This window comes from Halomonas sp. THAF5a, from assembly GCF_009363755.1.
Lineage (GTDB): Bacteria > Pseudomonadota > Gammaproteobacteria > Pseudomonadales > Halomonadaceae > Halomonas.
The window spans coordinates 2,030,226-2,939,202 of the sequence record NZ_CP045417.1; the positions used below are offsets into that span (position 1 = coordinate 2,030,226).

At 68.6% G+C, this 908,977-nt stretch carries 817 protein-coding genes, 14 tRNA genes, 3 rRNA genes, 1 other RNA gene, 3 pseudogenes, 1 CRISPR repeat array and 2 riboswitches (1 of these 841 running past the window's edge); of the genes and pseudogenes, 337 read left to right on the top strand and 501 right to left on the bottom strand.

Annotated features, from left to right (window positions below):
* Both FIU83_RS09190 and FIU83_RS09195 read right to left on the bottom strand, forming a co-directional pair.
* Window positions 1-21: the 5' portion of a Xaa-Pro peptidase family protein gene (locus FIU83_RS09190; protein ID WP_152483777.1), read on the bottom strand. The gene continues 1,263 nt to the left of window position 1, outside the view; the window shows 21 of its 1,284 coding nt (coding positions 1-21); the start codon lies at window positions 19-21; the stop codon falls past the left edge of the window.
* 76 nt (window positions 22-97) lie between these two features.
* Window positions 98-979 carry a hypothetical protein gene (locus tag FIU83_RS09195; protein WP_152483778.1) on the bottom strand — a complete coding sequence of 294 codons (882 nt, stop codon included), beginning with the start codon at window positions 977-979 and terminating at the stop codon, window positions 98-100.
* A 105-nt stretch (window positions 980-1,084) separates the two neighbouring features.
* Between FIU83_RS09195 and FIU83_RS09200 the strand changes: the two genes are divergently transcribed.
* A complete protein-coding gene (locus FIU83_RS09200; RefSeq protein ID WP_152483779.1) occupies window positions 1,085-1,969 on the top strand; it encodes a LysR substrate-binding domain-containing protein in 885 nt (294 codons plus the stop codon).
* 116 nt (window positions 1,970-2,085) lie between these two features.
* On the opposite strand, the gene FIU83_RS09205 is transcribed toward FIU83_RS09200, so the two are convergent.
* The 7 genes from FIU83_RS09205 to FIU83_RS09235 form a co-directional block, all read right to left on the bottom strand.
* On the bottom strand, window positions 2,086-2,454 hold the full coding sequence (locus FIU83_RS09205; RefSeq protein ID WP_172976062.1) for a cupin domain-containing protein: 369 nt from the start codon (window positions 2,452-2,454) through the stop codon (window positions 2,086-2,088).
* A 59-nt stretch (window positions 2,455-2,513) separates the two neighbouring features.
* Complete coding sequence (locus FIU83_RS09210) at window positions 2,514-3,116, bottom strand: helix-turn-helix domain-containing protein (RefSeq protein ID WP_152483781.1); 603 nt, start codon at window positions 3,114-3,116, stop codon at window positions 2,514-2,516.
* A 148-nt stretch (window positions 3,117-3,264) separates the two neighbouring features.
* On the bottom strand, window positions 3,265-3,651 hold the full coding sequence (locus FIU83_RS09215; RefSeq protein WP_152483782.1) for a nuclear transport factor 2 family protein: 387 nt from the start codon (window positions 3,649-3,651) through the stop codon (window positions 3,265-3,267).
* 59 nt (window positions 3,652-3,710) lie between these two features.
* Window positions 3,711-5,096, bottom strand: a complete 1,386-nt coding sequence (locus FIU83_RS09220) for an FAD-binding oxidoreductase (protein WP_152483783.1) — start codon at window positions 5,094-5,096, stop codon at window positions 3,711-3,713.
* Window positions 5,097-5,195: 99 nt separating this feature from the next.
* The gene (locus tag FIU83_RS09225; protein WP_152483784.1) at window positions 5,196-6,833 is read right to left on the bottom strand and encodes a BCCT family transporter; all 1,638 of its coding nucleotides are present in this window, start codon (window positions 6,831-6,833) and stop codon (window positions 5,196-5,198) included.
* Between the two features lie 802 nt (window positions 6,834-7,635).
* A complete protein-coding gene (locus FIU83_RS17460) occupies window positions 7,636-7,929 on the bottom strand; it encodes a hypothetical protein (protein WP_172976063.1) in 294 nt (97 codons plus the stop codon).
* Window positions 7,930-8,083: 154 nt separating this feature from the next.
* The gene (locus FIU83_RS09235) at window positions 8,084-9,070 is read right to left on the bottom strand and encodes a GlxA family transcriptional regulator (protein ID WP_152483786.1); all 987 of its coding nucleotides are present in this window, start codon (window positions 9,068-9,070) and stop codon (window positions 8,084-8,086) included.
* Window positions 9,071-9,247: 177 nt separating this feature from the next.
* On the opposite strand from FIU83_RS09235, the gene FIU83_RS09240 reads away from it, so the two are divergent.
* The 7 genes from FIU83_RS09240 to FIU83_RS09270 all read left to right on the top strand — a co-directional run bounded on the left by FIU83_RS09240 (window position 9,248) and on the right by FIU83_RS09270 (window position 14,016).
* Window positions 9,248-9,496, top strand: coding sequence for a hypothetical protein (locus FIU83_RS09240; RefSeq protein WP_152483787.1), 249 nt, complete (start codon window positions 9,248-9,250; stop codon window positions 9,494-9,496).
* A gap of 158 nt (window positions 9,497-9,654) precedes the next feature.
* Window positions 9,655-9,903, top strand: a complete 249-nt coding sequence (locus FIU83_RS09245; protein WP_152483788.1) for a DUF2188 domain-containing protein — start codon at window positions 9,655-9,657, stop codon at window positions 9,901-9,903.
* 115 nt (window positions 9,904-10,018) lie between these two features.
* Window positions 10,019-10,867, top strand: a complete 849-nt coding sequence (gene nfo / locus FIU83_RS09250) for a deoxyribonuclease IV (RefSeq protein WP_152483789.1) — start codon at window positions 10,019-10,021, stop codon at window positions 10,865-10,867.
* Between the two features lie 131 nt (window positions 10,868-10,998).
* Complete coding sequence (locus FIU83_RS09255; protein WP_152483790.1) at window positions 10,999-11,994, top strand: TRAP transporter substrate-binding protein; 996 nt, start codon at window positions 10,999-11,001, stop codon at window positions 11,992-11,994.
* A complete protein-coding gene (locus tag FIU83_RS09260; protein WP_253939420.1) occupies window positions 11,995-12,543 on the top strand; it encodes a TRAP transporter small permease in 549 nt (182 codons plus the stop codon).
* Window positions 12,540-13,799, top strand: a complete 1,260-nt coding sequence (locus FIU83_RS09265; RefSeq protein WP_152483791.1) for a TRAP transporter large permease — start codon at window positions 12,540-12,542, stop codon at window positions 13,797-13,799. The genes FIU83_RS09260 and FIU83_RS09265 overlap by 4 nt, the downstream gene beginning before the upstream one ends.
* 34 nt (window positions 13,800-13,833) lie before the next feature.
* A complete protein-coding gene (locus FIU83_RS09270) occupies window positions 13,834-14,016 on the top strand; it encodes a hypothetical protein (protein ID WP_152483792.1) in 183 nt (60 codons plus the stop codon).
* A gap of 108 nt (window positions 14,017-14,124) precedes the next feature.
* Here the strand turns inward: FIU83_RS09270 and FIU83_RS09275 are convergent, their stop codons facing one another.
* The 3 genes from FIU83_RS09275 to FIU83_RS09285 all read right to left on the bottom strand — a co-directional run bounded on the left by FIU83_RS09275 (window position 14,125) and on the right by FIU83_RS09285 (window position 16,417).
* Window positions 14,125-14,724, bottom strand: coding sequence for a DUF938 domain-containing protein (locus FIU83_RS09275; protein WP_152483793.1), 600 nt, complete (start codon window positions 14,722-14,724; stop codon window positions 14,125-14,127).
* A gap of 34 nt (window positions 14,725-14,758) precedes the next feature.
* A complete protein-coding gene (gene rluF / locus FIU83_RS09280; protein ID WP_152483794.1) occupies window positions 14,759-15,832 on the bottom strand; it encodes a 23S rRNA pseudouridine(2604) synthase RluF in 1,074 nt (357 codons plus the stop codon).
* Between the two features lie 117 nt (window positions 15,833-15,949).
* Entirely contained in the window at window positions 15,950-16,417 is a 468-nt protein-coding gene (locus tag FIU83_RS09285; RefSeq protein WP_152483795.1) for a YchJ family protein, read from the bottom strand.
* A 158-nt stretch (window positions 16,418-16,575) separates the two neighbouring features.
* On the opposite strand from FIU83_RS09285, the gene FIU83_RS09290 reads away from it, so the two are divergent.
* Window positions 16,576-19,416, top strand: coding sequence for an HAD-IC family P-type ATPase (locus tag FIU83_RS09290; RefSeq protein ID WP_152483796.1), 2,841 nt, complete (start codon window positions 16,576-16,578; stop codon window positions 19,414-19,416).
* A gap of 16 nt (window positions 19,417-19,432) precedes the next feature.
* Here FIU83_RS09290 and hrpB read toward each other — a convergent pair whose 3' ends face one another.
* Window positions 19,433-21,967 carry an ATP-dependent helicase HrpB gene (gene hrpB, locus FIU83_RS09295; protein WP_152483797.1) on the bottom strand — a complete coding sequence of 845 codons (2,535 nt, stop codon included), beginning with the start codon at window positions 21,965-21,967 and terminating at the stop codon, window positions 19,433-19,435.
* 194 nt (window positions 21,968-22,161) lie between these two features.
* Between hrpB and FIU83_RS09300 the strand changes: the two genes are divergently transcribed.
* On the top strand, window positions 22,162-23,532 hold the full coding sequence (locus FIU83_RS09300) for an NCS2 family permease (RefSeq protein ID WP_152483798.1): 1,371 nt from the start codon (window positions 22,162-22,164) through the stop codon (window positions 23,530-23,532).
* Here FIU83_RS09300 and FIU83_RS09305 read toward each other — a convergent pair.
* Window positions 23,519-24,202, bottom strand: a complete 684-nt coding sequence (locus FIU83_RS09305; protein WP_152483799.1) for a TetR/AcrR family transcriptional regulator — start codon at window positions 24,200-24,202, stop codon at window positions 23,519-23,521. The genes FIU83_RS09300 and FIU83_RS09305 overlap by 14 nt on opposite strands.
* A 242-nt stretch (window positions 24,203-24,444) precedes the next feature.
* Between FIU83_RS09305 and xdhA the strand changes: the two genes are divergently transcribed.
* Genes xdhA through guaD form a run of 4 tightly spaced genes read left to right on the top strand, consistent with a single transcriptional unit; the run spans window position 24,445 to window position 30,662 of the window.
* Window positions 24,445-25,935: a xanthine dehydrogenase small subunit gene (gene xdhA / locus FIU83_RS09310; protein ID WP_152483800.1), complete on the top strand. Its 1,491-nt coding sequence runs from the start codon at window positions 24,445-24,447 to the stop codon at window positions 25,933-25,935.
* Window positions 25,919-28,354, top strand: a complete 2,436-nt coding sequence (gene xdhB / locus FIU83_RS09315; RefSeq protein ID WP_152483801.1) for a xanthine dehydrogenase molybdopterin binding subunit — start codon at window positions 25,919-25,921, stop codon at window positions 28,352-28,354. Before xdhA ends, xdhB begins: the two co-directional genes overlap by 17 nt.
* On the top strand, window positions 28,351-29,313 hold the full coding sequence (gene xdhC, locus FIU83_RS09320; RefSeq protein ID WP_152483802.1) for a xanthine dehydrogenase accessory protein XdhC: 963 nt from the start codon (window positions 28,351-28,353) through the stop codon (window positions 29,311-29,313). Before xdhB ends, xdhC begins: the two co-directional genes overlap by 4 nt.
* Before the next feature lie 17 nt (window positions 29,314-29,330).
* Complete coding sequence (gene guaD / locus FIU83_RS09325; protein WP_152485312.1) at window positions 29,331-30,662, top strand: guanine deaminase; 1,332 nt, start codon at window positions 29,331-29,333, stop codon at window positions 30,660-30,662.
* 113 nt (window positions 30,663-30,775) lie between these two features.
* Here guaD and FIU83_RS09330 read toward each other — a convergent pair whose 3' ends face one another.
* The 6 genes from FIU83_RS09330 to FIU83_RS09355 form a co-directional block, all read right to left on the bottom strand.
* Window positions 30,776-31,771 (bottom strand): adenosine deaminase, encoded by a 996-nt coding sequence (locus tag FIU83_RS09330; RefSeq protein WP_152483803.1) that lies wholly within the window; start codon window positions 31,769-31,771, stop codon window positions 30,776-30,778.
* A 27-nt stretch (window positions 31,772-31,798) separates the two neighbouring features.
* Window positions 31,799-33,532, bottom strand: a complete 1,734-nt coding sequence (gene cydC, locus FIU83_RS09335) for a thiol reductant ABC exporter subunit CydC (RefSeq protein ID WP_152483804.1) — start codon at window positions 33,530-33,532, stop codon at window positions 31,799-31,801.
* Complete coding sequence (gene cydD / locus FIU83_RS09340) at window positions 33,525-35,234, bottom strand: thiol reductant ABC exporter subunit CydD (protein WP_152483805.1); 1,710 nt, start codon at window positions 35,232-35,234, stop codon at window positions 33,525-33,527. The genes cydC and cydD overlap by 8 nt, the downstream gene beginning before the upstream one ends.
* A gap of 1 nt (window position 35,235) precedes the next feature.
* A complete protein-coding gene (cydB, locus tag FIU83_RS09345; protein ID WP_152483806.1) occupies window positions 35,236-36,237 on the bottom strand; it encodes a cytochrome d ubiquinol oxidase subunit II in 1,002 nt (333 codons plus the stop codon).
* 3 nt (window positions 36,238-36,240) lie between these two features.
* The gene (locus tag FIU83_RS09350) at window positions 36,241-37,650 is read right to left on the bottom strand and encodes a cytochrome ubiquinol oxidase subunit I (protein ID WP_152483807.1); all 1,410 of its coding nucleotides are present in this window, start codon (window positions 37,648-37,650) and stop codon (window positions 36,241-36,243) included.
* Between the two features lie 262 nt (window positions 37,651-37,912).
* Window positions 37,913-38,896, bottom strand: a complete 984-nt coding sequence (locus FIU83_RS09355; protein WP_152483808.1) for a calcium/sodium antiporter — start codon at window positions 38,894-38,896, stop codon at window positions 37,913-37,915.
* Window positions 38,897-39,003: 107 nt separating this feature from the next.
* Here FIU83_RS09355 and FIU83_RS09360 point away from each other — a divergent pair, with 107 nt between their 5' ends.
* The 12 genes from FIU83_RS09360 (at window position 39,004) to FIU83_RS09415 (ending at window position 52,294) form a co-directional block, all read left to right on the top strand.
* Entirely contained in the window at window positions 39,004-40,353 is a 1,350-nt protein-coding gene (locus FIU83_RS09360; RefSeq protein ID WP_253939422.1) for a paraquat-inducible protein A, read from the top strand.
* On the top strand, window positions 40,350-42,050 hold the full coding sequence (pqiB, locus tag FIU83_RS09365; protein ID WP_152483810.1) for an intermembrane transport protein PqiB: 1,701 nt from the start codon (window positions 40,350-40,352) through the stop codon (window positions 42,048-42,050). The genes FIU83_RS09360 and pqiB overlap by 4 nt, the downstream gene beginning before the upstream one ends.
* The gene (locus FIU83_RS09370; RefSeq protein WP_152483811.1) at window positions 42,047-42,640 is read left to right on the top strand and encodes a membrane integrity-associated transporter subunit PqiC; all 594 of its coding nucleotides are present in this window, start codon (window positions 42,047-42,049) and stop codon (window positions 42,638-42,640) included. Before pqiB ends, FIU83_RS09370 begins: the two co-directional genes overlap by 4 nt.
* A 135-nt stretch (window positions 42,641-42,775) precedes the next feature.
* Window positions 42,776-44,089 (top strand): DEAD/DEAH box helicase, encoded by a 1,314-nt coding sequence (locus FIU83_RS09375; protein WP_152483812.1) that lies wholly within the window; start codon window positions 42,776-42,778, stop codon window positions 44,087-44,089.
* Between the two features lie 111 nt (window positions 44,090-44,200).
* Window positions 44,201-44,701 carry a hypothetical protein gene (locus FIU83_RS09380; protein ID WP_152483813.1) on the top strand — a complete coding sequence of 167 codons (501 nt, stop codon included), beginning with the start codon at window positions 44,201-44,203 and terminating at the stop codon, window positions 44,699-44,701.
* 5 nt (window positions 44,702-44,706) lie between these two features.
* Entirely contained in the window at window positions 44,707-45,234 is a 528-nt protein-coding gene (locus tag FIU83_RS09385; RefSeq protein ID WP_152483814.1) for a hypothetical protein, read from the top strand.
* Between the two features lie 91 nt (window positions 45,235-45,325).
* The gene (locus tag FIU83_RS09390; RefSeq protein ID WP_152485313.1) at window positions 45,326-46,486 is read left to right on the top strand and encodes an MFS transporter; all 1,161 of its coding nucleotides are present in this window, start codon (window positions 45,326-45,328) and stop codon (window positions 46,484-46,486) included.
* 31 nt (window positions 46,487-46,517) lie between these two features.
* Window positions 46,518-47,234, top strand: a complete 717-nt coding sequence (locus FIU83_RS09395; protein WP_152483815.1) for an ABC transporter ATP-binding protein — start codon at window positions 46,518-46,520, stop codon at window positions 47,232-47,234.
* Window positions 47,235-47,238: 4 nt separating this feature from the next.
* Window positions 47,239-49,602, top strand: a complete 2,364-nt coding sequence (locus tag FIU83_RS09400) for an ABC transporter permease (protein ID WP_152483816.1) — start codon at window positions 47,239-47,241, stop codon at window positions 49,600-49,602.
* 31 nt (window positions 49,603-49,633) lie between these two features.
* A complete protein-coding gene (locus FIU83_RS09405; RefSeq protein ID WP_152483817.1) occupies window positions 49,634-50,854 on the top strand; it encodes an efflux RND transporter periplasmic adaptor subunit in 1,221 nt (406 codons plus the stop codon).
* 79 nt (window positions 50,855-50,933) lie between these two features.
* Entirely contained in the window at window positions 50,934-51,986 is a 1,053-nt protein-coding gene (locus tag FIU83_RS09410; protein ID WP_152483818.1) for an asparaginase, read from the top strand.
* Between the two features lie 71 nt (window positions 51,987-52,057).
* Complete coding sequence (locus FIU83_RS09415) at window positions 52,058-52,294, top strand: DUF2789 domain-containing protein (RefSeq protein ID WP_152483819.1); 237 nt, start codon at window positions 52,058-52,060, stop codon at window positions 52,292-52,294.
* A gap of 95 nt (window positions 52,295-52,389) precedes the next feature.
* On the opposite strand, the gene FIU83_RS09420 is transcribed toward FIU83_RS09415, so the two are convergent.
* Together FIU83_RS09420 and yegQ are read right to left on the bottom strand one after the other, a co-directional pair.
* Window positions 52,390-52,800 carry an SRPBCC family protein gene (locus FIU83_RS09420; protein WP_152483820.1) on the bottom strand — a complete coding sequence of 137 codons (411 nt, stop codon included), beginning with the start codon at window positions 52,798-52,800 and terminating at the stop codon, window positions 52,390-52,392.
* Window positions 52,801-52,903: 103 nt separating this feature from the next.
* The gene (gene yegQ, locus FIU83_RS09425) at window positions 52,904-54,331 is read right to left on the bottom strand and encodes a tRNA 5-hydroxyuridine modification protein YegQ (protein ID WP_152483821.1); all 1,428 of its coding nucleotides are present in this window, start codon (window positions 54,329-54,331) and stop codon (window positions 52,904-52,906) included.
* A 221-nt stretch (window positions 54,332-54,552) separates the two neighbouring features.
* On the opposite strand from yegQ, the gene queC reads away from it, so the two are divergent.
* The 4 genes from queC to FIU83_RS09445 are packed head-to-tail and all read left to right on the top strand — an operon-like array spanning window position 54,553 to window position 57,138.
* Window positions 54,553-55,362: a 7-cyano-7-deazaguanine synthase QueC gene (gene queC / locus FIU83_RS09430; protein ID WP_152483822.1), complete on the top strand. Its 810-nt coding sequence runs from the start codon at window positions 54,553-54,555 to the stop codon at window positions 55,360-55,362.
* Complete coding sequence (gene queE / locus FIU83_RS09435; RefSeq protein WP_152483823.1) at window positions 55,362-56,018, top strand: 7-carboxy-7-deazaguanine synthase; 657 nt, start codon at window positions 55,362-55,364, stop codon at window positions 56,016-56,018. Before queC ends, queE begins: the two co-directional genes overlap by 1 nt.
* A complete protein-coding gene (locus tag FIU83_RS09440) occupies window positions 56,018-56,863 on the top strand; it encodes a 6-carboxytetrahydropterin synthase (RefSeq protein ID WP_152483824.1) in 846 nt (281 codons plus the stop codon). Before queE ends, FIU83_RS09440 begins: the two co-directional genes overlap by 1 nt.
* Window positions 56,860-57,138 (top strand): YkgJ family cysteine cluster protein, encoded by a 279-nt coding sequence (locus tag FIU83_RS09445; RefSeq protein ID WP_152483825.1) that lies wholly within the window; start codon window positions 56,860-56,862, stop codon window positions 57,136-57,138. Before FIU83_RS09440 ends, FIU83_RS09445 begins: the two co-directional genes overlap by 4 nt.
* 84 nt (window positions 57,139-57,222) lie before the next feature.
* Here FIU83_RS09445 and FIU83_RS09450 read toward each other — a convergent pair whose 3' ends face one another.
* The 3 genes from FIU83_RS09450 to FIU83_RS09460 are packed head-to-tail and all read right to left on the bottom strand — an operon-like array spanning window position 57,223 to window position 62,261.
* The gene (locus FIU83_RS09450) at window positions 57,223-61,137 is read right to left on the bottom strand and encodes an AAA family ATPase (RefSeq protein ID WP_152483826.1); all 3,915 of its coding nucleotides are present in this window, start codon (window positions 61,135-61,137) and stop codon (window positions 57,223-57,225) included.
* A 33-nt stretch (window positions 61,138-61,170) separates the two neighbouring features.
* Window positions 61,171-61,812, bottom strand: a complete 642-nt coding sequence (locus tag FIU83_RS09455; protein ID WP_152485314.1) for a tRNA-(ms[2]io[6]A)-hydroxylase — start codon at window positions 61,810-61,812, stop codon at window positions 61,171-61,173.
* Window positions 61,812-62,261, bottom strand: coding sequence for a DUF1289 domain-containing protein (locus tag FIU83_RS09460; RefSeq protein WP_152483827.1), 450 nt, complete (start codon window positions 62,259-62,261; stop codon window positions 61,812-61,814). The genes FIU83_RS09455 and FIU83_RS09460 overlap by 1 nt, the downstream gene beginning before the upstream one ends.
* A gap of 290 nt (window positions 62,262-62,551) precedes the next feature.
* Here FIU83_RS09460 and acnB point away from each other — a divergent pair, with 290 nt between their 5' ends.
* Window positions 62,552-65,155: a bifunctional aconitate hydratase 2/2-methylisocitrate dehydratase gene (acnB, locus tag FIU83_RS09465; protein ID WP_152483828.1), complete on the top strand. Its 2,604-nt coding sequence runs from the start codon at window positions 62,552-62,554 to the stop codon at window positions 65,153-65,155.
* A 133-nt stretch (window positions 65,156-65,288) separates the two neighbouring features.
* Here the strand turns inward: acnB and FIU83_RS09470 are convergent, their stop codons facing one another.
* Window positions 65,289-68,858 (bottom strand): peptidoglycan-binding domain-containing protein, encoded by a 3,570-nt coding sequence (locus FIU83_RS09470; RefSeq protein ID WP_172976065.1) that lies wholly within the window; start codon window positions 68,856-68,858, stop codon window positions 65,289-65,291.
* A 50-nt stretch (window positions 68,859-68,908) separates the two neighbouring features.
* Window positions 68,909-69,379, bottom strand: coding sequence for a hypothetical protein (locus FIU83_RS09475; RefSeq protein ID WP_152483830.1), 471 nt, complete (start codon window positions 69,377-69,379; stop codon window positions 68,909-68,911).
* A gap of 800 nt (window positions 69,380-70,179) precedes the next feature.
* Between FIU83_RS09475 and rraA the strand changes: the two genes are divergently transcribed.
* Together rraA and FIU83_RS09485 are read left to right on the top strand one after the other, a co-directional pair.
* On the top strand, window positions 70,180-70,668 hold the full coding sequence (rraA, locus tag FIU83_RS09480; RefSeq protein ID WP_172976066.1) for a ribonuclease E activity regulator RraA: 489 nt from the start codon (window positions 70,180-70,182) through the stop codon (window positions 70,666-70,668).
* A 156-nt stretch (window positions 70,669-70,824) separates the two neighbouring features.
* Window positions 70,825-72,708 carry a glycerophosphodiester phosphodiesterase family protein gene (locus tag FIU83_RS09485; protein WP_152483832.1) on the top strand — a complete coding sequence of 628 codons (1,884 nt, stop codon included), beginning with the start codon at window positions 70,825-70,827 and terminating at the stop codon, window positions 72,706-72,708.
* A gap of 8 nt (window positions 72,709-72,716) precedes the next feature.
* On the opposite strand, the gene FIU83_RS17705 is transcribed toward FIU83_RS09485, so the two are convergent.
* The 5 genes from FIU83_RS17705 to FIU83_RS17765 form a co-directional block, all read right to left on the bottom strand.
* Entirely contained in the window at window positions 72,717-72,845 is a 129-nt protein-coding gene (locus FIU83_RS17705; RefSeq protein WP_301538556.1) for a hypothetical protein, read from the bottom strand.
* 135 nt (window positions 72,846-72,980) lie between these two features.
* Window positions 72,981-73,469 (bottom strand): hypothetical protein, encoded by a 489-nt coding sequence (locus FIU83_RS17465; protein ID WP_172976067.1) that lies wholly within the window; start codon window positions 73,467-73,469, stop codon window positions 72,981-72,983.
* Window positions 73,470-73,545: 76 nt separating this feature from the next.
* Window positions 73,546-74,331 (bottom strand): universal stress protein, encoded by a 786-nt coding sequence (locus FIU83_RS09490; protein ID WP_253939592.1) that lies wholly within the window; start codon window positions 74,329-74,331, stop codon window positions 73,546-73,548.
* Entirely contained in the window at window positions 74,321-76,747 is a 2,427-nt protein-coding gene (locus tag FIU83_RS09495; RefSeq protein WP_152483834.1) for a Lon protease family protein, read from the bottom strand. Before FIU83_RS09495 ends, FIU83_RS09490 begins: the two co-directional genes overlap by 11 nt.
* A gap of 91 nt (window positions 76,748-76,838) precedes the next feature.
* Window positions 76,839-76,982 (bottom strand): RcnB family protein, encoded by a 144-nt coding sequence (locus tag FIU83_RS17765; RefSeq protein ID WP_152485315.1) that lies wholly within the window; start codon window positions 76,980-76,982, stop codon window positions 76,839-76,841.
* A 179-nt stretch (window positions 76,983-77,161) separates the two neighbouring features.
* Between FIU83_RS17765 and FIU83_RS09505 the strand changes: the two genes are divergently transcribed.
* Window positions 77,162-78,028: a glycine betaine ABC transporter substrate-binding protein gene (locus tag FIU83_RS09505; RefSeq protein ID WP_172976068.1), complete on the top strand. Its 867-nt coding sequence runs from the start codon at window positions 77,162-77,164 to the stop codon at window positions 78,026-78,028.
* Between the two features lie 85 nt (window positions 78,029-78,113).
* On the opposite strand, the gene FIU83_RS09510 is transcribed toward FIU83_RS09505, so the two are convergent.
* The 5 genes from FIU83_RS09510 to ppsA all read right to left on the bottom strand — a co-directional run bounded on the left by FIU83_RS09510 (window position 78,114) and on the right by ppsA (window position 85,217).
* Window positions 78,114-78,740, bottom strand: a complete 627-nt coding sequence (locus tag FIU83_RS09510) for an NTP transferase domain-containing protein (RefSeq protein ID WP_253939423.1) — start codon at window positions 78,738-78,740, stop codon at window positions 78,114-78,116.
* Window positions 78,737-79,732 carry an XdhC family protein gene (locus tag FIU83_RS09515; RefSeq protein ID WP_152483836.1) on the bottom strand — a complete coding sequence of 332 codons (996 nt, stop codon included), beginning with the start codon at window positions 79,730-79,732 and terminating at the stop codon, window positions 78,737-78,739. The genes FIU83_RS09510 and FIU83_RS09515 overlap by 4 nt, the downstream gene beginning before the upstream one ends.
* 57 nt (window positions 79,733-79,789) lie before the next feature.
* Window positions 79,790-82,111, bottom strand: a complete 2,322-nt coding sequence (locus FIU83_RS09520; RefSeq protein ID WP_152483837.1) for a molybdopterin cofactor-binding domain-containing protein — start codon at window positions 82,109-82,111, stop codon at window positions 79,790-79,792.
* Window positions 82,098-82,628 (bottom strand): (2Fe-2S)-binding protein, encoded by a 531-nt coding sequence (locus tag FIU83_RS09525; RefSeq protein WP_152483838.1) that lies wholly within the window; start codon window positions 82,626-82,628, stop codon window positions 82,098-82,100. Before FIU83_RS09525 ends, FIU83_RS09520 begins: the two co-directional genes overlap by 14 nt.
* Window positions 82,629-82,844: 216 nt before the next feature.
* Entirely contained in the window at window positions 82,845-85,217 is a 2,373-nt protein-coding gene (gene ppsA / locus FIU83_RS09530; RefSeq protein ID WP_152483839.1) for a phosphoenolpyruvate synthase, read from the bottom strand.
* Between the two features lie 286 nt (window positions 85,218-85,503).
* Between ppsA and FIU83_RS09535 the strand changes: the two genes are divergently transcribed.
* A complete protein-coding gene (locus tag FIU83_RS09535; RefSeq protein WP_152483840.1) occupies window positions 85,504-86,337 on the top strand; it encodes a pyruvate, water dikinase regulatory protein in 834 nt (277 codons plus the stop codon).
* Window positions 86,338-86,403: 66 nt separating this feature from the next.
* A complete protein-coding gene (locus tag FIU83_RS09540; RefSeq protein WP_152483841.1) occupies window positions 86,404-87,228 on the top strand; it encodes a carbon-nitrogen hydrolase family protein in 825 nt (274 codons plus the stop codon).
* A gap of 28 nt (window positions 87,229-87,256) precedes the next feature.
* Here the strand turns inward: FIU83_RS09540 and FIU83_RS09545 are convergent, their stop codons facing one another.
* The 6 genes from FIU83_RS09545 to FIU83_RS09570 all read right to left on the bottom strand — a co-directional run bounded on the left by FIU83_RS09545 (window position 87,257) and on the right by FIU83_RS09570 (window position 94,670).
* Complete coding sequence (locus tag FIU83_RS09545) at window positions 87,257-88,462, bottom strand: CaiB/BaiF CoA-transferase family protein (RefSeq protein WP_152483842.1); 1,206 nt, start codon at window positions 88,460-88,462, stop codon at window positions 87,257-87,259.
* Window positions 88,463-88,573: 111 nt separating this feature from the next.
* On the bottom strand, window positions 88,574-89,755 hold the full coding sequence (locus FIU83_RS09550) for an acyl-CoA dehydrogenase (protein WP_152483843.1): 1,182 nt from the start codon (window positions 89,753-89,755) through the stop codon (window positions 88,574-88,576).
* A gap of 108 nt (window positions 89,756-89,863) precedes the next feature.
* Window positions 89,864-91,255, bottom strand: a complete 1,392-nt coding sequence (locus tag FIU83_RS09555) for an MATE family efflux transporter (RefSeq protein ID WP_152483844.1) — start codon at window positions 91,253-91,255, stop codon at window positions 89,864-89,866.
* Window positions 91,256-91,353: 98 nt separating this feature from the next.
* Window positions 91,354-92,265, bottom strand: a complete 912-nt coding sequence (gene mmsB, locus FIU83_RS09560; RefSeq protein WP_152483845.1) for a 3-hydroxyisobutyrate dehydrogenase — start codon at window positions 92,263-92,265, stop codon at window positions 91,354-91,356.
* Window positions 92,266-92,353: 88 nt separating this feature from the next.
* Entirely contained in the window at window positions 92,354-93,493 is a 1,140-nt protein-coding gene (locus FIU83_RS09565; protein WP_152483846.1) for an enoyl-CoA hydratase/isomerase family protein, read from the bottom strand.
* 10 nt (window positions 93,494-93,503) lie between these two features.
* Window positions 93,504-94,670: an acyl-CoA dehydrogenase family protein gene (locus tag FIU83_RS09570; protein WP_152483847.1), complete on the bottom strand. Its 1,167-nt coding sequence runs from the start codon at window positions 94,668-94,670 to the stop codon at window positions 93,504-93,506.
* A gap of 237 nt (window positions 94,671-94,907) precedes the next feature.
* Here FIU83_RS09570 and FIU83_RS09575 point away from each other — a divergent pair, with 237 nt between their 5' ends.
* Entirely contained in the window at window positions 94,908-95,351 is a 444-nt protein-coding gene (locus FIU83_RS09575; protein ID WP_152483848.1) for a MerR family DNA-binding transcriptional regulator, read from the top strand.
* Between the two features lie 109 nt (window positions 95,352-95,460).
* On the top strand, window positions 95,461-97,152 hold the full coding sequence (locus FIU83_RS09580) for an AMP-binding protein (RefSeq protein WP_152483849.1): 1,692 nt from the start codon (window positions 95,461-95,463) through the stop codon (window positions 97,150-97,152).
* Between the two features lie 263 nt (window positions 97,153-97,415).
* Here the strand turns inward: FIU83_RS09580 and FIU83_RS09585 are convergent, their stop codons facing one another.
* Both FIU83_RS09585 and nagZ read right to left on the bottom strand, forming a co-directional pair.
* A complete protein-coding gene (locus FIU83_RS09585) occupies window positions 97,416-97,994 on the bottom strand; it encodes a hypoxanthine-guanine phosphoribosyltransferase (RefSeq protein ID WP_152483850.1) in 579 nt (192 codons plus the stop codon).
* A gap of 53 nt (window positions 97,995-98,047) precedes the next feature.
* A complete protein-coding gene (gene nagZ / locus FIU83_RS09590) occupies window positions 98,048-99,061 on the bottom strand; it encodes a beta-N-acetylhexosaminidase (protein WP_152483851.1) in 1,014 nt (337 codons plus the stop codon).
* Window positions 99,062-99,207: 146 nt separating this feature from the next.
* On the opposite strand from nagZ, the gene FIU83_RS09595 reads away from it, so the two are divergent.
* From FIU83_RS09595 to FIU83_RS09610, 4 genes are read left to right on the top strand one after another with little or no spacing between them, the layout of a single operon-like run.
* Window positions 99,208-100,059: an A24 family peptidase gene (locus tag FIU83_RS09595; protein WP_253939424.1), complete on the top strand. Its 852-nt coding sequence runs from the start codon at window positions 99,208-99,210 to the stop codon at window positions 100,057-100,059.
* Between the two features lie 36 nt (window positions 100,060-100,095).
* Window positions 100,096-100,710 (top strand): dephospho-CoA kinase, encoded by a 615-nt coding sequence (gene coaE / locus FIU83_RS09600; RefSeq protein WP_152483852.1) that lies wholly within the window; start codon window positions 100,096-100,098, stop codon window positions 100,708-100,710.
* A 41-nt stretch (window positions 100,711-100,751) separates the two neighbouring features.
* Window positions 100,752-100,985, top strand: a complete 234-nt coding sequence (yacG, locus tag FIU83_RS09605) for a DNA gyrase inhibitor YacG (protein WP_152483853.1) — start codon at window positions 100,752-100,754, stop codon at window positions 100,983-100,985.
* Window positions 100,982-101,857, top strand: coding sequence for a DNA replication terminus site-binding protein (locus FIU83_RS09610; protein ID WP_152483854.1), 876 nt, complete (start codon window positions 100,982-100,984; stop codon window positions 101,855-101,857). The genes yacG and FIU83_RS09610 overlap by 4 nt, the downstream gene beginning before the upstream one ends.
* A gap of 15 nt (window positions 101,858-101,872) precedes the next feature.
* Here the strand turns inward: FIU83_RS09610 and FIU83_RS09615 are convergent, their stop codons facing one another.
* From FIU83_RS09615 to FIU83_RS09655, 9 genes are all read right to left on the bottom strand, one after another.
* On the bottom strand, window positions 101,873-102,196 hold the full coding sequence (locus FIU83_RS09615; RefSeq protein ID WP_253939426.1) for a hypothetical protein: 324 nt from the start codon (window positions 102,194-102,196) through the stop codon (window positions 101,873-101,875).
* 209 nt (window positions 102,197-102,405) lie between these two features.
* Window positions 102,406-102,786: a histone-like nucleoid-structuring protein, MvaT/MvaU family gene (locus FIU83_RS09620; RefSeq protein ID WP_152483855.1), complete on the bottom strand. Its 381-nt coding sequence runs from the start codon at window positions 102,784-102,786 to the stop codon at window positions 102,406-102,408.
* Window positions 102,787-103,095: 309 nt separating this feature from the next.
* The gene (gene rpsA, locus FIU83_RS09625; protein WP_152483856.1) at window positions 103,096-104,772 is read right to left on the bottom strand and encodes a 30S ribosomal protein S1; all 1,677 of its coding nucleotides are present in this window, start codon (window positions 104,770-104,772) and stop codon (window positions 103,096-103,098) included.
* Between the two features lie 195 nt (window positions 104,773-104,967).
* On the bottom strand, window positions 104,968-105,654 hold the full coding sequence (gene cmk, locus FIU83_RS09630; RefSeq protein WP_152483857.1) for a (d)CMP kinase: 687 nt from the start codon (window positions 105,652-105,654) through the stop codon (window positions 104,968-104,970).
* The gene (locus FIU83_RS09635) at window positions 105,651-107,984 is read right to left on the bottom strand and encodes a bifunctional prephenate dehydrogenase/3-phosphoshikimate 1-carboxyvinyltransferase (RefSeq protein ID WP_152483858.1); all 2,334 of its coding nucleotides are present in this window, start codon (window positions 107,982-107,984) and stop codon (window positions 105,651-105,653) included. Before FIU83_RS09635 ends, cmk begins: the two co-directional genes overlap by 4 nt.
* Before the next feature lie 2 nt (window positions 107,985-107,986).
* Window positions 107,987-109,078 carry a prephenate dehydratase gene (pheA, locus tag FIU83_RS09640; protein WP_152483859.1) on the bottom strand — a complete coding sequence of 364 codons (1,092 nt, stop codon included), beginning with the start codon at window positions 109,076-109,078 and terminating at the stop codon, window positions 107,987-107,989.
* A 4-nt stretch (window positions 109,079-109,082) separates the two neighbouring features.
* A complete protein-coding gene (serC, locus tag FIU83_RS09645; RefSeq protein ID WP_152483860.1) occupies window positions 109,083-110,186 on the bottom strand; it encodes a 3-phosphoserine/phosphohydroxythreonine transaminase in 1,104 nt (367 codons plus the stop codon).
* 15 nt (window positions 110,187-110,201) lie between these two features.
* Entirely contained in the window at window positions 110,202-112,925 is a 2,724-nt protein-coding gene (gene gyrA / locus FIU83_RS09650) for a DNA gyrase subunit A (protein ID WP_152483861.1), read from the bottom strand.
* Between the two features lie 106 nt (window positions 112,926-113,031).
* On the bottom strand, window positions 113,032-113,451 hold the full coding sequence (locus FIU83_RS09655) for a thioesterase family protein (RefSeq protein ID WP_152483862.1): 420 nt from the start codon (window positions 113,449-113,451) through the stop codon (window positions 113,032-113,034).
* A gap of 177 nt (window positions 113,452-113,628) precedes the next feature.
* On the opposite strand from FIU83_RS09655, the gene FIU83_RS09660 reads away from it, so the two are divergent.
* The 5 genes from FIU83_RS09660 to FIU83_RS09680 all read left to right on the top strand — a co-directional run bounded on the left by FIU83_RS09660 (window position 113,629) and on the right by FIU83_RS09680 (window position 119,731).
* Window positions 113,629-114,561: a recombination-associated protein RdgC gene (locus FIU83_RS09660; RefSeq protein WP_152483863.1), complete on the top strand. Its 933-nt coding sequence runs from the start codon at window positions 113,629-113,631 to the stop codon at window positions 114,559-114,561.
* A gap of 26 nt (window positions 114,562-114,587) precedes the next feature.
* Window positions 114,588-115,754, top strand: a complete 1,167-nt coding sequence (locus FIU83_RS09665) for a 1-acyl-sn-glycerol-3-phosphate acyltransferase (RefSeq protein WP_152483864.1) — start codon at window positions 114,588-114,590, stop codon at window positions 115,752-115,754.
* Between the two features lie 10 nt (window positions 115,755-115,764).
* Window positions 115,765-116,973, top strand: a complete 1,209-nt coding sequence (locus FIU83_RS09670) for a cation diffusion facilitator family transporter (protein WP_152483865.1) — start codon at window positions 115,765-115,767, stop codon at window positions 116,971-116,973.
* A 121-nt stretch (window positions 116,974-117,094) separates the two neighbouring features.
* Window positions 117,095-117,811: a transglutaminase-like cysteine peptidase gene (locus FIU83_RS09675; RefSeq protein WP_152483866.1), complete on the top strand. Its 717-nt coding sequence runs from the start codon at window positions 117,095-117,097 to the stop codon at window positions 117,809-117,811.
* A gap of 3 nt (window positions 117,812-117,814) precedes the next feature.
* A complete protein-coding gene (locus FIU83_RS09680; protein ID WP_152483867.1) occupies window positions 117,815-119,731 on the top strand; it encodes an EAL domain-containing protein in 1,917 nt (638 codons plus the stop codon).
* Window positions 119,732-119,796: 65 nt separating this feature from the next.
* On the opposite strand, the gene FIU83_RS09685 is transcribed toward FIU83_RS09680, so the two are convergent.
* From FIU83_RS09685 to FIU83_RS09710, 6 genes are all read right to left on the bottom strand, one after another.
* Complete coding sequence (locus FIU83_RS09685; protein WP_152483868.1) at window positions 119,797-120,135, bottom strand: tryptophan synthase subunit beta like protein; 339 nt, start codon at window positions 120,133-120,135, stop codon at window positions 119,797-119,799.
* Between the two features lie 103 nt (window positions 120,136-120,238).
* Window positions 120,239-137,038: an Ig-like domain-containing protein gene (locus FIU83_RS09690; RefSeq protein ID WP_152483869.1), complete on the bottom strand. Its 16,800-nt coding sequence runs from the start codon at window positions 137,036-137,038 to the stop codon at window positions 120,239-120,241.
* Window positions 137,039-137,205: 167 nt separating this feature from the next.
* Entirely contained in the window at window positions 137,206-137,811 is a 606-nt protein-coding gene (locus tag FIU83_RS09695) for a response regulator transcription factor (protein ID WP_253939427.1), read from the bottom strand.
* Window positions 137,811-139,238 (bottom strand): HlyD family type I secretion periplasmic adaptor subunit, encoded by a 1,428-nt coding sequence (locus FIU83_RS09700; RefSeq protein ID WP_152483871.1) that lies wholly within the window; start codon window positions 139,236-139,238, stop codon window positions 137,811-137,813. The genes FIU83_RS09695 and FIU83_RS09700 overlap by 1 nt, the downstream gene beginning before the upstream one ends.
* Window positions 139,238-141,379: a type I secretion system permease/ATPase gene (locus FIU83_RS09705; RefSeq protein ID WP_152485319.1), complete on the bottom strand. Its 2,142-nt coding sequence runs from the start codon at window positions 141,377-141,379 to the stop codon at window positions 139,238-139,240. The genes FIU83_RS09700 and FIU83_RS09705 overlap by 1 nt, the downstream gene beginning before the upstream one ends.
* Window positions 141,380-141,496: 117 nt before the next feature.
* The gene (locus FIU83_RS09710) at window positions 141,497-143,620 is read right to left on the bottom strand and encodes a TolC family outer membrane protein (protein ID WP_152483872.1); all 2,124 of its coding nucleotides are present in this window, start codon (window positions 143,618-143,620) and stop codon (window positions 141,497-141,499) included.
* Window positions 143,621-144,052: 432 nt separating this feature from the next.
* On the opposite strand from FIU83_RS09710, the gene FIU83_RS09715 reads away from it, so the two are divergent.
* Both FIU83_RS09715 and thiI read left to right on the top strand, forming a co-directional pair.
* Complete coding sequence (locus FIU83_RS09715; RefSeq protein ID WP_152483873.1) at window positions 144,053-144,334, top strand: hypothetical protein; 282 nt, start codon at window positions 144,053-144,055, stop codon at window positions 144,332-144,334.
* A gap of 137 nt (window positions 144,335-144,471) precedes the next feature.
* Window positions 144,472-145,953 carry a tRNA uracil 4-sulfurtransferase ThiI gene (gene thiI / locus FIU83_RS09720; RefSeq protein ID WP_152483874.1) on the top strand — a complete coding sequence of 494 codons (1,482 nt, stop codon included), beginning with the start codon at window positions 144,472-144,474 and terminating at the stop codon, window positions 145,951-145,953.
* A gap of 80 nt (window positions 145,954-146,033) precedes the next feature.
* Here thiI and FIU83_RS09725 read toward each other — a convergent pair whose 3' ends face one another.
* Both FIU83_RS09725 and FIU83_RS09730 read right to left on the bottom strand, forming a co-directional pair.
* On the bottom strand, window positions 146,034-146,732 hold the full coding sequence (locus FIU83_RS09725; RefSeq protein ID WP_152483875.1) for a TVP38/TMEM64 family protein: 699 nt from the start codon (window positions 146,730-146,732) through the stop codon (window positions 146,034-146,036).
* Window positions 146,733-146,980: 248 nt separating this feature from the next.
* Window positions 146,981-147,250 (bottom strand): hypothetical protein, encoded by a 270-nt coding sequence (locus tag FIU83_RS09730; protein ID WP_152483876.1) that lies wholly within the window; start codon window positions 147,248-147,250, stop codon window positions 146,981-146,983.
* 358 nt (window positions 147,251-147,608) lie between these two features.
* On the opposite strand from FIU83_RS09730, the gene metG reads away from it, so the two are divergent.
* From metG to FIU83_RS09750, 4 genes are all read left to right on the top strand, one after another.
* On the top strand, window positions 147,609-149,645 hold the full coding sequence (gene metG / locus FIU83_RS09735; RefSeq protein WP_152483877.1) for a methionine--tRNA ligase: 2,037 nt from the start codon (window positions 147,609-147,611) through the stop codon (window positions 149,643-149,645).
* 9 nt (window positions 149,646-149,654) lie between these two features.
* Window positions 149,655-150,464, top strand: a complete 810-nt coding sequence (gene rsxB / locus FIU83_RS17770) for an electron transport complex subunit RsxB (RefSeq protein WP_152483878.1) — start codon at window positions 149,655-149,657, stop codon at window positions 150,462-150,464.
* A gap of 76 nt (window positions 150,465-150,540) precedes the next feature.
* Window positions 150,541-151,176, top strand: coding sequence for an endonuclease III (nth, locus tag FIU83_RS09745; RefSeq protein WP_152483879.1), 636 nt, complete (start codon window positions 150,541-150,543; stop codon window positions 151,174-151,176).
* Between the two features lie 56 nt (window positions 151,177-151,232).
* Window positions 151,233-151,991, top strand: a complete 759-nt coding sequence (locus FIU83_RS09750; protein WP_152483880.1) for a YdcF family protein — start codon at window positions 151,233-151,235, stop codon at window positions 151,989-151,991.
* A gap of 81 nt (window positions 151,992-152,072) precedes the next feature.
* Here FIU83_RS09750 and FIU83_RS09755 read toward each other — a convergent pair whose 3' ends face one another.
* A complete protein-coding gene (locus FIU83_RS09755; RefSeq protein ID WP_152483881.1) occupies window positions 152,073-152,996 on the bottom strand; it encodes a sulfurtransferase in 924 nt (307 codons plus the stop codon).
* A gap of 118 nt (window positions 152,997-153,114) precedes the next feature.
* Window positions 153,115-153,792, bottom strand: a complete 678-nt coding sequence (locus FIU83_RS09760) for a glutathione S-transferase family protein (RefSeq protein ID WP_152483882.1) — start codon at window positions 153,790-153,792, stop codon at window positions 153,115-153,117.
* 204 nt (window positions 153,793-153,996) lie between these two features.
* On the opposite strand from FIU83_RS09760, the gene FIU83_RS09765 reads away from it, so the two are divergent.
* Genes FIU83_RS09765 through FIU83_RS09780 form a run of 4 tightly spaced genes read left to right on the top strand, consistent with a single transcriptional unit; the run spans window position 153,997 to window position 159,450 of the window.
* Window positions 153,997-154,368, top strand: coding sequence for a response regulator transcription factor (locus FIU83_RS09765; RefSeq protein WP_152483883.1), 372 nt, complete (start codon window positions 153,997-153,999; stop codon window positions 154,366-154,368).
* Window positions 154,368-156,437: a 3'-5' exonuclease gene (locus FIU83_RS09770; RefSeq protein ID WP_152483884.1), complete on the top strand. Its 2,070-nt coding sequence runs from the start codon at window positions 154,368-154,370 to the stop codon at window positions 156,435-156,437. Before FIU83_RS09765 ends, FIU83_RS09770 begins: the two co-directional genes overlap by 1 nt.
* Window positions 156,434-156,655: a hypothetical protein gene (locus tag FIU83_RS09775; protein ID WP_152483885.1), complete on the top strand. Its 222-nt coding sequence runs from the start codon at window positions 156,434-156,436 to the stop codon at window positions 156,653-156,655. Before FIU83_RS09770 ends, FIU83_RS09775 begins: the two co-directional genes overlap by 4 nt.
* The gene (locus FIU83_RS09780) at window positions 156,652-159,450 is read left to right on the top strand and encodes an ATP-binding protein (protein ID WP_152483886.1); all 2,799 of its coding nucleotides are present in this window, start codon (window positions 156,652-156,654) and stop codon (window positions 159,448-159,450) included. The genes FIU83_RS09775 and FIU83_RS09780 overlap by 4 nt, the downstream gene beginning before the upstream one ends.
* Window positions 159,451-159,463: 13 nt before the next feature.
* On the opposite strand, the gene FIU83_RS09785 is transcribed toward FIU83_RS09780, so the two are convergent.
* The 3 genes from FIU83_RS09785 to FIU83_RS09795 form a co-directional block, all read right to left on the bottom strand.
* Window positions 159,464-160,594 (bottom strand): DUF294 nucleotidyltransferase-like domain-containing protein, encoded by a 1,131-nt coding sequence (locus FIU83_RS09785; protein ID WP_152483887.1) that lies wholly within the window; start codon window positions 160,592-160,594, stop codon window positions 159,464-159,466.
* A 202-nt stretch (window positions 160,595-160,796) separates the two neighbouring features.
* Window positions 160,797-161,111, bottom strand: a complete 315-nt coding sequence (locus tag FIU83_RS09790; RefSeq protein ID WP_152483888.1) for an HlyU family transcriptional regulator — start codon at window positions 161,109-161,111, stop codon at window positions 160,797-160,799.
* 49 nt (window positions 161,112-161,160) lie between these two features.
* Window positions 161,161-162,381: an argininosuccinate synthase gene (locus FIU83_RS09795; RefSeq protein WP_152483889.1), complete on the bottom strand. Its 1,221-nt coding sequence runs from the start codon at window positions 162,379-162,381 to the stop codon at window positions 161,161-161,163.
* Between the two features lie 147 nt (window positions 162,382-162,528).
* Here FIU83_RS09795 and rnt point away from each other — a divergent pair, with 147 nt between their 5' ends.
* Complete coding sequence (gene rnt / locus FIU83_RS09800) at window positions 162,529-163,194, top strand: ribonuclease T (protein ID WP_152483890.1); 666 nt, start codon at window positions 162,529-162,531, stop codon at window positions 163,192-163,194.
* An 87-nt stretch (window positions 163,195-163,281) separates the two neighbouring features.
* Here rnt and grxD read toward each other — a convergent pair whose 3' ends face one another.
* Window positions 163,282-163,632: a Grx4 family monothiol glutaredoxin gene (grxD, locus tag FIU83_RS09805; protein WP_152483891.1), complete on the bottom strand. Its 351-nt coding sequence runs from the start codon at window positions 163,630-163,632 to the stop codon at window positions 163,282-163,284.
* A gap of 170 nt (window positions 163,633-163,802) precedes the next feature.
* Between grxD and argF the strand changes: the two genes are divergently transcribed.
* The 7 genes from argF (at window position 163,803) to FIU83_RS09840 (ending at window position 169,842) form a co-directional block, all read left to right on the top strand.
* Window positions 163,803-164,723, top strand: coding sequence for an ornithine carbamoyltransferase (gene argF / locus FIU83_RS09810; protein ID WP_152483892.1), 921 nt, complete (start codon window positions 163,803-163,805; stop codon window positions 164,721-164,723).
* Window positions 164,724-164,821: 98 nt separating this feature from the next.
* Window positions 164,822-165,127, top strand: a complete 306-nt coding sequence (locus FIU83_RS09815) for a hypothetical protein (RefSeq protein WP_152483893.1) — start codon at window positions 164,822-164,824, stop codon at window positions 165,125-165,127.
* A 91-nt stretch (window positions 165,128-165,218) separates the two neighbouring features.
* A riboswitch (TPP riboswitch) is annotated at window positions 165,219-165,341 on the top strand.
* Window positions 165,342-165,402: 61 nt separating this feature from the next.
* Complete coding sequence (gene thiO, locus FIU83_RS09820) at window positions 165,403-166,503, top strand: glycine oxidase ThiO (RefSeq protein ID WP_216645020.1); 1,101 nt, start codon at window positions 165,403-165,405, stop codon at window positions 166,501-166,503.
* A complete protein-coding gene (gene thiS / locus FIU83_RS09825; protein WP_152483894.1) occupies window positions 166,500-166,709 on the top strand; it encodes a sulfur carrier protein ThiS in 210 nt (69 codons plus the stop codon). Before thiO ends, thiS begins: the two co-directional genes overlap by 4 nt.
* Complete coding sequence (locus FIU83_RS09830; RefSeq protein WP_253939431.1) at window positions 166,709-167,518, top strand: thiazole synthase; 810 nt, start codon at window positions 166,709-166,711, stop codon at window positions 167,516-167,518. The genes thiS and FIU83_RS09830 overlap by 1 nt, the downstream gene beginning before the upstream one ends.
* A gap of 141 nt (window positions 167,519-167,659) precedes the next feature.
* On the top strand, window positions 167,660-168,796 hold the full coding sequence (locus tag FIU83_RS09835; RefSeq protein WP_152485322.1) for a zinc-binding dehydrogenase: 1,137 nt from the start codon (window positions 167,660-167,662) through the stop codon (window positions 168,794-168,796).
* Entirely contained in the window at window positions 168,793-169,842 is a 1,050-nt protein-coding gene (locus FIU83_RS09840; protein WP_152483895.1) for a proline racemase family protein, read from the top strand. The genes FIU83_RS09835 and FIU83_RS09840 overlap by 4 nt, the downstream gene beginning before the upstream one ends.
* Window positions 169,843-169,917: 75 nt before the next feature.
* On the opposite strand, the gene FIU83_RS09845 is transcribed toward FIU83_RS09840, so the two are convergent.
* Window positions 169,918-171,024, bottom strand: a complete 1,107-nt coding sequence (locus FIU83_RS09845; protein ID WP_152483896.1) for a DUF4236 domain-containing protein — start codon at window positions 171,022-171,024, stop codon at window positions 169,918-169,920.
* A gap of 226 nt (window positions 171,025-171,250) precedes the next feature.
* Window positions 171,251-171,326: transfer RNA gene (locus tag FIU83_RS09850), tRNA-Ala, on the bottom strand.
* 226 nt (window positions 171,327-171,552) lie between these two features.
* Here FIU83_RS09850 and uvrY point away from each other — a divergent pair.
* From uvrY to nadB, 8 genes are all read left to right on the top strand, one after another.
* A complete protein-coding gene (uvrY, locus tag FIU83_RS09855) occupies window positions 171,553-172,200 on the top strand; it encodes a UvrY/SirA/GacA family response regulator transcription factor (RefSeq protein WP_152483897.1) in 648 nt (215 codons plus the stop codon).
* 61 nt (window positions 172,201-172,261) lie between these two features.
* Window positions 172,262-174,076: an excinuclease ABC subunit UvrC gene (gene uvrC / locus FIU83_RS09860; RefSeq protein ID WP_152483898.1), complete on the top strand. Its 1,815-nt coding sequence runs from the start codon at window positions 172,262-172,264 to the stop codon at window positions 174,074-174,076.
* A 203-nt stretch (window positions 174,077-174,279) separates the two neighbouring features.
* Window positions 174,280-174,831 carry a CDP-diacylglycerol--glycerol-3-phosphate 3-phosphatidyltransferase gene (pgsA, locus tag FIU83_RS09865; protein ID WP_152483899.1) on the top strand — a complete coding sequence of 184 codons (552 nt, stop codon included), beginning with the start codon at window positions 174,280-174,282 and terminating at the stop codon, window positions 174,829-174,831.
* Window positions 174,832-174,904: 73 nt separating this feature from the next.
* Window positions 174,905-174,979: transfer RNA gene (locus FIU83_RS09870), tRNA-Gly, on the top strand.
* A 126-nt stretch (window positions 174,980-175,105) separates the two neighbouring features.
* Window positions 175,106-175,179, top strand: a tRNA-Cys gene (locus FIU83_RS09875).
* 32 nt (window positions 175,180-175,211) lie between these two features.
* Window positions 175,212-175,298: transfer RNA gene (locus tag FIU83_RS09880), tRNA-Leu, on the top strand.
* Between the two features lie 57 nt (window positions 175,299-175,355).
* Complete coding sequence (locus tag FIU83_RS09885) at window positions 175,356-176,498, top strand: FUSC family protein (RefSeq protein WP_152483900.1); 1,143 nt, start codon at window positions 175,356-175,358, stop codon at window positions 176,496-176,498.
* On the top strand, window positions 176,495-178,075 hold the full coding sequence (nadB, locus tag FIU83_RS09890; RefSeq protein ID WP_152483901.1) for an L-aspartate oxidase: 1,581 nt from the start codon (window positions 176,495-176,497) through the stop codon (window positions 178,073-178,075). Before FIU83_RS09885 ends, nadB begins: the two co-directional genes overlap by 4 nt.
* A gap of 66 nt (window positions 178,076-178,141) precedes the next feature.
* Here the strand turns inward: nadB and FIU83_RS09895 are convergent, their stop codons facing one another.
* Entirely contained in the window at window positions 178,142-178,540 is a 399-nt protein-coding gene (locus FIU83_RS09895; RefSeq protein WP_172976069.1) for a hypothetical protein, read from the bottom strand.
* Entirely contained in the window at window positions 178,500-178,793 is a 294-nt protein-coding gene (locus tag FIU83_RS09900; protein WP_152483903.1) for a succinate dehydrogenase assembly factor 2, read from the bottom strand. The genes FIU83_RS09895 and FIU83_RS09900 overlap by 41 nt, the downstream gene beginning before the upstream one ends.
* 137 nt (window positions 178,794-178,930) lie before the next feature.
* Here FIU83_RS09900 and FIU83_RS09905 point away from each other — a divergent pair, with 137 nt between their 5' ends.
* The 3 genes from FIU83_RS09905 to lapB are packed head-to-tail and all read left to right on the top strand — an operon-like array spanning window position 178,931 to window position 180,830.
* A complete protein-coding gene (locus tag FIU83_RS09905; RefSeq protein WP_275668753.1) occupies window positions 178,931-179,293 on the top strand; it encodes an integration host factor subunit beta in 363 nt (120 codons plus the stop codon).
* A 52-nt stretch (window positions 179,294-179,345) separates the two neighbouring features.
* Window positions 179,346-179,651, top strand: a complete 306-nt coding sequence (locus FIU83_RS09910) for a lipopolysaccharide assembly protein LapA domain-containing protein (RefSeq protein ID WP_152483904.1) — start codon at window positions 179,346-179,348, stop codon at window positions 179,649-179,651.
* On the top strand, window positions 179,652-180,830 hold the full coding sequence (gene lapB / locus FIU83_RS09915) for a lipopolysaccharide assembly protein LapB (protein WP_152483905.1): 1,179 nt from the start codon (window positions 179,652-179,654) through the stop codon (window positions 180,828-180,830).
* A gap of 7 nt (window positions 180,831-180,837) precedes the next feature.
* Here the strand turns inward: lapB and pyrF are convergent, their stop codons facing one another.
* On the bottom strand, window positions 180,838-181,539 hold the full coding sequence (gene pyrF / locus FIU83_RS09920) for an orotidine-5'-phosphate decarboxylase (protein WP_152483906.1): 702 nt from the start codon (window positions 181,537-181,539) through the stop codon (window positions 180,838-180,840).
* A 215-nt stretch (window positions 181,540-181,754) separates the two neighbouring features.
* Here pyrF and FIU83_RS09925 point away from each other — a divergent pair, with 215 nt between their 5' ends.
* Complete coding sequence (locus FIU83_RS09925) at window positions 181,755-182,045, top strand: helix-hairpin-helix domain-containing protein (protein ID WP_152483907.1); 291 nt, start codon at window positions 181,755-181,757, stop codon at window positions 182,043-182,045.
* A gap of 150 nt (window positions 182,046-182,195) precedes the next feature.
* Here FIU83_RS09925 and FIU83_RS09930 read toward each other — a convergent pair whose 3' ends face one another.
* Window positions 182,196-182,957 carry an SDR family oxidoreductase gene (locus FIU83_RS09930; RefSeq protein WP_152483908.1) on the bottom strand — a complete coding sequence of 254 codons (762 nt, stop codon included), beginning with the start codon at window positions 182,955-182,957 and terminating at the stop codon, window positions 182,196-182,198.
* A 212-nt stretch (window positions 182,958-183,169) separates the two neighbouring features.
* Here FIU83_RS09930 and FIU83_RS09935 point away from each other — a divergent pair, with 212 nt between their 5' ends.
* From FIU83_RS09935 to groL, 3 genes are all read left to right on the top strand, one after another.
* Entirely contained in the window at window positions 183,170-183,694 is a 525-nt protein-coding gene (locus FIU83_RS09935; RefSeq protein ID WP_152483909.1) for an FxsA family protein, read from the top strand.
* Between the two features lie 210 nt (window positions 183,695-183,904).
* On the top strand, window positions 183,905-184,198 hold the full coding sequence (locus FIU83_RS09940) for a co-chaperone GroES (RefSeq protein ID WP_035595572.1): 294 nt from the start codon (window positions 183,905-183,907) through the stop codon (window positions 184,196-184,198).
* Between the two features lie 62 nt (window positions 184,199-184,260).
* A complete protein-coding gene (gene groL / locus FIU83_RS09945; RefSeq protein WP_152483910.1) occupies window positions 184,261-185,907 on the top strand; it encodes a chaperonin GroEL in 1,647 nt (548 codons plus the stop codon).
* Window positions 185,908-186,106: 199 nt separating this feature from the next.
* Here the strand turns inward: groL and FIU83_RS09950 are convergent, their stop codons facing one another.
* Window positions 186,107-187,285: an MFS transporter gene (locus FIU83_RS09950; RefSeq protein ID WP_216645021.1), complete on the bottom strand. Its 1,179-nt coding sequence runs from the start codon at window positions 187,283-187,285 to the stop codon at window positions 186,107-186,109.
* A gap of 99 nt (window positions 187,286-187,384) precedes the next feature.
* Window positions 187,385-188,611: an MFS transporter gene (locus FIU83_RS09955; RefSeq protein WP_152483912.1), complete on the bottom strand. Its 1,227-nt coding sequence runs from the start codon at window positions 188,609-188,611 to the stop codon at window positions 187,385-187,387.
* Window positions 188,612-188,738: 127 nt separating this feature from the next.
* Here FIU83_RS09955 and FIU83_RS09960 point away from each other — a divergent pair, with 127 nt between their 5' ends.
* Window positions 188,739-189,653 (top strand): LysR family transcriptional regulator, encoded by a 915-nt coding sequence (locus FIU83_RS09960; protein WP_152483913.1) that lies wholly within the window; start codon window positions 188,739-188,741, stop codon window positions 189,651-189,653.
* A gap of 174 nt (window positions 189,654-189,827) precedes the next feature.
* Window positions 189,828-190,586: an RNA methyltransferase gene (locus FIU83_RS09965; protein WP_152483914.1), complete on the top strand. Its 759-nt coding sequence runs from the start codon at window positions 189,828-189,830 to the stop codon at window positions 190,584-190,586.
* A gap of 83 nt (window positions 190,587-190,669) precedes the next feature.
* Here the strand turns inward: FIU83_RS09965 and FIU83_RS09970 are convergent, their stop codons facing one another.
* The 6 genes and pseudogenes from FIU83_RS09970 to FIU83_RS09990 all read right to left on the bottom strand — a co-directional run bounded on the left by FIU83_RS09970 (window position 190,670) and on the right by FIU83_RS09990 (window position 194,583).
* A complete protein-coding gene (locus tag FIU83_RS09970; protein ID WP_152483915.1) occupies window positions 190,670-192,019 on the bottom strand; it encodes a Na+/H+ antiporter family protein in 1,350 nt (449 codons plus the stop codon).
* 286 nt (window positions 192,020-192,305) lie between these two features.
* The gene (locus tag FIU83_RS09975) at window positions 192,306-193,322 is read right to left on the bottom strand and encodes a DUF4105 domain-containing protein (RefSeq protein ID WP_253939432.1); all 1,017 of its coding nucleotides are present in this window, start codon (window positions 193,320-193,322) and stop codon (window positions 192,306-192,308) included.
* 108 nt (window positions 193,323-193,430) lie between these two features.
* Window positions 193,431-193,622: pseudogene (locus tag FIU83_RS09980) on the bottom strand (hypothetical protein); the annotation flags it as partial.
* Window positions 193,619-193,780 carry a hypothetical protein gene (locus tag FIU83_RS17470; RefSeq protein WP_172976070.1) on the bottom strand — a complete coding sequence of 54 codons (162 nt, stop codon included), beginning with the start codon at window positions 193,778-193,780 and terminating at the stop codon, window positions 193,619-193,621. The gene FIU83_RS17470 and the pseudogene FIU83_RS09980, both read right to left, overlap by 4 nt.
* The gene (locus tag FIU83_RS09985; protein ID WP_152483917.1) at window positions 193,781-194,137 is read right to left on the bottom strand and encodes a RidA family protein; all 357 of its coding nucleotides are present in this window, start codon (window positions 194,135-194,137) and stop codon (window positions 193,781-193,783) included. It lies immediately after the preceding gene.
* Window positions 194,138-194,163: 26 nt separating this feature from the next.
* Window positions 194,164-194,583 (bottom strand): hypothetical protein, encoded by a 420-nt coding sequence (locus FIU83_RS09990; RefSeq protein ID WP_367642277.1) that lies wholly within the window; start codon window positions 194,581-194,583, stop codon window positions 194,164-194,166.
* Between the two features lie 183 nt (window positions 194,584-194,766).
* Between FIU83_RS09990 and FIU83_RS09995 the strand changes: the two genes are divergently transcribed.
* Together FIU83_RS09995 and FIU83_RS10000 are read left to right on the top strand one after the other, a co-directional pair.
* Window positions 194,767-195,873, top strand: a complete 1,107-nt coding sequence (locus FIU83_RS09995; protein ID WP_152483918.1) for a histidinol-phosphate transaminase — start codon at window positions 194,767-194,769, stop codon at window positions 195,871-195,873.
* A 303-nt stretch (window positions 195,874-196,176) separates the two neighbouring features.
* A complete protein-coding gene (locus tag FIU83_RS10000; protein ID WP_152483919.1) occupies window positions 196,177-196,767 on the top strand; it encodes a VOC family protein in 591 nt (196 codons plus the stop codon).
* A 53-nt stretch (window positions 196,768-196,820) separates the two neighbouring features.
* On the opposite strand, the gene FIU83_RS10005 is transcribed toward FIU83_RS10000, so the two are convergent.
* The 7 genes from FIU83_RS10005 to FIU83_RS10035 all read right to left on the bottom strand — a co-directional run bounded on the left by FIU83_RS10005 (window position 196,821) and on the right by FIU83_RS10035 (window position 202,839).
* Window positions 196,821-197,564, bottom strand: a complete 744-nt coding sequence (locus FIU83_RS10005) for a lipoate--protein ligase family protein (protein ID WP_253939434.1) — start codon at window positions 197,562-197,564, stop codon at window positions 196,821-196,823.
* A gap of 35 nt (window positions 197,565-197,599) precedes the next feature.
* Complete coding sequence (locus tag FIU83_RS10010) at window positions 197,600-198,352, bottom strand: 2-oxo acid dehydrogenase subunit E2 (RefSeq protein ID WP_152483920.1); 753 nt, start codon at window positions 198,350-198,352, stop codon at window positions 197,600-197,602.
* Window positions 198,353-198,363: 11 nt separating this feature from the next.
* On the bottom strand, window positions 198,364-198,600 hold the full coding sequence (locus FIU83_RS10015; RefSeq protein ID WP_152483921.1) for a biotin/lipoyl-containing protein: 237 nt from the start codon (window positions 198,598-198,600) through the stop codon (window positions 198,364-198,366).
* A gap of 19 nt (window positions 198,601-198,619) precedes the next feature.
* Window positions 198,620-199,648, bottom strand: coding sequence for an alpha-ketoacid dehydrogenase subunit beta (locus FIU83_RS10020; RefSeq protein ID WP_152483922.1), 1,029 nt, complete (start codon window positions 199,646-199,648; stop codon window positions 198,620-198,622).
* An 18-nt stretch (window positions 199,649-199,666) separates the two neighbouring features.
* Window positions 199,667-200,653 (bottom strand): thiamine pyrophosphate-dependent dehydrogenase E1 component subunit alpha, encoded by a 987-nt coding sequence (locus FIU83_RS10025; protein ID WP_152483923.1) that lies wholly within the window; start codon window positions 200,651-200,653, stop codon window positions 199,667-199,669.
* A gap of 14 nt (window positions 200,654-200,667) precedes the next feature.
* On the bottom strand, window positions 200,668-202,248 hold the full coding sequence (locus tag FIU83_RS10030; protein WP_152483924.1) for a GMC family oxidoreductase: 1,581 nt from the start codon (window positions 202,246-202,248) through the stop codon (window positions 200,668-200,670).
* A 75-nt stretch (window positions 202,249-202,323) separates the two neighbouring features.
* On the bottom strand, window positions 202,324-202,839 hold the full coding sequence (locus tag FIU83_RS10035; RefSeq protein ID WP_152483925.1) for a transcriptional initiation protein Tat: 516 nt from the start codon (window positions 202,837-202,839) through the stop codon (window positions 202,324-202,326).
* 364 nt (window positions 202,840-203,203) lie between these two features.
* Between FIU83_RS10035 and FIU83_RS10040 the strand changes: the two genes are divergently transcribed.
* From FIU83_RS10040 to FIU83_RS10070, 7 genes are all read left to right on the top strand, one after another.
* Entirely contained in the window at window positions 203,204-203,608 is a 405-nt protein-coding gene (locus tag FIU83_RS10040; RefSeq protein WP_253939435.1) for a hypothetical protein, read from the top strand.
* 205 nt (window positions 203,609-203,813) lie between these two features.
* Window positions 203,814-204,470 carry an NAD(P)H-dependent oxidoreductase gene (locus FIU83_RS10045; RefSeq protein ID WP_152483926.1) on the top strand — a complete coding sequence of 219 codons (657 nt, stop codon included), beginning with the start codon at window positions 203,814-203,816 and terminating at the stop codon, window positions 204,468-204,470.
* Between the two features lie 281 nt (window positions 204,471-204,751).
* Complete coding sequence (locus FIU83_RS10050) at window positions 204,752-205,738, top strand: zinc-dependent alcohol dehydrogenase family protein (RefSeq protein ID WP_152483927.1); 987 nt, start codon at window positions 204,752-204,754, stop codon at window positions 205,736-205,738.
* A 27-nt stretch (window positions 205,739-205,765) separates the two neighbouring features.
* Window positions 205,766-206,068 carry a DUF1330 domain-containing protein gene (locus FIU83_RS10055; RefSeq protein WP_152483928.1) on the top strand — a complete coding sequence of 101 codons (303 nt, stop codon included), beginning with the start codon at window positions 205,766-205,768 and terminating at the stop codon, window positions 206,066-206,068.
* An 84-nt stretch (window positions 206,069-206,152) separates the two neighbouring features.
* Window positions 206,153-207,139, top strand: coding sequence for an LLM class oxidoreductase (locus tag FIU83_RS10060; RefSeq protein WP_152483929.1), 987 nt, complete (start codon window positions 206,153-206,155; stop codon window positions 207,137-207,139).
* Window positions 207,136-207,960, top strand: a complete 825-nt coding sequence (locus FIU83_RS10065; protein WP_216645022.1) for an SDR family NAD(P)-dependent oxidoreductase — start codon at window positions 207,136-207,138, stop codon at window positions 207,958-207,960. Before FIU83_RS10060 ends, FIU83_RS10065 begins: the two co-directional genes overlap by 4 nt.
* Before the next feature lie 376 nt (window positions 207,961-208,336).
* A complete protein-coding gene (locus FIU83_RS10070; protein WP_253939437.1) occupies window positions 208,337-210,100 on the top strand; it encodes a sigma-54-dependent Fis family transcriptional regulator in 1,764 nt (587 codons plus the stop codon).
* Between the two features lie 12 nt (window positions 210,101-210,112).
* Here the strand turns inward: FIU83_RS10070 and FIU83_RS10075 are convergent, their stop codons facing one another.
* Window positions 210,113-210,310, bottom strand: coding sequence for a hypothetical protein (locus FIU83_RS10075; protein ID WP_152483930.1), 198 nt, complete (start codon window positions 210,308-210,310; stop codon window positions 210,113-210,115).
* Window positions 210,311-210,625: 315 nt separating this feature from the next.
* Here FIU83_RS10075 and FIU83_RS10080 point away from each other — a divergent pair, with 315 nt between their 5' ends.
* The 7 genes from FIU83_RS10080 (at window position 210,626) to FIU83_RS10110 (ending at window position 216,870) form a co-directional block, all read left to right on the top strand.
* Window positions 210,626-213,418, top strand: a complete 2,793-nt coding sequence (locus FIU83_RS10080) for a monovalent cation/H+ antiporter subunit A (RefSeq protein ID WP_152483931.1) — start codon at window positions 210,626-210,628, stop codon at window positions 213,416-213,418.
* Window positions 213,418-213,756 (top strand): Na+/H+ antiporter subunit C, encoded by a 339-nt coding sequence (locus tag FIU83_RS10085; protein ID WP_152483932.1) that lies wholly within the window; start codon window positions 213,418-213,420, stop codon window positions 213,754-213,756. Before FIU83_RS10080 ends, FIU83_RS10085 begins: the two co-directional genes overlap by 1 nt.
* Window positions 213,753-215,276 carry a monovalent cation/H+ antiporter subunit D gene (locus tag FIU83_RS10090; RefSeq protein ID WP_152483933.1) on the top strand — a complete coding sequence of 508 codons (1,524 nt, stop codon included), beginning with the start codon at window positions 213,753-213,755 and terminating at the stop codon, window positions 215,274-215,276. Before FIU83_RS10085 ends, FIU83_RS10090 begins: the two co-directional genes overlap by 4 nt.
* Window positions 215,273-215,779, top strand: a complete 507-nt coding sequence (locus FIU83_RS10095) for a Na+/H+ antiporter subunit E (RefSeq protein ID WP_152483934.1) — start codon at window positions 215,273-215,275, stop codon at window positions 215,777-215,779. Before FIU83_RS10090 ends, FIU83_RS10095 begins: the two co-directional genes overlap by 4 nt.
* Window positions 215,776-216,045: a K+/H+ antiporter subunit F gene (locus FIU83_RS10100; protein WP_152483935.1), complete on the top strand. Its 270-nt coding sequence runs from the start codon at window positions 215,776-215,778 to the stop codon at window positions 216,043-216,045. The genes FIU83_RS10095 and FIU83_RS10100 overlap by 4 nt, the downstream gene beginning before the upstream one ends.
* Window positions 216,042-216,386, top strand: coding sequence for a Na+/H+ antiporter subunit G (locus FIU83_RS10105; protein WP_253939439.1), 345 nt, complete (start codon window positions 216,042-216,044; stop codon window positions 216,384-216,386). The genes FIU83_RS10100 and FIU83_RS10105 overlap by 4 nt, the downstream gene beginning before the upstream one ends.
* A gap of 79 nt (window positions 216,387-216,465) precedes the next feature.
* Window positions 216,466-216,870 carry a hypothetical protein gene (locus FIU83_RS10110; RefSeq protein WP_152483936.1) on the top strand — a complete coding sequence of 135 codons (405 nt, stop codon included), beginning with the start codon at window positions 216,466-216,468 and terminating at the stop codon, window positions 216,868-216,870.
* Window positions 216,871-216,880: 10 nt separating this feature from the next.
* On the opposite strand, the gene FIU83_RS10115 is transcribed toward FIU83_RS10110, so the two are convergent.
* Complete coding sequence (locus FIU83_RS10115) at window positions 216,881-217,774, bottom strand: helix-turn-helix transcriptional regulator (RefSeq protein WP_152483937.1); 894 nt, start codon at window positions 217,772-217,774, stop codon at window positions 216,881-216,883.
* A gap of 126 nt (window positions 217,775-217,900) precedes the next feature.
* Between FIU83_RS10115 and FIU83_RS10120 the strand changes: the two genes are divergently transcribed.
* The 3 genes from FIU83_RS10120 (at window position 217,901) to FIU83_RS10130 (ending at window position 220,220) form a co-directional block, all read left to right on the top strand.
* On the top strand, window positions 217,901-218,605 hold the full coding sequence (locus tag FIU83_RS10120; RefSeq protein WP_152483938.1) for an ABC transporter permease: 705 nt from the start codon (window positions 217,901-217,903) through the stop codon (window positions 218,603-218,605).
* The gene (locus FIU83_RS10125) at window positions 218,602-219,327 is read left to right on the top strand and encodes an energy-coupling factor ABC transporter ATP-binding protein (RefSeq protein ID WP_152483939.1); all 726 of its coding nucleotides are present in this window, start codon (window positions 218,602-218,604) and stop codon (window positions 219,325-219,327) included. The genes FIU83_RS10120 and FIU83_RS10125 overlap by 4 nt, the downstream gene beginning before the upstream one ends.
* Window positions 219,328-219,440: 113 nt before the next feature.
* Window positions 219,441-220,220, top strand: coding sequence for a substrate-binding domain-containing protein (locus FIU83_RS10130; protein ID WP_253939593.1), 780 nt, complete (start codon window positions 219,441-219,443; stop codon window positions 220,218-220,220).
* Window positions 220,221-220,352: 132 nt separating this feature from the next.
* On the opposite strand, the gene idi is transcribed toward FIU83_RS10130, so the two are convergent.
* Both idi and FIU83_RS10140 read right to left on the bottom strand, forming a co-directional pair.
* Window positions 220,353-220,937 carry an isopentenyl-diphosphate Delta-isomerase gene (idi, locus tag FIU83_RS10135; RefSeq protein ID WP_216645023.1) on the bottom strand — a complete coding sequence of 195 codons (585 nt, stop codon included), beginning with the start codon at window positions 220,935-220,937 and terminating at the stop codon, window positions 220,353-220,355.
* A gap of 28 nt (window positions 220,938-220,965) precedes the next feature.
* Window positions 220,966-222,114, bottom strand: coding sequence for a phytoene/squalene synthase family protein (locus FIU83_RS10140; protein ID WP_152483942.1), 1,149 nt, complete (start codon window positions 222,112-222,114; stop codon window positions 220,966-220,968).
* 358 nt (window positions 222,115-222,472) lie between these two features.
* Between FIU83_RS10140 and FIU83_RS10145 the strand changes: the two genes are divergently transcribed.
* From FIU83_RS10145 to FIU83_RS10165, 5 genes are all read left to right on the top strand, one after another.
* Complete coding sequence (locus tag FIU83_RS10145; protein ID WP_152483943.1) at window positions 222,473-223,642, top strand: isovaleryl-CoA dehydrogenase; 1,170 nt, start codon at window positions 222,473-222,475, stop codon at window positions 223,640-223,642.
* Window positions 223,643-223,654: 12 nt separating this feature from the next.
* Entirely contained in the window at window positions 223,655-225,262 is a 1,608-nt protein-coding gene (locus tag FIU83_RS10150; protein WP_152483944.1) for a carboxyl transferase domain-containing protein, read from the top strand.
* Window positions 225,263-225,269: 7 nt separating this feature from the next.
* On the top strand, window positions 225,270-226,112 hold the full coding sequence (locus tag FIU83_RS10155; RefSeq protein WP_152483945.1) for an enoyl-CoA hydratase/isomerase family protein: 843 nt from the start codon (window positions 225,270-225,272) through the stop codon (window positions 226,110-226,112).
* Window positions 226,109-228,160, top strand: a complete 2,052-nt coding sequence (locus tag FIU83_RS10160; protein ID WP_152483946.1) for an acetyl/propionyl/methylcrotonyl-CoA carboxylase subunit alpha — start codon at window positions 226,109-226,111, stop codon at window positions 228,158-228,160. Before FIU83_RS10155 ends, FIU83_RS10160 begins: the two co-directional genes overlap by 4 nt.
* A 247-nt stretch (window positions 228,161-228,407) precedes the next feature.
* A complete protein-coding gene (locus FIU83_RS10165) occupies window positions 228,408-229,307 on the top strand; it encodes a hydroxymethylglutaryl-CoA lyase (RefSeq protein WP_152483947.1) in 900 nt (299 codons plus the stop codon).
* 65 nt (window positions 229,308-229,372) lie between these two features.
* Here FIU83_RS10165 and FIU83_RS10170 read toward each other — a convergent pair whose 3' ends face one another.
* The 11 genes from FIU83_RS10170 to FIU83_RS10220 all read right to left on the bottom strand — a co-directional run bounded on the left by FIU83_RS10170 (window position 229,373) and on the right by FIU83_RS10220 (window position 242,132).
* Window positions 229,373-230,065 (bottom strand): NAD(P)-dependent oxidoreductase, encoded by a 693-nt coding sequence (locus FIU83_RS10170; protein WP_172976071.1) that lies wholly within the window; start codon window positions 230,063-230,065, stop codon window positions 229,373-229,375.
* A gap of 71 nt (window positions 230,066-230,136) precedes the next feature.
* The gene (locus FIU83_RS10175; protein WP_152483949.1) at window positions 230,137-230,775 is read right to left on the bottom strand and encodes a Vat family streptogramin A O-acetyltransferase; all 639 of its coding nucleotides are present in this window, start codon (window positions 230,773-230,775) and stop codon (window positions 230,137-230,139) included.
* Window positions 230,776-230,907: 132 nt separating this feature from the next.
* On the bottom strand, window positions 230,908-231,318 hold the full coding sequence (locus FIU83_RS10180; protein WP_253939441.1) for an antibiotic biosynthesis monooxygenase: 411 nt from the start codon (window positions 231,316-231,318) through the stop codon (window positions 230,908-230,910).
* 10 nt (window positions 231,319-231,328) lie between these two features.
* Window positions 231,329-232,234, bottom strand: a complete 906-nt coding sequence (locus FIU83_RS10185; protein WP_152483950.1) for an EamA family transporter — start codon at window positions 232,232-232,234, stop codon at window positions 231,329-231,331.
* Between the two features lie 63 nt (window positions 232,235-232,297).
* Window positions 232,298-232,966 (bottom strand): DsbA family protein, encoded by a 669-nt coding sequence (locus FIU83_RS10190; protein ID WP_152483951.1) that lies wholly within the window; start codon window positions 232,964-232,966, stop codon window positions 232,298-232,300.
* Window positions 232,966-233,616, bottom strand: coding sequence for an NAD(P)H:quinone oxidoreductase (gene wrbA, locus FIU83_RS10195; protein ID WP_152483952.1), 651 nt, complete (start codon window positions 233,614-233,616; stop codon window positions 232,966-232,968). The genes FIU83_RS10190 and wrbA overlap by 1 nt, the downstream gene beginning before the upstream one ends.
* Window positions 233,617-233,750: 134 nt before the next feature.
* A complete protein-coding gene (locus FIU83_RS10200; RefSeq protein WP_152485328.1) occupies window positions 233,751-234,620 on the bottom strand; it encodes a LysR family transcriptional regulator in 870 nt (289 codons plus the stop codon).
* Between the two features lie 245 nt (window positions 234,621-234,865).
* Window positions 234,866-236,779, bottom strand: a complete 1,914-nt coding sequence (locus FIU83_RS10205) for an ABC transporter ATP-binding protein (RefSeq protein ID WP_152483953.1) — start codon at window positions 236,777-236,779, stop codon at window positions 234,866-234,868.
* Window positions 236,780-236,923: 144 nt separating this feature from the next.
* Complete coding sequence (locus FIU83_RS10210; RefSeq protein WP_152483954.1) at window positions 236,924-237,832, bottom strand: bestrophin family protein; 909 nt, start codon at window positions 237,830-237,832, stop codon at window positions 236,924-236,926.
* Between the two features lie 218 nt (window positions 237,833-238,050).
* Window positions 238,051-240,546 carry a YbcC family protein gene (locus FIU83_RS10215; RefSeq protein ID WP_152483955.1) on the bottom strand — a complete coding sequence of 832 codons (2,496 nt, stop codon included), beginning with the start codon at window positions 240,544-240,546 and terminating at the stop codon, window positions 238,051-238,053.
* On the bottom strand, window positions 240,543-242,132 hold the full coding sequence (locus FIU83_RS10220) for an NADH-quinone oxidoreductase subunit L (protein WP_152483956.1): 1,590 nt from the start codon (window positions 242,130-242,132) through the stop codon (window positions 240,543-240,545). The genes FIU83_RS10215 and FIU83_RS10220 overlap by 4 nt, the downstream gene beginning before the upstream one ends.
* Window positions 242,133-242,231: 99 nt before the next feature.
* Between FIU83_RS10220 and FIU83_RS10225 the strand changes: the two genes are divergently transcribed.
* Window positions 242,232-243,131, top strand: coding sequence for a LysR family transcriptional regulator (locus FIU83_RS10225; RefSeq protein ID WP_152483957.1), 900 nt, complete (start codon window positions 242,232-242,234; stop codon window positions 243,129-243,131).
* 93 nt (window positions 243,132-243,224) lie between these two features.
* On the opposite strand, the gene FIU83_RS10230 is transcribed toward FIU83_RS10225, so the two are convergent.
* Window positions 243,225-245,423, bottom strand: coding sequence for an OsmC domain/YcaO domain-containing protein (locus FIU83_RS10230; protein ID WP_152483958.1), 2,199 nt, complete (start codon window positions 245,421-245,423; stop codon window positions 243,225-243,227).
* A 215-nt stretch (window positions 245,424-245,638) separates the two neighbouring features.
* Here FIU83_RS10230 and FIU83_RS10235 point away from each other — a divergent pair, with 215 nt between their 5' ends.
* Both FIU83_RS10235 and FIU83_RS10240 read left to right on the top strand, forming a co-directional pair.
* Window positions 245,639-247,234, top strand: coding sequence for a BCCT family transporter (locus tag FIU83_RS10235; RefSeq protein WP_152483959.1), 1,596 nt, complete (start codon window positions 245,639-245,641; stop codon window positions 247,232-247,234).
* A gap of 227 nt (window positions 247,235-247,461) precedes the next feature.
* Complete coding sequence (locus FIU83_RS10240; RefSeq protein WP_152483960.1) at window positions 247,462-247,893, top strand: secondary thiamine-phosphate synthase enzyme YjbQ; 432 nt, start codon at window positions 247,462-247,464, stop codon at window positions 247,891-247,893.
* Window positions 247,894-247,911: 18 nt separating this feature from the next.
* Here FIU83_RS10240 and FIU83_RS10245 read toward each other — a convergent pair whose 3' ends face one another.
* Entirely contained in the window at window positions 247,912-248,265 is a 354-nt protein-coding gene (locus FIU83_RS10245; protein ID WP_152483961.1) for a hypothetical protein, read from the bottom strand.
* A gap of 27 nt (window positions 248,266-248,292) precedes the next feature.
* The gene (locus tag FIU83_RS10250; RefSeq protein WP_253939442.1) at window positions 248,293-250,038 is read right to left on the bottom strand and encodes a mechanosensitive ion channel family protein; all 1,746 of its coding nucleotides are present in this window, start codon (window positions 250,036-250,038) and stop codon (window positions 248,293-248,295) included.
* Window positions 250,039-250,173: 135 nt separating this feature from the next.
* Here FIU83_RS10250 and FIU83_RS10255 point away from each other — a divergent pair, with 135 nt between their 5' ends.
* The 4 genes from FIU83_RS10255 to FIU83_RS10270 all read left to right on the top strand — a co-directional run bounded on the left by FIU83_RS10255 (window position 250,174) and on the right by FIU83_RS10270 (window position 254,951).
* Complete coding sequence (locus FIU83_RS10255; RefSeq protein ID WP_253939443.1) at window positions 250,174-251,361, top strand: ChaN family lipoprotein; 1,188 nt, start codon at window positions 250,174-250,176, stop codon at window positions 251,359-251,361.
* Window positions 251,362-251,507: 146 nt separating this feature from the next.
* On the top strand, window positions 251,508-251,978 hold the full coding sequence (locus FIU83_RS10260; RefSeq protein WP_152483963.1) for an aminoacyl-tRNA deacylase: 471 nt from the start codon (window positions 251,508-251,510) through the stop codon (window positions 251,976-251,978).
* A gap of 101 nt (window positions 251,979-252,079) precedes the next feature.
* Window positions 252,080-253,783 carry a chloride channel protein gene (locus tag FIU83_RS10265; RefSeq protein WP_152483964.1) on the top strand — a complete coding sequence of 568 codons (1,704 nt, stop codon included), beginning with the start codon at window positions 252,080-252,082 and terminating at the stop codon, window positions 253,781-253,783.
* Window positions 253,770-254,951 (top strand): extracellular solute-binding protein, encoded by a 1,182-nt coding sequence (locus tag FIU83_RS10270; protein ID WP_152483965.1) that lies wholly within the window; start codon window positions 253,770-253,772, stop codon window positions 254,949-254,951. The genes FIU83_RS10265 and FIU83_RS10270 overlap by 14 nt, the downstream gene beginning before the upstream one ends.
* Window positions 254,952-254,973: 22 nt before the next feature.
* On the opposite strand, the gene FIU83_RS10275 is transcribed toward FIU83_RS10270, so the two are convergent.
* A complete protein-coding gene (locus tag FIU83_RS10275; RefSeq protein ID WP_152483966.1) occupies window positions 254,974-255,615 on the bottom strand; it encodes a hypothetical protein in 642 nt (213 codons plus the stop codon).
* Window positions 255,606-256,862 (bottom strand): methyltransferase, encoded by a 1,257-nt coding sequence (locus tag FIU83_RS10280; protein ID WP_152483967.1) that lies wholly within the window; start codon window positions 256,860-256,862, stop codon window positions 255,606-255,608. The genes FIU83_RS10275 and FIU83_RS10280 overlap by 10 nt, the downstream gene beginning before the upstream one ends.
* 124 nt (window positions 256,863-256,986) lie before the next feature.
* Here FIU83_RS10280 and FIU83_RS10285 point away from each other — a divergent pair, with 124 nt between their 5' ends.
* On the top strand, window positions 256,987-257,853 hold the full coding sequence (locus FIU83_RS10285; protein ID WP_152483968.1) for an SDR family NAD(P)-dependent oxidoreductase: 867 nt from the start codon (window positions 256,987-256,989) through the stop codon (window positions 257,851-257,853).
* A 15-nt stretch (window positions 257,854-257,868) separates the two neighbouring features.
* Here FIU83_RS10285 and FIU83_RS10290 read toward each other — a convergent pair whose 3' ends face one another.
* Window positions 257,869-258,837: a DUF523 and DUF1722 domain-containing protein gene (locus FIU83_RS10290; RefSeq protein ID WP_152483969.1), complete on the bottom strand. Its 969-nt coding sequence runs from the start codon at window positions 258,835-258,837 to the stop codon at window positions 257,869-257,871.
* A 109-nt stretch (window positions 258,838-258,946) separates the two neighbouring features.
* Window positions 258,947-259,423 carry a GFA family protein gene (locus FIU83_RS10295; protein WP_152483970.1) on the bottom strand — a complete coding sequence of 159 codons (477 nt, stop codon included), beginning with the start codon at window positions 259,421-259,423 and terminating at the stop codon, window positions 258,947-258,949.
* 130 nt (window positions 259,424-259,553) lie between these two features.
* Between FIU83_RS10295 and FIU83_RS10300 the strand changes: the two are divergent.
* Window positions 259,554-259,676: pseudogene (locus tag FIU83_RS10300) on the top strand (antibiotic biosynthesis monooxygenase); the annotation flags it as partial.
* Between the two features lie 13 nt (window positions 259,677-259,689).
* Here FIU83_RS10300 and FIU83_RS10305 read toward each other — a convergent pair.
* Both FIU83_RS10305 and FIU83_RS17710 read right to left on the bottom strand, forming a co-directional pair.
* Window positions 259,690-260,418, bottom strand: coding sequence for a maleate cis-trans isomerase (locus FIU83_RS10305; protein WP_152483971.1), 729 nt, complete (start codon window positions 260,416-260,418; stop codon window positions 259,690-259,692).
* A complete protein-coding gene (locus tag FIU83_RS17710) occupies window positions 260,415-260,546 on the bottom strand; it encodes a hypothetical protein (RefSeq protein ID WP_301538557.1) in 132 nt (43 codons plus the stop codon). Before FIU83_RS17710 ends, FIU83_RS10305 begins: the two co-directional genes overlap by 4 nt.
* A 101-nt stretch (window positions 260,547-260,647) precedes the next feature.
* Between FIU83_RS17710 and FIU83_RS10310 the strand changes: the two genes are divergently transcribed.
* The 6 genes from FIU83_RS10310 (at window position 260,648) to FIU83_RS10335 (ending at window position 263,860) form a co-directional block, all read left to right on the top strand.
* Window positions 260,648-261,037, top strand: coding sequence for a gamma-glutamylcyclotransferase (locus FIU83_RS10310; RefSeq protein ID WP_152483972.1), 390 nt, complete (start codon window positions 260,648-260,650; stop codon window positions 261,035-261,037).
* A 98-nt stretch (window positions 261,038-261,135) separates the two neighbouring features.
* Window positions 261,136-261,459 carry a hypothetical protein gene (locus FIU83_RS10315; RefSeq protein WP_152483973.1) on the top strand — a complete coding sequence of 108 codons (324 nt, stop codon included), beginning with the start codon at window positions 261,136-261,138 and terminating at the stop codon, window positions 261,457-261,459.
* A 36-nt stretch (window positions 261,460-261,495) separates the two neighbouring features.
* Complete coding sequence (locus tag FIU83_RS10320; protein ID WP_301538558.1) at window positions 261,496-261,831, top strand: peptidylprolyl isomerase; 336 nt, start codon at window positions 261,496-261,498, stop codon at window positions 261,829-261,831.
* Between the two features lie 118 nt (window positions 261,832-261,949).
* Complete coding sequence (locus FIU83_RS10325; RefSeq protein ID WP_152483975.1) at window positions 261,950-262,156, top strand: DUF6494 family protein; 207 nt, start codon at window positions 261,950-261,952, stop codon at window positions 262,154-262,156.
* Between the two features lie 7 nt (window positions 262,157-262,163).
* Window positions 262,164-263,093, top strand: coding sequence for an ABC transporter ATP-binding protein (locus FIU83_RS10330; RefSeq protein ID WP_152485330.1), 930 nt, complete (start codon window positions 262,164-262,166; stop codon window positions 263,091-263,093).
* A 5-nt stretch (window positions 263,094-263,098) separates the two neighbouring features.
* Window positions 263,099-263,860 carry an ABC transporter permease gene (locus FIU83_RS10335; protein ID WP_152485331.1) on the top strand — a complete coding sequence of 254 codons (762 nt, stop codon included), beginning with the start codon at window positions 263,099-263,101 and terminating at the stop codon, window positions 263,858-263,860.
* A gap of 22 nt (window positions 263,861-263,882) precedes the next feature.
* Here the strand turns inward: FIU83_RS10335 and FIU83_RS10340 are convergent, their stop codons facing one another.
* Window positions 263,883-264,791 (bottom strand): carbamate kinase, encoded by a 909-nt coding sequence (locus tag FIU83_RS10340; protein WP_152483976.1) that lies wholly within the window; start codon window positions 264,789-264,791, stop codon window positions 263,883-263,885.
* A 204-nt stretch (window positions 264,792-264,995) separates the two neighbouring features.
* Between FIU83_RS10340 and yejK the strand changes: the two genes are divergently transcribed.
* Both yejK and FIU83_RS10350 read left to right on the top strand, forming a co-directional pair.
* Window positions 264,996-266,003, top strand: a complete 1,008-nt coding sequence (gene yejK / locus FIU83_RS10345) for a nucleoid-associated protein YejK (protein ID WP_152483977.1) — start codon at window positions 264,996-264,998, stop codon at window positions 266,001-266,003.
* A gap of 109 nt (window positions 266,004-266,112) precedes the next feature.
* Complete coding sequence (locus FIU83_RS10350) at window positions 266,113-266,697, top strand: NAD(P)H-dependent oxidoreductase (RefSeq protein WP_216645024.1); 585 nt, start codon at window positions 266,113-266,115, stop codon at window positions 266,695-266,697.
* An 11-nt stretch (window positions 266,698-266,708) separates the two neighbouring features.
* Here FIU83_RS10350 and trxC read toward each other — a convergent pair whose 3' ends face one another.
* Window positions 266,709-267,149 (bottom strand): thioredoxin TrxC, encoded by a 441-nt coding sequence (trxC, locus tag FIU83_RS10355; RefSeq protein WP_152483979.1) that lies wholly within the window; start codon window positions 267,147-267,149, stop codon window positions 266,709-266,711.
* Window positions 267,150-267,319: 170 nt separating this feature from the next.
* Between trxC and FIU83_RS10360 the strand changes: the two genes are divergently transcribed.
* The gene (locus tag FIU83_RS10360) at window positions 267,320-269,110 is read left to right on the top strand and encodes an ABC transporter transmembrane domain-containing protein (protein ID WP_152483980.1); all 1,791 of its coding nucleotides are present in this window, start codon (window positions 267,320-267,322) and stop codon (window positions 269,108-269,110) included.
* A gap of 118 nt (window positions 269,111-269,228) precedes the next feature.
* Here FIU83_RS10360 and amt read toward each other — a convergent pair whose 3' ends face one another.
* The 8 genes from amt to glnT form a co-directional block, all read right to left on the bottom strand.
* Window positions 269,229-270,560: an ammonium transporter gene (gene amt, locus FIU83_RS10365; RefSeq protein WP_152483981.1), complete on the bottom strand. Its 1,332-nt coding sequence runs from the start codon at window positions 270,558-270,560 to the stop codon at window positions 269,229-269,231.
* Window positions 270,561-270,591: 31 nt separating this feature from the next.
* Entirely contained in the window at window positions 270,592-271,623 is a 1,032-nt protein-coding gene (locus FIU83_RS10370) for a DUF3445 domain-containing protein (protein ID WP_152483982.1), read from the bottom strand.
* Between the two features lie 9 nt (window positions 271,624-271,632).
* Window positions 271,633-272,571 (bottom strand): PDR/VanB family oxidoreductase, encoded by a 939-nt coding sequence (locus FIU83_RS10375; RefSeq protein WP_152483983.1) that lies wholly within the window; start codon window positions 272,569-272,571, stop codon window positions 271,633-271,635.
* Window positions 272,571-273,170 carry a dimethylamine monooxygenase subunit DmmA family protein gene (locus tag FIU83_RS10380; protein WP_152483984.1) on the bottom strand — a complete coding sequence of 200 codons (600 nt, stop codon included), beginning with the start codon at window positions 273,168-273,170 and terminating at the stop codon, window positions 272,571-272,573. Before FIU83_RS10380 ends, FIU83_RS10375 begins: the two co-directional genes overlap by 1 nt.
* Before the next feature lie 477 nt (window positions 273,171-273,647).
* Window positions 273,648-274,973, bottom strand: a complete 1,326-nt coding sequence (locus FIU83_RS10385; RefSeq protein WP_152483985.1) for an FMN-binding glutamate synthase family protein — start codon at window positions 274,971-274,973, stop codon at window positions 273,648-273,650.
* Between the two features lie 13 nt (window positions 274,974-274,986).
* On the bottom strand, window positions 274,987-275,670 hold the full coding sequence (locus FIU83_RS10390) for a protein glxC (protein WP_152483986.1): 684 nt from the start codon (window positions 275,668-275,670) through the stop codon (window positions 274,987-274,989).
* A 2-nt stretch (window positions 275,671-275,672) separates the two neighbouring features.
* Window positions 275,673-276,590 (bottom strand): glutamine amidotransferase family protein, encoded by a 918-nt coding sequence (locus FIU83_RS10395; RefSeq protein WP_152483987.1) that lies wholly within the window; start codon window positions 276,588-276,590, stop codon window positions 275,673-275,675.
* Window positions 276,591-276,653: 63 nt separating this feature from the next.
* Entirely contained in the window at window positions 276,654-277,988 is a 1,335-nt protein-coding gene (gene glnT, locus FIU83_RS10400) for a type III glutamate--ammonia ligase (protein WP_152483988.1), read from the bottom strand.
* A 612-nt stretch (window positions 277,989-278,600) separates the two neighbouring features.
* Between glnT and FIU83_RS10405 the strand changes: the two genes are divergently transcribed.
* The 8 genes from FIU83_RS10405 (at window position 278,601) to FIU83_RS10440 (ending at window position 287,690) form a co-directional block, all read left to right on the top strand.
* Window positions 278,601-279,731 (top strand): aminomethyltransferase family protein, encoded by a 1,131-nt coding sequence (locus FIU83_RS10405; protein ID WP_152483989.1) that lies wholly within the window; start codon window positions 278,601-278,603, stop codon window positions 279,729-279,731.
* A 70-nt stretch (window positions 279,732-279,801) separates the two neighbouring features.
* Window positions 279,802-280,665, top strand: coding sequence for a formyltetrahydrofolate deformylase (purU, locus tag FIU83_RS10410; RefSeq protein WP_152483990.1), 864 nt, complete (start codon window positions 279,802-279,804; stop codon window positions 280,663-280,665).
* Window positions 280,665-281,585: a bifunctional methylenetetrahydrofolate dehydrogenase/methenyltetrahydrofolate cyclohydrolase FolD gene (gene folD, locus FIU83_RS10415; protein ID WP_152483991.1), complete on the top strand. Its 921-nt coding sequence runs from the start codon at window positions 280,665-280,667 to the stop codon at window positions 281,583-281,585. Before purU ends, folD begins: the two co-directional genes overlap by 1 nt.
* A gap of 21 nt (window positions 281,586-281,606) precedes the next feature.
* The gene (locus FIU83_RS10420; protein WP_152483992.1) at window positions 281,607-282,848 is read left to right on the top strand and encodes an FAD-dependent oxidoreductase; all 1,242 of its coding nucleotides are present in this window, start codon (window positions 281,607-281,609) and stop codon (window positions 282,846-282,848) included.
* 33 nt (window positions 282,849-282,881) lie between these two features.
* A complete protein-coding gene (locus tag FIU83_RS10425) occupies window positions 282,882-283,178 on the top strand; it encodes a sarcosine oxidase subunit delta (protein WP_152483993.1) in 297 nt (98 codons plus the stop codon).
* Complete coding sequence (locus tag FIU83_RS10430) at window positions 283,175-286,129, top strand: 2Fe-2S iron-sulfur cluster-binding protein (protein WP_152483994.1); 2,955 nt, start codon at window positions 283,175-283,177, stop codon at window positions 286,127-286,129. The genes FIU83_RS10425 and FIU83_RS10430 overlap by 4 nt, the downstream gene beginning before the upstream one ends.
* Before the next feature lies 1 nt (window position 286,130).
* The gene (locus FIU83_RS10435) at window positions 286,131-286,826 is read left to right on the top strand and encodes a sarcosine oxidase (protein ID WP_152483995.1); all 696 of its coding nucleotides are present in this window, start codon (window positions 286,131-286,133) and stop codon (window positions 286,824-286,826) included.
* A 246-nt stretch (window positions 286,827-287,072) separates the two neighbouring features.
* Window positions 287,073-287,690: a helix-turn-helix domain-containing protein gene (locus FIU83_RS10440; protein WP_152483996.1), complete on the top strand. Its 618-nt coding sequence runs from the start codon at window positions 287,073-287,075 to the stop codon at window positions 287,688-287,690.
* Window positions 287,691-287,794: 104 nt separating this feature from the next.
* Here the strand turns inward: FIU83_RS10440 and FIU83_RS10445 are convergent, their stop codons facing one another.
* The 3 genes from FIU83_RS10445 to gcvT all read right to left on the bottom strand — a co-directional run bounded on the left by FIU83_RS10445 (window position 287,795) and on the right by gcvT (window position 292,840).
* Window positions 287,795-290,170, bottom strand: coding sequence for a DNA polymerase II (locus tag FIU83_RS10445; RefSeq protein WP_152483997.1), 2,376 nt, complete (start codon window positions 290,168-290,170; stop codon window positions 287,795-287,797).
* A gap of 198 nt (window positions 290,171-290,368) precedes the next feature.
* Window positions 290,369-291,631 (bottom strand): serine hydroxymethyltransferase, encoded by a 1,263-nt coding sequence (gene glyA, locus FIU83_RS10450; RefSeq protein WP_152483998.1) that lies wholly within the window; start codon window positions 291,629-291,631, stop codon window positions 290,369-290,371.
* Window positions 291,632-291,724: 93 nt separating this feature from the next.
* A complete protein-coding gene (gene gcvT, locus FIU83_RS10455; protein ID WP_152483999.1) occupies window positions 291,725-292,840 on the bottom strand; it encodes a glycine cleavage system aminomethyltransferase GcvT in 1,116 nt (371 codons plus the stop codon).
* Between the two features lie 358 nt (window positions 292,841-293,198).
* Here gcvT and gcvH point away from each other — a divergent pair, with 358 nt between their 5' ends.
* Together gcvH and gcvP are read left to right on the top strand one after the other, a co-directional pair.
* The gene (gene gcvH, locus FIU83_RS10460) at window positions 293,199-293,588 is read left to right on the top strand and encodes a glycine cleavage system protein GcvH (RefSeq protein ID WP_152484000.1); all 390 of its coding nucleotides are present in this window, start codon (window positions 293,199-293,201) and stop codon (window positions 293,586-293,588) included.
* A 122-nt stretch (window positions 293,589-293,710) separates the two neighbouring features.
* A complete protein-coding gene (gcvP, locus tag FIU83_RS10465) occupies window positions 293,711-296,605 on the top strand; it encodes an aminomethyl-transferring glycine dehydrogenase (RefSeq protein ID WP_152484001.1) in 2,895 nt (964 codons plus the stop codon).
* 96 nt (window positions 296,606-296,701) lie between these two features.
* Here gcvP and FIU83_RS10470 read toward each other — a convergent pair whose 3' ends face one another.
* Window positions 296,702-297,625, bottom strand: coding sequence for a LysR family transcriptional regulator (locus FIU83_RS10470; RefSeq protein ID WP_152484002.1), 924 nt, complete (start codon window positions 297,623-297,625; stop codon window positions 296,702-296,704).
* 166 nt (window positions 297,626-297,791) lie between these two features.
* Here FIU83_RS10470 and FIU83_RS10475 point away from each other — a divergent pair, with 166 nt between their 5' ends.
* A complete protein-coding gene (locus FIU83_RS10475; RefSeq protein WP_152484003.1) occupies window positions 297,792-298,277 on the top strand; it encodes a DoxX family protein in 486 nt (161 codons plus the stop codon).
* Between the two features lie 45 nt (window positions 298,278-298,322).
* Window positions 298,323-299,129 (top strand): class III extradiol ring-cleavage dioxygenase, encoded by an 807-nt coding sequence (locus FIU83_RS10480; RefSeq protein WP_152484004.1) that lies wholly within the window; start codon window positions 298,323-298,325, stop codon window positions 299,127-299,129.
* Between the two features lie 7 nt (window positions 299,130-299,136).
* Here the strand turns inward: FIU83_RS10480 and FIU83_RS10485 are convergent, their stop codons facing one another.
* The 7 genes from FIU83_RS10485 to FIU83_RS10515 all read right to left on the bottom strand — a co-directional run bounded on the left by FIU83_RS10485 (window position 299,137) and on the right by FIU83_RS10515 (window position 307,654).
* On the bottom strand, window positions 299,137-299,898 hold the full coding sequence (locus FIU83_RS10485) for a metallophosphoesterase (RefSeq protein WP_152484005.1): 762 nt from the start codon (window positions 299,896-299,898) through the stop codon (window positions 299,137-299,139).
* Between the two features lie 729 nt (window positions 299,899-300,627).
* A complete protein-coding gene (cas6f, locus tag FIU83_RS10490) occupies window positions 300,628-301,251 on the bottom strand; it encodes a type I-F CRISPR-associated endoribonuclease Cas6/Csy4 (RefSeq protein WP_152484006.1) in 624 nt (207 codons plus the stop codon).
* Window positions 301,252-301,257: 6 nt separating this feature from the next.
* On the bottom strand, window positions 301,258-302,295 hold the full coding sequence (gene csy3, locus FIU83_RS10495; protein WP_152484007.1) for a type I-F CRISPR-associated protein Csy3: 1,038 nt from the start codon (window positions 302,293-302,295) through the stop codon (window positions 301,258-301,260).
* Window positions 302,296-302,311: 16 nt separating this feature from the next.
* On the bottom strand, window positions 302,312-304,387 hold the full coding sequence (locus FIU83_RS10500; RefSeq protein WP_152484008.1) for a type I-F CRISPR-associated protein Csy2: 2,076 nt from the start codon (window positions 304,385-304,387) through the stop codon (window positions 302,312-302,314).
* 5 nt (window positions 304,388-304,392) lie between these two features.
* Complete coding sequence (locus FIU83_RS10505) at window positions 304,393-305,628, bottom strand: TniQ family protein (RefSeq protein WP_152484009.1); 1,236 nt, start codon at window positions 305,626-305,628, stop codon at window positions 304,393-304,395.
* Window positions 305,629-305,684: 56 nt separating this feature from the next.
* The gene (locus FIU83_RS10510) at window positions 305,685-307,067 is read right to left on the bottom strand and encodes a DEAD/DEAH box helicase (protein ID WP_152484010.1); all 1,383 of its coding nucleotides are present in this window, start codon (window positions 307,065-307,067) and stop codon (window positions 305,685-305,687) included.
* Entirely contained in the window at window positions 307,064-307,654 is a 591-nt protein-coding gene (locus FIU83_RS10515) for a hypothetical protein (protein WP_152484011.1), read from the bottom strand. Before FIU83_RS10515 ends, FIU83_RS10510 begins: the two co-directional genes overlap by 4 nt.
* Before the next feature lie 110 nt (window positions 307,655-307,764).
* Between FIU83_RS10515 and FIU83_RS10520 the strand changes: the two genes are divergently transcribed.
* Window positions 307,765-307,989, top strand: coding sequence for a helix-turn-helix domain-containing protein (locus FIU83_RS10520; RefSeq protein WP_152484012.1), 225 nt, complete (start codon window positions 307,765-307,767; stop codon window positions 307,987-307,989).
* A gap of 93 nt (window positions 307,990-308,082) precedes the next feature.
* Here the strand turns inward: FIU83_RS10520 and FIU83_RS10525 are convergent, their stop codons facing one another.
* Genes FIU83_RS10525 through FIU83_RS10540 form a run of 4 tightly spaced genes read right to left on the bottom strand, consistent with a single transcriptional unit; the run spans window position 308,083 to window position 314,695 of the window.
* Window positions 308,083-308,964: a DUF2399 domain-containing protein gene (locus FIU83_RS10525; RefSeq protein WP_152484013.1), complete on the bottom strand. Its 882-nt coding sequence runs from the start codon at window positions 308,962-308,964 to the stop codon at window positions 308,083-308,085.
* Window positions 308,952-310,220, bottom strand: a complete 1,269-nt coding sequence (locus FIU83_RS10530) for a hypothetical protein (RefSeq protein ID WP_152484014.1) — start codon at window positions 310,218-310,220, stop codon at window positions 308,952-308,954. Before FIU83_RS10530 ends, FIU83_RS10525 begins: the two co-directional genes overlap by 13 nt.
* Window positions 310,207-310,872 carry a hypothetical protein gene (locus FIU83_RS10535; protein ID WP_152484015.1) on the bottom strand — a complete coding sequence of 222 codons (666 nt, stop codon included), beginning with the start codon at window positions 310,870-310,872 and terminating at the stop codon, window positions 310,207-310,209. Before FIU83_RS10535 ends, FIU83_RS10530 begins: the two co-directional genes overlap by 14 nt.
* Window positions 310,862-314,695 (bottom strand): ATP-binding protein, encoded by a 3,834-nt coding sequence (locus tag FIU83_RS10540; protein ID WP_152484016.1) that lies wholly within the window; start codon window positions 314,693-314,695, stop codon window positions 310,862-310,864. The genes FIU83_RS10535 and FIU83_RS10540 overlap by 11 nt, the downstream gene beginning before the upstream one ends.
* A 215-nt stretch (window positions 314,696-314,910) precedes the next feature.
* Between FIU83_RS10540 and FIU83_RS10545 the strand changes: the two genes are divergently transcribed.
* Window positions 314,911-315,282, top strand: coding sequence for a histone-like nucleoid-structuring protein, MvaT/MvaU family (locus FIU83_RS10545; RefSeq protein WP_152484017.1), 372 nt, complete (start codon window positions 314,911-314,913; stop codon window positions 315,280-315,282).
* Between the two features lie 708 nt (window positions 315,283-315,990).
* On the opposite strand, the gene FIU83_RS10550 is transcribed toward FIU83_RS10545, so the two are convergent.
* From FIU83_RS10550 to FIU83_RS10560, 3 genes are all read right to left on the bottom strand, one after another.
* The gene (locus tag FIU83_RS10550) at window positions 315,991-316,518 is read right to left on the bottom strand and encodes a hypothetical protein (protein ID WP_152484018.1); all 528 of its coding nucleotides are present in this window, start codon (window positions 316,516-316,518) and stop codon (window positions 315,991-315,993) included.
* A 78-nt stretch (window positions 316,519-316,596) separates the two neighbouring features.
* Window positions 316,597-317,187, bottom strand: coding sequence for a hypothetical protein (locus FIU83_RS10555; protein WP_152484019.1), 591 nt, complete (start codon window positions 317,185-317,187; stop codon window positions 316,597-316,599).
* A gap of 88 nt (window positions 317,188-317,275) precedes the next feature.
* Complete coding sequence (locus FIU83_RS10560) at window positions 317,276-317,560, bottom strand: hypothetical protein (protein ID WP_172976072.1); 285 nt, start codon at window positions 317,558-317,560, stop codon at window positions 317,276-317,278.
* 508 nt (window positions 317,561-318,068) lie between these two features.
* Here FIU83_RS10560 and FIU83_RS10565 point away from each other — a divergent pair.
* Window positions 318,069-318,488 (top strand): hypothetical protein, encoded by a 420-nt coding sequence (locus FIU83_RS10565; protein ID WP_152484021.1) that lies wholly within the window; start codon window positions 318,069-318,071, stop codon window positions 318,486-318,488.
* 50 nt (window positions 318,489-318,538) lie between these two features.
* Here FIU83_RS10565 and FIU83_RS10570 read toward each other — a convergent pair whose 3' ends face one another.
* The 3 genes from FIU83_RS10570 to FIU83_RS17640 form a co-directional block, all read right to left on the bottom strand.
* Window positions 318,539-319,051 carry an antitoxin Xre/MbcA/ParS toxin-binding domain-containing protein gene (locus FIU83_RS10570; RefSeq protein WP_216645026.1) on the bottom strand — a complete coding sequence of 171 codons (513 nt, stop codon included), beginning with the start codon at window positions 319,049-319,051 and terminating at the stop codon, window positions 318,539-318,541.
* Between the two features lie 196 nt (window positions 319,052-319,247).
* Window positions 319,248-319,790 carry a hypothetical protein gene (locus tag FIU83_RS10575; RefSeq protein ID WP_253939445.1) on the bottom strand — a complete coding sequence of 181 codons (543 nt, stop codon included), beginning with the start codon at window positions 319,788-319,790 and terminating at the stop codon, window positions 319,248-319,250.
* 38 nt (window positions 319,791-319,828) lie between these two features.
* Window positions 319,829-320,128 (bottom strand): hypothetical protein, encoded by a 300-nt coding sequence (locus FIU83_RS17640; protein ID WP_253939446.1) that lies wholly within the window; start codon window positions 320,126-320,128, stop codon window positions 319,829-319,831.
* Between the two features lie 681 nt (window positions 320,129-320,809).
* Here FIU83_RS17640 and FIU83_RS10580 point away from each other — a divergent pair.
* Window positions 320,810-321,199 (top strand): hypothetical protein, encoded by a 390-nt coding sequence (locus FIU83_RS10580; RefSeq protein WP_152484023.1) that lies wholly within the window; start codon window positions 320,810-320,812, stop codon window positions 321,197-321,199.
* A gap of 296 nt (window positions 321,200-321,495) precedes the next feature.
* Here the strand turns inward: FIU83_RS10580 and FIU83_RS10585 are convergent, their stop codons facing one another.
* Window positions 321,496-321,909: a cytochrome c gene (locus FIU83_RS10585; protein ID WP_253939447.1), complete on the bottom strand. Its 414-nt coding sequence runs from the start codon at window positions 321,907-321,909 to the stop codon at window positions 321,496-321,498.
* Window positions 321,910-322,752: 843 nt separating this feature from the next.
* On the opposite strand from FIU83_RS10585, the gene FIU83_RS10590 reads away from it, so the two are divergent.
* The 4 genes from FIU83_RS10590 (at window position 322,753) to FIU83_RS10605 (ending at window position 326,442) form a co-directional block, all read left to right on the top strand.
* A complete protein-coding gene (locus FIU83_RS10590; protein WP_216645027.1) occupies window positions 322,753-323,499 on the top strand; it encodes a TVP38/TMEM64 family protein in 747 nt (248 codons plus the stop codon).
* Between the two features lie 486 nt (window positions 323,500-323,985).
* Window positions 323,986-324,324 (top strand): cation transporter, encoded by a 339-nt coding sequence (locus tag FIU83_RS10595; RefSeq protein WP_152484025.1) that lies wholly within the window; start codon window positions 323,986-323,988, stop codon window positions 324,322-324,324.
* 211 nt (window positions 324,325-324,535) lie between these two features.
* A complete protein-coding gene (locus FIU83_RS10600) occupies window positions 324,536-325,627 on the top strand; it encodes a YncE family protein (RefSeq protein ID WP_152484026.1) in 1,092 nt (363 codons plus the stop codon).
* Between the two features lie 92 nt (window positions 325,628-325,719).
* A complete protein-coding gene (locus tag FIU83_RS10605; RefSeq protein WP_152484027.1) occupies window positions 325,720-326,442 on the top strand; it encodes a cytochrome c biogenesis CcdA family protein in 723 nt (240 codons plus the stop codon).
* A gap of 148 nt (window positions 326,443-326,590) precedes the next feature.
* Here FIU83_RS10605 and FIU83_RS10610 read toward each other — a convergent pair whose 3' ends face one another.
* Window positions 326,591-327,607: a L,D-transpeptidase family protein gene (locus tag FIU83_RS10610; RefSeq protein WP_253939594.1), complete on the bottom strand. Its 1,017-nt coding sequence runs from the start codon at window positions 327,605-327,607 to the stop codon at window positions 326,591-326,593.
* Between the two features lie 80 nt (window positions 327,608-327,687).
* Window positions 327,688-327,867: pseudogene (locus tag FIU83_RS17645) on the bottom strand (hypothetical protein); the annotation flags it as partial.
* 959 nt (window positions 327,868-328,826) lie between these two features.
* Here FIU83_RS17645 and FIU83_RS10620 point away from each other — a divergent pair.
* From FIU83_RS10620 to FIU83_RS17565, 22 genes are all read left to right on the top strand, one after another.
* Complete coding sequence (locus FIU83_RS10620) at window positions 328,827-329,180, top strand: YHS domain-containing protein (RefSeq protein ID WP_152484029.1); 354 nt, start codon at window positions 328,827-328,829, stop codon at window positions 329,178-329,180.
* Window positions 329,173-329,511: a DUF5676 family membrane protein gene (locus FIU83_RS10625; RefSeq protein WP_253939448.1), complete on the top strand. Its 339-nt coding sequence runs from the start codon at window positions 329,173-329,175 to the stop codon at window positions 329,509-329,511. The genes FIU83_RS10620 and FIU83_RS10625 overlap by 8 nt, the downstream gene beginning before the upstream one ends.
* Before the next feature lie 3 nt (window positions 329,512-329,514).
* Window positions 329,515-330,186, top strand: a complete 672-nt coding sequence (locus FIU83_RS10630; protein ID WP_152484030.1) for an isoprenylcysteine carboxylmethyltransferase family protein — start codon at window positions 329,515-329,517, stop codon at window positions 330,184-330,186.
* A 184-nt stretch (window positions 330,187-330,370) separates the two neighbouring features.
* On the top strand, window positions 330,371-330,625 hold the full coding sequence (locus FIU83_RS10635) for an SHOCT domain-containing protein (protein WP_152484031.1): 255 nt from the start codon (window positions 330,371-330,373) through the stop codon (window positions 330,623-330,625).
* A gap of 99 nt (window positions 330,626-330,724) precedes the next feature.
* Window positions 330,725-333,160 carry a copper-translocating P-type ATPase gene (locus tag FIU83_RS10640; protein ID WP_253939449.1) on the top strand — a complete coding sequence of 812 codons (2,436 nt, stop codon included), beginning with the start codon at window positions 330,725-330,727 and terminating at the stop codon, window positions 333,158-333,160.
* A 59-nt stretch (window positions 333,161-333,219) separates the two neighbouring features.
* On the top strand, window positions 333,220-333,417 hold the full coding sequence (locus tag FIU83_RS10645; RefSeq protein WP_367642288.1) for a DUF2933 domain-containing protein: 198 nt from the start codon (window positions 333,220-333,222) through the stop codon (window positions 333,415-333,417).
* Entirely contained in the window at window positions 333,410-334,069 is a 660-nt protein-coding gene (locus FIU83_RS10650) for an isoprenylcysteine carboxylmethyltransferase family protein (protein WP_152484033.1), read from the top strand. Before FIU83_RS10645 ends, FIU83_RS10650 begins: the two co-directional genes overlap by 8 nt.
* A 28-nt stretch (window positions 334,070-334,097) precedes the next feature.
* Window positions 334,098-335,288 carry a Na+/H+ antiporter NhaA gene (nhaA, locus tag FIU83_RS10655; RefSeq protein ID WP_152484034.1) on the top strand — a complete coding sequence of 397 codons (1,191 nt, stop codon included), beginning with the start codon at window positions 334,098-334,100 and terminating at the stop codon, window positions 335,286-335,288.
* Window positions 335,285-335,866 (top strand): ubiquinol-cytochrome c reductase iron-sulfur subunit, encoded by a 582-nt coding sequence (gene petA, locus FIU83_RS10660; protein ID WP_152484035.1) that lies wholly within the window; start codon window positions 335,285-335,287, stop codon window positions 335,864-335,866. The genes nhaA and petA (FIU83_RS10660) overlap by 4 nt, the downstream gene beginning before the upstream one ends.
* 19 nt (window positions 335,867-335,885) lie before the next feature.
* On the top strand, window positions 335,886-337,679 hold the full coding sequence (locus tag FIU83_RS10665) for a DUF3141 domain-containing protein (RefSeq protein WP_216645028.1): 1,794 nt from the start codon (window positions 335,886-335,888) through the stop codon (window positions 337,677-337,679).
* A gap of 66 nt (window positions 337,680-337,745) precedes the next feature.
* Window positions 337,746-338,204, top strand: a complete 459-nt coding sequence (locus FIU83_RS10670; protein WP_152484036.1) for an ATPase — start codon at window positions 337,746-337,748, stop codon at window positions 338,202-338,204.
* A gap of 52 nt (window positions 338,205-338,256) precedes the next feature.
* The gene (locus tag FIU83_RS10675) at window positions 338,257-339,459 is read left to right on the top strand and encodes an acetate/propionate family kinase (RefSeq protein ID WP_152484037.1); all 1,203 of its coding nucleotides are present in this window, start codon (window positions 338,257-338,259) and stop codon (window positions 339,457-339,459) included.
* Window positions 339,456-340,475: a bifunctional enoyl-CoA hydratase/phosphate acetyltransferase gene (locus tag FIU83_RS10680; protein WP_152484038.1), complete on the top strand. Its 1,020-nt coding sequence runs from the start codon at window positions 339,456-339,458 to the stop codon at window positions 340,473-340,475. Before FIU83_RS10675 ends, FIU83_RS10680 begins: the two co-directional genes overlap by 4 nt.
* Window positions 340,475-342,229 (top strand): alpha/beta hydrolase, encoded by a 1,755-nt coding sequence (locus tag FIU83_RS10685; RefSeq protein ID WP_152484039.1) that lies wholly within the window; start codon window positions 340,475-340,477, stop codon window positions 342,227-342,229. Before FIU83_RS10680 ends, FIU83_RS10685 begins: the two co-directional genes overlap by 1 nt.
* 110 nt (window positions 342,230-342,339) lie before the next feature.
* Window positions 342,340-343,371, top strand: coding sequence for a zinc-dependent alcohol dehydrogenase family protein (locus FIU83_RS10690; RefSeq protein ID WP_095622783.1), 1,032 nt, complete (start codon window positions 342,340-342,342; stop codon window positions 343,369-343,371).
* A 115-nt stretch (window positions 343,372-343,486) separates the two neighbouring features.
* Entirely contained in the window at window positions 343,487-343,678 is a 192-nt protein-coding gene (locus FIU83_RS10695) for a YHS domain-containing protein (RefSeq protein ID WP_095622784.1), read from the top strand.
* A 30-nt stretch (window positions 343,679-343,708) separates the two neighbouring features.
* The gene (locus tag FIU83_RS10700; RefSeq protein WP_095622785.1) at window positions 343,709-344,884 is read left to right on the top strand and encodes an NAD(P)/FAD-dependent oxidoreductase; all 1,176 of its coding nucleotides are present in this window, start codon (window positions 343,709-343,711) and stop codon (window positions 344,882-344,884) included.
* 42 nt (window positions 344,885-344,926) lie between these two features.
* A complete protein-coding gene (gene fabI / locus FIU83_RS10705; protein ID WP_095622786.1) occupies window positions 344,927-345,709 on the top strand; it encodes an enoyl-ACP reductase FabI in 783 nt (260 codons plus the stop codon).
* The gene (locus tag FIU83_RS10710; protein WP_152484040.1) at window positions 345,709-346,956 is read left to right on the top strand and encodes an MFS transporter; all 1,248 of its coding nucleotides are present in this window, start codon (window positions 345,709-345,711) and stop codon (window positions 346,954-346,956) included. Before fabI ends, FIU83_RS10710 begins: the two co-directional genes overlap by 1 nt.
* 682 nt (window positions 346,957-347,638) lie before the next feature.
* Complete coding sequence (locus FIU83_RS10715; protein ID WP_152484041.1) at window positions 347,639-348,274, top strand: Spy/CpxP family protein refolding chaperone; 636 nt, start codon at window positions 347,639-347,641, stop codon at window positions 348,272-348,274.
* A 78-nt stretch (window positions 348,275-348,352) separates the two neighbouring features.
* The gene (locus FIU83_RS10720; protein ID WP_152484042.1) at window positions 348,353-350,899 is read left to right on the top strand and encodes a heavy metal translocating P-type ATPase; all 2,547 of its coding nucleotides are present in this window, start codon (window positions 348,353-348,355) and stop codon (window positions 350,897-350,899) included.
* Window positions 350,896-351,156 (top strand): DUF2933 domain-containing protein, encoded by a 261-nt coding sequence (locus FIU83_RS17565; protein WP_058577548.1) that lies wholly within the window; start codon window positions 350,896-350,898, stop codon window positions 351,154-351,156. The genes FIU83_RS10720 and FIU83_RS17565 overlap by 4 nt, the downstream gene beginning before the upstream one ends.
* A gap of 69 nt (window positions 351,157-351,225) precedes the next feature.
* Here FIU83_RS17565 and FIU83_RS10735 read toward each other — a convergent pair whose 3' ends face one another.
* From FIU83_RS10735 to FIU83_RS10745, 3 genes are read right to left on the bottom strand one after another with little or no spacing between them, the layout of a single operon-like run.
* Window positions 351,226-352,515: an ISL3-like element ISPpu12 family transposase gene (locus FIU83_RS10735; RefSeq protein WP_004574636.1), complete on the bottom strand. Its 1,290-nt coding sequence runs from the start codon at window positions 352,513-352,515 to the stop codon at window positions 351,226-351,228.
* Window positions 352,516-352,536: 21 nt separating this feature from the next.
* Window positions 352,537-353,049 (bottom strand): signal peptidase II, encoded by a 513-nt coding sequence (gene lspA / locus FIU83_RS10740; protein WP_004863699.1) that lies wholly within the window; start codon window positions 353,047-353,049, stop codon window positions 352,537-352,539.
* Window positions 353,050-353,052: 3 nt separating this feature from the next.
* Window positions 353,053-353,949: a cation transporter gene (locus FIU83_RS10745; protein ID WP_004574643.1), complete on the bottom strand. Its 897-nt coding sequence runs from the start codon at window positions 353,947-353,949 to the stop codon at window positions 353,053-353,055.
* 95 nt (window positions 353,950-354,044) lie between these two features.
* Between FIU83_RS10745 and cadR the strand changes: the two genes are divergently transcribed.
* Entirely contained in the window at window positions 354,045-354,452 is a 408-nt protein-coding gene (gene cadR / locus FIU83_RS10750; RefSeq protein WP_004364961.1) for a Cd(II)/Pb(II)-responsive transcriptional regulator, read from the top strand.
* 229 nt (window positions 354,453-354,681) lie between these two features.
* On the opposite strand, the gene FIU83_RS10755 is transcribed toward cadR, so the two are convergent.
* From FIU83_RS10755 to FIU83_RS10830, 15 genes are all read right to left on the bottom strand, one after another.
* A complete protein-coding gene (locus tag FIU83_RS10755; protein ID WP_023007325.1) occupies window positions 354,682-355,140 on the bottom strand; it encodes a hypothetical protein in 459 nt (152 codons plus the stop codon).
* Window positions 355,141-355,158: 18 nt separating this feature from the next.
* Window positions 355,159-356,499, bottom strand: coding sequence for an APC family permease (locus tag FIU83_RS10760; RefSeq protein WP_152484043.1), 1,341 nt, complete (start codon window positions 356,497-356,499; stop codon window positions 355,159-355,161).
* A gap of 650 nt (window positions 356,500-357,149) precedes the next feature.
* Window positions 357,150-357,488, bottom strand: a complete 339-nt coding sequence (locus FIU83_RS10770) for a cation transporter (RefSeq protein ID WP_152484044.1) — start codon at window positions 357,486-357,488, stop codon at window positions 357,150-357,152.
* A 78-nt stretch (window positions 357,489-357,566) separates the two neighbouring features.
* Window positions 357,567-358,376, bottom strand: a complete 810-nt coding sequence (gene lgt, locus FIU83_RS10775) for a prolipoprotein diacylglyceryl transferase (RefSeq protein WP_152484045.1) — start codon at window positions 358,374-358,376, stop codon at window positions 357,567-357,569.
* Window positions 358,377-358,657: 281 nt separating this feature from the next.
* Window positions 358,658-361,783, bottom strand: coding sequence for an efflux RND transporter permease subunit (locus tag FIU83_RS10780; RefSeq protein WP_152484046.1), 3,126 nt, complete (start codon window positions 361,781-361,783; stop codon window positions 358,658-358,660).
* A complete protein-coding gene (locus FIU83_RS10785; RefSeq protein WP_253939450.1) occupies window positions 361,783-363,411 on the bottom strand; it encodes an efflux RND transporter periplasmic adaptor subunit in 1,629 nt (542 codons plus the stop codon). Before FIU83_RS10785 ends, FIU83_RS10780 begins: the two co-directional genes overlap by 1 nt.
* Before the next feature lie 35 nt (window positions 363,412-363,446).
* On the bottom strand, window positions 363,447-364,751 hold the full coding sequence (locus FIU83_RS10790; RefSeq protein ID WP_253939451.1) for a TolC family protein: 1,305 nt from the start codon (window positions 364,749-364,751) through the stop codon (window positions 363,447-363,449).
* A gap of 157 nt (window positions 364,752-364,908) precedes the next feature.
* Window positions 364,909-365,418 (bottom strand): hypothetical protein, encoded by a 510-nt coding sequence (locus FIU83_RS10795; protein WP_152484047.1) that lies wholly within the window; start codon window positions 365,416-365,418, stop codon window positions 364,909-364,911.
* A gap of 160 nt (window positions 365,419-365,578) precedes the next feature.
* Complete coding sequence (locus tag FIU83_RS10800; protein WP_152484048.1) at window positions 365,579-366,619, bottom strand: DcaP family trimeric outer membrane transporter; 1,041 nt, start codon at window positions 366,617-366,619, stop codon at window positions 365,579-365,581.
* A gap of 323 nt (window positions 366,620-366,942) precedes the next feature.
* A complete protein-coding gene (locus FIU83_RS10805; protein ID WP_152484049.1) occupies window positions 366,943-367,356 on the bottom strand; it encodes a hypothetical protein in 414 nt (137 codons plus the stop codon).
* A 131-nt stretch (window positions 367,357-367,487) separates the two neighbouring features.
* Window positions 367,488-368,258 (bottom strand): copper resistance protein B, encoded by a 771-nt coding sequence (locus FIU83_RS10810; protein ID WP_253939452.1) that lies wholly within the window; start codon window positions 368,256-368,258, stop codon window positions 367,488-367,490.
* 9 nt (window positions 368,259-368,267) lie between these two features.
* The gene (locus tag FIU83_RS10815; RefSeq protein ID WP_152484050.1) at window positions 368,268-370,103 is read right to left on the bottom strand and encodes a copper resistance system multicopper oxidase; all 1,836 of its coding nucleotides are present in this window, start codon (window positions 370,101-370,103) and stop codon (window positions 368,268-368,270) included.
* Window positions 370,104-370,175: 72 nt separating this feature from the next.
* On the bottom strand, window positions 370,176-371,510 hold the full coding sequence (locus FIU83_RS10820) for an ATP-binding protein (protein ID WP_152484051.1): 1,335 nt from the start codon (window positions 371,508-371,510) through the stop codon (window positions 370,176-370,178).
* Window positions 371,491-372,156, bottom strand: coding sequence for a response regulator transcription factor (locus tag FIU83_RS10825; RefSeq protein WP_152484052.1), 666 nt, complete (start codon window positions 372,154-372,156; stop codon window positions 371,491-371,493). The genes FIU83_RS10820 and FIU83_RS10825 overlap by 20 nt, the downstream gene beginning before the upstream one ends.
* A 9-nt stretch (window positions 372,157-372,165) precedes the next feature.
* Entirely contained in the window at window positions 372,166-372,678 is a 513-nt protein-coding gene (locus tag FIU83_RS10830; RefSeq protein ID WP_152484053.1) for a plastocyanin/azurin family copper-binding protein, read from the bottom strand.
* A 209-nt stretch (window positions 372,679-372,887) separates the two neighbouring features.
* Between FIU83_RS10830 and FIU83_RS10835 the strand changes: the two genes are divergently transcribed.
* From FIU83_RS10835 to FIU83_RS10845, 4 genes are all read left to right on the top strand, one after another.
* Window positions 372,888-373,508, top strand: coding sequence for a hypothetical protein (locus tag FIU83_RS10835; protein WP_152484054.1), 621 nt, complete (start codon window positions 372,888-372,890; stop codon window positions 373,506-373,508).
* A 119-nt stretch (window positions 373,509-373,627) separates the two neighbouring features.
* The gene (locus tag FIU83_RS10840) at window positions 373,628-373,930 is read left to right on the top strand and encodes a hypothetical protein (RefSeq protein ID WP_143004404.1); all 303 of its coding nucleotides are present in this window, start codon (window positions 373,628-373,630) and stop codon (window positions 373,928-373,930) included.
* A 78-nt stretch (window positions 373,931-374,008) separates the two neighbouring features.
* The gene (locus FIU83_RS17475) at window positions 374,009-374,161 is read left to right on the top strand and encodes a hypothetical protein (RefSeq protein WP_023007307.1); all 153 of its coding nucleotides are present in this window, start codon (window positions 374,009-374,011) and stop codon (window positions 374,159-374,161) included.
* A complete protein-coding gene (locus FIU83_RS10845) occupies window positions 374,158-374,598 on the top strand; it encodes a DUF411 domain-containing protein (RefSeq protein WP_152484055.1) in 441 nt (146 codons plus the stop codon). The genes FIU83_RS17475 and FIU83_RS10845 overlap by 4 nt, the downstream gene beginning before the upstream one ends.
* A 177-nt stretch (window positions 374,599-374,775) precedes the next feature.
* Here the strand turns inward: FIU83_RS10845 and FIU83_RS10850 are convergent, their stop codons facing one another.
* From FIU83_RS10850 to FIU83_RS10860, 3 genes are read right to left on the bottom strand one after another with little or no spacing between them, the layout of a single operon-like run.
* The gene (locus FIU83_RS10850) at window positions 374,776-375,786 is read right to left on the bottom strand and encodes a TniB family NTP-binding protein (RefSeq protein ID WP_152484056.1); all 1,011 of its coding nucleotides are present in this window, start codon (window positions 375,784-375,786) and stop codon (window positions 374,776-374,778) included.
* The gene (locus FIU83_RS10855; protein WP_152484057.1) at window positions 375,786-377,738 is read right to left on the bottom strand and encodes a Mu transposase C-terminal domain-containing protein; all 1,953 of its coding nucleotides are present in this window, start codon (window positions 377,736-377,738) and stop codon (window positions 375,786-375,788) included. The genes FIU83_RS10850 and FIU83_RS10855 overlap by 1 nt, the downstream gene beginning before the upstream one ends.
* Window positions 377,739-377,742: 4 nt before the next feature.
* Window positions 377,743-378,288: a TnsA endonuclease N-terminal domain-containing protein gene (locus FIU83_RS10860; protein WP_172976073.1), complete on the bottom strand. Its 546-nt coding sequence runs from the start codon at window positions 378,286-378,288 to the stop codon at window positions 377,743-377,745.
* A gap of 167 nt (window positions 378,289-378,455) precedes the next feature.
* Here FIU83_RS10860 and FIU83_RS10865 point away from each other — a divergent pair, with 167 nt between their 5' ends.
* The 8 genes from FIU83_RS10865 (at window position 378,456) to FIU83_RS10900 (ending at window position 386,573) form a co-directional block, all read left to right on the top strand.
* Window positions 378,456-379,400 (top strand): NAD(P)-dependent oxidoreductase, encoded by a 945-nt coding sequence (locus FIU83_RS10865; RefSeq protein WP_301538559.1) that lies wholly within the window; start codon window positions 378,456-378,458, stop codon window positions 379,398-379,400.
* A 99-nt stretch (window positions 379,401-379,499) separates the two neighbouring features.
* Window positions 379,500-380,345 (top strand): MoxR family ATPase, encoded by an 846-nt coding sequence (locus tag FIU83_RS10870; protein WP_152484060.1) that lies wholly within the window; start codon window positions 379,500-379,502, stop codon window positions 380,343-380,345.
* A 3-nt stretch (window positions 380,346-380,348) separates the two neighbouring features.
* Window positions 380,349-381,524 carry a VWA domain-containing protein gene (locus FIU83_RS10875; protein ID WP_152484061.1) on the top strand — a complete coding sequence of 392 codons (1,176 nt, stop codon included), beginning with the start codon at window positions 380,349-380,351 and terminating at the stop codon, window positions 381,522-381,524.
* Between the two features lie 140 nt (window positions 381,525-381,664).
* Window positions 381,665-382,327 (top strand): hypothetical protein, encoded by a 663-nt coding sequence (locus FIU83_RS10880; protein WP_152484062.1) that lies wholly within the window; start codon window positions 381,665-381,667, stop codon window positions 382,325-382,327.
* Window positions 382,324-383,079: a DUF3307 domain-containing protein gene (locus tag FIU83_RS10885; protein ID WP_152484063.1), complete on the top strand. Its 756-nt coding sequence runs from the start codon at window positions 382,324-382,326 to the stop codon at window positions 383,077-383,079. Before FIU83_RS10880 ends, FIU83_RS10885 begins: the two co-directional genes overlap by 4 nt.
* A 3-nt stretch (window positions 383,080-383,082) precedes the next feature.
* Complete coding sequence (locus FIU83_RS10890) at window positions 383,083-383,973, top strand: N-acetylmuramoyl-L-alanine amidase (protein ID WP_152484064.1); 891 nt, start codon at window positions 383,083-383,085, stop codon at window positions 383,971-383,973.
* 223 nt (window positions 383,974-384,196) lie between these two features.
* A complete protein-coding gene (locus FIU83_RS10895) occupies window positions 384,197-385,906 on the top strand; it encodes a proline--tRNA ligase (RefSeq protein ID WP_152484065.1) in 1,710 nt (569 codons plus the stop codon).
* 25 nt (window positions 385,907-385,931) lie between these two features.
* Complete coding sequence (locus tag FIU83_RS10900) at window positions 385,932-386,573, top strand: lytic transglycosylase domain-containing protein (RefSeq protein WP_367642278.1); 642 nt, start codon at window positions 385,932-385,934, stop codon at window positions 386,571-386,573.
* A gap of 129 nt (window positions 386,574-386,702) precedes the next feature.
* Here the strand turns inward: FIU83_RS10900 and ccoM are convergent, their stop codons facing one another.
* The 5 genes from ccoM to rfaH all read right to left on the bottom strand — a co-directional run bounded on the left by ccoM (window position 386,703) and on the right by rfaH (window position 389,788).
* Window positions 386,703-386,819, bottom strand: a complete 117-nt coding sequence (gene ccoM, locus FIU83_RS17715; protein ID WP_281380741.1) for a cytochrome c oxidase subunit CcoM — start codon at window positions 386,817-386,819, stop codon at window positions 386,703-386,705.
* Between the two features lie 168 nt (window positions 386,820-386,987).
* The gene (locus tag FIU83_RS10905) at window positions 386,988-388,253 is read right to left on the bottom strand and encodes a PqqD family peptide modification chaperone (protein WP_152484066.1); all 1,266 of its coding nucleotides are present in this window, start codon (window positions 388,251-388,253) and stop codon (window positions 386,988-386,990) included.
* A complete protein-coding gene (locus FIU83_RS10910) occupies window positions 388,250-388,567 on the bottom strand; it encodes a hypothetical protein (RefSeq protein ID WP_152484067.1) in 318 nt (105 codons plus the stop codon). Before FIU83_RS10910 ends, FIU83_RS10905 begins: the two co-directional genes overlap by 4 nt.
* Before the next feature lie 129 nt (window positions 388,568-388,696).
* Window positions 388,697-389,203, bottom strand: a complete 507-nt coding sequence (locus tag FIU83_RS10915; RefSeq protein WP_152484068.1) for a peptidylprolyl isomerase — start codon at window positions 389,201-389,203, stop codon at window positions 388,697-388,699.
* 42 nt (window positions 389,204-389,245) lie between these two features.
* Window positions 389,246-389,788 carry a transcription/translation regulatory transformer protein RfaH gene (gene rfaH / locus FIU83_RS10920; protein ID WP_152484069.1) on the bottom strand — a complete coding sequence of 181 codons (543 nt, stop codon included), beginning with the start codon at window positions 389,786-389,788 and terminating at the stop codon, window positions 389,246-389,248.
* 205 nt (window positions 389,789-389,993) lie between these two features.
* Between rfaH and FIU83_RS10925 the strand changes: the two genes are divergently transcribed.
* Window positions 389,994-391,355, top strand: coding sequence for an MFS transporter (locus tag FIU83_RS10925; RefSeq protein ID WP_152484070.1), 1,362 nt, complete (start codon window positions 389,994-389,996; stop codon window positions 391,353-391,355).
* Between the two features lie 22 nt (window positions 391,356-391,377).
* Here the strand turns inward: FIU83_RS10925 and FIU83_RS10930 are convergent, their stop codons facing one another.
* Together FIU83_RS10930 and FIU83_RS10935 are read right to left on the bottom strand one after the other, a co-directional pair.
* Complete coding sequence (locus FIU83_RS10930) at window positions 391,378-393,213, bottom strand: SEC-C metal-binding domain-containing protein (RefSeq protein ID WP_152484071.1); 1,836 nt, start codon at window positions 393,211-393,213, stop codon at window positions 391,378-391,380.
* Between the two features lie 63 nt (window positions 393,214-393,276).
* A complete protein-coding gene (locus FIU83_RS10935) occupies window positions 393,277-394,521 on the bottom strand; it encodes an AarF/ABC1/UbiB kinase family protein (RefSeq protein ID WP_152484072.1) in 1,245 nt (414 codons plus the stop codon).
* Window positions 394,522-394,639: 118 nt separating this feature from the next.
* Here FIU83_RS10935 and FIU83_RS10940 point away from each other — a divergent pair, with 118 nt between their 5' ends.
* From FIU83_RS10940 to FIU83_RS10950, 3 genes are read left to right on the top strand one after another with little or no spacing between them, the layout of a single operon-like run.
* Window positions 394,640-396,571 (top strand): DNA topoisomerase III, encoded by a 1,932-nt coding sequence (locus FIU83_RS10940; RefSeq protein WP_152484073.1) that lies wholly within the window; start codon window positions 394,640-394,642, stop codon window positions 396,569-396,571.
* Between the two features lie 49 nt (window positions 396,572-396,620).
* Complete coding sequence (locus tag FIU83_RS10945; RefSeq protein WP_152484074.1) at window positions 396,621-397,553, top strand: ketopantoate reductase family protein; 933 nt, start codon at window positions 396,621-396,623, stop codon at window positions 397,551-397,553.
* A 54-nt stretch (window positions 397,554-397,607) separates the two neighbouring features.
* The gene (locus tag FIU83_RS10950) at window positions 397,608-398,216 is read left to right on the top strand and encodes a hypothetical protein (RefSeq protein WP_152484075.1); all 609 of its coding nucleotides are present in this window, start codon (window positions 397,608-397,610) and stop codon (window positions 398,214-398,216) included.
* Window positions 398,217-398,369: 153 nt separating this feature from the next.
* On the opposite strand, the gene ppc is transcribed toward FIU83_RS10950, so the two are convergent.
* Genes ppc through cysM form a run of 5 tightly spaced genes read right to left on the bottom strand, consistent with a single transcriptional unit; the run spans window position 398,370 to window position 406,504 of the window.
* Entirely contained in the window at window positions 398,370-401,018 is a 2,649-nt protein-coding gene (gene ppc / locus FIU83_RS10955) for a phosphoenolpyruvate carboxylase (protein ID WP_152484076.1), read from the bottom strand.
* Window positions 401,019-401,055: 37 nt separating this feature from the next.
* On the bottom strand, window positions 401,056-401,898 hold the full coding sequence (mazG, locus tag FIU83_RS10960) for a nucleoside triphosphate pyrophosphohydrolase (protein WP_152484077.1): 843 nt from the start codon (window positions 401,896-401,898) through the stop codon (window positions 401,056-401,058).
* Window positions 401,895-404,171, bottom strand: coding sequence for a GTP diphosphokinase (gene relA, locus FIU83_RS10965; protein WP_152484078.1), 2,277 nt, complete (start codon window positions 404,169-404,171; stop codon window positions 401,895-401,897). The genes mazG and relA overlap by 4 nt, the downstream gene beginning before the upstream one ends.
* On the bottom strand, window positions 404,164-405,606 hold the full coding sequence (locus FIU83_RS10970) for a TRAM domain-containing protein (protein ID WP_152484079.1): 1,443 nt from the start codon (window positions 405,604-405,606) through the stop codon (window positions 404,164-404,166). Before FIU83_RS10970 ends, relA begins: the two co-directional genes overlap by 8 nt.
* Before the next feature lies 1 nt (window position 405,607).
* Window positions 405,608-406,504: a cysteine synthase CysM gene (cysM, locus tag FIU83_RS10975; protein WP_152484080.1), complete on the bottom strand. Its 897-nt coding sequence runs from the start codon at window positions 406,502-406,504 to the stop codon at window positions 405,608-405,610.
* Between the two features lie 117 nt (window positions 406,505-406,621).
* Between cysM and FIU83_RS10980 the strand changes: the two genes are divergently transcribed.
* Window positions 406,622-409,330 (top strand): ATP-binding protein, encoded by a 2,709-nt coding sequence (locus tag FIU83_RS10980; protein WP_152484081.1) that lies wholly within the window; start codon window positions 406,622-406,624, stop codon window positions 409,328-409,330.
* Here FIU83_RS10980 and FIU83_RS10985 read toward each other — a convergent pair.
* The 11 genes from FIU83_RS10985 to rpoE all read right to left on the bottom strand — a co-directional run bounded on the left by FIU83_RS10985 (window position 409,270) and on the right by rpoE (window position 419,943).
* Entirely contained in the window at window positions 409,270-409,647 is a 378-nt protein-coding gene (locus FIU83_RS10985) for a holo-ACP synthase (RefSeq protein WP_152484082.1), read from the bottom strand. The genes FIU83_RS10980 and FIU83_RS10985 overlap by 61 nt on opposite strands.
* The gene (gene pdxJ / locus FIU83_RS10990) at window positions 409,644-410,450 is read right to left on the bottom strand and encodes a pyridoxine 5'-phosphate synthase (protein ID WP_152484083.1); all 807 of its coding nucleotides are present in this window, start codon (window positions 410,448-410,450) and stop codon (window positions 409,644-409,646) included. Before pdxJ ends, FIU83_RS10985 begins: the two co-directional genes overlap by 4 nt.
* Before the next feature lie 162 nt (window positions 410,451-410,612).
* Window positions 410,613-411,314 carry a DNA repair protein RecO gene (gene recO, locus FIU83_RS10995; RefSeq protein ID WP_152484084.1) on the bottom strand — a complete coding sequence of 234 codons (702 nt, stop codon included), beginning with the start codon at window positions 411,312-411,314 and terminating at the stop codon, window positions 410,613-410,615.
* 7 nt (window positions 411,315-411,321) lie between these two features.
* Window positions 411,322-412,221, bottom strand: coding sequence for a GTPase Era (era, locus tag FIU83_RS11000; protein WP_152484085.1), 900 nt, complete (start codon window positions 412,219-412,221; stop codon window positions 411,322-411,324).
* Complete coding sequence (gene rnc / locus FIU83_RS11005) at window positions 412,218-412,922, bottom strand: ribonuclease III (protein WP_152484086.1); 705 nt, start codon at window positions 412,920-412,922, stop codon at window positions 412,218-412,220. The genes era and rnc overlap by 4 nt, the downstream gene beginning before the upstream one ends.
* Before the next feature lie 81 nt (window positions 412,923-413,003).
* Complete coding sequence (gene lepB, locus FIU83_RS11010) at window positions 413,004-413,807, bottom strand: signal peptidase I (RefSeq protein ID WP_152484087.1); 804 nt, start codon at window positions 413,805-413,807, stop codon at window positions 413,004-413,006.
* 14 nt (window positions 413,808-413,821) lie between these two features.
* Window positions 413,822-415,639 carry a translation elongation factor 4 gene (lepA, locus tag FIU83_RS11015; protein ID WP_152484088.1) on the bottom strand — a complete coding sequence of 606 codons (1,818 nt, stop codon included), beginning with the start codon at window positions 415,637-415,639 and terminating at the stop codon, window positions 413,822-413,824.
* Between the two features lie 211 nt (window positions 415,640-415,850).
* Window positions 415,851-417,281 carry a DegQ family serine endoprotease gene (locus tag FIU83_RS11020; protein WP_152484089.1) on the bottom strand — a complete coding sequence of 477 codons (1,431 nt, stop codon included), beginning with the start codon at window positions 417,279-417,281 and terminating at the stop codon, window positions 415,851-415,853.
* A 76-nt stretch (window positions 417,282-417,357) separates the two neighbouring features.
* Complete coding sequence (locus tag FIU83_RS11025) at window positions 417,358-418,359, bottom strand: MucB/RseB C-terminal domain-containing protein (RefSeq protein WP_253939453.1); 1,002 nt, start codon at window positions 418,357-418,359, stop codon at window positions 417,358-417,360.
* A 53-nt stretch (window positions 418,360-418,412) separates the two neighbouring features.
* On the bottom strand, window positions 418,413-419,138 hold the full coding sequence (locus FIU83_RS11030) for a sigma-E factor negative regulatory protein (protein ID WP_152484091.1): 726 nt from the start codon (window positions 419,136-419,138) through the stop codon (window positions 418,413-418,415).
* A gap of 199 nt (window positions 419,139-419,337) precedes the next feature.
* Window positions 419,338-419,943 (bottom strand): RNA polymerase sigma factor RpoE, encoded by a 606-nt coding sequence (rpoE, locus tag FIU83_RS11035; RefSeq protein ID WP_108446890.1) that lies wholly within the window; start codon window positions 419,941-419,943, stop codon window positions 419,338-419,340.
* A 294-nt stretch (window positions 419,944-420,237) separates the two neighbouring features.
* On the opposite strand from rpoE, the gene FIU83_RS11040 reads away from it, so the two are divergent.
* Window positions 420,238-421,317 (top strand): 3-deoxy-7-phosphoheptulonate synthase, encoded by a 1,080-nt coding sequence (locus FIU83_RS11040; protein ID WP_152484092.1) that lies wholly within the window; start codon window positions 420,238-420,240, stop codon window positions 421,315-421,317.
* Between the two features lie 114 nt (window positions 421,318-421,431).
* On the opposite strand, the gene FIU83_RS11045 is transcribed toward FIU83_RS11040, so the two are convergent.
* From FIU83_RS11045 to rhlB, 3 genes are read right to left on the bottom strand one after another with little or no spacing between them, the layout of a single operon-like run.
* Complete coding sequence (locus FIU83_RS11045; RefSeq protein ID WP_152484093.1) at window positions 421,432-422,307, bottom strand: hypothetical protein; 876 nt, start codon at window positions 422,305-422,307, stop codon at window positions 421,432-421,434.
* Complete coding sequence (dinG, locus tag FIU83_RS11050) at window positions 422,304-424,451, bottom strand: ATP-dependent DNA helicase DinG (protein WP_152484094.1); 2,148 nt, start codon at window positions 424,449-424,451, stop codon at window positions 422,304-422,306. Before dinG ends, FIU83_RS11045 begins: the two co-directional genes overlap by 4 nt.
* Before the next feature lie 6 nt (window positions 424,452-424,457).
* Complete coding sequence (rhlB, locus tag FIU83_RS11055; protein ID WP_152484095.1) at window positions 424,458-425,732, bottom strand: ATP-dependent RNA helicase RhlB; 1,275 nt, start codon at window positions 425,730-425,732, stop codon at window positions 424,458-424,460.
* 167 nt (window positions 425,733-425,899) lie between these two features.
* Here rhlB and FIU83_RS11060 point away from each other — a divergent pair, with 167 nt between their 5' ends.
* On the top strand, window positions 425,900-426,136 hold the full coding sequence (locus FIU83_RS11060) for a hypothetical protein (protein ID WP_152484096.1): 237 nt from the start codon (window positions 425,900-425,902) through the stop codon (window positions 426,134-426,136).
* 3 nt (window positions 426,137-426,139) lie between these two features.
* The gene (xthA, locus tag FIU83_RS11065; RefSeq protein WP_152484097.1) at window positions 426,140-426,967 is read left to right on the top strand and encodes an exodeoxyribonuclease III; all 828 of its coding nucleotides are present in this window, start codon (window positions 426,140-426,142) and stop codon (window positions 426,965-426,967) included.
* Here xthA and FIU83_RS11070 read toward each other — a convergent pair.
* Genes FIU83_RS11070 through FIU83_RS11095 form a run of 6 tightly spaced genes read right to left on the bottom strand, consistent with a single transcriptional unit; the run spans window position 426,934 to window position 432,031 of the window.
* Window positions 426,934-428,100, bottom strand: coding sequence for a hypothetical protein (locus FIU83_RS11070; RefSeq protein ID WP_152484098.1), 1,167 nt, complete (start codon window positions 428,098-428,100; stop codon window positions 426,934-426,936). The two genes, xthA and FIU83_RS11070, sit on opposite strands and share 34 nt — an antisense overlap.
* A gap of 4 nt (window positions 428,101-428,104) precedes the next feature.
* Window positions 428,105-428,893: an energy transducer TonB gene (locus FIU83_RS11075; protein WP_152484099.1), complete on the bottom strand. Its 789-nt coding sequence runs from the start codon at window positions 428,891-428,893 to the stop codon at window positions 428,105-428,107.
* A complete protein-coding gene (locus tag FIU83_RS11080; RefSeq protein ID WP_152484100.1) occupies window positions 428,890-429,297 on the bottom strand; it encodes a biopolymer transporter ExbD in 408 nt (135 codons plus the stop codon). The genes FIU83_RS11075 and FIU83_RS11080 overlap by 4 nt, the downstream gene beginning before the upstream one ends.
* On the bottom strand, window positions 429,290-429,823 hold the full coding sequence (locus FIU83_RS11085; protein WP_152485340.1) for a MotA/TolQ/ExbB proton channel family protein: 534 nt from the start codon (window positions 429,821-429,823) through the stop codon (window positions 429,290-429,292). The genes FIU83_RS11080 and FIU83_RS11085 overlap by 8 nt, the downstream gene beginning before the upstream one ends.
* Window positions 429,824-429,827: 4 nt before the next feature.
* On the bottom strand, window positions 429,828-431,240 hold the full coding sequence (locus FIU83_RS11090) for a MotA/TolQ/ExbB proton channel family protein (protein ID WP_152484101.1): 1,413 nt from the start codon (window positions 431,238-431,240) through the stop codon (window positions 429,828-429,830).
* Window positions 431,237-432,031, bottom strand: coding sequence for a DUF3450 domain-containing protein (locus FIU83_RS11095; protein WP_253939454.1), 795 nt, complete (start codon window positions 432,029-432,031; stop codon window positions 431,237-431,239). Before FIU83_RS11095 ends, FIU83_RS11090 begins: the two co-directional genes overlap by 4 nt.
* 205 nt (window positions 432,032-432,236) lie before the next feature.
* Between FIU83_RS11095 and FIU83_RS11100 the strand changes: the two genes are divergently transcribed.
* The 8 genes from FIU83_RS11100 to FIU83_RS11135 all read left to right on the top strand — a co-directional run bounded on the left by FIU83_RS11100 (window position 432,237) and on the right by FIU83_RS11135 (window position 443,360).
* Window positions 432,237-433,778: an aspartate aminotransferase family protein gene (locus FIU83_RS11100; RefSeq protein ID WP_253939455.1), complete on the top strand. Its 1,542-nt coding sequence runs from the start codon at window positions 432,237-432,239 to the stop codon at window positions 433,776-433,778.
* Window positions 433,779-433,795: 17 nt separating this feature from the next.
* Window positions 433,796-435,124, top strand: a complete 1,329-nt coding sequence (locus FIU83_RS11105) for a lysine N(6)-hydroxylase/L-ornithine N(5)-oxygenase family protein (protein ID WP_152484102.1) — start codon at window positions 433,796-433,798, stop codon at window positions 435,122-435,124.
* Complete coding sequence (locus FIU83_RS11110; RefSeq protein ID WP_152484103.1) at window positions 435,121-436,293, top strand: MFS transporter; 1,173 nt, start codon at window positions 435,121-435,123, stop codon at window positions 436,291-436,293. The genes FIU83_RS11105 and FIU83_RS11110 overlap by 4 nt, the downstream gene beginning before the upstream one ends.
* Before the next feature lie 3 nt (window positions 436,294-436,296).
* A complete protein-coding gene (locus FIU83_RS11115; protein WP_152484104.1) occupies window positions 436,297-438,753 on the top strand; it encodes a GNAT family N-acetyltransferase in 2,457 nt (818 codons plus the stop codon).
* 112 nt (window positions 438,754-438,865) lie between these two features.
* Complete coding sequence (locus FIU83_RS11120) at window positions 438,866-439,372, top strand: RNA polymerase sigma factor (protein WP_152484105.1); 507 nt, start codon at window positions 438,866-438,868, stop codon at window positions 439,370-439,372.
* 72 nt (window positions 439,373-439,444) lie between these two features.
* Window positions 439,445-440,212, top strand: a complete 768-nt coding sequence (gene fhuF / locus FIU83_RS11125; RefSeq protein ID WP_152484106.1) for a siderophore-iron reductase FhuF — start codon at window positions 439,445-439,447, stop codon at window positions 440,210-440,212.
* Between the two features lie 114 nt (window positions 440,213-440,326).
* Window positions 440,327-441,148, top strand: a complete 822-nt coding sequence (locus tag FIU83_RS11130) for a helix-turn-helix transcriptional regulator (protein WP_253939456.1) — start codon at window positions 440,327-440,329, stop codon at window positions 441,146-441,148.
* A gap of 103 nt (window positions 441,149-441,251) precedes the next feature.
* Window positions 441,252-443,360, top strand: coding sequence for a TonB-dependent siderophore receptor (locus FIU83_RS11135; RefSeq protein WP_152484108.1), 2,109 nt, complete (start codon window positions 441,252-441,254; stop codon window positions 443,358-443,360).
* Between the two features lie 253 nt (window positions 443,361-443,613).
* On the opposite strand, the gene FIU83_RS11140 is transcribed toward FIU83_RS11135, so the two are convergent.
* Window positions 443,614-445,809, bottom strand: a complete 2,196-nt coding sequence (locus FIU83_RS11140) for a TonB-dependent siderophore receptor (RefSeq protein ID WP_152484109.1) — start codon at window positions 445,807-445,809, stop codon at window positions 443,614-443,616.
* A gap of 166 nt (window positions 445,810-445,975) precedes the next feature.
* Complete coding sequence (locus FIU83_RS11145; protein ID WP_152484110.1) at window positions 445,976-447,778, bottom strand: ABC transporter ATP-binding protein; 1,803 nt, start codon at window positions 447,776-447,778, stop codon at window positions 445,976-445,978.
* 150 nt (window positions 447,779-447,928) lie between these two features.
* On the opposite strand from FIU83_RS11145, the gene FIU83_RS11150 reads away from it, so the two are divergent.
* The 5 genes from FIU83_RS11150 to FIU83_RS11170 all read left to right on the top strand — a co-directional run bounded on the left by FIU83_RS11150 (window position 447,929) and on the right by FIU83_RS11170 (window position 453,409).
* A complete protein-coding gene (locus FIU83_RS11150; RefSeq protein ID WP_152484111.1) occupies window positions 447,929-448,696 on the top strand; it encodes an ATP-binding cassette domain-containing protein in 768 nt (255 codons plus the stop codon).
* Window positions 448,697-448,750: 54 nt separating this feature from the next.
* Window positions 448,751-449,620 (top strand): ABC transporter substrate-binding protein, encoded by an 870-nt coding sequence (locus tag FIU83_RS11155; RefSeq protein WP_152484112.1) that lies wholly within the window; start codon window positions 448,751-448,753, stop codon window positions 449,618-449,620.
* On the top strand, window positions 449,610-451,622 hold the full coding sequence (gene fhuB, locus FIU83_RS11160; protein WP_152484113.1) for a Fe(3+)-hydroxamate ABC transporter permease FhuB: 2,013 nt from the start codon (window positions 449,610-449,612) through the stop codon (window positions 451,620-451,622). Before FIU83_RS11155 ends, fhuB begins: the two co-directional genes overlap by 11 nt.
* A 66-nt stretch (window positions 451,623-451,688) precedes the next feature.
* Complete coding sequence (locus FIU83_RS11165) at window positions 451,689-452,378, top strand: DUF1007 family protein (RefSeq protein WP_152484114.1); 690 nt, start codon at window positions 451,689-451,691, stop codon at window positions 452,376-452,378.
* A complete protein-coding gene (locus FIU83_RS11170) occupies window positions 452,363-453,409 on the top strand; it encodes a nickel/cobalt transporter (protein WP_152484115.1) in 1,047 nt (348 codons plus the stop codon). The genes FIU83_RS11165 and FIU83_RS11170 overlap by 16 nt, the downstream gene beginning before the upstream one ends.
* A 134-nt stretch (window positions 453,410-453,543) precedes the next feature.
* Here FIU83_RS11170 and FIU83_RS11175 read toward each other — a convergent pair whose 3' ends face one another.
* The 8 genes from FIU83_RS11175 to FIU83_RS11210 form a co-directional block, all read right to left on the bottom strand.
* Entirely contained in the window at window positions 453,544-454,332 is a 789-nt protein-coding gene (locus FIU83_RS11175; RefSeq protein WP_152484116.1) for an ABC transporter ATP-binding protein, read from the bottom strand.
* On the bottom strand, window positions 454,329-455,432 hold the full coding sequence (locus FIU83_RS11180) for an iron chelate uptake ABC transporter family permease subunit (RefSeq protein ID WP_152484117.1): 1,104 nt from the start codon (window positions 455,430-455,432) through the stop codon (window positions 454,329-454,331). Before FIU83_RS11180 ends, FIU83_RS11175 begins: the two co-directional genes overlap by 4 nt.
* A 13-nt stretch (window positions 455,433-455,445) precedes the next feature.
* Window positions 455,446-456,414: an iron ABC transporter permease gene (locus FIU83_RS11185; protein ID WP_152484118.1), complete on the bottom strand. Its 969-nt coding sequence runs from the start codon at window positions 456,412-456,414 to the stop codon at window positions 455,446-455,448.
* Window positions 456,415-456,473: 59 nt separating this feature from the next.
* Window positions 456,474-457,412, bottom strand: coding sequence for an ABC transporter substrate-binding protein (locus tag FIU83_RS11190; protein ID WP_152484119.1), 939 nt, complete (start codon window positions 457,410-457,412; stop codon window positions 456,474-456,476).
* Window positions 457,413-457,487: 75 nt separating this feature from the next.
* The gene (locus FIU83_RS11195; protein WP_152484120.1) at window positions 457,488-457,688 is read right to left on the bottom strand and encodes a hypothetical protein; all 201 of its coding nucleotides are present in this window, start codon (window positions 457,686-457,688) and stop codon (window positions 457,488-457,490) included.
* A 180-nt stretch (window positions 457,689-457,868) separates the two neighbouring features.
* Window positions 457,869-458,480 (bottom strand): superoxide dismutase, encoded by a 612-nt coding sequence (locus tag FIU83_RS11200; protein WP_152484121.1) that lies wholly within the window; start codon window positions 458,478-458,480, stop codon window positions 457,869-457,871.
* A 212-nt stretch (window positions 458,481-458,692) separates the two neighbouring features.
* Window positions 458,693-459,619 (bottom strand): electron transfer flavoprotein subunit alpha/FixB family protein, encoded by a 927-nt coding sequence (locus FIU83_RS11205; RefSeq protein WP_152484122.1) that lies wholly within the window; start codon window positions 459,617-459,619, stop codon window positions 458,693-458,695.
* Window positions 459,616-460,368 (bottom strand): electron transfer flavoprotein subunit beta/FixA family protein, encoded by a 753-nt coding sequence (locus FIU83_RS11210; RefSeq protein ID WP_152484123.1) that lies wholly within the window; start codon window positions 460,366-460,368, stop codon window positions 459,616-459,618. The genes FIU83_RS11205 and FIU83_RS11210 overlap by 4 nt, the downstream gene beginning before the upstream one ends.
* Window positions 460,369-460,773: 405 nt before the next feature.
* Here FIU83_RS11210 and FIU83_RS11215 point away from each other — a divergent pair, with 405 nt between their 5' ends.
* Complete coding sequence (locus FIU83_RS11215; protein WP_152485342.1) at window positions 460,774-462,429, top strand: electron transfer flavoprotein-ubiquinone oxidoreductase; 1,656 nt, start codon at window positions 460,774-460,776, stop codon at window positions 462,427-462,429.
* An 87-nt stretch (window positions 462,430-462,516) separates the two neighbouring features.
* On the opposite strand, the gene FIU83_RS11220 is transcribed toward FIU83_RS11215, so the two are convergent.
* The 16 genes from FIU83_RS11220 to FIU83_RS11295 all read right to left on the bottom strand — a co-directional run bounded on the left by FIU83_RS11220 (window position 462,517) and on the right by FIU83_RS11295 (window position 476,445).
* On the bottom strand, window positions 462,517-463,347 hold the full coding sequence (locus FIU83_RS11220) for a sulfurtransferase (RefSeq protein WP_152484124.1): 831 nt from the start codon (window positions 463,345-463,347) through the stop codon (window positions 462,517-462,519).
* The gene (locus FIU83_RS11225) at window positions 463,344-465,575 is read right to left on the bottom strand and encodes an ATP-dependent helicase (protein ID WP_152484125.1); all 2,232 of its coding nucleotides are present in this window, start codon (window positions 465,573-465,575) and stop codon (window positions 463,344-463,346) included. The genes FIU83_RS11220 and FIU83_RS11225 overlap by 4 nt, the downstream gene beginning before the upstream one ends.
* On the bottom strand, window positions 465,572-466,144 hold the full coding sequence (locus tag FIU83_RS11230) for a DUF1285 domain-containing protein (RefSeq protein ID WP_152484126.1): 573 nt from the start codon (window positions 466,142-466,144) through the stop codon (window positions 465,572-465,574). The genes FIU83_RS11225 and FIU83_RS11230 overlap by 4 nt, the downstream gene beginning before the upstream one ends.
* A gap of 30 nt (window positions 466,145-466,174) precedes the next feature.
* Entirely contained in the window at window positions 466,175-467,020 is an 846-nt protein-coding gene (locus tag FIU83_RS11235) for a TatD family hydrolase (RefSeq protein WP_152484127.1), read from the bottom strand.
* 69 nt (window positions 467,021-467,089) lie between these two features.
* The gene (locus FIU83_RS11240) at window positions 467,090-467,425 is read right to left on the bottom strand and encodes a PilZ domain-containing protein (RefSeq protein ID WP_108446859.1); all 336 of its coding nucleotides are present in this window, start codon (window positions 467,423-467,425) and stop codon (window positions 467,090-467,092) included.
* Between the two features lie 39 nt (window positions 467,426-467,464).
* Window positions 467,465-468,466, bottom strand: coding sequence for a DNA polymerase III subunit delta' (locus FIU83_RS11245; protein ID WP_152484128.1), 1,002 nt, complete (start codon window positions 468,464-468,466; stop codon window positions 467,465-467,467).
* The gene (gene tmk, locus FIU83_RS11250; RefSeq protein WP_152484129.1) at window positions 468,457-469,110 is read right to left on the bottom strand and encodes a dTMP kinase; all 654 of its coding nucleotides are present in this window, start codon (window positions 469,108-469,110) and stop codon (window positions 468,457-468,459) included. Before tmk ends, FIU83_RS11245 begins: the two co-directional genes overlap by 10 nt.
* 19 nt (window positions 469,111-469,129) lie before the next feature.
* The gene (gene mltG / locus FIU83_RS11255) at window positions 469,130-470,134 is read right to left on the bottom strand and encodes an endolytic transglycosylase MltG (RefSeq protein WP_152484130.1); all 1,005 of its coding nucleotides are present in this window, start codon (window positions 470,132-470,134) and stop codon (window positions 469,130-469,132) included.
* A 33-nt stretch (window positions 470,135-470,167) separates the two neighbouring features.
* A complete protein-coding gene (pabC, locus tag FIU83_RS11260; RefSeq protein ID WP_253939457.1) occupies window positions 470,168-470,986 on the bottom strand; it encodes an aminodeoxychorismate lyase in 819 nt (272 codons plus the stop codon).
* Between the two features lie 16 nt (window positions 470,987-471,002).
* Window positions 471,003-472,241, bottom strand: a complete 1,239-nt coding sequence (gene fabF, locus FIU83_RS11265) for a beta-ketoacyl-ACP synthase II (RefSeq protein ID WP_152484131.1) — start codon at window positions 472,239-472,241, stop codon at window positions 471,003-471,005.
* A 198-nt stretch (window positions 472,242-472,439) separates the two neighbouring features.
* Window positions 472,440-472,673, bottom strand: a complete 234-nt coding sequence (acpP, locus tag FIU83_RS11270) for an acyl carrier protein (RefSeq protein WP_008956801.1) — start codon at window positions 472,671-472,673, stop codon at window positions 472,440-472,442.
* Window positions 472,674-472,803: 130 nt separating this feature from the next.
* Entirely contained in the window at window positions 472,804-473,547 is a 744-nt protein-coding gene (gene fabG / locus FIU83_RS11275; RefSeq protein ID WP_152484132.1) for a 3-oxoacyl-ACP reductase FabG, read from the bottom strand.
* A 30-nt stretch (window positions 473,548-473,577) separates the two neighbouring features.
* Window positions 473,578-474,549, bottom strand: coding sequence for an ACP S-malonyltransferase (gene fabD / locus FIU83_RS11280; protein ID WP_152484133.1), 972 nt, complete (start codon window positions 474,547-474,549; stop codon window positions 473,578-473,580).
* Window positions 474,550-474,554: 5 nt separating this feature from the next.
* Window positions 474,555-475,676: a phosphate acyltransferase PlsX gene (gene plsX / locus FIU83_RS11285; RefSeq protein ID WP_152484134.1), complete on the bottom strand. Its 1,122-nt coding sequence runs from the start codon at window positions 475,674-475,676 to the stop codon at window positions 474,555-474,557.
* 38 nt (window positions 475,677-475,714) lie between these two features.
* Window positions 475,715-475,885 carry a 50S ribosomal protein L32 gene (gene rpmF / locus FIU83_RS11290; protein WP_108446852.1) on the bottom strand — a complete coding sequence of 57 codons (171 nt, stop codon included), beginning with the start codon at window positions 475,883-475,885 and terminating at the stop codon, window positions 475,715-475,717.
* 32 nt (window positions 475,886-475,917) lie between these two features.
* A complete protein-coding gene (locus FIU83_RS11295; RefSeq protein ID WP_152484135.1) occupies window positions 475,918-476,445 on the bottom strand; it encodes a YceD family protein in 528 nt (175 codons plus the stop codon).
* 129 nt (window positions 476,446-476,574) lie between these two features.
* Here FIU83_RS11295 and FIU83_RS11300 point away from each other — a divergent pair, with 129 nt between their 5' ends.
* A complete protein-coding gene (locus FIU83_RS11300) occupies window positions 476,575-477,162 on the top strand; it encodes a nucleoside triphosphate pyrophosphatase (RefSeq protein WP_152484136.1) in 588 nt (195 codons plus the stop codon).
* Window positions 477,163-477,257: 95 nt separating this feature from the next.
* On the opposite strand, the gene sppA is transcribed toward FIU83_RS11300, so the two are convergent.
* The 3 genes from sppA to FIU83_RS11315 form a co-directional block, all read right to left on the bottom strand.
* Window positions 477,258-478,352 (bottom strand): signal peptide peptidase SppA, encoded by a 1,095-nt coding sequence (gene sppA / locus FIU83_RS11305; RefSeq protein WP_152484137.1) that lies wholly within the window; start codon window positions 478,350-478,352, stop codon window positions 477,258-477,260.
* 67 nt (window positions 478,353-478,419) lie between these two features.
* Window positions 478,420-479,070, bottom strand: coding sequence for an HAD-IA family hydrolase (locus FIU83_RS11310; RefSeq protein ID WP_152484138.1), 651 nt, complete (start codon window positions 479,068-479,070; stop codon window positions 478,420-478,422).
* A gap of 11 nt (window positions 479,071-479,081) precedes the next feature.
* The gene (locus FIU83_RS11315; RefSeq protein ID WP_152484139.1) at window positions 479,082-480,029 is read right to left on the bottom strand and encodes an RluA family pseudouridine synthase; all 948 of its coding nucleotides are present in this window, start codon (window positions 480,027-480,029) and stop codon (window positions 479,082-479,084) included.
* Window positions 480,030-480,592: 563 nt separating this feature from the next.
* Between FIU83_RS11315 and rne the strand changes: the two genes are divergently transcribed.
* A complete protein-coding gene (gene rne, locus FIU83_RS11320) occupies window positions 480,593-483,862 on the top strand; it encodes a ribonuclease E (RefSeq protein WP_152484140.1) in 3,270 nt (1,089 codons plus the stop codon).
* 100 nt (window positions 483,863-483,962) lie between these two features.
* Here rne and murB read toward each other — a convergent pair whose 3' ends face one another.
* From murB to FIU83_RS11365, 9 genes are read right to left on the bottom strand one after another with little or no spacing between them, the layout of a single operon-like run.
* A complete protein-coding gene (gene murB, locus FIU83_RS11325; protein WP_172976123.1) occupies window positions 483,963-484,964 on the bottom strand; it encodes a UDP-N-acetylmuramate dehydrogenase in 1,002 nt (333 codons plus the stop codon).
* A gap of 5 nt (window positions 484,965-484,969) precedes the next feature.
* Window positions 484,970-485,446, bottom strand: a complete 477-nt coding sequence (locus tag FIU83_RS11330; protein WP_152484142.1) for a low molecular weight protein-tyrosine-phosphatase — start codon at window positions 485,444-485,446, stop codon at window positions 484,970-484,972.
* A complete protein-coding gene (gene kdsB, locus FIU83_RS11335) occupies window positions 485,446-486,234 on the bottom strand; it encodes a 3-deoxy-manno-octulosonate cytidylyltransferase (protein WP_152484143.1) in 789 nt (262 codons plus the stop codon). Before kdsB ends, FIU83_RS11330 begins: the two co-directional genes overlap by 1 nt.
* Window positions 486,234-486,443: a Trm112 family protein gene (locus FIU83_RS11340; protein WP_152484144.1), complete on the bottom strand. Its 210-nt coding sequence runs from the start codon at window positions 486,441-486,443 to the stop codon at window positions 486,234-486,236. Before FIU83_RS11340 ends, kdsB begins: the two co-directional genes overlap by 1 nt.
* A 20-nt stretch (window positions 486,444-486,463) precedes the next feature.
* Entirely contained in the window at window positions 486,464-487,501 is a 1,038-nt protein-coding gene (lpxK, locus tag FIU83_RS11345) for a tetraacyldisaccharide 4'-kinase (protein WP_152484145.1), read from the bottom strand.
* On the bottom strand, window positions 487,498-489,240 hold the full coding sequence (gene msbA / locus FIU83_RS11350) for a lipid A export permease/ATP-binding protein MsbA (RefSeq protein ID WP_152485344.1): 1,743 nt from the start codon (window positions 489,238-489,240) through the stop codon (window positions 487,498-487,500). The genes lpxK and msbA overlap by 4 nt, the downstream gene beginning before the upstream one ends.
* On the bottom strand, window positions 489,240-489,662 hold the full coding sequence (locus FIU83_RS11355) for a biopolymer transporter ExbD (protein ID WP_152484146.1): 423 nt from the start codon (window positions 489,660-489,662) through the stop codon (window positions 489,240-489,242). The genes msbA and FIU83_RS11355 overlap by 1 nt, the downstream gene beginning before the upstream one ends.
* Entirely contained in the window at window positions 489,659-490,372 is a 714-nt protein-coding gene (locus tag FIU83_RS11360) for a MotA/TolQ/ExbB proton channel family protein (protein WP_152484147.1), read from the bottom strand. Before FIU83_RS11360 ends, FIU83_RS11355 begins: the two co-directional genes overlap by 4 nt.
* A gap of 38 nt (window positions 490,373-490,410) precedes the next feature.
* Window positions 490,411-492,708, bottom strand: coding sequence for a DNA internalization-related competence protein ComEC/Rec2 (locus FIU83_RS11365; protein ID WP_152484148.1), 2,298 nt, complete (start codon window positions 492,706-492,708; stop codon window positions 490,411-490,413).
* A gap of 122 nt (window positions 492,709-492,830) precedes the next feature.
* On the opposite strand from FIU83_RS11365, the gene FIU83_RS11370 reads away from it, so the two are divergent.
* Window positions 492,831-493,373 carry a DUF2062 domain-containing protein gene (locus tag FIU83_RS11370; protein WP_152484149.1) on the top strand — a complete coding sequence of 181 codons (543 nt, stop codon included), beginning with the start codon at window positions 492,831-492,833 and terminating at the stop codon, window positions 493,371-493,373.
* Between the two features lie 63 nt (window positions 493,374-493,436).
* On the opposite strand, the gene FIU83_RS11375 is transcribed toward FIU83_RS11370, so the two are convergent.
* A complete protein-coding gene (locus FIU83_RS11375) occupies window positions 493,437-494,159 on the bottom strand; it encodes an ABC transporter ATP-binding protein (protein WP_253939458.1) in 723 nt (240 codons plus the stop codon).
* Window positions 494,160-494,166: 7 nt separating this feature from the next.
* Window positions 494,167-495,408 (bottom strand): lipoprotein-releasing ABC transporter permease subunit, encoded by a 1,242-nt coding sequence (locus FIU83_RS11380; RefSeq protein ID WP_152484151.1) that lies wholly within the window; start codon window positions 495,406-495,408, stop codon window positions 494,167-494,169.
* 143 nt (window positions 495,409-495,551) lie between these two features.
* On the opposite strand from FIU83_RS11380, the gene FIU83_RS11385 reads away from it, so the two are divergent.
* Together FIU83_RS11385 and FIU83_RS11390 are read left to right on the top strand one after the other, a co-directional pair.
* On the top strand, window positions 495,552-496,607 hold the full coding sequence (locus tag FIU83_RS11385) for an agmatine/peptidylarginine deiminase (protein ID WP_152484152.1): 1,056 nt from the start codon (window positions 495,552-495,554) through the stop codon (window positions 496,605-496,607).
* Window positions 496,608-496,749: 142 nt separating this feature from the next.
* Window positions 496,750-497,652: a carbon-nitrogen hydrolase gene (locus FIU83_RS11390; protein ID WP_152484153.1), complete on the top strand. Its 903-nt coding sequence runs from the start codon at window positions 496,750-496,752 to the stop codon at window positions 497,650-497,652.
* Window positions 497,653-497,737: 85 nt separating this feature from the next.
* Here FIU83_RS11390 and FIU83_RS11395 read toward each other — a convergent pair whose 3' ends face one another.
* The 4 genes from FIU83_RS11395 to FIU83_RS11410 form a co-directional block, all read right to left on the bottom strand.
* On the bottom strand, window positions 497,738-498,685 hold the full coding sequence (locus tag FIU83_RS11395) for a Nudix family hydrolase (protein WP_152484154.1): 948 nt from the start codon (window positions 498,683-498,685) through the stop codon (window positions 497,738-497,740).
* Between the two features lie 83 nt (window positions 498,686-498,768).
* Window positions 498,769-499,998, bottom strand: a complete 1,230-nt coding sequence (gene argJ, locus FIU83_RS11400) for a bifunctional glutamate N-acetyltransferase/amino-acid acetyltransferase ArgJ (RefSeq protein ID WP_152484155.1) — start codon at window positions 499,996-499,998, stop codon at window positions 498,769-498,771.
* 51 nt (window positions 499,999-500,049) lie between these two features.
* Complete coding sequence (gene secA / locus FIU83_RS11405) at window positions 500,050-502,785, bottom strand: preprotein translocase subunit SecA (protein WP_152484156.1); 2,736 nt, start codon at window positions 502,783-502,785, stop codon at window positions 500,050-500,052.
* A gap of 69 nt (window positions 502,786-502,854) precedes the next feature.
* Window positions 502,855-503,208, bottom strand: a complete 354-nt coding sequence (locus FIU83_RS11410) for a hypothetical protein (protein ID WP_152484157.1) — start codon at window positions 503,206-503,208, stop codon at window positions 502,855-502,857.
* 141 nt (window positions 503,209-503,349) lie between these two features.
* On the opposite strand from FIU83_RS11410, the gene FIU83_RS11415 reads away from it, so the two are divergent.
* A complete protein-coding gene (locus FIU83_RS11415) occupies window positions 503,350-503,772 on the top strand; it encodes a DUF721 domain-containing protein (RefSeq protein ID WP_152484158.1) in 423 nt (140 codons plus the stop codon).
* Between the two features lie 84 nt (window positions 503,773-503,856).
* On the opposite strand, the gene lpxC is transcribed toward FIU83_RS11415, so the two are convergent.
* The 17 genes from lpxC to rsmI form a co-directional block, all read right to left on the bottom strand.
* Complete coding sequence (lpxC, locus tag FIU83_RS11420; protein ID WP_152484159.1) at window positions 503,857-504,768, bottom strand: UDP-3-O-acyl-N-acetylglucosamine deacetylase; 912 nt, start codon at window positions 504,766-504,768, stop codon at window positions 503,857-503,859.
* Between the two features lie 113 nt (window positions 504,769-504,881).
* Window positions 504,882-506,066 carry a cell division protein FtsZ gene (gene ftsZ, locus FIU83_RS11425; RefSeq protein ID WP_152484160.1) on the bottom strand — a complete coding sequence of 395 codons (1,185 nt, stop codon included), beginning with the start codon at window positions 506,064-506,066 and terminating at the stop codon, window positions 504,882-504,884.
* Window positions 506,067-506,100: 34 nt separating this feature from the next.
* Window positions 506,101-507,390, bottom strand: a complete 1,290-nt coding sequence (gene ftsA / locus FIU83_RS11430) for a cell division protein FtsA (protein ID WP_152484161.1) — start codon at window positions 507,388-507,390, stop codon at window positions 506,101-506,103.
* Window positions 507,391-507,583: 193 nt separating this feature from the next.
* Window positions 507,584-508,309 carry a cell division protein FtsQ/DivIB gene (locus FIU83_RS11435; protein ID WP_152484162.1) on the bottom strand — a complete coding sequence of 242 codons (726 nt, stop codon included), beginning with the start codon at window positions 508,307-508,309 and terminating at the stop codon, window positions 507,584-507,586.
* A gap of 3 nt (window positions 508,310-508,312) precedes the next feature.
* On the bottom strand, window positions 508,313-509,230 hold the full coding sequence (locus FIU83_RS11440) for a D-alanine--D-alanine ligase (protein ID WP_152484163.1): 918 nt from the start codon (window positions 509,228-509,230) through the stop codon (window positions 508,313-508,315).
* Entirely contained in the window at window positions 509,227-510,639 is a 1,413-nt protein-coding gene (gene murC, locus FIU83_RS11445; protein WP_152485345.1) for a UDP-N-acetylmuramate--L-alanine ligase, read from the bottom strand. The genes FIU83_RS11440 and murC overlap by 4 nt, the downstream gene beginning before the upstream one ends.
* A gap of 61 nt (window positions 510,640-510,700) precedes the next feature.
* The gene (gene murG / locus FIU83_RS11450) at window positions 510,701-511,786 is read right to left on the bottom strand and encodes an undecaprenyldiphospho-muramoylpentapeptide beta-N-acetylglucosaminyltransferase (RefSeq protein ID WP_152484164.1); all 1,086 of its coding nucleotides are present in this window, start codon (window positions 511,784-511,786) and stop codon (window positions 510,701-510,703) included.
* Window positions 511,783-513,006 carry a putative lipid II flippase FtsW gene (ftsW, locus tag FIU83_RS11455; protein WP_152484165.1) on the bottom strand — a complete coding sequence of 408 codons (1,224 nt, stop codon included), beginning with the start codon at window positions 513,004-513,006 and terminating at the stop codon, window positions 511,783-511,785. The genes murG and ftsW overlap by 4 nt, the downstream gene beginning before the upstream one ends.
* Window positions 513,003-514,379 (bottom strand): UDP-N-acetylmuramoyl-L-alanine--D-glutamate ligase, encoded by a 1,377-nt coding sequence (gene murD, locus FIU83_RS11460; RefSeq protein ID WP_152484166.1) that lies wholly within the window; start codon window positions 514,377-514,379, stop codon window positions 513,003-513,005. The genes ftsW and murD overlap by 4 nt, the downstream gene beginning before the upstream one ends.
* Before the next feature lie 37 nt (window positions 514,380-514,416).
* A complete protein-coding gene (gene mraY / locus FIU83_RS11465; RefSeq protein ID WP_152484167.1) occupies window positions 514,417-515,499 on the bottom strand; it encodes a phospho-N-acetylmuramoyl-pentapeptide-transferase in 1,083 nt (360 codons plus the stop codon).
* A gap of 9 nt (window positions 515,500-515,508) precedes the next feature.
* Window positions 515,509-516,876, bottom strand: coding sequence for a UDP-N-acetylmuramoyl-tripeptide--D-alanyl-D-alanine ligase (murF, locus tag FIU83_RS11470; RefSeq protein ID WP_152484168.1), 1,368 nt, complete (start codon window positions 516,874-516,876; stop codon window positions 515,509-515,511).
* Window positions 516,873-518,381 (bottom strand): UDP-N-acetylmuramoyl-L-alanyl-D-glutamate--2,6-diaminopimelate ligase, encoded by a 1,509-nt coding sequence (locus FIU83_RS11475; RefSeq protein ID WP_152484169.1) that lies wholly within the window; start codon window positions 518,379-518,381, stop codon window positions 516,873-516,875. The genes murF and FIU83_RS11475 overlap by 4 nt, the downstream gene beginning before the upstream one ends.
* 22 nt (window positions 518,382-518,403) lie before the next feature.
* Window positions 518,404-520,119 (bottom strand): penicillin-binding protein 2, encoded by a 1,716-nt coding sequence (locus FIU83_RS11480; RefSeq protein ID WP_152484170.1) that lies wholly within the window; start codon window positions 520,117-520,119, stop codon window positions 518,404-518,406.
* Window positions 520,116-520,442, bottom strand: a complete 327-nt coding sequence (gene ftsL / locus FIU83_RS11485) for a cell division protein FtsL (RefSeq protein WP_152484171.1) — start codon at window positions 520,440-520,442, stop codon at window positions 520,116-520,118. Before ftsL ends, FIU83_RS11480 begins: the two co-directional genes overlap by 4 nt.
* Before the next feature lie 8 nt (window positions 520,443-520,450).
* Entirely contained in the window at window positions 520,451-521,407 is a 957-nt protein-coding gene (gene rsmH, locus FIU83_RS11490; protein ID WP_152484172.1) for a 16S rRNA (cytosine(1402)-N(4))-methyltransferase RsmH, read from the bottom strand.
* Between the two features lie 50 nt (window positions 521,408-521,457).
* Window positions 521,458-521,823: RNase P RNA component class A (gene rnpB / locus FIU83_RS11495), an RNA gene on the bottom strand.
* A 32-nt stretch (window positions 521,824-521,855) separates the two neighbouring features.
* Window positions 521,856-522,713 carry a 16S rRNA (cytidine(1402)-2'-O)-methyltransferase gene (gene rsmI, locus FIU83_RS11500; RefSeq protein ID WP_172976075.1) on the bottom strand — a complete coding sequence of 286 codons (858 nt, stop codon included), beginning with the start codon at window positions 522,711-522,713 and terminating at the stop codon, window positions 521,856-521,858.
* A 58-nt stretch (window positions 522,714-522,771) separates the two neighbouring features.
* Between rsmI and FIU83_RS11505 the strand changes: the two genes are divergently transcribed.
* The 4 genes from FIU83_RS11505 to FIU83_RS11520 are packed head-to-tail and all read left to right on the top strand — an operon-like array spanning window position 522,772 to window position 526,089.
* Complete coding sequence (locus tag FIU83_RS11505; protein WP_152484173.1) at window positions 522,772-524,523, top strand: penicillin-binding protein activator; 1,752 nt, start codon at window positions 522,772-522,774, stop codon at window positions 524,521-524,523.
* A complete protein-coding gene (locus tag FIU83_RS11510; protein ID WP_152484174.1) occupies window positions 524,507-524,875 on the top strand; it encodes a YraN family protein in 369 nt (122 codons plus the stop codon). Before FIU83_RS11505 ends, FIU83_RS11510 begins: the two co-directional genes overlap by 17 nt.
* A gap of 37 nt (window positions 524,876-524,912) precedes the next feature.
* Complete coding sequence (locus FIU83_RS11515; RefSeq protein WP_152484175.1) at window positions 524,913-525,506, top strand: phosphoheptose isomerase; 594 nt, start codon at window positions 524,913-524,915, stop codon at window positions 525,504-525,506.
* A gap of 4 nt (window positions 525,507-525,510) precedes the next feature.
* Complete coding sequence (locus FIU83_RS11520) at window positions 525,511-526,089, top strand: BON domain-containing protein (RefSeq protein WP_152484176.1); 579 nt, start codon at window positions 525,511-525,513, stop codon at window positions 526,087-526,089.
* A gap of 155 nt (window positions 526,090-526,244) precedes the next feature.
* On the opposite strand, the gene FIU83_RS11525 is transcribed toward FIU83_RS11520, so the two are convergent.
* The 8 genes from FIU83_RS11525 to zapE form a co-directional block, all read right to left on the bottom strand.
* Window positions 526,245-526,706 (bottom strand): ClpXP protease specificity-enhancing factor, encoded by a 462-nt coding sequence (locus FIU83_RS11525; RefSeq protein ID WP_152484177.1) that lies wholly within the window; start codon window positions 526,704-526,706, stop codon window positions 526,245-526,247.
* 56 nt (window positions 526,707-526,762) lie between these two features.
* Entirely contained in the window at window positions 526,763-527,389 is a 627-nt protein-coding gene (gene sspA / locus FIU83_RS11530) for a stringent starvation protein SspA (RefSeq protein ID WP_152484178.1), read from the bottom strand.
* 145 nt (window positions 527,390-527,534) lie between these two features.
* Window positions 527,535-528,305, bottom strand: a complete 771-nt coding sequence (locus FIU83_RS11535; RefSeq protein WP_152484179.1) for a cytochrome c1 — start codon at window positions 528,303-528,305, stop codon at window positions 527,535-527,537.
* Window positions 528,305-529,564 (bottom strand): cytochrome bc complex cytochrome b subunit, encoded by a 1,260-nt coding sequence (locus tag FIU83_RS11540; protein WP_152484180.1) that lies wholly within the window; start codon window positions 529,562-529,564, stop codon window positions 528,305-528,307. Before FIU83_RS11540 ends, FIU83_RS11535 begins: the two co-directional genes overlap by 1 nt.
* Window positions 529,564-530,157: a ubiquinol-cytochrome c reductase iron-sulfur subunit gene (gene petA / locus FIU83_RS11545; protein WP_152484181.1), complete on the bottom strand. Its 594-nt coding sequence runs from the start codon at window positions 530,155-530,157 to the stop codon at window positions 529,564-529,566. The genes FIU83_RS11540 and petA (FIU83_RS11545) overlap by 1 nt, the downstream gene beginning before the upstream one ends.
* A gap of 218 nt (window positions 530,158-530,375) precedes the next feature.
* Complete coding sequence (gene rpsI / locus FIU83_RS11550) at window positions 530,376-530,765, bottom strand: 30S ribosomal protein S9 (protein ID WP_152484182.1); 390 nt, start codon at window positions 530,763-530,765, stop codon at window positions 530,376-530,378.
* A gap of 13 nt (window positions 530,766-530,778) precedes the next feature.
* Window positions 530,779-531,207: a 50S ribosomal protein L13 gene (rplM, locus tag FIU83_RS11555; RefSeq protein ID WP_071941796.1), complete on the bottom strand. Its 429-nt coding sequence runs from the start codon at window positions 531,205-531,207 to the stop codon at window positions 530,779-530,781.
* A gap of 152 nt (window positions 531,208-531,359) precedes the next feature.
* Window positions 531,360-532,550 carry a cell division protein ZapE gene (gene zapE, locus FIU83_RS11560; protein WP_152484183.1) on the bottom strand — a complete coding sequence of 397 codons (1,191 nt, stop codon included), beginning with the start codon at window positions 532,548-532,550 and terminating at the stop codon, window positions 531,360-531,362.
* A 176-nt stretch (window positions 532,551-532,726) separates the two neighbouring features.
* Here zapE and FIU83_RS11565 point away from each other — a divergent pair, with 176 nt between their 5' ends.
* Window positions 532,727-533,161, top strand: coding sequence for a DUF1043 family protein (locus tag FIU83_RS11565; RefSeq protein ID WP_172976076.1), 435 nt, complete (start codon window positions 532,727-532,729; stop codon window positions 533,159-533,161).
* Window positions 533,162-533,243: 82 nt separating this feature from the next.
* On the opposite strand, the gene FIU83_RS11570 is transcribed toward FIU83_RS11565, so the two are convergent.
* Window positions 533,244-534,005 (bottom strand): Nif3-like dinuclear metal center hexameric protein, encoded by a 762-nt coding sequence (locus tag FIU83_RS11570; RefSeq protein ID WP_152484185.1) that lies wholly within the window; start codon window positions 534,003-534,005, stop codon window positions 533,244-533,246.
* Window positions 534,006-534,108: 103 nt separating this feature from the next.
* Here FIU83_RS11570 and FIU83_RS11575 point away from each other — a divergent pair, with 103 nt between their 5' ends.
* The gene (locus tag FIU83_RS11575) at window positions 534,109-535,338 is read left to right on the top strand and encodes a Do family serine endopeptidase (protein ID WP_152484186.1); all 1,230 of its coding nucleotides are present in this window, start codon (window positions 534,109-534,111) and stop codon (window positions 535,336-535,338) included.
* Window positions 535,339-535,445: 107 nt separating this feature from the next.
* On the opposite strand, the gene hisD (FIU83_RS11580) is transcribed toward FIU83_RS11575, so the two are convergent.
* From hisD (FIU83_RS11580) to FIU83_RS11620, 9 genes are all read right to left on the bottom strand, one after another.
* The gene (hisD, locus tag FIU83_RS11580) at window positions 535,446-536,768 is read right to left on the bottom strand and encodes a histidinol dehydrogenase (RefSeq protein WP_152484187.1); all 1,323 of its coding nucleotides are present in this window, start codon (window positions 536,766-536,768) and stop codon (window positions 535,446-535,448) included.
* Between the two features lie 71 nt (window positions 536,769-536,839).
* A complete protein-coding gene (hisG, locus tag FIU83_RS11585; protein ID WP_152484188.1) occupies window positions 536,840-537,502 on the bottom strand; it encodes an ATP phosphoribosyltransferase in 663 nt (220 codons plus the stop codon).
* A 20-nt stretch (window positions 537,503-537,522) separates the two neighbouring features.
* On the bottom strand, window positions 537,523-538,785 hold the full coding sequence (gene murA / locus FIU83_RS11590) for a UDP-N-acetylglucosamine 1-carboxyvinyltransferase (protein WP_152484189.1): 1,263 nt from the start codon (window positions 538,783-538,785) through the stop codon (window positions 537,523-537,525).
* Window positions 538,786-538,797: 12 nt separating this feature from the next.
* Entirely contained in the window at window positions 538,798-539,052 is a 255-nt protein-coding gene (locus tag FIU83_RS11595; RefSeq protein ID WP_253939459.1) for a BolA family protein, read from the bottom strand.
* 139 nt (window positions 539,053-539,191) lie between these two features.
* Entirely contained in the window at window positions 539,192-539,530 is a 339-nt protein-coding gene (locus FIU83_RS11600; protein ID WP_152484191.1) for a lipid asymmetry maintenance protein MlaB, read from the bottom strand.
* The gene (locus FIU83_RS11605; protein WP_152484192.1) at window positions 539,527-540,177 is read right to left on the bottom strand and encodes a phospholipid-binding protein MlaC; all 651 of its coding nucleotides are present in this window, start codon (window positions 540,175-540,177) and stop codon (window positions 539,527-539,529) included. The genes FIU83_RS11600 and FIU83_RS11605 overlap by 4 nt, the downstream gene beginning before the upstream one ends.
* A gap of 4 nt (window positions 540,178-540,181) precedes the next feature.
* A complete protein-coding gene (mlaD, locus tag FIU83_RS11610) occupies window positions 540,182-540,646 on the bottom strand; it encodes an outer membrane lipid asymmetry maintenance protein MlaD (protein ID WP_108446794.1) in 465 nt (154 codons plus the stop codon).
* 16 nt (window positions 540,647-540,662) lie between these two features.
* Complete coding sequence (mlaE, locus tag FIU83_RS11615) at window positions 540,663-541,445, bottom strand: lipid asymmetry maintenance ABC transporter permease subunit MlaE (RefSeq protein WP_152484193.1); 783 nt, start codon at window positions 541,443-541,445, stop codon at window positions 540,663-540,665.
* Window positions 541,442-542,254, bottom strand: a complete 813-nt coding sequence (locus FIU83_RS11620) for an ABC transporter ATP-binding protein (RefSeq protein WP_152484194.1) — start codon at window positions 542,252-542,254, stop codon at window positions 541,442-541,444. The genes mlaE and FIU83_RS11620 overlap by 4 nt, the downstream gene beginning before the upstream one ends.
* Before the next feature lie 158 nt (window positions 542,255-542,412).
* Here FIU83_RS11620 and FIU83_RS11625 point away from each other — a divergent pair, with 158 nt between their 5' ends.
* The 12 genes from FIU83_RS11625 to FIU83_RS11680 all read left to right on the top strand — a co-directional run bounded on the left by FIU83_RS11625 (window position 542,413) and on the right by FIU83_RS11680 (window position 551,242).
* Window positions 542,413-543,363, top strand: a complete 951-nt coding sequence (locus FIU83_RS11625; protein WP_152484195.1) for a calcium/sodium antiporter — start codon at window positions 542,413-542,415, stop codon at window positions 543,361-543,363.
* Between the two features lie 41 nt (window positions 543,364-543,404).
* A complete protein-coding gene (locus tag FIU83_RS11630; RefSeq protein ID WP_152484196.1) occupies window positions 543,405-544,400 on the top strand; it encodes a KpsF/GutQ family sugar-phosphate isomerase in 996 nt (331 codons plus the stop codon).
* A gap of 46 nt (window positions 544,401-544,446) precedes the next feature.
* Window positions 544,447-545,019 (top strand): HAD family hydrolase, encoded by a 573-nt coding sequence (locus FIU83_RS11635; protein WP_152484197.1) that lies wholly within the window; start codon window positions 544,447-544,449, stop codon window positions 545,017-545,019.
* A 3-nt stretch (window positions 545,020-545,022) separates the two neighbouring features.
* Entirely contained in the window at window positions 545,023-545,607 is a 585-nt protein-coding gene (gene lptC / locus FIU83_RS11640; protein ID WP_152484198.1) for an LPS export ABC transporter periplasmic protein LptC, read from the top strand.
* Entirely contained in the window at window positions 545,607-546,134 is a 528-nt protein-coding gene (lptA, locus tag FIU83_RS11645) for a lipopolysaccharide transport periplasmic protein LptA (protein WP_152485347.1), read from the top strand. Before lptC ends, lptA begins: the two co-directional genes overlap by 1 nt.
* Window positions 546,134-546,859 (top strand): LPS export ABC transporter ATP-binding protein, encoded by a 726-nt coding sequence (gene lptB, locus FIU83_RS11650; protein WP_152484199.1) that lies wholly within the window; start codon window positions 546,134-546,136, stop codon window positions 546,857-546,859. Before lptA ends, lptB begins: the two co-directional genes overlap by 1 nt.
* A gap of 154 nt (window positions 546,860-547,013) precedes the next feature.
* Complete coding sequence (locus FIU83_RS11655; RefSeq protein ID WP_152484200.1) at window positions 547,014-548,432, top strand: RNA polymerase factor sigma-54; 1,419 nt, start codon at window positions 547,014-547,016, stop codon at window positions 548,430-548,432.
* Between the two features lie 169 nt (window positions 548,433-548,601).
* Entirely contained in the window at window positions 548,602-548,910 is a 309-nt protein-coding gene (gene raiA / locus FIU83_RS11660) for a ribosome-associated translation inhibitor RaiA (RefSeq protein ID WP_089846043.1), read from the top strand.
* 7 nt (window positions 548,911-548,917) lie between these two features.
* On the top strand, window positions 548,918-549,403 hold the full coding sequence (locus tag FIU83_RS11665; protein ID WP_152484201.1) for a PTS sugar transporter subunit IIA: 486 nt from the start codon (window positions 548,918-548,920) through the stop codon (window positions 549,401-549,403).
* A gap of 43 nt (window positions 549,404-549,446) precedes the next feature.
* Window positions 549,447-550,361 carry an RNase adapter RapZ gene (gene rapZ / locus FIU83_RS11670; protein WP_152484202.1) on the top strand — a complete coding sequence of 305 codons (915 nt, stop codon included), beginning with the start codon at window positions 549,447-549,449 and terminating at the stop codon, window positions 550,359-550,361.
* A gap of 3 nt (window positions 550,362-550,364) precedes the next feature.
* The gene (locus FIU83_RS11675) at window positions 550,365-550,634 is read left to right on the top strand and encodes an HPr family phosphocarrier protein (protein ID WP_152484203.1); all 270 of its coding nucleotides are present in this window, start codon (window positions 550,365-550,367) and stop codon (window positions 550,632-550,634) included.
* 68 nt (window positions 550,635-550,702) lie between these two features.
* Window positions 550,703-551,242: a hypothetical protein gene (locus FIU83_RS11680; protein WP_152484204.1), complete on the top strand. Its 540-nt coding sequence runs from the start codon at window positions 550,703-550,705 to the stop codon at window positions 551,240-551,242.
* Between the two features lie 22 nt (window positions 551,243-551,264).
* On the opposite strand, the gene pmbA is transcribed toward FIU83_RS11680, so the two are convergent.
* The gene (gene pmbA, locus FIU83_RS11685) at window positions 551,265-552,605 is read right to left on the bottom strand and encodes a metalloprotease PmbA (protein WP_152484205.1); all 1,341 of its coding nucleotides are present in this window, start codon (window positions 552,603-552,605) and stop codon (window positions 551,265-551,267) included.
* Window positions 552,606-552,722: 117 nt separating this feature from the next.
* On the opposite strand from pmbA, the gene yjgA reads away from it, so the two are divergent.
* Window positions 552,723-553,229 (top strand): ribosome biogenesis factor YjgA, encoded by a 507-nt coding sequence (gene yjgA, locus FIU83_RS11690; protein WP_152484206.1) that lies wholly within the window; start codon window positions 552,723-552,725, stop codon window positions 553,227-553,229.
* Window positions 553,230-553,318: 89 nt separating this feature from the next.
* Here the strand turns inward: yjgA and tldD are convergent, their stop codons facing one another.
* The 7 genes from tldD to FIU83_RS11725 all read right to left on the bottom strand — a co-directional run bounded on the left by tldD (window position 553,319) and on the right by FIU83_RS11725 (window position 563,279).
* Entirely contained in the window at window positions 553,319-554,773 is a 1,455-nt protein-coding gene (tldD, locus tag FIU83_RS11695; protein ID WP_152484207.1) for a metalloprotease TldD, read from the bottom strand.
* Window positions 554,770-558,612: a YhdP family protein gene (locus FIU83_RS11700; protein WP_152484208.1), complete on the bottom strand. Its 3,843-nt coding sequence runs from the start codon at window positions 558,610-558,612 to the stop codon at window positions 554,770-554,772. Before FIU83_RS11700 ends, tldD begins: the two co-directional genes overlap by 4 nt.
* A 4-nt stretch (window positions 558,613-558,616) precedes the next feature.
* A complete protein-coding gene (gene rng, locus FIU83_RS11705; RefSeq protein WP_152484209.1) occupies window positions 558,617-560,080 on the bottom strand; it encodes a ribonuclease G in 1,464 nt (487 codons plus the stop codon).
* Window positions 560,081-560,163: 83 nt separating this feature from the next.
* Complete coding sequence (locus FIU83_RS11710) at window positions 560,164-560,748, bottom strand: nucleoside triphosphate pyrophosphatase (protein WP_152484210.1); 585 nt, start codon at window positions 560,746-560,748, stop codon at window positions 560,164-560,166.
* Between the two features lie 58 nt (window positions 560,749-560,806).
* Complete coding sequence (gene mreD, locus FIU83_RS11715; protein ID WP_152484211.1) at window positions 560,807-561,295, bottom strand: rod shape-determining protein MreD; 489 nt, start codon at window positions 561,293-561,295, stop codon at window positions 560,807-560,809.
* On the bottom strand, window positions 561,295-562,209 hold the full coding sequence (gene mreC / locus FIU83_RS11720; protein ID WP_301538580.1) for a rod shape-determining protein MreC: 915 nt from the start codon (window positions 562,207-562,209) through the stop codon (window positions 561,295-561,297). Before mreC ends, mreD begins: the two co-directional genes overlap by 1 nt.
* A 32-nt stretch (window positions 562,210-562,241) precedes the next feature.
* The gene (locus FIU83_RS11725) at window positions 562,242-563,279 is read right to left on the bottom strand and encodes a rod shape-determining protein (RefSeq protein ID WP_089846023.1); all 1,038 of its coding nucleotides are present in this window, start codon (window positions 563,277-563,279) and stop codon (window positions 562,242-562,244) included.
* A 180-nt stretch (window positions 563,280-563,459) separates the two neighbouring features.
* Here FIU83_RS11725 and gatC point away from each other — a divergent pair, with 180 nt between their 5' ends.
* Genes gatC through gatB form a run of 3 tightly spaced genes read left to right on the top strand, consistent with a single transcriptional unit; the run spans window position 563,460 to window position 566,713 of the window.
* Window positions 563,460-563,747, top strand: a complete 288-nt coding sequence (gene gatC / locus FIU83_RS11730) for an Asp-tRNA(Asn)/Glu-tRNA(Gln) amidotransferase subunit GatC (protein WP_108446774.1) — start codon at window positions 563,460-563,462, stop codon at window positions 563,745-563,747.
* A gap of 51 nt (window positions 563,748-563,798) precedes the next feature.
* Window positions 563,799-565,259, top strand: coding sequence for an Asp-tRNA(Asn)/Glu-tRNA(Gln) amidotransferase subunit GatA (gene gatA, locus FIU83_RS11735; RefSeq protein ID WP_152484213.1), 1,461 nt, complete (start codon window positions 563,799-563,801; stop codon window positions 565,257-565,259).
* Complete coding sequence (gatB, locus tag FIU83_RS11740; protein ID WP_152484214.1) at window positions 565,259-566,713, top strand: Asp-tRNA(Asn)/Glu-tRNA(Gln) amidotransferase subunit GatB; 1,455 nt, start codon at window positions 565,259-565,261, stop codon at window positions 566,711-566,713. Before gatA ends, gatB begins: the two co-directional genes overlap by 1 nt.
* A 125-nt stretch (window positions 566,714-566,838) precedes the next feature.
* Here the strand turns inward: gatB and FIU83_RS11745 are convergent, their stop codons facing one another.
* Complete coding sequence (locus FIU83_RS11745) at window positions 566,839-567,009, bottom strand: DUF6435 family protein (protein ID WP_152484215.1); 171 nt, start codon at window positions 567,007-567,009, stop codon at window positions 566,839-566,841.
* Between the two features lie 676 nt (window positions 567,010-567,685).
* Here FIU83_RS11745 and FIU83_RS11750 point away from each other — a divergent pair.
* Window positions 567,686-568,714: a LacI family DNA-binding transcriptional regulator gene (locus FIU83_RS11750; RefSeq protein ID WP_152484216.1), complete on the top strand. Its 1,029-nt coding sequence runs from the start codon at window positions 567,686-567,688 to the stop codon at window positions 568,712-568,714.
* A gap of 112 nt (window positions 568,715-568,826) precedes the next feature.
* Here the strand turns inward: FIU83_RS11750 and FIU83_RS11755 are convergent, their stop codons facing one another.
* The 5 genes from FIU83_RS11755 to FIU83_RS11775 all read right to left on the bottom strand — a co-directional run bounded on the left by FIU83_RS11755 (window position 568,827) and on the right by FIU83_RS11775 (window position 574,874).
* Window positions 568,827-569,864 carry a hypothetical protein gene (locus tag FIU83_RS11755; RefSeq protein ID WP_152484217.1) on the bottom strand — a complete coding sequence of 346 codons (1,038 nt, stop codon included), beginning with the start codon at window positions 569,862-569,864 and terminating at the stop codon, window positions 568,827-568,829.
* 81 nt (window positions 569,865-569,945) lie between these two features.
* Window positions 569,946-571,397, bottom strand: coding sequence for a sodium:solute symporter (locus FIU83_RS11760; protein ID WP_152484218.1), 1,452 nt, complete (start codon window positions 571,395-571,397; stop codon window positions 569,946-569,948).
* Between the two features lie 651 nt (window positions 571,398-572,048).
* Window positions 572,049-572,603: a glycine zipper 2TM domain-containing protein gene (locus FIU83_RS11765; RefSeq protein WP_152484219.1), complete on the bottom strand. Its 555-nt coding sequence runs from the start codon at window positions 572,601-572,603 to the stop codon at window positions 572,049-572,051.
* Window positions 572,604-572,738: 135 nt separating this feature from the next.
* On the bottom strand, window positions 572,739-573,674 hold the full coding sequence (locus FIU83_RS11770; protein ID WP_152484220.1) for a methylenetetrahydrofolate reductase: 936 nt from the start codon (window positions 573,672-573,674) through the stop codon (window positions 572,739-572,741).
* A 3-nt stretch (window positions 573,675-573,677) separates the two neighbouring features.
* Window positions 573,678-574,874 (bottom strand): glycine cleavage T C-terminal barrel domain-containing protein, encoded by a 1,197-nt coding sequence (locus FIU83_RS11775; protein ID WP_152484221.1) that lies wholly within the window; start codon window positions 574,872-574,874, stop codon window positions 573,678-573,680.
* A gap of 290 nt (window positions 574,875-575,164) precedes the next feature.
* Here FIU83_RS11775 and FIU83_RS11780 point away from each other — a divergent pair, with 290 nt between their 5' ends.
* Complete coding sequence (locus tag FIU83_RS11780) at window positions 575,165-577,732, top strand: FAD-dependent oxidoreductase (protein ID WP_152484222.1); 2,568 nt, start codon at window positions 575,165-575,167, stop codon at window positions 577,730-577,732.
* A gap of 36 nt (window positions 577,733-577,768) precedes the next feature.
* On the opposite strand, the gene FIU83_RS11785 is transcribed toward FIU83_RS11780, so the two are convergent.
* Window positions 577,769-578,818 (bottom strand): GlxA family transcriptional regulator, encoded by a 1,050-nt coding sequence (locus FIU83_RS11785; RefSeq protein WP_152484223.1) that lies wholly within the window; start codon window positions 578,816-578,818, stop codon window positions 577,769-577,771.
* A gap of 281 nt (window positions 578,819-579,099) precedes the next feature.
* On the opposite strand from FIU83_RS11785, the gene FIU83_RS11790 reads away from it, so the two are divergent.
* On the top strand, window positions 579,100-580,833 hold the full coding sequence (locus tag FIU83_RS11790) for a formate--tetrahydrofolate ligase (RefSeq protein WP_253939460.1): 1,734 nt from the start codon (window positions 579,100-579,102) through the stop codon (window positions 580,831-580,833).
* Window positions 580,834-580,953: 120 nt separating this feature from the next.
* Here FIU83_RS11790 and FIU83_RS11795 read toward each other — a convergent pair whose 3' ends face one another.
* From FIU83_RS11795 to FIU83_RS11825, 7 genes are all read right to left on the bottom strand, one after another.
* Window positions 580,954-582,099, bottom strand: coding sequence for an iron-containing alcohol dehydrogenase (locus tag FIU83_RS11795; protein WP_152484224.1), 1,146 nt, complete (start codon window positions 582,097-582,099; stop codon window positions 580,954-580,956).
* Window positions 582,100-582,166: 67 nt separating this feature from the next.
* Window positions 582,167-583,549, bottom strand: coding sequence for an aldehyde dehydrogenase family protein (locus FIU83_RS11800; RefSeq protein WP_152484225.1), 1,383 nt, complete (start codon window positions 583,547-583,549; stop codon window positions 582,167-582,169).
* Window positions 583,550-583,584: 35 nt separating this feature from the next.
* Complete coding sequence (locus tag FIU83_RS11805; RefSeq protein WP_152484226.1) at window positions 583,585-584,964, bottom strand: glutamine synthetase family protein; 1,380 nt, start codon at window positions 584,962-584,964, stop codon at window positions 583,585-583,587.
* Window positions 584,965-585,047: 83 nt separating this feature from the next.
* Window positions 585,048-586,100 carry a TRAP transporter substrate-binding protein gene (locus FIU83_RS11810; RefSeq protein ID WP_152484227.1) on the bottom strand — a complete coding sequence of 351 codons (1,053 nt, stop codon included), beginning with the start codon at window positions 586,098-586,100 and terminating at the stop codon, window positions 585,048-585,050.
* Window positions 586,101-586,244: 144 nt separating this feature from the next.
* Window positions 586,245-587,567 carry a TRAP transporter large permease subunit gene (locus tag FIU83_RS11815; protein WP_152484228.1) on the bottom strand — a complete coding sequence of 441 codons (1,323 nt, stop codon included), beginning with the start codon at window positions 587,565-587,567 and terminating at the stop codon, window positions 586,245-586,247.
* Window positions 587,567-588,163: a TRAP transporter small permease subunit gene (locus tag FIU83_RS11820; protein ID WP_152484229.1), complete on the bottom strand. Its 597-nt coding sequence runs from the start codon at window positions 588,161-588,163 to the stop codon at window positions 587,567-587,569. The genes FIU83_RS11815 and FIU83_RS11820 overlap by 1 nt, the downstream gene beginning before the upstream one ends.
* Window positions 588,156-588,953 carry an N-formylglutamate amidohydrolase gene (locus FIU83_RS11825; protein ID WP_152484230.1) on the bottom strand — a complete coding sequence of 266 codons (798 nt, stop codon included), beginning with the start codon at window positions 588,951-588,953 and terminating at the stop codon, window positions 588,156-588,158. The genes FIU83_RS11820 and FIU83_RS11825 overlap by 8 nt, the downstream gene beginning before the upstream one ends.
* 148 nt (window positions 588,954-589,101) lie before the next feature.
* On the opposite strand from FIU83_RS11825, the gene FIU83_RS11830 reads away from it, so the two are divergent.
* Window positions 589,102-589,980, top strand: coding sequence for a MurR/RpiR family transcriptional regulator (locus FIU83_RS11830; protein WP_216645029.1), 879 nt, complete (start codon window positions 589,102-589,104; stop codon window positions 589,978-589,980).
* A gap of 9 nt (window positions 589,981-589,989) precedes the next feature.
* On the opposite strand, the gene FIU83_RS11835 is transcribed toward FIU83_RS11830, so the two are convergent.
* From FIU83_RS11835 to hemA, 7 genes are all read right to left on the bottom strand, one after another.
* On the bottom strand, window positions 589,990-591,357 hold the full coding sequence (locus tag FIU83_RS11835; RefSeq protein WP_152484232.1) for a glutamine synthetase family protein: 1,368 nt from the start codon (window positions 591,355-591,357) through the stop codon (window positions 589,990-589,992).
* Between the two features lie 125 nt (window positions 591,358-591,482).
* Complete coding sequence (locus FIU83_RS11840) at window positions 591,483-592,775, bottom strand: FAD-binding oxidoreductase (protein WP_152484233.1); 1,293 nt, start codon at window positions 592,773-592,775, stop codon at window positions 591,483-591,485.
* A 166-nt stretch (window positions 592,776-592,941) separates the two neighbouring features.
* Window positions 592,942-593,691 carry a molybdopterin-synthase adenylyltransferase MoeB gene (locus FIU83_RS11845; RefSeq protein ID WP_152484234.1) on the bottom strand — a complete coding sequence of 250 codons (750 nt, stop codon included), beginning with the start codon at window positions 593,689-593,691 and terminating at the stop codon, window positions 592,942-592,944.
* Between the two features lie 5 nt (window positions 593,692-593,696).
* On the bottom strand, window positions 593,697-594,197 hold the full coding sequence (locus FIU83_RS11850) for an Lrp/AsnC ligand binding domain-containing protein (protein ID WP_152484235.1): 501 nt from the start codon (window positions 594,195-594,197) through the stop codon (window positions 593,697-593,699).
* A 150-nt stretch (window positions 594,198-594,347) separates the two neighbouring features.
* Entirely contained in the window at window positions 594,348-595,223 is an 876-nt protein-coding gene (gene prmC / locus FIU83_RS11855) for a peptide chain release factor N(5)-glutamine methyltransferase (RefSeq protein ID WP_152484236.1), read from the bottom strand.
* The gene (gene prfA / locus FIU83_RS11860; RefSeq protein ID WP_152484237.1) at window positions 595,220-596,314 is read right to left on the bottom strand and encodes a peptide chain release factor 1; all 1,095 of its coding nucleotides are present in this window, start codon (window positions 596,312-596,314) and stop codon (window positions 595,220-595,222) included. Before prfA ends, prmC begins: the two co-directional genes overlap by 4 nt.
* 9 nt (window positions 596,315-596,323) lie before the next feature.
* Window positions 596,324-597,592, bottom strand: a complete 1,269-nt coding sequence (hemA, locus tag FIU83_RS11865) for a glutamyl-tRNA reductase (RefSeq protein ID WP_152484238.1) — start codon at window positions 597,590-597,592, stop codon at window positions 596,324-596,326.
* Between the two features lie 202 nt (window positions 597,593-597,794).
* Between hemA and FIU83_RS11870 the strand changes: the two genes are divergently transcribed.
* The 9 genes from FIU83_RS11870 (at window position 597,795) to FIU83_RS11910 (ending at window position 605,180) form a co-directional block, all read left to right on the top strand.
* Window positions 597,795-599,597, top strand: a complete 1,803-nt coding sequence (locus FIU83_RS11870) for a tetratricopeptide repeat protein (protein ID WP_152484239.1) — start codon at window positions 597,795-597,797, stop codon at window positions 599,595-599,597.
* Window positions 599,598-599,664: 67 nt separating this feature from the next.
* The gene (gene lolB, locus FIU83_RS11875) at window positions 599,665-600,276 is read left to right on the top strand and encodes a lipoprotein insertase outer membrane protein LolB (RefSeq protein WP_152484240.1); all 612 of its coding nucleotides are present in this window, start codon (window positions 599,665-599,667) and stop codon (window positions 600,274-600,276) included.
* A gap of 4 nt (window positions 600,277-600,280) precedes the next feature.
* Entirely contained in the window at window positions 600,281-601,186 is a 906-nt protein-coding gene (gene ispE / locus FIU83_RS11880; RefSeq protein ID WP_152484241.1) for a 4-(cytidine 5'-diphospho)-2-C-methyl-D-erythritol kinase, read from the top strand.
* 54 nt (window positions 601,187-601,240) lie between these two features.
* Window positions 601,241-601,315: transfer RNA gene (locus FIU83_RS11885), tRNA-Gln, on the top strand.
* Window positions 601,316-601,378: 63 nt separating this feature from the next.
* Window positions 601,379-602,320, top strand: a complete 942-nt coding sequence (locus tag FIU83_RS11890) for a ribose-phosphate pyrophosphokinase (protein WP_172976077.1) — start codon at window positions 601,379-601,381, stop codon at window positions 602,318-602,320.
* 139 nt (window positions 602,321-602,459) lie between these two features.
* On the top strand, window positions 602,460-603,113 hold the full coding sequence (locus tag FIU83_RS11895) for a 50S ribosomal protein L25/general stress protein Ctc (protein WP_152484242.1): 654 nt from the start codon (window positions 602,460-602,462) through the stop codon (window positions 603,111-603,113).
* 114 nt (window positions 603,114-603,227) lie between these two features.
* The gene (gene pth, locus FIU83_RS11900; RefSeq protein ID WP_152484243.1) at window positions 603,228-603,812 is read left to right on the top strand and encodes an aminoacyl-tRNA hydrolase; all 585 of its coding nucleotides are present in this window, start codon (window positions 603,228-603,230) and stop codon (window positions 603,810-603,812) included.
* Between the two features lie 113 nt (window positions 603,813-603,925).
* Window positions 603,926-605,017 (top strand): redox-regulated ATPase YchF, encoded by a 1,092-nt coding sequence (gene ychF, locus FIU83_RS11905; protein WP_152484244.1) that lies wholly within the window; start codon window positions 603,926-603,928, stop codon window positions 605,015-605,017.
* An 86-nt stretch (window positions 605,018-605,103) separates the two neighbouring features.
* Window positions 605,104-605,180: transfer RNA gene (locus tag FIU83_RS11910), tRNA-Met, on the top strand.
* Window positions 605,181-605,301: 121 nt separating this feature from the next.
* Here FIU83_RS11910 and FIU83_RS11915 read toward each other — a convergent pair.
* Complete coding sequence (locus FIU83_RS11915) at window positions 605,302-606,600, bottom strand: M18 family aminopeptidase (protein ID WP_152484245.1); 1,299 nt, start codon at window positions 606,598-606,600, stop codon at window positions 605,302-605,304.
* A gap of 143 nt (window positions 606,601-606,743) precedes the next feature.
* Here FIU83_RS11915 and FIU83_RS11920 point away from each other — a divergent pair, with 143 nt between their 5' ends.
* Entirely contained in the window at window positions 606,744-608,810 is a 2,067-nt protein-coding gene (locus tag FIU83_RS11920) for a carboxy terminal-processing peptidase (protein WP_152484246.1), read from the top strand.
* Between the two features lie 301 nt (window positions 608,811-609,111).
* On the opposite strand, the gene FIU83_RS11925 is transcribed toward FIU83_RS11920, so the two are convergent.
* The 5 genes from FIU83_RS11925 to FIU83_RS11945 form a co-directional block, all read right to left on the bottom strand.
* A tRNA-Asn gene (locus FIU83_RS11925) sits at window positions 609,112-609,187 on the bottom strand.
* Window positions 609,188-609,233: 46 nt separating this feature from the next.
* Window positions 609,234-609,309: transfer RNA gene (locus FIU83_RS11930), tRNA-Asn, on the bottom strand.
* 58 nt (window positions 609,310-609,367) lie between these two features.
* Window positions 609,368-609,443 (bottom strand) — tRNA-Asn (locus tag FIU83_RS11935).
* 141 nt (window positions 609,444-609,584) lie between these two features.
* Window positions 609,585-609,661: transfer RNA gene (locus tag FIU83_RS11940), tRNA-Met, on the bottom strand.
* An 85-nt stretch (window positions 609,662-609,746) separates the two neighbouring features.
* Window positions 609,747-610,706, bottom strand: a complete 960-nt coding sequence (locus FIU83_RS11945; RefSeq protein ID WP_152485350.1) for a choline ABC transporter substrate-binding protein — start codon at window positions 610,704-610,706, stop codon at window positions 609,747-609,749.
* 196 nt (window positions 610,707-610,902) lie between these two features.
* On the opposite strand from FIU83_RS11945, the gene betI reads away from it, so the two are divergent.
* The 4 genes from betI to FIU83_RS11965 all read left to right on the top strand — a co-directional run bounded on the left by betI (window position 610,903) and on the right by FIU83_RS11965 (window position 617,528).
* Window positions 610,903-611,508, top strand: coding sequence for a transcriptional regulator BetI (gene betI / locus FIU83_RS11950; RefSeq protein ID WP_216645030.1), 606 nt, complete (start codon window positions 610,903-610,905; stop codon window positions 611,506-611,508).
* A gap of 12 nt (window positions 611,509-611,520) precedes the next feature.
* Window positions 611,521-612,990, top strand: coding sequence for a betaine-aldehyde dehydrogenase (gene betB / locus FIU83_RS11955; protein WP_152484247.1), 1,470 nt, complete (start codon window positions 611,521-611,523; stop codon window positions 612,988-612,990).
* 260 nt (window positions 612,991-613,250) lie between these two features.
* On the top strand, window positions 613,251-614,942 hold the full coding sequence (gene betA / locus FIU83_RS11960) for a choline dehydrogenase (protein WP_152484248.1): 1,692 nt from the start codon (window positions 613,251-613,253) through the stop codon (window positions 614,940-614,942).
* A 138-nt stretch (window positions 614,943-615,080) separates the two neighbouring features.
* Window positions 615,081-617,528 (top strand): acyl-CoA dehydrogenase, encoded by a 2,448-nt coding sequence (locus FIU83_RS11965; RefSeq protein ID WP_152484249.1) that lies wholly within the window; start codon window positions 615,081-615,083, stop codon window positions 617,526-617,528.
* 179 nt (window positions 617,529-617,707) lie between these two features.
* Here the strand turns inward: FIU83_RS11965 and FIU83_RS11970 are convergent, their stop codons facing one another.
* From FIU83_RS11970 to FIU83_RS11980, 3 genes are all read right to left on the bottom strand, one after another.
* The gene (locus tag FIU83_RS11970) at window positions 617,708-619,576 is read right to left on the bottom strand and encodes an SLC13 family permease (RefSeq protein WP_152484250.1); all 1,869 of its coding nucleotides are present in this window, start codon (window positions 619,574-619,576) and stop codon (window positions 617,708-617,710) included.
* Window positions 619,577-619,697: 121 nt separating this feature from the next.
* Complete coding sequence (locus tag FIU83_RS11975; RefSeq protein WP_152484251.1) at window positions 619,698-620,279, bottom strand: carboxymuconolactone decarboxylase family protein; 582 nt, start codon at window positions 620,277-620,279, stop codon at window positions 619,698-619,700.
* A 14-nt stretch (window positions 620,280-620,293) separates the two neighbouring features.
* A complete protein-coding gene (locus FIU83_RS11980; protein WP_152484252.1) occupies window positions 620,294-621,622 on the bottom strand; it encodes an aspartate aminotransferase family protein in 1,329 nt (442 codons plus the stop codon).
* A 152-nt stretch (window positions 621,623-621,774) separates the two neighbouring features.
* Here FIU83_RS11980 and FIU83_RS11985 point away from each other — a divergent pair, with 152 nt between their 5' ends.
* Entirely contained in the window at window positions 621,775-622,692 is a 918-nt protein-coding gene (locus tag FIU83_RS11985) for a MurR/RpiR family transcriptional regulator (RefSeq protein ID WP_152484253.1), read from the top strand.
* Between the two features lie 73 nt (window positions 622,693-622,765).
* Here the strand turns inward: FIU83_RS11985 and FIU83_RS11990 are convergent, their stop codons facing one another.
* The gene (locus FIU83_RS11990; RefSeq protein WP_152484254.1) at window positions 622,766-623,743 is read right to left on the bottom strand and encodes an NADPH:quinone reductase; all 978 of its coding nucleotides are present in this window, start codon (window positions 623,741-623,743) and stop codon (window positions 622,766-622,768) included.
* A gap of 99 nt (window positions 623,744-623,842) precedes the next feature.
* Window positions 623,843-624,415, bottom strand: a complete 573-nt coding sequence (locus FIU83_RS11995) for a hypothetical protein (RefSeq protein ID WP_152484255.1) — start codon at window positions 624,413-624,415, stop codon at window positions 623,843-623,845.
* A 169-nt stretch (window positions 624,416-624,584) separates the two neighbouring features.
* On the opposite strand from FIU83_RS11995, the gene FIU83_RS12000 reads away from it, so the two are divergent.
* Window positions 624,585-625,337: a glycerophosphodiester phosphodiesterase family protein gene (locus tag FIU83_RS12000; protein WP_152484256.1), complete on the top strand. Its 753-nt coding sequence runs from the start codon at window positions 624,585-624,587 to the stop codon at window positions 625,335-625,337.
* A gap of 39 nt (window positions 625,338-625,376) precedes the next feature.
* On the opposite strand, the gene panP is transcribed toward FIU83_RS12000, so the two are convergent.
* The 4 genes from panP to cobO (FIU83_RS12020) form a co-directional block, all read right to left on the bottom strand.
* A complete protein-coding gene (gene panP, locus FIU83_RS12005) occupies window positions 625,377-627,032 on the bottom strand; it encodes a pyridoxal-dependent aspartate 1-decarboxylase PanP (RefSeq protein ID WP_152484257.1) in 1,656 nt (551 codons plus the stop codon).
* Between the two features lie 77 nt (window positions 627,033-627,109).
* Window positions 627,110-628,579 (bottom strand): cobyric acid synthase, encoded by a 1,470-nt coding sequence (locus FIU83_RS12010; protein WP_152484258.1) that lies wholly within the window; start codon window positions 628,577-628,579, stop codon window positions 627,110-627,112.
* 10 nt (window positions 628,580-628,589) lie between these two features.
* Window positions 628,590-629,315: a 5,6-dimethylbenzimidazole synthase gene (gene bluB, locus FIU83_RS12015; protein WP_152484259.1), complete on the bottom strand. Its 726-nt coding sequence runs from the start codon at window positions 629,313-629,315 to the stop codon at window positions 628,590-628,592.
* 188 nt (window positions 629,316-629,503) lie between these two features.
* A complete protein-coding gene (gene cobO, locus FIU83_RS12020) occupies window positions 629,504-630,109 on the bottom strand; it encodes a cob(I)yrinic acid a,c-diamide adenosyltransferase (protein ID WP_152484260.1) in 606 nt (201 codons plus the stop codon).
* Window positions 630,110-630,339: 230 nt separating this feature from the next.
* Between cobO (FIU83_RS12020) and FIU83_RS12025 the strand changes: the two genes are divergently transcribed.
* Complete coding sequence (locus FIU83_RS12025; RefSeq protein ID WP_152484261.1) at window positions 630,340-630,702, top strand: hypothetical protein; 363 nt, start codon at window positions 630,340-630,342, stop codon at window positions 630,700-630,702.
* Window positions 630,703-630,879, top strand: coding sequence for a DUF1289 domain-containing protein (locus FIU83_RS12030; RefSeq protein WP_152484262.1), 177 nt, complete (start codon window positions 630,703-630,705; stop codon window positions 630,877-630,879).
* Window positions 630,880-630,894: 15 nt separating this feature from the next.
* Here the strand turns inward: FIU83_RS12030 and FIU83_RS12035 are convergent, their stop codons facing one another.
* From FIU83_RS12035 to cobT, 12 genes are all read right to left on the bottom strand, one after another.
* Window positions 630,895-631,662: an ABC transporter ATP-binding protein gene (locus FIU83_RS12035; protein ID WP_152484263.1), complete on the bottom strand. Its 768-nt coding sequence runs from the start codon at window positions 631,660-631,662 to the stop codon at window positions 630,895-630,897.
* The gene (locus FIU83_RS12040) at window positions 631,662-632,648 is read right to left on the bottom strand and encodes an iron ABC transporter permease (RefSeq protein ID WP_253939461.1); all 987 of its coding nucleotides are present in this window, start codon (window positions 632,646-632,648) and stop codon (window positions 631,662-631,664) included. The genes FIU83_RS12035 and FIU83_RS12040 overlap by 1 nt, the downstream gene beginning before the upstream one ends.
* A complete protein-coding gene (locus FIU83_RS12045; RefSeq protein ID WP_152485353.1) occupies window positions 632,635-633,534 on the bottom strand; it encodes a cobalamin-binding protein in 900 nt (299 codons plus the stop codon). Before FIU83_RS12045 ends, FIU83_RS12040 begins: the two co-directional genes overlap by 14 nt.
* A complete protein-coding gene (locus tag FIU83_RS12050; RefSeq protein ID WP_152484264.1) occupies window positions 633,534-635,366 on the bottom strand; it encodes a TonB-dependent receptor in 1,833 nt (610 codons plus the stop codon). The genes FIU83_RS12045 and FIU83_RS12050 overlap by 1 nt, the downstream gene beginning before the upstream one ends.
* A 130-nt stretch (window positions 635,367-635,496) precedes the next feature.
* Window positions 635,497-635,744, bottom strand: a riboswitch (cobalamin riboswitch).
* Window positions 635,745-635,818: 74 nt separating this feature from the next.
* Window positions 635,819-636,253 (bottom strand): bifunctional adenosylcobinamide kinase/adenosylcobinamide-phosphate guanylyltransferase, encoded by a 435-nt coding sequence (locus FIU83_RS12055; protein WP_152484265.1) that lies wholly within the window; start codon window positions 636,251-636,253, stop codon window positions 635,819-635,821.
* Window positions 636,205-636,855, bottom strand: a complete 651-nt coding sequence (locus tag FIU83_RS12060; protein WP_152484266.1) for a histidine phosphatase family protein — start codon at window positions 636,853-636,855, stop codon at window positions 636,205-636,207. The genes FIU83_RS12055 and FIU83_RS12060 overlap by 49 nt, the downstream gene beginning before the upstream one ends.
* Window positions 636,807-637,565: an adenosylcobinamide-GDP ribazoletransferase gene (cobS, locus tag FIU83_RS12065; protein WP_152484267.1), complete on the bottom strand. Its 759-nt coding sequence runs from the start codon at window positions 637,563-637,565 to the stop codon at window positions 636,807-636,809. Before cobS ends, FIU83_RS12060 begins: the two co-directional genes overlap by 49 nt.
* 13 nt (window positions 637,566-637,578) lie before the next feature.
* Window positions 637,579-638,160 (bottom strand): bifunctional adenosylcobinamide kinase/adenosylcobinamide-phosphate guanylyltransferase, encoded by a 582-nt coding sequence (locus FIU83_RS12070; RefSeq protein ID WP_152484268.1) that lies wholly within the window; start codon window positions 638,158-638,160, stop codon window positions 637,579-637,581.
* Window positions 638,157-639,248, bottom strand: a complete 1,092-nt coding sequence (gene cobD / locus FIU83_RS12075) for a threonine-phosphate decarboxylase CobD (RefSeq protein ID WP_152484269.1) — start codon at window positions 639,246-639,248, stop codon at window positions 638,157-638,159. The genes FIU83_RS12070 and cobD overlap by 4 nt, the downstream gene beginning before the upstream one ends.
* Entirely contained in the window at window positions 639,245-640,231 is a 987-nt protein-coding gene (gene cbiB / locus FIU83_RS12080) for an adenosylcobinamide-phosphate synthase CbiB (RefSeq protein ID WP_152484270.1), read from the bottom strand. Before cbiB ends, cobD begins: the two co-directional genes overlap by 4 nt.
* Entirely contained in the window at window positions 640,228-640,941 is a 714-nt protein-coding gene (locus FIU83_RS12085) for an adenosylcobinamide amidohydrolase (RefSeq protein ID WP_253939462.1), read from the bottom strand. Before FIU83_RS12085 ends, cbiB begins: the two co-directional genes overlap by 4 nt.
* Entirely contained in the window at window positions 640,938-641,996 is a 1,059-nt protein-coding gene (cobT, locus tag FIU83_RS12090) for a nicotinate-nucleotide--dimethylbenzimidazole phosphoribosyltransferase (RefSeq protein WP_152484271.1), read from the bottom strand. Before cobT ends, FIU83_RS12085 begins: the two co-directional genes overlap by 4 nt.
* A gap of 277 nt (window positions 641,997-642,273) precedes the next feature.
* Between cobT and FIU83_RS12095 the strand changes: the two genes are divergently transcribed.
* Window positions 642,274-643,599: a sulfite oxidase gene (locus tag FIU83_RS12095; protein WP_152484272.1), complete on the top strand. Its 1,326-nt coding sequence runs from the start codon at window positions 642,274-642,276 to the stop codon at window positions 643,597-643,599.
* A 10-nt stretch (window positions 643,600-643,609) separates the two neighbouring features.
* On the top strand, window positions 643,610-643,987 hold the full coding sequence (locus FIU83_RS12100) for a hypothetical protein (RefSeq protein WP_216645031.1): 378 nt from the start codon (window positions 643,610-643,612) through the stop codon (window positions 643,985-643,987).
* 90 nt (window positions 643,988-644,077) lie between these two features.
* On the opposite strand, the gene FIU83_RS12105 is transcribed toward FIU83_RS12100, so the two are convergent.
* From FIU83_RS12105 to FIU83_RS12140, 8 genes are all read right to left on the bottom strand, one after another.
* A complete protein-coding gene (locus FIU83_RS12105) occupies window positions 644,078-645,088 on the bottom strand; it encodes a zinc-dependent alcohol dehydrogenase family protein (RefSeq protein ID WP_253939463.1) in 1,011 nt (336 codons plus the stop codon).
* A gap of 52 nt (window positions 645,089-645,140) precedes the next feature.
* The gene (locus FIU83_RS12110) at window positions 645,141-645,932 is read right to left on the bottom strand and encodes a DUF2797 domain-containing protein (RefSeq protein ID WP_152485357.1); all 792 of its coding nucleotides are present in this window, start codon (window positions 645,930-645,932) and stop codon (window positions 645,141-645,143) included.
* A gap of 43 nt (window positions 645,933-645,975) precedes the next feature.
* Window positions 645,976-646,260: a YeaC family protein gene (locus FIU83_RS12115; RefSeq protein ID WP_152484273.1), complete on the bottom strand. Its 285-nt coding sequence runs from the start codon at window positions 646,258-646,260 to the stop codon at window positions 645,976-645,978.
* 23 nt (window positions 646,261-646,283) lie between these two features.
* Window positions 646,284-647,138, bottom strand: a complete 855-nt coding sequence (locus tag FIU83_RS12120) for a rhomboid family intramembrane serine protease (protein ID WP_152484274.1) — start codon at window positions 647,136-647,138, stop codon at window positions 646,284-646,286.
* Window positions 647,139-647,346: 208 nt separating this feature from the next.
* A complete protein-coding gene (locus FIU83_RS12125) occupies window positions 647,347-648,345 on the bottom strand; it encodes a metallophosphoesterase (RefSeq protein ID WP_152484275.1) in 999 nt (332 codons plus the stop codon).
* 7 nt (window positions 648,346-648,352) lie between these two features.
* On the bottom strand, window positions 648,353-649,234 hold the full coding sequence (locus FIU83_RS12130) for an NAD(+) kinase (RefSeq protein ID WP_152484276.1): 882 nt from the start codon (window positions 649,232-649,234) through the stop codon (window positions 648,353-648,355).
* Window positions 649,235-649,297: 63 nt separating this feature from the next.
* On the bottom strand, window positions 649,298-650,167 hold the full coding sequence (locus tag FIU83_RS12135; RefSeq protein WP_152484277.1) for an EamA family transporter: 870 nt from the start codon (window positions 650,165-650,167) through the stop codon (window positions 649,298-649,300).
* Between the two features lie 79 nt (window positions 650,168-650,246).
* On the bottom strand, window positions 650,247-650,813 hold the full coding sequence (locus FIU83_RS12140) for a YqaE/Pmp3 family membrane protein (RefSeq protein WP_152484278.1): 567 nt from the start codon (window positions 650,811-650,813) through the stop codon (window positions 650,247-650,249).
* Between the two features lie 253 nt (window positions 650,814-651,066).
* Here FIU83_RS12140 and FIU83_RS12145 point away from each other — a divergent pair, with 253 nt between their 5' ends.
* The 6 genes from FIU83_RS12145 to putP all read left to right on the top strand — a co-directional run bounded on the left by FIU83_RS12145 (window position 651,067) and on the right by putP (window position 658,322).
* On the top strand, window positions 651,067-651,474 hold the full coding sequence (locus tag FIU83_RS12145; protein ID WP_152484279.1) for a CBS domain-containing protein: 408 nt from the start codon (window positions 651,067-651,069) through the stop codon (window positions 651,472-651,474).
* Window positions 651,475-651,828: 354 nt separating this feature from the next.
* Window positions 651,829-651,902 (top strand) — tRNA-Gly (locus FIU83_RS12150).
* Between the two features lie 102 nt (window positions 651,903-652,004).
* Window positions 652,005-652,370, top strand: a complete 366-nt coding sequence (locus FIU83_RS12155) for a hypothetical protein (protein WP_152484280.1) — start codon at window positions 652,005-652,007, stop codon at window positions 652,368-652,370.
* A 71-nt stretch (window positions 652,371-652,441) separates the two neighbouring features.
* The gene (locus tag FIU83_RS12160) at window positions 652,442-653,290 is read left to right on the top strand and encodes an AraC family transcriptional regulator (protein WP_152484281.1); all 849 of its coding nucleotides are present in this window, start codon (window positions 652,442-652,444) and stop codon (window positions 653,288-653,290) included.
* 173 nt (window positions 653,291-653,463) lie between these two features.
* Window positions 653,464-656,655 (top strand): bifunctional proline dehydrogenase/L-glutamate gamma-semialdehyde dehydrogenase PutA, encoded by a 3,192-nt coding sequence (putA, locus tag FIU83_RS12165; RefSeq protein ID WP_152484282.1) that lies wholly within the window; start codon window positions 653,464-653,466, stop codon window positions 656,653-656,655.
* A gap of 176 nt (window positions 656,656-656,831) precedes the next feature.
* Window positions 656,832-658,322 carry a sodium/proline symporter PutP gene (gene putP / locus FIU83_RS12170; RefSeq protein ID WP_152484283.1) on the top strand — a complete coding sequence of 497 codons (1,491 nt, stop codon included), beginning with the start codon at window positions 656,832-656,834 and terminating at the stop codon, window positions 658,320-658,322.
* A gap of 99 nt (window positions 658,323-658,421) precedes the next feature.
* On the opposite strand, the gene FIU83_RS12175 is transcribed toward putP, so the two are convergent.
* Window positions 658,422-658,724 (bottom strand): hypothetical protein, encoded by a 303-nt coding sequence (locus FIU83_RS12175; protein ID WP_152484284.1) that lies wholly within the window; start codon window positions 658,722-658,724, stop codon window positions 658,422-658,424.
* A gap of 270 nt (window positions 658,725-658,994) precedes the next feature.
* On the opposite strand from FIU83_RS12175, the gene FIU83_RS12180 reads away from it, so the two are divergent.
* Together FIU83_RS12180 and FIU83_RS12185 are read left to right on the top strand one after the other, a co-directional pair.
* Window positions 658,995-659,309 carry a hypothetical protein gene (locus FIU83_RS12180; RefSeq protein ID WP_152484285.1) on the top strand — a complete coding sequence of 105 codons (315 nt, stop codon included), beginning with the start codon at window positions 658,995-658,997 and terminating at the stop codon, window positions 659,307-659,309.
* A gap of 189 nt (window positions 659,310-659,498) precedes the next feature.
* A complete protein-coding gene (locus tag FIU83_RS12185) occupies window positions 659,499-660,125 on the top strand; it encodes an OmpW family protein (protein WP_152484286.1) in 627 nt (208 codons plus the stop codon).
* A gap of 78 nt (window positions 660,126-660,203) precedes the next feature.
* Here FIU83_RS12185 and FIU83_RS12190 read toward each other — a convergent pair whose 3' ends face one another.
* Window positions 660,204-660,704, bottom strand: coding sequence for a gamma-glutamylcyclotransferase family protein (locus FIU83_RS12190; RefSeq protein WP_152484287.1), 501 nt, complete (start codon window positions 660,702-660,704; stop codon window positions 660,204-660,206).
* An 8-nt stretch (window positions 660,705-660,712) separates the two neighbouring features.
* Window positions 660,713-661,045 carry a YqcC family protein gene (locus tag FIU83_RS12195; protein WP_152484288.1) on the bottom strand — a complete coding sequence of 111 codons (333 nt, stop codon included), beginning with the start codon at window positions 661,043-661,045 and terminating at the stop codon, window positions 660,713-660,715.
* Window positions 661,046-661,340: 295 nt separating this feature from the next.
* Here FIU83_RS12195 and FIU83_RS12200 point away from each other — a divergent pair, with 295 nt between their 5' ends.
* The 4 genes from FIU83_RS12200 (at window position 661,341) to FIU83_RS12215 (ending at window position 664,356) form a co-directional block, all read left to right on the top strand.
* Complete coding sequence (locus FIU83_RS12200) at window positions 661,341-662,366, top strand: DUF3549 family protein (RefSeq protein ID WP_152484289.1); 1,026 nt, start codon at window positions 661,341-661,343, stop codon at window positions 662,364-662,366.
* A gap of 24 nt (window positions 662,367-662,390) precedes the next feature.
* Entirely contained in the window at window positions 662,391-662,828 is a 438-nt protein-coding gene (locus tag FIU83_RS12205; RefSeq protein WP_152484290.1) for a RimK/LysX family protein, read from the top strand.
* Between the two features lie 64 nt (window positions 662,829-662,892).
* Window positions 662,893-663,801 (top strand): 30S ribosomal protein S6--L-glutamate ligase, encoded by a 909-nt coding sequence (gene rimK / locus FIU83_RS12210; RefSeq protein ID WP_152484291.1) that lies wholly within the window; start codon window positions 662,893-662,895, stop codon window positions 663,799-663,801.
* 108 nt (window positions 663,802-663,909) lie between these two features.
* Window positions 663,910-664,356, top strand: coding sequence for a hypothetical protein (locus FIU83_RS12215; RefSeq protein ID WP_152484292.1), 447 nt, complete (start codon window positions 663,910-663,912; stop codon window positions 664,354-664,356).
* Here the strand turns inward: FIU83_RS12215 and FIU83_RS12220 are convergent.
* The 7 genes from FIU83_RS12220 to FIU83_RS12250 all read right to left on the bottom strand — a co-directional run bounded on the left by FIU83_RS12220 (window position 664,277) and on the right by FIU83_RS12250 (window position 671,228).
* Window positions 664,277-665,059: a vancomycin high temperature exclusion protein gene (locus FIU83_RS12220; protein ID WP_152484293.1), complete on the bottom strand. Its 783-nt coding sequence runs from the start codon at window positions 665,057-665,059 to the stop codon at window positions 664,277-664,279. The genes FIU83_RS12215 and FIU83_RS12220 overlap by 80 nt on opposite strands.
* Window positions 665,060-665,079: 20 nt before the next feature.
* Window positions 665,080-665,652 carry a putative Fe-S cluster assembly protein SufT gene (gene sufT, locus FIU83_RS12225; RefSeq protein WP_152484294.1) on the bottom strand — a complete coding sequence of 191 codons (573 nt, stop codon included), beginning with the start codon at window positions 665,650-665,652 and terminating at the stop codon, window positions 665,080-665,082.
* 18 nt (window positions 665,653-665,670) lie between these two features.
* Window positions 665,671-666,912: an aminotransferase class V-fold PLP-dependent enzyme gene (locus FIU83_RS12230; protein ID WP_152484295.1), complete on the bottom strand. Its 1,242-nt coding sequence runs from the start codon at window positions 666,910-666,912 to the stop codon at window positions 665,671-665,673.
* A 3-nt stretch (window positions 666,913-666,915) separates the two neighbouring features.
* The gene (gene sufD / locus FIU83_RS12235) at window positions 666,916-668,265 is read right to left on the bottom strand and encodes a Fe-S cluster assembly protein SufD (RefSeq protein ID WP_152484296.1); all 1,350 of its coding nucleotides are present in this window, start codon (window positions 668,263-668,265) and stop codon (window positions 666,916-666,918) included.
* On the bottom strand, window positions 668,262-669,014 hold the full coding sequence (gene sufC / locus FIU83_RS12240; RefSeq protein WP_152484297.1) for a Fe-S cluster assembly ATPase SufC: 753 nt from the start codon (window positions 669,012-669,014) through the stop codon (window positions 668,262-668,264). Before sufC ends, sufD begins: the two co-directional genes overlap by 4 nt.
* A gap of 238 nt (window positions 669,015-669,252) precedes the next feature.
* Complete coding sequence (gene sufB, locus FIU83_RS12245) at window positions 669,253-670,695, bottom strand: Fe-S cluster assembly protein SufB (protein WP_152484298.1); 1,443 nt, start codon at window positions 670,693-670,695, stop codon at window positions 669,253-669,255.
* A 71-nt stretch (window positions 670,696-670,766) separates the two neighbouring features.
* Window positions 670,767-671,228: an SUF system Fe-S cluster assembly regulator gene (locus tag FIU83_RS12250; RefSeq protein WP_152484299.1), complete on the bottom strand. Its 462-nt coding sequence runs from the start codon at window positions 671,226-671,228 to the stop codon at window positions 670,767-670,769.
* 232 nt (window positions 671,229-671,460) lie between these two features.
* Here FIU83_RS12250 and FIU83_RS17480 point away from each other — a divergent pair, with 232 nt between their 5' ends.
* Window positions 671,461-671,601, top strand: coding sequence for a hypothetical protein (locus FIU83_RS17480; protein WP_172976078.1), 141 nt, complete (start codon window positions 671,461-671,463; stop codon window positions 671,599-671,601).
* A gap of 35 nt (window positions 671,602-671,636) precedes the next feature.
* On the top strand, window positions 671,637-672,554 hold the full coding sequence (locus tag FIU83_RS12255) for a complex I NDUFA9 subunit family protein (RefSeq protein ID WP_216645032.1): 918 nt from the start codon (window positions 671,637-671,639) through the stop codon (window positions 672,552-672,554).
* A gap of 2 nt (window positions 672,555-672,556) precedes the next feature.
* Here FIU83_RS12255 and FIU83_RS12260 read toward each other — a convergent pair whose 3' ends face one another.
* Complete coding sequence (locus FIU83_RS12260) at window positions 672,557-672,895, bottom strand: zinc ribbon domain-containing protein YjdM (RefSeq protein ID WP_152484300.1); 339 nt, start codon at window positions 672,893-672,895, stop codon at window positions 672,557-672,559.
* Between the two features lie 155 nt (window positions 672,896-673,050).
* Between FIU83_RS12260 and FIU83_RS12265 the strand changes: the two genes are divergently transcribed.
* Complete coding sequence (locus FIU83_RS12265; protein ID WP_152484301.1) at window positions 673,051-673,689, top strand: DsbA family protein; 639 nt, start codon at window positions 673,051-673,053, stop codon at window positions 673,687-673,689.
* A gap of 43 nt (window positions 673,690-673,732) precedes the next feature.
* Here FIU83_RS12265 and FIU83_RS12270 read toward each other — a convergent pair whose 3' ends face one another.
* Together FIU83_RS12270 and FIU83_RS12275 are read right to left on the bottom strand one after the other, a co-directional pair.
* Window positions 673,733-674,236 carry an Hsp20/alpha crystallin family protein gene (locus FIU83_RS12270; protein ID WP_152484302.1) on the bottom strand — a complete coding sequence of 168 codons (504 nt, stop codon included), beginning with the start codon at window positions 674,234-674,236 and terminating at the stop codon, window positions 673,733-673,735.
* A 188-nt stretch (window positions 674,237-674,424) separates the two neighbouring features.
* Window positions 674,425-674,862: a nucleoside deaminase gene (locus FIU83_RS12275; protein WP_152484303.1), complete on the bottom strand. Its 438-nt coding sequence runs from the start codon at window positions 674,860-674,862 to the stop codon at window positions 674,425-674,427.
* Window positions 674,863-675,059: 197 nt separating this feature from the next.
* On the opposite strand from FIU83_RS12275, the gene FIU83_RS12280 reads away from it, so the two are divergent.
* The 3 genes from FIU83_RS12280 (at window position 675,060) to FIU83_RS12290 (ending at window position 678,075) form a co-directional block, all read left to right on the top strand.
* Window positions 675,060-675,650, top strand: coding sequence for an NADPH-dependent FMN reductase (locus FIU83_RS12280; RefSeq protein WP_152484304.1), 591 nt, complete (start codon window positions 675,060-675,062; stop codon window positions 675,648-675,650).
* 447 nt (window positions 675,651-676,097) lie between these two features.
* A complete protein-coding gene (locus FIU83_RS12285; protein ID WP_152484305.1) occupies window positions 676,098-676,319 on the top strand; it encodes a hypothetical protein in 222 nt (73 codons plus the stop codon).
* A gap of 493 nt (window positions 676,320-676,812) precedes the next feature.
* The gene (locus tag FIU83_RS12290; protein WP_152484306.1) at window positions 676,813-678,075 is read left to right on the top strand and encodes a M20/M25/M40 family metallo-hydrolase; all 1,263 of its coding nucleotides are present in this window, start codon (window positions 676,813-676,815) and stop codon (window positions 678,073-678,075) included.
* A 63-nt stretch (window positions 678,076-678,138) separates the two neighbouring features.
* Here FIU83_RS12290 and FIU83_RS12295 read toward each other — a convergent pair whose 3' ends face one another.
* Both FIU83_RS12295 and FIU83_RS12300 read right to left on the bottom strand, forming a co-directional pair.
* Window positions 678,139-679,044 (bottom strand): ribose-phosphate diphosphokinase, encoded by a 906-nt coding sequence (locus tag FIU83_RS12295; protein ID WP_152484307.1) that lies wholly within the window; start codon window positions 679,042-679,044, stop codon window positions 678,139-678,141.
* A complete protein-coding gene (locus FIU83_RS12300) occupies window positions 679,044-680,627 on the bottom strand; it encodes a thymidine phosphorylase family protein (RefSeq protein ID WP_152484308.1) in 1,584 nt (527 codons plus the stop codon). The genes FIU83_RS12295 and FIU83_RS12300 overlap by 1 nt, the downstream gene beginning before the upstream one ends.
* Window positions 680,628-680,773: 146 nt before the next feature.
* Between FIU83_RS12300 and FIU83_RS12305 the strand changes: the two genes are divergently transcribed.
* Both FIU83_RS12305 and FIU83_RS12310 read left to right on the top strand, forming a co-directional pair.
* On the top strand, window positions 680,774-681,235 hold the full coding sequence (locus FIU83_RS12305; protein WP_253939464.1) for a potassium channel family protein: 462 nt from the start codon (window positions 680,774-680,776) through the stop codon (window positions 681,233-681,235).
* 83 nt (window positions 681,236-681,318) lie between these two features.
* Entirely contained in the window at window positions 681,319-681,780 is a 462-nt protein-coding gene (locus tag FIU83_RS12310; protein ID WP_152484310.1) for a flavodoxin family protein, read from the top strand.
* Between the two features lie 76 nt (window positions 681,781-681,856).
* On the opposite strand, the gene fadA is transcribed toward FIU83_RS12310, so the two are convergent.
* Together fadA and fadB are read right to left on the bottom strand one after the other, a co-directional pair.
* Window positions 681,857-683,035 (bottom strand): acetyl-CoA C-acyltransferase FadA, encoded by a 1,179-nt coding sequence (gene fadA / locus FIU83_RS12315; protein ID WP_152484311.1) that lies wholly within the window; start codon window positions 683,033-683,035, stop codon window positions 681,857-681,859.
* Between the two features lie 44 nt (window positions 683,036-683,079).
* Entirely contained in the window at window positions 683,080-685,269 is a 2,190-nt protein-coding gene (gene fadB, locus FIU83_RS12320) for a fatty acid oxidation complex subunit alpha FadB (RefSeq protein ID WP_152484312.1), read from the bottom strand.
* A gap of 144 nt (window positions 685,270-685,413) precedes the next feature.
* Here fadB and FIU83_RS12325 point away from each other — a divergent pair, with 144 nt between their 5' ends.
* Together FIU83_RS12325 and slyA are read left to right on the top strand one after the other, a co-directional pair.
* Entirely contained in the window at window positions 685,414-686,691 is a 1,278-nt protein-coding gene (locus FIU83_RS12325; protein WP_152484313.1) for a DUF5924 family protein, read from the top strand.
* Between the two features lie 180 nt (window positions 686,692-686,871).
* The gene (gene slyA, locus FIU83_RS12330; RefSeq protein WP_152484314.1) at window positions 686,872-687,315 is read left to right on the top strand and encodes a transcriptional regulator SlyA; all 444 of its coding nucleotides are present in this window, start codon (window positions 686,872-686,874) and stop codon (window positions 687,313-687,315) included.
* Window positions 687,316-687,321: 6 nt separating this feature from the next.
* On the opposite strand, the gene FIU83_RS12335 is transcribed toward slyA, so the two are convergent.
* The gene (locus FIU83_RS12335) at window positions 687,322-687,852 is read right to left on the bottom strand and encodes a preprotein translocase subunit YajC (protein ID WP_152484315.1); all 531 of its coding nucleotides are present in this window, start codon (window positions 687,850-687,852) and stop codon (window positions 687,322-687,324) included.
* A gap of 106 nt (window positions 687,853-687,958) precedes the next feature.
* Here FIU83_RS12335 and FIU83_RS12340 point away from each other — a divergent pair, with 106 nt between their 5' ends.
* The gene (locus tag FIU83_RS12340) at window positions 687,959-688,405 is read left to right on the top strand and encodes a universal stress protein (protein WP_152484316.1); all 447 of its coding nucleotides are present in this window, start codon (window positions 687,959-687,961) and stop codon (window positions 688,403-688,405) included.
* Between the two features lie 67 nt (window positions 688,406-688,472).
* Here FIU83_RS12340 and FIU83_RS12345 read toward each other — a convergent pair whose 3' ends face one another.
* Entirely contained in the window at window positions 688,473-690,410 is a 1,938-nt protein-coding gene (locus tag FIU83_RS12345) for an ATP-binding cassette domain-containing protein (protein WP_152484317.1), read from the bottom strand.
* Window positions 690,411-690,525: 115 nt separating this feature from the next.
* Between FIU83_RS12345 and FIU83_RS12350 the strand changes: the two genes are divergently transcribed.
* Window positions 690,526-691,413, top strand: coding sequence for a TatD family hydrolase (locus tag FIU83_RS12350; protein WP_253939465.1), 888 nt, complete (start codon window positions 690,526-690,528; stop codon window positions 691,411-691,413).
* A 1-nt stretch (window position 691,414) separates the two neighbouring features.
* A complete protein-coding gene (locus FIU83_RS12355) occupies window positions 691,415-691,969 on the top strand; it encodes a hypothetical protein (RefSeq protein ID WP_253939466.1) in 555 nt (184 codons plus the stop codon).
* A 23-nt stretch (window positions 691,970-691,992) separates the two neighbouring features.
* Here the strand turns inward: FIU83_RS12355 and FIU83_RS12360 are convergent, their stop codons facing one another.
* Entirely contained in the window at window positions 691,993-694,191 is a 2,199-nt protein-coding gene (locus FIU83_RS12360) for a thiamine pyrophosphate-dependent enzyme (protein WP_152484319.1), read from the bottom strand.
* 34 nt (window positions 694,192-694,225) lie between these two features.
* Entirely contained in the window at window positions 694,226-694,810 is a 585-nt protein-coding gene (locus FIU83_RS12365) for an elongation factor P hydroxylase (protein WP_152484320.1), read from the bottom strand.
* A 205-nt stretch (window positions 694,811-695,015) separates the two neighbouring features.
* Here FIU83_RS12365 and FIU83_RS12370 point away from each other — a divergent pair, with 205 nt between their 5' ends.
* The 3 genes from FIU83_RS12370 (at window position 695,016) to FIU83_RS12380 (ending at window position 698,287) form a co-directional block, all read left to right on the top strand.
* On the top strand, window positions 695,016-696,407 hold the full coding sequence (locus FIU83_RS12370) for an MATE family efflux transporter (protein ID WP_253939597.1): 1,392 nt from the start codon (window positions 695,016-695,018) through the stop codon (window positions 696,405-696,407).
* A complete protein-coding gene (locus FIU83_RS12375; protein ID WP_152484322.1) occupies window positions 696,379-697,461 on the top strand; it encodes a DUF3080 family protein in 1,083 nt (360 codons plus the stop codon). Before FIU83_RS12370 ends, FIU83_RS12375 begins: the two co-directional genes overlap by 29 nt.
* Window positions 697,462-697,558: 97 nt before the next feature.
* The gene (locus FIU83_RS12380; RefSeq protein ID WP_152484323.1) at window positions 697,559-698,287 is read left to right on the top strand and encodes a hypothetical protein; all 729 of its coding nucleotides are present in this window, start codon (window positions 697,559-697,561) and stop codon (window positions 698,285-698,287) included.
* Window positions 698,288-698,302: 15 nt separating this feature from the next.
* Here the strand turns inward: FIU83_RS12380 and tusA are convergent, their stop codons facing one another.
* Entirely contained in the window at window positions 698,303-698,554 is a 252-nt protein-coding gene (gene tusA, locus FIU83_RS12385) for a sulfurtransferase TusA (protein WP_152484324.1), read from the bottom strand.
* 42 nt (window positions 698,555-698,596) lie between these two features.
* Here tusA and FIU83_RS12390 point away from each other — a divergent pair, with 42 nt between their 5' ends.
* The gene (locus tag FIU83_RS12390; RefSeq protein ID WP_152484325.1) at window positions 698,597-698,887 is read left to right on the top strand and encodes an antibiotic biosynthesis monooxygenase; all 291 of its coding nucleotides are present in this window, start codon (window positions 698,597-698,599) and stop codon (window positions 698,885-698,887) included.
* A gap of 12 nt (window positions 698,888-698,899) precedes the next feature.
* Here the strand turns inward: FIU83_RS12390 and rlmM are convergent, their stop codons facing one another.
* The 13 genes from rlmM to FIU83_RS12455 all read right to left on the bottom strand — a co-directional run bounded on the left by rlmM (window position 698,900) and on the right by FIU83_RS12455 (window position 714,700).
* Window positions 698,900-699,967, bottom strand: coding sequence for a 23S rRNA (cytidine(2498)-2'-O)-methyltransferase RlmM (gene rlmM / locus FIU83_RS12395; RefSeq protein WP_152484326.1), 1,068 nt, complete (start codon window positions 699,965-699,967; stop codon window positions 698,900-698,902).
* On the bottom strand, window positions 699,951-700,394 hold the full coding sequence (locus FIU83_RS12400) for a DUF2721 domain-containing protein (RefSeq protein WP_152484327.1): 444 nt from the start codon (window positions 700,392-700,394) through the stop codon (window positions 699,951-699,953). The genes rlmM and FIU83_RS12400 overlap by 17 nt, the downstream gene beginning before the upstream one ends.
* Window positions 700,395-700,503: 109 nt before the next feature.
* A 5S ribosomal RNA gene (gene rrf, locus FIU83_RS12405) occupies window positions 700,504-700,619 on the bottom strand.
* A gap of 81 nt (window positions 700,620-700,700) precedes the next feature.
* Window positions 700,701-703,589: ribosomal RNA gene (locus tag FIU83_RS12410) — 23S ribosomal RNA — on the bottom strand.
* Window positions 703,590-703,843: 254 nt separating this feature from the next.
* Window positions 703,844-703,919, bottom strand: a tRNA-Ala gene (locus FIU83_RS12415).
* 14 nt (window positions 703,920-703,933) lie between these two features.
* Window positions 703,934-704,010 (bottom strand) — tRNA-Ile (locus tag FIU83_RS12420).
* Window positions 704,011-704,108: 98 nt separating this feature from the next.
* A 16S ribosomal RNA gene (locus FIU83_RS12425) occupies window positions 704,109-705,646 on the bottom strand.
* The 16S, 23S and 5S rRNA genes sit together here with 2 tRNA genes alongside, the layout of an rRNA operon.
* Before the next feature lie 637 nt (window positions 705,647-706,283).
* Window positions 706,284-707,765 (bottom strand): bifunctional 2-methylcitrate dehydratase/aconitate hydratase, encoded by a 1,482-nt coding sequence (locus tag FIU83_RS12430; RefSeq protein ID WP_152484328.1) that lies wholly within the window; start codon window positions 707,763-707,765, stop codon window positions 706,284-706,286.
* A 112-nt stretch (window positions 707,766-707,877) separates the two neighbouring features.
* Window positions 707,878-709,068: a 2-methylaconitate cis-trans isomerase PrpF gene (prpF, locus tag FIU83_RS12435; protein WP_152484329.1), complete on the bottom strand. Its 1,191-nt coding sequence runs from the start codon at window positions 709,066-709,068 to the stop codon at window positions 707,878-707,880.
* A gap of 90 nt (window positions 709,069-709,158) precedes the next feature.
* Complete coding sequence (gene acnD, locus FIU83_RS12440; RefSeq protein ID WP_152484330.1) at window positions 709,159-711,801, bottom strand: Fe/S-dependent 2-methylisocitrate dehydratase AcnD; 2,643 nt, start codon at window positions 711,799-711,801, stop codon at window positions 709,159-709,161.
* Between the two features lie 72 nt (window positions 711,802-711,873).
* The gene (prpC, locus tag FIU83_RS12445; RefSeq protein WP_152484331.1) at window positions 711,874-713,001 is read right to left on the bottom strand and encodes a 2-methylcitrate synthase; all 1,128 of its coding nucleotides are present in this window, start codon (window positions 712,999-713,001) and stop codon (window positions 711,874-711,876) included.
* A gap of 61 nt (window positions 713,002-713,062) precedes the next feature.
* Window positions 713,063-713,953, bottom strand: a complete 891-nt coding sequence (prpB, locus tag FIU83_RS12450) for a methylisocitrate lyase (protein ID WP_152484332.1) — start codon at window positions 713,951-713,953, stop codon at window positions 713,063-713,065.
* Window positions 713,954-713,983: 30 nt separating this feature from the next.
* Complete coding sequence (locus tag FIU83_RS12455) at window positions 713,984-714,700, bottom strand: GntR family transcriptional regulator (protein WP_152484333.1); 717 nt, start codon at window positions 714,698-714,700, stop codon at window positions 713,984-713,986.
* 203 nt (window positions 714,701-714,903) lie between these two features.
* Between FIU83_RS12455 and pabB the strand changes: the two genes are divergently transcribed.
* Window positions 714,904-716,325, top strand: a complete 1,422-nt coding sequence (pabB, locus tag FIU83_RS12460; protein WP_152484334.1) for an aminodeoxychorismate synthase component I — start codon at window positions 714,904-714,906, stop codon at window positions 716,323-716,325.
* A gap of 67 nt (window positions 716,326-716,392) precedes the next feature.
* Entirely contained in the window at window positions 716,393-717,139 is a 747-nt protein-coding gene (locus FIU83_RS12465; RefSeq protein WP_152484335.1) for a phosphoadenylyl-sulfate reductase, read from the top strand.
* 85 nt (window positions 717,140-717,224) lie between these two features.
* Here the strand turns inward: FIU83_RS12465 and cysB are convergent, their stop codons facing one another.
* Window positions 717,225-718,196: an HTH-type transcriptional regulator CysB gene (cysB, locus tag FIU83_RS12470; RefSeq protein ID WP_152484336.1), complete on the bottom strand. Its 972-nt coding sequence runs from the start codon at window positions 718,194-718,196 to the stop codon at window positions 717,225-717,227.
* Between the two features lie 326 nt (window positions 718,197-718,522).
* Here cysB and trxA point away from each other — a divergent pair, with 326 nt between their 5' ends.
* Entirely contained in the window at window positions 718,523-718,846 is a 324-nt protein-coding gene (trxA, locus tag FIU83_RS12475; RefSeq protein ID WP_089847268.1) for a thioredoxin, read from the top strand.
* 81 nt (window positions 718,847-718,927) lie between these two features.
* Here trxA and FIU83_RS12480 read toward each other — a convergent pair whose 3' ends face one another.
* The gene (locus FIU83_RS12480) at window positions 718,928-720,022 is read right to left on the bottom strand and encodes an AI-2E family transporter (RefSeq protein ID WP_152484337.1); all 1,095 of its coding nucleotides are present in this window, start codon (window positions 720,020-720,022) and stop codon (window positions 718,928-718,930) included.
* Window positions 720,023-720,145: 123 nt separating this feature from the next.
* On the opposite strand from FIU83_RS12480, the gene FIU83_RS12485 reads away from it, so the two are divergent.
* Complete coding sequence (locus tag FIU83_RS12485) at window positions 720,146-720,931, top strand: SIMPL domain-containing protein (protein WP_152484338.1); 786 nt, start codon at window positions 720,146-720,148, stop codon at window positions 720,929-720,931.
* A 157-nt stretch (window positions 720,932-721,088) separates the two neighbouring features.
* Here the strand turns inward: FIU83_RS12485 and serS are convergent, their stop codons facing one another.
* Window positions 721,089-722,366, bottom strand: a complete 1,278-nt coding sequence (serS, locus tag FIU83_RS12490) for a serine--tRNA ligase (protein ID WP_152484339.1) — start codon at window positions 722,364-722,366, stop codon at window positions 721,089-721,091.
* 196 nt (window positions 722,367-722,562) lie between these two features.
* Between serS and FIU83_RS12495 the strand changes: the two genes are divergently transcribed.
* Window positions 722,563-725,745, top strand: coding sequence for an FAD-binding and (Fe-S)-binding domain-containing protein (locus tag FIU83_RS12495; protein ID WP_152484340.1), 3,183 nt, complete (start codon window positions 722,563-722,565; stop codon window positions 725,743-725,745).
* Between the two features lie 40 nt (window positions 725,746-725,785).
* On the opposite strand, the gene FIU83_RS12500 is transcribed toward FIU83_RS12495, so the two are convergent.
* Entirely contained in the window at window positions 725,786-726,544 is a 759-nt protein-coding gene (locus tag FIU83_RS12500; protein ID WP_152484341.1) for a UTRA domain-containing protein, read from the bottom strand.
* Between the two features lie 315 nt (window positions 726,545-726,859).
* Between FIU83_RS12500 and FIU83_RS12505 the strand changes: the two genes are divergently transcribed.
* The 6 genes from FIU83_RS12505 to FIU83_RS12530 all read left to right on the top strand — a co-directional run bounded on the left by FIU83_RS12505 (window position 726,860) and on the right by FIU83_RS12530 (window position 732,431).
* Window positions 726,860-727,963: an ABC transporter substrate-binding protein gene (locus FIU83_RS12505; protein ID WP_152484342.1), complete on the top strand. Its 1,104-nt coding sequence runs from the start codon at window positions 726,860-726,862 to the stop codon at window positions 727,961-727,963.
* Between the two features lie 222 nt (window positions 727,964-728,185).
* Entirely contained in the window at window positions 728,186-729,010 is an 825-nt protein-coding gene (locus FIU83_RS12510) for an alkaline phosphatase family protein (protein WP_152484343.1), read from the top strand.
* Window positions 729,007-729,843 (top strand): ABC transporter permease subunit, encoded by an 837-nt coding sequence (locus FIU83_RS12515; protein WP_152484344.1) that lies wholly within the window; start codon window positions 729,007-729,009, stop codon window positions 729,841-729,843. The genes FIU83_RS12510 and FIU83_RS12515 overlap by 4 nt, the downstream gene beginning before the upstream one ends.
* Window positions 729,830-730,687, top strand: coding sequence for an ABC transporter permease (locus FIU83_RS12520; protein ID WP_152484345.1), 858 nt, complete (start codon window positions 729,830-729,832; stop codon window positions 730,685-730,687). Before FIU83_RS12515 ends, FIU83_RS12520 begins: the two co-directional genes overlap by 14 nt.
* The gene (locus FIU83_RS12525) at window positions 730,684-731,769 is read left to right on the top strand and encodes an ABC transporter ATP-binding protein (protein WP_152484346.1); all 1,086 of its coding nucleotides are present in this window, start codon (window positions 730,684-730,686) and stop codon (window positions 731,767-731,769) included. The genes FIU83_RS12520 and FIU83_RS12525 overlap by 4 nt, the downstream gene beginning before the upstream one ends.
* Window positions 731,766-732,431, top strand: coding sequence for an HAD family phosphatase (locus FIU83_RS12530; protein WP_152484347.1), 666 nt, complete (start codon window positions 731,766-731,768; stop codon window positions 732,429-732,431). Before FIU83_RS12525 ends, FIU83_RS12530 begins: the two co-directional genes overlap by 4 nt.
* A 73-nt stretch (window positions 732,432-732,504) precedes the next feature.
* On the opposite strand, the gene trpC is transcribed toward FIU83_RS12530, so the two are convergent.
* The 5 genes from trpC to gph form a co-directional block, all read right to left on the bottom strand.
* Window positions 732,505-733,311 carry an indole-3-glycerol phosphate synthase TrpC gene (gene trpC, locus FIU83_RS12535; protein WP_152484348.1) on the bottom strand — a complete coding sequence of 269 codons (807 nt, stop codon included), beginning with the start codon at window positions 733,309-733,311 and terminating at the stop codon, window positions 732,505-732,507.
* Window positions 733,312-733,319: 8 nt separating this feature from the next.
* Entirely contained in the window at window positions 733,320-734,339 is a 1,020-nt protein-coding gene (gene trpD, locus FIU83_RS12540) for an anthranilate phosphoribosyltransferase (protein WP_152484349.1), read from the bottom strand.
* A gap of 30 nt (window positions 734,340-734,369) precedes the next feature.
* On the bottom strand, window positions 734,370-734,954 hold the full coding sequence (locus FIU83_RS12545; RefSeq protein ID WP_152484350.1) for an aminodeoxychorismate/anthranilate synthase component II: 585 nt from the start codon (window positions 734,952-734,954) through the stop codon (window positions 734,370-734,372).
* Window positions 734,955-735,006: 52 nt separating this feature from the next.
* Window positions 735,007-736,503: an anthranilate synthase component I gene (gene trpE / locus FIU83_RS12550; RefSeq protein ID WP_152485359.1), complete on the bottom strand. Its 1,497-nt coding sequence runs from the start codon at window positions 736,501-736,503 to the stop codon at window positions 735,007-735,009.
* A 248-nt stretch (window positions 736,504-736,751) separates the two neighbouring features.
* Window positions 736,752-737,546 carry a phosphoglycolate phosphatase gene (gene gph, locus FIU83_RS12555; RefSeq protein ID WP_152484351.1) on the bottom strand — a complete coding sequence of 265 codons (795 nt, stop codon included), beginning with the start codon at window positions 737,544-737,546 and terminating at the stop codon, window positions 736,752-736,754.
* 104 nt (window positions 737,547-737,650) lie between these two features.
* On the opposite strand from gph, the gene FIU83_RS12560 reads away from it, so the two are divergent.
* Window positions 737,651-738,949 carry an NAD(P)/FAD-dependent oxidoreductase gene (locus tag FIU83_RS12560; RefSeq protein ID WP_152484352.1) on the top strand — a complete coding sequence of 433 codons (1,299 nt, stop codon included), beginning with the start codon at window positions 737,651-737,653 and terminating at the stop codon, window positions 738,947-738,949.
* 217 nt (window positions 738,950-739,166) lie between these two features.
* Here FIU83_RS12560 and FIU83_RS12565 read toward each other — a convergent pair whose 3' ends face one another.
* The 3 genes from FIU83_RS12565 to rpe form a co-directional block, all read right to left on the bottom strand.
* Window positions 739,167-740,027, bottom strand: a complete 861-nt coding sequence (locus FIU83_RS12565) for a mechanosensitive ion channel family protein (RefSeq protein ID WP_253939467.1) — start codon at window positions 740,025-740,027, stop codon at window positions 739,167-739,169.
* Between the two features lie 86 nt (window positions 740,028-740,113).
* Window positions 740,114-740,395: a GIY-YIG nuclease family protein gene (locus tag FIU83_RS12570; RefSeq protein WP_152484353.1), complete on the bottom strand. Its 282-nt coding sequence runs from the start codon at window positions 740,393-740,395 to the stop codon at window positions 740,114-740,116.
* 9 nt (window positions 740,396-740,404) lie between these two features.
* Window positions 740,405-741,103 carry a ribulose-phosphate 3-epimerase gene (gene rpe, locus FIU83_RS12575; protein WP_152484354.1) on the bottom strand — a complete coding sequence of 233 codons (699 nt, stop codon included), beginning with the start codon at window positions 741,101-741,103 and terminating at the stop codon, window positions 740,405-740,407.
* A 155-nt stretch (window positions 741,104-741,258) separates the two neighbouring features.
* Between rpe and ggt the strand changes: the two genes are divergently transcribed.
* The 6 genes from ggt to FIU83_RS12605 all read left to right on the top strand — a co-directional run bounded on the left by ggt (window position 741,259) and on the right by FIU83_RS12605 (window position 747,641).
* Window positions 741,259-742,986 carry a gamma-glutamyltransferase gene (gene ggt, locus FIU83_RS12580; protein WP_152484355.1) on the top strand — a complete coding sequence of 576 codons (1,728 nt, stop codon included), beginning with the start codon at window positions 741,259-741,261 and terminating at the stop codon, window positions 742,984-742,986.
* 181 nt (window positions 742,987-743,167) lie between these two features.
* A complete protein-coding gene (cysP, locus tag FIU83_RS12585) occupies window positions 743,168-744,178 on the top strand; it encodes a thiosulfate ABC transporter substrate-binding protein CysP (protein ID WP_152484356.1) in 1,011 nt (336 codons plus the stop codon).
* A gap of 18 nt (window positions 744,179-744,196) precedes the next feature.
* On the top strand, window positions 744,197-745,063 hold the full coding sequence (gene cysT / locus FIU83_RS12590) for a sulfate ABC transporter permease subunit CysT (protein WP_152484357.1): 867 nt from the start codon (window positions 744,197-744,199) through the stop codon (window positions 745,061-745,063).
* A 1-nt stretch (window position 745,064) separates the two neighbouring features.
* Window positions 745,065-745,892, top strand: a complete 828-nt coding sequence (gene cysW, locus FIU83_RS12595; protein ID WP_152484358.1) for a sulfate ABC transporter permease subunit CysW — start codon at window positions 745,065-745,067, stop codon at window positions 745,890-745,892.
* On the top strand, window positions 745,889-746,992 hold the full coding sequence (locus tag FIU83_RS12600; protein WP_152484359.1) for a sulfate/molybdate ABC transporter ATP-binding protein: 1,104 nt from the start codon (window positions 745,889-745,891) through the stop codon (window positions 746,990-746,992). Before cysW ends, FIU83_RS12600 begins: the two co-directional genes overlap by 4 nt.
* A gap of 58 nt (window positions 746,993-747,050) precedes the next feature.
* A complete protein-coding gene (locus FIU83_RS12605; protein WP_152484360.1) occupies window positions 747,051-747,641 on the top strand; it encodes a YajG family lipoprotein in 591 nt (196 codons plus the stop codon).
* 34 nt (window positions 747,642-747,675) lie between these two features.
* On the opposite strand, the gene FIU83_RS12610 is transcribed toward FIU83_RS12605, so the two are convergent.
* Together FIU83_RS12610 and FIU83_RS12615 are read right to left on the bottom strand one after the other, a co-directional pair.
* Window positions 747,676-748,308: a thiopurine S-methyltransferase gene (locus FIU83_RS12610; protein ID WP_152484361.1), complete on the bottom strand. Its 633-nt coding sequence runs from the start codon at window positions 748,306-748,308 to the stop codon at window positions 747,676-747,678.
* A 2-nt stretch (window positions 748,309-748,310) separates the two neighbouring features.
* The gene (locus FIU83_RS12615) at window positions 748,311-748,946 is read right to left on the bottom strand and encodes a TIGR04211 family SH3 domain-containing protein (RefSeq protein ID WP_152484362.1); all 636 of its coding nucleotides are present in this window, start codon (window positions 748,944-748,946) and stop codon (window positions 748,311-748,313) included.
* A gap of 406 nt (window positions 748,947-749,352) precedes the next feature.
* Here FIU83_RS12615 and miaB point away from each other — a divergent pair, with 406 nt between their 5' ends.
* From miaB to lnt, 5 genes are all read left to right on the top strand, one after another.
* A complete protein-coding gene (gene miaB / locus FIU83_RS12620; protein ID WP_152484363.1) occupies window positions 749,353-750,696 on the top strand; it encodes a tRNA (N6-isopentenyl adenosine(37)-C2)-methylthiotransferase MiaB in 1,344 nt (447 codons plus the stop codon).
* 73 nt (window positions 750,697-750,769) lie between these two features.
* Window positions 750,770-751,852, top strand: a complete 1,083-nt coding sequence (locus tag FIU83_RS12625; protein ID WP_152484364.1) for a PhoH family protein — start codon at window positions 750,770-750,772, stop codon at window positions 751,850-751,852.
* On the top strand, window positions 751,849-752,361 hold the full coding sequence (ybeY, locus tag FIU83_RS12630; protein ID WP_152484365.1) for an rRNA maturation RNase YbeY: 513 nt from the start codon (window positions 751,849-751,851) through the stop codon (window positions 752,359-752,361). Before FIU83_RS12625 ends, ybeY begins: the two co-directional genes overlap by 4 nt.
* Window positions 752,358-753,227, top strand: coding sequence for an HlyC/CorC family transporter (locus tag FIU83_RS12635; RefSeq protein ID WP_152484366.1), 870 nt, complete (start codon window positions 752,358-752,360; stop codon window positions 753,225-753,227). The genes ybeY and FIU83_RS12635 overlap by 4 nt, the downstream gene beginning before the upstream one ends.
* 29 nt (window positions 753,228-753,256) lie before the next feature.
* Window positions 753,257-754,720, top strand: coding sequence for an apolipoprotein N-acyltransferase (gene lnt / locus FIU83_RS12640; RefSeq protein ID WP_253939468.1), 1,464 nt, complete (start codon window positions 753,257-753,259; stop codon window positions 754,718-754,720).
* Window positions 754,721-754,817: 97 nt separating this feature from the next.
* On the opposite strand, the gene phaC is transcribed toward lnt, so the two are convergent.
* From phaC to prmB, 5 genes are all read right to left on the bottom strand, one after another.
* Window positions 754,818-756,644 carry a class I poly(R)-hydroxyalkanoic acid synthase gene (phaC, locus tag FIU83_RS12645; protein ID WP_152484368.1) on the bottom strand — a complete coding sequence of 609 codons (1,827 nt, stop codon included), beginning with the start codon at window positions 756,642-756,644 and terminating at the stop codon, window positions 754,818-754,820.
* Window positions 756,645-756,813: 169 nt separating this feature from the next.
* A complete protein-coding gene (locus tag FIU83_RS12650; RefSeq protein WP_152484369.1) occupies window positions 756,814-757,251 on the bottom strand; it encodes a phasin family protein in 438 nt (145 codons plus the stop codon).
* Between the two features lie 129 nt (window positions 757,252-757,380).
* Window positions 757,381-757,785, bottom strand: coding sequence for a hypothetical protein (locus FIU83_RS12655; protein WP_152484370.1), 405 nt, complete (start codon window positions 757,783-757,785; stop codon window positions 757,381-757,383).
* 57 nt (window positions 757,786-757,842) lie between these two features.
* Window positions 757,843-758,928 (bottom strand): chorismate synthase, encoded by a 1,086-nt coding sequence (aroC, locus tag FIU83_RS12660; RefSeq protein WP_152484371.1) that lies wholly within the window; start codon window positions 758,926-758,928, stop codon window positions 757,843-757,845.
* 39 nt (window positions 758,929-758,967) lie between these two features.
* The gene (prmB, locus tag FIU83_RS12665) at window positions 758,968-759,885 is read right to left on the bottom strand and encodes a 50S ribosomal protein L3 N(5)-glutamine methyltransferase (protein WP_253939469.1); all 918 of its coding nucleotides are present in this window, start codon (window positions 759,883-759,885) and stop codon (window positions 758,968-758,970) included.
* Between the two features lie 156 nt (window positions 759,886-760,041).
* On the opposite strand from prmB, the gene FIU83_RS12670 reads away from it, so the two are divergent.
* On the top strand, window positions 760,042-760,620 hold the full coding sequence (locus FIU83_RS12670; protein ID WP_152484373.1) for a Smr/MutS family protein: 579 nt from the start codon (window positions 760,042-760,044) through the stop codon (window positions 760,618-760,620).
* Window positions 760,621-760,656: 36 nt separating this feature from the next.
* Here FIU83_RS12670 and FIU83_RS12675 read toward each other — a convergent pair whose 3' ends face one another.
* The 3 genes from FIU83_RS12675 to FIU83_RS12685 are packed head-to-tail and all read right to left on the bottom strand — an operon-like array spanning window position 760,657 to window position 763,561.
* Complete coding sequence (locus FIU83_RS12675) at window positions 760,657-761,799, bottom strand: patatin-like phospholipase family protein (RefSeq protein WP_152484374.1); 1,143 nt, start codon at window positions 761,797-761,799, stop codon at window positions 760,657-760,659.
* A complete protein-coding gene (locus FIU83_RS12680; RefSeq protein ID WP_152484375.1) occupies window positions 761,796-762,749 on the bottom strand; it encodes an alpha/beta fold hydrolase in 954 nt (317 codons plus the stop codon). Before FIU83_RS12680 ends, FIU83_RS12675 begins: the two co-directional genes overlap by 4 nt.
* On the bottom strand, window positions 762,746-763,561 hold the full coding sequence (locus tag FIU83_RS12685) for an alpha/beta hydrolase (protein WP_152484376.1): 816 nt from the start codon (window positions 763,559-763,561) through the stop codon (window positions 762,746-762,748). The genes FIU83_RS12680 and FIU83_RS12685 overlap by 4 nt, the downstream gene beginning before the upstream one ends.
* Window positions 763,562-763,782: 221 nt before the next feature.
* Between FIU83_RS12685 and FIU83_RS12690 the strand changes: the two genes are divergently transcribed.
* Complete coding sequence (locus FIU83_RS12690; protein WP_152484377.1) at window positions 763,783-764,730, top strand: AEC family transporter; 948 nt, start codon at window positions 763,783-763,785, stop codon at window positions 764,728-764,730.
* An 18-nt stretch (window positions 764,731-764,748) separates the two neighbouring features.
* Here FIU83_RS12690 and FIU83_RS12695 read toward each other — a convergent pair whose 3' ends face one another.
* The 12 genes from FIU83_RS12695 to FIU83_RS12750 form a co-directional block, all read right to left on the bottom strand.
* Window positions 764,749-765,069 (bottom strand): antibiotic biosynthesis monooxygenase, encoded by a 321-nt coding sequence (locus FIU83_RS12695; RefSeq protein WP_152484378.1) that lies wholly within the window; start codon window positions 765,067-765,069, stop codon window positions 764,749-764,751.
* Window positions 765,066-765,569 carry a phosphohistidine phosphatase SixA gene (gene sixA, locus FIU83_RS12700; protein ID WP_152484379.1) on the bottom strand — a complete coding sequence of 168 codons (504 nt, stop codon included), beginning with the start codon at window positions 765,567-765,569 and terminating at the stop codon, window positions 765,066-765,068. The genes FIU83_RS12695 and sixA overlap by 4 nt, the downstream gene beginning before the upstream one ends.
* Window positions 765,566-766,630 (bottom strand): NAD(P)H-dependent glycerol-3-phosphate dehydrogenase, encoded by a 1,065-nt coding sequence (locus FIU83_RS12705; RefSeq protein WP_152484380.1) that lies wholly within the window; start codon window positions 766,628-766,630, stop codon window positions 765,566-765,568. Before FIU83_RS12705 ends, sixA begins: the two co-directional genes overlap by 4 nt.
* Before the next feature lie 132 nt (window positions 766,631-766,762).
* Window positions 766,763-768,205, bottom strand: coding sequence for an NAD(P)(+) transhydrogenase (Re/Si-specific) subunit beta (locus FIU83_RS12710; protein ID WP_152484381.1), 1,443 nt, complete (start codon window positions 768,203-768,205; stop codon window positions 766,763-766,765).
* Window positions 768,206-768,221: 16 nt separating this feature from the next.
* Window positions 768,222-769,793 (bottom strand): Re/Si-specific NAD(P)(+) transhydrogenase subunit alpha, encoded by a 1,572-nt coding sequence (locus tag FIU83_RS12715; RefSeq protein WP_152484382.1) that lies wholly within the window; start codon window positions 769,791-769,793, stop codon window positions 768,222-768,224.
* Window positions 769,794-770,244: 451 nt separating this feature from the next.
* Entirely contained in the window at window positions 770,245-771,231 is a 987-nt protein-coding gene (locus FIU83_RS12720; protein WP_152484383.1) for an alcohol dehydrogenase catalytic domain-containing protein, read from the bottom strand.
* Between the two features lie 25 nt (window positions 771,232-771,256).
* Window positions 771,257-772,018 carry an SDR family NAD(P)-dependent oxidoreductase gene (locus FIU83_RS12725; RefSeq protein ID WP_152484384.1) on the bottom strand — a complete coding sequence of 254 codons (762 nt, stop codon included), beginning with the start codon at window positions 772,016-772,018 and terminating at the stop codon, window positions 771,257-771,259.
* Between the two features lies 1 nt (window position 772,019).
* The gene (gene hisD, locus FIU83_RS12730; RefSeq protein WP_152484385.1) at window positions 772,020-773,333 is read right to left on the bottom strand and encodes a histidinol dehydrogenase; all 1,314 of its coding nucleotides are present in this window, start codon (window positions 773,331-773,333) and stop codon (window positions 772,020-772,022) included.
* Between the two features lie 211 nt (window positions 773,334-773,544).
* Window positions 773,545-774,852, bottom strand: coding sequence for a TRAP transporter large permease (locus tag FIU83_RS12735; protein WP_152484386.1), 1,308 nt, complete (start codon window positions 774,850-774,852; stop codon window positions 773,545-773,547).
* Between the two features lie 11 nt (window positions 774,853-774,863).
* Window positions 774,864-775,373 (bottom strand): TRAP transporter small permease, encoded by a 510-nt coding sequence (locus FIU83_RS12740; RefSeq protein WP_152484387.1) that lies wholly within the window; start codon window positions 775,371-775,373, stop codon window positions 774,864-774,866.
* A 25-nt stretch (window positions 775,374-775,398) separates the two neighbouring features.
* Window positions 775,399-776,574 (bottom strand): TRAP transporter substrate-binding protein, encoded by a 1,176-nt coding sequence (locus tag FIU83_RS12745; RefSeq protein ID WP_216645033.1) that lies wholly within the window; start codon window positions 776,572-776,574, stop codon window positions 775,399-775,401.
* A 70-nt stretch (window positions 776,575-776,644) separates the two neighbouring features.
* Entirely contained in the window at window positions 776,645-776,872 is a 228-nt protein-coding gene (locus FIU83_RS12750; RefSeq protein WP_152484389.1) for a hypothetical protein, read from the bottom strand.
* A 245-nt stretch (window positions 776,873-777,117) separates the two neighbouring features.
* On the opposite strand from FIU83_RS12750, the gene FIU83_RS12755 reads away from it, so the two are divergent.
* A complete protein-coding gene (locus tag FIU83_RS12755) occupies window positions 777,118-778,149 on the top strand; it encodes a LacI family DNA-binding transcriptional regulator (protein ID WP_152484390.1) in 1,032 nt (343 codons plus the stop codon).
* Window positions 778,150-778,153: 4 nt separating this feature from the next.
* Here FIU83_RS12755 and FIU83_RS12760 read toward each other — a convergent pair whose 3' ends face one another.
* The 7 genes from FIU83_RS12760 to FIU83_RS12790 form a co-directional block, all read right to left on the bottom strand.
* A complete protein-coding gene (locus FIU83_RS12760) occupies window positions 778,154-779,158 on the bottom strand; it encodes an Ldh family oxidoreductase (RefSeq protein WP_152484391.1) in 1,005 nt (334 codons plus the stop codon).
* Window positions 779,155-780,093, bottom strand: a complete 939-nt coding sequence (locus FIU83_RS12765) for a hydroxyacid dehydrogenase (protein WP_152484392.1) — start codon at window positions 780,091-780,093, stop codon at window positions 779,155-779,157. The genes FIU83_RS12760 and FIU83_RS12765 overlap by 4 nt, the downstream gene beginning before the upstream one ends.
* Before the next feature lie 74 nt (window positions 780,094-780,167).
* On the bottom strand, window positions 780,168-780,653 hold the full coding sequence (locus FIU83_RS12770) for a tripartite tricarboxylate transporter TctB family protein (RefSeq protein WP_152484393.1): 486 nt from the start codon (window positions 780,651-780,653) through the stop codon (window positions 780,168-780,170).
* Complete coding sequence (locus FIU83_RS12775; RefSeq protein WP_152484394.1) at window positions 780,650-782,179, bottom strand: tripartite tricarboxylate transporter permease; 1,530 nt, start codon at window positions 782,177-782,179, stop codon at window positions 780,650-780,652. Before FIU83_RS12775 ends, FIU83_RS12770 begins: the two co-directional genes overlap by 4 nt.
* Window positions 782,180-782,195: 16 nt before the next feature.
* Entirely contained in the window at window positions 782,196-783,161 is a 966-nt protein-coding gene (locus tag FIU83_RS12780) for a tripartite tricarboxylate transporter substrate binding protein (protein WP_152484395.1), read from the bottom strand.
* 159 nt (window positions 783,162-783,320) lie between these two features.
* Complete coding sequence (locus tag FIU83_RS12785) at window positions 783,321-784,490, bottom strand: UxaA family hydrolase (protein WP_152484396.1); 1,170 nt, start codon at window positions 784,488-784,490, stop codon at window positions 783,321-783,323.
* A 2-nt stretch (window positions 784,491-784,492) separates the two neighbouring features.
* Entirely contained in the window at window positions 784,493-784,777 is a 285-nt protein-coding gene (locus FIU83_RS12790) for a UxaA family hydrolase (protein ID WP_152484397.1), read from the bottom strand.
* A 219-nt stretch (window positions 784,778-784,996) separates the two neighbouring features.
* On the opposite strand from FIU83_RS12790, the gene FIU83_RS12795 reads away from it, so the two are divergent.
* A complete protein-coding gene (locus FIU83_RS12795; protein WP_253939470.1) occupies window positions 784,997-785,722 on the top strand; it encodes a GntR family transcriptional regulator in 726 nt (241 codons plus the stop codon).
* 77 nt (window positions 785,723-785,799) lie between these two features.
* On the opposite strand, the gene htpG is transcribed toward FIU83_RS12795, so the two are convergent.
* The 4 genes from htpG to FIU83_RS12815 all read right to left on the bottom strand — a co-directional run bounded on the left by htpG (window position 785,800) and on the right by FIU83_RS12815 (window position 789,183).
* The gene (gene htpG / locus FIU83_RS12800; protein ID WP_152484399.1) at window positions 785,800-787,704 is read right to left on the bottom strand and encodes a molecular chaperone HtpG; all 1,905 of its coding nucleotides are present in this window, start codon (window positions 787,702-787,704) and stop codon (window positions 785,800-785,802) included.
* Between the two features lie 86 nt (window positions 787,705-787,790).
* Complete coding sequence (locus FIU83_RS12805; protein WP_152484400.1) at window positions 787,791-788,273, bottom strand: PaaI family thioesterase; 483 nt, start codon at window positions 788,271-788,273, stop codon at window positions 787,791-787,793.
* Window positions 788,266-788,775, bottom strand: coding sequence for a PaaI family thioesterase (locus FIU83_RS12810; RefSeq protein ID WP_152484401.1), 510 nt, complete (start codon window positions 788,773-788,775; stop codon window positions 788,266-788,268). The genes FIU83_RS12805 and FIU83_RS12810 overlap by 8 nt, the downstream gene beginning before the upstream one ends.
* A gap of 45 nt (window positions 788,776-788,820) precedes the next feature.
* The gene (locus tag FIU83_RS12815) at window positions 788,821-789,183 is read right to left on the bottom strand and encodes a YkvA family protein (protein ID WP_152484402.1); all 363 of its coding nucleotides are present in this window, start codon (window positions 789,181-789,183) and stop codon (window positions 788,821-788,823) included.
* Between the two features lie 160 nt (window positions 789,184-789,343).
* On the opposite strand from FIU83_RS12815, the gene FIU83_RS12820 reads away from it, so the two are divergent.
* Entirely contained in the window at window positions 789,344-791,284 is a 1,941-nt protein-coding gene (locus FIU83_RS12820) for a transglycosylase SLT domain-containing protein (protein WP_152484403.1), read from the top strand.
* Window positions 791,285-791,357: 73 nt separating this feature from the next.
* Here the strand turns inward: FIU83_RS12820 and FIU83_RS12825 are convergent, their stop codons facing one another.
* Entirely contained in the window at window positions 791,358-792,002 is a 645-nt protein-coding gene (locus tag FIU83_RS12825) for a LysE family translocator (protein WP_152484404.1), read from the bottom strand.
* Between the two features lie 72 nt (window positions 792,003-792,074).
* On the bottom strand, window positions 792,075-792,500 hold the full coding sequence (locus tag FIU83_RS12830) for a TM2 domain-containing protein (protein ID WP_152484405.1): 426 nt from the start codon (window positions 792,498-792,500) through the stop codon (window positions 792,075-792,077).
* A gap of 307 nt (window positions 792,501-792,807) precedes the next feature.
* Between FIU83_RS12830 and FIU83_RS12835 the strand changes: the two genes are divergently transcribed.
* The gene (locus tag FIU83_RS12835) at window positions 792,808-793,014 is read left to right on the top strand and encodes a cold-shock protein (RefSeq protein ID WP_152484406.1); all 207 of its coding nucleotides are present in this window, start codon (window positions 792,808-792,810) and stop codon (window positions 793,012-793,014) included.
* Window positions 793,015-793,120: 106 nt separating this feature from the next.
* Here FIU83_RS12835 and FIU83_RS12840 read toward each other — a convergent pair whose 3' ends face one another.
* From FIU83_RS12840 to yegS, 5 genes are all read right to left on the bottom strand, one after another.
* Entirely contained in the window at window positions 793,121-793,816 is a 696-nt protein-coding gene (locus tag FIU83_RS12840) for a hypothetical protein (RefSeq protein ID WP_152484407.1), read from the bottom strand.
* 76 nt (window positions 793,817-793,892) lie between these two features.
* Window positions 793,893-794,321, bottom strand: coding sequence for a VOC family protein (locus FIU83_RS12845; RefSeq protein ID WP_152484408.1), 429 nt, complete (start codon window positions 794,319-794,321; stop codon window positions 793,893-793,895).
* Window positions 794,322-794,364: 43 nt separating this feature from the next.
* The gene (locus FIU83_RS12850) at window positions 794,365-796,362 is read right to left on the bottom strand and encodes a M48 family metallopeptidase (protein WP_152484409.1); all 1,998 of its coding nucleotides are present in this window, start codon (window positions 796,360-796,362) and stop codon (window positions 794,365-794,367) included.
* Between the two features lie 10 nt (window positions 796,363-796,372).
* Window positions 796,373-796,969 (bottom strand): LemA family protein, encoded by a 597-nt coding sequence (locus FIU83_RS12855; RefSeq protein WP_152484410.1) that lies wholly within the window; start codon window positions 796,967-796,969, stop codon window positions 796,373-796,375.
* 84 nt (window positions 796,970-797,053) lie between these two features.
* Window positions 797,054-797,956 carry a lipid kinase YegS gene (gene yegS / locus FIU83_RS12860; RefSeq protein ID WP_152484411.1) on the bottom strand — a complete coding sequence of 301 codons (903 nt, stop codon included), beginning with the start codon at window positions 797,954-797,956 and terminating at the stop codon, window positions 797,054-797,056.
* Window positions 797,957-798,108: 152 nt separating this feature from the next.
* On the opposite strand from yegS, the gene FIU83_RS12865 reads away from it, so the two are divergent.
* Entirely contained in the window at window positions 798,109-799,707 is a 1,599-nt protein-coding gene (locus FIU83_RS12865; protein WP_172976080.1) for a cation:proton antiporter family protein, read from the top strand.
* 196 nt (window positions 799,708-799,903) lie between these two features.
* Window positions 799,904-800,191, top strand: a complete 288-nt coding sequence (locus FIU83_RS12870; protein WP_152484412.1) for a hypothetical protein — start codon at window positions 799,904-799,906, stop codon at window positions 800,189-800,191.
* 81 nt (window positions 800,192-800,272) lie between these two features.
* On the opposite strand, the gene pepN is transcribed toward FIU83_RS12870, so the two are convergent.
* The 4 genes from pepN to FIU83_RS12890 all read right to left on the bottom strand — a co-directional run bounded on the left by pepN (window position 800,273) and on the right by FIU83_RS12890 (window position 804,611).
* Entirely contained in the window at window positions 800,273-802,906 is a 2,634-nt protein-coding gene (pepN, locus tag FIU83_RS12875; protein ID WP_152484413.1) for an aminopeptidase N, read from the bottom strand.
* Between the two features lie 72 nt (window positions 802,907-802,978).
* Window positions 802,979-803,356 carry a YbaN family protein gene (locus FIU83_RS12880; protein WP_152484414.1) on the bottom strand — a complete coding sequence of 126 codons (378 nt, stop codon included), beginning with the start codon at window positions 803,354-803,356 and terminating at the stop codon, window positions 802,979-802,981.
* A gap of 178 nt (window positions 803,357-803,534) precedes the next feature.
* Entirely contained in the window at window positions 803,535-804,020 is a 486-nt protein-coding gene (locus tag FIU83_RS12885; protein WP_152484415.1) for a YajQ family cyclic di-GMP-binding protein, read from the bottom strand.
* A 48-nt stretch (window positions 804,021-804,068) separates the two neighbouring features.
* Window positions 804,069-804,611, bottom strand: a complete 543-nt coding sequence (locus FIU83_RS12890; RefSeq protein ID WP_367642279.1) for a GNAT family N-acetyltransferase — start codon at window positions 804,609-804,611, stop codon at window positions 804,069-804,071.
* A 130-nt stretch (window positions 804,612-804,741) separates the two neighbouring features.
* Between FIU83_RS12890 and FIU83_RS12895 the strand changes: the two genes are divergently transcribed.
* The 8 genes from FIU83_RS12895 to FIU83_RS12930 all read left to right on the top strand — a co-directional run bounded on the left by FIU83_RS12895 (window position 804,742) and on the right by FIU83_RS12930 (window position 817,146).
* Window positions 804,742-806,250 carry a RimK family protein gene (locus FIU83_RS12895; protein ID WP_152484416.1) on the top strand — a complete coding sequence of 503 codons (1,509 nt, stop codon included), beginning with the start codon at window positions 804,742-804,744 and terminating at the stop codon, window positions 806,248-806,250.
* A 65-nt stretch (window positions 806,251-806,315) separates the two neighbouring features.
* On the top strand, window positions 806,316-806,915 hold the full coding sequence (cobO, locus tag FIU83_RS12900; protein WP_152484417.1) for a cob(I)yrinic acid a,c-diamide adenosyltransferase: 600 nt from the start codon (window positions 806,316-806,318) through the stop codon (window positions 806,913-806,915).
* A 309-nt stretch (window positions 806,916-807,224) separates the two neighbouring features.
* On the top strand, window positions 807,225-808,571 hold the full coding sequence (locus FIU83_RS12905) for a UDP-glucose/GDP-mannose dehydrogenase family protein (RefSeq protein WP_152484418.1): 1,347 nt from the start codon (window positions 807,225-807,227) through the stop codon (window positions 808,569-808,571).
* Between the two features lie 9 nt (window positions 808,572-808,580).
* Window positions 808,581-810,494, top strand: coding sequence for a glycosyltransferase (locus FIU83_RS12910; protein ID WP_152484419.1), 1,914 nt, complete (start codon window positions 808,581-808,583; stop codon window positions 810,492-810,494).
* Between the two features lie 46 nt (window positions 810,495-810,540).
* Entirely contained in the window at window positions 810,541-812,094 is a 1,554-nt protein-coding gene (locus tag FIU83_RS12915) for a PilZ domain-containing protein (protein WP_152484420.1), read from the top strand.
* A gap of 65 nt (window positions 812,095-812,159) precedes the next feature.
* Window positions 812,160-813,050 (top strand): polysaccharide lyase, encoded by an 891-nt coding sequence (locus tag FIU83_RS12920; protein ID WP_152484421.1) that lies wholly within the window; start codon window positions 812,160-812,162, stop codon window positions 813,048-813,050.
* 54 nt (window positions 813,051-813,104) lie between these two features.
* Window positions 813,105-814,331 (top strand): alginate lyase family protein, encoded by a 1,227-nt coding sequence (locus FIU83_RS12925; protein ID WP_152484422.1) that lies wholly within the window; start codon window positions 813,105-813,107, stop codon window positions 814,329-814,331.
* A 46-nt stretch (window positions 814,332-814,377) separates the two neighbouring features.
* Complete coding sequence (locus FIU83_RS12930) at window positions 814,378-817,146, top strand: tetratricopeptide repeat protein (protein ID WP_152484423.1); 2,769 nt, start codon at window positions 814,378-814,380, stop codon at window positions 817,144-817,146.
* A gap of 125 nt (window positions 817,147-817,271) precedes the next feature.
* On the opposite strand, the gene FIU83_RS12935 is transcribed toward FIU83_RS12930, so the two are convergent.
* The 11 genes from FIU83_RS12935 to FIU83_RS12985 all read right to left on the bottom strand — a co-directional run bounded on the left by FIU83_RS12935 (window position 817,272) and on the right by FIU83_RS12985 (window position 830,569).
* Window positions 817,272-818,567: an adenylosuccinate synthase gene (locus tag FIU83_RS12935; protein WP_152484424.1), complete on the bottom strand. Its 1,296-nt coding sequence runs from the start codon at window positions 818,565-818,567 to the stop codon at window positions 817,272-817,274.
* 72 nt (window positions 818,568-818,639) lie between these two features.
* Window positions 818,640-819,836: an ATP phosphoribosyltransferase regulatory subunit gene (locus FIU83_RS12940; protein ID WP_152484425.1), complete on the bottom strand. Its 1,197-nt coding sequence runs from the start codon at window positions 819,834-819,836 to the stop codon at window positions 818,640-818,642.
* Between the two features lie 184 nt (window positions 819,837-820,020).
* The gene (gene hflC, locus FIU83_RS12945; protein WP_152485363.1) at window positions 820,021-820,902 is read right to left on the bottom strand and encodes a protease modulator HflC; all 882 of its coding nucleotides are present in this window, start codon (window positions 820,900-820,902) and stop codon (window positions 820,021-820,023) included.
* A gap of 2 nt (window positions 820,903-820,904) precedes the next feature.
* Entirely contained in the window at window positions 820,905-822,122 is a 1,218-nt protein-coding gene (gene hflK / locus FIU83_RS12950) for an FtsH protease activity modulator HflK (RefSeq protein ID WP_152484426.1), read from the bottom strand.
* A gap of 151 nt (window positions 822,123-822,273) precedes the next feature.
* Entirely contained in the window at window positions 822,274-823,590 is a 1,317-nt protein-coding gene (gene hflX / locus FIU83_RS12955) for a ribosome rescue GTPase HflX (protein WP_152484427.1), read from the bottom strand.
* An 8-nt stretch (window positions 823,591-823,598) separates the two neighbouring features.
* Entirely contained in the window at window positions 823,599-823,850 is a 252-nt protein-coding gene (gene hfq / locus FIU83_RS12960) for an RNA chaperone Hfq (RefSeq protein WP_152484428.1), read from the bottom strand.
* A gap of 122 nt (window positions 823,851-823,972) precedes the next feature.
* Window positions 823,973-824,911, bottom strand: a complete 939-nt coding sequence (gene miaA / locus FIU83_RS12965; RefSeq protein WP_152484429.1) for a tRNA (adenosine(37)-N6)-dimethylallyltransferase MiaA — start codon at window positions 824,909-824,911, stop codon at window positions 823,973-823,975.
* Window positions 824,912-825,065: 154 nt separating this feature from the next.
* A complete protein-coding gene (mutL, locus tag FIU83_RS12970; protein WP_152484430.1) occupies window positions 825,066-827,048 on the bottom strand; it encodes a DNA mismatch repair endonuclease MutL in 1,983 nt (660 codons plus the stop codon).
* A 32-nt stretch (window positions 827,049-827,080) separates the two neighbouring features.
* On the bottom strand, window positions 827,081-828,541 hold the full coding sequence (locus FIU83_RS12975) for an N-acetylmuramoyl-L-alanine amidase (protein ID WP_152484431.1): 1,461 nt from the start codon (window positions 828,539-828,541) through the stop codon (window positions 827,081-827,083).
* Entirely contained in the window at window positions 828,538-829,041 is a 504-nt protein-coding gene (gene tsaE, locus FIU83_RS12980) for a tRNA (adenosine(37)-N6)-threonylcarbamoyltransferase complex ATPase subunit type 1 TsaE (RefSeq protein ID WP_152484432.1), read from the bottom strand. Before tsaE ends, FIU83_RS12975 begins: the two co-directional genes overlap by 4 nt.
* On the bottom strand, window positions 829,022-830,569 hold the full coding sequence (locus tag FIU83_RS12985) for an NAD(P)H-hydrate dehydratase (RefSeq protein WP_152484433.1): 1,548 nt from the start codon (window positions 830,567-830,569) through the stop codon (window positions 829,022-829,024). The genes tsaE and FIU83_RS12985 overlap by 20 nt, the downstream gene beginning before the upstream one ends.
* Before the next feature lie 99 nt (window positions 830,570-830,668).
* Here FIU83_RS12985 and queG point away from each other — a divergent pair, with 99 nt between their 5' ends.
* The gene (gene queG, locus FIU83_RS12990; RefSeq protein ID WP_152484434.1) at window positions 830,669-831,775 is read left to right on the top strand and encodes a tRNA epoxyqueuosine(34) reductase QueG; all 1,107 of its coding nucleotides are present in this window, start codon (window positions 830,669-830,671) and stop codon (window positions 831,773-831,775) included.
* Here queG and FIU83_RS12995 read toward each other — a convergent pair.
* The gene (locus FIU83_RS12995; protein ID WP_152484435.1) at window positions 831,772-832,812 is read right to left on the bottom strand and encodes a CNNM domain-containing protein; all 1,041 of its coding nucleotides are present in this window, start codon (window positions 832,810-832,812) and stop codon (window positions 831,772-831,774) included. The two genes, queG and FIU83_RS12995, sit on opposite strands and share 4 nt — an antisense overlap.
* A gap of 80 nt (window positions 832,813-832,892) precedes the next feature.
* Entirely contained in the window at window positions 832,893-833,492 is a 600-nt protein-coding gene (orn, locus tag FIU83_RS13000; RefSeq protein ID WP_152484436.1) for an oligoribonuclease, read from the bottom strand.
* Window positions 833,493-833,578: 86 nt separating this feature from the next.
* Between orn and rsgA the strand changes: the two genes are divergently transcribed.
* From rsgA to asd, 3 genes are all read left to right on the top strand, one after another.
* The gene (gene rsgA / locus FIU83_RS13005) at window positions 833,579-834,616 is read left to right on the top strand and encodes a small ribosomal subunit biogenesis GTPase RsgA (protein ID WP_152484437.1); all 1,038 of its coding nucleotides are present in this window, start codon (window positions 833,579-833,581) and stop codon (window positions 834,614-834,616) included.
* 104 nt (window positions 834,617-834,720) lie between these two features.
* Window positions 834,721-835,551, top strand: coding sequence for a sulfurtransferase (locus FIU83_RS13010; protein ID WP_152484438.1), 831 nt, complete (start codon window positions 834,721-834,723; stop codon window positions 835,549-835,551).
* Window positions 835,552-835,618: 67 nt separating this feature from the next.
* Window positions 835,619-836,458 carry an archaetidylserine decarboxylase gene (gene asd / locus FIU83_RS13015; protein WP_152484439.1) on the top strand — a complete coding sequence of 280 codons (840 nt, stop codon included), beginning with the start codon at window positions 835,619-835,621 and terminating at the stop codon, window positions 836,456-836,458.
* A 17-nt stretch (window positions 836,459-836,475) separates the two neighbouring features.
* Here the strand turns inward: asd and cas6 are convergent, their stop codons facing one another.
* The 13 genes from cas6 to FIU83_RS13080 all read right to left on the bottom strand — a co-directional run bounded on the left by cas6 (window position 836,476) and on the right by FIU83_RS13080 (window position 851,937).
* A complete protein-coding gene (gene cas6, locus FIU83_RS13020) occupies window positions 836,476-837,456 on the bottom strand; it encodes a CRISPR system precrRNA processing endoribonuclease RAMP protein Cas6 (protein ID WP_152484440.1) in 981 nt (326 codons plus the stop codon).
* Window positions 837,457-837,460: 4 nt separating this feature from the next.
* The gene (cmr6, locus tag FIU83_RS13025; protein WP_152484441.1) at window positions 837,461-838,618 is read right to left on the bottom strand and encodes a type III-B CRISPR module RAMP protein Cmr6; all 1,158 of its coding nucleotides are present in this window, start codon (window positions 838,616-838,618) and stop codon (window positions 837,461-837,463) included.
* Window positions 838,615-839,070 (bottom strand): type III-B CRISPR module-associated protein Cmr5, encoded by a 456-nt coding sequence (cmr5, locus tag FIU83_RS13030; RefSeq protein ID WP_172976081.1) that lies wholly within the window; start codon window positions 839,068-839,070, stop codon window positions 838,615-838,617. Before cmr5 ends, cmr6 begins: the two co-directional genes overlap by 4 nt.
* 113 nt (window positions 839,071-839,183) lie before the next feature.
* Complete coding sequence (cmr4, locus tag FIU83_RS13035; RefSeq protein WP_216645034.1) at window positions 839,184-840,107, bottom strand: type III-B CRISPR module RAMP protein Cmr4; 924 nt, start codon at window positions 840,105-840,107, stop codon at window positions 839,184-839,186.
* Window positions 840,108-840,157: 50 nt separating this feature from the next.
* Complete coding sequence (locus FIU83_RS13040; RefSeq protein WP_152484443.1) at window positions 840,158-841,327, bottom strand: type III-B CRISPR module-associated Cmr3 family protein; 1,170 nt, start codon at window positions 841,325-841,327, stop codon at window positions 840,158-840,160.
* Window positions 841,324-843,351, bottom strand: coding sequence for a type III-B CRISPR-associated protein Cas10/Cmr2 (locus FIU83_RS13045; RefSeq protein WP_152484444.1), 2,028 nt, complete (start codon window positions 843,349-843,351; stop codon window positions 841,324-841,326). Before FIU83_RS13045 ends, FIU83_RS13040 begins: the two co-directional genes overlap by 4 nt.
* Entirely contained in the window at window positions 843,348-844,379 is a 1,032-nt protein-coding gene (cmr1, locus tag FIU83_RS13050) for a type III-B CRISPR module RAMP protein Cmr1 (protein WP_172976082.1), read from the bottom strand. Before cmr1 ends, FIU83_RS13045 begins: the two co-directional genes overlap by 4 nt.
* 69 nt (window positions 844,380-844,448) lie before the next feature.
* Entirely contained in the window at window positions 844,449-845,660 is a 1,212-nt protein-coding gene (csm6, locus tag FIU83_RS13055) for a CRISPR-associated ring nuclease Csm6 (protein ID WP_152484446.1), read from the bottom strand.
* A gap of 64 nt (window positions 845,661-845,724) precedes the next feature.
* Window positions 845,725-845,958 (bottom strand): hypothetical protein, encoded by a 234-nt coding sequence (locus FIU83_RS13060; protein ID WP_152484447.1) that lies wholly within the window; start codon window positions 845,956-845,958, stop codon window positions 845,725-845,727.
* A gap of 231 nt (window positions 845,959-846,189) precedes the next feature.
* Window positions 846,190-849,108: a CRISPR direct-repeat array (repeat unit 36 nt; unit sequence GTCTTAATCCCTTGGAAGTCAGGGAAGCGATCGGAC).
* A 125-nt stretch (window positions 849,109-849,233) separates the two neighbouring features.
* On the bottom strand, window positions 849,234-849,572 hold the full coding sequence (gene cas2 / locus FIU83_RS13065; RefSeq protein WP_152484448.1) for a CRISPR-associated endonuclease Cas2: 339 nt from the start codon (window positions 849,570-849,572) through the stop codon (window positions 849,234-849,236).
* A gap of 15 nt (window positions 849,573-849,587) precedes the next feature.
* Window positions 849,588-850,526, bottom strand: a complete 939-nt coding sequence (cas1, locus tag FIU83_RS13070) for a CRISPR-associated endonuclease Cas1 (RefSeq protein ID WP_152484449.1) — start codon at window positions 850,524-850,526, stop codon at window positions 849,588-849,590.
* A gap of 19 nt (window positions 850,527-850,545) precedes the next feature.
* Entirely contained in the window at window positions 850,546-850,818 is a 273-nt protein-coding gene (locus FIU83_RS13075) for a hypothetical protein (RefSeq protein ID WP_152484450.1), read from the bottom strand.
* Window positions 850,819-850,824: 6 nt separating this feature from the next.
* Window positions 850,825-851,937 (bottom strand): hypothetical protein, encoded by a 1,113-nt coding sequence (locus FIU83_RS13080; RefSeq protein WP_152484451.1) that lies wholly within the window; start codon window positions 851,935-851,937, stop codon window positions 850,825-850,827.
* A 176-nt stretch (window positions 851,938-852,113) separates the two neighbouring features.
* On the opposite strand from FIU83_RS13080, the gene csx16 reads away from it, so the two are divergent.
* Together csx16 and FIU83_RS13090 are read left to right on the top strand one after the other, a co-directional pair.
* Window positions 852,114-852,404, top strand: coding sequence for a CRISPR-associated protein Csx16 (gene csx16, locus FIU83_RS13085; protein WP_152484452.1), 291 nt, complete (start codon window positions 852,114-852,116; stop codon window positions 852,402-852,404).
* 27 nt (window positions 852,405-852,431) lie between these two features.
* The gene (locus FIU83_RS13090) at window positions 852,432-853,685 is read left to right on the top strand and encodes a DUF1887 family CARF protein (protein ID WP_172976083.1); all 1,254 of its coding nucleotides are present in this window, start codon (window positions 852,432-852,434) and stop codon (window positions 853,683-853,685) included.
* A gap of 9 nt (window positions 853,686-853,694) precedes the next feature.
* Here the strand turns inward: FIU83_RS13090 and epmA are convergent, their stop codons facing one another.
* On the bottom strand, window positions 853,695-854,681 hold the full coding sequence (gene epmA / locus FIU83_RS13095; RefSeq protein WP_152484454.1) for an EF-P lysine aminoacylase EpmA: 987 nt from the start codon (window positions 854,679-854,681) through the stop codon (window positions 853,695-853,697).
* A gap of 189 nt (window positions 854,682-854,870) precedes the next feature.
* Window positions 854,871-855,437, bottom strand: coding sequence for an elongation factor P (gene efp / locus FIU83_RS13100; RefSeq protein WP_152484455.1), 567 nt, complete (start codon window positions 855,435-855,437; stop codon window positions 854,871-854,873).
* Window positions 855,438-855,546: 109 nt separating this feature from the next.
* Between efp and epmB the strand changes: the two genes are divergently transcribed.
* Window positions 855,547-856,584 (top strand): EF-P beta-lysylation protein EpmB, encoded by a 1,038-nt coding sequence (epmB, locus tag FIU83_RS13105; protein WP_152484456.1) that lies wholly within the window; start codon window positions 855,547-855,549, stop codon window positions 856,582-856,584.
* Between the two features lie 158 nt (window positions 856,585-856,742).
* On the opposite strand, the gene leuA is transcribed toward epmB, so the two are convergent.
* From leuA to pgi, 8 genes are all read right to left on the bottom strand, one after another.
* Window positions 856,743-858,449 carry a 2-isopropylmalate synthase gene (leuA, locus tag FIU83_RS13110; RefSeq protein ID WP_152484457.1) on the bottom strand — a complete coding sequence of 569 codons (1,707 nt, stop codon included), beginning with the start codon at window positions 858,447-858,449 and terminating at the stop codon, window positions 856,743-856,745.
* A gap of 43 nt (window positions 858,450-858,492) precedes the next feature.
* Window positions 858,493-858,654 (bottom strand): hypothetical protein, encoded by a 162-nt coding sequence (locus tag FIU83_RS17485; RefSeq protein WP_172976084.1) that lies wholly within the window; start codon window positions 858,652-858,654, stop codon window positions 858,493-858,495.
* A gap of 153 nt (window positions 858,655-858,807) precedes the next feature.
* On the bottom strand, window positions 858,808-859,665 hold the full coding sequence (locus tag FIU83_RS13115; RefSeq protein WP_152484458.1) for an ion transporter: 858 nt from the start codon (window positions 859,663-859,665) through the stop codon (window positions 858,808-858,810).
* Window positions 859,662-860,891: a phosphoserine phosphatase SerB gene (gene serB, locus FIU83_RS13120; protein ID WP_152484459.1), complete on the bottom strand. Its 1,230-nt coding sequence runs from the start codon at window positions 860,889-860,891 to the stop codon at window positions 859,662-859,664. The genes FIU83_RS13115 and serB overlap by 4 nt, the downstream gene beginning before the upstream one ends.
* A 1-nt stretch (window position 860,892) precedes the next feature.
* On the bottom strand, window positions 860,893-863,145 hold the full coding sequence (gene parC, locus FIU83_RS13125) for a DNA topoisomerase IV subunit A (protein ID WP_152484460.1): 2,253 nt from the start codon (window positions 863,143-863,145) through the stop codon (window positions 860,893-860,895).
* Window positions 863,146-863,410: 265 nt separating this feature from the next.
* Entirely contained in the window at window positions 863,411-865,291 is a 1,881-nt protein-coding gene (gene parE / locus FIU83_RS13130) for a DNA topoisomerase IV subunit B (protein WP_152484461.1), read from the bottom strand.
* 3 nt (window positions 865,292-865,294) lie between these two features.
* The gene (locus FIU83_RS13135) at window positions 865,295-865,939 is read right to left on the bottom strand and encodes a YqiA/YcfP family alpha/beta fold hydrolase (RefSeq protein ID WP_152484462.1); all 645 of its coding nucleotides are present in this window, start codon (window positions 865,937-865,939) and stop codon (window positions 865,295-865,297) included.
* A 28-nt stretch (window positions 865,940-865,967) separates the two neighbouring features.
* Window positions 865,968-867,650 carry a glucose-6-phosphate isomerase gene (pgi, locus tag FIU83_RS13140; RefSeq protein WP_152484463.1) on the bottom strand — a complete coding sequence of 561 codons (1,683 nt, stop codon included), beginning with the start codon at window positions 867,648-867,650 and terminating at the stop codon, window positions 865,968-865,970.
* Between the two features lie 86 nt (window positions 867,651-867,736).
* On the opposite strand from pgi, the gene cmoA reads away from it, so the two are divergent.
* Window positions 867,737-868,480 (top strand): carboxy-S-adenosyl-L-methionine synthase CmoA, encoded by a 744-nt coding sequence (cmoA, locus tag FIU83_RS13145; protein WP_152484464.1) that lies wholly within the window; start codon window positions 867,737-867,739, stop codon window positions 868,478-868,480.
* Window position 868,481: 1 nt separating this feature from the next.
* Window positions 868,482-869,474, top strand: a complete 993-nt coding sequence (gene cmoB, locus FIU83_RS13150) for a tRNA 5-methoxyuridine(34)/uridine 5-oxyacetic acid(34) synthase CmoB (protein ID WP_152484465.1) — start codon at window positions 868,482-868,484, stop codon at window positions 869,472-869,474.
* Between the two features lie 44 nt (window positions 869,475-869,518).
* Here cmoB and FIU83_RS13155 read toward each other — a convergent pair whose 3' ends face one another.
* The 8 genes from FIU83_RS13155 to FIU83_RS13190 form a co-directional block, all read right to left on the bottom strand.
* Complete coding sequence (locus FIU83_RS13155; protein WP_253939471.1) at window positions 869,519-870,670, bottom strand: App1 family protein; 1,152 nt, start codon at window positions 870,668-870,670, stop codon at window positions 869,519-869,521.
* Between the two features lie 165 nt (window positions 870,671-870,835).
* Entirely contained in the window at window positions 870,836-871,510 is a 675-nt protein-coding gene (locus FIU83_RS13160) for a zinc metallopeptidase (RefSeq protein ID WP_152484466.1), read from the bottom strand.
* 133 nt (window positions 871,511-871,643) lie between these two features.
* Window positions 871,644-873,068, bottom strand: coding sequence for a sulfate adenylyltransferase subunit CysN (cysN, locus tag FIU83_RS13165; RefSeq protein ID WP_152484467.1), 1,425 nt, complete (start codon window positions 873,066-873,068; stop codon window positions 871,644-871,646).
* Window positions 873,069-874,040: a sulfate adenylyltransferase subunit CysD gene (cysD, locus tag FIU83_RS13170; RefSeq protein ID WP_152484468.1), complete on the bottom strand. Its 972-nt coding sequence runs from the start codon at window positions 874,038-874,040 to the stop codon at window positions 873,069-873,071. It lies immediately after the preceding gene.
* Between the two features lie 154 nt (window positions 874,041-874,194).
* Window positions 874,195-874,929: a metallophosphoesterase gene (locus FIU83_RS13175; RefSeq protein ID WP_152484469.1), complete on the bottom strand. Its 735-nt coding sequence runs from the start codon at window positions 874,927-874,929 to the stop codon at window positions 874,195-874,197.
* 57 nt (window positions 874,930-874,986) lie between these two features.
* Complete coding sequence (locus tag FIU83_RS13180) at window positions 874,987-875,430, bottom strand: DUF1249 domain-containing protein (RefSeq protein WP_152484470.1); 444 nt, start codon at window positions 875,428-875,430, stop codon at window positions 874,987-874,989.
* A 1-nt stretch (window position 875,431) separates the two neighbouring features.
* Entirely contained in the window at window positions 875,432-876,082 is a 651-nt protein-coding gene (locus FIU83_RS13185) for an NUDIX domain-containing protein (protein ID WP_152484471.1), read from the bottom strand.
* 80 nt (window positions 876,083-876,162) lie between these two features.
* A complete protein-coding gene (locus FIU83_RS13190) occupies window positions 876,163-876,816 on the bottom strand; it encodes a TRAP transporter TatT component family protein (protein ID WP_152484472.1) in 654 nt (217 codons plus the stop codon).
* 177 nt (window positions 876,817-876,993) lie between these two features.
* On the opposite strand from FIU83_RS13190, the gene greB reads away from it, so the two are divergent.
* Together greB and FIU83_RS13200 are read left to right on the top strand one after the other, a co-directional pair.
* Window positions 876,994-877,527, top strand: a complete 534-nt coding sequence (gene greB / locus FIU83_RS13195) for a transcription elongation factor GreB (protein ID WP_152484473.1) — start codon at window positions 876,994-876,996, stop codon at window positions 877,525-877,527.
* 441 nt (window positions 877,528-877,968) lie between these two features.
* Window positions 877,969-878,388 carry an EF-hand domain-containing protein gene (locus FIU83_RS13200; RefSeq protein ID WP_152484474.1) on the top strand — a complete coding sequence of 140 codons (420 nt, stop codon included), beginning with the start codon at window positions 877,969-877,971 and terminating at the stop codon, window positions 878,386-878,388.
* A gap of 72 nt (window positions 878,389-878,460) precedes the next feature.
* On the opposite strand, the gene FIU83_RS13205 is transcribed toward FIU83_RS13200, so the two are convergent.
* Entirely contained in the window at window positions 878,461-879,474 is a 1,014-nt protein-coding gene (locus tag FIU83_RS13205) for a methyltransferase (protein ID WP_152484475.1), read from the bottom strand.
* Window positions 879,471-880,280, bottom strand: coding sequence for a methyltransferase domain-containing protein (locus tag FIU83_RS13210; protein ID WP_152484476.1), 810 nt, complete (start codon window positions 880,278-880,280; stop codon window positions 879,471-879,473). The genes FIU83_RS13205 and FIU83_RS13210 overlap by 4 nt, the downstream gene beginning before the upstream one ends.
* Before the next feature lie 129 nt (window positions 880,281-880,409).
* On the opposite strand from FIU83_RS13210, the gene FIU83_RS13215 reads away from it, so the two are divergent.
* Together FIU83_RS13215 and FIU83_RS13220 are read left to right on the top strand one after the other, a co-directional pair.
* Window positions 880,410-880,486 (top strand) — tRNA-Arg (locus FIU83_RS13215).
* Window positions 880,487-880,707: 221 nt separating this feature from the next.
* Window positions 880,708-882,111, top strand: a complete 1,404-nt coding sequence (locus FIU83_RS13220) for a CHAD domain-containing protein (RefSeq protein ID WP_152484477.1) — start codon at window positions 880,708-880,710, stop codon at window positions 882,109-882,111.
* A gap of 36 nt (window positions 882,112-882,147) precedes the next feature.
* On the opposite strand, the gene FIU83_RS13225 is transcribed toward FIU83_RS13220, so the two are convergent.
* The gene (locus FIU83_RS13225) at window positions 882,148-884,169 is read right to left on the bottom strand and encodes a TonB-dependent receptor (RefSeq protein ID WP_152484478.1); all 2,022 of its coding nucleotides are present in this window, start codon (window positions 884,167-884,169) and stop codon (window positions 882,148-882,150) included.
* Window positions 884,170-884,422: 253 nt separating this feature from the next.
* On the opposite strand from FIU83_RS13225, the gene FIU83_RS13230 reads away from it, so the two are divergent.
* Window positions 884,423-884,641 carry a hypothetical protein gene (locus FIU83_RS13230; RefSeq protein WP_152484479.1) on the top strand — a complete coding sequence of 73 codons (219 nt, stop codon included), beginning with the start codon at window positions 884,423-884,425 and terminating at the stop codon, window positions 884,639-884,641.
* 94 nt (window positions 884,642-884,735) lie between these two features.
* Here the strand turns inward: FIU83_RS13230 and FIU83_RS13235 are convergent, their stop codons facing one another.
* The 8 genes from FIU83_RS13235 to FIU83_RS13270 all read right to left on the bottom strand — a co-directional run bounded on the left by FIU83_RS13235 (window position 884,736) and on the right by FIU83_RS13270 (window position 893,079).
* Window positions 884,736-885,770 carry a hypothetical protein gene (locus FIU83_RS13235; RefSeq protein WP_152484480.1) on the bottom strand — a complete coding sequence of 345 codons (1,035 nt, stop codon included), beginning with the start codon at window positions 885,768-885,770 and terminating at the stop codon, window positions 884,736-884,738.
* A gap of 102 nt (window positions 885,771-885,872) precedes the next feature.
* On the bottom strand, window positions 885,873-887,027 hold the full coding sequence (locus FIU83_RS13240; protein WP_152484481.1) for a porin: 1,155 nt from the start codon (window positions 887,025-887,027) through the stop codon (window positions 885,873-885,875).
* Window positions 887,028-887,426: 399 nt separating this feature from the next.
* A complete protein-coding gene (locus FIU83_RS13245) occupies window positions 887,427-888,509 on the bottom strand; it encodes a ProQ/FINO family protein (RefSeq protein ID WP_152484482.1) in 1,083 nt (360 codons plus the stop codon).
* A 150-nt stretch (window positions 888,510-888,659) separates the two neighbouring features.
* Window positions 888,660-889,202 carry a dihydrofolate reductase gene (locus FIU83_RS13250; protein ID WP_253939472.1) on the bottom strand — a complete coding sequence of 181 codons (543 nt, stop codon included), beginning with the start codon at window positions 889,200-889,202 and terminating at the stop codon, window positions 888,660-888,662.
* Window positions 889,199-889,972, bottom strand: coding sequence for a thymidylate synthase (locus tag FIU83_RS13255; RefSeq protein WP_253939599.1), 774 nt, complete (start codon window positions 889,970-889,972; stop codon window positions 889,199-889,201). Before FIU83_RS13255 ends, FIU83_RS13250 begins: the two co-directional genes overlap by 4 nt.
* Before the next feature lie 316 nt (window positions 889,973-890,288).
* Complete coding sequence (gene lgt, locus FIU83_RS13260) at window positions 890,289-891,077, bottom strand: prolipoprotein diacylglyceryl transferase (RefSeq protein WP_152484484.1); 789 nt, start codon at window positions 891,075-891,077, stop codon at window positions 890,289-890,291.
* Between the two features lie 95 nt (window positions 891,078-891,172).
* Window positions 891,173-891,967 (bottom strand): sulfite exporter TauE/SafE family protein, encoded by a 795-nt coding sequence (locus tag FIU83_RS13265; protein ID WP_152484485.1) that lies wholly within the window; start codon window positions 891,965-891,967, stop codon window positions 891,173-891,175.
* A complete protein-coding gene (locus tag FIU83_RS13270; RefSeq protein WP_152484486.1) occupies window positions 891,964-893,079 on the bottom strand; it encodes a response regulator in 1,116 nt (371 codons plus the stop codon). The genes FIU83_RS13265 and FIU83_RS13270 overlap by 4 nt, the downstream gene beginning before the upstream one ends.
* Window positions 893,080-893,184: 105 nt before the next feature.
* Between FIU83_RS13270 and FIU83_RS13275 the strand changes: the two genes are divergently transcribed.
* On the top strand, window positions 893,185-893,961 hold the full coding sequence (locus FIU83_RS13275) for an NRDE family protein (RefSeq protein WP_152484487.1): 777 nt from the start codon (window positions 893,185-893,187) through the stop codon (window positions 893,959-893,961).
* Window positions 893,962-894,043: 82 nt separating this feature from the next.
* Here FIU83_RS13275 and ptsP read toward each other — a convergent pair whose 3' ends face one another.
* Both ptsP and FIU83_RS13285 read right to left on the bottom strand, forming a co-directional pair.
* Window positions 894,044-896,305, bottom strand: a complete 2,262-nt coding sequence (ptsP, locus tag FIU83_RS13280) for a phosphoenolpyruvate--protein phosphotransferase (protein WP_152485367.1) — start codon at window positions 896,303-896,305, stop codon at window positions 894,044-894,046.
* 66 nt (window positions 896,306-896,371) lie between these two features.
* The gene (locus FIU83_RS13285; protein ID WP_108445830.1) at window positions 896,372-896,863 is read right to left on the bottom strand and encodes an RNA pyrophosphohydrolase; all 492 of its coding nucleotides are present in this window, start codon (window positions 896,861-896,863) and stop codon (window positions 896,372-896,374) included.
* A gap of 204 nt (window positions 896,864-897,067) precedes the next feature.
* Between FIU83_RS13285 and FIU83_RS13290 the strand changes: the two genes are divergently transcribed.
* A complete protein-coding gene (locus FIU83_RS13290) occupies window positions 897,068-897,724 on the top strand; it encodes an HAD family phosphatase (protein ID WP_152484488.1) in 657 nt (218 codons plus the stop codon).
* Window positions 897,725-897,846: 122 nt separating this feature from the next.
* Here FIU83_RS13290 and FIU83_RS13295 read toward each other — a convergent pair whose 3' ends face one another.
* The 10 genes from FIU83_RS13295 to yrfG all read right to left on the bottom strand — a co-directional run bounded on the left by FIU83_RS13295 (window position 897,847) and on the right by yrfG (window position 908,882).
* A complete protein-coding gene (locus FIU83_RS13295) occupies window positions 897,847-898,821 on the bottom strand; it encodes a malate dehydrogenase (protein WP_152484489.1) in 975 nt (324 codons plus the stop codon).
* A 224-nt stretch (window positions 898,822-899,045) separates the two neighbouring features.
* A complete protein-coding gene (gene rsd, locus FIU83_RS13300) occupies window positions 899,046-899,546 on the bottom strand; it encodes a sigma D regulator (protein WP_152484490.1) in 501 nt (166 codons plus the stop codon).
* Between the two features lie 128 nt (window positions 899,547-899,674).
* Window positions 899,675-900,211, bottom strand: coding sequence for a disulfide bond formation protein B (locus tag FIU83_RS13305; protein ID WP_152484491.1), 537 nt, complete (start codon window positions 900,209-900,211; stop codon window positions 899,675-899,677).
* On the bottom strand, window positions 900,208-901,842 hold the full coding sequence (gene gshA, locus FIU83_RS13310) for a glutamate--cysteine ligase (protein WP_152484492.1): 1,635 nt from the start codon (window positions 901,840-901,842) through the stop codon (window positions 900,208-900,210). The genes FIU83_RS13305 and gshA overlap by 4 nt, the downstream gene beginning before the upstream one ends.
* A 110-nt stretch (window positions 901,843-901,952) precedes the next feature.
* Complete coding sequence (locus tag FIU83_RS13315; protein WP_152484493.1) at window positions 901,953-904,319, bottom strand: Tex family protein; 2,367 nt, start codon at window positions 904,317-904,319, stop codon at window positions 901,953-901,955.
* Between the two features lie 56 nt (window positions 904,320-904,375).
* Complete coding sequence (msrB, locus tag FIU83_RS13320; RefSeq protein ID WP_152484494.1) at window positions 904,376-904,873, bottom strand: peptide-methionine (R)-S-oxide reductase MsrB; 498 nt, start codon at window positions 904,871-904,873, stop codon at window positions 904,376-904,378.
* 131 nt (window positions 904,874-905,004) lie between these two features.
* Entirely contained in the window at window positions 905,005-906,573 is a 1,569-nt protein-coding gene (locus FIU83_RS13325; protein ID WP_152484495.1) for a phosphoenolpyruvate carboxykinase, read from the bottom strand.
* A 281-nt stretch (window positions 906,574-906,854) separates the two neighbouring features.
* Window positions 906,855-907,730 carry an Hsp33 family molecular chaperone HslO gene (gene hslO / locus FIU83_RS13330; protein WP_152484496.1) on the bottom strand — a complete coding sequence of 292 codons (876 nt, stop codon included), beginning with the start codon at window positions 907,728-907,730 and terminating at the stop codon, window positions 906,855-906,857.
* Window positions 907,731-907,803: 73 nt separating this feature from the next.
* Window positions 907,804-908,190 carry a ribosome-associated heat shock protein Hsp15 gene (gene hslR, locus FIU83_RS13335; protein WP_152484497.1) on the bottom strand — a complete coding sequence of 129 codons (387 nt, stop codon included), beginning with the start codon at window positions 908,188-908,190 and terminating at the stop codon, window positions 907,804-907,806.
* The gene (gene yrfG, locus FIU83_RS13340) at window positions 908,187-908,882 is read right to left on the bottom strand and encodes a GMP/IMP nucleotidase (protein ID WP_152484498.1); all 696 of its coding nucleotides are present in this window, start codon (window positions 908,880-908,882) and stop codon (window positions 908,187-908,189) included. The genes hslR and yrfG overlap by 4 nt, the downstream gene beginning before the upstream one ends.
* Window positions 908,883-908,977 lie beyond the last annotated feature (95 nt).

The following is a 908,977-nucleotide window of genomic DNA, read 5'->3' on the forward strand; positions in this document are numbered from 1 at the left end:
CTCGAAATCGACGATGCTCATGTCAGGGTCTCTTCTGGGAAAGGGGCGAGGGCTCAAAGGCGGCGCCGCCGGCTGGCCGGCGACGCGGAAGACGGACTCAGTCGGCCAGGGCGTCGCTGCGCTCCATGCCCTCCTCGAGCAGGCGCTCATGGACGGGGGCCATGCGGCCGAAGATGCGCTGGGCGCGCTCGGGGCGGCCGATGAAGCCCGGCTCCTTGGCGTAGGCGAAGATCACCGTGTGGCGCTCCTTGTCGCCCTCCACCGGGGTGACCCGATGCAGCGAGTAGCGGCCGAAGAAGACCTGCAGGTCGCCGGGCTGGAGGTCCAGCGACTTGAGCCTTGAGCGGTCGCCGTCGATCACCCGTTCGACCTCGTCGAAGTTCTCGCCCTCGGGACTGCGGATGCCGGGCGCGTACTCGAAGCGGCCGCCGCCGTGGGACTGGCGGGTCATCATGGTGACGATGAACTCGTTGGTATCGTAGTGCCAGGGATGCTGGCAGCCCTCGCGCAGCACGTTGATGACGAGCCCTGCCAGCGGATCGGCGTAGGGGTGGATCTCCTTCTCCCCCACCACGTCGGCGATGAAGCGCTGGAAGCCCGCATGCTGGTAGACCCGGCGGATGATGGTGTCGTCATCGATGCGGTCGCCGGCGACGAAACCGTTGGTGCGGTCGTCGAAGCGGTTCATCGGGTGGCTCGCCGGCAGGCTCGGGTCGCCGGCGCTGTTGTAGGGGTTGGTCTCGGTCTGGTTGTAGTGCGCCTCGGGCGAGAGCCGCTCGGTCTCGCGCTCCAGCCGTGCCAGCGCCTCGTCGGGCACGAAGCCCTTGAGCACCACGCAGCCATCATGGCCGAGCTGGCGGCGACACTCGGCGATCATCTCGCGGCCGCGCGCGCCGTCGAGATCGTGGATCGGGTAGCGCTCCAGATCGATCAGGCCGTGAAGTGAGGCGTCGTCTTCCTGGATGAGGGCGTCTTGCATGGCGGATCTCCTGCCTGATTCATAACGTCTAGACAGGGTAGTCAGCCGAGTTTAATAATAGAAATGAATGGTTCAGATAAAATACATTGCAAGGGCTCATAGATCATGGACACCGACCTGCTTCGCGCCTTCGTCACGGTGGCCGAGTGCGAAGGCTTCAGCGCCGCCGGCAAGGTGCTGCACCGCACCCAGTCCGCGGTCAGCCTGCAGATCAAGCGCCTCGAGGATCAGATGGGCGAGATGCTCTTCGAGCGCACCAGCCGCAGCGTGGTACTGACCACGCCGGGGGGCCGCATGCTGCCCTACGCCCGGCACATCCTCAAGCTGCAGGACGAGGCCCGCCAGGTGATGGGGGTGGATCGCCAGGGCGAGCTGATTCGCCTGGGCACCTCGGAGGAGCAGGCCAGCACCTACCTGCCGGAGCTGCTGCCGCGCTTCTCGGCGCGCTTCCCCGAGGTACGCCTGGAGGTGATGTGCGGCATCAGCGGTTCGCTGGTGAACGACTTCCAGGAGGGACTGCTGGACGCCGCCCTGGTGGTGCGCCACGGCCCCACCCACACCGGACGGCTGCTGGGGCGCGAGCAGATGGTCTGGGTGGTGGCCGAGGACCGCAGGATCGACGAGTGGGAGACGCTTCCGCTGGCGCTCAACCCCGAGGGCTGCACCTTCCGCGCCCACGCCTTCGCGGCGCTGGGCGCCTCGGATCGGCGCTGGGACGTGCGCTACGCCAGCCAGTCGCCCACCGGCATCAACCTGCCGGTCCAGGCCGGGCTAGCGGTCACGGTGAAGACGCCGCGCAGCATCCCCGAGGGCTGTCGCATCGTCGGCGACGACGAGGGCCTGCCGGGGCTCGGGTACGTCGAGATCGAGCTGCACCGCACGCCGGGCGCCTCCAGCGACGCCTTCACCGCCTTCTGCGACGAGCTGGAGGCGATCGTCACCGGCACCGACTCGCTGGAATCCCTCGAGTACGTGAGCGGCGAAGGCTGAGGAAGGTGACGCTGGGGGCGCCCGGGGGATGGCGCCCCGCTAAGGTTCCGGCACTCGACGGTGCCATGCGCCGAGCGAACGGCGTTGATGGCGTTGGCGGCGAGCGCCGGGCCCGGTCATTCGCTCTCGAGATGGGCGGCCGAGACGAAGATCTTCTTGGCGTACTCATCGACCACCCAGGTGACACGCGTGCCCTTCGGAACGATAAAGGCATCCCCCTTGGCATACTCATGGGTCACGCCGCTCTCTTCCTCGATGATCTTCACGCTGCCCTCGGTGATATAGCAGAACTCGAGCTTCGGATGGTTGTGCTCCCAACTGCCCGCGGTGCACTCCCAGGTGCCGGAGTTGAAGTTCCCGGAATCATGCTCGAAATAAGTCACGTTCTTGGCGAAGGGCTCGCCAGACTTGGGGTTCTGCTTGGGCGCGGACTTGCGCGAAGTGGGCTCGGAGGTTCCGAGGGTCACGATGCTGGCATTGGTCATGTTGTTTTCCTTGATGTCTTGATCACTCATGAGATGAAAAGCACGCCCCGCGGGGCGAATCAGTATTCGACGCCGGTCATGACCCAGATGACTCGGGTCTCGGTGTCACCCGGGTTGTAGATCCAGTGAGGGGTATCCCCCGACAGCGAGAAGCTGTCACCCGTTTCGAGCACGAATGTCTGCTCGCCGATGGTCAATTCCAGGGTGCCGGCCTCGACGTAACCCGCCTCTTCCCCGTTGCGCTGCCGCGGGACTTCCCCGCCGCCGCCGCCGGGTTCGAGCCGCGTCATGATCAGCAACAGCTGGCCGCTCAGGCGCGGAGAGAGCAGTTCTTCCCGCGCACCGATGCCGGAAAATGCCATGGCACGGCGGTGATCAGCCCGCACGATATAGTCGTGCTCGCCGTTCTCGGCACTGCCCTCGGGCTGGAAGAACCAGCTGACCCGCACCCCAAGCGCATGGCTGATGGCCTGCAAGACGCCAATGGGCAATGACGACACCCCTCGTTCGACCTGACTCAAGTACCCGACAGACTTGTTGACCTCTTTGGCCAGACTGGCCAGCGTGATGCGCTTGGCCTTTCGCAGGTCACGAATCTGACGCCCGAGGCGCAGGTCATCGGGATCGGCATTGGCTGCCTTGTTCACGCTTTCGTCAGGCATCTCGGGCACTCGAATGGCGGAGAATCATACCGAAAAAGAGTATCAGAACGCGGGATACCGAAACACCGCCCGATGGACGCCGCCATCGGTCGCCGATGGGTGCCATGACAGGCGCCCCGGTCGAGCGAGGCGCCCGGGGCGGCTTGCATCAGGCCGGATCGAAGGGCGGGCGCTGCTTGCGAAAGGCCTGCTTGCGCACGATCTTGCCATCGCGCACCGTAAACAGGTCGACGCTATCGGCTTCAACACGCTTACCGTCGGGCTGTGTGGCGACGAAGGTCGATTCCGACACCACACGTTCATCGGCAAAGTAATGGGTCCCATTCAGCCATTGAACATCCGGCTGGGTGCCCCAGGTGTTCTCGAACGCGGCCCTGACGGCCTCACGACCCTCGATCCGGGTGCCATGCGCCTCCGACCCCGAGACGGTATCGAACACGATATCATCCGCGAAATATGACATGACCGCCTCGATGTCGTGACGGTTGAAGGCGTCGAACATGGCGTTCAGGGTGTCATGGCTCATGCCGTTCATAGTGCTACTCCTCTTGCCAATCGGGTTGGGTGATTGTCTGCCTTGCTGGCCACAGGCCATCAACGCACGGTGTCCAGCACCTGGAAATACTTGTACAGCGCCCTCTGCCCCATGCGACGAATCGGCCGCAAGGGGTGTGCAGGCAGCGGCGAGCTGAAGATGGGAAGGTCGGACTCCGGAATCTTGTCGCCAGCGATCAGCGCCGCCAGTTTCTTCGAGGCGTAGGCGGAGAAAGCAACGCCGTTGCCGCTGTATCCCTGGGCATAGAAGATCTGCTGGGACGCATCGGGCTGCACGATACGCGGCATCATGTCGTGGGAAATATCCATCCACCCATGGGAGAACCAGGGCGTCTCGATGCCTGCCAGGGCCGGGAACTTGCGCGCGATGGCGTCATGGACGACCTTCAGGTGCTTGGGGTTCTGCGCATCGGCGCCGCTGATGGCGCTACGGGTGCCGATCTGAAGCCGTTTCTCGGGCAAGAAGCGGTAGTAGTACCGCAACTTCCGGGTGTCGGTGACGATCATGGTGGAGCGGAAACCGCACGCGTCGATCTCCTCGTCCGTCAGGGTCCGCGTCCAGACCGAGTTGGCCATGATCGGCATGTTGCGGTAGGCCGTGAGCTTGTGCAGGTTCGGGCTGGTATAGCCGGCGGTAGCAATGCCGACGGCCCGCGCCCGCACCACGCCCCCCGGGGTCTGCAAGTGATGGATGCCCCCTTCCGTCGTCCAGTTCTGCACCGGGCTTGCCGTATGAATCCGGGCCCCCAGCTTGCGCGCGAGACGGGCGTAGCCATAGGCCAGCTTCAACGGCTGGACGGCGATCCCCACCGGCTCCAGTAGGGCACCGACACTCTCCTGGTCGCCGATGTACTCATTGAGCACCGTGTCGCGATCCAGCACCCGCGTCTTGTAACCGAGCACGTCGTGGCAGAGCCGAGACTCTGCCTCAAGTCCCTTCAGTGCCTGAGGACTATGGGCAACGAGCAGGTTGCCGTGATTCTGGGGCTCGCAGTCGATCTCGGGATCCTCGGCCATGGACTGAAAGACCTCGAAACCCTCCAGGGTGTTGGCGTGCAGGCGGCGCGCGGTATCCGCGCCCCATTTCTTGACCCACTGGCTCCGGCTCAGGCGCCCCCAGGCCAGGTGTCCCTGACCTCCATTGCGGCTGGTGCACCCCCAGCCGATCTGATTGGCCTCCAGGACGGTCGCCTTGATGCCGTACTCGCGAGCGAGAAACAGCGCCGTGGCCAGGCCAGTAAAGCCCCCGCCGATCAGGACGACGTCCACGTCCATATCGGCGCTGACGGGACCGTCATCCTCGGGCGGCTCTCCGGCATGGTAGCGCCAGTAGCTCGGCGCATAGTCCATGCCCTGCCCGGGCAGATCGCTATGCAGAGGATCATAGTGCGGATAGTAGGGCTGAAATGCAGACATGGGATTCATTCACTCTCTCTGGTGCCCGGGGTGTCATCCGATGGCGGACGATGCCCCCGGGCGTTGGCTTTAGCGTGCTTCCGGTGTCGTTAGATCGTCATCATGGGACTAGCTGCTCGACTTGATATGCGATGCCAGCCCTCTCGAGAAATCGCCTATTTCACTGTTCTTCACACCGCCCTTCTTCGCCGACTTGAGCATGCGATAGACCGAGAACATGTAGGCGATGCCCACGAAGAAGAAGGGTGCGCCCACGACGATGGCGAGGCTTCGGATGGCATCGAAGCCGCCGGTGAGCTGAAACATGATCCCTGTAAAGCCTATGACCACACCCCACAGGAGACGCATGGACACCCGCGGATTTTCCTCGCCATTGGAGACCTGCATGGCGGCGAAGAAGGACGCGGAGTCAGACGTGGTCACGGCAAAGATGATGATGTTGAAGAGCACGACAAGGCTTAACCACCAGCCTCCCGGCATGCTCTCGAGCAGTGCATAGATGCCGGACTCGGGCTTTTCCTGAACGCTTTCCCACAGGGGGGCGATACCGGTCACTTCGACGAAGCCCGCAGAGCCGCCCCAGATGCTGAACCAGCCGATCGCCAACAGCATGGGCACCAGGATCACACCGACGATGAACTCGCGAAGGGTGCGCCCCTTGGAGATACGGGCGATAAAGCCGCCGCAGAACGGAATATAGGAGATGTACCACAGCCAGTAGAACACGACCCACCAGCCGAGCCAGTCGCGCTGCTCGAAGTTGCCGGCATCGCTCCAGAACTGCAGGGCGAAGACGTCACCGAAATAGTCACCGATCTGCTGCGTCCCGAGGTTCAGGAGATACTGGGTCGGCGCATGACCGAAGAAGAGCAGCACCAAGAGAACGCTACCGGCCATGACCATGTTGGCCTGGCTGAGAAACTTGATGCCGCGCTCGACCCCCGTGGCCGCCGAAATCACGTAGGCAATGATGACCACCAGCATGACCAGCGCCTGGCCCACCGGGCCCAGGTCGAGCCCGAAGAGCGTGTTCAGGCCATAGCTGATGGAGGCCACGCCGAGTCCGATCATCGTGGCATTGCCGCCAATGGTGCCAATGATGCCGAGCGCGTTGGCCAGGCGCCCCCACAGGCTGCTGTTGCAGCGTTCCCCGAGGATGCCGTAGAGACCGGTGGCCACGGTGAGGGGCAACCCCAGTCGGTAGGCCGGAAATGCGATGGCCCAGGCCGCGATGGCAAACACCGCCCAGCCGTGCATGCCCCAATCCAGCAGGGTGAGCTGGACTGCCTTGGCGACGCCGGCGGCCTCCCCCGTCGCGCCCATGTCGACCACATGGGATGACTGGTACAGGTGCGTCAGCGGTTCGGCCACGCTGAAGAACACGAACCCGATGCCGAAGCCACAACTGAAGAGCATCGAGATCCAGGCCCCGTAGGAGAACTCCGGCACTTCATCGTCCGCGCCCAGCTTCAGGTCACCGAACGGGCTGATGACCAGGTACAGGCAGAACAGCAACGCCGCCCCCATGCCCAGCAGGAAACTCCAGCCGAAGTTGAAGATCAGGAAATCTCGGGTAGACGACAGCGCTTCACCGATATGTTCCGGGAAGAGCAGCGCGCACAGCATGATCGCGGTATAGATCGACAATACCGGCCAGAAAAGCGAGTGATCGTAGTCACCAAATAGACGAGTCGTCAGGCGACCCGATGGATAGCGCTCGACGCTATTTATGAGTTGTTCGTTCATCGACTTATCCTTCGCAAGATCTCTTGCCGCCCAACATCGCGGGACGGAGCCCACGGATCGCCAACGGGTCGTCACTCGACCCACGGATCGAACCGGGACATCACGTCATTGATGCAGCGGATGGGTACGCATCGAAGCGGCTGGCGTTACCGCAGCGGGATCCCCTAACGGCTCACTGGCACGCCAACGGCCATGCCATCGCGGCGGGCCGATGGTTCGGCCGTGTCATCGACACCGGGGAATTCGATGCCTGGCCCGAGAGGTGCCGGCGTCGGAGGTGTCATCCTGGGGAGAGGGAGGAAAGGCATGGCGATGGTCCTCGATACAGCTCGTTATGGTTGTTGTGGCCCATTGGCCTGAGGTGATGATCATCACATAAATGAATGTAGCACCACTGCTTTTCTCGTCAATGAAAAAATTACTGTTTTTTTCATATCAAGGTTGTCACCACTCCCCTTGGGCGATGCCCCACCCATGCCTCTCGCGCCGGGGCCCTGGCATGGCCACCGGATCGGCTAGAAACACAGGCGGGGAGACCCGGCGTGCGGCGCACCCGGGCGGCGGCCCGCGTGGCCGAGGCGAGGCCACACCGGGAGCGATCGCCCCCGCCGGGGCATGGCGTGTAGCGGAGTCGTGACGAGTCGTGAATGACGGCGTGGTCACCCGACACGGGGTGAGGAAGGACGTGCTGGGGAAGGCCCGGGCGTGGCGGGGCTACTCCCCGTGAGGGGCATAGCGTTCAGCGAAAACGAAACACCCCCGGCGAGGCCGGGGGTGATGTTCGGTGCGGACGAGCCGAGGATTACTCCTGGCTGGCCGAGTCCACGCCGCTGTCCGGGGCGACTTCGCCGTCGTCCAAAGAGGCGTCATCCGGGCTCTCGGCCTCGACCTCGTTGGCGCTGTCGACGCCGCCCTCTTCGACGACGCTGCCATCCTCGAGCATGCCGTCGCCCTCGGCCGTGCCATCGCTGACCTGGTTGGCGGAGTCGACGCCGGTCGGTTCGGCCATGCTCTCTTCGTGATGCTCCGCCAGGGCGGCGCCCGACAACATCATGGCAAGCGTCAGGGCCGATGCGGTAAGCGTGATGCGTTTCATGGGAGGTACCTCTCTTCCAGTGAATGGTACATAGCGCATTCAACGTCCTTTACGAATGCTATACACAACCTATTCAATTATTCGACATGACGCAAGCCCCGTTGAAGTGAGGCACCGCGCCGTCCAGGCGGCCACGGCGACGGAACGCCACCGGTCAGGGTTCCCCTCCGCCGTGCACCATCTGGCGACGCGCCACCCGCGGCGAGACGCCGAAGTGCGCCTTGAAGGCGCGGGCGAAGCTGGAGCCAGAGCCGAAGCCACAGGCCAGCCCCACCGAGAGCACCTCCATGTCGGTGTCGACCAGCAGGTGGCGGGCGCGTTCGAGGCGCAGCTTCAGGTACCAGGCGCGGGGGGGGCTGTCGAGATGCTGCTCGAAGAGGCGCTGCAGCTGGCGCGGCGACACCCCGCTGCGGCGGGCGACCTCGGCGAGGGTCAGCGGCGACTCGAGGTGGCGCTCCATCAGCGCCACGGCCTCGACCAACCGGCGATGGTGCACCCCGAGACGGCGGGCCAGCGACATGCGCTGCTGGTCGCGCCGGGTGCGGATCCGCTCGTGGATCAGCTGTTCCGAGACGTCGATGGCCAGGCGCGAGCCGTGCCGGAGGGCGATCACCTCCAGTGCCATGTCCATGGCCGCCGTGCCGCCGGCGCAGGAGAAGCGCCGGGTGCCGAGCTCGAAGAGCTCGTCGGAGGTCTCGATGGACGGGAAGCGCTCCTGGAAGGCCGGCAGGCTCTCCCAGTGCAGGGTGACTCGCTCGCCCTCCAGCAGGCCCGCCTCGGCCAGCAGGAAGCCGCCGGTGTCGAGGCCGCCCAGCGCACAGCCGGCCTGGTCCAGGCGGTGCAGCCAGGCCATCAGCGGGCGGCTCAGGGTGTCTTCCGGGCCAAAGCCGCTGCACACCGCCAGCGACGGCAGGTGGTGCACGTCGCCGATGGCGCGGTCGGCCAGCAGCGTCATGCCGTTGGAGGCGGTGACCGGGGCACCGTCCTCGCTGATCAGCTGCCAGTCGAAGAGCGGCCGCGCGGCGATGCGGTTGGCGATGCGCAGCGGCTCGACGGCCGAGAAGAAGGCCATCATCGAGAAGCGCGGCAGCAGCAGGAAGCCGACGGCTTCGGGCAGCAGCCCTTGGTAGTCCAGACGCAAGCAACGACTCCTTTCGAGCGATCGGTCTTCCATCCATAGCGTGAGGCCCACCGGCATGTGGTGTCCACGGCGACGAGGATACTCGCCGTACGCGTGGGAACACGAGGCCCTCCCCTCGCCTCGCCAGCCGCCGGGCGGCTAGACTGGACGACACACATCCCGATGCGAGGCGTCGCCGTGTCCGACCATGAACGCACCATCCTGGCCTTCGACGAGGCCGGCAACGAGTACTTCATCGACGTGTTCGTCAGCGTCCGCGACCTCACCGACCTGCAGCACGCCGGCGCGGCCGGCGGCGACCTGCCCGCCTTCCGCACCCGCGAGGGCCACGCCGTCACTCACCTGGGCGGCGGCGAATTCGCCGTGACGGTGCCCGGGGAGGAGGAGACGCTCACCGTGCGCACCCAGGATTCCGACTTCGTCTAGGCGGCGCCGCGCGCGTATGGACGATGTCGTCGAGAGGCAAACGCGTGACGCGCGAGACCCCGCGTGCCCAACCCTTCCCTCCGCTCGCGTCCCCGGGGAGGGCTATACTGAACGTTGTGCCCATTCGGTAGCCCTACCGCCCAGGAGGGACGAATTTCATGCCTTCATCGACGCATCACGTGACCCCCAACCCCAAGGGGGGCTGGAGCGTCCATCGGCACGGCAGCCAGCGCGCCAGCCGCCATTTCGCCACCAAGACAGCCGCCGAGGCCTACGGCCGCCAGGTCAGCTTCAATCAGCAGACGGTGCTGATCATCCATCACAAGAACGGGTCCCGGACCTCCTCCGACCACGCCACAACGGACCGCCCCAAGGCGCGTCGTCGGCGTTCGCCCCCGCGCCGCTGAGGCGCTTCGCTCTTCCTCGCTGGTGGATCGGCATCCGGCCATGCCCCGCCATGGCGCGCTGCGGTAGATTCCTCTGCGTCATGCATCACTGATCCAGACGGCGAAGGGCATCCCCATGAACTATCTCGGCGCTCACGTCAGCGCGGCGGGCGGGGTCGACAAGGCGGTGGCGCGGGCCGTGGCGATCGGCGCCGACGCCTTCGCCCTGTTCACCAAGAACCAGCGGCAGTGGCGAGCCAAGCCGCTGGACGACGCGACCATCGAGGCCTTTCGGGCGGCCTGTGATCGGCACGGCTTCGGCCCGGGGCAGATCCTTCCCCACGACAGCTACCTGATCAACCTCGGCCACCCCGAGGCCGAGGGGCTCGCCAAGTCGCGCGCCGCCTTCCTCGACGAGTGTCGCCGCTGCGAACAGCTCGGGCTCACCCTGCTCAACTTCCACCCCGGCAGCCACCTGCGAAGGATCAGCGAGGGCGACTGCCTCGCCCGCATCGCCGAATCGATCAATCGGGTGCTCGCCGAGACCTCGGGCGTCACCGCGGTCATCGAGAACACCGCGGGGCAAGGCAGCAACCTCGGCTGGCGCTTCGAGCACCTCGCCGAGATCATCGACCAGGTCGACGACAAGACGCGCGTCGGCATCTGCATCGACACCTGCCACGCCTTCGCCGCCGGCTACGACCTGCGCACCGCCGAGGCCTGCACCGCTACCCTCGACGAGCTCGACCGGGTGGTGGGCCTCGACTACCTGCGCGGCATGCACCTGAACGATGCCAAGAGCGCGTTCGGCAGCCGGGTGGATCGCCACCACAGCCTGGGCCAGGGCAACATCGGCCTGGCCGCCTTCACCACCCTGATGCGCGACCCGCGCATCGACGGCATTCCCATGATCCTCGAAACCATCGACCCCTCGCTCTGGGCCGAGGAGATCGCCTGGCTTCGCCGCCAGCAGGCGAGCCGCTGAGCGGCATTGGCCGGTCGCCGCCGGCCCCTTCACCGCCCGAGACGAGCGGGGCCCGGGAGCCTTCCAGTTGACCCCCGACAGCGGCCTCGGGCATGCTCGGCAAGCGACTGACTCATCAAGGAAAAATGATAATGAAAGGTTTTGCACGCGCCACGCTGGCCCTCTCCGTCTCGCTGGCGATGGCCGCCGGCGCCCAGGCCGCCAATTTCGACGACATGAACCCGGTCACCCTGCGCCTGGCCCACGTGGTCAACGAGCAGGACGGCTTCCACATCGCCGCCGAGAAGTTCGAGGAACTGGTGGAAGCGCGCACCGAGGGCAAGGTGGACATCGAGCTCTACCCCAACGCCACCCTGGGCGACGAGCGCACCCTCCTCGAGGCGATGCAGATCGGGGCCGTGGACATGGGCGTCATCACCAACGGGCCGGTGGCCAACTTCGTCGAGGAGATGGCGGTCTTCGAGCTGCCCTTCCTCTTCCCCTCCCCGGAGGCGGCCTACGCAGTGCTCGACGGCCCGATCGGCCAGGAGCTCCTCGACAAGCTCGCCGACGTCAACCTCAAGGGCCTGGCCTACGCCGAGCGCGGCTTTCGCAACCTGACCAACAGCGAGCGCCCCGTGACCGCGCCCGAGGACCTCGACGGGCTGCGCATCCGCGTGATGGAGAACCCGGTCTACGTCGACACCTTCCGTGAACTCGGCGCCAACGCCATCCCCATGGCCTGGACCGAGGCACTGACCGCCATGCAACAGGGCACCATCGACGGCCAGGAGAACCCGATCAACGTGATCCACTCGTTCAAGCTCAACGAGACCCAGGACCACATGACCCTGTCGCGCCACACCTACGCCCCGGCGATCTTCGTCATGGGCATGCCGGCCTGGGGCCAGCTGCCCGAGGCGGCCCAGGCGGTGATCGACGAGGCCGCCCAGGAGGCCGCCGAACACGAGCGGCGCGTCAACGCCGAGATGGCCGCCGAACAGCTGGCGGCGCTGCGCGAGGCCGGCATGCAGATCGTCGAAGCGCCCGATCTCGCGGCCTTCCAGGAGGCCGTGGCGCCGGTCTACGCCCAGTACGGCGAGCAGTTCGGCGACTACCTGCCGCGCATCCAGGAGGCACTGAAGTAAGTGTCTCGTCCGCTCCAGTCCGTGCTGACCGCCGCGCTGTCGTTCCTGCACCGCACCGAGCGCCTCATCGACGCCGCCCTGCGCCCCGTGGTCTTCGCGGGCATGGCGGCGCTGATCGGGGTGATCACGCTGCAGATCGTCTCGCGGGTGTTCTTCCAGGCGGTGGGCTGGACCGAGGAGGTGGCCCGTTTCCTGCTGGTCTGGATCACCTTCCTCGGCGCCACGCTGGCCTTCCAGCGTGGCCGCCATATCGCCGTGACCTTCCTGGTCGATGCCCTGCCCGGCCGTCTCGCACGACTCGCCCGCATCGCCGCGTCGCTGGTGGTGCTCGGCTTCATGATCGCCCTGGTGAGCATCGGCTGGGAGTACATGCAGGTGCAGAGCTTCCAGAAGTCGGCCTCGCTGCGTCTCTCCATGACCTGGGTCTACGCCGTGATGCCGCTCTGTGCCGCCCTGATGGCCTGGTACGCCGCGATCGACCTGGTCGGCCTGATCCTTCCCGGCGGCGCTGACGCCGCACCCCGTTCTCCCGAGGACCCTCCGGCATGACCGCCCTGCTCTTCGTGCTGTTCTTCGTCTTCATGCTGCTCGGCGTGCCGGTCGCCCTGGCCATCGGCGCCAGCACCCTGGTGGCGCTCCAGGCCCAGGGCACGCCGTTGATGGTGGTCACCCAGCAGATGTTCCAGGGCATCAACTCCTTCGCCCTGGTGGCGGTGCCGATGTTCATCCTCGCCGGCGACCTGATGGCCCAGGGCAAGGTCAGCGAGAAGCTGGTGGCCTTCGCCGATGCGCTGTTCGGCTTCTTGAAGGGCGGGCTCTCCATCGTCTCGGTGGGAGCCGGCATGTTCTTCGCCGCCATCTCCGGCTCCGGCGCGGCGACCACCGCCGCCGTGGGCTCGAGCCTGGTGCCGGAGCTGCGCAAGAAGGGCTACGAGCCCGCCTCGGCAGCCAGCCTGATCGCCGCCAGCGGCACCATCGGCGTGGTGATCCCGCCCTCGGTGCCGATGATCATCTACGCCGTGATCGCCCAGCAGTCGGTCTCGACGCTGTTCCTGAGCGGCATCCTGCCCGGCATCGCCATGGGCCTTGGCCTGGCGGCCATCGCCATCGTCCAGGCCTATCGCCGCCAGTACCCGCGCGGTGCCGCGCTCTCGGCGTCGACCCTCTGGCACACCTTCAGGAGCGCCAGCTGGGGGCTGGCGACGCCGGTGATCATCCTCGGCGGCATCTTCTCCGGCATCTTCACCCCCAGCGAAGCGGCAGTGGTGGCGGTCAACTATGCGCTGATGGTGTCACTGTTCATCTATCGCGACCTCGGATTCAAGGACGTCTATCGCATCCTGATCCGCTCGGCGATCACCACCTCGGTGATCATGCTGGTGATCGCCACCTCGGCGGTGCTCAGCTGGACCCTCTCCAGCTGGCAGGTCCCCGGCGCCATCGCCCAGGCGGTGCTGTCACTCTCCACCGACCCGCTGGTGATCATGCTGCTGGTGGTGGCGGTGATCCTGCTCACCGGAGTGTTCATCGAGACCGCCAGCGCCCTGATCATCCTGACGCCGGTGCTGCTGCCGCTGGTCACCCAGCTCGGCATCGACCCGATCCACTTCGGTCTGATCATCGTCATGGGACTCGCCATCGGCATGATCACCCCGCCGGTGGCGATCAACCTCTACGTGGCGTCCTCGGTCACCCAGCTGCCGCTGGAGCGCATCACCCGCGCCATCGTGCCCTACCTGCTGAGCCTGGTCGCGGTGCTGCTGCTGGTGGTCTATGTCCCGATCCTGCTCGGCCTCTCCGGCTAGGAGAGCCGGCACGCCCCATCCCAAGGAGCCCTCGATGCCCAGACTGCTCATCGCGACCGTCGCCCTCGCCATGCTGGGCGGCTGCACCACCTACACCTGGGAGGACGGCCGCCAGGAGACCGTGTGGGGCGTGCCCGCCGAGGACACGACCATGACGCCCGAGGAGCGCGAGGCCCAGGGCGTGCAGTATCGGATACCGGGCGAGCCGCCCCGCTAGCGCCTGCGGCGAGTGCCCGGCGCCAGGCCGCGGCGGAGCGCCTGGTGAGACGCATGGTAAGACGCCTGGGCAGAGGCGCCGGCGAGAGGGTTGGGTAAGAACCCGCCGCTAGGCGCGGCGCAAGACCAGGCTCAGGTTGTTGGCGGGCATCTCCACCAGTTGCTCGAGCCCGAGGCCGCGCGCCTCGGCCGCCTCGACGACCGTCTCCAGCTCGCGCAGGCCGAAGCGCGGGTCGCGTTGGCGAAGCTCGGCGTCGAAGGCGGCGTTGCTGGGGGCCGTGGGCCGCCCCCGACGGATGAAGGGGCCGTAGAGGAAGAGCGTGCCGCCGGCGGGCAGGCACCGTTCGGCGCCCTCGAGCAGCGCTTCGCCGACCGTCCAGGGCGCGATGTGCAGCAGGTTGATCGCCACCACGACCTCCACCGGACCGGCCGGGCAGCCCTCGGTCAGATCCAGCGCCAGAGGCGGCAGCAGGTTGGCGAGCCCCGCGTGGGCCCGCCAGGCCTCGATGGAGCGGCACGCCTGGGGGCTCGGGTCGCTCGGCTGCCAGGTCCAGCCCGGCATCGCCCCGGCGAAGTGGACGGCGTGCTCGCCGCTGCCGCTCGCCACCTCGAGCACCCGGGCGCGTTCCGGCAGCACCTCCTGCAGCACCTCGAGGATCGGCTGGCGGTTGCGCGCCGCCGCGGGGCTGTGGCGTCGTTCGTCGCTCATCACGGTCTCCTGTTCATGGAGCGCCGGCCGGCGGTCACTTCTTGGCCCGGGCCTTGCGCGCCGCGTTGCCGGGCTTCTGGCGCTGGCCGGTCGCGCGGCCCGACTGGGACGCGCCCTTGCCCTTGCGACCGCCGGGCGCCGGCTTGCCGCCCTTGGCCTGGCGGGGCGGCGCCTTGCCGGCGGCCTTGGCGCCCTTGGCCGGCGCTTTGCCCTTGCCGGCTCCCGCTTTTCCGGCTCCGGGCTTGGCGGGCGCGCCTTTCCGGGCCGCGGCGCCGCGCTTGGCGCCCTGGCCGGCCGGCTTGCCCGTGGGCTTGGCCTTGGCCTTGGGCGTCGCCTGCTTCCCGGGCGTCGCCTGTTTCCTGGCGTTCGCCGGCGCCTCGGCCTGGGACGTCGAGTGCTCGGTCTCGGCCAGGATCGTCGCCACCTCGTCCTGGGTCAGATCGCGCCAGTCGCCCAGCGCCAGGCCCTTGAGCGTGACGTTCATGATGCGGACGCGCTCGAGCTTCACCACCTCATAGCCGAACACCTCGCACATGCGGCGGATCTGGCGGTTCAACCCCTGCACCAGGGTGATGTTGAAGACGTACCGCGACTCCCTGACCACCCGGCACGGCTTGGTGGTCTGGCCGAGGATGCGCACGCCGCCGCCCATCCCCGCGAGGAAGTCATCGGTGATGGGCTTGTCGACGGTGACCAGGTACTCCTTCTCGTGATGGTTGCTCGCCCGCAGGATGCGGTTCACGAGATCGCCGTTGTTGGTCAGGAAGATCAGGCCCTGGGAGTCCTTGTCCAGGCGGCCGATGGGGAAGATGCGCGCGCCGTGATTGACGAAGTCGACGATGTTGGCCTTCTCGCTGGACTCGGTGGTGCTGACGATGCCGACCGGCTTGTTCAGGGCGATGAAGACCAGGTCCTCCTCCTCCAGGGGTTCGACCACCTGGCCGTTGACCTTGACCACGCTGCCCGGATAGACCTGGTCGCCGGAGGTGGCGCGCCGGCCGTCGATGGTGACGTTGCCCTGCTCGATGTAGCGGTCCGCATCCCGTCGGGAGCACATCCCGCTCTCGCGGATGTACTTGTTGATGCGCTTCGAGAGTTCTTGGGCCATGGGATCACTACCGGGCGTGGGAGGATGAAGGGTGAAGGCCGAGACGACACGGCCGCTGGCCGGGCAGTGTAAGGGCTGCCTCGCCCGGCGGCCAGCCGGTCGACTGGACCGTGACGCTCAGCGAAGGCCGCAGCAGGCCTTGAACTTGCGCCCGCTGCCGCAGGGGCAGGCGTCGTTGCGGCCGGGCTTGAGCCGGCTCACCGAGGGCTCGCCGTCGAGGTAGCGCCAGCGCCCCGCCTCCTTCACGAAGCGCGAGGCCTCCTCCAGCACGCCCCAGCGCCGGCCCTCCTGGAAGGTGGCACGAAAGTGCACCCGGCCGCGATCGCCCTCTCCTTCATGATCGAGGATCTCCAGGCGCCGCCAGCGGGTGGCGTCGTCGCCCGGCAGGCTCGAGGGCCGGGTGCTCGAATGCCAGGTCTCCAGGAGGTAGTCGGTGAGCTCGAGGGCGAAGGCGCTGTAGCGCGAACGCATCAGCGCCTCGGGGCTCGGCGCCGGCTCGTTGCGATGATAGCGGCCGCAGCAGGCGGCGAGGGAGTGGCCGCTGCCGCAGGGGCAGTGTGTATCGGGGGGCCGGGTGGCGGTCATGGCGAGTCTCCCGTGAAAGGGCGCCATTGTGCCATGTCGGGCGGCGCGGTTCCCGCCCCGCGACGACCGCGACCCTTGATCGCGATCACCGCAGGGCCGCACGGCGTGTGGTACACCTGTCGGCATCATCCCCCCATGCCGACGCAAGGAGGACACGGATGCGCCGCCACGCCCCCGCCCAGGACCGCCCCTGGCACGCCCTCTCGCCCGAGGCGGCCCTGACGGCGCTCGACGCCACGCCGGACGGACTATCGCAGGCCGCCGCCCGCGAGCGCCTGGCACGATACGGGCCGAACCGGCTCCAGCAGGGCCAGGGGCGGCCCGCCTGGCGGCGCCTGGTGGCGCAGTTCAACAACCTGCTGATGCTAATCCTGGTGGTCGCCGCGGCGGCGAGCCTCGGGCTTGGCCATGGGCTCGACGCCGCGGCCATCGCCGGGGTGGTGCTGATCATCGCGCTGATCGGCTTTCTCCAGGAGGGCAAGGCCGAGCAGGCGCTGGAACGCATCCGCGACATGCTCTCGCCCCGCGCCCAGGTGGTGCGCGACGGCCACCGCCACGAGATCGACGCCGAGGCGCTGGTGCCCGGCGACATCGTGCTGCTGGAGAGCGGCGATAGGGTGCCCGCCGACCTGCGCCTGCTCGAGGCCAGACGGCTGCGCCACGAGGAGGCGGCGCTGACCGGGGAGTCGACCCCGGTGGACAAGGCGAGCGAGCCGGTCGACGAGGCATGCGAGCTGGCCGAGCGCGGCTCCATGGCCTTCGCCGGCACCCTGGTGGTCCAGGGCAGCGCCCGGGGGCTGGTGGTGGCTACCGGCGAGGACACCGAGATCGGGCGCATCTCCGAACTGCTGCGCGGGGTCGAGACGCTGCGCACGCCGCTGCTGCGCCAGCTCGACCGCGCCGGCCGTGTCCTCGGGGTGATCATCACGGCGCTGGCGGTGCTGACCGCGGCCTTCGGGGTGCTGGTGCATGGCGAGCCCCTCGGCGCGATGTTCATGGCCGCCGTGGGGCTGGCCGTGGCCGCCATCCCGGAGGGCATGCCGGCGATCGTCACCATCGGCCTGGCGCTGGGGGTCCAGGCCATGGCGCGCCGGCACGCCATCATCCGGCGGCTGCCCGCCGTGGAGACCCTGGGCGCGATCTCCACCATCTTCTCCGACAAGACCGGCACCCTGACCCGCAACGAGATGACCGCCCGGGCGATCCGCCTGGCCGAGGCCGAATTCCGCCTCGCCGGCAGCGGCTTCGCCCCCGAGGGGAGCCTGCACGAGGTGCGCGACGGCGAGACCCTCGAGGCGCCTCTCGACCTCGACGACCACCCGGCCCTGCGCCACTTCCTCGCGGTCGGCGTGCTCTGCAACGACGCCGAGGTCGCCCGGGACGAGGGCCGCTGGCGGATCCACGGCGATCCCACCGAGGGCGCCCTGGTGGTGGCCGCCGCCAAGGCCGGTCTCGCCGCCGGCAAGCTGCGCGACCGGCACGACCGCCACGACGCCATCCCCTTCGAGTCCGAGCGCCAGTACATGGCCACCCTCCACGCGATGGACGGCGAGCCGTGGCTGCTGGTCAAGGGCGCGCCGGACCGCCTGCTGGAGCGCTGCCATCGGGTGCGCACGGCGTCCGGCGACGTCGCCCTCGATCGCGAGGCCTGGCGGGCGCACCTCCACGCGCTCTCGGCCCAGGGGCTTCGCGTGCTGGCCCTGGCCGAGAAGCCGGCCGGCGAGATCGAGGCGCTGACCGACGAACACGCCGAGGACGGCCTGGTGCTGCTGGGGCTGGTGGGGCTCGAGGACCCACCCCGGGACGAGGCCGTGGCGGCAGTCACGAACTGCCTCGCCGCCGGCATCCGTCCGGTGATGGTGACCGGCGACCATGCCGTCACCGCCCTCGCCATCGCCCGCCGGCTCGGCTTTCGCCATACCGAGCGGGCGCTCTCCGGGCGCGAGATCGAGGCGATGTCCGACGCCGAGCTCGAGGCGGTGATCCTCGACGTCGACGTCTATGCCCGCGCCTCCCCGGAGCACAAGCTGCGCCTGGTCACCGCCATGCAGGCCCGGGGCGGCGTCTGCGCCATGACCGGCGACGGCGTCAACGACGGGCCGGCCCTCAAGCGCGCCGACGTGGGCGTGGCCATGGGCGTGCAGGGCACGGAGGCAGCCAAGGAGGCCGCCGAGATGGTGCTCGCCGACGACAACTTCGCCACCATCGTCGGCGCCATCCGCGAGGGGCGTAAGGTCTACGACAACATCCGCAAGACCATCACCTTCCTGCTGCCCACCAACGGCGCCCAGGGGCTCGCCATCCTGATCGCCGTGCTGGCCGGGCAGGTGCTGCCGGTCACGCCGCTGCAGGCGCTGTGGGTCAACATGGTGGTCGCGGTGACCCTCGGCCTGGCGCTGGCCTTCGAGCCCGGCGAGCGCGACCTGATGCGCCGCCGCCCCCGTGACCCGGGGGCACCGCTGCTCGACCTCTTCCTGCTGTGGCGGGTGGTGTTCGTCTCGCTCCTGCTGCTGCTCGGGGTGTTCGGGATCTTCTCGTGGCTGGTCCACGACCAGGGCGAGAGCCTCGCGCTGGCCCGGTCCGGGGCGGTCAACGTGCTGGTCGTCGGCTGCGCGGCCTACCTGCTCAACAGCCGCTTCCTGCACCGCAGCAGCCTCTCCCTCCGGGGGCTCTTCGGCAGCCGTCCGGTGTGGCTCGCCATCGGCCTGGTGATGCTCCTGCAGCTCGGCTGGACCTACCTGCCGTTCCTGCAGCGGGTGTTCGGTGGCGCCGCCCTGGGGCTTTCCCACTGGCTGGCGATCCTCGCCGTGGCCGTGGCGATCTTCCTGGCGGTGGAGCTGGAGAAGGGCCTCCGGCGCTGCCTCTACCGCCGCCGCCACGCCGGGGCGTATGGCGGCCTCGCGCCCGGCGACACGGACGGCGAAGCGGACGGACACCGGACGTCGCCGGAGGCTAGCTCGGAGGCTACAACGGAGGAGGAGCGCGCCAAGGCGCGCTGAGGCGCCGGAAACGAGGTCAGCCGCGCCGCTTGGTCCGGGCGGTCGCCTCGGCGGCGAGAGGATCCTCCGGCCAGGGATGCTTGGGGTAGCGGCCGCGCATCTCCCGGCGGACCTCGGGGTAGCCGTTGGCCCAGAAGCTCGCCAGGTCGGCGGTGACCTGCAGCGGCCGCCGCGCCGGCGAGAGCAGGTGCAGCAGCACCGGCTCGCGGCCGTCGGCCACCCGTGGCGAGCCCTGCCAGCCGAAGCACTCCTGCAGCTTGACCGCGAGCACCGGCGGCTGGCCCTCGAGGCACGGGGTGTAGTCGAGCCGGTGGTGGGCGCCGCTCGGGACCGCCAGCCGCGACGGCGCGAGCTCGTCGAGGCGCGCACGCAGTGGCCAGGGCAGCGCGTCGAGGAGGATGCGGGCCAGCGGCAGCTTCTCCACCGCGTCGAGGCGGCTCACCCCGTCGAGGTAGGGCCCGAGCCACGCCTCCAGGGTCTCGCGCAGGGCCGGCATCGACCAGTCCGGCCAGGCCGCCTCGTGGTCACCCTTGTCGCCGTCATCATCCCGATTCAGGGCCCGGCGCAGCAGCGCCACCCGACCGCGCAACTGCTCGGCCTCCTCATCGAAGGGCAGCCGCTCGCGGCGCCGCAGGGCCGCCAGCAGGGCGGCCTTCACCGCCTCCGGCGGCAGCGTCTTGAGCGGCCGGCGCTCGAGCACCACGCCGTCGAGCCCGCGCACCTCCTCGCCGAGCATCCGGCCCTGGGCGTCGGACCACTCGAGGCTCGCCCGCCACTCACGAGTCTCGGGATAGAGCGCCTCGAGACGCTCCGGCGCCAGGGCCACGGCGCGGAAGATGCGCGCCCCGCTCGCCTCGCCGTCGAGCTCGGCGGCCACCAGCAGCGGCGCATGGGCCAGGGGGTGCGCCTCGGGCAGGGTCGCGAGCGTCCCGCCCGCCAGGCGAAAGCGCCCGGGCTCGAGGCGCTGCCCGATACGCTCGGGATAGGCCAGCGCCAGCAGCTCGCCGAGGGGCGACAGGTCGATCCTGCCGCCCTCGCCGAGCGCGACGCCGGCGATGCGCGCCAGGCGCTCTGCCTCCCGGTGCCACGGGCGATGGTCCTTCGGTGCGGCCAGACGGGCGGCCAGCGCCCGTTCCAGGTCGCGCTCCTGGTCGAGGTCGCGCCCCTCCAGGGCCGCCACCAGGGCGCAGGCCAGCGGCCGGGCGTCGAGCTCGGCGGCGCGCTCGAGCATGACGGCGAGGCGCGGATGGGTCGGCCAGCGCACGCAGGCGCGGCCCAGGGCGGTGAGGTGACAGGCGGCGTCGAGCACGCCGAGGCGTGCGAGCAGCGCCCGTCCGGCCGCCAGCGCCCCGGCGGGCGGCGGCGTCACCCAGGCAAGCTCGCCCGGCTCGGTGATGCCCCAGCGCGCCAGCTCGAAGGCCAGCGGTGCGAGGTCCGCCTGGCGAATCTCCGGCTCGCCGTGGGGCACCAGCGGCTGCTCCTCGGCCCACAGCCGCAGGCAGCGCCCCGGCCCCTGGCGCCCGGCGCGGCCGCGGCGCTGGTCGGCGCTCGCCCGGTTGACGCGGCGGGTCTCGAGCCGGGTCAGGCCGGTGCGGGGCTGGAAGACGGGCACCCGCTCCTGGCCGGCGTCGATCACCAGGCGAACCCCGTCCACGGTGACGCTCGACTCGGCGATGGCGGTGGCGAGCACCACCCGCGGCCGCCCCTCGGGGGCGGGGCGCAGGGCGCGCCGCTGGGCCTCCAGCGGCAGACGGCCGTGCAGCTCCATGACGGCGAGCCCGGGCGCACGGGCCGCGAGCTCCCGGGCCAGGCGGCGGATCTCCCCCACCCCGGGCAGGATCACCAGGGCGTCGCCCGTCCCGCCGCCACCCTGGGGCGTCTCGTCCAGCGCCTCGCCGAGTGATTCGAGGACCGCCGCGGCCTGCTGGCGGGCGGCGTCCTCGCGGGGACGCAGCGGGCGATGGCGAGTCTCGACGGGAAAGCTGCGCCCCGGGCAGTCGATCACCGGCGTTTGCTCGCCGAGCACGCCCAGCAGGGCGTCTACGTCCAGGGTCGCCGACATCACCAGCAGCCGCAGGTCGTCGCGCAGGCCCTGCTGGGCGTCGAGGGTCAGGGCGAGCCCCAGGTCGGCCTCCAGGCTGCGCTCGTGGAACTCGTCGAAGATCACGCCCGCCACCCCCTCGAGCATGGGGTCCTCCTGGAGCATGCGGGTCAGCACGCCCTGGGTGACCACCTCGAGGCGGGTCCTGGGCCCCACCCGGCTCTCGCCGCGCATGCGATAGCCCACCGTCTCGCCGACCCGCTCGCCCAGCGATTCGGCCATGAAGCCGGCGGCCAGCCGCGCCGCCACCCGCCGCGGCTCCAGCAGCAGGAGCCGGCCCTCGCGGCACCAGTCGGCGTCGAGCAGCGCCAGGGGCACCCGGGTGGTCTTGCCGGCGCCGGGCTCGGCGACCAGCAGCGCCCGCGACCCGTCGGCCAGGGAGGCCTGGATCTCGTCCAGGCGCGCCTCGATGGGCAGGGCATCGTGGGAAGGGGGATCAACGCGGTTCATGCCGTCACTCTGGTATACCGCCCGCGCCCCGGGGCCGCTGGCCTTCGCGGGGCGACGGGCATCGTGGAAAGTCGATTCGTACGGCCGGATTGCGGGCGTCCGCCGCCGGCACTAGTCTGGACCCTGGCAACTTGACCGATAGGTCAGGAAGTGTCAGCGTCGAATCCTCGTACACAACAACAATAGGTTCCGGTATGCAACCCACCTCCCCGACCCGCGCCGAGGGGCGCGCGCCCTCGGCCTCCGGCGACGGCCTGTCGCGCCTGGATCGCTGGTTCGGCGTCAGCCGCCGCGGCTCGACGCTCAAGACCGAGCTTCTGGCCGGCATCGCCACCTTCCTGGCCGGGATGTACATCATCGTGGTCAACCCGGCGGTGCTCTCCGACGCCGGCATCCCCTTCTCCGCGGCGCTCTCGGCCACGGTGCTGATCAGCTTCCTGAGCAGCCTGACCATGGGGCTCTATGCCCGCAACCCCATCCTGGTGGCACCGGGCATGGGCATGAACGCGCTCTTCACCTACACCCTGGTGCTGGGTGCCGGCCTCAGCTGGGAGGTGGCGCTGGGCTGCGTCTTCTGGTCCGGGGTGATGTTCGCGGTGCTGGCGATGTTCAACGTGCGCCGGGCGATCATCGAGGCGATCCCGCTGTCGCTGCGCTACGCCATCACCTGCGGCATCGGGCTCTTCATCACCTTCATCGGCCTGCAGAACGCCGGTTTCATCGTCGGCAGCGACGCCACCCTGGTGACCCTCGGCGCCATGGACGCGAGCCTCGCCACCTTCTTCCTCGGCCTGGTGGCCACCGGGGTGTTCGTGATCCTGCGCTTCAACGGCGCCCTGATCATGGGCATCGCCCTGACCACCCTGCTCGCCGCGCCCATGGGCCGACTGTGGGGCGAGGAGGTGATGGTGGCCTGGAACGGCCTGGCCGCCTGGCCCGACTTCAGCGCGGTGATGAAGGTCGATATCCTCGGCGCACTCAAGGTCGCCTACCTGCCGTTCATCTTCGTGATGCTCTTCACCAACTTCTTCGACGCCCTCTCCTGCTTCATGGCGCTCTCGGAGTCGGCGGACCTCAAGGACGAGGACGGCAACCCGCGCAACCTCCAGCGCTCGATGACGGTGGACGCCTTCGCCTCGATGATCGCCGCACCGCTCGGCACCAGCGCCGCCCAGACCTTCATCGAGTCCGGCGCCGGCGTCGCCCAGGGCGGGCGCACGGGCCTGGTGGCCGTGGTCATCGCCCTGCTCTTCCTGCCCTTCCTGTTCCTCTCGCCGCTGCTGTCGCTGGTGCCCGGCATCGCCACCGCCCCGGCGCTGGTGCTGGTGGGGCTCTTCATGATGGCGCCCATCGCCAAGATCGACTGGGCCCACGTCGACCAGGCGCTGCCCGCCTTCCTGGCGATCATCCTGATGCCGCTGACCTACTCGATCACCTTAGGGATCGCCTTCGGCTTCACGAGCTTCGTGCTGATCAAGGCCGCCACCGGGCGGATCCATGAGATCAAGCCGGCGATGTGGGTCTCCGCGGCGCTCTCGGTGCTGATGCTGCTCACCGCCCAGTGAGGGAGGCCGGGGCCCGGTCGCGGGCGGCGGGGTGCTTCACCCCGCAGCCCTTGATGACCACCCGGGTCAGGAAGCCGGTGATCTGCTCCAGGTCGGCGTCGTCGAGCGCCTCGCGGCCGGTGATGCCCAGCACCTGGGCCTCGAAGTCGGCGTAGTGCTGGGTGGAGGACCAGATCAAGAAGATCAGCCAGACCGGGTCGACCGGGTCCATCAGGCCCCGGTCGGCCCACTCGCGAAACACCGCGGCGCGGCTCTGCACCCAGTCGCGCAGCTCGCCGCGGAGGTACTCCTGCAGGAAGGGCGCCCCGCCGAGGATCTCGCTGGCGAAGAGCCGCGAGCCCTCGGGGTGGCGGCGCGACATCTGCATCTTGGAGCGGATGAAGGCGGCCAGCACCTCGGCCGGATCGTCCTCGGCGGAGATATCGTCGAGCATGGCGTTCCAGCGCTCCATCATCCGCTCCAGCAGGCGCACATAGAGCGTGCGCTTGCTGCCCATGTAGTAGAGGACATTGGACTTCGGCAGGCCCGCCGCCTCGGCGATCGCCTGGAGGCTCGCCCCCCGATAGCCGTGCCGGGCGAAGACCCGCTCGGCCGCCGCCAGGATCGCCTGCTCGTTGCGCCGACGGATGGCGCCGCCTTCCTGCTCGCTGGGGTGTTGTGCCTTGGCCATGGGCCCTCGCTGCTGTCGACCGGGACGTGTCGGGCCTGAGCTTGCCTGAGCGGCGCCCACCAGGCAATTCGGCATGGGATAACGTCGCCAGGGAAAGACCGAAGGCAAGTCGGCGAGGAGGTCCGACGCCCTGGAGGGCAGAAAAGGAAAAGCCGCGCCAGGACTTGCCAAAGCTGACCATCTGGTCAAGAATTAAGGTATCCCCTGCTGCTTCGGCCATGACAACCACAACGGAGCCGACCATGATCGACTTCCACCTCAACGGCCGGCGCCAGCGCTGTGCCGACGTGCGCGCCGACGAGAGCGTGCTCGAACTGCTGCGCACGACCCTCGGCCAGACCGGCACCAAGGAGGGCTGCGCCTCCGGCGACTGCGGTGCCTGCACCGTGGCCATTGGAGAGCCGGACGCCGCCGGCGAGCTCGTCTACCGCAGCGCCAACGCCTGCATCACCCCGGCCCACCAGCTCCAGGGCTGTCACCTGGTGACCGTGGAGGGGCTGGCCGAGGGCGAGCGGCTGCACCCCGCCCAGGCGGCGATGGTCGACTGCCACGCCAGCCAGTGCGGCTTCTGCACCCCGGGCATCGTGATGTCGCTCTTCACCCTCTACGAGGGCCAGCGCCGGGGTGGTGAAGTGCCCCCGCCCCCGCTCACCCAGGAACGCCTGGAGGAGGCGCTCGGCGGCAATCTCTGCCGCTGCACCGGCTACCGGCCGATCCGCGATGCGGCGCTTACCATGGGCGACTACCCGCCGGTCGACCCAGCCTGGCTCACCGACGCCACGCTCGGCCATCGCGCCGATGACCAACACGCCGATAGCCAATCCGCCGCCGAGGCCGGCCGCTACGCCGCCCCGCGGACCCTCGAGGCACTGCGCCGGCTCCGGGCCGAGCGGCCCCAGGCCCGCCTGGTCGCCGGCGCCACCGACCTGTGGCTCGAGACCACCCAGCGGCTCGAGGCGCTGGACGATCTGATCGACGTGCGCCGGGTCGCCGAGCTGAATGCCATCGAGGAAACCACCGAGGGCTGGTGGATCGGCGCCGCCGTGCCCCTGGCCCGGCTGATGCCGCTGCTCGCCGCGCCCTATCCGGCCTTCGAGCACCTGCTGCACCGCTTCGCCTCGTCCCAGATCCGCCACCGCGCGACCCTGGGCGGCAATATCGCCAACGCCTCGCCCATCGGCGACACCCCGCCGGTGCTGCTGGCCCTGGACGCCCGGCTGCGCCTGGACGGCCCGCGCGGCAGCCGCGAACTGCCCCTCGCCAACTTCTTCCTCGACTACCGGCAGACGGCGCTGGCCGAGGACGAGTTGATCGCCGCGATCTTCCTGCCCCGGCCCGCCGACGGTCAGCATCTCAAGGTGTGGAAGCTCTCCAAGCGGCGCGAGGACGACATCTCCGCGGTGCTGGGCGCCTTCGCCTGGCGCCTGGAGGAGGGCCGGATGCGCGACGTCCACCTGGCCTTCGGCGGCATGGCGGCGATCCCGCGCCGGGCCCCGGCCGCCGAGGCCGCCCTGGAGGGGCGCGTCCCCGATGCCGCGGCCTTCGCCGCCGCCCGCCAGGCGCTGGCCGATGAGCTCACGCCGATGAGCGACGTGCGCGGCAGCGCCGAGTACCGCCGCCTCGCCGCCGGCAACCTGCTCGAGCGGCTGCGGCTGATGATCGCCGCCGACCATGCCACTGCCGACGACACCCCTCCCGCGACCCAGGTGACCCTCGATGCGTACGCTCACTGACATTCCCCAAGACACCTCACGGCGGAACCAGGGCGACGCGCCGCTGGCCCGCGAGACCGTCGCGGCCCGGGGCGGCGCCGGCCACTCCCGCGCCCACGAGAGCGCCGTCAAGCACGTCACCGGCCGGGCCGCCTATATCGACGACCTGCCGGTGCCGCGGGACTGCCTGCACGTGGTGCCGGGCCTCTCGCCGGTGGCCCACGGCCGGCTGACTCGCCTCGACCTCGAGAAGGTCAAGGCCGCCCCCGGCGTGGTGGACGTGATCACGCTCGCCGACGTGCCCGGCCACACCGACATCGGCCCGGTCTTTCCCGGCGACCCGCTGTTCGCCGATGACGAGGTCAGCTACGTCGGCCAGTGCCTGTTCGCCGTGGCCGCCGAGAGCTACCGCGCCGCGCGCCTCGCGGTCAAGGCCGCGGTGGTCGAGATCGACGAGCAGCCGGCCTGCCTCGACCCGGTGGCGGCCGCCGAGCGCGAGGAGTTCGTGCGCCCGCCCCACACCCACGAGCGCGGCGACTGGCAGCGGGCGCTGCACGAGGCGGCCCACGTGCTGGAGGGCGAGCAGTTCGTCGGCGGCCAGGAACACTTCTACCTGGAGGGCCAGGCCTGCCTCGCCCAGCCCACCGAGGACGAGGGGGTGATGGTCTACACCTCCAACCAGCACCCCAGCGAGACCCAGAAGCTGGTCGCCGAGGTGCTCGGCATCCCCTTCCATGCGGTGACCATGGAGACCCGGCGCATGGGCGGCGGCTTCGGCGGCAAGGAGACCCAGGCCTCGCCCTGGGCATGCATCGCCGCCCTCGTCGCCCGGCGCACCGGCCGGGCCGCCAAGGTGCGCCTGCCCCGCGCCGAGGACACCCGCGCCACCGGCAAGCGCCACCCCTTCCACAACCGCTACCGGCTCGGCGTCGATGAGCGCGGCGTGCTCACCGGCGGCGAGATCACGGTGATCGGCGACTGCGGCTACTCGCCGGACCTGTCGGACGCCATCGTCGATCGCGCCATGTTCCACGCCGACAACGCCTACTCGCTGGGCGCCGCCCGGGTCACCGGCCAGCGCGCCCGCACCCATACCGCCTCCAACACCGCCTTTCGCGGCTTCGGCGGCCCCCAGGGCATGATGATCATCGAGCGGGCCATGGACGACATCGCCCGGCACCTGGGCGAGGACCCGCTGACCATCCGCCAGCGCAACCTCTATCGTCCGGATCGCGACGTCACCCACTACGGCCAGCGGGTCGAACAGCTCTCACTGCTGCAGGACATCGTGTCCCGGCTCGAGGCGAGCAGCGACTACTGGGCGCGCCGGCGCGAGATCACCGCCTTCAATGCGACAAGCCCGATCATCAAGCGGGGCCTGGCGCTGACGCCGGTGAAGTTCGGCATCTCCTTCACCGTCCAGCACCTCAACCAGGCCGGCGCCCTGCTGCTCGTCTATACCGACGGCAGCGTGATGATCAACCACGGCGGCACCGAGATGGGCCAGGGCCTGCACACCAAGGTGTGCCAGGTGGTGGCCCGGGAGCTCGGCCTCGACCTCGAGCGGGTACGCATCACCGCCACCCGCACCGACAAGGTGCCCAACACCTCGCCCACCGCCGCCTCCAGCGGCGCCGACCTCAACGGCCAGGCCGCCCGGGACGCCGCCAGCAAGCTGCGCGAGCGGCTGTTCGACTTCGCCGCGGGCCACTTCGATCGCGAGGCCGGCGGGCTCGACCGCGAGAGCATGCGCCTGGAGGATGGCCACCTGGTGGCCGGCATCGGCGAGGCCGAGACGCGCATCCCCTGGGGCGAGCTCATCCAGGCGGCCTACCTGGGCCGGGTCTCGCTCTCCGAGAAGGGCTTCTACGCCACCCCGCTGATCCACTATGACCGCGCCACCGGCCGCGGCCGCCCCTTCTACTACTACGCCTACGGGGCGGCGGTCGCCGAGGTGGAGGTCGACACCCTCTCCGGCGAGTACCGGGTCAGCCGCGCCGATATCCTCCACGACGTCGGCGACTCCCTGAACCCGGCCATCGACATCGGCCAGGTCGAGGGCGCCTTCGTCCAGGGCATGGGCTGGCTGACCAGCGAGGAGCTCAAGTGGAACGACGCCGGCCGGCTCGTGACCGACGGCCCCGCCACCTACAAGATCCCGGCCTTCGGCGACCTGCCCGAGACCTTCAACGTCGCGCTCCTCGAGGGGCACCCCAACTCCCAGGCCAGCATCTACCGCTCCAAGGCGGTGGGCGAGCCGCCCTTCATGCTGGCCATCTCTGTGTGGTCGGCGCTGCGCGACGCCCTGGCGAGCCTCGCCGACTACCGGGTCAGCCCGGCGCTCGACACCCCGGCCACCCCGGAGCGGGTGCTGATGGCCGCCGAGGCGCTGCGCGCCCGCCACGCCGAGCGGCCGCTCGGCCAGGAGGCGCCCGCATGAGCGCCGCGGAGAGCCAGGCGGAGAGCTGGCACGCCGCCCTGCACCGCCTGCAGCGCGAGGGGCGGCCCCACGTGCTGGCGACCCAGGTCACCAGCGCCGGCTCCACGCCCCGGGAGCCCGGCGCGCGCATGGTGATCACGGAGAACGCCGTCTATGACACCCTGGGCGGCGGCACCTTCGAGTGGCAGACCATCGAGGCCGCCCGCGGCCGCCTGGCCGGCGTCGACGGCCGGGTCGAGGCCGGCATGAGCCTGGAGGCCTTCTCCCTGAGCGGGCGCAGCGGCCAGTGCTGCGGCGGCTTCGTCAACGTGCTGCTCGAGGTCTTCCCCGGCAGCGCCGCGACGCTCGCGATCTTCGGCGCCGGCCACGTGGGCCAGGCGCTGGTGCGCCTGGCCGCCCCGCTGCCCTGGCGGCTGCTGTGGCACGACAGCCGCGACGGCGCCTTCCCCGAGTGGGCCGCCGAGATGCCGCGCCTCGAGTGTCGCCCGGCGCCCGATCCGGCCGCGGCCGTGGCCGCCCTGCCACCGGGGGCCCACGCCCTGGTGCTGACCCACGATCACGCCGAGGACCGCGCCCTGGTGGACGCCCTGCTCGCCCGCGGCGACACGGGATCGCTGGGGCTGATCGGTTCGCGCAGCAAGTGGGCGAGCTTTCGCCGCCGGCTGGGCGAGGCAGGCCACGGCGAGGCGGCGCTCGCCCAAGTGCGCTGCCCCATCGGCACGGCGGCCGGCGGCACGGGCGGCGACAAGACGCCCTACGCCATCGCGCTGGCCGCCATCGCCGAGCTGCTGCCGCTGGTCGAGTCGCCCGAGCGAGGCGATCAGCGCGGCCTCGACCCGGCCAAGCTGCGCAGCATGCTCACCGATGAGCCCCACCAACAGGAAAAGACCAGGGGCGCCGGGGAGAGGCCGAAGATCCTCGCAGGCCTACCCCCGGGTCAGCCCCGGTGTAACGAATAACGATGAGCCCTGACGAGATGACCCACAACGACTCGCGCGTGCTGCGCGCCGACCTGCTGAGCTTCGATGCCGACCCCGGCGAGGGCGACACCCCCGCCGCGGGGAGCGTACGCCATCTCGAGGATGGCGCCCTCTGGATCGAGAACGGCCGCATCCGCGCCATGGAGCCCTGGGCGCGGCTGGCCCCCGAGCTGCCCGAGGGCATCGAGGTGGTCGACCATCGCGGCAAGCTGATCGTGCCCGGCTTCATCGACAGCCACGTGCACTATGTGCAGCTCGAGATCATGGCCTCCTGGGGCCGCCAGCTGCTCGACTGGCTCAACGACTACACCTTCCCCGAGGAGTGCCGCTTCGCCGCCCACGAGCACGCCCGGATTCAGTCGGCGGCCTTCCTCGACGAGATGCTGCGGGTCGGCACCACCACCGCCCAGGTGTTCTGCTCGAGCCACCCGGTCTCGGTGGACGCCTTCTTCAGCGCCTGTCGCGAGCGCGGCCTGCGCATGCTCGCCGGCAAGGTGCTGATGGACCGCCACGCCCCCGAGGCGCTCTGCGACGACACCCGGGGCGGCATCCGCGACAGCGAGCGGCTGATCGCCGACTGGCATGGCCGGGACCGGCTCGGCTACAGCCTGACGCCGCGCTTCGCGCCCACCTCCACCCGGGCGCAGCTCGATGCCAACGGCGGGCTCCTGCGCACCGACCCAAGCCTTTGGCTGCAGACGCACCTCGCCGAGAACACCGGCGAGCTCGACTGGGTGGCGGAGCTCTTCCCCGAGAGTCGCGACTACCTCGAGGTCTACGAGCGCTCGGGCCTCGTGGGCCCGCGCAGCACCTTCGCCCACGGCATCCACCTCGACCAGGAGATGCGCGAACGGCTGGCGGCGCGGGGCGCCAACCTGGCCTTCTGCCCGAGCTCCAACATGTTCCTGGGCAGCGGCCTGTTCGATCGCCTCGCCGCCCGGGAGGCCGGCCTCGCCGTGAGCTACGCCAGCGACGTGGGCGGCGGCACCGACCTCTCGGGACTGGCCACCCTCAAGGCGGCCTACCAGGTCGGCCAGCTGCGCGGCCAGCCGCTGACCGCCTGGCAGGGCTTCTACGGGCTGACCCTCGGCAACGCCCGGGCGCTCTCCCTGGACGACCGCGTCGGGCGCCTCGCGCCCGGCATGGAGGCGGACCTGGTGGTGCTCGACCCCGCCGCCACCCCGCTGATGGCCCGGCGCACGGCCAGAAGCCAGCGCCTCGCCGAGACGCTCTTCGCGCTGATGATGCTCGGCGACGACCGCACCGTGGCCGAGACCTGGAGCGGCGGACAGCGCGTGCATCGCCGCGATGCCCCGGCGCCCGGCTGACCCCTTGGCGGGCCCCGCCGAGGCAGACGTCACCCACTATGCAAAGACCCCCGGCGAGGCCGGGGGTCTCTGCATCGGTGTGGGGTCAGGCGCCGGCGAGGGCCAGCGCGCCCTCAGCGCGTCTCGTCGAGCCGCTCCAGCAGCGCCTGGCGGCGCTCGTCGCTCATGAAGGCGGCCTCGAGGGCGTTGCGGGCGAGCCCCGTGAAGGTCTCCTTCGACCAGCCGAAGGCCTCGTGGCAGGCCGCGAAGTTCTCCAGCATGCCGCCGCCGAAGTAGGCGGGATCGTCGGAGTTCAGCGTCAGCGTCAGGCCCGCTTCCAGCAGCCGCGGCAGCGGGTGGTCGGCCATCTGCTCGACCACGCGCAGGCGCACGTTGGAGAGCGGGCAGACGGTGAGCACGATCTGCTCGTCGCGCAGCCGGGTCACCAGCGCCGGGTCCTCCAGGCAGCGCACGCCGTGATCGACGCGGCAGACGTCCAGCAGGTCCAGCGCCTCGCGGATGTAGGCCGGCGGCCCCTCCTCCCCGGCATGGGCCACCCGGGGAATGCCGAGCTCCCGGGCATGGGCGAACACCGCGGCGAACTTCGACGGCGGATTGCCCTGCTCGGCGCTGTCCAGGCCCACGGCATCGAGCATCTCCCAGTAGGGGGCGGCGCTCTCCAGCAGCTGCATGGCCTCCTCGGCCGGGCGGTCGCGCAGGAAGGCCAGGATCAGCGCGCTGGACATCCCGAGCTCCCGCCAGGCCTCACGCCGCGCCCTGGAGAGCCCCTCCATCACCACCGGCAGCTCGATGCCGCGCGCCAGGTGCGCCTGGGGATCGACGTGCATCTCGACGTGCACGACACCCTCGGCGCTGGCGCGACGGAAGTAGTCCATGGCGAGGTCATGGAAGTCCTCGGCGGTGCGCAGCACGCTCATTCCCTGGTAGTAGAGATCGAGGAAGGACTGCAGGTCGGAGAAGTCGTAGGCCGCGCGCACCTCCTCCACGGAGCCATAGGGCAGGCGGATGCCGTTGCGCTCGGCCAGGGAGAACATCAGCTCGGGCTCCAGCGAGCCCTCGATGTGCAGGTGGAGTTCGGCCTTGGGCAGGCGCCGGAGGAAGTCACGCATGGCACACCTCATGAGGAATCATCGGTCCTATCCTGAAACATCCTGGCCATCCGTGCCAAGCACTCCCTCGCGCAGGGTCAGGGCGACATCGATACCCGGCGGATCGACCGCCTCGCCGAGCTGGTGCACCAGGTAGACGACGCTGCGTCCGGCCAGCCACTCGTCGAGCCGCGCGGCCAGGCGCGCCGCGGTGGGCGCATCCAGCCCGGCGAAGGGCTCGTCGAGTATCACCAGGTCCGGCTCGCGCAGCAGCAGCCGGGCCAGGCCGACGCGCCGGGCCTGGCCGCCGGAGAGACGACGGCCGCCCTCGCCCACCCGAGTCGCGAGGCCCTCGGGCAGCGCCCGCGCCCAGCCGGCGAGTTCGACCATCGACAGCACTCTCCACAGCCGCGCCTCGTCCGCCTCGGCATCGCCCAGGCGCAGGTTGGCGGCGAGGCTGTCGTCGAAGAGCTCCACCCGCTGGGTCAGGCAGGCCACCCGCTCGCGCAGCGCCGCCTCGTCGATGGCCTCGACGGGCGTGCCGCCCAAGGTGATCCGCCCGGCGCTCGGCGCGAGCTGGCGCGTCAAGAGCTGGGCCACGCTCGACTTGCCAGCCCCGGAGGCGCCGCACAGCGCGAGTCGCCGGCCCGCCGGCAGCGAGAGCGACAGCCCCGAGAGCGCCGGCTGCAGCGCGCCGGGATAGTGCAGGTCGACCCCCTCGAAGACGACGCCGAAGGGGCCCCGGGACGGCGCCTGCGTCGGCACGACATCGCTCGGGGGACGGGCGGCCTCCAGGGCGTTGAGCCGCTCGGCGGCGGCCAGGGTCGCGCCGAGCCGGGTGAAGGCCATGGGCAGCGCGGCCAGCGCCTCGTTGAGCGCCATCACCGACAGCGGCATCAGCACCATCACCGGGCCGGAGAGCGCGCCGGCCTCCCAGGCCAGCGCCGCCGTCACCAGCACCGCGAACCAGGTGGCGCCGACGGCCAGCCCCGCCAGGGCAGAGCCCAGGGCCGCGACCCGGGCCAGGCACCACTGTGCGGCCTGCAGGCGTCGCTCGATGGCGTCGAGCCGCGCGCGATGCGGCCCCAGGCTGCCGTAGGCCTCGAGCTCGGCGAGCCCGCCCAGGTGCTCGAGCAGCCGGCCGCGCAGGGCCTCGAGGGCCTCGACCTGGCCGCGACTCGCCGCCATGCCCCGCCGCGCCTGGCCCGCCGTCAGCCATAGCCAGGCCGTCAGCAGCATCACGAGGGCGACGAGCCCGGCCCGTGGCAGCCACAGGGCCAGCAGTCCCGAGAGCGCCAGGAGCGCCAGCAGCGCCACGCCGGCCGGGGCTACGAGGCGCAGGTAGAGGCCGTCCAGGGTATCGATGTCGGCGGTGAGGCGATCGAGCCAGTCGCTGGCCCGGCGCCGCGACAGGGTGCGCCCGTCGAGGCCGGCCAGCACGGCGAACAGCCGGCCGCGCAGGTCGGCCAGCAGGCGCAGCACGGTGTCGTGGTTGTAGAGCCGCTCGACGTAGCGCGCGACGGTGCGGGTCACGGCGAAGAAGCGGATCCCGCCGCCGGGCACGTAGACATCCAGGCCCGCCGCGAGCCCGGCGGCAAGCGCCAGGCCGGTCAATGCCGTGGCGGTGATGAACCAGCCCGAGAGCGCCAGCAGGCCGATCCCCGCGGCCACGGTGAGCAGCAGCAGGCCGGCGCCGGCGAGCAGCCGGCCGCGACGGCGATCGAGCAGCCGCCACCAGGGGCGCAGGGTGGCGATCAGCGAGGCATTCTTCGCGTCAGGCATCGACGGCCTCCGGGACGGAGTCGGCCTCGAGCGCCAGCCGGCGATCGGCCAGCGCCACCAGCGCCGGATGGTGGGTGGCGATGACCAGGGTGCGCCCCTCGTCGGCCAGCCGCGCCAGGGCCTCGATCACCCTCGCCTCGGTCCGGGCGTCCAGGCTCGCGGTCGGCTCGTCGAGCAGCACCAGCGGCGCCGGCGAGAGAAACACCCGGGCCAGCGCCAGGCGCTGCACCTGGCCGCCGGAGAGCCCCTCGCCGCGCTCGCCGAGCGGCGTCTCGAGCCCGTCGGGCAGGCGCTCGAGCAGCGCGGCGAGCCCGGCCTGGGCGAGCGCCTCGCGCAGCTGGTCGTCGCTGGCCTCGGGCGCGGCCAGGCGCAGGTTGTCGGCGAGGCTCCCCTGGACGATCAGCGGGCGCTGGTCGAGCCAGGCGAAGCGAGCGTCGGCGGCCTGGCGCCGCTCGCCCCCGCTCGGGGCGAGAAAGCCCGCCAGCAGCTGCAGCAGGCTCGACTTGCCGGCGCCGGAGGGCCCGGTCACCACCAGCGTCTCGCCGCGCGCCAGGCGAAGGTCCAGCGGCCCGAGCACCCGGCCGCGACCGGCGTGGGCGAGGGTCACGCCCTCGAGCTCGACCAGCAGGCCGGGCGACGCGGGGAGCGGCGGGGCATCCGCGGCCTCATCGCCGCCGCGCCCGGCCTCGGGCGTCTCCTGGAGCAGCGTCACCAGGCCCGCGGCGGCGCCCAGGGCCGCGGCCCGGTCATGATAGTGCTGGGCGAGGCTTCGCAGCGGCTGGAAGAACTCCGGCGCCAGCAGCAGCACCAGCAGGCCGGTGAAGAGCGTCAGCTCGTCCGCGGGCCCGTACGCGATATAGCCCAGCAGACCGAAGCCCACGTAGATCGCCACCACGGCGATGGCCACCGAGGAGAAGAACTCCAGCACCGCCGAGGAGAGGAAGGCCAGGCGCAGGGTGCGCATGCTGCGCCGCCGGTAGTCGTCGGCCACCGCCTCCACCTCCCGGGTGGCCCGGGCGGTGCGCCCGAAGAGTTGCAGCGTGGTGATGCCGCGCACCCGGTCGATGAAGTGCCCGGCCAGGCGCGCCACGGCCACGAACTGCTCGCGGTTGAGCCGCTCGGCGCCCATGCCGACCAGGGCCATGAAGAGCGGGATCAGCGGGGCGGCGATCAGCAGGAAGAGCGCGGCCAGCCAGTCGAGCCAGGCGACCACGACGAGGATCATCAGCGGCACCGCCACCGCCAGCGCCTGCTGGGGGCGGTAGCGGGCGACATAGCCGTCCAGGGCCTCGACCTGGTCGACCAGGCGCTGGGCGAGCCCCGCGCCGTGATGGCCGGTGAGGCGCACCGGCCCCAGGCGCTCCAGGTGATCGAGCAGCTCGGCGCGTGCCCGGCGGCGAACGCCCAGGCTCGCCGCCTGGCCGGCCACCTCCTGGCCCCACTGGGCCAGCGCCCGCAGGCCAAGCGTGGCCGCCAGGCCCACGAGCCAGGGGACGAGCTCGCCAAGCGCGCGGTCGTCGACCAGCAGGGCGCTGACCAGCGCGGCGAGCAGCGTCATCTGGACGATGGTCGCGACCCCGACCGCGATGCCGGCGAGCAGCGCCAGGGCGTGGAGGCGCCGCTCGCCGGCGGCGAGCCGGGCGAGCCACGCCCGGGCCGCCGGCCCCGGCGTGGCGTCCGCGGTCCGCGTCTCGGCCGTCACCTCAGTGATAGCCCTCGCCGGGGCGGACCTTGCCGCGGAAGACCCAGTAGGACCAGGCGGTATAGACCAGCACGATGGGAATCACGAACAGCACGCCGATCAGCAGGAAGAGCTGGGAGCCCGGGTCGGAAGCGGCGTCCCAGATGGTGTAGTCCGGCGGCACGATGACCGGCCACTTGCTCACCACGAGCCCCAGGTAGGTGAAGAGGAAGAGCCCCAGGGTGGCGATGAAGGGCTGCCCCTCGCGGCGCTGGCGCACGGCGCGCCACAGGAGGCCCGCACAGGCGAGCGCCAGGGCCGGGAAGATCCAGATCAGCTGCAGGTGGCCGAACCAGCGCTCGCGCACGGCGTCGTCCACGAAGGGCGTCCAGAGGCTGATGATCACGAACACCCCGAGCACCGCCAGCAGCAGCCGCGGCGCGAGCCGGTAGGCCCACTCCTGGAGCGCCCCCTCGGTCTTCAGGATCAGCCAGGTGGCGCCGAGCAGCGCGTAGCCGGCCATCAGGCCGAGGCCGGTGAGCACGCTGAAGGGCGACAGCCAGTCGAAGGGGCCGCCGACGTAGACGAAGTCCTCGACGGGGAAGCCCTGGATGTAGGCGCCCACCACCACGCCCTGGGCGAAGGCCGCCACCGCGGACCCCCAGCAGAAGGCGCGGTTCCACCAGTGGCGGTTGCGGTGGGACTTGAAGCGGAACTCGAAGGCGATGCCGCGGAAGATCAGCCCGGCGAGCATCAGGAAGACGCCGAGATAGAGCGCCGGCAGGAACACCGAGTAGACCAGCGGGAAGGCGCCGAGGAGCCCCGCCCCGCCGAGTACCAGCCAGGTCTCGTTGCCGTCCCAGACCGGCGCCACGGTGTTCATCATCACGTCCCGGGAGGTCTCGTCCGGGGCGAAGGGGAAGAGGATCCCCACGCCCAGGTCGAAGCCGTCCATCAGCACGTACATCATCACCCCGAAGCCGATGATCAGGGCCCAGATGAGACTCAGGTCGAACATGGCCATGGTTCAGCTCCTTCCCGGTTGGCTGGAGGCGTCCTCGAAGGGCACGTGGGCGGCCGACAGCGGGCGCTTGGGCCGCTCGACCTCATCGTCGTGGGCGGGCTCGGGCAGCATGCCCTGGCGCACCACCCGGGTGAGGTAGTAGACGCCGCAGAGGAAGACCACCGCGTAGACGGCCATGTAGCCGACCAGCGTGAACAGCGCCATGCCACCGGTCAGCGAGGGCGTCAGCGCCTCGGCGTGGCTCATCAGGCCGTAGACCACCCAGGGCGCGCGCCCGGCCTCGGTGACCACCCAGCCGGCCAGCACCGCAATGAAGGGGGTCACGGTCATCACGCGCATCAGCTGCAGGAAGCCGCGATGCTCGTAGACCCGTCCGCCGCGGCGCAGCCAGAGGCCGGCCAGCGCGGCACCGATCATGGCAAGGCCCAGGGCCACCATGATCCGGAATGACCAGAAGACGATCCATACCGGCGGCTGCTCCTCGGGCGGCACCTCGCTGATGCCCGGCACCTCGCCATCGACATGGTGGGTCAGGATCAGGCTGGCCAGCCCGGGAATGCCGATCTCGAAGCGGTTCTCCTGGGCCTGCTGGTCCGGCCAGGCGAACAGCAGCAGCGGCGTGTTCGCGCTGCGCTCCCAGTTACCCTCCATGGCGGCCACCTTGGTCGGCTGGTGCTCCAGGGTGTTGAGGCCGTGGAAGTCCCCCACCACCGCCTGGGTCGGCGCCAGCACCAGCAGCAGCCACAGGCACATGGAGAGCGCCTTGCGGTTGGCCTCGCGGTCGCGGCCGATCAGCAGGTACCAGGCGCTGACCCCGGCCACCACGAAGCCGCCGGTGAGGAACGACGCCAGCACCATGTGGGTGAAGCGATACGGGAAGGAGGGGTTGAAGATCGCCGCGCTCCAGTCGGTGACGTGGAAGCGCCCGTCGATCAGCTCGACGCCGGCCGGGGTCTGCATCCAGCTGTTGGCCGAGAGGATCCAGAACGACGAGATGAAGGTGCCGATCGCGACCATGATGGCGGCGAAGAGGTGCACGCCCTGGGGCACCTTGCCGCGGCCGAACAGCAGCACCCCGAGGAAGGCCGCCTCCAGGAAGAAGGCCGTGACCACCTCGTAGCTCAGTACCGGACCGAGGAAGTTCGACGCCGCCAGGGAGAAGTTGCTCCAGTTGGTGCCGAACTGGAAGGACATGACGATGCCCGAGACCACGCCCATGCCGAAGACCACGGCGAAGACCTTGGTCCAGAACAGCGCCAGGCGATCCCAGGCGGGATTCTCGGTCCTGTAGAAGAGCCCGTTGAGCAGGGCGATGTAGGACGCCAGACCGATGGTGAACACCGGGAAGATGGCGTGAAAGGCCACCACGAAGGCGAACTGCAGCCTCGATAGCAGCAGGGGGTCCAGTTCCATGAGGCACTCCTCGTTCCTGCGGGTCGTGGTTACGGGATGCGTCGGGCACTGGGCGTGCTCTTGTGCGTGGGGCGCTGGCGCCCTGCCGCATTCGGGTCGTTCGGGGAACGGTCGCTGGATATCCCTGTCTGGCCGTGCCAGCAGGAATAACAAGATCGAATGACCTTATTCCCGAAATCGCCCTCCTATCTTACCCCTCGGACTCGTCCCGCGGGAGAGCGTTCGGCACGATGCACCGTGTCGTGTTGTCGCAGCCCGCGCCTCAGGGCGCGCCGCCCCCGACCACCAGGCTGACCATGTAGGCGGTGTAGCCGAGGAACATCGCCAGCAGCCCCGCCCCCTCGAGGCGATTGAGGCGCCCCGGCCGGCCTCGCCAGCCGATGGCGAAGAGCGCCATCATCGCGGTCATCAGCGTCATCAGGCTCCAGTCGCGCAGCAGCACCTCGCCGCCGGCCTGGATGGGCGCGATCACCGCGGCGAGCCCCACCACCCCGAGGGTGTTGAAGAGATTCGAGCCCACCACGTTGCCGAGCACCAGGTCGTGCTCACCGCGGCGCAGGGCGCTGATCGAGGAGGCGAGTTCCGGCAGCGAGGTGCCGATGGCGACCACCGTCAGGCCGATCACCAGGTCGCTGACGCCGAAGCCCTGGGCGATGGCCACCGCCCCCCACACCAGCACCCGGGAGCTTGCCACCAGCAGTACCAGGCCGATGCCGGTCCAGGCCAGCCCGGCCTTGAGCGACATGGGATGCGCCTCCAGGCTCTCCTCGGCCTCGGTACCCAGCACGTCGCTCCCCTGGCGCAGGCCCAGATAGATGCTGTAGCCGATGAAGGCGGCCAGCAGCCCCAGCAGCAGCATGCCCTCGAGACGGTCGATCACCCCGCCCCACAGCAGCGCGGCGGAGCCCAGGGTGACCGCCCCCAGCACCGGCAGCTCGCGGCGCACCACGCCGGAGTGCACCGCCAACGGCGAGATCAGGGCCACCAGCCCCAGGATCAGGCCGATGTTGGCGATGTTGGAGCCGTAGGCGTTGCCCAGCGCCAGGCCGGGATTGCCCTGGCTGGCGGCCAGGGCCGAGACCACCAGCTCCGGGGCCGAGGTGCCGAAGCCTATCACCAGCATGCCGATCAGCAACGGCGAGAGCCCCAGTCGCGCCGAGGTCGCCGCGGCGCCGTCGACGAAGCGCTCGGCGCTCCACACCAGCAGGACCAGGCCTGCCACCACCGCCATCGCGGGCACTATCATGTCATCACCTCGGGTACATTCAGGCGTGCATGTTTGACTATGGTGCCCCCCGCGTCAACGTGACACACTTTCCGGTGAAGCTTCATCGACAGGAGACCCCCATCCTCGTGCCCAGGCCCGTTCTACGCGCCCCCGCCCTGCCCCGGGGCACCCCGCTGGTGGATCGCTCGCCGCCGGAGACGCGCACCTCGCGGCGCCGGCTGCGGGCCTGCCACGAGTGTGACTGGATGACGGCCCTGCCACCGCTGCACGGCGGCGAGAAGGCGGAGTGCCCGCGCTGCGGCCACGTGCTCGCCACCCGCCACCACCGGCCGGCCCAGCGCAGCATGGCGCTCGCGCTCGCCTCGCTGGTCGCCCTGGCCCTGGCCGTCTCGTTTCCCTTCATCAGCTTCACCGTCAGCGGCATCGGCAATCGCATCGAGCTGACCCAGACCGCCACCACCCTGATCGGCTTTCACCAGCCGCTGGTGGCGATCGCGGTGGTGCTGACCATCGGCGTGCTGCCCGCCGTCTACCTGGTGGGCGTGGTGTGGCTCCAGGCCGGGCTCTTGCGGGGGGACCCGCTGCCGGCGAGCCGCAGCATCGCCCGCTCGCTCGCCCACCTGCATCCCTGGATGATGGCCGACGTCTTCATCGTCGGGGCCCTGGTGAGCCTGATCAAGATCGCCGGCATGGCCGAGGTGGGGCTCGGCATCTCCTTCTGGGCCTTCTGCGCCTTCGCCCTGCTGCTGCTGCTGACCACCCAGTCGCTGGACGCCGACTGGATGTGGTTCTCCCTGGCCGGCGAGCCCCTGGCCCCGGAGGGCGCACGCACCGGCGAGGCTGCCGCGCCCCAGGGGCTGGCCGGCTGTGCCACCTGCGGCCTGGTCAATCGCCTGGATGCCGCCGGGCGTGGCCGCTGCCGCCGCTGCAGCGAGCCCCTGCACGCCCGCAAGCCCGACAGCCTGCAGCGCACCTGGGCGCTGCTGGCCGCCGCCACCCTGATGTACCTGCCGGCCAACCTCTATCCGATCATGACCACCACCAGCCTCGGCCACGACAGCCCCTCCACCATCATCGGCGGCGTGGTGCAGCTGCTGCAGATGGGCTCCTGGCCGGTGGCGGTGGTGATCTTCGTCGCCAGCGTGATCGTGCCGGTGGGCAAGCTGGTGGCCCTGGCCTGGCTCTGCATGGTGGTGAAGCGCAGCGACGATCTCAACGCGGCGACCCGCACGCGGCTCTACCGCCTCACCGAGTTCATCGGGCGCTGGTCGATGGTCGACGTCTTCGTGGTGGCGATCCTGGTGGCGCTGATCCGCGCCGGCGCCCTGCTGTCGATCACCCCCGGCCCCGCCGCCCTGGCCTTCGGCGCCGTGGTGGTCCTCACCATGCTCGCCGCCATGACCTTCGACCCCCGCCTGCTCTGGGACGCGCCGCTGCCGCACGATGCCCGCCCCGTCCAAGGACCGACGCCATGACCGAGACTCCCGCTACGCCCGAGCGCGATCGGCACCGCGCCCGCGCCACGCCCCAGGCCCGGCTGTCGCCGATCTGGATCGTGCCCCTCGTGGCCATCCTGATCGGTGCCTGGCTGGTGTTCGACAACTACCGCAGCCGCGGCCCCGAGATCACCCTGGTGACCGACAGCGCCGAGGGGATCGAGGCCGGCAACACCCTGATCAAGACCCGCAACGTCGAGGTCGGGCGGGTCGAGCGGGTGCATCTCTCCGAGGACCTGAGCCGGGCGGTGATCACCGCCCGCATGAGCCCCGACACCGACGACATGCTGGTCGAGGACAGCCGCTTCTGGGTGGTCAAGCCGCGCATCGGACGCGAGGGGATCAGCGGCCTGGGCACGGTGCTCTCCGGCGCCTACATCCAGCTCGAGCCGGGCCAGAGCGAGATCGACGCCCGGGAGTTCGAGGTCAGCGACCAGCCGCCGGTCTCCCCGGCCGGCGCCGAGGGACTGCGCATCAACCTGATCAGCCAGCTCGGCAACGCGCCGAGCGTCGGCGACCCGGTCACCTTCCAGGGCCTCACCGTCGGCCGCGTCGAGGAGGCCAGCTTCGACGGCACCACCCGGCGCATGCACCACCGCCTCTTCATCGAGAGCCCCTATCACGAGCTGGTCACCGACGGCACCCGCTTCTGGGCGGCCAGCGGCGTCGACCTGCGCCTCGACTCCGAGGGCTTTCGGGTCAACATCGACTCCGTGGAGTCGCTGATCGGCGGCGGCGTCACCTTCGGCGTGCCCGAGGACCTCCCCCAGGGCCGGCCGGTGGAGCCGGACACCACCTTCACCCTCTATGCCGACGAGGAGAGCGCCCGCCAGGGGACCTTCAGCCGCTACCTGGAGTACGTGCTGCTGATCGAGGACACCGTACGCGGCCTCGCCAGGGGCGCGCCGGTGGAGTTTCGCGGCGTGCGAGTCGGCACCGTGGCCGCCGTGCCCTGGCAGTTCACCGCCCCTCAGCCCGACGCCCGGGACAACTTCGCCATCCCGGTGCTGATCCGCATCGAGCCCCAGCGCCTGGGCGTCAACGCCGAGTCACTGGACCTCGAGCAGTGGCGAACGCGCTTCGAGCGGCTCTTCGGCCTGGGACTCACGGCCTCGCTGAAGAGCGGCAGCCTGCTCACCGGGGCGCTGTTCGTCGATCTCAACTTCCAGCGAGGCGAGACGGGAGAACCGGAGGTCGACCATGTTGCCGAGACCTTCGCCGAGCGCACCGTCTTCCCCACGACCTCCAGCGGCCTGGCCCAGATCCAGGCCCAGGTGACGGCCCTGCTCGACAAGCTCAACGGCCTGGAGCTCGAGTCGCTGCTCGCCGGGCTCGACCGCAACCTCGCGGCCTCCGAGGCCACCCTCGCGGAGGTGCAGTCGCTCACCGCGAGCGTGCGCGACCTGGTCGAGGAGCCCGGCCTGCGGGAGCTGCCCGACACCCTCAACGCCACCCTCGAGTCGCTGCGCGCCACCCTCGACGGCGTCTCGCCCCAGTCTCGCGCCTACCAGGACGTCAGCACGAGCCTCGAGCAGCTCGAGCGGCTGATGCGCGACCTGCAGCCCACCGCGCGCACCCTGCGCGACAACCCCAGCGCCCTGCTCTTCGATCGCCTGGACACCGAGGACCCGATTCCCCGGGCGCCGACCGCCACCCCGCAAGGAAGCTCGCCATGACCCCGATCAAGGCCCTCGCCGCCGGCCTGGCCACGCTGTGGCTGGCCGGCTGCGCCACCGACGCCCCGCCGGCCAATCGCTACACCCTGCCGGACGACGCCCTGGCGGCTCCCGCCCTTTCGGCCGACGGCGAGGCCGAGCACCGCCTGGTCGTCGCCCGGCCGAGCCTGGCGCGCTTCCTGGCGGTCGACGGCCTGGTGCTGCAGCTCGACGACATCACCGTCAACGAGGCGAACCGGCATCGCTGGGCCGAGCCCCTGGGGCTCCAGCTCGAGCGTCGCCTCACGGCACGCCTGGCGGCCCGCCTGCCGGACACCCGGGTCCTGGGCGAGACCGCCGGCGAGCCCCGGGAGGACGCCGCCACCCTGCGGCTGACGGTCGACCACTTCCAGGGCCGCTTCGATGGCCGGGCCGTGGTGGCGGGCCAGTGGCAGCTGCGGGACGCCGAGGGCAACCTGCAGGCGCTCTCCCCCTTCTCGGTCGAGGTCCCCCTGGCCCGGGACGGCTATCCGGCCCTGGTGCGCGCCCTGGGGCGTGGCTGGAACCGGGCGGTCGACGAGATTGCCGGCGAAATCAAACGGCTGCGCTGAGCCATCCGCTGTGGCATACTGCTGCCACGCGGCGATCGTTGGTCCCACCTGCCGCGATTCCTTTTCCACGCCCTGGCCAGGGACTGACCGCATCGACGCGATGCGGCGCGACCAGGGCGTCTCTGCGGAGACCGCATGACCTTTTCCGACCTCGGCCTGCGTGCCGAACTGCTCCGTGCCGTCGAGGCACAGGGCTACAGCACCCCGACCCCGATCCAGCACCAGGCGATTCCCGCCGTCCTCAAGGGCGGTGACCTGCTGGCCAGCGCCCAGACCGGCACCGGCAAGACCGCCGGCTTCACCCTGCCGATGCTGCAGCGCCTCGCCGACGGCCCGCGCCCGGCCCCGCGCCAGATCCGCGCCCTGGTGCTGACCCCGACCCGCGAGCTCGCCGCCCAGGTGGGCGAGAGCGTGGCCGACTACGGCCGCCACCTGACCCTCTCCTCCCACGTGATCTTCGGTGGGGTCGGCCAGCAGCCCCAGGTCGACGCCATCCGCAAGGGCCTCGACGTGCTGGTGGCCACCCCGGGCCGCCTGCTCGACCTGCAGCAACAGAAGCACGTCGACCTCTCGAAGGTCGAGATCCTGGTGCTCGACGAAGCCGACCGCATGCTCGACATGGGCTTCATCCACGACATCAAGAAGATCCTGCGCGTGCTGCCAGAGAAGCGCCAGAACCTGCTGTTCTCGGCGACCTTCTCCAGCGAGATCCAGGCGCTCGCCAACAAGCTGCTCGACGACCCGGCGATGATCGAGGTGGCGCGCCGCAACACCACCGCCGAGACCGTCGATCAGGCGATCTACCGCGTCGACCGCGAGAAGAAGCGCGACCTGCTGGCGCACCTGATCACCCGCCACGACTGGCAGCAGGTGCTGGTGTTCACCCGCACCAAGCACGGTGCCAACCGCCTGGCCGAGCAGCTCTCCAAGCAGGACATCCCGGCCATGGCGATCCACGGCAACAAGAGCCAGTCGGCGCGCACCCGGGCGCTGGCCGCCTTCAAGACCGGCGACCTGCAGGTGCTGGTGGCCACCGATATCGCCGCCCGCGGCCTGGACATCGAGGAGCTGCCCCACGTGGTCAACTTCGAACTGCCCAACGTGGCCGAAGACTACGTGCACCGCATCGGCCGCACCGGCCGCGCCGGCAGCGAGGGCAAGGCGGTGTCGCTGGTCTGCGTCGACGAGCACGGCCTGCTCAAGGGCATCGAGCGGCTGATCAAGCGCGACCTCGAGAAGCGCATCGAGCCCGGCTTCGAACCCGACCCCAACGCCAAGCCCGAGCCGATCGAGAACGGCCGCGGCAAGCGCGGCGGTGGCGGTCGCGGCGGGCAGGGGCAGCGCCGCCAGGGCCAGGCCGAGGGCCAGCGCCGCGGCGGTGACGAGGCTCGCGCCCCGCGGCGTCGCCGCGGCGGACGTGGCGGCCGCGGCGGCTCCCGCCAGGCCTGATCGCCGGCGCGACGGACCCGCCTGGCGGACTGCATCATGATATGCGAATGTAGTCCGCCGGGCGCCGCACCCTCGACCGCTCCCGTCCACTCTCCACGTCAGGTTGACCCCATGGATGACACGACCCTGATCCGCGACTACCGGCGCTGGCTGAGCTTCCAGCACCAGGCCCGGCTCGACCGCGAACACCAGGCGGCGAGCCAGCGCCTCGAGGAGGCCAGGGCCTCGGCCACACGCATGACCGAGGCCTACCGCAGCATGGCCGAGAAGGGCGCCGGCGAGGGCGCCTGCTATCGCACCCTCTTCCTGCGCGACCACGGCGACACGGCGCTGGCCTGCGAGGGCTGGCTGTTCGTGCGCCGCGTGCTGGCCGAAGGCGGCTCCACCCGGGTGCGTGCCACCCTGCTGACCACCTTCACCCTCCCCTCGGGGCGCATCGAACCGGGCAGCCAGCCGGCCGAGAAGCTGACCCTCGAGATCTTCGACCAGCTCAACATCGAACGCGGCATGAGCAGCGTGGTGCGCGTCGATCGCACCGACGGCGGCCGCGACACGCGCTTCATCACCCTGCTGGACACGGTGCGCGGCGACCTGCGCCGCCATATGGTGTAGCGGGCATGTTCAAGAAGCTGTTCGGCAAGTCCCCCGTCCGGGTCTGGGTGATCAAGCAGATCGACCCCGATCTGCTGCACCTGTGCGGCCAGGCCGAACTCCCGCCCGAGGCCAGGCCCAAACAGGTGCTCGACGCGCTCGCCCGCGGCGAGTACGACGGCGCGGTGCACATGGCCGGCGGCGGGCTGGTCTTTAACGCGCGGCTGTTCGCGGCCCTGGTCCCGCTCGAGGCGCTGACCCTCGACGATGCCGGCGAGGCTTACTGGCAGAATCGCGCGTGGCGCGTCAGCCAGGTACCCCAGCGCTGCTGGGGCCATGAGGGGCGGCTCGTCGCCGAGCCGTCACACGCCGTCGGCGGCGCGGGGCTGATCAGCAGCGAGGACGTCTCGGGCATCCGCGCGAGGGTCGACCCCGAGACCCCGACGCCGCCCGGCACGGTCACCTTCCGGGCCGATAACGAGCTCGAGCCGCCGGACCCCGACGATCCGCGCGGCGCCCATCGACCGGCGGTGCGCCCCGGGAGGCACCGTTAACGCGCGGGGCCCCGGCGTGCGGGAGACCGAGGCCTCTCGCCCCGTGCCCGGTCGGCCCGAGGCCCGCCGGCTGGCCGTGTTCATCGGCCTGATGGTACTGGTCGGGCTCAACCTGCGTCCGGCCCTCTCCAGCCTCGCCCCGCTGCTGGCCCGCATCCAGCAGGAGACCGGGCTCTCGGCGCTGGCCATCGGCGCCCTGACCACCCTGCCGGTGCTCTGCCTGGGGGCCTTCGCCCCGCTGGCCCCCTGGCTCGCCCGGCGTCTCGGCCCCGAGAACACCCTCGCCGGTGCCCTGCTGCTGCTGGCCGGCGGCCTGGCGCTGCGCGGGGTGCCGGCGGTGGTGGCGCTCTATGGCGGCACCCTGATGGTGGGCGCCGCCATCGGCGTGGCCGGCACCCTGCTGCCGGCGCTGGTCAAGCGCGAGCTGCCGGCCGGGGCCGACCTGATGACCGGCGTCTACACCATGGCGCTCTGCCTGGGCGGCGCCCTGGGGGCGGGGCTCAGCGTGCCGCTGGCCGATCGCCTGGGCAGCTGGTCGGCGGGGCTCGCCAGCTGGACGCTGCTGGCCCTGGCCGCGCTCGTCGCCTGGCGCCGGCTGATGCCGCGCCACGCCGCCGCCGCGGCCGCCCCCGAGACCGGCGGCTCTCTTCGCGAGCTGCTCGGCCAGCCGCTGGCCTGGCAGGTGATGCTCTTCATGGGCAGCCAGTCGTCGCTGGCCTACATCGTCTTCGGCTGGCTGCCGACCCTGCTGATGGCCCGCGGCTACAGCGAGGCCGAGGCCGGCTGGATGATGGGGGCCTCGGTGATGGTGCAGCTGCTCTCGGCCCTGGCGGCCCCCTGGCTGGCGCGCCTGGGCCGCGACCAGCGCCCCGCCCTGCTGATCGTGCTGGCCCTGGTCGCCGGCGGCTTCTGGCTGCTGCTCCAGGCGCCGGCGGCGTGGCGCTGGCCCGGGGCGGTGCTGCTGGGCCTCGGCCAGGGCGGCGGCTTCAGCCTGGCGCTCACCCTGATCGTGCTGCGCACCGCCACCTCGCGCCTGGCCGGCAAGCTCTCGGGGCTCACCCAGGGCGGCGGCTACGCCCTGGCCGCCCTGGGCCCGCTGGCGGTCGGCGTGATGCTGCAGCTCGACGTCGGGCTCGACATTGTGACCCGCCTGCTGCTGGGCATCGTCGCTGTCAGCATGGGCTTCGCGCTGTTCGCCGGGCGTAACCGCCGCCTGGAAGTCGACGACGCGGGACGGCTCGCCACCCGCTAGACTCCAGTCGAGAGACGGCGGAGCGCGGCGGATGGACGACGACCGGGAGGTGGTGCTGACGGCTCGGGGGCTGACCCGGCACTGCCGCATGGGCGAGGTCACCATCCAGGCGCTGCGTGGCGTCGACCTCGAACTGCACCGCGGCGAGCTGATCGTGCTGCTCGGCGCCTCGGGCTCCGGCAAGTCGACCCTGCTCAACCTGCTCGGCGGCCTCGATTGCGCCTCCTCCGGCCATCTCCGCTATGGCCACCACGACCTCACCCGCGCCTCCCGGCGCCAGCTGACCGCCTACCGCCGCCACCACGTCGGCTTCGTCTTCCAGTTCTACAACCTGATCGCGAGCCTCACCGCCCGCGAGAACGTGGCGATGGTCACCGACATCAGCCGCGACCCGCTGGCCCCCGAATCCGCCCTGGCCCGGGTCGGCCTCGAGGACCGGCTCGACCACTTCCCTTCACAGCTCTCCGGGGGGGAGCAGCAGCGGGTGGCGATCGCCCGCGCCATCGCCAAGCGCCCCTCGCTGCTGCTCTGCGACGAGCCGACCGGGGCGCTGGACTCCCGCACCGGCATTCGCGTGCTCGAGGTGATCGAGACCCTCAATCGCGAGTCCGACACGACCATGGCCATCATCACCCACAACGCGGTGATCGGCGAGATGGCCGACCGGGTGGTGCACCTGCGCGATGGCCGCGTGGAGGGCATCACGGTGCCGGGCCGGCGCCGCCGCGCCGCGGAACTCGCATGGTGAACCCATGAGGGCCCTGCGGCGCGAGCAGCTGCGCGACCTCGGGCGCCTGAAGGGGCAGACGCTCGCCATCGCCGTGGTGATCGGCGGCGGGGTGATGACGCTGATCCTCGCGGTGACGATGCTCGACGCCCTGACCCGGGCCCAGGCCCGCTTCTACGCCAGCCACCACTTCGCCGAGGTGTTCGCCGACGTCACCCGCGCCCCCCGGGGGCTCGTCGAGCGCCTGCAGCGCCTGCCCGGCGTCAACCTCGTCGACGCCCGGGTGGGCGCTCCGGTGCGCCTCTCGGTGCCGGCCTTCGACGACCCGGTGCGCGGCCAGCTGGTCTCGATTCCCGACGGCCGCCAACCGACGCTCAATCGCCTGCACCTGCTCGCCGGCCAGCTGCCCACCGCCGGGCGCGAGGCCAAGGTGGTCGCGAGCGACGCCTTCGCCGAGGCCCACGGGCTCGTGCCCGGCGATCACGTCGAGGCGATCATCGACGGGCGCCACACCCGCCTGACGCTGAGCGGCATCGCCCTGAGCCCCGAGTTCCTCTACCAGGCCGGCCCCACCGACCTGGTCCCCGACTACCGGCGCTACGCCATCCTTTGGATGAACGAGACGGCGCTGGCCGACGCCTACGGCATGGAGGGCGCCTTCAACCAGCTCTCGCTGACCCTGCAGGCGGGGGCCGACCGGGAGGGCGTGATCGAGGCCCTGGACCTGGCCCTCGCCCGCTACGGCACCACCGGCGCCCGCACCCGCCACGACCAGCCGTCGCATCGCTTCCTCGAGGAGGAGCTCGACCAGCAGCGTGCCCAGGCCACGATCCTGCCCACCGTCTTCCTGCTGGTCTCGGCCTTCCTGCTCCACGTGGTGATGACCCGCCTGATCGGCACCCAGCGCCAGCAGATCGCGCTGCTCAAGGCCTTCGGCTACCGCGACGCCGAGCTGGCTCGCCACTACGGCGGCCTCGCCCTGCTGATCGTGCTGCTGGGCTGGGGACTCGGGGTGGGGCTCGGCGCCTGGAGCGCGCGGGGCATGGCCGGCCTCTACGCCGAGTACTTCCGCTTCCCCGAGATGCGCTTCCCGATCCCGCCCTTGGCGCTGGCCCTCTCGCTGCTGCTGGCCGCCCTGTCGGCGCTGGCCGGCACCGGCCGGGCGGTCTGGGAGGCGGTCGTCGCCCCGCCCGCCGAGGCGATGCGCCCGCCGGCGCCCCAGCGCTTCCGGCGCACCTGGCTCGAGCGCTCGCCGCTGGGCCGCGCGCTGGCCGGCGAGGGGCGGATCGTGCTGCGCCACCTGGCCCGCCAGCCGGCCAAGTCGGCGCTGTCGGTGACCGGCATCGCCCTCTCGGCGGGCCTGTTGATGATGGGGGCCTGGCAGCTCGCCGCGCTGGACCGGATGCTCGACCGCCAGTACCGGGAGATCCTGCGCATGGACATCGAGCTGACCTTCAACGATCCCACCCCGCAGCGGGCCCTGGGCGAGCTTCGTCACCTGCCCGGCGTGCTGGCCGTGGAGCCCTGGCGCCGCGTGCCCGCCACCCTGATCCACGGCCACCGTCGCTACCGCAGCGCCCTCACGGGGCTCGAGGCCCGCCCGCGCCTGCGCCCGATCGTCGATGCACGGGGCCAGGCGCGAGCGCTGCCCCCCGAGGGCGTGGTGCTGACCCGCTATCTCGGCGAGTGGCTGGGGGTCGAGGTGGGCGATACCCTGGAGGTCGCGGTCATGGAGGGCCATCGCCGCCGGGCCTCGCTGCCGGTGGCCGCGCTGGTCGACGAGCCGATCGGCATCGGCGCCTACCTGCGTCGCGAGCGGCTCAACCGCCTGATGCGCGAGGGGCCTGCCATCGGCGGCGCCTGGCTGCTGGTCGACCCGGCCCGCCGCGATGAACTGATCGAGGCCCTCGACGCGCTGCCGGCGGTGGCCGGCATCGGGCTGATGGACGAGGCCGAGCGCGGCGTGCGCCGCTACCTCGACGAGACGCTGCAGGTCTTCGCCCTGGTGTTCGTGACCCTGGCCGGCTCGATCGCCTTCGGGGTGATCTACAACACCGCGCGGATCAGCTTCGCCGAGCGCTCCCGGGAGCTGGCCACCCTGCTGGTGCTGGGCTACACCCGGGCCGAGGTGTCGCGGATCCTGCTCGGCGAGATCCTGCTGCTGGGGGGACTCGCCACCCTGCCCGGCTGGGCCCTCGGCGCGGGCTTCTGCGCCCTGCTGAGCGAGGCCTTCAGCAGCGAGCTGTTTCGCATCCCGCTGCTCTTCACGCCGCGCATCTTCGCCGTCTCGGCCCTCGGCGTGATCGTCGCCTCGGTCCTGGTCGCCGGGCTGATGCTGCGCCGCCTGTGGCGCCTGGATCAGGTCGCCGTGCTCAAGGCACCGGAGTAAGCCCGCCCCCGACGTCGCCACGGAGTCTCCCATGCCTCGCGTTCCCCTCGCCACGCTCGCCACCCCGCGCCGCCTGCTCTGGGCCCTGGCCGCCCTCGTCGTGCTAGGCCTGCTGCTCTGGGCCCTGCGCCCGGCACCGGTGACCGTGACCACCGCCGCGGTGGTGCGCGCGCCCTTCGTCGATGCGGTCGACGAGGAGGGGCGCACGCGGCTCCGCGACACCTGGCACGTCACCGCGCCGATCACCGGCTACCTGCGCCGCGTGACGCTGGAGGTGGGCGATGCGGTGGACCGGGGCCAGGTGCTGTTTGGCCTCGAGCCGAGCCCGGCACCCGCCCTGGACGCCCGCAGCCGCGAGCAGGCCGAGGACGCCCTGCAAGCCGCCCGGGCGCGGCTCCACGCGGCCGAGGCCCACCTCGAGACGTCCCGCGCCGAGCGGCGCTTCGCGGAGGCCGAGTACCGGCGCTACCAGCGCCTCCACGGGCGCAACCTGGTCTCCACCGCCGACCTGGAGCATCGCGAGAGCCTGCGCGATCGCCAGCGGGCCCTGGAGCGGGCCGCCGCCTCGAGCGTCGAGGCGGCCCGCTTCGAGGTGGAGAGCGCCCGGGCGGTGCTGGCGGTGACCAGCGGCCAGCGCAGCCCCGCCGACCAGCCGCTGCTCGAGGTGGCCGCCCCGGTGGCCGGCGTGGTCCTCGAGCGGTTCCGCTGCTGCGAAGGCACGGTGGAGGCCGGCCAGCCGATCCTCGAGCTCGGCCGCCTGGCGGACATGGAGATCCTCGTCGACCTGCTCTCCATGGACGCGGTGCGCCTCACACCGGGCATGGCGGTGCGCATCACTGGCTGGGGCGGGCCGACACTCGATGGCAGGGTGCGGCGCATCGAGCCCGCCGGCTTCACCCGCACCTCGGCACTGGGCGTCGACGAGCAACGGGTGCCGGTGATCGTCGACTTCGCCCCGGGCACCGACCCCGCCGCCCTCGGGCTCGGCAGCGGCTTCCGGGTCGAGGTGGAGTTCTTGATCTGGCAGGCCGACGACGTGCTGCAGGTGCCCACCAGCGCGCTCTTCCGCGACGACGGCCGCTGGGCGGCCTTCGCGGTCGAGGCCGGCCGCGCCCGGCTTCGCCACCTCGAGATCGGCCGTCAGAGCGGGCTCGCGAGCCAGGTCCTCGATGGGCTCGAGGCCGGGGAGCGCATCGTGACTCACCCGAGCGAGGCGCTCGCCGACGGCACGGCGATTCGCGAGGACGCCTGACGCCCGAGCCCCGGGCTTGCCTGGCGCCGCGCCGGCCGTATCATGGAGCCCCCGACAGCCCGACCCGCCAGGAGCCCCCATGACCGCCGGACCCGACCTCGACGCCCCCGTACTGGTGATCTACACCGGCGGCACCCTCGGCATGCTGCCCGGCCCCCAGGGGCTCACGCCGGGCCGCGACATCGAGGCCCGCCTGCGCCGGGCGCTGGCCGCCCTGCCCCCGGCCCGCCAGGCGAGCCTGCCCGCCTTCGAGGTGCTCGAGACCGAGCGTCCCATCGACTCCAGCAGCGCCACCCCCCGAGACTGGCAGGCGCTGGCCGCCCTGGTGACCCGCCACTACCGCCGCCACGCCGGCATCGTCATCCTCCACGGCACCGACACCCTGGCCTGGACGGCCTCAAGCCTCGCCTTCCAGCTCCAGGGGATCGACCGCCCGGTGATCCTCACCGGCGCCATGCGCCCGCTGGAGGCCGAGGGCAGCGACGCCGTCGCCAACGTCGAGGATGCCCTGCGATTCGCCGTGACGCCGCGCCTGAAGGAGGTGGCGCTCTGCTTCGCCGGCCGGCTGCTGCGCGGCTGTCGCAGCCGCAAGTGGCAGACCCGAGACGCCGCCGCCTTCGCAAGCCCCAACCTCGCGCCGCTCGGCGAGCGGGTCGATGCGGAGGCGGTGCTCTACCCCGGCCGGGGGCTGGCGGATCACCAGCGCGGCGCGCCGCGCTTCGAGCTGCCCGACTACGCGCCGCTGGCGGCGGGCGGCGTGGTGCGCCTGGCGCTGTGGCCGGGCCTCTCGGCCTGGCAGGTCGAGGCCTGGCTCGACGACGAGCGGGTGCGCGGCGCGGTGCTGGAGGTCTGGGGCGGCGGCAACCTGCCCGACGACCCGGCGCTGGCCGGGGCCCTGGCCCGGGCGAGCGGCGAGGGCAAGCTGCTGGCCGCGCTGAGCCAGTGCCCCCATGGCGCGGTGGCCTTCGGCGGCTACGCCGCGGGCCAGGGGCTCAAGGACGCCGGCGTGCTCTCGGCCGAGGACATGACCCCCGAGGCGACCTTCACCAAGCTGGTCCACCTGCTCGCCCAGCCCCTCGAGGAGGCCGAGCGTCGGCGGCGCTTCCTGACGCCGCTGGTCGGCGAGCGTTGACGCGCGGCATGCACGCGGGCGCGGAAATCGCTAAGGTGGAAGGACTCTCACCGGTCAGCAGGAGTCACGCCATGGAACACCCCGACCACCCCTTCAGCGAACTCTTCGAGCAGCTCGGCCTCGCCTCGGATCACGCGGCGATCAAGCGCTTCATCGATCGCCACGCGCCGCTCCCCGAGGAGATCGCCCTGCCGGACGCCCCCTGCTGGAACGAGGGCCAGGCCGAGTTCCTGCGCGAGGCCCTCGACGCGGATGCCGACTGGGCCGAGGTCGTCGATCACCTCGACGCCTCGCTGCGCAAGGGCTGAGGCGCACGCCCAAGAACGACTCAACGACACAACGACGCCGCCCGTCGCGATGACGGGCGGCGTTGTTTTCGTCCCCGAAGAACAGCGGCTGCAGGCTAGAGCCGGGCCTCGACGCGCTCCAGGATCTGGCGACTCACCTTGCCCACCAGGGGCCGCGCCGCCCGGTTGACGGCCTTCTCCAGCAGCCGGTTACGGATCGTGTAGGTCAGGGTCAGGGCCACCTTCGTCCCGTCCTCGACCGGGGTCAGGCGGTAGCAGCCCTCGTTGTGGACGCCGTCCAGCGACTCCCAGGCCAGCACCTCCGGCGCCCGCGCCTCGGTGATGGCGACGTCGAAGGTCCAGTCCATTCCCACCGCGTGCACGTGCCAGCGGTAGCGGTCCTGGCCCAGCGGCTCGATCGCCCTAATCAGGTCGGAGTAGTCGGCGAAGTCCTCGACCCGCTCGAGCAGGGCGAAGACCCGCTCCGGGGGGGCCTTGAGGATCGCGCTGTGTTCGATGGTCGCCATGACGCTCCCTGTGTGACTGCCAACGGTTCGACGTCTCGCGGTTCGACCGCCAATGCCTTCTACCTTGTCGCCGCCGGCCGGGGATGTCCAGCCGCGCGTCGCCTCAGAGATCCCGCATCAGCAGCGCGAACTCGATGCGCTCGGGGGAGATCGCCTCGCCCGGCACCGGGATGCGCACCACATGGCCGGAGCCCGGCGCCGCGCCCACCGACTCGCCGCGACGGTTCTCGATGTGCTCGAGGGTGAAGCGGCGGTTGCCACCGGGCAGCATCAGCTCCATGGAGTCGCCGACCTCGAAGCGGTTCTTGACGTCGATCTCCAGCACGCCGCGATCCGGGTCGTAGGCGGTGACCTCGCCGACGAACTGCTGGTGCACGCCAACCGAGTTGCCCTGCTCGTAGTTCTGGTACTCGTCGTGGACGTGGCGGCGGTAGAAGCCCTCCGTATAGCCGCGGTTGGCCAGGTTGTCGAGCTCGTCCATCAGGCGCATGTCGAAGGGGCGGCCGGCCACGGCGTCGTCGATGGCGCGACGGTAGACCTGGGCGGTGCGCGCCACGTAGTAGGGCGACTTGGTGCGCCCCTCGATCTTCAGCGAGGTGACGCCCATCTCGGTCAGGCGCGGCACGTGCTGGACCGCACGCAGGTCCTTGGAGTTCATGATGTAGGTGCCGTGCTCGTCCTCATAGACCGGCATCAGCTCGCCGGGCCGGGTACGGTCCTCGATCAGCGCCGAGAGCTCGTCCTGCCCCTCCACGCCGCCGGCGGTGGCGGTGGCGGTGTTGATGTCGGCCGCCTCGGCGCTGCCGCCGCCCGAGGCGATCACCCCGCCCTCCTGGCCCGGGGTCCAGATGCCGCTGGCCGCATGGGCGCGGGCCGAATTGGCCGGCACCAGGTCGCCGGTCTCGTCCTCGGAGGCCGCCACGGTGTTGTACTTCCAGCGGCAGGCGTTGGTGCAGGTACCCTGATTGGGGTCGCGGTGGTTGAAGTAGCCGGAGAGCAGGCAGCGCCCGGAGTAGGCGATGCAGAGCGCGCCGTGGACGAAGGTCTCGATCTCCAGATCCGGGCACTCGGCGCGGATCTGGGCGATCTCCTCCAGCGACAGCTCACGCGACAGGATGATCCGGCTGATGCCCTGCTGCTGCCAGAACTTCGCGGCCGCGTAGTTGACCACGTTGGACTGCACCGAGAGGTGGATCACCTGCTCGGGCCAGCGCTCGCGGATCATCATGATCAGGCCGGGGTCGGACATGATGAGCGCGTCCGGGCCGGCCTCGATCACCGGCTCCATGTCGCGCAGGTAGGTCTTGAGCTTGCTGTTGTGCGGCGCGATGTTCGAGGCCACGTAGAACTGCTTGCCCCGCTCGTGGGCGTAGGCGATGCCCTTGTGCAGGTTGTCGATCTTGAAGTCGTTGTTGCGCACGCGCAGCGAGTAGCGGGGCTGGCCGGCATAGACCGCGTCCGCCCCGTAGGCGAAGGCGTAGCGCATGTTCTTGAAGGTGCCGGCGGGCGACAGCAGTTCGGGGGCTTTCATGGTATTCACCGTTGTCAGGACGATGGCACCGTCGACGGCCGCGGCCGCGGGGGTGCAAGGGGTGTGGGAAGGCGCGAAAGTCTAGCAATTGGCGCCGATTCTGGCCAGATACGGCGGCCTTGCGTACACTGTCGCGCGCCGGACCGGACCCCGGCGCCCTCTCCCGCCGCGCGGCCCGCTTCGCAGCGGGGGCGACAAATTCTCCGACCAGAGTCTCCGACATGACCCACTCCCCCGACCCCGCCACCGTGGTGATCTACTCCGGCGGCATGGACTCCTTCACCGTGCTGCACCGCGCCCTGCGCGAGGGCCTCGACGTCCACGCCCTCTCCTTCGACTACGGCCAGCGCCATCGCCGCGAGCTCGAGGTAGCCGCGCGCGTCTGCCGCGAGCTCAGCGTGCCCCACCAGGTGGTCGACATCACCGCCGTCCACGGCCTGATCGACGCCTCGGCGCTCACCGACGAGAGCCGCGCGCTGCCCGAGGGCGACTACGCCGAGGACAACCTCGCCGCCACCGTGGTGCCCAACCGCAACATGGTGCTGCTGTCGTTGGCCATCGCCAAGGCGGTCAACATCGGCGCCGGCCGGGTCGACTACGGCGCCCACGGCGGCGACCACGTGCTCTATCCGGACTGCCGCCCCGCCTTCGTCGAGGCGATGAACGAGGTGGCCGGCATCGCCAACTTCGCCCCGGTGACGATCCACGCCCCCTACCTGCGTTCGAGCAAGGCCGAGATCCTCGCCGAGGGGCTGGCCATGGGCCTCGACTACGCCGACACCTGGACCTGCTACCGCGGCGAGGCCTTGGCCTGCGGTCGCTGCGGCAGCTGCCGGGAGCGCCTGGCGGCCTTCGCCGCCAACGGCGCCGTCGATCCCCTGGGCTATTCACAGCGGCCCGACCCCGCCGCGGATTCACAGCAGCCCGACCACGCCGCGGATTCACAGCGGCCCGACCACGCCGCGGATTCACAGCGGCCCGATGATGTCGCTGAAGCAAAGCGGTCCGATACCACCCCGGGAGCACCCTGATGTACAGCGTCAAGGAAGCCTTCTACTCGCTGCAGGGCGAAGGCGGCCAGGCCGGGCGCGCCAGCGTCTTCTGCCGCTTCAGCGGCTGCAACCTCTGGTCGGGCCGCGAGGCGGACCGCGCCAGCGCGGCCTGCCGCTTCTGCGATACCGACTTCATCGGCACCGACGGCCAGAACGGCGGGCGCTTCCGGGATGCCGCGACGCTGGCCGACCATCTCACCGCGCTGTGGCCCGATCAGGACGGGATCGCCACGCCCTACGTGGTGTTCACCGGCGGCGAGCCGCTGCTGCAGCTCGACGAGGCCCTGGTCGCCGCCATGCACGCGCGCGGCTTCGAGGTCGCGGTGGAGACCAACGGCACCCTGCCGCCCCCCGCCGGCATCGACTGGCTCTGCGTGAGCCCCAAGGGCGACAACCCGCTGGTGGTCACCGGCGGCGACGAGCTCAAGCTGGTCCACCCCCAGGCCGGCATCCCCCCCGAGCGCTTCGCGCGGCTGGACTTCGCCCACTTCTTCCTGCAGCCCATGGACACCGCCCCCGGCGGCCCGGCGGGCGACGTCACGCCCGACACACTGGCCGAGACGGTGGCCTACTGCCTGGCCCATCCCCAGTGGCGGCTGTCGCTGCAGGCCCACAAGATCGCAGGAGTCGACTGATGACCCTCTTCGTCAACGGCCTGACCCAGCTCGACGCCTCGCTGTGGTGCCCGCGGCGCGGGCTGGTCGGCGCCAGCTGGCAAGTCGATGCCGAACTCGACGGCGAGCTCGGCGAGGACGGCATGCTCTTCGACTTCGGCGTGGTGAAGCCCTGGATCAAGGGTGCGATCGACGGCGGCTTCGACCACACCCTGCTGGTGCCGACCGAGGCCCAGGGCGTGACGCTGCACGACTGTCGAGAGGGCCTCTGCCTGCGCAGCGACACCCCCTACCCGCTGGAGATGCGCGCCCCGCGCCAGGCCATGAGCCTGCTGCCCTGGCCCGAGATCACCGCGGAGCGCCTCGCTCGCCACCTGGCCGACGAGCTGATGCGCCGGCCGCCGCCGCGGGTCGACGCCGTGCGCCTGACCCTGCGCGAGGAGGCGATCGACGGCGCCGCCTACGGCTACAGCCACGGCCTGAAGCGCCACGCCGGCAACTGCCAGCGCATCGCCCACGGCCACCGCTCGCGGCTGCACGTCTGGCAGGCCGGTCAGCGCCAGCCGGCCCTGGAGGCGCGCTGGGCCGAGTGGCTCAGCGAGCGCTACCTGGTCGACGAGGCCGACATCATCCCGGACGACGACCCGGGCCTCGACGAGCTGCTCACCACCCGCTACCGCGCCGCCCAGGGCCAGTTCTTCCTGCGCCTGCCCCGGCGCCGCTGCGCCGTGCTGCCCACCCCCACCACCGTCGAGCAGATCGCCGCCTGGCTCGCCGAGGCCATCGCCCGGGAGAGCGGCCGGGCCACCCGGGTCCAGGCCTTCGAGGGGATCGACAAGGGGGCCATCGCCGAGGCGCGCCCGTGAGCGCCGCACACGCGCCGAGCGCCTCCGGCGAGTGCCGCCCGGGCTGCGGCGCCTGCTGCATCGCGCCCTCGATCAGCTCGCCGATCCCCGGCATGCCCGAGGGCAAGCCGGCGGGGGTGCGCTGCGCCCAGCTCGACGAGGCGAATCTCTGTCGACTGTTCGGCGACCCCCGCCGCCCGGCGGTCTGCGCCCGCTTCGACTTCGATGCCGAGCTGTGCGGCGAGCACCGCGACGAGGCGCTCGCGCGCATCGCGGTCCTGGAGCTCGCCACCTGAGCGACGGCGCACCCTGCCCGGCAACGACAGCGGCGCCCCGAGGGGCGCCGCTGTCGTCTGGTGGCCTCGCTGGCGAGCCTCGCCTCAGGAGGAGAGGTCCTCGGCCTGGGGCAGGCGCCGGTCGAGCAGGCTGCGCCAGCGCATCAGCACCGGGGCGTCGCCGTGGCTCACCACGCCCAGCAGGCGGCGGAATTCGGCCCGGGCCGCCTCGTCCCGCGGGTCGATCAGCGTCAGCCAGAGCTCCAGCGCCGAGAGCTGCTGGTGCAGGTTGCCGTCCTCCCGGGCATGCACCATGGCCTGGTCGGTCAGGCTCTTGACCTCCTCGCGGGCGTGGCCCAGGCGATGGCGGATCCGCGCCAGGTTGAGCGCCAGCTCCGAGACGAACAGGGTGGTGCGTTCCCGGGCGATCATCAGGCACTGATCGAGGTAGTCCTCGGCCCGGGAGAGCTCGCCCAGCGCCACGCAGGCATCCACGTACCACAGCGCCGGGCGCTGGTAGGGATCGCGCCCGGTGACCTCGGCCAGCTCCTCCAGGGCCGCCTCGATCTGCGTCAGGCCGTCGCGATCGCCGGAGAGCGCCCGCTGCCAGCCCAGCACGCAGCGCGAGGCCACCTGCCAGAGGTGCAGGTCCGGCGTGCCGGTCAGCTCGAAGGCACGCTCGGCGCGCGTGGTGGCCAGGTGCACGTGGCCCAGCTGGCGATAGAGGGCCGCGGCATACATCAGTGCCATGGCGAGGCTGCCCGGGTGGTTGATGTGCTCGGCCAGGCGAATGGCCGACTCCACCTGCCGCTCCGCCCGCTGGTAGTCGCCGCGCAGGCAGAGCGCCCAGCCCTGGAAGCAGGCCGCGGCCACCTGGGGGTGATCGGAGAACGGCAGCCATTCGATCATCATCGAGGCGTTCAGCGGATCGATCTCCTCGAGGTGGTCATAGGCCTGGGAGATGCGGCCCGCCCAGTACTCGCAGCTGGCGCGAGCGAAGTCGGCCAAGCGCCGGTAGCGGGGGTCCTCCAGGCGATCGGCGAGGCCGGCCAGCCTGGAGGCCAGCGAGAAGGCGTCGGCATGGGCGTGGCGCTGGCTGCAGCCCACCCAGAGTCCCCACTTGACCAGGAACGCCTGTTCCAGGTCGCCGCCCTCCTCCGGGCTGCCCGGCTGCTGGGCCAGCAGTTCCCGGGCACGCACGAAGCTCTCGTGGGCGGTGGGCGAGCCGTGCCCCTCCAGGGCGAAGGCCGCCTGGCCGCGCACGGTGAGCAGGCTGATCTCACGCTCCGCCTGGTCCTCGACATGGCGCAGGCTGGCCAGCCCGAAGTCGGCCATCTTCAGCGCCGTGCGGTTGGCGCTGACCTTGAGCGCCTCCCGGGCGGCCAGCTCGAAGTAGCGCGCGCCGCGGGCATAGTGGCCGCTGCGCCGCAGGTGGGTGGCGAAGTCGCCGGGGTGGCGACTGATCCACATCGGGAAGTGCTCCTCGATCAGGCTGACCACCTGGCGATGGATGCTGACCCGCACGTCCCGCGGGCAGGCCAGGTAGGCGGCCTCCTGGAGCAGCTGATGGGTGAACTGGTACTCGCGCTCGGCCGGCTCCCCCTCGGCGGGCTCGATGATCTCGAGGCGCCGCATGTGCTCCAGCGCCGCGGAGAGGCGGCTCATCTCCCAGCCGCTGCACTCGGCGAGGAAGTCGAGGCGGAAGCGGCGCCCCAGCACCGCCGCCACATGGGCCACCTCGCGATCGCCATCGAGCTGGTCGATGCGGCTGGCCAACAGCCCCAGCAGACCGTGGGGCAGCTCGTCGAGCTGCACGCTGCGCCCCTCGCGGCGATCCATGTCGACGCGCCGGCAGATCTCCTGCAGGTAGAGCGGCACGCCGTCGCAGCGCTCGATGATCTGGCCGCGCAGCCGCGGGCTGAGGTGGATCCGGTAGCGCCGCGCCAGCTGCGAGAGCAGCCGGGAGGACTGGGTCGGGTCGAGCCGGCCCAGCGAGATCTGCTGGTCCCAGTGCAGCCGCGCCGGCAGCGCCTCGCGGCCGTGGTGGCTGGCCACCAGCAGGAAGGGACAGTTGATCGGCAGCCGCGCCTGCAGGCCGGCCAGCACCTTGAAGGAGGGCTCGTCGAGCCACTGCAGGTCGTCGATCATCAGCACCAGGGTGCGCTGGCGGGTCAGCTCGCCGATCAGGCGGTGCAGCAGCCCCACGACGAGCTCCACGGCCTCGCCGCTCTGGGCCAGCACCGCCATCTCGCGGGGCTCGCGCACGCCGAGCGCCTCCTCGAGCAGGCGCCGCGGCTCGCTCTCCGGCGCCAGCGCCTCGTCATCGGCCAGCAGGAGCGCCAGGGCAGCCTCGTCGATGCGGCCGCCCAGGTGCCAGCGCAGCAGCTGGCGAGCCACGCCGTAGGGCTCCTGCACGGAGAGCCGGGTGGTCGGCTGCCAGCAGATCGCCGCCTCGCGGCTCTGCTCGAGCTGGCGAAAGCCCACCAGCAGCGCCGACTTGCCGAGCCCCGAGGGGCCGCGCACCAGCACGCTCTGGCGCAGGCCGATGCCGGCCCGGGCCAGGGCGTCGCGCAGGGTGCGCAGCGAGGTCTCGCGCCCCACCAGGCTCGGCGGCAGCGCCTCGCGGCCGCCCTCATTGGTGCCGAGCACCAGGGCCCGCAGGCGCACGCGGCCGTCGCTCGCCACCAGGCGGGTGGAGAGCCGCGGCTGCAGGTCCAGGGCCGGCGGCATGTGCTGGCTGGCGTCCTGGGAGATCACCAGCTCGCTGCCGCCGGCCGCGCTCATCAGGTCCAGGGAGCCCTGGGTCACCTGGCCCAGCGGGTCGACCAGGTGACGTTCGGGGAGATAGACCACGCGTCCGCTGTCGAGGCCCGCCGCCAGTTCGATGCTGGGCGGTTCGCCCTCGCCGCTCCAGTGGCGCAGCGACTCCTCGGGCAGCACCCGGCGACAGTGCTCGTAGAGCGCGACCAGCTCGGCGAGCTGGTGGGCCGGGCCGTGGGTGCCGAAGCAGGCCAGCCCCAGGCCGCCGGTCGCCCCGGGCAGCCAGAAGCCCCCCAGGTGGTGGCACTGCTGCTCGAGCCAGCGCATCAGCTCGACCTGCAGCGCCAGGCAGGCGCGGGCGTCGGCGCGATCCGAGAGGTCGGCCTTGAGCCGCAGACGGATGGCCATCACCGAGAGCTGGCGCTGCTCGATCTCGTCCTCGCGCAGCGGTGCGCTGTCGGTGGCCAGGGTCCGCGAGAAGGCGCCGCTGGGCCCCAGCGGCGAGCCCTCCGCCGGCGCGTCGGACCAGTAGCGGGCGAGCTGCAGGAAGGCGGGTTCGGGCTGCTGGCCGGAGAGCGCCAGCAGCTGCAGGTAGGCGTTGTACTGCTCGTGGGCGGCGGCCAGCTGACCCTGCTCGGCGAGCTGGCGAACCAGCCGCTCGTGGAAGGGGCCGTAGCCCGAGAAGCGGCTGACCAGGGCCTCCAGCACCGCGGCGGGCACCGGCTCCTGGCGCTCGAGAACACCCTCGGCGAAGCGGATCACCCGCTGGCGCCACTCGTTGCGCACCTGCACCAGCCAGCGCTGATATTCGGCGCAGCTGCCAAGCTGCAGCTCCTCGACGAGATCGCCCCGGTAGCAGGCGAGCGCCGCCTCTAGGGTCGCCACGTCGCCGGGGCCATCGAGCAGCTCCTGGAGGCGATGCATGTCGAAGCGCCAGGCCTCCGGCAGCCGGAAGGCGATGGTCTGGCGGGACACCGCCAGCACTCGGTCGGCCTCATCGCCCAGCGACTGGCGCAGACAGTGAAGGGCGTGACGCAGGTTGGTGCGCCCCGACGACAGGCCCTGGTCGGGCCACAGCAGCTCGGCCAGGGTGGCCCGGTTGACGGGCTGGTCATGCAGCAGCAGATAGACCAGCAGAGCCTTGACCTTGTCGTAGCTGAACTGGGTCAGGACATCGTCGCCCAGATTCAAGGCAAAGTGGCCGAAGAGTGCCAGGTGATCCCGGTCGTTATCGTGTACGTCGTCGGCTGCATCCCGCATGTTGAGCATTCCTGCGTGGCGGAGGTGATGGCCTCAGGCCGGCACACCGCTGTGAAAACGAAAGACCCTGTCCGGCGTGGTGACCAGCTCGGCCTCGCGATCGGTGAAGAAGGCGATGCGCGCGTCGATGGGCGCCGTGGCCAGGCGGCGCGCCAGCATCAGATAGTCCTCGAAATGACGTCCTTCCGACTTAACCAGACTGCGGTAGAACTTGGCAAGTTCAGCGTCAAGGTGCGGGATCAGCCGCGCGAAGCGCTCGCAGCTGCGCGCCTCGATCAGCGCGCCGATGATCAGGATATCGATCAGCCGCTCGGGCTCCTCGGCGCGCACGTGCCGGCGCAGCCCCTCGGCATAGCGCGAGGCGCTGATGTGGCGATAGGCGATGCCCCGCGCCTCCATGAGCTTGACGACCTGCTCGAAGTGCAGCAGCTCCTCCCGGGCGAGCTGGCTCATCTTGGTCAGCAGCAGCGGCTGATCCACGTAACGGTAGAGCAGGCTCATGGCCGTGGATGCCGCCTTCTTCTCGCACTGGGCGTGATCGATCAGCAGCAGTTCGGGGTTCTCCAGCGCCCAGGTCACCCAGGCGTCCGGGGTGGCACAGGGCAGGAAGGCCAGCAGTTCCGGGGGCAGCAGGTCCTGGTGGTCGGGCGCGTCGAGGGTAGCGGTCGAGGGCATCATGGTGTCGGCAGATCGGTGGCGTCGGAAGAGGTCGGGAGGCGCCGGTCGGCGGCGGCCAGCAGGTCACGGGCGATCGCCGCGTGCAGGGCGGCCGCGTCCTGGTGCTCGAGGCCGGCCAGGCCGTAGCGCGAGAGCTCCCGGATGCGGCCGCGGCCCACCCGCAACAGCTCCACGGCGCGGGAGAGCGCCGGCTGCTCCTCGCGGAAGCGGATGCGATGGCGCCGCAGCTGGCTCTCGAGCAGCGCGGCATCCTCGACCACCAGGTAGCGCGCGGCGATCTCGCCCCGCAGCCGGTCGATCCGGGCCAGGCGATCGCGGCGCTCGTCGCCGCCATAGGCCGGCCAGTCGCGGATCTCGTCGTTGGTACGCTGGCAGCCGCGGCAGACCCGGTCACCGAGGGTGGTCGAACAGACGCCGACGCAGGGCGAGACGATGCGCTCTCCCATGTGACCTCCCGTGAACGTTCAGGTGAATGGGCAAACCCTCATGGTACCGCGCGGGGCCTCGCCCTGGCATCCCGAAGTTGCACGCGCCGGCCACCGCCGACCAAAGTTCAAGGCGTCAACCACGGGCTCAACTTAACATTGTCGACAGTTTCCTCTATCATCGCGGCACCGCTGACACCCTGGCCGATCGGGCGGGTCTGACGGACCCGTCTCGTGCCGACGCGTGCCATTCGTCGAGAGCTCGACGCGCATCGCCGGCCCTGGCCACCACTACCGATGAGGGTCCCATCGTGCTTGAAGCCTATCGCCAACATGTCGAGGAGCGCGCCGCCGACGGCGTGCCGCCCAAGCCGCTGAACGCCGAGCAGGTCGCCGCCCTGGTCGAGCTGCTGAAGAATCCGCCGGCCGGCGAGGAGGAGTTCATCCTCGACCTGCTCACCAATCGCGTGCCCCCCGGTGTCGATGAGGCCGCCTACGTCAAGGCCGGCTTCCTCACCGCCATCGCCAAGGGCGAGGCCGAATCGCCGCTGGTCGATCGCATCCACGCGGTCAAGCTGCTGGGCACCATGCAGGGCGGGTACAACATCGTCTCACTGGTCGAGCTGCTGGACGACGACTCGCTGGCCAAGGAAGTGGGCGAACAGCTCAAGCACACCCTGCTGATGTTCGATGCCTTCCACGACGTGGAAGAGCGCGCCAAGGCGGGCAACGCCGTGGCCAAGGAGATCATCCAGTCCTGGGCCGAGGCCGAGTGGTTCCTCGCCAAGCCCAAGCTGGACGAGAAGATCACCCTCACCGTCTTCAAGGTGCCGGGCGAGACCAACACCGACGACCTCTCCCCCGCCCCGGACGCCTGGTCCCGCCCGGACATCCCGCTGCACGCCAACGCCATGCTCAAGAACGAGCGCGACGGCATCGCCCCGGAAGTCCCCGGCACCACCGGTCCGCTGAAGCAGATCGAGGAGGTCAAGGCCAAGGGCTTCCCGGTCGCCTACGTCGGCGACGTGGTCGGCACCGGCTCCTCGCGCAAGTCCGCGACCAACTCCGTGCTGTGGTTCTTCGGCGACGACATCCCCCACGTCCCGAACAAGCGCGCCGGCGGCTTCTGCTTCGGCGGCAAGATCGCCCCGATCTTCTTCAACACCATGGAAGACTCCGGCGCCCTGCCCGTGGAGATGGACGTCGAGAAGCTCGAGATGGGCGACGTGATCGATGTCTATCCCTATGAGGGCAAGGTGTGCAAGCACGGCACCGACGAGGTGCTCACCACCTTCGAGCTCAAGACCCAGCTGCTCCTGGACGAAGTGCGTGCCGGCGGCCGCATCCCGCTGATCATCGGCCGCGGCCTCACCGCCAAGGCGCGCGAGTCCTTGGGCCTCGCCCCCTCCGACGTCTTCCGCCTGCCCGAGCAGCCGGCCGACACCGGCAAGGGCTTCACCCTGGCCCAGAAGATGGTCGGCAAGGCCTGCGGCATGGACGGCGTGCGTCCCGGCATGTACTGCGAGCCGAAGATGACCACCGTGGGCTCCCAGGACACCACCGGCCCGATGACCCGCGACGAGCTCAAGGACCTGGCCTGCCTGGGCTTCCAGGCCGACCTGGTGATGCAGTCCTTCTGCCACACCGCGGCCTACCCGAAGCCGGTGGACGTCGACACCCACCACACCCTGCCCGACTTCATCATGAACCGCGGCGGCGTCTCGCTGCGCCCGGGCGACGGCATCATCCACAGCTGGCTCAACCGCATGCTGCTGCCCGACACCGTGGGCACCGGCGGCGACTCCCACACCCGCTTCCCGCTGGGCATCTCCTTCCCGGCGGGCTCGGGCCTGGTCGCCTTCGCCGCCGCCACCGGCGTGATGCCGCTGGACATGCCGGAGTCCGTGCTGGTGCGCTTCAAGGGCCAGCGCCAGCCGGGCGTCACCTTGCGTGACCTGGTCCACGCCATCCCCTACTACGCGATCCAGCAGGGGCTGCTGACCGTCGAGAAGTCGGGCAAGAAGAACGCCTTCTCCGGTCGCGTGCTGGAGATCGAGGGCCTCGAGGACCTCACCGTCGAGCAGGCCTTCGAGCTCTCCGACGCCTCCGCCGAGCGCTCCGCCGCGGGCTGCACCATCACCCTGGGCGATGACTCCGTCGCCGAGTACCTGAAGTCCAACATCACCCTGCTCAAGTGGATGATCGCCAACGGCTACGGCGACCGCCGTACCATCGAGCGCCGCATCCAGGGCATGGAGGAGTGGCTCGAGAACCCGAGCCTGATGCGCGCCGACAAGGACGCCGAGTACGCCGAGGTCATCGAGATCGACCTCGACCAGCTCAAGGAGCCGGTGCTCTGCGCCCCGAACGATCCAGACGACGCTCGCCTGCTCTCCGAGGTCGCCGGCGAGAAGATCGACGAGGTCTTCATCGGCTCGTGCATGACCAACATCGGTCACTTCCGCGCCGCGGGCAAGCTGCTCGAGAAGCAGCCGGCCGGCAGCCTGAAGACCAAGCTGTGGCTTGCGCCGCCGACCAAGATGGACCAGCACCAGCTGACCGAGGAAGGCTACTACGGCATCTACGGCCGCGCCGGCGCGCGCATGGAGATGCCGGGCTGCTCGCTGTGCATGGGTAACCAGGCGCGCGTCGCCGCCAAGAGCACCGTGGTCTCCACCTCGACCCGCAACTTCCCCAACCGCCTGGGCGACGGCGCCGACGTCTACCTGGCGTCCGCGGAGCTCGCGGCGGTGGCCGCGGTGGAGGGTCGCCTGCCGAGCGTCGACGAGTATCGCCGCTACATGAGCGAGTTCGACGCCATGGCCGGCGAGATCTATCGCTACATGAACTTCCACGAGATCGAGGAGTTCCAGAAGGCCGCCTCCAACGTGATCCCGGTCGCCCAGGAAGCCTGAACGCCGGTGTCGTGAGACCTTAAGCTCGACTCCGATGCTCGCACCATCGAAGGCCGCCGCTCGCGGTGGCCGGAGCCGATGACCGAAGCGCCCCTCACGGGGCGCTTTTTTTGCGTCGGAATACTAACGCCGCTCACAGATCGAAATCGACCTCTGGTTTCTCGCTCTCGGTTTGACGCCTGCGCTCATCGGCCAAGGCAGCCATTCGCACCGGATGAGCTATCGCCTGGCGTAAGCTCAATATCCTGGCATCATTGCCAAAAATGGCGCCGATAACCATCACTTCGCTAACTGGACATTCATCAAGTCCACCGAAAAGCCCCGGTAGCGAATACGTGCTGGCCAGCGAGGAGACAGCCATAACGTCCTGCTCATCAAACCAGGTCGCCCGATTGTCATCAGGCCTCAAATAACCATTCTCCCGAGCCTTCTGCCCCAAACCAAATTGGGTTTGAGATACACGAGCGCGCGCACGCAAACCGCGCATGCAAGTCGCCGCTTTCGGGTCCTGCGGCACCGCCGTTGAAGAGAGTCGACTATCTTGCGCCCATAGCGTCAGCACAATCGATGACTCCTGTTCGGTACCGCTCAGCTGCTCTGGATCGACGGTTGGATAGGTTTCGAGGAGCTTTTGTCTCAATTGCGGCCAGGAAGGCCCCTTACCGGGGGGGAACAGTTTTGTACGAGAGACTGCCGTAACCTTGTCGTCGAGACTTGGAGGTTCGCGGTAAATCGCTACAAGTTCATGACGGTGTGTCGATTCGATCAGCACGCCGTTGTGAAAAGCTGCCCAGTCGTTTATTGGCTCTACTCCCGCCTCGCGCGCGACCCGCTGTCTCGACTCAACGGTGGCCTGATATCGCTGATCGGCCTCGATGGCGTCAGCAAGCCTGTCGACAGCAGAGGTAAAGTCTTCTCCGAGCCTTACCCCCTTAATGGAAAATTCACTCGGGGTTGCGGCATATCCATCCAACTCCGACCTGGCAGAGAGAGCCTGCCCCTCGGCGCCACTCTCTGCCTGTTCCGAGAAAACGTGCCTAAGGCGCACGCTGTTGTCGTTGATGATGGCCTGCCCGCGGCCAGCGTCGAAGAGAATCACTTCTCTGGGCTCATAGCGCAGCGTCATCCTGGCGGCAAGCGTTGCGCCCCTGCCGTATCGGTCGTCCACCCCCGAGATCCGCAGGGCGAGCAGCGCATCGAACGCCAGGTCCTCATCGCTGGCCTGCTGAAACTCGCGGGCCTGCTCCGGCGACATGGGCAGGAAGAGCCCTCGATCTGACGCCTGGGCACTCAACTGGACCGAAAGGGCACGATCGGCTTCGGGTGCGTTATCGCTGAACTCCGGCGAAAGACCGGTGACAGGCCAGCCCTGGCGCTCGAAATCATAGGGGGAAAGCCGAATGCGCGCCTTGATCCAGTGCGCACCGGGTTGCTCGAGCCTCGCCCTGATGCCATCAGCCAGCGCCTGCGCGGCCTCCCTTCGGGCAAAGGCATCCGATCCGGCAAACTGGCGGCTCTCCAGCTGCCGACGAATGATCTCCTCCGGGTCCTGCTCCGCCAGCCTGGCCCCCTGCCAGAGCAGTTCTCCCCGCCACGCCAGCTCGATACGCTCATGAGCAACGGGCATTTGACGCTCGAAAGAGACACCGGCGATGACCGGAGCCTCTTGCCAGGCCTGACTGGGCGAGTAGCGACGCACCACCAGACGCTCGGGGTGTCCTGCCAGCAGCAGCCGCTCCTGGCCGTCCGGCAGCCTCACGATCCTCTCCGCGGTCACGGCGATCTCGACGGCGGCGAAAGGCCGTCCGCCGTCTCTGGATTCGTTGCTGGGCAGTACTTCGTTCACCTCATAGACGCGGGCATCTCGCGGCAGCACCACCGTCGCCTGCTGCATGCCTTGCCGGTGGCCCGCGAGGGGGAGCGAGATGACCTGGAAGTTCTCTACTGGAAGACCGAGTGCCTGGGAGAGTAGGCTGACGTTTCCGTCTCGGCGGCGCTCCTGCAGGAAGTCCTGGAGGCTGCGCTCCCCTTTCGCCAAGCCTTCGTCATAACTTGCCCGAAAGGAGAACGTCAAACCTGTTTCTTCACGGAAAAGATCTGTGGCCGGTAGCTCATCCAGCGCTATTACCTTAGCTCGACTCGCAACTCTCTCTACCTCTTCGTCACTGTCCAGCCACCATGGGCGTTCGAAATCCTCGAGTCTTCGTGTCTCATGGGTATCGCTGGCGTCACTTAGATCCTCGTCGCGATAGCGATAGAGTACTTCGGAAAGGTCACGGCCAGAGCGTACCTCCAGCGCGCCCGTGGGATTCGCCACGTAGCTCAGCAGAGGGTGACCGCGATTATCTTGAGAAACGCTGGCCGTTAGTGTGGCAGGGACAGCCAGAGCAAACCGAGCTCCTCCCAGCCGCTTCACCCACTCCTCGGCCATCGCAGGGCTCACTGGAACAGACTTGGGCCTCAGTGGAGTATCGATAAGCACGCGGGCTCGGTGGCCGCGAACATTCTTGATGGCCTCTCCTCCGCCGCTGAAACAGTTTTCTATCGATTGCTGTTTAATGGGAAAACGCTCGTTCTTGAAGTCATAGTTTTCCATGCTTAAACCACAGATCAGGGTCATATTGGCGGAGGGCGGCTGTGCCTCTCGCTGCAAGGCGGCTCGCGCCTTGCCACGCAGCGCTTCCTGGAGTCGTGCAGCTTCAAACTGATTCATGCGCACCGTATGGGTCAGCATGCCCAGTGACTGTTGCGAAGGGGAAACTTTGACTCCGTTCCTAAACAGCCTCTCGACGCGCTCGAAGCGCGATACATCGATACCCGCGTCGGCGAATGCCTGCCGCACCTCTGCTAAGGTAAGCGGCTGGCTGCCTACAAAACGCTGCTCGAGTTCCGAGCCTAGTGCCTGGTCAGCCACCATTGCGGCCAGCCACTGCCGCTGACGCTCCTGCCAGTCGTCATCGTCTCGCCATTCTCTGGGTAGGTTTCCCCATGATCCAATGCTCACCAAAAGAAGCTTCTCATCGGCGGCCTGATCTCCACGGTTTTGCTGTAGAGCGCTATCTGGAAGATCAAACGGGTCGACGGAAGTCTGCTCGTCGACCATATCGGTACGGTGCGCTTGATTACTGGTAGCCCCTCGCTGCAGTGCGGACTGCAGAGACAACACGAGAGAGCCGCTCGGCTGCCCAGTCTGGCGCATCCCCTGATCGGACTGAAAGTCCCGAATCGCTCCCGCCGTTTTTCTTCCCATCAGCCCGTCCACCGGTCCTGCAGGATAGCCCAGGCGATTGAGCATCTCTTGAACGCGAGCAATGGTTTCCCTCGACTCACCGATCGCGTATGCGGAACGTTGGGAACGGTTGTCCTGGCGCGCTTGGGACGCTCTGGCGCCGGTCATTCGCTGGCCGTCTTGGGCCCGGCGCTGCTGTTGCTCCTGTAGTCGTCGTTGGCGCTGCAGCTCCGCCTGTCGTCTGTAGGCCTCCTGACGCCTAAGCTCTTCTTCTCTCCGCAACGCTTCTTGGCGACGATATGCCTCCTGCCTGCGGGCATTCTCTTCTTGCAAAATGGATCGTCCCACCCCTTCGATCACTCCTCTCAACAAGTCTTGCTGCGCGCGGGCAGGAGATGCCACAGCAACCATGACCACGATGAGATAAATGAAACCTATCGACACCCGTTTACCAAAAACTATTGTAGCGAACATCACCTTCACCCCGCACACTTTATTCTATTTATCACCGAACTACCAAGCTGCTATAGTCGGCACACTTCACGAAAGTCTTGCATTGCCCGCGCCGACCCGGCCAAGCCTGTATTAAAGAAGACTCCGACCCGATCCGAGCTAATCGATAACTCCATACCTTGAGAAAAGAATTGCTTACCCTCTTCACCTAGCATCAACTTCCCGACCAAAGCATTATCAAGTCCTCCAAGGTATTCTGTATCAATGGCATAACGCCCCGTACGCCTGTCGGGCAAGGTAATCCAGACGATAATCGAAGGCTGATGACGCAAGCTTTCATTCAGGGGGACCTCTCCCCCTATCAGCGTAAAGGAAAGAGCCTCCTGACCGCTGAAGCATCCCAAGATCAGCGACTTCTCATCGCTTTTCGCCTGATAGAATACGCGATCATCTTGCGTTTCTGGCAACAAACTCCAGTCATCGGCCCACAAAGGAAGCGACAGAAGCAGGATACTAATCCCGTATATAGTATTGTTTTTCATATACTTTTTCCTCAATCATCGTTTATCAGCTGCATAATTTTTCAAACTCTCCACCCCTCTGGTCTCTTCATCATTTGAAAGCTCATCACCACTAGCACTAGAGACTTAAGACCCATCCATTAATTATTCAAAGGATCACAATGGGAAACAAAGGCGATATCAAAAAGCCAGAAAAACAAAATACTACTCCCATCAACGACCGATGCATCAGAAAGATAAAGCGAAAACAAACCGCAAAACAATATCTCTAAACAAACGGTAGACACGGCTCGTTTATTGTCAACCCACACCAACCATAAGCCCGACCTGAAAAAACTGTGGCTAATATTCTTCAGTTAATTCAGAGCGTTCTTCCACCCCCCCCCTGCTTCCCTCCCTGCTTCCCTCCCTGCTTCCAAAGGACCAGCTGTCAGGCGTGATAGCTTCTCTCCTATGGCTTCGCTCCCGAAGAATCCCGCCAGAGTTGGGCGTGAATTCAGGACAACGGCTACGCCATGCAGCTTTGAAAACTCCTTGACAACATCTGGACTGATCGAAGGACGCGAAGATAGCCCTGTCGCCCAGGAAGCCTGAACGCCGGCGTCGTGAGACCTTAAGCTCGACTCCGATGCTCGCACCATCGAAGGCCGCCGCTCGCGGCGGCCGGAGCCGATGACCGAAGCGCCCCTCTGGGGAGCTTTTTTTGTGCGCCTCTTCCCCGCCGCCTTCTCGGCGTCTGCCACCAAAGGGGACCTGTCGTCGCGCCCCGGGCATGGCATCATCGGCACTCGTCAACCGGATCGACCCCAGGAGCCATCATCGTGAGCCAGATCGTTACCCCCGATATCTGCGACGCCTACCCCGACGTCCAGGTGCTCGAGCCGCTGTTCGTCAACGTCGGCGGCCAGGAGGCCTTCTGCGGCCCGGTCCGCACCGTGAAGTGCTTCGAGGACAACTCCCGGGTCAAGGAGGCCGTGGCCGAGCCCGGCGACGGCGCCGTGCTGGTGGTGGACGCCGGCGGCTCGACCCGCTGTGCCATGCTCGGCGACATGCTGGCCGAACAGGCCGCCGGCAACGGCTGGGCCGGGGTGGTGATGTACGGCTGCGTGCGCGACGTCGACGTCCTGGCCGAGACCGACCTCGGCATCCAGGCGCTGGGCGCCCATCCGCGCAAGAGCGAGAAGCGCGGCGAGGGCCAACGCGACCTGCCGGTGACCTTCGCCGGGGTGACGATCGCGCCGGGCCAGTGGCTCTATGCCGACAACAACGGCATCCTGATCGCCGACGAGCGGCTGGACCTCGCGCGCTGACCCGCGCCGCCCCGCCAGGCCCCCGCGGGCGTCCGCGGGCGTCCGCGGGGCGCCTCGCCCCTTCCCCGGGAGCCGGGAGACCGCGCGGCCCCTTTCCTTGCCCGAGCGGGAGGCGCGATGCCACCCTGAGCGCATCGCCACCACCCGCGAGCGTCCATGCAGCCCCTGTCACGCCTGAGCGGCGACGTGCTGCGCACCCTGCGCGAGCACCTGCGCCCGCTGATCGCCTACCACCTCTTCTTCACCCTGCTGGCCTCGAGCCTGCTGCTGCCGGCCGCGGGCTGGACGCTGTCGAGCCTGCTCGGCGAGTTCGGCCGGCCGGTGATCACCAATGCCGAGCTGATCGCCCTGCTGATGAGCCCGGCGGGCCTGCTGTGGCTCCTGGCGGCGCTGGGCCTGACCTTCCTGGTGCTCTACCTGCAGCAGTCGGGGATGATCCTCGTCGCCGTGCGGCCCCACGGCCGCCACGTGCGCCTGGCCTTCGAGGCGCTCTGGGCGACCCTGCGCCGCCTGCCGGCGATCGGTGGGCTGGTCGTGCTGCAGGTCGGCACCCAGCTGCTGCTGCTGCTGCCCCCGGCTCTGGCCATCGCCGGGCTGCACGAGCTCTTCCTCGGGGCGCTGGACCCCTACTTCGTGCAGCGCGTGCGGCCCCCGGCCTTCTGGGCCTTCGTCGCCAGCGCGCTGGTGCCGGCACTCGCCTGGGCACTGCTCGCGGGCGGACTCTACGTGCGCTGGCACCTGGCGCTGGCGGTGCTGACCCTGGAGGGGCGGTCGCCCCGGGCGGCGTTGGCCCGCAGCGCACGCCTGACCCGTGGCGAGGGGCGCCACATCGCCGCGGCGGTGCTGCTGTTGCTGGTCGGTATCGTCGGCCTGCCACTGCTCGCCACCGCGCTGTTCGACCGGGTGGTCACGCCGCTGCTGTGGTGGCTGCCCGAGCGCAATACGGTGCTGGTACCGGCCATGCTCGCCTACCTCACCGCCTACCTGCTCATCACCCTGGCCATCGCCTTCGGCGGCATCGCCGCCAATGCTCTGCAGGCGACCTGCCTCTACCTGCGCCTGGCCCATCGCGAGCCGCGCCCCGAGCCGCCCCCGCCGGGCAGTCATCCCCACCGCCTGGCCTGGGCCGTGGAGCTCGCGGTGCTGCTCTTCGCCATCGGCCAGGCCTGGATGATCGTCCACCGCTTCGAGATCCGCGACGAGGTCGAGATCATCGCCCACCGCGGCAGCTCACTGAAGGCGCCGGAGAACACCCTGGCGGCGCTGGACCAGGCCATCCGCGACGGCGCCGACGGCATCGAGATCGACGTGCGCCTGACCGCCGACGACCAGGTCGTCCTCTATCACGACGAGAGCCTCCAGCGGCTGACCGGTGACGAACGCCCCCTGGGCAGCCTGCCCCGGGGGGCCCTGGCGGCCTTCGATGTCGGACGCTGGTTCGACCCCGCCTTCACCGGCGAGCGAATCCCGGGGCTCGACGAGGCGCTGGCCCTGACCCGCGGGCGCGCCTGGCTGCTGATCGAGCTCAAGCCCGACCCCGGGCGCGAGCTCGACCTGGTCGAGGCGGTGCTCGACGACTTGCGAAAGGAACGGGAAGCGCGCCACGCCTGCCGGGCAGCGGCCGAGGACCGGATCAACGCCTTGGCCTGCGGCGAGCCCGATGTCATGGGAGAGATGCGCGTGGCCACCCGCTCGCCCTGGCTGCTGCGCGAGGTGGCGCGGCGCGAGCCGCGCCTGGGCACCACCCTGCTGGCCCAGCTGGTGCTGTCGGGCAGCCTGGAGCGTCGCGGCTTCGATGGCCTGGCGCTGCGCCACAATCGCATCGACGAGGAGGAGATCCGCCTGGCGGGCCACTACGGCTACGCCCTGCACGCCTGGACCCTCAACGACCGCGACGCCATGTCGCGCCTGATCGACCTGGGGGTGGATGGCATCATCACCGACCGCCCGGCCCGGCTGGCGGGGCTGATCGCAGAGCGTCGGCGCCTGGGGGACGGCGCCCTGATGCTGGTCAAGCTGCGTAACTGGCTGAGGAGCTAGCCGTCCGATCAGTCACGACAGCGCCAGGCGGCCAGCAGACTCACCGCGGCCAGGGCCAGCAGCCCGGCGGCGCCGACACCGAGGATCTCGACGAGGCGATGGAACCCCCCCGGGGCCTCGTGGGGGCGGAAGGTCATGCTGTCAGTCACGACAGCGCAAGGCGGCCAGCAGACTCACCGCGGCCAGGGCCAGCAGCCCGGCGGCGCCGACACCGAGGATCTCGACGAGGCGATGGCCTCCCCGGGGCCTCGTGGGGGCGGAAGGTCATGCTGTCAGTCACGACAGCGCCAGGCGGCCAGCAGACTCACCGCGGCCAGGGCCAGCAGCCCGGCGGCGCCGACACCGAGGATCTCGACGAGGCGATGGAACCCCCCCGGGGCCTCGTGGGGGCGGAAGGTCATGCCGTACTCTGCCAGGCGGCTGCCACCGTAGAGCAGCAGGGCCAGGAGCCCCAGCGGCAGCGACGAGCGCCGCCGGGCCAGCCAGCGGGTCAGCCGCCAGGGCTCGGACGGGGCCTTGGCGGTTCGGCCACGACTCGAGGCCTTGGTCGGGGCCTTGTTCGAGGCCTTGCTCGAGGTCTTGGGGGCCGGCTTGGGAGAGGCCTTGGCGCGATTCGCCGTCCGTCGCGCCGGCTGCCGAGACGCTCTGCCGCCCCCACCGGGCAGCCGGCGGGCCAGCCAGCGCCCGGTGACGACCAGCCCCCAGCCCAGGGTGAAGCAGACCGAGAGCGCGAGCGCCCCCATCACCAGCAAGTATGTCATTGCGATCGATGTCCGAGTGAGCTCTTCAGGGGGCGCCATCTTGCCAAATTCTCGCCGTCCTGTGGGGCGACATCGCTCAGGGCACGACGATCACCGGGATCGGCAGCCGCGCCAGCAGGTCGGGGTCCTGCTCGGCCAGCCGCGCGAGCCGCGGGCGATGCAGCAGCAGTGCCCCGCTGGTCGTGCGCCGCAGCCGCGCCTCGAGCTCCCGGGCATCGGTCTCCTCGAGGACCTCCACGCCATCGAACAGCCGCGCCAGGAGGTCGGGGACCTCCGGGGCGGCGGGCGGATCGCGCAGGGTGCGCAGCGGCCCGCGCGCCAGCGGCAGCCGCTCGTCCCAGATGACCACCGTGCAGGGCGCCGACAGCATCAGGGCGCGGCTGGTGGAGCCCAGCCGCACGCCCCAGTGCCCCGAGAAGCCGGCCTTGCCCAGCACCAGCACGTCCCCCGGCCCGGCCAGGGCCTGCGCCTCGCTGACGACCCCGCCGCGACTGACCCTGAGCTCGTGGCGCAGCTCCCGCCCGGCCACCGCGACCTCCAGCGCCTCGGTGACGCGGCGCGCCTGGCGCGCCTGACCGGCCAGCAGCGCCTCCCGGCTGAGTCGGCGCACCCGCCCGGAGACCGCCCCGATCTCCCGGGCGAAGGGGAAGCCGGCGCTGCTGACGAGCTCCTGGTCCTCGACGAACAGCGCCACCAGCTCCGCGTGGCGCGCCGCCGCGAGCTCCACCGCGGCGCCGAGGGCGGCCAGGCTGTGACGCGAGGCGTCGAGCAGGGTCAGGACCCGCACGACTCGGACATCTCTGCCGGACGCCCCGGCGCCCGGGGCGTCGCCCGGTGGCGGTTCCAGCCGGTCAGGAGGCATCACCGTCACCCTCCTCGTCGCTGTCGTTGCCGGTCGCGCCGTCGGCGGGGCCGTGCTCCGCCCGGCGAGCCTGCTTCACCGCCTCGCGGAACTGCGCGAGGCGCTCGGCCACCCGCGCCTCGAGGCTGCCCTCGGGGAAGCGACCCTCGGCGTCGGCCTCGCCGATGGGCAGCCCGGTCAGCAGCGACAGGGCCTCGTCCACCCGGGAGATCGCGAAGACCCGGAACTGCCCCCGCTCGATGGCCTCGCGCACCTCGCCCTTGAGCATCAGGTGCTCGACGTTGGTGCGCGGCAGGATCACCGCCTGCCCCGAGAGTGGGCCGCGCGAGCGGCAGACGTCGAAGAACCCCTCGATCTTCTCGTTGACGCCGCCCACCGCCTGGACCCGGCCCTGCTGGTCGATGGAGCCGGTCACGGCGAAGGCCTGGTCGAGCCCCACTCCCGCGATGGCCGAGACCAGGGCGCAGGCCTCGGCCACCGAGGCGCTGTCGCCCTCGACGCCGCCGTAGGACTGCTCGAAGGCGAGGCTCGCCGAGAGCGACAGCGGCTCGAGGGCGGCGTAGCGGCTGGCCAGGTAGCGGGAGAGGATCATCACCGCCTTGGCATGGATCCGCCCCCCGGTGCGCGCCTCGCGCTCGATGTCGACCACCCGGCCCTCGCCGGGTCGCGCCGTGGCGGTGATGCGCGAGGGCTGGCCGAAGGCCATCTCGCCGAGCTGCACGACCGACAGGCCGTTGACCTGGCCGACCACCCGCCCCTCGGTGGCGACCATCAGGGTGCCGCGGGTGAAGAGCTCGTGGCTACGCTCGCGCAGGCGCCCCGCCCGCCACAGCTGCTGGGCCACCGCCCGCTCGACGTGGCCCCGGCCGATCACCCGGTCCCCCGCCTCGCCGGCCCAGTGATCGGCCTCCAGCAGCAGGTCGTGGAGGTCGCGGTGGCGCGCCGAGAGCTTGCGCTGGTCGTCGGCCAGGCGGCTGGCGCGCTCGACCACCGCCGCCACGCCCTCCCGATCCAGGGGCCGCAGCGCCGCGGTGCGCGCCAGGGTCGCCACCATGCGGGCGTAGAAGGCCTCGTGCTCGGGGTCACGATCGAACGCGTCCTCGAGGTCGGCCTGCACCTTGAAGAGCTCCAGGAACTCCGGGTCGTGCTCGCAGAGCAGGTAGTAGAGCAGCCGTTCGCCGAGCAGCACGATCTTGACGTCCAGGGGGATCGGCTGCGGCTCCAGGGTCACGGTGCTGATCAGGCCGTAGGCCTGCTCGAGGGACTCGGTGCGAATCTCGCCGGCCCGGAGCACCCGCTTGAGGGTCTCCCAGGCGCCGGGCTGGGTGAGCACGCCGCGCACGTCGAGCACCAGGTAGCCGCCGTTGGCGCGATGCAGGGCGCCGGGGCGGATCAGCAGGAAATCGGTGACCAGGGTGCCGTTGTGCACCTGGTGCTCGATGCGCCCCACCAGGTGCTGATGGGTGGGCAGGTCCTGGTGGACCACCGGCGCCCCCTGGGCCTCGGCGTTGTCCACCAGCAGGTTGATCTGGAAGCGGCTGAACACGGCCTCCGCCGGGATATCGGCGTCCTCGTCGGTGAAGGAGTCGGCGTTGAAGAGGATCGCCTCGCGGATCGCCTCGAGGTGGGTGATGACGCCCGACTGATCGGCGTAACGCTCCTTGAGCTCGTCCAGCGGTGAGCCGATGGCCGATTCGAGCATCTCCGCGTTGAGCTCGTTGGCCTGCTGGCGAAGCTGCTTGGCGAGGCGCGGCATCTGGCGGATCGCCTGGGTGAGCTGACGCTGCAGTGCCTCGATTTTCTGCTCGATGCGCTGGCGCTCCTCGGGCGGGAGCTTCTCGAAGGCCTCGGGCGCCATCATCGTGTCGCCATCGGCCGGCGCGAAGGTAAAGCCGTTGGGGGTGGAGAGCAGCAGGATGCCGTGCTCCCGGGCCTCGCGCCGCACGGCCTCGACGGCATCGCGCTGGCGCTCGCCCATGGCCTGCTTCAGCTCGTGGAGGCGGTTCTGGTACTCCTCGCTCTCGAAGACCGCGGGGATGGCGCTGCGCAGCTCCTCGATCAGGCCGTCCAGGTCCTCGCGCAGCGCGCGTCCCATGCCCGCCGGCAGGGCGAGGGCCAGCGGCACGGAGGGGTCCTCGAAGTTGTAGCGATAGCACCAGTCGCCGGGCGCCGGGCCGCGCTGGGCCTGCTCGGCGAGAAAGCGCCCCACCAGGCTCTCCCGGTCGTGTCCGGGGGTGCCCAGCACGAAGAGGTTGAAGCCGTCGCTGCGCATGGCGGTGCCGAAATTCAGCGCGTCCCGGGCCCGTTCGTGCCCGCTCAGCAGGTCCAGCGACTCGAGCTCGCTGGTGATCTCGAAGGCGAAGGCCTCGGTGGCACAGCGTCGATAGACCTGGGTGACCTCCAGGGGCTCCAGCATGACCGTCCTCCTCTCTCCTTATTCTCTCCCTCTCTCCCTCTCTTCCTCTCTCCCTCTCGGCCCTCGAGCGACTCGCCCGTTCGCGGGTCGCTCAGCGCAGGATGTCGCGGATCACTTCAAAGATGATGTCGTTGGTGATATCGACCAGCACGGCATCGGCGCCCACGCGGCGCCACTCGTACCCCTCGTAGTGTGGCAGCTCGCGGCGCGGCGACGAGCGCGAGCCCCAGGGCAGCGGCGAACGCCAGCGCCGAGGCGTGACCGGTACGTGTCATGACGACCTCCTTGAAGAGGAAACGTACTCGCAGTCTAGTCAGACAACGGGCAGGGCAGGTGCAACAACGGCTTCGTCTTGACGCCAGAACAGGTATCATGGGTATCCGAATCGCTACCCCCCTGCTGGAGATGTTTGAGATGACCTTGCGTACGCTGCTCGCTTCCACCGGCCTGCTGCTCGGCGCCGTGAGTCCCCTGGCCCAGGCCGATGCCCTGCGCCTGGGCATCGGCGAGTGGGCCACCGGCCAGGCCAGCACCTACGTGCTCAAGGCGGTCCTCGAGGACGCCGGACACGAGGTGGAGGTCCGCTCGGTGAGCCTGGCCGCGATCTGGCAGGGGCTCTCCGTCGGCGAGCTGGACGCCTTCACCGGCGCCTGGCTGCCGGTCACCCAGGCCCCCTACTACGAGGCCGCGGGTGACGCCATCGACGACCTCGGCCCCAACCTCACCGATGCCCGCGTCGGCCTGGCCGTGCCCGACTATGCCGAGGCGACCTCGATCGCCGACCTGGCCGCGGCCGGCGATGCCTTCGGCGAGCGTATCCACGGTATCGATCCGGGCGCCGGCATCATGGCCCTGACCGAGCGGGCCATGGGCGCCTACGGTCTCGATGAGTGGCGCCTGATCGCCGGCAGCGACGCGGCCATGAGCAAGACCCTGGCGTCCGCGATGGGCCGCCAGGAGCCGATCGTGGTCACCGCCTGGGCCCCGCATCCGGTCTTCTCGTCACGGTCGCTGCGCTATCTGGAGGACCCCCAGGGCCTCTACTCCCGGGACGAGCGCATCCACACCGTGACGCGTCAGGGCCTCGCCGAGGAACAGCCGGAAGTCACCGCGATCCTGGATCGCTTCGCCTGGAGCGCCGACGACGTACAGGGGCTGATGGCCGCCAACCAGGCCAACGGCGACTACGAGGCCAACGCCCGCGCCTGGGTCGAGGCGCACCCGGAGCTGGTCGCCCGCTGGCTGGGCGAGGCCGAGGGCGACGGCGCCCAGCCCGACTGACGCGACGCCAGCCCGGCACTGAACGACGGCGCCCGGCCAGTGGCCGGGCGCCGTCGTATCGCAGGGGGTTAGGCCGGGGCCGTCTTCAGGGAGAGCGCATCAGGGCCGCGAGGCCCGCCGGCGTGTCGACGTCGCGATGCACGCCGCCATCGTCGACCTCGATCTCCCGACAGGCCCCGGGATGGTCGAGGATCAGGCCGCGGGCCCCCGCGACGCCGTCCAGCCGGGCCAGGCGCGGCCAGAAGGCCCGGCCGAAGAGCACCGGATGACCGGCACGGCCGGCATGGCGGGGCCGCACGATGCGCCCCGGCGCGGCGTGTGCCGCCAGGCGCCGACAGGTTGCGGGCGCGATGGCGGGCATGTCGCCGAGCCATACCGCCGCGGCCTCGATGCCCTCCAGGCCGGGAGCGTCGAGCAGCCGCGTGAAGGCATCGCCGAGGCTCGCCCCGAGCCCCGCATCGGCCCGCGAGGCGACCAGCAGCCCGGGGGCCCCGGGGCCGGCGTCGAGACCCAGCGTGGCGAGCCCCTCGCCATCCCGCACCACCAGCAGGCGGCGCGACGACAGGGCCCGGCTCGCCGCGAGGCTCGCCGCCAGCAGGGTGCGGCCATCCGCCAGGCGCGCCAGGCGCTTGTCGGCGGGCCCGAAGCGGCGCGAGCGCCCCGCCGCCATCACCAGGATGACGACACGCTCGGTATCGGCCGCCGGGGTCACAGCGCGTCCCGCCCCTGGCCGCGACGCACCCGCACGATATCGGCCATCACCGCCAGGGCGATCTCCGCCGGGGTCTTGCTGCCGAGCCCAAGGCCGATCGGCATCTGGATGCGCGCCAGCTCGGCCTCGGTCAGGCCGCCGCTGCGCCGCAGGCGTTCGGCCCGGGCCGCCGAGGTCTTCCGCGAGCCCATCACGCCGATGTAGAAGGCCTCGGTGCGGACCGCCTCGATCATCGCCAGGTCGTCGATGCGCGGGTCGTGGGTCAGCGCCACGACCGCGGTGGCGGCGTGACAGCCGCCACCGGCGATGAAGGCCGAGGGCAGGTTCACCACCCGCTCCACGCCGGGCACCGTCAGTCCATCCAGCGCCTCGGCACGAGGGTCGCAGAGCATCACCTCGAAGCCGAGGCGCTGGGCGAACTCGGCGCAGGCCTCGGCCACCGGCGACATGCCCGCCAGCACCAGCCGGGCCACGGGCCCGACACGCAGCCGAACCGTCCCCGCCGCCTCGTCGCCCGCCGGCGGCCAGACCACCCGATCGCCGAGGCCGCTATCGTCCTCGAGGGTGAGCGCGCCGCTCGCCAGGTCGACCTGGCGAATCCTCGGGCGCTGGCCGGTCAGGGCACGCTCCAGGGCCGCCAGGTGCGCGAGGGTCGCGGGCCCCGGCTCAAGCCGCTCCACCAGCACCTCGAGGATGCCGCCGCAGGGCAGCGTGACGCGGGGGCCGTTCAGGGCCTCCTCGGCCTCGCCGTAGCGCACCCGCTGTACCGGCGCCTCGAAGGCGCCCTCGGCCAGACGGTCGAGGAAATCTTCCTCGACGCAGCCGCCGGACAGCGAGCCGACATGTTCCCCGTCGCGCCGGGCCACCAGCCAGGCCCCCGGCTCCCGAGGCGAGGAGCCGAAGGTCGAGAGCACCGTGCAGAGCCACAGCGTCTCCCCCGCCCGCGCCCAGGCGAGCGCCTGGCGGATCACCGTCAGATCAAGGTATTGCATGGTAGGTCTCACTCGACAGGCCCCGCCCCGGACCGGCCGGGACGGGGTGGCCGGGCCCTAGAGGGCGGCCTTGAGCGCCTCGGGGCGCATCGGCATGTCGCGCAGGCGCACGCCCACGGCATGCTGGACGGCATTGGCGATCGCGGGCGCCACCACCGTGGTGCCCGGCTCGCCCAGCCCCACCGGCATGGCGTCGCTTGCGATGAACTCGAGGTCCATCTCCGGCACCTGGTTCATGCGCAGCGGCGTGTAGGCGCCGAGGTTCAGGGCCTTGGGCTTGCCGTTCTCATACTCGGTGCCCTCGTGCAGGGCCATCGACAGCCCCCACAGGAGCGAGCCCTCGAGCTGGGCCATGGCCCCGTCGGGATGTGCCAGGGTGCCGGCATCGGCGACCGTGGTCAGCCGCTCCACCGTGATCGTCCCGTCGCCGCGATCGACCCGTACCCGGGCGATGCAGGCCACCCAGGTCGGCATGTTGCGCTCCTGGCCGAAGGTCAGGGCCACACCCATGCCCACGTCCTCGGGCAGGCTGTCTCGATCCGCCCAACCGGCCTTGTCCATGGCGCGTTCGAGCACGGCCTTCAGGCGCTCGGCCCCGCCGACGCTGTGCGGCGCCTGGCCGGCGTTGCGGCCCTCGGCCTTGAGCAGGGCGAGGCGGAACTGGGCCGGATCCTCGCCGGCGGCCAGCGCCAGCTCGTCGATGTGCTGCTCGACGGCCCAGGTGGTCCAGCCCGGTCCCACCGAGCGCAGGTAGCCCGGCACGAAGACCTCGTGGGCCTTGTGGTTCTGCTGCGCCCAGACCCGCTGGTCGCCCACGTCGTACCAGTGGTCGGCGCCGCTGATGGCGAAGGAGTCGACCTTGCCGCCGTTCTCGACCGTCTCGGCGAGAAACGCCGGCGCCATGGCCGCCGACGGCCAGCCGGCGGCGGCGGCATGCTCGGAGGCCACCACGCGACCGCTGTCGTCGAGCCCGGAGCGCAGGCGCTGCACCGAGGGCGAGCGCACGCAATCGAAGCGGGTGTCGTCGGGGCGGGTGAAGAGCATCTTCACCGGCCGGCCCAGGGCCTTGGCCGCCAGCGCCGCGGGGATGGTGTAGTCACCGTAGAGGCGACGCCCGAACCCGCCACCCAGATAGTACTGATGCAGAGTGATACGACTCTCGTCGACCTCGAGGGCCTTGGCCAGCATCCCGACCGCCAGCGTCTGCTGCTGGTTGCCGCAGTGCACGTGCCAGTGCCCGTCCTCCTCGACCACGGTGGCGTTGACCGGCTCGAGCTGGAAATGCAGCACGCTCGAGGTGGTGTAGGTGGACTCGACCACCTGGCTGGCGCCCTCGAGGGCCGCGGGCGCATCGCCGATATCGACGAACAGCGAGCCGTTGTCGCGGCTGGGGGCCGCGACCAGGGCCTGGCCCTGCTCCTGGATGTCCGCCTCGGTGATCGCGTAGCTGTCGCCGCGCTGCCACTCGACCTTGAGGGCGTCGGCGGCACGCATCGCCGCCGAGGTGCTGTCGGCGATCACCGCGAGCCAGCCCTGGCAGACGCCGGAGGGGTCGTCGAGCTCGATGGTCTGGCGATAGCCCTCGATCTGCTGTGCCGCGCTGTCGTCCACCGAGAGGGGCTTGGAGCCGAAGCGGGTCGGCGGCAGCACCGGACGGGCGTGGAGCATGCCCTCGAGGCTGACGTCGATGCCATAGACCGCCTCGCCGTTGACCTTGGCCGGCACGTCCAGGGCGCCGCCCTGGGTCCCCAGCACCCGGCGCTCGTCGACCGGCTTCAGGCGGATCTGCTCGAGCTCCTCCTCGGAGAAGGTGCGCTCGAGCCCGGCCCGGGCCACGATCTCGCCATAGCCGATCGATTGATCGCCGCTGATGACCCGGCCCTGGCGGGCGCGGCAGCTGTCGGGATCGACGCCCATCAGCTTGGCACCGGCCTCGATCAGGGCGATGCGGCCGGCCGCGCCGGCCCGGGAGAGCGGCAGGTAGCTGTGGTGCACCGACCAGCTGCCACCGGTGACCATGTAGCCCCACTTCGGGTCGCTGTCGACGTAGACCACCTCGATGGTGGACCAGTCCGCCTCGAGCTCCTCCGCGACCAGGCGCGCCAGGCTGGTGGCGACGTGCTGGCCCATCTCGGCCTTGGTGATATGCACCGTCACGGTGCCGTCCGGGGCGATGGCGTACCAGATCGTCGGCTCGTAGCGCCCGGCGGCCAGCGCCTCGCTGGCGGGGCCGCTCGCGGCGCCGGCGATGCCGGAGAGGCCGAAGGCGAGCATCGCGGAGCCGGCCATGGTGCCGATCAGGAAACCGCGGCGCGAGATGCCCCGCCCCTCGTCCCGGCGGGCCTCGACGGCCGCCAGCTGATCCTCAAACCTGGCCATGGGTCACCTCCTGTGCGCGGGCCGGGTCGAAGACGCCGACCCCAGCCGTGTCGGCCTCACGGGCCTGGGAAATCTCGGCGGCCCGCTTCACCGCCCGGTGGATGCGCCGGTAGGCCATGCAGCGGCAGAGGTTGCCGGCCATGGCCTCGGTGACCTCGGCATCGCTGGGGTCCGCGTTGCGGCTCAGGAAGTCCGCGGCCTGCATGATTTGGCCCGACTGGCAGTAGCCGCACTGGGGCACCTGCAGTTCGCGCCAGGCCTGCTGGAGGGGGTGGTCGTCATCGGCCGAGAGGCCTTCGATGGTGACGATCTCGGCGCCTTCGGCGGCGGAGACCGGCAGCACGCAGGTACGGGTGGCGGAGCCATCCAGGTGGACGGTACAGGCGCCGCACTGGGCGATGCCGCAGCCGAATTTGGTGCCGGTCATGCCGAGATGATCCCGCAGCACCCACAGCAGGGGGGTCTGGGGGGACACCTCGACGCTGACCGGTTCGCCGTTCAGGGTGAAACTGGCCAAGGGACTTCTCCTCAGGTGGTCGTCGGGACGGCGCCTGGCGCCGCGCTCGCGCCGTGAGCCGGCGTCTCTTGTCGGATAGCAAACGGCGATAATGTTAGCAGGCTGACAATTCGTGTCGACTCCCCCCGCCCCCTCTCCTCAACGCAGCGTCCACGCGCCCATGAAAAACCCCGCCTCGAGAGGCGGGGTCGTGGGGCGCGCATTGCCGACGGCGGCTTAGCCGAGGGTCTCGCCGGCCAGCATGAACCAGGTCTCGAGCACCGCGTCCGGGTTCAGGGAGACCGAGTCGATGCCCTGCTCCATCAGCCACTTGGCGAGATCGGGATGGTCCGAGGGACCCTGGCCGCAGATGCCGATGTACTTGCCCTGGGCGCGGCAGGCCTGGATGGCCATGGAGAGCAGCTTCTTGACGGCCGGGTTCCGCTCGTCGAAGAGATGGGCGACGATCCCCGAGTCGCGATCCAGGCCCAGGGTCAGCTGGGTCAGGTCATTGGAGCCGATGGAGAAGCCGTCGAAGTGCTCGAGGAACTCGTCGGCCAGCAGGGCGTTGGCCGGCAGCTCGCACATCATGATGACCTTGAGGCCGTTCTCGCCGCGGACCAGGCCGTTATCGGCCAGCAGTCCCACCACCTCGCGGGCCTCGTCGGGGGTGCGCACGAAGGGCACCATGATCTCGACGTTGTCCAGCCCCATCACCTCGCGGACCCGCTTCAGCGCCCGGCACTCCAGCTCGAAGCAGGGGCGGAAGGACTCGGAGATGTAGCGCGCCGCACCGCGGAACCCGAGCATCGGGTTCTCCTCGCCGGGCTCGTAGAGCTTGCCGCCGATCAGGTTCTCGTACTCGTTGGACTTGAAGTCCGAGAGGCGCACGATGACCCGCTGCGGGTAGAAGGAGGCGGCCAGGGTGGCGATCCCCTCGACCAGCTTCTCGACGTAGAACTCGACCGGGTCACTGTAACCCGCGGTGCGCAGATCGATGGTCTGCTGCAGGTCGGCGGGCAGGGTGTCGTACTCGAGCAGCGCCTTGGGGTGCACGCCGATCATGCGGTTGATGATGAACTCGAGGCGCGCCAGGCCGACGCCGGCGCTGGGCAGGCCGGCGAAGCTGAAGGCACGGTCGGGGTTGCCGACGTTCATCATGATCTTGAAGGGGATCTCGGGCATGGCATCGACGCTGGTCACGCGGCGATCGAAGTCCAAGAGCCCCTCGTAGACGTGGCCGGTGTCGCCCTCGGCGCAGGAGACGGTGACGTCGCGGCCGTCGGCCAGCACCTCGGTGGCATCGCCGCAGCCGACCACCGCCGGGATGCCCAGCTCCCGCGCGATGATCGCCGCGTGGCAGGTGCGCCCGCCGCGGTTGGTGACGATGGCCGAGGCCCGCTTCATGATCGGCTCCCAGTCCGGGTCGGTCATGTCGGTGACCAGCACGTCGCCGGGGTGCACCTTCTCCATGTCGTCCGGGGAGAAGACCACCTTCACCGCGCCGCTGCCGATACGCTGGCCGATCGCCCGGCCGGAGACCAGGGTGCGGCCCTTCTCCTTGAGCTGGAAGCGCTCGAGCTTGCCGCCCTCCTGTTGGGAGACCACGGTCTCCGGGCGCGCCTGGACGACGTAGAGCTTGCCGTCGTCGCCGTCCAGCGCCCATTCGATGTCCATGGGCCGCTGGTAGTGCTGCTCGATGATCACCGCCTGGCGGGCCAGGTCCATGATCTGCTCGTCATGGATGCAGAAGCGCCCGCGATCGGCCAGCGGCACGTCGACGGTCTCGACCGACTTGCCGGCGCTGGTGTCGTCGGTGTAGATCATCTTGATCAGCTTGGAGCCGAGGTTGCGGCGCAGCACCGCCGGACGCCCCGCCGCGAGGGTCGGCTTGTGGACGTAGAACTCGTCGGGGTTGACGGCGCCCTGCACCACGGTCTCGCCCAGGCCCCAGGAGGCGGTGACGAAGACCGCATCGCGGTAGCCGGACTCGGTGTCGAGGGTGAACATCACGCCCGAGGCGCCGGTCTCGGAGCGCACCATCTTCTGGATGCCCGCCGACAGCGCCACGTTCTCGTGGGCGTAGCCGCGGTGCACGCGGTAGGAGATGGCCCGGTCGTTGAACAGCGAGGCGAACACCTCGTGCACGGCGCGCTTGATGTTGTCGAAACCCTCGATGTTGAGGAAGGTCTCCTGCTGGCCGGCGAAGGAGGCATCCGGCAGGTCCTCGGCGGTCGCCGAGCTGCGCACCGCCACCTTGAGATTGGGGTGCATGGCCAGGAGCTGGTCGTAGCTCTCGCGCAGGTACTGCTCGAAGGTCGGCGGCAGCGGCGTGTCGATCACCCACTGGCGGATCTGGGCGCCGACCCGGGCGAGCTCGTTGACATCATCGACGTCCAGGGTCGCCAGCGCCTGGTTGATGCGGTCGTTGAGTCCCTCGTGGGAGAGGAACTCCCGGTAGGCGTGAGCCGTGGTGGCGAAGCCTCCGGGCACGGTGACGCCGGCATCGGCCAGGTTGGAGATCATCTCGCCAAGGGAGGCGTTCTTGCCGCCGACCCGCTCGACGTCCGCCATGCCCAGCTGATCGAACCACTGAATGTAATCGTCCATGAAACCTCCCAGAAAAATCGTCGACGAGTGCATCACACCGGTGGGCCTCGCTCGCGACACTCACTCGCGGGTCGTGGGCATGATGGGAATGTTGGCGACTCTACCAGCGGCCCGCCATATTCGCCATTGGTCTAACATCGAAGTCACTGGAGGTTTTTTACAACAGCAGGCCCAGGGGGCGATTTCTTGTAGTGGCGGGCCGCGCCGCCCCCCGCCGGGCCCTTGCCGCGGGGCCGTCCAGCCCCGACAATGACGCCTCCACCCGACCGGACCACAGCGACCCGCCATGACGCGTACTGCCTTCTTCATCTCCGACGGGACCGGCATCACCGCCGAGAGTCTCGGCCGCAGCCTGCTGGCCCAGTTCGAGAGCGTCGAGATCCGCATGCTCACCAAGCCCTACATCGACTCCCTCGACAAGGCCCGCACCCTGGTGGCGATCATCGAGGCCACGGCCGCCCGCGACGGCGAGCAGCCGATCATCATCGATACCGTAGTCGACGAGCAGATCCGCGCGGTGATTCGCGAGGCCCCGGGCTTCAAGGTGGATGTCTTCTCGACCTTCCTCAAGCCGCTGGAGGAGGAGCTCAAGGCCCACTCCTCCTATAGCGTCGGCCGCACCCACGCCATCGGCCGCGACGACGTCTACATGGACCGCATCCACTCGGTGCACTTCGCGCTGGACAACGACGACGGGGCCCGTACCCACCAGTATGACCAGGCCGACATCATCCTGGTGGGCGTCTCGCGCTGCGGCAAGACGCCCACTTCGCTCTACCTGGCGCTGCAGTTCGGCATCCGCGCGGCCAACTACCCGCTCACCGAGGACGACCTGGACGAGGACGGCAGCCTCAAGCTGCCCAGGGTGCTGGCCCCCCATCGCCACAAGCTGTTCGGGCTGACCATCGATCCCCGGCGCCTGGCGGCGATCCGCCACGAGCGGCGCCCCAACAGCCGGTACAGCTCCATGGATCAGTGCGTCCAGGAGGTCGAGCAGGCCGAGGGGCTCTATCGCCAGATGCACGTGCCCTACATCGACACCACCCGCTTCTCGGTGGAGGAGATCTCCACGCGGATGATCGCCGAGACCGGCCTCACCCGCCGCTTCTCGCCACGCTGAGTCGCTGCCGGCGGCCACAACGGATCATCGCGTCAGAGACCCTCGCCCCGACGGAGCCACATCGCCATGCGCATACTCGCCGCACAGCTTCATGTTCCCGCCATCGACACCCGAGAGCAGCAGCGCGCCCACGTCGCGTCGGTGATCGACCGGCTCGGCGAACAGCTGCGCGCACGGCCCGTCGACCTGATCGTGCTGCCGGAGCTCTCGACGATGGAGTACTCGAAGGAGAACTTCCAGCGGATCGACGAGTTCGCCGAATGCCTCGAGGGGGAGTTCTACGCGCGATTCGCCGCCTTCTGCCGCGACCACGAGGTGGCGATCTGCTATGGCACCCCTCGGCGGGAGGGGGAGCGGACCTACATCAGCCAGGTGGTGATCGACCGCCACGGTGACTACCTGACCCACTACGACAAGATGCACACGGCACAGTACGGCGATTCCCACGAGTTCGAGTACTTCACCCGTGGCGACCGGCTGGCCGTGTTCGAGATCGGCGGCGTCAGGGCGGGCATCATCATCTGCTACGACATGCGCTTTCCCGAGCTCTCCCGCCGCCTCTGCCGGGAGCTGGACGTCGATGTCATCCTGCACCCGGTGGCCTTCTCGAGGGACCTCTCCTTCCCCTCCTGGCACCCGTTCGTCACCACCCGGGCCCTGGAGAACCAGGTCTACTTCCTGAGCATCAACCGCAGCGGATCGCGTTTCGGAGCGTCGATGCTCTGCCCGCCGTGGATCGACGGCGTCACCCCTGCGACGGTGCTTGGCGATGAGGAGGAGTTCCGCGTCGTGACCATCGACCGCGACGTCATCGACGAGGTCCGCGCACGGTTCCCCTTCCGCCAGGACGTGCTGGCCGACTACGACCGCCTCGCCGTGCGCGGCGCCTAGCCCGGCGGGACCGCCAGACGGCCACCCCTCAGCGCACGACGCCCGCGCGCCTGAGCCTCGCGATGTCCTCCGCCGTGAGGCCCATCTCGGCGAGGATGGTGTCGCTGTCCTGGCCGAGCCGGGGCGGCGCGACCTCGCTGGTGAGCGCCTCGCCGTCGAAGCGCAGCGGGCTCGCGACCTGGGGTACCGCCTGACCGCCCTGATCGAGCGTCCGCCGCAGGCCGCGGTGGCGCACCTGGGGGTCGTCGAACACCTCGGTCAGGGTATTGATGGGGCCTGCCGGGATGCCGCGCACCTCGAGCTCGGCGAGCCAGGCGTCGCGCTCCCGGCCGAGCAGCCGCGCCTGGATCATCGCCACCAGCACCTCGCGGTTGTCGACGCGGGCGGCGTTGGTGGCGTAGGCGGGATCCTCCGCCCACTCGGGATGCCCCAGCAGCGTGGCCAGGCGGGCGAACTGGCCGTCGTTGCCCACGGTGAGCACCAGGTGGCCGTCGGCGCAGGCGAAGGCCTGGTAGGGCACGATGTTGGGGTGGGCATTGCCGTGACGCGTCGGTGACGCGCCGCTGGTCAGGACGTTGAGCGCCTGGTTGGCCAGCGTCGCGACCTGGACGTCGAGCAGCGCCACGTCGACATGGCGCCCCTTCCCCGTTCGCCCGCGCTCATGAAGGGCCGCGAGCACCCCGACCGCGGCGTAGAGACCGGTCATCACGTCGGTGATCGCCACGCCGGTCTTCATGGGCATGCCGTCGGGCTCGCCGGTGAGGCTCATCAGCCCGCCCATGGCCTGGATCATGAAGTCGTAGCCGGCGCGATGGGCATAGGGGCCATCCTGGCCAAAGCCGGTGATCGAGCAGCCGATCAGGCGCGGGTTGAGCGCCTTGAGGCTCGGGTAGTCGAGGCCGTACTTCGCCAGCCCCCCGACCTTGAAGTTCTCGAGCAGGATATCGGCCCCCTTGGCGAGCTCCCGCAGGAGGGCCTGGCCGCCGTCGCTCGAGATGTCCACCGCCAGCGACTGCTTGCCGCGATTGGCGCAGAGGTAGTAGGCCGCCAGGCGCTCGGCGCCCCGGTCGCCGTCGAGCCAGGGCGGGCCCCAGCCGCGGGTATCGTCGCCGCGCGTGGGGTGCTCGACCTTGATCACCCGGGCGCCCAGGTCGGCCAGCAGCTGGCCGGCCCAGGGCCCGGCCAGCACCCGCGACAGATCCAGCACCACCACGCCGTCCAGCGGTCCGCTCATTGCGATCTCCTTTCGCTCGGAGCCGTTCCGGGGTCGAGCCATCCGCTCACCCATGGCCCAGGATCTCCTCTCAGGCTTGCCCCCGGCGCTCCTCGCTCATTGATACAGGCGTTAGCCGGTGAAGGCCTGGAGGCCGGTCTGGGCACGCCCGAGGATCAGGGCGTGGACGTCATGGGTGCCCTCGTAGGTGTTCACCGCCTCGAGGTTCATGACGTGGCGGATGACATGGTACTCGTCGCTGATGCCGTTGCCGCCGTGCATGTCCCGGGCCACCCGGGCGATATCCAGCGCCTTGCCGCAGTTGTTGCGCTTGATCAGCGAGATCACCTCGGGCACCAGCTGCTCCTCGTCGATCATGCGCCCCACCCTCAGCGCCGCCTGCAGGCCCAGGGCGATCTCGGTCTGCATGTCGGCGAGCTTCTTCTGGATCAGCTGGTTGGCGGCCAGCGGGCGGCCGAACTGCTTGCGCTCCAGGGTGTAGTCGCGGGCGGCGTGCCAGCAGGCCTCGGCGGCGCCCATGGTGCCCCAGGCGATGCCGTAGCGGGCCCGGTTGAGGCAGGAGAACGGGCCCTTGAGCCCCTGGACGCCGGGCAGGCGGGCGTCCTCGCCGACCTCCACGTCCTGCATGGCAATCTGGCCGGTCACCGAGGCGCGCAGGCTGAACTTGCCCTCGATCTTGGGCGCGGAGAGCCCCTTCATGCCCTTCTCAAGGACGAAGCCGTTGACCACGCCCTCCTCGTCCCGGGCCCAGACCACGAAGACATCGGCGATGGGCGAGTTGGTGATCCAGGTCTTGGTGCCGTTGAGCCGCCAGCCGCCGTCTATGCGGGTGGCACGGGTGCTCATGCCGCCGGGGTCGGAGCCGTGGTCGGGCTCGGTGAGGCCGAACGCCCCCACCCACTCGCCGCTGGCCAGCTTCGGCAGGTACTTCTCGCGCTGGGCCTCGCTGCCGAAGGCGTGGATCGGGTACATCACCAGGCTCGACTGCACGCTCATCGCGCTGCGGTAGCCGGAGTCGACCCGCTCCACCTCGCGGGCGATCAGGCCGTAGCTCACGTAGTTGAGCCCGGCGCCGCCGTAGCCGTCGATGGTCGCGCCGAGCAGGCCGAGCTCGCCCATCTCGTTCATGATCTCGCGGTCGAAGCGCTCGTGACGGTTGGCCTCCAGCACTCGCGGCAGGAGCTTCTCCTGGCAGTAGTCGTGGGCCGTCTGGCGGACCATGCGTTCTTCTTCGCTGAGCTGGTCGATCAGGCGAAAGGGGTCGTCCCAGGTGACGGGCGTGATCTGGCTCATGGGGTTTCCTCGGATGGCGTGGCGATAATTTCTACATTTTCAACAAATGTAGACCAAGCCCACCGCCTTGCCAAGCCCCGGCCGCCGACTCGGCGCCGGACGACCCCGTTATCGGGGTAGCCGAAGCGACAGCTGGCGTCGGATCTGCCACCAGGCGAGCCCCCCGACCAGCAGGTTGGCGGCGAGCACGCCGACGAAGACCCCGCTGCTGCCGGCCAGGCGACCGCCCAGCCAGGCCAGCGGCACGGTGAGCACGAACAGCCGCACCACCGACAGACGCATGGCCAACGCCGGCCGGTGCAGGGCATTGAGCGACGAGACCGCGAGGATCACCACGCCCTGGGCGCCGAGCCCCAGGGGTACCCACCACAGGAAGCTGCGCAGCACCCCGGCCACCGCGTCGCTCTCGGCATAGCCCGCCACCAGCCAGGGCGCGAGCCCCTGCAGCGCGCCCCAGACCAGCAGCTGCCAGGCCAGCACGAAGCCGAAGCAGCCGAAGATCGCCCGGCGCACCCGGTCGTGCTGGCCGGCGCCGGCGTTCTGGCTGACCAGCGGCGAGAGGGTCATGGAGAGCGCCAGCACGACGATCTGCGAGATCGCCTCGATGCGGCTACCGACGCCATAGCCCGCCACCGCGGCGTGGCCATGCTCGGCGATGATGCGGGTCAGAAGCCCCAGGGCGATGGGCGTGAAGATGCTGGTGAGCGCCGCCGGCCCGGCGATGCGCCCAAGCTCCCGCCAGGAGGCGACGAGTCCCCTGGCATCGAGGCCGGCCAGGTCGAAGAGCGCGCGCAGTTCGCGATGGCAGAGCAGGACGGCCGTCATCGTGCCCCAGCTGAGCACGGTGGCCAGCGCCGCCCCGCGGACGCCGAGCGCCGGGAAGGGGCCGGCCCCGAAGATCAGCCACCAGTCGAGCAGCACGTTGAGGCTGGCGGCCAGCGCCATCATCAGCCCCTGGGTGGCGGTGTTGCCGTGGGCGCGCAGGATGCTGTTGAGCACCCGGGGGACGATCATCGCGGTCGCCCCCAGGTACCAGAGGCCCATGTAGTCGCGGATATGGGGCATCAGCGCGTCGTCGGCGCCCATCAGGCGGAACAGCGGCCCCAGGGTGGCGAGTCCCAGCAGCGTCATGGCCACGCCGGCGACCACGGCCAGCAGGGCCGCATCGGTGGCGCGGCGGCGCACCGTCGCAAGCTCGCCCTGCCCCAGCCGCCGGGCCACCACCGCCGAGGTGCCGATGCCCAGGCCAATGGCCAGGCTGATCACAGTGAACACCACCGGAAAGGTGAAGGAGACCGCCGCCAGCTCCTCGGTGCCAAGCCGGGAGATGAACCAGGCATCCACCAGGTTGAAGCTCATCATGGCGAGCATGCCGACCACCACCGGCAGGCTCTTGCGCAGCAGGGTCGCGGCGATGGGGCCCTCGAGCAGGTCGCGGCGCGCGGGGCGCGACGCCCGGGAGGCAGAGGGCGAAGGCGGAGAGGAAGGCGGTGCGCTCATGCGGGCTCTCGACGAGAAACGGGCACGAAAGTGTGCCCGTTTTCACCCCGGCCGTGTAGGCGTGGGCCGAAGCAGCCTGGCGGCCACTCAGGTCCGCGCTACTTCTTGCCCTGCTCCTCGCCCTGGCGATAGAGGGTCTGGATGCTGGAGAAGTCGAGGCGACCGCTGCCCTGGGCGCTGTGCAGGGCGAAGAGATTGCGCGCCTGGGAGCCCATCGGCACGGTGGACTGCGAGCCCAGTGCCAGCTCCCAGGCGAGCCCCAGGTCCTTGGCCATCAGGTCGGTCAGGAAGCCGCCCTGGTAGTCCCGGGCGGCCGCCGAGCCCTCCATCACCCCGGGCCAGGGGTTGTAGACGTTGAGCGCCCAGTTGCCGCCGCTGCTCTGTTTCATGATCTCGGAGAGCACCGCCGGGTCCAGGCCGTTCTTCACGCCCAGCGCCAGCGCCTCGGCGGTGCCCGACATCAGGATGCCCAGCAGCATGTTGTTGCAGATCTTGGCCACCTGGCCCGCGCCGCTCTCGCCGGCATGGAAGATGTTCTTGCCCATCGCCTCGAGCAGCGGCCTGGCCTGCTCGAAGCCGGCCGCGTCCCCGCCGACGATGAAGGTCAGGGTGCCGGCCTTGGCGCCTCCCACCCCGCCGGAGACGGGGGCGTCCAGGTAGGTGAACCCGCGCTCGGCGGCGGCGGCGCCTACCCGGCGCGCGTCGTCCGGCGCGATGGTCGAGGAGTCGATCAAGAGCGGCCGGTGCTCCAGGGCGTCGAGCAGGCCCGGGGCGCCGTCACGCCCCAGGTAGAGGCTCTGCACGTGGGCGCCGGCCGGCAGCATGGAGACGACCACCTCGGCGCCCGAGGCCGCGGTCTCGGCACTGGCGGCGCGGCTTGCGCCCTCGGCTTCCAGGGCCTGGATGGCCTCCTCCACCAGGTCGAAGACGGTCACGTCGTGGCCGGCCTTGAGCAGGTTGACGGCCATGGGGGCCCCCATGTTGCCCAGGCCGATAAAGGCGATGTTCATTGGCGTGCTTCCTGTGTCGTTGTGCGTTGTTATGGATCGCGTGGCGTCGACCGCGGCGGGGTCGCCCCGGGCACTGGCCGGCGTCGATCTACTGGCCGAGGTCGCGAAGCGGGTGCTCCTCGGGAGACCAGCGGCTGGTCATCAGCGCCTGGAGATCGGCCTCGGACACCTCGGCCACCGCGGCGTGGGACCAGCGCGGCGCCTTGTCCTTGTCGATCAGCAGGGCGCGCACCCCCTCGACGAAGTCCCCCTCCCGGCAGCACTGCACCGAGAGGCTGAGCTCCTCGCGGAAGGCGTCGGCGAGGCTCGTATGGGCATGACGCTGGAGCATGCGCCAGACCAGCTGGGCGCTGATCGGACAGCCGGCCTCGAGCCGCGCCCGGTTGGCGGCGAGCCAGGCATCCTCGCTGGCGTCGCGCAGGATGCGCTTGACGGCGCTGGCGGCGTCGACGCGCCCCACCAGCGACTGGAGGTGGTCGAGGTGCGGCCACACCTGCCCCGGCGGAGCCACGCGGCGATCCTCGTGGTCGTCGAGCACCGACTGCACGCCGGCACGCAGGGCCCGCGGGGCGCGATCCCCGTAGTCGGCTTCCTGCAGCGCGCCGAGCAGCGCCTCGCGTCGCTCGCGGGGAATGACGCGATCGGCCAGCCCCAGGTCGAGGGCGTCCCGGGCATTGAGCTGGGCGCCGGTGAGGCCCAGGTAGGCGCCCACGCCCGCCGGCATGCGCCCCAGGAACCAGCTAGCGCCGATGTCGGGATAGAGGCCGATGGTGATCTCCGGCATGGCGATGCGAGTGGTCTCGGTGGCCAGGCGCTGGAAGCCGCCAGCCATCAGGCCGAGCCCGCCGCCCATGACGATGCCGTCGCCCCACACCATCAGCGGCTTGGGGTAGGTGTGAATGCGGTAGTCGAGGCGGTACTCGGCGGTGAAGTAGGTCTCGGCGAACAGGCCGTCGCGCCCGGCGCCGCGATTCTCGCCCTCCTCGGTCAGCGAGCGGTAGAGGGCTACCACGTCGCCGCCGGCGCAGAAGGCCTTGTCGCCGCTGCCCTCGAGCCACACCGCCACCACGCTGCGGTCGACCGCCCAGGCGTCGAGCTTGGCCTCGAGCTGGCGGATCATCTCCAGCGACAGGGCGTTGAGCGACTTGGGGGCATTCAGGGTGGCCACGCCGATACGGCCGCCGTCGCGGGTGGGCAGCTCGTCGAAGAGCACTGCGAGGTCAGACATCTGGGATCTCCTATTGCAACGACTCGATGACGCCGTCGGCCAGCAGGCGGCGCGCGACGATCAGGCGCATGATCTCATTGGTCCCCTCGAGGATCTGGTGCACCCGGGTATCGCGCACCAGCCGCTCCAGGGGGTATTCACGAATGTAACCATAGCCGCCGTGCAGTTGCAGGGCCTCGTTGCAGACATTGAAGCCCATGTCGGTGGCGAAGCGCTTGGCCATGGCGCAATGGGCGGTGGCCTCGGGGTCGCCCTGGTCGAGGCGCCAGGCGGCATGGCGCACCATCAGCCGCGCCGCGGTGAGTTCGCTGGCCATGTCGGCCAGCTTGAACTGCAGGGCCTGGAAGCTCGACAGCTCGCGACCGAACTGCTTGCGCTCGGCCAGGTAGTCACGGGAGAGGGTCAGCGCCTGCTGGGCGGCACCCAGGGAGCAGCTGGCGATGTTCAGTCGCCCACCGTCGAGGCCCTTCATGGCGAACTTGAAGCCCTCGCCCTCGGCGCCGAGGCGATTGGCGACCGGCACCCGCACGCCGTCGAAGCTGACCAGGCGGGTCGGCTGGCTCTTCCAGCCCATCTTCTCCTCGTTCTTGCCGACCTCGATGCCGGCGGCGTCCGCCGGCACCACGATCGCCGAGACCCCGCCGGCGCCGCTGTCGGGCTCGCCGGTGCGTGCCATCACCACCAGCACCTCGGTGGCGCCCGCCCCGGAGATGAACATCTTGCTGCCCGAGATGACATAGTCGTCGCCGTCGCGGACCGCCTTGGTGCGAAGGCTCGCCGCGTCGGAGCCGGCCCCGGGTTCGGTCAGGCAGTAGGAGCCCAGCGCCTCACCGGCTACCATGGCGGGCACCCAGGTCTCGCGCAGCGCGTCGTCGCCCCAGCTGGCGATCATCCAGGTCACCATGTTGTGAATGGTCAGGTAGGCGGTGGTGGCAATGCAGCCCTGGGAGAGCTGTTCGAAGATCAGCGAGGCCTCGAGCCGCGAGAGCCCCAGGCCACCGTGCTCCTCGGGGGTATAGATGCCGAGGAAGCCCGCCTCGCCGGCCCGGCGGATGACGTCCACCGGGAAGTGAGAGGTCGCGTCCCAGTCGGCCGCATGGTCGGCAAGCTCGGCGCGGGCGAAGTCGGTGGCGGCCGCGGCCAGCGCCTTCTGATCATCGGTCAGGGAGAAGTCCATGGGGGAATCCCTCTTGTGTTCGGCAATGAATGAGGTCGGCTATGCATGCGTAGCGGTTCGAGGTGGGGGCCGCGCTGCCCGAGGGCCGATCGCCGGACTCCCAACCTAGCACTTGCTAGGTTTATCCCATATCACCCCATGGTCGAACAAGCACTTTACGTTAACGTCAACCTCGTCTAGTGTTGCCAGACGAGGTGGGAAACCGCCGGTTCACCACCCGGTCACAGGATCAACGTCATGACACAGTCAACCTCCCCGGAGACCGCGAGCGGCCAGGAGGCCCTGCCGCGCCAGCATCGCCAGTACACCATTGGCGAGCTGGCCAAGATGTTCGAGGTCACGCCCCGGACCATCCGCTTCTACGAGCAGGAAGGCCTGCTGGCCCCCCGTCGCGAGGGGCAGAAACGCATCTACAACGAGAAGGACCGGGTGCGCCTGAAACTCACCCTGCGCGGCAAGCGGCTGGGCTTCTCGCTGGGCGAGATCCGCGAGGTGGTGATGATGTACGACGCCATGCCCGACGGGAATGCGCGCCAGCTCAGGCGCCTGCTGGAGATCCTGGCCGATAAGCGCGCCAACCTCGAGCGCCAGCTGGAGGACATTCGCCTGATGCGCATGGAGCTCGACGACGTGGATCACCGCGCCCGGGAGGTGCTGCGCGGCCTCGGCCAGGAGGCCTGACGCCGACCGCGCCGAGCCGGCCGTCTCCGCCTCCATCGACCCCCTTCACGACGTCATCCTGCGTTTCACGTACACCGCCAAAGGCCAACAACAAGAGACGAGAAACTCCATGACACGCCAACATCCTTCGATCAGCTACGTCAGCGGCATCAGCGACACGCCCCTCAAGGGCCAGACCATCGGCGACTGCCTCGACGACACCGTGGCGCGCTTCGCCGAGCGCGATGCCCTGATCAGCCGTCACCAGGGGCTGCGCTACAGCTGGCGGGAGCTCCAGCAGGCGGTCGACCAGGCGGCCCGGGCCCTGCTCGCCCTGGGGGTGAAGAAGGGCGAGCGCGTCGGCATCTGGTCGCCCAACTGCGCGGAATGGACCATCACCCAGTTCGCCACGGCGAAGATCGGCGCCATCCTGGTCAACATCAACCCGAGCTACCGCACCCACGAGCTCGAGTACGCCCTCAAGCAGTCCGGCGCCTCGACGCTGATCCTGCAGGGTGCCTTCAAGGCGTCCGACTACGTCGCCACCCTGGCCGAGCTGGCACCGGAGCTGCGAGACGGAGCGCCTGGCACCTTCTCGAGCGCCAGGCTACCGGACCTTCAGCGAGTGATCTGCCTCGATGAGCAGCGCGCCCTGACTGGCATGCTGACCTGGCCACAGCTGCTGGCCCACGCCGACGAGGTCTCCGCCGAGCACCTGGCCGATGTCCAGGCCACCCTGCAGTTCGACGACCCGATCAACATCCAGTACACCTCGGGGACCACGGGCGCGCCCAAGGGCGCCACCCTCTCCCACCACAACATCCTCAACAACGGCTTCTTCGTGGCGCGCACCATGGCGCTGACCGAAGAGGATCGCATGGTGATCCCGGTGCCGCTCTACCACTGCTTCGGCATGGTGATGGGCAACCTCGGCTGCGTGACCCATGGCGCCACCATGATCTATCCCGGCGACGGCTTCGAGGCGGGCGATACCCTGCGCGCGGTGGCAGAGGAGCGGGCCACCACCCTCTACGGGGTGCCGACGATGTTCATCGCCGAACTCGAGCATCCGGAATTCGAGGACTTCGACCTCTCGAGCCTGCGCACCGGCATCATGGCCGGCTCCATCTGCCCCATCGAGGTGATGCGCAAGGTCATCGACAAGATGCACATGCAGGACGTCACCATCTGCTACGGCATGACCGAGACCAGCCCGGTGAGCTTCCAGACCCAGACCAACGCCCCGCTGGAGAAGCGCGTCACCACGGTGGGCACCATCCACCCGCACCTCGAGGTCAAGCTGGTCAGCCCCGACACCGGCGCCGTGGTGGCCCGCGGCGAGACCGGCGAGCTCTGCACCCGCGGCTACAGCGTGATGCTCGGCTACTGGGAGAACGAGGAGGCCACCGACAAGGCGATCGACACGGCGGGCTGGATGCACACCGGCGACCTCGCCACCATGGACGACGAGGGCTACGTGGCGATCGTCGGGCGCATCAAGGACATGATCATCCGCGGCGGCGAGAACATCTACCCGCGCGAGATCGAGGACTTCCTCTATACCCACCCGGCCATCTCCGACGTGCAGGTGATCGGCGTGCCCGACGAGAAGTACGGCGAGGAGGTGATGGCCTGGGTCAAGCTCAGCGAGGGCGAGAGCCTCGACGAGGAGGGCCTCAAGGCCTTCTGCAAGGGCCAGATCGCCCACTACAAGGTGCCGCGCTACGTGAAGTTCGTCGACGCCTTCCCGATGACCGTCACCGGCAAGATCCAGAAGTTCAAGATGCGCGAGGAGGCCACCCACGAGCTGGGGCTGGCCTAGGCGGCCAAGCGGCCAAGCGGCCAAGCGGCCAAGCGGCCAAGCGGCCAAGCGGCCAAGCGGCCAAGCGGCCAAGCGGCCAAGCGGCCAAGCGGCCAAGCGGCCAAGCGGCCAAGCGGCCAAGCGAAAAGTAGCAAGTAGCAAGTAGCAAGTAGCAAGTAGCAAGTAGAAAGTAGAAAGTAGAAAGAGAAACCCCGCGGACCCGAGGTCTCGCGGGGTTTCTTGTAGCTTGCGCCTTGGCGCTTGCAGCTCCCGGCGAAGCCGGGTCACAGCCCCTTGGGCGCGTAGATGCCCGGGGCGTTGCGCCAGTAGCCCTTGTAGTCCATGCCGAACCCGAAGACGTAGCGGTCGGCGACCTCCAGGCTGCAGTAGTCGGCCTTGAGCCCCGGCACCGCCTTGCGCTCATGCTGCTTGTCGACCAGCACCGCGGTGGAGATGCTCGCCGCCCCGGCCTCGCGGCAGTAGTCGAGGATCGCGGCGAGGGTGGCGCCCTCGTCGAGGATGTCGTCGACGATCACCACGTGGCGCCCGGCCATGGGCACCTCCGGGGAGACGCGCCAGAACAGCTCGCCGCCGCGGATGCCGCCGCGATAGCGGGTGGCGTGGAGGTAGTCGACCTCGACCGGGAAGCCCAGCCGGGTCAGCAGGTGGCCGGTGGTGATCAGGCCACCGTTCATCACGCAGTAGAAGACCGGCAGCTTGTCGCCCAGGTCACGGGTGATCTCGTCGGCCATGCGGTCCAGGGCGAGCTCGACCTCGGACTGAGAGATCAGGCAGTCGGCGTTGTCCATGAGTTCGCGCATGTCGTCCAGCGACGGCTGGGCGGAGGTATCGGATGTGGGCATCGGGTAGCGACTCGTCATCGGCAAGTGGAATCGGTCAGGGTGGCGGGCCAGCCTCAGCTGGCCGCCAGGGCTTCCAGGTGGGCGTGGACGCGGCGCCAGCGCGACAGCGCCCCCAGCGCCGACAGGTCCGGGCGGGCACGGGCGTAGCGCAGCCGGGACAAGCGCTTGGCCTGGTGGCCCCGGCACGCCTCGAGGACCTCGAGGGCCGCGGCGCGGTCGTTGCAGACCAGCAGCATGTCGCAGCCCGCGGCGAGCGCCGCACGAGCCCGCTCGCCCGGCGAACCGGCGGAGGCCGCGCCGGCCATGCTCAGGTCGTCGGAGAAGATCGCGCCCTTGAACCCCAGGCTCTCGCGCAGCATCCCGAGCCAGGCCGGCGAGAAACCGGCCGGGCGGTGGTCGAACGCGGAGTAGACGACATGGGCCGGCATCACGGCGTCGAGGCGCGGCGCCAGCCGGGCGAAGGGCACCAGGTCGTGGGCGCGCAGCGCCGCCAGCGGCCGCTCATCCACCGGCAGCTCGTGATGGGAGTCGGCCGCGACGCCACCGTGGCCGGGGAAGTGCTTGCCGACGCCGACCATGCCCGCCTCGTGCAGGCCATCGAGGAAGGCGCGTCCCATGCGGGCCACGGCCTCCGGGTCGGCGGAGAAGCTGCGATCCCCGATCACGCTAGAGGTACCGCCATCGACGTCGAGCACCGGCGCGAAGGAGAGGTCCAGGCCGCAGGCGGCCATCTCCATGCCCAGGAGCCAGCCGGCGTCCTGGCAGAGCCTCAGGGTGACCTCGGGCTGCACGGCGAAGTCGCGCCCCAGTCGCCCCATGGCCGGCAGGCGCGTGACGCCCTCGTGTAGACGCTGGACGCGCCCGCCCTCCTGATCGATCGCCAGCAGCAGGTCGGGGCGGATGCGTCGGATCTCGTCGCTCAGGGCGCGGACCTGCGCCGCAGAGACGATGTTGCGAGCAAACAGGATCACCCCGCCGACCTCGGGGCGCGCCAAGAGCTCGCCCTCCTCGGCGGTCAGTCGCTGCCCCTCCAGATCCAGCATCACCGGTCCGAGCATCTGGGTCATGATCGTGCCCCTGGAAGTAGAAAGGGAGCAGATTCTAGACCAAAGCCGGACGCCAGGACAGCCCGGGGATGATGCGCAGAGGCCGGGCATTCGCGAGCGTCCCCCGATACAATGCCCCTTTGGAACCGACCGGACAGGAGTCACCCTTGCTCGCCGACCTTTCTCCTACGCTGCTGTGGCCCCTCGCGGCCGTCCTCGGCCTGTGCCTGGGCAGTTTCCTCAACGTGGTGATCACGCGACTGCCGGTGATGCTGATGCAGGGCTGGCGGGCCGAGGCCCGGGAGGCGCTGGAGCTCCCGTCAGAAGCGACGCCGCGCTTCAACCTGCTGACGCCCCGCTCGCTCTGCCCGCGTTGCGAGGCGCCCATCGCCTGGCACGACAACATTCCGCTGCTCGGCTGGTTCAAGCGTCGCGGGCGCTGCGCCAGCTGTGCGGCGCCCATCAGCCCCCAGTATCCGCTGGTCGAACTGGCCGGCGGCGTGCTCGCGCTGACGGTGCTGGCCCTCTTCGGCCCCACCCTCGAGGCGCTCTTCCTCCTCGGCGCCTGCCTGGCGCTGCTGGCCATGGCAGTGATCGACCTGCGCACCCAGCTGCTGCCGGATCTGCTCACCCTCCCGCTGCTGTGGGCGGGGCTGCTCTATCAGCTGCTCTTCCAGCCGCTGCTGCTGCCCTCGGCGGTGATCGGCGCCATGGCCGGCTACCTGGTGCTATGGAGCTTCTATTGGCTGTTCAAGCTGGTCACCGGCAAGGAGGGCATGGGCTACGGTGACTTCAAGCTCCTGGCGGCCCTCGGGGCCTGGCTGGGCTGGCAGTTCCTGCCCCTGGTGCTGATCCTCTCCGCCGGGGCCGGAGCGCTGGTGGGCATCCTCATCCAGCTGGCGGTACCGCGCCTGCGCGGCGCCCCCCTGCCCTTCGGCCCCTGGCTGGTCATGGCCGGCTGGCTCGCCCTGCTGGCGAGCGAGCCGTTGATGGCGCTCTATACCGGGCTGCTCTACTGACCCCGCGCGCCCCCTGACACCAGAGAGGAGACGACGATGATCATTGGCGTGACGGGCGGCATCGCCTCCGGCAAGTCCACGGTGGCCCGCGCCTTCGCCGCGCTGGGCATCCCCTGGGTGGACGCCGATGACGTGGCCCGGGAGATCGTCGAGCCCGGTGAGCCGGCCCTCGACGAGATCGCCGCGCATTTCGGCAGCGCGGTGATCACCGCGGAGGGGCGCCTGGATCGCCGCGCCCTGCGCGAGGTCGTGTTTGCCGACGAGGCGCAGCGGCGCCGGCTGGAGGCGATCACCCACCCGCGCATCCGCGAGCGACTCATCGACCACCTGGCACGGCTCGAGGCCCGCTCGGCGCCCTATGTACTGCTGGTCTCGCCGCTGCTCTTCGAGTCGGGCCAGGCGGCGCTGGTCGATCGCTGCCTGGTCATCGACGTGCCCGAGCCGTTGCAGGTCGCGCGCACCGCGGCCCGCGACGACGTCGACGAGGCCCAGGCGCGCGCCATCGTCGCCGCCCAGATGCCACGCCGGGAGCGCCTGGCGCGCGCCGACGACGTGATCGACAACGCCGAGGGCGAGGACGCCCTGGCGCGCCAGGTGGCCGACCTCGACCGCCGCTACCGGGCCCTGGCCGACTTGCCTCCCGCGCCCTGAATCCCCATGCTTTCCCGACATTTCCTCCAGGACGATACCGCATGAGCCCGCAAGACACCGCACGCCCCCTGGAAGTCGCCTGCCCGCAGTGCCGCAAGACGGTGCTGTGGCGCGAGGAGAACGCCTACCGACCCTTCTGCAGCAAGCGCTGCCGCCTGCTGGACCTCGGCGCCTGGGCCGACGAGTCGCACCGCATCGCCGGCGAGCCCGCCATGGACGAGGGCGATCTTGACGCCCTGCTGGCGCGTGCCGACCGGGACGGCGAGCCCTCGTGACCCAGGGCGTCCAACGCCCCGAATACCGGCTGCTGGCCGAACTGGAGGCGAACTTCGACCGCCAGCTGGAGCAGACCGAGGCCCTGGTGGCGGCCTGGGCGGCCTCCGGTGGGACGGCCTGGTCCTTCGAGCACGCGACGGCCGACGCCGCCTGGCTGCGTCGTTGCCTGCTGGATGTCTGGTATCAGGATGGCCAGGACGGCCGGGCGACCCGCAGCCATGTCGGCCTGGTGGCCGCGGACGAGGGGGTGATGGAGGCGGCCGGCGAGGTCAATGCCACCAAGCAGGCCTTCGCCGCCCTGCTCGCCGAGATCCGCCGCGAGGTGCCCTCGCTGATCCCTGAGATCAAGGCGGTGCTGCCGTTTCGCCACCCTGCCCTGCACGACCACCTGCGCGGCACGGGCCTCGCACGCCTGCATCTCAAGCAGTGCTGGCGCATGATCCCGGTGGCCGAGGCGCCGGTAGCCCGGGTACGGCTCGCCTGGTATTCGAGTGGCCGCTCGATCAAGCGGCTGACGGTTCGCGAGGCCGAGCAGAAGCTGCTGGCGCTCGACAGCGATGCGCCCCATATCCACATCCAGCTACGCCGGCTCGCCGGCATTCCCGACGGCGAGCCGCTGGCCCAGGTCCAGACCCAGGCCCCGCTGATGCGGGCCAACCTCTTCTACCGGGAACCGCTCGAGGATGGTCGCAGCCGGCGAGCGATGAACGTCGCCCTGCCGCTGTTCGTGCCGAGTCCCGACGGGCGCCTGCCCGACCACAACTGCCCCCCCGCGACCCCGCCGACCGAGCGGACCCGGGCCCGGCGCCGCGACGAGCGCCTGGAGAACGAGGCGTTCCTGCCGAGCCTGCGGGTCTACCGCTACCGGTGAGGCGCCCGCCTCGCCTCAGGCGATGCGCCCGAGGGACCTCATGGTTTCCAGCAGCCGGCTGACGTGGTCCGCCGGCTGCGCATATTCTCGCATCAGCGCCGTCAGGCGCTCCTCGAAGAGGCGCTGTCGTGCCGCCGCATCCTGCGGTGCGCCGGTGGCGTCCTGCCGACCTTCCGTTGCGCCGGTGGCGTCCCCGCCGCGGGCGCCGGACGCGGGACCGGAGCCGGAACCGGCGGCATCGAGACTGCGCAGCGCCTCGGCGAAGGCATCGTCGAGTTCACGAAACTGGCGCAACTTCTCGCGCTCATCCACGGGCTGTCGGGAGTTCTGCTGTTTCATGTGTTTCCAATGGCGTCAGGGCGACGGCCGGGCGGGAACGGGGCCATCGCCGTTAATCGGGGGGTGAAGTAATTATACCGCCTGGGCGCGACGGAAGCATCTTCCCTTGACCATTAGGGTCGCCGATAAAAAGACAGCAACGCCCACACGGGGGAGAAATGACGACGCCGCCTCGTGGGCGGCGTCGTTCGGACCATGGCGCGAGAGGATCACTCCTCGACGCGGACCAGCCAGGACTCGACGGTGTCGGAACCGTGCTCGTCCTTCCACGCCTTCAGCGTCTTCTGGTTGCCGCCGCGAGTTTCCACCACTTCGCCGGTATGGGGATTCTTGTAGATCTTCAGCTTGCGCTTGCGACGAGTGCCACCGCTCGCCGGGGCCGCGGCGCTGGCCGGGGCGGCCGGCTTGGGATTGAGCAGCGCGATGACGTCGGCGGCGCTCTTGTCGAACTCGCGCATCAGCGCCTCGAGCTTTTCCTTGAACTCGAGTTCGGCCTTAAGGCGATCATCATTCTGCAGCTTGTCCAGTTCAGACTGGAGTTGCTGAAGTTGCTGTTCCATCTGCATGTAGTTGCTGAGCAGCGATGACATCTAGAAGTTCCTTATTGGGCATTGGGAGATGCAAGGCATTATTGCCTGTTTAAACTTCCTTGGCAAGAGTGTGAACGCTCTTCCTCATTTCGGCAAATATTGACGACAAACTTTGCGGGAAAAGCCGCCACACAATAACACCAAACTTTAAAGGCGCCCTTATGATAAGAAACGGTGCAGACTATAGGGAAGTAACCGGCCGGAATGCCATGGACGGCCAGGCCTCGACAGGAGCGTGACGACAAACGAAAGGCGCCGCCCCGAGGGGCGGCGCCTTGTCGACCGATCGCGGGACGCGTCCCGCGGGTATCAGTCCTGACCCATCTGCTGCTTGATGAGGTCACCGATGGTGGTCGGACCACCCACCTCGGGGCTCTCTTCGCGCAGCTTCTTGAGGTTCTGGCGAGTGTCGTCCTGATCCTTGGCCTTGATGGACAGGGCGATCTGGCGGTTCTTGCGATCGACACCGATGATGCGGGCCTCGACGCTGTCGCCTTCGTTCAGCGCGTTGCGGGCATCCTCGACGCGGTCGGCGCTGATCTCGGACGCCTTCAGCACGGCGACGACATCGGTAGCCAGCTCGACCTGGGCTTCCTTGGCATCGACCTCGACCACGCGGCCGGTGACGATGGAGCCCTTGTCGTTGACGGCCAGGAACTCGGAGACCGGATCGGTATCGAGCTGCTTGATGCCGAGAGAGATGCGCTCACGCTCCGGATCGATGGAGAGGATGACGGCTTCCGCCTCGTCGCCCTTCTTGAAGGAACGAACGGCTTCCTCACCGGTATCGGTCCAGGAGATGTCGGACAGGTGCACCAGGCCGTCGATGCCGCCTTCCAGGCCGATGAAGATACCGAAGTCGGTGATCGACTTGATGGTACCGGTGACGCGGTCGCCCTTGTTGTAGCGCGCGTTGAAGTCTTCCCACGGGTTAGTGGTGCACTGCTTGATACCCAGGGAGATACGACGACGCTCCTCGTCGATGTCCAGCACCATGACGTCCACGTCGTCGCCGACCTGCACGACCTTGGACGGATGGATGTTCTTGTTGGTCCAGTCCATCTCGGAGACGTGGACCAGGCCCTCGACACCCTCTTCCAGCTCGGCGAAGCAGCCGTAGTCGGTGAGGTTGGTGACGGTGGCGTGCACCTTGGTGCCTTCCGGGTAACGATCCTTGATGTTGACCCACGGATCTTCGCCCAGCTGCTTCAGGCCCAGGGAGACGCGGTTGCGCTCGCGATCGAACTTGAGCACCTTGACGGTGATCTCGTCGCCCACGGCCACGATCTCGCTCGGGTGCTTGATGCGCTTCCAGGCCATGTCGGTGATGTGCAGCAGGCCATCGACGCCGCCGAGGTCGACGAAGGCGCCGTAGTCGGTCAGGTTCTTGACGATACCGACGATCTGCTGACCTTCCTGCAGGGTGGCCAGGAGGGCCTCACGCTCGGCGCTGTTCTCGGCCTCGAGCACGGCGCGACGAGAAACGACAACGTTGTTGCGCTTCGGGTCGAGCTTGATGACCTTGAAGTCGAGTTCCTTGTTCTCCAGGTGGGTGGTGTCGCGCACGGGGCGGACATCCACCAGGGAACCCGGCAGGAAGGCGCGGATGGAGTCGACGTCGACGGTGAAGCCACCCTTGACCTTGCCGTTGATCACGCCCTTGACGATCTCTTCCTTCTCGAAGGCGGCTTCCAGCACCTTCCACGCTTCGGCACGCTTGGCCTTCTCGCGGGACAGGCGGGTCTCGCCGAAACCGTCCTCGACGGCTTCCAGGGCGACGTGCACCTCATCACCGACGGCGATGGTGAGCTCGCCGTTCTCGTCGCGGAACTGCGCCGCGGGGATCTGGCCTTCAGATTTCAGGCCGGCATTGACGGTGACCCAGTCGCCGTCGATGTCGACGATGGCAGCCGCGACGATGGCGCCCGGCTCCATGTTGATGTCCTGGAGAGACTGTTCAAACAGTTCAGCAAAGCTTTCGCTCATGATGTTCCTACGTGATCAACGTTGAGTACGGCGTTGCCGCCATCTCCGCACCACCAGCGAGTGCGGGCCTTATTTACCAAACCCCCGGGGATGTTGGCGCTGGTTCGACCTGGCCCGGCTTACGGCACTGCTTTCATCAAACCAAGAGTGCCGGACCACGTCATCACATCGTCCCGGGGATGCCGCAAGGGAGTTTCAGGTGGCGGATGCCAGACCACGCTCGGTCAGCAGTTCCGTCAGCCGATCCACCACTTCCGGTATCGTCAGGCGCGTGGTGTCAAGCGTGATGGCATCATCGGCCGGCTTGAGCGGGGCCACGCTGCGGTGCATGTCGCGTGCATCGCGCGCCTGAATCTCCTTTAGAAGACTCGATAGACTAGCATCGACCCCCGCCTCCTGCAACTGACGCTGGCGGCGGTGGGCGCGCTCCTCGGCGCTCGCCGTGAGGAAGATCTTGAGGGGCGCCTCGGTGAACACCACGGTGCCCATGTCGCGCCCGTCGGCGACCAGCCCGGGAGACTGGCGAAAGTCGTGCTGGCGCTGCAGCAGGGCCTGGCGGACCGCCGGCAGGGCCGCGACCCGGGAGGCCGCATCGCCCACCTGCTCGGTGCGGATGGTCGTGGTGGCCTCCTCGCCCTCCAGCAGCACCCGGGTCGTCTCGGGTTCGGCGACGAACACCACGTCGAGGTGGCGGGCGACCTCGGCGAGGCGCGCCTCGTCGTCCAGCGGGACCTCGTGCTTGACCGCGGCCAGGGCGGTCAGACGATAGAGCGCGCCGCTGTCGAGCAGGTGCCAGCCCAGCCGGTCGGCGACCAGGCGACTGATGGTGCCCTTGCCGGCCCCGCCGGGGCCATCGATGGTGAGTACCGGTGCGCGACTCATGACACCTCCTGCTCCTCGAGGGCCAGGCCGACACGCCGCGCCAGGTCGATGAAGCCGGGGAAGGAGGTCGCGACATTGGCGCAGTCGTCGATCTCGATCGGCTCGCCGGCACGCAGGGCCGCGATGGCGAACGACATGGCGATGCGATGATCGCCGAGGCTGTCGATGCGCCCGCCGCCGTAGTTGGCGCCCTCCTCGCGGCCGCCGCCGACGATGTCGATGCCGTCCTCGAGCAGGGTGTGCTCGACGCCGATGATCGCCAGGCCGTCGGCCATGGCCTTCAGGCGATCGGACTCCTTGACACGCAATTCCTCGGCGCCGCGCAGCCGGGTCGTGCCCGCGGCATTGGCGGCGGCGATGAACAGTGCCGGGAACTCGTCGATGGCGAGCGGCACCTGATCCAGGGGAATGTCGATGCCCTTGAGCGGCGCGTAGCGAATGTGCAGGTCGGCGACCGGCTCGCCGCCCACCTCGTGCTCGTTCGTGAGGCGCAGGTCGGCGCCCATCTGCCGCAGGATGTTGATCACCCCGATACGGGTCGGGTTGATGCCGACATGCTCGAGCACCAGATCGGCGCCCGGGGTGATCGCCGCCGCGACCAGGAAGAAGGTCGCCGAGGAGATGTCCGAGGGCACGTCGATGGGCGCGGCGGCGAGCTTCCCCCCGCCCTGGAGCCAGCAGGTATCGCCCTCGCGGTGCACCTCATAGCCGAAGCCGGCCAGCATCCGCTCGGTATGGTCGCGGGTGGGCGCCGGCTCGCGCACCCGGGTCTCACCCTCGGCGTAGAGGCCGGCGAGCAGCAGGCAGGATTTCACCTGGGCGCTGGCCATGGGCATGTCGTAGGTGATGCCGGTGAGGGGCGCGCCGCCGTGAATGTGCAGCGGTGGACGGCCGCCCTCGGCGGTGTCGATGCTGGCCCCCATCAGGCGCAGCGGATCCGCGACCCGCCCCATGGGACGCTTGGTCAGCGAGGCGTCGCCGGTCAGCTCGGTATCGAAGGCCTGGCCGGAGAGCAGCCCCGCGAACAGGCGCATGGCGGTGCCGGCGTTGCCGACGTAGAGGGGCCCCGACGGCGCCTTGAGGCCGTGCATGCCGACGCCGTGCACGGTCACCCGCCCCTGATGGGGGCCCTCGATGGCCACCCCCATCTCGCGGAAGGCCTGCAGGGTGGCCAGGCTGTCCTCGCCCTCGAGGAAGCCCTTGACCTCGGTGACGCCCTCGGCCAGGGCCCCGAGCATGATGGCGCGGTGGGAGATCGACTTGTCGCCGGGCACGCGGATCCGCCCGGCGACCGAGCCACCGGGACTCGCCCGGAAGCGCAGCTTGCCGTGTTGTTGCATCTGATACTCCGCCTGATAACTGGTCTGGTTGAGCAGGGATTCGAAATAGTGCCGGGCGTGGCTGGCGCGATCGAAGGTCGCCAGCATGGCGTCGCCGTCGCCACGCTCCACGGCGTCACGCAGGCGACGCACGCCGGCCTCGAAGTCGTCCAGGGAGGCGAGCACCGCGTCGCGGTTGGCGATGAAGATATCCCGCCACATCACCGGATCACTGCCGGCGATGCGGGTGAAGTCGCGAAAGCCGCCGGCGGCATAGCGGAAGATCTCCAGCCGCTCGTCCTGGCGGGCCAGGGTGTCGACCAGCGAGAAGGCCAGCAGGTGCGGCAGGTGGCTGGTGCGGGCCAGTACCTGGTCGTGGCGCTCCACCGCCATCTCCAGCACCTCGGCCTGGCAGCACGCCCAGAGCCGCCGCACCCGGGCCGTAGCGACCGGGTCGGTATCGGGCTCGGGGGTCAGGATCACCTTGTGGCGCGCATAGAGGCCGGCATCGGCGGCGGCCACGCCGCTCTTCTCGGAGCCGGCGATGGGATGGCCGAGCACCAGGTTGGTCGGCATCCGGCCGAAGGCCTCGATGGCCGAGCGGCGGATCGCCGCCTTGGCGCTGCCCACGTCGGTGACGACGACATCGGGCGCGGCCCGCCCCAGGCAGCCGGCGAGCTCGCGCATCACGCCGCCCATGGCCATCACCGGCACCGCCAGCACCACCAGCGACACCCCGTCGATGAGCGCCTCGAGGCGGGTCTCGCCGCGATCGATCAGCCCCATCTCGACGCCGCGGGCGATCTCGCCGGCATCGGGGTCGCAGGCGAGGAGCTCGGTGCTCTTCACCGGCCCGCCCCCGCCGGCATCGGCGCTATCGCGACGACCGCAGCCGGCGGCGCCCTCTTCCGCCGCCCCGTAGCCGGCGGCGCGCAGGGCGGCGGCCAGCGAGCCGCCGATCAGGCCGAGCCCGACGATCAGGATCCGCGCTTCGCGCACCTCCTGGGCCATGCCTAGAGCACGCCGGCCGGGTAGGAGCCCAGCACCTTCACTTCGGCGGCCCGCAGCTTGACCTCCTCGAGCATGGCCGCGACCTGGGGCTCCTCGCGGTGCCCCTTGAAGTCGATGAAGAAGACGTAGTTCCACACGCCGCTGCGTGACGGGCGCGTCTCGAGACGCGTCATGTCGATGTGGTGGCGGTGGAAGGGCTCAAGCAGGTCGTGCAGCGCGCCGGGCTGGTTGCGCATCGCCACCACCAGCGAGGTCTTGTCCTCACCGGAGATCGGCACGTCCTGGTTGCCGATGATCAAGAAGCGCGTGGAGTTGTCCGGGCGATCCTCGATCTTCTCGGCCAGCTTCGAGAGGCCGTAGAGCTTGGCCGCCATGTCGCCGGCGATGGCCGCGCTGTGCCACTCGGTCTTGACCAGGCGCGCCGCCTCGGCGTTGGAGGAGACCGGCACCCGCTCGGCATGGGGGAAGTGGGCGTCGAGCCACTTGCGGCACTGGGCGAACGACTGCGGATGGGAGTAGATCCGCGACACCTTGTCCCGGCGGGTGGTCTCGCCCACCAGCAGGTGGTGGTGGATGCGCAGCACCACCTCGCCACAGATGCGCAGGCTGGAGTCCATGAAGGAGTCGAGGGTGTGGTTGATCACCCCCTCGGTGGAGTTCTCCACGGGCACCACGCCATAGTTGACGGCGCCGGCCTCCACCTCGCGGAACACCTCGTCGATGGCGGCCATCGGCAGGCTGATGGCGCTCTCGCCGAAGTGCTTGAGGGAAGCCTGCTGGGTGAAGGTGCCCTCCGGCCCCAGGTAGGCGACCTTGACCGGCCGCTCGAGGGCGAGGCACGCCGACATGATCTCGCGGAAAAGCCGCGCCATCTCCTCGCTGTCCAGCGGGCCGCGGTTGAGCTCCATGACGCGACGCAGCACCTGGGCCTCGCGCTCGGGACGGTAGAAGACCCCGCCGGGCTCGTGCTCGGCCTTGATCTCGGCGACCTCCTGGGCACAGGCGGCGCGCTCGCTGATCAGGCGCAGGATATCGTTGTCGAGGGCATCGATGCGCTGGCGCAGCGCCTCGAGGCTCACGGTAGGCTCGGTCATGGAGTTATCCCCTGCGTGTCTCGAAATCGGCCATGAAGGCAATCAGCGCGTCGACGGCGGCCTCGGGCACGGCGTTGTAGAGGCTCGCCCGCATGCCGCCGACGCTGCGATGCCCCTTGAGGTTCAGAAGGCCCGCCGCCTCGGCCTCGGCCAGGAAGACGGCGTCGAGGCTCGCGTCGGCCAGCACGAAGGGCACGTTCATCCGCGAGCGGTTGCGAAGCGTGATCGGATTGGCGAAGAGCGCGCTCTCGTCGATCGCCGCGTAGAGCTTGGCGGCCTTGCGCGCATTGAGGGCGTCCATGGCGGCCAGGCCGCCGATGTCGTTCTTCAGCCAGTCGAAGACCAGGCCGGCCAGGTACCAGCTGTAGGTCGCCGGGGTGTTGACCATGGAGCCGCCCTCGGCCAGCGCCCGGTAGCCGAGCAGCGAGGGCATGTCGGGGCGGGCGCGGTCGAGGAGGTCGTCGCGCACGATCACCACGACGAGTCCCGCCGGGCCGATGTTCTTCTGGGCGCCGGCGTAGATCACGCCGAACCGCGAGACGTCGAGGGGCCCCGAGAGGATGCTCGAGGACATGTCGCAGACCAGCGGCACCTCGGTGCCGTCGGGGCGACGTGCCTCGGGGATGTAGTCGAACTCGAGCCCGCCGATGGTCTCGTTGGCGGTGTAGTGCAGGTAGGCGGCGTCGTCGGAGAGCACGATCTCCTCCTGGCGCGGCACCGCGCTATGGCCGTTGCCCTCGCTGCTGGCGGCGACATGCACGTCGCCGACCAGGTGGCGCGCCTCGGCGATCGCCTTCTTGCCCCAGATCCCGGTGTGCAGGAAGTTGGGGCGGCCACCCTGCCCCAGCAGGTTATAGGGCACCGCGGAGAACTGCAGGCTCGCGCCCCCCTGGGTGAAGAGCACCCGGTAGTTGTCCGGGATGGCCAGCAGCTCGCGCAGGTCGGCCTCGGCCCGCTCGGCGATGGCCACGTACTCCGGGGAGCGGTGGCTCATCTCCATCACCGAGAGGCCGCGCCCCTGGTAGTCCAGCATCTCGTCGCGGGCGCGCTCCAGTACGGCCGTCGGCAGGGCCGCCGGGCCGGCGCAGAAGTTGTAGTGACGTGTCATCAGCGTTGGGTGTCCTTATTCCTCGCCGGCCTCGCCGCCGGTCTCTTGCTCGTCGCTTTCGGGCGCGCCCTCGCCGCCTGCGGCAGCGCCTTCGCCGGCTTCCGGCTCCGGCGCCTCCTCGGGCTCGTCGACGCGCACGGTCTTGACCAGCTTCTCGTCGTTGCCCAGGCGGATCAGCATCACGCCCTGGGTGTTGCGCGAGGTGGTGGAGACCTCCTCGACGCGGGTGCGCACCAGGGTGCCGCGATCGGTGATCAGCATCATCTCGTCCGCGGCGTAGACCTGCATGGCCGCCACCAGGGCGCCGTTGCGCTCGCTGGTCTGCATGGCGATCACGCCCTGGCCGCCGCGACCGCGCAGCGGGAACTCCTCGAGGCGGGTGCGCTTGCCGTAGCCGTTCTCGCTGGCGGTGAGGATGGTGATCTGGCCGCCGTTGCCGGCCTCGACGGTGGCGCCCTCCTCGCCCTCGGTCTCGGCCTCACTCTCCGAGCCGGCCTCGGCATCGATCTGCTGGCTCTGCGGGATGATCAGGCTGATCACCTCGGCATCGTCCAGCAGCTTCATGCCGCGCACGCCCCGGGCCGTGCGCCCCATGGCGCGGACGTTGGCCTCGTCGAAGCGGATCGCCTTGCCGTTGGAGGAGAGCAGCATCACGTGATCGCTCCCCGAGGTGATGGCGGCGCCCACCAGGCGGTCGTCCTCGTCGAGGTCGATGGCGATCAGGCCCACGCTGCGCGGCCGCGAGAACTGCTCGAGGCTGGTGCGCTTGACCGTGCCCTTGGCGGTGGCGAAGAAGATGTAGCTCTGCGGGTCGTAGTCGCGCACCGGCAGGATGGCGTTGATCGCCTCGCCCTCGTCCAGCGGAAGCAGGTTGACCAGCGGCTTGCCGCGGGAGCCGCGGCTGGCCACCGGCATCTCGTAGACCTTGAGCCAGTAGACCTTGCCGCGGTTGGAGAAGAGCAGCACGGTGTCGTGGGTGGAGGCCACCAGCAGGTGCTCGATGACGTCCTCGTCCTTCATGGCCGTGGCCGACTTGCCGCGCCCGCCGCGGCGCTGGGCCTGGTAGTCGGAGAGCGGCTGGGTCTTGGCGTAGCCCGTGCGGGACACGGTGACCACCATGTCCTCCTCGGCGATCAGGTCCTCGAGGCGCAGGTCGAGGTGGCTGGCCTGGATCTCGGTCTTGCGCGGATCGCCGAACTGGTCGCGCACCGCGACGAGCTCCTCGCGGATCACCTCGAGCAGGCGGTCGGCGGAGGCCAGGATGGCGGTGAGCTCGGCGATCTTCTCGAGGATCGAGAGGTACTCGTCGAGGAGCTTCTCGGTCTCGAGGCCGGTCAGGCGGTGCAGGCGCAGCTCGAGGATCGCCTGGGCCTGGGCCGGCGAGAGGCGGTAGTCGGTGCCGGTCTGGCTGAGGCCGAAGCCCTCCTCCAGGTCCTCGGGTCGGCAGGAGGTGGCCCCGGCCCGCTCGAGCATGGCGGTGACCTGCCCCGGCTGCCAGGACTTCGCCAGCAGCTTCTCCTTGGCCTCGGCGGCGCTCGGCGAGGCCTTGATCAGCTCGATCACCTCGTCGATGTTGGAGATGGCGACCGCCAGACCCTCGAGGATGTGGCCGCGCTCGCGGGCCTTCTTCAGCTCGAAGAGGGTGCGGCGGGTGACCACCTCGCGACGGTGGCGGATGAAGGCCTCGAGGATCTCCTTGAGGTTCATGATCTTCGGCTGGCCGTCCTCGATGGCGACCATGTTGATGCCGAAGACGGTCTGCAGCTGGGTCTGGGCGAAGAGGTTGTTGACCACCACCTCGCCGGACTCGCCGCGCTTGACCTCGATCACCACCCGCAGGCCGTCCTTGTCGGACTCGTCGCGCAGCTCGGCGATGCCCTCGATGCGCTTCTCCTTCACCAGCTCGGCGATCTTCTCGATCAGCCGCGCCTTGTTCACCTGGTAGGGCAGCTCGCTGACGATGATGTGGTCGCGACCGGTCTTGTCGTCGTGCTCGATGGTGTGGCAGGCCCGCACATAGATGCGCCCGCGACCGGAGCGGTAGGCATCGAGGATGCCGGCGCGACCGTTGATGATGCCCCCGGTGGGGAAGTCCGGGCCGGGGATGTGCTCGATCAGGTCATCGACGGAGAGGGTGTAGTCGTCGATCAGCGCCAGGCAGGCGTTGATCACCTCCCCCATGTTGTGGGGCGGGATGTTGGTCGCCATCCCCACGGCGATGCCCGACGAGCCGTTGATCAGCAGGTTGGGCACCTTGGTCGGCAGGACGTCGGGAATGCGCTCGGTGCCATCGTAGTTGTCGACCCAGTCGACGGTGTCCTTCTCGAGATCGGCCAAGAGCTCGTGGGAGAGCCTGGCCATGCGCACCTCGGTGTAACGCATGGCGGCGGCGCTGTCGCCGTCGATGGAGCCGAAGTTGCCCTGGCCATCGACCAGCACGTGGCGCATCGAGAAGTCCTGGGCCATGCGCACGATGGTGTCGTAGACGGCACTGTCCCCGTGGGGGTGGTACTTACCGATGACATCGCCCACCACGCGGGCGGACTTCTTGTACGGCTTGTTCCAGTCGTTGCCGAGCTCGTGCATGGCGAACAGCACGCGCCGATGCACCGGCTTCAAGCCATCGCGCACGTCGGGCAGCGCACGGCCGATGATCACGCTCATCGCGTAATCGAGGTACGACTGCTTGAGCTCGTCCTCGATATTGACTGGCAGAATCTCTCTGGCGATGTCACCCATGGGTCGTCGAATCCTTTGCACTGCAACAGGTTGGCGCGTCACGTGGCCGTGACATGGCGCGCAATAACAGCCTTACATCATACCATCCCGGACACTGATAAGGGAGCTAGGCGAGCACCAGTGCCGCCATGGCCTCGCGGATCTCGCCCTCGATCGTCACCGCCCGGCCGCTCGCCACCTCGAGCAGCACGAAGGTGATGTCGGCGCGGGCCACCAGCGCGTCGTCGGCCACCCGATGGATCTCCTGATGGATGCGGGCGCGGCGCGAGCCGATCTCGGCGAGCCGGGTCACCACCGCGAGGTCGTCGCCGGCCACGGCGGCGCGCCGGTAGTCGATGTTGAGGTTGACCGCGACGAAGGCCAGGTCGCCTCGACCCAGGAAGGCCGCCAGGCGGGGGCGCTCGTCGAAGTAGGCCCAGCGCCCCTCCTCCAGGAACTCCAGGTAGCGGGCATTGTTGACGTGGCCGTAGCCATCCAGGTGATAGCCCCTGACGCGCAGGGTGGTACGGGAAAGGCGGGAATCCATGCAAGCGGCTCCTGGGATCGATCGTGAAACGGCAGACAGGAGGATGATCCTAGCCGGCCGGGCCGCCGACACTCAAACCGTCGTTTGAACACGAGGCGCGAGGGATACCGCCGGGCGCTGGCACCCGCGGCGCCCTTTGGCCATAATATGCCCCCTTTTTCTCCCGGGAAATGCTCCATGTGGTTCAAGCACTTGCATCTCTACCGCCTGCATGACGCCCCCGAGCTGGACGCCGCCAGCCTGGAAACCGCCCTCGACGAGCAGGCCTTCCGTCCGCTGGGCGGTAGCGAGGCCCGCCGCCTCGGCTGGTGCGCGCCGGCCGGGCGCGCCGGGACGCAGCTGCTCCATGAGCTGCAGGGCCAGCGACTGATGACCGCACTGCGCCAGGAACGCATCCTGCCGGCCTCGGTGGTCCGCGAGGAGGTCGAGGAGCGCAGCGAGGCGATCGAGGCCAGCGAGGGGCGCAAGCTGCGCCGCCAGGAGAAGCTCGCCATCAAGGAGCAGGTCTACGAGGACCTGCTGCCCCGTGCCTTCGTGCGCAGCCAGAAGGTCGACCTGTGGTGGGACAGCCGCCGCTCGCTGATCGCCATCAACTCAAGCTCGCGGACCCGCGCCGAGGAGCTCCTCGACCTGCTGCGCGAGACCCTGGGCAGCCTCAAGGTGACCCCGCTGGCCAGCCAGACGCTGCCCATGCGCGCCATGACCACCTGGCTCGGCGACCCCGGCTCGCGCCCCGCCGACCTCGTGCTCGGCGACCAGGTGGAGCTGAAGGCCAAGGGCGACGACGGCGTGCTGCGCGCCCGCCAGGTCGACCTGGACAGCGACGAGATCCAGCAGCTGCTCGAGAGCGGCCGCCAGGCCAGCAAGCTGGCCCTCACGATCGAGGGCCGGCTAAGCTTCGTGCTGCATGACGACCTGGCGATCAAGTCGCTGCGCTTCGACGACGCCCTGATCGACGAGGCCTCCCAGGCTGACGACGGCGACGATGCCGTGGTGCGCCTGGAGACCGACTTCATCCTGATGACACAGGCGCTGGCCGAGAATATCGAGCGCCTGATCGAGTGGCTGGGTGGCGAGGCCGGCAGCGCCGGCGACGCCCCGAGCGCCTGATCGCCCACGACCACAGCCTGGACCCCATGACCGAGACACAAGACACTCCCGCCGCCGATCCCTGGGCCGAGATTCGCCCCTACCAGGACGTCGAGGTGGCCGAGGTGCTCGAGCGCCTCGTCCACGACGGCGAACTGCTGGACGCCCTGACCCAGTACCGGCTGCCCCGCCTGGCCCGCGTCATGCCGCGGCTCTCGCGAACCCTGGCGAGCTTCGCCATTCGCCGCGAGACCCGCGGCGTGGCCAGCGTGCACGACTTCCAGATGCGCATCGCCAGCTACATGCAGCGCATGCTCAGAAACTCCACCGACGACTTTCGGGTGGAGGGCCTCGAGCGGCTGGACCCGAACACCGGGTACCTGTTCATCGGCAACCATCGCGACATCTCGATGGACCCGGCCTTCGTCAACTACGCCCTCTACCTGGCCGGCCGCGACACCGTGCGCATCGCCATCGGCGACAACCTGCTCAAGAAGCCCTACGTCAACGACCTGATGCGGCTCAACAAGAGCTTCATCGTGCCGCGCAGCGCCCGGGGCAAGCGCGCCATGCTGGCCGCCTACCAGCAGCTCTCCGCCTACATCCGCCACTCCATCCTTGCGGACAACCACTCGATCTGGATGGCCCAGCGCGAGGGGCGCGCCAAGGACGGCATCGACCGCACCGACCCGGCGATCATCAAGATGCTGACCATGGCGAGGCGCGGCGAGGACCGCCAGGCCGGCATCGGCGAGGCCGTCGCCGAGCTGCGCCTGGTGCCGGTGTCGATCAGCTACGAGTACGATCCCTGCGACCTGCAGAAGGCCCGGGAGCTCCTGGCCCTGGAGGACAGCGGCAACTACGAGAAGTCCGAGTTCGAGGACATCAGCTCCATCGTCGCCGGCATCACCGGCCACAAGGGACGCGTGCAGCTCACCTTCGGCACGCCGCTCTCGGCCGACCTCGCCGGCCCCGAGGAGGTGGCCGCCGAGATCGACCGCCAGGTGCTGGACGGCTATCGCCTCTTTCCCAGCCACTACCTGGCCCTCGAGGCGCTGGGCGAGGCGCCCGAACTGCTGGCGAAGCACGAGTTCAGCGACGCCGACCGCGCGCGCTTCCAGGCGCGCCTGCAGACCGTCCCCGAGGCGCTGCGCCACTGGTGGCTGACCCAGTACGCCAACCCGGTGCTCAACAAGGCCGGGCGCTGCCCGTGAGGCGCACGGCATGAAGAAGGGGCCGTCGAGCACCCAGGCGCCGCCGAACAGCGGCCGCGGCGACCCGGCGACCCGCGCCGCCCAGACCCGCGAGGCCCACCGGGTCACGCTGATCGGTGCGGTGATCGACTTCGCCGTCGGCGTGGCCAAGCTGATCGCCGGCTTCCTGGTGGGCTCGGCGGCGCTGGTGGCCGACGCCATCCACTCCTTCTCGGACATCCTGACCGACCTCTTCGTGGTCGCCGCCACCCACTTCGGCCGCCAGGAGCCCGACAGCGACCACCCGTACGGCCACGGCCGCATCGAGACCCTGGCCACGCTGTGGCTCGGCAGCGTGCTGATCTTCGTCGCCGGCGGCATCGCCTGGGCGAGCATCGGCCGCCTCCTCGAGGGCGAGCCCATCCCCGCGCCGGGCGCCTGGGCCATCGGCATCGCCGGGATTGCCCTGCTCGCCAAGGAGTGGATCTTCCGCTACACCATGCGCGTGGCGCGGCGCGTCAATTCGCGGCTGCTCGAGGCCAACGCCTGGCACTCCCGCTCCGACGCGCTCTCCACCGTGGTGGTGATGATCGGCCTGGTGGCGGCCCAGGTCGGCGTGGGCTGGATGGACGCCCTCGCCGCCATCGTGGTGGGCATCATGGTCGGCCGCGTCGGGGGGCGGCTGCTGTGGGAGTCCAGCCGCGAGCTGATCGACACCGCCCTGCCGGCCGAGCAGCGCGACGCCATGCAGCGCGCCGCCGAGGCGGTCGCCGGAGTGCGCAGCGTACACGACCTGCGCGCCCGCAAGCTCGGCAGCGATATCCTCCTCGACCTGCATATCGTGGTGCCCCCGCGGGTCACGGTGTCCGAGGCCCACGAGATCGGCAACGAGGCCAGCCGCCGACTGCGCGAGGCCTTTCCCAACCTGCACGACGTGACCTTCCATATCGATCCCGAGGACGACTCGGGCGAGACGGAACACAGCCTGCGCCCCGGCCCACCCCTGCGCGCCGACGTCGAGGACCTGCTGGATCGGGCCTGGCGCGACCTGCCGATCTGGCACGCCCGCGTCGACCTGGGCCTCCACTACCTGGACGACCGCGTCGACGTCTCCCTCTACGTCGACGCCCTGCCGCCGGGCCAGGACCTCGAAGCGGCCGCGGACGAGCTGCGCACGGCGGCCCGCCGGCTCGACTGGATCGGCCGCCTGAGGATCTGGCTCGGCCCCGGCCAGGCCTAAGTCGACCGTCACACAACGGGTAAGACGCACGCCTCACGGTTCCCTCTCGACATGCTGCCCTCGCTCGCATTAGCCGCCTGCTCCCCCTAAACTTGAGCAAGTCCTCATTCAGGCTGACGCCATGTCTCCCCCGTCACACCGGACACTCGCCTCGCCCGGGCGTCGCCGTTTGCTGGCGGGGCTCGGCGGCCTGTGGCTGCTGACGGGCCTGGGACTCGGCCCAACGCCGGTCGTGGCCAGCCTCTCGCCCCGGCGCCTGCGCCAGACCATGCAGGCGCAGTACGGGGCGCCCGGCGTCGCGGCCCTCGAGGCGTGGTTCGAGCTGCTCGAGCGGCTTCGCCCGGCCGATCTCGAGACCCGGCTGCGCGAGGTCAACGACTTCTTCAACCGGCGCGTGCGCTGGCTCGAGGACATCGACATCTGGCGCCAGGAGGACTATTGGGCCACGCCGCTGGAGACCCTGGGACGCGGCGAGGGCGACTGCGAAGACTTCACCATCGCCAAGTACGTCACCCTCAAGGAGCTCGGCGTCCCGGAAGACGAGCTTCGCCTGGTTTACGTGCGCGCGCGCATCGGCCGCAGCAGCCTTACCCAGGCGCACATGGTGCTGGGCTACTACGCGACGCCCACGGCAGACCCGCTGGTGCTGGACAATCTGGTGCCGTCGATCACCCGCGGCTCCCGGCGCACCGACCTGGATCCGCTGTTCAGCTTCAACGGCCGCGGCCTGTGGGCCGCCGGCTCGTCGCAGTCCCGCGCCGACCCGGTCGCCCGGCTGTCGCGCTGGCGGCGCGTGATCGATCGCATGCAGCAGCAGGGATTCATACAAGGGGAGTAGGACATGTCACTCATCAAGCAGCTATGGCTGATCGTCGTGGTACTGCTGCTGCTCGCCTTCGGGGGCAGCCTGTTCATCGGGGTCTCCGCCAGCCGGGCCTACATCGAGCAGGAAGTGCTGATCAAGAACGCCGACAACGCCCATGCCCTGGCCTTGACGATGAGCCAGATGCCCAAGGATCCGGTGACCCTGGAGCTGCTGATCTCGGCCCAGTTCGACACCGGGCACTACCGGCGGGTGGAGCTGCGCTCTCCAGAGGGCGAGATCATCGAGCGGCGTCTCGGCACGGACGCCATCGACGACGTGCCGGCCTGGTTCGTGGACCTGGTGCGGATCGAGGTCCCGCCCGGCCGCGCCGTGGTCCAGGATGGCTGGCGACAGCTCGGCACCCTGGTGCTGGAGAGTCAGCACAGCTTCGCCTATCGCTCGCTGTGGGCCAGCACCCTGAGCCTCATGGGCTGGTTCGCGCTCGCCGCGGCGATCAGCCTGCTGCTGGCCTGGTGGATCGTGCGCCAGATCCGTCGTCCGCTCGGCGCCGTGGTCGACCAGGCCCGACAGATCGGCGAACGTCGCTTCACGACGATCCCCGCCCCACGCACCCGTGAGCTGCGGGAGGTGGTGGAGGCCATGAACCACCTCTCCGACGCGGTGCGCCACATGCTCAGCGCGGAGAGCCAGAAACTCGACCGGCTGCGACAGCAGCTGCAGCACGATCCCGTGACCGGCGTGCTGAATCGCGAGGCCTTTCTCGCGCAGCTGCAGAGCCACCTGGACAGCCAGGACGCGCGAGCCAGCGGCGCCCTGGCACTCGTGCGCCTGGCCCACCTCACCGAGATCAACAAACGGCTGGGGCGCGCCGAGACCGACGTCCTCCTCCACAAAGTGGCCCACGGTCTGCAACAGTTCGGCCAGGCCTACGGTGGCGGAATCGTGGGCCGGCTCAACGGCCGCGACTTCATGCTGCTGCTTCCCGGCAAGATTGATCTGGCACGGCTGCGCCACGATCTAGGCCGGCGGCTCGCCGCGATGCGCGAACACGACCGCACCGCCATGTCACTGCCTGGCGCGCTGATCGACTACGCCCAGGGCGACCACTCCGGCAGGCTGCTGGCGAGCCTCGACGGCACCCTGGCGGCGGCCGAGGCGCGAAGCGATGAGCGGCTGTTGATCGCCGAGGGCCCGCAACGCCACAGCCTCTTCGCTAATCACGATGAGTGGCGCCGCGCCCTGCAGACCGCCATGGCAAAGGGCGTCTACCTGGCCCACTACCCGGTACTGGACGCCGCGGGCGAGCTGCTGCACTTCGAGTGCCCCTCACGCTTGCGCCTGGCAGCCGAATGGCAACCCGCCGGGATCTTCATGCCGTGGGTCTCGCGGCTGGGGCTCGATAGCCAGCTCGACCTGGCGGTCATCGACGAGGCTTTCCGCGACATCACTCAGCGCGGCAAGCCCGTGGGCATCAACCTCTCGTCGGCCTCGATCCAGGACGCTCACTTCATCGTGGAGCTGCAGGCCCGACTCAAGGCGCGCCCCGACGTCGCCGAGCGCCTGTGGCTCGAGCTACCCGAAGCCATGGCCATCCACGACCTGAAGAGCTTTCGCAGCCTGTGCCAGGCTCTGCAGCCGCTGGGCTGCCGGGTCGGCCTGGAACACGTGGGCGCCTCCTTCACCCGCATCGCTGACCTGCAGGACCTGGGACTCGCCTACCTCAAGCTCGATCGCACCCTGGTCAGGAACGTCGACCAGGTCGCCGAACAGCAGACCATCCTGCGCGGCATGGCCACGCTCTGCCATTCGCTGGGCATCCTGGCCATCGGCGAGGGCGTCGAGCACCGGGGCGAGGCCCGCACGCTCTTCGAGCTGGGCCTGGATGGCGCCACCGGGCCCGGCATCCGCCAGCACGACAAACCGGTGGACTGAGCATCAAGAAAAGCCGGCGTCCTCGCGGACGCCGGCTCATCGGCCTTCGAGCATGACGCACCCGGCTAGATCACGCCATCCTCTTCATCGCTGCCGGTCACCAGCTGCAGGCCGTTGAGCCGCCGCCGCAGGGTCTGGCGCTCCATCACCTTCTCCTGGGCGGGCTCCGGCAGATCGGTGAAGCTGATCACCCCCTTGTCCATCAGCAGCTCGATCACGTCCTCCAGCACCCGCACGAAGGCGAGATCCGACGCCTGAAAATACGCCGCTCCCTTGCCGATCTTACCCTCCATCAGGAAAGCCAGTAGCTCCGGCGAATCCGCCGCCAGGTACTCTCGGCACGCCGGCGTCTCCTCCCGGCTGACCAGCTCGATGCGCTCGTCACTGTCGCGCTTGATGTACATGAGTGGCTCCTTGAACGTCCTGTTCTGTCGCGTAAGTGGTCAGTGCTGAAAGCAAACGCCCATCGCCCGACCATGGCCGGGCGATGGGGTTGAGTGGAGGCGATCACTCGATATCGAGCTGGCCGTTGTCGATCAGGGACTCAAGGAAAGCAGATGATTCCGCTCCGTTCATGCCGACGTCTTTGAGCACAATGGTCTGATCGGCCTCGGCCCCATTGCTACCCAGCTGACCATCGCTGCTGATATGCAGGACGGTATTTCCACTGCCATCCTCTTCGGCAAAGACATAGGCATCAACATTCGAATCACTCGCCCCCTGCAGCAGATCGGAGATGTCCAGCTTGTCGGCATCAGCATCCACACCAAACTCTCCCAGAGAAAAGTCCGTGACGCTGTCTTCGGTCGGATCAGTGCTCGTGGCTTGATCACCGAAGTTCCAGACGAAGGTATCGGCGCCTAGACCACCGGTCAATGTATCGTCCCCGGCACCGCCGATCAGGATGTCGTCACCAGTACCGCCGGTTAGAAGGTCATCACCGGCACCACTCACCAGGACATCATCACCGGCACCACCAGTCAGGGTATTATCCCCTCCATCAGTGCGAACGGTATCGATGAGCGACTCCCAGTTTTCTCGGACATAGCCGAGAATCTGCTCGTCCTCGGGCGCCGTACCGTCATTGACTTCCCACTTCAGGTATTCGCGCAACCCCTGGTAGCCCATGCCATCGTGTGCGTCGGCGGCAAAGGACTCATTGGTATCGCCATTGGTCCACTCGAGATGATCGGAATTGATCGCATCACCGAAGAGAATATCGTCACCATCGCCTCCCGTGAGGATATCGTCACCTAGATCCTCAAGCTCATCGAATTCCGAGCTTCCCTCCAGGGCTACCGCCAGATCTCCAGAGGTATTGACGATATCAACATCACCAGCCTGGGCCGTTACAGTGCCACCACCCCAAGTGTAATTTTTTGAGTTACCAAACCAGCCAGATGTAGGGTTGCTGACATCAACCCAGCCACTATCCCTAAAGCCTTGGACAAACACAGACTCCTGACCAACCGACTCCCCTGTCGTGGTAAAGAACTGCAAATATTCCTGATTGATATCGGAACCTATACCAATACCCTCTATCTGACTAAGTCCTGCCAGCTTCTGGAAAGCGTCTACAGAATTTTGCAGAACACTATGACTAGTCTTATTACCTGGGCCGCTAACATTGCCATTATTAGTGCGGTAATCGAAGGAAGGTTCCCCATCCGTCAGAAAATAGCTCAAGTTTTCAAACTCACCGGATGCCTGCTGCTCATTCTGGGCATTGAACCAAGCCACCGACTGTTCGAAAGCTGCCTGGTAGTTAGTACCACCGCCTGATGAAAGCGCATCAATTTCTGTAATCAGCTGCTGAATATTATTTGCATCAAGCCCCTGAACAGTCACCGCAGTTGAGGCATGCGTAGAGAACGGCACCAGCTGCACATTGATCGTGCCCTCATGGTCCTCGAGTTGATTGGCCAGGTTAACCAGCGCCTTCTTGGTCAGCTCCATGCGATCCAGCCCTGGCATACCAGAGGCATTATCCATGCTTCCTGAAGTATCGACGATCAAGGAGATATTGTAGTTGGCCGCCGGATCGATAATGGTTTCCTTGCCACCACGATCACCGAGGATGACATCATCACCGCCACCACCTTCAACCTCATTGTCGCCATTGCCACCCACTTCTAAGGATGCGGGGGGTTGCACCTCATAGGGGCGATCCACCTCAGCCCCATAGGTGTTACCATATTGATCTTCTCCCACGACGTTGGCCGTGATATCGCCGGAGCTCAGGTCTGCAACCTTGTCGGCCGGTACGTTTACGGACCAGGAGCTGCCATCATCGTTGACGGTTGTAGTATAGACTTCGCCACCAATGGTGACCTCGATCGCATCGCCAGCCTTGGCATCACCTCCCACGGAACCGGAGATCGACTGCCCTTCTTGAGACTCATCATTGCTCAGGAAGTCATCGCCATCGAAGACAGGATCGATGGTGATGCTGGCTTCCGGCTCAATATTCGCCACATCCTTGGCGTCAGTGGCGCTTGCACTATTCCCCGCCGGGTCGATGACCGTCGCTTGTACGCTTACGCTGCTGACGCCATCGGTCACAGGAACCCAGACGCTAACCCCCGAGGCAATATGTTGCTGATCGAGGACTAATGTAGTCAGCGTATTACCCGCCCCATCGGTTACCACTAGGGTATCGCCGGGTGCGGTCCCCTCATTCAGGGTGATCAGAGCCTGCACGCTGTCAGATTCACCGGCCGCGACTTCTTCGATGTTATAGACATCGTCATCGCCTGCTCCCAGTAAGGCCACGCTGACCGCCGGGGCGGTGGCGTCGATGCGGATGGCATCGCTGCCTTGGCTGCCCAGGTTGCCGGCGGCGTCGGCGTAGCTGTCATCGGCAATGCTGGCCGTGGCGTCACCGTCGGTGCCCTCGGCGGCCACCACGGTGCCGGTCCAGAGCGTGCTGTCGGTGCCGTCCTGGGTCAGCTCACCCACCAGCTCGAGGCCGTTCAGGGCCAGCAGCTCGGCCACCCCGGCGGCATCCAGCTCGCCACCGTCGGTACCGTAGGCCACTTCGCTGAAGTCGATGGCGATCGTGGTCTCTTCGCCTTCGGCCAACGGCGCCTCGCCGTCGCCCAGGGTGACCTCCACCGTCGGCGCGGTGGTGTCGACGGCGATGCTGTCGCTACCTTCACTGCCCAGGTTGCCGGCGGCGTCGGCGTAGCTGTCATCGGCAATGCTGGCCGTGGCGTCACCGTCGGTGCCCTCGGCGGCCACCACGGTGCCGGTCCAGAGCGTGCTGTCGGTGCCGTCCTGGGTCAGCTCACCCACCAGCTCGAGGCCGTTCAGGGCCAGCAGCTCGGCCACCCCGGCGGCATCCAGCTCGCCACCGTCGGTACCGTAGGCCACTTCGCTGAAGTCGATGGCGATCGTGGTCTCTTCGCCTTCGGCCAACGGCGCCTCGCCGTCGCCCAGGGTGACCTCCACCGTCGGCGCGGTGGTGTCGACGGCGATGCTGTCGCTACCTTCACTGCCCAGGTTGCCGGCGGCGTCGGCGTAGCTGTCATCGGCAATGCTGGCCGTGGCGTCACCGTCGGTGCCCTCGGCGGCCACCACGGTGCCGGTCCAGAGCGTGCTGTCGGTGCCGTCCTGGGTCAGCTCACCCACCAGCTCGAGGCCGTTCAGGGCCAGCAGCTCGGCCACCCCGGCGGCATCCAGCTCGCCACCGTCGGTACCGTAGGCCACTTCGCTGAAGTCGATGGCGATCGTGGTCTCTTCGCCTTCGGCCAACGGCGCCTCGCCGTCGCCCAGGGTGACCTCCACCGTCGGCGCGGTGGTGTCGACGGCGATGCTGTCGCTACCTTCACTGCCCAGGTTGCCGGCGGCGTCGGCGTAGCTGTCATCGGCAATGCTGGCCGTGGCGTCACCGTCGGTGCCCTCGGCGGCCACCACGGTGCCGGTCCAGAGCGTGCTGTCGGTGCCGTCCTGGGTCAGCTCACCCACCAGCTCGAGGCCGTTCAGGGCCAGCAGCTCGGCCACCCCGGCGGCATCCAGCTCGCCACCGTCGGTACCGTAGGCCACTTCGCTGAAGTCGATGGCGATCGTGGTCTCTTCGCCTTCGGCCAACGGCGCCTCGCCGTCGCCCAGGGTGACCTCCACCGTCGGCGCGGTGGTGTCGACGGCGATGCTGTCGCTACCTTCACTGCCCAGGTTGCCGGCGGCGTCGGCGTAGCTGTCATCGGCAATGCTGGCCGTGGCGTCACCGTCGGTGCCCTCGGCGGCCACCACGGTGCCGGTCCAGAGCGTGCTGTCGGTGCCGTCCTGGGTCAGCTCACCCACCAGCTCGAGGCCGTTCAGGGCCAGCAGCTCGGCCACCCCGGCGGCATCCAGCTCGCCACCGTCGGTACCGTAGGCCACTTCGCTGAAGTCGATGGCGATCGTGGTCTCTTCGCCTTCGGCCAACGGCGCCTCGCCGTCGCCCAGGGTGACCTCCACCGTCGGCGCGGTGGTGTCGACGGCGATGCTGTCGCTACCTTCACTGCCCAGGTTGCCGGCGGCGTCGGCGTAGCTGTCATCGGCAATGCTGGCCGTGGCGTCACCGTCGGTGCCCTCGGCGGCCACCACGGTGCCGGTCCAGAGCGTGCTGTCGGTGCCGTCCTGGGTCAGCTCACCCACCAGCTCGAGGCCGTTCAGGGCCAGCAGCTCGGCCACCCCGGCGGCATCCAGCTCGCCACCGTCGGTACCGTAGGCCACTTCGCTGAAGTCGATGGCGATCGTGGTCTCTTCGCCTTCGGCCAACGGCGCCTCGCCGTCGCCCAGGGTGACCTCCACCGTCGGCGCGGTGGTGTCGACGGCGATGCTGTCGCTACCTTCACTGCCCAGGTTGCCGGCGGCGTCGGCGTAGCTGTCATCGGCAATGCTGGCCGTGGCGTCACCGTCGGTGCCCTCGGCGGCCACCACGGTGCCGGTCCAGAGCGTGCTGTCGGTGCCGTCCTGGGTCAGCTCACCCACCAGCTCGAGGCCGTTCAGGGCCAGCAGCTCGGCCACCCCGGCGGCATCCAGCTCGCCACCGTCGGTACCGTAGGCCACTTCGCTGAAGTCGATGGCGATCGTGGTCTCTTCGCCTTCGGCCAACGGCGCCTCGCCGTCGCCCAGGGTGACCTCCACCGTCGGCGCGGTGGTGTCGACGGCGATGCTGTCGCTACCTTCACTGCCCAGGTTGCCGGCGGCGTCGGCGTAGCTGTCATCGGCAATGCTGGCCGTGGCGTCACCGTCGGTGCCCTCGGCGGCCACCACGGTGCCGGTCCAGAGCGTGCTGTCGGTGCCGTCCTGGGTCAGCTCACCCACCAGCTCGAGGCCGTTCAGGGCCAGCAGCTCGGCCACCCCGGCGGCATCCAGCTCGCCACCGTCGGTACCGTAGGCCACTTCGCTGAAGTCGATGGCGATCGTGGTCTCTTCGCCTTCGGCCAACGGCGCCTCGCCGTCGCCCAGGGTGACCTCCACCGTCGGCGCGGTGGTGTCGACGGCGATGCTGTCGCTACCTTCACTGCCCAGGTTGCCGGCGGCGTCGGCGTAGCTGTCATCGGCAATGCTGGCCGTGGCGTCACCGTCGGTGCCCTCGGCGGCCACCACGGTGCCGGTCCAGAGCGTGCTGTCGGTGCCGTCCTGGGTCAGCTCACCCACCAGCTCGAGGCCGTTCAGGGCCAGCAGCTCGGCCACCCCGGCGGCATCCAGCTCGCCACCGTCGGTACCGTAGGCCACTTCGCTGAAGTCGATGGCGATCGTGGTCTCTTCGCCTTCGGCCAACGGCGCCTCGCCGTCGCCCAGGGTGACCTCCACCGTCGGCGCGGTGGTGTCGACGGCGATGCTGTCGCTACCTTCACTGCCCAGGTTGCCGGCGGCGTCGGCGTAGCTGTCATCGGCAATGCTGGCCGTGGCGTCACCGTCGGTGCCCTCGGCGGCCACCACGGTGCCGGTCCAGAGCGTGCTGTCGGTGCCGTCCTGGGTCAGCTCACCCACCAGCTCGAGGCCGTTCAGGGCCAGCAGCTCGGCCACCCCGGCGGCATCCAGCTCGCCACCGTCGGTACCGTAGGCCACTTCGCTGAAGTCGATGGCGATCGTGGTCTCTTCGCCTTCGGCCAACGGCGCCTCGCCGTCGCCCAGGGTGACCTCCACCGTCGGCGCGGTGGTGTCGACGGCGATGCTGTCGCTACCTTCACTGCCCAGGTTGCCGGCGGCGTCGGCGTAGCTGTCATCGGCAATGCTGGCCGTGGCGTCACCGTCGGTGCCCTCGGCGGCCACCACGGTGCCGGTCCAGAGCGTGCTGTCGGTGCCGTCCTGGGTCAGCTCACCCACCAGCTCGAGGCCGTTCAGGGCCAGCAGCTCGGCCACCCCGGCGGCATCCAGCTCGCCACCGTCGGTACCGTAGGCCACTTCGCTGAAGTCGATGGCGATCGTGGTCTCTTCGCCTTCGGCCAACGGCGCCTCGCCGTCGCCCAGGGTGACCTCCACCGTCGGCGCGGTGGTGTCGACGGCGATGCTGTCGCTACCTTCACTGCCCAGGTTGCCGGCGGCGTCGGCGTAGCTGTCATCGGCAATGCTGGCCGTGGCGTCACCGTCGGTGCCCTCGGCGGCCACCACGGTGCCGGTCCAGAGCGTGCTGTCGGTGCCGTCCTGGGTCAGCTCACCCACCAGCTCGAGGCCGTTCAGGGCCAGCAGCTCGGCCACCCCGGCGGCATCCAGCTCGCCACCGTCGGTACCGTAGGCCACTTCGCTGAAGTCGATGGCGATCGTGGTCTCTTCGCCTTCGGCCAACGGCGCCTCGCCGTCGCCCAGGGTGACCTCCACCGTCGGCGCGGTGGTGTCGACGGCGATGCTGTCGCTACCTTCACTGCCCAGGTTGCCGGCGGCGTCGGCGTAGCTGTCATCGGCAATGCTGGCCGTGGCGTCACCGTCGGTGCCCTCGGCGGCCACCACGGTGCCGGTCCAGAGCGTGCTGTCGGTGCCGTCCTGGGTCAGCTCACCCACCAGCTCGAGGCCGTTCAGGGCCAGCAGCTCGGCCACCCCGGCGGCATCCAGCTCGCCACCGTCGGTACCGTAGGCCACTTCGCTGAAGTCGATGGCGATCGTGGTCTCTTCGCCTTCGGCCAACGGCGCCTCGCCGTCGCCCAGGGTGACCTCCACCGTCGGCGCGGTGGTGTCGACGGCGATGCTGTCGCTACCTTCACTGCCCAGGTTGCCGGCGGCGTCGGCGTAGCTGTCATCGGCAATGCTGGCCGTGGCGTCACCGTCGGTGCCCTCGGCGGCCACCACGGTGCCGGTCCAGAGCGTGCTGTCGGTGCCGTCCTGGGTCAGCTCACCCACCAGCTCGAGGCCGTTCAGGGCCAGCAGCTCGGCCACCCCGGCGGCATCCAGCTCGCCACCGTCGGTACCGTAGGCCACTTCGCTGAAGTCGATGGCGATCGTGGTCTCTTCGCCTTCGGCCAACGGCGCCTCGCCGTCGCCCAGGGTGACCTCCACCGTCGGCGCGGTGGTGTCGACGGCGATGCTGTCGCTACCTTCACTGCCCAGGTTGCCGGCGGCGTCGGCGTAGCTGTCATCGGCAATGCTGGCCGTGGCGTCACCGTCGGTGCCCTCGGCGGCCACCACGGTGCCGGTCCAGAGCGTGCTGTCGGTGCCGTCCTGGGTCAGCTCACCCACCAGCTCGAGGCCGTTCAGGGCCAGCAGCTCGGCCACCCCGGCGGCATCCAGCTCGCCACCGTCGGTACCGTAGGCCACTTCGCTGAAGTCGATGGCGATCGTGGTCTCTTCGCCTTCGGCCAACGGCGCCTCGCCGTCGCCCAGGGTGACCTCCACCGTCGGCGCGGTGGTGTCGACGGCGATGCTGTCGCTACCTTCACTGCCCAGGTTGCCGGCGGCGTCGGCGTAGCTGTCATCGGCAATGCTGGCCGTGGCGTCACCGTCGGTGCCCTCGGCGGCCACCACGGTGCCGGTCCAGAGCGTGCTGTCGGTGCCGTCCTGGGTCAGCTCACCCACCAGCTCGAGGCCGTTCAGGGCCAGCAGCTCGGCCACCCCGGCGGCATCCAGCTCGCCACCGTCGGTACCGTAGGCCACTTCGCTGAAGTCGATGGCGATCGTGGTCTCTTCGCCTTCGGCCAACGGCGCCTCGCCGTCGCCCAGGGTGACCTCCACCGTCGGCGCGGTGGTGTCGACGGCGATGCTGTCGCTACCTTCACTGCCCAGGTTGCCGGCGGCGTCGGCGTAGCTGTCATCGGCAATGCTGGCCGTGGCGTCACCGTCGGTGCCCTCGGCGGCCACCACGGTGCCGGTCCAGAGCGTGCTGTCGGTGCCGTCCTGGGTCAGCTCACCCACCAGCTCGAGGCCGTTCAGGGCCAGCAGCTCGGCCACCCCGGCGGCATCCAGCTCGCCACCGTCGGTACCGTAGGCCACTTCGCTGAAGTCGATGGCGATCGTGGTCTCTTCGCCTTCGGCCAACGGCGCCTCGCCGTCGCCCAGGGTGACCTCCACCGTCGGCGCGGTGGTGTCGACGGCGATGCTGTCGCTACCTTCACTGCCCAGGTTGCCGGCGGCGTCGGCGTAGCTGTCATCGGCAATGCTGGCCGTGGCGTCACCGTCGGTGCCCTCGGCGGCCACCACGGTGCCGGTCCAGAGCGTGCTGTCGGTGCCGTCCTGGGTCAGCTCACCCACCAGCTCGAGGCCGTTCAGGGCCAGCAGCTCGGCCACCCCGGCGGCATCCAGCTCGCCACCGTCGGTACCGTAGGCCACTTCGCTGAAGTCGATGGCGATCGTGGTCTCTTCGCCTTCGGCCAACGGCGCCTCGCCGTCGCCCAGGGTGACCTCCACCGTCGGCGCGGTGGTGTCGACGGCGATGCTGTCGCTACCTTCACTGCCCAGGTTGCCGGCGGCGTCGGCGTAGCTGTCATCGGCAATGCTGGCCGTGGCGTCACCGTCGGTGCCCTCGGCGGCCACCACGGTGCCGGTCCAGAGCGTGCTGTCGGTGCCGTCCTGGGTCAGCTCACCCACCAGCTCGAGGCCGTTCAGGGCCAGCAGCTCGGCCACCCCGGCGGCATCCAGCTCGCCACCGTCGGTACCGTAGGCCACTTCGCTGAAGTCGATGGCGATCGTGGTCTCTTCGCCTTCGGCCAACGGCGCCTCGCCGTCGCCCAGGGTGACCTCCACCGTCGGCGCGGTGGTGTCGACGGCGATGCTGTCGCTACCTTCACTGCCCAGGTTGCCGGCGGCGTCGGCGTAGCTGTCATCGGCAATGCTGGCCGTGGCGTCACCGTCGGTGCCCTCGGCGGCCACCACGGTGCCGGTCCAGAGCGTGCTGTCGGTGCCGTCCTGGGTCAGCTCACCCACCAGCTCGAGGCCGTTCAGGGCCAGCAGCTCGGCCACCCCGGCGGCATCCAGCTCGCCACCGTCGGTACCGTAGGCCACTTCGCTGAAGTCGATGGCGATCGTGGTCTCTTCGCCTTCGGCCAACGGCGCCTCGCCGTCGCCCAGGGTGACCTCCACCGTCGGCGCGGTGGTGTCGACGGCGATGCTGTCGCTACCTTCACTGCCCAGGTTGCCGGCGGCGTCGGCGTAGCTGTCATCGGCAATGCTGGCCGTGGCGTCACCGTCGGTGCCCTCGGCGGCCACCACGGTGCCGGTCCAGAGCGTGCTGTCGGTGCCGTCCTGGGTCAGCTCACCCACCAGCTCGAGGCCGTTCAGGGCCAGCAGCTCGGCCACCCCGGCGGCATCCAGCTCGCCACCGTCGGTACCGTAGGCCACTTCGCTGAAGTCGATGGCGATCGTGGTCTCTTCGCCTTCGGCCAACGGCGCCTCGCCGTCGCCCAGGGTGACCTCCACCGTCGGCGCGGTGGTGTCGACGGCGATGCTGTCGCTACCTTCACTGCCCAGGTTGCCGGCGGCGTCGGCGTAGCTGTCATCGGCAATGCTGGCCGTGGCGTCACCGTCGGTGCCCTCGGCGGCCACCACGGTGCCGGTCCAGAGCGTGCTGTCGGTGCCGTCCTGGGTCAGCTCACCCACCAGCTCGAGGCCGTTCAGGGCCAGCAGCTCGGCCACCCCGGCGGCATCCAGCTCGCCACCGTCGGTACCGTAGGCCACTTCGCTGAAGTCGATGGCGATCGTGGTCTCTTCGCCTTCGGCCAACGGCGCCTCGCCGTCGCCCAGGGTGACCTCCACCGTCGGCGCGGTGGTGTCGACGGCGATGCTGTCGCTACCTTCACTGCCCAGGTTGCCGGCGGCGTCGGCGTAGCTGTCATCGGCAATGCTGGCCGTGGCGTCACCGTCGGTGCCCTCGGCGGCCACCACGGTGCCGGTCCAGAGCGTGCTGTCGGTGCCGTCCTGGGTCAGCTCACCCACCAGCTCGAGGCCGTTCAGGGCCAGCAGCTCGGCCACCCCGGCGGCATCCAGCTCGCCACCGTCGGTACCGTAGGCCACTTCGCTGAAGTCGATGGCGATCGTGGTCTCTTCGCCTTCGGCCAACGGCGCCTCGCCGTCGCCCAGGGTGACCTCCACCGTCGGCGCGGTGGTGTCGACGGCGATGCTGTCGCTACCTTCACTGCCCAGGTTGCCGGCGGCGTCGGCGTAGCTGTCATCGGCAATGCTGGCCGTGGCGTCACCGTCGGTGCCCTCGGCGGCCACCACGGTGCCGGTCCAGAGCGTGCTGTCGGTGCCGTCCTGGGTCAGCTCACCCACCAGCTCGAGGCCGTTCAGGGCCAGCAGCTCGGCCACCCCGGCGGCATCCAGCTCGCCACCGTCGGTACCGTAGGCCACTTCGCTGAAGTCGATGGCGATCGTGGTCTCTTCGCCTTCGGCCAACGGCGCCTCGCCGTCGCCCAGGGTGACCTCCACCGTCGGCGCGGTGGTGTCGACGGCGATGCTGTCGCTACCTTCACTGCCCAGGTTGCCGGCGGCGTCGGCGTAGCTGTCATCGGCAATGCTGGCCGTGGCGTCACCGTCGGTGCCCTCGGCGGCCACCACGGTGCCGGTCCAGAGCGTGCTGTCGGTGCCGTCCTGGGTCAGCTCACCCACCAGCTCGAGGCCGTTCAGGGCCAGCAGCTCGGCCACCCCGGCGGCATCCAGCTCGCCACCGTCGGTACCGTAGGCCACTTCGCTGAAGTCGATGGCGATCGTGGTCTCTTCGCCTTCGGCCAACGGCGCCTCGCCGTCGCCCAGGGTGACCTCCACCGTCGGCGCGGTGGTGTCGACGGCGATGCTGTCGCTACCTTCACTGCCCAGGTTGCCGGCGGCGTCGGCGTAGCTGTCATCGGCAATGCTGGCCGTGGCGTCACCGTCGGTGCCCTCGGCGGCCACCACGGTGCCGGTCCAGAGCGTGCTGTCGGTGCCGTCCTGGGTCAGCTCACCCACCAGCTCGAGGCCGTTCAGGGCCAGCAGCTCGGCCACCCCGGCGGCATCCAGCTCGCCACCGTCGGTACCGTAGGCCACTTCGCTGAAGTCGATGGCGATCGTGGTCTCTTCGCCTTCGGCCAACGGCGCCTCGCCGTCGCCCAGGGTGACCTCCACCGTCGGCGCGGTGGTGTCGACGGCGATGCTGTCGCTACCTTCACTGCCCAGGTTGCCGGCGGCGTCGGCGTAGCTGTCATCGGCAATGCTGGCCGTGGCGTCACCGTCGGTGCCCTCGGCGGCCACCACGGTGCCGGTCCAGAGCGTGCTGTCGGTGCCGTCCTGGGTCAGCTCACCCACCAGCTCGAGGCCGTTCAGGGCCAGCAGCTCGGCCACCCCGGCGGCATCCAGCTCGCCACCGTCGGTACCGTAGGCCACTTCGCTGAAGTCGATGGCGATCGTGGTCTCTTCGCCTTCGGCCAACGGCGCCTCGCCGTCGCCCAGGGTGACCTCCACCGTCGGCGCGGTGGTGTCGACGGCGATGCTGTCGCTACCTTCACTGCCCAGGTTGCCGGCGGCGTCGGCGTAGCTGTCATCGGCAATGCTGGCCGTGGCGTCACCGTCGGTGCCCTCGGCGGCCACCACGGTGCCGGTCCAGAGCGTGCTGTCGGTGCCGTCCTGGGTCAGCTCACCCACCAGCTCGAGGCCGTTCAGGGCCAGCAGCTCGGCCACCCCGGCGGCATCCAGCTCGCCACCGTCGGTACCGTAGGCCACTTCGCTGAAGTCGATGGCGATCGTGGTCTCTTCGCCTTCGGCCAACGGCGCCTCGCCGTCGCCCAGGGTGACCTCCACCGTCGGCGCGGTGGTGTCGACGGCGATGCTGTCGCTACCTTCACTGCCCAGGTTGCCGGCGGCGTCGGCGTAGCTGTCATCGGCAATGCTGGCCGTGGCGTCACCGTCGGTGCCCTCGGCGGCCACCACGGTGCCGGTCCAGAGCGTGCTGTCGGTGCCGTCCTGGGTCAGCTCACCCACCAGCTCGAGGCCGTTCAGGGCCAGCAGCTCGGCCACCCCGGCGGCATCCAGCTCGCCACCGTCGGTACCGTAGGCCACTTCGCTGAAGTCGATGGCGATCGTGGTCTCTTCGCCTTCGGCCAACGGCGCCTCGCCGTCGCCCAGGGTGACCTCCACCGTCGGCGCGGTGGTGTCGACGGCGATGCTGTCGCTACCTTCACTGCCCAGGTTGCCGGCGGCGTCGGCGTAGCTGTCATCGGCAATGCTGGCCGTGGCGTCACCGTCGGTGCCCTCGGCGGCCACCACGGTGCCGGTCCAGAGCGTGCTGTCGGTGCCGTCCTGGGTCAGCTCACCCACCAGCTCGAGGCCGTTCAGGGCCAGCAGCTCGGCCACCCCGGCGGCATCCAGCTCGCCACCGTCGGTACCGTAGGCCACTTCGCTGAAGTCGATGGCGATCGTGGTCTCTTCGCCTTCGGCCAACGGCGCCTCGCCGTCGCCCAGGGTGACCTCCACCGTCGGCGCGGTGGTGTCGACGGCGATGCTGTCGCTACCTTCACTGCCCAGGTTGCCGGCGGCGTCGGCGTAGCTGTCATCGGCAATGCTGGCCGTGGCGTCACCGTCGGTGCCCTCGGCGGCCACCACGGTGCCGGTCCAGAGCGTGCTGTCGGTGCCGTCCTGGGTCAGCTCACCCACCAGCTCGAGGCCGTTCAGGGCCAGCAGCTCGGCCACCCCGGCGGCATCCAGCTCGCCACCGTCGGTACCGTAGGCCACTTCGCTGAAGTCGATGGCGATCGTGGTCTCTTCGCCTTCGGCCAACGGCGCCTCGCCGTCGCCCAGGGTGACCTCCACCGTCGGCGCGGTGGTGTCGACGGCGATGCTGTCGCTACCTTCACTGCCCAGGTTGCCGGCGGCGTCGGCGTAGCTGTCATCGGCAATGCTGGCCGTGGCGTCACCGTCGGTGCCCTCGGCGGCCACCACGGTGCCGGTCCAGAGCGTGCTGTCGGTGCCGTCCTGGGTCAGCTCACCCACCAGCTCGAGGCCGTTCAGGGCCAGCAGCTCGGCCACCCCGGCGGCATCCAGCTCGCCACCGTCGGTACCGTAGGCCACTTCGCTGAAGTCGATGGCGATCGTGGTCTCTTCGCCTTCGGCCAACGGCGCCTCGCCGTCGCCCAGGGTGACCTCCACCGTCGGCGCGGTGGTGTCGACGGCGATGCTGTCGCTACCTTCACTGCCCAGGTTGCCGGCGGCGTCGGCGTAGCTGTCATCGGCAATGCTGGCCGTGGCGTCACCGTCGGTGCCCTCGGCGGCCACCACGGTGCCGGTCCAGAGCGTGCTGTCGGTGCCGTCCTGGGTCAGCTCACCCACCAGCTCGAGGCCGTTCAGGGCCAGCAGCTCGGCCACCCCGGCGGCATCCAGCTCGCCACCGTCGGTACCGTAGGCCACTTCGCTGAAGTCGATGGCGATCGTGGTCTCTTCGCCTTCGGCCAACGGCGCCTCGCCGTCGCCCAGGGTGACCTCCACCGTCGGCGCGGTGGTGTCGACGGCGATGCTGTCGCTACCTTCACTGCCCAGGTTGCCGGCGGCGTCGGCGTAGCTGTCATCGGCAATGCTGGCCGTGGCGTCACCGTCGGTGCCCTCGGCGGCCACCACGGTGCCGGTCCAGAGCGTGCTGTCGGTGCCGTCCTGGGTCAGCTCACCCACCAGCTCGAGGCCGTTCAGGGCCAGCAGCTCGGCCACCCCGGCGGCATCCAGCTCGCCACCGTCGGTACCGTAGGCCACTTCGCTGAAGTCGATGGCGATCGTGGTCTCTTCGCCTTCGGCCAACGGCGCCTCGCCGTCGCCCAGGGTGACCTCCACCGTCGGCGCGGTGGTGTCGACGGCGATGCTGTCGCTACCTTCACTGCCCAGGTTGCCGGCGGCGTCGGCGTAGCTGTCATCGGCAATGCTGGCCGTGGCGTCACCGTCGGTGCCCTCGGCGGCCACCACGGTGCCGGTCCAGAGCGTGCTGTCGGTGCCGTCCTGGGTCAGCTCACCCACCAGCTCGAGGCCGTTCAGGGCCAGCAGCTCGGCCACCCCGGCGGCATCCAGCTCGCCACCGTCGGTACCGTAGGCCACTTCGCTGAAGTCGATGGCGATCGTGGTCTCTTCGCCTTCGGCCAACGGCGCCTCGCCGTCGCCCAGGGTGACCTCCACCGTCGGCGCGGTGGTGTCGACGGCGATGCTGTCGCTACCTTCACTGCCCAGGTTGCCGGCGGCGTCGGCGTAGCTGTCATCGGCAATGCTGGCCGTGGCGTCACCGTCGGTGCCCTCGGCGGCCACCACGGTGCCGGTCCAGAGCGTGCTGTCGGTGCCGTCCTGGGTCAGCTCACCCACCAGCTCGAGGCCGTTCAGGGCCAGCAGCTCGGCCACCCCGGCGGCATCCAGCTCGCCACCGTCGGTACCGTAGGCCACTTCGCTGAAGTCGATGGCGATCGTGGTCTCTTCGCCTTCGGCCAACGGCGCCTCGCCGTCGCCCAGGGTGACCTCCACCGTCGGCGCGGTGGTGTCGACGGCGATGCTGTCGCTACCTTCACTGCCCAGGTTGCCGGCGGCGTCGGCGTAGCTGTCATCGGCAATGCTGGCCGTGGCGTCACCGTCGGTGCCCTCGGCGGCCACCACGGTGCCGGTCCAGAGCGTGCTGTCGGTGCCGTCCTGGGTCAGCTCACCCACCAGCTCGAGGCCGTTCAGGGCCAGCAGCTCGGCCACCCCGGCGGCATCCAGCTCGCCACCGTCGGTACCGTAGGCCACTTCGCTGAAGTCGATGGCGATCGTGGTCTCTTCGCCTTCGGCCAACGGCGCCTCGCCGTCGCCCAGGGTGACCTCCACCGTCGGCGCGGTGGTGTCGACGGCGATGCTGTCGCTACCTTCACTGCCCAGGTTGCCGGCGGCGTCGGCGTAGCTGTCATCGGCAATGCTGGCCGTGGCGTCACCGTCGGTGCCCTCGGCGGCCACCACGGTGCCGGTCCAGAGCGTGCTGTCGGTGCCGTCCTGGGTCAGCTCACCCACCAGCTCGAGGCCGTTCAGGGCCAGCAGCTCGGCCACCCCGGCGGCATCCAGCTCGCCACCGTCGGTACCGTAGGCCACTTCGCTGAAGTCGATGGCGATCGTGGTCTCTTCGCCTTCGGCCAACGGCGCCTCGCCGTCGCCCAGGGTGACCTCCACCGTCGGCGCGGTGGTGTCGACGGTGCCGTTATCAGTAGCTTCATCGCTGTTGCCGGCTGGGTCGGTGACCGTGGCGGTCACGCTCAGGGCGGTGTCGCTGCCGTCCAGGTCGCTGACGGTGACGGTCAGCCCGTCGTTTAGCATGCCCTGGGTCACGGCGCCGTTGAACAACTCGTTGCCTTTGCCGTCGGTCACCACCAGGGTGTCGCCCACCTGAGTACCCGCTCCCAGGGTGACGCTGGCGGTGACGCCATCCGCGATCTCCTCGGCGCTGTAGGTGCCGCCGGAGGCGGCCTCCAGGGCCACGCCGACCGCCGGGGCGGTGGCGTCGATCACGCCGTCGTCGCTGGCCTGGGCGCTGTTGCCCGCCGGGTCGGTGACCGTGGCGGTGACGCTGATCTCGGTATCGCTGCCGTCCAGGTCGCTGACGGTCACGGTCACACCGTTATCCAGGTCGTCCTGAGTCACGCCACGGTCAAGGAGGGTGTTGCCCTTGCCGTCGCTGACCACCAGGGTGTCGCCCACCTGGGTGCCCTCGCCCAGAGTCACGCTGGCGTTGACGCCGTCGCTGATCTCCTCGGCGCTGTAGATATCGCCGGAGGCGGCTTCCAGCTCGATGCCGACCGCCGGGCCGGTGGCGTCGATCACGCCGTCGTCGCTGGCGCTGGCGCTGTTGCCCGCCGGGTCGGTGACCGTGGCGGTGACGCTCAATGCGCTGTCGTCACCGTCCAGGTCGCTGACGGTGACCTCCAGGCCGTCGTCCAGCATGGCCTGGGTCACTTCGCCGTTGAACAGCTCGTTGCCCTTGCCGTCGGTGACCACCAGGGTGTCGCCCACCTGGGTGCCCTCGCCCAGAGTCACGCTGGCGGTGACGCCGTCGCTGATCTCGTCGGCGCTGTAGAGATCGCCGGAGGCGGCCTCCAGGGCCACGCCGACCGCCGGGGCGGTGGCGTCGATCACGCCATCGTCGCTGGCCTGGGCGCTGTTGCCCGCCGGGTCGGTGACCGTGGCGGTCACGCTGATCTCGGTATCCGTGCCGTCCAGGTCGGTGACGGTCACGCTCACACCGTCATCCAGCATGGACTGGGTCACTTCACCGCTGAACAGCTCATTACCCTTGCCGTCGGTGACCACCAGGGTGTCACCCACCTGGGTACCCTCACCCAAAGTGACGCTGGCGGTGACGCCGTCGCTGATCTCGTCGGCGCTGTATTCGCCACCGCTGGCGGCTTCCAGTTCGATGCCGACCGCCGGGGCCAGGGTGTCAATTTCCTCAGATCCAGCTGTAAATACAGCGTTATCATCCAAATCTAGAGCGGGTGAATCACCAACGGCAAAGTCAAACACCAGCGGATCTAGCTCTTCATTGATACGCGCCAGGCGCACGAAGAGGTGGCCGCCATGGGAACCGCCGGCACTCTCGGCACCGGCCGCGGTGGCTTCGAGCCCCTCGAGCAGGTCACCCTCGCCCTCCTCGAGGGCCGTCAGCAGCGCCTCAAGATCCTCATCCTGGACGCTCGCCTCCTCAGCGGACACCGGCTGCTCGGCGTCGAGGTCGGCCGAGATGGCGACCTCCTGCCCTTCGCCGATCAAGGTGGGCTCGAGGCCATCGGCGAAGTCGAGGAGCACCCGGCCGTTGTCCGAGGTCACGAGGGTCTCGCCCTCCTGCAGGGTGTTCCCCACCCGCAGCTCGCGGATATCGCCGGAGGCATCGCGCGCCCAGGCCTGGCCGGTGATGGAGATGATGGTAGCGATGGTCATGAGTCGACTCCCTGCGTACGAAGCACATCCGAGGCCGCCCAGGGGAGGAACGGCGAATACTCGAACACTAGAGCAGCAAGGAAGACCACACTATTGTACCGATGGCCATGGCCAGGGCCGCTGGCCATCGGCACGAGGTTGGGAACGGCCACGATCAGGCCCAAGGCTCAGGCGGTCTCCCGCTGACCGAGCTTCAGGATCAGCTGCAGTCGGTCGCGCACGCCGAGCTTGCGGAAGATGGCACCGAGGTGCGCCTTGACGGTGCGCTCGGTGATATCGAGCCGCCGCGCGACCTCCTTGTTGCTCTGCCCCTCGGCCACGGCCAGCGCCACGAGCCGCTCGCGCTCGGTCAGCTCGGTGAGCACCTCGTCGTGCTGCCGCGATTCACCCCCGAGGGCACGATAGGCACTGCCCATGACCCGGGCCAGCAGCTCCGGAGGCACCCAGATACCTCGATGGCGCGTGACCAGCGCCATCTGGCGCAGCAGCTCGGGGGGCGACAGGGCGTGAGCATAGCCGCGGGCGCCTGCGTCGAGGGCCCGCAGGGCCTCCAGCGAGTCGGGGTTATCACTCAGCACCTGAACGATGGCCCCCCGGCCACTCAGCAGGGTCACCAGGGCCGGCCAGGCCTCGAGATGACTCATCACCCAGACGCTGTCGCCCTCGCCTGCCTGAGCGCGGGCCTGCTGGCGACTGACCAGGCGAATCTCGCCGAAGGCCGCGCGCCAGCGAGGACTCTCGTCACGGCCATCACAGACGAAGAGTTCTGTCATCATCGTTCTCCCATGGAGTTTTCCCAAGCCCGCAGCACGGGCTTGAGCAAAAACTGCATCACGGTGCGCTTGCCGGTCAGGATATCCACCTGGGCCGTCATGCCCGGGATCACCTCCATCTCGCGGTGCTGCTGGGCATCCTGTCGAGTACGCACTCGCACCAGGTAGAAGGTGTTGCCCTCATCATCGGTGATGGTGTCGGCGCTGATGTGGTCGAGTTCGGCCTCGAGGCCGCCGTAGATAGCGAAGTCGTAGGCGGTCAGCTTGATGGTGGCCGGCTGGCCGGGCCGCAGGAAGGCGATGTCCTGGGGCGCGATGCGCGCCTCCACCAGCAGGGCATCGTCGGTAGGCACGATGTCGACCACCTCCTGGCCGGGCTGGGCCACCCCGCCCCGGGTCGTGATCCCCAGCCGCTGCACCACTCCGTCGACCGGCGAGCGGATCTCCGACAGGCGCACCCTGTCCTCGAGCCCGGCACTCGACTCGTCGAGGGCGGCCAGCTCGCCGAGGGTCCGGGAGAGCTCGGTCCGCCACTCGGTGCGCGCATTGAGCTCCACTTCACGCAGCTGGGCCTGGGCCTCGTCGATCGCCGATTGTAGGCGTTCGACCTGGGCGGTAGCCTGGTTGCGTTCGCCGCTGGCCCGGGACACCTCGCGACGCAGGCGCAGCACCTCGACCTCGGAGACGGCCCCGGACTGCAGCAGGGGCCGCGTGAGATTGAGCTCCTGGCTGGCCATGCCCAGCTCCCGGGCCGCCGTGTCGCGGCGCGACTGGGCCTCGTCGAGCTCGGCGCGGCGCTGGGCGAGCCGCTCCTCGAGGATGCTCTGCTCCTCGGCCAGCTTCGCGAGGGCATTCTCGTAGAGTTCGCGCTCCTGGTCGACGATGTTCGGCGCCTTGTTGACCAGCGCCTCGGCCGGCATGAACGACGAGCCGGTAGCCAGCGCCCGCAGCCGCTCCGCGCGCGCCTGCAGCGACTGGGCCGTGGCGCGGTTCTCGCGGAAGCTGGAGAGAAAGCGCGTGGGATCGATGCGCATCAGCAGCTCGCCCGCCTCGACACGCTCGCCCTCGCGCACCAGGATCTCCTGCACCACCCCGCCGTCGAAGGACTGCACCCGCTGCAGCTGGCTGGAGGGGATCACCCTGCCCGTGCCGCGAGTCACCTCATCGATGGGCGCCAGCCAGGCCCAGGCCAGCAGCGCCGCCACGGCCAGCACCACCACGTAGAGGAAGGCCCGGGCCCGGATGGGATCCTGCTGGAGTCGCGCCCAGTCGGCGTCGCTCGCCCAGTCGCGGTTCAGGTGGGCGGCGCTGACGCGGCGAGCGAAGAGCCGGTCGATGAAGGGACGAAACGGCCGCCCGCCCGTCTCCGAGAAGCGGCCGATGGCCTCGAAGCCCTGCTGTTCGGCGCTCTTGCGCGAATCCCCCATCAGCTGGCCCTCCCGATCTGGCCCTTGCGCAGGGCCTCCACCACCTTGTCCCTCGGCCCGTCGGCGACCACCTTGCCGGCATCGATGACCACGATGCGGTCGACCAGCGACAGCAGCGAGGTGCGATGGGTGACGATCACCAGGGTCTTGCCCTGGCCGTAGGCCTTGAGGTTGGCCTTGAAGGCCTCCTCGCTGGCGTGGTCCATGGCGCTGGTCGGCTCGTCGAGCAGCAGGATGCGTGGGTCGTGGACCAGCGCCCGGGCGATGGCCACCGCCTGACGCTGGCCGCCGGAGAGCATCTGGCCGCGCTCACCCACCGGCAGGTCGACGCCTTGGGGATGGGCGTTGACCAGGCCATCGAGGCCGCTCAGCTTGATGGCACGCAGCAGCGCCTCGTCATCCACGCCGTCGCTGCCGCCCCCGGCGACGATGTTGTCGCGCAGCGAGCCGAAGAACAGGCTGACATCCTGGGGCACGTAGCCGATATGGCGACGCAGCTGCAGCGGATCGAACTGGCGGATGTCCACGCCGTCGACGGTCACCGCCCCCGCCGTGGGCTGGTAGAGCCCCAGCAGCAGCTTGTTGAGCGAGGTCTTGCCGCAGCCCACCCGCCCCAGCAGCGCCACCCGCTCGCCCGGCTCGACGGTCAGCGAGACGTCGCGCAGGGCGTCGCGCTCCGCCTCGGGATAGCGCAGCGAGACCTTGTCGAAGCGGATCTCGCCGCGCACCACCGGGCGGTCGATGAAGGCCTTGCCGTCGGGTCGCTCCACCGGGCGCTCCATCACCGCATCCAGCGACTGCAGCGCCGTGGAGGCCTGGTGGTACTGCGCGAGCAGCGCCGCGGCCTGGCTGATCGGCGCCATGGCCCGCGACGACAGCAGGTAGGCCGCGATCAGTCCGCCCTGGGTCAGGTTGCCCTCGATGATCTGGTAGACCCCGATCAGGATCACGCACACCGCCACGCTGTGCTGGGCCCAGAGCGCTACGCTCGAGACCGAGGAGCTGACCAGGCGCAGCTGGGCGGAGGTCCGCGACAGGAAGGCCGAGGCCTTCTCCCAGCTGCCCTGGAGGCGGCTCTCGGCGCGCAGCGACTTGACGGTCTCCAGGCTCGAGAGCGATTCGACCAGGGTGGCGTTGCGCTGGGCTCCCACTCGCCAGGTGGTCTCGGAGAGCTCGTGGAGCTTGCCCTGGGCGGCCAGGGCGTAGAGCAGCACGAAGACGATGCCGACCAGCAGCGGGATCACCAGCGGCGGGCCGATCAGCGCGATGATGCCCACGAACAGCAGCACGAAGGGCAGGTCGACCAGCGCCACCACCGTGGCGGAGCCGATGAAGGCCCGCACCGACTCGAAGGACTGCAGGGTGGCCGCGAAGGAGCCGGTGGAGGCGGGACGCGCCTCCATGCGCAGGCCCAGCACCCGCGCCATGATCGACGACGACAGCTTGACGTCGGCGCGACTCGCTGCCAGGTCGACGAAGGCGTTGCGCATCAGGCGCAGGGCCAGGTCGAAGCAGAGCACGAGGAAGATACCCGCCGCCAGCACCCAGAGCGTCTCGGTGGCGTGATTCGGCACCACACGGTCGTAGACGTTGAGCACGAACAGCGGCATCGCCACAGCGAAGAGGTTGATCACCACCGACCCCGCGATGACATCGCGGTAGAGCCGACGATTCTCGCGGATGACGCCCCAGAACCAGTGGCGCGCACGCTGCCGGTTGACCTCGGGCCCACGGTCGTCGAAGCGAAAGCGCGGACGCACGTAGATCGCCTGGCCGCTGTAGCTCGACTGCAGGCCGTCCAGGCTAACCTCGGTCTCGGCGTCACCGAGCTCGGGAAAGATCACCCGGGCCCGGCGCGCCTTGAGGTCCAGCGCCAGCAGCACGCAGGCACGTCCCGGCTCGAGCAGCAGCACGGCGGGAAACAGGGCGGGATTGAGCTGCACCAGACGGCTCTCGGTGATCCGCGCGGTGAGCCCGGCGCGGGCCGCGGCACGCGCGAAGACGCCGGGCGTCAGCCTCCCCTGCTCGAGGGGCAGGCCGGCGATCAGCGAATCGGCGGTGGCCGCCCGATCATGCACCTGGGCGATGGTCTGCAGGCATTCGAGCAGCTCGTCATGCACCGCCGACCGAGCGGGCCCCATGCCCGGATCCAGCGCTTCCTTCTGCGTCACAGCCACCTCATTACATCAAAGCGCCCCACCGCGACCACGGTGGGGCGAAGCATGTCGGCAGGCCAAACCTGCCCGTTTCGTGTCCGCTCAGCCGCGCACCGCGTAGCTATCGGCGAAGCCCATGGTCTCGAGCCTTCCACGCAGCGGCGCCAGCGCGGCGCGGTCGGCGATCGGCCCCAGCTGGACACGGTGCAGACTCCCGGTGGATTCCAGCCTGACGGGCAGATCGAACTCACCTTCCAGCCGAGCGCCGAGCCCACTGGCTCGCGCCTCACTCGAGAGGGCAGCCACCTGCAGGAAGGTGCCTTCAAGTGGTTCCGATAATACCGGCTCGGCGCGTCCGCTCAAATCCAGATTTTCACCGACGCGCTCCAGGGTAACCTCGACGCGACGATTCTGACGACGCCCCTCTACCGTGGCGTTGCTGGCCACCGGCTGGCGGGAGCCGAAGCCGCGGGTCTCGACCAGCCCCCGGTCGACCCCCTGGGTCACCAGGTATCGGGCCACGCTGTCGGCGCGCGCCTGGGAGAGCGGGTCGTTGATGGCGTCGCTGCCGGTAATGTCGGCATGGCCGGCGATGAAGACCCGGGCAAGGTTGTTCATGCCGCGGATCTCGGCCGCCAGCGCATCGAGCTCAGATCGGGCATCGCCGCTCAACTCCGAGCTGTTGATCTCGAACAGGGCATCGGCGGAGAGGGTCACGTCCGGCGCCCGGGGCGGCGCCTCGATGCCGCCAGTGAAGTCGGCCAGGGTGAAACCGCGGGGGCCCTGGGCGGGACAGATCACGTCGGGATGGATCTCGACGCCGTCGCTGTCAAGCGACGCCAGCGTCGGCATGTCGTCGCGACGCACTTCGAGCGCCTGCATCAGCTGGCCCATGGCGGCCAGGGTGCGGGCGTCGGCGAGCGCCACGTCATAGCGGGCGTTGGCGTAGGCGCGGCTCGCCTCGAAGTACTCGTTCTCGCTGTCCAGCACGTCGAGCAGGGTGCGCTGGCCGATATCGAACTGCTGCTGATAGGCCCCGCGGACCCGGTCGATGGACTGGCGGTGCTCATTCAGATACTGCAGCTGCTCGCGCAGTCGCTGGGTATCGTTGTAGGCGATCTGGGTGGTCTGGCGCACGTCGACGCAGGCCTTCTCGCGCAGGTTCACGGCCTGCTCGACCCGCTCGCTGGCTGCCCGAAAGGACGAGAGGTCGCTGCCGCCGCGATAGAGGTTCATGCTGGCCACCAGCTCGATGCTGTGGCGGTCCCGATGCTCACCGTCGGCGATGGTGTCGTAGCTGCCGTCGTTGTTCTCGTAGGTCCCGGTGCGCCCGCGCAGGTCGAGGCGCGGCTGGAAGGCCGAGCGGGTCCCGCGCTGCTCGGCGCGGCTGGCCTCGATGTTCTCGATGGCGGCGTGGAACTCGGGGTTGCCCTGGAAGGCCAGATCGAGCGCCTGGCCGACATCCGCCGGTAGTCGATCATCCATCGCCGGCACCGGCGCCAGGCTCTCGGCCGGCAGGTCGCCGACGATGCGCTGGAAGCGCGCCGTCACATCGTGCAGATTGGAGGCCTCGATCAGCAGGTTCGACTCGGCCAGCGCCAGGCGGCCGCTGATCTGCTCCAGGTCGACGCGGCGCCCCGCCCCGGACATCGCCCGCTCCTCGATCTGGGTGTAGACCCGCAGATGCTCGCGGTAGTTGTCCTGGGCCAGGCGCACCAGTTCGCGATGGCGCTGCACGTCCAGGTAGGCGCGGGTCGCCTCCAGCGCCACCTCCTCACTCGCTCCCAGCAGCTCGTAGTAGCGCACCAGTTCGGCGAGATCGAGGCGCTCGACCTCGCTGGCCGTAGCCAGGCCGTCCCAGAGCATCTGGGTGATGGTCAGTTCGGCATAGCTGGTGTCATAACTCCCCCGGGCGTCGAGCTGGCGATCCTCCAGGCCGGCGCCCGCCGCCAGATCGACGCTGGGCAGATAGTTGCCCCGTGCGACACCGATATCGTTGCCGGCGGCCTGGAAGCCGTTGAAGGCCGCCATCACCTCGGGGTTGGTCGCGAGCGCCTGCTGGACGACCTGGCGCAGGTCGCTGCTGCCCGGCGAGGCCAGACCCTGGGGCAGCGACTGCGCGACCGCCGCGGTGATCGGCGCCAACGTCAGAGAGGCCCCCATGACGATCGAGCCGAGCAGGCGACGAGCGTGGATGAACGACAGGGGGGCAGCGGCGAGTTTCATGATCATTCCCTTTGAAGAGTGGCGACACACCCGCAGAGCGGACCGGTCGTCCTGGCGATGGAGAGATGGCGGTCCCGTTATCGCGGCATACCACAACCGCTCAGCGGGTCGACTGAAGCCTCTCGTCAGTCGTGTACCACACCCCTCAGGCCATCATGCCCACCGACTGTTACGTCACGCAACGGCAAGTCAGGAGATGAGGGGGCGGACGCGACGTCAAACGCTTCATGCCTTGGCATCATATTTTCCAATGTAATCAATAGTAACGGAGCCGCAAAAATTGTTCACCTTTCGACTGAGTGACAAGGCGTCATCCCGCCTCTTAGCGGCGCAATGTGGTCGGCAGCGCAGGTACCTGCGCGGCACGCTCGCCGACAAACGTGGTATCGTCTGCCCGACCCGAAACGGCGTGGTTACATCAAGGAGAACGACATGGCCTCATCGGAAATCCAGAAGACCCGGGTGATCAACGAACTGCGGGGCTTCATCAAGAAACTGCTGCAGGATCCGAAGATCCTCGAACAGTCCCTCGAGATCACCCGCCAGCAGCTTACCGAAGCGAGCGAGGGCGACGTGATGGCCCGCATCGCCAACGAGATCTCCGACACCACCAGCGTGCACATCCCCGAGGATCCCAGCGAGCACTCCGAGGCCGACCGGCTCTTCCTCGAGCTGCTCAAGGAGGTCGTGCGGGAAGAACAGGCGCTCTACTGAGCCCCGGTTGAAGCGCCACGACCGCGACCGCCCTGCCGGGCGCGGTCGTGGCTGCGTCATGCAGCGCGAAGGCGCCGTGCGGGGCGCGCGCCGGATTGGTAGAATGCCGGCCACATCGTCACTGCTGCTCCCTTCGAATGACCTATCTGCTCAAGCTCCACCCCGAAATCACCATCAAGTCACGCTCCGTCCGTCAACACATGACCCGCTGCCTGGCCAGCAACGTGCGCAACACGCTGCGCCAGCGGGAACCCGACGTGCGTGTGAAGGCGAGCTGGGATGCCCTGCGCGTCGGTCTCCCGGAGACCCTGCCCCCCGAGCGGGAGCGCGAGCTGGAAGAGAGCCTGACGCGCATCCCCGGCATCCATGAGGTGCTGGCGACCCAGGAGGTCGCCTGCGGCTCGCTCGAGGAGGCCGCCGCGTGGATCGTGCCCCACTGGGCACCGGCGATCGCCGGGCGCCGGTTTCGCGTTCGCGCCAAGCGCCGCGGCGAGCACGCCTTCTCCTCCATGGACCTGGAGCGCCACCTCGGCGCCGCCCTGCTGGCGGCCGAGCCCTCGGCAACCGTCGACCTCAAGCACCCCGAGGTGGTGGTCTCGGTGGAACTGAGCGGCCGGCGCCTGCAGCTGATCCGCTCGCGCCGCCCCGGCCTCGGCGGCTATCCCCTCGGCGTGCAGGGCGAGGCCCTGGCGCTGGTCTCGGGAGGCTTCGACTCGCCCGTGGCCGCCTGGCGCATGCTGCGCCGCGGTATCAAGACGCACTACCTCTTCTTCAACCTCGGCGGGCCGGCCCACGAGGCGGGCGTCAGGGAGGTGACCCACCACCTCTGGCAGCGCTACAGCGCCTCGCACAACGTCGACTTCACCTCGGTCCCCTTCGAGGGCGTGGTCGCCGAGATCCTGCGCAGCATCCCCGACGGCCTCATGGGGGTGATCCTCAAGCGAATGATGGTGCGCGTGGCGAGCCGCATCGCGGAGCGGGCAAACATCCCGGTGCTGGTCACCGGCGATGCCATTGCCCAGGTGTCGAGCCAGACCCTCGCCAACCTGGCGCAGATCGATGCGGCCAGCGAGCGGCCGATCCTGCGACCGCTGGTCACCGAGGACAAGCAGGAGATCATCGATACCGCTCGGCGCATCGACACCGCCCGCTTCGCCGAACAGATGCCGGAGTACTGCGGGGTCATCTCGAAGCGCCCCCATACCCGCGCGCCCGCCGACCAGGTCCTGGCCGCCGAGGCCGCCTTCGACTTCTCGGTGCTGGAGGCCGCCGTCGAGGCCGCCACCGTGACCCGGGCCAACCGCCTGGGGGAGAAGGCCCGGGCGCCCGGCGAAGTGACCGTCGTCGACGGACCCGACGACCTCGTCGAGCGGCCGGCGGTCAGCGTGATCGACATCCGCCGCCCCGACGAGTGCGAGGAGGCGCCGCTGTCGCTGCCCGACGTGCCCTGCCTGGAGATCCCCTTCTACGAGCTCCAGGAGCAGGCCCAGCACCTCCCCGCCGACCGCGAGTACCTGCTCTACTGCGACCAGGGCGTGATGAGCCGCATGCAGGCGCTGCATCTCGCCGACCGGGGGCTCGATCACTTCGGGGTCTATCGCCAGGCGGCGTCGGGCTGAGCCTTCATGGGCCGGCGCTTGAGGGCCGGCCCACGACGGCTACCGATCGCGATCGTCGGCCGGCAAGCCTCGCCGGGCGACTAGCGGGGATGGCGAAGGTGGTCGACGAACGCGCGCCAGCGTGCCGGCAGAGGGATCCAGCCGGCATCGACCATCCTCGGCAGCGCCACCAACAGGCAGACGACGCCCCCTCCCACCGCCATCGCCCACCCGCTGTCGATGGCGATGCCCTGGCCGGCCAGTACGTAGAGCAGCGTCATCGGGGCCATGCCGAGCGCCGTGGCCACCAGGAAGCGCCCCGTGGAGAGCGCTGTGAGGCCTGCCGCATAGCTGATCAGCGCGAAGGAGACGACGGGAACCAGCCGCGCCGCCAGCACCATGCCGAAGAGGATGCGCTGCGGGCACTCGGGGAACAGGGCGAGATGCCCGTGGAGGAGCCGCTCGACGACCGGCCGGCCCACCAGCCGGGCGATCCAGAAGCTCAGGACGGCGCCCGCCAGCGCCCCGCTCATGCTGACCGCAAAGGCCAGCGGAGGGGAGTAGATCATGCCCGCCGCCACGCTGACCACCATGGTCGGTATGGGGCCGACAACCACAGTGAGCGCCATCACCCCCGCCAGCATCGGCGGGCCCCAGGGGCCCAGCGAGAGGGCGAGGCGCTCCAGGCGCACGGGATCGACCCAGCCCGCCTGGTGGATCCAGAGCCCCAGAGCCACCAGCCCCGCCAGCAGCAGCAGTGCCAGCAGCGCCTGCCTCCCATGCCGCGGCTCGATTCGCATATCGCCTTTCCTTGCCCGTGGGGCGGATGCGGCGCAACAGGCGACCCGGTGCGCCGGCACCGCGCGATGGCACGGGCCTTCTCTCTCAGTCTAGCCAGCTCTCCCCGCCAGCCCGGACGCGTCGCGCCGGCCGCCGGTCAAGGAGTGACACCATCCCGATGTCCCCTCGAGCTGGCGCGGCACGCAAAAGGGCCCGATGCACGCATGCACCGGGCCCGAACCAGCATGGGGCACTGGAGTGAGCGAGCTCAGTTGCAGGGCACCACGGTGCGCTGAGTACTGAGGGCCCAGAGCGTCTGGCCATCCGGCGTCTCGCCCTGCTCACTCCAGGTCTCGGTGACCTTGACGCAGTAGGAGCCGAGGCTCTCGGTGGTCACCTGGGGATCGGCGGGACGCTCGTTGCCGATGCGCATGATGTCGGGATTCTCGCTGGTATAGTTCGGGGCAATGGCCCCGCCGGCACAGCCGGTGAGCAGCGCGACGACGCCCATGAGGGGCAGGATACGGCGAAATGCCATAGGAGCTACCTCCGTGAAGAACATTGGGATCCAGCGAAGGTGACGCCAGGCTGATGAGTCCGTCGGCAGGCCACGCCATCCACTGGGGCCCTGCCGTCGGAGAGCGGACTCTACCCGAGTCATCGGACCGTGCCAAATGTCGTCCACCGGCGACGACGCGCCCGAAGTCCCGTTGCCAGCGCGCGACGCGGCGGACATCGGCGCCCCCGATCACCGACCGCCGGGCGGGTGCAGCGCAGGAGGAAGATGCTACAATCCCACCCCTGATTTCACGGACATTTCGCATGGCGGCCTCGACTTCGCCCAGGGCGTCGAGTCGGCCGCCATGCTCCACGCTTACGGGAACCTCTGAGCCATCATGTCGAATACCGCTCCGCGCAAGATCCTGGTCACCAGCGCCCTGCCCTACGCCAACGGCGACATCCACCTGGGCCACCTGCTGGAGTACATCCAGACCGACATCTGGGTACGCTTCCAGAAGAGTCGCGGCCACGAGTGCCACTACGTCTGCGCCGACGACGCTCACGGCACCGCGATCATGCTGCGCGCCGAGCAGGAGGGCATCACCTCGGAGGCGCTGATCGAGCGCGTCTCACGCGACCACCAGGCCGACTTCTCGCGCTTCGGGGTGGCCTTCGACAACTACCACTCGACCCACTCGGCGGAGAACCGCCACTTCAGCGAGCTGATCTATACCCGGCTGCGCGACAAGGGGCACATCGCCACCCGCGACATCGAGCAGATGTACGACCCGGCGAAGGGCCTGTTCCTGGCCGACCGTTTCATCAAGGGCACCTGCCCGACGTGCAAGACCGAGGACCAGTACGGCGACAACTGCGAGGCGTGCGGGGCCACCTACACGCCGGCCGAGCTGATCGACCCGGTCTCGGCCATCTCCGGCGCCACCCCCGAGGTGCGCACCTCCACCCACTATTTCTTCAAGCTGCCGGACTTCGCCGACTTCCTGAAGGCCTGGATCGACGACGATCACGTCCAGCCGCAGATCCGCAACAAGCTGATGGAGTGGTTCGAGTCGGGTTTCAACGAGTGGGACATCTCCCGCGACGCCCCCTACTTCGGCTTCGAGATTCCCGATGCACCAGGCAAGTACTTCTATGTCTGGCTCGACGCGCCGATCGGCTACCTGGCGAGCTTCCAGAACCTCTGCGAACGCGAGGGCCTCGACTTCGACGCCTACTGGCGCCGGGACTCCGACGCGGAGGTCTACCACTTCATCGGCAAGGACATCGTCTACTTCCACGCCCTGTTCTGGCCGGCCATGCTGCACGGCGCCGACTTCCGCACCCCCACGGCCGTCAACTGCCACGGCTTCGTGACGGTCAACGGCGCCAAGATGTCCAAGTCCCGGGGCACCTTCATCAAGGCGGCCACCTACGCGGACCACCTGAACCCCGAGTACCTGCGCTACTACTTCGCCGCCAAGCTCACCTCGCGGGTCGACGACCTGGACCTCAACCTCGAGGACTTCGCCGCCCGGGTCAACAGCGACCTGGTCGGCAAGGTGGTCAACATCGCCAGCCGCTGCGCCGGCTTCGTCAAGAAGCTCGGCGGCGGGCGGCTCGCCGCCCACTGCAGCGAGCCCGACATGGTCGCGCGCTTCATCGCCGCCGGTGACGAGATCGCCGCCGAGTTCGAGGCCCGCGAGTTCGGCCGCGCCATGCGCCGCATCATGGAGCTGGCCGACGAGGCCAACACCTACATCGCCGAGGCCGAGCCCTGGGTGCTGGCCAAGCAGGAGGGCCGCGAGCAGGAGGTGCTCGACATCTGCTCGGTGGGCATCAACCTGTTCCGCCAGCTGATGGTCTACCTGGCCCCGGTGGTGCCGGCCATGGCCGACCAGGCCCGCGACTTCCTGAAGCTCGAGAGCCTCGACTGGCACAGCCGTCACGCCCTGCTGGTGGATCACGAGATCGCCAAGTTCAAGCCGCTGATGACCCGCGTCGAGCGGGAGAAGATCGATGCCATGATGGCCGCATCGAAGGAGGATCTGGTGGAAGAGCAGAAGCTGAAGGAGACCGCCAAGGGCCCGCTGGCCGAGACGCCCATCGCCGACGAGATCGCCTTCGACGACTTCGCCAAGGTCGACCTTCGCATCGCCCGCATCGCCAAGGCCGAGTACGTCGAGAAGGCCGACAAGCTGCTCAAGCTGACCCTGGACCTGGGCGGCGAGAGCCGCACCGTCTTCGCCGGCATCCGCGCCGCCTACGCCCCCGAGGCCCTGGAGGGTCGCCTGACCGTGATGGTGGCCAACCTGGCGCCGCGCAAGATGCGCTTCGGCGTCTCCGAGGGCATGGTGCTCGCCGCCGGCAACGACGACGGCATCACCCTGCTCAGCCCCGACGCCGGGGCCGAGCCGGGCCAGCGAATCAGCTGACCGGCCGTGATGACGCCAACCGCTGATGCCTCCCGCGCCGAGCGGATCGAGGCGGTCGATGCCCTGCTGCCCCAGACCCAGTGCGGCAAGTGCGGCCAGCCGGGCTGTCGCCCCTACGCTGAGGCGATCGTCGACGGCGAGGCGATCAACCGCTGCCCGCCCGGCGGGCAGGCGACGGTGGACCGGCTGGCCGAGCTGACCGGCCGCCCGCCGCTGCCGCTCGCCGAGCCGGCCCAGTCGCCGCTGATGGCCTGGATCCGCGAGGACGAATGCATCGGCTGCACCAAGTGCATTCAGGCCTGCCCGGTGGACGCCATCCTCGGTGCCGCGAAGCGCATGCACACGGTCATCGCCGACGAGTGCACCGGCTGCGAGCTCTGCGTGGCGCCCTGCCCCGTGGACTGCATCGACCTGCTGCCCCACCCCGCCTGGGAGGCCGCCGAGAGCGACGCCGAGCGCGAGGCCTACCTGGCGCGCCGTGCCGAACGGGGCCGGCGGCGCCATCAGGCCCGCGAGCGGCGCCTGGCACGGGAGGCGCGCGAGAAGCGCCTGGAGCGCCAGAAGCGGCTGATCCAGCAGCGCCGGCGCGGGGACCGCACGCCCGCTGTGCCCGCGGCCGGCCCCTCGCCCCAGCGGCAGCGGCAGATGGCCGTCAAGGCGGCGGAGCAGGCGCTGCGCCGCGCCCGCCAGCAGCTAGCCCACGCCGAGCGCCAGGGCAACGCCGCCGCCCGAGAGGCGGCGCACCAGCAGCTCGACGCCGCCCAGCGTCTGCTCGACGACGCCCGCCGGGCGCTGGCGCCACCGGCCCCGGAAGCGTGACACCGGATACTTTCCCGTATCATCGCGAGGGGGCCTGGCCGGAGACCGGCGCCCCTCGCTCCTGCCAGGGACTGCCATGAACGCCCAGAAACGCTTCGAGATCTTCGCGCGGCTGCGCGACCACAACCCCGAGCCGACCACCGAGCTCCACTGGTCCACGCCCTTCGAGCTGCTCGCCGCGGTGCTGCTCTCTGCCCAGGCCACCGACGTGGGCGTCAACAAGGCCACGGCCCGGCTCTTCCCGGTGGCCAACACCCCCCAGGCGATCCTCGATCTGGGGCTCGACGGCCTGAAGGAACACATCAAGACCATCGGCCTCTACAACACCAAGGCCGAGAACCTGATGAAGACCTGTCGGATCCTGGTCGATCGGCACTCTGGCGAGGTGCCGCACACCCGCCAGGCCCTGGAGGCGCTGCCGGGCGTGGGGCGCAAGACGGCCAACGTGGTGCTCAATACCGCCTTCGGCGAACCCACCATCGCCGTGGACACCCATATCTTCCGGGTCTCCAACCGCACCGGGATCGCCAAGGGCAAGAACGTGGACGAGGTCGAGCAGAAGCTGCTGCGCCACGTGCCCCGGGAGTTCCGCCAGGATGCGCACCACTGGCTGATCCTCCACGGGCGCTACACCTGCCTGGCCCGCAAGCCACGCTGCGGTAGCTGCGTCATCGAGGACCTCTGTGAGTTCAAGGAGAAGGTCGATCTCTAGGGGCCACCGGCGAGGCCCTCACCGCGACACCACCACAACAACAAGAAGCCCTCACAATGGCGATACTCGAGATCCTGCTGTTCCCTCCACTGATCAACGTGCTGTTGACCCTGCTGGGTCTCGCCCTCTGGTCGCACTGGCGGCTGCTCGGCGGCGCGCTGGTGGTGCTGGGCCTGGGCGGGCTGCTGGTGCTGGCCACCCCGGTCGCCAGCCACGCCCTGCGCCAGGGCCTCGAACCGCCGCCCCTGGTCGGCACCGGCGCGCTGCGCGAGGCCCAGGCCATCGTCATCCTCGGCGGCGGTCGCGACTTCGATGCTCCGGAGTTCGGCTGGGGCGACGCGCCGGCCAATGCCAGCTGGCGGCGGCTGGCCTACGGCGCCCACCTGCACCGCCAGAGCGGGCTGCCGATCCTGGTCAGCGGGGGCCGGCGACATGACGAGCACAGCGCCGAGGCGAGCCTGATGGCCGCCGCGCTGCGCGAGGTGTTCGAGGTGCCGGTACGCTGGATGGAGGGGGGCAGCCGCGATACCGCCCAGAATGCCCGCCTCAGCGCCGAGATGCTCGGCGCCAGCGGCATCGAGCGCGTCGCGCTGGTCTCCCAGGCGTGGCACCTGCCCCGCGCCCAGGCCGCCTTCGAGCGCGCGGGCCTGACGGTGACGCCGGCCCCGACCGAGTTCGCGAGCCCCCCGCCCGCGGGCCTCGCCGGCTGGATGCCCCGGGTCTACCACCTCCACCAGAGCACCCGTGCCCTGCACGAGTGGCTGGGGCGCGCGGAGCTCGCCCTGCGGGAGGGCCTGCTGCGTCGCGGCGAGTGAGCGACACCCCCGAAAGAGACGACAACCGTCGCGGCGGGTGTCGTCGAGCGCCTTCGCCCGTCAGGGCGATGCGCTGTGAGCCTACTCGGCCAGCGCCAGGGGGAGATCCTCGCGCCGGGTCCACTCGGCCATCGAGCCGTCGTAGAGGCGGACCCGGTCGAACCCCGCCACTTCGCTGAGCACGAACCAGTCGATGGCCGCCCAGTGACCGGTGTTGCAGAAGGCCACGGTGGGCGCCCCGCGATCCAGCTCGGCATCGTTGATGCGCGCGCCGAGCACCTCGTCGTCGAGGTACCAGGCCTGCTGGCGCTGGGTGAGCAGGCGATGGAACGGCAGGTTGCGGGCGCCGGGAATGGTCCCGGGCGCCGTGGCCGCGGGCGACTGGGTCTCGCCACGGAAGTAGTCCGCCGGGCGGGCGTCCACCAGCTGCGCCTGGCTCTCCCGGGCGGCCTGCACCTCCTCGGTGGTGGCGATCAGCGTGGGATCGAGCCGGCCCTGGAAGTCGGCAGCGTCGGGCGGCGGCGTCGCGCCGCTGGCGATCTCGTGCTGCTGGGCCTGCCAGCCGGCGAAGCCGCCGTCGAGGATCGCCACCTCATCGTGGCCGAGCACCTTGAAGGTCCAGTAGATCCGGGCGGCGCTCCCGAAATCGGTGGCGCCGGTCCCCGCGGGCACGATCACCACGGTGTCGTCGTTGTCGATGCCGAGCCCGCCGATCAGCGCCTCGAGGCTCTCGACCGACGGCAGCAGGCCAGCCACCTCGTTGCGGGTCTCGCGCCAGCCGGCCTCGGTGTAGCTGCTATAGACGCTGCCGGGGATGTGCGCCGCCTCGAAGCCGGCACGGTCGCCGCCGTCGTCGATGCTCGAGCGCACGTCAAGCACCACGAGGTCCTCGTGGCCCAGCCGCTCGGCGAGCCAGTCGGCCTCGACCAGCGGCGACACCTCGGCGGCGACGGCGCGGGACGCCGCCAGGGCCAGGCCCAGCCCCATGAACACGGACTTGATCATATTCCCGACCTCTTTACTCGGCGATGGATGCGATCATTATCCGGGCGTTCCTCGGCGCCGCAATGTCAACGAATAGAATGAATGATCAGAAGTTCCTAGGATACTCTCATAACGGCGCTCACGGCAGGGTGAACTCCCCTACCGCCTCGACCGTGCGCCGATAGGCGGGGCGCTCGCGACAGGCCGCCAGGAAGGCGCGCAGCCGCGGGTAATCGGCCAGACCGCCGCCGGCTTCCAGCGCCAGCAGCGGGAAGCTCATCTGGATGTCCGCCGCGCTGAAGGCCTCCCCGGCGAACCAGGGCCCGCGCGCGAGCTCGGCCTCCCAGTAGTCGCTCAGGCGGCGGATCTCCGGGGCGAGGAACTGCTGCTCCACGCCGCGGGCGAAGAGCCGGCCGATGGGCCGGGCGAGCGCCGGCACCGGCGGCCTGCCGAGGCTCGAGAAGACCAGGCGCATCACCAGCGGCGGCATCGCCGAGCCCTCCGCGTGGTGGAGCCAGAAGCGGTAGCGCTCGCGCGCCTCACTGCCCGCCGGCGGCACCAGGGCGGGGTCGGCCTCGAAGCGCTCGACCAGGTACTCCAGGATCGCCCCCGACTCCGCCACCACGCGCCCCTCCCGCGCCTCGTCGGTGATCACCGGGGACTTGCCCAGTGGATGCACCTCGCGCAGCGAGGCGGGCGCCAGCAGGGTGCGCGCGTCGCGCTCATAGGTGACGATCTCGTAGTCGGCCCCGAGCTCCTCGAGCAGCCACACGACCCGCTGCGAGCGGGAGTTCTCCAGATGATGCACCTTGATCATGCTTCTCTCCTTGGTCGCGGCCCCGATGACCGGGGGGATCCCCGCCACCCTAGCACGCCGCGGCGAAGCGTCTCCTGCCAAGGTCGTCTTTGCCCGCCCCCGGGCGGCCACTAAACTGATCGGTAACGCTGCATGAACGCAGGCTTGCAGGTCCGCACCCGCCGAGGCGGCGCGCGGCGCCTTTACCACGACAAGGAGGGCCCCATGGCCAAGGTGCTGGTGGTGGATGACGAGCCCAACATCGTCCTGTCCCTGGAATTCCTGATGCAGCAGGCGGGCTTCGAGGTGGACACCGCCGAGAATGGCGAGAGTGCCCTTTCGCGGATCGCCGAGGCGGCCCCCGACCTGCTGTTGCTCGATATCAGCTTGCCGGGCATCAGCGGCTTCGACGTCCTCGAGCGCCTGCGCGCCGACCCGGCCCATGCCCGGATGCCGATCGTCATGCTCACCGCCCACGGCCGCGAGGTGGAGCGCGAGAAGGGCCTCGCCCTGGGCGCCGACGACTATGTCACCAAGCCCTTCTCGACCCAGGCGCTGGTCGAGAAGGTCAAGACGCTGCTCGCCGAGGCCTCCTGATGGCCCGGCGCAGCAAGAGCCTGCCCCGCCGCCAGCGGCTGATCGGCCTCTGGCTGCTGCTCAGCGGCGTCAGCGTCTTCGGTGGCCTCCTCTTCGCCCTCTGGCTCGACGGCCTGGCGGGGCTCACCGGCATGGCGCGGGTCTGGCTGTGGCTCGGCTGCCTCTCCGGCGGCGGCACCATCTTCCTGGTCGGCCTGCTGCTCGAGCGCCAGCTCTTCACGCCGCTGCGCCACCTGCAGGTGCAGCTGGCCCGCCTGGTGGCCAAGCCCGACGCGCGCCAGGACTATCCCCCGGAGGGGTGGCTGAAGGGCCTCGGCCCCGACCTGATGCGCGTGCGCGAGGCCTGGCGCGCCGACCGGGAGCGCCTGGCCACCGCCCATGCCGAGGGGGCACTCAGCGCGACCCGGGTGCGCCAGGAGCTCGAGACCCTGCTCCAGGTCCTCGACACCCCGCTGCTGCTCTGTGATCACCACCGCCGGCTGCTGCTCTTCAACCAGGCCGCCGAGACGCTCTTCGAGGACCATCCGGGGCTCGGCCTGGGCAAGCGTCTCGACGCCCTGCTGCCGATCGCGAGCCTCGAGGACGCCCTGGGCGAGCTGCCCGACGACGGCGCACCCCGGGAGATCCTGGTGCCCTGCGGCGAGCGCTGGCTCCACGCGGTGCTGCGGCGCGTGCCCCACAGCCATCAGGAGACCCTGCTCACCCTCACCGACACCACCGCGGCCTGGTCCAGCGAGATGGGGGCCCGCGCCCAGCTCGCCGAGATGCTGCCGCCCCTGCGCCGCCACAGCGCGAGCCTGTGCAGTGCCGCCGACGCCCTGATCGGCGTGCGCGCGGACGCCCCGACCGACGCGCTGGGCCAGCGACTGGAGGCGGTGATCGACGAGGAGGGCCGGGCACTGGCGCACCAGCTCGAGCAGATGGGCCGGGTCATGGAGGAGATGCATCGCCAGGGCGAGCGGCTGGTCCCGCTATGGTCCAACGATCTCTGGGCGTCGCTCGCCGCCCGCCATGCCAGGCGCGACGTGGAGATCACGCCCATCGGCATGCCCGCCTGGCTCAAGGCGGACGCCCCGGCGCTGCTGGCCCTGCTCGACTCGCTGCTGCCGCGGCTATTGCGCCACGCCGGCCGAGAGGCGCTCGAGGGCGAGGTCTGCCTGGGCAATCGGCGGGTCTACCTGGATTTGATCTGGCTCGGCGACGTGCTCGGCGAATCCCAGCTCGCGGCGTGGCGCGGCGAGCGCCTGGACGCCCTGCCCTTCGCGCCGCGGGTCGCCGACGTGCTGCGCCAGCACGGCAGCGACGCCTGGAGCCTGGCCGACGACGACGGCCGACATGCCCGGCTGCGCCTGCCGCTGCCGGCGGCCGACCGGGTCGCCCCGCCCCGCCCGCGCACCCCGCCGCGCCCGGAGTTCCACGACTTCGGCATCGCCGACATGCCCCCGCCGGACGCCGAGCTGGCGGCGCGCCCGCTGCGCACCCTCGACGTGGTCGCCTTCGACACCGAGACCACCGGCCTGGAGCTGCGCCGCGGCGACACCGTGGTGAGCATCGGCGCCTGCCGGATCGTCAACGCCCGGCTGCTGGCCGACGAGGCCTTCGACCTGCGCGTCGACCCCGAGCGCCCCATCCCGCCGGCCAGCACCGCCATTCACGGCCTCACCGATGACGACGTCGCCGGCGCCCCGCCGCTTGCCGTGGCCCTGCCGCGTTTTCGCGACTACATCGGCGAGGCGGTGATCCTCGCCCACAACGCGGCCTTCGACCTGCTGGCCATCCAGCCCCCCGGCGGCGGCGTCGAGTTCGACATGCCGGTGCTCGACACCCTGCTGCTGTCCCGGGCGCTGGACGAGAGCCTCGACGGGCACGACCTGGACAGCCTGGCCGACCGCTATGACCTGAGCTTCCCGCCCGGCACCCGCCATACCGCCCTGGGCGATGCGCGCGTCACCGCGGAGCTGTGGCTCGCCCTGCTGCCGCGCCTGGAGGCCCGAGGCATCGAGACCCTGGAGCAGGCGCTGGCCCTGCAGGCCAGCGCCTTCGACCGGGAGGACGCCTACGCCTCGTGAACACGCCTCGCCGCAAGGAGCGCCTGGTCGCCCTGATCGTGCTGGCGGCGCTGCTCTTCTCGCCGCCACTGGTGCTGATCGCCTCCTCGGCGGACGGCACAAGCCGGCTGGTGCCCTACGTTTTCCTCGCCTGGGGCACGTTGATCGCCCTGATGGCCTGGCTGATGGAGCGCCGCGACGAGGAGGGCCGGGGCCGGGGTCGGAGTGACGGGCGATGACGGGCGGCCCCACGGTGGTGGTGCTGGCCTTCGGCTACCTGGCACTGCTCTTCGTCATTGCCGCCTGGGGGGATCGGCGCGCCGCCCAGGGCCGCTCGCTGATCGGCTCCCCCACGGTCTATGCGCTCTCCATCGCCGTCTACTGCACCGCCTGGACCTTCTACGGCAGCGTCGGTCGTGCGGCCCAGTTCGGCCCCAGCTTCCTGCTGATCTACCTGGGCCCGACCCTGGCGATGCTGATGGCCCCGTTCGTCATCGGCAAGATGGTGCGCATCGCCCGCGCCCAGCGCATCACCTCCATCGCCGACTTCATCAGCGCCCGCTACGGCAAGAGCTCGAGCCTCGGCGCGCTGGTCGCGCTGATCGCCCTGATCGGCATCACCCCCTACATTGCCCTGCAGCTCAAGGCGATCACCGTCAGCCATGCCGTGCTGGTCAACTACCCCCAGGCCGCCGACCTGCCCCTGGCCGACGAGCGCTTCTGGACCGACCGCTCGTTCTGGGTCGCGCTGGTGCTGGCGGTCTTCATCATCCTCTTCGGCACCCGCCACCTGGACGCCAGCGAGCGCCACGAGGGCATGGTGGCCGCCATCGCCTTCGAGTCGCTGGTCAAGCTCGCGGCCTTCCTCGCGGTGGGGAGCTTCACCGTCTTCGTGCTGTTCAACGGCCCCGCCGACCTGTTCGCCCAGGCGGGCGAACACCCCGAGCTCACCCGCCTGCTGAGCCTGGCGTCGGTGCCCGGCGGCGCGCTCGGCTGGGTGGGCATGCTGGTGCTGGCCTTTCTCGCCTTCCTCACCCTGCCCCGCCAGTTCCAGGTGCTGGTGGTAGAGAACGTCGACGAGCGGCATATCAAGCGTGCCAGCTGGCTCTTCCCGCTCTACCTGCTGGTGATCAACCTGTTCGTGATCCCCATCGCCCTGGCCGGGCTGCTGCTCGGCGGCGGCGACTCCGACAGCTTCGTGCTCACGCTGCCGCTCTCCGCCGGGCTCGAGGCCCTCCCCCTGCTGGTCTTCATCGGCGGTCTCTCGGCCGCCACCGGCATGATGATCGTCGAGACCATCGCCCTGTCGACGATGGTCAGCAACCAGCTGGTGATGCCGCTGCTGCTGCGCTCTGAGCGCCTGCACCTCGGCACCCGGGGGGAACTCGCCGGCTGGCTGCTGGGCATCCGCCGCGTCAGCATCCTGGGCATCCTGCTGCTCGGCTACCTCTATCATGCGCTGATCGGCGAGACCTACAGCCTGGTGACCATCGGCCTGGTCTCCTTCGCCGCGGCATGCCAGTTCGCCCCGGCGCTGCTGATCGGCCTCTACTGGCGCGGCGCTCGGGGGCGCGGGGCGGCGCTGGGCATGAGTGCGGGCTTTCTGGTCTGGGCCTGGACCCTGCTGATTCCGGGCTTCGCCCAGTCCGGCTGGCTCGACCCGGGCTTTCTCGAGCGCGGCCCCTGGGGCATCGCCTGGCTTCGCCCCTATGCGCTGTTCGGCCTCGAGGGATGGGACATCTACACCCACTCGCTGCTCTGGAGCCTCGTCGCCAACGTCGGCCTGCTGGTGGGCGTGTCGCTCTTCACCCGTCCCTCGGCCCTGGAGCAGACCCAGGCGGCGCTGTTCACCGAGACCATGCCCCAAGGCCTGGTGCCGGCGTCGCTGTGGCAGGGGCAGACCACCCGCGGCGAGCTGCGCGCCCTGCTCGACCGCTACCTGGGCGAGGCCGCCAGCCGGCGGGTCTTCGCCGCCCCTCCCCCCGAGAGCGACGAAGTCGATGACGACCAGCCCGCCCCCGCGGCGCTGACGCTGCGGGCCGAACAGGCCCTGGCGGGGTCGCTGGGCAGCGCCTCGGCCCGGGTGCTGATCGACTCGGTGGCCGGCGGCGAGGCGCCCGACCTGGAGACCGTCCTGCGCATCCTCGACACCACCTCCGAGACCCTCGAGATGAACCGCCGCCTCGAGCAGCAGTCCCGGGAGCTGGCCCGCGCCAGCGAGGAGCTGCGCGCGGCCAACGCGCGGCTGCGTGAGCTCGACCGCCTCAAGGACGAGTTCGTGGCCATGGTCAGCCACGAGCTGCGCACGCCGCTCACCTCGATCCGCGCCTTCGCCGAGATCCTGCGCGACAACCGGGCGCTGCCCGACGAGAAGCGCGAACACTTCCTCGACGTGGTGGTGCGCGAGAGCCAGCGCCTGTCGCGGCTGATCGAGGAGATCCTCGACCTGGCCCGGCTCGAGAGCGGCCGACTGACCCTCTCGCCGACGCGCCTCGACCTGGCGGCGCTGACCCGTCAGAGCGTCGAGGCGGTGCAGCGGCTCCAGGAAGATCGTGGCGTTAGCCTGGAGGTGGCGATCGAGCCCGAGACCGCCTGGGTGGTGGGCGATGCCGACCGCCTCGAGCAGGTGATCATCAACCTGCTCGACAACGCCGGCAAGTTCGCCGCCGATGACGATCCCCGGGTGCTGCTGCGCCTGGCACGCCACAAGACCCACTATCGCCTCGCCGTCGAGGACAACGGCCCCGGCATCGCCCCGGATGAGCGCGAGCGGGTCTTCGAGAAATTCCACCAGATCCAGCACCGGGAGAGCGGCGAGTCCCGGGGGCGGCCGCGCGGCAGCGGGCTGGGCCTGCCGATCAGCCGCGGCATCGTCGCCCACCTCGGCGGGCGTCTATGGATCGAGGACGCCGCACAGCTGGACGGCGCCTGCCTGGTGATGGAGCTTCCCGAAGCGCCGGCCGAGGCGCCGGCCTCCACCGATGCACCCGACGGCGCCCCGCCGGAGGACCGTGACGCGGGCGCCGCGCCCTGACCGCCTGCGCGCGTCAGCCGTCCCGCCGGGCCCGGCGCACCAGCGCGCGGATCTCCCGCAGGTCGTGTCGCAGCAGCAGGCGCTGGTCCTCGCGCAGCGCGCCGACATCCACCCAGCCATCCGGCACACGCCCCTCGACCAGCGCCTGGCGCTGGCCCGCCAGAATCAGCCCCTGTAGCCGCTCCAGCGCCGCGTTCAGCGCCTCGGCCCGAGGCGCGCTGATTGCCTCGCGCATCACCAGCGCGACCAGCCGCGAGCGGGTATCCGGCGAGGGCACCGCGTGGCGAAGGGCGATCAGGCGTACCGCGCCAACCAGCGGCAGCAGGCCCTGGCGCTTGAGGTCGAGGGCCCGCGCGTGGGGCGCGCCTTCGACGCGGCCGCGCAGCCGACCGAGGCGATCCAGGGCCACGGGCAGCTCGTCCAGCAGGCTCGCCATCTCGTCGAGGAACAGGTGGGCGTCGGGCAGGCACTCGGCGACCCGCCCGGCCAGACTCTCGGCCAGCGTCGACTCGCCGTAGAGCGGACGGAAGTCGAGCAGGATGTTGGCCTGCTGCACCCGCTTGACGCGCCGCTCGGCCGTCCAGATCGCGAGCTGCGCGCCCCACTCCGAGAGCCGCTTGCGCCACATCGGGAAGCGCGCCATGACATGTCCCTGGCAGAGCGGGATGCCGGCGGCGTCGAGGCGCGCGGTGAAGCGCTCGCCCAGCGACTGGAAGTAGCCGTCGATCTCGGTGTGCCGCGCATCGGGGTAGTCGGCGACGATCATGGCGTTGTCCTGGTCCGGGGCCAGCAGGCTCTCGTGGCGAGCCCCCGAGCCCAGCACCAGCACGCAGAAGGCCACCGGCGGTGCCCCCCAGCCCTGGGCCCGCATCTCGGCGAGCGAGTGCTCGATGGCCCGGCGATAGAGCCAGTCGTTGTGGTCGCTGAGCAGCTGGGCGATTCGCCCGGCGGGCAGGTCGAGGCGTGCGAGGGCGTCCGCGAGCTCGACCTGCCAGGCATGGGCCGCGGCGAGATCGGGATGCGGGCCGAGCCGTTCGAGCGCGGCGCCCAGCGGCGCCAGCACGTCGGGCCAGGCGGCGGGGTCGGGCATGGCATCGTCGGCGAAGAGGGCTCGCCAGGACGAGGAACGGTGCAGCAGGCGCATGAACGCTCCGTGTCATGTCGCGCGTCGGCGATGGCTTGAGTCTAACGGCCACGCCTTTCCGCCACACTTGGGCGAAAGGCCAAGGCGGCAGGCGACGATGACAGGCGAAACGGGGAGTGAGCGGCCAGGGCGCGGCGCGCCGTCGAGGGGCAAGACGACGACGCCCCCGGGCGGGGGCGTCGTCGTCAGGGGCGGGCGTCGCTCAGCGGGGCGAGAACATCTCGTCGCCGACCTCGTCGATGAAGCGCTCGGCCTTGCTCAGCATCAGGGCGTCGCAGGCCTCGCGCCCGGGCACCATGTCGGAACGCTCGAAGCGATGCTCGAGCATCTCGCCGGCCCGCTCGTCGGTCGAGGTCAGCGGCTTGCGGATCCAGCCGCTGACGCGAAACTGGCCGCCCTGGTCGGCGGGCTCGGAGACGATCAGGTAGCCCTTGTATTCCACCGGCTCGGCGGCGGGCGCGCCCTTCGGCTCGCCCTCATGACCGCCGAACAGGCCGGACAGCAGCTTCTTCAGCATGGCACCTCCTGACGGGATGACGCCGGCACGAGGCCGGCGTCGGGGTGGCTCAATCCTGGCGACGGCCCTTGCCGGCGGCGATGCGCAGGCGCAGGGCATTGAGCTTGATGAAGCCCTCGGCATCCTTCTGGTCGTAGGCGCCGGCGTCGTCCTCGAAGGTCGCGATGGACTCGTCGAAGAGCGAGGCGTCGGACTTGCGGCCGGCGACGATAGCGCTGCCCTTGTAGAGCTTCATGCGCACCACGCCCGAGACGTTCTTCTGGGTCTCGTCGATGGCGGCCTGCAGCATGCGACGCTCCGGGCTCCACCAGTAGCCGTTGTAGATCACCTCAGCGTACTTGGGCATCAGCTCGTCCTTGAGGTGCGCCTCCTCGCGGTCCAGCGTCAGCGACTCGATGGCGCGGTGGGCGCGCAGCATGATGGTGCCCCCCGGGGTCTCGTAGCAGCCGCGGGACTTCATGCCGACGTAGCGGTTCTCGACGATATCGAGGCGACCGATACCGTTGTCGCCGCCCATCTTGTTGAGCGTCTCGAGCACCTCATGGGGCTTCATCGGCACGCCGTCGATGGCCACGATGTCGCCGTGCTCGAAGGTCAGCTCGACGTAGGTGGGCTGGTCCGGGGCGGCCTCCGGCGAGACGCTCCAGCGCCACATGTCCTCCTCGGCCTCGGCCCAGGGATCCTCGAGGATGCCGCCCTCGTAGGAGATGTGCAGCAGGTTGGCGTCCATGGAGTACGGCGACTTCTTCTTCTTGGAGGAGAAGTCCACCGGGATATCGTGCTGATCGCAGTAGGCCATCAGCTTCTCGCGGGAATTGAGGTCCCACTCGCGCCACGGGGCGATCACCTTGACGCCCGGCTTCAGCGCGTAGGCGCCGAGCTCGAAGCGCACCTGGTCGTTGCCCTTGCCGGTGGCGCCGTGGGAGATGGCATCGGCACCGGTCTGGTTGGCGATCTCGATCAGGCGCTTGGCGATCAGCGGGCGCGCGATGGAGGTACCGAGCAGGTACTCGCCCTCGTAGATGGTGTTGGCGCGGAACATCGGGTAGACGTAGTCGCGGGCGAACTCCTCGCGAAGATCCTCGATGTAGATCTCCTTGACGCCCAGGGCCTGGGCCTTGGCACGCGCGGGCTCGACTTCCTCGCCCTGGCCGATGTCCGCGGTGAAGGTCACGACCTCACAGTCATAGGTTTCCTGCAACCACTTGACGATGACGGACGTGTCCAGGCCGCCGGAATAGGCGAGCACGACCTTCTTGACATCGGACATGCTGAGGCTCCTTTAGGCAAACGATCATGAAAGACGGAGATTATAGCGCGACGAGCCTGGCGCGAACACCGGCGACGGGACGCGCTGCCACCAAGCTGCTAGACTGCCGCGGTCTAGAGATATGATGCCCCAGACAAGGAGAGGTGCATGAGCGAGGCGATGGCCCGCGAACTCATGGCGCAGCGGTTCCGCAGCTTCCTGCCCGTGGTGGTGGACCTGGAGACCGGCGGCTTCAACGCGCAAGGCGATGCGATCCTGGAGATCGCCGCGGTAACCCTGACCATGGACCCGGAGGGCAACCTGCTGCCCGACGCCACCTATGCCTACCATGTCACGCCCTTCGCCGGGGCCAACGTGGAACAGTCGGCACTGGACTTCACCGGCATCCGCCTCGACGACCCGCTGCGCCAGCAGGTCGCGGTCAGCGAGGCCGAGGCGCTGGGCGAGATCTTCCGCCCGGTGCGCAAGGCCATCAAGTCCCACGGCTGCACCCGCGCCGTGCTGGTCGGCCATAACGCGGCCTTCGACCACGGCTTCCTGAACGCCGCCGTGGCCCGCTGCGGCATCAAGCGCAACCCCTTCCACCCCTTCTCGAGCTTCGATACCGCCTCGCTCGCCGGCCTGGTCTACGGCCAGACCGTGCTGGCTCGTGCCTGCCGCGCCGCCGGCATCGAGTTCGACAACAGCGCCGCCCACTCGGCCCGCTACGACACCGAGCGCACTGCCGAGCTGTTCTGCGCCATGGTCAACCGCTACAAGGACCTGGGAGGCTGGGACCTGGCCCAGCGCGAGCAGGGCCTGGAGGAGAGCTGACGCCCGACGGCTCCCCTGCCCCCTCCACGAAAAAACCCGCCGGAGGCCCGGCGGGTTTTTTCGTGGTCAGCGTGGCGTGGCCGGCGCTCAGGCCTGGGCGTCGCCCTCGCCTTCCTGGGCGCGCGCGGCGGCGGCCTTGATCAGCGTCTCCAGCTCACCGGACTGGTGCATCTCGGCGACGATATCGCAGCCGCCGACCAGCTCGCCCTCGACCCACAGCTGCGGGAAGGTCGGCCAGTTGGCCACCTTGGGCAGCTCGGCACGGATGTCCGGGTTGTCCAGCACGTTGACGAAGGCGAAACGCTCGCCGCAGGCCATCAGCGCCTGGACGGTCTGGGCGGAGAAGCCGCACTGGGGCAGCTGCGGCGTGCCCTTCATGTAGATCAGGATGGGGTTTTCGCTGATCTGGCGCTGGATGTTCTCGACGGTAGTGCTCATGACGTCTCCCTGGCTCGTTGACGGGACTCGGCGGAAGGGCCCCGGGGATTTCGGGCAATACCCGACCGTGCGGGTCGGCCTTGTGATGCCGCCATTCTACTGATGCCGGGCGCGTTGCGCATCCCCCGCGGGCTGGCTAGGATGGTCGTTTTTTCCCGTGGAGCGCCCCCATGGCCACTCGCCATTTCCTCACCCTGCTCGATCTCAGTCCCGATGAGCTGCGCTACCTGATCCAGCGCGCCATCTCGATCAAGAACGGCCTGAAGACCCACGGGCCCACCTATACCCCGTTCGCCAACCGCACCCTGGCGATGATCTTCGAGAAGTCCTCGACGCGCACCCGGGTCTCCTTCGAGACCGCCATGGCGCAGTTCGGCGGCCATGCGCTCTTCCTGTCGCCCCGCGACACCCAGCTCGGTCGCGGGGAGCCGATCGGTGACACCGCCCGGGTGCTGTCGGAGATGGTCGACGCGGTGATGATCCGCACCTTCTCCCACGAAGGCCTCGAGGCGTTCGCCCAGGCCAGCACCGTGCCGGTGATCAACGCCCTGACCGACGACTACCACCCCTGCCAGCTGCTGGCCGACGTGATGACCTGGACCGAGCTGCGCGGCAGCGTCAAGGATCGCACCGCGGTATGGATCGGCGACGGCAATAACATGTGCCACTCCTGGATCAACGCCGCCCGCCAGTTCGAGTTCAACCTGCGCGTGGTCTGCCCCGAGGGCTACGAGCCGCGCCAGGACATCCTCGAGGCCGCCGGCGACCGGGTCAGCATCATGCGCGACCCCGATGCCGCCGTGGCAGAGGCCGACCTGGTCACCACCGACGTCTGGGCCTCCATGGGTCAGGAAGAGGAGCAGGCCAGGCGCGAGGCGGACTTCGCCGGCTTCCAGGTCACCGAGGCGCTGCTCGATCGCGCCCGGGAGGACGCCCTCTTCCTGCACTGCCTGCCGGCCCACCGCGGCGAGGAGATCAGCGAGACCCTGCTCGACGACCCGCGTGCCGTGGTCTGGCAGGAGGCGGGCAATCGCCTGCACGCCCAGAAGGCGCTGCTCGAGTTCCTGCTGCTGGGCCGCGTGGAGAGCTGACGGAGACGCGGCGGAGGTCGCCTTATACCTTGGTATGACATCGACCTTCGTCGCATGTATAATGCGCTGCAGCAACCCCATCCAGGAGATGCGGCAGCATGACAGATTCCCTTTCCAGCCACAGCGGCATGCAGCGCAGCCTGCGCCAGTGTCTCTCCCAGATGGCCACCCTGCTCTATCGACATGGCCATGTGCTCGAGACGGTGACCGTCAGCCATCGTGGCCTCGATCGCCAGGCCCTGAAGGCCCTGGACTCCGCCACCAGCGACTGGGCCCCCTGCCAGAAGATCCTCGAGAACAGCCAGGCCGCCACCTGGAACGACCAGCAGCGCCTGGTGCTGACCGGCCTCGGTCGCGAGCTGCTGTTCGACATGTTCGGCGAAGGGGCCGCCGACTGCGCCTGAGCCCGACGCTCCCCCACCCCGCACGACCTGCATGAAGACGATGCCCGGATGCGCCCTCGATTGCGCGCCCGGGCATTTTTGGTTAGGTTGTGACAACTTGTCGGGGAGCCCCGGTACGCTCGAGGTGAGGTACACGGGGGCTGAGATCGGTACGGCCGAACCCGTTGAACCTGATCAGGTTGATGCCTGCGGAGGGAACAAGCTGTCGTCTCGCCATGCAGCCCCCTGTCGTCATCCGCCTGTTCCTCCGCGCCTCCTGCTGGATGGACAACGCCATGACACCTCACACCGATCGCACCATCGCCGTGGCCGGCGCCGGCCTGCTGGGCCGCCTCGTCGCCTGGCAACTGCTGCGCGACGGCCATGCCGTCACCCTCTATGACGCCGGCGACCTGGAAGCGCCCGCCGCCGCCGCCTGGACCGCGGCCGGCATGGTCGCGCCGCTCTGCGAGACGGCGGTCTCGGAGCGCAGCGTCTTCGAGATGGGGCAGTTCGCCCTGGCCCAGTGGCCGCGCTGGCTCGAGGCACTGGACGCCAGCGGCCTGTGGCACCACCAGGGCAGCCTGATGGTGGCCCACGCCCAGGACATGGGCGAGCTCACCCAGTTCCGACGCGACCTCGCCCACGTGCTGGAAGAAGCACCGCCCTGCCGGGCGATCGACGACGCCGAGATCCATCGCCTGGAGCCCGACCTGGCGGCGAGCTTTCGCCAGGGCCTCTACCTGCCGGACGAGGCACACCTGGACAACCGCCCCCTGCTCGCGCGCCTGCTGGCCGAGATACGCCGGCTGGGCGGGACCTGCCACGCCCACTGTCCCGTTGCGACCCATCCCGGCGAAATCGAGACCGGCGACGGCCGCCGCGCCTTCGACCTGGTCATCGACTGCCGCGGCACCGGCGCCCGCCAGCATCATCCCAGCCTGCGCGGCGTGCGCGGCGAGACGCTGCACGTGCAGACCGCGGAGATCCACCTCTCGCGCCCGGTGCGCCTGATGCACCCCCGCTACCAGCTCTATGTGGTGCCCAAGCCCGACCAGCGCTTCGTCATCGGCGCCACCCAGATCGAGAGCGAGGACCGCTCCCCGGTCTCGCTGCAGTCCTCGCTGGAGCTTGGCAGCGCCCTCTACACCCTGTCGCCGGCCTTCGCCGAGGCGCGCATCCTGGAGCAGGGGGTCAACCTGCGGCCCGCCTTCCGGGACAACCTGCCCCATGTCACCGAGCGCGATGGCCTGATCACCGCCAACGGCCTGTTCCGCCACGGCTACCTGCTGGCGCCGGCGGTGGCCTGCCACCTGCTGGCCCGCATCCGCGGCCGGGGCGAGACGCCCTTCGCCGAGACCCTCACCGGACATCCGCCCCAGGAGAGCGCCGCATGACCGAGATCACCCTGAGCCTCAACGACCAGACCGCCCGCCTGCCGGCCGACACCGCGCTGGCGGATGCCCTTGCGGCCTGGCACTACGCCGAGCGGCGCGTCGCCGTGGCCATCAACGGCGAGTTCGTGCCCCGCTCCGCCTACGCCGAGCGCATCCTCGAGGACCGCGACCGCATCGATATCGTTGCCCCGGTGGGAGGCGGCTGATGACCATGATGAACGAACGACACGACGACGCCCTGACCCTCTACGGCGAGACCTTCTCCAGCCGCTTCCTGCTGGGCACGGCCCTCTACTCGTCACCCGCGGTGATGGAGGCCTCCATCAAGGCCTCCGGCTGCGACATGGTGACCCTGGGACTGCGCCGCCAGAACCCCGCCGACGGTGACGGCGACGCCTTCTGGCAGATCCTGCGCGACAGCGGCTGCCGGCTGCTGCCCAACACCGCGGGCTGCCGCTCGGCCCGGGAGGCCATCACCCTCGCCCAGATGTCCCGGGAGATGTTCGACACGCCCTGGATCAAGGTCGAGGTGATCGGCGACGACTACAACCTCCAGCCCGACCCCTTCGGCCTGCTGGAGGCCTGCCGGACGCTGATCGACGACGGCTTCAAGGTACTGCCCTACTGCACCGATGACCTGGTGCTCTGCCAGCGCCTGCGGGAGGCGGGCTGCCAGGCGCTGATGCCCTGGGGCGCGCCCATCGGCACCGGCCGGGGCCTGATGAACCGCTACGCCCTGCAGACCCTGCGCGAGCGCCTCGACGTGCCACTGATCATCGATGCCGGCCTCGGCGCCCCCTCCCAGGCCGCGGAGGCCATGGAGACGGGCTTCGACGGCGTGCTGCTCAACACCGCCGTGGCCAAGGCTCACCGGCCGCCGCTGATGGCCGAGGCCTTCGCCGAGGCGATCATCGCCGGGCGCAAGGCGTATCGCGCCGGGCTGATGCAGCAGCGCCAGACCGCCAGCCCCAGCACGCCGACCCTCGGCCAGCCGTTCTGGCACAGCGGCGGCTGAGCGCGCCGCCGCGTCCGCGCGGGCAGCGCCCCGCGCGGCGTCGAAAGGCATGACGCCGGACCGGGGAAGTCTGCTATCGTCGGGGCGACTCGACACCGACGACAGGAGACACCCGTGAGCCGCGAACGCGTTCCCGAGACCATGGCGGCCATGCTGCTGACCGGACATGGCGATGTTGACATGCTGGTCTATCACGACGATGTGCCGACCCCACAGCCCGGCCCCGACGAGGTGCTGGTCAAGGTCACGGCGACCGCCAAGAACAACACCGACCGCAAGGCGAGGGAGGGCCTCTACCCCACCAGGGAGAAGGGCGAGGTGACCTCCTTCGCCATGGGCGGCTCGCCCACCCTCACCTTCCCGCGCATCCAGGGGGCCGACGTGGCCGGCCGGGTGGTCGCCGTGGGCGAGGGCGTGCCGGATTCGCGCCTCGGCGAGCGCGGCCTGCTCGACTTCAACCTCTACCCCGACGCCCGGCGCGACCTCAACCTCATGCCGGACTACTACGGCCACGGCGCCGACGGCGGCTTCGCCGAATACGTCGCCGTGCCATCGGACCAGTTCCACCCTATCCCCAACAGTGAGCTCGCCGATGCCGAGCTGGCGTCTCTGGGCATGTGCTCCTACCAGACCGCCTACCACATGATGACCTCGGCCCGGGTCGCCGCCGGGGAGCGGGTGCTGGTCACCGGCGCCAGCGGCGGCGTCGGCACCGCGCTGATCCAGCTGTGCCGAATCGTCGGCGCCATCCCCTACGCGGTGAGCCGGCCCGACAAGGCCGACGCCCTGCGCGCCCTCGGTGCCGAGGCGGTGATCGACCGCGGCGACCTGCCGAGCTTCGTCGATCGCGTGCTCGAGGCCACCGACGGCGCCCCCATCGACGCGGTGATGGACCTCGTCGGCGGCGAGATGACCGACCGCTTCATCGACACCATGATCGTCGACATGGCCCGGCGCTCGACCTACCCGCGCCTCTCCATCGCCGGGGCCAGCGGCGGCAACGTGAGCGAGCTGATGTGGACGCGCATCTACCTCTATCAGGTGCAGATCTTCGGCGTCTCCCACGGCACCCGCGAGGAGGCCGAACAGCTGATGGCCTGGATCCGCGACGGCCGGCTCAAGCCGGTGCTGCACGCCGCCTTCCGGCTCTCGGAGCTGCACGCCGCCGAGCGCTACTTCGTCAACCGCGGCAGCGGCTACCTGGGCAAGATCGTGATCGTCCCGGATGCCGAATGGGCCGAACACGGCGCGCCCTACGCGCTCGAGGAGTCCGCATGACCAAGCCTCCGACCCTGCAACTGCTCGACACCCACGCCGGCGGCGACGTCAGCCGCATCGTCGTCGGCGGCGTCGCGGCGCTGCCCGGCGCCACCGTCCGCGACCAGATGCACTACCTGCGCGACGACGCCGACGGCCTGCGCCGCCTGCTGCTGGAGGAGCCCTACGGCATCCCCGAGATGTCGGTGGACCTCATCGTCACCCCGAGCGACCCCCGGGCCGTGGCGGGCTACATCATCATGGAGGTGATGGGCTACCCAATCTACTCCGGCTCCAACACCATCTGCACCGCCACGGCGGTGCTGGAGAGCGGCCTGGTGGCCAAGCAGGAGGGGCGCCAGCAGTTCGCCCTCGAGTCGCCGGCGGGCCTGGTGCAGATCGAGGCGCTGGTCGAGAACGGCGTGGTGGAGTCGATCACCTGCGCGGGGCTGCCGAGCTACATCGACACCCACCGTGCCAGCCTCCACGTCCCCGGGCTCGGCGAGGTGACCTACAGCGTGGCCTACAGCGGCGGCTTCTACGCCCTGGTGGACGCCGCCGAGCTCGGCTTCTCGCTGACGCGCGAGGAGGAGCGGGCGCTGGCCGACTGCGCCCACCGCATCGTCGAGGCGATCCAGGCCGAGCGCGGCTTCTCCCACTACACCCTGGGCGACGTGGGCCCCCTGCCCTTCCTGCACTTCATGGGCCCCGTCGAGCAGGTCGCCGACGGCTACTATCGCTCCCGCTCGACCACCTACGTGCACCCCGGCGTGATCTGTCGCAGCACCACCGGCACCGGCACCTCGGCGCGCCTGGCGCTGATGCATCACGAGGGGCGCCTCAAACCGGGCGATCGCCTGGAGACCATCTCGCTGCGCGAGACCGGCTTCATCGGCGAATTCACCGGCACCCGCCAGGAGGGCCCGCTGACGGTGGTGGAGAACGCCATCACCGGCAAGAGCTATGTGCTCGCCCACTCGGACATCGTGGTGAACTGCACGGACCCGCTGGTGGAGTGCGCCGGCCTGCACCATATCCTGACGGGAGGCCGGAACGAGGCCGACTGAGAGACGGGCGCGCCGAATCGTGGAAACGACCGAGAACGGGCGCGAGGGAAAAAGGCGCTAAACGAAGCACGCCCGTCAGCGCCAGCGCCAGTCGGGCGCGAAGGGAGTGATGGCGGAGAGCTCGCCGCCGCGCGTCGGCTCCCGGCGCAGGGTGAAGCCCGCCAGGACCTCGCCGGGATCGCGACCGGCCAGCTCGTCGAAGGCGAGCGCCTCCCACTGCGCGCGCGTCGCCTTGACACTGTACAGGTAGCGCCGCTCGCCGCCCTCGGGGGCCTCCGGGTCGTCGAGGCGGCGATACCCGGAAACGATCGCCTGTTCGAGGCGCGGCAGACGCGCGAAGGCCGCCCCGAGCACCCGGACGGCGGCGCCGTATAGATAGTCCTGGTAGAGCCGGCGCTGTTGCGTGACCGTGAGCCGCTGAGGGGTGAGCTTGATGCGCTTGGCCGGCATCCGCCAGCGACGGTCGGGCATCTCCTCCGCGCCCGGCAGGTCGATGTCCACGGCCAGGGTGCGGCAGTCGTCGACCAGCTCGAAGTCGAGCAGCGTCTCGCGCGGCCAGTCGAGCTCATGGAGCCGCTCGACCAGAGTCTGCTGCATGGCCTCGGGATCGTCCCGACTCGCCGCCTCCTCGCGCCGCTGGCGCCGGAACTCCCGGGCGTCGAACTCGGCCTTGCGCCACTCCCAGGCCCGATAGGCCTCCGCATGCCGAGCCTGACGCTCGGCGCGCTCACGCTCGAGGCGCCCACGGGCCGGCATCCAGAGGCGCTGCCACCAGGCCGGGGACGGCTCGGCTTCCGGCAGCGGGGGCGACTCCGGGTAGCTGCGCGGCTGATAGCCGGTGGCGTGCGGGGCCGGAGTCTCGACATGCAGGCGGCCGAGCCGGTCGAGCTGGGCGTTGAGCGCCTCGCAGTGTGCAACGAGGGCCTCGCGCAGCGTCGACTCGCCCAGGCGGCGCACCTCCCGTGACTCGGCCGCGCTCAGGCGCGTGCCGTCGGGATGGCGATAGCGAATCTCCCCGCTGGCGGTGATCTCCAGGTCCACGGGCAGCGGCTCGCCCGCCTCCCCCCGCTCGACCCGCAGGCTGATGCCGGGCGGTCCCAGCGAGAGCCCGGGACGCAGGCGTGTGGTGGGCAGGCGCACCCCGGGTGCGAGACGAATGCGACGCTGAAAGCGAAACTCCACGGCAAGCTCCCCCAGCCGGTCCATAGCGACCTTCACTGTAACGCCTCTGGGCGACGAAGGCAGGCACGATGACGAACGACATGACCAAGGGGGAAGGAGGCGAAGGGCCCGGGCAGGCAGCGCCGCCGGGCAGCGCCTGAGCGTGGCGATTTTTTCGGGTTTTTTACGGGCGCACGAAAAAGCCGCCTAGCGGAGTGCGCTAGGCGGCTGATTCGAGGTGTCTTGTTGGTGGAGCCTAGCGGGATCGAACCGCTGACCTCAACACTGCCAGTGTTGCGCTCTCCCAGCTGAGCTAAGGCCCCACGTCGTTCCCGCCTTGCGAGAACGAGGCGAATATTACGGTGTTCCTTGAGCGCCGTCAAGCACCGATCGCGATTTTGTGCCTCCACCCTTGTGCCAATTTCACTTAGACACAGAATGTGACACTCTGGGCCTCCCAAGCCCATCGGCCGACCGACGACGCGAACGCACCCGCTCGCGCCTTCGCCACGCGCCGACACTCATCCACCATGTTTCAGGAGCGTCCGAGTGATCAGGGTTCTCGTCGCCGATGACCACCACCTGGTACGGACCAGCATCGCCCACCTCTTGAACGCCGAACGCGGAATCCGCGTGGTCGGCGAAGCGGCCAACGGTGAAGAGGCGATCACCCAGGCCCGTACGCTCGAGCCGGACGTCGTGCTGATGGACATCCGCATGCCGGGCATCGGCGGCCTGGAGGCGACCCGCAAGATCCAGCGCTTCGCCAGCGACATCCGGATCCTGGTGCTGACCGCCTTCATCGAGGAGGCCTTCGCCCAGCGACTGCTGGAGGCCGGCGCCCACGGCTTCATCAGCAAGGGCTGCCAGCAGGACGAGATGGTCGAGGCCATCCACTGCGTGTTCGAGGGCAGGCGCTATGTCAGCCCGGAGATCGCCCAGCGGCTGGTGCTGTCGCGCCTCGACGCGCCCGACAACCCCTTCGACCAGCTCTCCCAGCGCGAGCTGCAGGTGGCCATGATGGTGGTGAACTGCCAGCGCGTCACCGATATCGCCGAGCGCATGTTCCTGAGCCCCAAGACCATCAACACCTATCGCTACCGGATCTTCGAGAAGCTCGGCGTCGCCTCCGACGTCGAGCTGACCCACCTCGGACTACGCCACGGCCTGGTCGACGGCTTCAGTGACGCCGACTGAGGCCTTGAACGCGGCCGATTCTGGTAGTATCGGGGGCTCGATTCCCGCATCCGGCGTCACCATGAGCTTCGATTCCCGCGACTTCCTCGCCAGCGTCAGCCAATCACCCGGGGTCTATCGCATGCTCGACGAGCAGGGCGAGACCCTCTACGTGGGCAAGGCCCGGCGGTTGCGGGCGCGCCTGGCGAGCTACTTTCGCGGCGCCCACAACGCCAAGACCCAGGCCCTGGTGGGCCGCATCGCCGACATCCAGGTCACGGTGACCAACAGCGAGACCGAGGCGCTAATCCTCGAGCAGACGCTGATCAAGGAGCTGCGCCCGCCCTACAACGTCCTGCTGCGCGACGACAAGTCCTATCCCTTCGTCTTCGTCACCGACCGACACCCCTTCCCTGCCCTGGAGTACAAGCGCGCCCGGGTGCGTCGCGACGACGGGCGCTACCTCGGCCCCTACCCCAGCAGCGGCGCCGTGCGCGAGAGCCTGTCGCTGATGCAGAAGATCTTTCGCATCCGCAACTGCGAGGACAGCGTCTTCGCCCATCGCACCCGTCCCTGCCTGCAGTACCAGATCCAGCGCTGCAGCGCGCCCTGCGTCGGCTTCATCAGCGAGGCGGACTACCGCCGCGACCTGGAGCACGCGGTGATGTGCCTGGAGGGCAAGAGCGAGGCGGTGACCCGGGAACTGACCGAGGCCATGGAGGCCGCCAGCGCCCGCCTGGAGTTCGAGGAGGCCGCCCGGCTGCGCGATCAGGTCCAGGACCTTCGCCAGCTCCAGCAGCGTCAGTTCGTCGACACCGGTCAGGGCGACGCCGACGTCTTCGCCCTGGCAAGCCGCCCCGGGGCGCTCTGCATCTCGGTGCTCACGGTGCGCCAGGGCCGCCTGCTCGGCGCACGCCACCACGCCCCGCCCAACGGGCTCGATCTCCCCCCCGAGGCGCTGCTCGGCGACTTCCTCAGCCAGTTCTACCTGGGGCAGGCGCGGGAGATCCCCGCCGAGGTGATCACCAGCCACCCGGTCCCGGAGGCCGAGCTGATCGCGCGGGCCCTCGGCGAGCGCGCCGGCAAGCGCATCCGCGTGACCGACCAGGTGCGCGGCCACCGCGCCCAGTGGCGAGAGCTCGCCCGCACCAACGCCGAGCAGCAGCTGGCCAGCCAGCTGGCGAGCCAGAACCAGCTGGCGAAGCGCTTCGAGGCCCTGCGCGAGGCCCTGGGGCTCGAGCAGGCCCCGCGGCGACTGGAGTGCTTCGACATCAGCCACAGCCACGGCGAGGCCACCGTGGCCTCCTGCGTGGTCTTCGACGAGAGCGGTCCGCGCAAGTCGGACTACCGGCGCTTCAACATCGAGGGCGTGGCCGCCGGCGATGACTACGCCGCCATGCACCAGGCGCTGACGCGGCGCTTCCGGCGCCTGGCCGACGGCCAGGGCGAGCGGCCGGACATCCTGATCGTCGACGGCGGCAAGGGACAGCTCAACATGGCCCGCGAGGTCTTCGCCAAGCTCGGCGTGACCGGCATCATCCTGCTCGGCGTGGCCAAGGGCACCACCCGCAAGGCGGGCCTGGAGACACTCTTCATCGAGACCGTCGATCGCAGCCTGGACCTCGATGGCGCCTCGCCCGCGCTGCACCTGATCCAGCACATCCGCGACGAGTCCCACCGCTTCGCCATCGCCGGCCACCGGGCGCGGCGCGACAAGACCCGGCGCACCTCGACCCTGCAGGACATCCCCGGGGTCGGCCCGCGCCGGCGCCGCGAGCTGCTGCGCTTCTTCGGCGGCCTGCACGGCGTCAAGCAGGCCAATCGCGAGGAGCTCGCCCGGGTGCCCGGCATCAGCGCGACCCTGGCCGAGACGATTCATCGCGCCTTGCATGGATGACCTGCGTGGATGACCTGCGTGGATGACCCGCAGAAGGAATAGCGCCGGGCGAGCTCACGAGGCGCTGCCGCCGATGCCCGGCATCAGCAGCTCTCCATCCGGACGGCGGAGACGATTCATCACGCCCTGCATGGATGAGCCGGGCGCGGGCGGATAGAATGAGGGACTCTCCCGGCACCCCAAGGCAAGGAACGCATCTTCCGATGAACATACCCAACCTGCTCACCCTGGCCAGAATCGTCTTCATCCCGCTGCTGGTGGTGCTGTTCTATCTGCCCTTCACCTGGAGCATGCCGCTGGCCGCCGCCCTCTTCGCCCTGGCCGCCGTGACCGACTGGCTCGACGGCTACCTGGCCCGGCGCTGGAACCAGTCCACCCCCTTCGGCGCCTTCCTCGACCCGGTGGCCGACAAGCTGATGGTGGCGGTGGCCCTGGCGCTGCTGATCGAGCGCTACGATGCCCTCTGGCTGACCCTGCCGGCGCTGGTGATCATCGGCCGCGAGATCGTCATCTCCGCGCTACGCGAGTGGATGGCCGAGATGGGCAAGCGCGGCCAGGTGGCCGTCTCCTGGATCGGCAAGGTCAAGACCACCCTGCAGATGATCGCCCTGCTGGTGCTGCTGGCGTTCGCCCCCGGCACGCCGATCGCCATGCTCGGCGTGGTCACCCTGCACGTGGCCGCCCTGCTGACCCTGTGGTCGATGATCCTCTACCTGCGTGCGGCCTGGCCACACCTCAGCCGCTCCATGCGCTGAGTCGACAGCGTAGAAACACGTGAAAAGCGTTTGACAGTCACCGACTTATCCGTATAATACGCACTCGAGTCAGGCGGGAATAGCTCAGTGGTAGAGCATCGCCTTGCCAAGGCGAGGGTCGCGAGTTCGAATCTCGTTTCCCGCTCCAGACTCGATGCAACAAAGAGCACCAAAGCTGAGTCAACGCGAGTGACAGCCAAGGTCGCGAGCCGGAACGCCGGTCCGATCGAAGCTCGTTTCCCGCTCCATTCCCCACGAATGGCACGACTCATGAGGCTGGATGGCAGAGTGGTTATGCAGCGGACTGCAACTCCGTGTACGCCGGTTCGATTCCGACTCCAGCCTCCACTATTCCCTGGTTGCCCGCTCGTGACCGAGCCGCCCGGATGGCGAAATTGGTAGACGCAAGGGACTTAAAATCCCTCGGTGGCAACACCGTGCCGGTTCGAGCCCGGCTCCGGGCACCAGCTCACTAGCACCCTCCGGCAAGCGTCGGGCGTGACCCGCCAACGGGACGCCATCTCATGATCCTGCCGCGCCTGCGCGATCCCTACTTCAACTATCAGCACCGACGCAAGCTGCACGTCTTGCGCATCGCGCTGGCCCTCTGCGTCACCTTCACCCTCATCGAAGCGTTCGCCATCCCGCACAGCGGCTGGGCACTCGTCAGCACCATCATGGTGATGGGCAACCTGCCCCACATCGGCGGCGTCCTCGACAAGGGACGACAGCGCCTGCTCGGCACCGTGCTGGGTGCCAGTGTCGGCCTGCTGCTGATCATGCTCCCGCTGACCTTGCCCTACCTGGTGCCCCTCGGCGCCCTGGCCAGCATCGCCGTCGCCACCTGGCTGACCTTCGGCAACCGTCACGGCTACAGCGGCCTGATGTTCGCCATCAGCCTGCTGCTGGTGATCGGCGGCGGCCAGGCGGAGTTCGAGCTCGCGGTGTGGCGCGCCGTCGATGTCCTGCTCGGCACCCTGGTAGGCATCGCCATCACGGTGCTGGTGCTGCCCCAGAAGGCCACCGACATGCTGCGCTTCATGCTCGCCGACAACCTCGATCGCATGGCACGGCTCTACCACGCCCACACCACCGCCACGGCCGCCCACGACCTCGACGCCCGCGAGCTGCTCAAGGCCACCAGCAGCCTGCTGGTCAAGCAGCGAGGCCTGGTGGATGCCATCCATCGCGAGGGACGCCTGACCCGCCACGAGCTCGACGACATCATCTCGCTGCAGCGGCGCATGCTCTCGACCATCGAGCTGCTGCTGGAGACCCACTGGAACAGCCGCGACGGCCACGAACAGATCGAGGCCATGAAGGGGCTGCGTGAACAGCAGCACACCCTGGCCCGCGGCATCGGCACCCTGGCCTTCCAGGTGCGCACCGGCCGGCCGGTCGAGGTGACCATCACCCCCTTCGCCCTCGAGCGTCATGCCGAGCTGGCGGCCAACGCCCGGGCCAGCGACGGCAGGCGGCTCTTCAGCCCCGGCGGCTACCTGTGGCTCAATCGGGAACTGGCCCGACTCACCGACGAGCTGATCCGGCGCCTCGGCGACCTGGATCGCCTGCCCAGCCGGCGCCTGCGGCGCCGCGCTGCCCATCACGGCCTCACCGACGCCCGGTCGGCCGCCGTGGACCATCACGCAAGAAGGAAAGGCAGATGACAGACGGCAACCATGACGTGCTGGTGATCGGCGGCGGCGTCGCCGGGCTGGTGCTGGCCCTGGAGGTGGCGGACCATCGTCGGGTCACGCTGCTGCGACCGGCCAGCGATGACCAGGGCGCCAGCCGCTGGGCCCAGGGGGGAATCGCCGCCGTGCTCTCCCCCCAGGACGACATCGAGGCCCACGTCGCCGACACCCTGGTGGCCGGCGACGGCCTGTGCGACGAGGCAGCCGTGCGCTTCACCGTCGAGCAGGGACCGTCCGCCATCGAGTGGCTGCTGTCGCTGGGCGTGCCCTTCACGCCGGATGAAAGCCCCGAGGCCGGCTACCCTTACCACCTGACCCGCGAGGGGGGGCACGGCGCCCGGCGCATCATCCATGCCGACGACGCCACCGGCCGTGCCGTGGTCGAGACCCTGCGCCGGCACGTGGAGGCTCATCCCCGCATCACGCTTCGCGGCGACCTGACCGCGATCGGCCTGATCGGCGACACAGAGGGCCACTGCCGGGGCGCCCGCTGCCTCGACGCCGACGGCCGACTGCACGCCCTGCTCGCCGCGGATACCGTGCTCGCCACCGGCGGTGCCAGCGGCCTCTACCGCCACACTACCAGCCCTCAGCCGGCCAGCGGCGAGGGCATGATGATGGCCGCCGAGCTCGGCGCCGAGCTGATGAACCTGGAGTTCCAGCAGTTCCACCCGACCTGCCTCTTCGATCCCGACGGCCCGGCCTTCCTGATCAGCGAGGCGGTTCGCGGCGAGGGCGGCCGGCTGCTCAATGCCGCGGGCGAGCGCTTCATGCCGGGAATCGATCCCCGCTCCGAGCTGGCCCCCCGGGACGTGGTCGCCCGCGCCATCGATGCCGAGATGCAGCGCACGAACACCGATCACGTCTTTTTAGACATCCGCCACCTCGGCGAGGCGGCCATCCGCCACCACTTCCCGACCATCCACGCCCACTGCGCGGGGCGCGGGCTGGACATCGCCCGGCAGCCGATCCCGGTGGTGCCGGCCGCCCACTACAGCTGCGGCGGCGTGAGCACCGACCACGACGGCGCCACCACGGTGCCGCGCCTCCATGCCATCGGCGAGGTCGCCTGCACCGGCCTGCACGGCGCCAACCGGATGGCCAGCAACTCGCTGCTGGAGTGCCTGGTGTATGCGCGCAGCTGCGCCAAGCGCCTGCGCGAGGCCGAGGCCAGCTCCACGGCCGCCCTGTTGCCGGTGCGCTTCGGCGATCGCGTCGAGCCCTCGACGTCCCTCGACGCCATCCGGGAGGCGATGCGCCAGGTGATGAGTGCCCGGGTGGCGATCGTGCGCACCGACCAGGGCCTCGACGAGGCGGCCCGGGAGCTGGCCCGACTGCACCGGGACCTCGCCCGGCGCATGGAGGACGCTACCCCGTCGGTGGCGCTGTCGAACCTCTGGCACGCCCTGCGCCTGGCGCGCCTCACCGTGGCTGCGGCCCGGGCGCGCCGCGAATCCCGCGGCCTGCACTTCAACCCCGGCTGCGCGGTCCACGCCGACGCCTCCCCGCACCCCTCGCGCCTTCACCTGGCGGACCTCGACCCGCGCTGAACGGGCTGCCGCAAGGCGGGCCCCGACGCGAGGAGAAGGTAAAGAAGAGAGAGGCCATCAGCCTCGTCAGGGCAGGGGCAGGAGCTCCCGACGCAGCCGACGAAGGGCATCGCCATCACTGCTGTCCGGCCATAGCCATAGCCGGCGCCCGTCGATGCGCAGTCCGATCAGCCAGGGCCCGAGGTAGTCGCAGTGCAGGGCGACCGGACGCCAGGCCTCCTGCCCGGGATCGCGCCAGGCGAAGGCGATCTCCCCGCTCGCAAGCGGCGTGAGTCGCAGCTCGCCCGCCCGACGGGCGGGCACCAGGGAGGCCACGCCCCCGGCCAGCAGGAGCGCTGCCAGGACGCCGGCCCAGGGGGCGGCCACGGCGGCGATCAGCCCCGCGACCGCCACGGCCAGCGCGCCCTGGGCCGCCAGGGCAACCCTAGAGGTTGCGATAGTGATCGTTGTCGGTGGTCTCGGCATGCTCGACGATCAGCTGGACGATGCGGCGCCGCGTCGGATCCTCGGGCCACTCGCGGCGCATCAGCCAGGCGAAGAGATCCTGATCCTCCTCGGTGATCAGGTCGCGGTAGGCGGCCTGGTCATGCTCGTCCAGGTCCCCGTAGCGCTGCTCGAGGAAGGGAATCAGCAGCAGGTCCAGTTCCCACATGCCGCGACGCGAGTGCCAGTAGAGACGTTTGCGTAGGGCGGCTTCCGGAGACGAATCGTCGTTCAAGGTGGGCCTCATTGGGTCGGGTGGATGTGCAGGGCAGTATACCCGAGCCCCTCGCCCGGCGGCAGCCCGCCTCCCGGCGCGGCGTCCTGGGCTCGACAAAAGGTCGTAGTGCGTTGTTTTCTCGAGAGTTGCCCAGTATGCTTTGGAAAAACAACAACGCCGGGATCACGCCGACCCAGGCAGGACCGCACGGAGACGAGTCGATGACCAAGTCCGAACTGATCGAGCAGATCGCCATGCGACAGCCGGAGCTGTCGGTGAAGGAGGTCGAGGCCGCGGTGCGCCTGATCCTCGACGACATCACCGATACCCTGGCCGAGGGAGGACGCGTGGAGATCCGCGGCTTCGGCAGCTTCTCGCTGCACTACCGCGAGCCCCGGGTGGGCAGGAACCCCAAGACGGGAGAACCGGTCGCACTCGACGGCAAGTTCGTGCCACACTTCAAGCCCGGCAAGGAGCTGCGCGAACAGGTGGATGCCAGCCGCGCACTCGGCTACTGAACGGCGTCCGACGAGCGCCGTCCCTCCTTCAATCGACACGGGAACATTGCACATGCGTTGGCTTAAAGGCCTGATCCTGGCCATCATCCTGCTGGCGGTGCTGCTGATCGGCATCCTCTTCGCCGTCAACAATCAGCAGGCCCTGCCCCTGAACCTGATCTGGCTCGAACTGCCCGCCGCCTCGCTCTCCGTCTGGCTGCTGGCCTCGCTGGCCGTGGGCGTGCTGCTCGGCATGCTCGCCATGAGCGGCGTCTACCTGCGCCTGCGCACCCTGCTGACCCGCGCCCAGCGCCACAACCAGCAGCAGCGCAAGGAACTCGACCGCCTGCGCGTCCAGGAGATGAAGGAACTCTCCTAGATGCCCGATGTTCTCCTGCTGGCCCTGCTGGTGGTGGCGATCGCCACCGGCTGGTGGCTGGGCCGACGGGAGCGTCGGCATCGCGGCACCGGCCCCGCGCCGCCGGCCCTGGCGCGCGACTACTTCGTCGGCCTCAACTACCTGCTCAACGATCAGCAGGACCAGGCCATCGAGACCTTCATCGGCGCGCTGGAGGTCAACAGCGACACCGTCGAGACCCACCTCGCCCTGGGCAATCTCTTCCGCAACCGCAGCGAGGCCGACCGGGCCCTGAAGATCCACCAGAACCTGCTGGCCCGGCCGACGCTGACCGCCGACCAGAGCGAGCGCGTGCAGCTCGAGCTCTCCCGGGACTTCCTGGCCCTCGGCCTGCTCGACCGCGCCGAACGCCTGCTGGAGGGACTGGTCCGCGACGCCCAGGACGACGAGCTGCGCGCCTCGGCGCGGCGGCTGCTGATCGACCTGCTCGAGCGCGAACGGGAGTGGCAGGCGGCCCTGGACGTGGCGCTGCCCAAGATGGTGCGCCAGCACGACGATATCCGCCGCGCGGCGGCCCACTGGCTCTGCGAGCTGGCCGAGCAGGAGCGCCACTCGGCGAGCCCGGTGCTGGCCAGGCGCCACCTGCGCCAGGCCCTGGCCACCGACGCCCGCTGCGTGCGCGCCAACCTGCTGCTGGCCGCCATGGCGCACGACACGGGTCAGTACAAGCAGGCCATCAAGCTGCTGCGCCGCATTCCCGACCAGGACCCGGCCTACACGCCACTGATGCTCGAGCCCCTGGCCCACGCCTACCGCCTGCTGGATGATGAGGAGGGGCTGGTCCACGGCCTGCGCGAGCTCCTCGACCAGGCGCCCTCCACGGCCGTGATCGCCCTGCTGGCCGAGACGCTTCACCACCAGGGGCAGGAGCAGGAGGCGCTCGCGCTGATTCGCGAGCAGCTCGAGCGGCGACCGAGCCTGGACGCGATCCACCAGCTGCTGACGCTCTCACGGCGCCAGGCGCGAGCGGCGGACGATCACATCGAGCTGCTCGAACGGCACACCCTGGCGCTGGTGCGTGCCCGTCCCCGCCACCGCTGCCGCCGCTGCGGCTTCGCCACCGAGACACTGCACTGGCAGTGCCCCCGCTGTCGCAACTGGGGCACCATGCAGCCGATCGACGCGCCCGGCGAGGGCTAGGCCCGTCTCAACCGGCGGACAGCTCCGCCTCGATCGCCGCCAGCGCCGCCATGGGATCCTCCGCCTGGGTCACGGGCCGCCCCACCACCAGATGGGTGCTGCCGGCCGCCATGGCCTCGGACGGTGTCATCACGCGACGCTGGTCGCCGGCGGCGGCGAAGCTCGGCCGGATGCCGGGCGTCACCTTGGCGAAGCCCGCTCCGCACAGCGTGGTCAGGCGGCTCGCCTCCTGGGCCGAGCAGACCACGCCGTCCATGCCGCTGTCGCGCGCCAGCAGGGCCAGGCGCTCGACCTGGTCGGCGGGCGATGACGACACCCCCACCTCGGCCAGATCCTCGGCCGCCATGCTGGTCAGCACCGTCACCGCGATCAGCTGGGTCGCGAGACCGTGGCGATCCAGCCGCTCCCGGGCGGCCTCCATCATCCGTCGCCCCCCACCGGCATGCACGTTGACCATCCAGACCCCCTGCTCGGCCGCCGCCTGGACCGCCCCGGCCACGGTGTTGGGGATATCATGGAACTTGAGGTCGAGGAACACCTCGAACCCGCGTCCGTGCAGCGCCTCGAGGATGTCCGGGCCGCTGCGAGTGAACAGCTCCTTGCCCACCTTGAGCCGACAGCGCGAGGGATCCAGGCGGTCGGCCATGCATAGCGCGGCGTCCAGGGAGGCATAGTCGAGGGCGATGATCAGGGGAGAAGCGGTGGACACGGTCGGGCTCCTGGGTGGGGGTGGGAATCGCGCCCCAGTATATCAGCGATGGCCTACGCCGCAGGGGACAATGACGCCGGCAGCGCCTCCCTGATGGCTGACGCCACGCCGGCACGATCGCTGACGAGGCTTGAGCCCGGGGCGGGCTAGCTTGAAGGGGGCGGGACGATGCCTCAGGGCCGCGGACCGCTTCCTCGGACTCAAGGAGCGCCACCATGACTCACGCCTTCAAGACTCGCCTGTCGTGCCTGCTGCTGACCATGCTGCTCGGCCTCGCCCCGCTCGTCGCCAGTCAGGCCCTGGCCCAGGAGATGTCCCCGATCGACATCAACGCCGCCGATGCGGCAATGCTGGCCGAACTCCCCGGGATCGGCCCGACCAAGGCCGCCGCCATCGTCGAGGATCGCGAGGCCAACGGCCCCTACGAGAACGCCGAAGACCTGACGCGGGTCAGCGGCATCGGTGAGGTCACGGTGGAGGGCCTGGCCGATCAGGTCACGTTCTGATCGAGCCCAGCAAGGCGTGCCCCGCCGGGGCACGCCGCGACACCTCGCCGCCCCCCATACCCCGCCATGGCGATACGGCGACGCCGGCCCATCCACGACCGGCGTCGCCTCGCCCCTGCCCCGCAGGGGCAGCGGCGGGCAGGGTAAGCCCTAGAGTCGCAGCCCGCCGTCGCACTCGATCACCCGACCGGTAAAGTAGGCGTTGGTCATGATGAAGGCCACGCTCTCGGCGATCTCCTCGGGCTGGCCGAGACGCTGGAGCGGCACGCCCGCGGTCAGCTTCTCGAGCATGTCCTCGCGCATCGAGGCGGTCATCTCGGTCTCGATGAACCCCGGCGCCACGGCACCCACGCGAATGCCGTAACGGGCGAGCTCCCCCGCCCAGGTGGTGGTCAACGCCACCACGCCGGCCTTGGCCGCGGCGTAGTTGCTCTGCCCCATGTTGCCGGCCCGGGAGATGCTTGAGATATTGACGATCACCCCCTCGTGTCCCGCCTCGATCATCTGGGTGGCCGCCTCGCGGCCACACAGGAAAACGCCGGTCAGATTGACGTCGATCACCCGCTGCCACTGCTCGAGGGGCAAGCGCTTCTGCACCTCGCCGTCCTTCGCCTTGACCAGCAGGCCGTCCCTGACGATGCCGGCATTGTTCACGAGGCCATGGATCGGCCCCAGGGTCGCGCGAATATCGCCGAAGGCCTGCTGCACAGAGGCCTCGTCGGCGACGTCGACGATAAAGGCCCGCGACTCGATCCCCTCGCCGTGCAGCCGGGAGACCGCCTCGTCCAGGGCCTCGGGGTCGCGATCCAGCAGGGCCAGGCGAGCCCCCTGACGCCCCAGCCGGCGGGCCATGGCCAGGCCCAGCCCACGAGCGCCACCAGTGATGGCGATAACGGAATTGTCGAGTGTCATGTGCGCTTCTCCAGGGAACAGGGGGCTCGCGTGGCCGAAGGGGGCGACGGCATCGAGGACGCAGGCCAACCCGCCTGCCCTTGTGACCGCGCTATTCAGCCACTCTAGCGAAACCTGGAAGGATATTCCACGCTGCCCTCCCGGTCCCCGGCCATCTTGAATTATGCCGCCCTGCCCCCATCACCACCGCAACAGATCTTCGCGGAGCCTCCATGCCCTTTCTTCTCGTCTTTACCCTCTTCGCCCTGCTCGACTTCGTCATCCTCTTCTCGGTGGGCAGCCAGATCGGCCTGCTCACCACCCTGGGGCTGGTCCTGGCCACCGGCTTCATCGGCCTGCATCTGATCCGCCGCGAGGGCGTCGCCACCTTCGCTCGCGCCCAGCAGCGCATGCACCAGGGGGAGATCCCCTCGGGAGAGCTTCTGACCGGGGCGGCGCTGATCTTCGGCGGCGCCCTGCTGATGGCGCCGGGCTTTCTCTCCGATGCGCTGGGCTTCATGTGCCTGATCCCCAACGCCCGTCGCCTGCTGGCGAAATCGCTCACCTGGCTGGGCGTGCGCATGCAGGGGCTCAACGTTCGCGCCGGGACCTACCGGCCGCGCCAGGGCCGCGATGCCGACTGGCAGCAGGCGAGCCCCCGCGGGGAAGGCCCGGAGGGCGCTCGGGACGACACCGCCACCACCGGCGGCGACCGACCGCTAGAGGGCGAGTTCATCTCTCGCGACGAGCGGCGCTGATCGGAACAAAAAATTTTCACGGCAGCCCTTGAAAGCGACCGGCCGAGCCCCACCTATCCGACAGCATCGAGATTCGGTCCGCGGAGTTTCCTCGGGCCATCGACAAGGAAGGCGATAACCGCCTCCACCCCGTAGCCCGCCTGCGGGTTGATGATTAAAACCGCCGGACAGTGACTGCCGGCACAGCAAACCATCAGGAGAACGTGAGCAATGAACATCCGTCCCTTGCACGATCGCGTCGTCATCCGTCGCGTTGAAGAAGAGCAGAAGACTGCAGGCGGCATCGTGCTCCCGGGCAGCGCCCAGGAAAAGCCGACTCGTGGCGAAGTGCTCGCCGTCGGTAACGGCCGGATTCTGGACAGCGGCGATGTGCGTCCGCTCGACGTCAAGGTCGGCGACACCGTGATCTTCAAGGATGGCTTCGGCGTCGAGAAGCAGAAGATCGACGGCGAAGAAGTGCTGATCATGAGCGAGTCCGACATCCTGGCCGTCGTCGAAGGCTGAGCCGCGACCCGCTAGCAATCGCTCGATATTGACGTTCACGAACTCACAGGAAGCATACGAAAATGGCAGCGAAACAAGTCAAGTTCTCCAGTGATGCCCGCACTCGCATGGCGAAAGGCGTCGACACCCTGGCCAACGCCGTCAAGGCCACCCTGGGCCCGAAGGGCCGCAACGTGGTACTCGAGAAGTCCTTCGGCGCGCCGACCGTGACCAAGGACGGCGTCTCCGTGGCCAAGGAGATCGAGCTGAAGGACAAGTTCGAGAACATGGGCGCGCAGATGGTCAAGGAAGTCGCTTCCAAGACCTCCGACGTCGCCGGTGACGGCACCACCACCGCCACCGTACTGGCCCAGTCCATCGTGACCGAGGGCCTGAAGGGCGTGATCGCCGGCATGAACCCGATGGACCTGAAGCGCGGCATCGACCAGGCCGTCGCCGCCGCCGTCCAGGAAGTCAGCGAGCTGGCCGTGCCCTGCACCGACTCCAACGCCATCGCCCAGGTCGGCACCATCTCCGCCAACGGCGACAAGCGCATCGGCCAGATCATCGCCGAGGCGATGGAGAAGGTCGGCAAGGAAGGCGTCATCACCGTCGATGAAGGCCGTGGCTTCGAAGACGAGCTGGACGTCGTGGAAGGCATGCAGTTCGATCGCGGCTACCTGTCGCCGTACTTCGTGACCAACCAAGACACCATGGCCGTGGAACTGGAAGATCCGTTCATCCTGCTGGTGGACAAGAAGATCTCCAACATCCGCGAACTGCTGCCGACCCTCGAGGCCGTCGCCAAGGCCGGCAAGCCGCTGGTGATCATCGCCGAGGACATCGAAGGCGAGGCGCTGGCCACCCTGGTGGTCAACACCATGCGCGGCATCGTCAAGGTCGCGGCCGCCAAGGCGCCGGGCTTCGGTGACCGTCGCAAGGCCATGCTGCAGGACATCGCCATCCTCACCGGTGGCACCGTGATCTCCGAGGAAGTGGGTCTGGACCTCGAGCAGGCCACCCTGGACCACCTGGGCACCGCCAAGCGCGTGACCATGTCCAAGGAGAACACCACCATCATCGACGGCGCCGGCAACGATAACGACATTGAGGCCCGCGTCAGCCAGATCCGCGCCCAGATCGAGGAGACCTCCTCCGACTACGATCGCGAGAAGCTCCAGGAGCGCGTCGCCAAGCTGGCCGGCGGTGTCGCCGTCATCCGCGTCGGTGCCGCCACCGAAGTGGAGATGAAGGAGAAGAAGGCTCGCGTCGAGGACGCCCTGCACTCCACCCGCGCCGCCGTCGAGGAAGGCGTGGTGCCCGGGGGCGGCACCGCCCTGGTGCGCGTGCTGACCAAGATCGCCGGCCTGAAGGGCGAGAACGAGGACCAGACCCACGGCATCGCCATCGCCGTGCGCGCCATGGAAGCCCCGCTGCGCCAGATCGTCACCAACGCCGGTCAGGAGGCCTCCGTCATCCTGAACCGCGTCAAGGACGGTGAGGGCAACTTCGGCTACAACGCCCAGACCGGCGAGTTCGGCGACCTGTTCGAGATGGGCGTGCTGGACCCGGCCAAGGTCACCCGCTCCGCGCTGCAGTCCGCTGGCTCCGTCGCCGGCCTCATGATCACCACCGAGTGCATGATCGCCGACGATCCGGACGAGAAGGATGCCGGTGGCGCCGACATGGGCGGCATGGGCGGCATGGGTGGCATGGGCGGCATGATGTAATCCCCCCCCCCTGCCCCAGGCCTAGCCTGAGACAGACCCCGCCGGCGAATGCCGGCGGGGTTTTTTCGTGCTTGAGGCTCAAGGTGGCGCGGGATGATACCGCCATCGCAGTTCGCTGGTGCCTGAGCGGGCGGGCAACGCCTCCCGTGCCCGCGACTGACCGTGCGACATCCTCCATGTCGGTATTGGCCCGGCGCCTCTAGCCCCGCGCCCAGCGCCGGACCTGACCACGTTCGCGGCGCCAGGCCTGCAGGTAGATCACCACGAAGAGCCCCCCTACCACCGCCATCAGCCCAAATATCGGGCTGGCCTGTCCGGGCACGAACTCCAGCAGCGAGGTCAGAAACTGTCCGGAGAAGATGGCCATCGACAGATAGGCCAGGCGGCGGCCACGCTGTGCGGCAGGCGTTCGCTCCACCGTCATGTGATTGACCAGCGGGATCGAGAAGCCGAAGCCGCTGCCGGCGAAGAGTACCCCGAGGCTCATGAGCCAAAGGCTCTGTGCCCACCCGAATAGCGCCAGGCTCACCGTGTAGCCAGCGAAGGCCAGGACCAGGGTCAGGCCCTCGCCGATGCGCCCCGCCACCCGAGGCATCAGCATGGCCGCCACCACGGCCACCAGCGAGATGGCGGCCAGGAAGACGCCGATGCCGGCCTCGCCCATGCCCATGGCCTTCAGCTCCACGGGCAACAGCACGATAGAGGTGAAGAACAGCATCATCGCCGCCACGGCCGCCACATAGACCAGCCCCATGCCGGCCCCGGATGCTCGCCCCGCGGCCTCGCTGGCTTGTTCACCCGCGGGGGAGCGTTCCGGCACCCAGACACGCACCATCAAGGCCATCAACCAGGCCAAGAGATAGAGCGCGAAGGGCCAATACCACTCGATGGCGGCCAGACCGCCGCTGACGAGAAGAAACACGACGCCCCCCAGCTCGATGGCCATGCCCTGCTGGGCCAACATCCTCAGACGCTCCTGACCATGGTACCAATGCGAAATCAGGCTGGTGCCTGAGGTCATCACCACGGCGGTGGCGGCGCCCAGCAACACTCGGTCGGCAAAGACCGGCACCGGTCCCTCCTGCAGGATGCCACCCGCTCCCAGCACCCCATAGCTCGCAAGCCCCCATAGCAGCGCCGTATAGGGACCGACATGGTCGATAAGACGACCGGCCAGCGGGGCGAAGATCATCACGCCCAGTGCCGGCAGGGTCACCAGCCAGCTGGCGTGACCACTCACCCCGAGGGCGGAGGAAATGACCGTCAGGCCAGGGGCGACCGCGGTGCCCACCATGATGGTCAGGCAGGCCACGGCCAGCAGGGTAAATCGCCCTCGAGACGAGAGAGGCGACGGAGCGATATCGGATGTTGAAGCCACAGAAGATCCTCGTTTGCTGGGATGCCTGCCGGCATCCGTCGGCATGGGTATCCGGCATGGCACCGGACGCGTCATCGGGAAGGGAGGGGGCGTCGAGGGTCAGGCCGCTGCCGGGCTGACGGTTGATCCCGCCCGGCGCGCGGCGAGATGCAGCACCAGGGCGCCCAGCGATAGCAGCAGGGACAGGACCATCACGCCTTGCCAGCCGAAGGCCGCCATCAGCTGGACCCCGGACAGCGCCCCCAAGGCAGCCCCGAGGTAATAGAACAGCATGTACACGGCATTGAGGCGGCTCTGGGCGGCGGGCTCGATGGCAAAGACGCGCACCTGGTTCGGCACCTGGGCGGCGAACACCCCCAGATCGATCAGCACGATGCCGACCGCCAGCCCGACCAGCGAATACGCGAAGCCCCACAGCACCAGCATCCCGATCGACAGCACCAGCAAGGCCAGGGCGATCACCCGCCAGGCACCCAGCCGATTCACCCAGCGTCCGGAGAGCCTGGCGCCGACGATGCCGGCCATGCCGGCGAGGCCGAACATGCCCGCCTGCTGCAGATCCAGCCCCAGTGGCTCATGGGTGACATGCAGGGCAAGGCTGGCCCAGATGGCATTGAAGGCGGCAAACCACAGCGCTCCGGTCAGTGCCGACACCCGCAGCAGGGCGTGGCGACGCAGGAGCCCCAGCATGGAGGCGAGAAGCGCCGGGTAACGCATGCCGGCAGTCCGCGAGGTCTCCTTCGGCAACAGGCGCCAGAGCAGCAGCCCCCAGAAGAGAGCGACTGCGGCGGCCGCCCCGTAAACGGCACGCCAGCCCAGATGCTCGGCGATACCGCCGCTGATCACGCGCGACAGGAGAATGCCCAGTGTCAGGCCGCTCATCAGGGTGCCGATCACCCGCCCCCGCTGCTGCTGGGAGGACATCGAGGCCGCCAGGGGGATCAGCTGCTGGGTGATGTTGGCGCCCACCCCCATCAGGAGGGTACCCAGCACCATGACCATCCCGTGCCCGGCGAGGGCCTGCATGAGCAGCGACACCACCAGCAGGCAGGAGAGCATCGCGATCAGCCGGCGGCGCGGCATGACATCACCCAGCGGAGAGATCAGCAGGATGGCCGCGGCATAGCCGATCTGCGTGGCGAAGGGCACCAGCCCCAGCAGGGTATCACTCAGCGATAGCCCCTCTCGCACCGCCGGCAGCAGCGGCTGGTAATAATAGAGGTTGGCCACCGTGAAGGTCACGGCGGCGGTCATCATCAACAGCAGAAAGGGGGAAGGGGCATCGGTCCCGGCACGGGACGCGGCCGCCTGGCGAGTGGACGTCATCGTCGAGCTCCCATGAATGCGCCCGGAGGTCGGGCAATGCGGGGGACTCTAGCGGCCGCCACTTCATAACAGAAATGTTGATATAGTATCTTTCCTATACCAAATTCGTATCAATGGCGACTGCCCGATGGAACTCAAGACCCTCAAGACCTTCGTGGCCGTGGCAGAGCTGCGTAACTTCTCGGCCGCCGCACGCCGACTGCACACGGTCCAGCCAGCGATCAGTCGTCAGATCGCGGATCTGGAAGAGGAGCTCGGCACGCCACTATTCTGGCGCAGCACGCGGGAGGTGCGGGTCACCGCGGCCGGCGACGTGCTGCTGGAGGATGCGCGCCGCCTGCTGAGCCTCGAGGCCGAGGCCCGTGAGCGCGTCCTGCGAGCGGCCGTCGGTCAGAGCGGCCAGTTGCGCATCGGCTACATGAGCTCGGCCACCGCACGCTTCATGCCCGAGCTGATCCAGCGCTTCAGCCGTCACCATCCCGACGTGCACCTGGAGCTATTCGAGATGACCGCCCAGCAGCAGCTGGATGCCTTCGCCCGCCATGAGATCGACGTGGGGCTCTCGCGCCCGTTACCCGACCCGGCCCCTCACGGCCTGACCGGCCTGCCGCTGTATCATGATCCGCTGATGGCCATCCTCCCCCTCACGCACCCCCTGGCCGGGCGCAAACGCCTGGCCCTCGAAGAGCTGGCCCGGGAAGACTTCATCCTCTTCGAGCGCGGCCAGGCCAGCGGCCTGTTCGACGGGATCATCGGCGCCTGCGGGGAAGCCGGCTTCTCTCCGCGCGTGGTGCGTCAGCCCTCCCAGATGCAGACCCTGCTCAGCCAGGTCGCCGGCGGCCTGGGGCTGGCGATCGCACCGGCGTGTATTCGCCACCTGCAGAGCCGGGGCTGTGCCTTCATCGGGTTGCACCCTGCCCCACCCCCGATCGCGCTGGAACTTCACCACTCCCCGCATGCGCTGCGGCCGACGGTGGATGCCTTCCTCGCGCAAGTCGACCAGATGCGTGAGCAGATTCGAGCGCAGATGGAGCTCGAGTGACGGCCACTCGAGCCATCGGGCGCCCCCGTCAACGATCGCCTGGATGACCGCACGGCCGGCAACTCCCGGCGGGTGAGGCATCCGGCACTGTCCCGGAACACGGGCAGGCGTACACACCTGGCGTCCTGCTCGCTAGAATGTCCGGTCCATCTCTCAGGCCGCGTCGACCGTCTCATGCTTGCCAATATCCGAATCGTCCTCGTCCAGACCTACCACCCTGGCAATATCGGCGCCTCGGCGCGTGCCATGAAGACCATGGGGCTCACCGACCTGGTGCTGGTCAACCCGCGCGACTTCCCTCACCCCGAGGCCAGCCGTCTGGCCGCCGGCGCCGAGGACATCGTCGACGCAGCCCGAGTGGTCGGCACGCTGGCCGAGGCGGTGAGCGACTGCGTCCAGGTAATCGGCGCCAGCGCCCGACTGCGCAGCATGCCCCTGCCCCACTTCGACGAGCCGGACGAGATGGCCCGGGACGTCGTCGCCCAGGCCGCCGATGACCCGGTGGCGCTGGTCTTCGGCCGCGAGCGCTTCGGGCTGACCAATGACGAGATCCGCTGCTGCAGCCACCAGGTGAGCATCCCGGCCAACCCGGACTACGGCATCCTCAACCTCTCCCAGGCCGTGCAGGTGCTCGCCCACGAGGTGTTCACCGCCTGGCGCCGGCGCCCGGAGAGCGACTTTCGCCTGGCGCGGCCGGACAGGGATCGCCGCCCGTCTCGGGAGCAGCTGGGCCACTTCCATGAGCACCTCGCCAGGGTGATGCGTGAAAGCGGCTTTATCACCCAGCCCCATGCCCGCACCGAGGCGCAGCTCCAGGCGCTGTTCGCCCGCGCCGAGCCGTCGCGCAAGGAGCTCTCGCTGCTGCGCGGCCTGCTCGCCTCGCTGGAGCAGCACCTCCCCGCGCCCCCTGACGAGGGCAACGGCGAGGAGTGACGCCCCGGCGACAGGGGCAAGACACGACGACGGCGGCCCGCAGGCCGCCGTCGTCATCAATACCGATCAGGGTCGGCGGGCGATCACAGGGTCATCGCCGCCAGCCAGCCGAAGCCGATCAGCGGGATGTTGTAGTGCAGGAAGGTCGGCACCACGCTGTCCCAGATATGGTCGTGCTGGCGGTCGACGTTGAGACCCGAGGTCGGCCCGAGGGTCGAGTCCGAGGCCGGCGAGCCGGCATCACCCAGCGCCGCCGCGGTGCCCACCAGCGCCACCGTGGCCAGCGGCGAGAAGCCGAACTGGATCGCCAGGGGCACGAAGATCGCGGCAATGATCGGGATGGTCGAGAAGGAGGAGCCGATCCCCAGGGTGATGAACAGCCCCACCAGCAGCATCAGCAGCGCGGCCAGGCCGCGGTTGTCGCCGATCATCTCGGCGCTGGCGGTGACCAGGGTCTCCACCTCGCCGGTGGCGGTCATCACCGCGGCGAAGCCCGAGGCCGAGATCATGATGAAGCCGATCAGCGCCATCATGCGCATGCCGCTGGTGAAGAGGTCATCGGCCTCGCGCCACTTGAAGATGCCACCCAGCGACAGCAGCGCGAAGCCGACCAGGCCGCCCAGCACCATCGAGCCGGTATAGAGCTGGATGCCCAGGGCCGCGACGATGGCGACGATGGACATCGCCACGCCCAGCGCATGGGGCTCCTGGGCCTCGGGGTGGTGGTGCGGCACGTTGGTGGTGGCGACCTCCGCGGCCTCGTAGTCGCGCGGCTTGCGGTAGCTGACGAACAGGGCCACCAGCAGCCCCAGCGCCATGCCGCCCACCGGCACGCCCATCGCCACGGGCACCATGCCGCGGGTGATCTGAAGGCCCAGCGCCTCACCGGCCTGGTTGATGTTGGCCAGCAGGATGTCGTTGAGAAAGATCGCCCCGAAGCCCACCGGCAGCAGCATGTAGGGCGCCGTCAGGCCGAAGGTCAGCGCACAGGCCACCGCACGCCGGTCCAGGCGCAGCTGGTTCATCACCTTGAGCAGCGGCGGGATCAGGATCGGGATGAAGGCGATGTGCACCGGGATCAGGTTCTGCGAGGAGACCGCCACCAGCAGCACCGAGCCGAGCAGCAGGTACTTCACCGTGGCCTGGCGACTGGCCGAGGCCTCCTGGCCGAGCAGCGCGATCAGCCGGCGCGCCAGCAGGTCCGGCAGCCCCGAGCGCGAGATCGCCACCGCGAAGGCGCCCAGGGTGGCATAGGCCAGGGCCACCTTGGCGCCGCCGCCGACCCCGTCGTTGAACGCCGCGAGCGTCTCCGTGACGGAGAGCCCCCCGACCAGCCCGCCGGCCAGTGCCCCGACCACCAGGGCGAAGACCACCGAGACCCGCGCCAGTGATAGCCCCACCATCACAAGCACCGCAACAATTACCGCATTCATGAGAGATTCCCGAAAATGGAGTTGGATTCAGACGAGACGGCGCGGAATTCTACCAGATGGGGACCGGCCCTGCCGGCGCCGGGCACGGGATTGTCATGGCCCCGTCATCGCAGCCTCACGGCGCTGTCATGACCATGGGCGATAAGGGAAGGACCCGGCAAGGGAGACTGCCGACCTCGGTGACAGGGACGCCAGGGGCAGGAAGCCCCACAGGGAGTGCGGCATCGGGACGATGCCCAGGAGGGAGCGATACCGCCACGACGCCCGCGTCGTGGCGTTTTTTTCATCATCGGCGATCGAGGCCGGCCCACCCCGGCACGCCCCGGCGGATCCGCCGGGAAAAGTCGGCGGCGTCGTGGGCCTGCCTGGCGCGCTCGGTGATGTCGCCCAGTCGGCGCAGCTCACGGAGGCGGTACCCCTCGACCAGGCCGCCATGCTCATGGACGTATCCCGGCAGCAGTCCGCTGAGCAGCAGGCGATGATCCAGCGGCAGCCCCTCGATGATCCGGCGCATCATGGCGAACACCAGGGTCGTGCAGTTGGCGCTGACGGTGTGATAGAAGCGCGGCTCGTGGTCGAGCTCGCTGGCCGCGGCGACCAGCGAGAGCAGCAGCCGGCGCCGCGTCTCGGCCGACAGCGTGCTGTGGTAGAGGGTCACCCGCTCGCCGCGCACGTTGCTGCGCAGGCGCACCGCATCGCGCTCGTCGGCGGCGATGATCGCCAGCTCGTACTGCTTGAAGAAGCCACCGATCTCCGAGAAGCCCTCGTCGCGCGCCCGGCGCACCTCCACCGAGAAGGCCACGAACTCCTTCACCCGGCCATCGTCCCCGGCGAAGCCGAAGGAGATGAGCACGTGGGCGATGCCCGGTCGCCCCCAGCTCGAGACGATCAGGTCCACGCTGCTCAGTCGGTCGAGGTCATAGGTGCGTCGCTCCCAGCCGCCCCGGGCAGTCTCCCGGGTCTGCCAGTCGAAGTGGCGCACATGGTCCAGGACCAGCCGCTGCCCCAGGACGCGGCCGGTGGCGAGATGGGCGACGTCCTCGGCCCAGTCCCGATCCGCCTGCGGCACGAGCCGCCGCCACCAGGCCAGCAGCGCGGCCATCTGCACGACGCTGCCGACCAGCGCTGCGAGCGACGCCCCGTACCCGGCGAGGACAAGCCAGCCCGCCCCCGCCACCAGCCACAGCCCCACCCCGCCCAACCGCCAGGGGCGCGGCAGCGGCAGGCGATGGCCCAGGGCCAGCGCGCCCCACAGGGTGGCGAGCACGATCCCCAGCCCCAGCAGGCCCTCCAGCAGTGCCATGATCATCGTCGTCCTCGCCGGCATGATGGCGCGAGGCTACCACGAGCGCACTGTCGGTGGACAAGGCGCTCAGGCGGCGATGGCGAGCCCCGCCGACTGGCGCACGGCGAGCTCGTCGATCAGCCCCGAGACCTCCAGCAGGTTCTTCAGCCGCCGCTTGCTCTCCGAGGCCGGCTGGGGCTGCAGGAACTCGCCCGGGGCCGAGAAGACGCCGATGGCGCCCGGGTCGTGCCAGAAACAGCGTTCGTGCCAATAGAACCCGACGCCAGGCGCTCGGTCGACCGCGCGGTTCGCGCTCATGCCTCCCCCTCCCGTCGCTTCCCCCTCCCGATCGACACGACCGGGCCTTGCCACGACGCGACCATCGGCTTGCTCCGGGGGATGGCCTCGAGGGAGCTGCGCCCCGCGTCGATCGCCTGGCGGAGATCGCCCGCCTCGAGGTCGGTGATGCTGCGCACTCAGCCCTCCGGAAGCGCCGCCGTGACCATGATCTCGACCTTCCACTCCGGCTTGGCGAGCTTGGCCTCGACGGCGGCCCGCACCGGCGGGCGGCCCGGCACCACCCAGCTGTCCCAGGCGGCGTTCATCTGGTCGAACTCGGCCATGCTGGTCACCCAGATCTGGGCGGCGATCAGCTGCGCCTTGGAGGTCCCCGCGCGGGCCAACAGGTCGTCGATGCGCGCCAGCACCTGCTCGGTCTGGCCGCGCATGTCGGCGCTCGGGTCGCTCGGCACCTGACCGGCCAGATAGACGGTGCCGTTGTGCACGGTGATCTGGCTCATGCGGGCGTTGCTGTCGTGGTGGGTGACGGTCATGGCGAGCTCTCTCGTGGTGATGGCAGTCAGGCTGCGGTGAAGCCGCCGAGGAAGGCGGCCAGGTTGTCGCCCAGGTGCTCGGTGGGGTAGCCCCCCTCCTGCACCAGCACCGTGGGCAGGCCGAGGGCGGCGATGCGTTGCCCCACGGCGGTGAAATCCTCGGTCTCGAGCGCCAGGCCGGCCAACGGGTCGTCCTTGTGGGCATCGAGGCCCAGGGCGACCACCACGGACTCGGGGCGGAAGGCCTCGAGCCGTGCGATCAGGCGATCCAGGGCGGCCAGGAAGGCCGCGCCGTCGCTGCCCAGGGGCAGCGGCAGGTTGACGTTGGCGCCGGCCCCTCCGGCGAGTCCACCGCCCGGCCTCGCAGCAGGAAGGTCGGCGGCGCATGGCGCTGCTGGTCGGGATGATAGAAGAGCTTCATCGGTGGCACTCCTGTGTCCGACCATCGCCGGATCTCGGATCGATAGGGGGCATCGAGGACTTCAACATGCCGAGGCGAGGCGTGGAACGCAAGCCGGGGAACGAGAGGCCGCTCGTCCCACTCGGCACAGATGCTATGGTGTCGCCAGCTCCATCGCCTCATCCGCAGAGACGACCCTGCACCCCCGACCACCGACTGGGAGTTCCCGATGCCTCGTTTCCCCGACCACCTGACCGGCGACGGCCCGACCAACCCCTTCCCCGGCATCCGCGTGCTGGAGCGGCGCCTGGGCCGGGAGATCCCTCACCGCCTGGGCTCCAACGAGGGGCTGGACATGCCCCACCGGGCCCTGCGCGAGCACTTCGGCGACGCCATGGTCGAGCACGCCTACTGCTATGGCGACTCCGAGGCGCTGGGCGTGCGCCAGCGCATCGCCGAGCGGCAGGGGCTGCCCGTGGAGGCGCTGCTGGTCGATGCCGGCGCCGACAGCCTGATCGCCCTGGCCCTGCGCACCGTGGCCGAGCCCGGCACCACCGTCGTCGCCACCGCCGGCACCTACCCCACCTTCGGCTACTTCGCCCGGGGCCAGGGCTGCCGCCTGGTCGAGGTCGCCTACGACGAAGCGCCCGGGCGCCTCGCCCCGGACCTGGAGGCGCTGGCGAGCGCGGCGCACGAGACCGAGGCACGGCTGGTCTACCTGGCCAACCCCGACAACCCCAGCGGCCACCTGCATGACGACGCGGCCGTGCGCCGCCTGCGCGAGGCGCTGCCCGACGACTGCTGGCTGCTGCTCGACGAGGCCTACCACGACTTCCGCGAGGACGCCGACAGCCCCTTCGCTCGCGAGGTGCTGCCCGGCGTGATCCGCCTGCGCACCCTCTCCAAGGCGCATGGCCTGGCCGGGCTGCGCATCGGCTATGCCATCGCCGAGCCCGAGACCCTCGCCATGATGATGAAGGTGCGCATCCACTACGCGGTATCGACCCTGACCCAGGCGGCCGCCGAGGTGGTCCTCGATCATCCCGAGGAGACCCGCGCGCACATCGACGCCGTTCGTGAGCGTCGGGCCCGCCTGGCCGAGCGGCTGCGCGACCTCGGGGCCCGTGTCCTGCCCAGCGCCACCAACTTCATCGGCGTGCAGATGCCGAGCGCCGAGCTCGCCGAACGGGTCAACCGGGAGCTGCTCGAGGCGGGACGGCTGATCGCCCGCCCCGCCCATCCGGGCCTCGGCCATGTGCTGCGCATCACCGCCGTGGAGGACGCCCTGGTGCCGGGCCGGCTGGCGATCCTCGAGGAGGCCCTGCGCCGGGCCTGAGGGCTCGTACGCCGCCCGGGGCCGTCGACACCCGAAGGAGAGTCGCGGGGAGCCTACGTCGAGGCCACCGGATGTTCGGCGGCTGACGTGACACTCTGCAACACCTGTCACATGACACCTGTCACGTGATGGGCATCACGACGCCGAACCCGACGCTCCCCTCCGGCACAGGGCTGCTCATTTTTCTATAAAAACAATCCCTTGCAGAACCCTTCCGCGGCTGCCCCCGACTGGCACGAGGCTTGCTATCTCCAGGGTGGTGATCCACATCACCGCCAACAACAACACCACAGGAGATACACCATGACGCCACTCGCCAAGCGATGTCTCGCCGCCCTGGTGCTCACGGCCAGCAGCCAGGCCGCCCTCGCCGAGCTGCCCGGCATGCAGGGTCCCCAGCACGTCGGCTTCACCGTCCCCGACCGCCAGGCCGCCGTGGACTTCTTCGTCGACGTGATCGGCTGCGAGGCCTTCTATACCATCGGGCCCTTCGGCCCCTTCGAGGACGACTGGATGTCGGTGAACCTGAACGTCCACCCGGAGGCCACCATCCCCGCCGCCCACCTGGTGCGCTGCGGCGATGGCACCAATCTCGAGATCTTCGAGTACACCTCCCCGGACCAGCGCACCGAACAACCTCGTAACAGCGACATCGGCGGCCACCATCTCGCCTTCTATGTCGACGACATGGATAAGGCGGTGGCCTATCTCAAGGACAATGACGTGCAGGTGCTGGGCGAGCCCCACCCGTTCACCGACGGACCGATGAAGGGTCTGACCTGGGTCTACTTCATGGCGCCCTGGGGCATGCAGCTGGAACTCGTCAGTGTGCCCTTCGGCAGCATGGGGTACGAAGAGGAGCACCGCGGCCGTCTCTGGGACCCGCGTCACTGACCACCGCCATGCGTCACCCGGCGGCATCGACAGGTGCCGCCTGGGCGGGCGCTTCAGGCGCGGGGACCGGTCCCGGGGTCGGCGTCCCACGCCACCAGGGCCTCCAGCAGCCTGGGCACGGCGGTCGCCAGGTCCAGCTCCGGCAGGACATCACGCAGGGCGACATGGCTCGATGCACGAAAGCGCTGGGGATCGTCGATGGCGACCTGGAAGGCGTTGACCACGGCGACCAACGCCTCGGGGGTGTCGTCCACCTGCATGGCGCCGTGGACCAGCAGGGCCATGTCACGACCGCCCCGCACCCGCCGCCAGCGCTGGGCGGTGCCCACCAGCTTGCGTCCGCCGATGCGCACGTTGAAGCGACCATCGCAGTAGGCACCGGGCGCCGGACCGAGGTCGGGGTCCCCCACGCCCAGGCCACCGAGCCAATCGCACCAGGGATCGCCCAGGCGGTGATAGCCCCATTCGAGGTGTGCCGCCGAGCTTCCTACCCGGCAACGCACGGCCAGCGCCAGGTTGATCACCGCCGGACTCTGGGGCACCGGGGTGCCGCCGGTGGCACGAAACCGCACCGGCCACTCCATCGCGGCCAGTCGCTGGCGTGCCCCGGGGAAGCCGGCCAGGCGCTCGTGGCGCCGAGGCATCACCAGGGAGCGATCGGTAGGCGACCAGGCCAGCCAGCCAAGCGATACCTCCCCCCGGCAGACCCTATCAAGGAGGGCCTCCTCGGCGGCGAGGCCCTCCTCCACCGTGGGGCGTTGCAGGGTCATGCTGGAGATGTCGAGCGGACCGGCCATGGTTCCCCCGGGTCAGTGGCAGATGCGTGCTCTCGCTAACGCAGTTCGTGGTCGAAGGCATCCGGCGCGAGGCCCTCGAGGCGCTCGACCAGTCTATCGAGAAAGGCCGCCGCCGGCGCGCCGTTGACCGCTCGGTGATCGAAGGTCAGCGACAGGCCGATCACCTCGGTCGATCGCACACCGCCGGCGCCATCGGAGAGCACCCGCGCCTGGACGCCGCCGATACCCAGGATGGCCACCTGGGGCACGTTGAGGATGGGCGTGAAATGGTGCACCCGGGAGCGTCCCAGGTTGGTGACGGTAAAGGTCGCTCCGGTCAGCTCGCGAACCGACAGCTTGCCGGCGCGAGCCTGCTCCACCAGGTCGCGTCGTGCGCCGGGAAGCGTTCCCAGTTCGATCGCCTGGGCGTCGAACAGCGCCGGCGCCAGCAGCAGGTCATCGGGCAGCGGCACGGCGAGCCCCAGGTGCACCGCGGGATGCTCGGTGATGCGGTTGTCCTCCAGGGTGGCGTTCAGCGCCGGAAAGTCCTGCAGCGTCTGCACCACCAGTCGCAGGAGGATGTCCTGCACCGAGGGAGGTGGGAGTCCTACCCCCCGACAGTGGCCGCGCAGTGCGTGGACGGCAGCGAGTTCGGCATCGGCGTGGTGGGTCAGCTGGGCGGCGGATTGCAGGCTCTCGCGCATCTTGGTGGCGATCATGCCGCGCATCCCGCGCAGGGGAATCTCCCGCGGCTCGAGCCTTGCTGCCGCCTCGGAAGAGGCGGCGCTGTGTTGGGTATCGAGTGGCATGGGCGGCCTCCTCAGGCTTCCAAGGTGGCGATGGTGGTGCCCTTGGTGACGACCTCATCTTCCTGCTTGGCGATGCTCAGCACCCCCGCGGCGGGGGCCTCGATCTCGTACTGGGCCTTCTCGACCATCACCTCGGCGATCAGGTCGCCCTGGCTGACCCGGCTGCCATCATCGACCAGCCAGGCGGTGATCACGCCCTCGTTGTCGCCTTCCCAGAGGTCGTCGGGTACGGAAATTGCGGTGCTCATGGCGTGTGTCTCCTGTGAGTTACTGGCTCAACATCTGGTGGAAGGCGGCGACGATCTTGTCGGCATTGGGCAGCGCCCACTGCTCCATCGTCGGCGCGAAGGGAATCGGGATATCCGGGTAGGCCACCCGGGCCGGGGCGGCCTTGAGACGGTGGTCATGCTCGACCACGCTGGCGATGATCTCGCCGCTGACGCCATAGCTGTGATAGTCCTCGTCGACCACGATCAGCCGACCGGTCTTGGCCACGGAGGCACGCACCGTCTCTCGATCCAGCGGTACCAGGCTCCTCAGATCGACCACCTCGGCGTCGAAGCCCTCGTCCGCCAGCGTCTTGGCGGCACGCAGGCAGTGGTGCACCCCGGCGCCCAGGCTGACCAGGGTGAGGTCCTGCCCTTCCCTGACCACCGACGCCCGGCCGATCTCGACGGTATAGCTCTCCTCGGGCACCGGTACGGTGGCGCCCTTCTCGGTACCCAGCCAGCCCATGCCCTGCAGCGCCTTGTGGTACATGAACACCACCGGGTTGTCGTCGCGAATCGCGGCGGTCATCAGCCCCTTGGCATCGTAGGCGTTGCTGGGCACCACCACCTTCATGCCCGGCAGGTGGGCGAAGGTGCCGTAGAGGCACTGGGAATGCTGTCCGGCGTCCGAATAGCCGCCGCCGGTGGAGGTCATCAGCACCATGGGCACCCTGACCTTGCCGCCGGAGAAGTAGGTGTTCTTGGCCATCATGTTGTAGATGGCGTCGAAGCAGACGCCGAGGAAGTCGACGAACATCAGCTCGACGATGGGGCGCATGCCGTCGGAGGCCGCCCCCACGGCGGCGCCGATGAAGGCCGTCTCGGAGATCGGGGTATCCAGGATACGCTCGGGGCCGAACTCCTCATGCAGGCCTCGGGTGTTGCCGAAGACGCCGCCCAGCGGGCCCACGTCCTCGCCCATCACGAAGACCGACGGGTCGGTGCGCATCTCCTGGGCCGTCGCCTCGGCCATGGCCCGGGCGATGGTCAGCTTGCGAGTACCGGAGGCAGTGCTTGTGGTAGTCATGGAAACTCTCCTGAGCAATCAGACGAAGACGGTCTCGAGCGCCGCCTCGGGGGGCAGGAAGTCGCTCTGCTGGGCGAAGCGAATGGCCGCCTCGACACGCGCGTGGGCCTCCTTGACCAGGGCAGTGTCGGCCGCCTCGTCGAGCAGCCCGGCCTCCAGCAGCGCCTGGCGGTAGCGGGGAATCGGGTCGCGTTGCTGCAGCGCCTCCTTCTCGCCCTCGGGGCGGTAGTCCTCGCCGTCGCCCATGAAGTGGCCGGCCAGCCGCGAGGTCTCGATCTCGATCAGGGTGGGGCCCCGACCCTCCCGAGCCCGGGCGATGGCTTGTCCCGCAGCGGCGAACACGCCATCGACGTCGTTGTCGGCGACATGTACCCCCGGCATGCCGTAGGCACTGGCGCGCAGGTCGTTGCGAGGGACCGCGGTGGACGCCTGCTTGGCCACCGAGATGCCCCAGGCGTTGTCCTCGATGACGAATACCACCGGCAGCTGCCAGACGGCCGCCAGGTTCAGGGCCTCGTGGAAGGCCCCCTGGTTGGCCGCGCCCTCGCCCAGGAAGGCCACCGCCACGCCGGGCTTGCCCTGCAGCTTCCTGGACAGGACGGCTCCGGCCGCCGGCCCCAGGCTCTCGCCGATGATGCCCGAGCAGGAGAAGTTCACGTCCGCATCGAAGAGGTGCATGTGCCCCCCGCGACCGCCCGAGAGGCCGGTGGCCTTGCCGAAGATCTCGGCCACCATGGCGTTCAGATCGACGCCCTTGGCCACGGCGATGTGGTGCGGGCGGTGAGTGGCGACGACGACATCCTCGGCATTGAGGTGGGCACAGACCCCCACCGCACAGGGTTCCTGCCCGTTGGAGAGGTGCATCTCACCGGGAATCGGCCCCTTGGCCATGTTGAAGACCGGGGTCTTGCCTTCCATGTAGAGCGTCTCGATGCGCTCTTCGAGATGGCGGCTGGTCACCATCTGGCGGTACATCCACCGCCGTTGTTCGCTGGTCGGTTGCATGGGAATCCCTCCGCTCAGAGTTCTTGGCGCTGCATGCGCTCGGCGATGTGGTCCGCCTGGCGCAGGGCCAGGGCGACGATGGTCAGAGTCGGGTTCTCGGCCCCGCTCGAGGTGAACTGGCTACCGTCGGAAATGAACAGGTTGTCGATGTCGTGGGTCTGGCCCCACTGGTTGACGACACCGTCCTGTGCCTTGGCACTCATGCGGTTGGTGCCAACGTTATGGCTGGTGGGAAAATCCGGCACCTTGAAGATGCGCTCGGCGCCTGCGGCCTCGTAGCAGCGCCGCGCCTGTTGCTCGCCATGACGGCGCAGCTTCTCGTCGTTGGGGTGGTCACCCTTGTAGACGACCGGCACCGGCAGGCCATGCTGATCCTTCTTGGTGTCGTGCAGGGTGATGCCATTGGTCTCCACCGGCAGGTCCTCGCCACAGATCCACACGCCGGAGAGGTGGTCGTACTTGTCCAGCGCCGTGGTGATCTCTCGGCCCCAGCCGGCATTGGTGGGATCCATGAACTTGGCGAAGAAGGGCACGCCCAACGACATCACTTCCAGGGTGTAGCCACCGACGAAGCCACGCGACGGATCGAGGCGTGCCTCGTCGGAGATGATGCCGGCGAAGGTGGTGCCCCGGTGCATGTGCACGGGCTTTGGCATCACCCCGAAGATGCAGCTGGTGGCATGGGTCATGTAGTTGCGCCCCACCTGGCCGGAGGAGTTGGCCAGGCCATCGGGGAACATCGCGGAGTGGGAGTTGAGCAGCAGCCGCGGCGACTCGATGGAGTTGCCCGCGACACACACCGCCCGAGCGCGCTGACGATGCTGGTTGCCATCGCCGTCGGCATAGACCACCGCGGTGGCCCGGCCCTGGTCATCGTGTTCGATCTTCAGGGCCATGGAGCGCGGCCGTACCTCGCAGTAGCCACTGGCCTCGGCACGGGGAATATCGGTGTACATGGTCGACCACTTGGCCCCGAAGCGGCAGCCCTGCATGCAGAAGCCGGCCTGCATGCAGCGAGCACGATCATCATAGGCCTCGGTGTTGATGGCCATCGGCCCCGAGCGCAGCTGCTTGTAACCGACCCGCTCGGCCCCCGCGGCCAGCACCTTGAAGTTGTTGTTCCACTGGTGATAGGGCATGCCGGTCGACTCGCCGGTCACCCCCATGTGGCGCTCGGCCTTGACGTAATAGGGCTCGAGTTCCTCATAGGAGATCGGCCAGTCGAGCAGATTGGCGCCAGCGATATCGCCGACCTCGCTGTGCCACTTGAATTCGTGGGGCTGGAAACGCAGCGAGACGCCGGCCCAGTGGATGGTGCTGCCCCCGACCCCCTTGACGATCCAGGCCGGCAGGCCGGGAAAGGTCTCGGTCAGCTGGCGGGGCCCCGCGGTGATTCGCTCGTCGAGCCAGGAGATCTTCTTGAACATCTCCCACTCGTCATTCTCGATATCGTTCATCTGGTAGCGCTTGCCGGCTTCCAGCACCACGCTGTTGATGCCCTTCTTGGCCAGGGCATTGGCCAGGGTGCCCCCCCCGGCACCGGAGCCGATGATCACCACCACGCTGTCGTCGTCATGGTCGAAACGGGTTGCCATGGCGTGTTCCTCTCGATTCGGTAGTTGTTGTCGTCTCGCCGCCGGGACTGTCGTCTTCCCCCGGCGATGCGGGCCTTACAGCCAGTCGACGGTCAGGTCATCGAAGCCACGATGCAGGTAGCCGCCCTGCTGCCAGGACGCCCCCTCGTAGCCAAAATGCGGCTCCCAGAGCGCCGGGTTGTCGTAGAGCCCCACCACCAGGGTGCCCCGCACCGTCTGGAAGAAGTCGCCATCCTCGATCTCGCGCAGCAGCGCCGCACGATCGGCCTCTTGCTCGATATCGGCGTAGCGTCGGCCGTGGGCCTCATGGGCCCGGCGATCGAGGTCGGCCAGGCCGTCGGCGATCAGTGCCCGGCGGCTCTCCAGAAGCGGCTCGAGGGGGGTGAGATAGTGGGTGTCTTCGATGGCATCGTGCGGATAGATATCACGCCCCATGCGTAGCAGGCCGGCGGCCAGATCGGGCTCCGCCTGGGCCCAGCGCGGCCAGAGGCTACCGGTACCGATCGCTACGCCGGCGAGTAGCGCACCCTGCCCGGAGAGACTCAGGAAGCGGCGCCGGCTGATTGGCTGCGCCTCGGAGGAATGTGTCATGGCTTGGCTCCTTTTGTTGCTGTTGTTATGGGGTCGGCATCGTCTTGCGTTGTGGTCAGCCAGCGCGGCCGCGAGGCCGCGCCCCCTACCCCTGGCAGCTTTCGTGCCAGAAAGCGCCAAAAAAAACACAAGCCATTGTTTTAAAAGTATTCTTAAAACAGGAGCGGAGGATTTGCCCAGGCGAGGAGCCGCCATGGAGGGAGGGGCATTACACCGCGTGTGACAGTGGCGGTGACAGGGAGCGTTACAGGTGTAATGAGAGCGAGGCAGGCCAACGCAACAGGGCTGACGCCTGAACACACCCTGGCTCTCTTTCAGGCGCCGCGGGCGGCGAGTGTCGGGGCGCTTTCGAGGAACTCGACACGTGGGGGTCGGGCACACTTTCAACAAGATCAAGAAAGTGATTTCACATCACGCCACCTTATCAACAAACCATGCGGCAATTAATCTTCTCGCCATCATTCACAAGCACGAGAGAACCTGCCCCATGAAAACTCGACTGACCCTTGCCGCCCTGTTTGTCGCTCTCCTTCCCCTGGGTGCCCAGGCCAACGATGCCGCCGAACGCGCGCTGCATCTCAATGAGACCCCCTTGGCACCTGTCCATCACACCTCGCTATCGGCGACTCCCCTCGCGGAGCCCCTCGAGGCCGGCGGTGATAGCACGGCGATGCAGAAAGCACGCGCCCGCTTGCAGTCGCAAGGCGTCGAGACCCAGTACGCGACGTCGACGGATCGGCTCGAGCCGGCCAGGAGTGCCACCAGCTAAGCCTCGAGGCGCTGCCATGAATTCTCAGGATGCCTCGTGCTGGCGGGGCGTCCTTATCCGGCATCCCAAGGCCATCAAGAGCTGGCTCCTCGCGTGACACGCGCGACAGTTCCAGCCCCCCGCATGCTGTTTATTGCGCTTGACGCTGGCGACAGACATCGCCGTGCCCCCTTACACCGCCCAGAACATGGAGGATTGATCCGTCATGAACCAACAGATCATTGACGACTTGAACCGTCGGTACACGGCAAAGAAATACGATGCCACCAGGAAGATATCGCCAGAGGACATGGAGACGATCAAGGAAGCCCTGCGACTCTCCCCATCCTCTATCAACTCCCAGCCCTGGAAGTTCATCATCATTGAAAGTGATGAAGCGAAACAGCGATTTCACGCAACCTTTGCTCACCACCACCAGTTCAATCAGCCACATGCCAGGGACGCCTCACATACCATCCTGTTGGCACACGACCCCAGGTTCACGAGGGACAAGTTCCGAAAACGTGTCGATGCCGAAGTGAGCTCAGGCCACCTGCCCGCTGACATGTACGACAACTTCATGGGCGCATATGCCTTCGCTGACAGCAATACCGATGAACACGGTAACAACGCGAGCTGGACGAAAGCACAAGTCTATCTGGCACTGGGCAACTTGATGCACACCCTGGCACGCCTGGACATTGCCTCGACGCCGATGGAGGGGGTCGACCATGAGCTGATCGGCGAACTCTTCAAGGAAGAGCTCGATGGCCATGTCTGTGAGGTCGCCATCGCTATCGGTTACCACAAAGATGGCGAAGACTGGAACCACAGCCTGCCGAAGGCGCGCCTCCCCATGAGGGAAGTGATGACGGTAGTGTGATCCACCTTCGATCATAAAGCAGGGTGCCCCACCCGGCTTTCTTTCTTCATTTCCACGTCACGACCTGGATAGAGCCGATCCTCTCAGGAGTCTTCGGCTGCGTCGTCGTTCTGCATCTCGCCCATCTGGGGCAGGGGAACCGATCGCCCGCAGACGGAGCCGAGCTCCCTGCGAATTATCAACACAATCCATAAAGTGATTGTTGATTTCGTCGGCTTATCAACGATACGGACGCCACCTATTCTCTGTCGTGTCATTCACTCCACGAGAGAGCGCGACCCATGAAAGCGATGCTGATCCACGAGTTTGGTGGTCCCGAGGTCTTCGAGCCCGCCGAGCTGCCCACGCCCCAGGCGGCCCCCGGTCAGGTGCTGGTGCGCGTCGCCGCCACCAGCGTCAACACCGTCGACACCATGATCCGCCAGATGGGGCCCGAGCTGCCCCTCTCCCCCGCGACACCCGCCCTGCTGGGCATGGACTTCGCCGGCACGGTGGAAGCCGTGGGAGAAGGCGTCACCGGCTTCACGGTAGGCGACGAGGTGTACGGCTGCGCCGGTGGCCTGGCCGACCTGCCCGGGGCCCTGGCCGAGTACATGGCGGCCGATGCCCGCCTCATCGCCCACAAGCCCGTCAGCCTGAGCATGGCGGAGGCCGCGGCGCTGCCGCTGGTTGGCATCACCGCCTATGAGGGGCTGATGCGCGCCGGCATCGGCCAGGGCAAGACGGTGCTGGTGCACGGGGGCGCAGGCGGCGTGGGCCATGTCGCCGTGCAGCTCGCCCGTCATTTCGGCGGGCGCGTCTCGGCCACCGTCGGGCGCGATGAGCATCATGCGCTGGTCGAGTCGCTGGGTGCCCGGTCGATCGACTACAGGGCGCAGCCCGTGGCCGACTATGTTGCCGGACACACCGGCGGCGCCGGCTTCGACATCGTCTTCGACTCGGTGGGCGGCGCCAACCTGGCCAACTCCTTCGAGGCCGCGGCGCTGAACGGCCAGGTCGCCACGACCGTGTCGATGCTCGAACTGGATCTCAACACCGCGCACTTCAAGGGACTCTCGCTGCACGTGGTGTTCATGCTGATCCCCATGCTGCACGACCACCAGCGCGAGACCCACGGCCGCATCCTCGGCGAGCTCGCCGCGATCGTCGACGCCGGTGGCCTCAAGCCGCTGCTGGATTCGCCGCTCTACCCGCTGGCTCGGGTCGGCGAGGCCCATGCCCGCCTCGCCAGCGGCCAGGCGACCGGCAAGGTCGTGGTGGAGATCTGAGTCGCCACCTGTCGAGGAGAGACATCGATGACCTATTACTCCGTCTTGGACGTCACGCCCACCCGCGAAGAGTGGATGGCGACCTACATCGAGCCGGTCAACCGACTGGTGGCCAAGCACGGGGGCCAGTACCTCGCCCGGACCGCCAGCCATGAACGCCTCGAGGGGCAAGGCGAGAACGCCGCCCTGCGCGTCATCATCGAGTGGCCCTCGAGGAACGCCGCCGAGGCCTTCATGAGCGACCCGGACTATGCGCCCCACCTCGAGGCCCGAACCGCCGGCTCGATCAGCCACCATTACCTCATCGAAGGCAAGGACGACCAGGCCTGAGCCCCCCGGCACGTCCTGCGGATCGCGGGACGTGCCGTCGAGGCAACATCGCCCCACCCCGACCGACCATAAGGGAAGTTGACCATGCTCACGCCCATCGATGACGCCGGATTTCCCTCCATCAATCGCGGCTACCAACGGGTATTCCGCCCGAATCGCTTGAGCCTCGGGCTGGTGGTGCCCTTGGAGCGCTACCCCACCGGTCCCGTGCCGACCATGCACGACCAGGCGACGCGGATCCAGCTGGCCGAGACGCTCGGCTTCGGTGCCGTCTGGCTGCGCGATGTGCCGTTCAACGTGCCCTCCTTCGGCGACGCCGGTCAGGTGCACGATCCCTTCGTCTATCTGGGCCTGTTGGCCGGACAGACCACGCGCATCGCCTTGGGCGTGGCCAGTATCGTGCTGCCCCTGCGCCACCCCGCGCATGTGGCCAAGGCCGCGGCCAGCGTCGATGCGCTCTCGGGCGGGCGCCTGCTGCTGGGCGTCGCCTCGGGCGACAGGCCCGAGGAGTACCCCGCGCTCAACCACGCCTTCTCGGAGCGCGGGGCCAGCTTCCGCGAGAGCTTCGCCTATATCCAGCGCATGTGGGAGGACTCGCCGGCCTTCGACAATCGCCACGGGCGCCTCGAGGGCACCATGGACATGCTGCCGAAACCGGCATCGGGCCGGCTGCCGCTGATCGTGACGGGCGGCAGCCAGCAGAGCCCGGAGTGGATCGCCGGCCATGGCGATGGCTGGATGCTCTATCCGCGAGCGCTCGAGACACAGGCGCGCATCCTAGACGACTGGCGCGCTCGCACTCGGGCGCTGGGCAGGGGCGTGCGACCGGCGATGCAACCGCTCTACATCGACCTGAACCCCGATCCTGATGCGGCCCCCGAGCCGATCCACCTCGGGCTGCGCGTTGGCGTACGCGCCCTTCGCCACTACCTGGAGACGCTCGAGGCCATCGGGGTCAACCACGTCGCACTGAACCTGCGCTTCAACCAGGCGGATATCGACGACACCCTCTATCGTCTTGCCGACGATATCCTGCCCGCCTTTTCCCCCCAAGGAGAGACACGACCGTGAAGACCATTCTCATGACGGGATCGACCGATGGCATCGGCCTGGCCACGGCCGAGAGGCTCGTCCGACAGGGCCACCGGGTGCTGATCCACGGCCGGAACCCCGAGAAGCTTCAAGCCACGCAGGCGCGCCTGTCCGCCGCGACGGAACGCCCGAACGTGGAGGGCCACGTGGCGGATCTTTCACGCCTGGCGGACGTCGAGGACCTGGCAGAGGCGGTCGCGAGTCGACACGCAAGGCTCGATGTCCTGATTAACAATGCCGGGGTCTTCCGGGTTCCCGATCCCCTCACGGACGATGGGCTCGATGTGCGCTTCGCCGTCAACACCATCGCCCCCTATCTGCTGACCCGACGGCTGCTGCCGCTGATGGCAGCGGGCGCGAGAGTGATCAACCTCTCCTCCGCCGCCCAGGCCCCGGTGGACATCGACGCCCTCGCCGGCCGGGGACGGCTGGACGATGAGTTCTCCGCCTACGCACAGAGCAAGCTGGCCCTCACCATGTGGTCGCGCCACCTGGCCATGACGCTGAACGACCGGGCCCCGGCCATCATCGCCGTCAACCCAGGCTCCCTGCTCGGCAGCAAGATGGTGAAAGAGGGGTTCGGCGTGGCCGGCAATGATCTCCAGATCGGCGTCGATATCCTGAACCGAGCGGCCCTGGACGACGCCTTCGCCCACGCCACCGGGCAGTACTTCGACAACGACGCCAAGCGCTTCGCGTCCCCCCACGCCGATGCACTGGAGGCGGCGAAGTGCGAGCGCGTGGTGCGGGTCATCGAGGACGTGCTGGCGAGGCTTGGCACCCCGGCGACAGGGCCGTGACACCCGGCGTCGCCCCCTTTACACCTGTAACGGGGGCGACGAAGGTCGTATCTCGCGGTAATGGCGGAGCTCGTAACTTGAAGGAAGCATAACGACAACACCATGACGCGCCCGTTCGCCGGCGCAAGGCCATGACCATGAGCAACGTCCCATCCCCGCGCACGCCGTCACCGCGAGAACATGTCGAGGCCATCCTGCGCTCCCTCGACCACCCCGACGCTGGCGACAATGCCGTGATCGAGCGCTCCTGGCGCCGCTGCATCGACCGCTACGGCCTCGACCCCAACGCGCCCCGTCCCCCCGCTACGTCCCCGACCGCACCCTGCGCGAGCACCAGGACCAGGCCGACGCCCTGATCCAGGTGGCCCGAGCCGGGGTGGAACAGCTCTATCGTCAGGTGCGGCCGCTGGACTATGTGGTGTTGCTCGCCGATGCCCGAGGCATCGCCGTGCAGTTTCTCGGGGAGCGCGGCGCCCAACGCGAGCACCAGCGCACCGGCCTCTACCTGGGGGCCGACTACAGCGAGGCGTACGCCGGCACCAGCGCGGTGGGGACCTGCATCCACGAGCAGACCCCGTTGACGTGTCACCACCGCGATCACTTCAACACCCACCACATCGCCCTGACCTGCACCGCGGCGCCGATTTTCGACCCCGATGGCCAGCTGCTCGCGGTGCTCGACATCTCCGCCTACCAGTCGCCGGAGACCAAGGCCTCCCAGACGTTCGCCCTGCAGGTCGTCAAGCACTATGCGCGGATGATCGAGGACGCCTATTTCCTGCAGCGCTACAGCGGCCACCACATCGTCTGCCTGGATCGTTCACGGGAGTTCGTGCAGATCAACCGCCGCTACCTGCTCGCCATCGACGAGGACGGCACGCTGGTGGCCGCCAACACCGCCGGGCGCAAGCTGCTGCGTCACCATGAACTGCCCCTGGCCGGCCCCGGCGAGGCCCGCCCCTTCCGGGCCTGGAACATCCAGGACCTGCTCGACGCCGAGATCAATGAGGTCCTCGACATCCAGCGCCACAGTGACGACGGCGTGCGCGCCTTCCGCACCCACCGCCACCACGAGCTGCACTTCGGCACCCTGATCGAGCCCCAGCGCCGCCGTGCGCCCCAGGGCGAACCGCGCCGCCAGGACTCCAGCCTGGCACCGCTGGAGACGCTGGCCGACGACGACCCGGCGATGCGCGACACCCTGACCCGGGCCGCCCGGCTGCGCAACGAGCCGATCAACATCCTGGTGATGGGCGAGACCGGCACCGGCAAGGAGCGCATGGCGCGCGCCCTGCACGAGTCCAGCCGGCGCCGCGACAAGCCCTTCGTGGCCATCAACTGCGCGGCCATGCCCGAGTCGCTGATCGAAAGCGAGCTGTTCGGCTACGAGCCGGGCAGCTTCACGGGCGCCAAGAGCAAGGGGATGAAGGGGCTGATCGCCCAGGCCGACGGCGGCACCCTCTTCCTCGACGAGATCGGCGACATGCCGCTGCAGCTGCAGACCCGGCTGCTGCGCGTGCTGGCCGAGCAGGAGGTGCTGCCCATCGGCGCCAGCCGGCCGGTGAAGGTCGACCTGCGGGTGGTGGCGGCCACCCACCGTGACCTGCGCGGCCTGATCGATCAGGGCCGCTTCCGCGAGGATCTCTTCTATCGACTGAACGGCGCCAGCCTGCGCCTGCCGCCGCTGCGTGAGCGGGCCGACCAGGGCTACCTGATCCGGCGACTGTTCGACGAGCTGCAGGCCGAGCGCGAAGGGCCACGGGCGCGGCTGCGCGGCGATGCCATGAGCGCCCTGCTCGCCTACCCCTGGCCGGGCAACATCCGCGAACTGCACAACGCCCTGCGCTATGCCCTGGCGACCTGCGAGAACGATGAGGTGGTGGTCGGCGACCTGCCGGAGGAGTGCCTCAGTGGGCACTACGCCTACCCGGCTGTCCCGTCACACGACGCGACGGCCGGCGGACGCATCGCTGGCCACCCGGCAGTCACACGCCCCATGGATCCCCTCCACGAGGCCTTGCGTCGCCGGCGCTGGAACATCAGCGCCGTGGCTCGCGAGCTCGGCCTCTCACGGCCGACCATCTACCGGCGAATGAAGCGCCTCGGGATCACTCCCCCTCACCAGCATGACGCCTCGTGATACCGGAGCCGCTCAGCAGCGCCCCTTCTTGGCCTGGCCGGGCGGGCAGAAGCCGCCACCATGACTGCGATGATCGTGGTCGTGACGATCATGGTGGTCGCCGAACTCGATCAGCGGCTCGGAGGTGATCCGCGCCGGCGTATAGCTACAGCCCGCCATCGCGGTCATGGCGATCAGCAGGAGGGACAGCAGAAGGACTCGACGGGTCATAGGGTCTCTCGTGAATGGAGAATGAAGAGTGCCATTCTTACGAACGAGTCCCCTCTCCCCCATGTGGCGCAGCCGCGACGCTGATGTCTCCAGAAAGAGACATTCATTATGGGGGTATCCCCCGTTCTCGCCTGCCGCGAACGTTGACGCCCGACACGCTCGGCGACAGGGCCGCCCGCTATAGTGAAGAGGCCGGTCGCGACAGCACCGGACCCGCACGCTTCAGGGAGCCTGACCCATGACAGGGACGATCGCCGAGCCAAGAGCCGCCCTCCTCCGCCCCACCGCGCCAGGCCGCTAGCCGGGCACGCCCCCATGACCCTGGCCCTGATCCTGGTGCTGCCGCTGCTCGGCGCCCTGCTGCCGGCGCTCGGCCGTCGCGCCTCCTGTCGGCGGCTCGCGGCGCTCGCCGCGCTGCCCGCCCTCTCGAGCTTTCTCCTGCTGCTGAGCCTGCTGCCGCGGGTCGCGGGCGGCGAAACGCTGGTCGCCAAGCTCGCCTGGCTGCCCTCGCTGGGCCTCGACCTGGCGCTGCGCCTCGACGCCCTGGGCCTGCTGTTCGCCCTGCTGATCACCGGCATCGGCGCCGTGATCGTGCTCTACGCCCGCTACTACTTCGAGGGCAGCGCCTCGGCCGCGCGCTTCTTCACCCTGGTCCTGCTGTTCATGGGGGTGATGCTCGGCATCGTGCTGGCCGAAAACCTGCTCTTCATGCTGGTGTTCTGGGAGCTGACCAGCCTGGTGTCGTTCCTGCTGATCGGCTTTCACGGCGACCGCCAGGCGGCCCGGCTGGGCGCGCGGATGTCGCTGGTGATCACCGGCGGCGGTGGCCTGGCGCTGCTCGCCGGCATCGTGCTGCTGGGCCAGGCCGCCGGCAGCTACGAGCTCTCGGCGGTGCTCGAGGCCGGCGAGCGGATCCGCGCCCACGAGCACTACGCCCTGATGCTCAACCTGATCCTGCTCGGCGCCTTCACCAAATCGGCCCAGTTCCCCTTCCACCTCTGGCTGCCCCACGCCATGACGGCGCCGACCCCGGTCTCTGCCTACCTGCACAGCGCGACCATGGTCAAGGCGGGGCTCTTCCTGCTCGCCCGGCTGCATCCGGCCCTGGCCGAGACCGAGCTGTGGTTCCACCTGGTCACCCTGACCGGCATGCTGACGCTGATGGTGGGCGCCTTCGTGGCCATGTTCATGCACGACATGAAGGGGCTGCTGGCCTACTCCACGGTCTCCCACCTGGGGCTGGTCATGCTGCTGCTCGGCCTGGGCACCCCCCTGGCGCTGGCGGCGGCGCTCTTCCACCTGGTCTGCCACGCGCTCTTCAAGGCGCCGCTGTTCATGATGGCGGGCTACGTGGATCGCGCCACCGGCACCCGCGACATGCGCCGCATCAACGGGATGTGGCGCTTCATGCCGACGCTGATGGTGCTCTCGTCGATCCCCGCCGCGGCCATGGCCGGCCTGCCGCTGATGAGCGGCTACGTGAGCAAGAAGATGCTGTTCACCGAGAGCCTGCAGGTGGTCGCGCCGGCGTGGGCGACGCTGGTGATTCCCGTCTGGGTCACCCTGGCCGGGCTCTTCTCGGTGGCCTACTCGATCCGCATCTTCCATAACGTCTACTTCAACGGGCAGCCCATCGACCTGCCGGTCTGGCCGCCCCGGGAGCCCCGCCGAACGGCCCTCGCGCCCGTCGCACTGCCGGTGCTGGCCACGCTCATGGTCGGCCTCGCGCCCCAGGGGCTCTACGCGACGCTCGTCCATCCCGCCTTCGAGGCCGCGCGCCAGGCCCCGCTTGCCGCCTACGATGTCGCGGCGCTGGGCGGCGCCCGGACGGCGACGATGAGCCTCGTCGCCCTGGCCGGGGGCGCGCTCTTCTACGCGATCCGCGGGCCGCTGTTTCGCCTCCACGCCCGGCTGCCCGAGGTGGATGCCAAGGAGATCTTCGATTGGGCCATGCGCCGCGCCATCGAGCGCTCCCAGCGCCGCGTCTTCCAGCTCGAGAACGGCTCGCTGCAGCGCTATCTCACCTTCATCCTGGTCACCGTGGTGGTGCTGGTCGGCGTGGAGCTGCTGGCCGTGGCGCGCTGGGACGGCGGCGTGCCACTGGGCCCGCTCGACCCGCTCACCGTGCTGGCCGCCGTCCTGCTCTGCCTGGCGGCCATCGGCGTGGTGGTCTTCCACCACTACCGGCTGCCGGCCCTGCTGCTGCTCGGGGTGACCGGGCTCTTCGTGACCGTCGCCTTCGCGCGCTTCTCGGCCCCGGACCTCGCCCTGACCCAGCTGATGGTGGAGGTGATGGCGGTGGTGATCATGATGCTCGCCCTCTCCTTCCTGCCCCAGCAGTCGCCCCGGGAGTCGACGCGCCTGCGAATGGGCCGCGACCTCGCCATCGCCGGCCTGGTGGGCGGCGGGGTGGCGGCCTTCAGCTTCGCCATCCTGACCCGCCCCCAGCACACCATCTCCGACTTCTTCCTCGCCAACAGCCTGCCCGGCGGGGGCGGCACCAACGTGGTCAACGTGATCCTGGTGGACTTTCGCGGCTTCGATACCCTGAGCGAAATCACCGTGCTCGGCATCGCGGCCGTGGCGGTGTTCGCCTTCACCCGCGACCTGCACCTCAAGGAGAGGGTGGTCGACACCCAGCCCGGGCACTGGGTGGCCGAGCCGCACCCGATCATGCTCGCCGCCGTGGCCCGGCTGGTGCTGCCGATCGCCCTGCTGGTCTCGGCCTACATCTTCCTGCGCGGCCACAACCTCCCCGGCGGCGGCTTCATCGCCGGGCTGATCACCGCAGTGGCCTTCACCCTGCAGTACATGGCAGGCGGGCTGGCCTGGGCCCAGGCGCGCATGCTGACCGCCTTCCGGCCGCTGATCGGGGCCGGCCTGCTGATCGCCGTGGCCACGGGGCTCGGCAGCTGGCTCGTCGGCTACCCCTTCCTCACCTCGGCCCATGGCCACGTCCACCTGCCGCTGGTCGGCGACTTCGAGCTGGCCACCGCCATGCTCTTCGACCTCGGCGTCTACGCCACCGTGGTCGGGGCGACACTGCTGGTGCTGGCCAACCTCGGCAAGCTGATGACCGTGGCCGGCCCCGGCGAGGAGATCGGCTGATGGAACTGCTCTATGCGCTGACCCTGGGCGTGCTGACCACCTGCGGGGTCTACCTGCTGCTGCGGGCCCGCACCTTCACGGTGATCCTCGGCCTGACCCTGCTCTCCCACGCCGTGAACCTCTACCTCTTCGCCTCGGGGCGGCTGGTCGCCGGGGCGCCGGCCATCGTCGGCCTCACCGAGGGCGCGGCGGATCCGCTGCCCCAGGCCCTGGTGCTGACCGCCATCGTCATCGGCTTCGCCATGACCGCCTTCGTGGTGGTGCTGGCCCTCAAGGCCGCGGTGGAGCTGCGCAACGACCACGTCGACGGCGAGAACCCCGACGAGGATCGCCTATGACCCACGCGCTGATCCTGCCGATCCTGCTGCCGCTGATCACCGGCGCGGGCCTGCTGCTGCTCTATCGGCTGCCCTTCGGGGTGCAGCGCCTGGCCGGCCTCGCCAGCACCCTGGGCCTGGTGGCGCTGGGCGCCTGGGCCCTGGTCGCGGCGGGCGGAGGGGAGTATCGGCTCTACCACGCCGGCGACTGGCCGGCGCCGTTCGGCATCGTGCTGATCCTCGACCGACTCGGCGCCCTGATGCTGGCGCTGACCGCGCTGCTGGGGCTCGCCTGCCTGCTCTACGCCAGCCGCGGCATCGACCGCCGGGGGGCGCACTTCCACGCGCTCTTCCAGTTCCAGCTGGCCGGCCTCAACGGCGCCTTCCTCACCGGCGACCTCTTCAACCTCTTCGTCTTCTTCGAGGTCCTGCTGATCGCCTCCTACGCGCTGCTGCTCCACGGCGGCGGGCGGGCGCGCAGCCGCGCCGGGCTGCATTACGTGATCATCAACCTGGTGGGCTCGGCGCTGTTCCTGATCGCCCTGGGCACCCTCTACGGGCTCACCGGCACCCTCAACATGGCCGACCTGGCCCTCGAGGTGGCCGCCGCCCCGCCGGGCGATGCGCCGCTGCTGGCGGCGGCCAGCATGGTGCTGCTGGTGGTGTTCGGCATCAAGGCCGCCATCCTGCCGCTGCTCTTCTGGCTGCCCCGCGCCTACTCGGCCTCCAGCGCCCCGGTCGCCGCGCTCTTCGCCATCATGACCAAGGTCGGCGTCTACGCCATCCTGCGGGTCTTCCTGCTGGTCTTCGGGCTCGGGGAGGCCCCGGTCAACGCCGCCGCCTGGCAGTGGCTCTGGCCGCTGGCCCTCGCGACCCTGGCGCTGGGCGGCGTCGGGGTGCTCGGCTCGGACAGCCTGCGCACCCTGACCGCCTACCTGGTGATCATCTCGGTGGGCACCCTGTTCGCCACCCTGAGCCTGGTCACCCCGGCCACGCTCGCCGCCGCGCTCTTCTACCTGGTCCACAGCACCGGCATGGCGGCCGCCTTCTTCCTGCTCGCCGACCTGCTGGGCCAGCAGCGCGAGGAAGGCTACGACCGCTTCTCGGTAGAGGCGCCCATGGGCCATCGCCCCCTGCTCGGCGGCCTGTTCTTCCTCGCCGCCATCGCCGCGGTGGGCCTGCCGCCGTTCGCCGGCTTCGTCAGCAAGGCGTGGATCCTCCAGGCGAGCGTCGACGAGCCCCGCTGGCTCTGGCTGTGGGGCCTGCTGCTCGCCGCGGCGCTCTTGACCCTGATCGCCGTCAGCCGCACCGGCAGCCGCTGGTTCTGGCGCCCCGGGCCCATCAAGACGCCGCGCCCGCTCGATCGCGGCGGCCTGGCCGTCGTCGCCGCCCTGGTCGCCCTCAACGGCGCGCTCTCGGCGCTGGGCGAGCCGGTGATGGGCTATCTCGCGCTGACCGCCGACCAGCTGCTCGCCCCCGAGGCCTATATCGCCGCCATGCTGCCGGAGACGCCGGCCCTCGCCTTGGGGGTCTCGCCATGACGCCGAACGTCCACTCCCGGCAGTTCTGGCTGCCGCACCCGCTCTTCTCGCTGTTCCTGGCCCTGCTCTGGCTGCTGATGGTCAACGAGCTGAGCGTCGCCCATGCCCTGCTGGGGCTGGCCCTGGGGGTGGCGATCCCCGTGGTGACCCACGCCTTCTGGCCCGAGGAGGCGAAGATCCGCCGCCCGCTGCCGCTGCTGCGCTACCTGGGGGTGCTGCTGGTCGACATCCTGCGCTCCAACCTGGTGGTAGCACTGCGTATCCTGCGCCCCGCCCGGGAGCTGCGGCCGGGCTTCTTCACCTACCCGCTGGCGCTGGACGACGACTTCGCCATCACCCTGCTGGCGAGCACCATCTCGCTGACCCCGGGCACCGTCTCTCTCCATCACGACGCCGAGGCCAACACCCTGCTGATCCACGCCCTGCACCTGGAGGACGAGGCCGAGGCCATCGCCACCATTCGCACGCGCTACGAGCAGCCCCTGGAGGAGATCTTCCGATGATCGCCGTCGTCGTTCCCATCGCCATGACGCTCTTCGCCGTCGCCGCCCTGCTGAACCTCTACCGCTTGGCCATTGGCCCGGACATCGTCGACCGGATCCTGGCGCTGGACACCCTGATGATCAACAGCATCGCGCTGATCGTGCTGGCCGACCTGCGCATGGGACTCGGCGTGCTCTTCGAGCTGGCGCTCTTGATCGCGCTGATGGGCTTCATCGGCACCGTGGCCATGAGCAAGTACCTGGTGCGGGGGGACGTCATCGAATGAGCGCCCTCGAGATGCCGGCGACCCTTCAGCTCGTTATCGCCACCTTCCTGCTGGTCGGGGCCCTGGTGGCGCTGATCGGCTCCTGGGGGCTCGCCAAGCTGCCGGACTTCTACACCCGGCTGCACGGCCCCACCAAGGCCAGCACCCTGGGCGTCGGCTGCACCCTGATCGGCTCGCTGCTCTATTTCAGCCACCAGCAGGACGGCGTCTCGGTCCAGGAGGCGCTGGTGACGATCTTCCTGTTCGCCACCGCCCCGGTCAGCGCCCACATGATGGGCAAGGCCGCCCTCCGCCGGCGCCTCACAGGCGTGCCGGGCACCAAGAACCCGCCCGAGCGCTAGCCGCGGCCGCCATCGGTTGACTTCTCGGCCTCAATAGACAGAATGATATTCACTCTCATTTGAGAAAAGACGATGCGCCATGAACGCGGAACGCTCCCAGCTGTACTACGCCTGCGTCTTCCTGCAGGTCTCCTTCCAGGCGATCCAGCACTCGGTTACCTGCTCGACCCGGCAGGACGACACGCCCTGCTGGCTCGATGCCCAGACCATGAGCCTGCTGCTGGGCGAGCTCCAGCGCTGCCGCCGCCAGGCCGGCCCCATGAAGGACGTCGCGCCCTGCCTGGACACCGCCTTCTACCACTGCGGCCTGCTGATGGCCCAGTGCCCCGGCGCCCTCAACCGCCCGCTCTGCCAGCACCATCTCGAGGCCATCATTGCGCCGCTGAAGCAGGCCGCGACGCGGCTCTCGGGAAAGGCGAAGCCGGCCGCCGAGCACCGCGCCACTTCGACGGGAGAGCGACTGCGCCGCTGGCTGGGGTGGTAGGCGCGGCGGATCAGGCGTTGTAGATCACCCGTCCGAGGGCGGTGATGTCGTAGCCGCCGAGCGCCGCGGCCCGCTCGGCGAAACGGGGTTCCCGGGCGAAGGCCAGCAGCCGCTGGAGCGGCGCCTCGAAGTAGCTGCGCCGCCGCAGGGCCAGGTCGAAGGCCTCCTCGTGGAGCGCCACGAAGGCGAGCCCCTGGCGACGGGCCGCGGCCTCCACCCCCAGCCCCGCGTCGGCCTCGCCCTGGCAGATCGCCAGCGCCAGGTCGTCCTCGGAGAGCGACGGATGATCGGCGAAGCGCAGCGTGCCCGGGGCGATGCCCGCCCGCCCCAGCAGCCAGGTCAGCAGCCGGTGGGCGCCGGCGTCCGGCTGGCGATGGGCGACTCGCACCCGCCGATCCGCCAGGTCCTCGAGCGCGGCGATGCCCAGCGGGTTGTCCGGCGCCAGCAACAGCCCCTGGCGGCGCATCGCCCAGCGCACCGTCACCAGGTCGCGCATGCCGGCGAGCCCCAGCGCCTCGGGCCGGTTGTAGTCGCCGTGGCGCTCGTCCAGCAGGTGCAGCCCCGCCACCATCGCCTCGCCCGAGAGCAGGCGGCGCACGCCGTCGCCGCTGCCGTGGCACAGCAGCGCCAGCCCCGCCCCGCTCTCGCGCACCGCCCACTCCAGCAGCGGGTCCTGGCTGCCGGCGAGCACCAGCGGCACGGGGCGGCTGCTCGCCCGGTCGCCCTCCAGGTGGCTCATCAGCCAGAGGTCGATGGCCTGGCGCGGAAAGAGCAGCTTGCCGGTCACCCGCACGCAGGGAATGCCGCCCTGGCGCACCAGGTCGTAGACCTTGCGCTCCTTGAGGCGCAGGTAGTCGGCCACCTCGGCGGTGGTCAGGTAGGCGTGATCCGGGCCGAGTGTCATGGGCACTCCTCGAACAGGTACCGGCGGGGTTTCGTTGTTTTCCTGCATCTTACTGCATGAATTCCCGCACCGTGTGCATTAGCGGGATTTAACGCACATGATGCCTGGAGAGTGCAGGAGAGCCCGATGCCCGACGACGCCAACGCCTTCCAGACCGCCCTCGCCCTGATCCTGGGGTTCGATCCCGACCTGATCGGGATCGTCACCCTGTCGCTCAAGGTCTCGCTCACCGCCGTGCTGATCGCCGCGCTGATCGCCCTGCCGCTGGGCGCGGCCATCGCGCTGTGGCGCTTCCCCGGGCGCGGGGTGCTGATCGTGACGCTCAACGCGCTGATGGGGCTGCCGCCGGTGGTCGCGGGGCTCGCGGTCTACCTGCTGCTCTCCCGTGCCGGCCCGCTGGGCGAGCTCGGCCTGCTGTTCACCCCCGGCGCCATGGTGATCGCCCAGGTGATCCTGGTGCTGCCGATCATCGCCGCCCTGACCCGCCAGCAGGTCGAGGAGCTCCACGGCGACTACCATGAGCAGCTCTCCTCCCTGGGCGTCTCGCGAACCCGTCGCATCCCCACCCTGCTGTGGGACGCCCGCTTCGGCCTGGCCACCGTGCTGCTCGCCGGCTTCGGCCGCGCCAGCGCCGAGGTCGGCGCGGTGATGATCGTCGGCGGCAACATCGACGGCGTGACCCGGGTGATGACCACCGCCATCGTCCTGGAGACCAGCAAGGGCGACCTGCCCCTGGCGCTGGGGCTCGGCATGGTGCTGCTCGCCCTGGTAGCCCTGGTCAACGCCGCCGCCCACCTGGTAGGCGAGACGGCGCAAAGGCGGGCGGGATGAACGAGCTGACGCGCCTGGACGTCGCGGCCACGGCCCCGCTCGCCCTCGAGGGCGTCGGTTTCCGCCACCGCGGCCAGCCGCTGCTGCACCCCGTCGACCTGCGCCTCGCGGGCTGCCGGCGCACCCTGGTGATGGGGCCCAACGGCGCCGGCAAGAGCCTGCTGATGCGCCTCGCCCACGGCCTGCTCACGCCGACGACCGGGCGCGTGCGCTGGGAGGGGCGGCCGCCGCGCCAGGCCATGGTCTTCCAGCGCCCGGTGCTGCTGCGCCGCTCGGCGCTGGCCAACCTCACCTATGCCCTGGCGATCGCCGGCACGCCCCGCCGCCAGCGCAAGCCGCGGGCCCAGGAGGCACTGTCGCGTTTCGGCCTGGCCGCCCTGGCATCGCGACCGGCCCGGGTGCTCTCCGGCGGCGAGCAGCAGCGCCTGGCCCTGGCCCGGGCCTGGCTGGTCCGTCCCGAGGTGCTGTTCCTCGACGAACCCACCTCGGCGCTGGATCCCGCCGCCATCAAGGCGGTGGAGGACGCGGTCAACGACTTCCACCGTCGCGGCACGCGCATCGTCATGACCAGTCACGACCTCAACCAGGCCCGCCGCCTGGCCGACGATATCGTGCTGATGGTGGACGGGCGGCTCGTCGAGCAGGGCCCGGCCGAGACCTTCTTCACGGCGCCCGCCTCTCCCGAGGCGCGGGCCTTCACCCGGGGCGAGCTGATCTGGTGACGACTCGCCCCGCGCAACGCGCAGCCCTCCACTCCGCCACCACAAGGAACGCCAACATGGAACGGAACCCCCGCCTCCCCCGCCCCGGCCTCACCCTCGTCGCCCTCGGCCTGATGGGCGCCTCGCTCGGCGCCAGCGCCCAGGACGACGGCCGCTACATCACCCTCGCCTCGACCACCTCCACCCAGAACTCGGGGCTCTTCGACGCCATCCTTCCGCAGTTCAGCGCAGCCAGCGACATCGAGGTGCGCGTCGTCGCCGTGGGCACGGGCCAGGCCTTCGAGATCGCCCGGCGCGGCGACGCCGACAGCCTGCTGGTCCACGACACCGCCGGCGAGGAGCGCTTCGTCGCCGAGGGCTACGCCACCGAGCGCGCCGACATCATGTACAACGACTTCGTGATCGTCGGGCCGAGCGACGACCCGGCCGGCATCGCGGATGCGGAGAGCATCGAGGAGGCGCTTTCCGATATCGCCGCAGCCGAGGCGCCCTTCGCCTCCCGCGGCGACGACAGCGGCACGAATCGCGCCGAGCTGCGCCTGTGGGACGCCGCCGGCGTCGAGCCCGGCGGCGAGTGGTATCGCGAGCTCGGCAGCGGCATGGGCCCGACCCTGAACACCGCCGCCGGCATGGACGCCTACGCGATGAGCGACCGCGCCACCTGGGTCGCCTTCGACAACCGCCAGAACCTCGAACTGCTCTTCGAGGGCGACGAGGCGCTCTTCAACCAGTACGGCAGCCTGCTGATCGACCCGGAGCGTCACCCGCACCTGAAGCACGAGCTGGCCGAGCAGTGGCACGACTGGCTGCTCTCCAGAGAGGGCCAGGCCGCCATCGCCGACTTCGAGGTCAAGGGCCAGCAGCTCTTCTTCCCCAACGCCCACGCCGAGTGAGCCGGCGTCCCCTCGCCTCACCCGGCGCCCTCAAGCGCCCGGCCACGATCGTTCGGGCCGCGATCGGTCGGGCCGCGTTCGGTCGGGCTACGCTTGGCCGGGGCATGAAGGGCCGGATATTGGCCGTGGCGCCTATCGGGTATAGCGCTCGAGCTGCTCGGCGAATTCACCGCGCAGTCGCGCCCACTCCATCTTGAACCAGGGCGTGTAGGCTTCCGGCCGAGCGGCCAGCTCGGCATCGAGCTTGGCGGGAGATATCCAGCACCAGTCGGCGATCTCCTGGCGATTGGGGCGTGGGAGATCGTCGGTGCCCCCCACATAGACCCAGCAGAGCTCGTGCTCGGCGCCGCTCTCCCCGAACTGGGCCTGGTAGCGAAACTTGTAGCAGAAGGTGAGCTGGGCCTCGACGCCGACCTCCTGCCAGAGTCGCCGGTGAATCGCCTCCTCCATGGCCTCGCCGCGACGCGGGTGGCTGCAGCAGCTGTTGGACCAGTATAGCGACCACAGGCGCTTGCCCGCCGCCCGCTGCTGCAGCAGCACCTCTCCCTCGCGATTGAACACGAACAGCGAGAAGGCGCGATGCAGCACGCCGCTACCTTCGTGGCATTTGGCCTTGCTCAAGTGCCCCAGCTCCCTGTCCGCCTCATCGACCAGGATCAGCTCCTCGTCATCGAAGGACACGGTCTCGTCGCGCTCCCCTATATCGGTGCTCGCCACTGGTGATCTCCTCGGCCGTGAAATCGATCTACTGCGTGTCATTGCCCAGCCCAAGGCCGGCGCGTGACGCCCTGGCACCGCTCCCTTCGGAAGGCCCAAGCGCCCACGCGCTGAGGGCCGGGTCGGGGCCCGCCAGGGGCACGAGGGGCAACCCGCGGGCCACCCCGTTGAACAGCAGCGTGAGCAGCCCGTCATGACGGGCGGTCAGGCGGGTCGTCGCGATAGCGACCCTGACCGTGCGGCGAGGCACCTTGACCTGGCGCCCCGTGCCATAGGTCGGGCGGGCCGCGATCCGCCTGAGGGTGAGCAGGGCCAGGCCGATGGCCCACAGGCAGAAACGCCGGATGCCCGCCTCCCTCGCCGGCACCATCAGGGTGTAGCGGAGGGCGTTACGCAGATGGGCATGGGCCACCCCTACCATGTGGCCCAGTGCGGCGACGAAGGCGGGATCGTCACGTCCCGGTGCCAGGCTCGCCACGTCCACGCCGAACGCCTGGAACTCCTGTCGGGGCAGCCAGCAGACGCCGCGCTGCCGATCGTCCCAGAGATCCTTGAGGATATTGGTGAGCTGCAGCCCCTGGCCAAACGAGGGGGCCAGGGCCAGCATCTCGCCACGCCGCTCGTGCATGTCGTCCGAATACTGGCAGAACAGCTCGGTGAGCATCTCCCCCACGACGCCCGCCACGTGATAGCAGTAGCGATCCACCTCGCCCAGGTCGGCCAGGCCCTCCCGGCTGGCGTTCGCCTGATAGTGGCCCATGCCCCGGCACATGATGCTCACGCACTGGATCAGCGCCTGCCGCTGGGGCGGTGCGAGGCCATGGGTGCAGCGCACGACCCGAGGGGTGTTCGCCATCAGCGCCCGCTCCTCGGGTGTCGTGGCCGGCGAGAGCAGCGGCGTGACCTGCCGGGCGAAGTCCTCGGCCGCCTCCTCCACTCTCAGCACCGCCAGGAACCGTTCCTGCAGGTGGCGCTTCTGACCCGCGGACAGCGCCGGTTCATCCTCCAGGGTGTCGGCGATACGGCAGAGCAGGTAGGCATTGGTCACGGCCTGGCGCAGCTCGGCCGGGAGCTGGGGGATGGTGAGGGCGAAGGTGCGTGAGACCCCGCCCAGCACCCGATCCTGATAGGCGTCTGCCTCTGCATTGTCGGTAGCCGTCCCGAGGACCCTGGCCATGGCAGTACACCCATTTCCGTGTGGCGATTGACCGAACCGCTGCACCTGCGCGTCTCCAGGTGGCGTCACGGTCAGCCTATCACGCCGGGGTCGGGAGCGTGACCACGCCCCGCCAACGCCTCGGCCGCCGCGCCCAACGCCTGTCGGCACCTCTTGCCTATGCCTTCCTTCGACACCTTCCTTCGACACCCTCCTTCTGTACCTCCTTGCGACATTCGTCGTAGCCGCCCACACCTCCACTTTACGTTAACGTCAACCTCACCTAGTCTTGTGCCATCTGCCATTTTCGATGACACCAGTTTGCCGGTTGCGCCCCTCTCGTCCGGGGCGCATCACCTGACACGACGGGAGCCCTGCCATGCACACGCCCTACCAACCCCTCGACTTCGGCCTCGACGACGAGCTGAACATGCTGCGCGATCACGTCAACGCCTTCGCCCGCGACGAGATCGCCCCGCGCGCCGCCGAGATCGACGAGCAGAACGCCTTCCCGAACGACCTCTGGCAGAAGTTCGGCGACATGGGCCTGCTCGGCATCACCGTGCCGGACGAGGACGGCGGCAGCGGCATGGGCTACCTCGCCCACTGCATCGCCATGGAGGAGATCTCCCGGGCCAGCGCCTCGGTGGGCCTCTCCTACGGCGCGCACTCCAACCTCTGCGTGAACCAGCTCAAGATCAACGCCAGTGCCGAGCAGAAGGCGAAGTACCTGCCCAAGCTGATCAGCGGCGAGCACGTGGGCGCCCTGGCGATGTCCGAGCCGGGCGCCGGCTCCGACGTGGTCTCCATGAAGCTGCGCGCCCGCGAGGAAGGCGACAAGTACGTCCTCAACGGCAACAAGATGTGGATCACCAACGGCCCCGACGCCGACGTGCTGGTGGTCTACGCCAAGACCGACCCGGACGCCGGCTCCAAGGGCATCACCGCCTTCATCATCGAGAAGGGCATGCCCGGCTTCTCCACCGCCCAGAAGCTCGACAAGCTCGGCATGCGCGGCTCCAACACCTGCGAGCTGGTGTTCGAGGAGTGCGCGGTGCCCAAGGCCAACGTGCTCGGCGAGGTGGGCCGCGGCGTGAAGGTGCTGATGAGCGGCCTCGATTACGAGCGCACCGTGCTCGCCGCCGGCCCCATCGGCATCATGCAGGCGGCCATGGACATCGTGGTGCCCTACGTCCACGAGCGGCAGCAGTTCAACCAGTCGATCGGCGAGTTCCAGCTGGTGCAGGGCAAGATCGCCGACATGTACACCACCCTGAACGCCTGCCGCGCCTATCTCTATGCCGTGGCGGCGGGCTGCGACCGCGGCCGCAGCTCGCGCAAGGACGCCGCCGGCGTGATCCTCTACTGCGCCGAGAAGGCCACCCAGGTGGCACTGGACGCCATCCAGCTGCTCGGCGGCAACGGCTACATCAACGAGTACCCCACCGGGCGGCTGCTGCGCGACGCCAAGCTCTACGAGATCGGCGCCGGCACCAGCGAGATCCGGCGCATGCTGATCGGCCGCGAGATCTTCAACGAATCCAAGTAAGGGCGGCGTTCCATGAGCATCCTCCAGACCCAGATCAATCCGCGCAGCGACGTCTTCCAGGCCAACGACGTCGCCATGCGCCGCGAGGTCGGCCAGCTGCGCGAGCTGACCGCCGACATCCACCGCGGCGGTGGCGAGAAGGCCCGCGCCCGCCACGAGTCCCGCGGCAAGCTCTTCGTGCGCGACCGCATCGACCACCTGCTCGACGAGGGCTCGCCCTTCCTCGAGTTCTCGGCGCTGGCCGCCCATGAGGTCTACGACAGCCCGGTGCCCGCCGCCGGCGTGGTCACCGGCATCGGCCGCGTCTCCGGGGTGGAGTGCGTGATCGTCGCCAACGACGCCACGGTCAAGGGCGGCACCTACTTCCCGCTCACCGTTAAGAAACACCTTCGCGCCCAGGAGATCGCCCGCAAGCATCGCCTGCCGTGCCTCTATCTCGTCGACTCCGGCGGCGCCTTCCTGCCCCGCCAGGACGAGGTCTTCCCGGACCGCGACCACTTCGGGCGCATCTTCTACAACCAGGCCACCCTCTCCGCCGAGGGCATCCCGCAGATCGCCGTGGTGATGGGCTCCTGCACCGCCGGCGGCGCCTACGTGCCGGCCATGGCCGACGAGTCGATCATCGTCCGCGAGCAGGGCACCATCTTCCTCGGCGGCCCGCCCCTGGTGAAGGCCGCCACCGGCGAGAGCATCAGCGCCGAGGACCTGGGCGGCGCCGACGTGCACGCCAAGGTGAGCGGCGTGGCCGACCACTACGCCGAGAACGACGCCCACGCCCTGCAGCTGGCTCGCGCCTGCGTGTCGCGGCTCAACTGGCAGAAGCGCGGCGAGCTGAAGATGCAGCCCTCCAGGCCGCCGCGCCTCGATCCCACCGAGCTCTACGGCATCGTCGGCACCGACCTCAAGAAGCCCTACGACGTGCGCGAGGTGATCGGGCGCATCGTCGACGACTCCGACTTCGACGAGTTCAAGCGCACCTACGGCGACACCCTGGTCACCGGCTTCGCCCACATCCACGGCCACCCGGTGGGCATCGTCGCCAACAACGGCGTGCTCTTCTCCGAGAGCGCCGTGAAGGGCGCACACTTCATCGAGCTCTGCGCCCAGCGCAAGATCCCGCTGGTGTTCCTGCAGAACATCACCGGCTTCATGGTCGGCTCCAAGTACGAGCACGAGGGCATCGCCAAGCACGGCGCCAAGCTCGTCACCGCCGTGGCCTGCGCCCGGGTGCCGAAGTTCACCGTACTGATCGGCGGCAGCTTCGGCGCCGGCAACTACGGCATGTGCGGCCGCGCCTTCGAGCCCAACCTGCTGTTCATGTGGCCCAACGCCCGCATCTCGGTGATGGGCGGCGAGCAGGCCGCCGGCGTGCTCTCCCAGGTCAAGCGCGAGCAGATCGAGCGCGAGGGCCGCGAGTGGACCCAGGAGGAGGAAGAGGCCTTCAAGGCGCCCACCCGCGAGCAGTACGAGCACCAGGGCCACCCCAACTACGCCAGCGCCCGGCTGTGGGACGACGGCGTGATCGACCCGCTGCAGACCCGCGAGGTCCTCGGCCTGTCGCTCGCCGCCGCCTTGAATGCCGAAGTGGAAGAGACGCGCTTCGGCGTGTTCCGGATGTGAGGTCGAGATGACGCCGACATATTCCCGACTGACGATCGACGACCGCGGCGTGGCCCGGCTGACGCTGGACCGCCCGGACGTCCACAACGCCTTCGACGACCACCTGATCAGTGAGCTCAACGCCCACCTCGAGCGCCTGCACGATGCCGCCCACCGCGGCGAGGTGCGCGTTGTGGTGCTCGGCTCCGAGGGCAAGAGCTTCTCCGCCGGGGCCGACCTCGGCTGGATGAAACGCATGGTCGAGTACGACTTCGACGGCAACCTCGCCGACTCGCGCAAGCTCGCCACCCTGATGCACCGCCTGGACACCCTGCCCTGCCCCACCCTGTGCCGGGTGCAGGGTGCGGCCTTCGGCGGCGCCGTGGGACTGGCCGCCTGCTGCGACGTGGTGGTCGCCTCCGAGAAGGCCAAGTTCTGCCTCTCCGAGGTGAAGATCGGCCTCTCGCCGGCGGTGATCAGCCCCTACGTGCAGCGCGCGCTGGGCGAGCGCCAGGCGCGCCGCTACGCGCTGACCGCCGAGGTGATGGACGCCGCCACCGCCCAGGGCCTCGACCTGGTGCACCGGGTGGTCGCCCCCGACGCGCTCGATGACGCCGTCGACGCCATGCTCGAGACGCTGCTCGCGGGCTCGCCCCAGGCCCAGCGCGCCACCAAGGCGCTGCTCGCCGAGGTCGCCCGCGAGCCCGACAGCCAGGCCACCCGCGAACACACCTGCCGGGTGATCAGTGAGCTTCGCGTCAGTGCCGAGGGCCAGGAGGGGCTCGCCAGCTTCTTCGACAAGCGCCGTCCCGCCTGGACCGCCGACGCCTCCCCGACTTCCGACACGACCGCCACGGAGCGCCGCTCATGAGCCGTTCGACCCCCTTCGACACCCTGCTGGTCGCCAACCGTGGCGAGATCGCCTGCCGGGTGATGCGCACGGCGCGTGCCATGGGCCTGCGCACCGTCGCCGTCTACTCCGATGCCGACGCCAACGCCCGCCACGTGCGCGAGGCCGACGAGGCGATCCGCCTCGGTCCCGCCGCGGCCCGCGAGAGCTACCTCAAGGTCGAGGCCGTGGTGGAGGCCGCCCAGCGCAGCGGCGCCAGCGCCATCCACCCCGGCTACGGCTTCCTCTCAGAGAACGGCGCCTTCGTCGAGGCGCTGGAGGCGGCCGGCATCGTCTTCGTCGGCCCGCCCGCCTCGGCCATCGCCGCCATGGGCGACAAGTCCGCCGCCAAGGCGCGCATGGCCAACGCCGGCGTGCCGCTGGTGCCGGGCTACCACGGCGACGACCAGGACGACGCCCTGCTCCAGGCCGAGGCCGACAAGATCGGCTACCCGGTGCTGCTCAAGGCGAGCGCCGGCGGCGGCGGCAAGGGCATGCGCGTGGTGGAGTCCGGCGAGGGCTTCCAGGCCGCGCTCGACGGCTGCCGCCGCGAGTCCCAGGCCGCCTTCGGTGACCAGCGCATGCTGATCGAGAAGTACCTGACCCAGCCGCGCCATGTGGAGGTCCAGGTGTTCTGCGATAGCCACGGCGCGGGCGTCTACCTCTTCGAGCGCGACTGCTCGGTGCAGCGTCGCCACCAGAAGGTGCTCGAGGAGGCCCCGGCCCCGGGCATGAGCGAGGGCCTGCGCCGCGAGATGGGCGAGGCCGCGGTGCGCGCCGCCAAGGAGATCGGCTACGTGGGCGCCGGCACCGTCGAGTTCCTGCTCGACGCCGACGGCTCCTTCTACTTCATGGAGATGAACACCCGCCTGCAGGTGGAGCACCCGGTCACCGAGATGATCACCGGCCAGGACCTGGTCGAGTGGCAGCTGCGCGTGGCCATGGGCGAGGCCCTGCCGATGGCCCAGGAAGACCTCACCATCACCGGCCACAGCTTCGAGGCGCGCCTCTACGCCGAGGACCCGGAGCAGGACTTCCTGCCCGCCACCGGCACCCTCACCCGCTTCGCCATGGACCTCGAGGGCGCCGAGCTCGACCCGGCCCGGGTGCGCCTGGACAGCGGCGTGGCGACCGGCGATGCCGTCTCCATGCACTACGACCCGATGCTCGCCAAGCTGATCGTGCACGGCAACGACCGCACCCAGGCGCTGGCGACCCTCAACCGCGCGCTCGCCGCGCTGGACGTGCAGGGCGTGGTCACCAACCGCGCCTTCCTGCAGCGCCTGGCGACCCATCCGGCCTTCCAGGCCTGCGAGCTCGATACCCGCTTCATCGAGAAGCACGAGGCGACCCTCTTTGCGCCCAAGCAGTACTCCATCGAGGAGTACGCCGGGGCCGCCCTGGTGGGCCTGCACCAGCTGGCCCGCGAGTGCGAGAGCGACTCCCCCTGGGACCGCCACGACGGCTTCCGCCTCAACGCCCCGCACACCATCCGCATCGCCCTCTGCGATCCCGCCCATGCCCAGGATGACGACGACTCCGAGGCCGTGGTGGTGGTCGAGGGCACCCGCGAGCGCGACGACGCCGCCTGGCACCTGACCATCGGCAGCGAGACCCTCACCGCGCGCCTCGACCCGCTTGAGGGCGACGCCGTGGCCATCACCCTGAACGGCCATCGCCGCCGCCTGCAGGCGCGTCTGGTGGGTGAAGGGAGTGAGCGCAACGTGGTGGTGATCGTCGACCCGCGCGGCGAGACCCGCCTCTTCTGGCGGCGCATCGACGCCATCGACCACGGCCGCCAGGAGGCCGAATCGACCCTCACCGCCCCCATGCACGGCACCGTGGTGGCGCTGCTGGTCGAGCCCGGCGCCCGCGTCGAGAAGGGCATGCCGCTGATGGTGATGGAGGCAATGAAGATGGAGCACACCATGGCCGCCCCCGCCGACGGCCACGTGGCGAGCTTCCACTTCGCCGCCGGCGACACCGTGGGCCAGGGCGACGTGCTGCTCGACTTCGCCGCCGACGAGTAACGACGCGGTATGGCAGCGGGCGTCCTTCGTGGGAGCGGTGCTTGCACCGCGAATGGCGCCGACAGGCGCCCCCCCTTGCCGCGAGAGGGGAGCCCTTCGTGGGAGCGCTGCTTGCAGCGCGATTGGAGGCCGCAGGCCTCCCCTCGCTCCCCCAACCGCCACATGTGCCACAGCAACGCGCGGGCCGGCCAAGCCGCAACGCCAAGCCTCACCATCGGCCCGACGCAAGCAAGACAGGAGATAACCCATGGCTTTCCCCAAGCAGGTACGTCTGGTTGAAGTTGGCCCCCGGGACGGCCTGCAGAACGAGCCCGAGCCGATCGACACCACGACCAAGCTCGCACTGATCGACCGGCTCGGCGCCGCGGGACTTACCCACATCGAGGCGGCGAGTTTCGTCTCGCCCAAGTGGGTGCCGCAGATGGCCGACCACCGCGAGGTGATGCAGGGCCTGACGCGCCGCCAGGGCGTCACCTACTCGGCCCTCACCCCCAACCTCAAGGGGCTCGAGGCCGCGCTCGAGTGCGGCGTGGACGAGGTCGCCGTGTTCGGCGCCGCCTCCGAGGCCTTCTCGCAGAAGAACATCAACTGCTCGGTGGCGGAATCGCTCGAGCGCTTCGCCCCGGTGCTGGAGCGCGCCCGCAAGGCTAAGGTGCGGGTGCGCGGCTATGTCTCCTGCGTACTCGGCTGTCCTTATGAAGGCGAGATCGCCCCGGCCAAGGTGGCCGAGGTGTCCAAGGCACTCTATGACATGGGCTGCTACGAGGTCTCGCTCGGCGATACCATCGGCGTAGGCACCCCGCTCAAGGCCAAGCGCATGCTCGAGGCCGTGGCCCGCGACGTGCCGATGGACAAGCTCGCCGCCCACTTCCACGACACCTACGGCCAGGCGCTCGCCAACCTCTACGCCGTGCTCGAGGAAGGCGTGGCGGTGATCGACAGCTCCGTGGCCGGCCTCGGTGGCTGCCCCTACGCCAAGGGCGCCTCAGGCAACGTGGCAAGCGAAGACGTGGTCTACCTGCTTAACGGCCTCGGCATCGAGAGCGGCATCGACCTCGATGCGCTGGCCGCCACCGGCACCTGGATCACCCAGGCCATCGGGCGCCCCAACCGCTCCAAGGTGGGCGTGGCGCTCTGTGCGAAGTAAGCGCCCCAGACGCCGCACCCGAAGCGACACCCCCGCGCCTGATGACCTCCGCGGGGATTTGCTGGTCAGGCGGCAGGGGCCCCGCTGTGCGCGAGCGCCGACGGCGTCCGGCACCCCACGATGGCCGGGGCCTCCTGGATCAGCGCATCGTCGGTGAGGGCCTCCACCATGAAGCGGGCGAAGTCCACCCGGCGGGTGAGGTTGCTGGCGAGGATGGGATCGCCGACATGCCGGGACCACACCGGCAGGCCCTGGCTCTCGCCCTCCTCCAGATTGCTGCCCCGCACGACGGTCCAGCGGGTATCGCTTTCGAACACGCGCCGGCAGGCCTCGACCTGATCATCCAGGTCCGCGAAGCGGGTCAGGCGCGCTAGCCAGCCGAAGACCGCAACGACGGCCTTGAGCCTCCAGGGGTAGACGTCCTGGCCATCGCGGGAGATATGCCAGCCACAGGAAAAGACGAGGCGCGCCCCCGGCCGGGCGTGGTCGAGCACCGCCTGGGCGGTTCCTGTCGCGTACTGCTGAACGCCCCAGGGCACCAGCACCGTCAGCACACCGTCGCAGCCGGCGACCGCCGGCTTGATCACCGCCGGATCGTTCGTCGCGCCGGGCACGATCGTCATGCGCCCCTCGAAGGCGGCGAGCTTGCCCACGCTCTTCTCCCGGCATACCCCGACCACCTCGTCACCTCGGTCGAGCGCCTGCTGCACCATGTACCGGCCGAGCTTGCCCGACGCCCCGACAATGCAGACCTTCATGACCTCACGCCTCCCCTCACCCGTCATGGCTCATGATGCCGCATTTTGCAGCTGCCCGCTGGACGACGGCGTCAGGACCGACCGGCACGCCGCAACGCCATGAGGTCACCGCCGACGATGGCGCCGAGGTGATCGGTGATCTTTTCGGCACTCCAGTCCCACCAGGCGATCTCCAGCAGCGCATCGATCGTGGCGTCATCGAAGCGCTGCTTGATGACCTGGGCCGGATTTCCTCCCACGACGCTGTACGCAGGGACGTCCTCCACCACGACGGACTTGCTCGCGATGATGGCCCCGCTGCCGATCTTCACGCCCGGCATCAGGGTCGCCTCGTAGCCGATCCAGACGTCATGGCCGATTTCCGTATCGCCCTTGTAGGGAAGATCGCCCTCTTCGGGCGCCGCCTTTTCCCAACCGTTGCCGAAGATGAAAAACGGATAGGTGGAAAATCCTGACACCTGGTGGTTCGCGCCGTTCATGATGAACGTGACGCCCCTGGCGATCGCACAGAACTTGCCTATGACCAGCTTGTCGCCAATAAAGGGAAAGTGGTAAAGCACATTGCTCTCGAACCGCTCGGGCCCTTCCGGGTCGTCGTAGTAGGTGTAGTCGCCGACCACGATGTGGTCGGAGGTAATGTAATGCTTCAGGTAGCCGACTTGGGGAAATCCCTTCATCGGTGTTCTATCGTCAGGGCTGGGGCCTTTCATATTACCTCCCGTATCAACGCGACATCTACGACGCCCGGCATCCACCACGACCAGCACATCCCCCTCGCGTCATCATGGCCGACATTGCCCCGTCGAAGGCACCTCAGGCAGCATCCTTGGTGCGCATGCCCATCACGATTTCAGATAGTCATCACAGACGTACAATGTGTGGATCGTCCTTGATTGCACCAGGCACTCGCGCATTGTCTGACGAGACAACAGATACCGCTCGTCTGTCACATCCTTGTCCTTCTCCCACTGCTCACGGCTTGGCCATTGGGCGTAGCCAACCAGAACACTCGGGTTATCGGTTCTATGCAGCCTGGAGCCCAGACTGCCACAGTGCTGGTAAATCGCTTTGGTCACTTCCAGCCACGCCTCGCGAAATTCCGCTTCTTTGCCAACCTTGATCTCGAACTCATATACAGCCACGAACATGATCTTTCCTCCCATCGTGGTCGGTTTCCATGCCTCCAGGACGGTCAAGGCGGCTTTCTCGCCATGGGCTCCCGGCCGTCGGCCAGATCGCTGGAGGCCCATCATAGCGTGTCCATCACCGCGGCAATGGAGAGGTCTGCGAGTGCGCTCCGATTGCAGGAGCAGGCCGTGATCCGCGTCGCGCCGCCCACTGCCCGAGCCACACCGAACCGAGCACGATCACCGCACCGCCGGCCTGCAACGGGCTCAGTCTCTGGTCCAGCAGCAACCAGCCGAGCGCCACGGCCGTCACCGGGCTCATCATCCCGAGCATCGAGACCGCCGCCGGCTCGATGCGGGCGACGCCGCGAAACCACAGGAAATAGGTCACGGCGGCGCCGATCAATCCAAGGTAGCCAAGGCCGACAAGGTGGGTCGTTGTCAGAGCGGGCAGCGCGGGTTCGCCGAACCAGGCCAGCGGCACCAGCAGCAGGCCGCCCGCCGTCAGCTGCCAGGCGGTGAAGGTCAGCGGCGAGACCGGTGGCTGCCACTTGCGGCTGAGCACCGTACCGGCCGCCATCGACAGGGCACCGCCGAGGCCGGCCGCCACGCCGATAGGGTCCAGCTCCGCGGCGGGGGTGAGCACCAGCAGGGCGACCCCGCCGACACCGGCCATCGCCGCCATGACCGACAGCGTCATGATCGGCGTGCCCAGCAGGCCGCGCGCCAGGATCAACACGCACAACGCCTGCAGCGCGCCCAGGGTGGCCGCCACGCCACCCGGTAGCCGATAGGCCGCCACGAACAGCAGGGTCCAGAAGATCGCGAAGTTGAAGGCGCCAAGCAGCAGCACCCTGCCCCACCACTCCCTCCCTGGCAGCCGGCGGACCAGCAACAGCAGCAGCAGACCGGCAGGCAGGGCACGCAGCACGGCCAGCGTGATCGGATAGCCCTGGGGCAAGAGCTCGCTGGTGACGATATAGGTGCTCCCCCAGACGGCGGGCGCCAGGGCAGTGAGCAGCAGGTCGGTCAAGCGGTTCATGGCGATGCCTCGCATCGGTCAGGGCACCGGGCTTCGGAAGGAAGATCAGCCCGGTGCGGGAAATCAGGAGGTGAGCTGGTTGGCGACGATGCTCAGGTTGTCGACTAGCTGCGCGCGCAGGCTGTCCAGCGGGCCATTGACCAGCCGCTGTCCCGTCTCGCGCACGATCACCGTCGGCACCACGCTGACCCGCCACCGCCGGGCCAGTTGTTGATCGGCCTGGACGGCATCGAGCGTCGCCGGGTCTTCCATCAGCCGCGTGAAGGCATGGGTGCCGAACCCCGCTTCCCGGGCGATGGCCCTGAGCACCTTGGGATCCGCGACGTTGCGGGCCTCGCTGAGGTGGGCGACCTGGATGGCATCGAACATCTGCCAGTGGCCCGCCTGGCCCGCCAGGTACTGCGCGGCGTGACAGGCCAGGGCACCGGGCAAGCCATGGGGATAGTCGAAGGGAGCCCGGCGCATGCCCTCGATGTTGAAGCGCTCTGGGGCCTCACTGGCCTCCCGGCAGGCCGCCCAGTGATCGAGGATGGTCGCCTTGGCTCGGGCCATGGAGCCGAAGACCTCCACCATGCGTTCAGGGCTGTCCTGCAGGACGAAGGTGCGATGCCGGACATGCAGCTCGAACTCCTCGGCCAACCGATGCAGCCGCGGCGACAGGTTGAAGCACCAGCCGCAGACGACATCGTGAAAGAAGTCGAGGGTCAGCGAGGGGGTGGACGGAAGGCTCATCAGACGCCCACCTCCTCTCCGGACGGCATAGCAAGGCGCGAGCTATCGCGACCGGCGACCAGGTGGGCGGCGATCTCGGCCACATGGCGCCCCTGGAAGCGGGCGCCGGCCAGCTCCGTGTCGCTAGGCTGGCGCGAGCCATCGCCGCCGGCCACGGTCCCCGCGCCATAGGGGGAGCCGCCGACGATCTCGTCGTGTCGCATCTGGCCCGAGAAGGTGTAGGGCAGCCCGGCGATCAGCATGCCGAAGTGCAGCAGGGGCACCTGGGTGGAGAGCACCGCCGCCTCATGGCCGCCATGCTGCGAGCCGGTGGAGGTGAAGACGGCGCCCACCTTGCCGACCAGCGCATTGCGTGCCCAGAGCCCGCCGGCCTGATCGATGAACTGCTTCATCTGCGCGGCCATGTTGCCGAAGCGCGTCGGCGTGCCGAGGATGATGGCGTCGTAGTCGGGCAGGTCTTCGACCCGGGCCTCCGGGGTATCGTCGATGACCTGGCCTGCCGCCTGGCGCACCGCCGCCGGTACCGTCTCGGGGACACGGCGGAGGTCGACCTGCACGCCGGTAAGGCTGCGGGCGCCCTCGGCTTCCGCCTCGGCGAGGGAGCGGATATGGCCGTAGCTGGAGTAGTAGAGAACGAGAACGCGGGTCATGGTAAGCCTCTCTGTTTCGCATGGGTGACGAAACAGAGCATGAGGCCGCATGAGAGGAAGAATAAGCGGGAAAATGGCAGGACATTCTTTACTCAGGGTAAAGAGTGCCGAAAAGCGAGGGCACGACCTGGGGATCAGCCGCCCAGCCGCTCCCTGAGGTGATCGAGGAAGGCCAGGGTCTTGGCGTCGGTACCCAGGCGCGAGGCGGTAACGGCATAGACCTGTCGGGTCGGAAGCTCGAAGGCAGGCAGCACCCGCACCAGCTGGCCGGCCGCCTCGGCCGGGTCGGAGATGAAGTCCGGCAGGGCGCCGATGCCCTGGCCGGCGATCAGCATATCTCGCAGCATCAGGCTGCTGCCGACCTCCAGGCGCGCGGGGCAAGGCACCGAGACCGCACCGTCGGGGCCTTGTAGCGCCCAGTGATGGGCATCGTCTGCCAACAGGTAGCTCACCGCCTCATGCTCGGCGAGTGCCTCCGGCCCCCGCGGGGTGCCGTGGGCCGCCAGGTAGGCCGGGCTGGCGAACAGTCGCTGGTGCACCGGTGCGATGCGCCGGGCGATGAGGCTCGAGTCCGGCAGGGTGGCGCGCACCCGGATCGACAGGTCGAAGCCGCCCTCGACCATGTCGATCACGCGATCCTCCAGGGCCAGCGACACCTCGACCTCCGGATAGCGCTCCATGAAGCCGGGCAGCAGCGGCGACAGCACCATCAGGCCGAAGGACTGAGGCGCATTGATCCGCAGCCGTCCCCGCACGCGGTCGGTATGCGCGCGCACCCTTTCCTCGACCTGGTCGACCTCCGCGAGCAGGCGACGACTCTCCTCGTAGTAGAGGCGACCCTGCTCGGTCAGGGACATTCTGCGGGTGGTGCGCGTGAGCAGCGTGCAGCCCAGGTGCCGTTCCAGGCGCTTGGTGTCACGGCTCAAGAGCCCGGGAGAAATGCCGAGATCCTCCGCCGCCCTGGCGAAGCTGCCACGCTCCACGATGCGGCAGAAGGCCCTCATGACCGCCAGTCTGTCCAAGGTGTGACTCCGTGCGTTCGCGTGGGGAGAATCCCCGTCATCCTTGCCAGAAAAGCCGTGATGGAGGGGCGCTGGACTCCGCCAGGCGATCGTCGCAGAAGCCACCACACCCCGCAACGCTGACGCCGCCCCGTGAACGCTTCGACACGGATCGAGCGGCAAGCGGCGCCAATCGCACCACATGAAGACACGGCCATTCCCGAGCCGCCCTGCCCTGGCGCGAGCCCTCAGTCGTGCCCGTCGCCCCGGGTGGCCGGCTCGGCCCGCACCGGCGTGACCTCGTCATCGATATCCTCGCCGATGAAGCCGCCGGACTGGCGCCGCCACAGGGCGGCATAGAGGCCGTCCCTGGCCAGCAGTTCCGCGTGGGTGCCGCTCTCGACGATCTGCCCCTCGTCGATCACCACCAGGCGGTCGAGCATGGCGATGGTCGACAGCCGGTGGGCGATGGCGATCACCGTCTTGCCCTCCATCAGCGTATAGAGCTGCTCCTGAATCGCCGCCTCCACCTCGGAGTCCAGCGCCGAAGTGGCCTCGTCCAGCACCAGGATGGGGGCGTTCTTGAGCAGCACCCGGGCGATGGCGATGCGCTGGCGCTGGCCGCCGGAGAGCTTTACGCCCCGCTCGCCGACATGAGCATCCAGGCCGCGGCGCCCCTGGAGATCCACCAGATCATCGATGAAGGTATCGGCATGGGCGCGGCGCACCGCCTCCCGGATCTGCGCCTCGCTGGCCTCGGGGCTGCCGTAGCGGATGTTGTCGCGCACCGAACGATGCAACAGCGAGGTGTCCTGAGTGACCATGCCGATCTTCCGCCGCAGCGACGCCTGGGTCACCCCGGTGATCGCCTGGCCATCGATCAGGATGCGTCCGCCCTCCAGGTCGTAGAAGCGCAGCAGCAGGTGGGCCAGGGTCGACTTGCCGGCCCCGGAGCGGCCGATCAGCCCCACCTTCTCGCCCGGGGCGATGGTGAGGTCCAGGCCATCGAAGACCCTGCGGCCCTCACCATCCGGCCGTTCGTAGCCGAAGCGCAGCGCCTCGAAGCGGATCTCGCCTCGGGGCACGGCGAGCTCACCGGCATCGGGGGCGTCGGTCACCGCGGGCTCCCGGGCGATGGTATTGAGGCCATCCTGCACGGTGCCGATGTTCTCGAATAGGCTCGCCACCTCCCAGAGAATCCAGTCGGACATGAAGCGGATCCGCATCACCAGGGCGATCGCCACGGCGATGACGCCAAGCGACACCACTTCCAGGTACCAGGCGCCGATGGCCATGGCGGCCACGCCGGCCAGCAACAGGGAGTTGAGCACCGTCAGGCTGACGGTCAGGCCGGTGGCCAGGCGCATCTGCCGATAGACGGTGCCCATGAAACCCTTCATGGCGTCTCGGGCGTATTCCTCTTCGCGACGGGTATCGGCGAACAGCTTGATGGTCTGGATATTGCTGTAGCTGTCGACGATGCGCCCGGTCATCACCGCCCGGGCGTCGGCCTGGGCCATGGAGACCGCCCGCAGGCGCGGCACGAAGGCCCACATGATGCCGAGATAGCCGACGAGCCACGCCACCAGCGGCAGCATCAGCCAGGGCTCGGCGCGGCCCATCAGCAGCATGGCGCCGGTGAAGTAGACGAGCACATAGACCATCAGGTCCATCAGCTTCATCACCGTCTCGCGGATCGCCAGGGCCGTCTGCATCACCTTCTGGGAAACCCGTCCGGCGAACTCGTCCTGGTAGAAGGCCAGGCTCTGGCCGAGCATATGGCGATGCGCCAGCCAGCGGCCGATCATCGGGTAGTTGCCGAAGATGCTCTGGTGGGTCACCAGCGCCTGGAGCAGGGTCAATAGCGGCAGGCCGATCACCACCAGCGCCGCCATGCCGGCCAGGCGCCAGCCGTACTCGGCGAGAAAGCCCTCGCGCTCGGCGGCGGCCAGCCAGTCCACCAGGTCGCCCATGTAGCCGAAGAAGACCACCTCCGCCGCCGAGACCAGGGCGGTGAGAAGCGACATCACGACCAGCAGCGGCAGCACCGGCCGCGAGAAGTGCAGGATGAAGGCGAACAACCCCTTGGGTGGCGTGCCCCGATGGTCCTCCGGGTAGGGGTTCACCAGGGTCTCGAAATAGCGAAAGAGGGCGCGATACATGGCGGCAGTCCGGTGGTAGGGAGGGAGCTCGACGGTCTCGAGCCTCGTGGAGAATCGCCAAGCGAGGACCCGGCCGGCATTCGGGGATGCAGGACACCCCTTCGCGGAACGGCCGGGCGATGGCGCCTTCCAGGCCGGCGTCGGCTACTGCAATTCGAACGCCACCGGCCGCAGCGGCTCGGGTGCCGGGTCGCCCAGCGCCTCGGCCACGCTGATCTCGTGCACCCGGCAGATGGCGTCCAGCGGCAGGTCATTGGCCTCCCGGCCGAAGGGGAATTCCAGCTGCTCAGAGAGACGGTCGAGCCCGAAGAAGGTATAGGCGACGATGGCGGTGAACACCGGGGTGAACCAGCCGGCGCCCGCCACCAGTCCGAAGGGCAGCAGATAGCAGTAGACGTAGGCGGTGCGATGCGCGAGCAGCGTGTAGGCGAACGGCAGCGGCGTCTGGGCGATGCGTTCCGAGGCGGCCTGGATGCCGGCCATGCCGTGCAGGTGCTGGTCGAGCGCCGCCGCGGCCACCGAGTCGATCTCGCCTTCCCGGCGCGCCTCGGCCACCACGTCGCCGGCCCGCTGCAGCATGAGGGCCGCGGGATTGCGGGTGGCCAGCGCCTGGTCGATCAGGACCGTGGACAGCGAGGCCGGCAGGTCCGCACGCACGTCCTCCCCGCGCAGCTGCCCACGCAAGAGATGCGCATGGCCCAGGGCGCGCATCATCAGCTCACGGCGACGCGCCGCGTCGAGGTGAATGCCGCCGGCCCGGGCCAGGCTGCGCATCTCGTAGACCATGCGCCCCCACTGCCGACGAGCCTCCCACCAGCGGTTGTAGGTCGCGGTGTTGCGCACGCTCAACAGGATCGACAGCGCGATCCCCATGAGGGTAAAGGGCAGCAGCGTGTACTCGACGATGCCATCCAGGTAGTGATGGCGGGAGACCCAGGTGACCACCGCGGCGAAGAGCCCGGCCAGCAGGATGTGGGGGAGGATATGGGGCACGACCGAGCCCTTCCAGGCCAGCATCAGCCTGAGCGCACCGGGGCGATCACGAACGATCACGACACAACGACTCCGAACGGCGAAAGCGGCGATGGTGTCACAGCGCCCCGCCGGAGGAAAGCCGGCCCGCTTGGCCCCGCTCCCGGCGCGCGAAGGCCGGCCTCCACCGCCGGCGTCGGGAACGCGCCTTGCCCGGCAGCGACGCCGCCCCCGGCCGGAGGAGCGGCGCGGGGGCGGCCTGACGTGCGTTCGTGTCGGGAGAAGGCGGAGGGCGGGCCCTAGGGCGCGACCCAGCGGCCCTCGCGGCGCGCGAGCACCTCGCCGCTCTCGTCGTCCAGGGCGAAGAGGTGCAGCCAGCCGTTGCCCACCAGGGACTGCAGCACCTCGTGACGGGCGATGATCGCGTCGATCGCCGCCGGGGGCGCCGCCAGGTAGGCGCTCAGGCGCAGGGGCTCGTGGCGCCACTGCTCACCGTCATGCAGCGACTGCATCGGCAGGCCGATGCGCAGGTCGCCGCCGTTGCCCTCGAAGACCCCGATATGCCCACCGACCACGTTGTGCAGCACCTTGTTGCCGCTGCCGAACTTGCGGTTGTCGGTGACGGAGGCGTTGTACTGCATGTTGATCCAGTGGGCGACGACCATCGGCGCGGTCATGATCAGCTCGAGGCGCGAGGCGTCGGGATCGGTGCGCCAGTCGTAGTCGTGCAGGAAGCTGCGCCCGGCGAGGTCGAGGGGCGCGGTGAGCCGACGCGGCGCGGCGATGAAGCTGGCGTTGTTGGCCAGGCCCCACTCCGGGCGGGTCTGGGACCAGTCGGCGCCGCGGCGCTCGAGGACCTTCTCGAGCTCGGGCGCATTGGCGGTGAGGCCGAGCCGCGGGGCCCGTTCGCGACGAGCCTGGTCGCCGGCCCGATCGAGCCAGGCACGCTGCTCCTCGCTCAGCGCGAAGGCATCCTCCACCCCCTCCGGCAATTCGATGCGGTCGGTGATGGTATGGTGCAGCGCCGGCACGAAGCGGGTCGCCCCGGGGATCACGAGGCCCTCCTCGGCCAGCGCCTCGCGCAGCGCGGGGTCGTTGAGCAGCCGCGCCAGGGCGCGCACCGAGACCTCGCCGGACTGGCCGCCGCAGGCGCCGCACTCGAGCCCCGCGGCGTGGGGATTGTTGCTGCTGTGGCTGCCGTGGCCCACCAGCAGCACCCGCGGCGCGAGGTGCTCGGTGAGGCCCATGGCGCCGAGCACGGTGCGGGCGAGCGCCGCCTTGTCGGCCAGGCTCAGCGCCTCGCCGCTGTCGCACCAGTGCCAGCTCAGCGTGTCCATGGCGAGCGGCACGCGCTCGGCCTTCGGCGCCAGCGAGCGTCGCAGCAGCTTGCCGGCATAGAGCAGGCCGCCCGCCTCCACGGCGGTGAAGCTCGCACTCGCCGCGCGGCTCCACTCCTGCAGGCGAGCCTGCCAGTTGAGCCGTTTCGCCGAGCGCGCCTCGCCCTCGCCCGAGCCGCTCCTGAGGGTCACCTTGGGCGCCAGCAGGCCCGGCAGGTGCGGCTGGGCCAGGGCGGCGCCGTCCTGCCGGTGCTCCAGGGGCAGGCCGAAGAAGCCGGCGAAGCCCAGGGTCTGGATCGACGGGCTCTGGCGCTCCAGCGCCCGACGCAGGGGCTCGGAGCGCACGTCGATGCAGAACACCGCCTGCAGCTGCACCGCCTCGCTCGCCGGGGCCGTCGCGCGCGCCGCCTCGCCGAGGGCCGTGTTCAGCGGCTGCTGATAGGCGAGCTCGCTGGCCAGCTGCCACACCCAGAGGGGCTGCTGGGCACGCAGGTGGCGCTCGACCCGCGCCGGCAGCTCCACGAGCTCGGCGTGCCAAAGCCGGGTCAGGCGCTCGGCCTGGTCGGGCTGCTCCGCGCGCACATAGCGCCATAGCACCAGTTCCCAGGCCAGGCGGATCGCCAGCAGGCTGCGCATCTCCGACGCCGGGGCCTCGTGCTCGCCCTCCCCCTCGGGCGCCGCCATCGCCCGCTGCCACTCCTGGTAGGCGACCCAGGCGGCCCAGCCGTTGATGTCGAGCAGCAGCGCCTGGGCGTAGTGCTCGAGCCGCTCGGCGTCGACCGACAGCTCGGCGACGGCCGCCTCGAAGAGGCCGTCCTCGGTCTCCGGCAGGGTCGCGAAGTAGCGCCGCAGGCGCCGCTCGCCCATCAGGATCGCGATGCCGCGGTCCTTGAGGGTGATCTCCCGCCAGTGCTGGTAGAGCCGCTTGCCGCTCGGGGCGTTCAGGCGCTCGGCGTTGAGCGGTCCGTCCTCCTGGTAGTAGGCGGCGCAGAACTGGCTGATCTGCTGGGTGATCTCGTCGCGCCAGGCCATCTTGTGCTGGCGGTCGCGGCGGGCGTCGATCAGGTCGCTGACGTTATGCCAGTGGGGCAGCCGGGCGAGCTCCTCGACCACCGCCAGCAGGTTCTTGTAGCCGCCCGAGTAGTCGAGCCGCTCGGCCGCCTCGGTGAGGTGACGATCGGTGATCTCGCCGCGCTGCCGGGCCCCCAGGTAGTGGCTCGGCGGCATCAGTGAGTGGACGTTGCCGAGCGCCGAGAGTCGCGCCGCCACCCGGGTAGCGTCCTCCCCGCGCTGGGTCCAGTAGGGGCTCACCGCGATCAGCCGATCCAACGGCCAGGTCGGGGCGATGCGCGCGCAGGCCCGATCCAGTGCCGTTTGCTGAGCCTCGGTCAGCGCGGCGGGCTCATGCTCGGGGCCGTCGGCCGACCAGGCGGCCTGGGTAGTGTCGAGACGCGTCATAGGGAACTCCCGCGCAGGGCAGTGTGAAGCTGCTTGGCCTTGATACGGCCGGGCAGCTCATGGGGCCAGAGCCTCAGGGTGTTACGGGTGACCCACTCGTCCAGGTAGAAGCCGGCGTAGCAGTAGCGATTGAGCGTCTGCGACGCGCGGTAGTGCAGGCCGTGTCGCTTGAGCCAGTAGCCCGCGAAGAGCAGCAGGAAGAGCGCGCTCATCCAGAGATCCGCCCAGGGCGAGATCGTGTGACCGGTCTCGGGCAGCAGGGCGGCGAACAGCGACTTGAGGCCGACGTAGGCGAGCACCACCAGCGCGGCCAGGCCGACAAAGCCGACGAGGTCGCCGCTGTTGCGCTCGCTGCCGCGCTCGGCCAGCAGCACCGTGAGCGCCCCCGTCAGCAGCACCCAGGGAGCGTTAGCCGCGAAGGCCGGGGAGTCGGTGACGCCGCGCACGAGCACCACCAGCCCCGCCACCATCGCGGCACTGATGAGGCCCGCGGAGAGCCACCGCCCCCACGAAGGGCTCAGACCGGGGGCGCGCCGGCGCAGCAGGTCCTGCTCGACCGCCTCGCCAGAGCCGAGGAAGGCGTAGGCCTTGTAGCAGGAGTGGGCGAGCAGGTGCAGCAGCGCCAGCTCCACCATCCCCAGGGCGATCTCGACGAGCATCAGGCCCATCTGCGCGCTGGTCGACCAGGCCAGACGCACCTTGATGCTGATGCGAGTCATCATGACCAGCGCCGCCAGCACGCTGCCGAGGCCGGCGACGACGAGCACCAGCGCCTGGGCGGGCGCCGACTGCAGCAGCAGCGGCGAGAAGAGCAGCAGCAGGTAGCCACCGAGGTTGATCACCCCCCCGTGCAGCGTCGCCGAGACCGGCGTGGGCGCCTCGACCACCTGGATCAGCCAGCCGTGCAGCGGCAGCTGGGCGCACTTGATCAGCGCCGCCAGGGCGAGCAGGCAGGCCGCCGCCTGTTCGGCGAGGCTCAGGGTGCCGCCCTCCACCGAATGGTCACCGTAGGCACCGACGATGACGCTGATCTGCGCGGTGTCGTGGTGCAGGTAGAGCAGCACGAAGGCGGTCAGGGCGCAGAGCTCGGCGGCCCGGGCGAAGAGGAACTTCTTGTGGGCCGCCAGGGCGGCGCGTGGCCGGTCGGGGTAGAACATCAGCAGCTGGTGCATGCCCATGCTGATGGCGAACCACGCGAGCAGGAAAAGCGCCAGGTGATCGCTCAGCACCGCCACGCTGACCGACGCGAACACGGCCTGGACCAGCGCGACGAAGCGGGTCTGGCGCGGCTCGCCCTGCAGGTAGGTGGCGCTGTAGCGCACCACCACGAAGGCGATGAAGTTGGCGAGCAGCAGCATGATCAGCTGCAGCGGCGCGGTCTGCCAGCCGCCCTCGCCCGCCGGCAACCCGCCTGCCGCCCCCAGCGCCAGCAGCAGCGTCGAGGCGACCAGGCCGCAGAGGGTGCTGACCTGGGCCGTGCGCCAGGCGCGCTCGCGCGGCTGGCGGGCGCTGGTCGCGGCCCCCAGTGCCAGCACGATGGGCACCAGGGCCAGTAGCCAGGGGGTCAACGGCTCGATCCAGTTCATGACATGACTCCGCTCGTTCAGGTGCGAGCAGTATCGGGGGAATCATGCTTTAATTAAAATATATATAAATTGAATTTACGTTCTATAAAAGAGAACGATATGAGCCGACTGAACTATCATCACCTCTACTACTTCTGGCGGGTGGCCGCCGAGGGCAAGCTGACGCGGGTCGCCGAGTCGCTCCACCTCTCGCAGAGCGCGCTCTCGGCACAGATCCGCAAGCTGGAGGAGCGGATGGGCAAGCCGCTCTTCGAGCGGCGCAATCGCACCCTGGTGCTGACCGAGGCGGGCCGGCAGGTGTTCAACTATGCCGAGGTGATCTTCACCAAGGGGGAGGAGCTGGAGTCGCTGATCAGCCGCGGCATCGAGCCCGAGTACCAGCACATTCGCATCGGCACCCTCTCCAGCATGTCACGCAACTTCATCGAGGGCTTCGTCGCCCCGCTGCTGCAGGACGAGGGGCACAAGGTGCGCTTCAGCCTCTATGCCCGGGGCATGGCCGACCTGCTCGACGGCCTGGCCCGTCACGAGTTCGACCTGGTGCTGGCCAACACCCAGCTGCCGCCCTCGGGCTCGCCCCAGGCCGCCTGGCAGAGCCAGCTGCTGGCCCGCCAGCCGCTCTCCATCATCGGCCCGCCCGACGCCAACCCCTACACGCCCTTCCCCGAGGGGTACGAGGGGCTGGGCTGGGTGCTGCCCGGCGAGCACCACGAGCTGCGCCGCGCCTTCGACGGCCTGTGCAGCCTGCACCAGTTCCAGCCGGAGATCCTGGCCGAGGCCGACGACATGGCCATGCTGCGCCTGCTGGCGCGTGACAGCGGGGCGCTGAGCGTGCTGCCGGAGGTGGTGGTGAAGGACGAGCTGCGCCAGGGGCGACTGACCTCCTTCGAGCGCCTGCCCAACGTCTTCGAAAACTTCTACGCCATCACCCTGCCCCGGGAGTTCATGCCGGCCGTGATCTCGGAACTCCTGGCCCGCCCGCTGCGGGAGCTGACCTGATCCGGGGGCCCGGCCGCAACCGCCACGCAAAGCCCCCGAGCCGAAGGATCGGCTCGGGGGCACTCTCGTCGCGGCAGGCGAGGCGCGAGGGACCTAGCGCAGGCCCGCCCGGGCCGCGCGATGCGCGTGCAGCTTCTTGTAGCTCTCGATCAGCCGCTGGTGCTTCTCGAGGCCCGCAAGCCCCATGCCGACCGGCTCCAGGCCGTGGAAGCGCACGCTGCCCTCCACCGAACCGACCACGGCGTCCATGGTCGCCTCGCCGAACATGCGCCGGAAATTGTGGAGGTAGTCGTCGAGCTCGAGCTCGTCGTCGAGGGTGATCTCCAGCACCGCGTGCATGGCCTGGTAGAAGAGCCCGCGCTCGACGGTGTTGTCGTTGAACTGCTGGAACATCTCGACCCGCTCCAGCGCCTCCTCGTGCTGGCCCAGCGCCAGGTTGATCAGCAGCTTGAGCTCGAGGATGGTCAGCTGGCCCCAGACGGTGTTCTCGTCGAACTCGATGCCGATCAGGGTGATGATGTCCTCGTGGTCATCGATCTGGCTCTCTTCCAGGCGCTCCAGCAGGCCGGCGAGGCGCGCGTCGTCCAGGGCATGGAGGTTGAGGATGTCCTCGCGGAACAGCAGCGCCTTGTTGGTGTTGTCCCAGACCAGGTCCTCCACCGGGTAGACCTCGGAGTAGCCCGGCACCAGGATGCGGCACACCGGCGCGCCCAGGTCCTCGTGCACGGCCTGGTAGGCCTCCAGGCCCAGCTCCTCGAGGATGCCGAACAGACCGGCGGCCTCCTCGACGTTGCTGCCCGAGAAGTCCCACTCGACGAACTCGACGTCGGCCCTGGCGCTGAAGAAGCGCCAGGAGACCACGCCGGAGGAGTCGATGAAGTGCTCGACGAAGTTGTTGGGCTCGGCCACCGCGAGGGAGTTGAAGGTGGGCGGCAGGAAGTCGTTCAAGCCCTCGAAGCTGCGCCCCTGCAACAGCTCCGTGAGGCTGCGCTCCAGCGCCACGTGGAAGCTCGGGTGGGCGCCGAAGGAGGCGAAGACGCCACCGGTCTTGGGGTTCATCAGCGCCACGCACATCACCGGGAACTGGCCGCCGAGCGACGCGTCCTTGACCAGCACCGGGAAGCCCTGGGCCTCCAGCGCCTCGACGCCCTCGAGGATGTCGGGGTACTTCTGCAGCACCGCCATGGGCACGTCCGGCAGGGTGATCTCCTCCTCGATGATCTGCTTCTTCACCGCGCGCTCGAAGATCTCCGAGAGGCACTGCACCTGGGCCTCGGGGAGCGTGTTGCCGGCGCTCATGCCGTTGCTCAGATAGAGGTTCTCGATCAGGTTCGAGGGGAAGTAGACCGTCTCGCCGTCGGACTGGCGCACGAAGGGCAGCGAGACGATGCCGCGATCGGTGCGGCCGGAGTTGGTGTCGATCAGGTTCGAACCACGAAGCTCGCCCTCCGGGTCGTAGATGCCCCGGGTGTAATCGTCGAGGATGCCGGCCGGCAGGGCGTCGTCGGGCCCCGGCTGGAACCACTCCTCGTCGGGGTAGTGGACGAAGCGGCTGGCCGCGATCTCCTCGCCGAAGAACTGGTCGTTATAGAAGAAGTTGCAGCTCAGCCGCTCGATGAACTCGCCGAGCGCCGAGCAGAGCGCGCTCTCCTTGGTGGCGCCCTTGCCGTTGGTGAAGCACATCGGCGAGGCGGCGTCGCGGATGTGCAGCGACCAGACGTGGGGCACGATGTTGCGCCAGGAGGCGATCTCGATCTTCATGCCGAGATCGGCGAGCAGGCCCGAGAGGTTGGCGATGGTCTGCTCCAGCGGCAGGTCCTTGCCCTCGATCCAGGTGCCCTCGCCGCTCGCCTCGCCGGTGGCCTTGCCCGTCAGCAGCGCCTGGGCGTCCTCGTCGATGTTCTCCACCACCTCGATCTGGAACTCGGGGCCGGTCTGCACCACCTTCTTGACCGTGCAGCGGTCGATGGAGCGCAGGATACCCTGGCGATCCTTGTCGGAGATGTCCTCGGGCAGCTCCACCTGGATCTTGAAGATCTGCTGGTAGCGGTTCTCGGGGTCGACGATGTTGTTCTGCGACAGCCGGATGTTCTCGGTGGGGATGTCCCGGGCGTTGCAGTAGACCTTGACGAAGTAGGCCGCGCACATCGCCGAGGAGGCCAGGAAGTAGTCGAAGGGCCCCGGTGCCGAGCCGTCGCCCTTGTAGCGGATGGGCTGGTCGGAGATGACCGTGAAGTCGTCGAACTTGGCCTCCAGGCGGAGGTTGTCGAGATAGTTGACCTTGATTTCCATGGACGAAACACCGGGGTTGGAGATGGGGCGTAAGCGCAACCGACCATTATCCAGCTTTATCCGCCTCTCGTCTCGACCCGGGCGAAAATCTCCCGGCACGCTTGTCGAGGCTATCCTTTAGTCTGAGGGCGTTTCTGTGGTAGAGTGCGAGCGCTCTAGTCGGCGTTGTGTCTCGAAGACGCCGAAAATCCTTCCCAACTAGAGCATCACCCCCCATGCCCCAGAATGATCAAACCGCCGCCTCGACTCGGACGGGTCTCTCGTCGCGGCTCGGCGATCCTCTCGTGCTGCTGCTCACCATCGGCTTCATCATCGCCTTCGTCGGTCTCTCGCTGTACGACATCCAAGGCGTGGCCGACGGCATCGCCAGTGGCTTCGCCTGGACCGCCGCCACATTGGGCACCTATTTCCAGCTGCTGCTGCTGCTGACCTTCCTGGTCGGCCTCGGCGTGGCCATCTCCCCCGCCGGCCAGGCCCGAGTGGGCAACCTCGATTCGCCGCAGATCAGCACCTTCAAGTGGCTGTCGATGATCATGTGCACCCTGCTGGCCGGCGGCGGCGTCTTCTTCGCCGCCGGCGAGCCGGTGTACCACTTCGTGGTCACTCCGCCCGCCTTCGACACCAAAGCCGGGACCCCGGAAGCGGTCGCCGGCGCCCTCGCCCAGTCCTTCATGCACTGGGGTTTCCTGGCCTGGGCCGTGCTCGGCACCCTCACCGCCGTGGTGCTGGCGCATGCCCACTACGTGAAGGGCCAGCCGCTGCAGCCGCGCACCCTGCTCTACCCGGTGCTCGGCGAGCGGGTCATGAAGGGCTGGTTCGGCAGCATCGTCGACGCCTGCTGCGTGATCGCCGTGGTCGCCGGCACCGTCGGCCCCATCGGCTTTCTGGCCACCCAGGTCAGCTTCGGCCTGCATGAGCTGTTCGGCGCCTCCGAGGGCTACGGTACCCAGCTGATGATCCTGGTCGCGCTGGCCGTGGTCTACGTCACCTCGGCGATGACCGGTATCCACAAGGGCATCCAGATCCTCAGCCGCTTCAACGTCTTCCTGGCCCTGGGCATCGCCGCGGTGATCTTCGTCTTCGGCCCGACCCTGTTCCTCACCAACGCCTTCACCCAGGGCTTCGGCGAGTACATCACCTCGTTCTTCGCGATGGCGACCATGACCTCCGAGACCGCGCCCGCCTGGTGGATGAAGTGGTGGACGGTCTTCTTCTTCGCCTGGTTCATCGGCTACGGCCCGCTGATGGCGATCTTCGTGGCACGCATCTCGCGCGGCCGCTCGATCCGCCAGATGATCCTCGCCGTGGCCGTGATGGCGCCGATCGCCACCGCCATGTGGTTCACCCTGCTCGGCGGCTCGGGCATCCACTACCAGCTGACCGGCGTGATCGACCTCACCGAGGCGCTGAACAACTTCCAGTTCGACGTGGCGACCCTCACCGTGGCCCAGGCGCTGCCCGGCGGCGGTCTGATGGCGATGGCGATCCTGGTGCTGACCAGCATCTTCGTCGCCACCACCGGCGACTCCATGAGCTACGCCATCGCCGTGGTCTGCACCGGCCACGACGCCCCGAACCGCCTGGTGCGTGCGTTCTGGGGTATCGCCATGGCCATCATGGCGGGCATCCTGCTCTACATGGGATCCGGCCAGATCAGCGCCCTGCAGCAGTTCATCGTGATCACCGCGATCCCGGTGTCGCTGGTGCTGCTGCCCTCGCTCTGGACCGGCCCGAAGGCCGCCTACGCCATGGCCCGCGAGCAGGGCCTGGTGGCCGAGCGCAGCGCCGAGGCAAGCGCCGCCAAGCGCTGAGGCGCGACCTCGCCCGCGGCCGAACCGGCCAGGACGAGCGCCCCCTGAAGAGGCCTAGAGTCAGCGATGACTCGGGGCCTCTTTCGCTTTGGAGCCTCGCCGCCCGGGGCCAGCGAGGCGTGATCCCAACCCCGGGGAAGCAAGACAGGTGGCCGAAGGGCGCGGATGCATGTCGCCATGGCCTCCCCTATTCTGGGCGCCTGTATCATGAAGGAGGCATCGAGACCATGTGGGACCAGCGCGAGATGACCCTGTCGCCGCGGACGCGGGGCTTTCACCGGATCACCGAGGAGATCGTCGCCGGCCTGCCGCGGCTGGGCGAGGTGCGGATCGGGCTCTTGCACGTGCAGCTGCTGCACACCTCGGCCTCGCTGACCCTCAACGAGAGCGCCGACCCGGACGTGCGCCACGACCTGGACGCCTTCCTGCGCGACCTGGTGCCCGGCGACCTGCCCTACTTCCGCCACACCCTGGAGGGCGACGACGATATGCCCGCCCACGTGGCGGCGAGCCTGCTGGGCACCCAGCTGACCGTGGCCGTGCGCGAGGGGCGTCTGGCGCTGGGCACCTGGCAGGGCATCTGGCTCGGCGAACACCGCGACCGGGGCGGTGCCCGCCACCTCGTCGCCACGCTCCAGGGCAGCCTGGACGACTCCTGACGCGCCCCCAACGGCCGATCACTCTGCGGAGAGCCACTCGACGCGCTCCAGCGTCAAGCGCCGCCCCTCCGTGGGCGAGAAGCGAAAGCGGCCCTCCACCCGCACGGCCCCACCGAGATAGGGCGCGATACGCGCGTGGGGGAAGAGCTCGACCCGGTGCAGGTCCTCGTCCTCGATCCAGTAGTGCCGCGGCGCCTCGAAGCGGCGCACCACACCACTGGTCGCCACGCGTCGCCCGTCATGGGCGGCGGGGTTGCTCGCCAGCACCGGCAGCGGCACCTCGGCGAGGCGCTGCTGGCTGTCGCAGCCGGCCAGCAGCGCCGCGAAAAGGCCGGCGACGAGCCGGCCCGCGGGCCTCACAAAGGGGGTCATGGCCTCTCTCCCACGCTAGGTGCCGGGCTACTCGGACGACGCGTCGGCATCGGGTGCCCCGGCCGAGTCGAGCGTCTCCACCCGCGCCGGTCGCCGGAGGTGCCGCTTGGGCGGGGTATCGCCCCGGGTGATGTCGTGTTCGCTGAGTACCACCACCGACCGGGGCCACCACTCGGGGTGGTGATCGCGGATGAAGGCCAGCAGCTTCTCGCGGACCTTTCCTTCGACCTCCCAGGCGCTGGTCGGCTCGGGGCCCATCAGGTAGAAGGACACCTCCTGGGTGGCCTCATGCTGGCCCGTCACGTAGCAGGACAGCGCGTGGTGATCGATGACCTGCTCCTCGGCCATCGCGAACTCCTTGAACTTCTCCCGCAGGGTCGCCACGTCGGCGCTGATGTGCAGGGTCAGCACGATGGTCCGATAGAGCTTCGCGTTCTTCGAGGAGAGGTTCTGGTAGGGCTTCGACACGAAGTACCGCACCGGCACGACCAGGCGCCGCTCGTCCCAGGTCCTCAGGCGGATGAAGGTGTAGTAGATGCCCTCCACGTGACACCACTGGTCCTCGAAGATCAGCAGGTCGCCGATGCGGATCGGCTTGGTCAGCGAGATCTGGAAGGAGGCCAGGATATTGCCCAGCACGGCCTGGCCGGCGATACCCACCAGCACCGTCACCACGCTGGCCGAGGCCAGCAGCGTCATGCCCAGCGTCTCGAACAGGCTGACCTGGGCGATCACGTAGATCGCCACGGCGACCACGGTGATCAGGATCACGGCGCGACGCAGCGCATGGAGGTTGGTCAGCAGCTGGCGGTCGTCGCGGCTCTTGGCATCGTCGATCTCACCCACCAGTTGACGCGTCATGCGGATCAGCAGGGTATCCACCAGGCGCAGTGCGATCAGGCCCACCCCCCAGGCGAGGATGACGACCAGCAGCCCCCGCAGGAAGGCGGTGGCCAGGCCCGAGAAGGAGACCACGTAGTCCAGCAGCCACTGCGCCAGCAGCGACATGGTGATGAAGGCCAGGGGCAGCCGGATCATCTGCACGAAGACGCTGGCGAGCCCCGCCGGCAGGCGACTGGCCAGCAGGCCCATCAGGACATGCGTGACCCGCCCCGCCGCACCGATGAGCAGGAGGAAGGTCGGGATGGCGAACCACTCCCAGAGCTTCAACGCGCCCAACGACACCTGCAGGCGCTCGGGCAGGTGATCCTCCAGCCAGGAGGGGCCGTATTTCTCGTAGAGCCGGGGAATCGCGGAGATCGTCTCCGGCGCGATCAGCCAGACGGGATCCTGCTCGCCCACCCGGTAGCGGGCGATCCGTACCTCGTAGCTCCGACCGTCGAGCTCGAGACTGGCGAGTTGGAGGTTGCGCCGCGGCTGGCCTGCGCGGGCGCTCTTCCCCGAGGGATCCACGACCATGGCATCCTGGCGCGAAGGGAGGCCGGAGACGTTGATCCACTCTCCCCGCTGGAGCACGGCGGCCAGCTGCCTGGCCAGCACCGCGCCGCGTTCGGCCTGCTCGTCGGGAGGCAGATCGAGGAGGTTGAGGAGGTGGGCCGCGGAGGCATAGTCGCTCTCCTCGGTCAGCGTCAGGAAGCTGCGCACCGCATCGCGGGGCGTTCGCCGCTCGACCTCGTCGGGCGGCTCCCCGAGGCCGGCATTCAGCGAGTCGATCGTGAGCCAGCGCGAGTTCTCCGCCACCTCCTGGGCCAGGCCCAGACAGGAGGCGGCCAGCAGCAGCATCGCCAGGCTCCCGGCAAGCAGCGTCTTCATAGGTCTCCTTTCCCGGTGATCGTGCCTCATCCGTGTCGGCCGTCGCCCTCTTTCCCCCCACCGGGCCACGGGGTAGGGTGAGAACCGCCCGCCTCGCTGCCGGGCGCGAACCACCACGATAATCCGAGATCCTCGATGTCGCCACTTCGACTCCTTCTCCATCGCCGCCTCGCCCGGCCGTTCGCCTTCGCCATGGCCCTGGCCGTGCCCTGCGCCACCGCCCTCGCCGCGCCGTCCGCGACCTCCCTCGACGCCCAGGCGTGCCCCGCCCCCGGCGAGTGGGTGACCGACGACGGCGAGCGGCGCTCCACCGCGGCGCTGATGCCCGAGCTCGCCGAGCGCCGGGTGCTGCTGCTCGGCGAACGCCACGACCGCCTCGATCACCACCGCTGGCAGCTCCACACCCTGGCCGCCCTGCATGCGCACCGCCCGTCCCTGGTGATCGGCCTGGAGATGCTGCCCCGCGAGGCCCAGCCGGCGCTGGACGCCTGGATCGCCGGCGAGCTCGACGAGGCGGCGTTCCTCGCGGCGAGCGACTGGCAGCGGGCCTGGGGCTTCGATCCCGCCCTCTACCTGCCGATCCTTCACTTCGCACGGATGCAGCGGATCCCGCTGGTGGCCCTCAACGTCGCCCCCGCCCTCCGCGCTCGCCTGGCCGCCGAGGGCTGGGAGAGCGTGCCGGCGAAGGAGCGCTTCGGCATCACCCCGCCGGCCCCGGCCGCGCCGGCCTATCGCGAGCGCCTCACGGCGATCTTCGAACAGCACGCCGACCTCGACGACGATCCCGCCGCCCTCGAACGCTTCATCGCCGCCCAGCTGGTCTGGGACCGTGCCATGGCCGCGGCGCTGTCTGACGCCTCGACCCCCGACACCCTGGTGGTGGGGCTGATGGGCCAGGGGCATCTCGCCGATGGCGACGGCGTGCCCGCGCAGCTCGACGACCTGGGCCTCGCCGATCACCGGAGCCTGCTGCCCTGGACGCCGGGGGAGGACTGCGCCGCGCCGACGGCGCACGCCGACGCGCACTACGTGCTGGGCGACGAGTCCGCCTTCCAGCCCGCCGAACCGCCGCGCCTGGGCGTGCTGCTCGAGGCCCACCCGGAGGGCGTGCGCGTGGTGAGCGTCTCCGAGGCGAGCGTGGCCGAGCAGGCGGGGCTCGAGGCGGGCGACGTGATCGTCTCCGCCGCCGGCATCGCCGTCGAGCGCCCCACCGACCTCAGCGCCATCCTTCGCCGCCAGGCCCCGGGCACCCTGCTGCCGCTGAGGGTCCAGCGTGACGGCGCCGTCCGGGAGCGGCTGGCACGCTTTCCCCCCGCGGGCTGACACCCCCGGGCCGGCCTGCGTCGGCCTCACCGGGCCGGGGCGACGGCGCCCCGGACGGGCTATGCTGAAGGGATGGAAGGCACCATCCACCCACAGGGAGGCCACCACTGACGACCCCGGCCCGAGCGGCCGAAGGAGGAAGTGTCATGAGCATGCCCATGACGATCCGGGAGTATCTCCGCGCCTGTGACATCGACTTCGAGGAAGTCCCCCACCCCCGCGAGGTGAGCAGCAGCCGCATCGCCGAACGGGCCCACGTTGCCGGCGACCAGATGGCCAAGGCGGTCATGCTGAAGGGCGACGCCGGCTATCGCCTGGCCGTGCTGCCGAGCACCTGCGATGCCGATCTCGACCGCCTCGCGGCGCTCTTCCACGAGCGGGTCGAGCTGGCCTCGGAGCCGCAGATCGCCGAGGCCTTCACCGACTGCGACCCCGGCGCCACCACCCCGGTGGGCCAGGCCTACGGCCTGCGGGTCTACATCGACGACATGCTGCGCCACCAGTCCGATATCTACTTCGAGGCCGGCGACCACCGGACCCTGGTCCACATGAGCGGCCGCGAGTTCGACCGCCTGATGACCGACAGCCCGCACGGCCACTTCAGCCGGCACCACTGAGCCAACGTCACCGCGCCCCTTCCGGCCGCGCCCCCGCCCGGGGTCGCGGCCGGCCTGTCGCTCGCCTTGCCTGAGGCGAGCCCCCCGCCTACACCTTGAGGATGAGACCGCTTTTCGCCGCCGCCTCCGCCGGCCGCTCGCCGCTGGCCGTCGTCCGCTTCCTGGGGCTGGTGCTGCTGGGCGCCGTGATCGGCGCCATTGCCGCCCTCCTCGCCGAGGGCTTCGTCGCCGCGGTGCTGTGGCTAAACGACCGGCTGCTGGTCTCGCCGCGCAGCCGAATGATGTTCGACCACCCCGGCCTGCTGGGCGCCATCACCGTGGCGGTGCCGGCCCTCGGCGGCCTGGCGGTCGGCCTGATGCATCGCGCCATCCCCGAGGGGCGTCCGCACACCCCGGCCGACGCGATCGCCGCCGTGCAGACCCGCCGCGGCCGCCTGCCGGCACGGGCCGGCGGCCTCTCGGCACTCGGCGCCCTGGGCTCGCTGGGTGCCCGGCTGCTGCGCCTGGGTCGCTCCGAGGACAACGTCACCATCGCCTGCGGGGTGGCCGCCGCCATCGCCACCGCCTTCAATGCGCCCCTGGCCGGCATCGTCTTCGCCCACGAGGTGGTCCTGCGCCACTACGCCCTGCGCGCCTTCGCCCCGGTGGCCGCGGCGGCCCTGGTCGGCCACGTCATCGCCGCCAACCTGCTCCAGCGCGGCGCGCTCTTCCACGTCGCCGAGTCCGTCGTGCCGCGCCCCTGGGAGTTCGTCGCCTTCCTCGCCATCGGCGGCCTCGGCGCCCTGGTCGCCGGGGCCTACATGGGCACCCTGCTCGGCGTGGGCCGCCTGGCGCAGCGCCTGCCACTCGCCGCGCCGCTGCGCCCGGCACTGGCCGGCGCCCTGCTCGGCCTCGCCGCCCTCTGGGTCCCCGATATCCTCGGCATGGGCCAGGAGACCCTGCGCTTCGCCACCATCGCCGGCGCCTTCGGCGGCGGCGAGCTGCTGGCGGTCCTGGTGCTCAAGATCGCCGCCACCGGGCTCTGCCTGGGCATGGGCTTCGGCGGCGGCGTGTTCAGCCCGGCGCTGGTCATCGGCACCCTGTTCGGCGCGCTCTGCGCCGGCGGCGTCGGCGCGCTCGGCGGAGCGACCCAGGAGACCTTCGTCTTCTACGCCGTCTGCGGCATGGTGGCGGTCACCGCGCCGGTGATCGGTGCTCCCCTGACCACCCTGCTGATCGTCTTCGAGCTGACCGGCAGCTACGCGCTGACCACCGCAGCGCTGGCGAGCGTGACCCTCGCGAGCCCCATCGCCGCCCAGCTCTTCGGCCGCTCACTGTTCGATATCCAGCTCGCCGCGCGCGGCCTGGACCTCTCCGCCGGACGCGGCCGCGCCGTGCTGCGCGCGACCCCGGTGCTGGAGTACCTCTCCCGGGAGGGTGTGACCCTGAGCCCGCAGACGCCGGTGGCCGAGGCGATCACCGCGCTGGGCCGGGCCCGCCACGGCGAGGGCTACCTGGTCGACGAGGCGGGCCGCTACCAAGGCTGCGTCAGCCTGGCCGACCTGGAGGCGGCGCGCGAGACCCTGCCGGATGAAACCGACACAGCACCGCAAGTGGAGGAAGTCGCCCCGCTGGCAAGGCCCGTGCTGGCCCCCGACGCCACCCTCTGGGACGCCATGGCGGCGCTGGAGGAGGTCACCGGCGAGGCCCTGCCGGTGGTCGACGCCGAGGGGGTCTTCCTGGGCGTGATCTTCGAGGCGAGCATCGCCCGCGCCTACCTGGCCCGCGGCGACGAGCTGAGACGGGAGGAGCATGGGACGGGATAACCGCAGGCCACATCGCGCGGCGCGCCGGCTGGGGTTGAGACTGGGGTTGAGCCTGTGGCTGGCGCTGGCCCTGGTCGCCGCGCCCCTGGCGGCCGAGGAGGAGGCCCTGGTCGTGCTGAGCTGGGGCGGGGCCTACGAGCGCGCCCAGCGGGCGGCGCTGTTCGCGCCCTACACCGCCGCCACCGGACGTCAGGTGAGCGTGCAGCAGTACGACGGAGGCATCCAGGCGCTCCGGCGCGCGGTGGCCGCGGGCGAGGTGCCCTGGGATCTGATCGACATGACCCGCAGCGAGGCGATGGCCGCCTGCGACGAGGGGCTCCTCGCGCCGCTCGCGCCCGAGTGGCTCGCCCCGGCACCGGACGGCACCCCGGCCGAGGAGGACTTCCTGCCGGGCGCCCTCGGGCGCTGCGCCCTCACCCACAGCCTCTTCGCCACCGTGATCGCCTACCGCACCGACGCCTTCCCGGGCCGGCGCCCGACGCGGATCGCCGACCTCTTCGACCAGCAGCGCTTTCCCGGCCCCCGCGCCCTGCAGGACACCCCGGCGGTCAACCTGGAGTGGGCGCTGCTCTCCTATCGGGTGCCCCGGGAGGAGCTCTACCGGCTTCTCAGCACGCGCCGCGGGCTGGACCTGGCCTGGGCACGCCTGGACGGCCTCGACGAGATCCGCTGGTGGCGAGCCGGCGACGCCCCGCCGCGCCTGCTGGCCGAGGGCGAGGTCGTGATGGCCTCGGGCTACAACGGCCGCTTCTTCGAGGCCATGATCCAGGGCGACGCGCCCATCGAGATCCTCTGGGACGGCCAGGTCCAGGAGCACGAGACCTGGGCGATCCCCCGCGGCGCGCCCCACCCCGAGGCGGCGCGCGACTTCCTGCGCTTCGCCACCGCCACCGAACGCCTCGTCGAGCTGGCCCGGCGCATCCCCTACGGCCCGGCCCGGCGCTCCGCGGCGGGGCGGGTCACCACCCACCCCGAGAGCGGCGTGGACATGCGCCTGCACATCCCGACCCACCCGCTGAACGCCGAGCGGGCGGTGACCAAGGACGAGACCTGGTACGCCCGCACCCGCCCGCGCATCCAGGCGCTCTTCGACGCCTGGCGCGAGGCGCGCGAGGCGCGGCGAGGGCCGGCCGCGAACACCGTGACGCCCTCCGACCCGAACGAATGACGAAGGCAGAGGGCAGAGCCCCTCAGTGCACCGAGAGCGAGTCGACCAGCATGATCTCGCAGGCGCCCTGGCCCGTGTCGGTGCGACGCATGCTGGTACGCCAGGTCCAGTCGTCTCCCTCGATGTCGACCAGGTGACCGCGCAGGGTCACCCGGTCGCCGGCCTCGAGTCGCTTGAGCGCCGCCATCGTCGGCTCATTGCCGGCGAGCATGTGGATGTTGCTGCTGTGGCGTGCGATCGCCCGGGCGGGGATCGGCGGCCGGGACTCGGACCGCCAGTAGTACCAACGGTGTCGCTGCGCGATCTCCAGCGCCTCGATCACGCCCTCCTCGGCCATCGGGCCCCAGCCCAGCGCCAGGTCCAGCGGGGAGAGCCGGGCGTCGCGCCCCAGGCGATACGCCCGACTCGACAGCACCCGGGCGGTGAGCTCGAAGGTGGCTCGTGGCACCACCTCGACGCCGAGCCCGTCGACCGGCAGGCGACGAGGTGCCGTCTCGATGTCGACCTGGCGGGGCGGGTCGGCGACGGTGAGCAGCGGGGCCGCCTCGGGCAGGGGGTGATGCTCGGCGATGGCGGTGGCCACCACCTCCGCCGGCGGCGCGATCACGAAACGAAAGAGCGCCCAGCCGCAGAGCCCCAGCAGGGCGAGGCGCTTCACGGGCATGGGCTCAATCCACCGCCGCTGCCGGGCCGCCGGCGGCGGGAGGCGCGCAGCAGCAGGTTGCGCGGGGTCAGCGCGCGGGGGCAGAAGGTGCCGAGCTCCACCGCGAAGCCCGCCTCCTCGAGGCGCAGGGCGCGATCCAGCACCAGCCACACCTCCAAGGGGCGGCGGAACAGGTGACGCACCAGCTCCCGGCGCACCACCGCGGCCCGACGCCGCGCCCCGGCGGCCTCGAAGGCCGCCCAGTCGATGCCCGCCGGCAGCGCCAGCCCCTTCTGCTCGGCCGCCCAGCGGCAGAAGGCCGCGAAGTCCGCCGGCAGCCGGCCGTAGGCGAGGCTCGGCACCGGCAGGTAGGCGTCGACACCGCGCACCTCGCGCTGCAGCAGGTCGAAGCCGAGCCGCCAGGCGCCGGCCTGCTCGCGGCGCCGGCGCACGTGGCGCGGCGCGGTCACCGTCTCCTGCACCGCCATGGCGAGCTCCTCGCGGGTCAGCGTGAAGCCCAGGGCCGCGGCCCGCTCCCGCCCCTGCTGCGACAGGGGCCGGTAGTCGGCCGCGGCGGTGCGCTGGTAGCAGCACGGCGCCAGGGTCACGGCGCTGCCTTTGGCGGCGGCGAGCTCGATCAGCCGGGCGTGCAGGTCGCCGCAGGCGTGGAGCGCCGCCACATGCGTCCCGGGCGAGAGCCAGCGCCCCGCCTCGGGGGCCAGCACGTCCTGCTCGGCCATGCGCACCGCCGCCCCCTGTCGGTCGGCCAGGTGCTGTCCGTCCCGGCAGAGCGCCGCCTGCCACTCCAGCGCCGTCACCTCGATGGCGTCGCGGCGGGAGAGCGCCCGGGCCAGGTGGCCCTTGCCGGCGCACCACTCCACCAGCCGCTCGCCGGGCTCGACCGCCACCCGGGGCAGGAAGGCCTCGATCTGCGACCACTTGCGCCCGCCGACGTGGGCCGCCCAGGCCGCCGGCAGCGCGGGGCCGTCGCCGGCAAGCTCGGGCAGCGCCGAAAGCGCCTCGAGCTCGGCCACCGGCAGCCAGTCGGCAAGCGGCGAGTCGGTGAAGGGGGCGTCCTGCAGGCGCGCCGCCTCGTCGTCGGAGAGCGCCAGCAGGGCCGCGTCAAGGCCCGACCACGCCTCGCCCCAGGGCGAGTCGCGATGCTGGAACGGCAGCTGGCGCCACAGCGACTGAGCGTCGGCGAGCCGCGCGGTCAGCCGCGCGAAGCGCTCGGCATGGGACAGGGAAGGGGCAGGAGATGGGGACATGAACGCTCGACCTCGGGAGTGAGGCGCATTGTAGGGGCTTCGCGCGCGGCTTGCATGGCCGGGCGGCAGACGACAGAGTGCGGGGTTGGCCTATCCGCTTTCACGACCGCCAGGAGCCCGCGCAATGTCCGCCTCTTCCGACACCTCCCCGAACAGCGTGCTGGTCACCGGCGCCTCCAGCGGCATCGGCCAGGCCGCCGCCCTGGCCCTGGCCGAGCGCGGCTGGCGGGTGTTCGCCACCGCGCGCCGCGACGAGGACCTGGCGCGGCTTAACGAGGCGGGCGTGACGGCGGTCTATCTCGACCTCGACGACAGCGCGTCGATCGCCGCCTGCGTCGAGACGGTGCTGACCGCGACCGGCGGGCGCCTCGAGGCGCTCTTCAACAACGCCGCCTACGGCCAGCCCGGCGCGGTGGAGGATCTCTCCCGCGAGGTGCTGCGCGCTCAGCTGGAGACCAACCTGCTCGGCACCCACGAGCTCACCTGCCGGGTGCTGCCGGCGATGCGCCGCCAGGGCGGCGGGCGCATCGTGCAGAACAGCTCGGTGCTGGGGCTCGCCGCCCTGCCCTACCGCGGCGCCTACGTCTGCTCCAAGTTCGCCCTGGAGGGGCTCACCGACACCCTGCGCCTGGAGCTTCACGGCAGCGGCATCCACGTCAGCCTGATCGAGCCGGGCCCGATCACCAGCCGCTTTCGCGAGACCGCCTACCGCGCCTTCCAGGCGCATATCGACACCGCGGCCAGCGCCCACGCCGACACCTACCGCGCCGTGGAGGCGCGACTGGCCGGCGACGACGGCGGCGGGCGCTTCACCCTGGGGCCCGAGGCGGTGGTCGAGAAGCTGGTGCACGCCCTGGAGAGCCCGCGCCCCCGGGCGCGCTACTACGTGACCGTGCCGACCCACCTGTTCGGCACCCTGCGGCGGCTGCTCGGCACCCGGCTGCTCGATTGGCTGCTGCTGCGCTCCACCCGGGACGAGCGCCGGCTCTAGGGCGCGCCGGCACCCTCAGATGGTGTTGCGCAGACCCAGCTCGTGGGGGTGCGGGTCGAGGTAGGTCTGGGCGCGGATGTAGTCCGAGCCGTGGCGCTTCACGTAGTGGGTGAGCAGGCGGATTGGCACCACCAGGTGCACATGGCCCTGGCGGTAGTCCTCGATGGCCGCCAGCAGGTCCTGGCGGGCCTCCCCGTCGACGGCCTGCTTGAGGTAGCCCAGCACGTGGAGCAGGGCGTTGGTGTGCCCCTTGCGGGTCGCCGGCCGGCCCAGCGCCGCCATGAAGCGCTGCAAGTAGTGGGCCATGGCCTCGTCGAGGGGACGCTTGCTGGCCTCGGCCAGGTAGCGGCCCAGCTCGCGATAGGTCTCCACGTGGTGGGCCATCAGCAGGTACTTCTGCCGGCTGTGGAACTGCAGCAGGGCGTGGAAGCTCGGCGCGGCCTCCACCTGGCGCTTCCAGTCGTCGAAGGCGTAGACCCGGGTGATGAAGTTCTCGCGCAGCACGGCATCGTTCAGCCGCGCCTCCTCCTCCAGCGGCAGCTCCGGGAAGTGGCGGCGCAGGGCGCGCACGAAGGCGCCCGAGTCCGAGTGGCTGGGCATGCCGTTGGGATGGTAGACCTTGACCCGCTCGAGCCCGCAGCTCGGCGAGCCCTTCATCAGGATGAAGCCGCGCAGGTGGCGGTGGCCGTCGACGAACGCCTGGCTGACCTCCTCCAGGCGCTCGGTGACGTCGAGGCTCGGGTCCTGGGTGCCCAGCACCCGGGGCGTCTCGTCGTGCAGGCCGACCAGGCGGATGGGCTCGCGGGGCACGCCCAGCCCGGCGGCAAGCTCGGGGCAGAAGGGCTCGAAGGCGAAGCGCTCCTGGAGCACCTCCAGGCAGTAGCGGGAGCGCTTGTGCCCGCCGTTGTAGCGCACCTGCTCGCCCGTCAGGCAGGCGCTGATGCCGACCGGAATCCGTTCCCTGCTCGCCGACTGCTCCGTCATTGCCGCTCTCCTCTGCTCAACATGCATCGCGGCCCCGTCATGGCCCGCGGGGCAGCGCCATTGTGGCACAGCACGACCGCGGAGCCAGCCCGGCGCGCCACCCGGGAGCTCACGACTCGCGCTCCAGGCCCAGCCGACGGTGCCATTCGGCCAGGCTCTCCTCGGGATAGGCGGCGAAGCAGCGGTCATTGTCGCGGGCCTCGACCTCCACCCAGCCGGCCTTGCTGTCGAGCAGCAGGTGGACCCGCTCGGGCGGGACCGGCAGCTCGCTGTCGATCGCCGAGGCGAAGGGATGCACCAGCGCCGGCCAGCCCGGGTCGAAGACCCATAGCGCGCTGCCGCAGCGGCCACAGAAGTGCCGCTCGGCGTCGCTTTCCTCGCCGTCGATCACGGCATGGTAGATCCGCCGGTGTTCGGCACCGTCGACCTCGAGGGTGTCGGCGCGCGCGCCGAGGTTGATGGCATAGCCGCCCCCGCCGGCCGTCTTGCGACAGATCGAGCAGTAGCAGCGCTGGTAGGGATAGGGGTGCGGGGAGTCGACGCGAAACCGCACCGCGCCGCAATGGCAGGAACCGTCTAGCCGCATGGGGAGTTCTCCGGGTCGGTGGTGAACCGCTCGCCCCGCATGGATCGGGGCCGCCTCCTCAAGCTTCAGATACCCGGGCCCCACTGGCAAGACAGCCCCTGCGCTGGTGGGCCTTCGCGCTTGTTGGTATCGGCGCCCCGCCATCCGCGAGTTCTTCGCCACCCACCTCGAGGACCCGAACGGCGACATCGAGGACGCCAACGTCTGCGTCTACACCGATGAGCCGGCCGACTTCGACGCCCCGAAGCTCTGACCGCCTCGCCGGCTCAGCGCTCGGCCAGCGGCCCGAGCAGCGCCGGCACCCGCCACGCGCCAGCGAGCCGCCGGAGGCCGGCCCAGAGGGTCACCTGGTTGGCGGTGAGCACCTCGCGGCCGGCCTCCTGGACCAGCGCCTCGCGCACCGCCAGGGTGTCGATGGCGGTATCGGGAATCAGCAGCGGCCGCGCGGTGTCGGGGTGGCGGGCGGCGAAGCGGCGCACCTCCTCGCGGATGTCGGTACGGTGCGAGTCCGCGGCGTAGGGGCAGTCCAGCGCCTTGCCGTGGACCACGCCGATCCCGCCCTCGCGCAGGAAGCTCACCAGTCGCAGGGTAACGTCGTCCGGGTAGGGGCTCAGCAGGTCGACCCGCACGTGCCCGAGGCCGTCGAGGGCCTCAAGAAATGCCAGCGCCGTGCTGGTCACCGGCACCCCCAGCCGAGCCTCGAGGCCGGCGCGCTGCGCCTGGGCCCAGCCGAGCCCGCCGATGAAGCTGGCGCTGGTGCAGGCCCAGACCAGGGCGCTCACCTCGGCCTCCTCCACCAGCCGCTCGCCCACCGGGGCGAGGCGCGTCACCTCGCCCAGCGCCCGCAGGGCGGCCGGCGCATGGTGGCCGTCGCTCGCCACTCGCCCGAGCGCCAGGCGCGGCAGATCGTGGCCGCCCTCGGACAGGGTGAGCCACTCGTAGTCATCCGGCCCGTCATCGGGCAGCAGGATGCCCAGGCCATCGGTATCGCTCATGTCAGACGCTCCGCATCTTGGGTTCGGACAGGCATGCGCCCCAAGGCTAGCGCAGGTGCCCCGTCCATCGACAACGGCTCGCGACGGCCCGGCAGGACGAACGTCAGGGTCAGGATCGTGATCTGCATGGGCACCTCCTTTGGCGCGGGCCGGCGGCGCGCGGTAAGCTCACGGTCGGCGCTTGCGCCCGGTACCGTATCGACACCCGACGAACGAGGAGGCAACGGCCATGCACACTCCGGCCCTGGCCGTGACCCGCACGCCGCTGGTCGCCGTCTACGGCACCCTGAAGCGCGGCCTGCGCAACCATCACTGGCTCGACGGCGCCGCCTACCTGGGCGAGGACCGCCTCACCGAGGCCACGCTCTATGACCTGGGGCCCTACCCCGGCGCCAGGCTCGAGCCCTCCCGGGGCATCACGGTCGAAGTCTTCCGGGTCGATGCCCGGCTGCTGGCCGGGCTCGACCGCCTGGAGGACTACCGGGTGCGCACGCCGCGGGAAGGCGACTACGATCGCCTCGTCCAGGCGACCGCGTTCGGGCCGGCCTGGCTCTATCTCTACAACCGCCCGGTCGCGGGCTATCCGGTGATCCGCGAGGGCGCCTGGTGGCCCCGCTAGCGCCGCGCCCATGGGATCGACGCGCTCATGAAGGCCACGCCTCGACCGGCTCGGCCTTCCCCACATCCGCCCCTTGCGACACCACCACGGAGACGGTCATGGTTCGCTTCCTGTTCACCCTCGCCGCGCTGGCCGGCCTGGCCTACGGCGGCATCTACCTCTACTACGACCTCAGCCTGACGCGCGCCGTCGGCGATCACCTCGACCGCCTCGGCCTCACCGCGGTGGAGGTCAAAGGGATCGACTTCGCGCCCACGGCGCCGCTGATCACCGATACCCACGTCACCGCCGAGGTCGCCTACGGCAGCGCCGAGGCGAGCCTCGACATCCGCGTGATCGGCCATCCCGTGTTCTCCGAGGAGACTCGCCTCGAACTCGACAGCCTGCAGGCCTTCCGGCTCAGCATCGGCGCGGGCGGTTGAGTCTCCCCGCCCCACAAGCCACCCGCGCGACCGGGCGTGGTATGCTTTCGGGTTCATCAACCGGCATCCCAGCCGACCTCTAAGGAGAGCAACATGGCTCAGGCAAGCGCACGTCATATCCTGGTGGACAGCGAAGCGAAGTGTAACGAACTCAAGGCCGAGATCGAGGCCGGCCGCGACTTCGCCGAGGTCGCTCGCGAGCACTCCAACTGCCCCTCCGGCCGCCAGGGCGGCGAGCTCGGCACCTTCGGCCCGGGCCAGATGGTGCCGGAGTTCGACAAGGTGGTGTTCTCCGCCGACCTGAACCAGGTTCAGGGCCCGGTGAAGACCCAGTTCGGCTACCACCTGCTGGAAGTCACCAGCCGCAGCTGAGGCCCCGGCCTGCCGTCAGGAGCCGCGCATGGAGCCCATGCGCGGCTTTTTTTCTTGTACAGTCCCTGTATGACGTAGAGGATGATGGCAGGTCACCGACCCCGAGAGGAGCCCTTCGATGAACGACGACACCTTCCACCACAGCATACGCAAGCTGCTGAAGAACGTGGGCGTGAACACCCAGCAGGAGATCGAGCAGGCCGTGCGCCAGGCGCTGGCCGACGGCCGCCTGACGGGCGACGAGACCCTGCCGGCGACCGTGAGGGTCGAGGTGGCGGGTCTCGAGCTGGCGCTCGACTTCACGGGGGAGATCACCCTTGAGTGAGTCGCCGATGATTCGCGTCGAGGGGCTGTCGAAGACCTTCGCCGACGGCTTCCAGGCCCTCGTGGATGTCGACCTGACGATCCAGCGCGGCGAGATCTTCGCCCTGCTCGGGCCCAACGGCGCCGGCAAGACGACCCTAATCAGCGTGATCTGCGGGCTGGTCAACGCCTCCGCCGGCCGGGTGCTGGTGGACGGCCACGACAACGTCGCCGACTACCGCGCCGCCCGCTCGCTGATCGGCCTGGTGCCCCAGGAGCTGACCAACGAGGCCTTCACCACGGTGTGGGACACGGTCAGCTTCAGTCGCGGGCTCTTCGGCAAGCCCAAGGACCCGGCGCACATCGAGAGGGTGCTGCGCTCGCTGACCCTGTGGGAGAAGCGTCACAGCCGGCTGCTGGAGCTCTCCGGCGGCATGAAGCGCCGGGTGCTGATCGCCAAGGCGCTCTCCCACGCGCCCCAGGTGCTGTTCCTCGACGAGCCCACCGCCGGGGTCGACGTGGAGCTGCGCCGCGAGATGTGGGAGGTGGTGCGCGGCCTGCGCGACCAGGGGGTGACGATCATCCTCACCACCCACTACATCGAGGAGGCCGAGGAGATGGCCGACCGCATCGGGGTGATCCGCCGCGGGGAGATCGTGCTGGTGGAGAACACCCACGCGCTGATGCACAAGCTCGGCAGCAAGGAGCTGACCCTGCACCTGCAGGAGCCCCTCGAGGCGGTGCCGGACTCGCTGGCCGGCCACGGCCTGGTGCTCGGCGACGAGGGCCACGCGCTCGTCTACAGCTACGATGCGGCCCGCCCGGAGGACGGCTCGACCATCTCCGGGCTGCTCGCCGACCTCGAGGCGGTGGGCGTGCGGGTGCGCGACCTGCACACCCGCCAGAGCTCCCTCGAGGACATCTTCGTCAGCCTGGTCCAGGAGCGTCGATCGACATGAACCGCGTGAACCTTACGTCCGTCAGGACCCTCTACTGCGCCGAGATGGCGCGCAGCCTGCGCACCATGCTGCAGAGCATCGTCTCGCCGGTGATCTCCACCTCGCTCTACTTCGTGGTGTTCGGCGCGGCCATCGGCACCCGGATCAGCGAGGTGGAGGGCGTGAGCTACGGCGCCTTCATCGTGCCGGGCCTGATCATGCTGATGCTGCTGACCCAGAGCGTCTCCAACGCCTCCTTCGGGATCTTCTTCCCGCGCTTCTCGGGCTCGATCTACGAGATCCTCTCGGCGCCGATGTCCTACGTCGAGGTGGTGGTGGGCTACGTCGGGGCGGCGGCCACCAAGTCGCTGATCCTCGGGCTGATCGTGCTGGTGACGGCGCGGCTCTTCGTGCCCTACTCCATCGATCACCCGCTGATGATGGCGGTGTTCCTGGTGCTCACCGCGGTGACCTTCAGCCTGCTCGGCTTCATCATCGGCATCTGGGCCGACGGCTTCGAGAAGCTGCAGCTGGTGCCGCTGCTGGTGATCACCCCGCTGACCTTCCTCGGCGGCACCTTCTACTCCATCGACATGCTGCCACCCTTCTGGCAGGCGTTGACCCTGGCCAACCCGGTGGTCTACCTGGTCAGCGGCTTCCGCTGGAGCTTCTACGGCATCAGCGACGTGAGCCCGCTGGTCAGCCTGGGGATGATCCTGCTGTTCCTCTCGGTGGCGCTCGCCATGGTGGGCTGGATCTTCCGGAGCGGCTACCGCCTCAAGCCCTGATCACGCCGGGAGCAGGGCTGGGTCAAGGATGAATCAGGGTGCCGGCCAGGCCCTCGAGGATCCGCTCGGCATCCTCCAGCGCGCCGATGCCGGCGACCCCGCCACGGGCGGTGACGAACTCGCAGGCGGCCGTCACCTTGGGGCCCATGGAGCCCGGCTCGAAGGCGAGCTCGCCGAGCATCTCGGGCGTCGCGCGAGCGAGCGGGCTTGGCGCGGGCCCGCCCCAGCCCTGGTACACCGCCGCCACGTCGGTCAGCAGCAGCAGCGCATCGGCATCCAGCCGGGTCGCCAGCAGGCCGGAGGCGTGATCCTTGTCGATCACCGCCTCGATGCCCTCCAGCCGCCCGCCGGCGCCCCGCACGGTGGGGATGCCGCCCCCCCCGGCGCAGATCACCACCACCCCGGCGTCCACCAGCCGACCGATGACATCGATGGGCAGGATGCGCCGCGGCAGCGGCGAGGCGACGACCCGCCGCCAGTGCCCGGGGGAGGACGCGACGAAGGCCCAGCCCCGCTCGGCCTTCCAGCGCTGCATGTCGGCGAGGCCGTACTCCGGGCCGATGGGCTTGCTCGGCAGCAGGAAGGCGGGATCGTCGGCATCCACCTCGACCCGGGTCAGCAGGGTGGCGCAGCTGGCACCGGCCGGCATCGCGTTCATCAGCTCCGCCTCGATCAGGTAGCCGATCATGCCCTCGGTCTGGGCATCCAGCACGTCCAGCGGAACGGCCTCCGTCGGCTGGCAGGCCTGGGCCTGGAGGGCGAGCAGCCCCACCTGGGGGCCGTTGCCGTGGGTCACCACCAGCTGGTGCCGACCAGCCAGCTCGGCCAGGCCCCGAGCGGCGCGGCGCACGTTGTGGCGCTGGTTGTCGATGGTCATGGGCTCGCCCGGCCGCAACAGGGCATTGCCGCCAAGGGCCACCACGATACGCATGCGGTTCGCCTCCGAGGGTCGATGTCGGGGCCCGCCGGGAGCCCCCGGCATCCGGCGCGAGGCGGTGCCCGCCCCGGGCCCTCGGCCTTCCCCCCAGCATAGCCCGCGCGGGTCATGGCCGGCGGTAAAGCGTGGCCGAGCGGCTATCGAGCGACGCCGGCGGCGGGTATCATCCCCACCCTCGCCCTTCACCGCGGAGCTCCCATGCCGATCCTGCACAGCATCATCCATCGCATCGACACGGCCTCCGGCGAGACGCCGACGCTGATCCCCGCCGCCGAGGAGCTCGCCCCCTCCGCGGCGCTGGACGACCTGCTGGCCGGCGTCAACGACGCCTTCAACGCCAAGCCCAAGGCCTGGGGCCACTTCGTCGACGCCACGCCCGAGGGCGAGGTGAGTTCGCCGTTTTCCACCGAGCTCGCCGAGGTCCTCGACGGCGGCCGCGACTTCGCCACCTTCAGCCGCGACGTGGCGGCGCGCCTCGCCGAGCTGATCGGCGATCACCTGACCCTCGCCGGCGATCTCTTGATGGTCGATCAGCGCGTCGGCGACGCTCGCTATCTCTTCCTGGCGCTGCTGCACCATCGCAGCGGGTTCGGCGTCGACGACGATCTGGCCGTGGTGCCGGTGCGCCAGCTCAACCTGACCCAGATGAGCCTCGCCGCGCGCCTCGACATCCGCCAGTGGCAGGGCGAGACGCCGTCGAAGCAGTACCTCGCCTGGACCAAGGACCGCGGCGGCAAGAAGCTCGCCGAGGGCTTCGCCGCCCTGCTCGGCGCCGCGGAGGGGGTGGACGCCACGGGCGAGACCCGCACCCTGCTCAAGGCCTTCAGCGACTACGTGGAGCAGGAGGACCTGCCCGAGGAGGCCAGCCGCGAGAAGACCGATGCGCTGATCGACTACGCCAGCGACCAGGCGAGTCGTGGCGAGCCGATCACCCTGGAGGAGCTCTCCGAGGTGCTCGACGAGCAGCAGCCGACGGCCTTCTATGAGCACATCCGCAACGCCGACTACGGCCTCTCCCCGGAGATCCCGCCGGACAAGCGCACCCTCAACCAGTTCCGGCGCTTCGCCGGCCGCTCGGGGGGCGTATCGATCAGCTTCGACTCCCACCTGCTGGGCTCCAGCGTGGAGTACGACGAGGCGCAGGATCGGCTGATCATCAAGCAGGTGCCCAAGCAGCTGCGCGAGCAGCTCAAGCGCCAGGACTGAGGGCGCGAGGCGGCATCTCGCTCGAGGACCAACGGCGAACGCCGCGAAGCGCGCTATGCTGAGCGTCGTCGACCTGACATCCCGAGCTGATCATCGAGAGAACGTCGCCATGCGCCGCATCCTGATCCTCCAGGGCCACCCCGACACCGCCGCCCCGCACCTGCTGCACGCCCTGGCCGACCACTACCGCCGGGGCGCCGAGCAGGCCGGCCACGAGGTGCGCGTCCTGACCATCGCCGAGCAAACCTTCCCCCTGCTGCAGAGCCAGCGGGCCTGGACCGAGGAGCCGATGCCCGAGGCCCTCGCGCCGGCGCGGGACGCCATCGCCTGGTGCGAGCACCTGGTGCTCTGCTTTCCGCTGTGGCTCGGCGACATGCCGGCGCTGGTGAAGGGCTTTCTCGAGCAGGTGCTGCGCCCCCACTTCGCCTTCGAGTACGTGCAGGGCAACCCCCTGGGGCGCAAGGGGCTCACGGGCCGTTCGGCGCGGGTGGTGGTGACCATGGGCATGCCGGCGGCGATCTATCGCCACGTCTATCGCGCCCACAGCCTCAAGTCGCTGGAGCGCAACATCCTCGGCTTCGTCGGCTTCGCGCCGGTGCGCGAGACGCTGATCGGCTCGGTGGAGAACCTCGACGAGGCCGACTGCCGGACGTGGTTCACGCGCCTGGAGAAACTGGGCCGCCAGGCGCGGTAGGCGCGGCCGCGCTACCCCGCCAGGTAGGGCCGCAGCCACTGGCGCAGCTGCGGCCCCTGCAGCAGCCCCGGCTGGCGGGCGACCTCCGTGCCGTTCTGGAAGACGATCAGCGTGGGGATGCTGCGGATGCCGAAGCGCGCCGCCAGCGCCTGCTGCTCCTCGGTGTTGAGCTTGGCGAAGCGCAGCCGCGGCTCGAGCTCCCGGGCGGCCTCGGCGAAGATCGGCGCCATCGCCTTGCAGGGCCCGCACCAGCTGGCCCAGAAGTCCACCACCACCGGCAGCTCGCTGCGCTCGACCAGGGCGGAGAAGTTGGCGTCGCTGAGCGCCACCGGCTCGCCGGTGAACAGCGCCCGGCGGCACTTGCCGCAGGTCGGGCCGTCGTCGAGCCGCGCTCGCGCGACGCGATTGACGGCGTGGCAGTGGGGGCAGCCCAGCTTCAGGGAATCGGTCATGGCACACTCCGGGGCGACGGGATTTTCCCCGCACTATACCCATGAACGGCCATCGCCCGCGACGCCTATCGAGCGCCCCGACACCCGACGCGCGCCCTGCGCGTCATGCAGCGCACCCCGCGGGCTGCTATCGTCGCCGCAATACCGCCCGGCGTCCCCGAGAGAGCCCCATGACCGACCGCCCCGATCCCCGCGTACTGCTGCGCCTGCTGTCGCTGCTCGCCCCCTACCGCGGCCGCGTGGCGCTGGCCGCCCTGGCGCTGCTCGCCGCGGCGGGCAGCGTGCTGCTGCTCGGCCAGGGACTGCGCCTGGTGATCGACCAGGGCTTCCTGGCCGAGGATGCCCGCCAGCTCAACCGGGTGCTGGTCGGCATGCTGGCCGTGGTGGCGGTGCTCGCGATCGCCTCGGCGCTGCGCTACTACCTGGTCACCTGGATCGGCGAGCGGCTGGCCGCCGACCTGCGCCGCCGGGTCTTCGATCACCTGCTCGACCTGGAGCCCGGTTTCTTCGAGAGCAGCCGCGGGGACGGCGGCGGCGCCGGGGAGATCGCCTCGCGGCTCACGGCGGACACCAGCGTGCTGCAGAGCCTGTTCGGCTCCTCGATCTCGCTGGCGCTGCGCAACCTGCTGATGCTCGCCGGCGCCGTGGCGCTGATGGTGGTGACCCAGCCGTGGCTTTCGGCCATCGTGCTGCTGGGCATTCCGGCCACGCTGCTGCCGATCCTGTGGTTCGGCCGCCGGGTGCGGCGCCTGTCGCGCTTCAGCCAGGACCGGGTGGCCGAGCTCGGGCGCTACGCCGGCGAGGCCCTCTCGGGCATCCGCACCGTCCAGGCCTTCACCCACGAGCCGAGCGATCGCCGGGCCTACGGCGCGCGGGTCGAGGAGGCCTTCGCCACCGCCGTGGCGCGCACCCGCCAGCGCGCCTGGCTGACCGGCGGCGCGCTGCTGGCGGTCTTCGCCGCGGTGGGCGTGATGCTCTGGCAGGGCGGCCAGGCGGTACTCGCCGGCAGCATGAGCGCCGGCGAGCTCTCGGCCTTCGTCTTCTACGCGGTGCTGGCGGCCGGCGCGGTGGCGACGCTCGCCGAGGTGGCGGGCGACGTGCAGCGCGCCGCGGGCGCCGCCGAGCGGCTGCTGGAGCTGATGGCGACGCGCCCCGCGATCCGCGCCCCGGCGCGCCCCACGCCCCTGCCCGTCCCGCTGCGCGGGGAGATCCGCCTGGAGGGCGTGAGCTTCACCTACCCCGGCCGGCAGACGCCGGCGCTCGCGGCGTTGGACCTCGCCATCGCGCCCGGCGAGCGGGTCGCCCTGGTGGGCCCCTCCGGGGCCGGCAAGAGCACCCTGCTCGCGCTGCTGCTGCGCTTCCACGACCCCGACCGGGGCACCCTGAGGCTCGACGGCATCGACCTGCGCGACCTCGACCCGCGCGAGCTGCGCGCCTGCCTCGGCCTGGTGGCCCAGGAGCCGGTGCTGTTCAGCGGCAGCGTCGCCGACAACCTGCGCGTCGGCCGACGCGATGGCGACCGCGAGGCGCTGCGCCGAGCGGCCCGGGACGCCAACGCCCTGGGCTTCATCGAGGCGCTGCCCCAGGGCCTCGACACACTCCTCGGCCCCGGCGGCGTGCAGCTCTCCGGCGGCCAGCGCCAGCGCCTGGCGATCGCCCGGGCGCTGCTCAAGGATCCCCGGGTGCTGCTGCTCGACGAGGCCACCAGCGCCCTAGACGCCGAGAGCGAACGGCTGGTGCAGCAGGCGCTGGACCGGCTGATGGCCGAGCGCACGAGCCTGGTCATCGCCCACCGGCTGGCCACGGTGGTCGCCGCCGACCGGCTGCTGGTGATGGACGAGGGGCGTCTGGTGGCGGCCGGCCGCCACGCAGAGCTGCTCGAGACGAGCCCGCTCTATCGCCACCTCGCCGAGCTGCAGTTCGGCCGCCACGCCCTGCCCCCGGCCGATGAGGCGCGCTGAGCCCTCTCCCCTGCCGTCTGCATGGCAAGGCGGGGCAAGACAGGGTCCCCACAAAACGCTACCCCCCGGCACTGGGCCGGGGGGTAGCGCGCGTTTCGCTCGAGGAGAGTCGAGGGCGTCAGGCGCCCTTCTGCGCCGTCATGCCGGCCATCGGACTGGCGGCCGGGCGCTTGCCCGGCTTCGGAGTGCCGGCCTCCTGGGCACTCGCCGCGACGAACTCGGGGTAGGCCAGCATCCCGCACTCGTGCAGGTCCATGCCTTCCCGTTCCTCCTGCTCGCTGATACGCAGCCCCATGACGGTTCGAATGATCCACAGTACCGCGAAGCTGGCACCGAACATCCAGGCAAAGACGACCAGGGTGCCGATCAGCTGCACCCCCAGGGTAGCGTCGGGATTGGAGAACAGCACCGCCAGGATCCCCCAGATGCCGGCGGTGCCGTGCACGGAAATGGCCCCCACCGGATCATCGATCTTGAGCCGGTCCAGCCCCAGCACCGACAGCACCACCACGATGCCGCCCACGGCACCGACCATCGCCGACAGCCCGGCCGTCGGCAGCAGCGGTTCGGCGGTGATGGCGACAAGGCCGGCCAGGGCGCCGTTGATGACCATGGTCATGTCGGTCTTGCCGAACAGGGCACGCGACAGCAGGGCGGCCGCGACCATGCCGGCCGCCGCCGCGGTGTTGGTGTTGACGAAGATCCGCGCCACGGCGTTGGCGTCGTCCACGCTGGCGACCTTGAGCATGGAGCCGCCGTTGAAGCCGAACCACCCCATCCACAGGATGAACATGCCCAGCATGGCGATCGGCAGGTTGGCACCGGGAATGGCGCGCACCTCGCCATTGGCCCCGTAGCGTCCCTTGCGGGGCCCCACCAGGATCACCGCCGCCAGGGCGGCGGCGGCCCCCGCCATGTGCACCACCACCGATCCGGCGAAGTCCTGGAAGCCCATGGCGTCGAGGAAACCGCCACCCCACTTCCAGTACCCCTCCACCGGGTAGATAAAGGCCACCATGGCCACGGCGAAGATCAGGAAGGGCCAGAGCTTCATGCGCTCGGCGATGGCCCCGGAGACGATCGACATGGTCGCGGCCGCGAACACGGCCTGGAAGATGAAGTCGGCCATGCTGGAGTAGTAGGGCGCACCCTCGCCAGCCGAGATGTCGGCCACGCTGTTATCGCTGCCCAGCATGAAATCCAGGCCGGGGATCACACTGCTGATCGCCTCGGCCGGATACATCACGTTGTAGCCGACGACCAGAAACACCAGGCAGGCGATGGCATAAAGCAGCGCGTTCTTGGTCAGGATCTCCACCGTATTGCGGCTTCGCACCAGGCCAGACTCCAGCATCGCGAACCCACATGCCATGAACATGACCAGGGCCGTGCACATTAGGAAATAGAAGGTATCCAGGGCATAGCCCAGTTCCAGGGTCGTTTCCGTCATTGTTGTTACCTCATTGTTGATATCGATATGCTCAGTACTGCGGTTCCGGCTGCCGATCGTAGTGGGCGAGCCAATCGACCACCGTCTCGCGATAGCGGCTCAATCCCTTGTAGTCCGCCAGTTCCTCGGGGAGCCCCTTCAGCACGCGATGCAGCCGACGGGCCCACGCGCGGTGGGTGACCAGATCCTCGAGACTGATCAAGTAGGTGCGGATGCCGAAGAACAGGGCGTGACTCCTCGGCATGCGCACCAGGGTCTGCAGTTCCACGCGCAGATAGACATCCTGACCGACGTTGTCCGGCGTGATGGTGGTGCGATCCTTCCCCCAGTGGGCAAAGGTCTCGGGGGAGCTGTCCATGCGGGGGTGAATCGTCATGGTCCAGTTGAGCCGTCTCACCGGACCGCCCACCTGAATGGCGCACAGGTATTTCAGCGCTCGGTCGAAGATGCCCATCTCGTGGGCCAGGGGCACGGGGCCATGCCACTGCTTGAAACTCATGCCCGCATCAAAGGCCAGCGACCAGTCGGCCGGTGAGGTGATGACGCCGGCATCCATGAACAGGTCGCCGTCGCGCTGATCGAGCAGTGCGATATCTCCCTGCACCTGCCGGCCGATGAGCTCCAGGGGGGACGTGGGCAAGGTGCCCTCCTCTCCCATGCGAAAAGACTGGCGAATATTCAGCGGGTGATTGACCCAGACGCAGTCGTCTCCCTGGCGTTCGAACGAGAAATGCTGGGGATAGTCCCGGGCATAATGCGTCATCACGAACTCGAGCAGATCCCAGCAGGCCTGGCGCATGTGGGGCATGGCCAGACAGCGATCAGGATCCTCCCGAAGCACCATGTCACGCTCGGCGGTTTCCGAGAGATAATGCTCGTCGATATCCAGCATGTGCTCGTAGACGCTGCCCTCTGGCCCGGGGAGAACATGCGGCTCGATATTGACCGAGTAGATGTAATCATCCTCGGGAAACGGGAACGGAAAGCGACGAATCGCCTCGCTACTGTTTTGGTAGGTAAAATGGCCTCGGAAGGCTTGGGTATCGCGGGGGTAAAGTCGCATGAAAAGCTCCTACAGGTCCAGAACCAGAGTGTCGGTCAGGCTACGGGAGACACAGGGCATGATGCAGTCATGCCGCTTTCGCTCCTCATCATCGAGGAAGGCATCGCGATGTTCGACGCGTCCCTCGGCGACCGCCGTCTTGCACTGGCCGCAGACCCCGCCGCGGCACAGGTTGGGAACCTCGACCCCCTGGGCTTCGAGTGCCTCGAGCAGCGAGGTCTCGTCATCGACCGTCACGTCGATGCCGGAGGCCGCCAGCCGGGCGACGAAGGGGGTGCCCGACTCGGGGGCCGCGAAGGCCTCGTAGTGGACCCGGGTGTCGGCCCAGTCCATGTCCTTCGCCGCCCGGGTAACAGCATCGATCATGCCCTGGGGACCACAGATGTAGACGTGGGTACCCAGCGGTCGGTCGGCGAGAATGCGGTGGAAGTCCGGTCGCGCGCCCTGATAGCAGTGCAGGCTGCTGCCCAGTCGTTGCTGCAGCTCGAGAGAGAAGCCACCGGTCGTGTCTTCGCGAAAGCTGTAGTGCAGCTCATGGGACGCGCCTTGGCGCTCGAACTCGTGGAGATAGGCCAGGAAGGGTGTGATGCCGATCCCCCCGGCGATGAGGATATGGTGACGGGCATTCCATCGGGGCAGGAAGAAGTTGCTAGGCGGGGAAATGCTCAGGTGATCGCCGACCGCCACGTCCTCGTGCATGAAGCGTGACCCGCCGCGGGAGGCTTCCTGCCGCCTGACCGCGATGCGATAACAGCTGGTGTCCGCCGGGTCACCAAGCAGGGAGTAGGCATTGCGATACCAGCGATCCTGACCGGGCATGCTCACGACCACATGGCTGCCGGCCGAGAACCGAGGCAGGGCACGATCACAGGGCTCCAGGGTGAACTGCTTGACGACGGGGCTGATGGTATCGATCGCCGACACCTTGACGACAATGTGACCAGACATCAGTTGAGCTCCTCCTGCTGTGGCACCGCTCCGGGCTCCTCGGCATCGACCCGCACTCCCATGTAGGCCCCGAGCCGGCGGGAGAAATGATCCCGCACCTCCAGGTAACATCCGCAACCGGTGCAGGCCACGGGAGAGACATGAACGCCTTCGGTGAAGGTGCGGCAGTGGGCGCAGAACACCCGGCGTCCCTGCCCGGCCATCGGGTAGAGCAGGATCTCCTCATCGACCAGGCCGTGTGCGACGGCGAAACCGCGCACATCCCAGAGAAAGGCCTCGCTGCCGATGACCACCAGGCGACAGCCGACCGTCGATTCCTTCAGCGTCTCGAGCAGCTTGGGCTCGAATCGTTTCCAGATGGCGGGTTCGGTACGCCTGGGACCGAGGTCGGCCCCGGTCGAGGACGCCTCGTTCCCTTCATGATGGAGCAGTATCCTGACCCGCTCATGCGCTTGTTCACGCAGCAACTCAGACAGCGTTTCTCGACCACAGGGCTCGATGACGAACAGGTAGTCGCCCGCATCGGGGAGGCGGTCTGGCCACTGATAGATGGGTCGACTCTTGATCGATGGTGCGGTGGGTTGTTCTAGGGTTTTCATCTCGATGATCTCACTCCCCATCGGTGGTAACCGGTGACTTTCGAAGCCGTCGGCAGGCGCTCATTATTTCTCAAGGAGATATTTTATTTACCAAAGAGAAAGCACAATCTGTGCCAACCTGTAACTCATTGAATGACAAGAACTCCAGGTCATGGCGGGTTATTCTCCTGCCTCTGGATAGTGCATCGACTCCTAATGGGTGGTCAGCGAGGTGCAATTCGTGATCCGTTTGGCGGTAGCATACGTGACGGACACGACCTCGGCGCCAGGCCAGCGAGTGGGACGATCGAGGGCCGCGCAATGCACGAGTCGAAGGCACGATGCCGCGGCGCGAGACGGGGCGAAACGTGAACCACGAGAAGGGGCGAGAGGGCCGGTGAAGAGACGAGGGAGGGCACAAGGGGGATAACACGAGAAAGGCCCCACCGCTCCGGTGGGGCCTAACTTGTCACGCGCGATGTTCGAGGCGTGGGGCAATCAGAGCGACTGGCCGGGAATCCAGCCGGTGCCGGCCAGCGGCACCCGGGCCATGGCGGCCGCCTCGACGTTGAGCGCCACCAGGTCCTCCGGTTCCAGGTGATGCAGGTGGGACTTGCCACAGGCGCGGGCCAGGGTCTGAGCCTCCAGGGTCAGCACACGAAGATAGTTGGCCAGTCGCTTGCCGGCCGCCACCGGATCGAGGCGCTGGCTCAGCTCCGGATCCTGGGTGGAGATGCCCGCCGGGCACTTGCCGTCCTGGAAGTCATCGTAGAACCCGGCGGCGGAGCCGAGCTGGCGATACTCTTCCTCATAACGCGGGTGATTGTCGCCCAGGGCGATCAGGGCGGCGGTGCCGATGGCCACCGCATCGGCGCCCAGGGCGATGGCCTTGGCCACGTCGGCGCCGTTGCGGATCCCGCCGGAGACGATTAGCTGCACCTCGCGGTGCACGCCCATCTCCTGCAGCGCCTGGGCGGCCTGGGGAATGGCCGCCATGGTCGGGATGCCGACATGCTCGATGAACACATCCTGGGTCGCCGCGGTGCCGCCCTGCATGCCATCGAGCACCACCACGTCGGCCCCGGCCTTCACCGCCAGCTTGACGTCATAGTAGGTGCGGGTGGCGCCGACCTTGATGTAGATCGGCACCTGCCAGTCGGTGATCTCGCGAAGCTCGGCGATCTTGATCGCCAGGTCGTCGGGGCCGGTCCAGTCCGGGTGACGGCAGGCGCTGCGCTGATCGATGCCCTTGGGCAGGGTCCGCATCTGGGCCACGCGATCGGAGATCTTCTGGCCCAGCAGCATGCCGCCGCCGCCCGGCTTGGCGCCCTGCCCCAGCACCACCTCGATGGCATCCGCCTTGCGCAGGTCGTCCGGGTTCATGCCGTAGCGGGAGGGCAGGTACTGGTAGACCAGCCTCTTCGACTGACCGCGCTCCTCGGCGGTCATCCCGCCGTCGCCGGTGGTGGTCGAGGTCCCGACCTCCGAGGCGCCGCGCCCCAGGGCTTCCTTGGCCTGGGCGGACAGGGCGCCGAAGCTCATGCCGGCGATGGTCACCGGGGTATCAATGACCACCGGCTTCTTGGCGAAGCGGGTACCGAGCACCACCTCGGTGCCACACTTCTCCCGGTAGCCCTCGAGGGGATAGCGGGACATGCTGGCGCCGAGGAACAAGAGGTCATCGAAATGCGGGACCTTGCGCTTGGCGCCCCAGCCGCGGATATCGTAGATCCCGGTCTCGGCGGCGCGCTGTATCTCGCCGATCACGTCACGACCGAAGGTGGCCGACTCACGCAGGGACGGGTTGTAGGTTTGATCGCTCATGGCAGGCTCCTGATCAGTAGGCCGAGGCGTTATCGACTTTGAAGTGGTAGAGCTCGCGGGCCGAGCCATAGCGACGGAAGTCGGTGGGGTCATCGTCGATCCCGGCCCGCTTGAGCAGCGTGGCCAGCTCCTCGCGGTGCTCGGCACGCATCTCCTTCTCCACGCAGTCGGCGCCGAGGGTGCCGACGGAGCCCTTCACGTAGAGGTGGGCCTCGTAGATCGAATCCCCCAGGGCATCGCCGGCGTCGCCGCAGACCACCAGGCAGCCGGCTTGCCCCATGAAGGCGCTCATCGGGCCGATATTGCCCTTGACCACGATATCCACGCCCTTCATGGAGATGCCGCAGCGGGCGGCGGCATTGCCCTCGATGACCAGCAGGCCGCCGTGGGCCGTGGCGCCCGCCGACTGGGAGGCATCGCCCTTGACCCGGACCACCCCGGACATCATGTTCTCGGCGACCCCGACGCCCACGTTGCCATGCACCGTGACGCTGGCCTGCTGGTTCATCCCGGCGCAGTAGTAGCCGGCATGGCCATCGATATCCACGCTGACGGCGTCATTCAGCCCGCAGGCGATGTTGTGCGCCCCGTTGGGGTGGATCACCCGCCACTCGCGCACGTCGCGGATCAGCTCGCCGTCATGCAGCGACTGGTTGAGCTCTCGCAGGCTCTGTTCAGCAAGATCAACGGTTTTCATCGTCAAGCGGCCTCCACCTTGGCGCCATCGCGCTCCCAGACATAGATCGTCGCCGGCTCGGGTTCCCAGACCCGGGCCCGCTGGATGCCCGGCAGGCCTGCCAGGGCACGGTATTCCGACGCCATCGCCACATAGTCGTCGGTCTCGGCGATCACCGCGGGCTTGCAGGAGATCGGGTCACGCACCACCGCGAAGCCGTCCCGGGTGCCGATGGTGAACGTGAAGAAGCCATCCAGGTCCTTCAGGGCCCCCTTGAGGGCCTGGGTCAGGGATTCTCCCTTGCCCAGTCGCCAGGTCAGGTAGCCGGCCGCCACTTCGGAGTCGTTGTCGGTATCGAAACCGATGCCCTCGCGCTTGAGCTTGTCACGCAGGCGGTTGTGGTTGGACAGCGAGCCGTTGTGCACCAGGCACAGGTCGAGCCCGGTGGAAAAGGGGTGGCTGCCCTGCAGCGTCACCGCGCTCTCGGTGGCCATGCGGGTATGGCCGATGGCATGGCTGCCGCGCATTCCCTTGAGCTGGAAGCGCTCGGCGATACTGGCCGGCAGGCCGACCCCCTTGAGGATCTCGATGCTCTGGCCGGCACTCAGCACGCGCACGTCGGGGGCCTGCTCGTCCAGCCAGGCGCGCAGCGGCGCTTCCGCGGCCGCCAGCTTGAAGACCGCGACGTTGGCATTGCGGAACCAGCCGTCCACCCCCCCGAAGGCCTCGCCCAGTCGATCGGCCAACACCGCCCAGTCAAAGGCCTCGTCATCGCTCTGCAGCGTCAGCTTGATCCCTGCGTTGTATTCATCGCCATAGACCGAGAAGCCGGCACTGTCCGGGCCGCGGTCGGTCATGGCGATCAGCATTGGCTCGAACAGCTCTCCCAGGCGGCTTTCCCACGCCGGGTTCTTGAGGTATAGCCCCACGATTCCACACATAGTCTTGTCCTCTTGCGATAACCGATCACGGCATGTTCGGGTCGACGTTCGTTCTGAAGGCGATCAGAAGAATTCCGCGTATTGCTGCACTTCCCAGTCCGAGACCTGACGGCTGTAGGCCTCCCATTCGTCGCGCTTGACCTTGATGAACTCGTCGACGATTTCCGGCCCCATCGCCTCCCGCAGGATGGGATCGGCGGCGAGGGCATCGATGGCTTCCTTGAGCGACTGGGGGAGGATGCCGATGCCCTGCTCCTGGCATTCCGCATCGCCCAGGGCATACAGGTTGATGTTGTGCGCCTTGCCCGGGTCGAGCTGGCGGTCGACGCCATCCAGGCCGGCGGCAATCAGCGCGGCATGCACCAGGTAGGGGTTGCAGCCGGCGTCGGGCAGGCGGAATTCGAGACGACCATAGGGCACGCGGACCATCGCCGAGCGGTTGTTGTCGCCATAGGCGATGAACACCGGCGCCCAGGTGGCGCCGCTGTTGGAGCCTCCCTTCACCAGTCGCTTGTAGGAGTTCACGGTGGGGGCGGCGAAGGCACACAGCGCCGGGGCGTGGTTCAGCAATCCCCCCAGGAAGTGATACGCCATCCGCGACAGCCCCATGCCCTGCGGGTCGCCATCGTCGCCGAAGACGTTGTGGCCGTCCTGGTCACTGATCGACAGGTGGAAGTGCATGCCGTTACCGGGCCGGTCGGCTTGGGGCTTGGGCATGAAGGAGCAGACCATGCCCAGCTCGTTGGCGATCTCGCCGGCCGCCATGCGCACGAAGGTGAACCGGTCCGCCGAGGTCAGGGCGTCGCTGTAGGTGTAGTTGATCTCGAACTGGCCATTGGCGTCCTCGTGGTCGATCTGGTAGACATCGAAATCGACCGCCTGAAGCGCCTCCACCAGGCGCTCCAGGAACTCCCGGGAGCGCGACAGGCCCTTGTAGTCGTAGCAGGGCTTGGCCAGGACATCGCTCTCGTCCACCGGCAGCAGCTCGCCCCGCTCGCCTCGCTTGAACAGCGAGAACTCGGGCTCGAGCCCGGTATTCAGCGTCCAGCCCTTGTCCTTTAGACGCTCCAGCTGCCGGAGCAGGACCACACGGCTGTCATAGGGGTAAGGGGCGTCGTTGACGTGGCCATCGCATACCAGGCGGGCATAGCCCGGCTGCCAGGGCACCAGCGACAGGGTCGAGAGATCACCACGGGCCATGAAGTCCGGCCCGTGCGGCTCCATCCCCAGGCCGCTGACGGCGAAACCGGCGAAACCTGCCCCCTTCTCGACCACATCCATCAGACAGTTGGCCGGCACCGACTTGGTCTTGGCGGCGCCATGAATATCCACGAACTGCGCGAGCAGGTAGCGAACGTCGTGATCCTCGAGTAACTGCTTGGCGGCTTCAGGCGTCATGTCGGGTTTCCTCTGAGCGTTGCGGGTGCGGGTGTCGATATGGCGCATCGTCCTTCCGGCAACGGGGCCGGGGCCTTCCCCGGGGCCACTGCAAGCTACGCCACACCAACCATTCCCATCAAGAAATTTTCTTTCTCTCAGGGAAAAGCATCTCGCGTGCCAGAATCGCCCTCCCTCTCGCTCAAGGCCGTGAAAATATCTTCAATCAATTGATTTAATTGAATTAAAAACTTTATTTCGCCGCCTCCTGCCGACCCCGGACAGACACATGCCGAGGGACCCGCCCTCCACCTTGCCACCTGACGGTGCATCTCCTTCCCTCGTCGCACCACCAAGGAACACCGAACTCCCTCCTCAGGCGTCGCAGGCGTCACCAGACAGGTCGCCGAATCGCCGGCTGCACGCATCACGCTGCCCTCATTACGAGCCAAGCATCTGTTTATAAAGGAATAATGAAAAAAATCTGACGTTCCACCGGGTCCCGTGGCAGGAAACTGGCAAGCTTGTTGCTTGACTGAAGAGAATGTTTTTTTCTTTCCAGGAAAAGTCGGTTGACTCATCATCGTGCCGCCGACCCCCTGGCCGCTCACCAGCCCCCACAGGAGTCATCACATGGCCAACAGCTGGCGCATCTCCGCCCTCGCCGACCGTCACCGCGCCCTGGGCGCCGAGCTCGAAGACTGGAACGGCATGGGCACCGCCTTTCGCTACCACGCCGATATCGCCGATCACCACGAGGCGATCCGGACCCGGGCGGGCCTGATGGACGTATCGGGCCTCAAGAAGATTCATTGCTCGGGCCCCCACGCCCAGGCCCTGCTCGACTACGCCACCACCCGCGACATGTCACGGCTCTACCCGGGCAAGTCCGTTTACGCCACGATGCTCAACGATGAAGGCAAGTTCGTCGACGATTGCATCGTGTACTGCCTGGCGCCCAACGCCTACCTGGTGGTGCACGGCACCGGCCTGGGGCACGACATGCTGACGCGCGGCGCCCAGGGCCGCAGCGTCCACCTGAGCTTCGACGACGACCTGCACGACCTGTCGCTGCAGGGCCCCAGGGCCGTCGACTTCCTGGCCGAGCATGTGCCGGGCATCCGCGAGCTGCCCTACTTTCATCACCTGCAGACCCGGCTGTTCGGCCGACACGTGATGATCTCCCGGACCGGCTATACCGGTGAGCGGGGCTACGAGATCTTCTGCAAGGCGGAGGACGCCCCGGCGATCTGGGACACCATCCTCGAGCAGGGCGCCGCCCTGGGCATCGAGGCCTGTGGCTTCGAGACCCTCGACTGGCTGCGCGTGGAGAGCAACCTGCTGTTCTATCCCGCCGACAACTCCGAGACCCATCCCTTCGAGAACGAGCCGGCCGGCGACACCCTGTGGGAGCTCGGCCTGGACTTCACCGTCTCGAAGGACAAGACCGAGTTTCGCGGCGCCAGCGAACACTTCCGCCGACAGGGCAAGGAGCGCTTCCGGATCTTCGGCGTGCTGCTCGACAGCCCCAAGGTCGCCCAGCCGGGCGACACCCTGTGGGCCGCCGGCAAGCGGGTCGGCGTGGTCACCCAGGGCATGTACTCGCGGCTGACCAGGCAGTCGGTGGCCATGGCCCGGATCGATACCCCCCATGCGGAGCAGGGCCAGCCGCTGGAGGTGCGCGGCAGCCTGGAGGCCAGCGCCATCGCCCACACCCTGCCGTTCGACGATCCCCAAAAACTCAAGCGGCTCGCCAAGGGCTGACCCCCGACGACACGGTTGCCGGCGCGAGCCAGCGCCGGGCCTCCTCTCCCTTTCGAAGGAACACGATTCCATGCCCCAGTCAGACGACAGCTACATCATCAAGATCTCCTGCCCCGCCACCTCGGGCATCGTCGCCGCCGTGACCTCCTTTCTCACCGAAGGTCAGTGCTATATCAGCGAGCTCGCCCAATATGACGACGAGGAACTCGGGCGCTTCTTCCTGCGCGCCAAGTTCCGCTTCAACGATGGCATCAAGGGCGACATCGAGACCCTCAAGCGCGACTTCGTCGGCATCGCCGAGGAGTTCGACATGCAGTGGGACTTCCGGCACGACAACCAGCCGATGCGCGTGCTGCTGATGGTCAGCAAGTACGACCACTGCCTCAGCGACCTGATGTATCGCCAGCGCAAGGGCGAGCTCGACATGGAGATCACCGCCATCGTCTCCAACCATCTCGACCTGCGCCCCATGGCCGAACGAGAGGGCATCCGCTTCGTCTACCTGCCGGTCAACCGCGACAACAAGGCCCGCCAGGAGGCGGCGCTGATGGAGATCGTCGACGAGACCCGGACCGAGCTGGTGGTGCTGGCGCGCTACATGCAGATCCTCTCCGACGACCTCTGCCAGAAGCTCTCCGGCCGCGCCATCAATATCCATCACTCCTTCCTGCCCGGCTTCAAGGGCGCCAAGCCCTACCACCAGGCCCATGAACGCGGCGTCAAGCTGATCGGCGCCACCGCCCACTACGTCACCTCGGACCTCGATGAGGGCCCGATCATCGAACAGGAGGTCCAGCGCGTCGACCACACCTATCGTCCCGAGGACCTGGTCACGGTGGGCCGCAATACCGAGACCGTCGCCCTGTCCCAGGCGGTCAAGTACCACCTCGAGCATCGTGTCTTCCTCGACCAGAACAAGACGGTGATCTTCTGATGAGCATTGCCCCCACCGAATCGCCCCTGGCGACCCGCATCGACGGCAAGGCCTGTGCCGAGCGCGTGCTGGCCGAGGTCGCCGCGGATGTCGCCAGCCTCGCCGCCGACGGCATCGTCCCCGGACTCGCCGTGGTCCTGATCGGCGAGGATCCCGCCAGCCAGGTCTACGTGCGCAACAAGCTGCGCAAGGCGGAGGCCGTCGGCATCCGCTCGCTGGAGTACCGCTTCGACGACACCCTGCCCCAGGCCGAGCTGCTGTCGCTGATCGCGCGCCTCAACCGGGACCCCGAGGTGCACGGCATCCTGGTGCAGCTGCCGCTGCCCGACCATATCGACGAGGACGCGGTGATCCAGGCCGTTGATCCGGCCAAGGACGTCGACGGCTTCCACCGCCAGAACGCCGGTGGCCTGTGGCAGGGCCTGCCCGTGCTGGCGCCCTGCACCCCGACCGGCTGCCTGCGCCTGCTGAAGGAGACCTGCGGCGAGCTCGCCGGCCAGCACGCGGTGATCGTCGGGCGTTCCAACATCGTCGGCAAGCCCATGGCCGCCCTGCTGCTGGCGGCGGACTGCTCCGTGACGATGCTGCACTCGAAGAGCCGCGATGCCGCCGCCCTGTGTCGCCAGGCCGACATCGTGATCGCCGCCGTCGGCCGGCCGGAGATGCTCGACGCCGACTGGCTCAAGCCAGGCGCCGTGGTCATCGATGTCGGCATCAATCGCATCGCGTGTGACGGTGACGGCGAGCGCCGCCACCGCCTGGTCGGCGATGTCGACTTCGACGCCGCGAGCCGGGTGGCCGCGGCCATCACGCCGGTGCCCGGCGGCGTCGGGCCGATGACCATCGCCTATCTGATGCAGAACACCGTCACCGCCACCCGGCTGCAGCGCCGGCAGGCCAGCGCCGCGGCGCTGGCCTGAGGGACACACCAAGGGGGTTCCATGCCTTTTGCCTTACTGAAATACGGCCTGTCGTCCGAGTACCCCGCGGAGGTGGATCTGCCCCCGCCCACGGAGCTCAAGGCCAGCTACGACGTGGTGATCATCGGCGGTGGCGGTCATGGCCTGGCCATCGCCTACTACCTGGCCAAGTACCACGGCGTCACCAACGTCGCGGTGCTGGAGAAGGCCTACCTGGGCGGCGGCAACACGGCCCGCAACACCGCGGTGATCCGCTCCAACTACCTGACCTCGGAGGGCGTCCGCTTCTATTCCGCCTCGGTGAAGCTGTTCCAGAACCTGTCCAACGAGTTCGACTTCAACATCATGTATTCGGAGCGCGGCCAGCTGACGCTGGCCCATACCGATGCCACGGTGCGCGCCTTCCGCCAGCGGGCCGAGGTCAACAAGCACTTCGGCGGCCGCACCGAGATGATCGATCGCCAGCAGATCGCCGAGCTGGTCCCCAGCCTCAACCTCGACCCGGGCCACCTGCCGGTGCTGGAGGGCCTGTGGCACCGCGACGGCGCCACCGCCCGCCACGACGCCGTGGCCTGGGGCTACGCCAAGGAGGCGGCCAAGCGCGGCGTCGAGATCCACCAGCTGACCGAGGTGCAGGACTTGATCGTCGAGGACGGCCGCCTCACCGGCGTCAAGACCAACCGCGGCACGGTGCGCTGCGGCTGCGCCGTGCAGGCGGTGGCCGGCCACAGCTCGGTGCTAGCCGCCAAGGCCGGCTTTCGCCTGCCGATCGTCTCCTATCCGCTGCAGGCCATGGTCACCCAGCCGATCAAGCCGTTTCTCGATCCGCTGGTCAGCTCCTCGGCGATGCACTGCTACGTCCAGCAGACCAGTCGCGGCGAGGTGGTGTTCGGCGGCGGCTCGGACCCCTACCCCCTCTACAACACCCGCTCCACCCTGGAGCTGAAGGAGAGCCTGATCGCCAGCGGCCTCGAGATGTTCCCCTTCCTGGCCAAGGCCAAGCTGATGCGCCAGTGGGGCGGGATCACCGACATGACCCCGGACTACAGCCCGATCATGGGCGAGAGCCCGGTCGAGAACTACTACCTGGATGCCGGCTGGGGCACCTGGGGCTTCAAGGCGACCCCGATCTGCGGCAAGACCATGGCGCAGCTGGTCGCCAGCGGCGGCCAGGTACCCGACCTGATCCGCCCCTTTAGCCTGGCGCGCTTCGCCAACTTCGAGCAGGTCAACGAGATGGGCGCCACCGCGGCCAGCCACTGAGAACCGTCACCGCAAGATCAGGGGCAAGACACCATGAAGATCCTGAACTGCCCGCTCAACGGGCCCCGCAACATCAGTGAATTCGTCTACGGCGGGGAGCTCAAGACGATGCCCGACCCCGCCACCTGCAGCGACCGCGAGTGGGCGGAGCACGTCTTCTATCACGACAACCAGCCGGGAATGATCACCGAGTGGTGGTTCCACACCGCCAGCGGCTACTGGTTCCTGGCCGAGCGCCACCTGCTGACCGATGAGGTGCAGCGCACCTTCGATCCCGGCGAGCTGTTCCGGCAGCGCATCGAGTTTTCCCGCGAGGAGTCTGCCTCATGACCCGTTACGAACCCCTGGATGACGCGGCCAGCGCCGTGTCCTCGCGCCTGCCCGCCCCGCTGGGCAGCCTGATCGATCGCGAGCGCCCGATGCGCTTCACCTTCGAGGGCCAGTCCTATCAGGGCTTCGCCGGCGACAGCATCGCCAGCGCCCTGGCCGCCCACGGCCGCCTGCTGCTGTCGCGCTCGTTCAAGTATCACCGCCCCCGTGGCGCCCTGACCCTGGCCGGCCAGGACGCCAACACCCTGGTGCAGCTGCCCGACGAGCCCAATGTGCTGGCCGATACCCGGCGCCTCGAGGACGGTCTCACGGTCACCGGCCAGAACTACTCCGGCAGCCTGGACCAGGACCGCGACATGGCGCTGGGCAAGTTCTCCCGATTCATGCCGGTAGGCTTCTACTACCGCACCTTCTACAAGCCCCGGGGCGTGTGGAAAGTCTGGGAGCCGCTGATCCGCCGCAAGGCCGGCCTCGGCGAGCTCGACCTGGCGGCCCGCGGCCACTACCACGACAAGGCCTACCTGTTCACCGAGGTGATGGTGGTGGGCGGCGGCCCCGCCGGGCTGGCGGCCGCACTCACCGCCGCCGAGGGCGGCGCCCGGGTGCTGCTGGTCGACGACCAGCCGCGCCTCGGCGGCGCCCTGACCTACGCCCGCTTCGACATCGACGGCACCCGCGGCGAGGCGCTGCGCGACGAGCTGGTCACGGCCGTGGAGCGCCATCCCGGCATCCGGGTGCTTAGCAACGCCACCTGCAACGGCTGGTTCCCCGACAACTACCTGCCGGTGATCCAGGGCCGGCGGATGTTCAAGGTGCGCGCCCGCGAGTGCATCGTCGCCTCGGGCAGCTTCGACCAGCCGGTGATCTTCCGTAACAACGACCTGCCCGGCGTCATGCTGGCCAGCGCCGCCCAGCGGCTGATCCGCCACTATGCGATCAAGCCGGGCCAGCGCGCAGTGATGCTCACCGGCAACGACGACGGCTACCTGGCGGCGCTGGATCTCCATGCCCAGGGCGTCGAGGTCGCCGCCCTGGCGGACCTGCGCGCCCAGGCCGATGACCCCGAGCTGGCCCGGGCACTTGAAGCCGCCGGCATCCCGCTACATCTCGGTCATACCGTCTTCGAGGCCCGCCACGACAAGTCCCTGCATCGGGTGACCGGCGTCGAGCTGCGCGCCATCACCGGCCAGGGCGAGGTGGCCGAGCAGGGGACGACGCTTTCCTGCGACCTGCTGTGCATGACCGCCGGCTACATGCCCGCCTATCAGCTGCTGTGCCAGGCCGGCGGCAAGCTCAGCTACGACGACGCGGTGGCCGAGTTCACGATCAGCGGCCTGCCCAAGCACCTGCGCATCGCCGGATCGGTGAACGGCCTGCACGACCTCGAGCAGGTGCGCGGGGACGGCATCCGGGCCGCCGCCGAGGCGCTGCGCGCCCTGGGACGCGAGGCCCCGACGCCCGCCGCCTCGAGCGCCCCATCCGGGACAAGGCAGGTCAATCACCCCTGGCCGATCTTCCCCCATCCCAAGGGCAAGGCCTTCGTCGACTTCGACGAGGATCTGCAGATCGAGGACATCATCAACGCCACCCGCCACGGCTATCGCGACGTGCAGCTGGTCAAGCGCTTCTCGACGGTCGGCATGGGGCCCTCCCAGGGCCGTCATTCGGCACTGCCCACCGCGCGCCTGGTCGCCCAGGCCACCGGGCGCAGCGTCGGCGAGACCGGGGTGACCACGGCCCGGCCGCCCTTCACCGCCGAGACCCTGGCACACCTGGCCGGCCGCGGCTTCGATCCCTACCGTCTGACGCCGATGCAGCGCCGCCATGTGGAACTCGGCGCGCAGATGATGCCCGCCGGCAACTGGCAGCGTCCGGCCTTCTATCCGGCCACCGATGGCCAGCTTGACCGCACCCGCTGCATGCAGGAGGAGGCCCGCCACGTGCGCGAAGCGGTGGGGATGATCGACGTCTCGACCCTGGGTGGCCTCGAGATCCGCGGCCCGGATGCCGCCGAGTTCGTCAATCGCCTCTACACCTTCGGCTTCCTCAAGCAGCCGGTGGGCCGCACCCGCTACGCGCCCATGACCAACGAGCAGGGCGTGGTGATCGACGACGGCGTGTCGTGCCGCCTGGCCGAGGACCATTTCTACGTCACCGCCACCACCAGCGGCGTCACCAACGTCCATCGCAGCATGCTGCAGTGGAACGCCCAGTGGCGCCTGGACGTGGACATCGCCAACGTCACCTCGGCCTTCGCCGCGGTCAACGTCGCCGGCCCCCGGGCCCGCCAGGTCCTCGAGCAGCTGTGCGACGACATCGACCTCTCGGCCGAGGCCTTCCCCTACCTGGAGTTGCGCACCGGTCACGTCGCCGACATGCCGGCGCGGCTGCTGCGGGTCGGCTTCGTCGGCGAGCTGGGCTACGAGATCCACGTGCCGTCGCGCTACGGCGAGGCCCTCTGGGACCGGCTGATGGACGCCGGCGCCGCCTTCGGCCTGCGGCCGTTCGGCGTCGAGGCCCAGCGCCTGCTGCGCCTGGAGAAGGGGCACGTGATCATCGGCCAGGACACTGACGGCATGAGCCACCCGGAGGAGATCGGGCTGGGCTGGGCGGTGAATCGCAAGAAGCCGTTCTTCGTCGGCCACCGCGCCGTCGACATCCTCGCCGCCCAGCCGCCCAAGCGCCGGCTGGTGGGCTTCCGGCTGCCCGCCTCCAGCCCTCGGCCTCGAGAGGGGCATCTGGTGCTGGAGGGCGACACCATCACCGGCAACATCACCTCCTGCGAGCCCTCGCCGACCCTCGGCGCCATCATCGGCCTGGCCTACACCGCTCCGGACAAGGCCACCCCGGGCAGCCGGATCACCATTCGCGTCGACGCTGGCCAGGAGGTGACCGCCGAGGTGGTCGCGCTGCCGTTCTACGACCCCGACAACGCCCGACAGGAGCTCTGACATGGCGACCCGCAACGATCCGCTTCCCCTGGCGAGGACCCCGCTCCACGCCCTGCATGTCCAGGCGCCCGACTGCACCTGGGTCACCCTGGGGGACGGCGCGACCCCCGCCCGCCTGGCCGAGGCCGGCACGGAAACGTCCCGTCTGGCCCGCTGCGGCCTGATCGACCTCTCGGCCCTGGCGCGCACGGGCGTGCGCGGGCCGGCGGCCGCCGACACACTGCGCGAGCAGGGCTACCGGCTCCCCGAGGCGCCCAATCGCTGCCAGGCACAGCCCGACGGGCGACGGGTGGTGCGGCTCTCCGCCACCGAGTACCTGCTGCTGGCCGACCCGCAGGCGACGGACGCGACGCCGGCCCTTGCTCCGGACGAGGCCCCGGGCTGCTATGGGCTACCCCGCCAGGACAGCCATGCCTGGCTGGCGCTGACCGGCGAGCACGCAGCCGCGGTGATGGCCAAGCTGTGCGCGGTCGACCTCGCCGACGACGCCTTCACCGAGGGCCAGGTCGCCCAGACCTCGGTCGCCCGGGTCGATGCCATCGTCATCCGCGATCGCCTGGACACGACACCCTGCCTGCACCTGCTGGTGGACAGTGCCGCCACCGACTACCTGTGGTCCGCGCTGCTGGATGCCATGCAGGAGTTCGACGGCGGTCCCCTGGGCATCGCCGAGCTACTCCCACCGACCCCGGGCTGACAGCCCCCTTCCGGGCCAGGCACGGCTCTGGCCCGGAACGCCCCTGTCCGCTTCCCCCCTGTCCGTTTCGCCCCTGTCCGCCTCGCCCATGGCACGGTTCACCGCACCCAGCCGTCGGGAGGGCGCAAGATCTCACCACGGCGACCCGCACGGTGCCCAGCGCCCTTCCTTGACGCGAGGTCCCGCTCCCGACGCTCCTCTGGCACAATTGGGTATCGTCCAGCCGTCGATGAGGCCTTTACCGCCATGAGCGATTCCGTCACAACCGACAAGAACGAAACGCATCTGCGTCTGGAGCAGCATATCGCCCGGGCCTTGAAACAGAAACGCCTGTCCCAGGGCTACAAGATCTCCGACGTGGCGCGTATCGCCGGGCTGAGCCAGGGCATGATCAGTAAGGTCGAAAACGCCCAGGTCTCGACGAGCCTCGACACCCTGAGCCGGCTGTGCAACGCCATCGATCTGCCGATCTCGAAGCTGTTCAGCGATTACGATCGGGTTGGACGCGGTGCCCAGCACATCAAGGCCGGGGAAGGCATGGAGGTGGTACGCACCGGCACCGAGGTCGGCCATACCTACCAGTTGCTGAGTTACCGCCAGGGGCCCAAGAAGCGTTACGAACCCTTCCTGATCACCATGGACGACGCCAGCGAGGTGTTCCCTAACTTCTGCCACGCCGGCCACGAGTTCATTTACCTGCTGAAAGGGCGACTGACCTACCGGCATGGCGAGCAGTTTTACGAGATGGCCCCCGGCGACAGCCTGGCCTTCGATGCGGCAGTGCCCCATGGCCCGGAAAAACTGCACGAAGTGCCGCTACAGCTGCTGTCGATCATCCACTACGACGACGAGGAACAGGGGTGAGTCCCCGAGCAGGCCTGACCCTTTCCGTGACACCCAGTGGATGCACGCGCCTCGAGGTGACGGGTGACGGGTGACGGGCGACGGACCGCACCCCGCTCGACGGCTCAGAACAGCCCCAGCTGGCGGTCGATCAGCGCCGTGAAGTCGTCGCCCACGAAGGGCAAGATGGCATCGGCCACCGGCTGGAGCTGGCGGGTCAGGTAGTGGTCGGCGTCGATCGCCGCCTGCCGACGCTCCAGGGGCTCCGGCCCGGCCACCGTCATCACGTAGCGGATCCAGCCCCCCTGCTGGTACTGGCGCGGGCGACCCAGCCGGTCGTTGTGCTCGTCGGCGAGCCGGGCGGCGCGCACGTGGGGCGGCACGTTGCGCCGGTAGTCGTCGAGGCGTCGGCGCAGCCGCTTGCGATAGATCAGCCGCGCGTCCTCCTCGCCGGCCCGGACCCGCGCCAGGAAGTCGCCGACGAAGTCCCGCACGTAGTCCCGCCACGGCTCCCCGGCGAAGACGCGTCGGTAGAGCTCCTGCTGGAACTCCTTGGCGAGCTCGGTCCAGTCGCTGCGCACCGTCTCAAGCCCCTTGAAGACCAGCCGCTCCTCCCCCGCCGCGTCGCGCACGAGCCCGGCATAGCGCTTCTTGCTGCCCGCCTCGGCACCGCGGATGGTGGGCATCAAAAAACGCCGGTAGTGGGTCTCGAACTGCAGCTCCAGGGCGCTTGTCAGGCCGTACTCGACGGCCAGGTGCTCGCGCCACCAGGCGTTGACCCGCGCCACCAGGCGCCGGCCGATCGCCGCCGCCTCGGCCTCCGGATGCGCGCGGCCGAGCCAGACGAAGGTGGAATCGGTGTCGCCGTAGATAACGGTATACCCCTCGGCCTCTATCAGCTCCCGGGTGCGATGCATGATGGCGTGGCCGCGCATGGTGATCGACGAGGCCAGGCGCGCGTCGAAGAAGCGGCAACCCTTCGAGCCCAGCACCCCGTAGAAGCTGTTCATGATGATCTTGAGCGCCTGGGCGAGCGGCGCGTTGCCGGCCCGCTTGGCGGCCTCGCGCCCCTCCCCGACCCGCGCCACGATGCCCGGCAGGGCGTGGCGGGTGCGCGAGAAGCGCGCGCCCAGGTAGCCCGGTACCGAGGCGTCGTCGGTGGGCTCGGCCAGCCCCGCGACGAGCCCCGCCGGGTCGATCAGGAAGCTCTGGATGATCGACGGATAGAGGCTCTTGAAGTCGAGCACCAGCACCGAGTCGTAGAGGCCGGGCCGCGAGTCCATCACGAAGCCGCCGGGGCTCTCGGCGGCCTCCCCCGTGCCGAGGTTGGGCGCCACCAGGCCCAGCCGGTGCAGTCGCGGCAGGTAGAGGTGGGTGAAGGCCGCCACCGAGCCGCCGCTGCGATCGGCGGCGAGCCCGGTGACGCTGGCCCGCTCCAGCAGGAAGGCGAAGAGCTCGGTGTGCGCGAAGATCCGCGTCACCAGCTCGCAGTCCTTGAGGTTGTAGCGGGCCAGCGCCGGCTTGTCCTCGGCGAAGCGGCGCAGGATCTCGTCGAGGCGCTGGTAGGGCGTCTCGATCGCCTTGCCCTCGCCGAGCAGGGTCTGCGCCACGTGCTCGAGGCTGAAGGAGGGGAAGTGCCAGGTGGCGGAGCGCAGCGCCTCGATGCCGTCGATGATCAGCCGGCCCGCCGCCGAGGCGACGTAGCGGTTGGCCTCGCGACCGTGGGCCCGCCACTCCATCTCGGCGCCGCCGCGGCCCAGCCGCAGCGGCACGCCGAGTCGGCGGGCGTGCTCGTGGAGCAGGCGCAGGTCGAACTGCACCAGGTTCCAGCCGATGATGGCGTCCGGGTCATGGGTCGCGATCCAGGCGTTGAGCGCCTCGATCAGCCCCGCGCGGCTCTCGCAGTAGTCGAGGCGGAAGTCGAGATCAAAGGCCTCGCCGTTGGGGGGGCCCAGCATGAACACCTGGCGCTGCCCGCAGCCCTCGAGCGCGATCGAGTAGAGCTCGCCCCGGGCGCTGGTTTCGATGTCCAGCGACACCGGACGCAGCCGGGGGCGGTAGTCCGGCGCGGGCGCAAGCCGCGCCGCGACCAGGCGGCCCTCGCCGTCGGGCGTGCCGGTTACCGCCACCGGCGCGGTGATGAAGCGCTCCATCAGGTAGCGCTCCGGCGGGCGGATATCGGCCTCGTAGAGCGTCACGCCGGCCTCATGGAGACGGCGCTCGAGCTGCCCCAGCCGGCGCTGCTCCCGGCAGTAGAGGCCCAGCACCGGGCGGTGCTGGAAGTCGCGCAGCGCCAGTTCACGAAGCGTGACGCCCGGCTCGCCGGAGAGCACCGCCTCGGCGCGCTCACGCTGCTCGGCCGGCAGGAAGGCCACCGAGGGCCGGGGCGCCAGGCGCACCTCGAGCGGCCCCTCGTCGGTGGCGAGCCAGAACGCGACCTCGACGCCCTGGGGCGTCTCCCGCCAGTGCCGGGTGAGGATGAATCCCTGCCGTGATACCACCGCTGCTCCTGTCCGTCGGTGCCGGTGCCGCGCCCTGCGCAACGGCAGGGAGCGGCGTGAGGCCGTCATCTTACCGCCGACGGCGGCACCACACACCACGCGAAGAGGCGGGCCCCAGGGGACCCGCCTCGTTCTTTGGCTGGAGTGCCGGCGACATCGGCCGGGGCCTTTCCGCGCCCTTGGCCGACGCCTCCATTCCTAGGCGTAGACGGGATGGGCCCGGCAGAGCGCTGCGGCCTGATCGCGCACGGTCTCTTCGATGGCGGAGGTGTCGTCGCCGGCCGCCAGCACATCCAGCACGTCGCAGATCCAGCCCGCCAGGCGCTCGCACTCCTCGACGCCGAAGCCGCGGGTGGTCACCGCCGGGGTGCCCAGGCGCAGGCCGGAGGTGACGAAGGGGCTCTGCGGGTCGTTGGGCACGGCGTTCTTGTTGACGGTGATATGGGCGCGCCCCAGGGCCGCGTCGGCGTCCTTGCCGGTCACGCCCTGCTTGATCAGCGAGACCAGGAACAGATGATCGTCGGTGCCGTCGGAGACCACCTCGTAGCCCCGCGCCATGAACACCCCGGCCATGGCCCGGGCGTTGTCGATCACCCGCCGCTGGTACTGCACGAACTCCTGGCTCATCGCCTCCTTGAAGGCCACCGCCTTGGCGGCGATCACGTGCATCAGCGGACCGCCCTGCTGGCCCGGGAAGACCGCGCTATTGAGCTTCTTGTGGAGTGCCTCATCGGGGTGTGCCGAGAGGATCAGGCCGCCGCGGGGACCGCGCAGGGTCTTGTGGGTGGTGGTGGTCACCACGTGGGCGTGGGGCAGCGGGCTCGGGTAGTGCCCGGCCGCGACGAGCCCGGCCACGTGGGCCATGTCGACCAGCAGCCAGGCGCCTACGGCGTCGGCGATGGCACGGAAGCGCCGCCAGTCGACCACCCGGGCATAGGCCGAGAAGCCGGCGATGATCAGCTTGGGCTGGTGCTCACGAGCCAAGCGCTCGACCTCGTCGTAGTCGATCTCGCCGGTCTCGACGTTCAGGCCGTACTGCACGGCGTGGTAGTGCTTGCCGGAGAAGTTGGGGGCCGCGCCGTGGGTCAGGTGGCCGCCGTGGTCGAGGCTCATCCCGAGGATGGTGTCGCCGGGCTTGACCAGCGCCATGAAGGCCGCGGCATTGGCCTGGGCGCCGGAATGGGGCTGGACGTTGGCATAGTCGGCGCCGAACAGGTCGCAGGCGCGCTGGATGGCCAGCGCCTCCACCTTGTCCACGAACTCGCAGCCGCCGTAGTAGCGCTTGCCCGGATAGCCCTCGGCGTACTTGTTGGTCAGCTGGCTGCCCTGGGCCTCCATGACCGCGCGGCTCGCGTAGTTCTCGGAGGCGATCAGCTCGATGTGCGCCTCCTGGCGCCCCTCCTCTTCGCGAATCGCCCGCAGCAGATCCTGATCGGCTTCCTGCAGATGGGTGAACGACATGACGACATCCTCTTGATTGTTAGGGGTGGTGCCTCTGCATGCTCGCCGGGCGGGCCTCGGGGCCTCCCGGCGGACGGATCGTGGCCCGCGGCCTCACTTGCCGCGGTAGTAGCCCGGGGTGACGAAGGGGGTCTTGGTCACCACCATGGGCAGGCGCTTGCCCCGCACCTCGGCATAGACGGTGGTGCCGGGCTCGGCCAGGGCGACGGGCACGTAGCCCATGGCCACCGGCTGCCCCACCGTGGGGCCGAAGCCGCCGGAGGTGACCCGGCCGAGGGCGTTGCCCTCGCCGTCGAAGAGCTCGGTGCCCTCGCGCACCGGCGCGCGGCCCTCGCCGAGCAGGCCGACCCGCTTCTTGGCGTGGTCCTTGGACTCGACCTGGGCGAGGATCCGCTCGGCGCCGGGGAAGCCGCCCGGGCGCTCGCCGCCGTGGCGGCGCGGCTTGCCGATGGCCCAGATGAGCCCGCCCTCGACCGGCGTGGTGCCGGTGTCGATGTCGTGGCCGTAGAGGCAGAGCCCGGCCTCCAGGCGAAGGGAGTCGCGGGCCCCCAGGCCGATCGCCTCGACCTCCGGCTCCGCCAGCAGGCGGCGCGCCAGGGCCTCGCTCTGCTCGGCCGGCACCGAGATCTCGAAGCCGTCCTCGCCGGTATAGCCGCTGCGGCTGATCCACACCGGAATGCCGTCGATCTCGAAGTGGCCGTGCTGCATGAAGACCATCTCGCAGGCCGCGGGGCAGAGGCGCGCCATCACCTCGGCGGTCTTCGGGCCCTGCAGGGCCAGCAGGCCGCGATCGAGCTCCTCCACCTCGTAGCCCTCGGGCAGCCGCTGGCGCAGGTGGGCGATGTCCTCGGCCTTGCAGGCGGCATTGACCACCAGGTAGAGGTGATCGCCGTTGTTGACCACCATCAGGTCGTCGAGGATGCCCCCCTCCTCGGAGGTGAACAGCGCATAGCGCTGCATGCCGGCCGGCAGGCCGACCAGGTCGGCGGGCACCAGGGTCTCCAGCGCCTCGGCGGGCTGCGGGCCGCGCAGCAGCACCTGCCCCATGTGGGAGACATCGAACAGGCCGCTGGCACCGCGCGTGTGCTCATGCTCCTTCTTGACGCCCAGCGGGTACTGGACGGGCATCTCGTAGCCGGCGAAGGGCACCATCTTGGCCCCCAGCTCGACATGCAGGGCATACAGGGGGGTGTGCTTCATCTCGCTCATGGACCGCCTCGGATTGACGAAGAAAAGAGAGGTGTTCGATGCGACCGCCACCGATGGACGACCGCCCTTGCGTGCCCCAAGACTAGACGAAGTTTCTTAAAGGAAACAAGCGTCCGATGAGAGAAACACGCCACGCTGTTCGCCCCCCGGTCACGCGCCCGACGCGCCCCGGGGGCATCACCTCCTCTCTATCGCCATGAATATTCGAAATAAAATGCTGAGCAGCCCAGCTGCCGCCCACAATATATTCTATTTAACTATTATGATATTCCTAAAACTCCTTGCCAAAAGGTTGGCGCCCCGTCCCGGTTGTCCTAGGATCTCTCCACCGAAAACAATTTTCTTATAGGAAACACAGATGAGCTCAATCCCCGCCAACCTGCGCTACGCCGAAAGCCACGAGTGGGTCCTCGACAACGGCGACGGCAGCGTGACCATCGGCATCACCGACCACGCCCAGGAGGCGCTGGGCGACGTGGTCTTCGTCGAGCTGCCCGAGGTCGGCAAGACCCTCGCCGTCGGCGACGAGTTCGGCGTCATCGAGTCGGTCAAGGCCGCCTCCGACCTCTACGCGCCGCTCGCCGGCGAGGTCATCGCCGTCAACGAGGCCCTCGAGGACGCCCCGGAGACCGTCAACGAGGCGCCCTACGCCGACGGCTGGATCATGAAGGTACGCCTCGACGACGCCGCCGCCCTCGAATCGCTGCTCGACGCCGACGCCTACCAGGCCGTGGCCGCCGAGGACTGAGCCTCTCCCGGCGCCCTCCTCCGCCCACGCGGCCGGTGAGGAGCGCGCCACCCCGGCCCCGCCCGCGGGGCCGGCCTTCCATCGATTCCGGGGCGTTGCCCCCCACGCACATAGGGTGTTCCATGGCTTTCGACAACCGCCGTCTGGCCGATCTGGCCGCTCACGATGCCTTCCTCCAGCGCCACAACGGGCCCACCGCCGACGACGTCGCGGGCATGCTCGAGACGCTGGGCATGGCGAGCCTTCCCGCGCTGATGGAGGCCACCGTGCCCGCCGGCATTCGCCTGGGCCGTGAGCTGGACCTGGACCCGCCGAAGGGCGAGGCCGAGGCCCTGGACTACCTGCACCGCCTGGCGCGCCAGAACCGCGTGGCCAGGAGCTACATCGGCCAGGGCTACTACGACACCCACCTGCCGACGGTGATCCAGCGCAACGTGCTGGAGAACCCGGGCTGGTACACCGCCTACACGCCCTACCAGCCGGAGATCTCCCAGGGGCGCCTCGAGGGCCTGCTCAACTTCCAGCAGATGGTGATGGACCTCACCGGCATGGAGCTCGCCAACGCCTCGCTGCTCGACGAGGCGACCGCCGCCGCCGAGGCGATGGCGCTGTGCAAGCGCGCCAACAAGAAGGCCAGGAGCAATACCTTCTTCGTCGCCGAGGACGTCTTCCCGCAGACCCTGGACGTGGTGCGCACCCGGGCGGCCTGGTTCGGCTTCGACCTGGTGGTAGCCCCGGCCGACGAGCTCGCCGAGCACGACGTCTTCGGCGCCCTGCTGCAGTACCCCGGCGACGGCGGCCGGGTCCGCGACCTGGCGCCGCTGCTCGAGGCCGCCCGCGAGCGCGGCGTGATGACCTGCGTGGCGGCCGACATCATGGGCCTGGTGCTGCTCAAGGAGCCGGGCGCCCTGGGCGCCGACATGGTGGTCGGCAGCGCCCAGCGCTTCGGCGTGCCGATGGGCTTCGGCGGCCCCCACGCGGCCTTCTTCGCCACCACCGACAAGCTCAAGCGCTCGATCCCGGGGCGCATCATCGGCGTCTCCCAGGACAGCCGCGGCGCGACGGCGCTGCGCATGGCGATGCAGACCCGCGAGCAGCATATCCGCCGCGAGAAGGCGACCTCCAACATCTGCACCGCCCAGGCGCTGCTGGCCAACATCGCCGGCTTCTACGCCGTCTACCACGGCGCCGAGGGCCTCAGGACCATCGCCTCGCGCATCCATCGCCTGACGACGATCCTGGCCACCGGCCTCATGGCGAAGGGCGTGAGCCTGGCCCACGACAGCTGGTTCGACACCCTGCGCCTGACCGGCGTGGATGCCGGGCGCATCCACGGCCGCGCCATGGCCCACGACGTCAACCTGCGCTACTTCGCCAATGGCGACGTGGGGCTGAGCCTCGACGAGACCACCACCGCCCACGACCTGGACGTGCTGTTCGACGTGCTGCTCGACGAGGAGCATGGGCTCGGCGTGCGCGAGCTCGACGACCGGGTGCTCGCCGAGGGGCTCACCGGCATCCCGGCCGCCTGCGCCCGGGAGTCCGCGTTCCTGACCCACCCGACCTTCCAGCGCTACCGCAGCGAGACCGAGATGCTGCGCTACCTCAAGCGCCTGGAGAACAAGGATCTGTCGCTCGCCCACGCGATGATCCCGCTGGGCTCGTGCACCATGAAGCTCAACGCCACCAGCGAGATGATCCCCATCACCTGGCCGGAGTTCGCGCGCATCCACCCCTTCGCGCCCCGCGACCAGGTGGCCGGCTACCGCCAGATGATCGACGAGCTGGCCGCCTTCCTGGTCGAGGTGACCGGCTACGACCACATCTCCATGCAGCCCAACTCCGGCGCCCAGGGCGAGTACGCCGGGCTGGTGGCGATCCGCCGCTACCAGGCGGCCCAGGGCGAGGGCCACCGCGACGTCTGCCTGATCCCGAGCTCCGCCCACGGCACCAACCCCGCCTCCGCCGCCATGGCCAGCATGAAGGTGGTGGTCGTGGAGTGCGACGCCGACGGCAACGTCGACATCGACGACCTGGCCGCCAAGGCCGAACAGCACCGCGACGCCCTCTCGGCGATCATGATCACCTACCCCTCCACCCACGGGGTGTTCGAGGCCCACGTGCGCGAGGTGTGCGAGATCGTCCACGCCCACGGCGGCCAGGTCTACATCGACGGCGCCAACATGAACGCCCAGGTGGGCCTGACCCGCCCCGGCGACTTCGGCGGCGACGTCAGCCACCTCAACCTGCACAAGACCTTCTGCATCCCCCACGGCGGCGGCGGCCCGGGCATGGGCCCGATCGGCGTCAAGGCGCACCTCGCGCCCTACGTCTCGAACCACGCGGTGGTGCCGCTCGAGGGCGTCGAGGCGGGCTGTGGCGCGGTCTCGGCCGCCCCCTTCGGCTCGGCCTCGATCCTGCCAATCTCCTGGGCCTACATCAAGATGATGGGCGCGCGCGGCCTGCGCGAGGCCACCGAGCTCGCGATCCTCAACGCCAACTACATCGCCCAGCGCCTCGGCGCGCACTACCCGGTGCTCTACAAGGGCGCCAACGGTACCGTGGCCCACGAGTGCATCATCGACATCCGCCCGCTCAAGGCCGACTCCGGCATCAGCGAGGAGGACATCGCCAAGCGCCTGATGGACTACGGCTTCCACGCCCCGACCATGTCCTTCCCGGTGCCCGGCACGCTGATGATCGAGCCCACCGAGTCGGAGTCGCGCTACGAGATCGACCGCTTCTGCGACGCCATGATCGCGATCCGCGAGGAGATCGCCAGGGTCGAGGCCGGCGACTGGCCGGCGGACGACAACCCGCTGGTCAACGCCCCGCACACCCTGGCCGACCTGCGCGACGACGCCTGGGCGCGCCCCTACTCCCGGGAGCTCGGCGCCTTCCCCTCCGAGGCGACCCGGGCGGCCAAGTACTGGCCGGCGGTCAATCGCGTCGACAACGTCTTCGGCGACCGGCAGCTGATCTGCTCCTGCCCGAGCATCGACGAGTACCGCGAGTAAGCGACGCGAGTCAGCCGACGTGAGACGTGGCCCCACCCCGGGTCCCGCCGCTGGCGGGGCCCGGGGTGTCGCGTTAAGGGGAAGCGCTCTGCCGCCTCAGTCGAACCGGTCCCAGTAGGGGGGATCGCCGAAATAGCCCTCCAGGAAGTCGACGAAACAGCGCACCTTGCTCGCCAGGAGCTGGCGGTGGGCATAGACGGCGTAGAGCGACATCGGCCTGGGCTCGTGGTCCGGCAGCACGACCCGCAGCCTGCCGTCCTGCAGGGCGGGCCCGGCGATGAAGGTGGGCTGCAGGGCGATGCCGGCGCCGGCGATGGCCGACTCGACCAGCACGTCGCCGTTGTTGCAGACGAAATCGCCGCTGATCGGATCGCCGCCCCCAGCCGGACCACGGCCCGGCAACCAGCGAGAGAGCGAGTCGCCGGCCTCCTGCTCGGCATAGCTGTAGCGCAGGTAGCGATGGGCCTTGAGCTGCTCCGGACGCTCGGGGGTGCCGTGCTGCGTCAGGTAGGCGGGCGAGGCGCACATCACCAGGCGCACCGGCGCGATCCGCTTGGCGATCAGCGAGGAGCTCTTCAGGTGGCCGATGCGCAGCGCGATATCGAAGCCCTCCTCGACGATGTCGACCTTGCGGTCGTTCAGCTGCAGGTCGATGTCGACGCCGGGGTGGGCGCGCTGGAAGTCGCCGAGCAGCGGCGCCAGGTGGCGGGTCGCGAAGGAGACCGGTGCGCTGATCCTCAGCAGGCCCCGGGCCTGGGTCTGCAGGTCGCCGAGCTGGTGCTCCACGTCGTCGAGGTCGGCCAGGAGCTGCTGGGCCCGCGGGTGATAGCGCCTGCCCGCCTCGGTGAGGTGGAGCCTGCGGGTGGTGCGGTTGAGCAGGCGCACCCCCAGGTGTGCCTCGAGCTGGGCCACGTACTTGCTGACCAGCTGCGGCGACATCGCCAGGCGCTCGGCGGCGCGGGTGAAGCTGCCCTCACTGACCACGGTGATGAAGGCGCGCATGGCATCGAGTCGGTCCATCGGGGACTCCTGGCGGAGTGACACGCCGAATTATCAACATAGCATTGATGATCAGACAACACTTTCCGCCTTAGTCTTTCTTTCTGGTGATAGTAGAGTGGCGTCATCACCCGGGGGGAGCGCCCTCGGGACACCCTCTCCCCAAGAAAGCGTCGAGGTAACGATCATGAATAACCAACTCGTGAAGACCCTGCTCCACTCCCGCGGCGGCGTGGCCGCCTTGGTCCTGCGCGTCCCGGTCGGGCTGATCCTGGCCGCCCACGGCGCGCAGAAGCTGTTCGGCTGGTTCGGCGGCTACGGCCTGGAAGGCACCGCGCAGTGGCTGGCCAGCATCGGACTCGCCCCGGGCACCCTGATGGCGCTGCTGGCCGGCGGCGCCGAGTTCTTCGGCGGACTGGCGCTGGTGCTCGGCCTGCTGACCCGCCCGGCGGCGCTGGTATCGGCCTTCACGATGCTGGTGGCCATCTTCGCCGTGCATATCGACAACGGCCTGTTCATGGCCAACAACGGCTACGAGTATGCCCTGACCCTGTTCGCCGCCACGACGGCCCTGGCCATTCAGGGCGGCGGGCGCTTCGCGCTGGATTCCCTGCTGCTCGACCCGCTGGAGAAGGCCGCCGAGGGCCACAGCGCCGCGCCCGGCCGGTCATGACGGGCCGGTTCGACGAGATCCAAGGCAACCCCGGGAGCGAGCGCCATGACCCCCTCCACCGATGTCCTGTTCCTCTCCCATGGCGGCGGCCCCAGGCCGCTGCTGGGCGACCCCGGCCACCGTGAACTCGTCACGCGGCTCACCGAGATCGCGGGCCGGCTCCCCAGGCCCTCCGCCATACTGGTCATCAGCGCCCACTGGGAGGCGCCGGTGCCGACGATCACCGCCAGCGCCCGGCCAGGGCTGATCTATGACTACCACGGCTTTCCGCCCGAGGCCTACGCGATCGAATACCCCTGCCCCGGGGAGCCGGCGCTGGCGGCCCGGGTCCACCGGGCGCTCACGCAGGCCGGCCTCCCCGCCCGGCTCGACGACCGGCGGGGCTTCGACCACGGCGTGTTCGTCCCGCTCAAGCTGATGTATCCGGAGGCTGACATTCCCTGCGTGCAGCTCTCCCTGGTCGACAGCCTGGATGCCGCCACGCACCTGGCCATCGGCAAGGCGCTGCAGGCGCTCGACGTCGACGACCTGCTGGTGATCGGCTCCGGGTTCTCCTTCCATAACATGGGCGCTTTCTTTGCCCCCGACACCCCGGAGAGCCAGGCGCGCAACCTGGCCTTCGAGGACTGGCTCGAGGAGACCTGTGCCAGTTTGGAGATCGAGGAGGCGGAGCGCGCCGAGCGCCTGATCCACTGGGAGCGCGCCCCCCATGCCCGGTTCTGCCACCCCCGCGAGGAGCATCTGCTGCCGCTTCATGTCTGTGTCGGCCTGGCACAGCGGCCGAGCGACACCCATATCGCCGCCACCGTGCTCGGCAAGACCTCGGGGATGTTCCACTGGCGGCTGGCCTGAGCGCTTTCTAGACCTCGACCACGCACGCAGGGGCGAAGCGCGGCGGATTGAATTCGTTCGGGTAGCCGCCAGGGTTGGCCATCACGCGCGTGCCTTTCACCCGCAGGTCGACCGGCTCATGCACATGCCCGTGGAGCCAGAGATCCATGCGTCCCATCAGCGACTCGAGGTCGGACGCGAAGGCCGGCGACAGCGGATCGCCTCGATAGCACGGCGGAATGCACGCGCCCAGCGGCGCATGGTGGCTGATCACCACCCGCGGCCCCTCCCAGGGCCGGGCCAGTTCGTTCGCGAGCCAGGCCAGGGACTCGGCATGCAGGCGCCGGCTCTCCGCCGGGGTGAAGAGCTCGCCCACCGGCTGCTCGATGCGCCGAAAATCCAGCATCACCCGCCGGGCGGCCTGCTCGCAGCCGTGGACGTCGAGCTCGGGCGTTCCGGCGTAGAGGGCGAAATCGGTCCAGAGCGTCAGACCATGGAAGCGCACGCCGCCCAGGGTGAGCGTGCGGTTATCCAGCAGGTGGATCCCGAGCCGCTCGGCCTCGTCGGCCAGGGTGTCACGCAGGGCCGGCATGACGCCGCCGTAGTACTCGTGATTGCCGGGCACATAGAGGATCGGCAGGCCCGCGAAGCGCTCGGCCGCCCAGGCGAGGCCCCGGCAGCCGATGTGAATGTCGCCGGCCAGCACCACGGCATCGGCATCGACCCACGGCAGGTCGCGCCCCTCGGCAAAGTGTTCGAGATGCAGATCGGACAGGATCCGGAGTCGCATGCCTGTTCTCCCGGCGGCTAGACATCGGCCCGCGCACGCGTGGCCGGACAGGCCTCCCACCCTAGACGAGCCCCGTCGAGACGTCCAAGCGGCCGCGCAGGCCGCGCCGAGCCGTGCCCACTTGATGGAAAAGCCTTCCATTGTTGTTGCTTGCAAAAGCCTACATAGGAATAAATGAAAAATCAGTGGGTTACCGAATTTTTTTCGCTATAAAAATGCATATAATAGAGGCATAAAACTGCATAATTTAGTCAACGAGGCACTTGGCCAAACAACTGCGAAGTAATATTACAAAAAACCCACCAAAGCTGGTGGGTTGAAGCTACCTATACGGTAGTTGTACGCGGCTTGGCTTTATCGGCCTAGGACTGATATTTTTGGCTGCCTGTCCGGCAGTTCACGACCTCAAGCCACTCGGGGCGGGGTTCGATTGGTTTTTGGCTGCCTGTCCGGCAGTTGACTACGAAGCAATACTTTAAAAATTTTTTCAATCAAAATCTTACCCATTGTTTCATGCCCCACACCCCTATTACAATAGCGCTCATACCAAATGAAATAAACAGTAATTTTTAGCATGGCAAGAAAAAAGGGTTCTGATGCTAGGTTAATCGTTCGAAGTCAGATTACGATAGATGCCGCATGATACGCAACATCATCTGCAATGAAGTGCAACAGCGATTGCTTTATTAGTTAATATATAACCGTAAACACGACCAGACACCATTCAATCTACATATTTTCTATATTCCTAAAAGGAACTGTGCCACTGTGCATACGACTGGTTGCCAGTCCGTACGAACTGAATCCTCCTTCTTCTTTTTCTCCATTGCCATGCAATACGCTTCTTTCCAACTGGATATGAATCATAAAGGGCTGCCCTGTACTTTGACTTTCGAGGAAAGATGAGTGAAAACGATCAACAACCTTTGACCTACTTATCTTAGTTGGATCAAATATCTCACCTCTTTTCTCAGCACGTTTTTTTGCCCTTGCCAGTCTCCTGCGCATGGCACCTGGAAACATTTTGTCAACTGCTTGGTTCCTAACGAATCTAACTTCTTCATGTTCCCCATACCCTACCGAGGATATCTCCCCAATTTCGAAAATCTCATGATCCGCCATCATTGAAAAGTATTTATCTTCCTTAAACAAAGCCAGTTTAGCCTTATCTTCACAAAAAAATTCAATAGCTCCGCCAAGAGATTGACAGGACCACTTTGGAAATGAAATACCTATGTCAAATGGATGATTGTTGATAACAAAGTAATGCAGTGCAGTGATGCAACGTCCTGACAGCAAGCCAAAATCCGCATCGGCAGGAAGGTAATTTATAGAAAAATAATAGCGCTTCATGAAAGCTCACTTAGATTTTTGAAACAAGCCACCCTTAACAAGAACAGCCATCAAATAATGATATTCGGGACTAATGTCTTTCCCTGACAAGTTATCTTTCAAAAAATTTTCAGACCTAGAAAGAATAGAGTAGAAGTCTTGCCCAGACTGCGGCCCACGGCGTGCCATGAGTGACGAGCTATCTGCACCATACTCGCTGACGCGGAGTGGCTTTTCTGCGTCAAACTCCCACCAGACGTCTATCATCTGAATAGCTGCACCTATCTTCGTTGACGTAAAGCTAGCCGCTTCTCTTCCGTCGCTAGTTGTTGTTTTAAGGAGTCGTTTTCCAGGCCCGTCATCACTGGAATCCTTTTTAACAAGCATCTGACTTGGGTAGATTTCTTGGCAAAACCCCACTTTCAGCTTGGCTGTTATATCGGCAAACCAAAAGGCTCTAGAGTCATGCAGTGCTCGACTCATGCCATCAGATATAAAGCCGAGAATATATTGTGACTGCTCATCCCAATCCTTTGGATTCTTACCATAGAAATGAAGGTTGTTGACTGATAGCTCCTCCTCAGATCCAACAACTTTTAGAGACACTACCAATTCGCTTGTATGCTGGTTCTTCCAAAGCCAGCTCCCGTCTAGTAGGTTTATACAGTAACGCCTGGCAAGCTCATCAAAACCACCTGCATCTCGATACTTCAAAGCAAGCATCTTCATATGAGCATTAAGATTTGGGTCACTACAGACCATGGGCTGCATTGAGCTAGGCTTAACTCTCAAAGAAAACCGACAATATAAATGCTCAATATTGGGCGGCACAAAACATGACTCAATATTTTGTGGGTTTCCATACCCCAGCTTATTCAGAGCAACACTGTCTTTTATCTTCCCATTAGATGCATATGCCTCTGAATGAGAAGACTTAACGCCCCGAATATGATAACTATCAATCTCTAAAGGCTCAAAGTTACTATTCGGGGTCTTGTAGAAAAACACCGCTTTGCCAGGGGACAGGGAGCGCTCGTAGCTCAAATTTGTGCATAGACTAATCATTGGCTGGCTCTTACTTTTACACTCTGCCCATCAGCATAGCTGAATTTTCGATACGCATCCCCCAGAAAGCTTCATCCCGCAGTGCTCGCCACCCCCGCAACCGATACTCTACCGGTGAAGCCAAGCGAGCGGCCCCAATCAGGGACTCAGCAAAGGCGTGCGTAGACTCTAAGGCCCCTTCCCTTTTGACAGGTTCTTCTAGTAAAGCATAGCCAGCCATGATAGGCCTTATACTTTTAAATTTATGGAAAAAATTAAGCCCTTGTTCGAGGCCATCACACCCCATAGACTCTGGTACTATCCAACGGCCACTGCGCGGCAAACGTTGCAGTTCATGGAACAACACGGCCCCCCTTTCTACCCGGCAACAGTCAGGCTCAGAATCTTCAGCAGAAGGGTGCAAGGTTCCCCCAGCAAAGCGACTCGGGAACGCCGTATGCAGAAGCTGTTTGTCTATCGACCCTAGCTCATCGTCAGGATCATGCACACGAATCAATAAGTCCATTGTCATATCACAATAGCGGGATGGTTTAAGCCCAGGCAGCATAACTTGCTTACCTACTCGCCTTATCTTGGCTGGAAGTTTTGTTTCACTCCAGCCTTGATATTCATGCAAAAACCAAGCCACACCGTTAAATCTTAACTCAGAACCAAGTATTCGATTTAAATTAATCTCATATTCTTTTGTCATGCCCCACAAAGCAGTCAAAGAAGGAATGCCAGAAAGATAAGGGGTTGACATCGCTGAAGCATCATACACCTTAGCTTTTTTCAAATAGATGAATTTATCATCTCCTGCAACTTCAGAACACTCTTTAGATTCTGACTCTTGCGGAGCCGCATATTTATTAAGAAGGCTTCTCAGAATAGCTTCTAAGGGCCTCATGAGAAGTGGGTGGTACGCCAAGCTTCTCGTATTATGATGTTCACTGAGCTTCTTGTTCAGTGCTAAGCCAACTTCTCTAGCAAGTATAGTATTGGAAGTAAAATGAATAGAAGACACTTTCCATTCTAGTGTATCATACACAAATAAAGGCACTTTTCTTAGGCATGTAATTGATTCTTTCCACTCAAAAATAGGTGCAAGCCAATCAGCCAAGTGACTTTTAATTGATGAAATGGCGTGCCTTCTCTCAGACTTTCTAATCTTATCAGTAGATATCTCACTAGAACGAACAATGGATCTACACGCTGATAAAAAACCTTTATTAAATATCGCTCTACTGTCGAACAGGGACTCACCCGCTTCTAAACGCTTAAAACCCGACCCTGCCAAGCTGGCACTTTCATTTCTTGTAAGTCTTGGTGGATATTTTAGGATATAGAAGTTCCCGCCTATCGAGCCTGAAAGATCGCCTAAACTTGTTGGATGACGATGCTTAATATTCCCAAATCTCCCAATTCTCTTTCTCGCCAACCTCTCAACTTCAGCCATGAAAGAGTGGGAAACCACAGGTGTTATTGCAACATAATTTGAATTGTATAAAAACCTAACTTGAGGGGAGTAGATGCTAACCATGGAAGGTTTTAGCTGAGCATCAGCAAGATCCAATATCTTTTTAACCCACTTATGTATTATAGAGGCCTCGACTCCTATATCCAACAATGAATTGATCCATACGTGATCCTGTTTTTTAAGAACAATAGACAGATTAGTGGCACCCCCCTCCCAGAGAAAACAAGCACCGAAGAGCTTCGCCGCATTATAGTCTGCAGAATTATGGGACCAGCCAAGCTCCTTCGCCAATCCATTTGAAGAAATATACCCTGGCACCATGCTCGGTGGATTAGCGATAATGCGCTGACCATGGACTCGTGGGTCAGGGAACTTAAGATTATGAGTATGTTGCCACGCAACTTGATTAAGACACCTCTCCATAAAACTACTGTCTCTCAATTTTCTTTCGGCTGATGCTTCACAAAAAAGATCCTCGCCCGTTTCTTTTTTTTGAGACAAATTTAACAGCGCGACTGTTGCAGTATATTCGCTACCAGTTACGTCCAAGAGAGGTGTATAAGGTGCGAGATGCTTCCTGAACTCAGCTGAGCGCTCTTGCATATTTTCAATAGATGATATTTCGTCAATATGCATTCAGGTCACCAATGAGGAAGGTAAGTAGCTGAAGCCCCAAAGTCAGCTGGCATTTTAGCTTTTGACAACTCTATAACTTGACGAAGAAAAAAAACAGGCTGATTAGGTGGGAATCGTGCATGAGATCCAATTTTACTTGAAGAGTGCAGGTAGCCGTCCTCATAAAGGAGATACACTTGATCATGTGTAGTTTGCAACAGAGCGGCTGCTTCTTTGACGGTGAGCAACATATCACCGTAGTTTGGATGCTTTGACTTAGGGTAGGAATTCACAACACCATCTAAAAAAACTAAAATTTCATTTAGTATGAAATTTTCTTGCAGAGTCAACCCTTTGATCAAAGTAGAAGCAGATAGTTTACTCCCTAAAGCAAAGCTAAGCGCAGTTTTATTATAACTTTTAACCAACTTTGCTTTAGAGAACTCCAGATCTGAAGAAAGAACTTCATGGAATGCGCGCGGCCAGCAAGTATAAAAATCTACTGCTTCACGCAGCATCCTTTCAACTTCTTCCTCATTATTCACATCAGCATCATTTACTATGCAGAAATATAGCAATGCAGCATACCTAATAGAGAAAGAACCTGTTTTCTCCAAGGGGGAGCAGCCACCTAAATCCTGCTGCACTACCAATTCACTAAGCCAAATACTCTTTGGGTCGGCGCTTTTCACAGATGCACGCGATAAATCATAACCACATCGACAGTGACCTATCATCTCACTATCGAGATATGAAATATGAATTCCGCAACTAGGACAATTATGGACAAGATTAACGCCGTGCTTGGTGCATGCAGTATAGGGAAGATAGTGCCAGGCCTGAGGTATATATATGCTTTCTGAAAGGCAAAGAGGGCAAACAGGAATCGATGATTTCCTTATAAAGCAGCGGGGGATGTGCTCCCCCCCTCTTGCTAAAGCTCGGTAATTACCGCAGAAATCAGCTGCTGAATTCCGGAGTGAAAGCGACAATAGAGGGAGGTCTTTATTTTCTGACAACTTTTCAAATAACGATAGAGCCCGAACCCGGAAACTACTACTTTGTCGTGCATGCCAAACATTGACTGTTTTCAGCTCTAGTGGAAATGCTCCTCCTGCCTCGTGATCCTGCTCCTGCAGCCATTCTTTGACAGCGCCACTCAGCAACCTATATGACTCAAGAAAGTTCGCCTCAGTCAAGCGAAGAAGATAACTCTCTAGCGATTCGTCAGAGAATGGCTTGGGCTGGACTAATAGCTGCATATGCGACCTCCTGAGTCTTTTTTTTATACTATCCAAGTGGCCATATGGACAAATTATTAATAGACCCCTAAGATTTCCTGTCGGTACTGATTAGAGAAATAAATTTCCATGATTGTTGTCGCTCTGTGTGACAAAGAACTCCCTTGTTCTTCTGCTGAGCTCTCAGCAGCTGGGGGCTGTCCCAGTCTCTCCGCGAGATGATCGGCCAAAAAAGGCAAATACGGCTGTGCTTCTAAGCTGCTGTCCTCTGCTTTTACACTAGATAGCACAGCTAGGTCATCCGGAAGATCATCTGCAACTCTTCTCGCGAAGTGCTTTAGCATTTGTTCAGCGATCACAAAAAGCCAGGCATGATTATCCGTGTCTTCTCTTCTTCGCAAAACTCGCCCTAGCACCTGACGAAAATACATTTCTGTCCTGATTCGACTGAGGTAGCAGCACACCTGCAAACGTGGAATATCAGTACCTTCGCTGATCATGCCAACTGAGATGATCCATTTTTTGGTACCATGCCGAAAGGCATCAATGCGCTCCTGCGCATCCGGAGAACGGTAAGTCACGATTATACTATCCTCTCCCAGCTGTGCCAGAGAGTTCGCAATTAGATAGGCATGCTCTACATCCGTGGCAACGGCTAGTCCTCCGGCGTCCGAAACTTCCTCTCGCACCTCGTTCAGCTTTCTTGTTGCCAGTGTCAGAAGCTGCCCCATGACTTGTTCATGGTGCACCAAATCTTCATAGGTCACCGGCGACTCGCGCAGCAGGCAGTTCACGCTGCCAAATTCTTGCGTCTGCTTAGCATCAAATTCCTCGAGCTCCAAGTGGACTTGCTGATTATCCAACACCACGATGCGTGGTGACCGGCACACACCATCACGAACGGCTTCCTGAAGGCCATACCGATAATCGCAAACCAGCCGTCCATCGGGATCGGAATAGCGAGCCAGCACGATGCTGCGCTCATCCGAGCGCCAGGGCGTTCCGGATAAAGCCAGCGTATAGGTCGCACGATCTTGCACCCGCTGCAGAATCTCATATCCCCAACGATTGCTCATGACGGGGTCTCCACCAGCACAGTGATGGATTTCGTCAAATACCGCTAACACGCGATATTCTTCGAGCAGCTGCCAGAATGCGTCTTCCAGGAATGGCATCGCCTGATAAGTATACGCGGCTCCCACGGCGCCAATGGTGCCATCGAGCCGCTTCTCCAGCACCTCGAAAAAGGTGCTACGGATTCCCTCGACGATCTGCCGAGATGGAGCAAAGCAGATCACCAGATCGATACGCCCTGCTTTCATCAACGCCGACGCCAGCCCAGCTGCCATGCGTGTCTTGCCGGCTGCTGGCGTTGCCTGGCAGAAAAAGTGCGGTGACTGTGGGTTCAACTTTGCCATGGCCTGGTCAATGCAGGCTCGCTGCCACTCTCGCAGCTTCATTGTCTGCTCCCTTGCAATGCTTGCAGGGTTTTCTCCAGCGCACGCAACTGCCCCAGCAAACGCGAGCTGCGATTGCGAGCCTCCAGATACTCGGCTTTCAGGGTGTCCGCTAGTTGAGGAAGCTCCTCCATGAGGCTCTTGTACTTCTCCGCCTCCCCCAGGCTACTGAGCATATCCAGCCGGGTCTCCTTATGCTGAGCCTCGAGGACTGCGATTGGCCTACCATCCTGATGAGTCCCACTCTCCGGCCCATCGGGCTGCGATACGCTCGTGACATCGGTTTTAGCACCAAGCTTTGCTTCGAACCCCGGCGAGATCAACTTGACCCGCAGGTCCGACGGTTTCTCCAGCACGTGGTACACCTGCCCTCGCTTCCGCCGCTCTGGGTCTCTCTGCACCCAACCATTCTTGATCATGCGCTTGACATGGCTGTAAAGATATTTCCTCAACTCACTGATATCAAAATTAAAATCTTTAATACTCTCTGCGTAGGCATCGCGTACACGGACCATGGTGAAGGTCGCGAAGTCGTCCTGCATCAACAGGTGATAGAGGCGCTGATCGAGTGAGCAAATTCGAGTTTTCATGCAGCACCTGGAGGATCGTAGGGCACGAGAATCGCAAAATGCGGATTATAGTCCGTGGCCGGTATGACCGCAACGCAGCATAGTGCCGCCTCAGATCGACCGAGGGGCCTATGGACCAGCTGGCAGTCGCATTGGGGAAGCAGATACGTCAAGCACGCAAGGCACAGAGCCTTTCCCAGGACAGGTTAGCCCTGCTATGCGGTATCGATCGCAGTTATATGGGCCGAATCGAGCGCGGCGAAGTCAACTTGACGGTGCAGAAACTTTACCTTTTAGCAAAGACACTTAACCATGACCCTCGCGAGCTGTTGCCAGATCCCAGTTCTCTAAATTAGCACTCACGCTACTCATCTTATAAATTAGCTCAGCCTCATTTACTTAGCTGAAAGGTCAGGGCTAATCGCATGGGCCCAGGTCGCTGCAACGACCTAGATTCGAAATGCGCCCAAGGAGATGCCATGTGCCATTATGGCCTCCTGAGTCACGGCCAATTGCTCCTCGCGAAGTCTCTTCAGCAGCATGTTCAGCTCGCAATTACGACTGTCACGCTCCATTGACTGCAATATGGGCTGCTGAGCCAGGAAGACCCCGGGCTTGTTGACACATTCAGGAACAGCAGTGTGCGGCTCTGGCACCAGCAACCAAAACCTCTCACTTCCCACGAGCGGGAGGTATGTGTTAACTGCTATCGATACGCCCCCAGCGTCATAGTCACCGCAGTAACCCAGGTGGACGCGCTCAGGAAGCGCCTTGAGCCAGCGATTGAGAGCGCCCTGCCCATGATCATGCCCTCGGTAACAGATCAGTGTGTCGCTGCGCCAGGCAGTGGGCAGGAGCGGGAGCAGATCCCACCAGCGATCCATGACCGCACCGTTCTCGATCACCATGACGCGGCGACATGTCTCGGTGTCCAGGCCAAGCCGGGAAGTCTCGACCGACAGCACGGCACCTGGCGGCGTGGGCACCCGCACCGCTTCAGGTGCATCACCTCTGACCACTACCGCCCCGCCCGGCATGGCGACACGCTGCAGGCTACCTAGGGCCGCCTTGCCTGACAGCTTTTCGTCTCGCACGGCGCCGGCCATGCCGATGCGGTCCTGCTGCATATCCAGGGTGCGCAGGTCCGCTCCCAGCTCGCGCTGAAAGGCATTCGCCAGCACGTCACGATCCCGCTCGGTGAGATGCAGTTTCTTCCCAATCCGGGTGCCGATACCCAGCTCCTCGTGCAGCTGAGCCCAGCTATTCGTCCATGTCACGGACGCCTGCTGGTACCTCAGCACCTTCTGCACGCTGACGGTCATGCGGCGCATGCATCCTCCTCCTGGCGGAAGACAACGTCGGCCACCTCGATATTGCCCGAGTAGCGCTCCACCACATGGGCCTGGAGTTCGAAGGGCGGTACCGGTGCCCTGTCGGCCATGAGAGTCTGCAGGCGCTGCATCACGGCCAACAGCCACACCTCCTCCGGGTGCTCGACGCCCAGTACGTGATAGGCCTCCAGCGCCGAGGTCGGCCCCACCTCCAGTAGATGAGGCAGTGCCTCGAAGAGGTTGTCCAGCGCGGTGTCGAGGGGGGCCTCGGGCTCCTCCACGACATCGTGGCGGCTATCCTGGACATGTGTCGGCGCCTCGGCGGCATCGGCGTCGTAATCCGCGCTTGCGGCTTTCTGGCGCAGCACCCCCGAGACGATGTCGGTCAGGGCGTTGGCCTGCGAGGCGTCTTCGATATCCGCTGTGGCACGCAGGTCCATGGGGACCACGGTCGCACAGACATCCGGGACATTGATGGCCCCCTCCACCAGCGCCGGATCCGGAGTGTAACCGGGGTTCCGCTCATAGTGGGTCAGGAAGACATCGATGAGACTGCTGTAGCGACGCGCCTCGAGATCCTTCTCCAGCTTGGCAAGATTTTCCCGGAGCCCGTGGGTAGCCCCGACAAGATCACTGCGCAGGCGATCGAGATTACGGCGCAGCACCTTCATGAGCAGGTACTGCAGCGTATCGCTGGCACCAGCCAATCCCGTGAGATAGTTCGGTGTCAGTGTGTCGAACAGCCGGTTGAGGTCCTGGGCCTCGGAGATCGCTCGCTTATTCTCGAGGATGCGCTGATCCAAGTCGCTCACCATGCTGAACTGGTGATGAATATAGCCGGTGAATCGCTGCGTGATCTGGCGTAGGGTATCGATCAGGCTAGCCACCACTTCCTGGGCTTGCGCCTCGCGTAGCTCACGGTCCTCCTGAGCACCGGTGCGGACGGCTGCGGCATAGCTGTTGGCGATGTGCTCCAGATCCTTCACCTGGTCAGCGGCGGCACCACACGATAGCTGACGCCGATAGCTCTGGGTGACATGGTGCATAAGGTCGCTGACCACCCGGGAAACCTGGCTGTAGGGCCGGTCCTCGTCGAGGTCGAAGATCAGGCGGTGCTTGCGCAGCTGCTCTATGGCCTGCTGGTTCTCAGCGGTCTCCGGAATCGCCCCGCGGTTCTCGAGACAGGCATCCGCCAGCACCTGGGCATGCTGGTATAGGGCCCACAGCGCCCGCTGGGCATCGTCATGGCGTGCCATGGAACATGTCCTCCTGCTCCTGGCTCATCGCCTCCTCGTCCTCGCGCTCGGCCTCCGCGAGGCCTTCCTGCTGGCGAACCCACTCCATCAGGTCACGCAACAGCGACCACTTGCCAGTGGCCCGGTACATCGCCCCGGAGGTACCGAGCGGCTCCAAATACCCCATCTTGTGGAGCTTCTCCAGCAAGTGGCGCAGCCGCTGTCGGGGATCCCTCACCTTGCCGCGCAGCCCGAACTTGGTGGCAATCACCTCGAGCTCTTCCTGCAGCGCACTCGACGACTCGATGGCCTTGAGCCATTCGCTCTCGCTGACGACATCCATGGCCATGATCGGATGATGCTGCTCAGAAGTAGATCGCGACATCCGCAGCCAGCGAATCATGGCTTCCCAGCTGTTGGTCAGATCGGCGAACTGATGGCGCAGGATGTGGCGAGTGCTGGCATCCTCGGTATCGAGGTAGACCGCGTAGAAACTCACCATGTCGCGGGTCTGCGCCAGGCCACGGCCCAGCGGGTTCAGGTAGCCGCGAACCCGCTCCTGGGTGCCACTCGAGGACAGGTAGTGGTAGATCTCAGGCGTGGCTACCGAGCACACGACGCCGCCTTGCAGCAGGTGCTCCAGCGTAGCGCGAAACAGGGGATCAGAGCTCATCGGTGGACTCCTGGGTGGTGCTCGAGCTGTCGGTGACAGGCGCTTGTGTGTCGAGGGCTTCCTCAGGCTCGGGCGCCGGGGTGGCCGCATCCTGTGATGTGACGCGCATTGCCAGGCCGGCCAGCAGCGGGTTATGCGTGTTGCTCTCCTTGGGCACCATGCGCAGTACGCCCTTGTGCTTGTCGAGCAGTACCTTGTTCTCGAAGTAGCGCAGCAAGTCTGCGGTGATGCGCGGCTCCGCACAGAAGAGCGAGATGTTGCGGTCGTTCATCATGCGGAACAGCTTCACGCTGTTTTCCGGCGCCAACTCACCCAGTTCATCGATGGGCCAGGTAATATTTACCCTCTCATCGGGGCACAGGTAGCGGGCCAGAGCGCTGAACAGCACCAGGATGGCCAGGCGCGAGATGCCCTGGCTGCCCGACGCGTTGAGGTCACTGTCGGTACGGATCGGTACCCGCCTGCCCTGCTCGAAGAACTCGATCTCCAGCTCGACCATGCTCGCCAGGGAGTGCGTGCTCATCCGGGCGTGTTTGAGCTGTCCATCGATGTTGATCAGACGCGTCAGCAGCGCCTCACCCGGGAGCTCCGAGAACCCGGTCACTGCCCATTCCGCCCAGGCCGCCGCAAAGTCGGCCAGGTCACGCCAGAAGCCGAACTCGTGTATCTTCGACTTCACCCTCAAGCTCACATCGCTGATCACCGTGAACTCGTGGCTAGTGTTCAGGTGATTGTCCAGCCGGCGCGTGATGCTCTTGGTGTTCCGCTCCAGAGTCTTGAGGCTGTCGTGATAGTCGCTGAGCTCCCCGCCGATCGAGTGGACGTTGACGATGACGCCCTGCTCGATTTCAGGAACCCGATGCTCCAGGAGCACTTCCAGGTCCTGCATCTGCTCCAGCGTGAAGGCATTGCTCCCCTCGTCATGCTGGCTCTTGCTGCGCCGGTCTTCACGCATATTCTGCCAGCTCTGGAAGACCTTCGAGCCGGGGTGCTGCGCCAATGTGCTCCCACACTGCCGGGCGCTCTTCAGGACAGTCTGACGCTGCTGCTCTGTCACGCTGAGCAGGCGAGCCAATTCGTGGATGAGCTGCTCACGCCCTCGGGTCGTCACTTCGGCAGCGAGCCCCAGCACCGAGTCGACACGGGGCAGCTCAGCGATCACCCCCGCCGCGGTATCGGCCAGCAGGGTGTCGTCCTTGATCTCGCTCTCCAGGCGATCGACTTTCTTCCCTGCCGCCTTGCGTGCGGCAATCAGCATCTTATGGACATCCCGGTAGGCGTCCTGGACCGACTCCAGGGTGTTCTTGGCTCGCGCCAGCAAACCCTCCGAATCACTCAACGCCTTCTCATACCCAGCCTTGTGGGCCCACTGATCGCGCAGCCATGCCTCGTACTCGCTCACTCGCGGCCTCAGTTGCTCCGCCCGGGAGATGTCGTCGGACAAGGAAGTGACGAGCTTGCTGGTGTCGCTTACCGCCTGGGGGTCAACGCCCTCCTCACTCATGGCCTGCAGGCGCCAATCGTCCAGCTTCAGAATGGCGTCCTTTTCCCTGTCCACTGAATCCTGCAGGGAGTTCTCGAACGAGGCCTTCTCGTCCTGCAGGCGCTCCTTGTCGACCTGCTGGTCGGCCAGCGCTTGCTGGTACTGAGCACCATGCTCGCGCTGGCGGTTGTCCCGAAGCGTGCGGGCAGCGCGCTCCTGCTCCTCCAGGGTATTTTTCGCGGCTTCCAGCCGCTCCTGCACTTCCTCGGCCCGGGCTTTCTGCGCCTGCTCGATGCGGTGCTTGAGGCTCGTGTCGCTCGCCTGCGCCTGGGTGAGCTTGTCGTTCGCCTGCTCGAAGCGGTTCTCGGCCACCTGCACCGCTTGATCCGCCGCCTTGAGCTCACCCGATGCCTTCCTCGCCTGGTCTTCCAGGCGGTCGGCCTCCCCTTGCGCGCTACGAACGGCGTCCTTGAGCTTGGCCAGGCGCGCCAAGAGGACATCCTCCTCCTCGGCAGCATCCGGGCGGTCGACGTCATCCAACTCCAGGGTGATCCCGAAGGCCTGTTCCAGGTTCGGCGAGTCCGCCAGGGCCGGCGACAGATCGCGGCGCGACAGCAGTCGGGGGTCGAGCACCTTGCCCAGCGTGTCGTGCCACGGGAGCTCGGAATTACGCAGGAAGGCCAGCAGCGTCCCGTCCTCGGGGTACAGCTGCTTGGTCAGCTTATCGAGTTGCTCCTTCTTTGCGCTCAGCGCTCTCGCCGCGGCGTCATGTGCCGCCAGCACCTCATTCCGCGCCTCCGTTTTGTTACCGAACTCCTTCTTGGCGGCATCGCTCAGGCCACTCGCCCGCGTCACCGCTGCCTGCGCATCTTCGATGGCGCCAGCCGAGTCCTCTAGCTGAGCCTGCTCCTCGTCCGAAGGGGAAACGGCTCGCACCCGCTCATCCTGGAGCTCGTTGATCGTGGCCTGCAGCGCCCGGGACTTCTCACCGGCCTCCTGATCCAGCGCGCTGATTTCCTCACCCTGGCACTTGCCCAGTTCGATGAGCGCCTGGGCCTGGCGCTCCACCAGTGTCATCAGTTCCGTGGAGAGCGTCTTTACGCGCCCCTGGAGGCGTTCTTGCTCCTTGCGGTACTCCTGCTGCGTCTCCGTCCTGCGCCCAGCGAACTCGCCCTCGATGTTCGCTACTCTCTTGGTCATCAGCTCGAGGTTTTTCTGCTCCTCTCGCCAGCGCGTCTGGAGCTCCGGGATAGAAGCCACCAGGCGCTTGCTCTCGCTGATATTCTCGTTCTCCCACGCCTCCAGACCTTCCTCGAGCCCCTGGATGCGATTGCGTTCAAGCTCGACCGCTTGCTCATGCTTGATGATCTCGGCGTTGAGGCGGGTCTGCTCCTGATTATGCTTTTCCTCCAGCGCCTCAAGCTCATCGTCCTTCTTGCCCAGCGCCTCAATCGCGAGCCTGACCTGTCCCCGTGCATCATCGATGACCGTGCGCATGGCCGCTTCATGGGAGGTCAGTGCCACCCGGCTATCCTGCAGCGCATAGTGGGACTGCAAGCCCTCACGCAGCTTCGGCACGCTCTTCTTGAAGTCCTGCAGGCTCTTGAGATCGGCCCACAGGTCGACGTTCTTGTGGTGCGTCGGCGGCGCGCTGATCGAGATCCGGTCCTGCAGCATGGTATCGACGATCATGTCCTTGAGACTTTCCAGCAGCCGACCCTTGCTTGCAGCCACTGCCGTCATTGCCTCGATGTGCTGCATGCGCCCCAAACCGTCGCCGAGCGAGAACTGGCGGGCTTCGTTGCCGCGGCTGAACGGCGAACTATTCCGCCTACGACGACGGCCGCTGGAGTGCGGGTCGTTCTGGATGATGGACCGGTAGTCCATCACGCTGGTGATCTGAGCACTGACGTTCACGCCATTCGACGGCAGGACATGGCGCAGGATGTCGCTGACACTCTCCCCGCGCTCGTAGTGATCCTCCACCCCCCGGTGGAATAGCGTGTTATCTGCGGCGCCTTCGACAAACCGGTAGGCATAGTGGCCCTGGGGCTTGCGATACACCACTGAACAACAGATTTCACCGTCGCCCCGGCGGTACTCGAAGACGATCATGCTCTGTTCGCTGGGCAGGTAGTAGTCGACGAAGTTCTTCTTGTCCGCGGCCTGCACCATCAGGCTCGAGGGATCCTTGCCGTAGAAGATCGGGATGAGGTTGAGCGCCGATGTCTTGCCCGCGCCGTTCGTGCCCAGCACGTAGCTATGTCCCCCACAAGGAAACTTGGATCGCCGACCGGTAATGAATGAGTGATGAAGGGTAATGCTGAGAAGTCCACTCATGAAAGCCCCAATGCTGTAATTTCTTCACCGAGAATAGATGATTTGACGGATTTCCGTATGATCAATAACATGCCACAATATCTCCCTGTCTGACAGGTTCGGACAGGGCCGTTTCGTGAGGAAACCGGAGGGTGGTCTCATAATAGAAACTGCTCTTGATGCACCTAAAAATTGACATTATACTTCTTCTACAAATCAACTACCCAAGGAATGCCATGTCAATTCTCACAACCTACATGAAGAAGGAACAGCAGCTCAAGCATCTTCAGGAAGAGATGGATAGGCTTAAGAGTGACGACCGCCTCAAGGCTGAGCTTCAGTTTAAGGATAAACTGGAGACTCTGATGCGCGAGTTTGACCGGTCGGCTTCAGACGTCATCAAACTGCTTGATCCGCAACAGACAGCTGCCAAGCCTTCCAGCACCACGAACACTGGGCGTGCAAAGCGAAAACTGAAGATCTACAAGAACCCGAACACTGGCGAAGTCGTAGAGACACGCGGCGGCAATCAGAAAACGCTAAAAGCATGGAAAGATGAATACGGCTCAGACACCGTCGAAGGATGGCTGGTGAGAACAGAAAATTAAACAGGCTCACGCTCTGCCGGCCTGAAGCATGGTAGGCAGGGCCGCTTACGGCCAGAAGCGGTCTTTCAAAGCAATCTGATATAATCGCCGGAAACGAAAAGCATTTCATGGCCACATTGATGGCTGGATTCTCCCCACAAAAAATCCTATATTAATCATATTTACAAGGTCGCGGTTCGTTTCGGGCAGCCCAATATCCGTCTTGGAATGCCGATGAAAGCTCACCTTTCCCGAGAGAGTCATCATATGCCGATGGCATCTGCTCTTTTCTCTCACCGTACCTGCTACATTCATCTGCAAGCCCAATGTCATATCCCACTCGATATGCTTCATCCGCAGTCGGACCGGAATCCCCACAGCCAGCTAATATGAGTGTAAAAAAAGGCATCATCCAATAGAGACTCCGCGGCCCGCTTAGTATTTTATGCATTATGCAAACCATTTTGATTCCCAGCAATGTCTTAAAAACGATTTAATTATAATATATAGCAACGCCAAATTCATAATGTCTTTATAGCTACCTAGTCGACTTTATCAGCTTAACCTGATGTTCAATATTCGGCCAGAAGCGGACTTTCGGAGAGACCTCATGTGACGCCCACGTTCAGCAGGCTCAAACGGAGCATGGCGTTTTCGCGATAATGCCGAAGGCATGGGGAAAAAAGCCGTGCGGAGTTTGGGGTCCGATGGAACTAATTGTTAGGGCATTCACCATGCTTTTGCCTCAAACTCCCCAGTTTCTGCGTTCCGAGTGAACTCTACTCTGGACGGGTAATCTCTGCCTACGAGACGAAATACCGACAAAACCACCTCAATGGGTACGTAGTAAACCTTTTGATTTTTCGTTTTATCCGATGCCACAAACACCCCTTCTATCTTGTTTTCTCCAACTAGTGAAAATACGTAGCTATGGATGAACAGATTGCAGACAAAGCCAATATCCCTAAATTCTTGGTTGGACTTCGCTAAATCGTAGTGATCTTCGACAATGTGGTGATTAAGCCAGTCAACTGGCTTTTTGTTTGGATGCCAAATGAGCTCGAATCTTTCCTTCTTCGTGCTATCCGAGACTTTTACCGTTTCGAGTAGCTTCCGGACTGAATAGAACCCTATGAAAAGTTCTTCCTCCACCTGTACAAGTGTTGATTCGCGTATGTTTTCGCCAAGACGAACCCTTCGCAGCCATGTGGCAGCTTTAAGCAATGGCTCCTTCCAGTAAGACGACTCGTAGATCATGGTGGCTTCAAGCCTTAACGTGCGCAATAAGCCGCGCGAGATACGAGCGTCGGCTTGATGACGTTGTTGGGCAACAAGCTAGTATGGAGCATGACCATGAACCTCTCTGGAAAAATCTTTGAGCTCAGAGACTAACCATTCGAAGCGTCCTTGCCTCTTTAACCACGCACCACAAGCGCCCATACGATCAAACTCTGTGACTTTCTTCGCTGCAGACTTCGCTTGGTAACTGTCGTGAGCCGCATAGTTTCGAAGTGCAGACAAATGCACGATCGGTTCCTTGTATTTATCCTTTTTAAGAATCGTTACAAGATAGTGGTTTGATGGAACATATTTCTTGACTAGCTTTATCAGACCGTCTCTCCCTTTAAAGTCAAAATATCCACCCCCTACGATTAAGTATTCGCACAATTCGTTAGTGACATGAGCAGGAAATTCAATGCCTGTCGTTTGTGAGATCGTGGAAGTGTCATTGTTGATGGCACCCGTTAGCGCTTCGAGCATGAGATTCTCAAACTCACGGTACAACCGGATGATCGCGTATTCGTAACACCATGTTACGTGAGAGTCCGAAAGATGGGCTTCCGCCTCTCCCACATAACCAAGTAACTCGTCAGACTTTTCTTCGAACCACTCCGCAGACTTCTTGATGCTCTTCTTTCGCGGCACGGAACCCTCCTTTTACGCCCAACGCAGAACTTTGCGGAAATTTTTGAGCCGCGAAGCAGCGGAAAAATTGTCCACCAACAGTGACTTGTTAACTACTCTTATCCGGCACGAGCTCAACCGGATCACCATCCACGGCACCTTCTTTCCTAAAGTGAGTTTCGGAGACCACCTCTATATACTTTGTTTTCGAGAACTGGTGTCGAACAACATAACCAGCGAAAGTTCTGCCTGACCATTCGATTTTGACAGGCCACCATCGAAGAGAGCCAATTTTCGAATCCCTCTGGGTTTCATCAGATGGCTCGCCGAGCGTCTCCAGTGCTACCCGTAAATCATGAACAGATACATTCAGCGTTCCTCGTTGAAGCTGCATGCCAGCTACTCTACAACGCTCTGCCTGCACCTCCTCTGGTACTTGGCTAGCGCCTCCAGCACCATCTCGAATTGTTCCTTCGATCATTACCCCACCATTCAGGTTAACACTGATGAGCGCGCCTGCTGCCTTTCCGGCATGTCAGCTTTGGGTCGAAAGCCGACATACCCCAACATTAGCATAGGCTAAATATTTTCTCACCCGCAAAATGCGTGCGATAAAAAACCTTAACATATAATTTTTGTAGAATGAACGATATTGAAATTGAGATAATATTGCATTGTAAAAGTCATCGCCGCGACTTTTCCTGCTAATCATTCTACATCGACCACTGATTATATACAAGCCGCGCCTATACGTTCCGTGTCAAAATTATAGTTTCTCAAGTGAGTTTTTCAATAAATTTCTATGTAATCAGCTTCGATTGCGTTTATACTTAGTAGTCAGAACAACTCATGGGGATGAGCGTCGTGATACCCACATCTTTCCGCGATCCAAGGAGGCAACGATGGCACCGAATGAGAAGCGAAGCGACTTACTAAAAGCCCTCGAGGGCAGCTTTCGTCGGTTCGATGAACCATGCACGCCCGTTTTGGATCTCGACGATACAGCCGATCGCGCCTCTATGATGCTCTTGGCGGAAATATCGGATGACTGGCGATTAAGTAATGGAGAGGTAATCGCACTCTTGGGCAGTATGCCCATCCCCCCGCTCTCGGTCGAGCAGCGAGAGCGCATCCTGGAGCTATCGCGCCTGCATTACTATCTAGGGATTTTGTATGAACCTGGCATGTGTCGTGAGTGGATCCGTCGTCGTATGCCACTGTTTGATGGGCGTTCTCTGATTGAGAGCGCTATCATTGACTCTACTGCAGTGCGTTATGCAATGGGCCGAGTATTGGCCCTCATTAATGGCGATTTCTCGTAACCTTAAAGATCTTGAGATGACGAGCAGCTCTGTAGTCAGTGGACCACCTCTCACGTATACACCCCATACTCCAGGCGCATGATCAGGTCATAAACTCGTTGAGGCTCTTCAATCATTACGTCTGCTGGCGTGCGGCCTCGAAGCGCAATTTCTGGGCTAGTCATCCAGCGTTCGGCACCTTCTCGGCTCTCAAGCAACCTCTCGGCGGCTTGCCAGATATCTATCTCGCTAGGTGCATCCAGAATTTCGCGACCAACATCGGGCATGTCCTGCCAGGCTTTCAGCTCGTCAGGGTGTGGAGCCTGAAGATCGCACTTTGCTAACAGCTGATCGAGCGAGTAAGGCCGCTCACCCACGGGAACAGCCTCTGTGGTATCAACGCCACGTCGTATAAGCGTTTCCCGCAGCCAGGCCTCTACTTTAGCGCACACCGTATCATTTTCTTCTGACGAAACGAGAGTGGCGTCGATGTCACCGCTGAGGCGTATGAAAAACCTATCAGGGATGGTAAGGGAGTAACCACCGCGCAGGTAGGCGATGATCTCGCCGCTCATAGCGGCCATGTAGGATCGGTCGCTCTGTAGGCACTCCAGCGCCTCGCGGAAGCTCTCCAAGGGCTGGAGGAAGCGGTCACGGAGGTCGATGGCCCGGTAGGCAAAGATCCGTGCTAGCGGTTCTGTGGGAGGATGTGATGACTGTGTCATAGGAGGCTACCCAGCTGAGGGCTTGGCTATCAGGGTAGCCTATGGTCACCGCGGTCTAGGTCGCTCTCCTACGGGTACCGGCGTCAATCCAGGAAGGCAGCGTCGACAGCGACAGGCGGGTCTTGAAGCGACCAGCGATCTCGGAGAAGTCGTTGGCCTTGGCGGTGGTCATCTCGCCAAGCACCGTATCCATGTCGGCTTGGGAGGTGACCACGATCCAGGCCCGGCCGCCGCAGATGATGCCGAGGTCCTCGGTGAACGCCTGCAGGGTCAGCATCAGCCGGGTGTTGCTGCCGATGAACTGCCCTACCTCGTCGAGCATTAAGACGATGCGCTGGGCGGGGGACTTGGCATCCAGGTACTCCTTCACCAAGCGGCAGAAGTTCTCCACCGAGACGCTGAAGGTCTCCTCGGAGTCCTCGAACCACTTGTGGGCGGCATCTGGTGACAGGTCCAGGGTCTGACTGATCGCCTGCTCGATATCGTCCTGGTAGAACTGGAAGCCGTCGCGCTCCTCCTCCCAGACCATGCCGCTGGCCTCCTGAAAGGCCGCCTTGAAGCGCTCCAGCACCACACGCTGGGCCAGATGGCGCTCCATTTGGGGATATGCGGGTGGTCACAGCTGAAGCCCTGGTATTAGACGTTGAAGATCGGATTGCCGCCGTCGTTGAAACTCGCCTTGCTGTCGATGTTGAACAGGATGACGTCCGCAGGCTGCTGCATGGCCTTGGTGACGTCGGCCCGGATCATTGGATCGTGAAGCTTGTGCTCATCGAAGAAGTCGGCGGCGCGGCGGTGGTTGCCGGCCTCGTCCTCGGACTCGATCCTGAATTCAAGCAATAAGCGCATCACCTGCGGTATCCAGGGCTCCTGAGTATTCTCCCAAGAACACCTGCGCCGGTGTCCGATAGCCGAGCCGTTTTCGGGGGCGGTCATTCAGCTTCTTGACCACTCTGCGTAGCTCGACATCGGTGACCTTCCGGAAGTCCGTTCCCTTGGGGAGTATTGCCGTACCAGGCCGTTGGTGTTCTCGTTGCTCCCACGCTGGCCGGAGCAGTAGGGATCACATAAGTACGTCGCTGCAGTCACCGCCTTGGCCACGGCATCGTGGCCGGCGAATTCCGAGCCATTGTCCAAGGTAATGGTCTGGACAGCTCCCGACGCGGCTTCAACAGACGGATCATGGCCGCTTGTGTCAGCTCCGCTGAGCTCCTGGGCGGAGCCTGTCGACACAGTTGGCACATGAAATGGTTTCGGCTCTTTAAAATCCTGCTGCCTGCGGCACCGGATCCCGCTCGGGATTCAAGTACACCACGCCCGGCAAGCTGAGGGTCCGGATCTCGCCTGACCAGCGCTCCGGGTGGCGCTGCTTTGCGGCCTCATAAACTACTCTACCTGTGCTGGAACGCCCTCGGACTCACCACTATGCCGCTAGATCTATTCATCGGTTCCTCACACCTTAACGGGAAATTCCCGCCACCTATTGATAAAGTCTGTAAGGGATGATACGTCCCCATGAACCGGCAAATATTACCTCTATCTATGACAGTTTTTCAGCGTGAACTCAGGAAACCCTGCCATAGTGATCCTGCATACCGAGCAATAAGGAGGTTCATCATGAGGTCATCACTAGTTCTCACCGCCCTCGCCATCTCGCTGGCGGGCCTCTCCACGGCAGCCTCGGCCCTGGCCAGCCCGCTGTATGAGAATGATGCCGGGCAATCCGCCCAGCTGACGCATTTCATGACCCATAAAGTCCAGGTTTCGGCCACGGCAATCGCCACATGGAGCCCTGGCGACAACCGCTATAGCAGTACCGACAAGACCATGATGGTCGAGTCGTTTCGGCAAGATCATGCCCTGGGGCAAAGCGATGCTTTGTCCAAGAGCAGACCCTATGCCGAACTGGCCAAGGGCATCCAAGCCGGCCCTAAGACAAGTTTCACGGTGGAGACATCGACCTATCATGATAACGAAGACAGGATCGGCAATCCCCTCGACTGGTGACAGGAGGCCGAAGGTCCTGCCCATGTAAAGCTATGGGCAGGACCAAAACGTAAGATTCATCGCACTTTCCGAAGAATGAATGCAATCACATTCAGGGGCAATATCCATTGCAAAAGGGCGCCGCCTGGCGCCATGCCGAGGGAATTCATCCTCTGAATGGTACGAAACCTACCGCTACTCGCTAGGTTGTGAAAGTGCCTGAGCGGCTGAGGCCCATCGCTTTTACGAACCTCACCGATTTCACGTTGCATCGAGAAGAACTTATTATATGTATTCCTGAGTTCTTATCCCTATGATTAACGGCCACCCCTATCAAGCCAAGCCTTGTAGATTCTATCGTCCCATTGGCTCTGAAAGTAGGCGATGGCCGCCTCCTTTTCACCCTCCGATAGCTTATCCTCGAATGCCGGCATTTGCCCCCCCACGGGGATACCGCCTTTATCGATGGTACGCATCAACGTATCGAAGGAATGGTGCCAGGCGTGGGCGGAACCATTCAGCGGCGGTGGTGGATAGGCACCATCGTCCAAGGGACTTCTCCAGTTGAAGGCTCCCTGGGCGCTCCTACCATGGCATTCGGCGCAGTTTTCTACGAACACTTGCTTTCCTCGGTTAACCTGAGCCTGAGCATACCAGCGCCCTTCTACCGCCTCTTCGCCACACCCGCTAATCAACAGCACCATAAAAAGTGACAACAAGGCCTTAAGCATTCGCATCTCTTTCACTCCTTTCACACAATTAACCAAGATCAAGACTGAACAAAACTTAAAATATTCCCACAAGAGACCGCCAGGAATCAATCACAAAGGCGCCCCGTTTTTATCCCTTTACTCTTCCTAAGAAAATGGCTTGGCTTTCTACACCCTTTAGGCTAAAAATAGTTATAATCCCCAATATTCAGCACCATTTCAGCTTGGCTGCGCAGACTGAAAACTGACATGAGTCAACAAAACCACCCTTAACCACTTCCTCATTTTACCCTTGGGCAACCCATAGGTTGTATCCTGATAACAAGCTCGCTTGCGCAACGTGGCGAGAGGTTGACGGCAGACGGCAAAGGAAAGCGACGATGAACAGGCTGGTGCAGTTCATGCCACGGGCAGGAATCACCTGAAGCCTCCTTCTGAGCTGCGCAGGCTATATGCCTGGGTTCATAGAATCACCGCAGCACTTTTGACCACACGGTAGAGGCAGGAAGGCCAGGCGACGACCGAGGGGCCGCACTGGATTCCACCCACCGAAGACGTTGGATCCCGTGTGTGGCAAGACCTCAGCACCGAAAAGGCCAAGCCGAGCGTCCACGATAGCCATGACTACTTTTTCTTCTCCCGTGACTGCCATTGAAGACGGGCAGGACAAAACATGCGCGCTGTGGGGGCTCGGCGTGATAGTGCAACTGGCGAGTGCCGCCGCCCTGAGGCCTCGTCCACTTAAGCGGGCTCAGCATGAGGACAGTGCTCGGACATTGATTGCACCTGCCAGCCGGCTGTCATTCATCCTCAAGGAGGCCGAGTGGGTGCAACGACAAGCGTGGGAGATCAGGATTGGAAAACATGGCCAGGCAGCAGAAGCAGGAGGACGGCGCCCCTTCCCGCTTATCCCAAGCCTCGAGGCGGCGCATCCTATGTGGCGTTGGGCTGCTTGCCGTCTTCCTTGCCACCGCCCTGCTGCTGGGGCGCACCGGGATGCTGCACGCCCTTCAGACAGGCGACACCCTCGAGCAGGCAGTGATACGGCTTGGCCCGCTGGGGCCGGTTCTGGTCATCGGCCTGATGACCCTGGCTATCGTCATGAGCCCGATCCCCAGCGCCCCGATCGCACTCGCCGCCGGCGCGGCCTATGGCCATGCCTGGGGGACGCTCTATGTCGCCACCGGCTCCGGTACGGGTGCGCTGATCGCCTTCTCCATATCCCGCCTGCTGGGATATGACGCCCTGAGGGTCTGGTTCGGCGTACGCCCATCCCCGAGCCTGCTGCAGCGTTTCCTTGGCTCGCAGAATGCCCTGATGGCCGCCGTTTTCGCCACCCGGCTGATGCCGTTCGTCTCGTTCGATGTCATCAGCTACGCGGCAGGGCTCTCGCCTCTCAGGGCCTGGCGCTTTGCCGTCGCGACGCTGCTGGGCGTGTTACCGGCAAGTTTCCTGCTGGCGCATTTCGGCGACGAGCTCGCATCCGAGGACCTGCGCCGCGCGGGCCTCACGGTGCTCGCGCTCGGCACCATCACCCTGCTCCCCCTGGCCTGGAAGGCGGCTCCGGCGCGCTATCGCGCGACCGTAAGGCGCTGGCTGCATCTCGGGTAGCCGAGTCTCAGCCCCGCCAAGCGCCCTGCTTGAAGCGTCAATGATGGGGTTCTGGCATGGGGTACGGGGACGCCTAACCCGGCATGCCTGGCCGACATCCCCATGACGCCCCAACAGGCTCCGCTCATTCAGGGTGGGTTCAGCTTTGCCACCCAGGCTAGGGGTGAGCCTCACGAAACCGGAAATTGCATGACGTCGATCAAGGTTCGGAGCTATCCGCAACCCTGGTGCTCCCCACTCGCTTGACCCTTGCGTTACCCAAGGGTTTTAGGCTTTGGGCCAATCGGCGAAATCCAAGCGCCTAGGCATCACCGGGGTGCTGCCGGAGGCAGAAGGTACGGCGATGGCATCAACGATGCCCTGGGCCAAGGGGTAGGTATCGCCATGGCGACCAGTTCGGTATCGATGCTGGGTAATGCTCTGCAATTACACCGGACGTGGACCTGACCGTGCATGACGCAAATGACAGGGGGGGGGGTGTTCCGTATGTCAAAGAATCAACACCGCCTCGGGGTCTCCGAGGTCAATCTAGTGACTCGCAAGCTGAAGCTCGAGCCCTGCGATGAGGAGGCTTTACGCGTCGCCATGGGAGAGATCGATGAGCTGTACGGGCTCGAGCGAGTCACCTATGACACCGAGAAGCACAAGCTCAGCATGGCCTATGATGCGTCGCGGCTGTGTATCGACCATATCGAGGCGATCCTCGCCCGGCACGCCGTCGAGATCAGCCATGGCTGGTGGACGCGCTTCAAGGAAGACCACTACCGGTTCGTCGACCAGAACATCAAGGACAATGCCAGCAAGGAGCCATGGAGTTGCCATTGACTGCTCTCTTCATCGCCGCCGCAGCCATGTCATTCGGCTCGGTATCGGTGATACGCCACTCCCTGCGCTCGAGCCAAACGAGGATCTGACCACGAGGTCTGTCGATGGCTATTGATCGATGTCGATCTCATCGACGTTTTCCATACCCCCGACCGTCTGCTGACGGTCGCCCACGCCCCACAGGGGCCTCAATACTTAGGACATGTCTCTCATGAAGAACTCTCTGCACAGTTCTTGGCTGGCTAGTCTCATGGCCGGCATCGCCCTCGCAGCCTCAACGACCGCCCTGGCGGCGAGCGACCGGGCCTTCGTGCCGATGGGGACGGCAGATGCCGTGGGTATCATCGACCTGGAGCGTCAGGAGGTGATATCGACCGTGACCGATACGATCAATACCCATGGCTCCGCCCTCACTCCTGACGGACGACACCTCATCGTGGGGAGCCTTTCCCCGCAGGATGCCGGTCGCGAGATCGCTCGTCCCGAGGGGGTGACGGAAGACGAGCACGCGGCCCATCATGGCGATGGCGCAACGACCTCCCCGGAGGAAGCGAGTACCGGCCTGCTCTACGTCGTCGACACGGCCACGAGCCGCATCGTCAGGACCCTGGAGGTGCCAGGGCCCGTGCATCATGTGCTGGTCACGCGAGACGGGCGTCATGCCGTCTCGACCCACCCCACGGGCGGAGGCATCAGCGTGGTGTCGCTGGATAGCGGCCAGGTCATCGCCTCCCTGGCCACGGGGCCGAATCCGAACTACCTGGTTCAGCACGAGGAGGGGGGTAGCATACTGGTCAGCAACGCCGGTAACGGCACCATCAGCGAGGTGGATCCTCAGCACTGGTTCGTGCGGCGCAACATGCGCGTCGACGGGAACCCGGAACACATGGTGCTCTCGAAGGAAGGCAAATCCCTCTACGTCAACGATAATGCCGGGGGCCGCGTCCTAGCGGTGGATCTGACGACAGGGAGTGTGGCCGAAGAATACGAGATCGGCACGGCGCCTCACGGCATCGACCTGAGTCCGGATGGCCAGAGACTCTATGCCACGAGTCAGGGCGACAACCGCCTCGTCAGGATCTCCCTCGAGGACGGCACACGACACAGCGCCGAGCTGGCGCCGGCCCCTTACCATCTCGCCGTGGTGCCCACCGATGGCCGGGTGCTGGTCACCAGCCGGGAAGAGCCCCACCTGTGGATCCTCGCCCCGGATTCCCTCGAGGTGTTGCAGACCCTGGAGTTGGGGGGCATCGGTCACCAGATATCTCTCGAGGCGTCACGTCCCCGATTGACCAATGAGTAGGTGACCACGAAGCCCGCTTCCGCACCTAGGCCGGCACCCCTGACGATCGCCGGCCGATAGCCATTCCTTCATGTCACCCAGGGTGAAGCTCAGTGGAAACACTCTCCTCTATCGGCCTGATCGGCGCCCTCTTCGGCGGGCTGCTGTCGTTCTTCTCGCCCTGCACCCTGCCCTTGCTGCCCGCCTATCTGTCGGTGGTCACTGGCGGCAGCGCCGGCAAGGCAGATCGACGCTTCGAGGCGATGCTGCTGAGCACCTTCTTCGTCTTTGGCTTCAGCGTGATCTTCATCCTGATGGGCCTGGGCGTCACCAGTATCGGCCAGCTCCTTCGCGGCTATCGTCAAGAGCTCAACTGGATTACCGGCAGCATCGTCATCGTGCTCGGCCTGTTCATGACGGGCGTGTTCCGACTACCCGTCCTGCAGCGCAGCTTTCAGTGGTCGCCGGAGCTGAGAGGAGGCTCCCCCATGGCGGCGACCTTCTTCGGCATCTCCTTTGCCATCGGCTGGACGCCCTGCATCGGCCCGATCCTGGGGGCGATCCTGATGGCTACCTCGACCACCACCAACGCCCAGGCCGGCATGCTCTACCTGGCGACCTACTCCCTGGGCCTGGCCCTGCCCTTCCTGGCCAGCACCCTGTTGCTCAACAAGTTCAGCCACTACCGGGGTCATCTCGGCAAGTGGAGTGCCTATGCCCGACCGGTCGCCGGCGTGATCCTTATCCTCATGGGGTTGCTGATCGTCTCCGGGACGCTCACCCGGCTCTCCAGCATCCTGGTGGACTGGTTCCCGGCCCTGGCCACGATCGGCTGAGGGTGCCGATCGGAGTCCAACCGTCGAGTCTTCTGCGACTTCTCGACGTAACGTCATCCACCGGCACGACGTGTTCTGTGTCACCGCGCCAGGCGCCCCCGACACGTTGCTGCCAGGGCGCGGATCAGGTGATGCCTGGATGCCGGCGTCACACTTCAAGGGCTTCGAGAAAGCCCTGCTGGCCCCCCAGGTGTTCGTAGATGCCGCCGGTCTCGCTCTCCGCATCGGCCGCCACGGGTTCGGGTTCCGGCGCCGGTCGGATGGCGATGACCTGGCCATCGGCTGCATCCAGCACCCCGCGCAGCTGTTGATAGTCGAGTGCCAGGGATTCCCCACCGGCAGACTGACCCAGCAACGTCAAGGCATCCAGCAGTTGCGCCATGCCATTCTTCTGCACCTCCAGCGGCTGGTAGGCCTGCACGTAGGGCTTGCCCGCGTGCCAGCCGGCCTTGATCGGTTGATCGATGATGTTGACTTGGGTGCCGACGGGAACCCGAACGAAGATCGATTCGATGTCCTCGGGAAACATGCGGATGCAGCCACGGCTGGCACGCATGCCGATGCCGTCCGGCCGGTTGGTGCCGTGGATGAGATAGCCGTCGAAGCCGAGCAGGATCGCGTGGTCGCCGAGGGGGTTGTCCGGCCCCGGCGGGACCACAGCGGGCGCCTGCTCGCCACGCGCCGCCGCTTCCTGACGCACCGACTCGGGCGGATACCAGGCGGGGTTCTCGATGCGCATGGTGGTCTCGGTCTTGCCGAGCGGGGTGTCGAAGCCTTCACGACCGATGCCGATGGGATAGGTCTCGACCCGCGGCGCCTCGCCCTCCTCCACCTCCGGGTAGTAGTAGAGGCGGAGTTCGGCGAGGTTGATCACGATGCCCTCGCGGGGCACCGGCGGCAGCAGGCGCTGCGCCGGGATCACTACCTCTGTGCCCTCCCCGGGCATCCAGACGCTGAGATCGGGATTGGCGCGACGAATCTCCTCATATCCCAGGTTGTGCTCGCGGGCGAGGTCGAGCAACGTCTCCTCGGCACCCGCCTCGACGGTATAGTCCTGCCCGATCAGGTCGCCCCGCTCGGGCAGCGGGTAGTGGCCCTTGGGCCAGTCGTCTGGCGCCCCCGCCGCCTGGAGGGGAGCGCTCCCGGCGGCCAGCAGCAGTACCACTGCCTGAAGCCAGCGCAGAGCCTGACTCACTCCTGTTCGACCAGGCCCATTGGTATCATTCGTCATAACACTATCCTCCGTCACCAGGGAGTCGATATGGGGCGTTCCGGCTGTCGCGCCTTGCCCACCGGGCGAGGTTGGCGACGTGACCACGCCACCAGCGCCATCCCCGCCACCAGCATCGGCAGCGTCAGCCGCTGGCCCATGGTCAGCCAACCAAAGGCGATGCACCCCAGATGGGGATCGGGCAGCCGGATGAACAACTTGGTGGGTTTACACAGCTAGCGGCCAGACCGTGCTCCGGACCGGCGCTGGCGGCAGGGGGGATAGCAGTAAGGGAAAGGGTGAGCAACATCACGTCATTGCAGTGTCTGCAGGGCGCACTGCAGATTGTCAGCCCACCCTGCTCATCGGTTGCTTCCCGCATGGCAGGTACCGAGGCCAGATCAAAAGCCGACTCGACCGCACAGGAATCACCGGCATGATATTCGTCCGCCATGACGAGACCCGGCATCGCTACGCTGATACCCAGCAACTATGTCATGACAAGGCGCGGCATAGGCATCGCCTGGTTCCAAAAGCGCGGATTTCGGCGTGAGTATTTCACGCTACCAGCACAGGCCACAACCTCGATGCCGCACCGAGGTTTACCGCGCCATATGACCTGATTGTGGGTCAATAGGTTCTGGACCATCTTGGAAGGCATCTACACGGAGCCACCTCGGCCACGCTACCACCATATGGCCATGGCGCCACGGCTTGTCACCGCCTGCGGCACGCCAAGAGCCCTTCCCATCCTCTCTTCGGTTCCAGTCTACCTGCTGAGCCAACGCTTCAGAGGCTAAGTCTGACCACACTCCCCAGCCCCACGACTCCAGACGGATACGCGGGGAGATAACCCGTGCCCGCATCGATCCAGGTGACTGCCGGAGTGGCCGCTGTGCGTGCAGAGGCTCTTCCCAGCAGACGCTGGCTGCATCTTGATGCCGTAAACCACCGCCAGGCGTCGGGGGTGCTTCACTGTTCAGCATCAATTCAGTTTCGTTGCGTATGCTTTGAAACACTCCGCAAAACCGAGAGACGTAGGGAAGCGACTCCGGCCTTGGGCTTGGTGCCACGCAGAGGTTCTAACCTTTCTCTAGAAGATAGCGTCTCGGCATATCGCATAAGTCGGCCGATATGACACGGGCCCCGATAATGAAATAGCAGGAGAGAGTCCATGAACGAGCTCATATATTTCATGCTCTGGGCGGGAATCATCTTTCTGATGATGCGTTTTGGCTGCGGTGCTCACGTGATGGGTCATGGTCGTGGCAAAGCCAAGCATGGCAAGGGGGCGTCAGAGAGGCAGACGACCACCGAGAGCCTGCGCTGGATTCCGCCAGCCGAGGACGTCGATCCCGTCTGTGGCAAGACCGTCAGCACAGAAAAGGCCAAGCCGAGTGTCCACGAGGGCCATGTCTATTACTTCTGCTCACGTGACTGCCGGGAACGCTTCGAGGCCGCGCCCGAACAGCATCTCGCACCGGCAGCAAAAGTTTTACCTACCCAGCCGGAGAACGAAGATGCCTGATGCCGATGTTCCGCCGCCAGCCAAGCCTCGTTCCGGAACCCGCTTGCCGGTTCAAGCCACGCCACGGATTCCTGTGATCTCGCTCGGGATGAGCATGGGGCTGTTTCTGGCCGTCACCTTCATCCTGTGTGTTGGGTTCGACCTGCTGTTTCCCGACCAAGCGATGTATGAGAGCTGGCTGCGCTTGTTGCCAGGTTTTACTTGGCTCAGTTGGTCAAGCTTCTTCCTAGGCCTGGCTGAAAGCTTCGGCTACGGCTGGTACATAGCCCTGGTCTTCGGCCCGCTCTACAACTTCTTTGTCACACGCCTCAACCGGCGCAGTGGAGCGTAGGCCATGAACGAATCCCTCAATCATACTGGTGACTGGGGCCTCGCGCTGATCGTCATCGTCTTGGTGTCCTGGTTCTTCTATCGCTATTTCGCACCGAAGAACTGGCGCGAATGGACCGGTGCCGGCGCGGTGCAGGCCTTTATCATCGCGCTTTACGCCGAGATGTATGGCTTTCCGCTCACAATCTATCTATTGGTGCGCTTCTTCGGTCTGGATAGCGAGTATGTCAGCGCCAGCCTCTGGTCGACGCTGGTGGGACTGGGAGAAGCCGGCATGCTTGTCTCCATGCTGTTTGGCTACGGGCTAGCGTTTACCGGCATCGGCATCTTTATTCAGGGCTGGCGGCAAGTCTACAAGGCACGGCGCGAGAACCACCCGGTGACCGGCGGACTCTATTCCCTAGTACGGCATCCCCAATACACCGGTTTGTTCATTGCCTTGTTCGGTGAGGGTGTAGTGCATTGGCCGACGCTATTCTCGGTCGGCCTGTTTCCGGTGGTCGTGCTTTCCTATGCCTGGCTGGCCCACCGCGAAGAACGGCAGATGCTGGCTCGATTCGGTGACGGCTATCGCGCCTATCAGCGGCGGGTACCGATGTTTATTCCTCGCTGGGGACAGTGGCGGAAGCTAGCCGATACCTCACGCAATACTCACGATGAGCCGAGGGTTCACTGACATCCTGAATTCACACAACAACAAATGCGTTCGGCGTTAATTTCATTCTACTGAAGATGCCGAACGTTGACCAGGATCAAGAGCAGGATACTTTCACCTCTATCTTATCTTGACCATTGGGTTACCCACAGGTTTTAGCCTGACATCAAGGCAGGGTATTTCAACATGTAAAGGAGGTTCGACCATGTGGGGCGACATGATGGCGTATATGGGGAGTTACGGCTGGGGGCATATGTTCTTCGGCGGGCTCATGATGGTGTTGTTCTGGGGCGCCGTCATTGCCTTGGCCGTTCTCCTGGTGCGTGGCCTGACCCGAGGCCGGGGCGTGCTCCTTTCTCAACAGCGTCCAACGGCACTGGACCTTCTGCAAGAACGCTACGCCCGCGGCGAGATCGATCAGCGTGAATACGAGCAACGCAGACGCGATCTGCAAGATTGACGACGCGGCCTAGGCGCCAAGGCGACAAGGCGTCCCTCGCTCGCGGGAAGGAAGACCCTGCGATCCCCCCTAGCCAACGAAGGTAACGGAGACGACTTCATGACTCAGCAGCACATCAAGCGGCGTGAGCACTCGCATCACGGCAAGCTGAAGGAAGGCACAGATGCCGGCTCCATTAACGCCAGCGATCAAGGGGCTTCCCAGTACACCTGCCCGATGCACCCGGAGGTCGTTTCCGATCAGCCGGGTGATTGCCCGAAGTGCGGCATGCACCTCGTGCCCATGGGAAGCGACGACACTCAAGCACCATCCGATCATGGTAAGCATACCCAGTGCCACGGACATGGCACCGACCATGCGGGAGGCGAACCGGTTCGCGGCGGCAAGTACGACAAGGTGCCGGCCGGGCATGCCGGCGCCGTCTACACCTGCCCGATGCACCCCGAAGTGCGCCAGACCACTCCCGGTGCCTGTCCTCTGTGCGGCATGGGGCTGGAGCTGGAATCGGCGGCGGTCGGCGATGAAGGGCCGAATCCCGAGCTGGTCGATTTTACCCGACGCTTCTGGGTCGCGGCCGTGCTCACGCTTCCGGTCCTGATTCTGACGATGAGCCCCTACCTGGGCTTCGGGGCCATTCGCGACTTCTTCGGTGAACGCAACGCGATGTGGATCGAGCTGGTGCTCAGCACGCCGGTAATCCTTTGGTCCGGCTGGCCGTTCTTCGTACGCGGCGTTAATTCCTTCCGCACGATGAACCTCAACATGTTCAGCCTGATCGGCATGGGGGTCGGCGCGGCCTATCTCTTCTCGATCGTCGCGGTGCTGGCGCCCGGCATCTTCCCCGACGGCTTTCGCCGGGAAGACGGCACCGTCGGCGTCTACTTCGAGGCCGCCGCGGTAATCGTCACCCTGGTCCTGCTAGGCCAGGTGATGGAGCTGCGCGCCCGCGAAGGCACCGGCAAGGCGATCCGCGCGTTGATGGACATGGCCGCCAAAACCGCCCGGGTGATCCGGCCCGACGGCAGCGAAGAGGAGGTGGCGCTGGAAGACGTGCAGGTGGGTGACCGCCTGCGGGTGCGTCCCGGCGACAAGGTACCGGTGGACGGCGTGGTCGTCGAGGGCCGCTCCTCGATCGACGAGTCGATGATCTCGGGCGAGCCGGTGCCGGTGGAAAAGGTCAAAGACGACAAGGTCACCGGGGCCACGATCAACGGCACCGGCAGCCTGGTCATGGAGGCCACCCGCGTCGGTGCCGATACCATGCTCAGCCAGATCGTCGAGATGGTGGCCGCTGCCCAGCGCAGCCGTGCGCCGATCCAGAAATTCGCCGACAAGGTAGCAGGCACGTTCGTCCCCGCGGTGATCGGTGTCGCCATTCTCTCCTTCATTGCCTGGGCGATCTGGGGCCCCGCACCGTCGCTCTCCTATGCGCTGGTCTCGGCGGTGGCGGTGTTGATCATCGCCTGCCCCTGCGCCCTGGGCCTCGCCACCCCGATGTCGATCATGACGGCCACCGGGCGCGGCGCCCAGGCCGGCGTACTGATCAAGAATGCCGAGGCGCTGGAGCGTTTCGCCAAGGTCGACACGCTGATGGTTGACAAGACCGGCACCCTGACCGAAGGCAAGCCGAAGCTGGTAGCGGTGCTGCCGGAGTCGGGGCATGACGAGGCCGAGGTGCTGCGCCTGGCGGCCAGCCTCGAGAAAGGCTCCGAGCACCCGCTGGCCGAGGCCATCGTCGCCGGCGCAGAGGAGCGCGGCGTATCCCTCGCCGATGCTACCGATTTCGAGGCCGTGACCGGCATGGGCGTCAAGGGGGGCGTGGACGGCAAGTCGGTGGCACTCGGCAACGCCAAGCTGATGGCCGAGCTGGGCCTCGACGGTGGGCAGATTTCCGAAACCGCCAACGCCCGCCGCGATGAGGGCGAGACGGTGATGTTCGTCGTGCTCGACGGCCAGATCGCCGGCCTGGTCAGTGTGGCCGACCCGGTCAAGGAGACCACGCCCGACGCCCTGAAGGCGCTGCACCAACTCGGCTTTCGCATCATCATGGCCACCGGCGATAACGAGCGTACCGCCCGTGCCGTCGCCGGCCGGCTGGGCATCGACGAGATCCGCGCCGACGTGCTGCCCGAAGACAAGGCCCGCATCATCCGTGAATTGCAGGAACAAGGCCGCAAGGTGGCCATGGCCGGCGATGGGGTGAACGACGCCCCCGCCCTGGCCCAGGCGGATGTCGGCATCGCCATGGGCACCGGCGCCGACGTGGCGATCGAAAGCGCCGGCTTCACGCTGGTCAAGGGCAACCTCGACGGCATCGTGCGGGCCCGCAAGCTGTCGCTGGCCACCATGCGCAACATCAAGCAGAACCTGTTCTTCGCCCTGGTCTACAACGGGGCCGGAGTACCGATCGCCGCCGGGATCCTCTATCCATTCCTCGGCATCCTGATCGGGCCGATGTTCGCCGCCTTCGCGATGAGCGCGTCTTCGCTGTCGGTGGTCATGAACTCGCTGCGCCTGCGCCGGGTGAGGATCTGACCATGAGTGACGATAAAGGGTGGCTGGAGCGAGGACCCAGCAAGGGCACCTTCTGGCTCATGGCAGCGCTCGCCCTGGCGGTGATGGGCTTCCTGCTCTGGGAGGAGCACAGGGTGCACCTGCTCGGCGCCCTGCCCTGGCTGATCCTGCTCGCCTGCCCGCTGATGCATGTGTTTATGCACGGCGGGCATGGAGGCCATGGTGGGCACGGCAGCCATAGCGGGCATGATGACCGCAAGGGAGCGCGCGATGAGTGATGACGTGCCCGCCTACGGCCTGTGGGGCCTGGTGCTGCTCAATTCGGCGATCTTCATCTTCTTCGCCTTCAGCTTCTTCAAGCCGCAGACGCGCCGGGATTGGCGCTCGCTCGGGGCCTTCAGCGCCTTCCTGGTGGCGTTGTTCACGGAGATGTACGGCTTCCCGCTGACCCTCTACTTCCTTTCCGGCTGGCTGCAGTCACGCTACCCGCAGGTGGACTGGTTCAGCCACGACGCGGGGCACCTGCTGGAGATGCTGTTCGGCTGGCAGGCCAACCCGCACTTCGGGCCGTTCCATCTGCTGAGCATGGTGTTCATCGTCGCCGGGTTCTGGCTTATCGCCGCCGGCTGGCGGTCGCTCTATGCCGCCCAGCAGCGAGGAGAGCTGGCCACCAACGGTCTCTATGCCCATGTCCGACATCCGCAGTACGCCGGCTTCGTGCTGGTGATGGCCGGTTTCCTGCTGCAGTGGCCCACCCTGCTGACGCTGGCGATGTTCCCGGTGCTGGTTTGGATGTACTCGCGCCTGGCGGTTCACGAAGAGCGCGAGGTAGCGCGCCAGTTCGGCGACGAATGGCAGACCTACGCGGCCCGCACGCCACGCTTCATTCCACGCCTGCGGGTGGCGGGTCCGAGTGGCTGGCGCCTGTAAGGACCATCTCCGGGAGATAACAACCACGATGACCACACTGGCACAGCAGGGGATCGAAGAGCGCACGGCAGGCCTGGTGACCGTCGGCGCCATGCTCGCGGCGTTGATACTCGCCAACTCGCCACTGCGAGACGTCTACCAGCTGGTGCACCACACTCCCGTGTCGGTGCAGGTCGGTACCCTGGGTATCGACAAGCCGTTGATCCTGTGGATCAACGACGGGCTGATGGTGTTCTTCTTCCTGCTGATGGGCGTCGAACTCAAGCGCGAGATGCTCGGTGGTCTGCTGGGCTCGGCCCGGCAGGTGGCGCTGCCGGCGATCGCAGCAGCCGGTGGCATGCTGCTGCCAGCGCTGGTCTACCTACTCGTCAACGGCACCGAAGGCATCGCCGCCCATGGCTGGGCCGTGCCCACCGCCACCGACATCGTGCTGGCACTGGCGGTATTGTCGTTGTTCGGCGAGCGCGTGCCACCCGCACTGCGCGTGTTTCTGATGGCCCTGGCGGTCTTCGACGACCTCGGCGCCATCGCCATCATCGCGCTGTTCTACACCGAGCGTCTCTCCGGGGAGGCGCTGTTGATTGCCGGTACGGCTCTTGCCGGCTTCGTCCTCCTCAACCGCTTCCGGGTCATGCGCGCCATGCCCTATGTGCTGCTGGGGCTGGTGCTGTGGGTGGCTGTACTCAAGTCCGGGGTCCACGCCACCCTGGCCGGCATCGCTATCGCCTTGGCCATCCCCGCCAGAACACGGGACGGCCGCGAGGAAGGCTCGCCCCTGGCTCGCACCTACCATGACCTGCGGCGCTGGGTCACCTTTGGGGTCGTCCCGGTATTCGCCTTCTTCAACGCCGGAATCGTGATACGAGCAGCAGGCGACGGCTTCGGCGACGTCTTCCTCGGGGTGGCCCTCGGCCTCTTGCTGGGCAAGCAGTTGGGCGTCTTCTCCCTTGCCTGGCTGGCGATCCGGCTGCGCCTCGCGCGGCTTCCCGCGGGTGTGGGGTGGTGCCATCTGTACGGGGTGGCCGTGCTGGCTGGCATCGGTTTCACCATGAGCCTGTTCATCGCCGGGCTCGCCTTCGATACGCCAGCGGCCCTGACCTCGGCCCGCCAGGGCGTGTTGGCCGCCTCGGCCATGGCGGCACTGATCGGTGGTGCGGTACTGGCGGCAACGCTGCCCCACTCGGCAGCCCCGCAATCCGAGTCCGGGAGGCAAACATGAAACGCAGACGCTTTCTCGTCGGTGCGACGGTGGTGGCCGGCGGTGTCGGCGCGGCATTCACGGCGGTGCCGTTCATTGCCTCCTGGCAGCCCAGTGCGCGCGCCAGGGCCGCCGGCGCCCCCGTCGAGGTCGATGTCGACAAGCTGGAGCCGGGTCAGCAGTTGACCGTGGAATGGCGCGGCAAGCCCGTCTGGGTCTTGCGCCGCACCCCAGCGATCCTCGAGCGCCTGGCGACACTGACCGACTCCGACCGGCTCCGCGATCCCCTCGCCGAGGTGGAATCACAGCAGCCGGCCTATATCACCGGGCCCCTGCGCTCGCTCGAGGAGGAGTATCTGGTGGTCGTCGCGATCTGTACCCACCTCGGCTGCGTGCCCCTGTTTCGGCCGGAGCCGGGCTCGGTCACCGACGACTGGCTGGGCGGCTACTTCTGCCCCTGCCACGGTTCCAAGTTCGACTTCGCCGGACGGGTCTTCAAGGCGGTGCCGGCGCCGATCAATCTGGAGGTTCCGCCCTATCGCTTCCTGTCGGAGTCCCTGATCGAGATCGGCGTCGACCCTGAGCCCACGACATCCTGACACCGAGAGGTAATCCACCATGACCGCCAAGACATCGACCACCAAGCCACCCACGGCGCGTAAAGCCCCGCGCAAGCGCCAACCCACCGCCCCACCCGAGATGGCCGCCCCGATGACCGTACCCGAGCCCGAAGAGGGCCTCCTCCCGAGCCACCCGGCCACGGAACTGCTCGCCTACCAGACCGACCTGTGGCGGCGCGGCGTGCGCTACCTGGACACCCTGCGTGAGCGCGCCGACAACATGCTCGAGCATGAGCAGGCGGGCAAGCCACCACTGCTCGACTTCGACTACGAGATGATCCTCGATGGTCGGCAACTGGCGCGGCCCGCCAACTACGCCCTGCTGCGCATCACCCGGGTCGGCGACGACTGCCTGGAGGACTGCCTCGACGAGGCCAAGCCGCCGGTGATGATCGTCGACCCGCGTGCCGGTCATGGCCCGGGCATCGGCGGTTTCAAACAAGACTCCGAAGTGGGCATGGCGCTCCACGAGGGCCACCCAGTCTACTTCGTGATCTTCTTCCCCGAGCCCATGCCCGGGCAGACGCTGGAGGACGTGCTGCACGTCCTGCGCCGCTTCGTCGAGACGCTGGCCGAGCGCCACCCCGGCCAGCCGCCGGTGCTCTACGGTAACTGCCAGGCGGGCTGGGCCATCGCGCTGCTCTCCGCCGACTGCGAGGGTCTGGTCGGGCCGGCGGTGCTGAACGGCTCGCCGCTCTCCTACTGGTCCGGCGAATCCGGCGTCAATCCCATGCGCCTCGCCGGCGGCCTGCTGGGCGGTGCCTGGCTGACGCACCTGATGGCCGACCTGGGAGACGGGCGCTTCGACGGTGCGAACCTCGCCACCAACTTCGAAGCCCTCAAGCCGGCGAATACCCTGTGGCAGAAGGACTATCAGCTGTTCGCCGACATCGACGGCCAGCGCGAACGCTTCCTCGAGTTCGAGCGCTGGTGGACGGGCTTCTATAGCCTGAGCAAAGAGGAGATCGTTGCCATCGTCGAGAACTTCTTCGTCGGCAACAAGCTGGAGCGTGGCGAGCTCGAGGTCTGCCCCGGCTGTAGCGTCGACCTCAAGCGCATCCGCAACCCCCTGGTGATCTTCGCCTCCGGCGGCGACAACATCACCCCGCCCCATCAGGCGCTCAACTGGATCCCCGCGGTCTATCCCGATACCGCGGCACTCAAGGCCGCCGACCAGCGCATCGTCTACCTGCTCAATCCCCACGTCGGGCATCTGGGCATCTTCGTCTCCTCCAAGGTGGCGCGCCTCGAGCACCGAGCGATCCTCGAGAGCGTCGGCAATTTGAATGACCTGGCCCCTGGCCTCTACGAGATGCGCATCGACAACCCCACCGGCGACCCCGACTGTCACAAGCCCCAGTTCCGGGTGCGCTTCGAGGAGCGCCGCGTGGAAGACCTGGACTATCCCGACCAGGCCCCGGCGTTCGAAGGGGTGCGAGCGCTCTCCGAGCACAATGTGGCCCTCTACGAGACCTTCATCGGGCCCTGGGTGCGGCTGTATACCACCCCCTGGTCCGCCGAGGCGCTGCGACAACTGCATCCGGCGCGGACCAGCCGGCTGATGTTCTCGGAACGCTTCTCCCCCTGGATGACCGGGGTGAAGTGGCTGGCCGAGATGGTGGAGACCGCGCCGGCGCCGATCGATAGTGACACCCCCTATCGGCAATGGGAGACGCTGGTGAGCGACTCTATCGCCTCGACGCTGGAGCTTGCGGGGACGACCCGAGACAGCATGTACGAGATGGGGTTTCACAGCCTCTACGGCGGGGGATGGTGGAGCGAGAACGAGTGACCCAGTCGAAGCCAACCCGGTTTACAGCCAATACCTATAGAGCAACCCAGTAATGGAGAGCAATAAATGAAGATCGAGACCTTTCATGACCTGATCGACTGGACTCGCCAGCTGCATGCCCAGTTGGCCGAATGCTTCAGGCACTGTGCCACCCAGCAGGAGGAGGCACGGGCCAAATCGCTTCTGGAGTATCTCGCCGATCACGAAGCGGTCCTGGAGCATACAGTGGCCAGCTTCGAGAAGCAGGCCGACCCCAAGGCCCTAAACACCTGGGTTTACGACTATCTGTCGCATGCGCCCATCAAACCCCATCAGGCGTGCAATTTGCCCTATGCCGAGATGGGCTTCGAAGACATCAGCCGGGAAGTCTTCTCGCTGCACGATCAGGTCATCGCACTATACCGCTACCTGGAAGGACGCGCCGACATCCCCGAGGCTCGGGATCTCGTTCGCGAGCTCTTGAAGCTAGAGGAACACGAGGCAATGCGTCTGTCCCAACAGATCAACCGAGCCCGAGACCTGTAGCCGGGCGCTGAACAGGGATCACCTTTCGCCCCCGGAGAAGGAAGACTCGACTATGCCAAACCGTCGATCGGCCATTCTGGTGGTCAACTGCGGGTCATCCAGCCTGAAGTTCGCCGTATTCATTCTGACGGAAGGGCTCGCACGGCTGGTATGGGGAGCGGCCAGTGGGATCGGCACGTCACAAGGCCGGCTCCAGATGTCGAGTGCACAGGGAACGGTTGACGACCACCCCGCGCGAATGGCTGATCATGCCACCGCCATCGAGAAGGTCGAAACCCTTCTTCAACAGCAGACAAGCCGACTGGACCTCGTCGGCATCGGGCACCGGGTGGTCCATGGTGGCCCCGATTGCGACTGCCCTCAACGGATCGATGCCTCCCTGCTGGACCGACTTCACGCTCTGGTGCCACTGGCTCCGCTGCACCTGCCACACAACCTGGCCGGGATCAGCGCCATGCGCACGCAATTCCCCGACGTGCCCCAACTCGCCTGCTTCGACACGGCGTTCCACCACGGCCTGCCCGCGGTTGCCCGGCATACCGGGTTGCCACGGGAATACGAGGCCGGGGGTGTACGCCGCTACGGCTTTCACGGGCTCTCCTACGAGTTCATCGTCGACGACCTGAGGCGGCGCCATGGCCCGGAGGCGTTACGTGAGCGCCTGATCGTGGCGCACCTGGGCAACGGCGCCTCCCTGGCGGCAATCCGGGACGGGTGCAGCATCGAGACGACGATGGGCTTCAGTGCCTTGGGCGGCATGCCCATGGGCACCCGCAGCGGGGATCTGGACCCCGGTATCCTGCTCTACCTGGCGAGTCACGACGGACTCGACGTCGCGGCGTTGGAAGCCCTGCTCTATCGACGCTCGGGGTTGCTGGGGCTTTCGGGGGTGAGTGCCGACATGCGGGAACTCCTGACGCACCGCGAGGATACGCCGGAGGCTGCGCAGGCCGTCGATTTCTTCTGCCATCGTGCCCGCCACTTCATCGGTGCCCTGAGCGCCGCGCTCGGCGGGCTGGACCGACTGATCTTCACCGGCGGCATCGGGGCGAACTCACCGGCGATCCGGGCACAGATCTGCGCGGGAATGGGGTATCTCGGCGTCACACTGGAGGAAGGACGCAACCGCACGCCCGGGCCGGTGATTTCCGCCGCCGAGGGCCCGGTCCGGGTTGAGGCCGTGGCGACCGATGAAGAGTGGATGATCGCCCGGCACGTGCAGCACACATTAACCAACACCCAGGAGGTGACATGACACAGACGGCAACGCCAGTGGCCCTTGAGACGCTCGATGACCTGATTCAGCGGGCCGGTGGCGGTGACCCGATCCGCGTCGCCGTGGTCAACGCGGCCCAGGCCGCGGTGCTGGAGACGCTTCGCGAGGCGGCGAGGCGACGCATCGCCGAGCCGGTGCTCATCGGCCGCCCCGCCAAGGTCGTCGAGGCCGCCGCGGCGATCGGGTGGGACCTCGATCCACAAGCGATGATCGAGGCCGAATCGGATGTGGAGGCCGCCCGCATCGGGGTGGAACTCGTGCAGGCCGGACGCGCGGAGGCGCTGATGAAGGGCCACCTCCACACCGATACTTTCATGCATGCCTTACTGGGCAATGGCCTACGACAGCCCGGACGTCGCGTCAGCCACATTTTTCTGGTGGACGTGCCCGACTGCCCACGCCTGCTGGCTGTGACCGATGCGGCCGTGAACATCGCCCCCGACCTCGACGCCAAGGCGCAGATTCTCCAGAACGCCATCGAGCTGATGCACATGATCGGGCTCGAACGGCCACGCGCCGCGGTCATTTCCGCCGTGGAAACGGTGAATCCGGCTATCGTCTCCACCCTGGATGCGGCCTGCCTGACGTTGATGGCCCGCCGCGGCCAGATCGCCGGCGCCGAGGTCGACGGGCCGCTGGCCTTCGACAACGCCATCTCGGAACGCGCGGCCCACGAAAAGGGCATAGACTCCCCGGTGGCGGGGAAAGCCGACATCCTGCTCATGCCGGATCTGGTGTCCGGCAACGTGTTGGCCAAGAACCTCGAGTACCATGCCGGCGCCACGGCGGCCGGGGTGGTCATGGGGCTGACGGTACCGGTGGTACTGAGTTCCCGGGCCGACCCTCCCGAGGCACGCCTGGCCGGACTGGCCGTGGCGGCGCTGATGTACCGTGCGGGGATCCGCCTGCCCGTGCCCTCTCCTACCGAAGCGGAACCCACCTTCTGCTGTTCCCCGCAACCCGAGTCGGCCTGCCGCCCCATGGAGGTGCGCTGATGGACACCACGACCCGAACCAACATCGACGGGCCGGCAGCGAGCCCACCGGCGACGTCGACCGATCAGCGCCTGCACGCCATGGCGAGCCTCTTCACGGGTGGGCTGTCGCCGACCGCCGTCCAGCAGGCCTGGTGGGACTGGGCGCAACACCTGCTGCTGTCACCGGACAAGCAGACGGAACTCGTCGGCAAGGCCCTGTGCAAGTGGCAACGTTTCGGCAGCTACTGCGAGCGCGCCGGCCAGGCGCCGTGTGAGCCCTGCATCGAGCCGCTGCCCCAGGACAAACGCTTTCGCGACGAGGCCTGGCAGCGCTGGCCCTTCAACATGCTCTATCAGGGCTTCCTGCTGCAGCAGCAGTGGTGGCATGTGGCCACCACCGGCGTACCGGGCGTCTCGCGCCACCATGAGGCGATGGTGAATTTCGGCGCGCGGCAGATGCTCGACATCTGGTCGCCGTCAAACTTCCTCGCCACCAACCCCGAACTGCAGGAGCAGACGCGGCGCGAGGGTGGCGCCAACCTGGCCCGCGGCGCCAGTAATCTGCTGGAGGACTGGCGCCGCCGGCAGGCCGGCGAGGGGCCTGTGGGCGTCGAAGCATACCGGGTCGGCCGAGACGTGGCGGTGACGCCGGGCAAGGTGGTCTACCGCAACCGGCTCATCGAGCTGATCCAGTACGCGCCCGCCACCCAGGAGGTCCATGTCGAGCCGGTGCTGATCGTGCCGGCCTGGATCATGAAGTACTACATCCTGGACCTCTCCCCGGAAAACTCCCTGGTTCGCTACCTGGTGGCGCAGGGCCATACGGTGTTCGTCGTGTCCTGGAAGAACCCGGGCAGCGAGGAGCGGGACCTGGGCATGGCCGACTACCGGCGGCTGGGGGTCATGGCGGCCCTCGACGCGGTCACGGCCATCTGCCCGCAGCAGCGTGTCCACGGCGTGGGCTATTGCCTGGGCGGGACGCTGCTGTCGATTGCCGCGGCCGCCATGGGCCGGGACGGTGACACTCGCCTGGCCAGCCTGACGCTGCTCGCCGCGCAGACCGACTTCAGCGAGGCCGGTGAGCTGATGCTGTTCATCGACGAGGATCAGGTGCGTTTCCTCGAGGACCTCATGGCCGTCAGGGGCTATCTGGACACCCGGCAGATGGCCGGCGCCTTCCAGCTGCTGCGTTCCCAGGACCTGATCTGGTCGAGGATGGTGCGCAGTTATCTCGCCGGCGAACGTCCGCCCATGTTCGACCTGATGGCCTGGAACGCCGACGGCACCCGCATGCCGGCGCGCATGCACAGCGAGTACCTCCGGTGGCTGTTCCTCGACAACGACCTCGCCGGTGGGCGCTACCGGGTGGACGGACGGCCCGTATCGCTGACCGACATCGAGATTCCCGTGTTCGCCGTCAGCACGCTCAAGGATCATGTCGCCCCCTGGCGCTCCGTCTACAAGGTCCAGTGGCTGACGCCGGCGGACGTCACCTTCGTGCTCTCCAGCGGCGGGCACAACGCCGGCATCGTCAACCCGCCCGGTGATTCCCGCCGCTTCCACCAGATCTCGACCATCCAGGCTGAGGACCCCTTCATGGATCCGGATGGCTGGCAGGCCACTGCCGCGCATCATGACGGCTCCTGGTGGCCCTGCTGGCAGGGCTGGCTGGAAGGTCACAGTACCCAGCGCATACCCGCTCGGGAGCCGGGGGTGACCAGAGGCTATCCGGCGCTGGACGAAGCGCCAGGACGTTATGTACTGGAGAAATGAGCCCGTCCTGCGGGCCTGGTAGATGAAGCGGTGCAACTGTAACCGCAAATTGAGCCATATACGTAGCTCGCCATGAGCTGCCGATCTGTGACACTTAAGGAGGTAACATCATGAAAGCACTCGTCTATCATGGTCCTGGCCAGCGTCGCTGGGAGGAAAAGCCGCGCCCGAGCATCACCAAGCCGACGGACGCGGTGGTACGCATTACTCATACCACCATCTGCGGCACCGACTTGCACATCCTCAAGGGCGACGTACCCGCCGTGGAGGATGGTCGTATCCTCGGCCACGAGGGTGTCGGCGTCGTCGAGGAAATCGGCGACGGCGTGAGCAACATCCAGATCGGCGACGAGGTGCTGATTTCCTGCATCACCTCCTGCGGCCGCTGCGACTATTGCAAGCGCGGTCTCTATGCCCACTGCCGCGACGGCGGCTGGATTCTCGGTCACCTGATCGACGGCACCCAGGCCGAGTACGTGCGTATACCGCACGCGGACAACAGCCTGCACCGATTGCCGAAGGACATGGACCGCGCCGCGGCGGTGATGCTTAGCGACATTCTGCCTACCGGCCATGAGATCGGCGCCTTGAACGGCGAGGTAGGGCTCGGCGACACGGTGGCCATTGTCGGCGCGGGGCCCATCGGCCTGGCGGCCCTGATGACCTCGCGCTTCTATTCTCCCGCCCGGATTATCATGATCGACCCCGACGAGAACCGCCTGGCCATGGCCAAGCAGCTCGGCGCCTCCGACACCATCGCACGAGATCCGCTCGACGCTATCGACGAGCTAACCGGTGGCGAAGGCGTAGACGTCGCCATGGAAGCAGTGGGGATCCCCGAGACCTTCGATATCTGCCAGCGCATCGTGCGCCCGGGGGGGCATATCGCCAACATCGGCGTGCACGGCAAGAGCGTCGAGTTCCGCCTGCAGGACCTCTGGATCAAGAATGTCACGGTGCGTACCGGCTTGGTGAACACCGACACGACCCCGGTGCTAATGCGCATCGTCGAGGCCGGTGGCGTCGAGCCCGCGGGCTTGGTGACCCACCGCTTCAAGCTCTACGACATCGAGAAGGCCTACGACGTGTTTTCCCAGGCGGCGAAGGAGCAGGCCATCAAGATGCTATTGACCGCCGAGTGACCAAGCGGGGACGACTTTTCAATGGCCACATCCTGGAGCTGGATGGGCGGCTGCGTATTCAGCTGGGGGCGCAACCCGCATGCGCCGTCCTGAATAATGAAAAGGGGAAACAGCGATGAAACGCGAACGAGTGGAACGGAAGTCTTTCCTGGATCCGGTATGTGGCATGACGATCAGCTTCAAGACCGCCGCCACGGGGAGTGAATACCGGGGGCAGCGCTATTACTTCTGCTCAGAGACGTGCCGCGAACAGTTCGAGACGGATCCCGAACGGTACGTTGGTGCGCACCACCAGCTGAATGACTGAGCCGTGGGTGAACGTAGAGGCCCTTCATCCATGACCCAGAACTCGGCCGTCTGCGCTGGCCCCGCGCGGGGCGATACCGTGACCGTAATCGGCGCCGGCCCCGCCGGGTTGGCCTGCGCCATCGTCCTGGCGCGCGCGGGAAAGCACGTGATCGTGCACGAGCGTCGCCGTCGTGTTGGTGCCCGCTTCCATGGCGATTTCCAAGGGCTGGAGAACTGGAGTGACGACATCGATGTGCTCGATGAGCTCGCAAGCACAGGGATCCGGTCCAGCTTCGAGCATCACGCCATCTCGCAAGTGACGGCCTTCGACGGCTGGGGCGGCCGCCACGAAATTCGCTCTAACCAGCCCCTGTACTACCTGGTCCGCCGGGGATCGGAAACGGGCACCCTGGATCACGCCCTGCTTGAGCAGGCCAAGGCCTGTGGTGTGGAGGTGAGGCTGTCGTCCCCCGTCAAGAACACACACGGCTCCACCGTAGAGGCCAAGGGACCAATGTTCGCCAACGTCATGGCGGTGGGCTACCTGTTCGAGACCGCCATGCCGGACGGCCAGTGGGCCTGCTTCAGCGACCACCTGGCGCCAGGCGGCTATGCCTACCTGCTGGTGCAGGGCGGACAGGGTACCGTCGCCACCTGTCTGTTCAGGGAGTTCACGCGCAATAACAAGTGCCTGACACGCACGATCGCATTCTTTACCGAGCAGGCCGGGCTGGACATGCGCAAGGCGCGTCCCTTCGGTGGCGTCGGTAACTATGGACCGCCCTGCCGGGGCGAGCACGAGGGGCGTCTGCTGGTGGGCGAGCAGGCGGGCTTTCAGGATGCGCTGGCGGGCTTTGGCATGCGTTACGCCCTGCGCTCGGGCGTTTTGGCCGCGCACAGCCTGCTGGAGGGTCGCGATTACGAATCGCTATGGCAGCGCTCGCTGCTGCCGGCGATCCGCCAGGGCATCAGCAACCGGCTGCTGTACACCAAGGCCGGAGACCGCGGGCGGCGGGCCATGTTTCGCCGAATGGCCAGGCGCGATGCGCGCCCAATGCTCGCCAAGCTTTACCACCCAAGCCTGCTGGGTCGGATCCTGTACCCGTTCGCGAGGCGTCAGGCGCGCATCCCTCAGCACGATCCCGACTGCTGCGACACCACCTGTACCTGCCTGCGCTGCCTGTGCCAGCGCCACGTCAGCTCGGGGACACTCGCAGCGCGCTAGAAGACCTTGGGCATGGGAAACCTAACGTAATGGAGGACGAGCATGGAACACCTCGACTTGAAAGACCGCAAGGGCCTGGTGGTGGGCATCGCCAACGAAGACAGTCTAGCCTGGTCAGCTGCCCGGCACTTCCGTAATGCCGGTGCGGAACTGGCGATCACCTATCTCAACGACAAGGCACGTCCCCATGTCGAGCCGCTGGCCCGGAAAGTGGACGCCGGACTGTTTCTCCCCTGTGACGTGACGGTGCCGGGGCAGCTGGAGGCAGTGTTCGAGGAGATCCGTCAGCGCTGGGGGCGACTGGATTTCTTCCTGCATGCCATCGCCTGGGCCCGCAAGGAGGATCTGCACGGGCGACTCACGGACTGCTCGGCCGAGGGCTTCTCCGAATCGATGGCCATTTCCTGCCACTCGCTGATTCGCATGGCCCAATTGGCCGAGCCGTTGATGGACCGGGGCGGCAGTCTCATGACGCTGAGCTACTTCGGCGCCGAGAAGGTCGTCGACCACTACAACGTCATGGGCCCCGTCAAGGCCGCACTGGAGGCCTCGGTACGCTACCTGGCCCATGAGCTTGGCCCTCGCAACATCCGCGTCAACGCCATCTCTGCAGGAGCGGTGGCAACCCGGGCTGCCTCCGGCATCGAGCATTTCGACGAGCTACTCAACGAGACCGTCAAGCGGGCACCGCTGCGCCGCACCGTGGACGCCGATGAGGTGGGTCGCACCGCGCTGGTGCTGGCCAGCGACTATGCCACCGGCATTACCGGCGAGGTGCTCCACGTCGATGCCGGCTTTCATATCGCCGGCATGGTCTTTCACTGATGGCGGGGGTCCTCAGCAAATCAGGAGCCGGCTTCACGGCTCTGCTCGCCGCCACCTTAGTCGTCTTCCTCGGCTACGGTACGGTGCTGCCGATTCTGCCGCTGTTCCTCGACCGGGTGCTGGCAGTGACTACCCCCGGGGACGTATCGCTGCACACCGGGCTGCTGACGGGGGTGTATACGCTGGCCTTGTTCGGCTTTGCCCCACTATGGGGAAGTCTCTCCGACCGCCTGGGCCGTCGGCCCGTCCTGCTATGGGGGCTGGCAGGGTTTGCACTGGCCATGCTGGGCTTCAGCCTGACTCGAAACCTGCCACTCGCCTATGGGGTACGGGCCCTTGCCGGCGCCTTTGCGGCGGCGGTGATCCCGGTGGCGTTGGCGCAGGCGGCCGAGTGTGACGACCCAACGCGCCGTGCACGGCGTTTTGCCTGGCTCAGTGCCGCCGCCACCTTGGGCTTCTTGTCCGGCCCCATGCTTAGCGGCTGGCTCGCCAGCATTCCCATGGTGATGCCTCAATCCGACATGGTCCTCGGCGAGCCAGTGGCATGGCCCTTCGTGGTCACGGCGGGATTTGCTGGTGCAGTGTGGCTGTTGATCTACCATCACGTCCGCGAACAGCCGGCTCACCGCCCGCCTTCCGACACGCATGCCTCCGAGCCGGACTCGACTCGAGCAATCGGTGGCTTCCTGACGCTGACGCTGCTGGCGATGCTCGGCCTGGGGGCCTTTGAGGTGGGGCTCAGCCTGCAGGCGAGGCAGTCTATTGGTCTCGACCCCTTCAGGGTCGGGTTGCTGTTCACGGAGTGCAGCCTGGTGATGCTGGCGGCGCAACTTCTGTGGTCGGCATACCCACCGAAACGCCTCTCTCCCAGCCATCTGATCGGCGGGTCCTTCCTGTTGATGGCCGTAGGCATTCTTGGCCTCCCGTATGCTTCGAACTTCTGGGGGGCATTCGTCGTGGTCGGGCTACTTGGCGCGGGATCAGGGCTGCTGGTTCCGCTACTGGCCTATCAGGTCTCCCTGGCCAGCGGGCCGGCACAGGGTGCGGCGCTGGGCAAGCAGACCGCCTTGGCCAGCCTTGGGCAAGCCGTGGGGTCTGCGGGCGCCGGATTGCTGTTCGCTGGCAGCGCGCTCGGCACCTACTGGGGGCTTGCGATCGTGCTTTTCGTTACCGCCATCCTCACATTCTTTGTTCACTATCATCCTCGAGTGATAGCACTGGTTAAACACGCACCGCGTCAGAATTAATGACAGTATTTCATGGCGGAAACAGGATTTGGCAACCTGAGTCTGCACACACGCCTCCTGCTTTCTTCGATCTTGATGCATATCAATGGACAGGTAGTATCACTGGTCTAAGGTGAGGGAGCCGTTTCTCGACAAGTTGTCTGCCACCATGGCCAAGAGCCCACCGACACGCCGCCTCAGTCTTGCCCACGCCTTGTCGTGGCTGCGTATCGGTATAGTCGCACTGATGCTGCTGGGTCTATTCCTGGTTGCGATTCAGTCCCACGCCCACCACGAGACTGCCTTCCTCCAGGGCAGCCCCCTGGCCGGGCAACACCTCGAGGCCCCCCAGGAGGCCCCCAGCTGCCACCATGGCCATGGTACGGGTTCTCTCGTCGGTGCCCTGCCGCACGTGACGCAGCAGGACATCAAATTCGCTACCGTTCCTCCCTCCTTGGGCGGTATGGACCCGGCGCCTCGGATACTCGCCAGCAGCGGTGTCCCGCAAGCTCTGCCCGACCCTTCTCCGGTTCCCGTCTATCTGCTGACACAACGGTTCAGATCCTGAGCCCTGGGTAATTCTCCTCACACCCAGTCGCTGTTACATGTCGGGTCCCGTGTGATTGACCTCTGTGCAGCACGTAGCCGAAATAATGTCAGCAAAGGGCCTGAATGGGCCCAACAGCTCGCTAGGAGAAGGATCATGGAAATTCGCAAGCACACTCTCGCTCTCGGACTCGCCCTGGCACTCGGTGCCAGTGGTAGCGGCATCGCCCTCGCCCAGAGCATGCCGACCAATCAGCCCAATCAGGGTAGCGGCATGACGGGCGGCAGCGGCGGCCAAGGCGGCATGGGGCCCGGCATGATGAGTGGAATGATGGGCGGCGGCCAGGGCGGCATGGGGCCCGGCATGATGAGTGGAATGATGGGTGGCGGCCAGGGCGGCATGATGAAAGGCATGATGGGCGGCGGGATGATGCCCTGCCCGATGACGGACGGTGCTGGCATCGGCATGATGCAGGAAATGCTCGAGCCGGAGCAGCGCGACGAGATGCGCGCACTGATGCAGGAGCACCGCCCCGCCCAGTTCGAACGCATGGGCCGCCTGATGAACCTGCGCGATGACCTGATGGCAGAGATGCGCGGCGAGCGCCCCGACCCCGAGGAGGTCCAGGCCCTGCACGGTCGGATGGCCGAGCTTCACGGCGAGATGATGGCCGAGAGAGTGCGTCTGCAAAATGCCATGCATGACCTGCTGACCGACGAGCAACGTCAGCAGCTTCAGCAGGCCACCCCCGAGGGTGACGTCGACCCCGAGGACCACGAGGCCCATCACTGACTGGGGGATGTCACAGACTCAGGCAACAGGACGGCCATGGTTGGCCGTCCACTCGGCAACGCCCGCAGGAGACAAGCGATGAGCGATTCGCCCCCCAACACGATCACCCTGACGGTCCCCGGCATGGGCAGTGACCACTGTGCCGGCATCGTGCGCAAGACGCTGGAACGCCTCGATGGCGTGGGCGAGATCCAGACCAATATCGCCAACCACCATGTCAGCGTGACCATCGAAGCAGGCGGGCCCGACGGCGACACCTTGAAGGAAGCCGTCGAAGGCGCCGGCTATGACGTGGCCGCCGTCAGTGGTGGTACCGGCATGCAACAGGTCCGCCTGACCGTTCCCGGCATGGGCTCGGACCACTGCGCCGGCATCATCCGCAGTACCCTGGAGCGGCTCGAGGGTATCGAATCAATCGACACCAATATCGCCAGCCACCGTGTGGCGGTGACCGTCGCCCGGGATGGCCCCGATGGTGAGGCGATCAAGCGCGCCGTGGAAGGGGCCGGCTATGATGTGGCCGCCGTGCAGGCCGACGAGGCGGAGGATGCCGACAGCGACGCCGAGATCGAGGAGGCCTATCTTTCCCAGGCCCGCAAGCGGCTGATCATCGCCGCGGTCCCCACCACCCTGATCATGCTGCTGATGATGCCGCACATGTTCTGGCAGCCGATTCCCGGCTACCTGGCCATCATCGCCGTGCTGGCCTTCCCGGTGGTGTTTCTCCATGGCGGTATTGCCACCCACAAGTCGACCTGGCGCTCGCTGAAGAACGGCACCTTCAACATGGACGTGCTGATTTCCATGGGCAGCCTGCCGCCCTACCTGATCGGCCTAGTCGGCTTCGTCTACCCCATGACCTCATTCATCGAGATGGCCGCCACCATCATGACCTTCCACCTGCTGGGCCGTTACCTGGAGGCACTCGCCAAGGGACGCGCCTCCCAGGCCATCCGCCGCCTGATGACCCTGGGTGCCAAGACAGCACGCGTCGAGCGCGATGGCGAGGAAGTCGAGGTGGCGGTGAAGGAGCTGGCCCCGGGCGACATCATGGTCGTGCGCCCCGGCGACAAGATCCCCACCGACGGCGAGGTGGTCGAGGGCGAGAGCCATCTCGACGAGTCCATCGCCACCGGCGAGTCGATACCGGTCTACAAGAGCACCGGGGACAGCGTGATCGGTGCCACCATCAACAAGGAGGGACGCTTGCGGGTCAAGGCGACCCGCGTCGGCGGCGATACCTTCCTCGCCCAGGTGGTGCGGCTGATCGACCAGGCTCAGGGCTCGCGGGTACCGATCCAGGAATTCGCCGATCGCATGACCGGCCGCTTCGTACCGGCGGTGCTGGCCATCGCCCTGGCCAGCCTGATTGCCTGGGCACTGTTCCCGGATGCCCTGCGACCGATACTCGACTGGGGTGCGACCTTCCTGCCCTGGGTGAACCCCGAGGCCGCCACGCCGGTGCTGGCGATTCTCGCCGCCATCGCAGTGCTGGTCATCGCCTGTCCCTGCGCCCTGGGCCTTGCCACCCCCACGGCGCTGATGGTCGGCTCCGGTATCGGTGCCGAGCGTGGCATCCTGATCCGTTCCGGCGAAGCGATCCAGACCTTCAAGGACGTCAAGGTGATGGTGCTCGACAAGACCGGAACCATCACCCGCGGCGAACCAAAACTCACCGAGGCCGTCGCCGCCGAAGGCGTCGACGAAAACCGCCTGCTGACCCTGGCGGCGAGCGTGGAGAACGCCTCGGAGCACCCCATCGCTCGGGCCATCGTCGATGGTGCCCGGGAGCGCGATGTAAAACCCGGCGAGGTCAGCGAGTTCCGCTCCACCGGCGCCCGTGGCGTGTCGGGCCGGGTCGGCAACGAAAGCGTGCTGATCGGCAATCGCCGGTTGCTGGAAGAGGAAGGCGTGACCGGCCTCGAGGCCCTGGATGACGCCATGGGCGAGCTCGAGGGCAAGGGCCGCACCGTGGTGATCGTCGCCGCCGACGGCCAGGCGCTCGGCTTGGTGGCAGTGGCCGACACCCTCAAGCAGGAGTCGGTGGAGGCCATCCGCGGCATGCATGATCTCGGTCTGCACGTGGTGATGATCACCGGCGACAATGAACGCGCCGCCCGCGCCGTGGCCGACGAGGTGGGCATCGACGAGGTCCAGGCCGGCGTGCTGCCGGAAGGCAAGGTTGATGCCATCCGCGCGCTGCAGGAACAACACGGCAACCACGTGGCCATGGTCGGCGACGGCATCAACGACGCCGCAGCACTGAAGCAGGCCAACGTGGGCATCGCCATCGGTGCCGGGGCCGACGTGGCCATCGAGGCGGCGGACGTGACCCTGGTACGCGGCGAGCTCACCGCCGTGGTGGACGCCATGCACCTCTCGCGTGCCACCTTCGGCAAGATCGTCCAGAACCTGATCTGGGCCAGCGCCTATAACGTGGCCGCCATCCCCATCGCCGCCATCGGCCTGTTGCACCCGATGATCGGCGTCATCGCCATGACCACCAGCTCCCTCTCGGTGATCGGCAACTCGCTGCTGCTCAAGCGGCGTTACGCCCGTGAGCAGCCCCGCGGAGAGCCTTCCACTGCCACCCCATCGGTCCAAGCCAAAGGCGACCGCTCATGAAACGACCAGAATCCACCAAGCCCCCCTCGGGAGAGGCCGAATCACAGAAAGAGCCGTCTTCCCCTACCGCGGCACTCCATAAATGGATGATGACCGCCTGCGTGGTGCTGATGGGAGGCGCCGTGCTGCTGTTCATGTGGGGCGGGCAATCACTGAGCAGCGGCGCCTGGCTGCTGCTGCCCCTGGCCCTCTGTCTCGGCATGCACTTCCTGATGCACCGTCATGTCGGGCATGATCAGCGCGACCGAGATGAATAGCAGATATAAAAGGGTATACGGATTTAATGGTTGATGGGGCACCTTCACCCCATCAATCTGATACCACCCTCAGATGGTTGATAGATCGACTCCGTAGTTGAGTTCCTCTGCGAAGTCCGGCAGTCCGTAACCGATGGTTTTCTTGTAGAAAGGAGAGACCTTCGCAGTCGGTGCCTTCTTCTTGTGCTTCGTGGTGTAGAGCATTCGTGCCCGCATCACCTCGAAGGAGTAACCGCGCCCTTCACGGTTCTTGTCCTTGGCCAGTCGGTTGATGGACTCCGTGTAAGCGTTGGTGACGGGCATGTCCGTCTCGAAGTAGGTCATGGTCTCTTCGCGCCAGTTTCCCACTGCCCTGACCAGATCGCTCCAGACTTCCTTTTGGCCCTTCGGGATGGTGGCTATCCACTCGTCCAGGGCGGCTTCTGCCTGGAGCCGTGTGGTGGCGTCCCAGATGCCGTAGAAGCGCTCCTTGTGCTCGTAGGCGGCCAGCAGTTGCGGGAACGCGCCTGTCCAGGTCTCCATGATGAGGCGCTCCCGGTCTGAGACTTCGTGAGCGCGTTTCAGCAGGATTTTCCGGTCTCCCTTGAGAGTCCGGCTCTGGGACGGTTTCAGCTCCTTTCTGAGGCCCTTGCGCACTCTCTCTAGGGCATCGTTGGCCATGCGCACCACATGGAACTTATCGACCACGATACGGGCCTGGGGCAGCACAGCCTTGACCGCTGCCCGGTAGGGGTTCCACATGTCCATGCTGACGATCTCGACCTTCTGCCGGTCTTTCAGCTTCATCAGGTAGTTGGTCACCACGTCCTGGCGGCGGGTGGCCAGCAGGTCGAGCAGGGTTCGCTCCTCAATGTTGGTCAGAATGCAGCGGTAGCGCTTGTTCAGGTATAGCTCGTCAATGCCCAGGATGCGGGGCGTCTCGAAGCGGTGCCAGCGCCCCAGGAACTCGGCGCGGGCGTTGAAGATGTCGCGCACCGTCTTCTCGTCCAGGCCGGTCTGTGCCGCCACAAAGGTGTAGGGGTGGTTGAAGGATTCCTTCTCCACGTACTCATGCAGCCGCAGTGTCATACGGAATCCGTCCACCATCTCCGGTAGCTGGGGCCTGAATGTTGTCTTGCAGGCCCGGCAGGTGTATCGGCGGCGGACCACCCAGAGAGTGACCCGCTTGCCGTGGATGGGCAGATCACGATAGGGAACGTCACGCTTGCCGAACCGTACGAACTCACCCTGCACGCCGCATTCCTCGCAGGCGATGGGATCGGGCACGTCCACCTGGAAGTGCATTTCGTCGTCGGTTGATTTGCAGCCCAGTACTTGGTATTGCGGCAGGTGAAGGATGTTGTCGGGAAGTTCGGTCATGGTGTTGTATAGGCGTAGGTGTCAGTCAGATCCATCCGGCTCGGCATTGGTGTTTGCTTTTTTACCCAACAAGCTGCTGGAAACGAAAAGTAAGGCACCGAGGACAATTGCAATATCAGCCAGGTTGAAGGCCGGCCAATGCCAATCTCGCCAATAGAAATCAAAGGAATCCACAACATAGCCGCGAAAGACCCGGTCAATCAGGTTGCCCATGGCGCCACCGAGGATAAGACTGTAAGCGATGGCTTCTCCTTTATGACGATTTTCAAGGATCAGCTTGATCAGAAAAATCGAGACCACTACCGCGATTCCGATAAAAAAGTAGCGCTGCCAGCCTCCACCATTCGCAAAAAGACTGAATGCGGCACCGGTGTTCCATAGGTGCACCCAGTTAAAGAACGGGGTCACCGAAACATACTCGCCATAGGCCATTGATTGCTGCACCAGCCACTTTACAGCCTGATCAGACGCTGCCAGCAGGCCCGATATGGACAATAGGGCATACGGCGAGAGCTTTTTGCCAATAATGAGCATTATTTAACCCTTCAACGCCAAAATGCGTCTGGCACCGTTAAGTACAATGCCCCCCGCGATGGTGCCGATAATCAGATCCGGATAATTGGAACCGGTCCACGCGACCAGGGCGCCGGCGGTGATGACCCCCAGGTTGATCACCACGTCGTTGGCCGAGAATATCCAGCTTGCCTTCATGTGCGCCCCGCCTTCCCGATGTTTGGATATGAGCAGCAGACAACTGGTATTGGCAATCAATGCGACGAATGCGATAGCCATCATCACCAGCGATTCAGGCTCACTACCGAATACAAAGCGTCTCACCACCTCTACGAGCACGCCCACAGCCAAGATCAGTTGCAGTACACCAGCAAGATGCGCGGCACGTACCTGCATTTTCACGCTATGTCCAACCGCATAAAGGGCAAGCCCGTACACCGCCGCATCGGCAAAATTGTCCAGGGATTCTCCAATCAGGCCGGTGGACTGGGCGATCAGACCGGCAGTCATTTCCACCACGAACAGAAGTGCATTGATGCCGAGCAACCAGCGCAGGGTCCCGGATTCTTGCTTAGCAGAAGCTGCCGAAAACTCGGCGGCCTTGATGGTCTCCGGATTTGCAGCGACGGTTTCCTGAAGCGAGGCGCCTAGCCCCAAGGTCTTCAGTTTCGAGGTGACGGGCTCGACCTCGCCGTCATGCACGACCTTCAGCCGGCGGTTCGACAAGTCGAAGGACAGCGCCCGAATCTCCTCAAAGCCGTTCAGGGCTAGGCGAATCATTCGTTCTTCTGATGGACAGTCCATCTTCGGCACGGCATAAACACTGACCCATCTCCCTGGCGCCTCGGAGGAGGCCTGTATATCGGTATCCGCTGCGGACGTTGCATCACCGCCACAGGCGCCACCACAGGATTTGCTCATGATACGACTCCACTTGAACAATGTTGTGGTACCATTTAAAACTATAAAGCTACTATAAGGTCAATAGAGTAAAGAATCCGTTGGGGAGGAGGCTGATGCGCATTGGTCAGTTGGCGCAGTTGGTAGGGGTCGAAACACAGACGATCCGCTTCTATGAACAGCAGGGCTTGTTGCCGCCGCCTGATCGGCAGGACAACGGTTACCGTGTCTATACCGAGAAGCATGGTGAGGGGCTGGCCTTCATCCGTCGCTGCAGAATCCTGGGCCTGTCACTGGCTGAGATTCACGAACTACAGAGCTATCAGGACGACCCTCATCAGCCTTGTACCGCCGTCAACGCCTTGCTCGATGATCACATCTCTCATGTGCGGTCGCAGATAACCGCTCTGCAAGCGCTTGAGAAACAACTCGTTTCACTGAGAGCGAGTTGCAACGATGACCGGGAAGTTGAGGCGTGTGGGGTTCTTGCTGGAATTAGCGAAGGAAACATGCACCAGCAGTAGGTGAAGCATCAACCAGATAATCCGATGAGATGCCGGTCTGTCTCACTCTCATGCAAAGGTAAGATCAACCATTTAATCCGCTTACCCATATAAAAAACAGGACAATCGGCATCGGTGCCAGACACGCAATGCCGATGCCGTTCTGGTACGTTACTTTAGGAACAGTCAGGACAGATGTTATGCCGAGGGTGGCGATCAGGCAGTTATAACAGATCCAGACATCATTTTCTTACAGATCGTCCATCCTCCCAGTCTGCCGAACAAGGCGCATCGCTTCATGCTGTTCCAGCTCAAGAAGGGATTCAAGCAACTCCCTTGCTTCAGGAATCTCCGCCTTGCCAACCAAGTTACGATAGAGATCTGTCACTTGATCATGGAAGTCGAAAATCTCCCGACAGATTTCATTGAAACCCAGCGCAGCATAGGGTGCATCACAGGTCCGATGCGTCCGGATCGGCCTGTGTTCCAGATAATCATATACATAGGTATTCAATGCTTTGGGGTCCGCTCTACTCTTTAACTCACCAACAACATACTCCATCTCATGCTCATGAGCTGCCAGATAATTAAGGAGCATCTTGGCACGCTCTTCTTCATTATGATCGGCACAGTGAGAAAGACAGCGCGCCAAATGCTCATGCAGCTGCCGTGTCCAGTCAATCAGGTCACCAAAGGTCCGAACCTCCATGATCCTTATCCTTAATAGTTAATGAGAATGAGTATTATCGTTTGAACTAGAAGCGCCGTTACGAGACAAAAAGAGTCGCTCGGCAATCAAGATAGCCGCCATGACAATCGTTGCGACGATTAGCACCAGGGGATCTGTCGTCGCTTTCACCCAAAGGAAGCCTGCCAGCACGACGGCATCCAGCAGTATCGCAATAACCAGCACGATTGGGTTGGCACCGACCTCCTTGCGAAGATGACGCAACACCCCCCAATGAACAGCAATATCCATGATCAAGTAAAAAATGATACCAAGTGCGGCGATACGGCTAAGGTCAAAGAAAGCCGTCAGAACCAAACCAAGCACGACCGTATAAACCAGGGTATGCTTCTGGATACTGCCTGGCATATGAAAGTGACGATGCGGCACCAGTTCCATTTCCGTCAGCATTGCCAACATGCGTGAGACCGCAAATATACTGGCAATGATACCACCCGCGGTGGCCAGCATGGCGAGAATGACGGTGAACCAGACGGCGGCCTCCCCCAGCGCAGGACGGGCAGCAGCCGCCAACGAATAATCTTTCGTTTCGATTATCTCGCTCAGCGACAGATTACTGGCGACAGCGAAGCCCACCAGCGCATAGATCACCACACACAGGGCGATCGAGATCATGATCGCCCTGCCGACGTTGCGATGGGGATCTTTTATCTCTGAACCACTATTGGTGATCGTCGTGAACCCCTTGAAGGCCAGGATCCCCAACGCGGTTGCTCCTAGAAAGCCTGACAGAGATCCCTCGGGCGTCGACGCCGAGGTTTCCATGCCGACCGAGTCGGCGATGATGACACCGACGACCCCGAACAAGATGATCCCACCAATTTTTATGAACCCGAGTACTGACGCAACACCCTGAATCAGCTTGTTGGCGGAGAGGTTTAGTAAAAATGCAGATATCAGCAGCGCAACACCCAATAAGGGGACAAGCAGTGACCTATCCCTCACATCGAAAAGCTCTAGCGTGTAGGACCCGAAGGTTCTCGCTAAGAAGCTTTGCGCTATCACCATGGAAAAATACATCAAGAGCGCATGGAAAGCGGTGGTCAGTGTCGGTCCATAGGCTTTTTGGAGGTACATGCCAATACCACCAGCTGACGGATAGGCATTGGACATCTTCACATAGGAGTAGGCACTGAAGGAGACGATTAGTGCCGCTGATAAGAAAGCCAGAGGGAAAAGCGCCCCCGTCATCTCGGCCATCTGTCCTGTCAAGGCAAAGATGCCCGCACCGATCATGACCCCAGTACCCAAGGCGATCGCACCGATCAGGGAGAGGCTATTCTCCTGGTACTGTGGGGTTCTATCCATTGACTTCATCATCTCTCTCCTTGGGGTCATGAAACAGGATCCTACTGAAAGCCCTCTTGACAATCCGACATGCGCCCGATGACGAAGAGTAGAGCGTGCCTTGACAGAATAGTTCAGAGTGTAGAACCTATGTGCCACCCAACAGTTAAATCCTCTTTTTGGATACACCTTCAGCTCCTAGCAGATGACGGCGTGACATCCATAGCATCAGCGGCGGCAAGATCAACCATTGGAGTAACGGCGAGAGGCCCGTGCCCAACCAGGGCACGCGGGGCATTAGCGGTGCATACTCCCAGCGTTGACTGACTAGCGTCGCGTACCACTCCATCGCCACCGTGATCCCGACACCCACCAGCACGAAGCCCAAGCACTCCTTGGCCCCATAGACCCAAGCCTGTCACGACGTCGACGCCATGCAGCCACCGAACAATACGCCATCAACGCGATCACCACATCACCTAGAGTCGCCTGGGTACAAGCCTGCACGGCTTCCCAGTGTGGCATCGCAGGCATGCCCACATACAACGGAGCCTGTAGAAACTCCCAAGGCAGGTTCAGCAGAAAGGCAAAAAACGCGACATGACGTTCCGAGGCCGAGCGGAGTGCCTATCTTCATACAGCGTTCAACCTAAGGCTAGCCCGTGCGTGGTTAAGACTACCATTCAATGGCAGCTCCAAGGCTCCTGCTTGGCATTGTCCTTCACATTCTGATCGACAAACCGATAATGCTCCTCCTTGAAGCGGTTCCACCAATCACGACAGATTTCGATCGCATACTTTTCGAGGATATCCTCAACGCAGTCGAGGCAGAGACGTGAGGCATCATAGGCCAGGTTAAGCTTTCGTTTCTTGTCATCGTACGAAACACTATCTAGCCCGTAGAGTTCATCAATATCTGCAACAGCCGCTCGCACCGCGTCTAAGTCATTGGAATCAAGTTTTAAGTGACGAGTCACTAGATTAACCTCAGAAACTCCCAACCGATGTTCTTTGTGTGTCATGAGAATTCTCCTAGTACTGCAATATCGTTAACGTTCTTCCATTACTATCGCCATGCTTCCCCAAGGCACTTGCCTTTCTCACCGATCCGATGTAGCAACCAAGGTTTGCTGGCTACGACGCGCAGTGATGACCAGGAACGCACCGGCTGCCAACATTGGTACCGTCAACAGCTGCCCCATGGTGAGCCAGCCAAAGGCGATGAAGCCCAACTGAGGATCGGGCAAGCGAGCAAACTCCACGATGAAGCGGAAGGTGCCGTATAGGAGCAGAAATAGCCCCGAGATAAGACCTTGCGATTGCGGTTTACGAGACAGCCACCACAGCACGGCAAACAGCACCACACCCTCCAGGGCAAACTCGTAGAGTGCTGATGGGTGGCGCGGCTCAGGGCCCAGACCCAACATGGGCGGGAAGACCATCGCCCAGGGCACTTCACTGGCCCTCCCCGGCAACTCGTGATTGATGAAGTTACCGAGGCGCCCTGCACCTAGTCCGATAGGCACCAGCGGCGCGATGAAATCGGTCAGCTGAAGGTAGGCCAGGCGGTGACGTCGAGCAAACAGCCACGCGGCTATCAGAACGCCGGCAAGCCCCCCATGGAAACTCATGCCCCCTTCCCAGACCTTGAACAGCCACAAGGGGTTGGTCAGCAGCTGATCGAGACCATAGAACAGCACAAAGCCCAGGCGGCCGCCGATGATGACGCCCAGAGCTCCATAGAAGATCAGGTCACCGATATCATCGTGGGTCAGGCCGAGGCGGTGCGCTCGCCGCCGCCCAAGCCACCATGCAGCCGTCAGCCCCACCACGTACATCAGGCCATACCAATGAAGCCGTACCGGTCCGAGGGAGAATGCCACTGGATCGATTTGTGGGTACGCAATCATGGCGATTTCCTCGCGACGTTCAAGCTTCTACGAACCGTTCGACGTTGCGCCAGCCGGTTAGCGCATAGTCAATCGTGATCCCTTATGACCCAGCATAGCCCCAAGGCCTGAACGCAAGCTGAATCTGGGCTCACAAAGCGCAAATCAACCTGGCGCGAGACTCCGTCACTGGCAATCTTTACATCAATAATGCAAATGACCGCTCGTGTTAGGCTGGGTGCCCTCAAGATACTGCATTCGAGCGTTTATAATGTGCCACCCAGCCTCGCCGATCCTGTTAGCTAGGAATGGCTCACACGACGGCATTTCCACAGGTAGTAGACACAAGGCAATACCAGAAGCGTCAATATCACCGCACTCAACATACCGCCCACCATGGGCGCGGCAATGCGACTGACGACCTCGGAACCCGTGCCGGAGCTATACATCAGCGGCAGAAGACCGGCAATCGTCGAGACCGACGTCATCATTACCGGTCTCACCCTCAGCGCAGCACCGTGCAGCACGGCGTGGCGTAGTGTCTCCCGGCGGGGTTGTACTCCCTTGTGTTGGCAGCGCTCGATCATCTGCTGATACGCCTGGTTGAGATAAACGAGCATGATCACCCCGATCTCGACTGCCACCCCGGCCAGAGCGATAAACCCCACGCCCACGGCCACGGAGAAGTTATAGCCCAGCAGATACATCAGCCAGATGGCCCCGACCATGGCCAGCGGTAGCGTACCCATGATGATGGCTACCTCACTGAAGCGCTTGAAGCTCATGTAGAGCAGGATCACGATGATGGCCAACGTGAAAGGCACCACATAGCTCAGCTTCTCTTTGGCGCGCAACATGTATTCATACTGCCCGGACCACGTCACCGAATATCCAGCGGGCAGCTCGAGCTCCTCGGCCACAACGTCCATGGCGTGCTGCACATAGGTGCCGACATCCACGCCTTCGATATCCACGAAGGTCCAGCCATTGGGGCGCGCATTCTCGCTCTTGATCGCCGGTGGCCCGTCTTCCACGTAGATGTCCGCCACGTCGGCTAAAGCGATGCGCTGCCCATTGGCAGTGACGATCGGTAGCTCGGCCAGTCGCTCGGGAGAATCCCGGTAATCCTGCGGATAGCGCAGGTTGACCGGGTAGCGCTCCAGTCCCTCGATGGTCTGCGTGATGTTCCGACCGCCGATGGCGGTCGCCACCACCTGTTGCACGTCGGCAATATTAAGTCCATAGCGCGCCGCCCGAGCGCGGTTGATATCGACCTTGATATAGCGTCCTCCGGCCACCCGCTCGGAGTAGACCGAAGCGGTACCAGGAACATCGGCAAGGATCGTCTCCAGCTGCAGCCCGATGGACTGAATCTGCTTGAGATCTTCTCCGCCCACCTTGATGCCCACCGGCGTCTTGATCCCGGTCGCCAGCATGTCAATACGCGTCGAGATGGGCATCACCCAGGCATTGGATACCCCCGGTATCCGCACTAGGCTGTCGAGTTGTTTCTTGAGCTTGTCGGTGGTCATTCCCTCTCGCCACTCTTCCCGCGGCTTGAGCTGAATGAAGGTCTCGATCATGGTCAGCGGTGCTGGGTCGGTAGCCGTGTCGGCCCGTCCGATCTTGCCAAACACGGTGTCCACCTCGGGTACGCTGGCAATCAGTTTATCGGTCTGCTGAAGGAGCTCGCGTGCCTTGCCGATGGATAGCCCTGGGTAGGTGGTGGGCATGTACATCAAGTCGCCTTCGTCCAGGGGTGGTATAAACTCGCTGCCAATCTTGCTGACCGGCCAGAAGCCCACCAGGGTTATCGCCAGCACCAGGGCGATGGTCGTCTTCGGGAATCTCAATACTGCCTTGAGTACCGGCATATAGGCCCCGACCAGCAGCCGATTGACCGGATTCTTGTGCTCAGGCAGTACGCGGCCGCGGATGAAGTAGCCCATCAGCACAGGAACCAAAGTGACCGCCAGCCCGGCACTGGCGGCCATAGCATAGGTCTTGGTGAAGGCGAGCGGTGAGAACATCCGCCCTTCTTGGGCCTCGAGGGTAAACACAGGCACGAAGCTGACCGTGATAATCAGCAGGCTGAAGAAGAGGGCCGGTCCCACTTCCACCGCCGAGTCGGCCACCACCTTCCACCGGTTCTCACGCGTCAGCGGTGTACGCTCCATGTGTTTGTGCAAATTCTCGATTAACACGACGGCGCCATCGATCATGGCACCGATCGCTATGGCGATACCCGCAAGGGACATGATGTTGGCGTTGATACCCTGCCAGTTCATGATGATGAAGGCAGTGAGTATGCCCATCGGCAGGCTGATCATCGCCACCAGAGCAGAACGTAGGTGGAACAGGAAGAGCACGCACACCAGAGCCACGATGGCCAGCTCTTCGAGCAGGCCACGCAGCAGGTTGTCTACCGCCTTCTCGATCAAGCCTGAACGGTCATAAACCGTCACGACCTCCACCCCCTCCGGCAGGCTGGACTGGAGCTGCTCAAGTTTGGCCTTGACGCCATCGATCGTCTTCTGGGCATTCTCTCCTGTGCGCATAACGACGATGCCGCCGACGGTCTCTCCTTCCCCGTTCAGCTCGGCAATGCCACGACGCATCTGGGGCCCCATCCCGATGTCGGCGACATCCTTGAGCAGCAGAGGCGTTCCATTGTCATCCACACCCAGAGGGATACTGGCAAGATCCTCACGACTCTGAATATAACCAGTAGCGCGCACCATGTACTCGGCTTCGGCCATCTCAACGACCGAGGCGCCCACTTCCTGGTTGGCCCGCTGTATAGCGGTCTGGATGTGAGCCAGGGGAATGTCGAAGGCACGCAGTTTCTCAGGATCCACCACGACCTGGTATTGCTTGACCATGCCGCCAAGCGCCGCGACTTCAGAGACGCCCGACACGGTCTGAAGCTCATATTTCAGGAACCAGTCTTGCAAGCTTCGCAGCTCGCTGAGGTCATGTTGGCCAGTCCTGTCGATGAGGGCGTAGAGATAGACCCACCCCACCCCAGTGGCATCCGGGCCAAGCTGTGGGCGCGCACTATCTGGTAGCGTGGGCGCTACCTGAGAAAGGTACTCCAGCACACGAGAGCGGGCCCAGTAGGGATCGGTATCCTCATCAAAAATCACATAGACGTAAGAGTCGCCGAAAAAGGAGTATCCGCGTACCGTTGCCGCCCCGGGAACCGACAGCATGGCCGTAGTGAGCGGGTAGGTGACCTGATCTTCGACGACCTGTGGAGCCTGGCCCGGATAGTTGGTCTTGATGATCACCTGCACATCGGACAAGTCCGGAAGAGCGTCCACAGGAGTATTCTTGACTGAATAGATTCCTGCCCCTGCCAGAATCACGGCAGCAAGAAGCACGAGAAAACGGTTGCTGATAGACCAGCGGATCAGCGCAGGTATCATTACTTGCTCTCCCCTGCTGCATGGCCTTGATGGCTCATCCCTTCTTGATGGCCGTTACCCACATTGCCAGCTTCTCCGTGATCCATGACCACATCGATGGATGTTTTGGTTACCACGTCGTCAACGTGTACGCCTCGAAGAGCGTATTTTTCTTCCGTAATCCGTTCGAGCTCGGCATGGATGTCCATGCCGGCTTTCAGCTGTGCGGGACTAACCGTATCGCCAATCAGGAAATTCATGCTCATGGCCGGCCATTCCCAAGCCGCAATAGGAGCATGGGAAAGGGTCACCATGCCATGGTCTAGCATGACATCTTCGATGCGTGCCGGCACCCATACGGTCTCAACAGAGGAATTCCCATCAACCTCTTCAGCATTGCCACTATGCTCCATTCGCTGAAAGTCTGATGTTCGACTTGATTCGGAATCCAGAAGGAACTGAGCCGACGTAACAATACGATCTCCTTCCTCCAGGCCGGATACTATCTCGACGGCTTCCCAACCCACGCGTCCAACGTCGACTTCGATGGACTTGAATTTTCCATCACCCAACGCAAGAACGACACGCGACTGGCTTCCGGTGCGAACCAAGGCCTCACGGGGTATTTGCAATGCCTCCGACGTTGTGTCGGACATAATGGTCAACTGAGAAAACATTCCAGGTTTTAGCGCCAGGTCGTCGTTGGCGAAACGCATCCTTACACGAGCCGTACGCGTCTCACTATCAATACTTGGATATATATAGTCCACCACCCCTGTCCACTGCCGTTCGGGTAGATAGTCAAGAGTCATGCGAACCTCATCTCCCTCAGCGATCAACGCTGCCTGGCGCTCAAACACCTCTCCGACAGCCCACACATGATCAAGAACGCCAATACTCATCATGCTCATCCCCGGGCTCACGAACATTCCTTCACGCACTTGCAAGTTGTCCAAAACGCCACTCTGAGGTGCGCGCAAGATGATCGTCTGGCTGACCTGGCGTGTGTCTTTGAGACTCTGGATGGCTTCAGTGGGAACTTGTAACGCGCGCAGCCTCTCCAAGGCGGCAGAAATCAGACGTTGATTGCCGCGGTTCATTGCAAGCAACAACTCCTCCTGAGCATTCACGAGCGTAGGCGAATAGATCGAGTAGAGCGGTTGACCTTGGGTAACGCGATCGCCTTCGGACTTGGCAAATAACTTTTCTATCCACCCCTCGACGCGGGGATGGATATGTACCAACTTATCTTCATCGTATTGGACATAGCCAACTGTCCTTACCGTAGTGTCAAAGGTATCCTTTTCGACCGTGCCTGTTTTGACACCAAGATTATTGACGACATCAGGAGAAATTTTCACTGTCCCGGGAGTATCTCCTTGGTCCTGATCATCATATACCGGCACGAGGTCCATCCCCATCGGGGATTTTCCAGGCTTGTCTCGCTTATAGTTGGGATCCATTGGCGCCACCCAATAAAGGGGAACGCGCTCCCCCCTCTCTTCCATCCCAGTCTCACTACTATCGTTTCCAATTGCAGTTCCTACTGCATTCAAGATGAACGCCTTCCCTCCCAGGATCATACTGCCGGACACACCCAAGAAAACGCCTAACGATATGACGAAAAAGTACCTAACCATTGGATTCATCGTGATGTCTCTTTTCAGGCTTGATAAGTCGTGAGTTAGAGTGAAGACGTGCCTTGGGACAGCAGGTAGTTGATATCCGAGATCACCTTGAGTCGTTGGGCTTTCAGGCCAATCAGTTCCACATTTGCATTGGTTTCATCAATTCGTGCCCGCACGGCTTCTGCAAAATCACCATCGTCATTGTTATAGGCATTCAGGGAAGCTTCCGCCTGTTCGCTCAGCTCTGGCAACAAGCGATTCCCATATAGTGCAAGCCTTTCATCAAGCCGCGACAACTTAGCCCGATTTGTTTCTAGCCTGGCAATCAGTTCGCGTATCAAGCTTTCCCTTTGATATTGCGCAGTTTCATAGCGAGAGGCAGCCGCCGCCACTCGCTTGTCCTGTCGATTTTCCGTAAAGATAGGCAAGTCGAATGTGACGCCGACGGAGAACAAATCCGCTCGGCTCCCACCCATGGGGTCGTCTTCTCGGTAGCCATACTGAGCCGATACACCCCATTCTGGCTTGTACTGCTGCCTCGCTGCATCGACCCCAATTTCCATAGCATCAATCGACATATCGACGGCCAGCACGGCAGGGTGATACCTCACACGCTCATACCATGCCTGTCGATTGGGACGCTCAACGACAGTGAAAAGCTGAGGTTCTTCCAATTCTAGCCCGGGGAAATCCGCAACTACCGGCATTATCGCTTCGCTCCCCAGCCACTCAGATAGCTGCCGTTCAACGGCCTCTTGTTGCTGCCTGAGATCGGTCAAGCGGTCCTCCAGGCGAGTCAACTCCAGCTGCGCACGAATCACATCATCTTGACGGGTCATTCCGAAGGCGGACGCATAACTCACCTCGGCGACATCAGCTAGCTGCTCAAACAAGCTACGATCACGCTCTATCCGCTCGATGCTCAGCTGAGCACTAGTGGCCTCCAGCCAAAGCTGGCTAACCGTAGCCTCGACTCTGGCTTCCCTATCCTGCCGCAACATCGGCTGTTGGGCCGCAATCTGCTGCTTTTGTTGCTTGGCAAGCGCCAGGCTATCTCCTCTGGGAAATTTCTGACTGATTCCGACGCTGAACTGGGTCATACCTTCTTGATTCAAGTCAAAGGTATCAACCGGCAGATTTCCCGCTTTCAATGAAATCTGAGGATCAGGGAGCTGGGCCGATGCAATGGCCTCGTTCTCAAGGGCGGCTTCAGTGGACATACTTCCGGTTAACCAAGGGTCTTGATCAATGGCTATCTGTATCGCTTTTTGCAAACTGTCCGCTTCACTTCCGGCAACAGCAATAGCTGGCATCCAGGCGACACCCAAGACACCAGTGAGTAATAATGCAGCCTTGATCACAGCAGATCTCCACGGAAAGGTTATGCCACACAGCAAAACATCATTATAACTAAATTAAATACTCAGCCATAATACACTATGACTGGAAATCTATTCAGAAAACCAAAAGCTTACTGGGACGCTGGTTGGCCAGCATTAGCTGGCCAACCACCGCGCATCACTGAATGTCTACATGCAGACTGTACTGGTGCATATCACTATCACCAAGCCCACCACTATCACCTGAAACCATCAGGCGATATTCGCCTTTCTCGAGCTTTTCATCAATTGTGAAGTCTCCATTGAATGAATCTACTTCCGCAATGGTTTTCCCTGAATCATTCATCAACTTTGCCTTCATCCTAAGTGTAAGACTTGATGATCCTGGAAAGTGATCACTGGCAATTGTCACCTCTGAACTTTCGTTTAACGAAAGCGCATATTCATGTGGGAAGCCGCTGGTCAAAATCCCACCAGACGTAATCCCCTCCGTCAGCTGCCTGTCCTGAGATTCGGTGTGGCCAAAATTGGCAAATGCTGGCGTAGCAACGAGGCTAATGATGGCAGCGGCAAGTGCGAATTTGATTTTCATGTCAACTCTCTCTTCCTGTTTGGTGACAGTCTCAGGATACGTTTCTAACCTGAACCCAGCCTTAACAGCCAGGCTATCAAAAATGATCCAGATCATTCTTTTTCTCGTAACGATGGACACGACATATCTGATAAACTATGCAAAAAAATGACCTAAGTCACATTTTTAAACACTATGCCTTGCTCACATAAAAAAAGCTTGGGCATTCGCCCAAGCAATCGATCAAAACAGCTTTCTGCTATGCTATTGCTTCATCTTAGAATCCATATTGAGCAGCCACCATTACACGGCTCGCGTCATCTTCACGACCATTGGCCAACTCCGTTTCGAAATAACCATACTCAACCCCATACATCAAGCGGTCGCTGGGTGTCCACATCAGATTCAGAAAAGTATTCTTGTTCCTTCTACCTGCATTCCCACCCACGGTAGTGTCGCCCAATTCGACATCGGTATAGCCATGTGACGCGTTCAGTGAATACTGTGGCGATATTTGATAAGAAAGACCCAGGGCTCCGCCATCGCCAGATAGCGTTTTCAGGTTGCCGTTGATATCAACGTAGGCATCTGCACCGTTGAAATAATCGCCAGCCAAGTAAAGGTAACTGTTCGCCCCATCACTGGCGTTAACGATTGCTCTCAAGGTCACTGGTCCGGCTTGATAGGCGCCTGCAGCGAAGGCCCCATAGCCCATTTCCGTATCCTTCTCGCTGCCGGTATCGTACTTCAGCTGTCGGGCGATGCCGGCGATTGAGTATGAAAAGTCTCCAGGGTTGTCTTCATAGCGCAGGCTCAATGCCGGCATCGATGATACGGCATCGTCATTATCTGGCAAGGAGGCGTCTTCAGGTAAAGAACCATCGATGTTCTCCGCCAGCTGTGCTTTCGGATCCTCCGCAGCTATCGAGAACCCTCCAATAGTGTAGCGCAACTGGGCAAGGCGCGATCCATAGCCACCATAGCTTCCCGCCGTGCTAAAGAAATCCAGTGTGGGTGTGGCGGCCACGAAGGTGTTGTAATTCGACCAGGTCTGTCCGGCAAGAATCCCATTCCAGGAACCATAGGCATGCCGTAATCTGAAGCGCGCATTATCATCATTATACGACCAAAAGTCCCCTTCGATGACGGTGTCAAGCGTACTCCTCTCGACAGGCGTACTGGTCCGAAATCCGATACGGCTCTGTGTTGCGGATACCTGAAACTGATCCCCAACATCCCCCTCATTTTCCAATCCTGCGACTTCAGCAAAGTAACCTTCGTTAGCCGATCCGGCATCCCGATCGAAGTTATAAGCCATGTTCAGCCTGGCTTAGCCATAAAGCCCCACGGTGGTCTCTCTAACTTGTGTTTCCAAGGCCGCCGAAGAAGTCGCTCCCATTGCCAACGCCACAGCCGTCAGGCTGACTAGAGCAGCTTTATTATTATTCCACATAATGACACCTCAGTGCAGATGATATTGTGTTTAATGTCGCATATTACGACTTTTTAGACTAGCACCGTTTTCTGAACCCACGCTGAACAGCTCGCATAGAAATGCACCTGTCATCGAAATATGGCTGACATAAAAAAGGCCAGCTTTGAGCTGGCCCTGTCGATCAAACCAAACTTCCGCTCGGCTTTTCAATAGGATACGTGTAGTTCATACCGATTACTAGCATTCTCGTGCGCCGAACCCGCTGGAGTTCCTGAGACCTCCAGCTGGTAATTGCCAGGCTCTAACTGTCGGCTGAGCTGGAAGTGACCTCGCGGACTGGATGCTTCCGCTAAGCGATTACCATCATTATCATACAATGTCGCTTTGATATTGACTCCCTGGCTCGATACCCCCGGGAAGTGCATGCTACTCACTCTCAACGTAGTGGGCTGATCGATGTTGATCTGGTAGCGATCCGGCTGAGAGCCCAGTATTTGGGTATCGGACGTCCCTCTTTCAAGATTCGGTACCCCTTGGGCACCATGTCCCACATCAGCCAGAACGGGCATTGATAGCGCACTGGCCACTGCGATCCCGAAAGTCATGATCTTGAGCTTCATCAGAGGTCCCTCCTTTTTGGTGACATTGTCATGATAGTGGTACAATCTGAAACAGAGCTGAATATGCCTCGGTGAAAATTAAAAAAAGCGCCACCTTCCGGTGGCGCAAGCATCGAAGTATACCATGATGATTAGAACATCAACCTTACGCCGGCCACGACACCGGTATCTTCCGTGGCATCACCGCCGGCACGGGAGAGGTCGGCGGTATCGCCATATTGCTTCTCCCAGTAAGTCCCGACGTAGGGGGCGAAGCGGCGAGTCACCTCGTAACCCAAACGCATGCCGACGCGCACCGAGTTGAGCCCCTCACCCACGCCAAACTCTTCAACCTCGCTGGCGGCCACGGCAATCTCGGTGCGCGGCTGCAGATAAAGGCGTTGCGTTAGGCGCAGGTCGTACTCGCCCTCGAAACTCGCCGAGACATCGCCCTCTTCGCTGACCTGTAGCGCCACGTCGGTCTCGATGCCGTAGGGCATGACACCTTGTAGGCCAACCACGCCGTAGGTGCGCTCGGCATGGTCGTCGGAGAAGACGCCGCCTTGGTAGCCGATGCCGCCCTGGAGCTCCCAGAAGTCGGCGACGAGCCGGCTATAGAGTAGCTCCAGGGACTCGAACTCGGCATCCTCGCCATCGCCCTGGACGTTATCGCCCTCGGACTTCAAGTAGACGCGGTTGACGTCACTGCCGTACCAGGCCTGGAAGTCCCAAACCACGGCCTCTTCCCCCTTGTCGGGCACGGCATACTCGAGCCGGTCGAACAGTGCCATGCCCATATTGTGTTCCACGACCGGTGACGGCCAGACGGCCGGAGCATCGTAGCCATCCTCTGCCTGGGCAACGGGAAACGTGGTTGTGGCCAGCAGGACACCGGCGGCGGTCAGTGGGATTCTGTTATTCATGCCTTCTCCTTACGAAACCTTGACGACCCGGAACATGCCGGCATCCATGTGGTAGAGCAGATGGCAGTGGAAGGCCCAGCTGCCTTCGGCGTCAGCGGTGATCAGCGCCGAGACGCGCTCACCCGGCTTGACGTTCAGGGTGTGCTTGCGCGGGATCAACTCGCCCTGGCCGTTCTCCAGCTCCATCCACATGCCATGGAGATGGATGGGATGCTCCATCATGGTGTCGTTGATCAGGATCAGGCGCAGGCGCTCATCCTTATTGAAGTGAATGGGGCCAGTCACTTCACTGAACTTCTTGCCGTCGAAGGACCACATGTAGCGTTCCATATTGCCGGTGAGGTGCAGTTCCAGCTCTCGCTCCGGTTCACGGCTGTCCGGCCAGGGGGTGAAAGCCTTGAGGTCGCGATAGACCAGCACCCGGCGCTCGCCGGGATCGATACCGATACCGGCCTGATCGTAGCGAGAGCCAGGCTGAGCCGCCCCTGCCGCCAGCATGCCATTGGCGTTCATCCTGTTCTCTTCACCTGACATGCCCTGCATGTTGGCGTGGTCCATGCCCTGCATGTCCGAGCCATTCATGCCGGAATGATCCATGCCCTGCATGTCTGAGCCGCCCATGCCGGAATGATCCATGCCCTGCATGTCTGAGCCGCCCATGCCGGAGTGGTCCATGCCCTCCATGCTGCCCATGCCGTGGGCACCCATGGCCTCCATGCCACGGTCGGCAATCTTGCGACGCTCGGGGATCTCGGCGGCCATGCCCTCGCGCGGCGCCAGGGTGGCCCGCGCATAGCCGCTGCGATCCATGGGTTCGGCGAAGATCGTATAGGGCGTGTCGTCCTCGGGTGCGACCAGCACGTCGTAAGTCTCGGCCACCCCTATGCGGAACTCGTCGACGGGAACCGGCTGCACCGGCTGGCCGTCGGCGGCCACCACGGTCATCTTCAACCCGGGAATACGCACGTCGAAGTAGGACATGGCCGAGCCGTTGATCACCCGTAGACGGACCCGCTCACCGGCCTTGAACAACGCCGTCCAATTCTCTTCGGGCGAGTGACCATTGAGCAGGTAGGTGTAGGTACTTCCGGTGACATCGGCGATGTCACGCGAGCTCATGCGCATCTTCGCCCACATGCCGCGCATTTCGGCGGTGGCGGCAAAGCCCTTCTCACGCACGTCGGCGAAGAAGTCGGCGACGGTACGCTCCTGGAAGTTGTAGTAGCCCTCGGCGGTCTTGAGGTTGCGGAAGACCGCCATGGGGTCCTCGAAGGTCCAGTCGGTGAGCAGCAGCACGTGCTCACGGTCGTAACGGAAGGGCTCACGCTCGGCGGCATCGATGACCAGCGGACCGGCGTGGCCGAGCTGCTCCTGCAGGCCGGAGTGGCTGTGGTACCAGTAGGTACCGTTCTGGCGTACCGGGAAGCGATAAGTGAAGGTCTCGCCCGGGGCGATGCCCGGAAAGCTCACCCCCGGCACGCCATCCATCCCGGGAGGCAGGATCAGGCCATGCCAGTGGATGGACGTGGGCTCGTCGAGCAGGTTGGTGACCCGCAGCACAGCGTCCTGACCCTCCTTGAGACGAACCATCGGCCCGGGGCTGGTGCCGTTGATGCTGATCGGCCGTGCCTCCTTGCCATCGATCAGGATCGATTCGCGGCGGATAGCCAGCGACACTTCCGGCCCCTCTTCGACTCCCTTGGAATAGACATTGGTCTGACCCCAGGGGTTGGCCCAGCTAGGACGCAGGCTCAGGGCCGCTGCCGACCCAAGGCCAAGCGCAGCACCGCCTTTGAGGATCTGACGACGTGACAGCGGATGCGTGATGACGCGCGAGTTTGCCATGTGTGACTCCCGTCCATGTTTGACGCGAGCCAGTCTGAAGGATGAACCTGAAACAGGCCTGAAAATCCGCGATTAATCGGTAGACTCCTTGATGGGCACCTCCATCCTCACGCACAAGCCCCCCAGCGCACTGGGCTCAAACCTCACTTTCCCGGCATAGCGCGTCATGAGTTGCCCCAGAATGGAAAGGCCAAGACCATACCCGGGATGACTTTCATCCAGCCGCCGGCCACGCTGACCAAGGCTAGGCAGATCATCTTCTGCAACGCCAGGACCGTCATCCTCAACGGTAATCCTGAGAAGATCATCGAGCACAATACGACAATCTACTTTTCTGCTGGCCCACTTCCCGGCATTGTCAAGCACTATCCCGAGCATCTCGGAAAAATCCTGAGACTCAATGGGGACTCGCTTCTCGATTTCCTCCGGCAAGCTCATGGTGAAATCAATATCTGGATAAAGACTTCGAAACATCTCGATCAATCTTGTGCATTCGCGATGGAGATCAGACATGCGCCCTGCGTTTGGGCCCGCAATCCTTGATCGCCTAAGTTCTGCATCCAGTTGAGCGTGCATTTCTGCAAGTCGCTCAACCAGCTTCTGGCGACGAGTATCATCAATAGGGCGCGAACCTCGCAGCACCTGGGTCACCGCCGCGAGCGGCGTCTTGAGTGCGTGAGACAGGTTTGCCACCGAGTCGCGGGAGCGTTGCAAACGACTATCGATCTCGTCCATGAACCGGTTGAGTTGAATGACCAAGCTATCTAGCTCAGAGGGAACATCCAAGGATAGACGCTCTCGATCTCCAGTCCGAAGTTCTCCAAGTTGATTCCGGAGTCGTGAGAGAGGTATCAAGCCACGATTGACCGCCAGAATATTCAACAGCACCAGGAGCAGTAACAGAACTGCCGCAATAGCCGCTACCCACCAGTGAAGCTCATGCAGCCCCGCTTCTACTTGAGAAAAATCTTCACCAACAAGTAGCACCCCACGCTCTTCCTCCAAAGAGAAAGATCGCCGATATACCAATATATGTTGCCCCCCATCCCTGACTTCCACGAGATCATCACTGGTATCATCCAACAAAAAGTCCAGTGCCTTCACCCAACGTGGGTCTGAAGAGGAGATATCGCTTCCTAAGCGTAGAACGTACAAGTGGTGAAAGGCTTGAAAAACGCGGCTCGCGGAATCCAGCACGACGGGGGTAGATATATGATCCTGCTTGACTTGTTCAATCGCATGATCGGCTTCTCGTTTCAGTCGCTCTCCGAGAAAATCACGCGCCAAGTCTTGAAGCAAGATACCATGCAACAGCCATGTGGCTCCGGTCACGATAATGGCAATGCCAGAGAGCCAACACAGCAAGCGGACTCGCAGGCTCCGTCCGTCAATGCGTAACAAAGACATACCCCTGCCCGCGCCGAGTTTGTATCAACGATTTCCCTACGTGACGTCGCAATCTGGCAATGTACACTTCAATAATATTAGGCGTCGCCGCATCTTGATCTAATGCGTAAAGTTGCTGTAGAAGGCGTTCTTTAGAAAGCACTCGATCGGGATGATGCATGAAATAACGCATGAGAACGAATTCAGTTCTAGTCAGGGACTGCCAAGCCCTACCATTGACGCTGACACATCGGCCTGCCTCATCCAACGTAATACCATTGAGAGAAAGCTCATGCGACGTACTGCCAAATTTCCTACGAAGTAGCGCTCTAATTCTGGCTATAAGCTCAGGCTCATGAAAGGGTTTTGTCAAGTAATCATCAGCACCTTCTTCAAGACCTATGACCTTATCTTCCCATGTATCTCGAGCAGTCAGAATCAGAACAGGAAGGTCGTATCCATCCTTACGCCACTTCTTGAGCAAATCCAGTCCCGAGCCGTCTGGAAGACCGAGATCGAGAATTACCAGTTCATAGTGCTCGGTTGCCATAAGCGACCTGGCCACTTTCAGCGAAGTGGCCAGATCAACCCGGTAACCGTTGTCTTTCAGACTTTCGGCCAGACTCTCAGCGAGAAGGTCGTCATCTTCAAGAAGCAACAGTTTCATGTGAAAAGCTTATCCCTGTAAATCGATATTCCCGGACATGCCGGCCTCATAATGGCCCGGAATATTGCAGGCGTACTCCAGCCCATCAACATTCTGGGGGGCAGTCCATAAGAGTTCTGCGGTGTCACCCGGCGCGATAGTCACGGACGGCATGCTGCCGCCATGCTCGCCTCCGGCCATGTCATGGCCGCCACCACCATGGCCGCCACCACCACCATGGCCGCCACCACCATGACTACCCCCCATCTCCTGCATCATCTTGCGATGTGCTTCCTGAGCCTCGGCATCGCCGATGACGAACTCGTGCTCCACGTTACCAGTATTAACAATTTCGAACTTGATTGTTTCGCCGGGAGCAATGTTGAGCTTCTCATGGTCGAACCACATATCACCCGCCTCGACGCGGATGGTGCGATCGACTTCAGCAGTGTTCACTGATGAATGTGAACCGCCATGCTCACCAGCTGCAAAAGCAGCTGTCGTAGCGAGGCCGAGTGCCAGCGTCAGTAGAGTCTTGCGCATGATATACCCTCTTTTAGTTGAGTCAGGGGAGTTCACTTGTAACGCACAAACCTGAAGACAAGCTGAACAAAGCAAAAAATAGTGTCAATCCACATCACACCTTGACATTGGGCCCACCCATAGGTTGTAAGCTCATAACTGAAGCTAAACAGCCTTCCCTGCCTCGGTAAGGCGATTTCTCTACCAGCAGCAAGATGAGAGTACAGCACATGATCAAGCACAAGCAGCTTCTCGCCATCGCTCTGGCCGCCAGCATGGGTGTCGTCACCAGCGGTGCCGCCTCTGCGCAAGGTATGCAACAGGGTCAGGGCATGCAACAAGGCGGCATGATGGGCGGTCAGGGCGGTATGGGCCCCGGCATGATGATGGGCGGCCAAGGCGGCATGGGCCCCGGCATGATGATGGGCGGCCAGGGCGGCATGGGCCCCGGCATGATGATGGGCGGCCAGGGCGGCATGGGCCCCGGCATGATGATGGGCGGCCAAGGCGGCATGATGCCCTGCCCGATGATGTCCGGCATGGGCGGCATGGCCGGAATGCTCGACGAAGAGCAGCTGAGTTCCCTGCGCGAGATGCGCAGGGAGCACCGTTCCGCCCAGTTCGAACGCATGGGCGAGATGATGAACCTGCGTGACGACATGATGCTGCTGATGCAGGCGGAGCGTCCTGATCCGGAGGAGGTCCAGGCACTCCATGGTCAGATGGCCACCCTCCAGGGCGAGATGATGGCGGACAAGGTGCGCATGCGTAATCGGATGCAGGATCTGCTGAGCGATCAGCAGCGCGAGCAGCTGAAGCAGGACCCGTCTTCCGGCAACAACCCGCAGTGATACCCGATGCCCGCCGCCTGACGGGTATCGCTCAGCCATCTCGCTCCCTATTGCGCTGGGTCAAGGTGGTCAACCGGATGACTGGCACAGAATGACACAAGGATGACGAGGGAATCACCATGACCGAACAGGCCAGACCGCTGCACCGCACACGAGGAGGACGCTTGCTGGCGTTGCTGCTCGTGGTGCTGCTGTCAGTGACCGGCCTGACCGCTCAGGCGGCCATGGAGAGCTGCGCCGCTGACTGCAGCACGGCTGAGGTCGAGTTGTTCGATCACGCCGACCCCGAATGCGCCGGCTGCGCGGCCCTGGCGTCGACGCCCCTCGTCATTCCTGCCACCCCCGACACCCTGGCCGACACCGCCGGACCGGCTAAGGTCGAATTCATCGCCCCGCCCCCGCGCGAACCTCCCAGACCCTGACCGTGCATCCAACGCCTCGGTGATGCTGGCCATCGGCCTGCCACCGGATTTACCTGCACGTTCGTCAGGAGTCTTGTTATGTTCAGCAACGAATGCTTCGCCTTCATGGACTCAATGAGCTGGATGGGATGGCTGATGCCGCTGACGGTCACGCTTTTGCTTGGCCTAGGCATTGCCGCCCTCGTCAAATACCTGTTCGTTTCCCGTCACACCCAGGAGAACCGCTCATGAACCGCTTTGCCCCCACCCTCTTTTTCTCCACCGCGCTGCTGTTGGGCGCCGGCACCACCCAGGCCGCATCGCCGACCGAGGCCACCCTCTACAAGAATCCCCAGTGCGGCTGCTGCGACGAGTACGCCCGCCAGCTTGAGGAGCGCGGTGTCAGCGTGACCATCGTCGATGACGTGGAGCTGGGCAAGGTCAAGGAGCGCGTCGGCCTGCCCTACGGGCTCGGCGCCTGCCACACCATCGAGATGGGTGAATACGTGATCGAGGGGCATGTTCCCTTCGTGGCGATGGAGAAACTATTCGAGGAGCGTCCGGACACCGATGGCATCGGCCTGGCCGGCATGCCTATCGGGACCCCCGGGATGCCGGGCCCAAAGCAGGAAGACTGGAACGTCTACCAATTCCGCGACGGGGAGTCCAAGTCTTTCATGACGCTCTGAAAACTAGGTCAGACTGATTAAGCTCCGACTCAAGTCGGAGCTTTTTCTTCAGATCCGTGGCTTCAACAAGCCATTCAATAAATAAACGATTAATCAACTACCTAAGGGAGAACTCTATATCTACAACCTAGATGCTTTCATGGGTTTCGAATGATTTTCAGGAAACCAATATTTTAATCAGGACTTCTTCAATATTTCATTTAGACTCAGAGAGTCAATAAACTGAGTCGGAACAAAGGCTTCTTCCTCTGATACTGCAAGAGGATTATAATCTGAATATCTTGAAACCTCACTAAACAGAAGGCTTTCTGGTTTTTCTTTGAATGGATTATTCTGGCCGGGAAACATGACTTGGTATGCCTTGACAAGGTGCGCCAAATCAAGTGAATCAGCACCTTCGACCATTGCAATAGTAACAGCCTCATTAAGCAATGCTTTTAGACGCCGGACCTCCCCCCGGCTATAAGAAAAAAGGGGTAATGCTATATTTTTATCTTCCAATCTTGGCGGCGTATCGAAAGGCATCCTGACCGCCAACCCCTTAAGAAATCTTACAAACTCTTCTGGTCCATTTGACAATTTGAAATATGGAATAACTCTACGGCAAATTAGGCGGGAAGACCATTGTGGCTCTTCAGCAATTTGTGCAGCCCATGGCATCCCAACCAAAACGATAGGGATCTGTGACTCCTCGCTGATCATCTTTAATCGATTGGCAATGACCTGCCTATCACGAGCCGACTTGAACTCGAGAATCTCTTGAAACTCGTTTATTATTATTAACTCTGTTTTACAGCGTCTCAACGCCTTGATCAATGATTCCGTCAAACCAATATCACGACTTCTACCACGGCGATACTCACTACCAAATTGCCCAAGATCGCTGAGCATCTGGATCATCATCTGTTCGAGATTAAGCTTACTGGGGATACGACTTACCAATAATGGCTTAATTAAAACATCACCTTCTCGGCGCACATCAACCCTAGATTTGTAATGATTGATCAGATGAGTTTTACCTGACCCTGTATCACCGATAAGCAGCATGCACTGTGGCTCACCGCCTAATTTACGATAAGCTCTCAGCCGATCAAAATCTTGAAGAACCGTCGTGAGAACTGGGTGCTCCACAAAGCAATCAATGAAACTTTTCAGCCTTTCCCTATCATTTGGTTCAAGCTCAAACATCAGTATGGATCCCAACCGGACACATTCGACTCCCACTCATCAAGTATCGAATTACTACTCGAACCATTATTTTCACTAACATTTTCTTCTGGGATTTTTTTAGCGTTACTCTCATTCTCAGAACATACCGAAGAAGCCCCATCACTACCAATATTTTTATATCTGGCCAACTTCTTCATTCCACTAACGGATTTTTTGTTCTTCGGGCCGCTCTTAAGGAGTTCGACCTCATCTCTTATACGCCCCTCGATATACAACCTGGATTCAGATAACCCCACCCTATCTACTTGGGAATGGATGAACCTTCGCTGAAACCTCCGATTTGTTTGATGCTGAAATAACGACAACCCCACAGTGTAATCATCAGGATCTACAGCATTAGCTATAACGTACCCATCTTCACCGGGGAGATATACATACAACTTAGAAAGGTCATCAGGATCAATCTTTACTTTAACCTTAACACCACGGCTTTTACCAGAATTAGGAGTCAGCTTCCTGACAGCATCAAGCTCATCGCTTGAGTATCTCAAGCATGCAAACCTCACTCCATCTTTACCCAACACACGATCAATCGTGGGGGCCAATTCCATCTTGACTCGGAACTCATCATCATCGCGATAAATTATAGGAGGGAATTCCTTAACTCCTTGTTCCCATGAGATAATTGGAACGCTGTCTTTACGGCTATTGGAGTCTTGGTGATACACATCCACAACCCACTTATGAAAAAGCTCCATAAAAGTGGAAAATCGCATGACAGCATCTTTTTCCGGATTATAATCTTCCAACTGGTCAATACCGGAAAATGTTTTACCTGGCATTGAAATCAGGAAATTTTGGTTAATCTGCCCAAAAAATCTTTCAACCAAAGGCTTTAGCCATGGGCGCCCAACGGGATTATATTGAATATCACTTACAACCGATTGACATGCCAATTCAAGACTCTTACTCCAAAACTCGGCGCCATTATCCACTACCAGAGCTTCAATCTTCCCTTCACATGGCCAATCACAGTTAACCATTGGATACGTTTTCTTCACATACCCCTTGCTCAGCATAGCGTTAATAAGGGCCTTTCGAACCGAGTCATAGCCGGGTTCTTTATAACCAATATAAAAGCCAACTAGGCATTTGCTATATGAGTCAATCAATGCCGTTATATATGGTCTTCCCAACACGACCAACAATTCATCATCCAACAGCATAAGATCTAGAGCGGTGTGATCAACCTCAACCCTTTCTAGCACTCTAGTAGGCTGAACATGTGCACCTACAGGTTTATATTTTCGATCCGCGTATCGCTTACCATATCTTGCCAAATCGACATCATAAGGCGGAATATTAGATACTCTATGATAAAATGCTGTCTGACTCATCGGGTTCAGCTTCCCGGAGATCACACCTCTATTTGCAAGATTAATTAGATCACAATAATACACGTAAGCAGACCTTATAGACGGCCTTTCCTTACGCATATATTTCTCACTCATTGCTCGCCAAAAATAGTGACCATCATCTTCCATCTTGTTCTTCCTATTTCCTTTCTTATGGTGCTTTGGGATTAAAGCCTCCACTGAAAATCCATTATTTTTATATGCGCTATGCCAGCCAGCCAGTGTTCTCCAGCTTGGAACTGGACCATCTAGAGTTTGTAAGATCTCAGCGCCGCCTAGTAATGGCTTGAGGTTCTTCTCCGTCCAACCACCACTGATTCTTTTTTTAAAATACTGTATATATGTTAAACGTCTTAGTGCTTCATCTCGAAGTTTATCAGGATATGTATCAAGAGGCCTGCCACCTCCATCACTGGATTCGGGAACACAAATTTCACGAAAAAAAGCATCATTATGGGAATGCTTGGCGGCAGCTGATTTAGTTTCAGGCTTGCAAGGTTCTATGAATTCATCTTCAAATAGATCCAGCCCGAGATCATGACCATAATCGTCCACATCATCACCACACGACCGAGTCAACCCCTAACTTAGCCACTGAGAGATCACTACTCATCTCACCAATTGCCAACCATGAAATTACAGATGTAAGTACAGCACTGCTTGGCTCCCCCGTTTCATGCACCAAATCTCGTACTCGCACCTTCCCACTCTTCCTAACGATGTCCAGCAACATCAGGTGAAGTGGTGTTAGCGTCTTTAACCCGGAATATCGATGGAGGAGTTTAAGATTGCACAAGACTGGGTTTACTCTGATTTGATTATCTGTTACCAGCAATAGTGGAATACCATTTTCCATGGCACTTTTTTGGCGACAGATAAATTTTTCCTTGAAATCTTCATTCTCGAGCTCAGCATATGGTTTCACCTCAATGAAACTAGAACCACGAGATTTATCGAAAATTAAAAAATCTGGAGTATAAGGTAGTTTTTTGTCGCCAAATGAATAGTAGAAGCCTTCAGGTTGTGCCTCATAGGAGCTTATAGAGGGTGTATACTCGAAATGAAAACATGCATCAAATTCTAGTGAGGACTCAACAGTTAGCACCCTATTCATCTTAGGGCTAGCGAACTTGTACAAATTCTTGACGCGGGAATGCTTGAGGCGACGCCTGTACATAGCTTGCTACCATGTGGGTAAGGTTACAAAGCAAGCTAGGCTATGCAGGCTTATCCTGCAAATTATGCAAACTATCTGGGAATCTATGCAGATTTATGGTGCAAACGACATCCATCACGCATGCTGACAGCTTTGCGCGGAGAGAGCCCATGACCCACCCCCGACTCGGCTTCATCGGCATCGGCCTGATGGGCGACCCCATGACGCGCCGCCTGCTGGCGGCCGGCTTTACCGTCACGGTCTGGAATCGCTCGCCGGGCAAGACCGCCGGCGTGGCCGCGGCCGGCGCCCGGGTGGCCGACTCCATCGAGGCACTGATGGCCGAGGTGGACGTGGTGCTGCTCTGCCTGGCCAATACCGCCGTGGTCGACGAGGTGGTGTTCGGCGAGGATGGCGTAGCGGCCCATGCCCGGCCCGGCCAGCGTCTGATCGACCTCTCCAGCAGCGACCCGGCCGCCACCCGCGACCTCGCCGCCCGGCTCGAACGCGAGGCCGGCATGCGCTGGGTGGATGCGCCGGTCTCCGGCGGCGTCGCCGGCGCCGAGGCGGGCAGCCTCGCCATCATGTGCGGTGGCGAGGCCGAGGACGTGGAAGCGAGCCGCCCGGTGCTGGCGCCCCTTTCCGCACGCATCACCCACATGGGCCCGGTGGGCGCCGGCCAAGTGACCAAGGTGTGCAACCAGATGGTGGTCGGCTGCCAGGCGGCGGTGCTGGCCGAGATGGTGGCGCTGGCCGAGGCGAGCGGCGTGGAGGCCAGCCGGCTCACCGAGGCGCTGGCCGGCGGCTTCGCCGACTCGACGCCGTTTCGGATTCTCACCCCGCGCATGGCGGCCAGCGACTTCGCCGACCCGCCCTGGCACCTGCGCACCCTGCTCAAGGACCTGGACATGGCGGTGGCCCAGAGCCAGCGCAGCGGCAGCGCCACGCCGATGAGCGGGCTGGCCGCCCAGCTGATGCGCGCCCACGCCGCCCGCGGCCACGCCGAGCACGACCCGGCGACCCTGGTCGAGGCCTATCGCGGGGCCGAGCCGACCGAGTAACGTCCCCGCATCGCGGCGGCGCGGGGGCATTTGTCGCGGGACCACCCCTACCGTACACTCGTTTGATCTCCCGACGACCACGACTTCGAGGCGCAACCCATGGCGTTTGATTCCACTTCCACCTACGTGGCCTCCGAGGCGCTCAAGCAGGCGGTAAACGCCGCCGTGACCCTGGAGCGGCCGCTGCTGATCAAGGGGGAGCCGGGCACCGGCAAGACCCTGCTGGCCGAGGAGCTGGCCGCCTCGCTCGGCACCCGGCTGATCACCTGGCACATCAAGTCCTCCACCAAGGCGGCCCAGGGGCTCTACGAGTACGATGCGGTCAGCCGGCTGCGCGACTCCCAGCTGGGGGTCGAGGGGGTGGAAGACGTCGCCAACTACATCCGCCCCGGCAAGCTCTGGGAGGCCTTCACCGCCGACGAGCGGGTGGTGCTGCTGATCGACGAGATCGACAAGGCGGACATCGAGTTCCCCAACGACCTGCTCCAGGAGCTGGATCGCATGGAGTTCCATGTCTACGAGACCGGCGAGACCATCACCGCGACCCACCGCCCGATCATCGTCATCACCTCCAACAACGAGAAGGAGCTCCCCGACGCCTTCCTGCGCCGCTGCTTCTTCCACTACATCGAGTTCCCCGACCGCGATACCCTGCAGGCGATCGTCGACGTGCACTTCCCCGACATCGCCCCGCGGCTGGCCGGCGAGGCGCTGGAGGTGTTCTTCGAGCTGCGCGCCGCCCCGGGCCTGAAGAAGCCCCCCTCCACCTCGGAGCTGGTCGACTGGCTGAAGCTCTTGATGAGCGACGAGCTGGCCCGGGAGGCGCTCTACCAGCGCGACCCGGCGAAGGCGCTCCCGCCGCTCGCCGGGGCGCTCGTCAAGAACGAGCAGGACACCCAGCTGCTGGAGCGGCTGGCCTTCATGATGCGCCGGCAGGGCCGCTGAGCCATGTTCATCGGCTTGTTCGAGACGCTGAAGCGCCACGAGGTGCCCGTCTCGCTGCGCGAGCTGCTCGACCTCCACGCGGTGGTCGAGCGCGGCGTGGCGTTCGCCGACATGGAGGCCTTCTACCGGGTCGCGCGCACCGTGATGGTCAAGGACGAGCGCCACTTCGACCGCTTCGATCGCGCCTTCGCCGCCTGGTTCGAGGGACTCACGAGCCTCGACGCCGCCATCGAGGCGCTGATCCCCGACGACTGGCTGCGCCGGGAGTTCGAGAAGCAGCTCTCCGAGGAGGAGAAGGCGCAGATCGCATCCCTGGGCGGGCTCGAGCAGCTGATCGAGACCTTCAAGCAGCGCCTCGAGGAGCAGCAGTCGCGCCACGCCGGCGGCAACAAGTGGATCGGCACCGGCGGCACCAGCCCCTTCGGCGCCCACGGCTACAATCCCGAGGGGATCCGCATCGGCCAGGACGGCTCGCGGCACCGCCGCGCGGTGAAGGTGTGGGACGAGCGTCGCTTCCGCGACTACGACGACTCGCTGGAGCTCGGCACGCGCAACATCAAGATGGCCCTGCGCCGGCTGCGGCGCTTCGCCCGCCAGGGGGCGGCCGAGGAGTTCGATCTCGACGCCACCATCCGCGAGACCGCCCGGGACGCCGGCCTGCTCAACGTGCAGCTGCGCCCGGAGCGCCACAACGCGGTGAAGGTGCTGCTGCTGCTCGATGTGGGCGGCTCCATGGACGACCACGTGCGCACCTGCGAGGAGCTCTTCTCGGCGGCGCGCTCGGAATTCAAGCACCTCGAGGCCTACTACTTCCACAACTGCCCCTACGAGGGGCTGTGGCGCGACAACTCCCGGCGCAGCGAGCGCATCCCGACCATGGAGGTGCTGCACACCTACGGCGGCGACTACCAGGTGGTGATGGTCGGCGATGCCGCCATGTCGCCATACGAAGTGACCCACCCCTGGGGCAGCGTCGAGCACATGAACGACGAGGCGGGCGCCGTCTGGCTCCGGCGCCTGGTCGAGGCCTTCCCGCACCTCGTCTGGCTCAACCCGCTGCCGCCCCGCGCCTGGGAGATGACGCCCTCCACCCGGCTGATCCGCGAGCTGATCGCCGATCGCATGTACCCCATGACGCTGGCGGGGCTGGAGGACGCCATGCGCGAGCTGGCGCGGTAGCCGCCATCGTTCGCCCCGGCCTTACCCCGCTACCTATAACCTTTTAGGGCTATATGGTCTTTATATAGCCTACAAAGGCTATTAGTTTGCCGGATAGGCCTCTACGGCTATGCTGGGGGAATGCCCCGAGGAGGAGTGTCATGCCAGGACGCATTGCCGTGCTCACCGGTGACGTGATCGATTCCCGCAAGGTCGGCGACCGGCCGCGCCTCTATCGGCGGCTGGAGGCGGCCCTGGCGGGGCTCGCTTCCCGCCATGGCGGCCGCGGCGAGCGCTTCCGCGGCGACGGCTTCCAGCTCGCCCTGCCCCATGCCGCGGCGGCCATGAAGGCCGCGGTGGTCCTGCGCGCGGCGCTGATCGAGCACTCCGATCCCCGCCAGCGCTGGGATGCGCGTATCGCCGTGGCGGTCGGGCCGGGGGAGCTCGGGGGCCGCGAGGCCGACGGCGAGACCTTCATCGCCTCGGGACGCCGCCTGGACGCGCTCGCGGGCGGCGTCGACCACCTGGCCCTGGTCCTGCTGGACGAACCCGAGGACCCGGCGCTCGACCTGCTGGTGCGCTTCCTCGACGACCTGCTCGGTGGATGGTCGCCCTATTCCGCCGAGGTCGTCGCCCTTTGCCTGGGCGAAGACGCCACTCGGCCACCCTCGCAGCAGGCCCTCGCCGACCGGCTGGGCATCTCCCAGCCCAGCGTGCACAAGCGCCTGAAGGCCGCCCGCTGGCCCCTGCTCGCCGACACCCTCGCCTACCTTCGCGAGCGCCTCGACGACCGGGCGCCGTCGACCGCGGAGCCGACACCATGAACGCCACGGCCCTCTCGCTGCTCATGGCGCTGGTGCTGGCCCACCTGGTCGGCGACTTCCTCCTGCAGACCAGGCGCTGGGTGGAGGAGCGCCAGCGCCTGCACCAGCGCTCGCCGCGCCTGCTGCTGCATGCCCTGCTGCACGGGGCCCTCGCCGGCGGCGTGCTGCTGCTGGCCGGCGACGCCACCTCCCGGGGGCCGACGGCCGCGCTTTACGGCGCGCTCGCGGTGGGCGCCAGCCACTGGGCGATCGACCTGGCCAAGTCCCTGAGGCCGGCCGGCGAGCTGCGCGCCTTCCTGCTCGACCAGGCCGGCCACCTGCTGGTGCTCGTGGGCCTGTGGCTAGTCTGGCTCGCGAGCCTCGCCCCGCTGGCGGCGCTGGGCGACTGGCTGGCAACGCCCAGGGTGCTGGGGGTGGCCACCGCCTATCTGCTGGTGACGCGGCCGCTGTCGATCGCCATCGCCCTGGTCATGCGGCGCTGGAGCGCCGAGCTCGAGGACACCGGCACCCTGGCCAGTGCCGGGGCGCGCATCGGCGTGCTGGAGCGGCTCCTGGTGCTGACCCTGGTGCTGCTGGACCAGCTCACCGCGGTGGGGTTCCTGCTGGCCGCCAAGTCGGTGCTGCGCTTCGGCGACCTGCGCGAGACCCGCGATCGCAAGCTCACCGAGTACGTGCTGCTCGGCACCCTGCTCAGCGTCTCGACGACCCTGGTGCTCGGCATGCTGGTGCGTTTGTTGCCAACGGGGGGCTGAGCCGTGCACCGCCGCCTGTTGCTGCTGCTCCTGCCGCTGGTGCTCGGCGCCTGCGCCGGCCCCGGGACGCTGGAGCGCCGGGCGGGCTACACGGTCGACCACACCCATGAAAGCCCCTCCCACAACAGCCGGGTGCGCCATCTGGTGCTGCACTATACCGACGGCGACGAGGCCGAGGCGCTGACCGCCCTGACCGGCCCACGGGTCAGCAGCCACTACGTGCTGCCCCGCGGCCCCGAGGGGCGGGTCTACCAGCTGGTGGAGGAGACGCGGCGCGCCTGGCACGCCGGCGCCAGCCGCTGGCGGGGCAGCGCGGATATCAACGCCACCTCGATCGGCCTCGAGATCGTCAACGCCGGGCCGGATCTTTCGGCGGCCGAGGTCGAGCGCCTGCTGGCCGCCGATGAGGCGAGCGAGATCGCCTGGGCACCCTATCCGGACGCCCAGTTCGATACCCTGATCGCCCTGGCAGGCGACCTCATCGCCCGCCACGGCATCGCGCCGACGAACGTGGTGGCCCATTCCGACATCGCCCCCTCGCGCAAGATCGACCCCGGCCCGGCCTTCCCCTGGCAACGCCTGCACGAGGCCGGAATCGGCCCCTGGCCCAGGCACGCCACGGTGGCCCGCTGGCGCGCCCGCTTCGCCGTCGCCCCACCGTCGCTTGCCAACCTGCAGCGGGCCTTGGCGGCCTGGGGCTACGGGCTGGCCGTCACCGGCGAGGCCGACCCGCCCACCCGTGCGGTGCTGCGCGCCTTCCAGATGCGCTTTCGCCCCGCGGACTACCGCGGCCTGGCCGATGCCGAGACCGCAGCGATCCTGTGGGCGCTGCTCGCGCGCTACCGGCCCGAGGCGCTGTCCGATCCCGCACTCGCCTCGCCGGGACCCCTGTAAGCGGGGAGGCCGGGGTGACACCGCCGCCAGGCGCCGCCAGACGCTGTCGCCCTAGGCACAGGGCCGCGCATTGTCGGCGCCCTGTGACCGACCTGGATAAGCAACGCCCGCCGGACTTTTGCCGCCAACCGGGCTTGGCCGTACAATGCGGGGTCATTGCCGCCGCGCCGCGCGGCGCCGCATCCGCTTCTGCACAAGCCCCGCTCGAGGAAACCCCGGACCCATGCGCGCCAGTCAACTGTTGATCGCCACCCTCAAGGAAACGCCTGCCGACGCCGAAGTCGTCAGCCACCAGCTGATGCTGCGCGCCGGGATGATCCGTCGCCTCACCTCCGGCCTCTACACCTGGCTGCCGATGGGCCTGCGCACCCTGCGCAAGGTCGAGCGCATCGTCCGCGAGGAGATGGATCGCGCCGGCGCCCAGGAGGTGCTGATGCCCGCCGTGCAGCCGGCCGAGCTGTGGCAGGAGTCCGGCCGCTGGGAGCAGTACGGCCCGGAGCTCTTGCGCCTCAAGGATCGCCACGAGCGCGACTACTGCGTCGGCCCGACCCACGAGGAGGTGATCACCGACCTGGTGCGCAAGGAGATCGCCAGCTACAAGCAGCTGCCGGCCAACTTCTACCAGATCCAGACCAAGTTCCGCGACGAGATCCGGCCGCGCTTCGGGGTGATGCGCTCCCGGGAGTTCATCATGAAGGACGCCTACTCCTTCCATATCGATGAGGCCTCCCTGAAGGAGACCTACCAGGCGATGTACGACGCCTACGTGCGCATCTTCACCCGCCTGGGGCTCGACTTCCGCCCGGTGATCGCCGACAACGGCGCCATCGGCGGCACCGGCTCCCACGAGTTCCACGTGCTGGCCGACTCCGGCGAGGACGACATCGTCTTCTCCACCGGCTCGGATTACGCCGCCAACATGGAGAAGGCCGAGGCGCTGGCGCCCCAGGGCGAGCGCGCCGCCCCGAGCGAGGAACTGCGCCTGGTCGACACCCCCGACGCCAGGACCATCGCCGCCCTGGTCGAGCACCACGGTCTGCCCATCGAGAAGACCATCAAGACCCTGATGGTGCACGGCGCCGAGGGCGGCCTGGTCGCCCTGCTGGTGCGCGGCGATCATGAGCTCAACGAGGTCAAGGCCGAGAACCTCGCCGAGGTGGCCGCCCCGCTGACCATGGCCAGCGAGGAGGAGATCCGCGCCGCGGTGGGCGCGGGCCCCGGCTCGCTCGGCCCGGTGGGCCTCGAGATGCCGCTCATCATCGACCGCAGCGTGGCGCTGATGAGCGACTTCGGCGCCGGCGCCAACGTCGACGGCCAGCACTACTTCGGCATCAACTGGGAGCGCGACGTGGCGCTGCCCAGGGTCGCCGACCTGCGCAACGTCGTGGAGGGCGACCCCTCGCCGGACGGCCAGGGGACGCTCGCCATCAAGCGCGGCATCGAGGTCGGCCATGTCTTCCAGCTCGGCAAGAAGTACTCCGAGGCGATGAACGCCACCGTGCTGGGCGACGAAGGTCGCGCCGTGCATCCCTGGATGGGCTGCTATGGTATCGGTGTGACCCGGGTCGTGGCCGCCGCCATCGAGCAGAACCACGACGAGGCGGGGATCATCTGGCCCGACGCCATCGCCCCCTTCCACGTCGCCATGGTGCCGATGAACGCCCACAAGTCCCAGCGGGTGCGCGAGGAGTCCGAGCGACTCTACCAGGCGCTTACCGCCGCCGGCCTCGAGGTGCTGCTGGATGATCGCGACCTGCGCCCGGGCGTGCGCTTCGCCGACCACGAGCTGATGGGCATACCCCATCGCCTGGTCGTCGGCGACCGGGGCCTCGACAAGGAAGAGCTCGAATACAAGGGACGCCGTGACAGTGACGCCACCATGGTACCGGCCGGTGAGATCATCGACTTCCTGCGCGAGAAGGTCGCGATCTGAGGCCCGTCGGGCCGCCGCCCTGGCGGTGGCCCTCCTGCTGCCCGCCATGACGGCCCTGGGCCAGGGCGACCGGGACTTCCTCGCCGCCCTGCCCGCCTCGCTGTCCCCCGACCGGCCCGCCCCCGTCGTGCGGGCCCTGCCCCCCGAGCCGGCCAGCCTGCGCGACACCCTCGACGCCGTGCGCGACGCGCCGCTGCCGCCCGCCGAGATCTGGGCGGCCCGGCAGTGGCTGAACGCCATGGAGCCACGGCTTGCCCGCTACGTGTCGGAGGCCCCGCGGCGCCGGGCGCTGCTGGGGCGCATCCACCAGGAGGCGCGCCTGGCCGGGCTGGCCCCGGAGCTGGTGCTGGCGGTGATCCAGGTGGAGAGCGCCTTCCAGGCCGAGGCCGTCTCCTCGGCCGGCGCCGTGGGACTCATGCAGATCATGCCCTTCTGGGTCCGCGAGCTGGGCCTGCCCGCCGATGACCTCAAGGATCCCCATCGCAACCTGCGCTACGGCTGCACGATCCTCGCCCACTACCTGGCCGTGGAGCGCGGCGACCTGACCCGGGCGCTGGCGCGCTACAACGGCAGCCTCGGCAAGACCTGGTACCCGGAGCGGGTGATGCGCGCCCTGGCTAGCCGCTGGTCGCTGCAGGAGACCGGCCGCGCCACCGCCGGGCGCTGAGTCGGCACGCCATCGCCGCGGCACGAGCACAGGCGCGGCAGAACACACCGACGAAAAAAAGCCGACCCAAGTGGGTCGGCTAGTGGGGGGACGCGCCCCCCTCCCCTGACGACTGGTGAAGCGGCTGGATCAGTGCTTGTTCTTGCGATGGTGGTCACGGACGATGAACGCGATCCAGCCCCCCATGAAAGCGACCATCATCGCGACAGTAACAAGCCCGAAGATTACGGCGTCATCCAAGTACATGGTGTGTCCTCCCGTCCCGATGTGTTGAGTGCACTCTATCGCGCCATCGCGGGAGGGAACCTGACCTGCATCAAGTTTGCCACCGTCCCGGACCTCGGAGTCCGGCAGGACTTGACGCAGGTCAGTTTCCGGGGCGCTGTCGGCGTCATCGACACCGACCGCGTCCCCTCAGGAGGGGACCGCACGCTCGATCAGCCCGACCGCCGCCAGGGTATCGAAGAGCCCTGCCGCGTCGGCGCGCAGCCGGGCAGGCGCAACCTCGGTGAAGCGCTCGGCCAGCAGCGCCGCCACCTCGGCCGGGCCCAGTGCCGCCAGGCCCAGCAGGCGCCAGACACCACTCGCCACGGCGCTCAGGCGATGCACCCCGCCATCGGCGTCGACCACGAAGTGCTCCTCGCCCAGCGGGTACTCCGCCGCGACCGGCACCCGCCGCCAGGCTCGCGACGAATCGCCGACAGCCGGCGTGCTCTCGCGTGCCCCGAAGGCCGGCACCGGAGAGGACGACAACGGCTTCTGCTCGTCACGATGTGGCTCGGCCACACCGCTCACCACCCGCGCGACGGCCGCCACCGGATCGTCGTAGCGAAGCGACCGGCACGGTAGGCCCCGCATCATCGGCAGCAGCCGCGCGACTCGACCCCCTAGGTCATGCGTCCCGGTGGCGCCGGCGAGGCTCTGGCCAAGCAGCTGCAGCAGGCCATCGCCGGGGGACAGGCGCGTCAGGCGCGGGGAGGGCGTACCGGGCAGGCGGTCGAGCAGCACGATGGCGCCGATGGGGCGCCGCTCGCCGTGATCGGCGAGACGGTCGCGATCCAGGGTCAGGTAGCCGTAGCGCCGGTCCGAGACGCGCTCGTGGGCGGCGATGAAGCCAGCGAGATCGGTGGGGAGAGAGGCCGGTAACGGCAGGCGCAGCCGCGGCGCGATGCCCAGCGCCTCGCCCGTCGCCCGGCCCTCGCCGTCGACGTCCAGCAGCAGCACGTCGTCGGCGAAGACCCGATGGCCGGCGGCGGCGAAGGCGGCGCAGAGCAGGCTCTTTCCCGCTCGGTGGGTGGCGGGAAAGAGCACGAGTCGCTCGTCGATCTCCACGGCGGCACAGTGAAGGCCGATCTGCGAGGGCCTGGCCTCGAGCAGCCGGTCGATCAGATCGGCGACCAGGCTGGCGGCCGCGGTGGCGGTGCCGGGCAGCCGGCGGGGTCGCGTTCGCCCCGGCACCGCCTGGGCGTAACCGTCGGCCGTCCGCCAGGCCGTCAGCGCCTCGTCCGGGGACGAATGGATCGAAGGGGCCGAGGCCGGCACGGCGTCGAGCGGCCAGCCGGGCATCGCCCCACGCAGGGCCGCGGCGAGCTCGGGCGCGCCCTCGAGTCGCAGCGTCGCTTCAAGCCTCGCGGGCCGCAGGGCCTCGACGCACCCCGCCGGCGGACCGAACGCGCTCACCAGCGACTCGGGTAGCTGAAGCTGTGGCTGTACCGGCTATGGCTATGGCTATGGCTGTGCTTCGAGTGCCGATGACGGCGGTGATGCGCGTGGTGGCGGTGGCGCCGATGCTCGCGGTAGTCGTCCACGTAGCGCCGCTCCCGGGTCTCCGGATGGGTCTCGTAGACGATTCGCCAGCGCCCCTCGTCCCAGTCGCCGGCCTGGGCCTGGCCCAGGGTGGAGAGGGTCGGCGCGGCGTAGGCGGCGACGCCGACCAGGCCGAGGGCGGCCAGCAGCGCGCGCCGGCGGGCGCAGGGGGCAGGTTGGTCGCTCATCGATGGGCTTCCCTGTATGGCTGAACGAGGCGTCCAGCCTACCGCGCGGCGTCCCTCGCGGGACCTGCCCCGGGCACGTTTCCCCAGTCGCTGCAAATTGCCGGAAGCGTTGTCGCACGCCGCCGACGTTCAGGCCATCTTCTTGTCTTCCACCTCGCCGGGCTCGGTGCCCGGCGGCAGCGGGTGGCCCTTGGCGAGTTCCGCACGGGTGGCGTCGCGGACCTCGAGCACCTCGAGGCGATAGCGCAGGGTGTGGCCCGCCAGGGGATGGTTGGTGTCGATCAGCACGTTGTCGTCGCGCACCTCGAGGATGGTGACGATCTCCGGGCCGTCGTCGCCGGGGGTCTGGAAGCGCATGCCGGGCGCGAGGTCGGGGGCGGGAAAGGCGTGACGCCCCACCTCGCGCACCAGCGCCTCGTCGCGCAGGCCGTAGGCCTCGGCCGGCATCAGGGTCACGGAGAGCTCGGCCCCGGCATGCCGGCCCGCCAGCGCCTGCTCCAGGCCGGCCATGATGTTGCCGTGGCCGTGCAGGTACTCGAGCGGCTTCGCCCGGGCCCGGGAGTCGTCGAGGACGCTCCCGTCCTGGTCGCTGAGCACATAGTGCAGGGTCACGACGCGGTGGGAGTCGATGGTCATGAAGGCTCCTTGAACGATGGAAGAGGGCGACGCGGCCGTCGGTCAGTCGCGGCGGCGCAGCTGGCCGACGGGCATCTCGAGGCGCTGCTGCTTGTGCAGCAGGTTGAGCAGCACGATGGCGCGCTCCTCGCCCTTGTGGCTCGAGAACACCGCCTGCAGGTCCTTGAAGGGCCCCTCGGTGATCTCCACCGCCTCGCCGGCGCGGAAGTAGACGTTCGCCGTCGCGTCCTGCTCCTCGCTGCCGTGGGTGCGCAGGGTCTCGACCAGCGAGTCGCTCACCGGCACCGGCATCTCCAGGCCGAAGGTGACGATCTTCAGCACCCCACGGGTGGAGCGCAGGGGGCGCCAGTTGCTGGCCAGGCGATCGAGGCGAATGAAGAGGTAGTAGGGAAAGAGCGGCTCGCTGACCCACTCGAGCTTGCCGCGGCGCTTCTTCTGCACCTGCAGCACGGGGTGGAAGATCTCGTAGCCCTGGTTGGTCAGGTGCTCGGCGGCGCGGAAGGACTCCCCGCCCTTGCACTGAACGACGTACCAGCGGGGAATGGCATCATCGGCCTCGACGTGACGAATCTCTGAATCGCTCATATGGCTCCTGATCGGCTTCCAGCTGGTATCACTGCCGGTGCTCTGCAACAATCCCACCGCACGTCATCCCGGGGCAAAGGCCCTCGGGGGACATGGGCCGAAGGGTCGCTTCCCGGCGACTGACTGGTGATTTTATCATCGATGGTGGGAGGCTGCGTGACCGCCTCCCCCCTTTCACCCCCTGGCGCAAGGAGTCCTGCCCGACATGCCGCCCTCCCCCGTTCGTCGCAGCTGGCAGGACGCCCTGGCGATCTACCTGCGCGCACCGGTCATCACCATGCTGTTCCTGGGCTTCTCCGCCGGCCTGCCCTTCCTGCTGGTCTTCTCCACGCTCTCGGCGTGGCTGCGCAGCACCGGCGTCGAGGTGGCGGCCATCGGCTTCTTCGCCTGGATCGGCATGCTCTACTCGATCAAGTTCTTCTGGGCCCCGGTGGTGGACCGGCTCGCCCTGCCGCTGCTGACGCGCACCTTCGGCCAGCGCCGCGGCTGGATGCTGCTGGCCCAGGCGATGATCGCCGCGGGCCTGGCGGGCCTCTCCGGTGTCGACCCGGTCGATCACCTGCCGCTGGTGGCCGCCCTGGCGCTGCTGGTGGCCTTCGGCAGCGCGACCCAGGACATCGCCATCGACGCCTTTCGCATCGAATCGGCCCCGGACGATATCCAGGCCGCCATGGCCTCCACCTATATCATCGGCTACCGCGGGGGCCTGCTGGCCGCCGGCGCCGGGGCCCTCTACGTGGCCTCGCTGGTCTCCTGGGAGGCCGCCTACCTCAGCATGGCGGTGCTGGTCGGCGTCGGGACGATCACGGTGCTGCTGCGCCCGGAGCCCGAGCGGGCCTCCCTCGGCACCCAGCTGATCCACGAACCCCGGGTGCGCGCCTTCCTGCGCGCCTCGCGGGGGCGCCCCAAGGCGCTGCGCCGCCTGGTCGCCTGGACCATCGGCGCCATCGTCTGCCCCTTCACCGACTTCTTCACCCGCCACCGCCGCCGCGCCCTCTGGCTGCTCGTGTTCGTGGCGGTGTTCCGGATCAGCGACCTGGCGATGGCCTCGATGGCCAACCCGCTCTACATCGACCTGGGGTTCTCGCTGTCGACCATCGCCAACGTCACCAACGTCTTCGGCATCGCCATGAGTGTCGGCGGGGGGATCCTCGGGGGTCTGCTGGTGGCCCGCTACGGCATCGGGCCGATCCTGGTGCTGGGGGCGGTGGCGGCGGCGCTGACCAACCTGCTGTTCGTGGCCCTGTCGCTGGCGGGGGAGAGCCTGCCCATGCTGGTCATGGCCATCGTCGGCGACAACCTGGCCAACGGCCTGGCGAGCGCGGTCTTCATCGCCTTCCTGTCGAGCCTCACCTCGCGGGCCTATACGGCGACCCAGTATGCGCTCTTCTCGTCGCTGATGACCCTGCCCGGCAAGTTCCTGAGCGGCTTCGGCGGCCTGCTGGTCGCCGCCGAGGGCTACGCCACCTTCTTCCTGGTCGCCTCGGCCCTCGGCCTGCCCGCGATACTGCTGGCGATCTGGATCAGCCGCGACCGCTCGCTGATGCCGGCACCGCGAGCGGCCTGAGGAGGGCGCGCGCCGTGGCGCGTCACTCGCCGAGCCGCGCCTGCAGCCACGCCAGGGCCCCGTGGGTGGTGCGCCACTGATCGCGCATCAGGGTGCGGTACTGCCAGGCCTCGGCCCGGGAGCCGGGCGCGGCCACGCCGTCGCCGCCGTGGCCGACCGGGCGCGGGTTCTCGGCGCACAGCATCGCCACGACGTGGGCGTTGTGGCGATGCACCTCGGCGAGGGCCGCTTCGGCCTCGTCGCGGCGCTCCAGGCGATAGAGCGCCAGCACCCGGCCCATCAGCAGCCCCAGCGGCGTCGCCTCCTCATGCGCCTTCTCGCCCTCGAGTTCGCGCAGGCAGAGCGCCAGGGCCGCCCGGTCGCGCCCCTCACGCAGCAGCTGGTCGAGCACCAGTTCGCGAAGCCCCAGGCTATCCTCGGCGTCCAGGGTCAGCAGCCGCTCGGCCAGTTCCCGGGAGTGAGCCCGGGCGCCGCGCTCCATGCCTACCACCAGGGCGAGGCCCGAACGCAGCAGCACGGCGTTGTCGGCGCTCTCCCACGCGAAGCCGCCCTCGCCCTCGGCACGCACCTGCTCGAGCCAGCGCTCCAGCCGCGTCGACAGCGGCTCGAAGAGACTCGGCGCCATCCACGGCAGGCTGCCGAAGCGGCTCGCCAGCGCCAGCGCCAGCGACTGCAGCACGGCGGGCGAGTCCAGCCACTCGGGGTGGGCGCAGAGCGCCGGCAGCCACTCGCCGGCCTGGGACCAGGGATCCTCGTCGAAGCCCATGGGGGCGTCGCGCTCCACCTGGGCCTTGAAGACCTTCTGCCAGGCGGCGAACAGGGTGTCCTCACGGGCCGTGGAGTGGTACTCGAGGCCGCCCTCGGTATCGCGGCGAATCTCCAGGCGCGGGGCGACGGGCAGCTCGGCGAGCAGCGCCTGCAGGGCCACCAGCGGCTCGGCCAGGTCCTCCTCGGCGCTGAGCAGCTGGTCGGCGAGGGTCGCGCCGGGGTTGTCGGCCAGGTCGGCCAGGAACTGCAGCTGGTCGGGCTCCAGGTCGCCCTGGCGGGCCAGGCGTCGGAACCAGAAGCGCGAGCGCTCCGCGGCCTCCTCCTCGTGCCCCTCGTGGAGCAGCAGCATCGCCTCGATGTAGGCCAGGGTCGGCGAGTCGGGCAGCGCCTGCTGGGCGCGCACGAAGGCGGCCCGGGCGCTGTCCAGGTCGTCGTTGTCGAGGTGCATCAGGCAGAGGCGCTCCAGCGCCACGCCGCGCAGGAACAGCGGCCCGCGGTCGAGGACCGCATCGAGCAGCGCCTCGCGCTTGCGGTTGAAGCCGCGCTCCTGATAGAGGTCGATGAGGATCTCGAAGGCGGGCTCCGCCTGCTCGGGGAGCGTCTGCCAGTCGGCACGCTCGAACAGCGACTCGAGGATCTGCTGGGCGCGCCCGCGCTGGCCCGACTCGGCGGCGATCAGCCCGGCCTCCAGCAGCGCCTGGGCCGGCGCCCGGCCGCTGGCCAGCGCCGCCTTCAGGGTGTCACCCTTCCAGTCGCGCAGCGAGAGCATCCACATCAGGTGGGTCGGCACGTGACCGGGCAGGCTGACCGCCCCGCAGCAGCGCTTGGTCTTGCGCCCGGAGTCGCACCAGCAGGGCTCGTTGCGCCCCGGCCGGGCCAGCGGCTCGGCGGCGAAGTCGAGCCGCTCCAGTGGCGCCTGCGACCAGAGCTCCGGGGCCAGCGCCTGGGCCAGCGCCGCATCGCCGCCGACCAGCGCCGGCCCCTCCTCCCGGGCCCAGGCCATCAGCGTGGGATAGCGCTCATCCTCGCGAATGGCGCCCAGTGCCCCCGTGGCAAAGCCCAGCAGCTGTTCCACCCATACCGCCAGCATCGCTCTCTCCGCATTCGCAAAAAGGGCACAGTCTACCAGTCCGCCGCGGGGCTGGGCAGGTGATCAGGCCGGCGCGCTCGGCAGCAGCGGGCGGGTGCGGGCGTGCATGTCGAGGCGCGCGCCGAGGCGCACCAGGTTCCAGTAGTGGCCGTTGAGGGTGCGCGAGAGCAGCAGGGTATCCGCCGGCGGCTGCAGGCGGTCCATGGCCGCCCACACCTTCGGCGACAGCTCGCGCAGACGACGGTGGACCCGCACGTCGCCGAAGTCCTGCTCGCCCGGCTGGAAGAGCGGCGACACCGCCTCGGCCGACTCGCGATAGAGCGCCAGAGGCGCCCCCTGCCCCTGGCGACCGCCGAGCTCGAGCAGCGCGGCGTCCATGGCCATGGCGTCGCCCTCGAGGGTCGCCTCGAGCAGGCGCATCATCGCCGCGAGCCGCGCCTCGGGCACCGAGATCACCGCGCCCAGGTCATAGATCACCAGGCGCCCCGCCTCGTCCGCGGCGAAGTTGCCGGCGTGGGGGTCGGCGTGCAGCTCGCCATGGGTGAAGAGCTCCTCGGTCAGCCAGTCGGCGAGGGTGACCGCCACCTGCTGGCGCCTCTCATGATCGGCCGCCTCCAGCTCGCGCAGCGGCGTGCCGGCCACGTAGCGCATGGCCAGCACCCGCGGACCGGAGAGCTCGGGCAGCGGCTCGGGAATCACCAGCCGGTCGAGGTGGGCGTAGCGCGCGCGATAACGGGCCAGCGCCTCGGCCTCGGCGTGGTAGTCGAGCTCGCCGCGCAGGCTCATCGCCAGCTCCTCGAAGAGCGCATCGAGACGCGCCTGGGGCACCTTGAACCAGCGCCCCAGGCGCATCAGGCGCCGTACCTGGGCGAGGTCGCTCTCCAGCACCTCGGCGAGTCCCGGATACTGCACCTTGAGCACCACCGTCTCGCCGGCATGGGTCACGGCGCGGTGCACCTGCCCCATGGAGGCGCTGGCGAAGGGGCGCTGTTCGATCTCGCGAAAGGTCGCGTCCAGCTCGCCATACTGCTCGACCAGGGTGCGGCGGATGTCGGCCCAGGGCATGGGTTCGGCCTGGCGCTGGAGGCGGGCGAGCTCCTCGGCGAGATCCGGCGGCAGCAGGTCGTCCCACTGGGACATGATCTGGGCCAGCTTCATGGCCGGCCCCTTGAGCTCCGAGAGCCCCTCGAAGAGCGCCTCGCCCAGGGCGCGCCAGTCGGCCTCTCCCCCTAGCCGAGTACGGAGCAGTGCTCCGCCGGTGCGGGCGCCGAGGCCCAGCAGGCGTCGAGTCCGGCCACGTTCACGCATCGCCTTGTCTCCTGGCTGAGGTTTGTACAATGATTGTACACGTATCGACCAGCTTACACCTGGCGAGGCGCCGAGAATACTGGAAGAATGTCCATGTCATTCACGCCGACGAGCCCTTATGCGCCTGATCATCGCCGAGAAACCCAGCCTGGGCCGGGCCATCGCCGACGCCCTGCCCGGCCGCCCCCGCCGACTCGACGGGGCCGTGGCGGTCGGGGACACCACCGTCACCTGGTGCCTGGGCCACCTGCTGGAGCAGGCGCCGCCGGACGCCTACGACCCCGCCCTCAAGCAGTGGCGTCTCGATACCCTGCCGATCCTGCCGAGCCGCTGGCAGCTGATGCCCCGTCCCAAGGCCCGCGGCCAGCTGGCGGTCATTCGCAAGCTGCTGAAGGAGGCCCGCGAGGTGGTCCACGCCGGCGATCCGGACCGCGAGGGCCAGCTGCTGGTACAGGAGGTGATCGAGCACCTGGGCTGGACGGGGCCGGTCTCGCGGCTGCTGGTCAGCGACCTCAACCGCCCGGCGGTCCAGCGGGCGCTGGGCCGGCTGGAGGACAACGCCCGCTACGCCCCGCTCTACCGCGCCGCCCAGTCCCGGGCACGCGCCGACTGGCTGTACGGCATCAACCTGACCCGCGCCTGGACGGTAAGCGGCCGTCAGGCCGGCCATGACGGCGTGCTCTCGGTGGGCCGGGTGCAGACCCCGGTGCTGGGGCTCGTGGTGCGTCGCGACGCCGAGATCCGCGACTTCGAGCCGCGACCCTTCTACGTGCTCTGGGCCGATCTGGCCGTGGCCCGCGGCCGCCTGCGAGCCTGGTGGGCACCCGGCGAGGGGCACCCGCTGGACGACCAGGGGCGGCTGCTCGAGCGCGCCCCGGCGGCCGCGCTGGCCGAGCGCCTGCCCGGCGCCGAGGGCCGGCTGTCCAGCCTCGAGCGCCGCGACAAGCGCCAGGCCGCGCCCCTGCCCTACTCGCTGTCGGCGCTGCAGGTCGACGCCGCCCGCCGCCACGGGCTCTCGGCCAAGGCGGTGCTGGACATCTGTCAGCGCCTCTACGAGCGCCACCAGCTGATCACCTACCCGCGCTCGGACTGCCGCTACCTGCCCGAAGAGCACTTCGCCGGGGCCCGCCGCACCCTCGAGGGCGCCTGCGCCGGCGACGACACCCTGCGCGGCTGGCTCGCCGGCGCCGACTTCACGAAGCGCTCCAGGGCCTGGAACGACAAACAGGTGGGCGCCCACCATGCCCTGGCGCCCACCGGCAAGACCGCCGATCCGGCGACGCTCTCGCGGCAGGAGGCCGACGTCTTCCGGCTGATCGCGCGCAACGTGCTGGCGCAGTTCTATGCGCCGCTCGCCACCCGCGAGGTGAAGGCCGAGTTCACCATCGTGGAGGAGCGATTCCGCGCCCGTGGCCAGGAGATCCTCGACCCCGGCTGGAAGCCGCTCTTCACCACCCGCGACGAGGCGCCGCCGCTGCCGCCGCTCGACGAGGGCGAGACCTGCCGCGTCGAGGACGCCGGCGTGGAGGACCGCGAGACCCGCCCGCCGGAGCCCTTCACCGACGCCAGCCTGATCAAGGCGATGATGAACATCGCCCGCTACGTGGACGACCCGGCCGTGCGGCGCACGCTCCGCGAGCACGATGGCCTCGGCACCGAGGCGACCCGGGCCGGCATCATCGAGACCCTGGTGGAGCGCGGCTACCTGGTGCGCCAGGCCAAGACGCTGCGTGCCAGCCGCCTGGGCAGCGCCCTGATCGCCTCGCTGCCCGAGGCGGTGGGCCGCCCGGAGCGCACCGCCCTGTGGGAGCAACGCCTCGGCGCCATCGCCGAGCAGGACGACGACCCGGGCCCTTTCCTCGCGGCGCTGATCGAGGACCTGCGCGGCCTGCTCGGCGCCGCGGACGCCGGCCGGATCCGCACCGCGCTGGCCGGCGCCCAGGGCGAGACCGCGCCGGCGGCCAGGGGGAAAAGGACCCAGGGCGGCAAGAAACGCGCCGGCCCACGACGCCGGAGCACCACGGGGGCTCGACGCCCCAAGCGCACATGACGCATCGCGGCGACGATGCCGGGGTGCCCCCTTCGAGAGGAGAGCTGCCATGACCCTGACGCGACACTGGATCGTCGGCCCCGGGGCGCTGGGCCGGCTGATCGCCCTGCGGCTCGCCGACCGCGCATCGGTGACGCTGGTCGCCCGCCGCCCGCTGCCCGCCGAGCAGACGCTGATCACCCCGGCGGACGGCGTGCTGACGCGCCGGGTCGAGGTGGCCCGGATCGAGGCGCTGCCGGCGCCCCCGGACGTGGTGCACCTGACCACCAAGGCCCACGGCGCCGAGGCGGCCCATGCCGCCCTGGCGAGCCACCTGCCGGCGGGGGTGCCGCTGGTGCTCTGGCAGAACGGCTTCGACGCCCAGCCGCGCCTCGCCGAGCGCCACGCCGGCCCCGTCCTCTGCGCCACCACCACCGAGGGGGCCCACGTCCAGGACGATACCCGCGTCACCCATGCCGGCCACGGCCACACCTTCCTCGGCAGCCTGACGGGCGACCAGCATGCGCTCGCCACCGAGCTGGCCACCGTGCTCTCGTCGGCGGGCCTGCCCGCCGAGGCGGTCTTCGACATTCGGGTGCGGCTATGGCGCAAGCTCGCCGTCAACGCGGCGATCAATCCGCTGGTGGCCCGCGCCGGCATCCGCAACGGCGAGCTTCGCGAGGCGCCCTACCGCGCCCGGGTCGAGACCCTGCTCGGCGAGCTCGCGCCGATCCTCGCCGCCGAGGGCATCGCGCCACCCGACGGGGCGGGACTCGACGGCTGGCGACGCCTGGTATGGCAGGTCATCGAGGCGACGGCCGCCAATCGCGCCTCGATGCTGCAGGACGTCCAGGCCGGGCGACCCACCGAGCACGAGGCGATCCTCGCGCCGCTGCTCGTCGCGGCCGAGCGACACGGCCTCGCGGCGCCGGGCCTCGCCGAGCACCTGGCCGCCCTGCGGGCCCGGGCCGCGGCAGTGGCGCCACCCGGCGACGGTTGCTAGATTGAGAGGGTATCTACTCCGGGCCGGCCCATGGCCGACTCAAGGTCGGAGATCATGCATCCGGATTCTCGCCCCCTCATCGCCCTGGCGGTCCTGCTCGCGGCCATCGCCCTGCCCTGCCAGGCCGATCTCACCCTCGAGGCCGATGACGCCACGGCCATCGAGACCGACATGCCCGCCTACGGTGGCATCGCCCAGCCCCTGATGCGCCTCGACAACGGCCTGCTCGTCCAGGGCGATGACGTCGTCACCCCCGACGGCGCCACCTCGGGCTTTCGCCTCACCGCCGGCTTCACGCCCCACGGCCTGCCCCGGCTCGACCTGGGGGCCGAGGTCAGCTACCAGCGCAGCGACGACGTGCCGATCGCCAGCGAGGAGGGATCGCGGCTCCACGACACCACCAGCCTCGGTGGCAGCCTGATGGCCGGGGTGCGCGTCGGCGCCCTCGGGCTCTATGCGAAGGCGGGGCTGGCCGAGTGGCAGGGCGCCCCCGTGGGCGCGGATGATCGCGCCGAGATCAGTCGCGGCACGGCGCAGATACGGGGCTTCGGCGCCCGCCTGCAGTTTCGCCAGGTGGTGAGCCGCCTCGAGTTCGAGCAGATCGATGACCCCGCCATGGAGCACCTCAACCTGATGACCGCCTCGATTCACCTGCCCTTCTAGGCCACGCTCCTCTGCGCCCCGGGCGCGGTCCCTCTCACGAGGCGAACGCTCCACCCAGCGCCCCGGCCAGTCGGCCGGGGCGCTGGGTGGAGCGATGAGTTGGGGCGATGAGTTGGGGCGATGAGGAGGGGCACCGGAGAGGCGCCGCACCGATCAGCCGGTGTTGCGAAGTCCCGCCGCGATGCCGGCCATGGTGACCATCAGGGCTCGGGAAAGATCGCCGCTGATCGCGCCATCGGCGTCGCGGTTACGCTGCAGGAGCTCGGCCTGCAGGCCGTGCAGCGGGTCGATGTAGGGATTGCGCACCTCCACCGCCTGACGGATCAGCGGCGTGCTCTCGAGCAGCTCGTCCTGATCCAGGATCTGCAGCACTGCGTCGTTGAGACGGCCGAAGCGTTCGCGCAGCCGCTCGCCGAGGGCTTTCAGGGCCGGCTCATCGACCAGGCGCTGCTCGTAGTAGGCGGCGATGTCGACGTCGGCCTTGGCCAGCAGCATCTCGAGCATGTCGAGGTAGGTGCCGAAGAACGGCCAGCGGTCGCGCATCTCGCGCAGCACCTCGAGCCCGCCCGGCTCCTGCAGGCGCTTGGCGAAGGCCTCGCCGCTGCCGAGCCAGGCCGGCAGCATCAGGCGCGTCTGGGTCCAGGCGAAGATCCAGGGGATGGCGCGCAGGGTCTCGACGCCCCCCTCCTGGCGACGCTTGGCCGGGCGCGAGCCCAGCGGCAGGCGGCCCAGCGCCGTTTCCGGCGTCACCGAGCGGAAATAGGGCACGAAGTCGGGGTCCTCGCGCACCACGCCCACGTAGGCCTGGTGGGCCACCCCGGCGAGACGATCCATCTCCTCCCGCCAGGCCGGCTCGGGGGTCGGCGGCGGCAGCAGCGAGGCCTCGAGCACCGCGCAGGCGTAGATCTCCATGGAGCGCAGCGCGATGTCGGGCTGGCCGAACTTGAAGCGGATCATCTCGCCCTGCTCGGTCACCCTGAGGCTGCCGTTCACCGAACCCGGCGGCTGGGAGAGGATCGCCGCATGGGCCGGACCGCCGCCGCGACCGACGGTGCCGCCGCGGCCGTGGAACAGGGTCAAGGCGACGTCATGGCGGCGGCACACCTCGACCAGGGTCTCCTGGGCGCGATACTGGGCCCAGGCCGCGGCCAGCTGCCCGGCGTCCTTGGCGGAGTCCGAGTAGCCGATCATCACTTCCTGGCGATCGCCGGTCAGCCGGCGATAGCCCGGCAGCGCCAGCAGCCGGTCGATGACGTCGCCGGCACGATTGAGGTCGTCCAGGGTCTCGAACAGCGGCGCGATCGGCAGGGTGGCCTCGCCGCCCACTTCCTTCATCAGCAGCGCCACGGCCAGCACGTCGGAGGGCTGGCCGGCCATGGAGATGATGTAGGTGCCCAGCGCCTCGGCGTGCTCGGAGCCGATCACGCGGAAGGTGTCGATCACCTCGCGGGCCTCGGCGGAGCACTCCCAGCGACGCGGGATCAGCGGCCGCCGTGACCCCAGCTCGTTGAGCAGGAACTCCTGGCGCTGCTCCTCACTCCAGTCGCGGTAGTGGCCGAGGCCCAGGCCGTGGGTCAGCTCCTCCATCACCTGCTCGTGGCGGGTGGATTCCTGGCGCAGGTCGAGCTTGGTGAGGGTGACGCCGAACACCGAGACCCGGCGCAGGGTGTCGAGCAGCACGCCGTTGGCGATAGTATCGAGCCCCACGTCGCACAGCGAGCGATAACAGGCCAGCAGCGGCGCGTAGAGTTGATCGCGGGTCTCGATGATCGGCCCGCCGTCGTGGTTGACGCCGTCGAGCTTGGCCTGGGCCCACTCGCGGGTGGCCTCGACTCGGGTCAGCAGGCGCTTGATCAGCTCGCGATACGGCTCGGCGACATCGCCTACCTCGGCCTTGAGCGCGCTGTTGGCCTTCCACATGGAGAGCTCGGCCTTGAGTTGCTCGAGATCGCGGGCGTAGAGGTCCGCGGCCATCCAGCGGCCCAGCAGCAGCACCTCGCGGGTGACCTTGGCGGTGACGTTGGGGTTGCCGTCGCGGTCGCCGCCCATCCAGGAGGCGAAGCGGATCGGCGCGGCATCCAGCGGCAGCCGCTCGCCGGCGGTATCGAGCAGCAGGTTGTCCAGGTCGCGGTGGAAGTCCGGCACCGCCTGCCACAGCGAGTTCTCGATCACCGCGAAGCCCCAGCGGGCCTCGTCGACCGGGGTCGGCCGCTCGTGGCGGATCTCGTCGGTGTGCCAGGCCTGGCTGATCAATTCCTCGAGCCGGCCATGGGCGCGGGCGGCGCGCTCCGGGTAGTCGGCGGAGGACTCGATGATGGTCAGGCACTCATCGATGGCGTCGTACTTCTGAATCAGGGTGCGGCGGATGACCTCGGTGGGGTGGGCGGTCAGCACCAGCTCGACGCGCATGTTGGCGAGCGCCTCGACCAGCTTGCGCGGCGTGTGTCCCTCGCCGCGGGCGCGTTCGAGCAGCTCGCCGAGCACCGGCTGGGCGCCGGGCTTGTAGTCCTCGACCCGGCGAAAGCGCGCGCGGTAGTGCTGTTCGGCCATGTTGGCCAGGTTGAGGAACTGGTTGAAGGCGCGGGTCACCGGCAGCAGGTCGCTGTCGGGCAGGCCCCGCAGGTAGTCGATCAGCTGACGATTGCTGTCGGCCTCGCGCTGGCGCCCCTGCTTGGCGAGGCCGCGAATGGTCTCGATGCGGTCGACGAAGTCCTTGCCGAGATCATCGGCGATGGTGCGTCCGAGACTGTCGCCGAGGATGCGAACGTTGTCACGCAGCGATTCATGCAGATCGTGGCTCATGTCCAGGGTTCTCCTTTCCTCGGGAGTGGGGATATCGTTATGTTTTTTCTTGTTGCTTCGCCGCCTGCCAGTGCCGCTCCATCGCCGCGAGCCCCGCCTCGGGCAACGATACGGCCTCGGCGGCCAGCCCCGCCTCGACGTGGCGAAAGCGGCGCTCGAACTTGGCGTTGGTCTGGCGCAGGCACTGCTCGGGGTCGGCCTTGAGGGTGCGCGCCAGGTTGGTCACGGCGAACAGCAGGTCACCCACCTCCTCGGCGGCGTGGTCGCGGTCTCCCGCGTCCAGCGCCTGCTCGACCTCATCGAGCTCCTCGCGGATCTTGGCCAGCACGCCCCGGGCATCGGGCCAGTCGAAGCCGACCCGCGCGGCCCGCTTGGAGAGCTTGGCCGCCCGCGATAGCGCGGGCAGGGTCCGCGGCACGTCGTCGAGCACCGAGGCGGAGGACGCCGCCTCCCTCGCCCGCGCGTCGCGTTCCTCGGCCTTCAGCGACTCCCAGCGCGAGTGGACCTGCCGGGTCTCGACCTCGGCGGCGCTCACCCCCTCGCGGCGAGAGGCCAGGGTACCATCGGGGAAGACATGGGGATGGCGGTGCAGCATCTTGGCGGTCAGGGTGTCGACGACGTCGTGGAAGTCGAAGCGCCCCTCCTCGGCCGCGAACTGGCTGTAGTAGACCACCTGGAAGAGCAGGTCGCCGAGCTCGCCGGGCAGCTCGTCCCAGGCGCGCCGCTCGATGGCGTCGGCCACCTCGTAGGCCTCCTCGAGGGTGTGGGGAACGATGCTGTCCCAGTCCTGCTTCACGTCCCAGGGGCAGCCCTGCTCGGGGTCGCGCAGCACGGCCATCAGCTCCAGCAGGTGATGCAGGTCGTGGCGAGTGTCGCTCATGTGGCCTTCCTCTTGCCCTTGCCCTTCTTCCCGCCGCCGCGCAGGCGTCGCACCTCGATGACGTTGGGCAGCTGCTGGATGCGCGAGAAGAGCCGCCCCAGGGTCTCCAGGCCGTCGACCTCGACGGTGATGGACATGCGGGCGATACCGTCGTCGGTGTCGGTGAGGGTGTTGACGGAGAGCACGTTGACGCGGTCGTTGCTGAGCACCCCGGTGACGTCGCGCAACAGCCCCGAGCGATCCCAGGCCTGGATCTCGATGTCCACCGGGTACTGGGTGCGGGCGCGCTCCCCCCACTCCACCTCGATGATGCGTTGCGGCTCATCGAGGCGCAACTGGAGGATGTTGGGGCAGTCCTGGCGGTGCACGGTGACGCCGCGCCCCTGGGTGATGAAACCGACGATGGCCTCGCCGGGCACCGGGTGGCAGCAGTTGGCCATGCTGGTCTTCAGGTTGCCCACGCCGAGCACGGTGATGTCGCCGCCGCTCCCCTTGCCCGTGGCCTTGCGCGGCTTGGCCAGCAGGCGGTCGAGCTGTTCCTGATCGTCGCTCTCGCCGAACAGCTGCTGGGCCTGGTGCAGCACCTGGCCGATACGCAGATCGCCGGCCCCCAGGGCGGCGTACATGTCGTCCGGGGTCGGGTAGTTGACCTTGTTGGCCAGGCGGGTGAGGTCCATGCCCTCGACGTCGAGGCGCTTCATCTCGCGCTCGAACAGCGCCCGGCCCTCCTCGAGGTTGCGGTCGCGCGCCTGCAGCTTGAACCAGGCCTGGATCTTGGCCCGGGCCCGGGAGGTGCGCACGTAGCCCAGGTTGGGATTGAGCCAGTCGCGGCTCGGCCCGCTCTTGCTGGCGGTGAGGATCTCCACCTGCTGGCCGGTCTTGAGGCGGTAGGTGAGTGGCACGATGCGCCCGTCGACCTTGGCGCCACGGCAGCGATGACCCACCTCGGTGTGCACCCGGTAGGCGAAGTCGATGGGCGTGGCGATCCGCGGCAGGTCGATGACGTGGCCGTCGGGGGTGAAGACGTAGATGCGATCCGGCGCCACATCGCTGGTCAGCCCCTCGCGAAGGTTGCCGAAGTCGCCGACCTCCTCGTGCCACTCGAGCACCTGGCGCAGCCAGGCGATCTTCTCCTCGTAGCTGGCGCTGCGGGCGCTGGTGTCATGCCCCTTGTAGCGCCAGTGGGCGCACACCCCGAGCTCGGCCTCCTCGTGCATGGCGAAGGTGCGGATCTGGATCTCCAGCACCTTGCTCTCCGGGCCGAACACCGCGGTATGCAGCGACTGGTAGCCGTTCTTCTTGGGGTTGGCGATGTAGTCGTCGAACTCGTTGGGCACGTGATGCCAGCGCGAGTGGACGATGCCCAGCACCGTGTAGCAGTCGCTCACCTCGGGCACCAGGATACGCACCGCGCGGATGTCGTGGACCTGGGAGAAGTCGATGCGCTTGCGCTTCATCTTCCGCCAGATCGAGTAGATGTGCTTGGCGCGGCCATCGACCTGGTAGCGGCGGATGCCCTGCGCCGACATCAGCGACTTGAGGGTCTCGACCACCTCGCTGATGTAGCGGTCGCGGTCCTGGCGCCGCTCGGCCAGCTGGCGGGCGATGGCCTTGTAGTCCTCGTCGTGCAGGTAGCGAAAGGAGAGGTCCTCGAGCTCCCACTTGAGGTGGCCGATGCCCAGCCGGTGGGCCAGCGGGGCATAGATGTCGAACACCTCGCGGGCCACCTGCTGACGCTTCTCCCGCGGGGCATCGCGCACCTGGCGCAGCGCGCAGGTGCGCTCGGCGATCTTGATCAGGGCGACGCGCACGTCGTCGATCAGGTTGACCAGCATCTTGCGCAGGTTGTCCTGCTGGTCGTGCTGGGTCAGGCCCTGGCTGGGCGCCTGGAAGGTGCTGATGGCCGCCATCTGCAGCACGCCGTCGATCAGCCCGGCCACCTCGCCACCGAAGCGCTTCTCGACCTCGGCGAGATCGATCAGCCCCTCGCGCACCGCCCGATAGAGCACCGCGGCCTCGAGCGCCGGCTGGTCCAGCTTGAGCTCGCCGAGGATATCGGCCATCTCGAGCCCCATGCGGAAGCTCGAACCATCCACGAGCCAGGACTTGTGGGGGCGTTCGGAGACCTGTTCCAAGTGCTGGGCGAGCCGACAGGCCTGCTCCATCTCCGCGACGTCGCGCAGCTTGACGTCGTCCTGCAGGCGCGTCAGCCACAGGTCGATATCGACCGACCCATCCTGGGTCAACGGCTGATCCTCACGCACTTTAACCATCGCTCGGCGCTCCTTGAAGGTCGCGAGTCGAGCCCGTGAACTCGAACATCAACATGGATTCCATATGGGAGGTGTGCACGAACATGTCGGCGACCGCCGCGCGCACGATCCGGTATCCCCCTTGCAAGAGGTGTGCCGCATCTCGGGCGAGCGTCGCCGGGTCGCAGGAGACATAGAGCACGTGGGCCGCCGGGTGCGCCACCAGCGCCTGGCTCACCGCCTCGGCACCCTCCCGGGGGGGATCCAGCACCACCACCTCGGGCCGCACCGAGGCGAGCAGTGCGTGCACCGCAGCCGGGGCGCTGAGGTCGGCCTGGTGCGTCTCGACCGTCAGGCCGTTGGCCCTCGCATTGCCGGCCAGGCGCTCGACCATCGCCGGGCTGCCCTCCGCGGTGGCGACCCGGGCGCCGGCCGCGGCCAGCGGCAGGCTGAAGTTGCCGATCCCGGCGAAGAGGTCGAGCAGCCGGGCCTCGCCGAGATGCGGCGCGAGCCAGTCGAGCGCGGTGCCGACCATCCGGCGGTTGACCTCGTCGTTGGCCTGGAGGAAGTCCCCGGGCTCGACGCCGAGGGACAGTTCGCCGGCCGGCCCCGGCACCCGGCATGTGAGCGTCGGCCGGGGCGTCAGCCAGTCGAAGCGCGGCGCCTCGCGGCCCAGCCAGCGGGCCAGATGCACGCCCTGGGCCGAGGCGAAGGCTTGCCAGCGGCGGGTGTCCGCCGCGTGGTCGCGCAGCTGGCGCACCAGCAGCACCACGCCGCGGTCGCTCTCGAGCAGCTCGAGATGGCCGACCTGGCGCGGCGCCTCCAACTCGGCGAGCTGCCGGTGCAGGGGGGCGAGCAGGGCCTCCAGGGCCGGCACCAGCACGGTGCAGCGCTCGATATCGACGAGGCGGTGAGTGTGGCGAGCGCGGAAGCCGAGGTGAATCCGGCCGTCGGCATCGACCTTGACGCCCAGGCGCGCGCGGCGGCGATACCCTTCGCCCGCCCCGGCCATCAGCTCGGGCGCCTCGTCCAGGACGATGCCCTGACGTCCCAGCAGCTCCGTGAGCACCGTCTGCTTGTGTCGGCGCTGGGCCGCCAGGGCGAGATGCTGCAGGTCGCAGCCGCCGCAGCGACCGAAGTGGGGACAGGGGGGCGCCACGCGCTCGGCCGAGGGGAGCTCGACCTCCCGCACGTGCGCCTCGTCGAAGCGCTTGCGCGTCCGGTGCACCGCTCCCTTCACCCGCTCGCCCGGCAGCGCGCCCTCGACGAAGACCGTCTTGCCCTGAGCGGTGCGCGCCACGCCCCGCCCGTCGTGGGCCAGGCCCTGGATCGTCAGCAAATCGGGCGCCGGCTCCCGGACGGCGGCGGGCGACTGGCGGTCATCCCGCTGACGTCCCTGCAGCCCCGAGACGCCCGACGCGGCCCGTTTCGGTCGGCGTTTGCCCAGCATGGTCATCTCAGCGCTCCGGGGCGAAGAGGCCGGTGGACAGGTAGCGGTCGCCACGGTCGCAGACGATGAAGGCGATCACCGCGTTCTCGACCTCGGCGGCCACGCGCAGGGCGCCGGCCAGCGCGCCGCCGGAGGAGACCCCGGCCAGGATGCCCTCCTCCCGGGCCAGGCGACGCATGTGCTCCTCGGCCTCGCGCTGACCGATGTCCAGCACCCGGTCGACGCGGCTGGCGTCGAAGATGCTCGGCAGGTACTCCGGCGGCCAGCGGCGAATGCCGGCGATGCTGGCCCCGTCCTCGGGCTGCAGGCCGACGATCTGCACCTCGGGATTGCGCTCCTTGAGGTAGCGCGACACGCCCATGATGGTGCCGGTGGTGCCCATGGAGCAGACGAAGTGGGTGAGGGTGCCGCCGGTCTGCTCCCACAGTTCCGGCCCGGTGGTGCGGTAGTGGGCCAGGGGGTTGTCGGGGTTGGCGAACTGGTTCAGCGGCTTGCCCTCGCCGCGGGCGACCATGGTATCGGCCAGGTCACGGGCCTCCTCCATGCCCCCCGTCTCGCTCACCTCGATCAGCTCGGCCCCGTAGGCGGCCATGGCCTGCTTGCGCTCGTCGGAGGCGTTCTCCGGCATGATCAGCACCAGGCGATAGCCCATGATGGCGGCCGCCATGGCCAGGGCGATGCCGGTATTGCCGGAGGTCGCCTCGATCAGGGTGTCGCCGGACGCGATCTCGCCCCGGGCCTCGGCCTGCTGGATCATGGAGAGCGCCGGACGGTCCTTGACGGACCCGGCCGGGTTGTTGCCCTCCAGCTTGGCCAACAGGGTATTGCCGCGCCCGGCGGTGATGCGCTTGAGGCGGACCAGCGGCGTATGGCCGACGGTCTCCTCGAGGGTGGGGAAATGCATGACACCTTCCTGATAATCTCGGCTTTTCGGCATTATATCCGTGCCACCCCATGCTGGACAGGCGTCCACCCCCGCTGTGGCATACTGGGGGCCGATCCATCGTCCGACGAGCCCGCCATGTCCCTGAAGACACGCCTGATGCTGTCGATCCTCGGCCTGCCGCTGCTGCTGCTGACGCTGCTGGCCGGGACGACCGTGGTCCTCCTGGACCGCCAGGACCAGTCGGCGCTGCGCGAGACGCTGGCTCGGGGCAGCGCCCTGCTCGCCCCGAGCCTGGGCGAGGCGCTGGCCGAGGGCGACGAGCGGGCGCTGTCGCGCCTGGCCGAGCGGCTGATGGCGCTGCCCCATGTCCAGGCACTGTCGATCCGGGATGGCCAGGGGCGCTCGCGCCTCGCCCTCGGCCCCGTCGGCGAGCGGCGAGCGGTGCCATCGGAGGCGAGCCCGCGATGGCTCGAGCGCGGCCTGGTCTGGCAGTGGCAGGCGCCCCTGCCGAGTCCGGGGTCGACGCCGGCCTGGCTGACCCTCGCCGTCGATGCCACCCCGCTGCTGCTCTCGCGCTACCGCCTGATGGCCAGTGCCGGGCTGGTCCTGATGCTCGCCGGGCTGCTGCTGCTGCTGATCGGGGTCGCCGTGACGCGGCGGGTGACCCAACCCCTGGAGGATGCCGAGCGGGCCCTCGAACGCCTGGCCTTCGGCCTGGTGCCGACGCACCTGGCGCCGCCGGGTGCGCCGGAGCTCGCCGCGCTGACCCGACGCGTCAACGACCTCGCCGACCACCTGGCCGCGTCCCGGGACGACCTGCAGGCGCAGATCGATCAGGCCACCAACGAGCTCCAGGAGTCCATGGAGACCATCGAGGTCCAGAACATCGAGCTCGACATGGCCCACCGCCGCGCCGTCGAGGCCAACCGGGTCAAGTCGGAGTTCCTGGCCAACATGAGCCACGAGATCCGCACCCCCTTGAACGGCATCGTCGGCTTCTGTCGCCTGCTGGGGCGCTCGCGCCTGGCGCCGCGCCAGCGCGAGTGGCTGGATCACGTGCAGCGCGCCTGCGATAACCTGCTGATGCTGGTCAACGACGTGCTGGACTTCTCGAAGCTGGAGGCCGGCCGGGTCGAGCTGGAGACGCTACCGCTGGACATGGTCGCCCTGGTCGACGAGGTGCTGGGCCTGCAGGCGCCACTCGCCCAGCACAAGCCCCTGCAGCTGCTCGGCCTGGTCTACGACGACGTGCCCGCCGACCTCAGGGGAGACCCGATGCGCGTGCGCCAGGTGCTCACCAACCTGGTCAACAACGCCGTGAAGTTCACCGAGCGGGGCGAGGTGATCGTGCGGGTCATGCTGGAAGAGGACGAGCCCGGCCGGGTGACCCTGGGCGTCAGCGTCAGTGACACCGGCATGGGCCTCGACGAGGCGGCGCGCCAGCGGCTGTTCCAGGCCTTTCACCAGGCCGATGCCAGCCACTCCCGGGAGTTCGGTGGCACGGGGCTGGGGCTCGCCATCAGTCGCCAGCTGGTCGAGCAGATGGGCGGCGAGCTCTCCGTGACGAGCACCCCCGGCGAGGGCTCGACCTTCTCCTTCACCCTGCCGCTGGAGGGCGATACCGAGGCCGAGCGCCCCCCCGAGCTCCAGCTGCCGGACGACACCCTCATCGCCCTCGACGAGCCCCACCCGCCCACGCGACGGGCCCTCGCGCATCTGATACGCCGCTGGGGCGCGCGGGTCGTGACAGAAAGCCAGGCCACCCCGGAGCCCGGGGTCACGCTCGCCGTGGTGGCGCTGGACGCCGCGGACCTGGCGACCGATTCCCGCGAGGCGTGGCAACGGCGACTGACGCAGCTCGCCTGCCCGGCCCTGCTGCTGGTCAACGGCGGCCCGACCGACCTCCCGGCCCTGTCCCTGCCCCACGGCGGCGAGGTGCTGACCAAGCCCATCGCCCGCGCCACCCTGGCGAAGGCGGTGTGCCGCCACCTGGCGCGCACGCCAGAGCCCCTGCCCGCCGCGCCGGCCACGGCACGGCTGCTGGTGGTGGACGACAGCGAATCCAACCGCCTGCTGATGCGCGAGCTGTTGAGCGAGGCCGGGATCGCGGTGATCCTCGCGGCGAGTGGCGCCGAGGCGCTGTCGCTGGCGCGCCAGCAGCGCGTCGACCTGGTGCTGATGGATATTCGCATGGCCGGCATGGACGGCCTGGAGACGACCCGGGCGCTGCGCCGGCTCGGCGGGGAGTGGCGACGGGTACCGATCGTCGCCGTCACCGCGCACGTCCAGGCGGAGCAGCGGCGAACGCTGCTGGAGAGCGGCCTCGACGAGGTGCTGATCAAGCCGCTGGAGCCCCGGCGGCTCGTCCGGCTGCTCGAGGAGACCCTCGGCCTGACGCTGCCGGCGGGCCACACCTCCCCGACGACACCGGAGGCGCCACGGCCGGAGGGCGAGCAGGAGCTGGCCGTGGTCGACCTGGAGATCGGCACGCGGCTCGCCGGCGGGCGCGAGGCGCTGGCCCGGGAACTGCTCGAGAAACTGGCCGACTCGCTGCCGGAGAGCGAGCGGGCCATCCGCGAGGCCGTCACGACCCACGATGACGAGGCCCTGCTGGAGGCCCTGCACGCCCTCAACGGTGCCTGCCGCTACTGCGGCACCCCGCGCCTGGGGCTGCTGGCGGAGACCCTCGAGACCCGCCTGCGGTCACGCGGCGGAGAGGCCGTGACGGCGCTGCTGCCCGATCTCTATGCGGCCATGGCCGAACTGCGCCGCTGGCAGGCGGATCAGCCCTCGAGCACCACGAAGGCCGTGGCCAGGGCCTCCTCGTCGGAAAGCGACAAATGAAGGGCCCGCACGCCGGCCGCCTCGGCCAGCGCCTGCGCCTTGCCGGACAGCACCAGCGACGGGCGCCCCAGGGCGTCGTTGACCACCTGGATCTCGGTCCAGCGCATGCCGCGACGCAGCCCCGTACCGAGCGCCTTGACGAAGGCCTCCTTGGCGGCGAAGCGCTTGGCCAGGAAGGCCGCCGGCAGGGCATGGTCGCGAAGCCGTTCCCGCTCGAGCTCGCCGAGTAGCCGCTCGGCGAAGCGCTCGCCATGGCGCGCCATGGCCCGCTCGAAGCGGGCCACCCGGGCGATGTCGGTGCCGATGCCGATGATCATCGGCAGCAGCCTGCCTCGTCGTCGTGATCATGGTCATGATCGTGCGCGTCGAGCGCCGCCACCAGGCCGGCCTCCTGGCCGGCAATGATCAGCCGCTTCATCTCGGCCACCGCCTCCTTGAGCCCGACGAAAAGCGACCGGGCGATGATCGCGTGGCCGATGTTGAGCTCGTGGATGGCAGGGAGCGCGGCGATCGCCTCGACGTTGTGGTAGTGCAGGCCGTGGCCGGCGTTGACGGTGAGACCGAGCTCCGCGGCCATCTCGGCGGCGGCGGCGAGCCGCGCGTGCTCGTCACGGGCGGCCTGGCCCGTGGCCTCGGCATAGGCACCGGTATGCAGCTCGATCACCGGCGCCCCGGCCCGGGCGGCGGCGGCGATCTGCTCGGGCTCGGGATCGATGAACAGCGACACCTCGCAGCCCGCCGCCGCCAGGCGACGACAGGCGGCGCCGATTGCCTCGGCGCCGCCCACCACGTCGAGGCCGCCCTCGGTGGTCAGCTCCTCGCGCTTCTCCGGCACCAGGCAGACATGGGCGGGGCGCAGCGTCTCGGCCAGGCAGAGCATCTCCTCAGTCACGGCCATCTCGAGGTTCATGCGGGTGTTGAGCACCTCGGCCAGCAGGCGCACGTCGCGCTCCTGGATATGCCGACGGTCCTCGCGCAGGTGCACGGTGATGCCATCGGCGCCCGCCTCCTCGGCGAGCAGGGCCGCCTGGACGGGGTCGGGGTAGCGGGTGCCCCGGGCCTGGCGAAGGGTGGCGATATGGTCGATGTTGACGCCGAGCAGGATGCGCGGGGGATGCATGCAGACTCTCCTGGCTGAGGGTGGGAAGCGATGGGAAATCAGACGGTTCGAGGCGGTATTCGGGGCCGGCTCCACAGCCAAGTGTGACGGCTCGGGCGTGCGGAGTGAAGCGCGGCCGGACGGGACGACGACGCGGAACGAAGCCGCCGCCCGTGTCGCCGCTCAGCCCGCCCCGCCGCGCCGTCGGCCGGCCAGCTGGACCATCAGCTCCCGGGAGCGCAACGGGCGCGAGCCCAAAAGCGGCGCCAGGGCCCGGCGGGTCACCGCCTTGGCCGGCCCGGCGAGGCCCGGCTCGTCCCAGCCGTCCCGGGCCAGCAGCCGCAGGGTGCGCCCGTCGATGCCGCGTTCGGCGGCCACGAAGGCTCGCGACGCGTGATCCAGGTCGTAGCGGCCCTGGGGGTCGAGCTCGCCCCCCTCGGGGTCGGTGAAGCGCGGCAGGGCATCCAGCGCCTCGAGCACCGCCACCTCCAGCCGACGCAGCGCCGCGGCCCGGCCGTCGGGGCGCGGCAGCGCCTCCAGCATGGCGGTGTAGTAGGCGAAGACCTCGGCGACGGGCAGCTCTACCGGCAGCACCCGGGTCAGGAGCTCGTTGGCGTAGAGCCCGCAGAGCAGCCCTTCGCCTGCCAGCAGCGCCGCGCTGCCGCGCCCCTCCATCAGCCGCAGGCGCTTGAGCTCGCCCTCCCCCGTCCAGGTGACGTGCATCGGGGCGAAGGGCTGCAGCCGGCTGCGGGCGCGGCTGCCCGGCCGCTGCACGCCCTGGGCGACGGCCCGCACCCGGCCGTGCTGGAGGGTCAGCAGCTCGACCAGGGCGCTGGTCTCGCGGTAGGGGCGCTTGTGCAGCAGGAAGGCCGGTTCGGGGGTCATCGCGGCGTCAGTCGAGGTCGTAGCCCAGGCTCTTCAGGGCCCGCTCGTCGTCGGACCAGCCGCTCTTGACCTTGACCCAGAGATTGAGCATCACCTTGGCGCCCAGGGCGCGCTCCATGTCGAGGCGCGCCTCGCGACCGATGCTCTTGATCCGGTCGCCCTTCTCGCCGATCAGGATCTTCTTCTGGCCCGCCCGTTCGACCAGGATCAGGGCGCTGATGTGCACCACACGGCCCTCGTCGCGGAACTCCTCGATCTCCACCGTCATCTGGTAGGGGAGCTCGTCGCCGAGCTGGCGCATCACCTTCTCGCGCACCAGTTCCGCGGCCAGGAAGCGCTGGCTCTTGTCGGTGACCTGGTCCTCGGGGAAGTAGTGCACGCTCTCGGACAGGTGCTTGGCGACCTCGGCCTCGAGTTCGGGCACGTTGGTGCCGTGCTTGGCCGAGATCGGCACGATGGCGGCGAAGTCGCGACGCGCGCCGACCTCCTCGAGCCAGGGCAGCAGGCTGGCCTTGTCCTGCAGGCGGTCGACCTTGTTGACGGCCAGGATCACCGGCGCCTCGACATGCTCCAGTCGCTTCAGCACCACCTGGTCCTCGTCGCTCCAGCGGGTGCGATCGATGATGAAGACCACGCAGTCGACGTCGCGCAGGGCCTGCACGGCGGCCTGGTTCATGAAGCGGTTGATCGCCTTGTTGCGATCCTTGGCCAGGATATGGATGCCCGGGGTATCGACGTAGATGAACTGCGCCTCCTCCACGGTCTTGATGCCCATCACCTGATGGCGCGTGGTCTGGGGGCGGCGTGAGGTGATGGAGATCTTCTGGCCGAGGATCCGGTTCATCAGCGTCGACTTGCCGACGTTGGGACGGCCGACGATGGCCACGAAACCGCAGGTGGTGGTCATGACGGGCTCCCGGTGCCGTGGGACTTGGTCGGTTCGAGCTGGGACAGGGCCTGTTCGGCGGCCTGCTGCTCGGCGTGGCGGCGGCTCGAGCCGACCCCGCGGGTGTGCTGGTCGAGCACCTCGACATGGCACTCGACGGTGAAGGTCTGGGCGTGCGCCTCGCCCTCCACCGAGGTCACCTCGTAGCGCGGCAGGGCCACCTGGCGCGACTGCAGGAACTCCTGCAGGCGGGTCTTGGGATCCTTCTGGGTGTCCTCGAGGCTGATGGCCTCGAGGCGTTCGGCATACCAGGAGAGCACGCGGGCGCGGGCCGTCTCCATGCCGGCGTCCAGGTAGATCGCGCCGAGCACCGCCTCGACGGCATCGGCGAGGATCGAGTCGCGGCGGTGTCCCCCGCTCTTCATCTCGCCGGAACCGAGCCGCAGGCACTCGCCGAAGGCCATCTCGCGGGCCAGCTCGGCCAGGGTCTTGCCCTTGACCAGGCGCGCGCGCAGCCGCGACAGCTGCCCCTCCCGCGCCTGGGGAAAGCGCCGGAAGAGGGCCTCCGCGATGACGAAGTTGACGATCGAGTCACCGAGAAATTCGAGGCGTTCGTTGTTCTGACCGCCGTAGCTGCGGTGCGTCATGGCCAGTTCGAGCAGCGCGGGATCGGCGAACGCATGACCGATGCGGCGGCTGAAGGCGTTGAGGGAGTTGCTCACGGAGCTCCTGAATACGTCGATATCGATAAGAGTGTGTTCTCGCGCCGGGCCCGACATCCGGTCGGGCCCGGCCGTCCGGGATTACTGGATGCGGCGCACGCTGGTGAAGCTCGGCAGGCCGCCGTCCCAGTGCATCCAGACGGCGAAGGCCTTGCCGACGATGTTCTCCTCCGGCACGAAGCCCCAGTAGCGGCTGTCGTTGGAGTGATCGCGGTTATCGCCCATGGTGAAGTAGTGGCCCTGAGGCACCACGAGCTCGCGCACCTGGGGCCCCGGGTCCCGGGGATTATTGTAGATTCGGTGCTCACGCTCGCCCAGCTGCTCCGCCAGCAGCAGCTCGGTGGGCGCCTTGACGGGCCCGGCCTCGAGCAGCCGCTTGGGCACCGCCTCGCCGTTGACGAAGAGCTGCTTGTCCTCGTAGCGAATCCGGTCGCCGGGCAGGCCCACGACGCGCTTGATGAAGTTCACCGAGGGCTCGTCGGGGAAGCGGAACACCATGACGTCGCCCCGCTCGGGATCGTCGACCTCGACGAAGCGAGTGTTGATCACCGGCAGTCGCAGGCCGTAGGCGAACTTGTTGACCAGGATGAAGTCGCCGATCTCCAGCGTCGGACGCATGGAGCCCGAGGGGATCTGGAAGGGCTCGACCAGAAAGCTTCGGAGCAGCAGCACCACCAGCAGCACCGGGAAGAAGGAGCGGGCGTAGTCGACCGGCCAGGGCTCCTTGATCGCCCGCGCCCGCGCCTGCTCGCCGAGTCCCTCGGTGGTACCGGCCTCGACCGTGGCCAGTCGCTGACGGCGCGCGGGACGCCACCAGAGCAGATCGAGCAGCCAGATCACTCCGGTGACGGCCACGGCCACCACCAGCATCAAAGAGAAGTCCATGCGGTTATCCGTCCCTAGTCATTGACCCTGAGCACGGCGAGGAAGGCATCCTGGGGGATCTCCACCCGGCCGACCTGCTTCATGCGTTTCTTGCCCGCCTTCTGCTTCTCGAGCAGCTTCTTCTTGCGGCTCACGTCGCCGCCGTAGCACTTGGCGGTCACGTTCTTGCGCAGCGCCTTGACGGTGGAGCGCGCCACCACCTGGCCGCCGACCGCGGCCTGGATGGCCACGTCGAACATCTGGCGCGGGATCAGCTCCTTCATCTTCTCGACCAGCAGGCGACCGCGGCTGTGGGCATGATCGCGGTGGATGATCACCGCAAGGGCGTCGACGCGGTCGCCGTTGATCAGCACGTCCAGGCGCACCAGCTGGGCCGCCTGGAAGCGCTCGAAGTTGTACTCCAGGGAGGCGTAGCCCTTGGAGATCGACTTCAGGCGATCGAAGAAGTCCATCACCACCTCGGACATGGGCAGCTCGTAGGTGAGCTGGATCTGGCTGCCGAGGAACTGCATGTCGAGCTGGGTGCCGCGGCGCTGCTCGCACTCGGTGATGACGTTGCCGACGAACTCCTGGGGCACCAGGATGCTGGCGCGCACGATGGGCTCGCGCATCTCCTCCACCTCGGCCATGTCGGGCAGCTTGGAGGGGTTGGCGACATAGATGATCTCGCCGTTCTTCATGGCGAGCTCGTAGACCACGGTGGGCGCGGTGGTGAGCAGGTCCAGGTCGTACTCGCGCTCCAGGCGCTCCTGGACGATCTCCATGTGCAGGGTACCGAGGAAGCCGACCCGGAAGCCGAAGCCCAGGGCGTCGGAGTTCTCCGGCTCGTAGTCCAGCGAGGCGTCGTTTAGCGCCAGCTTCTCCAGGGCGTCGCGGAAGTCCTCGTAGTCGTCGGCGCTGACCGGGAACATGCCGGCGTAGACCTGGGGCTTGACCTTCTGGAAGCCGGGCAGGCGCGCCACGTCCGGCGTCTTGGTGTGGGTGATGGTATCGCCCACCGGCGCACCATGGATGTCCTTGATGCCGGCGACCACGAAGCCGACCTCGCCGGCGCGCAGGATACCGGTCTCCTTGCGCAGCGGCGTGAAGATGCCCACCTCGCCGACCGGCCAGTCGCGGCCGGTGGAGGTCATGCGGATCTTGTCGCCCTTCTTCAGGGTGCCGTCGAAGATCCGCACCAGGGAGACCACGCCCAGGTAATTGTCGAACCAGGAGTCGATGATCAGCGCCTGCAGCGGCGCATCGGGATCGCCCTTGGGGGCGGGGATGTCGCGCACCAGGCGCTCGAGCAGCGCGTCGATGCCCAGGCCGCTCTTGGCCGAGACCTGGCAGGCGTCGGTGGCGTCCAGCCCGATGATCTCCTCGATCTCGTGGGACACCTTGTCCGGGTCGGCCTGGGGCAGGTCCATCTTGTTGAGCACCGGCAGCACCTCGAGGCCCTGCTCGATGGCCGTGTAGCAGTTGGCCACCGACTGGGCCTCGACGCCCTGGCCGGCGTCCACCACCAGCAGCGCGCCTTCGCAGGCGTAGAGCGAGCGGGAGACCTCGTAGGAGAAGTCCACGTGCCCGGGGGTGTCGATGAAGTTGAGCTGATAGACGTTGCCGTCGTCGGCGTGGTAATCCAGCGTCACCGACTGGGCCTTGATGGTGATGCCGCGCTCGCGCTCGAGGTCCATGGAGTCGAGCACCTGCTCCTTGAGCTCACGCTCGGTCAGGCCACCGCAGGTCTGGATCAGCCGGTCGGCCAGGGTCGACTTGCCGTGGTCGATATGGGCGATGATCGAGAAGTTGCGGATGTGCTTGAGGGGATCGGTGGTTGCGTCTTGGGACATCGAGTCGATTCTGCCTTGTGGGTGTCGGGCCACGGCCGACCCGACGGATCGCTAAGCGGTCGGCTGGCGGGGCTCTGATGGAATGGGCGCCATTGTAGCGGGATGCGCCTGCCAGATACAGCGACCCGACGGCGGCGGCCGTCGGGTCGCGATCCTGCCAGGGCTCACTCGGGGCCCGTCACGGGCCCGGCGGGCCTGCCGGGGAACCGGATCAGTCGCTGGCCAGGCGCATGGCCACGAACATCGAGCGGCCGTCGCGGAACAGGCGCACCGGGACCGCCCGGTCCTCGGGCAGCTCGGCCACGAGGTCCGCGAGCTGGTCGGGCGCCTCGACGGGACGGTGGTCGATGCTGACCAGCACGTCGCCGGCGCGCAGGCCCGCCGCGGCGGCGACGCCGCTCGGGTCGACCTCGACCACCCGCACGCCGTGCGCGATGCCCAGCGTCTCGCGCTCGTCCTCGTCGAGCGGCTGCACGGCGATGCCGAGCCGGCTCGGCGCCTCCTCGGAGGCGGACGCGGCGGTCTCGCCCCGGGCGTCCGGCCACTCGCCGAGGGTCACGGTCTCCTCGCGGCGCTCGCCGTCGCGCAGCAGGGTCAGCTCGACCTCGTTGCCCGGCGACACCTGGCCGATCAATCGCGGCAGGGTGCTGGACTGATCCACCTCGCGGCCGTTCACCGAGAGGATCACGTCGCCGGCCTCGAGGCCGCCGCGGGCCGCCGGCCCCTCGGGATCCAGGTCGGCGATCAGCGCGCCCTCGGCGGTCTCCATGCCGAAGGACTCGGCGAGGTCCCGGGAGACCGGCTGGATCATCACGCCGAGCCAGCCGCGGCTGACCTGGCCGTCGTCGCGCAGCTGGTCGGCGACGTCCATGGCGACATTGATCGGAATCGCGAAGGAGAGCCCCATGTAGCCGCCGCTGCGGGTGAGGATCTGCGAGTTCACCCCGATCACCTCGCCGTCGAGGTTGAAGAGCGGGCCGCCGGAATTGCCCGGATTGATGGCCACGTCGGTCTGGATGAAGGGCACGTAGGCGTCCCGCGGCAGGGTGCGGTCGATGGCGCTGATGATGCCGGCGGTCACCGAGTGGTCGAAGCCGAAGGGCGAGCCGATGGCCGCCACCCACTGGCCCACGCGCAGGCCGTCGGAGTCGCCGAGGGCCAGGGTGGGCAGGTCGTCGGCATCGACCTTGAGCACGGCGACATCGGTCTTGGCATCGGCCCCGACCAGCTCGGCCTGGAGCTCGCGGCGGTCGTTGAGGCGCACCACGATCTCGTCGGCCCCATCCACGACGTGGGCGTTGGTCATCACGTAGCCCGCCTCGTCGATGATGAACCCCGACCCCAGCGACTGGCGCTCCTCGCGGGGACGCTGACCGTGCCCCGGCGGCATCGGGAACTGCTCGCCGAAGCGGTCGCCGAAGAAGTGGCGAAAGATCTCGGGCATCTCGCGGCCGCCGAACTCGTGGAAGGACGGCCCGCGCCCCTCCACCGTGCGCGTGGTGGAGATGTTGACCACGCCGGGGGCGGCCGCCTCGACCAGCTCGGTGAAGTCCGGCAGGTCCCGAGCCATGGCCGATTGCCAGGCCAGCAGGGCCGTGGCCAGCAGCGTCCAGAGGGAGAGGTGTCGCGACATGCGTTTCATGAAGCACTCCTGGATCAACAGGGAGGGAAGATAAGCGCGTGCCTGTTCCTACCGCGCGCACGCCAAAAGGTTCCGATCAGGGCGCGGTATCGTCCGCCGCGGCCCGCCAGGTGACCGCGTCGGCCACACGGATCAGCACCCTCGGCGGCAGCTCCCCCATCACCACCACCTGGCGCACGCGACCGCCCAGCTCGCGGTGGCGTACCGCGGCATGGGAGACGCCAAGCCTGTGCAGGCCGGGCATCAGCTGCTCCTGGCCGGCGACGGGTTCGACGAAGAGACTCAGGGTCGCGAGGCCATCGCTGTAGACGCGATGGCCGATGGCGGTGTCGTGGCGGGGGCTGCGCGTCTGCACCGGCTTCGAGATGAAGCCGTCGGGCAGCCAGCCGGGCCGCCAGGGGTCGTCGGGGGCGGGGCGCCGGCGATCGAGGTCGATGGCCCCGCGGTGCAGGCGAGGCGGGTTCAGCTGGGTGATCTGGAAGGTCTCGACCACGCGCCCCCGTTCGTCCAGCAGGATCTGCTTGAGGGGCAGGCCCGTGGCCTTGTCGAGCCACAGGCGGTGGCCGTAGCGCAGCTCGTCCAGGGGCTCGATGTCGAGACGAACGGCGTTGCGGTTGGCGAGACGCTCCTCGCCACTCAGTCGCAGGCGATAGAACGCCTCGAGGTGCGCAACAAGCCCCGCCGGTGAGGCGGGCGTCGCCCCGTCGCCGTCGGCCCAGCTGAGGCGCCCGATGCGCCCGCGCCGCTCGAAGACCACTGGCGGGCCGTCGAGGAAGCGCGCCACCTCCCGCTCGACCCCCTCGACGACGTCGTGGGAGAGCGCCAGCGAGCGGACGCCGTCGCTGCCGATGCGCACGGCGCGGGCCTGGAAGGCATAGCAGTGGTTGGCCCAGAGGCTCCGCTCGAGCCACTCCCGAGCGCTCTCGGGAACGGGCCGGTTGCCAAGCGTCCGGCAGTCGAAGCGCTCGGCCACCTCGCTCGCAGTGGGACCTGGCTCGCCTGAGGCGGCCGCGTCGGTCTCATCGGCGCTATCCTGCGCGAGGCCCGCCAGCGGCCACGCCGCCAGCAGGCCGCTCAACAGGGCAATCGCAAGAGATCTCGTGACCCCGCGGGTCGAACGACCCGGCCACATCAGCGCTGACCCAGCGACTCGCTGCCGGAGGCGCGCAGCAGCGGCATCCAGGTATCGCCGCTACCGTAGGCCGCGCCCTCGGCGTGTCGGTCCAGGTAGGACTGCAGCAGCTGGGCCTGTTGCTGGTTGACGCGGGCGGATTGCCGCGGCGAGAGCACCAGCGGGGAGTCGACGCCGGCGCCCACCGTCATCAGGCCGCGTCCATCGCCGGCCGGCGTCTGGAAGAGCGGCAGGTCGGCGAGGGAGGGACGATCGATGGTGCGCGAGGCGGCCAGTTCCGAACCGCCGATCGCGGCCGGCGTGGCCTGCAGCTCGCCCCCGGCCAGGGGCTGTGACGGCACCTGGGAGGCCACGTCGGCAGGGGACTGCCCGCCGCCGAGGCCGCCGTGATAGAACTGCACGCCGGTGATCACCATCAGCGATACCGCGGCGGCGATCCCGGCTCCGCGCATGAACGACACGGGACGCCCCGCCTCGACGGTGTTCTTCCCCTCGACCTGCGGCAGCGGCTCATCCTCGAGCCTAGCCATGATGCCGGCGGAGAGGTCGGTGGCGACGTCGACCTCGTGCTCCCGACGCATCAGGCTGCGCATGAGGTGGTAGCGGCGCCAGGCATCGGCCGCGTCCGGGGACTCCTCCAGCGACTTGAGGACGCGACGCAGTTCCAGCTCATCCCCTTCGTTATCCATCAGGGCAGAAAGCGATTCCCGTGCGTTCTGACTCATTCTTCACACCTCACACTCGACAAGGCGACCCGCTCCGGGTCCTTTGACAGCTTGTATTTCCGACATCGGCGCGTGTCGCCCTGGCCATGTCGGCATGTACGTTCCCGCGGGTGGCGGGCCGGTCACCGCATATGACGTCGCAGACCGCGGACAGTTCAGCAAATCGTCAAAAAACATGCAGTTTCCAGGCTCGACCGGCTTACTCGGTCACCGATTCCTGGTTACGCGCGGTGGTGACCAGCGGGCGGATATGCTGGTCGACGGCCTCCCGAGCCCGGAAGATCCGCGAGCGCACGGTGCCCACGGGGCACTGCATGATCGCCGCGATGTCCTCATAGGAGAGCCCGTCGAGCTCGCGCAGGGTGATCGCCGTGCGCAGGTCATCGGGCAGGGCCTCGATCGCCTCGAAGATGGCCGACTGCAGCTGGTCCCGCGCCATGGCCGCCTCCGGCGTCTCGGCGTCGGCCAGCCGCCCGCTGTGGTCGACGATCTCGGCGTCGACGATATCGAGATCGCTGCCCGGGGGCCGGCGCCCCTTGGAGACCAGGTAGTTCTTGGCGGTGTTGATGGCGATGCGGTACATCCAGGTATAGAAGGCGCTCTCGGCGCGAAACTTCCCCAGCGCCCGATAGGCCTTGATGAAGGCCTCCTGGGCGACGTCCTGCACCTCGGCATGGTCGTGCACGTAGCGACTGATCAGGCCGATGATCTTGTGCTGGTACTTCTTCACCAGCAGGTCGAAGGCGCGGCTGTCCCCTTTCTGGGCCCGCTCGACGAGCTGCTGGTCGGTTTCCCGGGTGCCCATTCAGCCCCTCCCTGAACGGAAAGGCGTGGATGACGACCCGAGCGCGGGTCGCGAAAGCTGTGTTGTCGCTAGCATAGTGTCAACCTGGGGCGTCTCGCCGCTGAAGGGTCGGGTCATGGGTCTCGAAGAGTACAAGTGTTCCTGTTTCTTGAACGTGCATCAAGCCGATCGACGCGCCGACGCTCGCCGCGCCCCTCGCGAGCGACCCGACGGCGATTGAATTTGCTGGCCACGCGCGCGATAGTAGATGCCAGTGAATTTTGCCACCAGCGCCGACACGACACAGGAAGCACCATGTCAGAACAGCAGGTCAACAACCTCAACGTCCTCGCCCAGGACGTGCTGATCACCCCCGAGGACCTCAAGCGGGAGATCCCCCTCACCGAGGCCGCTGAGCGCACGGTGATCGAGGGTCGCGAGACCATCCAGGCCATCCTCGACGGCCGCGACCCCCGCCTGCTGATGGTGGTGGGCCCGTGCTCCATCCACGACGTGGACGCCGCCCTGGACTATGCGCGCCGGCTGCGCCGCCTGGCCGACGAGGTCAAGGAGAGCCTCTACATCGTGATGCGCGTCTACTTCGAGAAGCCGCGCACCACCGTGGGCTGGAAGGGCCTGATCAACGATCCGCACCTCAACGGCTCCTTCGAGATCGAGGAGGGGCTGCATATCGCCCGCAAGCTGCTGGTGGACCTGGCCGAGATGGGCCTGCCGCTGGCCACCGAGGCGCTGGATCCGATCTCGCCCCAGTACCTGCAGGACTGCATCAGCTGGTCGGCCATCGGCGCCCGCACCACCGAATCCCAGACCCACCGCGAGATGTCCTCCGGCCTCTCCTGCCCGGTGGGCTTCAAGAACGGCACCGACGGCAGCCTCGATGTCGCCGTCAATGCCCTGCAGTCGGTGGCCCACCCGCACAACTTCCTGGGCATCGACCAGGCCGGCCGGGTGGCGATCATCCGTACCCGCGGCAACGCCTATGGCCACGTGGTGCTGCGCGGCGGCAACGGCAAGCCCAACTACGACAGCGTCAGCGTGGCGCTGGCCGAGCAGGAGCTGAACCAGGCCAACCTGAAGCCCAACATCATGATCGACTGCTCCCACGCCAACTCCAACAAGGACGCGGCGCTGCAGCCGCTGGTGCTGGATAACGTCACCAACCAGATCCTCGAGGGCAACCACTCGATCATCGGCCTGATGGTCGAGTCCAACCTCGGCTGGGGCAACCAGAAGATGACCGAGGATCCCGCCGATCTCACCTACGGGGTGTCGATCACCGACGCCTGCATCGACTGGGACACCACCGTCGAGGCCTTCAAGCGCATGGACGAGAAGCTCGCCCCGGTGCTGGCCAAGCGTCGCCAGGCGGCCTGAGCGCCCTGCCCCGCGCCTCGCGCGATCATCGACGCGTAGCGCGACCCTGAAAGAGACGGGCCCGCCATTCGGCGGGCCCGTGGCGTTGGTGGCGGGGTCTCGGCCTGCCGCACCTCAGGGCGCGAGCGACGCCGGACGCGCCGCGTGATCCCCGATCAGCTCACCCGCCCAGTCCAGCGCCTCGGGATAGGCCGTGGCGTCGAGCACGAACTCCTGGCCCCGGGCCACGGCGCGCAGCGCGACGTGATCGGCCCGCCGGCGCCAGCGGCCGGGGTCGGCATGGTAGGAGAGCGGCGGCCGGCCGCCGTGCGGATGGCACCAGGCGGGGAGCCGCCAGTCGGAGACCTTGTCGGCGTCCGGCGCGGTGAGGCGCAGGGCCGGCGCCTCATGGGGAAAGATGCCGGCACCCGGCAGGGGCTCGGCGAGCCCGTCGAGGGCCAGGCGACGCCGGGCCACATAGAGGACGTTGTTGGCCGCCCGGCGCTGGCAGTGCGGGTGGCCGCTCGCCCAGGCCAGCGCCGCCGGCAGCGGGCCGTCCAGGGGCAGCACGCGCTCCACCTGCATCCAGCCCCAGAGCACGTGGCGGGGGCGCGCCTCCGGCACGAAGGCCCAGCCGCCGGGACCTCGGGCCACGTCACGGAAGAGTCCGAAGAACAGGAACAGGTCCCCCGGCCCGACGCCCTGGTTGCGCAGGTGGCCCTGGGCCTGGCCCATCTGGCCGAACAGCGGCCGCCAGCCCGGCGGACGCGGCAGGCTCTCTTCCAGCAGGTCGGGGTCGAGGTGCACCCGGTCGCGGCCGGTGAGCCGGCCCCGGGTCAGGTCGGTGACCAGCGGCCCCAGGGGCTCGCCGTCCTGGGCGAGCTCGCCGTAGGCGGTGAGGGAGCGCTCGTCGGGAATCGGCAGCACGATCAGCCGTCCGTCGGGCAGGACCGGGCTCGGCACCCCACCGGCGGCGCTGTCGAACCCCTTGCGGCTGAGGATCAGCTTCACTGCGGGCCCTGGGCCACGCCGTCGATCTCGCGCACGAAGGGCGGCAAGGCGTCGAGCAGCGCGCGGCCGTAGCGGCGGGTCAGCACCCGGCGATCGAGCAGCGTGATGCGGCCCTGGTCGGCTTCCTTGCGGATCAGCCGGCCGCAGGCCTGCACCAGCTTGATCGAGGCGTCGGGCACGCTGATGCGCATGAAGGGGTTGCCGCCCCGGCTCTCGATCCACTCGGCGAGGGTCGCCCCCACCGGATCATCGGGCACCGAGAAGGGCAGCCGGGTGATCACCACGTGGGTCAGGTAGTCGCCGGGCAGGTCGATGCCCTCGGCGAAGCTCGCCAGGCCGAAGATGATGCTGCCCTCCCCCGCGTCGACCCGCGCCCGGTGGCGGGTGATCAGCTCGCGCTTGGGCAGCCGGTCCTGGGCCAGCACCCGCTCGCGTCGCGCCCGGGAGAGCGCCTTCTCCACGCCGCGCAGCTGCGCTCGGGACGAGAAGAGCATCAGCACCGCCTCGTCCTCGCCGAGGACCTCGACGAAGTCGACGATGGCGCGTTCGTGGCCCTCGCGGTCGGCGGGGTCGACCGCCTCCCGGGGCACGCTGAGCACCGCCCGGGAGTAGTCGAAGGGACTCGGCAGGCGCTGGTAGCGGTAGCGGTTGGCGAGCCCCGCCCGCTCCTGGAGCCGCTCGAAGCGACCCAGCGCCGTCAGGGTCGCCGAGGTGACCACGGCACCGAAGGTGCTGCCCCAGAGGGTGCGCGCCAGGGTGTGCGCCGCGGAGACCGGGCTCGCCGAGAAGGTCAGCTCCGGCTCGCCGTTGAAGCGCTCGAGGGTCAGCCAGCGTGCCCGGGGCGGCTCGCCCTCGGGGTCCGTCTCGGCGAAGGCCAGCCACAGGGCATGGGCCTCCAGGGCCCGGCCGTGCAGCAGCGCCAGAAGCGGCAGCCAGGCCTCGGCCTGCTCCCGGGGGAGGCCGGTGTGCTTCTCCGGGTCGAGGCTCTCGCGCAGGATGTCCGCCATGGACTCCAGGGTCCGCGAGAGCTCGGCGAACAGCGTCACCAGGCCGTCGGCGTGCTCGCGCAACGCGTCCGGCACGCGCCCCATCTCGAAGCGATGGTGGCGATGCTCCTCGCCGTCGCCGAGCCCCTGGGGTCGGCCGGCGAGCTGGTGGCCCAGCGCGAAGGCCTCGCCGAGGCGCGGCTCCAGCACGTTGATCGCCTCGGGCAGCCCGGCCAGCAGGCGAGCCAGGGTCGGCTGCACGGCCAGCGCCTGGTTGAGCTCGGTGAGCGAGCTCTTCAGGGTGCGCAGCCAGCGCAGCGCCCCGCCGACGGCGACGCGATGGGTGAAGTGCTGCAGCGCCTTGTCGGGCAGGTGATGCCCCTCGTCGAAGACGTGGATGCAGTCGCCCGGATCGGGCAGCACCACGCCGCCGCCCAGCGCCAGGTCGGCCAGCACCAGGTCATGGTTGGCGACGATGACGTCGGCGCTGTCGAGGTGACGGCGGGAACGGAAGAAGGCGCAGGCCGAGAAGTGGCCGCAGCGGCGGTTGGTGCACTGGCGGTGATCGACGGTCAGCCGGCGCCAGTGGGCGTCGTCGATGGCCTCGGGCCAGCTGTCGCGATCGCCCTCCCAGCGACCGTTGCCATAGGCGTCGCCGAGCTCCTTGACCAGCGCCTGGAAGTCGTCGCCACCGCTCGCGAGCGACTGCTCGAAGAGCGACAGCGTCGGGTTCTCATCGCCCCCGTCCATCGCCTGGTCGAGGCGCGCCGCGCAGACATAGCGGCCGCGCCCCTTGGCCAGGGCATAGTCGAAGGCGAGCCCGCTGTGGGCCTTGAGCGACGGCAGGTCCTGATGGAGCACCTGCTCCTGCAGGGCGACGGTGGCGGTGGCGATGACGAGTCGCTTGCCGCGGGCCTTGGCCACCGGCAGGGCGGCCAGCAGGTAGGCCAGGGTCTTGCCGGTGCCGGTACCGGCCTCGAGCACGCAGACGTGCTCGTCGCTGGCTCGCCGGCCCGCATCGTCCGCCTCGATGCTCGCCAGGGTGCGGGCGATCTCGGCGATCATCAGCCGCTGCCCGTAGCGCGGGGTCAGCCCCAGGCCCTCGAGCACGCGGCGATAGGCCTCCTGGATCTCGCCCTTCAGCGCCTCATCAAGCATGGGCCGTCAGAGCAGCCCTTCCGGCGGATGCTCGCAGGGCAGCTTGTCGTTGATATAGCGCTCGATCTCCGGCAGGGAGAAGGCGTCCTCCTCGCCGACGAAGCTGATCGACACGCCCTTGGCGCCGGCGCGGCCGGTGCGGCCGATGCGGTGGACGTAGTCCTCCGGATCCTCCGGCAGGGTGTAGTTGATCACGTGGCTGACGTCCTCGATGTGGATGCCGCGTCCCGCCACGTCGGTGGCCACCAGCACCTGGATCTGGCCCTCGCGGAACTTCTCGAGGGTCTCGATGCGCTGGTTCTGGGGCACGTCACCGGAGAGCATGGCGGCGTTGATGCCGGCCTTCTCGAGCAGGTCGTCGAGCTTGCGCACCAGGTCGCGGCGGTTGCCGAAGACCATCACGCGCTCGAAGCTCTCCTGCTGGAGCAGGTTGACCAGCAGGCGCTGCTTGTCCTCGTCGCCGACCAGGTAGACACGCTGGTCGATGTCGGCGGCGTTGTCGACGGTGACCGCGATCTCCACGTGGGCCGGCTGGTGGGTCCACTGGCTGGCCAGGTTGAGGATGTCCTGGCTGAAGGTCGCCGAGAACAGGAAGGTCTGGCGCTGCTCGGTGTTCGGCGTATGGCGGATGATGCGCTTGACGTCGGGAATGAAGCCCATCGACAGCATGCGGTCGGCCTCGTCGAGCACCAGCACTTCCACCTGGGTCAGGTCGACGTCGCGCTTCTCGTGGAAGTCCAGCAGCCGTCCCGGGGTGGCGACGAGGATGTCGAGCCTGTCACCCAGCGCCTCGCGCTGCTTCTGGTAGTCCATGCCGCCCACCACGCTCGCCACCTTGAGGTCGGTGAAGCGCGCCAGCGCCTTGGCGTCCTTCTCGATCTGCAGCGCCAGTTCGCGGGTCGGGGCCACGATCAGCGCCCGCGGGGCGCCCGGCTTCTGGGCGTTGGGCGCCTCCTCCTCGAGGAAGTAGGCGAGGATCGAGATCAGGAAGGCCGCGGTCTTGCCGGTGCCGGTCTGGGCCTTGCCCACCACGTCGCCGCCGAGCAGGGTCTGGGCCAGCGCCTCGGCCTGGATCGGCGTGCAGTACTCGAACCCCAGGGCGTGGATCGCCCGCATCAGCGGCAGCGGCAGATCGAAGTCGTGAAAACGCCACTTGCCCGCCACGGCGGGCACCTGGAACTGGCGCAGATCCCAGTTCGACTGACGCCGCCGCGGCTTGCGCCGACGACGCTTGGGCTTGCGGTTCTGGGCCGGTGCTGGGGTCTGTTCCGACTCGCTCATAGGCTGTGCTGTCTTGTCCGTTGGGTGGATGAGGTGCGTGACGCAAACCGGCATTGTAACAGCCTCCGGCGGCGAGGGCGCCCCCGGACACCCGCCGGCGCTCGATTGCGGTCGGCGAGGGAGGCTACGGCTGCTAGAATGGCGCCCTTACTTGCAGGAGTTGCAGCATGACACGCCGAAAGAAGACCCGTTCGCTGGCCGACAAGGTGCAGATCCGCACCGGCCGGCGCAAGGATTTCAAGAAGTGGCGCCACGAGAATCCCGACCAGGTGACCTCGTCGACCCGCTTCACCCAGAAGAAGCGCCAGCAGCGCAAGCTGCAGGCGGCCCGCAAGCTGGCCCGCCAGGAGGCGGGCCAGCCCATCGCGATCCACTCCGACGCGCCCGAGCAGAAGGACGACTGACCGATGCGCCTGGTGTCATTCAACATCAACGGCATCCGTGCCCGCCTGCACCAGCTCGAGGCCCTGATCGAGGCCCATCGCCCGGCGGTGATCGGCCTGCAGGAGACCAAGGTCCAGGACAGCGAGTTCCCCGTGGCCGCCGTGGAGGCGATGGGCTATCGGGTCGAATACCACGGCCAGAAGGGCCACTACGGCGTGGCCCTGATGATCGACACCGCCCAGTGCGGCGAGCCCGAGGCGGTGTTCAAGGGCTTCCCCGACGACGGCGACGACGCCCAGCGCCGCATGATCGGCGCACGGCTCGCCCCGGGCGGCGGAACGCCGATCACGGTCTGGAACGGCTACTTCCCTCAGGGCGAGAACGTCGAGCACCCGGTGAAGTTTCCCCACAAGCGCGCCTTCTATGCCCAGCTCCAGCGCCTGCTGGAGACCCAGCACCGCGCCGACGAGCGCCTGGCGGTGATGGGCGACTTCAACATCTCCCCCGAGGACATCGACATCGGCATCGGCGAGGCCAACCGCAAGCGCTGGCTGCGCGAGGGCAAGACCAGCTTCCAGCCGGTGGAGCGCGAGTGGCTCGCCGGCATCAAGGCCTGGGGGCTGACCGACAGCTACCGCCTCCGCTACCCGGCGGTCGACGACCGCTTCAGCTGGTTCGACTACCGCTCCCGCGGCTTCGAGCGCGATCCCCGCCGCGGGCTGCGCATCGACCATATCCTGGTCACGCCCCCGCTCGCCGAGCGCGTCGCGGACGCCGGCATCGACTACGACCTGCGCGCCATGGAGAAGCCTTCGGATCACGCCCCGGTCTGGACCGAGCTCTCGCTCTGATCGCCAGGCGCCGCGGCGCCCTCCCCCGCCCCGCCGGGCAACGAGGCGAGCCACGCCGCGGCCTCTTCGGCGCCCAGCGCCCGGGCTCGTCTGAGGGCCCGCCCCGTCAGCGCCGCCTCGCCCCAGCCGTGGGCAAGCTGGCCCAGGCGCAGCCAGTCGTCGGCCTGCCCGCTCTGGCGGGCGACCACCTCCCAGGCCGAGAGCGCCCGGTCGTGATCGCGGGCCGCCTCCCAGGCCGTGGCGAGCAGGCGCCGATGGCGATCGTCGCCTGCCAGCACGCCGGCCGCGAGCCCCCGCGCCAGATGCTCGGCGGCCCGCGCCGGGGTGCCGCCGGCGAGGTGCAGCCGGGCCAGACGCCTGAGGTCCTGCGCGCCTGACAGCGCGCCCTGCCGCCAGCCGGCCTCCCAGAGCCCCGCGGCGAGAGCCGGCTCCCCCAGCCGCTGAGCCAGGGCCGCGGCCCGGCGCCAGGCCCGGGGCGACGCGTCGCGATCCAGCCCCTCGCGCAGCAGCGACAGCACCTCGCCGTCGCGCCCCGCCCGACGATAGATCGAGAGCGCCAGGGCCCGGCGCTCGGCCTCTCGGGGCCGCGCGGCCAGGGCATCGAGCCGGGCGGCGGCCGCCTCCCAGCGCTCGAGCTCGGCCAGCCAGCCGATCAGCCGCCAGCGCTCCTCGACGGCCGGCGCCGAGGCCGCCTCCAGCCAGCGACCGAGGCGCGCCGCGGCCTCGGCGGTCTTGCCCGCGGCGCGAAACTGCAGCGCCGCCTCCCGGAGCCGCGCCTCTCGCCAGGCCGCGGGCGCCACCTCGCTGCCCGCCGCGCTGGAAAGCCAGGCGGCGGCCTGGGCGTGCTCGCCGCGCCGCGCCGCGGCCCCGGCGGCGAGCTGCCAGTAGAGGGCCCGCGCCCAGCGATCCGCGGCGTTGCCTCCCGCCAGGCGCTCGGCCTGACGGCTCGCCCGCTCGCTCACCTCGGCGGGGGCCTGCTCGAGCCGCGCCTCGAGGCCCTTCAGGTCGCGGATGAAGCTTCCCGGCAGGGCCGGCTGGGCCTGCACCGAGGCACCGGCCAGCAGCAGCCCGGCGGCGAGGCCAACGCGCAGGCGTCGCGACAGGGGACGGCATCGAATCACGGCATGCGACATGGGCTCACCTCAGCTGGAACTCGAGACGCTGGCGGGCGCGACGCAGGCGGCCGTCGGCCTCGAAGCGCCAGTCGGCCACGGCGCGCGTGGCCGCCTCGTCGAAGACGCGCCGGGGCCGGGCCTCGACCACACGGACCGAACCGGCCTTGACCCGGCCATCGGGGCGAATCAGGAACTCCACCACCACGTGGCCCTCGAGGCCTCGACGCTGGGCGCGTCGCGGGTAGCTCGGCGGCACGCGCCGGGTCGGCGTCGCCTGGCCCACGTCCTGCACCGCCTGCCGGCCCCCGTCGTTGGCGCTCGGCGCCTCCTGCCCCGACGCGGCGGACGACGGCGTCGCCGTGGCCTCGGGGGACGTCGCCGAGGAGCTCGCGGGCTCGGGCGACGGGGTCGGCTCCGGCGGCAGGTCGGGCGCGGGGTCGGGGCGTGGTTCTGGCGTCGGCGCCGCCTCGGTCAGCTCGGGCAGCGCGCTGTCCGGCTCGGCGACCGCCTCGGGCCGCTCCGGCAAGGGGTCGGCCGGCGGCTCCGGCAGCGTCAGGGGGCTGGCGGGTAGCGGCGCCGGTGGCGGCGGGCTGGGCGGCGCCGGTGCCGGGGTCGGCGGCGCGCTGGGGGCGGGCGCCGGCGCCGCGGCCGGTTCGGCCGGCGACTCGGTAGCGGCGGACAGGCGCATCGTCATGGTGGTCTCGCGCATCTCGACCTCCGCCTCGGGCGGCGCCACCAGCAGCGCCAGCCCCCAGAACAGCAGCAGTGCCAGGGACGCGCCGGCGAGACCCGCCAGGGGCCAGCGAATCACGCCCCCTCCCGGGCGGCGGCCACCGCGATCTCGTCGATGCCCGCCTCACGCAGGCGATCCATCACCTCGACCAGCAGGCCGGTGGTGGAGGCGCGATCGGCCTGGATCACCACCCCGCCCTGCTCGCTCACCAGCGGCGCCACGGCCTCGCCGACGCGATGTGTGTCCACCGGCGCTCCGTCGACCCACACCGCGCCCTCGGCGGTCAGGGCCACCATCACCTGGGCCTCGGGCCGCGGCGTCGCGTCGCTGGACTGGGGACGCTCTATCTCCACCCCGCTCTCCTTGACGAAGCTGGTGGTGACGATGAAGAAGATCAGCATGATGAAGACCACGTCGAGCATCGGGGTCAGGTTGACCTCGCTGGTCTCGCCGCTGTCGGCACTCAGGCGACGCCTACGCATCGGGCTCCTCCACGGCGCGGGCCATGCGGTCGTGCAGCCGCTGGTCCTCGCGCCGGATGATGTGTTCGAGACGGGTGGTGAAGAGCAGGCCGGCCACCGCCACGGCCATGCCGGCGAGGGTCGGCAGCGTGGCCCGGGCGACGCCGTCGGCCATGGCGCGGGCCTGGCTGGTCTCGCTGGCGGCCAGGCCCTCGAAGACGGTGATCATGCCGGTCACCGTGCCCAGCAGGCCGAGCAGCGGGCAGAGCGCCACCAGCAGCCTGAGCCACGGCAGCGGGCGGCGCAGCCGGGCGATCAGCGCCTGGGTCCAGACCTCGCGCAGGGTCAGCGCGCTCCAGCTGGCATGCTCGTCGCGGCTCACCCAGCGCGCCACCAGGGCCTGGCGTTCGCGGCGCCAGACGAACCGGAAGTAGCACCAGCGCTCCAGCGCCAGGGAGAAGAGCAGCATGGCCACCGCGCCGATGGCCACCAGCACCGGCCCGCCGGCCTGGCCCAGCCAGGCGAGCGGCGCGGTGGCGCCCTCCATCGCCTCAGGCCAGGGCAGCGTCATGACGCGACTCGCGACGCGAAGCGGGGGCCGGCAGGGCCTCGAAGTGCTCGGCCAGCGCAGCGCTGGCCCGCCCCTCGATCACCCCGGAGAGCCAGCGGCTGCGGCTGGCGAGCGCGGTATGCGCGAGCATCAGCGGCACCGCGGTGATCAGGCCCAGCACCGTGGTGACCAGCGCCTGGCTGATGCCGCCGGCCATCAGCTGGGGGTCGCCGGTACCGAACACGGTGATCGACTGGAAGGTGCCGATCATGCCGGTCACGGTGCCGAGCAGCCCCAGCAGCGGGGCCACCGCCGCCAGCAGCTTGACCAGCGCCTGGCCCCGCTCGAGCCGCGGCAGCTCGGCGAGGAGTGCCTCGTCCAGGCGCGCCTCCAGCGCCTCGGGAACGAGCCCCTGGCGCAGCGTCTGCACCTTGGCCAGCACCCGACCCAGGGGATTGTCGTCGCGCAGACGCGCGCCGTCCCGCAGCTGGCGGCGCAGCCGCGCGCTCACGACCAGCAGGTAGGCGTACTGGCCCAGGGCGATCATGAGCCCCAGCCCCCCCAGCGCCACCACCACGTAGCCCACGGCGCCGCCCTGATGGAAGCGCGCCAGCAGGTCGGGGCGCTGGGCCAGCGCCTCCAGCAGCTCGCCGCCCGTGGGATCGAGCACGACCCGTTCGCCCTCCCCGGCGGCGAAGGCCGCCAGGGTCTCGCCGGCCTCGTCGGGCGTCGCCGCCATCGCTGCCGGGGGCAGGTCGGGCGAGTCGCGCCGCAGCCAGCGCCCGTCGCCGATCAGGGCGAGATCTCCCAGCCGCAGCACCTCCCGGGGCTCGACGCGGCCGTCGGCCGAGGCCGCCGGCAGAGTAAGCCGCTCGATGCGCCCGGTCTCACGGGTGAAGGCCATCAGCGCATCGGCCAGCGACTCGATCCGCGCAAGGTTCGGCAGCGTGTCCGCCTCGCCGCGCGCGGGCAGCGCGGGCCCGTCGAGGGTGAGCCAGCTCTGGCCGAGGGCGTCGCGCAGCTCGCCGACGTGGCGCTCCAGCACCGGCTCGACGGCGGAGAGCTCGCCCCCCTGGTCCTGCTGGCGAGTCTCCAGCGCCTCGCGGCGCGCCTGCTGCTCGTCACGCCGTGCCTCGAGGGCCTGGCGACGCTCGGCCGCCGCCTCGCGTCGCTCGCGTGCCGCCTCGACGGCATCGCGCAGGGCGTCGCGATCGTCGACCAGCGCGGCGAGCCGCGCCCTGTCCCGGGCGAGCTCGGCCTGGCGCGCCTCGGCGAAGGAGGCCGGGGCGTCCTGCCGGAGCTGGGGGGCAGGCTGGGCATCGGCCTGGGGCTCGGCCTGGGCCTGGAGCAGCGCCGCCGGCAGCAGCAGGGCGCCACAGAGCAGCAGGCGGCTCGCGTAGCGTGACAGCGTCATGAGGCATTCTCCCCGGTCTCGTGGGTGGTCGCGTCTCCGGAGATCGGCTGGGAGACCGGCAGCGTCAGCAGCGCCGGCGCTCGCTGCTCCCGGGCGATGCGCAGGCCCTTTTCGAGGGCCTGGCGCGACGCCTTGTCGAGGGGCTGCCAGGCCTGTGCCTCGGCCTTCCACACGCCGCCCTCGCGAGCGTCAGGCGTCAGGTAGTAGAAGCCGATCCGGCCCAGCCGCAGGAAGTCCACCTCCCGCTCGCCGTCCAGCAGGCCGCGCCAGGCGTCCAGCTCGCGGCCGTAGGCGAGCTCGCCGCGCCAGGCGGCAAGCACGCGATCCAGGCGCTCGGCGGGCGCCAGCGCCGGGTCGGAGAGCGCGCGCTCCAGGCTCGCGACCCGAGCGCGGCGCTCGTCGCGCAGGAACGGCAGGTCGGCCTCGATCCAACCGTCGAGGCGCTCGACCATCCCCCGCAGCAGGGGCGGCAGCCCCTCGCGAGTCGTCGCGGCGCCCTCCAGGGCGCGCTCGCGGCGCGCGAGCGTCGCCTCCTGGCGCTCCACCAGGCGCTCGAGCTCGGCGTTGTAGGCCTCGACCCGCTGGGCCTCGGCCCTCGACTCGCGCAGCTCGCCGATCAGGCGACGCGTCTCGTCGTCGGCGGCATCGATGCGCGCCTGCAGCTCGGCCTGGTGACGCTGCGCCTCGGCCGATCGGTCGACCAGCGACGCCTGCCCCTGTCCATAAGCCAGGCCGGCACCGCACAGGCCGACGACCGCGATCAGCGCGGCGGGGAAGCGATACGTCCTCACGTTGGCTCTCCGATAAAGGTCTCGAACGACGCGAGACAGTGACACAAATGGGAATGCTTATCAATGCATCTCACGAACCTGGCGTGCCACGGAAAATTTTTCTTCGCCGGTGGTTCAGAACCACCAGGCAGATCCGTCGTGAGTAGGACAACATCATTAATCGATAATGATTATCAATAAAATCCCTGACCCGACTGGAGTGCCCATGATACAGACGGACGTCGTCGACGGGCGGCTCACCCGCCACGCCTTCCCCCTCATGAACGCCCGCCATGCCGAGGCCTACTGGCAGCAGGCGACCCGCTGCATCGACCTGGTGAGGCGCAAGGTGGCCGAGGTCGAGCGGCCGTTCACCGGCGCCCGGCCCGAGGAGCTGCGCGGCCGCTTCGAGGCCATCGACCTCGACGCACCGCTCGGCGAGCTGCGCCCGGCCCTGGAGGAGCTGGAGCACGTCTACCTGGACGACGCCGTCTACTTCCATCATCCGCGCTACGTGGCCCACCTGAACTGCCCGGTGGTGCTGCCGGGCGTGCTCGCCGAGGCGATCCTGGCGCCGATCAACTCCTCGCTGGACACCTTCGACCAGAGCGCCGGCGGCACCTTCATCGAGCAGTCGCTGATCGACTGGACGGCGGAGCGCATCGGCCTCGGCGAGGACGCCGACGGCGTGTTCACCAGCGGCGGCACCCAGTCGAACCTGATGGCGCTGATGATCGCCCGCGACCATCACGGCGCGCGCCAGGACCGCCCCGGCGGCAACAAGCAGCAGGGCCTGCCGGCGGACCATCGGCGGCTGCGCATCCTCGGCTCGGAGCTCAGCCACTTCAGCCTGCAGAAGTCGGCGGCGATCCTCGGGCTCGGCTACCAGGCGGTGATGCCGGTGGCCACCGATGCGGACTACCGCATGGACCCGCAGGCGCTCAAGGCGCGCCTCGAGGAGTGCATCGCCCTCGACCTGGTCCCGATCGCGGTGGTGGCCACCGCCGGCACCACCGACTTCGGCAGCATCGACCCGCTCGAGGAGATCGCCGCGCTGTGCCGCGAGCACGGCATCTGGCTGCACGTCGACGCCGCCTACGGCGGGGGCCTGCTGTGCTCGCGCCGCGAGCGCCACCGCCTGGCCGGCATCGAGCACGCCGACTCGGTCACCGTCGACTATCACAAGACCTTCTTCCAGCCGGTGAGCTGCAGCGCCTTCCTGGTGCGCCGCGCCAGCGATCTGCGCCACGTCACCCATCACGCCGACTACCTGAACCCCGAGAGCCAGGCGCTGGCCGGCACGCCGGACCAGGTCAACAAGAGCCTGCAGACCACCAAGCGCTTCGACGCCCTGAAGCTGTGGATGACGCTGCGCATCATGGGCGCCGACGCCCTGGGCGAGATGTTCGAGCGGGTCATGGACCTGGCCGGCGAGGCCCACGCGCGGCTGTCCGCCCGGCCCGACATCGAGGTGCTGCTCGACCCGCCGCTCAGCACCCTGATCTTCCGCTATCGGCCCGAGGAGCTCGACCTGGACGACGAGGCGCTGGACGCCCTGAACGCCCACGTGCGCGCCGCCCTCTCGCGCCACGGCGAGGCGGTGATCGCCGCCACCCGGGTCGATGGTCGCCGCTACCTGAAGTTCACCCTGCTCAACCCGGAGACCACCGTCGACGACCTCAGCGCCATCGTCGAGTGCATCGGCGCCCACGCCCGCGCCTGGTGCGATGGCGCCGCCACCGCCTCGGCCCACGCCGTCGCCTCTTGATGCCACGAGACCTGTCCATGACCCAGCACGTTCACGACTTCATCGCCATCGGCCTCGGGCCCTTCAACCTGGGGCTGGCCTGCCTGGCCGACCCCATCGAGGAGCTCGACGGGCTGTTCCTCGAGCGCCGCGACGGCTTCGACTGGCACCCGGGCATGCTGCTGGAGGACGCCACCCTGCAGACGCCCTTCCTCGCCGACCTGGTGACCATGGCCGACCCCACCAGCCGCTTCAGCGTGCTCAACTACCTGAAGCAGCAGGGCCGGCTCTACAACTTCTATATCCGCGAGAGCTTCTTCCTGCTGCGCAACGAGTACAACCGCTACTGCCAGTGGGCGGTGGAACAGCTCGACAGCGTGCGCTTCTCCACCGAGGTGGAGCGAGTGGAGTTCGAGGACGCCAGCGGCCTCTACCGCGTGAGCTGCCGCGACACCGGCAGCGGCGAGGCGCGCGAGTACCTGGCCCGCCATCTGGTGCTCGGCACCGGCACCACGCCCTGGCTGCCCGAGGGCTGCCGCGACGTCGAGCCGCGGCCGATGCACTCCGGCGAGTACCTCCAGCGCAAGGCCGAGCTGCAGCGCCAGCCGGCGATCACCGTGGTCGGCAGCGGCCAGAGCGCGGCCGAGATCTACCGCGACCTGCTCGCCGACATCGACCGCTTCGGCTACCGGCTCGACTGGATCACCCGCTCGCCGCGCTTCTTCCCGCTGGAGTACGCCAAGCTGACCCTGGAGATGACCTCGCCGGACTACATCGACTACTTCCACGCCCTGCCCGAGGCGACGCGCAACGCGCTGACGCGGGAACAGAAGGGCCTCTACAAGGGCATCAACGAGGACCTGATCAACGACATCTACGACCTGCGCTACGCCAAGGAGCTGGTCGGCGAGGTGCGCTCGTCGCTGTTCACCAACGCCCAGCTCGAGACCTGCCGTTTCGATGCCGAGCGCGGCGAGTACGACCTGACCCTGTGGCACACCGAGCAGCAGCGCCACTATCGCCATCGCACCCAGGCGCTGGTCATGGCCACCGGCTACCGCTACCACATGCCGGACTTCCTGGCGCCGATCGCCTCGCGCATCGCCTTCGACGAGGCCGGGCGCTTCGCGGTGGGCCGCTTCTACGACATCGACGGCGGCGAGGGCCGGCTGTTCGTGCAGAACGCCGAGCTGCATACCCACAGCCTGGCGGCCCCGGACCTGGGCATGGGCCCCTATCGCAACGCCTGCCTGATCCGCGCGATGACCGGGAAGGAGATCTACCCGGTGGAACGACGCATCGCCTATCAGCGCTTCGGCGCGCCCGACGAGGCGGTCTTCGACCCCGAGCAAGCGGAGCCCGCATGACCCCGACGCCCTGGCTGGTGGCGGTGACCGCGGTGGCGGTGATCAGCGATGCCATGCTGCTGCCCTTCTACCCGCAGTTCTTCGACGCGCGCTTCGGCGTGACGGACCCGTCCCACGTCGGCGCCTACCTGGCGATGAGTTGCCTGGTGGTGCTGGTGGCGCTGCCCGCCTGGGCGCGCCTGGCGCGCCGGGTCGGCACCCTGCCGCTGCTGCTGGTCACCCAGCTGGTGGCGGGCGGGCTCAGCCTCGCCTGCGCCGTGGTCACCTCGCTGCCGTGGTTCTGGGGCCTGTCGCTGGCGATGCTGGTGGCCAAGGCCAGCTACCTGCTGGTCTACCCCTACCTGATGCACTTCGAGCCCCAGGATCGCCACGCGACCCTGATCGGCACCCTCTCGGTCGTCGTGCACGCCGGCGGCATCCTCGGCGCCATGGTCGGCGGCCTGGTGCTGGAGCACTGGGCCGCGGCCCAGGTGTTCCGCGTGATGGCGCTGGGCGACGCCCTGCAGGTCGCGGTCTGCGCCTGGCTGATCCGCCGCGGCCGCGCGCCGCATGCGGCACCGGCCACCGAGCGGGGGCCGGCCTCCAGCGGCGCCATCCTGCGTCTGGGCCTGGTGATGCTGCTGTTCTACTTCAGCGCCTACCTGGCACGGCCGTTCTTCGCCCGCTACTGGGAGCTGGCCTCCGGGCTCTCCGGCGAGGTGCTGGCGGGCGCGGTGTTCGCCATCCCCGGCGCCGTGGCGGTGGCCCTGCTGGCGATCGACCTGCTCGCGCGCCGCCCCGCCGGCCAGACCATCCTGCTGCCGCTGGCCATCGGCCTCGTCGGCCTGCTGCTGCAGGCCAGCGGCGAGGTCACCGCACTGCTGGCCGGTCGGGTGCTGTTCGGCTGGGCGCTGTTCCGCATCACCGTGCGCCTGGAGCTGCGCCTGTTCCAGCTCAGCACGCCCGACCGCTACGCCAGCGACTTCAGCAAGGTCCACGTCTTCCAGGGCCTCGGCGTGCTCGTCGCCTCCTGGGGCGCCGGCCGCCTGGTCGAGGCCTTCGGGCTGACCGCTCCCTTCCTCGTCGCCGCGACGGGCCTGGCGCTGTGCGCCCTGGCCTACCGGCGGCTGCTGGCCGGCGCCGAGACGCGCCCGGCCGCCCCCTCCGATTCCGTTTCTGCAAGGACCTGATCCATGACCCTGTTCCAACCGACGCCGACCACCCAGCCCCTCTATTCGCGCCACGCCCAGGGGCTCGGCACCTTCACGCTGCGCCCGCTGCACCTGCCCGAGGACCTGGCGCTGATCCACGAGTGGGTCACCGCACCGCGGGCCCATTTCTGGGGCATGCAGGGCCACTCGCCGGAGCGCGTGCAGGCCTTCTATCGCGAGCTCCAGGAGAGCGAGCACGCCCAGGGCTACCTGGGGCTGTTCGACGGCCGGCCGGCCTTCCTGGTCGAGTGCTACGACCCGCGCCACGACCCCATCGGCCGCCACTATGACGTAGCCGAGGGCGACCGCGGCATGCACTTCCTGGTGGCCCCGGCCGAGACGCCGCTGCCCGGCTTCAGCACCCAGGTGATCACCGCCATCCTGGCCTTCATGTTCGAGGATCCGGCGACGCGTCGCATCGTGGTGGAGCCGGACGTCAATAACCGCCGGATCCATCCGCTCAACCGCCGGGTCGGCTTCGTCTACGACCGCGAGGTCGCGCTCGAGGACAAGACCGCCCATCTGGCCTTCTGCGACCGCCAGGGCTTCGCCGCGGCGGTGAGCCGGCAGAACCCGCGCCTGGATCCGGCCCTCGCCGCCGACCCGGCCAGCGCCGCCGGCCACCTGCGCCCCGAGCTCTGGGCCCGGGCCAACCGCTGGCTGATCCGCAAGGCGATCGCCGAGTTCGGCCACGAGCGGCTGCTGGCCCCCGAGGCCGTGAACGCCGGCACGGCGGGCGACGACGAGGCCGCCGACTATCGGCTGAGCGCCCCCGAGGGCAACGTCGAGTACCGCTTCCGCGCCCGGCGCCGGGCGCTGGATCACTGGGCGATCGAGCTCGACTCGCTGGAGAAGCGCGTCGACGGCGCCCCCGCCGAGCTCGACGCCCAGCAGTTCATCCTCGAGTTCCGCGGCCCGCTCGGCATCGGCGAGGCGATGCTGCCGCTCTATCTGGAGGAGGTGGCCAGCACCCTGTTCGGCGGCGCCTACAAGCTCGACGGCACCCGCCCGGACGCCGCCGGCCTGGTCGACGCCGACTTCCAGACCCTGGAGGCCACCATGACCGAGGGCCATCCGGTGTTCGTGGCCAACAACGGCCGCATGGGCTTCGACGCCGTGGACTATCACGCCTACGCCCCGGAGGCCGCCGCGCCGATCACCCTGGTGTGGCTCGCCGTGCACCGCGAGGACGCCCACTACAGCGCCATCGAGGGGCTCGAGTACGAGGCCCTGCTGCGCGACGAACTCGGCGAGGCGACGCTTCACGACTTCCACCGCCGCCTCGAGGCCCGCGGGCTCGATCCCGCCGACTACCTGCTGATGCCGGCGCATCCGTGGCAGTGGTTCCACAAGCTGGCCATCACCTTCGCCGGCGAGGTGGCCCGCCAGCGCATCGTCTGCCTGGGCTACGGCAGCGACCAGTACCGCGCCCAGCAGTCGATCCGCACCTGGTTCAATACCAGCCGGCCGAGCCGGCGCTACGTGAAGACCGCGCTGTCGATCCTCAACATGGGCTTCATGCGCGGCCTCTCGCCGAGCTACATGCGCGCCACGCCGGCGATCAACGACTGGATCAAGCGCCTGGTCGACGGCGACCCGGAGCTCCGCGCCCAGGGCTTCACGGTGCTGCGCGAGGAGGCCGCCATCGGCTTTCGCCGCGACGCCGTCGAGCCGGCCTTCGACACCTACAGTGCCTACAAGAAGATGCTCGCCTGCCTGTGGCGCGAGAGCCCGGAGCACTACCAGCAGGACGGCCAGCGGCTGATGACCATGGCCGCGCTGCTCCACGTCGACGGCGACGAGCGGGCGCTGCTGCCGCGGCTGATCGCGCGCTCGGGCCTCACTACCGAGGACTGGCTGTCGCGCTACCTGCGGGCCTACTTCCGCCCGCTGCTGCACTGCTTCTTCGCCTATGACCTGGTGTTCATGCCCCACGGCGAGAACCTGATCCTGCAGCTCGAGGACGGCGTGCCGGTGCGCGCGATCATGAAGGACATCGCCGAGGAGATCGGCATCATGAACGTCGATGCCGAGCTGCCCGAGGCCATCGCCCGCATCGCCGTGGACGTGCCGGAGCCGCTCAAGGTGCTGTCGATCTTCACCGACGTCTTCGACTGCTTTCTGCGCTTCATGTCGGCGATCCTCGTCGAACAGGGCGACATCAGCGAGTCGCGCTTCTGGGCGCTGGTGGCCGACTGCGTGATCGACTACCAGCGGGACCATCCCGAGTTCGCCGACAGGTTCGCCCGCCACGACCTGTTCGCCCCGGAGTTCACCCGCTCCTGCCTGAACCGGCTGCAGCTCAACAACCACCAGCAGATGATCGACCTGGCCGACCCGGCCAAGAACCTGCAGTTCGCCGGCACCCTCGACAACCCGATCGCCGCCTACCGACCGGCGACCGAAACGCCTCATTCCCTCGAGGACGTCCTGGCCTGACCCCGTCCGCTGGCCAGGCATCGCCCCGACGGGGAAAGCCTGGCCAGCGGCCATTGATAACAAGTCTCATTAACACATAATACGCGACCTCGGTTCCCAGGACGGAGCTCCCATGACGGCCCACCCCGATCTCGATGCCTTCTTCCGGCGTCACGCCACGGACCTCGCTGGCTACCTGCGGCGGCAGCTTTCCTGCCCCCACCTCGTCGAGGACCTCTGCCAGGAGGTCTTCCTGCGTCTCGGCCAGCACCCCGAACACGACCGGCTCGACGAGCCCCGGGCCTACCTGTTCCGGATGGCGCGCAACCTGGTCATCGACCATCATCGACGCTGCCGCTCGCGCCCTACCAGCCACCCCCTGGACGACCCCGCGCTCTGCCTCGCCTGTCCGCGCCCCTGCCCCGAGGAGGCGACCGAGCGCCGCCTCTGCCTCATGCGAATGCGAGAGGCCCTGGACGCCCTGCCGGAACGGCTGCGCCAGGCGCTGACCTGGCACCGCCTCGAGGGCATGACCCAGGCGGAGATCGGCCGTCGCCTTGGCGTCTCCGAACGCATGGCCGGGCGCTACGTGGCCCAGGCCATCGAGCGGTGTCGAGCACGGCTGGCGGACGCCGCCTGACGCAGAAGGCTTATTTGATAACGATTATTGTTTTATTTATCATCCGAGAACGACGTTCCCGGCGGAGGCCCCATGACCCACGCGCTGTCGACGCTCTATCTCGGCCCCCTGGAGGGCCTGACGCCGCCCCGGGTCTCGCCGACGCCCGGCCCGGACGCCCTGCCCGCCCGCACCCTGCTGGAGTCGGCCTACCTCGCCGAGCTCTTCGAGCGCTTCGGCCGCACCTACGGCCACGGCGACCGCCGGGCGGTGGCCTCGCTCTGGTCCAAGTGGCACTTCAGCGCGCTTGCCGCCCATGGCCTGGCGGCCAACCTGCTGCTCGAGCGCGACCTGCCGCTGGGGCTTGATGAGCTGCACCTGGTGCAGTCCGACGAGGGGCAGACCGCCGGGCTGGTGCTGCCCCATGCCGGCAAGCCCCTGGCCGAGCTCGATCCCGGCGCGCGCTTCGCCACCCTGCTCGACGCTCACCTGACGCCGCTGATCGAGGCGCTGGCCGGGGCCACCGGCGCCTCACCCAAGGTGTTCTGGAGCAACGCCGGCAACTACTTCGAGTACTTCGCCGACGCCCTGGCCGATCACCCCATGGCCGGCCCGGGCGTGGGCGAGCCCGCCCAAGCGCTGATGGAGCGCCGCTCCCTGCCCGACGGCCGCCGCAACCCGCTCTTTCGCCCGGTGCGCTACGTCACGCCCGCCGACCCGGGCAAGCCCGCCCGGGTGCGCCGGCTGTGCTGCATCCGCTACCTGATCGACGAACTGGGCTACTGCGCCAACTGCCCGCTGGCGTGTCGCCACGGCAAAACGGCGGCAAGGGGCACGGAGATGGCCAGGGCGAGCGCATGAAGGCGACAGGAACCCCGGCGCGCACACACGCCCCGGGACCTGCACGCCTATGGCCGGCACTACGGCCTCGACTATCGGGTGCCGGGCCTCGCGCCAAGCGCCGAGGTGCCGGTGATGACCGGGACGGTGCGGGAATTCTCGCCGCGCCCGGGGATGCAGCTGGTCACCTCCGACGTGGAGGTGATCCACCGCTACGACTCGCGCTCCCGCATCCCCTCGCCGCTGTCGATCGTGGTCATGCTGGAGGGCCATGCCGAGGTCAGCCTCGCGCACCGCAGCCTGACGCTGACCCCCGGCATGGCGCTGAGCCTGCGCCTCGAGCCCCATCGGGGCCTCGCCGCTTCCCAGCCGGCGGGCCAGCGCCTGCGGGCCCTGACCCTCGGCCTCGACGAGACCTGCCTGACCCGGCTCGGGATGCGCCCGTCGGGCGCCTCCGCCTGCCCGCTCCGGGCCTGGCGGCTCCCCGAGCCGCTCCGCGAGGGGCTCGAACGGGCCCTCGCCGAGCCGCTCGCGGGCGAGGCCCAGCGACTGCTGCTCGAGGGGCTGAGCCTGCAGCTGGTGGCCTACGGCGCCCATGTCGAGGACCCCATGCCACTCCGTGCACCTCGCCGGGCCTCCCGGGAACACGAGCGCCTGGCGCGGGTCTGTGAGGCCCTGCAACAAGACCCCGCCGCCGAGCACTGCCTGGCCGACCTGGCCGAGATCGCCGCCATGAGCCCCGCGAGCCTGCGCCGCAAGTTCCAGGCCGCCTACGGGCGCACGGTGTTCGACTACCGGCGCGAGTGCCGGCTGGCGCTGGCCCACGACTATCTCGCACGGGGCTTCAGCGTCCAGCAGGCCGCCCACTTCTCCGGCTACCGCCACGCCAGCAACTTCGCCACCGCCTTTCGTCGTCGGTTCGGCTACCCACCGAGTTCCCTGCCCACGGCGACCTGATCACCTCGGATAGCAGGGTGAGCATTCGGCATACCCGGCCGAGCGCACAAAAAGGAATACTTCTCATTTCCTGAAGTCACACGCTCTCAGCAAGGATTTCCGCATGCCGACTCCCCGTCCGCTGTCGCTGGCGGTGTCGCTCGCCGCCGCGAGCATCGCCCTGGCGGCCCACGCCGAAGACGCCGAGCAACTCTCCACCCTGACCGTCACCGCCCAGGCCGCCACCAAGACCGAGACGCCGTTCAACGAGACGCCGCAATCGATCTCGGTGATCGAAAACGAGGAGTGGGAGGCCCGCGGCGCCGAGACCGTACAGCGCGCGGCCGACTACACCCCCGGCGTATTTACCAATCAGATCGGCGCCTCCAACCGCTACGACTATCTGGTGCTGCGCGGTTTCACCGACGGCAGCGTCAGCAACACCTTCCTCGATGGCCTCAAGGTCATGAGCGACGGCGGCTCCTTCAGCTCGCTGGTGGTCGACCCCTGGTTCCTGGAGCGCATCGAGGTGGTCAAGGGCCCGGCCTCGGTGCTCTATGGCCGCGCCTCCCCGGGCGGTCTGGTGGCCCAGACCAGCAAGCGCCCGAAGTTCGAGCACAGCGGCGAAGTGCGCCTCGGCATCGGCAACAATGCCCAGCGCAGCGCCGCCTTCGACCTCACCGGCCCGCTGGACGACGCGCGCCGCGTCGCCTTCCGGCTGACCGGCCTGGCGCGTGCCGCCGACACCCAGTTCGGCCCGGTGGAGGAGGAACGCTACGCCTTCTCTCCTCAGCTGACCTGGGACATGACCGACGCCACCAGTCTCACTCTGCACGCCTACCTGCACAAGGACCCCGAGGGCGGTTACCACTCGGGCCTGCCCTTCGAGGGCACGGTCGAAGCTCGCAACGGTCGCAAGATCGACAACACCTTCTTTGAGGGCGAAGAGGACTACGACACCTTTAATCGAGAGCAGCGGATGGTCGGCTATGAACTGGAACATCGCTTCAATGATTCCATCACTGGCCGCCAGAAGGTCCGCTATACGGAGACCGACCTCGAGCTGGAACAGGTATACGCCTACGGCTGGGCCAACGACACCGAGCTACTGCGTAGCTTCGAGTACGCAGGCTACGGGTATGGCTACTCGGGTGCCGAGGAATCGCTCAAGGCATGGACCCTCGACAACCAGCTGGAAGCCAACCTTCAGACGGGCACTGTCAGGCACACCCTGCTCGCGGGTGCCGACTATCAACGACGTGACAATGATGTCGCCTGGACCAACGGCAGCTTCCCCGACATAGAGGCTTTCGACCCGGCGTACGGATCTGAACCACTGACGATTTCCCGACCCACGCAGCAAGAACGAGAACTCGAGCAGATCGGGGTCTATCTTCAAGACCAGCTGGCCCTGGGGAACTGGCGACTGAACCTGGGCGGGCGACAGGACTGGGTCGATATCACCAATACCCATGTCGCCAGTAACACGGCGAATACGCTGGACGACACTCAGTTCACCGGTCGCGCCGGGGCCCTCTATCTGTTCGACAGCGGCCTGGCGCCCTACGCCAGCTACACCACCTCTTTCAGCCCCAACGCCGCGACCGACCAGAACGGCGACCTGATCGAGCCGTCCCAAGGCGAGCAGGTGGAAACGGGCCTGAAGTACCAGCCGCCCGGTACCCAGGACCGCTACAGCGTGGCGTTCTTCCATATCACCCAGGAGAACCTGGCCACCAAACGCGCCAGCGAGAACTTCTTCCGCGCCACCGGGGAAATCGAGTCACAGGGCATCGAGCTGGAGGCCCATACCCAACTGACCGAGAACCTGCGTCTGCAGGCCGGCTATGGCTACACCGACGTGACCCTCGAGACGACTGGCGATGACAACGAGGGCAACACCGACAACTGGGTGCCCCGCCATCAGGCCTCGCTCTGGGGGCAGTACGCCTTCCAGCAGGGCCGGCTCGCCGGCCTGGATGCAGGCCTCGGGGTGCGCTACTACGCCGACATCTACGCCGACGAGGCCAATACCGAGAAGGTGCCCGACTACACCCTGATCGACGCGACCCTGGGCTACGACCTGGCCGAAGCGGGTCTCGAGGGCGTCTCCGCTCGACTCAACGTCAGCAACCTGCTCGACGAGGAGTACGTCGCCGGCTGCAGCGATCTCAACTTCTGCTACTTCGGCGCCGAACGCAGCGTGAAGGCGACGGTCAGCTACGCCTTCTGAGCCTCGCGCCGCACCGCAGTCGACGCCGACCGGCAGCCCCAGGGCTGCCGGTTTTTTTGCCCGATAGCCATCGACGATGCCCTGGCATATGGAAAGGCCCTCCCCTCCTCGAGGACCTGGGCGGGTGCGAGGAGGCAGGCCGCATCGATCGCATCAACGGGCACGGGGGCATCGATTCCTCCCTCGGAAACGACGAGGGCCCACCCCGTCGCCGGGGTGAGCCCTGGATGGCCGGATCGGGCGAGGCGAGGCCTCAGTAGGTCCAGGTCAGTTCGGCCATGACGTGGCGCGGGGCCCCATAGAAGCCCTGATCCCACTTCAGGCTGGTCAGGTACTTCTCGTCGGTGACGTTGTTGACGTTGAGCGAGCCGGTCAGGCGGTCGCTGAAGTCGTAGCTCGCCATCAGGTCGACCAGCGCGTAGGCCTCCTGGCGAGTCTTGCCATCGGCGCTGTCGCGATCACGCTCGATATCGTCCTGCCAGCGGAGCCGCGCTCCCACCTTGAGGGCGTCCAGGGCGGCCGGCCGGTAGCTGGTGGTCGCGCGCACCAGATGACGCGGGATATAGGTATTGGTCGCCTCGCCGTCGGCGTCCTCGATTTCCAGGTAGGTATAGCCAACACTCGCCTGCCACCCCGCTGTCAGCTCGCCGGCGAGCGTTACTTCGACACCCTCGCTGGTGATTCCGTCGGCACCGCTGTAGACGTCTTGCGCTCCGCGCTTCTCGCCCGTTGGCTGCGCGACATTATTCTGCTCGGTGCGGAACACCGCCAGCGAGGCATCGGCGGTGCCACCGAACAGCTCGGCCTTGAGACCCACCTCCTGGCTCACGCCATCGATGGGATCAATAAAGTCTCCGTCGCGGTTGATCTCGGTCTGCGGCTTGAAGATCTCGGTGTAGCTGGCATAGAGGGATGCCCAGTCGCTCACGTCATAGATCAGGCCGGCATAGGGAGTCAGCTCGTTGTCGACATCAGTCTCCTGAGAGCTGCCGTACTGCTCGCCAACCGCGTCGGCCCAGCTCAGCCGAGCACCCGCCACCAAGGTCCAGCGCTCCGCGAGACCCAGCTTGGCAGCGCCATAGACGCTGCGCTCCTTGACCGTGGCATCGCCCACGGTGGTCGGGTAGGCCACCCAGGCATCGGGTTCAGGGTAGGATCCGTTCCAGTCGTCCAGCGGCGGTAGGCCCTGGCCGCCCGCATCGAAGCTCTCCGTCGGGTACCGCGAGGTCTGCTGGTTGCGGCTCTGGCTCCAGTCCGTGCCCATCACCAGCTGGTGAGTGCGGCCGAAGGCATCGACATCGCCCTTGGCATGCAAGTCGGCCACCCACTGCTCCAAGTGGCGGTCGTAGCGGCTGAGGGTCAGCTGGTTGTCGGCAATGCGACCGGTCGCGGCATCGGGCGGACCGTAGATATAGAGCAGCTGAGTATCGGAGAGCATGTCCAGGTGCGTGACGGTCCCCTTCAGCGCCCAGCGATCGCCGAGGTCCTGCTGCACCTCGAGGAAACTGCGGTGGGTCTCCACGTCCCAGTAGGACCAGTCGGGTGCCGCGGAGGTCTCCACGTCGTACTCGGTTGGGTTGCCGGCCGAGTCATAGAGCGGCAGCGCCCCCCACATGTTGCCGTCGGTGTCGTTCTGCTGCCAGGTGTGGCCGAGGGTCACCAGGGTGCTGTCGGTGACATCGGCTTCCAATACGCCGTAGAGCAGACCCCGCTCTCGGCTCAACCGGTCTAGGTAGGCGTCGCTCTCCATCCCCGCCGCCACCAGACGACCGCGGACACGCCCCGCTTCGTCAAGCGGCCCGGCAATATCGGCCTCCAGGCGTCGCTGGTCCCAGGAGCCGACGCTAGCCGAGACCGAGGCCTGGGGCTCGTACGTGGGTCGCTTGCGGATGAAGTTGACGGTGGCCGCCGGGTTGCCCGAGCCGGACATCAGGCCAGTGGCACCACGCACCACCTCCACCCGGTCGTAGATCGCGGTGTCCATATCCCCGTGCACGTTGTTGTAGGGCATGGGCAGGCGCAGGCCGTCGACCTGCAGGTTCGATATCTCGAAGCCGCGCGCCGTGTAATAGGTGCGATCGGTCTCCAGCCGCTCCACCGTCACGCCCGGCGTCGACTCCAGGACGTCATTGAGGGTGTCGAGATTGAAGTCCTCGATCTGGGCGCGGGTCACCGTGGAGACGGATTGCGGGGTCTCGCGGGGCGTCAGGTCGAGCCTGGTCGCGGTGCTGGTCTGGGCGACCCGATAGTCGTCGGCGCCTTCGGTGACCAGCGACAGCGCCTCGGCCTCGACGGTGACCGTCTCGAGCGTGTCGGCGGACGCGACCTCCTGGGCCAGCACGGCGGGTGAGCCCAGCACGAGGCTACCGAGGGTGGCGAGGCCGAGGGCGCGGCGCACGGCCTGGGCGAGGGGGTCGACCCCGACGCGACGGGAGGCGGATGGGATCATGGGAAGCAAGCCTTTGGGTCAGATGAACTGGAAAGCGCATGATAATTACTCGCATTAATAATAACAACCCAATTGAAACTTATTCTTGTTTGCGCGGTCCGCCGCGACCGATCGCCCCCGGCGGCGGCCCTGGGGCCGCCGCCGGGGAGAGTGGGCGCGCCTCGCGTCAGCCCGAGGTCGCGGCCGCCGCCTCGACCTCGCCGGTCTGCACCCGCCACTGGGCGGCGTAGCGGCCGTCCCGGGCGAGCAGCTCGGCGTGGGTGCCCCGCTCGACCACGCGACCGGCCTCGACGACGGCGATCGCGTCGGCGTGGACGATGGTCGAGAGCCGGTGGGCGATCATGATCACGGTGCGGCCGTGGCCGATGCGCCTCAGCGAGCGCTGGATCGCCGCCTCGGTCTCGTTGTCCACGGCGCTGGTGGCCTCGTCGAGCACCAGGATCGGCGGGTCCTTGAGCAGCGCCCGGGCCAGCGAGAGGCGCTGGCGCTGGCCGCCGGAGAGCCGCACGCCGCGCTCGCCCACCGCGGTATCGAGGCCCTCGGGCAGCGCCTGGATGAAGTCCAAGGCCTCGGCGGTCCTGGCCGCCTCGACGATCTCGGCCTCGGTCGCCTCGGGCCTGCCGTAGGCGATGTTGTCGCGCACCGTGCCCTCGAACAGGTAGACGTCCTGGCTGACCAGGCCGATGGCCCCGCGCAGCGAGGCCAGCGACACCGCGTCGACGGGCTGGCCGTCCACCGTCACCCGCCCCGCGGCGGGATCATGGAAGCGCAGCAGCAGCTTGATCAGCGTCGACTTGCCGGAGCCGGTGGCCCCGACCAGCGCCAGGGTATGCCCCGCCGGCACGGCCAGGTCGATCTCCTGGACCCCGGCGCCCCCTTCGCCATACCGGAAGCTCACCCCCTCGAAGGCCACCGCGCCGCGCACCGGCGCGGCCAGCGTCGCGGTCGCCTCGTCGCGCACCTTGATCGGCGTGGCGAGCAGGTCGAGGATGCGCCGGGTGCTGGCCATGGCGCGCTCGAAGAGATCGATCACCTGGGCGAGGCCGGTGAGCGGCCACAGCAGCCGCTGGGTGAGGAACACCAGCACGCCGTAGGCGCCCACGTTGAGATCGCCCGAGAGCGCCATCATGCCGCCCACGGTGAAGGTGGCCAGGAAACCGGTGAGGATCGCCATGCGGATCACCGGGATGAAGGCGGAACTGATGCGGATGGCCCGCCGGTTGGCCGCCACGTAGGCCTCGCTGGCCTGGCGCAGGCGCTCGGCCTCGCGAGGCTCGGCGGTGAAGCTCTTGATGGTGGCGATGCCGGCCAGGTTGTTGGAGAGGCGACTCGACAGCTCGCCGACCCGCTCGCGGACCTCGGCATAGAGCGGCCCGGCCTTGCGCTGGAAGTAGAAGGCTCCCCAGACGATCAGCGGGATCGGCGTGAAGGCCAGCAGCGCGATCAGCGGCGAGAGCACGAAGAAGACCGCGCCCACCGCCACCACGGTCACCGCGACCTGGATCATGGCGTTGGCGCCGCCGTCGAGGAAGCGCTCGAGCTGGTTGACGTCGTCGTTCATGGTCGCCACCAGCTGCCCGGAGCTCTTCGACTCGAAGAAACCCATGTCCAGGCGCTGGGCGTGCTCGTAGGCGTCCTGGCGCAGGTCGGCCTGCAGGCGCTGGGCCAGGTTGCGCCAGAGGACCTGGAAGAGGTACTCGAACAGCGACTCGCCGGCCCAGATGAAGAAGGTCAGCGCGCCGAGCACCAGGATCTGCTGCTCGGCGGTGGTGAAGCCGAGCCCGGCGACGAAGCTCTCCTCCTGGTTGACCACCACGTCGATGGCCACGCCGATCAGGATCTCGGGGGCGATATCGAAGAGCTTGTTGAGGATCGAGCAGAGCGTAGCGGCGAGGATGCGACGCCGGTAGCCCCGGGCATAGCGCAGCAGGCGCCCCAGGGCCTGGAAGCTGGAAGCGGTGGAAGACATCGAGAAGGTCCTTGTTGGCGGGGGGCCAAGCCTACGGCATGTCGCCGCGGGAACCAACCGATAGCATTGATAAGTATTATTATTTAACTTACGCTCTGCGCACACTCTCATCGCCTTCCCTAGGGACGGCCTTCCGCGAGCGGAGCCCCCATGATCGAAACGCGCGCCGCCTCCTTCGAGGTCAACGGCCAGTGCCTGCTCGAGCCCCTCGACCTGACCTTCGCGGAGGGCCGGGTCCACGGCCTGATCGGCCACAACGGCTCGGGCAAGTCGACCCTGCTCAAGCTGCTGGCCCGCCAGCAGGCCGCCAGCCGGGGCGAGCTTCGCCTGGACGGCAAGCCGATGACGGCCTGGGGGCATCGCGCCTTCGCGCGCCGAGTCGCCTACCTGCCCCAGCACCTGCCCGCCGCCGAGAACCTCACCGGCCGCGAACTGGTGGGCTTCGGCCGCTACCCCTGGCGCGGCCTGCTGGGCCGGCACGGCCGCGACGACGAGGCGGCCATCGACCGCGCCCTGGCCCTGACGCACACCGAGCCCTTCGCCGATCGCCAGGTGGACACCCTCTCCGGCGGCGAGCGCCAGCGGGTGTGGCTCGCCATGCTGCTCGCCCAGGGCAGCCGTTTCCTGCTTCTCGACGAGCCCCTGGCGGCGCTGGACGTCGCCCACCAGGTGGAGGTGCTGGCGCTGACCCGCCGGCTCTGCCGGGAGCTCGGCCTCGGCGTGATCATCGTGCTGCACGACATCAACATGGCCTCGCGCTACTGCGACCGCCTGGTGGCCCTGCACGGCGGCCGACTGCTGGCCGAGGGCACGCCCGAGGCGCTGATGAACGGCGAGACCCTGAAGGCCATCTACGGCATCCCCATGCACGTCATGGCCCACCCCTGTGGCGAGCACCGCGTCGCCATCGCCCACTAGCCCCGCTGTCCATTGCCCTTGAAATCGCCCCTGGAATCGCCCTTGGAGTCGCCCGTGCCACGCCCTCGACGCGCCCTGACCTGGCTGGCCGGCCTGGTGGCCGCGCTGGTCGCCACCGCGACCGCGGCCGATGCACCGCGCCTCGCCACCCTCGACTGGACCCTGGCCGAGACGCTGGTCGCGCTCGACGCACCGCCCGCCGCGGTGGCCCAGGTCGAGGCCTACCACGCCTGGGTGGGCGAGCCGACCCTTCCCGCCTCGACCCTCGATCTGGGGCTGCGCAGCCAGCCCAACCTGGAACGGCTGGCGAGCCTCGCGCCGGCGCGCATCCTGATCTCGCCGATGTTCGCCAACCTCGCGCCACGCCTCGAGCGCATCGCCCCGGTCGACACCCTGCCGCTCTATACTCCCGGGCGCGACACCTGGACGCAGATGCGCGAGATGACCCGCTCGCTCGCCCGCCTGATCGAGCGTCCCGAGGCGGCATCGGACCTGATAGAGAGCACCGAGGCGCGGCTCGACGCCCTGCAAGAGCGTCTGCATGGCGAGACGCCGCCCCTGCTGGTCGTGCAGTTCATGGACGCCCGCCACGTGCGAGTCTTCGGCGCGGGCGGGCTCTACCAGGCGGTGCTCGATCGCCTGGGACTCGAGAACGCCTGGCCTGGCCCCACCAACACCTGGGGCTTCTCGCTGGTGGGCGTCGAGGCCCTGGCCGGCCTCGACGCCCGCCTGGTGGTGGTGGAGCCCTACCCCGCCGGGGTCCGCGAGCGACTGGACGAGGCCGGCCTCTGGGATCACCTGGTCGAGGCGAGCCGCGGCGTCCCCCTCGTGCTGCCACCGGTGTGGAGCTTCGGCGCCCTGCCCTCGGCCGAGCGCTTCGCCGAACAGCTGGTCAGCGCCCTGGAGGCCGACGATGCCGCCTGACGCCCTCGCCGCCCGCCCTCCCCGGCGCCTCAGGCTGACGCCGGCCTGGCTCTGCCTGCCGCTCGCCCTCGGCGTGCTGGTCCTCGCCCTCGACCACCTGCTCGCAGGACCCGGCCCGATAGCGGGGCTCGCCGCACTGCTCGAGCCCGCGGCCACGGCCGACACCGCCACGGGCCTCGTGCTGCACTACGCCTGGTGGCCGCGGCTCGCCATGGCGCTGCTCGCCGGCGGCGGCCTGGCGCTCGCCGGGGTGCTGATGCAGCAGGTGCTGCGCAACCCGCTGGCCGCCCCCACCACCCTGGGCGTGGCGAGCGGCGCCAACCTGGCGCTGATGGCCGTCTCGCTGATGGCCCCGAGCCTGCTGGGACTGGGACGGGAGTGGGTGGCGCTGGCCGGCGGCGGCCTGGCCATGGGGCTGGTCTTCGCCCTGGCCTGGCGGCGGGGCCTGGCGCCGATGGTGGTGGTGCTCGGCGGACTGGTGGTCAACCTCTACTTCGGGGCGCTCTCCATGGTGCTGCTGCTCTTCCACCAGGAGGCGCTCAAGGGCCTGCTGATCTGGGGGGCGGGGTCGCTTAACCAGAACGGCTGGCAGGACGTCGCCTTCCTGGCGCCGCGCCTGGCGGTCGGCGCCCTGCTCGCCTGGCTGCTGCTGCGCCCGCTGGCGGTCCTCGCCCTCGACGAGGCGGGTGCCAAGAGCCTCGGCGTCTCGCTCAAGCACCTGCGCCTCGCGGGCCTCGGGCTCGCGGTCTTTCTCACCGGCTGCGTGGTGAGCGTGGTGGGCATCGTCGGCTTCATCGGCCTGGCCGCGCCCAATATCGTGCGCCTGGCCGGCGCGCGGCGCCTGGGCGCGCGCCTCGCCTGGTCGACGCTGCTCGGCGCCCTGCTGCTGGCCGCCACCGACCTGGCCCTGCAGCGCGTCTCGGGACACCTGCCGACCCTGATCCCCACCGGCGCCACCACCGCGGCCCTGGGGGCGCCGCTGCTGCTGTGGCTGATCCCGCGACTGCGCCTCGGCGGCGCGGCGCCTCCCCGCGAGGCGCGGGCCCTGGGCCATCGTCATCCGGCGCCCGGGCGGTTGGCCGGCGGGCTCGCCATCGCCCTCGCGGCCGTGGGGGCGGTCGCGGTGCTCGCCGGCCAGGGGCCCGACGGCTGGCAGTGGGTCGCACCCACCGACTGGGGCGTGCTGCAGTGGCGCGCGCCCCGGGCGCTGGCCGCCGCCGGCTGCGGGGTGATGCTGGCCCTGGCCGGCACCCTGATCCAGCGGCTCACCGCCAACCCCATGGCCAGCCCCGAGGTGCTGGGCATCAGCGGCGGCAGCGCCATCGCCCTGATGGGCGCCATCTTCCTGCTGCCCGCCCCCGGCAACCTGACCCTGGTGGCCGCCGGCACCCTGGGGGCGCTGGCCAGCCTGACGGTGCTGGTGGGCCTCAACCGCGGCAGCGGCTTCCAGCCGGAACGGCTGCTGCTGACCGGGGTGGCGATCACCGCGCTGTTCGAGGCGGTCAAGGGCGTGGTGCTGGCCGGCGGCGATCCCCGCGGCCAGCAGGTGATCGCCTGGCTCTCCGGCTCCACCTACTACGTCGACCCGGTCGCCGCCCTGGCGGTGGCCGCCGCGGCCCTGCTGCTGGCCCTGGTCGCCGCGCCGCTGGCGCGCTGGCTCGACATCCTGCCGCTGGGCGGCGCCACCGCCGCGGCCCTGGGGCTGCCCCTGGCGCGGGCGCGACTGGCGCTGCTGCTGATGGTGGCGCTGCTCACCGCCGGGGCCACCCTGGTGGTGGGGCCGCTCTCCTTCGTCGGCCTGCTGGCCCCGCACATGGCGCGCCTGCTGGGCTTCACCCGGGCCCGGGCACACCTTGCCGGGGCGGCACTCACCGGCGCGCTGCTGATGGTGCTGGCCGACGGCCTGGGCCGCCAGCTGCTCTTCCCCGAGGAGATCCCCGCGGGGCTCGTCGCCTCGCTGCTCGGCGGGGCCTACTTCATGTGGGGGCTGCGACGCCTGTAAAGGACCGAACCCAGGCGGCCGTTGCACGCATTGCCGACCGCCCGCCACTGCCCTAGGATAGCGACCATGCTGCCGACACCTTCCTTGCGCGGCCGGGCCGGACGTCGCCGCCTCTCCCTGGCCCTCGCCTGCGCCCTCTCCCTCTGGCCCCTGCTGAGCCCGGCCCACCCTCATGGCTGGGTGGACGTCTCGGTGCGCGTCCAGGTGGATGAGCGCGGCCGGGTCGAGGCCCTGCAGCAGCGCTGGCGCCTGGACCCCTTCTACAGCCTGCTGCTGCTGGAGGAGCTGCAGTCCGCCGAGGGAGACGCCCCGATGGAGGCGCGCCTCGACCAGCTCGGCGTGGAGATCCGCCACAACCTCGCCCCTCAGCACTACTTCACCCACGTCACCCAGGACGGCGAAGCGGTCGCGCTCGGCGAGGTGGAGCACTTCACCACCCTGGCGCGGGACGACCGAGTCGAACTCATGTTCCGGCTGCCCCTGGCCGAGCCCCTGCCCCTCGGCCAGGCGCCGATGCGCTACCGGATCTATGACCCGACCTACTACCTCGAGGTGCTGCACGAGGCGGAGGGCGACACGCCCCGACCGGACGCGCTCGAGGTGACGGGGGCCGACTGCGAGGCGCGCATCATCGCCGCCGAGCCCGACCCGGCCCGGGTCGCCGAGGCGGCGCGCCTGGACCGCGACGCCCAGGCGCCGGAAGGACTGGGCCGCTTCTTCGCCGAAACCGGAGAGGTGCGATGCGATCCCTCCTGACCTCCGCCGGGGGCGCCCCGCGCCTCCCATGGCCCTGGTGGATCGGGCTCGCCGGGCTGGCGCTGGCGGTGCTCGGCCTGGCCTGGATCGCCTCCGGCCAGGGAGTCGGCCTGCAGCTGGTGGCCTGGCAGCGCGACCTGCACCGCGCCCTCACCGAGGCGGTCGCCACCCTCGACGCCGTCCCGAGCGCCACCGCCTGGCTCGGCCTGCTGGGCCTCAGCTTCGGCTATGGCGTCTTCCATGCCGCCGGCCCCGGCCACGGCAAGGCGGTGCTCTCCACCTACCTGCTCAGCCAGGGCGGCGCCCTGCGCCGGGCCCTGCTGCTCTCCTGCCTGGCCTCGCTGCTCCAGGCCGTGGTGGCCATCGCCCTGGTCACCCTGCTGGTCCACGGCCTCGGCTGGCTGACGCGCCAGGCCATGGGCTCGGTGGTCTGGCTGGAGCAGGCCAGCTACCTGCTGGTCGCTCTGCTGGGGCTCTGGCTGTGCGGGCGCGCGTTGGCTCGCTCGCCTCGCCCCCACCACGCGCCCGCCCCTGACCACGAGCATCAGCACCAGCACCAGCACGACCATGATCACGCGCACGATCCCCACGCGTGCGACTGCGCCCACCACCTGACGCCCCGCCAGGCCGAGGACTGGCGGGGCGCCCTGGCCGTGGTGGCGTCGATCGGCATGCGCCCCTGCAGCGGCAGCGTCCTCTTGGTCGGGGCCGCCTCCCTGCTCGGCCACTACTGGGCCGGGGTGCTCGCGGTGCTGGCCATGGCCGCGGGGACGGCCCTGACGGTCTCGGCGCTGGCCGTGGCCAGCGTCGTGGCCAGGGGCTGGGCCGAGCGTCGCCTGCAGCGCTCCTTCCGCTGGCAAGGCCTTCAGCGAGGCTTTCGCTGGATCGGCTTCGCGGGGGGCCTGCTCATCCTGCTCCTGGGCCTCTCGCTCTTCCTGACCGGGGTTCGCGCCCCGGGGGATGCCCCGCTCCTCAACGCACCGGCTGCCGGCCCGTCGCCCTCCGCCTCGCCGTTCGGCGGCGCACGGTAATCGCTCGACAGGCGGTGCATTCGCCAGCGCTTCCTTCCCGGCGAGCACGAAGACCCTCGATTGACGCCGGCCTGTCCTCCGGGACGGTCTGGCGAGTCAGCGAGCTGCAACCCAAGAGGCCCTAGACGGGCGCCTCAGCCCCGGCGCAGGTCGGTCAGGATCGGCGTGCCGGTGGCCGGATCGGGCACCAGGGTGCAGGTCACGCCGTAGAGCTCGTGCACCAGCGCCTCGGTGACCACCTCGGCGGGCGCCCCCTGGGCGACGATGCGCCCGTCGCGCATGGCCACCAGGTGATCGGCATAGCGGCAGGCGCTGGCCAGGTCGTGCAGCACCAGCGCCAGGGTGCGGCCGTCGGCGGCCAGGCGCTTGACCAGCTCGAAGACCTCCAGCTGGTGGCCCAGGTCCAGCGCCGAGGTCGGCTCGTCGAGCAGCAGCAGCGGCGTTTGCTGGGCGATGGTCATGGCGATCCAGGCGCGCTGACGCTGGCCGCCGGAGAGCGCCTCCAGCGGCCGCTCGGCCAGGGCCTCCAGCCCCGCCGCGGCCACCGCCTCCTCCACCGCACGCCGGTCGTCGCCGGACCACTGGCGCAGCCAGCCCTGATGGGGCTGCCGGCCGAAGCGGATCAGGTCGCCCACGGTCAGCCCCTCCGGCGCCGTGGCCTCCTGGGGCAGCAGCGCCAGGCGCCGGGCCAGCTCCCGGGGCGGCAGGCGCTGGATGTCCTGGCCATCGAGCAGCACCGCGCCCGAGTCCGGCGCGTGCAGCCGCGCCAGCCCGGCCAGCAGGGTCGACTTGCCGCAGCCGTTGGGGCCGACGATGGCGGTCACCCGGCCCGGCGGCAGCTCGACCGCCAGGTCCTCGATGATCGCGGTGCGACCGTGGCTCAGGCTCAGCGCCTCGGCCTGCAGGCGTTGCGGGACGTTCATGAGACTCTCCTATGGGCGGGACGCATCAGGATCCACAGCAGCCAGGGGCCGCCGACCACGGCGGTGACGATGCCCACCGGCAGTTCGATGGGGGCCAGCAGCAGCCGGCCGGTCAGGTCGGCCAGCACCATCACCAGGGCCCCGGCCAGGGCCGAGGCGGTCAGCGGCACGCCCCGCGAGGTGGACAGCGAGCGGGCGATCTCCGGGCCGATCAGCCCGACCATGCCCACCGGCCCGGCCACCGCCACCGCCAGCGCGGTGAGCAGCACCGAGAGCCCGAGGATCTGGGCGCGCCGGCGACGCAGCCCGACGCCGAGCCCGCGGGCCACGGCGTCGCTGAAGCGCATCAGCGACAGCGGCCGGGCCAGCGCCAGGGCCAGCGGCCAGCAAACCGCCAGGCCGATGCCCAACACCGCGACGGCGCCGCCCGGGCGCGCGTTCAGGGTACCCACCGTCCACGGGTAGGCCTGGTTGGCGGTATCGATGTCGACCCGGGCCAGCAGCAGCTGGGTGACGGCGCCGAACACCGCGCCGACACCGATGCCGGCGACGATGAAACGATAGCCGCGGGTATCGCCGCCGCTGGCCACGCCGAAGGTCATGGCCGCCGCGGTGGCCGCGCCGACCAGCGCCATGGCCGGCGGCGCCAGCGACACGCCGAGCCCCACGATTGATGCCACGGCGAAGGCGGTGGCCCCGTTGTCGATGCCGATGATGCCGGGGGTGGCCAGGCGGTTGCGGGCCAGGGTCTGCATCAGGCAGCCGGCCAGCGCCAACGCCGCCCCGGTCAGCCAGGCCGCCAGCAGCCGCGGGAAGCGCAGCTCCCGCACCAGGAAGCCGGCCAGCGGATCGCCCTCGCCCTTGAGCGCCGCCCAGGTGCCGGCGGGCGACAGCACCTGCTGGCCCAGGCACAGGTAGGCCAGCGAGGACACCGTCAGCAGCCCCAGCAGCAGCAGAGAGACGATCAGCGCGCGGCGCTCGATCAGCAGATGGCGCTCGCCCCGGGCCAGGCGCCAGTAGCCCGGCGGCGGCGCGACGTGGCGTGGGGCATCGGCGCGGGCAGGCATCGGCAGGGGCTCGGACATCAGGGTCTCGGACATGACGGTCTCCGGCTCACAGGGTCGGCAGTCGACGGGCGCGCACCACGGCGACCAGCACCGGGGCGCCGACCAGGGCGGTGAGCACGCCCAGCGGCAACTCCGACGGCGCCACCACCCGCCGCGAGACCACGTCGGCGGCGAGCACCATCAGCGGGCCCAGCGGCAGGCACAGCCACAGGGTGCGGCGAATATCGGGGCCGGCCAGGGCGCGGGCCGCGAAGGGCACCACCAGGCCGACGAAGGCGATCGGCCCGGCGATGGCGGTGGCGGCGCCGACCAGCAGCGCCACCGCGATCACCACCAGCGCACGCACCCGGCCGGGGCGATGGCCGAGGCCCGAGGCGACCCGCTCGCCCAGCGCCAGCGCCGCCAGGGGCCGGGCGATCAGCGCGGTGACGACCAGCGCCAGGACCAGGCTCGGCAGCACGGCGGCGAGGTCGTCGAGGCGGCGCCCGGCCAGGCTGCCGACTACCCAGAAGCGGATCTCGTCGGCGGTGCGCTGATCGAACAGCAGCAGCAGCGAGGTCAGCGAGACCAGCAGTGCCGAGAAGGCGGCCCCGGCCAGCACCAGGCGCACCGGGTCGTCGCCCGGGCCGCGCAGGCGTGCCACGCTCATCACCGCGAGGCAGCCGCCCAGGGCACCGACCTGGGCCACGGCCACGCGCAGGGTCGCCGCACTGGCGCCCAGCCATAGCGCCACGGCCACGGCGAAGGCGGCCCCGGGGCTGACGCCGAGCAGCCCGGGCTCGGCCAGCGGGTTGCGCGACACGGCCTGCAACAGCGCGCCGGCCACGCCCAGGGACAGCCCCACGGCGATGCCGATCAGGGTGCGCGGCAGGCGCAGGGTCTCGACCACGAACCGCGCCTCGCTGTCGCCGTGGCCGGCGAGCACCGCCAGGGCGCGGGCCGGACCGACCTCGCCGGCGCCCCACAGCAGGCTGGCCAGCACCGCCAGCGCCAGCAGGCCGGACAGCATCGGCATGACACGGGAAAGCCCTGCCGATGGGCGGGGCTCGATGTTGACGGAGGCGGCCTTCGACATCAGGGCACGAGCGCCGCTTCGATGTCATCGAGGATGGCCTCGGCGGCCAGCGGGCCGTTGGCGCTGGTCCACAGCTGGCCGTCCACCGGCACCACCCGGCCGCTGTCGACCACCGGCAGGCGGGCGAAGGCCGGGGAATCCTTGGCCGCGGCCAGGGCCTCGTCGCCCTCCTCGTTGAGGGTGGCCAGGAACAGCCAGTCGCCCTGCAGCTTGGACAGGTTCTCCAGGCTCAGCGGATCGCTGTGCACGCCATGACCGTTGACCAGCTCACCGGAGGCGACGTCCAGGCCGACGGCCTCGAGCAGGCCGCTGGCGAAGAGCCGGTCGGACATCACCAGCGGGCCCTGGGGCATCCAGCGCACCAGGTTGGCGGTGGCGCCGACCTCTGCCGCGTCCACGCGCTCGGCCAGCTCGGCGGCCCGGGTCTCGACGCCCTCGATGGCCGCGTTCACCGCGTCCTCGCGGCCCAGGGCCTCGCCGAACTGGCGCCCCTCGACCTTCCATGCCTCGGGGGTGATGCCCGGGCTCTGCGGCACCACGGTGGGGGCGATCTTCGACAGCAGCGCGTACTGGGCATCGGCGAGGCTCGGGCCGGCCAGGATCAGGTCCGGGCGCTCGCCGACCACCGCCTCCATGTTGATCTCGCGCACCACGCCGACGATCGCCGGGCGCTGATCGCCGAGATGCGGCGCGATGTAGCGGGCCACGTCGTCGCCGCCGCGGGTGGTCACCGCGCCCACCGGCATCACGCCGGCGGCCAGGGCGGCATCCAGGGCGCCTTCATAGAGGGTGACCACGCGCTCGGGGGCGTCCGGCACCTCGATCTCGCCGTGGGCGGTGTCCAGGGTACGTGCCTGGGCCGGGGTGACCGCGGGGGCAACGGCCGCCACCAGGCAGGCGCCGATCAGGGTCGACGCCCTGGGCAGGGAAACTGACATGGAAGCTCCTCGACTCGCCGGACGCGTTCGCGCCCGGTCAAAGGAGGGCAATGATAATGCGTCTCATGAGAGTTCTCAGCCATGAACCTCGCAACGTGGCGTTCGATATCGCGAAACGACGCGGAGCGCTCGGCGCCCCTCGACGACGCCGCCGATGGCCGCGCGGTGCTCGGCCACGCTCCGTAGGTCCGGCGTCATCTCGGTGATGGAGTCCGGCGTCATCTCGGTGATGGAGGCCGGCGCCAGCGGATGGAGGGTGAGGAGCCAGGCAGGCATCGAGGGGGCTCGGGACGAGGAGATCCCCGACACGATGAGGGTGAGACGGGACGAACGCCGCTTCCCCTCGGGGCAGGCCGTGGACGTCGGGTCCGCGGCTGGCGAGCCCCGGCGACCGCCGGGGCTCACTCCTGGCGTTCGCCGGGAGAGGAGCGCGACGAACGCGATGCGCCGGTGACCCTAGCCGGTTGCGTTCTGGTAGCGACGCTCGACGTCGTCCCAGTCGATGACGTTGAAGAAGGCCGCCACGTAGTCCGGGCGCTTGTTCTGGTACTTCAGATAGTAGGCGTGTTCCCAGACGTCCAGGCCCAGCACCGGCCAGCGACCCTCCATGATCGGGCTGTCCTGGTTGAGGGTGTTCTCCACCGTCAGGGTGCCCTCCGGGGTAACGCTCAGCCAGGCCCAGCCGCTGCCGAAACGGCCCAGTGCCGCCTTGGTGAAGGCCTCCTTGAAGGCGTCGAAGCCGCCCAGTTCGCTGGCGATGGCCTCGGCCACCTTGCCGTGGGGCTGACCGCCGCCGTCGGGCGACATCATCTGCCAGAACATGGAGTGGTTGGCGTGACCGCCGCCGTTGTTGATCACGGCCTGGCGATGGCTCTCCGGGACGTGGTCGAGGTTCGCGATCAGCTCCTCGACGTGCACCTCCTCGAGGCCGGTCCCCTCGAGGGCGGCGTTGAGGTTGTTGACGTAGGTCTGATGGTGACGGGAGTGGTGGATCTCCATGGTCAGCGCATCGACGTGCGGTTCCAGGGCGTCGTAGGCGTAGGGAAGATCAGGAAGGGTATGCGGCATGTGACTTCCTCCTAGCGGGTATCCGTGGGGCCCTCGCCCCGATGCACCTCACAGGATGGCAGAGAAGCACACTTGTTGCTAATAATTCTCGTTATCTCTTTAAAAGCTCTCGTTAATCAAGGAGGTGCTCCCTATATGGCCGACCTACGACAAGGCCGGCCCACGAGGGGCCGGCCTTGAAAGAGCGAACGGGGCACCAGGCGCGAGTGCGCCTAGAGCTTCTGCTCCAACTCCGGCAGGACGTCGAACAGGTCGCCGACGAGGCCGTAATCCGCGACCTGGAAGATCGGCGCCTCCTCGTCCTTGTTGATGGCGACGATCACCTTGGAGTCCTTCATGCCCGCCAGGTGCTGGATGGCACCCGAGATACCCACGGCGATGTAGAGCTCAGGGGCGACGATCTTGCCGGTCTGGCCGACCTGCATGTCGTTGGGCACGAAGCCGGCGTCGACCGCGGCGCGCGAGGCGCCGATGGCGGCACCCAGCTTGTCGGCGATGCCGTCAAGCAGCTTGAAGTTCTCGCCGTTGCCCATGCCGCGCCCGCCGGAGACGACCACCTTGGCGGCGCCCAGCTCGGGACGGTCGCTCTCGGCGAGCTGCTCGCCGACGAAGCTGGACTGGGCGTTGTCGACCACGGTCTCCACCGCCTCGATGGCGGCGCTGCCGCTCTCGCCCACCGCGTCGAAGGCGGTGGCGCGCACGGTGATCACCTTCAGGGCGTCGTCGCTCTGCACGGTGGCGATGGCGTTGCCGGCGTAGATCGGCCGCTTGAAGGTGTCGGCACTCTCCACCGCGATGATCTCGGAGAGCTGCGCCACGTCCTTCAGCGCGGCCAGGCGCGGCAGCACGTTCTTGCCGGTGGTGGAGCCCACCGCCAGCACGTGGGAGTAGTCGTCGGCGAGCTCGGCCAGCAGCGCGCCCATGGGCTCGGCGAGCTGGTGGGCGTAGACGGCGTGATCGGCGACGCGGACGCGGCTCACGCCGTCGAGCTTGGCGGCCGCCTCGGCGATGGCGGAGACGCCTTCGCCGGCCACCAGGACGTCGATGTCGCCACCGATCTCTTTCGCCGCGGCGACCACGTGGGCGGTAGCGCCGGCCAGGGCGCCATCATGGTGTTCGGCCAGGACGAGAATGCTCATGAGATCACCTTGGCTTCGTTCTTGAGTTTGTCCACGAGCTCATCGACGGAGCCCACCTTGACGCCGCCCTGGCGCTCGGCCGGCGGCTCGACCTTGACCAGCTTGACCCTGGAGGCCACCTCGATGCCGAGGTCCGCCGGGGTCTTGACGTCCATCGGCTTCTTCTTGGCCTTCATGATGTCGGGCAGCTTGGCATAGCGCGGCTCGTTCAGGCGCAGGTCGGTGGTGACGATCGCCGGCAGGGTCAGCTCGACGGTCTGCAGGCCGCCGTCGATCTCGCGGGTCACCTTGGCCGTGTCGCCCTCCACGACCACCTCGGAGGCGAAGGTCCCCTGGGGCAGGCCGGTCAGCGCCGCCAGCATCTGGCCGGTCTGGTTGTTGTCGGTGTCGATGGCCTGCTTGCCGAGGATCGTGAGGCCCGGCTGCTCCTCCTCGACGAGCTTGGCCAGCGCCTTGGCGGCGCCCAGTGACTCGACGCGCTCGTCGGTCTCGACGTGGATGGCACGGTCGGCGCCCAGCGCCAGCGCGGTGCGCAGCTGCTCCTGGGCCGCCTTGGGACCGACGGTGGCGACGACCACCTCGCTGGCCACGCCCTTCTCCTTCAGGCGCACCGCCTCTTCCACGGCGATCTCGCAGAAGGGGTTCATGGCCATCTTGACGTTGGTGAGGTCGACGTCGGACTGGTCCGGCTTGACCCGGATCTTGACGTTGTAGTCGATGACGCGTTTGACCGCGACGAGTACCTTCATAGTGTCCTCGCTTGGTTCACACTGGGAACCTGATGATGGGAGAAGCGGCCTCGACCACCCAAGCGAGCGGGCGGGAAACGCGCCTCCTTGGAACCGGCCGGCATACTCTTATGCGTTTCATGCAAGCGTTTGATAGGCGCTGCAGCGAAAAACGTGCCCAATGTGCCATGCCCGGCGCGGATCAACAATCCCCGTCCGGACAGGGCCAGCCCGGCCCCCTCTCCTGTCGGCCCCTCCCGTGCACCATCGCAGGGGGTGACCCTTTGCCGCTATTATGCCTATCATGAGACATGGCTAGAAGCAAACGACCGTTTTAAATCCTATCGACGTTGGTCGCATCCGCAGACCGCGTCCGCGGGGACAGAAGGAGAAGAGCAGGTGGAAGAACAAGTCGAACGCGATTCCATGGACTTCGATGTGGTCATCGTCGGTGCCGGTCCCTCGGGCCTCTCGGCGGCGTCGCGCCTGATGCAGCAGGCGGGCGAGGCCGGCCAGGAGCTGACGGTGTGCGTGGTGGAGAAGGGCTCCGAGGTGGGCGCCCACATCCTCTCCGGGGCGGTCTTCGAGCCCCGCGCCCTCAACGAGCTGTTTCCCGACTGGGAAGAGCGCGGCGCGCCGCTGACCACCCCGGCGACTCGTGACGAGCTCTATCTGCTCAAGGACGCCGAGAAGGCCCAGAAACTGCCCAACGCCCTGGTGCCCAAGACCATGCACAACACCGGCGGCCAGAACCATGATAAAGAGTCGACCCGCTACGTGATCAGCGCCGGCAACCTCTGCCGCTGGCTCGGCGAGCAGGCCGAGGCGCTGGGCGTGGAGATCTTCCCCGGCTTCGCCGCCCAGGAGGCGATCGTCGAGGAGGGCGTGGTCAAGGGCATCCTCGTCGGCGACATGGGCGTGGGCGCCGACGGCCAGCCCAAGGACGGCCACATGCCGGGCATGGAGCTGCGCGCCAAGTACACCCTCTTCGCCGAGGGCGCCCGCGGCCACCTGGGCAAGCGGCTGATCCGCGACTTCGACCTCGACGCGGGCAAGGACCCCCAGCACTACGGCATCGGCCTGAAGGAGCTGTGGGACGTCCCCGCCGAGCAGCACGAACCGGGCCTGGTGCTGCACGGCTCCGGCTGGCCGCTGGACAAGCAGACCCACGGCGGCTGGTTCCTCTATCACGCCGAGAACCAGCAGGTGGTGGTCGGCCTGATCCTGGACCTCTCCTACCAGAACCCCTGGCTCTCGCCCTTCGACGAGTTCCAGCGCATGAAGCACCATCCGGTGCTCAAGGCGCACCTCGAGGGGGGCAAGCGGGTGGCCTACGGCGCCCGGGCCATCGCCAAGGGCGGCCTCAACTGCCTGCCGAAGATGACCTTCCCCGGGGGCCTGTTGATCGGCTGCGACGCCGGCACCCTGAACTTCGCCAAGATCAAGGGCCTGCACACCGCCATGAAGTCCGGGCTGGTGGCCGCCGAGGCGGTCTTCGAGGCGCTCCAGCAGGGTGACGAGGGCGGACGCGAACTCGCCGCCTTCACCGAGAAGTGGGAGGCGAGCTGGGCCTATCAGGAGCTCGACGAGAGCCGCAGCTTCGGCCCGGCGATCCACAAGTACGGCACCGTCGGCGGCGGCGCCTACAACTTCCTCGACCAGCTCCTCGGCGGCAAGCTGCCCAACGTCCACGACACCACGCCGGACCACGCGACGCTCAAGCCGGCGGCCGAGTGCGAGAAGATCGACTACCCCAAGCCCGACGGCAAGCTCTCCTTCGACAAGCCCTCCTCGGTGTTCCTGTCAAACACCAACCACGAGGAGGACCAGCCCTGCCACCTGAAGCTGGCCGACCCGGAGCTGCCGATCCGCGACAACCTGCCCACCTACGCCGAGCCGGCGAGCCGCTACTGCCCGGCCGGGGTCTACGAGGTGGTCGAGGCCGACGACGGCACGCCGAAGTTCCAGATCAACTTCCAGAACTGCGTGCACTGCAAGACCTGCGACATCAAGGACCCCGCCCAGAACATCACCTGGGTGGCGCCGGAGGGGGGCGGCGGGCCCAATTACCCGAACATGTAACGTAACGCCAATACGGCACGAGTGAAGCGGCCCCGCCATTGGCGGGGCCGCTTCACGTTGCGGGGGTGGTCGAGCGTTCGCGTCGCGTCAGTCGCCGGTGGCGACGGGGCGCGCGGGGTCCGTGATCCACTCGCTCCAGGAACCGACGAAGAGCCTCGGCAGCGTCCGGCCGGCCACGGCGTAGGCCAGCACGTTGTGGCAGGCGGTGACCCCCGACCCGCAGTAGGCGATCAGCGCGTCGGCCTCGGGCAGCTCCCGGGCCAGCGCCTCGGCGCGCTTGAAGTGGCCGCCGGCGTCGAGGTTGTCGGCGCTGGGGCGACACACCGCGCCGGGAATATGGCCGGCCACCGGATCCACGGGCTCGGCCTCGCCGCGAAAGCGCTCCCGGATGCGGGCGTCGACCGTCAGGGCCTGGGTGGCGGCGACCTCGTCGACCCCGGCGAGCGCCGCGTCGCGGTAGGTCGGTCGCCAGCGCGACGGCGCCGGCAGGCCGTCCGGGTCGCCATCCTCGCGAAGCGCGCCTCCCGCCGCCAGCCAGGCCTTCACCCCGCCGTCGAGCAGGCGCACGTCGGGATGCCCCGCCCAGCAGGCGAGCATCCACCAGGCCCGCGCCGCCGCGAGCTGCCCGCCCATGTCGTCGTAGACCACGACCGGCTGGTCCGGCGTGATGCCCAGGCGCTGCAGCACCGCGGTGAAGGCCTCGGGGGCGGGCAGCGGATGCCGGCCGCCCGCCCCCGGCGCGGCGGCCAGGTCGCGATCGAGATCGAGGTGGTAGCTGCCCGGCAGGTGCGCCTCGATCCACAGCCGGCGACCGGCGTCGGGCTCGCCCAGGCGGGCGCGGCAGTCCAGCAGGCGAGGCGGTTGGGGGCCCTCGAGGGCCTCGACCAGGGTGGCGGCCGAGATCAGCGGCTCGGTCATGCGTCGGCTCCGTCCAGCAGTTCGATGGGGGCGCGGCAGGCGATCAAGCGGCGCCGGCCGGCCGTGCGGAAGCGTACCTCGATCACCGGGTTGTCGGGATCGCCCTCGACCACGTCGATCTGCCCCTCGCCGAAGACCGCATGGCGCAGGGCCTGGCCGACCCGGAACTGACCCGGGGCGAGGCGTCCCGGCGCGGGCGCCTCCGGCTGCGCCGGCGCGAGCGGCAGCGGGCGGCCCAGCGCCGTCAGGTAGCGCCCCACGAGCGCGGGGTCGGACACCGCCAGCGGGGCGCCCTCCTCCTTCTCCCCGGCGTCGGCCAGCCGCCGGGCGACGCGCTCGCCGTCCTGCCAGGCAGATTCGCCGATGAAGCGGCTGGGGCGGTGCTCGCCGCCGTCGTGGAGCAGCACCAGGCGCTCCCGGGCCCGGGTGATGGCCACGTAGAAGAGGCGTCGCTCCTCCTCCAGCCTCGCCGGCGTCAGCGGGTTGTCGCGGGTGTAGTGGGGGAAGTCCTCCTCGTTGGTGCCGGCCAGCAGCACCAGCGGCCACTCGAGCCCCTTGGCCCCGTGCACGGTGGTGACCAGCACGCCGTCCTGGCGGTTCTCGACCGGGCGGCACAAGAGCTCGATGAAGGCGGCGGTGTCGTGGCCGAGCTCCCGGGCCTGCTCGACCAGCACGTCGAGCAGGCGCACGTCCTCCTCGCCCTTGTCGCGGCGCGCGGCGGCCCGCTTGAGGACCTTCTCGGCCTCCACCGCCTCGATCACGTGCTCGAGCAGGCGGGCGGGCGGCCAGCCCACGCGCCGCGGCAGCTCGCAGAGCAGCGCCCAGCGCCGCTTGAGGGTGCGCCGCTGGTGGGGCTTGAGCCCCGCCAGCAGGGGATCGTGACGCTCGGGCCAGCGCTGGGTCTCGGCCAGCCGGGAGGCCAGGGCGGCGATCCGCTCCCGGGCCACGAAGGTGGTCGGCTGGGCGAGCAGCAGGGCGAGGTGCCCCGGGTCCTCGAGCAGCCGGGGCTCCAGGGCCAGGCGCAGGTAGCCCGCCAGGGCCTCCACCAGCGGCAGGCGGAAGACGAAGCGATCCTCCCGGGCCAGCCGGAAGGGGATGCCCTCGCGCAGCAGCGCCAGCTGCAGCGGCACCGAGAGCGCCCAGCTGCGTACCAGCAGGCAGGCCTCGTCGAGGCCCCGCCCCTGGCGCTGCCAGCCGGCGAGCTCGTCGAGCAGCGCCGAGCCGCCCTGCCCCACCGCCAGTCCGGTGTGCGGGTTACCGGGGGCGGCCAGGCAGAGCTGGTCGGGGCGCCGGCGGTTGGCGGCGATGGCATGGTTGGCGGTCAGCGCCAGGGCGTGACCGTGGCGGAAGGTGGTGGAGAGCGGATAGTCCCGGGCCGCGCCGAAGGTGGCGGTGAAGTTCTCCAGCATGGTGTCGGGGTGGGCGCCGCGCCACTCGTAGATGCACTGGTTGGCATCGCCCACCGCCATCACCTCGGCCTCGCGCCCGGCAAGCAGCGCCAGCAGGCGCTGCTGGGCGGTGTTGATGTCCTGGTACTCGTCGATCACCACGTGATCGAGGAAGCCCTGCACTCGGCGCCGGAGCGCCGCGTCGGCCTCCAGCGCCCGCAGCGGCCGGTAGAGCAGGTCGGCGAAGGTCATCAGCCTCTGCTCGGCCAGCAGACGCTCGGCGTGCTCGAAGGCGGCCACGAAGTGGCCGGTCTCCTCGCCGAAGTCCAGCCGCGCGTGCAGGTCGGCGGGCGACGCCATCTCGGCCTTCACCAGGCCGCAGAAGTGGGCCAGCGCCTCGAGGCGCTCGGCGTCCAGCGCCGTCTCGCTGGCCTCGGGCTCCTCGGCGAGCGCCGCCTGGGTCGCCTGGCGCAGCAGCCGCTCGAGCTGCCAGTCGGCGGTGAGCAGCTGGCGAGGCGCCAGCGCCCCCCAGCGGGTCAGGCTGGCGGAGAGCCGGTGGCCCAGCGAATGGAAGGTGCGCACGTCGGGCAGCGCCTGGCCGGGCGGCGCCATGGCGGCGAGCCGCGCCTGGAAGTCCTCCCGGGCCGAGCGGTTGAACATCAGCACGAGGATCCGCCCCGGGGGCACGCCGCGCGCCAGCAGGTGCAGCACCCGGGCGACCATGGTGGTGGTCTTGCCGGCCCCCGCCACGGCCGCGACCCGGGCGTGGCCGCGCTCGTGGGCGACCACCGCCTGCTGCTCGGCGGTCAGCGACGGGCTCGCGGCGACACGCTCGCTCATGAGCCCTCGCCGTCCCCGCGCTCGGCGGCCTCGAGCCGGCCCAGCGGCTGCCAGACGCCGCCGCTGGTCAGGCCCAGCTCAAGGTCGCCCCGCTCGCCCTCGCGGCTCTCGGCGCCCTCCACCAGGCGGTAGTAGACGTTGCGCCCCAGCCGGGCGGAGAGGCCGAAGCGGATCGGCACCTCGGGAATCGTCTCGCCGGTCGGCGTCTCGCTGAGGACCAGCCGGCAAGCCTCATCCAGGCGCACGCGGTCGCCGACGTTGGTGGTGAGCCACCAGTCGCCGTCGCCGTCGGGCTCGGCGTCGACGACCAGGAAGGGACGATCCTCGACCCGGATGCGCTGCATCTCCGCCGGGGTCACGAGCCAGTAGTCGCCGTCCGCCTCGCGACGCAGGATGGTCGACAGCAGCCGCACCAGCCGTGGCCGCGCGATGGCGCTGCCCTCGTGGAGCCAGCGCCCGTCGGCGGCGATGGTGAGGTCCATCTCGCCGCGCTGCGCGGGGTGCCAGCGATCCACGGGGGGAATCTCGCCGTGGGGCTCGATCTGCGCCAGGAGGGGGTCGAGGGTCATGGCAGCGGCCTCTATCGGTGGCGTTTCGGCCTAGACCAGCCCGGCGCGGGAGAGGGCGTCGCGCACGCCCGACGGGGCTTCGGGGGCCGCCGCGCGGAACAGGTGGTAGAAGTTGGCGGTGGTCTGGGCGCCGACCTCCTCGACGCTGATGCCCCGGGCCTGGGCGATGCACTCGGCGACCTCGACCACCCAGGCCGGCTCGTTGGGCTTGCCGCGGTGCGGCACCGGGGCCAGGTAGGGGCTGTCGGTCTCGATCAGGAGCCGGTCCAGCGGCACCCGCCGCGCCACCTCGCGCAGCGACTCGGCGTTGCGGAAGGTGACGATGCCGGAGAGCGAGATGTAGAAGCCGTGGCGCACCGCCTCCCGGGCCATGTCCAGATCCTCGGTGAAGCAGTGCAGCACCCCGCCCACCGCTGGGTCGACGTGCTCGCGGATCAGCGCCAGGGTGTCCTCGGGGGCCTCGCGAGTGTGAATGATCACCGGCAGCTCGAGCTCGCGGGCGGCGATCAGCTGGCGGCGGAAGCGCTCGAGCTGCACCTCCCGGGCGGGCACCGACTCGGGGGACCTGTCGAGGTAGTGGTAGTCCAGGCCGCACTCGCCGATGGCCACGGCGCCGTAGCGCTCGGCCGCCTCGGTGATCGCCGCCACGTCGGGCTCCGCCTCGAGGGTCTGCAGGGGGTGGATGCCGGCCGAGATCACCACGTCGTCATGGGCGCGGCTGATCTCGGCCAGGGCCGGCACGTCGTCCAGGGTCACGGCGATGGCCAGGAACTGGCGCACGTCCCGCGCGCGGGCGGCCTCGAGGGCGGCGGCGAGGTCACCATCGTGGCTGGCGGGGTCGAGGCGATCGAGGTGGCAGTGGGAGTCGACGAACATGCAGGAGAATTCCGGAATCGCAGAGTGGGTTCAGACGCGTGAGGGCCGGCGCGCGGCCGGGCCCGTCGCTCAGAGGGTGTAGGTCGGGGCGCCCTTGTCCAGCTGGCCGGCCAGCAGCGTCTCGATGCGGTCGCGCACGGCCTGGTCGTCGGGGCTGAAGTGGATGCCGATACCGGGGACCCGGCGGCCGGCCACGCCCTCGGGCGAGACCCATACCACCTGGCCGGTGACCGGCACGCGCTCCTCGTCGCCGGGCAGCATGAGCAGCAGGAAGACCTCCTGGCCCAGCGCGTAGCGCTCGCGGGTGGGGACGAAGATGCCGCCGCGCTCGAGCACCGGCATGTAGGCCGAGAGCAGGGTCGGGACATCCTGGATGGTCAGCGAAAGCGCCTTCTGTGCGGCCATGGTCTCTCCCTATGCGAAGCGTCGGCGACGCGCGGCGTCTCAGGAACGCAGCAGCGTGGCCCAGCGTACCAGCCAGGCCTCGAGGGTCAGCTGGGGGTTGGGGTTGCCGCCCTCGGCCAGCAGGCGTCGCTGCTCGCGGGCGTAGTCCAGCAGGCGGAACCAGTCGCGGACCCGGGCGTTCTTGACCGCCTGGCGATAGAGCACCAGCAGGTCGGGGTTGCGCAGCTCGGCGGTATCGCCGGAGAGCCCCAGACGGATCAGGTCCTCGAGCCAGATGATACCGTACCACAGGATGGCGTCGATGGACTGGCGATCCAGCCGGGCCGCCTCGGCCACCGGCTCGCCACCGCGCATCAGCGCCTCGAAGGTCTCGACCAGCTGCTGGCGCAGCGCCCGGGCGCTCGGTTCGGCGAGCTCCAGGGCGCGCAGCGGCAGTCCGCCCGCGGCCCGATACCAGAAGTGGGCCTCCTCCTCGCCCCCCAGCTGCTCGGTCAGCCAGGGCCGGCAGTCGGCCTCGGCGGGCACGGGCAGGCTCCAGTGCTGGCAGCGTGAGCGGATGGTCGGCAGCAGCCGCGAGGGGATGTCGGAGAGCAGCACGAAGAGGGTGCGCCCGCCCGGCTCCTCGAGGCTCTTGAGCAGCGCGTTGGAGGCCGCCACGTTCATCGCCTCGGCCGGGGCGATGGTGATCACCCGGTAGCCGCCCTGCTGGGCGGTCTGGGCGACGAAGGCGTTGACCTCGCGCACCGGGCCGATGCGGATCAGCCGCTTGCCCTCCTCCGGCGCCACCCGCAGCAGGTCGGGGTGGTAGCCCGAGGCGAGCATGTGGCAGGAATGGCAGCGGCCGCAGGCGGTCTCGCCGGGCGAGGCGCAGAGGGTGCGGGCCACCAGCGCCTCGGCCAGGGAGTGCTTGCCGATGCCGTGCCCGCCCGAGATCAGCAGGGCGTGGGGCAGCCGCCCGGCGTCGGCCAGCCGGACGAGCTCGCGCCAGCGCGGCATCAGCCAGGGCAGCGGCCGCGGTACCTCGACGACGCTCATCGCCATGCCGCCACCCGCGCGTCCAGGCAAGCCAGCAGCTCGGCCTTGACCTCGTCGAGACCGGCCCCGGCATCGATCACCGCCACCCGCTCGGGGGCGGCCTCGGCGCGGGCGAGGTAGGCGCGGCGCACCGCCTCGAAGAAGTCGCTGCGCTCGCGCTCGAAGCGGTCGCGCTGCTCGCCCTGCCCCGCGAGGCGACCCTCCAGGCGCCGCTGGGCGGCCTCCATGGACATGTCCAGCAGCAGGGTCAGGTCGGGCTGGAGCCCCTGCTGGACGAAGGCCTCGAGCTCGGCGATGCGCGCGGCGTCGAGGCCGCGCCCGCCGCCCTGGTAGGCGTAGGTGGCATCGGTGAAGCGGTCGCAGACCACCCAGGCGCCGCGGGCCAGCGCCGGCTCGATCACCCGCGCCAGGTGCTGGGCGCGAGCGGCGAAGACCAGCAGCAGCTCGGCGTCCGGGTCGAGGGGCTCCTCCTCGATGGGGTCCAGCAGCAGGCGGCGGATGTCCTCCGCCCGAGGGGTGCCGCCGGGCTCGCGGGTCGCCACCACCTCGTGCCCGTGGGCCCGCAGGTGATCGACCACCAGGGCGAGGTTGGTGGACTTGCCCACTCCCTCGCCGCCTTCCAGGGTGATGAATCGTCCGCGCTCGGTCATGTGGGAGGCCGCTCCATGGTCAGCGATTGCGGATATACCGGTTCACCGCGTTGTTGTGCTCGCGCAGGGTGCGCGAGAAGTGGTGGGTGCCGTCGCCGCGGGCGACGAAATAGAGCGTCTCGCCCTCGGCCGGCTGCACTGCGGCCTCCAGGGCGGCGCGCCCCGGCAGGGCGATCGGCGTCGGCGGCAGCCCATCGATCACATAGGTATTGTAGGGCGTCGGCTCGCGCAGGTCGGCCCGGGTGATGTTGCCCGCGTAGCGCTCGCCCATGCCGTAGATGACGGTGGGATCGGTCTGCAGGCGCATGCCGCGCTCCAGGCGACGCTTGAACACGCCGGCGATCTCGGGCCGCTCCTCGGGCGCGCCGGTCTCACGCTCGATCAGCGAGGCCATGATCAGCGCCTGGTAGGCGCTCTCCAGCGGCAGGTCCTCGTCGCGCCCTTCCCAGACGCTCTCGAGAGTGCTCTCCATGCGCTCGAGGGCCTGACGCAGGATCTCCAGGTCGCTGAGCCCCTTGTGATAGCGGTAGGTATCCGGGAAGAACCAGCCCTCGGGATGGCGCTCCTCCCGGTCGAGCAGCGCCATCACCTCGGCGTCGCTGAGCCCTTCGGTACGGTGCGCGAGTTTGGGCGCCTCGTCGAGGGCCTCGCGCATCTGGGCGAAGGTCCAGCCCTCGGGGATGGTCAGCGAATAGGTGACCACCTCGTGACTGCCCAGCAGCGTTAGCAGCTCGCGGCCGCTCATCCCCGGCTCGAGGCGATACTCGCCGGGGCGCAGGTCGGGCAGGCTCTCGGGCTCCAGGCGTGCCAGCAGGCGAAAGGCCCAGACCTCCTCGAGGATGCCGCGCTCGGCCAGTTCTCCGACCACGCGATGGTAGCCGGCGCCGGCCGGCACCTCGTAGAGCGTCTCCGCCTCGAGGGCGATGGGCGCCTCGAGGCGCGACTGCCAGTAGCGGTGGCCGGCGAACAGCGCCAGGCCCGCCAGCAGGGCCAGCACCAGCAGGATCTTCAGCAGACGCAGCATGCGTGTCCTCGTTTCGTCATCACGACGCTTCGTTCATGGGGTAATAGCGGGGTAGCCCAGCGCCTCGTGGGCCAGGGCCTGCAGGGGGCGATGGAGCGCCCCGACGCGCCAGTGCTTCAAGGGGTTGCCCTCGGCATCGTCGAGCCGCGCCACCGGCCAGAGCCCCTGCAGGGAGTTGCCGAGCCACAGCGCCTCGACCCGCTCCAGCGCCTCGGGCGCGGCGTCGACCTCCCGGATCGGCGCGCGCTCGCGCAGCGCCGCGCGCAGGGTGCCGGCCACGCCGCAGCGGTCGAGCCGGGGCGTCTCGAGGACGCCGTCGCGCTGCCAGAAGAGGTTCATGCAGGTGGCCTCCACCAGCCGCCCCTCGCCGTCGCTGAGCAGGCCCTCGGCCGTGCCGGCGTCCGTCCACTCGGCGCGGGCCAGGACGTTCTCGAGGCGGTTGAGGTGCTTGAGGCCGGCGAGCAGGGGCTGGGTGCCGAGCCGCAGCCGGCAAAGGCGCACCCTCACGCCCTCGCGCCAGCGCTCGGCGTCGGGCGCGAACGGCGCGAGGCGCCAGCGCAGCCGGGGGGCCGGCGTCGCCGGAGGGGCGTAGCCTCGACCGCCGCTGCCGCGGGTCAGGATCAGCTTGAGCACCGAGAGGCCCTCGCCGGCCTCGCCCAGGGGCGCCTCCAGCGCCTCCCGGGCGGGCATGGGCAGGCCCAGCACCCGGCAGCCCCGGGCGAGGCGGGCCAGGTGCTGCTCCCACAGCTGGGGGACGCCGTTGCGCACCAGCACGGTCTCGAAGAGACCGTCGCCATAGGCGACGCCGCGATCCTCCAGCGGCCAGTCGCTGATCGCCGCCTCCGTCGTCACGCCGCGCCTCCCGGGGTCACACCTTGCTGAAGATCAGCGTGCCGTTGGTGCCGCCGAAGCCGAAGGAGTTCGACAGGCTGACGTCGATCTTCATCTCGCGCGCGGTATGCGGCACGTAGTCGAGCCGGCAGCCCTCCTGGGGGTTGTCCAGGTTGATGGTCGGCGGCGCGACCTGGTCACGGATCGCCAGGATGCTGAACACCGCCTCCACGGCGCCGGCCGCGCCCAGCAGGTGGCCGATCATCGACTTGGTGGAGCTGACCGCCACCGAGCTGGCGGCGTCACCCATCACCTTCTCGACGGCCCGGCTCTCGGCCAGGTCACCGGCCGCGGTCGAGGTGCCGTGGGCATTGATGTAGTCGACCGCAGAGGGGTCGATGCCGGCATCCTGGATGGCGTTGCTCATCGAGCGGGCCGCGCCGCGGCCGTCTTCCGGCGGCGCCGTCATGTGGTAGGCGTCGTCGCTCATGCCGAAGCCGGTGAGCTCGGCGTAGATGGTCGCCCCGCGGGCCTTGGCCTGCTCGTACTCCTCGAGCACGATCACCCCGGCGCCGTCGGAGAGCACGAAGCCATCACGGTCGCGGTCCCAGGGGCGGCTCGCCGCCGCGGGATCGTCGTTACGCGTGGACAGCGCCCGGGCCGCCGAGAAGCCACCGAGGCCCAGCGGGGTGGTCGCCATCTCGGCGCCACCGCAGACCATCACGTCGGCGTCGCCGTAGGCGATGGTGCGCGCGCTGTAGCCGATGTTGTGGGTCCCGGTGGTGCAGGCGGTGGTGATCGCGATGTTGGGACCGCGGAAACCGTGCTGGATCGCCAGGTTGCCGGAGATCATGTTGATGATCGACCCCGGCACGAAGAACGGCGAGATCCGGCGCGCCCCGCCCTTGTTGAGGGCATTGTGGTTGTGCTCGATCATCGGCAGGCCGCCGATGCCCGAGCCGATCGCCACCCCGATGCGATCGGCATTCTCGTCGGTGCACTCGATCCCGGCATCGGCGATCGCCTGGCCGCCCGCCGCCATCCCGTACTGGATGAACAGGTCCATCTTGCGGGCGTCCTTGGGATTGAGATAGGGACTGATGTCGAAGTCCTTCACCGACCCGCCGAAGCGCGTATTGAAGGCGCTGACATCGAAGTGGTCGATGGGAGTGACACCGCTCTTGCCGGCCAGGATATTGGACCAGCTCTCCTTGACGGTATTTCCCACCGGCGTGACCAGACCGAGCCCGGTCACCACAACCCTTCTACGAGCCATCAGCTTTCCTCCAGACAACCTTGGTGACACGACCCCCTCGCGGGATCGTCATTGCGCGCATTATACCCGAGTCTCCCCGTCCTGTGCGGGCTCGACGAGTGCCCGGCGCGCATAGCACGAGAGCCGTCCTGCGACGGCAGGACGGCTCTCCTCGGGGCAACGCCCCGGACGCTTCAGTCAGCGGTATCGACCGCCACCTTACTGGTGGGCGTTGACGTAGTCGATGGCTTCCTGAACGGTGGTGATCTTCTCGGCTTCCTCGTCGGGAATCTCGGTGTCGAATTCTTCTTCGAGCGCCATCACCAGCTCGACGGTGTCCAGGGAATCCGCGCCGAGGTCTTCGGTGAAGGAAGAGGAGTTCTGGATGTCTTCTTCCTTGACGTTCAGACGCTCAGCCACAACCTTCTTAACGCGCTCTTCGATGGTGCTCATTATGACTACTCCAGTCGTTCAGATTGGCCGTTCGGAAACCAGCCGTTAAAGATCCAGATCCGCTAGCCGGAAGCTGCGGGGTAGTTTATAGACGCCCCGGGGTCGGCGCAACCGCCTCCCTCCGATGGCCTCAACGCATGTTCATGCCGCCGTTGACATGCAGGGTTTCGCCAGTGATGTAGCCAGCGGACTCGCCGGTCAGGAAGCCCACCGCGGCCGCGATCTCCTCGGGATCACCGAGGCGCGACAGGGGAATCTGGCCGAGCAGCATCTTGTGCTGCTCCTCGGGCAGCGCCTCGGTCATGTCGGTGGCGATGAAGCCCGGCGCCACCGCATTGACGGTGATGGCGCGCGAGGCGACTTCCCTCGCCAGCGCCCGGGTGAACCCCTCCATCCCCGCCTTGGCGGCGGCATAGTTGGTCTGCCCCAGGTTGCCCATGGTGGCCACCACCGAGCTGATCGAGACGACGCGCCCGAAGCGCGCGCGGGTCATGCCGCGCAGGCAGGCCTTGCTGACGCGATAGACGGACTTGAGATTGGTGTCGATCACCGAATCCCACTCGTCCTCCTTCATGCGCATCAGCAGGTTGTCGCGGGTGATGCCGGCGTTGTTGACGAGGATGGTCGGCGCGCCGAACTCCTCGGTAATCGCCTTGATCAACCCGTCGACACTGGCCTGGTCGGTGACGTCCAGCTTGCGGCCGCCCCCCTCGATGCCCGCCGCGGCAAGATCGGCATCGATCCGCTCGGCGCCGGCATCGCTGGTGGCGGTGCCGATCACGATGCGACCCTGGCGCCCCAGCTCGTGGGCGGTGGCGCGGCCGATGCCGCGACTGGCCCCGGTGATCAGGGCGACTCTACGCTCGGTTGTCATGGTCTCTTCCATCTGCGTCCTGAGGATGAATCAGCCGTTGGCCGTCGGCGACTGGCCGGCGGCTTCCCTGGCCAGTTCGAGGGCAGCGGCGAGGCTGTCCGGGTCGTTGACCGCCAGCCCCTTGCTGCCCCGTGCGATGCGCTTGTTGAGGCCGGTGAGCACCTTGCCGGGACCGCACTCGATGAACACCTCGGCGCCCTGGCCGGTCATGGCCTCGATGCAGGAGGTCCAGCGCACCGGCTGATAGAGCTGCTCGATCAGCCGCGTGCGCAGGGTCTCCACGTCGGCGTGCGCCTGGGCGTCCACGTTCTGGTAGACCGTGTAGCGCGGCGCGCGCAGCTCGATCGCCTCCATGGCCGCGGCCAGCCGCTCGGCGGCCGGGCGCATCAGCGCGCAGTGGGACGGCACCGACACGGGCAGCGGCATGGCGCGCTTCGCCCCGGCCTCCTGGCAGGCCACGATGGCTCGCTCGACCGCCGCCTTGCCGCCGGCGATCACCACCTGACCGGGGGCATTGTAGTTGACCGCGGCGACCACGTCGCCGTCCGCGGCGCTGGCGCAGGCCTGCTCGACGGCGGCGTCGTCCAGGCCGAGGATCGCCGCCATGGCGCCCTCGCCCACCGGCACGGCTTCCTGCATCGCCTCGCCGCGCAGCTTCACCAGCCGTACGCCCTCGGCGAAGGTCAGGGCCCCGGCACACACCAGGGCGCTGTACTCGCCCAGGCTATGGCCGGCCATGGCCACGGGCCTCGGGCCTTCCAGCTCCTGCCAGACGCGCCAGATCGAGACGCTGGCGGTGAGCAGCGCCGGCTGGGTGCAGGCCGTGGCGTTGAGCGCCTCGGCCGGCCCCTCCTGAACCACCTGCCAGAGGTCATACCCCAGGGCGTCGGAGGCCTCCTCGAAGGTGGTGCGTACCACGCTGTAGCGCTCCGCCAGCTCGCGCAGCATGCCGATCTGCTGCGAGCCCTGCCCGGGAAAGATGAGGGCAAGGGATTGTGTCATGTCGATCACCTTTGCGCTTGTTGACTGTCGTCGATGCCGGACGCACCCGGCAGGATCGGACCCTGGGGTCCGGATCCGCTCTCGACTCGACCGACGGCGGCCGAGTCGAGAGCGGACCGTCGATGGTTCAGTTCTGCGGCCAGCCGGCTCGGCAGGTCGTGGCTCACTTCGCTGGCGGCCCGCTGGACCGCGAAGCGAAAGCCCGTGGCGTCGGCAGCGCCATGGCTCTTGATCACGATCCCGGCGAGACCCAGCAGGCTGGCCCCATTGTAGCGGACGGGGTCGAGCTCGCCCCTCAGGCGCTTGAGTGCCGGCCGGGCCAGTAGCCCCACCAGGCGACTGCTCCAGTGGGCCTCGAAGGTCGCCTGTACCCGCTCCACCAGCAGGCGCGCCAGGCCCTCGCTGGCCTTGAGCACCGCGTTGCCGACGAAGCCGTCGCAGACCACCACGTCGGCGGCACCGCTGAAGACCCCGTCGCCCTCGACGTAGCCGAGATAGCGGATGCCCGGGTACTGCCGCAACCAGGCATCGGCCTCGCGCACGCTGGCAGTCCCCTTGGTGCCCTCGACGCCGACATTGAGCAGCGCCACCCGAGGCGCGACCAGGCCATCCACACGGCGAGCCATGACCTCCCCCATCAGGGCGAAGTCGACCAGGCGCGCGGCGCTCGCCTCGACGTTGGCCCCCAGGTCGAGCAGGTAGCAGCGCCCCCGGTCCCGGGTGGGGATGGCGGTGCTGATCGCCGGCCGGGGAATGCCCGCCACCGTGCCCAGGGCACGCCGCGCCAGGGCCATCAGGGCACCCGTGTTGCCGGCACTGACGCCGGCCACGGCCTCGCCCCGGGCGACGCTGGCAAGCATTTCGGCCATGCTGGTGCCGGCGCCGTGGCGCAGCGCCTCGCTGGGCGCCTGCGCCTGCTCGATCACCTTCGGCGCGTCGCCGACCCGCAGACGCGACGCCGCCGCGGCCAGCGGCCGCGGCAGGCGGGAGATCTCGTCACGCAGCCGCTCGGCGCGTCCGAACAGCTGGAGCTCGAGATGAGGGTCGGCGCCGACCGCCTGAGCGGCCCCCATCACGACCGGGCGGGGACCGAGGTCCCCGCCCATCGCATCGATGGCGATCCGCACGTCAGCGGCCCACCACTACCACTCGCGTCGCCGTCGTCTTAGACGTCGACGACCTTGCGGCCGCGGTAGAAGCCGTCCGGCGCCACGTGGTGACGCAGGTGGGTGGTCCCGGTTTCCTTGTCCTGAGACAGGGCCGCCGAGGTCAGGGCGTCGTGGCTGCGGCGCATGCCGCGCTTGGAACGAGTCTTGCGGTTCTGTTGAACTGCCATGGGTTGTCACTCCAGAGTGAAACGAGGGTGTATCAGAGTTTGCCCTTGATCTGCCGCAGCACATCGAAAGGGTTCGCCGGGGCGTCGGCCGACGCATCGGTCGCCTCCCCGCTTGTCAGCTGGTCGCGCGAGACCGGACACTCGGCCTCGTCGTGGTAAACCACCTGGGGCAGACTGAGGATGATCTCATCCTCCACCACCGCCAGCAGGTTCAGCTGTTCGTTTTCCACCAGCACCGGCTCATGGGTGCTCGGCAGCTCGGCGGCCAGGGCGTCGCTGGTGACCATCCCCAGCCGGAAGTCGCTCTCGACTCGCTGCGCCATGGGCTGCAGGCAGCGCCGGCAGGGGATCTGCAGTTCGACGTCCAGGTGGCCGCGAATCTCCCGGCGCCCCTGGGGATCGATGCCGAAATCCAGCCACACCTGACCGTCGCCGGACTGGGCGCCGACTTCGTCTTCGAGTCGGGCCAGCTCGGCGAGCGCCACCAGGCCTTCCAGGTGTTCGGCACGGGCCGCGAGCTTGTAGGGCTCGACCCTGCCGGGGAGTCTTGAGGTCAACATAGGCGCGCAATGATAGGCACTCCCCCTGCCCCTGTCAAAGCCACCCCTGCCCCGGGTTACAATGGCCGGCCCGAGCGCTCGACGCCGTCGCGCCCCGCGCCCATTCGCCCCACCGCAGAGGAAGCCTTCATGCCCCGCCTGGTCCTTGCCTCGGGCTCTCGCTGGCGCCGCCAGCTGCTCGACCGACTCGCCCTCCCCTACGCCTGGGAGAGCCCCGACATCGACGAGACGCCGCGCCCGGGGGAAGCGCCCGAGCCCCTGGTCCACCGCCTGTCACTGGCCAAGGCGGAGCGGCTGGCGGCGACCCACCCCGACCACCTGATCATCGGCTCCGACCAGGTGGCGCTGTTCGAGGGCGAGATCCTCGGCAAGCCCGGCGACGAGGCCGCGGCCCGCGCCCAGCTGGCCCGCTTCTCCGGCCGGCGGGTGCGCTTTCTTACCGGCCTGGCGCTGATCGACACCGGACGCGGCCGGCATCGCGTCTGCCATGAGACCTTCGACGTGGTCTTTCGCCACCTGGAGGCGCGGGAGATCGCGACCTACGTGGCCCGGGAACGGCCACTGGACTGTGCCGGCAGCTTCCGCATGGAGGGCCTGGGCATCACGCTCTTCGAGCGCCTCGAGGGTGATGACCCCAACGCCCTGATCGGCCTGCCGCTGATACGGCTCTGCGCGATGCTTCGCGAGGCCGGACTCGACCCGCTGGGCGAGCCGTAAGCGGGAAGCTGGAAGAGAGCATATCGCTCCCCATCGAGTGACCAGGCGCTATCTTCAAGCTTCCCGCCGCGAAGCGGTGCCCTTACAGCGTCAAGCTAGTGAAGCTGATAGCGCACCGGCGCCGCGGACTGGGGCAGCCCCAGCCACTCGGCGGCGACCCGCCCGAACCGGCGGGAGATCCGCTCCAGGGGATCGAGGCGCGGCGTGTAGTCCTTGAGCCGCGCCCCATCGAAGCGACGCGCCAGGGTGTCCAGGCTGCCGAGCTCGTCCACCAGGCCGAGCTCCCTTGCCTGCTCGCCCGTCCAGATCAGACCGCTGAAGAGCCGCTCGTCGTCGGCCAGGCGCCCGCCGCGCCCCGCACGGACGTCGTCGATGAACTGCTGGTGAGTGGTGGCCAGGACCTCCTGCCAGAACTGGCGCTGGGCGCGGGAGACGTCGGAGAAGGGATCGAGGAAGGCCTTGTTCTCCCCGGCGGCGAAGACGCGCCGCTCCACCCCGAGGCGCTCGATCGCCTCCTCGAAGCCGAAGCCGGCGTGGATCACCCCGATCGACCCCACCAGGCTGGCCGGGGCGGCCATGATCTCGTCCGCCGCGGCCGCCACGTAGTAGGCGCCGCTGGCGCCGATATCCTCGACCACCGCGATGATCGGCTTGTCGCCCTGCTCGCGCAGCCGCATCACCGCATCGAAGATGCGCTGGGACTGCACCGGACTGCCGCCGGGGCTGTTGAGGTGGAGCACCACCGCCTCGGCCTGGTCGGCCTTCCAGGCCCGCTCAAGCCCCTCGATGACGCGCTGGGCGCTGGCCGGTGACTCGCTGTCGATCACCCCCTTGACCTCGACGACGCCGAGGTGACGCTCGGCGGGGGCCGAGGCCCCCGGCGCCACGAAGAGCCCATAGAGGGTCGTCGAGAGCGAGGCGAGGATCAGCAGCGCAAAGAAGAAGCGAAAGAAGAGCTTCCAGCGCCGAGCGCGGCGCTGCTCGACGAGCACCCCATCGATCCAGCGGTCCATCATCGCCAGCTGCGCCAGGCGCTGGCGCTCGCGCAGGGTCTCGGCATCCTCGTTGCCGGCCGGCCCGGCCTCGCCCGTCGCGGCACCGTCCGCCCGCTCACGCGCCTGGCGCGCCTGCTCGGGCGTCAGCTCCGGGCCCGTCGTCCAGCGATCGTCTCGCTTGTCGTCATCACTCATGGCATTGCTTCCCTTAAAGGACGGGTCGTTGTCGGGCGGACCGAGGCGGCGCCGGGCGGCCGGCGCCCTAGCCGTGCAGCCAGTCGAAGAGCTCGGGCACGCTCTCGGCGGTGAGCACCGGACGGCTGGCGGCCAGTCGCTCCGGGGCATGCACCCCCCAGGTCACCGCGACACGGTCCATGCCCAGCGCCCGGGCCATCTCCAGGTCGTACTCCGTGTCGCCGACCATCACCGCCTCGCCGACATCGACGCCGAGCTCGGCGAGGAGTTCCTCGAGCATGCGCGGGTGCGGCTTGGAGAGGGTCTCGTCGGCGGTACGACTGGCGTGGAACCAGTGGCCACTGGCGCTCTCGCGAAAGATGCGGTCGAGTCCGCGGCGACTCTTGCCGGTGGCCACCGCCAGCCGCTGTCCGTCCCGGCCGCGCAGCCGGGCGAGTCCCGCCTCGACGCCCGGGTAGAAGCGCATCGGCGTGGCGTCGCCCTCGACGAAGTAGTAGGCGTAGCGGGCCCGGAGCCGCTCGGCCCGCTCGGGATCGATGCCGGGACAGAGCGTGGCGATCGCCTCGGGCAGTCCCAGGCCGATGATGTTGCGCACGGCGCCCGCCTCGAGCTCGCCCCAGCCGGCGTCCCGGGAGGCGGCCTGCATGGAGGCGACGATGCGGGCGATGGAGTCCATCAGGGTGCCATCCCAGTCGAAGATGGCCAGTCGATAACGCATGGGGGCTCCTGTCAGCGAGCGCGGCGCGCCTTGCCGAGCGCCGCCTCGAGGTCGTCGGGGAGCGGCGCCTTGATCTGCACGGGGCGTCCGCTGGTGGGTTCGGGAAAGGTCAGCGAGGCGGCGTGCAGGAAGAGTCGCGACACGCCGAGCCCCGCCGCCAGGCGCTGGCTCTCTCGACTGCCATACTTGTCGTCGCCGAGCAGCGGATGCCCGGCGTGGGCAGCATGCACGCGGATCTGGTGGGTCCGCCCGGTGACCGGCTCGGCCTCGACCAGGGTCACCTTGTCGAAGGTCTCGCGCACCGCGAAGCGGGTGCGGGCCACCTTGCCGGCCGCGTCGACCCGCACCCGCCGCTCGCCGTTGCCGAGCTCGTAGCGGTCGAGCCGGGCGCTAACGAAGTCGCGCCGCGCCGGCCAGCGCCCGGCCACCAGGGCCAGGTACCGCTTGTCCATCTTGTGATGCTTGAGCGACTCGTTGAGGGCGAGCAGCGCCGGGCGCGACTTGGCCAGCAGCAGGCAGCCGGAGGTGTCGCGATCCAGGCGGTGCACCAGCTCGAGGAAGTCGAGGTCCTCGCGCACCTGGCGCAGCGCCTCGATCAGGCCGATCTTGACGCCGCTGCCGCCGTGCACGGCGAGCCCCGAGGGCTTGTTGATCACCAGCCAATCGCGCCCCTCGACCAGCACGCTGCCGGCCAGCAGGTTGCGCAGGTTGTCGCTGACCTCGCGCACCGCCTCGCGAGGCGTGAGGCGCAGCGGCGGGATGCGCACCAGGTCGCCCAGCGCCAGGCGCGTATCCGCCTTGACTCGCTTCTTGTTGACCCGCACCTCGCCCTTGCGCACGATGCGGTAGATCAGCGCGCGCGGCGCTCCTTTCATGCGCGTCAACAGGAAGTTGTCGACCCGCTGGCCGACCTGACCCTCGGTCACTTCCACCCACTGCACGTCGCGCCCTTCGGCCATGCCGCACTCCACTCAAAACCCGCTCGAAAGGCGCATTCTAACGCAGTGCGCGCCATCCTGCGCCAATTGCTGGCCACCCCCGTTACTGGTATATTGCCAGCTCGCCTCAATGGGTCGTGACGACCCGATAGCGCGCCTGCACGACAGACACGCAGGCCGAGGCGAAAAGATCAGGCCGCGAAGATCCTCGCCAATCCGAGGTCCCGCCGCCGACAAGCAAACGATACTACGCCACGCCCGGCTCCGGTCGCGTCCGCTGCGGCACGATCGGAGACCCTGGGATACGTATAACAACGTGCCGGAGGCCGGCGTTGGCGAATCGATGAATGCCAGGTGTTGGCGGTGACCGCAGAACCGGATGGGCGATGACCCACCGTGACATGTCCTGCCACCGCCCCGTACTCAACATGATCATGCCGTGTCGGATCCATTGTGCAAGGATGCTCCGGGGCGGCCGGGCGCTATACCGCATCCGCGACATGCGCTGAGCACAGGCACGCTGCAGCCAGCGGTTCGCCTTCGTCGTTGACCGTCATCCGGCACGTCCATATTTGTGAGACGACATGAAACGGATGCTCATCAATGCGACCCAGCCCGAAGAGCTGCGCGTCGCACTGGTCGATGGACAACGCCTCTACGACCTGGACATCGAGTCCGGGGCCCGGGAACAGAAGAAAGCCAATATCTACCGCGGCAAGATCACCCGCGTCGAACCCTCCCTCGAAGCCGCCTTCGTCGACTTCGGTGCCGACCGTCACGGCTTCCTCCCCCTCAAGGAGGTCTCCCGCGACTACTTCCTGAAGGAGCCCTCCGGGCGCCCCAGCATCAAGGAGGTCCTCAAGGAGGGCCAGGAAGTGATCGTCCAGGTCGACAAGGAGGAGCGCGGCAACAAGGGCGCGGCGCTGACCACCTTCATCAGCCTGGCCGGCCGCTTCCTGGTGCTGATGCCCAACAACCCGCGAGCCGGCGGCATCTCGCGGCGCATCGAGGGCGAGGAGCGCAGCCAGCTCAAGGAGGCCATGAGCCAGCTGACCGTGCCCGACAAGATGGGCCTGATCGTGCGCACCGCCGGCATCGGCCGCTCCCCCGAGGAGCTGCAGTGGGACCTCGACTACCTGGTCCAGGTGTGGGAGTCGATCACCGAGGAGGCCGGCAAGCGCGCCGCCCCCTTCCTGATCTACCGCGAGTCCAACGTCATCATCCGCGCCATGCGCGACTACCTGCGCCAGGACATCGGCGAGGTGCTGATCGACAACGAGGCGATCCACCAGGAGGCGCTGGCCTTCATCCGCCAGGTGATGCCCTCCTACCAGCAGAAGATCAAGCTCTACGTCGACGAGGTCCCGCTCTTCTCGCGCTTCCAGATCGAGTCGCAGATCGAGACCGCCTACGAGCGTGAGGTCAAGCTCCCCTCCGGCGGCTCCATCGTCATCGATCATACCGAAGCCCTGGTCTCCATCGACATCAACTCGGCGCGGGCCACCCGCGGCAGCGACATCGAGGAGACCGCGCTGCAGACCAACCTGGAGGCGGCCGACGAGATCGCCCGCCAGCTGCGCCTGCGCGACATCGGCGGCCTGGTGGTCATCGACTTCATCGACATGAGTCCGGCACGCAACCAGCGCGAGGTCGAGAACCGCACCCGCGACGCCCTGAAGCTCGATCGCGCCCGGGTCCAGATCGGGCGCATCTCGCGCTTCGGCCTGATGGAGATGTCCCGCCAGCGCCTGCGCCCGTCCCTGGGTGAGACCAGCGGCGTGGTCTGCCCGCGCTGCGACGGCCAGGGCACCATCCGCGACGTGCGCTCCCTCTCGCTCTCCATCATGCGCCTGATCGAGGAAGAGGCCATGAAGGAGCGCAGCGCCCAGATCCGCGCCATCCTGCCGGTGCCGGTGGCCACCTACCTGCTCAACGAGAAGCGCAGCGTGCTGGCCGAGATCGAGCGCCGCCAGGACGTGCGCGTGGTGATGCTGCCCAACCCCGACATGGACACGCCCCACTACGACGTCCAGCGCCTGCGCGACGACCACGTCGACGAGGAAGGCACCGCCAACCTCTCCAGCTTCGAGCTCTCCACCGACACCGAGGTGGGCAAGGAGCCGGAGGCCGCCTTCGGCAAGCCGGTCCAGCGCGCCGAGGCCGCAGTCAAGACGGTGATCCACCACGAGCCCGCCCCCGCCTCCTTGCAGAAGGAGGAGGCCCAGGCGCCGGCCGCCAAGGCCCCGACCGCCGACAAGCCCAGCGCGGCTAAGGCCTCCGGTGCCAAGGCACCAACCGCCAAGGCGCCGACCGCGAAGCCGGCCGCCGAGCCCGAGGGCGGCGTCCTCGGCCGCCTGGTCAAGGGGCTGGCCAAGCTGCTCGGCGGCGAGGAGACCCCCGCCGGCCAGGAGAAGGCACCCGCCGCTCGCCGCAGCGAGTCGACGGAAGCCGGCGACCAGGCGGCGCGCAAGCCCGCCGCCCGTGACGACGACCGCGGCGGCCGCCAGCGTCGTCAGCGCAACGACCAGCGTCGCGGCACCCCGCGCCAGGACGGCGGGCGCGACGAGGGCAAGGCCAGCGGCGCCGAAGGGCGTGACAATCGCGGCAACCGCGGCGGCCGTGGGCGCGGCCGCCAGGACGACAACCGCCAGGCCCCGCGCCAGCAGGACGCGCCCAAGGCGCGTGACGACAAGCCTCGCGATGAGAAGCTCCGCGAGGAGGCGCGCCGCCAGAAGCCGAGCGACAAGCCCGCCGAGAAGGCTGCCGAGAAGCCGAGCGACAAGCGTGCGGACAAGCCGGCGGCCAGCGAGCCGGTGGATGATGGCAAGCCGAAGCGGACACGCAACAACCCGCGTAACCGCACGCGCAAGCACGCCATCAACCCCAAGGCCGAGGCCGAGCAGCAGCGCCTGCAGGCCGAAGCCGCCGAGGCGCCCAAGGATGCCCCGGTAGCGGCCGAGGCCAATGCTGAGCCGAAGCCGGCCGAGACCAAGCCCGAACCGAAGGCCGAGCAGAAGCCGGCCGAGGCCAAGTCGGAGCCGAAGGCCGAGCAAAAGCCCGCCGAGGCCAAGTCCGAGCCGAAGGCCGAGCAGAAACCCGCCGCCGAGGCCAAGTCGGAGCCGAAGGCCGAGCAGAAACCCGCCGCCGAGGCCAAGTCGGAGCCGAAGGCCGAGCAGAAGCCCGCCGAGGCCAAGTCCGAGCCGAAGGCCGAGCAGAAACCCGCCGCCGAGGCCAAGTCCGAGCCGAAGGCCGAGCAGAAGCCCGCCGAGGCCAAGTCCGAGCCGAAGGCCGAGCAGAAGCCCGCCGAGGCCAAGTCCGAGCCGAAGGCCGAGCCGAAAGCCGAGCAGAAGCCGGCCGAGGCCAAGCCGGAACCGAAGGCCGAGCAGCAGCCCGCCGAGGCCAAGCCCGAGCCGAAGGCCGAGCAGAAGCCCGCCGAGGCCAAGTCCGAGCCGAAGGCCGAGCAGAAGTCGGCCGAGGCCAAGCCGGAGCCCAAGGCCGAGGAAAAAGCCGAGCAGAAGCCCGCCGAGGCCAAGCCGGAGCCCAAGGCCGAGGAAAAAGCCGAGCAGAAGCCCGCCGAGGTTAAGCCCGAACCGAAAGCCGAGCCGAAGGCCGAGCAGAAGGCCGCCGAGGCCAAGCCGGAACCGAAGGCCGAGCAGAAGCCGGCCGAGGCCAAGCCCGAGCAGAAGCCCGCCGAAGCCAAGCCGGAGCAGAAGCCGGCCGAGGAAAAGGCCGAGTCTGAGCCTCAGCCCGCCGCCAAGGCCTCTCGCCGCCGGGGGCGTCGCGCGCACAACGATCCGCGCGAGATCCGCCGCCGCGAGCAGGAGGCCAAGGCCCAGGACGGCCAGCAGGGCTGATCCCCGCCCCGCTCCAACGACAACGCCCGCAGCCATGGCTGCGGGCGTTGTCGTTTAGGGAGAGCCGATCGGCTCGACGGGGAAGTGAACTCGCCTGGCGCTATCCGGCGCGACGCGGCTCGCGCTCGAGGACGACGCCGAAGCGCTCCCGCACCCGGGCGGCTACCTCGCCGGCGAAGCCGAGCAGCTCCTCGGTGCTGCCCCCGCCGAAGTGCACCAGTACCAGGGCCTGGCGGTCATGCACGCCGAAGTGGCCCCGGCGCCAGCCCTTCAGCCCGCAGCGATCGATCAGCCAGCCGGCGGCGAGCTTGACGCGCCCATCGGGCTGGGGAAAGTGCGGCAGGTCGGGATGCTCGGCCAGCAGCCGGCGGGCGTGCTCGCCGTCGACCAGCGGGTTCTTGAAGAAGCTGCCGGCGTTGCCGAGGGTCGCGGGATCGGGGAGCTTCTCGCGGCGGATCGCACAGACCGCCTCGGCCACCTCGAGGGCCGTCGGTGCGGGATCGAGCCGGCCGGCGAGGTCGCCATAGCCCAGCCGCGGACGCGGCTCGGTCGACACGCGCAGCACCAGCCGGGTAATCACCATGCGCCCCGACAGCGCGCCCTTGAAGACGCTGTCCCGGTAGCCGAAGGCGCAGTCGGACGCAGACAGCACGGCCTCCCGGCCGTCATCGAGATATACCAGGTGGACCGCCTCGAGCAGGTCGCCGAGCTCGACGCCGTAGGCGCCGATGTTCTGGATCGGCGCCGCCCCGCAGTGGCCGGGGATCAACGCCAGGTTCTCGGCGCCCCAGAGCCCCCGCTTCGCCAGGGCCATCACCAGGGCGTGCCACTCCACCGCCGCCTCGGCGTGCACGCGGATGCCGTCATCGCGCTCCTCGAGCCACCACTGCGCCATGGCCGGCTGGAGCACCAGCCCCGGCAACCGCGCCGGCAGGATCAGGTTGCTGCCGCCGCCGAGCACCGTCAGCGGCCAGTCGTGCCGCCGCGCCAGGGCCAGCGCCTCGCGCAGCGCGTCGAGGGTCGCCGGCGCCGCGTAGCGCTCGGCAACGCAGGGCAGCCCGAGGGTGTTGGCGTCGGTCAGGGGGTGATCGGCGTGGAGCATCAGGCTCAAGGCGTGGCCTCCAGGCGCGCGGCGATCTCGGCCACGAGCCCCCGGGAGGCCTCCTCGATCAGATCCAGCACCGTCTCGAAACCGCCCTCGTCACCGAAGTAGGGATCGGGCACGGCGCGCTCGGGCCAGCCGGCGTAGGCGAGGAAGAGGCCGACGACCGCCTCGCTGGACGCCGGCCGCTGGGCCTCGATGGCGGCGAGGTTGTCGTGGTCCATGGCGAGCACATAGTCGAAGCGCGCGAAGTCCTCGGCGGCGAGTTGCCGCGCCCGCAGCGCGGAGAGGTCGATCCCGCGGCGCAGGGCGGCCTCCCGGGCGCGGGCGTCCGGCGCCTTGCCCACGTGCCAGGGGCCGATGCCGCAGGAGTCGACCTCGACCCGCGCGGCGAGGCCGGCCCGCTCGAGATGGGCGCGGAAGACCCCCTCCGCGGTGGGCGAGCGGCAGATGTTGCCCAGGCAGACGAAGAGCACGCGCATCAGGCATCTCCCTCGCGGTCCTGGCCCTCGAGCAGCGCGCGGACCCGCGCGAGATCGGCCTCGGTGTCGACGCCGGCCGGATGGGGGACCCGGGCCAGGGCGACCTGGATGGCATGGCCGTGGTGGAGGGCGCGCAGCTGCTCGAGCTGTTCGAGTTGCTCCAGGGGCGACGGCGGCCAGTCGCGGTAGTCGGCGAGAAAGCCCGCCCGATAGGCGTAGAGGCCGATGTGGCGCAGCCAGGCGTCGGTCTCGAGCCGCTCGGGACGCCGGGCGAAGGCGTCGCGATCCCAGGGGATGGGCGCCCGGGAGAAGTAGAGCGCCCGCCCGGAGAGGGCGCGCACCACCTTCACCGCGTTGGGGTTGAAGAGCGTCTCGACATCGCTGATCGGCTCGGCCAGGGTGGCGATGGAGGCCTCGGGATCGTCGAACAGCCGGTCGGCGACCTGGTCGATCAGCGCCGGCGGGATCAGCGGCTCGTCGCCCTGCACGTTGACCAGCACGGCATCGTCGGCGAGCCCCAGGCGCTCGGCCACCTCCGCCAGGCGATCGGTCCCGGAGGGGTGGTCGTCACGGGTCATCACCACCTCGGCGCCGAGGGGCGCGAGGGCCTCGCGGATGCGCGCGTCATCGGTGGCCACCACCACCCGCGCCGCGCGACTCGCGCCGGCGCGCCGCCAGACATGCGCCACCATGGGCTCCCCGGCGATCTCCGCCAGCGGCTTGCCGGGCAGGCGCGAGGAGGCGTGACGGGCGGGAATCACCGCGATGAAGGCGTCGTCACCGCTCATCACGCCTCCCCCGTGCGTCCCGGCGAGTCGTGCAGCGTCTCGTCGACGCTCATGGCCCGCGCCTCCTCGGGCAGCATTACCGGGATGCCGTCGCGGATCGGGTAGGCGAGCCCGTCGAAGCGGCACTCGAGCTCGAGGGCCTCGCGATGGTACCTAAGCTTGCCCTTGCACAGCGGGCAGACCAGCATTGCCAGCAGTTCCTTGTCCATGACTTCCCCCTCGTGGTGATTCAGGTCGACGTCCGGGTCTCGCCGGGCGACGGATGAGATGATGACAGGCCGTCCAGCCGCCGCGCCAGCCAGTCGACGAAGCCGGCATCGGGGCGCGCTTCCACCTCGAGCACCCAGCTCTCGTCGGGCGCCAGCCCCCGGCACTTCACCGCGTCCTTGGCGGTCATCACCAGCGGCCGGTCGTCGCCGAAGGCCAGCTCCTCGGCCGTGTAGCGGTGATGGTCCGCGAAGGCGTGGGGGATCGCCTCGACCCCCTGCTCCGCCAGGGTCGCGAAGAAGCGCGGCGGATGGCCGATCCCGGCGATGGCATGCACGGGCCCCGCGAAGGGCCGGGGCGAGAGCGGGAAGCGCCGGCCATCGCCCAGGCGGCGCCAGGCGGCGGGCTCCAGGGCCATGCGGTGGGCCCCCGCGGGCGGCGCGACGATGGGCGCGCCGTTGATCACCACCGCATCCACGCGCTCGAGCCGCGAAGCAGGCTCGCGCAGCGGGCCCGCCGGCAGGCAGCGGCCGTTGCCGAGGCCGCGGCGGCCGTCCACCACCACCAGCTCCAGGTCGCGGCCCAGCGCCAGGTGCTGCAAGCCGTCGTCGCCGATCAGGATATCGCAGCCCGCCTCGAGCAGGCGCCGCGCCCCGCGCGGCCGGTCCGGGTCCACCACCACCGGCAGGCCGGTCTGATCGGCCAGCATGCGCGGCTCGTCGCCGCAGGCGGCGACCGGCGTCTGCGCGTCGACCAGCAGCGGATAGCGGTCGCTATGGCCACCATAGCCCCGGGAGAGGATGCCCGGCGTCCAGCCCCGCTCGGCCAGGTGACGCCCCAGCCAGGCGACCAGCGGCGACTTGCCGGTGCCGCCCAGGGTGACGTTGCCGACCACGATCACCGGCACCGGGGCCCGCCATATCGGTCTGCGCCCCGAGGCGTAGGCCGCGGCGCGACGGCGCACCGCCAGGCGGTAGAGCGCCTCCAGGGGGCGCAGGACGCCCAGCCAGGCGTCGCCACGATAGGCCGCCGTCAGCCAGCGCTCGCCGAGGCCGCTCATGCCGGCTCGGACTCCTGGAACTGCAGCCGGTGCAACGCCGCGTAGGCGCCGTCGCGGGCCAGCAGCTCGTCGTGGGAGCCCTCCTCGACGATCTCGCCCTGCTCCATGACCAGGATGCGGTCGGCCCGCTCGATGGTCGAGAGGCGATGGGCGATGACGAAGGTGGTCCGGCCCTTGCAGACCTCTTCCAGGGCCGCCTGGATGTGGCGTTCGGATTCGGTGTCCAGCGCCGAGGTCGCCTCGTCGAGCACCAGCAGCGGGGCATCCTTGAAGATCGCCCGGGCGATGGCCAGGCGCTGGCGCTGGCCACCGGAGAGCATCAGGCCGTTCTCCCCCACCACGCTGTCGTAGCCGTGGGGCATGCGTTCGATGAACTCATGGGCATGGGCGGCCCGGGCCGCGGCCTCGATGGCCGCCGGGTCGGCGTCCGTCACGCCGTAGGCGATGTTGTCGGCGATGCTCGCGTTGAACAGGGTGACCTGCTGGGAGACCAGGGCGATCTGGCGGCGCAGCGGGGCCAGGCGGTACTCGCCCTGCTCCACCCCGTCGATCAACAGCCGTCCCGCCGTGGGGCGGTAGAAGCGCGGCAGCAGCCCGACCAGGGTCGACTTGCCGCTGCCGGAGCGACCGACGATGGCGACCATCTCGCCGGGCGCGACCTCCAGGTCGATCCCCTTGAGCACCTCGGGCTGGTCGTCGCCGTAGGCGAAGCGCACCCCCTCGAAGCAGACCCGCCCCTCGAGGCGGCCGGGATCCCGCGTCCCGGTGTCCGGCTCGGGCGCCTCCTCGAGCAGCCCGAAGAGCTCGCCGGCGGCGGCGATGCCCTTCTGGATGGTGGCGTTGATCTCGGTGAGCTGGCGCACCGGCTTGGCCATCAGCGAGGCCGCGGTGATGAAGGCGACGAACTCGCCGGGGGTCATGTCCGCCATCAGCGCCGGCGACATGGCGAGCCACACCAGCACCGCCAGCGACACCGCCACCAGCAGCTGGATCACCGGCGTGCTGGTGGCCTTGGTGAGCGCCTCCTTCATGCTCTGGCGCCGGTTGACCTCGCTGGCCTCGGCGAAGCGGGCCTTCTCGAAGGCCTCGGCGCCGTGGGTGCGCACCACCCGGTAGCCGGACAGCGCCTCGGCCGCCACGTGGGTCACCTCGCCCATGGAGCGCTGGATGCGCCGCGAGATGCGCCGGAAGCGCTTGCTGGCATAGCTGACCACGCCGCCGATCAGCGGGGTGACCGCCAGGAACAGCAGGGTCAGCATCCAGTTGGTCCACAGCAGGTAGGCGACCAGGCCGACCACGAAGAGCCCCTCGCGCAGCAGGATGGTGACCGCCTTGGTGGCGGCCCCGGTGACCTGCTCGACGTGGTAGGTGACCCGGGAGATCAGGTGGCCCGAGGAGTGGGCGTCGAAGAAGCGCCCCGGCAGGTGCAGCATGTGGTTGAAGACGTCGCAGCGCAGCGCATGGACCAGGTTCCTGGCCACGCTGCTCATGAAGTAGGTGCCGAGGAAGGTGCCGAGGCCCCGCGCGGCGAACATGCCCACCACGAACAGCGGCAGGAAGAGCCGGAAGTCCGCGTCGGGGTCCTGGATGCCGTCGATCAGTCGCTTCATCATCTCGGCCAGTGCCGTGCTCGAGGCGGCGTAGATCACGTAGCCGAGGATCGCCAGGCCGAAGGCGCGCCAGTGGGGCTTCACATAGGCCAGCAGGCGCTTGTAGAGGGTCCAGCCGGAATGTTGGATCACGGTGTCTCCGCTTGAGGGGTTGCAACGGCCTCGGTGGCGATGCGCACGTGCCGGATCTCGAGACCGGCGGCCCGATCCAGCGCGCGTACCACGTCGGCATGGGCGGCCCGCCCGTCGGCCTCCACCACGAGGCCGTGTTCGCGGGCCTGTTCGGCCTGTGCCGCCAGGGCGTCGCCCAGGGTCCCGGCCGTATGGACCCGCTCGCCCAGGCGATACTCGCCCGCCGCGGTGACCACCAGCGTCACCGGCGCGGCCTCCATCGGCTGGCCGCTCGCGCTCTCGGGCAGCTCGAGCTCCAGCGCCTGGCGGGTCTCGAAGGTGGTCGAGACCATGAAGAAGATGAGCAGCAGGAAGACCACGTCGATCAGCGGCGTGAGGTTGACCTCCACCGGGTCGCGCCGTCGCCGGGGGAATCTCACGACGACCTCACCCGCGGCGAGTTGCGCCCGTCCGCCTCGCGCCGCTCGTCGTCGCGGGAGGCCGGACGCGCCTCGTCACCGTGGCGCTCGGCCAGGACCAGCTCCCCCGGGTAGTGGGCGAGGTACTCGACCACCTGGCCGGCCTGCTCCTCCATGCGCACGGTGATGTCCTCGACCCGGCGCTGGAAGTAGCGGTGGAACATCAGCGCGGGAATCGCCACGGTCAGGCCGGCCGCGGTGGTCACCAGGGCCCGGGAGATGCCGCCGGCGAGGTCCTCGGTGCGACTCGCCCCGTCGCCGCCGACGATCACCGCGAACACCTCGATCATGCCCACCACGGTGCCCAGCAGGCCGATCAGCGGCGTGATGGCGGCGATGGTGCCCAGTGGGCTCAGGAAGCGCTCCATGTCGTGGATCACCGCGGTCGCCGCCTCCTGGAGCCGGGCACGCACCTGCTCATGGCCGAGCCGGGCATTGCGCAGCCCGGCGGCGAGCACGCCGCCCAGCGGCGAGTGCGCCTCCAGCCAGTAGAGGTTGACCTGTCCCCGCGCCACCAGCTGGCAGACCTCCTGGCCGAGCCCCCGGGGGGCGATGCGGCGTGCGCGCAGGGTCCAGAGGCGCTCGATGATGATCACCGAGGCCAGCAGCGAGCAGCCCAGCAGCGGCACCATCAGCCAGCCGCCGGCGATCAGGGCATCCATCATGTCCATGGCGTTCTCCCCGGGTGGGGCCGGCCCGCGGGCCGGCATCAGTGGGGCGATTCTAACGCAAGGCAGCCGCCACCGACACCGCCGCGCCGCCAGTCGGAAGACCGCTCGGCGCGGATCCCCGGGGGCGCGCCGTCGCCGAGCCAGAGGGTCACGGCGCCGTCCTGGGCGGTGTTCCAGAGGCAGCTGCCCACCGCCCGGAAGCGTCGCACGACGCGGTCCGCCGGATGGCCGAAGGCGTTGTGGCGCGCCGCGCTGAAGATCACGTGGCGCGGGGCCAGGCGCCGCACCAGCGGGAGCCCGGAGCTGGTGACGCTGCCGTGGTGGCCCGCCACCAGCAGCGTGATCCCCGGCGCCACCTCCCCGAGGAAGCGCCGCTCGGCCTCGCGGCCGACGTCCCCGGTGATCAGCAGCCGCTGGGCACCGGCGCGCACCAGCAGGACGCAGGAGCGGTCGTTGGCGGAGAGCCCGGCGGTCTCCGGGGGCGGCCAGAGGATGCGAAAGCGGACCCCGTCACGCTGCCAGCGATGCCCCGCCGCGCAGGGCCTGGCCGGACGCCCCAGGGCCTCGCCGGGAGGCGCCAGCAGGCGCCCCACCCGGTGCGCCTCGACGAGGGCCGGCAGCCCGCCGGCATGGTCCTGGTCGGCGTGGCTGACGATGACCTCGTCGAAGCGCTGGCCCGGCGGCCAGAGCCCGGCCAGGGGCATGAAGCCCGAGGCGAAGCGCGGCCCGGTGTCATAGAGGACGCGATAGCCGGCGGTGCGCAGCTCGATCAGCTGGCCCTGCCCCACATCGTGGACTCGCACCCGCAGCTGCCCCTCGGCAAGCGCCGGCGACGGGGCCGGCAGGCCCGGCGGCACCAGCAGCAGCGACGCCGTGGCCGCCAGGCGCAGGCGCAGCGCGAGTCCCGGCAGCGCCCACAGGAGGCCCGCCGCCCCCAGCGCCAGGCCGAGGGGCACCACCCACGCCGACGCCGGCTGCCACAGGGGCTGCCAGGCGACCGCCATCGCGAGCAGCCCGGCCAGGGCCTCCACCAGCCGGCCGAACAGGCCCCAGCAGAGCGCCGAGAGCGGGGGCAGCCAGGCGGTGAGCCAGCCGAGCAGGCCGAGCGGCACCATCAGCGTGCTGACCAGGGGCACCGCGACGAGGTTGATCAGCGGCGCCGTGGGGGCCAGCCGGTCGAAGGCGAGCAGCACGGCGGCGCCCATCAGCGGCGCCAGCAGCAGCTGGGTGCGCACCAGCGCCCACAGCCAGCCACCGAGGCCCCGCGGACGGGCCCTCCCCTGCCAGATCAGGATCAGCAGCGCCACGGCGGAAAACGACAGCCAGAGACCGGGCCGCCAGGCCGAGAGCGGGTCGAGGAGCAGCACCAGCCCGAGCGCCAGCCACCAGGCCTGCCAGGGACCGGGGGCGTGGCGGCCGCTGGCCACCCAGAGCCCCACCAGGGTCATGATCATGGCGCGCAGCGCCGGTGGCTCCAGGCCGGCGAGGCCGGCATAGCCCGCCGCCGAGGCGGCGGCGACCCACCAGGGCCAGACCGCCAGCCGCCAGGCTCCCGGCGTGACCAGCCGGGCCGCCCCGCGGGCGAGCCACAGGGCGAAGGTCGCCACCAGCCCGACGTGCAGGCCGGAGATCACCACCAGGTGGGTGGTGCCGCTGGCGTTGAGCAGGTCCCAGTCGGCCCGCTCGAGGCGCTCGCTGGCCCCCAGGGTCAGCGCCGCCAGCCAGCGCGCCTGGCGCGGCGGCAACGCCTGGGCGTCGAGGTGCGCGAGGGCCTGCCGGCGCAGCGAGGGGCCGGCCTCGACGAGTCGTGTCGGCAGCGGGTCGCGACGCACATAGCCGCTGGCCTGGATGCCCTCCCGTCGCAGCCAGGCGCCGTAGTCGAAGCCGCCGGGGTTGGCGAACCCGGATGGCGGACGCAGGCGCGCCGTCAGCGTCCAGCGCTCACCGGGCAACAGCCCAGGCGCCTCATAGAAGGCGAGTCGCACGCGCGACAGGTCGTCACAGGTCGGCAGGACAGGCTCCGGGGCGCGACACTCGTCGACGGCCATGATCAGGCGCGTGAGCCCGGCGTCGCGATCCACCTCGACCAGGCGCCCTTCCAGGTGCAGGTCCTGGCGAGTCAGGCCGGGGGCGAGTTCGCCGCCGCGCAGCGTGAGCAGCTGCCCGGCGACCAGGGCCGTCGCCAAGAGCCCCAGGGCGAGGCGCGGACGGCGCCCTGCCAGGGCCGCCAGGCAGGCCAGGGCGAGCAGCTCGGCGCTGCCCGGTGCGGCAAGTTGGCCTCCCAGCACGCCGAGGAGCACGGCGAGCGCCAGGGGCAGGGCCAGACCCAGCGGCATGATGTCGTCCCTGAACGGCGAGCGGGCGCCCCGACCTCCATCGCGCCGGCGAGACGCATCATGGCGAGGCGGGCGACTTCTATGGATAATAGCCCGGGTTTCGACGCCGCGAGCTCGTCTTCATGCCGCGCAGACTCCTGCAGCGCTACCTGCCCCATCCCGATGCCCTCCGGCGCCGGCGCTCCCTGCGCATGGTCGGCCACCTGATCGGCAATCCCTCGCTGTGGGTGCTGACGCGTCGCAGCGTGGCCAACGCCTTCTCCGTGGGGCTGTTCAGCGCCCTGCTGCCGATCCCCTTCCAGATGCTGGTGGCCGCCCTGGGCGCCTGGATGGCGCGCTGCAACCTGCCGCTGTCGATCGGCCTCGTCTGGATCACCAACCCGCTGACCATGCCGCTGATCTTCTTCGGCAACTATCGCCTGGGCGCCTGGCTGCTGGACACGCCGGCCCGCCCGGCGCCGGAGAGGCTCTCCACCCAGTGGATCGCCGAGCAGCTGGGGGAGATCCTGCCGGCGCTGGCGCTCGGGTCGCTGGTGGCGGCGGTGGTCACCGCCGCGCTGGCCAACCTGGCGATCCGCCTGATCTGGCGCTGGCAGGTGTCACGTAGCTGGCGCCAGCGCACCCGCCGGCGGCGCCGCTCGCGCGAGGCCGCCCAGGACCCGTGATCCCGAACGCCAGCGGCCGGCGCCATGGCGCCGGCCGCTGCTGCACTGCCTGACGGGATGCGTTCAGGCGCCGGGCGGCGCCTCGACCAGGCGCCCGCCGTCAAGCTTGAGCACCCGATCCTGGTGAGCGGCAAGGCCCGGATCGTGGGTGACGATCACGAAGGCGCAGGCGGCGCTGGCCGCCAGCTCGTCCATCAGCGCCAGGATGCTCGCCGCGGTGGTCTGGTCGAGGTTGCCGGTGGGTTCGTCCATCAGCATCAGGCTCGGGTCGGTGACCAGCCCCCGGGCGATGGCCACCCGCTGGCGCTCGCCCCCGGAGAGCTCGCCCGGCTTGTGATCGGCCCGCTCGGCCATGCCGACGCGCTCCAGCAGCTCCCGGGCGCGCGCCTCGGCCTGGCGCTTGCGCTGGCCGCGCACGATCAGCGGCAGGGCCGCGTTCTCCAGCGCCGTGAACTCCGCCAGCAGGTGGTGGAACTGGTAGACGAAGCCGATGTGGCGGTTGCGAAAGCGCCCCAGGTCGGCGTCGTTGAGCGAGCGCAGCGACTCGCCGGCGATGCTCACCTCGCCGCGGCTGGGCTGGTCCAGTCCGCCGAGCAGGTTCAAGAGCGTGGTCTTGCCGGAGCCGGAGCTGCCGACCACGGCGACCCGCTCGCCGGCCTGCACCCGCATCTCCAGGCCGTCGAGCACGGTCAGATCCCGCGGCCCCTCGCGATAGACCCGAGTCAGGTCCCGACACTCGAGCATCACCCGCCCGGCTCGGCCGGGGGCACCGGATCGGGGCGTCATGGCCGTGTCACTCATAGCGCAGTACCTCGGCAGGCTGGACCCGCGCGGCCCGCCAGGCCGGATAGAGGGTCGAGAGGAAGGTCAGGATGAAGGCCGCGGCGACGATGTTGCGCACGTCGGACCAGATCAGTCGCGACGGCAGCTCGCTGATGAAGTAGACGCCGGCATCGAGGAAGTGGATGCCGAAGGTGCTCTCCACCCAGCCGATCAGGTCGGAGACGGTGAGCGCCAGCAGCACGCCCAGGGTGACGCCGACCAGGATGCCGATCACCCCGATCGCCAGCCCCTGGACGATGAAGATGCCCATGATCGAGCGCGGGGTGGCGCCGATGGTGCGCAGGATGGCGATGTCGGCGCGCTTGTCGGTGACCACCATCACCAGGGTGGAGACGATGTTGAAGGCCGCCACGGCGATGATCACCGTCAGCAGCAGCGCGATCATGCGCTTCTCCATCTGGATCGCCTGGAACAGGTTGCCATGGGAGTAGGTCCAGTCGAGCCCCCGGTAGCCGGCGCCGAGCTCGTCGATGATGGCGCGGGTCTCGCTGCCGGCGGCGAAGAGGTCGTCGAGCTCCAGGCGCAGGCCGCCCACGGCGTCGCCCAGCCGCGCCAGGGTCTGCATGTCCTCGATATGGGCGTAGGCCAGGGCGGCATCCAGGTCGGCGCCGACGCTGAAGATGCCGCTGACCGTGAAGCGCTTGAGCCGGGGAAAGACCCCGGCCGGCGTGATCGAGGCCTCGGGCACCAGCAGGGTGACGCGATCGCCTACCCCGACGCCGAGGCGGCGGGCCAGGATCGAGCCCAGCACCACGTTCCACTCGCCGGCCTCGAGGTCGTCGAGGCGGCCCTGGCGCATGTGCTCGTCGACGATCGACACGCGGCTCTCCCAGGCGGGATCGATGCCGTTGACCATGGCGCCCTCGTTGCGGCCGCCCACCGAGAACATGCCCTGCTGCTCCACGTAGGGGGCGGCACCGACCACCCGCTCGCGCTCGACGAGGCGCTCGGCCAGGGGCTGCCAGTCGGTGAGTCCGCCCGGCGACTCGATCTTGGTGTGCGGCACCATGCCGAGCACCCGGGTGCGCAGCTCGTGATCGAAGCCGTTCATCACGGAGAGCACCAGGATGAGCACCGCGACCCCGAGCATGAGGCCCAGCATGGAGGTCAGCGAGATAAAGGAGATGAAGTGGTTGCGACGCTTGGCCCGCACGTAGCGCAACCCGATCAGGATGGGGAGACGGTCGAGCATGAGAACGTTCCTTGTCGGCGGGCGCCCATGGTACGGTTTTTTGCCCGCGCCTGCATCGCCGCCGGCGGGCGCTTGCGCGATGATTGCATCATTGGCGACGGCGGCCTACATTGCGCCGTCACGCCCCGCACGAGACTCGTCCCATGGCCCATCGCCTGCTTCCCGAATGGCATCCCCAGGATGCTGTGCAACTCACCTGGCCCGGCCCCGACAGCGACTGGGCGCCCCTGCTCGAGCGCATCGAGGCGACCCTGGAGGCCATGGTGGTGGCCATCACCCGTTACCAGGCCGTGCTGATCGCCGTGCCGGACGCGGCCACCCGCGTTCACCTGTCCCGGCGCTTCGCCTGCCTGGGCGTCGACCCGGCCCGCCTGCGGCTGATGGTCGCCCCGTCCGACGACACCTGGGCGCGGGACCACGGCCCGCTCGCCGTGGCCGAGGACGACGCGCCGCGGCTGCTCGACTACGTCTTCACCGGCTGGGGCGGCAAGTACGAGGCCGCCCGGGACAACACCCTGACCCGGCGCCTGGCCGAGGCCGGCGCCTTCGCCTGCCCGCTCACCTCGCACGACCTGGTCCTGGAGGGCGGCGCCATCGAGACCGACGGCGAGGGCACCCTGCTGACCACCGAGGCCTGCCTGCTCAACCCCAACCGCAACCCCGGGCTCGACCGGGCGGCCATGGAGGCACGCCTGAGGAAGGAGCTCGGCGTCACACGGGTGCTGTGGCTGGCCCACGGCCACCTGGAGGGCGACGACACCGACAGCCATGTCGACACCCTGGTGCGCTTCTGCGACCCGGGCACCCTCGCCTACGTGCGCTGCGACGATCCGGCCGACCCCCACTACCCGGCGCTCGCCGCCATGGAGGCGGAGCTCAAGGCCCTGCGCCGCGCCGACGGCGCGCCCTACCGGCTGGTGCCGCTGCCCTGGCCGCGCGCCTGCCATGACCCGGTGGACGGCCATCGCCTGCCGGCCACCTACGCCAACTTCCTGATCATCAACGGCGCCGTGCTGGTGCCGACCTACGGCGACGCCGCCGACAGCCGGGCGCTGGCCGCCCTGGCCGGCGCCTTTCCGGGCCGCGACATCGTGCCCATCGACTGCCTGAGCGTGATTCGCCAGCACGGCAGCCTGCACTGCCTGACCATGCAGCTGCCCCGCGGCAGCCTGGGGACCGAGCCGGCTGCCAAGGCTTGAAACGCGAGGCACCGGGGACAGGCCGCAGAGGGGGCCGACGCCAGGGAACGGCGTCGGTAGCGGACAGGGAAGCCGTCATCGCGCCCCTCGGCAAGCGGTCGCCGCATCCGCCTCGAGACATATCCAACGTGGAGAGTTCACCATGTCCCGTCATCTGAAGGTCGGCCTGGTCCAGCAGCCCGCCTGGCCCGACAAGGCCGAAAGCCTCGCCGAGAGCGAGGCCGGCATCCGCGAGCTGGCCGCCGCCGGCGCCCAGCTGGTGATGCTCCAGGAGCTTCACGCCACCCACTACTTCTGCCAGACCGAGGACACCGACGTCTTCGACCTGGCCGAGCCCCTGGACGGGCCGACCGGCACCCGGCTGGCGGCGCTCGCCAGGGAGCTCGACATCGTGCTGGTGGGCTCGCTGTTCGAGCGCCGCGCGCCCGGCCTCTACCACAATACCGCCGTGGTCTATGACCGCGATCGCGGCCGGGTGGGCCACTACCGCAAGATGCATATTCCCGACGACCCGGGCTTCTACGAGAAGTTCTACTTCACCCCCGGCGACCAGGACCCGGACCGCGACCAGGGCTTCACCCCCATCGACACCTCGTTGGGTCGGCTCGGCGTGCTGGTGTGCTGGGACCAGTGGTACCCGGAGGCGGCGCGGCTGATGGCGCTGGCGGGCGCAGAACTGCTGCTCTACCCCACCGCCATCGGCTGGCATCCGCCGGATGACGCCCCGGAGAAGCAGCGCCAGAAGGAGGCCTGGACCCTGATCCAGCGCAGCCACGGCGTGGCCAATGGCCTGCCGGTGATCGTCGCCAACCGGGTCGGCCACGAGGCGGATCCCTCCGGGGCCACGCCGGGCATCGACTTCTGGGGCGGCAGCTTCATCTGCGGCCCCCAGGGCGAGCTGCTGGCCCATGCCGGCGAGGAGGCCGAGCGCATGCTGGTGACGCTGGACATGGCGCGCAGCGAGGAGGTGCGACGCATCTGGCCCTACCTGCGGGATCGGCGCGTCGACGCCTACGGGGACCTCGTGCGCCGCTACCGCGACTGACGCCCGCCCGAGGCACCGACGCGAAACGCCCCCGACGGCCAGGCCGTCGGGGGCGTTTCGCTTGCACCGTCATCCCGGGCGGGAGTTACTTCCAGAAATCGCGGATCGAGGCGATGCCCTGGGCGCCCACGGCGCGCGCGTGGTGGGCGTCATGGCGGGTCATGCCGCCCAGCGCGAAGACCGGCATGCCGGCATGCTCCACCAGCTGCTGGAAGTCGTGCCAGCCGATGGGCGCCACCTCGGGGTGCGAGGGCGTGGTGCGCAGCGGCGACAGGGTCACGAAGTCGCAGCCGATGCGGCGCGCATGATCCAGCTGACGGCGATCATGGGTCGAGGCGGAGAGCCACTTGGCCTCGGCCACGGGACGACGCTCCAGGCTCATCAGGCGATCGCTGGTCAGGTGGATGCCGTCGGCGTCCACGGCCTCGAGCAGCGACGGCTCGCCGTTGAGCACCAGCCGAGCGCCCCGCGCCCGACAGAGCTCGAGGGCCTGTTCGGCGCGGCTCAGGTAGTCCGCCTCGCCGAGCGACTTGGCCCGCAGCTGCACCAGGCGCACGCCATCCTCGTCGAGGGCGCGCTCGAGGCTCGCCTTGAAGCGCGCCTCGTCGGCCTGTTCGCCGGTGATCAGGTACTCCGTGGGCAGCATCACCGCCCGCAGGATCGGCAGGTTGGCCGCCGGGAAGGGGTAATTCACCAGCTCGCTCATGGGCACCCAGCGCACGGCCTGTCCCTCGCGACCGAACGGCTCGCCGGCGAAGTCGTGCACCTGCCAGACATCCAGCAGGATGTGCTTGTCGGAATACTCATGGTGGATGCGGATCAGCGGCTGGGCGCGCCGGATCTCCACGCCCAGCTCCTCGTGGAGCTCGCGCTTGAGCGCTTCCAGGCCGGTCTCGTAGGGTGCCAGCTTGCCGCCGGGAAATTCCCAGAGGCCGCCATGATCGACGTTGGAGGGACGACGGGCGAGCAGTACCTCACTGCCGTCGGCACTGATGATGGCGGCCGCCGCCACGTGCACCCTTCTCTTCACCATTGCGTTCATTGACTCCTACCCACTGTTCCACACGGCCTTGGCGCCGTGTGGGGTTTCTGTCTGACTGCCGACCGACGGGTCGGTCAGCTACGATAGTCGGCGTTGATGCTCACATAGTCGTGGGAGAGGTCCGAGGTCCAGACCGTCGCCTCCTGCTCCCCGCGCCCCAGGGCGATGCGGATCTCGATCTCCTCGCGGGCCATCACCGCGCTGCCGGCCTCCTCGGTATAGCCGGGGGCGCGACCGCCATGCTCGACCAGGCGAACCTCGCCCAGATCGATGGTGACGCGATCGACGTCGAACGCCTCGACCGGCGCGCGCCCCACCGCGGCGAGGATGCGTCCCCAGTTGGCATCGGAGGCGTAGAGGGCCGTCTTGACCAGCGGCGAGTGCGCCACGGTGAAGGCCACGTCCAGCGCCTCCTGGCGGCTGCGCGCCTGCTCGACGCGCAGGGTGACGAACTTGGTCGCCCCCTCGCCGTCGCGGATCACCGCCTGGGCGAGCTCCGTCATCACCTGGGCAAGGCCCTCGCGGAAGCGCTCGAGGGCCTCGCCGTCGGCCACCGAGGCGCCGCGGCCGGTGGCGATCAGCAGGCAGGCATCGTTGGTCGAGGTATCGCTGTCCACGGTGATGCAGTTGAAGGAGCGCTCCACCGCCTCGCGCAGCAGCCGGTCGAGCAGCGACTGCTCGATGGCGGCGTCGGTGGCCACGAAGGCGAGCATGGTGGCCATGTCGGGCCGGATCATGCCCGAGCCCTTGGCGATGCCGTTGATGGTCACCGTCGCCTCGCCCAGCGTCAGGGTCACGCTGGCCCCCTTGGTCCGGGTATCGGTGGTGAGGATGCCCTCGCCCGCCTCGCTCCAGGCCGCGGGACCGTCGTCGAGGGCCTGCAGCGCGCCGGGCAGGCCGGCCAGCAGGCGCTCCATGGGCAGCGGCTCGCCGATCACCCCAGTGGAGAACGGCAGCACACTGGCCGCTTCCACCTCGGCCAGCCGCGCGAGCTCGGCACAGGTGGCCCGGGCATCACGGAGCCCCGTCTCGCCGGTGCCGGCGTTGGCGTTGCCGGTGTTGATCACCAGGTAGCGCGCGCCCTCGCCGCGCGTCGCGCAGGCCGCGAGGTGCTCGCGGGCCACCGTCACCGGCGCCGCACAGAAGGCGTTGCGGGTGAAGGCGCCCGCCACCCTGCCCCCCTCGGGGACCTCGACCACCACCAGGTCGCGGCGACCGGGCGTCTTGATGCCGGCCATGGCGGTGCCCAGCCGCAGCCCCTCGATCACCGGCATCACGGGAAAACGTGTCTCGCCCACTGCCATCGTCTTGTCTCCTCTATCGGCCGGGACCCGCCCGGCCCTCGCCTCGGTCCCTCAGCTCAGCTTGCCGCAGCACTGCTTGAACTTCTTGCCCGACCCGCAGGGGCACGGATCGTTACGCCCCACCTTGGGGCCCTCGCGGCGCAGCGGGCGGCCATCGGCGCCCGGCGCCGGGGCCTCCGGCGCCTCGTCTCCCCCAGCGCCGGCCAGGGCGGGCTCCTCGTGACGGCTCGCCGCCGAGGCCTTCTCGCGCTCCAGCGCCTCGCGACGCTGGCGCTCGAGCGCCTCCACTTCCTCGGGACGACGCACCTGGACGTGGCTCAGGATGCGCGTCACATCGGCCTTGATGTTGGTCAGCAGGTGCTGGAACAGCTCGAAGGACTCGCGCTTGTACTCCTGCTTGGGGTTCTTCTGGGCGTAGCCGCGCAGGTGGATCCCGCGGCGCAGGTGATCCATGGACTGCAGGTGCTCCTTCCAGCGGGTGTCGAGCACCTGGAGCATCGCCTGCTTCTCGAAGCGGCGCATCAGGGCCTCGCCAGCCTCGGCGACCTTGGCCTCGTAGGCCTCGCGGTGCATGGCCTGCAGCCGCTCACGCAGCTGCTCCTCGTGGAAGCGCTCGTCCTGCTCGGCCCACTCGACGACCGGCGCGTCCAGGTTGAACTCGCTCTTGAGGTGGTCTTCGAGGCCGGCCAGGTCCCACTGCTCGGGCAGGCTCTGGGGCGGCACGAACTCGCTGATGGCGAGGTCCAGCACCTCCTCGCGGATTCCGGCGACGTTCTCGGAGACGTCCTCGGCGGCGAGGATCTCGTTGCGCTGCTCGTAGATCACGCGGCGCTGGTCGTTGGCCACGTCGTCGTACTCGAGCAGCTGCTTGCGGATATCGAAGTTGCGCCCCTCGACCTTCTTCTGGGCGCGTTCGACGGCGTTGGAGACCATCTTGTGCTCGATCGCCTCGCCGCGCTCCAGCCCCAGGGCCTGCATCAGCCGCTGGACTCGATCGGAGCCGAACAGGCGCATCAGGTTGTCTTCCAGGGAGAGGAAGAAGCGCGTCGAGCCCGGGTCGCCCTGACGGCCGGCCCGCCCGCGCAGCTGGTTGTCGATGCGCCGAGACTCGTGGCGCTCGGAGCCGACCACGTGAAGGCCACCGGCCTCGAGCACGGCGTCGTGGCGCGCCTGCCATTCGGCCTTGAGCCGCTCGAGCTCCGCCTCGCTGGGGTTGTCCAGGGTGGCCGCCTCGGCCTCCCAGTTGCCGCCGAGCACGATGTCGGTGCCGCGGCCGGCCATGTTGGTGGCGATGGTCACGGCGCCGGGGCGGCCGGCCTGGGCGATGATCTGCGCCTCGCTCTGGTGCTGCTTGGCGTTGAGCACGTTGAAGGCCATGCCGGCGCGCCTCATCAGCTCGGCCAGGTACTCGCTGGTCTCGATGGAGGCGGTACCGACCAGCACCGGGCGCCCCGCCGCGGTCTGCGTCTGGACGTCCTCGATGATCGCCTCGAATTTCTCCTCGGCGGTCAGGTAGACCAGGTCGTTGAGATCCTTGCGCACCAGCGGCCGGTTGGTGGGAATCACCACCACGTCCAGGCCGTAGATCTGTCGGAACTCGAAGGCCTCGGTGTCGGCGGTGCCGGTCATGCCCGCGAGCTTCTCGTAGAGGCGGAAGTAGTTCTGGAAGGTGGTCGAGGCCAGTGTCTGGCTCTCGCGCTGGACGGTCACCCCCTCCTTGGCCTCCACCGCCTGGTGCAGGCCCTCGGACCAGCGCCGACCCGGCATGCTGCGGCCGGTGTGCTCGTCGACGATCACCACCTGGCCATCCTTGACGATGTAGTCGACGTCGCGGTGGTAGAGGTGGCGGGCGCGCAGCGCCGAGTGCATGTGCTGCAGCAGGTTGAGGTTCTGGGCCGCGTAGAGGGAGTCGGCCTCGCCGAGCAGCCCCTGCTCGCGCATCAGCCCCTCGACCTTGTGGTGGCCGCCTTCGGTGAGCTCCACCTGCTTCTGCTTCTCGTCGAGGGTGAAGTCCCCACTCTCGGGGTCCTCCTCGTCGCTGCACTGCTCGAGGTGGCGCGCCAGGCGGTCGACCACCTGGTAGAGCTCGGTGTTCTCGTCCACCGCCCCGGAGATGATCAGCGGTGTGCGTGCCTCGTCGATCAGGATCGAGTCGACCTCGTCGACGATGGCGAAGTGCAGGTCGCGCTGCACCTTCTCCTCGAGGGAGAAGGCCATGTTGTCGCGCAGGTAGTCGAAGCCGAACTCGTTGTTGGTGCCGTAGGTGATGTCGCAGCCGTAGGCGTGGCGCTTCTCCTCGGGAGTCTGGCCGGCGTAGATGACCCCCACCGACAGGCCCAGGTATTCGTAGAGCGGACGCATCCACTCGGCATCGCGACGGGCCAGGTAGTCGTTGACCGTGACCACGTGCACGCCCTTGCCGGGCAGCGCATTGAGGTAGACGGCCAGGGTCGCTACCAGGGTCTTGCCCTCGCCGGTCTTCATCTCGGCGATGCGGCCGCGATGCAGGGTCAGGCCGCCGACCATCTGCACGTCGAAATGGCGCATGCCCATGACGCGGCGGCTGGCCTCGCGGACCGTCGCGAAGGCCTCCGGCAGCAGCGCGTCGAGGGTCTCGTTGCCCTCGAGGCGCTCGCGGAAGTGCGCGGTACGCCCCTGGAGGGCGGCGTCGTCGAGCGCCTCATGGTCGGCTTCCAGGGCGGTCACACTCGCGACCTGGCGGTTCATGCGCTTGACGTCGCGGTCGTTCTTCGAACCGACGACCTTGCGTAACAGGTTATTGATCATGAAGGATCCAGTGGCTGCGTATGATATCGCATCGCGGGCGGCGGCCCGCGACCTCTCCGGCACGGTGACTCAGCAGCGCACGGGAGGGCCGCGGCGCGACAGGACGTCGTGGGCGGCCACCGGCAGCGAGGAGAGCGCGGGGCGCGGGCGGCATCGGCGCGCGACCGGCGGCCAGCCCAGGCGGCGGCGGACCCAGCGCCCCAGGGCGCGACGGCGCGCCTGGAGGCGGGAGCGCACCCGCAGCAGCACCGGCACCAGCAGGCTGACCTGGGCGGCCCGCTCCAGGGGGCGCAGGGCGTCCAGATGCGCAAGGCTCGCCGGCAACAGGCACCCCACCAGCAGACCGGCCAGCCACCAGCGCGTCGCGCGGCGCTTGCGCTGCGACCCCTGGGGGGCGGCGCCGTTGTCGGTGAGGGCGGGCATGCTGTCGAGGGCCTCCGGTGCGTGCTAGGCTCTGGCTGATCAGGGCCGCCTGGATCATGGCGGCCGACGGATAACGTCAGGGCTTCGACCCCGAGAATCAAGCAGATGAGTATAAAGGTTAAGCGGTTCCGCGCACAGCCCATGTCCCGCCTGCTGGAGGGTCGCGGCGAGCTGGGCGCCCTGATGCGCATGGCCACCCTGGTCGAGCGTGCCCAGTCCCATCTGCGCGACCACCTGCCCGAGGAGATGCGCGAGCACCTCTTCGTCGGCGGCTTCCACCAGGGGAAACTGGCGCTGATCACCGACCGCGCGGTGTGGCTGACCCGGCTGCGCTACGAACAGCCGCGACTGCTCGGCCTGCTGCACCAGCTGCCGGGCTTCGAGGCCGTCACCGGCTTCACCCTCAAGGTGCGCCCCGTGCGACCGACCCGGCCGCCCCTGCGCCAGCCCCGCCACCTGCCGGCACAGGCGGCCGACGAGATCACGAGCTGCGCGGCCGACGTCGACGACCCCGGCCTCAAGCGCGCCCTGGAGCGGCTGGCCGCCCACGCCGAGAGACCCTGAGCCGAGACGCGATCGGTAGACACCAGAACGCCGCCATCCTGGCGGATAGCGGCGTTCCAATGACTGCCGGTGAAACGCGCGGCTTCAGGCCATGGCGGGGGCCGCGTAGGAGATCGGCGCCTTCTCGGCCTCGCCCTCGAAGGTGACCAGCTCCCAGGCCTCGGGCTGCGCCATCAGGGCACGGCACAGCTGGTTGTTCAGGGCATGACCCGACTTCACGCCGCGGAACTCGCCGATCAGGCTGTGGCCGAGCTGATAGAGATCGCCGATGGCGTCGAGCACCTTGTGCTTGACGAACTCGTCGTCGTAGCGCAGGCCACCCTCGTTCACGATGCGGTAGTCGTCGACCACGATGGCGTTGTCGAGGCTGCCGCCAAGCGCCAGGTTGTTGGCGCGTAGGTATTCGAGGTCACGCATGAAACCGAAGGTCCGCGCCCGGGAGACCTCCTTGACGAAGGAGGTGGTGGAGAAGTCCACCATCGCGGTCTGGGACTGCCCCTCGAACACCGGATGGTCGAAGTCGATGGCGAAGGAGACCTTGAACCCCTGGTGGGGCAGGAAGATGGCCTCCTTGTCGCCCTCGCGCACCACGATCTCGCGCTTGATGCGGATGAACTGCTTGGGCGCGTTCTGTTCGGCGATGCCCGCCGACTGGATCAGGAACACGAAGGGACCCGCGCTGCCGTCCATGATCGGCACCTCGGGGGCGCTGACGTCGACGTAGGCGTTGTCGATACCGAGGCCGGCGAAGGCCGACATCAGGTGCTCGACGGTGGCGACCTTGGCCCCGCCCGCGGAGAGCGCGGTGCACAGGGTGGTATCGGTGACGTGCTCGGCGCGCGCCGGGATCTGCACCTCCGGCTCGAGGTCGGTGCGCACGAAGACGATCCCGGTGTCGACCGGCGCCGGTCGCAGCGTCAGGTAGACCTTCTTGCCGGAGTGCAGGCCGACGCCGGTGGCGCGGATGACGTTCTTCAGGGTTCGTTGTCTGATCATGGGCAGTCGCCAGGCAGTCATTGGTTATCAAACACCGTTCACTATAACACCGAACGGTCGTTTCAACAAAGAAAGATCACCCGGCGCCTCCCCTATCCCCTCGATAGACCGCCTCAATCGGCCTGGCGGCGCAGAAAGGCGGGAATATCGAGGTAATCATCGAGCTCCTGGGACGGACGCTTATCCGGCTGCGCCTGGGGGCGCGGAGCCTCCTGGGGCTCCTGCTTGGGAGCCGTGGCAGCCTGGCCGCGGCTGGCGGCGGCCGGCGTACGCTGACGATAGCCGCTGGCGTCGGTGCGACGCGAGGAGGCCTCCCGGGCGGCCGGCTTCTGGGCCTGACGTCCGTCGAGGCCGGCCGCGACCACGGTCACGCGCAGCTCGTCGGTCATCTCCATGTCGATGGAGGTGCCCACCACGATGGTCGCGTCCTGGGAGGCGAACTCCTGGACGGTGGCGCCCACGTCGTTGAACTCGCCGATGGAGAGATCCGGGCCGGCGGTGATGTTGACCAGGATGCCACGGGCGCCGTGGAGATCGATGTCCTCGAGGAGCGGGCTGCGGATCGCCTTCTCGGCGGCCTCACGGGCACGGTTCTCGCCGGTGGCGCCGCCGGTGCCCATCATCGCCATGCCCATCTCGGACATCACGGTACGCACGTCGGCGAAGTCGACGTTGATGATGCCGGGGCTGGTGATCAGCTCGGCGATGCCCTGCACGGCGCCCAGCAGCACGTCGTTGGCCGCGCTGAAGGCGGTCAGCAGGGTCGCGCTCTTGCCGAGCACAGAGAGCAGCTTCTCGTTGGGAATGGTGATCAGCGAGTCGACATGCTCGGAGAGCTCCTTCATGCCCTCCTCGGCGGCCCGCATGCGCTTGGGACCCTCGAACGGGAAGGGACGCGTCACCACGGCCACGGTGAGGATGCCCAGCTCCTTGGCCACCTGGGCGACCACCGGCGCGCCGCCGGTCCCGGTACCGCCACCCATGCCGGCGGTGATGAAGACCATGTCGGCGCCACCGAGCAACTCGGCGATGCGCTCTCGGTCCTCCATGGCGGCCTGGCGGCCGACGTCTGGGTTGGCACCGGCGCCGAGCCCCTTGGTGATCTCGCTGCCGAGCTGGAGCACGGTCTTGGCGGCGACCCGCTTGAGCGCCTGGGCATCGGTATTGGCGCAGATGAACTCCACGCCCTCGATGTTGCTCTCGACCATGTGATTGACGGCGTTGCCGCCACCGCCCCCGACACCGATGACCTTGATGACTGCGCTGCTGGAGGGTGCGCTATCTACCAGTTCGAACATAAGTCCCGTCTCCTGAACCGCAACCGCGGCCCTGTCAGAAATTTCCTTTGAACCAGCCCTTGATCCTTGCCAACGCCGGAGCTCCTTCCCCTGCGTCACGCCGGGCAGTGTCGTCGCGCCTCGGTTGCGCCGACAGGCTACCCCCGGCCCCCTGGCGGCCATGCCCTTGACGGGTTTCCAGTAGAGCGTAATGCAGCAGGCCGACACCCGTCGAATAAATCGGATTGCGCACCACGTCGGCCAGCCCGCGCACGTTCTGCGGGCAGGCGATGCGTACCGGCATATGGAAGATCTCCTCGGCCAGCTCGACCACGCCCTCCATTCGGGCGGTACCGCCGGTCAGGACCACCCCCGCGGCGACGAGGTCCTCGAAGCCGCTGCGCCGCAGCTCGTCGCGCACCAGGGTGAAGAGCTCCTCGTAGCGAGGCTCCACCACCTCGGCCAGCGACTGACGGGAGAGGTCCCGCGCCGGTCGGTCACCGACGCTCGGCACCTTGATCATCTCGTCGCTGGCGGCCAGCTGCGTCAGCGCGCAGGCGTATTTGACCTTGATCTCCTCGGCGTGCTGCGTGGGCGTGCGCAGGGCCATGGCAATATCGTTGGTGACCTGGTCGCCGGCGATGGGAATCACCGCCGTGTGGCGAATGGCCCCCTCGGTGAAGACCGCGATGTCGGTGGTGCCACCGCCGATATCGACCATGCAGACGCCGAGCTCCCGCTCGTCCTCGGTCAGCACCGCGTGGCTGGAGGCCAGCTGCTCGAGAATGATCGAGTCCACCTCGAGCCCACAGCGCCGCACGCACTTCTCGATGTTCTGGACGGCGTTGAGGGCGGCGGTCACCAGGTGCACCCGCGCCTCGAGGCGAACCCCGGACATGCCGAGCGGCTCGCGGATGCCGCCCTGGGTGTCGATGGCGAACTCCTGGGGCAGCACATGCAGCACCCGCTGACCTTCGGAGATGGCGCGCGCCCGGGCGGAGTCGATGACACGGTCGATATCGGTGGAGGCGACCTCGCGCTCCTTGATCGCCACCACGCCATCGGAATTCATCGAACTGATATGGCTGCCGGCGATGCCGACATAGACCGAGTGGATATCGCAGCCGGCCATCAGCTCGGCCTCTTCCACGGCGCGCTGGATCGACTGCACCGTGGATTCGATATTGATTACCACGCCTTTCTTCATGCCGCGCGACGGATGTGAGCCGATACCGGCAATTTCGATCCCACCATCGTCGGTGGGCTGACCCACGATCGCCACGACCTTGGATGTTCCGATATCCAGCCCGACTACCATATTGGACGCATTGGATGGACCTGCCATGAGTCGGGAAGTCTCCTAGAACCTGACCCCGAAGGGGAGATTAATCCTGAAAAGTTAGCCTGGGGCAATTATAGGAACAACATCCCATGTTCCACCAGCCCGATTGTTGAAACACCGGACACGATACGGCGATTTTGCCGTGAAAGAAACACCCGAAATCTCCCCCTCACGGGCGAATTATTCCATCGTTGGATCACCCTTCCGTGGCCGACTCTCCCTCGGGCGGCTGGGTTTCGCCATGCCACGCCACGGCCACGCCGTTGGGATAGCGCAGGTCGATGTAGCGGATATGCGACGCCAGAGCCCCGAGCTCACGCTCCCAGGCGGCGACCAGCCGACCCAGGCGCGGGGCGCGATCGTTGCGCCCCAGCATCACCCAGACACCGCTGTCGAGCTGGAAGCGCCAGGCGCCCCGCGGCTCCAGCCGCAATTGGCGCACCTCGAGTCCCAGGGAGGCGAACTGCACGGCAAGCCGGGCCCGGAAGTCCAGGACCTCGGCACCGCTGCCGGGCGGGCCGGCGAGATCCGGCAGGTCGCCAGGCGGTGACACCGGGCCGGCGGCGAAGGGTTCGCCCGCGGGATTGAGCAGGCGACCGTCGCTCCAGCGTGCCACCGGTACCTGCTCGACCAGCTCGAAGGTCAGCGCATCGGGCCACTCGCGACTGACGCGCACCTCCTTCAGCCAGCCGATCTCGCGGGCCTCGCGACGCAGCGCCGCGAGGTCGACGGAGAGCCAGCTATGGCCCTGGATCAGCGGGGCCAGTCGGCTGCGCAGATAGTCGGCGCTGACATGGGTGAGCTCGCCGCGCACCGAGACCCGTTCGATGGGACGGTCCAGCCAGACCCATAGCGCCCGCCCCCCGGCGCCCAGCAGCAGCGCCAGCAGCAGCACCCCGACAAGGCTTCCACGCGCCACCATGGGCTAGCGCCGTGCCCCGGCCGTGGCGAGGATCCGCAGCACCAGGGCATCGAAATCGATGCCGGCGTGGGCCGCCGACTGGGGGACCAGGCTGTGGTCGGTCATGCCGGGCACGGTGTTGACCTCGATCAGCCAGAAGCGCCCTGCCCCGTCACGCATCACGTCGATGCGCCCCCAGCCCTCAGCGCCGATGGCCGCGAAGGCCTCGCGACAGAGCCCGGCGAGCTCGGCCTCCTCGTCGGCGGAGAGCCCACACGGCAGGTGGTAGCGGGTGTCGTCGGAGACGTACTTGGCCTCGTAGTCGTAGAAGCCGCCGGGCACCTCGACGCGGATGGCCGGCAGGACCTCGTCGCCGAGCAGCGACACGGTGTACTCCTCACCCTGGATGAAGCGCTCGGCCATCACCCGGGCATCGAAGCGGGCGGCATCGCGATAGGCCGCCTCCAGGGCGTCGCGGCTCTCGACGATGCTGATGCCCAGCGTCGAGCCCTCGTGCACCGGCTTGACGATCAGCGGCAGGCCGAGGCGCTCGACCACCGCCTGCCAGTCGGCATCGGGCCCGAGCATCACGCTCTCCGGGGTCGGCAGCCCCAGGGCCTGCCAGACCAGCTTGGTGCGCTGCTTGTCCATCCCCAGCGCCGAGGCCAGCACGCCGCTGCCGGTGTAGGGGATATCGAGCAGCTCGAGCGCTCCCTGCAGGGTGCCGTCCTCGCCCCCGCGGCCGTGCAGGGCGATGAAGACGCGCTCCGGCGCCAGCGCCTCGAGGCCCACCAGGCCGGCGTCGGCGGGGTCGTAGCCGATGGCGTCCACGCCCTGGCGCTCGAGGGCGGCCAGCACGGCGGCCCCGCTCTTCAAGGACACCTCGCGCTCGGCGGAGGCCCCGCCGAAGAGCACCGCCACGCGGCCCATGTCATCGCTCATAGCGTCACCTCGTCGAGATTCAGGGCGGCATCGCTCAGCCGCTGGGCGATGCCGCCCACGTCGCCGGCCCCCTGGGTGATCAGGATATCGTCGGGGCGCAGCACCCGCGCCAGCAGCCCCGGCAGCTCGCTCTTGTCCTGCACGAAGATCGGGTCGACCCCGCCGCGCTGGCGGATCGAGCCGGCCAGGGTGCGGCCATCGGCGCCGGCCAGGGGCGCCTCCCCGGCACTATAGACGTCGAGCAGCAGCAGGGTATCGACCCCGGCCAGCACGCGCACGAAGTCTTCAAAGAGGTCGCGGGTGCGCGAGTAGCGGTGGGGCTGGTAGACCATCACCAGGCGCCGGTCGGGCCAGCCCGCCCGCACCGCGTCGATCACCATCTCCACCTCGCGGGGGTGGTGGCCGTAGTCGTCGACCAGCATCACCTGGCCCTCGCCCTCGGGCGCGAGGTAGTGGCCATGCACCTGGAAGCGACGCCCCACGCCCTCGAAGTGCCGGAGTCCGCGCAGGATGGCGTCGTCGGAGACCCCGGCGTCGCTCGCCACCACGATCGCCGCCAGGGCGTTGAGCGCGTTGTGGCGCCCCGGCATGGCCAGGCGCACCTCGAGGGGGGACAGCCCCTCGGGGCGCACGGCGGTGAAGCGCACCTCTCCGGCCCGCTGGTCGAAATCCTCGATGCGGTAGTCGGCGTCCTCGCTGAAGCCGTAGGTGACGAAGCGGCGGCTGACCTGGTCGAGCAGGCCGCGCACGTGGGGATCGTCGATGCACAGGATCGCCAGGCCGTAGAACGGCAGGTTGTGCAGGAACTCGATGAAGGTGCCCTTGAGCCGCTCGAAGTCGCCGCCATAGGTGGCCATGTGGTCGGCGTCGATGTTGGTGACGATGGAGACCATGGGCTGCAGGTGCAGGAAGGAGGCGTCCGACTCGTCGGCCTCCGCCACCAGGTAGTCGCCCTCGCCCAGCCGCGCGTTGGTGCCGGCGCTGGTCAGCTTGCCGCCGATCACGAAGGTGGGATCGAGCCCCCCCTCGCCGAGCAGGGTCGCCGTCAGGCTAGTGGTGGTGGTCTTGCCGTGGGTGCCGGCCACGGCGATGCCGTGGCGAAAGCGCATCAGCTCGGCGAGCATCTCGGCGCGGCGCACCACCGGCACGCGGTGCTCGTGGGCCCAGCGGATCTCGGGATTGCTCTCGTCCACCGCGGTGGAGACCACCACCACGTCGGCGCCTGCGGCATGCTCGGCGGCGTGGCCCAGGGACACGCGGATGCCGCACTCGCGAAGGCGGGCCACCACCGGCGAGGCCTTCAGGTCGCTGCCGCTGACCGCGTAGCCCTGGTTGGCCAGCACCTCAGCGATGCCGCACATGCCGGCGCCGCCGATGCCGACGAAATGGATGCGCCGGATGCGGCGCATGCCCAGCCCGCGGCCGGGATGCGGGGGGGTAGCCTGACCGGGAACCGGCCCGAGGGTCTCGTCACTCAAAACCTGTCTCCATGCAACCGGCCACCAGGCGCTCGACGGCGTCGAGATGGGCACCGGCTCGCGCCCGTGCCGCCATGGTGGCGAGAGTGTCGGGGTCCAGCAGCGTCGCCAGGCACTCGGCCAGCGCCGCTGCGCTCATTTCCTGCTGGGGCATCAGCCGTGCCGCCTGCTGCTCGACCAGGGCCCGGGCATTGGCCGTCTGGTGATCGTCCACCGCGTGGGGGAAGGGCACGAAGAGCGCCGGCTTGGCCGCGGCGGCGAGCTCGGCCACGGTCAGGGCACCGGCCCGGCAGACCACCAGGTCGGCCCAGTCGTAGGCGCCGGCCATGTCGTCGATGAAGGCCGTGACCCCGGCGTCGACGCCCTGGGCCGCATAGGCCTCGCGGGTCGCCTGATCCTTGTCGCGCCCGGCCTGGTGGCGCACCTCGGGGCGGTGCGCCGCGGGCAGCTCGGCGAGCGCCTCGGGCAGGCGCTCGTTGAGGGCCTTGGCGCCCAGCGAGCCGCCCACCACCAGCAGGCGCAGGGGGCGGTCCGCCATCTCGGCGGCACTTCTGGGCGCCACGCCGAGCGCGGCGATCTCGGCGCGCACCGGGTTGCCGATCACCTCGGCCCGGCCGGGAAAGGCCTGGGGAAAGGCGGCATAGACGCGGCGCGCCAGGCGCGAGAGGGCGCGATTGGTCAACCCGGCCACGGCGTTCTGCTCGTGGATCACCAGCGGTCGGCGCATCAGCCAGGCCGCGAGGCCCCCGGGACCGCTGGCGAAGCCGCCAAGGCCGACCACCAGCTGGGGGTCGAGCTCGCGGATCACCCGCCGCGCCTGCCAGACCGCGCGCGCCAGGTTCAGCGGCGCCAGCAGCCAGCCGGTCAGGCCATTGCCGCGCAGGCCGCTCACCGCGATGCGCGACAGGGGAATACCGGCCTCGGGCACCAGGCGATTCTCGATGCCCCGCGGGCTGCCGAGCCAGGCAACCTCGACGCCCGCCTCGGCCAGGCCCCTGGCCAGGGAGAGCGCGGGGATGACGTGGCCGCCGGTGCCGCCGGCCATGATCAGGACGCGGCGTCCTGGCTGTCGAGTCATGAGGTGCTTCCTTGTCGCTTGCCGGAGGGCGGCGCCTTGCCGGGTCCCGCCCGCCGGGCCGTGGGGCGCGCGCGCCGTCGGACCTCGCGGGTCTCGATGTCGATGCGCAGCAGCAGGGCGACCATCATGCTGCTCACCACCAGGCTCGAGCCGCCATAGCTCAACAGCGGCAGGGTCAGGCCCTTGGTGGGCAGCATGCCGGTGCTCACGGCGATGTTGATGAAGGCCTGGGCGCCGAGCACCAGGGCGAAGCCGTAGCTCACGTAGGCGGCGAAGGCCAGGCCGGCGAGCTCGGCGCGGCGCCCCACCGCCATGGCCCGCCAGATCAGCAGGGCGAAGAGCCCCACCACGGCGATCGCGCCGACCAGGCCGAGCTCCTCGGCGAGCACCGCGAAGACGAAGTCGGTATGGGCCTCGGGCAGGTAGAAGAGCTTCTGCACGCTGTTGCCGAGCCCCATGCCGAGCCAGTGGCCCCGCCCGAAGGCGATCAGTGCCTGGGTCAGCTGGTAGCCGCTGGCGAACTGGTCGGCCCAGGGGTCGGCGAAGCTGGTCAGGCGCGCCATGCGATAGGGCTCGGCGACCGCGGCCAGGGCGCCGATCGCCCCGACCAGCAGCAGCAGCACCAAAAAGCGCCCCCAGGGCGCCCCGGCCATCAGCAGCATGCCCATCACCGCGCCGGTCATCACCACCACGGCGCCGTAGTCGGGCTCGAGGATCAGCAGGCCCGCCACCACGGCCATCACCGCCAGGGGGCGCAGGAAGGCGCCCCACTCGCGGCGCACCTGGGGCAGGAAACGCTCCAGGTAGCCGGCCATGTAGAGGATCAGGCAGAACTTGGCGACCTCGGAGGCCTGCAGGTTGAAGGGCACGCCGGGCAGCGACAGCCAGCGCCGGCTGCCGTTGACCTCGCGCCCCACCAGCAGCACCAGCGCCAGCAGCGCGAGGCCCACGAGCAGCAGCAGAGGGCCGTTGGCCCTCCACCAGGCCATCGGCACGCGCAGGGCCAGCCCTCCGGCGACCAGCGCCGCCAGCAGGAAGACACCGTGGCGCAGGCTGAAGTACCAGGCGTTGCCGGTGAGGCTCGAGGCGACCTCGCTGGACGCCGAGGTCACCATCACCCAGCCGATCAGCAAGAGCGAGAGCGCCGCCAGCACCAGCCAGCCATCGAAGGGCTGGTCGGCGGTGCTGAGCCGCCCCTTGAGACGCGCCAGCCGGCTCATGGCGTCGTCTCCGCCCGCGCCAGCACCGCCCCGCGGAAAGCCTCGCCGCGGGCCTGGTAGTCGCGGAACTGATCGAGGCTCGCGCAGGCCGGCGAAAGCAGCACGCAGTCGCCCGGCGTGGCGATCTCGGCGGCCCGGGCCATCGCCGCCTCCAGGTCGTCGACCCGGCTCACCGGCAGCCGCCCCGCCAGGGCCTGCGCGAGGCGCTCGGCGTCGCGCCCGAAGAGGACCGCCTCGCGGCCATGGCGCGCCAGCGGCGCCGCCAGGGGGCCGAAGTCGGCACCCTTGCCGACCCCGCCGGCCAGCAGGATCAGCCGGCCCTCCAGCGTCGGCCCCAGCCCCGCGATGGCGGCCAGGGTCGCCCCGACGTTGGTGCCCTTGGAGTCGTTGATCCAGCGCACGCCGTCGATCTCGGCCACCAGCTCACCGCGATGGGCCAGGCCGGCGAAGCGCTTGAGCACCGCGCGCATCGCGGCGAGCGGCAGCCCCAGCCGGGTGCCCATCGCCAGGGCGGCTAGGGCGTTGGCCTGGTTGTGGCGGCCGGGCAGGCGCACGTCGGCGGCAGCCATCAGCGGCGTCTCGCCGTGCATCAGCCAGTCCGCGCCCCGGTGACGCCCGATCCCCCACTCCTCCGCCACGGGGGCGGCGGTGGTGAAGCGATCCTCGGCGGGCAGCGGCGTGGCCGGCCAGGTCATGGGATCCTCGGCATTGACCACGGCGTGGCGGGCACCGCGGAAGACGCCGAGCTTGGCGGCGCGGTAGCCGGCCATGTCGCCGTGGCGATCGAGGTGGTCCTCGGAGAGATTGAGGAAGGCCGCCGTCTCGGCGCCGAGCGACGGCGTGGTCTCGAGCTGGAAGCTGGAGAGCTCCAGCACGAAGAGCTCGGCCTCGGGCGCCTCGGCCAGCAGGTCCAGGGCCGGGGTACCGAGGTTGCCGCCCACGGCGACGCGCATGCCGGCCTCGCGGGCCATCTCGCCGACCAGGGTGGTGACCGTGGACTTGGCGTTCGAGCCGGTGATGGCGGCGATGGGCGCCCGGGCCGCGCGCACGAAGAGCGCGATCTCTCCGACCACCAGCGGCTCGCCGGAGGCCGGGCGGGTGCGCCCGGCGAGCGCGGCGAGCCCGGGCGTCGCCGGGTCGACCCCCGGGCTCAGCACCACCTCCTCGACCTCGCCGAGGTCGAGCTCGGTGAGCGGCCCGCCGTGGAAGGCGATGCCCGGGTGGGCGGCGCGGAAGTCCTCGAGCCCGGGCGGCGCGGCGCGGGTGTCGGCGACCATGAAGGGCACGCCGAGCCGGCTCAAGTGGCGACAGATGGCCCGCCCGGAGAGCCCGAGCCCGACCACCAGCGTCACTCCCTTCGGCACCTTGTGCATCTTGCGCTCCTTGCGGATGGCGATCGGCCCGCGGCGATCAGCGGACCTTGAGGGTGGCCAGGCCGATCAGCACCAGCACCACGGTGATGATCCAGAAGCGCACGATGACCCGCGGCTCCGGCCAGCCCTTGAGCTCGTAGTGGTGGTGCAGCGGCGCCATGCGGAAGATGCGCCGCCCGGTGAGCTTGTAGGAGCCCACCTGCAGGATCACCGAGACGGTCTCCATGACGAAGATCCCGCCCATGATGAACAGCACCACCTCCTGGCGCACGATCACCGCGACCACGCCGAGGGCCGCGCCCAGGGCCAGCGCCCCCACATCGCCCATGAAGACCTGGGCCGGGTAGGTGTTGAACCACAGGAAGCCGAGGCCCGCCCCGGCGATGGTGGCACAGAACACCGCGAGCTCCCCGGCCCCGGGAATGAAGGGGATCTGCAGGTAGTCGGAGAAGACCGTGTTGCCGCTCGCGTAGGCGAACACCGCGAGGCCCATGGCCACCAGCACCGTGGGCATGATCGCCAGGCCATCGAGGCCATCGGTGAGGTTGACCGCGTTGGAGCTGCCGACGATCACCAGGTAGGTCAGCACCACATAGAAGACGCCCAGCGGCAGCACGAACTCCTTGAAGACCGGCACGATCAGGCTGGTCTCCACCGGGGAGGCCGCCGTGACGTAGAGCAGCACCGCCGCCGAGAGGCCGATCACCGACTGCCAGAAGTACTTCCAGCGCGCGGGCAGGCCCCGCGGGTTCTTCTCAACCACCTTGCGGAAGTCGTCGACCCAGCCGATGGCGCCGAAGCCCAGGGTCACGCCCAGCACCAGCCAGACATAGTGGTTGGTCAGGTCGCCCCACAGCAGGGTACTCACCGCGATGGCCATCAGGATCATGGCCCCGCCCATGGTCGGCGTGCCGGCCTTGGAGAGATGCGACTGGGGACCGTCGTCACGCACCGCCTGGCCGATCTGGCGCTCCACCAGGCGGCGGATCATCAGTGGCCCAAGCCACAGGCAGAGCACCAGGGCGGTCAGGGTGCCCAGGATCATGCGCAGGGTCAGATAGTCGAAAACGTTGAAGGCGCTGTGAAATTGCGCCAGGAAGTCAGCCAGAAAGAGCAGCATGTAGTGCGTTCACCTTGAAGCATCCGCGCGCAGGGCGGCCACGACGTGTTCCATGCCGGCGCTGCGCGAGCCCTTGACCAGCACGCTGGCCCCGGGCGGTAGATGGTGGAGGACGTGGCGCGTGAGCGCCTCCCGATCGTCGAAATGGGTCCCGCCTTCGCCGAAGGCCTGGCTGGCCGGCCGTGCCGGCGCGCCCAGGGTACCCAGGAAGTCGATGCCCCGTTCCCGCGCATAGTCGCCGAGCTCGGCATGCAGCCGGTCGGACTCGCCCCCCAGTTCTCCCATGGCGCCGAGCAGGCACCAGTGCGGCCCGGGCAGCGTCACGAGGACATCGAGCGCCGCCTTCACCGCGCCGGGGTTGGCATTATAGGTATCGTCAAGCAGCCGGGTGCCGTTGAGGCCCTCCACGGTGCTCAGCCGGCCCGGCATCGGCGCCACCGCCGCGAGCCCGGCCAGCACCTCGGCCTCGGCAAGGCCCATGGCCAGGGCCGCGGCCGCGGCGGCCAGGGCGTTGGCCACGTTGTGGCGTCCCATCAGGGCCAGCCGGACCCGGCCGATCTCGCGGCCGTCCCGGACAAGCGTGAAAGCATAGCGTCCGAGGGCGTCGCAGGCCAGCGCCACGGCGTGCACGCGCGCCCTCGGATCGAGCCCGAAATCGAGCACCTCCCGAGGCGCGGCGAGGCTCGCCCAGGTGGCGAAGAAGGCGTCGTCGCGATTGAGCACCGCCACCCCGTCGTCGGGCAGGCCGGCCAGTATCTCGGCTTTGGCCTGGGCGATGCGTCCCGTGCCGCCGAACTCGCCGACGTGGGCGCCGGTCACGTTGGTGATGATCGCCACCCGGGGCAGGGCCAGGGCCGTGGTCCAGGCGATCTCGCCGAGGTGGTTGGCGCCGAGCTCCACCACCGCCTGGCGGTGGTCGTCGTCGAGCTCGAGCAGCGTCAGGGGCGCGCCGATGTCGTTGTTGAGGTTGCCCCGGGTGGCGAGCGTCGGCGCCCGCCGGCCCAGCAGGGTGGCCAGCATCTGCTTGACGGTGGTCTTGCCGCTGTTGCCGGTGACGGCGACCAGATCGCCCCGCCAGGCCCGGCGCCGCGCCCGGGCGAGCAGGCCCAGGGCGAGGCGGGTATCGGGCACCACCAGCTGGGGCAGCGGGTCGTCCACCGGGCGCTCGACCAGCGCCGCCACGGCGCCGGCCTCCCGCGCCTGGGTCATGAAGTCATGGGCATCGAAGCGCTCGCCGACCAGGGCCACGAAGAGCGCCCCGGGGGCGAGGCGCCGGGTATCGGTGACGATGGCATCGACGGCGGCCTCCTCGGCGGGCCGGGCCAGCCCCAGGGCGGCCGCGATATCGGACAGGGTCCCGAGGCCGACGCCGCTCATCGCGCGCTCTCCCCGGCCCGCCCCGCCAGGCCGCGCTCGGCCTCGGCGAGGTCGGAGAAGGCGTGGCGCACGCCCGCCACCTCCTGGTAGTCCTCGTGGCCCTTGCCGGCGATCAGGATCACGTCGTCGGGGGCGGCCTCGGCCAGCACCCGGGCGATGGCCGCGCCGCGCCCGTCGATCTCGTGCACCTCGACGTCGGCGGCCTCGTCCAGGCCCGCGAGGACCTCGGCGCGGATCGACTCGGGGGCCTCGCCGCGGGGGTTGTCGTCGGTGACCACCAGCACGTCGGCATGGCGCGCCGCGGCCGCGGCCATCAGCGGGCGCTTGCCGCTGTCGCGGTCGCCGCCGCAGCCGAACAGGCACCACAGCCGTCCGCTGCCCGGCAGGTGCGCGCGCAGTGCCGACAGGGCATTGTCCAGGGCATCCGGCGTATGGGCGTAGTCGATGACGACCGTGGGCGCCCCCGGGCGCGACAGCGGCGCCATGCGCCCGGGCACCGGGGCAAGCGCGGCCGCGGCCGCGAAGAGCGCCTCGAGGGGGTGGCCCAGGCCGTGCAGGGTGGCGATGGCCAGCAGCACGTTGTCCAGGGTGAATCGCCCCATCAGCGCGAGTTCCAGCTCGCGCTCGCCCTCGGGCGTGGCGATCAGCGCACGCTGACCCTCGGGCCAGGCGAGCCAGTCGACGACGCGCAGGGTCACCGCCTCGTCCTGGCCCACCGCCAGCACGCGCGCGCCGCGATGCACGCCGGCGAGCATCAGCCGCGCCAGGGGGTCGTCGCCGTTGACCACCGCGAGCTCGAGCTCGCGGCGGCGGAACAGTCGCGCCTTGGCGGCGGCGTAGGCCGCCATGCTGCCGTGGTAGTCGAGGTGGTCACGGCTCAGGTTGGTGAACACCGCCGCCCGCACGCTGGCGCCGTCGAGACGCCCCTGCTCCAGGGCGTGGGAGGAGGCCTCCATGGCGACCCGCGTCACTCCCTCGGCGGCCAGCTCGCCGAGCGCCGCCTGCAGGGCCAGCGGTCCCGGCGTGGTCAACCGGCCGGCCGTCAGGGCGCCGGGGCGGCCATGGCCCAGGGTGCCGATCAGCCCCGCCTCCACGCCGAGGGCCTGGCTCAGCTCGGCCAGGTAGTGGGTCACCGAGCTCTTGCCGTTGGTGCCGGTCACGCCGATCAGCTCCAGCGTCGCCGGCACGCCGAACAGCACCCGCCCGAGCTCCCCCTGGGCCTCGCGCAGCCCCGCGAGCCACAGCACGCGGGAGTCCTCTGGGCCCGGCCGGCCATCGTCGTGGGCCAGCACCAGCGCCGCCCCGGCGGCCAGCGCCTGGTCGATGAAGTCGCGGCCGTCGACCGTCACGCCGGGCACCGCGACGAAGACGTCGCCCACGCCGACTCGGCGGCTGTCGAGAACCAGGCTCGCGGGATCGGGCAGGCCGACGCCCTCCAGGGCATCGCGGCAGTCCGGCCACAGGCCGACCAGGCCCGCCTCGAGTCGCTCGGCACTCAGCTGCATCTCGTCTCTCCTGGCATTGCCATCATGGGTCCTGCGCCCGGGCGTCCGGGGGCACGTCGAGCAGGCGCAGGGCGTTGCCGGCCACACGGGAGAAGACCGGGGCCGCCACCGCCCCGCCGTAGTAGCTGTCGCCCCGCGGGTGGTCGATCATCACCACGGTGACGATCCGCGGGTCCGAGACCGGGGCGATGCCGACGAACAGGCTGCGATAGGCCCGCGCCTGGTACCCGCCGGCGGCGGTCTTGCGCACGGTGCCGGTCTTGCCGGCGACCCGGTAGCCCGGCACCAGGGCCCGGCGCGCGCCGGTGCCCGGCGCGACGACCCGGTCCATCATCCCGAGCACCCGCCGGGCCACGTCCGGGTCGATCACCGGCTCGCCGACCGGGGGCTCGGCCAGCTTGAGCAGCGAGGGCGGCAGGCGCTGGCCGTCGTTGGCGATGGCGGTGAAGGCGCTGGCCAGCTGCAGCGCCGAGACCGACAGGCCGTAGCCGTAGGAGAGCGCCGCCCACTGGCTGCTCGACCAGCGCACCGGGGCCGGGATGCTGCCGGTGGCCTCGCCGGGGAAGCCGGTGCCCGGGCTCTGCCCGAGCCCCAGGGCGCGGTAGGTGGCCGGGATCACCGGCTCGTCGAGGCGCAGGGCCAGCTTGGACATGCCGACGTTGGAGGATTTCTCGAGGATCCCGGCCAGGTCCAGCTCGCCGTAGTTGCGAATATCCTTGATGGTGAAGCGATCGATGACCATCCAGCCGGGCGAGGTGTCGACCACCGTCTCCGGCGCGACCCCGCCATGCTCGATCATCGCCGCCATCGCCAGGGGCTTCACCACCGAGCCCGGCTCGTAGGTGTCGACGATGGCGCGGTTGCGCAGCCCCTGGGGATCGAGGCCGGCGCGGTCGTTGGGGTTGTAGGAGGGCTGGTTGGCCATGGCCAGCACCTCGCCGGTGCGGGCATCGAGCATCACCACGCTGCCGCCGTCGGCGTCGTGTTCACTGACCGCCGCCTTGAGCTCGCGATAGGCCATGTACTGCAGCCGCTGGTCCAGCGCCAGGGTGAGATCGCCGCCGGGCTGCGCCTCCTGCAGGAGCGCAAGGTCGCGCACCAGGCGCCCGCGCCGGTCCTTGAGCACCCGGCGCTTGCCGGGCACCCCGGCGAGATAGGGCTGATAGGCGAGCTCGAGCCCCTCCTGGCCCTGGTCGTCGATATTGGTCACCCCCAGCAGCTGGGCGCTCACCTCGCCGGCCGGATAGTAGCGCTTGTACTCCTCCCGGGCATGCACGCCGGGCACGCGCAGGGAAAGCACCCGCTGGGCCGCCTCGGGCGTCATGCGGCGACGCAGGTACATGAACTCGCGGGTCGCGTAGCGCGCGATGCGCTCGTTGAGGGTCTCGAGGTCCTGGCCGAGGGCGTTCGCCAGCATCAGGCGCTGGATGTCGTCGTCCGGCAGATCCTGGGGATTGGCCCAGAGCGTCACCACCGGCGTGGAGATGGCCAGCGGCTCGCCGTGGCGGTCGGTGATCATCCCGCGATGGGCGGGAATGGTGTCGGTGCGCAGGGTGCGGGCATCGCCCTGCCCCTGCAGGAAGGGGCGGTCGAAGACATGCAGGTCGACGATGCGCCCGGCGAGCAGCGCCAGGCCCAGCAGCACCAGGCCCATCATCATCCGGTAGCGGGCCTGGCCCATGGGCGCCGTGGGCGGGGGGCGACGCGGCGTCACGCCGCTGCGTGCCTCACCGCTCATGGCTGGATGACCTCGACTTCGTCGATATCGGGCAGGCGCATCTCGAGGCGCTGCTGGGCCAGGCGCTCGATGCGCGCCGGCGAGGACCAGGCGCTCTCCTCGAGCAGCAGCTGGCCCCACTCGGTCTGCAGCTGCTGCTGCTCGCGCTCGAGCACCTGCAGGCGGGCGTACTGATCGCGGGTCAGGTGGCTGGTGGTGATCACCCCGATGGCCGAGGCCAGGCAGGCCGCCAGCAGCAGCATGACCAGCAGCAGCGCCCGTGACGCACCGAGGCGCACGGGCCACCCGAAGGAAGAGGTTACCGCAGAGCGTCCCTGTGCCATGGCGAGCCTCAGTACCGCTTGCGCGCTACACGCATCACCGCACTGCGCGCCCGGGGGTTCTCCTGCACCTCCTCGGCGGAGGGCCGGCGCGCCTTCCCCAGCGACTCGAGGCGCCGCTTGAGCTGGTCGTCGCGGAGCGGGACGCCCCGCGGCAGGTCGGTGTCGCCACGCACGTGGTCGCGGATGAAGCGCTTGACCCGGCGATCCTCCAGCGAGTGGAAGCTGATCACCACCAGGTGCCCGCCCGGGGCGAGGGCCTCGAGGGCCGCGTCGAGGGCGGCATCGAGCTGCTCCAGCTCGCCATTGACCTGGATGCGCAGCGCCTGGAAGACGCGGGTCGCCGGGTGCTTGCCCTTCTCCCAGGCGGGATGGGCGGTCTTGACCACCTCGGCGAGGTCCGCGGTGCGCGTGAAGGGGCGCTCGACGCGGCGCGACACGATGGCCCGGGCCAGCCGGCGGGCATAGCGCTCCTCGCCGTAGCCCTTGAAGACCCGCACCATCTCGCCCTCGTCGGCACGGGCCAGGAAGGCGGCGGCGCTCTCCCCCTGCTCGGGGTCCATGCGCATGTCGAGCGGGCCGTCGCGCAGGAAGCTGAAGCCGCGTTCGGGATCGTCGAGCTGGGGCGAGGAGACGCCGACGTCGAGCAGCACCCCGGAGAGCCGGCCGTGCAGGCCGTGGCGCTCGCTGATCTCGCCGAGGCGGGCGAACTCGCCGCGTTCGATGGCGAAGCGCGAATCGGTGAGGGTCGCCGCCTCGGCGATCGCCTGGGGATCGCGATCGATAGCCAGCAGCTGCCCATCGGGGCCGAGCCGCTCGAGGATGGCACGGGAGTGACCGCCGCGACCGAAGGTGCCGTCGAGGTAGATCCCGTCGGGATCGTGGATCAGCGCCTCCACGGCGCCATCGAGCAGCACGCTGGCATGACGAAAGCCGCGGGCGGGCTGTTCAGGGGCGGATGGCGGCATGCGCTTCTCGATGGCAGGGACATGAAGGCCGTTCGCGACGGCGGTGTTCGAAGGGGAGTCGGCCGATAAGCCGGGTTCTGTCGTGGACAGTCATTCCTCTAGGAGCCGCGTCACCGCGGCCCTCCAGCAACCTACCCGAACCCAGCGCGGGCCACGCCATGGGGTTCCTATTTGGTCTTGCTCCGAGTGGGGTTTACCGTGCCACGCACTGTTGCCAGGCGCGCGGTGCGCTCTTACCGCACCCTTTCACCCTTACCGGCCTCCCGAGGGAGACGTAGGCGGTCTGCTCTCTGCTGCACTTTCCGTCGGCTCGCGCCGCCCAGGCGTTACCTGGCACTCTGCCCTGTGGAGCCCGGACTTTCCTCCCCCACCGGCGATGCATGATCGGCGGCGGCGGCGACTGTCTGGCCAACTCCCGCGGCAAGGATACCAGCGCCCGGGCGCCGCCTCAATGACCGTCCTTGAGCGCCTGGGCCCGGGCATACCACTCCTTCTTGACGCCCCCCAGCACTCGCGCCGTCACGGCGGCGACCTGCTTGACGCCCACCCCCTCGGCAAGCAGGGCCGTGAGCAGGGCATCGGCCTCCACCGCCGAGCGCTCGGTGTCGTCGCGGCGCTCGGCCCCGGCCACCATCACCACGAACTCGCCGCGGGCCTGGTCCGGGTCCGCCACCATGCGCTCGAGCAGCGCCCGGGGCGTGCCGTCGAGGAAGGTCTCGAAGGTCTTGGTCAGCTCCCGGGCCAGCACCACCCGGCGCTCGCCGAGGACGGTATCGAGGTCGGCCAGGGTGTCGCGGACCCGGTGGGGCGACTCGTAGAACACCAGGGTCTCCTCGCGGGCGGCGAGCGACTCCAGCCGGGCGCGACGCGGTCCTCCCTTGGCGGGCAGGAAGCCCTGGAAGAGGAAGCGGTCGGTGGGCAGTCCCGCCGCGCTGAGGGCCGCGACCAGGGCGCAGGGGCCCGGGAGGGGCACGATGCGGCGCCCTCGGGCTCGGAGCTCGCGCACCAGCACGAAGCCCGGATCGCTGATCAGCGGCGTGCCGGCGTCGGAGACCAGGGCGACGTCCTCGCCGGCGGCGAGTCGGGCGTCCAGGGTATCGACCCGCGCGGCCTCGTTGTGCTCATGAAGCGAGAGCATCGGACGCGACAGGCCCAGGTGGCGCAGCAGTCGGCCGCTGTGACGGGTATCCTCGGCGGCGACCAGCGCCACCTCGCCGAGCACCCTGGCGGCCCTCGGGCTCAGGTCGTCCAGATTCCCAATCGGCGTGGCGACCACGTACAATGAACCCGCAGGCGTATCGGACATCTCGGCTCCTGGATGCTCTGATGGGACGGTCTGGATCATGGAAACAAGGGAAGGAATCATGAAGATCTCGTTACGCGGCCCGCTGGCCGCCGCGCTCACGGCGCTGCTCCTCGCGGGCTGCGGTTTCCAGCCGGGCCTCATCGAGCGCCAGCCCGATGCCGACCCCGCGCAGCTGCTCGAGCAGGCCGAGCAGCAGGCGCCGGAGCAGGCGGCCCTCTCCCGCCTGGAAGCGGCCGACATCCTAGCACGCCGGGGCGATCGCACCCAGGCGCTGGAGGTCGCCAAGCAGGTCGACGACAGCCGCCTCACGCGCGAGGCCCGAGTGCGCTGGGCGCTGCGGCTCTCCGAGCTGGGCGAGGCCGAGGGCGATCCCTGGGCGGTCATCCAGGCCGGGCAGCTGCTCGACGAGATCGAACTGCCCCGCGAGGCCTCGCTGACCCTGCGCGAGCGCCTCGCCCGGGCGCTGGGCGAGGCCGACGAGCCCCTCGCCGCCGCCCGGGCGCTGATCCGGGTGCAGGCCGCATCCGAGCGCGAGGACCTCAACGATGCGATCTGGGCGCAGCTCTCCCGCCTCGACCGCCGCGAGCTCGACGCGCTGGGCGACGATGGCGATGCGCTGAGCGCCGGCTGGGTCGCCTTGACCGAGCTGGTGCGCTCGACCGGCAGCGACATCCAGCGCCTCTTCGCGCGCCTCGACGACTGGCGCGTGCGCTATCGCGGCCACCCCGCCGCCCGCCGCCTGCCCGCCGAGATCACCGCCCTGGGCGAGCTGCGCGGCCAGCGGGTCGATCACATCGCCGTGCTGCTGCCGGAGTCCGGCCCCCTGTCGACCATCGCCGAGGCGACCCGCCAGGGCATCCGCACCCATCACCTGGCGGGCGTCGACAGCGGCGCCCAGCTGAGCTTCCTCGACAGCAGCAGCGGCAACATGGAGGCCCTCTACCAGGAGGCCAAGGCCCTCGGCGCCCAGGTGGTGATCGGACCGCTGGACAAGGACGTCGTCAGCCGGCTGGAACAGCGTGACCGGGTGCCGATGCCGACCCTCGCCCTCAACTACGGCCGCGGCGAGCGCAACCAGGCCAAGGGCCTCTTCCAGTACGGCCTCTCCGCCGAAGACGAGGCGCGCCAGGCCGCCCAGCGCGCCCACGCCGACGGCCATCGCCTCGCCTCCCTGCTGGTGCCGGACAACGACTGGGGCCGCCGCGTGGGCGAGGCCTTCTGGAACACCTGGCGCGAGCTCGGCGGCGAGGTGGCCAACGCGGTCCGCTACAACCCGGGCGCCCCCGCCACCGAGAGCGCCAAGCGGGCGGCCACCAACCCCAAGCCGGACATGCTGTTCCTGCTGGCCCTGCCCGACTATGCCCGCCAGGTGCCGCCTAACCTGGACTACGCCTACAGCGGCGACCTGCCGATCTACGCCACCTCACACCTCTTCGAGGGGCGCCTGCAGCCGCGCCTGGACGCCGACCTCAACGACGTGATGTTCGCCGACATCCCCTGGCAGATCCCCGACGCGGCGGTAGGCGGCGTGGAGGCCCTGCCCTTCCTCGCCAGCTACCGCGAGCTGCGCGACGAATCCAACTCGACGATGTTCCGGCTGATGGCCATGGGCGTGGACGCCTACGAGCTGGCGCTGCGCATGCCGCAGCTACAGGCGATCGGCGGCACCGAGCTGTTCGGCGCCACCGGTACCCTGAGCGCCGAGGACGACGGTCGCATCCAGCGCCGCCTGCCGTGGGCCCGGTTCGTCGATGGCGTGCCCCAGCCGGTTATCGCACCCAAGGTGTTCGGCGATGACCGGGCCCCGTGATGCCCGCGCCCGAGGCGGCGCCATCGAGCGACTCGCCGCCCGCTGGCTGGCCGATCGGGGGCTGACCCTCGAGGCCAGCAACCAGCACGCCAAGGGGGGCGAGATCGACCTGGTGATGCGCGACGGCGCCACCCTCGTCTTCGTCGAGGTGCGCCACCGCGCCGACAGCCGCCACGGCCATCCCCTCGAGACCATCACCCCCACCAAGCAGCGCCGCCTCGTCCGGGCGGCGCGTTTTTATCTCCAGCGCAACCGGCTATCATGTGCCTGCCGCTTCGACGTGCTGGCCGTGACCGGCACGCCGCCCGACCTCGAGATCGACTGGGTCGCGAACGCCTTCGAAGCGCCCTGACCGGTCAAGCCACTCTGCCAAAGGACCCGGAACCCGCATGGATTTCCAGCAGCGCATACTCGGCCACTTCAACGCCAGCATCGACACCAAGACCTACGCCAGCGAAGTGCTGCCTCCCTTCATCGAGGTGGCCAGCCAGATGATGGTCCAGTGCCTGGTCAACGAGGGCAAGATCCTGGCCTGCGGCAACGGCGGCAGCGCCGGCGACAGCCAGCACTTCTCCTCGGAGCTGCTCAACCGCTTCGAGCGCGAGCGCCCCAGCCTGCCGGCCCTGGCCCTGACCACCGACACCTCGACGATGACCTCCATCGCCAACGACTACAGCTACAACGAGGTCTTCTCCAAGCAGATCCGCGCCCTGGGCCAGCCCGGCGACATCCTGCTGGCGATCTCCACCAGCGGCAACTCCGCCAACGTCATCCAGGCCATCCAGGCCGCCCATGACCGCGACATGACGGTGATCGCGCTGACCGGCCGCGATGGCGGCGACATGGCCTCGCTGCTGGGCCAGGACGACTGCGAGATTCGCGTTCCGGCGACCTCCACGGCGCGCATCCAGGAGGTCCACCTGCTGGCCATCCACTGCCTCTGCGACTTGATCGACGAGCAACTCTTCGGCACAAGCGAGTGACACCATGACCAAGACCTCTCTGCTCTCCCCCTTGCTGCTCAGCCTGACCCTGGCGCTTGCCGGCTGCACCGCCGTCACCGGCGTCACCAACCCCGGCACCATCGACGAGAACTACGGCGAGCGCACCTTCGGCACTCAGGTCGAGGACCAGAGCATCGAGACCAAGATCGCCCACAACCTGGGCCGCACCGATGCCCGCCTGGGCGATGCCCGCATCAACGTCGACAGCTTCAACGGCGTGGTGCTGCTCACCGGTCAGGTGCCCAGCGACGAGCTCAAGAGCACGGCCGAGCGGGTCGCCGGGGCGGTACGCAACGTGCGCGAGGTGCATAACGAGCTCGCCGTCGCCGCCAACCTGCCCGCCAGCCAGCGCCTCGCCGACACCTGGCTGCGCACCCGCATCAACTCCCACCTGGTCGCCAACCAGGAGATCGATTCGGGCCGCGTGCAGGTGATCACCGAGAACGACAGCGTCTACCTGATGGGCATCGTCACCCGCAGCGAGGCCGAGCGCATCGTGCAGGCGGTCTCCGGCCTCGGCGGCATGCAGCGCATCGTCAAGGTCTTCGACTACCTCGACTGACGCCCGACGCGGGACGAAAGCCCCGGGGCGTCACGCCCAACGCAAGACGGCAGGCCCAAGGGCCTGCCGTCTTGCGTTGGAGTGCCACGAACGCGGTGATCCGCGTTCCGACAGCCGTCGTCCGGAGAGCTATGCCGACCGGGGACGACGGCGACTCACTTGACGACCCGCAGGGCGGGACGCCCCTTGGGCGGGCGAGCCTCGTCGCTCTCGACCTCGCCGTCGCCGGCCTCGTCGGTGCTCTCCACCTCGCTCAGGGGCGAGGCATCGTCCGCGGCTTCCGTCTCGTCGGCCTCGACCGGCATCACCGGCTCATGGCCGAAGACCATGCCCACCCCGTTCTCCCGAGCGTAGATGGCGATCAGCGCCTCCATGGGCACCATGATCTGCATGGGCTGCCCGCCGAAGCGAGCCGAGAAGCTGACGGCCTCGTTCTCCATGGCGAAGTCGCGAATGGCGCTCGGCGCCAGATTCAGCACGATCTGGCCGTTCTGGACGAACTGGCGCGGCACCTCCACGCCCTCCTGCTCGGCATCGACGACGATATAGGGCGTCAGCTCGTTGTCCAGGAGCCACTGATACAGGGCCCTGGCCATATAGGGACGGCTCGAATGCATGGTTGGCCCTCCTGTGGGGTACCCCCGGACCGGCCGGGGGAGAAATACCGGGTGGATCAGGCGCGCATCTCGCGCTCGTTCTCGCTCAGGGCGGCCTTGAAGCCATCGCGCTCGAAGACCCGCTCCATGTAGTTCAACAGCGGCTTGACCTGCTTCTCGGGCAGCTCGATGCCAAGCTCCGGCAGGCGCCAGAGGATCGGCGCCAGGCAACAGTCCACCAGCGTGAACTCGTCGCTCATGAAGTAGGGCATGTCCTCGAAGATCGGCGAGATGCCGACCAGGCTCTCGCGCAGCTCCTTGCGCGCCTTCTCCACGTCCTTCTTGGCGCCGCTCTGGATCTGCTCGACCAGCGGACACCATTCGCGTTCGATGCGGTGCATCCACAGGCGGCTCTTGGCACGCGCGACGGGATAGACCGGCAACAGCGGCGGATGCGGGAAGCGCTCATCCAGGTACTCCATCATCACCTTGGATTCGTAGAGCACCAGGTCGCGATCGAGTAGCGTGGGCACGCTGTTGTAGGGATTGAGGTCGGCAAGCTCCTCGGGGCGCTGCTCGTCGCTCACCTCGACGATGTCCACGGCCACGCCCTTCTCGGCGAGCACGATGCGCACACGATGACTGAAATGGTCATCTCCCCCGGAGTAGAAGATCATCGACGACCGCTTGGCCACTACACCCATGAAACAATCCTCGCATCAGTTCGTGCCGGGATGATAACACGCTCGCCCCCGTCTTGAGGGCAATCGTGCGGCCCGGTATCGGGCAAAAAGCATCGGGGCGCACGGCCAGTGGCCATGCGCCCCGCGGTGCACTGTCGCTGGCGGATCAGTGAATGTCGCGCCAGTACTCGCGCTTGAGCAGGTAGGCGATGACACCGAAGATGAAGATGAAGATCAGCACCTTGGGCCCCAGCGACTGGGCCTGCAGCTTGGACGGCTCGCCGGCGTAGGCCAGGAAGTTGGTGAGGTCGTAGATCGCCTCCTCGAACTCCTCGGGCTCCATCTGGCCGGGCTTCGTCACCTGCAGCGTCTCGCAGGACTGGTACTTGCCACTCAGCGGGTCCAGCTCGGCGCCGTCGACGGGCTTGTCGCTGGCGGCACAGACCTTCTCCTGCACCCCCTGCAGCGGCTCCAGCACGTTGGGCATGGCGACCAGCGGGAAGACCACATTGTTGACGCCCGTGGGACGCTCCGGGTCCTTGTAGAAGCTCAGCAGGTAGGTATAGATCCAGTCGGTGCCACGCAGGCGCGCCTCGAGGGTGAGATCCGGCGGCGCGGCGCCGAACCAGCTCTCGGCATCGCCGCTGTCCATGGCGATGTGCATCTGGTCATTGAACTTCAGGGCATCCGAGAAGATCAGGTTGTCCTCGACCAGCCCCTGGGGCATGTCCAGGTCCTGGGCCGCACGGGAGAAGCGCTGGTGCTCCATGGAGTGGCAGCCCATGCAGTAGTTCACGAAGAGCTTCATGCCGTTCTGCAGCGACGCCTTGTCGTCGAGGTCCGGATTCATCTCCTCGAGGTGGACGCCTCCGCCGCCGGCGGCGAACCCGACCATCGGCACCAGCGCGAAGAGCAGTGCGAACAGTTGCTTTTTCATTAGCCAGTCACCCTTTCCGGTACGGGTTTGGTCTTCTCCAGCCGGGTATAGATCGGCATCAGCAGGAAGAAGGCGAAATAGAGCGCGGTGCACAGCTGGGCGACCAGGGTCCGCGTCTCGGTAGCCGGCAGCACGCCGAGCACGCCGAGGATCACGAAGCTGACGGCGAACAGCAGCAGCATCACCTTGGAGATCCACCCCTTGTAGCGCATGGAGCGCACCGGGCTCTTGTCCAGCCAGGGCAGCACGAAGAGGATGGCGATCGCGGCCCCCATCACGATGACACCGAGGAACTTGGCGTCCAGGCCGAACAGCGAGAAGGTGATCGCGCGCAGCATCGCGTAGAAGGGCGTGAAGTACCACACCGGGGCGATGTGATCCGGCGTCTTCAGCGGGTTGGCCGGCTCGAAGTTCGGCTTCTCGATGAAGTAGCCGCCGCCTTCCGGGAAGTAGAAGATCACCACCGCGAAGACGAACAGGAACACGGCCACGCCGACGATATCCTTCACCGTGTAGTACGGGTGGAAGGGAATGCCGTCCAGGGGCTTGCCGGTCTCGTCCTTCTTCTTCTTGATGTCGATGCCATCGGGGTTGTTGGAACCGACCTCGTGCAGGGCGATGATGTGCAGCACCACCAGCGCCAGGATCACGATGGGCAGGGCCACCACGTGCAGGGCGAAGAAGCGGTTCAGGGTGATGCCGGAGATCAGGAAGTCACCGCGCACCCACTGGGCCAGGTCCGGGCCGATGGCCGGAATGGCGGAGAACAGCGAGATGATGACCTGGGCGCCCCAGTAGGACATCTGGCCCCAGGGCAGCAGGTAGCCCATGAAGGCCTCGGCCATCAGCGCCAGGTAGATGGTCATGCCGAAGATCCAGACCAGCTCGCGGGGCGCCTTGTAGGAGCCGTAGAGCAGGCCGCGGAACATGTGCAGATAGACCACGACGAAGAAGGCCGAGGCCCCCGTGGAGTGCATGTAGCGGATCAGCCACCCCCACTCCACGTCGCGCATGATGTACTCGACCGAGGCGAAGGCGCCCTCGGCGGAGGGGTTGAAGCTCATGGTCAGCCAGACGCCGGTCAGGATCTGGTTGACCAGCACCAGCAGGGCCAGCGACCCGAAGAAGTACCAGAAGTTGAAATTCTTCGGCGCGTAGTACTTGGACAGGTGGTCCTGCCACATCTGGGTGGCGGGGAAGCGGTCGTCGACCCAGCGCATCAGGCCGCGCTCCGCCTTGGCCTTGTTCGGATTACCCATCAGGCAGACTCCTCATCTTCGCCGACAGTGATCAGCACGTCGCTGTCGAAGCGGTAAGGTGGCACTTCGAGGTTGGTCGGCGCCGGCACGTTGGCGAACACCCGGCCCGCCAGGTCGAAGCGTGAGCCGTGGCAGGGGCAGAAGAAGCCACCCGGCCAGTCACCCACGTCGACGCTGCCCGGTTCGGGACGGAACAGCGGCGAGCAGCCCAGGTGGGTGCAGATGCCGATCAGCACGCCGATCTCGGGCTTGATGGAGCGCATCGGCCCCTCCACGTAGGCCGGCTGCTGGGGAACGCTGGAGTCCGGATCGGCCAGCGTCGAAGGATCGATTGCCTCGGTGCGCTCGATCATCTCCGGTGACCGGTTGAGGATCCACACCGGCTTGCCGCGCCACTCCACGGTCAAGCGCTGCCCGGGCTCGAGCTTCGACACGTCCGCCTGCACGGGCGCACCCGCCGCTCGCGCCTTGGCGCTCGGCTGCCAGGAAGCTACAAAGGGGACCGCTACCCCGACGGCACCCACCGCACCCACGACGGTGGTGGCGCCTACGAGGAAACGGCGCCGACCCTTGTTTACGCCGTTATCTGCCATTTTCAGATTTCTCCCATCGACTTACCCGCTGTTCCATCACGAGCAGTGAATCCCCCGCGACCACGGATATCAAATGCGCACTATGTTAAAAAATCGCGTCGCCCCGCACAAGGAAAGGTTCCCTGTGCGGGGCGCTATCCGGTGACAAATTCTTGATCCCAAACAAGAAACGCCCAGGTCGCGGGACCCGGGCGTTGGTAAGCGGCAATACGTGCGTATCAGCGCTTGGAGAACTGCGGGCGACGACGCGCCTTGCGCAGACCGATCTTCTTACGCTCGACCTGGCGGGCGTCACGGGTGACGTAGCCGGCCTCGCGCAGCTGGCTGCGGAAGTCCTCGTTGTACTCCATCAGGGCACGGGTAATGCCGTGACGGATGGCGCCGGCCTGGGCGCTGCCGCCACCGCCCTTGACGGTAACGTAGACGTCGAACTGGCCGAGGGTCTCGGTCAGCTCGAGGGGCTGACGAACCACCATGCGGCCGGTGACGCGACCGAAATACTGGTCCAGCTCACGGCTGTTGACGGTGATCTTGCCGGTGCCCGGCTTCAGGAAGACGCGCGCGGTAGAGGTCTTGCGGCGCCCGGTACCGTAATACTGCTGTGTCATGGCGAAGACTCCCTCAGATGTTCAGTTCTTGCGGCTGCTGGGCAGCGTGCGGATGCTCGGTGCCGGCGTAGACCTTGAGCTTCGAGTACATGGCACGGCCCAGGGGACCCTTCGGCAGCATGCCCTTGACGGCGGACTCGATGACACGCTCCGGTGCGTGGGCGATCATCTTCTCGAAATTCATGGAGCGCAGGCCGCCCGGATAGCCGGTGTGGCGGTAGTAGGTCTTGGCGTTGACCTTGTTGCCGGTGACCTTCACCTTCTCGGCGTTGATCACGACGATGTAGTCGCCGGTATCGACGTGCGGGGTGAACTCCGGCTTGTGCTTGCCACGCAGGCGGCGAGCGATCTCGGTGGCCAGGCGACCGAGTGTCTTGTCCGCAGCGTCGACGACGAACCAGTCGCGCTGGACGGACTGCGGCTTGGCAGTGAACGTCTTCATGGGTGAATCACCATTAGGATGTATTGGGTTCTGCCGCCGGAAATCCGGCATGGAACCGTCCCTATTCTTCTTGGTTGCCCGCCCCGAGGGACGCGACAACGGTCGAGCGAGCGCGCATTCTACACGAGCCGTGCCCCGGAGGGGAAGAGGCATCAGGGCTTGTGCGGCAGCGCCAGGTAGTCGTGGGACTGCATCTCCTGCAGCCGCGACAGGGTGCGCTGGAACTCGAACTCCAGGCGCCCGTCGCGATAGAGCTCCTCGGCCGGCACTTCGGCGGACATCAGCAGCTTGACGCCGCGATCATAGAACTCGTCGACCATGTTGATGAAGCGCCGGGTGCGATCGTCGGTCGCCCCGCTCATGCGGGTGACGTTGGAGACCAGCACGCTGTGGAATTCACGCGCCAGCTCGATGTAGTCGTTCTGGCTGCGCGGCCCGTCGCAGAGCTCGCTGAACTCGAACCACACCACGTCATCGTGCAGCCGACGGGTGTGCAGCACGCGGTGATTGATCTCCAGCGGCGCGCCCTCCTCCCCCTCGTGACCGGCGATCTCGCGGAAGCTGCGGGCGAGCTCGATCTCGGCCTCGGCGTCGAGCGGGGCGTGGAAGATCTCGGCACGCTCCAGCACGCGCAGCCGGTAGTCGACCCCCGAGTCGACGTTGACCACCTCGCAGTGGCGCTCGAGCAGGTCGATGGCAGGCAGGAAGCGCGCCCGCTGCAGGCCGTCCTTGTAGAGCTCGCCAGGCACGATATTGGAGGTCGCCACCAGCACCACGCCATGCTCGAAGAGCGACTCGAGCAGGTTGGCCAGGATCATGGCGTCGGTGATGTCCTTGACGAAGAACTCATCGAAGCAGATCACCCGCGCCTCGGCGGCGAACTTGGCGGCGATCAGCGAGAGCGGGTTCCTCTCGCCCTTGTAGTGCTCGAGCTCGTTGTGCACCCGCTGCATGAAGCGGTGGAAGTGGGTGCGCATCTTCTCGGGGAAGGGCAGCGTCTCGAAGAAGGTGTCCATCAGGTAGGTCTTGCCGCGACCCACGCCGCCCCAGAAGTAGAGCCCGTTGACGGCCGGCACCGCCGGCTCAGCGGACGCCTCGCGCCCGCCCCGGCCGAACAGCCCCGCCACCCGCGAGGCGAGCCCGCCGCCACGCTTCGGCGGCGCCACCCGCTCGGGCGGGGTCGCCACCAAGTCGTCGAAGAGGCGCTGTAGGTGCGCCACGGCCTGCTCCTGGGCCGCGTCATGCTGGAAGTCATGGCGCTCGAGATCGGCGCGGTAGCGGCTCATCGGGGTCTGGGGCCGGCGCGACTCGCGGGCGGTCGCGGGGGAGTGCGTCTCGCTCATGGGGATTCCTGCTCGCCTTTCCTCGGGCTATGGCGAGAGGATTATACGCATCCCGCCGGCCCATGACATGCGCCTCCTCCCGCATTGACCCGGCACGCGGGCTCGCCTCTATAATAGGGCCGCGGCCGCGCGGCGGCCGGCACGCACAGGGCCATTGCTCCAGGGAGACGCACAACGTGGATGAGACCAACATCAGCTGGGTGCTGGCCGCCGCTTGCCTGCTGGCCGGCATCGGGATCGGAGCACTGGGCTACCACCTGCTCAACGCCAGCGCCGGCAACGCCCAGCGGCTGCGCCGGCGCCTCGCCGAGCGCGAACGCGCCCTGGCGGACCTCAAGGACGGCCTGGGCGAGAGCCTCGAGCGCATCGGCCAGCTCGCCGAGACCCTGCGCCGGGAGAGCCAGAGCCTCGAAGAGGAGGCCGCGACCGCCAGCACCACCCTGGGCGCCCCGTCGCTTCGCCGCCAGGCCATGGATGCCGCCACCCCCGCCGAGGACGAAGCGGAACCCTCCATGCCTCGCGACTACGCCGACGGTAACCGCGGCACCCTCTCCGAGGACTTCGGCCTCAAGCCGCCCGAGGAAGGCGCGGCCCAGCCGCCACGCTACTGAGCCACCACGCCCGGCGCCCCCCCTCATACGCCCCGGCCCAGCCCCGGCCCAGCGCCGGGGCGTCGTCGTGGCGAGCGCCGGATCAGGCCGGATTGTCGATATCGACGAAGCGGTGCTCGACCCCGCCCTCGGCGGCCAGCCGCTCGCCCAGCGCCTGCACCCCGTAGCGCTCGGTGGCATGGTGGCCCGCGGCCAGGTAGTGGATGCCTAGCTCCCGGGCCAGGTGGGTGGTGCGCTCGGAGATCTCGCCGGAGATGAAGGCGTCGGCCCCCGCCTCCCAGGCGGCGGTGATCATGTCCTGAGCGCCGCCGGTGCACCAGGCGACCCGGCGGATCGCCCCACCTCCCGGCGCCTCGATCAGCAGCGGTTCACGCTCGAGCGTCTCGCCCACCTCGCGGGCCAGCCCGGCGGCGTCGAGGTCGCGCGACGGCTCGCCGAGCCACACCAGACCCTCGCCCAGCGCCCCGTCGGCGCAGCCGGTCACGGTGAACCCCAGCCGCCGGCCGAGCTCGGCGTTGTTGCCGAGCTCGCGATGGGCGTCCAGCGGCAGGTGGTAGGCCAGCAGGTTGATGTCATGGGCGAGCAGCGTCGCCAGGCGCCGGCGCTTCATGCCGGTGACGGCGACCGGCTCGTTCTTCCAGAAGTAGCCGTGGTGGACCAGCAGCAGGTCCGCCTGCCACGCCACGGCCTCGTCGAGCAGCGCCTGGCAGGCCGTCACGCCGCTCATCACCCGGGTCACCCGTTCGCGGCCGGCCACCTGCAGGCCGTTCAGGGTGTAGTCCTTGAAACGCTCGGGCTCGAGCAGGCGGTCGCAGGCGGCGACCAGGTCGTCTCGGTTCGTCATGCAGCCTCCAGGCGCGGTCGGGTTGGCGATGTTACAATCCGCCCAGTGTAACCAGCGGGCGGAAGCCCCGCGACCCAGCATCGTCGACAAGGACTCCCGCCGCATGCGACGCACCCTGCTCCCCTACCTCTGGCCCGTGCTGATCGGCGTGCTGGGGGCCATCGTGCTGCTCAACGCCTTCCCTCAGCTGATCGGGCGCCATGGGTCGAGCCCCGCACCCACGGCCACTGCCCCCTACGACGCTGCGCCGGACCCCGGCGCCGAGCCGGCCGAGCCCCGGGACGCCCCCGAGGTGCGCCAGGCCGAGCCGCTGACCCGCCAGCAGGGACCGGTGAGCTATGCCGAGGCGGTGTCCCGCGCCGCCCCGGCGGTGGTCAACGTCTACTCCTCCCGGGTGGTCGAGCGGGAGGAGCACCCGCTGATGTCCGACCCCTTCTTCCGCCAGTTCTTCGGCGACGAGACGCCCCGCCGGCAGCGCATGCTGTCGAGCCTCGGCTCCGGCGTGATCGTCAGCGAGGACGGCTACGTGCTGACCAACCACCACGTGATCCGCGGCGCCGACCAGATCCAGGTCGCGCTGCGCGACGGGCGCGAGACCCTCGCCAAGGTGATCGGCACCGACCCGGAGAGCGATCTCGCCGTGCTGCGCATCGAGCTCGACGCCCTGCCGGTGATCGAGCTCACCGACACCACCCAGATCGCCATCGGCGACGTCTCGCTGGCCATCGGCAACCCCTTCGGGGTCGGCCAGACGGTGACCATGGGCATCATCAGCGCCACCGGGCGCAGCCACCTCGGCCTCAACGCCTACGAGGACTTCATCCAGACCGATGCCGCCATCAATCCCGGCAACTCGGGAGGCGCCCTGGTCAACGCCGAGGGGGCGCTGATCGGCATCAACACCGCGATCTTCTCACGCTCCGGCGGCTCCCAGGGCATCGGCTTCGCGATCCCCGCCAACCTCGCCCGCAGCATCCTCGAGGAGCTGGTCGTCAAGGGACGGGTCGTGCGCGGCTGGATGGGCATCGAGGCCCAGGAACTCAACCGGGAACTGGCCGCCTCGTTCGGCCTCGACACCCCCATCGGCGTGGTGATCGCCGGGGTGGTGCCGAACGGCCCGGGCGACCGTGCCGGCCTGCAGCCCGGCGACGTGCTGCTGGAGGTGGACGGCGAACCGGTGCTGGACCCTCGCCAGACCATGAGCGACATCGCCGCGGTGGCGCCCGGCACCCGCTTGCCGCTGACGGTGGTGCGCGGCGGCGAACGCCGCGAGATGAGCATCGAGCTGGGCGAGCGGCCGACGCCGTCGGTGGGCCGCCCCGACCCGCGCTGAGGGCGACACGCCCGACCGAGCCACGCCCCCGAAACGCCGAGGGCCCCGCCGGATGGCGGGGCCCTCGTGTGTTTTGCCTCCGGGTTGCGTCCGGGTCGCCCGCCTGCTCAGGGCTTCAAGCGATACTCCGCGGAGCGCGCGTGGGCGGTCAGCGACTCGCCCCGCGCCAGGGTCGAGGCGATCTTGCCAAGCTCGCCGGCGCCGTCGGCGGAGCAGTGGATGATCGAGGAGCGCTTCTGGAAGTCGTAGACCCCGAGCGGCGAGGAGAAGCGTGCCGTCCCCGAGGTCGGCAGCACGTGGTTGGGCCCGGCGCAGTAGTCGCCCAGCGCCTCGGCGGTATAGCGCCCCATGAAGATGGCGCCGGCGTGGCGCACCTCGGCAAGCCACCCCTCGGGATTGGCCACCGAGAGCTCCAGGTGCTCCGGGGCGATGCGGTTGATCAGCGTCACCGCCTCGTCGCGATCCCGGCAGCGAATCAGTATGCCGCGACGCGCGAGCGACTCGCGCACGATCGCCGCCCGCTCCAGGGTCGGCAGCAGCCGGGCGATGGCCTCCTCCACCGACGCCAGGTGCGCCTCGTCCCAGCTGACCAGGATCGCCTGGGCGTCCTCGTCGTGCTCGGCCTGGGAGAAGAGGTCCATGGCCAGCCAGTCGGGATCGGTGCCGCCGTCGGCGACCACCAGGATCTCCGAGGGACCGGCGATCATGTCGATGCCCACCTGGCCGAACACCGCGCGCTTGGCGGTGGCGACGTAGATGTTGCCCGGCCCGACGATCTTGTCGACCCGCGGCACCGTCTCGGTGCCGAAGGCCAGCGCCGCCACCGCCTGGGCGCCGCCGAGGGTGAAGACATGATCGACCCCGGCCAGGTAGGCGGCCGCCAGCACCAGCTCGTTGAGCACGCCGTCCGGGGTCGGCACCACCATGACGATCTCGCGCACCCCGGCCACGTGGGCGGGAATGGCGTTCATCAGCACCGAGGAGGGATAGGCCGCCTTGCCCCCCGGCACATAGATGCCGGCGCGATCCAGCGGCGTGACCTGCTGGCCGAGTACGCTGCCGTCCGCCTCGGTGTACTGCCAGGAGGCGGGCTTCTGGTGCTCGTGGTAGACCCGAATGCGTTCGGCGGCCGCCGCGAGCGCCTCGCGCTGCTCGGCCGGCAACCCCTCGTAGGCCTCGCGCAGGCGCACCTCGCCCAGCGTCAGCTCGGCCATGGAGGCGACGTTCAGGCGGTCGAAGCGATTGGAGTACTCGATCAGCGCCGCATCGCCCCGCGCCCGCACCTCGGCGAGGATCTCGTCGACGCGCTGCTGGATCACAGCGTCGGAGACGCCTTCCCAGGCCAGCAGGTGATCCAGGCGGGCATCGAAGTCGTCCTGCTCGGTCGACAGCCGGGTGATGTCGACGCCGGCGGTGGGGGATTCGCTCATGGCAAGGCTTCCTCTGGGATCAGGGTTCGTCGCATCGGGGCGGCGGTGGACACGCTCGCCCACTGGCCGGGCTAGGAGGCCGTCAGGGTCGCGTCGTGGCGCCGCGCCGCCACGGCCTCCTGGAGGCGGGCGAGCAGCGGCTTGAGCCGGGCGTGCTTCATGGTCATCGCGGCCTTGTTGACCACCAGCCGGGTACTGATCGGGGCGATCAGTTCGCGGGGCTCCATGCCGTTGGCCCGCAGGGTGTTGCCGGTATCGACGATGTCGACGATCTCGTCGGCCAGGTTCATCAGCGGGGCGAGCTCCATGGCGCCGTAGAGCTTGATCACCTCGGCCTGGATGCCCTGCTCGGCATAGTAGCGCCGCGCCACGTTGACGAACTTGGTGGCCACCCGGCGCCGCGCCCGGGCCGGCTCGGCGCCGGTGATGCCGGCGGTCATCAGCTTGCAGCGGGCGATCTCCAGGTCGAGCGGCTCGTAGAGGCCCTCGACGCCGTGTTCGAGCAGCACGTCCTTGCCCGCCACGCCGAGGTCCGCCGCACCCAGCTGCACATAGGTCGGCACGTCGGTGGCCCGGATCACCACCAGCTTGACGTCCGGCAGGTTGGTGTCGAAGAGCAGCTTGCGGCTCTTGCCCAGGTCCTCGGCCGGGGTGATGCCGGCATCGGCCAGCAGCGGCAGGGTCTCGTCGAGAATGCGGCCCTTGGAGAGGGCCAGGATCAGTTGCTTGCTCATGGGTCTCGCCTGTTGTCGGCTCAGCCGGGCACGCGCCGTATGCGCGCGCCCAGCAGCTGCAGTTTTTCCTCGATGCACTCGTAGCCCCGGTCGATGTGGTAGATGCGGTCGACCAGGGTCTCGCCCTCGGCCATCATCGCCGCGATCACCAGCGAGGCCGAGGCGCGCAGATCGGTGGCCATCACCGGCGCGCCGGAGAGCGCCTCCACGCCGGTGATCACCGCCGTGTTGCCCTCCAGGGCGATGTCGGCGCCCATGCGGTTGAGCTCCTGCACGTGCATGAAGCGATTCTCGAAGATGGTCTCGACCACCCGGGCGGTGCCCTCGGCGACGGCATTCATGGCCACGAACTGGGCCTGCATGTCGGTGGGAAAGGCCGGATAGGGCGCCGTACGCAGGTTGACCGCCTTCGGCCGGCGCCCCTGCATGTCGAGCGCGATCCAGTCGTCGCCGTGGGTGATGACGGCGCCGGCCTCCTCGAGCTTGGCCAGCACCGCGTCGAGGATGTCGGCACGGGTGCGGCGAACCTTGACCCGGCCGCGGGAGAGCGCCGCGGCGACCAGGAAGGTGCCCGTCTCGATGCGATCCGGCATCACGTCATGGTAGGCGCCGTGCAGGCGCTCGACGCCCTCGATGACGATGGTGTCGGTGCCGTGGCCGCGGATGTTCGCACCCATCTTGATCAGGCACTCGGCGAGGTCGACCACCTCGGGCTCCTTGGCCGCGTTCTCGAGCACCGTGGTGCCCTCGGCCAGGGTGGCCGCCATCAGCAGGTTCTCGGTGCCGGTCACGGTGACCGTATCGAAGAAGATGGTCGCGCCGTGCAGCCGGCCGTCGACCCGGGCACGGATGTAGCCGCCCTCGACGCTGATCTCGGCCCCCATGGCCTGCAGGCCGTGGATGTGCAGGTCCACCGGGCGCGAGCCGATGGCGCAGCCGCCGGGCAGCGAGACGTCGGCGTGGCCGAAGTGGGCCAGCAGCGGCCCGAGCACCAGGATCGAGGCGCGCATCTTCTTGACCAGCTCATAGGGAGCGTGACAGTCGGTCACCTGGGAGCCGTCGAGCTGGATGCACATCTTGTCACCCATCACCGGCTGCACGCCCATGTGGCCGAGCAGCTCCAGGGTGGTGGTGATGTCCTGCAGGTGCGGCAGGTTGCCGATGGTCACCGGCTCGTCGGCCAGCAGGGTCGCGCAGAGGATCGGCAGGGCGGCGTTCTTGGCGCCGCTGACCCAGACCTCGCCGTCGACGGGGCCGTTGCCGGTAATGATCAGCTTGTCCATGGACGGTCGCCCTCAGGCCCCCTGCTGGTCGGTGGCGGCCTGCCACTGCTGCGGCGTGTAGGTCTTGATGCTCACCGCGTGCAGGGCGCCGGAGGCGATCTCCTCGGTCAGCGCGCCGTAGATCATCTGCTGGCGCTTGACCGGCGAGAGCCCCGCGAAGACCTCGCCCACGGCGATGACCTGGAAATTGCAGCCTTCGCCCTGAATGTGAAACTCGCAGCCGTCGAGTCGGTTCTCGAGCAGCGCCTTGACGTCACTGGGTTGCATGGAACCGGCACTCCTGTGGTTCATCGATTCGTCGCGGACACGCCCCCGGGCCCGCCAGGGCCGGCGGGGGCGTCCCGTCGTGGCAGAACATGGTAAAGAAAAGCGCCGCGCTTGGCGATGGCAAGGGCGCGGAACGACGTCAGGCGGACTCGACGTCCCCCAGGGGCAGCAGGGTGTCGAGCCCGGCGACCCGGGTCAGGCGCGCAAGCGGCGGCGAGAGCCGCACGCAGGCGACCTCCACGCCCGCCCGGCGCGCCCGGCGGGTCCACTCCAGCAGCACGCTGAGCGCGGCGCTGCTGACGCGGCCGACCCCGCTCAGGTCGAAGATCACCTCGCTGCCCGCCGGCCGGGCCGCCAGCCAGTCGCGGCCGGCCCGGGACAGCGCCGCGGCCACCCCGAAGCCGACCTCCCCGGTGACCGCCAGGCGCCGCCCATCGGCCTCCAGGCGAGAGCCGTGGCGCTCGAGCAGCACGTTCATGCGCTGCCGCCCTCCTCCAGCTCCTCGACGGCCAGGTCCGGCGACCAGCCGTCGATCACCGCGTCGTAGTCGCGGCCGTTGTCGCGCATGGCCTGGTCGAACTGGTTGCGGAAGGTCAGCCCGAGGTTGATGCCGTTGACGATGACGTTGACCACCTTCCACTGGTCGTCGTCCAGGCGCAGGGAGTAGCTCACCGGATAGACGGTGCCATCGCTGGCCACCACCTCCATGGCCACGCTCGCCTGGTCGTCGAAGCGCGAGGCCTGCTGGTTGTCGAGCACGCGGATCTCGCGGTACTCGAAGGTCACCAGCCCCTTGGCATAGGTGTCGATCAGCGTCTCGCGGAAAGTCTCGACGAAGCGCGAGCGCTGCTGCGGGGTCGCGTTGCGGAAGTAGCGGCCCATCACGCTGGCACCGATGTAGCGGAAGTCGGCCACGTCCTCGAGGCTGTCGTCGACGATGGCCTCGAGCTCATCGAGGTGATCGACGAAGTACGACTCGCGCCCCTCGATGCGGGTCATCAGGTCATCGATGCTGTCGCGGATCATCTGCTCGGGGCGCTGGTCGGCCTGGGCGGCCATAAGTGGCAGCGCCGCCAGCAGCAGGCAGAGCCCGAGGAACAGGGCGCGCAGGGGAATCGTCTTCATGTCGTTACTCCTTGACCATGCTGGTCACGAACTGCTGGATGAGCTCCTCCAGCACCAGGGCCGATTGGGTGTCGCGCAGGGTGTCGCCGTCGCCGAGGGTCTCGGGGGCGCCGCCCACCGAGAGACCGACATACTGCTCGCCCAGCAGGCCCGCGGTGAGGATGGCGGCGGTGCTGTCCTCGGGCAGCTGCCCCTCGAGCTCGCCGTCGAGCTCCATCACCACCCGCGCATCGTACCAGTCGGTATCCAGCTCGATGCTCTCGACCCGCCCCACGGTGACCCCCGCCATGGTGACCCGGGCACGCGGCTTCAGGCCGCCGATATTGGCGAAGTTGGCCTCGAGCCGGAAGGTCTCGCTGGGCACGCTCAGGCTGAGCCCGCTGACGCGCAGCCCCAGGAACACCAGGCCCAGGATACCGGCCAGCATGAACAGGCCGACCCCGAGCTCCATCGTCTTGCTGCGCTTCATCCGTTTGCTCCGAACATCAGGAAAGCTCTCCGAACATCAGGGCGGTGAGCACGAAATCCAGGCCCAGTACCGCCAGAGAGGAATAGACCACCGTGCGGGTGGTGGCACGCGAGATGCCTTCCGAGGTGGGAATCAGGTCGTAGCCCTGGAAGACCGCGATCCAGGTCACCACCAGGGCGAACACCAGGCTCTTGATCAGGCCGTTGACGACGTCGTCGACGAACGCGACGCTCGCCTGCATGTTCCCCCAGTAGGAACCCTCGAACACCCCCAGCCACTGGACGCCGACCAGCTGGCCGCCCCACACCCCGACCACGCTGAAGCCGATGGTCAGCAGCGGCAGGGCCACGAAGCCCGCCCACAGGCGCGGGGCGATCACCCGGCGCAGCGGGTCGACGCCGATCATCTCCATGCTGGTCAGCTGCTCGGTGGCCTTCATCAGGCCGATCTCGGCCGTGAGGGCGGAACCGGCACGCCCGGCGAAGAGCAGCGCCGCCACCACCGGACCCAGCTCGCGCAGCAGCGACAGCGCCACCATCTGGCCGAGCGCCTGCTCGGCGCCGAAGTCGACCAGGATGGTATAGCCCTGCAGGGCCAGCACCATGCCGATGAAGAGCCCGGAAACCAGCACGATGGCCAGCGACATCACGCCGACGAAGTGCATCTGGCGCACCCAAAGGCGCAGGCCCTCGCGACTCGGCACCCCCACCGCCGACTGGCCGAGGAAGATCCCGGCCCGACCCAGGGCCTCCATCACCTCGCAGCAGCGGTGCCCCAGGCGGCGAATTCGCTCGATCATTGCGGCCCCCCGCTGCCCAGGATGTCGGCGTGGAAGTCCCTCGCCGGGTAGTGAAACGGCACCGGGCCATCCGGCTCGCCATGCATGAACTGACTGACCCGCGGATCGCGGTCAGCATCGAGGCTCGCCGGCGTGCCATGGGCCATCACCTGGCCGTCGGAGATCACGTAGACGTAGTCGGCGATGGAGAGCGTCTCCTTGATGTCGTGGGAGACCACCACGGCCGTCAGCCCCAGGGCCTCGTTGAGGCGCTTGATCAGCTGCACCAGCACGCCCATGGAGATCGGGTCCTGCCCGGCGAAGGGCTCGTCATAGAGGATCAGCTCCGGGTCCAGGGCGATGGCCCGGGCCAGCGCCACGCGCCGCGCCATGCCACCGGAGAGCTCCGAGGGCATCAGCCCGCGGGCGCCGCGCAACCCCACCGCCTGGAGCTTCATCAGCACCAGGTCGCGGATCATCGCCTCGGGCAGGTCGGTATGCACCCGCAGCGGAAACGCCACGTTCTCGTAGACATCCAGGTCCGAGAACAGCGCCCCGCTCTGGAAGAGCATGCCCATCCGCCGGCGCAGGCCGAAGAGATCGCGGCGCGACAGCGCATGGACGTCCTGGCCATCGATACGCACGCGACCGGCGTCGGGGATGAGCTGGCCGCCGATCATCTTGAGCAGGGTGGTCTTGCCGGTGCCGCTGGGGCCCATGATGGCGGTGATCTGTCCTCGCGGAATGGCCAGGTCGACGCCACGGAAGATCTCCTTCTCGCCGCGGGAGAAGTGCAACCCCGCCACTTCCACGAAGGGGGAGTCCGTCATTTCATCAGCTTCCTTCGCAAAATCAGCGTCCTTCGCCAAATTGTCGAACATCGTATCCTAACCCTGCCCCGGCGCGCCAGCGCCCCGATGACGCCCCTTGCACCGCCGGGGCCCGCCATGTTCAATGTGCGCCCTTCACTCCCCGCTCGGATCTCGCCATGCTGGTTCCCCTGCTGATCGTGTCGCTCGGTTTCATCGGCCTTCTGTGGAGCGCGGACCGTTTCGTCGGCGCCGCCGCCGCCACCGCCTGGCGGGCCGGCATGAGCACCCTGCTGGTCGGCATGACCATCGTCTCGCTGGGCACCTCGGCCCCCGAGGTCGTGGTGTCGGTGATGGCCTCCCTGGACGGCGTGCCGGACCTGGCCGTCGGTAACGCGCTGGGCTCCAACATCGCCAACATCGCCCTGGTGCTGGGCGTGACCGCCCTGGTCGTGCCGATCCCGGTGCGCTTCTCCATCGTGCGCCGGGAACTGCCGCTGCTGCTCGGCGCCACGGGCCTGGCCGGCTATGCATTGGCCAACGGCCACCTCGACCGTCTCGACGGCGCCCTGCTGCTGGTGCTGCTGGTGTTCAGCCTCTGGTGGCTGTTTCGCGCCGACACCCCGGACGACGAGGACGGCGGCGAGATCCCGGGCATGCCCCTGGGCCAGGCCCTGGCCTGGCTGCTCGGCACCCTGGTGATCATGATCGCCAGCTCCCGGGCCCTGGTGTGGGGCGCCAGCGAGCTCGCCCGCGGGCTCGGTGTCAGCGAGCTGACCATCGGCCTGACCGTGGTGGCCATCGGCACCAGCCTGCCGGAACTCGCCGCCTGCGTCGCCAGCGCGCTGAAGCGCCACCACGACCTGGCGATCGGCAACGTCATCGGCTCCAACCTCTTCAACATGCTGACCGTGCTGCCGGTGCCCGCCCTGCTCGCGCCGGGGGCCACCGACCCCGCCGCGGCCGGGCGCGACTATCCGATCATGCTGCTGCTGACCCTGGCCCTCGGCGCGCTGCTGCTCTGGAACCGGCGCGGCCGGCTCGGGCGGCTGCCCGGCGGCCTGCTGCTGCTCGCCTACCTCGGTTACCTGGCCTGGCTGGGCAGCGCCGGCCTCGCCCCCACGGCCTGACCCCCTTGAGTGAAACCTGACAACGGGCAACAATCACCGCCATGACCAACGACACCCCCTCCGCGGCCGGCACCTCCCTCCTGCGCGACAGTGCCCGCCGCACCCTGGAACTGGAGCAGCAGGCCGTGGCGGCCCTGGCCGAGCGCCTCGACGACGCCTTCGACCACGCCTGCCGGCTGATCCTGGCCTGCCGCGGCCGCGTGGTGGTCACCGGCATGGGCAAGTCGGGCCATATCGCCGGCAAGATCGCCGCGACCCTGGCCAGCACCGGCACCCCGGCCTTCTTCGTGCATCCCGGCGAGGCCAGCCACGGGGACCTGGGCATGATCACTCGCGGCGATGTGGTGCTGGCACTCTCCAACTCCGGCGAGACCGCCGAGGTCACCGCCCTGCTGCCCCTGCTCAAGCGCATGGGCACGCCGCTGATCAGCATGACCGGTCGCCCGGATTCGACCCTGGGGCGCCATGCCGACGCCCACCTGGATGCCGGGGTCGAGCGCGAGGCCTGCCCGCTGGACCTGGCGCCGACCTCCTCCACCACCGCCGCCCTGGCCCTGGGCGACGCCCTGGCCGTGGCGCTGCTCGAGTCCCGCGGCTTCACCGCCGAGGACTTCGCCCTCTCCCACCCCGGCGGCAGCCTCGGCAAGCGCCTGCTGCTGCGGGTCGCCGACCTGATGCACGAGGGACACCGCCTGCCCGCGGTCCCCCTGGGCAGCCCGCTGCGCGATGCGCTGCTGGAAATCACCCGCCAGGGCCTGGGCTTTACCTGCGTGGTGGATGACGACGGCCGCCTGGCCGGGGTCTACACCGACGGCGACCTGCGCCGCACCCTCGACCAGCACAGCGATCTCTCGGGCCTTACCGTCGACGACGTCATGACCCGCCCCGGCAAGCGCATCGCCCCCGACACCCTGGCAGCCGAGGCGGTGCGCCTGATGGAGGACGGGCGCATCTCGGCGCTGGCCGTGGTCGACGCCGACGGCCGACCGATCGGAGCCCTGCACATGCACGACCTGCTCTCGAGCGGCGTCATCTGACGTCGGCTCGACCACCCGCCTCGCCCGCTACTCGACTGGAGACACCATGAGCCTCGCCCCACCCCAGCCACACCGCCCCCTCGACGACGGCCCGCTGGTCGACCGCCTGCGCCATGTCCGCCTGCTGGCCATGGACGTCGACGGCGTGCTCACCGACGGGCGCCTCTACTTCCAGGCCGACGGCCTCGAGGTCAAGGCCTTCCACACCCTCGACGGCCATGGCATCAAGCTCGTCCAGCGCGCCGGCATCGCGGTGGCACTGATCACCGGGCGCGACTCGCCGATGGTCAGCCAGCGCGCCGCCGCGCTGGGGATCCAGCATGTCTTCCAGGGCGCCGAGAAGAAGCTCGTCGTGCTGCGCGAGCTGTGTGCCCGGCTGGGCCTCGCCCTCGAGCAGGTCGCCTACTGCGGCGATGACATGCCCGACGTGGCCGCCATTCGCCGGGCCGGGGTCGGCATCAGCGTGCCCGGCGCGCCGGCCTACATCCGCGACCAGGCCGACTGGATCACCGAGGCCGCAGGCGGCCACGGCGCGGTGCGCGAGATCTGCGACACCCTGCTGCAGGCCCAGGGGCACTGGGACGCCGTGCTCGACACCTACCTCCACGGCGCGAGCTGAGCCATGGGCCTGCCGCGCCCGGGCTTTCGCACCGGCCTGGTCCTGCTGCTGCTCGCCCTGGGGGGCGGGCTGGCCGTGCTCGACCTGCAGGAGGCGCCGGCACCCGGCCCCGTGCCGGGCGACGGCTCGGGCGAGCCCGACTACTACCTGGAGGACGCCCGCCTGACGCGCTTCGATGCCTCGGGCGAGCCGCATCAGCGCCTCGACACGCCGCGCCTGACCCACACCCCCCACGATGACGTCACCCGCCTTGCACGGCCCGAGGGACGGCTACTGGACCGCTCGGGCCGGGTCTGGCTCGCCAGCGGCGACCACGGCACCCTGGGCGCAGGGGGCAACCCGCTGACCCTGACCGGCGACGCGCGCCTGCTGGCCCCGGCGGAGCGCTGGCAGCTCGACACCGAGGTCCTGCATTTCGACGCCGACCGCGGCCATGCCTGGAGCGAGACCCCGGCGCTGCTTCGCCAGCCGCCCCAGCGGATGCGCGGCAAGCGCTTCGACGCCTGGATCCATGACAACCGCGCCCGTCTGACCGACAATGTGCGCGGCCACCATCCGCCCGACACCCGCGAGGACCCCGAGTCATGATGCGAGCCTTCTTCGCCCCCCTGCTGACCCTCGGCGTCATCGGCCTGCTGCTCGGCAGCTCTCCGGCCCTGGCCCTCGAGGGCGATGCCAGCGCCCCGATCCAGGTCGAGGCCGACCGCCTCGACCTCGACGACCGCGCGGGCACCGCCGTCTATACCGGCGACGTGGAGATCCAGCAGGGCAGCATGCAGCTGACCGGCGCACGGGTCGAGATCCAGCGCAACGACCAGGGCCAGCTGACCCGGGCCACCGCCACCGGCGAGCGTGCCTACATCGAGCAGCGGCCCGCCCCGGACGAACCCCTGGTACGCGGCTGGGGTCGCACCGTGGTCTATCACGTCGCCGAGCGTCGCATCGAGCTGATCGACCGCGCCGAACTCCACCAGGGCGGGGACACCTTCGATGGCGGCTACCTCGAGTACTTCCTCGACCGTCGCGTCGTCCAGGCGCGCGCCGACGCCCAGGGCGTCGGGGAGCGCCAGCGCGTGCGCATGACCCTCGAACCCGAACAGCAGGATGGGCCGTGATGAAGACCCTGAGGGCCGAACACCTGGCCAAGAGCTACAAGCGCCGCCGGGTGGTGCAGGACATCAGCCTCTCCATCGAGCAGGGCCGGATCGTCGGCCTGCTCGGTCCCAACGGGGCCGGCAAGACCACCTCCTTCTACATGATCGTCGGCCTGGTGCGCGCCGATGCCGGCGCGGTGCATATCGACGACCGGGACCTGTCGACGGCGGCCATGCACGAGCGCGCCCGGGCCGGCATTGGCTACCTGCCCCAGGAGGCCTCGATCTTTCGCAAGCTGTCGGTCGCCGACAACATCATGGCGATCCTCGAGACCCGCCGCGACCTCGACCGCGCCGGCCGCCAGCGCCGGCTCGAGGAGCTTCTCGAGGACTTCCACGTGACCCACATCCGCGACAACCTTGGCATGAGCCTGTCCGGGGGCGAGCGCCGCCGCGTGGAGATCGCCCGGGCGCTGGCCACCGAGCCCGCCTTCATCCTCCTCGACGAACCCTTCGCGGGGGTCGACCCGATCTCGGTGGGCGAGATCAAGGGCATCATCCGCCAGCTCAAGGCGCGCGACATCGGGGTGCTGATCACCGACCACAACGTGCGCGAGACCCTCGACATCTGCGACACCGCCTACATCGTAGGCGACGGCCGCATCATCGCCGAGGGAGATGCCGAGGCGATCCTCGCCAACCAGCGGGTGCGCGATGTCTACCTGGGTCAGGACTTCCGCCTCTGACCGTCCGATCGATCGCAATACCCTGATGCACATGTCGTTATTCGCCTACGGCATGCTGCTTGCGCATGGCACGATTGTTGCTAATTCTTCGGTTGCACCTCCCGCACCCAGCCGCTAGGGTGGAAATTTTCGGCACGTCGAGGGAACTCCTCTCATGGCCATGAAGGCTTCCCTGCAGCTTCGCGTCGGCACCCAGCTGACCATGACCCCCCAGCTCCAGCAGGCCATTGCCCTGCTGCAGCTCTCGACCCTGGACCTGCGCCAGGAGATCCAGCAGGCGCTGGAATCCAACCCCTTGCTGGACGTCGAGGAGGAGTTCGGCGAACAGGCGGTGAGCGAGACGCCCGACGACGACTGGGCCAGCGAGATTCCCGACGAGCTCAGCACCGACAGCGACTGGTCCGATACCTATCAGGACCTGGGCGGCGCGCCCGCCGGCGGCGAGGCGCCGGACTTCGAGCGCCAGGCCGCGGGCCAGAGCCTCCAGGGGCACCTCGCCTGGCAGCTGGCGATGACCGACCTGGACCCGCAGCAGATGCGCATCGCCGAGAGCCTGATCGACGCCGTCAACGCCGACGGCTACCTCATCCAGCCCCTGGACGAGATCCGCGACGGCCTCAAGGCCCAGGGCCTCACCGGGCTGCGTGGCCGGGAGGTCGAGCAGGTGCTGCTGCGCCTGCAGCAGTTCGAGCCCACCGGCGTCTTCGCCCGCGACCTGCGCGAGTGCCTGCTGCTGCAGCTCGCCACCCTGCCCGACGACACCCCGCTGCTGCCCCAGGCCCGGCGCCTGGTGCGCCAGTTCCTCGAGGCGCTGGCCGGCGATGACCGCCGCCTGCTCAAGCGCCGCCTCGGCCTCGACGACGACGCCCTCGATACGGCGATCGGCCTGGTGCGATCGCTGGATCCACGCCCCGGCAGCGCCTTCGGCGAGGGCGACAGCGACTACGTGATCCCCGACTTGGTCGCCCGCCACACCCACGAGGGCTGGCAGGTAGAGCTCAATCCCGAGGCGATGCCACGCCTGCGCATTCAGCCCGACTACGCCGCCCTGATCCGGCGCGCCGACAAGAGCGCCGACAACCAGTTCCTCAAGGACCACCTGCAGGAGGCGCGCTGGCTGATGAAGAGCCTCGCCAGCCGCAACGACACCCTGCTGCGGGTGGGCCGCGAGATCATGGCCCGCCAGCTCGACTTCCTGGAGCACGGCGAGGAGGCCATGAAACCGCTGATCCTGGCCGATATCGCCCAGGTCGTGGAGATGCACGAATCGACCATCTCGCGGGTCACCACCCAGAAATTCATCCATACGCCGCGCGGCATGTTCGAGCTCAAGTACTTCTTCTCGAGCCAGGTGGGCGGCGGCAGCGGCGAGGGCGACGCCCACTCCAGCACCGCCATCCGCGCGCGGATCCGCAAGCTGATCCAGGACGAGCCGCCGCGCAAGCCGCTCTCGGACAGCCGGCTGGTCGCCCTGCTCGACGAGGCCGGCATCAGCGTGGCCCGGCGCACGGTGGCCAAGTATCGCGAAGGGATGGGCATCCCCTCCTCCAGCGAACGAAAGCGGCTGAGATGAGGCCCCTGTTCGGCCTCCCGCGGCGCCGAAATGACCAGGCCCCATCCCTGCGCAAACGGTTGAATTGACGCCGTTCGCACCGCGCCACACCGCCCCCGACCGAGGGGGTATGCAGGACGCTAAAAAGGGTTACAATCGACCCACACCCCGAAAGAGCAAGGAGCGTGTCATGCAAGTCAACATCACCGGCCATCATGTGGAACTGACCGACGCACTGCGTGACTATGTGCAGGAAAAACTGACCCGCGTCGAGCGTCACTACGACAACATCACCAACGTGCAGGTCACCCTCTCCGTCGAGAAGGAGCGCCAGCAAGCCGCCTGCACCCTGCATGCCGCCGGTGCCGACCTCCATGCCGAGGCCATGGAGAACGACATGTACGCCGCCATCGATGCCCTGGCCGACAAGCTCGACCGCCAGCTGGTCAAGCACAAGGAAAAGGCCCAGGCCCGCGCCCAGGGCGCCGGCGCGCGCTGACGCCATCATGACACTGGACGCCATCCTGCCCCCCGAGCGCACCCTCTTCGATGTGCCCGGGGGAAGCAAGAAGCGGGTGCTGGAGTTCTTCAGCACCTTCATCGCCCAGAACACGCCCAGCCTCGACAGCCAGGAGGTCTTCAGCCGCCTGATCGGCCGCGAGCGGCTGGGCAGCACCGGGATCGGCCACGGGGTGGCCATTCCGCATGCCCGCAACCCGCACTGCAAGGCCCCCATCGCCGGCTTTCTCAAGCTGGCCGAGCCGGTGGACTTCGACGCCATCGACGGGGAACCGGTGGACCTGGTCTTCGTGCTGCTGGTGCCCGAGGAGGCCGACGAGGCCCACCTCGCCCTGCTGGGGCAGGTCGCCGGCGTCATGAACGACGCCGACACCCGTGGGCGCCTGCGCCACAGCACGAGCCAGCGGGAACTCCATGAGCACCTCATGGAGGCCATACGCCAACAGGCCCCGAGCGGCCGTCAGGGCGGCTGACCCCCGGGGCACCGCCCGCCCCTACGCGACCAGGAGACCCCGCATGCAGCTCGTGATCATCAGTGGCCGGTCGGGTTCCGGCAAGTCGATCGCGCTGCAGGCGCTGGAGGACCTGGGCTACTACGCCATCGACAACCTGCCGGCCATGCTCCTCGGGCCGCTGGTGGACGAACTCCAGCAGGGCAAGAGCCTGCGCTCCTCCATCGCCGTCAGCATCGATGCGCGCAACCTGCCGGACGCCCTGGCGCGCTTCCCGGAGCTCCTCGACGACCTGCGCGCCCGGGAGCTCGCCTGCCAGGTGGTCTACCTGACCACCGATGCGCGGATCCTGCTGGAGCGCTACTCCCATACCCGCCGCCGCCACCCCCTCACCCGCGACAGCGACATGAGCCTGGCCGAGGCGATCGATACCGAGGAGCAGGCCCTCTCGGAGATTCGCGACCTCGCCGATCTGGTAATCGACACCACCCGGCTCTCGGTGCACGAGCTGCGCGGGCGCATCACCGACCAGGTGGCGGGCCATCGCGCCGAGCAGATGACGCTGACCGTGGAGTCCTTCGGCTTCAAGCGCGGCGTGCCGCTGGATGCCGACATCGTCTTCGACGCCCGCTGCCTGCCCAACCCCTACTGGGATCCTGAGCTGCGCGACGCGACGGGACGCGATCCCAGCATCGTCGCCTTCCTCGACGGCTACCCGGTGGTCGCCGAGATGCACGACGATATCCTCGCCTGGGTGGAACGCTGGCTGCCGCACTATCGCACCAGCCAGCGCAGCTACCTGACCGTGGCCGTCGGCTGCACCGGCGGCCAGCACCGCTCCGTCTACCTCGCCGAGCGGCTGGCCGCCCACCTGGCATCGCGGCACGCCGGGGTGCGGCTGCGCCATCGCGAGCTGGGCGTGCAGGTCACCCTCCCCGATGCATCGGCGGGTGACGACGCGCCGCAGGAAGGAGGCTGAGGCGTGCCGAGCCGCAAGCTGACCCTGACCAACCGCCGCGGCCTGCATGCCCGCGCCGCCACCAAGCTGGTGCAGTGCTGTCAGCCCTTCGACGCACGGGTCACCGTGCACCGGGACGGCCAGCAGGCGGACGCCGGCAACATCATGTCGCTGCTGATCCTCGCCGCCCCCTGCGGCACCGAGCTCGAGGTGCACACCCAGGGCGCGGAGGCCGACGCGGCCCTCGAGGCGGTCGCCGCCCTCTTCGAGGCCCGCTTCGACGAGGACGCCTGAGTGGCAACCGCCGGGCGCAGGATCATGCCGCCACAAGAAATGCCATTCACCCTTTTGAAGCCTCATCTATGGAACTGATCCAGAGTGGCAAGTATTCCCTTGTCCACTATGACGCCGAGCGAGACCACTTCATCAAGACCTTCCAGCCGAAGACCTTCGACCGCCTGCGTTACGCGCTGCGCATTCGTCCCTACCCGGGGCATAACGTCGTCCTGATAGCGAAGCGCCTGGAGGCACTCGGCATCGCCACGCCGACCATCGTCGAGACGCAACGATACCGCTCGGTGACCGAGAACATTCGCGGCACCCCCCTGAAGCGGCTCATCCTGGATTCACCCATGCTTCAGGAGCAGTACCTGGATGCGCTGACAGCCTTCGACCACCACGGCATTCATTGTCGTGGCCTGCATACCAACAATTTTCTGGTCCGTGACGAGCGCCTGTTTGCCATCGACCTCGATGCCTACAAGGCACCTCGCTGGCTGCGTTACTCTCGCCGCGAGTATCTGGACTGCCTGAGACGCTCCCTGAAGGGTGAGGAGGCGTTCCTCTTCGCGCGTCTGCTTGAACGGCTGGGCCTGGACGAGCACTATCAACCGCTGAGATGAGCGTCTCCAGGCCCAGCATGGCTCAGCCGCCGGCCACCACCATCTCGTCGATCAGCCAGCTGCCGGTGTGGATGCTGCCGCGGGTGTCGGTATCGTTCCCCACGCCGGCGAGCCCCTGGAACATCGTCTCGAGGTTGCCGGCGATGGTGAACTCCTCCACCGGATGCTGGATCCTGCCGTCCTCGACCCAGAAGCCCGCCGCCCCGCGGGAGTAGTCGCCGGTCACGCCGTTGACGCCCTGCCCCATCAGCTCGGTGACCAGCACGCCGCGGCCCATGCGCTCGAGCAGCGCCTCGCGGCTCTGAAGCGGCGCGGTGATGCGCAGGTTGCGGGCGCCGCCGGCGTTGCCGGTGGTCTCGAGGCCCAGTCGACGGGCGCTGTAGGCCGAGAGCATGTAGCTCGCCAGGCGACCGTCGCGGACGAAGACGTTGTCACGGGTCTGCACGCCATCGTTGTCGAAGGGCGAGCTCGCCATGGCCCCGACCTCCATGGGACGCTCGCCGAGGCTGAACCACTCGGGGAAGAGCGGGTCGCCGAGGCGGTCACAGAGGAAGGAGGCCTCGCGGAACAGCGCCCCGCCGGCGATGGCGCTCATCAGGTGGCCGACCAGGCCGCTGGCCAGGGTCGGGTCGAAGAGCACCGGCATGCGCCCGGTGGCCGGGCGCTTAGCCCCGAGGCGGCTCAGGGTGCGTCGGGCGGCGCTCTCGCCGACCGCCTCGGCGGCCAGCAGGTCGCGGGGATCCCGGGCGCTGGTGTAGTCGTAATCGCGCTGCATGCCACTCTCGTCCTCGGCGATCAGCAGGCAGGAGAGCGAGTGGCGGCTGCCGCGCTGGCTGCCCAGGAAGCCGTGGCTGTTGGCGTAGACGCGCACCCCCTCGCCGCTGGAGAGGCTCGCCCCGTCGGAGCTCTTGATGCCCGCCACGCCGCGGCCGGCCGCCTCGCAGCGCAGGGCGAGCTCGGTGGCCTCGTCGATGGAGAGCGGCCAGGGATGGTGGACCTCGAGGTCGGGCAGGTCGGTCGCCATCAGTACCGCGTCCGCCAGGCCCGAGGCCGGGTCCTCGCCGGTGTGGCGGGCGATGGAGAGCGCCTTCTCGACCGCGGCGCGCACCGAGGCCTCGCCGGCATCGCTGGAGGAGGCGCTGCCCTTGCGCTGCCCCACGTAGACGGTGACGGCGATCCCCTGGTCCCGGGACAGCTCGACCGTTTCCACCTCTCCCTCGCGGACGCTGACGCCGACGCCCTGGTCGACGCTGGCCCCCACCTCGCAGGCCTCGGCCCCGAGCTGGCGTGCCAGGTCCAGGGCCATCCGGGCGCGACTCTCCAGCAGGGCCTGCTGGGCGGCGGCATCGAAAGCCTGTGTCATGTACGTCTCTCCTTACTCGGCCGACCGGTCGCCGGCCCTCAAGATGGTGCATTGTCCAGCCCCGTACCGCGGGCTGATATACTGGCGCGATTCGATCCCCGACGAAGTGGAACCGGCATGACCCAGGATGACCTCTCCCCGGCCGACGAGCGGCCCAGCAAGTCCCAGCTCAAGCGCGAGATGCAGGCCCTGCAGCAGCTCGGCGAGCAGATCATCGCCATGAGCGATGCCCAGCGCGCGCGCTTCCCCCTCTCCGACGACCTGCTGGCCGCCGTGGAGGAGACCGGGCGCATCAAGGCCCGCGAGGCCCGCCGCCGCCACATGCAGTACGTCGGCAAGCTGATGCGCGGCGAGGACCTCGACGGCATCCAGGCGGTGTTCGACGAGATCGAGAACGAGAAGCTGCGCCGCGACCACGCCTTCCACCGCCTCGAAAAGTGGCGCGACCGGCTGATCGACGAGGGCGACGACGCCGTCGAGGCCTTCGTGGCCGAGTTCCCCGACGTCGAGCGCCAGGCCCTGCGCCAGCTGATCCGCAACGCCCGCCGCGAGCGCGACCAGGGCAAGCCGCCGACCAACGCCCGCCGGCTCTTCAAGCTGATCCGGGACGGCGCCGGCCTCTAAAGCAAAAAGCTTGAAGCCTGAAGCTGGAAGTCACCACTTCACGCCTTCCAGCTTCCAGCCGCGAAGCGGCGCTCTTGCCGCTTCAAGCTTCAGGACTGGGTGCCGCCCACGGTCAGCTCGTCGAGCTTGAGCGTCGGCTGGCCGACGCCCACCGGCACGCCCTGCCCCTCCTTGCCGCAGACGCCGATGCCGGTGTCGAGCTCCATGTCGTGGCCGATCATCGAGACGCGACCCATGGCCTCGGGGCCATTGCCGATCAGGGTCGCGCCCTTGACCGGCGCGGTGATCCTGCCGTCCTCGATCAGGTAGGCCTCGCTGGCCGAGAAGACGAACTTGCCCGAGGTGATGTCCACCTGGCCGCCGCCGAAGCTCACCGCGTAGATCCCGCGGCGCACGCTCTTGATGATGTCCGCCGGGTCATCGCTGCCCGCGCGCATGTAGGTGTTGGTCATGCGCGGCATCGGCAGGTGGGCGAAGGATTCGCGGCGCGCGTTGCCGGTGGGCGCCATGCCCATCAGCCGGGCGTTGAGCTTGTCCTGCATGTAGCCGGTCAGGATGCCGTCCTCGATCAGCGGCGTGCACTGGCCCGGAGTGCCCTCGTCGTCGACCGACATCGAGCCGCGGCGGTCGGCCAGGGTCGCGTCGTCGACCACGGTGACGCCCCGGGCGGCGACCCGTTCGCCGAGGCGCCCGGCGAACGCCGAGCTGCCCTTGCGGTTGAAGTCGCCCTCCAGGCCGTGGCCCACCGCCTCGTGGAGCAGGATGCCCGGCCAGCCCGGGCCCAGCACCACCGGCATCTGCCCGGCCGGGGCGTCGACGGCCTCGAGGTTGACCAGCGCCTGGCGCACGGCCTCCTTGGCATAGCGCTCGGCGACGTTGTCGTCGCGCAGTCGCGCCATGGGGAAGCGCCCACCGCCGCCGGCGCTGCCGCGCTCGCGGCGGCCGTTCCTGACCGCGATCACGCTGACGTTGAAGCGCACCAGCGGGCGGATGTCCGCCGCCAGGGTGCCGTCGCTGGCGCGCACCAGCACCACCTCGTGGACGCCGGTGAGCGAGGCGCTCACCTGGGCCACCGAGGGGTCCGCCGCCCGCGCCACGCGGTCGGCCAGCTTGAGCATGGCGATCTTGTCGTCGGCGCTGAGCCCCGAGAGCGGGTCGACGCCGGCGTAGCGGGCCGCGGGGGCCACGGCCACGCCCGGCGCCACGCGCTGGCGCGCGCCTGAGCGCACGATGCCGGCGGCGGTGCGCCCGGTCTCGGCCAGGGCGTCGGCGGTGATCTGGTTGGAGTAGGCGAAGCCGGTCTTCTCGCCGGCCAGGGCGCGCACGCCGACGCCGCCGTCGATGTTGTAGCTGGCCTCCTTGACCTCGCCATCCTCCAGCACCCAGCCCTCATGCCAGCTGCGCTGGAAGTAGAGGTCGGCATAGTCGATGCCCGGCCCCATGGCATGGTCGAGCCCGGCCTCCAGGGCCGCGAGGTCGAGCCCGCCCGGCGCCAGCAGCAGGTCGGAAGCGTCGTCGAGCATGTCGTGAGTCTGTGATGTCATTCGGCACTTTCCAGAGCGATCCGCGGCGAGGTCCAGGGGCCCTGCACGCGATAGTGGATTCGGGTCACGCGGTCGATGGCATCCCCGAACAGCTTGTCGGCGATGAACAGGGCGCCGCCCACCACCGGGGCGCCGGCCAGCACCGCCGCCAGCGGCAGGTTGTTGCTCACCGGCACAGTGACCGACAGGCGCTGATCGAGTTCCCGGCGCGCCAGGTCGACGCTGCCGTTCAGGGTGAAATGGGTTGCCGGCCCCTCGATCTCCACCGGACCACGGGTTTCCAGTACCCCACCATACAGGGTGGCGGCACCGCTGACACGATCGAAGGCGGTCCCGCGGCCGGTGACATCGGAGAAATCGAGGCGCAGGCGACGCAGCAGGTTGTCGACGTTGAGCAGCCCGACGACCCGCGCCGAGGGCGACTCCAGGTTGACGAAGCGCCCATCGCGCAGCATCACCTCGAGGCTGCCCTGGGAACGCGGCAGGGCGAACTGCCAGGGCGCCCCGGGCCACGCCAGCTGGCTCTTCACGCGGGTCTCGGTGTTCCTCACGGCCACCGGCTGGTCGAGGGCCGCCAGGGCACTGCCCAGGTCGCCGCCGGAGAGGTCGAGCCGGGCGCGAGTCAAGCTGTCGCCGGCGCCGCTCGCCTCCCAGATCAGCTGGCCACCGGCCTCGATCTCGCCGAGCGACAGCGCCAGCGGATCGATCACCAGGCGGTCGGACGTGGCACGCCAGCGACCGTCGAAGTGGCCGAGCCGCGCCCCGCGCCAGGCCATGTCGGCGATGCGCAGCCGCCCGTCCGGCAGCGACGAGAGCCCCGCCGGCAACGGCGCGGCCTCGACGGGCAGCGCGAGCTCGTCGAGCAGCTGGCCGCCGTCCGCCGCCGGGGCGACCAGCGCATCCAGCGAGAGGCGGTCGAGGGCGATGTCCAGTGGCGCCGCCTGGGCGGGCCGATAGCTGAGGCGCCCACCGGCCAGGCTGCCGTCCACGCCGAGACGCCAGCCGTCGGCGGTGCCGTCGCCCTCCACGACCAGCGAGCCCAGGCAGCGCTGGTCGAGCTGCAGGCAGTCGGTCTCGAGGCTGAGCGCGGTGAGCGTGGAGGGGTTGCCGGCCGAGGCGGGCTCGACGCCGGCCAGCAGCGGCGACAGGGCGCGCGCCCAGGGCGCCACCGCCAGCCGTGGCAGGTAGGCATCCAGCGTCCAGCCGGGCCGGCCGGCCCAGTCGGGGGGCGTCAGGTGCCCCAGCCACGCCTGCCCTCGACCCGGGCCGCCGTCCGCGGACGCTCGCCAGCGCAGTCCGAGCCGATCGCCCAGGCGCCCGTCGACCCGCCCTTCGGCCAGGTCGACGTCCAGTCGCAGGGGGCGCACGGCCGCGCGGGTCTTGCCCAGTGGCGCCGGCAGCTCGATCGCGAGCCCCTCCAGGCGGCTGTCGAGGCGCAGCGCGGCGCCCGCCTCCCCGATCGCCAGGCGCCCCTGCCAGGGCAGGCGGCCCTCCATCACGGCGTCGAGACCGGCCACCCCGCTCCAGGCGGACAGCGCCGAGACCTCGGCCGTGCCGGAGAGGTCGAGCCCGCCGGCCAGGGTGTCGATGTCGGCGACCACGGGGCCGCCCAGCAGGCGAGCGCTCACTCTCCCCTCCAGGCCGCCCTGCTCGCCGCGCTGGCGCCAGGCGAGCGGCCCCTCGACGCCTTCGAAGGCGAGCCCGAGGGGCTCATGGACGAGACGGGCGAACCCCGCCTCGGTCTCGATGTCCAGCGTCAGGGCCTCGGGCGCATCGAGGTCCAGGGCCAGGTCCAGGCGGCCGGTCGCCCGGCCCTCGGCCCGCCAGGGCGCGACCGCCTCGATGCCCTCGGCGGGCAGCGCCAGCAGGTAGCGGCGCAGGGCATCGCCCCCGGCCGCGAGGTCGCCGCTGACCGCGAGCCGCTCCTCCTCGAGGGTGACCGTCCCCGCCGAGGCCTCGACGCCCAGGCTGTCGGCGGCGTCGACGCGGGCCGTGAGCGCCTCGTCGACCACCGACAGGTGTCCCCGGATGCCCTCGAGGCGCGGCCAGCCGGGGGCGATGGGCAGGCGTCCGTCAACGACGCCGAGATCGAGCCGCAGGGTGGGATCGGGCCTCGCCCCCTCTCGCGCCAGCGGCACGTGCAGCCGCAGTGCCCCCTCGGGCACCCGGCCGGCAGCGCCCTCGGCCAGCCACTCGGTCAGCGCCGGAGGCAGCACGCCCACCGGCAGCCAGTCCGTGAGCGGGGTGTCGACGGCGTCCACGTCGGCGAAGTCGAGCTGCAGCCCGAAGCCGCCGCGCCGTTCGCCGCCGACCGAGAGCCCGAAACCACCCTCGACCCGCGCCCCGTTCCACTCGACCTCGAGGTCGCGGCCGCTGACGAAGCTGCGCGGGCCGTCATACGCCCAGTCGATCACCCCACGGGCCCGGTCGAGGTCCATCGGCGCGCCGAATACCTCCGGGAAGTGCAGCCGGGACGCACGCCCGGCGAACTCGACGTGGCCCGACAGGTCCTCGGACTCCACCCAGACGTCCAGCGGCCCGCCGCCGGGCGCCTGCTCCCAGGGCGACACCGCCACCTCGGTCGCCGCCGCCCGGGCCCGCCAGTGGCCCGCCTCGCGCCCCAGCCCCAGCGCCGTGACCCGCCCGCGGGGATCGAGGCTGTCGATGACCCGGGCCAGGGCCTCGGGCAGCGGCAGCCGGTCGCGCCAGGCGGCCAGGGCCCCCAGGTCGAACTCGCTGGTGGTGAGCCACCAGCCGTCCGCCTGGCTGCGCACCTCCCAGAAGCGCGGCACCGCCGGTCCCGCATCATCGCGCTGCCCCTCGGGACGGGCCCAGTCGGCACTCTGGGCATCGGTCTCGATCCACGCCTGCCAGCCGTCGTCGTCGCGCCGCCACTGGCCGCTTGCGGTGGCCTGCTTGAGCACGATGGCCTGGGGCACCTCCTCGGCGCTCGCCGTCGGCTGGCGCAGCGCCAGCAGCGGCGCCTCCAGGTCGGCGCGCAGGTCGGCGAGGGCGCCTTGATGCCAGCGCCCCCAGAGCCGCGCATCGCCGCTGACCGTCTCCAGGCGCAGGGCACTGCCGTAGCCCAGCACCTCCGAGAGCCCCAGCAGGCTCTTGAGGCGCATGTCGGCCTGCAGCGCGGCACTGAAGTCGCCGAGTCCCGAGGCCCCGGGCTGCAGCTCCATCACCGCGCGGATGGCGTGATCCTGCTGGCCCTCGACGAACACCTCGCCCTCGAGGTGGGTGCGACGCTCATCGCCGGTCATCACCAGGCGCGGCGCCGTCAGCACGGCGCGCTGCTTCTGGCCATGCAGCACCAGGCGAACGTCCTCGACCCAGGCGCTCTGGCGCAGCAGCATGCCCACCCAGAAGTCGAGGCGGTCGAGGTCGAAGGTGCTCTCGGGAATCAGTTCGGGGGGCAGCTCCGCGGGCTTGGGCCACTGCCAGCGCCCGTCCGGGTCCTGATAGAGGTGCACGGTGACGCCCCGCACCCGGGCCGCGGCCACCCGGGGCATGCCGGTGGCGAGGCTGGCGAGGCTGTCCAGGCGCAGCTGGGCGCGCTCCACCTCGAGCAGCGGCACGTCACCGAGGCCCTCGCGGGAGCGGATGTAGAGGCCCTCGACCTCGAGGTGGGGATCCAGCCGGGCGAGGCCGGCCGTGACGTCATCCAGGGCCACCTCGGCATTGAAGCGGGTCGAGAGCAGCCGCTCCAGGGCGCCGGTCTGCTCGTCCAGCAGGAACGGCAGGCCCCGCAGCGCTACGACCAGCACCGCCAGCAGGGCCAGCGACACCGCCACCAGGGTCAACAGCCAGCGAAGGGTCAGGCGCGCCGCGGACATGGGCTCACATCAGCACGATGTCGTACTGCTCCTGGGAGTAGTGGGTCTCGACCTGGAAGCGGATGGTCTTGCCGATGAACTCCTCGAGGTCGGCCACGGCGGCGGACTCCTCGTCGAGCAGCCGGTCGACCACCGACTGGGAGGCCAGCACCGCGTAGGTCTCGGCATTGTAGGCCCGCTCCTCGCGCAGGATCTCGCGGAAGATCTCGTAGCAGACCGACTCGGGCGTCTTCAGGGTGCCCCGCCCGGCGCAGGTCGGGCAGGCCTCGCAGAGCGTCTGCTCGAGGCTCTCCCGGGTACGCTTGCGGGTCAGCTGGACGAGCCCCAGCTCGGTGACGCCGGTGCACTTGGTCTTGGCGTGGTCGCGCTCCAGCGACTTCTCGAGCATGCGCAGCACCTGGCGCTGGTGCTCGGGCTCGTCCATGTCGATGAAGTCGATGATGATGATGCCGCCGAGGTTCCTGAGGCGCAGCTGGCGGGCGATGGCGGTGGCGGCCTCGAGGTTGGTCTTGAAGATCGTCTCCTCGAGGTTGCGGTGCCCCACGTAGCCGCCGGTATTGACGTCGATGGTGGTCATCGCCTCGGTGGGATCGATGACCAGATAGCCGCCGGACTTCAGCTGCACCTTGCGCCCCAGCGCCTTCTGGATCTCGTCCTCGACGCTGAACAGGTCGAAGATCGGACGCTCGCCGGCGTAGTGCTCGATGCGCTCCGCCGCCGCGGGCATGAACTCCTTGGCGAACTCGATCAGCTTGACGTAGTTCTCCCGGGAGTCGATGCGCACCTTCTCGATATCGTCACGCATCACGTCGCGCAGGGTGCGCATGAACAGCGGCAGGTCGTCGTAGACCACGCTGGGCGCCGCCGCCGTCACCTGGCGCTCGCCGACCCGGCGCCACAGGCGCAGCAGGAAGTGCATGTCGGCGGAGAGCTCCTCCAGGGTGACGCCCTCGGCGGCGGTGCGCACGATGAAGCCGCCGGTGACCTCCAGCTGCTGCTCGCCCGCCGCCGCCTCGACCAGGCCCCGCAGCCGCTCGCGCTCGGCCTCGTCCTCGATTCGCTGGGAGACCCCGTGATGGGGCGAGTCGGGCATGTAGACCAGGTAGCGCGACGGCACCGACAGGTGGGTGGTCAGTCGCGCGCCCTTGGAGCCGATGGGGTCCTTGGTGACCTGCACCACCAGGGCCTGCCCCTCGTGGAGCAGCTGGGCGATGGAGACCTGCTCGTCGGCCGGCGTGCCCGGCGGCATCACCTCGTGGGCGTGGATGAAGGCGGCGCGGTCGATGCCGATGTCGATGAAGGCCGCCTGCATCCCCGGCAGCACCCGCACCACCTTGCCCTTGTAGATATTGCCGACGATGCCGCGTCGCCGGGCCCGCTCGATGAAGGCTTCCTGCAGCACGCCGTTCTCGACGACGGCGACCCGGGTCTCCATCGGTGTCAGGTTGATGAGTACTTCACCGCTCATGCGGATATCCTTGTCCGAAAAGATCTGGCGCCATTATGACATAGCGCGCCGCGCCGTCCCGTGCCGCGATCAACGCCCCGGCACTAGGCCATATACCAAAGCGGCACGCCCTGGCGGGCGAGCAGGTTGGCGGTCTCGTAGAGCGGCAGCCCCACCACCGCCGAGTGGCTGCCCTCGATGTGCTCGACGAAGACCGCGGCCAGGCCCTGGATGGCGTAGCCGCCGGCCTTGTCGGCGGGCTCGCCGGTGGCCCAGTAGGCGGCGAGCTCGGCCTCCGTGATCGCGCGCATGAAGACCCGGGTGGTCACGCAGGCACTCAGCACGCCGGCGGGACCGGTGACCGCCACCCCGGTCAACACCTCGTGGCGACGACCGGAGAGCGAGCGCAGCATCGCCAGGGCCTGCTCGCGGTCCGCCGGCTTGCCGAGGATCTCGCCGTCACGCACCACGGCGGTGTCCGAGCCCAGGGTCGGCAGGTCGCTCAACCGCGCGCCGGCGAGTGCCTTCTCCCGGGCCAGGCGCACCACATAGTCGGCCGCCGGCTCCGAGGGCCGCGGCGTCTCGTCGAGGTCCACCGGGCGCACGTCCACCGTCACGCCGATCGAGGCGAGCAGGTCGCGACGGCGCGGGGAGGCCGAGGCCAGGCAGAGCACGGGGTCGTCGGTCATGGCGGCTCCAGGTCGGATGGACGAAGAAAGGGCGAAGGAAACAGTGGGCAACGCGAGGTCAGTCGCGGGCGTGCCGACGGCCCAGCGCCTCGAACAGGGTGGTGAGCCAGGGCCAGAGCAGCGCCCCGATCAGCGCGGGCAGCAGGAAGGAGAGGTGCATCAGGAAGGGCCCGAACAGGGTGCGCAACCACTGCTCGGCCAGCTGGACCGTGCCCAGCAGCACGAAGATCAGCACCGCCTGCTGGACCAGCGAATAGGCCCGGAAGCGCGAATAGACCAGCGCGCAGAGGAAGGCCAGCAGCGACAGCAGCAGCGCGTTCTGACCGAGCGGCGCGCCCTCGATCAGGTCCACCAGAAGGCCCAGCACGAAGCCGTGCAGGACGCCGACCCGCAGGGGCTCGCGCATGCACCAGTAGATCAGCATCAGGCCGAGCCAGTCGGGGCGCCATACCTGCCAGCCGTCGGCCAGCGGCATCACCTGCAGGCAGAGCGACAGCAGCAGCGTGAACCAGACCCACAGCAGGTTGGCGGGCGGGGACGTGGCCATCAGCGCGTCTCCTCGTTGGCCGGGGCTCCACCCACGGCCCGCGCCGCCTCGAGGGCCGGGGCGGCGAGTTCGCCCTCGGAGGGCGCGACGGGCCTGGCGGGGGGAAAGAGCAGCAGGAAGTGGCGCGAGCGCTGCAGCTGGGCGACGGGCGCGGCGGTGACCCGGGCGAAGGGCTCGCCCGGGTCGTGGATCACCGAGGAGACCCGCGCCACCGGATAGCCCGCCGGGAAGCGCCCGCCCAGCCCCGAGGTGGTCAGCAGGTCGCCCTCGCGGATGTCGGCCGTGTCCGGCGCGTGCTGGACGTTGAGGGCATCGTAGCTGCCCACCCCCTGGACGACGAAGCGCAGGCCGTTGCGATTGATCTGCACCGGCAGGGCGTGGCTGGCATCGGCCAGCAGCAGCACCCGACTGGAATAGGCTGAGGTCGCGGTGATCTGGCCGACCAGTCCCGAGGCGTCGAGCACCGGCTGGCCCACGTAGACGCCGTCGCGGCGGCCACGATCGATCACCATCTGATGGGTGAAGGGGTCGGGGTCCAGGGACAGCAGCTCGGCGGTGATGTAGGGGATGTCGCGCTCCCGGGTCGCCGCGAGCAGCTCGCGCAGCCGCACGTTCTCGGCCGTGAGGCTGGCCATGCGCTGCACCCGATGCGAGAGCGTCAGGATCTGCTCGCGGAGCCGGCGGTTCTCGTCGACCAGGGCGCGCTGCTCGGAGAGTGCCAGCGCCCCCCAGTTGAGGACGTCGCTGGGCAGGCTGACCACCCACTGGATCGGCGCCACCAGGGTCGACAGCTGGGCCCGGACGGGCTCCATGCGCGTGAAGCGCGCGTCGGCAAACATCAGGGCCGCGGCCAGCATCGCACACAGCAGCATGCGATAGCCCGGCAGCGGTCCGTGCGAGAACAGCGGTTTAATGAGCGACCCCCTGCATCAGGCCAGCGCCTCCGTCAGTCGCTGGAGAGCAGCTCGAAGGTGTGCTGGTCGATCATCTCCAGGGCCTTGCCGCCGCCCCGGGCCACGCAGGTCAGCGGGTCTTCGGCGACGATCACCGGCAGGCCGGTCTCCTCGGCGATCAGCTTGTCGAGGTCGCGCAGCAGGGCGCCGCCGCCGGTCAGCACCAGGCCGCGCTCGGCGATGTCGGAGGCGAGCTCGGGGGGCGACTGCTCCAGGGCGCTCTTCACCGCGGCAACGATGGACCCCAGGGTCTCCTGGAGGGCATCGAGGATCTCGTGGGAGTTGAGCGTGAAGCTGCGCGGGATGCCCTCGGCGAGGTTGCGACCCCGCACGTCGATCTCGCGCAGCTCGCCGCCGGGGTAGGCGCAGCCGATCTCCTCCTTGATGCGCTCCGCGGTGGCCTCGCCGATCAGGCTGCCGTAGTGGCGGCGCACGTAGGCGATGATCGCCTCGTCGAAGCGGTCGCCGCCGACGCGGATCGACTCAGAGTAGACCACGCCGTTGAGCGAGATGATGGCGATCTCGCTGGTACCGCCGCCGATGTCGACGACCATCGAGCCCTGGGCCTCCTCCACCGGCAGGCCGGCGCCGATGGCCGCGGCCATCGGCTCCTCGATCAGGAACACCTCGCGGGCCCCTGCGCCCTCGGCGGACTCCTTGATGGCGCGCCGCTCGACCTGGGTCGACATGCAGGGCACGCAGACCAGTACCCGGGGGCTGGGCGTCAGGAAGGTGCTCTGATGGACCTTGCGGATGAAGTACTGGAGCATCTGCTCGGTGACGGTGAAGTCGGCGATCACGCCGTCCTTCATCGGGCGAATGGCGGTGATGTTGCCGGGGGTCCGACCGAGCATGCGCTTGGCATCGGCACCCACCGCCGCCACGCTGCGCATGTTGCCGGACTGGCGAATCGCCACGACCGACGGTTCATCGAGGACGATGCCGCGGCCGCGGACATAAATCAGCGTATTGGCCGTCCCCAGGTCGATCGATAGATCGCTGGAAAACAGCCCCCTCAAGCGTTTGAACATGGAGTCGTTACCTAGTGCAGTCCGGGAACCCTGTGCGGACGCAAACGGTATCACCGAGCCCCCCCAGCAGCAAGCGGAACCCCTCGGTTCGCGGGCGTTCCTGGGCCTGCCAGCCAGGCGGCGGATGTGGTACCTTCTGCGGTCATTTCCATGACCCACCCCTCTCGAGGACACCCGATCATGGCGCTTGAACACGCAGACGTTCTCAGGGCCGCCCATCTGGCACGGCTCGGCCTGAACGACGACGAGGCCGCCCACTACCTGGACGACCTGGGCCGCATCCTGGCGATGGTCGACCAGCTCCAGACCCTGGACACCGAGGGCGTCGCTCCCCTGGCCCACCCCCTGGAGACCACCCAGCGGCTGCGCGCCGACGAGGTCACCGAGCCCGACCAGCGCGAGACCTTCCAGCGCTGCGCCCCCGCCGTGGAGCAGGGGCTCTACCTGGTTCCCCGGGTCGTCGAATGATCCGCGTCTCCCCCATCCGTTACCGGCAAGCCATCACGGAGCCCAGGGCCCATGCATGACAAGACACTGACGGAACTCGCCGCCAGCCTCGCGGCCGGCGAGTTCTCCAGCCGCGAGCTCACCGAGAGCCTGCTCGCGCGCATCGAGCGCCTCGACGGCGAGATCAACAGCTTTATCACCGTGACCCCGGAGCAGGCGCTGGCCGCCGCCGATGCCGCCGACGCGGCCCGCGCCCGGGGCGAGGCCGGCCCGCTCACCGGACTGCCACTGGCGCTCAAGGACATCTTCTGCACCACCGGCGTGAAGACCAGCGCCGGCTCGAAGATGCTCGACAACTTCGTGGCGCCCTACGACGCCACCGTGGTCGAGCGGCTCAATGCCGCCGGCGCCGTGAGCCTGGGCAAGACCAACATGGACGAGTTCGCCATGGGCTCGTCCAACGAGAACAGCTTTTTCGGGCCGGTGAAGAATCCCTGGGACACCGCGGCGGTGCCCGGCGGCTCCTCCGGCGGCAGCGCCGCCGCCGTGGCCGCGGGTCTGGTGCCCGCCACCCTGGGCACCGACACCGGCGGCTCGATCCGCCAGCCGGCCGCCTTCTGCGGCATCACCGGCCTGAAGCCTACCTACGGGCGCGTCTCGCGCTACGGCATCATCGCCTACGCCTCGAGCCTCGACCAGGCGGGCCCCATGGCGCGCACGGCCGAGGACTGCGCCCACCTGCTCGGCGCCATCGCCGGCCATGACCTGCGCGACTCCACCAGCGTGGCGCGCGGCGTGCCGGACTACACCGCCGAGCTCGACGCGCCCCTCGCGGGACTCAAGATCGGCCTGCCGACCGAGTACTTCGGCGAGGGCCTCGACCCCGAGGTCGAGAGCGCCGTGCGCGAGGCGATCCGCGTCTACGAGTCGCTGGGTGCCACGGTGCGCGAGGTGAGCCTGCCGCACACCCACTTCGCCATCCCCGCCTACTACGTCATCGCCCCGGCGGAGGCTTCCTCCAACCTGGCGCGCTACGACGGCGTGCGCTTCGGCCACCGCTGCGAGGCCCCCACCGACCTCACCGACCTCTACCTGCGCAGCCGCGCCGAGGGCTTCGGCGAGGAGGTCAAGCGGCGCATCCTGATGGGCACCCACACCCTCTCCGAGGGCTTCTTCGACGCCTACTACAAGAAGGCCCAGCAGGTGCGCCGGCTGATCCGCCAGGACTTCCTCGACGCCTTCGACGAGGTCGACGTGCTGATGGGCCCGGCCTCGCCGACCCCGGCCTTCGACCTGGGGGCGAAGAAGGATCCGGTCTCGATGTACCTGCAGGACATCTACACCATCGCCATCAACCTGGCGGGCATCCCCGGCATCAGCGTGCCGGCCGGCTTCGCCGGCGGCCGCCCGGTGGGCCTGCAGGTCCTCGGCACCCACTTCGCCGAGGCGCGGCTGCTCAACGTCGCCCACCAGTTCCAGCAGGCCACCGACTGGCACCTGCATCGTCCCGCTCTCGCCGAGGAGTCCCTGTGATGCAATGGGAAACCGTGATCGGGCTGGAGGTCCACGTCCAGCTCGCCACCCGTTCCAAGATCTTCTCCGGCGCCTCGACCGCCTTCGGCGCCGAGCCCAACAGCCAGGCCTGCGCCGTCGACCTGGGCATGCCCGGCGTGCTGCCGGTGCTCAACGAGGCCGCCGTGGCCATGGCCGTGCAGTTCGGCCTGGGCATCCACGCCGAGATCCCCGAGGTCTCGGTGTTCGACCGCAAGAACTACTTCTACCCGGACCTGCCCAAGGGCTACCAGACCAGCCAGATGTATCACCCCATCGTCGGCCCCGGCGAGGTGGAGATCACCCTGGATGACGGCAGCACCAAGGCCATCCGGGTCCACCACGCCCACCTCGAGGAGGACGCCGGCAAGTCGCTCCACGAGGACTTTCACGGCATGACCGGCATCGACCTGAACCGCGCCGGCACGCCGCTGCTCGAGATCGTCTCCGAGCCGGACATGCGCTCGGCCAAGGAGGCCGCGGCCTACCTCAAGGCGATCCACTCCATCGTCACCTACCTCGGCATCAGCGACGGCAACATGGCCGAAGGCTCGATGCGCTGCGACGTCAACGTCTCGGTACGCCCCAAGGGCCAGGCCGAGTTCGGGACCCGCGCCGAGATCAAGAACGTCAACTCCTTCCGCTTCGTCGAGCGGGCCATCGCCTTCGAGGTGGAGCGCCAGATCGAGCTGCTCGAGGATGGCGGCGAGGTGGTCCAGGAGACCCGCCTCTTTGATCCCGAGCGCGACGAGACCCGCAGCATGCGCACCAAGGAGGAAGCCAACGACTACCGCTACTTCCCCTGCCCTGACCTGCTGCCGGTGGTGCTCGACCAGGCCTACGTCGATCACCTGCGCGACAACCTGCCGGAGCTGCCCGCCGACAAGCGCGCCCGCTTCCAGGACGCGCTGGGACTCTCCGCCTACGACGCCGGCGTGCTCTCGGCGAGCCGCGAGATGGCCGAGTTCTTCGAGCGGGTCAAGGACGTCTGCGGGGATGCCAAGCTGGCCGCCAACTGGGTCCAGGGCGAGCTTTCCGGCGCCCTGAACCGCGAGGGCCTGCCGATCCAGAACAGCCCCGTCTCGGCCGACCAGCTGGGCGAGCTGGTCGCCCGGGTGAAGGACGAGACCATCAACGGCAAGGCCGCCAAGCAGGTCTTCCAGGCGCTGTGGAACGGCGAGGGCGAGAGCGCCGACGCCATCATCGAGGCCAAGGGCCTCAAGCAGGTCACCGACACCGGCGCCATCGAGGCGATGATCGACCAGGTGATCGCGGACAGCCCCGCCCAGGTGGCCCAGTACCGCGACGCCGAGCCCGACAAGCGCGGCAAGATGATCGGCTACTTCGTCGGCCAGGTGATGAAGGCCTCACGAGGCACCGCCAACCCCCAGCAGGTCAACGCCCTGCTCAAGGAAAAGCTCGACGCCCTGTGCTGAGCATCGGGGCGGGCCTCGCGCCCGCCCCTCGATTCAGCGACCGGAGCCACGGCAGACAGCGTCGACGCATGGCGGCGAGCCCCACCGCGACCGCCACCCCGCCGCGTACCCTCCGAGCCGACGGCTCAGGCCTGCTTCAGTTTCTCGATCTCCTCACGCAGCGCTTCCGCCTCCTCGGTCAGCGAGGCGTTGGCCCGCATGTCGCCGTTTCGGGCGGCCAGCATCGCCTGCTCGAGCTTCTCCTCGTACTGCTTCTGAAGCTTCTTCTGCGGGTCGGTCTTGAAGAGTCCGAACATGGGTCTGTCTCCTGTTGGCAGGTTTCCAACCAGCCTACGCCATATCCTATACAAACTCTATACAGAATTATCATTCTGCATTAACCCTTATGACGCCCCCTCCCCCTCTGGTCGGACGCGACTGCCGGCGCCTGGACGCTCCCCAGCTAAGCCCTCTGCCGGGATTCGGCGTCTGCCCATGGCGTAGACGCCTTCCCCCTCACTGCCCCCGACGGGAAATGATCATCGATCCGCCTAGCGATATTCCTCGTGCCGCACGGAGTGACCGGCCCCACACCTTCCCTAAGACCTGGGCCCTTTCCGCAAGCTGACTGCGCGCGGCCATTCGGCGAAAGCATCGTCATAAGGGACTCATTCACGCGCTGTGAACGCCGTCTTTTCGCTGATGATATCCTTGCCTGACCCTCGTTCGCCGACTTTCAGACACCGCCCAGAGCCACCTCGAGCGTCTCGACTTTTGACAACCCGCCCCTGCCTTGAGACTATCCTATGCAAAATTTTGCATAAAAGCGGCGCCTGATATAACCATAGGCAGTCACCCCATCGAGGATCGGCTTAGCAGATCGCAAGGCTCGCGCACCGGCCGGCAGGGAAAAAGTCCTGGCGTCCATCACTTCCCCGATGTCGGCTTAGTAACGGCGCACTACCGCCACCCTATCATCGACTGGTGTGAACGATGGAAAAACCCAAGAGAGCAGGTGTCAGGGAAGTCGCCAAGCTGGCCGGCGTGTCCGTTGCAACGGTCTCTCGGGCACTCAACACCCCAAATAAAGTGTCGGACACCACGGTCGAGAGAGTACGCAAGGCCGCCGACCATCTCAATTTCATACCCAACAGCTCGGCCAGGGCGCTCTCCAGCAGCCGAACCAGGTCGATCGGCATCGTGATCCCGACGCTGGAAAACCTGACATTCGCTAAGTTCATTGATGCGCTTGAAAGCGCCTTGTCAGCAAAAGATTACAACCTGGTCGTCTCTACCACACAAAAGGGAAAAATCCCCGAGAGCGAAAAAATAAGGAGGCTGGTCAACATCGGCGTAGAGGCCTTGATCCTCCCCGGCGCGAGCCATAGCAAGGAAAGCATCGATTACCTGAAAAAACTATCGATCCCATGTATCTACAGCAGCATCTACAGCCAGAGCCCATCGTCGACCACCATCGGGTATGACAACTACAACCTGGCGAAAGAACTGGCCAGGCACCTGATTGACCTAGGGCATGAACGCATTGCCATCCTGTCGGGCCAGATTGACAACAATGACAGGGCTCATCTTCGCTACCAGGGCGCGCGAGCTGAAATCGACAAGCTCACCTCTTCGGATAGCCGACTCGATCGGTTTGTCGATATATCGACGAGTGCGGCACACCAAGCAGTCACTCTGCTTTATGACCATGAGAAGGCATGCCTCAGAAACAACATCACAGCGCTACTCTGCCTCAGTGATGTCCTGGCCATCGGCGCCCTGTTTTCCCTCGAGAAGTTAGGCTTGCACGTTCCCGACGATGTCTCCGTGGTAGGCTTCGATAACATCGAGATGTCGGAGTTTACCAACCCGCCATTGACGACCATTGATCTTCCCGTACACGATATGGGCACGAAGATTGCTGATGAAATCATTGCCCACCTGGAAACCGGCAAAGCCATCAACTCACAGCTGTTAGAGGCACAGTTGATCATCCGCGAGAGTTCTGGACCGGCATGCTGAATCGAGCATGCTCCTCCATCAACGACCGGGTCATCCGCCCCCATCGCGCAATGCTTACTCCGGCTGGATGGCGCTGCCAGACCCTGCTTCGATACAGTGTTCAGGCACCGTATCAATCCCCCCATGAAGGCCCATAGACGGGCTGTAACCACGCACGTTTCAGGGAGTTGGACGGTGACTCTGCCTGAAACCTGATATATTTCCAATTGCCCTGCAGCGTAAAGTCCCACTCGCTGCTTACATCCGATGCTTTCTCTCGCCGCAACGCAAATTCTGAGCCATTTTCCTCGTAGACCACAGCGCTCCACTTTACCCCTTCGTCGGCGTTCAGATGAAAGCGATACCGTTCCCCATCAAACTGCATCTCCAGGGGGCTCTCACCAAGTGTTACCCCTGTGCTCGCATAAAAGTTTCCCTTCCTGATGTTATCGACGATATCTTTTCCATTCTTGCGACTGAAGACCATCAGATAGCCCAGCGGGGAAAAGTTTTCATACACATAGGCTTCCCGATAAAACTCGTCGTTGCCGGCAAAGCCGAAACACCGGTACCCGCGACACAGCAGATCATCCCAGCACGGCTCGCTGAAGTCCGGGGAGTAACGCCTTGCCCCCAGGTGCTCTTCCAGGACGGAAAGTCCATTGTATACTTCTATTCCCAGCACATTGAGATCGGAAAGTCGTTCACAGGGATCAAGAAGTGCAGAACGAATACGGGGCCACTCCCCTCCCGCTCGTGGCCTCGTGCTCTCGAAGAAACATGGATGGCAACAGATGGACACCCCCCCCTTTCCTCCAACCGTCAAGACATGCAGGTATTTCGCGGCCTCCCCTTGAAAATATCCACCCTCGTAACCCCCATTGTCTATCGTATCGTTCTGCAGCTCTCGCCCGGGGATAATAACGATATCCTCTCGCTCCTCACCCTGCGAAAAGGTATCGATCGACTCTATATATGGGTGAACCGACGTACAGATGAAGTCAAAGCAAAAGGGTTCCAGCCTCGACCTTTCGATAACCCACTCCCTCTCTCCACCATGATCCCTGTCCATGGAAATATCATCATGAAAATCTTCATCCGTATGCACATGAATATTGCCTTTCAGCCATCTTTCCTCGCCATGGCATGATGTCTCTACGCTGTGCTTCATGACCACCTCGATAAAGGCCGACAGCCGGAGAACAGCCGTCGACCCACTACGATTATCAATTAAAGAAGAGAGATACCACTCTTACACCGCGTCAGTAGCATCGGAGAAGGAAGGAGAAACTTGCTCTTGTCTTCCTGACCAGTAAAACGCTCTCACATCCTCTCTGACTCCATGCTCACTCATCAGGCTCACGACCAGAAGCGAAAGAAAAGAGATGATGAAACCAGGGTAAGCGGGGTCGATACTATCAACAAACAGAGGCCATACTGCCGTTGTGCTGAGAGCCAGCGCCATACTGGCGATACAGCCTTTCGAGGTCACACGCTTCCAGAACATGACGGCGAGGAAGGGGAAGATCAGTGTCGTGGCTGAAATCCTGAGAGCCCACTGGTACATGGAAATGATATCGGTCATCAAGAATGCCACGCCTAGTGACAGCAAGGATATGACAACCACACTAATCCTTGCGGAACGCATTTTCTGGGCTTCCGTCGCATTCTTGTTGACAAAATTACCGTACAGGTCATGTGCCAGGTTGGAGCTTCCCTGGAGGATATAGGAGTCCGCCCCGGTCATGAGCGCCGACATCAGGCCCACGACCACCAGCCCGCCAAGCGCCGGATGCAGCAACTCCATGGTGACAAAGGAGAACACGAGATCCGGGGAAGTTTCCAGGGGGACAAATTGCCGAGCCAGGACACCAATGCAGTAGGGAAGGAAGGAGATGACGATCACGATCCCAAAGCCGCTGACGCCAGCCCTGATCGCCACATCTTCTGTTTTCGATGCAAAGATCCGTTGCCAGGTAGACTGCCAAACGAGGTAGAAGGGAGCAACCGTCAAGGCGAATGTCACGACCTCCCAGGTCTTACCAGAAGGAATAGGGACCAGATACTCTCGATCCGTATTTATCAGGGCTGCATCTATACCGCCAGCATACTGGACAGCAAAATAGGCCAGGACGACGATGCCAGCTATGACGATGACGCTCTGTAATGCGTCGGTCACGATCGTGGCCTCGAGGCCACCCAAGATCGTGAACCCTAGGATCAGGGCGAAAGACAGTAATATTGCAAGGTCGAGCTCAACTCCGAACACGACATTGAAAACCGTGCTCATCCCGACCATTTGCAATGCGGTCGCAGGCACCGAATAGACAAAGGCAGAAAAGATGGATGGCAACAGGCCGGCGCGGCGCCCAAACCTACGTGAAAAGAGATCGGCCAGTGTGTACAGCTTCTGCCGTCTCAAGGGACGGCTGAAAAAGACGATCAGCAACAGGCTGACAAAGATTCCCGGCAGAGCGAACATGAAATAGCCGGAAACCCCTTTGGAAAACCCCATTCCGACCCACCCAATAAAGGCAGCAGCACCACACCAAGTGCTGATAATCGTGCCGGTGATCTTCCAGTAGCTCATGTTCCAGCCAGCGATCAGGTAGGCATCGGAAGTTTTTACCTTGAGAAAGTAATATCCCCCTATCAAGAACATGAAAGAAAAATACACCACGGTGTATGTGTAATACCATTCCATAGCGACTCCAGATATCTTTCTATATTGTTTGCAAGCTGGATGTAACCGGTTACACGAAAACAGAATAGCCCACAATCCCGCCTTGTCAAAACCTTTTTCCTCTTCCTCCGCTGGAGTCGGCTACAACGGTGATGAGCGGATATCGTTAATGCAAGGCATCACTCAATTAAACGGGGCTAAGGGGCAGCCCCTGGAGACGGCCGGCGCCGCGAACGTCGAAGGCTTCGCGAAAAGACACCCTCCACCATGTCCGTCAGCCCCTTGCTTCGGGCGCGCGGGTGGCACGGCGAGCGAAGGACATGACGGCCCTCGGGAAAGGGGTCGCCCTGCGAGGCGGGCAGTGTGTAGAGAGGCTGCCGGCAGCCCCCTGCCGGCGCCGAAGAGGAGAAACAAGGCGGAACCGGAGAGGGTCGAGATCATCGTGGACGATACGCAGGTCGCCCACAGGCCAACCGCAAGGACCGCGTCCGGGCCGGACAGCCGCCTATCGACGAGGCGGCACGGGAAAGTTCTCGCCCTCGGGTGGCAAGCGTCATCCAAGGGCGGCGAGCCATACCGTCAGGCTTCGCCTGCCCTGCCTGACACGACCGCGCCCCGGTCATCTCTGGCCGGGGCGCGGTCGTGTCGGAGAGTGGCGCGGGGAAACGGCGCTCAGGTCTCCCGGGAGGCGACGGCGTCCCACTGGGGCCGCCCCTCCTCGAGCAGCACCCGGTCGCCCTGGGGCCGGTGATCCAGGCGGGTGGTCTGCACCGCCTCGCCGTGACGCCAGGTCACCTCGTAGCCCGTGGTCTCCTCACGGGTATCGACCACCGTCTCGCACTGCCGCTGGGTGGTGGTGGTCGTCTGGCCGGCTTCGACGCGACGCTGCACCTCACGGCCCGCCAGGCCCCCGCCGATGGCGCCCGCCACGGTGGCAATCTTCTTGCCGCTGCCGCCGCCCACCTGGTTGCCCAGCAGGCCACCGACGATGGCACCGGCCGCCGTGCCGACGACGCTGTGCGGATCGCGGGTCGGCGCCTGCTGCTGCACGACCACGTCCCGGCACACCTCCCGCGGGGTCTCCACGGTGCGGGTCAGGGTCTCGACGTTGGTGATCTGGGCGTACTCGGGCCCCCGCTGCGCGTCCTGGACCTGCCAGGCCCCGAGGGCGATGCCGCCCAGGCCCAGCACGGCCAGGGTGGAGCCCACCACGATCGACTTGCTCATGTTCACCTCCTGGAGGACGCGGCTGCGCCTCATGACGGTCACCGGGAGATGCGTGACGAAAAAAAGGTGCGATGGCGAGGGCGCCTCCTGCGTCCCCGCGGATCGTCCCAGTATAGGGGGCCGATGCACCGGACTTCAGCCCCTCCCCGCAGGTTTCACAATCCCTGCCCCGCTGTCGGCAGACGACGACAGCACAGGCACGATCGCCTGGCCAGCGCAGTGGCGTGCACAGAGCGCCTCCAGCCAGGCACGGCTCGGGCCGACCTGGTTGAAGGAGTAGACGTGAAGGCCGGCGAACCCGCCGGGGTCGTTCAGCGACGGCCAGAGCCCGTGCAGCAGCGCCTCGGGGCGGTACACGGCCGGGCGCAGCAGCCGCCCGAGCAGCCCCCGCTGGCGACCCAGCGCCCGGGTCGAGGGTCCGAGGCCGATGCGCAGGGCCACGGAGAGCAGCCGGGCATGGGCGATCACGCCGGGAATCCCCGCATAGACCGGCAGCGATAGTCCCCCGGCGCGCTGACGGCGCAACCAGTCGAGCAGCGGCGCCGACTCGAAGCACATCTGGGTGACCGCGTAGTCGGCGAGCCGTGCCTTGGCATCGAGGTCACGCTGCAGCAGCCCGGCCTCGAGCTGCCCGTGCCCTTCCGGATAGGCCGGCACACCGAGCCGCGCCGGCCGGCCGGGAAGCCGTGACAGGGCCTCGAGCAGCGCCAGGCCGTCGGCATAGTCGCCCGCCGGCCGGGGGGCATCGCCGCCCACCACGAAAGCCTCGTCGATCCCGGCGGCCGCCAGACGCCCCGTGATCCCCTCCAGGTGAGCGTGGTCGCGCACCAGGCGGGCGGCGAGGTGAGGCACCGTGCAGAAGCCCTCCCGGGCGAGCCACTCCGCCGCCTCGAGGGTCCGCTCGATGCCGTGACGCGGCGAGCAGGTCACCGTGACCCAGGCCCCGGGGGGGAGCTGGTGGGCGGCCTCGGCCAGGGTCGACAGGGGCAGCAGCTCGTAGCGCGGCCGGGCCAGGGCCAGGCACCCCCGGCACCGCTCCTCCGGGGGCGTGGCACGGCACAGGTTGTTCATGGGTCAGCCCTTGGGGATGTCCTTGCGCGGATCGTGGAACGGCTTTTGCACCACCACCGCCTCCTGCATGCCGGTATTGGCCTCGATGCGCAGCGGCGTGCCGAGCTCGGCGTGGGAGATCGGCACCATGGCGTAGCCGATGTTGCGCTCCTGGCGCGGTGAGCGAGTGGCCGAGGTCACCTTGCCGATCAGCGCCCCGCTGCTGTCATGGACGGGGAAGACGTCGACCATCGAGCCGTCGGTGAAATAGCCGATGCTCGGGCCGTCGATCTCCACGCCCACCAGCTTGCGCGAGACCCCTTCGGCCTTGATGCGCTCCAGGGCCGCGCGGCCGACGAAGTCGTCATCGCCGCGCAGGTCGACCATCCAGTCGTAGCCCATGCCCACCTCGAAGGGGTTGGTGTCGTACCAGATGTCGCAGCCGAAGGCGAGGATCCCGCCCTCGATGCGGCGGATGTGGCAGGGGCCGATCACCTGCATGCCGTGGGGCCGTCCCGCCTCGAAGACCCGCTGCCAGAGGGCCTCGCCATAGCGGGTCGCCTCGCGCAGGTAGATCTCGTAGCCGATCTCGCCGGAGTAGCCGGTCCGCGAGATCACCACCGACATGCCGTCGAGCTCCGCCTCCATCAGGTGGTAGTAGGGCATCTCCAGCACCCGCTCGCCGAACAGGTCGACCATCACCGACTTGGCCAGCGGCCCCTGGACCTGCACCGGCGCCACGTCCACCTCGCGGATGGTGACGTCCAGGCCGGCGTGGTAGGCGAGCCCCTGACACCAGAGCAGCACGTCGCTGTCGGCCAGCGAGAGCCAGAAGCGATTCTCCTCGATGCGCAGCAGCACCGGGTCGTTGATGATGCCGCCGTCATCGGCGGTGACGAAGACGTACTTGCACTGGCCGACCTGGCAGTGGCGCATGTCCCGCGGCACCAGCCGCTGGGTGAAGGTGAAGGCGTCGGGGCCGCTGATCTCGATCTGGCGCTCCACGCCCACGTCCCAGAGGGTGACGCCCTGCACCAGCGCCCAGTACTCGTCGACCGGGTCGGTGTAGAGGCGCGGATGGTAGTGATGGTTGTAGACGCTGTACTTGCGCACCCCGTGGCGCCGGGAAGCGTAGAAGAAGGGCGACTTGCGGATCCGCGGATAGAGCAGGATCTCCGGTGCCGCCTGGGTGTGGTCGAGGCTTTCGATGACCTGGGACATGTTCGTCTCTCCTGTGCTGATGCGAGGCCCTGCCAAGCGGCCTCGTGGCGGATGCCGAAAGGCCGTTCATGCCCTCGAAGCTAGTCCCCCGCGCCTGCGGCCACGCCGCCAGCGGCGACGGGCACTTTGGTCCCAGCGACACGCGGCGCCGCTTTTCCCGCCCCGCCGACGGCGCGCGCTCGAGGCTGGTCGCCGCGGGACAAGAACCGGTCGGCCAGAGCAAACGGGCGGCGGCGGCCTGTCTTATGGTGAAGCCAACGGCGGCGAGCCATCGGCAGTGGAGAACGGCCATGACGACACTTCCCAAGCACGCAGACGCGGTGATCATCGGCCAGGGCGGCATCGTCGGCGCCTCGGTGGCCCACCACCTGATCGAACAGGGCTGGACGAACCTGGTGGGGCTCGAGAAGTCCGCCATCCCCTCGGACATCGGCTCGACCTCCCACGCCTCGGACTTCTGCTACATGACCGCCCACGACAAGATGTCGTGCTATACCACCACCTACAGCCGGGCGTTCTACGAGCGCCGGGGGCATTACCAGCGGGTGGGCGGGCTCGAGATCGCCCGGGTCGGCGACGAGGCGCGGCTGGCGGAGCTCAAGCGCAAGGTCGCCTCGGGCAAGGCCTTCGGCACCCGCGCGAGGATGATCGGCCCGGACGAGGTCGTCGAGCGCTTCCCGCTGCTCGAGCGCTCGCTGGTGTTGGGCGGTCTCTGGGATCCGGACGCCGGGCTGGTGGTGCCCCGCTCGCAGCGGGTCGCCGGCGAGCTGATCGAGGAGGCGGTGGCCTCGGGCCACCTCCAGGCCTTCGCCGACACCCCGGCCATCGACATCGACGTCGAGGCGGGCCGAGTACGCGGCGTCATGACGGCCCGCGGCTATATCGCCACCCCGGTGGTGATCGTCACCTCGGGGATCTGGGGACCGATCCCCGCGGCCATGGCCGGCGTCAGCCTGCCGCTGATGCCGGTGGAACACCCACTGATGTTCTTCGGCCCCTTCGACGCCTTCGCCGGCACCGGGCTCGAGATCGGCTACCCGCTGCTGCGCGACCAGGGCAACTCGGCCTACCTGCGCGACACCGGCGACCCCCGGAGCACCGAGGGCGGACAGCTCGAGTGGGGCTACTACGAGCCCGCCTCGCCGCGCCTGGTCGCCCCCACCGACATCCTCGAGCGCGGCGAGGCCAGGCTCTCCCCCTCCATGCGCGACCTGGAGATCGACCAGGTGATGGCGGCCTTCGAGCGGGCCATCGAGCTGACCCCGGTGCTCGGCGAGCTGGGCTGGGACGAGAAGCACTCCTTCAACGGCCTGCTCTCGGTCACCTCGGACGGCGGCTCGCTGGTCGGCGAGGCGCCGGAGACCCGCGGCCTGTGGCTCTGCGAGGCGGTCTGGGTCAAGGACGGCCCCGGCATGGGCAAGGTGCTGGCCGACTGGATCACCCAGGGCCGGCCGGCCCTGGATCCCCACGGCATCGACATCGCCCGCTTCTACCCGGTGCAGAAGACGCCCCACCACGTCCTCGGGCGCTGCCGGGAGATCGCCCAGAAGATCTACGACCCGCCGGTGCATCCGCGCGAGCCCTTCGCGAGCGGCCGCAACCTGCGCCGCAGCCCCTTCTGGCCCCGGGAGGAGGCCCTCGGCGGCCACTTCATGGAGGTGGCGGGCTGGGAGCGCGCCCACGGCTACGGCGCCAACGAGGCGCTGCTGGAGCGCTACGGCGACCGCGTGCCCGAGCGCCCCGACGAGTGGGACGCCCGCCACTTCTGGCGCGTCTCCAACGCCGAGCACCTCGCCCTGAGCGAGGGCGTGGGCATGATCAACCTCTCCCACTTCGCCATCTTCGATATCAGCGGCCCCGACGCCGAGGCGCTGCTGGAGTACCTGTCGGTGGCGCGGGTGGGCGGCGAGACACCGCTCGGCAAGGGGATCTACACCCACTTCCTCGACGCGGCCGGCGGCGTGCACTCGGACCTCACCATCGTGCGCCTCGCCGCGGACGCCTTCCGGGTGATGTGCGGCGGCGACACCGGCCATCGAGACCTCATGTGGATGACCCGGATGGCCGAGGAGCGTCGGCTGACGAACCTGCACGTCGAGGACCGCACCGACGGCCTGGCCACCCTGGGGCTCTGGGGCCCGGAGGCGCGGCGCACCCTGCAGGCGCTCGCCGACGACCCCGCGGCCCTGGAGGACAGCGCCTTCCCCTTCGCCACGGCCCGCGAGATCCGGGTGCGGGGGATGCCGATCTGGGCCTTTCGCATCTCCTACGTCGGCGAGCTGGGCTGGGAGCTTTACCTGCCGTTCAGCTACGGGCTGACCCTCTGGGACCTGCTCTTCGAGCAGGGCGTGACGCCGGTCGGCATCGAGACCTACGCCAACAGCCGGCGCCTCGAGAAGAGCCTGCGCCTGCAGAACGTCGACCTGCTGACCGAGTACAACCTCGTCGAGGCGGGCCTGGCGCGCCCCAGGGTCAAGCCGGTGGAGTTCCACGGCAAGGCGGCCTACCTGGCCCAGCGCGAACGCCACCAGCAGCCGGCCTACCTCTGCACCCTGACCATGACGGCGCACCACGACGCCCGGGGCGTGGCCCGCTACCCGGTGGGCCACTCGCCGATCCTCGACCCACAGAGCGGCGAGGTGCTGGTGGATGCCCTGGGCCGCCGCTCCTACGTGACCAGCATCGCCTACGGTCCGTCGGTTCAGAAGATCATCGCCCTGAGCTACCTGCCGGTCTCCCACGCCCGGGTCGGCCAGGTGCTGACCATGGAGTACTTCGGCGAGCACTATCCGCTGAGCGTCGAGGCGGTGGGTTACCGCGCCCTCTACGACCCGGACAACCTGCGCCCCCGAGGCTGACCCGGCGCGGCCGGGGGCCCGACGCGCCCCCGGCCATCACGCCTCCTCGACCCGCGGCGCGTCGGGGCGGGCCTCATCCGATGCGGCCTCTCGCTCACAGCGCCGCGAGCGCTCCCGACTCGGCGAGTGGCCGAAGCGGTCGTGATAGCACTTGGTGAAGTGCGGGGGCGAGATGAAGCCGCAGGCCAGGGCCACGTCGGTGATCGGCATGTGGGTCTGGCGCAGCAGCAGCCGCGCGCGCAGCAGGCGCAGCTCCATGTAGTACTTCAGCGGCGGGCAGCCCACGTAGCGCTGGAAGAGGCGTTCCACCTGGCGACGCGAGAGGTCGGCATAGCGGGCCAGCTCGTCGAGGGAGAGCGGCTCCTGCAGGTTGGCCTCCATCAGGGTCGCCAGCTCCTCGAGCTTGGGATGGGTACGGCCCAGGCGCACCCGCAGCGGGGTCCGCTGGCGATCGCCCACCTCGCGGATCCGCTCGTGGATGAACTCCTCGGCGATCGCCTCGGCCAGCGCCAGGCCCTGCTGCCGGCCGATCAGGGTCAGCATCATGTCCAGGGGCGCGACGCCGCCGGAGCAGGTGAAGCGGTCGCGGTCGATGACGAAGAGCTGCGGCGTGAAGGTCACGGCGGGAAACAGCAGCGCCTCGTGGATGCTCGAGATGTGCTCCCAGTGCAGGGTGCAGCTGTAGCCGTCGAGCACCCCGGCCTGGGCGAGCACGTAGCCCCCGGTGCAGACCCCGCCCAGCGGGATGCGGCGCCGGGCCAGCCGGCGCAGCCAGGCGAGGGTATCCCGGTCGCAGCAATCCTGGACGTCGACACCGGCGCACACCAGCACCAGGTCCAGCGACAGGCCGTCCTCCATGGCGCAATCCACCGCCACCTCCAGGCCGCTGCTGCTGCGCACGGGACTGCCGTCGCGACTCACCAGGTGCCAGGTGTAGAGGCGTCGGTCGGCGAGGTGGTTGGCCATGCGCAGAGGCTCCAGCGCCGAGGAGAAGGCCAGCAGGGAGAACCCCGGCAGCAGGACGAAGCCGAAGTCGTGGTGCTCCTCGTTCGCGGCATGCGGGGTCGCGGAATGCCGGGCTTCCATCGCTCGCCCTCCTCACCATGATCGCCTACTTGGACTCTAGTCGGAGTCTCGTCCGCGCAACAGCGCCGCGACTTTCGCCTCGACGACCCGCCCTTTGCCGATAGCGCCGTCCACCGCGCGGCGCGGCCCGTCGAACGGGCGCGTCGTGTCGCTGAGACCAAGCCCGCGGGCGCCGGTGGGCAAGTCCGCGACGTGGCGGGCACGAATACTGTGGCTATCGGCGATCGACGCAGTCGACGCCCCGGTGGCCGACCCGGGTAGATGATTCAGGAGGCGTGGCGATGACGAGCCAACCGCAGGACCTCGACCGGGCCCAGGCCCGGATGCCCGACAACCTCACGATCGCCCGGGAAGCGCGGCTGTGGCCCATCGAGGAGATCGCCCACCGCCTCGGCGTGCCCGGCGAGACGGTGGAGCCCTACGGGCGGGGCATCGCCAAGCTGGACCTCGCCGCCGCGGACGCCCTGGCCGAGCGCCCCCGGGCGCGCTACGTGCTGGTCTCGGCGATCACCCCCACGCCGCTGGGCGAGGGCAAGACCACCACCGCCATCGGCCTCGTTCAGGGCCTCCAGCAGCTCGGCCGCAACGCCACGGTCACCCTGCGCCAGCCGTCGCTTGGCCCGACGCTGGGGATCAAGGGCGGCGCCGCCGGTGGGGGCTACAGCCAGGTGGTGCCCATGGAGCGCATCAACCTGCACCTGACCGGCGATATCCATGCGGTCTCCGCCGCCCACAACCTGCTGGCGGCGATGATCGACAACCATCTCTTCCACCGCCTGCCTCCCGACCTGGACCCGCAGACGATCACCTGGCCGCGGGTGATGGACATCAACGATCGGGCGCTGCGCCACGTCGTCACGGGCCTCGGCCCGCCCGCCGACGGTCTCCCCCGCCAGGGCGGCTTCGAGATCACCGCGGCCTCCGAGGTGATGGCGATCCTCGCCCTGGCGACCTCGCTCGACGACCTGCGCCACCGCCTGGGACGCATCCGGATCGGCACGACCCCCGACGGCGAGCCGGTCACCGCCGAGGAGATCGGCGCGGCCGGGGCCATGGCCGTGCTGCTCAAGGAGGCGATCAAGCCCAACCTGCTGCAGACCCTCGAGCACGCGCCGGCGCTGATCCATGCCGGCCCGTTCGGCAACATCGCCCACGGCAACTCCTCGATCGTCGCCGACCGCATCGGCCTGCACGGCAGCGACTACCTGGTCACCGAGGCGGGCTTCGGAGCCGACATGGGGGCGGAGCGCTTCTTCAACATCAAGTGCCGCGCCTCGGGCATGGCGCCGGATGCCGCGGTGCTGGTGGTGACGGTGCGCGCCCTGAAGTTTCACTCCGGGCGCTACGCCGTGACGCCCGGCCGGCCGCTGCCCGCGGCGATGCTGGCGGAAAGCCCCGAGGACGTGCGCGCGGGGGGTGCCAACCTGGTCAAGCAGATCGACAACCTGCGCGCCCACGGCGTCACCCCGGTGGTGGCGATCAACGCCTTCCCCGCCGACCATGCCAGCGAGCACGCGGCGATCCGGGACATCGCCGAGGCCGCCGGGGTGCGGGCCGCGGTCTCGACCCATGTGCGCGACGGAGGCATCGGGGCGCTGGAGCTGGCCCAGGCCGTCGAGGAGGCCGCCGAGGCCGGCAGCGACTTCCACCTGCTCTACCCCGACGAGCTGGCCCTGGACGCCAAGATCGCGCGCATCGCCACCCGCCTCTACGGCGCCGAGGACGTCGCCTTCAGCGCCGAGGCCCGCCGCCAGATCGAGCGCTACCAGGCGCAGGGCCAGGGCCACCTGCCGGTGTGCATCGCCAAGACCCACCTGTCGCTGTCGTCGGACCCGAGCCTTCGCGGCGCCCCCACCGGCTGGACCCTGCCGGTGCGCGAAGTGCGCCTCTCCGCCGGGGCGGGCTTCGTCTACGCCCTGTGCGGCGAGATGCGCACCATGCCAGGGCTCGGCCGGGATCCCGCCGCCGCGCACCTCAACATCGACGAGCACGGCGAGATCACCGGGCTGTTCTAGCAGGCGCTGCGAGTGGACCTCCCACCGGGACGTGCGACGAGGAGGTGCCACTAGAGAGGAGAACATCGGGAGGGCATCGGGAGGCGGAGGTCCGCCTCCCGGAGGCCCGCCTCCCGATGATCACAGGCAGCGGTGGAACAGCGTCCGGAGGTCCTCGACGGTCAGCGGCACCGGGTTGCCGCCGCAGCTGGGGTCCTGGATGGCCATCTCGGCCAGCTCGTCGATGCGCTCGGCGGTGAGGCCGAGCTCGGCGAGGGTGCGCGGGATGCCCATGCGATCGTTGAGGTCCTGCACGAAGGCCTGGAAGCCCGCGAAGCCCCCCTCGATGCCGAGGTAGGCGGCCGCGCTGTCGAAACGCTCGCGGATCGCCTCGGCATTGAAGGCAAGCACCGCCGGCATGCAGATCGCGTTGGTGGTGCCGTGGTGGGCGTTGTAGACCGCGCCGATGGGGTGGCTCATCGCATGGATGGCGCCAAGCCCCTTCTGGAAGGCGGTGGAGCCCATCATCGCCGCGCTCATCATGTGCGACCGGGCCTCGAGGTCGGTGCCGTCGGCGTAGGCGCGGGGCAGGTACTCCTTGACCAGCCGCATGCCCTCCAGGGCGATGCCCTGGCTCATCGGATGGTAGTGGGGGCTCGAGAACGCCTCCACGCAGTGGGCGAAGGCATCGAGCCCGGTGCCGGCGGTGATCGCCCGGGGCATGCCCATCGTCAGCTCGGGATCGCAGAGCACCGCCCGGGGCAGCACCCTGGGGTGGAAGATGATCTTCTTCTCGTGGGTCTCGGCGTTGGTGATGACGCTGGCCCGCCCCACCTCCGAGCCGGTCCCGGCGGTGGTGGGCACCGCGACGATGGGGGCGATCGCCTCGGCATCGGCCCGGGTCCACCAGTCGCCGATGTCCTCGAAGTCCCACACCGGCCGCGTCTGGCCCGACATGAAGGCGACCATCTTGCCCAGATCCAGCCCCGAGCCGCCGCCGAAGGCGATCACGCCGTCGTGGCCGCCCGACCGGAAGGCCGCGACGCCCGCCGCCAGGTTGCGCTCGTTGGGGTTGGGATCGACCTCGGCGAAGAGCGCGCGACCCAGCCCCGCGGCCTCGAGGACGTCCAGCGCGGCGGCAGTGATCGGCAGGTCGGCAAGCCCCCGGTCGGTCACCAGCAGCGGCCGCGCCATGCCCGCCTCGGCACAGGCGTCGGGCAGCTCCGCGAGGCGCCCCGCGCCGAAGCGGATGGCGGTGGGATAGGTCCAGTTGCCGGTCAGCGTCATGTCGTCACCCTCTTCCACGTGTCGTTGTTGTCGTCAATCCGTTGTCGTCAATCCGTTGTCGTTGTCTTCAGCGTGCTGGTTTCTTCAAGTAGTAGGACTTGGGCCGCGTCAGGTTGTGGTAGCCGATCACCGAGAGGCTGCCGCCGCGCCCCGTCTCCTTGCAGCCGGTCCAGCACAGGCCCGGGTCGAGGTAGTCGGCGCGGTTCATGAACACGGTGCCGGTCTCGATCCGGTCGCCGACGCGCTCGGCGCGCGCGAGATCGGCGGTCCAGAGGCTCGCCGTCAGGCCGAAGCGGCTGTCGTTCATCAGCCGGATCGCCTCCTCGTCGCCGCTCACCCGCATGATGCCGACCACCGGGCCGAAGCTCTCGTCGCGCATCACGCGCATCTCGTGGGTCACCTCGGTGAGGATCTGCGGGGTCAGGTAGGCGCCGCCATCGTCGGCGGGCTTGCGGGCGACGTGGGCCCGGGCGCCGGCGGCCAGGGCCTCGTCGATCTGGGCGCGCACCTCGGCGGCGAAGCGCACATGGGCCATCGGCCCGATGTCCGTGCCGGGGTCCAGCGGGTCACCCAGGGTGTAGGCCTCGACCACCGCCACGGCCCGCTCGACGAAGGCCTCATACAGGGACTCGTGCACGTAGATCCGCTCGATCCCGCAGCAGCACTGCCCGGAGTTGAACATCGCGGCGTCGACCAGGGTCGCGACGGCGGCGTCGAGATCGGCATCCTCCATGACGTAGCCCGGGTCCTTGCCGCCGAGCTCCAGGCCCAGCCCGGTGAAGGTGCCGGCCGCCGCCTCTTCCATGGCGCGCCCGCCGCCCACGGAGCCGGTGAAGTTGACGAAGTCGAAGGCGCGCTCGGCGATCAGGGCGGAGGTGGTGTCATGGTCGAGGAAGACGTTCTGGAACACCGCCTCGGGCACGCCGGCGGCATGGAAGGCGCGCGCCATGCGTTCGCCCACCAGCAGGGTCTGGGTGGCGTGCTTGAGCAGCACGCTGTTGCCGGCGATCAGCGCCGGGGCCACGCAGTTGATGGCCGTCATGTAGGGGTAGTTCCAGGGCGCCACCACTAGCACCACGCCGTGGGGCACGCGCTTGATGTAGCGCTTGACGGTGGCGTCCTCGCCCACCGCGATATCGGCCAGCGCCTCCTCGGCGATGGCCGCCATGTGGCCGCCGCGCTCCTCGACGCCGCCGAACTCGCCGCCGTAGCGCACCGGACGGCCCATCATCCGCGCCAGCTCCGGCACCACCTCGTCGTTCATCGCCCCGAGCGCGGCGATGCCGGCGCGCACCAGGTCGATGCGCTCCTGAAGGGGCCGGTCGGCCCAGTCGCGCTGCGCCGCGCGCGCCCGGTCGGCGGCCTGCCGAGCGGCCTCGGTCGAGAGCGCGTCGCGCTCGGCAAACACCGACCCGTCGATCGGCGAGATACATCTCAGCGTATGACCCATGGTCCTCTCCTGTTGCTGCCCGCTCGTCGCCGGCGTCATGAGCGCTCGAAGCCGCGCGCCACCTCGTAGTCGGTGACCACCCGGGCGAAGTCCTCGAGCTCCACCTCGGCGGCTCGGGCGTAGTGATCGATCACCGCGTCGCCCATGGCCTCGCGAAGCATGGTCGACCCGACGAGGGCCTCCCGGGCATCGCGCAGGCTCTGCGGAATCAGCCCCGACGCCCCCTCGTAGGTATCGCCCTCGGCGGGCGGCGGCAGCGCCAGCCGCTCCTCGATGCCCTTGAGGCCGGCGGCCAGCTGCCCGGCCATGGCCAGGTAGGGGTTCAGGTCCGAGCCGCCGATGCGGCACTCGATGCGCACCGCGCGGGAGCCCTCGGCGCAGAGACGAAAGCCCGCGGTGCGGTTGTCCACCGACCAGACCGTGCGGGTGGGCGCGAAGGACCCCTTCTGGAAGCGCTTGTAGCTGTTGACGTAGGGGGCGAGGAAGTAGGTGATGTCGGGCGCGTACTTCAGGAGCCCGGCCAGGTAGTGCTGCATCAGCGGCGACATGCCGCGCGGCTCGGCGTCGTCGAAGAAGGCCGGCGCGCCCTCTCGCCACAACGACTGGTGGATATGGGTAGAGCTGCCGGAGTGGTCGTGGTGCCATTTCGGCATGAAGGTCACCGCCCGCCCCTGCTGCCAGGCGACCTCCTTGGTCGCATGCTTGGCGATGGTGTGGTAGTCCGCGGTGTCCAGCGCCCCGGCATAGCGGATGTTGAGCTCCTCCTGCCCCGCTCCGGCCTCTCCCTTGGTGCCCTCCACGGGAATGCCCGCCGCATGCAGGTGGTTGCGCAGCGGGCGCAGCACGTGCTCCTCCTTGGCGGTCTGGAAGAGGTGATAGTCCTCGTTGTAGCCGCTGATCGGCTGCAGGTCGCGAAACCCCTCCTTGCGCAGCTCGTCGATGGGCTTCTCGAACAGGAAGAATTCCAGCTCGGTGGCCATGATCGCCTCGAGCCCCAGTCGCTGCAGGCGCTCGAGCTGCCGCTTGAGGATGGCCCGCGGCGCGTGGGGTACCGGCTCATGGGTGTGGTGGTCCAGCACGTCGCAGAGCGCCATGACCGTGCCCTCGAGCCAGGGCACGGGCCTGAGCGTCGCCAGGTCCGGCTTCATGATGTAGTCGCCGTAGCCCGCCCGCCAGGAGGTGCTGGCGTAGCCGTCGGGCGTCTCCATCTCGAGGTCGGTGGCCAGCAGGTAGTTGCAGCAGTGCGTCTCCTGCCAGCCGTGCTCCACGAAGTGACGCGCGTGGAGTCGCTTGCCCATCAGCCGTCCCTGCATGTCGACGAGGCACACCAGCACCGTGTCTACCTCGCCGCTGTCTACCTGGGCCCTCAGGGCCTCGAGAGCCGCGAGCGCCTCCCTCTCCAGCGCATTGGTCATATCTCGGCTTCCTTACTCGATCCCGATGACGGGGCCTCGGGCCCCAGTGCCGTGCCCCGGCGAGTGCCGGGGCACGGGGCGACTCACGCCTCGCCGTAGCGGTAGGGGCGGCCGGCCTTGCGCATGTCGGCGTTGTACTGCTTGAAGATCTCGACCACCCGGGCCTTGGTCTCGGACTGGGCGGCGATCTCGTCCCAGAACACCTGGGCCGCCTCCTCCACCTGGTCCCACTCGGCATCGGGGATGGAGGTCAGCTCGAGCTTCTCGCCATGGACGCGCAGCCGCGCCTCGCCGCCCCAGTACCAGTGCTGGCGGTAGTAGTGGGACTGCTCGCAGCACACCTCGAAGAGCAGCCGGAGGTCCTCGGGGAGCTCGTTCCAGCGCTCCATGTTGACGAAGAAGTGGCCGATCCAGGCGCCCGAGATGTTATTGGTCAGGAAATAGTTGGTGACGTCGGCCCAGCCCACCGTGTAGTCCTCGGTGATGCCCGACCAGGCGATGCCGTCGAGCTCGCCGGTCTGGACGGCCACCTCGATGTCCTCCCAGGGCAGGGTCACCGGCACCACCCCGAACTGGGACAGGAAGCGTCCCGCGGTGGGGAAGGTGAAGATGCGCTTGCCCTCCAGATCACTCAGGCTGCGGATCGGCTCCTTGGTGACGAAGTGGCACGGGTCCCAGGCCCCGGCGCTGACGTGCTTGACGCCCACCTTGGCGTACTCTTCCTCCCAGATCTCCTTGAGCCCGTACTGGTGGAAGAGCACCGGCACGTCGAGGCTGTAGCGCGAACCGAAGGGGAAGTAGCCGCCGAAGACGGTGACCTCGGTGGGCGAGGCCATGGAGTCGTCGTCGGACTGCACGGCGTCGATGGTGCCGCGCTGCATCGCCCGGAAGAGCTCGCCGGTGGGCACCAGCTGATCGGCATAGTAGAGCTCGATCTGCATGCGGTCCCCGGCGATGCGGTTGAACAGGTCGATGGCCGGCTTGGCGACGTGCTCGGCCAGGGCCGCGCCGGCGTAGGTCTGCATGCGCCACTTGATGGTGGGCTCGGACGACGACTGGGCCATGACCCGAGAGGCCAGAGGCGCGATGGCGGCACCGGCCGCGGCGTTGATCAGAAACTTGCGTCTTGTTGTCATTGTGTCGCTCTCCTGGTGGTGATACCGGATGGTGCGTGGTGGCGGCCTCTGATGAGGCTCTCGTTGTGGTGGCTGGCGCAAGGTGACTCGGCCGTCGACGGCCCGGCCACCGTGCCCCTCTCTGTACTGATCCCCATACTTATATCAGTACCCATAAATGTAGCCCGGAAGCCAGAGCGCGATCTGCGGAAAGAGCATCACCAGGCTCAGGGCGAGGGTCATCACCAGCACGAAGGGCAGGATCGACCGGTAGATGTCGCGAAGCCCGATCTGGGGCGGCGCCATGGCGCGCATCAGGAAGAGGTTGTAGCCGAACGGCGGCGTCATGTAGGCGATCTGGGTGGTGATGGTGTAGAGCACGCCGTACCAGATCAGGTCGAAGCCCAGCGCCTCGACCAGCGGCACGTAGAGCGGCGCCACGATCACCAGCATGGCGGTGTCGTCGAGGAAGGTGCCCATGACGATGAAGCTGAGCTGCATCAGGATCAGGATCATCCAGGGCGAGAGCCCCAGGCGCTCGGTGAACAGGTCCTCGATCGCCTTGACCGCGCCCAGGCCGTCGAAGATGGCGCCGAAGGCGAGCGCCGCCAGGATGATCCACATGAACATGCAGGAGATGGCGAGGGTCTGGCGCACCGAGACCTCGAACACCCGGCGCGTCATGCGCCCCTTGAGGATGGCCGCCAGCAGCGCGGTGGTCGCCCCGACGGCGGAGCTCTCGACCAGCGAGGTCCAGCCCTTGACGAAGGGCACCATCATCACCGCGAAGATCATCAGCGGCAGCAGCCCCGCGCGCAGCAGGCGCAGTTTCTCGGCCCAGGAGACGTCGCGTTCCTCGACGGGCAGCACGGGCCCCAGGGAGGGCTGCAGGCGGCAGCGCACGTAGATGTAGAGGATGAAGAGCGTCGCCATCATCAACCCCGGCAGCACCCCGGCGAGCCACAGCTGCCCCACCGGCTGACGGGCGATCATGGCATAGAGCACCAGCACCACCGAGGGCGGCACCAGGATCCCGAGGCTCGACCCCGCCTGGATGACGCCGGTGACCATGATCTTGTCGTAGCCCCGGCGCAGCAGCTCGGGCAGGGCGATGGTGGCGCCGATCGCCATGCCGGCCACCGACAGCCCGTTCATCGCCGAGATCAGTACCATCAGCCCGATCGTGCCGATGGCGAGCCCCCCTCGCACCGGCCCCATCCAGACGTGGAACATCCGGTAGAGGTCGTCGGCGATGCGGCTCTCCGAGAGCACGTAGCCCATGAAGATGAACATCGGCAGGGTCAGCAGCGGGTACCACTTCATCAGCTTCATCGCCGAGGAGAAGGGGATGTCGACCCCGCCGGTGCCCCACAGCAGCACCCCCGCCAGGGCGCCGACGAAGCCGATCGCGCCGAACACGCGCTGGCCGGTGAACAGCATCAGCATCATCGAGCCGAACATCACGATGGCGATCATCTCGTAGGGCATCAGTCGATCACCCCGCGCAGTCGGCCGATATCACGAAAGAACTCGGCGAGGGCTTGAAGGATCATCAGCAGTACCCCGAGGCAGAGAAGGGTCTTGATCGGCCACAGCCAGGGCCGCCAGGCCGTCGGACTGCGCTCCAGGAAACCGAGGGCCTCCCCCGCCGCAGACGGCCCTTCGGTGACGAAGGTGGCGACGAGGTCGAGGAAGAAGCGGAAGGGCTCGTCGCCGAAGTAGCCGAGGGAATAGGCCGTGGACACCAGCCCTCCGTAGAGCAGCACGCCAAGGTAGAAGGCCAGGAAGCAGACCGTGATGGCGTCGACCCAGGCCTTGGTCCTCGGGCTCCAGTCGCCGTAGAAGAGGTCCATCCGCACGTTGGAGCCCAGCTGGATCGAGTAGGGGCCGCCCAGCACGAAGTAGGCGACCATGACGAACTGCGCGGTCTCCAGGGTCCACATCGAAGGGGTGAGGAACGCCTTGGAGGCCGACGACCAGAGCAGCACGCCGATCAACACGAAGATCAGGTACATCGCCATGCGCCCGATGGCGCGGTTCATGGCATCGATGGCACGGATGTAGCCGAAGATGACCCTAGGCATCAGCTGCGCCCTCCCCGAGGCGGAACGCGGGCCCGAGGCTCGCCAGCGCCGGCGCGATCAGGAGGCAGAGCTCGCCGGCGATGGCGCGCTGCGCCTCGGCGGTCTCCAGCAGGTCGTTGCGCACCTCGATCATCACGTTGGCCAGGCCCTGGCCGATGCCGTGCACCTTGAGGGAGTGGGTGACCCCGTCATCGGGACCGTAGGGGTCATTGCGCCGGATGCAGCGGTGGGGTAGGCGATGCGCCTCGGCGAGCATCGCATCGGCCAGGCGCCGGTCGGCATCGTGGAGGATACCGATCTCGACCTCGCGGCGCTGGCCGTGAAAGCTCGGCGTGAAGCTGTGGACGGTGATCAGCACGCCGGGGATGGCGCGCGACCGGCGCTCGGCCAACACCTCCGTCACCGCCTCGCAGAACGGGCGATAGACCGCCTCGACCCGGGCGGCGCGCTCGGCCGCGTCGAGGTTCCGATTGCCCGGCACATCGATCACCTCGACCCGCGCCGGCATGGCGCTCTGCGCCTCGGGGGGCCGGTTGCAGTCGTAGACCAGCCGCGAGACGCGACTCGCCACCAGGGGGGCATCGAGGCGCTCGGAGAGCGCCAGGGCCACCCCTCGGGCACCGGGATCCCAGGCGGCGTGGCTGAACCGATGGGCCGGGTCGAGGCCGAGATCCCGATAGCCCGAGGGGATATGGTGCGAGGCGTGCTCGCACAGGATGACCACGGGGCCGTGGCCTTGCCGGTGACGGATCTCGACACTCGGGGATGAGGGTTCGCTGACGCTTGACATCTGGGCTCCTCCACGCTCCTGTAAAGATATAGACGCGCAAAAGTCAGTGTGTCAATATTTCTTCAGACGCCGTATCAGCTCGGCTTCGCCACGCGCCTCGGCGCCTGGAGACGGCGACCCAATGCGGCCTATCGGGAAGGAAAACGCCGTGACGACCCTCAACTCCGGCGCCACCGTGCGCGCCCTGATCCGCCAGCACTACCCGGACCTGACGCCGTCGGAGCGCAAGTTCGCCGACGCCCTGCTGGACAACTACCCCGCCGCAGGACTCGCCTCGATCACCATCGTGGCGAGCAACGCCGGGGTCTCCTCCCCCACCGTGGCGCGGATGATCAAGAAGCTGGGGTTCAAGGGCTATCCGGAGTTTCACAGGGCGCTGCTGGGCGAGCTGGAGGCGAAGGGCGTCGGGCCCACCCAGCGGCGCGACAACTGGTCGGCGGAGGCGCCGGAGACCCATCTGCTGAACCGCTTTACCCAGGCGGTCACCAGCAATCTGCAGCTGACCTTCTCGCACATCGAGACGGCGCGCTTCGATGGGGCGGCACGCCAGCTGGCCGAGGCCGACCGACACCTCTACATCGTCGGCGGGCGCATCACCCAGGCGCTGGGCGACTATGCCTTCACGCACTTCCAGGCGGTGCGTCCCGGGGTGACCCATCTGACCTCCTCCTCGGGCACCTGGCCACACTACGTGCTCGATATGCAGCCGGGGGACACCCTGCTGATCTTCGACATACGGCGCTACGAGACCAACCTGCAGCGCCTGGCAGAGATGGTGAAGCAGCGTGGGGTGGCCATCGTGCTGTTCACCGACCAGTGGGGCTCGCCGATCGCATCGCTGGCCGACTTCACCTTCCATTGCTGGGTCGAGATTCCCTCGGGCTGGGACTCCAACGTCTCGATCATGATGCTGCTCGAGACCCTGATCGCCGCCGTCCAGGAGCAGCGCTGGCCCGAGGCGCGGGAGCGCTACGAGCGACTGGATGCCCTGTTCGACATGACCCACTTCTTTCGCAGGTTCAACTGAGCGCCACGCCTAGACCCGCAGCAGCAGGTGCTCGCGCTCCCAGGAGCTGATGACCTGGAAGTAGGCACGGTGCTCGGCGCGCTTGACCGCCAGGTAGCTGTTGACGAAGCGCTCGCCGAGGAGGTCGGCCAGCGGCGGGCAGTCGTGAAGCAGGTCCAGCGCCGGGCCGATGTCGTCGGGCAGCTTGCTGCCGCCCGGCCAGGCGGAGCCGACCACCGGCGGTCGCGGCTCGAGCCGCTCCTGCATGCCCAGGTAGCCGCAGGCCAGCGAGGCCGCCATAACCAGGTAGGGATTGGCGTCGGCGCCGGCCAGGCGGTTCTCCACGCGGGTCGCCTCGGGGGCAGAGACCGGCACCCGCAGCCCCACGGTGCGGTTGTCCATGCCCCACTCGACGTTGATCGGCGCCGAGCCGCTGGTCTCGGTGCGCATCAGCCGGCGGTAGGAGTTGACGTTGGGCGCCAGCAGCGGCATCGCCGAGGGCAGGTAGCGCTGCTGCCCGCCGATGAAGGCGTGGAACAGGCCGCTGGGTCGGCCCTCCTCGTCGGCGAAGACGTTGTGCCCCGCCTGGCGGTCGAGCAGGCTCTGGTGGAGGTGCATCGCGCTGCCCGGCTCGCCCGCCATGGGCTTGGCCATGAAGGTGGCGTACATGCCATGGCGCAGCGCTGTCTCGCGCAGGGTCCGCTTGAACATCACCACCTGGTCGGCCAGGGCGAGCGGGGCGCCGTGCCGGAAGTTGACCTCCATCTGGCCGGCGCCCTCCTCATGGATGAGGGTATCCAGGTCCAGGTTCATGGCGTCGCAGTAGTCATACATCTCCTCGAACAGCGGATCGAACTCGTTGACCGCGTCGATGGAGAACGACTGGCGGCTGCTCTCCTGGCGTCCGGAGCGGCCGATCGGCGGCTCCAGGGGATAGTCGGCGTCGGTGTTGGTCTTGACCAGGTAGAACTCCACCTCCGGCGCCACCACCGGCCTCCAGCCGCGGGCCTCATAGCGGTCCAGCACGCGCTTGAGCACGTGGCGTGGCGCCAGCTCCACCGGATCGCCGGTCAGATAGACGCAGTCGTGGATGATCTGCGCGGTGGGGTCCTCGGCCCAGGGCACCGGGTAGACGGCGTTCGGGTCGGGCACCAGCTCCATGTCGCGTTCGGCGGGGTTCCAGAAGCGGATGTCCTCGTCGTCGGGATAGCCACCGGTAACGGTCTGGATGAAGATCGAGTCGGGCAGCCGCGGGCGGCCGCCCTTGAGGTACTTGTCGGCGGGCATGATCTTGCCCTTGAGGATGCCCGTCAGATCGGCGACCAGGCACTCGACCTCGGTGATGCCGTGCTTCCGGAACCAGTCGTTCAGGAGCCGCGGCGCCTGTCGGTGACTCATGGGATCGTCCTTGCGCGGAAGGGTGGGCCCCGCGTGGCGGGGCGGGGCTGGGTCAGCCCCACGTCGAGGCAGGGCATGGCGGCGACGGCCTCGTTCATGGGGTGCCCTGCTGCTCGATGGCCCGGTTACAGCAGGTCCCTCAGTTGATAGTAGCGGGTGGCCAGCACCAGCAGCGGCGTGCGCAGCAGGCGTCCCCCGGGAAAGCGGCGATGGGGCATGGCCGCGAAGGCGTCGAAGCGCTCGCGCTGCCCGGCGATGGCCTCCGCCAGCAGCTGGCCGGCGAGCCCCGCCAGCGCCATGCCGTGACCGGAGTAGCCCTGGGCATAGTAGATATTCGGGCCCAGCCGGCCGATGTCCGGCGCCCGGTCCAGGGTGATGGCCACGTCGCCGCCCCAGCGGTACACGATGGGCACGCCCTCGAGGACCGGGAAGAGGCGCGCGATCTTGGCGTCCATGCGGGCGATGAGGTGGCGCGGCTCGCGGCCGTCGTAGCTCACCTCACCGCCGAAGATCAGGCGGCGGTCGGCGGAGAGCCGGTAGTAGTCGAGCACAAAGTTGGCGTCCGACAGGGCGTCGTTCTGCGGCAGCACCCGGGCCGCCTGGGCCTCGCTGAGCGGCGCGGTGGCGATCATGTAGTTGGCGACGCGCATGATGCGCCCGGAGAGCTCCGGCATCAGCCCCGTCGGGTAGGCGTTGGTGCCGTGCACCACGCTGTCGGCGACCACCCGACCCCGGGCGGTGACCACGGTGGCGGGTTCGCCGCGGCGAAGCTCGACGGCGGCGCTGTGCTCGTGGATGGCCGCGCCGGCGCGGCGGGCCGCCCGGGCCAGGCCCAGGGTGTAGTTGAGCGGGTGGAGGTGGCCGCCCTCGGCATCGAAGAGGGCCGCCGGGTAGGCGTCGCTCACCACGTGCTGGCGCAGGGCATCGCCCTCGAGGAGGCTGAGGGCCGTGTCGTCATAGTCGCGGGCCATGCGCTCACGGAAGGCCTCGAGCTCGCGCACCTGGCGCGGTGTCACCGCGGCGTGCAGGTAGCCCCAGGCGAGCTCGCAGGGGATGGCATGGCGCTCGACCCGCGCGGCCGTGAGGCGCACCGCCTCGCGGCTCATCTCCCAGATTTCCCGGGCCCGCACCCGGCCCAGGGCCTTCTCGACGGTGGCGATGTCGGTGCCCAGGCCGGGCAGGATATGGCCGCCGCTGCGCCCCGAGGCGCCGTGGCCGATCTCGCCGGCCTCGAGCAACACCACCGAGTAGCCCCGTTCGGCGAGGTGCAGGGCCGCCGAGCAGCCGGTGATGCCGCCGCCGATCACGCAGACATCGGCGCGTCGCTCCCCCGCCAGCGGCGGGCAGTCGCCGAGCTCGACGGCGACGGAGGCACGATACCAGGACGCCGGACGCGCCGGCCGAGGCGGGATCGCCATACGAGAACCTGTCTGCGGGGCGCGGTGCGCTGCGACTTGTGGAAGGGGACGAGCGAGGCGGATCGCCCCGACAGGTTCAGTGTGGCACCGGCGCCACGACGGTCGTCAAGTCATCCCCTCACTCGACCCCATCGCCCGCGGCCGAAAGCGGCCTGTCGGGCGACGCTCAGCGCACGGCGCATACCGGGCAGGCGGGATCGCGCGGCACCCCGAAGTGGCGCCACTGGCCGGTGAGGCCATCGAAGGTGGAGAGGCCGCGATGGGGAGTGCCGGCGCCGCTGACGAGCTTGATCGCCTCCAGCGCCTGGAAGCTGCCGATCAGCCCCACCAGCGGGGCGATCACGCCGTTCTCGGCGCAGCGCAGCTCCTCGTCGCCCTCCTCCCCCGGCGGGTAGAGGCAGGCGTAGCAGGGCCCGTCCGGGTCGCGCGGGTCGAAGACGGCGAGCTGGCCGGAGAAGCGGATCGCCGCCCCCGAGACCAGCGGCACCCCGGCCGCCCGGCAGGCGGCGTTGATGGCGTAGCGGCTGGAGAAGCGGTCGGTGCAGTCGAGCACCACGTCCGCCTCGCCGGCCGCCCGGGCGAGGGCCTCGCCCTCCAGGTGGCCGTCGAGCGCATGGATCTCGCAGCCGGGATTGAGCGCCAGTGCCGCCTCCCGGGCCGACTCGGCCTTGTTGCGGCCGATGTCCGCGGTGGCGTGGGCGATCTGGCGCTGCAGGTTGGAGAGCTCGACCGCGTCGGCGTCGGCCAGGGTCAGCCGCCCCAGGCCCGCGGCCGCCAGGTAGAGGGCCACCGGCGAGCCCAGCCCGCCGGCGCCGATCACCAGGGCGTGGCCGGCCAGCAGGCGCTCCTGGCCGTCGATGTCGACCTGCTCGAGCATGATCTGCCGGCTGTAGCGCAGCAGGGACTGATCATCCATGGCGATCACTTCTCCTCGAACTCCTCGATCTCGGGCACGTGGAGGCTGAAGCTCTCCTTGACCTCCTCCATCACCACGTAGCTCTTGGACTCCTTCACGCCGGGCAGGGTCAACACCACGTCGCCGAGCAGCTGGCGGTAGGCGGACATCTCCGGAATCCGGCACTTGAGGATGTAGTCGAACTGCCCGGAGACCAGGTGGCACTCCTGGATCTGCGGCAGCTTGGCCACGGCGCGACGAAACTCGTCGAACACCGCCGGCGACTGGGTCTCCAGGCTGATCTCGACGAACACCAGCAGGTTGGCCTTGAGCGCCCGGGGATCGAGCAGCGCCCGGTAGCCGCGGATGATGCCGGCGCGCTCGAGGCGCTTGACGCGCTCCAGGCAGGGGGTGGTGGAGAGCCCGACCTGGGAGGCCAGGTCGACGTAGGAGATGCGGGCGTTGTCCTGCAGGCAGCGCAGGATCTTGAGGTCGATGCGGTCGAGCGAGCGGGTCTTGGCTTTCATTATCGTTGGGAGGCCGATCTGGAGGGAGCTTTCACGCCGTCGCGACAGCACGATCGCCTGCAAAACACCCCATCTCGGGGGCTTCAGTGGGCGTCACGCATGCAAAGGCGACGAGACGTGGCGTTTTTTCCTGCTGAAAGGTGTACCACATCACGCCCGCTCGCCTCCAGCCCTCGCCTCAACGCGACGCCCCAGGCTGACCCGGGGATGACCGCCCAGGTCGAGGCGGCTCGCGACCTCGAGGTAGCCCGCGGCCTCGAGCACCCCGCGCACGGCCTCGGCCTGCGCGAAGCCGTGCTCGAGCATCAGCCAACCGCCGGGGCGCAGGTGGCGGCCGGCCTCCTGCACCAGATGGTAGAGGTCGGCCAGCCCGTCGTCGGCCGCCACCAGGGCGCTGCGCGGCTCGAAGCGCACGTCGCCCCGGGCCAGGTGCGGGTCGTCCGCGGCGATGTAGGGCGGGTTGGAGACGATCAGGTCGAAGCGCTCACCCGCCTCGTTGTCCTCCAGGGCGGCGAACCAGTCGCTCTCGGCGAAGGCGGCGTTGGCGAGGCCGAGCCGCTCGGCGTTGTGGCGCGCCAGCGCCACGGCCTCGGGGCGGATGTCGACCCCGAGGACCGACCAGTCGGGCCGCTCGCTGGCGAACGCCAGGGCGATGGCGCCGGTGCCGGTGCCCAGGTCCAGAAGGCGCCCCTCGGGGCGCGCGGCGTGGGCCAGGGCCGCCTCCACCAGGCACTCGGTGTCGGGCCGGGGGATCAGCGTATGCGGCGAGGTGGCAAGCGCCAGGCCCCAGAACTCCCGCTCGCCGGTCAGGTAGGCGACCGGCTGGCCCTGGACGCGGGCCGCCACCAGCGCCTCGAAGCGCGCCCTTGCGAAGCGCGGCGCCTCGCGGTCCCCCCAGGTGTAGAGCCAGGTGCGATCCACCCCCAGGGCGTGGCAGAGCAGCACCTCGGCATCGAAGCGCGGGCTGGGCGAGCCGGCGGCGGCGAGCCGCGCGGCGGCCCGGGCCAGCAGGTGATCGAGGATCATCCGGCGTCCTGCTGCAGGGCCGCCAGCTGCTCGGCCTGGTACTCGTGGATCAGCGGCTCGATCACGTCGTCGAGCTGCTCGCCGCTGACCACCTCGTTGAGCTTGTAGAGCGTCAGGTTGATCCGGTGGTCGGTGACCCGTCCCTGGGGGAAGTTGTAGGTGCGGATGCGCTCGCTGCGATCGCCGGAGCCGACCAGGGAGCGGCGAGCGTCGGCCTGCTGCTGGCGCTGGCTGGCCACCGCCGACTGCTTGAGGCGCGCCGCCAGCAGCGACATCGCCTTGGCGCGGTTCTTGTGCTGGCTGCGCTCCTCCTGGCACTCGACCACCACGCCGCTGGGCAGGTGGGTGATGCGGATGGCGGAGTCGGTGGTGTTGACGTGCTGGCCGCCGGCGCCGCTCGCGCGGAAGGTATCGACCCTGAGGTCGCTTTGGTCGATGTCGATGTCGCCGACCTCATCGGCCTCGGGCATCACCGCCACGGTGCAGGCCGAGGTGTGGATGCGCCCCTGGGACTCGGTGGCCGGCACGCGCTGCACCCGGTGGGCGCCGGATTCGAACTTGAGGCGCGCATAGACGCCCTCGCCCTTGACCCGGGAGATGATCTCCTTGTAGCCGCCCTGCTCGCCGTGGCTGGCGCTGACCACCTCGACCCGCCAGCCGTGCTGCTCGGCGTAGCGGGAGTACATGCGAAAGAGGTCGCCGGCGAACAGCGCCGCCTCGTCGCCGCCGGTGCCGGCGCGGATCTCGAGGAAGACGTTGCGGCGATCGTCGGGGTCCTTGGGCACCAGCAGCTGCTTGAGCCGGCCCTCGAGGGCCTCGAGCCGCTCGCGCCCCTCGTCGCGCTCGAGCTCGGCCAGCTCGCGCATCTCGGCGTCGGCATCGCCGAGCAGCTGCTCGGCGGAGGCGATGTCGGCCTCCACGCCGAGGAAGTCGTGCCAGGCCTCGACCAGGGGTTCGAGCTCGGCGTATTCCCGCGAGTAGTCGCGAAAGCGGGTCTGGTCGCTGATCACCTCGGGCTCGGCCAGCAGGGCGGCAAGCTCCTCGAAGCGCTCGATGAAGGCATCGAGGCGCTGGCGCAGGGTGGCTTTCATCGGCGCATCCTATCGGGAGTGGTCGGTGGATTCATCCAGCAGCAGGGTCGAGGCGGCCTGGAGCAGGTCGTGCTGTTCCTCGGAGGCCGCATCGCGCAGCGCCACGGTGGGGCGGTGCAGCAGGCGGTTGGTCAACTGATGGGCGAGCCGGCGGATCACCGCCTCGGGATCCTCGCCGCGGGCCAGGCGCGCCAGCGCCTGCTGCTCGGAGAGCTCGCGCAGGGACTGGCCCCGGGCGCGCACGTCGCGGATCAGCTCCCCGCCGCTGCGGATCCGTCGCTCATGCTGCCAGTTGCCCACGCCGTGCTCGATCAGCGACTCGGCCTGGTCGGCCGCCACCTGGCGATGGCGGCGATTCTCCTCGATCACCTCCTGGAGGTCGTCGACGGTATAGAGGAAGACGTCGGCGAGCTCCCCCACCTCGGGCTCGATGTCCCGAGGCACGGCGATATCGACCATGAAGACCGGGCGGTGGCGACGCTTCTTCAGCGCCCGCTCGACCATGCCCTTGCCGAGGATCGGCAGCGGCGCGGCGGTGGAGGAGATCACGATATCGGCCTCGACCAGGGCGTCGGGGATCGCATCGAGGGTGATCGCCTGGCCGCCCAGCGGCCCGGAGACCACCTCGGCCCGCTCGCGGGTGCGGTTGGCCACGGTGAGCTGGCGCACGCCGGCCTCGTGGAGGTGGCGCGCCACCAGCTCGATGGTCTCGCCGGCACCAATCAGCAGGGCCCGGGAGCGGCTGAAGTCGCCGAAGATGCGGCTCGCCAGGTTGACCGCCGCATAGGCCACCGACACCGGGTTGCGGCCGATGCCGGTCTCGGTGCGCACCTGCTTGGCCACGGCGAAGGTGTTCTGGAACAGGCACTCTAGCTCGCCGCCGAGGCTGCGCGCCTGGCGGGCCGACTGGTAGGCGTCCTTGAGCTGGCCCAGGATCTGCGGCTCGCCGAGCACCATGGAGTCCAGCCCCACAGCCACGCGCATCAGGTGGCGTGCCGCCTCGTTCTCGCGGTAGTGGTAGGCGCAGCGGGTGAGCTCCTCCACCTTCAGCCCGTGGAAGCGGCCCAGCCAGTCGAGGATCTCGCCCTCGCCGCCGGCACCGGTGGCACAGTAGAGCTCGGTGCGGTTGCAGGTGGAGAGCAGTGCCGCCTCATGCACCTCCGGCAGGGCACGCAGCTCGGTCAGCGCCGCCTCCAGCTGGGTGGGCGAGAAGGCGACCTGCTCGCGCACCTCGATGCTGGCGGTCCGGTGATTGATTCCCAGGGCAAGAAGCGTCATGCGTTCGGCATCTTCGCGAGTCGTGATTCCGGCAAGGGCGACATGGTGATATCCGGCGGCGCGGACCGCCCATCCTCGAAGCGCCGCATTCTAGCACAGGCCGGCCGCCGGCGGCGCCCCGACATGCCGTGGAGGGGATCATGCTTTGCCCGAACGGGTCGAGCCGTTATGCTGGCGGCTCGGCCTCCAGCACGAGACGCGCATGCCCCGCGGATCCCTCCCCCGACTCCCTCGCCACCCGCCCCTGGCTCCCCTGGCGCTGGCCCTCCTGCTCGCCGGCTGCCAGGGACTGCCGGGGACCTCGTCGGCGACCGACCCCGGGCACGATCCGCTGGCCGGCGCGCCCCCGGTCACCCGCGGCCTGGACGCCACCGGCCTCGCCGGCCTGCTCGAGGCGGAGCTCGCCGGCCAGCGCAACGACTACCCCCGCGCCACGCGAGGCTTTCTCGAGGCCGCCGAGCGCTATGACTCCGTCGCGCTGGCCGAGCGCGCCACCCTGGCCGCCCGCTTCAGCGACGATGCCGCCCTGCTCGAGGAGGCGGCAGAGCGCTGGCAGGACCTGGCGCCGGGCAGCGCCGCCCCGTCGCGGCTGCTGGCCAGCCTCGCCCTGCAGCGCGGCGACTGGGCGGCGGCCCTGGAGCACCATCTCGACGCCCTCGATCAGGCGCCGGACGCCGGTGGGCAGGAGGCGAACCATGCGCTGCTCGGGCTCGCCGAGGGTGCGCTGGACGCCGGCGCCGCGCCGGCCCCGCTGCTCGCGCGCCTGCGCGCCCACCTCGCGCGCCCTCCGGCATCGACCGAGCAGCGCCTCGACGCCGAACTCGCCACCGCCCTGCTGGAGGCCGCCGCCGGACAGCCGGCGGCGGCCGAGCGGCGGTTGGCCCGCCTAGCCCAGGAGGTCCCCGAGCGTCCGGCGCTGTGGCACCTGCGCGCACGCCTGGCGCTGGAGGCCGGCGCCCCCGCCGCGGCGCGCGAGCATGCGCGCCGCGGCCTGGCGCTCTCCCCCGGCGACCCGCGACTGATGCTGCTGCTGGCCCGGACCGAGCTCGCGCTGGGCAGTGTCGCGGCCGCCGAGAACGCCATCGAGGCGCTGCTCGCCGAGCACGGCGACGCCCCCTCCCTGCGCCTGGGGCTGGCCCGGCTGTTCCTCGAACGGGAGCACCTGGCGCCGGCGCGCCGGCTGCTGCTGCCGCTGGCCGGCGACGACGATGCCCCGCCCGCGGCCTTTCTGCTGCTCGGCGCCATCGCCGAGGAACGCGGCGAGATCGACAACGCCCTCCTCTATTATCGCCAGGTCCCCGAGGGGGAGCAGTTCCTGCCGGCGCGGGTGAGCGCGGCGCGGATGCTGATGACCGCTGACCGGCGGCTCGACGCCCGCAGCTTCCTGCGCCTGGAACGCCTGCGCCACGAGGCCTACCAGAGCGAGCTGGTCGCCGTGGAGGTCGAGCTGCTCGACGAGGAAGGCCTCGACGAGCAGGCCGACGCCCTGCTCGACAGCGAGCTCGCGCAGCGCCCGGACGACGAGCAGCTGCGCTACCAGCGCGCCATGCGCGCCTTCGCCGACGGCGACCTGGCGGCCATGGAAGCCGACCTGCGCCATCTCATCGACCACGATCCGGACAACGCCACCGCCCTCAACGCCCTGGGCTACACCCTCGCCGATGCCGACCTCGAGGGACGCCTGGACGAGGCGCGCGCGCTGATCGAGCGCGCCCACGCGCTGGCGCCGGACAATCCGGCCATTCTCGACAGCCTGGGCTGGGTCCACTTTCGCCGGGGCGAGCCCTCCCGCGCCCTGCCCTGGCTCAGGCGCGCCTGGGCGGCGATGCCCGACCAGGAGATCGCCGCCCACCTGATCGAGGTACTCTGGGTACTGGGCGAGAAAGCCGAGGCCCGCGCCCTGCTCGAACAGGCCCGGGAGCGCTTCGAGACCCGCCCGCTGATCGACGAGCTGCTCCTACGCCATCCCGAACTGAACCAGGCGGACGCGGCGAGCGCCCCCTGACGCCCGCCACGCTCCTCCCGGCGCCGGACGTCACGACTTTCACGAACGCTTCATCACGGAACGCCTCATGACGCACCTCCCACGACTGCTGATCCTCCTGATCGCCCTCGCCCTGCTGGCCGGCTGCGCCGGTCGCGCGCCCGCCCCCGACGGCGAGCGCACCGCCGGCCAATGGGCACAACAGCGAGAGCGCCTGGCCGAGCTCGACACCTGGCAGCTGGCCGGCAAGGTCGGTCTGCGCACCCCGGAGGACTCCACCAGCGCCACCCTGGACTGGAGCCAGCACCCCTACTATTACCGCCTGCTGATCAGCGGCCCCTTCGGCAGCGGTCGCAGCACCCTGGAGGGCCGAGAGGGCCGCTTCTCGCTGACCACCGCCGAGGGGCGCTTCGAGGCCGAGACACCGGAGGCGCTGATGACCCAGCAGCTGGGCTGGTCGCTGCCCGTCAGCGCGCTCGCCGACTGGGTCCGCGGCCTGCCCGCCCCGCAGACGCCCCATCGGCTGGAGCGCGATGCCCTGGGCTTCCCCCAGCGGCTCGAGCAGGATGGCTGGGAGATCGCCTACCGCGACTGGACCCGCGCCGACGGCCTCTGGCTGCCCCGCAAGATGGTGATGAGCTACGGCACGCTGCGCGCGACCCTGGTGGTCACCGACTGGCGCCCCACCCTGGAGGAGTGACGCCATGTCCCGCACCGCCCCGTTCTCCGCGCCCTCGGCGGCGCCCGGCTCGGGCACCCGCACCGAGCCGCTGGTGCTCCCCGCGCCGGCCAAGCTGAATCGCCTGCTGCATATCACCGGCCGCCGGCCGGACGGCTACCACGAGCTGCAGACCCTGTTCCAGTTCCTCGACGTCGGCGACACCCTCACCCTGCGCCCCCGCGCGGACGGCGACCTGCACCTGACGCCGCGCCTCGACGGCGTCACCGAGGAGGACAACCTGATCCTGCGCGCCGCGCGCCTGCTGCAGGCCGAGAGCGGGACGCGCCTGGGCGCCGACATCCACCTCGACAAGCGCCTGCCCATGGGCGGGGGGCTCGGCGGCGGCAGCTCGGATGCCGCCACCGCCCTGCTCGGCCTCGACGCCCTCTGGGGGCTCGGCCTGGAGCTCGACGCTCTCGCCCGCCTCGGCCTTCGCCTCGGCGCCGACGTCCCGGTGTTCGTGCGCGGCCACGCCGCCTGGGCCGAGGGCATCGGCGAGCGCCTGACACCGGTGACCCTCGACACCCCCTGGTTCGTGGTCGTCCACCCCGGCGTGACGGTCTCCACGCCGGCGGTCTTCGGGGCCCCCGAATTGACACGCCATACCCCCCCGATTACCATGGCGCGCGCACTGCAGGGGGGAGCGGCGAGCTGGCGGAACGATTGCCAGGACACCGTCCGGAGACACTATCCCGAAGTGGCGCGCGCACTCGACTGGCTGGGCCAGCGGGCACCGACCATGCTGACCGGCACCGGCGCCTGCGTCTTCGCCCGTCTCGAGTCCGAGTCACGGGCCGAGCGTCTCCTGGCCGAGGTTCCCGACGGCTGGCACGCCGTCATGGCGCGCGGCCTGAACCGCTCACCTCTTCATGCTGCGCTGGGTCGATGACCCTCGCCGCCCGCGGCGACGAGACAGCACGACAACCGGTTCGGCACTGATTCCTGGGGCATAGCCAAGTGGTAAGGCAGCGGTTTTTGGTATCGCCATGCGCAGGTTCGAATCCTGCTGCCCCAGCCATTCCGACCGGAACCCCCGTCGACCCCAACCCCTGAAGACCCAACACAGCAAAGGTGGCTGCGCGTGTCAAAATTGATGGTTTTCGCCGGGAACGCCAATCCCGATCTTGCCCGTAAGGTCGCCGAGAGCCTGGATACCCGCCTGGGCAACGCCACGGTGGGACAGTTCAGCGACGGTGAAGTCGCGGTCGAGATCAACGAGAACGTGCGCGGCAAGGATGTCTTCGTCCTGCAGCCCACCTGTGCACCGACCAACGACAACCTGATGGAACTGATCCTGATGGTGGACGCGCTGCGCCGCGCCTCCGCCACCCGGATCACCGCCGTGGTCCCCTACTTCGGCTATGCCCGTCAGGACCGCCGCGTGCGCTCCGCCCGCGTGCCGATCTCCGCCAAGATCGTCGCCGACATGATGGTCAAGGCCGGCGTCGACCGGGTCATGACCATGGACCTCCACGCCGACCAGATCCAGGGCTTCTTCGACGTGCCGGTAGACAACGTCTATGGCTCGCCGATCCTGCTCGACGACATCGAGCGCCAGAACTATGACGACCTAGTCGTGGTCTCCCCGGATGTCGGCGGCGTGGTCCGCGCCCGCGCCATCGCCAAGCAGCTCAACGCCGACCTGGCGATCATCGACAAGCGTCGCCCCTCGGCCAACCAGGCCCAGGTGATGCACATCATCGGCGAGATCGAGAATCGCACCTGCGTGGTGGTGGACGACATGATCGATACCGCCGGCACCCTGTGCAAGGCCGGCGAGGCCCTGAAGGAACGCGGCGCCCGCCGCGTGGTGGCCTACGCCACCCACCCGATCCTGTCCGGCCCCGCCGTCGACAACATCTCGGGCTCGGTGCTCGACGAGGTGGTGGTCGCCGACACCATCCCCCTCGGCGAGGCCGCCCGTCGCAGCGGCAACATCCGCCAGCTCAGCGTGGCCGGGCTGATCGCCGAGGCGATCCGCCGGGTCAGCAACGAAGAATCCGTCAGCGCCATGTTCCACTGAGGCCGCCCCCGCCGAGCTCCGCTCGGCGGACGGTCCGGTGCAACGAGGCGTCGGAGCAGCGCCCCACGGGGCTCCCGGAAACGTCGCGGTCTGGTCGCGGGCCACGGCGCTTTCCTTACCTTCAGAAAGAGGCAATACCATGTCCGATTACACTCTCAACGCCAGCGTTCGCAACGACCTGGGGAAAGGTGCGAGCCGCCGCCTGCGTCGTGCGAACCAGCAGGTGCCGGCCATCATCTACGGTGGTGAGCAGGCGCCGCAGCCGATCGCCGTCGACAAGACCAGCTTCTACAAGGCACTGGAAGACGAGGCGTTCTTCTCCTCCGTCATCAACCTGACCGTGGACGGCAAGGCCCAGCAGGTCGTGGTGCGTGACCTGCAGCGTCACCCGTTCAAGCCGCTGGTGACCCACGCCGACTTCCTGCGCGTCGATGCGACCCATGAGCTGACCCTGAACGTGCCCCTGCACGTGGTCGGCGAGGACGCATGCGCGGCGATCAAGGACCAGGACGGCGAACTGCACCAGCTCGCCACCGAGGTCGAGATCAGCTGCCTGCCGAAGGACCTCCCGGAGTACCTGGAAGTCGACATCAGCGCGGTCGAGCTGGGCGCCACCCTGCACCTGTCCGACCTCACCGTGCCGGCCGGCGTGACCCTGGTCGCCCTGACCCACGGTGAAGACCACGACAACGCGATCCTGAGCGTCACCAAGGCGAAGGTTCGCGGTGGCGACGCCGAAGAGGGCGAGGAAGCCGGTGGCGAGGAAGCCGCGGGCGAGGGCGACGCCGAGTAATCGGTCGCGCCCGGCGGGCGTGTCGAGGCCTCGACATGCCCGCCCCGTCGTCAGGAATCAAGCGCCCCGGCGCTTGATTTTTTTTGCCATCACGCCGCACGCGAGGAGGCCGGCATGAGCCAGTTGAAAGCGATCATCGGTCTGGGCAATCCCGGCGCCGACTACGAGGCCACCCGCCATAACGCCGGCGCCTGGCTGGTGCACGCCGTGGCGAGGGCGGCGGGCGCGGAGCTGCGCCCCGAGCGCAAGTTTCTGGGCCGTCATGCGCGGGTCCGGTTCGACGGCCGGGAGCTGCACCTGCTGGAGCCCACCACCTTCATGAACCGCAGCGGCGGCGCCGTGGCGGCGCTCGCCCAGTTCTTCAAGATCGCCCCCGGCGAGCTGCTGGTGGCCCACGACGAGCTCGACATGCCCCCCGGCACCGCCCGCTACAAGACCGGCGGCGGCCATGGCGGGCACAACGGCCTGCGCGACATCATCCGCGCCCTGGGCAACGACAAGTCGTTTCACCGCCTGCGCATCGGCATCGGCCATCCGGGCGAGGCCCGCCAGGTGACAAACTACGTGCTGGGCCGCCCGGGCAAGGCCGAGCGCGGCGCCATCGACGCCGCCATCGACGAGTGCCTGGCCACCCTTCCCCAGGCCATCGACGGCGACTGGGCGAAGGCCATGAACCGGCTGCACAGCTTCAAGGGCTGAGCCGCCCGGGAGGCGCGACCGCTCGCCCGAGCGCATCGCTTACGGCGCGCCGCCCTTTTCGCGTAGAATGCCGGCCATTCTCCATTCCCGAATTCGCTTTCCAGGATGCTCCCATGGGTTTCAACTGCGGTATCGTCGGCCTGCCCAACGTCGGCAAGTCCACCCTCTTCAATGCCCTGACCAAGTCGGGCATCGACGCCGAGAACTTCCCCTTCTGCACCATCGAGCCCAACGTCGGCATCGTGCCGATGCCGGACCCGCGCCTCGACAAGCTGGCCGAGATCGTGGGTCCCCAGAAGGTGCTGCCCACCACCATGGAGTTCGTCGACATCGCGGGTCTCGTGGCCGGCGCCTCCAAGGGCGAGGGGCTGGGCAACAAGTTCCTGGCCAACATCCGCGAGACCGACGCCATCGCCCACGTGGTGCGCTGCTTCGATAACGACAACGTCATCCACGTGGCCAACCAGGTCGATCCCGAGGCGGACATCGAGATCATCAACATGGAGCTGGCGCTGGCCGACCTGGACACCGTCGAGCGCGCCATCCAGCGCCTGGTGCGCGTGGCCAAGGGCGGCGACAAGGAGGCGATCGCCACCAAGGCGATCCTCGAGCGCATCCAGCCCCACCTGGCCGAGGGCCAGCCGCTGCGCAGCTTCGGCCTCGACGACGACGAGAAGCGCCAGCTCAAGAGCTTCGGCTTCCTGACGCTCAAGCCCACCATGTACATCGCCAACGTCAACGACGACGGCTTCGAGGAGAACCCCTACCTCGACAAGGTGCGCGAGATCGCCGCCGCCGAGGACGCCGTGGTGGTGCCGGTGTGCAACCAGATCGAGGCCGAGATCGCCGAGCTCGAGGACGAGGAGCGCGCCATGTTCCTCGACGAGCTGGGCATGGAAGAGCCCGGCCTCGACCGAGTGATCCGCGCCGGCTACGCGCTGCTGGGCCTGCAGACCTACTTCACCGCCGGCGAGAAGGAGGTCCGCGCCTGGACGGTCAAGGTCGGCGCCACCGCCCCGGAGGCGGCCGGCGTGATCCACACCGACTTCCAGAAGGGCTTCATCCGTGCCGAGGTCATCGCCTACGACGACTTCGTCGCCCTGGGCGGCGAGCAGGGCGCCAAGGACGCCGGCAAGTGGCGCCTGGAGGGCAAGGAGTACGTCGTCCAGGATGGCGACGTGATCCACTTCCGCTTCAACGTCTGAGCCGCCCGAGCGCCCCGAAGGCGCTCATGGGGCCGCCGGGGCTTGACGGGGGCGAACCACAAGTGTAGACTTCGCCCCCGTTGTTCGGCTACGTAGCTCAGCTGGTTAGAGCACATCACTCATAATGATGGGGTCCCCTGTTCGAATCAGGGCGTAGCCACCAGACACCGAAAAGCCCGCCTGGCTCACCAGGCGGGCTTTTTTCGTTGGGCGCCATTCTCGACTCTCGACCGACGCCACGCGTCCGGCCGGCGGGGCCGCGCGCCCGCCGGCCAGCGCGGCACTCAGGGCAGCTCGGCGCGATTGACGAAGGCGGTCAGCGCCCTCACCAGGTACGCCACGTCCATGGCGCCCGCGGTCTCGCGGATCGAGTGCATCGCCCACTGGGGCGCCCCGACGTCCAGGGTCGGCACCCCGAGCTCGGTGGCGGTGATCGGGCCGATCGTGCTGCCGCACCCCATGTCCGCCCGGGTCACGAAGGTCTGTACCGGCACCTCGGCCTCGCGGCACAGGTCCCGGAACAGCGCCGCGGTGGCACTGTTGGTGGCGTAGCGCTGGCTGGCATTCACCTTGATCACCGGCCCGCCGTTGAGCGCCGGCCCGTGGGCGGCGTCGTGCTTGTCCTGGAAGTTGGGGTGCAGGGCGTGGGCGTTGTCGCAGGAGATCAGCCGCGAGGCCTGGATCAGGCGGATGAAGCCCTCCTCCCCCGCCTCGCCGAGCTGGGCGTTGACCCGGCGCAGCACGTCGCCGAGGAAGGGCCCCTGGGCGCCGCAGGCGCTGGCGCTGCCCACCTCCTCGTGGTCGTTGGCCACCAGCACCGCACCCTGGCGGCCGTCGCTCTCCAGCAGCGCCTCCAGGCCGGCGAAGCAGGAGAGCAGGTTGTCCAGCCGGGCGCTGGCGACCAGCTCGCCCTCGACGCCGACCCGCGCCGGCGCCTGCATGTCGCGAAACGCCAGCTCGAAATCGAGCACCTCGACCTCGCTCAGGCCGTGCTGCTCCTCGAGCCACTGCGCGAGCAGCCGCTCGAGGTCGGGCCGGCCGCCCCCCTGCAGCAGGACCGGTGCCATCTGGGTCTGGGCATTGATCGCCCGGCCGCTGTTGGCCTCGCGATCCAGGTGGATGGCGAGGCTCGGGATGATCGCCACCGCACGCTCGACGTCGAGCAGCACGCCCTCGATGCGCCCATCGGCATGGCGCACATGGACCCGGCCGGCGAGCCCCAGGTCGCGGTCGAACCAGGGCGCGAGCAGCGCCCCGCCATAGACCTCGACCCCCAGCTGCAGCCAGCCCGCCGCCGACTGGGCGGCATTGGGCTTGAGGCGCAGCCCCGGGCTGTCGGTATGCGCGCCGATCAGGCGCAGGGCGTCGAGGCGCTCGCGGGGCAGCTGCAGGGCGATAAGCGAGGAGTCATTACGGGTCACGTAGACCCGCTCGCCGGGCGCGAGCCGCCAGGTCGCGGTCTCGTCGAGACGCCGGAAGCCGGCGGCCTCGAGGCGCGCAGCCATGTTGGCCGTGGCGTGCCAGGGCGTGGGGGATCGATGCAGGAAGTCGAGCAGGCGCTCGAGGCGGGCATCCTCGGACATGGAATTCCTCTATCGCGGGGCGTTTCGGGGGTCTTGACGACACGACCAAGCTGCTACAATGGCACGTCTGTCCATGCAACTCGACGGCCGGGTCGGGGTCTGGATGAAGAGTGAGTGTACACGAATCGGGGAGTGCTTCATCGATGAGCCTGATAGTCACCCTGGGGCGAGCCGCGCTGCTCGGCCTGCTGCTGGCCACGCCACCGGCCCTGGCCAGCCTCGAGCCGAGCGATGAGCAGCGCCAGGCCGCCACCGAAGTGGCCGAATCGCTGCGCTACGGCCACTATGCCGACGTGAGCCTCGACGACGCCTGGTCGCGGCGCGCCTTCGAGCGCCTGCTAGATATCCTCGATGGCCAGCGCGCCTACCTGCTGGACCGCGACGTGGCCGCCTTCCGCGACCTGCGCACCGGCATGGACGAGGCGCTCCTCGACGCCGAGCTGGCCCGCCCCTTCGCCCTCTATCAGCGCTACCACGAGCGCGCCGAGGCACGCCTCGAGTGGCTGCTGGCGCGTCTCGACGAGGGGCTGGACTTCCGCTTCGACAGCCACCAGCGCCTGGAGCTGGAGCGCGAGGATGCCCCCTGGGCCGCCAGCGAGGCGGCGCTGGACGAGCTGTGGATGAAGCGGCTCCACAATGCCGCCCTCAGCCTGACCATCAGCGACCAGGACCCCGAGCAGGTGGAGAGCACCCTGCGCCAGCGCTACGAGGGCCAGCTCTCGCGCCTGCGCCAGACCAACGCCGCCGACGTCTTCGGGCTCTTCATGGCCGCGGTGACCGGCAGCGTCGACCCGCACAGCGAATACCTGTCCCCGCGCCAGGGCGAGTCCTTCGACATCCAGATGCGCCTCTCGCTGGAGGGCATCGGCGCCCTGCTGCAGGCCGACGGCGAGTTCGTCAAGGTCTCGAGCCTGGTGGCCGGCGGTCCCGCCGAGCGCGACGGCGCCCTCCAGCCCGCCGATCGCATCATCGGCGTGGGCCAGGAGGATGGCGAGATCGTCAACGTGGTGGGCATGCGCCTCGACGACGTGGTCGACCTGATCCGCGGCCCCAAGGGCTCGGTGGTGCGCCTCGACGTGGTGCCCGCCCAGGCCATCGACATGACCCGCTCCACGGTGATCGACATCACCCGCGACACCGTGGACCTCGAGGACCAGGCCGCCCAGGGCGAAGTGATCGAGGTCGAGCGCGAGGACGGCACCCATCGCCTCGGCGTGATCGAGGTGCCGACCTTCTACGTCGACTTCGACGCCTGGCAGGCCGGCGAGGAAGACTACCGCAGCACCACCCGTGACGTGGCCCGCGAGGTCGAGCGCCTCCAGGCCGAGGGCGTCGAGGGCATCGTGCTCGACCTGCGCAACAACGGCGGCGGCGCCCTGCAGGAGGCCAACTCCCTGATCGGGCTCTTCATCGATCGCGGCCCCACCGTGCAGGTGCGCGACGCCCGCGGGCGCATCAGCCTCTATGGCGACACCGAGAGCGGCGCTCTCTACGACGGGCCCCTGGCCGTGCTGGTCAACCGCCTCTCGGCCTCGGCCTCGGAGATCTTCGCCGGCGCCATCCAGGACTACGGCCGCGGCCTGGTGGTCGGCACCGACACCTTCGGCAAGGGCACGGTGCAGACCCTCAACGAGCTGAGCCACGGCGAGATCAAGCTGACCCGCGCCAAGTTCTACCGTATCTCCGGCGAGAGCACCCAGCACCGCGGCGTCGAGCCGGACATCGACTTCCCGAGCCTGATCGACCCCGAGCTGATCGGCGAGAGCAGCCTCGACAACGCCCTGCCCTGGGACACGGTGCGCGAGGTGCAGTACCGCACCTACGGCGAGCCGAGCCGCTACCTGGAGACGCTCCGCGCCCGCCACCTCGAACGCGCCGAGCGGCAGCCGAACTTCCACTACCTCGAGCGGCGCTCGGAACTCGCCCGCCAGCTGCGCGAGCAGCACACCAGCGTCAGCCTCAACCGCGAGCAGCGTCAGCGCGAGGTCGAGGCCCAGGAAGCCGAGCAGCTGGCGCTGGAGAACGAGCGCCGGCGCGCCCTGGGCCTCGAGCCGCTGGAGCACTGGACCGACGCCCGCGACGAGGACGAGACCGCGAGCGACGACACCGAGGATGCGCCGATCGACCGCGCCCAGATCCTCGAGACCGCCCAGATCCTGCTGGACTATCGCCAGCTGGAGGATGGCTGGCACTATGCGGAACTCAACTGATCGCTAACGGATGCGCGGCACATCACCGCCCGTGACGACGACGCCGGCCCCAAGGGGCCGGCGTCTTGCCTTCTCCACCACGCCCCGCCCGGCGACCGCGCTCATGACGGCGGCGGCTCGAGGACGGCGGCGGCTCGAGGACGGCACGTCGGCAGCCCGCAGGCGCACCCTCGGCACACGAGCCAGGAAGCGCAAAGGCATCACGGCACGGGACGCGGCAGGCCAAGGCACAGCGACAGCGAGAAGATCGGCAGGAAAGTGGGGGACGCCCAGGAAACGGCGGCGCAGGACCGGACGACATTGGCTCCCCGAACAGGACTCGAACCTGTGACCCAATGATTAACAGTCATTTGCTCTACCAACTGAGCTATCGGGGAACGATGCGGGTGTTGCGAAGGGATGCGGCAGGCAGCTAGGAGCGGTTGGCTCCCCGAACAGGACTCGAACCTGTGACCCAATGATTAACAGTCATTTGCTCTACCAACTGAGCTATCGGGGAATGACCGCGTGCCGCATGGTGTTCGTCGCAGCGCGTCGCGAGACGCGTCGAGCGAAGTTGGCTCCCCGAGCAGGACTCGAACCTGCGACCCAATGATTAACAGTCATTTGCTCTACCAACTGAGCTATCGGGGAATGACCTCGAACACGGGGCGTAGTATACGGATCGGGCTCGCCAGGTCAAGTCGCGAATGGCAACTCGCTGCCCCCAGGCCCGTCGACCACCCATGAAAAACGCCCGCCTGGCCGAGGCCTGACGGGCGTTTCTGCATGTCCTGGTGGCTACGCCCTGATTCGAACAGGGGACCCCATCATTATGAGTGATGTGCTCTAACCAGCTGAGCTACGTAGCCTTTTCAACAGGTTGCCCGGCCGGGGCCGGGCAACGGGGATGAATTATGCACGCGGGCCGGCGTCATGGCAAGCCCGCCGAGGCACTCAGCTCTCGATATCGAGCGCTGCCTTCACCGCCGGCAGACCCGGCTCACCCTCGCGGGTCGTGACACCCTCGAGCCAGGTCTCGAGCACGTCGGGATTGGCCTGCAGGTAGGCGCGAGCCGCGTCGCGGGGATCCTCGCCCTCGTCCATGATCTCACCCATCAGCTGGTTCTCCATGGTGAGGGTGAAGGTGAGGTTCTCGAGCAGCGCGCCGACGTTGCCGCACTCCTCGACAAAGCCGCCCCGGGTGTTGGTATACACCGTGGCACCGCCCAGGTTCGGCCCGAAGTAGTCATCGGCCCCGGAGAGGTAAGCCATGTCATAATTGGTGTTCATGGGGTGCGGCTCCCAGCCGAGGAACACCATCCAGGTCTCGTCGGGGGTGCGGGCGCTCAGTTCGGCCAGCATGCCGGCCTCGCTGGAGTCGACCAGCGACCAGTCGCCGAGGCCGTAGGCGTCGTCGTCGATCATGTCCTGGATCAGCTGGTTGCCGTCGTTGCCGGCCTCGATGCCATGAATGCTGCTGTCGAACTTCTCGGCGTGCTCGGCGAGGTCGGTCACCGAGGTGACGCCGGCGTCATACACGTACTGCGGCACCGCCAGGGTGTACTTGGCGCCCTCGAGATTGGCCCCCAGGCGATCGACGCTGCCATCCTCCACGTAGGGATCGCTGATCGAGGCCATGGAGGGCATCCAGTTGCCCAGGAAGACATCGAAGTCGTCGTTCTTCATGCCAGAATAGGCGATCGGCACCGAGACGGTGTCGATGCGGGTCTCGTAGCCCAGCGCCTCGAGTACCTCGGTGGTCAGCGCGGTCGTCGCCGTGATGTCGGTCCAGCCGACCTCGGCGAAGCGCACCATCTCGCAGCTCTCGGGCTCGGCGGCCTGCAGGGGGGACACGGCAACGCCGAGGGCGGCGGCGCCGAGACCAAGGGCGGCACGACGATTCAGAAGGGTCATGTTCATGGAAGCGTTCCTCTTGTTGGACATCAAGTATAGCCACGGCGACAGCACTACCGGACCAGCGAAGCACGAACCGAATCTTTTATTGATTGAACGTTCAATAAAGAAATGGCAAGCTACATGGTAACCACGCCACGTGCGTTGGGTGCAAGAACGAGTTGCCACATCAATTCACGGGAGAGGAGCCTCAACGGTGCCCAAGGTCGGAATGGAACCCATCCGCCGCCAGCAGCTGATCAAGGCGACCATGGCGGCCATCGACGAGGTAGGCCTGGCCGACGCGACGGTGATGCGTATCGCCCGTCACGCGGGGGTCTCCGCCGGCATCATCAGCCACTACTTCGGCGGCAAGGACGGCCTGCTGGAGGCCACCATGCGCCAGATCCTCAGCGATCTGGGCGAGGCGGTGGCCGCCCGGCGCCGTGGGCTCGCCACCTCGAGCCCACGGGCCCATCTCGGCGCGATCATCGACGGCAACTTCGATGGTAGCCAGATCACCGGGCCGGTGGCCAAGACCTGGCTGGCCTTCTGGGCCAGCAGCATGCATCGGCCGACGCTGGCGCGCCTGCAGCGCGTCAACGATCGGCGGCTGTACGCCAATCTCTGCCACCAGTTCCGCCGGCTGATGCCCAGGCACGAGGCCCGCGCCTGCGCCCGGGCCCTGGCCGCGCTGATCGACGGCCTCTGGCTGCGTGGCGCGCTGACGCCCGACGGCCTGAACAGCGACGAGGCCCGTCGCCTGGCGCACGACTACCTCAACCGACTGCTCGATACCCACGAGACCCTCTCCCCAGCCTGAACGGAGGCCAACATGGCATCTTCCGCCCCCCAGACTCTCTACATCAACGGCCGTCACGCGGCCGCCACCTCGGGCGAGACCTTCCCCGTGGTCAACCCCTTCGACGGCTCGCTGCTCGCCGAGGTGCCCCAGGCCGCCGAAGCCGACGTGGACGCCGCCGTCGAGGCGGCACGCCGGGGCCAACAGGCCTGGGGCGCGATGAGCGGCATGGAACGCGGCCGCGTCCTGCAGCGCGCCGTCGCCCTCCTGAGAGAGCGCAACGACGAGATCGCCGCGCTCGAGACCCGCAACACCGGCAAGCCGTACAGCGAGACGTCCACCGTGGACATCGTCACCGGCGCCGACGTGCTCGAGTATTACGCGGGCCTGGCCGCCGCCATCGAAGGCAGCCAGATCCCGCTGCGCGAGGACAGCTTCGTCTATACCCGCCGCGAGCCGCTGGGCGTGATCGGCGCCATCGGCGCCTGGAACTACCCGATCCAGATCGCCTGCTGGAAGAGCGCCCCGGCGCTGGCCGCCGGCAACGCGGTGGTCTTCAAGCCCAGCGAGGTCACCCCGCTGACCACCATGATCCTGGCCGAGATCTTCACCGAGGCCGGCCTGCCCGACGGCGTCTTCAACGTCGTCCAGGGCGACGCCCGGGTCGGGGAGCTGCTCACCGGCCACCGCGGCATCGACAAGATCTCCTTCACCGGCGAGGCTGGCACCGGCCGCAAGGTGATGGCGGCAGCCGGCGGCTCGACCCTCAAGGACGTGACCATGGAGCTCGGCGGCAAGTCGCCGCTGATCGTCTTCGCCGACGCCGACCTGGACCGCGCCGCCGATGCCGCGATGATGGCCAACTTCTACTCCAGCGGGCAGATCTGCACCAACGGCACACGGGTCTTCGTCGATCGCAGCGTCAAGGCGGACTTCGAGGCGAAGCTGGTCGAGCGGGTGGCACGCATCCGCGCCGGCGATCCCATGGACCCGAGCGTCAACTTCGGCCCGCTGGTGAGCTACGAGCACCAGGAGAAGGTGCTTGAGTACATCGCGCTGGGCCAGCAGGAAGGCGCCCGCGTGCTGGCCGGCGGCGAGGCCTGGAACCAGGGCGAGTATGCCAACGGCGCCTGGGCGGCCCCGACCATCTTCACCGACTGCACCGATGAGATGCGCATCGTGCGCGAGGAGATCTTCGGCCCGGTGATGTCGGTGCTCGCCTTCGACGACGAGGAGGAGGTGATCCGCCGCGCCAACGACACCGAGTACGGCCTGGCCGCCGGCCTCTTCACCGAGGGGCTCAACCGCGCCCACCGGGTGATCCGTCAGCTGCAGGCCGGCATCTGCTGGATCAACACCTGGGGCGAGTCCCCGGCCGAGATGCCCGTGGGCGGCTACAAGCAGTCCGGCGTGGGTCGCGAGAACGGCATCGAGACCCTGGCCCACTACACCCAGACCAAGTCGGTGCAGGTCGAGATGGGGCCCTTCGAATCGGTGTTCTGAGCCCCGTTTCGAACCTGGCGAGGCGATGAGCTGATCCGGCGACAAGCCCCGAGGTGTCGGACCATCACGAGGGCGCTGTGAACCCTTCCCTGGGCGCTATCGACGCCATCTCTGGCGTAGGACCCTCGCTTCGGCTTATCCCCGGCGCTCATCTCGTCGGCACCTTCTCGATCGTCACCCGGGCGCGGGGACCTCTCCCCGCGCCCCGACCGGCGAGCGTCTCGCCGTCGCGACCCTTTTGACCATTTCAGGGAGGCACCATGTCACCGTCCCGTGAGTTCGACTACGTCATCATCGGCGCCGGTTCGGCCGGCAACGTTCTGGCCACCCGCCTGACCGAGGACCCCGACGTCAGCGTGCTGCTGCTCGAGGCCGGCGGCCCCGATCATCGCTTCGACTTCCGCACCCAGATGCCGGCGGCCCTGGCCTACCCGCTGCAGGGCAAGCGCTACAACTGGGCCTTCGAGACCGACCCGGAACCCCACATGGACGGCCGGCGGATGGAGTGCGGCCGCGGCAAGGGGCTGGGCGGCTCCTCGCTGATCAACGGCATGTGCTACATCCGCGGCAACGCCCTGGACTACGACGGCTGGGCCAAGCAGCCGGGCCTCGAGGACTGGACCTACGCCGACTGCCTGCCCTACTTCCGGAAGGCCGAGACCCGCGACATCGGGCCCAACGCCTATCACGGCGGCGACGGCCCGGTCAGCGTCACCACGCCGAAGGAGGGCAACAACCCGCTCTATCACGCCTTCATCGAGGCGGGCCAGCAGGCGGGGTACCCGGCCACCGAGGACGTCAACGGCTACCAGCAGGAGGGCTTCGGCCCCATGGACCGCTTCGTCACGCCGAACGGTCGCCGCGCCTCCACCGCCCGAGGCTACCTCGACCAGGCCAAGGGTCGGCCGAACCTGATCATCGAGACCCGGGCCATCACCGACGCGATCACCTTCGAGGGCACGCGCGCCACCGGCGTGCGCTACGCGCGTCACGGCAAGTCCCAGGAGGTCCGTGCGCGCCGCGAGGTGCTGCTGTGCGCCGGCGCCATTGCCTCCCCGCAGATCCTCCAGCGCTCCGGCGTCGGCCCCCGGGAGGTGCTCGAGGAATTCGGCATCGAGGCGGTCAAGGTCAACGAGAACGTCGGCGCGCACCTGCAGGATCACCTGGAGATGTACATCCAGTACGAGTGCACCCAGCCGATCTCGCTCTATCCGGCGCTCAAGTGGTACAACCAGCCGAAGATCGGCGCCGAGTGGATGCTGTTCGGCCGTGGCGTCGGCGCCAGCAACCAGTTCGAGGCCGCGGGCTTCATCCGCTCGAGCGACGAGGAAGCGTGGCCCAACCTGCAGTACCACTTCCTGCCCATCGCCATCAGCTACAACGGCAAGAGCGCGGTGCAGGCCCACGGCTTCCAGGCCCACGTGGGCTCCATGCGCTCGGAGAGTCGCGGCCGGGTGCGCCTGACCTCCCGTGACCCCGAGGCCGCGCCCTCGATCCTGTTCAACTACATGTCCACCGAGAAGGACTGGCAGGAGTTCCGCGATGCCATCCGCCTGACCCGGGAGATCATCGCCCAGCCCGCCTTCGACGCCTACCGCGGCCAGGAGATCTCCCCGGGGCCGGACGTGCAGTCCGACGCCGAGCTCGATGCCTTCGTGCGGGCCCATGCCGAGACCGCCTACCACCCCTGCGGCAGCTGCCGCATGGGCGAGGGCGAGGATGCCGTGGTCGACGGCGCCGGCCGGGTCCATGGCCTGGAAGGCCTGCGGGTGGTCGACGCCTCGCTGTTCCCGGTGATCCCCACCGGCAACCTCAACGCGCCGACGATCATGCTGGCCGAGAAGATGGCGGACAAGATCCGCGGCCGCGAGCCACTGCCGAGAAGCGACGCTCCCTACTACGTGGCGGGTGACGCCCCCGCCCAGCGGGAGCCGCAGCGCCGCCTGGCCTGATCGCGCCTCCGGCAGCACCAGGACGCCCCGCCTTCGAGCGGGGCGTCCTGCGTTGGACGATAGGGTATTGGCTGCGAGGCCTCCGATGCGCTAGGCTGAGGACATTCAAACAAGTGTTCGAATCCCTCGGAGCCCACCATGCTGACCCTGATCCTGCTCGCGCTGGCCGTCACCGGCCTGCTCATCGTGATGCGCCGGGAGGCCGGCGCCCTGCCCGCCCTGGCCGTGACCGCGGGGCTCGGCCTCGTCGGCCTGGTGGCCGGGGCGTCGCTTGCCGGCGTGCTGCTGCTGATCGCCGCCGCGGCCATCGCCGCCTGCGGCCTGCCCGCCCTGCGCACCCGCTGGCTGACGCCTCGCCTCTTCGCGATGTTCAAGAAGGTCGCCCCCAGGGTCTCGGAGACCGAGCGCACCGCACTCGAGGCCGGCAGCGTGGCCTGGGACGGCGAGCTCTTCACCGGCCGCCCGAACTGGCAGGCGCTGCTCGACTATCGCGACGAGGGGCTCACGGACGAGGAGCGCGCCTTCCTCGATCACCAGTGCGGCGTGGCCGCCGGCATGTGCAACGCCTGGGAGATCGCCCGGGAGCGCGCCGACCTGCCTCAGGAGCTCTGGGACTACCTCAAGCAGGAAGGCTTCTTCGGCATGATCATCCCCAAGGCCTACGGTGGCCTCGGCTTCTCGGCCAAGGCGCAGTCCCTGGTGCTGCAGAAGCTCTCGATCAGCGAGACCCTGATGGTCACTGTGGGCGTGCCCAACTCCCTGGGCCCGGGCGAGCTGCTGCTCAAGTACGGCACCGAGCAGCAGAAGGACCACTACCTGCCGCGCCTCGCCGACGGCCGCGAGATCCCCTGCTTCGGCCTCACCGGCCCGCGGGCCGGCTCTGATGCCACGGCCATCCCCGACACCGGGGTGGTGTGCAAGCGGGTCATCGATGGCGAGGAGATCCTCGGCCTCCGGCTGAACTTCGAGAAGCGCTGGATCACCCTGGCGCCCATCGCCAGCGTCGTGGGCCTGGCCTTCCGGCTCTTCGATCCCGACCACCTGCTGGGCGACGAGGCCGACCGCGGCATCACCCTGGCGCTGATCCCCCGGAACACGGACGGCATGGAGATCGGCCGTCGCCACCACCCCATCGGCAGCCCCTTCCTGAACGGCCCGATCAAGGGCCATGACGTCTTCGTGCCACTCGATACCATCATCGGCGGGCCGGAGATGATCGGCCAGGGTTGGCGGATGCTGGTCGAGTGCCTCTCCATCGGGCGCTGCATCACCCTCCCCTCCGGCGCCACGGGCACCGCCCGCTACGCCCTGGGCTGGAGCGGCGGCTTCGCGCGGATCCGCCGCCAGTTCAACGTGCCGGTGGCCGAGATGGAGGGCGTCCAGGAGCCCCTGGCCCGCATGGCCGCGCTGGCCTACGTCTCCCGGGCCGCGGTCTACCAGACCGCCAACACCATCGACCACGGCGAGAAGCCGGCGGTGCCCTCGGCGATCCTCAAGAGCCAGCTCACCGAGTTCCAGCGGGTGATCCTCGGCGACGCCATGGACATCCACGGCGGAAAGGCGGTGACCCTGGGGCCGCGCAACTACCTCGGCATCGGCTACAGCGCCAACCCGGTGGCGATCACCGTCGAGGGCGCCAACATCATGACCCGCAACCTGATGATCTTCGGCCAGGGCGCCATCCGCTGCCACCCCTACGTGCTCGAGGAGCTGGCCGCCAAGGACGCCGACGACCTCAAGGCCTTCGATGCGGCCTTCTTCGGCCATGCCGGGCTGATCTTCGGCAACGCCGCCCGCGCCCTCACCCAGGGCCTGGGGCTCGGCAAGGCCACGGTGCCCTTCGACGAGATCGCCGCCCCCTACGCCCGGGACATCGCACGGCTGTCTGCCGGCTTCGGGCTCTGCGCCGATGCCGCCATGGCGAGCCTGGGCTCCCAGCTCAAGCAGCGCGAGATGCTCTCGGCCCGCCTCGGCGACGTGCTCTCCAACCTCTACCTCGCCTCGATGACCCTCAAGCAGTGGCACGAGGGCCACCGGGTCGAGGGCGAGGCGGCCCTTCTGCACTACGGTTGCCGCTTCCTGCTGGGCCGCGCCGAGCAGGCCCTGGACGAGCTCTTCGACAACCTGCCGAGCCGCGCCCTGGGCCGCGCGCTGCGCGTCATCGTGATGCCCACGGGCCGGCGCTGGAAGCGCCCCGAGGACGCGCTGACCCGAGAGATCGCCCAGGCCGTCTCCCGGGACTCCGCCCTGCGCCACTTCCTGCTCGACGCCACCTGGCAGCAGAACGACGGCAGCCGGGACAACCCGCTGGCCCGCTACAACGCCCTGCTGGCGAGCCAGGAGCGCGCCGAGGCGCTCTATCGCAAGGTCAACAAGGCCTACGCCAAGGGGGAGCTGCCGGCCGAGGCCCTGCATCCGGAAGCACGGGTCGAGGCGGCCCTGGCGGCGGGGCTGATCGGCGAGGAGGACGCCACCTTCATGCAGGAGCGCGAGGCCGCGGTGCTGGAGCTGCTCACCGTGGACGACTTCGCCTACGACGCCTTCGTCACCGACAAGACCAAGGTGCTGCGCCACCAGCCGGCCTGAGCCGCTCCTACCAAAGACAGGCGAGCACCGGGATACGCCATAGAGGGGGTCCGATGCCAGGGATGGCATCGGTAGCGTACAGGGAAGTATTCACAGCGCCCCCTCGAAGACGTAACTCGGTGCGCGTGTGGCCACAGACCGGCTGGATCCCGTGCAGAAGGATGCGTTCTCGCTCAGGACTACAGCGGCCAGACGATCAGGATCAGCGGGATCGCCACCGCCATCACCACTAGGGTCAGCGGCAGCCCCAGCTTCCAGTAGTCGCCGAAGCGGTAGCCGCCCGGGCCCATCACCAGGGTGTTGGACTGGTGGCCGATGGGCGTCAGGAAGGCACAGGAGGCGCTGATCGCCACCACCATCAGGAAGGGATCCAGGGAGACGCCAAAGCCCTCGGCGAGGCTCGCCGCGATGGGCGCCATCAAGAGCGCCGCCGCGGCGTTGTTGATCACGTTGGAGAGCAGCGTGCAGAGCATAAACAGCCCCACCAGGGTGGCCACCATCGGCCACTCGCGGCCGAGCGACAGCAGGGTGTCGGCGATCAGGGCCGCCCCGCCACTGGTCTCCAGCGCCTGGCCCACCGGGATCATCGCGCCCAGCAGCACGATCACCGGGCCGTCGATGGCCTGGTAGGCCTCGCGCAGCGACAGCACGCCCACCAGCAGCGACGCCAGGGCGGCGCCGGTCAGGGCCACCGCCGAGGGCGCGAGGTCCAGCACCATGGCGATCACCGCCACCGCGAAGATCCCCACCGAGACCGCCAGCAGGCGCGGCTGGCCCAGGGTCAGGTTGCGGCTGGCCAGCGGCAGGCAGCCCAGGGTGGTGAGGCTCTCGCCGATCTCGCCCTCGCCGCCCTGCAACAGCAGCACGTCGCCGGCCCGGAAGCGGATATCGCGCAGGCGCTGGTTGAGGCGCCCGCCGTCCCGGGCCACCGCCACCAGGTGCAGGCCGAACTGGTTGTGCAGGCGCAGCTGGGTCACGGTGCGGTGGATCATCATGGAGTCGTTGCGCACCACCGCCTCGACCAGCTGGAGGCCCTCGGTATCCACCGCGGGGCGCCTCGACGCCTCTTCGCCCCGCGCCTTCTCGGCCGGCGCCCCCTCCTCCTCGGATTCCCGAAGGGCGGCCGGCGCCTCGTCCTCCGGCGCCTCATCGTCCGACGGGGGCTCGGGGCCGACCACCAGACCGGCCTTGTCCTCGATCAGCTTCATCTCCTCGGGGCCGGCTTCCACCAGCAGGATATCGCCCTCGGCCAGGCTACCGTGGAAGGCGTGGCCGGCATGGCGCTTGTCGCCACGCACCACCGCCAGCACCGGGATGGTCTCCTCCACGGCCTCGTGCAGGTCGCGCAGCGACCAGCCCACCGCCTTGCCCGCCTCCGGCACGCGCAGCTCCACCAGGTAGTGGGCGGTGTCGAACATCTCCTCCCGGGAGGCCTTGCCGGCCCGCTGGGGCACCAGGCGCCAGCCCAGCAGCACGATGAAGGCCAGGCCGACCAGGGCCACGCTGGCCCCCACGGGGAAGAAGGCGAACATGCCGAAGCCCTCACCGGTCGCATCGGCGCGATAGCTCGAGATGATGATGTTGGGCGGGGTGCCGATCAGGGTGGTGAGACCGCCGAGCAGCGAGCCGAAGGCCAGCGGCATGAGCAGCAGCGAGGGCGGGCTGTCGTGCTCCCGGGCCATGCGGATCGCCACCGGCAGCATCAGCGCCAGGGCGCCGACGTTGTTCATCACCCCGGAGAGCACCAGCACGGTGCCGGTAAGCACCAGCATCTGCAGGATCAGGCGGTCGCCGACCCGCAGGGCCTGCTCGGCGATCAGGTCGACGAGGCCCGAGCGCTCGAAGCCGCGGCTGAGCACCAGCACCGCGGCGACGGTGATCACCGCCGGATGGCCGAAGCCATAGAAGGCCTCGTCCGTCGGCACCAGCCCCAGAATCGTGGCGGCCAGCAGCGCGGCGATCGCCACCAGGTCGTAGCGGAAGCGGCCCCACACGAAGGCCGCGAGCGTCGCGCCGAGCAGGAGAAACACCTGAGTGCTGTCGGCCATGACGGCTCACCTCCCTGTGGATGACACGTGACACGACGGCGGCGCCGTGTCAGGACGCCCGCTGTCTCCAGCATCGTCGCTCGCGCGTCATCCCTCCAGTGAGGCTTCCATCAACGCGGCATCAGGCGTGAGACGGGCCCGCCGGCGGCTCGGGAAACGGCAGCGGCTCGCTGCCCCGGCGCACCTCGAAGACGTTGAGGGTCATGGCCACGAAGGCGTAGTAGCCGAAGACCCCGACCAGCTCGACCACCGCCGGCTCGCCGAAGGCCGCCACCGCCTCGGCATAGAGCGCCTCGTCGACGCGCCGGGTGGTGTAGAGCGTCTTGCCGAGGCGATAGACCAGCGCCTCATCGTCACGCGCGAAGGCGGGCTCGCGGCCCGCCTGGAGGGCCTCGATCACCGCCTCGTCGACCCCGGCGTCGCGGGCGATGGGCGCGTGGATCTGCCACTCGGCCTGGGACTGCCACCAGGCCGCGGTGAAGAGGATCGCGAGCTCCGTGAGCCGCAGCTCGAGCCGAGTGCCATAGCGACAGAAGGCGCCGAGGCGCTGGGCATGGTCGGCCAGCTCGGGACTGTGGATCCAGGCCAGGAAGGGGCCGTCCAGGTTGCCCCGGGGGCCGCTCAGGATGGCGTCCAGCACGCGGCGCTGCTCGGGGGCCATGGTGGCCTCGTCGAGGGGAGAGAGGCGGGAGTCGATCGACATCGGGCGAGGCTCCGTTACGAGTGGGTGAGGACGCGCGCCAGGGCGGCGTCGAGCTTGTCGACGATCTCGTCGAGCTGGCCGTCCTCGAGGATGAAGGGCGGCGCCAGCAGGATATGGTCCCCCTGGCGACCGTCCAGGGTGCCGCCCATCGGGTAGCACATCAGCCCCTCGTCCATGGCGGCGCGCTTGACCGCCGCGTGCAGCTTGCGCTCGGGGTCGAAGGGCGTCTTGGTGTCGCGCGCCGCGACCAGCTCGAGGCCGCGGAAGAGCCCCCGGCCGCGGATGTCGCCGACGTGGGGATGGTCGCCGAAGCGGTCCTCGAGCCGCCGCTGGAGACCGTCGCCCAATTGCCGCACGCGGGGCAGCAGGTCGCGGGACTCGATGGCGCGCTGCACGGCCAGGGCCGCGGCGCAGGCGGTGGCGTGGCCGATGTAGGTATGGCCGTGCTGGAAGAAGCCCGAGCCCTCGGCGATCGCCGCGCGGATGCGCTCGCCGACCAGGGTCGCGCCGATCGGCTGATAGCCGGCGCCCAGCCCCTTGGCGATGGTCACCAGGTCCGGCGCCACGCCCTCCTGCTCGGCGGCGAACAGGCTGCCGGTGCGGCCCATGCCGCACATCACCTCGTCGAGGATCAAGAGGATGCCGTGGCGATCGCAGATCTCGCGCACGCGCTTGAAATAGCCCGGCACGGCCGGCACCGCGCCGAGCGTCGCGCCGACCACCGGCTCGGCGACAAAGGCCATCACGTTCTCCGGCCCCAGGCGCTGGATCTCGCCCTCGAGCTCCTGGGCCAGCCGCTCGCCGTAGGCCTCCGGCGTCTCGCCCGCGGCCTGGCCACGATAGGCGTAGCAGGGGCTGACGTGGCTCACCTCGACCAGCAGCGGCTCGAACTGGCGCCGACGCCAGGCGTTGCCACCGGTGGCGAGCGCCCCGAGGGTGTTGCCGTGGTAGCTCTGGCGCCGGGCGATCAGGTGCCGGCGCTGGGGTTCGCCGCGCTCGATGAAGTACTGGCGCGCCAGCTTCAGGGCCGCCTCCACCGCCTCGGAGCCACCGGAGACGAAGTAGACCGAGGAGAGGCCGGCCGGCGCCCGCTCGACCAAGAAGTCGGCCAGCGCCTCCATCGGCTCGGTGGTGAAGAAGGAGCTGTGGGCGTAGGCCAGCTGGCCGACCTGCTCGCGCACGGCATCGATCACCTCGGCGTCGCTGTGCCCCAGGCAGGAGACCGCGGCACCGCCGCAGGCGTCCAGGTAGCGGCGCCCCTCGGCGTCGATCAGATAGGCGCCGTCGCCGCCGACGGCGGTGGGATAGGAGTGAGACAGGTGACGATGGAAGACGTGGCTCATGCGACCCTCCCCGGGCCATATTGCAAACACATTTGCTATTCTGGTTAAACGCAAAGATATTTGCAACAAGTGCCGTCACCACCCTGACGCCAGGTGCCGCGGCCGCTACAATGCCCTGCCCTACTTCACCGCGATCGGAGCCCACGCCCCTCATGACCGCCACCTCGCCTTCCCGCCCGGATGCACGCCTCGAGACGCTCGACGACCTCGAGCGCCTGCTCGCCGACCTCGAGGCGGGCGACGCCGCGCTGCGCCTGGGCCGGCGCTCGCGGCAGGTGCTCTCGGCGCTGGTCGGCATGCCCCAGCAGGCCGCGATGTCGTCGATCAGCGATCTGGCGTCGCGCCTCGGCGTCAGCCCCTCGACGCTCTCGCGGCTGGCCCAGCGCCTCGGCTTCGAGGGCTTCGCCGGCCTACAGGCGGTGTTCCGCCGTCACGTCACCGAGGGTCGGCACTTCTACAGCGACCAGGTCTCGCGGCTGCTGGAGGGCGAGCAGGACGACGACGCCCTCGGCCGGCTGGCCCGGCTGGGCCGCCAGGAGAGCGCCAACCTCGGCGCGCTGGTGGCGGGAGTCGACGGGGAGGCCTTCGGTCGCGCCGCGCGGCGGCTGGTGGCTGCCCGGCGGGTGAGGATCCACGGCCGCCGCCAGTTCGCGTCGCTGGCCTCGTTCATGGCCTACGGACTCGGCATGCTGCGCCCCGACGCGGCCACCCTGGACGCCGCCGGCCACGGCATCGCGGACGCCCTGGCCCAGCTCGACGACAACGACGCGCTGGTGGTGATGAGCGCCTTCCCCTACACGCCCAGCGTGCTGACCGCCGCCCGGGTGGCGGCCCGCCAGGGCGTGCCGGTGATCGCGCTGACCGATGCCGCCGGCTCGCCGCTGGCGCGCGCCGCCGACGAGCGCTTCACGGTGCCCAATCACAGCCTGTTCTTCAGCAACGGCATGTGCGCCTTCATGCTGCTGGCCGAGGGGCTCTTGAGCGAGGCGGCGAGCCTGCTGGGCGAGGACGGGCTGGCCTCGCTGGAGCGCCGCGAGCGGATGATCGACGAGCTCGGCGACGCGCTGTAGCGGACGCTCTCCCCAGAACGACGACGGCCCCGCGTCCGGAGAAACGCGGGGCCGTCGGCAGAGGCGCCAACGCCTAGGGGATCAGCACGGTCGAGCCGGTGGTCTTGCGGCCCGCCAGCGCCTGCTGGGCCTGGGCCGCCTCGGCGAGCGGATAGCGCTGGCCGATGTCGATCACGACCTCGCCGCTTTCGATCCGCGCGAACAGGTCGGCGGCCATGGCCTCGAGACGCTCGCGGGTATCGGCATAGCCGTTGAGGCTGGGGCGGGTCACGAACAGCGAGCCCTTCTGGTTGAGGATGCCGACGTTGACGCCCTCCACGGCGCCCGAGGCGTTGCCGAAGCTGACCATCAGGCCGCGCTTCTTCAGGCAGTCCAGCGAGGTCTCCCAGGTGTCCTTGCCCACCGAGTCGTAGACCACGTCGCAAATGGCGCCGCCGGTCAGCTCGCGGACCCGCTCGACCACGTCCTCGCGGGTGTAGTCGATGGTCGCCCAGGCGCCGTTCTTCTCGGCCAGCGCCGCCTTCTCCGGCGAGCTCACCGTGCCGATCAGCTTCACCCCCAGCGCCTTGGCCCACTGGCAGGCGATGGAGCCGACCCCGCCGGCCGCGGCGTGCCAGAGGATGGTCTCGCCGCCCTGGAGCGGGTAGGTCTGGCGCAGCAGGTACTGCACGGTGAGGCCCTTGAGCATGGCCGCCGCCGCGGTCTCGGCATCGATACCCTCGGGCAGCACCACCACCTTGTCGGCCGGCAGCACGTGCTTCTCCGCGTAGGCGCCCAGCGGGCCCTGGGCATAGGCTACCCGGTCGCCCACGGCCAGGTGGGTGACGCCCTCGCCCAGTGCCTCGACGACACCCGCGCCCTCGGTGCCGAGCCCCGACGGCAGCGACGGCGCCGGATACAGCCCGGTGCGGAAGTAGATGTCGATGAAGTTGAGGCCGACCGCCTGGTTGCGCACGCGCACCTCGCCGGCGGCCGGCTCGACCGGTGGGGCCTCGATGAGCTCGAGCACCTCGGGGCCGCCGGTGCGGGCAAACTGGATACGCTGGGCCATGGGGAGTTCCTTGTGACGATGATGGATGGGCCCATCAGTCAAGCGCCCGGACACCTCGGGGTCAAGAAGGGGACGATGCATGTCGCCCGACGGCGCGACCTAGAGCGTCGCGGGGAAGGCCTCGAGGCCGCGCACGAAGCGCGCCTTGTAGTCGTCGAAGAGCGCGCGGTCGCGCTTGAACGACTGGATCACCGAGGCCTCGTCGAAGGTCAGCGCCCGGGGCAGTTCCGCCACGGAACCGGCGGGATGCTTGGGGCCCAGGCCGATGCGCACGCCGGCCTTGCCGTCGAGCCAGCGGGTGATGCCCGCTTCGCGGAAGCGCGCCTCCTGGTCGGGACCCATGGCATCGACGCGCAGCGGCGCCTTGAGGGCCAGCTCGGCGACGAGCCGCTCGGCGGGACGGGGCACGCTCTCGCCGTCGAGCTCGGCCAGCAGCATCACGGTCATGCTGCTGCCCACCTCGTCGAGCACGAGCAGCGCCAGCGCCACCGGGCGCGAGGCGTCGTCCACCAGCGCCAGCACCCGCGCCGCCTCCTGCTTGACCAGCACCCCCAGGGTGCCGGCGAAGGTCGCCAGCGGCGTGAGACCGGCGTCCTGGCCGTAGGCCTCGGCGCACAGCCGAGCCAGGCAGGCATCGCGCTGCTCGGGATTCTTGATGTGCACGACTCTCATCTCGGTGTCCTCGCATCGTCGTATGTCCGGCGCCAGCGCCAGGATCGAAAGCGCGCAGCCTATCATATCCTGGCCCGCTCGCGCCGCGGCACCCCCGACCTCGCCTATCGGACAAGACGCCACGGTCGCCGACTGTTTATGCTGGGGCGGTCCCCGACCGGAGTCCGCCATGCCCATCGCCTCGCCGCCGCTGTCGTTTCCCCGCCTGATCGCCCATCGCGGCCTCTCCGCCCGCGCCCCCGAGAACACCCTGGCGGCGGTGCGCGCGGCCCATGCGGCCGGCATCGACTGGGTCGAGCTCGACGTGCAGCGGCTCGGCGACGGCACGCCGGTGATCTGGCACGACCGCGACGTGTCGCGTTGCTCGGACGGTCGCGGCCGGCTGGCGGCCATGGACCAGGCCGCGGCCCGACGGCTGGACACGGGCGCCTGGTTCGCCCCCGCCTTCGCCGGCGAGCGGATGGCCACCCTCGACGCGATGCTCGCGCTGCTCGCCGAACTCGGCATGGGCGTGAATCTGGAGCTCAAGGTCAACCGCGGCCACGATCCGGTGGCGCTGGCCGAGGCGGCGGTGCCGGCGGTGATGGAGGCACTGCCCTACGAGCGGCGGCTGGTGTCGTCCTTCGACGAGCGGGCGCTGAGGGTCGGTCGCACGCTGGCCGGCCCCGAGCGGCTGGCCCTGGGGGCGCTGTTCGACCGCGTGCCCCGGGACTGGCAGGCCCGCGCCGAGGCGGTGCAGGCCGTCAGCGTGCACGCCAACTGGAAGTCGCTGAGGGCGGAGCGGGCCCGGGCCATCAAGGCCGCCAACCATGCGCTGGTCTGCTACACCGCCAACGACCCGCTCGCCTTCGCCCCGCGCTGGGACTGGGGCGTCGACGCGGTGATCAGCGACGACCCCACGCGCTTCGACACGGCCCCCTGAACGGCTTGTCGGCGGCCCGGTATCGGGGCGCCGGCACGATCATCCCTGGCGACGATGGGAGGCCAGCAGCGACGTCAGCTCGGCGAAGTCGTCGCTTTCCCGCTGCTCCGCGGCGATCTGGCGCTGCTCCTCGATGAGCTCGCGCAGCACCTGGTCGGTGGTCAGGGGGTTGGCCAGCACCACCCGGAACACGGTGATGGCCTGGCCGCCGTAGGGCTCGGGCGTCAGCCGGGTGCGCGACACGAAGGCCCTGCCACGCTCGCGCTGGATCTTCTGGATGGCCTGGGTCATGCGGTTCAGGAGGTCGTTGATCCGCTGACGCAGCGCCTCGTCGGCCTCGCCCAGCAGCGCCTGAACCTCGGGCGGCGCCCAGCGATAGGTGAGGATGTTGAGCTCCGGCTCGGTGACCAGCTCGAAGTCGTCGAGCGCCGTGATCCGGTCGGCGAAGCGCCGCGCCAGCTGGATGCCGTTGTCGATCAGCATCGCATAGCCCTGACGCCCGATGATCTTCAGGGCCGACTGCACCAGCATCGCCATGCCGGGCCGGGAGCCTTCCAGGGTGGTGCTGCCGAGATCCCGGGAGCCCTGCCGAATGATGTACTGGGCATGATGCTCGATGCTGCCGAGGGCGGACGGCTCGCGGAACAGCACCATGCCCGCCCCCATCGGCACATAGAGCTGCTTGTGGGCGTCGATGGTGACCGAGTCGGCCCGCTCGATGCCGGCGAGACGCGGCCGGTAGCGCTCCGAGAACAGCGTCGGGCCGCCCCAGGCGGCATCCACGTGGAAGTGGATGCCATGCTCTGCGGCGATATCGGCCAGGCCGTCCAGCGGATCGATGTTGCCGGTCTCGGTCGTACCGGCGATGCCGACCAGGGCAAACGGCCGTATCCGCTGCCGCTGGAGCCGCTTCAGCGTGGCGACCAGCGCCTCGGGCCGGATGCGGTTGTACCCGTCCGTCTCGACGGCCACCATCTGGTCCCGCCCGATCCCCAGGACATCGGCCGCCTTGGACAGCGAGTAATGGCCGCGCTCGGAGACCAGCACCGCGGCGCCCTCGCACTCATAGTGCCGCATGGCGCTGAACACGCCGCCGCGGCCAATGCCCGGGAAGTCGCCATCCGGGCCGAAGGCCCGGTTCCGCGCGGCCCACAGCGCGGTGATATTGGCCACGGTGCCGCCGGAGCAGAAGGCGCCGAGGCGACGCTCGCTGTGGTGCAGCCAGCGGTCGTAGAAATCATCGGACTGCCCGTAGATCAGACGATGCAGCATGCCCAGCACCTGACGCTCCAGCGGCGTGAAGGCCTTGGAGGTTTCGGTCTTCACCAGGTTCTGGTTGAGCGCGATCATGATCTTCGACAGCGGGATCATGAAGTACGGCAGTGCCGACGTCATGTGGCCGACGAAGCTGGGCGAGGCGGTATGCACCGACTGCGAGACCACCTTGTCGAGCAGGAACTGGGTCTGCTCCGAGACGAAGGCCGGCGCTTCCGGGATCCTGGCATCGCTGAAGTCCTGCTCGATGATGGCCAGGTCGTTCTCTTCCGCGACGATGTGCTCCCCGAGGAAGCCGGAGAGATTCGTCGAGATGTCCCTGTCCAGGCGGTTCAGCGTCGATCCCGGCGCCTCGGGGACGGTGAAGATCCTGAGCAGGTTTTCCCAGCTGCTCTCGGCGACCTTTGATTGCTTGCCCATGGAACCCTGTTGTCTCTGGAGAATGGAAACGCCGCGAGGGCCGCTGATTACCTGTGCGCGCGATGGTAGCCGAGGCCTCAACCCTTCGCCAGCGCTTCGATGGCGGTCATGTCCAGGCTCGCCTCCAGGCCGTCAGCCAGCCGGTCGAGCTCCCGCTCGCGATGGGCGGCGAAGTCCACGGCCACCTCCCCGGCCCTCTCCGCCAGGCCGAGCCGGGCGAGCAGCGCTGCGCAGGCCCCCGCCTCGTCGAAGAGGCCGTGCAGGTAGGTGCCGAGCACCTGGCCGTCCTCGCTCACTGCGCCGTCCGGCGACCCGTCGAGTTCCATCAGCGGCCGCGCCAGGGCCGGGCCTTCGCTTATGCCATTGTGGATCTCGTAGCCGCGCACCGGCGTGACCTCCCCGGCCGGAGCGTCAAGGAGGGTGCCGGCGACGTTGCGCAGCCGCTTGCCCGCCACCATGCGGGTGCGCATCGCGAGAAGCCCCAGCCCCGGCACGCTGCCAGCCGGGCCCTCGAGGCCGTCGGGATCGTCGATCGCCTCGCCGAGCATCTGGAAGCCGCCGCAGACGCCGAGCAGCCGGCCGCCGTAGCGCAGGTGGCGGCGGATCGCCGCCTCCCAGCCCCGGGCGCGCAGCCAGGCCAGATCGCTCGCCGTCGCCTTGCTGCCGGGCAGCAGGATGACGTCGGCGGGCGGCATGGCCTGGCCCGGGCCGACCAGCGTCAGCTCGACCCGCGGATGCAGGCGCAGCGCGTCGAGATCGGTGTGGTTGCTGATCCGCGGCAGCGCCGGCACCACCACGCGCAGCCCCGGCGCCTCGGCGGCGCTCTCGGTGAGGCCGAGGCCGTCCTCGGCGTCCAGCAGCAGGCCCTCGAGGTAGGGCAGCACGCCGTACACCGGCTTGCCGGTGTGCGCCGCGAGCCAGTCGAGGCCCGGCTCGAGCAGGGCGAGATCGCCCCGGAAGCGGTTGATGATGAAGCCTCGGGTGCGCGCGCGTTCGGACTCGGAGAGCAGCGCCAGCGTGCCCACCAGCTGGGCGAAGACGCCACCGCGGTCGATGTCGCCGACCAGCAGCACCGGGCAGTCGATGGCCTCGGCGAAGCCCATGTTGGCGATGTCGCCCTCGCGCAGGTTGACCTCGGCGGGGCTCCCCGCCCCCTCGGCGATGATCACGTCGAAGCGGCTCGACAGCCGCTCCCAGGCCGCCAGCACCCGCTCCCGCGCTCGGCGCTTGAAGGCGTGGTAGTCGATCGCGTCCATGTGGCCGTAGACCCGGCCGTCGAGGATGACCTGGGCGCCCCGGTCGCTCTCGGGCTTGAGCAGCACCGGGTTCATGTCGGCGTGGGGGGCGATGCCCGCGGCCACGGCCTGCAGCGCCGTGGAGCGGCCGATCTCGCCGCCCTGTGGCGTCACGGCGCTGTTGAGCGCCATGTTCTGGGGCTTGAAGGGCGCCACCGAGATACCGCGCCGGGCGAGCGCCCGGCAGAGCCCCGCGACCACGGTGCTCTTGCCGGCATCGGAGGTGGTGCCCTGGATCATCAGCGTCGGCATGACAGCGTCCTCACGCTCGGGGGGCCAGGGCGTCGACGGCGCGGATGATGTCCGCGTCCGCCGGCGGGGTCCGCCAGCCGCTGCCGTGCACCCGATCGGCAAGGGGCAGGCGCTGGCGCCAGCCGGCCCGGGCGAGCTCCGGTGCGTCGAGGAAGTCGTCGACGTAGCCCAGGCACAGGTAGGCGAGCGGATAGACGTGATCCGGCAGGCCCAGCACCTCGGCGAGCTCCCGCTGGTCGAGGATGCTGACCCAGCCCACGCCGATGCCCTCGGCGCGGGCCGCCAGCCACAGGTTCTGGACCGCCAGGCAGGTGCTGAACAGATCCATCTCGACGATGCTCTGGCGGCCCAGCACGTGCTCGCCGCCGCGCGTCCGGTCGCAGGTGATGCACAGGTTGAGCGGGCTCTCGAGGATGCCCTCGAGCTTGAGGCGGCGGTAGAGCGCGCCGCGCTCGCCGGCATGGGCCTCGGCCGCCTTGGCGTTCTCGCGCTCGAAGATGGCGTGGACCCGCTCACGCACCGCGCGGTCGTCGATCAGCAGGAAGTCCCAGGGCTGCATGAAGCCCACCGAGGGCGCGTGGTGGGCGGCCTCGAGGAGCCGCGCCAGCACCTCGGGCGGGATCGGGTCCGGGCGGAACTGGGCGCGCACGTCGCGACGCTCGAAGATGGCCCGATAGAGGCCCTCGCGCTGCGCCTCGGGGAAGGCGTGGTCGGGTCGCCCGCTGGGATCTGCCATGCGGCGGTCTCCTGGAAATCGTGATGTTGGGAGGGTGCTGATCTATGGGGATGATGAGCTTGCGCGGCGCCAAGCCGCCGCGAGGGCGCTGTGAACCCATCCCTGGGCGCTACCGACGCCATCCCTGGCGTAGGACCCTCGCTTCGGCTCGTCGCCGGCGCTCATCCGACGACTCTGCAGCCGCGGGTCTACAGCTCTACGCCCTTCTGGGCCTTGATGCCCTGATCCTTGAAGGCGTGCTTGACCACCTTCATCTCGGTCACCGTATCGGCCAGCTCGATCAGCGCCTCAGGCGCGTGGCGGCCGGTGACCACCGCGTGCTGCATGGGCGGACGCGCCTGGAGGTCGTCGAGCACGGCGTCGAGGTCCAGGTAGCCGTAGCGCAGGGCGATATTGAGCTCGTCGAGCATCACCAGGGCGTAGTCCGGGTCGGCGAGCATGCGCCGCGCCTCGGCCCAGGCCGCCTCGGCGGCGCGCACGTCGCGCTCGCGGTCCTGGGTGTCCCAGGTGTAGCCCTCGCCCATGACGTGGTAGTCCACCCCCGGCAGGTCGCGAAAGAAGGCCTCCTCGCCGGTGCTGAAGGCACCCTTGATGAACTGCACCACGCCCACCTTCATGCCATGGCCGAGGGCGCGTGCGACCATGCCGAAGCCGGAGCTGCTCTTGCCCTTGCCGGGGCCGGTCAGTATCAGGAGCACGCCCTGCTCCTTGTCGGCGGCCTTGATCCGCTCGTTCATGATCTTCTGCTTGGCGGCCATGCGCACCGCATGGCGGTCGGGGTCGACGTGTTTCATCGGAGTCTCCAGCGAGAAAAATTCGGGAACGCCCGTCCACTCGGCGTTCGTGACAAACTCGGCATGCGTGCCAGTCGATCGGATATCCATGATCCCGCCATGACGCTCGCGCCCTGGCCAGCACCCGAGTCCTGTTGTGCTTGGAGGCACAGTGCCCCCTCGCGGTATCATGCCCCCTGCCGACGTCTTGCCCCTGGGCATCACGACGACCTCTTCCACGGGAGCCCCTCATGCTCGACAAGAAAGCCAGCCGTCAGACGGAGCGCCGGCTGACAAAGGCCCTGACCGATGCCTGCGAGACCGCCAAGCCGCTGCTGCCCGGCTTCACCTGGCTGACCCACCTGGTGGACTACCGGCGCTTCCCCGAGAGCCTCAGGGTCGTATGGGTATTCGAGACCCAGGCGACGCTGGCCCGCGCCCTCAAGGGCGACGGGCGACGGCGGATGCGCGAGCTGACCGAGGCCGCCCTGTTCGAGGCGGACGTCGAGGTCGCCGACATCGACGCCCACCTGGACGCCGACTGCGAGGAGGAGTGCCGGCGGATGCACGGTGGCGACTGGGAACGCCGGCTGGCGATCAAGGAGCGTCACTGAATGGCCAAGGGCATCGAGAGTCCCTGCGTGTCGATCTGCCAGCTGAAACGCGGGCTGTGCGTGGGCTGCGGGCGCACCATGGAGGAGATCACCCGCTGGCCGTCGATGAAACGGCCTGAGCGGATGAAGACCCACCAGCGCGCGGCGCAGCGGCTGAAGAAGCTCGACAAGGCCTGAGCGCATCCTGCCACGTCAACGCCTGGGCACGAAGACCGGCGCGCCGTCGACCATGGCGGTGGTCAGCGGCTGGCCATAGAGGCGTTCCAGGGCGGCGGGCACCAGCATCGCCTCTGCGGGGCCCCAGCACGCCTCACCGTCGGGATAGAGCAGCAGTAGGTGGCTGCACCAGCGCGCCGCCAGGTTGAGGTCGTGCAGGCACATCATCACCGCGCCGCCGGCCTCGGCCTGCTCGGCGAGCAGGCCCATCACCGCCACCTGGTGGTGCAGATCGAGGTGGTTGGTGGGCTCGTCGGCGAGCCACACCGCCGGCGCCTGGGTCAGCACCGTGGCCAGGCTGACGCGCTGGCGCTCGCCGCCGGAGAGGGTCGCGAGCTCGCGCTCGGCCAGGTGCGACAGGTCGAGGCGCGAAAGCGCGGCCTCGGCGCGCGCATGGTCCTCGGGCCCCTCCTGCTGCCAGGGCGCGAGGAAGGGGTGGCGGCCGATCAGCGCGGTCTCCTTCACCGTGGCCGGGAAGTCGTCGTGGCGCTCCTGGAACACCACCCCCAGCCGACGGGCCAGCGCCCGCCGGCGCCAGCCGGACAGCGCCCGCCCCTCGAGGTGAACCTCCCCCGAACGCGGCGGCCTTAGCCCCGCCAGGGTGTGCAGCAGGGTGGTCTTGCCCGCGCCGTTGGGGCCCAGCACCCCCCAGCGCTCCCCCGGGGCCAGCCGCAGGTCGAGCGGCCGACCGTCCCCGCGACCGGGAACATCGATCAGCAGCCGATGGGTCGCCAGGGCCTCCATCAGCGACTCCGGTAGAGCAGGTAGAGGAAGCTCGGCACCCCGAGCAGCGCCGTGATCACTCCCACCGGCAGCTGCTGGGGGGCAATCAGGGTGCGCGCCAGGGTGTCGGCGAGGGTCAGCAGGATGCCGCCGGCCAAGAGGCTCGCCGGCAGCACGCGCCGCTGGTCGTTGCCCAGCCGCAGGCGCAGCATGTGCGGCACCATCAGCCCCACGAAGCCGATGCTGCCCGCGGTGGTCACCGCCAGGGCGGTAAGCAGGCTCGCCAGCAGGTAGAGGGTCCACTCCAGCGGGCGCACCGACACGCCGAGCGCGGCGGCCTGCAGCCCGCCCCGGGCCAGCACGTTGAGGGTGCGCCCCAGCGGCAGCACCACGACCAGGGCCAGCGCGGCCACCGCCAGCACCGGCCAGGGCGAGCCCGCGTAGGCGAGATCGCCCATCAGCCAGTAGAGCATGCCGGGCAGCCGCTCCACCGGGCTCACCGTCAGCAGGAAGGTGATCACTGCCCCCCAGCCGGCGGCCATCACCACCCCGGTGAGCAGCAGGCGGGTCGGCGTCCAGCTGCCGGTACCGTGGGCCAGGCCGAAGACGATCAGCGTCGAGGCGAGCGCCCCGGCGAAGGCCGCCCCGCCGACCAGGGCGGCGCCGAGGCCCGCCAGCATGGCGGCGAGTGCGGCCACCGAGGCGCCGCCGGAGAGCCCCAGCACGTAGGGGTCGGCCAGCGGATTGCGCAGCAGCACCTGCATCAGCGCCCCGGCGAGGGCCAGTAGCGCGCCGGTGCCGAAGGCGGCGAGCGAGCGCGGCAGACGCAGCTCGAGCACCAGGGTCCGGTGGAGCGCCTCGCCCTCCCCGATCAGCACTCGCATCAGCTCATCCGGGGCGATGGCGACGCTGCCCAGCGCCAGCGACAGGGCCAGCGACAGCAGCGCGGCCAGCGCCAGCCAGGCGAGCGCCGCGGGGCGCGCCAGCAAGGCTCTAGCGCCGCTCACGGGCGGTCTCCAGCCGGGCGCAGAGCGCCCGGGTGCCCTCGAGCAGGCGCGGCGTGGCGCGCTGCACCAGGTCCGGGTCGATGAAGAAGAGGTTGTCGCGGCGTACCGCGGTCATCTCCGGGTAGTCGCGCCAGGCCTCGAGCCATTCGGAGTCGGGCTCGCCCATGCCGCCGGTGAGGATCGCCTCCGGGTCCCGGGCCAGCACCGCCTCGATGCCGATGCGCGGCACCAGCGGCGCCTCCTCGGCGAAGAGGTTCTGCCCCCCGCAGAGCGCCAGCGCCTGACTGATCCAGTGCTCGCCGTTGACGGTCATCAGCGGCTGCTCCCAGACCTGGTAGAAGACCGGTACCGGCGCGGCCTCGGCGTAGTGCGCGCGCAGCGCAGCCACCTCCTCGCGCAGCCCGCGGGCGGCCCGCTGTGCCTCCGCCGCGCTGCCGGCCAGCGCGCCGAAGCGCTCGAGGCTTCTCGCGATGCCGGCGAAGTCGTTGACGTCGGAGTAGAAGACGGGAAGGCCGAAGCCCGGCAGCCGCTCGACCTGCTCGCGGGGATTGCCGCCGGCCCAGGCCACGACCAGATCGGGCGCCAGCGCCAGCAGCGCCTCCAGGTCGAGGCGGTCGTAGCTGCCCACCCGGGGCAGCTCGGCCGCCTCGGCCGGGTAGTCGCTGAAGCTGACCGCCCCGACCACCCGCTCGCCGGCCCCGGAGGCGTAGAGCAGCTCGGTGACACCCGGCGAGAGTGCGACGATGCGCCGCGCCGAGGCGTCCAGGCAGACCTCGCGGCCGGCGTCGTCGACGACGCAGACGTCCGCGGCCGCCGGATCCGGCAGGCCGACCAGGAGCCCCGGCAGCAGGGTCGCCAGCGTGACGAGCCGCGCGCGAGAGACCATCACGGGCCGAAGTTCACGCTGAGGAAGGCCGTGCGGCCCGCATTGAGGTAGTCGCGACCGTCGAAATACTCGGTCGTGGCGTACTCCCTGTCGAAGACGTTATCGACGCTCAGCCGAGCCGACCAGAGCGGGGCGAACCGCCAGTCCGCACGCAGGTCGACCTGGCCGAAGCCACTGAGCGGCTCCTCGTTGGCCGCGTCATCGAAGCGATCGTCCTGGGCGATGAACGAACCGCCCAGCGACCAGTCGCCCAGCTCGCGATCGAGGTCCAGGCGCAGGCTCTGGCTGGCGCGGCGCGGGAGTCGATGGCCGGTCTCGCGATCCTCGGTATCGGTCAGGGTCAGGGCCGCCTGCAGCGTCCATGCGTCCACGTCGATTCCCGAGGCCAGCTCCACGCCGCGGATGCGTGCCTCGTCGATGTTCTCGTTCTGGCTGCCCGTCGAGGCGATGAAGTCGTCGACCCGCGTCTCGTAGGCCGCCAGGTCCCAGAAGAAGCGCGCGTACTGGCCGCGCACGCCCAGCTCGACCGTCGCCGAGGTCTCGGCCTCGAGGTCGGGGTTGCCGGCGAAGTAGCCGAGGTCCGGGTAGTAGAGCTCGTTGAAGGTCGGGGCGCGGTAGGCGGTGCCGTAGCTGGCGCGCAGGGTGTGGTGATCGTCGAGGGCAAAGCCCAGCGCCAGATGACCGGTGAGCTCCTCGCCGAAGGCCTCGTTGTCGTCGTGGCGCAGCCCGGCCTGCACGGAAACCGGGGAAAAATCCATCAGCGCCTGGGCGAAGACGGCCACGTTGTCGCGGCTCTCCTCGGCGTAGGTGCCGACGCCGGTGTCGCTGCCGGCGATGTCGTCCTCCTGGTACTCGGCGCCGGCCACCAGCTCATGAGGCCCGAACCAGACGGTGTTCTCCCAGCGCAGTGTCCGGGTCGTGGTATCGAAGAGGCTGTCGTAGGCCGCGGTCTCCGTCTTGTCCCGGGCCTCGCTGAGCGTCAGGCGGCTCGTCCAGGCCTCGGTCACCGGCAGCTCGCCGTAGAGGCCGGCCACCTGCTGGACGAAATCGGTCTCCCCACCGACGAATTCGGTGCTGCCCCGGGCACGCAGGGCCAGCACGCCCACCTCGGCGCCGTTATCGAAGCCGTGGGCGAGGCGCACCAGGCCGGTGGTGTTGTCGTAGCCCTTGTCGCCCTCCCCCTCGAGGATCTCGTAGCCGTCGCTCTCCAGGCGGCTGGCGGCGACATGGTAGCGGGTGCCACCCTCGCTGCCGGAGAGCGAGGCGCTGGCACGCCGGGTATCGAAGCTGCCGCCGCCCAGCGAGAGACGCGGGGTGGGCGCTCCCTCCCCTTGCGGGGTGAACAGCTGCACCACGCCCCCCACGGCATCGGCACCGTAGAGGCTGCCCCGCGGGCCGCGCACGATCTCGATTCGCTCGAACTGGCGCGGATCGAGGAACTGCCAGGCGGGGCCGCCGGCGGTGGCCGAGCGCAGGCGAATGCCGTCGATCATCAGCAGCGTGGACTTGCTGCTCGTGCCCCGCAGGTAGACGCTGCTGGTCTTGCCGAAGCCGCCGTTGGACGAGACATCGACGCCGGGCTGACCGCGCAACAGGTCGGTGATATCGGTGGGGTCCTGGCGGCGCAGTGCGGCCTCGTCGATCACGGTGACCGAGGCCAGCGTCTCGTCGGCGGTGCGCGGTGCGCGGGTGGCGGTGACCGTCAGCGGATTGAGGGGCTCGGCGACGACCCCGTCGGCGTCGGAGGTCGAGGTGCCCTGGGCCTGGACGGCCAGCGGCAGCGCGGCCAGGGCGAAGGTCGCCAGGCCACGGGAGGCGTGAGTGGTGTTCATGTGGGTCCCTTGCCGCCGCGCTCACCCGCACGGCGCCTTGCGTTTTTTCTGGTGGGCCGGCGGCAGGGAACGAGACCACGGGCGACCACGGCCTGTCGCCGGGAGACCCGCCTCGTGATCGCCCTCCGCGATCCGGCATGTGCTCTCAGGCCGGTCTCCGGGCTGACGAACGAAGGGCCTGGCCGAGCCAGGGGGGACACCTTCCGGACCGCCGCCTTCCCATGCCGCGGGGGCACAGTGGCCTACCAGTGACGGTAGTGGCGGACCTCGATTCGATCACCGTTGCGGGGGCAGCGTCGGACTCGCCGCGGGGGCGCACCGACTTCCCGTTTACCCGGCGAAGCTCGCTTCGCCGGCACCTGAGAGTGCGGCTAAGCTAGCAACCCGCCCCGGGGGCGTCAACGCGAATCGCCGGCGACGTTGACGCACCGCCCGACCGGCGCGGACGCGATTCAGCCAGCGGTCAGGCGCCGGGCCAGGCCGTGGCGCACGTACCAGACCTCGTCGGCGCGCGCCGCCGCGTCCTGGCCAAGCCACCCGGCGAGGTCGCGCAGGCGCCGCTCCGCCGGGTCCATGGGCACGATGCCGCGGCCCACCTCCGGCAGGATCAGCACGACCTCTCCCCTCGCCTCGCGCTCTGCCTCCCTCAGCGCCTCGAATTCGGCAGCGAGCCGGGCGCGCAGGCGGTCGTCGTCGGGCTCGTCGGCCAGGGCCGCGGCGAGACCGTCGAGCCAGCCGGTGATCACCAGACACTGCCCCGGGGCGAGCCGCACCCGCCAGCCGTCGGGGAAGGCGCCCTCGCCCACCCGCCACCAGACCGCCTCGGGGAAGCGACTCGCTACGAGGTCGCGCTTGCCGGCGCAGGCACCGCCGATGAACAGCCGCATTGCCAGCCCTCCTCGCCGTGGGTGAAGACGAACCGCCGGCCCTGGGCCTGGCCCACCACGCCGGCCCAGAAGTCGGCCCCCTCCAGGCGCCGCGAGAGCTCGCGGATGGCGCCGCCGTGGCTGACCGTCAGCACCCGCCGGTGGCCGTGGACCAGCGCCTCGGCCAGCACCTCGTCGAGCCAGTCGGAGAGCCGCGCCCAGAGGTCGTCGGCGGACTCGCCGCCGGGGGTCGCCCGCATGCCGCGGCTGTCGACCCAGGCCCGGTAGGCCGGGTCGTCCTTGAGCGCTTCCCAGGTTCGCCCCTCGTAGTCGCCGAAGTCGAGCTCGCGCAGGCGGCGATCGAAGCGCGGCGCCTCGGGATGGCTCGCCCAGGCGCTGCCCTCGCGGATATGGGCCAGCGTCTGGCGACAGCGGGTGAGGTCGCTGGCGTGCACGGCATCGAAGCCGGTCTCGGCCAGCGCCTCGCGCAGCCGCTCGAGGTCGGGCAGCGCCTCGGGCAGCAGCAGCGGGATGTCGCGCTGGCCCTGGTAGCGGCGTTCCTGGTTCCAGCTCGTCAGGCCGTGACGAACGACCACCAGCTCCAGGCGATCAGCAGCAGCCATAGTTCTCCTCCTTCGATGGCGGCCCCGACGATGTCGCCGTTGATGCCGCCGAAGGCCCGGCGCATCGCCAGGCCGTAGCCGATGATAAAGACGCTGAGCCCGGCCGCCAGCCAGGCGCCGCCGGGCCAGCAGAGCGCGAACGCCAGCGCCGGCAAGGCGGAAAGCGCCAGGTCGTCCCGGGTCAGGCTCTGCTGCCAGGCGTGGGCCATGCCCTCGGGGCGGGCCGCCGGTACCGTGACCAGCAGGCCGACGCCGCCGAGCCGCCCCAGGGCGAGCAGCAGCACCAGCCCCCAGGGAGAGGCGCCGGCGTCGAGCAGCGCCCAGAGCAGGGCGAGCTTCCAGGCCAGCAGGAAGACCAGCGCCAGGATCCCGAAGCTGCCCACCTGGGGATCCTTCATGATCGCGACGCGCTTCTCCAGCGGGGCGTTGCTGCCCAGGGCATCGGCCAGGTCCATCACCCCGTCGAGGTGCAGGCCGCCGGTCAGCGCCACCCACAGGCTGAGCAGTGCCAGGGCCAGCAGCGGCGCGGGTAGCAGCGGCTCGAGCACCGTGCCTGCCCCGGCCACCAGGCCCCCGAGCAGCGCGCCGACCAGCGGATAGGCCCGGGCCGCCCAGCGCCGGGTGGCCGGCGTCCAGGGGCAGGCCAGGGGCACCGGCAACCGGGAAAGGAACTGGATCGCCAGCAGCATGCCGAAGGCAGCGTTTCTCATGGGCTCACTCCTGTCATGCCTTGTGCCTATCGTCGCTGCCACCCTCGTCGCCGCCCTTCCCCTCGATGCCTTTCCACTCGATGGCCCGACCGGCCACCACCTCGACCACGCGATCCGCCTCGGCGGCCAGGTCGCGGTGCAGCCGCTGCAGGAAGGCCAGGTAGCGCCATACCGCCTCGTCCCGGGGCGGCAGGTCCTCGTTGAGGTCATTGGAGACCACCACCAGGGCGATGCCCCGGCGCCGGGCCGCGGCGATCAGCCGCCCTAGCATGGCCCGGCCGGCGGCCTCGTCGCGCCCGGCCTCGAAGAGCCACTGGCCGGCCCAGAGGGTCAGGCAGTCGAGCAGCACGCTGCTGCCCGCGGCGAGGCCGTCCAGAGCGGCGTCGATCTCCAGCGGCGCCTCGCGGGTCCGCCAGCCCTCGCCGCGCTCGCGACGGTGCCGGGCGACCCGGGCCGCCATCTCGTCGTCGCCGACCCGCGCCGTGGCGAGGTAGACGAGCGTGGCCCCCTTCCGCTCCCGGAGGTGCTCCCGGGCCAGGGCCTCGGCCACCGCGCTCTTGCCCGAGCGCGCCCCGCCGGCGACGAAGGCGATCATGGGCGCCCCCAGGCCGCGAGGGCCTCGAGCAGGCGGGCGTTGTCCGGCCCTTGGCGCAGGGCGACACGCAGCCAGCGGCCGTCGAGGCCGGGAAAGTTGTGGGTGTGGCGCGCCAGCAGGCCGCGGCGCAGCAGGAAGGCGAACAGCGCCTCGGCCTCGACGGCGTCGCGGCCGCCGCGCAGCAGCAGGAAGTTGGCCTCGGTGGGCGCCACCGCATGGCCCAGCGCCCGCACCCGCGCCGGCAGGTCGCGCTGCGCGGCCAGCCACGCCCGGGTACGGGCGAGATAGTCGGCGTCGGCGAGCAGCGGCGCCACCAGCGCCAGCGCCAGGGCATTGACGCTCCAGGGCAGCTGACGGGCGGCGAGGCGTGCCACCGTCTCGGGCGCGCCCAGCAGGTAGCCGAGCCGCAGCCCCGGCAGGGCGTAGAGCTTGGTCAGCGAGCGCAGCAGCAGCAGGTTCGGCGCTTCACGAAGCAGCGGCGTCAGCCGCTCGTCCTCGGCAGTGAAGTCGACGAAGGCCTCGTCCACCACCAGGGTGGTACCGGTCTCACGGCCCCGGGCCAGCAGGCGCTCGATGGCGGCGCGTGGGATCAGGGTGCCGGTGGGATTGTTGGGGCGGCAGAGGAAGAGCACCTCGGCCTTCGCCATGGCCCGCTCGGCGGCGGCGACGTCGAGGTCGAAGGCTTCGCCGCCCAGCGCCATCGTCGAGACGTCGAGGCCGTAGTGCTCGCAGGCCCGGGCGTACTCGCTGAAGGTGGGCTGCACGATCAGGGCGCGACCGCCGGCGTGCAGACCGGCGGCGAGATGGATCGCCTCGGCGCCGCCGGCCGTCACCAGCACCCGCTCGGGAGCGACGCCCTCCTGCGCGGCGATGGCGCGACGGGCCCGCTCGTCGTCGGGGTCCGGGTAGCGGCTCAGGCAGTCGCCGGCGCCGGCCAGCCAGCCGTCGAGCCAGGGCGGCGGTCCCAGGGGATTGAGGTTGGCGCTGAAGTCGACCAGCGGATGCTCCGCGGGCAGGCCGTAGCGGGCGAGCAGCGGCGCGGCGCGCCCGCCGTGATTGGGCCAGCCCGATTCGCTGCTCACGCTCACAGGAGAAGCTCCCACGCAAGGATCGGCAGGGCCATCAGCAGCAAGAAGACGAGCCAGCCGCCATGCATGAGGCGGATGGCGCGGTCGATGTGTTTCACGGCCAGGGGCTCGAGGGGCGTGCCCAGGGTGGCGCGGTAGGAGGGGCGCCCGGCGTAGTGGTTGAGGCCGCCGAGGCGCACTCCCAGCAGGTTCGCCACCATGGCCTCCGGCCAGCCGGCGTTGGGGCTCGGGTGGCGGGGCGCCTCGCGGCGCGTGGCGGCCAGCGCCCCGGCCCGGCGACTGCCCGGGATCGCCCAGGCCGAAAGCCACAGCGACAAGGCGGTGAGCCGCGCCGGCAGCCAGTTGACGGCATCGTCGAAGCGCGCCGCGGCGCGGCCGAAGTCCAGGTAGCGGGGGCTTGGGTAGCCGACCATGGAGTCCAGGGTGTTGGCGGCCTTGTAGGCCAGCGCCAGGGGCGCGCCGCCGAGCAGCGCCCAGAAGAGCGGCGCGGTGATGCCGTCCACGGTGTTCTCGGCCACGGTCTCCACCGCGCCGCGGGCGAGCCCGCCCTCGTCGAGCGCCTCGGTGTCGCGGCCGACGATCCTCGCCAGCGCGCGGCGCGCCGGGTCGAGCTCGCCGCGGGCCAGCGGCGTGGCCACCGCCCGGCCGGCCTCGGCGAGACCCCGGGCGGCAAGCGTCGTGGCGAGCAGGCCGAGCTCGGCGGCCAGCGACAGCCAGGGGCTGAGCCAGGCGAGCGCGGCGAGCAGGCCCCAGGCCAGCACCCAGGTGCCGCCCACCACGATCAGCACCAGGAAGTTACCGCGGCGCCGGCGCGCGGCGGCGGGCCCGTGGTTCCAGGCCCGCTCGAGCCGGGCGATCACCTTGCCCATGCCCACCACCGGATGCGGCAGCCAGGGCGGGTCGCCAAGCAAGAGGTCGAGCAGCAGGGCGACGGCAACGAGGCCCAGCAGCGACAGCGACAGGGGCTCGACGAACGGGCTCATCGCGCCTCCTCGGTCATCGCCAGGGAGGCCGTCACGGCGCGGAACACGACCTCGCCGATGGCGCGGCCCAGCCGCGTCCCCGAACCCGCATAGGGGGTGGGGGCGCCGCGCTGGGTGGCGGCGATGGCCAGGCAGTCGGTGGAGGTACCGGTGGCCGGGGTGCCGGTGTGCGGGTCGCGCACGCCCCGGGCGTGAAGGGCCTGCCCCTTGGCCTCGGTGACCGACTGGGCGGCGTTGACCAGGGCGCCGTCGTCGAGGTGGCCGTCGATGAAGAGCTGGATATTGATCGTGCCGACCACCGGGCGCGGATCGCCCTCGACCGCCGCGGTGATGTCCACGGCGTTGCCGACCCCGGCGGTGACCGCGGCCAGCACCGAGCGCGCGCCGGCCTCCGCCGTCGCAAGTACGAGGTGGGCCGGCGAGACCGCGGTCATCATCGCCACGCTCTGCTCGCCCTCGAGGCCGCGCCGGGCGAGCCAGTCGAGCAGGTCGGCGCGGGGCGTTCGGCCGGCGTAGCCCTTGTCGACGTGGAAGTTGCAGAAGTGGCGCGCCTGGCCGAGCCCCGCCCCCACCAGGGCGCTGCTCAGGGTGCGCAGGGGCGTGGCATGGGTGAGGCGAACGGCGTGGGCGTCCACCGCAAGCGACAGGCCCTCGCCGAAGGCCAGGTCGCGGACGCCGGGAGGCCAGAGCGGTGACGGCGCAGGCGTCACGGCGATGCCCCGCCGTCGATGCCGGCGTCGGCGAAGGTCGCCATCTCGCCAAGCATCGCCGTGGCCGCCTCCAGCAGCGGGAAGGCCAGCGCGGCCCCGCTGCCCTCGCCGAGGCGCAGCTCGAGGTCGAGGAGCGCCTCGGCATCGAGCGCCTCCAGGGCCAGGCGATGGCCGGGCTCGTGGGAGCGGTGGCCGAAGATCAGGTAAGGGCGCAGGGCGGGCGCAAGCCGGCAGGCGACCAGCGCGGCCACCGTGGCGATGAAGCCGTCCACCAGCAGCGGCAGGCGGTGTGCCGCGCCCTCCAGGTAGGCGCCGGCCATGGCGGCGATCTCCAGCCCGCCGAGCGCGGCGAGGATCGCCAGTGGATCGTCGGGATCCGGCGACCGCTCGACGAGCGCCGCCTCGATGACCGCCCGCTTGTGGGCCAGGGCCTCGCCCGCAACGCCGGTGCCCGACCCGACCAGCTCGCTCACCGGGGCGCCGGTCAGCGCGGCCAGCATCGCGCTGCTCGCCGTGGTGTTGGCGATGCCCATCTCGCCGACGATCAGGCTGCGACAGCCGGCCGCGACGGCGCGACGGGCGGCGCGTCGGCCCACCGCGAGGGCCGCCCGCGCCTCGTCGCGGCTCATGGCGGCCTCGCGGGCCAGGTTGGCGGTGCCGGGGCGCACCCGGTCGCGCACGACGCCGCGTTCGGGCAGCTCGCCGACCACGCCCACGTCGACCACTTCAAGGCGTGCGCCGATGCGTCGCGAGAAGACGTTGATCGCCGCGCCGCCGGCGACGAAGTTGGCCACCATCTGCGCGGTGACGGCCTGGGGGAAGGCCGAGACATTCTCCGCGGCCACCCCGTGATCGGCGGCGAAGACCACCACCCCGGGCGGCGTTACCTTCGGGACGTCCTCGCCGGTCAGTCCGGCCAGGGTCACCGCCAGTGCCTCGAGTCGCCCGAGGCTGCCGGGCGGCTTGGTGAGGGTGTCGAGGTAGCGGCCGACCCGCTCGGCACAGGCCGCGTCGGGCGCGGCGATCGGCGCGCAGGCATCAATCCGTTCCTTCATCGCTCTCTTCCCGCTGATCAGGGCGGCGGTCGCCGCCGCTGGTAGGCGTCGAGTGGCCGCAAGGCGCCCGCATCTTAGCAGAAAGCCTTTCCCGTGCGGTGCCGCTCTCGCCGGGCACGACGCCGGGCAAGGGCCGGCATTGGGGGCTACGCTATTCACGACGCCCTTCCCCCCCCTTGGTGACTGTGCTATTTCTATTAGCGGTACAAATTAAACAATAATCTGAAACAAGGCGCGCTTTGCCTGGCACGCCGCCCCGACGACAGGAGTCAACGCCATGACAGACAAGACGCCGGAGACCCGCGGCCTCCACGAACTCTATGCCGAGAACCCCGAGGACGCCGATCGCCGACTCTGGGATCGCGAGGTCGACCCGGTGAGTCGGCGCGGCTTTCTCAAGCGCTCGAGCCTGCTGGCCATGGCGGCCGCGGTGGGCGGCTCCATCCCCTTCGCCGACAGGATGCCGGGCGGGCTGATTCCCGCGGCGCTGGCCCAGAGCGAGGAGCCCTTCACGCTGGAGGGCAAGGAGGGGCTGACCGTCCTCAACGACCGGCCGATCAACGCCGAGACGCCGCCCCACCTGCTCGACGACGACATCACCCCCGCCAAGCACATGTTCGTGCGCAACAACGGCATCCCGCCGGAAGCCGAAGGCATCGACGTCGACGCCTGGACGCTGGAGATCGACGGCGAATCCTGTGAGACCCCGCAGAGCTTCACCATCGCCGACCTCAAGGAGAAGTTCGAGCACCACACCTACCAGCTCACCGTGGAGTGCGGCGGCAACGGCCGCAGCGAGTATGTGCCCTCGGCCAGCGGCAACCAGTGGACTACCGGCGCGGTGGCCTGCCCCAGCTTCACCGGCGTACGCCTGCGTGACGTGCTGGAGGCCTGCGGCATCAAGGGCGACGCCGTCTATATCGGCTACTATGGCGCCGACACCCACGTCAGCGGCGACCCCAACAAGGACCCGATCTCCCGCGGCGTACCCATGGAGAAGGCCCTGGAAGACGAGTCGCTGATCGCCTGGTCGATGAACGGCGAGAACCTCCCCTACCTCAATGGTCACCCGTTGCGTCTGGTCTGCGGCGGCTGGCCGGCTTCTGTGTCCGGCAAGTGGCTGCAACGCATCGTGATCCGTAACCAGAAGCACGACGGCACCAAGATGGCGCCTCCCTCCTATAGCGTGCCCAAGCACCCCGTGGCGCCGGGCACCGAGGTGCCGAAGGAGGATTTCGTCACCATCGAGTCGATGCCGGTGAAGTCGTTGGTCACCTTCCCGAAGTCGGGCGTGACCCAAAACCTCGGCGAGTCACTGGCGGTGCGCGGCCATGCCTGGGCCGGCGACCTCTCGGTGGAGCAGGTGCAGGTGTCGATCGACTTCGGCGCCACCTGGCAGCCGGCCGAACTCCAGCCGGCACCCAACCGGCTGGCCTGGCAGCGCTGGACGGCTGAGCTGGAGTTCCCCGAGCCCGGCTACTATGAGATCTGGGCCAAGGCGACGGACAGCGAGGGTCGCTCACAGCCGATGGTGGTGCCCGGCTGGAACCCCAAGGGCTATCTCAACAATGCCTGCCACCGCATTGCGGTCCAGGTGGCATAAGGAGGCCCGCATGGCAATCACCACATCACTGCGCGCTGGGGCGCTGGCGCTGGCCTTGCTGACGCCGCTGGGGGCGTCGGCTCAGGAAACCGACCCCGAGAGCGGCCTGATCATCGCCGAGGGCTGGAAGACGGTGAAGGTCAACTGCACCATCTGCCACTCGGCGAAGCTGGTCACGCAGAACCACGGCACACGAGAACGCTGGACGTACCTGATCCGCTGGATGCAGGACACCCAGGGACTCTGGCAGTTCCCTCCGGAGCAAGAGGCCACCATCCTCGACTACCTGGCCGAGCACTACGGGCCCAAGACGGATGCCCGTCGCACGCCGCTGACGCCGGACATGCTGCCGCCCAACCCCTACAAGCAGGCCGCCGAGAGCGGCTGACAGGGCGCCGGCGGCGACGCATGGCATCCCACGGGCTCGGCTTCGGCCGAGCCCGTCTCGTTTCCAGCCCCCCCGCTGCGGCCTCACGGTTCAAGGGATCAGCACCGCCGCGCCGGAGAGGCGCCCCTCCCGCAGGTCCTCGAGGGCCCGGTTGGCGTCCTCCAGGGGATAGGCGCGCGTCTCGGTGCGAATCGGCACCCCGGGGGCGAGGGCCAAAAACGCCTCGCCGTCGCGGCGGGTGAGGTTGGCCACCGAGCTCAGGCGGCGCTCCTCCCAGAGCAGGCGGTAGGGGAAGGAGGGGATGTCGGACATGTGGATGCCCCCGGAGACCACCGCGCCGCCGGGGCGCACCGCGGCCAGCGCCGTGGGGATGAGATCGCCCACCGGGGCGAAGAGCAGGGCGGCGTCCAGCGGCTCGGGCGGGGTCTCGTCGCTGCCGCCAGCCCAGACCGCGCCGAGCCGCCGCGCGAAGGCCTGGGCCTCGCTGTCGCCGGGCCGGGTGAAGGCGTAGACCGCCTGACCCCGGGCCACGGCGAGCTGGATGAGGATGTGCGCCGCGGCGCCGAAGCCGTAGAGGCCGAGGCGCCGGTTGGCCTCGCCCCCAGCCAGCCGCCAGGTGCGATAGCCGATCAGCCCGGCGCAGAGCAGCGGCGCGGCGGCCTGGGCATCCTCGGCGGGCAGGGGAAAGCAGTAGCGGGCGTCGGCCACGCAGTGCTCCGCGTAGCCGCCGTCGCGGGTGTAGCCGGTGAACTCGGCGCGCACGCAGAGGTTCTCTCGGCCGGCCAGGCAGGGCTCGCACGCGCCGCAGGTCCAGCCCAGCCAGGGCACCCCGACCCGCTGCCCGATGGCCAGCTCGGTCACGCCCTCCCCCAACGCGGCTACCTCCCCGACGATCTCGTGACCGGGGATCAGCGGCAGCCGCGGCCTCGAGAGCTCGCCGTCAACCACGTGGAGGTCGGTGCGGCAGACCCCGCAGGCCAGCACCCTGACCCGCACCTCGCCGGGGCCCGGCTCGGGCAGCGGCAGTCGCTCGAGCTGCAGCGGCTGGCCGGCGACGTGCAGCCGCATGGCGCGCATCTCGCTCATCGGGCTCTTCTCCACGGGCTCTCCTCCTCAGGCGAACGGATTCGCTGCCCGCAGGATAGCCCAGGGCTCAGGCGGCGACCCGCACCTCGTAGCCGGTGAACTTGCGCAGGTTGATCACGCCGCTGTCGAGGATCAGGTACTGCCCCTTGATCCCCAGCAGGGTGCCGTCGACGCGCGGGGTCTTGTCGAGGTTGTGGGAGACCACCTTGGTGGGGAACTCCAGCACCGGGTACTCGAAGCTCAGCGGCGCCTGGTCGAGGACGCGGATGGCGTCGGCGCCGAAGCGCTCGCGCAGGTTGTCGAGGCCGCTGCCCAGACGCTCGAGCAGCCGATCGCGCTCGGCGGCGAGATCGAGCCACTCGGTGGTGCCCTTGAGCATGGCCCGCCAGTTGGTGCGATCCGAGACCTGCTCCTTGAACAGCACCTCGACGAAGCCGGACTGCTGGCGGGTGTCGACCTCGAGGATCGGCAGCGCCTGCACCGCGCCCTGGTCGAGCCAGCGCGTCGGCATCTGGCTGGCCCGGGTGATGCCGACCTTGAGCCCCGAGGCGTTGGCCAGGTAGACCACGTGGGGCTGGAAGCAGTGGCGCTCGGCCCAGTCGGGCTCCCGGCAGGTGCCCTCGAAGAAGTGGCAGAGCTCCGGCTTCATGATGCAGGTATCGCACTGGGCGAGCTTCTTGAAGCAGGGGTAGCAGTGGCCCTGGGCGAAGCTCTTCCTGGTGGCCCGGCCGCAGTGGGTGCAGGCGATGGCGCCGGTCCACTCGAGGCTCAACGGCTTGCCGAGGCAGGCATTGAGGTCGAGGCGGGCGTCGCCGGCGCGCAGCACGTAACGGGCCGGCGAGCCGGGCTCGACGGCCATCTTGGTCAGGCAGCCCTGCTGCACGGCGGCGGCAGCGATCGACTCAGTCACGGCCGACGTCCCGGCCGAGGCCGGCCAGCTCCGGGGGCACGTCGGCGCCGCTGCTGGCACTGCCGCAGGTGCGGCGCTCCAGGTAGCCGACCCGCTCCTCCTCGGGCACCCGGTTCTCCGCCTCGTAGCGCATCACCGCCTCCAGGCAGAGCTCGGTCTGCTCGGCGGTGAGCATGCGGCCATCGGGCCACTTGCGCAGCGAGACGGCCTGCTTGAGGCTCGCGTAGATGGACGGGGTCATCTGCTGGATCATGCGATCGAAGGTCATTTCGCTCATGACGGACTCTCTTAGATAGGGCCTCAGGAGGGACGGCGGCGGGCACGGCCGGAATGATACCAGCCCAGCGCCAGCCCCACGACCAGCCCGCCCAGGTGCGCCTCGTTGGCCACGTTGCCGAAGCCCACCAGGGCCGCCATGTCGGTCATGGCGAAGACCAGCCAGCCGAGCATGAAGACCACCAGCATCTGGGGCACGAAGAAGCCGCTGCGCGGCGCGCGCCGGGACATCAGCCAGACGTAGCCGAGCAGCGCGAAGTCGACCCCGGACATGCCGCCGAACAGCACGGTGCCGGCGGCGTACTGGGCGAGATTGGCGCCCACGCCGGCGACCAGCAGCAGCGTCAGCATCCGCCGGCTGCCCTGCAGCGCCTCGACCTGCCGGCCGAAGTACCAGAGCCAGAGCATGTTGAAGATCAGGTGCATCCAGCCGAAGTGCAGGAAGGCCGGCGACAGCAGTCGCCAGACCTGTCCCGAGGCGAGGGCCTCGCCAAGGTCGCCGAACGCCAGCCCGCCCTGGACCACGATCACCGGCACGATGGTCAGCGCCGCGACCACCCGATCGTCGAGCAGCGCCATCAGGGCGAAGACCACCAGGCAGAGCGCCAGGGCGATGGAAGTCACCGGCACCTGGCGGAACGGCGCCAGCCACTGCGCCGCCCCCGCCCCTCCGGCCCGCGACGCCTCGGGCGTCAGCGATTCGCCCCGCCGCCAGCGCTCGATCAGCCCGAGCATCGCCTCCTGCTGGGCGGGGTCGACCAGCCACAGCACCTGCCCCTCGCCCTCCTCGGTGATCCGATGCCCGATGCGATGGGCCCACAGGGCTCGGCGCAGCGGGCGGGTATCGACATCGTGGGGCAGCAGGATTACCCGGTACATGGTCTCTCCAGCGAGGGGCTCGTCAGCGGGGCGCGCCCCGGGGGCCGAGCGGCCGGATGGGACGGCGCCGACCGGCCGGGCAAAGAAAAAGTCCGGCGGAGGGGGCCGCCGGACAAGAGCAAGGGATCATTCAAGGGAACACCTACTCTGATGGCGTCGGTCAACGAGAGTTCATCCCGCTGACACGCTTTTTGCGTAAAGAATTGTATCAATCGAAGTCGATCTCCCAGGGCTGCGGCCGGGCCTCCTCCTCGCGGGGCACACGGATCCACTCGAAGTGGCTGGCGTCGAGGCGCGCCTCGCCGCTCCAGCGGTAGGCCACCAGGCGGCCGAACTTCACGGCGCTGTAGTCCAGGCAGGCGATGTTGCCCGCCGGCAGGGCCGGTATCCCCTCGCACCAGTAGTGGCCGATGAACAGCGGCGGCTCGTCGGGACCATAGTAGCTGAGCCGCGTGCGCTCCTCCTCGGTGAGCGCGCGCCGCTCCAGGTCCCCCGGCAGGTTGTCGGGCTGGAAGACCACGTCGCCCCAGGTGCGCGGATGACGCGCCCAGAAGTGGGCCCGGAAGCTGCGCCGGGTGAAGCCGTCCCCCGAGTGGATCGCCACGCCTTCGGGCAGCGGCACGTGGGTGCCGCGGGTCAGGCGATCGAGGATCCGGAACGCCCGGGTCCCCGGCACCACCGAGGCGGCCAGGAAATCCTCGTCGATGCGCCCGTCCGGATGGTCGCGGCGCAGGTCGTCGATCAGCGCCGGGTCCCAGCAGGCGTGCACCACCCGCAGGCCGTCGAGCTCGAGGAACAGCGGGATGTCCATGAACCAGGCCAGCGCCTCCTCCCACTCCTGGGGGTGGTCGCGATACTGCTCCAGGGTCTCCTGGATGATGCGGTTGTGGCGCGGCGTGTGCTCGCGCAGCCAGTCGCGGCCCAGGCCGGCCGGCGCGCGGTGGCAGTAGGCCAGGGCGTTGTACTCGTGGTTGCCCATGACGATATGCGCCTCCCCCGCCTCGACCATGCGACGGGCGATGGTGACGGCCAGGCGGATGCGCGGGCCCCGGTCGATCAGGTCGCCGAGGAAGATCACCTGGCGGCGCGGGTGGCGGTAGACCCCGCCGCGCTGGTGATAGCCCAGGCGCTCGAGCAGCGCGCCCAGGGTCGCCCCGCAGCCGTGCACATCGCCGATCAGGTCGTAGCCCTCGAGAGTGCCTTGCATGCTCACCTCAGTCGCCCAGACGATTGCTCCAGCCCAGCTTGCTGCGCAGGACCTCGAAGAAGTTGTGGCCCAGCGGGTGGACCAGCTGGACCCGCCGCGGCTTGCGGCGGATGACCAGCACGTCGTCGGGCTTGGCCACCGCGCGGGTCTGGCCGTCGCAGCTGATGTGCGGGTAGGTCTGGTTGGTCTCGCCGATATGGATGCGGATCTCGCTGGCCGCATCGATGACGATGGGCCGGCTCGACAGGGTGTGCGGGAACATCGGCACCAGGGTGATGACGTCGAGCTTGGGGTGCATGATCGGCCCGCCGCCGGAGAGCGCGTAGGCCGTGGAGCCGGTGGGCGTGGCGATGATCAGGCCGTCGCTGCGCTGGCTGTAGACGAACTGGCCGTCGAGGAAGAGCTCGAACTCGATCATGCGCACCGCCTTGCCCGGGTGCAGCACCACCTCGTTGAGGGCATCGCCGTTGCCGACCTGGACGCCGTCGCGGTAGAGCTCGGCGTCGAGCAGGAAGCGCTCCTCCAGCTCGTAGCGCCCGGCGAGCACCTCGCCGACCCGAGCCTCCAGCTCGTCCGGAGAGATGTCGGTGAGAAAGCCCAGTCGGCCGCGGTTGACGCCCAGCACCAGGGTGCCGCTGTGGCAGAGGGTGCGCGCGGCACCCAGCAGGCTGCCGTCGCCGCCGACCACGATCACCAGGTCGCAGAGCTCGCCCAGCAGCCGGCGGCTGGCTTCGGGATGGCCGTGGTCGAGCAGCACCGTGGCGGTCCGGTCCTCGATGATGACGTGATAGCCGCCGTCCTCGAGGAAGCGGATCAGCCGCTTGAGGGTATCGACCACCTTGGCGCTGCCCAGACGACCGATCAGACCGATGTTCTTGAAGGTTGTCATGCACGGGCCTCTCGCTTCGCGGCCGGCCATTATGGCGATTGGCCGCGGGGCGAGCAAACGGCCTCAGGCGGCGCTCAGGCGGCGGCGCTTGAGCCACCACTCGTTGAGCCACAGCGAACCGACGATGATCGCCCCCCCCACGCCCAGGCGCAGCAGGTCGGCGTCGCGATTCCAGATCAGCAGGTTGACCAGCAGCCCCGCCGGGATCAGCAGGTTGTTCATGATGGCGAGCGCGCCGGCATCGACGCGGGTGGCGCCGAGGTTCCACAGGAAGTAGCCGAGCCCGGAGGCCGCCAGGCCCAGCCACAGCAGCACGCCCCACTGCACGCCGGTGGAGGGCAGGCCCCCGGCGTTGCCGAGCAGCAGGAAGGCCGGCACGGCCACCGCCAGGGCGCCGAGGTAGAACCAGGCGAAGACGCTGTGGCGCGGCAGCGCGTCCGGCAGGCTCGCCGAGAGCCGGCGATAGCCCACCTGGCCGAGGGCGAAGCAGAGGTTGGCGCCCTGCACGACCAGGAAACCGGACCAGAAGCCGCTGTCGAGGCCCTGGTAGCGGATCACCGCCGCGCCCAGCACCGCCAGTGACGCGGTCAGCAGGTAGAAGGGGGTGAAGCGGCCGAACAGGGCATCGTCGAGCAGCGCGATATAGAGCGGCGTGAAGATGGTGAAGAGCAGCACCTCCGGCACCGAGAGCAGCAGGAAGGACTGGTAGAAGAAGATGTACATCACGCCGAGCTGCACCGCCCCCAGCCCCATCAGCGCCAGGCGCTGACCGCCGCGCAGCCGCGCGGGGCGCAGGAACGGCAGGAAGACCAGCGTCGCCAGGCCGATGCGCATCAGCACGGAGAAGTAGCTATCGACCTGACCGGCCAGGTAGACGCCGATCAGCGAGAACGAGAACGCCCAGAGGACGGTGACGCCGACGAGAAGGCCCAAGGTAAACTCCTGAAACATGAGTGGTTGACGGCGATTATACCCACCCCGGCCGCGGCGCCAAGGCCCCGGCGCCGAGCCCTCAGGGCGACGACCGCCGCAGCCACCAGAGCGCGTAGACCACCCCGGGCAGCCAGCCGAGCAGACTCAGCGCCAGGCCGAGCACCACCCGCATCGCCCCGCCCGCCGAGAGGCCGACGGCCAGGGGCGGCAGCAGCACGGCCAGGGCGTAGAGGGCCGCCCTGGGAGCGGGCGCGGGCGGCACCGCCGGGTCCCGGGGCGCTGGCCCCCCCCCTGCGGGAGGCGCGTCGCCTGCGTCCGACGTGTCGCGCGTGGCGGTGCCCGCGGGCTTGTCATCGGCCGTGACCCGCTCGCCGGCGGCCGGCGTGAAGTGGCCGACGCTCGCTTCATGGTCGAGGGCGCGACGGTGGGCCTCGTGATCGATCTTCTGCTCCAGCGTCTCGGCGCCCTCGGCCAGGGTCTCGTGATGGCGCTCCCAGTCCTCCCAGTCGAAGGGGGTGCCGGCGCGCGGCGGTTGCTCCCCCGCCTCGATGGCGCGCGACCAGGCCTTCTCCTCCAGGGTGTTGGGGCGCTCCTGGTCGCGCCCCGCGTCGAGCCCCTTGCGGGCCATGTACTCCCGAGCATCCATGATGCGACTCCCTCGGTCGGTGCACGCCGGCGGCGCCGACGATCGCTGTGCATGAGTGTGCCATATTGGAGCGGCCGAGGGTGACCGGGTTCCCGGTCGCGACGGGGCGCGACATCAGCGTTAACAGCGCCCCATCGCCGCGGCGAGGAGGCGTCGACTATGCTGGGAACGAGACGGGACCGCGCCGAGCGGCCTCGCACCTGGCAACGCGGCGTCCGCCCGCTCATCACTGCCCGGCACAAGGAGCTATGCCATGCCCAACAAGGCCCCCACCATCGTGCGTGAGATCATGTCCCGCGACTGCTACCGGGTCACCGGCCGGACCTCGGTGGCCACCCTGGCCGAGGGCCTCGCGCTGCACCGCCTGCCCGGCGTGCCCGTGGTCGACGAGCGGGACCACCTGATCGGCTTCATCTCGGAACAGGATGTGATGGGCAAGGTGCTGGAGAGCTCCTATCTCGGCGACGAGCCACCGCTGGTCCGCGAGATGATGCGCAACGAGGTGCTGTCGGTGCCGGCGACCAAGAGCATCACCGACCTGGCCCAGGAGATGCTGGGCGCCAAGCCCAAGGTCTATCCGGTGGTCGAGCAGGGCCGACTGGTGGGGATCGTCACCCGCCGCGACGTGCTGAGCGCCCTGATCCGCATGCGTCACTCCTGACCCCCCCCTTCCCCGCCATGACCGCACCCGGCGATGTGCCGGGTGCACGACGGTTCACGCCCGCAGCAATGCCCGGTGTGCGCACAAAGAAAAGCCGCCCCATGAGGCATGGAGCGGCAAGGATCGAAAGTGCAAGCTGAGGCAACAGTGTTAGCGACTGCTATCGCGTTGCTGCCTACGCCACTTCTGACAGCGGTGGAGCGAAAAGTTCGCCGAGGCGCCAAAAAAACTCGCCCGGCATTGGTCGCCCCCCGACGAGGCACCGCGAAACAGCCACTTAGCGCGGACTCGCCAAAAAAGGCCGCGACGCGCTTGCAAAGGCTAACCACTTGGTTTTACTATCCAATTCCCTTCGCGGGTGTAGCTCAATGGTAGAGCAGAAGCTTCCCAAGCTTAAGACGAGGGTTCGATTCCCTTCACCCGCTCCACGCCCCGGCGTGCCGCCTCAGCCCTAGACCTCATCCGCCTCCGGATCCGCCGCACCGCCGCTGAGCGATCGGGACCTGCTCGCCTGCACGGAGCCGCGCACCATGTCCATTTTCCTGCTGGTCCTCACCGTCTGCCTGGTCATCTTCGGCGGCATGATCGCCCTGATGATGCTCTCCGGCACCCCACGCTACCGCACGGAGCCCGAACAGCTGATCGCGCTGTTCGACAGGGCGCTGTCCAGCAGCGTCAGCGAGGCCGAGTGGGACACCGTCATCGGCTACCCGATCCGCCACGACGATTACCTGGAGGGGATTCGTCGCCGGGCCCAGCGCCTGATGGAGGAGCACGGGCGGCATGGTCGCATCGCACGCGGCAAGCCGCTGCTCGACGACGAGGGCCGGGAGGAGCTGGCGGCCCTGCGCGACCACCTGGCCGCCCACACCGCCCTGCGCCGCCGCGAGGATTGACGCCGAGCGTTGAAGCCTCGCCTGGTATACTGTGGTGTCATGCCGCTGACACGCCCAGCCGGAGGCCCTTCATGACCAGCGCCATCCGTCAGATTCCCCTCGACACCGCGATCCATCACCACGCCCACGACTTCCACCAGATCGTGATCGGCCTGCGTGGCGAGGCGGAGTTCGAGATCGAGGGGCTGGGTGGCGCCATCTCGGCCTTCACCGGCTGCATCGTGCCGGCCAACCACCTGCACTACTACGTCGGCAACGGCGACAACCGCCAGCTGATCCTCGACGTGCCCCACGACGCCTTCGCCGTGACAGGCCACCAGCGCGACCTGATCCAGCTGTTCGACGCGCCGCGCTTCTTCGCCCTCGATGCCGCCCTGCGCCACTACCTCGATTTCCTGCTCCAGGAGCTGAACCTGCTGGCCCCCGAGGGTCGCCTGGATGCCCTGCACGGCGAACGACTGGCCGGCACCCTGCTCGGCTCCCTGCACGCCCGACTGGCCAACGAGCCCGCCGCGCCCGCTCGCCGCCTCGACCTGGCGGCCATCGACCGCTTCATCGACCACCATCTGGGCGAGCGGCTTCGCGTTGCCGACCTGGCCGCCCAGGCCTGCCTGAGCGAGGCGCACTTCAGCGAACGCTTCCGTCAGAGCACGGGCATCTCGCCGTGGCAGTACGTGATGCGCCGCCGGCTGGAGAGCGCCCGGCGCCTGGTGCAGCAGAGCCGGCTGCCGCTCTCCGAGATCGCCGCACGCACGGGCTTCACGAGCCAGAGCGCCCTGTCGCGCGCCTGCCGACAGGCCTTCGGTCGACCGCCGAGCCAGCTGCGCCGCGACCCGGGCGGCCAGCTGGCCCCGCCGCCCCCCGCCCTCGCGGGGTCGGGGTCGGGGTCGGCGACGGCCAAGCCCCTTAGACGAAAGTAGAAATTTCAACCGTTTCACGGCCAGAATCCGTGAAACCGTTAAATTCTCCCGGGAATTCGCCAAGCAGGACGGCACGCACGCTCCTACCCTCAACGCATCTCCCGCGCCCGCCAGGGACACCCTGTGGCGGCCGGGCATCGCCCTCTGACGACGGCTAACACTTGGGGAGTTTGATGCTAAACGCCAATAACATGCTGGCCGGCGAGACCTGGCAGCAGGATCTCGATACCCTCTTTGCCCGCATCAGCGATCACTACGCGATCGACGAGGAAGCCTTCGTGGGCGAGCTGGTCGACCTGCTGTCCGCCGACGAGGCCGATTTCAAGCGCACCGCCCGGCAGGCGGCCGAGCTGGTGCGGGAAGTGCGCGAGATGGATACCGCCGTGGATTCCATCGACGAGCTGCTGCAGCAGTACAGCCTGGACACCCACGAGGGCCTGATGCTGATGTGCCTGGCCGAGGCGATGCTGCGCATCCCCGACAAGGCCACGGCCGACGCCCTGATCGAGGACAAGCTGGGCCCGTCGGACTGGAAGTCGCACCTGGGGCAGAGCGAGTCCTGGTTCGTCAACGCCTCGACCTGGGGCCTGCTGATGACCGGCCGCGTCATCAACCTGGACAAGCCCAAGGAAGGCAAGCCCGCCCACTTCATCAACAAGCTCGTCAACCGCATGGGCGAGCCGGTGATCCGCCGCGCCATGTACGAGGCGATGAAGATCATGGGCAAGCAGTTCGTGCTGGGTCGCGACATCGAGGAGGCGCTCAAGCGCTCCAAGCCGCTGTTCGACAAGGGCTACACCTACTCCTACGACATGCTCGGCGAGGCCGCCCGCACCCGGGCCGACGCCAAACGCTACTTCGACTCCTACGCCGCGGCCATCAAGAGCGTCGGCCAGACCAGCAAGGCCCTCTCGGCCAGCACCCCCGCGCCGTCGATCTCCATCAAGCTCTCGGCCCTGCACCCCCGCTACGAGTTCGGCCGCCGCGAGCAGGTCCTCGAGGAGCTGGTCGCCACGGTCCGCGAGCTGGCGGCCATGGCCCGCGAGCGCGATGTCGCCATGACCATCGACGCCGAGGAGGTCGACCGCCTGGAGCTGTCGCTGGAGGTCTTCCGCGCGGTCTACGAGAGCGACACCTGCCGCGGCTGGGGCCATTTCGGCCTGGTCGTGCAGGCCTACGCCAAGCGCGCCCTGCCGGTGCTGCACTACCTCAACCGCCTGGCCGACCGCCAGGGCGACGAGATCCCCATGCGCCTGGTCAAGGGCGCCTACTGGGACACCGAGATCAAGGAGTCCCAGCAGATCGGCGCCGACGGCTACCCGGTCTACACTCGCAAGGCCAATACCGACGTCGCCTACCTGGCGTGCGTGACCTTCCTGCTCTCGGACAACACCCGCGGACGCATCTTCCCGCAGTTCGCGACCCACAACGCGCACACCATCAGCACCATCCTGGAGCTCGCCAACGAGGCCAGGCGCCCGTTCGAGTTCCAGCGCCTGCACGGCATGGGCGAGGCGCTCTATGACGCCGCCCTCAAGCGCGCACCGAAGGGCACCTACTGTCGCATCTATGCCCCGGTGGGCGCCCACAAGGACCTGCTGCCCTACCTGGTGCGCCGCCTGCTCGAGAACGGCGCCAACTCCTCCTTCGTGCACCAGCTGGTCGACCCGCGCGTGCCGGTGGAGTCCCTGTGCGTCCATCCGGTCGAGACGCTCAGGCAGTATCCGACCTATGCCAATCATCGGATCCCGCTGCCCAAGGACATCTACGGCCCGGCGCGGCGCAACTCCCGGGGGGTCAACCTCAACATCAACAGCCAGTTCCGGCCGCTGATGGACGAGATGGCGACCTTCATGGACAAGGAGTACCACGCACGGCCGCTGCTGGCCTTCGAGGTCGCCGAGAACGCCGGCGCCCGCCACGACGTCTTGTGCCCCTTCGACCGTCGCGTCAGGGTCGGCAGCGTGCAGTGGACCTCCCGGGACCAGGCCGCCAGGGCCGTCGACGCCGCCTGGGCGGCCTTCCCGCGCTGGGACGCCACGCCGGTGACCGAGCGCGCCGCCATCCTGCGCCGCCTCGGCGACCTGATGGAGGAGAACCTCGCCGAGCTTATGACGCTCTGCTCCCGCGAGGGCGGCAAGCTCCTGACCGACGGCGTCGACGAGATCCGCGAGGCGGTGGACTTCTGCCGCTACTACGCGGCGCGCGCCGAGGAGCTCTTCGGCACCACGACCCGCCTGCCGGGACCCACCGGCGAATCCAACGAGCTGATGATGGGCGGCAAGGGCGTGTTCGCGGCGATCAGCCCCTGGAACTTCCCGATCGCGATTTTCTGCGGCCAGGTCGTGGCCGCCGCCGTCGCCGGCAACCCGGTGCTGGCCAAGCCCGCCGAGCAGACCTCGCTGGCCGCCAACCGCATCATCGAGCTGCTCCACGAGGCCGGCATGCCCCGCGACGTGGTGCAGCTGCTGCCCGGCGACGGCCCCACCGTGGGCAGCGTGCTGAGCGGCGACCCGCGCATCACCGGCGTGGTCTTCACCGGCGGCACCGACACCGCCCAGATCATCAACCGCGCCCTGGCGGCCCGCGAGAACGCCCCTCTGCCGACGCTGATCGCCGAGACCGGTGGCATGAACGCCATGATCGTCGACTCCACCGCCCTGCCCGAGCAGGTGGTGGCCGACGTCATCCAGTCGGCCTTCCAGAGCGCCGGCCAGCGCTGCTCCGCCCTGCGCGTGCTCTACGTCCAGGAGGACGTGGCCGACCGGGTCATCGAGATCCTCAAGGGCGCCATGGAAGAGCTGCACGTGGGCGACCCACGCCACCTGGGCACCGACGTGGGCCCGGTGATCGACGAGGAGGCCCGCCGGGGCCTGATGGCGCACATCGAGACGCTCAAGGGTGAAGGCCGCCTGGTCGCCGAGACGCGACTCGACCCGACCCACACCGCCCAGGGCACCTTTGTCGCGCCGGTGGCCTTCGAGATCGACGGCATCGAGGCCCTGGAGCGCGAGCAGTTCGGCCCCATCCTGCACATCGTGCGCTACCGGGCCAGCGAGATCGATCGAGTGATCGACTCCATCAATGGTCGGGGGTATGGTCTGACCTTCGGCGTGCATAGCCGTAATCAGAGCTTCGCCGACGAGATCGCGCAGAAGATCCGTGCCGGCAACGTCTACATCAACCGCAATATCATCGGTGCGGTCGTGGGCGTACAGCCCTTCGGGGGCCAAGGGCTCTCGGGGACCGGTCCCAAGGCCGGCGGTCCGCACTACCTGCTGCGCTTCGCCACCGAGAAGACCGTGACGGAGAACACGGCCGCCCTGGGTGGTAACGCGTCGCTGCTGGCGCTAGGCGACGAGTGATCCCCGCTCGTCATCACAACAAGACGGAAGGAACCCCTGATGATCGAAGACAACGCCGCAACCGGCTCCCTCTCCGCGTCCTTTCCGAGCGCGATGCCTGGCATCGCCGCTCTGGTCTGAGGCGCACTAACAACTTGTCGGCGCTACATCCGACCCAATAATTTGGAGAAGTTCTTATGGCTATTGGTGTGTGGATCAGTCTATTCGCCTACTTTGCGCTCATGATCGCCATCGGCTTTTATGCCATGCGCAAGTCCACGTCCACGTCCGAGGATTACATGCTGGGCGGTCGGGCCCTCAGTCCCCAGGTCGCCGCCCTGTCGGCCGGGGCCTCCGACATGAGCGGCTGGCTGCTGCTGGGCCTGCCCGGGGCCATGTTCGTGTCGGGCCTCGGTTCGGCCTGGATCGGCATCGGCCTGCTGGTGGGGGCGTTCTTCAACTGGACGCTGGTGGCACCGCGTCTTCGCGAGCAGACGCTCCACTACAATGACGCGATCACCATTCCGGAATTCCTGGGCAACCGCTTCCCGACCCAGGCCATCCCGCTCCGGACGGTGTCCGCCATCGTCATCGTGGTGTTCTTCGCGGTCTATACCGCCTCGGGCCTCGTGGCGGGCGGCAAGCTGTTCGAGAGCGCCTTCGCCGGGGTCATCAACATCGGCGGCATGAGCGACTACGCCGCCGGCGTGGCGATCACCCTGGTCGTGGTGCTGGCCTACACGGTGGTCGGCGGCTTCCTGGCCGTGAGCATGACGGACTTCGTGCAGGGCTGCATCATGATGCTGGCCCTGGTGATCATGCCGGCGGTCGTGCTCTTCGGCGAAGGGGGCGGCGGCTTCAGCCAGGCCTCCCAGACCCTGACCGAGGTCGACCCCACGCTGCTCTCCTGGACGGACGGGCTGACCATCGTCGGCTGGCTGTCCGCGGTGACCTGGGGGCTCGGCTACTTCGGACAGCCGCACATCATCGTGCGCTTCATGGCCATCCGCTCCCAGAAGGACGTCCCCATTGCCCGCAACATCGGCATGAGCTGGATGCTCATCTCCCTGGTCGGCGCGGTCTCGCTGGGCATCTTCGGCCGGGCCTACGCCGTGCGTAACGGCATGAACGTGGAGGACCCGGAGACGATCTTCATCATCCTCGCGGACCTGCTGTTCCACCCGCTGGTCACCGGCTTCCTCTATGCGGCACTGCTGGCCGCGATCATGAGTACCATCTCCAGCCAGCTGCTGGTGTCGTCCTCCTCGCTGACCGAGGACTTCTACCGCCTCTTCCTGCGCAAGGAGGCGAAGGAGAAGGAGGTCGTCGCCATCGGCCGGGCGTGCGTCGTGCTGGTGGGCCTGGTGGCCGCCGTCATCGCCTCGGATCCCACCTCCAAGGTGCTGGGGCTGGTCAGTAACGCCTGGGCAGGCTTCGGTTCGGCGTTCGGCCCGCTGATCATCCTCTCGCTGATGTGGCCGCGCACCAACGGTGCCGGTGCCCTGGCGGGCATGATCGTCGGTGCCCTCACCGTGATGCTCTGGATCAACCTGGGCTGGAACGCCTCGTTCATGGGCGGCCCCGGCGTCTACGAGATCATCCCCGGCTTCATCGCGGCCTTCATCGCCATCCTGGTGGTGAGCAGCGTGACCGCCGATGCCGGCGAGTATCGGGAAATCTCTCGCTGACGGACCATCCCGTCGCTTCAGACAGTGAAAGGGCCCCTCTCGGGGCCCTTTTGCATGGGGGATGACACGCCCTCCCGGGGCTTACCCCAGGCCTCGGGTTCAGCGCCACAGCTCGAGGCACACCGCCACGGCCGCCACTCCCCACAGGGCCCAGCGGCTCGAGGGCGCGCCCGTCAGGCGCCACAGCCGGCCCTGCCCCACCTCGAGCGCCAGCGGTCGCAGGAAGGCCGCCCCCAGCGCCCAGGCGCCGACCAGGACCAGCGGCAGGCGCCACGTCATCGGCAGCGCGAGCAAGGGCTCGGGGCGCAGCAGCAGCCAGACCGCCAGCCCCGCCGCCAGCAGCAGCGTCAACAGCGGACGATCGAGGCGACCGCGCCCCGCCCCGCGAGAAGTAAAGAGCATTCGACCCGCCATGTCCGGCTCCGATGGCCACGTCCCCCTTGAGTGAAGCCGAATTTCGGCGCGCTTTCGAGGCGGCATCCCGAGAGCGGCAAAAAAGTTGTACAATAGCTATAAACAACAACTATGCTGCGTAAGCATACCACCGAACAGATGGGACTTTTCCCGATCCCACCCAGAGAAAATGCGACAAGACATTAACAGGGCGTGAGCACCCGGCGTGCAGGCACCGGCCGGCGGTGCGCCCCTACCCCCTGAGACGAGGACCCTCCCATGAGTGACAGGCACCAGATCGCCACGATCGCCCTGACGGCAGCCGGCCTCGCCGCCTCGCACATGGTGATGGCCCTCGGCGTGGGCGACGTCTTCCCCGCCCCGCAGGGCGTCAACGTCAGCGAGACGACCGAGCGACGGCTCGACATCGCGGGCCTCGACAGGGCCAACCCCCTTCCTTACCGGCATCTGTCCGAGGAGGCACTCGAGGAGCTGGACGCCGACACGCCCCTTGGCCGGGTCGGCGAGACGGCATGGGGCGAGGCCCTCCTCGATCCCGCCCCCCTCGGCCACGACGCCACCTTCCACTTCTAGGCATTTGCGAATACCGGCCCCATGGGAATGTCCGCCGAAGCGCGGGCATTCCCATGGAGCCATGCCGTCAGTGGCATGACGCCCAACCCTTGCGCTGGATCAAGATTCACCGGAACGGACACCGATAGACTGTCGGCATGTTCCGGAGGCGGCAAGGCCGCCGCCCTCTCTTCCACCAGGAGACGACCCATGCGCAAGAGTGCCCTTTCTTCCCTGCTCGTGGCCGGCATTGCCACCGCCGCCTTCACCACCAGCACCCAGGCCTTCGCCTACGGCGCCGGGGACTTCTTCGCCCGCGTGGGCGTCGCCAAGGTCGATCCCAAGAGCGATAACAGCGACATTCTTGGCGGAGCCGATGTTGAGGTCGATGACGATAGCGCCTTCGCCTTTACCCTGGGCTACCGCTTCACCGACAAGCTGGGCGTCGAGCTGCTGGCCGCCGAACCCTTCGACCACGACTTCCAGGTCGAGGGTGTGACCGGTGGCTCCGTCGATCACCTGCCGCCGACCCTGACCGTGCAGTACTACCCGCTGGGCGGCACCGACGCCCGCGTGCAGCCCTACGCCGGCATCGGCATCAACTACACCACGTTCTCCGATGAAGAGCTGGACGCGGACCTTCCCGTCGAATTCGACGACTCCTGGGGTGCGGCCGGCCAGGTGGGCGTCGACCTGCTGATCGACGACCACTGGGCCCTCAACGCCGCCGCCTGGTACCTGGACATCGACACCGATGTGACGGTCGATGGCAGCGACGCTGGCGAGGTCGAGATCGACCCGGTGGTGGTGATGGCCGGCGTCAGCTACCGCTTCTGATCGCCCCGCCCGACACGACGAGGCCCGCCAATCGGCGGGCCTCGTCGTATCTGGGGCCAAACGTGGCGAACCGGGCCGCTAGCGTGGGGTATCCCGCGAGAGCCCCAGGGCGGCCAGGGTCGTCGCATCGAGTCCGGCCACCGCCTCCACCGCGGCGAGGCGGGCATGGTAGCCGGGCGACAAAAAGGGCTTGCCGGCCAGCAGGTGATCGAGATACTCCCGCGCCGGGCGCAACGCCTCGGCGGTGGTGCCCGGCGCGGCGATATAGACCCAGGCCTCGATGGCCCCCTCGCGCGTGACGATCGGCAGGCGATGCCGGTCGTAGTCGTGGGGGTAGCCCTCGAAGGGGTCCATGTCGCGGATCTGGTCGGGGTGCTCGAGCTCGAACAGCGCCCCCTCCACCCGCTCGCCGGCGGACGCCGCCACGTTGGCATGGGCGATGCCCGCCACCCTCGAGGCCTTGTCGAAGCGCAGGCCGTGGTCGTGCAGCACCCCGGCCAGCGCCCGGCGGGTCCGCCCGATGCGGGCGGCGACCCGGGCGGCATTCATGTTGCTGCCGTAGGCGAAATAGAAGGGCATCGGCGGCCTCAGTTCTCGGTGACCAGGCGGTCGATCTCCTCGACCACGCGGCACATCAGCAGCCGGTCGCTGGGGCGCGCGCCCTCCTGCTTCAGCCAGGCCTCCACCGCCGGCGCCACCTCGCACTTGGCCGGCATCGGCGCGCGCCGCTCGACCAGCGTCTCCAGGCGCACGATGAAGACGAAGCGCAGCCACTGGGGCAGCGTCATGGTGTCGACGCAGAACGGCTGCACGCTGTCGAAGGCGGGCGACTCGGGCCGCTCCATGCGCCACAGGCTGGCGGCCTTCATGGTGGCCTCGAGCTCGCGCAGGGCGTCCCCGAGTTCGTCGTGAACGGTCATGGTCAATCCTCCGGTAGGTTTGCCGCCATTATCCCCGTTCGCCCCCGCGGCTGGCCACCCCGGGCGGGTTATCCACCGCACGGCAGGGCCAACGACGTCCCTGTGCACAATGCACAGATACCCTGAACGGCCCTGTGGATAAACACTGGAAAGGTGTCGCCCGGCCAGGCCTCATGGGACTCGACGCCACTTGATCAGGAAATGACCAGCGCGGCGACCGCGCGACGACATCCCGAGGCGGCTGACAGCGTCCCGGCGCCGCGGTAGAGTGCACGGTTCGTGACCCGGAGACAGCATGCAAGCGATCAACAGCCTCCACGACTTCTTCCAGCGCAGCGGCGCCGAGGTGCGGCTCTATCACCTGGGGCGGCGCGTCGAACCCTGCCCGCTCGAGACCCTGGCCGCCTTCGAGGCCGGCGAGCGGGCCTGGCCGGCGCCGTGGCAGGGTAGCGCGCGCCTGGCCATGGTCTTTCGCCTGGGCGACATGGACGACCCGCTGATCTGGTTCCTGGCCCTGCCGCTGGACGAGCAGGGCCACCTGAACCCGGCGCCCCGCGACGCCTTCGTGCAGCGCCTGCTGGAGACCCTGGGCCGCAGCGTACAGGGCCTGGGCCGGGCCGAGGGCGAGCGGATCGACAACCTGATGAAGGACAACCCGCTGGCCTTCACGCCCTCGCTGCCCTTCCGGGCCGTGCTGCACGCCCGCGCCACCCGGGACGCCGGCCTGCCGGCCAGCGAACACCTGGAGCCCGCCGAGGCCTACCTGACCGGGCAGCAGGCGATCGACTGGCGCGCCCTGGGGTTGCAGGGGCTGGCCGATGCCGCGGTACGGCTGGATGCCACCGCCCGCCGCGCCGTCGCCGCCCGCCTCGACGCCCTGCCCGGCGAGGTGCTGACCCCGCTCTGCTACTGCCTGGAGCACGTGGCCATCGACGACGCGCTCGCCCGGGCGCTGCGCCGGCGGGGCGAGGCCGCCGCCGCCGATGGCGATATCGAGACCTTCTGCGCCTGCGTGCGCGCCGTGGGTGGCGCGTCGACCGAGCAGGCGGGCGCCTGGTTCGATGCCCTGCTCGACGATCCCGATGCCTGCGGTCCCGACCTGCTGGCGGCCATGGCCGCCCGCGGCTGGCACCACCTGGAGGATGGCGAGCGCCTGCCGCGCTTTCTCACGCGCCTGGCCGAGGCGCCCGGTACCGACTTCATGGCGGTGGCCCGCGACCTGGCCCTGATCCCGCGGCTGCGCCTGCCGCTGCTGATGACGCTGCGCGAGGCCGAGGCGGACACCGCCATTGGCCGTCGCCTGGCCGACCTGTCACGCTGAGCGCCGAGACCTGGGAGCGAGACGATGAAAGAACTGCCCTATACCCCCAAGGCGGTGATCGGTCGCCGCGAGATGGTGACCCTGCCGGAGCTGCACCTGACCCTGTGCGCCAAGGCCGACACCGGCGCCCGAACCTCGGCGCTGCACGCCGAGGACATCGAGTCCTACGAGGAGGATGGTCACCTCTGGGTCGCCTTCACCACCCGCAGCGGCGGGCCCGATACGCCGGCCCACGTGCATCGCCTGCACCTGCATGATCGGCGCCGGGTCACCAGCTCCAACGGCCAGTCCGAGTGGCGCTACGTGATCCGCACGACCATGCAGCTGGGCACCCTCGCCTTCCCGGTGGAGCTCAGCCTCACCGACCGCCGCGACATGCGCCATCCCATGCTGCTGGGGCGACGCGCGCTGCGTCGCCTGCTGGTCGCCCCCGGCGTCGCCTTCCTCCACGGCGAGCCCTGAACACCACGACCTCACTGTCCGGTACCGCCCACGCCCCAACCGCCCCGACCCGGAGTCCCGCTGAATGCATATCGCGCTGCTGTCCCGCAATCGCAACCTCTACTCCACGCGGCGCCTGATCGAGGCCGCCGAGCAGCGCGGCCACACGGCGCGCGTGGTCGACACCCTGCGCTGCTACATGAGCATCGCCTCGCACCATCCCTCGATCCACTACAAGGGCGAGGAGCTCGAGCCGTTCGATGCGGTGATCCCGCGCATCGGCTCCTCGGTCACCTTCTACGGCTGCGCGGTGCTGCGCCAGTTCGAGATGATGGGCACCTACGTGCTCAACGACAACGTCTCCATCACGCGCTCCCGGGACAAGCTGCGCTCGCTGCAGCTGCTGTCGCGCAAGGGGCTGGGGCTGCCGATCACCGGCTTCGCTCACTCCCCGGACGACATCCCCGACCTGATCACCATGGTCCGCAACGCGCCGCTGGTCATCAAGCTGCTGGAGGGCACCCAGGGCATCGGGGTGGTCCTGGCCGAGACCAATCAGGCCGCGGAAAGCGTGATCCAGGCCTTCATGGGCATGAAGGCCAACATCATGGTGCAGGAGTACATCAAGGAGGCGAAGGGCGCCGATATCCGCTGCTTCGTGATCGGCGACAAGGTGGTGGCGTCGATGAAGCGCCAGGCGGCCGAGGGCGAGTTTCGCTCCAACCTGCACCGCGGCGGCAGCGCCAGCACCATCCGCATCACCCCGGAGGAGCGCTCCACGGCCATCCGGGCGGCCAAGGCGATGGGGCTCCGGGTCGCCGGCGTCGACCTGCTGCGCTCCAACCACGGCCCGGTGATCATGGAGGTCAACTCCTCTCCCGGGCTGCAGGGCATCGAGTCGGCCACCGGCAAGGACATCGCCGGGCTGATCATCGAGCACCTCGAGCGCAACGCCGCTCCTCGGCGCAAGGTGCCGCCTCGCCCGAAAGGATGAGGCCTGCGGCCAAAGGCTAACGGCGAACCCGCGATTTATTGAGCCGCGGGGGTGGCAAATGCACGGCGACAGCCCCACAATCTGCGTCACCGGAGGAGGTGACCGCTCATGTTTCTCGACAATCGCCAGGTGGCGATGGACAGTGCCCTCGAGGCGATGGCCGACAGCATCGATTATTTCCAGGACAATCTCGAGCGCCTGCACCCGGCGCTGCGCGATAGCCTGAAGCCCCACTATGAGGCGCGTCGTCGATCGATGCAGAAGCTTCAGGAGCTGTCGCGCAAGCACCTCAACCTGCTGCCCCGCGATGCCGACGTCGAGCGCGACGACTACATGTGGCTGTGGAGCCGCCTGAAGAGCTTCGTCGGCAACGAGAGCCTGGTGGTCATCGGCGAGCTGCTCGAGCAGGAGCGGGTGCTGATGCAGGCCCTCTCCACGCTCTTCACCCACCCGCTTCCCGAGCCGCTCGAGCCGGTCATCGAGGAGTGCTGGAAGGGCTGTCGGTCGCTGATTCAGGAGCTGTATCGCCTGCAGAAGCAGCGCCAGAAACGCTGAACATGCCCGGCGGCAGCAGCAGCCGCTCGCGCTCCGCCGGCGTGATGTCCAGCGGCTCGAGCGGCCCCAGGAAGTGCGGCTCGCGCCCCCACAGGTAGAGATCCCCCAGCGTGGCCACCCGCGCCACCCACTCGCGCAGCTTGAGGCGCCAGAGCCCCGCCACCGCGCGCTCCGGCGCCGCGCAGCCGCGCACCTCCAGCCCCAGCGCCTCGCCGATGAACAGCGCCCGCGGCAGGTGCCAGCCCTGGGTGATCAGCAGCGCGCGCTCCACGCCGAACACGTCCCGCGCCCGCGCCAGGGTATCGAAGGTGCTGAAGCCGGCATAGTCCAGGGTCATGTCCACGTCGCGCACGTCGCGCCCCCTGAGGTCGCGCCACATGGTCACCGGCTCGTTGTAGTAGCGGGTGCTGTTGTCGCCCGAGATCAGCAGGTGATCGACCCGCCCCTGGTGGATCAGGTGGGCAGCGGCCTCCATGCGCCCCTCGAAGTGGGGGTTGCGGCTGCCGCTGCGGGTCCAGTGGGAGGTGCCGAAGACGATGCCCACCGGCTCGCGGACGCACTGCGCGGAGACCGGCTCGATGCGCCCCACGGTGCGCCCCAGCACATAGACGTTGGCCAGCACGAACAGCAGAAACGCCAGGAGCGCGAGCGCTCCCAGCGTCATCAATACCCCCTTGCAGGCCGTCCAGAGTGACAGGCGCATGGATCTCCCCGGTGCAACCGCTAGAACATGCCCAGTTCCAGCTTCGCTTCGTCGCTCATCATCTCACGACTCCAGGGGGGATCGAACACGATCTCGGTGTGCACCTGGCTGATCTGCGGGGCGCCGAGGATCTTGTTGCGGGCGTCGGCGGCGATCACGTCGCCCATGCCGCACCCCGGGGCGGTCAGGGTCATGCGGATGGTGACGATGCGCTCACCGCTGATCAGCCGCTCAATGCGACAGCCGTAGACCAGGCCCAGGTCGACGATGTTGACCGGGATCTCCGGGTCGAAGCAGGTGCGCAGCTGATCCCAGACGAACTGCTCGATCTCCTCCTCCGAGGCCGACTCGGGCAGCGTCGGGCGCGGCAGCGCCGGGAGGCCCAGGGCGTCGAGGTTGGCGCCCTCGATCAGGTAGAGGCGCCCCTCGAACCCCACGCTGACCGTGCTGCCCTTGGCCTGCATCACGCTGACGACGCTGTCCTCGTCCAGGGTAACGGTCTTGCCGAAGGGAATGGAGATCGCCGCCACGTCACGCTGCAGGGGCAGCTCCTGGCCCTTGTGCAAGGTGGCTATCTGCTCGATATCGCTCATGTCGCTCCTTGATAGGCCTCAGCGCAGCATGCCGACGACGCGGTCGAGCCCCTCGACGAAGACGTCGATCTCCTCGGGGGTGTTGTAGGCGGCGAAGGAGGCGCGGCAGGTCGCGTCCACGCCGAAATGCGTGAGCAGCGGCTGGGCGCAGTGGTGGCCGGTGCGGATCGCCACGCCCAGCTGATCGATCAGCAGGCCGATGTCCTGGGAGTGGGCGCCGTCGACCACGAAGGAGAGCACGCCAGTCTTCTCCGGTGCGGTGCCGAGGATGCGCAGTCCCGGAATGCCGGCCACCCCCTCGGTGGCGTGCTCGAGGAGCCGCGCCTCCCAGGCGCCGATCAGGTCGAGGCCGATGTTGCCGACCCACTGGAGGGCACGCCCCAGGGCGATCACCTCGGCGATGGCCGGGGTGCCCGCCTCGAACTTGTGCGGGATGTCGGCGAAGGTGGTCGGCGCCTCGAGGGAGACCGTCTTGATCATCTCGCCGCCGCCCTGCCAGGGCGGCATCGCCTCGAGGAGCTCGGCACGGCCGTAGAGCACGCCGACGCCAGTGGGCCCGTAGACCTTGTGACCGGAGAAGGCGTAGAAGTCGGCGCCGATGGCCTGGACGTCGATGGCCTGGTGGGGCGCGGCCTGGGCGCCGTCGACCAGGATGCGGGCGCCGTGCTCATGGGCCACGCGGGCCATCTCGGCTACCGGGTTGACGGTGCCGAAGGCGTTGGAGACGTGGTTCACCGCCACCAGCCGGGTGCGCTCGGTGAAGAGGTCACGATAGGCCGCGAGGTCCAGCGCGCCACGCTCGTCCACCGGGATCACCTTGAGGGTGACGCCGAGCTCGCCGGCCAGCAGCTGCCAGGGCACGATGTTGGAGTGGTGCTCGAGACGCGAGATCAGCACCTCGTCGCCGGCCTTCAGGTTGGCCCGCCCCCAGGCATTGGCCACCAGGTTGATCGCCTCGGTGGTACCGCGGGTGAAGACGATCTCGCGATGGTCCGCGGCATTGAGGAAACCGCGCACCTTCTCCCGGGTGGCCTCGAAGGCCGCGGTGGCCTCGTCGGACAGGGTGTGCAGGCCGCGGTGGATGTTGGCGTTGTAGCGACCGTAGTAGTCGTCGAACACCTCGATCACCTGGCGCGGCGTCTGGCTGGTGGCGGCGTTGTCCAGGTAGACGAGCGGCTTGCCGTGGACCTCCCGATCGAGGATCGGGAAGTCGCGGCGCAGCTTCGCCACGTCCAGCGTCAGGTCGCTGAAGTCGGCCATCGCTTACTCCTCGTTCAGGGCCAGGGCGGCTTCCACCAGGCCGGCCAGGTGGAAACGCTCGGGCAGCTTGCCGGCGACGGCCAGCTCGACCCGTTCGGCCACGGCGTCGAGGTCCACCTGCTCCATCACCTCGCCGGCGAAGGCCAGGGTCAGCAGGCCGCGGGCGGTCTGCTCGTCGATGCCGCGGGTGCGCAGGGCGAACACCGCCTCCTCGTCGAGCTGGCCGGTGGTGCTGCCGTGGGAGCACTTGACGTCGTCGGCGTAGATCTCGAGCTCGGGCTTGGTGTCGATCTCGGCGCGGTCGGAGAGCAGCAGGTTGGCGTTGCTCTGGTAGCCCTCGATCTGCTGGCTGTCGCGCTTGACCATCACCTTGCCGTTGAACACGCCGTGGGCGCGGTCGTCGAGGATGCCCTTGTAGTTCTCGTTGGAGTAGGTGCGCGGCGCGTTGTGGTTGACCAGGGTGTGGTTGTCCACGTGCTGGCGCCCCTGGCCGTAGAAGAGGCCATAGAGGTTCGCCTCGGCGCCCTGGCCGTTGAGCTCGGCCACGATGTCGTTGCGCACCAGGGCGCCGCCCAGGTTCAGGTTGAAGGAGGTGTAGCGGCTGTCGCGGGCCTGCTCGACGTGGATGCTGGCCACGTGCAGGTCGGCAAGCGCCGCCTCCTGGAGCTTGTAGTGGGTGAGGATCGCGCCACGGTCGAGAATGATCTCCTCGACCAGGTTGGTGAAGTTGGCGGCGCCCTCCTCGCCCACGTGATGCTCGATCACCGTGGCTTCGCTGCGCCCGGCCATCTCGATCAGGATCCGCGGGTGGCTCATCACCGCCTGCTCGCCGCTCCGGGAGAGGAACTGCAGCACGATGGGCTTCTCGACCACGGTGCCCGGCGCCAGGCGCAGCACGGCCCCCTCCTCCATGAAGGCGGTGTTGAGCGCGGCGAAGGGGGAGAAGTCGACGCCGGTCAGCCGCCCCAGCGGACCGCCCACGGCCTCGTGATTCTCCTCGAGGGCCGTGGAGAGCGGCAGCAGGTGCACGCCGCCGGGCAGTTCGTCGAGCCGCGAGAGGGCCGGGGCGAAGACGCCGTCGACGAAGGTCAGGCGGTGCGCCTCCATCGGCAGCGTCAGCGCCGCCGCGCTGGCGGGCGAGAAGTCGGCGCTCTCGGCCAGGGCGAAGTCGCCCCGGGCGATGGCGCGCACGTCGGTGTACTTCCAGGCCTCGACCCGGCGATGGGGAAAGCCCATGGCCTCGAAGCGCGCGGCGCCCGCCTGGCGCCGGGCGGCGATCCAGGTGGGTTCCGGCCCCCGCGTGTCGTTGCGCTCGGCCAGGCGGTCGAGGAAGGTCTTCACGTCGTCACTCATGCGGCGGACTCCTCCTGCACCCAGTCATAGCCGCGGCTCTCGAGCTCGAGGGCGAGCGCCGCGTCGCCGCTCTTGACGATGCGGCCGTCGACCAGCACGTGGACGCGATCCGGCACGATGTAGTCGAGCAGGCGCTGGTAGTGGGTCACCAGCAGGATGGCCCGGTCCTCGGCGCGCAGGGAGTTGACGCCCTCGGCCACCACCTTCATGGCGTCGATGTCGAGGCCGGAGTCGATCTCGTCGAGCATGGCGAGCTTGGGCTCGAGGACCAGCATCTGGAGGATCTCGTTGCGCTTCTTCTCGCCGCCGGAGAAGCCCTCGTTGACGGCGCGCTGCAGGAAGCTGGTGTCCATCTTCATGGACGCCACCTTCTCCTTGATCAGCTTCATGAACTCCGGCGCCGGAATCTCGCCGAGGCCCTGGGCCTCGCGCTTGGCGTTGAGCGCCGCCTTGAGCAGGTAGATGTTCTTCACCCCCGGGATCTCGACCGGGTACTGGAAGCCGAGCAGCAGGCCGGCGCGGGCGCGCTCCTCGATCTCCATCTCCAGCACGTCCTGGCCCTCGAAGGTGATCGAGCCCTTCGTCACCTCGTAGCCGTCCTTGCCGGCGATCACCGCCGAGAGGGTCGACTTGCCGGCCCCGTTGGGGCCCATGATCGCGTGGACTTCACCGGCGTTGATGGTCAGGGTGAGGCCCTTGAGGATCTCGGAACCCTCGACCGTGACGTGCAGATCCTTGACTTCGAGCATGTTGACTACCTTTTGAGCTATCAGCCGCCGCGGCGGCTTGCATAAGTTGGTTCTTTTCTCGCCCGGAGGGACGTTCCCTCGCGCCTTGCCTCTTACAAGGATGAGCTTGTCCGTCGCCGAGCCGCCGCGAGGGCGCTGTGAACCCCTCCCTGGGCGCTACCTTTGCCCTCCATGGCAAAGGACCCTCGCTCTGGCTCGCCCCCGGCGCTCATATCGATGGGCCTTCGAATGACGGTCGTTAACCCACGGCGCCTTCAAGGGTGACGTTCAACAGCGCCTCGGCCTCCACGGCGAACTCCATCGGCAGCTCCTGGAAGACGTCCTTGCAGAAGCCGTTGACGATCATGCTGACCGCGTCCTCCTCGGAGATGCCCCGGCTCTGGCAGTAGAAGAGCTGGTCCTCGCCGATCTTGGAGGTAGTGGCCTCGTGCTCCACCGTGGCGGTGCTGTTGCCGATCTCCTGGTAGGGGAAGGTGTGGGCGCCGCACTGGTCGCCGATCAGCAGCGAATCACACTGGGTGAAGTTGCGCGCGCCCTTGGCCCGCGGCCCCACTTTCACCAGGCCGCGGTAGGACTGGTTGCTGCGCCCCGCCGAGATGCCCTTGGAGATGATGCTCGAGCGGGTGCCCTCGCCGATATGGATCATCTTGGTGCCGGTGTCGGCCTGCTGGCGGCCGTTGGTCACCGCCACGGAGTAGAACTCGCCGATGCTGTCGCGGCCGCGCAGCACGCAGGAGGGGTACTTCCAGGTGATGGCCGAGCCGGTCTCGACCTGAGTCCAGCTGATCCGCGAGCGGTCGCCGCGGCAGTCGCCGCGCTTGGTGACGAAGTTGTAGATGCCGCCCTTGCCGTCCTCGTCGCCCGGGTACCAGTTCTGCACCGTGGAGTACTTGATGTAGGCGTCTTCCAGGGCCACCAGCTCGACCACCGCGGCGTGCAGCTGGTTCTCGTCGCGCTGGGGCGCGGTGCAGCCCTCCAGGTAGGAGACCTGGGCGCGGCTCTCGCAGACGATCAGGGTGCGCTCGAACTGGCCGGTGTTGGCGGCGTTGATGCGGAAGTAGGTGGAGAGCTCCATCGGGCAGGTCACGCCTTCCGGCACGAAGACGAAGGAGCCGTCGGTGAAGACCGCCGAGTTGAGCGCCGCGAAGTAGTTGTCGCCCTGGGGCACCACGCTGCCGAGGTACTGCTTGACCAGCTCCGGGTAGTCGCGGATCGCCTCGGAGATGGAACAGAAGATCACCCCCGCCTCGTGGAGCTTCTCCTTGAAGGTGGTGGTCACCGACACGGAGTCGAAGACCGCGTCCACCGCCACGCCCGCCAGGGCCGCCCGCTCGTGCAGCGGGATGCCGAGCTTCTCGTAGGTCTCGAGCAGCTTGGGGTCGACCTCGTCGAGGCTCTGGGGCTTGTCCTCCTCACGCTTGGGTGCGCTGTAGTAGGAGATCGCCTGGTAGTCGATGGGCGGGTAGTCCAGGTGGGCCCAAGAGGGAGGCGTCATCTTGAGCCACTGGTGGTAGGCCTTGAGGCGCCACTCCAGCATCCACTCCGGCTCGCCCTTCTTGTTCGAGATGAAGGCGATGGTGCTCTCGTCCAGGCCGGGCGGTACCGTGTCGCTCTCGATGTCGGTCACGAAGCCTTCCTTGTACTCGCGACGGACAAGCTGTTCCATTTCCTGACTTGCCATGATGTCTCCCCTCCCGGGCGGTTGGGTCGGCGAGCGCGGGCTCGCCTCGGGTAGTGAAATACTCGAGTGCGTCAGGCCTCGGCGGCCAGACTCACGCTCTGAATGGGCAGCTGCACCGGCAGCTTGATCGGACTGGTGTCGGCCAGGTGGGCCAGGGTGACGCTGTCGAGCAGGGTGCGGATGGCCAGCGAGACGCGCTGCCAGTTGTCCGCGACCCCGCAGGTGGCGGCCAGGTCACAGTCGCCGCCGGCCTGGCTGCACTCGGTCATGGCCACGGGGCCCTCGATGGCCGAGATGATGTCGCTGGCGGTGATCCGGGACGCCGGGCGCGCCAGCGAATAGCCGCCCTGGGCGCCGCGGCGCGACTCCAGCAGCCCGGCACGCACCAGCATCTTCAGCGTCTTGCTGACCGTGGGATGCGGCAGCTGGACCGCCTCGGCGAGCTCCGCCGCGGCGTGGGGCTGCTCGGGGTGCCGGGCGATCTGTGCCATCACCACCGCCGCGTAGTCGGTCAGTCTGGAAAGCTTCAGCAAGGCCTGACTCCCCGGGGTTCGCCCCCCTCGTGTTCGATTGGGGACCAGTTTAGTCCTGTATGAATTTGATGTGAAGCCCCGCCGCCCGGTGAGGCGGCGGATCCGCCAGGATCGCGTCACGTTCGCCGCCAATCGATGAATAATGCCAATCATTCTCATTTAAAACGCTATCGATCTTTCCAAGGCGGCGAGGCCTCGATAGCATGTGCCCATCCCCCTCGAGACCGAGACGATGACGACGTCCTTCATGCTGCTGATCGGCGCGGCCCTGGCGGTACTGGCCGCGCTGCACTGGCTGGTGTTTCGCCTGGTCAAGCGGGCGATCGCCCGCTCGGACACGCCCCGCCGGGACGATGACGCGCCCCGGGACTGAGCGAGGCCTCAGCGAAGACGACGACAGGAGAGACGATGATGCGCGAGGCCCCCGTGGTGGTCTTCGGCGGCACCGGCTTTCTCGGTGGCGCCATCGTCCGGGAACTGGTGGAGTGCGGCCGGGCGGTGCGCATCGCCGCCCGTCACCCGACGCTGCCCGCCTGGGCCGAGGAGGGCGACGTCATCGAGCTCGCCACCGCCGACCTGCGTGACGAGGCGAGCGTGGCTGCCGCCCTGGCGGGCGCGGGCGCCGTGGTCAACGCCGTCAGCCGCTACGTGGAGACCCGCGAGGCGAGCTTCGAGGCGATCCACGTGACCGGCGCCGGCCGGCTGGCCCGCCTGGCCCGGGCGGCGGGCATCGCCCGCCTGGTGCAGGTCTCGGGGATCGGCGCCAGCCTCGATTCGCCCTCGGCCTACGTGCGGGCCCGCGCCCGGGGCGAGGCGGCGGTGCTCGACGCCATGCCCAAGGCGATCATCGTGCGGCCGAGCGTGCTGTTCGGCCCGAACGACGCCTTCCTCTCGGGCCTTGCGGGCCTCACCCGGCTGCCGCTGATCCCGCTGTTCGGGCGCGGCTCGACCCGGCTTCAGCCGGTGCACGTGGGTGACGTTGCCCGGGCCATCGCCCAGCTCACCGGCCGCCCGGCGACCCCGCGGCGCCTCTTCGAGCTCGGCGGCCCCGAGGTGCTGCGCTACCGCGAGCTCCTCGAGGCGCTGCTCGCCCACCTCGGACGCTCGCGCCCGCTGGTGCCGCTGCCCTTCCTGGCGTGGCGCCTCGCCGCGGCCCTGGCCCGTCCGCTGCCCGGGCCGCCGCTGACCCGCGACCAGGTGATCCTGATGCAGGCCGACAACGTCGCCGACCCCGAGGTCGGCGGCTTCGCCGACCTCGGCATACTGCCCCACTCGCTGCGCGAGAGCCTGCCGAGCTGCCTGCCGTCGGCGCCGCCACGGCGCTGACCTCAGGCCTTCTTGACGAACATCGACTTGAGCTTCATCGGCCCGATGCCGTCGACCTTGCAGTCGATGTCGTGATCCCCGTCGACCAGGCGGATGTTCTTGACCTTGGTGCCGACCTTCACCACCGAGGAGGCACCCTTGACCTTGAGGTCCTTGATCACGGTCACGGTGTCGCCGTCGGCCAGCGGATTGCCGTTGGCATCGCGGATCACCGGCTCGTCCTCGCCCGCCGCCGGGGCCTCCTTCGACCACTCGTGGCCGCACTCCGGACAGACGTGCTGCATGCCGTCGTCGTAAGTGAACTCGGAGCCGCACTCGGGGCAGTTGGGCAGATCGCTCATCGAAGGTGTCCTGTGCATGGTGAGGGAGGCGGCAAGCCTACCTCCCGCGACCGCGTCGCTCCAGTCGACACCTTGTCGCGGGCGACGCTCCTCCCCTCTCGGGGCGGTGCGCTGCTACCCTGTCGGGCGTCGCCCCATCGTCACAGGAGCCCCGGATGACCCGGCCACGCATCACCCTCGACGTCTTCAGCGACGTCGTCTGTCCCTTCTGCTATCTGGAGGCGCCGGAACTCGACGCCCTGGCCGAGCGCTTCGCGGGCGAGGTCGAGATCCGCTGGCGCGCCTTCGAGCTGCGCCCCGCGCCGGAGCCGACCCTCGACCCCGACGGCGACTACCTGCACGACGTCTGGGCGCGGGCCGTCACCCCCATGGCGGCGGAGCGCGGCATGACCCTGCGCCTGCCTCGCCGGCAGCCCCGCTCGCGGCTGGCCCACGAGGCCCATGCCTGGGCCGCCGAGCAGGCGGGTGAGCGCCCCGATGCGGGGACGGCGATGCGCATGGCGCTGTTTCGCGGCTTCTTCGAGGAGAGCCTGGACCTGGCCGATGCCGAGGTCCTCGCCGGGGTGGCCGACGGCCTGGGCCTGGATGGCGCGGCCCTGCACCGGGCACTGATAGCGGGTGACTATCGCGAGCACGTGCTGGCCGATCAGCGCCTCGCCGGGGAACTCGGCATCGGCGGCGTGCCGGGCCTGCGCTTCTCGCTGGACGGCGAGCACGCCGGGGTGCTCGAGGGCGCGCAGCCGCGCCGCCAGCTGTTCCTGGCCGTGGAGCGGCTGCGCGATCTGATGGGCTGACCCGGGAGACCGACCCGCGGCGTCGGATGGGGCGCACCGCCGGCTACTTGACCTCGACCCGACGACGATTGGCGCGCTTGCGCTTGGGCAGCGTCAGCTCGAGGACGCCATTCCTGAAGCTGGCCTGCGCCTGGTCGGTGTCGACCTCGCCGGGCAGGGCCACGGTACGGGTGAAGGAGCCGCGAGAGATCTCGGAGCGAACGTAGTCGCCTTCCTCCTCCTTGCTCTGCTCGCGGTGGTCGCCCTTGATGGTCACCGCACCGTCGGTCACCGAGACATCGAGCTCCTCGCGCTCGAAGCCCGGGGCCTCGGCCCGCACCACCACCTCGGCGTCCCGGTCGATGACATCGACCCTGGGCATGCCCTTCTCGAAGGCGGCGAAGCGCTCCCAGAGGGGGTGCTCCCAGCGAGAGGGCATCCGACCGCGATCGAAGAAGCTCTCCAGCATACGGTCGAACTCGCGGAACGGGTTCATCGCCCGGGTCTCCGACGCCTGGGCAGACGACTCGGTCGAGACCGGGACCTCCTTGGATGCTTTCTTGGCCATGACGATGACTCCTCCAGTCACAATTCGATGAATCGATCAGGATGGGGGCCAACGAACGCGGGCGTGGCCCCACACGGACGCCACGATCGCCCCCCGTCGCACGGCCCCTCTCGTCATGAAGATAGTCCAGCCGCGCCCCAGCGCGTTGATCCAGGTCAACAGGCGTCTCACCGCCCCGCCAGGGCGGGCTATTCGCCGATGTCCTCGTGCCACAGCTCGGGCGAGGCCGCGATGAAGGCCTCCATGAGCGCGATGCACTCGGGATCATCGCGCACCTCCACCTCGACGCCGCGCGCCTCGAGCAGCCCCTCCTCGCCCAGGAAGGTCCGGTGCTCGCCGATCACGACCCGGGGAATCCCGTAGAGCAGGATGGCGCCGCTGCACATGGCGCAGGGCGAGAGCGTGGTATAGAGCGTGCTCTCCCGGTAGACCTCGGCCGGATGGCGCCCCGCATTCTCCAGGGCGTCCATCTCGCCATGCAGGACCGCGCTGCCCAGCTGCACGCGGCGATTGCGGCCGCGACCGATGATCACGCCGCGGTGCACCAGCACCGCGCCGATGGGGATGCCGCCCTCGTCGAGTCCCCGGCGGGCCTCCTCGAGCGCGGCGTACATGAAGTCTTGCATGAACGAACTCCTTCCGGGCAATGGGGTCCAGACTACGCGGCCTGGCCACGCGTGCGCCAGTCGAGGCTTGACCCTCGGGTGGTCCAACGTCGCAGAATGAAGCCTCGAGCGAGGAGGCCGTGCCGGCCAGCGCGCCAGGCGCGGCGCGACAGGGCCAGGACCGCGCCCCCATCGACGGAACGACGAGGAGAGCCCCCATGACCGATCGCCAGCCCCATCCACGCATCCTGGTCTTCGCCGGCAGTACCCGCGCCGGCTCATGCAACAAGCGGCTGGCCCGCCAGGCCGCCGAGAGCATCGAGCGGGCGGGCGGCCGCCCCACCTTCATCGACCTGCGCGATCACCCGATGCCCCTCTACGACGGTGACCTGGAGGCCGAGCAGGGGCTGCCGGAGAACGCCCTGGTGCTGCGTCGCGGCCTGGCCGAGCACGATGGCCTGCTGATCGCCTCGCCGGAGTACAACGGCTTTCCCACTCCGCTACTCAAGAACACCGTCGACTGGCTGAGCCGCCCCCATCAGGGCGAGAGCGGCCTGGCGCTCTTCGCGGACAAGCTCGCCGCCGTGGTCTCCGCCTCTCCGGGCGCTCTCGGCGGCCTGCGCAGCCTGACGCTGACGCGCCAGCTGCTCACCAACATCGGCGTGACCGTGCTGCCCGACCAGCTGGCCGTGGCGCGCGCGGCCGAGGCCTTCGACGATCGTGGGCGGCTCGTCGACGATGGCCAGCAGCAGCGCCTCGACGCCCTCTGCCAGCGGCTGGTCGACACCCTGCACCGGCTGAAGGGCTGATACGCGGGGCCGACGCAAGGCCGAGGGGAAACCGGAACGCGGCGCCGTCTCGGTCCCTCGCCGCGGCGCCCTATCCTCGTCTCATCTCAGGGGCCGATGAGCCCGCGGCGACGCCCAGTCGAACGCCTGATTTTCGCCGGCCAGGCGGGCGCTTCGCGGCGCCGTCACGGGCGCCGGGCACTACACTGAAGAGGCCAGCGCCAAGGCGCCCGCGACGGCGACCGGAAGGCCAGCGCCAAGAATCACGGTGGTCCTGTGAATCCCGCCCCTCCTTCTTCACGCGACCCTCTCAAGCTCCGCACCCCTTGCCGCCCGGCAACCCGCGTGTCCGCCATGGCGCGTCCGCCCCGAGCGGCGCCCCTGCGACGTCGGACACCCGTGGGTCGGTTCGAGGGTGGCGCCGGACCGATCCGACAGCCTCAGCGCCACGACACGACGAGGCGTCCCATGAAACTCACAACCCTGACGGCCATCCTGCTCATGAGCCTGTTCGCCGCGAGTGCCTCCCTGGGAGCCGGTGATTCCACGTATCTGGAAGCGCGCAGCGCGCGCCTGCAGCAGGGCATCGCCGACACGAGCCAGCCCCAGGCCCCTGGCATCATGGATACGAAGCGTATCCAGCACCGGGAGCAACACCGGTCCGGCGCTCAGGAGCGGTGGTGGAAATGACGTCGGCAGCGGCGCGCTCCCTGTCCCGCTGACCCGACCGCGCGCAGACGCCAGCAAGGCGCGCGCCGGCCACGACCGACCGTTCGACACGGCTCCCGACGAGACACGCCGTCGCTTCCCAGGACAGGCCAGGCCCCGCGGGGTCTGGCCTCGGCGCTGGCCGCGCTGGAGCGCCATCATGGCCGCTGGCTGCTGACGCTCTTCGGGCGCCGTCCGCCGGCCGGTCCCGAGTGGCTGCGCACCCACCCCTCGACGCGGGAACGCATCCGTCGGCTGCTGGCGGCCGAGGCCCCCGCGGGTCATCCGCCGCCCACGCCCGTTGTCGACCCCGCACACTCCCCGGTGATCGACGAGCCGCCGGGGCCGCTGGGCCGCGGCTACTGGCTGCGCCGCTGATTTGCGCGCCCGGGCCGCCTGGCCGCATCCTGTGGGGCGAGGCGCACCGCCAACGCCGTGACCGCCCCTTTCATCGAGCCATCGAGAGAACAGCCCCATGAGCGATTCCCAAGCCCCCTGGACCCAAGCCATGCCCGAGGCGCAGTTCGACCTGATGCGACGCATCCTCGCCGCCCCGAGCCCCGTGGGGCTGGAGGGCGCCATGACCTACGGCGTGCTGAAGCCACGCTTCGAGGCCACCACCCCCGCACACTGGCGGCTCCAGCAGTTCAAGGGCCATGCCGGCGTGGTGCTCGACACCCACCCGGGCCGCGACGACCTGTTCAAGGTGATGATCATCGGCCACGCCGACAAGATCCGCATGCAGGTACGCTCGATCGGCGAGGACGGCAAGATCTGGATCAACACCGACTCCTTCCTGCCCGGCGTGCTGATCGGCCACGAGGTCACGCTGTTCAGCGAGGACCCGCAGGCACCCGGCCAGTACCGGCGCCTCGAGGGCGGCACCGTGGAGGCGCTGGGTGCCATCCACTTCTCCGACCCGGCGCAGCGCTCCGGCGAGAAGGGCATCAAGAAGGAGCAGATCTACCTTGACCTGCAGATCCACGGCGAGAACAAGAAGCAGCAGGTGGAGAACCTCGGCGTGCGCCCCGGCGATGCCATCCTGCTGAACCGTCCCATCCGGCCGGGCTTCAGCCCGGACACCTTCTACGGCGCCTACCTGGACAACGGCCTGGGCTGCTTCGTCACCGCCGAGGTGGCGCGGCTGATCGCCGAGGCGGGCGGTACCGAGCAGGTGCGAGTGCTGTTCGCCATCGCCAGCTACGAGGAGATCGGCCGCTTCGGCAGCCGGGTACTGGCCGGAGAGCTGCGTCCCGACGCCATCATCGCCGTGGACGTGAACCACGACTACGTGGCCGCCCCCGGCATCGGCGACCGGCGCATGCAGCCCCTGGAGATGGGCAAGGGCTTCACCATGTCGGTGGGGGCCATCGCCAGCGAGCAGCTCAACCGGATCGTCGAGACCACCGCCCGGCAGCGGGGCATTCCCTTCCAGCGCGATATCGTGGGGCCGGATACCGGCACCGACGGCATGGCGGGGGTGCTTGCCGCCGTGGACTGCGTCGCCACCTCGATCGGCTTCCCGATCCGCAACATGCACACCATCTCCGAGACCGGCCACACCAAGGACGTGCTGGCGGCGATCCACGCCATCACCCACACCGTCCAGGCGCTGGACGCTCTGCCCGACCCGCATCGCGAGTTCCTCGACCACCACCCGCGCCTGGACGAGGCGGGGCCGCTCACCCATCGCGGCAGCGAAAAGCCCGGCGAGGACGAGACCCAGGGCGCCGGCTAGCCGGGCCGTCGCGATGATCCCGGTCGCGGCGGGGGCTCGGCCGGCTCCTCGCGACTCCGCGGGTTAGTGCCGGGCCGCCAGCACCCGGGCGAGGGCCGGCGCCAGCAGGGGCGCCAGGGCAATGGCGTTGCTCGAGTGCGCGATGGCGTCGGTGCTCCACACTTCCCCCACCCCGGCGGCGCGAATCACCGCCAGGGCATCGCCGGCGAAGAGCGCATGGGTGACGGCCACGTCCACCGAGGCCGCCCCCGCAGCGAGCAGCGCCTCGGCGACGCGGGCCAGGGTGTGGCCGGAGCTCGCCACGTCGTCCATCAGCACGACCTGGCGGCCGGCCAGATCGAGCGCCGGCAGCGCGATCGCCACGTCGCGGTCGCCGCGGCGAGTCTTGTGGCAGACGCCGGCCTCGAAGCCGGTCGCGTCGGCCGCACGCTGCACCCACTGGCGCGCCTCGGCGTCGGGGCCGACCAGCAGCGGGCTCGCGCGGCGCTCGGCGATCAGCTCGGCCAGTCTCGGGGCGCCGGAGAGCGCGATGGCGTGCTCGAGGGGAATGGCCTGGTCGAGGCGATCGATGCGGTGCAGGTGGGGGTCCACGGTGATCACGGCATCGAAGAGCTCGGCGAGGAAGTGGCCGATCAGCGGCTGGCTGACCACCTCGCCGGGATGGAAGGCCATGTCCTGGCGCATGTAGGCGAGGTAGGGCGCCACCAGCACCAGCCGGCGCGCGCCCTGGGCCCTGGCATGGCGGGCGATCAGCAGCAGCTCGACGAGCTTGTCGTTGGGCCGGTCGAGACTGCGGTAGATCACCAGCGTCTCGGGAAAGGTCGCGGCGTCCTTCAGGGGCAGCGTCAACCGCAGCTCCTCGTCGGGGAAGCGGTGACGTGCGATGGCGACGGCCGTCAGGCCCGCGGCCTCGGCCAGGCGGCGGGCGGCGGCCGCCTCGTCGTCGCAGTAGAGCAGCACGGGGGACATCAGCACTCCACGTTGAGTCGGGTGATCTGGTCGGGCTGGCCGATGGCGATGCCACTGTCGCGCTCGCTGGCCTGGCGAGAGAAGGTCAGCTCGTTGGGATAGGCGGCAAAGACGCGATAGAGGGGCTGGCCGGCCTCGACCGCGTCGCCGATCCGCGCCAGCACGTCGACCCCGGCGCCGATCGCCCGGGGCGCCCCCGCGAGCCGGGCGATGCGCGCCAGCTGCAGGTTGTCGATGGCCGTCACCACGCCGGCGGAGCGAGCGGTCACTTCCAGGCAGTGCGGCGCCAGCGGCGGCCGCTCGGGATCGAAGGGCCGGGCCCCCTGAGCCGCGATGATGGCCTGCATCTTCTCGAGGGCCCGGCCGGCGTCGAGGATGTCCCGGGCCAGGCCGAAGCCGTCGCCGCCGCGCACGTCCGGGTCGAACTCCAGCATCCGCCCGGCCAGGCGCAGCGCCTTCTGGCGCAGGTCCATGGGCGCCTCGGGGTGGTTGGTGAGCACTCGCATCACGTCCCGGGCCTCGAGCACCGGACCGATGCCACGTCCCACCGGCTGGCTGCCGTCGGTGATCACCACGTCCAGGGTCAGGCCCATGCGCCCGGCCACGAACTCGAAGAGCTTGCGCAGCCGGCGCGCCTCGGGCATCGAGCGCAACTTGGCGTGGGGGCCGATGGGGATATCGAGCAGCAGATGGGTGGAGCCGGCGGCGACCTTCTTGGAGAGGATCGAGGCGACCATCTGCCCCGGCGAGTCGATGGCGAGCGGGCGCTCCACCGAGATCAGCACGTCGTCGGCCGGCGAGAGCTGGCTGGTGCCACCCCAGGCCAGGCAGCCGCGGTGAGTGCGCACTAGCTGACCCAGCTCATCGAAGGGCAGGTCGACATTGGCCAGCACCTCCATGGTGTCGGCGGTGCCCGAGGGCGAGGTGATGGCCCGCGAGGAGGTCTTGGGACACAGCAGGCCGTGGGCGGCGACGATCGGCACCACCAGCATCGAGGTGCGGTTGCCGGGGATGCCGCCGATGCAGTGCTTGTCGACCACGGGGTGCTCGTGCCAGTCGAGCCGGCGCCCCACCCGGCTCATGGCATCGCTCAGGTAGAACACCTCCTCGCGGTCGAGCTCGTTGCGGTCGCAGGCGACCACGAAGGCGGTCAGCTCGATCTTCGAGTAGCGCCGCTCGGCGATGTCCTGAACGATATGCAGGAGATCGTCGCGGCTCAGCCGCTCGCCGGCGATCTTGCGATGCAGGGCGGGGATCGAGGGCGGCGGCTCGGCCTGCAGGATGCTCACCGGCTGGCCCTCGGCGACCCCCAGGGTGGCGAAGGCCTCCTCGGAGAGTCCCAGCTCCCCGCAGGAGACGATGGCGGCATCGTCCACCACGTTGAGCGTGGCGAGGATACGCTGGCCGTCGGCGCGCACCTCGACCTTGGCCAGCGCCTGGAAGCCCTCGGCCCGGTAGCGGTCGCACTCCCGGTGCATGTAGGCCACGTTCTCCCGATAGGTATCGATGCCGACGCGCCTCAGCGTGAGTGGCGAGAGGTGGTCCTGAGCAGGCGCCGCCTCGGCAAGGGGGGAGCGGGTCATCGTGTCGTCCTGGCGGGTCGGTCATCCGGAAGAACCATGGCTTCATCCTAGCAGCGCCCCGGGCCAGTGCCATCGCGGCGGGCCCGTGACGATGGGGACGAGATCGCGCTAGTCTTGCTCTTTATCCGCCCAAGGGAATGCCCATCGTGCTTGTTGCCACCCTCTACAATGGCCATCTCTGGGCGGTGGCGATCACCCTGGTCACCGTCCTGGTCTGCATCCTGATGCACTACGAAGTGTCGATGCGCCTCTGGCAGCGCCTCGAGACCTCGCGCCGCTCCCTGCGGGCGCGCTTTCTGATGCTGAGCTTCGTGCTGTTCGCCACCCATGTCGCCCAGATCTGGCTCTTCGCCGTGGCCCTTGCCCTCCTCGGCCACCACCCCCTGACCGGCGACCTGGTCGGCATGGCGAGCCTCGACTTCCTCGACTACGTCTACTTCTCGGCGATCACCTACACCACCCTGGGCTACGGCGACCTGGTCCCGACCGGCCCGATCCGCTTCCTCACCGGCACCGAGGCGCTGATCGGCCTGATGCTGATCACCTGGTCGGCCTCGATCACCTTCCTGGAGATGCAGCGCCACTGGTCCGCCCGCCGCGAACGCTGATGGGCATGACGAGCGCGTCGCCCCTGTCGGCGTGCCCGTCACCTGGCATGATGGCAGGCACCCCTCAACCTTCGGAGATCGCCATGCCCCGACTGCTGATCGTGGCCCATGCGCCCTCGCCCAATACCCAACGCCTGCGCGAGGCGGCCGCTCGTGGCGCCCGCCACCCGGAGATCGAGGACGTGGAGGTGGTGGTCAAGGCGCCGCTGGAAGCGGGCCCCGAGGACGTGCGGGCCTGCGATGCCATCCTGCTCGGCACGACCGAGAACCTCGGCTACATGAGCGGCGCCCTCAAGGACTTCTTCGATCGCAGCTACTACCCGGTGCTGGAGGAGAAGCAGGGGCTGCCCTGCGCGCTCTTCGTGCGCGCCGGGCACGACGGCACCGGTACCCGGCGCGCCGTGGAGAGCATCGTCGGCGGCCTGCGTTGGCGGTGGGCACAGGCGCCGCTGATCCTGCGCGGCCAGTGGCAGGAGGACTTCGTCGACCGGGTCGAGGAACTCGGTACGGCGCTGGCGGCGGGACTCGACGCCGGTATCCTGTAACGCCGACACGCCAGCAGCTCCCCGAAGGGAGCCGCTGACACGGGATGGAACGGGGCGAACGCGACCCCAGGCTCGGCTATGTCAGCCGCTCGAACACCGTGGCCACCCCCTGCCCCATGCCGATGCACATGGTGGCAAGCCCCAGAGTGGTATCGCGCTCGCGCATCACGTTGAGCAGGGTGGTGCTGATGCGCGCGCCGGAGCAGCCCAGCGGATGGCCCAGGGCGATGGCGCCGCCATGGAGGTTGACCTTCTCCTCCATGGCGTCGCGCAGCCCCAGGTCCTTGAGCACCGGCAGGGCCTGGGCGGCGAAGGCCTCGTTGAGCTCGACGGTCTGGATGTCGTCGATGGTCAGGCCGGCGGCCTTCAGCGCCTGCTTCGAAGCCGGCACCGGCCCGTAGCCCATGATCGAGGCGTCGCAGCCGGCCACGCCGGTGGAGAGTACCCGCGCGATGGGCGCAAGCCCCAGGGCCCGGGCGCGCTCGCCGCTCATCACCACGAGGCCGGCGGCGCCCACCGAGAGCGCCGAGGAGGTGCCCGCGGTGACCGTGCCCCCGCGCGGATCGAAGGCCGGCTTGAGCTCGGCCATCTTCGCCAGGCTGGCATCACCGCGGATCACCTCGTCGCGGGCCACGCGGACCCTGAAGCCCCGGGCGTCGTGCCCCTCGATGCCGACGATCTCGCGATCGAAGCCGCCGTTCTCCATCGCCGCCTGGGCGCGCTGGTGGGAGCGCACGCCGAAGGCGTCCTGCTCCTCCCGGGAGATGCCGTGCATCTTGCCCAGCAGCTCGGCGGTCAGGCCCATCATCATGGCCGCCTTGGCCACGTGCTGGCTGGCCACCGGATTGACGTCGACGCCGTGGGTCATGCTGACGTGCTCCATGTGCTCGACGCCGCCGATCAGGTAGACATCGCCCATGCCGGCGCGGATGTTGGCCGCGGCGATATGCAGCGCGCTCATGGAGGAGCCGCACAGGCGGTTGACCGTCTGGGCCGGCACGTGGCGCGGGATGTCGGTCAGGATCGCCGCGTTGCGGGCGATGTTCATGCCCTGCTCCAGGGTCTGGTTGACGCAGCCCCAGATCACGTCGTCGATCTCGGCGGGGTCGAGGCCCGGGTTGCGCGCCAGCAGCGCCTGCATCACCGCGGCGGAGAGGTTCTCGGCCCGCACGTGGCGGAAGGCCCCCTGCCTGGCCTTGGCCATGGCGGAACGGGCACAGTCGACCACCACCACGTCTCTCGGATTCACGCTCATCGATTACTCCTTGGAATTCTGTCCGACACTCGCGGATCGTGGCATCAGGCCCGGGACGGGGCGGGATAGAAGCGCTCGCCGGCCTTGGCCATGGCGCGCAGCTTGTCGGTCGGGGCATAGAGGGGCCCCAGCGCCTCGGCCAGGCGGTCGGCCTGCTCGACGAAGGCCGACGGCCCCATGGCGTCGATGTAGCGCAGGGCGCCGCCGCGGAACGGCGGGAAGCCGATGCCGTAGATCAGCGCCATGTCGGCCTCGGCGGGCGTGCCGACGATGTCGTCCTCGAGGCAGCGCACGGCCTCCAGGCAGAGCGGGACCATCATGCGGGCGATGATCTCCTCGTCGCCGAACTCGCGCTCGCCCTCGGAAAGCTCCCTGACCAGCGCGATGGCCGCCTCGTCCTCGAGCTTCTTCGGCTTGCCCTTGCGGTCCTCCTCGTAGGCGTAGAAGCCCTTGGCGTTCTTCTGGCCCAGGCGGTCCTGGTCGACCATCGCCTGGATGACGCTGCGGTCGGCGTCACCGACCAGGCCGGCCATGCGCTCCGGGAAGCCCTCGGCCATCACCTCGCCGGCGTGCAGGGCGGTGTCCATGCCCACCACGTCGAGCAGGTAGGCGGGCCCCATCGGCCAGCCGAAGCGTTCCATCACCTTGTCGATGCGCCGGAAGTCGGCGCCCTGGGCGACCAGCTGACTGAAGCCGCCGAAGTAGGGGAAGAGCACGCGGTTGACCAGGAAGCCCGGGCAGTCGTTGACCACGATGGGGGTCTTGCCCATGGCGCGGGCGTAGGCCACGGTCGCCGCCACGGCGGCGTCGCCGGTCTTCTCGCCGCGGATGACCTCGACCAGCGGCATGCGGTGCACCGGATTGAAGAAGTGCATGCCGCAGAAGTTCTCCGGGCGCTTGAGGTTCTCGGCCAGGCGCGTGATCGAGATGGTCGAGGTGTTGGAGGTGAGGATCGTCGCCTCGCCGACCCGGCCCTCCACCTCGGTGAGCACGGCGTCCTTGACCTTGGGGTTCTCGACCACCGCCTCGACCACCAGATCCACCTGCTCGAAGTCGCCGTAGGAGAGCGTCGGGCGGATGTTGGTCAGCCGCTCGGCCATCGCCTCGCTGGAGAGCTTGCCGCGTTCGACCTGCTTGGCGAACAGCTTGCGCGCCTCCTTGAGGCCGAGCGCGATGGCCTCTTCCCTGATGTCCTTCATCAGGATCGGCGTGCCCTTGGCGGCGCTCTGGTAGGCGATGCCGCCGCCCATGATGCCGGCGCCCAGCACCGCGGCCTGCTCGACCGGACGGGCCTGGCGCTCGTAACGGCTGCCCTTCTTCTTGACCAGCTGATCGTTCAGGAACAGCCCGACCAGGTGGAAGGCCACCTCGCTCATCGCCAGCTTGACGAAGGCCTGGCTCTCGATGGCCTGGGCCCGCTCGCGGGTCTCGCCGGCCCCTTTCTGGATGACCTTGATGGCCTCCACCGGGGCCGGATAGTGCGGGCCCGCCTTGCCGGCCACGTAGCCCTTGGCGGTCTCGAAGGTCATCATCTGCTCGATGGGACCAAGGTTCAGCGGCGCCTGCTTCTGCGCCCGGCGTCCCCGGTAGTCGATCTCGCCGTCACGGGCGCGGGCCAGCAGGTCCAGCGCGGCCGCCTCGAGCTCCGCCCGGGGCACCACCGCCTCCACGGCGCCCATCTCGAGGGCCGCCGCGGCGCGGTTGTCCTTGCCCCCGGCGATCCACTCCACAGCGTTGTCGGCGCCGATCAGGCGCGGCAGGCGCACGCAGCCGCCCCAGCCTGGCAGGATCCCGAGCCGGGTCTCGGGCAGGCCGATCTTCGCCGACTCGGCCATGACGCGAAAGTCGGTGGTCAGCGCCAGCTCGCAGCCGCCGCCCAGCGCCAGGCCGTTGATCGCGGTGACGGTGGGAAACGGCAGGTCCTCGATGGCGTTGAAGATGCCGTGCACGCGCTCGAGCATGGCCGCGAGCGACTCGCCGCCCTGCTCGAACATGCCGTGAAACTCGGTGATGTCGGCCCCGACGATGAAGGCCTCCTTGGCGCTGTCGATCATCAGCCCCGCGAGGCCGGGCGCCGCGCGGATCGCCTCGACCGCCCGGCCGAGCTCCTCGATCACGGCGCTGGAGAGCGTGTTGACGGACCCGTCCTTCAGATCGAGGGTCAGCCTGGCGATATCCTCGCCGCCACCCTCGACACCCCGCGCCACCGTGATGGCATTGCCTTGATAGATCATCCACGAATCTCCCTGCAGGAATTCATACGGCCGTTTGATTTCCGACAGCTTGGGACACTCCCGCGCCCACGTCAAGCCCGTTCCATCCGTCGCAAGCGAGCCAGCGACTCACCCTCGCCGGTGCCCTGCTGCTAAGCTAGCGCCATGACGCGAGCCCCCGATATCGATCCCTCCTCCTCCCCTGATGCGCCGCCCTCTGGCGAGCCGCCATCGCGGCTGGCGATCTGGCAGGCTCGCCTCGAGCGGCTGCTGGCGCGGTTGCACCCCTGGCGCTGGCTATGGCCGCCGATGGCGCTGGCGGCGGGCCTGGCCAGCTTCTTCCTGGTGGAGCGCCAGCAGTGGCTGGGCGCCATGCTCGCCCTGGGCATGCTGATGGCCTGGCTCCTGCTGCTCTCCGAGGGCCTGATCGGCCGCCTGCTGGTGCGTCGCGGCTACCCGGCGCTGCCCCGCGGGGTGACCGCCTTCATCGCCCAGCTGATCCACCAGGAGACCCTCTTCTTCACCCTGCCCTTCCTGCTCGCCACCACCGTCTGGGCGAGCGGCCAGGCGCTCTTCACCCTGCTGATCCTGGCCATGGCGCTGCTGTCGATCCTCGACCCGCTCTACTACCGGCTGGCCGAGCGCCATCGCTGGCTCTACTTCGCCTTCCACGCCCAGTGCGTCTTCGTGGTGGTGCTGGTCACCCTGCCGACCCTGCTTCAGCTGACCACCGGCCAGAGCCTGGTGCTGGCCATCCTGGCCATGCTGCTGTTCAGCCTTCCGAGCCTGGTGCATCTGCTGCGCCCGCTGACGCGCCCCCGTCTGCTGGCGATGCTCGCCCTGCTGCCGCTGCTCGCGGGGGCGGCCTGGACCGGCCGGACCTGGGTGCCGCCGGCCAGCCTCTGGATCTCGGGCAGCGCGCTCTCCCCGGACTTCGCGCGCCAGGCGCGCCATCCCCAGGGCAGCACGCCGCTGACCCCCGCGGCCCTGACCGGCCAGGGGCTCTATGCCTACACGGCGATCCATGCGCCGCGCGGACTGAACGAGGAGGTGGTGCATGTCTGGCGCCAGGATGGCGTGGAGGTCGATCGCATCCCGCTGTCGATCCGGGGCGGGCGCGCGGCGGGCTACCGGGCCTGGAGCCACAAGCAGAACTTTCCGGAGGACCCACGCGGCGCCTGGCGCATCGACGTGATGACCGACAGCGGCCAGCGCATCGGCATGCTGCGCTTCACCGTCAGCGAGGATAAGGAGGCGGCCACCCTGGCCGATGGCACGATCCACGCGCCCTCCGGCATTCCGGGACTAGACCTTCGCAGGCTGCTGCCGAAGCCGGCCTCGCCCGACGATGCTTCACCCGACGATGCCTCGCGCTCCGCGGGCCAGGCGGGCCCGGGGGCGGTGACACCGACGGACGAGGAGGCGAGCGACGCGCAGCGCTGACGCCGCGCGCGACGTCCTCGCGAGTCGGCGGGGCGGGCATCGAGGGCTGGCTCGTCGAGGTCACGGTCGAGAGAGAAGGCGGGTAATGCGGGGGCACCGCCGGTGAAATGGTAAGCCTGCTTGCATTTAACGCCGGTGGTTCCGACAATCCCGTCAGATTTCCTACGGATGCACAGACCCATGCCACAGAACATCGGCTTCCAGCTGTCTCGCGTGCCGCGCCTGTGGCGCGCCGTCATCGACCGCCGCCTGGCTCCCCTGGGCCTGACCCAGACGCGCTGGATCACCCTCTACCACCTCTGGCGCCTCGGCGATGGCCAGCCCCAGTGCGATCTGGCCCGTGCCATCGGCGTCGAGGCGCCCTCCCTGGTGCGCACCCTCGACCAGCTCTCCGAGCAGGGGCTGATCGAGCGGCGCGGCTGCGACCAAGACCGGCGGACCAAGCGGATCTTCCTCACCGAGGAGGCCACGCCCCTGCTGCAGCAGATCGATGCGGTGGTCAACCAGGCGCGCAGCGAGATGCTGGCCGGCCTCGACGCCGACGACGTGGCGCACCTGGCGAGCCTGCTGTCGCGGATCGAGGAGAACGGCCTGGCGATCCAGGCCCGCGAAGCCCAGGAGTGAGCGGCCTCAGCGCGGCATCGAGGGCGAGTCGGCCTGACGGCTCGACCGATCGGGGCGCCCCGAGAGGGCGTCGCGCAGCGCCGTGAGCCGCGCCAGCAGCTGCGGAAGGGCCTCGACCGCCAGCGACTCCCCCCACCACAGGGTCAGGGCGTGATCGCCGGACTCCAGCACCATCGCGTCCCGGGGCAGTGCCGCCAGGGCCTCCTCCAGCCGGGCGAGGGCCTCGTCCGGCAGCGGGCGCAGCGGCTCGACGCGCCAGCGCCACCCCGCCCGGAAGGGCTTCAGCGCGGCGCTGGCGGCCTCCTCGCGCACCAGCACGAAGTCGGGCCCCGGGTGCTGCTGGGGATAGGACCAGCGGTAGGCCGCCACGGGCCCACCCACGCCGTGCAGCGGCGGCGACTCGAGCCGCACCGTCACTTCCGCCTGGCGCGCAGCCGCGCGCAGCCGGCCCATGCGCCGCTGGGCGGGCGATGGCTTGAGCCACATCACCGGGGCGAACACCAGCCCGACGATGGCGATGATGAGTAACCAGACCATGGGGTCACCTCGCTGAATATTGACGCAAGTCGTTGTCTTGTCTTGGCAGGCGTCCTAGAGTTGAAGCACCCACTGATACGCTGGACGCGGTACGGAGAGTCACACCATGAGCAACGAATATCGTCATGTCCTGGTCGCCGTCGACCTGACCAAGGACTCCCACAAGGTACTCGAGCGCGCGATGCAGATCGCCGATCGCAACGAGGCCAAGCTGTCCATCATGCACACCCTGGAACCGCTCGGCTTCGCCTACGGCGGCGACATTCCCATGGACCTGACCAGCATCCAGGACCAGCTCGACGAGCACGCCAAGCAGCGCCTCGCCGAGATCGCCGACAGCCACGTCACCCGCGAGAACCAGCACGTGGTGGTCGGCATGCCGGATACCGAGATCCACCGCTTCTCCGAGGAGAACGACGTCGACCTGATCGTGGTCGGCTCCCACGGCCGCCACGGCTTCGCCCTGCTGCTGGGCTCCACCTCCACCGGCGTGCTGCACGGCGCCCAGTGCGACGTGCTCGCCGTGCGGGTGGGGGCCAAGAGCGAGGAGTGACCCGTCACACCGCGCTCGTTGTCTGGAAAAGGCGCCCTCGGGCGCCTTTTTCGTGGGCGGGCGCGGCTCATTCGCCGGCGGCCATCGCCTCCAGCTCCATCCAGCGCTCCATGGCCGCATCCAGCGCGGCCTGGGTGTCGTTCAGCGCCTGCAGGGTGGCGGCGACGGTGTCCGCCTCCTGCTGATAGAAGGCGGGCGAGCCCACCTGCTCCTCGAAGGCCGCCACCTCGGCCTCGAGGCGCTCGATCTCGGCGGGCAGGCCGTCGAGCTCGCGCTGCAGCTTGTAGGAGAGCTTGACCCGCTTGGGCGCCGCCGGAGACGGGGCCGCCTCGCTCGCTGCCTCGGAGGTCTCGACAGGCGCGTCCGCCGCGGCCGTCGGCTCGACGCCCTGGCGGGCCGCCCCCTCCCAGGGCGCCGGCGGCAGCTTGCCGCCCTGGCGCACCCAGTCGGTGTAACCGCCCACGTACTCGCGCACCCGGCCCTCGCCCTCGAAGGCCAGCACGCTGGTCACCACGTTGTCCATGAAGGCCCGGTCGTGGGAGACCAGCAGCAGGGTGCCGTCGAAGTCCAGCAGCAGCTCCTCGAGCAGCTCCAGGGTCTCGACGTCCAGGTCGTTGGTCGGCTCGTCGAGCACCAGCACGTTGGCCGGCTGGGTGAACAGCTTGGCCAGCAGCAGGCGGTTGGACTCGCCGCCCGAGAGCGCCTTGACCGGCTGGCGCACCCGGTCCGGGGTGAACAGGAAGTCCTGCAGGTAGCTCATCACGTGGCGGTCCCGGCCCCCCACGCTGATGCGATCGCTGCCCTGGGCGACGTTGTCGTAGACGGTCTTCTCGAGCTCCAGGCCGGCGCGCAGCTGGTCGAAGTAGGCCACCTGGAGCTTGGTGCCGAGCAGCACCTGCCCCTCGGTGGGCGCGAGTTCGCCGAGCAGGATCTTGAGCAGGGTGGTCTTGCCGGCGCCGTTGCGGCCGATGAAGCCGAGCCGGTCGCCGCGCTGGATCTCGAGGCTCAGGTCGTCGATCACCACCTCGTCGCCGAAGCGCTGGGTGACGTGGGAGAGTTCCACGACCCGCTTGCCGCTGCGCGCGCCGCTGTCCACGGAGAGCGCGGCCTTGCCCTGACGCTCCCGGCGCTCGCTGCGCTCCCGGCGCAGCTGCTGCAGCGCCCGCACCCGGCCCTCGTTGCGGGTCCGCCGCGCCTTGATGCCCTGGCGGATCCACGCCTCCTCCCGGGCGAGCTTCTTGTCGAACTCGGCGTTCTCCCGGGCCTCGACCTCGAGCTCGTGCTGCTTCTGGGCCTGATAGGCGGCGTAGTCGCCGGGGTAGCGGCCGAGGCGCCCGCGGTCGAGCTCGAGGATGTGGGTGGCGAGCTTCGAGAGGAAGGCGCGGTCGTGGGTGATGAAGAGCACGGCGCCGTTGAAGTCGGCGAGCTGCTCCTCCAGCCAGGCGATGGTGTCCAGGTCCAGGTGGTTGGTGGGCTCGTCGAGCAGCAGCAGGTCGGGCTCGGCGACCAGCGCCCGGGCGAGCGCCACGCGCCGGCGCCAGCCGCCGGAGAGATCGGCCATGGCGGCGTCCTCGGGCAGCCCCAGCCGGGTCAGCACCACGTCGATGCGCTGGTGGAAGGACCAGCCGTCGATGGCCTCGATGCGGGTCTGCAGCCGGGCCATGCGCTCCATGTCCGGCTCGGCCTCGTGGATCAGGTGATGGTACTCGGAGAGCAGCTCGCCGGCCTCGGGCAGCCCCTGGGCCACCACGTCGAAGATCGTCTGGCCGCAGGCGTCCGGCAGCTCCTGGGCGAGCACGCCGATCTTGAGGCCCGGGGCGCGCCAGATGTGGCCGCCGTCGGCCTGGATCTCGCCCGCCACGATCTTCAGCAGGGTCGACTTGCCGGTGCCGTTGCGCCCCACCAGGGCCAGGCGTTCGCCCTTCTCCAGCACCAGGTCGGCGCCGTCGAGCAGTACGTGGGTACCGTAAGCCAGTTGCAGCTGTTCCAGTCGTAGCAGGGTCACGCGTTCACCTCGTCGTTCATCAAGGGCGCTAGTGTAACGCATGGCCGGGCCGGCGTGGCCCCACCCCCGCCCTCCCGGGTACAATGCGCGCCCGCTTTCACAGGAGTGTTCCGCCGTGGCCGACGCGACGCCCCCCTTCGACGACGTGCTGCCCGAGGCGCTGAGGTTGTGTTCACCGGCCCCGCTGGTCGACATCGGCGCCAACCTGACCCACGAGAGCTTCGCCCGCGACCTCGAGGCGACGCTTGAGCGCGCCCGGGCGGCCAACGTGACCACCCTGATCCTCACCGGCACCGACCGCGAGCACGCCGAGCAGGCCATCGCCCTGGCGCGCCGCTACCTGGGGCTCTATGCCACCGCCGGCGTGCACCCCCACGATGCCAGCCGCTGGTCGCCGAGCCTCGCCGCCGCCATGGGCGAGCTCCACCGCGCCCCGGAGGTGGTCGCGGTGGGCGAGTGCGGCCTGGACTTCAACCGCAACTTCTCGACGCCGGCCGAGCAGGAGCGCGCCTTCGAGGCCCAGCTCGGGCTCGCCGCCGAGAGCGGCAAGCCGCTGTTCCTCCACGAGCGCGACGCCGGACGGCGCATGCGCGAGATGCTGCACGCCTGGCGCGACGACATCCCGGATGCCGTGATCCACTGCTTCACCGCCGACCGCGAGACGCTCTACGGCTACCGCGACCTCGACCTGCACATCGGCCTGACCGGCTGGCTCTGCGACGAGCGCCGCGGCCACCACCTGCGCGAGCTGGTCGGCGAGATTCCGCTGGACCGGCTGATGGTCGAGACCGACTGTCCCTATCTGCTGCCGCGCAATTTACCTGCCAAACTCAAGGGCAGGCGCCACGAGCCGGCCCTGCTGCCCTGGATCGTGCGCGAGATCGCCCACTGGCGAGGGATTGACGAGGCCGCCCTGGCGCAGGCCACCACGGCCACCGCCCGCGCCTTCTTCCGCCTGCCGGAAGACCCGACACGCCCCGACACCGAACACGAGGACTTGTGACATGGCCGGTTCCGGCACCAACGAGACGCCCGGCTTCATCGCCGTGGAGACCGGCGACGACGATGGCCTGCCCCTGGCGATCGCCTGGACGCTGCCCGACGGACGCATCAAGCACACCCTGATCCAGCCCGACGACGACTGGCTCGACGGCGAGATGCACTCGCTGGGCGGCTACAGCCTGGAGGAGCTGACCAGCATCGGGGTGAGCCCGCTGGACGTGATCCGCGAGCTGGAGAACGACCACTTCAACCAGACCCTCTATACCGCGGGCGTCGGCGACGACGAGGCGGCCATCTCGCGGCTCTTCGACACCTACGGCCTCGACCCCTTCGTGGAGCTGGCTCCGGCCGAGAGCCTCTACGGCGACCTCGCCCCCGGGGACTGGCCCCGCGCCCGGGGCGACCTGTTCGGCGAGCTCGGCCTCGAGCCGCTGCGCCCCGAGCACGAGGTGGAGGTGATGCTTCACCTTCACCTGCGTCTCGCCCCCGGCGGCGAGGCGCGCGAGGTGGAACCCTTCGACGGCCGGCTGATGGACGGCGCCGACGTCGACGACTGAGCCCGCCCCCGGGCGGTGTCGGCCTAGCGGCCGTCGCCCGGCGAGGAGGCGCCACCGACCGGCCGCGCCAGCAGGGCGCGCGCCGCCTCGACGATGCCCTCCACCGAGGGCAGGGTGAGCGTGGCGGCCGGCCCCAGGGCGATGAAGCTGTCCTCGGCGGTCAGCCGCGCCAGACGCTCCCCGGCCATGCCGCCCTCCACCAGCCCGGTGACCAGCGCCTCGCTCGGCGAGCCGCTGCGGCGGCACTCGTCCACGATCAATACCCGCGCGCAGTCGGCCACCCGGTCGTGCAGGGCCGCGTGGTCGAGGGGGGTGAGCCAGCGCAGGTCGATGATGCGCACCGCGATCCCCTCGTCCGCGAGGCGCGCCGCCGCCCGCCGCGACAGCGCGATCCCGTTGCCGTAGCCGACGATCGCCAGGTCGCGCCCCTCCCCCCACTGGCCGAGCGTGCCCACCGGCAGGCGATAGTCCGGGCCCGGATCGACGCCGCAGGCGAGCTCGTCGCCTGCCTCCAGCAGGTCCCGGGCGTGGTAGCGGGCGATCGGTTCGAGGATCACCACCACCCGCTGCTCCTCGTCGGCCAGGCGCACCGCCTCCTGCAGGAGCCCCACCGCCTCGACCCCGTCCGACGGGCAGGCCACCAGCAGGCCGGGGATGTCGCGCAACACGGCGATGGCGTTGTCGTTGTGGAAGTGCCCACCGAAGCCCTTCTGGTAGCCGAGCCCGGCGATGCGCACCACCAGCGGATTGGCGTACTGGCCCGAGGAGAAGAAGCTCAGGGTCGCCGCCTCGCCGCGCAGCTGGTCCTCGGCGTTGTGCAGGTAGGCGAGGAACTGGATCTCGAGGATCGGCACCAGGCCGCTCTGGGCCAGTCCGATGCCGAGCCCGAGGATGCTCTGCTCGTCGAGCAGGGTATCGATCACCCGGTGCGGCCCGAAGCGCGCCTGCAGCCGCTGGGTGACGCCGTAGACCCCGCCCTTGCGCCCGATGTCCTCCCCCGCCATCACCAGGTGCGGATGGCACGCCATCAGCCGCGCCAGCGCCTGGTTGATCAGCCGGGCCATGGGCGACGGCGTGGCATCGACCTCGCCCCGCCAGGGCCGCCGGCGCCCCTTCCGCGGCGGCGGCACGATGCTCGCCATCACCTCCCGCGCGCTCGACAGTGTCGGCCGGCCCACCGCGACCTCGGCCTCGTGGGCCACTTGCTCGCCGATGGCCCGGTAGCGTTCGGCGATCTCGTCCGCCGAGAGCAGGCCGTGGCGACGCAGCAGCCCGGCGCTGACCAGCAAGGGGTCCCGCGCCTCGTCGGTCGCGATGCGCGCGGCCGTACGATAGGCCTGCTCGGCGTCCGACCCGGCATGGCCGAAGAGGCGCACGCAGCGCAGGTGCAGGAACACCGGCTGGCGGCGACGACGGGCGATGCGCTCCGCCTCGCGGGCCGCCCGCCAGGTGTCCAGCAGGTCCAGGCCGTCGCCGGCGACGTAGTGAATGCCGGGGCGGGCGCGCATGCTGGCCGCGATCCAGCCGGGCGGCGTGGGCATGGAGACGCCGAGGCCGTTGTCCTCGCAGACCAGCAGCAGCGGCATGGGCGCGCCCTGGAAGGCGGCCCAGCCCGCGGCGTTGAGGGCCCCCTGGGCCGTGGAGTGGTTGAAGGAGGCGTCGCCGAAGCTGCAGACCACCACGGCGTCCGCCGGCCACGCACCGCCGCCTCCCAGGCGCCGCCAGAGGCCGAGGGCGTGGGCCGCGCCCACCGCCTTGGGCAGGTGGGAGGCGATGGTGCTGGTCTGGGGCGGAATGTGCAGGGCCCTGGATCCCAGCACCTTGTGACGCCCCCCGGAGATCGGATCGTCGCTCGAGGCGACGAAGCTCAGCAGCAGGTCGCGGATCGGCGTCTGGTGAGCCACGGCGCGGCTGCGCTCGATCAGGAAGGCGGCGTCGCGGTAGTGCAGGAAGGCCGGATCATCGGGGCGCAGGGCCCGGGCGACGGCCGCGTTGCCCTCGTGGCCGGCGCTGCCGATGGTATAGAACCCCTCGCCCCGGGCCTGCAGGCGGCGGGCCATGAGGTCGAGATGGCGGCTGGTCAGCTGGGACTCGAACAGCGCGATCAGCGCCAGGCCATCGAGCCCGACCTCGTCGAGCCCGAGCCGCCGGTTGGGAGCGGGCCAGTCGTCGCGGCGCAGGGCATCGCGGAAGCGCTGTTCCTGGGGCAGGACGTCGGCCACGGGCGGCCTCCGGTCGGCGGCGGATGCCTACAGCCTAGTCGACCGCCTCCGGCCGCCGCGACTCGGCCGGCGCCTGCGGCTCAAGCAATTCACGTCCGGCGGCCACGGCGGCCGCCAGGGGCTCGCCGTCACGGTAGAAGGCGGCCAGCGCACGACGGAAGGCCGCCGCCCGCGCCGGCAGCCCCTCCCGCAGGTAGCGCTCGGCACGCGCCTCGACCCGGGCCCGGAAGCCCTCGCGATCGACCCGGACGTCGCCCAGGTTGTCGACGCTGACGTTGAAGGGCAGCCCGCAGGCCTCGGCGAAGAGTCGCTCCAGCGCCTGGGGCGCCACCTCCACCGCCTCGAACTGGCGCTGCTGGTCGGCGTCACGGCCGTCGGGCAGGTACCAGTAGCCGTAATCCTCGAGCCGGCGACGCCGCGCCCCGGCGATGCACCAGTGGCTGACCTCGTGCAGGGCGCTGGCGAAGAAGCCCCGGGCGAAGATCACCCGGTGCCAGGGATTCGCCTCGTCCGCGGGCAGGTAGAGCGGCTCGTCGCCGCCGCGCACCAGCCGCGTCCCGAAGGTCGGCTGGAAGAGGCCGTCGAACAGGGCGATGACATCCTCGAGTCGGTGATCCACGCTGGCTCCTCGGGGCGCAAAAGGGGCCATTATAGGCGTCGGGCGGGCGGAGCGAAAATCGCCGCCGGCTGATAGACTGAGCGCCGTCTCGGCGCACGTCATGGAGCGACGCCGCCCTCCCTTCCCCCTCGCCGCATGGAGCCTCGCCGTGGTGCCGTCCCTCTCACGCCTTCTGACCACCGGACGCCGGGAAACCCCCGCCCTGATGCGCCTGGCCCTGCCGATCTGCGGGGCCCAGCTAGCCCAGGCCGGCATGAGCGTCGTGGACGTGATGATGACCGGGCGGCTCAGCGCCACGGACCTGGCGGCGGTCTCGGTGGGCGCGAGCCTGTGGCTGCCGCTGATGCTGTTCATGACCGGCACCCTGATGGGCCTGACGCCGATCGTCGCCCAGCTGCTCGGCGGCGGGCGCACCGCGGCCATCCGGCCCAGCGTCCACCAGGCCCTGTGGGTGGCCCTGGCACTGGGCATCGCCGCCGCGCTGCTGCTGTGGAGCGTGGTGATGCCGATCTTCCACCTGATGGCGGTGCCCGAGGAGGTCGCCGGGCGCGCCACGGGCTACCTGGCGGCGCTGGCCTTCGGCATGCCCGGGGTGGCGCTCTTCCAGGCGCTGCGCGCCTTCTCGGACGGCATGAACCACACCCGGCCGTCACTCTGGATCAGCCTGGTCGGCCTCGGCGTCAACATCCCCTGCAACTTCGTGCTGATCTACGGCGGCGATGGGCTCACGGGGCTGTTCGGCGCCGGGCTGCCCGCCTGGCTGCAGGACCTGCCCGCCCTCGGGGCGCTGGGCTGCGGCATCGCCACGGCGATCTCGATGTGGGTGATGAGCCTGACCATGTTCGCCTATACCCGCCGCGCCAGGGCCTACGGCGACATCGACCTGTGGCGAGCGCCCTCCCCACCCCGCTGGGCGCTGATCGCGGAGCTGCTGCGCGTCGGCGTGCCGATCGGCGTGGCGATCTTCGTCGAGGTGACGCTCTTCACGCTGATCGCGCTGTTCGTGGCGAGCCTCGGCGAGATTACCGTGGCGGCCCACCAGGTGGCGCTCAACTACACCTCCATCCTCTTCATGCTGCCGCTGTCGCTGGGCATGGCGCTGACCGTGCGAGTCGGCAACACCCTCGGCCAGGGGCGTCCCGACCTGGCTCGCCTGGTGGCCTGGAACGGCATCCTGGTCTCGCTGGGCGTGGCCGGACTCAACAGCCTGCTGCTGTGGCTCACGGCCGAGCCGGTGATCGCGCTCTACACGCACAACGACGAGGTGGCCCGCCTGACCCTGTCGCTGGTCGGCCTGGCGATGCTCTACCAGGTCTCGGACGCGCTGCAGGTCAACCTGGCCGGGGCGCTGCGCGGCTACAAGGACACCCGCATCATCATGCTGATCACCCTGCTGGCCTACTGGCTGGTGGGACTGGGAGGCGGTCACTGGCTCGGCCAGGTCGGCCTAGACGGCTGGATCGCGCCGCAGGGCGTGCACGGCTACTGGATCGGCCTGGTGGCCGGCCTGACCACCGCCGCGGTACTGTTGGGGGAGCGACTCCGACGCATCGGCAAGGCGAGGGCCCATGACAGCTTCGAGATCTCCCGCGACTGAGCCCCCACGCCGGCCCCGGCATGGTGGGAGGCACCTGCTGGCGGCCGCGGCCGTGGCGCTGCTGGCCGGCTGCGGCGAGGGCGGTAGCGAGGCGCTGCTGGGCGACTACCAGCGGCACCTGGCCGACACCCTGGCCCTCGAGGCATCGCCCCGGGCCGACCCGGAAAACATCGGCGCCTTCCCCGAGCCGGAGCAGCGGATCCTCGAGGTCGCCGAGACCCGCGAGGGCATGCTCGACGTCTACGCCCTGCGCGGCTGCCACATCGCCAGCCTGGTGGCGGGACGCAACAACCAGCTGGGGCGGGTGGCACCGCCCAGCCAGCGCTGGCTCTACGAGCTCGAGCTGTGGCGGCAGCTCAGCGCGTGCTGGAACACCGAGGTGCCGGCGACGCTCTCCGAGGCCAGCCGGGAGCGGCTCTCGCGGCTCACCGATATCAAGACCGAGCAGCTGCCGCGGGTGAGCTGGAACGCGCTGTTCGCCTCCGAGGAGTGGGTCAAGAACTTCTCCCGGGCCAGCGCTCCCCTCGCCCCCGAGGCCCTCGACGAGGCGACCACGCGCAGCGCGGCACTGGCCTACCTGCGCGAGGCGACCCTGCGCCAGTTCGATCCCGACTGGGCCGCCGACTCCGCCACCCTGGAGGGCCACTTCAAGACCCTCCAGGAACGTCCGTTCTCCGCCGAGCTGCTGCGCACCCTGCTGCTGGCCGAGCAGCGCCTGGACGAGGCCTCGGCGCTGATCGAGCAGGCCCTGGCCCGCCCCGACGAGCAGGCCTGTCCCGGCGATCCCGCGCGACTGGAGAACGCCCCCGAGGCCCAGCGCCTGACCGAGTGGCTGGCGCGCCTGGAGCGCTCGGCCCGCCACTGGCTCGAGGCCATCGATGCCCTGCTCGATGCCCAGCTGGCCGCGCCGCCGGCGGTCGCCGAGTACCGCCGCGAGTGGCTGTCCCTCGAGCACTCCGCGGCGCCCTTGCCGGCCTTCGCCGAGGCCCGCGACCAGCACCAGTCCCTGGTCTCACGCCTCCGCCGCCGCTGCCAATCCATCGCCGGGACTTAACCTCGGCAATCACTCTGTGCTATTGATGAAGCAACAGTGACGCAGTGCGCTGCTGACCAGGCCGATGCCGCGACCACGCAGCACTTGGAGGGACATCATGGGAATCCCGCAGTCACCCCGCAGCGCTCGAGTCATCGATCTCGAGGCCATGCGCCAACGCCAGCTGGCACGTCGGCGGCTGGTTCGCCTCTCGCCCGAGCTGGACAACCTGGAGATGGTCTATCGCCTCTCCTCGGATGACGACACCCTCTACGGCATGCCCCTGCTGGCGTGGGGCCTGCAGGAAGATGGCGAGGTCGTGGGCCTGGTGCCCTGGATGGAGGCCCTGACCCCCTGTCACCGCCTCGACGACGCCGACCACGGCCACTTCGTCGGCTATCGCGACCCGGAGACCGAGGAGCTCTTCGAGCAGGCGCCGGAGCACAAGGTGCTGGAGCTCCAACATGCCGCGGCCTACTTCGACTACGAGGAGACCGACGAGACCACGCTGATCCAGCAGCTCCCGGAGACGCAGGGCACCCACGCCCTGTGCATGGACGAGAGTGACGCGCCCTGGCAGCTCAAGCAGGTCTTCGGCTGGCGGCTCTACAGCGACGGGACGGTGGAGGCCCTGCTCGCCGACGAACGCCTGATCGAGACGACGCCGATCCTGCCAGGCGACCCCTGCCTCTACCCCGGCCACAGCCAGCACCGGGTGGTCTACTTCTTCCAGCGCCAGATCGCCAGTCGCATCCGCCAGGAGGATCCCACCACCCTCGAGGCCCTGGCGCTGATGGTCATGCCGGACGGCGACACGGCCTCCGGCACCGAGCCGGGAAGCGAGTAAGGGAGCGGACGCGCCTCAGCCGAGGCGAATCAGGTAGCGGTAGTGGCCGTCGTCCTCGCTCTGATGGATCAGCTCATGGCCGAGAAAGCTGCAGAACTTGGGAATATCACGGGTCGTGGCCGGGTCGCTGGCCACCACCTCGAGCACCTCACCCGGGGACATGTCGCGCACCCGATTGTGCATCAGCATGATCGGCTCGGGGCAGTAGAGCCCGGTGGTGTCGAGTCGTGCATCAGTGGGCGGCAGGGAATCCGCGGAATCAACCATCGATGACCTCGTTGCAGGACAGGAAAGTAGGAGCGTAACCGGATGATCAAGATCATTATCGAACGACGTATCATGCCCGGCCTGGAGGAAGAATACGAGGCGGCCGCCCGGGACGCCATGCGCCACTCCCTCGGCGCGCCGGGCTTCGTCGGGGGCGAGAGTCTCGTCGAGTTCGGCCACAGCGATCGACGCCTGATGATCACCAAGTGGCGCGACCTGCGCGCCTGGAAGGCGTGGTACCAGAGCGAGACCCGCGCCCGCGTGATGCAGGGGCTGCTGCCGCTGCTGACCGAGGACGAGCGCATTCGAGTCTACGAGGCGGCCACCGCCTGAGGGCGCTCGCCGTCAATCCCGCAGTCGCACGTGCACCGTCACCTCTTCACGGTCGTGGTAGAGGTGGCGGCACGCCACCTCCGCGCGGACGCCGGCCTCGGCGAGCGCCGACTCGAGGCGTGACAGGCAGTCGGCGACCTCCTGCCAGCGACGCTTCATCGGCAGCTTGAGGTTGAACACCGCCTCGCGACACCAGCGGCGCACCAGCCAGCGCTGGACCATCGCCATCACCTTCGACGGCTGGTCGACGATATCGCAGACCAGCCAGTCGAGCCGCCCGGGCGGCGCCCAGACGAAGCCGTCCTCGCGCAGGTGCTCGACCATCCCGGTGGCCATCAGCCCCTTGTCCATGGGGCCGTTGTCGATGGCGTAGACGTGCATGCCGCGCTGGACCAGCTGCCAGGTCCAGCCCCCGGGCGCCGCGCCCAGGTCGGCCGCCTGCATGCCCTCCCCCAGCCGCGCGTCCCACTCGTCTCGCGGCACGAACTCGTGCCAGGCCTCCTCCAGCTTGAGCGTGGAGCGGCTGGGCGCCGCGTGGGGAAAGCGCAGTCGACGGATGCCCCCCAGCAGGTCGCTTCGGTTGCCGGGGAAGCTCATGCCGAGTTGGACCCGGTCGCCGTCGCTCCACAGCAGGTGCAGGCGACGCCCCCCCGCCTTGCGCCTGAGGGCGCCGCGTTTCTTCAGCGTCGACTCCAGCGGTCGCTTCAGCGCCTTGATCAGGCCGGCCAGGGCCTTGGCCTCGTTGGTATCGGGAGTCTCCTGCCACAGCGACTCGAAGCTCCAGCCGCTCTCCTTCACCTGCTCGAGGATGGGCGACAGACGATCCTCCCGGGAGAGCGTCAGCGGCGGCAGGGCCACCAGGCTCTGGCGCGCGAACACCAGGCCGGCGAGCGGCAGGTCCCGATGCAGGCCGTTGGCCGGCTCGCCGCCCTCGACCAGGAAGCGCACGTAGCCCCCACCGGCTGGGTAATCGGCGGTGCCGGCTCGGCCGTGCGCCGCGGCCTTGTCGGTGATCTCGGCGGCCAGGTCCGGTTCGAAGCCCGGACGGCAGTAGAGCAGCAGTTCACTCGGCGGGGTCATGGTGTTCCTTGCTCGACGTGGGTCGCCGGGGACCGGATGCCACCAGCGCCTCGATGTCCTGAAGCTGGACGTTGAGGGCATTGGTGGAGATCTGGATCTCCCAGCAGGAGTAGATGAGCGAGATGGAGAGCAGGACCAGGCTGGCCCCGAACAGCACCAGGCCCGGCAGGTTCAGCGACAGGAAGAGCGCAAACATCGAGAGGGTGCAGAGCAGAAAGCTGAGCACGCCGGCCAGCTGCATCCGCTTGGTCAGGGAGATGCGCCGGCGCAGCAGCACGATCTGCTTGGCATTGCCCTCATGGTGCTGGGTGCGCTCCTCGTCGGCCAGCTTGCGAATCAGCTGGGCCAGGGTGAGGAAGCGGTTGGTATAGGCCAGCAGCAGCAGCGAGATGGCGGGAAACAGCAGGGCAGGAGTGGTCAGCGTCACGGGCGATCTCCAGGATGAGGGCTACGCTCATGGCGACAGTCGTTACCGTCGCGGGCTCAACATGAAAAAACCCCGAGCTCATTGAGCTCGGGGTTTTCTCGGAATAGGTGCCTGACGATGACCTACTCTCGCATGGGGAGACCCCACACTACCATCGGCGCTGATCGGTTTCACTGCTGAGTTCGGCATGGGATCAGGTGGTTCCCGTACGCTATGGTCGTCAGGCGAAAAACGGTGAATCATGCTGACGAGATCGTCTCGCGTATCCGTCTGTCGGTTGCCATCGGCAGACCGCTTGGGTGTTATATGGTCAAGCCTCACGGGCCATTAGTACCGGTTAGCTCAACGCCTTGCAGCGCTTCCACACCCGGCCTATCAACCAGCTGGTCTTGCTGGGCCCTTCAGGAGGCTCGAGGCCTCGGGGAGATCTCATCTTGAAGGGGGCTTCCCGCTTAGATGCTTTCAGCGGTTATCCCGTCCGCACATAGCTACCCGGCAATGCCACTGGCGTGACAACCGGAACACCAGAGGTGCGTCCACTCCGGTCCTCTCGTACTAGGAGCAGCACTTCTCAAATCTCCAACGCCCACGGCAGATAGGGACCGAACTGTCTCACGACGTTCTAAACCCAGCTCGCGTACCACTTTAAATGGCGAACAGCCATACCCTTGGGACCGACTTCAGCCCCAGGATGTGATGAGCCGACATCGAGGTGCCAAACACCGCCGTCGATGTGAACTCTTGGGCGGTATCAGCCTGTTATCCCCGGAGTACCTTTTATCCGTTGAGCGATGGCCCTTCCATACAGAACCACCGGATCACTAGAACCTACTTTCGTACCTGCTCGACGTGTCTGTCTCGCAGTTAAGCACCCTTATGCTCTTGCACTCAATGCACGATTTCCAACCGTGCTGAGGGTACCTTCGTGCTCCTCCGTTACGCTTTGGGAGGAGACCGCCCCAGTCAAACTACCCACCACACACGGTCCTCGATCCGGATAACGGACCTGAGTTAGAACGCCAATGATGCCAGGCTGGTATTTCAAGGTTGGCTCCACCGTGGCTGGCGCCACGGTTTCCAAGCCTCCCAGCTATCCTACACAAGCAACATCAGCGTCCAGTGTGAAGCTATAGTAAAGGTTCACGGGGTCTTTCCGTCTAGCCGCGGGTACACAGCATCTTCACTGCGATTTCAATTTCACTGAGTCTCGGGTGGAGACAGCGTGGCCATCATTACGCCATTCGTGCAGGTCGGAACTTACCCGACAAGGAATTTCGCTACCTTAGGACCGTTATAGTTACGGCCGCCGTTTACCGGGGCTTCGATCAGGAGCTTCGCTTACGCTAACACCATCAATTAACCTTCCGGCACCGGGCAGGCGTCATACCCTATACGTCCGCTTACGCGTTTGCAGAGTACTGTGTTTTTAATAAACAGTTGCAGCCACCTGGTATCTTCGACCGCTTCGCGCTTAGGGAGCAAGTCCCATCACGCTAGTGCGGCGTGCCTTCTCCCGAAGTTACGGCACCATTTTGCCTAGTTCCTTCACCCGAGTTCTCTCAAGCGCCTTGGTATTCTCTACCTGACCACCTGTGTCGGTTTGGGGTACGGTTCCACTGTATCTGAAGCTTAGAGGCTTTTCCTGGAAGCGTGGCATCGATGACTTCCAGACCGTAGTCTGTTCGTCTCGTCTCTCGGCGTTAAGGAACCGGATTTGCCTGATTCCTCGGCCTACTGACTTTCACCAGGACAACCAACGCCTGGCTCACCTAGCCTTCTTCGTCCCCCCATCGCAATACAGTGAAGTACGGGAATATTGACCCGTTTCCCATCGACTACGCCTTTCGGCCTCGCCTTAGGGGCCGACTCACTCTGCTCCGATTAGCGTCGAACAGAAACCCTTGGTCTTCCGGCGGGGGAGTTTTTCACTCCCCTTGTCGTTACTCATGTCAGCATTCGCACTCGTGATACCTCCAGCAAGCCTCTCGACTCACCTTCATCGGCGTACACGACGCTCCTCTACCGCTCATCCAGAGGATGAACCCGTAGCTTCGGTACCTGGTTTGAGCCCCGTTACATCTTCCGCGCAGGCCGACTCGACTAGTGAGCTATTACGCTTTCTTTAAAGGATGGCTGCTTCTAAGCCAACCTCCTAGCTGTCTGAGCCTTCCCACATCGTTTCCCACTTAACCAGGATTTGGGGACCTTAGCTGACGGTCTGGGTTGTTTCCCTTTTCACAACGGACGTTAGCACCCGCTGTGTGTCTCCCACGCGTCACTCACCGGTATTCGGAGTTTGCCTCGGGTTGGTAAGTCGGGATGACCCCCTAGCCGAAACAGTGCTCTACCCCCGGCGGCGCTACGTGAGGCGCTACCTAAATAGCTTTCGAGGAGAACCAGCTATCTCCGGGCTTGATTAGCCTTTCACTCCGATCCACAAGTCATCCAAATCTTTTTCAACAGATCCTGGTTCGGTCCTCCAGTTGATGTTACTCAACCTTCAACCTGCTCATGGATAGATCGCCCGGTTTCGGGTCTATTCCCAGCGACTGGTCGCCCAGTTAAGACTCGGTTTCCCTACGCCTCCCCTATACGGTTAAGCTCGCCACTGAAAATAAGTCGCTGACCCATTATACAAAAGGTACGCGGTCACCGAACGAGTCGGCTCCCACTGCTTGTACGCACACGGTTTCAGGATCTATTTCACTCCCCTCTCCGGGGTTCTTTTCGCCTTTCCCTCACGGTACTGGTTCACTATCGGTCAGCCAGGAGTATTTAGCCTTGGAGGATGGTCCCCCCGTCTTCAGTCAAGGTTTCTCGTGCCCCGACCTACTCGATTTCACACCAATCGGATTTCGACTACGGGGCTATCACCCTGTATCGCGTGGCTTCCCAACCACTTCGTCTATCGGTCATGGTGCTTAAGGGCTGGTCCCCGTTCGCTCGCCGCTACTAGGGGAATCTCGGTTGATTTCTTTTCCTCGGGGTAATGAGATGTTTCAGTTCCCCCGGTTCGCCTCCTGACACCTATGTATTCAGTGCAGGATACCCACGTTACCGTGGGTGGGTTTCCCCATTCAGAAATGCCCGGGTCGCAGGTTGTTTGCCACCTCGCCGAGCCTTATCGCAGGCTTCCACGTCTTTCATCGCCTCTGGCTGCCTAGGCATCCACCGTGTGCGCTTCATCGCTTGACCATATAACCCCAAGAGGTCTGGTCCGCGATGACAATCGACAATTGCCGGATACGCTTGAGACGTATCTCATGTTGCCTTCTTTCGAAAGCAACGCTTTGTCAGCATGATTCACATTGTTAAAGAGCACTGTTCAGAGAACAGTGGGAAGCCGTTTGGCTTGCCGCTGGTCTCTGTGACCGGACTGTCTTGGGAAGAGATGGTGGAGCCTAGCGGGCGGTGCGACGATTCGCTCGAATCGCTGACCTCCTGCAAGATGGTGGAGCCTAGCGGGATCGAACCGCTGACCTCCTGCGTGCAAGGCAGGCGCTCTCCCAGCTGAGCTAAGGCCCCTCTGATCCTGCAAATGGTGGGTCTGGGCAGACTTGAACTGCCGACCTCACCCTTATCAGGGGTGCGCTCTAACCAACTGAGCTACAGACCCGGCTACAAACCACTGGGTCCGCGACCCAAACAGTCTTTGCTCTGGTCGATCAGGTAATTCATTGTGAGCACTTGCCGAGTGTCGGCGACGTCGTCGATTAAGGAGGTGATCCAGCCGCAGGTTCCCCTACGGCTACCTTGTTACGACTTCACCCCAGTCATGAACCACACCGTGGTGATCGCCCTCCGAAGTTAGGCTAACCACTTCTGGTGCAGTCCACTCCCATGGTGTGACGGGCGGTGTGTACAAGGCCCGGGAACGTATTCACCGTGACATTCTGATTCACGATTACTAGCGATTCCGACTTCACGGAGTCGAGTTGCAGACTCCGATCCGGACTGAGACCGGCTTTATGGGATTAGCTCCACCTCGCGGCTTCGCAACCCATTGTACCGACCATTGTAGCACGTGTGTAGCCCTACCCGTAAGGGCCATGATGACTTGACGTCGTCCCCACCTTCCTCCGGTTTGTCACCGGCAGTCTCCCTAGAGTTCCCGACCGAATCGCTGGCAAATAGGGACAAGGGTTGCGCTCGTTACGGGACTTAACCCAACATTTCACAACACGAGCTGACGACAGCCATGCAGCACCTGTCTGAGCGTTCCCGAAGGCACCAATCCATCTCTGGAAAGTTCGCTCGATGTCAAGGGTAGGTAAGGTTCTTCGCGTTGCATCGAATTAAACCACATGCTCCACCGCTTGTGCGGGCCCCCGTCAATTCATTTGAGTTTTAACCTTGCGGCCGTACTCCCCAGGCGGTCGACTTATCGCGTTAACTGCGCCACAAAGGTCTCAAGGACCCCAACGGCTAGTCGACATCGTTTACGGCGTGGACTACCAGGGTATCTAATCCTGTTTGCTACCCACGCTTTCGCACCTCAGTGTCAGTGTCAGTCCAGAAGGCCGCCTTCGCCACTGGTATTCCTCCCGATCTCTACGCATTTCACCGCTACACCGGGAATTCTACCTTCCTCTCCTGCACTCTAGCCTGACAGTTCCGGATGCCGTTCCCAGGTTGAGCCCGGGGCTTTCACAACCGGCTTATCAAGCCACCTACGCGCGCTTTACGCCCAGTAATTCCGATTAACGCTCGCACCCTCCGTATTACCGCGGCTGCTGGCACGGAGTTAGCCGGTGCTTCTTCTGTGAGTGATGTCTTCCCTCCGGGGTATTAACCCGAAGGCGTTCTTCCTCACTGAAAGTGCTTTACAACCCGAAAGCCTTCTTCACACACGCGGCATGGCTGGATCAGGCTTTCGCCCATTGTCCAATATTCCCCACTGCTGCCTCCCGTAGGAGTTCGGGCCGTGTCTCAGTCCCGATGTGGCTGATCATCCTCTCAGACCAGCTACGGATCGCGGCCTTGGTGAGCCATTACCTCACCAACTAGCTAATCCGACATAGGCTCATCCAATAGCGCAAGGTCCGAAGATCCCCTGCTTTCCCCCGTAGGGCGTATGCGGTATTAGCCTGAGTTTCCCCAGGTTATCCCCCACTACCGGGCAGATTCCTATGCATTACTCACCCGTCCGCCGCTCGACGCCTCCTAGCAAGCTAGGATCGTTTCCGCTCGACTTGCATGTGTTAGGCCTGCCGCCAGCGTTCAATCTGAGCCATGATCAAACTCTTCAGTTTAAAGTCTGATAGTTCCTAAGGTGGAACCAAACCTGGCTCAAGGTTCAAACGTCTCGTTTGACGAGTCGCTTGCCTTGAATGTTTCAGTGACTGGTCACCGACATCCCGACAAGCGCCCACATGAATTACCTGATCGATTGTTAAAGAGCATCTCGCTGTTGCCGTCGTGCCGGCCGCATCAACGAAGCGGCGGTCTCGCCGGCGCCCTGCGAGGAAGGCGTATTCTACCTGACCGGCATTTCTTGTCAACCCTGCGAGGCGTTCCGAAGAAGCGAAGCGGGTGACCGAAACCTCATCTCGCCCTGCGAGGTGAGTGCCGATCGAGTGGCGTGCATTCTACCGAATGCGGCGAGTTCGTCAAGCGGGAATTTTCAAAGCGTCTTCGAAAAACCCAAATGGAAACAAGCACTTCTGCCACCATCACCGCCTGCAACGTTGGCCCGTCGCCGGCAGCGGATGCGTACTTTACGGATTTCCCCGGAGGCGTGCAAGCCCCCCGACCAAGAAAAAATATAGCCCACTCCGATCGGGCGCGCCACGAGCCATCACGCCTTTCTTCGAGACCGCCGTGGCATGCCCCGCCATGAGGCCCTCGCCGCCAGCTTCCCTCCCCTTGGGAGGAGAGCAACGCGCCCTCTCAGATCACGAAACGGTCAACGAAGCGGTGCACCGCCGTCTGCTCCAGGCGGGCCTGGTCGGCACAGAGATCGACGATCTCGGCGCAGCGCCCCGCCGGGAAGCGCGTGGCCAGATTACGCTCGAACTTTTCCACCAGCAGGGGGATGCCCTCCGCCCGTCGACGGCGATGGCCGATGGGGTACTCGACCGCGACCTGCTCGGTGGCACTGCCGTCCGCGAAGAAGACCTGGACGGCATTTGCGATGGCTCGCTTCTCGGGATCGTAGTAGTCCCGGGAGTAGACCTCGTCCTCGACCACCTCCATCTTGCCGCGCAGCACATCGATTTCGGGGTGCGCCGCGTGGAAGGCATCCTCGTAGTGCTCGGCGGTGAGGCTGCCGAAGATCAGCGGCACGGCGGTCATGTACTGGAGGCAGTGATCCCGGTCGGCGGGATTGGCCAGCTCCCCCTCCTTGGAGATGATGCGGATGGCCGAGTCGTGGGTGGTCAGCACGATGCGTTCGATCTCATCCAGCCGATCCTTCACCTGGGGATGCAGGGCCATGGCCGCCTCGCAGGCGGTCTGGGCATGGAACTCGGCCGGGAAGGAGATCTTGAAGAGGATGTGCTCCATCACGTGGCTGCCGAGCTCGCGCTGGAAGGTGAAGCGGCGCGCCGCCTCCGGCTTGGTGGCCAGGTCGCGGTTGGTGTGGCTGTAGAGCACGTCGTAGAAGCCCCACTGCGGAGCGCTCAGCACGCCCGGGATGCCCATCTCGCCGCGCATGGCAATGTCGGCCAGGCGCACGGCGCGGGAGGTGGCGTCCCCGGCGGCCCAGCTCTTGCGCGAGCCCGCGTTCGGGGCGTGCCGATAGGTACGCAGGCTCTGGCCGTCGACGAAGGCGTGGGAGAGCGCCGCGAGCAGCCGCTCACGATCGGCCCCCATCAGCTTCGCCACCACCGCGGTGGAGGCCACCTTGACCAGCACCACGTGATCGAGCCCGACCCGGTTGAAGGAGTTATCCAGCGCCAGCACGCCCTGGATCTCGTGGGCCATGATCATCGCCTCGAGCACCCGGCGCATGGTCAGCGGCGCCTGCCCGTCGGCCACGCGCTTCTGGGAGAGGTAGTCGGCCACGGCGAGGATGCCCCCCAGGTTGTCGGAGGGATGCCCCCATTCGGCGGCGAGCCAGGTGTCATTGTAGTCGAGCCAGCGGATGGTGGCGCCGATGTCCCAGGCCGCCTTGACCGGATCCAGCCGGAAGGTGGTCCCGGGCACCCGCGCCCCAAAGGGCACCACGGTGCCCTCGACGAGCGGGCCCAGGTGCTTGGTGCACTCGGGAAAGCGCAGCGCCAGGAGGCCGCAGCCCAGGGTGTCCATCAGGCAGTGACGCGCCGTCTCGAGCGCCTCGTCGCTGTCGATGGTGAAGCCGAGGACGTAGTCGGCAATCTTCTGCAGCTCGACGTCGTACTCTGGGCGCACGTTGGTTTCCACGGTGCTCATCGGGTGCCTCCTGCGATCGGGAGTCGGTCGGTGTCTCTCTACCACTCTTTTCACTATAGAAAACGCCCCGTGTCATCGACACGAGGCGCGACGTGCAGCGGACGATGGCGACTCAGATGCTGTCACCGGGCACGCGCACCCAGCCTTCCATCAGCACGCGGGCGCTGCGGCTCATCACCGCCTCGTCGATCACCCAGCGGCCGTCGACCAGGCTCGCCTCGGCGCCGACTCGCAGGGTGCCGGAGGGGTGACCGAAGGTGACGGCGTTGCGCTTGCCGCCGCCGGCCGCCAGGTTGACCAGGGTGCCCTCGATGGCCGCCGCGGAGGCGATGGCGACCGCGGCGGTGCCCATCATGGCGTGGTGCAGCTTGCCCATGGAGAGCGCCCGCACCCGCAGGTCGATCGCCTCGGCCTCGACGGCCTTGCCGCTGGAGGCGGTGTAGCTCGCCGGCGGCGCCACGAAGGCGACCTTGGGCGTGTGCTGGCGGTGGGCGGCCTCGCCGAGCTCACTGATCAGTCCCATGCGCAGGGCGGCATGGGCGCGGATGGCCTCGAAGCGCTCGAGCGCCTGGGTGTCGCCGTTGATCGCCTCCTGCAGCTCGCTGCCGGTGTAGCCGAGCTCGGCGGCATTGACGAAGACGGTGGGGATGCCGGCATTGATCATCGTGGCCTTGAGGATGCCCCCCTCCACCACCTCGGCCGGCACCTCCAGGTCGTCGACCAACTGCCCGGTGGGGAAGATGGCGCCCTCGCCGTCGGCGGGATCCTTGAACGCCACCGGCACCTCGGCGGCCGGGAAGGTCACGCCGTCGAGTTCGAAGTCGCCTGTCTCCTGCACCTGGCCGTCGGTGATCGGCACCCGCGAGACGATGGTCTTGCCGATGTTGGCCTGCCAGATGCGCACCTCGACCTCGCCGTTCTCGGGGATGCGCGCGGGATCGACCAGGCCGTTGCTGATGGCGAAGGGCCCCACCGCGGCGGAGAGGTTGCCGCAGTTGCCGCTCCAGTCGACGAAGGCCCTGTCGATGGCGACCTGGCCGAAGAGGTAGTCGACGTCGTGGTCGGGGCGCTCGCTCTTCGCGAGGATGACGGTCTTGCTGGTGCTGGAGGTCGCCCCACCCATGCCGTCGATCTGCTTCTGGTAAGGGTCGGGGCTGCCGATCACCCGCATCAGCAGGCGGTCGCGGGCCTCGCCCGGCACCCGGGCGGCCTCGGGCAGGTCGTCGAGGCGAAAGAAGACGCCCTTGCTGGTGCCGCCGCGCATGTAGGTGGCGGGAACCCGGATCTGTGGAACCTGTGCCATGGAATTCGCGTCCTTCTCGAGAAAGATCGACCCGGGCCGTGGCGGCGCCGGGTCGATGGGTGGGTTAGGGAGTGACGGTCATCGCCCGGTTCAGCCGACCGCCTCGACCTCGGACTCCAGGAAGTCCTGGGCGAAGCGCTGCAGCACGCCGCCGGCGGAGTAGACGGTCACCTCCTCGGCGGTATCCAGGCGGCAGATCACCGGCACCCGGTCGACCTCGCCGGTCTTGCGGTGGATCACGAGCTCGAGGGTGGCGCGCGGCGCCGGGGCGCCCTCGACGTCGTAGGTCTCGGTGCCGTCGAGCTGCAGGGTGTGGCGGGTGGTGCCCTCCTCGAACTGCAGCGGCATCACGCCCATGCCGATCAGGTTGGTGCGGTGGATGCGCTCGAAGCCCTCGGCGACGATCGCCTCCACCCCGGCCAGCGCCACGCCCTTGGCCGCCCAGTCCCGCGACGAGCCCTGGCCGTAGTCGGCGCCGGCGATGACGATCAGCGGCTGGTCGCGCTCCATGTAGGTCTCGATCGCCTCCCACATGCGGGTCACCTGCCCCTCCGGCTCGATGCGCGCCAGCGAGCCCTGGCGTACCTCGCCGTGCTCGTCCCGCACCATCTCGTTGTAGAGCTTGGGATTGGCCAGGGTCGCGCGCAGGGCGGTGAGGTGATCGCCGCGGTGGGTGGCGTAGGAGTTGAAGTCCTCCTCCGGCAGGCCCATCTTCGCCAGGTACTCGCCGGCCGCACTGTCGGCCATGATGGCATTCGACGGCGACAGGTGGTCGGTGGTGATGTTGTCCGGCAGGATCGCCAGCGGGCGCATCCCCTTCAGGGCACGCACCGCCGCCATGTTGCCTTCCCAGTAGGGCGGACGGCGGATGTAGGTGCTCTGGGGACGCCAGTCGTAGAGCGGGCTCTCGGCCTTCTCGGCGGCGTCCAGATCGAACATCGGGATGTAGACCTGCTTGAACTGCTCGGGCTTGACGAACTCGCCGACGATGGCGTCGATCTCCTCGTCGGAGGGCCAGAGGTCCTTGAGGGTCACCGGGTTGCCGTCCGGGTCGGTGCCCAGCGCGTCCTGCTCGATGTCGAAGCGCACGGTGCCGGCGATGGCATAGGCCACCACCAGCGGCGGCGAGGCCAGGAAGGCCTGCTTGGCGTAGGGATGGATCCGGCCGTCGAAGTTGCGGTTGCCGGAGAGCACCGCGGTGGCGTAGAGGTCGCGGTCGATGATCTCCTGCTGGATCTCGGGGTCGAGGGCCCCGGACATGCCGTTACAGGTGGTGCAGGCGTAGGCGACGATGCCGAAGCCGAGCTTCTCGAGTTCCGGCAGCAGGCCGGCCTCCTCCAGGTAGAGGCGCGCGACTTTCGACCCGGGAGCGAAGGAAGATTTCACCCAGGGCTTGCGAATCAGCCCCAGCTCGTTGGCCTTCTTGGCCAGCAGGCCGGCGGCCACGACATTGCGCGGGTTGGAGGTGTTGGTGCAGCTGGTGATGGCGGCGATGATCACCGCCCCATCGGGCATCTTGCCCTCGCGCTCCTCCGCCTGGGCCTTGTCGCTGTCCTTGTAGGAGGGAACGGCGATGCCGCGCTCGGCGAGGGCGCTGGTGGGCAGGCGACGGTGCGGGTTGGAGGGGCCGGCCAGGTTGCGCTCCACGGTGGAGAGGTCGAAGGTCAGCACCCGCTCGTACTGGGCCTCGGTCAGGCTGTCGGCCCACAGGCCGGCCTGCTTGGCGTAGGTCTCGACCAGCTCGACCTGCTCCGGTTCGCGCCCGGTGATCTTCAGGTAGTCGAGGGTCTGATCGTCGATGTAGAACATCGCCGCGGAGGCACCGTACTCCGGCGTCATGTTGGAGATGGTGGCACGGTCGCCGATGGTCAGGCTCGCCGCACCCGCGCCGAAGAACTCGAGATACGCCCCCACCACGCGCTCCTGACGCAGGAACTCGGTGATCGCCAGGACGATATCGGTGGCGGTGATGCCGGGCTGGCGCTGGCCGGTCAGCTCCACGCCGACGATGTCGGGCAGGCGCATCATGGAGGGGCGGCCCAGCATCACGGTCTCGGCCTCGAGGCCGCCCACGCCCAGGGCGATGACGCCCAGGCAGTCGATGTGCGGGGTGTGGCTGTCGGTTCCCACGCAGGTGTCCGGGAAGGCCACGCGCTTGCCGGTCTCGTCGGGGCGCGCCTGGATCACCGGCGACATCTTCTCCAGGTTGATCTGGTGCATGATGCCGTTGCCGGCGGGGATCACGTCGACGTTCTCGAAGGCCGTCTTGGTCCACTCGATGAAGTGGAAGCGGTCCTCGTTGCGGCGATCCTCGATGGCGCGGTTCTTGTCGAAGGCGTCCTGCTCGAAGCCGGCGTGCTCGACGGCCAGGGAGTGGTCGACGATCAGCTGGGTCGGCACCACCGGGTTGACCTTGGCCGGGTCGCCGCCGCGCTCGGCGATGGCGTCGCGCAGGCCGGCGAGATCGACCAGCGCCGTCTGGCCGAGGATGTCGTGACACACCACGCGAGCCGGATACCAGGGGAAGTCCAGGTCACGCCGGCGCTCGATCAGCTGGGTAAGCGCATCGGTCAGCAGTTCCGGCTCGCAGCGGCGCACCAGCTGCTCGGCCAGCACCCGCGAGGTGTAGGGAAGGGTATCGTAGGCACCGGGCTGGATGTCGTCGACGGCCGCACGGGTGTCGAAATAGTCCAGCTCGGTACCGGGAAGAGGCTTGCGGTAGTCGGTATTCATGGCGTCCGTCGGGAAGTCGTCGAATGAAGAAAGAAGGCGGGGCGACCGTTCGGCGGTCGCCCCCGGGAAGGTTCAGTCGCGCTCCTCGATGGGCACCCATTCGCTCTTCTCGGGGCCGACGTAGTCGGCGCTCGGGCGGATGATGCGGTTGTTGGCGCGCTGCTCGAAGACATGGGCGCACCAGCCGGTGACGCGCGAGCAGACGAAGATCGGCGTGAACAGCTTGGTCGGGATGTCCATGAAGTGGTAGGCGCTGGCGTGGAAGAAGTCGGCGTTGCAGAACAGCTTCTTCTCGCGCCACATCACCGCCTCGACGCGCTCGGAGACCGGATAGAGGACGCTGTCGCCCACGTCCTGGGCGAGCTTCTGGGACCAGTGCTTGATGATGGCGTTGCGCGGATCGGACTCGCGGTAGATAGCATGGCCGAAGCCCATGATCTTGTCCTTGCGCTCGAGCATGCCCAGGATCTCGCGCTCGGCCTCGTCCGGCGACTGCCAGTTCTCGATCATCGCCATGGCCGCCTCATTGGCGCCGCCGTGCAGCGGGCCGCGCAGGGAGCCGATGGCGCCGGTCACGCAGGAGTGCATGTCGGAGAGCGTCGAGGCGCAGACGCGGGCGGTGAAGGTCGAGGCGTTGAACTCGTGCTCGGCGTAGAGGATCAGCGAGACGTTCATCACCCGGGCGTGCAGCTCGGAGGCCGGCTCGTCGCGCAGCAGGTGCAGGAAGTGCCCGCCCACCGAGGCGTCGTCGGTCTCGGTCTCGATGCGCACGCCGTCGTGGGAGAAACGGTACCAGTAGCAGATGATCGACGGCAGCGCGGCGAGCAGGCGGTCGGAGACGTCCTGCTGCTCCTCGAAGCTCTGCTCGGCCTCCAGGTTGCCGAGCATGGAGGCGCCGGTGCGCATCACGTCCATGGGATGGGCGTCTGCCGGGATCTGCTCGAGCACGGTCTTCAGCGCCTGGGGCAAGCCACGCAGCCCCTTGAGCTTGGTGATGTAGGCGTCGAGCTCGGCCTGGTTGGGCAGCTTGCCCTTGAGCAGCAGGTAGGCCACTTCCTCGAACTTCGCCTTCTCGGCCAGCTCCTTGATGTCGAAGCCGCGATAGGTCAGGCCGGAGCCGGTCTTGCCGACGGTGCACAGGGCCGTGGTACCGGCGCTCTGGCCGCGCAGGCCGGCGCCACCGATGGGTTTGTCTGCCATGTCGTGTCTCCTCGTGAGTCGATTATTGTCGGTATACCTGGCGTGTCGGGCGTCGCCGCCCTTACTCCGCGTTGTTGTTCTCGGCAAACAGGGCGTCGAGCTTCTGCTCGAAGTCGTGATAGTTGAGGAAGTCGTAGAGCTCGTTGCGGGTCTGCATCAGCTCGACGACGTCGCGCTGGTGGCCGGTGTCGTGGATGCTCTGGTAGACCTTGAGGGCCGCGGCGTTCATGGCGCGGAAGGCCGACAGCGGGTAGAGCACCATGCGACAGCCCACCTCGCCGAGCTCCTGCTGGGAAAAGAGCGGCGTGGCGCCGAACTCGGTGATGTTGGCGAGAATCGGCGCGTCGACGCGCTCGCAGAAGGCCCGGTAGTCGTCCAGGGTGTGCACCGCCTCGGCGAAGATGGCGTCGGCGCCCGCCTCGATGCAGGCGTTGGCCCGCTCGATGGCCGCGTCCAGGCCCTCCTTCTGGAAGGCGTCGGTGCGCGCGATCAGGTAGAAGTCCGGATCGAGGCGTGCATCGGCGGCGGCCTTCACGCGGTCGACCATCTCCTGCTGGGAGACGATCGCCTTGTTGGGGCGGTGGCCGCAGCGCTTCTGCGCCACCTGGTCCTCGAGGTGCACGGCGGCCACGCCGGCACGCTGCATCTCCTTGACGGTGCGGGCGATGTTGAAGGCGCCGCCCCAGCCGGTGTCGATGTCCACCAGCAGCGGCAGGTCGGTGGCGCCGCAGATGCGATGGGCGTCCTCGACCACGTCGTTCATGGTCGTCATGCCGAGATCCGGCAGGCCATAGGAGGCGTTGGCGACGCCACCGCCGGAGAGGTAGATCGCCTGGTGGCCGACCCGCTGTGCCATCATGGCGGTATAGGCGTTGATGGTGCCGACGATCGGCAGCGGACGGTTGGCCTCGAGGGCGGCGCGGAAGCGGGCGCCGGGCGTCATTTGGGTCATGGAGGGTCTCCGGTTAGTGGGTCGAGCGCCTCATCGGGAGGCGTCGCTCTCCTGCGGTTCGAGGGTCGCCGCATAGCGCTCGACCACGTTGGCTCGCGAGGCGCTGACGTGGCGGCGCATCAACAGCTCCGCCAGTTCGGCGTCGCCCGCCTCGATGGCGTCGACGATGCGGTGGTGTTCGACGAAGGCGCGCTGCGGGCGCGTACCGCTGGCGCTGAACTGGGTACGATAGAGCCGCACCAGGTAGTAGAGGTCGTCGCAGAGCAGCCCCATCAGCATCCTGTTGTGGCTGCCGAGCACGATCTGGTAGTGGAAATCCAGGTCGCCCTCGCGCTGGTAATAGGCCTCGCCGCGACGCAGGTCGGCCTGGCGCTCGTGTACCGAGAGCACCTCGCGCAGCCCGGCGACCTCCTCGGGGGTCATGTGCTCCGCGGCCAGGCGCGCGGCCATGCTCTCCAGGGCCTCGCGCAGGTCGAACAGCTCGAGCAGCTCCTTCATGGAGAGCTGGACCACCCGGGCCCCCACGTGGGGCACCCGCTGGATCAGACGATGCGACTCCAGGCGACGCATCGCCTCACGCAGTGGCCCGCGCGAGATACCGTAGGCGCGCGAGAGACCGGGCTCGGTGATCTTGCTGCCGGGCGCCAGCTCCCCCCGGACGATGGCGTCCTGCAGCTGGTTGAAGACCCGCTCCGCCAGGGTGCGGACTTCGGGGTTGGCGGCCTGTTCCGTTGCGGCTGAGGTCATGGCAATTGTCGACAATTAAAGGATGGAAGAACTTTAGCCACTGCCTTACGCCCGGTCAACCGGCCGTTTGGCAGAATGCCTTCACCTTTGGTTGTAGACAACATGATCCAGAGCGGCGCGCGTGTCGACAATGCACGATCACCGGAAGGGACAAGTCGCCCCGCGATGCCTAGAATGTACGCCCTGCCTGGGGAAGACGCCTGATGACACCACCGCTCGAGATCACTCCGCTGCCCTACCACGAGGACCCGCTCGGCTATTTCGCGGTGCTGCGCGACAGGCCCGGCGCCGTGCTGCTCGACAGCGGCCGGCCGACGGCACCCGGCGGGCGCTACGACATCCTGAGCTGCGATCCGCTGGCCCGGCTCGAGGTCGACGGCGACGGGCGCATCCACGGCGACCCGGCACTGGCCGACCTCTCCCCCTTCGCCGCCCAGCAGGCGCTGCTCGACCGCCTGCCCGCAGAGACACCGGAGAGCGACCTGCCGTTTCTCGGCGGGCTGATCGGTTACTGGAGCTACGACCTGGGGCAGCGCCTCGAGCCGGTGGCGGGACGGGCGCGCTCGGCCGTCGCCCTGCCGGCCAGCCGGGTCGGCCTCTACGACTGGGCGCTGATCCAGGACCACGAGCGCCGGGAGAGCTGGCTGGTAGCCGACGCCGCGCGCCGCGAGCGGGTGCTCGCGTGGCTGTCGGGCGCGGCGCGCCCGGCCGGGGGCTTCCGGCTCACCGGCCCCTTCGCCGCCGAGCTCAGCCGCGAGGCGTACCTGGCGCGCTTCCGCACCGTGCAGGCCTACATCCGCGCCGGCGACTGCTACCAGATCAACCTCGCCCAGCGCTTCAACGCCCCCTACGAAGGCGATCTCTGGGCCGCCTATCGGCGCCTGCGCGAGGCCACTCCCACGCCCTACGCCGGTTACCAGGCCTGGGCCGGCCCCGAGGGCGAGCAGGCGATCCTCTCGCTCTCCCCGGAGCGCTTCATCGAGTGTCGCGACGGGCGCGTCGAGACCCGGCCGATCAAGGGCACCCGGCCGCGCGGCGCCACCCCCGACGAGGACCGACGGCTGGCCGCCGAGCTCGAGGCGAGCCTCAAGGACCGCGCCGAGAACGTGATGATCACCGACCTGCTGCGCAACGACCTGGGGCGGGTCTGCCGCCCCGGGAGCGTGCGGGTGCCGACCCTCTGCGGCCTGGAGAGCTACGCCAACGTCCACCACCTGGTCAGCGTGATCACCGGCGAGCTGGCGGCCGACCGGCGCCCCATGGACCTGCTGGCGGCGGCCTTCCCGGGCGGCTCCATCACCGGGGCGCCCAAGGTGCGCGCCATGCAGATCATCGACGAGCTGGAGCCCAGCCGACGCAGCGCCTACTGCGGCAGCCTCGGCTACGTCGACGTGCGCGGACGGATGGACACCTCCATCGCCATCCGCAGCGTGGTGGCCGAGGCGGGCCGCCTCCACCTCTGGGGCGGCGGCGGCCTGGTCGCCGACTCCGAGGGCGACGCCGAGTATGCCGAGACCCTGGACAAGATCCGCCACCTGATGCGGGCCCTGGCGACGCCGAGCGACGAGGAAAAATGGAATAAGGAAGCGGTCTCAATAGTCAATCGAGATATAGATATCCAATGATTCGGTATTGGGGAGAGGCGCCACAGCTCTGCTAGGGTAGCGGCAATATCGCAAGCAGAGACCCGCCATGACCGCCTTCGACCCCAACCGCTTCGTCCTCGAGCACGACCAGGAGACGCCCAAGGAGATCCTTCGCGCCGCCTACCGGGCCTTCGGCGAGCTGACGATCTCCTTCTCCGGCGCCGAGGACGTGGTGCTGATCGACCTGGCCCTGAAGGTCGCGCCGAAGGAGGACGTCAGGGTCTTCTCGCTGGACACCGGACGGCTGCACCCCGAGACCTACGCCTTCATCGAGCGGGTCCGCGATCACTACGCCATCGACATCGACGTGCGCCTGCCCGACACCGAGGCCGTTCAGGCCCTGGTCGGCGAGAAGGGACTCTTCAGCTTCTACCGCGACGGCCACCAGGAGTGCTGCGGCATCCGCAAGGTGGCGCCCCTGCGTCGCCGCCTGGCCGGCCTGCCGGTGTGGGTCTCCGGCCAGCGCCGCGACCAGAGCCCCGGTACCCGCTCCAGCCTGCAGATCGCCGAGCGCGACAGCGCCTTCGGCAGCGAGCAGACCCCGCTCTTCAAGATCAACCCGCTCGCCCGCTGGACCAGCGAGGACGTCTGGACCTACATCCGCCTGTTCGACGTGCCCTACAACGCCCTGCACGAGCGCGGCTACGTCAGCATCGGCTGCGAGCCCTGCACGCGCCCCACCCTGCCGGGCCAGCACGAGCGCGAGGGCCGCTGGTGGTGGGAGGATCAGGGCGGCAAGGAGTGTGGACTGCACGCCGTGAACCTGGCGCCGCCGGCCTCGTCGAGCGCCTGAGCCACCCCGCCACGACACCACGAAGGGCGCCCCGCGGGGCGCCCTTTCGCCGTGGCTCGCCGGAGGCGAGCGTGCCTGGTGGGCCTCAGCGGATCGGCAGCTCGATGTCCTCGAACAGCGACTGCTCGTGGCGGGGCCCGGCGGCCAGCGCCGCGTCCACCAGGTCGCGGTCGAGATGACTGGCGAAGCCCTCGAGGAAGTCATACATGTAGCCGCGCATGAAGGTACCGCGGCGAATGCCGATCTTGGTGGTGGAGCTCTCGAACAGGTGGTTCGCCTCCAGCGCCACCAGGTCGGTGTCCTGATCGGCATCCACCGCCATGTGCGCGACGATCCCCACCCCCATGCCGAGGCGCACGTAGGTCTTGATCACATCGGCGTCGGCGGCGGTGAGCACCACGTTGGGCGACAGGCCGCGCGCCCGGAAGGCGTCGTCGAGCTGGGAGCGACCGGTGAAGCCGAACACGTAGGTGACCAGCGGATAGTCGGCCAGCGCCTCGAGGGTGAGGGTCTCGAGTTCGGCCAGCGGATGACCCGCGGGCACCAGCACGCAGCGGTTCCAGCGGTAGCAGGGCAGCAAGACCAGGTCATTGAAGAGGTCGAGGGACTCGGTGGCGATGGCGAAGTCGGCCTGGCCGTCGCTGACCATCTGGGCGATCTGCTTGGGCGTGCCCTGCTGCATGTGCAGCGCCACGTCGGGGTACTTCTGGGTGAAGTCGCGGATCACCGGCGGCAGCGCATAGCGCGCCTGGGTGTGGGTGGTGGCGATGGAGAGGCTGCCGCGGCGCTCGTCGCTGTGCTCCTGGGCGACGTCCTTGATGTTCTCGGCCAGCCTCAGCACCTGGCCGGCCAGCTCGATGATCGCCTGCCCCGCCGGGGTGATGCGGGTCAGGTGCTTGCCGCTGCGCGCGAAGATCTCGACGCCGAGCTCGTCCTCGAGCAGGCGGATCTGCTTGGAGATCCCGGGCTGGGAAGTGAAGAGGCTCTGGGCGGTGGCCGAGACGTTGAGGTTGTGGCGCGACACCTCCCAGATGTAACGCAGCTGCTGAAGCTTCATGGCCGCCCTCTCTGTGCGTGCTGTCTTGGCGATGGGCACTGTCTAAGCGAGACGTGCGATCTATGCTGTAGGGGCTGGCCGCGCGTGCGGGTCGCAAGCCGCGAACGCCAGCCGACCAGGCCTCCTAAAATACCCCAAAGACATAAAAAAACAACCTATGATCACTTTATAGCATAACATGGCGACCCCGAGGCAGCCGCCGATCGACGTCCCCGTCGGCCGCCGGGATTTGCCAGCACCCTGGACGATCGCTAACATCGACCGGCCGGGCATGTCCCGCATGCCCCCTACCCGCTCGATGCAGCGCAACGAAACTGGAGAATCACATGGCCAACAACGTCGATGTCACCAATGCCAACTTCGAGCAGGAAGTCCTCAAGGCCGATGCCCCGGTCCTGCTGAAGTTCTGGGCCCCCTGGTGTGGTCCCTGCAAGGTGATGGCGCCGGTGGTCGATGAGGTGGCCGAAGAGCGCGATGGCAACCTCAAGGTCGTCAGCATCAACGTGGACGACGCTCCGGAGATCGCCGCCGAGCAGGGCGTGCGTGGCGTCCCCACCGTGATGCTGTTCAAGTCCGGCACCAAGGTCGCGTCCCTGGTCGGCGCTCAGTCCAAGTCACAGCTGAGCCAGTTCATCGACCAGAACGCCTGATCGCGCCCCTGATCACGCCCCTCCCCGCGCTCATCGCCCCGGCCCAGGCCGGGGCGATGTCGTTTGGGGCGCCTGTCGGGCTCACTCGTCGTCGCGCTCAGAGATCGGCCGGTCGGCCTGGTCCAGCGGCGAGCCGACCGCGGGACCCAGCAGGTGGGCGATCCAGCGCGTCTGGGGATGGCTGTCCAGGGCGATCTTCAGGGTCATGGTCAGCACCACCGAGAGCAGCATGCCCACCGCGCCGAAGATCCACCCCCAGACCACCAGCGACAGGAAGGCCACCGAGGTGGAGAGCCCCAGGGCACGCCCCATCACCCGCGGCTCGATGATGTTGCCCATCACGAAGTTCACGCCCAGGTAGGCCACCGAGAGCAGCATGGCATCCACCAGCCCGCCCTGGGGCGAGACCAGCAGCAGCAGCACCGGCGGCACCGCGGCGATGGCCGAGCCGATGTTGGGGATATAGTTCAGGGCGAAGGCCAGCACCGCCCACAGCAGGGGAAACTCGACCCCCAGGAACTTGCAGGCCAGCCAGATCAGCGCGCCGGTCGCCAGGCTGATCAGCGTCTTCACGGCCAGGTAGCGCTTGAGGGTCTGGCTGAACTCGCTGAAGCGGCGCAGGCTCGGTGCCGGATTGACCAGGGCCCGGGAGATCTTGTCGCGGAAGTTGAGGGTCTCGAAGAGCAGGAAGATCACCAGCAGCGACACGACGACGCTCTGCATCATCAGGTTGCCCACCTCGCCCAGCAGCGCCGGGATCCAGCTGCCAAACTGCTCGGCGTCCAGCAGCTCCGCCAGGCGGTCGGTGTCGATGGCCAGGCCCAGGGCCGCCAGGCCGTCGAGCAGCCCCAGGTAGTACTGATAGAGCTTCTGCTCGATCCCGGGCAGGGCCTCGACGAAGGTGCCGAAGCTGTTGACCAGCAGCACGCCGAGCAGCGAGAGGAAACCGCCGATCACCACCAGGGTCAGCCAGACCGACAGGCGCAGGCTCAGGCCGAGGCGGTTGAGCCACTGGACGGGCGCCGTGCAGACCACGGCGATGAACAGCGACAGCAGCAGCGGGACCAGCAGGCTGGCCCCGGCCCGCATGCCGGCGACGATCACCACCAGCGCCGCCAGCGCCAGGGTCAGGTTGAGGGGGATACTCTGCTGCTCGTTCTGAGGGGGTGGGGGCATGCCCGGTCTCGCGGTCGTCGATGGTCTGCTCATGATGACGGGGCACGGTGCAATTGCAAGGCGCGGAACCATCCCCGGGCCGTGGCCTCGAAGCCCGGTAGCCCTCACGACAAGGAGACCGTCATGCCCTTCCCCCGCCCCGCTCGCGCGCTCGGCCTGCCGGCCCTGGCCGCCCTGCTCACGCTCGCCCCGCCGCTGGCGGCCACGGCCCTGGCGGCGGAGACGCCCCGTCGCCTCGACGTCCAGGCCGAGGCCGAGCTCGCGGTGGTGCCGGATCGCGCCACCCTCGAGGCCCGCCTCTGGGAGCAGACCCCGGCGGTGGCCGAGGGGAGCGAGCGCGACACCGACGCCGAGGCCCTGCGCCAGGCGCGACAGCGCCTGGAGGAGCGCGCCGCCGCGCTGATCCGCCGCCTGGAGGCCGAGGGGATAGCCAGCAAGGCGATCACCGCCGGTTCGCTGCAGGTCCAGCCGCAGCGCCTGCCGGGCATGCAGCGCGACGATGCCCCGTCGACGCCGCGGGTGCGCACCCGCCTGCAGCGCCCGGTCAGCATCGAGATCGAGGACCTCGCCCGACTGCCGGGGCTCCTCGACGCCCTGACCGAGGCCGGCGTCAACGCCCTGGACGGCGTGCGCTACGACCTCGCCGACCGCGAGGCCGCCACCGACGAGGCGCTGGTCAAGGCGCTGGCGAAGGCGCGCCACAAGGCCGAGCTGATGGCCGAGACGCTCGCGATCGAGCTGGGCGAGGTGATCGCGGTGAGCGAGACCCGCGCCCCGGTGTTCCAGCCGCGGATGATGGCGATGAGCGACGCCCGCCCCGAGGGCGCCGGCCACGCCGAGTATCGCCCGGGCACCATCACCATCGAGGCCGGCGTGAACGTCAGCTGGGCGATCGCCGAGGCGCCCTGAGCGCCGGGCGCCTCACGATGATGTCGCGAGCGGCCCTTTACAGTGCCCCATCAAAAACCCCACCGAACGCAACGTCCGGTGGGGTCCATGCAGTGCTGTCGCCGAGGTGGCGATCCGTCGCCGTACGGCTTGGCGCTTGCAGCTCGGTGCTGGGCGCTTACACGTTGATCGTCTCGACGCCGCCCATGTAGGGGCGCAGCACCTCGGGCACGGTGATCGAGCCGTCGGCGTTCTGGTGGTTCTCCATCACCGCGATCAGGCAGCGCCCCACCGCCAGGCCGGAGCCGTTGAGGGTATGCAGCAGCTGCGGCTTCTTCTGCTCCGGGTGGCGGAAGCGCGCCTGCATGCGCCGTGCCTGGAACTCCTCGCAGTTGGAGATCGAGGAGATCTCGCGGTAGGTCTGCTGGCTCGGCATCCAGACCTCCAGGTCGTAGGTCTTGGCGGCGCCGAAGCCCATGTCGCCAGTGCACAGGGTCACCACCCGATAGGCCAGGCCCAGCGCCTGGAGGATCGCCTCGGCATGGCCGCGCATCTCCTCCAGCGCCGCGTAGCTCTGCTCCGGCTCGACCAGCTGGACCATCTCGACCTTGTCGAACTGGTGCTGGCGGATCATGCCGCGGGTATCGCGGCCGTGGGAGCCCGCCTCGCTGCGGAAGCAGGGCGTGTGGGCGGTGAGCCGCATCGGCAGCGCCTTGTGCTCGAGGATCTCGTCCCGGGCGAAGTTGGTCAGCGGCACCTCGGCGGTGGGGATCAGGTGGAAGCCGCGCTCGTCGTCCAGGCGGAAGAGGTCCTCGCCGAACTTGGGCAGCTGGCCGGTGCCGTGGAGCGAGGCCTCATTGACCATGTAGGGGACGTAGCACTCCTCGTAGCCGTGCTCGAGGGTCTGCTTGTCGAGCATGAACTGGGTGAGCGCCCGGTGCAGCCGCGCGATGGGCCCGCGCATCACCGCGAAGCGCGAGCCGGTGAGCTTGGCGGCGAGCTCGAAGTCGAGATCGCCCTGAAGCGCCCCCAGGTCGACGTGATCGCGTACCTCGAAGTCGAAGGCCGGCGGCGTGCCCCAGCGGTGCAGCTCGACGTTCTCCTCCTCGCTCTGCCCCGCCGGGACGCTCTCGTGGGGCAGGTTGGGGATGCCGCTGACCAGGCTGTCCCACTCGGCCTGCACCTCGGCGAGGCGCGCCTTGGCGGCATCGAGACGGTCACCGAGGTCGCTCACCTCGGCCAGCAGGGGCTGGATGTCCTCGCCCTGGGCCTTGGCCTGGCCGATGGACTTGGAGCGGGTGTTGCGCTCGTTCTGCAGGGACTCGGTCTCGGCCTGCAGCTCGCGGCGCCGGGACTCCAGCGCCTCGAGGCGCGCGGTGTCGAGGGCGTAGCCCCGGGTGGCCAGTCGTTTCGCGACCGCGTCGAGGTCGCTGCGCAGCAGTTTGGGATCGAGCATGTCATCCAGTCCGTTGCAGTCGGTGAAGGGGGGTCGGGCGGTGTCCGAATCAGGCCGCCCATTGTAGGCAAAAGGGGGCAGGGGCGCCACGCGGCGGGCCCCGGGATGCGCGCCACCGCCCTGTCGCGGTAGAGTAGCTCCACCCCTTCCCCCTGCCCTGGCCCGCCAGGGCGGCGCCACCACTAAACAGAACGCCATGATCGCACGCTTGGACACCGCTGACGCCAGCACCCTGCCGGGCCTCGACGCCCGCTACCTGCGCTTCCTCGAGGCGCTCAAAGCCGAGGGCTTCGAGGGCGAGATCACGCCGGACTACGCCGCCCGCACGGTGCTCGCCACCGACAACTCCATCTACCAGCGCCTGCCCCAGGCCGTGCTGAGCCCGAGGCACGGCGCGGACCTCGAGCGCATCGCCCGCCTGGCCGGACGCGAGGAACATCGCGAGGTGGTGCTCACCCCGCGCGGCGGCGGCACCGGCACCAACGGCCAGTCGCTCACCGACGGCCTGGTGGTCGACGTCTCGCGGCACATGAACGCCATCCTCGACATCGACGTCGAGAACCGCCGGGTCCGCGTCCAGGCCGGGGTGGTCAAGGACCAGCTCAACGCCGCCTTGAAGCCCCACGGGCTCTTCTTCGCCCCGGACCTCTCCACCTCCAACCGCGCCACCATCGGCGGCATGATCTCGACCGACGCCAGCGGCCAGGGCAGCTGCGAGTACGGCAAGACCCGCGACCACGTGCTCGAGCTTTCGACGGTGCTGCTCGGCGGCGAGCGCCTGGTCAGCCGCCCGCTGGCCGATGAGGAGCTCGCGCCGCTGTGCGAGCGCGACGACGTCACCGGCACCGCCTACCGCACCGCCCGGGAGATCATCGACACCCAGCGCGAGCGCATCGAGGCCGTCTTCCCGCCGCTGAACCGCTGCCTGACCGGCTACGACCTGGCGCACCTGAGGACGGCGGAGGGCAGGCTCGACCTCAACAGCCTGCTGTGCGGCTCGGAGGGCTCCCTCGGCCTGCTCGACGAGGCGGTGCTCAACGTGCTGCCGATCCCCCAGCACTCGACCCTGGTCAACGTGCGCTATGCGGGCTTCATGGACGCGCTGCGCGATGCCAAGGCGCTGATGGGCGGGGAGCCCGCGCCCACCTCCATCGAGACGGTGGACGACACCGTGCTGCTGCTCGCCATGGAGGACTTCGTCTGGGACAGCGTCGCCGAGTTCTTCCCGGCGGGCGACACGCCGGTGCGTGGCATCAACCTGGTCGAGTTCAACGACGATGACCCCGAGCGGCTCGCCCGGCGGGTCGAGGCCTTCTGCCGCCACCTGGAGAGCGACGCGAGCGTCGAGCGCCTCGGCTTCACCCTGGCCGAGGGCCGCGCCCGGATCCAGCGGGTCTACGCCATGCGCAAGCGCGCCGTGGGCCTGCTGGGCAATGCCAAGGGCGAGAAGCGCCCGATCCCCTTCGTCGAGGACACCGCGGTGCCGCCGGAGCACCTGGCGGACTTCATCGCGGAGTTCCGCGCCGCCCTCGACGCCCGGGGGCTCGCCTACGGCATGTTCGGCCACGTGGATGCCGGTGTGCTCCACGTGCGCCCGGCCATCGACATGAAGGATCCCGAGCAGGCTCGGCTGATCCGCGAGGTCTCCGACGAGGTGGCCGCGCTGACCCGGAAGTACGGCGGCCTGCTGTGGGGTGAGCACGGCAAGGGCGTGCGCTCGGAGTACGCGCCGGCCTTCTTCGGCGAGCTCTACCCGAGCCTGCAGCGGGTCAAGGCGGCCTTCGACCCCCATAACCAGCTCAATCCCGGCAAGATCGCCACGCCGCTGTCTATCCCACCCGAAGACGCGGGTAGGGCTTTCCCGTCCGAGGCTCCAGGACAGGCCGACGACCGTCCGACCGACAGCGCCGAGGAGCAGGCGGTCAAGTTCGTCGACCCCGGCCTGCTGGCCATCGACGGCGTGCCCACCCGGGGCCAGCTCGATCGCACCATCGACGAGCGGGCCTGGCAGGCCCATGCCGCCACCGTCTACTGCAACGGCAACGGCGCCTGCTACAACTACGACCCCGACGACGCCATGTGCCCCTCCTGGAAGGCCACCCGGGACCGGGTCCACTCGCCCAAGGGGCGCGCCAGCCTGATCCGCGAATGGCTGCGCCTGCAGGGCGAGGCGGGCGTCGACCTCGTCGAGGAGTCACGCCGCCAGCGCACCGAGGGCGCCTGGGGCTTCGTCAGGCGCCTGCCGCGTCGCGCCCTCAACACCTGGCGCCGCGACCGCGAGGCGGACTTCTCCCACCAGGTCTACGACGCCATGGCGGGGTGTCTCGCCTGCAAGTCCTGCGCCGGCCAGTGCCCGGTCAAGGTCAACGTGCCGGACTCCCGCTCGCGCTTCCTCGCGGCCTACCATGGCCGCTACCTGCGCCCGGTGCGCGACTACCTGGTCGGTGGCATGGAGTTCCTGCTGCCCACCCTCTCGCGCATCGCCCCGCTCTACAACGCCGCCCTGGACAACCGCTGGGTCGACCGCCTGCTGTCGGGCCCCGTCGGCCTGGTGGACAGCCCCCGGCTCTCCCGGGCGAGCCTGAAGAAGCAGCTTGCCGCCTGGGGCGTGGCACCGGCCACGCCCACCTCGCTGGGCCTGCTCACCGAGGCCCAGAAGGCCAGGAGCGTGGTGCTCGTCCAGGACGCCTTCACCAGCCACTTCGAGGCGCGGCTGGTCATGGACGTCGTCGAGCTGCTCTCGCGGCTCGACGTGCGGGTCTTCGTGGCGCCCTTCTCGCCCAACGGCAAGCCGCTGGACGTCCAGGGTTTCCAGGGCGCCTTCGCGCGCACCGCCGAGAAGCAGGCCCGGCGGCTGACGACGCTGGCCGAGGCCGGGGTGCCTCTGGTCGGCATCGACCCGGCGATGACGCTGACCTACCGCCAGGAGTACGTGAAGGCGCTGGGCCCGGAGGCGGTGCCCGAGGTGCTGATGCTTCAGGAGTGGCTGGTGACCCAGGCGCCGCACCTGGCGCGCGGCGCCGCCCCGGGCGAGGGCGAGGACCCCGGCTTTCGGCTGCTCTCCCACTGCACCGAGAAGACCAACGCCCCGGGCAGCCCCAGGGCCTGGCAGCAGCTCTTCGCCGCCTTCGGCCTGGAGCTCGAGCTGCTCGCGACCGGCTGCTGCGGCATGTCCGGCACCTACGGCCACGAGGCGCGCAACCTCGAGACCTCCCGGGCCATCTACGCCCAGTCCTGGCAGCCCCGAGTGGAGGACGAGGCCAACGCCGGCCGGCTGCTCGCCACCGGCTACTCCTGCCGCAGCCAGGTGAGACGCTTCTCCGACCAGGCCCTGCCGCACCCGCTGCAGGCCCTGCTGGGCTGGCTCCGGCAGCGCTGAGCCACACCCCCCTCCCGGATGTCACGCCGGCGATGCTCTCCTAGCCGCCGCCCTGCGGGGCGGCGGTGAGGGTGAGGTCGATGGCATCGTGGCGCCAGTACTCCTCGTCGCAGTCGACGGCCCGGCCGTTCTGGTCGTGGTTGATCCGGGTGATGCGCTGCGCCGGGCTGCCGCGCACGGCGTTGAGCGCCCGGGCGGCCGCCTCGGGCAGCACGGTGGTCGAGAGCGCGTAGCTGACCCGGGCCACGCGCAGGCCGTAGTGGCGACGGTAGAGATCGGTCAGCGACTCCCGGGCGAGATCGAAGGCGAGGATGCCGGGGAAGCAGTCGGGGCGCAGGTGGTGCTCGACGTAGAGCACCCGCCGCTCGTCCACCAGCCGCGCCCTGGTGATGCGATAGAGGCGCTCGCCGCTCGCGAGCCCCAGGCGCCGCGCCACCTCGTCGGGGGCGGCGATCTCCTCGGCGTCGAGCAGCCGGGTCTGCGCCCGCCGCTGCTGGGACTGCACCATGTCGTGGAAGGGCAGGCACGCCAGCAGGTCATAGCGCAGGCGCGGCGGCGAGACGAACCAGCCGCGGCGGTTCTCGCGATAGATGCGTCCCTCGGCCTCCAGCTGGACGAGCGCCTCGCGCAGGGTGATCCGGGTGGTGGCGAGCCGCGCCATCATCTCGCGCTCGGCGGGCAGGCGTCGATCGCCGCGCCGGTCGGCCGAGGCGATCAGCGCCAGCAGCGAGGTTCGTAGGGAGGACTCGTCGGGGAGCGACGCCCGAAGCGCATCGGCGTCGGGGGCGGCAACAGACACGGGGGACACGGGATTCAAGGCGTTCTCGGCGGCCGGCAGCAAGGAGAGCGAGCGGCGGAACTGATCTAGACCAGTCGAACGACCCGCGACGACATCTCCCAGTCTAGTGCAGGCGTCATGACACGACGGTGACGCCCTTCCCTTCGACGCCCGGGAAAACGCCGGGAGAGGCCTGCCGCATAACTGCCATGCCACTGACACCGCGCTGTCATCCCGGCCACCTAGAGTGCATCGCGTCGGGAGCTGATCTAGACCAGATGACAGGCTGCGTCACGGCGCCGACACGACCCACCGCCCCCATTCCGGAGATTCGTCATGCTCGCCACCCCGAAGCGCTCCCGCCTGACCGCCGCCCTGGCCGCGACCTCCCTGCTGGGCTTCGGCCTCACCGCCCAGGCCACCTCCGAGGCCACTTCCTCGGCCGACGCCTCCCTCGAGGCGCTGGTCGCCGCCGCCCAGCAGGAAGGCCGCGTCGACAGCGTCGGCATGCCCGACACCTGGGCCAACTGGCAGGACACCTGGGCCGACCTCGAGACCCACTACGGCCTGGCGCACAGCGACACTGACATGAGCTCCGCCGAGGAGGTCGCCAAGTTCAAGGCCGAGGGCGAGAACGCCACCGCCGACATCGGCGACGTGGGCTTCGCCTTCGGCCCCATCGCCGTCCAGCAGGGCGTGACCCAGCCCTACAAGCCCACCACCTGGGACGAGATCCCCGACTGGGCCAAGGATGAGGACGGCCACTGGATGCTCGGCTACACCGGCACCATCGCGATGATGATCAACAAGGCGCAGGTGCCCGAGGGAGAGCGCCCGACGAGCTTCGCCGATCTCGCCGAGGGCGACTATTCGGTTTCGGTGGGCGCCGTGGGCCAGGCCTCCCAGGCCAACAACGCCGTGCTGGCGGCCGCCTTCGCCAACGGCGGCAGCGAGGGCGACCTGGCCCCTGGCCTCGCGGTCTTCGCCGAGCTGGCCGAGCAGGGGCGCCTGTCGCTGGCCGACGTGTCCATCGCCAACCTGGAGAAGGGCGAAGTGGAAGTGGCCCTGCTGTGGGACTTCAACGCCCTGAACTACCGCGACCGGATCGACCGCGACGCCTTCGAGGTGGTGATCCCCTCGGACGCATCGGTGACCTCCGGCTACGCCACCATCATCAATCGCCACGCCGCCCACCCCAACGCCGCCAAGCTGGCCCGGGAGTACATCCTCTCCGACGCGGGCCAGATCAACCTGGCCGAAGGCTACGCCCGCCCGATCCGCGCCGAGCACCTGACCCTGCCAGAGGCGACCGCCGCCAAGCTGCTGCCCAACGCCCAGTACGCCAACGCCCGTCCGGTCCAGGACTTCGCCGCCTGGGAGCAGAGCGCCCGCGAGCTGCCCCGCCAGTGGCAGTCCCAGGTGCTGATCCACCAGCAGTGAGAGCAACCATCGGCATCTGACATCGATGAACACTCCGGCGACAAGCCCCGGAGTGCCGGACCAACGCGAGGGCGCTGTGAACCCTTCCCTGGGCGCTACTTTTGCCGTCCATGAGCAAAAGACCCTCGCTCCGCCTTGTCCCCGGCGCTCATCCGATCCCTCTACACGCCTCCCGTTATTCCCATCGCCGCTTCCCCGAGGGGAAGCGGCCTGGAGTCTTCCATGTCACACCGCGTGATCCTGGTCGTCCTCGACGGCCTCAACCATGCCGTCGGCCAGCACGCCATGGGCCACCTGCACGCCCTGTGCGAGGCCGGCCGCGGCCACTACCACTCCCTGGACTGCGAGCTGCCCGCCATGTCGCGGCCGCTCTACGAGTGCCTGCTCACCGGCGACCGGCCGGTGGATTCCGGCGTGGTCCACAACCAGGTGGTGCGCCGCTCCACCGGCCAAAGCCTCTTCGACCTGGCCGCCGCCCAGGGGCGCGCCACCGCGGCCGCCGCCTACCACTGGATCAGCGAGCTCTACCTCGCCGCGCCCTTCGATCGCACCCGCCATCGCTTCCACGAGGATCCCGAGACGGCGATCCACGCCGGGCTCTTCTACTGGCAGGACCACTACCCCGACGATCACCTGTTCAGCGACGCCGAAGCGCTGCGCCGCCGCCACGACCCGGACTTCCTGCTGGTGCACAGCATGAACATCGACGACACCGGCCACCGTCACGGCGGCGACTCTCCCCAGTATCGCAACGCCGCCCGCCACGCCGATATCGCCCTGGCCGACTACCTGCCCGGCTGGCTCGCCGCGGGCTACCAGGTGATGGTCACCGCCGATCACGGCATGAACGCCGACCGCTCCCACTCCGGCACCCTCGCCGAGGAGCGCCGCGTGCCGCTCTGGACCTTCGGCGAGGCCTTCGCCCAGCGTCCGGTGGAGCGCCTCGAGCAGACCCGGCTGTGCGGCACCCTGGCCACGCTGCTGGGCCTCGATCACGCCAAGCCGGCCCAGGCAGAGCTGCTGGCCGAGCCCGAGGTGCCGGCATGAGGGCCGCGCGACTCCCCGCCTGGCTGGGGCTCGCCCCCTTCGCCCTGGCGTTCTTCGCCTTCCAGGTCGCGCCCATGCTGTGGGTGGCCGTGAGCGCCTTCCGGGTCGACGACGGCTGGGGGCTGGACCACTTCCGCGAGATCGCCGCCTCACCGTTCTTTCGCCAGGCGATCTGGCGCAGCCTCGAGATCTCCCTGGTCTCCAGCGCCCTGGGGCTCGCCGTCGCCACCCTGGCCTGCCAGGCGATGACGCGCGCGAACGCCCGCCTGCGTCGGGTGATGATCTCGTTCACCAACATGACCTCGAACTTCGCCGGCGTGCCCCTGGCCTTCGCCTTCATCATCCTGATGGGCGCCAACGGCGTGCTGACCCTGGCGCTGCAGCGCCTTGGCATCGTCGAGGAGATCCGCCTCTACTCCACGGGCGGGCTGATCGTGGTCTACACCTGGTTCCAGATCCCGCTGGGCATCCTGCTGCTGTTCCCCGCCTTCGCCGGGCTCAAGGCCGAGTGGCGGGAGGCCGCCAGCCTGCTCGGCGCGGGGCGGCTGGCCTACTGGCGCCACGTGGGGCTGCCGGTGCTGCGCCCGGCCCTGCTCAGCACCTTCACGGTGCTGGTCGCCAACGCCATGGGCGCCTATGCGACCGTCTACGCGCTGGTCAACACCAGCTTCAACCTGATGACCATCCGCATCGCCAACCTGGTGGCGGGCGACCTCTTCCTGCGCCCCGACCTCGCCAGCGCCCTGGCCCTGGTGCTGGTCGGGCTGCTGGTGGGCATAGCCCTGATCCAGCGCGCCATCCTGCCGAGGAGCGACACCCATGGCTCATGCTGACGCCCTGCCCCGACCGCTGCCCCTGGCCGCCCCCCCGCGACGTCGGCGGCTTTCCCTGCCCTCGCCCTACACCCTGGTGCTGGCCGGCGTACTGCTGCTGCTCACCCTGCCGCTGGTGGCCACCCTGGGCTACGCACTGGCCAGCCGCTGGGGCGCGACCCTGCTGCCGGAGGGCCTGACCCTGGCGTGGTTCCTGGAGCTCTGGACCACGCCGCGCTTCCTGGCCGCCTTCGGCCGCTCGCTGCTGGTCGCGGGGGGCGCCCTGGCGCTCTCCCTGGCGCTGATCCTGCCGGTGGCGGTGCTCGCCCAGACCCGCTACCCGCGCCTGGATCACTGGATGAACGTCCTGATCCTGATGCCCTTCGCGGTGCCACCGGTGGTCTCCTCGGTGGGGCTGCTGCAGCTCTACGCCGGCGGGCCGCTGCCCCTGGTGGGCACGCCCTGGATCCTGATCCTTACCTACGTCACCATCGCCCTGCCCTTCATGTACCGCACCCTGGCCAACAGCCTGCGGGCGATGAACGTGGGGGAGCTGATGGAGGCGGCGCAGCTGCTCGGGGCGAGCCCGTGCCGCGCCTTCTTCCTGGTGGTGCTGCCCAATATCCGCGCCGGGGTGCAGATCGCCATCTTCCTGTCGTTCTCGTTCCTGGTCGGCGAGTTCGTGTTCGCCAACATGCTGGTGGGCACGCGCTTCGAGACCCTGCAGGTCTACCTCAACAACATGCGCGGCGCCAGCGGCCACTTCACCAGCGCTTTAGTGATCACCCTGTTCACCGTTACCCTCGTGCTGACCTGGCTGGGCACCCGCCAGGCCAAGCCGACATCCCCGGAGGCCTCTCGATGAGCCACGCCGCCCCTGCTCTCGCCCCCCATGCGCCCGCCGCCAGCGGCGACAACGCCCTGCACCTCGGCGGGCTGGCCAAGCGCTTCGGCACCACCCCGGTGTTCCAGGAGATCGAGGCCGACATCGCCCACGGCGAGTTCATCACCCTGCTCGGCCCCTCGGGCTGCGGCAAGTCGACCCTGCTACGCGCCATCGCCGGCCTCACGCCCCTGGACCGGGGCCGCATCCGCGTCGGCGGCGACGACATCACCCATCTGCCGCCCCAGCGTCGCGGCGTCGGCATGGTCTTCCAGCACTACGCGCTCTTCCCCAACCTGACGGTGGCGGGCAACGTCGCCTTCGGCCTGCGCATGCAGCGGGTCGAGGCCGGCGAGCGCGGGCGCCGGGTCGCGGAGGTGCTGCGCCTGGTGGAGCTCACCGACCAGGCCCACAAGCACCCCCAGCAGCTCTCCGGCGGCCAGCGCCAGCGCGTGGCCCTGGCCCGGGCGCTGGTGGTCGAGCCGCGCATCCTGCTGATGGACGAGCCGCTCTCGGCGCTGGACGCGCGCATCCGCCGCCACCTGCGCGACCAGATCCGCGAGATCCAGCGCGCCCTGGGCCTGACCACGCTGTTCGTCACCCACGACCAGGAGGAGGCGCTGCTGATATCCGACCGGGTGTTCCTGATGCACCAGGGCCGCATCCTGCAGCAGGCGAGCGCCGAGACCCTCTACTCCCGCCCCGTGGACGGCGCCGCCGCGGGCTTCATGGGCCACTACAACCTGCTCGAGGCGCCCCGGGCCGAGCCGCTGCTGGGCTATCGCTCCCGGGCACCGCGGGTGGCGCTGCGCCCGGAGGCACTCTACCTCAGCGTCGAGGGGCGCACCCTGGGCGGCGACCCGCCGCCGCACATGGGGCCTGCCCGGCCGGGGGTGGTGCGCCGCCAGCGCCTGCTCGGCAACATCGTGCGCTACGAGATCGAGCTCGACGGGCTCATGCTCAGCGTCGACACCCTCAACCGCAGCGTGCGCACCCAGCTCGCCGAGGGCACGCCGGTGGCCGTGCAAGCGGACCTCGACGAGGTGCAGGAGCTTGGCGCATGAACCTCGCCCTGTTCGACCTCGACGACACCCTGCTCGACGGCGACATCACCGCGCTCTGGAACGACTGGCTGATCGCCCGGGGCTGGATCGACGACGCCGAGACCCACCGCGCCACCTTCGAGGCGCACATGCGCGCCTATGGCGCCGGCGAGCTCGACATGGAGGCGCACCTCGACCTGCTGCTCGCCCCGCTGGCGGGCCGCGCAGTGGCCGAGGTGGAAGACGAGGTCGAGGCCTGCCTCGACGCCCTGGTGATGCCGCGGCTCTTTCCCGCGGGGCGCGAGCGGCTGGCCTGGCACCGCCACCAGGGGCATCGCATCCTGATCATCTCCGCCTCCACCGCCCAGCTGGTGGCGCCCCTGGCCCGGCGGCTCGGCGTCGATGGCGCCCTGGCCACGGCGCTGGAGGTCGACCATGGCGACGACACGCCCCGCTACACCGGTCGCGCCACGGGCACGCGCACCTTCCGCGAGGGCAAGCTCGCGGCCCTGGACGCCTGGCTGGCGGGACGGCCCGTGACACGCACCTGGGGCTACTCGGACTCGCGCAACGACCTGGCGCTGCTCGAGGCGGTGGACCACGCCCACGCCATCCACCCCGACCCGGCCCTCGCGGCCATCGCCCGGGAGCGCGGCTGGGCGATGCCGGACTGGCGCCGCTAGGACGCTGGAGGCCACCAACGACCGCGGGCAGCCCGAGGGCTGCCCGCGGTCGTTCGCGCGTGAAGGCGAGGGATCAGAAGAAGAGCCGGCGCAGCGCCTCGCCGGGCTCGGCCTCTCGGACGAAGGCCTCGCCCACCAGGAAGGCGTTGACGTCGTGCTCGCGCATGCGCAGCACGTCGTCGCGGGTGTGGATGCCGGACTCGGTGACCACGGTGACGCCCGTGGGGAGGCGCGGCAGCAGCTCCAGGGTGGTCTCGAGGCGGGTGTCGAAGGTGTGCAGGTCGCGGTTGTTGATGCCGACCAGGGCCAGATCGAGCGCCAGCGCCCGCTCGAGCTCCAGGGCGTCGTGGACCTCCACCAGCACGTCCATGCCGAGCTCGACGGCCTGGCGGTGCAGGTCGGCCATCCGGGCGTCGTCCAGGGCGGCGACGATCAGCAGGATGCAGTCCGCGCCGATGGCCCGCGCCTCGCTGACCTGATAGCCATGGGTGATGAAGTCCTTGCGGATCACCGGCAGCGTACAGGCCCCGCGGGCCTCGATCAGGTCGTCCTCGTGGCCCTGGAAGAAGTCGGCGTCGGTCAGCACCGAGAGGCAGGCGGCCCCGCCCTCGGCGTAGCTCGTGGCGATCTCGCCGGGGCGGAAGTCCTCGCGCATCACCCCCTTGGAGGGGGAGGCCTTCTTGATCTCGGCGATCACCGCCGGGTCGCCGGCGCGGATGGCACGATCCAGCGCGGCGACGAAGCCGCGGGGGGCGTCCTGCTCGGCGGCCAGGCGCAAGAGCTCCTGCTCGGAGACGGCCCGGGAGCGCTCGGCCACCTCCTGTGCCTTGCGGGACAGGATGCGCTCGAGGATGGTCGGCAGGGCGGAAGCGTCGGTCATGTCGGGACTCACTGGTTGAACACGCGGGTGAAGTTGGCCAGTTCCTTGAGCTTCTCGAGCGGCAGCTTCGAGGCCTGGGCATCCTGGGCCATGGCCACCCCCTCCTCGAGGGTATCGGCGACCCCGGAGGCATAGAGCGCCGCGCCGGCATTGAGCGCCACGATGTCGGCGGCCGGCCCCTCGCCCACCAGCGCCTGCTCGACCAGCCGCAGGCTGTCCTCGGCGGTCTTGACGCGCAGCGGGTCCAGCGACTGGCGCTCGATGCCGAACTGCTCGGGGGTGATGGTGTACTCCCGGATCTCGCCGTCCTTGAGCTCGGCGACCAGGGTCGGCTGGGCCAGGGAGATCTCGTCCAGGCCGTCCTCGGCGTGGACCACCAGCACGTGCTCGCTGCCGAGGCGCCTGAGCACCTCGGCCATCAGCGGCACGAGCTCGGGGGCATAGACGCCGAGCACCTGGTTCGGCGCGCCGGCGGGGTTGGTCAGCGGCCCGAGGATGTTGAACAGGGTGCGCACCCCCATCTCGCGACGCGGCGCCACGGCATAGCGCATCGCCGGATGGTGGTTGGGGGCGAACATGAAGCCGACGCCCACCTGCTCGATGCAGCGCCCGACCTGCTCGGCATCGAGGTCCAGGTGAATGCCCGCCACGGCGAACAGGTCCGCGCTGCCCGAGGAGGAGGAGACGCCGCGGTTGCCGTGCTTGGCGACGTGGGCGCCGCCGGCGGCCACCACGAAGCTCGCCGCCGTGGAGACATTGAACAGGTTGGCGCCGTCGCCGCCGGTGCCGACGATATCGACGACGTTGTCGGCCGAGAGCCGCACCGGGGTCATCAGCTCGCGCATCACCTGGGCGGCGGCGCTGATCTCCTCGGGGGTCTCGCCCTTCATCGCCATGCCCATCAGGAAGGCGGCGATCTGCGGCTCGCTGGCCTCGCCGGTCATGATCTGGCGCATCACGGCGTGGGTCTGGTCGAAGCTCAGGTGTTCGCGGCGCATCACCGCGCCGAGGGCCTCTCGCATCTGCATGGGACTGTTCTCCTCTGACTGGGGCACGGCTCAGCGACGCTTCAAGAAGTTGGCCAGGAGCTCATGGCCCTGGCGGGTGAGGATCGATTCGGGGTGGAACTGCACGCCCTCGACGTCGAGTTCCCGGTGACGGAGCCCCATGATCAGCCCGGGGGTGACGTCGTCCTCGTCGCACCAGGCGGTGACCTCCAGGCAGTCGGGCAGGCTCTCGCGCTCCACCACCAGCGAATGATAGCGGGTCACCTCCAGCGGTTCCTCGAGGCCCTCGAACACGCCCTGGCCGAGGTGGCGGATCCGCGAGGTCTTGCCGTGCATCACCTGGGGCGCGCGCACCACGCGCCCGCCGTAGACCTGGCCGATGGCCTGGTGCCCCAGGCAGATGCCGAGCACCGGGATGCGCCCGGCGAAGCGGCGGATGGCCTCCATGGAGATGCCGGCCTGGTCGGGCGTACAGGGTCCCGGCGAGATCACCAGGTGGCTCGGCGCGAGGGCCTCGATCTCGTCGAGGGTGATGGCGTCGTTGCGGTGGGTCTCCACCTCGGCGCCCAGCTCCCCGAGGTACTGGACCACGTTGAAGGTGAAGCTGTCGTAGTTGTCGATCATCAGCACGGACATGGTGCGCTCTCCGGCACTCGCCCGGCCGGCGCCGGGCGACAGGAATCAGGGGTCACTCGAGGTTGTCCAGGCCGCGTTCGGCCATGGCGACGGCGCGGAACAGGGCACGGCCCTTGTTGAGGGTCTCCTGCCACTCCATCTCCGGCACCGAGTCGGCGACGATGCCCGCGCCGGCCTGGACGTGCAGCTGGCCATCCTTGATCACGGCGGTGCGAATGGCGATGGCGGTATCCATGTTACCGTGCCAGGAGAGGTAGCCCACGGCCCCGGAGTAGACGCCGCGCTTGACCGGCTCCACCTCGTCGATGATCTCCAGCGCGCGGATCTTGGGGGCGCCGGAGACGGTGCCGGCCGGGAAGGTGGCGCGCAGCACGTCCATGGCCGAGAGGCCGGGCTTCAGGCGACCCACCACGTTGGAGACGATGTGCATCACGTGGGAGTAGCGCTCCACCACCATCTTGTCGGTCACGGTGACCGAGCCGGTCTCGCTGATCCGCCCGACGTCGTTGCGCCCCAGGTCGATCAGCATCAGGTGCTCGGCGAGCTCCTTGGGGTCGGCCAGCAGCTCGGCCTCCAGCGCCTGGTCCTCGGCCTCGTCGCGGCCGCGCTTGCGGGTGCCGGCGATGGGTCGCACGGTCACCTCGCCCTCCTCCAGGCGAGTGAGGATCTCCGGCGAGGAGCCGGCCACCTGATGGTCGCCCAGGTTCAGATAGAACATGTAGGGCGAGGGATTGAGGCTGCGCAGGGCGCGATAGAGGTCCAGCGGGGCGGCCCGATAGGGGATCGACATGCGCTGGGAGGGCACGCACTGCATGACGTCGCCGGCCAGCACGTACTCCTTGATCTGCTCCACCGCCGCCTTGAAGCCCTCCTCGGTGAAGCCCGAGGTGAAGTCGCCCTCCTCCACCGCCGCCCGGCCGGTGCCGGGGCTGACGGTATTGTGGGTGGCGCTGCGCAGGCGCAGCTCGAGGCGCTCCAGGCGCTCCACGGCCCGCGCGTAGGCGGCCTCCTCGGCGGGGTCGGCGTGGGTCCAGAGGGTCAGCCGGCCGGAGAGGTTGTCGAACACCACCAGGTCGTCGCAGACCATCAGCAGGATGTCCGGCACGCCCAGCGGGTCAGGCTTGGCATCGACATGGGGGCCGCGCAGGCGCGGCTCGATGTAGCGGATGGTCTCGTAGCCGAAGTAGCCCACCAGGCCGCCGTCGAAGCGCGGCTGGTCGTCCAGGCGCGGCACCCGGAAGCGGGCCTGGAAGCGCTCGATCCACGCCAGGGGATCCTCGACCTCCACGGCGCCGCGCTCCTCGTCGTCGACGAGGTGGCGCACGGTGTAGCCGCGCACCTCGATGCGCTCGCGGCTCGGCAGGCCGATGATCGAGTAGCGCCCCCACTTCTCGCCGCCCTGCACGGACTCGAGCAGGAAGGTCCAGGGCGCATCGGCCAGCTTCAGGTAGGTGGAGAGCGGGGTGTCGAGGTCGGCCAGCACCTCGCGGGTGACCGGAATACGGTTGTAGCCGGCGTCGGCCAGCTCATGGAAGCGCTCGGGGGTCATCATGCCCGGGTCCTCGCGGTGGAGAGAAAGACACTGGTGTTCGGGGGGTGGGACGCCGGCAGGGCATCCGGTCAGGCGAGCGTCACCATCGCCAACCGCCGATCAGGCCGGGGCGCGAGAGGAGGCGGTCGGAAGTACGGCGGGCAGGGGCATCCAGCGTCATGGGGTGTCCATCGGAGGAGATCGCGAGATCCGTTATAACAAATAACTATCGTTAACAGGCTCATTATAGCCCAATCAAAATCACCCTAAACGAGTTCCGCGAGCGATTCAACCGTGCCATCCGGGCGGCTCAGCGCCACCGGCTCGCCGTGGTTGTAGCCGTAGGGTACCGCCAGGGTGCGAAAGCCCGCGGCGCGTCCGGCCTCGATGTCGTGGCGCGAGTCGCCAACCATCAGGCAGGCCGACGGCGCCACGTCGAAATGGGCCGCCACGTGCCGGAGCGGCGCCGGGTCGGGTTTCTTCACCGGCAGGCTATCGCCGCCCAGGCAGAGCGCGAAATGCCCCTCGAGACCGAAGGCCTCCAGCAGCGGGGCGATGAAGGCGCTCGGCTTGTTGGTCACCAGCGCCAGGGGCAGCCCACGCTCGCGCAGGGCATCGAGACACTCGCGCACGCCGGAGTAGAGCCGGGTGCGGGCGCAGGGCGCGCGGCCGTAGTGGTCGAGGAAGGCGGTGTGGGCCTGCTCTAGCAATACTTTATCGATTTCTTCACCGGCCTCGAGCGAGGCTTTTCCGGCGACTGATCTACGAGGGGGCGCTGTGAACCCCTCCCTGGGCGCTACCGATGCCATCCCTGGCATAGGCCCCCCTCTGCCATCAGTCCCCGGCACCTCGCTAGCCTGTGTTGCGAACCGCAGCGCGCGGGCCATCAGCGTCAGCGAGCCGTTGCCGACCCAGTCGCGCACCCGGGCCTCGCCCTGGGGCGCCAGGCCGAGCTCGGCCAGGGCGGCGTCCGCCGCCGCGGCGAGGTCCGGCACGGAGTCGACCAGGGTGCCGTCCAGGTCGAAGGTCACCAGCCGGATGTCGTGGAGGATGGGGTGCATGACGCCTCTCGTCGGTTGAGTCAGCTCCCATTATGCCCAAGCGGCCATGGGCAGGAAATCGCCGACGGCCTATGCTGGAGCCTCCAATCTTTGGGGAGAATGACATGAACCTGCCAAGAATCGTCGTGATCGGCGGCGGGGCCGGCGGCCTCGAGCTGGTCACCCGACTCGGCCACAAGCTGGGGCGACGCGGCCGCGCCGAGATCGTACTGGTCGATCGCAACGCCACCCACATCTGGAAGCCGCTGCTCCACGAGGTCGCCACCGGCGCGCTGGACTCGGGGCTCGACGAGATCTCCTACCAGGCGCACTCGAGCCAGCACGGCTACCGCTTCCAGCGCGGCACCCTGAGCGGCATCGACCGCGAGGCCCATACCCTGACCCTCGCCCCGGTGCTCGACGAGGCCGGCGACGAGGTGCTGCCCGCCCGGGAGCTCGCCTACGACCAGCTGGTGCTGGCCCTCGGCAGCGTCAGCAACGACTTCGACACCCCCGGGGTCGGCGAGCACTGCCACTTCCTCGACAGCCCCCACCAGGCCGAGGCCTTCCGCCAGCAGATGCTCAACACCTTCCTGCGCCACAACGACCCGCGCCTGGAACGGCCGGCGCGCATGGCGGTAGGCATCGTCGGCGCCGGCGCCACCGGGGTCGAGCTCGCCGCGGAGCTCCACGAGGCCTCGCGGATGCTGCACAGCTACGGCGTCACCCCCCTGGAGAGCGACCGGCTCGAGGTGCACCTGATCGAGGCCGCCCCGCGGGTGCTGCCGGCGCTGCCGGAGCGCATCAGCGAGGCGGTGCATCGGGAGCTGGAGCGCCTCGGCGTCGCGATCCATGTCGAGACCCGGGTGACCCGGGTGGAGGCCGGGGCGATCCACACCGCCGACGGGGCGCGCATCGCGATCGACCTCGGCGTCTGGGCCGCGGGCATCAAGGCCCCGGCGCTGCTCTCGGCGCTGGGCCTGCCGACGGAGAAGAATCACCGCCTCAAGGTCCACGACACCCTGCAGAGCACGGAGGATCCGCGGATCTTCGCCCTGGGCGACTGCGCCAGCTGCCCGCAGCCGGGCGGCGGCACGGTGCCGCCGCGGGCCCAGGCCGCCCATCAGCAGGTTGCCACGCTCTATCACAACCTGCAGGCCCAGCGCGCCGGCAAGCCGCTCAAGGCCTTCGTCTACCGGGACCGCGGCTCGCTGATCTCGCTGGCGCACTTCGACGCCATCGGCAGCCTGATGCGCGGCGCCTCGGCGCGCAGCCTGTTCATCGAGGGGCACCTGGCGAAGTTCTTCTACGCCTCGCTCTATCGCCTGCACCAGCGCGCCATCCACGGCACCCTGAAGACCGGGCTGATGGTGGTGGTGGACGGGCTCAACCGCTTCCTCAAGCCACGCCTGAAGCTGCACTGAAGCTCGATAACTCAACATCCAGGACAGGAAGCACCAGGGATAAGGTGCAGCGAGGGTCCTACGCCATGGATGGCGTCGGTAGCGCCCAGGGAAGGGTTCACAGCGCCCTCGCGAAGGCTTATCGCTGGTAGATCTTGCTTATGGCACACCATGGTCATAAACGACGCGGGCCGCCGGCTCTCTCCGGCGGCCCGCGTCATGCTGGGCGGCGTGGCGTTCAGCGCTCGCCGAGCCCGCCCTCGGCGTCGCCGTGGTGGTAGACGTGGACGTCGCGCTGGGGGAAGGGAATGCTGATGCCCTCGGCGTCGAAGCGGCGCTTGATCGCCTCGGTCATCTCCCAGTGGACGTCCCAGTAGTCGCCGGCCTTCACCCAGGGCCGCACGATCCAGGTGATGCTGGAGTCGCCCATGGCGCTCATGCGGATGTTGGGCGCGGGATCCGCCAGCACCCGCGGGTCGTCAGCCACCACGCCCTCGAGCACCCGGCGCACCGTATCGATATCGGCCTCGTAGCCGACCCCCACCGCCAGGTCGACCCGGCGCGTCGGGTGGGCCGAGGCGTTGGTAATGGCGCCGCTCATCATCTGGCCGTTGGGCACGAGGATCTTGCGGTTGTCACCGGTCCTGAGCTCGGTGGTGAAGATCTGGACGTCCTCGATCACCCCGGCCACGCCGCCCGCCTCGACGTAGTCGCCGATCCGATAGGGGCGAAAGAGGATCACCATCACGCCCGCGGCGAAGTTGGCCAGCGATCCCTGGAGCGCCAGGCCCACGGCCAGGCCCGCGGCACCGATCACGGCGATCAGCGAGGCGGTCTGGATGCCGACCCGGCTGATCGCCGCCAGCACCACGAAGGTCAGCAGCAGGGCGTAGGCGATGTTGCCCAGGAACTTGACCAGCAGCGGCTCGACCTTGGCCCGCTGCATGCCTTTCACCAGCAGCCGGTGCAGCCCCTTGGCGACCCAGCGGCCGATCACGAAGATGGCGATCGCCGCCACCAGGTTGGTGGCGAAGCTCAGGCCAGTGCTCTGCAGGTAGGCCAGCAGCGCACCCAGGTCGATGCCGTTGATGCCGTCCATGGACGTCTCCTCGTTCCTTGGTCGTGAATATCGTGATGGGGGATCGTGACGGCGCGACGCGCCGGGCGGATGCCTTCTTTATGGCGTCAATCGCCGGCGCTGGCAAGCCAGCGACGCTTCTCCCGGGCGGGCAGGCGCTTGATGGCCGCCTCACGGCGCAGCGCCTCGCCGTGGCTGCCGACGCACTCGCGGTGCACCAGGGTGAGCGGCCCCTTGCCGCGCAGCGCCTTGGCCCCACGCCCGGCGCGATGCTCGGCCAGGCGCCGATCGACGTCGGTGGTGATCCCGGTATAGAGGGCGCCCGCCGCGGTCTCGATCAGGTAGAGGTACCAGCGGCGCTCGGCGAGCGGGGCATCGGTGGCACTCATCGGGCCGCCTCAGGCGCCGGCCAGGGCCCGGCGGAAGTCGCCGATGACGCTGTCGTAGCGGTGCGGGTCGGCGGCGTTGCGCGCCTTGAACACGGCCGAGCCGGCGACGAAGGTGTCGGCACCGGCGCGGGCGATCTCGGCGATGTTGTCGACCTTGACCCCGCCATCGACCTCCAGGCGGATCGGGCGACCCGAGGCGTCGATGCGCCGACGCGCCTCGCGCAGCTTGTCGAGGGTCGCCGGGATGAACGACTGGCCGCCGAAGCCCGGGTTGACGCTCATCAGCAGGATCATGTCGACCTTGTCCATCACGTAGTCGAGATACGAGAGCGGCGTGGCCGGATTGAACACCAGCCCCGCCTGGCAGCCACCGTCGCGGATCAGCTGCAGGGAGCGGTCGATATGGTCCGAGGCCTCGGGGTGGAAGGTGATGTAGCTGGCCCCGGCGTCGATGAAGTCGCCGACCAGGCGGTCCACCGGCCGGACCATCAGGTGGGCGTCGATGGGTGCGGTCACGCCGTGCTTTCGCAGGGCCTCGCAGACCATCGGGCCGATGGTCAGGTTGGGCACGAAGTGATTGTCCATCACGTCGAAGTGGACGATGTCCGCGCCGGACGCCAGCACGTCGTCGACCTCCTCGCCCAGGCGGGCGAAGTCGGCAGAGAGGATCGAGGGCGCGAGCTGGAAGTCGAGTCGGGAGTCGGTCATGGCGAGGAGCGGTTCCTGTAGGAGTCGAGGTCACGATGGGCGTCATTCTAACGCATCTGGCCGCCCCGAGTGCCCTTGCGGGATCGCCGCTCCCGGTCGATAGTGATCACTCGACCCCCAACCCTCGACCAGGACCTCGACAAGGAGACGTCCCGATGCCCCATCGTCTTGTGTTCCCGCTGGGTGCCGGCCTGCTCGCCGGCACGCTGCTCGTCGCCCCGCCGCTGCTCGCCCAGCCGGCCATCCTCGAGGGCGAACGCTTCCATCCCCAGGAGGGTGCCGAGGGCATGGTGGCGACCAGCCACTTCCTCGCCTCCCGGGTCGCCCACGATGTGCTCGCCGCCGGCGGCAACGCCGTGGACGCCGCCGTCACCGCGGGCTTCGCCCTGGCCGTCACCCAGCCCCGCTCCGGCAACATCGGCGGCGGCGGCTTCATGCTGATCTCCGATGAAAAGAGCGACGAGGTGATCGCCATCGACTACCGGGAGACGGCCCCGGCGGCCGCCACCGAGACCATGTTCCAGGATGAGGACGGCAACGCCGTCTCCGAATGGTCGCGCTTCACCCACCGCGCCGCCGGCGTGCCCGGCACCGTGGCGGGTCTCGCCCTGGCGCTGGAAGAGTACGGCACCCTGAGCCTGGCCGAAGCCCTGGCGCCGGCGATCCGCCTGGCCGAGGAGGGCTTCGAGGTACCCCAGCGCTTCGTCGACGGCGTGAGCGCGACCCGCGAGCGACTGACGAAGTGGGACTCGACCCAGGCGATGTTCTTCAAGGAGGACGGCAGCCCCTACGAGGTCGGGGACATCTTCCGCCAGCCGGACCTCGCCGCGACCCTCAAGCGCATCGCCGAGCAGGGCGCCCGGGAGTTCTACGAGGGCGAGACGGCCGAGCTGATCGTCGCCGAGATGGAACGCCACGACGGCCTGATCACCCGCGAGGACCTGGCCGGCTACCAGCCGGTGGTCCGCGAGCCGAGCCACGGCAACTACCGCGGCTACGACGTCTACGCCATGAGCCCGCCCTCCTCCGGCGGGGCGCACATCGTACAGATGCTCAACATCCTCGAGGCCTACGACATCGGCGAGATGGGCTTCGGCGCGGCCAACACCATGCACGTGATGGCCGAGGCGATGAAGCGCGCCTACGCCGATCGCTCGGAGTACCTGGGGGACACCGACTTCGTCGACGTGCCCCTCGAGGGCATCACCTCCGAGGGCTACGCCGACGAGCTGCGCGCCGAGATCGCCATGGATCGCGCCACGCCGAGCGCCGATATCGCCCCGGGCAAGCCGCTGCCTTATGAATCCAACGAGACCACCCACTTCTCCATCGCCGACGACGGCGGGCTGGCGGTCTCCAACACCTACACCATCAACTTCAGCTACGGCTCGGGGATCGCCGTGGACGGCGCGGGTTTCCTGCTCAACAACGAGATGGACGACTTCTCCGCCAAGCCCGGGGTGCCCAACGCCTACGGCCTGATCGGCGGCGCGGCCAACAAGATCGAGCCCGGCAAGCGCATGCTGTCGTCGATGACCCCGACCATCGTCAAGCAGGACGGCAAGAACTTCCTGATCACCGGCAGCCCCGGGGGCTCGCGGATCATCACCACCACCCTGCAGGTGCTGATGAACGTCATCGACCACGACATGAACATCCAGTCGGCGGTCAGCGCCCCGCGCCTGCACCACCAGTGGCTGCCCGACGAGCTGCGCATCGAGGCGGGCTTCAGCCCCGATACCCTGGAGCTGCTCGAGGGCAAGGGCCACACCATCAGCCAGGAGTCCGCCATGGGTGCCGCCCAGTCGATCGTGATCGAGGACGGCCGCTTCTACGGCGGCGCCGACCCGCGACGCTCCACCTCCTCCGCCATGGGGCTCTAGCGCCGCCTCCCGGGTAGCACCCGTGCCCCACCGCCCCGACGCCCCCGGCCACGCCGGGGGCGTCATCGTTTCAGCATCGACGGATACAATAGTTCCAAAATAGAATAAAAAACGGCATTGTAATTCCACTTGACGCTGTTTACCTTAGCCGTCTAAGGAAACCGTCGCCCAAGGAGCCACCATGTCGCCGCTGCCCCTCTTCCGCCGCACCCTCGTCGCCTCCGCCATCGCCCTGGGCCTGGCGGGCTCGGCCATGGCCGAGGAGCGCGAGCTGCTCAACTCCTCCTACGACATCGCCCGGGAGCTCTTCGCGACCGTCAACCCGGCCTTCCAGTCCCACTGGGAGGAGACGCACGACGACACCCTGAGCATTCAGCAGTCCCACGGTGGCTCCTCGGCCCAGGCCCGCGCCATCCTCCAGGGGCTGCGCGCCGACGTGGTCACCTACAACCAGGTCACCGACGTCCAGGTGCTGGCCGACGCCGGCCTGGTCGCCGAGGACTGGCAGCAGCAGCTGCCCAACAACGCCTCGCCCTACTACTCCACCACCGCCTTCCTGGTGCGCAAGGGCAACCCCCTGGGCATCGAGCGCTGGGAGGACCTGGCCGCCGAGGGCGTCGAGCTGGTGTTCCCCAACCCCAAGACCTCCGGCAACGGCCGCTACACCTACCTCGCCGCCTGGGGCGCCGCCGAGCGCGCCTTCGACGATGACGAGGCGCGGGTGGAGGCGTTCATGCGCGACTTCCTCGGCAACGTCAAGGTCTTCGACACCGGCGGCCGCGGCGCCACCACCAGCTTCATCGAGCGCGGCATCGGCGACGTGCTGATCAGCTTCGAGTCCGAGGTCAACAACATCCGCCAGGAGTACGGCAGCGATGACTACGAGGTGATCGTGCCGCCGGTCAGCATCCTGGCCGAGTTCCCGGTGGCGGTGGTCGAGGAGAACGCCGAGCGCAACGGCACCCTGGAACTCGCCCGGGACTACCTCGAGTTCCTCTACGCCGAGGACACCCAGCGGCTGCTGGCCGGCTTCAACTACCGGGTGCACGACGAGACGGTGGTGGCCGAGTTCGCCGACCGGTTCCCCGAGACCGAGCTTCTCGAGGTGGAGGAGGTCTTCGGCGGCTGGGACGCGGCCATGGCGACCCACTTCGAAAGCGGCGGTCGCCTCGACCAGCTGCAGCGCCGCTAAGCGCCCGGGGGCCTCGCCATGAGTCAACGCGCCGCGCGCCTGGCCCTGCCCTTGTCCGGCCGCCCCCGGCGGGTGCTGCCGGGCTTCGGGCTCTCGCTCGGCATCAGCCTGACCTTCGTCTCGCTGGTGCTGCTGCTGCCGCTGACCGGCCTGGTGGGCCAGCTGGCCGGCCTGTCGCTCGGCGAGTACTGGGCCATCATCAGCGAGGGGCGGGTGGTCGCCAGCTACCTGACCACCCTCGGTGCCGCCGCGGTGGCGGCGCTGGTCAACGCCGCCTTCGGCCTGCTGCTGGCCTGGGTGCTGGTGCGCTACGACTTCCCCGGCAAGCGCGCCCTGGACGCGCTGATGGACCTGCCCTTCGCCCTGCCCACCGCGGTGGCCGGCATCACCCTGGCGACCCTCTACTCAAGCAACGGCTGGATGGGCCGGACGCTCGCCCCGCTGGGCCTGGAGGTGGCCTACACCTGGGTGGGCATCGCCCTGGCCATGGCCTTCACCAGCATCCCCTTCGTGGTGCGCACGGTGCAGCCGATCCTCGAGGACCTGCCCCACGAGGTCGACGAGGCGGCCATGACCCTGGGGGCCCGGGACGGCGTCGCCTTCCGGCGGGTGATCCTGCCGCACCTGTGGCCGGCGCTGGTCACCGGCACCGGGCTCGCCTTCGTGCGCTCGCTGGGCGAGTTCGGCGCGGTGATCTTCATCGCCGGCAACATGCCCTACGAGACCGAGATCACCTCGCTGATGATCTTCGTCAAGCTGCAGGAGTATGACTACGTGGGCGCCTCGGCCATCGCCTCGGTGGTGCTCGCCACCTCGCTCGCGCTGCTGCTGGCCATCAACCTGTGGCAGGGGCGCTTCATCCGCCGCCTGCACGGAGGCTCCTGACATGCAACGCATCGGTGATGCACCGGCCCTGCGCCGCCTGCTGATCGGCGCCGCGGTGGCACTCGCGGCGCTGTTCCTGCTGCTGCCGCTGGTGGCGATCTTCGCCCAGGCCTTCGCCCAGGGCCTCGGCACCTTCTGGACCAACGTCAGCGACACCTACACCCTGGCCGCCATCGGCCTGACGCTCTTCGTCACCGCCCTGACCATCCCCATCAACCTGGTGTTCGGGGTGATGCTGGCCTGGCTGGTGACCCGCTTCGCCTTTCCGGGCCGGCGCCTGCTGCAGACCCTGATCGACATCCCCTTCGCCATCTCGCCGGTGGTGGCGGGCCTGGTCTACCTGCTGCTCTACGGCCGCAACGGCTGGCTCGGCGGCTGGCTCGACGCCCACGACATCCAGCTGATGTTCGCCTGGCCGGGCATCCTGATGGTCACCGTCTTCGTCACCTGCCCCTTCGTCGCCCGGGAGCTGATCCCGCTGATGCAGGCCCAGGGCTCCCGGGAGGAGGAGGCGGCGGTGACGCTCGGCGCCTCGGGCTTCACGCTGTTTCGCCGGGTCACCCTGCCCAACATCCGCTGGGCGCTGCTCTACGGGGTGATCCTGACCAACGCCCGGGCGGTGGGCGAGTTCGGCGCGGTCTCGGTGGTCTCCGGGGCGATCCGCGGCCAGACCAACACCCTGCCGCTGCACGTCGAGCTGCTGTATCAGGACTACAACACCGTGGGCGCCTTCGCCAGCGCCGCCCTGCTGGCCCTGATCGCCCTGTTCACCCTGGCCGCCAAGGCCGGCCTGGAGTGGCGCGCCGCGCGCCGGGAGGCCCTCGCATGAGCATTCGTCTCGAGCACATCGCCAAGCACTACGGGCCGTCCGCCCGCGCCCTGGAACCGATCGACCTGGAGATCGGCGACGGCGAGCTGATCGGCCTGCTCGGCCCCTCGGGGTCGGGCAAGACCACCCTGCTGCGCATCATGGCCGGGCTCGAGTCCCCCGACCGCGACCCCGCCGCGCGCATCCGCTTCGGCGAACGCGACGTGACCCGGGTGCACGTGCGCGACCGGCGCATCGGCTTCGTCTTCCAGCACTATGCGCTGTTTCGTCACATGAGCGTCTTCGACAACGTGGCCTTCGGCCTGACGGTGCTGCCGCGCCGCGAGCGCCCCTCGTCCGGCGAGATCCGCGCCCGGGTGCACCGCCTGCTGGAGATGGTCCAGCTCGAGCGGCTGGCCAGTCGCTACCCCGCCCAGCTCTCCGGCGGCCAGCAGCAGCGGGTCTCCCTGGCCCGTGCCCTGGCCCTGCGCCCCGAGGTGCTGCTGCTCGACGAGCCCTTCGGGGCGCTGGATGCCAAGGTGCGCCAGGAGCTCCGGCGCTGGCTGCGCCACCTCCACGACGAGCTCGGCTTCACCAGCGTCTTCGTCACCCATGACCAGGAGGAGGCGCTGGAGCTCTCGGATCGCGTGGCGGTGATGAGCAACGGCCGCATCGAGCAGATCGACACCCCCGAGGCGCTCTACCGCGCCCCGGCCAACCGCTTCGTCTTCGAGTTCCTGGGCGACGTGAACCACCTGGAGGGCGAGGTGCGCGAGGGGGTGCTCACCTGCGGCGAGGCGCGCCTGTCGGTCGAGCTACCCGACGGCGCGACGGAGCTGCTGATGCGCCCCCACGAGCTGGCGCTGGCCACCGCGCCGAGCGCCGAGGCGAACCTGCCGATGACGGTCACCGCCGTCTCGCCGGTGGGCGCCGAGGTGCGGGTGGAGCTGGCCGCCGACTGGCTCGCCGAGCCGTGGCTCGCCACGGTGCGCCACGCCGACGCCGAGCAGCTCTCGCTGGCCCGCGGCACGCGCCTCTTCGCGCTGCCGCGTCGCTGGCATCGCTTCGACGATCGGGCCACGCGGCCGGCCCCGCGGCCGAGTCTCGCCACTCCGGGCTGATGGGGCGCCCCGCGGGGCGATATACTCGGGTTCCCGATCCGTCATCAGGAGCTCCCCCATGCAGCGTCGACGCCTCCTTCGGGCCTGCGCCCTGCTTCTCGCCGCCGGCTGGCTGGCCGGCTGCGCCAGCCCCCACTACCTGCAGCTCGATCCCCGACGCACGGCCGCCGTGCCCCAGACGGGCAGCGGCCAGGCCGTGACGGTGACGGCCGTGGACGGCCGTGACAGCGAGGTGCTCGGCACCCGCACCGGCAGCGCCATGTCCACCGCGGTGATCACCGTCAACGCCCACGAGCTGGTGCCCGCGCTGCAGGCCGAGGCCGAGCGCGCGGTACGCGAGATGGGCTTTACCCCCACCACCGAGCGCGCCGAGGGGCGGCCCAGCCTGACGCTGACCCTCGATCACCTGGGCTACAAGCGCGGCGAGAGCCGTCCCTTCATCGACGAGGCGCGCCTCGAGGCGGTGCTCGTCGCCGAGGCGGTCAATGCCGGCACCACCTACACCGGCACCTATACCTCGCGCCGCACCCAGGGCTACGCCCTGCGCCCCGACAAGGACGCCAACACCCGGATGGTCAACGACCTCATCTCCGACGGCCTGGATCGTGCCTTCCGCGACCCGGAGCTCGGGCGCCTGCTGGCGCGCTGAGCCCGCCGGCCGGGCCGCCCCGCCGCGGTTCACCTCATGCGGTCGGCGGCCCGCGACGCTCCAGCGCCCAGATGCTCTCGCGAAAGCCGCTGCCCGGCTCCGGCTCGCCGTCCTCCAGGTGGGTGACGCGGAAGTTGGGGGCGAAGAGCGCCCGCACCTCCTCGGCATCGACGCTGTAGGGCGGCCCGCCCGGGTCCCGGGTCAGGCTGATCAGCAGGCCCCGGCTCCCCGGCGGCAGCAGCTGCGCCAGGTGGAAGGCGTAGCGCTGGCGGGTGGCCTCGGGCAGCGCGATCAGCGCGGCCCGATCGTAGAAGGCGCCGATCTCGGCGGCCTGATCGATATGGAAGTGGAAGAAGTCCCCCCGCCACAGCTCCACGCTGCCCTGGCGACAGACATCGAAGCCATCCTGGTGGTAGCGGGTGACATCCCCCCGGCCCTCGGCGACGAACTGGGCGATGGCCGCCTCGGCGAGCTCGATGCCGAGCACCGGGTGGTCGCGCCTCGCCAGCCAGCGCATGTCGAGGCTCTTGCCGCACAGCGGCACCAGCACCTTGGTCCCGGCCCGCACCTTCAGCGCGGGCCAGTGGCGAACGAGGGCCGGGTGGGGCGCATCGCGGTGGAAACCGATGCGCCCCTCCTCCCAGCGCTTGAGCCAGTCGTCCGTCATGCTCAGAACCAGCGGTCGCGCTTGCGCCGACGCCGCGGCAGGTGGGGCACGATCAGGCCGACCAGCAGGCCCGCCCCGGCGACCCCGCCGCCATACATGAAGTAGCGCATCAGCAGATCCTCCTCCTGGGTATCCAGGCGCGCCTGGAACTCCCGGATGGTGGACCGCGACTGCGCGGTCTCCTCCTCGAGGGCCTGGTTGCGCGCCTCGAGCTCCTCGATGCGCGCCTCGCGGCTCTCGAGGGTCTCGGTCATGGTCGCGGTGCGGGTCTCCCAGGTCTCGTTGATGCCGGCGAGCTCCGCGGTCAGCTCCTCGACCCGGGTCTCCAGGGCCGGCAGCCGCTGCTGGGCGCTGGGCTCGGACTGGAGCTCGCTGCTGAGCACCCAGACGACGTCTCCCTCGCCGTCCTCGACCCGGCTGTAGTCGCCGCTGGTCTCGAGCACGGTCACGGGCTCCCCGGCGGTCAGGGTGCCGATGATCCGATAGCCGTCGGTCGGGCCGCTGCGCACGAAGGTGGTGAGCTCGTCCGACACCCAGGTGCCGCCGTCGGCATCGGCGGCGTCCTGGGCGTGGAGGGCGGGCGGCAGCGTCGCGAGCGCGACGCCGAGTGTCAGAATCTTGAGTCTGTGTATCGTCATGCCATCGTCCTGGCTTGTCCAAGGCTCGCGTGTCGTTGCTCTGCGTGACGGATTCACCGCGCCCGGCCGTCCCTGCCGGGCGCGGCGGCGATGCGTGGTTCACGGGGACGGGTTACCCACAGCTGCTGTGGACAACCATCGGGAAAACCGCTGGAAACCCGCCGCCAGCCGGCGCGACCATCGTCCCGGTCACAAACCGGTCATTTTCTGACCAGCCGATGATCCCCGGCCCCGTCCTCGAAAGGCCCACAGCGTACCACAGTCGGGCCCCTCGACCGCGGGGCCACACTGGCCCCGCTGCCGGCTGCGGCGTATAATGCAGGGTCTTGTCTCGGGTGGCCATCCGGCCATCTCCCCACGTCCATCCAACGGTGTCCCGTCGCGCCAGCTGCCGCGACCTACTCTTATGGCGAAGAAACTCTTCATCAAGACGCACGGCTGCCAGATGAACGAGTACGATTCCGCGCGCATGGCGGATCTGCTCGGCGAATCCCACCAGCTCGAGCTCACCGACGACGAGCGCGATGCCGACGTCATCCTGCTCAACACCTGCTCCATCCGCGAGAAGGCCCAGGAGAAGGTCTTCCATCAGCTCGGCCGCTGGAAGAAGCTCAAGGAGGCCAACCCGGAGCTGGTGATCGGCGTGGGCGGCTGCGTGGCCAGCCAGGAGGGCGAGGCCCTGCGCAAGCGCGCGCCCCATGTGGACATGGTGTTCGGTCCCCAGACCCTGCACCGGGTGCCGAGCATGCTCGACGCGCGGGCCGACGACAAGATCTCGGTGGTCGACGTCACCTTCCCCGAGGTCGAGAAGTTCGACCACCTGCCCCAGCCAAGCTCCGACGGCGCCACCGCCTTCGTCTCGATCATGGAGGGCTGCTCCAAGTACTGCACCTTCTGCGTGGTGCCCTACACCCGCGGCGAGGAGGTCTCGCGCCCCTTCGAGGCGGTGATGGACGAGGTCATCCACCTGGCCGACCAGGGCGTGCGCGAGATCAACCTGCTGGGCCAGAACGTCAACGCCTACCGCGGCGAGAACCGGCTCGGCGACGAGATCGACCTGGCCGAGCTGATCGCCTGCGTGGCCGCCGTCGAGGGCATCGACCGCATCCGCTTCACCACCTCGCACCCGGTGGAGTTCTCGGACAGCCTGATCGAGGCCTACGGCGAGATCCCGGAGCTGGTCAGCCACCTCCACCTGCCGGTGCAGGCGGGCTCCGACCGGGTGCTCGCCGCCATGAAGCGCGGCCACACGGTGGAGGAGTACGTCGCCAAGATGGAGCGCATCCGCGCCCTGCGCCCCGACATCAGCTTCTCCTCGGACTTCATCATCGGCTTCCCCGGCGAGACCGCCGAGGACTTCGCCTCGACCATGGACCTGATCCATCGCATCGGCTTCGATCACTCCTTCAGCTTCGTCTACTCGGCGCGCCCCGGCACCCCGGCGGCCGGCCTCGAGGACGACACCCCGGAGAGCGTCAAGAAGCAGCGCCTGGCGATCCTCCAGGAGCGCATCAATCAGCAGGCCATGCAGATCAGCCGGCGGATGGTGGGCACCACCCAGCGCATCCTGGTCACCGGCTTCTCGCCCAAGGACCCGGGCCAGCTCTCGGGGCGCACCGAGAACAACCGCGTGGTCAACTTCCGCGCCGCCAACCCCTTCGAGCTGATCGGCTACTTCGTCGACGTCGAGATCACCGAGGCGCTGCCCAACTCCCTGCGCGGCGAGCTCGCCTCCCCCGAGCGCTTCTGAGTCAGCGATTGCCCCGGCCGGCGCCGGGGCAGTAAGCTGGACACCACATCCACAACGCACGGATCCCCCCGTCTTGAGCCAGCCATCTTCTCAGGCCAACCGCATCATCACCCTGAACCTGGAACCCAACGACCCGCGCCGCCTGGCCAACCTCTGCGGCCAGCGCGATGAGCATCTCAAGCTGGTCGAGGCCCGGCTGGGCATCACCCTGCGCAACCGCGGCAACATCTTCCAGCTCGCCGGGCCCGCCCACCGCGTCAAGGCCGCCGCCAACGTGCTGGAGCACCTCTACCGGGAGACCGAGGCCAGCGACCTCGAGCCCGACACGGTCCACCTCTTCCTCCAGGAGTCCGGGCTCGAGGCGCTGGACGAGGAAGAGGGCGACGAGGCCAGCGACGACGTCCTGCTGCGCACCCCGCGGGCGGTGATCAAGCCCCGCGGCCTCAACCAGCAGGGCTACGTCCAGAGCATCCGTGCCCACGACATCAACTTCGGCATCGGCCCCGCCGGCACCGGCAAGACCTACCTGGCCGTGGCCGCCGCGGTGGAGGCGCTCAACCAGCAGGAGGTGCGTCGCATCCTGCTGGTGCGCCCGGCCGTGGAGGCCGGCGAGAAGCTCGGCTTCCTGCCCGGGGACCTGGCCCAGAAGATCGATCCCTACCTGCGTCCGCTCTACGACGCCCTCTACGAGATGATCGGCTTCGAGCAGGTGGCCAAGCTGATCGAGCGCCAGGTGATCGAGATCGCCCCGCTGGCCTACATGCGCGGGCGCACCCTCAACAACGCCTTCATCATCCTCGACGAGAGCCAGAACACCACCCGCGAGCAGATGAAGATGTTCCTGACCCGCATCGGCTTCGGCTCCACGGCGGTGATCACCGGCGACGTGACCCAGGTCGACCTGCCCCGCGGCCAGACCTCGGGGCTGATCCAGGTGCTCGACGTGCTCAAGGGCACGCCGGGGATCGGCGTGACCCACTTCGCCGCCAAGGACGTGGTGCGCCACCCCCTAGTCCAGCGCATCATCGAGGCCTACGACCACTTCGAGGCGGAGCAGGAGGAGCAGGCGCGCGCCAGGCGTGAGGCCCGCGAGCAGGAGCGCGAGGCCATCCGCCAGGAGCGCCGCGAGCGCCAGGACGAGCGGGGCGACGTGTGAACGAGGTCGTCGTCGATCGCCAGGTGGCCGTCGAGGAGGCGGCCCTGCCGACCCAGGCCGAGCTCGAGGCGTGGGTCGCGGCCGTGCTCGCCCGCCATCCCGACGAGACGCGCCGCGAACTGACCGTGCGCTTCGTCGACGCCGAGGAGAGCCAGGTCCTGAACCGCGACTACCGCCGCAAGGACAAGCCCACCAACGTGCTCTCCTTCCCCTTCGAGGGCCCGCCCGGGATCGACCTGCCGCTGCTCGGCGACCTGGTGATCTGCCATCCGGTCGTGGCCCGGGAGGCCCGCGAGCAGGACAAGTCCACGCCCGCTCACTACGCTCACATGGTGATCCACGGCACCCTGCACCTGCTGGGGTACGATCACATCGAGGACGCCGAGGCCGAGACCATGGAGGCCCTCGAGCGGGAGATCCTGGCATCGCTGGGGATCGCCGATCCCTATCTCACCCCCAGCCCTCCGCACCGCGATACCGACCACGAGGACGAGAGAGCCGACGCATGAGCGAAGACCGATCGAGTGGCCAGGGCAACCGATCCTGGCTCGATAAGTTGTTCAGTGCCCTGTCCAACGACAGCGACGAACCCAGCTCCCGCGGCGAGCTGCTGGAGTTCCTCCGCCAGGCGGGCTCCCGCCTGAAGCTCGACCAGGACGCCATGATGATCATCGAGGGTGCCCTGAGCATCAGCGACCAGCAGGTGCGCGAGGTGCTGATCCCCCGCTCGCAGATCACCGCGATCGCCCTCGACCAGCCCCTCGAGGAGTACCTGCCGGTGATCCTCGAGACCGGCCACTCCCGCTACCCGGTGATCGGCGAGAACCTCGACGAGGTCAAGGGCATCCTGCTGGCCAAGGACCTGCTGCCGCTGCTGCGCAGCGGCCAGGAGAACGGCCGGCCCTTCCAGCTCGACGAGGTGCTGCGCCCGGCGATGTTCGTGCCCGAGTCCAAGCGCCTGAACAGCCTGCTAAAGGAGTTCCAGGACACCCGCAACCACATGGCCGTGGTGGTGGACGAGTACGGCGGCACCGCGGGCATCGTCACCATCGAGGACATCCTCGAGGAGATCGTCGGCGAGATCGAGGACGAGCACGATATCGACGAGGAGATCGATATCCGTGAGCTCGGCGAGTCGCGCTACGCGATCCGCGCCCTGACCCCCATCGAGGACTTCAACGAGCGCTTCGGCACCCAGTTCTCCGACGACGAGTTCGACACCGTCGGGGGCCTGGTGATGCAGCGCTTCGGCCACCTGCCGGGCCGCGGCGAGCACACCGAGCTCAGCGGCTGGCGCTTCACCGTGCTCAACGCCGACAATCGCCGCATCCGCCTGCTCGAGGCCACGCCCTGCGACGACGGCGAAGAGGAATAACCCGCCGCCCCCTGCCATGGATGGACACGATGGCTGACGTTCGCCTGCCCCCGGCCCTGGGCTGCCTGCTGGCCCTGGTCGCCGGGGGCCTGACCACCCTCAGCACCGCCCCCTTCTCGCTCTGGTGGCTGGGCCCAGTCGCCGCCGGCCTGGTCTATCTCGGGCTGCCCGCCCTGGCGCCCCGCCAGGCCGCCCTGCGCGGCCTCTGCTACGGCATCGGCCTGTTCGGCTCCGGGGCCTCCTGGGTCTACGTCTCGATCCACGACTATGGCTACACCGGGGTGCCCCTGGCGCTGCTGCTCACGGCGCTCTTCGTCGTCGGCCTGGCGCTGTTCTTCGCCCTCATCCTCGGGCTCTACCGGCGGCTGTGCGGGCCGCGGCTCGCCGCCCTCACCTTCGCCGGCGCCTGGGTGCTCGGCGAATGGCTGCGTACCTGGCTCTTCACCGGCTTCCCCTGGATGCTGCTCGGCAGCGCCCAGGTCGACTCGCCCCTGGCCCCCTGGGCCCCGGTGGGCGGCGTCTACCTGCTGTCACTGATCGTCGCCCTCACCGGCAGCCTCGGCGTCGAACTGCTGCGCCGCCACTGGTGGGCCTCGGCCCCGCTCGCCGCGCTGTGGCTGGCACCGCTGGCCCTGCCGGCCCAGTGGACCACGCCCCAGGGCGACCCGGTGCGCGTCGCCCTGCTGCAGGGCAACCTGCCCCAGCTGATCAAGTGGCGCCCCGAGGGGCAGCGTCGCGCCGTCGAGACCTACCTCGGCCTGACCCGCGGGCTCGACGACGTCGACCTGGTGATCTGGCCCGAGGCCGCGCTGCCGATGTTCGAGGACCAGGCCGCGCCGATCCTCGAGCGCGCCCATGCCGCCCTGCCGGAAGGCACGGAGCTTCTGACCGGCATCCTGCAGCGCGACGCCCAGGGCCGCTTCTACAACAGCGTGGTCGGCCGCGGCGACGTGGAGGGGGCCTACCGCAAGGCGCACCTGGTGCCCTTCGGCGAGTACCTGCCGCTGGAGCGGCTGCTGCGCGGCGCCATCGCCTTCTTCGACCTGCCCGCCCCGGCCATGACCCCGGGCCCGGAGGGGCAGGCGCCGATGCGGGTCGGCCGCCTCATGATCGGCAACGCCATCTGCTACGAGATCATCTACGCCGACCTCGTGGCCGAGCAGGCCCGGGAGGCCGGCGTGCTGCTGACGGTCTCCAACGACACCTGGTTCGGCGCCTCGATCGGGCCGCTGCAGCACCTGCAGATGGCGCGCCTGCGCGCCCTGGAGAACGGCCGCCCGGTGATTCGCGCCACCAGCAACGGCGTCACCGCCCTCATCGACGCCCGGGGCCGGGTCACTGCCCGGGCCCCGCAGTTCGAGACCGCCGTGCTCGAGGGCGAGGTCACGGCGACCGAGGGCCTCACCCCCTTCACCCGCACCGGCAGCTGGCCCGCCTGGCTGCTCGCGGCCCTGCTGGTGCTGCCGGGGCTGCGTCGCAAGCGGCGCCTCTAGCGGCCAAGCGGTAGCTTGAAACCCCACTGACGCAAAAGAAACCCCGAAGGCCGAGGCCTTCGGGGTTTCTTGCAGCTCGGCGCTTGCAGCTCGGCGCTTATGCCTCCTCGCCCAGCACCTCGGGGATGGTCATGCGCACGTAGCGACCGGGGGCCGGCTCGAGGATATCGAGCTCGCCGTCGCCGGGCTGACGCGCCGGCACCGTCTTCTCGGTATCGACGTAGCCGTTGTCGGTCATCCAGGCCTGCCAGTGCGGCCACCAGGAGCCCTCGTGCTGCTCGGCCCCCTCGAGCCACGCCTCGGCGGTCTCCGGCAGCGCGTCGTTGGTCCAGTAGCCGTACTTGTTCTTGCTCGGCGGGTTGACGACCCCGGCGATGTGTCCGGAGCCGCCCAGCACGAAGGTCACCGGCCCCTTGGGCAGCAGCGCGCCGTAGTAGGTGCTGTTCCACTTGGCGATATGGTCCTCGCGGGTGGAGACGAAGTAGCTCGGCGTGGAGATCTTGCGCAGGTCGATCTTGACCCCGTCGAGCTCGATCCCGCCGGGCTGCACCAGCCGGTTCTCCATGTACATGTGGCGCAGGTACCAGGCGTGGGTGCCGGCCGGCAGGTTGGTGCCGTCGGTGTTCCAGTAGAGCAGGTCGAAGGGCGCCGGGGCGTCCCCCTTCAGGTAGTTGTTGATGTAGAAGGACCAGAAGAGGTCGTTCTCGCGCAGCAGGTTGAAGGAGTAGGCCATGACGCGACCGTCGAGGTAGCCGTCGCGCGCGAGCTTGGCCTCGATGCCCGCAAGCACCGGCTCGGTGAGGAAGACGCCGATCTCGCCGGGATCACGGAAGTCCTGCAGGGTGGCCATGTAGGTCACCGACTTGACCTTGCGGCCGCGCCGGGTGCTGGTCAGGTAGGCCACGGTGGAGGCGGTCAGGGTGCCGCCGATGCAGTAGCTCAGGAGGTTGACCGACTTCTCGCCGGTGGCCTGCTCGATGGCGCCCATGGCGTCGATGGGCCCGAGCTGCATGTAGTCGGCCCAGGTCAGGTCGCGCTGGGCGGGTCCCGGGTTGCGCCAGGAGATCAGGAACACGGTGTGGCCCTGCTCCACCAGCCAGCGCACCAGGGAGTTGTCCTGACGCAGGTCGAGGATGTAGTACTTGTTGATCCAGGGCGGCACCACCAGCAGCGGCGTCTTGTAGACCTGCTCGGTGGTCGGCGTGTACTGGATCAGCTGGATCAGCTCGTTTTCAAAGACCACCGCCCCCGGCGTGACGGCGATGTTCTCGCCGATGGCGAAGGCGCTGCGATCGGTCATGGTGACGTTGAGGCCCTCGGCGGAATTGGCCAGGTCCTCGCGCAGGCGGGCGAGCCCCTCGACCAGGTTCTGGCCGCGGGTCTCCTGCGTCTTGCGCATCACCTCGGGATTGGTGGTGACGAAGTTGGTCGGCGCCATGGCGTTGACCAGCTGACGCGCGTAGAAGCCGAGGTTGCGCTTCTGGTCCGCCGAGAGGCCATCCAGGCGCTCGATCAGCTCCTCCACCAGGCGCGAGAACAGCAGGTACTGCTGCATGATCGCCAGGTAGTAGGGATCCTCGCGCCAGGCGTCGTCCTTGAAGCGGCGATCCCCCTTGGCCGGGGTGACCAGCGGCTCGACCTCCTCGCCGGCGAGCCGGCGCAGCGACTGCTGCCACAGCTGGGCCTGGTCCTGAAGCAGGCGCGACTGGGTCTGCCACAGCAGGGGCGGATTTCGCATCAGCGATTCGGCGCCGGCCTGGAAGCTGCGCCGCATGTCGTCATGGACCGATTCCGCGGCGTCGCTGGGCACCATGCGCGCCAGCAGATCCTGCATCAAGGCCCGATATTCCTCGCCGATCGCCGAGAGCTGGGCGTTCCACGCCTCCAGCTCCGCCGGTGTCGGTGCGTGCACCCCTGACTGCATTGCCCCCTCCTGTTGTTCAAATAGACCGCTCGGACCGACCGCCGACCTTACGCCGGCGCTCGCCCCGTGCGGGTAGGCCTGACCTCGCGACGCACCGGCCGCGGCCGGAACGCCGGGCACCGATACCCGCGGGGCGAGTATCGGTGCGACGTGGTGACGAGCGGGAAAATCAGCGCTTGCGCGACGCGGACTGACTGGTCGCCTTGGCGGGCTGCTCCGACGGGGTCGCCTCTGCCTTGGCGGTCTGGCCGGCCTTCTCGGCCTGCTCGGCGAGCTGCTTGCCGGACTCGGCGTAGAGCTTCTCGAGCTCGGCCTTGAACTCGAGGCTCATCTCGCTCATGGCCTTGGCATCCTCGAGCATCTGCTTGGAGAGCTCGTTCATCATCTCGGCCTGGCGCGCGCCGAACTCGCGCACGCTCTCGGCATCGGAGAGCTCGCTGGCATCGCGCAGACGCTCCGTGCCCATCTGGCTGTAGCGCTTCATGGACTCCATCTGATACTGAGTCATCTTCTCCATGTTGTTCAGCATCAGGGAGTTGAGCTTGCGCATCGGCTCGAAGAACTGACGGGTCTGCTCGTTGAATGCATCGATCATCTTGTCCTGCATTGTCGAATCCCTCCTGGCGGCTCGGTAACGAACGACTTGTTGCACTGCACAAAGCCTAGTCGGCGATGCGGGGGCTTGCAACCGAATTGCGCCCGCCCCCGGCGAAGGTCGAAGCGCGGGCGCCCGCCATCAGCCCTCGCGCTTGGCGCGGGAGCGGGCGCTGGCGGCACGGGAGGACGCCTTGCCGGTGGAGGACTTCCTGGTGGAGGACGATGCCTCGCCGGAGGCCGCCTCGTCGGTGGCCTCGCCGCTGCCGGCGCTGGCCGCGGCCCGGGAGAGCATGTCGAGCATCATCTGCTGGTAGTTGCCGAAGCTGGAGAGCCCCTGGGAGAGGCCCTGCGTCAGGTTCTGCGACAGCCCCTGCTGCTGCAGGAAGGGCTGCATCAGGCTCATCGGGTCGTACCCCTCGACGCCCGACTCCATCTGCTTCTGGATCCGGTCGAGCAGGTCCTTCTGGAAGGCCTCCACGTTGGGGAGGCCCAGCGCCTGACGGAACTCCTCGGGGGTCAGGTCGAATTCGACGTTGATCTTCATGGCGTCACTCGTGTGGATGGACGCCTGAAGTGTAGCAGCCATGCCGCCCGGCGCGGCTCAACGCAGGCGGGGCGTCGAGACCTTCACCTCGGCGTTCTGGCCACGCTGGCGCAGCAGGTGATCCATCAGGGTCAGCGCCATCATCGCCTCGGCGATGGGCGTGGCGCGGATGCCCACGCAGGGGTCGTGGCGGCCCTTGGTGACGATCTCCACCGGCTGGCCGTGAACGTCGATGGAGCGTCCGGGGGTGGTGATGCTGGAGGTGGGCTTGAGCGCCAGGTGGGCGATGATCGACTGGCCGCTGGAGATGCCACCCAGCACGCCCCCGGCGTGGTTAGAGAGGAAGCCCTCGGGGGTCAGCTCGTCACGGTGCTCGCTGCCCCGCTGGGCCACCGAGGCGAAACCGTCGCCGATCTCCACGCCCTTCACCGCGTTGATGCTCATCAGGCCATGGGCCAGCTCGGCGTCCAGGCGATCGAAGACCGGCTCCCCCAGCCCCGGCGGCACGCCCTCGGCCACCACGCTGATCTTCGCGCCCACCGAGTCCTGGTCGCGGCGCAGCTGGTCCATGTAGGCCTCGAGCTCCGGCACCCGTTCTGGGTCGGGGCAGAAGAAGGGATTCTCTTCCACCGCCTCCCACTGCTTGAAGTCGATGGCGATGGGGCCAAGCTGGCTCATGTAGCCGCGTACGGTGATGCCCTGGGCCGCCAGGTACTTCTTGGCGATGGCGCCGGCCGCCACGCGCATGGCGGTCTCCCGGGCGCTGGAGCGCCCGCCGCCGCGATAGTCGCGGATGCCGTACTTGTGGTGATAGCTGTAGTCGGCGTGGGCCGGCCGGAACTGGTCCTTGATCTTCGAGTAGTCGGTGGAGCGCTGGTCGGTGTTCTCGATCAGCAGGCCGATGGCGGTACCGGTGGTCACGCCCTCGAAGACTCCGGAAAGGATCCGCACCCGGTCGGCCTCGCGCCGCTGGGTGGTGTGGCGGGAGCTGCCGGGACGGCGGCGGTCCAGGTCGTGCTGGAGGTCTTCCTCGGAAAGCAGCAGGCCCGGCGGACAGCCATCGACGATGGCCCCCAGCGCCGGGCCGTGGCTCTCGCCGAAGGTGGTGACGGTGAACAGCTTGCCGAAGGTGTTACCGGACATGGACGCGCCTCCTGGGGTCGGGAGAAGGAATAGGGGAAATCAGGCGAAGGACGCGGCATGGGCGTCGAGTTCGGCGGCGCTCAGGGCAAACACGCCCTGGCCGCCGCGCTCGAATTCCAGCCACAGGAAGGGGACCTCGGGGAAGGCCGCTTCCAGGTGGTGATCGGAGTTGCCGACCTCGACGATCAGCACGCCGTCGTCGCTCAGGTAGTCGCGCGCCTCGCGCAGGATGCGCCGCACGATGTCCAGGCCGTCGGTGCCGGCCCCCAGCGCCAGCGACGGCTCGTGGCGGAACTCGGCGGGCATGGTCGTCAGGTCGCGGCTGTCCACGTAGGGCGGGTTGGAGACGATCAGCTCATAGCGCCGGCCGGCAAGGCCCGCGAAGAGGTCGGACTCCACGGCGCGCACCCGCTCGCCCACGTCGTGGCGGGTGATGTTCTGGCGCGCCACGGCGAGCGCCTCGGGGCTGATATCGGCCAGGTCGACCTCGCAGGTGGGCAGGTGCAGCGCCGTGGCGATGCCGATGCAGCCCGAGCCGGTGCACAGGTCCAGCACCCGGGCGGGCGGCTCGTCGGGGAACCAGGCGGCGAAGCCGTGCTCGATCAGCTCGGCGATCGGCGAGCGCGGGATCAGCACCCGCTCGTCGACGCTGAAGGGCAGGCCGGCGAAGAAGGCCTCGCCCAGCAGGTAGGGCAGCGGCCGGCGCGTCTCGATGCGCGCCCGCACCAGGGCCACGATCCGGGCGCGCTCCATGGGCAGCAGCCGGGCCTCGAGCACCGCCGGGTCGACGTTCCAGGGCAGGTGCAGGGCGCCCAGGGTCAGCGCCACGCCTTCGTCCCAGGCGGAGGCGGTGCCGTGGCCATAGTGCAGGCCGGCCAGGTGGAACTCGCTGGCGGCCCAGCGCAGGCAGTCGCGAAGGGTGATCAGACCGTCGCTTAAGGCCTCGTCGCTGAGCACGAGGGTGGACGTAGAGGCATCGGGGAGAGAGTCGGCCACGGAGCTTCCTGGTGTCGAGGGGTTCGGGGTGACGACCCCAGATTGTAACCGGGCCCGCGGTTCACAGCCACGGCTGGGGCGGTATACTGGCGGCTCGCTCCTTCACCCGATGGTCCCATGAGTCGAGATCGCCACGTCCCGGACGACGACGAGATCAACGCCTTCCGCCAGGCCCTCCGCGAGGCCGGCGTGCGCCCCATTGCCAGCAACCGGGCCGATCCCGGGCGCCGGCGCCGGGGCGATACGGCCGCGGCGGAGCGGCGCGCGGCCGCCACCACGGTCGCCGACGACCTCGCCGGCGGCGGGCGCACCTCGGATGGCCGGGTGGAACCGGTACGCCCCTCGGAGTTCCTCGACTTCGCCCTCCCCGACCTGCCCTGGCGCACCCGCCAGCAGCTCAAGCGCGGCCAGCTCGCCTGGGAGGCGGGGCTCGACCTGCATGGCCACACCCTGGAGGAGGCCCGGGAGGAGCTCGAGGCCTTCCTGCGCGACGCCGCCGACCGCCGCCGACGCTGCGTGCTGGTGGTCCACGGCAAGGCCTGGGGCAGCACCCGCGACTACCCGGTGATCAAGAGCCACGTGAATGCCTGGCTGCGCGAGTGGCCCAGCGTGCTGGCCTTCTGCTCGGCCACCGCCATCGACGGCGGCACCGGGGCGGTCTATGTGCTGCTGCGCCGGCGCGGCAGCGAGGCCTGAGCGGCTCACCGCCGGCCCGCGACCCGCCATTCTCCCTCAGGACGGCGCCGGCTCCTCGCCGGTTTCCTCGCCGGCGGCTTCCCCGGCGCCTTCGTCCGTGTCATCGCCCGTCGGTTCGACGACGATCGCCTGATCGCCCCAGCCCGGATGGGTCAGCCCCTCGAAGCGGTCCAGGGCATCCACCGCCAGGTGGCGGCCGAGGCTGATCAGGGCCTCGGCGCGGTGGAACTCGTAGGCACCGCACACCGTCTTGGGCACCTCGATCAGCACGTCCGGCGGATAGCCCGCCACCTTGTACTTGGCGAGCGCCGCCTGGGTGATGTCGAAGGAGGCCAGCACCATGTCCAGGCGTCCCCACTCCCGGCGATCGCGCTCCAGGGCCTCGTCCAGCTGGCTCTTCTTGCCGCCGCCCCGGGCCGCGCCGCCGTGGCCATTGCCGTTGGGGGCACCCAGGCCGTCGAAGAGCCGACGGGCGGCCCCGCGCACCCCGTCGATCCAGCTGGCGAAGTCGACGCCACCGGCGTCGCGGGCCTGCTCCCGCGCCTGCTCCTCGGCCGCCTCGTCGGGGGGCAGCAGCTCCTCCAGGCTCACCGGCCGCGGACTGTGGGCGGTGACGTTGACCGCCATCACGAAGTCGGCCTGGGCCGACACCGTGGGAATGATCGGCAGCGGGTTGAGCAGGCCGCCGTCCACCAGCACCTGGTCGCCGCGGTGCACCGGAGTGATCACCCCGGGCACGGCGATGGAGGCACGGATCGCCTCGAGCAGCGCGCCGCTCTGGAACCACACCTCGCGCTGGCGGGTCAGGTCGGTGGCCACGGTGGTCACGGCGATGTCCAGGTCCTCGATGCGGATATCGTCGATCAGGCTCTCGAGCTTGCTCATCACCTTGTTGGCGCGCATCGCGCCCATCGGGCTCCAGGTGACGTCGACCAGCCGCAGCACGTCGAAGTAGTCGAGCTGGCAGACCCAGTCGCGGTAGGCGGCGAGCTGGCCCGCCGCATAGACCCCGCCCACCAGGGCCCCCATGGAGCAGCCCGAGACCGCCACCACGCGATAGCCGCGGGCCTCGAGCTCCTCGATCACGCCGATATGGGCATAACCCCGCGCGCCTCCGCTGCCGAGCACCAGGGCGACCGTCTTGTCGCGGGGGCTGGCGACCCGCTGCTGTGGATTCACGATCCGCCCTCCCTCTCGTGCCGGCGGTCATGAAGGGGCTCGTGCGCCCCCTCGAGGACCGACCAGTCGGCGATGGCACGGGCCACCTCACCCGCGGCCGCCGGCTCCAGGTGAAGGTGATGCCCTCCCGGCAGCACCCGACGCGTGAGATGCGCCACCTCGCCCCGCACCCGGCGCGCCCGCGGCCGGTCGCCGAGGATCCCGGTCGTGCCCTCCACCAGCAGCACCGGGCACTCGAGCGCGCGGAGCATGGCGTCGAGCTGCTCGGGACAGAGCCGCACCGGCGAGGGACGCAGCAGGCGCGCATCGGTGCGCAACCGGACCCGCCCGCCGGACACGTCCTCGAGGTTGCGCCGCATCAGCGGGCGCGCCGTCTCGGCATCGATGGGCGTCGCCCCGCCGGCGACCCGCGCCGCCACGGCGGCCTCGCTATCAGGATAGCTCGGTGCCCGGGTGCCCGAGGCGCTCGCTGCCCGGGTCCGGGCGCGCCGCACGGCCAGCAGCCCCTTGCGCAGCTGGACCGGGGCCTCCTCGGCCTCGGTGGTCACCGCGCCCAGGCCATCGATCAGCACCAGTCGCTCGACCCGTTCGGGCAGCGCGGCCGCGGCAAGGCCGGCCACCCCGGCGCCCATGGAGTGGGCCAGCAGGGTCGGCCGCGCCAGCTCGAGGGCGTCGGCGACGTCGAGCAGGTCGTGGACGTAGTCCCACAGCGCATAGCCCCCCTCGCGATGCGCCGACAGGCCGTGGCCGGCGAAGTCGAGGGCCACCACGCGGATGCCCAGGCGCTCGACCAGCCGCGGGGCCAGGCGCGAGAAGCTGGCGGCGTTGTCGAGCCAGCCGTGCAGGGCCAGCCAGGTGGGCGCCCCGGGTTCACCCCAGGAGAGCGCGGCCAGGCGTCCGTCGCAGAGGCTCAGGGAGCGGGGAGCAGGAGGAGCGTACGAGGCACTCATGAGGCGCGCCCCAGCAGGTCGTCGAGCATCGCCAGCAGCGCCGTACGGGTCGCCTCGGGAACCTCCATGGGGAACATGTGCCCGCCCGGGACCTCGGCGACGCGCACCCCGCGGCGCTGCAGCCGGCGCCGGCGATGGGGGGTGAGCACCCGGGACTCGCTGCCCGCGAGCACGCCCAAGGGGACCCGGGCCCGGGCGGGCAGGTCGTCGAGGTGATCGGGCAGGTGGCGGAAGATCTGCACCTCGATGTCGGGGTCGTAGACCAGCACCACGCGGCCATCGTCGAGCGTCCGCGTGCCGGCGTCCACGTAGTCCTGGAGGGCCCGGTCGGTGAAGCCGCGAAACAGCCCCCGGCGTCGCAGGTACTCGACCATCGCCTCGCGGCTGGGCCAGGTGTCGCGCCGCCCGAGGGTGCGGCCGGCCGGCGTGACGCGATCGGCCAGCTTCAGCCGCTTGGCGGCCTTCATCACCAGGGCATCCAGGCCGAGCATCAGCGGCGGGTCGAGCATCACCACGCCGTGGAAGCGCTCGGGCGCGCGCTCGGCCGCCATGGCCATCAGCACCCCGCCCATGGAGTGTCCGACGCCGACGACCGGTCCGGGGCGCTCGGCGAGATGCGCGAGGAGCTCGTCGCGCAGGGCCAGCCAGTTGTGCCCTACCGGAAAGTCGGGGTGATGGCCGAGGCGCTCCAGCGGGTGCACGTCGAAGCGCTCGGCCAGCGGCGCCAGGAAGCTGCGGTAGCTCTGGCCCGGGAAGCCGTTGGCATGGGCGAAGACGAGGGGGAGACGCGGGGTCGAGTCGGATCGAGGCATGGAGGCTCCTTGGGGACAGCCGGCCGGTGCCCTTCTGGCGATAGCAGGCTAACGGGATTACCATGGTTCGCCAAGTCGTCCCCTGGCGGCAACCCCACAGAGAGGAGCTTACCTTGGCCGATTCCCGCAAGCCCAGCCGCGATACCCGCGCCCGCAACCGGGTATTCTTCGTCACCGTGATCAGCGCCGTGATCGTCGGCCTCTGGCTGGCACGCTAGGCCATGGGGCTTTCGGCGCTCTTCCTCGAGACCCTCGAGATCACCCTGCCGGTCTTCGCGATGGTCTTTCTGGGCCTCATCTTGAAGCGACTGCGCTGGATCGACCCACCCTTCGTGTCGACCGCGTCGCTGTTGGTGTTCCGCGGCACCATGCCGGCGTTGATCTTCCTGAGCATCATTCGTGCCGACCTGGAGACCAGCCTCGACCCGGCCCTGCTCGGCTTCTACGCCCTGGCGACGCTCGCCAGCGTCCTCTTCTGCTGGGGCTGGGCGACCCTGCGGGTGCCCTCCCGGGAGCGCGGGGTCTATATCCAGGGGGCCTTTCGCGGCAACTGCGGCATCGTCGGCCTGGCACTCGCCGCCGGCATGTACGGCGACGTCGGCCTCTCCACCGGCAGCCTGCTGCTGGGGGTGGTGATCCTGACCTACAACACCTGCTCGGTGATCGTGCTGACGGCATTCCAGCCGGATCAGCGCGCCGACTGGCGCCATATGCTGCGCCAGATCGCCACCAACCCGCTGATCCTGTCGGTGGCCGCGGCCGTGCCGGTGGCGGCCTCGGGCTGGACGCTGCCCGGCTGGCTGGCCACCTCCGGCGACTACTTCGCCTCGCTGACCCTGCCGCTGGCGCTGATCTGCATCGGGGCCACGCTCTCGTTTCGCGAGGTGCGCCACTCCGGGCGCCTGGCGTTCGGGGCCAGCCTGCTGAAGATGGTCACCCTACCGGCGCTCTGCACCGGGGCGGCCTGGCTGGTGGGCTTCGAGGGGCCGGCGCTGGGGGTGATGTTCCTGTTCTTCGCCAGTCCCACGGCCGCCGCCGCCTTCGTGATGGCCAAGGCGATGGGCGCCAACGCTCCCCTCACCGCCAATATCATTGCCCTGACCACCCTGACGGCCAGCCTGACGATCACCCTGGGCGCCTTCGGCCTGACCGCCGCCGGCGTGATCTAGGGGAGCACCCGGCGTCGCTCAGGCGGTGCCGCGCGCCTCGGTGCCCTCGACCACCTCGAACTGCTCGATGCCGCCGCCCTCGGCGGTGGCCTCGGCCGGCAAGGGGTTGGCGTGGGCACGCTTGAAGTCGTCGCTGCCGACCCAGGCGCGGAAGGCGTCCTGGCTTTCCCACTCCGTCTCCACCACGTAGGGCGCCTGGTTGCCCCGGGGGCGCAGCACCCGCATGGCCCTGAACCCCGGCTGGCTGTCGATCTCCCCGGCCCGAGCCCGGAAGCGCGCCTCGAACTCGTCCTCGAAGCCCGGATTCACGTGGATGCGATTGGTGACGATATAGCTCACGGGACCTCCTGGTCGTTGATGTCGGCGGGCGTGGTGAAGCGCGCCAGGCGGGCGCAGCCCGCGGCGCGCACCTCGGCCGTGAGCTCGGCCACGGCGGCCGTGGCGAAGCCGGGGCCGCGCTCGGGGCGGCCCTCCACCAGCAGCCCGGTGAGGGCGGCGACCAGCGGCATGTGGCTGACCAGCATCAGCGGGCGGTCGTCGGGCGCGTCGAGCAGCCAGTCGATCACCGCGCCGGGCGGGTCGTCCGGGGTGATCCGCGCCAGGGTCTCGACCTCGAGGCCCAGCGGCGCGGCGATCCGCGCCGCGGTCTGCCGGGCGCGCCGGTAGGGACTCGCCACCAGGCGCAGGCGGGCGAGATCGAGGTCGGCACGGGCGGCGAGCCAGCGGCCCATGCGCTCGGCCTCCTGCTCGCCGCGGGCGGTGAGGACGCGCTCGACATCCGGCGCGCCGGGCGCGGCCTCGCCGTGGCGCATGATCAGCAGGCGTTCGGCGCCGGTCATGCCGCCCCCCCGCCGTCGCGGCGATCCTGGCGGACGTCGGCCCGCGGCAGCACGAACTCCACGTCGCTGCTCTGCTCGCCCTGCATCAGCAGCCGCGCCATCTCCCGGGCCGGCACGCCCGCGAACAGCACCTGGTAGAGCCCCTCGGCCAGCGGCATGTAGACGCCGTCCTCGCGGGCCTTGTCGCGCACCAGGCGCACGGTGTTGACCCCCTCGGCCACCTGGCCCAGGGCCTCGACGGCCTGGTCGAGGGTGCGCCCCTCGCCCAGGGCCTGACCGACGCGGTAGTTGCGCGAGAGCGCCGAGGAGCAGGTGACGATCAGGTCGCCGACGCCGGCGAGCCCCAGGAAGGTCATGGGGTTGGCGCCCTGGTTCACCGCGAAGCGGCTCATCTCGGCCAGCGCCCGGGTCATCAGCATGCTGCGGGTGTTCTCGCCCATGCCCAGCGCCGCCGCCATCCCGGCGGCGATGGCGTAGATGTTCTTGAGCGCCCCGCCCAGCTCCACGCCGAAGCGGTCGTTGCTCGCGTAGACCCGGAAGTAGTCGCAGCCCAGCGCGGTCTGCACCCGGGTGCGGGTCTCGGCGTCGTCGCTGGCGATCACCGTGGCGGTGAGCTGCTTCTGGGCGATCTCCGAGGCGAGGTTCGGCCCCGAGATCACGCCGATGTGCGCGAACCCGGTCTCTTCCTCGAGGAGCTCGCTCATCAGCTTGAAGCCCTCCTCCTGGATACCCTTGGTGGTGCTGACCAGGATCTGGCCCGCGTCGAGCCAGGGGCGCGCCTGGCGCACCACCTCGCGGAAGGCCTTGGAGGGAATCGACACCAGCACAAGCTCGGCGCCCTCGAGCACCTCGCCCATGGCGGTGGAGGCCACCACCGCAGGGTTGATGGCGTAGTCGGGGAGGTAGCGGCCGTTGCGGTGCTCGCGGTTGATCTGCGCCGCCAGTTCGGGGTCGCGCAGCCACTGGCGCACCTCGGCCCCGTTGTCGGCGGCGATGCTCGCAAGCGCGGTGCCGAAGCTGCCACCGCCGAGCACCGCCACGCGCATGGGTTGGTCTGACATGATCGCCCCGGGAAGCTGAATGGAGAGGGGATTGTAACGAAAAAACGCCCCGTGAAGGGGCGTCTCGATGGCGCGCCTCGACGCGCCGGCACTCCACGCCACCCGAGCCGACGGGCGGCTCGGGCGGACGGGTCAGTCGATCAGGTGCAGCAGCGAGTCGATGCTCGACCTAGCATCGCCGTAGAACATCCGAGTGTTCTCCTTGAAGAACAGCGGGTTCTCGATGCCGGAGTAGCCGGTCCCCTGGCCGCGCTTGCAGACGAACACCTGCTTGGACTCCCACACCTTGAGCACCGGCATGCCGGCGATCGGGCTGTTGGGATCCTCCTGGGCCGCAGGGTTGACGATGTCGTTGGAGCCGATGACGATCACCACGTCGGTGGAGGCGAAGTCATCGTTGATCTCGTCCATCTCCAGCACGATGTCGTAGGGCACCTTGGCCTCGGCCAGCAGCACGTTCATGTGCCCCGGCAGGCGGCCGGCGACCGGGTGGATGCCGAAGCGCACCTCCTTGCCGGCGGCCCGCAGCTTGCGGGTCAGCTCGCTGACCGCGTTCTGGGCCTGGGCCACCGCCATGCCGTAGCCCGGCACGATGATCACGCTATCGGCGTCGTTCAGCGCGCTGGAGACGCCGCCGGCGTCGATGGCCACCTGCTCGCCCTCGATCTCCGCCGCCGGGCCCTGGCTGCCGCCGAAGCCGCCCAGGATGACGTTGATGAAGTTGCGGTTCATCGCCTTGCACATGATGTACGACAGGATCGCGCCCGAGGAGCCCACCAGGGCGCCGGTGACGATCAGCAGGTCGTTGGAGAGCGTGAAGCCGATGGCCGCCGCGGCCCAGCCGGAATAGCTGTTGAGCATCGACACCACCACCGGCATGTCGGCGCCGCCGATGCCCATGATCAGGTGGTAGCCGATGAAGAAGGCCAGGGCCGCCAGCACCAGCAGGGTCCAGAAGCCGGCGCCGTTGAGGTAGAGGATGGCCAGCAGCAGCGAGAGCGCCGCCGCACCGGCATTGAGCAGGTGCCCGCCGGGCAGCTGCCTGGGCTTGCCGTCCACCTTGCCGGCGAGCTTGCCGAAGGCGATCACGGAGCCCGTGAAGGTCACCGCGCCGATGAAGATGCCCAGCACCACCTCGACCTGCAGGAAGGTCAGCTCGGCCGGGGTCTTCTCCGCCACCAGGGCGGCGAAGGCCGAGAACTCCTGGGAGCTGGCCTCGATGGCGCGGGCCGCCATCACCCGGCGCCGCTCCAGGTCGGCATTCCAGGCCACGAACACCGCGGCCAGGCCCACGAAGCTGTGCAGCGCCGCCACCAGCTGGGGCATCTCGGTCATGTCGACCTTGCCGGCCACGTAGACGCCGATGCCGGCCCCGATGGCCATCATCGGGATCATCCACCAGTAGCCGCCGATGCCCGGCCCGAAGGCGGTGAAGAAGACCGCCACCGCCATGCCGACGATGCCGTACCAGACGGCGCGCTTGGCCTTCTCCTGGTTACTCAGTCCCCCCAGCGAGAGGATGAACAGTACACTTGCCGCGATCGCCGCGGCAGAAACGAATCCTTGACCCAACATGTCGTCTCTCCGCCGCTCAGGATTTCTGGAACATGGCGAGCATCCGGCGTGTCACCAGGAAGCCACCCACGATATTGATGGACGCGATCAGCACCGAGATCGCCGCCAGGACGCCGACCACGACGCTGCCCGAGCCGATCTGCAGGACCGCCCCCAGGATGATGATGCCGGAGATGGCATTGGTCACCGCCATCAGCGGCGTGTGCAGCGAGTGGCTGACGCCCCAGATCACCTGGAAGCCGACGAAGCAGGCCAGCACGAAGACGATGAAGTGCTGCATGAAGGAGGACGGGGCCACCTGGCCGAGCAGCAGCATCAGCGCACCGCCCACCGCCAGCAGCGACACCTGGCGCTTGGTCTGCGCCTTGAAGGCGGCATGCTCGGCGGCCTTCTTCTCCTCCGGCGTCGGCTCCTTCTCCTTGGGCTTGGGCTTGGCCGCGCCGATCGCCTTCACCTTGGGCGGCGGCGGCGGGAAGGTGACCTCACCCTCATGGGTCACCGTGGCGCCGCGAATGACATCATCCTCCATGTCGTGCGCGATCTGCCCATCCTTCTCGGGGGTCAGGTCGGTCAGCATGTGACGCACGTTGGTGGCGTAGAGCAGCGAGGACTGGGTCGCCATGCGCGAGGGGAAGTCGGTGTAGCCGACCACGATCACCCCGTTGTCGGAGACCACCCGCTCGTCGGCCCGGGTCAGGTCGCAGTTGCCGCCCTTCTCGGCCGCCAGGTCGACGACCACCGAGCCGGGCTTCATGGCCGCGACCATGTCCTCGAGCCACAGCTTGGGCGCCGGCTTGCCGGGGATCAGCGCCGTGGTGATGACGATGTCGACGTCAGGCGCCTGCTCGCGGAAGCACTCGAGCTGCTTCTCGCGGAACTCGGGGCTCGAGGGCGCCGCGTAGCCGCCGCTCTCGGAGCCGTCCTGGCTGTCCTCGAAGTCGAGGAACAGGAACTCGGCGCCCATCGACTCGATCTGCTCGGCGACCTCGGGTCGCACGTCGAAGGCGCGCACCACGGCGCCGAGGCTGGTCGCCGTGCCGATGGCGGCAAGCCCCGCCACGCCGGCGCCGATCACCAGCACCTTGGCCGGGGGCACCTTGCCGGCGGCGGTCACCTGGCCGGTGAAGAAGCGGCCGAAGTGGTTGCCGGCCTCGATCACCGCGCGATAGCCGGCGATGTTGGCCATCGACGACAGCGCGTCCATCTTCTGGGCCCGCGAGATACGCGGCACCATGTCCATGGCCACCACGGTGGCGCCCTTGGCGCGGCACGCCTCCAGCATGGCCTCGTTCTGGGCCGGCCAGAAGAAGCTGATCAGGGTCTGGCCCTCGCGCAGGCGCTCGGCCTCCTCCTCGAGGGGCTCGCGGACCTTGATCACCACCTCGGCCTCGGTCCACAGCGCCTCGGCGCCGTCGACCACGGTGACGCCGGCCTCGCGATAGGCCGCGTCATCGAAGCCGGCCGCCTCGCCGGCCCCGCTCTCGATGAGGCAGGCGTGTCCAAGCTTCTGGATGAACTTCGCACTGTCGGGGGTCAGCGCGACACGCGCCTCGCCCTTGGCGAGCTCCTTGGGTGCACCAATCTTCACGTTGGATCTCCCGCTAGTTATTGGAATCTTGCATGGGTTAGACCGGATATTCATACCTGAGCATGCCGCGATGCACAACAGCCAGACGGGGGCACGAGGGCGTACCAGGGCTGTCCTGCCATACTGCCACAGCGCCTCAGGCCCCTCGCCAACGGCATCGCCGATCGACGCCGCTTGGCGAGGGACCACAGGGCCGGCGAGGTCACCACGCCCCGTCTCGATGCCGTGTCGAGCGCCGTCACCTCGGCCCCCCGGCTCTCCCCGCAAGCCCCCGACACGGGCCCCTTTGACGAGTGGGACGACGGTGATGGCCGACAGCAGCAACACGAGGCCCATCGGGAAGGCCGGCGGCATCGACACTCCCTCCCCCGCCTCCCGCCGCCAGGCCAGGAACCGCCGCGTGCCTGTCTCTCACCTTCATGGCCGCCCGGTCAGGATCCCTCGGGAAACCTCACGGTTCGAGAATCACCTTGGCGGCCGGGGTACGCCCTGCCACCAGCTCGGCAAAGGCCTCGGCCCCTTCGTCGAGCCGACGCACCTCGACCCAGTCAAGCGGACCCAGGGCCTGGGAGTCGAGCAAGTCGACGGTGGCTCGCAGGTCGGTGGGGGTGTAGGTGTAGGCGCCAAGGAAGGTCACCTCCTTGAGGGTTATGGCGCGGACATCCAGGCCTCCCTCGTTGTCCTGCAGCCCGAGGTGCATGATGGCTCCACCGGGACGCACGGATCGCACAGCCGTCTGTCGAGTCGGCGCCGCGCCGACGCAATCGAACACCGCCTCGAACGCATCCGCCTCCGGCATGTCGTCCCGCGGATCGAGTGTCGCAAGGCCGGCCTGTTCCGCGGTTTGCCGGCGCAGCGGATTGGTATCGGCGAGTCGCAGGTCTCGCACCCCCTTGTGACGCAGGATCAGTCCGGCCAGCAGGCCCACGGCACCGGCGCCGATGACCAGCACCCTGGCCTCGGAAAGCGGCCTGGGAAGTGCCCGCTCCAGTCGATTGATGCCATGCAGCGCGGTGGCTGCCGGTTCGGTCAGCGCCGCGGCCACGGCGGACAGGGAGTCGGGCACCTCGATCAGGCAGTGATCGGGGATGGTCAGGGTCTCCGCAAAGGTGCCGGGCCGGGTCATGCCGATCATGGTGCGATGGCTGCAGAGGTTCTGGCGCCCCTCGAGGCAGTAGTCGCACTGACCGCAGACGATAAGCGGGTTCATCGTCACCCGCTTGCCGGCAAGGGCGCCCTCGACCACCTCGCCGGCCGCTTCATGGCCCAGGACCAGCGGCGGCTGACGGCGCGGATCATGGCCATGGTACGCATGCAGGTCGGAGCCGCAGATGCCGGTGGCCTGGATGCGTACCCGGGACTCGCCCTCGGCCAGCGGGGCTTGTGGGGTCTCGCGCATTTCGAGCCGCTCGGGCCCGACATAATAGAGTGCTTGCATGACACGCTCTCCAAGCGGTGTGAGCTCATTTGGCCGTGAAGCCGCCATCGACATAGAGGGTCTGGCCGGTCACATAGCCGGCGGCCGGGGACGCCAGAAAGACCGTGGGACCGGCGATATCCTCCAGCGAGCCGTTACGCCCGATGGCGGTTCGTGCCGCCAGGGCGTCCGCCGAGTCGGGGTCGTCGAAGACCGGCGCCGTCAGCTCGGTCGGGAAGAAGCCCGGGGCGATCGCATTGGCGTTGATGCCGTGGCGCGACCAGGCCTCGGCCATGGCGCGGGTGAGCTGGACGATCCCGCCCTTGCCGGCCCCGTAGGGCGCGCTGTCGGGGAAGGCGCGCTGGGACTGCAGCGACGCCAGGTTGATGATGCGCCCGTAGCCAGCCTCCCGCATGCCGGGCACCAGGGCCCGGGCGAGGAAGAAGGGCGTGCCCAGATGCAGCTGCAGGGTCAGCTGCCAGGCCTCCAGGTCCACGTCCTCGATGGGCTGGCGCAGGTTGACGCCGGCGGCGTTGACCAGGATGGTCACCGCCCCGAAGGGCTCCGCCGCCCGCCGGGCGGTCTCTTCCAGGGTGCCCGGGGCGGCGAGGTCGGCGACGAGGGCGGCCGCCTGGCCGCCCTGAGCCTCGATCGCCGCCACACTCTCCTCCAGGGCCTCACGACGCCGGGCGGCGACCACCACCCGGGCGCCCGCGGCGGCCAGCGCCGACGCCATGGCCCGTCCCAGGCCGCTGCTGCCGCCGGTGACCAGGGCTACCTGGCCATCGAGATCGAAGCTTGGCCGCATCTCATACCTCCTCGGGAATCACCAGGTCGAAGGTCTCGGCCGGGTAGTACTTGGCCAGCCGGACATCGCCGGTGCGCGCATGCCCCTCCATGCCCTCGCAGCGCGACAGGCGGGCGGTGGCCGCCGCCACGCTGCGGGTGGCCTCACGACTCTGGCGCTGGTAGGTCACGATCTTGAGGAACTTCTGGGCGCACAGGCCGCCGGTGTAGCGCGCCGCGCCCTTGGTCGGCAGGATATGGTTGGTCCCGGAACACTTGTCGCCGAAGGCCACGGTGGCCTCCTCGCCGACGAACAGCGAGCCATAGCTGGTCAGCCGCGCCATCCACCAGTCGAGATCGGCGACCTGCAGTTCCAGGTGCTCGGAGGCGTAGCGGTCGCTGACCTCGACGACTTCCTCGCGGGTGTCGCAGAGAACGATCTCGCCGTAGTCTCGCCACGCCGCGTCCGCCGCCTTGCGCTGGGTCTCTGGCAGTGCCTCGATCAGGCCGGGCATCAGCGCGGTCACGGCGTCGGCCAGCTCACGGGAGGTGGTGAACAGCCAGGCCGGGGAATCGGGGCCATGCTCGGCCTGGCCTACCAGGTCGGCGGCAACGATGTTCGGGTCCGCCGCCTGGTCGGCGATGATGCCGATCTCGGTGGGCCCGGCAAACATGTCGATGCCGCAGCGGCCGAAGAGCTGACGCTTGGCCTCGGCCACGAAGCGGTTGCCGGGCCCGACCAGGATATCGGCCGGCTTGCCGGTAAAGAGACCGAAGGCCATGGAGGCAATGCCCTGGACCCCGCCCATCTGCAGGATGATATCGGCCCCGGCCAGGTCCATGGCATAGAGAATCGCCGGGTGGATGCCGTTCTCGTCCCGGGGCACGGAACAGGCCACGACGTTCTTGACGCCCGCCGTCTTGGCGGTGGCCACGCTCATGATCGCCGAGGCGATATGGGCATAGCGGCCGCCGGGTACGTAGCAGCCGGCGGTCTCCATCGGGATCAGCTTCTGGCCGGCGAACAGGCCCGGCGACAGTTCACGCTCGAACTCCCCGATGCTGTCACGCTGGGCCGCCGCAAAGCCGCTCACCCGCTCGTAGGCGAAGTGGATGTCCCGCTTGAGCTGCTCGGGCACCCTGTGCTTGGCCGCCTCGATCTGCTCGCGACTCACCACGACGTCCCCCTCCCAACCATCCAGGGTGCGGCAGTATTCCTTCGCCTTGCTCTCCCCCTCGGCCTCGATCTCGGCCAGCATCCGGGAGACGATCTCCTGGGTCTGGTCGTAGCCGGTGGACGCATTCTTCTCGGCTTTCTTGTAGTAGTGAATTGCCATTGTGCTTTCCTCTCGCTGGGTTGCTTATCGTTGATTCACCGCTGCCCGAAGGGCCCGGATCTCGCTGCAGGACGGGGAGCCGCCCTGCTCTGGCGCCTGCGGGGTTCGCAAGGAACGCCAGGTGTGTATCGATATCGTCGCGCCATTCATGTAAGCGCTTACAATCTTGCTGCGAGGAGATGGCATCCGTGCCATGCTCCTTGGGCCTCGCCTAGAGCCCCCAGGTCGATAGCCAGGGCACGAAGGCGATCAGCAGTACCACCAGCAGCATGCCCAGCACGAAGGGGAAGGCATAGCGGGCGATGGACAGGATCGAACAGCGCGTCAGCCCCGACACCACGAAGAGGTTGAGCCCCAGCGGCGGCGTGATGAAGCCCAGCCCCAGGGTGGTCACCATCATGATGGCGAAATGGAAGTCGTTCATCCCCGCCTGATGGGCCACCGGCAGCAGCAGGGGCGCCAGGATCACGATATTGGGCGTGGTCTCCATCACGCAGCCGGCCAGGACCAGGATGCCGATCATCAGCAGGATCATCATCGACGGGGAGTCGGTCAGCCCGCCGATCCCGCTCACCAGCGTCTGGGGGATGTCCAGGCTGGCCAGCGTCTGGGCCAGCGGCAGGGACACGGCGATGATCGGCACGATGACCCCGCACACCCGGGCCGAGGACTCCAGCATCCGCGGGATGTCGCCGAGCGTCAGGCGGCCCTGGTGGAGGCCGATGATCACCACGACCACCACGGCCACCGCGGCCGCCTCGGTGGGGGTGAAGAGCCCCGAGTAGATGCCGCCGAGGATCACCACCGGCACGAACAGCGCCCACCGGGCGTCCCATGCCGTGGCGATCCAGCGACGCCAGGAGAAGGGTGCCCGATCTCCCTCGAAGCCGTGCAGGCGATTGATCACCACATTGGTGATCATCACCGAGAGCATCACCAGCACGCCGGGGATGGCGGCAGCCAGGAACAGGGTCGAGGCCGACATGCCGAGCACCAGGCCCATCACGATGTAGGCGATCGACGGCGGGATCAGGATGCCGGTACAGGCGCCCGAGGCCACCAGCGCACAGGCCGCCGGCAAGGGATAGCCACGCTCCACCAGGCGATGGATGGTCATGCGCCCCACCGCTGCCGCACCGGCGGCATCGGAGCCCGAGATGCAGGCGAAGAAGCCACAGCCCAGGGTCGTGGAACTGCCAAGCCCGGTGCGCATGCCACCGACGCTGGCTTCGGCGACGTCGAGCAGCTTGTCCGACAGCCCCGAGCGCACCAGCGCATCCCCGGTGAGGATGAACAGCGGCACGGCGATCAGCGCGAAGGCATTGATCCCCTCGAACAGGGACTCGCCGAACACCGACAGCGGCAGCGTCTCGGTCATCGTCAGCATGCCCAGGGTGCCCAGGCCGATGGACACCCAGACCGGCACGCCGAACACGATCAGCCCGACCAGGAGAGCCAGGGGCCCATAGAAGGTCCAGCCGAGATCGGCGGCGGCCTGCTGCACTGCAAGAAATTCCATGGCAGACCTCCTCAGTCGAACAACTTGTGGCCGTCGAAGGGCGGTTCTCCGCGACGCATGCGGCGGACATCCGCCAGCATCGTCTGGACGACTCGCCACGCGATCAACAGGAAACCGACGGGGATCGCCGCCAGGAAGACGGCCTGGGACACGCGCAGCCCCGGCGTTACCGAACCGAAGTTCAGCGAGGTCAGCACCGGCGAGACCGACAGCCACAGTGCCCAGACTGCCAGCACCAGGGTCGCGATGTCGGAAAGCCACCAGGCCAGGCGCTGCACCCGTGGGCCACCGAGATTGACCAGCACGTCGATACGGATATGAGCGCGGTCACGGACCGCCGCCGCGGCGGCGATCCAGGCCAGGTAGATGAAGGCGTAGCGCGCCAGCTCCTCTCCCCACACCGACGAATAGTTCAGGGCGAAGCGACGAATGACCTCGATGGCGACCGTCAGGATGATCAGCGCGTAGAAGGTCAGCAGCAGCCAGCGCTCGCTCTTGCGGTCGATGCGATCACAGCGCATGCGAAAGGCGTGCCCCGCCCCCCGCTTAGATATCGCTGTCGACGTAATAGCCATTCGACACCTCCGTCGCAGCCAGGAGCTCGTCGAACACGTCCAGGGACCCGGCCAGCTCACGCTTGGTCTCATCCCAGGCCGGCAGCTGGTGGCCACAGCGCTCCTTCCACTGGGCCAGCTCGTCCTCGGTGGGCGAGTAGATCGAGACCCCGGCCTCGCGCATCTGGTAGTAGGCGCAGGCCCGCGCCGCCGGCACCTTGGCCAGGTTCTCGCGGAAGGTGACATCGGCGGCCTGGAGGATGCCTTCCTGGATGGCCGCGGGCTGGGCGTCGAACCAGGCCTTGTTGCAGGTATAGACCTGGGCATCGGGGACGGACTGGATGGTGGAGATGCTCGACAGCACATCGGTGAAGCCGAACACCAGCAGCGCCTGGACGCTGGGATCCAGGGCATCGGCCACGCCCTGCTTCATCGCCGAGGAGGTCTCGCCCCAGGCCACCGGCGTGGGGTTGGCCCCGGCCAGGCGATAGACCTTCTGCAGGATCTCCGAGGACGGCACCCGGAACTTGATCCCCTCGATGTCCTCGGGGGTTCGAACGGGACCGTCGAGCAGGCCGTCACGCACCGCCACGGAACGCGGATCGATGCAGATGTAGTTGAGCACCTTGAAGCCGCGCGCCTCGACCTTGTCATGCACGACGTCACGCCAGCTTCGGGAGGTGACCAGGTTGATCAACCGCTGGTTGTCACCACACCAGTAGGGAATGTTGATCAGATCGACCTCGGGGGCGAACGCCGAGAGGTTGGAAATGGAGTGCTGGGCCATGGCGATGGTGCCGTTCTGCACCTTGGTGATCAGCGCTCCACCCGCTCCCAGCTGGCCACCGGGCGACAGCTTCACGTAGAGGCGACCACCGGTGAAGTTCTGCAGGTTCTCCTTGAAGTTGAGCTGCATGATCGGATAGGCCCGGGAGGCCCCCAGGGTATAGCCGGTGGCCATGACCAGAGTGGTCTCGGCGGCGGCTTCGCGCTCGTTCTCCTCCTGGGACGTCGCCGCCATGGCGCGCTCGGAGAACAGCGTGCCGCCGACGGCGCCGATCACCGCGGCACTGAAGCCGTAACGCGCCACGGCGCCCATGAACTGCCGCCGCTCGGGCCGCTCTGGTGCTGCGGCGGCCTCGGGACCGCGAAGGAAAGGTCTTTGCAAGGGTGACATCAGCGTGCTCCTCATGATTGTTATTGAAGCGAGTTATTGTTGAAGCCAGCCAGACCGTCGGTCATGGCGTGGAGGACTGCCGTGATTCGAGCCTTAAGCATCCGGAGATGAAAGAGGCCGTGGCGATCACCAGCAGCACCGCTTCCAGGACCGGAGTGATGCCGTAGAGCTCCGGCCAGAAGCGTTGCATGGCGACGTTGAGGAAGAAGACGGCGAACAGGCCCAGGGCCAGCCACATCAGGCCGCGCCTGGCTCCATTGCCTGGTGTCTTGCGTGGTGAATCCGACATGGTGATGAGCTCCCGCGGTGTCTTGTTGTCGTCTGTCCGGTGAGGCCCCGCGCGCCTCATCCGGGCTGGGAGGCCGCGCCTCGCTTGCCGATCCCCCACCGAGACCTATACTGGGGAAACAAATTTTGTAAGCGCTTACAATTCACACCCCAACCTAGACTCCTCTACATGACTTGTCCAGAAAAAACTGCCCTCCTCCTTTCCGACCGAAGCAGGACGGATCCTGCCAGGGAGCGCGAGACGCCATGACGCACAAGGAGACACAGCGCACGCTGCTGGGAGACGTCGCTCGGGAAGCGGGTGTCTCGACGGCCTCGGTATCGCGCGTTCTCAATCGGGCCCCACACGTCAGCGATCGATTACGCGAACGCGTCGAGGCCGCGATCGACCGGCTCGGCTACGTGCCCGACGGTACCGCCCGGGCCCTCGCCTCCCGACGCATAGGAGCCATTGGCGCCCTGGTACCGACGCTGGACAACCCCATCTTCGGCACGATGATCGACAGCCTGGAACAGAGGCTCAAGCGCCACGACTGTCGCCTGCTGATCGCCACCTACCGGTATGATCTGGATGATGAGCTACACGCCTTGCGCACCCTGGTCCAGCAGGGCATCGACGGCGTCATCCTGATCGGCCACGAACATCGCCCGGCGGTACACGCCCTGCTCGAGCGACGCAGGCTACCGTTCCAGACCTGCTGGAATGGCGATGATACCCCTGAGTGGCCGAGCATCGGCTTCGACAACGCGGCTCCGGCACGGCGCCTGGCAGAGCACCTGCTGACGCTGGGCCACCGGCGCGTGGCGGTGGTCAGCGCCCCGACCGAGGGCAACGACCGTGCCCGAGCCCGCCTGGCGGGTTTTCGGCAGGCCCTCATGGCAGCCGGATGCCCCCTGCCGCCGGAGCGTATCATCACGGTGAACTATGGCATCGCCGAAGGGGCCCAGGCCTTCGAGACACTCATGAACCTGGCGATGCCGCCCACCGCCATTCTCTGCGGGAACGACACCCTCGCCTTCGGGATCCTGCTGGCCGCCCAGCGCGCAGGCGTGAACGTGCCAGAGGCCCTGTCGATCACGGGGTTCGACGATCTCCCGCAGGCACGGTTCATGTCGCCCCCACTGACCACGGTCGCGGTTCCAGCAAGCGAAATGGGGCGCCAGGTGGCCGATGCCCTGATCGCCCGCATCGGCGGCCAGCGCCCTCCTCATCGTCGCCTGCTGGACGCCTCGCTCGTGCTTCGGGCCTCCACCGGTCCGGCTCCGGCAGACGGATAGCCGCTCAGGCCAGCGCCGCGTGGCTATCGAGCTCGGCGACCAGTGCCGCCGGCAGGGTCAGCCGCGTCGCGGACTCCCGGCGCCGGGCGTAGCGTCGATCCCCGGGCAGTCGCACGCCTGGCTGGTCCTGCATGGCAGCGAGCAGCGCTTCGACGTGCTCCAGGACGCCTGGCGAGAAACGCGCCGGATCGAACATCAAGATCAGATGACCGATGCTCGGCGGTTCGCCCTCGGCGTCGAAGAAGGAGGTCGCCTGGAAGCCGAAGTGGCTGCCGGCCAGTCCCGCGGTGAGCAGCTCCACCATCAGCGCCAGCGCTGCGCCCTTGGCATCCCCCGCCGGCAGCATGCTGCCGGCCAGCGCCGCCTCGGCATCGGTGGTCGGCCGGCCCTCGGCATCCAGGGCCCAGCCCTCGGGAATCGCTTCGCCCTGCTTGCTGGCCAGCATCACCTTGCCGCGGGCCACCTTGGACAGCGACAGATCCAGCAGCAGCGGATCGCCGTCCCGTCGGGGGCAGGCGAAGGCGATGGGATTGGTGCCAAAGAGCGGGCGATTGCCGCCCCAGGGCGCCATGGCCGAGGGCGCATTGCTGAAGGCCAGGGCCAGGTAGCCGCGCCGCGCGGCGGCCTCCACCGGGGCGCCCGCCACGCCAAAGTGATGAGAGCGTGCGATGGACACCGCGGCCACCCCAAGACGCGCCACGACCTCGTAACCCGCCTCCAGCCCCTTATCGATGGCGGGGAAGGAGAGGCCGTGACCGGCGTCGATACGCACCACGGCACCGTCACACTCCAGCCGTGGCACCGCTGCGACGTCGACCTTGCCACTGGCCACCTGGTCAAGGTAATAGGGCAACCGAGAAAGTCCGTGAGACGGCAGGCCGTCACGCTCCGCCGCCAGCAGGGCCACCACGGTGGCCTCGGCCTCGGCCTCGCCGAAGCCACGGCCGCGCATGGCGGCCAGGGCCAGCTCCCTGGCCTGGGCGACATCCAGCTCGACACTCTCGCTCATGCGCTCACCTCTTCCTGTTCCAGCACCTCGCGAACGGCGTCTGCGGTCATCTGACTGATGCGTGCGTTCGACTCGTGGGTAACGCCAGCGATATGGGGAGTCAGTATCAGGTTCGGGACACCCTCGAGCGCCGAGCCCGCGGGCAACGGCTCCTGCTCGAAGACATCCAGCATGGCCCCTGCCAGCCGCCCCTGACGCAGCACCTCCGCCAGTGCCTCCTCGTCCACCGTTCCGCCGCGGGAGGCATTGATCAGCACGGCATCGGCCTTCATGCGCGACAAGGCGGCAGCATCGATCAGGTGATGGGTGGCCTCGGTCAGGGGCACGTGGAGGCTGATCACATCGGAGGACGCGATCAATGCGTCCAGGCTCTCGTGGCGGGTGACACCTGCCCACTCGGGGGCATCCGACGCCAGGTGCGGATCGAAGGCCGCTACCTTCATGTCCAAGGCCCGCGCGCGGCGAGCAGTTTCGCGGGCGATGGCGCCGAAGCCCACCAGCCCGAGGGTGCTGCCGGCCACCTCACGACCGATGAGCGCCTGGCGCGGCCACCCCCCCGCGAGCATGGAGACGCTGGAGGCGTAGGCCCGGCGACGCAGCATCAAGGCCCCCGTCAGCACATACTCGGCCACCGAGCTGCCGTTGCCGCCATGGGCCGGCTTGACGATGACGTCCCGGGCCTCACAGGCGGCCAGGTCGATATTGTCGAGCCCGACGCCCAGGCGACCGACCACCCTCAATCGCGGCGCGGCGGCCAGTAGCTCGGCATCCACCCGCGTGCGGTTACGTACGATCAGGCCCTGGGCGTCGGCCACCGCCGCCAGCAGGGCCGCGCGATCCTCCACCAGGCCGGTATCGAAGACCACCTCGGCTCGGTCCTCGAGGCTGGCGGCGGCGCCCTCGTCCATGAATTCGGAAATCACGATCTTGGTCATCGACACTTGTCTCCTCCTGTCGCCGGGGATCACCCGGCATCGGTTGTTGTTCCTGTCGTCACCGCGTCGGGGGTTCAGCTCATCCACCACTTACCCGCCGGCAGCGGCACATTCAGCAGCAGCGCGAAGAGCCCATAGAAGCACCCCACCAGCACGACGCCCGTCGCCAGGTGTCCCATCAGACGACGCGCCGACCAGGACTCGTGCTGGGCGATCAGCATCAGGGTGACAAAACTCGCCAGCCCCGCCAGCAGGAAGCCGACCCAGGGCATGATCAGGGCCCAGACCGCCATGGCCAGTACCAGCATCACGCGACGCGGCGTGGAGCCCCGGGCCCGGCCGTCATTGCGCTGAACACCGCGCAGCGCCAGCTGTCCGATCCGCATCAGGGCGGCGAGCAGCGTCAGTCCCGCGATGGTGGTCGGGAACACGGCCCCCAGCGGACTCATGTCCTGGGCCTGCCAGATACATCCCCCGCTCAAGGCGACGAACAGCAGGGGCATCAGGAACTCTGACCGGGCCGAACAGGCGGCCTGGATCTGTCGGTTCGTTGTCGTCATGAGGAAGTCTCCTGGGGGGAAGCCCCGCCGTGATGGGCGCGGTGCCGGTCACGCCGCTCCTTGATCAGCGGGTAGACGACGCTGAGTACCGACAGGGCGATGATCGTGATCGAGATCGGTCCGCCGAAGAAGGTCGTGGCATAGGAGCCGCTGGCGCGCCCCATCAGGAACCCCTGGACGAACCCCTGCTCGGCGATCGGTCCGAGGATCAGCCCCAGCACGATAGGCGACGGCCGGAAGCCGTAGCGGTTGAGCAGCCAGCCCACCACGCCCAGCGTCAGCATGATGATGACGTCACTGACGCTGTTACGGATGGCGTAGGTACCGATCACCGTCATGAAGGCGATGGTGGGCACGAGCAAGGCCTTGGGGATGGTGATGATCGACTTGAAGGCGTAGCGGCCGATCAGCAGACCCAGCGGCAACAGCAGGCAGGTGGCCAGGAAGAGCCCGGCAACGAAGGTGTAGGTGATGCTGGCGTTGGTGGTGAAGAGCTCCGGCCCCGTGCGGAACCCCTGCACCATCAAGGCCCCGAGGATGACCGCATCCGGCGGGGTGCCAGGAATCCCCAGCACCAGGGTGGGGATGAAGCCACCGCCCACCGTGGCGTTATTGGCCGCCTCGGTGGCCAGAATGCCCTGGGGATTGCCCTTGCCGAACGTCTCGGGCTCCCGAGAGGCGCGTCGCGCTTCGGAGTAGGACACCAGGCTGGCGATGGAACCGCCCGCCCCGGGCAGGATGGCCACCCCGGTGCCGACCGTGGCCGAACGCAGGAGGTTGAACTTGCCCAGCCAGGCATGTCCCAGTCCCTCGCGCAGGCGCAGCCCCCGCTGCTCCTCGTCGACCTTGAGGTGAGACTCGGGCGTCGCCACCAGGTCGATGAGCACGGGAATGCAGTAGAGGCCGATCAATGCCGACACCGTCTCGATGCCGCCCAGCAATACCTGGGAGCCAAGGGTATAGCGGATGTCTCCCCCCACCACGGCCACCCCGACGGTCGAGAGAAGCAACCCGAAGCCAGCGCCCATGAACCCCTTGAGGGTGGAGCCCTCGGAGAGCGCCGAGATCAGCGTCAGGCCGAAGATGGCCAGCCAGAAGTACTCCACGGAACCGAAACTCAAGGCCACCTGGGCCAGCATCGGTGCCAGGGTCAGCAGTGCCAGCACACCGACCATGCCGCCCACCATCGAGGCGATCGTCGACAGGGTGACGGCGAGGTCGCCGTCCCCCCGCTTGGCCATGGGATAGCCATCGAAGGTCGTGGCGATCGCCGAAGGCGTTCCTGGCGTATTGACCAGGATGGCGGAATAGGAGCCGCCATAGATGGCCCCCGTATAGATGGCCCCCAGCATGATCAGCGCCGATTCCGGTGCCATGCCGAAGGTCACCGGGACCAGCACGGCGACGGCCATGGTGGCCGAGAGCCCCGGCAGGGCCCCGATGATGATCCCCGCCGCCACCCCGAGCAGCGCCAGCCCCAGATTATCCGGGGAGAGCGCCCCCAGGGCATAAGTCAGCATATCCATGCGACGCCTCCCCGGGTCAGTCGATCAGGCCGGCTTCACGTGCGATCGCCTCGTAGACACGCTGCTGCTCCGCCATGAACGCATCCATTTCATCCAGCGATACATCCATCAGGACGAAACCAAGCTCCTGCATCTCCTGCCGGAACCCTGGGGTCTCGTTGATCTGCTGGAAGATCTCGGCGAGCTTCTGCTGGGCCTCGTCGGGCGTTCCCTCGGGCACGGCCATGCCGCGGTAGGCACCGCCCACCATGTCGTAGCCGAGTTCCTGAAAGGTCGGCACGTCGGGGAACAGGGGGTGGCGCTCCTCGGCAGCGACCGCCAGCATGCGGACCTTGTCCTGATGGTTGGCGGCCACCGTGGTGTAGCCCCACTCCGCCTGGACCTGGCCGCCGAGCAGGGCCGTCACCGCGGCGCCGGTGCCCTTGAACGGGATATAGGTCGTGGTCACGTCGGCCAGCTGCTGGAAGCGGGTATTGGCCACGTCGTTCGCGCTGTAGGTGCCGCTGCCCGACAAGGTCACGGCACCAGGTGCCTCGTTGGCGGCCTGGATCAGGTCGTCCAGGGTCTCGTAGGGGCTGTCCTGACGCACCAGGATGGCGTCCGGGGAATAATGGAAGTAATAGAAGTTGTCGAGGTCGTCGGTCTGGAAACCGACCTCCTTGCCCATGGGCTTGAGGATGATATGCGGCAGGTTGGAGCCCATGATGGTATGACCATCGGCGGACATGTCGGAGAGCTGGGACCAGCCCACGGCGCCGCCCCCCCCGGGCATGTACTGCACGACCAGCTGCTCACCGGTAATCTCCTCGAAATATTTCTGCTGCAGGCGAGCGCTGATGTCGGACTCCCCACCGGGACCGAAGGGAATCACGTACTGCACATCCTTTTCGGGAAACGCATCGGCTGCGGCGGTCGACGTCAGGCCACAGGCGAATGCCAGCCCCGCGCCTGCCGCCAGGCCAATGGACAGAGAAATACGCATGGCTTATCTCCAGGTGTTGTCGTTGTATTTGAGAGCCTAAGAGTGTGCGACGCCGGCGACTCATGAGGGCGACGTCATGCCGAAATTTCGATCTCCATACATCTTGTCGAGTGAGAAGGCGACACCCTCAGCGGTCGGATGAGGGTGTCGGGAAACCGATCAGGCACTTTCGAACAGGCGGGTCAGCACGAACTCGCGATGGCCGAGCGCCTCGGCGGCGGTATTCCGGCCGTTGGCGGTACGCAGCATCATCTCGAGCAGCTGATCACCGGCTTCCTGCATGTTGATGTCGCGCTTGAGGATCGAGGACACGTCGACATCCACGTGTTCGCTCATGGTGCGTACGGTCCGCGGGTTAGCGCAGATCTTGATCACCGGCAGGATCGGGTTGCCGATCACGTTGCCCTGGCCGGTGGGGAAGAAGTGCACCACATAGCCCGAGGCAGCGCACAGCGTCACCATCTCGGCAGCGGCCGACGAGGAATCCATGAACCACAGGCCTGGCTTGTCCGGGGTCTCGGCCTTGTCGAGAACGCCGTCGACACGGCAGCGATGACCGATCTTCTGGATGTTGCCCAGCGCCTTCTCCTCGATGGTGGTCAGGCCGCCTTCGATGTTGCCCTTGGTCGGCTGTGACTCGGAGAGATCGCTGGTCTTGTGACGATCGATCATGTCGCTGTAGCGATCGAACATCGCCTGAAACTGCTGGCGCACCTCCGGGGTGGCGCAGCGCTCGGCCACCAGGTGCTCGCCCCCGGTCAGCTCGGACGTCTCGCCGAACACCAGCGTACAACCGGCGTCGTAGAGCTTGTCGAAGGCGTCGCCCACGGTGGGGTTGGCACCGCAGCCCGAGGTGGTATCCGACTCGCCGCACTTGGTGGAGACCCAGAGTTCGCTGACGTCACACTCCTCACGCTGAAGCTCGCTGGCGTACTGGACGAACTCCTTGGCCTTCTTGGAGGCGGCGCAGATGGTGTTGTGATCCCCATTCTGCTCGATCCAGAAGCCTTCGACCGGCTTGCCGGTGGTCTTGATGCCGTCCACCACCTTGTTGGTCCAGCCCGGCTCGATGCCGATGACGATGACAGCGGCCACGTTGGGGTTGCAGCCGGTACCGATCAGGGTACGAAAGTGAAGATCCAGATCGGCGCCAAACTGCAGGCGTCCATAGGGGTGCGGCAGGGCCAGGGCCCCCTTGATGTTGTTCGCGACGGCCTCGGCAGCGGCATTGGAGATGTCGTCGACCGGCAGCACGATCACGTGGTTACGCACCCCGACGCGCCCGTTCTCGCGGCGATACCCCTGGAACTTGCGACCCTTGATTTCCATGCTTACCACCTCTTGGTTTTGACGTTGTGTACGTGAAGGTGCTCACCCTTGTTGATCGGCTTGACCACCCGACCGATGTCTACGCCGTACTTGATGACAGCGTCGCCTTCTTCCAGGTCGCGGATCGCCAGCTTGTGGCCGATGGGAATAGGGTTCAGCACCTTGAACGTGATCGTCTTGTCCTGGTGCATCACCCAGCCGGTCAGGTCCTGTCCTGCCTCGATCCCCTCGACCACCGCCACGCCGACACTGTCGTCGGCATCGTGTACCACGAAGTCGATACTCATGATGTCTCCTCTCCACTTGCGAGGTTATTGGTGTTGTCTCGATGAAAGCCTGAACAAAGGCTTCCTGATGAAGTGCCCGTTGCGAAGCCACAACTCATATATAGGATATATGATAGATGACCGTCAAGTCCTCTATATGTTTTTTTGCTATCATCACACCAGCCGATGACGCTCCAGCGGAGCGAACACCCCAGCGGCACCGAACCTAGGACACGAGACATGGAACAGCAGCTGACACCGAGCTATCGCCCCCTCTACCAGCAAATCAAGGAGGCCCTGCTGGCGCGGATCGTCTCGGGAGACTGGCCTCCCGGCACCTTCATCCCCAGCGAGTCCGCCCTGTCGAAGGAGTACGGCGTCAGCGTAGGCACTCTGCGCAAGGCGCTGGATGCCCTGGCCAGTGATCAGGTGGTGATTCGTCACCAGGGCAAGGGCACGGTGGTCGCCACCCATGACAGCGATCGTTCACTGTTCCAGTTCTTCCACCTGACTCGCCTCGACGGCACGCGCTCCCTTCCGGTTTCGCGCGTACTCCTGCGCGAACGTCGTCCGGCCACCGAGGAAGAGGCCAGGATCCTGGACCTCGAGCCATCGGCCGTGGTCGTGCACATTCGCCGCATCAGGGAACTGGAGGAGGAGCCGGCACTGCTGGAGGACCTGGTGGTCGAGGCGGCACGGTTTCCGGCGCTGGAGTGCGAACCCGAGACGCTGCCCAACACCCTCTATCAGCTCTACCAGCAGCGCTTCGGGCAGAGCGTGGCCCACGCCGAGGAGCGGCTGTTCGCCGTGTCAGCGGGCCCGCAGGAAGAGGCATACCTGGGCACGGCGCCGGGCTCGCCGCTGCTGGAAATCCACCGGGTTGCCCGGGGCCTGCAGGGCGAGGCGCTGGAGTACCGGATCTCGCGGTGCGAGACCCGGCGCCACTGCTACTGGAACGACCTATGAACGCAAGCCGGCCGCCCCATCGGGCGGCCGGCTGTCAGGGATGACGCCATCCTCGGATGGCGTCGTCGGGGAAGGTGTCAGGCGCTCAACAGGGCGTTGAGGCGCTTGACGTAGGCGGCAGGATCGTCGAGATGACCGCCCTCGGCGATGATCGCCTGGTCGAGCAGGATGCGCGCCAGGTCCTCGAAGCCCTCGCCCTCGACGCCCTCGAGACGCGCCACCAGGGCGTGCTCGGGGTTGAGCTCGAGGATCGGCTTGACCTCGGGCATCGCCTGGCCGGCGGCCTCCATGATGCGGCGCATCTGGAAGCCCATCTCGTGCTCGGGCAGTACCACGCAGGCCGGCGAGTCGGTGAGGCGGTGGGTCACCTTGACCTCCTGGACCTCGTCGCCCAGCGCCTCCTTGACGCGCTTGACCAGATCCTCCTTGGCCTTGGCGGTCTCCTCCTGGGCCTTCTTCTCCTCCTCGTCCTCGATCTCGCCGAGGTCGAGATCGCCCTTGGCGACGTCGACGAAGGCCTTGCCCTCGAACTCGGTGAGGTGGCTCATCAGCCACTCGTCGATGCGGTCATGGAGCAGCAGGACCTCGATGCCCTTCTTGCGGAAGATCTCCAGGTGCGGGCTGTTCTTGGCCGCGTTGAAGCCGTCGGCGACGATGTAGTAGATCTTCTCCTGCCCTTCCTTCATGCGCGACACCACGTCGGCCAGCGACTGGTCCTGGGTGGCGCTGTCGGTGTGGGTGGTGGAGAAGCGCAGCAGACCGGCGATCTTCTCGCGGTTGGCGAAGTCCTCCGCCGGGCCCTCCTTGAGCACGCTGCCGAAGGTGTTCCAGAAGGTCTGGTAGGCCTCGGGATCCTTGGCCAGCTTCTTGAGCATGTCGAGGGAACGCTTGGTCAGCGCGCTCTTGATCTTCTCGACCTGCGGGTCCTGCTGCAGCAGCTCGCGGGAGACGTTCAGCGACAGGTCGCGGGTATCCAGCACGCCCTTGATGAAGCGCAGGTAGAGCGGCAGGAACTGCTCGGCGTCGTCCATGATGAAGACGCGCTGCACGTAGAGCTTCACGCCGCGGGCGCCGTCGCGCTCGTAGAGATCGAAGGGCGCGCGGCCGGGCACGTAGAGCAGGCTGGTGTACTCGAGCTTGCCCTCGACCTTGTTGTGGCTCCAGGTCAGCGGGTCGCTGAAGTCGTGGGCGACGTGCTTGTAGAAGGCCTTGTACTCGTCGTCGGTCAGCTCACTCTTGGGGCGCACCCAGAGGGCGGTGGCCTCGTTGACGGTCTCCCAGGTCGTGGTCTCGCTGCCCTCGATGTCGTTGCCGTCCTCGTCCTTGGCGGTCTCGACCTTGGGCATGCGCACCGGCACCTCGATATGATCGGAGTACTTGCGCACCAGGCTCTGCAGGCGGAAATCGTCGGCGAACTCGGCGGCATCCTCCTTGAGGTGCAGCACGATCTCGGTGCCGTGGGTCTCGCGCTCGACGTCGGCGACGGTGAACTCGCCCTCGCCACGGGAGCGCCACTCGACGCCGTCGCCCTTGGCGGCGCCCGCCTTGCGGGTGCGCACGGTGACCTCGTCGGCGACGATGAAGCCGGAGTAGAAACCGACGCCGAACTGGCCGATCAGCCGGGCGTCCTTCTGCTGCTCGCCGGAGAGCTGCTTGAGGAACTCCGCGGTGCCGCTTCTGGCGATGGTGCCGAGGTTCTCGATCACCTCGTCGCGGCTCATGCCGATGCCGTTGTCGCGCACGGTGACGGTGCGCGCCTCGGCGTCGTGCTCGATCTCGATGCGCAGCTCGCTGTCACCCTCGTAGAGCGCGTCGTTGTCCAGCGCCTGGTAGCGCAGCTTGTCGCAGGCATCGGCGGCGTTGGAAATCAGCTCGCGCAGGAAGATCTCCCGGTTGGAGTACAGGGAGTGGATCATCAGGTGCAGCAGCTGCTTGACCTCGGTCTGGAAGCCGAGGGTTTCTTCATGGGTGGCAGTGGTCATGTGGCTCGGACCCCTCTTTCGACATGACGATGGTGGCAACGCCACCGGTGTAGACTGTCGTCGATATGGGGCCCCCGATCGGCTTTTCAAGCACCCCCGTCGTGCCGATCGGCAGACGGCTCGCCGAGCACGAAGTGCAGGCGCGCGGTGGCCACCGGCAGCGCCTCGCGCTCCTGCCAGGCCGTGACCTGAACATTCCCCAGGCGCCGCCCCTCGCGCAGCAGGGTGCAGCGGGCCAGGGTCGGCACCACCCGGGCGGTGCGCAAGTAGTCGATGGAGAGATCGACGATGCGCGGCAGGCGCGGCTCCCGGGCGGCCAGCATCAGGTCCAGGGTCGCCGCGGTCTCCATGAAGGCGGCCACCACCCCGCCATGCAGCGCCGGCAGCAGGACGTTACCGACGTTCTCCTCGCGGGGATCGAGGCGAAACAGCAGGCCCTCGCCCTCCGGGTCCGGCCGGGTCGTCACGCCGATGCGCCGGGCATAGGGGATCAGCGCGAGCCATGCCTGGACATCGCCCTCGGCGCGGGTGCGCGCCAGCCACTCGGCGTCGTGGAAGCCGTCACGCATGGTCGTTCTCCCGGTCGATCGGCGAATCGGCGAACAGCGCCTCGGCGAAGCCCGGCGGGGTGTTGCGCGGCCCCAGGCGCACGAAGTTGCCGATGCCTCGCGCCAGCGGGCCCGCCTGCTGGTAGAGGGTGCCCTCGGTGAAGACCACCGAGGCGGTGACCCGCACCACCCGCGCCTCGGCGATGATCGCCTGCCCCGCCACGCCCGGCCGGTAGTGATCGACGCGCAGGTCGAGGGTCGGACAGACCTCCGGCGCCGGCAGCGCCGGCAGCACCGCCGCGCCGCAGGCGGTATCGAGCAGCATGGTCAGCACCCCGCCGTGCACCAGCCCCCGTGCGGCGTCGCCGGTGAGGTCCTCGTGCCAGGGCAGGCGCAGGCGCACGCCCTCGGCGCCGGCCTCGAGCACCTCGAGGCCCAGTGCGCGCGTGTGGGGAATGACCGCGACGAAGCGCGCCAGGCCACGGCGCCAGTCGGCGTCGCTGGGGGAGTGATCGGGGGGCATGCGGACCTCGGGGGATGCCTGTCGGGAAAAATTCAAACGATCGTATCAGGAGAGGCGCTCGTCGTCGCGTCGACCTTCGCCGGGGGGCGTTGCCTCCTCCCCCTCCCGCCAGGCGCGATATCCCGCCAGGTAGCGATCGACCCGGGTCAGCAGCCAGCCGACGATCACCACGTCGTCGACCAGGCCGAGCAGCAGCAGGACGTCGGGGATCAGGTCCAGCGGCGAGACCAGGTAGGCCAGGGCCGCCAGCATCCACAGGAAGGCGCCCCAGGGCACCGGCCGATAGCGGCCCGTCAGCACGTCTCGAACCATGGGCAGGAAGAGCCGCAGGGCGCGCCCCATCTGGCCCAGCCCCCGGGAGCGTCGCCGCAGCCGCTCCACCAGTCCCCCTCCGCCGAATCTGGCCATCGCCTTTCTCCTTGCCGCCAGCCATGAATCCCGCTACACGATAGATGATCCCCGCGGCGCCGGACAGCCGGCACCTGTCGGGCCACGGCGACACTACTCAAGGCCGCCGCCATCGGCCACCATGGCCAGCTGCCGAACGCGAACCGCAAGAGGTCACGCCATGCCCCCATCCCTCGGTCACTGCAAGTCCCTGCTCGCCGCCGCCCTGTGCTGCCTGCCGCTGCTCGCCCAGGGCAGCGATCGCGCCATGCAGGATGCCCTGCAGGCGGCCCGCGGCCAGCAGTGGCAGAAGATCGACCGGCACGCCATCGAGGACCACGTGCTGGCCGGCTACGTCGACTACCACCGCCTCAAGGCGCGCCTGCCCGGCGCCGAGCCCGAGACGGTGCTGGCCTTCATCGAGCGCCACGACGACAGCCCGCTGGGAGGGTGGCTGCGCGGTCAGGCCATCGAGCGGTACGGCGAGGCGGGACGCTACGCGAGCCTGCGGGCGGTCGCCGACGGCGTGCCGTCGGGCACCGAGCGCCAGTGCCACTACTACACCGCCCAGCTCGGCACCGACCCCCAGGCGGCCGCCGAGGGGGGCCTGGCGCTGTGGCGGGTCGGCCGCTCCCAGCCCGACGCCTGCGACACCCTCTTCGACACCCTGCGGGCCCAGGGAGCGATCGACCAGGCGGCGGTCTGGGAGCGCATGACCCTCGCCTGGCGAGCCGGCGAGACCGGCCTCGCCGCCTACCTCGGGCGCATGCTCGGCAGCGAGTGGCAGAACGGCCGCGCGGCCATGGACCTGCTCGAGCAGGACTTCGCCGCCGTCACCCGCACCCCCGCCTGCCTCGGGCCGGAGTGCCGCGGCACCAGCGCCCTCTATGCCGCCGCCATGCACGGCTTCACCCGGGCGGACACCGAGGCCGCCCTGGAGGCGTGGCGCAAGCTCGCCCCCCACCTCGCCCTCGAGGCGCGCCATCGCCGAGAGATCGAACACGACCTGGCCTTCTACTCCCTGGTACGTGACATCGACCAGAACCTCGGCTGGGTCGACGAGCTGCTGACCCGGCGTAACGATGGCGACCTGCTCGAGCTCAGGGTCAGGACGGCGCTGGCGGAGCGCGACTGGGCGGGCGTGCTCGCCTGGACCGAGCGCATGGACGCGGAGCAGCGCGGCGAGAGCCGCTGGCAGTACTGGCGGGCGCGGGCCCTGGAGCAGCTGGGCGAGGACGCCCGGGCCCGCGAGGCCTATGCCCGGGCCGCCGGGGAGCGCAACTTCTTCGGCTTCGCCGCCGCCGACCGGCTCGATCGCCCCTACGCCCTCAACCAGGCGCGTCCCCGGTTCGACGAGGCCAGCCGCCAGGCGGTGGCCGAGTGGCCGGCCGTGCGCCGCACCGAGGCGCTCTTGCGCATCGGCGAGCCGGGACTCGCCGCCAGCGAGTGGTATGCCGCCGTGGCCCGCGGCAGCGAGGAACAGGCCCGGCTGATGGCGGACTACGCCCAGCGGCGCGGCTGGCAGGCCCGGCTGGTGCAGACCACCATCGCCGGCAAGCTATGGGACGACCTGGCGTGGCGCTTCCCCGAGGCCTATCGCGAACACTTCCTGCACTGGGGCGAGCAGACCCGCGTCGACCCCTACCTGCTGATGGGCATCGCCCGGCGCGAGAGCGCCTACAACCCCGAGGCGCTCTCACCGGCCGGGGCCCGCGGGCTGATGCAGCTGATGCCGGGCACCGCCGCCCAGGTCAGCCGCCAGCTCGGCCTCCGCGACCCGGGGCCCTACGGCGTGCTCGACCCCGCCGTCAACATTCGTCTCGGCAGCACCTACATCCGCGACATGCTCGACCGCTACCAGGGCAACCGCCTGGCCGCCACGGCGGCCTACAATGCCGGCCCCCACCGGGTCGACCGCTGGCTGCGCGAGGCGCCCCAGGCGTTCGACCTCTTCGTCGAGAGCATCCCCTTCCGCGAGACCCGCGACTATGTGCAGGCCGTGCTCGCCTACCGGGTGATCTTCGAGAGCCTGGCCAACGGCGGCGACAGCGCCGGCGTGTCGCTGCTGACCCCCGCGGAGACCTCGGTGCGCTACGACCGCTCCCTGCTGGCCAGCAACTGAGCCCCAGTCGCTACTGCCCCCAAACGCCAGCGGCCCCGGAGTTCCCGGGGCCGCTGGCGTTTCGGCATCCGCGTCAGGCCGGTGGACGGGTCAGCGCCAGCTTGACGCCGAAGCCGACCAGCACGGCCCCGGTCAAGCCGTTGAGCCAGCGCGTGAAGGCCGCGCTGGCGAGCCAGCGGCCGGCGCTGCCAACCATCGCCACGATGGCGATCTGCCACAGGTTGGCCACCACGAAGTGCACCCCGGCGAGCCACAGCGACTTGGCAAGCGCCGGATCCCCCGGGGCGATGAACTGCGGCAGGAAGGCCATGTAGAAGACCACCGTCTTGGGATTGAGCACGTTGGAGAGCAGCCCCTCGCGGACCGGCCGCCACAGCGGCACCGCCGCCCGTTCGGTACCGACGGCGGCCAGGGGCAGCCCCTGGCCTCGCCGGGCGGCCAGCAGGCTCGCCACGCCCAGCCACACCAGGTAGGCGGCCCCCGCCAGCTTGAGCACGCCGAAGGCCCAGGCCGACTGCAGGAGGATCAGCGAGATCCCCAGCGCCGAGATGGTGGCGTGCACGAAGAGACCGCAGCAGATGGCCAGGCTGGTCGCCACGCCATCTCGCCAGCCACCTCGCGCGGTGTTGCGGATCACCAGCAGCGTATCCACCCCGGGGCTCATGCTGAGCAGGGTGATGGCCACCAGGAACGGCCAGAACTGTGCGTCGATCAACATGCCCTCCTCCTCCTCGTGTCGCCGCTCTCCCCGAAGGGCGCGGCCGTCTCCCCCATGAACGGCATCCGACGATCAGCCATTGAAGATGCCGCGCCGCGCATGACGCATCGAGATCTGGTCGTTGAGGGTCCAGAAGTCGTAGAGCACGCCAAGCCCGAAGAGGCCGAAGGTCAGCAGGTAGAGGAGACCGGTCAGCCACTTGCCGAGGTAGAAGCGATGGATGCCGAACACCCCGAGGAAGGTCAGCAGCAGCCAGGCCAGGGTGTAGTTGGTGGGGCCGGCCTGGAAGCGCAGGTCGGCCTGGCGGTCCATGGAGGGGATCAGGAAGAGGTCGATCAGCCAACCGATACCGAGCAGCCCCAGGGTGAAGAACCAGAGGGTGCCGGTGACCGGCTTGCCATAGTAGAAACGGTGGGCGCCGAGGAAGCCGAACAGCCACAGCAGGTAGCCGACCACCTTGCTGTGGGTATCACGGGAGGCGAGGTGCGGTTGGGTCATGAATGAAGGGTCTCTTTACGGTCAAGGGGGGCGAGAGGGAGGCTGGACGCTCCCGGGCTTTCCATCTACAGTATTTTTTGCGGGCGGCAGCGCCAGTCTCCCTGCGACACTCAGTTGACGCAACCCTGGCGCTGTAGCACTATCCGCTACGTTGGTCAGCAAGCAGAAAAGTCGTCAGTTGTACTTCGATTCCTTCGATATACCCGGTGCGCACTTGCTTCTTGTCCTGCCCACGTAATACGGGTCCATGACGGGGTCGCCCCTTCCGGACCCAGCACCATTATTTAGTTAGTTAAGGAAATCGACAATGGCAACTGGCACTGTCAAGTGGTTCAACGACACCAAGGGCTACGGCTTCATCTCTCCGGACGACGGCGGTGATGACCTGTTCGCTCACTTCTCCGAGATTCAGGCTGAAGGCTTCAAGTCCCTGCAGGACGGCCAGAAAGTCACCTTCGAAGTGACTCAGGGCAAGAAAGGCCTCCAGGCCTCCAACATCCGCGCCACCGACTGATCCTCGGTTGACACGGAGACGAGGGGGCGGCACTCCCGCCCCCTCGTCGAAGAAAAAGGCCCACCTCCGGTGGGCCTTTTTCGTGGGCTCGGCGGGCGAGCGTGACTCACTGTGCCGCGTCGCGGCCAGCGTCGAGCTCGAGCTCCGACGAGGTGGCCGGCTGCTGGCGCTCGGCCTCCTGAAACTGTGCCTCGATCTCGCGACTCGCCTCCTCGAAGCGCTGCTCGGTCTCCTCGAGAATGGCGTCGACCTCCGCCTTGCCAAGCTCGCCCGAGACCCTCGAGGCCTCGCCCGGTAACGAGGAGGACGCCTCAAGCTCGCCCATGTCTTCTGTCTCGGGGAGGGGCTCGCCCTCGGGCCGCTGGCGCTCCGCCTGCTCGAACTGCTCGTCGATGCGTCGACTGGCCTCCTCGAAGCGCCGCTCGGTCTCCTCGAGGATGGCATCGACATCGCTGCGGCTCGTCTCGCCGGGCAGACCCTCGTCGCGCATCGCGGGGTCGGTCTCGCCGGCGGCCTCCACGGCGATCTCCCCCTGCCCTCTCGACGCCTCATTCACCGCCTCGGTCGGGGTGTCCGTCGCCGCCTCGGTCGAGGAGGCCGCGTCCGGCGCCTCGCTGGCCCGTTCGGATGCGACCGGTTCGGACGGCGAGGAGTCGACCGCCGCTGACGCCGGCTCCGCCGGCTGGCTCGCCGTCGGCTGGGCCCCGTCGCCCTGACCCGACGCCGGCGACTCGCCGCCGTCGCATCCCGCGAGTCCCACGACCAGCGCCAGTGCCGAGACCAGCGGCATCCAGGGTTTCATGCGCGTTCTCCTGTTCCTGCCGAAAAAGAGGGCCATTGCACCAGAGCCCCCTCGCGGCCGCAAGCCGAGGGGGCGCTCAGGTGGCGAACAGCTGGCCGGCGATATCGCGGAAGGCCTTGAACTCGAGGGCATTGCCGCTGGGGTCGCGGAAGAACATGGTGGCCTGCTCACCCGGCTCGCCGCGAAAGCGCAGGTAGGGGTCGATCTCGAAGCGCACGCCCGCGGCGGTGAGGCGATCGACCAAGGCCTCCCAGTCGGCCATCTCCAGCACCACGCCGAAGTGCGGCACCGGCACGCCGTGGCCGTCGACCGGGTTGCGATGATCATCGAGGCCCCGCTCGCCCAGTGCCGGATTCAGGTGGCAGACGAACTGGTGGCCATAGAGGTTGAAGTCGATCCAGGTATCGCTGGAGCGGCCCTCGGGACAGCCCAGCAGGTCGCCGTAGAAGCGCCGGGCCTCGTCGAGATCACGAACCTGGACCGCCAGGTGGAAGGGGGTGAGCATCGCGACGTCCTCCGCTGATGAGAGATGGGCAAACGTTCCCTCATCATGCCGTCTCCTCCGTCGACTCGCCAGCGGGGGGCCCCTCCCACGCCTCGTGCGAGCGCATCGGCAGTGGGCACCCCAGGGTCCAGGCCACCGCACACAGCAGCTCCGCTTCCTCGGGTTCGATCCGGCCATCGTGGGTGACGCAGCAGCTCATGGCCGCCAGCAGCGTGGCCCGCTCGGACGTGGCCAGGCGCGCCAGTCGTGCCATGGCCCAGTCGAGATCCGTGGCCCGGGCCGGCTCGGGGACGACATCCAGGGGCACGCCCAGCGCGGTCGAGAGCCGCTCGACGGCGGCATGGGTCGGCAGCTCATCCTGCCGGCCGGCCCGCGCCAGCGTCGAGAGCAACAGAGAGAGCGGCCCCGAGAGGTCGGCCAGATGGCGGTCGCGCCGGGCCCGGCGCTCGCCGGCAAGCCCCTGGAGCACGAGCCTCTGCAGTGCCCACTGCAGCGCCCCGGGGTGCGACTCCAGGGCCATCAGTCGGCGCAGGCAGGCCTGGAACCGCATCGACTGCGCCACCGAGAGACGGCGCAGCACGGGCAGCGCCAGCTCGATCAGCGGCAGGCGCTGGCCCGGCGACAGCCGAGACAGCGGCTCCTCGAGCGACTGGAGCTCAGCCAGCACATCGGGCTGGGCCTGAACGGTCAGCGCATCACGCTGTGCCTCGCGACTGGCGGGATCGGCCCCCATCAGGATGCCGTAGACCAGCGCCCGGGCGGCAGAGGGCTCATGGGCCGCCTCGATCAGGCGCTCGTCGATCTCGCCGAGCCGCCGACGCGCGCGGTCGATGTCCTCGGCGCTCGGCCGGCCGACACTGGCCACGATGCCCTCGGCGACGGCCGCATCCCCCTCACGGGCGTCGGCCCCGCGGAGATGGGCCGTGGCCTGGCGGGCCGACGCCTCCCCGGTCAACGTGGCGGCCCCCGCCCGCGGCCCGGCCGAACGCGGCCCGGCCGTCGCTCGGGACGGTGCCGAACGGAGGGCCGGCGCGGGGGGCAGGCTGCCGTCCCAGCGGGGCTCCACGCGGCGGATGCGTGCCTCCAGCGGGGGATGCGTGGCGGTCAGGCGGGACAGCGAGCGCACGCCGCTGCCGAAGAAAAGATGACTGAACTCCTGGGCATGGCCGGTGAGCAGTCGCGAGCCCAGCCGATGGGCGGCCAGCACCTTCAGGGCGCCCCCGATCCCCTCGGGGTGACGGGTGTACTGGACCGCGCTGGCATCGGCCAGGAACTCGCGCTGGCGACTCACCGCGGCCTTGATCAGATTGCCGCAGAAGGTACCGGCATAGCCCAGCACCATCAGTGCCGCGCCGAGGCCCAGCAGGGCGACATGCCCTCCGCCCCGCCGGGAGCGCCTGCGACGACCGCCGGAGGCGTGCAGCAGCAGGCGGCCGGCCAGGCCGATCACTAGCACGCCATGCAGCAGCGCCACCAGCCGCAGGTTGAGGCGCATGTCACCATGCAGGATATGGCTGAACTCGTGGGCGATCACCCCCTGCAGCTGCTGCCGATCCAGGGCCTCCAGGGCCCCTCGGGTGACGCCGATGGCCGCATCGTCGAGGTCATGGCCCGCAGCGAAGGCATTGATCGCCTGATCCTCGAGCACGAAGACCTCCGGCACGGGCATGCCGGAGGCGATGGCCATCTCCTCCACCACGTTGAGCAGCCGGCGCTCCGCCTCGTCGCGGGTCTCCAGATTGAGCGGTCGCCCGCCCAGGGCCGCGGCCACCACGCTCCCGCCCGCGCGCAGCTGGAGGTGGCGCACCAGGCTCCCCAGGCCGACCACCAGGATCACCACCGTCGCCACGGCGCCCAGCAGGCGCGGCTCCAGGGCGCGCGCCAGGGGGTCGGCGGCGAGCGAGCCGGTATCGAGCAGCGTCACCGCCAACGCCACCGCCAGGGAGGACGCCACGATCAGGGCGGCCACCGCCAGTCCCAGCAGGATGACCAGCCGGCCGGTCATGCGACGGGCACGGTCCTGTGCCGCGAAGAAGTCCATGGGCAGGGCCTCAGAAGGTCACGCGCGGTGCCGCCTGGATCTCGGCGCTGTCCTCGAACGCCAGCAGGGCCGCCTCGCGCTTGTGGCCGATGGAGCCGGCCAGCAGCACCGGAGGAAAGCTCTGCCGGTAGGTGTTGTACTGCATCGCCGCGTCGTTGTAGGCCTGGCGAGCGAAGGCCACCCGATTCTCGGTCGTGGCCAGCGTCTCGCTGAGCTCGCGCATGTTGTCCGAGGCCTTGAGGTCCGGATAGGCCTCCATGACCACGTTGAGCCGCCCGAGGGCGGCGCCCAGCGCGCCCTCGGCCCCCGCCAGTTCCGCCATCGGGCCGGGCTCGCCGGGCCGGGCCGCGGCGTGCCGGAGCCCCACCTCGGCGGCATTGCGCGCCTCGGTCACCGCCTGGAGGGTCTCCCGCTCGTGGCGCAGGTAGGCCTTCGCGGTCTCGACCAGGTTGGGAATCAGGTCGTGGCGGCGCTTGAGCTGCACCTCGATCTGGGCGAAGGCGTTCTGGTAGCGGTTCTTCAGTGCCACCAGGCGATTGTAGATGGCCACCCCGTAGACCAGCAGGAGGCCCAGCAGTGCCACGGGGATGATCAGCGAGAGGCTCATGATGTCGTCTTCCCTTGTCGACCCGAATCGGTCCGCCGCGGAGGCGGTGACCACGTATCTCATGCTCAAGAGTTCATAGTAGCCTCATGCAGGCCGCGAGAGCAGCGGGCAGTCGGGCGGCATCGCCAGCGACAGCGCCGCGGGCTCGATCGACACCGTGAAACCCCGGCGCCGGTCGGGCTCGCCGTCCAGGGTGAGGGGCACCGGCTCGTCGGCCGTGAAGGTCAGCCGATCGACCCGCAGGGTATCGACGTGGGTGCCCCGGGCGGGACGCGTCTCGAGCTCGTGACGCATGGCCCGCAGCTGGGTCAGCGAGCCGATGTCGTGCAGGATCAGCACGTCGAGGCGGCCGTCGTCCAGGGTCGCCTGGGGGGTCAGCGGATGCCCCCCGCCCGACTGGCGGCCGTTGCCGATGGCCAGCAGGCAGAGCTCGACCCGACGCTCCCCCTCCGGCCAGCGAAGCCGCCCGGCATAGTGGGTGATGTGCCAGGCCTTGACGGCCCCGATCAACGAGTAGGCCCCGCCGCCGAGCAGCCGCTTCAGCCCCTTGGGCGTGGACGAGGTGATCTCGGCACCGAAACCGGCGGTGGCCATGTTGAGGAAGTGCCAGTCGTCGAGGCGAGGCACGTCGACGGGGCGCGCCGGCAGCTCGAGGGCCGCCGCGAGGGCCGGCTCGGCGGCCAGCGGCAGCCCGAGCGAGGTGGCGAAATCGTTGGCGCTGCCCAGGGGCAGGAGGCCGAGCGCCGGGCGGCGCTCCCGGGCCACGCGCATCAGGCCGTTGACCACCTCGTTGACCGTGCCGTCGCCGCCGCCGGCGATCACGCGCTCGACACCGTCGCGGGCGGCCTCTTGTGCCAGGCGCGCCGCGTCGCCGGCCTCCCAGGTGACGCGCACCTCGAGGGTATCGCCCGCCGCCCGCCGGGCGAAGATCGCCTCGCGCACCGCCGGCAGCTGTGCCGACTTGCCGTTGAGGATCAGTCTGGCCATCCGTGCTCCTCTCGTCCGTTTCGCCGCCGGCAGGCCCCGCCCCTAGCGGCCGCGCCACCGCCGGCGGGCATACACCAAATCATGAATGCCATTCACCTAACGACTTCCCTACACTATCGGTCTTGCCGAAGTTTGCCGAACAGGGAGTGTGCATGATCGAACCGGCCTTTCTTCTCGCGGCCTTCCTCGGCGGCATGTCCGCGATGCTGCTGCGGCTGCCGCCCATGGTGGGCTTTCTCGCCGGCGGCTTCGCGCTCAACGCGCTGGGCTTCGACAAGACCCCGCTGCTCGAGACCCTCGCCGACATCGGGGTCGTGCTGCTGCTGTTCAGTATCGGCCTGAAGCTCGACGTGCGCACCCTGCTGCGCCGGGACGTCTGGGGCGGTGCCTCGCTGCACATGCTGGCCTCGACCCTGGTGATGGTCCTGCTGCTCGCGCTGTTCAAGGGGCTCGGGCTCACGCTGCTGGCGGACATCGGCTGGTCCACCCTGGCCCTGCTCGGCTTCGCGCTCTCCTTCTCGAGCACCGTCTTCGTGGTCAAGGTACTCGAGAAACGCAGCGAGACCCAGACCGCCTATGGCCGCCTGGCCATCGGGGTGCTGATCATGCAGGACATCTTCGCGGTGCTCTTCATCACCGCCTCCACCGGCGAGCTGCCGAGCCCCTGGGCCCTGGGGCTGGTACTGCTGATTCCGCTGGCCCCCGCCCTGCGCGCCCTGCTCGACCGCCTGGGCCACGGCGAGATGCAGATGCTGTTCGGCCTGCTGCTGGCCCTGGTGCTGGGCTACGCCCTGTTCGACGTCGTCGGCATGAAGGGCGATCTCGGGGCGCTGATCATCGGCCTGCTGCTGGCCCCCCACCCCGCCGCCCAGACCCTGGCGCGCTCGATGTTCAGCCTCAAGGAGCTCTTGCTGGTGGGCTTCTTCCTGAGCATCGGCCTGACGGCCATGCCGAGCGCCGAGATGCTCGGCGCCGCCCTGCTGCTGGTGCTGCTCCTGCCGCTGAAGAGCGCCCTCTACCAGGTGGTCTTCATGCGCTTCAGGATGCGCCACCGCACCTCGGTGCTGGCCACCCTGAGCCTCACCAACTACTCCGAGTTCGGCCTGATCGTCGGCGCCATCGCGGTCTCCAGCGGCTGGCTCTCGGGGGACTGGCTGGTGGTGATCTCCCTGGCCGTGGCACTCAGCTTCGCCCTGTCGGCGGTGCTCAACGGCGTGAGCGAGCGGGTCTACCGCTGGCTGGAGCCGCGGCTGCCGCGCATCCGCGTCGGCGAGCTCTCGCCCAGCGACCGTCCCATCGAGGTCGGCGACGCCGAGGCGGTGGTGCTCGGCATGGGGCGCATCGGGCGCAGCGTCTACCGCCGCCTGCAGAAGGAGTACGGCCTGCGCGTGCTCGGCATCGACAGCAATCCCCAGAGCGTCAAGACGCTGAGCGGCCGCGGCTTCAATATCCTCGAGGGCGATGCCGTGGACTCCGACTTCTGGGACAAGCTGCTGATGTCCCGCGACGTGCAGATGGTGGTGCTGGCGATGCCGCACCACGCGGGCAACCTCTTCGCCCTCAAGCAGCTGCGCTCCCGCGCGTTCCCGGGGCGCATCACCGCGGTGGTCGAATACCCCGAGGAGATCGAGCCGATCCGCGAGCTCGGCGCCAATGCGGTCTTCCACGTCTACGACGAGGCCGGCCGGGCGCTGGCCGACAGCGCCGCCGAGGAGGCCGGCGTCATCTCCCGGGCCAGCCAGCTCGGGTGAGCCCGCTGCCGCGGGCCCGTTGAGGGAGGCGGGCCCGTTGAGGTGAACCGGTCGAAGCGAGCGGCGCCCGCGCTTGTCAGCACGGCCCGCTTGTCGCGATACTCTCCCCAGTGTTTGCCAGGGCCCGGCCACCCCCGCGGCCCTCGCGTCCTCGAGTCGCGCACGCCGCGGCCTCCCCCTACCGGAACGCCACCCCATGGACGACGTCTTCAGCTTCATCGGCAGCGCCATCGGCGAGTTCATCCGCTTTCTCGTCGCGGGCCTGACCGGCTTCTTCTCCCACCTCGACGAGGCGGCCGGCAGCTTCATGCAGGGCCTCTCCGACGGCCTCGGCATCCCGATCACCCTGATCAGCCTGCTGGTGCTGGCCTTCGGGCTGTGGCTGCTGTGGAAGGGCGTGGCCGCCCTGCTGCGCGGCGCCTTCATCGTCATGCTGGTCTGGTGGCTGCTGGGGGCGACGGTGCTGAGCTGGCTGATCGGCTGACCCCTCCGCTGCCCCAACGACGACGGCGCCGCCCTCCCGGGCGGCGCCGTCGTGTCGTGGGCGTCCCTTCCGGCCACTTCCTCAGACGAGGGCCTTTTCCACCACCTCGTAGACGTTGGGCGAGAGCTCCTCGGCGCGGATGCGCTCGAGCTCGGCCTTCATCAGCTCCTGGCGCGCCTCGTCGAAGCGGGCCCAGCGAGTCAGCGGCGTGATGAGCCGCGCGGCGATCTCGGGATTGAGCTTGTTGAGCTCGATCACGGTGTCGGCCAGCAGCCGGTAGCCCTCGCCGTCGGCGCGGTGGAAGTTGACCGGGTTCTGATTGGCGAAGGCGCCGATCAGCGCGCGCACCCGGTTGGGGTTCTTCAGCGAGAAGGCCGGGTGGGCCATCAGGAACTTGACGCGCTCCAGCACATCCGCCTGGGGACGCGTCACCTGGAGGCTGAACCACTGGTCCATCACCAGCGGGTCGTGGGCCCACTTCTCACCGAAGGCCTTGAGGGCCGGGTCGGCGAGATCCCCCCGCGAGCCGTGCACCAGCAGCGTCAGGGCGTGGCGCACGTCGGTCATGTTGTGGTCCGCCGCGAACTGCGCCTGGGCGAGCTCGAGCCCCGCCTCGTCCTCGATGGCCATGAGGTAGGAGAGCGCCACGTTCTTGAGGCTGCGTGCGGCGATCTGCTCGGGCTCCGGCGCGTAGGGCGCCTCGGAGCGGTTCTCCTCGTAGAGCCGCAGGAAATCGTCGCGCAGCGCGGTCGCCAGCGACTGCTTGACGAAGGTGCGGGCGGCGTGGATGGCGTCGACGTCGACCAGCGGCTGCTGCTCGGCGATGTAGGCCTCCGAGGGCAGCGTCAGCATCTGGGCCAGCACCGCCTTGTCATCGACCTCTGCCGCCAGCAGGGCGCGGAAGGCCTCGACCACCCGCGGGTCCATGACCTTCTCGACCCCGTTGCGGTGGGCGGCGATCAGGTCGTCCAGCGCCAGCAGCGCGAGGCGCTGGCCGGCGTCCCAGCGGTTGAAGCCGTCGGAGTCGTGGGCCTGCAGGAAGGCCAGGTCCTCGCGGCCGTAGGGGAAGTGCAGCTTGACCGGCGCCGAGAAGCCGCGCGCGAGCGACGGCACCGGGGCCTCGCTGACGTCGGTGAAGCGGAACTCCTGCTCGTCCTCGCGCAGGTGGATCACCGCGTCGGTGCCCAGCGCCTCGCCGTCCAGGGTCAGCGGCAGGTCGCGGCCGGACTTGGTGCCGACCAGCCCCAGGCGGATCGGGATATGCAGGGCCTGCTTCTCGGGCTGGCCGGGGGTGGCCGGGGTACGCTGGCGCAGCACCAGCCGGTACTCGGCGTTGGCGTAGTCGTACTCGCCGTGGGCGTCGACCTCCGGCGTCCCCGCCTGGGAGTACCAGCGCAGGAACTGGCCGAGATCCTCGCCCGAGGCCTCGGCCATGCAGTCGACGAAGTCCTCGATGGTCACCGCCTGACCGTCGAAGCGCGAGAAGTAGAGGTCGCTGCCCCGGCGGAAGGCCTCCTCCCCCACCAGGTTCGAGAGCATGCGCACGATCTCGGCACCCTTCTCGTAGATGGTCAGGGTGTAGAAGTTGCCGATCTCGATGTAGTGGTCCGGGCGCACCGGGTGGGCGGTGGGGCCGGCGTCCTCGGCGAACTGGGCGGTGCGGAAGAAGGAGACGTCCTCGATGCGCTTGACCGCCGCCGAGTTGGTGTCGGCGCTGAAGGTCTGGTCGCGGAAGACCGTGAAGCCCTCCTTCAGGGAGAGCTGGAACCAGTCGCGGCAGGTCACGCGGTTGCCGGACCAGTTGTGGAAGTACTCGTGGGCGACGATGCCCTCGACGCGCTGGAAGGCGGCATCGGTGGCGGTCTGGGGGTGGGTCAGCACCGCCGCCGAGTTGAAGATGTTGAGCCCCTTGTTCTCCATGGCGCCCATGTTGAAGTCGTTGACCGCGACGATCATGAACAGGTCGAGGTCATACTCGCGGCCGTAGGCGCGCTCGTCCCAGGCCATGGCGCGCTTCAGCGACGCCATGGCGTGGTCGGTCTTGTCGAGGTTCTCCGCCTCGACCCAGATCTGCAGCGTCACCTCGCGACCGCTCTGGGTGGTGAAGCGGTCCTCGACCTTCTCGAGGTCGCCGGCCACCAGCGCGAACAGGTAGCTGGGCTTGGGGTGCGGGTCCTCCCAGGTGACGAAGTGGCGCCCGCCGGGCAAAGTGCCACGCTCCACCGGGTTACCGTTGGAGAGCAGCACCGGCAGGGTCGCGGCATCGCCGATCACCGTGGTGGAGAAGGTCGCCATGACGTCCGGGCGGTCCGGATAGAAGGTGATGCGCCGAAAGCCCTCGGCCTCGCACTGGGTGCAGTACATGCCGCTGGACTGGTAGAGCCCCTCCAGGGCGGTATTGGCCTCGGGGGCGATCTCCACCTCGGTATCGAGCAGGAAGGCCTCGGGCACCCGATGCACGACCAGTCCCGCCTCGCCCACCTCGTACTCGTCCTCGCCGAGCGGCTGACCGTCGATGGCGATCGCCTTGAGCGCGAGCTGCTCGCCGTCGAGCGCCAGGGGCGTGCCGGCCTCGCACTCGGGATGGCGCTCGAGGTGCAGGCGTGCCTTGACCCGGGTCGCGGCGGGGTCCAGCTCGAAGGTGAGCTCGGTGCGGGTCACGCGGTAGGCGGGCGGACGGTAATCGCTCAGGTAGATCGGCTGCGGTTCTGACATCTAGGAAGGGCTCCTGTCGGTAGTTGCGATCCATTGTACGGCCCGCCGCGCCCGAAGCTCAAAGCCGGGCACTCAGCGGGCCGCGATGGGCTCGGGACGCGACAGGATCCAGGCGGCGACCAGCGCGAGTCCCGCGATCAGGGTGAGCTTGAGCCACCAGAGGCTGACGGTGAGGCCCAGCACCAGCATCGAGAGGGCGAGCATCGCCGCGGCGAGGCGCTTGGCATGGCGGGGAATCGCTCGCTCGGCCTCCCAGGCGGTGATGGTGGGGCCGAAGCGGGGGTGTTCGCGGATCCAGGCGGCGAAGCGCGGCGAGCCCTTGGAGGCCGCCCAGACCGCCAGCAGCATGAAGCAGGTGGTCGGCAGCAGGGGCAGGAAGGCGCCGATCACGCCCACCCCGAAGCTGATCCAGGCCAGGCCGAGGAAGGCGAGACGTTGCAGGGTCGGCATCTGGCGCTCACTCCCGTGGTTCGGCATCGTTCTCATTGAAGAGCATTTCGCCGCCCGGTGCCAATCGCGAACGCCTATGGGCGCCATCGGGATGACCGGGATCATGCCGCCCGGCCCGGGGCCCACTCGCTCTCGATCCTCGGTCGCACGGGGCTGTCGCGAGGATCAGTCGCGAGGGTCAGTCACGAAAGTTGTCGAACTGCAGGGGAAGGTCGGGGCCGCTCTCCCCGCGCAGCAGCGCCATGACGGCCTGGAGGTCGTCGCGCTTCTTGCCGGTGACGCGCACCTTCTCGCCCTGGATCTGGGCCTGGACCTTGAGCTTGCTCTCCTTGATGCGCTTGACGATGTCCTTGGCTTCCTTCTGGTCGAGGCCCTGCTTGAGGGTCACCTCCTGGCGGGCGCGCACCCCGGAGAGAACCGGCTCCTCGACGTCCATGCAGCGGGCGTCGATCCCGCGGGCGATCAGCTTGTTGCGCAGCACGTCGAGCATCTGCTTGAGCTGGAAGTCGACCTCGGCCTCGAGGGTCACGGTGTCGCCGCCGAGTTCGAAGCTCGCGGTGACGCCCTTGAAATCGAAGCGGGACTGGATCTCGCGATTGGCCTGATCCACGGCGTTGCTGGCTTCGTGCTTGTCGAATTCGGAAACGATATCGAAGGAGGGCATGGCGATGTCCTGCAGGTCATGAAAGATGAACGAAAGAAGGCGATTCTATCAGCCCGCGCGCCGGGGCGCGGCCTCCTCGAGGGCGACCAGCGGCTTGGCCATCTGCCAGCCGGCGCAGCCATCCTCGTAGTAGTCGCTCAGCCAGCGCTCCGGGGAGAAGCCCATGCGCCGGTAGAGCCCCATCGCCACGTCGTTGTCGGCCCGTACCTCGAGGCCCAGCACCTCGGCCTCCCGTTCGCGCGCCCGGGCCTCCAGCGACTCCAGCAGCCGCCGCCCGAGGCCGCTGCCGCGCGCCTCGGGGTGCACGCAGAAGGAGTAGAGCCGGGCGCGTCGGCTGCCACGACGAAACAGCAGGGTACCGTAGCCGAGCAGGACCGCGGGATGACGCTCGTCGCCATCGTCGCGCTGGACCACCAGGGTCAGGGCATGGGCCCGATTGAGCAGGTGCCAGAGCTGGCGGCGACTGAAGCGGTCGCCGCTGAAGGCCACCTGCTCCAGGCGATAGAGGGCGTCCAGGTCATGAGAAGTGGCCTGGCGCAGGATGACGGTCATCTCGAGTCTCCAGGAGGTCTTGGCGACGATTGTGATCATGGCCAATGTCGATGTCATCGGCGATGATCATGAAATATTTTCACCCTCCCGGGCGCTTGCCGACGCCTGGCTTCGAGCGCATGCTGCCCGCAATCCGGCGGCACTCCGCCGCCCTGCCTGGAAGCCTGACATGTGTCCGCTGCGCATCGTCGTCGACCGCCTGGAAGACTGGCGCCCCTATTTCCCCTCCGAGGATGTGATCACCGCCGATAGCTTCCTCGCCGAGGAGCGGCAGCCCCGACTCGCCGATGAGCCAGACCGCACCACCCGCGTGATCAACCTGTGCAGCGAGCTCGACGACCTGGGCACCGGCTACTACGTCTCGCTGCTGGCTCAGGCACGCGGTCAGCGCGTGCTGCCCACGGTGGAGACGCTCAATGCGCTCGGGCGCAAGGCGCTGGTCGACCTGCAGCTCGATGGCCTGAAGGCCCTGCTCGACGACCTGAGCCGCCAGGGCGCCCTGCGCGGCGACCGGCTGACCCTGCGGGTGCTGTTCGGTGACTGCCGGGAGCCGGGCCTTTCACGCCTGGCGCGCAAGCTCTTCGAGCGCCTGCCCTGCCCGCTGCTCGAGGCGCGGCTGGTGCGTCGCCACGACGCCTGGCGACTGGCACGCCTGAAGCCGCTGCGACTGCGGGAGCTGACCGTCGACGAGCAGGACCTGTTCGCGACGGCGCTCAACCGCCACTCACGGCAAGTATGGCGCACTCCCAAGGCGCGTCGCCGCTACCGCTTCGATCTGGCGATCCTGGTCGATCCCGAGGAGACGCTGCCACCGAGCAACCGCGGGGCGCTGAAGGCCTTCATCCGCGCCGGACGCCGACAGGGCATCGACGTCTCGCTGGTCACCCGCCGCGACGCCGGGCGCCTTGCCGAGTTCGACGGCCTGTTCATTCGCGAGACCACCGCGCTGAATCACCATACCTATCGCATGGCCCGGCGCGCGGAGCACGAGGGGCTGGTGGTGATCGATGCTCCCCGCGACATCCTGCGTTGCACCAACAAGGTCTACCTGCACGCCCTGCTGCGGGCCAAGGGCGTGCCGGCCCCAGAGGGCATCCTGCTCAAGCGCGGCGATCGTCGACCGCTGGCCGAACGGGTCGCGGGCCTGGGCTTCCCGCTGGTCCTGAAGATTCCCGACGGCGCCTTCTCCCGCGGTATCGTCAAGGTGACCTCGCTGCAGGAGCTCGCGCACGAGTCCGAGCGACTCTTCGCCACCTCCGCCCTGCTGCTGCTCCAGGAGTGGCTGCCCACCGCGTTCGACTGGCGCATCGGCGTGCTCGACGGCCAGGTGCTGTTCGCGAGCCGCTACTACATGGCCCGAGGCCACTGGCAGATCTACCACCACGCCGGCGGGCGAGTGAAGAGCGGCGGCTTCACCACCCACGATCCCGCCGAGGTCCCCCCCGCCGTGATCAAGGCGGCGCTGCGCGCCACCCGGCTGATCGGCGACGGCTTCTATGGGGTCGACATCAAGCAGGTCGGCGACCGGGTCGTGGTGATCGAGGTCAACGACAATCCCAACGTGGATGCCGGCATCGAGGATGCCGTGCTCGGCCGAGCGCTCTATGAGCGGATCATGGCCGTCTTCCTGGCGCGCATGGAGGCCCGTGTCGGCCAGCGCGACGGCCTCGACGGCTGACGCCCGGACGGTTCTGGCGTATGCTGCCAGTCCTTGACAAGCCTTGTACACGCCACGGAGCTCCGATGAACGATCGCGATACCCGCCATCAGCAGGCGATGCAGAAACTCAAGACCCGGGTCGACGAGAAGGTCGCCGAGGCGACCGAGCAGCGCGGGCTGCTGCTGGTCTTCACCGGCAACGGCAAGGGCAAGACCACCGCCGCCTGGGGCACCGTGACCCGGGCGCTGGGCTACGGCTACCGGGTCGGGGTGGTGCAGTTCATCAAGGGGCTCTGGGAGTGCGGCGAGCGAGAGCGGCTGGCCGAGGACCCGAACCTCGAGGTCGCCGTCATGGCCACCGGCTTCACCTGGGACACCCAGGACCGCGAGGCCGATACCCGCGCCTGCCGGGAGGTGTGGGCCGAGGCCGAGCGGATGCTCACCGACCCCGACCTCTATCTGGTGGTGCTCGACGAGATCACCTACATGCTCAAGTTCGGCTACCTGGACATCGCCACCGTGAAGGCGGCGCTGGCGAAGCGCCCCGCCGACCAGACGGTGATCGTCACCGGGCGCAATGCCCACCGCGAGCTCGTCGCCCTGGCCGACACCGTCACCGAGATGAACGAGGTGCGCCACGCCTTCAACAACGGCCTCCAGGCGCGTCGAGGCATCGACTACTAACTCCATTATTTTCAATAAGCTACGTCACTCTCGCGAGACATCGTCGTCAGCAGGCAACATGTAAGACACTGATTTGAAAGTAATTAAAACACCTGCTCCATAAGCGTCGCATCATCGCGACGCCCTGACCCTTCCCGACGGGCGTCCACGCCCGCTTCCCTTCCCTCGCCCGGCCCGCCAGGCGGCGCCATATGCCGCCTGGCCAAAGAGTGGCACGCATCTTGCTCCCGGCCCTGATCGTCAATGCAACGTTGCGCACCCCCGCCCTGCGCGGGGCCGTCACGGCCATCGAGCGAGGAGCAAACGATCATGAAAATCACCATCTTCGGATCCGGTTACGTGGGCCTGGTCACCGGGGCCTGCCTGGCCGATGTCGGCCACGACGTGATGTGCGTCGACGTGGACGAGGACAAGGTCGCCCGGCTCAACGCCGGCGAGGTGCCGATCTACGAGCCCGGGCTCGAGAGCCTGATCCGCCAGAACCGCGCGGCCGGCCGGCTGCACTTCACCACCGATGCCGAGCGGGCCGTGGCCTTCGGGCTGCTGCAGTTCATCGCGGTGGGCACGCCGTCGGACGAGGACGGCAGCGCCGACCTGCGCCACGTGCTGAAGGTCGCCGAGACCATCGCCACCCACATGACCGAGTACCGCATCGTCGTCGACAAGTCGACGGTGCCGGTTGGCACCGCCAGCCGGGTGGCGCGGACCATTGCCGCCGAACTCGAGCGGCGCGGCGTCGCGCATGACTTCGATGTCTGCTCCAACCCGGAATTCCTCAAGGAGGGCGCGGCCATCGAGGACTTCTCCCGCGGCTCGCGCATCGTGGTGGGCACCGAGTCGGAGCGGGTCCGGCGCGCCATGCGCGAGTGCTACGGCCCCTACAACCGCCAGAAGGACAAGCTGATGTTCATGGGCGTGCGCAGCGCCGAGCTGACCAAGTACGCCGCCAACGCCATGCTCGCCACCAAGATCAGCTTCATCAACGAGATCGCCAACCTCTCGGAGCGCCTGGGCGCCGACATCGAGGAGGTGCGCCACGGCATCGGCAGCGACCCGCGCATCGGCTACAGCTTCATCTACCCGGGCTGCGGCTACGGCGGCTCCTGCTTCCCCAAGGACGTGAAGGCGCTGGCGCGCACCGCCGAACAGGTCGGCCACCCCGCCGAGATGGTGGCCGCCGTCGAGAGCGTCAACGCCCGCCAGAAGTCGCGGCTGTTCGAGATGCTCTGCCAGGCCTTCAACGGCGAGCTCGCCGGCAAGACCATCGCGCTGTGGGGGCTGGCCTTCAAGCCCAACACCGATGACATGCGCGAGGCCCCCAGCCGCGCGCTGATGGAGGCCCTGTGGGCCGCCGGTGCACGGGTCCAGGCCTACGACCCGGAAGCCCGCGAGGAGTGCCGCCGACTCTATGGCGAGCGCGACGACCTGGTGCTGGCCGGCCAGCGCGACCAGGCCCTGGAGGGCGCCGATGCGCTGGTGATCTGCACCGAGTGGAAGGCCTTTCGCACCGTGGACTTCGATCACCTGCGCGAAGCGCTCGCCTCGCCGGTGCTGGTCGACGGCCGCAACCTCTTCCCCCCCGAGACGGTGAAGGCGGCGGGGCTGTCCTACTACGCCATCGGCCGGGGTGACTCCGTGCGTCCCGTCCTCGCCTGAGGCCTCGCCATGTCGAAGCTCCCCGACCACACCTCCGTCGCCAGCAAGGTGACGGAGGTCACCGCCCTGCTGCTGCTGCTGGCCCTGCTGGTGCTGCTGCTCTCCGAGCTGCCGTCGGAAGTCTTCTCGCCGGCATCGAAGAGCTTCTTCTTCGCCATCGGCGCCATCGGCGCCTGGCGCTACTCCTGGTGGTTCGTCCAGGCGCTGCGCTCGGTGTGGTACAACCGGCGCATCTTCCCGCGGCTGCGCGCCGCGGCGGACGCCGCCGGCGAGGCCGCCAAGCCCAGCGAGCTGTACGTGCTGTGCACCTCGTTCCGCATCGATGCCGACGTCAGCTATCGGGTCTACGAGGCGCTGGTGCGCGAGGTCCGGGACTACGGCGTCCCGACCACCATCTTCGCCTCGCTGGCCGACCGCACCGACGTCGACATCATCACCCACGTGATGGACGAGTGCGGCTGGCCGAGCAACATCGAGCTGCGCTACATGTTCCAGAAGGGGGACGGCAAGCGCTCCGCCATGGCGGAAGTGCTGCGCGCGATCTCGCGTCGCGCCCCGGCCCCGGATGCCCTGCTGGTCTCGATGGACGGCGACATCCTGCTCGAGCCCGACACCCTCGAGCGCTCGCTGTCGTTCTTCCGCACCAACGAGGACCTGGGCGCGCTGACCACCAACAACAGTGCCATCGTCACCGGCGGCGACGTCACCAAGGAGTGGTACGACCTGCGCTACGCCCAGCGCCATCTGGTGATGAGCTCCGGCTCGGTGTCGCGCCGGCTGCTGGTGCTGACCGGCCGCTACAGCGCCTTCCGCCTCGACCTCGCCACCCAGCCGAGCTTCATCGAGCTGGTCGAGAACGACCGCGTCGACCACTGGCGCTTCGGCAACTTCAAGTTCCTCTCGGGGGACGACAAGTCGACCTGGTACTGGCTGCTCAAGAACGGCTGGCGGATGCTCTACCTGCCGGACGTCTACGTCACCGGGTTCGAGGAGCTGCCGGACCGCCGTCGCTTCTTCAAGTCGACCACCGACCTGATGCGCCGCTGGTACGGCAACATGCTGCGTACCAGCAGCCGGGCGATCGCCCTGGGGCCGCGCCCGATGGGCATGTTCACCTGGTGGAGCCTGGTCGACCAGCGCCTGTCCATGTGGACGACCCTGATCGGCCCCACGGTGGCGATCCTGGTGACCCTGTTCGTGCGGCCCTCGTTCATCTTCGCCTACGCGCTGTGGATCCTGTTCACGCGCAGCATCTCGACGCTGATCCTGGCCTGGCAACGCGGCCGCTTCAGCCTGCTGTGGATCCCGCTGATCTATTACAACCAGGTCTTCGGCGCCCTGCTCAAGACCTACGTCAGCTTCCGCTTCAACCGCCAGAAGTGGTCGCGCCAGGGGATCTCCGCCGGCGAGCCGGACGATCCAGCCGCGGTCAACCGCCAGCGTCGCATGGGTCACGTGCTGCACGGCGCCTTCATCGCGGTGATGCTCTACGTGCTGGTGCTGGCCACCGGGGTGCTGCAGCCGCCGGATCGCACCGCCATGGCCATCCTCCAGGGTCCCGCCGCCGAGGCTCAGACCGGCACGGCCAATCGCTGGATGGCGATGATCCTGGCCGACGGCTCCCCCAGCGGCAACGTCACCCTGCCGCCGGAGCGCCTGGCGCTGGACGAGGGCCTGCTGGATATCGTGGCCACCACCGAGCGCATGCGGACCGAGCGCCTCGCCGGCGCGCCCGGCGACGAGCCGACCACGCTCGAGATCAGCCCCGAACTGGCACGTCATGTCCACGACGCCAGCGGTCGCCCGCTCGACGCCGGACAGCTCGCGACCTGCCACACGCCCCAGGGCTGCGCCCTCGAACTCGACGACCGCACGGTGGCCCTCGTCGACCTGACTATCAGCGTGCAACCCGGCCGCTCCTGACCTCGCAGGACGCCGCCGGGAGGCAACCATTGGAGAGAGACTCCCCATGACCGATTACTACGCCGACCATCACGATCGAAGCGAGCCCACGCTGGGCGATCAGCGCCAGGCCACTCACGGCGACAGCGGCCGGGCCGGTCATCGCGGCCAGGGCCCCGACCAGACGCCCGGCGCCGGGATCGCCCACGAGCGCCGCGACGAGCGTCGTTACCTGCGCGTGAAGCGCACCTTCCAGGTCAAGATGGACGACGGCCAGGTGTTCGACGGCGTCGACCTCTCCCAGGGCGGCTTCGCGATCCACAGCCAGCGGCCGCTCCGCGAGGGCGCCCGGGTCCAGGCCTCGCTGCTGCTGCAGGCCGGCGGCGCCGAGATGACAGTGCCCGTGACAGCCGAGTGCCGGCACTGCACGGCCGGCGAGGCGGGCCACATCGCCGGCTTCGAGTTCACCGACATCAGCCCCGGCCACCAGGAGCTGCTGCGGCGCATCATCCGCGCCAGCCTCAGCGGTCGCGAGATGGACCTCGAGGGCATGATCGGAGGCGAGGACCCACAGACGCCCCGCAAGCGCGGCGGTGCCGGCCAGAGCCAGCCGGCCCAGCGTCCGCCCAAGCCGCTGGGCCGCTATGTGGCGCTGTTCATGGCCATCGGCGTGCTCGGCCTGGTGGCGGCGGCCACCGCCTACCGCAACTTCATGCTGATCCAGCCGAACTTCGCCGCGGTGACCGCGCCGCGCATCGACATACGCGCCCCGGGGCCGGGCATCCTGCAGGCCCATGACCTCCAGGCCGGCGACCGGGTCGAGCGCGACGCGAAGCTGACCAGCGTCAAGAACGTCGACCTCGAGTCGGACCTGATCCTGGCCCAGGCCGCACAGAGCTACAACAGCCAGCTGATCGAGAACCTGCAGGAGAACCTCGAGGCCGGCAGCGGCCAGATCAGCCTGGCCAACTCCGCCCGCCCGGCCAACGGCGAGTCGGTGAGCTTCGAGACGGTGTCGCCGGAGATCGCCCGGGCGCGCATCGACCAGTTCGAGACCGCACGCGACTTCCAGAGCTCGCGGATCACCGCGCTGGAGGCCCGCCAGTCCCAGAACGAGGTCTACAGCCCCTGCCACTGCCTGGTGGCCTGGGCCCTGAGCAGCTCCGACGGCACCTACATCAACGAGAGCGAGCGCATCATGACGCTCATCCGCACCGGCGAGAACGACATCATGGTCGAGGCCCTGGTGCACATGGACGACATCGATCGCATCGGCCCGGACCAGCAGGCCTACATCTCGCTGCCCAACACCGCCGGCCCGATCAGCGCCCGAGTGCGCAGCGTGGCGCTGGACATCGAGCGCCAGCCGCGCGCCGGCTTCCCCAGCTGGGTGCGTCAGCAGCAGAACGTGGCCAGCGTGCTGCTGGTGCCCGAAGAGCCGCTGCCGGCCGACGCCGTCGGCACCCCGGTGGACGTGCGCTTCACCGACACCCCGCTGGTCGGCAGCGCCGCCGAATGGGTGTGGCAGGGTGCCCGCTCGGTCGGCCAGCTGGTCGACGGCCTGATCGACGGCGTCACCGGCGCGGACAACGACGAGACCACCGAACGCCAGGCGAGCTGAGCCCGCGCGGCCTCTCACGAGGACACCCCGGCCGCCCGCGCGGCGGCCCCCGACCGGAGCCCGATATGTCAGCCGAACACGTCATCCCGAGAAAGCGCCCCCTGGCCCTGCTGATGCTGGCCCTGCTGCCCGGCCTGAGCGCCCCGGCCCTGGCCGAGGGCAAGGGCAAGGGGCCCGCGATCACCTCGCCGAGCGTGGCCGCCTGCTCGACCCGCTACCCGCAGGTCGCCGCCCCCTCCCCCGCCCTGCAGGCCGAGGATGCCCAGGCCGCCATCCGCGAAGGCTTCGCCACCCGGCGCGACTGGGGCACCGAGAACGCCGAGCGCCTCCCGGCCGGCGAGACCGGCCTCGATGAGGCCGGCCTGCGCATCCACTATCCCGAGGGCACCTCGTCGCCGGGCGATACCGAGACGGGCGGCGCCGGCTTCTATGCCGCCCCCGACGCCCTGGCCGGCGCCGAGCGCGCCTGCCTCCAGTACCGGGTGCGCTTCGAGCCGGGCTTCGACTTCGTCAAGGGCGGCAAGCTGCCCGGCCTGTACGGCGGCGAGGCGCCCAGCGGCGGCGAGGAGGCCGACGGCGAGAACGGCTTCTCCATGCGCTACATGTGGCGGGCCAACGGCCAGGGCGAGCTCTACGAATATGCCGTCGACCAGCACGAGGACTACGGCAAGTCGGTCGGTCGCGGCCGCTGGACCTTCCCCACCGGCCAGTGGGTGACCCTGGAGCAGGAGATCATCCTCAACGATCCCGGCCAGGAGAACGGCATGGCCCGCGTCTGGGTGGACGGCCAGCCGATCCTCGAGCAGGGCGGCATCGTCTATCGCACCAGCGAGTCGGTGACCATCGACGGCCTGATGTTCTCGACCTTCTTCGGCGGTCACGGCAAGGACTGGCGCACGCCCCGCGACCAGCACGTCGACTTCGCCGGCTTCCGCTTCCATGCTCCCCGTTCCTGATTCCGAGGACTCTCGATGTCTCTGTCTCCATCCACCCGCCCAGGCCGCGGCGCCATGCCCCGTCGCCTGCTCGCCGGCCTGTCCCTGGCCCTCTGCGGGCTGGGCGCGGGCGGGCTCTCCACGGCCCAAGCCATGACCCTCGAGGAGCGTGCCGAGCTCGACCTGTCGAACTACGAGGTGAAGGATCCCGACGCCTCCTATTTCGACGTCGAGAAGCGCATGGCGCAGCTCGAGAACACCGACAACGCGATCCTGCTGCAGGAGATCGACCAGCTGTCGACCGGCACCAGCTGCTCGCAGCTGCTGGCGTACAAGCCGATCGACACCCGCATGCGAATTCCGGGCTACTACCCGAGCCCCAAGGAGTGGGAGCTGGCCTCCGAGCCGCTGTTCCAGTTCGAGGACAACGTCTCGCACCTGGCCGGCAGCTACGTGGCCACCGGCGATGACTACTACGCCGAATGCCTGGTGCGCTTCCTCGACAAGTGGTCGCAGGACGAGGCGCTGACCAACTTCTACTACGACTCCATGGAGCCCCAGGCCTGGTTCGCCACCGAATCGATGATCTTCGCCGCGGCCATGGCCTACTCGGTGGTGCGCCCCGAGCTCGAGGGCATGCAGGAGGAGCGCGAGCGGATCGAGGACTGGCTCAACGACCTGGCCCATCAGCACTCCGACATCCAGGGCCAGCCCGGCAACAGCTGCTGCAACAACCACTTCTACCGTCGCGCCCTCTACGGCACCATGGTCGGCGTGCTGACCGAGGACAACGAGCTGTTCCGCTTCGGCGTCAGCGCCATCTACTCGGCGCTGCACGACATCACCGAGGAAGGCGCGCTGCCGATGGAGATCGCCCGTGGACGCCGCGCCACCCACTATCAGAACTACGCGCTGCTCTACCTGATCACCAACATGCAGGTCATCGCACGCCAGGGCTACGACATCTTCGACCTGGAGGTCGAGGGCAACACCATCCACGACGCCGTCGACTTCGCCCTGGAGATCTTCGCGGATCCCGCCGCGCTGGGCGACATGGCGCCCCACGAGCAGTACACCGGCTTCCTCAAGGACAACCAGTACTTCGCCTGGATGGAGATCTATCAGGACCGCTACCACGACTCGCGGATCGCCGACTTCATCCGCCGACAGCGTCCCATCTACAACCGCAGCGCCGGCGGCTACATGACGCTCTACTTCATGGACCCCGACGCCCAGCAGAACATCGTCATGGATGAAACCCAGCGCGAGGACGCCGCGTTCAAGGGCCTGAGCGAGCAGTGAACGCTCGCCCCGACGTTCATCCATCACTTCGAGGCAGACCGACATCATGATCCAGACTCCCCGCGACACCTCACCCACTCGGCAGCCGGCACGGCTGAAGCTGGCCGTCTCGGCCACCCTGGTGGCCTGGCTCGGCGGCTGTGCCTCTACCCCGCAGCCCGACGCCCATGTCACCGCGCCCGTGCCGCCGCAGTACGCGGACTGGTTCGACGGCGGCCAGCCGCGCACCCTGGAATGGATGCACAAGAACACCGTGGACAAGGCCCACCAGCTGCTCGAGCAGGGCCGCAGCCAGCAGGCCATCGCCGAGCTCGAGACGCTGATGCAGAAGGGGTTGCCCAAGGGCTACTACGAGATGGCCAAGATCTTCGATCAGGGCCTGGGCGTGCCCGCCGACCCGGCGCGCGCGGCACGGCTCTATTCCGAGGCCGTCAAGACACCCTCCTACATCACCGGCAACGCCTCGCTGAACCTGGCCAAGCTCTATCGCGAGGGTCGCGGCGTCGAGCGCAACGACGTGCTCGCCTACTACCTGATCCAGCAGGCCATCGAGGAAGAGGTCGGCCCCCGGGCCCAGGCCGCCCTGGCCGAGCTGCTCGTCGAGGGCGGCGACGGCGTCAAGGCCGACCCCGAACAGGCCGCCGCGCTCTACCGGCGCGCCGCCGAGGCCGACAACACGGCCGCCCTCGAGGCCCTGGCCAAGGCCCACGGTCCCGGCGGCTGGCTCGCCGAAGACCGCGGCCTTTCCAGCCAGCACGCCCAGCGCTACGCCGAGCTGCTGGAGCAGGACGCCCGCGCCGGCGACGTCGGCGCGATGAATCAGCTGGCCGGCCTGTTCGCCGAGGACGGCCTGATGGGTCCCCAGCCCCAGCGCCACATGCACTGGCTGAACAAGGCCGCCGAGGCCGGCGATCCCGGCGCCTTGAGTCGGGCCGGCCGCTCGCTGGTGGAAGGCAATGCGCCCCAGCGGGGCCTGGCGATGCTGGAGCAGGCCGCGCTGGACGGTGATACCTCGGCCATGGAAACGCTGGGCAAGCTGATGCTGGAAGGCAACGCCAACGTGCCCGCCAGCCCGGAACGTGCCCAGCACTGGCTGAGCGCGGCGATCGCCCAGGGCTCGACGGATGCCCAGGTCACCCTGGGCCGCGCCCTGCTCGACGGCGACGGACTGCCCGCCAACCCGCGCCGCGGCCTCGAGCTGCTCAAGAAGGCCGCCGAACAGGACGACGCCCTGGCGCTGTCGCTGCTCGGTGCCCACTACCTCGACGATGAGGGCCATGCCAGCCAGCCGCTGCTGGCGCGCGACTACCTGGAGCGCGCCCACGAGCTGGGCCATCCCTACGCCACCCAGCAGCTGGGGCAGATGTACCTGGAAGGCAAGGGGGTGCGAGCCGACGGCCAGCGCGCCGAGGCGCTGCTGAAGGAGGCCGCCGACCAGGGCCAGACCGCCGCCCTGCGCATGCTCGGCGAGGCCTACCTGGAAGGCGAGGTACTGCCCTACCATCCGTCGAGGGCCGAGGAGCTGCTGACGCAGGCCGCCGACGCCGGCGACGCCTCCGCCAAGACGGCACTGGGCGCGGGCTATCTCGAGGGCACGCTCCAGCAGCGCCAACCCTCACGGGGCATCGCCCTGCTGCAGGAGGCCGCCCGAGAGGGCGACGCCTACGCGATGGTGGTGCTGGGCCGCGCCTACCGCAAGGGCGACGGCGTGCCCCGCGACCTGGGCAAGGCCAGCGAGTGGCTGAACCGCGCCCGGGAGGCCGGTCACGACTCGGCCGAGGACGCCCTGTCACGGCTGCGCTACGACCAGGGCAAGGCCGGCAACATCAATGCCCTGGTGGAGGCCGCGGAGGACGGTCACCCCGGCTCCATGGCACGGCTCGGCGAGGCCTTCCTCAACGGCCGCGGCGTGCAGCAGAACCTGAACACCGCGCGCGCCTGGCTGCAGCGCGCCGCCAACGAGGGCCACCCCGGCGCCGCGGCCGATCTGGGGCGGATGTATCTCGAGGGCAAGGGGGTGGCGCGTGACCCCGCCCGCGGCGCCCGCTACCTGCAGCAGGCCGTCGGCGGCGGCCACGTGGGTGCCCGCGGCGATCTGGGCGAGCTGCTGCTCACCGGCGAGGGCCTGAGCGCCGACCCCGAGCGCGGCATGCGCCTGCTCGAGCAGGCCGCCGCCCGCGGCAACAGCGGCGCCCGGCTGGCCCTCGCCGACGCCCTGCTCGAGGGCGAGCACGTCGCCCGGGACACCCGGCGCGGCATCGAGCTGCTGCGCGAGTCCGCCGAGGCCGGCGACGACTATGCCGCCCAGCGCCTCGGCGCCGCCTACCTTGAGGGCAAGGGCGTCGAGCCCGATCCGCAGCAGGCCGAGACCTGGCTCACCCAGGCCAGCGAGGCCGGCAGCCTCTCGGCGCGCACGCTGCTCGGCACCGCGCTGCTGCGCGGGGAAGGCGGCATGAGCGTCGACGCCGCGCGCGGACGCCGCCTGCTCGAGCAGGCCGCCGAGCAGGGCCACGCCGGCGCCCAGGCCACCCTCGGCCGGGAGCTGCTGCGCGGCGAGACCGTCGGCCAGGACCTCCGCCAGGGCGCCGATTACCTGCTGGAGGCCGCGCGCCAGGGCCACGAGACCGCGCGCCTGGCCCTGGCCAAGGCCTACCTGACCGCCAACGGGCTGGAGAACGCCAACCGCGAGCAGGCGCTGCTGTGGCTCGACGAGGTGATGGACGGCAACGGCGAGATGGCCGCCCAGACGCTGCACGACCTGCTGTCCGACGAGGACGCCATGCAGGCGCTGCAGGTGGCATCGGCCGAAAGCTGATGCCGATCGGCCTCTCATGCCGAGAGGCCACACACGACGACGGGCCGGCAGTTTCCTGCCGGCCCGTCGTCGTTCGGGGGAAGGCCCGAGGGCCTACCCGCCGCGGCGCTTATGCAGCGAAGGGGTTAGCCACCGAAGGGATTGCGAAGCACGATGGTCTCGTTGCGATCCGGACCGGTGGAGATGATGTCGATGGAGGTCCCGACCTTCTCCTCGAGGAAGCTGATGTAGGCGCGGGCGTTGGCCGGCAGGTCCTCGACGCGCTTGACGCCCAGGGTCGACTCGCTCCAGCCCGGCAGGTCCTCGTAGACCGGCTCGATGGCTTCATAGCCTTCGGAGTCGATCGGGGTGTCGAGCACCTCGCCATCCTTGCTGCGATAGCCGACGCAGACGCGGATGTTCTCCAGGCCGTCGAGCACGTCGAGCTTGGTCAGGCAGATGCCGGAGACCGAGTTGATCTGCACCGCGTGGCGCAGCGCCACGGCATCGAACCAGCCGCAGCGACGCGCGCGCCCGGTGGTGGCGCCGAACTCGTGCCCCTTCTCCGCCAGGTGGCGGCCGTGGTCGTCGAACAGCTCGGTCGGGAAGGGACCGGAGCCGACGCGGGTGGTGTAGGCCTTGGTGATGCCCAGCACGTAGTCCAGGTAGAGCGGCCCCACGCCGGAACCGGTGGCGGTACCGCCGGCGGTGGTGTTGGAGCTGGTCACGTAGGGATAGGTGCCGTGATCGATGTCGAGCAGCGAGCCCTGGGCGCCCTCGAAGAGGATGTTATCCCCCGCGCGACGCATGTCGTGGACCAGAGAGACGGCGTCGCAGACCATCGGGCGCAGCTCTTCGGCCATGGCCATGGCCTCGTCGAAGACCTGCTGGAAGTCCACCGGCTCCTCGCGGTGGTACTCCTTGAGCACGAAGTTGTGGTACTGCAGCACCTCGCCGAGCTTGGAGGCGAAGCGCTCGCGGTGCAGCATGTCGCCCAGGCGCAGGCCGCGACGCGCGACCTTGTCCTCGTAGGCCGGGCCGATGCCGCGACCGGTGGTGCCGATCTTGGCGATGCCGCGATCCTTCTCGCGGGCCTGGTCCAGGCGCACGTGATAGGGCAGGATCAGCGGGCAGGCCGGCGACAGGCGCAGGCGCTCGCGCACCGGCACGCCCTTGTCCTCGAGCTCGCGGATCTCCTTCATCAGCGCCTCGGGCGACAGCACCACGCCGTTGCCGATCACGCAGAGCTTGTCCTCGCGCAGGATCCCCGAGGGGATCAGGTGCAGGACGGTCTTCTCGCCGTCGATCACCAGGGTGTGCCCGGCGTTGTGACCGCCCTGGAAGCGCACCACCGCGGACGCGGATTCGGTGAGCAGGTCGACCACCTTGCCCTTGCCTTCGTCACCCCACTGGGTGCCCAGTACGACTACATTCTTGCCCATTGTGCTCTCGTCTCTCGTTGCGGCACCGCGCCCTTGAAAAGGCCCAGGGCCTTGGTCATTGACCGCTGGCCCTCAGGCGCGGTCCTGTTGGGTCTCGAGGAAGCGTGGCTCCCAGCGACCGTCGATACGCTCCAGCCGGCGGTCGCAGCGGTGCTCTGCCGGGCCCGTGCGCTGTCCGGGCAGCGCCTGGACGACCCGCTCGCCCTGCTGGCGCAGCGCCTGCAGGGCGTCGGCGAGCCCCTCCCCCTCGGCCGGCGCCCAGATGCCGTCGGGCACGGGCTCGCCGGAGGCCAGGGTGGCCAGCAGCTTGAGGTCCATCGAGAAGCCGGTGGCCGGCCGGGCGCGGCCGAAGGCCCGGCCGGTGTCGTCGTAGCGCCCGCCCTTGGCCAGTGCCTGGCCGTAGTGGGGCACGTAGGCGGCGAACATCATGCCGGTGTGGTACTGATAGCCGCGCAGCTCGGCCAGGTCGAAGTAGGGCTCGACCCCCGGGTACTCGGCGAGCACGCCGTCGACCAGGGCCCGCAGCTGCTCCAGGGCGGCCCCCACGGGCTGCGGCGCCTCCTCGAAGGCCTCGAGGGCGGCATCCAGCACCTCGCGCCCGCCGTGCAGGTCGCCCAGGGCCAGGAACATCGCCGCCAGCCCCGGGTCCCGCACGCTCTCCTCGACCCGTGCCGCGAGCTCGCCCGGCGACTTCAGCGCCAGGGCATCGAACAGCGCCCGCTCCTGGTCGGCATCGAGGCCGGCGGCCTCGACCAGGCTGCGATAGATGCCGATGTGACCCAGCGCCAGGTGGATCTCCGTGGCGCCGGCCGTCTCGAGGCTGGCCAGCGCCAGGCGCAGGATCTCCAGGTCGGCCTCGAGGCCGGCATGACCGAAAAGTTCCACGCCGACCTGCACCGGGCTGCGGCCGCCCTGGTACTGGTCGGCCTTGGCCCGCAGCACATTGGTGCAGTAGCAGAGCCGCACCGGCCCCTGGCGACGCAGGGAGTGGGCGTCCATGCGCGCGACCTGGGGCGTGACGTCGGCGCTGACGCCCATCAGGCGGCCGGTCATCTGATCGGTGAGCTTGAAGGTCTGCAGATCGAGGTCGGTCCCGGTGCCGGTCAGCAGGGAGTCCAGGAACTCCACCGGGGGGGGCATCACCTGATCGTAGCCCCAGCGGTGATAGAGGTCGAGCAGCGCGCGGCGCAGCTCCTCCATGCGACTGGCCTGGGGCGGCAGTACCTCGTCCATGCCGTCGGGGAGCAGCCAGCGGTCAGCGATGGTCATGTCGTTCATCCTGCTAGACGATGGTGGGCCTTGGGCGATTCCCGGGTCGCGCGAGGCGGATCGGCGAGCGGGGCGCCGGGGAGAGGCCACAAAAAAACCGGGCCACGCCCGGTTGAAGGATTCTATCACGTTTGCCGGCCGGATGAACCCCGACCGGCGGGCGGCGCACCGCCCGCCGAGCGGCTCACCGGTCCGTGGCGGCCGGACTCTTGAGGTACTGGAAGAAGTCGCTGGAGGGGTCCAGCACCAGCATGTTGCCATCGCCCTCGAAGCTCTGGCGGTAGGCGTCGAGGCTGCGCCAGAAGCTGAAGAACTCCTCGTCCTGGCCGTAGGCCTCGGAGAAGATGGCCGCGGCCTCGGCATCGCCCTCACCGCGCAGCGTCTCGGAACGCGCCCGAGCCTGGGCCAGCAGCACCTGGCGGCGGCGATCGGCGTTGGCGCGGATGCGCTCCGACTCCTCCTGACCCTGGGCGCGCCACTCGCGGGCCTCCCGCTCGCGCTCGGAGCGCATGCGGTCGTAGACCGCCGAGGAAACGTCTTCCGGCAGGTCGATGCGCTTGACGCGGATATCGAGGATCGCCACGCCGAGCTCGTCGCGCATCAGCGAGTTGAGCTCCTCGGTGGGCCCGGTCATCAGCTCGTCGCGCTGCTCGGAGATGATCTGCGAGAGGTTCAGACGGCCGAACTCGTTACGCAGGCTCTCGTCGACCCGCGGCTGGATCAGGCGCACGGCCTGCAGCTCGTCCCCGGCGGTCGCCTCGTAGTAGCGGGTGGGGTTGACCACCTGCCACTTGACGTAGGAGTCCACGATCACCGCCTTCTGCTCGAGGGTCAGGTAGCGGCTGGCATCGGTGTCCAGGGTCAGCACCCGCGTGTCGAACTTGCGAATGGTCTGGGTGATCGGGATCTTGACGTGCAGCCCGGGCTGGATGTCCTCCTCGATGATCTCGCCGAAGCGCAGCTTCACCGCGCGCTCGGTCTCGTCCACCACGTAGAGGCTGTTGCTGGCCAGCCAGGCGATGGCGGCCAGGCCGCCCACCACGAGCAGGGATCGATTGTTGATCATCATTAACGCCCCTCCCTGCGAATGCCGTTGCTGTTGCTGCTGTTACTGCTGTTGCTGCTCGACGACTGGCTGGCGCCGAGACGCTCGAGGACCCGCGGGTCCAGGCCGTCATCGCTGCCCTGGGCGCTGGCACCGGCGCTGCCGGCCCCGGAGAGGCGCTCGAGGGGCATCACCATCAGCGGGCTGTTCTCGGCCACGTCGACCATCACCTTGCTGGTCTCGCCATACACCTCGGACAGGGCGTCGAGGTAGAGACGCTCGCGCATGATCTCGGGGGCGTCGCGGTACTCGCCCAGGATGGCGTTGAAGCGGTTGGCCTGGCCCTCGGCCTCGGCGACCACCGACTCGCGATAGCCCTGCCCCTGCTCGACCAGGCGCTGGGCCTGACCCTGGGCCGCCGGGATCACGGCGTTGGCGTAGGCCAGCGCCTGGTTGATGGTGCGCTGGCGGTCCTCGCGGGCGCGGATGACGTCATCGAAGGCGTCCTGCACCGCATCGGGCGGCGAGGTGGACTCCACGTTGAGGGTCTGCAGCAGGATGCCGGTGCCGTAGTTGTCCAGGTAGGACTGCAGGCGGCTGGCCACGGAGCTGCCGAGGATCTCACGCCCGGAGGTCAGGATATCGATCATGTCGGTTCCGCCGACCACGTGGCGCAGCGCGCTGTCCAGGGCGTTCTCCAGCGACAGCTCCGGATTGCGCACGTTGAGCACGTAGCCGCGGGGATCGGCGACCTGATACTGGGCCGAGATCTCGACCGAGACGATGTTCTCGTCCTGGGTCAGCATGGACTGGGTCTGGCTCACCGAGCGCACCCGGGTCACGTTGACCATGCGCACGTCATCGATCAGCGGCGGGTTCCACTGCAGGCCCGGGGTGACCACTTCCTGGAACTTGCCGAAGCGCAGTACCACGCCGCGCTCGGACTGGTCGACCAGGTAGAAGCCCGAGGCCGCCCAGACGGCAAGGGCCACCACGATCAGCAGGCCCGGCAGGGTGAAGGCGTTGCGCGGCTTGCCGCCACCGCCCTTGCCTCCGGTCCCGCCGCGCTTGCCACCGCGGCCGCCCAGCATGCCGTTGAGCTTGTCCTGAAACTTCTTCAGGGCCTCGTCGAGGTCGGGCGGTCCCTGGTTGCCGCCGCCCTTGCCGCCGCCGTTTCCACCACGACCGCCACCGCTCCAGGGGTCGTGCTGGTTGCCACCACCAGGCTCATTCCAGGCCATTCGTCGTCTCCACTCTGCGTTGCGTCCCGTCGATATGACACTGGCGACGGGCGTCCGTTGCGATCCTTGGGGTACCGCCCGGCCGTACCCGGCGTCCCTGTTGTGATGTTGTGGTCGCGGCGAGGCGTCCCGCCCCGCTCGACGTGTTCCTCTACGCCTCCCAGACCGGCTTCTCCTGCAGGGTCGCCGGCAGGTAGTCGTCGGCGCGCTCACCCAGGCGCGCCATCAGCTGCAGGAAGTCGCGCCGCGGCAGGCGCACCGCCAGCAGGCTGTGGCCCGCCTCGTCGAAGCGCTCCTCGCGCACCGCGTTCAGCTCGTGCAGGCCGGCACGCAGCTTGCCCTGGGCGGGCGCCAGGGCCAGCTCGAAGTCGATGATGTCATCGGCCAGGCACTCGGAGAGCGCCTGCTCCAGGAGCGCGAGCCCCTTGCCCTCCTGGGCCGAGACCCACACCACCTCGGGCCGACCCTCGCCGTCGCGCTCGATGCGCGGGGCGCTGTCGAGCAGGTCGATCTTGTTCATCACCTTCAGCGTCGGCAGATCGCGGGCGCCGATCTCCTCGAGCACCGTCTCCACCTGGTCGACGTTGAGCTCGCGGTCGGGGTCGGCGGCATCGATCACGTGGACCAGCAGGCTCGCCTCCGCGGCCTCCTGCAGGGTCGCGCGGAAGGCCTCGACCAGCTTGTGGGGCAGGTGCCGGATGAAGCCCACGGTGTCGGCGAGCACCACCGGACCGACGTCCTCGATCTCCACGCGTCTGAGCGTCGGGTCGAGGGTAGCGAAGAGCTGGTCGGCCGCATAGACCTCGGACGATGTCAGGGCGTTGAAGAGCGTGGACTTGCCGGCGTTGGTGTAGCCGACCAGCGAGACACTGGGGATCTCGGCCCGGGAGCGGGCCCGACGGTTCTGGCTGCGCTGGCTGCGCACCTTGTCGAGCCGCTTGTGAATCGCCTTGATGCGCGCCCTCAGCAGGCGGCGGTCGGTCTCGAGCTGGGTCTCGCCCGGCCCGCGCAGGCCGATGCCGCCCTTCTGGCGCTCCAGGTGGGTCCAGCCGCGCACCAGGCGCGTCGACATGTACTCGAGCTGGGCGAGCTCCACCTGCAGCTTGCCCTCATGGGTACGGGCACGCTGGGCGAAGATATCGAGGATCAGGCCGGTGCGATCGATCACCCGGCACTTGAGTTCGTGCTCGAGGTTGCGCTCCTGGGAGGGGCTGAGCGCGTGATTGAAGATCACCAGCTCGGCCTTGTGCACGTCCTTCGCTTCGCGCAGCTCCTCGAGCTTGCCCGAACCCAGGAAGGTGCGCGAGTCGGGGCGCTTGCGGCTGCCGGTCAGCAGCGTGGCGGACTCGGCGCCGGCCGAGCGCACCAGCTCGAGAAACTCTCCCGCGTCCTCGCGCTCCTGCTCGTCCTGGAAGTCCACATGGACGAGGACCGCCGTCTCACCGGCGTCGGGGCGTTCAAAAAACAATCAGTACCTCACGCATCAGAGTCCGACGGTGCGCCGGCATCCGGGGCCGGCAGGCGCACGTTGCGCGACGGCACCACGGTGGAAATCGCATGCTTGTAGACCATCTGGCTGACCGTGTTGCGCAGCAGGATGACGAACTGATCGAAGGACTCGATCTGCCCCTGCAGCTTGATGCCGTTGACCAGGAAAATCGATACCGGAATGCGCTCCTTGCGCAGGATGTTCAGGTACGGGTCTTGAAGGGACTGCCCTTTGGACATGTTGCTCTCCCTGATGTGTCTCTGGGGGTTGATGTTATGTCGGTCATGGTCGCTCCGGCCAGGGGCGACGCCATATGCCCTGAGGGGCCTGTCTACCCGGCCACCGAGAGCGTCATCTTACGCTAAGTGCCGAATTCGCGCACCAGTTTCAGCACCTCGCCCAGCGGGTCGGTGCCCCGGCTGTCGACCCAATGGAGCCCCGGCCAGCTGCGCATCCAGGTCAGCTGGCGCTTGGCCAGCTGGCGGGTTGCGATGATGCCGAGCCGTTCGAGCTCGCAGCGGTCGATCTCGCCCTCGAGGTAGGACCACACCTGGCGGTAGCCCACGCTCTTCATCGACGGCAGCGAGGGAGCGAGATCCCCCCGGGCCTTCAGGGCGGCCACCTCGTCGATCAGCCCGGCATCGAGCATGGCCCGGAAACGGCGGGCGATGCGCTCATGCAGCACGCCGCGATCGGCCGGCGCGAGGCCTATCGACAACGTGCGAAAGGGAAAGGTTTCCTGGCGCTGCTCATCCCACAACGCGCTGAGCGAGCGCCCCGCCAGGCGGTGCACCTCCAGCGCCCGGGTCAGGCGCTGGGGGTCGTTGGGGTGGATGCGCGCCGCCGAGGCGGGATCGACCCGGGCCAGCTCCTCGTGCAGGGAGGCCAGGCCGTGCTCGGCCACCTGGCGCTCGAGCTCGGCGCGCACCGCCGGGTCGGCGGCCGGCAGGTTGGCCACCCCCTCGAGCAGGCGCTTGAAGTACATCATGGTGCCACCGACCAGCAGCGGCACCCGCCCCGAGGCGCTGATGGCGAGCATCTCGCGCAGGGCGTCCTCGCGGAAATCGGCCGCCGAGTAGGGCTCGGCCGGATCGCGGAGGTCGATCAGCCGGTGCGGGGCGCGGGCGAGCTCCTCGGGCTCGGGCTTGGCGCTGCCGATGTCGAGGCCGCGATAGACCATCGCCGAGTCGACGCTGATCAGCTCGCAGCCGAGCCGCTCATGGAGCTCGATGGCGAGGTCGGTCTTGCCGGCGGCGGTGGGCCCCATCAGCAGGATGGCGGGGGGGCGATCGTCAGGCATTCAGGCTCCAGAGGAGACGCCCCCGGCGACAGGTCTGCGAGGAGGCGCTGTGAACCCATCCCTGGGCGCTACCGATTCCCTCCCTGGAATCGGACCTCCTCTTCGACCTGTCCCCGGTGTCTCCCATAAACAATCCAGTTCAGTACATCGAAGTTCACTGGCCCCGCAGAAACAGGCGGTCGAGTTCCTTCATGCTCATCTCGGTCCAGGTGGGGCGGCCGTGGTTGCACTGGCCACTGCGCTCGGTGCGCTCCATGTCGCGCAGCAGGGCGTTCATCTCCTCGAGGCCGAGCTGGCGATTGGCGCGCACGCTGCCGTGGCAGGCCATGGTCGCCAGCAGCTCGTTGATGCGCGCCTCGACCCGGTCGGAGCGCCCGTAGCGCTCCAGGTCGGCGAGCATGTCGCGCACCAGTGGCTCCACGTCGGCGTCGGCCAGCAGCGCCGGCACCTGACGCACCAGCAGCGTCTCGGGGCCGGCGGCGTCGAGCTCCACGCCGAGCCGCGAAAAGGCCTCCCGCTCGGCCTCGGCGGTGGCCACCTCGGCGGGACTCGCGGCCAGCGACACCGGCACCAGCAGCGGCTGCGCCTGCAGGCCGGCGCCGTCGCCGGCCTCGCCGTGCACCTGGGCCTTCATGCGCTCGTAGACGATGCGCTCGTGGGCGGCGTGCATGTCCACCACGACGAGGCCCCGCTCGGTCTGGGAGAGGATGTAGACGCCGTGCAGCTGGGCCACGGCGTAGCCCAGGGGCGGGGCCCGCGTGGCGTCCTCCTCGGGCATCGCCGGGCGCGGGCCCCCCGCCCCCTGGGCGGCACGACGCTCGTCCAGGGCCACGCCGGCGGCGCGGCCGCCCGAGGCGGGTGCGGCGGGCTGCGGGGTCAGCAGCGTCTCCTCGTGCTCGGGGTGCAGCGCCCGGTAGCCCTCCATGAAGGCGCGGACCCGGTCGGGGGTCACGCCCTCGCGGCCGTCACCGCCTCCGCCCCCTGCCGAGCCATGGCCGGGCAGCGCCATGGGCTGCTGCTGCCAGGCGGGCGCGGCCTCGCGCACGCCGCCGGCCGTAGCGGCCTCGGCGCCCTGCGGGCCTTGCCGCTCCTGCTCGCCGGACGCCTCCTCGTGCTCGCCGGGGCGCGCCTCGGCCAGCGCCCGGTGCAGGCTCGAGAACAGGAAGTCATGGACCATGCGCCCGTCGCGGAAGCGCACCTCGTGCTTGGTGGGGTGGACATTGACGTCCACCACCCGCGGGTCGACCTCCAGGTAGAGCACGAACACCGGATGGCGGCCGTGGAAGAGCACGTCGCGGTAGGCCTGGCGGATGGCGTGAGCGACCAGGCGGTCGCGCACCACGCGGCCGTTGACGAAGAAGTACTGCTGGTCGGCCTGGGCCCGGGAGTGGGTGGGCAGGCCGACCCAGCCCCACAGCCGCAGGCCGCCGACCTCGAGGTCCAGGTGCAGGGCGTTCTCCAGGAAGCCCTTGCCGAGCAGGGCGGCGAGGCGCCGCTCCCGGGTGACCGGGTCGTCGCCCGGCGGCAGCTGGTGGAGGGTCTTCTGGTTGTGGCGCAGCGTCCAGCCGATGTCGAAGCGCGACAGCGCCTGGCGCCGGAAGGCCTCCTCGACGTGGCCGAACTCGGTCTTCTCGGTGCGCAGGAACTTGCGCCGGGCCGGGGTATTGAAGAACAGGTCGCGCACCGTCACCGAGGTGCCGCGGGGGTGTGGGGCCGGCGTCACCCGCGGCTCCATGCGACGCCCCTCGGCGACCACGCGCCAGCCGCCCCGGGGGTCCTCGTCGACGTTGGACGTCAGCTCCAGGCGCGAGACCGAGCTGATGGAGGCCAGCGCCTCGCCGCGAAAGCCGAGGCTCGCCACCCCCTCGAGCTCCTCGAGGGAGAGGATCTTGCTGGTGGCGTGGCGCGACAGCGCCAGCGGCAGGTCCTCCTCGCCGATGCCGCTGCCGTCGTCTCGCACCCGAATCAGCCGGGCGCCGCCGCTCTCGAGCTCGACCTCGATGCGGCGACTGCCGGCATCGATGGCGTTCTCCACCAGCTCCTTGACCACCGAGGCGGGGCGCTCGACCACCTCGCCGGCGGCGATCTGGTTGGCCAGGCGGGGGTCGAGGATCTGGATGTGTCGTTGCTCAGGCATGTCGCTCCGGGCTTGGTCAGGCGAGTCGGGGGTCACGAACGAGGGATGCGCAGCACCTGCCCGACCCGGATCACGTCCCCGTTGAGCTCGTTGGCCTGGCGGATCTGGGCCACCGGCACGTCGTGCCGGGCGGCGATCTCCGAGAGGGTATCGCCGGGCTGGATACGGTACTCGTTGCTGGCGGTGCTGCGGCCATTGTCGCGCTGCCAGGCCAGCAGGCTGGCCGGCGGCGGGTTGCGCTGGAAGTGGCTGCGGATGCCGCCGAAGACGGCGTCCATCATCCGCTGCTGGTAGGCCCCGTCGCGCAGCCGGCGCTCCTCGTCCGGGTTCGAGATGAAGCCGGTCTCGACCAGCAGCGAGGGGATGTCCGGCGACTTGAGCACCACGAAGCCGGCCTGCTCCACCCGCGACTTGTGCAGCCGATTGACCCGCCCCATGCGATCCAGCACCTGGCCGCCGATGGTCAGGGAGTCGTTGAGGGTGGCGGTCATGGTCAGGTCGAGCAGCACGCCGCGCAGCACCTCGTCCTTGTCGTCCAGCGACAGGTTGCCGTCGACGCCGCCGATCAGGTCGGCCTCGTTCTCGCTGGCGGCCAGCCACTGGGCGGTCTCGGAGGTGGCGCCGCGCTGGGAGAGGGCATAGACGGAGCTGCCGTTGGGCCGCGGGCTGTCGAAGGCGTCGGCGTGGATCGAGACGAAGAAGTCGGCCTTCTGCTCCCGGGCGATCCGGGTGCGCTGGCGCAGCCCGACGTAGTAGTCGCCGTCGCGGATCATCACCGCACGGAAGCCCTCGGCGGCGTTGACCTGCCGGGCCAGGCGCTTGGCCATCTCCAGCACGATGTCCTTCTCGCGGGTGCCCGAGGGGCCGATCGCCCCGGGGTCCTCGCCGCCGTGGCCGGCGTCCACGGCGATGATGATGTCGCGCCGGGGATGGGGCGCGGCGGGCTCCATCACGTCGGGTGCGGCGACCTCGGCGGGGTTCTTGCCCTCGACCACGGCCTCGCTGCGGGCGCGCTGGGCGGCGATCTCCTGCTCGCGGATCATCGCCTCGATGGGGTCGATGGGATCCTCCACGGCGCTCTCGCCGGGATACTCCAGGTCGACCACCAGGCGATGGCCGTACTGATCGTTGGGGGCCAGGGTGAAGTGACGCGGCTCGATCTCCCGCTCGAGCTCGAGCACCACCCGCAGGCCATTGCCTTCGCGCACGCCGGTGCGCACGGTGCTGATGGCGCTGCCCTCCAGATCCAGGGCGTCGACGCGGGCGTTGAGCCGGCTGTCGTCGAGGTCGATCACCAGGCGGCGCGGGTTGTCGAGGCTGAAGACGTTGGCCTCGGCCGGCGAGGACATGTCGAAGACCAGGCGCGCATGGTCGGGCGCCGCCCAGAGGCGCAGGTTGTCGACGCTGGCGGCCTGGGCCAGGCTCGCGGCCAGGCCGAGCCCCAGCAGGCCGAGGCCGGCCAGCAGCCGCCTTGCGGAGTTCCGGGGCTTCATGACGCCGCGCTGCCTTCCTCGTTGCTCCGCGCGCTCGACAGCTCGGCCATGCCGGCCAGCCGCGCGAGCACCACGCGGCCGTGGGGGCTGCGGGCCTCGAGGCGCGCCTCCCGCCCCGCCTCGGCCAGGCTCAGGCGGACTTCCAGGTCCGGCGCGGGCAGCCAGCCCTCGCCGCGCTCCGGCCACTCGATCACGCAGAGCGCGTCGTCGGCGAGCAGGTCGCGACCACCGATGAACTCCAGCTCCTCGGGGTCGCCCAGGCGATAGAGGTCGAAGTGGTGCACCAGCACGTCGTCGAGGGCGTAGGGTTCCACCAGGGTGTAGGTCGGGCTCTTGACCGCGCCGGCGTGGCCATAGGCGCGCAGGATGCCGCGCGTCAGGGTGGTCTTGCCGGCGCCCAGCTCGCCGGTCAGGTGCACCCGACCATGGCCCTCGAGGGCCCGCCCCAGGCAGGCGCCGAAGGCGACCTGGCGGTCTTCGTCATCGAGTCGCAGCAGCATCGTCATCGCCCTTGCTATCACACACGGTCGGGTTGACCAGAATTCGTGCACAGGATGCCAGATCGCCGGCCAGCAGGCCACGCTCGCCGCCCTCCCGAGCCGCCCGGTCGGCGGCCAGGGCGTGCACCAGCACTCCCACCCGAGCCGCCGCCTCGGGCGCGAGCCCCTGGGCCAGCAGCGCGCCGAGGATGCCGGAGAGCGCATCGCCCATGCCGCCACTGGCCATGCCCGGGTTGCCGAAGGGGCAGACGGCGAGCCCCGAGGGCCCCGCGACCAGGGTGCCGGCGCCCTTGAGCACCACCACGCCGCCATAGCGGCGCCGCAGCTCCTGGGCCGCGGCGGGTCGGTCGGTTTCCACCTCGGCGGCGGTGGCGCCGAGCAGGCGCGCCGCCTCGCCGGGGTGCGGGGTGAGGATCCAGTCGTCGCGCCGCTCTCCTTTAAGTCGCGTGGCCAGCAGGTTGAGGGCGTCGGCGTCCACCACCAGCGGCTTCGAGGCCGCCAGCGCCGCCTGCAGCATGCCCTGCCCCCAGCTGCCCTGCCCCAGGCCCGGGCCGACCACCAGCACGTCGGCGGCCGCCGGCAGCGCGGGGAGATCACCGCTCCCGCGCACGCCGTGGACCATCACCTCGGGACGACGCACCAGGCTCGCGGTGACGTGCTCGGGGGCGGTGGCGAGGCTCACCTTGCCGGCGCCCAGCCGTGCGCAGGCCTCGGCGGCGAGCAGCGCTGCCCCGCCAAAGCCCGGCGCCCCGCCGAGCACCAGGGCGTGGCCGCAGTCGCCCTTGTGGGCGTCGCGCGCCCGGGGCGGCAGCCCGGCCCCGATCAGCGCGGGCTCCAGGCGGCGGGCGGCGGGGACGAGATCGGCCTCGGCCGCCGCATCCACGCCGAGGGCACAGAGCAGCGCCTCGCCGACATGCGCCGGGGCCGCGCCGGTGTAGAGCCCCAGCTTGTCGGCGATGAAGGTCACGGTGCGCGTCGCCCGGATCGCGGCGCCGAGCACCGCCCCGGTATCGGCGTGGAGCCCCGAGGGGATGTCGATGGCCAGCACCGGCCGGCCGCTTGCATTGACCGCCTCGATCGCCTCCCGGGCCGCCCCGCGCACCTCCCCGCCGAGCCCGGTGCCGAGCAGGGCGTCGACCACCACGTCGCCCTCGAGGGGCAGCCCCGCTCGCCAGGGCACGGCCGCCACCCCGGCCGCCGCGGCCATGTCGGCGGCACGGCGGGCGTCGCCGGCCAGGTCATCGGCCGGCTTGAGCAGCACGCGCTGCACGGCGAGCCCCTCGGCGGCGGCCAGCGCCGCCAGCACGTGGCCGTCGCCGCCGTTGTTGCCGCCGCCGCACAGCACGGTGAGCGCGCGCGCCTCGGGCCAGCGCGCCCGCAGCGCCTGCCAGGCGGCCGCCGCCGCGCGCTGCATCAGGGCGAAGCCCGCGATGCCGCCGGCGATGGTGCGCCGGTCGAGCTCGCGGACCTGCTCGGCGCGATAGAGGGGGCGCAGCGTCGGCGTGGGAGAATCGGCGGGCCGGGTCATGCGGTGTCTCCTGGGTCGGGATGCTTTACCATACCGAGTGTAAATTCTCTGCGCCCCACGCCAAGCCGCGGGGCCATTCTACATGGTGTTGTCTCGATCATGAGCCCAGTGTCCCCCGCCGGTGACGCCCCCGACATGACCGCCCTCGCCGAGAGGATCAAGACCTGGGGCCGCGAGCTCGGCTTCCAGCAGCTGGGCATCACCGACGTCGACATGGCCGAGGACGAGGCCCACCTCGAGGCCTGGCTGGCCGCCGGCCACCACGGCGAGATGGGCTTCATGGCCAAGCACGGCACCAAGCGCACCCGCCCGGAGGAGCTGGTCCCCGGCACCCGGCGGGTGATCAGCGTGCGCCTGGACTACCTGCCCGCCGAGGTGGAGACCACCAAGGTGCTGGGACGCCCGTCGCTCGCCTACGTCTCCCGCTACGCCACCGGGCGCGACTACCACAAGCTGATGCGCAAGCGGCTGGCGACGCTCGCCAAGTGGATCGAGGGCGAGGTGGGCAGCTTCGGCTATCGCGCCTTCGTCGACTCCGCCCCGGTGATGGAGCGCGCCCTGGCGCGCAAGGCGGGCCTCGGCTGGTTCGGCAAGAACGCCATGCTGCTCAACCCCAAGGCCGGCTCGCTGTTCTTCCTCGGTGAGCTCTATACCGACCTGCCGCTGCCGGTGGACGCCCCCTTCGAGACCGACCACTGCGGCAGCTGCAGCGCCTGTCGCACCGCCTGCCCCACCGGGGCGATCGTCGAGGACCGGGTGGTCGACGCCCGGGCCTGCATCTCGTACCTGACCATCGAGCTGTTCGGCGCCATCCCGGAGCGCTACCGCGCGGCCATGGGCAACCGAGTGTTCGGCTGTGACGACTGCCAGCTGGTCTGCCCCTTCACCCGCTTCGCCCGGGTCAGCCGGGAGCCCGACTTCGCGCCGCGCCACGACCTGGACCGGGCGAGCCTGGTCTCGCTGTTCGCCTGGGGCGAGGAGGAGTTCCTGGAGAAGACCGCCGGCAACCCGATCCGGCGCATCGGCTACGAGCGCTGGCTGCGCAACCTCGCCGTGGGGCTCGGCAACGCGCCCTGGAGCGAGGCCGTGGAGGCCGCGCTGATGGCGCGGCTGGCCTACCCCTCCGACCTGGTGCGCGAGCACGTTCGCTGGGCGCTTTCCCGCCAGCGCGACAAGCGCGAGGCGCGCATCGCCAGCGCCGGCTAGCCCGCCTCCCCGTCGCCGCTCTCCGGCATGCGCCGCAGCCGCTTGGTCCAGCGCTGGCGCGCGTACTTGCGCAGGTTGGCCACGTTGTCGGTCTCGTCGACGATGTCCTGGCCGAGGATCGCCTCGAGCATGTCCTCCAGGGTGACCAGCCCGACCCAGGTCCCGAGCTCGTCGTAGACCACGCAGAGGTGCTGGCGGTCGCGCAGCATGACCGCGAAGAGGTGCTCGACGTTCTCGTCCTCCTGGACGCTGCGCACCGGATGCATCAGCGACTTGAGGGTCGTCTCCGGCGCGGCGTGGTAGGTGTCGGCCTTGTGCACGTAGCCCAGCGCCTGCTCGCCGCCGTCCATCACCGGGAAGCGGGTGAAGGCCGAGCGTCCGAGCTGCTCGTCGAACTCCGCCACGCTCATCTGCGGCTTGACGGTGACCGAGACCGTGCGCGGCGTCATCACCTCCTTCACCCCGATCTCGTGCAGGTTGATGATGTTGGTGATCACCCGCACCTCGTCGGCGTCCAGGGCCCGCTCCTCCAGGCCGATCTGCGCCAGCGCCTTGATCTCGCCGCGCATGTCGGTGTCGTGCTCGTGGCGGCCGATGCGCCGGGTGATCGCCTCGGAGAGCCAGATGAACGGCTTCATCGCCCACACCATCGCCCCCAGCACCTTGACCAGGCTCCCCGCCAGCTGGCGCCAGTAGGTGGCGCCGATGGTCTTGGGAATGATCTCGGAAACGAACAGGATCAGCAGCGTCATCACCGCCGAGGCGATGCCGAGCCAGGCCTCGCCGAACACCACCGTGACCTGGGCGCCCACGCCGGTGGCCCCCACGGTGTGGGCGATGGTGTTGAGGGTCAGGATGGCGGCCAGCGGCTGGTCGATATTCTGCTTGAGATGGGCCAGGCGGCGATGCAGCTCGGGGCGCGTCTCGCGCAGCCCGGCCACGTAGCTCGGCGTCATCGAGAGCAGCGCCGCCTCGAGCAGCGAGCAGATGAATGAGACGCCGATGGAGAGGGCGGCAAACGCGGCTAGCAGGAACATGAGGGCCTCGCGTCAGGAGTCAGGGACGCCGTCGGGCGGCGTCGGGGCGGGCGGCAGGGCTCGGGGCGGCGCTATCGGCCTCACTCCTCCTCGTCGCTACGCGCATCGGCCGTCTTGAGCAGGGTGGTGCGGTAGTGGGCGAGCTCGGCGATGGACTCGCGGATATCGTCCATGGCGAGGTGCACGTTGCGCTTCTGGAAGCCCGCCAGGGCGCCCGGGTTCCAGCGCTTGGCGAGCTCCTTGAGGGTCGAGACGTCGAGGTTGCGGTAGTGGAAGAAGGCCAGCAGCTCGGGCATCTCCCGCTCCAGGAAGCGGCGATCCTGGTGGATGCTGTTGCCGCACATCGGCGAGGCGCCGGCCTCGACGTGGGCGGCGAGGAACTCGAGGGTGCGCCGCTCGGCCTCGGCGGTGTCGACCCGGCTCTCCTTGACCCGCTCCACCAGCCCCGAGGCCCCGTGGGTCCGGGTGTTCCACTCGTCCATGGCGTCGAGCAGTGCGTCGGGCTGGTGCACCGCGATCACCGGGCCCTCGGCGATGATATTGAGATCGGCGTCGGTGACCAGGGTGGCGATCTCGATGATGCGCTCGCGGTTCGGGTCGAGCCCGGTCATCTCGAGGTCGATCCAGATCAGGCGCTGGCGTCGCGCATCGGCGGTGGCGGGCGTGGGGTGCTCGGTCATGGGGGCTTCCTTGGGGGCGCCGGCGGACGACAGCGGGCGCCTTGGGTGAGTACAATGCGCCCTATTGTAGCGAGCTTCGGGCCCCCATGAGCAAACGCAAGTTGAGCCGCCAGCAGCGCTGGCGCATCGAGAAGGTCCAGGCCGAGCGCGCCCGCCGCGCCGATCGGCGCAAGGCCAAGGACAGCGACAAGCTGGCCGCCGGCGAGTACGGGCCGGAGCAGAACGGCCGCGTGATCGCCCACTTCGGGCGCACCCTGGACGTGCGCGCCGATGCGGGCGGCGAGACCGTGCGCTGCCACCTGCGCGCCAACCTCGAGGGGCTGGTCACCGGCGACCGGGTGATCTGGCGCGCCGCCCACGACGCCCGGGACGGCGTGGTGGTGGCCCGGGGCGAGCGCGCCAGCGTGCTGGAGCGCCCCGACCCCCGCGGCCAGCTGAAGCCGGTGGCCGCCAACATCGACCAGATCCTGATCGTCTTCGCGGTGGAGCCCGCGCCCCACGCCAACCTGATCGATCGCTACCTGGTGGCCGCCGAGGCCACCGGCATCGCGCCTGTGCTGGTGCTCAACAAGATCGACCTGCTGCCGGCCGAGGGCGGCGAGCTGCGCGCACTGCTGGCGCGCTACGAGGCGCTGGGCTATCCGGTGGTGACCACCACCACCGAGCGCGAGGGCGGCCTCTCGGCGCTCTACGCGCGGCTCGCCGGCCGCACCTCGGTGTTCGTCGGCCAGAGCGGCGTGGGCAAGTCGTCGCTGATTGACCGCCTGCTGCCAGACGAGGCGCTGCGCATCGGCGCGCTCTCCGAGGACTCCCGCAAGGGTCGCCACACCACCACCACCGCGCGGCTCTACCGCTTCGCGCCGGGCGAACCCGACGACGCCGAGGCCGGCGAGCTGATCGACTCTCCCGGGATCCGCGAGTTCGGCCTGACCCACCTGGACGAGCAGCAGGTCACCGAGGGCTTCATCGAGTTTCGCGAGGTGCTGGGGCGCTGTCGCTTCCGCGACTGTCGCCACCGCCAGGAACCGGGCTGCGCCCTGCTCGCCGCCGTGGAGCGCGGCGAGATCCACCCCGAGCGCTTCGCCAGCTACCGACGCATCGTCGAGAGTCTTGTGACAAGCTGACAGGACACAGGCCCCGGGCGACCAACCCGAGGCGCGACTGTCCGCATCGCGGAGCCTACCTCGAGGCGCCGAATTCAAGGAGCCGACTTTAAGGAGAGTGTGCCATGAGTTCCGAAGACAACCTGCTGCCGCTGATCGTCGAGCCCGACCAGCTGGCCGCCCGGCTCGACGAGCCCTCGCTTTTGATCATCGACGTGCCGCTCAAGGCCGAGAGCCATGACGCGGGCCACGTGCCCGGCGCCCTCTTCCTCGATCATCGCCGGCTGCTGGCCGGCGAGGGTGAGGTGCCCAACGAGGTGCCCTCCGTCGAGGCGCTGTCGCGGCTCTTCTCGTCCCTCGGACTGACCCGCGACACCCACGTGGTGGCCTACGATGACGAGGGCGGCGGCTGGGCCGGCCGCCTGCTGTGGACCCTGGAGCTGATCGGCCACACCCGCTACTCCTACCTCAACGGCGGCCTCCACGCCTGGCGCGAGGCCGGCCTGCCGCTCTCCACCGAGACGCACGCCCCCGCACCCAGCGACTACCAGGCCGAGCTGCTCCATCCCGAGGTCGCCATCGATCGCCTCGAGCTCGAGGAGCGCCTGGGCGACAAGGGCTTCGCCATCTGGGACGCCCGCTCGCGGGCCGAGTACGACGGCGAGAAGGGCAACAACCGTCGCCTGGGCCACGTGCCCGGGGCGGTCAACCTGGAGTGGACCCGGGCCATGGACCCCGAGCGTGGACTGCGCCTGCGCGACTACGCCGAGCTCGTCACCGAGCTCGAGGCCATCGGCATCACGCCGGACATGGAGGTGGTCACCCACTGCCAGAGCCACCACCGCAGCGGCTTCACCTGGCTCGTGGGCCGCGCCCTGGGCTTCGAGAAGATCCGCGCCTACCCCGGCTCTTGGCAGGAGTGGGGCAACCGCGACGACACCCCCATCGAGACCTGATCGCCCGCTTCGACGGCCACGCCCGGGCGTGGCCTTTCCTCCCCGCTTCCCTGATGGACGACCGCCCGTGTCATTCGCTCGACTCTTCGCCCTGATCCAGTACCCCCTGCCTCACCACCTGCTCTCGCGACTGGTGGGACGGCTCGCCAGCTGCCGCGTGCCCTGGCTGAAGAACGCCCTGATCCGGGCCTTCATCCGCCGGTTCGAGGTCGACATGGACGAGGCCGCCGAGCCCGACCCGACCGCCTACGCGACCTTCAACGACTTCTTCACCCGCGCCCTGGAGGAGGACGCCCGGCCGATCGGCGAGGGCATGGTCTCCCCCGCCGACGGCACCCTCTCGCAGTTCGGCCCCATCGAGGCCGGCCAGCTGATCCAGGCCAAGGGCCACCGCTTCTCGGCCATGGAGCTGCTCGGCGGCGACGGCGAGGCGGCCCGGCGCTACCTGGGCGGCAGCTTCGCCACCGTCTACCTCTCGCCGAGCGACTACCACCGGGTGCACATGCCCGTCGGCGGCACCCTGACCTCGATGGTCTACGTGCCGGGACGCCTCTTCTCGGTGAACGCCGCCACCACCCACCACGTGCCCAACCTCTTCGCCCGCAACGAGCGGCTGGTGTGCCACTTCGACACCGAGCACGGCCCCATGGTGATGGTGCTGGTGGGGGCGATGATCGTCGCCGCCATCGAGACGGTGTGGGCCGGGCAGGTCACGCCGCTCTCCGGCGAGGTGCAGCGCATCCGATTCGACACCCCGGTGCGCCTGGAGAAGGGCGAGGAGATGGGCCGCTTCAAGCTCGGCTCCACCGTGGTGATGGCCTTCGCCGAGCCGGTGGACTTCGGCGACCTGGCGCCCGAGCAGGCGGTGCGCATGGGGCAGTCGCTGGGGCACGCCACGTCCACGTGACAGCGGCAGACGCCGCGCTAGACGGGCGAGCCAGCCTCGCCGCCATGCACCAACTGATACTGGCCGAGGCCATGGCTGACGTTCTTGCCAAGATGGGTGAACTGGCCCAGCCATAGCCAAGGCCACCAGGCCTTCAGGGCATCCCCCGTCAGGTGGATATCCCCCACCAGACCGTCCAGCCGGATGGCACGACCCTGCCGACTCGACTGGCGCTCCCAGCGATACAGGCGCATTTCGGTAGACAGCGCCAAGCCATCGCTGGTCGGCGGCGCCGGTCGCATTGCGGCGCCCGCCACCAGTTTCAGGCGCCGCACCAGAGCGGCGAGCAAGATAGGTGGTGTCACCTGTTCGGGGTGGCAGAGCCGACCACGATGCTGCAACCGCACCGGACTCATGAAGCGCAGCGTCAACGTGCTCAGGTCGTCTGGCACCCCTGCAGGCTGTAGCAGTCGGGCAAGGTGCGGTGACCATTCACTGTGAGCTTCCTGCCAGACCTCGTTCCAACGCTGCCCCTGATAGTGCTGGACCGATACCAGCCGCGCCCGCCCCCGGCGCGTGCCCAGCCCCTTGTAGAGCGCGCGCTGCCAGGCCCGCACAAGCAGTTCGACATCGGCCGGGGAAAGGCCGAAGACGGCCATCTCGAACTGGAACTGCGCCCCGGGGCGCAACGTATGGGGGCGTGTCACCGGCGAGCGCAGGATATAGGGCGGCGGCGGTGTGGGATGGCCTGGACTGGCGGTGCCCAGCGCCTTGGGCTCGAATAAGGCAGGGTAGCGGCAGGAGCGCAGCAGCGGGCAGCCCTCGCAGCTCGCCATCCCGGTCATGCAGGAAAGCTCTCGCAGCGCATGGCCCAGGGCACCTCGCAGCGTGGCACCAGCAAAACCCGGCAAGTGAATCGGCTGCTCGGCCACCGTCTGCAGACGATAGAGCCCCATCGGCAGCCCGGCGCTCACGGCCGTATCGAGCTGCTGGCCGGCTGTCGCTTCCATCACCCTCATCCGCCTAGTCTCCCCATAGCTCGCGCCTGAGCTGCTTGAACTCCTTGAGCTTGTTCTTGCTGCCGTGCGTCTTCAGGAAGGACTGGACCAGCGCCAGCAAGGCATCGCGATCCGCTTCCGGCCAGTGCACGGCGGCCTCCCTGACATCGGCCAGCAGCGCGTTGCGAAAGTCGCCACCGCTGCTGGGATTCTGGTTGACCGATTCCTGCACGGCCCGCTCCAGCCAGGCCAGCCGCTGCTGGCTCGGCGACAGGGCCGCCAGCGCCTGCCGCTCGCGCGCCTCCTCCCAGGCCTGCTCGATATCTCGTGTCCAGTCGTCAAGCTTCTTGACCACATCGTCATCACAGGCCGCGAAGCTGCCGTAGCCGGCCGCCGTCTTGGCACCGGCGCCGGCATGCCACAGGGCGCGCTCCAGCATTTCCTCCACCAGCGCCAGCAGCGCCGGCGTGTCGTCGCGCCGCACCCGCGGCGCGAAGGGAAACGCCAGGCTCGTCTGCTTGACGGCCAGGAACGGCACCGGGACCGGATCATGCCAGTCGGCGGGCAGGGTCTCGCGGATGCCAGGCTGCTCGGCCCCCTGCTCGTACCACTGGCCCATATGCGGCGTCATGGTATCGATCACCAGCGAGACCGGCTCCACCGGCAAGGCGTCGAAGAACAGCACCTCGCCGGCAACGAACTCATCGCTTGCGGCCGGATCCTTGCTGCGGCTGCCGAAGATCCGCTTGAGCGCCGCCTCAGGCTCGGCCAGGTGCTGCTCGATCCAGGCGCGTACCAGGCCCTTGACGCTGCTGCCGGGCAGGTAGGGCACCCCGAGGGTGGGATGAAACAGCAAGCCGTTCTCCACCGGGTGCGGAAGGCCAAGCCCGGTGGCAAAATGCCAGCGGGAGCTGAACGCGCACTGGCGCCCGCCGCGGTGCGCCATCAGTGCAGCCTGGCGCATCCAGTGTGCCTTGAGTGCATCGGGGTCACCCACTCTCAGCGCCCCGGGACCCGGGGCACACAGCGTCTTGAGGAAATCGCTCTTGGCCTCGTTGCCCAGCGAAAAGTCGCGCGCATACTGGGCGAAGAAGCGCTCGAACCATAGCCCCGGGTGGCCCTGCCCCCTTGCGGGAAAGCTCGCCGGCGCCCGGTGCTCGGCATAGAGTGGCAGCCCGGTCATCGCGCCTCCTCCACGTCGTCCTTGACGATCAGCGCCTCGGCAAACTTCTTGGCCCAGGCCAGCATAGCCTGGGTCTCCGCCGTGGCGCGCCGGTAGTGATGCTGGTCCTGGCTCATCAACGCCTGCAGCAATACTGGCTCGGCGGGATGCAGCCCCGGAGTGACCGCCTGGCCGGCATACACGGCCCCGTCGCCGCACAGCCAGTCTTCCAGCAGCTTGTAGATCACCCCGTAGGCCGCATAGTTGGTGCGCTTGGCGAAATAAAACGCCATCGCCTGGCCAAAGCCGTTCATCTGGATCATGGCCGGCAGGCGGCGCAGGTAGCTCTTGAGCTGCGTGTGCTGGTACTGGCTGTTTTCCGACTCGGCCAGCGCCTCCTGCAGCCGCTGCAGCGCAAACTCGGCGCGGCGCTGCTCGACCAGGCGCAGCGACCGACCGCTGCTTGACGACATCCCAACCGCCTTTGGCCGACAAGTCTCACGGGGTGGTGAGCGATCGCCTGACCTGGACACTCTGGCCTGCAGCACCCCCGAGGACGCGTTACCGGACTTCTGCTTTTTCTTGCTCATGCCTCGCCCCCCTTTGCCTCGCTGCCCAGCCGGGCCACCCGGCACCAGCCCATGCCGGTGGTCTCGTTGCCGCCGACCTGCAGATAGGGTCCGTCGTCGAACAGCGCCTGCAGGGTCTGCTCAAGCAGCTCGGCGCTGCTCAGCTCGCGGTGGGTCTCGCTGCGCGGCGGCTGGGCCGCCAGCACGCAGTAGAGCAGGGTATCCGGCGGCAGGCTCTCTTCGTGCCAAAGCGCGCCACCCTCTACGGTCTTGGTGTCGCTGCTGATGCGCACGTGGGGCAGCACCGGGATAGCGCTACGACAGAAGTGGCTGAAGCTGTCGTCGTCCACCAGGGTCAGCTGAGTGGTCAGCGCCTTTCGCGTGTCGTCTTCCGCCAGGCCGGCGACTGGCGCCACCAGGGCCAGTATCCGCTCCACCCAGGCCTCGACTTCCGGCCAGGCCGCCGGCGTGAAGGCGAACTCTTCCAGGAACAGAGTCTCCGACTGCTGCGACCCGGCCACCAGGGCGGTGCCCGCCGCCACATCGGGAATCGTCGATGCCTCACCCGCCAGACCGGCCCGGGCGCGATCGGCCAGCAGGCGACGCAGCAGCGCCGGGCAGGTGACCAGGCGGAAATGGCCGGTCAACGAGCGCACCGGCAGCAGCAGCAGACGGGCATCGCTGACCAGCAATGCACCGGCATGCTCGGAGGCATTCAACGTATCCGGCCCGAAGGCCGTCGTCTTGAGGTCTTTTTCCATGCCCAGCTGATCGGCGCGAGCACGCAGCGCGCCCTTCATCGCCGAACCGAAGACGCAGGGCCACTGGCTGTGGATCTCGCGCTGGATGGGCAGGTCGATCAGCTCTTCCTTGCCGCCCCCGCCGGCATGCAGCGGTGTCTCGGCGAAGAGTCCCAGCATCTGATGTGTCATGGCCGTCATGTCTGCCTTCCTTGAATAAGCTGTTGTAAAGAGATGAGGGAACGTGCCGCTCAGCGCCAGCGGCCCAGGCAGAACCGCCCGAAGCCCCAGGCCTGCTCCTCGCCCAGAACGACCGACTGCAGCGCCGCGGCCAGGGCGGCGGGCTCGGCCTCGACCGGTTCGCAGCAGTAGACGCTGCCGGGTGCGACAAGGCTGCGCACGGCACGCGGCCGGCGCTGCTGCTGGTCCCAGCCGCCCAGGCGCTGGGCGCGGCCCATGGCTGCACTGACCAGGCGCAGCTCGACGCCATTGATCCTGCCCTGCCAGTGGGTGGTGATGCCCTGGTCATCGCAGACCGGGGTAAACCCCGGCAGGCACCACTCGGCCTGGTCGTCGTGGCGAAAGGCGCCCGGCGTTTCCAGCATCAGCGCCACCCCGCGATCCCCCGCCTGCAGTGTGGGCCCATCGCCCATCGACGGTGCCTTCACGGCCTGGATCTCGACCTGCGCCTCGCGCCCTTCGCCGCCCAGCCGCACGCTGGTGTCGTCAGGCAGACGAGCGGCCAGGTCTTCCGGCACGCCATCGAGCTCCAGCCCGATCCGCAATGAACTATCCGGGCGAAAGCGAAGATGGCGCGTCTGGTAGAGCTGCCCGTCCTGCACAGTGGCCCGTTGCGTGTCTCGCCCGATGCCCAGGCGCGGCTCGCTGTCGAGGTGCTCATGGCGCCAGACCAGGTCCTTGGCCTCGGGGCACTCGCCCGCCTGCCAGCGAGCCAGACCATTGGCGGTCAGCCAGGCGCCCTCCACCGGCTTGCTGCCGGCCGGCGCACCATCCAGCGCCGGCAGCGCCACCCGACCGAGGTCGCAGCGCACTGGCTCGCCGACGCGCAGTCGTGACAGTACCTTCTTGCCCTGGGCGTCCTCGCCGATCAGCAGATCGGCCGGCACCGGATAGAGGCGTTCATCGCCCTGGTAGAGGTGTGGGCCGGTCACCCGCAGCTCGCCAAGCTGCTGACCGTTGCCTAGCCAGGCGAAGTCGGCCTGCGCGGCGCGATCGGTGGCGAAACGGCGCCAATCGACGCCGGCGAGATCCCCCAGATGCGTGCGAATGGCCCCCATCAAGGTGGTGACGGGGGGGGGAAACTGCGACTCCAGCTGGCCGACACCCACCGCATCGTGGGCACGCGCCTCGCGGAAGAACCAGCTGTCCACGGTCTGGAACAACCAACGCTGGCGACTCATGCCGTCACCTCCTTGTCTGCCGGTGTCTCGGCGCCGGTCGCCTCGCCACGCTCGAGCCGCGACTCGGTGGCCAGAAAGCGCACCAGGCGCAGCGTATCGGGGCTGTAGCAACCGGTCGGCGCGATATGCGCCGACTGCTCAGCATCCAGCGTACGGCGCTGTTCGGCGAGCAGCGTCAGCAGCGGCTCGATCAGCTCGGCCACTTCCCGACGGCTCTGCTCGCCGCGCTTGAGCGCGATGCCCGAATGGCGCAGTTCGGCCTCCAGCAGGGTGCGCATCAGCTCCTTCGCCGAATCGGTCGGGCGTTCCGCCAGGTTCGCGGGCAGCCGGTCGAGCAGCGCCATGGCCTTGTAGAAGAAGCGGTGGGTGAAGGCCGATTCCTGCTCACGGCGCAGGAAACGTGTCACCAGCACGGTAAGCCGGTTCTCGCCGTCCGCCAGCAGGTACTCCCAGGGCTGGCTCCACTCCAGATGTCGGCCGCCCGGCTTCCACACCCGCACCGCCAGGGCATCGCGCCCGGTACGCTCCTTGGCCACGTCATCCAGAAGAGAGTGGGCATCGCCCAGCACGAAGGTCAGCGGCAGGCGCATATGCGCGAACTGGATGCCCGCCGACAGGCTGGTGGTGATGCGCTGCGCGTCGTTCAGCGACCGGTTCTGCTCGGCAAAGCAGGCGCTGTAGTGGGCGCGAATCTCGCTGGCCATGTCGATCGCGTGATCCACCGAGGCCAGCGCCAGCACGTCGTCGCCGCCGGCATACACCAGAAAGCCATCGTGGCGCGCCACGATCGCCGGCACCCCGCGCGTAAAGGCGTTCAGCCCCGTGGAGATGGCGGTCTGCTTGTCGGAGTCGCTCATCTGGCTGCCGAGGCGGTCGCCATCCATGATCACCACCGCATAGAAGCTCGATGCCTCGGCCATGCCTGCCGTGTGTCGCAGGCGCTGCAGCGCCTTGAGGGTCTGGGCGGCGGCATCCGGCGCATCGAAGCGCCGTCCACCCTGCTCCAGCTGGGAGGCGTGGAATACCACGCCGTCCAGCCCGGAATACTCGGGACGCTGCCCCAACCGCCTGGCGGCCGCATACACCCCGGCCAGCGGGGTCCGGCACTCGGGAAAGCCCACTAGCTGCTCGGCGCCGTCGAAGAACGCCCCCAACGCCTCGCTGACGGCGGCATCGCCGGCGGCCTTTTCCAGCACCCGCCGGTACCAGGGCGCCGCGGCCAGATAGGGCACGGACGGCACGTTGGGGTTGAGCGCCCAGCCCTTCAGCGTCACGTCGTTATCCAGCGTGGTGGTCCAGCCCTCAAAGTGGCGCACGAAGCGACGCTTGACGAAGCCCAGCGCCGACAGGCACTCCCCCTCGCGTAGATCGGTCCAGCCTTGCCTAGGCTTCAAGGCATCGCGCAACGACGTCCAGAAGGCCTCGAGCCGCTTCCGGTCGGGGCGCTCCAGCCCGGAGAGCTCCTGCCAGCCACTCATCATCATGCACTTCACGCCCGGCTCGTCCGGCGCCATGTCACAACGCCAGTTCTTGCGCCGATCCAGCAGGTCGCTGCGCTGTGGCTCGTCGGTCAAACACCAGCTGATCTCCCAGAACCGGCTGAGCTGGCGAAACCAGATCGCCCGGGTGGTCGCTAGCTGCTCATCGAGCAGGTGCGGTGCCAGATCCTGGTCCCAGACGGTCTTGCACAGCGCCAGCCAGGCCTGCTGCATGGCCCGGACCACCGCCTCGGGGTCGAAGTCCTCGCCGACCCGCGCGCCCAGTGCCTTGAAACGGTTCGGTACGCTGCCCTGGTGCGGAGCCTCCCCCTCCCCGGCCTGGCCCTGCATCGCCTTCAGGAAGGCATCGTCGGGGATCGGAAACTCGATCTCGCCGCCCTGCGCGCGAACGCTGAGCATCGCCACGCTGGACAACCAGGAGAGCAGGAAGGAGCCGGCCCAGAAGTCGCGGGTGCGCCGCGCCTGGGCGACGAAACCCTGCACCGGCCCCAGGGTGAGATGAAAATACTGATCGCGCTGGCTCATAGCAGCCGCTCCGTGGCCTGTGAGAAGTACAGCTTCAGCGGCTGGCCGAAGCCCTCGGGCTCGGTAACATCCGGGTGAAAGTCCGCCGGCAGCTCGGTCACCACCGGCAGGAAGGCGTCACCGACCGGATGCACGTGCATAAGGAAGGGGCTGGCGCGGCGCCTGCGTGAATCGACCCCCACCAGAGGCAGGCCGAACACCACCTTGGTCTTTCCGCGCAGGCTCTTGCGCACTTCCTTATAGGGAGCTTCAAGCTTGCCGATGGCGGCCCGGCCACTGGGGGCCGTGGCGAAGGCATGACAGCGTGCCTGCTGCGACCAGGCGGTAAAGGGCGGGCGGCTATCGGGCCAGGAGCCATCGCCTAGCGCTGCCGACAGCCGGTCGCGATAGTCCGCCAGGCTCGTCACCGCCATCGGCTCACCGTCCAGCTCGGTGAGCGCCACACTGCCGAAGCCTCGCCGAGCCCGACTACCCAGGCCTCCCAGCAGTCCCCAAAGCGTCAACGCCTGGCGCAGCTGATGAATGTCCCCGTCCTTCGTATCGGCCTTGAAGGCCAGCGAGAGGCGAAAGGATTGGTCTTCGGCCAGGGCGGTACGATGCGGCGCCTCCCTGGAGCCCCAGAGCCCATAGCCCAGGTAGCCGCCCTGACTATTGCCATCCCTGGGCCAGTCGCTGACCGTGGCCATGTCCGACGGCTGGCTGACGCCTAGTCGAAACAGCCCCTGACCGCCCTCCTCCTGCTGGTCGTTCGAGCGCCTCGCAGCGAGACCAAACAGACGCGCCTCCTCACGGTGCAAGCGCTGAAGCGCGGCGTCAGTGTTGCCCCGCTCAGCCTCCCGCATCCGCCCCCAGTTGAGTGCGCGCCACCAGAAGCGCAGCGCGCCCTTGATCGAGGGCGGGCGCACGCTCTCCGCCCGCTGGGTACCATCACCGAGAAACATCGGCGTCACGATGCTGAATGTTGCCTCCAGGCGGCGCGGCGTGTGCGACGTCAGTTCGGCGCGCCACCGCTCAATCGTTTCATCCATGCCCTGCTCCTGAGCCAGGCCGTGCCGACCCCTGCCGACGTCGGTGGCCATAGGTTCCATATTCTGTCGTTATTCCGAGATAGCGACTTGCTCATCTCGCAGCAGCAGGCCATAGCCACCGCCGCGGGTTGTTCTGGTCAGATGCCGCCCCTGGGCATCGAACACCTGCTGGATCTTGAGGCAGCGTGCCAGCGCGTCGGGCAGTGCCTCGGCCAGGCGCCGGTTGATACGCGTGGTGGCCTGGGCCACATCGAGCCCCAGGCGCATGCTGGCCTCGAAATCCACCGGGCGGATACCAGCATCTTCCAGCACGCCTTCGTAATGATCGAGCCACTGCGCCAACTGTTCGCGGTAGCCAAGCGCGGGCTCCAGCGGCAGCGGCAGGCTGCGCGCCAGCTGCATCATCAGGCAGCGGCCAAGGTGCTCGCTGCCGCCTTCGCTGCTGCGGCGCAGGCTGGCATCTCCGGCGCGCGTTGCCTCGGCCACTGCCTGATACCAGCTCCAGTCGAAGCGGCTGGCAAACGTCACCCGGCCCAGGCAGCGCTGGGTATCGCGGAGCTCCAGGCACATCTCGGCCGCATGCCAGACCGCACGAATGGTCTCGGGGCGCTGCCCCAGGTTGATCAGATCGACCAGCCGGCGAAAGCTCAGGTCACCCCCCGAGGCACGCAGTGCGCCGGGGAGATGCCCCCGCTGACGAATGAAGGGAATGTCCGCCAGGTTGATCCGAGCGTCGCGCATATCGAGTACGGTGCCATCGCGCAGCGTGATGAGGTGGCTCTCGCGGGTGGGAAAGTAGAAATCGGGATGATTCTCGAAGCCCTCGCTGACCAGCACGTGGGACATGCGATCCTGGGGGCGGCCAAACAGGCTCATGGCATAGCCCAGGTAGAAGGTCATGGTCTTGCGGCCACCGGCTATGGAGGCATGCAGGGCGCAGTCGTCGTTGGCGGTCAGGTGCCGCACCCGCTCCATGATGTAGTCGGCCAGCGCCTCATGATCATCCAGGGTGCGGGCATCATCTACCGGCACCCCGTCGGCGCCCGGCACCTGGTGGATCGTTACCTGCTCTGGCGTCAGCGACGGCTTGCCAAGCGCCTCGCACAGCCTGGCCAGATGCTCCTGGTCGAACAGGCCCGCCTTCACCCGCTCAGCGCCCTGGCGGGTGGTAATGATCTCCACGCGATCCGGCCAGGGCTCGCCCTTCTCCACCAGGCCGTAGAGCGTCTCGGTCACCACCTGGGGCGTCATGCCCGTTACCGCCAGCAGTATGGACTCCATGGCTCTCCTCCCTGATGGCCAGTTGCGATTCAAACTCTACTTCATGAGCAGGTAATTCAACACGTCAATAGTCGTAGCCAGCCTGCCAGTCCTCATGCTCGGCGGTAGCCGTGAAAATATCGTCGGCACAGCCGGAGGCATTGACCAAGCTGGCGTTGGTGTCGTGTTCGAAGTTCTCGCTTCCTTCGTAGTCATAGCCGGTGTAATTCGTGATCACCTGTTTCTCATCTGCCCACTCCGGCACATAGGGGAGCACGCTGGGGGCTTCGGGAAACGCATCATCGGAGAATCGACTCATGGTGTGGCACCTCGTCGTGGCAACGCCTGATTACGAGGTGCCAATCCTGGCAGAAAGCCCGGGCGAGGCGGCCGGGGCAAATTTTCGGTGCTGATTCGCCCGCCATGCAGCCCGAACCGTCATGGAAACTGGCCGGATGACCTTACTGCCGCAGTAATCGAGGGGGTAATTGCATGTGAGTCACATCGGCAATCTAACTCACGCCTTGGCTTACTACCGTAGTAAGCCTTGCACTTACTCCTTGGGAAGCCAGGGAAATAGTCGGACCTCTCTGGTCTACGTCAACATCACCCGCAACAAGTCTTAATCTCTTGGAAGTCAGGGAAGCGATCGGACGCATCATCGGCGAGGCGCCGAGCATGGAGAACGAGTCTTAACCCCTTGGAAGTCAGGGAAGCGATCGGACTGCAACCGCCCTTCAATCAAGCGTCCAGCGTGGCGTCTAAATCCCTTGGAAGTCAGGGAAGCGATCGGACAGAGCCGCAGGCCGCGCCCGACGATCTGCTGGGTCTTAATCCCTTGGAAGTCAGGGAAGCGATCGGACGTTTGTCCACTTCCCGGACACTACTGTGACCGTGTCTTAATCCCTTGGAAGTCAGGGAAGCGATCGGACCTACCAGCAGGCGTTGGATGACAACTACTGGCCGTCTTAATCCCTTGGAAGTCAGGGAAGCGATCGGACCCCGCTGGATGGCTGAGCAGGGCCTCACCACCGGTCTTAATCCCTTGGAAGTCAGGGAAGCGATCGGACTCGCAAAAATGGGCGATTCGGTCACGGCGTCAGGTCTTAATCCCTTGGAAGTCAGGGAAGCGATCGGACTGTGCTCGTGTGCATTTTATGCACAAACAGGACTGTCTTAATCCCTTGGAAGTCAGGGAAGCGATCGGACCAAGGAGCCCTATCGACCCTTCAAGGCGCTGGGGTCTTAATCCCTTGGAAGTCAGGGAAGCGATCGGACAAAGCGTCTTCGTCACTTCCTGACAGCTTGCGCGTCTTAATCCCTTGGAAGTCAGGGAAGCGATCGGACCGACGACACCCTCAAGGTAGGCGTCAGAGACCGTCTTAATCCCTTGGAAGTCAGGGAAGCGATCGGACTGCCGCCACTGTACAGGCCGTGGCGTATGGTAAGTCTTAATCCCTTGGAAGTCAGGGAAGCGATCGGACCGTCAACCTGTGCCGGACGAACCGCATCGCCCGTCTTAATCCCTTGGAAGTCAGGGAAGCGATCGGACCTCTCGAATAGGCAAGCCGCCTCGCTCAGTCCGTCTTAATCCCTTGGAAGTCAGGGAAGCGATCGGACGGAGCTTCTGGTTCAGCAAGGACCGGAGGCGGAGTCTTAATCCCTTGGAAGTCAGGGAAGCGATCGGACCGAGGTCCAGGAGCACATGGACCCGATGCCGAGTCTTAATCCCTTGGAAGTCAGGGAAGCGATCGGACCGCCTGGAACGCGACGGCCTGCACTTGCGCTGGTCTTAATCCCTTGGAAGTCAGGGAAGCGATCGGACTCAAAAACTTTGCGAACACTCTCGGAGTCGTTGTCTTAATCCCTTGGAAGTCAGGGAAGCGATCGGACCTCGCACAATGTCAAGCGTTCGCGCATGACTTTGTCTTAATCCCTTGGAAGTCAGGGAAGCGATCGGACAAAGCGCCCAGCAAAGCCAAGCGGGGCCCCAAGTCTTAATCCCTTGGAAGTCAGGGAAGCGATCGGACGCATCACCGGGGCGATGGTGCACTACGACCGTGTCTTAATCCCTTGGAAGTCAGGGAAGCGATCGGACTGACCCTCGATTCGAGATCACCGGCGTGGGGCGTCTTAATCCCTTGGAAGTCAGGGAAGCGATCGGACCCCGCCGGCCGCTGGGATCGCCTCACCGACATCGTCTTAATCCCTTGGAAGTCAGGGAAGCGATCGGACCCGCTGACACGGTTGCGCAGCTTGGCCACGGTGGTCTTAATCCCTTGGAAGTCAGGGAAGCTATCGGACCCACCGGGAGGTTGGCGTCGGGCGGATCGGGGGGTCTTAATCCCTTGGAAGTCAGGGAAGCGATCGGACGGAGCATGGTTCACTCCACGGAGATGATGTTGGTCTTAATCCCTTGGAAGTCAGGGAAGCGATCGGACACATCGCCATGTATGGTGAGGAGGCCAGCCAGGTCTTAATCCCTTGGAAGTCAGGGAAGCGATCGGACAGCCCAAGCACTCAAGCTGCTCGACCAGCAGCGTCTTAATCCCTTGGAAGTCAGGGAAGCGATCGGACACTGGGCGCGTGCAACGCCACCTTCAAAACCAGTCTTAATCCCTTGGAAGTCAGGGAAGCGATCGGACCTGTACCGCTCCACCATCACCCTGGCCTACCTGTCTTAATCCCTTGGAAGTCAGGGAAGCGATCGGACGTAGACCGTCTTGTAGGCCGCGGCCTGGACCGCGTCTTAATCCCTTGGAAGTCAGGGAAGCGATCGGACCCCGCCGGCCGCTGGGATCGCCTCACCGACATCGTCTTAATCCCTTGGAAGTCAGGGAAGCGATCGGACCGCATCGCCTGAGACCAGGGGCAACGGGCCTGCGTCTTAATCCCTTGGAAGTCAGGGAAGCGATCGGACGGAAGTCGCCCGCTGCCGGCATGGGCAGCACGGTCTTAATCCCTTGGAAGTCAGGGAAGCGATCGGACCACCCCCGGCGGGGTATGAGTGACACTCACTTGGTCTTAATCCCTTGGAAGTCAGGGAAGCGATCGGACCTACTAGGTTTTCATACACATCACCAAAGTTCGTCTTAATCCCTTGGAAGTCAGGGAAGCGATCGGACGTGAGAGAGAAGAGACTGAGGAAAGTGCCAACCGTCTTAATCCCTTGGAAGTCAGGGAAGCGATCGGACAGCTCTCGTAGACCAGTCGGATCGCCTCATCCGTCTTAATCCCTTGGAAGTCAGGGAAGCGATCGGACGCAGCTTCGATACGGGCCTGGCTGAGCGTGGCGTCTTAATCCCTTGGAAGTCAGGGAAGCGATCGGACGTCCAAGCTGGTGCGGGTCGATTGTTAAAGAGCGGTCTTAATCCCTTGGAAGTCAGGGAAGCGATCGGACCTTGGACGCACCCTTGCGGGTGATCACCTTGTCGTCTTAATCCCTTGGAAGTCAGGGAAGCGATCGGACCGCAGATTGAAAAACAATCCTTATCTATCAATAAGTTATTTCCTGCACGGCAACGATCGAAAAGCGACCAACAGGTTGGCTAATTTTTGACCAACCACCGCACTGCCGAGGTTCTGACTGCGCTATTAAAGAGCATCTCCCTTGGAAGCATCATGCCGGACTGGCTGTTGGAGTTCAAACCGCGGGGCGGCCTCATCAATGACGCCGCTGGGCAACGGCAGATTCCCCCACCAGAGTATGCCCTGCCCCATCCTGACAGGATAACCACGCACATCATCCACCTCTGCTTTGATCAGGGCGCGCAGGCGCCGCTGTAGTTCCCGCAGCTGTCGATGATCGCCCTGCCAGGCGAATACCGACTCCTGCAGCGCGTAGCCGCAGGTCCGAAGTAGACGCTGCACCTTGCGCAGCCGCCGTGGTTCTCGAATGTCGTAGGCGATGACATACCACTGTACCTCGCTCATCGCTTCTGCCCCCCATTACTGCTGCATACCGGCAGTCGTGGCGTCCACGGCCCCGGCCAGCACTCGGGCATATCCGGTCAGCCGCTTGCGCCACAGTCGCTGCGGTGTCTCCAACGCTTCGTAGTAAGCGAGCCGCCCCTGCTTGCCCAGCAGACAGCCACCGCTCTTGGGCATCGAGAAATGCCGACGGTCCAGATACCCGTCAAGAAACAGCCCCATGACCCAGGCCTCGATCACTGGCCGCAGCGGCTCGATCAGATCGCAGGCCAGCGCTTGACGCCCGCTAACCAGGCGGTGGTACAGGCCCAGCTGAGGGTCAAGCCCCGCTACCTTGAGCTGACGCACGGCTTCGTCGTGAGCCAGCACATAGGAAAGCGATAGCACAGCATTCACCGGGTCCGGCGGGGGGCGCCTCTGTCGCTGCACAAAGCCCAGCGAACCGGGCAGGCGCTTGCGCCACCAGGCAAAGACGGCCTTCTGGGCCGCGCCTTCCATGCCTCTGAGCTCTGCCTCAGCCGTTACCCCCGCCAGGCGCTCGAGGCCCCGGCCCAGCGATTCCCGCAGCTGCTGGCTGTCCGCCTCATCGGTCTCCTTCAAGACCTGGCACCCTACCTTGAGCTTGTGGCGAACCCAGCGGGTCGACCATGCCAGGCGCGCTCGTTCGTCGCTCTGCCACTGGTACTGCAGACTGCGCCGTGAGGCATCCCGCTGCTGGTCGGCGAACAGCGAGAAGCCGTGTTCCACATGGCGCTGGTTGACCACGATGAAGTCGATGCCACGCTTCATCAGCTGGCCGATCAGTTGCGTCGTCACCTGCACGCTGTGCAGACAGACCAGCTGCTTGATCCGCGAGAGCGGCAGCGTGCGCGGCGGCTGATCGGGACTGCGGATCAGCAGACAATCGGTCACATACTCCAGCGCCAGCTGGCGACGATCGAGTATCACTCGGCTCATGGCGTCTCCTAGAACCCTTTCAACAGATGACGATCAGGTCGCCGGCAGGGCTCTGCGGCCCCCGCCCCAGCTGCCAGGCATGAGCGAAGGGCAACACGCGCGCGGCAAGCAGGCTGTCGCGTCCCTCCAGTGGTCGTGCCAGCTCGGCCAGAGCCGCCGTAAGCAATTCGCGCTGCGCCTGTAGCTCGAAGACTGATTTCTGATAGCCCTCGGCAAGGCCGCGCAGCTGTCGGCGGCAGCGCCGTCGATGACGCTCATCGGCGATGTCATAGGCCACCACCCAGGGCTCCATGCGCCATCACGACGGCCACAGCATCCAGGCCCGACCGACCTGCTCGCACAGGGCATCGCGGCCCTCCAGCCACAGCAGGTCGTTATAGTCGGTCGGCCTCGATGCCAGGCTGCAAGGGTGGAATTCGGGACCGTGCAGCATATCCCCGCCTTGCATGGCGGCCAGTGCCTTGTCGCGGCCCACATTGCCGACATGGGGCTTCCAGAGGTCCTGGTCGCAGAAGAACACCGCCGGCCCCACGATTCCTCGGCGCACACGAGCCAGATTGCCTGCCGTCAGCGCCATACGGATCTCGGCGGGCCACGCCAGCGCCAGACTCAGGCCGGTCGCCAGGCCTTCGCAGATTGCCACTGGTCGTTTGATCAGGCTGCCTGACTCACGAGAACGAAGACGCACGAAACTGCCTGCACTGGCGCCTTCTTCCGGCAGGCAGAAGCGCTTGACGCTCGGCTGGCCAGGAGTGGCATGCAGCAACTGATAGCCCGCCGGGTTACCCAATGCATTCTCCAGGGGCGCCATCAAGGTGTAGCCGTCGGCCCGTGGCCAGTACCGCAGGTCAAGATGCCCCAGCAGCGTCGCGTCGGCATGCCAGCCGAGACGCTCCTTCACCCATGGGTGCCAGCCTTGCAACGGCTCGGCCAGCTGCCAGCGTTGGTGCCAGCGCTGAAAGCGCTTGAGCCGCCAAGCCTGTTCCTGGCGATGGCGAAGCGCAGCGCGCGCCGGCGCCTCCGAGCTGCAGCGCGACAGAGAAGGCTCGAGGCCGCCGGCTAAGCGTGCGCCGATGTCGCGCCACCAACGCAAGCCGTTGAAGTCCCGCTGGAGGCCGCCGTGCTTGAAGGTGGTGAAACGCAGGAATGGCCACTCGTAGCCGCCGGGCAGGCGGTTAACATGGAACAGCACGCTGCAGGTGTGACGATACTTACGATCCAGCACCGGCACTTGGGCGCCCTTCATCAGGGTGCCAGGAGCGGGAAGCGCTCGGCGCAAGGCATCGAGGTCGATTCCCACCTCGTTGGCCGCCGTGGAGGCCTCGGACCAGGCCATCGACAGCAGTTCCATCGGCGCCGGCATGGCACGGTAGTGACGCCGGCTGGCGAGCTGGTGAGAAGACGAGGACATGGCGACTCCGGCGGCGGATCTGCCCTCAGAGTGCCGAGCAAGTGCCCGTGGCGCCGGGAGCGAAAATTTGGCGTGCCGATGCCGCTCAAGGAAAATTTTTCACAGCCGTCGACTGCAACGCTCCGGGACAGACTGGGCGCCATCGACAGTACGCCCAACAGGCAAGGAGGCTTTCCATGACGCGACATTTCGTCAGCCGACACCCCGGCGCCGCCCGCTGGCTGGCCCGCCAGAAGATTTCTGTGGATCGCTTTCACGGCCACCTGAAGCTCGAGCAGATCGCTCCGGGAGATGTGGTCTATGGCACCCTGCCGATCCATCTGGCCGCAGCGGTGTGCGCCCGCGGGGCAGAGTACTGGCATCTCAGCCTGACAATGCCCGCCAGCCTGCGCGGCCAGGAGTTGAGCGTCGACCAGCTTGAGCAGCTGGATGCCAGGCTGTGCCGCTTCGTGGTATACGAGCCATAACAACTCACGCTCATGGAGGAGATACGCATGCCGCAACTGCATGTCACCCTGGTCACCGGCCGCCTGGAAGCCAACCTGATTCCCCTGCTGCAGCTTGAGCCCGAGCAGATCGTGCTGGTGGCCAGCCAGCGCATGGTCAAGGCGGGCGAACGCCTGGCGGCACTGCTGGATACCCAGCTTCCCCACACCCATGTCGAACTGAAGACCGGCCTGCCGGATACCGACCCCGCAGAGATCAGTCACTTTGCGTTCGAGTTGGCCGATCAGCTCGAGGCCCGGCGCGAGGCCGGCGAGGAGATGCGGATCACCTTCGACATGACCGGAGGCACCAAGCTGATGGGGCTGTTGTTCCAGGAGGCGATGCGCGTGTGTGACGCCACGATGCTCTATACCGACTCCGACGCCGGCGTTATCTATCAGCTCGGCTCGGAGCTGAGTCCCGCCAGTTTTCAGAACACTCCCATCGCGCCGGTGCTCGGCTGCGAGCTCTACCTGCGGGCCAATGGCAAGCGCCTGCGTCAGGCGCTCTCCGACGATCCAAGCTGGCGCGAGAGGGGAGAACAGCGCAAGGCGGTCACCAAGTATCTTGGCAAGCATGCCGATGCGCTCGAAGGACTGTTCGGCACGCTGAACTATCTGATCCTGGCGGACGAAAAGGGCAAGACGCCGGTGATCAACCAAGGCAATCGCCAGACCCCCGATAAACTCAATGAAGGGGCATGGGAGCAGTCGCTGAGCCAGCATCCGGCCAAGCCCTGGCGCGAAGCGCTGACTCGGCTCAACGAGGCCTGCCTGATGGAGTGGTCCGCCAGTGATCCGCGACACCTGGGCTTTCCCAGCCTGGAGGGCGCCCAGTACCTGAGCGGCGGCTGGATCGAGGAATACGCCTGGCACTGTGCCCGCGATGCCGGCCTGGAGGATATCTACTGCGGTGCCCAGGTCACCGACGAGTCGGCCCCCAAGGACGATATTCGCAACGAGTTCGACCTGGTCACGGTGCACCGCAATCGCATGCTGATCATCGAGTGCAAGACCAGTCGGCTGGCACCGGGTTCCGACCAGGAGGTGCTGCACAAGCTGCACAGCCTGGCCGATCAGTCCTCAGGGCTGTTCGGCACCAAGGTGCTGCTCTCGGCCCGGTCCTTTGGCGGTGGGGATCAGCACGACAGGAACGTCAAGCGCGCCAGGAGCATGGGCATTAACGTGCTGGATGGCGCCGGGGTCAAGCAGTTCCCCGAGAAGATTCGCCACTGGATCGAAGCGGGCCGCTGGCCGGCCTGAGCCGTATGTTCAGGCGCGGGGCGTGGCGAAGGCCATCACCTCGGCGACGCTCGCCTTGCCCAGAGCCAGCTGGATCAGCCGGTCGAGCCCCAGCGCCACGCCGCTGCCGGCGGGCAGGCCGCTCTCCAACGCCGCCAGCAGGCGCTCGTCGACATCCACCCCGGGAAGCCCCAGGGCGCGCCGGGAGGCGTTGTCCTCGGTGAAGCGCGCGCGCTGCTCCGCGGCGTCGGTGAGCTCGTCGTAGCCGTTGGCGAGCTCGAGCCCGCCGAGGTAGAGCTCGAAGCGCGAGGCAACCAAGGCGCCATCCTCGGGGTCGCGACGGTGGCGCGCCAGGGCGGCCTGGCTGGCGGGATAGTCGACCACCGCGTCGAGGCCGTCGCGCCCGAGCTCAGGCTCGATGACGAAGCTCATCAGCAGGTCCAGGCAGCCGTCGCGATCGCTGTCGGCCATCGAGAGCCCTCCCCGCTCGCCGGCCAGCCGGCGCAGCGTCTCCAGGCTCGCCGAGAAGGGATCGATGCCCAGCGCCTCACGGAAGAGCTCGCGGTAGCGGCGCCGGCGCAGCGGCCCCGGTTCATCCTCCGCCCCTCGCCCGAGGACCCGCATCACCAGGGCGGCGGTCTCCTCGATCAGCGCCTCGAGGCCGAGCCCCGGGCGGTACCACTCCAGCATGGTGAACTCGAGGTTGTGGCGCCGCCCCACCTCGCCGTCGCGGAAGCTGCGCGCCAGCTGGAAGATCGGCCCCGAGCCGGCGGCCAGCAGGCGCTTCATGTGAAATTCCGGCGAGGTCTGCAGCCACAGCCGTTCGCAGCCGGCCGGGGTGGTCGCCTCCGCCGAGAGGGAGGCCAGGTGCACCTCGGTGCTGCCGCCGTGGCCGAGCACCGGGGTCTCCACCTCCCACACCTCGCGCTCGGCGAAGAAGGCCCGCACCTCGGCAATCAGTCGCGCGCGCTCGCGCAGGGTCGCGATCTCGGCGCTCGGGCGCCAGTCGATGGTCATCGAGGATTCCTCCAGGAACGACAAAGGCCACGCCGAATCAGCGTGGCCTTCATAGTGCAGAGCTGCGGCTTATCCGGCGACAGGCCTGCGCGGAGGCGCTGTGAACCCATCCCTGGGCGCTACCGATGCCGTCCCTGGCATAGGACCTCCGCTCGGCCTGCCCCCGTCGCCGCTCATGCCTTGCAAGCCTTACGCGCGGGAGACGTATTCGCCGGTCCGAGTATCGACCTTCAGCACCTCGCCCTCGTTGATGAACAGCGGCACGCGAACCACGGCGCCGGAGGAGAGGGTCGCCGGCTTGGAGCCGCCCTGGGCGGTATCACCCTTGAGGCCCGGGTCGGTCTCGGTGACCTCGAGCTCGATGAAGTTCGGCGCGGTGACGCTGATGGCGTTGTCGTTCCACAGGGTCACGGTGTAGGGCACCTGCTCCTTGAGCCACTTCTCGGTGTCGCCCAGGGCACGCTTCTCCACCGCGTACTGCTCGAAGGAGCCGTCGGTCTTCATGAAGTACCACATGTCACCGTCGGTGTAGAGGTACTCCATCTCCAGTTCCATCACGTCGGCGGCCTCCAGGGAGTCGCCGGACTTGAAGGTGTGCTCCAGGACGCGACCGGTCATGAGGTTGCGCAGCTTGACGCGGTTGAAGGCCTGCCCCTTGCCCGGCTTGACGAGCTCGTTCTCGACGATGCTGCAGGGATCGCCGTCGAGCATCACCTTCAGACCGCCCTTGAATTCGTTGGTAGAATAGTTCGCCATGATCGCTGATCCATATTCAAGCGTGCCACCGGCCGACGCCGGCGACACGCGCAAGCAGAGGAAGTGTCACGGGGGCTCGATCCCCCGTACGCATTGACTGGTGAACCGCATGATAACCCGAAGCAGCGCCCTTTTGCAGCGCCCCGCCCCGGAGGCGCACCCCCTGTCCGTGCAGGCGCGCTGGCAGGCCCAGCTGGCCGGGGCGATCCGCGATCCCCGCGAGCTCTGCCGCCGCCTGGGCCTCGACGAGGCCTGGCACGATGGCGCCGAGCGCGGCCATGCGCTCTTCGAGGTACGGGTGCCCGAGGCCTACCTCGCCCGCATCCGCCCCGGTGACCCCACCGACCCCCTGTTGCGCCAGGTGCTGCCGCTCGTGGAGGAGGTTCGCCCGGTGGCCGGCTATGTGGCCGACCCCCTCGCCGAGGCCGAGCACACCCCGGCCAGGGGACTGATCCACAAGTACGCCGGCCGGGTGCTGTTGATCGCGAGCCCCGCCTGCGCGGTGAACTGCCGCTACTGCTTCCGCCGCCACTTCCCCTACGACGAGAACAGCCCCTCCCGAGCGCAGTGGGAGGAGACGCTCGCCTACCTGCGCGACGACGCGACGATCCGCGAGGCGATCCTCTCCGGTGGCGATCCCCTGGCGGCCAACGACCGTCGGCTTGCCTGGCTGGTCGAGCGGCTCGAGGCCATCCCCCACCTCAAGCGCCTGCGCCTCCACACGCGCCTGCCGGTGGTGATTCCCGACCGCATCGACGGGGCCCTGCTCGACTGGGTCTCCGCCACGCGGCTGCAGACGGTGATGGTGCTGCACATCAACCACGCCCAGGAGATCGACGAGGCGGTGGTGGCGGCCTGCCGGCGACTGCGCGAGGCCGGGGTGACCCTGCTCAACCAGAGCGTGCTGCTGCGCGGCGTGAATGACAGCGTCGGCGCCCTGGCCGACCTTTCCGAGCGGCTCTTCGAGGCGGGCATCCTGCCCTACTACCTGCACGTGCTCGACCCGGTGGCCGGCGCCGCCCACTTCGACGTCGGCGACGAGGAAGCCCGCGAGCTGGTCGCCGAGCTTCGCGACGTGCTGCCGGGCTTCCTGATGCCGCGACTGGTCCGGGAGATCCCCGGTGAGGCCAGCAAGACGCCGCTGTAAGCGGCCAAGCGGCCAAGCGGCCAAGCGGCCAAGCGGCCAAGCGGCCAAGCGGCCAAGCGGCCAAAACATACACCTATCCCAACAAAAGCGAACCCCGAAGGTCGTGACCTTCGGGGTTCGCTTGTCGCTAGGCGCTAATCACTCGGCGCTCGGCGCTGTTACACCAGCGTCTCGGCGGTGACGTTGGCCGCCGGCGCCTCGGTGGAGAGCTTGCGATTGATCGCGCTCATCACGCCCTTGATCGAGGCGCTGGTGATGCTCTCGTCGGTGCCCACGCCGAATACCGCCTCGCCGCCGACGCGCACCTCCACGTAGGCGATCGCCTCGGCGTCGGCGCCCTGGCCGCGGGAGTGCTCGTGGTAGTCGATGATCTCGACGTCGTGGCCCTCGGCGGCCAGGGCCTTGACGAAGGCGGCCAGCGGGCCGTTGCCCTGCCCCTGGATGGTGCGGCGCTCGCCGCGCTCCTCGATGGTCGCCTCGAGGCTGACGGTGGGGCTGTCCGGCTCCGAGGACATGCGGTGGCTGATCAGGGCGAAGGGCTCGCGCTGCTCCAGGTACTCGTCGACGAAGGCCTGGTAGATCATCTGCGAGGTGATCTCGCGGCCCAGCCGGTCGGCGACCTCCTGGACCACCTGGCTGAACTCGATGGAGAGCCGGCGCGGCAGCTCGATGCCGTGCTCCTGCTCGAGCAGGTAGGAGATGCCGCCCTTGCCGGACTGGCTGTTGACGCGGATCACCGCCTCGTAGCTGCGGCCGACGTCCATCGGGTCGATGGGCAGGTAGGGCACCTCCCAGAAGTCGCTCTCGGCCTCGCGGCGCGCCGCCATGCCCTTCTTGATGGCGTCCTGGTGGGAGCCGGAGAAGGCGGTGAACACCAGGTCGCCAACGTAGGGGTGGCGCGGGTGCACCGGCAGCTGGTTGCAGTACTCCACCTCGCGCATGATCGGCGTGATGTTGGAAAAGTCGAGCCGCGGGTGCACGCCCTGGGTATACAGGTTCATGGCCAGGGTGACCAGATCGACGTTGCCGGTCCGCTCGCCGTTGCCGAACAGGCAGCCCTCGACGCGGTCGGCGCCGGCCATGACGGCGAGCTCTGCGGCCGCCACGCCGGTGCCGCGGTCGTTATGCGGATGCACGCTGACGATCAGGTGGTCGCGCTTGGCGACGTGGCGGCAGAACCACTCCACCTGGTCGGCGTAGTTGTTCGGCGTGGCGCACTCCACGGTGGCCGGCAGGTTGACGATCATCGGCGCCTCGGCGCTGGCGCCGAAGGTGGCCTCCACGGCGTCGACGATCTCCACCGCAAAGTCCATCTCGGTGGTCGAGAAGAGCTCCGGCGAGTACTGGAAGGTCCAGTTCGTCTCCGGCGCCGCTGCCATGTGCTCACGAATTCGGGTGGTGGCGTCCACCGCGATCTGGATGCACTCGGGCTTGTCGACGTTGAAGACCACGCGGCGGAACACCGGATCGGTGGCGTTGTAGACGTGGACGATGGCGTTCTTCGCGCCCTTGAGCGACTCGAAGGTGCGATCGATCAGGTGCGGGCGGGCCTGGGTGAGCACCTGGATCTGGACGTCGTCCGGCACCCTGTCCTCCTCGATCAGGGTACGCACGAAGTCGAAGTCGGTCTGGGAGGCCGAGGGGAAGCCCACCTCGATCTGCTTGAAGCCGATCTTGACCAGCAGGTCGAAGAGGCGCTGCTTGCGCTCCTGGTCCATGGGGTCGATCAGCGCCTGGTTGCCGTCGCGCAGGTCGACGGCACACCACTGGGGCGGCGTCTCGATGCGCTGGCTCGGCCACTGGCGGTCGGGCAGGTCGACGGCCACGAAGGGGCGGTACTTGGTGGCAGGGTTATCGAGCATCATGGTGGCGTTCTCCCGGGATGAGGCGGCGTTGGGTAAGGGGTCGTCAACGACGATCGGACGGAAACAGCGACGCCCCGTCGGCCAGGGGCGGACGGGGCGTCGAGCAGTCGGCGATTGTCGCGCACGCACGAGACGCCTGGCGGCACACGTGGACGACGGCGACAACGGCAATGTTCATGGTGCGGGTACTGCGGGTGGTGGACATGCTGCAACCTCGTTTCGACCGGGACGTACTGGCTAGCGGCGGGCGAGGCGACGGCGATGCGAACGGCACCGCCCGTCGCGCTCAGCGGCGGGCTAGGGGTAGTCGTAGGTCGAGAACGAGGTCGCGCGATGTCATGGTCATACCCCTAGAAGATCAGTCTTCGCCGCGCCTGTCAACTTCCCCCGGCGCCTGACGGGTGCCCAGCGCCGCCTCCATGCGATCGAGCTGGTCGCGCAGCGAGCGCACGTCGTCGCGCAGCCCGTGCAGCTCCGCGGCCTCGCCCTCCCCGTTCTCGATCTCCATCTGCACGCTCTCCTTCTGCATCACGTCGAGCACGATGCCGATCATCATGTTGAGGAAGATGAAGGCGGTCAGGAAGATGAAGGTCAGGTAGTAAATCCAGCTCCAGGCGTGCAGCTCCTGGGTGGCGTACATCACGTCCGTCCAGTCCTCGAAGGTGGCGATCCGGAACAGGGTCAGCATGGCGATGGCGATGTTGCCCCAGAGCGCCTCGTCGACCTCGGCGAACAGGAAGCTGCCGAGCGCCGCGTAGATGTAGAAGATGATGAACATCAGCAGCGCCACGTAGCCCATGCGGGGGATCGACTTGACCAACGCCGCCATCAGCACGCGCAGTTCCGGGATCATCGACACCAGGCGCAGCACCCGGAAGATGCGCAAAAGCCGCGCCAGCAGCACCATCTCCGAGTCGTCCAGGGGGATCAGGCTCGCGGTCACGATCAGGAAGTCAAAGATGTTCCAGCCCCGGCGGAAGAAGTCGCGCAGGCGCTTCTCGGCGGCCATGCGGATCAGGATCTCCACCAGGAAGAACACCGTCACCGCCACGTCCATGGCCAGCAGCCACTGCTCGAAGCGTCCGGTCTCCTCGTAGGTCTTGGCGCCGATCAGCAGCGCCGAGAGGATGATGATGGTGATGACCGTCAGCTCGAAGGCCTTGTGGGCGCGCAGCCGCTCGAAGTGGCCCCGCCAGGTCTCGAAGGTCGTGCTCACCGCGCCGGCTCCTCCAGGTCGCCCTGGCGATAGCCGATCAGGTAGAGCACCGCATCGAGCCCCAGGGTGGAGATCGAGTGGCTGGCCTGCTGGCGCACCAGCGGCTTGGCCCGGAAGGCGATGCCGAGCCCGGCGGCGGCGAGCATCTTCAGGTCGTTGGCGCCGTCGCCCACGGCGATGGTCTGCTCCATGGCGAGCCCCTCGCGCGCGGCGATCTCGGCCAGCAGCGTCGCCTTGCGATCGGCGTCGACGATCGGCTCGCGCACCTCGCCGGTGACCCGGCCGTTCTCGATCACCAGCTCGTTGGCGTGCACCTCGTCGAAGCCGAGCTTCTGCTGGAGGTGGCGGGCGAAGTAGGTGAAGCCGCCGGAGAGGATGGCGGTGCGGTACCCGAGCCGCTTGAGCTGGCGCATCAGCCGCTCGACGCCGTCCATCAGCGGTAGCGACTCGGCGATCTCGGCAAGCACCGCCTCGTCGAGGCCCTTGAGCTTGGCCATGCGCTCGCGAAAGCTCTGCTGGAAGTCCAGCTCGCCGCGCATGGCCCGCTCGGTGACCTCGGCCACCTCGTCATAGACGCCGTGGCGGCGCGCCAGCTCATCGATCACCTCGGCCTGGATCAGGGTCGAGTCCATGTCGAAGCAGACCAGGCGGCGATGACGACGCCAGATGGAGTCCTCCTGGAGGGCGATGTCGACGCCGTGCATGGCGCCGAGCGCCAGGGCCTTCTCGCGTAGGGCGTCGAGGTCGACCTCCTCGCCCCTGAGCCAGCACTCCACGCAGGCGCCCTGGATGGCGTCGTGATCGCCAGGCACGCCGCCGTCCAGCGGCTCGCGGCCGGAGAGGCGGTGAATCAGCTCCACGGTCAGGCCGTGCTCGGCGGTCAGCGCGCCGACCTCGGCGAGGATCCCGGCGGGCAGGTGCGGCGCCAGCAGGGTCAGGATCAGCCGCGGCTGGCTGGCCTGACAGCTCCAGCGCTGGTACTCCTCGGCGCCGACCTGCAGCGCCTGGACGTCGAGGCCCAGCTCGTCGCCCGCCGCGGCCAGCGCCGCCTCCAGGTCGCTCTCGTGGGCGAGGCCCACCAGGGCCTCCAGGGAGAGCATGCCGAAGGTCACGCTCTGGTTGATGTCCAGCAGGCGCGCGCCGCTGGTGGCCAGCGCCTTGCCCAGGCCGGCCAGCTGCCCGGGGCGTGCCGGGCCGGTGGCACGGATCAGCAGTCGTCTCGTCATGTCACTCTTCCACGTAGAGGCGGTCGACCTTCTGCAGGCCGCGCGGCAGCTTGCTGCCCCGCCGGCCGCGTTCACCGCGATAGTAGTCCAGGTCCGCCGCCTTGAGGGTCAGCTTGCGCTTGCCGGCATGCACCACCAGGGCGGCGCCGGCCGGCAGCACCACCAGGTCGCGCAGGAACTCCTCGCGACGGGCGGCCCGGGCGCCGGGGATGTCGATCATCTTGTTGCCCTTGCCCTTGGCCATCTCGGGCAGCGCCTCGAGGGGGAAGACCAGCAGCCGACCCTCGTTGGAGACCGCCGCGACGCTGGCGCCCTCGGCGGCCGGCACCGCCACCGGCGGCAACACGTTGCAGCCCTTGGGCACGGAGAGGATCGCCTTGCCGGACTTGTTCTTGCCGGTGAGCTCCTCGAGGCGGGCGACGAAGCCGTAGCCGCCGTCCGAGGCGAGCAGGTAGCGGGTCTCGGGCGGCGCCAGCATCAGCCCCGCCATGTGCGCCCCGGCCACCACGTTGACCCGGCCGGTGACCGGCTCGCCCTGGCCGCGGGCGCTGGGCAGGTTGTGGGCCTGCAGGGTGTAGGCGCGGCCGGTGTCGTCGAGCAGCACCAGCGGCTGGTTGGTCTTGCCCCGGGTGGCGAGGTGGAAGCGATCGCCGGCCTTGTAGGAGAGCCCGGCGGGATCGATCTCGTGGCCCTTGGCGCTGCGGATCCAGCCCTTCTCGGAGAGCACCACGGTGACCGGGTCGGCGCCGACCAGCTCGACCTCGGAGAGCGCCTTGGCCTCCTGGCGCTCGACCAGCGGCGAGCGGCGCGCATCGCCATGCGCCTCGCCGGCCTCGCGCAGCTCGGTCTCGATCAGGTCGGTGAGCTTGGCCTCATTGCCCAGCAGCTCCTGCAGGCGCTGGCGCTCGGCCTCGAGGTCGTCCTGCTCGCCGCGGATCTTCATCTCCTCGAGCTTGGCGAGGTGGCGCAGGCGCAGCTCGAGGATCGCCTCGGCCTGGCGGTCGCTGAGGCCGAAGGCCTCGATCAGCGCGGGCTTGGGCTCGTCCTCCTCGCGGATGATGCGGATCACCTCGTCGAGGTTGAGGTAGGCGGCCAGCAGGCCCTCGAGGATGTGCAGGCGGTCCTCGACCTTGCCCAGGCGATGCTCGAGGCGCCGGCGCACCGTGGCGCGGCGGAAGCGCAGCCACTCACCGAGCAGGTCGGGCAGCGGCATGACCCGCGGCCGGCCGTCGAGACCGATCACGTTCATGTTGACGCGGATGTTCTTCTCGAGGTCGGTGGTGGCGAACAGGTGCGCCATCAGCGCCTCGACGTCGACGCGGTTGGAGCGCGGCTCGATCACCAGCCGGGTCGGCTCCTCGTGGGTCGACTCGTCGCGCAGGTCGGCCACCATGGGCAGCTTCTTGGCCTGCATCTGGGCGGCGATCTGCTCGAGCACCTTGGCGCCGCTGACCTGGTAGGGCAGCGCGGTGACCACCACGTTGCCCTCCTCGCGCACGTAGCGCCCGCGCAGCTTCACCGAGCCGCGCCCGCTCTCGTAGAGCTTCCGCAGGTCGGCCCGGGAGGTGATGATCTCCGCCTCGGTGGGGAAGTCCGGGGCCGGCAGGTGCTCGAGCAGGTCGGCGGTGGTCGCCTCGGGATGGCGCAGCAGGTGGCAGGTGGCCTCGACCACCTCGCCCACGTTATGGGGCGGGATGTCGGTGGCCATGCCCACGGCGATGCCGGTGCCGCCGTTGAGCAGCACGTGGGGCAGCCGCGCCGGCAGCACCACCGGCTCGTTCATGGTGCCGTCGAAGTTGGGGGTCCAATCGACGGTGCCCTGGCCGAGCTCGGCGAGCAGCACCTCGGAGAACTTCGCCAGACGCGCCTCGGTGTAGCGCATGGCGGCGAAGGACTTGGGATCGTCGGGGCTGCCCCAGTTGCCCTGGCCGTCGACCAGCGGGTAGCGGTAGCTGAACGGCTGGGCCATCAGCACCATCGCCTCGTAGCAGGCGCTGTCGCCGTGGGGATGGAACTTGCCCAGCACGTCGCCGACGGTGCGCGCCGACTTCTTGTACTTGGCGCTGGCCGACAGCGAGAGCTCGCGCATGGCGTAGACGATGCGCCGCTGCACCGGCTTCATGCCGTCGCCGATATGGGGCAGGGCCCGGTCGAGGATGACGTACATCGAGTAGTCGAGGTACGCCTTCTCGGTATATTCGCGCAGCGAGAGGCGCTCGACATCGCCCTCCGCCACCTGGATATCCATGGTCATACGGTGTGCCCTAAGTCAGGGTGTCCAGAAATCATTGGCTGCTGTACCTCGCGAACGGTCCGGGCAAGCGCTTTCGCCGATGGCGATTCCGCTCGAGGCTATTTCGGCAACCGGTTGTCGAGGAGGCGCTGTGAACCCTTCCCTGGGCGCTACCGACGCCATCCCTGGCGTAGGACCTCCTCTCTCAACCTGTTCCCGACGCCTCTCGCTCTGGTCCACGGCGCCTGTCCCCGGTGCCGCTCGCCTTGGTGCTTGTAGCTCGGCGCTACACCTCGATGTCCGCCAGGTTGCCGTAGTCCTCGAGCCAGCTCTTGCGGTCGGCGGCGCGCTTCTTGGCCAGCAGCATGTCCATCATCTCCATGGTGCCGTCGCCGGCCTCGCGGGTGAGCTGCACCAGGCGGCGGGTCTCGGCGGCCATGGTGGTCTCGCGCAGCTGCAGCGGGCTCATCTCGCCCAGGCCCTTGAAGCGCTGCACGTTCACCGTACCGCGCTTGCCCTCGAGCTTGCGCAGGATGGCGGCCTTCTCGCTCTCGTCCAGGGCGTAGTGCACCTCCTTGCCGAGATCGATGCGATAGAGCGGCGGCATGGCCACGAAGACGTGGCCGGCATCGACCAGCGCCGGGAAGTGGCGCACGAAGAGCGCGCAGAGCAGCGTGGCGATGTGCAGGCCGTCGGAGTCGGCGTCGGCGAGGATGCAGATCTTGTGGTAGCGCAGCTTGGACAGATCGTCGCTGCCCGGGTCCATGCCCACGGCCACTGCGATGTCGTGCACCTCCTGGGAGCCGTAGATGTCGTGGGGCTCCACCTCCCAGGTGTTCAGGATCTTGCCGCGCAGCGGCAGGATCGCCTGGCTCTCTCGGTTTCGCGCCTGCTTGGCGCTGCCGCCGGCCGAGTCGCCCTCGACCAGGAAGAGCTCGCTGCCGGCCGGATCCTGGCCCGAGCAGTCGGCGAGCTTGCCAGGCAGCGCCGGCCCGGAGGTGACCTTCTTGCGCGCCACCTTCTTGGAGCTCTTCTGGCGGCGCTGGGCGGCGCTGATCACCAGCTCGGCCAGCGCCTCGGCCTGATCGACGTGGTGGTTGAGCCACAGCGAGAAGGCGTCCTTGACCACCCCGGAGACGAAGCCCGCCACGGTGCGCGACGACAGCCGCTCCTTGGTCTGGCCGGCGAACTGCGGGTCGAGCATCTTCACCGAGAGCACGTAAGAGACCCGCTCCCAGAGGTCCTCGGCGGTCAGCTTGACACCCCGCGGCAGCAGGCTTCTGTACTCGCAGAACTCGCGCAGGGCGTCGAGCAGGCCGGCGCGCAGGCCGTTGACGTGGGTGCCGCCCTGGGGCGTGGGGATCAGGTTGACGTAGCTCTCGAGCAGCGCCTCGCCGCCCTCGGGCAGCCACTGGATCGCCCAGTCGACGCCGTGCTCGTCGTCGGCGAAGTGGCCGACGAAGGGCGAGGCCGGCAGCACCTCATAGCCGTCGGTGGCCTGGGCCAGGTAGTCGCGCAGGCCATCGGCGTACTGCCAGACGCTCTCGGTGCCGTCGGGCTCGATCAGGGTGACCTTGAGGCCCGAGCAGAGCACCGCCTTCGCGCGCAGCAGGTGCTTGAGCCGCGACAGGGAGAGTCTCGGGCTGTCGAAGTAGCCCTCCTCGGGCCAGAAGCGCACCACCGTGCCCCGGGCGCGCTTCGCCGCGCTGCCGATCACCTGCAGGGGCGAGGCCTTCTCGCCTTGCTCGAAGGCCATGCCGTGGCGGCTGCCGTCGCGCAGCACCTCGATCTCCAGGCGCCTGGAGAGGGCGTTGACCACCGAGACCCCGACGCCGTGCAGGCCGCCGGAGAAGCGATAGCTCGACTGGGAGAACTTCCCGCCGGCGTGCAGCCGGGTCATGATCAGCTCGACCCCGGAGACGCCGTGCTCCGGGTGGATGTCGATGGGCATGCCGCGGCCGTCGTCGGAGACCTCGACGCCGCCGTCCTCGAAGAGGCGAACGGTGATCGCCCCGGCATGACCGGCCAGCGCCTCATCGACGCTGTTGTCGATGACCTCCTGGACGAGGTGGTTGGGCCGCGCGGTGTCGGTATACATGCCGGGGCGCTTGCGCACCGGCTCGAGGCCGGAGAGGACCTCGATGGAGCTGGCACTGTATTGCGTCATGCATCACCCAAAGTGGTTACGATCGTTCTTGTCGCCCTGTCGCGCCGGTGCCAGGGCGTGGCCGCCGTGGGCCAGGATCGCCGGCAGGTAGTCCGCCAGGGCCGCGAAGCCGTGATCCCCCCGCGGGTGGAGGATGGCACGCGCCCCCCGGTAGAGGGCGAAGGCCCGCCGGGGATCCAGCGTCTCGTCGGCCGTGCCCAGCAGCAGCAGGTAGCGCCCGGGGGTGACCCGCGCGGGCGTCAGGGCCTCGAGCTCCTCGAGGTGCGCGGGCTCGATGGCGAAGCGCTCGCCGGTATAGGCGTTGTCGAAGCGCTGGCCGATCCAGTCGGCCACCAGCCCGGCCGGCGCGACCGCCGGATTGAGCAGCGCCGCCGGCAGGTCGTGGTGCTCGGCGACCAGGGTGGCCAGAAAACCGCCCATGGAGCTGCCCACCACCAGCGGCGCGGGCCCCAGCGCGGCGAGCTCCGCCTCGGCCAGGGCCAGGGCGGCCCGCGGCCGGTGCGGCAGCTGCGGCGTGGCACAGGGCAGCCCGAGTCGCGCGCAGGCCTCGCGCATCAGGCCCGCCTTGGGCGAGCCGCTGCCGCTGTTGAACCCGTGCAGGTAGAGCACCCCGCTGGCCGCCCGCGCCCTCGGTGCGGCGCTCAGCATACCGTAACCCCTGTACATTCAGCCAGTGTCATCGCGAACCGCGTTCCGCCGCCCAGGCGGCCTCGATCAGGCCCCGGGTGGAGTCGTCCATGGTCGCGACGTCGGCGTGATGCTCGAGGATGCGCTGGGTCTCGCCGGCGATCTGCTTGCCGAGCTCCACGCCCCACTGGTCGAAGGGGTTGATGTCCCAGATGGTCGCCTGGACAAACACCTTGTGCTCGTAGAGGGCGATCAGCGCGCCCAGGGTCGCGGGAGTCAGCCGCTCGAGCAGCAGGGTGCTGGAAGGCTGGTTGCCGCGATAACGCTTGTGCACCGGGCGTGCGCCCTGCTCCTCGATGGCCTGGTCGCCGAGCATCAGCGCCCGGGACTGGGCGAAGCAGTTGGCCAGCGTCAGGCGGTGCTGGCTCATCAGGTGGTCCCGGGTGGCCGGGTCCTCGACGTCCTCGTAGCGCACCAGCGGCGCGATGAAGTCGCACTCCACCGCCTGGGTGCCCTGGTGCAGCAGCTGGTAGAAGGCGTGCTGGGCGTTGGGGCCGAGCTGGCCCCAGAGCACCGGGCAGGTGGAGTAGCCGACGGGCTGGCCGTCGTGGGTCACCGACTTGCCGTTGGACTCCATCTCCAGCTGCTCGAGGTAGGCGGCGAAGTACTCCAGCCGGCCGTCGTAGGGCAGGATCGAGTGGGCGCGGACGTCGAGGAAGTTGACGTTCCAGATGCCCGCCAGGGCGAGCAGCACCGGCAGGTTGTCCTCGAGGGGCGCCTCGCGGAAGTGGGTGTCCAGGGCGTGGGCGCCGGCGAGCAGCTCGCGGAAGTTTGCCATGCCCACCGCCAGGGCGATGGGCAGGCCGATGCCGCCCCACAGCGAGTAGCGCCCGCCGACCCACTCCCAGAACTCGAGCTGATGCGCCTCGGCGATGCCCCACTCGCTCATCTTCTCGGGGCTCGCCGAGATGCCGATGAAGTGCTGCTGCAGGACCAGCTCGGCGTCGACGCCCTCCTCGCCGTCCTCGCCCAGCAGGCGCGCCATCAGCCAGTCCCGGGCGGTGCGCGCGTTGGAGAGGGTGTCGATGGTGGTGAAGGACTTCGAGGAGAGCACGAAGAGCGTGGTCTCGGGGTTGAGCCGGGCCAGGTAGTCGGCCAGCTGGGAACCGTCCATGGTGGAGGCGAAGTGCACATCGACGGTGTGCACGCCCTGGGGCCGGTAGTCGGCCAGGGCATGGGTCACCATCAGCGGCCCCAGGTCGGAGCCGCCGACGCCGAGGTTGACCACGTCGCAGATCGCCTTGCCGGTGGCGCCCCGCCACTGCCCGGCGTGGAAGCGCTCGACCATGGTCGCCATGCGCTCCAGGGTGGCGTGCACCGAGGGCACCAGGTCCTCGCCCTCCACCACCAGGCTCGCCTCGGCCGGCAGTCGCAGGGCGGTGTGCAGGGCCGGACGATCCTCGCTGCGGTTGACCCGCTCGCCGGCGAGCAGGGCGCGGATCGCCTCGGGGACCTCGGCCTCCCGGGCGAGATCGAGCAGCTTCGACAGGGTCTCGGCGTCCCAGCGCTGCTTGGAGAGGTCCAGGGTCAGGCCCGCCGCCTGACGGGTGAAGGCGGCATGGCGCCCCGACTCGACGGCGAAGAGCTCGCTCAGGTGCGTGGCGCGCATGCCCTCGGCATGGTCGGCCAGGGCCTGCCAGGCACCCTGCTGATCGATAGTGGTGTGGGTCATGGGAGTCTCCTTGACGTCCTGTCGTGCAGCCGATGCGGGCGAAGCGTAGAATAGCGCCCCTTTCCCCACGACATCCGGCCTGTTCCATGAGTGACGCATCTTACCGTGACGCGATCTATTCGACACCCCTGGACCGGGTGGCGCGCTTTTCGTTCGACGAGCAGGTCGTCGCCTGCTTTCCCGACATGATTCGCCGCTCGGTGCCGGGATACGGCCAGATTCTCGGCATGCTGGGCCTGATCGCCGGCCGCCACCTGCGCCACGGCGCCCAGGTCTACGACCTCGGCTGCTCGCTGGGCGCCGCCGGCCTGGCGCTGGCCGGCAGCCTGCCGCCGGAGGCCTTCCGTTACACCGGGGTCGACCTCTCGCCGGCCATGGTCGCCCGTGCCCGGGAGACCCTGGCCGCGGAATGCCCCGACCATGCCATGGAGGTGCTCGAGGGCGATATCCGCCGGCTGGAGTACGCCCCCGCCGGCATGATCGTGCTCAACTTCACCCTGCAGTTCCTCGCCCCCGAGGACCGCGAGGCGGTGATCGCCCGCCTCTACGCCGCCCTGGAGCCCGGCGGCGTGCTGGTGCTCTCCGAGAAGGTCCAGGCCGCCGACGAGCAGGAGAATGCCTGGCTCGTCGAGCGCTACCACGACTTCAAGCGCGCCAACGGCTACAGCGAGATGGAGATCAGCCAGAAGCGCACGGCGCTCGAGAACGTGCTGGTGCCGGACACCCTGGAGAGCCATCACGCCCGCCTGGCCCGGGCCGGCTTCCCGCGCAGCCAGACCTGGTTCCAGTTCCTCAACTTCGCCTCGCTGATCGCCTTCAAGGACACCTGACATGCCGATCGCGCCGGAACACCGCGACCTCTATCGCGCCTTCCTCGACCAGGGCCTGGAGACCTGGCTGGCCCGCCTGCCGGAGCAGCTGGCCCGGGGGCTGGACCGCCAGCGCTACGGCGACCTGCCGGCCTGGGAGAAGGCCGTGGCCAAGCTCCCCGCGCTGCCCGACACCCGGGAGGTACGCCTGGACGCCGACACGGTGACGGTCGAGGCGGCGCTGACCGACAGCCAGCGCCGCCAGGCCGAGAACCTGCTGCGTAAGCTCATGCCCTGGCGCAAGGGCCCCTATGACCTCGGCGGGGTGACCATCGACACCGAGTGGCGCTCGGACTGGAAGTGGCAGCGGGTGGCGCCGCACCTGGCACCGCTCGCCGGCCGTCGGGTGCTCGACGTGGGGGGCGGCAGCGGCTATCACGCCTGGCGCATGGCCGGGGCCGGGGCCGCCTTCGCGCTGGTGATCGATCCCTCGCCGCGCTTCTTCTGGCAGTTCCGGGCGGTGCGCCACTTCGTCGGCGACGCCGACGGCCACCGCACCCACTTCCTGCCGGTGGGCATCGAGGACGTGCCCGAACGGCTCGCCTTCTTCGACACGGTGTTCTCCATGGGCGTGCTCTATCACCGCCCCTCGCCGCTGGAGCATCTCGTGCAGCTCAAGGAGGCCCTGCGCCCGGGCGGCGAGCTGGTACTGGAGACCCTGGTGGTCGAGGGCGACGCCACCACGGTGCTGCTGCCCGGGGAGCGCTACGCCGCCATGCCCAACGTCTACTTCCTGCCCTCCTCCGCCGCGCTCTGCCAGTGGCTCGAGCGCGGCGGGTTCGAGCACGTGCGGGTGGTCGACGAGGCGGTGACCACCACCGACGAGCAGCGCGCCACCGACTGGATGACCTTCCAGTCGCTGGCCGACTTCCTGGATCCCGACGATCCGACCCGCACCCGGGAGGGCTACCCCGCCCCGCGCCGCGCGGTGGTGATCGCCAATCGGCCGCACTGACCCGGGCGTGGCGATCGGCGGGGCATCATGGACGGCCCCGGGCCTCAGCCGGCATCGCCCGGCCCCGACTCCTCGGGCCCGTCATCCCCAGGTGCGGTGGCCGCCTCGCGGCGCACGGCCGCCAGGCCGTGCTCGGAGATGAAACCCTGGGCCTCGGCATGTTCGGCGATCAGCACGCTGTCGGCGGCCAGCACCAGGTCGCAGCGGGTGTTGCGCAGCTGGTCGCAGAGCCCCTGGATGGCGCGCTGGCGATCCTCCCGCTTATCCACGCGTCGAATGTAGATGGCCTGGACGCGTCCGGGGTGGGCCTCGACGATGCGGGTGTAGACCTCGGGGTCGTGCTGCCCGCTGTCGCCGATCAGCACGCAGGGCACCCCCTCGAAGGTCGCCAGCATGCGGCCGATCAGCTGCTCCTTGTGCGCCTCGGCCCGACGCGGCCAGGGGTGGCGCAGGGAGAGGCCCCATTCGCGCAGGAACAGGATCGGCCCGACCGGAATGCGATTGAGCTGGAAGAAGGTCTCCAGCATCTCGTAGATCGCCCAGGGGCCCCGCGACACGTAGAGGATGGGGCGCTCGCCCTGGTCGTCGGCGCCGCGGTGCAGGGCCTGGTAGAGCGCCGCCACGCCGGGAAAGGCCATGCGCTGATGGGGCTGCTCGATGAACAGCCGATAGAGCATGCGCAGCTTGTCGGCCACGCCGGTGTAGACCACGGTATCGTCGATGTCGCTGATCACCAGCAGGTCGGGTTCGGACACGGGGATGAAGACCTCCACGTCGTCACGCACCGCCCCCTCCTCGGCCGCGGTGACCCACAGCTCGGCGAGGTGCCAGACCCGATCGCGGGGCAGTGACGAGGCGAGCGGCAGGCGGGCCTCGAAGTAGCCGTCGCGGTCGGTGGTCACGGTCGCGTGATTGTCGCCCAGGCGGATGTCGACGCTGGCCTCGGCCACGCCACGTCGGGCGATGCGTCGGCCCACGTCGACCAGGTCGCGCAGGAAGCCGCGACGCGGTATGCCTCGGACGAGCGGCGCCTGGTGAAACACGCGGCCGGTGAGGAAGGCCTCTCGCCGCGAGCCGAAGCCCCGATAGGGGGTCACGGTCAGGCCGCTGCTGGCCTGGGGGTGCTTCATCGGCCGGGCCAGGCCTCCCGTCAGCCGCTTCACGAACAGGGCGGTGCGACGCAGCGTCGGCATCATGCCGGCCACCCTGTCGCGAGATCGGATCGCATCCTGTCGCCCATGGCCGGCTCTCCGGGTGATGACGATGTCTTCAGCTTACTCGGTGCCCGGCAGATGTCGCCCCTTCATCCTTAAACACAACGAGACGTCACCGCTGACGGTCGCCCTTCGGACGCGCCAGGCCTAGCGCCGCAGGATCACCAGCCAGCGCCCCAGGTTGAGGACGCTGGCCAGCGAGGCGGCCACATAGGTGAAGGCGCAGGCGGTGAGCACGTGGCGGGCGCCGGCCATGTCACGGGCGGGGATGTACTCGGCGAGCAGCGGCAGGGCCCGCCCGAAGCTCGCATCGAACTCCACCGGCAGGGTCACCAGGTGCACCAGCGCCGCGGTACCGAAGCTGATCACCGCCAGGGCCACCACCACCGCCAGGCCGCCGGGCAGGCGCGTCAGCACGAAGAGGAAGGGGGCGGCCATCATCAACAGCGCCCCGACCTTCTCGGCCTTCTGGGCCACGGCCACCAGCCGCGAGCGAGCCATCAGCGGCGCATAACCGTCCCGATGCTGGATGGCATGGCCCACCTCGTGGGCCGCCACCGTCACCGCCGTGAGCGAGCGGCCCGTGTAGTGCTCCTGGGAGAGCCGCACCCGGCGCGCCTCGGGGTCGTAGTGATCGCCCTGCTCGGTTACCTCCACCCGCACGCCTTCGAGTCCCAGCCGGCGGATCAGGTGCTCGGCGAGCTCGCCGCCAGTGCCGGGATACTCCTCGCGCCCGCGGGAGTGGCGCGACAGCACCCACTTCGCCCAGACGTTGGGCAGCAGGAAGAGGGCCAGCAGCAGGGCGATTGCCAGGACGATCATCGGTGGGGCTCCGTGGCGGGGGCAGATCATTGGACCCAGCCTACCAGAGGCGGTTTCCGAACCGCCTGTTCTAAACGACAACGAGCCCGACGACACGGGGTCGCCGGGCTCGTTGTGGGCCGGAGTCATCGGCCTATTTGAGCAGCTCGCGAAGGTCCTTCGCCTCCCAGTGCGGGAAGTACTTGCGTACCAGGGCGTTGAGCTCCAGCTCGAAGCCGGCCCAGTCCACCTCGCCGGCCGGGCGAGCGGAGGACTGCGCGACGCCGCGGATCATCCCGGCGCCCACCGTCACGTTGGTGAGCCGGTCGATGACGATGAAGCTGCCGGTGCCCGGGCTGCGGTCGTAGTCGTCCAGCGCCACCTCGGCGGTCAGCTCGACCCGGCAGCGGGCGATGGCGTTGAGCTCGAGTCGCTCGGAGGGATGGCGCGCCTGGCTGTTGACGTCGACCTGGTGGAGGATCTCGCCGACCCGGCCCGCCACGGAGCGTCCGGCCAGGCGGATGTCGACCGGCCGCCCGGGGACGAGGGGCTCGTCGTGCATCCACACGAGGTCGGCCTCGAAGGCATCGGCCTGGGTGACCTCGGCATCCTCGGCGACGATCCAGTCGCCCCGGGAGATATCGAGCTCGTCCGCCAGGGTAACGGTGATCGCCTGGCCCGGCCAGGCGATGTCCAGGTCGCCGTCGAAGGTGACGATGCGCTCCACCGTCGAGGTCTTGCCGGAGGGCAGCACCCGGATCGCCTGACCCGGGCGCAGGATACCCGCCTCCAGGGTGCCGGCGTAGCCGCGGAAGTCCAGATCCGGGCGGTTGACGTATTGCACCGGCAGGCGCAGGTCGGTCAGGTTGCGGTCGCGGCTCACCTCCACGCTCTCCAGCAGCTCGAGCAGCGGGGGGCCGGCGTACCAGGGCGTGCGCTCGCTGCGGTTGACGACGTTGTCGCCCTCCAGCGCCGAGAGCGGCACGAAGCGGATGTCGGGGGCATTGAGCTCGTCGGCGAAGGCGCGGTACTCGGCGACGATCTCCTCGAAGCGCGCCTCGTCGAAGCCGACCAGGTCCATCTTGTTGACCGCGATCACCAGGTGCTGGATGCCCAGCAGGTCGGCGATGAAGCTGTGCCGGCGGGTCTGGGTCTGCACGCCGTAGCGGGCGTCGATCAGGATGATCGCCAGGCTCGCCGTGGAGGCGCCGGTGGCCATGTTGCGGGTGTACTGCTCGTGGCCCGGGGTGTCGGCGATGATGAACTTGCGCTTGTCGGTGGAGAAGAAGCGGTAGGCCACGTCGATGGTGATGCCCTGCTCCCGCTCGGACTGCAGGCCGTCCACCAGCAGCGCCAGGTCCACCGCCTCGCCGGTGGTGCCGCTCTTCTTCGAGGCCTGGGTGATCGCCGCCAGCTGGTCGTCGAAGATCATCTTGGAGTCGTGGAGCAGCCGGCCGATCAGGGTCGACTTGCCGTCATCGACGCTGCCGCAGGTGATGAAGCGCAGCAGGTCCTTGTTCTCGTGCTCGTGCAGGTACTGATCGATGTTGTCGGCGATCAGGTTCGATTGATGTGACATTTAGAAGTACCCCTCGCGCTTCTTCTTCTCCATGGAGCCGGCCTGGTCGTGGTCGATGGCACGGCCGCTGCGCTCGCTGGTGCGGGTCAGCAGCATCTCCTGGATGATCTCGGGCAGGGTGGCCGCCCGGGACTCCACGGCCCCGGTCAGCGGGTAGCAGCCCAGGGTGCGAAAACGCACCCACTTCTCCTCGGGCACCTCGCCGGGCGCCAGCGGCAGGCGGTCGTCGTCGACCATGATCTGCATGCCGTCGCGTTCCACTACCGGCCGCGGCGCGGAGAAGTAGAGCGGCACGATGGGGATGCCCTCGAGGTGGATGTACTGCCAGATGTCCAGCTCGGTCCAGTTGGAGAGCGGGAAGGCGCGGATCGACTCGCCCTTGTTGACCCGGGCGTTGTAGAGGTTCCAGAGCTCCGGGCGCTGGTTCTTGGGATCCCAGCGATGGTGGCGGTCGCGGAAGGAGAACACCCGCTCCTTGGCGCGGCTGGCCTCCTCGTCGCGGCGCGCCCCGCCGAAGGCGGCGTCGAAGCCGTAGTGGTCCAGCGCCTGCTTGAGGGCCTGGGTCTTCATCACGTCGGTGTAGCCGCTGGAGCCGTGCTCGAAGGGATTGATGCCGGCGGCGCGCCCCTCCTCGTTGATGTGCTCGATCAGCTCCATGCCGGATTCCGCGGCCATGCGATCGCGGAACTCGATCATCTCGCGGAACTTCCAGGTGGTGTTGACGTGCATCAGCGGGAACGGCGGCGGGCCGGGATAGAAGGCCTTGCGCGCCAGGTGCAGCATCACCGAGGAGTCCTTGCCGATGGAGTAGAGCATCACCGGGTTGGCGAACTCCGCCACCACCTCGCGGATGATGTGGATCGACTCGGCCTCGAGCTGCTTGAGGTGGGTGAGGCGCTGGCGCGACGCCGTGGGGTCGCCAGCGGCGGCCTGGACGGCGCGCTCGCGGGACGGTGCGGAAAGATGGCTCATGGCCCGGCTACCTCGCATGACATTGAGCGGGAGAGATCATGCAGGACAGGGTAACGCCGGGCCGATAATAACCCAAAAGAATCAATAACTATCTTTTTATAGTTATTTTAACTACTCGAACGCCACTCGCCGGTCCCGGCGCGGCGCCCCGACCTCAGGGCGCGACGCGCCCCACCCGGGTCTCGATCCCGCCGGGCGCGAGGTCGAGGACGCGATAGCCCGGACGGGCGGCCTCGTCGAGGGCGAAGGTCGCGGCGCCGGGCAGGAACTGGTCGCTGGCGGCGGGGCAGCCATAGACCGCCACCCGGCGGCCGGCCAGGGCCTGGGCGCCCTCGAAGGCCTGGTGGACGTGGCCGAAGCACACCGCTCGCACCTGGCCATAAGGGGCGAGGCAGCGCCAGAAGGCCTCGGCGTCGGCCAGGCCGATCGCGTCGAGCCAGGCGGTGCCGATGGACAGCGGCGGATGGTGCATGACCAGAAGCGTCGGGCGATCGTCACCGGCCAGGCGCGCGTCCAGGGCGGTGAGCCGCTGGGGGCCCAGCTCGCCGCCCTCGCGGCCGGGGACCCGGGTATCCAGCAGCAGCGCGCGCCAGTCACCCAGGTCGAGCTCGGCGGGCAGCGATTGATGCTCGACCATCAGCTCGGGACTGTCGTGGTTGCCCGGCAGCCAGGCCCAGGGGGCCTCGAGCTTCGACAGGGTGCGCGTCGCCAGCGCGTAGGAGGCCGCCGTCTCGTCCTGGCTGATGTCGCCGCTGACCACCACCCGATCCGGCTTCTCGCGGTTGACCGCCGCGATCACGGCCTCGAGCTGGCCAAGCGGCACGCCGATCCGGCCGCGCGCGGCGGGATCGGCGTGGAGGTGGCAGTCGGTGATCTGGACCAGGCGCATCGCAGGGGCTCTCGTTCCGTGAGACTAGGGTAAGGAAGGCGGCTCGCCGAGCGGCCGTCAGGGCAGTTCCGGCAGGTCGGAGTGACCGTGGGCGAGGCCATGCTCCAGCCACTCGCCAAGGAAGCGGTTGAGCTGCAGCTTCTCGTCGGGCTGGTGCATGCGGGCGTTGGGGTAGCGATAGCGGCCGTGGAAGTGGCGATGACGCTGGAAGTCGGTCACCTCGGCCATGCGCACGTCGTGGTAGAGGTGCACGCGCATGCGCGGCGACTCGATCAGCGTATCGAGCATGCCGCGCTGGGAGACCCGCACGATGCTGGTGTAGGGCGCACGCTCCTGGAGCTCGAGACAGAGCGCCCCCAACCGGCGTTCTCCGTTGACCAGCGCCACCTCGCGGGTCTCGCCGGCCTCCAGGTCGCCCAGCAGCCGGGTCAGGCGGATGAAGTTGGCCGCGCATTCGCCCTGCAGGGTCTTCAGGTCGGTGACATAGGCGTTTCTCGGCACGCTACCTCCTTGCTCGCAACGATGCACGCTCACCGACCAGCCACTGGAAGGCGATCAGGCACATGGCATTGTCGAGTCGTCCGGCCTGCAGGAGTTCCCAGGCACGCAGGAACGGTAGCACATGCACGCGGATATCCTCGTGCTCCTCGTCCAGGCCGTGCACGCCGCCGAGGCCTCGGCTGTCGACCAGGCCGCAGAACAGGGTGACCCGCTCGTCGCAGGCGCCGGGGCTCGGGTAGTAGGCGTGCAGCTCGATCAGCTCGCCCACCTCGCAGCCGGCTTCCTCCATGGCCTCGCGGCGGGCCACCTCGGCGGCGCTCTCGCCCCGCTCGACCAGACCGGCGACCACCTCGAGCTTCCAGGGCGAGGCTGGATCGTCGAGGGCCCCGGCGCGAAACTGCTCGACCAGCACCACGGCGTCGCGCTCCACGTCGTAGAGCAGCACGCCGACCGCGTCGTGGCGATGGTGCACCTCGCGCACCATGGGCGCGCTCCAGCCGCCCTCGAAGAGGCGGTGGCGCAGGTGCAGCGCCTCCAGCCGGAAGAAGCCGTCGTGCAGGCAGCGCCGCTCCTCCAGCACCACGTCGGCCGCCGTGAAGGGCAGCTCGCGGGTGAGGTCCTGATCGTCCGCGGGCGGGCGCGTGTCGCTCATGGCGGTCTCCCGGTCATGCAAAGGGCCCATTATCGGGACCGCGGACCGGAATGCCAACCACCCGGCCCCGACGCGCGCCCTCAGAGACCGGCGAGCAGCGCCCTGGCGGCGTCGCGCAGCGCCTCGTCGGAGCGCGACCGGGTCGCCCGCGCCGTGCCGGCGACGGCGCGGCGGGCGTGCTCGCGGGCCTCGGCGTCTCGGCCCTCCTCCGCGAGGAAGGCGGCGTAGTAGTAGTGAACGTCGATCCCCTCGGGGCGGATCGAGAGGGCCCGTCGGAACATTCGCTCGGCGGTCTCGGCGTCGCCGAAGGCCACCGGCCAGCCCGGCGCGCGGTCGTAGAGGGCCCCCAGGGTCACCCAGGCGGAGCCGCGGTGCCCCTCGGGGTCGAGCGCGACGGCGCGCTCCAGCACCTCACGCGCCCGCTTGGCCGAGCCCAGGGCACTGAGCCCGCCGGCCGCCCGGGCATGGGAGGCCAGCACGATGCCCCGCCAGACCAGCACCGGGCCCTGCCGGGGATGGGCGTCGAGCAGCGCCGCGCTCCGCTCGGCCAGCGCCTCGAGGGCGGCCTCGCGGCGGGCCTCGGGCATCGCGGTGATGATCGCCTCCCAGCGCTGGCGCAGGTCGGCCACGCCCGCCTCCCAGGCCTGGGGCGCGGCCTGGGCCAGGGAGGCGGCGCTGCCCCCCAGGCCGATCGCGGCGACGAGGACGGTGGCGAGGAGCGGGTGACGGGACATGGCAAGACTCCGTGGCGGGTTATTGTTGTGATCGCATCACCCGCAATGTAACGAACGTTCGAATGAACCGCCAGGCAAGCGTGGACACCGTGGCGTGCGCCGGTGCGATGGCGTATCTTGCCCCTCTCGTTCGACAGACTCGCGATAGACGGACCCGACAGCCGAAGGAGGGAAGCGATGAAGGGCCGCAACATGACGCGCTGGCGCGATCCCGCCAAGGACCCGCGTCAGGAACCCAAGAGCAACCTGATCACCGCCGAGGGGGCCGAGCGGCTGCGCGGCATCCTCGACCACCTCTCGCGGGTCAAGCGCCCCGCCCTCTCCACCAAGGTGGGCGAGGCGGCGGCGCTGGGCGATCGCAGCGAGAACGCCGACTACACCTACAACAAGAAGGAGCTCAACCGGGTCATTGCCCGGATCCGCTACCTGACCAAGCGGCTCGATGAGCTGACGGTGGTGGACCGGCTCCCCGCGGATACCGAGCGCGTCTTCTTCGGCGCCTTCGTGACCCTGGAAGACGAGGAGGGCGAGGAGCTCGCCATTCGCATCGTCGGCCACGACGAGACCGACACGACAAGGCACTGGATCAGCGTGGACGCTCCCCTGGCGAAGGCGCTGCTGGGCAAGGGGCTCGACGACGAGGCCACAGTGACCGCGCCGGGCGGCGAGACCACCTACCTGATCACCGATATCGTTTATCGACAGCCCTAGCAACGCCCCTTGCAGGGGCCCGTGGTGATCGCTCCAGGGCGCAGTCGAGGGTGATCATCGCACGCACGCGCTTGATGACCGGGGTGTCGCCGCCCGGCCCCGCGATCGAGAAAGCCCCCCGGATAGGCCAGCCGGATGGGGCCCACCTTCCTGCCGGAACCCTCGGCGCGCCGCCCGGAGGAGTGACGCTGTAGTCCGGCGGCGACAGCGAGGAAGCGCGCATAGGGCGTGATTCGGCGTGGGGCGCCCCGACGCGTTGTCTTCCGCCGACGGTATTGGCCGCATGAGCGATGCATCACCGCCCCCCACTTTCCACCCGATGGCTCCAATATACTGTTAAAAAAGAGAAAATCTTTATCCCGGCATGGCGCTCGCTGGGTGCATGGCAAGCGAGCCATCCGGCTCGTGGCCTGCAAAGTGCGATAGCACAGGAGGAACATCATGCGGAAGGTACTGCTGAAGACCACCTTGCTTCCCCTCACCCTGCTGTTCGGCGCCAGCGCCGTGGCTGCGGACACCCCCACCTTCGATGACCTGGACCGCAACGGCGATGGCATGCTGAGCGCCGAGGAAACCCTCACCGTGGAAGGCCTGAACCTTGAAACGGCGGATACCGATGGCGACAGCGCCCTCAGTCGGAAGGAGTTCGAGGCCGCCAACACCGGCATGCCGGGAGGCGCCGACGGCGCATCAGGCATGGACGGCGCATCAGGCATGGACGGCGCAGCGAGCATGGACGGTGCATCGAGCATGGAAGGCTCGGCCAATATGGGAGGCACAGCCAACATGGAGGGTTCATCGACCATGGATAGCTCGACCATGGGCGGAACGCGTCAGGAAAGCAGCACCACCCACGAGTGATCTCTCCCCCGTGCAGCCGGCATGCCCGGCTGCCCCGCGCCCGCCGGCCATGCCCGGCGGGCGCGGCCGCGTTTACGACCTTCCGTCACGAGTCGCGGCATAGACCCGGAAGCGGCGATCGTCGGCGAGGATCTCGAAACCGCCGAAGGCGGCCTCCAGCAGGTCCGGATAGGGCAGGAAGGCGTTGGCCACCAGCAGCAGGCAGCCGCCGGGCTTGAGGTGCGCCGGCGCCTCGCGGATCAGCCGGCCCGCCGGACCGTAGTCGATGGCTCGCTCGTGATGGAAGGGGGGATTGCTGACGATGGCGTCGAAGGTGCGGTCGCCAAGCGCCGAGTAGACGTCGCTCGCCAGCGCCTCGCCGGCCAGGCCGTTGGCCGCGAGGGTGCGCCGGGTCGCCTCCACCGCGAAGCCGTTGACGTCCACGGCCGTGACCCGGGCGCCGCGACGGGCCAGCCAGGCGGCGAGGATGCCGTCGCCGCAGCCCATGTCCAGGATATCGCCTCGCCCCTTATCGGCGCGCCCTTCCAGCGTCCCGGGCAGCTCGCCCAGCAGCAGGCGGGTGCCGTCGTCCAGCTTGCCGTGGCCGAAGACGCCGGGGTGGCTGACCAGGGTCATACCCTCGGCCTCGAAGCGCGTCCAGGCCGCGTCGGGGTCGATACCCACCCGGTCCAGGCGGGTCGCGTAGAGGCCGCAGCGCCGGGCGGTGTCGAGCTTGCGACAGCCGAGCCCCAGCGCCGCCAGCACCTTGAGCACGCGCTTGATACCGCCCTGGTTCTCGCCGACCAGCTGCAGCGGGGTGCCCGGCGGCAGGTGGGCGCAGAGCCACAGCAGCCACCACTCGCCCTGGGCGTGGCTCTTCGGCCAGAAGAGCACCGCCCCGGGAGGCGCCGCGTCGAGGGCCTCGAAGGGCGAGGCCCTCGGGACCCCCTTGGCCTGCCAGGCCGCGCACAGCGCCGCATCGGCGCTGAGCAGTCGGCCCTGCCCCGCCTCGAGCCAGGCGTCCTGGGGCGGCGCCACCCAGAGCCAGCCGCGATAGTCGAACGCTTGTCGCTCCAGCAGCTGGCAGACGGGGGTCTCGGCACTCATGGGGTGGCCTCCTGTGGGGATTGCATGGGGCGCTCCAGGGTGTAGAGCAGGTAGCGGCCGAGCCGCCAGTGGGGGTCGACCCGGGCGTAGCGGTGCTCGAGCGCCAGCAGGCGCTCCCGCTCGGCCTCGCTCTCCGGCGGCTGGCGCAGGTAGTCGGCGAACACCCGGATGCCCGCCACCTCGCGGATGACCAGGTCGCTCTCGGCGCTCCAGGCCTCGATCTGTGCGTGGGTCAGCGGCGAGATCGGGGTCAGCCGCTTGCGCAGCCCCTTGCCCTCCAGGCGATCCGTCAGGGCCTTCTCCAGGTTGCCCTTGACCACGTTGGAGAGCCTGAGCGCATCGCGATTGAACACCATCAGCGAGAGCTGGCCGCCCGGCGCGAGCAGGCCGGCCAGGGTGGCCAGCGCCGCGCGCGGGTCGGCCAGCCATTCGAGGACGGCATGGCAGGCGATCAGCGGCCAGGGACCCTGAGCCTGCTCGGGCAGGGCCTGCAGCGGGGCCTCGAGGAAGCGCACGCCCTGCCCTGCCAGGTGTTCCCGGGCCCGCGCCAGCATCTCGCCGGAGGGCTCGGCCAGCGTCACCGGGTGGCCGCGCTCGGCGAACCAGCCGGCCAGCTGGCCGAGGCCGCCGCCGACGTCGAGCAGCGGCTGCCCCTCGAGCGCGAGCATCTCGGGCAGCAGGCGGTCGAGCAGCGCCAGGCGCAGCTCGCCCCGGGCCCCGCCGTAGAGGCTCGCGGCGAACTTGTCGGCCAGGCCGTCGAAGTAACGGTCACCGGCCGGCGAAAGAGGAGAAACGGGTGCGGTCATGCCGGCCACCGGAAGCGAAGATGGGCGCATTCTACCCGGGAATCGCGCCGGACTCATCGCCGGCGCTGCCACCCCGGGCAGGCGCGGGTTTATCTCGGCGGGTCAGGCGCTTATAATGCGCTGCGTTGCGCCCCCATAGCTCAGCTGGATAGAGCGTCCCCCTCCTAAGGGGAAGGTCTCAGGTTCGAATCCTGATGGGGGTGCCAGCCCTTCGCATCGTCTGCCCACTCCCCATCATCGCCTCCTGCCCCCGCAGGGCCGCGTTGTCGCCTTTCAGGACACGACGCTCCATGGGCCCCGTCACGCGCCTTCGGCGCCGAGCAGCAAACAGCCCCCTCTGATCCGCCGACTCAACGAGGAGAGTGCGTCTTGATCATGGCCGCGTGATCTACCCTGATCGAAGAGCCTCCGAACAGACGGCCCCTCCATGCGCCGACTCGTCCTGATGCGCCACGCCAAGGCGAAGCGTGGCGGCAAGAACATGTCCGACCGCGACCGCCCCCTGAGCAAGCGGGGCAGGCGACAGGCGGCTGCCATGGCAAGGGCCATGCGGCACGGGAAGGACCTCGCCGGCGAGGTGCATGTCAGCGGGGCGAGGCGGGCGCGAGAGACCCTCGACGAGATGGCGAGGCACCTGCCCCAACCGGCCTTGAACGAACGGGCCTTGAGCGAGCGGGCCGTGAAGGATGAGGCGCTCTACACCTTCGACGCCGACGCCCTGCTGGCCTGGCTACGAGGGCTGCCCGATACCACGGAGAGCGTGCTGGTGATCGGCCACAATCCCGCCCTGCTGGCGCTGGGACGCTGGCTCTGTCCGGCGGCGCCGGACGCCCTGTCCACCGGTAGCGTGCTGCGTCTTACGCTGCCCGATACCCCCTGGCCGTCACTGACCGCCGACAGCGCCGTCGCCATGGAGCGCCTGAGCCCGGAACAGGCAAGCCATGCGCTCTTTGCGCGCCGCGCGCCCGCCGCGCCAAGGCTGGGCAAGCGGGGCACCCGGCGACGCATCCTGGCCATGCTGGCCCATCAATACCGCGGCGTGCGCGCCCTGGAACCGGGCGTGGTGGCCGGGGTCGATGCGGAGTTCCTGCACCAGTATCGCGTCAACCTGCGCCGCAGCCGCGCCATCGGCGAAGCCGTGCGGGCCACGATCAGGGTCCCCGGCTTGAAGAAGCGGCTGGCACGGCTCAAGGCGCATGCCAGGGCCACCAGCGACCTGCGCGACCTGGACGTCTTCCTGGCAAGCCTGGCCGAGACCCCGGCGCCGCTGACGACGCGCTCGCGTCAGGCACTGACGCGCTGGCTGCTGGCCCGGCGCCAGGAAGCGCACGCCGCGCTGTGCCGGCGGCTCGCCCGGCCCGACTACGGCGAGGCGCTGGAGGACTGGAGGCGCTTTATCGCCTCCCGGGCGTTCAGGCAGGCGCTGGCCGCGATCTCCCACCGGCGCATCGCCTCGGTGCTGATCGAGCGCCTCGACCGGCACGATCGGGCGCATGCCGGGCTCTCCCCGCAGCGCGATGACGCCGCCTTTCACGACCTGCGCAAGGCGGTGAAACGCCTACGCTATCTCGCCGAGCTGGACCCCAAGCGCCATCGCGAGCTGCTGTCGGGCCTGAAGCGTCGCCAGCGCCTGCTGGGTGACCTCCAGGATCTCTGCACCCGCCAGGCCTGGATCGCGGCCTTCGTCGCCAGCGCCCGCCACGCCCCCAGGCGAGAGCGGGAGTGCGACGCCTGGCAGGCGGCGCTCGAGCAGGCCAAGCAGGCGTTACGGGCAGAGATCATGGCCCTGCCGCCCCTGGCGGAGAGTTGCCGCACGACTCGCGCGCGCTGATCACGCTGGATCGCCCCCGCTCTCGGCGCCGCTCGCTCAGAAGACGTAGTCGACGCCCACCCAGAGGCTTCGGCCGGGCTCGTTCAGCGGCAGGGCCAGGCTGTCCGGATCCTCGGCGAGGAAGGGGTCGCTGGCGCTGCGGTTGCGATTGAGGAAGTCGCTGTAGGTCTTGTCGAGCAGGTTGCTGACGCCCGCGCGCAGGGTCATGGCCTGCCAGCGCCAGGCCGACTCGGCGTCCAGCACCACATAGCCGGCCGTGGCCTCCTCGTCCGGCCCCAGCCGGTCCTGGGCGTCGGAGAAGCGCGCGGTGAGCCCGGCCTCCCAGGCCTCGCGCACGTGGAACTGCGCGAGCCGGCCGCGCAGCGGGGCGATATCGGCCAGCGCCCCGCCGTCGTCCAGGTTATCGCCGCGCACCCAGCTCAGCTGGCCACGGGTCTCCCAGTGGTGACCCCAACGCAGGTCGCCGGAGAGCTCCAGGCCATAGAGGGTGGCATCGATATTGCGGTAGACGCTGATGCCGTCCACCGTCTCGCGGAAGATGTAGTCGTCGACGCGATCGGCGAAGGCCGTCAGCTCGATGCCGGCATCGGCCAGCCGACGCTCGATGCCCACGTCGAGCTGGTGGTGCACCTCGGGGTCGAGGCCGGGGTTGCCCACCCAGTCGTTCTTGGCGAAGTAGCGCTCGGTGGCATCGGCGTCACGCTCCGCGCGGCTCAGGCTGGCGTAGAGGGTGTCGGTATCGTTCGGGCGCCACTCCCCGCGCAGGAAGCCGCCCACCAGCCAGGCGTCGTGGTCCAGGTCGTCCGCCACGCCGTACTCGCGACGGTAGAGATCGGCCGCCACCACGCCGGTATCGCTGGCCTGGTCGGCGGCATCGGCACTGGCCTCGGAATAATCGAGCCGCAGGCCACCGCTGACGGTGGTGCGCTCGCCCAGGTAGTGATCCATCTCGGCGAACACCCCCGACTGGCGGGTGGTCACGTCCGGCCAGGAGAGAAACGCCACCACGCCCTTCGAGTCATTGATGATCCGCGCGTCGCGCTCGTTTTGCAGCACGTTGACCCCGAGCCGCAGGTCGCTGTTCTCGCGCTGCTGCACGACCATGCTCTTCCAGGTGAAGGTGTCGGACTCGGTGGGCGAGCGCATCTTCATGGCCATCCCCATTTTCACGGGTGGCTCGCGCAGCGAGAAGTTGTCCATCACGTGGTCGATAGTGGTGAACTGCAGGCGATGCTCCATTCGCAGGGCGTCGGATAAGGCATGGTCCAGGCGAAGCCGAAAGGTATCGTTGTCGCTCTCCGGCGAGTCCATGCCGGCGCCGGCGAAGGCGACGTCGCGCTCGCGGATGCCCTCGTAGCCGAACGCCACCTCGGTGTCGGCCGTGGGCGTGAACCCCAGGGTCACGCCGCCGCTGGTGGTCTCGTAACCGCTGTGGATGCGCCGGCCGTCGCCGTCCTCGTAGTCGTTGGCCTGCCGGCGCTCGGCGTCCAGCCGCCAGTAGCCGTTCTCGTTGCCGGCCACCAGGTGGGCATAGACGCCGGCTCGCTCGCCGTTGTCGTCGAAGCTCGCCCCCACGCTGCCCTGCTGCTGCACCTCACCGCCCTCGAAGTCCGGCGGCAGGCGCTCGAAGAGCACGGTGCCTCCGCTGCCGCCGGCCCCGTGCTGCAGGGTCGTCACGCCCTTGCTCACGGTCACCCGGTCGAAGCTCTGCAGCGGCGCATAGGCGGTGGGCGGATCCATGCGGTTGGGACAGGCGCCGAAGACATAGCCGCCATCCACCAGGATGTTCAGCGCATTGCCCTGCTGGCCGCGAATCACCGGGTCGAGCCCATGACCGCCCATGCGGATCGCCTCCACCCCGTTGATGCGCCGCAGCCACTCCCCGGCATCGGCCGCCGGTGCCGACGACTGTTGGGGCGTGATCGTCGACTCGCCGGGCACGGCGGCTCGCCCTACGATGATCAGGGGTTCAAGGTCGTGGGTCTCAGCGTGGGCGGCACCGGCCAAGGCGGCGATGCAGGCCGCAAGCGGCAGGCGGCGAAGGAGTGGCGTGGTCATGTTCCCGTGCTCTCTGGAATAATATTATAAGGCACGAGAATATTAAATCGGGGTGAAATGAGCGGGAATGGGTCAGGTTGCCGCATCCGTGCCCGGCCTGCCGGCGTCACCCGAACCAGGGCATCGGCGTGAAGGAGACCGCCCCGGGCGAGAGAACATCGCGATGGGCTGTAAGGCAGCCCGCCCGGGAGACACGAAAGAAGCAGGACCCGCTCACGGGTCCCGTTCGACTCCCTTACACCCGAGGTGCCCCATGAAGATCAAGACACTGACCGCCGCCTGCCTGACCCTGCTGCTGATGGGCGGCGCCGCCCACGCCATGGACTCCGTCGCCATCGAAGAGCACATGGCCAAGATCAACGAGCAATACGTCCAGACGGCCGAGGAGCAGGGCGAGGTCGAGGCGCTCGAGGAGAAGGTCGAGGCGCTGGAGGAGATGATCCAGATGCTGCTGGAAGACCAGGATTCGTAACCCCTCCCCGCGTCATCAGCGAAAGGCCCCGACGACCTGAACGGAACGCCGGGGCCTTTATCTCGCCGGGAATCATCGCCTCGACGCTTGAGCGTTAGCGCTTCTGCACCTTGAGCTCGTAGTTGTTGACGCCCGTCATGGACGAGCCGAACTTCTGGCCCTGCACGCGGATGCGGTAGCGGCCCGGAGCGAGCTCGGTCTGCATGTCCACGTCGCCATCGAAGCCCTCGCCGGCCCCCTCGGCGACCACGCGGCCGTTGGCGTCCAGCACCTCCAGCTCGAGGCGGTAGGTATCCTCGTAGCCGGTCGGATAGGTCGAGGTGGTGATGGCCACGGCGCCGCGCTCGGCCATGTCGAAGGTCAGCACCTCGCCCCGGGCGCGGATCTTCACGTCGGTGACGATGGTCCGCACGCCGTTCGCCGGCTGGGCCTCCGGCTGGGGCCGGGCTTCCTCGGCGGAGGATGCCTGGGCCTCGGCCTGCGAGGCGGCAGCGGCCGCTGCGCCAGCGGATGCCTCGGCGGCCGCATCGGCACTCGCCTCAGGCGTTGGGGCGGCGATGGTCGCCACGTCGTCCCGGCCGCGCACGAAGACGCTGCGGTTGCCCTCGCGGGCGCTGCCGCTGAACACCAGACCGCTACCGTCGCTGACGGCCTCCTCGAGGCGGCGCCCGTTATCGTCCAGGCCGGCCACGGTGATATAGAAGCTCTGGCCCGCCGTGCCGCGGGTGCCGAACTTCTGGCCCTCGACGCGCAGCACGTAGTCGCCCGGCGCCAGGCGCTGGCGCATGGCGAGCCCGCCGTTCTGGCCCAGCGCCTCGCCCCGGGCGATCACCTGCCCCTGGTCGTCCAGCAGCGCCGCGGCCACCCGGTAGTCCTCGGATTCCCCGCCCGGCACCGAGCTCTCGAAGAGGTACTGCCCCTCCGTCTTGACGGTGAAGTCGTGCTCCTGGGGGCTGCCATAGAGGAAGCTGCGGCTGCGGGCGTCGTTGTCGGCCTGGAAGAAGCCGGTCAGGTCGAGCTGCTTGCCCTGCTCCCGGAAGCGCTCTTCCCTTTCGCTGGAGAGCGCCGGAGTGCTGACCAGCGCTAGGCCGAGCGCGATTAGACCGGCGGTGATGATCGGCTGTTTCATGAAACCTCGCTTGCGTTCGTTGGTACCCAATGAAAAAAGCCGATCCCGGGGGATCGGCTTTCGGTGTTCTACCCTAGTCGCAGGTTACACCCGCAGTCAGGTTTAAAACAGGTAGGTAGCACCCACGGCAACGCCGTCATCAACATCGCCTTCGCGATCGTACCAGGCAGCCTCGCTCCAGACGTACATGGCATCGGAGACGTTATAGCTAGCACCGATCATCATCTCGTTGTAGCTTTCGTCTTCGCGCTCGTTCGGCCAGTCGCCGCTGGTCAGAGCGTCGTCGGCAGTATCGATGAAATCGCCACCACCCACGTCGACGTACTGGTAGGCCGCATAGATGTCGCCGTTACCGTAGCCGTAGCGAGCGCCCAGGCCGTAGAAGTTGGTGTCGGCAACGAAGTCGTTGTCGGACTCAAAGCGCTCAAGCTTGGCTGAGACGCGCAGGGTGTCAACGGTGTACTGGGCAGTGATGCCGTACTGGTCGCCAGCGTCGTAGTCGCCGCTGATGGCGTTGCCGTCACCGTCGGTACCGGTGTACTCGCCGTCGTTGTTGCCCAGGTTATCGTAGACCGCAGCGATGGAGAAGGCGCCAGCAGTGTACTTCACGCCACCGAAGAAGGAAGCCTCGCTGTCGTCCTGCTCCATGACAGTCAGGCTGGCACCGCCAGTGCCATCTACGGACTCAGAGCTGCCGTCAAATTCAGCATCACCTTCGTACTGAGTACCCAGGGCGAACTGGAAACCGCTGAAGGACGGCGACATGTACTGAAGCTTGTTGCCTTCGCGAGAATCTTCGATACCAATGATACGGCTGTTGGAGTCGGAGACGTCGAAGTATTCGTTGTTGGTGATCGGATCCTGGATCCAGTCGTCGATCAGCGGATCCCAAGAGCCGAGACGCGCATCACCGAAGTTGCCCTTCAGGCCGAAGTAGGCCTGGTCACCTTCATCGAGGCCGCCGGCACCCTTGATCTCGTCGGCTTCGGCTTCGAACTCGTACTTGAAGTAGCCGGTCAGGCCATCATAGATCACGTGCTCGCCGGCAACGCCCAGGGTAGAGCCGTTATCGAAAATATCGTCACGGGCTTCTACGTCACCGGTATCTTCATCAGCCTTTTCGATGGAGCGGTAGGCGATCTGAAGGTTGCCGTACAGGTCCAGCTTGGTGCCGTCCTGGTTGTAGACGGTCGCGGCCTGGGCGCCGGAAGCGGCCAGAGCACCGGCGATAGCAGTCGCTAACAGTGTCTTTTTCATTGCGATAATTCCTTATTGACTAGCTTGCTGTTTCGATCGTGGCTGCCCGATCTTGGTGAGCGGGTCAGCGGGCTTGGCCGGTCTTGGTGCCGGTTCTCGTGACTGTAGCTCCCTCCCGGGAGGACAGATCGCGAGCCAGACCGCGGCGAAGCCTTAGTTATAGTCCAATGCTCGCAAGAGGAACTCTATACCGGGTTCTGGGGGAACGCAACAAGAAAAAAACACTGTTTTCATTCGTCGCGAACACCGTTCGTCCGTACATCCTCCTGCCTGGCAAAGCGGGCGCCGTCCCGGCGTGCCCAGGGCTCACACGGCGTGACGGCCGCCGAATCGTGCACCTGGCGCGATGAGCGGATTCATCATGCCCTGCGAATATGACGAAGACAAGTCAGGGGGCGATCAACGCTGGTTATGCTTGGCCAGCAGCGCGGAGAGCTTCTCGTCGAGGGTCGCGGCGGGGGCGCCTTCTTTGGCACCACCGCCCGGCCGGTTGGCTGCGGGCGTCGCCTGGGCGGTGGGGGCCTCGCCTCGCCGCGCCTTGGCGCCGGCATCGCCGTGGCGCCTGGCACCACCCTGCCCCCGGCCGCGCGCGGGGCGCCCGCGTTGGCGACGGTCGGCCTGCAGCCGCTCGAGCTTCTTGTGGGCGTGCTCGGCGGCGGCGGCATCCACCTGCCCCGCCGGCTCGCCGGCGAGATCGAGGCGCCCGGCGCCCTCGCGCACCGACTTCAGGTAGCGCGGCAGGTTGACGTAGCAGGCCAGCGCACGTCGCACGAGCTTCTCGGGCCAGGGCTCCCGCGCGGTCAGCTCCTCGTGGATGCCGACCTTGAGCGGCCGGGTGTGGCCCTTGAAGAAGGTGGAGGGGTAGCGACGATACCACTGGTCTAGCAGCGCCTGGGGAGACGGCGCCTCGTCGCCGGCGGGTGGCGTCGCCTCGACCGTTGACGGGGTGTCGTCGGTGGGGGCCATGTCGGTGGACTCGGGAGCCGCGGCCTCGAGTGCCTCGCCTTGCTCAGGCGACGGGGCGGCGGCCTCGTCGGCCGGCTGGCGACGCGCGCGGTCGCCGATCAGCGCGGAGAGCCCCTGGGCCCGGCGCGCCTGGCGATGGAAGAGCACGCTTCCTGCCTCGGCCTCGGCGGGGGCCTCGGCCAGCAGGCGGCGGTTGTGGGCCTCGAGCTCGCGGTTCTGCTCGTCGAGCTCGCGGTTCTCCTCGGCGAGTTCCTGGCGGGTGGCCTCCAGGTCCTTGAGGCGCGCCTCGAGCTCGCCGCAGCGCTCCGCCAGGGCCTGGCGGGCGGCCTGCTCCTCGCGGACCTCGGCGGCCCGCTCGGCCTGGCTCGCCTCGAGTTCGACGCGCCGACGCTCCAGCTCGTCGAGCCGCGACTGCAGGGCATCCTGCTGCACCCGCGACGCCCTGAGCTGCGCGAGCAGTGCCGAAGCGCGCTGCTCCAGCCGTTCCAGCAGGCGGGTTGAGCCTTCCTCGATCACGTCCTGTCCTCCGGTGCGCCTTGCCCTGACTCGTCCAGACGTCGCCGGCCCTGGCCGTGTCGACCTAGCCGGCGATGCCCCTTGCTGCCCAGTCTGTGCCAGCCATGGCGCAGTGACAAATGTCGCCGACGAGCGACGCCATCAACGCCGTTATCCCTGGCGTCGCTGGTACTGCACGAACTGGTAGTCCGGCTGGCCCTCGGCGGGCGTGCCGGCCACGCGCTGCACCGGCTCCCACTCGGCCGGATCGATCGCCGGGAAGCGGGCGTCGCCCTCGACCTCGATCTCCACCTCGGTCAGGTAGAGCCGGCTGGCGAAGGGCAGCGCCTGAGCGTAGATCTCGGCCCCGCCCATCACCATGATCTCCTCGACGCCGTCGATGGTGGCCTGCTGGTCGGCAAGCCGCAGGGCGGCGGCGAGGTCGTGGCAGACCCGCACGCCCTCCGCCTGGAAGTCGGGATCGCGGGTGACCACGATATTGAGGCGGCCCGGCAGCGGCCGGCCGATGGACTGGTAGGTCTTGCGTCCCATCACCAGCGGCTTGGCCTGGGTCATCCGCTTGAAGAACTTGAGGTCCTCGGGCAGGTACCAGGGCAGCTGGTTGTCGACGCCGATCACGCGGTTTCGGTCCATGGCGGCGATCATCGCGATGGGGATCAGGGTCTCGTCGATCATGCTGGAGGCCTCGCTCATACGGCCACCTGGGCCTTGATATGCGGATGGGGGGCGTAGTCTTCGATGGCGATGTGCTCGAAGCGGAACGCGAAGAGGTCATCCACCGCGGGGTCGAGCACCAGGCGCGGGGCCGCGCGGGGCGTGCGCGAGAGCTGCTCCTCGGCCTGCTCGAGATGGTTCAGGTAGAGGTGCGCATCGCCGAGGGTATGCACGAAGTCGCCGGGCTCGAGCCCCGCGACCTGGGCGATCATCCGGGTCAGCAGCGCATAGCTGGCGATGTTGAACGGCACGCCGAGGAAGATATCGGCGCTGCGCTGATAGAGCTGGCAGGAGAGCCGTCCGTCGGCCACGTAGAACTGGAAGAGGCAGTGACACGGCGGCAGCGCCATCTCGTCGACCAGCGCCGGGTTCCAGGCCGAGACGATCAACCGTCGCGAGCGCGGGTTGGTGCGAATCTGCTCGAGCAGGGTCGCGATCTGGTCGACGTGCCCGCCTCGCGGGTCGGGCCAGCTGCGCCACTGGTAGCCGTAGACCGGCCCCAGGTCGCCGTGCTCGTCGGCCCACTCGTCCCAGATGCGCACCCCGTTCTCCTTGAGGTAGGCGATGTTGGTATCGCCGGCCAGGAACCACAGCAGCTCGTGGATGATCGAGCGCAGGTGCAGCTTCTTGGTGGTCACCAGCGGGAAGCCGCGGGAGAGATCGAAGCGCATCTGGTGGCCGAACACCGAGCGGGTGCCGACGCCGGTGCGATCGTCACGCTGCGTGCCGTGATCGAGCACCAGGCGCATCAGGTCGAGATAGGGCTGTTCGAGGGCGGGAGGAGCGTTCGCGGTCACAGGCAGGATCGACGGCTGGGAAATGGACCCAATATTCTACATGGCCGGGCCGAAGGCGCCCATCCCGGGCGAACGCCCCATGACTGTCGCAGTTACCGGAGACAAGGGGCGCTGGAGACAAGCTGGAGAGGAGGTCCTAAGCCAGGGATGGCGTCGGTAGCGCCCAGGGAGGGGTTCAAAGCGCCTCCTCGCAGGCGAGTCTCCAGGTCAGCCCCGACCAACTGAGTGGTCGGACTAGCTGCGACAACCCTGGCTATCCCCTCTTAACTCAGGCCTTCGCATCCACCGGCTGGCGGCGCGACCAGGCGATCAGCGCGAGCCCCGCGGCGATCATCGGCAGGGTCAGCAGCATGCCCATGGTCACCCATCCCAGGGCGATGAAGCCGATGTGCGGGTCCGGCAGGCGCACGAACTCCACCAGGAAGCGGAACACCCCGTAGAGCAGCAGGAAGAGGCCGGAGACCAGCCCGCGGCGACGCGGCACCGCCGAGACCCACCACAGCACCGAGAACAGCACCGCCCCCTCGAGCAGCGCCTCGTAGAGCGACGAGGGATGGCGCGGCGCGGGCCCCATGCCGGGGAAGGGCATGCCCCAGGGCAGCTCGGTGAGACGCCCGGGCAGCTCCCGATTGATGAAGTTGCCGATGCGCCCTGCGCCCAGGCCGATGGGCACCAGGGGCGCCACGAAGTCGGTCAGGGTGAAGAAGGCCAGGCCCTTCTTGCGAGCGAACCAGAGCGCGGCGAGGAGCACGCCGATCAGGCCGCCATGGAAGCTCATGCCGCCGTCCCAGACGCGGAAGATCCACAGCGGGTCCTCGAGCCACTGCTCCATGCCGTAGAAGAGCGCGTAGCCCAGGCGCCCGCCCGCCACCACCCCGATGGCGGCGTAGAACAGCAAGTCGCCGACGTCGTCCCGGGTCAGGCCGATGCGCTCGGCCCGGCGACGCCCGAGGAACCAGGCGGCCACGAAGCCAATCACGTACATCAGGCCGTACCAGTGGACCTGGAAGGGGCCGAGGGCGATGGCCACGGGGTCGATATCAGGGTAAGGCAGCATAAAATCCTCGGAGAAATGGAAGCCGTAAGCCATAAGCCATAAGCCAGAAAGCCTGGGACCATCGCCAGCGCCATGGGGTTTCTTACCGCTTATCGCTATAACAGGAACTTGAGTCCCACCGCCGCCAGCAGCGCGGCGAAGGAGAGGCGCAGCAGCCGGGCCGGCAGCCGGTGGGCCAGCCAGACCCCGAGGCGCGCGAAGGGCACGCTGGCCAGCACGATGCCGAAGAGCGCGGGCAGCATCACGAAGCCGACGGCCCCCGCCGGGAGCAGCGGGTTGCCCCAGCCCACCACCACGAAGGTGCCCGCGCCGAACAGCGCGATGGGCAGGCCGCAGGCGGCCGACGTGCCCGCGGCCTGGGTCATGGTGGCACCGCAGCGCGACAGCCAGGGCACGCTGAGGGTGCCGCCGCCGATGCCGAACAGCGCCGAGACGCCACCGATCACCGCGCCCGCGAGCCCCATGACGAGGCGACCGGGCTGGGCGCCGCCCGCGGTCGGGCCGCGTCCCAGCGCCATCTTCAGGGCGACCAGGATGACAAAGAGCCCGAACAGGGTCCCCAACCGGCCGCCGGAGAGGCTGCCGGCGACGAAGACCCCGGCGACGGCACCGAGGATGAGTCCCGGCAGCAGTGCCAGGAACCAGTCGCGACGGATGCTGCCGCGCCGGTGATGCCCCCAGGCCGAGGAGGCCCCGGTCACCACGATGGTGGCCAGCGACGTGCCCACCGCCAGGTGCATGGCCACCTCGGGGGCCACGCCCTGCAGCCCGAAGGCCACGATCAGGGCCGGCACGATGATCAGGCCGCCGCCCACGCCGTAGAGGCCGGCCAGGGTGCCGGCGGCGGCGCCCAGCGCCAGGTAGGCCAGGAGGGTCGCGATCAGGCTCATGTGTGGTCGGGCTCCGGCAGGACCAGCCACTGGCGGACCATGTCGACCAGTGCCTGGGGGCGATAGGGCTTGGCCAGGAAGTCGTCCATCCCGGCCTCGCGAAAACGGTGACGATCCTCGTCGCTGGCGTTGGCGGTCAGCGCCACCAGCACGCTGCGCCGACGGGCGGCCAGCCCGCCCTCGCGCTCGCGCCAGCGGCGGCTCGCCTCCACGCCGTCCATGCCGGGCATGAAGATATCCATCAGCACCAGGTCGAAGGCGGCCTCCTCGAGCCGCGCCAGGGCCTCCTCGCCACTGGTGGCCGTGGCGACCTCGAGCCCCTGGCGCTCCAGCACCTGGCGCGCCAGGGTGAGGTTCACCGGGCCGTCGTCGACGATCAGCACCCGGCCGCTGGCCGCGGCCCCGGGCAGCGCGGGCGCCTCGGCGGGCTCGTCGAGGTTCTCGAGCAGCAGCATGGCATCGGCGAGCCGCTCGCGCAGCGCCAGCAGGGCGCCACGGTCATGCTCGCCGCTATCCGGTCGCAGGGAGTCGCTCTCCAGCACCTCGGTCAGCGAGGTCATCAGCGGGCCGAGCGACTGGCGCAGGTGGCCGAGGTAGCCGGACTTCAGCCGCGACTCCTCCCGGGCGCGGACGCGACCGGCCTCCAGGCGCTCGACGCGATCCCGGCTGGCCTCGAGGTCCTGGGCCAGGCGCCGCTCGGCGGCATGGCGCTGGTCGAGGTCGTGGCGCCAGCCCTCCATCAGCGCCTCGCAGGCGCTCGCCACGCCCATGAGACGCTGCGAGAGCGGCAGGTCCCGGCGCTGCGGGCGATCATGGCGCGCCAGGTAGTCCTCGACGCCGGCCAGGGCCTCGTCCACGTCGCGCTGGACCCCGCGCAGCCGCTGGCGCAGCAGCGTCAGGAAGACCGCGACGTTGAGGCAGCTACCCAGCAGCAGCGCCACCGGCAGCCAGAAGGTGGTGCCCCAGGAGGCGTGGGCCGGCATGGTGCCCCACAGCAGCAGGCCGACCAGCAGGCAGAGCACCACCAGGGCCAGCTGGGCCAGCAGCAGCGGCCAGAGGATCGGCCACACCAGACGCGACCAGAAGCGGTCCAAGGGGATATCGTCCTGCATTCTCGTCCTTGTGCACGCACGATGAGCGAAAGAGTGTACGCGGCCGAGTCCGGGCTGTCATGGCAACGCCTTCCCCCGGCGCCGGCGGGCGGCTAAGCTGGCCCGATGTGCCTGATCGCCTTCGACCACCGTCCCGGCAGCGACTGTCCGCTGCGCCTGATCGCCAACCGCGACGAGTTTCATGCCCGCCCGACCGCCCCGCTGGGTGCCTGGACGGAGCAGCCCGCCATCATCGGCGGCCGCGACCTGGAGGCCGGCGGCAGCTGGCTGGCCGTGCACCGCCGCGGCCGCTTCGCCGCCGTGACCAATGTGCGCGACCCGCGCCTCACGGTGCCGGCGGGCTCGCCGAGCCGCGGCGCGCTGGTGCGCGAGGCCCTGGAGCGCGACGACCCGGCGACCTGGCTCGAGCGGCTGGCGGACGGAGCCGCCCTCGACTACGCCGGCTTCAACCTGCTGGTGGGCGACGGCGAGACGCTCTGGCACCTGCACCGCGGGCTCGACGACCTGCGCCTCCGGCGGGTGCCGCCGGGCCTGCACGGCCTCTCCAATGCCAGCCTCGACACGCCCTGGCCCAAGCTGATCGCAGCCCGCCAGGGCCTCGGCCGCGGCCTGCGCCACGGCCGCTTTCCCGAGGACGCCCTGCCGGTGCTCGGCGACGCCCGGCCCGCGGATGACGATGCCCTGCCGGAGACCGGCGTGGGGCTCGAGCGCGAGCGCCAGCTGTCGTCATGCTTCATCGTCGGCCGCGACTACGGCACCCGCGCCACCACCTGGCTGAGCTGGTTCGCCAGCGGATGCATCGAGATCGGTGAGCGGCGCTTCGGGCCGGAGGGCGTCCCGCGGGGGGAGCGCGTGGAGCGGCTTACGCTGACCCCGCCGTAGCCGCCGCCCTTCCCTTTCCGGCGCCGCCGGTGTCACGCCGGGTTCCGCCACCGGAGCGTCGATGCCGAGCGCCCGGCCGGGTTCAATCCTTGGGGGGCAGCAGGTGCGCCAGCTGCCACTCGCCGAGGCGAGCTTCCAGGTGCCGGCGCACGGCGTGGGGCGAGTCGAGGCGCAGGGTCTCCTCGACCAGTTCCCGGGCGCTCGCGAGGCTCACCCGGCGAATCGCCGCCCGCACCCGAGGCAGGCTCGGCGCGTTCATCGACAGCGTCGTGAAGCCCATCCCCATCAGCAGCAGCGCCCCGGCGGGGTCCCCGGCCATCTCGCCGCACACCGAGGTGGGCATGGCCAGGCGCCGCGACTCCTCGCCCAGCCGCGCCATGGCCGCCAGCACGGCGGGGTGGTTGGCATCGTAGAGCTCGGCGACCCGCGGGTTGTTGCGGTCCACGGCCAGCAGGTACTGGGTCAGGTCGTTGCTGCCCACCGAGAAGAAGTCGGCGCGACCGGCCAGGGCATCGAGCTGGTAGAGGGTCGCCGGCACCTCCAGCATCACCCCCACCCTGGGCCGCTTGACCACCACGCCCTCCTCGCCGAGCTCGAGGATGGCGCGGTCGAGCAGGCGCAGCGCGTCGTCGACCTCGTCGACGTTGGTGACCATGGGCAGCAGCACCTGCAGGTTGTCGAGCCCCTGGGAGGCGCGCAGCATGGCCCGCAGCTGCACCATCAGCACCTCGGGATGGTCGAGGGTGACGCGGATGCCGCGCCAGCCGAGGAAGGGGTTGGCCTCCTCGATGGGGAAGTACGGCAGGTCCTTGTCGCCGCCGATGTCGAGGGTGCGCATCACCACCGGCAGCGGCGCGAAGCTCTCGAGCTGGTCGCGATAGAGGCGGGCCTGCTCCTGCTCGCCGGGGAAGCGCTCGGTGATCATGAAGGGCACTTCGGTGCGATAGAGCCCGACGCCGCCGATTCGCGACTTGAGCGACGCCACGGTGTCCACCGCCAGGCCGGTGTTGACCATCAGCGGCATGTCGTGGCCGTCGGGGGTGCGGCTGGGCAGGTCCTGCTCGTGCTCCAGCACCGCCATCAGCGCCCGCTCCTCCTCGATCAGGCTCTGGTAGTGGCTCTCGAGCTCCGGCGAGGGGCGCACGAAGAGGCGGCCGCGATGGCCGTCCAGCACCACCCGGTTGCCCCCGAGGCGCGGCAGCGGCAGGTCGACCATGCCGAGCACCGTGGGGATCCCCATGGCCCGGGCGACGATGGCCACGTGGGAGGTGCTCGACCCGCGCACCGAGATCAGCCCGGCGAGCTTGTCCCGGGGCACCTCGCCGAGCATCGCCACGCTGATCTCGTCGCCCACCAGGATGGTGTTCTCGGGGTAGACGTCCGGGGTCTGGGGCGTCTCCTCCTGCAGGTGGGCCAGCACGCGACGCCCCAGGTCGCGGACGTCCGCCGCCCGCTCGCGCAGATAGTTGTCGTCGACCCGCTCCAGATACTGGACGTGCCGGCGCACCACGTCGGCCAGCGCCCCGGGGGCCCACTGCCCCTCGCGGATGCGCTTCTCGACCTCCTGGGAGAGCGCCGCCTCGCTGAGCATCTGCTGGTAGACGTCGAACAGCGCGAGCTCCTGGGCGGAGATACGGCTCGCCAGGCGCTCGCCGGCGGCGCGAATCTCGTCGCGGACCCGTCCGATGGCCTCCTTGAGGCGGGCGATCTCGTAGTCGACGTCGGTGGGAATCAGGTCCGCCACGCTGTCGAGGTCGGCCGGCGCGGCGATCACCACGGCCTCGCCGATGGCGATGCCGGGCGAGGCGGCCACGCCGGTGAAGCGTGCCTGGCCGCCGGGGATGCTCGGGCGATTGAGCCCGCCGGTCGCCAGGGCATGGGCCAGGACGCCGGCCAGCTGGGCGGCCATGGTGACCAGGAAGGCCTCGTCCTCCTCATCGAAGCGCCGCTTCTCGGACTGCTGCACCACCAGCACGCCGAGCATGCGGCGCTGGTGGATGATCGGGACGCCGAGAAAGCTCGAGTAGCGCTCCTCGCCGGTGGCCTCGAAGTAGCGGAACTGCGGGTGGGCCTGGGCATCCTCCAGGTTGAGCGGCTCCTCGCGCTTGGCCACCAGGCCCACCAGCCCCTCCCCCACCTCGAGGCTCACGCGTCCCACCGCCTGGGCGCGCAGGCCGATGGTTTCCATCAGCACCAGGCGATCGATGGCGTGATCGAAGAGGTAGAAGGAACAGACATCGGTGCGCATCGCCTTGCGGATGCGCCGCACCATGGTGGCGAGCGCTGCGTCCAGGTTGCGCGCCCCGTTGACTTCCTGAATGATGCGTCGCAATACCTCGAGCATTGGCGTCTTTTTTTCCATTGTGGTTGTCTCTCGCCTCGCTGAGGGGCTGGCCATCAGGCCATCGTCTCATCCATGACCGAGGGCCAGCCGCTGCGCCCGGGGGGACAGCTCGCGCAAGGCGCGGCGGTACACCTCGCGCTTGAACGGCACCACCTGTCCCAGGGGGTACCAGTAGCTGACCCAGCGCCAGCCATCGAACTCCGGCTTGCCGGACAGGTCCATGCAGATCCGGCTCTCCTGACAGCGAATCCGAAGCAGAAACCACTTCTGCTTCTGGCCGATACACACCGGCCGGGAGTGGGTACGCACCATGCGTCGCGGCAGGCGGTAGCGCAGCCAGCCCCGGGTGCAGGCAAGGATCTCGACGTCCTCGGCGGTGAGGCCGATCTCCTCGTGGAGCTCACGAAAAAGTGCCTGTTGCGGAGTCTCGTTAGCCTTGATGCCTCCCTGGGGAAACTGCCACGCGTTTTGCCCTACCCGACGCGCCCAAAGCAGCTGCCCCATCTCGTTGGCGATGATGATGCCAACATTGGGGCGAAAGCCGTCTGCGTCGATCACGGACTTCACCTTATGGTTTCAGTATTGGGACCATTCTTCCACAAGGCCACAAAGCGCATCAATACAAGGCGTCGGCCGGCGACCAACGTGGGACGCGCCTGGCCGGGCGCTCGAAGCGCGTCATCGCTTCTGCCATAATCGATGGCCTTGCCGAGAGCGCCGTGGGCGCGTCCATCCAGATCCACACCACCCGAGGGGAACGCAGTGAGCCTTGCCATCTTCGACCTGGACAACACCCTGCTGTCGATCGACAGCGACCACGCCTGGGGCGAGTTCCTGCTGGAACAGGGTGCCGTCGACCCGGTCGCCTACCGTGAGGCCAACGACCGCTTCATGGCCGACTACGAGGCGGGCACCCTGGACATGCAGGCCTTCCTCGAGGTGGCCCTGCAGCCGCTCGCGGCGCATACGCCCGAGCAGCTCGCCGCCTGGCACCAGCAGTTCATGGTCAGCAAGATCGAGCCGCATATCCTCGCCCGGGGGGAGGAGCTGGTGGCCCGCCACCGGTCGCGCGGCGACACCCTGATGATCATCACCGCCACCAACCGCTTCATCACCGGTCCCATCGCCGAGCGCCTGGGCATCGACGAGCTGATCGCCGTGGAGCCCGAGATGGTCGACGGCCGCTACACCGGTCGCGCGCTGGGCATCCCGAGCTACCGGGAGGGCAAGGTGAAGCGCCTCGAGGCATGGCTCGCCGACCGCGACCTGACCCTGGACGGCAGCTGGTTCTACAGCGACTCCCACAACGACCTGCCGCTGCTCGAGGAGGTCGAGCATCCGGTGGCGGTGGACCCCGACCCGAGCCTGCATGAGGTCGCCAAGGCCCGCGGCTGGCGCATCATCAGCCTGCGGGACTAACTTCCCCTAAGGGTCCGTTGTTGGACCGCGCTGTCGATTGCCGCAAAAAACGGAAAACCCCGCTCAGGTTTATCCTGGCGGGGTATTCTTGCAGCTTAAAGCTTATGGCTTACAGCTGGGGTTCAGCCCAGCAGGTGCTCGACGGCGGCGCGCTCCTCGCGCAGCTCGTTCTCGGTCGCCTGCATGCGGCCGCGGCTGAACTCATCGATCTCCAGGCCCTGAACGATCTCGTACTGGCCGTTCTTGCAGACCACCGGGTAGGAGTACATGATGCCCGGCTCGACGCCGTAGCTGCCGTCGGCGGGGATGCCCATGCTCACCACCTCGTCGGTGCCCAGCGCCCAGTCACGCATGTGATCGATGGCGGCGGAGGCGGCAGACGCCGCGGAGGAGGCCCCGCGCGCCTTGATGATGGCGGCGCCGCGCTGCTGCACGGTGGGGATGAAGTCGTTCTCGTACCAGTCGCGCTCGACCAGCTCCAGGGCCGGGGTGCCGGCGACCTTGCAGTGGGCCAGGTCCGGGTACTGGGTCGCGCTGTGGTTGCCCCACACCACCATGGACTCGACGTCGGTGACGTGCTTGCCGGCCTTCTGGGCCAGCTGGGTCTTCGCGCGGTTGTGGTCCAGGCGCATCATCGCGGTGAACTGGCCGGCATCCAGGTCGGGCGCGTTGCAGGAGGCGATCAGGGCGTTGGTGTTGGCCGGGTTGCCGACCACCAGCACGCGCACGTCGCGGCTGGCGTGGTCGTTCAGCGCCTTGCCCTGCACGGAGAAGATGGCGGCGTTGGCCTCGAGCAGGTCCTTGCGCTCCATGCCCGGGCCGCGCGGACGCGCGCCGACCAGCAGGGCGAAGTCGGCATCCTTGAAGGCGACATTGGCGTCGTCGGTGGCCACGATGTCATGCACCAGCGGGAAGGCACAGTCGTTGAGCTCCATCACCACGCCGTTGAGGGCGTCCATGGCCGGGGTGATCTCCAGCAGCTGCAGGATGACCGGCTGGTCCTTGCCGAGCATGTCGCCGGAGGCGATGCGGAAGGCAAGCGAATAGCTGATCTGGCCGGCAGCACCGGTGATGGCAATACGGACGGGGTCTTTCATGGTGGCTCCTTGGGTTGTCAACGCATGGGTTGTCGCCGTGAGGATAAGCCCGGTGGACCGTCTGCCCACCCTGGCCGGGATGCGAACCGACAAGATGTTATGCCTGCACTGCACAAAACTCAATTCGACCTGCGGCTAGGCCCGCCGCCACCCTTCCCCACCGCCCCACGACAAGACCCCGCGGGACCAGGGGTCTCGCGGGGTCTTGGGTCGCCGCCGTGGGCTCAGGCCCGGGAGTCGGCCTCGGCGCGGGTGGCATCCGGCGAATGGGCGGCGTGCAGCCGGGCGATCAGCCGGTCCTCGAGCTCGAACCGCTCGCCTAGCCCCTTGGTGAGGCGATCGATCCAGGCCGGCAGCCGGGCGAGGTGCTGCTCGCAGCGGGTCGAGGAGGCGAAGTCCTCGTCGAAGGCGAGCACCAGCTCGGTGGACATCTCGAGCCGCTCCATCAGCTGGTCGGCAAGCGCCAGGGCGGGCTCGTCGTCGAAGGCACGGGCCTCCTCGCGCAGCTGCGGATAGATCTCGAAGTGGCCGGCACTGATGTAGTCCATCAGCAGCTCGCTGAAAGCATCGATATGGGCCTTGGAGACAGCCTCCAGCTCGGCATCGCAGGACGCCTTGAGGTCGACGAGGTGGACCAGCAGCACCCGGCGCGCCTCGAGCCAACGATCGATCAGCTGGTGGACACCCCCCCAGCGCTCCTGGGCATTCGTGCAATCTTCCAGCATGGACACCTCCCTTGCTCTGCGGCCGACTCGAGCCGCGAGCTCACAGACTCGCGCTTGCCGATGACGGTGTCAATCCTGCCACGCCCCGAACACGACAGAATCGCCCGGCGACGCCGCCCGCGCGGCGCCTAGCCCGGCCAGTGATAGCCGCGACGCGGCCGGTTGGCCGCCAGCAGCAGGCCCAGCGGGGCCAGGGCGAGGATCAGGAAGCCGACCAGGGTCCAGCCGGGCAGCGAGACGCCGAGCAGGCGAAAGCTGATCTCGGCGCACTCACCGGAGCCGGAAAGCACCTGGGAGAGCACCTGCTGCCAGGGCAGGATCTCCATCATGTAGTCGAGCCCCGGGCCGCAGCTCGGCACCTGGTCCGCCGGCAGCGACTGCAGCCAGAGGTGGCGCCATGCCACGGCGATGCCGCCGCCCACGGCGGCGAGCGACAGCAGGCCGTAGAGCACCGCGCCCAGGCGCCCCTCGGGGTTGTGGAGGGCGGCCACCAGGAAGACCGCCGCCGCGGCCAGCACCGCCACCCGCTGGAAGATGCAGAGCGGACAGGGCTCGAGCCCGACGACATGCTCGAGCACGAGGGCCACGCCCATCATCAGCACACAGAAGGCGAGCCCGACGAGGCTCCAGGCACGCAGGTCCAGGCGACGCAGTTCATCGATCATGAGCGGTCTCCCGTCGCCAGCGGGGTGACGCTGCGTACCTCGCGGGCACGCTCGAAGTAACGGGCCAGGAAGGTGTCGAAGTCCGCCTCGTCGCCGGCCTCGATGTCCGCCTGCTGGTCGCGGGAGCTGGCCACCAGGTCGTCGAAAAGGGCCTCCCGGGCGGGGTCCATGGGCGTGTCGCGAAAGCCCTCCGCCTGCTCCCGGGCGAGGCCGAGCATCGCCTCGAGGAAGGATTCGCCCCTCGACTCCAGTCGAGCCAGCAGCTGCCCGGAGGGGGTCAGGGACGGATCGTGGAGGCGCGGTTCCAGCGCGGCCAGGGCCTCGCCGTGGGGCGCGCCCTCCTCCAGCCGGTCGAGCAGGTCCGCCACCGGGCCCATCTCGGCGAGTATCTCGCCGCCCCAGTCGGCGATGGAGCGGTGGCGGCCGTCCTGCAGCAGGCGCAGCGCCGGGTCCCGCCCGCGCTCGACCACCAGGCGACGGTTGTCGTCCAGGCGGTCGCACTCGTCGTCGGGGATCCACGGGCTCTCGGTGAGCAGGCACCACATCAGGAAGGTGTCGAGGAAGCGGATCTGGGTCTCGTCCACGCCCAGCGGCAGGAAGGGGTTGAGGTCCAGGCAGCGCACCTCGATGTACTCGACGCCGCGGGCCTCCAGCGCCTGGCTGGGGGTCTCGTCGTGACGCGCCACCCGCTTGGGCCGGATATCGCTGTAGTACTCGTTCTCGATCTGCAGGATGTTGGCATTGAGCTGGCGCCAGTCGCCGCCCTCGTTCACGCCGCGACGCCGGTAGTCCTCCCAGGGGGTGGCGATGGCGTGACGCAGGGTGTTGACGTAGTTGGAGAGCGAGTTGAAGCAGATCTTGAGCTGCTCCTGGACCTTGTTCTGATAGCCCAGGTCGGACATGCGCAGGCTGGTGGCGTGGCGCGACACCAGGGTGGCGTCGCCGTGGGGCTCGAGCTTCGCGGGCACCCGGCCGTCGGGCAGGAAGCTGCGATCGAGCGCCGGCGAGGCGCCGAACAGGTAGAGCAGCAGCCAGCTGTGGCGGCGGAAGTTGCGAATCAGGCCGAAGTAGCGCGTCGAGCGGTAGTCGCCGAGGGGCGTCTCGGTGTCGCCGTCGAGTTCGCGCAGCGCCTGCCAGAGGTCGTCGGGCAGCGAGACGTTGTAGTGGACGCCGGCGATGGCCTGCATGATGCGCCCGTAGCGCAGGTCGAGGCCCTTGCGGTAGACGTGCTTCATCACCCCGACGTTGGAGTCACCGTAGTCGGCGATCGGGACGCTGTCGTTGCCGTCGAGGCGTGCCGGCATGCTCGCCGGCCAGATCAGCTCGCCGCCCAGGTGGCGATAGCTGAAGCGGTGCAGGTCGCCGAGGAAGGCCAGGGCATCGCCCGGCCGGCAGTAGACCGGGGTGATGTACTCCAGCAGCGCCTCGGAGTAGTCGGTGGTGATGTGCGGGTGGGTCAGCTTGGACCCCAGGGCGGCCGGATGCGGCGTGGCGGCGATGCGGCCCTCGCCGTCGACGCGCAGCCCCTCCTTCTCGATGCCGCGGCGCAGTCGGCCGACGCGCCCCTGGTCGGCCAGCCCCTTGAGTCGATCGACGCGGGCGTTAAGCGATTCGGACAAGTTGGTCACCATATGGGAAAGGGCGGGCGCCTGGGCGCCCGACAAGCATCAGGTTAGGGCGCCGCCGGGCGGCGCTTCAAGGAGAGCGGCGCCTCGGGCCCGGCGGCGCGTCACGCTCACGTTCAGCGCCCCTTCTTGGCCTTCAGGAGCGCCGCGCCCAGGGCCCCCATCTGGCCGCCCTGCTCGGGGGCCTGGCCGCGCGCGGGCTTGCCGCGATGGCGCGACTCGCCTTGGCTGCGACGGGCCTTGCCGGCCGGCCGCTCGTCGCCACTGGCCGCCTCGGGCTGGTCGCTGAGGCGCATGGTCAGGCCGATGCGCGAGCGGGCCAGGTCGACGCTCATCACCTTGACCCGCACGATGTCGCCGGCCTTGACCACGCTGCGCGGGTCCTCGACGAACTTTTCGGCGAGCGCCGAGATATGCACCAGACCGTCCTGGTGCACGCCGATGTCGACGAAGGCCCCGAAGTGGGTGACGTTGGTCACGCTGCCCTCGAGGATCATGCCGGGCTCGAGGTCCTTGAGGGTCTCGACGCCCTCGCGGAACTCGGCCGCCTTGAACTCGGGGCGCGGGTCGCGGCCCGGCTTGTCGAGCTCGGCGAGGATGTCGCTCACCGTGGGCACGCCGAAGCGCTCGTCGGCGAACTCGGCCGGCTTGAGCGCCTTGAGGGTGGCGCTGTCGCCGATCAGCCCGGCCAGGTCGCGGCCGCTCTTCTCGGCGATGCGCTCCACCAGCGGATAGGCCTCGGGGTGCACGGCGCTCGCATCCAGCGGGTTGTCGCCGTTCATGATGCGCAGGAAGCCCGCGCACTGCTCGAAGGTCTTGGGCCCCAGGCGACTGACGTCGAGCAGCGCCCGGCGACTGGTGAAGGCGCCTTCGGCGTTGCGCCGGGCGACGATGTTGTCGGCCAGCGCCGCATTGAGGCCGGCGACCCGGGAGAGCAAGGCGCTCGAGGCGGTATTGAGATCCACCCCCACGGCGTTGACGCAGTCCTCGATCACCGCCTCCAGGCTCCGGGAGAGCTGCAGCTGGGAGACGTCGTGCTGGTACTGGCCCACGCCGATGGACTTGGGCTCGATCTTGACCAGCTCGGCGAGCGGGTCCTGCAGGCGCCGGGCGATGGAGACCGCGCCGCGGATGCTGACGTCGAGGTCCGGGAACTCCCGGGAGGCGTACTCCGAGGCGGAGTAGACCGAGGCGCCGGCCTCGCTGACCATCACCTTGGCGAGCCGCCGGCCGCCGGCCCCCGCCTGGGAGGAGAACGCCTTGACCAGCTCGCCGGCCAGCTTGTCGGTCTCGCGGCTGGCGGTGCCGTTGCCCACGGCGATCAGCGCCACGTCGTGCTTCTTGACCAGCCGCGCCAGCTCCTCCAGCGAGGCCGCCCAGGCGTTGCGCGGCGCGTGGGGGTAGATGGTGGCGTGCTCGAGGAACTGGCCGGTGGCATCGACCACCGCCACCTTGCAGCCGGTGCGCAGGCCCGGGTCGATGGCGAGCGTCGCCTTGGGCCCCGCCGGGGCGGCCAGCAGCAGGTCCTTGAGGTTGGCGGCGAAGACCTCGATGGCCTCGGCCTCGGCGCGCTCGCGCAGCCGCCCCATCAGCTCGGTCTCGAGGTGGGTATAGAGCTTGACCCGCCAGGTCCAGCGCACCACCTCGGCGAGCCAGCGGTCGGCGGGACGCCCCTGGTCGCTGATGGCAAAGTGCCTGGCGATGGCCACCTGGGCCGGGTGGACCGGCGCCTCGTCCTCGCCGGGCAGGCGCAGGGTCAGCGCCAGCACGCCCTCGTTGCGGCCGCGGAACATCGCCAGCGCCCGGTGAGACGGTACCTTGGCGAGCGCCTCGTCGTGCTCGAAGTAGTCGGAGAACTTGGCGCCCTCCTGCTCCTTGCCGGCGATCAGCCGAGCGGAGAGCTCGCCCTCGCTCCACAGCCGCTCGCGCAGGCGTCCCACCAGCTCGGGGTCCTCGGCGAAGCGCTCCATCAGGATCTGCTTGGCGCCGTCCAGGGCGGCCTTGGCGTCCTCGACCGCGGGGATGTCGCCCTCGGCAGCGCGGAGATACCTGGCCGACTCGGTCTCGGGCGTCAGGCTCGGGTCGGCGAGCAGCGCCTCGGCCAGCGGCTCGAGCCCCGCCTCGCGGGCGATCTGCGCCTTGGTGCGCCGCTTCTTCTTGAAGGGGAGGTAGAGGTCCTCGAGGCGCTGCTTGGTGTCGGCGGCGCGGAGGCTGGCGGCCAGGTCATCGGTGAGCTGGCCCTGCTCGTCGATGGCGGCGAGCACCGCCTCGCGGCGCTCCTCGAGCTCGCGCAGATAGCCGAGTCGCTCGTGGAGCGCTCGCAGCTGGATGTCATCCAGCCCGCCGGTGACTTCCTTGCGGTAGCGGGCGATGAAGGGCACGGTGGCCCCGCCATCCAGCAGCTCCACCGTGGCCGAGACCTGCGGCGGACGAACGGCGAGTTCGTCGGCGAGGCGGGCGATGATCTTGTCGTGTGCGTCCATGAAATCCTTGGCAATCAAACGTCCAGACGATCGCGACAAGGTACCACACTCGGGGTTCAGGCGGGGACGAATCGCAGCGCCAGCCCGTTGTTGCACCAGCGCAGGCCGGTGGGCTCGGGGCCGTCCTCGAAGACATGGCCATGGTGGCCGCCGCAGCGGGCGCAGTGGTATTCGGTGCGCGGGAAGACCAGATAGTAGTCGACGCTGGTCAGCAGGTGCCCCTGGACGTGCTCGAAGAAGCTCGGCCAGCCGGTGCCGGAGTCGTACTTCATGTCGCTTTCGAAGAGCAGCAGGTCGCAGCCGGCGCAGCGGTATTCGCCGGGGCGCGTCTCCTTGTCCAGCGGGCTCGAGAAGGCCGGCTCGGTGCCCGCCTCGCGCAGGATCTCGAACTGGGCACCGCTGAGGCGCTCGCGCCACTCGGCCTCGGAGAGCTCCAGCACCTCGATGTCGTCGGCACGACGGAGGTCGAGCTTGGGCCGCGCCAGGGCCAGTCCCGGCACCAGGCCCGCGATACCGCCGGCACCAACCAGCCCGAGGAAATGACGTCGTTTCATGGTGGCTCTCTCATAACGGGGTGTGATCTGGGTCGTGCTCTCCCCCCTTTCCTTACATCAACAAAGAGGGGGAAGCCTCGGCTTCCCCCTCTCGGACAGGGCTAGAGCGATCGGGTTCTCCCCGACCCGCCTCAGATCAGGCTGGGACCGGCCTTGACGATGGCCTCGTTGACACCCTCGAACTTCTTGAAGTTGTCGACGAACTTGGCGACCAGCTCGCCCAGGTGGCGGTCGTAGGCGGCCTTGTCTTCCCAGGTCTCCCGCGGGTCGAGCAGGCTGGAGTCCACGCCCGGCACCGCGGTGGGCACGGCGAGGTTCAGGCCCTCGACCATGCGCGTCTCGACATCGCGCAGCACGCCGGACTGGATGGCGCTGATGATGGCGCGGGTGGTCGGGATGGAGAAGCGCGCGCCGCCCTCGCCGTAGGCGCCGCCGGTCCAGCCGGTGTTGACCAGGTAGACCTGGGCGTCCTTCTCGGCCACGCGCTTGATCAGCAGGTCGGCGTACTCGCGGGCCGGACGCGGGAAGAAGGGCGCGCCGAAGCAGGTGGAGAAGGTCGCCTCGAGGCCGGCGGAGGAGCCCATCTCGGTGGAGCCGACCTTGGCGGTGTAGCCGGAGAGGAAGTGGTAGGCCGCGGCTTCCTTGGAGAGCACGGAGACCGGCGGCAGCACGCCGCTCATGTCGCAGGTCAGGAAGACGATGGCGTTGGGCTCGTCGGCCCGGTTCTCCGCCACGCGCTTCTCGACGTGCTCCAGCGGGTAGGCGGCACGGGAGTTCTGGGTCAGGCTGTCGTCGGCGAAGTCCGGCTCGCGACGGTCGTCGAGCACGACGTTCTCCAGCACGGTGCCGAACTTGATGGCGTTCCAGATGATCGGCTCGTTCTTCTCGGAGAGGTCGATGCACTTGGCGTAGCAGCCACCCTCGAAGTTGAAGACGGTGCCCGGGCCCCAGCCGTGCTCGTCATCGCCGATCAGGAAGCGCGCCGGGTCGGCGGACAGGGTGGTCTTGCCGGTGCCGGAGAGACCGAAGAACAGGGTGGTGTTGCCGTCCTCGCCCACGTTGGCGGAGCAGTGCATCGGCAGCACGTCGGCGGCCGGCAGCAGGAAGTTCAGCACCGAGAACATCGCCTTCTTCATCTCGCCGGCGTAGCGCATGCCGGCGATCAGCACCTTCTTCTGGGCGAAGTTGAGGATCACGCAGCCTTCGGAGTTGGTGCCGTCGCGAGCCGGGTCGCAGGCGAAGAAGGGCGCGTTGAGGATGGTCCACTCGTCCTTGGATGACGGGTTGAAGACCTCGGGACGCACGAACATGGTGCGGCCGAACAGGTTGTGCCAGGCGGTCTCGGTGGTGACGCGCAGCGGCAGGTGATGGACCGGGTCGCTGCCCACGTGCAGCTCGGAGACGTAGGACTCGCCGCTGGCCAGGTAGGCCTCGACGCGGGTCCAGAGGGCGTCGAAGCGATCCGCCGGGAAGGGGCGGTTGACGCTGCCCCAGTCGATCTGATCGCTGGTGCTCGGCTCGTCGACGATGAAGCGGTCCTTGGGGGAGCGGCCGGTGCGCGCACCGGTATTCACCACCAGGGCGCCGCTGGCGGCCAGGCGACCTTCCCCGTTGGCCACCGCCCGCTCGATCAGCTCGGCGCTGCTGAGGTTGACGTGGGACGTGATGGCTTGCTGGGGGGCGGCTTGAGTCGTGGTCATGTCGTTTCCTGGGCCTTGCGGCCGCTTCTCTCTCGTGTGCCGGGCGTCGGTGACGCAACGTGGTGGGTCTTGCCGGATCGCCGCGAGCGGGGTGCTCCCGTTCTGTGCGCTTGGCGATCGAACCGAAAATCGGCGCCATTATGGCAAAAAGCCGGCCGCCGGGAAACGTCGTTCTTGGGCGAAGTTCTTGTAGTTTTACTACTACATCGGCGCCGTTCACGCCCGCTCGCCACCGCCAACTTGTTGCCCTGCAACACCGCGGCCGCCGTCCACGGCCCCGCTCAGTGCAGCGTGGGCACCGGTCCGTCGGGGTCCTCCAGCATCGCCTCGACCTCCACGACGCTGAACGCGTAGCGGGTGTGGCAGAAGTGGCACTGGGTCTCGATGCCGCCCTGCTCGGCCAGCACGTCGCGCAGCTCCTGCGCGCCGAGCCCCAGCAGGGCGTCGGCGATGCGCTCGCGGGAGCAGGTGCAGCCGAAGTGGAGCGCCTTGGGATCGAAGACCCGCACCTCCTCCTCGTGATAGAGCCGACGCAGCACTTCCAGCGGCTCGAGGCTCAGGAGCTCCTCGTCCTTGAGTGTCTCGGCGAGGTGCACGGCACGCTCCCAGGCGTCGTCGTCCTGGTTGAGCGACTCGTCGGGCAGGCGCTGCAGCAGCAGCCCGCCGGCACGCTGGCCGTCGGCGGCGAGCCACAGCCGGGTGGGCAGCTGCTCGGACTGGGCGAAGTAGGCGGCGAGACAGCCCGCCAGGCTGTCGTGCTCGAGGGCCACGATGCCCTGGTAGCGATGGCCGTCGGTCGGGTCCAGGGTGATCACGATCTGCCCCTCGCCCACCAGCTCGCGGAAACCGGCGCCGTCGCCGGGAATCGCGGCTTCCTCGTCGAGGCGGGCGATGGCGCGCAGCTCGCCGCCGGGGTTGGACTCGGCCATCAGCAGCGAGAGCGCGCCCTGGCCGCGCACCTCGATGCTCAGGGTGCCGTCGAGCTTGACGGTGTCGGTGAGCAACGCCACCGCGCAGAGCAGCTCGCCCAGCAGGTGGTTCACCGCCGCCGGGTATTCATGACGGTCGAGCACTTCGGCATAGGCGCGCTCGAGGCTGACGATCTCGCCGCGCACATTGGTGCGCTCGAAGAGAAACCGCTGGATCTGGTCGTTCATGTCGTCGGAAACCTGAAAGGTGAATAGCAAGGACGAAGGGGGCAAGACCGGGCACGTCGGGTCGGGCGCGGACTCACTCGCCGCCACGCTCCTGGAAGCGCTTGATCTCGCGGCGCTGCTTCTTGTCGGGGCGCTTGAGGGGGTGCTGCATCGCCTGGTTGGTCAGCCGGCGAGCCTCCGCCTCGCGCTCGCGGCGGGCGGCACTATCGTCGGTCTCGCGGTAGAGGGCCCGGGCCTCGGGGGCGCCGCGGCGCTGCTCGGAGAGGCCCACCACCTCGACCTCCAGGGTGTCCCAGCCCTGGGGGACGCGGATCAGGGCGCCGACCTCGACGCCCTTGCTGGTCTTGGCCCGGCCGCCGTTGTAGTGGACCTTGCCGCCCTCGATGGCCTTCTTGGCGAGCGCCCGGGTCTTGAAGAAGCGCGCCGCCCAGAGCCACTTGTCGAGGCGCACGCTACTCATTCCCGGCCTCCCTCGGCGAGGACATCGTGGCGCGGCGGGTACGCCTCGGGCAGCAGGCGGGCGAAGCGGTCCAGGGCGATGAACTCCTCGAGCTCCTTCTCGGGGCGGCCGCTGTCGGGCTGCTTGATGCCCAGCAGGTGGCGGATGCCGAATTCCCGGGCGCTCTCGAGCACGGCGGCGTTATCGTCGATGAAGAGGGTCCGCGCGGGATCGAAGGGCTCGACCTCCTGCAGCGCGAACCAGAACCCCTGCTCCTCCTTGGGCACGCCCAGGTCCGCCGAGGAGACGATGGCATCGAGATACTCCTCGAGGCCGGTCAACGGCAGCTTGAGCGCCAGGCTCTCGCGGTCGGCGTTGGTGGCCAGCACCACCCGGGGATGCGCCGCCTTCAGCCACCGCAGGAAGTCCAGGGCGTCGCCGCGCAGGCCGATCAGGTGCTGCACCTCGCGCTTGAGGGCGACCACGTCGACGCCCAGCTCCCGGCTCCAGTAGGCCAGGCTGTACCAGTTGAGGGTGCCCTGCTCGCGGATGATCCGCGCGCGGATCTCGTCCTGGGTCGAATCGTCCAGGCGATGCAGCTCGACGTAGCGCCGCGGCAGGTGCTCGAGCCAGAAGTGGCTGTCGAAGTGCAGGTCCAGCAGGGTGCCGTCCATGTCCAGCAGGACGGTATCGATGGCGCGCCAGTCGATCATCGCTACTCCGGGAATGAGTCGGGCGGTGGAAACGTAGTATTGTATCGAATCGCCCGGCGTGACGCATATCGCCCCCTTCCCTGGCCTGGATCGCG

Coding starts and splice junctions, on each gene's coding strand:
- FIU83_RS09195 (WP_152483778.1), bottom strand. CDS start 979: ATGCAAGACGCCCTCATCCAGGAAGACGACGCCTCACTTCACGGCCTG.
- FIU83_RS09200 (WP_152483779.1), top strand. CDS start 1,085: ATGGACACCGACCTGCTTCGCGCCTTCGTCACGGTGGCCGAGTGCGAA.
- FIU83_RS09205 (WP_172976062.1), bottom strand. CDS start 2,454: ATGACCAATGCCAGCATCGTGACCCTCGGAACCTCCGAGCCCACTTCG.
- FIU83_RS09210 (WP_152483781.1), bottom strand. CDS start 3,116: ATGCCTGACGAAAGCGTGAACAAGGCAGCCAATGCCGATCCCGATGAC.
- FIU83_RS09215 (WP_152483782.1), bottom strand. CDS start 3,651: ATGAACGGCATGAGCCATGACACCCTGAACGCCATGTTCGACGCCTTC.
- FIU83_RS09220 (WP_152483783.1), bottom strand. CDS start 5,096: ATGAATCCCATGTCTGCATTTCAGCCCTACTATCCGCACTATGATCCT.
- FIU83_RS09225 (WP_152483784.1), bottom strand. CDS start 6,833: ATGAACGAACAACTCATAAATAGCGTCGAGCGCTATCCATCGGGTCGC.
- FIU83_RS17460 (WP_172976063.1), bottom strand. CDS start 7,929: ATGAAACGCATCACGCTTACCGCATCGGCCCTGACGCTTGCCATGATG.
- FIU83_RS09245 (WP_152483788.1), top strand. CDS start 9,655: ATGCCTTCATCGACGCATCACGTGACCCCCAACCCCAAGGGGGGCTGG.
- nfo (WP_152483789.1), top strand. CDS start 10,019: ATGAACTATCTCGGCGCTCACGTCAGCGCGGCGGGCGGGGTCGACAAG.
- FIU83_RS09255 (WP_152483790.1), top strand. CDS start 10,999: ATGAAAGGTTTTGCACGCGCCACGCTGGCCCTCTCCGTCTCGCTGGCG.
- FIU83_RS09265 (WP_152483791.1), top strand. CDS start 12,540: ATGACCGCCCTGCTCTTCGTGCTGTTCTTCGTCTTCATGCTGCTCGGC.
- FIU83_RS09270 (WP_152483792.1), top strand. CDS start 13,834: ATGCCCAGACTGCTCATCGCGACCGTCGCCCTCGCCATGCTGGGCGGC.
- FIU83_RS09275 (WP_152483793.1), bottom strand. CDS start 14,724: ATGAGCGACGAACGACGCCACAGCCCCGCGGCGGCGCGCAACCGCCAG.
- rluF (WP_152483794.1), bottom strand. CDS start 15,832: ATGGCCCAAGAACTCTCGAAGCGCATCAACAAGTACATCCGCGAGAGC.
- FIU83_RS09285 (WP_152483795.1), bottom strand. CDS start 16,417: ATGACCGCCACCCGGCCCCCCGATACACACTGCCCCTGCGGCAGCGGC.
- FIU83_RS09290 (WP_152483796.1), top strand. CDS start 16,576: ATGCGCCGCCACGCCCCCGCCCAGGACCGCCCCTGGCACGCCCTCTCG.
- hrpB (WP_152483797.1), bottom strand. CDS start 21,967: ATGAACCGCGTTGATCCCCCTTCCCACGATGCCCTGCCCATCGAGGCG.
- FIU83_RS09300 (WP_152483798.1), top strand. CDS start 22,162: ATGCAACCCACCTCCCCGACCCGCGCCGAGGGGCGCGCGCCCTCGGCC.
- FIU83_RS09305 (WP_152483799.1), bottom strand. CDS start 24,202: ATGGCCAAGGCACAACACCCCAGCGAGCAGGAAGGCGGCGCCATCCGT.
- xdhA (WP_152483800.1), top strand. CDS start 24,445: ATGATCGACTTCCACCTCAACGGCCGGCGCCAGCGCTGTGCCGACGTG.
- xdhB (WP_152483801.1), top strand. CDS start 25,919: ATGCGTACGCTCACTGACATTCCCCAAGACACCTCACGGCGGAACCAG.
- xdhC (WP_152483802.1), top strand. CDS start 28,351: ATGAGCGCCGCGGAGAGCCAGGCGGAGAGCTGGCACGCCGCCCTGCAC.
- guaD (WP_152485312.1), top strand. CDS start 29,331: ATGACCCACAACGACTCGCGCGTGCTGCGCGCCGACCTGCTGAGCTTC.
- FIU83_RS09330 (WP_152483803.1), bottom strand. CDS start 31,771: ATGCGTGACTTCCTCCGGCGCCTGCCCAAGGCCGAACTCCACCTGCAC.
- cydC (WP_152483804.1), bottom strand. CDS start 33,532: ATGCCTGACGCGAAGAATGCCTCGCTGATCGCCACCCTGCGCCCCTGG.
- cydB (WP_152483806.1), bottom strand. CDS start 36,237: ATGGCCATGTTCGACCTGAGTCTCATCTGGGCCCTGATCATCGGCTTC.
- FIU83_RS09350 (WP_152483807.1), bottom strand. CDS start 37,650: ATGGAACTGGACCCCCTGCTGCTATCGAGGCTGCAGTTCGCCTTCGTG.
- FIU83_RS09355 (WP_152483808.1), bottom strand. CDS start 38,896: ATGATAGTGCCCGCGATGGCGGTGGTGGCAGGCCTGGTCCTGCTGGTG.
- pqiB (WP_152483810.1), top strand. CDS start 40,350: ATGACCGAGACTCCCGCTACGCCCGAGCGCGATCGGCACCGCGCCCGC.
- FIU83_RS09370 (WP_152483811.1), top strand. CDS start 42,047: ATGACCCCGATCAAGGCCCTCGCCGCCGGCCTGGCCACGCTGTGGCTG.
- FIU83_RS09375 (WP_152483812.1), top strand. CDS start 42,776: ATGACCTTTTCCGACCTCGGCCTGCGTGCCGAACTGCTCCGTGCCGTC.
- FIU83_RS09380 (WP_152483813.1), top strand. CDS start 44,201: ATGGATGACACGACCCTGATCCGCGACTACCGGCGCTGGCTGAGCTTC.
- FIU83_RS09385 (WP_152483814.1), top strand. CDS start 44,707: ATGTTCAAGAAGCTGTTCGGCAAGTCCCCCGTCCGGGTCTGGGTGATC.
- FIU83_RS09390 (WP_152485313.1), top strand. CDS start 45,326: ATGGTACTGGTCGGGCTCAACCTGCGTCCGGCCCTCTCCAGCCTCGCC.
- FIU83_RS09395 (WP_152483815.1), top strand. CDS start 46,518: ATGGACGACGACCGGGAGGTGGTGCTGACGGCTCGGGGGCTGACCCGG.
- FIU83_RS09400 (WP_152483816.1), top strand. CDS start 47,239: ATGAGGGCCCTGCGGCGCGAGCAGCTGCGCGACCTCGGGCGCCTGAAG.
- FIU83_RS09405 (WP_152483817.1), top strand. CDS start 49,634: ATGCCTCGCGTTCCCCTCGCCACGCTCGCCACCCCGCGCCGCCTGCTC.
- FIU83_RS09410 (WP_152483818.1), top strand. CDS start 50,934: ATGACCGCCGGACCCGACCTCGACGCCCCCGTACTGGTGATCTACACC.
- FIU83_RS09415 (WP_152483819.1), top strand. CDS start 52,058: ATGGAACACCCCGACCACCCCTTCAGCGAACTCTTCGAGCAGCTCGGC.
- FIU83_RS09420 (WP_152483820.1), bottom strand. CDS start 52,800: ATGGCGACCATCGAACACAGCGCGATCCTCAAGGCCCCCCCGGAGCGG.
- yegQ (WP_152483821.1), bottom strand. CDS start 54,331: ATGAAAGCCCCCGAACTGCTGTCGCCCGCCGGCACCTTCAAGAACATG.
- queC (WP_152483822.1), top strand. CDS start 54,553: ATGACCCACTCCCCCGACCCCGCCACCGTGGTGATCTACTCCGGCGGC.
- queE (WP_152483823.1), top strand. CDS start 55,362: ATGTACAGCGTCAAGGAAGCCTTCTACTCGCTGCAGGGCGAAGGCGGC.
- FIU83_RS09440 (WP_152483824.1), top strand. CDS start 56,018: ATGACCCTCTTCGTCAACGGCCTGACCCAGCTCGACGCCTCGCTGTGG.
- FIU83_RS09450 (WP_152483826.1), bottom strand. CDS start 61,137: ATGCGGGATGCAGCCGACGACGTACACGATAACGACCGGGATCACCTG.
- FIU83_RS09455 (WP_152485314.1), bottom strand. CDS start 61,812: ATGCCCTCGACCGCTACCCTCGACGCGCCCGACCACCAGGACCTGCTG.
- FIU83_RS09460 (WP_152483827.1), bottom strand. CDS start 62,261: ATGGGAGAGCGCATCGTCTCGCCCTGCGTCGGCGTCTGTTCGACCACC.
- FIU83_RS09470 (WP_172976065.1), bottom strand. CDS start 68,858: ATGTTCGCTACAATAGTTTTTGGTAAACGGGTGTCGATAGGTTTCATT.
- FIU83_RS09475 (WP_152483830.1), bottom strand. CDS start 69,379: ATGAAAAACAATACTATATACGGGATTAGTATCCTGCTTCTGTCGCTT.
- FIU83_RS09485 (WP_152483832.1), top strand. CDS start 70,825: ATGCAGCCCCTGTCACGCCTGAGCGGCGACGTGCTGCGCACCCTGCGC.
- FIU83_RS17705 (WP_301538556.1), bottom strand. CDS start 72,845: ATGACCTTCCGCCCCCACGAGGCCCCGGGGGGGTTCCATCGCCTCGTC.
- FIU83_RS17465 (WP_172976067.1), bottom strand. CDS start 73,469: ATGACATACTTGCTGGTGATGGGGGCGCTCGCGCTCTCGGTCTGCTTC.
- FIU83_RS09490 (WP_253939592.1), bottom strand. CDS start 74,331: ATGCCTCCTGACCGGCTGGAACCGCCACCGGGCGACGCCCCGGGCGCC.
- FIU83_RS09495 (WP_152483834.1), bottom strand. CDS start 76,747: ATGCTGGAGCCCCTGGAGGTCACCCAGGTCTATCGACGCTGTGCCACC.
- FIU83_RS09505 (WP_172976068.1), top strand. CDS start 77,162: ATGACCTTGCGTACGCTGCTCGCTTCCACCGGCCTGCTGCTCGGCGCC.
- FIU83_RS09515 (WP_152483836.1), bottom strand. CDS start 79,732: ATGCAATACCTTGATCTGACGGTGATCCGCCAGGCGCTCGCCTGGGCG.
- FIU83_RS09520 (WP_152483837.1), bottom strand. CDS start 82,111: ATGGCCAGGTTTGAGGATCAGCTGGCGGCCGTCGAGGCCCGCCGGGAC.
- ppsA (WP_152483839.1), bottom strand. CDS start 85,217: ATGGACGATTACATTCAGTGGTTCGATCAGCTGGGCATGGCGGACGTC.
- FIU83_RS09535 (WP_152483840.1), top strand. CDS start 85,504: ATGACGCGTACTGCCTTCTTCATCTCCGACGGGACCGGCATCACCGCC.
- FIU83_RS09540 (WP_152483841.1), top strand. CDS start 86,404: ATGCGCATACTCGCCGCACAGCTTCATGTTCCCGCCATCGACACCCGA.
- FIU83_RS09545 (WP_152483842.1), bottom strand. CDS start 88,462: ATGAGCGGACCGCTGGACGGCGTGGTGGTGCTGGATCTGTCGCGGGTG.
- FIU83_RS09550 (WP_152483843.1), bottom strand. CDS start 89,755: ATGAGCCAGATCACGCCCGTCACCTGGGACGACCCCTTTCGCCTGATC.
- FIU83_RS09555 (WP_152483844.1), bottom strand. CDS start 91,255: ATGAGCGCACCGCCTTCCTCTCCGCCTTCGCCCTCTGCCTCCCGGGCG.
- mmsB (WP_152483845.1), bottom strand. CDS start 92,265: ATGAACATCGCCTTTATCGGCCTGGGCAACATGGGGGCCCCCATGGCC.
- FIU83_RS09565 (WP_152483846.1), bottom strand. CDS start 93,493: ATGTCTGACCTCGCAGTGCTCTTCGACGAGCTGCCCACCCGCGACGGC.
- FIU83_RS09570 (WP_152483847.1), bottom strand. CDS start 94,670: ATGGACTTCTCCCTGACCGATGATCAGAAGGCGCTGGCCGCGGCCGCC.
- FIU83_RS09575 (WP_152483848.1), top strand. CDS start 94,908: ATGACACAGTCAACCTCCCCGGAGACCGCGAGCGGCCAGGAGGCCCTG.
- FIU83_RS09580 (WP_152483849.1), top strand. CDS start 95,461: ATGACACGCCAACATCCTTCGATCAGCTACGTCAGCGGCATCAGCGAC.
- FIU83_RS09585 (WP_152483850.1), bottom strand. CDS start 97,994: ATGCCCACATCCGATACCTCCGCCCAGCCGTCGCTGGACGACATGCGC.
- nagZ (WP_152483851.1), bottom strand. CDS start 99,061: ATGACCCAGATGCTCGGACCGGTGATGCTGGATCTGGAGGGGCAGCGA.
- coaE (WP_152483852.1), top strand. CDS start 100,096: ATGATCATTGGCGTGACGGGCGGCATCGCCTCCGGCAAGTCCACGGTG.
- yacG (WP_152483853.1), top strand. CDS start 100,752: ATGAGCCCGCAAGACACCGCACGCCCCCTGGAAGTCGCCTGCCCGCAG.
- FIU83_RS09615 (WP_253939426.1), bottom strand. CDS start 102,196: ATGAAACAGCAGAACTCCCGACAGCCCGTGGATGAGCGCGAGAAGTTG.
- FIU83_RS09620 (WP_152483855.1), bottom strand. CDS start 102,786: ATGTCATCGCTGCTCAGCAACTACATGCAGATGGAACAGCAACTTCAG.
- rpsA (WP_152483856.1), bottom strand. CDS start 104,772: ATGAGCGAAAGCTTTGCTGAACTGTTTGAACAGTCTCTCCAGGACATC.
- cmk (WP_152483857.1), bottom strand. CDS start 105,654: ATGAGTCGCGCACCGGTACTCACCATCGATGGCCCCGGCGGGGCCGGC.
- FIU83_RS09635 (WP_152483858.1), bottom strand. CDS start 107,984: ATGGCCCAGGAGGTGCGCGAAGCGCGGATCCTGATCGTCGGGCTCGGC.
- pheA (WP_152483859.1), bottom strand. CDS start 109,078: ATGACCGAGCCTACCGTGAGCCTCGAGGCGCTGCGCCAGCGCATCGAT.
- serC (WP_152483860.1), bottom strand. CDS start 110,186: ATGACACGTCACTACAACTTCTGCGCCGGCCCGGCGGCCCTGCCGACG.
- gyrA (WP_152483861.1), bottom strand. CDS start 112,925: ATGGGTGACATCGCCAGAGAGATTCTGCCAGTCAATATCGAGGACGAG.
- FIU83_RS09655 (WP_152483862.1), bottom strand. CDS start 113,451: ATGGATTCCCGCCTTTCCCGTACCACCCTGCGCGTCAGGGGCTATCAC.
- FIU83_RS09660 (WP_152483863.1), top strand. CDS start 113,629: ATGTGGTTCAAGCACTTGCATCTCTACCGCCTGCATGACGCCCCCGAG.
- FIU83_RS09665 (WP_152483864.1), top strand. CDS start 114,588: ATGACCGAGACACAAGACACTCCCGCCGCCGATCCCTGGGCCGAGATT.
- FIU83_RS09670 (WP_152483865.1), top strand. CDS start 115,765: ATGAAGAAGGGGCCGTCGAGCACCCAGGCGCCGCCGAACAGCGGCCGC.
- FIU83_RS09675 (WP_152483866.1), top strand. CDS start 117,095: ATGTCTCCCCCGTCACACCGGACACTCGCCTCGCCCGGGCGTCGCCGT.
- FIU83_RS09680 (WP_152483867.1), top strand. CDS start 117,815: ATGTCACTCATCAAGCAGCTATGGCTGATCGTCGTGGTACTGCTGCTG.
- FIU83_RS09685 (WP_152483868.1), bottom strand. CDS start 120,135: ATGTACATCAAGCGCGACAGTGACGAGCGCATCGAGCTGGTCAGCCGG.
- FIU83_RS09690 (WP_152483869.1), bottom strand. CDS start 137,038: ATGACCATCGCTACCATCATCTCCATCACCGGCCAGGCCTGGGCGCGC.
- FIU83_RS09695 (WP_253939427.1), bottom strand. CDS start 137,811: ATGACAGAACTCTTCGTCTGTGATGGCCGTGACGAGAGTCCTCGCTGG.
- FIU83_RS09700 (WP_152483871.1), bottom strand. CDS start 139,238: ATGGGGGATTCGCGCAAGAGCGCCGAACAGCAGGGCTTCGAGGCCATC.
- FIU83_RS09705 (WP_152485319.1), bottom strand. CDS start 141,379: ATGGGGCCCGCTCGGTCGGCGGTGCATGACGAGCTGCTCGAATGCCTG.
- FIU83_RS09710 (WP_152483872.1), bottom strand. CDS start 143,620: ATGAAACTCGCCGCTGCCCCCCTGTCGTTCATCCACGCTCGTCGCCTG.
- FIU83_RS09715 (WP_152483873.1), top strand. CDS start 144,053: ATGGCCTCATCGGAAATCCAGAAGACCCGGGTGATCAACGAACTGCGG.
- thiI (WP_152483874.1), top strand. CDS start 144,472: ATGACCTATCTGCTCAAGCTCCACCCCGAAATCACCATCAAGTCACGC.
- FIU83_RS09725 (WP_152483875.1), bottom strand. CDS start 146,732: ATGCGAATCGAGCCGCGGCATGGGAGGCAGGCGCTGCTGGCACTGCTG.
- FIU83_RS09730 (WP_152483876.1), bottom strand. CDS start 147,250: ATGGCATTTCGCCGTATCCTGCCCCTCATGGGCGTCGTCGCGCTGCTC.
- metG (WP_152483877.1), top strand. CDS start 147,609: ATGTCGAATACCGCTCCGCGCAAGATCCTGGTCACCAGCGCCCTGCCC.
- rsxB (WP_152483878.1), top strand. CDS start 149,655: ATGACGCCAACCGCTGATGCCTCCCGCGCCGAGCGGATCGAGGCGGTC.
- nth (WP_152483879.1), top strand. CDS start 150,541: ATGAACGCCCAGAAACGCTTCGAGATCTTCGCGCGGCTGCGCGACCAC.
- FIU83_RS09750 (WP_152483880.1), top strand. CDS start 151,233: ATGGCGATACTCGAGATCCTGCTGTTCCCTCCACTGATCAACGTGCTG.
- FIU83_RS09755 (WP_152483881.1), bottom strand. CDS start 152,996: ATGATCAAGTCCGTGTTCATGGGGCTGGGCCTGGCCCTGGCGGCGTCC.
- FIU83_RS09760 (WP_152483882.1), bottom strand. CDS start 153,792: ATGATCAAGGTGCATCATCTGGAGAACTCCCGCTCGCAGCGGGTCGTG.
- FIU83_RS09765 (WP_152483883.1), top strand. CDS start 153,997: ATGGCCAAGGTGCTGGTGGTGGATGACGAGCCCAACATCGTCCTGTCC.
- FIU83_RS09770 (WP_152483884.1), top strand. CDS start 154,368: ATGGCCCGGCGCAGCAAGAGCCTGCCCCGCCGCCAGCGGCTGATCGGC.
- FIU83_RS09780 (WP_152483886.1), top strand. CDS start 156,652: ATGACGGGCGGCCCCACGGTGGTGGTGCTGGCCTTCGGCTACCTGGCA.
- FIU83_RS09785 (WP_152483887.1), bottom strand. CDS start 160,594: ATGCGCCTGCTGCACCGTTCCTCGTCCTGGCGAGCCCTCTTCGCCGAC.
- FIU83_RS09790 (WP_152483888.1), bottom strand. CDS start 161,111: ATGCTGAAGAAGCTGCTGTCCGGCCTGTTCGGCGGTCATGAGGGCGAG.
- FIU83_RS09795 (WP_152483889.1), bottom strand. CDS start 162,381: ATGTCCGATGTCAAGAAGGTCGTGCTCGCCTATTCCGGCGGCCTGGAC.
- rnt (WP_152483890.1), top strand. CDS start 162,529: ATGAGCGAGGCGATGGCCCGCGAACTCATGGCGCAGCGGTTCCGCAGC.
- grxD (WP_152483891.1), bottom strand. CDS start 163,632: ATGAGCACTACCGTCGAGAACATCCAGCGCCAGATCAGCGAAAACCCC.
- argF (WP_152483892.1), top strand. CDS start 163,803: ATGGCCACTCGCCATTTCCTCACCCTGCTCGATCTCAGTCCCGATGAG.
- FIU83_RS09815 (WP_152483893.1), top strand. CDS start 164,822: ATGACAGATTCCCTTTCCAGCCACAGCGGCATGCAGCGCAGCCTGCGC.
- thiO (WP_216645020.1), top strand. CDS start 165,403: ATGACACCTCACACCGATCGCACCATCGCCGTGGCCGGCGCCGGCCTG.
- thiS (WP_152483894.1), top strand. CDS start 166,500: ATGACCGAGATCACCCTGAGCCTCAACGACCAGACCGCCCGCCTGCCG.
- FIU83_RS09830 (WP_253939431.1), top strand. CDS start 166,709: ATGACCATGATGAACGAACGACACGACGACGCCCTGACCCTCTACGGC.
- FIU83_RS09835 (WP_152485322.1), top strand. CDS start 167,660: ATGGCGGCCATGCTGCTGACCGGACATGGCGATGTTGACATGCTGGTC.
- FIU83_RS09840 (WP_152483895.1), top strand. CDS start 168,793: ATGACCAAGCCTCCGACCCTGCAACTGCTCGACACCCACGCCGGCGGC.
- uvrC (WP_152483898.1), top strand. CDS start 172,262: ATGAGCTTCGATTCCCGCGACTTCCTCGCCAGCGTCAGCCAATCACCC.
- pgsA (WP_152483899.1), top strand. CDS start 174,280: ATGAACATACCCAACCTGCTCACCCTGGCCAGAATCGTCTTCATCCCG.
- FIU83_RS09885 (WP_152483900.1), top strand. CDS start 175,356: ATGATCCTGCCGCGCCTGCGCGATCCCTACTTCAACTATCAGCACCGA.
- nadB (WP_152483901.1), top strand. CDS start 176,495: ATGACAGACGGCAACCATGACGTGCTGGTGATCGGCGGCGGCGTCGCC.
- FIU83_RS09895 (WP_172976069.1), bottom strand. CDS start 178,540: ATGCCGAGACCACCGACAACGATCACTATCGCAACCTCTAGGGTTGCC.
- FIU83_RS09905 (WP_275668753.1), top strand. CDS start 178,931: ATGCTTTGGAAAAACAACAACGCCGGGATCACGCCGACCCAGGCAGGA.
- FIU83_RS09910 (WP_152483904.1), top strand. CDS start 179,346: ATGCGTTGGCTTAAAGGCCTGATCCTGGCCATCATCCTGCTGGCGGTG.
- lapB (WP_152483905.1), top strand. CDS start 179,652: ATGCCCGATGTTCTCCTGCTGGCCCTGCTGGTGGTGGCGATCGCCACC.
- FIU83_RS09925 (WP_152483907.1), top strand. CDS start 181,755: ATGACTCACGCCTTCAAGACTCGCCTGTCGTGCCTGCTGCTGACCATG.
- FIU83_RS09930 (WP_152483908.1), bottom strand. CDS start 182,957: ATGACACTCGACAATTCCGTTATCGCCATCACTGGTGGCGCTCGTGGG.
- FIU83_RS09935 (WP_152483909.1), top strand. CDS start 183,170: ATGCCCTTTCTTCTCGTCTTTACCCTCTTCGCCCTGCTCGACTTCGTC.
- FIU83_RS09940 (WP_035595572.1), top strand. CDS start 183,905: ATGAACATCCGTCCCTTGCACGATCGCGTCGTCATCCGTCGCGTTGAA.
- groL (WP_152483910.1), top strand. CDS start 184,261: ATGGCAGCGAAACAAGTCAAGTTCTCCAGTGATGCCCGCACTCGCATG.
- FIU83_RS09955 (WP_152483912.1), bottom strand. CDS start 188,611: ATGACGTCCACTCGCCAGGCGGCCGCGTCCCGTGCCGGGACCGATGCC.
- FIU83_RS09960 (WP_152483913.1), top strand. CDS start 188,739: ATGGAACTCAAGACCCTCAAGACCTTCGTGGCCGTGGCAGAGCTGCGT.
- FIU83_RS09965 (WP_152483914.1), top strand. CDS start 189,828: ATGCTTGCCAATATCCGAATCGTCCTCGTCCAGACCTACCACCCTGGC.
- FIU83_RS09970 (WP_152483915.1), bottom strand. CDS start 192,019: ATGAATGCGGTAATTGTTGCGGTGCTTGTGATGGTGGGGCTATCACTG.
- FIU83_RS09975 (WP_253939432.1), bottom strand. CDS start 193,322: ATGGCACTGCTGGAGGGCCTGCTGGGGCTGGGGATCGTGCTCGCCACC.
- FIU83_RS09985 (WP_152483917.1), bottom strand. CDS start 194,137: ATGACCGTCACCCACCACGACAGCAACGCCCGCATGAGCCAGATCACC.
- FIU83_RS09990 (WP_367642277.1), bottom strand. CDS start 194,583: ATGGTCGGACACAGGAGTGCCACCGATGAAGCTCTTCTATCATCCCGA.
- FIU83_RS09995 (WP_152483918.1), top strand. CDS start 194,767: ATGCCTCGTTTCCCCGACCACCTGACCGGCGACGGCCCGACCAACCCC.
- FIU83_RS10000 (WP_152483919.1), top strand. CDS start 196,177: ATGACGCCACTCGCCAAGCGATGTCTCGCCGCCCTGGTGCTCACGGCC.
- FIU83_RS10005 (WP_253939434.1), bottom strand. CDS start 197,564: ATGGCCGGTCCGCTCGACATCTCCAGCATGACCCTGCAACGCCCCACG.
- FIU83_RS10010 (WP_152483920.1), bottom strand. CDS start 198,352: ATGCCACTCGATACCCAACACAGCGCCGCCTCTTCCGAGGCGGCAGCA.
- FIU83_RS10015 (WP_152483921.1), bottom strand. CDS start 198,600: ATGAGCACCGCAATTTCCGTACCCGACGACCTCTGGGAAGGCGACAAC.
- FIU83_RS10020 (WP_152483922.1), bottom strand. CDS start 199,648: ATGACTACCACAAGCACTGCCTCCGGTACTCGCAAGCTGACCATCGCC.
- FIU83_RS10025 (WP_152483923.1), bottom strand. CDS start 200,653: ATGCAACCGACCAGCGAACAACGGCGGTGGATGTACCGCCAGATGGTG.
- FIU83_RS10030 (WP_152483924.1), bottom strand. CDS start 202,248: ATGGCAACCCGTTTCGACCATGACGACGACAGCGTGGTGGTGATCATC.
- FIU83_RS10035 (WP_152483925.1), bottom strand. CDS start 202,839: ATGACACATTCCTCCGAGGCGCAGCCAATCAGCCGGCGCCGCTTCCTG.
- FIU83_RS10045 (WP_152483926.1), top strand. CDS start 203,814: ATGAACCAACAGATCATTGACGACTTGAACCGTCGGTACACGGCAAAG.
- FIU83_RS10050 (WP_152483927.1), top strand. CDS start 204,752: ATGAAAGCGATGCTGATCCACGAGTTTGGTGGTCCCGAGGTCTTCGAG.
- FIU83_RS10055 (WP_152483928.1), top strand. CDS start 205,766: ATGACCTATTACTCCGTCTTGGACGTCACGCCCACCCGCGAAGAGTGG.
- FIU83_RS10060 (WP_152483929.1), top strand. CDS start 206,153: ATGCTCACGCCCATCGATGACGCCGGATTTCCCTCCATCAATCGCGGC.
- FIU83_RS10075 (WP_152483930.1), bottom strand. CDS start 210,310: ATGACCCGTCGAGTCCTTCTGCTGTCCCTCCTGCTGATCGCCATGACC.
- FIU83_RS10080 (WP_152483931.1), top strand. CDS start 210,626: ATGACCCTGGCCCTGATCCTGGTGCTGCCGCTGCTCGGCGCCCTGCTG.
- FIU83_RS10085 (WP_152483932.1), top strand. CDS start 213,418: ATGGAACTGCTCTATGCGCTGACCCTGGGCGTGCTGACCACCTGCGGG.
- FIU83_RS10090 (WP_152483933.1), top strand. CDS start 213,753: ATGACCCACGCGCTGATCCTGCCGATCCTGCTGCCGCTGATCACCGGC.
- FIU83_RS10095 (WP_152483934.1), top strand. CDS start 215,273: ATGACGCCGAACGTCCACTCCCGGCAGTTCTGGCTGCCGCACCCGCTC.
- FIU83_RS10100 (WP_152483935.1), top strand. CDS start 215,776: ATGATCGCCGTCGTCGTTCCCATCGCCATGACGCTCTTCGCCGTCGCC.
- FIU83_RS10105 (WP_253939439.1), top strand. CDS start 216,042: ATGAGCGCCCTCGAGATGCCGGCGACCCTTCAGCTCGTTATCGCCACC.
- FIU83_RS10110 (WP_152483936.1), top strand. CDS start 216,466: ATGAACGCGGAACGCTCCCAGCTGTACTACGCCTGCGTCTTCCTGCAG.
- FIU83_RS10115 (WP_152483937.1), bottom strand. CDS start 217,774: ATGACACTCGGCCCGGATCACGCCTACCTGACCACCGCCGAGGTGGCC.
- FIU83_RS10120 (WP_152483938.1), top strand. CDS start 217,901: ATGCCCGACGACGCCAACGCCTTCCAGACCGCCCTCGCCCTGATCCTG.
- FIU83_RS10125 (WP_152483939.1), top strand. CDS start 218,602: ATGAACGAGCTGACGCGCCTGGACGTCGCGGCCACGGCCCCGCTCGCC.
- FIU83_RS10130 (WP_253939593.1), top strand. CDS start 219,441: ATGGGCGCCTCGCTCGGCGCCAGCGCCCAGGACGACGGCCGCTACATC.
- FIU83_RS10140 (WP_152483942.1), bottom strand. CDS start 222,114: ATGGCCAGGGTCCTCGGGACGGCTACCGACAATGCAGAGGCAGACGCC.
- FIU83_RS10145 (WP_152483943.1), top strand. CDS start 222,473: ATGCACACGCCCTACCAACCCCTCGACTTCGGCCTCGACGACGAGCTG.
- FIU83_RS10150 (WP_152483944.1), top strand. CDS start 223,655: ATGAGCATCCTCCAGACCCAGATCAATCCGCGCAGCGACGTCTTCCAG.
- FIU83_RS10155 (WP_152483945.1), top strand. CDS start 225,270: ATGACGCCGACATATTCCCGACTGACGATCGACGACCGCGGCGTGGCC.
- FIU83_RS10160 (WP_152483946.1), top strand. CDS start 226,109: ATGAGCCGTTCGACCCCCTTCGACACCCTGCTGGTCGCCAACCGTGGC.
- FIU83_RS10165 (WP_152483947.1), top strand. CDS start 228,408: ATGGCTTTCCCCAAGCAGGTACGTCTGGTTGAAGTTGGCCCCCGGGAC.
- FIU83_RS10170 (WP_172976071.1), bottom strand. CDS start 230,065: ATGAAGGTCTGCATTGTCGGGGCGTCGGGCAAGCTCGGCCGGTACATG.
- FIU83_RS10175 (WP_152483949.1), bottom strand. CDS start 230,775: ATGAAAGGCCCCAGCCCTGACGATAGAACACCGATGAAGGGATTTCCC.
- FIU83_RS10180 (WP_253939441.1), bottom strand. CDS start 231,318: ATGATGGGCCTCCAGCGATCTGGCCGACGGCCGGGAGCCCATGGCGAG.
- FIU83_RS10185 (WP_152483950.1), bottom strand. CDS start 232,234: ATGAACCGCTTGACCGACCTGCTGCTCACTGCCCTGGCGCCCGCCGTC.
- FIU83_RS10190 (WP_152483951.1), bottom strand. CDS start 232,966: ATGAGCCTTCCGTCCACCCCCTCGCTGACCCTCGACTTCTTTCACGAT.
- wrbA (WP_152483952.1), bottom strand. CDS start 233,616: ATGACCCGCGTTCTCGTTCTCTACTACTCCAGCTACGGCCATATCCGC.
- FIU83_RS10200 (WP_152485328.1), bottom strand. CDS start 234,620: ATGAGGGCCTTCTGCCGCATCGTGGAGCGTGGCAGCTTCGCCAGGGCG.
- FIU83_RS10205 (WP_152483953.1), bottom strand. CDS start 236,779: ATGTATCGCGCCCTCTTTCGCTATTTCGAGACCCTGGTGAACCCCTAC.
- FIU83_RS10215 (WP_152483955.1), bottom strand. CDS start 240,546: ATGACGCGTCTCGACACTACCCAGGCCGCCTGGTCGGCCGACGGCCCC.
- FIU83_RS10220 (WP_152483956.1), bottom strand. CDS start 242,132: ATGAACTGGATCGAGCCGTTGACCCCCTGGCTACTGGCCCTGGTGCCC.
- FIU83_RS10225 (WP_152483957.1), top strand. CDS start 242,232: ATGAGCCGACTGAACTATCATCACCTCTACTACTTCTGGCGGGTGGCC.
- FIU83_RS10230 (WP_152483958.1), bottom strand. CDS start 245,423: ATGGAAATCAAGGTCAACTATCTCGACAACCTCCGCCTGGAGGCCAAG.
- FIU83_RS10235 (WP_152483959.1), top strand. CDS start 245,639: ATGCCCCAGAATGATCAAACCGCCGCCTCGACTCGGACGGGTCTCTCG.
- FIU83_RS10240 (WP_152483960.1), top strand. CDS start 247,462: ATGTGGGACCAGCGCGAGATGACCCTGTCGCCGCGGACGCGGGGCTTT.
- FIU83_RS10245 (WP_152483961.1), bottom strand. CDS start 248,265: ATGACCCCCTTTGTGAGGCCCGCGGGCCGGCTCGTCGCCGGCCTTTTC.
- FIU83_RS10250 (WP_253939442.1), bottom strand. CDS start 250,038: ATGAAGACGCTGCTTGCCGGGAGCCTGGCGATGCTGCTGCTGGCCGCC.
- FIU83_RS10255 (WP_253939443.1), top strand. CDS start 250,174: ATGTCGCCACTTCGACTCCTTCTCCATCGCCGCCTCGCCCGGCCGTTC.
- FIU83_RS10260 (WP_152483963.1), top strand. CDS start 251,508: ATGAGCATGCCCATGACGATCCGGGAGTATCTCCGCGCCTGTGACATC.
- FIU83_RS10265 (WP_152483964.1), top strand. CDS start 252,080: ATGAGACCGCTTTTCGCCGCCGCCTCCGCCGGCCGCTCGCCGCTGGCC.
- FIU83_RS10270 (WP_152483965.1), top strand. CDS start 253,770: ATGGGACGGGATAACCGCAGGCCACATCGCGCGGCGCGCCGGCTGGGG.
- FIU83_RS10275 (WP_152483966.1), bottom strand. CDS start 255,615: ATGCCCGTGAAGCGCCTCGCCCTGCTGGGGCTCTGCGGCTGGGCGCTC.
- FIU83_RS10280 (WP_152483967.1), bottom strand. CDS start 256,862: ATGTCCCCATCTCCTGCCCCTTCCCTGTCCCATGCCGAGCGCTTCGCG.
- FIU83_RS10285 (WP_152483968.1), top strand. CDS start 256,987: ATGTCCGCCTCTTCCGACACCTCCCCGAACAGCGTGCTGGTCACCGGC.
- FIU83_RS10290 (WP_152483969.1), bottom strand. CDS start 258,837: ATGACGGAGCAGTCGGCGAGCAGGGAACGGATTCCGGTCGGCATCAGC.
- FIU83_RS10295 (WP_152483970.1), bottom strand. CDS start 259,423: ATGCGGCTAGACGGTTCCTGCCATTGCGGCGCGGTGCGGTTTCGCGTC.
- FIU83_RS10305 (WP_152483971.1), bottom strand. CDS start 260,418: ATGAGCGATACCGATGGCCTGGGCATCCTGCTGCCCGATGACGGGCCG.
- FIU83_RS17710 (WP_301538557.1), bottom strand. CDS start 260,546: ATGCAGATCACGATCCTGACCCTGACGTTCGTCCTGCCGGGCCGTCGC.
- FIU83_RS10310 (WP_152483972.1), top strand. CDS start 260,648: ATGCACACTCCGGCCCTGGCCGTGACCCGCACGCCGCTGGTCGCCGTC.
- FIU83_RS10315 (WP_152483973.1), top strand. CDS start 261,136: ATGGTTCGCTTCCTGTTCACCCTCGCCGCGCTGGCCGGCCTGGCCTAC.
- FIU83_RS10325 (WP_152483975.1), top strand. CDS start 261,950: ATGAACGACGACACCTTCCACCACAGCATACGCAAGCTGCTGAAGAAC.
- FIU83_RS10330 (WP_152485330.1), top strand. CDS start 262,164: ATGATTCGCGTCGAGGGGCTGTCGAAGACCTTCGCCGACGGCTTCCAG.
- FIU83_RS10340 (WP_152483976.1), bottom strand. CDS start 264,791: ATGCGTATCGTGGTGGCCCTTGGCGGCAATGCCCTGTTGCGGCCGGGC.
- yejK (WP_152483977.1), top strand. CDS start 264,996: ATGCCGATCCTGCACAGCATCATCCATCGCATCGACACGGCCTCCGGC.
- FIU83_RS10350 (WP_216645024.1), top strand. CDS start 266,113: ATGCGCCGCATCCTGATCCTCCAGGGCCACCCCGACACCGCCGCCCCG.
- trxC (WP_152483979.1), bottom strand. CDS start 267,149: ATGACCGATTCCCTGAAGCTGGGCTGCCCCCACTGCCACGCCGTCAAT.
- FIU83_RS10360 (WP_152483980.1), top strand. CDS start 267,320: ATGACCGACCGCCCCGATCCCCGCGTACTGCTGCGCCTGCTGTCGCTG.
- amt (WP_152483981.1), bottom strand. CDS start 270,560: ATGACGGAAACGACCCTGGAACTGGGCTATGCCCTGGATACCTTCTAT.
- FIU83_RS10370 (WP_152483982.1), bottom strand. CDS start 271,623: ATGCGACTTTACCCCCGCGATACCCAAGCCTTCCGAGGCCATTTTACC.
- FIU83_RS10375 (WP_152483983.1), bottom strand. CDS start 272,571: ATGTCTGGTCACATTGTCGTCAAGGTGTCGGCGATCGATACCATCAGC.
- FIU83_RS10380 (WP_152483984.1), bottom strand. CDS start 273,170: ATGAAAACCCTAGAACAACCCACCGCACCATCGATCAAGAGTCGACCC.
- FIU83_RS10385 (WP_152483985.1), bottom strand. CDS start 274,973: ATGAGCGATCAAACCTACAACCCGTCCCTGCGTGAGTCGGCCACCTTC.
- FIU83_RS10390 (WP_152483986.1), bottom strand. CDS start 275,670: ATGAAAACCGTTGATCTTGCTGAACAGAGCCTGCGAGAGCTCAACCAG.
- FIU83_RS10395 (WP_152483987.1), bottom strand. CDS start 276,590: ATGTGTGGAATCGTGGGGCTATACCTCAAGAACCCGGCGTGGGAAAGC.
- glnT (WP_152483988.1), bottom strand. CDS start 277,988: ATGACGCCTGAAGCCGCCAAGCAGTTACTCGAGGATCACGACGTTCGC.
- FIU83_RS10405 (WP_152483989.1), top strand. CDS start 278,601: ATGGCCAACAGCTGGCGCATCTCCGCCCTCGCCGACCGTCACCGCGCC.
- purU (WP_152483990.1), top strand. CDS start 279,802: ATGCCCCAGTCAGACGACAGCTACATCATCAAGATCTCCTGCCCCGCC.
- folD (WP_152483991.1), top strand. CDS start 280,665: ATGAGCATTGCCCCCACCGAATCGCCCCTGGCGACCCGCATCGACGGC.
- FIU83_RS10420 (WP_152483992.1), top strand. CDS start 281,607: ATGCCTTTTGCCTTACTGAAATACGGCCTGTCGTCCGAGTACCCCGCG.
- FIU83_RS10425 (WP_152483993.1), top strand. CDS start 282,882: ATGAAGATCCTGAACTGCCCGCTCAACGGGCCCCGCAACATCAGTGAA.
- FIU83_RS10430 (WP_152483994.1), top strand. CDS start 283,175: ATGACCCGTTACGAACCCCTGGATGACGCGGCCAGCGCCGTGTCCTCG.
- FIU83_RS10435 (WP_152483995.1), top strand. CDS start 286,131: ATGGCGACCCGCAACGATCCGCTTCCCCTGGCGAGGACCCCGCTCCAC.
- FIU83_RS10440 (WP_152483996.1), top strand. CDS start 287,073: ATGAGCGATTCCGTCACAACCGACAAGAACGAAACGCATCTGCGTCTG.
- glyA (WP_152483998.1), bottom strand. CDS start 291,631: ATGTCGTTCACCCATCTGCAGGAAGCCGATCAGGATCTGCTGCGGGCG.
- gcvT (WP_152483999.1), bottom strand. CDS start 292,840: ATGAGCGAGATGAAGCACACCCCCCTGTATGCCCTGCATGTCGAGCTG.
- gcvH (WP_152484000.1), top strand. CDS start 293,199: ATGAGCTCAATCCCCGCCAACCTGCGCTACGCCGAAAGCCACGAGTGG.
- gcvP (WP_152484001.1), top strand. CDS start 293,711: ATGGCTTTCGACAACCGCCGTCTGGCCGATCTGGCCGCTCACGATGCC.
- FIU83_RS10470 (WP_152484002.1), bottom strand. CDS start 297,625: ATGGACCGACTCGATGCCATGCGCGCCTTCATCACCGTGGTCAGTGAG.
- FIU83_RS10475 (WP_152484003.1), top strand. CDS start 297,792: ATGAATAACCAACTCGTGAAGACCCTGCTCCACTCCCGCGGCGGCGTG.
- FIU83_RS10480 (WP_152484004.1), top strand. CDS start 298,323: ATGACCCCCTCCACCGATGTCCTGTTCCTCTCCCATGGCGGCGGCCCC.
- FIU83_RS10485 (WP_152484005.1), bottom strand. CDS start 299,898: ATGCGACTCCGGATCCTGTCCGATCTGCATCTCGAACACTTTGCCGAG.
- cas6f (WP_152484006.1), bottom strand. CDS start 301,251: ATGAAGCGCTATTATTTTTCTATAAATTACCTTCCTGCCGATGCGGAT.
- csy3 (WP_152484007.1), bottom strand. CDS start 302,295: ATGATTAGTCTATGCACAAATTTGAGCTACGAGCGCTCCCTGTCCCCT.
- FIU83_RS10500 (WP_152484008.1), bottom strand. CDS start 304,387: ATGCATATTGACGAAATATCATCTATTGAAAATATGCAAGAGCGCTCA.
- FIU83_RS10505 (WP_152484009.1), bottom strand. CDS start 305,628: ATGCAGCTATTAGTCCAGCCCAAGCCATTCTCTGACGAATCGCTAGAG.
- FIU83_RS10510 (WP_152484010.1), bottom strand. CDS start 307,067: ATGAAGCTGCGAGAGTGGCAGCGAGCCTGCATTGACCAGGCCATGGCA.
- FIU83_RS10515 (WP_152484011.1), bottom strand. CDS start 307,654: ATGAAAACTCGAATTTGCTCACTCGATCAGCGCCTCTATCACCTGTTG.
- FIU83_RS10520 (WP_152484012.1), top strand. CDS start 307,765: ATGGACCAGCTGGCAGTCGCATTGGGGAAGCAGATACGTCAAGCACGC.
- FIU83_RS10525 (WP_152484013.1), bottom strand. CDS start 308,964: ATGCGCCGCATGACCGTCAGCGTGCAGAAGGTGCTGAGGTACCAGCAG.
- FIU83_RS10530 (WP_152484014.1), bottom strand. CDS start 310,220: ATGGCACGCCATGACGATGCCCAGCGGGCGCTGTGGGCCCTATACCAG.
- FIU83_RS10535 (WP_152484015.1), bottom strand. CDS start 310,872: ATGAGCTCTGATCCCCTGTTTCGCGCTACGCTGGAGCACCTGCTGCAA.
- FIU83_RS10540 (WP_152484016.1), bottom strand. CDS start 314,695: ATGAGTGGACTTCTCAGCATTACCCTTCATCACTCATTCATTACCGGT.
- FIU83_RS10545 (WP_152484017.1), top strand. CDS start 314,911: ATGTCAATTCTCACAACCTACATGAAGAAGGAACAGCAGCTCAAGCAT.
- FIU83_RS10550 (WP_152484018.1), bottom strand. CDS start 316,518: ATGATCTACGAGTCGTCTTACTGGAAGGAGCCATTGCTTAAAGCTGCC.
- FIU83_RS10560 (WP_172976072.1), bottom strand. CDS start 317,560: ATGCAGCTTCAACGAGGAACGCTGAATGTATCTGTTCATGATTTACGG.
- FIU83_RS10565 (WP_152484021.1), top strand. CDS start 318,069: ATGGCACCGAATGAGAAGCGAAGCGACTTACTAAAAGCCCTCGAGGGC.
- FIU83_RS10570 (WP_216645026.1), bottom strand. CDS start 319,051: ATGGCCGCTATGAGCGGCGAGATCATCGCCTACCTGCGCGGTGGTTAC.
- FIU83_RS10575 (WP_253939445.1), bottom strand. CDS start 319,790: ATGGAGCGCCATCTGGCCCAGCGTGTGGTGCTGGAGCGCTTCAAGGCG.
- FIU83_RS17640 (WP_253939446.1), bottom strand. CDS start 320,128: ATGACCGCCCCCGAAAACGGCTCGGCTATCGGACACCGGCGCAGGTGT.
- FIU83_RS10580 (WP_152484023.1), top strand. CDS start 320,810: ATGAGGTCATCACTAGTTCTCACCGCCCTCGCCATCTCGCTGGCGGGC.
- FIU83_RS10585 (WP_253939447.1), bottom strand. CDS start 321,909: ATGCTTAAGGCCTTGTTGTCACTTTTTATGGTGCTGTTGATTAGCGGG.
- FIU83_RS10590 (WP_216645027.1), top strand. CDS start 322,753: ATGGCCAGGCAGCAGAAGCAGGAGGACGGCGCCCCTTCCCGCTTATCC.
- FIU83_RS10595 (WP_152484025.1), top strand. CDS start 323,986: ATGTCAAAGAATCAACACCGCCTCGGGGTCTCCGAGGTCAATCTAGTG.
- FIU83_RS10600 (WP_152484026.1), top strand. CDS start 324,536: ATGAAGAACTCTCTGCACAGTTCTTGGCTGGCTAGTCTCATGGCCGGC.
- FIU83_RS10620 (WP_152484029.1), top strand. CDS start 328,827: ATGAACGAGCTCATATATTTCATGCTCTGGGCGGGAATCATCTTTCTG.
- FIU83_RS10625 (WP_253939448.1), top strand. CDS start 329,173: ATGCCTGATGCCGATGTTCCGCCGCCAGCCAAGCCTCGTTCCGGAACC.
- FIU83_RS10630 (WP_152484030.1), top strand. CDS start 329,515: ATGAACGAATCCCTCAATCATACTGGTGACTGGGGCCTCGCGCTGATC.
- FIU83_RS10635 (WP_152484031.1), top strand. CDS start 330,371: ATGTGGGGCGACATGATGGCGTATATGGGGAGTTACGGCTGGGGGCAT.
- FIU83_RS10640 (WP_253939449.1), top strand. CDS start 330,725: ATGACTCAGCAGCACATCAAGCGGCGTGAGCACTCGCATCACGGCAAG.
- FIU83_RS10645 (WP_367642288.1), top strand. CDS start 333,220: ATGGCAGCGCTCGCCCTGGCGGTGATGGGCTTCCTGCTCTGGGAGGAG.
- FIU83_RS10650 (WP_152484033.1), top strand. CDS start 333,410: ATGAGTGATGACGTGCCCGCCTACGGCCTGTGGGGCCTGGTGCTGCTC.
- nhaA (WP_152484034.1), top strand. CDS start 334,098: ATGACCACACTGGCACAGCAGGGGATCGAAGAGCGCACGGCAGGCCTG.
- petA (WP_152484035.1), top strand. CDS start 335,285: ATGAAACGCAGACGCTTTCTCGTCGGTGCGACGGTGGTGGCCGGCGGT.
- FIU83_RS10665 (WP_216645028.1), top strand. CDS start 335,886: ATGACCGCCAAGACATCGACCACCAAGCCACCCACGGCGCGTAAAGCC.
- FIU83_RS10670 (WP_152484036.1), top strand. CDS start 337,746: ATGAAGATCGAGACCTTTCATGACCTGATCGACTGGACTCGCCAGCTG.
- FIU83_RS10675 (WP_152484037.1), top strand. CDS start 338,257: ATGCCAAACCGTCGATCGGCCATTCTGGTGGTCAACTGCGGGTCATCC.
- FIU83_RS10680 (WP_152484038.1), top strand. CDS start 339,456: ATGACACAGACGGCAACGCCAGTGGCCCTTGAGACGCTCGATGACCTG.
- FIU83_RS10685 (WP_152484039.1), top strand. CDS start 340,475: ATGGACACCACGACCCGAACCAACATCGACGGGCCGGCAGCGAGCCCA.
- FIU83_RS10690 (WP_095622783.1), top strand. CDS start 342,340: ATGAAAGCACTCGTCTATCATGGTCCTGGCCAGCGTCGCTGGGAGGAA.
- FIU83_RS10695 (WP_095622784.1), top strand. CDS start 343,487: ATGAAACGCGAACGAGTGGAACGGAAGTCTTTCCTGGATCCGGTATGT.
- FIU83_RS10700 (WP_095622785.1), top strand. CDS start 343,709: ATGACCCAGAACTCGGCCGTCTGCGCTGGCCCCGCGCGGGGCGATACC.
- fabI (WP_095622786.1), top strand. CDS start 344,927: ATGGAACACCTCGACTTGAAAGACCGCAAGGGCCTGGTGGTGGGCATC.
- FIU83_RS10710 (WP_152484040.1), top strand. CDS start 345,709: ATGGCGGGGGTCCTCAGCAAATCAGGAGCCGGCTTCACGGCTCTGCTC.
- FIU83_RS10715 (WP_152484041.1), top strand. CDS start 347,639: ATGGAAATTCGCAAGCACACTCTCGCTCTCGGACTCGCCCTGGCACTC.
- FIU83_RS10720 (WP_152484042.1), top strand. CDS start 348,353: ATGAGCGATTCGCCCCCCAACACGATCACCCTGACGGTCCCCGGCATG.
- FIU83_RS17565 (WP_058577548.1), top strand. CDS start 350,896: ATGAAACGACCAGAATCCACCAAGCCCCCCTCGGGAGAGGCCGAATCA.
- FIU83_RS10735 (WP_004574636.1), bottom strand. CDS start 352,515: ATGACCGAACTTCCCGACAACATCCTTCACCTGCCGCAATACCAAGTA.
- lspA (WP_004863699.1), bottom strand. CDS start 353,049: ATGCTCATTATTGGCAAAAAGCTCTCGCCGTATGCCCTATTGTCCATA.
- FIU83_RS10745 (WP_004574643.1), bottom strand. CDS start 353,949: ATGAGCAAATCCTGTGGTGGCGCCTGTGGCGGTGATGCAACGTCCGCA.
- cadR (WP_004364961.1), top strand. CDS start 354,045: ATGCGCATTGGTCAGTTGGCGCAGTTGGTAGGGGTCGAAACACAGACG.
- FIU83_RS10755 (WP_023007325.1), bottom strand. CDS start 355,140: ATGGAGGTTCGGACCTTTGGTGACCTGATTGACTGGACACGGCAGCTG.
- FIU83_RS10760 (WP_152484043.1), bottom strand. CDS start 356,499: ATGATGAAGTCAATGGATAGAACCCCACAGTACCAGGAGAATAGCCTC.
- FIU83_RS10770 (WP_152484044.1), bottom strand. CDS start 357,488: ATGACACACAAAGAACATCGGTTGGGAGTTTCTGAGGTTAATCTAGTG.
- lgt (WP_152484045.1), bottom strand. CDS start 358,376: ATGATTGCGTACCCACAAATCGATCCAGTGGCATTCTCCCTCGGACCG.
- FIU83_RS10780 (WP_152484046.1), bottom strand. CDS start 361,783: ATGATACCTGCGCTGATCCGCTGGTCTATCAGCAACCGTTTTCTCGTG.
- FIU83_RS10785 (WP_253939450.1), bottom strand. CDS start 363,411: ATGAATCCAATGGTTAGGTACTTTTTCGTCATATCGTTAGGCGTTTTC.
- FIU83_RS10795 (WP_152484047.1), bottom strand. CDS start 365,418: ATGATCTGGATCATTTTTGATAGCCTGGCTGTTAAGGCTGGGTTCAGG.
- FIU83_RS10800 (WP_152484048.1), bottom strand. CDS start 366,619: ATGGCTTATAACTTCGATCGGGATGCCGGATCGGCTAACGAAGGTTAC.
- FIU83_RS10805 (WP_152484049.1), bottom strand. CDS start 367,356: ATGAAGCTCAAGATCATGACTTTCGGGATCGCAGTGGCCAGTGCGCTA.
- FIU83_RS10810 (WP_253939452.1), bottom strand. CDS start 368,258: ATGAATAACAGAATCCCACTGACCGCCGCCGGTGTCCTGCTGGCCACA.
- FIU83_RS10815 (WP_152484050.1), bottom strand. CDS start 370,103: ATGGCAAACTCGCGCGTCATCACGCATCCGCTGTCACGTCGTCAGATC.
- FIU83_RS10820 (WP_152484051.1), bottom strand. CDS start 371,510: ATGTCTTTGTTACGCATTGACGGACGGAGCCTGCGAGTCCGCTTGCTG.
- FIU83_RS10825 (WP_152484052.1), bottom strand. CDS start 372,156: ATGAAACTGTTGCTTCTTGAAGATGACGACCTTCTCGCTGAGAGTCTG.
- FIU83_RS10830 (WP_152484053.1), bottom strand. CDS start 372,678: ATGCGCAAGACTCTACTGACGCTGGCACTCGGCCTCGCTACGACAGCT.
- FIU83_RS10835 (WP_152484054.1), top strand. CDS start 372,888: ATGATCAAGCACAAGCAGCTTCTCGCCATCGCTCTGGCCGCCAGCATG.
- FIU83_RS10840 (WP_143004404.1), top strand. CDS start 373,628: ATGACCGAACAGGCCAGACCGCTGCACCGCACACGAGGAGGACGCTTG.
- FIU83_RS17475 (WP_023007307.1), top strand. CDS start 374,009: ATGTTCAGCAACGAATGCTTCGCCTTCATGGACTCAATGAGCTGGATG.
- FIU83_RS10845 (WP_152484055.1), top strand. CDS start 374,158: ATGAACCGCTTTGCCCCCACCCTCTTTTTCTCCACCGCGCTGCTGTTG.
- FIU83_RS10850 (WP_152484056.1), bottom strand. CDS start 375,786: ATGTTTGAGCTTGAACCAAATGATAGGGAAAGGCTGAAAAGTTTCATT.
- FIU83_RS10865 (WP_301538559.1), top strand. CDS start 378,456: ATGGTGCAAACGACATCCATCACGCATGCTGACAGCTTTGCGCGGAGA.
- FIU83_RS10870 (WP_152484060.1), top strand. CDS start 379,500: ATGGCGTTTGATTCCACTTCCACCTACGTGGCCTCCGAGGCGCTCAAG.
- FIU83_RS10875 (WP_152484061.1), top strand. CDS start 380,349: ATGTTCATCGGCTTGTTCGAGACGCTGAAGCGCCACGAGGTGCCCGTC.
- FIU83_RS10880 (WP_152484062.1), top strand. CDS start 381,665: ATGCCAGGACGCATTGCCGTGCTCACCGGTGACGTGATCGATTCCCGC.
- FIU83_RS10885 (WP_152484063.1), top strand. CDS start 382,324: ATGAACGCCACGGCCCTCTCGCTGCTCATGGCGCTGGTGCTGGCCCAC.
- FIU83_RS10895 (WP_152484065.1), top strand. CDS start 384,197: ATGCGCGCCAGTCAACTGTTGATCGCCACCCTCAAGGAAACGCCTGCC.
- ccoM (WP_281380741.1), bottom strand. CDS start 386,819: ATGTACTTGGATGACGCCGTAATCTTCGGGCTTGTTACTGTCGCGATG.
- FIU83_RS10910 (WP_152484067.1), bottom strand. CDS start 388,567: ATGAGCGACCAACCTGCCCCCTGCGCCCGCCGGCGCGCGCTGCTGGCC.
- FIU83_RS10915 (WP_152484068.1), bottom strand. CDS start 389,203: ATGACCATCGACTCCCACCGCGTCGTGACCCTGCACTATGTGCTCAGC.
- rfaH (WP_152484069.1), bottom strand. CDS start 389,788: ATGAGCGATTCAGAGATTCGTCACGTCGAGGCCGATGATGCCATTCCC.
- FIU83_RS10925 (WP_152484070.1), top strand. CDS start 389,994: ATGCCGCCCTCCCCCGTTCGTCGCAGCTGGCAGGACGCCCTGGCGATC.
- FIU83_RS10930 (WP_152484071.1), bottom strand. CDS start 393,213: ATGCTGGCGGTATGGGTGGAACAGCTGCTGGGCTTTGCCACGGGGGCA.
- FIU83_RS10935 (WP_152484072.1), bottom strand. CDS start 394,521: ATGCGTGAACGTGGCCGGACTCGACGCCTGCTGGGCCTCGGCGCCCGC.
- FIU83_RS10940 (WP_152484073.1), top strand. CDS start 394,640: ATGCGCCTGATCATCGCCGAGAAACCCAGCCTGGGCCGGGCCATCGCC.
- FIU83_RS10945 (WP_152484074.1), top strand. CDS start 396,621: ATGACCCTGACGCGACACTGGATCGTCGGCCCCGGGGCGCTGGGCCGG.
- FIU83_RS10950 (WP_152484075.1), top strand. CDS start 397,608: ATGCATCCGGATTCTCGCCCCCTCATCGCCCTGGCGGTCCTGCTCGCG.
- ppc (WP_152484076.1), bottom strand. CDS start 401,018: ATGAGCCACGATCTGCATGAATCGCTGCGTGACAACGTTCGCATCCTC.
- mazG (WP_152484077.1), bottom strand. CDS start 401,898: ATGAGCGACACTCGCCACGACCTGCATCACCTGCTGGAGCTGATGGCC.
- relA (WP_152484078.1), bottom strand. CDS start 404,171: ATGGTTAAAGTGCGTGAGGATCAGCCGTTGACCCAGGATGGGTCGGTC.
- FIU83_RS10970 (WP_152484079.1), bottom strand. CDS start 405,606: ATGACCATGCTGGGCAAACGCCGACCGAAACGGGCCGCGTCGGGCGTC.
- cysM (WP_152484080.1), bottom strand. CDS start 406,504: ATGCATTTCCCCACCCTCGAGGAGACCGTCGGCCATACGCCGCTGGTC.
- FIU83_RS10980 (WP_152484081.1), top strand. CDS start 406,622: ATGTCCCTGAAGACACGCCTGATGCTGTCGATCCTCGGCCTGCCGCTG.
- FIU83_RS10985 (WP_152484082.1), bottom strand. CDS start 409,647: ATGATCATCGGCATCGGCACCGACATCGCCCGGGTGGCCCGCTTCGAG.
- pdxJ (WP_152484083.1), bottom strand. CDS start 410,450: ATGCATCCCCCGCGCATCCTGCTCGGCGTCAACATCGACCATATCGCC.
- recO (WP_152484084.1), bottom strand. CDS start 411,314: ATGACCCCCGAACCGGCCTTCCTGCTGCACAAGCGCCCCTACCGCGAG.
- era (WP_152484085.1), bottom strand. CDS start 412,221: ATGACCACCACCTGCGGTTTCGTGGCCATCGTCGGCCGTCCCAACGTC.
- lepB (WP_152484087.1), bottom strand. CDS start 413,807: ATGGACTTCTCTTTGATGCTGGTGGTGGCCGTGGCCGTCACCGGAGTG.
- lepA (WP_152484088.1), bottom strand. CDS start 415,639: ATGTCCCAAGACGCAACCACCGATCCCCTCAAGCACATCCGCAACTTC.
- FIU83_RS11020 (WP_152484089.1), bottom strand. CDS start 417,281: ATGAAACGCATGTCGCGACACCTCTCCCTCTGGACGCTGCTGGCCACG.
- FIU83_RS11030 (WP_152484091.1), bottom strand. CDS start 419,138: ATGAGTCAGAACGCACGGGAATCGCTTTCTGCCCTGATGGATAACGAA.
- rpoE (WP_108446890.1), bottom strand. CDS start 419,943: ATGGGCACCCGGGAAACCGACCAGCAGCTCGTCGAGCGGGCCCAGAAA.
- FIU83_RS11040 (WP_152484092.1), top strand. CDS start 420,238: ATGTCAGAACAGCAGGTCAACAACCTCAACGTCCTCGCCCAGGACGTG.
- dinG (WP_152484094.1), bottom strand. CDS start 424,451: ATGCTTGATGAGGCGCTGAAGGGCGAGATCCAGGAGGCCTATCGCCGC.
- rhlB (WP_152484095.1), bottom strand. CDS start 425,732: ATGAGCGAGTCGGAACAGACCCCAGCACCGGCCCAGAACCGCAAGCCC.
- FIU83_RS11060 (WP_152484096.1), top strand. CDS start 425,900: ATGACACGCCGAAAGAAGACCCGTTCGCTGGCCGACAAGGTGCAGATC.
- xthA (WP_152484097.1), top strand. CDS start 426,140: ATGCGCCTGGTGTCATTCAACATCAACGGCATCCGTGCCCGCCTGCAC.
- FIU83_RS11070 (WP_152484098.1), bottom strand. CDS start 428,100: ATGTCGCATGCCGTGATTCGATGCCGTCCCCTGTCGCGACGCCTGCGC.
- FIU83_RS11080 (WP_152484100.1), bottom strand. CDS start 429,297: ATGCGTAGGCGTCGCCTGAGTGCCGACAGCGGCGAGACCAGCGAGGTC.
- FIU83_RS11085 (WP_152485340.1), bottom strand. CDS start 429,823: ATGGAGGGCGCCACCGCGCCGCTCGCCTGGCTGGGCCAGGCCGGCGGG.
- FIU83_RS11090 (WP_152484101.1), bottom strand. CDS start 431,240: ATGACGCTGTCACGCTACGCGAGCCGCCTGCTGCTCTGTGGCGCCCTG.
- FIU83_RS11100 (WP_253939455.1), top strand. CDS start 432,237: ATGATACAGACGGACGTCGTCGACGGGCGGCTCACCCGCCACGCCTTC.
- FIU83_RS11105 (WP_152484102.1), top strand. CDS start 433,796: ATGACCCAGCACGTTCACGACTTCATCGCCATCGGCCTCGGGCCCTTC.
- FIU83_RS11110 (WP_152484103.1), top strand. CDS start 435,121: ATGACCCCGACGCCCTGGCTGGTGGCGGTGACCGCGGTGGCGGTGATC.
- FIU83_RS11115 (WP_152484104.1), top strand. CDS start 436,297: ATGACCCTGTTCCAACCGACGCCGACCACCCAGCCCCTCTATTCGCGC.
- FIU83_RS11120 (WP_152484105.1), top strand. CDS start 438,866: ATGACGGCCCACCCCGATCTCGATGCCTTCTTCCGGCGTCACGCCACG.
- fhuF (WP_152484106.1), top strand. CDS start 439,445: ATGACCCACGCGCTGTCGACGCTCTATCTCGGCCCCCTGGAGGGCCTG.
- FIU83_RS11130 (WP_253939456.1), top strand. CDS start 440,327: ATGACCGGGACGGTGCGGGAATTCTCGCCGCGCCCGGGGATGCAGCTG.
- FIU83_RS11135 (WP_152484108.1), top strand. CDS start 441,252: ATGCCGACTCCCCGTCCGCTGTCGCTGGCGGTGTCGCTCGCCGCCGCG.
- FIU83_RS11140 (WP_152484109.1), bottom strand. CDS start 445,809: ATGATCCCATCCGCCTCCCGTCGCGTCGGGGTCGACCCCCTCGCCCAG.
- FIU83_RS11145 (WP_152484110.1), bottom strand. CDS start 447,778: ATGTCTTCCACCGCTTCCAGCTTCCAGGCCCTGGGGCGCCTGCTGCGC.
- FIU83_RS11150 (WP_152484111.1), top strand. CDS start 447,929: ATGATCGAAACGCGCGCCGCCTCCTTCGAGGTCAACGGCCAGTGCCTG.
- fhuB (WP_152484113.1), top strand. CDS start 449,610: ATGCCGCCTGACGCCCTCGCCGCCCGCCCTCCCCGGCGCCTCAGGCTG.
- FIU83_RS11165 (WP_152484114.1), top strand. CDS start 451,689: ATGCTGCCGACACCTTCCTTGCGCGGCCGGGCCGGACGTCGCCGCCTC.
- FIU83_RS11170 (WP_152484115.1), top strand. CDS start 452,363: ATGCGATCCCTCCTGACCTCCGCCGGGGGCGCCCCGCGCCTCCCATGG.
- FIU83_RS11175 (WP_152484116.1), bottom strand. CDS start 454,332: ATGAACGTCCCGCAACGCCTGCAGGCCGAGGCGCTGAGCCTGAGCCAC.
- FIU83_RS11180 (WP_152484117.1), bottom strand. CDS start 455,432: ATGTCCGAGACCCTGATGTCCGAGCCCCTGCCGATGCCTGCCCGCGCC.
- FIU83_RS11185 (WP_152484118.1), bottom strand. CDS start 456,414: ATGCCGATGCTGTCCGGCCTGCTGGCGCTGGCGGTGCTGGCCAGCCTG.
- FIU83_RS11190 (WP_152484119.1), bottom strand. CDS start 457,412: ATGTCAGTTTCCCTGCCCAGGGCGTCGACCCTGATCGGCGCCTGCCTG.
- FIU83_RS11195 (WP_152484120.1), bottom strand. CDS start 457,688: ATGCCTGCCTGGCTCCTCACCCTCCATCCGCTGGCGCCGGCCTCCATC.
- FIU83_RS11200 (WP_152484121.1), bottom strand. CDS start 458,480: ATGCCGCATACCCTTCCTGATCTTCCCTACGCCTACGACGCCCTGGAA.
- FIU83_RS11205 (WP_152484122.1), bottom strand. CDS start 459,619: ATGAGCATTCTCGTCCTGGCCGAACACCATGATGGCGCCCTGGCCGGC.
- FIU83_RS11210 (WP_152484123.1), bottom strand. CDS start 460,368: ATGAAGGTACTCGTCGCGGTCAAACGCGTCATCGACTACAACGTCAAG.
- FIU83_RS11215 (WP_152485342.1), top strand. CDS start 460,774: ATGGACTTCGATGTGGTCATCGTCGGTGCCGGTCCCTCGGGCCTCTCG.
- FIU83_RS11220 (WP_152484124.1), bottom strand. CDS start 463,347: ATGACCGAGCCGCTGATCTCGGCCGCCACCCTGGTCGAGGCCCTCGAG.
- FIU83_RS11225 (WP_152484125.1), bottom strand. CDS start 465,575: ATGAGCGAGCGTGTCGCCGCGAGCCCGTCGCTGACCGCCGAGCAGCAG.
- FIU83_RS11230 (WP_152484126.1), bottom strand. CDS start 466,144: ATGACCCTCGACCCCCTCCTGGCGCAGATCGAGCCCCACGGCGAGATT.
- FIU83_RS11235 (WP_152484127.1), bottom strand. CDS start 467,020: ATGTTCGTCGACTCCCACTGCCACCTCGATCGCCTCGACCCCGCCAGC.
- FIU83_RS11240 (WP_108446859.1), bottom strand. CDS start 467,425: ATGGCCGCACAGAAGGCGCTTTCGCTGACCATCCAGGATGTCCCGACC.
- FIU83_RS11245 (WP_152484128.1), bottom strand. CDS start 468,466: ATGGCGATGAGCGTCGTCGAGGTACCGCGGCCGCTGCCCTGGCTGATG.
- tmk (WP_152484129.1), bottom strand. CDS start 469,110: ATGACCGAGCGCGGACGATTCATCACCCTGGAAGGCGGCGAGGGAGTG.
- mltG (WP_152484130.1), bottom strand. CDS start 470,134: ATGCTGCGTCTGCTGAAGATCCTGCTGGTGCTGGCCCTGCTGGCGGGC.
- fabF (WP_152484131.1), bottom strand. CDS start 472,241: ATGGCTCGTAGAAGGGTTGTGGTGACCGGGCTCGGTCTGGTCACGCCG.
- acpP (WP_008956801.1), bottom strand. CDS start 472,673: ATGAGCACCATCGAAGAGCGCGTTAAGAAGGTTGTGGCTGAGCGTCTG.
- fabG (WP_152484132.1), bottom strand. CDS start 473,547: ATGACAACCGAGCGTAGAGTCGCCCTGATCACCGGGGCCAGTCGCGGC.
- fabD (WP_152484133.1), bottom strand. CDS start 474,549: ATGACACAATCCCTTGCCCTCATCTTTCCCGGGCAGGGCTCGCAGCAG.
- rpmF (WP_108446852.1), bottom strand. CDS start 475,885: ATGGCAGTTCAACAGAACCGCAAGACTCGTTCCAAGCGCGGCATGCGC.
- FIU83_RS11295 (WP_152484135.1), bottom strand. CDS start 476,445: ATGTTGACCTCAAGACTCCCCGGCAGGGTCGAGCCCTACAAGCTCGCG.
- FIU83_RS11300 (WP_152484136.1), top strand. CDS start 476,575: ATGCCCCGCCTGGTCCTTGCCTCGGGCTCTCGCTGGCGCCGCCAGCTG.
- sppA (WP_152484137.1), bottom strand. CDS start 478,352: ATGAGTGATGACGACAAGCGAGACGATCGCTGGACGACGGGCCCGGAG.
- FIU83_RS11310 (WP_152484138.1), bottom strand. CDS start 479,070: ATGCGTTATCGACTGGCCATCTTCGACTGGGATGGCACCCTGATGGAC.
- FIU83_RS11315 (WP_152484139.1), bottom strand. CDS start 480,029: ATGGCCGAAGGGCGCGACGTGCAGTGGGTGGAAGTGACCGAGGGTCAG.
- rne (WP_152484140.1), top strand. CDS start 480,593: ATGAAACGGATGCTCATCAATGCGACCCAGCCCGAAGAGCTGCGCGTC.
- murB (WP_172976123.1), bottom strand. CDS start 484,964: ATGCTCCACGCCGATCACCCCCTGACCGACGCCAACACCCTCGGGCTG.
- FIU83_RS11330 (WP_152484142.1), bottom strand. CDS start 485,446: ATGCGCGTGCTCTTCGTCTGCCTGGGCAACATCTGCCGCTCGCCCACC.
- kdsB (WP_152484143.1), bottom strand. CDS start 486,234: ATGAGCGGTGACGACGCCTTCATCGCGGTGATTCCCGCCCGTCACGCC.
- FIU83_RS11340 (WP_152484144.1), bottom strand. CDS start 486,443: ATGGACAAGGAACTGCTGGCAATGCTGGTCTGCCCGCTGTGCAAGGGC.
- lpxK (WP_152484145.1), bottom strand. CDS start 487,501: ATGAGCGGCCTCGGCGAGCGCTGGCTGACGGCGGCCTATCGTGGCGAC.
- FIU83_RS11360 (WP_152484147.1), bottom strand. CDS start 490,372: ATGGACATGATGGATGCCCTGATCGCCGGCGGCTGGCTGATGGTGCCG.
- FIU83_RS11365 (WP_152484148.1), bottom strand. CDS start 492,708: ATGCCGCTGGGTCTGGCCCTGCCCCTGGCGCTCGCCGTGCTCCTCGGC.
- FIU83_RS11370 (WP_152484149.1), top strand. CDS start 492,831: ATGCCGCGCAGACTCCTGCAGCGCTACCTGCCCCATCCCGATGCCCTC.
- FIU83_RS11375 (WP_253939458.1), bottom strand. CDS start 494,159: ATGACGCCCCGATCCGGTGCCCCCGGCCGAGCCGGGCGGGTGATGCTC.
- FIU83_RS11380 (WP_152484151.1), bottom strand. CDS start 495,408: ATGCTCGACCGTCTCCCCATCCTGATCGGGTTGCGCTACGTGCGGGCC.
- FIU83_RS11385 (WP_152484152.1), top strand. CDS start 495,552: ATGGCCCATCGCCTGCTTCCCGAATGGCATCCCCAGGATGCTGTGCAA.
- FIU83_RS11390 (WP_152484153.1), top strand. CDS start 496,750: ATGTCCCGTCATCTGAAGGTCGGCCTGGTCCAGCAGCCCGCCTGGCCC.
- FIU83_RS11395 (WP_152484154.1), bottom strand. CDS start 498,685: ATGGTGAAGAGAAGGGTGCACGTGGCGGCGGCCGCCATCATCAGTGCC.
- argJ (WP_152484155.1), bottom strand. CDS start 499,998: ATGGCAGTGGGCGAGACACGTTTTCCCGTGATGCCGGTGATCGAGGGG.
- secA (WP_152484156.1), bottom strand. CDS start 502,785: ATGATCAATAACCTGTTACGCAAGGTCGTCGGTTCGAAGAACGACCGC.
- FIU83_RS11410 (WP_152484157.1), bottom strand. CDS start 503,208: ATGCCCGCCCTCACCGACAACGGCGCCGCCCCCCAGGGGTCGCAGCGC.
- FIU83_RS11415 (WP_152484158.1), top strand. CDS start 503,350: ATGTCCCGCCTGCTGGAGGGTCGCGGCGAGCTGGGCGCCCTGATGCGC.
- lpxC (WP_152484159.1), bottom strand. CDS start 504,768: ATGATCAGACAACGAACCCTGAAGAACGTCATCCGCGCCACCGGCGTC.
- ftsZ (WP_152484160.1), bottom strand. CDS start 506,066: ATGTTCGAACTGGTAGATAGCGCACCCTCCAGCAGCGCAGTCATCAAG.
- ftsA (WP_152484161.1), bottom strand. CDS start 507,390: ATGGCAGGTCCATCCAATGCGTCCAATATGGTAGTCGGGCTGGATATC.
- FIU83_RS11435 (WP_152484162.1), bottom strand. CDS start 508,309: ATGGTGGCGCGTGGAAGCCTTGTCGGGGTGCTGCTGCTGGCGCTGCTG.
- FIU83_RS11440 (WP_152484163.1), bottom strand. CDS start 509,230: ATGAGCGATGACATGGGCCGCGTGGCGGTGCTCTTCGGCGGGGCCTCC.
- murC (WP_152485345.1), bottom strand. CDS start 510,639: ATGCGCCGCATCCGGCGCATCCATTTCGTCGGCATCGGCGGCGCCGGC.
- murG (WP_152484164.1), bottom strand. CDS start 511,786: ATGACTCGACAGCCAGGACGCCGCGTCCTGATCATGGCCGGCGGCACC.
- ftsW (WP_152484165.1), bottom strand. CDS start 513,006: ATGAGCCGGCTGGCGCGTCTCAAGGGGCGGCTCAGCACCGCCGACCAG.
- murD (WP_152484166.1), bottom strand. CDS start 514,379: ATGCACAAGGTGCCGAAGGGAGTGACGCTGGTGGTCGGGCTCGGGCTC.
- mraY (WP_152484167.1), bottom strand. CDS start 515,499: ATGCTGCTCTTTCTGGCTGACTTCCTGGCGCAATTTCACAGCGCCTTC.
- murF (WP_152484168.1), bottom strand. CDS start 516,876: ATGAGCGGCGTCGGCCTCGGGACCCTGTCCGATATCGCGGCCGCCCTG.
- FIU83_RS11475 (WP_152484169.1), bottom strand. CDS start 518,381: ATGCAGCTGAGTGCCGAGCGACTCGAGGCGGGCCTGGTCGGCCTGTGG.
- FIU83_RS11480 (WP_152484170.1), bottom strand. CDS start 520,119: ATGAGCGGTGAGGCACGCAGCGGCGTGACGCCGCGTCGCCCCCCGCCC.
- ftsL (WP_152484171.1), bottom strand. CDS start 520,442: ATGGCACAGGGACGCTCTGCGGTAACCTCTTCCTTCGGGTGGCCCGTG.
- rsmH (WP_152484172.1), bottom strand. CDS start 521,407: ATGCCGCCATCCGCCCCTGAACAGCCCGCCCGCGGCTTTCGTCATGCC.
- rsmI (WP_172976075.1), bottom strand. CDS start 522,713: ATGTCCGATACGCCTGCGGGTTCATTGTACGTGGTCGCCACGCCGATT.
- FIU83_RS11505 (WP_152484173.1), top strand. CDS start 522,772: ATGAAGATCTCGTTACGCGGCCCGCTGGCCGCCGCGCTCACGGCGCTG.
- FIU83_RS11510 (WP_152484174.1), top strand. CDS start 524,507: ATGACCGGGCCCCGTGATGCCCGCGCCCGAGGCGGCGCCATCGAGCGA.
- FIU83_RS11515 (WP_152484175.1), top strand. CDS start 524,913: ATGGATTTCCAGCAGCGCATACTCGGCCACTTCAACGCCAGCATCGAC.
- FIU83_RS11520 (WP_152484176.1), top strand. CDS start 525,511: ATGACCAAGACCTCTCTGCTCTCCCCCTTGCTGCTCAGCCTGACCCTG.
- FIU83_RS11525 (WP_152484177.1), bottom strand. CDS start 526,706: ATGCATTCGAGCCGTCCCTATATGGCCAGGGCCCTGTATCAGTGGCTC.
- sspA (WP_152484178.1), bottom strand. CDS start 527,389: ATGGGTGTAGTGGCCAAGCGGTCGTCGATGATCTTCTACTCCGGGGGA.
- FIU83_RS11535 (WP_152484179.1), bottom strand. CDS start 528,305: ATGAAAAAGCAACTGTTCGCACTGCTCTTCGCGCTGGTGCCGATGGTC.
- FIU83_RS11540 (WP_152484180.1), bottom strand. CDS start 529,564: ATGGGTAATCCGAACAAGGCCAAGGCGGAGCGCGGCCTGATGCGCTGG.
- petA (WP_152484181.1), bottom strand. CDS start 530,157: ATGGCAGATAACGGCGTAAACAAGGGTCGGCGCCGTTTCCTCGTAGGC.
- rpsI (WP_152484182.1), bottom strand. CDS start 530,765: ATGACACAGCAGTATTACGGTACCGGGCGCCGCAAGACCTCTACCGCG.
- rplM (WP_071941796.1), bottom strand. CDS start 531,207: ATGAAGACGTTCACTGCCAAGCCGCAGTCCGTCCAGCGCGACTGGTTC.
- zapE (WP_152484183.1), bottom strand. CDS start 532,550: ATGAGCGAGACGCACTCCCCCGCGACCGCCCGCGAGTCGCGCCGGCCC.
- FIU83_RS11570 (WP_152484185.1), bottom strand. CDS start 534,005: ATGACGAACCGAGACGACCTGGTCGCCGCCTGCGACCGCCTGCTCGAG.
- FIU83_RS11575 (WP_152484186.1), top strand. CDS start 534,109: ATGCGACGCACCCTGCTCCCCTACCTCTGGCCCGTGCTGATCGGCGTG.
- hisD (WP_152484187.1), bottom strand. CDS start 536,768: ATGAGCGAATCCCCCACCGCCGGCGTCGACATCACCCGGCTGTCGACC.
- hisG (WP_152484188.1), bottom strand. CDS start 537,502: ATGAGCAAGCAACTGATCCTGGCCCTCTCCAAGGGCCGCATTCTCGAC.
- murA (WP_152484189.1), bottom strand. CDS start 538,785: ATGGACAAGCTGATCATTACCGGCAACGGCCCCGTCGACGGCGAGGTC.
- FIU83_RS11595 (WP_253939459.1), bottom strand. CDS start 539,052: ATGCAACCCAGTGACGTCAAGGCGCTGCTCGAGAACCGACTCGACGGC.
- FIU83_RS11600 (WP_152484191.1), bottom strand. CDS start 539,530: ATGAACGTGCTGCTCGAGCGCCACGGCTCTCGCCTGGAGGCCGATGGG.
- FIU83_RS11605 (WP_152484192.1), bottom strand. CDS start 540,177: ATGAAGACGATTCCCCTGCGCGCCCTGTTCCTCGGGCTCTGCCTGCTG.
- mlaD (WP_108446794.1), bottom strand. CDS start 540,646: ATGAAGCGCAGCAAGACGATGGAGCTCGGGGTCGGCCTGTTCATGCTG.
- mlaE (WP_152484193.1), bottom strand. CDS start 541,445: ATGATCGAGCGAATTCGCCGCCTGGGGCACCGCTGCTGCGAGGTGATG.
- FIU83_RS11620 (WP_152484194.1), bottom strand. CDS start 542,254: ATGACGGACTCCCCCTTCGTGGAAGTGGCGGGGTTGCACTTCTCCCGC.
- FIU83_RS11625 (WP_152484195.1), top strand. CDS start 542,413: ATGCTGGTTCCCCTGCTGATCGTGTCGCTCGGTTTCATCGGCCTTCTG.
- FIU83_RS11630 (WP_152484196.1), top strand. CDS start 543,405: ATGACCAACGACACCCCCTCCGCGGCCGGCACCTCCCTCCTGCGCGAC.
- FIU83_RS11635 (WP_152484197.1), top strand. CDS start 544,447: ATGAGCCTCGCCCCACCCCAGCCACACCGCCCCCTCGACGACGGCCCG.
- lptC (WP_152484198.1), top strand. CDS start 545,023: ATGGGCCTGCCGCGCCCGGGCTTTCGCACCGGCCTGGTCCTGCTGCTG.
- lptA (WP_152485347.1), top strand. CDS start 545,607: ATGCGAGCCTTCTTCGCCCCCCTGCTGACCCTCGGCGTCATCGGCCTG.
- lptB (WP_152484199.1), top strand. CDS start 546,134: ATGAAGACCCTGAGGGCCGAACACCTGGCCAAGAGCTACAAGCGCCGC.
- FIU83_RS11655 (WP_152484200.1), top strand. CDS start 547,014: ATGGCCATGAAGGCTTCCCTGCAGCTTCGCGTCGGCACCCAGCTGACC.
- raiA (WP_089846043.1), top strand. CDS start 548,602: ATGCAAGTCAACATCACCGGCCATCATGTGGAACTGACCGACGCACTG.
- FIU83_RS11665 (WP_152484201.1), top strand. CDS start 548,918: ATGACACTGGACGCCATCCTGCCCCCCGAGCGCACCCTCTTCGATGTG.
- rapZ (WP_152484202.1), top strand. CDS start 549,447: ATGCAGCTCGTGATCATCAGTGGCCGGTCGGGTTCCGGCAAGTCGATC.
- FIU83_RS11680 (WP_152484204.1), top strand. CDS start 550,703: ATGGAACTGATCCAGAGTGGCAAGTATTCCCTTGTCCACTATGACGCC.
- pmbA (WP_152484205.1), bottom strand. CDS start 552,605: ATGACACAGGCTTTCGATGCCGCCGCCCAGCAGGCCCTGCTGGAGAGT.
- yjgA (WP_152484206.1), top strand. CDS start 552,723: ATGACCCAGGATGACCTCTCCCCGGCCGACGAGCGGCCCAGCAAGTCC.
- tldD (WP_152484207.1), bottom strand. CDS start 554,773: ATGACATCACAGACTCACGACATGCTCGACGACGCTTCCGACCTGCTG.
- FIU83_RS11700 (WP_152484208.1), bottom strand. CDS start 558,612: ATGTCCGCGGCGCGCCTGACCCTTCGCTGGCTGTTGACCCTGGTGGCG.
- rng (WP_152484209.1), bottom strand. CDS start 560,080: ATGAGCGGTGAAGTACTCATCAACCTGACACCGATGGAGACCCGGGTC.
- FIU83_RS11710 (WP_152484210.1), bottom strand. CDS start 560,748: ATGACCGACGACCCCGTGCTCTGCCTGGCCTCGGCCTCCCCGCGCCGT.
- mreD (WP_152484211.1), bottom strand. CDS start 561,295: ATGGCCACGTCCCCGCCCGCCAACCTGCTGTGGGTCTGGTTCACGCTG.
- FIU83_RS11725 (WP_089846023.1), bottom strand. CDS start 563,279: ATGTTCAAACGCTTGAGGGGGCTGTTTTCCAGCGATCTATCGATCGAC.
- gatC (WP_108446774.1), top strand. CDS start 563,460: ATGGCGCTTGAACACGCAGACGTTCTCAGGGCCGCCCATCTGGCACGG.
- gatA (WP_152484213.1), top strand. CDS start 563,799: ATGCATGACAAGACACTGACGGAACTCGCCGCCAGCCTCGCGGCCGGC.
- gatB (WP_152484214.1), top strand. CDS start 565,259: ATGCAATGGGAAACCGTGATCGGGCTGGAGGTCCACGTCCAGCTCGCC.
- FIU83_RS11745 (WP_152484215.1), bottom strand. CDS start 567,009: ATGTTCGGACTCTTCAAGACCGACCCGCAGAAGAAGCTTCAGAAGCAG.
- FIU83_RS11750 (WP_152484216.1), top strand. CDS start 567,686: ATGGAAAAACCCAAGAGAGCAGGTGTCAGGGAAGTCGCCAAGCTGGCC.
- FIU83_RS11755 (WP_152484217.1), bottom strand. CDS start 569,864: ATGAAGCACAGCGTAGAGACATCATGCCATGGCGAGGAAAGATGGCTG.
- FIU83_RS11760 (WP_152484218.1), bottom strand. CDS start 571,397: ATGGAATGGTATTACACATACACCGTGGTGTATTTTTCTTTCATGTTC.
- FIU83_RS11765 (WP_152484219.1), bottom strand. CDS start 572,603: ATGAGCAAGTCGATCGTGGTGGGCTCCACCCTGGCCGTGCTGGGCCTG.
- FIU83_RS11770 (WP_152484220.1), bottom strand. CDS start 573,674: ATGAACAACCTGTGCCGTGCCACGCCCCCGGAGGAGCGGTGCCGGGGG.
- FIU83_RS11775 (WP_152484221.1), bottom strand. CDS start 574,874: ATGTCCCAGGTCATCGAAAGCCTCGACCACACCCAGGCGGCACCGGAG.
- FIU83_RS11780 (WP_152484222.1), top strand. CDS start 575,165: ATGACGACACTTCCCAAGCACGCAGACGCGGTGATCATCGGCCAGGGC.
- FIU83_RS11785 (WP_152484223.1), bottom strand. CDS start 578,818: ATGGAAGCCCGGCATTCCGCGACCCCGCATGCCGCGAACGAGGAGCAC.
- FIU83_RS11790 (WP_253939460.1), top strand. CDS start 579,100: ATGACGAGCCAACCGCAGGACCTCGACCGGGCCCAGGCCCGGATGCCC.
- FIU83_RS11795 (WP_152484224.1), bottom strand. CDS start 582,099: ATGACGCTGACCGGCAACTGGACCTATCCCACCGCCATCCGCTTCGGC.
- FIU83_RS11800 (WP_152484225.1), bottom strand. CDS start 583,549: ATGGGTCATACGCTGAGATGTATCTCGCCGATCGACGGGTCGGTGTTT.
- FIU83_RS11805 (WP_152484226.1), bottom strand. CDS start 584,964: ATGACCAATGCGCTGGAGAGGGAGGCGCTCGCGGCTCTCGAGGCCCTG.
- FIU83_RS11810 (WP_152484227.1), bottom strand. CDS start 586,100: ATGACAACAAGACGCAAGTTTCTGATCAACGCCGCGGCCGGTGCCGCC.
- FIU83_RS11815 (WP_152484228.1), bottom strand. CDS start 587,567: ATGCCCTACGAGATGATCGCCATCGTGATGTTCGGCTCGATGATGCTG.
- FIU83_RS11820 (WP_152484229.1), bottom strand. CDS start 588,163: ATGCCTAGGGTCATCTTCGGCTACATCCGTGCCATCGATGCCATGAAC.
- FIU83_RS11825 (WP_152484230.1), bottom strand. CDS start 588,953: ATGTCAAGCGTCAGCGAACCCTCATCCCCGAGTGTCGAGATCCGTCAC.
- FIU83_RS11835 (WP_152484232.1), bottom strand. CDS start 591,357: ATGAGTCACCGACAGGCGCCGCGGCTCCTGAACGACTGGTTCCGGAAG.
- FIU83_RS11840 (WP_152484233.1), bottom strand. CDS start 592,775: ATGGCGATCCCGCCTCGGCCGGCGCGTCCGGCGTCCTGGTATCGTGCC.
- FIU83_RS11845 (WP_152484234.1), bottom strand. CDS start 593,691: ATGGATGATCAGTCCCTGCTGCGCTACAGCCGGCAGATCATGCTCGAG.
- FIU83_RS11850 (WP_152484235.1), bottom strand. CDS start 594,197: ATGAAAGCCAAGACCCGCTCGCTCGACCGCATCGACCTCAAGATCCTG.
- prmC (WP_152484236.1), bottom strand. CDS start 595,223: ATGATCCTCGATCACCTGCTGGCCCGGGCCGCCGCGCGGCTCGCCGCC.
- prfA (WP_152484237.1), bottom strand. CDS start 596,314: ATGAAAGCCACCCTGCGCCAGCGCCTCGATGCCTTCATCGAGCGCTTC.
- hemA (WP_152484238.1), bottom strand. CDS start 597,592: ATGACGCTTCTTGCCCTGGGAATCAATCACCGGACCGCCAGCATCGAG.
- FIU83_RS11870 (WP_152484239.1), top strand. CDS start 597,795: ATGCCCCGCGGATCCCTCCCCCGACTCCCTCGCCACCCGCCCCTGGCT.
- lolB (WP_152484240.1), top strand. CDS start 599,665: ATGACGCACCTCCCACGACTGCTGATCCTCCTGATCGCCCTCGCCCTG.
- ispE (WP_152484241.1), top strand. CDS start 600,281: ATGTCCCGCACCGCCCCGTTCTCCGCGCCCTCGGCGGCGCCCGGCTCG.
- FIU83_RS11895 (WP_152484242.1), top strand. CDS start 602,460: ATGTCCGATTACACTCTCAACGCCAGCGTTCGCAACGACCTGGGGAAA.
- pth (WP_152484243.1), top strand. CDS start 603,228: ATGAGCCAGTTGAAAGCGATCATCGGTCTGGGCAATCCCGGCGCCGAC.
- ychF (WP_152484244.1), top strand. CDS start 603,926: ATGGGTTTCAACTGCGGTATCGTCGGCCTGCCCAACGTCGGCAAGTCC.
- FIU83_RS11915 (WP_152484245.1), bottom strand. CDS start 606,600: ATGTCCGAGGATGCCCGCCTCGAGCGCCTGCTCGACTTCCTGCATCGA.
- FIU83_RS11920 (WP_152484246.1), top strand. CDS start 606,744: ATGAGCCTGATAGTCACCCTGGGGCGAGCCGCGCTGCTCGGCCTGCTG.
- FIU83_RS11945 (WP_152485350.1), bottom strand. CDS start 610,706: ATGACCCTTCTGAATCGTCGTGCCGCCCTTGGTCTCGGCGCCGCCGCC.
- betB (WP_152484247.1), top strand. CDS start 611,521: ATGGCATCTTCCGCCCCCCAGACTCTCTACATCAACGGCCGTCACGCG.
- betA (WP_152484248.1), top strand. CDS start 613,251: ATGTCACCGTCCCGTGAGTTCGACTACGTCATCATCGGCGCCGGTTCG.
- FIU83_RS11965 (WP_152484249.1), top strand. CDS start 615,081: ATGCTGACCCTGATCCTGCTCGCGCTGGCCGTCACCGGCCTGCTCATC.
- FIU83_RS11970 (WP_152484250.1), bottom strand. CDS start 619,576: ATGGCCGACAGCACTCAGGTGTTTCTCCTGCTCGGCGCGACGCTCGCG.
- FIU83_RS11975 (WP_152484251.1), bottom strand. CDS start 620,279: ATGTCGATCGACTCCCGCCTCTCTCCCCTCGACGAGGCCACCATGGCC.
- FIU83_RS11980 (WP_152484252.1), bottom strand. CDS start 621,622: ATGAGCCACGTCTTCCATCGTCACCTGTCTCACTCCTATCCCACCGCC.
- FIU83_RS11985 (WP_152484253.1), top strand. CDS start 621,775: ATGACCGCCACCTCGCCTTCCCGCCCGGATGCACGCCTCGAGACGCTC.
- FIU83_RS11990 (WP_152484254.1), bottom strand. CDS start 623,743: ATGGCCCAGCGTATCCAGTTTGCCCGCACCGGCGGCCCCGAGGTGCTC.
- FIU83_RS11995 (WP_152484255.1), bottom strand. CDS start 624,415: ATGAGAGTCGTGCACATCAAGAATCCCGAGCAGCGCGATGCCTGCCTG.
- FIU83_RS12000 (WP_152484256.1), top strand. CDS start 624,585: ATGCCCATCGCCTCGCCGCCGCTGTCGTTTCCCCGCCTGATCGCCCAT.
- panP (WP_152484257.1), bottom strand. CDS start 627,032: ATGGGCAAGCAATCAAAGGTCGCCGAGAGCAGCTGGGAAAACCTGCTC.
- FIU83_RS12010 (WP_152484258.1), bottom strand. CDS start 628,579: ATGCCGACGCTGATGATCCAGGGCACCACCTCCGATGCCGGCAAGAGC.
- bluB (WP_152484259.1), bottom strand. CDS start 629,315: ATGGCAGATCCCAGCGGGCGACCCGACCACGCCTTCCCCGAGGCGCAG.
- cobO (WP_152484260.1), bottom strand. CDS start 630,109: ATGAAACACGTCGACCCCGACCGCCATGCGGTGCGCATGGCCGCCAAG.
- FIU83_RS12025 (WP_152484261.1), top strand. CDS start 630,340: ATGCTCGACAAGAAAGCCAGCCGTCAGACGGAGCGCCGGCTGACAAAG.
- FIU83_RS12030 (WP_152484262.1), top strand. CDS start 630,703: ATGGCCAAGGGCATCGAGAGTCCCTGCGTGTCGATCTGCCAGCTGAAA.
- FIU83_RS12035 (WP_152484263.1), bottom strand. CDS start 631,662: ATGGAGGCCCTGGCGACCCATCGGCTGCTGATCGATGTTCCCGGTCGC.
- FIU83_RS12045 (WP_152485353.1), bottom strand. CDS start 633,534: ATGGTCTCTCGCGCGCGGCTCGTCACGCTGGCGACCCTGCTGCCGGGG.
- FIU83_RS12050 (WP_152484264.1), bottom strand. CDS start 635,366: ATGAACACCACTCACGCCTCCCGTGGCCTGGCGACCTTCGCCCTGGCC.
- FIU83_RS12055 (WP_152484265.1), bottom strand. CDS start 636,253: ATGCGGCTGTTCATCGGCGGTGCCTGCGCCGGCAAGCGCGACCTCGTA.
- FIU83_RS12060 (WP_152484266.1), bottom strand. CDS start 636,855: ATGGCTGCTGCTGATCGCCTGGAGCTGGTGGTCGTTCGTCACGGCCTG.
- cobS (WP_152484267.1), bottom strand. CDS start 637,565: ATGAGAAACGCTGCCTTCGGCATGCTGCTGGCGATCCAGTTCCTTTCC.
- FIU83_RS12070 (WP_152484268.1), bottom strand. CDS start 638,160: ATGATCGCCTTCGTCGCCGGCGGGGCGCGCTCGGGCAAGAGCGCGGTG.
- cbiB (WP_152484270.1), bottom strand. CDS start 640,231: ATGAGCCCGTTCGTCGAGCCCCTGTCGCTGTCGCTGCTGGGCCTCGTT.
- cobT (WP_152484271.1), bottom strand. CDS start 641,996: ATGAAGGAACGGATTGATGCCTGCGCGCCGATCGCCGCGCCCGACGCG.
- FIU83_RS12095 (WP_152484272.1), top strand. CDS start 642,274: ATGACAGACAAGACGCCGGAGACCCGCGGCCTCCACGAACTCTATGCC.
- FIU83_RS12100 (WP_216645031.1), top strand. CDS start 643,610: ATGGCAATCACCACATCACTGCGCGCTGGGGCGCTGGCGCTGGCCTTG.
- FIU83_RS12110 (WP_152485357.1), bottom strand. CDS start 645,932: ATGGCCGTCGAGCCCGGCTCGCCGGCCCGTTACGTGCTGCGCGCCGGC.
- FIU83_RS12115 (WP_152484273.1), bottom strand. CDS start 646,260: ATGAGCGAAATGACCTTCGATCGCATGATCCAGCAGATGACCCCGTCC.
- FIU83_RS12120 (WP_152484274.1), bottom strand. CDS start 647,138: ATGTACCGGGTAATCCTGCTGCCCCACGATGTCGATACCCGCCCGCTG.
- FIU83_RS12125 (WP_152484275.1), bottom strand. CDS start 648,345: ATGCAAGGCACTCTCGAGGGCTACGACCTGATCGGCGATGTGCACGGC.
- FIU83_RS12130 (WP_152484276.1), bottom strand. CDS start 649,234: ATGACAACCTTCAAGAACATCGGTCTGATCGGTCGTCTGGGCAGCGCC.
- FIU83_RS12140 (WP_152484278.1), bottom strand. CDS start 650,813: ATGGATGCTCGGGAGTACATGGCCCGCAAGGGGCTCGACGCGGGGCGC.
- FIU83_RS12145 (WP_152484279.1), top strand. CDS start 651,067: ATGCCCAACAAGGCCCCCACCATCGTGCGTGAGATCATGTCCCGCGAC.
- FIU83_RS12155 (WP_152484280.1), top strand. CDS start 652,005: ATGTCCATTTTCCTGCTGGTCCTCACCGTCTGCCTGGTCATCTTCGGC.
- FIU83_RS12160 (WP_152484281.1), top strand. CDS start 652,442: ATGACCAGCGCCATCCGTCAGATTCCCCTCGACACCGCGATCCATCAC.
- putA (WP_152484282.1), top strand. CDS start 653,464: ATGCTAAACGCCAATAACATGCTGGCCGGCGAGACCTGGCAGCAGGAT.
- putP (WP_152484283.1), top strand. CDS start 656,832: ATGGCTATTGGTGTGTGGATCAGTCTATTCGCCTACTTTGCGCTCATG.
- FIU83_RS12175 (WP_152484284.1), bottom strand. CDS start 658,724: ATGCTCTTTACTTCTCGCGGGGCGGGGCGCGGTCGCCTCGATCGTCCG.
- FIU83_RS12180 (WP_152484285.1), top strand. CDS start 658,995: ATGAGTGACAGGCACCAGATCGCCACGATCGCCCTGACGGCAGCCGGC.
- FIU83_RS12185 (WP_152484286.1), top strand. CDS start 659,499: ATGCGCAAGAGTGCCCTTTCTTCCCTGCTCGTGGCCGGCATTGCCACC.
- FIU83_RS12190 (WP_152484287.1), bottom strand. CDS start 660,704: ATGCCCTTCTATTTCGCCTACGGCAGCAACATGAATGCCGCCCGGGTC.
- FIU83_RS12195 (WP_152484288.1), bottom strand. CDS start 661,045: ATGACCGTTCACGACGAACTCGGGGACGCCCTGCGCGAGCTCGAGGCC.
- FIU83_RS12200 (WP_152484289.1), top strand. CDS start 661,341: ATGCAAGCGATCAACAGCCTCCACGACTTCTTCCAGCGCAGCGGCGCC.
- FIU83_RS12205 (WP_152484290.1), top strand. CDS start 662,391: ATGAAAGAACTGCCCTATACCCCCAAGGCGGTGATCGGTCGCCGCGAG.
- rimK (WP_152484291.1), top strand. CDS start 662,893: ATGCATATCGCGCTGCTGTCCCGCAATCGCAACCTCTACTCCACGCGG.
- FIU83_RS12215 (WP_152484292.1), top strand. CDS start 663,910: ATGTTTCTCGACAATCGCCAGGTGGCGATGGACAGTGCCCTCGAGGCG.
- FIU83_RS12220 (WP_152484293.1), bottom strand. CDS start 665,059: ATGCGCCTGTCACTCTGGACGGCCTGCAAGGGGGTATTGATGACGCTG.
- sufT (WP_152484294.1), bottom strand. CDS start 665,652: ATGAGCGATATCGAGCAGATAGCCACCTTGCACAAGGGCCAGGAGCTG.
- FIU83_RS12230 (WP_152484295.1), bottom strand. CDS start 666,912: ATGGCCGACTTCAGCGACCTGACGCTGGACGTGGCGAAGCTGCGCCGC.
- sufD (WP_152484296.1), bottom strand. CDS start 668,265: ATGAGTGACGACGTGAAGACCTTCCTCGACCGCCTGGCCGAGCGCAAC.
- sufC (WP_152484297.1), bottom strand. CDS start 669,014: ATGCTCGAAGTCAAGGATCTGCACGTCACGGTCGAGGGTTCCGAGATC.
- sufB (WP_152484298.1), bottom strand. CDS start 670,695: ATGGCAAGTCAGGAAATGGAACAGCTTGTCCGTCGCGAGTACAAGGAA.
- FIU83_RS17480 (WP_172976078.1), top strand. CDS start 671,461: ATGACGACGTCCTTCATGCTGCTGATCGGCGCGGCCCTGGCGGTACTG.
- FIU83_RS12255 (WP_216645032.1), top strand. CDS start 671,637: ATGATGCGCGAGGCCCCCGTGGTGGTCTTCGGCGGCACCGGCTTTCTC.
- FIU83_RS12260 (WP_152484300.1), bottom strand. CDS start 672,895: ATGAGCGATCTGCCCAACTGCCCCGAGTGCGGCTCCGAGTTCACTTAC.
- FIU83_RS12265 (WP_152484301.1), top strand. CDS start 673,051: ATGACCCGGCCACGCATCACCCTCGACGTCTTCAGCGACGTCGTCTGT.
- FIU83_RS12270 (WP_152484302.1), bottom strand. CDS start 674,236: ATGGCCAAGAAAGCATCCAAGGAGGTCCCGGTCTCGACCGAGTCGTCT.
- FIU83_RS12275 (WP_152484303.1), bottom strand. CDS start 674,862: ATGCAAGACTTCATGTACGCCGCGCTCGAGGAGGCCCGCCGGGGACTC.
- FIU83_RS12280 (WP_152484304.1), top strand. CDS start 675,060: ATGACCGATCGCCAGCCCCATCCACGCATCCTGGTCTTCGCCGGCAGT.
- FIU83_RS12285 (WP_152484305.1), top strand. CDS start 676,098: ATGAAACTCACAACCCTGACGGCCATCCTGCTCATGAGCCTGTTCGCC.
- FIU83_RS12290 (WP_152484306.1), top strand. CDS start 676,813: ATGAGCGATTCCCAAGCCCCCTGGACCCAAGCCATGCCCGAGGCGCAG.
- FIU83_RS12295 (WP_152484307.1), bottom strand. CDS start 679,044: ATGTCCCCCGTGCTGCTCTACTGCGACGACGAGGCGGCCGCCGCCCGC.
- FIU83_RS12300 (WP_152484308.1), bottom strand. CDS start 680,627: ATGACCCGCTCCCCCCTTGCCGAGGCGGCGCCTGCTCAGGACCACCTC.
- FIU83_RS12310 (WP_152484310.1), top strand. CDS start 681,319: ATGCCCCGACTGCTGATCGTGGCCCATGCGCCCTCGCCCAATACCCAA.
- fadA (WP_152484311.1), bottom strand. CDS start 683,035: ATGAGCGTGAATCCGAGAGACGTGGTGGTGGTCGACTGTGCCCGTTCC.
- fadB (WP_152484312.1), bottom strand. CDS start 685,269: ATGATCTATCAAGGCAATGCCATCACGGTGGCGCGGGGTGTCGAGGGT.
- FIU83_RS12325 (WP_152484313.1), top strand. CDS start 685,414: ATGACGCGAGCCCCCGATATCGATCCCTCCTCCTCCCCTGATGCGCCG.
- slyA (WP_152484314.1), top strand. CDS start 686,872: ATGCCACAGAACATCGGCTTCCAGCTGTCTCGCGTGCCGCGCCTGTGG.
- FIU83_RS12335 (WP_152484315.1), bottom strand. CDS start 687,852: ATGGTCTGGTTACTCATCATCGCCATCGTCGGGCTGGTGTTCGCCCCG.
- FIU83_RS12340 (WP_152484316.1), top strand. CDS start 687,959: ATGAGCAACGAATATCGTCATGTCCTGGTCGCCGTCGACCTGACCAAG.
- FIU83_RS12355 (WP_253939466.1), top strand. CDS start 691,415: ATGGCCGGTTCCGGCACCAACGAGACGCCCGGCTTCATCGCCGTGGAG.
- FIU83_RS12370 (WP_253939597.1), top strand. CDS start 695,016: ATGCGCCTGGCCCTGCCGATCTGCGGGGCCCAGCTAGCCCAGGCCGGC.
- FIU83_RS12375 (WP_152484322.1), top strand. CDS start 696,379: ATGACAGCTTCGAGATCTCCCGCGACTGAGCCCCCACGCCGGCCCCGG.
- FIU83_RS12380 (WP_152484323.1), top strand. CDS start 697,559: ATGGGAATCCCGCAGTCACCCCGCAGCGCTCGAGTCATCGATCTCGAG.
- tusA (WP_152484324.1), bottom strand. CDS start 698,554: ATGGTTGATTCCGCGGATTCCCTGCCGCCCACTGATGCACGACTCGAC.
- FIU83_RS12390 (WP_152484325.1), top strand. CDS start 698,597: ATGATCAAGATCATTATCGAACGACGTATCATGCCCGGCCTGGAGGAA.
- rlmM (WP_152484326.1), bottom strand. CDS start 699,967: ATGACCCCGCCGAGTGAACTGCTGCTCTACTGCCGTCCGGGCTTCGAA.
- FIU83_RS12430 (WP_152484328.1), bottom strand. CDS start 707,765: ATGAGCACCGTGGAAACCAACGTGCGCCCAGAGTACGACGTCGAGCTG.
- prpF (WP_152484329.1), bottom strand. CDS start 709,068: ATGGCACAGGTTCCACAGATCCGGGTTCCCGCCACCTACATGCGCGGC.
- acnD (WP_152484330.1), bottom strand. CDS start 711,801: ATGAATACCGACTACCGCAAGCCTCTTCCCGGTACCGAGCTGGACTAT.
- prpC (WP_152484331.1), bottom strand. CDS start 713,001: ATGGCAGACAAACCCATCGGTGGCGCCGGCCTGCGCGGCCAGAGCGCC.
- prpB (WP_152484332.1), bottom strand. CDS start 713,953: ATGACCCAAATGACGCCCGGCGCCCGCTTCCGCGCCGCCCTCGAGGCC.
- FIU83_RS12455 (WP_152484333.1), bottom strand. CDS start 714,700: ATGACCTCAGCCGCAACGGAACAGGCCGCCAACCCCGAAGTCCGCACC.
- pabB (WP_152484334.1), top strand. CDS start 714,904: ATGACACCACCGCTCGAGATCACTCCGCTGCCCTACCACGAGGACCCG.
- FIU83_RS12465 (WP_152484335.1), top strand. CDS start 716,393: ATGACCGCCTTCGACCCCAACCGCTTCGTCCTCGAGCACGACCAGGAG.
- cysB (WP_152484336.1), bottom strand. CDS start 718,196: ATGAAGCTTCAGCAGCTGCGTTACATCTGGGAGGTGTCGCGCCACAAC.
- trxA (WP_089847268.1), top strand. CDS start 718,523: ATGGCCAACAACGTCGATGTCACCAATGCCAACTTCGAGCAGGAAGTC.
- FIU83_RS12480 (WP_152484337.1), bottom strand. CDS start 720,022: ATGCCCCCACCCCCTCAGAACGAGCAGCAGAGTATCCCCCTCAACCTG.
- FIU83_RS12485 (WP_152484338.1), top strand. CDS start 720,146: ATGCCCTTCCCCCGCCCCGCTCGCGCGCTCGGCCTGCCGGCCCTGGCC.
- serS (WP_152484339.1), bottom strand. CDS start 722,366: ATGCTCGATCCCAAACTGCTGCGCAGCGACCTCGACGCGGTCGCGAAA.
- FIU83_RS12495 (WP_152484340.1), top strand. CDS start 722,563: ATGATCGCACGCTTGGACACCGCTGACGCCAGCACCCTGCCGGGCCTC.
- FIU83_RS12505 (WP_152484342.1), top strand. CDS start 726,860: ATGCTCGCCACCCCGAAGCGCTCCCGCCTGACCGCCGCCCTGGCCGCG.
- FIU83_RS12510 (WP_152484343.1), top strand. CDS start 728,186: ATGTCACACCGCGTGATCCTGGTCGTCCTCGACGGCCTCAACCATGCC.
- FIU83_RS12515 (WP_152484344.1), top strand. CDS start 729,007: ATGAGGGCCGCGCGACTCCCCGCCTGGCTGGGGCTCGCCCCCTTCGCC.
- FIU83_RS12520 (WP_152484345.1), top strand. CDS start 729,830: ATGGCTCATGCTGACGCCCTGCCCCGACCGCTGCCCCTGGCCGCCCCC.
- FIU83_RS12525 (WP_152484346.1), top strand. CDS start 730,684: ATGAGCCACGCCGCCCCTGCTCTCGCCCCCCATGCGCCCGCCGCCAGC.
- FIU83_RS12530 (WP_152484347.1), top strand. CDS start 731,766: ATGAACCTCGCCCTGTTCGACCTCGACGACACCCTGCTCGACGGCGAC.
- trpC (WP_152484348.1), bottom strand. CDS start 733,311: ATGACCGACGCTTCCGCCCTGCCGACCATCCTCGAGCGCATCCTGTCC.
- trpD (WP_152484349.1), bottom strand. CDS start 734,339: ATGCAGATGCGAGAGGCCCTCGGCGCGGTGATGCGCCGCGAACACCTG.
- FIU83_RS12545 (WP_152484350.1), bottom strand. CDS start 734,954: ATGTCCGTGCTGATGATCGACAACTACGACAGCTTCACCTTCAACGTG.
- trpE (WP_152485359.1), bottom strand. CDS start 736,503: ATGACCCCCGAGCGCTTCCATGAGCTGGCCGACGCCGGCTACAACCGT.
- gph (WP_152484351.1), bottom strand. CDS start 737,546: ATGCACCCCATCCTCCACGACATCCGGCTGGTGACCTTCGACCTGGAC.
- FIU83_RS12560 (WP_152484352.1), top strand. CDS start 737,651: ATGAACCTGCCAAGAATCGTCGTGATCGGCGGCGGGGCCGGCGGCCTC.
- FIU83_RS12565 (WP_253939467.1), bottom strand. CDS start 740,027: ATGGACGGCATCAACGGCATCGACCTGGGTGCGCTGCTGGCCTACCTG.
- FIU83_RS12570 (WP_152484353.1), bottom strand. CDS start 740,395: ATGAGTGCCACCGATGCCCCGCTCGCCGAGCGCCGCTGGTACCTCTAC.
- rpe (WP_152484354.1), bottom strand. CDS start 741,103: ATGACCGACTCCCGACTCGACTTCCAGCTCGCGCCCTCGATCCTCTCT.
- ggt (WP_152484355.1), top strand. CDS start 741,259: ATGCCCCATCGTCTTGTGTTCCCGCTGGGTGCCGGCCTGCTCGCCGGC.
- cysP (WP_152484356.1), top strand. CDS start 743,168: ATGTCGCCGCTGCCCCTCTTCCGCCGCACCCTCGTCGCCTCCGCCATC.
- cysT (WP_152484357.1), top strand. CDS start 744,197: ATGAGTCAACGCGCCGCGCGCCTGGCCCTGCCCTTGTCCGGCCGCCCC.
- cysW (WP_152484358.1), top strand. CDS start 745,065: ATGCAACGCATCGGTGATGCACCGGCCCTGCGCCGCCTGCTGATCGGC.
- FIU83_RS12600 (WP_152484359.1), top strand. CDS start 745,889: ATGAGCATTCGTCTCGAGCACATCGCCAAGCACTACGGGCCGTCCGCC.
- FIU83_RS12605 (WP_152484360.1), top strand. CDS start 747,051: ATGCAGCGTCGACGCCTCCTTCGGGCCTGCGCCCTGCTTCTCGCCGCC.
- FIU83_RS12610 (WP_152484361.1), bottom strand. CDS start 748,308: ATGACGGACGACTGGCTCAAGCGCTGGGAGGAGGGGCGCATCGGTTTC.
- FIU83_RS12615 (WP_152484362.1), bottom strand. CDS start 748,946: ATGACGATACACAGACTCAAGATTCTGACACTCGGCGTCGCGCTCGCG.
- miaB (WP_152484363.1), top strand. CDS start 749,353: ATGGCGAAGAAACTCTTCATCAAGACGCACGGCTGCCAGATGAACGAG.
- FIU83_RS12635 (WP_152484366.1), top strand. CDS start 752,358: ATGAGCGAAGACCGATCGAGTGGCCAGGGCAACCGATCCTGGCTCGAT.
- lnt (WP_253939468.1), top strand. CDS start 753,257: ATGGCTGACGTTCGCCTGCCCCCGGCCCTGGGCTGCCTGCTGGCCCTG.
- phaC (WP_152484368.1), bottom strand. CDS start 756,644: ATGCAGTCAGGGGTGCACGCACCGACACCGGCGGAGCTGGAGGCGTGG.
- FIU83_RS12650 (WP_152484369.1), bottom strand. CDS start 757,251: ATGCAGGACAAGATGATCGATGCATTCAACGAGCAGACCCGTCAGTTC.
- FIU83_RS12655 (WP_152484370.1), bottom strand. CDS start 757,785: ATGAAGATCAACGTCGAATTCGACCTGACCCCCGAGGAGTTCCGTCAG.
- aroC (WP_152484371.1), bottom strand. CDS start 758,928: ATGTCCGGTAACACCTTCGGCAAGCTGTTCACCGTCACCACCTTCGGC.
- FIU83_RS12670 (WP_152484373.1), top strand. CDS start 760,042: ATGAGTCGAGATCGCCACGTCCCGGACGACGACGAGATCAACGCCTTC.
- FIU83_RS12680 (WP_152484375.1), bottom strand. CDS start 762,749: ATGAGTGCCTCGTACGCTCCTCCTGCTCCCCGCTCCCTGAGCCTCTGC.
- FIU83_RS12685 (WP_152484376.1), bottom strand. CDS start 763,561: ATGCCTCGATCCGACTCGACCCCGCGTCTCCCCCTCGTCTTCGCCCAT.
- FIU83_RS12690 (WP_152484377.1), top strand. CDS start 763,783: ATGGGGCTTTCGGCGCTCTTCCTCGAGACCCTCGAGATCACCCTGCCG.
- sixA (WP_152484379.1), bottom strand. CDS start 765,569: ATGACCGGCGCCGAACGCCTGCTGATCATGCGCCACGGCGAGGCCGCG.
- FIU83_RS12705 (WP_152484380.1), bottom strand. CDS start 766,630: ATGTCAGACCAACCCATGCGCGTGGCGGTGCTCGGCGGTGGCAGCTTC.
- FIU83_RS12710 (WP_152484381.1), bottom strand. CDS start 768,205: ATGTTGGGTCAAGGATTCGTTTCTGCCGCGGCGATCGCGGCAAGTGTA.
- FIU83_RS12720 (WP_152484383.1), bottom strand. CDS start 771,231: ATGCAAGCACTCTATTATGTCGGGCCCGAGCGGCTCGAAATGCGCGAG.
- FIU83_RS12725 (WP_152484384.1), bottom strand. CDS start 772,018: ATGCGGCCAAGCTTCGATCTCGATGGCCAGGTAGCCCTGGTCACCGGC.
- hisD (WP_152484385.1), bottom strand. CDS start 773,333: ATGGCAATTCACTACTACAAGAAAGCCGAGAAGAATGCGTCCACCGGC.
- FIU83_RS12735 (WP_152484386.1), bottom strand. CDS start 774,852: ATGGAATTTCTTGCAGTGCAGCAGGCCGCCGCCGATCTCGGCTGGACC.
- FIU83_RS12740 (WP_152484387.1), bottom strand. CDS start 775,373: ATGCGCTGTGATCGCATCGACCGCAAGAGCGAGCGCTGGCTGCTGCTG.
- FIU83_RS12750 (WP_152484389.1), bottom strand. CDS start 776,872: ATGTCGGATTCACCACGCAAGACACCAGGCAATGGAGCCAGGCGCGGC.
- FIU83_RS12755 (WP_152484390.1), top strand. CDS start 777,118: ATGACGCACAAGGAGACACAGCGCACGCTGCTGGGAGACGTCGCTCGG.
- FIU83_RS12760 (WP_152484391.1), bottom strand. CDS start 779,158: ATGAGCGAGAGTGTCGAGCTGGATGTCGCCCAGGCCAGGGAGCTGGCC.
- FIU83_RS12765 (WP_152484392.1), bottom strand. CDS start 780,093: ATGACCAAGATCGTGATTTCCGAATTCATGGACGAGGGCGCCGCCGCC.
- FIU83_RS12770 (WP_152484393.1), bottom strand. CDS start 780,653: ATGACGACAACGAACCGACAGATCCAGGCCGCCTGTTCGGCCCGGTCA.
- FIU83_RS12775 (WP_152484394.1), bottom strand. CDS start 782,179: ATGGATATGCTGACTTATGCCCTGGGGGCGCTCTCCCCGGATAATCTG.
- FIU83_RS12780 (WP_152484395.1), bottom strand. CDS start 783,161: ATGCGTATTTCTCTGTCCATTGGCCTGGCGGCAGGCGCGGGGCTGGCA.
- FIU83_RS12785 (WP_152484396.1), bottom strand. CDS start 784,490: ATGGAAATCAAGGGTCGCAAGTTCCAGGGGTATCGCCGCGAGAACGGG.
- FIU83_RS12790 (WP_152484397.1), bottom strand. CDS start 784,777: ATGAGTATCGACTTCGTGGTACACGATGCCGACGACAGTGTCGGCGTG.
- FIU83_RS12795 (WP_253939470.1), top strand. CDS start 784,997: ATGGAACAGCAGCTGACACCGAGCTATCGCCCCCTCTACCAGCAAATC.
- htpG (WP_152484399.1), bottom strand. CDS start 787,704: ATGACCACTGCCACCCATGAAGAAACCCTCGGCTTCCAGACCGAGGTC.
- FIU83_RS12805 (WP_152484400.1), bottom strand. CDS start 788,273: ATGCGTGACGGCTTCCACGACGCCGAGTGGCTGGCGCGCACCCGCGCC.
- FIU83_RS12810 (WP_152484401.1), bottom strand. CDS start 788,775: ATGCCCCCCGATCACTCCCCCAGCGACGCCGACTGGCGCCGTGGCCTG.
- FIU83_RS12815 (WP_152484402.1), bottom strand. CDS start 789,183: ATGGCCAGATTCGGCGGAGGGGGACTGGTGGAGCGGCTGCGGCGACGC.
- FIU83_RS12820 (WP_152484403.1), top strand. CDS start 789,344: ATGCCCCCATCCCTCGGTCACTGCAAGTCCCTGCTCGCCGCCGCCCTG.
- FIU83_RS12825 (WP_152484404.1), bottom strand. CDS start 792,002: ATGTTGATCGACGCACAGTTCTGGCCGTTCCTGGTGGCCATCACCCTG.
- FIU83_RS12830 (WP_152484405.1), bottom strand. CDS start 792,500: ATGACCCAACCGCACCTCGCCTCCCGTGATACCCACAGCAAGGTGGTC.
- FIU83_RS12835 (WP_152484406.1), top strand. CDS start 792,808: ATGGCAACTGGCACTGTCAAGTGGTTCAACGACACCAAGGGCTACGGC.
- FIU83_RS12840 (WP_152484407.1), bottom strand. CDS start 793,816: ATGAAACCCTGGATGCCGCTGGTCTCGGCACTGGCGCTGGTCGTGGGA.
- FIU83_RS12845 (WP_152484408.1), bottom strand. CDS start 794,321: ATGCTCACCCCCTTCCACCTGGCGGTCCAGGTTCGTGATCTCGACGAG.
- FIU83_RS12850 (WP_152484409.1), bottom strand. CDS start 796,362: ATGGACTTCTTCGCGGCACAGGACCGTGCCCGTCGCATGACCGGCCGG.
- FIU83_RS12855 (WP_152484410.1), bottom strand. CDS start 796,969: ATGAGCCTCTCGCTGATCATCCCCGTGGCACTGCTGGGCCTCCTGCTG.
- yegS (WP_152484411.1), bottom strand. CDS start 797,956: ATGGCCAGACTGATCCTCAACGGCAAGTCGGCACAGCTGCCGGCGGTG.
- FIU83_RS12865 (WP_172976080.1), top strand. CDS start 798,109: ATGATCGAACCGGCCTTTCTTCTCGCGGCCTTCCTCGGCGGCATGTCC.
- FIU83_RS12870 (WP_152484412.1), top strand. CDS start 799,904: ATGGACGACGTCTTCAGCTTCATCGGCAGCGCCATCGGCGAGTTCATC.
- pepN (WP_152484413.1), bottom strand. CDS start 802,906: ATGTCAGAACCGCAGCCGATCTACCTGAGCGATTACCGTCCGCCCGCC.
- FIU83_RS12880 (WP_152484414.1), bottom strand. CDS start 803,356: ATGCCGACCCTGCAACGTCTCGCCTTCCTCGGCCTGGCCTGGATCAGC.
- FIU83_RS12885 (WP_152484415.1), bottom strand. CDS start 804,020: ATGCCCTCCTTCGATATCGTTTCCGAATTCGACAAGCACGAAGCCAGC.
- FIU83_RS12890 (WP_367642279.1), bottom strand. CDS start 804,611: ATGATCACAATCGTCGCCAAGACCTCCTGGAGACTCGAGATGACCGTC.
- FIU83_RS12895 (WP_152484416.1), top strand. CDS start 804,742: ATGTGTCCGCTGCGCATCGTCGTCGACCGCCTGGAAGACTGGCGCCCC.
- cobO (WP_152484417.1), top strand. CDS start 806,316: ATGAACGATCGCGATACCCGCCATCAGCAGGCGATGCAGAAACTCAAG.
- FIU83_RS12905 (WP_152484418.1), top strand. CDS start 807,225: ATGAAAATCACCATCTTCGGATCCGGTTACGTGGGCCTGGTCACCGGG.
- FIU83_RS12910 (WP_152484419.1), top strand. CDS start 808,581: ATGTCGAAGCTCCCCGACCACACCTCCGTCGCCAGCAAGGTGACGGAG.
- FIU83_RS12915 (WP_152484420.1), top strand. CDS start 810,541: ATGACCGATTACTACGCCGACCATCACGATCGAAGCGAGCCCACGCTG.
- FIU83_RS12920 (WP_152484421.1), top strand. CDS start 812,160: ATGTCAGCCGAACACGTCATCCCGAGAAAGCGCCCCCTGGCCCTGCTG.
- FIU83_RS12925 (WP_152484422.1), top strand. CDS start 813,105: ATGCCCCGTCGCCTGCTCGCCGGCCTGTCCCTGGCCCTCTGCGGGCTG.
- FIU83_RS12930 (WP_152484423.1), top strand. CDS start 814,378: ATGATCCAGACTCCCCGCGACACCTCACCCACTCGGCAGCCGGCACGG.
- FIU83_RS12935 (WP_152484424.1), bottom strand. CDS start 818,567: ATGGGCAAGAATGTAGTCGTACTGGGCACCCAGTGGGGTGACGAAGGC.
- FIU83_RS12940 (WP_152484425.1), bottom strand. CDS start 819,836: ATGACCATCGCTGACCGCTGGCTGCTCCCCGACGGCATGGACGAGGTA.
- hflC (WP_152485363.1), bottom strand. CDS start 820,902: ATGATCAACAATCGATCCCTGCTCGTGGTGGGCGGCCTGGCCGCCATC.
- hflK (WP_152484426.1), bottom strand. CDS start 822,122: ATGGCCTGGAATGAGCCTGGTGGTGGCAACCAGCACGACCCCTGGAGC.
- hfq (WP_152484428.1), bottom strand. CDS start 823,850: ATGTCCAAAGGGCAGTCCCTTCAAGACCCGTACCTGAACATCCTGCGC.
- miaA (WP_152484429.1), bottom strand. CDS start 824,911: ATGCCTGACGATCGCCCCCCCGCCATCCTGCTGATGGGGCCCACCGCC.
- mutL (WP_152484430.1), bottom strand. CDS start 827,048: ATGCCTGAGCAACGACACATCCAGATCCTCGACCCCCGCCTGGCCAAC.
- FIU83_RS12975 (WP_152484431.1), bottom strand. CDS start 828,541: ATGAAGCCCCGGAACTCCGCAAGGCGGCTGCTGGCCGGCCTCGGCCTG.
- tsaE (WP_152484432.1), bottom strand. CDS start 829,041: ATGCTGCTGCGACTCGATGACGAAGACCGCCAGGTCGCCTTCGGCGCC.
- FIU83_RS12985 (WP_152484433.1), bottom strand. CDS start 830,569: ATGACCCGGCCCGCCGATTCTCCCACGCCGACGCTGCGCCCCCTCTAT.
- queG (WP_152484434.1), top strand. CDS start 830,669: ATGAGCCCAGTGTCCCCCGCCGGTGACGCCCCCGACATGACCGCCCTC.
- FIU83_RS12995 (WP_152484435.1), bottom strand. CDS start 832,812: ATGTTCCTGCTAGCCGCGTTTGCCGCCCTCTCCATCGGCGTCTCATTC.
- orn (WP_152484436.1), bottom strand. CDS start 833,492: ATGACCGAGCACCCCACGCCCGCCACCGCCGATGCGCGACGCCAGCGC.
- rsgA (WP_152484437.1), top strand. CDS start 833,579: ATGAGCAAACGCAAGTTGAGCCGCCAGCAGCGCTGGCGCATCGAGAAG.
- FIU83_RS13010 (WP_152484438.1), top strand. CDS start 834,721: ATGAGTTCCGAAGACAACCTGCTGCCGCTGATCGTCGAGCCCGACCAG.
- cas6 (WP_152484440.1), bottom strand. CDS start 837,456: ATGAGGGTGATGGAAGCGACAGCCGGCCAGCAGCTCGATACGGCCGTG.
- cmr6 (WP_152484441.1), bottom strand. CDS start 838,618: ATGACCGGGCTGCCACTCTATGCCGAGCACCGGGCGCCGGCGAGCTTT.
- cmr5 (WP_172976081.1), bottom strand. CDS start 839,070: ATGTCGTCAAGCAGCGGTCGGTCGCTGCGCCTGGTCGAGCAGCGCCGC.
- cmr4 (WP_216645034.1), bottom strand. CDS start 840,107: ATGACGGCCATGACACATCAGATGCTGGGACTCTTCGCCGAGACACCG.
- FIU83_RS13040 (WP_152484443.1), bottom strand. CDS start 841,327: ATGAGTCGCCAGCGTTGGTTGTTCCAGACCGTGGACAGCTGGTTCTTC.
- FIU83_RS13045 (WP_152484444.1), bottom strand. CDS start 843,351: ATGAGCCAGCGCGATCAGTATTTTCATCTCACCCTGGGGCCGGTGCAG.
- cmr1 (WP_172976082.1), bottom strand. CDS start 844,379: ATGGATGAAACGATTGAGCGGTGGCGCGCCGAACTGACGTCGCACACG.
- csm6 (WP_152484446.1), bottom strand. CDS start 845,660: ATGGAGTCCATACTGCTGGCGGTAACGGGCATGACGCCCCAGGTGGTG.
- FIU83_RS13060 (WP_152484447.1), bottom strand. CDS start 845,958: ATGAGTCGATTCTCCGATGATGCGTTTCCCGAAGCCCCCAGCGTGCTC.
- cas2 (WP_152484448.1), bottom strand. CDS start 849,572: ATGAGCGAGGTACAGTGGTATGTCATCGCCTACGACATTCGAGAACCA.
- cas1 (WP_152484449.1), bottom strand. CDS start 850,526: ATGAGCCGAGTGATACTCGATCGTCGCCAGCTGGCGCTGGAGTATGTG.
- FIU83_RS13075 (WP_152484450.1), bottom strand. CDS start 850,818: ATGGAGCCCTGGGTGGTGGCCTATGACATCGCCGATGAGCGTCATCGA.
- FIU83_RS13080 (WP_152484451.1), bottom strand. CDS start 851,937: ATGTCCTCGTCTTCTCACCAGCTCGCCAGCCGGCGTCACTACCGTGCC.
- csx16 (WP_152484452.1), top strand. CDS start 852,114: ATGACGCGACATTTCGTCAGCCGACACCCCGGCGCCGCCCGCTGGCTG.
- FIU83_RS13090 (WP_172976083.1), top strand. CDS start 852,432: ATGCCGCAACTGCATGTCACCCTGGTCACCGGCCGCCTGGAAGCCAAC.
- epmA (WP_152484454.1), bottom strand. CDS start 854,681: ATGACCATCGACTGGCGCCCGAGCGCCGAGATCGCGACCCTGCGCGAG.
- efp (WP_152484455.1), bottom strand. CDS start 855,437: ATGGCGAACTATTCTACCAACGAATTCAAGGGCGGTCTGAAGGTGATG.
- epmB (WP_152484456.1), top strand. CDS start 855,547: ATGATAACCCGAAGCAGCGCCCTTTTGCAGCGCCCCGCCCCGGAGGCG.
- leuA (WP_152484457.1), bottom strand. CDS start 858,449: ATGATGCTCGATAACCCTGCCACCAAGTACCGCCCCTTCGTGGCCGTC.
- FIU83_RS17485 (WP_172976084.1), bottom strand. CDS start 858,654: ATGTCCACCACCCGCAGTACCCGCACCATGAACATTGCCGTTGTCGCC.
- serB (WP_152484459.1), bottom strand. CDS start 860,891: ATGACGAGACGACTGCTGATCCGTGCCACCGGCCCGGCACGCCCCGGG.
- parC (WP_152484460.1), bottom strand. CDS start 863,145: ATGACCATGGATATCCAGGTGGCGGAGGGCGATGTCGAGCGCCTCTCG.
- parE (WP_152484461.1), bottom strand. CDS start 865,291: ATGACGCAATACAGTGCCAGCTCCATCGAGGTCCTCTCCGGCCTCGAG.
- FIU83_RS13135 (WP_152484462.1), bottom strand. CDS start 865,939: ATGCTGAGCGCCGCACCGAGGGCGCGGGCGGCCAGCGGGGTGCTCTAC.
- pgi (WP_152484463.1), bottom strand. CDS start 867,650: ATGACCCACACCACTATCGATCAGCAGGGTGCCTGGCAGGCCCTGGCC.
- cmoA (WP_152484464.1), top strand. CDS start 867,737: ATGAGTGACGCATCTTACCGTGACGCGATCTATTCGACACCCCTGGAC.
- cmoB (WP_152484465.1), top strand. CDS start 868,482: ATGCCGATCGCGCCGGAACACCGCGACCTCTATCGCGCCTTCCTCGAC.
- FIU83_RS13155 (WP_253939471.1), bottom strand. CDS start 870,670: ATGATGCCGACGCTGCGTCGCACCGCCCTGTTCGTGAAGCGGCTGACG.
- FIU83_RS13160 (WP_152484466.1), bottom strand. CDS start 871,510: ATGATCGTCCTGGCAATCGCCCTGCTGCTGGCCCTCTTCCTGCTGCCC.
- cysN (WP_152484467.1), bottom strand. CDS start 873,068: ATGTCACATCAATCGAACCTGATCGCCGACAACATCGATCAGTACCTG.
- cysD (WP_152484468.1), bottom strand. CDS start 874,040: ATGAGCCATCTTTCCGCACCGTCCCGCGAGCGCGCCGTCCAGGCCGCC.
- FIU83_RS13175 (WP_152484469.1), bottom strand. CDS start 874,929: ATGCGCCTGGTCCAGATCACCGACTGCCACCTCCACGCCGATCCCGCC.
- FIU83_RS13185 (WP_152484471.1), bottom strand. CDS start 876,082: ATGAGCGACACGCGCCCGCCCGCGGACGATCAGGACCTCACCCGCGAG.
- FIU83_RS13190 (WP_152484472.1), bottom strand. CDS start 876,816: ATGTCCCGTCACCCGCTCCTCGCCACCGTCCTCGTCGCCGCGATCGGC.
- greB (WP_152484473.1), top strand. CDS start 876,994: ATGAAGGGCCGCAACATGACGCGCTGGCGCGATCCCGCCAAGGACCCG.
- FIU83_RS13200 (WP_152484474.1), top strand. CDS start 877,969: ATGCGGAAGGTACTGCTGAAGACCACCTTGCTTCCCCTCACCCTGCTG.
- FIU83_RS13205 (WP_152484475.1), bottom strand. CDS start 879,474: ATGAGTGCCGAGACCCCCGTCTGCCAGCTGCTGGAGCGACAAGCGTTC.
- FIU83_RS13210 (WP_152484476.1), bottom strand. CDS start 880,280: ATGACCGCACCCGTTTCTCCTCTTTCGCCGGCCGGTGACCGTTACTTC.
- FIU83_RS13220 (WP_152484477.1), top strand. CDS start 880,708: ATGCGCCGACTCGTCCTGATGCGCCACGCCAAGGCGAAGCGTGGCGGC.
- FIU83_RS13225 (WP_152484478.1), bottom strand. CDS start 884,169: ATGACCACGCCACTCCTTCGCCGCCTGCCGCTTGCGGCCTGCATCGCC.
- FIU83_RS13230 (WP_152484479.1), top strand. CDS start 884,423: ATGAAGATCAAGACACTGACCGCCGCCTGCCTGACCCTGCTGCTGATG.
- FIU83_RS13235 (WP_152484480.1), bottom strand. CDS start 885,770: ATGAAACAGCCGATCATCACCGCCGGTCTAATCGCGCTCGGCCTAGCG.
- FIU83_RS13240 (WP_152484481.1), bottom strand. CDS start 887,027: ATGAAAAAGACACTGTTAGCGACTGCTATCGCCGGTGCTCTGGCCGCT.
- FIU83_RS13250 (WP_253939472.1), bottom strand. CDS start 889,202: ATGAGCGAGGCCTCCAGCATGATCGACGAGACCCTGATCCCCATCGCG.
- FIU83_RS13255 (WP_253939599.1), bottom strand. CDS start 889,972: ATGCGCCTGGTGCTCGATCACGGCACGCAGCGTGACGATCGCACCGGC.
- lgt (WP_152484484.1), bottom strand. CDS start 891,077: ATGCTGCCTTACCCTGATATCGACCCCGTGGCCATCGCCCTCGGCCCC.
- FIU83_RS13265 (WP_152484485.1), bottom strand. CDS start 891,967: ATGAGCCTGATCGCGACCCTCCTGGCCTACCTGGCGCTGGGCGCCGCC.
- FIU83_RS13270 (WP_152484486.1), bottom strand. CDS start 893,079: ATGCAGGACGATATCCCCTTGGACCGCTTCTGGTCGCGTCTGGTGTGG.
- FIU83_RS13275 (WP_152484487.1), top strand. CDS start 893,185: ATGTGCCTGATCGCCTTCGACCACCGTCCCGGCAGCGACTGTCCGCTG.
- ptsP (WP_152485367.1), bottom strand. CDS start 896,305: ATGCTCGAGGTATTGCGACGCATCATTCAGGAAGTCAACGGGGCGCGC.
- FIU83_RS13295 (WP_152484489.1), bottom strand. CDS start 898,821: ATGAAAGACCCCGTCCGTATTGCCATCACCGGTGCTGCCGGCCAGATC.
- rsd (WP_152484490.1), bottom strand. CDS start 899,546: ATGCTGGAAGATTGCACGAATGCCCAGGAGCGCTGGGGGGGTGTCCAC.
- FIU83_RS13305 (WP_152484491.1), bottom strand. CDS start 900,211: ATGATCGATGAACTGCGTCGCCTGGACCTGCGTGCCTGGAGCCTCGTC.
- gshA (WP_152484492.1), bottom strand. CDS start 901,842: ATGGTGACCAACTTGTCCGAATCGCTTAACGCCCGCGTCGATCGACTC.
- FIU83_RS13315 (WP_152484493.1), bottom strand. CDS start 904,319: ATGGACGCACACGACAAGATCATCGCCCGCCTCGCCGACGAACTCGCC.
- msrB (WP_152484494.1), bottom strand. CDS start 904,873: ATGAAACGACGTCATTTCCTCGGGCTGGTTGGTGCCGGCGGTATCGCG.
- FIU83_RS13325 (WP_152484495.1), bottom strand. CDS start 906,573: ATGACCACGACTCAAGCCGCCCCCCAGCAAGCCATCACGTCCCACGTC.
- hslO (WP_152484496.1), bottom strand. CDS start 907,730: ATGAACGACCAGATCCAGCGGTTTCTCTTCGAGCGCACCAATGTGCGC.
- hslR (WP_152484497.1), bottom strand. CDS start 908,190: ATGAGTAGCGTGCGCCTCGACAAGTGGCTCTGGGCGGCGCGCTTCTTC.
- yrfG (WP_152484498.1), bottom strand. CDS start 908,882: ATGATCGACTGGCGCGCCATCGATACCGTCCTGCTGGACATGGACGGC.